Origin of the sequence: Aquimarina sp. AD10 (assembly GCF_003443715.1) — a bacterium.
Lineage (GTDB): Bacteria > Bacteroidota > Bacteroidia > Flavobacteriales > Flavobacteriaceae > Aquimarina > Aquimarina aggregata.
Map to the genome: position 1 here is coordinate 2882199 of NZ_CP031965.1, position 922746 is coordinate 3804944.

Sequence of the window (922746 nt, forward strand, 5' to 3'; positions counted from 1 at the left end):
ATGATATGGGTTTAGGAAAAACATTACAAACTATAGCGATGCTTGTTTTTGCAAAAGAACAACTAAAACTTGTAGAAGGCACAACAAAAAATGTTAGACTAGATCTATTTGATGATCCATTAGAGGTAAAAAAATACCTTAAGGCTCTAATTATATTACCATCATCATTAATATTTAATTGGGCACAAGAAATTTTAAAATTTGCACCACATTTTAGCATTGCAAAATACACTGGAGCGACAAGAAAAGAAATAGTACCATATCTTCAAGATTATGATGTTATTTTAACTACCTATGCCACTGCTGCAAAAGACATTAAGGTTCTTGAAAAAATCAACTTCAATTACTTGATATTAGACGAGAGTCAACAAATTAAAAATAAAGAATCTAAAGTATTTACTGCAATAAATACTATTAATGTTACTCATAAAATATCATTAAGTGGTACCCCCATAGAAAATTCGTTATCTGATCTTTGGTCGCAAATGCAGTTTATTAATCCTGGAATCTTAGGAAGCTTTCCTTTTTTTAAGGAACATTTTAAAATTCCGATAGAAAAGCATAGAAATCAAGATCGTATCGAAGTACTAAAAGGTCTTATCGATCCTTTTATTTTAAGGCGTACCAAAGAACAAGTAGCCAAAGATTTACCCGCTCTTACAGAACAGATCGTTTACACCGAAATGTTACCTGCACAAGAAAAACAATATGAATCTGAAAAATCGGCAGCCCGCAATGCTTTACTTGGTATAGATACCCAAACTAATAACAAAATTCACATTCTTAACTCATTAAATAAGTTAAGACAATTAGCCAATCACCCAAAATTAGTCCTTTCTAAAACAGAGACTACATCGGGTAAATTTATAGATGTAACCAATTATATTTCCACTCTTGCAAAATCAAATAAAAAAGTACTTGTATTTAGCTCCTTTGTATCTCACCTAGAATTATACACTAACTGGTGTGATCAAGAAAATTTAAGTTACACTGTTTTAACTGGGCAAACTAAAAGTGAAGATCGGGAACAAAATGTAAAAGATTTTCAAGAGAATCAGGATATCTCTGTATTTTTCATCTCACTAAAAGCTGGTGGTGTAGGTCTTAATCTTACCAAAGCTTCATATGTTATCCTATTAGACCCATGGTGGAATCCTTTTATTGAAAAACAAGCAATAGCAAGAGCACACAGGATAGGTCAAACACAACCTGTAACGGTAACACGATTTATTACTAAAAATACTATTGAAGAGAAAATTATACAATTACAACAAAAAAAGAAAGTATTATCAAATGATATTATTGCTACCGATTCGATCCCTGATTATATCGATGAAGATTTAGAAGAATTGTTAAAATAGACCGTAATATCCTTGTGTTTTTGTTAACTCATTCAATTAGGCTATATTTAGCCTAATATAGAATTATACACTTCACACAATGCAAAAATTACACACTCTTATTTTAATATTCGCTTGTACTTTTTTCTCGCAAGCGCAGGATACGTATTTACAATGCGGAAAAATCATAGATACCAAAGCTGGAAAAATCTTAATTGAAAAAACCATAGTGGTATCGGGAAATAAAATAACAAAAATTCAGGATGGATATACTACCGGTAAAAAAGGAGATACTACTATTGATCTAAAAGGTAAAACGGTAATGCCTGGATTGATTGATATGCATGTTCATTTAGAAGAGGAAACAAACCCTAAAAAATATATACAACGATATACTGATAACGAAGCTGATATTGCTTATAACTCTGTAGAATTTGCCAAAACTACTCTAATGGCAGGATTCACAACCGTAAGAGACCTTGGCGGTAGTGGTGTTAATATCTCACTTAAAAAAGCTATCAGTAAAGGCAGAATAGATGGTCCAAGAGTTTTTACAGCTGGTAAAGCTTTAGCAACCACAGGAGGTCATGCTGATCCCACTAATGGAAGTAAGAGAATTTTAATTGGTGACCCAGGTCCTAAAGAAGGAGTAGTTAACAGTATTGGTGATGCAAAAAAAGCAGTAAGACAACGTTATAAAAATGGCGCAGATCTTATTAAGATAACCGCTACTGGTGGCGTACTTAGTGTAGCTAAAAGTAGTTCAAATCCGCAATTCACTATAGAAGAAATAAAAGCTATTTGCGAAACCGCAAAAGACTACGGTTTTCATGTTGCTGCACATGCTCATGGTGACGAAGGGATGCAACGTGCTATACTAGGAGGTGTAAAAACTATTGAACATGGTACTCTGATGAGTGAAAAAACCATGGACTTAATGAAACAACACGATGCGTATTTAGTACCAACTATTACAGCCGGAAAAGAGGTTACCGAAAAAGCCGCTATTAAGAATTACTATCCTGCCATTATTGTTCCTAAAGCTCTCGAAATTGGGCCAAAAATTCAAAACACTTTTAGTAAAGCCTATAAAAGAGGGGTCGGAATTGCTTTTGGTACTGATGCTGGAGTATATAAACATGGCCAAAACGCAAAAGAATTTGAATTTATGGTAGAAGCAGGAATGCCAGCTATAGAAGCAATACAAAGCGCTACAACAACCAATGCGAAACTTCTGAATATGCAGGATCAATTAGGACAAATTGCCATTGGTTTTCTAGCCGATATTGTTGCTGTAAATGATGATCCTATCAAAAAAATAAGCACTATGGAAAATATTGTGTTTGTAATGAAAGATGGCAAAGTTTATAAAAAATAATCTATACCAAAACTTATCCTACAAAGAAACTATCTTAAAGTATAATAATGTATACATAAGGATATGAGCAAAAAAAAATATATCACAACGGGAGAAGGACTACCTAATTGGCCCAATCCTATAAGCCATGCTGTTGTGGTTAACAATATGTGTTTTGTAAGCGGTCAATTGGCTGTTGATCCTAATGGCGATTATGTCTCTGGAACCGTTTTAGAAGAAGGCAAATTGGCATTCTCTAACTTTTTTGCAGCTTTAAAAAATGCTGGGTTTACAAAAAACGATGTCGTATTTATTGATATTGCATTTGATGATTTAAAATATTTACCAGAAATAAATAAATTATATATTGCTCTATTCCCTGAAGGTAAAAGACCAGCAAGAACTATCTATCAAGCAGAAGCTTTACCTTTTGGTGGAAAAATTAAGATTACAGGAACTGCAGTTAAAGATTTAAGTTAATGGGTTATATCGTATAAATTATATTAAAACTGATTTTAAAATTTCAAACTCCAGAAAACATAGATTAATCATGGAAAAAACCTTTAAAATATTTCATTATATAAGTTTTTTACAATATCCTTTTTTAATAATTGCTCTATATTATTGCTATAAACCACTAATCTTTGATAATCAAAACTTTGTTGAAAGTTATAATTTAGGATTGTTATTTATAGGAATTGGACTTAGTTTTACTTCGCTTGCCGACATAAAAAAAAGAACTAAACTTGGTGACAAAATATTTGGGAATCCAAAAAATGCAAAACTTTGGATTATTTATTTAGGTATACTCGTATTATCAATCTTTTCATTAGCCATTATCACAATGTTTTTTACTAAAAAGTCTGAATTAAATCAAATATCTATTGGATTGTTTGTATTGGGCATTGGAACTATTGGATTACTGCGAATGAATCTTGAAATTATCAAAACATATCAGCCAGATTGGGCTAAGCTAAAAAAACATAAAGTATTAGATAAATCATAAATTTTAAAACCTAAAAACATGAGACTAAATGCTGGAATTCTAACCACAAAACTCCAGGAAACAAAATCATTTTATATCGAACACCTAGGGTTTACTATAAAATTTGAGAACGAATTTTATCTCTTATTACATACACCAAACAAAAAAGATACAATTAGTTTTCTTTTACCCAACCATCCCACTCAACACCCTTTTTTTCACCCAGAATTTCAAGGACAAGGAATGTATTTAACGATTGAGGTCGAAAATGTTGATGAGTTTTATCATAATTTGCAGAATCAAAATATCGAAATCAAAGTTGACCTAAAAGACGAACCATGGGGTGAAAGACACTTTGCTATTGAAGATCCCAACGGTATCGGAATTGATATCGTAAAATACACAGAACCTCTAGAAAGCTAAATCCATTACTTTCAAAAAATACTTAGTAACATTTTAAAAATAGTTAGACATATAGTTACGCAACAATCATTTAATCAAAAAACCACACGATCATGAAATCTAACTTAAGTCAAACTTCAAAAAGGATATTGTGTATTGGTATCTTCTTTCAATTAATTACAATCTCTATTTCTACAGCACAAACCAAAGTAGATAAGATTGATAAGGTTATGCAACTGTACTCATCATATAACCAATTTAATGGTTCTGTTTTAGTTGCAGAAAAGGGAAAAGTAGTATATAAGAAAGGATTTGGATTAGCTAATATGGAATGGGATATTAAGAACAAACCCGATACTAAACATCGATTGGGTTCAATCACGAAACAATTCACTGCAATGTTAATTCTTCAATTAGTTGAGCAAGGAAAATTAAAATTAGATGTTCCGATCACTACTTATTTACCTAATTACACCAAAGCCACAGGGGATAAAATAACAATTCATCACTTACTTACACATACTTCTGGCATTCCAAATTATACCTCCTTTGCTGGTTTTTTTCAAAATACATCTCGCAATCCATACACCCCAGAAGAATTTGTTAACGTATTTAAAGACTCTACATTACAATTCGTACCTGGTCAAAAATTTGCCTACAGTAATTCAGGATACTTCTTACTAGGATATATCATAGAAAAAGTATCAGGTAAGACTTATGAACAAATGCTGCAAGAAAATATCTTTACTCTATTAAAAATGAACAATACAGGTTATGATCATCACCATACAATTCTAAAAAATAGAGCCGGAGCTTATCAAAAGAATGGAAATTCATATCTAAATGCTGGATTTCTAGATATGTCTATCCCTTATGCTGCCGGATCAATGTACTCTACCGTAGAAGACCTGTATTTATGGGATCAAGCATTATATACGGATAAATTAATTTCCAAAAAGAGTAAAGAGTTAATGTATACACCTTTTAAAGCAAACTATGGATATGGATGGAGTATTCGGTATCAAAAAATAGGTAAAAGCAATGATAGTATAAAAGTGATAGGTCATGGGGGAGGTATTAATGGCTTTAATACACTTATCTCTAGATATCCATCTGATCAAAATTTTGTTATACTACTCAATAATACGGGAAGAACTAATTTAGGAGAAATGACTACTGCTATCACAAATATTCTTAATAACCTTCCTTATGAAGAGCCTAAAAAATCGCTGGCATTTTCATTACTAGATATCATCAAAAAAAATGGTATCACTTCTGGTCTCGCAGAATTCAAAAAATTAAAAAAATCTGCAATTCATAAAATTGACCAAAGAGAAATGAATAGCGCAGGTTACCAATTATTACGATCAGGGAAAGTTAAAGAAGCAATCGAAATTTTTAAACTTAATGTTGATGCTTTTCCTAAATCTGGAAATGTATATGATAGCTTAGGCGAAGCATACATGACCGATGGAAATAACGAACTTGCAATTGAAAACTACAAAAAATCCGTTGAAATAGATCCAAAAAATAGTAGCGGAGCGGCTATATTAAAAAAACTTCAATCCAAATAGAAAAAAGCTCTATCAGATCTTACACATTTATCCCAAACACCTTTTCTTTTTTGTTTATTTTGTAGTCTAAATGCGATAACACATCAATTCATGTCGAATCAAAACATAAAAATTACCAAAAAAGAAATTTTATCTGATAATTGGTATACACTTCATAAAGTAACTTACGAATATCTAAACAAACAAGGACAATGGGAAACACATCAAAGAGAAGCCTATGATCGAGGAAATGGTGCAGTAATTTTATTATACAATACCAGTATCAAGAAAATAATCCTAACCAGTCAGTTTAGATTACCCACATATATTAATGGTAATACTAATGGTATGATGATCGAAGCATGTGCTGGATTATTGGATCAAGACAATCCGGAAGATTGTATTAGAAAAGAAACTGAAGAAGAAACTGGATATAAAATAGATAAAGTGCAAAAAGTATTTGAATCTTATATGTCTCCAGGTTCTGTAACAGAAGTATTGTATTTTTTTATAGCTGAATATACTAGTGACATGAAAGTTAGTGACGGTGGCGGCATTCAAGAAGAGCAAGAAAATATAGAAGTGCTTGAACTAGATTTCGAAAAAGCAATGTCAATGATGTATTCTGGTGAGATAAAAGATGCCAAAACAATTATGTTATTACAATATGCCAAAATCCACAACTTGATATCATAAATTGTTATTAATCATGATTCTAGCCCTAGACACATATTATTATAAAAATAAAGCAAAAACCGTTTGTGTGTGCTTTACTGATATTTCTAATAATCAACCCATACATATTTATTCTGAAATTATAGAAGGTGTTTCGGCATATGAACCCGGAGCTTTTTACAAGAGAGAATTACCCTGTATTCTTAGTATTTTAAAACAAGTTGATCTAAACGAAGTAACCTATATCATTGTAGATAGTTTTGTGATACTTGATGATTCAGGAAAATTTGGACTTGGCGGTCATTTATTTGAGGCTCTTGACAAAAAAATCCCCATTATAGGTGTTGCTAAATCTGGTTTTCATGCCAATAAAAATAATGTTTTAGAACTCTTGCGAGGCGAAAGTAAAAAACCATTATATATTTCTGCTATTGGAATCGAACTACAAACAGCATATATGATGATAAAATCAATGCATGGTGCATACCGAATGCCGACACTATTGCAACTCTTAGACACCAAAACAAAAGAAAATACAAAAGATTTTCTCGAAGGATAATTTTCAGGAAATTACAACTAATACGACCAAATATACAGTCCAATTATTAATCCTTTACAATTATGCAAATCTTAAAGCCAGATTTTACTCGTTTCAAATCAATTACAGATTTTCCTTATGCAGAGAATTTTGTTGATTTCGATACTCTCAAAATGCATTATATAGATGAAGGAAAAGGTGAAACAATTTTAGCATTACATGGAGAACCCACATGGTCATATTTATACAGAAAGTTCATCCCTATTTTAAAAGATTATCGATTTATTGCTCCAGATCTTATTGGTTTTGGTAAGTCTGATAAAATTGTTGGGCGCAAAAATTACAGTTTTGACTTACATTTTAGGTCTTTAGAAAATTTAATTCACAAATTAGATATAAACGATATTACTTTGGTAGTTCAAGATTGGGGAGGTATTCTTGGACTCTGTTTATTAGCAAAGTACCCTGAACGATTTAAAAGAGTAGTAGTACTAAATACTTTTCTACCTGTCGGAAAAAAAATGTCTTTCTTTTTTAAACTTTGGAGAATGTATGCTAAATACCACCCTTCCCTATCGATTGGTACTATCATACGCCAAGCCTCTTATCAAAAGATCCCTGCTGAAGTTATTAAAGCATATGAAGCACCATTCCCCAATCGTAAACATAAGGGTGGTGCAGTAGCTTTTCCTTTGTTGGTTCCCGCTACACCTAATGATCCTGCTGTAAAACCAATACAAAAAGCAAGAGATGTTCTTTCAAAATGGGATAAACCTGCTCTAGTTATGTTTTCAGATAATGACAAAGTATTGGGTGGTCTTCAAAAATTCTTTTATAAGTTGATTCCCACCGCCAATGAGCAACAAAAGATCATAATTAAAGATGCTGGACATTTTTTACAAGAAGAAAAAGGTGAAGAAATAGCTACCTATATTGATCAGTTTATAAAAGATAATTTAAAAATAACGTAGGTTTGTTTTTAAACAAATTAATAAAAACATGACATTTTTTTTGTAAGTATTAAAAGTATTTTACGACTCCTTTTCGAGTAAGAGAATTATCTAATTATCCGAATTAGGGCTCAAAAAAAATTGGAATTACGGTAATTGATTAAACATTTTGATACAAAACTAGAATTTATGAAACCTACATATATATATATTCTTCAAATTATTCTTGTATCTTTTATTTCATGCGTTGGAGAAGACATTGTAGAAGATCGTGTCGACGTAGTACTAAGGATTGATAATCCTTTAACTTCTTTAGCCATGGGAGAAACACATAAATTCGAAGCTACATATCTTAACAATATTGGACAAGAAGAAAATGTAGATTTTATTTGGTCTAGTTCTGATACCAATATTGTGGATATAAATACTTCTACAGGCTTAGCCACAGCTTTAAAGGAAGGAACTGCTATTATAAGTGTAACTACTATAGGTAATGTCGAAAATGAAATTATTCAAAGTACACTTCAAATTACAAATGAAACTATTATAGACAACCCTTCACGTTCTGGTAAAATAGTTACTACAAGTAGTTATGTTTTAACAGGTGATTTTGTGCTTGAGGCCATTTCCGATCAAAACTTAATACGACTATCTATTTCTGATAATTATAACGCTTCAACTTCACTACCTGGGTTATACATATATCTAACCAACAACCCGAATACTACTAATGGTGCTTTTGAAATCGGGCCTGTCCAAGTTTTTAATGGTTCACATTCTTATGATATTAGTGCAGATGAAGTACAACTTAATCAATATAGCCATGTATTATATTTTTGCAAGCCTTTTAATGTAAAAGTAGGAGAAGGAGAAATTAATTAAAAACCAACTACAATAAAAAAATATGAAACTAAAATATTTAGTTTTTGTTTGCCTATTATTTTCTGTTTTTCATACTGTAAATGCACAATGGGTTAAAGGGAAAAAGAAGGGGTATTACAAATTATCAGCTTGGTCATTAGTTGCTGATCAACACTATACTGATACTGGAAATATTGATCCAAATGCTACCCGAGGCCTTTTCAATTTGAGTTTTTATGGTGAATATGGCATCACAAATAAACTGGATATTATTGCATATGTTCCTTTTTTTTCTAGAACATACCAAAATGACCAAGTATCAGGTACTACTGGAGAAGTCATACTTGAAGGCGAAGATCTAAACAGTATAGGTGATAGTGATATTGGGCTTCGATATAGCATAGTACAACATAATAAACTTGCCTTATCTGCTTCATTAAAACTAGGTCTCCCTATCGGCGAAGATACAGGAGGATCTGATGGCAGCTTTCAAACTGGAGATGGTGAATTTAATCAATTATTACAATTAGATTTGGGAATACCAATTATTTTAAAAGAAATTCCTCTTTATATAAAAACTTTTTTAGGGTTTAATAATCGAACACAAAACTTTTCTGATGAATTGCATTTTGGAGGAGAAGTAGGTATTTCTTTTTGGAAAAATAAAATATGGCTAATAGGAAGACTAAGCACTGTACAATCTTTACAAAATGGTGACCGTTCTGCCCAAAGTTCGCAAGGTAGTATTTTTGCAAATAATATAGAATATACAAGTCTTGGTGGAGAAATTGCCTATTACATCACTAAAAAAATAGGTCTATCTTTTTCATACACTTCTACGATAGATGGTCGTATTGTTTATGCTAATCCAGCATTATCAGGTGGTATATTTATTGACATAAAATAAATACTAGTTTTTATTATCCTCTTTTTATATTTAACAATATTGTTTCTTTATTACAGAGAATACAGAATAATAATATAAACATCTTCTATTGCTTTAATATTTTAATGCGTTTTTCATTAAAATGCTACTTCTTTTAAGTATCTGCGAATAAATTGATTTAATATGTAATAGTACCTTATACTTCTAAAAGTATAAAAACCAAATATTAAGACATAAAATAAGAAGAAGTTTTTCATCAATACAATAGGATGAAATATTTTTTCAGAAGAATCTCTTGTAGTTTTGTTTCATCGATTATTAATACATTATTAAATAGCTGGTATCAAACTTAAAACTAATAACTATAAAAAAACTACTATGAACTTATTTAAAACAAAATTCAGATTTAACTTCAAAAACATTATTAGCATATTATCAGAGCTTCCTAAGGCTTGTAGTTATGCAATACACAGATAAAAAGGAGCATAATAGGGAAAACAATTACACATCACTTTTAAAACTTTTATTATGAACACAAAAATTAAATTAAACTATATAGTACTGGCTAATATTTGCTTGTTAGGCAGTATAGTTTCAATGATCACATTAGTTTTATTACTATTTTAAATTATTATCAAATCAATTTATTTATGAAATACAGCATAAAAAAGCCCCTAAAGGTGATGCACCGTTAGGGGTTAATTTTTACAATCTTGTTCTATTATATTGCTGCTGAAATTGTTTCCATAGATCGATCTACTTTTTTAACAAGTCCAGATAACACTTTACCAGGACCAACCTCTGTAAATGACGTCGCTCCATCATTAATCATATTCTTTATACTTTGAGTCCACTTAACAGGAGCTGTAAGCTGAGCTATCAAATTCTTTTTAATTTCTGAAGGATTCGTAACAGCTGTAGTAGTTACATTTTGGTATACAGGGCAGTTTGGTGTGTTAAAGGTAGTTGCTTCTATTGCAGCTGCCAGTTCTTCTCTTGCCGGTTCCATTAATGGGGAATGAAAAGCACCTCCTACTGGTAAAACCAAAGCTCTTCTTGCTCCTTTTTCTTTCATAACTTCGCATGCTTTTTCAATAGCATCGACCTCTCCTGATATTACCAATTGACCTGGACAATTATAATTAGCCGCTACTACTACTCCATCAATTCCTGCACATACGTTCTCTACAACTTCATCTTCTAACCCCAAGACTGCTGCCATTGTAGATGGTTTTAATTCGCAAGCTTTTTGCATAGCTAATGCTCTTTTGTACACCAATCGCAATGCGTCTTCAAAATCTAAAGTACCATTTGCTACTAATGCCGAAAATTCACCAAGAGAATGTCCTGCAACCATATTTGGTTTAAAATCTTCTCCAAGTACTTTACTAAGTATTACTGAGTGTAAAAAAATAGCAGGTTGTGTTACTTTAGTTTGTTTTAGCTCTTCTGCAGTGCCTTCAAACATAATTTTGGTGATCTCAAAACCTAATATTTCATTGGCTTTTTCAAAAAGTTCTTTGGCTATAGCTGAGTTTTCATATAAATCTAAACCCATTCCTGAAAATTGAGCTCCTTGACCAGGAAAAACATATGCATTCATGTGCTGTTTGTTTAAAATTTTCACAAAAGTAAGGATTCTAAGTTATAAAGTTTCAAAGTACATTGTTAAGGATACTATGAATACATTTTTACAATTGTTTTTACCTGTTGATAATACGAAACACCAAATAAATTGAGATGTACCAATAGGTAATACAATTGCCAAATGGGTTGTCGTATTTTCCAATTTTCTATCAAAGGATAAGTATCATGATATACTTCAAATATACGGTTATCAAATCCACCAAAAAGATGCATCATTGCAATATCCATTTCTCTTGATGCATAAGCAACAGCTGGATCAATAAGACATGGTAGTCCTTCTTCATTTATTATATAATTTCCATTCCACAAATCCCCGTGTACCAAACTCGATTTTTCAGAAGGAATTTCATTTTCTATATTCTTATAAAACATATCCAAACCTAAAAAGGCAAATCCTTTTTGTATCGCAATATTAAACTGTGGTTCTAATCTACTTACAATATAAAAATCAAAGGCTGATTTACACTTAGTATTTTTTTGAGAAAGACTTCCTATATAATTATCCTCTTCAAATCCAAAATACGGTTTAGATTCTCTATGTAGTTGGGCTAATCGTTTTCCAAACTCTTCTGAAAAGTTAGTTGTTTTTTCTCCTTTAGCGATATATGGCATCATTAAAAATGCATCATCACCCAAAGTTCCTACTTGTAACACATCAGGTATTACAAAGCAATTACAATCCCGTAGTTTTTGCAGTCCAGCAGCCTCTGCCTCAAACAATCCTGGAAATTTAGAATTACTATTCAGCTTAATAACAACTTTTTGATTTTTTGTTATTAACGCATACACAGAATTAATATCTCCTCCAGACAAGAGGTACGATTCTTTAATTTTTTCAGAAAGTAATGTTTCAAAATGGTTTATGTGTTTTGGAGATAACACTATTTTCTTTTGTAAGTCAAATATGTAAATGGGAATTGATGTCTTTCATCTTTATCATGAAATTCTTCTTTAACCAACTCCCAATGTGCAGTATCTATTTCCGGAAAAAATGCATCGGCTTCAAATTCGCCATGAACTCGTGTAAGTTCTATACAATCAGAAACTTCCATCCCTAAACGATAAATTTCTCCTCCGCCTATAATAAAAGGTTGTGGATCATTTTTTGCCGCTTCAAGAGCATCTGTTAGACTATTTACAACTACTGCTCCTTCTGCTTGAAAGTCTTTATTACGAGTAATTATAATATGTAATCTATTGGGTAAAAGTTTAGGAAAAGATTCAAATGTTTTACGCCCCATAATTATAGGATGGCCAGTTGTAATCTGTTTAAATCGCTTAAAGTCGTCAGGTAAATGCCATACAAGATCATTATCCTTTCCTAGAGCATTATTTTCTCCTGCAGCTGCAATCATTGTAATCATAGGTTTGGGTCCTTTTAATTCTTCAACAATATCGGATGTTTTTCCTTTAATGAATTCTTCTTTCTTTTTGATCAGTTCTTCTTTGGGATACATCAACTCTATATCTTTTTGAATCAATGCAATTTCTTCTTTTTGTTTAGCGACTAGGCGCTCCATTTGACGATCTGTCCATTCTTGTCCCATAAACTTGCTAAACAACCATACATTGCAAAAGTGTAAAATAAATAGAAACGCCCAACATATAATACCTATTACAAACCAATCAGTACCAAAAAAAGTAACAGTCTTACCAAAACCAAAAACTAAATTTAATACAGCCATAAAAACCGCTCCTATTACAAAAACAACAAAATGCTGAAACAATCTTTTCTTTTGTAATATTCTTTTTCGTGCGTGCTCATAGAGCTCACGTTGTTGCGGATCAATTTGTGGAATTTCTTTTCTTCTTGAAAACATATTAATGCTAACTTAGTATCGGCTAGTAAAGATATAGTTTTTAACAAAAAGCCCTAAAATTACTTATGAAGAATTTAAGAAAAGAATTTCCTGTATTATCACAATATACATATCTCAACACTGCTTCTTCTGGATTACTTTATGATTCATTATTAGATAAAAGACAAGAACATGATTTAGACTTTCTTATTGGTGGGAGTATTTTTAGGAATTCGCAACAAGAATTTTTAAATAGTGTTCGCACAACTATTGCTAATTTTTTTGATGCCTCTGCTAACAATACCATATTAACTCCCAACTTTTCGCTTGCCTTTAATACGCTCTTAAATGGACTTGAAAAAGATAAAAAAGTACTTTTATTAGATGAAGATTACCCTTCAATCAACTTTTCGGTACAAAGCAAAGGTTTTGAAGTTTGTTTTGCAAAAGTAGATGCTAGTCTAGAACAAAATATTGAAAAAGCAATACAGAAAAACAAACCCGATATTTTTGCATTTAGCCTTGTACAATATATAAATGGTATCGCTATAGATCTCGAATTCGTAACAGCACTCAAAACCAAATACCCTGATATTCTATTTGTTGCAGATGCAACACAATTTTGTGGAACTAAGAATTTCAATTTTAAAGACTCACAAATAGACATTCTTGGATGTAGTGGCTATAAATGGCTATTGGGAGGTTACGGTAATGGTTTTATGTTATTTAAAGATTCTGTATTAGATCACTTAACACCAGTATCCTACAAAAAAACTGCTCTAGAAGTTGACTACGACCCATCATACACTAATCTACAGGCTAGATTTGAATGTGGTCATTTGGATACTTATAACTTTGGAAGCTTAAAAAATTCGTTAGATTTTTTATCTAAAGTTGGGATAAAGACGATTGAACATACAATCCAGGAATTAACCAGTTTTGCCAAAGAAGAATTTGCTAAGTTAAATCTTTTAGAGCGTTCTGTTTTGCAAAGAGAAAAGCACAGTTCTATTTTTAACCTAAATACAAACGAAAAAGTGTTTAACCATCTAAATGAGCGCAACATTGTTACTTCTTTGAGAGGAACAGGGGTTCGAATAAGTTTGCATTTTTACAATACTATTGAAGATCTTGAAGTGCTATTAAAAAATCTCTAAAATCAAATCAATTAAACACCTTTATTTTATATTCTAATTCTAACCAAAGGGCGTCTATCTTAAAAAACTTCATCACAAAACTTAATCTTTACAACTACTTTTAAAAGGACTAAGTTACTATCTACTAAACTAATATGGCTCTGATTATCTCAAAATAGAGGTTTTTGACTTTCTTTAAAAAGTACTCTAAGGTCATACAATGAATGCTATAAGGTTTTTTATCCCTTAACTACATCGTTATCGTCAATATCTTTATGTTAAATGTTAATTAAATTACTGAAAATCTGAAAGTTCAAACTTTTCAGGTTTGAAGTTTTATAGTAACTTAACATCTAATTATTAACCAATATTTAATCTTAAAATAGAATTATGATTACCAAACAATACTTAAAGTCTAAACCAATTTGTAAAGTCACTTTTATTGTTCCTGCCAAAGAAGCTGATAATGTAAGTGTCGCTGGAGAGTTTAATGAATGGGACACTAAAGCTACAGTTCTCAAAAAACTCAAAAACGGAAATTTTAAGGGAACCATTAACCTTCCTAAAGATAATCAGTTTGAATTCAAATATGTTGTAGATGGTGAATGGACAAACGAAGCTGAAGCTGACGGTTATCAATGGAACGATTTTGCATCTGCCGACAATAGTGTACTTGTATTATAAAACATAAATCGTTGGGGTTGTATTGCGCTCTACAACCTCAACATCTTTATTTACAAACTCTTTTTGATTTATACCACCCCTTTGTTTAAATCTACTTGAAAAGACGACACTGATTGTTCTTTTTTAAAATCTTTTCTATAGGTTAGAATTGAATTTATTTTCAAACCCAGTTATGACTATACCATATGTCTAAACATTAAGCTACAAATTGAAATCATTTTAGGTTCATCTAAAATATCTAAACCTAGTTAATTGTAGATTATCTCTTAAACTAATTTTCATTTTTTCTCTATTATAATTTAAAAGCTTTACCATGATTTATTTGAGTCTAATCATAAAAAAATAAAGGTAAAGTCCTAAAAATCAAATTTTAACACATCATTTCATTTAAAATAATTAGCCTTAAGCTGGTTATTTGATGTTCTTTTTAAAGTCAATTCGATGAAATACACTCTTTTTCGATTAAAAACACGGTTAAAATGTTAATTTTTCACATTTTAAGCCATAAATTTTAAATATTAAATTTCAAATATTTCCTAAAAAATAAAAGTCAATATTCTTAAAATCAATGCCTTACAACAATAAGTGTTTTAAACACACATTCCTGAGAGTCAATTTTTTATGGTAAAACAGTACTTTTTTTGTATTTAAAAAGTTTTTGATGCTCGTTGTGTGCAATTACATTTGACTATAACAAATTACTAACCACTATTAATGGTTACAAAATGTATAAATAGTGTTTTTTACAACAAACACTTATTAATTAAATTATTGAATAAATGGTAAACACATAATTATAATATTATGATATTCTATGCTATTTAATAATGTAAGATATACATAAAATCTCTAGTTCTTTAAAACAGCTAGAATAAAAAAAACTAAAAACAATTAAGAAAATATTTAAGCTATCAAACATGAAAAAAACCACACTATTCATCTTGTTTTTCTTGTGTATCTCTGGGACATACTGCCAATCAAAACTATATACTTTAAACTTAACATATCCCGATGAAGTTTTAAGTGAGTTCGAATATACCCCCGTACTATATGAGGTACATAAAAAAGATTTGACAAATGTTTTTATTGAAAAATCTATGAATAAGAATAATGTATATAACTCATTGCAAAAAAAGATTTTAAATCTAAAAGAAGAAAGTATAACCATACGTAATGCATATGAAAAAGCACTCATCAAGCACAAAAAAACAAATCTAATTAGTGCTTATATTAAAATTTTCGAGAATTCAAATGCTCCTATAGATATTAGAAAAGAGGAGCTGATTAAAGCTCAAAAAATTGCAGATAATTACAATATAGATATTTTCGTATATGCCGACGATAATACTGCACCGGACAAAAAAAATGGTTTAGATATAATAAAGAATAACCCACTTCATTTTAATAATTATTTAAAAAATGAGGTGCTATCAATTACCAAAAATAATCCTAAACCAAAGCCTTACCACAAAACAATTGATCAAAGAATCAATATGTTAAGAAATAAAGCAAAAATGATAAAAAAGAACAAAACAATTGCTTTATTAAAAGATAGAATCGAAAATGAAAAAAGTTTTCTTTTAGGCGATAGAGCAAACAATAACAACTTATCAGGTGTTTTTGAAAAAATAGGAAACTATCAAGTTATTAGTAATGATTATGGTCCGTTTTTTAAAAATGAACTAATTCAAGATAGCATTATTAAAAAATTTAATATACCGAAAAATCATATAGTATTTCAGGAAACTACGACTCTTATTATCCATAGTAAAAGCAAAAAATATTACTTAGTAGCACATGATTTTTTAAAAAAAGTTAATCATACACCCTATCTAGAACAAGTCGTATATACCAATAAAATCAAAAATAACAATACGGTAAATCAAACAAACACTATAGAATATTCTTTAAAAGAATATGAGTCCATGATCACAGAATGTAAAAAATTGACAATGAAACTCATAGCTCATAAAGAAATTGCTCAAAAAGGCAATATGACTAAAACTCAATTTAAGAACTGGAAAAAAGATCTGGTAGAAGCTAAACTTCTGAATTATCGTATTTACGAATTTACATCGGCATATAAACATTTTAATTACCCTTTAAGTAAATATGTGAATAAAGAAGTCTTAAACAACTACAATTATTTTTCTGAGATACTAACTAACAGCAGTAAACATGTAGCTTTATGATGATTATCTAAAATTCTACATACTAACAATTCAATAAAAAATTTATTTAACCTTTTAAACAAAAAAATATGAAACTATTTTACGGAATTATGATCGTTGATCTAAAAAAAATTAAAGAATTTATCAAAACATTACCAGCGGCTAGTAGTAATGCGATACATCGATAACATTTTTAGTTATTGCATTTATAACAATTACATCTATTTAACAAATAAGTTAACCCCTAGAAAAAATGAAGAACCCCTTAAAACATATTTTATTGGTCGATGATAGTCCAGCAACTAATTTCTTTAATGAAACAGTAATCAAAAAATGTGATCTAACACAAAATATTAGTGTTGCTCTAAATGGTGCTGAAGCTCTTACTTTTTTTGATGAAACAAAAAGTACATTAAGTACTCCTGAAATCATCTTTTTAGATATTAATATGCCCATTATGAATGGATGGGAATTCTTAGATAATTATAAAAAATTGAACATTAAAAACTCGATTGTGATCCTAATGATTGGATCCAATTTACAACCTAATGACAAAGAAAAACTTAAGAATTACCATTTTATAAAGGGGGATAGTCAAAAAATGTTGAACAAAGAATTTTTGTACAACATCGTTAACGAACACTTTGATTTATAAGAACTACGACTTAATCAGTTACTGAGAAAAAAATACAACTCTATTACAGTAATATTTCTCATTATTAGTCTATAAATTCAATTAAGATAATTACGCAATGTTTAACCTAAAAAAACGCATAGATATAAAAAAAATTACACTGTTTTGATCAAGAAGTATAAGCCTATGAATTTTGCCAGACCATCATTTACTGACTAGTAATAACACTATACATTGGCAAATCCTGACGCTACTACAGAAGATATGCATGCAATTTTATCATTACATGCTAACACAAAAGATATCCTAAAAAACAATTTTATTAATGTTTTTTTAGGGTATCTTTTTTATAATCACAAACCCTTATATGGCAAACACTTAAACATAATCATTAGCATATTAGCTATTATTTTGTGATATCTGTTTATAAATTTTATTAAGGAGATCTTCTTGTGAAAAAGGTTTATTGATAAAGTCATTCATTCCTGATTTAAGGCATTTTTCTTTTTCCCCATCAGCATTTTGAGCCGTAAAACCAATTATGGGAGTGTTAGAGATAGTTTTGTCATCATAACTTTCTCGAATTAGACGGGTCGTTTCATAACCGTTCATTGGAAACATCATAAGATCCATTAGCACAACATCATACTTTCTTTTTTCAATGTACTTAATGGCTTCTTTCCCATTCATTGCGGCATCCACAAAAAACATCCCTTTAGAAATTAATAATTTCATAATTAAAAACTGATTAACCTCTTTATCTTCTACTAATAAAACTCTAAATTTTCTCCCCAAGTCGGGAAGCGTATATTTTTTTCCCTTTCCTTCGTCCTTTTTTTTCTTTAAAATTTTAAATACAAAAGGAAGATTAAGGCTAAAGGTACTACCTTCATCAATCTTACTACTAACTTTTATATCTCCACCCATAAGTTCGACTAGGTTCTTAACGATAGTTAAACCTAATCCCGTACCTGTAACTTGTTTATCTTCATGAAAGCGCGTAAATCTATCAAAAACAGACTTAAGATTTTCTGCAGTAATACCTTGTCCCGAATCTGACACAGAAAAATTAACACTCAGGTTACCAGCTCTTTGATAGTTCTGGGTGACTTTTAAACTTACTTTACCCTGTTTTGTATATCGAAATGCATTATTAAGAAGATTAATTAGTATTTGTTGAACTCTAACACGATCACCAATAAGTTCTGATGTAATATTTTCATCTAGGTAAACATCTAATTCAATATTTTTTTCTTCTGCCAGATATCGATACTTTTTTTCAAGATCCCGAATAAGCTTTACAAAATCAAAATTTTCTTTTTTAATTTCGAGTAGACCAGCTTCAATTTTAGAAACATTAAGCATATCGGTAACAATCGCATCAAGTTGTTTACTTTCTCGTTTTATAATGTTAATCAATTCTTCTTGATCAAAATTAAGTGAAGTTTTTTCTAAGATTTCTGTAAAACCAAGGATTCCCGTTAGAGGAGTTTTAATTTGGTGATTGATATTAGCAATAAGACTATTTTTGAATTCTTCTTTTTTTAATAAAAACTCATGTTTCAATTCAAGTTCTTTATTCTTAAAAAGTATATCATTTTTTTGCTGTGCTATTTTCGTAAGTTCTTTATATTTTGAAGTATACTCAAAAATTACAATGATTATTTCTGTAGGATCAAAACAGATGGTTACATCACATATTTTAGTTTCAGATGGTTCTTCAAAATGCACACAAGAAAAAGTGTATTCTTGATTATTTTGATTGGAGTTTTCTAATAAATCATGAATGATTTCAAAAAAAGGATGTGCCTCAAAAATAGAGCTTCCCTCTTTCCAATTAAACAAAATATGATCTGTTTTTTTTATGATTCCGTCAAAAGCAACTACCAAAAATTGCATATTGTTTTGAAATCTTAAACGATATTTTTGACTTAGTGTATCTACCATTTCACTTCAGGTTAGCATTTACGCTATATAAAGTAATATATTATAATATTGAAAAATGTTATTGAATAATTAATGGGATGTCTTAATCCTTTGTTTCTGAATCCTGTCTCTTTTTATATCCTCCTGCACTCTCTAATGCAAATAAATTAAATCTTCGACATTTTTATTATTATAATTCGTTGTGAGTAAACATGTTCTTTGTATGAAGATAATATTTTTCTAATTATTATCCAATTGATTATACTATTCTAAAAACTGTGAATGCCAGCAAGACAAGCTTGATTATAAATTACTGAATATCCATATACAAACTTATAGTTTCAACATAAAATATTAATGAAATGCATATTTTAACCCTATTTCTAACTGATTAAAAATTTCAGTTTTGTTTTATTATACCATAAGTAAGATATTGACTATAAATTATTTAGAAGCAAAATTGACAATTCGTAAATCAACAATTAGATATCCACAAAATGGGTTTCTAAAACTTTATCTAGTATTGCTATTGAAAGAGGTTTGCTAATAAAATCATTTACATTATCTATTTCTCTTGATCTTGAAATATCAATAGGATCATTAGATGTTGACAAAATAATAAGTTTATTACCTCGTGTTATACTATTACACAAGCCATTATATTGTTCAATAAATTCCCATCCATTCATACCTGGCATATTAAGATCTAAAAAAATAAGCTGTGGTTTTTTAGTGAAATTTACATTTATTGATTTGAGATAGTCTAATGCAATACTTCCGCTGAGAAAAGTCAAAATATTTTTAAACTTATTGTGTTTAGTGATAATTCTTTTATGTACATATTGTGTAGCCTTATCATCATCTATTAACAATACTGTTTCAACCATATTTTTTTGCCTTTTGAAGTTTATTCTTTGCAAAGTTGAGTAACAATTTTGATTTTTTTATATAGTAGCTGATATTACACATCTATATTTCAGGACGAAAGTTGAAAATATCAGATAAATGGTAAATCTATCTATTTTTACCCTAATACAATAGTACCAAAAGGATAAACAAAATTGGTTTGACTATTTATAGTCTATATATCCAAAATCAATTGGGAATATTATAAACATTCAAGAATATCATAAGTTACTAAAATGATACAATGTCAAATTCGAGTTAAATGAAGGTACCATTGTATTATCGCAGCTCTAATTTTACTAAGGTAATAGCCATAGAAATTAATTCTGAAGGGACCATATGCAGTTTCAAATTCTAATGAAACTGTACATATTATTTCATTTTAAGCAGAGTTTCGCCCTGCTACGAACTTTTTAGGACAAATTTATAAAGTATGCATGAACAGAATCCCAGTAGAAGTAATTTATGGAAAGGTAGTTCAACAAATACAGATCGAGATGTTAGCCTACCTAAACTAAAAACTTTCAAGAATCTAATATTTAACTCTTATGAAAAAACAATTATGCAATTAATCACCTGAATGACAAATAATTATCTAAAATAGCTATTGTTGTTCTAGAAAGAGATCAAGATGAAAATATTTAATCAAATCTACAATCAAAAAATGTCAAAATCTTATGGTTGTGGTGAACTATTCTACTACTTCAACACCTTTCCAAAAAGCAACATAATTCTTGATTTGTTTTGCCAAATCGCTTGTTTCAGGGTAATACCAAGCTGCATCGGGATTCTTTTCTCCGTTTACCTCTAATGTATAGTAAGACGCTACTCCTTTCCAAGGACAATTGGTATGCGTATCACTTGATTTAAAAAATTCTTTATTTATTGCTTCTGGTGGAAAGTAGTGATTATTTTCTATAACCTTAGTATCATTACTCTCTGCTAGTATTTGACCGTTCCAAATTGCCTTCATCTTTATTATATTTTTATATTTTTAAAATGCTTTTTACTTTGATTTTGTAATTAAATAGTTTTTATAATCATTGTTTTCGTCTGAAAAAGAGTTCACAACTTTTAAGCCTGATTCTTCTGTTAACCATTTTACAATATCATCATCATATTTTTGAGAAATCTCGGTATGAATACTCTCCCAAGCTTCAAAATGCACTTGCAATGACAAACTATCTATATCAACCGTTTGCTTTTCTTTACTTACTAAATAACTCTTAGCAGTACCGCTTTCGGGGTCATAGGTTTCCCAATGCATAAATGCATCAACATCAAAGTTTCCTCTAAGCTCTTTATTAATTCTTGATAAAACATTTTTATTAAATTTTGCTGTTACACCAGTTTTGTCGTTGTAAGCGTCAAGAACTTTCTGAGGATGTTTCTTTTGATCAAATCCCATAAAAACTAAATCATCAGAATGCATTGCATTACAAAGTTTTTTCAAAAACTGGATTGCCCTTGGATGTAATAAATTACCAATATTAGACCCCAGCACCATAATTACTTTTTTTCGATCACTTATATGGTTTAAACGATCCAAAACCTCAAAGTACTCTCCTATTTGCCCTTGAACAAGTACATCTGGCATTTCGAGATCTAAATTTTTCACTAATCCGTCAACAGCATTTTGACTTATATCTATAGGCATATATGTAAAATCATACCCTTTCTTTTGTAATTCTTTGAGTAATATTTTAGTCTTTTTACCGTCACCCGCCCCTAGCTCTATTAAATCAAACCCTTTTTTATACTTATCAAAACTTTCGATTATAGCCGAGGTGTTTTCTTTAAAAATATTATATTCTGCTCTGGTAAGGTAATACTCTGGCAACTCCATTATTTGCTGAAATAATTCATCACCTACTTCATCGTAAAAATATTTTGATGACAAATATTTAGGAAAAGCTGTCAACCCTTCATACACTTCTTTTTCGAATGTCGAAACTAGTACCTTTTGATCTTTAGAATTCATTAAATTTTAGATTATATATTTTTCACCAATCGTAATCCCGTAAATTGCCATCTCAGGTTTGGGTGAAAAAAATTACGATATGTTGATCTGGTATGATCTTGTGATGTGGCAACAGAACCGCCTCGTAAGACTTTTTGATTAACCATAAATTTTCCATTATACTCTCCTAATGCACCTGGAGCTTTTTTATAATTTGGATAGGGCAGATATGCACTTTCAGTCCATTCCCAACGCGACCCCCATTTAAATTGATGCTGAGCCACTTCCCACTCGAATTCTGTAGGTAAACGTTGCCCTTTCCATTGTGCGAAGGCAAAAGCTTCATAATAAGATATATGAGTTACCGAAGTATTTAGTTTTAAAGCTTTAAGTCCTTGTAATGTATATTGATAATATTGACCATCTATAAGGTGCCAATACAAAGGGGCTTGTATATTATCATTTTTAATCCAATCCCAAGCTTCGGCATGCCAAAGTAGACTATCATTATATCCACCGTCATTAATAAAGTCTAGATATTCGTTATTTGATACAAGTTCATTACAAATTGCATATTCTTCAAGAAGCACCCTATGAACTCCTAGTTCATTATCATAACAGAAATCATTTCCCTGATATCCTATTTCATATATTCCTTCTTGAATAGTTACATATTCGTTAGACTGATTGCTTTCAGGGTTTTCGGTAAAAGTCTCATTATATTTAGGAAACAATGGATTATTGCCCAATATGAATTTTATGTCTGTTAGTAATAATTCTTGGTGTTGTTTTTCATGATGAATACCAATTTCAACCAATTCATTAATTTTTTCATCAAAATTTTCTTCTAAAAAAGCCTGTAAATGTGAGGTAACATAATCACGATATTGATATACCTGACTCACCGTTGGTCTTGAAAGATTGCCTCTATTGGTTCGTATTACTCGTTTTCCAACACTTTCATAATAGCTATTAAACACGTAAGCATATTCGGGATGAAATCGCTTATAATTAGTATCGTATTTGGACAATATAAATTCTTCAAAAAACCACGTCGTATGGCCTAAGTGCCATTTAGGTGGTGAAACATCTACTATAGGCTGTATTACATAATCTTCTGTCTCAAGTGGAGCACAAATTTCTTCTGTATCAGAGCGGGTTTTTAAAAATGAGGTAAGTAAACTATCTGTAACAATCATAAAAAAAAGCGTATTCGATTTACGAATACACTCAAATTTACTGATTTTTATTCTTATAAGACTTTTAGGGAGGTTAATGCAATGTTAAAATAACTACAACATTATTTTGGTTTCCTAAAAGTAATTGGCACTTCATAGGCTACTGCAATAGGTTTTGATCCCCATTTAGCGGGCTCCATTTTGGGAAGCAATCTTATAATTCTAATTGCTTCTCTTTGTAAATATCTATGCGCACCTGTAACTTCTGTAACTTCTACTTTACCTTTTTTATTGATAATAAATTCTACCGTTACCGTACCTTCTAAGCCTTGTGAAATTGCTACTTCAGGGTATTCAAATTTTTCAAGAATATGTCTTCGCATTTTTTGATCAAAACAATTTACTGGTGTTTGTCTTGATTTATCACATTTTGGCCATATCGGGGTAATTCCTTTTTCACTTGCATTTTCTTGAGATAGTACTATACCATCTTGAGAGAAAGAAGATCCCGAAATTAATATGGATAATATAAGTAATAGTTTTTTCATAGTTGTTCCGTTTAAATTTGGGGTTTAAACCGCTACCGCTCCTTTAATATGAGGATGCGGATCGTAGTCTATTAACTTAAAGTCATCAAAAACAAAGCCAAAAATATTTTTTACCTCCGGATTAATAATCATCTTAGGCAATTGACGAGGTGTTCTAGACAGCTGTAATTCAAGTTGTTCTTTATGGTTATTATAAATATGTGCATCTCCAAAAGTATGTATAAAATCACCCGCTTCATACCCACATACCTGAGCCATCATCATTGTAAATAAAGCATAAGAAGCAATATTAAAAGGCACTCCTAAAAATACATCTGCGCTACGTTGGTACAATTGGCAAGACAATTTTCCATCTGCCACATAAAACTGAAAAAAAGCATGACATGGCGGCAATGCTGCTTTACCGTTTGCTACATTTTCAGAAAAAGATTTTGACGTATCTGGAAGTACACTTGGGTTCCATGCAGAAACCAACATACGTCTACTATCTGGGTTATTTTTTAATGCTTCTACTACTTCAGCAATTTGATCAATTTCATTGTTATCCCAATTACGCCATTGATGACCATATACAGGTCCTAGATCTCCATTTTCATCAGCCCACTCATTCCATATACGAACACCATTTTCTTTAAGATATTCAATATTAGTATCTCCTTTCAGAAACCACAACAGCTCATAAATTATAGATTTAAGGTGTAGTTTCTTGGTCGTAACCATAGGAAAACCTTCACTAAGATCAAAACGCATCTGATACCCAAAAACGCTCTTGGTTCCTGTACCAGTTCGATCTTCTTTTTCATTTCCTTTGTCAAGCACATGCCGCACAAGATCCAGATATTGCTTCATATTCCCTTCTCGCTTTACTTTGAGTTTGTTAATTAAATATTAATTTGAAATCAAATATACAAAAAATAGGTGTCGAGACACCTATTAACCTTTAGATTATGACATAGTTATAATTACCCTATAATTTTTATGTTTATCTTAAAAAAAACAATCTAAAATTATCCGATAATCATTCCTGCTATAGTTGCTGATAATAAAGAGGCAATAGTACCTCCGATTAGTGCTTTCATACCAAATTCTGAAAGTGTTTTTCGTTGACCGGGAGCTAGAGAACCTATACCGCCAATTTGTATCCCTATAGATGCAAAATTGGCAAATCCACAAAGCATATATGTAGCCATAATTACCGATTTGTTATAGGTTAAATGTGTTGCATTTGCTACATTTTTTAAATCTGCTAATTGTATGTAACCTACGAACTCACTAGCTGCTAGTTTTATCCCTAGAAGTTGCCCCATTAAAGCTATATCTTCCTTGGCAACCCCTATAAGCCACATTAATGGTGCAAAAATATAGCCTAAAATAAGTTCAAGAGATAAACTTTGGTAAGCTGTTTTAGATGCTATCCAAGCATTTATAGAAGTGATATCTCCAACCCAACCTAAGATACCGTTTAGCATTGCAATAAAAGCAACAAAAACTAATAACATAGCACCAACGTTCACTGCTAATTTTAAACCTTCAGTTGTTCCGTTTGCTATGGCGTCTAAAATATTAGATCCTATTTTTTCTGAGGATACATATACATCCGTATTGATCTCTTCAGTTTGCGGAAATAGTATTTTGGAAACAACAATTGCTCCTGGAGCTGCCATTACCGATGCAGCTAGCAAGTGTTTTGCAAATTGCAATCTTAAGACAGGGTCGTTTCCTCCTAAAAACCCTATATATGCTGCCAGTACAGCCCCTGCAACTGTTGCCATACCTCCTATCATAACCAATAGCATTTCAGACTTATTCATCTTTTCTAAATATGCTTTAATTAATAGAGGTGCTTCTGTTTGCCCTAAAAAGATGTTACCAGCGACACTTAAACTTTCTGCCCCAGATATCTTTAGTGCCTTAGTTAACAACCAAGCTAAGCCTTTTACCACTTTTTGAATAATCCCCAAATAAAATAATAAGGAGGTTAATGCCGAAAAGAATATAATAGTAGGTAATACTTGAAAGGCAAATATAAAACCGAAGGTGTCCATATCTACAACCAAGCCTTCAAAAAGAAATTTACTTCCTGCTCTAGTAAAGTCTAAAACATTAACAAATAGGCTTCCGACCCATTCAAATATCGTTTGAACAAACGGCACTCTTAAAACCCCAATGGCAATTACTAATTGAAATCCAGTACCTAACCCAACAGTTTTCCAATTAATTGCTTTTCTATTGCTACTAAAAAGATATGCTATTATTAAAAGTACAATCATTCCTAACAAACCTCTCCATAAGCTATTAAAAGAGAAACCTTGATTAGGGATTAATTCATCAGTAGCAGTTTCAGTTACAGCTACTGGTTTAGAGCCTTTTTTAGAGGCAAAGGAAAGGACTACATTATGTTTAGATAATACTAGTGTAGAATCTGTAATCTTGTTGATCTTATATTTTATAATAGAATCTTGTGCTTTTCCCGAAAAAAATAATAGCACATTATTTTGGGTAAGATAATCTCCATTAAGTTGCTCGGATTGATTATAAAAAGAATATGAAAACAATCCTTTTTCTAATTCAAGATAGTCTTTTTCTCCAACCGTTAGAACTTGTCCTGATTCTTCTTTTGCATTTTCCAGAATCCATTTTTTATCAATAGATTGTGCAGATAATATTGTAAAAAAAGGCAATAGTAATAGAAGAGTAAGTAATCCTTTCTTCATAAAATTGAAATCATTTAATAAATATAGTTTAGGATTTTAGATCGTGGTTGTGATTGATTAACCTCGTTTAGAAATTTCATCCCTTATTCTTGCTGCTAATTCGTAATCTTCACTAGCAACTGCTTGATCTAACATGCGATTGAGTTCATCAAGTGACAAATCTTTGTAACTAGTTTCCTTACCTATCATTTCAAGATCTTCTGAAACTAACTCATCTACAAGTAGGCTTTCAGAATCTTCTTCTTCATCTTTCTTTGGATTTACTTTTAGATAGATCCCTGCTTGATCTAAAATATTCTTATACGTAAATATAGGTGCTTGAAATCGTAATGCTAGCGCTATAGCATCACTGGTTCGTGCATCTATAATTTCTTCTATTTTATCTCGCTCACAGATGATACTAGAATAAAAAACTCCATCTACCAGTTTATGAATGATAACTTGTTTTACAACAATATCAAAACGATCTGCAAAGTTCTTAAATAAGTCGTGGGTTAGTGGCCGCGGGGGTTTAATCTCTTTTTCTAAAGCAATGGCTATAGATTGCGCCTCAAAGGCACCTATAACAATTGGCAACTTTCTCTCACCATCTAATTCACTTAAAATTAGTGCGTATGCCCCATTCTGGGTTTGACTGTATGATATTCCTTTTATGTTCAGTCGAACTAAACTCATATTGCTCTCAATAAAAAAAGGCTGTTTGAACACATGGACCTTTTCCTAAGTTCAAACAGCCCCTAATTGGGCACAATTTATGAAAATTATGCGTTATTAGACTTAAATTCTTTTAATTTTTCAATAAGTTTTGGAACAACTTCAAAAGCATCTCCTACTATTCCGTAGTCTGCAGCTTTAAAGAACGGTGCTTCAGCGTCATTATTAATAACCACCTTTACTTTACTTGCATTAATTCCGGCAAGATGTTGTATTGCGCCAGAAACTCCTATAGCAATATATAAGTTAGAAGCAACCGGTTTACCTGTTTGTCCTACGTGTTCACCATGTGGTCTCCATCCCATATCACTTACTGGCTTAGAGCATGCTGTTGCAGCTCCTAATACATCGGCAAGATCTTCAATCATATGCCAATTCTCAGGTCCTTTTAAACCGCGACCTCCAGAAACTACAATTTCTGCATCTGCAATAGACACTTTATCTGTAGCCTTATCTACCGCTGTAACTTGCACAGCAAAATCTGCATCAGACAAAGATGGCTCGAAGGCTTCTGCTGTTGCAGCTCCTGAATTTTCTTTTAATCCAAAAGCGTTATTAGACAATCCTACAATCTTAACATCTGTAGACATTTCAGTAATATTGAACGCTTTATTAGTGAATGCTGTACGCTTTACTTTAAAAGGAGAAGCACTTTCTGGTAATGCAACTACATTTGATGCATAACCTGCATTAAGGTTTACCGCTAATAAAGGTGCGATAAATTTACTATCTGCAGTAGAACTTACAACGACTACTTTCGCTCCTTCATTTTCTGCTGCTTGTTTAATTGCATCGGCATATGCCTTCGCACTAAATGAAGATAGTTTATCTCCTTTTACTTCTAATACCTTATCAACTCCATACGTTCCTAACTCGCTACTATCACCTCCATTAATACTAACTGCAGTAACAGTTGTTCCCATCATAGCGGCAACTTCTTTTGCATAAGAAGCTACTTCAAAAGCTGATTTCTTAAATTTTCCTCCTTCACTTTCTGTGTATACTAAAACTGACATATTTCTTTCTTTTAAATAGCTTTTGCTTCGTTATGTAATAAATCTATAAGTTCTTGGATATTATCTGGTGAAACTAATTTCACATCTCCTTTAGGAGCTGGTTTTTCAAACTGTACTGCTTTTGTTTCTTGACCAGCTTCAACAGGGTCTATAACAGTAAGTGGTTTTTTACGCGCCATCATAATACCTCTCATATTCGGGATACGCAAGTCACTTTCTTCAACCAAACCTTTTTGCCCACCAACAACTAGTGGTAACTTAGTTGTAGAGGTTTCTTTACCTCCGTCGATCTCACGAATCGCAGTAGCAGTATCACCTTCTATTTCTAAACCAATACAAGTGTTTACAAAATTAGCACCTGTTAAAGCAGCGATCATACCAGGAACCATACCTCCATTATAATCGATAGACTCTCTACCTGCAATAACAAGATCATATCCTCCATCCTGTACAACTTTAGTCAACTGTTTTGCTACATACAGACCGTCTGTAGCCTCAGTATTCACTCTAATTGCATTATCTGCACCTATGGCAAGCGCTTTACGTAAAGTAGGTTCTGTTTCAGGTCCTCCAACGTTTACAACATCTACAGAAGCACCTTGTTTTTCTTTGAACCACATTGCACGTGTTAAACCAAATTCATCATTTGGGTTAATCACGAACTGCACTCCATTAGTGTCAAACTTAGTGTCACTATCCGTAAAATTAATTTTGGAAGTTGTGTCAGGCACATGGCTAATACAAACTAATATCTTCATTTTATATAGGTATTTTTTGAGAATTTAATAATATTTGCGAAGTTACAAATAAAATGTCGAATTTACTATGCGTGCATAATAAATTTTTCAATATTACCCTACTACTAAAGGGTTTTAATTGCTACTTTTGCCTTTCGTTATAGCATTAAACAATTACCAAATACATGAAAACTATACAATTCAGAGAAGCAATTTGTGAAGCAATGAGTGAAGAAATGCGCCGAGATGAATCCATTTACTTAATGGGTGAAGAGGTTGCAGAATACAACGGAGCGTACAAAGCCAGTAAAGGTATGCTAGATGAGTTCGGTCCAGACAGAGTTCTTGACACGCCCATCTCTGAATTAGGTTTTTCTGGAATTGGTGTAGGTAGTGCAATGAATGGAAATAGACCAATTATTGAGTTTATGACCTTCAATTTCTCTTTAGTGGGTATTGATCAAATCATTAACAACGCAGCTAAAATGCGTCAAATGACTGGTGGTCAGTTTAATATTCCAATAGTATTTAGAGGCCCTACAGCATCAGCTGGTCAGTTAGGTGCTACGCATTCTCAAGCTTTTGAAAATTGGTTTGCTAATACTCCAGGATTAAAGGTTGTAGTACCTTCTAATCCTAAAGACGCTAAAGGTTTATTAAAATCGGCTATACGTGACAATGATCCAGTTATTTTTATGGAGAGTGAACAAATGTATGGAGATAAAGGTGAAGTACCAGAAGGAGAATACACTATCCCTCTAGGTGTAGCAGAAATCAAAAGAGAAGGTAGTGATGTTACTATCGTTTCTTTTGGAAAAATCATTAAAGAAGCCTATAAAGCGGCAGATGAACTTGCTAAAGAAAACATATCCTGTGAGGTTATTGATCTAAGGACTGTTCGCCCACTTGATTTAGAAGCTATATTTACCTCAGTAAAAAAAACCAATAGACTGGTTGTCTTAGAAGAAGCATGGCCTTTAGCCAACATTTCTTCAGAAATAACATATCAAGTGCAATCTAATATCTTTGATTATCTAGATGCACCTATAATAAAAATTAATACAGCAGATACACCTACCCCCTATTCTCCTGTACTTTTAGAAGAATGGTTACCTAACAGCAAAGATGTTGTTAAAGCTGTCAAAAAAGTGATGTATAAGTAAAATGAACTTCTTTATTTTGCGTTTCATTAATTTTAGAAAATTATCTCAGGCCACAAAAGTGGCCTAATAATTGATAAAATCATATGAGTTTAGCATCATTAGCATATAAATAGTAGAACGCTATAAATCATAATACGCTATTATGTTACTTGAGTACCCATTAAGTAGTAATGGTTTTAACTAATAGTTTTAAATTTTGACTTTGCAAAAAGAAATCAGAACATTAAAAACTAGAAGCTTTAGTAATTTAATATGATTTGAGGTAGGGTTTTTATATAGTTATGTGTTATAGATAGGATAATAAAAACATTTAATTGATTTAACAAAATTGATGATGTATTGATTATGACAAATTATATAGTAATCGTATTTGATATTTAGTATCGTACATAAACTATACAAGATGTATTATTAATTAACATATGTTAGGTTAAACAATTATTATTTAAAAATATTAGATGAAATATTGGGTTTTAGGAGTTTTATATATTGCTTTTAGCAGCTCCTTACTTTTAGCACAAACTAAAGTTGGCGGCCAAGTATATGACAATTTCAACCAACCTATTCCATTTGCAAACATCGTTTTTGTAAACTCAACAGTAGGAACTATAACCGATGAGAATGGTAATTTCTACATGGAATCTGACGATACCTATACCAATCTAAAAGTTTCGTTTATCGGTTTTCAGACAAAAAATATAAAACTTACAAAACAAGTTACCTACAATATGAAAATCGTACTAGAAGAAGAAGCAGCTTCTCTAGACGAAGTTGTTATATATAAAGGTAAAACTTCAAAAAAAAATAACCCAGCTATCGATATCCTAAGAAAAATATGGGATAACAGAAGAGTAAATGGAGTTAAAAAATTTAAACAGTACAACTACGATAAATACGAAAAACTAGAATTCGACTTAAACACTATAGACAGTGCTCTTGTTAATAGTAGGATTTTTAATGGTATGGAATTTATCTTTGATGACGTTGATACTTCTAGGATAACTGGTAAAACCTATCTTCCTATTTTTCTTAATGAAGCCATATCAAAAGTGTATGGGGATAATGAAATCAACGAGACAAAAGAAATACTTAAAGGAAATAAAAATGCTGGTTTTAGTGATAACCAAACTTTAATCGCCTTTGTAAAGGATTTGTATTCTGACTATGATGTTTATGACAATTACCTTAAATTTTTTGACAAAAGTTTCACTAGCCCTTTGTCACGAACAGGTGTAAGTGTTTATAATTATGTCTTGACCGATAGTGCATACATAGGTAATAAATGGTGCTACAATATTTTATACTATCCCAGACGAAAAAACGAGCTCACATTCAAAGGTGATTTTTGGGTGAATGATACCACCTGGGCAATCAAAGAAATTAATCTCGAAGTAACAAAAAGTGCAAACATCAATTGGGTAAAGGATTTATATATAGAACAAGAGTTTGATGTATTAAACGATTCTGTATTTCTTATCACAAAAGATTATTTTCAATCTGATTTTTCTTTTAGCAAAAAAGAAAAATCAAGAGGAGTCTATGGTAAAAGAACAACACTATATGACAATTATAAATTTGACATAAAAAAAGACAGAAAGTTTTACCAAAGTCAAGTAGATCCTTATAATCAAGATATCTATAATAGAGAAGATTCTTTCTGGAAAAGTGCCAGAATGGAAAACCTAAACAAAGATGAACAAAAGGTATATAAATTATTAGACACGCTTCGCACCGTAAAAGCGTTTAAAAGACTCTACAATATAGGTACTATTTTAGCGACAGGATATGTAGAGTTTGATGGTTTTGACTTCGGTCCTTTGTTTTCTACAGTCGGATATAATGACATTGAAGGAGTTAGACTTAGAGCTGGTGGTAGAACATACTTTACATCTAATGATAGGTGGCGAATAGAAGGTTATGGGGCCTACGGATTTAAAGATCAAAAATTCAAATATGGTCTCTCAGGAAAGTACCTTGTTGACAGAAAATCAAGACTTATTGTTTCTGCAGGAAACAGAAGAGATGTCGAACAACTAGGTGCCAGTTTAACAAATACAAATAACGTAGAGGGTAGAAGTTTAGCCTCATCATCAATAATAGCAACAGGTGATAACGACAGGTTAACCTCTATAAATTTATCTGCATTTTCGATGCAAATTGAACCTCGAAAAAACTTAAACGTAGGATTAACTGGGTCTTATAGAGTACTTAAACCCGCCGATCGCTCTTTATTTAGTTTGGATTTTTTAAATCCAGAAACTAACGAACTAGAAAACCAAATCAAGCAAACAGAAATCGCCACCCAACTTGTATATACTCCAGGTAGAAAAACTACTGGGTATGGTGTAGATAGGGTTATTGTAAATGAAGGAGATTATGCTACATTATTTTTAAATTATAGTGTAGGAATCAAAGGTCTTATAGAAAGTGATTTTGATTATCAAAAAGTACAGTTTCTTTACCAACAACCATGGAATATTGGAGGCTTTGGAGTATTAAATAGCACCCTAGAAGTAGGTAAAACTTTTGGAGATGTTCCTCTTGGACTATTAAGCGTTATCCCAGCCAATCAAACGTATCTATCTATCTATAACACATTCCCTTTACTTAATTTTTATGAGTTTGTAACGGATACCTATGCAACATTACATCTTGAACATAATTTTAATGGCCGAATATTTTCTCGTATCCCCTTATTAAGAAAGTTAAACTTGAGAGAACTAGTAGGTGTGCGCGGAGCGTGGGGTGAATTATCAGAAGAAAATATATTACTAAGCGCCCCATCAAACGAACTCTTAGTAGCTCCTACCGACGAGATCTATTGGGAATACAGCGTGGGTGTTGGGAATATTTTTAAAATCTTTAGAATCGATTTCCATTTTAGAGGAAACTATTTTGATAATCCAGATGCTAGAAAATTTGGAGTTACAGGGTCTTTTGGTTTCTTTTTCTAAGTAGATAGCTTATCGTATATTTTTTATTTAGCCATTATTCTTATATCTCCGAAAACCTTATAGGTTAACTTACCATTAAAAAAAGGCAGAAATTCGAATTTTTATAAGGATAAATTTTAAGTAAACCCTTGTAATACCTATATTTGCCGCCCAATACAAAGAGAATTTAAATTATGAGCGCAGCGACTAGCGAAAGCTTTGATGTACTAATTGAAATCCCTAAAGGGAGTAGAAACAAGTACGAGTATGATTTTGACATAAAAAAAATACGATATGATCGTATGATATTTTCATCAATGATGTATCCAGCAGATTACGGTTTCATACCTGAAACACTTGCTTTAGACGGAGACCCTCTTGATGTTTTAGTATTAGTAACAGAACCAACATTTCCTGGTTGTGTAATAGAAGTAAAACCAATCGGAGTTTTTCATATGACCGATGAAAAAGGACCAGATGAAAAAATCATCTGTGTACCGGTTGCAGATCCAATTGCCAGTAAGCTTGCCGATCTAAAAGAAATGAACCCGCACCTAATAAAAGAAATCGAACACTTTTTCCAAGTATACAAAGATTTAGAAGAGAAAAAAGTTGATGTAGGTGGCTGGGGAAATATAGATGAAGCTAAAGAGATTATCAAAGCTTGTGTTAAACGTTTTGATGATCTTGCAGACAAACCAGAAGGATTGTTCAGTATTCATTAATACTATATACAAAAAATAAATAAAAGCGCAATATTTTCTTATTAATATTGCGCTTTTTCTTTTTGCTTTATTTTACTACATTTAGCGACTAATTAACTAAAAATATTTTTAATGGAAGCAAATATGATATATATGCCAATTGTTTTGGCAATACTCGGGCTAATTTATATGGTCATTAAAAAATCTTGGGTAATGAAACAAGATGCCGGTGATGGTAAAATGAAAGAAATTTCGGATCATATATATGAAGGTGCCTTGGCTTTCTTAAATGCCGAATATAAGTTGCTTGCAATATTTGTTGTCATCGTAAGTGTTTTATTGTTTATAGTTTCAATAGTTGTAGACACTACCCACTGGTTAATTGTTATTGCTTTTATTTTTGGTGCTGTATTTTCTGCTTATGCAGGAAACATTGGAATGAAAATTGCCACTAAAACCAATGTAAGAACTACACAAGCTGCACGTACTAGTTTACCGAATGCTCTTAAAATATCTTTTGGAGGAGGAACTGTAATGGGTCTTGGAGTTGCAGGATTGGCTGTACTTGGACTAACAGCTTTCTTTATAATCTTCTATCATGTATTTATGGGTGGAACCTGGGTATCTACCGATAAAATGACAATAGTATTAGAAACCCTAGCCGGTTTCTCTCTAGGAGCAGAATCTATTGCGTTATTTGCGCGTGTGGGTGGTGGTATTTATACCAAAGCTGCAGATGTAGGAGCCGACCTTGTAGGTAAGGTAGAAGCTGGTATCCCAGAAGATGATCCTCGTAACCCAGCAACAATAGCCGATAACGTAGGAGATAATGTAGGAGACGTTGCAGGTATGGGAGCAGATTTGTTTGGATCTTATGTAGCAACTGTTCTTGCCGCTATGGTACTAGGTAACTACGTCATAAAAGATATGGGTGGATCAATTACTGATGCCTTTGGAGGCATAGGTCCAATATTATTACCTATGGCAATAGCAGGTGTTGGTATTATTATCTCAGTAATAGGAACCATGTTGGTAAAGATTAAAAGTAATGATGCCAAAGAAACTCAAGTAATGGGAGCTCTTAATATAGGTAACTGGACATCAATAATACTTGTAGCCATAGCATGTTTTGCTTTGTGTACTTGGATGCTTCCTGAGACAATGAAAATGGAGTTTTTTGGTGAAGGTTTAGTCGAAATTTCTGCAATGCGCGTTTTCTACGCTACATTAGTTGGTTTAATAGTAGGTGCTGTAATATCTTCTGTAACCGAGTATTATACCGGTTTAGGTAAATCACCAATTCTCAAAATTGTTCAACAATCTAGCACTGGTGCAGGAACGAATATTATTGCTGGACTAGCTACTGGTATGATTTCAACATTTCCTTCTGTATTATTATTTGCAGGTGCTATTTGGGCATCTTATGCATTTGCAGGGTTTTATGGAGTAGCATTATCTGCCTCGGCAATGATGGCTACAACAGCAATGCAATTAGCAATTGACGCATTTGGTCCTATTTCTGATAATGCAGGTGGTATTGCAGAAATGAGTGAACAAGAACCTATTGTTAGAGAACGTACAGATATTTTAGATTCTGTAGGTAACACAACTGCAGCAACTGGAAAAGGATTTGCTATTGCTTCTGCAGCATTAACTTCGCTAGCATTATTTGCAGCATATGTAACTTTTACAGGAATTAACGGAATTAATATTTTTAAAGCACCAGTATTAGCAATGCTTTTTGTTGGAGGTATGGTGCCTGTAGTATTCTCTGCATTAGCAATGAATGCCGTTGGTAAAGCAGCTATGGAAATGGTTCAGGAAGTGCGCCGCCAGTTTAGAGATATTGCCGGAATAATGGAAGGTACCGGAAAACCTGAATATGACAAATGTGTAGCTATTTCTACTAAAGCTTCTTTAAAAGAAATGATGTTACCAGGACTATTAACTATTGGTTTTCCATTAGTTATAGCATTTGTACCATTATTATTTGGAATGAATAAACTAGCTATTGCTGAAATGTTAGGAGGTTATATGGCCGGAGTTACCGTAAGTGGTGTATTATGGGCTATTTTTCAAAATAATGCAGGTGGTGCATGGGATAATGCTAAAAAGTCCTTTGAAGCAGGTGTAGAAATTAACGGAGAAATGACATATAAAGGTTCTGACGCTCATAAAGCAGCAGTAACAGGAGATACTGTTGGTGATCCTTTTAAAGATACTTCTGGTCCATCAATGAATATTTTAATTAAACTAACATGTCTTATTGGTCTTGTTATTGCACCTATTCTAGGAGGTCATACTTCTGAAACTGCTGTAGCAAATGAACCTTCAGAAAAAAACATAGAGGTTAAAATGGAAATGAATAATGATATTGCCATTGCGACTGTCACTATTGAGACTTTAAACGATGGTAAAATACAACATGAAATTAAAGAATTTAAAGGTTCTGAAGCCAAAGTTAAAGCTGAAATTGAAGCTATTAAAGCTTCTTTAAAATAAAAAAACATAAAATTAAATCTAAGACCACCTCGCTCTTTGGGCGAGGTTGTTTATTTTTATAGTATAAAATTTATTTATTTTAATGTTCAAAAAAAAAGCTTTACGAATTAATACATATCGTGGTTATGGCACAAATACACGTTTTCGAGCTAGTGGAAGAGCACTCGAAGATGAAAATATAAATTTTAGCACAAATCAAAATGTTTTCAAAACATTAAAAAATATTTATAAACAATTAGAAAGCGACGAAATTCCAGAAATTACAATTGAACTAAAGCTATCTAATGGTAAATTATTTGAAGTACATACCGATAAAGAAGGGTATTACAATTTTGACATTTCTATTTCAGATCTTCATAAGTTAACAGATCAAGAAGGGTGGTTACCCTATATCGCGTCTTATAAAAAGAAATCCAGCTCTCGTAAGATAAGTAATCAAAATATTTTCCCTTGTTCAATGTTAATCCCATCTAAAGAAGCTGAATTCGGTATTATAAGTGATATCGATGACACTATCCTACATACAGGAGTAGCTTCAATATTTAAATGGAGAGTTCTTGCAAATACACTATTAAAAAACTTTGATAAACGAACTCCCATTGAAGGGACTGTTCATTTTTATAAAAAATTACATCTAGGAAAAAACAATAACCCAGTTAATCCGTTTTTTTATGTAAGTAATAGCCCTTGGAATCTATATGATTATCTAAATGCATTTTTTAGTAAAAATCACTTTCCTCAAGGTCCCATTTTACTTAGAGATTTTAGGACTCCTTTTGACAAAACACCAAAACCTAAAATGCCACATAAACAATCTGAAATATTAAATCTCTTAGAGATGTATTCAGACATGAAATTCATTCTAATTGGTGATAGCGGAGAAAAAGATGCTGATATTTATACCAAAATCGCCATAGAATATCCTAATCGAATTTTGGCTATTTACTTAAGAAGTGTTAATCATAAACGCAAAGAAAAAAGGATTCAAAAAATCATTAAATCTTTTAATACTACTCCTATTTTGCTAGTTCATAATTCTGAACAAGCGATTACGCACGCAAAAGAATCAGGTTTTATAGACTAATACTAACTAACTTCTTAAGCCTCGCACCTCTGATGTTAATGCCAGCATAGCTTCTTGTAATTGTTTCATACTAGCCGTATCAGGGTTTGCATCAATATTAAAACTTAATTTGCTATTAACTTCCCATAATTCAACTATTTGGTGCGCTTGAATTGTATAAGGCAAATACTCTGAATTTAGCGAAATAAGCGTTATCACAGAAGCATCTTCATTTTTCCTTATTTTTTTAACGACAACGCTGTCTTCTAAAACAACAACACAAATAGCATTACTACCTATTTCAGAAAGGTTATTAACTGCTTTTCCTATCACCCACTCTTTGGGTTCTAAAATAGGAATCATACTATCACCTTCAACCTGAAATCCTCTATAGGTAGCATTACGATATTCTGGTAAAGGAATGTCAAATGCTGGTAATTGCTGATACCAATCCAAGTCCTGAACATTATGAGGATATCCCGCTGCAGCTTTAACATTTACTAAAACAATATTTTCGTTATTCTCAGAATTTACTGTTACTACTTTGGGAGAAACATCTCCTAAATGCAATTGAATTTTCTTTTGATTACTATCGCCAAATAGCCATAAAGGGTTTACACTAAATTCTTCTAATAATCTGGCAACAACTTTTCCAGAAATTTTAGTCTTGCCTCTCTCAATATCTGCAGTTGAGTTTTTAATATTTAATATTTCAGCAAAATCAGATTGGGTAAAATGATTCTCTTCACGAATTTGTTTAAATCGCTTAATGGTTTGGTTAGTCAAATGATCCATAAACAAGGATTTTTAATTATTATCTCATACACGTAGAGCTTAAGAGTTTGGGATACTTATCAACAAAGATACAAGATTTTGGAATATTTCCAATTTTAACATAATTTTATTTTAATACTTATGGAATTTTTCCATAAATTTGGAAAAATTACAACTAAAACTACCATCTATGTCTTCTTCACTAATCCCTTTGCATCAAAAAGTATCAGAAAAAATTATCAAACACTCTTTAAATAATACTATTAAAACCGTTGATACTCTTGGTGCAAAATTAAGAGAGAAAGGATTTTGTTTTTTAAGAAATCAGACAGTAGGTCGTTATCATTTCAATTTTTATTGTCCCGAACTAAAGATAGCAATAGAAATTGATGGTTACGCTCACGAGTTTCACAATATACATAATCAGGATGCTCCTAAGAAACTTTATATCTCTTCGTTAGGAATTACCGTACTAAGATTTACAGACTATCAAGTATTAGTAGATATGGATGAAATTTTTAGAACACTTAAAAACCAAATACAGTGCTCAAAAAAAACATCCTATGTCGTTTGATAGAATTGAAGAGAAACTATCTATACTAGCCGATGCCGCTAAGTATGATGTTTCTTGTGCAAGTAGTGGTGGCAAACGCAAAAACCATAGTAAAGGCTTAGGTAATAATACGGGCATGGGGATTTGTCACAGTTATACCGAAGATGGCCGTTGTGTTTCTTTATTAAAAATCCTACTCACCAACCATTGTATTTTTGATTGTGCTTATTGTGTTACTAGGAAAAGTAATGATATTAAAAGAGCAGCTTTTAAAATTCAAGAGGTTGTAGATCTTACCATTAATTTTTATAGACGAAATTACATAGAAGGGTTATTCTTAAGTTCGGGAATATTTAAAAGCGCAGATTACACTATGGAACGTTTAGTTGCTGTTGCAAAAAAACTGCGTCTTGAAGAAAATTTTAATGGCTATATTCATCTTAAATCCATTCCGGGTGCGAGTGACGAACTTATGAGAGAAGCCGGCCTATATGCTGATCGGTTAAGTGTAAACATCGAAATTCCAACAATATCTGGATTACAATTGCTTGCTCCTGATAAAAAACATGAAGATTTCATAAAACCTATGGAAAAGGTGAAAAATGAAATAATCCAGTACAAAGCAGAAAAAAAAATCATCAAAAGTACTCCTAGATATGCACCCGCTGGTCAAAGTACTCAAATGATTATTGGTGCTACCGGAGAAAGTGATCGGGACATCATGTATTCTGCAACGTATTATTATAAAAAGTATCATATGCGCAGAGTATATTACTCTGGTTACATCCCGGTTCTTGAAGATAATCGTCTTCCTGCAATTGGCACCGAGGTTCCTATGTTAAGAGAAAACAGACTTTATCAAACAGATTGGCTACTGCGATTTTATGGGTTTTCGGTTTCAGAATTACTAAATGAATCTCACAAAAACCTAGAACTCGATATCGATCCCAAATTAAGCTGGGCACTACGCAACTTAAATTTATTTCCGATAGACATTAATACTGCCGATAAAAGGACACTTGCCAGAGTACCCGGAATAGGAATGACATCTGTTAATAAAATACTTCAAGCAAGAAAATTTAGAAATTTAGATTGGACACATTTAAAGGCAATAGGTATAGCTCTTAATAGAGCACAATATTTTATAACATGTAACTCTAAAGATTTTTATAAAAAGGAGCTCTCTGCGGTAATGTTAAAAAGTAAAATTTTAAAAAATGCCAATAGCAAATACAACAAATTTTTTAATCAACAGCTCAGTCTTTTTACATAATATCAATTATGCATCCACAAACAGTATTATTATATGATGGAAGTTTTGATGGATTTTTATCCTGTGTTTTTCTTGCCTATGAACAAAAATTAAAGCATCCAATTATTCGAAAACAATCTCAAACTCATCATGAACTTTTCACAATTACTGAATGTGTAATTACAGAAGAACAAAAAGCACGAAGAGTATGGAAAGGGTTTAGAAAAAAAGCAAATGCAACAGAAAGAAGAGATTTTTTCAAAGCATTTTTAAGCGAGATTAAAGGTGTAGAAAACACTTTGTTTCGTTATATGCAAAATACCTTTTCAAAAATTAATAATCCAAATATTGATTTCAGCAATAGTGATATTTTAAAAATTAGTCAAGTTGCACGAATGGTCCAACGAGAAAAACATCGTATGGAAGCTTTTGTTCGGTTTGAATTACTTAAAAATAATGTTTACGTAGCTACAATTTCACCTGATTTTAATGTTTTACCATTACTTACAGATCATTTTAAAGATCGATATGCAGATCAAAAATGGTTGATTTTTGATACTTCTAGAAAATATGGGATATTCTATGATTTGATCTCTGTCGAAATCATCACTTTTGAAAATTTTTCAAACATTGACTCTAAAATAATCAAGAAAAATCATGAAAATGAAGAAATCAATTTTCAAAAATTATGGCATACTTACTACAAAAACGTCAATATTGTATCTAGAAAAAACACAAAACTACATTTACAACATCTTCCTAAAAGATACTGGAAATATCTAACAGAGAAGACTATACACTAACGAATAACACTATACCAATGCATCAACCCAAAAGCTTTATTACGCTGTAAATATGACATATACAACTAAAAAGTGTGTATTTTTTCCCCATTTTAAATTTCAAATAGACGAAATAATGTGTTAACTTTAACGTTAAATAACCAATTAACTATATCTATTTATTATGAAAAAAGTATTTTTAGGAGCTTTGGCTCTAACGTTTATGCTATCTGTAACATCATGTAGAGAAACTGCTAAAAAAGCAGAAGACGCTGCTGCAGAGGCTGCTACAGAAGCTGTAGATGCCGCTGGTGAGGTTGCAAAAGAAGCAGCAACAGAAGCGGGTGAAGCAGTTGATGCTGCTACAGACGCTGCTGGTGAAGCAGTTGATGCTGCAAAAGATGCTGCTGGTGAAGCTGTAGACGCTGCAAAAGATGCTGCTGGTGAAGCTGTAGACGCTGCAAAAGATGCTGCTGGTAATGCAGTTGATGCTGCTACAGACGCTGCAAAAGATGGAGCAGAAAAAGCGGCAAATGCTGCAACTGATGCTCTTAAAAAGAAGCAGTAACAGTATTGTAATTAAAAATCAAAAGCCATCTCTTAATTGAGATGGCTTTTATATTTTAACAAGATGCGTACTATTGATTATTCATCTAACCAAATAGTTTTGTTTGCAATAGGTGTACGTTTTGAATTTGCATTTTCTTCTTTCTCATCATAATTCCCTAAGTAAAAAAAACCTAGACATCGCTCTCCCTCTTCAAAATCAAAAAAATCATCCAGATAATTTATTAACTTGGGACTACTCCAATAACACCCTATTTTATGAGCAGTACAAGTTAACCACATATTTTGCACCGCCATGGCTGTTGAAGCGATTTCTTCCCATTCTGGAATACGAGCTTTTGGATCACGTTGCATACATATAGCAACTATTGCACTGGCCGCTTTACAATTATTAAGTATTTTTTTATACTTAAATGGAGAAAAATCTTCATCAGGGGTAATATCCGTGTATGTATTTGACAAAAACACTCCTAGTCTATTCTTTGCATCTCCCTGAAGTACCTTAAACCTCCAAGGTTCTGTTAATCTATGAGTAGGCGCCCAATTTGCATTTTCTAATAACATTTCAATAAAAGCCTTAGAAACAGGCTTATCATTATATTGAGCAGGAAAAATTGACCTTCTTACTTTAATAATTTCATTAATATCTAGATTAGTCATATATTCTCTTTTTTTTGTAAAGTTATTACTATTATTAAGACTACATTATTTGTATTATTAATTTAACTTCACCTTGAATCTCGAAACTAGACTCCTTACCTCTGAACAGCTTGACAACTTATCATTGTCGGGAGTACCTCTGGAGAAAACTTTAGATAGTTTAAAACTGATAAATACTTTCCTTGGTAATCATATACAACTAAGTAGGGCGGTTATAAGACATTGTAAATCAAATAAAAACAAAAAGAGTTTTACTATTGTTGATTTAGGATGTGGTGGTGGAGACAGTGTAATTCATCTATCCAAAAAATTAAAAAAACACAACATCAACGCCTCTTTCATAGGGATTGACGGTAATCCTAAGAGTATTACTCATGCTAAAACGAAAAGCTTGAAATTAACCAATTTAGATTTTATTGTTGGAGACATTTTAGCTTCTAATTTTAAAATTCCCGATTGTGATATTTTGATAAGTAGTCATTTTATATATCATTTTAATGATCATGGACTCACATATTTTTTGAAAAAAATAAAAGATACAGATGTGGAACATATTATTTTTAGTGATTTATATCGAAGTCGTATCGCCTATTATCTCTTTAAAATAATAAGTCCTCTACTTCCTATTTCTGATATTGCCAAAAAAGATGGGTTAATTGCTATACAAAGAGCCTTTTCTTTACAAGAATTAAAAAATATTATTGAAGAAAGTGGTATTATAGACTTCAAAATTTCTAAAAAACCATTTTTCCGTACCATTACAAAAATAGATTTATAACTTATGAATACCTTTTTAACTCAAAAATTAAATATTTTAAAAAAGACTCCTAAAAGTTTAGTTTTAACCTATGTTATCATTTATTTTTTATGGGGGTTAGGGATGAATCGTTTTGGTGCTGAAATGGAAATAGCAAGGTTTACATTTTGGTGGCAAGTAATTACATGTTACATCCTTTATATGGTTCCTATCTCTATACTTCTTAAAGATTATAAATTCTTTGATCAATATGCATATGGTTTGGTCGCAATGGGTATCTTAGAATTTCTTGGATATTGGCTTAAAACATCATATGTATACCCAGACAACCTTCTTGATCAATTGTTTAACCCTCAAAATTTTAGTCTGGGTATGGCTTTATTTTTTGCTTTGTATTTTCCTACAGGAAATTGGTTAGTATCAAAAATTCATAGACTCGTTTTTTTAAAACGAGAAGACAATTAAGATTTCTTTTTAGGAATTAACATAAACTGTTTCTTTCCTTGTTTTTTAATTTTATATCGATCCTCTATATCATCTGCCCCTTCAAGTTTTAAAGAATCGGTAATATAATCGATCCAATCTTGTTTGTCGACAATTGCATTATCTAATATAACATCAGAAAGATTGGTGTCTATTAATTTTGCTCCCCATAATATTGCACCAGAAAGGTCTGCTCCCGATAAATCTGCACCAGAAAGGTTTGCATTTGTTAAATTTGCCCCTGACAGTTCTGCTTCTTTCAAATTACAAGCCATCAATCGCGCTCTTTTAAGATCTGCATCTGATAGGTTAACCTTTTTCATGTTAGCATTTTTAAGTTCACTATTTCCTAAATTTGCAGCGGGCATGTTAGCATTTGTTAGGTTTGAATAATTTAATTTTCCATATTTTAAATAAACTCCTCTTCCAAATGATACTCCTTTTAAGTCACTATATTCAAAATCTCCTGCATAAAAGATATCGCTTAAAGATTGCTCTCCCAAATCACTTTTTATTAAACTATATAATAATTGTCCTCGTTCAGAACTTGTTTTTTCGTTAGTTAATTTTCCATCTTCAATATACTGATAGGGCTTCATTGCTCTTGATAGACTTACAATTCTTGCCTGTAATGTATTACTAATATTATTTTTAGAATTAACACTTTTGTACTTTAATTCTTCATTTAAATCTCCTAAAACGTTATCCATAACAAAAACCAGAGAAGATCTTCTATCGGCTTCAACTAAACTATTCTGATTTTCGATAAATTTATTTTGATTCATCAATAATTTTGTTTGGAAAACTAAAACAGCCGCTGGGATTACTCCTACCATAAATGCAAATAATCCAATTCTGGTAATACGCCAAATAACACTTGATGATACATCAGATACGGTATCTACAGAAACCGTCTTATATTCTTTATATTCGTTTATAGCGTTCCCAATGCTCTTTTTAAGTCGTGAACCAAAAATAGGAACACTCGATTTTTTTAAAAGCCACCATCTAAACCTTCTTTTTTTCTGTTTCCCAGAATTGATTTTAGCCAGTTTATCTTGAAGTAACTTATTTTCCTTCTTTAATCGGTCGATATATTCTTGTTCGTTCACTTTACTAGGGGTTTATTATCATTTCTAAATGATACATTTAGTTTATTAAAACGTAAGATATAAAAGTATTATTACCTAAAAAAAAGAAAGTCTCTTTTACAGTTTGTAAAAAAGACTTTCATCAATCAATATAAAAACAACCAATTAATGGTACTCATTTTAAATATCTAGCAATATCATCTGCAATATCTTCAACCAAGGTAAAATCTTTTCCTTCATCAATTAGATTAATGGTTTTTATCAAAACCTGAATGTAACCAGAGACATATTCTTTCTTTTTCTGATCATCAACACATCCTTTACCTTCAACAACTATAAATGTCATTAAATTGCGAATAATCAGTCTTGCATCAGAAATATCTAAATTATCTTTCATGATTTACCTTTTTGACAATCTCCTTTCTGGAAATCAATAATGAAGTTAAAACTCTAACATTCAAAAAATTAAAAACCAAAGAAATTAACCTCACAAAAATCGATTAAAAGCAATTTTTATCGATTTTAGAAATTAGATCAAATTTCTAAAACAATACGCATAAAAAAACTCTGCTATAAAACATTATAGCAGAGTTACATTAAAACCCAATTAACAAATTCGTAACGCATAGCTATCATCTAAATGCATTACTTAATTAAAACAAACACTAATATTATTGTATCGTAATTATTAATTTTAACTGTAAAAATTAATCTTTTACAATGTTTAACGATATATTTTTATGTACGTTAAGCCGTAATTGCTGGGCAAAAAAGGGCTCTAGTATTTTTCTTGGCGGAGTGATTGTTTTGTGATTATTAATATCACACCAATTTAATTTTGTGATGACTATAGCACATAATTCATTATACTCATTAAAAAATGAGTTTTTAACTCTTATTTTTTGTCTATTATCTGTGATTTCTATGCATTCAAAATTTACAAAGAAGCGTTGCGTAAACATAAGGTGCTTTTGAAACAGCAACTCTTCAGTACACTTTTGAAATCCTATAGCCAATGAAATCAACTTCTGTTTAGAATACCCTTTTTCAAATAGGAAATTATCCAATAATCGCGATGCATAGGAAAAGTACGCATGATTCTCCATTATCATATAATCATTTACATCATTGCCTAGCACTTTATATGTTTTCCTATACATCTTGACTATTATTTTTTGTATTACTTCTTTATTTTTCTTTTTCCTAATTGAAATGTTCGCGAGATATTAAATCCAAAATGTATATCCCCTCCAAAAAAGTCACCGGTTGTTTCTGTAATAAAACTTTTTTCAATCATTGTAATCGAGTTAGATAAAATGATCTGAAATACATGCCCTCCTGTTTCTATATCTACTCCAAAAGCAAGTGAGTTTTTAGCCTCTATTGATTCAAGAGGATTAGCGGTATAATAGTACTCTGCATTTACAGATATCCTATTACTTAATTTGGCCCTTCCTCCAAATCCAAGTGCAAAAATGTCGTGTGGATCGCTTTCAATTTCAGTGAAATTTCTATGTACAAAAGTTGGAGTTATCTGAAAAGAAAAAGCTGAATTAAACTTTCTGGCAATAAGTAATTGTGAGACATAAGAAAGTTTTTCATTAAAACTTGGCTCGTTTGCGGGATCAAAATCTTCTAATGTTCTATAAGCAATGCTACTAAAAAGGGACATTGTTACTGGAAACGATTTTTTACCTGAACTCTGTTTTAATAGTTTGTATTTAACAAAACCATCATATGTTTTATCAAAGCTACTTCGCCCCAATCCCAACATTAAGTCTTCAGTCACCCCATACTCGAATGCAAATCGAATATTTGATTGATCTAGACCAAAAAGCTCATCAACTCCTTGATTAATCCTACCGAAACGGTGAGATATCAAAAATATCAAACCACCTTTCTTACTATTTTCTACAGAATGTCCATTAAGTATTCTTGTTCCTTTAAAGGTTGCTGTTGTAAAAGTTTTGGTATCTGGTGCTTCACTTTCTAAAATATCCAAAAGATCTTGTCCAGATACTTGTAAAGTAATTGCTAATATTGCTATTGTTGTTATGAATCTTTTCATTTGAATTATTTGTATGGTTCATGGTCTAATGCGAATGTCACTTTTACGATCTTGGCAATATTATTTCTTACAATTCCAGGAATTTTAATGTCAAAATCTGCTACTGCTACAGGAAAATCCCCATCGAGAGTAATATTATTTTCTTGTTTATGTAGTTGAGCTTTAGTTTCTATATTTTTAGAAACTCCATGAATAGTAAGTATTCCCTTTACAGTTACTTCTTGTTTACTATTATCTAAGTCACTAAAGTTTTCGATCTTACCTTTAAAAATTGCTTTAGGAAACTTATCTGATTCGACATAATTCTCGTTAAAATGTTCTTGCATTAACAATTTTTCAAATGCGAATGATTTCATAAGCATTGAAATAGCAATATCTCCTGTTGAAGAATCTACAATACTAAGTACTTGATCGTTATCTGCTGTAATATCTTCGAGAGGAGAATGAGAGAAAAATGAGGCACTTCCTTTTTTCGTAATAAACTTCTCTTGTGCATTTGAAACTGTTATAAAAAGCGAGAAGAATAATAATATATAATATGATTTCATGTTTGTTTGTTTTTAATTAGTAATTATTTAGTTAGCATACATTTCACAAGGATAACATCCATCAGATATCCTGTACAAATTCCTTTTATAGTAATATTTTGATCTTTTTTCAAGACAGACCACTTAGAAGTTTCACTAGCTTCAAGATGGCATATTACTGTCCCAATGGCGCTGTCGGTACGTAAAACAACTATTCCTTTATTTTTTATAGAATCTAACTGAGCAATTTTACCCGTCACCTCAACTACTTTTTCTAAATACTTGGTGTTAGCTTCATCTTCGTTATTTAAAAAGTCGTTCAACAACATACTAGACTCCAGAGATACATCTGGTGATATATCAAGAACACCCTCTGATGTTTTATTGAACATCGTTGTTGCAACATATATACCTATCAATCCAATACATAATAGGGGTACAAGAATTGTAATTCTTTTTTTATTCATTGCAATATCTTTTTTAATTGTTTAATCCTCCGTTTTCTACCCAACAACGAATAGTTTCTATTTCTTCATTAGACAAGGATCCTCCTAATGGCATTCTTCGTGTGGTAACCTGATCTTTTACACGTTCTGCGTTTGCACTAATTCCTGCAAAGGTTCTTAAGTCAGGAGCTTGGTTACCCCCATGACAAGTGATACAATTATTATCAATAATTGGTTTAACTTGAGTGGCAAATGATATTGCAGGATCGCAAAGGTCAATTTCAATTGGTCCATCTTCATTTTCTACATTGTATTCACATGATGAAAATGCGATACAAATGCCAAAAACCATGAGAGCTTTTTTAATTTTCTGATTCGTATTCATGTTTAATTTTATTTGTTACTTGTTGAGACAAAGTAAGGCAGAATGGGAGGTTAGAATCAAAACAAAGTACATGAGAGGGAAAAAAACAGGCTTAAAAAGGAAATAATACGATTGAAATAAACTCGTTTTATGGATATTTAAGTTTTGTAGAATTTACAACCTTTATAAAATCAGAATATTTTAATAGAAAAAAACAAGATGTGAATACAGATTACATAATCAGATTCAAAATGAGGTTCATATACGATTTTAAAAAAGCATATCGAGTTACTCAAAAAAAATAGAGAATCTAATTTAAAGTATTTATTAAAAATGAAAAAACGGCTTTAAAGATTAAGCCATTGTTTAAATTCTGCAGCTTTATTTTTACTTATTATAATCTCTACTGCCGAATCAGGTTGTACCAGAATTTTAAGTTGGCTATTTCCATACTTAATAATTTTTTCTATTGCAGCAATACTAATTATAAACTGTCTGTTAGCTCTAAAAAACAATGAAGCATCTAAACTCGTATAGATATCATCAAGACTACTATTACTAGTTGATTTTTTACCATTTGCACACATCACGTGTGTAATGGTATTTTCTGTATAGATATATGCGATTTCATCAATAGAGACTGGTATCAATTCATGTCTTATATACGTTAGAATTCGTTTTTTACTTGCATCTGATAAAGGATCCGATTGTTCTTCAATTGGATCGGGATCTTTTACTACTTTTTGCTGATATGCAACAAGATCAGTATTTAACTTTGAAAGACTGATCACTTCGGTCTCTAAACTTGTATTTTTTAATTCTAGTTGTTTTTCATAGTTACTACCAATCAAACGAACTGCTAAAAAGGAAGAGATAATAATGATCGCTCCCATAATAATAAAGATGATATAAAAATTTCTTCTTAGATTTTTTAATTGCCCATTCATTTTACTAACATTAACATGAGCGGCTACAATCCAATCAGAATTTTTAACAGGAGACAAATGTATTACCTCAGACTCCATTTCATAATCACTAAGTCCTTTTTTAGTATCTTTTTTGTTAATCAATAAATCATACAGATCATTAGAATTAATTTCTTCATCTAATGATGATAATAATGTTTGATTAGAGCTTATCTTCTGTCCAACTTTAGTGATATCCGGATGACAAATTTCTTTGCCTGACCAATCAAAAAGGCATACAAATCCTGTTTCTGTATTTGTGTTTTCAATAGTTTTTTGCACATTTTCTTTAACTTCCTTCTTATCCACTCCCCCCATAAGTTGAAAGCTTATCAGACTGGCAACTTCATTAGCCTCACGCTTACTGGATTCTATCTGAACTTCGATTTGCTGATTTGCACTTACTCTAATAAAATACTGTGTCCCCAAGGAGGCCATTATCAGAAAAATAATAGTGATAGAAATAAAGGTTAAGAAATATAATTTATCTTTTCTCATCGATATAATATGCTAATCAAAAAATTATTACCGTACTTTAAGAATTAGTGCACTCTAGCTTACCTATTCAAAAAACGAAAATACTGTAAATTTCTTGCTATTCTATATGGCACTAAAATAATGATAAATAATTCAATTAAAATATTTCCTTTTCAACCTCAATTTTTTCACTCTAACATATATTTTTTATGTCTTGCTAAACTAAGGTTGTTCTTTTGTGTAATAAAATTTTAAATTGCAGATATATCTATTAGGTATATCTGCGGGTATTGAAAATAATATAATTTTCTAATCTATAAATGAATAAAAAAGGTAAAATAGTTTTTTTTGCTATAGTAACGGTAGTTTGGATATTCGCAATTTTTTATGCTAAGTATCGAGATCCTGCTTATACTAATATTGATCTAGCGACTACAGAATTAAAGGTGAGCTCTGAAGATTTAGTAAGCTTATTCTTGAATAATGAAAAATTAGCTACAGACACCTATGCGGGAAAAATTATTGAGATTGATGGAATTGTAAAGGACATTACTTTTTTAAATAACCGAAATACAGTATTATTGTCCAGCAAAGTTTGGTCTTCAAATGTAATTTGTGATATGAGAATTGATCAAGTTAAAATTGTAGAACAACTTAAAGTAGGTCAAAAAATAAAAATAAAAGGAGTCTGCAAGGGCTTTCTTAAAGATGCTGTAATATTAAATTGCAAACTAATCAATGAATAAAATTATTCTTTTACTGTTTTTTTTGACAAATTTTGCTGGTATTGATGTAAAGCAAGATCAAATCATAGCGCGACAAGGTCAAATTTCTTTCTTTTCATATACTTCTGTCGAAAATATTGAAGCCAGAAACAATCAAGTTCTTAGCATTATTGACCTATCAAAAAATGAAATCGCTATAAGTATGCTCATGCAAGCATTTGTATTTAAAAAATCATTAATGCATGAACACTTTAATGAAAGTTATATTGAATCAGATATTCATCCAAAAGCAACTTTTAAAGGTTCGATTATAGATTTTGACCCACTTCTTGAGGGAGAACAAACTAAAATGATTAAAGGTTTCTTAGAAATACATGGGATCTCTAAAGAAGTTGAAATAAAAACGACCATCCAAAATACAAATGGGACTTATGCATTAGCTGGTGAATTTGAAGTTGCAGTAAAAGATTTTGATATCAAGATTCCTCCTGTTTTAACCAGTAATATTGCCAAGACTATTTCAATAACATTTAGATTTGAATATCAACCTTATGAAAAATAATGCTCATTTTCTTTTCTGTTTTTTTATATTGATTGGATTCAACACTTCAATATATGCGCAAGATCTACTGGAAACCTTAGACAAAGAGTTTCCTGACACACCTAAATATGAAATGTCTACCTTTAAAACTACACGTATTGCTATTGGGCATTCTATAGAAAATCGTAAAAAAGGAGTCTTAGAAATACGCACCATGAGCAGATTTTGGGATATCCCGAATAATGACGCTGGTCAAAGTTTCTTTGTGGATAAAATAAGTACTCGAGTTTCTTTAGAATATGGAATTACAGACAATTTAACTTTTGGAGCAGGTGGTACTACATTTGATGGTATTTTTGATGGATTCTTAAAATATAAACTCGTTCGCCAACAAAAGGACACTAGAAAATCTCCTTTTAGCGTTACCCTTTTTCAAAATGCATCGTATCGTAGTAAGCGTTTTAGAAGCATATTTACAAACATTAATAAAACAGAAGAGTTTTCTGATAAACTAGCATTTACAAGTCAACTATTAATTGCTCATAAGTTTAATCCAAAATTCTCTGCGCAAATAGCACCAACTTTTGTTCATAGAAGTTCTTCTGCTTTTGGTGAAGACCCAAATAATCAATTTGCTGTTGGTATAGGTGCTCGTCATAAATTAGGAGGTCACGTGTCTATAGTTTCTGAATATTACTATCTTATTAATCCATTAAAATCTATAGATACCTACGATGCCTTTGCTCTAGGAATAAACTGGGAATTGAGCGATGTTATGTTACAATTTCATATGACAAATGCAAGAAGTATTGTTGAAGATGCTTTTATTACGCAAACTCGTAACAACTTTAATTTTAATGATGGAAATTTTCATTTTGGATTTAATGCCACCTTTATCTTACATTTCAAGAATAAATTAAAAGAGAATCACTAAAATCACATCCTAACGTAATCTTTAGTACATAGATAATTATTCAGTAACTAATGCTATAATTCTTAAGGGTCCACCACTACCCCCTTTAATTTTCATGGGTAGGGCAATAATCTCAAAACCTGTTGCAGGTAATATATCAAGGTTTGTTACATTTTCAAAAGCAGGAATATTTTGGGAGAGTAATACTACATGACTTTTAAAAAATTGCGATTGACCGTAGTCAATACTAGGAGTATCAATTCCTATAGCATTGATAGTACGGTTTTTGATTAACCATTCTGCTGCCTCTGGAGCAAGTCCTGGAAAATGTAAATCTTTAAGAGCTTCTTCCCCACGTTCATTTGTTCCTAGATATTTTAATTTATCTGGATAATACTTAGAAAAACCAGTAGCTAATAAGACAATGCTTCCTTCAGGAATTTTTATTTGTTCTCTTTTCTCCCATTCTTTAAAATCCTCTATACTTATTTGGTAATCCGGATCCAGTAACGCCTTTGCAGAAACATCTATTTTAATTGCTTTTCCTATTAATTTTTCAAGAGGTATTTGGTCAACTGTTTGTCCTGTTTTTGAGAAATGAATCGGGGCATCAATATGGGTCCCACCATGTTCTGCTGTAGTAAAATTATTTGCCGAATAATAATACCCTTTTTCTGTTTCTCCTTTATATACCGTATCCAATTCAAATTCTTTTGCTGTGACCCAATATATGGTTTCATCAGAAAAAGTATGTGATAAGTCTACTATCTTTTGTTGTTTTGTAGATGTAGCTGAGGCTTTTTTCGGTTTTTCGGTTTTATGCGCACATCCTAAGCAAAATAAGATAAATATTACACGAATAAATAAACTAAGTTTTATATTCATAACGAGTAGGTTTTTATGGTATAGCATCACCTTATTAGACATGTTGATCTATTAATATAGGGTTTCCATCTGGATCTAAAATCATCATACTACCGGGTCCATTTGTACTTTCATCAACTTCTGTTTCCAGCTTAACTCCATTATTCTTAAGTTGCTTTTGAATATCTCTAATATCATCAAATGATTGTATCTTATTTGCGTTCTCATCCCAACCTGGATTAAAAGTCAAGATATTATCTTCAAACATCCCTTGAAACAATCCTATAAGTGAATTTTCATTTTTCATAATAAGATATTTTCGCTCAATATCCCCTGCAAATACAGTAAAGCCCAGATTTTCATAAAACTCTTTTGAAATCTTAATATCCTTTACATTTAGACTAATCGAAAATGCTCCTAATTTCATATCGTTCATTATTAATGATTTGTAAACATATTATATAATGTGGATAAATACGTATCCTTTCTACTCTAAACAGCTTAAAACTAAAGCTATCTAATGCATAAGATATAAAAATGAAGAATAATAATATATCAAAACACAAATAAAAATAGGGTGTTATAGCATTTAGTTGTTGTATACATATAGCGATTAAAAAACTGAAGTAATTTAAAAAAGGGAAACAATACTATATTAACATTGAAAAGCTAACAGAAATCTACATCGTTTATAAAGGGTTATTAAACAAATATGTAATTTTCACAAACAAATCATAAGCTTTTCTAATAGGTGAATAGTTATTTACATTATGACTTAAGTAGGTTTATTCTTAAAATACAATATTTTCATTAATGAAAAAGTTATGATATACTTATAATTTGTATTTTTAATACTAAAACCTCTTAAATACTAATGGCCACCCCTAAAAGCAATGTGTGCGATGAAAAAATATTTAGAATAGTTTTTGACGAATACTCACAATTGATACGCAATTTTATTTACTATAAATGTGGCGATATAGATCAAGCCGAGGACCTAACTCAAGATGCTTTTGTAAAACTTTGGAAAAATTGCAAAAATGTACCCTTTGAAAAAGCTAAGTCTTTTGTAATGAAAGTTGCACAAAACTCCTTTTTTAATACGCTTAAACATAAAAAAGTTGTTCTAAATTATAATGAACAAAAATTAGAAAACACTATTGAGCATGAGAATCCAGAATTTATATTAGAAAAAAAAGAGTTTCTTATTAGACTGCAAAATAGTATAAGCAATCTACCTGAAAAAGAAAGGGAAGTTTTTTTATTAAGTAGAAAAGATAAAAAAACGTATAAGGAAATTGCAGAAATTATTGGTTTAACACAAAAAGCTGTAGAGCGTAGAATGCATTTGGCATTAAAAAAATTAAAAGAAGAACTTGGGGCAAGCATATAAACGAATTAGTAATGGATGATTTTTTAGCAAAATGGGCAAGCGGAGATATATCTGAAGAGGAAAAAGAAAAGTTTCGTCAAAGTAAAGATTATGATCTTTACAAATCTATATTAGAGGGTACAGAGTTCTTGGACTTACCAGACTACAATAAAGACCAATCATTTACTAAAGTTCAAGAAAAAATAGCTAAAGTCCCAAAAGTAATTTCTTTGATTCCTAAATGGCTATATTTGGCAGCAGCATCTATCGCTCTTTTAATCGGATTTAATGTCTTTTTTAAGGCTTCAACAACTCATACATCTGGCTATGGTGAACAAGTAAGTTTTAGTTTACCTGATGATTCTGAAGTAATTTTAAACGCAAATTCAAGCATAACATATAGCACAAATAGTTGGCAAGATGAACGGTCCCTTGCTTTAAACGGAGAAGCCTATTTTAAGGTAAACAAAGGCTCTACATTTACTGTAAAGACGGCTAATGGTGAGGTAAGTGTTTTGGGAACTCAATTTTCGGTAAACGCAAACAAAACTACTTTTGAAGTCCAATGCTTTGAAGGAAAAGTTCGTGCTAAAAAAGGAGAACTCTCAAAAGTAATTTCTAAAGGACAGGCTGTTAGAGCACATAATAATAATTTTGAGCATTGGAAACTTAACCAAAATAGTCCTTCATGGTTAGGAGACGAAAGTACATTTGATAATGTTCCTTTACAACAAGTGATTTTAGCGTTAGAAAATCAATACCACATTGATATTATAAGTGATCATATAAATAGCGACATCAGATTTACTGGTTTTTTTACTCACAGCAATCTTGAAATTGCACTAAAAACAGTATTCGAAACACTAGAAATAGAATACACATTTAAAAATGAAGAAACCCTAGTATTGCTTACGAATAACAAATAATTTAGTCTATAAAAATAGTATTCGTTTGAATTTTTAAACTCGTTTTCACATTTCGACTAAATTTAAACCCTGACCAAATAACATTTTTAAAAATCAAATAAAATCTTTCAATTAAAGAAGGACAATAAATTATAGTAACAAAAGTTAATTTATTATCTTTATTTGACATTGAGAACTTCTTCAAAAGGTATCTATTTTCAATATAAAACACTAAGGTCTTAAATTACTCTAAAAATGCTAACCCCCATACAATTGTGAGAATTGTACTATTTTGTCTATTAATTTTACCCGCTCTACTTTTTGCTCAAGAAGACATATTTTCATTTAAATATAATAACGAAAACTTAAGTGATGTTTTAGATGATATACAATCAAACTATAACATTAAGTTTTCATATAATCCTTCGTGGATCAAGGATCAAGCAGTGACCCTTTTAATCAAAGATGCATCATTAACCCAAATACTTGATTTTTTAGAGCATCAAATCTATTTTACCTTTACCAAAATTGATAATGAACATTATATTTTAAAAAGATTAAAATCTATCCGTATTTGTGGTCGTATACAAAATATTGAAAACCATAAGAATATCTCGAATGCCAGTGTAAAAAACATAAAAAGTGGATTGATAACCAGTATGATTATCACAGACGAAAAAGGTTACTTTGAGGTAGAAAACATTAGTATTACAGATACACTAACTATATCACATTTAGGATTTAAGGATCTTAAAATCCCTATTTCCGAAGTACAAAATAAAACCTGCAAAAATTATTTTCTTCAGATTAGAGATTATCTTTTAAATGAGGTAATCATAAAAGATTATCTTTCTTCTGGAGTAGCTATAAAAAATGACGGAACTATTCATTTTGACCTTAAAAATGCAGATGTACTAACCGGTCAAGCAGAACCCGATGCTTTACAAAGCGTACAATTATTACCTGGGATAGAAAGCCCTAATGAAACAGCATCAGGAATTTTTATTCGTGGTAGTACCCCAGATCAAAATCTTGTGCTTTGGGATGGCTTAAAAGTGTATAATACTGATCATTTTTTTGGAACACTAACAAATCTTAATCCTGCAATTATAGATGATATTACCGTATATAGAAGCGGCGCAAAAGCCGAGTACGGAGATCACGTTGCTGGTGTTATTGACATAAAAACAGATCAAAACATTCCTGAACATACGCAAACCAGTATTGGTCTAAATATGCTTCATGCAGACGCAGCACTAAAAATACCAATAGCAAACAAATTAGGACTTATTACATCGGCTCGTAGGTCGATTACCGATGTAATAGAAACTCCGGCTTTTTTAAGAAATGCAATGAAAGTATTTCAAAATTCAAGAATTTCTACAAATCAGGAAGAATTTGAAGAAGATCCTACTTTTTCTGAAGAACAGACTTTCTTTTATGAAGATTACACTGCAAAAATAATTTATAACATCAGCCCTAAAGATAAGATCTTATCCAGTGTACTATACACTAAAAACAAATTAGATAATTTATTCACAATAGACGAAGATGAAGACTTGCCTGTAATCGTTGATGAAGCCAGAGGACCAAGAGTTGATCAATTACAAATTCAAAATTTTGGAATCAGTACAACATGGCACCGAAAGTGGAATGATTATTTTGATTTTAGCATAAATACCTATCATTCAAAATACAAATTAGACTATTTCGGTAGAAATTTTTCAAGTTTTATTTTAGGCACGAATGTGCTAACTAGAAAAAATATTGTTAATGAATCTGGAGGGTTACTAAAAACAAACTTTCATTTAGGTAACTCACTAGTGTTAACCAGCGGTTATCAATTCAAAAATAAAGAGATTAGATATATCCTTGACACTCCTATTTTTATCACTCTAGATCATGAATATAGTATCAAAACTGAGCATTCTTTTTTTAATCAAATAAGTTATAATAAATATAAAAATTGGCATTTTGATTTAGGTCTAAGAACAAATCGATATGTTTTTTCTAAAAAAATATTTTTAGAGCCAAGGTTTTCTATCGAAAAATCTATTAATACCAATTTTAGAATTAAAGGAGCTGTCGAGATTAAAAATCAATCCATAAATCAAATAGAACAAACATCTGATAATGATCTTGGTTTAGCTACCGGAATTTGGTTACCTTCTAACGATACAATACCGCTTGTAAGCAGTAAACAAATATCTGCAGGAGTACTTTTTAAGAAAAGAGATTGGATCTTAGATATTGATGCTTATTATAAGGAAAGTAGCGGTTTAAGTGCTTTTACAGTACCTCAATTAACCGCTTTTTTTGATTTTATTACTGAAGGAAGTAGTATCTCAAGAGGAATTGACGTACTTGCAAAGAAAAAAATAGGTAGTTACGCTAGTTGGATCGGATATAGTTATGCCGATAATAAAGCTACTTTTGAAGGCTTGAATAATAATCAACCGTTTAATACCGATAGTGACATCACTCATTCATTAACCTGGTCACATTTATATAGTTGGAGGGATTTTCAATTTTCTTTAGGTTGGCGATATCGCACCGGTGTTCCCTATACAGAAAGAGATGAAACTTTACAGTTAATTATGGGTCGTATTAATCAAAAAAGACTACCCGAGTTTCATAGATTAGATTTTTCTATGAATTACACATTTGCATTGTCAAAAGATAAATCCTATAAAAATTGTAAAATAGGTGGCGCGTTACTTAATGTATATGACAGAGAAAATATTTTAGGAAAACAGATAGTCGATATAACAACAGAGACTAATATCCCATCAGGAGGTGATAGACGATCAATACTACAAACAACTAGATCACTTGGACTTACTGCAAGTTTTTTTATTCGATTTAACTTCTAGCACTAGTTACGCAATCTAAAAATATCATTTTCACTTTTAAAGGTTCTAAATCAAAATATCGGTACCTTTAATTAAAAATAGCATCATCTGATACTAAATTCATTAACCAATTATTAAATGGAAAAGCTATATACCGATTTAGCAGAAGTTTATGAAGCGATGTATAAAACTTTTATAAACTACCACGATGAATATAATTTTTACAATAAAATAATAAAGAGGTTTAATGCTACTCATCTTTTAGAAATTGGTAGTGGCACAGGTAATTTGGCCTCTTACTTTATTAAAAATGGTGTTACATATTCTGGGTTAGATTATAGTAAAGAGATGATTTCGATTGCTCAAAAAAAAGTGCCAAATGGTAAATTTATCAAAGGAGATATGCGTAGTTTTCATCTTAAACAACCTGTACAAGCTATTATAATGACGGGCAGAACCATTAGTTATCTATTACCCAACATAGATGTAAAATCTACTTTTAAGACCATTTATGAAAACCTTAAAGAACGAGGCGTTTTTTGTTTTGATTTTATTGATGCCAGAGCATTCATTCCCGAAATTTCAAAAGAAAAAAAAGTCATACATACGGCAATGTATAATGGTACAAAATATTGTCGAGAAAGTATCTGGAATTTAAATTTAAAATATGGCATGGATTTTCTTTGGTATTCAAAATATTTTAAAGAAGTTGAAAACGAATGGATTGAAATTGGGAAGGATACGTCTATAATCCGGGCTTTTTCTAAAGAAGAAATTGAAATATTTCTTACCATTACTGGTTTTGAAATTAAGGATATCATCAAAAAAGAATCCTATGCCTTCCCTACTTATGTCGTAATAGCTCAAAAACCATAAGTAAAAAGTAATTGTATTTTTTATTGGAATATTTCCTTAAATAAGGAATTTTTCCGATTTTTCATTTTTTTATAGTAATTTTGCAGCATTAAAAAAGTACAATGCGAGATCAATTATATTCGGTTATCGATGTTGAAACTACTGGAAAAGGTATTTTAGGAAATCGCATTACAGAGATTTGTATTGTGGTCTTAAAAGATAGTACGATCATTGATAAGTTTACTACTCTTGTAAATCCTGAACAACACATCCCTCCTTTTATTACTGGTCTTACCGGCATAGATGACGATATGGTGAGAAATGCACCAAAGTTTCATGAAGTAGCTAATCGCATTCTTGAAATGACAACAGGAGCTATTTTTGTTGCTCATAATGTTAATTTTGATTACAATGTTGTTCGAGAAGAATTCAAGAATTTAGGACATACATTTACCCGAAAAAAATTGTGCACCGTACGCCTGTCTCGAAAATTAATCCCAGGCTTATTCTCTTATAGTTTAGGAAGACTTTGTACATCTCTTAATATACCTTTAGAAGGGCGTCATCGGGCAGAAGGAGACACTGATGCCACTGTTATATTATTTCAACAAATCTTGACCTTAGATCCAGAACACCTTACTATAAATACTTTTCTAAATGCTCGTTCTAAAGAAGCAACGTTGCCACCACATCTTAACGTAGAAACTATCGATTCTTTACCTGAAGAAACAGGCATTTATTTATTCAAAGATCAAAAAGGTAATGTAATTTATGCAGGAAAAGCTAAAAATATAAAACAACGAGTAATTAGCCACTTTTATGACAAAAAGAACAAAGAATACGCTCTTGGTCAAAGTACATATACTATTGATTATGAAATAACAGGTAATGAACTTATTGCTTTATTATTAGAAGCAGAAAAAATACAGAAATATTACCCCAAATTTAATAGTGCACAAAAAAAACCTGTAGTTCCTTTTCGCATACTTAAATATACCAACAGAAAAGGAATTATACAACTGGCTATAGATCGTTCTAAGAGTATAGATCACTCACTAGAAATATTTTATAGACGATCTGACGCAATAGAACAATTAGAAAAATTATGCTTTGACTATCAATTATGTCCTAAATACTGTAATTTACTAAATACTACTGAGCGCTGTTCTCATTATAGAATAAAAAATTGCAAAGGTATATGTTGCGAGGAAGAATCTGTGGCATTGTATAATATGCGCGTACAAAAGGCTTTAACTTCTTTAACAAAAGAAAAAGAAACATACTTTATCAAGGAAAAAGGGAGAACTATGAATGAACATAGTTTTATAATGATACAAGATGGTATTTATAAAGGTTTTGGATATATAGATCATTCTGAACAGCTATCAACCTTAGAGGATTTCGATTCTTTTTTAACTTCACAAAAGCATACATACCACACTACAAAAATTATTAAGAGTTATTTACGTAAACATGGAGAAAACAATATAGTTTACTTCTGATTACTTTATAGTATGAAAAAAGCGATCCGTACGAAGATCGCCTTTAGCTCTAACAAATAATTAGGGGAAATCAAATCATCAATCAAACAATATTTTTATGATTACTAAGAAATTATTAGTCCTCTATAAAAATTTCTATAGTACTCTTCATTTTTAATTTCTTTCCTTCAAGTCTTGCCTGTCCAAAAAATTCTTTAGCAATTTCTTGTTCAGAAATTAATTCGTCAATTCTACCATTATCATATTCGCAACTATCGGTAAAATCACCTTCTGTACGCGATAAACGTTGTAGTTTATGAAAATTGATTTTCACTTTGAGTACAGAATTGATAATATCTGCAGCTTCTGTCGCCGTAAAAACGCCATCTATTAAATTAATGTCTTGGCTTGTTTTTAGCATTACTGGTGCTGTTTCTAATGTTTCCATAACTATGAATTACTATTTTTTTATTTTATCTACTACAAAGATGCATTATAAATTCTATATATTTTTATTTATATATTTTATAACAATCATAAAATATTATTATGATAGATGAATAATACATAAATATAAAGGCATTCCAAGAGTAATATTAAAAGGAAATGTAATCGCCAATGCCATTGGTATATAAAGACTAGGGTTTGCTTTTGGTGCTGCTAACCTCATCGCTGCAGGAACTGCTATATAAGAAGCACTTGCTGCTAATATTGCAAACAACAATCTATTTCCATTTTCTGAAATAAAAGCTCCGCTTATCACCGCAACTATACATCCATTAACAATAGGTATTAGTATCGCAAATAAAAATGCGAACCATCCTTTTTTTATAAAATCAGAGAGTTTGCGTCCGCTAGTAATCCCCATGTCGAGTAAAAACACAGCCAAAAAACCTTTAAATATATCCGTGGTAAAAGGTTTAATTCCTTCTGCTTGAGATTCACTTGCTAATAACCCAACGATAAGACTTCCTATTATTAACAACACACTGCCATTGGTAAGTGCATGATGCAACACTTTTTTCATCGGTATTTTATCTTCATTCTTGTTTTTCTTAAAGACTGTAATCAATAACAATCCTACCATTATAGAAGGCGCTTCCATAAGTGCCATAATTGCAACCATATGACCATTAAAAGCAATTTGTTCCATCTCTAAAAAAGTGATCGTTGTAACAAAAGTAACGGCACTCACAGAACCATAAGAGGCGGCTATTGCTCCAGAGTTTTCTAAACTAAACTTTTTTCTTAATATAAAAAAAGTATACACAGGTACTATAATTGCTAGCATTATACCAAAGAAAAAAGACCACACAATTTCTGCATTAAATTCACTATGAGATAATTCCTGACCTCCTTTAAAACCTATCGACAATAAAAGATACAAAGAGATAAATTTTGAAGAATTCTCAGGTATATTAAGATCACTTTTAAGCTGCACAGCAAGAATTCCTAAAAAGAAAAAAAGTAACGCCGGATTTGTTAAATTATCCACCAATAAATGTATATCCATAACAACTGTAATTAATTATTTTAAAAGGTTGATTTTTTTAATTGATAAGATTCAGTCATTATGGGTTATAAGATGAAATATATAGATTGATCCCACTATAAATCCACATTTCAAAATTTCAGGCAAGAAAAGTGAGCCGCTTTTTAGAGATAAGGATATAAAAAAGGCAAAAAAAAGAAGTCCAACGATTGCGCTTAACTTCTTTAATTTTGAATTGATTCTTTTACTATAAAGTGGTATTACTTCGATATCACTTTGAGTACTAGTTTTTGAATTGTCTTCTTTCATTTATTTTGTTTTGCGCAAAGCTCTAAACTTTATATCATATATTTTTATTTATATTTATTATAAAAAACATAAACTTTGTTTATGCAAAACATATCACTCTAGTTAGAAATACTTTACAAAACCCCAGCATTAAAAAGTGATATAAAAATTTTAGAAGAATTATTTCTTGTATAACAGACTATAATAGATATGAAGACTAAAGTAGAAAGAGTTCGATTATTTAAAATTAATGATGTCTAACATCTTATAAAGTAACTAACGAATGTGTATAAAATTATGATTACTAGTAGTAGAAAAACACTAGACGACTAAAGGTTTACGAAGTACTCTTTGTATATATAAACTATCTCTATTACTCATTTTCGTTCCAGTAATAACTATCGGGATAAGTTCTATCTCCAAAAATAGCTGTTCCAACTCTAATTATTGTTGCCCCTTCTTCTATGGCTATTTCAAGGTCACTGCTCATTCCCATAGACAATTCTTTTATGTCTACATTAGGGATTTTTAGCGCCATAATTTTTTTCTGAAGCTCTTTTAAAAGACGAAAACATTTTCTCACTTCTTTTGAATCCGAGCTAAGTAACCCTATAGTCATTAACCCTTTAATATGTATCGTATCAAACGCTGCAACTTCTCGTATAAAATCTATGGTCTCATTTGGAGCAATTCCAAATTTACTTTCTTCAAAAGAAGTATTTACTTGGATATAAACATCAATTTCTTTTTTTTCTAAGCGTAACCTTTGATGTAGTTTTTTTGCTAGGGATATTCTATCAATAGATTCGATACAAGATGCCCATTTCAACACTTCTTTTATTTTATTAGTTTGTAAATGTCCTATAAAATGTACTTCTGGGTTTAAATGGCAGACTGCACTACATTTTTCTTTAAGTTCTTGAACCTTATTCTCTCCTATTAATGATACTCCTTGTGCTAATGCAAAATTAATTCTGTTAGTATCAACTGTTTTTGTTGCCAATAACATACGAACATCGCTTAAATTTCTATTTGAGCGATTACAAGCAGTTTGTATTCTTTGATTGATTATATTAATATTTTTGGCAATTATATCCATTGTTATTCTACCATTTTATGTTCTGGACAATCAACGCGCAATTCAGAATTTTCTAGAGGTTTCTTAAGGAAATTGCAATAATGTTTGTTTCCACTCTTGCTATAATGGTAACAGGTAAGACACATACGCTGTACAGATATAACCGACTTTTTATTTAGTCGTTCAATAATATTTAATAAATTATTTAAAAATTGCCCTTTTTCTGTATCATTCAAGGATGCTATAGAAGTATCAAGAGCCTCTGTATAATTAACTGTTTGCTTTGCAATATTTCTACCGTTAGTAGTTAACTGAAGACTATAACTTCTAGAATCGTAGGTATCAGGGACTTTAATCAAAAGTTCTTTCTGCAATAACACTCGAACAGAGTCACTTATTGTAGCTTTGGTTAGATCAAATTCTTTAGCTAAAAAACTTACCTTAGACATCTCCTGCTTATGTGTTAGGCAAAAAATCAATATCTGTATTTGTATTGGACTGATTTTATGTTTTTTACTTTCTTCCCAAAGTAGTACCCTAAAAGTTTTAGAGATACGCTCCAGCGCTTGGGTTATTTTGTGATGTATTTCTGTATCATTCATCATCCTTTATTTTATTACTTCTTTTGATTCTTCAACCTCAATAATTCTCTTCTTCACTTCTCTGTATACATTATCTTTTGCTTCGGCATAAGAAATACCGTAGCATCTATTTAATACTCTATACGTTTCTGGATATTGTTCTAATAGTGAATCGTAAAATTGATCCAATTCGGTATTGGTTGGTAGCGTGAATTTCAATTTTAATTGAAAACGTCTTAGTAAAGCAGTGTCAATAATACTTGAATGATTTGTTGCGGCAATTAATAAAGTTGAATCTGGCAGGTAATCGATTAATTGTATAATCGTATTCACTAGTCTTTTCATTTCACCAGAGTCTTTTTTATCATAATCTCTAATTCGTCCAATGTAATCAAACTCATCAATAAAAAGCACAGCATTTTCTCTTGTGGCTATTTTAAAAACATTGGTAATATTTTTGGCGGTCTCACCTAATCTTGAGGATACTATTGTTCCTAAATTTAAAACAAAAATCTTCTTATTCAAAAAATCAGCAATCGCCTTGGCGGTAGTGGTTTTTCCGCAACCTGTATGACCAAATAACAGAAGTTTATTATCTACAGGTAACTCATACTGCTTTAAAGTTTCAATATATTTAAATTCCTTTAGCAACTGATTCAGTTTGTCTTTATTTTCTTGACTAAACTTAATCCTATCAAGAGGAACTACTTTTTCTTTTGAGCTAATTATTAAATCATTGTTATTCATTTACTATTGCCTATCTTTTTTTAACTTGCTAAAGTTAGCAATCCTTATCATTATAGCATATTTTTTAGCATATTCTATTTCATCACCTATACAGACAATACTATTGTTTTATTAACCAATTGCTACCATTAATACGCTTTAGGCTCAAGAAATTGGTTGATTTTATCAGCAATTACCGCATGTTGAACATGGCCAAACCATTCTCCTAATATTTCATAATTAGAATTAAACAAAACAAAACTCGGAGTTCCTCTTAATTGATTTAAGGTAAAGGTCAATGCTACATTATCTAAAGAATTTAAATAGTTCTTAACACGATTTTGTAACATTTTCTTTTCAAAATCGGGCCATAATGCATAATTCGGATTGATATTACATATCTTATCTACAACATCTGTCGGGTCACTTATTGTTTTTTCTATTTTATCCATAGCCATAGGAAAATCCAAAGGGTAAGGCAATTTTTCAAAACCTTCTTGCGTCATCATTTTTTTTGTCTCACCAACTAAAGTTCCATCCTTAATCAGGTTTTGAGTATGTAATAACGTGTTTTTATCAAAGTCTTCAAAAGCTGTAGAAAGTGCTAGAAAAGAGATGTCTTTGGTTTTATATTCATTATAAAGTTTATTAAAATATGGCAATGCATAAGAAAAACACCTTGGGCAATTTACTTGAAAAACAAGAAGAAGATTAAGGTCTTTTAAAACGAATTTTCCTTGAATCTCATTTCCAATCTCTAACTCAATCTTCTTCATGTTACTTAAAATTTATTTGTTAGCTTAAATCTAAATCTGTTAGGTTTATTTGCAATGCTTTAGCAACTCCTTTAGCATATTCTACATCTGCCTTATAACAATTCATAATATGTCTTTCTTGAATGAATTTTTCTGCTCCACCTATTGCTCTTGCCGTATTTTCAAACAATAACTGCTGTTGTTCCTTTGTCATTATTCTAAATAGATTGCCAGGTTGCGAATAATAGTCATCATCATCCTCTCTAAAATCCCAATGATCACCTGCACCTTCTAAATCTAAACTAGGTTCTTTATATTGTTTTTGTTCTTGCCATTTACCATAACTATTAGGCTCATAATGTACAGTTCCTCCTCCATTACCATCAACTCTCATAGCACCATCTTTATGATGATTATGAAAAGGGCATTTTGGAGCATTTACAGGAATTTGATAATGATTTACACCTAAACGATATCTTTGTGCATCTCCATAAGAGAATAACCTTCCTTGCAACATTCTATCTGGAGAAAATCCAATTCCAGGAACTATATTTGCTGGATTAAATGCAGATTGTTCCACCTCGGCAAAATAATTTTCTGGGTTTTTATTAAGTTCTAAAGTCCCAACATCTATTAATGGATACTCACTATGCGGCCATATTTTGGTTAGATCAAAAGGATTTGTTTTATGATTCTTAGCTTGAGATTCTGTCATTATTTGAATCTTTAAGTTCCACTTAGGGAAATTCTTTTGTTCTATAGCATCAAATAAATCTCTTTGATGACTTTCTCTATCTTTTCCTACTAAGCTTTGAGCTTCTTGGTCGGTAAGGTTTTGAATTCCTTGCGCGGTTTTAAAATGGAACTTAACCCAAGAACGTTCATTATTTTCATTTATCAAACTAAAAGTATGACTGCCATACCCATTCATATAACGATATGATTTTGGTATCCCACGCTCGCCCATTGTCATGGTAATTTGATGCAATGTTTCTGGCAAAAGCGTCCAATAATCCCAATTATTATTGGCACTTCTTAAATTTGTTCTGGGATCTCTTTTTACTGCTTTATTAAGATCCGGAAATTTATAGGGATCACGAATAAAAAATACAGGAGTATTGTTACCTACCACGTCCCAATTACCTTCTTCTGTATAGAATTTAACCGCAAAACCTCTAATATCCCTTTCTGCATCTGCTGCACCACGCTCTCCTGCTACAGTAGAAAAACGTAAAAATATCTCTGTTTTCTTACCAATTTCTGAAAATATCTTGGCTTTAGTATACTTAGTAATGTCGTGAGTTACTGTAAACGTGCCATATGCTGCAGAGCCTTTAGCGTGCATCCTTCTTTCGGGTATAACTTCTCTGTCAAAATGTGCCATTTTTTCAAGATACCATACATCTTGCATTAGCATTGGACCACGTTTTCCTGCAGTTTGCACATTTTGATTTTCGGCAATTGGTCTTCCTGAAACCGAGGTCAATTTGTTTTTTGAATCTTCCATAATTCTATTTATTGAGTTATTTTTAAACAAAAGTAATTAGGATTCCTATCTAAAAAAGATGTTTTCAATATCAATAGTAAATAAAAGAATAACGTTTTCTTATCGTTACTATCTTTTTGATAATGAAAAATAATAGCCTTAACAATTCTCCATTTCAATAATGTAATATCCTTTTTCTCTAATTTCTTTTTCGACTACATCGGGCGCCATTTCCATATGGCAAAAATTACATTCTTTTGTTGATAGCTGGAAGTCCGAAATACCTTTTGAATTCAAATATTCTTTTCCGTATTTATAAACATTTTCAATAACATTGTTATCCTGAACAAGTATGTCAAAATGCATTATTACTTTTTCATCTTTAGGAACGTATGTATCGTATACTGAAACTTTCATATTTTACTTTTTTAATTAACTACTCCTATTCTATCGATTATTATTTTTTAACTGTATACGGAAGCGACAAATCTCCGCTTGCTACACTAAATACATCATAGACGCCTAACATAGGTTTATCTTCTTTACTGGTGTTTACGATCATATATGCCGCTACGCCGTCATATTTAAATGAAGTTTGATTGTTCATTCTGTAATCAGGAACCACTACTTTTATGGTATTACCTTGTGTTGTTACAGGAAAACCAGGAGAATCCATATACATTGGCATTCCAGGATTTGTAGGTGGCAAAGTTACATTATCAGCTTTTGTGAATTGTTTTACGGCTAATCCTCCAGCCACACGTTTGTCTTCATGAAGAACAACCCAATGTGGATGCCATATAATACCATCATTTGCAAAATCTGCATCATTGTTCTCGTCCCATATAGGTGTATCGTCAAAATCTGGGTGAGATGTTAATGCCATTGCTACAATACCTTCGGTTGCACTAAAACCTACATCTGTTGGTTTTAATGATGTCGGAAAAACGTAACCTAATACCGGAGCTCCATCTAAGGCTCCATTAGGAGTTGGAGTTGTTTTACCGGCAGTTCCTTTAACATCAATTTCCCATACACTTATGCTTAGGTCTGAGTGATGTGTAACCTGTGCCTTAGTAACTTGAAAATCATCATTATTATAAGGTCTTTCCTGTGCACATGAGCTTAGGGTGATTCCGAAACTCATTAACACAACTAGCATTAATATATTTAATTTCATATGTATTGTTTTAAATGTTATTTAATTAAAAAAACAAGTTAGGAATCACAAAGTGATTTGGACTCCTAACTTTATTGATGAAAAAATTACCCTTTAACATCGGCCATAGATGCACCGAAATTTAAGTGTAATACGTTTCCATTCGGAGTTAGTAAAGCAGGTACAGATTGTACACCAGCCGTTTCGGCTTCTTGAATTCTGTCTGTAACTTCTCCGATGTTTACGATCTCAACATTATCATTTCCTATTAGGTTTACGATATCATGTTCTGCACTAACACAAACTGGACATCCTGCGTGATAAAAAATTGATTTACTCATAACTATAGTATTGTTTTAAAGATTTCTGACACAAATATAGTTAGGATTACTAATTAAATGGATTTTATGTAATTGCTTTTTCTTATTTTACTATAAGAGTTTCTAATATATAATGAATTTTACAAAACTACCGTTCAAAAAAAGTACTTAGTCCACATCACTATTCTAACGTATATATTACTTTATTTGTTGAAAACTCTGCAAAAAGACCCTTAGCTATTCCATTTACACAGTTAACCAAATTATCAGAAGATAATAACTTTACATTTTCAGGTTGAACTACTGTAAAACGCACACTTTTTTCATGAAGTACCAATACTGCAGAACGATCCGAAATACTACTTTTTACTTTATTTTTTCCATCGCTAACCAGCATTGGCCATGAAATACGTTTTTTTCCTTCAAAACCTATGAATTCGGTTTCAACGATTATTTTATGATCTTTTATCGAAATGAGTTCGGTAATAGATTGTGATTTTTCAGGAACTATATCATAGGTAATTTTAAACGATACATTATTGGCATTCTCTTCTAAAACCTCAACACTAGACGGATCTACTTTTAGTTCGGCCAAAGAACTCCATGTATTATCGGGATTTTGCCATAGAGGTCCTGTAGCCATATATGCATCTGCTCCGCTAAATAGTGGTGCAATTCCATTTGATGGGCCTAATTGAGGATGTCCGTCTTTGATATGAGATCTAATAATTCCCGTAGGATTATATTTTTGATCGCCTTTCGTTTCGTATTCAACATAGGTCCCGTTAGCATTTGCGAATATTTTATGAAATGGTTTTAATACTGGAACTACAAATCCTCCTGTATCGGCTGGCGCTGGTAATTCTTTAATAGAATCATAAGAAAACTGCCATGCTTGAGCCAACATAGATGTGGCTAACATATTATAACAAGTATGTACGGAATAGCGCTCGTATCCGTGTTTGTTTTCTATTGGAAAGCGGTTTTTAACAATATACCCTGAACCATCTTCTCTAATCCATTGATTTATGGAGTTTAACGATAACATAGCCGCTCTTTTAAAAGTTCCTGCTTCTTTATTTTTACCTAATCTAGCATATGCTGATGCATATATTTCAAAAACAACACATTGCTCTGCTTCGTTCCAAATATGGTGACTACTTCTATATCCTGTTGGAAGTTCTCCAAAAGGAGATTGCATAAATAATGATGTCCACGCTCCTTTCCATAAGTTATCCCTCATCTTCAAAGCTTGTTTCCCTTTATACCCTAATTGTAACATTCCTGATAGGTAATGCCTTGGAAAAAGATCATAGGCCAAAGGATTTCCTCCTTCATTATACATTCCTAAATCTGTAAAATTGGCTAGCTGAAATTTCAACATCTGTTCTGCATAATCAAAAGTAGTAAAACCGCTTTGAGCTCTTAGAAATTCTCCTGCAGTATGAACTAACACCCAGTTATTTCCTTCTTTCTTATTGTAAGTGGCGTATAGTTTTTCAATTTTAATAGCTTGTATTTTACTATACCATGATTGCAATATCTCCTTACTCACAGATGGCTTGAATAATTCATAAGCAAGCATCGCTGGCCAAGTATAAAAATCTCCATGGTTTCCATTCACAGTGGCATTTACCATTTCTGTTAGCGCAATGTCTAGTGCTTTTACTCCACTTAAAGCTAAAGAGTCATTCTTATCAATATACCCAGAAGCCACTAAAACGGCAACACTATGTGCATAACACGGAGTGCTATAATATTTCTCAGTCTTTTCTACTGGATCAATTATACGCCCTGTATCGTCCTGATATTTTAACATCGCACGAACCTGCTTATCGATTACTTTTAGGTATTCTTCTTTTTTAAAATTAAGAGGTTTGAAATCTTTCTCTTTATTTTGACGAGTTAAAAAACTATTTATTTTATCTGAAAGAGGGTGAATTTCTTTACTAAGAACATTATTTTGCAATACTAGCTCTGGAATTAATCGTTTTGCATGTTTTATATCCTCTTTTTGAGGTTGATTTTGACCATTTAAAAAGCTACTACAAGAAACCATCCCCAAAAGGATAAATAGTAATGTTATTTTTGTCAATCTTTTCATATCGGTTTGTCTTAAAACTACTATTCTATTGTATTTCTGTGAGTTTAATCTCTGTAATTCCAACTTTCAAAATAGTCTAATAGATTAATTAGTTAGATCTTTTATCAAACCTTGAATACCTAGACCGCTAACATATAATGTAAATACCATAATCAATATTAGTATAATGATATCATGTGTTTTATTTACATTCGATTTCATTAGTGACTTTTTACAAGTCAAGTAAAACACTGATCCAATAGTAATGGGCAGTACTATAGCTATACTAGCTTGTGATAACATTAAAATAAATACGGGTCTAAAACCAAGACCTATACCTAAAACACTAGATAATGTTAAAAGTAATACGATTACTCTAGAACTTACTGTTTTTGTATTTCTTTCCTGTTCTTTATAATCTATGATGAGCCAAGGAATCACAAGCGTATTAGGAAGGTGAGAAGATAAACCGGCAGCAAGAATACCAATAACAAAAACAGCTAGGGCTCCTTTGCCAGCAATAGGCTCCATTAAGGGAATCATTTCTGCAACATTGTTTAAGCTTAAACCTTTAACATTTAAAGTCGAAGCAGCAGTAATAAGTATAGCAGAACTAATAATAAACATTAAAGAAGCGCTTACAAATGCATCACGTTTTTGAACCTTATTGTCGGACATATTCCAACCTGTATCCTTCACAATTTGTGATCGAATTACAAAGGCAAATACCGATACTGTAGTGCCTACCATACCAGCTATAATAATAAATGGGCTATTATCGCTACCTTCTGCAGTTTGCGGAAATCTTGGAATAAACCCTTTTGCCAACTCGGATACAGATGGAAAATTAATAAACATAGTAGTCACAAAAGCTAAGGCCATTATTGCTACCAAAATAGCTAAGATTTTTTCAAATAATTTATAGTTCCCAATCCAAATAAGAACATAAATTAAAACTCCAATTAAGATTGCCCAGGATAAAGATGAAATATGCCATGGTAAAACGGCTTCCGACCATTCTGCCATCACATCCGCCATAATACCTAATAAGCCAGTAAGTGCACTAACTATTATAGTAGATAAAGCAACAATTAACACAATTGCTAAAACAGGATGGATGTGTTTTTTAATACCTTGAATAACGGTTTCTTTAGTCACCATAGTATAGCGACTAAATAGCACAATTAAATAATATGTCATAACACAACTTACTAGAACAGTCCACAGAAGATCTAGACCAAAATTAGCCCCAGCTTTAGACATAGAAGTTACACTTCCTGTTCCAACGTTGTATCCTATTAAGAATATTCCTGGTAAAACACTGACTAGTATTTTTTTGAATTTTGACATATTCGCTTTTTTATGAAAGAAAATACCGTTTCAAATCTAAAACGGTTTTCTTTTTTGTATTTAAAATAACAGGCTAATCTGTTATGGAATACTTTTTTTGTAATAGTTCATTTTGTTGTTAGTTAATTATTCTCGTTTTCCATGTACCCCATATTAGCCGTAATACCACCATCTACATAAATGATTTGCCCATTAATAAAATCTCCCGCCTTAGAAGAAAGTAAAATAGCAGTACCAGATAGGTCTTCTACAACACCCCAACGAGCTGCTGGAGTACGAGTCATAATTAGATCATTAAATGGATGTCCTTTACTAGCATATTCTTCGGTCTTTGCAGTTTTGATATATCCCGGTGCAATCCCATTGACTTGAATATTGTGTTTACCCCATTCTACACACATATTTTTGGTAAGCATGGCTAAACCGCCTTTTGCAGAAGCATAGGCTGAAACCGAGTTGCGACCATACGTACTCATTAAAGAACAAATGTTGACAATTTTTCCTTCCTTTTTGGTAATCATATCAGGAACTACAGCTTTTGAGACTAAAAATGCAGAAACAAGATTGATGTCTAAGACTTCTTTGAAATCTCTTTCTTCCATCTCTAAAATTGGTGTACGCTTAATAATTCCTGCATTATTGATAAGAATATCAATAGCACCTATTTCTTTTTTTATAGTCTTAATACTTGCATTTACTGCTTCTTCATGACTAACATCAAAAGCAATAGCAAATACATCAAATCCTTTTTCTTTAAAATCTTTTTTCGCTTGGTCCAGTTTTTCTTCAGAACGGCCATTAATACAAACTTTAGCTCCAGCTTGTGCTAAACTAAGTGCCAAATCTTTGCCAATTCCATCAGAACCTCCAGTTACTAAGACTACTTTACCATCGAGTTTAAAACTATCTAAAACCCCCATCTTATCTTAATTCTATTGCTTTGATAGCATCCATATCGGTAAAATCTAAATTTTCGCCAGCCATTCCCCAAACAAAGCTATAGCTCGAAGTCCCAGAAGCACAGTGTATAGACCAAGGCGGAGAAATAATCGCTTGTTCGTTTGTCATCCATATGTGACGAGTTTCTGTAGCTTCACCCATAAAATGACTAATTGCATGTTCTTCGGGAAGATCTATATATAAGTACACTTCCATACGGCGGTTGTGTGTATGTGGAGGCATCGTATTCCATATGCTACCGGGTTTTAGTTTCGTTATTCCCATTTGTAATTGACAAGTTTGTACACTTGCTGCTACAATATATTGAAAGATCTGCCGCTCATTAGCATCATTAGCATTTCCTAAATCTAAAGTAATCCTATCTTCAAGCTCAATTTTTTTTGTGGGAAACGATTGATGAGCAGGAGCAGAATTGATATAAAACTTAGCAGGGTTACTGGTTGATTTACTTTTTAAAATAATAGTTTTAGTTCCATTACCAATATAAATTCCCTCCATTGAGAGTAATTCAATATCTTTTCCATCTACCTCAACAATTCCTTCACCTCCAATATTGATAATTCCCACTTCTCTGCGATCACAAAAATATTCTGCTTTAAGTGGATCTATAGCATCTAAGGATAATGATTTTGAAACGGGAACGGCACCACCCGCAATAAAGCGGTCGTTCATAGTGTAGGTCAATAAAACTTTATCAGCTTCAAAGTTTTTTTCAATTAAAAACTGTTCTCTAAGTCTATCAGTGTCGTAATTTTTTACATCAGCTGGATGTGCAGCGTAACGTTCTTCGTAAGTGATATGGTCCATTTTCTTATTTTCCTTTAAGGTTCATTTTGTACATTTCACTAGCTGCTAATAAAAAAGTTCCTGTAACATATTCGTGAGAATCGTCTTTAGAAAGATTTACGGGTTGGTCTCCTACCAATTGTCCCCATTGTACTTTCCCTTCCTTGCTAATCTCATCAGTAACCGATTTCCATGCTTTTTTAACTACCGGTAAGTATTCATCTTTATTTAAAATGTCATTATTAATTCCGTAAGCAATACCATAGATAAAAAAGCTGGTTCCACTAGTTTCTTTAAACGGAGCATGATCTGGATTTGCCAAGTTTGGATACCAAAACCCTTCTTTGGCTTGACATTCTTTTAAAGCTGCTGCCATGCTTTTAAGAACAGACTCATAACGTTTATAATTACCATGATCCATAGGCAAATACTCTAAAATTCTTGCTATACCAGCCATAGCCCAACCATTTCCTCTGGACCATACTATTCTTTTACCCTTTTTGTTTGAAGGAAAAAAGCGTTTATCTCTATAAAACAGATTAGTATCTGTATTGTATAATTTACCATAAACATCCCAAAACATGGCATCCATCCAGTCAGAATATTTTTGATCTCCAGTAACATTATACAACATCGCTAAAGTTGGTGGCCCTGTAAATAAAGCATCTACATATCGTGTGCCATTTTCATAATACCATTGGTGCGGGTTCCCTTTTGGATTTCTAAAATTTGGATTGTCCAAATGGTCAATAATCCCTCTAATCTTACTCTTTTCTGGTTTTGCCATGTAAGACTGGATCATAGATTGCCCTACAGTTAATAAATTAGCTCCACTTGCAGGATGTACGGGAGGTAATGTAGGTACTTTCCATTTTAAACTAGTACACAGCTTATCAGTTTGTTCTAGATAAGCAGTATCTCCTGTCGCAAAATAACATGCCATTACCCCTGCATAATACGTTCCTCTTATCCAGTTATCATCATACTCTTTCCAAGGGTGATTTAATTGATACGTATTCACTCTATCTATAAACTCCTTAATCTGAGGTCGTTCATAAATAGATTGTGCCATAAGATTAGATACTACGAAAAGAAATACGAAAAATATCGCAAATGTTTTAGTAGTAAAATTTAGCATTCCTTTTTTCATTATGGTTTATTTATTATTTGACAATTATGATACTATGATATTCTTAATTTTAATAATATGAATTATTTTTTTCTAGAATTGCGTCAAGAAAGAATTGTACAAACTTAGGGTTAGCGTATTTTTAGTAGTATATAGATTTTGATGTGTTATATATTAATATTATCATTTTGCAACTACTCATGAATAATTTTGATAATATCTATGTATTAATAAAGAAAAGTGTTCTAAAATGTATGCTAGACAGAAAATAAAACATCTAAGGATTAATGTGTGTTTTATATATGTTACTTTTATAAGCTGCTGCTAGTCTAATCCTTATATTTTTGCACTATAAGCTAATTAATAATTTACAATCATATTGGATTTACGATATTGATTTGGAGTTACTCCTTTGGCCTTTTTAAAAATTTGAGAAAAAGCTGAAGGATTATTAAACCCTGATTCATAACATATCTGCATAATAGTAACATTACTTTCTAAAAGCATTTTACATGCAAATTCAATTCGTACTTCATATAAAAAATCATTATAACTTTTTTTAACCGCATTCTTGAAATAACGACAAAAAGCACTTTTTGATAGATTCGCAACATTAGAAATTTCATCCAGAGATATATTCTTAGTAAAATTTAGCATAGTGTGCTGAATAATCTTATTCATTCGGTCTTTTTCTTTGGGATTGGAAGATTTATGCAAATCAAAATTCGATAATACTTCAACCTCCTCGGATTTAGAAATTAAACTCAAAATTTGAATCAAAGAAGCCATTTGTTCTAAAGAAGACTGATCTAGCATTTTATATAAAATACTACCAATAGTTTTATTCGTTTTTCCTTGAATATGAAGTCCTCCTGAAGCTTTCTCAAAAACTCTATTAATTGGATACACATCGGGTATGCTTAAAAAGTCTTTTCCTGCAAAATCTGGATAAAATTTTAATACAATAGCCTTAGTTAATAAATCAGTGTCTTTTTCATAAAATTGTTGATCACTTTTCCAGACATGAGTAAGCTCTTCTCCTACCAAAACCATGTCTCCTTTTTGATATGATTTAATACTACTACCTACATATCTTGTACCGTAACCTTCAATAATATAAGCCAACTCTAATTCTTTATGATAGTGTAAAGGATTCAAAAAAAATGGCAATTCAAAATAGGACACAGAAATTCCAAAATTCGAAGTACGGTCAGAGGAAAGGAATTTAGGCTTAGGCATTATACAAATTTTACCAAAAAAGATAAAAATAAGTTATTAAATGCAAATATTTATAAAATACTGGTTAATATCTATCTATTATAGTCAATGTCATTTTCTTTTCTTTGATCTTTAAAATCAATGAATTTTCATGAAACATCATTTTTTCATACTTTTTATAGCTTGCTTTTCACTCATTTCTTGTCAAGAAACTGATACGTTCTACACTATTACTACAGTTAACGATACTAAGTTAAAAAGAGAGAAAGAAACTATAGAAATTCAATTAAAAAATCTACCAGAATTTTCTAAAGAAGAATACAATAATTTATCCATTTTCGATACTAAAAACAACCTAGTTCTATCACAACTTATCGATATCGATCAAGATTCAATACAAGATTATATTATTTTTCAAACTGATTTCAATGCTAATGAAACTAAAAAATTCACACTCACATATCAAAAAGAAGTACAAATAAATAACAAAATTGATTTACGTACTTTTTGTAGAATAGTTCCTGAAAGAATAGATGATTTTGCCTGGGAAAACGATAAAGTAGCCTTTAGAACTTATGGTCCAAAATGTCAACAATTATTTGAAGAAGGAAAACCAGGAGGTTTGATTTCTAGTGGAATTGATTGTTGGACAAAAAAAGTAAATTATCCAATTATAAATAAGTGGTATGCTAATCATCAAAAAGGAGTTTCTTATCATGAAGATCATGGTGAAGGTTTAGATGCGTACCATGTGGGCACTACCAGGGGTTGTGGAGGTATTGCATTAGTCAACAACAACTCTTATTTTTTAAGTGAAAATTTTGTGTCTTGGAAAGTATTAGCTAATGGACCTATACGTAGTATTTTTGAACTTAAATATCCACCTGTGGTAATAGATAATATGCATGCTACAGAAACCAAACGTATTACTTTAGATTTGGGTAGTAACTTGTATCATTGTAGCGTATCGTACAAATCTGAAAATACTTTGGATACTATAGCAATAGGTGTGACTTTACATAAAGGAAAAGGAAAAGCAAATTCAAACAAAGCCGAAGGTTGGCTTTCTTATTGGGAACCTTATGCAAATTCAAACCTAGGTACAGGTGTAATTGTAACACCAAAATCAGTAAGTAATATAGTTTTGGATACTATTATTAAAGAAGACGAAAGTCTTAATAATATTTGGATACATTCTAAGCTAATACATCAAAGCGCGAGCTATTGGTCGGGCTACGGATGGCAAAGTGCCGGAGATTTTAACTCAGCGCAAGAATGGGAAAACTACCTTTCTAAACAATCAAGATTAAAAAACAATTCAATCAAAATACAAATAAGTAAAAATTAAACCATTATGTGGAAGTCTGATGCCGAACTTTTTAAAATTGCGAAAAGCGAACTTTTTACAGCACTTGTAGGGGATATACTTGACAAGTTAGGTTATCAACATCAATTTTTAGAGCAAAAAATAAAACCTTTAACAAAGGATATGATTGTTATTGGAAGAGCAATGCCCGTTTTAGAAGCTGATGTTTTTGAAGAAGTTGTTGAAAATACAAATAACCCCATCATGAAAAAACCATTTGGACTTATGTTTGAAGCATTGGATAGTTTAAAAGAAAATGACGTATACATTTGCACAGGCTCTTCATTTTCTTATGCTTTGTGGGGTGGATTAATGAGTACAAGAGCTATAAAACTAAAAGCCGCAGGGGCGGTACTTCATGGGTTTTCAAGAGATACCAATGAAATCGAAAAACTAAACTTCCCTACATTTTCAGCAGGTACATATGCGCAAGACCAAGGACCAAGAGGAAAAGTAATTGATTATAATATACCTATTGAAATTAATGGTATAAAAATTAATCCAGGTGATATTATCTATGGAGATAGAGATGGTGTACTCATTGTACCCAAAGAAATAGAAAAAGAAGCTTTTGAAGGTGCTATAGAAAAAGCAAGAGGAGAACAACTTGTGAAAAAAGCATTAGAAAATGGAATGAGCACTGTTGATGCTTTTGATAAATTTGGAATTATGTAATCTATGTTCTGAATTACAGAAGTTCTAAAAACAAAGAAACCTCTTGATAAATCAAGAGGTTTCGTATGTACTGAAGGCGGGACTTGAACCCGCACGGCCTTACAGGCCATTGGATTTATTTCTCATTAAGAATTCGGAGGCAAGAGAGCTTTTATTTAAAATTTAACAAATAACGGGGTAACATATATACTGGCCCTGACACTAAGGTAACACTCTTTATTAGTGGGTTAATCAAAACATTAATTATAAACTTTAAAATCTAAAAAAATGAAAAAAATTGGAAAACTAATTTTGACAGTAGTACTGGTAATTATTTATTCTTGTAGTAAAGAAGAAATTCAGACAGAAGAGGAATTATTTCTTGAAAGTAAAACTGAACTCAATAGTAAAGTACCATGTAGCAACTTAGATGGACCTGAGTGCGGATTACCAGGAGAAAATATAGTGTATACTTTAAGTCAGAGTAACTTTACCAATAATATTTTTTGGTCTGTAGAACGAGGAAATATGACATTGATCTCCGGTCAGGGTACTAGAACTGCAACATATAGATTATCAAATAATTTTAGTGGCGGAGAGGTTAAAGTAACATATGGAGGACAATGCACTAATTTGAAGGAATTATTTATTTGTGGAAATGATTGCAATAGACCACCAAAGCCTGAATTTATAAGATCTATTTTTGGTAGTCCGGTACCCTCCGAGTATAGACCCAATAATTTAGGAAGCAACTACATCTGTACAACCACCATTAATAATACATTATTTGTTCCTTTAGATGAATGTGTAGATTCTTACACTTGGTCTATCACTCCCAGTGGTCATCAAATTGCATACATAGAACCAACTTCATCATCAAGGGCAAATGTTATAATAGCTAAACCAGGTAGATATACTGTCTTATTAGTAACTAGAAATAGTAACGGACAAAGAAATGAAATTTTCGACTTGATTGCAGAAAATTGTAATGTCATAGGTGGTGGATTATTCTAATAGTTTATTGATTGATATAATCTAAACTTTTTTAAAGGCTGTCTGAAAAAGACAGTCTTTTTTTTTAAAAAAGTATACACGAAAAGAAAACTGAACTTTAGGTTGAGAGACTATATTACTAGTTTTAGGTTGCAAATATCTTAATCACGAAAAACGCATCTAAACTCAAGTTATCGTTTATTTGAACTTTTAATTTACTATGCTTCTCGGGAAATAATTTCACCTCTCAAAGTCAGGATACTTTGTGAACTGGTATTATCTTTACCAATGCTGTGTTCCGGGTTCTCCTTTAAAAGGTCCGACCAGGTCTGAAGTGATCCATCCTGCATAAAATTGACTGGATTGCGCAGTTACTCGCTCACCAGCAATATAACATTCAAGATGTTGCGGATAGAAAGCGATATGATCTTTTAATCTATCAAATTCTGGAAAAGGATTCGGATACGACCATGCCACGGGCCGATCCATCATGACTTTCAATGTCCAATACACCGCATTTCCCTTCCATTCGCACATAGAGGTCTTGTCCTGTATAATAGCAAGGGTATTTATATCAATATCAACTTTAGGTATATAATATGTTGGTGGACTGGCCGTCTCAAGTACTGCCAACGCATCGCTAGAATAAGAAATCTCTATATCCTTATGATTGACTATTACTGGTTTTCTTACTTTTTCTATAACCGGAGGACGCGGAAAATCCCAAACGGATCTTTGACCTTTTTTTGGTTCTATAGCAAAAGGAGGTCTTTTAGTACCCGTATGAACCCAGTGTTCTCGGGCATTTTGTAACCAACTTATAGTCGTTTTTCTTTTATCATTTGATCCCATGGTTTGCTTAAACTTTAGTTTGATTATGCTTTTTGCCTTGATACTTTAAGACGTTGTTCAGCAGGTAGATCAGTACCTAAACCACCACCACAGACTGTTTTAAGTGATTTATTGGATAATTCTTTCTTTCTTAAATCTTCGAAAATTACTTTTTTCATCTTTTAAATTTTATCGTTTATTTGAACTTTCTTTGTTAAATAATTTTCCTAAACTATTAAAAATGTTATTAAAACAAATTACTCAATAGTCATATTATTTAAATAGATTTGTACATACATTCTACAGACCATTGATACGTAAATCCATCAGATCGGTTGTCAGTATCATACCTAAAAGGTATTGTCCAATTTTCTTTTTTGTCAATTTCCGTCCATTCCGAACATGTATTTCTACTGCCACTTAGAACAAGGAAGCCCTCATGTCTTGTTGCTTAAATTTATAAATTTCAAGAATTACTTTGATTAAAAAAAGTATTTATTGAGTAGTTTTAATAAATCATATTTTAAATACATTAAAATGAAAAATTTAGAAAAATTTGGTACGCCAATTTCAAAAAAGGATCAATCCTCAATTAATGGTGGTAGCATAGGTCCATGTTATTCCGATTGTCGTATGGTATGTACAGATGGTGTTTTTAGCTCTCATTGTGTACTTACTTGCACTATAGTTTGTAACGAGCCATAATCTTATATATTCTGTAATGTACCTCCGTTTTATTGAACTTTAATTTTATTCATAGGGCGATATCTAAATCTAGGTATCACCCTATAATTCAGGTAATTTCCTTTATTGATTCGAGCAATAAGCTACGCAAACATGCACAGGTTGACCTTGAAATTGGAGACATTGCCCCATGCAATCTGAAAAATCAGAACCAGCAATAATTGATTTCTGATCTTCTTTACTAATTTTTTTCGCATTTTTTAAATTAAAACTTTTCATAATTCAATAGGTTTAAAGAGTATTTATTTATCTCAAATAATTTATAGACAGTTGAGTTCCTGTCTAAATTTTGAATTTATCGTTTTTTTGAACTTATTTTTAATTATCTGTTACCAATAGTCTTGAACGGATTATCATTAAACACACTCCACTAATAATAAGAGCATAAAAGACTCTCGCTATAAGACCAACGTCAATTTGCCAATGTAATTGAATGTTAAAAATACCTAAGACCAAATTAAATGCTATAAAAACCCAGTTTAAAAGTTTACTTGAAGGAATCAGTTTATCTAATAACATACTATATGCAGTAGTAATTAAACCTACAATTCCACCTCCTATAACCGATAATATTACTATCCATAAATCAGATAATGACTCGAATAATATAAACACAAAAGCTAACAGATAATAAAAGAATATCAATGAGATTAAACTTATAAGAAAGAAAAAGGTGTTTTTGATAAATTTCATCGTTTATTTAGACTTTAATAATATTCACCATTTTTAAAAATGCTAAAATCAGATTTAACCCTCCTATGATTACAATTGCCCACGTTAATTCCCTTTGTCTTTTAGAAGATTTTTCTAGATTTGAAATTAATCTTTGGTTCAGTCTGAGGTTTAGCTCTGCACTACCATGTTCAATTAATATAGGATAGTCAATATGACTTAAAACCTTATTTTTCTTAGAGTTATTTATTACGATCTCTTTTTGAAACTTTACGATGAGATCTTTTATCAAATCATCAGAACAACCTTCTGGGTAATTATTAGGAATACTAATTTGACTCATAGTTTATTGAAGTTTTAATTGGTTACCTATACTTTATTATTCATCATTTGAAACAAAACCACAATTAATACAATAAATATAGTAAACAATATACCTATTTCAGAATTCGTTTGATCATTTGAAAAAGAATCATCACTTTTAAAATTGAAAGTTTTCCAAATATCAGTAAAAAGCACTTTCTCCTTTTTAATTATTCGATAATAACTAAATCTCAATATCGCACCTATAAACTCAAGTATTATCATCGTTTATTTCAACTTTAACATTGTATTATTTAACTTTCTCGTAAAACTTAATATATGCCATTTCTAAATTTTTAACTACCCGAGTAATCTCTTTTAGCGATTCGTCAACAAAGCCATCAGTTACTTTATTTCTGCTGTATTCTCCATCAACATTATTCATATCATTAATAGTTTTTCTTATATTTTCTGGTATATCTCGACTTATGTTATGAATGAATCGATTTCTAACTTCTCTTATAGCATCAAGCTTTTTATTAGTTACCTTAGAAATAGTAATTTCCAATTCGCAATTCCTTTTCAGCCATAAAATATATTTATTTATGATTGGTAATGGACGAGTATCTAAAATAATTTTGGAATTCAAGTCGGATGCTACTTCATTAGAAAGTTCCACTAAAAGGTTTTCAAAACAACTAATAGCTAAAGATAAAGTTGAAGCACGTAAATGGTCAGGAAAATATTCTATATCTACTCTCACATTGTCATAGAAATTATAGTGTTCCAATTCATTAACTTTATTTTCTAACTCTATGTTTAAATTATTTAAATGAAACTGATTAAACATTTTATTTATCTCCCAGTTTCTATGAAGACTTTGAAAACGACTCATGAATTCCCAAAAAGGTTCATAAAAAACACCCTCAGTTTCATAAATTGGTTCGATATTTAAAATATCTAAGAAGTGTTCTTTTGAAATCATCGTTTTATTGAACTTTTAATTAGTTATTCTGCAAGGAAAACATTTCCGCGCTATTCGGGTTCTCAATTTAAATTGAAATTAACCTCTTTTGGTTTACTACCTTCTATCATCACTACTTTTTCAATTATTTTTTTACTTTGACCATTTATATTTTCAATATGCAAACGATAAGCTCCAAGTATCAAATTTAAATAAGCAACCGAATATTTATTTGCATCTAGCTTTTGGAAATCCTTTTTTTCTGGACCTATAATTTCAATATTAACATTAGAATTTTCATCTTTAATAAAATTTACTGTGAGCGAACCTCTAATCTTTTTTAAATCCTTTCTTTCTTCTTCTTTCTTTAATTCTTGTTCTCTTTTTTTATCTAATTCCTTTTTATAGACCTTATAATCCTTTGTGGTTTCTTGTAATTTGGAATTTACTTTTTTATGAAAATCACTTATTTTTTGAGAAAATAAACCTTGCCAAGTTTCTGTTTCCGTTATTACAATTTCCCTTAAAGTAACATCAAACTCATGAAGCAAATCAATTAAATCATTTTTGTTCTCTAAGGTTAAATTATCAAGGTTTAAACTTTGTAACAATTTAATCCATCGACCATGATATTCACTTACGGTTTTAGTTATTTGCATTCTTGTTAAGGTATATCGCATCCAAGAGTCAGAATGTCCAAAAAATCTATCTATAAACATCAACACACTGGAAATAGCGATAAACAAATAACCAATGGCGTAAGAACCTATTTCGCTTTTGCCTATTTTAATAGTGTCTTCGGGCCCTTCAAGTATAGGAAACATTAGACTAGCCATAAAAAACAATATTGCGCAAGGTAATAATACATTGGTTATTCCTTTCTTCTCTTTACCTCGATCGTTGTAAAAATTAAACATATTATCTTCATAACTTAAAATACTCCTTAGATACCCAAGAATTTTACCATCTTTAATTGACTGTTCTTCCCAATTTCTATTTATCTTATTTATTTTCATCTTATTACCCTTAATTATTAGTTGTAGAATAAATTCCCAATTGAATTATTAATCTTTTAAAATAAAATACCCTATACACCAAAATTATATCGGCAATAGGGTAATTAATTTGTTTACGGATATCTAATATAACTAATAATACTAAGAAATCAATATAAATGTCTATATATCAAATTGTTAAACTGATTAAAATCCTAATTTATCATTTTATTGAACTATTATTTTATCTCTATCCTTAAATCAGAAGGAGCATTTTCACAACTTATTTTTACATCGTGGTTTTTATAAGTATTCACTCCGCAATTAATATACTCTTCCATTATATCTCCTAAAATCTCTATAACTTCAACTTTAGGATTCTTTTTCTTATGTTCTTTATATGGAATCATAATTACAGGGTATTTATTAATTTCCCATATGTCCTGACTAATCATTTTAACATAAGGTTTTCTAGTATAATATGCCAAAACAGCACCTAATCCTAGAAGCAATATTCCTGTATAAATAAGAACATTGGTAAGCATATTGTTTTCAATTACATTCCTTAACACCTAACCTCCAAGAGATAATACAAAACCTAGTAATTGTAAGAACAAGTTTCGTCTTTCTTTATTCATCATTCATTTGAACTTTAACGGTTCGACTATTATGATTATTAGAATTTTCATATTTCATCGTTTTATTAAACTTACTTGAGAAACACTAACCAAATGAATTTAAGATCGAAATTTGATCTTCATTCATTTTATCAATTACTGATTTTGTTATCTCAGCAATTATTAGATTTGCTTCATATTTAAACTCTATTTAATTATAATCTGTAAGTCATTATTTATAATTGTGGGTAACGTTTTGTGTAAAATGCGTTTTAATGAATTTTTACACTTTGTTGGCAATAGTTATTTATTTCCGCACTTGCTCAATGCAGTTATTATTTCATTGTTATCATATGTTTTAATAAGTTTTGCACTATAAATTATTCCATCATTTTTGTCAATATCTCCTTTTAATAGACAATAGTTTTTATTTTCTTTATTATATCCTAATAAATAAAAATCTTCAGTTATAACTGAAATGGGTAGTTGTGTCTGTTGCGTAGTTGGATCCCTCTTGGTTATTTCCTCAATTTCTTTTCTACTGTATCGATATAACTTATACAATTTACCATTTACAGAAAGATAGCTTCTTCCAACTTGAATTGTTGTACTATGACTACCTTGTTGTGCAATTTGTTGTTGACCATAAACTATATTAACTGCTTCAGTAGAAAAAAGTCCAGTAATTTCAGTTTGGGAAAAACAAATACTAGAAAATAAAAGTAAGCTAAAACTTAATAGTGATTTTTTCATTAGATAAAAATTATTGGATTAATTGACTTAAGGATGCTATTTTAGAATTTAAATCTTGAATAGTTATTTTCTCTAATTCAACATCTACGTTCTTTTCTAAAATGTATGTATTATAACTAGAGAATTCTGTTTTTCTACTTACAGAATTATTAGCTTGAACTTGTCCAGAAGCTTGTACCGTGAAATTAATTTGTACATTGGAATTAAGTTCTCCTTTTCCATTGTAACCTGATGAGCCTTTATTTGAGGTAATAATAGCTTCATAATTGGCATTTAAATAAACTTCTTTAGTATCTAGTCTATCTGATGTTGGTATTGCATTTAAAACAGCTTTTAGTGTAGAAACTCTATTTTGATAAATCTTATTTTTTGTGTTTTGATCCATGTCTTCATTAATTCGAAATATAGAATTTCCAATATAGGCTGAGTATAAAGGGCTGTGAATTAATACACGCATAACAATAATTGATTGGCTTTGGTTGATTGTGTTTTCTCCCTCAGCAGCAACATCTACTTTACCTATACCAAGAAAACCTCCTTTTGCTGATGCTTTTACAGAAGCAGAAAAGAAGCCAGCACAGTCCATTGTGAAATAAAAGCTATTATAATTCTCATTTTTATCATCAATAAAGTCTACAGCATTAAAATTTATTTGAGATGGTGAATCTTGAGAAATAATAGGTTTAGATTCTACACCATTCTCTTTTTCATAAGTAAAATAATGGACTAAAACATTAGCTCCCCTTCCATTTAATTTTATACCATTTATATATTTGATAGAATTATTAGCAACATAATCAGGTATGAATCCATCAATATCTTTGCCTTCTCGTTTAGATTTCTTTAATCTATTTTTTATTTTATCACTTAGACCGCATTCAAAATTGTCTGGACTAAATAGAGCAACCAATTCATTATAAATAACTACAGAATCTCCATAATTCTTATTTTCAAAATTTTCAATATTACTTTTTTCTAAATCCAAAACATTTTTAGTTTTAGTGATAAAATTTTGATTTGAATTTTCTAACGCGGTTTCTTTTGCTATATATATGTCATCACATGAAATTGTAATAATAAGTAGTAAAATCAATATTAAATATTTTTTCATTTCAAAATTATTTAGTTTTTATATTGTTTTTAGTAAGGTTTTTAATTCAAAACACTCATTTTCATTTCTTCTTTAATATTTCCTGGCTCTATATTGAACACACTTTTATAATATGATTGAAATAGCCTTTTTGTTTTAAGAGATTCAATATTCTTATCGAAAGTTTTTGTATAATAAAAATCTTTTATTTGGTTTTTTAGTCCGCCCTGTTTATAAAAGTAAGAAAGCGATGTGTTTACAACTATATTCTCCTCAAATGGCATAAATGAACCTTGATGCTTGTTGCGCATATTGTTTATAGCGTTGTATTCTCTAGAAGCTGTGTAAGCATAAGAAATATAGTTGTGAAGCATCTCGTGTACAATAGTCTCTATTAATCCTTCTTTTAAATAACTGTACCGGTTGAGACTTGAATTTTCTTCATTATATATAGGCTTGCTTCCAAACTTTGATTTACCTAAGATATTGTTGGAATGAATATTCACAAAAGCAACATTTCTATACAAACTTATTTTTTTATCATCATCTACATAACCATCTAGTATGTAATATGCTCTATTTGCAGCAATATCGACTGGATTATAATTGAAGGCAATCCAAAACGCTTTATTTGTATTTAATAAGTCAAATCCTTGACTTGGATTGGGTTTTAAGATTGTTCTAGTTTTTTCAAATAAATTTATATACGCTTTTTTATATCGATATTTTAATATTAAGTAAGCTCTCAAGGAATAGTATATATTTTCTTGACTTATTCGATCATCTTCTTCTGTAGAAATATAAAAATCATCATACTTATAAATATGATTTTTTTGATTCATCTCACAAGCACTTTTTGAGGTAATTCTATAATTGTCAAACATACCTATTTCATTGGGATGAATAAAGCCAATATACTTTAATTTTTTTTCATTGAAAGGAACAATCATATCAGCTACGAATACTTCTGAATTGGCCTGTTTTTCAACTAAAAGTTTAATCTCGTTCTCAATTTCGGACATTGAAAGACTATCTTGATTAATTGAGTTTGGATTTATCCAAGATAAGTCGTGTTTATTCAATTCAATTTTATTAATGTCTTGTTCTTGTCCTAATAAATAATTTATGAATAGTAGAGATATGTATAAAAAAGTTCTTTTCATATTGCTTATTTTTAATTCTGACTAACGTAAAAATAATTTGCTGTTTATCAGTATTTTATAACTAAGGACCAAATTCATATTCAATAAAATTCAACAAAAAAACCATACGGTTTTTACGGTTTTCCTCAGAAACAAATACTTTTCGATTAAATACAAAAAAAACTGGTGATTAACCTTATTTTCACATAACAACACAAATACTAAATAGAACTGAAAATTTAATCTAATGAGAGAATCAATGGAATCTTTTAGAATGTTGTATTTTTTTAGCTCCATTTTCATAACCTATAATACACCTCAATTATTTTATGTGTTTTTTGCAATATGCATTTTCTAGATCCTGATCTTTATCCCAAAAACATTACTTTGCAAACAACACAATTCCTACGACCACGATGAGCTAAATATTTGTATAAAGTGGCTTTTGAATTAATATCAACTAGCTTCATAATTTCAGTAATGGAAAGCTGATTTTTTTCATCTCGATAGTAGTTTTCTGCTAGGATGGCTTTTGCTTCAGCTTTCTGGCTAAGACCTTTTCGTCTGCCAATCATAGCACCTCTTCTACGTGCGCTTTCTTGTCCAGCCAATGTCCTTTCGACAATAATATTGCGCTCCATTTCGGCTACTGCACTAAAGATAGTTAGTACGAATTTTCCATGAGCAGATGTAGTATCAATAAAAGGCTCTTGAAGACTTTTAAAACCTACTTCCAATTGTTCAAATTCATCAACGAGCTTTAGCATATGCGAAACACTCCTTGCGATTCGATCCATCTTCCAAACAATGACGATATCTTCTTCTCGTAATTAACCTAAAAGTAAATCAAGATTTTTCCGATTCGCTTTTGATCCAGAAGAAACATCTTTATAGATATTCTTTTCTTTTACTCCTGCTTTTAACAAGGCATCGATTTGTAAATCAAATCTCTGAGATGAGGTACTTATACGTGCATATCCAAATAACACACTGGTTCATTTAAGTGTTAATTGATAAACTTAGGAATTGAACCGCTTTATTGAACTTGATAGTTTGTATTCCTCGGTTTCTATACAAAAGTTCAATGAGCTTCGTTTTCTAATCTATTTTTGTAATTAATATTTAAAATACTGTATGATGATGAGTACAAACAGTTATTTAGCTATAATTATAAATTTTCTACAACTCAAGTGTAGAATCCAGGTGAAAAAACTTTAAGTGTCGAATACTATTTTAGGCAAAAAAATAAATATACAATATGAGAGTTTGTTGAAACCATGTTGAAACCGCGAGAAAGGAAGGAGTTAAAATATCAAGGCAAAAAAGTTCAAAAACAAAGAAACCTCTTGATAAATCAAGAGGTTTCGTATGTACTGAAGGCGGGACTTGAACCCGCACGGCCTTACAGGCCATTGGATTTTAAGTCCAACGTGTCTACCAATTCCACCACTTCAGCTTGGTATATATTATCTCAGAGCGAAAGACGGGATTTGAACCCGCGACCCTCACCTTGGCAAGGTGATGCTCTACCCCTGAGCTACTTTCGCAGTTTGTTTATGAACTTTGCAATCGTTATTGCGGATGCAAATTTAAAACAATTCTAGTAATACCAAAGTCTTTTTTAAAAAAAGAATAAAAAAATTTACACTTGCGATGCTTTCTTCCTGGTTAACATGCGTTTAATCTCATTAAGTTTCATTAAAGCTTCGACCGGAGTTAACGTATCAATATCAATATCTAAGATTTCGTCCTTGATTTCTTCTAATAATGGATCATCCAAATTAAAGAAACTTAATTGTAACTCATCATCTTCTTGAATTCCTTTTATTTTATCGGTAAGCTCTTCACTACTATGAGACTTTTCAAGCTTTTTAAGCATCTTATTAGCCCTATGCAATACTTGTTGAGGCATTCCTGCCATTTTAGCTACATGAATCCCAAAACTATGTTCACTACCTCCAGGAACAAGCTTACGCAAAAATAGTACTGTATCTTTAAGTTCTTTTACCGAAACATTATAATTTTTGATTCTACCAAAAGTTTCGCACATCTCATTCAATTCATGATAATGTGTTGCAAACAATGTTTTTGGTCTTGCCGGGTGTTCATGCAAAAATTCACTAATCGCCCAAGCGATAGAAATACCATCATAGGTGCTGGTACCTCGTCCAATTTCATCTAATAGCACTAAGCTTCGATCTGATATATTATTAAGAATACTGGCGGTCTCATTCATTTCTACCATAAATGTAGATTCTCCCATAGAGATATTATCACTTGCACCTACTCTTGTAAATATCTTATCAACTATGCCTATTCTTGCTTCTTCTGCTGGTACAAAGCACCCCATCTGAGCAAGTAAAACAATCAAAGCGGTTTGACGTAAAATGGCAGATTTACCACTCATATTAGGTCCCGTGATCATAATAATTTGTTGTTGATCTCTGTCTAAAACCACATCATTAGCAATATAGGGTTCTCCTGGGGGCAATTGTTTTTCGATGACAGGGTGTCGACCATTTTTAATTTCTAAATCATACGATTCTTCCATCAAAGGGCGAACGTATTGATTTTCCTGAGCCAATTGAGCAAAAGAACACAAACAATCTAACTGACCTATTAATGTAGCATTTAACTGCACAGGTTTGATATATTCGTTCATCCAAATAACCAAATCATTAAATAGCTGCTGCTCTAGTCCTAGAATTTTTTCTTCGGCACCAAGAATTTTGGCTTCATACTCTTTTAACTCCTCTGTAATATATCGTTCTGCATTTACCAGAGTTTGTTTTCTAATCCAAGTATCCGGAACTTTATCCTTGTGTGTATTTCGAACTTCGATATAATATCCAAATACATTATTTGAAGCGATTTTAAGAGATGTAATACCCGTAGCCTCAGTTTCTCTCTCTAACATTTTATCCAGATAATCTTTTCCTGAGAATGCTATAGATCGCAATTCATCTAGTTCGTCCAAATATCCATTGGCAATGGTGTTTCCTTTTAAAATATTAACAGGAGCCTCTTCATTTAATGTTTCTTTTATTTTTTCTCGCAACAACTCACAATCATGAAGTGTATCTCCTATAACTTTTAGCGCTTCATTATCACTATTTGTAGCTTGTGCCTTTATAGGAACAATAGCTTCTAGGGAGTTCTTAAGGTGAATCACTTCTCTAGGAGTTACTTTTCCTGTAGCGACTTTAGATATTAATCGTTCAATATCTCCTATTTGCTTGATTTGATGCTGGTTTTTCTGAAGCAAAGTAGTATTATCCAAAAAGTATTGAACAACTTCATGACGTTTTTGTATTGCTGAACTATTATTGAGCGGAAGTGCCAACCATCTTTTTAAGGTACGACCTCCCATTGGAGAAATAGTTTTATCAATTACATCTAAAAGTGTAACTGCATTGGCAGCATTTGGGTTGTATAATTCTAAATTACGAATGGTAAAGCGATCCATCCAAATGTACTGATCCTCGGCAATACGATGAATAGCTGTGATATGTTTTAACTTATGGTGCTGCGTCTCTCTTAGATAATGCAAAATAGCAGCAGCTGCAATGATTCCTTCTTGCAAATGATCTACACCAAACCCTTTTAAAGAAGCGGTACCAAAATGATCATTTAATGTCTCATTAGCATAATCAGTTTTAAAAACCCAATCTTCTAAAAAGAAAGCATGAAAATCTTGACCAAAATCTTTATAAAAGGTTTGTTTTTTTGGCTTTGTCACTAATACTTCACTTGGGCTAAAATTTTGCATTAGCTTATCCATATGTGCAGTATCTCCTTGCGCCGTTAAAAACTCACCAGTAGAAACATCTAAAAAAGCAATACCTACAGCCTTTTTACCATAATGTAATGCGCATAAAAAATTATTTGTCTTACTCTGTAAAACTTCATCGTTTAATGCAACTCCAGGAGTTACTAGTTCAGTCACTCCTCTTTTGACAATGGTTTTGGTCTGCTTAGGGTCTTCTAGCTGATCGCAAATAGCAACACGTTCACCAGCTTTTACCAATTTTGGTAAATATGTGTTTAGTGAATGGTGTGGAAATCCTGCCAAGGCAGTTTCTTGCTCACTTCCATTTCCTCTCTTTGTGAGCACTATATTTAAAATAGCTGCCGCTTTAATAGCATCTTCTCCAAAAGTTTCATAAAAATCCCCTACTCTAAACAATAACATAGCATCAGGGTATTTCACCTTAATTGCATTATATTGTTTCATCAAAGGAGTTACCTTTTTAACATTTTTTCCTGCCATTCAACACATAATTTTATGAAAGAAGCTAAAATAACTATTATGCCCTTTTTTCTATAACCTCAACCTTATGAGTTATTCAATTTTATTCACAATCTTATTTCAACTCAAAAGGAATAAATGATATTTTTGTAGCGATGAAAAACAACAGGAAATTAAAAAACAGCGAGCTTGACCGTAAAACGGTAGAAGAATTCAAAGCTTCCAAAAAAACACCTTTACTAATCATTCTAGATAATATTAGAAGTTTAAATAATATTGGTTCAGTGTTTAGAACAGCAGATGCCTTTTTAATTGAAAAAATTTACCTCTGTGGTATTACAGCCGTTCCTCCTCATAAAGATATCCAGAAGACTGCATTAGGAGCTACAGCAACAGTAAATTGGGAGCATCATGAAGATACTCTAACCTTAATTCAAAAGCTAAAAACCGAAAACATAAAAATCCTGTCTATTGAGCAAGCCGAAAACGCTATTATGCTCGACAAATTTCTACCACAACCTAATCAAACTTATGCCGTTATTTTTGGCAATGAAGTAAAAGGAGTCCAGCAAGATGTAGTTTCAGCAAGTGATGAAGTATTAGAAATCCCACAGTTTGGAAGTAAGCATTCACTAAATATTTCTGTAAGCGCGGGTATCGTTATATGGGATCTTTTCTCTAAAATTTAAATGCAGTTAATTAACAAAATCAATATAGTTGTCTTTTTTCAGACTTAATCATACTTACCACATTTCTGCAAATCCCCTATAGCGTCTTCTCATATATTAGTCAAAACTTACTGCATAAAACACCGTTCAAATAATATCAATCTAACAGTGAATTTTGTAAGAAAGTTCTTAATTGAATAGCAACAATAAAAAAATTGATTTTTATCAATAAATTGGTTGATCAATATCATATACCTCTTTGATAAAAGTCGTAAAACAAATGACATTAAGTAACTAATTTTGAACCAAATATTAACGCAAACCACAAATCGACTCATGAAACCACAAACTTTATCAAACCGACTAGAACATTAAAGGCATTATTAGATATATTGATATATTAAATCAGCAACCTTTATTGTTTTTCTAATTAGCTCCAACATATAAAAATTGATAGTTACGCCTACATCTTATACAGAAACAAAAGTGTTTAACTATCATACTATGCATGTAAAGCTCCAAAATCTTGTTGTAACAATTTAGTATTGCTTTTTTAGACACTCTTTATCTATAAAAACTACAAAAGTCTACAATCCGTAGGATCGTTAACATGCCCTAAATCAAACAAATCGTTGCTGATCTCAACATTGTAAAATCGAAATATTTCTTCACAAATAACATGTAGAACTCGCAAAAAACATGCACCCCAATAATCACTCTTAAAGTATCGCTTGTGAAATCAAAAACTACCGAATACCCTTTCTATTAATAAATCATGTAAAACATATTAATTAAAATAATACATCAATTACATAATCAATTTTAATTTAAACACACTGGTCATGAAACTAAAAAAGAGTACAACTTTACTCCTTGTCTTTTTCTTGTTTTCAATATTCACTAATGCACAAAGTAGTAGTGATAGAAATTACATCAAAAGACAAACCAATACCCAAGCATTACAAAAGATTATTACAGATGCTTCTTATTTAAACAAAACTATTAATGCAAAATCTTCAAGACAAAAAACACCATTAACAAAAATCAAAAAAGATGGTCGAATCGGCGTATTATATTCGTTTGATCAAAAAGGACAACCAGTCTATGCATATGATGATAACATAGAAGCTGCTATTAGTGGCCGTACAGATAAAATCTGGACAGGCGGTTCATCTGGTCTGAATCTTAATGGAGCAGGCATTGAAATAGGTGTTTGGGAACGAGGCAAGGCAAGAGCCAGTCATCAAGAATTTGAAGGACGCGCCTCTGCTGGAGACGACGCAAGTGTAACTAGTCACGGCACCCATACTGGCGGTACTTTAATTGCTGCCGGCATTGATCCCAAAGCGAGAGGGATGGCATCTGCGGCTCGCATAAAAAATTACAGCGCATCCGGGATGGTCGGTGAAGCTGCCGCTTTTGCCGCTGCCGGTGGTATCCTTGCTAACAATTCAAATACACCTAATGGGTCTGATGGTGTATATGATGCTAATGCACGTGATATGGATAATGTAACCTACAATGCCCCTTTCTATCTACATTGTAAATCTGCCGGAAATGAAGGGAACGGAAGTAAGTATGGAGTTATATTCACCAATCAACTAGCAAAAAATCTATTAGTTGTTGCTAACTCAGAGGATGTATCAAATTATACTGGTCCATCTTCAGTTACACTATCAAAGTCAAGTTCTTTTGGCCCTTCGAATGACTGGAGAATTAAACCTGACATAACAAATAATGGGCGCAAAGTATACTCTTCTGACTCGGGCAGTAATTCTGATTATGGAGTCAAAAGTGGTACTTCTATGTCTACACCTGCAACTGCTGGAACCATCGCATTGTTACAACAACATTATAAAAACCTTAACGGAGTGTACATGAGAGCGGCTACAGCAAAAGGTCTAATCATAGATGCTGCAGACGAAATAGGTGCAAATGATGGTCCTGACTTTTCTGGAGGATGGGGATTGGTGAATGCTGAAAGAGCTGCACAGATAATTTCAAACAATGGTAATACATCTATAATGGACGAATTAACCTTAAATAATGGAGATGCATACACCAGAACTATTAATTCTGATGGCTCAACCCCGTTAGCATTAACCATTGTGTGGAATGACCCCGCGGGGCAAATTAGTTCTGGAACTAATCCCGTGTTAGTTAATGACCTTGATGTTCGCATAACAGGCAATAACAAGACCTACTTACCATGGGTAATGGTCCCTAATTCGGCGTTTAACAATTATACAGCTCCAGCACAAAAAGGAGATAACTTTAGAGACAATGTAGAAAAAATAGATGCTGTACTACCTGCGGGCAGTTATACAGTTACAGTAAGTCATAAAGGAACATTAACTAATGGTTCACAAGAATTCTCATTAATCGTTAATGGTGTCATTGTAAGTTCTGATACAGAAACACCTAGTGTTCCTACTTCTATTACAGCTACTAACACAACTACCAACAGCACTGACTTATCATGGACAGCCTCTACCGATAATGTAGGAGTAACCGCTTATGAAATATTTCAAAATGGCTCTAGTATAGCAACAGTCGCTACTACAAATTTAAGTATAACAGGTCTTACTCCATCTACTAGTTATAGCTTTACTATCAAAGCCAAAGATGCAGCAGGTAATGCATCTGCAAGCAGCAGCCCTATATCTGTTACTACTTCTGCTCCTATTCCTGATAATGAAGCACCTTCTGCTCCCAATGGACTTTCTGCTTCAAATAGTACTCAAACCAGTACTGGTCTTTCATGGACAGCTTCAACCGATAACATAGGTGTGACCGAATATGAAGTATTTCAAAATGGTATAAGCGTAGGAACAACATCAACTACCAGTTTTAACATTACTGGCTTAGTTGCCAATACTACGTACAATTTTACCGTTAAAGCTAAAGATGCTGCAGGTAACGTATCTAATAGTAGTAATGCTGTCAATGTTACAACATCACCTATACCATCCTGTACTGGAATAACTAATTTTCCTTATAATGAAAGTTTTGAAAGCAATCTCGGTTTATGGACCCAAGGATCTAATGACGATATCAATTGGACAATAGACAGCAATGGCACTCCTTCTTCAAGAACAGGACCTTCTAACGCTTCAGATGGTAATAATTATATTTATACTGAAGCTAGTGGAAATGGAAATGGATTCCCTAATAAAATTGCCATCTTAACTAGTCCATGCATTGACCTTTCTGGTCAATCAAACTCAGAACTTAGCTTTGATTATCACATGTATGGTTCGAATATGGGAACCTTAGAAATACTTGTATCAACAGACAATGGTGCTACATGGACAAACATCTGGACAAAGAGCGGTAATCAAGGAAATAACTGGAACTCACAATCAATTTCGCTATCAACTTATAGCAATTCTGTAATCCAATTACAATTAAAAGGAACTACTGGATCAGGTTTTAGAAGTGATATAGCTATTGATAATTTAAAAATAGCATCATTCATAATTGATACAGAGGCTCCTTCTGTTCCTTTGAGTTTGACTGCCTCAAATATAGGTTCAACTACACTTGACATATCTTGGACAGCAGCAAGTGACAATGTTGGTGTTCTAGAATACGAAGTATTTCGTAATGATGTTAGCATAGGTACAACCAACTCTACGAATTTTAATGTTACTGGTCTTACCGCAGAAACGACTTATAGTTTTACAATAAAAGCTAAGGACGCAGCGGGTAATACCTCTGAAAATAGTACTACAATAAATGTTACTACAAACCAAATAGTGGTCGTTACCGAACAGACTCTTGTAGAAAATACTTCTGGTGGAGATAAAATAGAAGTAAACGATGGTCAAAGTGGTGCACAATCTTTTAAATATACTACTTCTGATTATTTCATTAATAAAGTAGTTGTATACTTATCCAAAGATAAGGATGCTCCTAATGCCGATCTAGAATTTAACGTTGGTACTGCAGTTAATAATGGATCCATATCAGGAAGTATTAAAAATATTAAAGCTTCAGAAATCAATAATACCTCAGAAGGAAGTAGTTTTACAAAATATGAAATCGCTTTTGCTTCACCGGTGGGGCCCTTAACAGCAGGAACTACTTATTACCTGAATTTTGAAAATAATGGATCTAATGGTAACAAATATTATTTAGAGTATTCTGGAGGTAATACCTATCCTGATGGCACATATTACAAATCAGGTGACAATGATGGTAAAGACATAAAATTTCAAATTATAGGATCAGAAATTGTTGTTCCAGATACAGAGGCACCTAGTGTTCCTGCGAATTTAATCGCTTCTAACACTACAGTAACAACAACAGATCTTTTCTGGACTGCAGCAACAGACAATGTTGGAGTAACTGGATATGAGGTTTTCCAAAATGGAACAAGTATCGGTACAAACACTACTCCAAACTTTAGTGTTACTGGACTTGTTGCTAATACCGTATACAATTTTACGATTACAGCAAAAGATGAGGCTGGAAATGTTTCTGCAGCTAGTAGTGCTTTATCGGTAACTACATTGCCACCCCCAGACACACAAGTACCAACTGCGCCAACAACATTAGTTGCTTCTAATGTAACCGATGTAAATCTGGACTTATCGTGGACAGCAGCTACAGACAATGTAGCAGTAACTGGATATGATATTTTTAGAGGCTCTACTAAAATTGGAACCAGTGCTACAACAAATTATACTGTTAATGGACTTACTGCTGAGACTGCATACAGCTTCACAGTAAAAGCCAAAGACGCTGCTGGAAATATTTCTGTAGATAGTAATATTGTTACGGTAACTACGGCAGCTCCTGCACCTGACACGCAAGCACCTACTGCGCCAACCGGGCTTACTTCTTCTAACATCACACAAACCAGTCTCAAGTTGAGCTGGACTGCCGCCACAGATAATGCTGGTGTCACAGGGTATGATATTTTTCAAGAAGGCATACTTATTGATTCGGCAGTGAATACTAACTATACAGTAACTGGACTTACTGCAGAAACTAGATATAGTTTCACAGTTAAAGCTAAAGATGCAGCTGGAAATGTTTCTGGCAACAGTAATACTCTTAGCGTTACAACAAGTGCATTACGTTATACATTAACGACAAATACGATAGGTCAAGGATCTATAAGTGGTTCAGGAACATACGATTCAGGAGAAGTAGTTAATGTTCAGGCGACCGCTGCAGCTGGTTGGGAATTTACAGGATGGACCGGAGATCTTTCTGGAAGTATTAACCCACAGTCTTTAACCATAAATACTAATAAAACCGTAACAGCAACTTTTACTGAAGTAATCCAGATAAGTACTTCGACAGAGAAATACCGATTAACCTGGAGAGAAGATCCATCAACTACTATGGTTATAGGTTGGAATCAAGTTAGAGGAACTAATCCTGTAGTACACTATGGACCAACTGATTTTGGAACGAGCTATAGCTCTTATCCTTCTATTAAGGTCGTAGACAGAAGTGTCTCAAGCAAAGGAATGAATAATCGATACGCAAGAATAACTGGATTACTTCCTGACACTGCATACTATTTTGTGATTAAAGATAGTGAAGGGGTATCTAAACGATACTGGTTCAAAACAGCTCCTAATAATCCTAATACCAGATTATCCATTGTAGCTGGAGGAGATTCAAGAAATAATCGTACTCCAAGGCAAAATGCAAATAAGCTAGTTGCCAAGATCAGACCTCATGCCGTGTTTTTTGGAGGAGATATGACGAGTTCTTCTTCTAGTTCTCAGTGGAAAAACTGGATGAATGACTGGCAATTAACTATTGGCACCGACGGAAGAATGATACCTGTAGTTGCTGCCCGAGGTAATCATGAAAGTTCAAATGACATTAGAGACTTATTTGATATCCCTACTGCAGCTGGAGGAGAATTCTATGCCTTAAGTTTTGGAGGTAATTTAATGCGAACATACACACTAAATACAGAGGTAACTCCAGGAGGAACACAAGGTACTTGGCTTGCTAATGATCTAGCGGCACAATCTGCCAATCACACTTGGGCTGTAGCACAGTACCATAGAGCAACAAGACCTCATCAATCTGGCAAATCAGAACAAAATGATCAATACGAAGCATGGTCTAAACCTTTTTATGCCAATGCCGTTCAATTAGTTATGGAAAGCGATTCACATGTTGTTAAACGTACATGGCCAATCAAACCATCTACCGGAAGCGGTAGTGATGAAGGGTTCACAAGAGCTGATACAGATCCTAAACGAGCAATATATGTTGGTGAAGGTTGTTGGGGTGCACCATTAAGGAATGCTAATGATAGTAAAAGTTGGACTAAAGCAGCGGGATCATTTAACCAATTTAAATGGTTATGGATTGATCAAAATAAGATCGAACTTAGAACTGTTAAAGTCGATAACGCAAATTCAGTAGGTCAATTAAGTGATGCAAATCAATTTACATTACCAACAAACATTGATATCTGGAACCCTACTGGGGGGAGTGTTGTTACCATTAATAATCCACATACGGTAAGAGCATCATTAACTCAAGCAAACAACATTGCATCAGCCAAAAATCAAACTATCACTGAAAAATCTCTGATAATCCATCCAAATCCAATAAAATATGGAGTATTGCATCTAACGTATCCAAATTACAACAAAGCACAAAAAGCAGAAGCTGTGATTAAAGATATGTCTGGACATATAGTGGATCGTATTATTTTCACAGCTGAAACCGCAGCATACAATGTTGATGAGCTAAGCTCGGGAATATATTTTATTGTAATCAAAACCGGTAAAGGAGAAATTACCGAAAAAATACTTAAAAAGTAAAACAAGTAATTTTTAGTCTTTTTTTTAAAACTGTCTGGAGAATATTTTCCAGGCAGTTTTCTAAATAAATAATCTTAAACAATTTTGACTATTGCAAACCTAAGTGTTAAGCAATTGTTTTTTATTCAATAGCGCAATAGTCAACGCCAATTTTTTATTTATTTTTAGTATCTCTTAATCAACTTTAGTATAACACGTCATGAATAATTCAAATACTATTGATCCCAGACTCATTTCTATTTTAAGAATTTCGACTTTTCTAATTTTTTTAGGAAGAGCATATCAACATTTGGTATGGGATCCACCATACAGAACATTGTTATGGGATGAAGCTATCTTAAAAGGTATTGTAGAAAATGTTTTCAATACTTCTTGGCACGAATATGTCACTAGCCTAGCTGCAGATACCGGAATAGGTCTTTTTACAAAAACTGTAGGCGTATTGTATTTGTTATGTGCTATAGTAGCATTATTTATAAAACCAAATATGAAAAGACTAGGAAAAGCATTTCTATTAGGTGGTAGTTTCGGACTCCTTATACTGGCTATTTTATATTGCAAGGAAAAATTTCTTCATGTAGGTCAATTTTTTGAATATATGATTCAATTTATGTCCCCTGTACTTTTTTATATGGTTTTATTTACAACCATAGAGTTTAAAAAAATACGCTTAATAGCTCTCATCGCTATTGCTCTAACCTTTAGTTGTCATGGGTTATACGCTGTAGGATATTACCCAAGACCTGGAACGTTTATTGACATGACTTTAAACACATTACCAATTAGCGAACCAAGTGCACATGCTATGCTAAAAATAGCAGGAATTCTTGATTTTGTAATTGCAATAGCTATTTTTATTCCGCGAATTTCATATCCCGCATTAATCTACGCCTTTATTTGGGGTGGTTTAACAGCCATCGCGCGTTTAGTAGGACATTTTCATATTGAATTTTTATGGAATTCTTTTAATCAATGGACTTGGGAAGTACTTATTAGACTGCCACATGCATTGATACCTTTATTTGTAATGATTGTAGATAAACCTGAAGTTTCTTTTTTCAAACGAAAAATATCTAAAAATAATCCTCAAATAGAAACCTTGTCTTGAAAATTTAAGAGTCGCTCAGCATTTTGATTTAAGATTTGTTTTGTATGTTTAATGTGTACAACATTCACACAAGCTCAATTACTATGAAGAATATTTTCCTGTTTTTTACCTATTCTGTTATTTTTTTATTTTCATGTAAACAAGAAAGCAAAACTAAAATTCAACAAACAGTTTCTAAGGATCAGATCCTTATTGATAAAGCAAAAGCTATACACAACAAAGTGATTACACTAGACACGCATTGCGATATCAATATTAAAAACTTTACAGATTCGATTAATTATACTCAGGACCTAGGCACACAGATCACATTACCAAAAATGAAAAAAGGAGGTTTAGATGTTGCCTGGTTTATCGTTTATACCGGTCAAGATTCATTAACCACAAAAGGATTTGCTAAAGCACATGAAGTTGCTTTATCAAAATTTAATGCAATCCATAAGCTTGTAGAAGATATAGCTCCTAATGAAATAGAATTAGCCTTAACATCTGATGATGTAAAAAGAATTCATAGTAAAAACAAAAAAGTTGCTATGATTGGTATTGAAAATGGGTATCCTGTAGGTACCGATATTTCTAATGTGAAAAAATTTCATGAATTAGGTGCGAGATACATGTCCTTATCACATAATGGACATAGTCAACTTTGTGATTCAAATACAGGAGAAGCTGACGGGGTCTGGCTACATAACGGATTAAGCGAATTAGGTAAAGAGGTTATTGTTGAAATGAATAAATGGGGGATTATGATCGACGTATCCCACCCTTCAAAAGAATCTATGCGCCAGATGATTCAACTATCAAAAGCACCTATCATAGCTTCACATTCTTCTGCTCGAGCTTTATGTAATCATAGTAGAAATTTAGACGATGAACAATTACAATGGCTTAAAGAAAATGAAGGTGTGGTACAAACAGTTGCTTTTACCTCATATCTAAATACCGAGAAATTCGAAAAAAGAGTTGTAGAAGAAGTAGCTATTGCAAAACAAATAGCCGACTCTATGGGAGTCACTTGGTTGGAACGCGAAGAAATCATCAAACTTAATACAGAGCAAAAAGAAACGTATTATGATTTCTTAGGCAAAATGGCTGCTATTAGAAGAGAAAAGATAAAAAAAATGACCAATCTACCCCCAGCTGTAGATGTAGTAGACTTTGTTAATCATATTGATTATATGGTCACTAAAATTGGCATTGATCATGTAGGAATCAGTTCTGATTTTGATGGAGGTGGTGGTATTGAAGGTTGGAGTGATGCTTCCGAAACTTTTAATGTTACATTAGAGTTAGTAAAGCGTGGCTATACCGAAGAGCAAATTGAAAAACTATGGAGCGGTAATCTACTACGTGTGCTTGACAAAGTACAAGAAGTAGCCCAAGAACTCCAAAAAGCATAAAACAATAAGATGATACACGTTGATCTTTAATAGTATACTCATAAACTTATTGAAAATATTACATTAGGCATCTCATCTATACAATTTAATTAATATTAACCTGTTTATAGTTACACCATTAATTATTACAAATTAGATATCATGCTTAAGAAGATCACCTTACTTTTACTTTGTTTAATTACGCTTTCATTTTGCTCTAATGATGAGTCTAATACACCTATTGATGGAGGTGACACTGGAAACACAGGTACAACTGGCACCACTGGTACAACCGGAAATACAGGAAACACAGGTACAACCGGCACCACTGGAACAACCGGAAATACAGGAAGCACAGGAACTACTGGTACGACTGGGAATACAGGTAATACTGGAACAACCGGTACTACTGGTGATACAAATACTGATCCGGATCGTTACAATAAAGAGGTATTTACTGATTTTGAAGTTGCTACTGTAATTTATGGTAACAACACTACCCAAGGAGGAGTAACAAAAGATCTTGATATGGATATTTATACACCTAAAGGTGATACCGAAACAAAACGCCCTTTAGTTATTCTTGCGCATGGTGGTAGTTTTATAAACGGCTCTAAAGATCAATTTAAAAACCTGGGGTTAGCACAAATGTTGAGCAAATCGGGTTATGTCGTTGGACTAATTTCATATAGACTTATAGACATTAATGTAAACGCAAATACCAGTACAGTAGGTACCATCCAAGCTATAAGTGATATGAGAGCAGCGGTTAGGTACTTCAGAAAAGACAATGCAGAAAACAATACCTATAAAATAGATGTAGACAATGTTTTTGTAGGAGGGTACTCTGCTGGGGCTATTACAGCATTACATGTTGGATACATAAACTCAAAAGAAGAAATACAAACTGTTAATCCTTTCCTTTCCCCATTATTTGATGCTAATGGTGGATTTGAAGGAGATAGTGGAAACCCTGGATTTTCATCAGAGGTTAAAGGTGTCATCAATATTTCTGGCGCTATTATAAGTACTGATTTTATACAAAAAGAAGACCCTATTGTCTATAGCATACATGGCACCAATGATGCCACAGTAGCTTTTGAAGGTACTGGTACTGGGTTAAAAGGTTCTGGACCAATTCATAGAAAAGCAGATGCGGAGAGTATTACAAATAAACTAAACGCTGTTCAAGGTGCAGGACATGATATCATATTTAGATGCCCTACTTGTAATACAGAAATTCGCGATTTTTTATTTAATAATCTAAATTAAGAAACCTTAGAAATTTCACTTAAAATTGAGATATAATCGGTACGATTAGCAATAAAGTCTAACGTTGATACATCTATAATCTTAACTTTAAGTTCTGATTGGGATTTTATAAACTGCAAGTATCCTTTGTTTATTTTGTCTAAGTATTCAGAGGGTATTTTTTGCTCATAGGCTCTTCCTCTTTTCTTAATGTTTTCGAGAAGACGTTCTGTATTTTGATATAAATACACGTATAGTCCTGGTTTTGGAAGATTAACATACATGAGATCAAAAACTTTTTTATACAATTTAAACTCTTCTTCTTGCAGTGTAACTTTAGCAAAAATTAATGATTTAAAAACATCGTAATCACTTACCACAAAATCTGTAAACAAGTCAAATTGTGCAATATCATCTTGCATTCTCTGATAACGATCTGCAAGAAAAGACATCTCTAAAGGAAATGCGTATCGCTCCATATCCTCATAAAATTTAGGTAAAAACGGATTATCTGCAAAGCGTTCCAAGACAAGTTTTGCATTAAATTCGCTTGCAATTAGTTTAGCCAAACTTGTTTTACCAGCACCTATATTACCTTCAACAGTAAGGTATTGAAATTGAGATAACCGATACGCCTCTTTAGGATTCTTAATTTTTTCATTCAATCTTAAAATTTCAGAGGTATCAGATGTATCAAAAAGTAACTGTTCTATAGATTTTTTAAATACAGGATGTTCTTTGTCTTTTGCGATATCAACAAGAGGTTGTAAAACAAATTTTCGATCTTGCATTGAAGAATGAGGAACTATTAGATTTGGTGTATCAATACACCCTTCAGAAGAGAGAATAATATCAAGATCAATTGTTCTTGGTTCATATCCATCTATATTATTTCTATTTCTACCTAAAAAAGTTTCGATAGCCATAAGTTTATCTAAAACCTTTGTGGTTGTATAAAATGTCTCTACGCAAATACATGCATTATAAAAATCATCACTACTAAAACCCCATGCGGGTGTTTGATAAACATTAGAGATAGAAACTATATCCCCAATCGTATTATAAATTTCATTGGCTGCTTTCTGGATGAAATCTAAGCGATTTCCCATATTACTTCCTAATGAAATATGTATTTGATGTGCTATTTTCAAGGTTGGATATTTATATTCTGGCAAGAACTCCTTATTTTAGAAGCAAATTAAGCAAAACAAAATCACTTCACCTTATTTTTTTGTGAAGTATTATCAACTATTCTATTTTGAAAGAAACTTCACTTAATCTTAAGGACAAACAAGCAGCATATCGAATTTATCTTATTCTCGCTTCGCTTTTTATTTCATCATTAGTAGTTTCCAATTTAATTTTTCAAAAGTTTTTTCATTGGGATTTTTTTGGCATATATACTTTTGAAATTTCGGTAGGTATTCTTCCTTATCCTATAACTTTTTTAATTACTGATATTATTAGTGAAATTTTTGGAAAACGCAAAGCCAATCAAGTTGTCACCGCAGGGATATTTGCTTCTTTTTTTTCATTACTAATTGTATCAGTATCATCGGCTGTTCCTGCTACATCATGGTCACCTATAAATGACGAAATATTTGACAGTGTTTTTGGAGCCACTGTAATTGCTGTTTTTGCATCTATGATGGCGTATCTTTTTGCTCAATATATTGATATCCAAATCTTTCATTTTTGGAAACGAACTACTAAAGGCAAACATTTATGGATTCGTAATAATTTTTCTACATTTTCCTCTCAATTTATCGACACATTTACGGTATTACTATTACTATGTTTTGCAGGTATAATCGAATGGGATCGTTTTGGTTTTTTATTACTCAATGGTTTTCTATTTAAGGTTCTCGTAGCGGCTCTTGACACACCTATTTTATACCTATTTGTTCATTTGTTCAGAAAGCGCTTTAAGCTGAAAGAAGGAGGCGAGTTATCTTTAGAAATTTAAAATCTAACAAATAGTTAACGTATCTAAAGCAACATAGTATCTTTGTATGCAGTTTCTTTACATAAGAAGTCTTATTCTCATAAAATAAAGTCATGAAAAAAGCCCTCAAAATTCTTGGTATTGTTATACTGTTGTTAATCATCACAATTATTTCTATCCCTTTTCTATTTAAAGGGACCATTCAGGATAAAGTTCGGTATTTAGTAAATGAACATGTAAACGCAAAAGTTGATTTTGCAAATGTTGATATTAGTCTATTAAGAAGTTTCCCTAATGCATCTGTAGTAATTGACGAACTTTCTGTAATCAACTACGCTCCTTTCGAAGGAGACACGTTAGCATACTCAAAAAAAATAGCGTTAGACATGTCTATAAACGAGCTTTTCAAAGATGCTTCTGAAGCTATTAGTGTACAAAAAATTATTATAGATGAAGCTCTGATAGCTGTTAAGACAGATTCAATCGGAAATTCAAACATAGATATTACAAAATCAGATAACGTAACTCCAGAAGACCCAATAGAAACAGAAAATGAAGATGGTTTTACTTTTGCCTTAGAGCATTATGAAATAAACAATAGTAGAATTTTATATCAAGATGATGTAAGTAAAATGCTACTAGAAATGACTGGACTTAATCATACCGGTGATGGATCGGTATCTGGCGACAACGTTATTTTAAATACAAATACAATCACAGAAGCATCTTTTGGTCTTGATGACACTAAATACCTCAACAAAAACAAACTACAACTTGATGCCAAAATAGAATTAGATCTAAAAAATCAACGATATACGTTTAGGGAAAACAAAGGACTGATTAATCGATTACCATTAGAGTTTACTGGTTTTGTTCAATTATTTGAAAAATATACTGAAGTCGATCTTAGTTTTAAGACTCCTACTTCAGATTTTAAAAATTTTCTAGCTGTAATCCCTGAAACTTATGCTAAAAATCTTGATGGAGTTCAGACAAGCGGGGATTTCTCAATTGCTGGCGTAGTAAAAGGGAAGTCTGATGACACGCATATTCCTACGATGGATATTAGTATCGTCTCGCATAACGCATCTTTTAAATACCCTGACTTACCTAAAGCTGTTAAAAATATTAATATTGATACAAAAATTAAAAATGAAACAGGGTTAGTAGATGATACGTATGTAAATATTGGTAACCTAACCTTTAAAATAGATCAAGATTCATTTGCAGCAAAGGGGTATCTAAAAAACCTTACTAAAAATATGATTATTGATATGGCACTCAAAGGAACCTTAAACCTCGCTAATCTTAATCAAGCATATCCCTTACAACTTGAAGAACAATTAAATGGTATTCTAAATGCCGACATCAAAACTCATTTTGATATGCTATCTCTAGAAAAAGAACAATACCAAAATGTTAAAAGCTCGGGAACAGCAAGTATTTCAAATTTTACATATGCCTCTGAGGAATTGCCCAATGAGATTAGCATTAATAAAGCTAACGTCAGTTTTAATCCAGGAACTATTTCATTAGATGAACTGCAGGTTACAACGGGTAAATCGGATTTAGCTGCAAAAGGAACTATTACTAATCTCATGGGGTTTTTGTTTGCAAAACAGGATCTAAAGGGAAATTTTGATGTTAACTCTAATGTCTTTGCTGTAAGTGACTTTATGGTTAGTGAGGAGGAATCAGAAGGGCAAACAACAGATACAGAAGCTACAAATGAAGAAGAAACTATGAAAATACCTTCTTTTCTGGATGCTACTTTAAACTTTGATAGTAAAAAAGTGCTATATGATAATTTGGTTTTGGAAAATGCTAAAGGAACAGTAAAAATAAAAGACGAGACTGCGTATCTTCAAAATGTGACGTCTAATATTTTTGACGGAGGCATCGCATTTAATGGGAATGTATCTACTAAATCTGAAACTCCAACTTTTGACATGGCCTTAGATTTAAGTAAAATAGACATTGTGAAGTCATTCGAGAATTTAGAACTTGTAAAAGGTCTAGCGCCTATTGCCAAGGCATTAACAGGTAATCTTACAACACAAATAAATCTTAATGGCAAACTAAATGATAACCTCACGCCTGTCCTTACTTCTTTAAAAGGGAAAGCGCTTGCAGAAATCCTAAATGCACAGGTAAGAACTGGAAAAACACCGCTACTTTCTAAATTAGACAATCAACTTAATTTTGTTGAACTCGACAAGTTGAATCTTAAAGATATTAAAACCAATTTAAGTTTTGACGATGGTAAAATCAATGTAAAACCTTTTAATTTTGATGTACAAGGTATTAAGATTACTGCCGGAGGTAGCCATAGTTTTGATCAAAGTATGGATTACAATCTTACTTTAGACGTTCCTGCCAAATATTTAGGGAGCGAAGTAGGTAGTTTAATGTCTCAACTTAATGAAAAAGAAGCTAACTCAGTTACTGTTGGCTTGCCTGTAGGTATTTCAGGAAATTTCACAAATCCTAAAATCAATTTAAATACTGGTCAAGCAGTAAAACAACTTACTCAACAAATAGTAAATAAGCAAAAAGCCAAAGTAAAAGACGAGTTAGTAGGCAAAGGTCAAAAAGCTATTACCGATTTATTAGGCGGAACTAAAAAGAAAAAAGATTCTACAAAAACAGATTCACCTAACAACACCGAAGACGCCTTAAAGAATACGGCAAAAAGTATTTTAGGAGGTATTCTAGGTAGTAAGAAAAAGAAAAAAGATTCTACCAAATCTAAAAATTAACTAACACTTGCAATGTTTTATGGTTTTTCAGCAGCTTAATTACACCAATAAAGTAGTTTCCTACAATTAAGTTAATTTTGTTAAAAACTATTATTTTTTAGTCGCAATATATTTACTAAAACTAGGTTAGGGATTTTACAAAGTCAAAATTAAATCCCCTGGCTATGAAATTAAATATTGTAAATTTTACAATCTTTTTGTTTACTATTTTGTCGTTCTCACAAACAAAATCTTATGACGATCAGATGAAATGGATGAAAGGTTGGACCAATTTTGATCCTAATCACGAAGACTATCCTGAAGCAGAAGAAAAACTCCCAAACATTATTAATACTGATTCTTATTTAAGCAATGATGTAGTTTACTTAATGTCTGGAAATGTATATATCACCGACAATGCTACCTTAACTATTCAAGAAGGAACTATTATTAGATGTGATACCGAAGATGCTTCTAGTCTTGTTGTAACCAAAGGCTCTAGATTAATTGCAAAAGGATCCAAAACCTTACCTATAGTTTTTACCTCTAACAACACTAAAAGATCTCGAAATCCTGGAGATTGGGGCGGTATAATAGTTATTGGATCTGGTAAAGTAAATGCCGCAACATCAAAAACAGTAGAAGGCAATTTTTTAGCTCAATATGCTGAATATGGCGGTTCAAGAGAAGATGAAAACACCACAGAAATGTCCTATGTTAGGATTGAATATGCAGGAAAAAAAATCAATCAATCTAAAGAACTAAATGGTTTATCACTTTATGCTTTAGGAAAAAACTCAATACTTCATCATATAATGATAAGTTACTCTGCAGATGATTCTTTTGAGGTTTTTGGGGGTTCTGCAAATATGAATAACTTGATTTCATTTAAGGCCAAAGATGATGATTATGATTTCACACTAGGATATACTGGTATGTTAGACAACATTTTAGCTATTCGACACCCATATATAAGTGATAGTAGTGGGTCCTATGCTATAGAAGCCGATGGATATGACCCAAAAAGTGGATTGGATGCAACAAGAATATTATCCGAAATTCACATTAAAAATGCAACATTAATAAACTTATCAGATATAAGTAATTATAAATTCACTACTGCCGCCATTTCTTCTAAAAACATGGCAAAACTAAATGTAACACAATCAAGAATATCTGGTTTTGCTAATGTGGTTCTATTTGACACCTCATATACATCCTATACAGATTTAGAAAATAAATTCTTACTCGAAAACAGTATCTTTAATGTACATGGCCCTACAGTCATTGCTAAGTCTCAATTTGCTACTATAGGAAATATCGATCAGTTATTAAAATACAATATGTATACTAAGCATTTTCAAGCTGTGGATAATGTATTTGTAGATCCATTTCATCGAAAGCATCCTAAATTTACTATAAAGGATTCTGACACCTATACTGTCATGCAATAAATCAAGCAACACTATTTATTAATAAACAATTACAATAATGAAATTATTTGGCATCACGATTATTACTATACTATCATTAAATTTAAGCCATGGCCAATCAGTAAAAAATGTTTTTTTTGATCAAGAAAATTTAATTGGAAAATTTCACACCATAGATGAACTTGAAAATTTAAAGAAAGGAGAACTTATTTCACTATATACCAAACGAGTAAATGAAATAACAACCGTAATACCATATCTTGCTTTAACAAATGAATCTGGTGTTAAACTGGCAGATATCGGAATTAAAGAAGACTCTAATCACCTAAAAATTCTTGACAAACATCATGAGGTTTCTATAAAAGCTTCAGAAAGCAACACCGAACTGGTTTCTGAACTCATACCCTATGCCGATACCGAAAAAATTATTTGGGCGATTTTATATTTTGAAGATGTCATAAAAAAAATACGAATTGGTCCTAATGGAAACTTTTAAACAGAAACACAAAAGATCAGTAAAATTACTGATCTTTTGTGTTTTAAGTACCCATAGGACTCCTTTTACTTTTATTAATTAACCAAAAAATATGTTAATAATTATCTGATTTTGTAATCTTAATCCTTAACGCTCGACTTAACAATAGACTTTAGCAATCAAACAAAAAGTTGAAATTGATTCTAACAATACTCTATTGACAAGTCAACTTTCTTAAAACCATCATTAAAAGGATTATATTATGAAAACAAGATACATAACTACCGTAATACTATTTTTGGCAATTGTATTCTCTGGATTAGCACAAAGCGATAGCTTTGATCCAAACATGAAATGGGTTAGAGGATGGACAAACTTTCAACCTAACAAAACTACATATCTAGATCACGATAAAACATTACCTAATATAATATCAGAAGACACGTATTTAAGAAATGACTTCGTTTATTTAATGTCTGGTGATATATACGTAACCAACAATGCTACTTTAACAATACAGGAAGGTACTGTTTTAAGAGGAGATGCTGAAAACCCAGCAAATCTTGTAGTTACGAGAGGTGCAAAACTAATTGCAAATGGCAGTAAAGCATATCCAATTGTTTTTACATCAAGTAAATCTGCATATTCAAGAAATAATGGAGATTGGGGTGGAATAACAATAATAGGTTCAGGAAATTCTAATTTAATAGAAGGAGAAGGAACTATAAAAGGAGATTTCGATCCAAAGTACACAGCATTTGGTGGAGAAAAAGAAGATGAAGAGACTACAATTTTAAGATACATACGAATAGAGTACGCAGGAAAGTCTACCAATGGCCTTTCATTATACGCTTTAGGAAGTCAATCTATTATAGAAAATATAATGGTGAGCTATTCTGCCGATGATTCTTTTGAATGGCATTCAGGTAAATCACCAGCAAAAAACTTAATATCTCTTAAATCTAACGATGATGATTTTGATTTCACTAAAGGGTATAAAGGAGAACTCGTCAACATTTTAGCCATTAAACATCCATATATTACAAGCAAAAATGGATCTTTTGCCATCGAGATCGATGGTTATGATAGCAAAGTTGGTTTTAAAAATTCTCAAGAACTTACAAGTGTAGATATTACAGGAGCTACTTTAATAACGTTAACAGATCAAACAAACTATACACATTCTAGATCGGCAATATCGATTAGAAATCTTGCAGAACTTTACATAAACAACTCTAATATCTCAGGTTTTTCAGATGTGGTTCGATTGGATAAATCTTTTTCAACCTTAAAAATGATTGACAAAGGGTTTAAGATGGACAATAGCTTTTTTAACATCCATAGAGACGGCGTTATTACTGAAAACGACATCACTAATAGCACTTTTAATCTACTCAAGTACAATCGTTTTACTAAAACTTTTAAAAATCCAGAAGAATTATTTAGTGATCCTTTAGATAAAAGTAATCCACAATTTTCGTTGAAAAATTCTATAAATAATTATATGGTTATTCAGTAATTTTGCAATTACACAACAACTTAATAAACCAATCTAATGAAAAAACTAATACTATTATTATTACTAATTTCGAGCCTTAGTACATTAACTGCTCAATCCAGAAAAAATCCAGCTATTCTTTATAAAGCTGACAAGCTCGTAAGTAGGTTTCATACAATCGATGAGCTACAAGATTTAAACAAAGGAGATCTTATAAAGTTATATCTAGAGAGAACTCGCGAAATATTTATTGTAATTCCTTATTTATCTTTGACAAATAAACCAGGAACAAGCTTACAAGATTTAGGAATTCAAGCAGATTCTGATCATGTTAAAGTGGTAGAAAAAAATATTGAAATTGCGGACAGAGCATTTGAATATACTGAAAACACTATTAAAAAGCTAGTACCATATTCTGATACAGACGATATTATCTGGTCCATCTTATACTTTGAAGAAGTGATCAAAAAAATGCGCTTAGGTCGATAGTTAAACATCAATTCAACTTTAAATAAAAAACCTGAATAACCCACACTTATCCCTATGGATATAGGTATGTTTTTTATCGACTTTTTTAAATATATTTAACTCACCTCTTAGTTATATTTTAATCACCAGATTTCATCAACAAATCATCTTTTATCCTTTTTTTTCTACTTACATAGAACATCCCATACTTCAAAAACGAGTAAAAAGACATAAAAATTAGGGGGAAATCCCCCTAATTTTACTCATTTCACGATTCAAAACATATTTTGTTTAACTAGTTTGCAAAATAAATAAACAAAATATAAATTTTTGGCAATCAACTAGATAGAAACTAAATACGTAGGAATTTTACTCATAATGATTTACTAATTTCTGTTAATTAAACGACAAACGTACAAAGTTTACGGTAAACACGTAACCACATTTCCTAAAACTCATATATCTTAGTAGTCCCAAAATTGGTAGAAAGAAATTTCCTCCAAAAAAAATTAACCCCAAAATAAATTATCATGAAAAAAAGATGTTTTCTACTTACAGCTTTTACATTACTACTAACTTCGTACACAAGTACAGCTCAAGACTTTAATGAAGACAGTGATAAATGGACTAAAGGTTGGACTAATTTTTCACCCAACAAAACCGATTATCCAGAAGCTGAAGAGAAATTACCAAACATCATTGCCAATCACACTTATCTTAGAAATGATATAGTTTACCTTATGTCTGGTGATGTTTATGTTACCAATGGTGTTACACTCACAATACAAGAAGGTACTATAATAAGATGTGATCATGAAAACCCTGCTAATCTAATAGTTACCAAAGGCTCTAAATTGATTGCGTTAGGATCTAAAGCTTATCCGATCGTATTTACATCTAATAAGAGTCCAAAATCAAGAAATAGTGGTGATTGGGGAGGAATTCTTATTGCTGGATCAGGAAAACTTAACACCACTTCCGGAAACGGAGTAATCGAAGGTAATTTTAATCCGCAGTTTTCTGTATACGGCGGAAATCAACAAGACGAAGAAACAACTATATTTAGTCACGTAAGAATCGAGTTTGCAGGAAATACGTCTAAAAGAAGAAAAGGTTCTAACGGATTATCATTATACGGTATTGGATCTTCATCTATTATTGACAATGTTATGGTAAGCTACTCTGGTCAAGATTCATTTAATTTCCGTGGAGGAAAAAATAATGTTCAAAACCTTATTTCATTAAAAGCTCAGGAAGATGATTATCAGTTATCTGAAGGGTTTAAAGGAAACTTAGATAATATAATGGCTATACGTCACCCATACATCACAAGTCCCGAAGGCTCATATGCAATAGAGGTTGATGGATACAATAAAAATTTAGGTTATAACAGACCTAATCAAGTAACAGATATCACTATTACTAACGCTACACTAGTAAACCTATCAGACAAAACAAACTATCAACATACTAGTGCTGCTATATCTGCCTCTAATGCTGCGTTGACTTATATTCATAACTCTAAAATATCCGGATTTTCTGACGTGGTGCAATTTGACAAATCATACACATCTTTACCTTTAATCCAGAAATCATTCATGATGGATAATAGCTTCTTTAATATTCATGCCGAAGGTGTTAGTGTTACAAACCAATTACTAAAAAAAGAATCACTTGATATACTTAAATACAATAGATTCACAAAAGACTTTGTTAACGTAAAAGACTTGTTTGCGGATCCTCAAAATAATGTAGTACCAAAATTTAACCTAAAACAATCTATGAATACCTACATGGTAATGCAATAATAAAACATTCATCATTTTATATTTACTACTTAATACTAACTATGCATAAAATAACTATAAGCATCATTTTTATCTTAATTATAAATTCTGTTTTTGCACAAAGCATAAATGATGCAGTATTTTTCACTCCTAGCAAGCAAATAAATAAATTTCATACCATTGGAGATTTAGAAGCCTTAAAAAAAGGTGAACTCATAGCCTTATACCAAGATCGAGTTGAAGAAATCATGACCATACTTCCTTTATTATCTCTTACTAACGAAGCTGGAGTACGATTAAAGGACATAGGTATTAAAGAGGATTCTCGTCATGTTAAGATACTTAAAAGCAACAAAGAAAGTACAACCAAAAACCTAGTAACTACAAAAAAAGCTATAGAAGAGTTGGTACCGTATGCCGATACAGGCAAAATCATTTGGACAATTCTTTATTATGAAGAAGTCATCAAAAAAATGAGAATTGGTAGCAACGGAAGTTTCTAGAAAATAAATTTAATAACGTGTTTAATTTTACTTAGGGATAACAGGAGTGGCAATTGCCACTCCTTTATTATTTATAAACACATAAATAATTTGTAAGATAATTACTCTTAACACTACTAAGAGAGTATGATACTGTTATATCTTTTATTAGGAACTCTAGTGGCTGTAATCGGGGCGATACCCCTTGGAGCAGTTAACATCGCTGTGATAAACACCTCTATCAAAGAGGATATTAAACATGCATCTTATATTGCACTTGCAGCTGGCATCGGCGAAGTAGTATTGGCGCTATTTGCATTACATTGTAGCGTACAAGTTTCAAACTTCTTTCAAGAAAATAAATGGATTCAGGTTACCTTTATTGCACTTTTCTTTTTAATAGGTATCTATTTTATGATTCGAGCAAACAAAACAGACAGCACAAAGAAACGTCCTAAAATCAAATTGACAAAATCAAAATTTCTTACAGGATTTTCTTTAGCAATATTGAATCCTCCTGTAATCATATATTGGATGTTAGCTATTTCGTTCACCAACAAATATCTTTTTGAACTTACAGCTCATAATCCAATACCATCTCTTTTTTTATTTTTTTCTGGTATTTATTTAGGAAAAATAGGCACGCTTTACTTTTATGGTAAATGGGGAAATAAAATGGCTAAGAAACAGGAAGGTTCAAAAACTAAACTACATAAAATCATTGGCATAGCATTAATTACCTTATCTGTTTTTCAAAGTATAAAATTTGCTATAGCCTAATACAATTAAACAATTGTTAGCTGCACAACGAGACCTTCATTATTTCTTACATTAAATACTGTATTATCTTCAAAAATAAGATACTGACCTTTTATTCCTTTTAAAACTCCAGAAAACTCAGGTGTTTTTTCCAAGTTAAGACTTTTTAGTTTTTCTGGATATTGCAATACAGGGAACTTAATTTCTGTCTCTTTTTGATTTTCAACAAAATATTCCTTGACTTCATCAGGAATAAAATCTCTAAGCTTATTTTTAAACTCAATCAGATCTTCATCAACAATTTCGTTTTTAAGCATCGTTCTCCAATTAGTTTTATCAGCAACATGTTCTTTTAAGGCAACTTCTGTAATACCTGCTAGATATCGATTAGGAACTTCTACAATTTCGATAGCCTCATGCGCTCCTTGATCTATCCATCGCGTAGGAACTTGCGACTTTCTGGTTACCCCAACTTTTACATTGCTAGAGTTTGCCAAATAAACAATATGAGGTTGTAATTGTGCTTTTTTCTCAAATTCTAAATCTCTATCTTCTACACCCAGATGTGCAGTACTTAATTCTGGACGCATCACCCAGTCCCCTACTTGCGGCTGATTATAAAAATCATCATAGCAATATCCTTGTCTAAATATCTTTTTATTTTCACCACAAGCAAGACATTGATATTTCTCAAATGCAATAGTAACTTTTTTGTCCAATAGTTGGTTTACATGAATAAAATCATCCTCGAAAACTAGATAATATTGGATAGGGTTTTCATGTTCTGTTTGCATTTTAGTAAGGACTCCTTGATATTGCATAAATTTTTGATATATATTAATCGTATATAGAGAATGTAATTATTTTTATTATTTTAGTTGACAACAATCACAACAAATTAACCTTAATTACTGCCTAAAGATACATCAAAAAATGCCAATTCCATTAGTTAATTCTATTGCCACCTGGTTCTTAAAAAAGAGATTTCATCAAATGGAACTTTTTCTTAAATACCCGAATGAAGTTCAGCTCGAACTACTGCATACATTGCTAGAAAAGGCTAAAAACACAGAATTTGGCAAGACGTATGATTTTGCTTCAATTAATAATTATAAAACATTTTCTGAAAGAATTCCTGTTCGGTCTTATGAAGATTATGAATCAATGATAGAAAGAAGTCGATTAGGCGAAAATAATGTTTTTTGGCCCACACCTATCAAGTGGTTTGCTAAATCAAGTGGTACAACCAGTGCTAAAAGTAAATTTATTCCGGTTAGTGATGAATCCCTTGAAGACTGTCATTTTGCAGCAGGTAAAGATTTATTATGCATGTACTTAAATAATAATGAAGATTCACTACTATTTACAGGTAAAAGTCTTCGTTTAGGAGGTAGTAAAGAGTTGTACAAAGAAAACGGAACATCTTTTGGTGATCTATCTGCGATAATAATAGACAATATGCCTTTTTGGGCCGATTTTAGTTCTACGCCAAGTAGCGAAGTCTCATTAATGAGCGATTGGGAGTTTAAAATGAAAGCTATTGTGCAAGAAACGATTCAAGAAAATGTTACCAGTCTGGCAGGAGTTCCATCTTGGATGTTAGTTTTATTAAACCAAGTTCTGGAAACCACAGGAAACGAAAGTCTATTTGAAATATGGAACAACTTAGAAGTATATTTTCATGGAGGTGTAAATTTTGATCCTTACAGAGATCAATACAGCAAAATCCTTCCTGGAGATTCTTTTAAATATTATGAAATTTATAATGCTTCTGAAGGTTTTTTTGCTATTCAGGATCGTAATGACTCATCAGAACTATTATTAATGCTTGATTATGGGATTTTTTATGAATTTATCCCAATGGACACCTACGGAAATGAAAATGAAAAAGTAATTCCTCTGAGTGAAGTAGAAATTGGCCAAAATTATGCCGTAATAATAACTACGAATGCAGGGTTATGGAGATATAAAATAGGAGATACTGTTCGTTTTACCTCGGTAAACCCTTATAGAATAAAGGTATCAGGAAGAACCAAACATCATATCAATGTATTTGGTGAAGAACTTATCATAGAAAATACAGAAGAAGCTTTGCGAAAAACAGCAAAAACAACGAATTGTGAAATTGTAGAGTATACCGTTGCACCAATCTTCATGAAAGACAAAGAAAAAGGTGCTCATGAATGGATCATTGAATTTAAAAAGCAACCTGATAGTCTTAAAGAATTTACACATATTCTCGATCAAAATCTGCAACATGTTAATAGCGACTATGAAGCTAAACGTTACAATGACACTACATTAAATATTCTTCAAATTAGACTAGCAAGAAAAGGATTATTCTATGATTGGTTAAAAAAGAATAACAAACTTGGGGGGCAACATAAAATACCTAGATTATCAAACAAACGAACATATGTTGATGAACTACTCCAGTTAAATACAATAAAATCTTTTTCTTCATAAAAGAGATAACCCTAAGTCTCTAGTTTTCAAAATCTGACGTTTTTCGCTAAAAAAGCTATTCAAAAACAAAAATAATTACGGTTTTTCCGTAAAAATTGTATGTACGAATTGTAATTTTTAACAAAAAATCTGGTATTTCATCGTCCAAAAAAAGCGTTTAATCTAAAAAATTAAAAATCATTTTAAACCTTCTATTTTTCATATTAAATTTGTTCACAGATAGTTACAAACTCATTAAGCCCTAAGATATGAAAACTACTATACTATTATTTGCTTTATTATTTACGATTACAGCCGTTAGTGCTCAAGAAACCAACACTACTGTTAATACAGATGATAAAAGTAAACAAATTAGTACTTCACAAGTCGACAATAGTACAGAAACTCTAGAGGCCTCAGAATTAATATACAGCTCACAAAACATGACGTGTTACAGTGAAATTTCTAAAGTGACATTTTACGAAGCTTTAATACGACAAAACAATTTTGATATCGAGCTTAAGGATAGCGAAAAATTAGTTTTAAAAAATACAGAAGATATTATAAATAATAGAAAAGATAGAATTTCATATTCTGACTAAAAATATTTATCCTTCAACAAATGCCAACCAAAGACAACACCTTTATGAAATTACCATAAAGGTGTTGTCTTTTGTTAGAGCATAAGGTAAATATTCAAAAAAGCTCTGAATCATATGATTCAGAGCTTTTCTAATTAATTTTTATATCTCAATTTAAGAAACCGCTTTAAGCTTCTTAATGGTCGACTTATTCAATTTCTTTTCTGCGTAGTCTTTAGTTACTCTGAAATCGGTTTCTTCGCTTTCTGGTAGCTCGTACATAGCGTCAGTTAAGATAGCCTCACACAATGATCTAAGACCACGAGCACCTAACTTATACTCCATTGCTTTTTCAACGATATATTCTAACGCACCTTCTGTAATTGAGAATGCAATATTATCCATCTCAAACAACTTCTTGTATTGTTTTATTATTGCATTTTTAGGCGCTGTTAGTATAGATCTTAAGGTTTCTGCATCTAAAGGGTTCATATAAGAAAGTACAGGCAATCTACCAATGATTTCAGGTATCAACCCAAAATCTTTTAAATCACTAGGAATAATATATTGTAACAAGTTATCCTTCTCTATATTATCTTCACTTTTAGAAGCACTATACCCTACGGCTTGCATGTTTAATCGTTTCTGAATCATTTTTTCGATCCCATCAAACGCCCCACCTGCTATAAAAAGAATATTTTCTGTATTTACTTCTATAAATTTTTGATCTGGATGTTTACGACCACCTTTTGGCGGAACGTTAACTACAGTACCTTCGAGTAATTTTAAAAGCGCCTGCTGCACGCCTTCTCCAGAAACATCTCTTGTAATACTAGGATTATCACTTTTACGAGCAATCTTATCTATCTCATCAATAAATACAATTCCTCTTTGTGCTTTTTCAAGATTATAATCTGCTGCTTGCAATAATCTAGTCAATATACTTTCTACATCTTCTCCAACATATCCTGCTTCGGTAAGCACAGTAGCATCTACAATAGCTAAAGGAACATTAAGCATTTTAGCAATTGTCTTTGCCATTAAGGTTTTACCTGTTCCCGTTTGCCCTACCATGATGATATTACTTTTTTGAATCTCAATATCATCTTCGGATTGGGGTTGCAGTAATCTCTTATAGTGATTATAAACTGCCACCGACATTATCTTCTTGGTAAATTCTTGTCCGATCACATATTCATCAAGAAACTTCTTAATAGCTTTAGGCTTTCGCAACATAAGTTCACTACTCAGCTCTCCAGTCTCTTCATCTTTTGCTTCTTCTACAACAATCCCATGAGCCTGAACAATACATCTATCGCAGATATGGGCATCTAATCCCGCTATTAACAGATTTGTTTCAGGTTTTTTTCTCCCACAAAAAGAGCATTCTAAATCTTCTTTGGCCATAGTTATTTAGTTTCTATTCCAATAAAATTTCATGTTTTATACTTATATAACAATTAGAGGCTCAAAACACCTCTACTTGCAACAAGAAATTTATCATTCTCTAGTTAAAATTTCGTCAATCATTCCATACTCAAGAGCTTTATCAGCTTTCATCCAATAATCTCTATCACTATCTTCGTATACTTTATCATAGGTTTGCCCAGAGTGCTTAGCGATGATATTGTATAATTCTTCTTTAAGGATTAAAATTTCACGCGCTGTGATTTCGATATCACTTGCTTGTCCCTGTGCTCCTCCTAACGGTTGGTGAATCATCACACGACTATGTGGCAATCCCGAACGCTTTCCTTTTTGACCTGCACATAATAAAACTGCTCCCATTGATGCAGCCATTCCAGTACATATTGTCGCAACATCAGGTTTTATAAATTGCATTGTATCATAAATTCCAAGACCTGCGTATACACTTCCTCCAGGAGAGTTAATATAAATCTGAATATCTTTTGTAGCATCTACACTTTCTAAGAACAAAAGTTGCGCCTGAACGATGTTAGCAACCTGATCATTAATTCCTGTTCCTAAAAATATAATACGATCCATCATTAGTCTTGAGAAGACATCAAAAATAGCAATATTCATTTGACGTTCTTCTATAATATTAGGAGTCATACCTGTTGGATACATACTGCTAATTATCTGACCATAGTAATTACTGTTAATACCATGCTCTTTTGTAGCGTATTTTTCGAATTCTTTTCCGTAATCCATATTTCTATTTCTGAAATTTTTATTGATAAAAAAGGGCGATAAACCAAGATCGGTTTAGCGCCCTAAATATAAGTATAAATTCCTTACTAAATAGCAAGATTTATTATTTGTAAACTTCTTTTATAAATTCATCAAAGGTCACCTCTTTGGTTTTCAATTTAGCGTTCTCTTTATAAAAATTAAGTAGTTTTTGACTCATCAATTGCTCAGACATTCTCTTTACCTCATCTTGATTCGATAAAATTCTTGCAGCAATATCTTCTAACTCTTTTTCTTCTGGAGAATTTTGTCCAAATTGAGCCATTTGACCTTTTATTAAGTCTTTAGCAAAATCTTTCAATTCTTCAAAAGTAACTTGTAGGTTGTTATCATTGATAATCTTACCTTCTATAAGTTGATAACGTAACCCTTTTTCACTTTTTTCATACTCATCTTTAGCTTCATCTTCAGTTAAAGGTTGTTCACCTGTAGCACGAATCCATTTTTGCAAAAACTCTACTGGTAATTCAAAATTTGTATTCTCTAAAGTGTGTTCAGTAATAGCATTAAGCAATTGTTGATCAGATTGTTGCACAAATTGCTTTTCTGCATCCTCTTTAATCTTAGCTTTTAAATCCGTAACAGATGTAATAACTCCTGGTCCGTATAATTTATCAAACAACTCCTGATCTAAATCTGCAAGTTCTTGTGTATTAATTTCTGAAACAGTAAAAGAAACTTCAATATCTAAATCGTGAGCTTCATCCTGATTAATTTTTAAAGCATTAATCAAATTATGATCATCTGTAAAAAGACCTTTAGTCTTTAGCGTAATAGTATCACCAACTTTCGCTTTTAAGAATTTATCAAGATTCTTTTTACCTTTAATTTTCTCTAATTCGACAGTAGCTGTATTATTAATTTCTTTTTCTTCATTCACAAAAGTTCCTGCAACTAAATCTTCTTTTTCGGCAACATCTTTAGGAACTAGTTTCCCATACTGTTTTTGAATAGTTTTTAGCTGATTTTCGATCATCTCATCATTTGCAACAATCTTATAATGTGTTATTGCTTTCTTACCGCCAAGTTTTACTTCAAACTTAGGAGCTAACCCTAATTCGAATTCAAAAGAATAATTCTCTGTTTCCCAATCGAAATTTTCTTGCTCTTTTGGTAATGGATTTCCTAAAACATCTAACTTTTCTTCTGTAAGATATTTGTTTAGTGCATCTTGTAAAAGCTTATTAACCTCATCTACCAAAACGGCTTTTCCATACTGTTTTTTAACAAGCCCCATAGGAACGTGTCCTTTTCTAAAACCAGGAATGTTTGCGTTTTTACGGTAATCCATTAGGATTTTATCTACTTTCTCGCTATAATCTTCTTTAGCGATATCTACCGTTACCACAGCATTTAAATCGTCTACTTGCTCTTTTGAAATATTCATGATTTACTATCTTTACTACTAAAAATTGGGTTGCAAAAGTAATACTTTTTTACATCACAACAAATTTTTAACTCTCTGAAAAACAGTAAATATTAGATTAACTTTTATCTTTCTTTAAAATAGAATGCAGAATAGATTGAAATATAGACAATAGCACGCTAAAGATTAGTGCCCAAAGCCATCCATTAACTCTAAATCCATCTATAAAATAATCGGCCAATAAAATTATTGCTGCATTAATAACTAAAAGAAACAACCCTAATGTGATTATTGTAGCGGGCAAGGTTAAAAAAACCAATAATGGTTTTACTATAGCATTTAGAATCGCTAACACTACAGCTACAATCAAAGCACTTACATAACTATCAACTCCCACTCCTGGAAGTATTTTTGCCAATACAATTACGGCAACTGCACTTAAAATCAATTTTAAGATAAAATTCATGTCTATATATTTTGATATATTGAAGATAAAAAAAACCTGCCATAAAAAGCAGGTTTTAGTTTATATTTAATATGAAGTAATTTCTAGTTTACCTCATTACTTAGCGTAATAGTTCCAAAGTCTGAAGGATCAACAGCAGGCAGATTAACACCATACGTTTCCTTAATTGCTTCTAAAATACCATTTGTTACAATAGCGTGACCTCTTGGTGACGGATGCACTCCATCTAACGAGAATCCTCCTCCTGTAACGAACTGAGAAGTAACCACACCTCCATTAATTGCAATACCACCATCAGCAACTTGAGCTAAATCACTAGCTGCATCATAAAGTGCAAGATTATTTGCTGCTGCCAATCCAGCTATTGTAGCATTAAACGAAGTACGTGCTGTTGAAATAGCATCAAGTTCTCCAGAATCCAAAGCATCTTTATCATCAATAGCACTAATTGCAGCAATTACCATTGCACCTTGTGCTGCGGTTGGCGTTCCTCCTGCTTGTAATATCCCTAAAACTTGCAAAACCTCTGGAGTCAACATAACTGATCCATAACCTTGTGCTAGTGCTCCTCTATCTATAGTAAGCAATAATAATTCTTGCTCGGTCATTTGTCTAAAACCTAATGGATTTGTTGGAGTAACTTCTGTTTTAATTAAAAAACGATTTGCACCAGCGCTAAATGTAATAGCATATTGAGATGCAAGCGCTTGGGCTTGTGCAAGAGGCGCTCCAGTACCTGCAACTTGTGCAGTAACTATACCTGTAACTGCTTGAAAAAAGCCAGTCAAACTAGCAGCTGTAGCCGCATCAAGAACTAAAGCATTATTAGGTACAGTAGTAAAAAACGGTATTGAAGTAACATCAGGCAAATTTAACAGTACCCCTTTTGTTCCACCAGCAGCAAGTTTAGTTACTAGTTCATTATAAGCACCTGCAAACACCATATTATTTGTAATATCGTTTCCTGAATATGTACTTGGGTCTAGATTACCAGTTACATTATGATCTTCACCAACTCCACCAGAAGTAGCATATCCTAAAATGTCATTATTACCAATCCATAAACTAAAAAAAGTAGGGTTTTGTGCTACGGCGTCATCTATAATAGCCGCAGTTGGTGAAGAAGCAAATCGAACAAAATACGGATTTGCCTGACCAGTTGCCAAACCGGCAATATTTCCATATCCTGCAGCTGCAGAGACCAAATGATACACTCGCGCACCAGGAACCCCCATATTATTAAAAGGACCAGTTAAAACATTTGCCACACTCGTTGTTGGCGTTGCACCTGTAAATCGAGAAGGCCCAGGATTACCCATTGCATCAAATGCTAATACTAGTCTATTTGCTAAAGGATCAGTACCAGGAATCAAAAGACCACCAGTATTATCATCCATTAATGGCTGTGTAAAATCACCCCCACCAGCAAAAGCAAATTGTTTTGATAAGATATTTGGGTATGAATTCTCTTGCCCCGTTATATATAATGCCCCATCTGCAAAACCAGCAGTAAGTGAATTACCAAGTGCTACATAAGTACTAAAATCAGCCTCGCCGCTTGAATACGTTCCTGCATCTTCGATTGGATTATCAAACTCTGGCTCACAAGCAACTAGACCTAATGCTAAAATTGCTAAATATTTTATATTGTTTTTCATCATCTTCAATGTTTTGTTGTATTATAATTTATACGTTAGACCAAGTCCTGGAGCAAATGCGCCAGATTTGTATGTTCCTCCAAAAGATTCTGTACCACCTGTAGAGTTCGTTCCAAAATCATATGAAGCATCAATTTCTTCAAATCTTAAATAAAAGAAAGAAGCATCGATTGCTAACTTGGATGTTACAGCAAAGCTTAAACCACCAGAGAATCCATCAGAACTATTTCGAGGAGTTTCTGGAGCAAAGAATCCTGGTTGCACAGGTGTCTCATCTCTATAATATCCTGCTCTAAGTGCGATTTTTTCTGTTGCTTGATACTGTAATCCAAAACGGTATACTGAAGAATTTTTATAGTTACGTGGGTTTATTGACGGAGGTGCTCCGTTTTCAAAAGTAAGATCTAAAGATTCATAAACACCCCAGAATTGTCTGTTATAATCAAATGCGAATAACCATTTCTCATATTCATAAGATAATCCAACGGTTAATTCTGCAGGTAATGGTAATTCTGCTTTAAATCCTGTAGCTCCATTTGGTGGAACACCAGGTGAATTTGGGAAGTTTGCAAAAATAGCTTCACCATCTTCAGATTCTATAGTAATCTCACTTCGATAGTTGAACCCAAGTCTTAAATTGTCATTAAAATTAAACATTGCTCCTACTGTCCATCCCCAATTAGATACTCCAGAATCATCAACAGTAATGTTTGAACGATTACCATCTAAGTCTGTTGTAGTCCTATTGGCATTTCTATTAAAGTTAACAGAACCAGAAGCATAAATTGGACCACCACCAATACTTAAGAATTCTGAAAGCTTAAATGAAACTGTAGGCTGAATAAAAATTGCAGATAAATCTATATTATTTACCAAGTGAGACCCTGCCCAATCAGTTGGCCAAGTTACTTCACTACCATAAGGCGTATACACCCCTAAACCAACAGACATCCAGTCATTAAGTTTATAAGAGACATATAAATTAATAGGTGTTCCTACAGAATTATCAGTTTCGGCAGAAGCTCCAAGTTCTTCATTTTGAAAGATAACATCAGAAAAAATTGCACTCGCTCCAACACTAACATTCAATTTGTTTTCTAAATATACTAGACCTGCAGGGTTAAAGAATACAAGTTCTGCACTATTTACTACAGCTACTCCTGTGTGCCCCATGGCCATAGCCCTCTGTCCTTGCACACTAACTCTATATCCACCGGCATAGGTAACCGCAGTCACCGAAACGAATAGAACTAACAATAAAAGTTTTCTCATAATTTAGTAGAATTGTTTTTGTTTTTTAGGATTTTGAAAAATTGATTTTCCAAATTTAGCAGAAAATACCAATTATCCAACGAAATCATCAAAATATTATGCATACATAGTATTTTTTATCTATTTTTTGATAAATTCTAATACTTGTACTAAAAAATCTGTTGGATTTTCTGCATGCAACCAATGACCCGCAGCAGAAATTTCCTTAAATATGGCATTCGGAAATTGTTGTTTGATTCTTTCTTTATCGTTTTCAAGGATATAATTAGATTTTTCTCCTTTTAAAAAAAGAACTTCTCTAAGATACGAGAATTTTTCTGGAAGTTCAACACCTATTTGGGATGCATTTTCAATTAATGACTTTAAATTTATACGTAATCCCAATTGCCCCTTATCTTTCCAATATAAATTCTTCAATAAAAACATTCTAACTCCAATATCTTTTACATAAAGACTTAACTCTTGATCTACTTTTTGTCTGGTATTCAAGATTTCGAAATCTAAAGAGCTTAGTCCATCTAAAATATCTTGATGATGTAGCGGATAATATTTAGGTCCGATATCAGCTACAATAAGTTTAGCTACAAGGTGGGCATTTTGCGCAGCAAACAACATGGCAGTCTTCCCTCCCATAGAGTGCCCCAGAAGTACAATATTTTCTAAATTATTATCATTGCAATATGCCAATACATCTTCTGCCATATATGCATAACTAAAATCACTACTGTGTGGACTTCTGCCATGGTTACGCTGATCTACTAAATGCACCTGAAACCCTTGCTCTGAAATTTTTTTTCCTAGTGTTTTCCAGTTATCACCCATCCCTAAAAAACCATGAAGAATAACAAAAGGTTGTCCTTCACCAAAAACATTAGCATATAACTTCATGTATACTTTATTTAAGTCTATGTAAATACATATTTACCACATTCTCTAACCCCAAATAAATAGATTCACTAATTAAAGCGTGCCCTATTGAAACTTCAAGAAGTCCTGGGATATTATCTCTAAAAAATTTAATATTATCCAATGATAAGTCATGTCCCGCATTAACACCTAACCCAAGATCTATTGCTAATTGAGCACTATCTGAATAAGAGATAATTGCCTTTTCATTACCTTTTGTATATTCTGAAGCAAATTCTTCAGTATACAACTCAATCCTATCCGCATTTGTTTCTGCAGCTCCTTCAATCATATCTTTTACCGGATCAATAAAAATAGAAGTTCGAATTCCATTTTGCTTAAATTCGGAAATTACTTCTTGTAAAAAACTTTTATGTTTTTTTGTATCCCAACCTGCATTACTAGTGATCGCATCCTCAGCATCGGGCACCAAAGTTACTTGAGTTGGTTTTACTGCCAACACTAAGTCTACAAATTTAGGCACTGGATTTCCCTCAATATTATATTCTGTATACACTACTGGTTTTAAATCATACGCATCTTGATACCTTATATGTCTTTCATCAGGTCTAGGATGTATCGTAATTCCCTCTCCTCCAAAACTCTGAATATCCTCGGCCACTTGCAGCAAATTAGGAGTATTTCCTCCTCTTGAATTTCGCAGCGTTGCAATTTTATTTACGTTAACACTTAACTTTGTCATGGTTTTTGATGTCTTTAATAATGACCTTGTTTTTTTAATAAAAAGCAAAAATACGAACTTGAGAATGCCTTGTTTGTATAATTTTTGATTATTTTGCATAATATAGCCCCTATAAAAATATGAAGACGAATTTGTACATTGTTAACGAAATAAAACCATTAGACATCACCGTCAAAGTTACTGATGCCCAACTCATGTTTAATGAACTTACTTATACGCATTTTCCAGTTATAAAAGATAAAATATATCTTGGTTGTATATCTGAAACAGACATAAGATGTTTTGAGACCAACAAGTCATTACAATCGTATCAATATGCTCTTGAAGGTTTTTTTGTAAGAAAAAACAGCAATTGGCTTGATATACTTGAAGCTTTTGCTCAAAATAATTCTAACATTATGCCTGTCTTAGACGATAATAATCAGTATTTAGGTTTTTGTGAGCTTGGAGACATTATGAACCTATTTAATGAAACTCCTTTTCTAAGTGAGCCTGGAAATATTTTGATTGTTGAAAAAGGTATTTTAGACTATTCTTTTAGTGAAATTGCTCAAATTGTCGAATCTAATAATGCAAAAGTATTAGGGCTATTTATTTCAAACATGGAAAACGATGTAGCACAAATTACAATGAAAATTAGTGATAGTGACATCAATAATATAGTACAGACTTTTAGAAGATATAGTTATAATATTGTTTCAAAACATCATGAAGATAGCTTTTTAACGAATCTTAAAGAAAGATCTCAGTATCTTGAAAAATACTTAAATATTTAAGTTATTTACAAAACTAACTAACACAAATCAAACACATATGAAGATCGGTATATACGGCCAGTTCTATCATAAAAATTCTGGAGTATACATCCAGCAACTTCTAGAAACTTTAGACGAAAACAATGTTGAAGTAGTTATTGAAAAGAATTTTTTGGAACTTATCAATCTTCACGATGATATTGACAAAAGTTATTCTCACTTTAGCACTTTTGAAGAATTAGATACATCTTATGATTTATTTTTTAGTATTGGCGGAGACGGAACAATATTAAAAACAATTACTTATGTAAGAGACTTAGGCATACCCATTGCCGGAATAAATACAGGAAGACTTGGTTTTTTAGCAACAATCCAAAAAGAGGAAATAAATGACAGTATAGAATTAATACTGAATAAAAAGTTTTACACCTCTCCTCGTAGTTTGGTTACTATTGAAACCTTACCAATCAATAAAGAATTTGGAGTATTGAATTTTGCCATGAATGAAATCGCAGTAAGCAGAAGAAATACTACATCCATGATAACAGTACACACTAGTCTTAACAATGAATTTTTAAATTCATATTGGGCAGATGGATTGATTGTTTCTACACCCACTGGCTCTACAGGTTACTCTTTAAGTTGTGGTGGCCCAGTAATGATGCCCGATGCAGAATGTATGGTTCTTACCCCAATAGCGCCACATAATCTTAATGCACGCCCTTTAGTTATACCAGATAACCAAGAGATAAAATTACAAATTTCGGGAAGAGAAGACACATATTTGGTATCGCTAGATTCAAGAATTCATACACTTCCAAATGAAACTACAGTAATTATAAAAAAAGCTCCATTCAAAATTAATATGGTGGTTTTAGAAGACAATAGTTTCCTAAAAACTTTACGTAAAAAGATGCTTTGGGGAGAAGATAAACGCAATTAAACAATAAAATCATATAAAAAGTGTTTTTTAGTTCATACTATTTTACTCAAATTCTTGTGTACTAAAGTTAATTGTTATATTTGCAAACTTTTGAAAATCTATGAGATACTTAACATCATTTATATTTGTTCTGTTTTTTATACAAACTATGACATCGCAAACCTACGAAGTAGGCTTGATGGTTGGAGGAGCTAATTACATAGGCGATGTTGGATCTACCTACTATATCGCACCTAGCGATATCGCTTTTGGCGCCATTGGAAAATGGAATAGAAGTAAGCGTCATGCATTTAGAGCTTCTTTTTTATATGCCAAAATTAGTGGTGATGACAGTAAGGGAGATGACAGAAGGAAACAAAGAGGACTCAGTTTTGATAATTCTGTAAAAGAATTATCAGTGGGTATGGAATTTAATTTCTGGGATTGGTTTCTTTATGATGGCCAACCCCAAATTACTCCGTATCTTTATACTGGTATTACTGCTTTTAACTATAACTCTTTAGCTTTAGACACTAATAATCAAATTAATGCTGTAAGTGACAAATGGAGTTTTGCAATTCCGATGGTTTTAGGAATCAAAAAAACTTTAGGAAGAGACTTAGTCATTGGAGCAGAAATAGGAGCAAGATATACGTTTACAGATAATCTTGACGGTAGTGATCCTAGTGACAGTAGATTTGGAGATGGATTTGGTAACTTAAATAACAATGACTGGTATATGTTTACCGGGTTTACACTATCGTATACCTGGGGGAGAATACCCTGTTATTGTTCTTTCTAAAAAATGGTAGATAAAAAACAATTAAACTCTAATATCCCAGAGCACGTTGCCATAATTATGGATGGTAACGGACGATGGGCCAAAAAGAAAGGCTTTTTTAGAGCTGTTGGCCATGAAAATGGAACCAAAGCTGTAAGAGAAGCAGTAGAAAGTAGTGCAGAAATAGGTGTAAAATACCTTACATTGTATGCATTTTCTACCGAGAATTGGAATAGACCAAAACTCGAAGTAGAAACGCTCATGAAACTTCTAGTGAGCTCGCTTAAAAAAGAAATTAAAACTCTTCAGAAAAATAATATTAGGCTAAACGCAATAGGAAACTTACAATCTTTGCCCGAAAAAGCCCGAATTGAACTCCTTGAAGTCATAGAAAAAACCAAATCTAACGACCAAATGACGCTTACTCTTGCATTAAGTTATGGAAGTCGAGAGGAGCTAATAAAAACTATTGAAGAAATAAGTATTAAAGTTAAAAATGGTGTAATTTCGCCACATCTCATAAATGAATCAGTCATTAATGAGCATTTGTACACTAAAAACCTTCCAGATGTGGATTTATTAATACGTACAAGTGGAGAACAACGTATTAGTAATTTCCTATTATGGCAGATTGCTTATGCAGAATTATATTTTACAGAAATTTTATGGCCGGATTTTAAAAGAGCAGATTTATTCGAAGCCGTATTAAATTATCAAAAAAGAGAAAGAAGATTTGGAAAAACTAGTGAGCAGCTCAGTTAAAGAAATGATAAAAAAATTACCTATTACGTATATTACGTTACTCGCCTTATTAATAATTTCACCCTCAGTTTTAGCACAAAATGTACCAAGTGCCAATGGGAAAGAATATATTATCGGAGAAATAAAAGTTACAGGAATAACCAGTTATAATGAAAAAACTGTTATCACCTTTACCGGCTTAAGAAAAGGCGAACGTATTTTTTTACCAGGAGATAAAATAAGTAAAGTCATCAAGAAACTTTGGGATCTTGAGTTATTTAGTGACATCAATTTTTATATTTCAAATATTGAAGGAGAAGTAGCCGACTTAGAAATCAATATCAAAGAAGTTCCTGAATTAAAAGAAGCCCGAGTTGAAGGAATAAAAAAATCTAAGGCAGCAGAGTTAATTAAGGACAATGGACTTACTAAAGGTGCCAAAGTCACCGAAAACTTACTTACTACTACACGTAATTTTATTACCAACAAGTACAGAAAAGAAGGTTTTCTTAACACAAAAGTAGTCATCAATACTACCGCTGTAAAAGATACCGTTGCTAGCAACAAAGTGAACATGCTTGTTAGAATAGACCGCGGAGATCGAGTAAAAGTCGATCATATTAATATTGAAGGAAACGAAAAGCTATCCGACAATGCAGTACGAGGTGCTATGAAAAATACGAAACAAAAAAAATGGTACCGTTTCTGGAAAAGATCTAAATACATAAAAACTGATTATCAAGAAGATAAAGATAATATCGTTTCAAAATATAAAGAAAAAGGGTATCGAGATGCCCGTGTTACTTCAGACTCTTTAATAGTCGAGGACGATAGCAGCATTACTCTTAACATTAACGTAGAAGAAGGTAATCGTTACTATTTCGGAGATATAAATTTCTTAGGAAACAGCGTTTATACAGACAGACAATTAGCTAGACAATTAGTAATTAAAAAAGGAGATGTATACAATGGTGTCTTACTTGAAAAACAGATAGCAGATAACACAAAACCTGATGCAAATGATCTAACTAACTTATATCAAAATAATGGTTATTTATTTTCTAGTATCGATGCTGTAGAAACAAGAGTTTATAACGACACTATTGATTTTGAAGTAAGAATACGTGAAGGAAAACTAACTCACTTTGATCATATTACCATTACTGGAAATGATAAAACAAATGATCATGTAGTTTATAGAATTTTAAGAACAAAACCTGGTCAGGTATACAGTAAAGATCTTGTTGTAAGAACAGTTCGTGAAATCGGACAATTAGGATTTTTTGATCCTGAACAATTAGAACCACAATTTAAAAATGCGAATCCGCAAGCGGGAACTATTGACATAGAATTTCCTGTTGTAGAAAAAGGATCAAGTCAAATAGAACTTCAAGGTGGTTTTGGAGGCGGTGGCTTTATAGGTACGTTAGGTCTGGCTTTTAACAATTTCTCTATAAAAAACCTATTAAATAGAAAAGCATACACTCCCCTACCTATGGGAGATGGTCAAACCATGAGATTAAGAGCTCAGGCAAGTCGATTTTTTCAGACTTATAGTCTTTCTTTTATAGAGCCTTGGTTAGGAGGAAAAAGACCATATCAACTTTCTACTTCATTCTCACATACCATCCAGTTTCTATTTGATCAAAGAAATAGAGATGTTAATAGAGATAGTAAATTTTTAATTACAGGAGGATCTATTGGTATTGCAAAAAGATTAAACTGGCCTGATAACTATTTCACATTATCACAATCCTTAAGTATTAGACATTATAATCTAAAAAATTATAATACTCGTTTATTTACTTTTGGTAACGGATCTTCAAATGATATTGCTTATACAATAGGGCTAAGTAGAAATAACACTACCGTTAACCCTATTTTCCCTGTAGGTGGATCTCAATTTAATATTGTGGCTAAACTATCATTACCTTATTCTCTTTTTGACGGAAAGGATTATGGAGAATTAGCCGACCGTAGAGCAACTCTAGAAGACGAAATAAACGATCCTAGCACAAATCCTATTATACGTCAGGAAAAAAGTGCAGAAATAGGTGAAATTGATCAGGAACGTTTCAAATGGTTAGAGTACTACAAACTTAAATTTGACGCCGCGTGGTACACTAGTTTGGTTAATATTGGAAACAAACCATTGGTATTAAAAAGTAGTGCTGAATATGGTTTCTTAGGAGCATATAACAACGAGAGAGGTAATATTCCATTCGAAAGATTTTTCCTAGGAGGAGACGGATTAGGGGCGACTAGTCTAGATGGAAGAGAAGTAATCGCACTTAGAGGGTATGAAAATCAATCTCTTATACCATTAAGCAGACCAAATAATCAAGAATTTGATGGAGATGGTGCAACAATTTATAATAAATATTCGTTAGAACTTCGTTATCCTATTACACTAAAACCTGCTGCATCAATTTATATGCTAGGGTTTTTAGAAGGTGGTGCTTCTTATGATAGTTTTAAAGGCTTTAATCCTTTTCAATTAAATCGTTCTGCTGGAGCAGGAATACGTATCTTTATGCCTGCTTTTGGACTATTAGGTATAGATTTCGGTTATGGGTTTGATCCAATTCCTGGAAGGGGCAATAGCCCTAATGGTTGGGAGACTCACTTTATTATAGGACAACAGTTTTAAGTTTTGGCACGATTATTTCTATAAACACACAAAGTTATGAAAACAAAGGTTCTTTTACTATTAGCAACTTTCGGTTGGTTATCGCTTACGCAATCATTAAATGCTCAGAAAGGAATTAGAATTGGCTACATCGATATGGATTATATTCTTGAAAATGTAGCAGATTACAATGAAGCTTCATCTGATCTCGAAACAAAAGTCCAAAAATGGAAGGTAGAGATTGAAGCAGAATTAAAAAATGTAGAAGAAATGCGAAAGGACCTAAATAATGAAAGGGTCTTATTAACAAAAGAATTAATTGAAGAAAGAGAAGAAGATATTTTTTTTAAAGAAAAAGAGATTTTAGAATATCAACAAAAAAGATTCGGACCTAATGGAGATCTGTTTATTCAGAAAAAAAGATTAGTTCAACCTGTACAAGATCAAGTTTTTGTTGCTATACAAGAAATTGCAAAGAACAAAAAATACGATTTTGTTTTTGATAAATCATCAGATCTTGTAATGCTATACTCTGCTGATCGATATGATATCAGTGATCAGGTTTTATTAAGATTAAATAGAGCTTCTAAAAGAAAGCAACTTAATACCAAAAAAGAAAAGAAAAATCTTGAGAGAGCAGAAGAAAGAAATGTCGAACAAGAAAAAGAAGTAAGCGATAGAGAACGAGCAATAAAACAAAAGCAATCGCAAAGAGAAGAACTTTTAGCAAAACGTAAAGCCGAAAGAGATTCTTTAAGAGCGGCTAAGAAAAAAGAATTTGAGGCTAGAAGAGCACAGTTATTAGAATTGCAGAAAAGAAAAAAAGATTCTATTAATGCGCTAAAAAATGAAAAGAATAAATTAAAAGAAGATGAGGCTCCATCAGGTTCTGAGGATGGAGGAAACGAATAACAAGTCAGAACATTAATTTTTAAATTTAAACACCTTTAATATTTACTTACAAATGAAACAATTTAAGACATTATTAATAGCTTTTACATTAATCATAGGGACATCAGGTTTTGTAAACGCTCAATCTAAAGTAGCTCACATTGCATCACAAGCACTTGTAGAATCTATGCCTGCTTTTAAAGCTGCTAAGAGTGAAATTGAAAAACTAAACAAAACTTATGATGCTGAAATCAGAAATATGGTTTTAGAGTTGCAAAACACTATTAAAAAATACTCTGCAGAAGCTGAAACTAAAACTGACGAAGAAAATCTAAAAAGACAGCAAGAAATTCAGGCTACAGAAAAAAGCATCAACGATTACAGACAAAATGCACTTAAAGATCTTCAGAAAAAAGAGATTGAGTTAATGAAACCAATCTATGAAAAAGCACGTACTTCTATTCAAAAAGTAGCACGAGCACAAGGATTTCAATATGTATTAGATTCTACTACAGGAACTGGAGTAATCATGGCCGATGGTAAAGACCTAACGGCTGATGTAAAAAAGGATTTAGGTATCTAAAACCTTTACTTTCAACAAAAAATAAAAAAACAGTAAGACGCTTCTTACTGTTTTTTTATTTTTGGCACAAACTATATTTCAATCATGCAAAATCACCCTATCGGCATATTCGATTCTGGAGTTGGAGGCACCTCTATTTGGACAGAAATTACAAGAGTGTTGCCTAATGAAAATACCATATATCTGGCTGATAGTAAATACGCTCCTTATGGTAGACGAAGTAAAGATGAAATTATTAAATTAAGTATTAAAAACACAGAAAAGTTACTATCACTTAATTGTAAAATTATTGTTGTTGCCTGCAATACGGCTACTACAAATGCTATAAAAGAACTTCGATCCACATATCAGATTCCTTTTATTGGTATAGAACCGGCCATAAAACCTGCCGCGTTAAATTCTAAAACAAAAAAAATAGGAGTACTCGCCACAAAAGGAACATTATCAAGTGAATTATTTGCTAAAACATCTGATTTGTATACTCAAAATATAGAAGTAATCGATGTCATTGGAACAGGATTGGTAGAGTTAATAGAAGAAGGAAAAATTAAAACCAAAGAAATGTATACGTTACTATATTCGTATATCAAACCAATGATCGATAAAAATATTGATTATTTGGTTCTAGGTTGTAGTCATTACCCTTATCTTATTCCTATTCTAAAACAAATGCTACCTCAACAAGTTAAGATTATTGATTCTGGAGAAGCTGTTGCCAAGCAGACTAAAAGTATTCTACAATCAAATAATTTATTAACGTTAAATACAAATCCAGGAGCTCATATCCTGCATACAAATGGCAGTATTGAGACGCTAAAAAGTATAGTGCAAACTAATCCTGAAATAAACTATGACATTAGCACTTTAGTATTCTAAATTACTATTTAAAGTAATCTAAGAGCACCCCTTTTTTAGAAGAAGACACTGCTAATTCTTTTCCTGAAGAAAGGACAATACTCCCCCCCTTTCCTTTTCTATACCTTGTAATTTTACTAACATTAACCAGAAAGCTTTTGTGCGTTCGAACAAAACCTTCAGTCCTTAAAGAATCTTCAAAATACTTTAATGTTTTACTTACTAATTTTTGCCCTTGATCAAGATAGATTTTAGTATAATTATCATCTGCCTGACAATATAAAATATCAGAGATTTTTAACACCTCAAATCCGTCTTGTTGTGGTATCGTAATCTTGCCCTCTGTCGTAGTTACTTTTGGTATCAAAACTGCATCTTGAAGTTCTTTTTCTCTTTGTCTTATATGACTTACATGGTCCACAGCCTTAATTAGATTATCTATTGCAATGGGTTTCAACAAATAATAAGTGGCTTGTGCATTTAATGCATCTACTGCATAATGATCATAGGCCGTTACAAAAACGATTTCAAAAGAACGATCTGGTACTTGCTCTAACAAATCAAATGCATTTCCGTATGGCATCTCAACATCAAGAAATAACACATCTGGTGTATGTTGCGCGAGTAATGTAATCGTCTCCTGTACACTCGCTGCCTCGCCAAGAACAGTTACTGATGGACAATATTTTCCTAAATAGTTTCGAATAATAGCTCTGCTATTTGCTTCATCATCTACTACGATTGCTGTTAAGTTCATGAATATATATTTTCAATATTTTTAAATTTCTTTTTTGAGAATTAACTTCACTTGCGTTCCTTCTGCATTGTTTTCTGGGTCTGACACAAGAACGTCAACCTTGTCTTTATACATTTTATTAAGGATAGCGATTCGCTTTTTGATATTTCCCATTCCTTTAGATTTTTGTCTTTTTTGATTTGATGTTTTCAATTCTTTAGATTTTTTACGTCCAATTCCATCATCGACAATAGTAATTTCGATACTGTCCGAGTTTATTTCTTGAAATTTTATAGATAACATGCCCTTCTCTGTTTTATAACGTAACCCATGCCATACAGCATTTTCTACATAGGGTTGTAGTAACATCGGCGGAATCATATACTGATCTATATTAATCTCAGGATCTACATCAATTGTATAATCGAACTTATCTTGAAATCTAAAGTGTTCTAACTGCACGTATACTTGCAGCAGTTCTATTTCTTTTTCTAAGGGTATAAAATCTTCTTCACTATTTTCTAATACTGATCGCATCAAAATTGAGAAATCGGTTAAATATCGATTAGCTGTTCTTTCATCACTTGTTGCTATAAATGTATTTACAGAATTTAACGCATTAAAAATGAAATGTGGATTCATTTGAGAACGCAATGACTTAAGTGCTAAAAGATTATTTGCATATCGTTGCTGTTTCATATTGCGATACATCAAATATGCCGCAAGTAATAGTAAAACAGTCAAACCAATCAAAAAATAAATTATGATTTGCTGTCTTAGACTTTGTTGATTTACCAACTCCTGAGAAGCAAATGCCAATTTATATCTTGTTTCATTTAATTCTCTATCCTTCTCTAACGTTGTGATTCTATTTGCGCGTTGGGCTAATTCCCTACTAAAACGAGCTGCTTGTGAGATTTGTTGGTCTTTTTGAACATACAGCTTATCGATAATCACTTCGTATTCTTTAAAAGCATCAGAAGCCTTTTCTAATTCTCCTTTTTCTCTATATACCTCTCCTAACTTTCGAGTTGCATCTTTTTGAACAATTAGATCATTTTTAGAAGCTGCTTCTTTTATACTCTCATCAAGATACGTGATTGCTTCATCATACTTCTCTTGAGCGGCAAAAGCATTTGCTATTTTATAATTTTGTACCTGTGGGGTTAATGCATTATCGTCATCTAATGGTTGCACAGAATCTTTTACAACTTTAATATCTTTTATATCTTCTAGTGCTTCTTTTCGTAATTGTATTTCTTTATCATAGCTACTACTTTTATTATAAAAATCTGCTGCGACACTACGTTGTCGTGCTGATGTTTTTTTGTCTTTTTGTTGTGCTAGCTGTACAGAATTATCTAAATATTCTTCGGCATCTATAATATTTCCTTGTTGTTGTAATAAGCCCGCAAGCTTAGAGTTTAATCCTATGACTTTAGTATCATTTTTTTTACGCTGACTTAATGATAGTGCTTTATTATAACTTGTGATAGCTTCTATAGTATTTTGTAAACCAACATAGCTATCTCCTATCCCTTCATACACTAAAATTTTCTGGTTACTCGAAAGTCGTGATTTTAATAATTCTTTAAAAGTATTTAGAGCCGCCTGATAATTTTTACTTTCAAGTTGCGCGCTTGCTAATTTAATTTTTACATCAGTATTATATTTATTTTTTAAACTAATTAGATAATTACTCTCAGCAAGATCTGGTTGTTTCCAAAAATTATAGATATCTGCAAGAGTTTCAAAAAGTTCTGCTTTTTTACTTGCTCCAGCGGGATCATCATCTCTTATAGTTTCTAATGCATTTGTAATATACCCAATACTGGTTGATGCATCTTTTTTTAGCTCTTTTTTTGCAGCATTTAAATTGTCTCTATAGGTTACTTCTCTTTTTTGCTTAGAGATTGATTTTGATTTTGATTGTATAGGATTATCTTTTACCTCGATATCTATTCGTTGCCCATCTTTAATAGTATATCGTACAGTGGCAAAATCATCATGACTTATTACTAGTTCATCTCCAACTTTTGCTTCTATTCTAAAATCACCAAAAACATCTGTTTTAACAGTTCCTTTTCCTAGTATTGTGACCTCAACATCTTTAATTCCTTTTCGAGTACTTTGTTCTTTTACAGAACCCTTAATACTCATTGACTTTGATGTTGCCCTACTTCGTGTATCTTCTTGCCCTAAAACCAATGCAGGTAGTAGCCAAAGACAAATCATCATCAAGCTTATCTTCTTCATCCTATTCTTATTTGAATAGGATAAACTTAATCCATTTAAATGGGATAATAAAATCCTTATCCTACGGTTTAACTGATTTTCAGGACATTTTGTTCTTAAAAAAGGTTTTTTACTAATTAGAAATACGTGTTCACTCATTTATCATCGTCAATCCCTCATTATAGGTTTTATATCAAAAAAGATGCATCTAGTTTTACTTCAAATTAAAAAAAGGGAAACAATGAAGACATTTTATATTTGGAGTATTGCTAGTATACTATTTAGCATTTCTTGTACAGCGAATAATAAAAGTAATGCTAAGCTTTTATTTAACAACAATGACAATCATCTTATACAAACGATAAAAACAGACCCTAATACGCGTAATATACAGGTAGCATTATTATTAGATACCAGTAACAGTATGGATGGTCTTATCGATCAAGCTAAAGCACAATTATGGGAGATTGTGAATGAGCTTTCTTATGCCAAATGTGGGCACCATAGTATACAATTAGAAATTGCGTTATACGAGTACGGAAATGATGGTTTACCATCTCAAGAAGGTTTTATACGACAGGTACTTCCATTTTCTAATGATTTAGATGAAATTTCAAAAGAACTTTTTGCCTTAACCACAAATGGCGGAAATGAATATTGTGGTAAGGTAATCAACACATCGATTAATCAATTAAATTGGAAAAAAAGTAATGACCATCTTAAGTTAATATTTATAGCCGGAAATGAACCTTTTACACAAGGCCCAGTAAATTATAAGGATGCAGCTACTGATGCTGTAGAAAAAGATATTTCTATCAACACTATTTTTTGTGGCAACTTTAGACAAGGTGTCGATACCCGTTGGAAAGATGGAGCTGATATGACTAGAGGTGAATATACAGCCATTGATCACAATAGAGCTACAGTACATATTGCTACACCATATGATGATATTATCTTAGATCTTAATCATAAATTAAACGACACTTATATCTACTATGGTAGCAATGGCGCTCAAAAAAGAAGCACACAAGTCGCACAAGACAGCAATGCTCGCGCCTATAGTGAAGCCAATGCCGTAAGCAGAGCAGTAAGTAAAAGCTCTGGATTTTATAAAAATAAAAGTTGGGACCTTATTGATGCCGCAGAAGACGAATCTTTTGAAGTAGAAGAAGTCGCTAAAGACAATCTACCTAAAGAACTTAAAGAAAAATCTAAAACAGAATTAAAACAATATATCGCAAAGAAAAGCAAAGACAGAAAAGAGATTCAGCAGAAAATACAAGAACTCAATAAAAAGCGTATTACCTATCTTAAAAATAATCGCAAGAAAAATGACTCGAACTTAGAAACCGCATTATTAAATGCAATAAAAAAACAAGGCAAAGAAAAGTCTTTTAGTTGGGAGGAATAATTCATATTCATTAATTGGAAAAAACACCACTAGAAATGTTACTATTTTTAGTGGTGTTTCTTTTTAGGTATATCTAAATACCAATCTCGATAATAGTTATACTTTAATAGGGACCAATGCATACAAACGAAAATATATGTACTTTTATATATATATACAATTGTAACCCACAATTAAAAAAACATAGCGTAACCTTACATATGATGACCGAACTAAACACTGAAAATCAAATCTCGAAAAACAGAAACTTCTTAATAGACTTATCAGATCAAAATGATGATTCTCTAGATTTGAAATATTTAATACACAATTTTTGTGGTACAGTAGTAAAAGGCATTTCGGAAATTCAAAAGACATCTAATAAAATTAGAGTGTATGCCATTGGGCATATTGAACAGTTACAACACGAAACTGACACTGTTCTTATAATCAAAGAACTATCCTTTAATTATGAGAACATAGTTAAAAAGAATTTTAAAATTACAAGTCTTGGTAAAGTCCCAACTAATATACATAATGCAGGTGTTTTTTATAGAGATTTTTTTGATAACATTGATTACTTCAATAAAATTAAATCTGAACATGAATTTCAAAATTTGACAGAATCAAATAAGGAATCAATGGCGTTAAGAAAAGGAATTTATTTAACTAAAGTCATCAAAGACAAAAAGGAAGCATTACATTTTAGGCTTTTAAGGTGCTCTAGTAACTTAACTGGACCAACTGATAATTTCCGAGAAACTGACGATCAAATTGTAAATTCACTAAATGATATAATACAATTTGATTTTGAAAAAAACACCAAATTAAATCATGTTTTAGCGCAAATTTATCTGAACAAGAAAAAAGATGAAAATACCTCCAAAGAAATAAAAGCAAAAATAAAAGCACATTCAGATAAAACCAAAGATATGCCCAAAGAAGGATTGATTGCTTTTTGTACTTTTTATGACAGCACTAATTTCGAAAAACTAACCCCCTCTAAAACAGATAAGTTTGATTGGTGTTACAAAAAATCTAGTGGATTAACGAAACTTCTATTTAAACTGAAAAACACAGTAAATGATGATTCTTTAGAAAGAGAGTTTAGTATAACCTTATATCCTAATTCTGTATTTTTAATTCCACTATCTACAAATAGATTATATACACATGAAATTAAACCTTCTGTTTTAAATATTGACAAAATTCCTGTCAGAATGGGCTACATCATACGTTGTTCTAACTTAGAAGCTACCTTTACAAATAATCAAACATACATAAAAGAAAATGGCGATTTGATAAAGCTCGAGCAGATGAATAGTAAAACAATGAATAATTTGCGAGACTCTTATTACAAAGAAAATAAATCTGAAAAAGTTGTTGACTACGGAAAAATTCATTTTAGTATGAATTCAGGAGACTACCAAAAACCGATATATTAATAATTTTAGATATAATGACTAAAATTGGATTTCATAAAATAGTACTTCCATTAGAGCAAAATTTATTTAATAAGTTTTCAAATTCAATTCAGTTTGAAGTAACCGGAAAAGGAAGGGTTGGTAATCATTTAGTAGGCCAAGATGATAAAGGAATTCCATTAGTTAGAACCACTACAAATTACAATATCCCAGCCTATATATTTTCTTCAAAACATAGAATAATCATTGATAGTATTAAATCAGGTGTTGATGATATTGAACTATCTTCATTAGATTTTAACAATGCCTTAATCGAAATATATGAGCAGAATTACACAAAAATGAAATATCATTCTGATCAATGTCTTGATGTAGACAAGGACTCTTATATTGCGCTTTTCTCTTGTTATGAAAGACCTGATGAGCTTTCAGAACAATCTATTAGAAAACTCAAAATCAAAGACAAAGAAACAAATGAAGAGTCAGAAATTTTATTAACTCATAATTCTGTGATATTGTTTTCTGTATCAACAAACTCAAAATATCTTCACAAGATTGTCTTAGAACAAGTAAAAGGCATGAAGCCGTTAGCTTATGATAATAGATGGTTAGGAATAACTTTTCGTAAGTCAAATACATTTATTCAATTCAAAGATGACATTCCATATTTTCCTAACAGGGAGGTTCTAAAATTGGCTAACGAAAATCAAAGAAAAGAATTTTTTAAATTAAGAGGAGAAGAAAACAAAAACATGAATTTTATCTATCCACAACTTAATTACACTCTGAGTTTGGCAGATACCTTACCTCCAAAAAAAACATGAACCTTACAATTAAAGTAATATGCTTCGTTTTTCTTTTATCCACTTTTGGTCTAACAAAGAATAAAGATGCGCAACCTTTTTCTAACAAATCACTACTTAAATCTGATTTTTTAGCTTCTGGGTTTTATGTATTAAATGATTCTTTAGGTACTAAGCGAATTCTTCAAGGAACTAATGAATATTACTTTATAGAATCAAAATCTAAAATTCCTATTCATGCTCTGGAGAAAGTAAAAATTTCATTTGTAAAAAATAAAATTTTTGGTAAGGTCGAAAAACGTTTCGGTTTACTATTCAAATTAGATCCAAAAGGAGAAAATGAAATAAAAAACATGTCAAAAATTGCTCTGAAAAAAAGAGCTAAAATAGGTCTGATAATTAAAAATAAATTAATAATCGCATCTTATATGGGCTCTGAAATAACCAACACTCCCTTTTTTATAGAAACAAATACTTCTAAAGAAGATTTAAAAAACTTAGAAAAAATCATTAAAAAAGAACTAAAAAACTAAACAATAAAGTCTTTCATATAGTAGTATCCTATCAAATTTCAAAACCACAGTACATTCAAGAATGAACTATTGCATAAAATCATCATTTATTTTTATACCCGAATAAATAACGATATTTTTAAAAGTAGCATATGAACTCAATTGAAATTATACTATTAAATTTTTCAGAAACAAGACGAAGAAGTATAAAGTTATGGAAGGGTATCCCTGATGAATTTTTAAACTGGAAACCCGATCAAAAAGCCTTTTCAATTCTTGAAATGATTAGACACACACTTGAAACCGAACATTTGTTTCATACTATTATAAAAAATCGAGGGGATTTAGGAGATTATAAATCTCCTTGGATGGATTTAGAATATTCTAATTTAGAAAATGAGCTTGCCATTGCTAAAAAGTATCGTGAAGATTTCATTTCTATGATTCAGAACTTAACGGCATCTGATTTAAAGACTATCAGGATCGAACGAAGAGAAGTAGGTCAAAGTAAAAACCTAGGAGATTATTTAAATAGAATCGTTTATCATGAATCTGTACATACAGGTCAAATGTTAGGATATTTAAGAACATTAGGCGTTAACCGGCCATTAATATGGGATTAAACAAATACAAAACTACACTATCATCGAAGAATTAGAAAATCAGTTTAGTAAAATAGCTTCTATTTTAGGAGACAAATCTCGTGCTATCATTTTATGGAGCTTACTTGATGGTAGGGCATATACAGCAACCGAATTGGCAATAAGTGCAAATATTTCTAGGCAATCGGCTAGTAATCATTTAACTAAACTTACAGAAGTCCAATTATTAACCGTAGAAAAACAAGGTCGTCATAGATATTATAAACTTGCTAACGCCAAAGTTGCGCATGTTATAGAATCTATGGCCAGTTTAATTTCTTTAACAAAAGAGTATAAAAAAACTAAAGCCCCCAAATTAACCGACTTCACCTATTTTAGAACTTGTTATGATCATATCGCAGGGAGTGTTGGTGTTAAAATAACAAATGCCCTACTAAATCATAAAATCATAGAAGTTTCTGGCAAAGATTACAAGGTCACAAATTCAGGAAAAAAATGGTTTAACAGTCTGGGTATAGATATTGATGCTATTAAACAAAAAAAACGTTCTTTCGCTTTTCAATGTTTAGATTGGAGCGAAAGAAAACATCATATTGCAGGAGCATTAGGAGCTTCGATCCTTGAAACAATGATAGAAAAAGATTGGATACGTAAAAAGGCAAACTCAAGAGAGTTAACAATGACTTCAACTGGAAAAAAAGAATTAAAGAATAGATTAAATATAGACGTATAATGTTTTTTATGATAAAATGTTAAAAAAATAACCAAACCTGATTTCCCAAATCAATACTCAAAATACAATAGATCATTCCATGGTTTATCCTTCCGGTTCAATCAAAAAAATAAAAAATAACACTTTGATTCCATAGAAATTCAAAACTTTAGTATTTTTAATTGGATGGAAGAACAAAACAAATCAACACATTGCAAAAACTGCGCAAAAAATTCATTGTAAAATATTATTATGACGCAAGAACTATATCAAAAGGCTATTAAATTTGCTGGAGAAAAACATAGTGAACAAAAAGTTCCCGGAACAAATGCCAATTACCTTGTACATATCTCTAATGTCACCATGGAAGTACTACTTGCCTATAATTTTGACAATTCTTTTGATCTTAATTTTGCCATACAAACCGCTATTTTACATGATACAATAGAAGATACTGATACAAACTACGAAGAAATCAAATCTACGTTTGATGAATCTATAGCAAAAGCTGTACTAGCACTAACAAAAAATGAAAAAATACATTCTAAAAAAGAAAGAATGATTGACAGTTTAGCTCGTATAAACAAATTGCAAAAAGAAGTCGGGATCGTCAAAATAGCAGATCGAATTACCAACTTACAGTCTCCTCCAGGGCATTGGTCAAAAGATAAAGTAGTTAAATACTATGAAGAAGCTAAGTTAATATCCTTTGAGTTAAAAAATAAAAACAAGTATTTAAACAAACGACTAGAAACAAAAATTAAGGAGTACAATGCAAAAATTAGTGAATTAGACTAATCATAAAATGGAAATTATAATAACAAAAGGTAAAAACCGAAATACATTAACCTGCAAAAGAGTAGATGGAACCATAACTTCTGAAAATTTAGGACCTGACATTCCTAATCATGATATTGCTCATTATGTTATTGAAAAAAGGTTTAAGATGAAAAATGGGTTTTATGGAAAAATAAAATCAGGTATGACAATTACTGAATTATCTGATAAGGACATTATTAAAAACTTGGAATCAGAAACTTGGTTATCCGAAATAATGTCACGAAATCTTCAATCTATTGGTTCTGGTGCCGCAAATATTGATCAATACATCCAATTAATACATTGGGAGGCAAAAAGTATTGGTAACATTACAGTACCTAATATGGATACAACAGACATAATAGAAATGAAATCAGAATTTGATCTGCTTTGTGAAAAGTGGAACGTAATACCCGAAAATGGCGAACTAAGCTTAAAATTTGAATAGATTATAATTTTATTTAAGTACTAGATATAAATTAAAGGTAGCGCATAACCCTATTCTTGTACTTTATCTACTTGATATAATTAAATGATTAGCTCCTAAAAATTGATCAGTATTGTATATTTATAAAGTAAATCTATCCTTTTAAAATGTCAAATGCATTAGTTATAATTTTTGGAATCGGTGCAATCCAATGCATTTTGTTCGCCCTGCTCATTCTTTTAAAAAAGCAAAGAAAGTCACCTGATTGGGTTTTGTTTTCTTGGTTTATCATATTTTTTGTTCATTTAGTGTTAGGAATAGGTAAAAAAACAAACCCAACCCAAAGTATCGAAATCTGTATAATGACCATTGGTTTTTTACATGGTCCGCTTTTTCTATTTTATGCAAAAACAATCTTTACAATACCTATTAAGAAAGTAGAAGTACTACACTTGTTTCCTTTTGCATTTTTTACCATTCTTAGTTTTTTTATTAAAGAAGAAAAAGAGCAGTTATGGGAAATTGTAATTCTTATCGTAAAATTAATTTCTTTGATATTTTATCCCATATACATTCTATATGTGCATCACAAAAAAATTACTTTATTAAAAACCAATATAGCCGACAATAGTATCTGGGAGTTTTCTTGGATAAGGATAATCGCATTTATATTTTTAGTTAGTACTGGAGTTAGTATGATACGACTTGCAACAGAACTTATTGTAGGAGTTGCATATTTTGAATTTCTAGATGGATTACGTTATGTAATCTTGATTATTGTTATCGGGTTTTACGGATTAAAATATGGTATGGTTTACAAACCAGAAGGACACTTAAATATGATCGCACAAGATAAAAAATACAAACACAGTCCTTTAAAAAATGGCGAGATTAATACATTTACCAATACAATTAATCGTTTCTTTCAGGACAATGATGCCTACCTCCTTCCTGATTTTTCATTAACAACTTTATCAGAATCTGTACAAATTCCTAAACATCACCTTTCACAAATTATAAACTCAGAAATGAATACTACTTTTTATGACTTAGTAAATTCAAAAAGAGTGGCCTATGCAGTGCAAAGAATACAAGAAGGAACAAATCTCACTCTAGAAGGTTTAGGGTATGAGTGTGGTTTTAATTCTAAATCTGCTTTCTTTTCTAACTTTAAAAAAAATATAGGCAAAACTCCAGGTCAATTCAAAAAAGAAATAAGTACTGATTAATTAAGAGGTTCCAATACCTCCAATTAACTTCTTTTTTTTGTATTCAGATATAAAATGAATCATATGGATAAAAGAGAGTTTATTAAAACAGTCGGAGCGGCCTCATTATGCACATTTATAAACCCACTAGATGCCTTAGGGTTTAACTTACTGAATACACAAAATAAAAAAGTACTCATCCTTGGTGGAAGAGGTTTTCTGGGCCCTTCTATTGTTGAAGCATTTTTGACATCCGGGTATCAAGTTACTTTATTAAACAGAGGAAAAACTAATCCTCACCTTTTTAAAAACCTACCAATTATAATTTGCGACCGAGAAAAAGAAAATAAAAAAGGGCTGAAAGAAATACCTCAAAAATATAAAGACACGTATTGGGATGTTGTTATTGACACATGGCAAAAGTCTCCAAAATCAGTTGCAGATTTCCTTGACGAGTTTAAAGGTCGTTTTGGACATTATCACTATATATCTTCGATCTCTGTTTATGATAAATGGGATAAAAAATTTATTGTAGAAACCGAACCGTTAAACCCACTTCCTAAATCTCCAAGAACTATAAGCGAAGATTTTAGATATGCCATAAGAAAAACATTTGCTGAAGAAGCTATTAGAGAGCGAATTAATAATTTTACCATATACCGATCCCACGGCATGAGAGATTTTAGAGTTGGAGGACTAGGAAATCCAGATGCTGAACCCTTTTGGCCTGTTAGATTTTATAGAGGAGGAACTATTGCATTGCCTTATGAAGAAAACCATCACATGCAAGTTACTGACATAAAAAGTTTAGTTAATTTTATTTTGCAATGCTCGATAGCCAAGACCTATGGATCATACAACGTTGCATATCATCCAACACCTTTTAAAGATTATGTATCTAGTCTTATTCATGCTACCAAAGTTCCCGAAAAAATGCATTGGATTGATGGTGATTTTTTTATAAAAAATGAATTAATTCCGTATAAAATAGTTCCCTTCTGGAGACAAAAACCTAAAGGATTCTATCATTTCAATGTTCAAAAGGCTATCAATGCAGGATTAGTAAATCGACCTATGGTCAATATGATTACTGATCAAATAAATGGATACAAAAGTAGATATCCAAATGATGATGTTCAATTTGGAGAAATCATAAACGGGAAACAAGTAAAATATTACTCTGCCAAAAAAGAAAAAGAAGTTATACAAAAATGGCTAAACAGATAGAAGCATTATAAGTAAAAGGGTGAAATCAAGTTTAACCGATTCACCCTTTTATTGCATCTCAATGTTAAATCAACAAGGAGTAACAAACTTTTAAGTTTACATTTTAATTATTTATTATAATACACAGCAGTCTGACCATACTGAAAATGAATTGGATTATGTCCGGGGTCTTTTTTGAACATATATAGATCACTAGGATCTTTTTCGAACAACATGATAATATCAGATCCTCCAAACCTAAATTTACCAAACTCTTGTCCTTTGACCACTGTTTTATGTTCTAGTTCTGTATACATCTCAACACCCGATACCTGACACATCCCTATAGGTAGGATAGCTACTTTACCTACTACATCACCCCCATCTACAATAACCAATCCTCTAGCTTGCGTAAACTCATATCCATCAGTAGCGCCATCGGGAGCATCCCATTGCCCATCTTCGGTCATATTTACGTTCAAGTATACTTTACCTAATATCGCTTTGATCTCTAAAATCTTACCGCTAACAGGTGTATGAAAACGATGATAATCAAACGGACTCAAAAAGTAATGCACAAAAGTCCCACCATAAAAATCCTTAGCATATGGGCTATCACTTAATAATTCATCGATGGTTCCAATACTATGTGTTTTTTTAAATGTTACTCTTGTTTTTTCACCACTTTCATCCAGTACATTTCCGTTACTATCAATAGGGTAATCTTCTTTAAAAGTACAATCTGCCGGCGCAACAATCGTTGTATTCGTTTTCGGTTCTGCAATAGGACGTAACGGTGTTATTCCTGTCTCTGGATGAGCATTATTAAATTCTCTAAAGAAAAATGTATTAAAAGTATTCCAACTTTTCTCATTATCCGAATATAAAGGATAATTATACATCGTGTCGTATTTAAAAGAATGCAAACTTTCTTTTGTTAATGATGGTGGAGTATCAAGAAAACTACCCCATGCCTTTGCAAACTCAACCAACCAGGCAGCAAACTTTTCAAAATCCTGCATGGTATGCTTACTCCCTTCTACTTTTTGATCTACAAGCCAGTAAAACTGGCATAACAGATCATATACCTTTTGGTTGTATCCATTTTGTTTCCCATCACTTTTCCATGCATTTGGATAATTGGGATTGTCACTCTCATTTGGGACAAGTCGTACGTATAAATCTAGATAGTCTAAGTATGTAGGAATGGTAATAGGCCATCCATTTCCTTTAAACTCCTCATTTATGGCCTTATAAAGATCAGGGTTAAGATTTTTTTGAGCCAAAAAGTTTGCTTTTTCTAAAGAAGCCAATAACGCCAAACGCATTTCTTTATTGCTATCAAGAAGTGCTTTTAATTTTTCTACAACCGAAGTGTGAACATTTCTTCTTAAACTAAGAGTTTCTACTTCTTCGAATGTTAATGTGTCTGCCATTTTTCAAATTTGTTATACTTACCTACTCTATTTAAAAATAGCTTTTCGGATTCCGCTATTCATAATCAAAAAAGGAATGTATTTCTTAATCTAAATTGTTATTTTTTTGATTACGCCTAAATTTAAAAAGAAGTGTTCAGAAATTTTATTTCATTGTATTTCACTACACATCAATTACTACACAAACCACTATTAAATAAACACTTACATCTAATGACCACTGTAAAAACGTAGTGTAATTCTACTTATTATTTGGGATATTCTTACAATGCATTAAACCTAAAATGAGCAATTAATTCTATTGCTCTAAAACGAGTTAAAAATATAAAACCAATATGTTTCATAACTGTCTAGAGATAAAAGGAATTAAGATAGAAATGGTTTTGAATTTGCTAAGATGATATATCACCAGACAAAGGATCTTACCATATTTACAAATAGAACATCGACATAAAAGCGATCTATATAAAGGCCAATTTATGCAGCACAAAAACTACAATCCCAGAACTACTTTGTCTACGTGACAATACGACCTTTAAACACTCTATATCTAATACTGCAGTAACAATTTCATTTACTATAAAGAACTAATAGAGAGCACTTTTCAAAGGCAAATTCTTAGAAAAAGTATTGTTGTTTTTGTTTCATAACCAGAATTTTCCTTTTTTCGTTATAACCTATACTTTGAGTTTGCGTGTAAATCAAAAAAAATGAAAATTAATTTAAACAACAAAAGATTTACATCTATTTCAAACACTAATAATGCGGAGGTATCTTCTGCAACTATTTTTCGATACTATCAAAAACAAAATGTAGTTTGGGCATCCTATAATGGAGGTCAAATAGTACAAGGTCATTTAATTGGTAAGATCGTTAATGATCATTTAGAGTTTGTATATCATCACATTAATCTCAATAACGAAATTATGACAGGGGAGTGTAAATCATATCCCGAAATTACTATTGGTGGTAAAATTTTGCTTAAAGAATTTTGGAAATGGACCTGTAAAGATCATAGCTCTGGTGAGTCTACGTTACTTGAAATGTAATCTTTGCATTTTAATCAAATAAAATGTCCTAATACTTATTTAGTTTTTCGAATTTACCGCAGGGCAATCACAATTCCATCTTTCTTTACGCTTTCCGAAATCATACCCTAGTGTAAGCTGGTGAAAACCTCCATTACTTAGTACCACAGAATTAGATTGGTAACTATAGGTATAGCCCACCATCCATTGTTTGTAGTTAACTCCAAGAAATGGGGTAATATATTGCAATTGTTGGTTTTCTACTAAAAAACCATCTTGAGAAAATTCTGCACCATCTAAACTACGTCTGTATGACAGTCCCCCCCAAAGCGTTGCAACTTCAAATTCTCTGTACAACTTGGCATTTACGTCAATTGTACTTTCTTTAGTTTGATCAGTAGCTTGATACATTACAGAAGGCTCAACACTCCAAGGACCACCTCTTAAATTAAAAAATCTTCCTAATGAGAAAATATACCTTCGTTGATTATTAGACTCTGTAATGGGTGTATCATTATTGAAAATATCTCTTGTTGTAGGTAAGATATTCTTAACTGTAAAATGTGCATACCACTCTAAATAGTTATATGACATCCCTACATCCATATTATAATATGAATCTTTTTGTACTCTATCTAAAATAACAGGATCAGGATCAGAGGGATCATCGAGTCCTCTTAGATCAACATTTGATTGAATAAATCCCCCGCTTACTCCAAAGGAAAGCATATTTAAGTCCGACCGATCTCTAGAAAATAATAAATGATAAGCAAAAGTTACGTACACTCCTGTTTGGGAGAATCGCCCATTTTCATCTTTAAATACAATTCCACCAAGACCCGTTTTCTCACCGATTCTTGTACTCATATTTAACGTTTGTAAATTTGGAGCATCGTCTACATTGAACCATTGCTTCCTGGCGGTTAGTCTAATTTTGTTTGCATTTGCAGCACCGGCCATGGCAGGATGCACCAAATATAAATTATCAGATAAATAGTCAGCGAATACAGGAATTCCCTCTTGCGCAAAAACAATTCGGGAAAACAAAAGTAATACTACTACATAAGTTGTCTTTAAGTTCATTTGGGCACTATCTTTTACGGGGCTAAAATAGAGTTAGTGAATTAAATGTAAACTACTAAAAACAGTTTATATTGTGGGGCTTCACTACAAATTTTTAATTACACCATTACTTTTTGATCTCTCCAAAGATATAAATTTTTGTCAGAAACCAATATTTTAAGTTTTTTAAGTACAATAAGTTAAAAAATGTTAGTAGTTGGGATAGGATAATGTTATCGTATTGCTTTTTAGTAAATTTGCCAAAAATTAGCACATGGAAAAGAATTTTGAAATAAAGATTGAAGCTACTTCGAACCCTAGTATAGTTAAATTCGAAGCTAACTACTTCTTAACGCAACATACTAGTTATGAATTCGAAAATATAGATCAGGCAAAGAGTTCTCCATTAGCCCAACAATTATTTTATTTACCTTTTGTAAGAAGAGTCTTTATCGCACAAAACTTTGTTGCTATAGATAAATATGATATTGTAGAATGGTCTGATGTTCAAGATGAAGTAGCGGCCCAAATTAAAACATATCTTGATAGTGGTCAAGAGGTGATTACCGAGACAGAGACTGTTAAAAAAACGGCAATAACGATCTACGCAGAAAGCACTCCAAACCCAGCTGTACTTAAATTTGTAGCAAATAAAAAACTTGTTACGGCAGGGCATGAATTTAAAAGCATTGATGATGCTAAAGAAGCACCTATAGTTCAAGAGTTATTTCATTTCCCTTTTATTAAAGAGGTTTATATTGATGAAAATTACATTTCTATCAATAAATACGATATGGCCGATTGGAATGACATTACAATTGAGATACGAGAATTTTTACGCAACTATTTAGAACAGGGCAAAGAAGTATTATCAGCTAATGCAACCACATCTAAAACAGAAACGGAACAACAAGCAGATGTAGACTTCGAAAAACTTGACGATGTCTCTAAAGATATTGTAAATATTATTGAAGAATATATTAAACCAGCTGTTGCAAGTGATGGAGGTAATATTTTATTTGATTCTTATGATCCAGAAAGCAAAGGTGTGAAAGTAGTTTTACAAGGCGCATGTAGTGGTTGCCCTTCTTCAACATTTACCTTAAAAAATGGTATAGAAAATATGCTAAAAGAAATGTTGAAAGGCAAAGTTGAATATGTAGAAGCAATAAATGGGTAGTTTACCGACTAACCTTTAATTACATCGAAAAAATTGCCAAAAGAACATCGGTTTTTATTTAAAAAAACTAAAGTATCTCGTATCTTAGAGATTCTTTTAAAATATTAACTAAAAAATTATTAAAATGGCAATAGTAAAAACAATTGAAATTATAGCTAGTTCAGAAAAAGGATGGGAAGATGCTACTAAGAGTGGAATTAAACAAGCTTCAAAAACAGTAAAAAACATCAAATCTGCTTGGGTTTCTGATCAAAAAGTAATGGTAAAAGATGGTGAAGTTTCTGAATACCGAGTTAATCTTAAAGTATCATTTGAGATAAAATAATTTCAAATTAAGAATTGCATAAATTATTCTTGATTTGGTTTTCTAACCTACTTAATAGTAAGAAAATCGTATTTTATTGTATAATAAAGCAAAGCATCCTAATATTCTTGGGATGCTTTTTATATTTTTAGACATTATAAAAAAGTTACTCCAGTGAAATATTCGTTTTTTATCATCATCGCATTCCTCTTTACACAATGCACAAGTCAAAACAAACCTTCTATGGAACATGCATATACCAATGACTTAGCTCATGAAACAAGTCCATATTTACTGCAACATGCTCATAATCCCGTAAATTGGAAGCCTTGGGGGCCTAAAGCACTTAAGCAAGCCAAAGATGAAAATAAACTTATCATTGTAAGTATTGGCTATGCTGCTTGCCATTGGTGTCATGTAATGGAACATGAAAGTTTTGAAGATCCTGAAGTAGCCGAAATTATGAATACTAATTTCGTAAGTATAAAAGTCGATCGCGAAGAACGTCCAGATATTGATCAAGTGTATATGAATGCTGTACAGTTAATGACTGGTAGTGGTGGATGGCCGCTTAACGCAATCACATTACCTGACGGAAGACCTGTTTGGGGAGGCACTTATTTTCCTAAAGGAAATTGGGTAGATGCTCTTAAACAAATATCTGGTCTATATGAAAAGCAGCCTGAAAAATTATTAGAATATGCTGAAAAACTGGAACAAGGAATAAAAGAAGTAGATATTATTGAAGTAAATACCGATGAAATTAGTTTTGAAAAAGATTTTGTGGCTACGGCTGTAAAGACTTGGAGTAAAAACTTTGATCATCAAAAAGGAGGCACAAAACGAGTCCCTAAATTCATGATGCCCAACAACTATCATTTCTTACTTAGGTATGCTCATCAAAGTGGAGATGATGAGTTATTAGAGTATGTAAAAAACACATTAACAAAGATTTCTTTTGGTGGTGTTTATGATCATGTTGGTGGTGGTTTTGCAAGATATTCTACCGATGATAAATGGCATGTACCCCACTTTGAAAAAATGCTATACGATAATGCACAATTAGTTAGCCTTTATGCTGATGCATATTTAGTTACCAAAGACCCTTGGTATAAAAAAGTAGTTTATGAAACTTTGGATTTTGTTGCTAATGAATTGACTAATAAACAAGGGGCCTTTTATTCATCGTTAGACGCAGATAGTAAAACACCAAATGATGAATTAGAAGAAGGTGCTTTTTATGTTTGGACAAAAAAAGAACTTAAAACACTTTTAAAAGATGACTATGAACTTTTTTCTAAATATTATAATGTAGACACATATGGATTCTGGGAAAAAGAAAACTATGTCTTGATAAGAAAAGATAGTGATATTGAATTCTGCAATAAAAACAGTATTGATAATAAAACACTAGTAGAAAAATTAGAGCAATGGAAAAAGACTCTTGCAGAAGAACGTGAAAAAAGATCCAAACCAAGACTAGATGATAAAACATTAACCTCATGGAATGCTCTTATGATAAAGGCCTATGTAGATGCATATAGAGTATTCGGAGAAAAAGATTTCTTGACTACTGCCTTAAAGAACGCACACTTTATAAAAGAAAACCAACTTAAAAAAGATGCTTCTCTATTTCATAATTACAAAGAAGGTAAAAGTACGGTTAATGGTTATTTAGAAGATTACGCCTCGGTTATAGATGCATTTATAGCATTGTATCAAAACACTTCGGATCAACAGTGGTTGGACATCTCCAAAAATCTTACAGAATATGCGATAACACATTTTTTTGATAAAGAAAAAAATATATTTTATTTTACATCAGATGAAGATCCTGAACTAATCGCCAGAACAATAGAATCAAGTGACAATGTGATTCCTGCATCAAACTCTATTATGGCCAAAAACTTATTTTTATTATCTCATTATTTCGATGAATCCAATTATAAAAATATAAGTCAGCAAATGCTACATAATATCAAGCCACAAATAGAAGCCTATGCTTCTGGATATTCGAATTGGTTGGATTTAATGTTAAATTATTCGTACGACTTTTATGAGCTTGTAATCGTTGGCACCGATGCTAAGGAAAAAATACAAGAAATAAACAAGACCTATATACCCAATAAACTTCTAGCAGGTAGTACTCTTGATTCTGAAAGTCCTCTTCTAAAAAATAGATTTGTAGAAGATGAAACCTTATTTTATGTATGTGTAAATAATGCATGTAAATTTCCTGTTAATGAAACTTCAAAAGCAATAGAATTACTTCGTTAATTTTTTAAGAAAAAACGAAAAAAGAATCCAAGTTTCGTCAAGAAAAAACTACCATAAAACGATGAAAACAAACATTTTATAGTTAAAAATCATCAAAAAATACGGTTTTACCATAAAAATTCTATGTGAATTTTGTGTTAAAATGACGTTTTTGTTCTGAATAATTCAATTGTTCTCGGCAATGTATTATCAATTTCGTAAAAATTAACACAAAAAAACATATTAATTTCATACAAAACGTGATTTTATTAAATTTGTCATATCCAAATCAATGAAATTATGAGAAAAACATTACTTATCCTATTCTTAATAACAACCACTATTTCATTTGCTCAATTACCCAAAAATCTTTTAATTCCATCAAAGGAAAATTATACTTATGATGAATACGACGGAAGTATTTATATGAAATCTCGTTTTAAAGAGTCGAGCGTAATAGATGAAAAGTCAAGTTCTTATGATGCAAAATTGAAATACAATATTTTAGATGATGCTATAATGCATTCTTCTAATTCAGGTATTTATGAATTAGCAAAGACCCCAACAATTCATGCCAGAATCGACGGAGACTATTTTTACTATTGTAATTTCAAAAATCAAAGAGGTCTTAACAGAGATGGATATTATATATTGATAGAATTAACCGATCAATATCGAATTTATAAAAGGTTAACTCTTGACATAACAGATCCTGAAGAAAAAGGTCCCGTAAGCAGTGGTATAACTGCACCTGGAAATGTAAAAACGATTACCACCTATTATATCGAAGAATCCGGAATCATCATGGAATTACCTATGAATAAGAAAGGACTTCTTGCGACATTTAGTGATAAACAAAATGAACTAAAGGAATACATCAAAAAAGGAAAAATACGTGTTCGTAAAGAAGATGATTTAATCCGATTAGTAGCAAGGTACAATGCCTTAAAAAGTGATGAAACTTCTCAAAACAGAAGTCTTCTAAGTACTGCAGATGGCAATAGGTAATTTATACTAATCAATCTTCTTAAAATTTAAATTACCCCTATTTCATTAGACACAAACCTTTAAAACGATGTTAATCACATGTTTTAGAGGTTTTTATGCTTTACACACTAGCTTGAATAGGGTTTTACCCTTTAATTATTATGTGAATATCTCATAAAAAAAGCGTATTTACCTCGGATAATCAAAAAAGAATAGCATTATAATAAAAATTTAATAAAAATATTATCAAATAAACATTCTCATTGTATTTAAGCTTCTGATATTCTAATTTTAGCAAATCCAAATCTTAATATATGAGAAAAACATTACTATTATTATCCCTGATGATATCATCAGGATTATTTGCTCAATTACCCATAGATCTGCTTAAACCAATTCCTAGAATTACATCTTTTGATGAGTATGAAGGTTCTATGTATTTAAAATCAAGGTATAAAGAATCAAGTGTTGTAGACGAAAAATCTGGAACTTTTGATGCCAAACTAAGATATAACATTTATACTGATGGCTTAGAATTTAGCAGAAATTCTAAATTATATGAAATTAAGAAAAGTACAACAATACATGCCAGAATAGATGGTGACTATTTTTACTATTGCAATTTTAAAAACCAAAGAGGTCTTGACCGTGATGGTTACTACATATTAGTGGAGTTAAATGATAAATATCGTATTTACAAACGTTTAACTATTGATATTGTTGAACCTTCTCACAATTTAATTAAGAAAATTGATGAAGTTGGAAAACTTAAAATGCATTCTACATATTATATAGAAGAAGCAGGCGTAGTAATGCAATTACCATTAGACAAAAAAGATATACTTGTAACTTTTAGTGACAAAGAAAGTGAGTTAAAAAAATACTTAAAAAAGGAAAAAATACGTTTAAAAAAGGAGGAAGACCTAATTCGATTTGTTGCACGATATAATGCTCTTAAAAGTACTGAAAATAATGCTTCGCAAAGTTTACTAAGCAATACCCTCAGAAGAGATTAATAAAAAATGTTATCTCATACTTTTTTTAGCCCTTAATACTTATTACCACTTACAATTTTTCGGTGGTGATTTTGTTGTGGATATTATTTTGATGTAACATTAATTAATTGAGTTGGGTATTCAATTGGATGCTATAAATCAAAATAACATATAATACGCTATAAAGTTACAGGTTCTTTTACCTATGCTTTAGAATGGCGTATCTATTCATTACAATAAAAATAAGTAGTCATGAAAACAGTTGTCAAAATATTATTTTTCATAGTATCTCCTGTAGTATTTTCTCAATTTTCTAGAGAAATGGCAGAACCAACTGGTAAAGTAGCAGAATTATTAAAATATAACGGCTCTATTTATAGCAATGAAAAATATTCAGAAGCTAGAATTATTGATGAAAAATCGGGTACATATTACGTAAACCTAAGACATAATGTCTACAGTGATGTTCTTGAATACAAAGAAGGCCCAAAGTCGTATGAAGTCATTAAAAACTCTTCTATTTATGCCTACATTGATAGTGAAGAATATCGTTATTGTAATTTCAAAACTCATAAAGGTCAATTACGACACGGATATTACACTCCCATAGACAAAACAGATACGTATAGTGTCTACAAAAAACATGATCTAAAGATAACTGAGCCTAAAGAAAAGGATCCAATGACAGGAAGTTCTATGACATCAGGAAAAATTAAACTTGAAACGATATTTTTCTTAGAACAAGATGGTATCATAGTATCATTACCAACAAATAAAAAAGAAATACTTATAACTTTTCAAGATAAATCTGATGAGTTAAAAGAATTTATAAAGAAAGAAAAACTTCGTCTTAAAAAAGAAGAAGATTTAATCAAACTAGTAAAACATTATAGTATTTTAAAGAATAATACGGCTAACCAGCCACAAAATCTTTTAAATAATAGGGTTCAAAATAACTAACATCTTCACTATCTTTCTTTAAGAATTTTTCATATGCTATCTGTGCCATCTCTTGAGCAGAAGGTAATTTGTTCTGAATAAATATTGCATTCTCATGCTTACAAATTTCAGAAAATTTTTCTACTCCATTTCCAATAAAATAAACACTGTTTTTGTCTAAATATTCTTTAAAAGAATCTTCCGTTAGGATTTCGGCTCTTGTTTCTCTTAATTGTTCATAGGTATTTGAAAAAACAGCAGCATATACTTCCATTCTTCTTGCATCGATCATAGAAACAATGTAGCTCTCTTCTTCATCACTTTTAACCTGCATAGCAAGAGATTGTAATGTTGGTATAGAAATTAACGGAATATCCAGTGCATAACATAATCCTTTTGCTGCAGAAACACCAATTCTTAAACCAGTATATGATCCTGGACCTTTGCTAATCGCTATAGCCGAGATATCTTTAAAAGATAGTGCTTTATCCTTAATGATTTCGGCCATAAAGTTATGTAATCGTTCTGCATGTGAATATTTTGCATCGTAATCTTCTGCTAAGGCAATTACCTCGTCATTATAAGTTAGTGCAACAGAACAGTTTGTAGTTGAGGTTTCTACACAAAGGATATAGGCCATTCATAAAAAATTTATGCAAATTTAGGGGTTTCTTCTATAATCCAGAAACTATTTATCAGACTTCTCTTTACTCTCTAGAGTAACCTTATCTCCATTTTTAAGTGTTTTTGTAACTACATTATAAGGCCCAGTAATAACCTCATCTCCTACATCTAATCCATTAGTAATTTCAATATTACCGTCGTCTTGTATTCCTGTCTCAATTACCTTTAGTTTCGCATCTTCACCATCTTTGATAAACACACACTCAAATTTCTTGTCAGAATTATTTGTCGTTTTTTCCTTATTGACAGTTTTGCGAACACTAGAAGTATCATTTTTTATAACAATAGCACTTATAGGCACACCTATTACCTTTTCTCTTTTATTGGTAATTACATCAACTGTTGCTGTCATTCCTGGACGAAATGGTGAATAACTTTCTGGTTTATCTTTAGTCAAATCGCTATAAGATTCTTCAAGAATACGCACTTTGACTTTAAAATTGGTGACTTGATCAGCACTGATTGTATTTTCTGCAGAATTTGCAATTTCTGTCACCAAGCCTTTAAACTCTTTTTTTAAATAGGCATCTACTTCTACTAAAGTAGAATCTCCTATAGAAATCTTAACTATATCATTTTCATTTACATCAACTTCTACCTCCATATTACTAAGATTAGCAACTCTTACAATCTCTGTACCCGCCATTTGCTGCGTACCTACAACGCGCTCACCTAGCTCAACAGATAGTTTAGAAATTGTACCATTCATTGGAGCATAAATAGTTGTTCTATCTAGGTTATCTTTAGCTTCATTTACTGTCGCTCGTGCACTTTTAACACTATAAAAAGCGGATTGCTTAGCAGCTTCGGCAACTTCATATGCTGATACAGCTCTATCCCAATCTGCCTTTGAAATCACACCTCTCTCAAATAATCCTTTATTACGATCATAACTTAGTTTAGCTTCTTTAAGGCTTGCTTCTGCTTGTTGCAAACCAGCTTTTACATTTTCTAAAGCGGCTTGTGATCTATTTAAACCGGATTGAATGATATCAGGATTAATTCGTACTAAAAGATCACCTTTTTGTACCTGTTGACCTTCTTTTATTGGTAATTCAATAATTTCCCCAGATACTTCTGATGAAAGTTTAACCTCTACTTCTGGTTGAATTTTACCAGTAGCAGAAACAGTTTCGACGATATCTATTTTTTCTATAACTGTAGTTGATACCTCCTTAAAATTACCACTCTTACCAAACCAACCGGCTTTTTTTCCATAAATAAGTAGTACTATAGAGAGTATAACTACACTTAATACAATGAGTAATGTTTTTCTATTCATAACGTACTTTAAGTTCTGCTGTATGTGAAAATACAATCTTTTTACTAGAGAAAGCCATAACAGTCAGAAAATGGAAGTTTAGGCCTTACTATAGTTTAATATCCGCAATTTTAACTCCGAAGTAAAGTTCTAATACTTTTAATTTAAAAATATAATCAAATTTATTTCTTACTTCCTGACTCTGTGCGTTCTCTAATCTAAATTTTGACTGACTGAAATCAAATGCATTAGTTAATCCTACATCATAACGATCCTTTGCATACTCATACGCTCTTTCTTGAGCTTTAACAGATACAAGAGATGCTTCATAAGCTTCGGCAGCACCTTTAGCATCAAGATAGGCTTGATATATGTTACTATCAAGATCTAACTCTGCTTGTTCAAGTTGAAATTCTGTCCTCTTTACATTGATCTTACTTCTCTTGACACTATTTCTAACTGAAAACCCATTGAATACGGGAATACTAAGAGATAGGCCATAAGAGATCCCGTCGTTATCATACAACTGTTTAAAAAACGGACGTCTTGACGACTCTACCGAAATAATATTAGGATCCTGACCTAATACTGTTTCTCCTGTACTCTGAACAGTACCAATAGGAACAATATCAAAAGGATTATCTGGATCAAGAATTCTATCAATTGGTCTTGCGCCAGATTCTCTAGTATTGTAATTAAACCCCGCATTTAAAGTAGGATAATATGCCCCACGTGCAATTTGTAAATCTTTTTCGGCAATTAATTTATTTTGTTCTGCTATCTGAACCTCATATCTAGATTCTCTTGCCTTTGCAATTACCTCATTAATTGGTTTGCCTAACATCTCTGCTCCAGGTACTAAATATTCTTGTTCTGCAATATCAAAGTTTTCATAATCTTTAATTAACAATGCTTGCGCTAAACTTATTAATGAGATTTGCACAGAATTTTCTGCTTGAACGATTCTTGTTAATTCATCGGCAGAAGTCGCTTCTATCTCTAATAAATCCCCTTGTGGTAAAACACCTGCATCGACAAGCTCCTTAGTTCTTTTTAACTGCTCTAGAGTAATATCATGTTGCTTTTCTACTACTTTTAAAGATTCTCTATTAAGTAGTATTTGTAAGTACCCATTTGCAATAAACAAGGCTATGTCATCCTTTGATTTTCCTAAATTATATTGTGCTAATAAACTATTAAGTTTTGCTCTTTGGAAACGTCTTACATTTCTAAGCCCATCAAATAAATTTAAACCAACATCTACTCTATATGAAGAACTTCTAAATGTTAATGTTCTATTTTGGTTTGTAATTGGGTCAAGAGCTAAACCAGAGCTCCAAAAATTTGAACCTGAAGCATTAACAGTAGGTAAGAAATTACCAAATGCATCACTTTTATCTAACTCTGCAGCTTGTAAATTAAGTGCAGATTGTTTAATGGTAATATTATTTTCTATAGCGTACTCTAGACATTCACGTAATGTCCATTGCTTTTCTTGTGCCTGAGTCCCCAAAACTCCAATAAGCCCAATTAATAAAGTTAAAATTTTTATTCTCATAATGTCTATAAGTATATTATTACTTGATGATGTTACAGATATTTTTAAAAAAAAGTTTTTTTATTTTAAAAGATGCTACAAAACGACATATATAACACACTATCATTTAGCATAAAACAGTCTAAATGATTATGTGTTACTAGTCTTGTGCTGTTTCAGGTTCTTTTTTAATTGGCTCTGTCTTATTCCAAACTTTAATTTCATCTTCTTCTGTTAATCCAGACAGTATTTCAACATTAATCCCATCAGATAAGCCAATTTCTATATCTTTTCTCTTAAACTCTTGATCACCAATTTTAACTTCTACATATGGATCTTCTGTATCTTTATCGAACTGCAATAGCGCTTCTTTTATCGCAAGGATATCATTTTTAGTGTCCAATACGATTGAAGCATTAGCACTATACCCTGCTCTTACAAAATAAGAATCGTCCAGAAACACTTCTCCTTCTATTTTAAACTGAACAGCTCCTTGCTCTTCATTACCCTTTGGCGCTATAAACTTTAATTTTGCATCAAATTCTTTATCTCTAATTGCTCCTAAACTAACTTTTAACGGCATATTAATTTTAAGCTTACTAACCTCTGCTTCATCCACTTTTCCTTCAAAAATCATTTTAGTAAGATCGGCTATGGTTGCAACAGTAGTACCATCATTAAAATTATTACTTTGGATAACCTGATCACCTTTTTCTACCGGAATTTCTAATATTGTACCAGCAACAGAAGCTCTAACATTTGTAATTGCTTGTGCACCACCTGTTGATCCTTGTCTAATGATTTGCAAATCATTTCTTGCATTCTTAACTTCTTGTTCTGCCTGATCATAACGCAATTTTACATTCTGAAAATCCTGCGTAGATATTACTCCTTTATCAAACAGCGCTTTATTTCTATTAAAATCCTGCTGGGCATTAGCTAAACTAATTTGTGCATTTTGAACACGTCCTCGCGCACTATTTAAAGCTTGCTCGTTTGGAACTACTTTTACCTTTGCTATTAAATCTCCTGTTTTTATTGCATCTCCTTCTTTAACATAAATCTTCTCGATTATTCCCGAAACCTGTGGTTTTATCTCTACTTCATCTTCTGGTATAACTTTTCCAGTAGCAACAGTTTTCTCTTCAATAGATGTCTTAAATGCCTTTTCTGTGGTAAAAATTATGGGTGATTTACTGTTAGAGTCTATAAGGTACTTGCCCGAAAAACCGAGTAAGGCTATAAAAACTACAACTAATAAAATTTTAAAAATCTTTTTCATTTTGATTGATGATTATTCTGGTTATTACTTTATTCTTCTCTTAACGCTTCGATTGGTTTTATACTTACTGCTTTTTGAGCCGGAATAAGCCCTATTAATGTTCCTAATAAAACTATAGATAACAATGCCCCTACTACAGCAAAGAAATCTACCGTAGGATTTAATATTGGGATATCTTCATTGGTTCCTACCGCAGTATTAATTGCCCATAGTACTAGTGTGCCAAATACGAAACCGATAAGCCCTGCGATAAACGTTAATAAGATTGATTCTAGCATTATTTGCCCTCTAACTTCTGCTGGCGTAGCTCCCAATGCTCTTCGAACGCCTATTTCTCGAGTACGTTCTTTAACGGTTATTAATAATACATTACCGATAGCTATAACACCTGCAATAAGGGTAGCAATACCAACGATATATGTGATTAATCTCATTCCTGATAAAAAACCACTTACTTTAGCCACTTCTTCTCCTAAATTAAAACTACCAAAGGCCTGATTATCGTCTGGGTGCACATTATGTATGCGTTTAAGAGCACTTTTTATAGTGACCTCTGTATTTACAATATTCTTATCAGATTTTGCAGTAATTACCATCCAAGAGATATTTTTTCCTTGATTAAAGATGGTTTGAAATGTCGTGAATGGAAGAAAAATAGAATCATCTCCTTCAAAACCTTGTTGTGTTGGTTTATACACTCCTATAACTTTGAAATAGATTCCGTTAATTTTCACAAAATCTCCGATAGCGCTTTCATCTTTGTCATAAAATTGCTTGTATATATCTTCTCCGATAACACATACTTTACGCTCGTATTTAATATCTTCTTCATTAATAAACCTACCTCCATCAAACATTTTTTTCTTCGACACTTTATCTATAGTCGGGTAATCGCCAAAAACTTGGAATGCTCCTGATTTAGAACCTCGTACAAATTGCCCTGGAGGAGTTCCCCATCTTCCTGTTACATTACGAGGTGCTATATATTCTATATCTGTAACTTGAGATTTTAAAGCATCAACATCATCCAAAGTAAGCTGCATTCTTCTTCCTCTTTTAAAACCTTCGTTAGGAATACTTGTTTGCTGTCCCCAAAGAAACATTGTATTGGTTGCAAAATCATTAAATTGACTTCTAAAACTATTATCCAGTCCTTTTGCCAACCCAAGAAGAATCACAAATAAAAAAACTCCCCATGTCACACCAATAACCGTAATGATAGTTCTTACTTTATTCTTGCGAATAGCTCCGTATATTTCTTGCCATGTATCTCTTTCGAATATAAATTTCATCTGATCATGTTTTTAGTTATTCGTCTCTAAGTGCAATTATGGGTTTTATTTTTGCCGCTCTTCTTGCCGGAATATATCCTGCTATTAATCCTGAAAATATTAATGTAATTGTAGCCACAACAATAACTCCTGTTTCTACTTTGGGGTTGAGTATAAAAAATTCTTCTAGATTATTACCGATTAAACGCAATGATAGCATTCCTAATATTAAACCTATATAGCCAGCAACCGAAGTAATTAAAACAGATTCTTGAAGCACCATTGCTATGATAGATCTAGGTGAAGCACCCAAAGCTTTTCGAATCCCTAGTTCTTTAGTTCTTTCTTTAATACTAAATGTCATAATATTACCTATACCAATAATACCTGAAATAAGTGTACCAATACCTACAACAAAAATAACGAGATAAATTCCTCCTAAAATCACCATGGTCTCCTTAATACCTTCGGCAAAACTTCTTACTCTGATTGCACTTTGATCATCTGGAGCTACATCGAATTTTTTCTTAAAATCCTCTTCAATTTGCTTAGAAAACGCTATGGCCTGTTCTGTATTCATAGCCATATTATATGTTAAGTTAATTTGGTCCAATTTTTCATTGTTTCCAAAAAGCAATTGTACTGTTTTATAGGGCATACAAATAATTCTCTCTTCATTATCTCCTCCACTATCTTGAAAAACACCGACAATTTTATAAGCTATTCCATCTATATCTAAAGATTTACCTAGAGCATCTTCATTTTTAAAAAGATCTTTCTCTACTAGCCTACCTATTGCAATATTTTTGGTCTTATCAATAATATCATTTTCATTGATATATCTACCCTTCATCATGATAGTTTTTTCTAGATACTGATGTTCGGGATTTACAGCTATTATTGTATAACTACCAGATTCTTTCTTGTATTTTGCTTGTCCATTACGATAAATTCTTGGGGTAGAATATTCTACTTTTCCTTTATAGTTCGTATTAATAAATTCAAAATCTTCATTTTCGAATTGAATTTTTCTATTTTCCTGAAAGCCTTTATATGCTTTTGAAGTTCTACCAGCTCTAATAAAAATTATATTTTGGGCATCATCAACGAAGCTACTTAAGAAGCTATTAAGCAATCCGTTTCCCAATCCAAGAAGAACCGTAAAAATTAAAATTCCCAATGCTACAGTAAATCCTGAAAGAAAAGTTCGCAACTTATTTTTACCAATAGCTTCAAATATTTCTTGCCACCTATCTCTATCAAACATATTGCGAAGCTCTAACTTGTTCTACTTTTTTATCTTCTACAATAACACCATCTTTTAGGTGTACAATACGTTTACACATATCTGCAATATCAGGCTCATGAGTTACCACTAATATTGTTTTTCCTTCGTCATTGATACCTTGAATAATATCCATAACTTCATAAGAGGTTTTACTATCCAATGCTCCTGTAGGTTCATCTGCTAATAAAACTTTAGGATCTGCAGCTAATGCTCTTGCTATAGCAACTCGTTGTTTTTGACCACCTGAAAGCTCACTTGGCAAATGTGTCGCCCATTCTGCCAAACCAACTTTACCTAAATATTCTATTGCTTTTTCTGTTCTTTCTTTACGTTTTTTTCTCTGGTAGTAAAGAGGTAGTGCTACATTTTCTAAAGCGGTTTTATAGTTGATCAAATTAAAAGATTGAAAAACAAACCCTAAGAACTTATTACGATATTGAGCCGCTTTGGTTTCATTTAATCCTTTAATAGGAACATTATCTAAGAAATAGCTTCCTGTATCTGCTTCATCTAGCATTCCTAAAATATTTAGTAATGTAGATTTTCCAGAACCTGATGACCCCATAATAGCCACTAATTCTCCTTCTTTAACACTAAAATCTATTCCTTTGAGAACGTGAAGCGAATTGCTTCCCATTTGATACGATTTGTGCAAGTCTTTAATTTCAATCATAACATTTGATTAAGATGTTCGAGGCATAAAAGCTATACCTCAATAAAATTGAGACCCACTAACTATTCAATTATACTATTTTTGATTGATTTTCTAGTTTTCCCTACTAGGATATTGTGATTGGTTAGCATCGTCTTGTTACATAAGACTAACAGTATCACATTTTTGTTACAATCTTTATTGTTATGAAAATGTTAAAAATTTAATTATTCTAGGAACATTAATCGTTAAGAGGTGTTGATTTCTTCTTATTTTTATAAATAAGATACCCAACTACCCCTATTAAAATATAAGGAACTATCATTAGATATACTATTCCATTATTAATTCCTTTTGCGGTTTCCTGACCTTCTTCACTCTCTAAGACTGCTCTACACATAGCACATTGTGCTTCTGCTGGAATAGCAAGAAGTAACAAAAAGATGAATACATATATCGCTTTGGTTTTCATACTAGTCTTAATTAAATTAACCTTATGCTTCGTTAAACATAATACGGAGAAATCATCAAGTATACAACAACACCAGTGATTGCTACATATAACCAGATTGGAAAAGTTATCCTTGCTATTTTCTTATGCCTATCAAACCGCTTTGCTAATGCTCTAACATATGTAATTAACACAAAGGGAATAACTACTATAGATAATATAATATGTGTAATAAGAATAAAGTAATAGATATATCGAATAGCTCCTTCTCCTCCGAAGACTGTAGAATCACTAGTCATATGATATGCAACATACATAACTAAGAAAAGTACCGAACATGAGATCGCTATTTTCATTAATCTTTCATGCAATGCTATCTTTTTGTTTTTTACCGCCCATAGTGCGGCAATAAGAATAACAGCTGTTAAACCATTTATAGAAGCATAAATTGGCGGTAAAAATCTTAATGGTTCTACATCAAAACCTAATTTTCTTAAATTAACACCAAATAATATAGCTACAGCTAAAGGAATAGCAATAGACAGCACTATTATCCACTTATTATATTTTTGCTCAACTTCTGATGTGTTACTCATTCTTTTTTAATAATTTTTTAATATCCTCTAATAAAATAGTTATTTGTTCTTCTTCTCCATCATCATCTATTTTCTCATCAACAGCAATAGTTCCTCTATAATAAATTATAGGATTCCCAGAAGCATCATACCTAGATCTAACATACCCTTGTTGATCAATTAAAGCAAAATAACCATTATGCTCAAATCCTCCAGGCACATCTGCATTCTCTGCTGCATAAATATTAAACCCAGCATTAGCAAGGTCATAAATCTGCTCTCTATCCCCTGTCAAAAAATGCCAATCTGGATTGGTTACTTTATAATTCTCGGCGTATTTTTTTAATCTTCCGGGAGTATCAAATTTTGGATTGATTGTAAATGAAGCAACTCCAAAGTCTTTACTATCTAATAATTGGTTTTGTAAGTACACTAGGTTTCTACTCATTTTGGGACATATTGTAGGGCAACTCGTGAAGAAAAACTCAGCAACATACACTTTACCTAAATAATCATGATTAGTAATAAGAAGGCTATCTTGATTTAAAAAAGCAAACTCGGGTACTTTTTTAGGCGTATCATTTAATTTTATATAAGCTAGCTTTTCATTGGCAACAGGGTTACTAGCGCTCATTCTATCATTTTTCACAATCGATGACCCTTTAACTCGATTTACAATTTTAGGAATAAATATAATTCCAAAAATTAATACGATAAATGATATACCAACATAAGAATATTTTTTCATAACACTAAACAATTCAAGACAGGGTTTACACAACTTAATCCTTTTTAAAAAAGGAAATTCATTGTTTTATTTTTCTTTGCGATCCGCTTTATACTTTTTAAGAGCCAAACGATATTCTGCAAGAACTACTTTAATATCATCTGTCATTACATTTGCCAAATCGGCAACAGAACTTGCATCGTATCCGAATACTTTTTTGGGCTCATCCTCTTCTAATGTTCCGTCTCTACCTCTTAAACTGGCATTTTTATCAATTATGTACACATATTGTGTTGCTAGATTAGCATCTAATTTATGAGGGGTCTTAAGGCTATCAAACAATTTCTTTATGCTCTCTGGGGTGCCATAAACAAAATTCCACCCAGATACATCGGCGATATCATCCAACTCGTTTAATAGCTTCGTTGCCGCAGCTTCGCTTCCGAAAGGAAGTACCATAACAAACTGAAAGTCCTGAAATCCGTGATTCTTTTTGTAAATCTTTTGATTAAGATTAAAAGCATTACCCTGTTTATTATAAATATCCTTGCCTAAAAAACCCAGGACTGTGATCTTATCTTTAAAGGTAATTTCTTTTTTATTTGGTGATTCGAAATCTTTGAGATTTCCTATTGAACTATTTATGACGGGAAGTTTGGCAAAGTTGTGTACTCCCGAAGCAAAGAATAAGTATGCTACTAAAGGCAGAACAAACAATATACCGAGTACAAGAAATTTTTTCATTTACAAGTAGCTTTATTTCTATTTAGTATTTAGAAAATTCACTTTTATATGGCTATAAAAAATGCGTAAAAACCAATTGTGCAAAAATAAAAAAAGACGGTTTAAAAACCGTCTTTTTACAATGCTTTTAACGTATAAAAATGAGAATTAAAAATCCCAGCTTTTATGACCTGCTTTAAATACCTCAAATACATAATCTCCTTCTGTAAGAAGAATGAAAATAAGGTAACAGATTAAGAAAATTGCAGTCCATACTACAGCTCTTCTTAGCCCCTTAGTCTCTCCTTCCATATGCATGAAAGACCATGTAATATAATACGCTTTATATATTGTTAAGATGATAAAAATCCAGTTTAATAATTTCATACTTATAAAAGTAGTCTCAATTAAAAAAGTTGGTTTTATTATCCCTAATATTACTTCTACTATCGTCACTACAGAAAGAAGAATAAACACTTTCCATATTTTTCCTGTGTTGGATTCGTGATGTGCTATATCGTGTGCCATGTTATGCTTATCTTTTATTTATTAAACCAGGTAGAAAAATGTAAATACAAATACCCATACTAAATCTACAAAGTGCCAGTATAAACCAACCTTCTCAACCATCTCGTAGTTCTTTCTTTTCTCATATGTTCCCAGAATTACGTTAATAAAGATGATAATATTAATAATCACACCAGATAATACGTGAAAACCATGAAAACCTGTTATAAAGAAGAAGAAGTTAGCAAACAATGGTGTACCATATTCGTTATGTACTAGATTTGCACCTTCTACAATACCAATAGCATCGTTTTGCAGTCTTTTTAATGACTCTTCTCTACTCAGTATCGTTTTTTCTCCTTTTTCGGTAAGTACTTGAGTTCTTATAACTACATCATTTCGCTTAGCAAAACCTTTTCTTATTTCATCAATTGTATATGTTGGTAATGTAGCTTCGTTTTCGTACCAGATACCATTTTTGTTTTCGTGTTGCACTCTATTTTTATGTGCATCAAAAATCGCAATATCAGCAAGAGCCACTCTATGTCCGTCTGTATCTACAAACTGTAAAATCTGACCTCCTTTAGTTTCTATAGCCCCATACTCACCTTTAATAAAGTTTTTCCACTCCCAAGCTTGTGATCCTACAAAAATAGCTCCACCAATAATAGTTAAGAACATGTAAAAAATAACTTTCTTCTGTTTCATATGATGACCAGCATCAACAGCCAGTACCATTGTTACCGAAGAAAATATTAATATAAATGTCATTAAAGCTACATAATACATAGGAGCATCTACCCCATGTAAAAATGGAAAGTGATTAAATACTTGATCGGCAATCGGCCATGAATCAATAAATTTAAATCTTGAAAAACCATATGCGGCAAGAAACCCTGAAAATGTAAGCGCATCAGAAACGATAAAAAACCACATCATCATCTTACCGTAACTTGCTTTTAGCGGCTCATTACCACCACCCCAAGTTTTATCTTCTGTACCCGTTTTAGCAACAGCTGTGTCCATATAAAGAATTTGGTATTGTTAAATTTTCCACAAAAATAATCAATTTTATTATTTCACCTGCTCAATTTTATTTTTTAATTAAGTCAAATGTGATTCAAATAAGTAATCCTTTTTTTAGTATACCTACTATTATAATTTCTTATCTGATGAAATACAAAAACAAAAAGAGATAAACCCACAGAAAATCAACAAAATGCCAATACATAGCACCTAGTTCTAATCCTAGTGTTTGTCCTGTTTTATATTTTTGTTTAAAATGATTATAAATTACAACTAAAAGCACAATGAGTCCTCCAAAGATATGTGCAAGGTGTGTTACCACTATGATAAACATAAAAGTAGAAACAATATTTGATGTTGGCCCTGTGAAATGATAGCCTTGATTAATAATATCACTAAAGCCTTCGAATTGTAAAATCACAAAGAGAATACCAAGTCCCAATGTTGACAACAACAATACGGTTGCTAAACCTCGCTTATTTTGCTCAATAGCCTTCTTCACCATATAAAATGTTACACTACTAGCGATAATTACGAGGATACTATATATAAATGCTTCAGGAAAAACTAAATCTGTTTGCCAATCCTTTCTAGATTTACTTACAACATATGCACTAGTAAGTCCCGCAAAAACCATTGCCATACTTATCATAGCAAACCACATCATGGTTTTTTTAGCTCTATCAACTTTTTCTTGTGTTGTCCCTTGTGTTAAATCCATACTCTAATAAATTTATCTGCAACATAAATAACCTGTAACAATGTAATATACAGGACACTCATCAACATTAATTGTTTAGCGGTTTTAGCATCTCTTATTTTATACAATCGAATTGCCGATCGCAACAGAACTGCCCCCAGAATCAATAATATCACCCCTGAAACCGGAGTAAGATAAAGATCTCCTGTAACTCCAAAAACAGGAATTAAAGACGTTACAACCGTCCAAATAGTGTAAATTAATACTTGTACTGCTGTTCCTTTATCTTTTTTACCTGTTGGAAGCATAAAAAAGCCTCCTTTTTTATAGTCATCATACAAAAACCATCCTATTGCCCAAAAATGGGGGAATTGCCAAAAAAATTGCACCATAAAAAGAGTTCCTGGTTCTATCCCAAAATCATTGGTTGCTGCTACCCAACCCAGCATAAATGGAATTGCTCCGGGAATTGCCCCTACAAAAACAGACAAAGGAGTTTTTGTTTTTAAAGGTGTATACAAACTAACATAAATAAATATCGAAATTGCCCCAAACATAGCCGTTTTAGGGTTTATGGTATACAGTACCGTAATACCAATAATTGTAAAAATAGCAGCTATTATAAAAGCTGTATTAACCGACATTCTTCCTGATGGGATCGGCCTATCTTTAGTTCGATCCATCAACTTATCTAAATCCCTTTCGATTATTTGGTTAAAAGCATTTGACGCTCCAACCATACAATATCCACCTACAGTAAGTAACAAAAGTGTACTCCAAGAGATTACTTCAACACCTAATAAATATCCGGCGACAGAAGAAAAAACTACACTAAGGGCCAAACGCATCTTAGTGATTTCTTTAAAATCCTGAATAACAGAAACTTTTGCAGTATTAATTTGGGTTACGCTCAAATCTTGCACGTTTTCATCAATTTTTTGGTATTCCTCTTTTGAAAACACATAAAGCATTTATTCTCTATTGTTATAGTACAGTACTAATAACTCTGTAATTTTTTCAAAAACTGCCTTTTTCAAAAGTCGTGCAAAGATATACCTTAAAAGCATTTTAGACAACTAATAATCAGGTATTATTCACCTTTTAACAGACTTATCCTTAAATCGCAAGTGATTTTGATAATTCCGTTTAAAAAAGATTCTCATTAACAATATGTTATTTCTGCGTTTTATTATCGACTAAAACGATCTAAAACACAAACAACAAACTAATACGCAATGAAAAACCTTGTACTTTTTGTGCTATTACTGTGCTATTTTATCTCAAATGCACAAAAAAAAGAAGTTACAATCACCTTAGACTTAATCTCTAAAGATATCTATATGCTTACTGGACAAGGGGGTAATATAGGAGTCTTAAAAAACGAAAAGGGTTTATTTATTATCGATGATCAATTTGCAAGACTATCAGACAAGATACTTACAAAACTTAAAACGATTAGTGACCAACCAATAACGATGGTTGCCAACACACATTTTCATGGAGATCATACTGGAGGTAACGAAAACATGGCAAATCAAGGAGCTACAATTTTTGCGCAAAAAAATGTAAGATCAAGAATAGAAAAAAATCAAAAAGAGAAAGGAAAATTTAACCCTAAATCTTTGCCTGTAATAACATTTGATGAAGGGCTTCAGTTATATTTTGAAAACGAAAATATTAATGCATTTCATGTTCACAATGCACATACCGATGGAGATGCTATTATTTATTTTGCTAATGGAAATGTATTACATATGGGGGACACATTTTTTAATGGTCGTTATCCATATATAGATTTAAATTCTGGAGGAAGTATCCAAGGATATATTAAAGCTTCTGAAAAAGCGCTTATGATTGCAAATTCTGACACTAAAATCATTCCTGGACACGGAGCTTTAGCAACCAAAAAAGATCTAGAAAGCTTTTTGACAATGCTTAAAACGATCACAAACACTATTAAAAAAGAAGTCGATGCCGGTAAATCTGAAGAGGAAGTAAAAAACAATACAGCGCTAACTTCGGCTTATGATGCAAAAGGTTTCGGAGATGGTTTTATTAATTCAGAACGAATACGACAAACCATATACTTAAGTCTTACGAAATAAAGAATTTAAAAATGAGTGTTAATTTAAAAAGCCTACTAGTTTAATCGCTAGCAGGCTTTTTTTCTTTACCCTTGTATTTTAAACACTATCGGCAATTGATACTTTACAGTTACGTTTCTATCTCTCTGTTTTCCTGGCGTCATTTGCGGAAACAAATTAATAACTCGTCTTGCTTCTTCTTCTAATTTTGGATGCGATGCACGCACTCTAATATTAGTTACCTCTCCTTCTTGATTCACATCAAACTGTGTATAGATTTTTTGCAAACCACTTAAACCATATCGTTCGCCCAAACCTGTGTTAAATTTTCTTGCTACGATTTTACCCACTTTTTTAGAAAAACAAGTAGCTCTTTCTTTGTTAGTTGCCAGCTTTTCACATCCAGGAAAAATAGGAACAAATTCTACTTTTTTAAAGTCATGCGGTCCAATTTTTTCCTCTGGCACCAAATCTTCAATATCATCTGGCGATGCAGGTGCAGAAGTCTCTGTAGGCTGAACATTCTTGAACTCCTCAGTAACTTTATTAATAACAGCAGTGTTATCAATAACTTTAAACTCTTGAGGCTCAACAGGAGGTTTTGTTTGTTTTACAGCTACTACTTTTGGTTTGGGCTCTTGATACACTTCAAAGGCTCCATCCCACACATAAGAATCATCTACTTCCACTATTGGCTCTTGTTTATCGAGGACAGGAACCGCAGTATACACTTCAAACATAAAATAGGTAAATAGTAGACTTGCAATAAGTCCAATCTGGAAATTCACCAATGTACTTTTTCGTACATTAGCATCGTGCTTGTTACTCATGATATTTAGTTTTAACGTTACAATTGAAACTGAATCAACAAGCATACCAAAAAAAAATCCCGCTCACAGAAATGTGGCGGGATTTTGATATATAACGTACTTTGTTTTAGTCTTGTACTTGAAAAACTATTGGTAAAGAATATAATACACCTACTGCTTTACCTCTTTGTTTTCCTGGAGTCATTTTAGGCAATAACTTTACAACTCTTTGAGCTTCTTTTTCTAGTCTTGGATGCGGACCTCTTGCCTGCACTCCAACAATATTACCCGATCTATCAATTTTAAATCTTACATAGATTCTATTTACACCCGACAGACCTAACTCGTTACCTAATTCTGTATTAAACTTACGGTTAACAAACTTTTTAACCTTATCACTCATACATTTCTTTTTCGCATTATTGTTACCTGCTTTTTCACATCCTGGAAAAATTGGCACATTTTCTATAACTGCAAATGGTACATCAGAGATAACTTCTTCTTCTTCTACATCTTCTACCTCTTCAACTTCTACAATTTCTTCTTCCTGATTAGTTTCAGTAGACTCAATAATAGTTTCCTCTACTTCTTCTTCATCTTCTACTACATCAATAATTTCTGGCGCAGGTGGTGGAGGTGGAGGTGGAGGAGGTGTGTTCAAATTCTGAGTAATCGGAACATCTTCTTCTTCTAACTCATCAAGATTCACCTGACCTATGTCGATATTACTTCTATCATAGGTTTTCCATTCTATACCTCTCCATGTTAAAAATAGAACTAAAATAAGCCCTAGTTGAAGAAACAAGGTACTTCTTCTAGTTAAATCTGCTTTTGGATTTTTCTTCGATTCCATATTATTGTTATGTTATAGGATTGCTAAAATAGCTAAATTCTTTTGTAATTTCCAACTAAACATCAAAATGTAAAACGAAAAATTTGATTTTTAACGTTTATAACATCTGTTATGCATACTTGAAAATTGATTTATGAGATTCACTTAAGAAATTAAAATCTACTTTTCTTTGATCCTAATCAATTTATTTTCAAATATTTTCAATAAAACAACAGCAAAAACTATACCGCTTGTATTAGCTAAAACATCATACCATTCTGAACTACGATAATTCGTTAGTAATGTTTGTAACAATTCCATTAGTACCCCGTATAAAAAGCAAATAATTGCACTTTTAACAATACTTTGCTTAAAGGTTTCTTTTCTTTTTTTTGAAAAAAACAAAAAAGCAAACCAAACAATTGTAAAAATGAGGTAAGCAACAAAATGTCCTATCTTATCACTTCCTTGTACTCCGACTTTGAATGGAATAATTAATCGTGCTAATGATGCCCAAGTAATTAAAGTACTATATACAAGTAGTACTGCCAGTAGGAACTTATGCCCCAATAACCTCTTTATAACCATCTGCCGATAATAAACCGTCTATTTGAGAAGTATCAGCTATTTTTATTTTAACCATCCAACCCTCTCCATAAGGATCGCTGTTTACAAGTTCAGGATCACCCTCTAACGTTTCATTAAATTCAACTATCTCTCCTGTTAATGGCAAAAATAAATCAGAAACCGTTTTAACAGCTTCTACGGTACCAAAAACTTCTTCTTGATCTAGTTCTTCACCAACAGTTTCTACCTCAACATAAACTATATCTCCTAATTCACCTTGTGCGAAATCGGTTATACCCACAGTTGCGATATCACCATCTATTTTGATCCACTCGTGGTCTTTTGTATATTTTAATTCTGAAGGAATATTCATCTAAAAAAGTATTTATGAGTTCTTATTTTCTTTATGCTGACGAAAATAATTCTATTTTATTGAATTTTAAGAAAACCCATTAAAAAATTATCAAAAAACAATTGTCAATAACCTTTTCTACCTGTTCACCACAGAAATCTTAGTTTCCGAAGTTATATCGCAATGTAAATCCTCCTCTGATTGTAGTCTGAGGAAAGGCAGTAGAAATAGAGAACTCAGAAAATGTATGATCATAAAAGAATAATGCTGTCAAATTCTTACTTAAAGAATAATCTGCAGTAAATTTTAATCCATAAATATCTTGCCCAGCTGTTACTTGGGTATTTTCTAAGTCAAGATATCTTATCAATGTTTCATTCTGACGAAGTGATATATCTGCTCTTAAATTAAGGTCACTTTTTAGTACTTTTTTTCTACCTCCAATTCGCGTAGCAAAAGTTAATCCTTTAAGTCGATACCCCAATCCAATAATATACTCATTACCTTGAATTTCGGTAAGTAAATTATTATCAAAACTTAATGATAAAGCCCTATCCTTTTTCCATTCGGCAAGAATCTTGATTGAGTTTTTCATTTCCATATCAAATCTAACCAATGGACTAAATTGCTCGGTAAGATTTACATTTGAATACAATAGTGGATTTCTAAAATTATTAGATTGATCTCTATCATTTGGATTTCTAAATTCTAGGTTAGTCCTAAATTGATTAATCGTATAATTTGCACGATACCCATGAGCTACAGAAAAACGTTTAAATCGTTTTTTAAACCACTTAAGATTCATTAATCCTGTGTATTTAACATCCCAATTTGGTAGCGGGACATCTCTTAAAGCTCCTTTTTGAACATTATCTGCACTAGCCCCTGTATATGCTGCTAAAAATGCTGGCAATAACACTGCTTGATTAGTCCCTCCAAAACCATCAGGAAAACCATCTCTATCCGCATCTGAATCAACAAAACCATCACCATCAGTATCTGTGAATGGGTCAATTCCGCGTTCTTGTGCTAAGCGTTGTGATATGATTAATCTATTTTCTCTAAATTGATCAAATGCTTCAGAACTGAATTGGTCACTTTTTTTAAACGCAGTCTTTATTAGCAATGTAGAAACCGTGAAATTACCAAAAGTGTTTGGCGTTAACGATGTATATGGTTGATTAGGATCACCTGGGTTCACTCTAAAGTTCTCTGTATAGGTTTCAGAATAATTTCTGGTCGCACTTATATCTATCTTAAGATCTTTTAATAGTCCTAAAGAAGCTTGAATATTAAGTTGTCTACCTTCCACTTCTTGATACTGCTCATTAAAATCCTGATATAAAGTCAACCAACCATTACGAGCTGCTATATCTCTAATTTCTGCCTGACTACCAAAAACAAATCCTGCAGATGGTTTTAATGTACCAATAAAACCTGGTTCTCTTACAAACCCTGGTAACAAAATACCATTATCTTGTTGATAATTTATATTTACTTTCTTTACAGCAGTAACTAAACCTATAGCTGTATTTAATGCTTTATCACCTATTGTCAATTTACTTTTTACCTTTTTAGTTTTCTTTTTTGCGGCAACTTTTGTTTCTCCTGGTTTTTCTTTTTTAGAGTCTTTGTCTTTTTCCTTAGCTTCTTTTTCTTTCTTTTGTTTTTTCCTTCCAGGTTTTATTTTGGTTAATCCTACATATTTGTAAAGCGTATTCATATCCAAAGAACCATTTACCGTATGAACATTAGAATTTTGTATTGTATTACCTAAATCTGGTATATTCTCCAAAGATCTTAAAATCTCACTACCTTTTGTCCATTGGAAATTTGCACTATAAGAATAAGTAGATCTTATAAATTTAAGTACTGGGATTTTACTAAACGGCAGTTCATAGTTTACCTGAAGCTGCTGATTAAGGGTATTTGGATCTCCAACATCAAGGAAACCGCTCCAGATATCTACTGTATTATCTACAACATTATTCTCATCGATAAAATTCTTAACAATACGATTGTTTGCTGATGTAAAACTAAAATTTAATGATTTGGTCAGATTATAATTAATACCATATTGCCAATCAAAAAGAAAATTACGCTGAAATAATGGGTCCAATTCAAGACTTCCTTCTGTACGTGTAATATCTCTAAATCTTTGTCTATTGTATTGTCTATTAATATTAGAACTTACCGAAACACTACTTGGAAGCAGGTTAAAGTTAAAATCTTTCAACAGATCAAAATATTTACTTTTTCCTAAAAGCTTTATCTTCTTAAAAGGTTCTATTTCTTTTGGCTGAAAACTAAAATCATACGTACCTCCAACTCTAACACTTTGATCCAAAGATTCTTCTATCTCAAAATCACGATGATTTGTCTGATTATACGTCCCCGAAAAGGTAAGATTCTCTACATCATATGGCATAGGTTTTGCCTCTCCTGTTCGCTCTTTACGTAATCCTATTACGTTAAAACTTTGTCTTTTGGTATACTCGGTAGATTGTCGCTCTCTTCTTTCTCTACTCTCGGGTGTAGGTTCTGCATCTAATAAATCTTCAAGTTCTAAATCCTGGAATTCAGGATCAAATTGAGGGGTAATTAGTTCTTCACCTCTACTGTAATTAAAAGGAATTTGTACTCCCCATTTTTTAGGTAGAAGTTGTCCTAAATTCACATTGGTTGTTAAATCGTACTGCTTAAGATCTTCTCGGCTTCTTTCATTAGGTCCTTGCTCAATTCCTCCAAAACCAATTGTTGTAATTCTTCCTGAGGCGCTAACATTTGCAAAATCTGCAATATTAGCATCAAGACTACCTACGGCAGCCCAACCACCTCTGTTTTTAAGATCACTAAGACGCATTTCATTAAACCAAACAGATCCAGACTGCGTATTACCACTTTCATTTTTAACCCCAACCATCATCACTCTTACATCTCCAAGACTAGGATTTCCTTTTATACCTACTCTTAAATTATTTGGGCCATCAAAAAAGTTAAGATCAGCGGCATTACCACTGGCTATTACTCTTGATTTTATCTCTTGAAGAAAAGCAAGAGGTACGTCTAATCTATTTTGTTCTGGCCAAATATCATTTTCGTTTCTGTCTGAAAGTTCTGAAACTGCTAGTGGTATTTCAATTTGGTAAAAATTATTGGTAAAATCATTACCCATTCTTACGAAAGCTCTTAAATCTCCGTCTTGAAGTGTCTGCCCTACCAAAGGTTCTGCATGCAGAAACATCTCTAAGTTTTCGTATTGACGCATATCAACATTGAAGTTTTTATACACTCCTCTTGCATCATCTGTTTGAAGATTATTTACTGTAAGCGCTAGTGACCTTTCATCTTCTCTAATAACATTATTGTTATTATTTAATTGTTCACGCACAACTCCTGGTGGCGTTACATATCTTTCTATTTCTTCTCGACTAACAGAGGTTACTACAACATCGCTATCCCCAAACACATTAAGACCGCTTGTTGGATCATTTGTAGTATTACCTACTTGTATATACCTTCTATAATCTCCTCGTACCAAATCTAAACTACCGAACCTAAGCAACACAGGGCTTTCAAAATCGGTAAGATACGTTCTCATAAATCTAATCGATCTAAAATCTGTAACGTTCTCTGCCCTTGTTGGTTCATAAATTGGGATTTTAAATAAGAACCATCGATATTCTATATTTCTTCCAGACACCTCAACATTATCTTGTCTAACATCGGCTATAAAACCTGTATTACCATCATTACCTACTCCCATACCATTAAAAATAGGGACTTCGTACTCAAAGTAACTATCAATAGTATTCATGGTATTATCTCTATTAACATCTTCTGCAGTAGGAAATGTTGTATTTCCACGGTCATCATTGGTTACATTTACTGGTGAGTTCCCTTGAGTACCGTTATAATTTCTATACCTATTTACTACGTTATTAATCCCGTCAGGATTATCTTGAGGTTGTAAGAAATATGAATAATTATCTCCTGCTGGATCATTTCCTGTAAACCCTAAAGAACCATAAGCTTGAGCTTCTTGAGTATCATTTAATCCATCAAATCCTGCATCTTGATTTGTTCTTGCTTGCCCGTCAGAATCAAAAGCATAAATCAAAGATTGATTATTTGGTACTTGAGCTTTAAAGTTGGTAGGTGTAAATGTTTCTGGAACTTCTGGCAAACCATTCTCATACTGTTTTCTACCATCTTTTAATACATCTTCACTAATGTTTCCTAAATTAAAAACAATAGTACCATTATTTGACTGAGTTAACGGTTCTTGCGCCCCACTAGGCCCTGTATAAAAAGGATCCAACAACCAAAATTCTATAAATTCTACATTTGATTGCTCAAAATTAGTAGATGTTAACTGTCTAGTAATCCCCCCAAAATTTTCTCTTGGATCTGGAGTAGTTGCACTTCCTTCTGCATAACCTGGGTTGAAATTGTATTGCCCTCTAGTAGTTGGATCATAATTAAGGTCCAATGTAAATAACGCTAAACTTTGTCCTTGCGCAATATCTGTTCTTGAAAAAATCTCATCTATAAACACCCTTCTTGAAGCATTACTTGCCAAGTCTTGATCTGTTATACCACTAGGTCTACTGGTACTATAAAATGTTGGATCAATAGAATACCATGATAGCTTTGCTCTTTTAAAACCAGTTGAAATCGTTGATAAAGGATCTGTATCGTTAGGGTGTCTTGGATTATCATCAAACCCTACTGGCACACTAGAAAGCTCCCAAGATAAAGGAGTACTTACATCTATTCTAGTCTGCGCTCCTTCAAAATCGTCTATATAGGTAGTTACTTTACCACCAAAATCAGCACCTTTAGGAGCACCGGCAATAAGATAGGCTCCTTCTGCTCTTACCGAAACATTAGAAGGTACATCTGTATCTATATTTGGTAATTTATTAACCATTCTTGTTAAGAAAGGAACCTCTGTAGAATAATTCACATTAAGTCCTAGAATGGTATTATTTATAGGTTCAAAATCATAACTGGATTTTTGGGTAATTGGTCTTTCATTTAAATTTAAAAAAGTACCTCCTACAATAAAATCATCACTAAACTTATGCTCGATATTTAATCCTGTAAATCGTTTTGTTTGCTGCCCAAAAACAGCATTATTTTCGGTAGAAACTTGTATTGGGGTATTCGATGACAGCAACGCCTGGTCTAAGATATTTACTCTACCAAGCTGATAATTTACACTATAATCTACACCTTCTTGCAATACTCGTCCTCCTGCTGTAACCGTAACAGAACCTTGTGGCACATTAAATGCTCCTAACGGAATCCCGTCCTGCCCAGATGATTTATATCGCCCTTTAAGTTGAAAATAGTTCTTATCGGCAGATCTTTGTTCTGCAACAACCTTAGTTTGTGTATACAAATCTCTAAATACATATTCATCCTGATTAGGGTTATATGTACTTTCATCAGTATAGACAGATCCTACTGGACCATTATTTAATTTATTAAAAAGATGTTCTCCAAAAGGCTCTATACTTGGAAAAATAATTCTTCCATTTTCGGTATCAACAGTAATACCCGGTACATAATCAAAAAATCCATCACCTCCATCTACTGGATCTCGGTTTGGGTTAAGTTGATCAAGATTAAACACTTTAAGCAATGTCGTTTCATTAACATCGTCGGGTAATTCAAGAGTTGATCCTTCTGGCTGACTTATAAAGTTTACGGGAGAAGGGTTTGAGTATAAAATATTTAATCTAAAGTCACTTTGTTCTAGTCTAAATGCCCCAGTACTATAAATATTTTTCATCATTAAATCCCATATCGGCAGATTTACATTAACGATGGGGCTTTTTAGCATTTTAACGACCAAACTTTGACTTGAACCAACTTGATCTGTAGTACCTGTATTATTACCAATTGTAGCATCTACGCCATCATTGGCAAATTCTCCTACCTGAAATACATTACCTCCTGCCGTATATTGAAAGGCAACGGCAAGAACCTCATCATTATTCAATCTTTGATTTAACGAGATGTACCCCAATTGTGTATTTAAGGTATATTCACTCTCATTTAATTTTCTTGCGTTTTCTAGAATAGCATAATCAAAACCTTCATTAAAACCTGATATAGGCCCTATAAATCCTTGTTGCACTGTAGAAACTTGTCTAACTGCTTCTGTAACAGGACCTGCTGCACTTATAGCTGTTGGATCTAGATCATTATTACTGTTGTCCGGAAAAGCTCCTGCTCCTGGATTAAATAAACCAGAAGGGATCGTGAAGTTACCTTGCACTGGAGATTCTCCAACATCCTGAAGTGCTACAATATTACGTGCATTTGTAAGGGTCTGGGCGCTAGTAGCCCTATTTGTCACCCATACTTCTATTCTAGTAATCTGTATATTATTATTAATAAAAGGATAACTTGCAAGCGACTTATCATAATTATCTCTAAAGTAATGCGATAAGAAAAAGTGTCGATTCTCATCATAGTCTAAGGCAAAAAGTTCAAAATCTTGAACGGTACCTCCTCCTTCTACATTAACTGATCTTGTTTCTGATCGTTGTTCAGAAAATACTCCTGTGATCGTAGTTCTACCAAATTGTAGTCCTAACTTAACTCCAAAAAGACTTTGTGCTCCTTGTATCAGAGAACTATTTAAAGGCATACTTACGTTACCAACCTCGATACTTCTTATGATATCATCTTCTGTTGGGGTATATTCTAATTTTAATTGATTTTGAAAGTCAAAAGTGGATTCTGTATCGTAATTAGCTGTTACTTGTAATCTTGTTCCGATTTTACCTAGTAAACTCAAACTAATTCTTTGATCAAAATCAAAAGTAAAGTTACTACGATTACGAGGAGAAAATGCAGGATTATCTTGTTTGGTAAACAACAGACCTAAATCCATTTCAACAGATCCTTGTGGAATAATTTCTATTTCTGTACCTCCAAAGATGGATTCAAAAAACCTTGAGTTTACATAGAAAATTGGCAATAAATTTTTTCTTTTTTCTTCACTACCATCTTTCTTACCACTAAATGCTTCTATTTTTTCTTTAAAGTAAGCTCTTTGTTGCTCATCTTCAACTAATGCTATGTATTCGTCTGGTGTTAAAAAAAGAGGGTAACGCACATTAAAGTCACCTAACATTTCTCGATAAATATATCTATTGGTAATTGGATCGTACTCATATTTGGTTACGATACTATTAGGGTCGGGTAATGATAATTGACCAATAGAAAATGTAGTACTTGTAGAGTCACGAACGGTTTCGTTTTCCTGACTGTGTAACACCCCACTGTAAAGTGTTATCAAACATACTATTATTTTAAAAAAATTAAAGTGTAAGTGATTCGACGAACTCAATGTTTTTATAAATTTTTTAGTGCCTGTTTAATAATATTTTCAACTGTCTCTTTGGGGCTATTTTTCAAAACTCTATCAACAACTTTTTCGGCAAGCTTTCGATTAAATCCAAGAGTTTCTAAAGCTGATAACGCTTCATCTTTATTAGTATTGCTTTGCGATACTGAAACTTCATCTATATTATACACTTTAAGTATTTTATCCTTTAAATCTATAATAACACGTTGTGCTGTCTTGGCTCCAATACCTTTAATGGATTGAATGGTTGCTACATCATTTGATGCTATAGCATCTTTAATTTGATCTGGGTGCAAGGATGATAACATTGTACGCGCTGTACTGGTGCCTATTCCCGAAACTGAAATAAGAAGTCTAAAAATCTCTCTTTCTGATTTTTCTACAAAACCATAAAGTGTATGAGAATCTTCTTTAACTTGAAGATGTGTATATAACTGTAACGACTCTCCTTCTGGGAGTAAGGAAAAGGTATGTAATGAGATATGAATCATATAACCTACTCCTGTACAATCTATAACTACGTTTGTAGGATTTTTTTCTATAAGCCTCCCCCTAATATGTGTGATCATTAGTTAAGTTGATGTTAAGCAACCAAATGTAGTAAAATTATACTACAAAAAAGGATAAAAAAACACCCTTTAAACAAGGTTTTAAGCGTACATTATACTTTTAAACAAAAAATAACCAAATCTTCATCCCAAATATTTGAAATTTGGTTTCAAAGACTTCAATTCTTTTTTCTACATTTCTTACTTCTTATACATTCTTTTACGCTCTCTTTTACTCATCTCTTTTTCAATAATTTCCGGCAGGAAAGAAGATGTATATGTTGTATTTGGCAATAGGCTATGTGTTTCCCCTTTATCATAAAACAACGGATTGATATATGTATAACGCGAGGCTTCCTGTTTACCAGTTTTTTTATTATTTGACCTTTTAAATTCTGCATTACTTAAGTAATACAACAACAATCTCATTTCATGAGTATTGGCTTGATAACTACCTGAAACTCCTATTGGTGTTTGAGGATAAACCATATCCCCCTTCTTAACCATCATTCTACCTTTTCTTAGTACACTGTATTTTGCCAAACTACCATCTTTATGTTCTACTAATACAAAATTTGTATCTGTAGAATAACTTAGGCCTTCTTTGTAATTATCAAATTTATCTATTACATCTACTACTTTACCCTTGCGAATTGCACAAATCGTATCTTCTTTCTGAAAAATAAACTGATAGGCTGCCCAATTGTTATCGCGTTCTTTGTTAAAAAACTTCTCACTAATATTATTAAGAGGCTTTACTAATGCGGATGCTTCATTTTTATATGGCAATAAATACACAAAACTCTTATCAACCTTGGCTTTTCTAACCCCTCTTAAATAACGATATCCATAGCCATAACCAATTCCTTTTTTAGAATCAATAGGCCTAAGCGTGAATAAAGTCCCTTTCGTTCCTTTAACAGTTTGCGTAATATCTGAAGATGATGCATTTACCAAAGTATTAAAATAGAGGTAGATCACGTAACTTCCCGGATCATTTTTCTCATAAAAAAACGTAACTGTATTATCATCATTACGCTCTGCTGTAATTTTAACGTTGTCCTGTTGTGCAAAAGATAAACAACAAACTAAGGTAAAGCATATTATAAGTAACCATTTCATCAACTAATAAATTTAAGTGTCAAGAATAAATGTCACAAACAATAGAAATGTTACCCAAGCATCAAAAAACTATTGACTATACAAAATTAGATTGCGTTATTCCTCAAGTATTTCTGGAATTAATTTTTCTTCAATAATTTCTCCATTTTCTTGATGTACGTAATATGAAAAGGATTCAGAATCCAAAGAAACACTTTTGCTTAACTTGCCATTTAAAAACACAATTCCAGATTTATCATCACACGCATATCCGTTGGCTAGTTTTTTTTCTAAAATATTTTTATGATACAATGGCCTTCTTGTTTTTTCTGAATGATAATGAGGACAATGACTATAGTCTAAAAACCCAAGACCTTTTACAATTGTTAATTCTTTTGGTCTTGAATCTGTAGTTCCTGCTTTAAACCAACATAAAGAACCAGCACTACCTCCTGCTATTATTATTCCTTTATCATACGCTTTTTTTAGTGCTAAATCGATTTCTTGAGCTTTCCAAATAGCGAGCATATTTAATGTATTACCACCTCCAACAATGATGGCGTCCATATTCATCAAAACTTCTTCAAACGATTCTTTTTGAGTCGTTGAGTTAATCCAAACTTTCATCACCCTGGGTTCCACTTCTAACCCCGAACACAGTTCGTACCAATAATTAATATAATATTCACTATCGCCAGTTGCAGTCGGTAAAAAACAAATTTTTGGCTTTTTTTTATTGGTTAACTCAGCCGTATACTTTATAAAACCTTTAGTTACCTGCCCTCCATAGGCAAATAATGTCTGGTCTTTTTGACTAAACACAAAATGACTATAACAAACGATCATTAGTAGCAAAACCCTCTTCATAGAACTAAATTTTAACAGCTTATAACCGCAAAACACAGATATTACTATTCTCTTTTTGAAAAAATTAAACTTGCTATTAGATGTCTTTAGAAATTAAAGACAAATGTAGCTCTCTTTTTTCCTTTTCTTGAGCATCGATAACCGCAACAGCAGCCATATTGATCATTTCTTCTACACTAGCTCCTAATTGAAGAATATGCACAGGTTTATCCATTCCCATCATGATTGGCCCTATTGATTCTACATTATTTAATTCGCTTAATAGCTTATAATTACTATTAGCAGAATCCAAATTAGGAAACACTAAAGTGTTTACTTTTTGTCCATTAAGTTTAGAAAACGGGAATTTATCTTTTCTCATTTTCCTATTTAGTGCAAAATTCATTTGTAAACCTCCATCCACAATCAAATTAGGGTAATACCGATGTAAATACGCAACTGCATCCTGCACCTTCTCTGCTGTTTCATGTTTAGAAGAACCAAAATTTGCATATGAGATCATTGCAACCACGGGTTTAATACCGAACATTTCTACCGTTTTGGCGGTCATCTGAGCAATTTTTGCTAATTCTTTAGGAGAAGGATCAATATTTATAGAAGTATCACTAATAAAAAGAGGTCCTTTATCGGTCATCATAACGTTCATCGTTGCAATACGAGTAGCTCCTTTTGCCAAGCCTATCAAATCCAACATAGGCTTAACCACAGATGGGTAACTTCTAGAATATCCAGATAACAACGCATCTGCATCACCTTCGTTTACCATCATTGCAGCAAAATAATTACGTTCTCGCATTAACTTCTCTGCATCATAGAGCGTTATCCCTTTTCTTTTGTTTGTTTCCCAATATTTCTTTGCGTATCCATTTTTACGCTCATATTCTTCGTCTGCTTTAGGATCGATAATAAGCACATCACTTGGATCAAAATCAATCTCTTGCATCAATTCTAAAATAATATCTCTGCGACCTAGTAAAATAGGAAATGCTATCCCTTCTTCTTTTACTGTTTGCGCTGCTTTTAATACATCTAGATGATCTCCTTCTGTAAATACAACTCTTTTAGGATTAGTTCGAGCTCTATCTAATAGTAATCTTACAAGCTTGTTATCATTACCCATTCGTTCTAGTAGCTCATCCTCGTATTTCTGCCAATTGGTAATAGGCTCTGTTGCAACACCACTTTCAATTGCAGCTTTCGCTACAGCCGGAGGAACTTTTGCAATCAATCTTGGATCAAATGGTTTAGGAATTATATATTCTTTCCCAAAATTAAGACGTGTTTCTCCGTATGCAATATTTACTTGTTCTGGCACTGGTTCTTTAGCTAGTTCTGCAAGTGCTTTTACAGCAGCCATTTTCATCTCCTCATTAATACCTGTTGCTCTTACATCCAAAGCTCCTCTAAAAATAAATGGGAACCCTAATACATTGTTCACTTGATTAGGATGATCACTTCTTCCTGTTGCCATAATCACATCTTTACGAGTTTTTATAGCAACATCATATTTTATTTCTGGATCAGGATTTGCCATTGCAAATACAATAGGGTTATCCGCCATAGATAGTAACATCTCTGGAGTAACTAGGTTCGCCATTGATAAACCAATAAAAACGTCTGCATCTTTCATCGCGTCTGTTAATTCATGTAAATCTCTATCGGTGGCAAACTCTGCTTTTTCTTTGGTAAGGTTGTCACGATCTTTTCGTATCACACCTTTACTATCGGTCATCGCAATATTCTCTGCTTTTGCGCCGAACGCTTTATATAATCGCGTACAAGAAACTGCTGCAGCTCCTGCCCCACTCACCACTATTTTTACTTCGTCAATTTTTTTACCTGCAATTTCTAAAGCATTAAGTAATGCTGCCGCCGAAATGATAGCCGTACCATGCTGATCATCATGCATTACAGGAATATCGAGTTCTTCTTTTAATCTTCTTTCGATTTCAAAAGCTTCAGGAGCTTTAATATCCTCTAAATTAATACCTCCAAAAGTAGGCGCTATATTTTTTACCGTTTCGATAAAAGCATCTACGTCTTTGGTATCAACTTCGATATCAAAAACATCTATATCTGCAAAGATCTTAAAGAGTAGCCCTTTACCTTCCATTACGGGTTTAGAAGCTTCTGGACCAATATCTCCCAGTCCTAAAACTGCTGTACCATTAGATATAACCGCTACCAGATTTCCTTTTGCAGTGTACCTATACACATTTGATTTTTCTTTCTCAATTTCTAAACAAGGTTCTGCGACTCCAGGAGAATATGCTAAAGATAAATCTCTTTGTGTAGCATATTTTTTAGTTGGCACTACTTTGATCTTTCCTGGGGTAGGCTTTTCATGATAAATTAAAGCCTCGCTTCTTTTACTTTTTGTATTCATATTAAATCAAGATAAATGTGTGATTATATATCGTAATTCTCCAAATGATCTATCCCTTAGACTCGTTTGGTTTTTCAGTATTTAAAAACTTAAAACCATCATAATAGTATAATGGTTTTGCTTTCTTTCTAATACAAAGTTACATCTATGTGTGAGATGCCGAAATTAATAACAGGTTATCTTTAAAAAAATTAAGAATAGAAAAAAGAAATGGTTTTTTTAATACCTCTATTATTAATTATACAGCTATTATTCACTTTCCTTGAAAATATCGTTAGGATCTACTAACTGATCTAATTGATCTCTAAGGTTTTTATTTAAAAAAGTTAATCCTAACTGATATGACGCATTCATCCAGCCAAAACCACTAGGCGTTATATAATCGAATTCTGTTCCTACATTGCCATACTCTGCATATACTTTATGAGTACACTTTACTACATCATATTTTTCGGGAATTGTACCATTATAATTCACTGCATTTTTGGTGATCATCCATAGCCATCGATATGCTAACTCTTGTGCTTCTTTTTGATATCCTTGCGCCACTAATCCTCTCCAGATTAACATTTGATGTGGCGCCCACCCGTTTGGATAATCCCATTGGCGTTGCGGCGCATTAGGATTATTTGGATCTACAATATTAGCTGTACCTGCTACGCCTCCTTTTTCTACCAAACTAGAAAACAAGTTCTGAACCATTCTTGATGCTTGATCATCTGAGCATAACCCAACCCATAACGGATAATAATTTGTAGCAGATGCTATCTTTTGTTGCTTTTTTGTTTCAAAATTATAATCATAATACGTACCCGCAGTATCATCCCACATCAATTCATTGATTACATCTTTCCTTTTTCGGGCTCTCTCTAACCAATAGTTGCTACTTAACAACGCTCCATTATAGTCTAAGCTATCATCAAAGACTTCTTTAATTAAGAAAGCAATATCAAGTTCATATTTATACAACAAACTATTTAATCCTACTGTATTTAAATCTATACATAGGTCATCTAACCGATTAGAAGTATCATGACCACTTTCTCTCATTGCTCGATCATGAGTAAAATAAAGATCTAATGCTTTATCTTTTAATTCACGACTTATGTATTTTTCTGTAAACTCTGAAAGGGATAAATTATGCTCTTTTGCATGTTTATTTAAAACAAAATCAAAATGACCCTCTTCGGTTTCTGGAGGCACCCCTATACCTTCTCCATAAAAACGATTTAGTCCCGTATCTGTTAATCTAATTCCTTTTTTCATCCAAACAGTCTGATATTCTTGTATCACCATTTTTAGATTCTTAGAAAGCCAAGATTTAGAAATTTCTGGATCATCAAGATAAATTTCTTTGAGTAACGAACTAAAAAAAGGGGGTTGTGTTCTCGTAAGGTAATAGCTTCTATTGGCATTTAATATCTTACCATAATATTTAATTTGGTACCCGAAATTATCTGCCATTGCTTTTGCTAAATCTGCTCTACCATCTAGTAATAAGCCTACTGATTCAAAATAACTATCCCAACCATACATTTCATTAAATCGACCTCCTGGAACTACAAAAGGCGTTCCTTTATATACCCCATTAGTAGTGGTATGAGCAAGATTAAGAATCCCGGATTTGTTATTTAATGTTCTTACATATTCTGGTGTGATTTCTTTTGGTAGCATCTCTACTTTTAGCTTCTCAATTTCGGTTTCTAGAGATCGAAAATAGGCAGCTGCTTCGGCATCATCATGAGGAATATACAATCGCAAAGTATCGTTATTAGATTTGGTATCGCTCAAAACTCTAGTTAATCCTTCTTTATCAATAGATCTGGTTAGATTATCCCAAAATCTATTTTTAATTAATCTTGAGATACGATCAGAAGGTTTCTCTTTTATTTTATCAATTGCAATTTCTTGACCTTTCTTTGCTATTGCTAATTCCTGAAGTAAATTAGATAAATGATACGTTCCTTCTATTTTATGTGATTTTCCATTGGCATCAACAAACTCAAATTGTTTAGGACCTTTATCTTCGATTGTAATTTTTTTATCTCCATCGGTATCTTCTTGGGCAATTAAGGCTTGCAATACCGAGGCATGATCTTGAACCTGTTGCTTAACCTCATTTTTACAACTTATAAAAATGCTACTCATAACAAGTACACCTATACATCTAACATGTAGTTTCATAATATCAATCTTTTATAACTAAAAAAACTTACCAGAACTGCTGTTAAAACTAATAGTAAAAATGATAAAATCCTATAATTTTATTTTGAGGACTCGTTATTCTTGTTTAAGATCAGTATATCATAAAAAAAGATAGCCATCTTTAGTGTGACTATCTTTAATCTACTGGCTATATTTAAAGTGTTTATTTATAATATCATTACATCAAAAACACTGGAGATCGAGTAAAAAACATTCAAATTTGAGTATCAAAGACTCAAATTTGAGCCAAAAACCCTCGAACTTGAAACAAAAACACTGGAGACCGAGTATAATACACTTGAATTTGAATATCAAAGACTCAAAATTCAACCAAAAACACTCGACCTCGAGTGTTTTTTACTCAAAAGATTACCTATTTTTTATTTTCTAGAAAAGCGTTGTTTTAAAAGTGAAGGGAACAGGCAGTTACTTCTGGTTAAATTGGGTTAACGTCTATCGTATGGTTTGTTTGCTTCTCGAAGGGTGCTATGCATTATACAAAATATTATAAGTTTTTTATTTTTTCGATTCTAGTAATTTTTGCACAAGCATTTTTAATTCTAAAATTTCCTTTGATTGCTTATCTAGTTGTTTTTCTTGTTGAATCGTATAAAGTGTAAGTTCCTCTATCTTTTGAAGCAGTTTAGAATCCATTTCACCCAATAAAATTCCATTTTTTTCAACTTCTTTGGCACTTGGAATATCTTTTAAATGTCCTTTTTCTTTGATATGATTTTCCACTTCATGCAGAGTTGGCAGTTGGTAATCATCAAAGAAAACAAAGTCAGACCAACCAGTCTCTACTTTAATTTCTTTTGCTCTTATTTTTCCATTAACAGCTAATTTCCAAGACCCTGTATTTGTAGTTCCGATTCCGACATTACCTTTAGGCACGGATATATCTCCGCCAGCTTCATTCATAATGTATAAATGATTAGTACTTGTTGAACCGAATCCTACAAATCCCATTCTAGAATTTACATCATTAAATTCTAACCATCCATATGAACTTATTCCATCAGTTGAATTTTTTAGACTAATAATAGGTCTACTGCCATAAATTTCTAAATCTTGACTTGGATTTATGGTTCCAATACCAACGTTACCATTAGCTCTAATTGCCATTTGATCAGAACCATTAGTTCCAAACAATAATCGAGTAGCATCGACTGCTGGATCAACAGCAATGTAAGGATTCTTGTTTTGACTAAAATGCTGCCATCTAAGTTCTGTTCTTGTCCCATTACTTTGTATTAAAATACCATTTCTTTGGAACGCTCCTCCCAATCCTTCTGATCCTAATCTAACATTCCCAAATACAGTAAATTTTTTGTCTGGCCAATTTGTTCCAATTCCAATATTTAAGTTTGGAGAATTTGTTATTCCATTTGTTCCATTTGGGACATAAAGAGTTTGAGAAAATGAAGAATATGATAGTAGAAAGGATAAAAATAATAGTAATCTTTTTTTTACTTTCATAATAATTTTTGTTTTCTATAGTAATTTATATTCATTTTTTGTGCTTGTGCCTAACATTATAAGTATGTGTCGTAGAATGCGGAAATGTTACCTTGCCAGCAACATATTTGCGCAGATTTTATAACTTTTGATCATAAAATATTTGAGCCATAGCAAATATATAAGAACCTTTGTTGTCACTTAACTGCTATGATATCATATATTGTGTTGTATGCTGGCTTTTTATTGAGTTTTATGCTTGTCCTTAAGAATAAATTGAACTATTTCCTTTGCTCTTTTCGATGTAATTCCGTTTTCTTGATCAAAAGTCAATTGATGATTTTCTTCTCCAATCTCAATCTCTACTATGGAACCAATATTTTGTTCGATTGCTCTTGATTTGATGTTAAGAGTGTTTTCATATGTTGGAATTTGATTTTGCAACCATCCAAAATATGGTTCATTCTTTATTCTTTCAGGGTTATTCCAGTCATCCATTCTTTTTTCAAAGTTTTCGGGACTTATAGAAGTCCAAATATCAAAATAAAGATCTTTAGAATAATCTATTATAGGAATGGTTAATCTTCCGCGATGAAAAAAATACTTTTCATCTACAACGCAAAGACTTTTTTCGAGTTCAATTCTGGATTTTCGCTCTGCAGGAGGAATTGAGTAATAATAGTCAGGAAATTCTGATCCAAAACACAAAGGCATATCATCATATTCCGCTCCACAACATTCACACTTAAAGATCTCTTTATCCTTTCTATTAAAAATTTTACTCAGCTTCATATTCGTGTTTCACTCCTTGCATACAACCTCTAGTGTATGGTGTCATGGCTATCCTGCAGGGTAGCCATGCATTATACCCATTGTTAGCTCTAGTTATTTATTAATTCTGTTTCTGTTTGTACAATTTTAGGTGTTGGTCTTGCCCAAGTACTTACATATTGAACAATTCCTTCATAATATTCCAAAACCATATTATCAATCAAAACTATAAATTTTTTCACGCTCGCAAAACCCGCTCCAAACCCTCTATTCAAAGTGATTTTGAACGCCTGAATTTCTTTGTCTTTAGTTGAGTCAATTAGCTGGTCTAATTCTGATAACTTTACTTTAATGTTAGCTTTAGCATATTTAATATCAGCTTCAATCATTAATTCCTTCTCTAATTTTGAAAACAAAATATCATTTTTCTTTTTGCAATTTTCTAGTTGTTTTCCAATCCAAGTGATTTTAGCCTTGTTTCCTTTATCAAGAGGTGGTGTTAATTTAACTGACATTGATACTATTCTCCTTTCAAATTCAGCCATAAGTTTTATGTCAGAAACTGCATTTTTAATAATCAATTCCCCCGTAATACAATTGTCGTTTATGACTTTCTTGATATCCTTTTTTACGCTCTCTTTGTTTTTAGATGAAGACTTCACTAAAACACCAAGTTTTCTGCTTAAAAGTAAAGCCATATCTTTTTCCTCTTCGTACCAGCTTAAAACAGCTTCCTCGATAAATTCATCGGATTGTTTCAAAGCCTTTTGAGCTCTAATGCTTTCTGATAGTTCTTTCCAACCTGCTTTCATTTGTATGAAACCAGAAATTCCAGATACTGAACTTTCGAAATAATGTAAAGCTTCTGACATTATTTCCACTTGGTCATCATCTTGTATTCTAATATCATTTTTAAAAAGTAGTATTCTGCCTTTAGTTATTAAGTATGTCCAAGAAAAATGATACAATGAAATGTTTTTAGGAACTTTAACTTTTACAGGTGAATGTGTTGAGTCTGCAACAAATTCGTTTGATACTGTTACTAATTTATTGACCTTTAAACTTTTTGAAATTGAAAGATAATCTTCAACTTGTTTTTGGTCAATCCCGTTGTTTTTGTTTTTCATTTCAAAGAAAACTGCATCAGTAATTATTCCTTTGGTAACAACTATTATTAATCCATCTATTCGGGATGAACTGACGTCAGGAAATGAAGTTTCTGTATAATAATATGCTTTTCCTGCTCTACTTAATTTGATGCTTTTAAAGATTCCATCTCTATATTCTTTTACTAACCGTACTGTTGATAAAAATATTGACGTTAAAGCCATTTCATCTCCAGTTTTTAAAGTAGGAATTAATTTTGCTTGTTGTAATTTGATTTGACCACTTTGAACAAATGAGTCAAAGTCAGTTTTTTTCAGCCCGACAAGTTTGGTTAGTTTTTTTTGAATCATATTGATTTTTGTTGGTTGTATTTTATTAGAGCTAAAACTCTTGTATAGCTACTATGCATATATTCCTTATATGCTCTTAAACCCATAAAACTAAACTTATCTTTTAAGAATTCATTACGGAAATCCACATAGGCACTTAAAAAGTTATATGTATAAGATGAATACCTTTTCCCAAAAAAAACCTTTTAAAACATTGGCTAGAAATTGTAATTCGTTAAGCGCTACTACAAAATCATAAATAAAGTGCAAGGACCACCAATTCATAGGCTAACAAATGCATCATTATCATTGCGTTCCTGCTTTAAGATATCCCTGTTGAAATATTGATCGATACTTTTATATTGACAACTTACGTTTAAAAAAACTATACAACGCATAAGACATAAAACAATTTTATTCATTTGATTTTAAAATATTTTTTATCTCCTCGATCTTTGCTTTAGCATTTCCGTTAGTTCCTCCTAACTCAACCGCTTTATTGTAATTTTTAAGTGCTAAATCATATTGTTTATTTGTATAGTAAGCTTCTCCTAAACTATCATACAAGTTTGCATTATCAGGAAATTCAGAAACAGCTAATTTGAATATTTCAATACTTGCATTCATCTTTTTTGATGTCAATAAATCATACCCAAGTCCATTTAATTCATTAGGATTTTCAAAGTCGTAGATCTCTAAACTGCTTTTTTTCAAGTCATAATAATACTGAATGCCCAACTCAATGTTTTCATGGCATTTTTTACGAATTTGTCTATAAATAGATTTCTTGGGTAAACTAAAAGATTTCCCTTTCATTATATTATGTAAAGATTCAATTATTTCAAAGCTTTTGCTTTTATTGTTGGACATTAAAAGAACATTGAGGTCATTCTTAAATTCACTAATAAAAGCTGCTTCAAATTGATAGAATTGACCACCATGACTATGAGTTTCGAATAAATCATCAGATGAGCCAAGAATAGACCTTTGATTTTCAAAATATTGGTTCTTTAGAAGCGATTTTAAGGATTCTCTAGAAATAAGTTTGTAATTGTGCAAAGCCGTAATCCATGTATTCAAATCATCGATTGAGACCCATAACCAACCTTTACTTGGGGGCATCTCTGCAGTATTTTGCTTATGTACATCAAAACATCTAACCCTATTTGGATAATCATAATCAAGATCAAACCCTACATTTGTCATTTTTAAAGGAATAATAATATTCTCCTTCGCAAACTCTTGAAATGTCTTTTTTGAAGCATTTTCGATAATCTTTTTTTGAAGAAAAATACTATTGTTATTATAATTAAAACCTGTACCCGGCTCAAATAGCAAACTAGGTAGCAATTGTAAACCTTCTAAGATACCTTTATCATTTTTTACATTAGCATAATCTATTTGAGGAATCCCACTAGTAAAGTTTAAAAGATGCTTTATGGTGACTTTTTCAGACCACGCTGGTAGCTCTAAATCAAATTGAGAAAGTTTGTCATCTAAATGTAAATCGCCTTTTTCAATTAACATCATAATAGAAACGGCAACAAATTCTTTTGCAATAGAACCTGGACTAAAAATAGATTTTTTTGTCAGCTCAGTTTGTCCTGAGCCGTCTGTGTATCCAAATGATTTTTGATACACAATAGAATCATTCCTCGTAACTAACACATTGCCATTATAAATACCTCTTTCAAAACTAATCTGCATAAGCGAATCAATAGTTTCATTGTATTTTGAAAAGGGTTGAGTTTCTTGTTTTTGTGCGTTACTACATCCTAAAAAAGATAAAGAAAGGATAAGAATAATGTATTTTTTCATATTTATATGGTTTTAGATACAAAGGATAAGATAGTTTTGAAATTGTTACAATTTTTTATAATCTCGCCTCAAATTTTCAATTTAAAAGGTTCGCTATAAAGCTTGGTTGTTCGGGTTAATAGAAGGAATGTTATTTTTCGCATACGATATTAATTTATTGTAATATGCAATCATTCATATTTAAAAAGGTTTTCTATTATAAATCCGTACTACTACTATGTAAATAAAGACTTTTAATTGGTTTCCTTTTGACTCTTTTCTTTTTTTTGTATTTAGCTGATGTAGTTCCTGTTATCTTTTTGAAAGTTGTAAAAAAAGTAGCCTTAGAGTTAAAGTCACAATCGTAACCGATAGTTTCAATTGTATATGCTTCACTTGAAATTAATAACTGTTTTGCTTCTTTAATTCGTAATTCGCTTATAAATAACGAAAATGACTTCCTAAATTATCATTCAAAAGTTGTGATAATGGATGAGATGAAATATTGAGTGGATTATACATTATTTTTCAGTGTGAAACAAAAACAATCTAAAAGAACTAAAACTTAGATTTAGCTCTTTTTGAAAAACTCTTAAACTTCTCTAATATAAAAAAACGCTTCATTAGAATTGTCTGTAAACAACAAACGATTGTGTTCCTCGTGGATAATACTTCCATTACTTTATGATGCTAAAATCTAGTGATCCTTGTATTTGATTTTTACAAAGCACAATGAATATCTATTCTTTAAAAAAGGGGTACCGTAATAACAACTTGTGTTGTAAGATTCATTTACATCTTGTTATCACTAATTTAATTTATTGAAAACATGATAGGGAGGCTATATTTAACATTTACAAATTCGCCATTGATTTGTCCCCCTTTATAAAAACTGGGAAATGTATTTATTGCCCTGATACCTTCTTCTATTAATTCTGGAGTACCTCCTTCTGCACTGATATTTACAATTTCGCCTTCTTTAGATATATAAAAATTAACGATCACCTTATGTACCCCATAAGGTAAGTTAGCAGCTAACTCAGTATTAAATTTTCTATTTACGTGCATTTTAAGCTCTTTTGAAACACATTGTTTTATTTCAACTTTATCAGTTAAATTTTTACAATTTTCTGTTACTGGAACATGTTCTACTATAGAAAAATCACTTTCATCAACTTCAGATATTTCAATGGTTTTGAGAGGAAAGTATTCTTTAATCGTAAACCACTTATAATTTATATCTATTTTTTCATTTTTAGCAATGATTTTTTTATACTCGCTTTTAGTCGTAGTTCTTAATCCCATTTTCAAACTATATTTCATAACATTTCCTTTCCTGTTATATTCTTTAGGATTTAACTTAGGGATTTGCTTTATAAAAAATTTAATTTCCTCTTCAAAAATCTTTGACTCATCAGAAACTTTAATGTCATAAATTTTACCAATAGAGTCACACTTAAAATTTACATGAAGAAAAATCTTTTCTTTTCTTTTATAACCATTTTCTGAAGCTATTTTGTCAAGATTATTCACAGATTGTGCGTAAAATGTTTCCTTTATTAGGTCTTTATTTTGGGAATATAAAATTGTATTTAAAAATAGTAGTAGTAAGAGAATGTATTTCATATTTTTTTATAAATTAACCAAGATTTTAATATGTATGTCCCAGCTAAGCAAAAGGTTACCCCGCTTTTGAATTTTTCATGGGTATTTATTTTCTTTATTTCAAACATTGATCCTTACCAAAAACACAATGCTTTTTTGATTAGAGACTTTTCTGCAATGATCATATACATCCTATTATCTACAAAATTTCTTTATCAATTTTTTAGTTAATCTTTGTTTTGTTTTACTAGGAAAACTTCTTAGTTTAGTTTTTTTGTCTACATAAAAGATATAATCATAATCGCACATTTTGGTATCCATTAAAAAAATATTGGAATGTGAATGACTTTTTTTAAAAACCGATTTAGAAAAAATTGACTTACCGTCAAAAAAGACTGCTTTTTTATTTTTTAAATCAATCTTTTCTCCATTGAATACCATCACTACATTTTCCTTTTCGTATTTCGCGAGTTCTCTCTTATACTCCATTTTCTCAATTTCGTTATGATGCTTTGTGGTTTTTAATGGTGTGGGATACATCCTTCTCAAGGTGTTTATAAGATAAGGAGATGAATAGCTATAATTTTTAGTAGAACTACATTGACTTATTCTATTTTCTGATTCGAAGAATATGTAATATTCTCCTACAGTAAAAGAAGGACTATGACAAGATGTATTTTGCTCAATTTTATATATCATGTCAATTTTAATATTTCCTTTCCAAATTTTAAGAGGTAATAATTCATAACTATTACCAAGTTGTTTAGTTACTTTTGCTAAGAAAATATTTTCTGTATATTTTGATTTTATTTCATCAGTTAAATTTACAGGTCTACAAATACATGAAAATGTTTTAACTGAAAATAATATTAGAATTATGAATATTAGTTTTAATTTCATAGCTTATCTTTTAAGAATTCATTACTAAAACCCACATAGGTCCTTAAAAAGTTATATGTATATGATGAATACTTTTTACCAAAAAAAACTTATTAAAACAGTAGTTAACACTAACAGTACAACAGATAATATTCTATAGTTTTTATACCAAGGCAAGCTGGCAAGTTCTTTGGTTTCTTCTGTAAAAATCTCCTTTTTATAGGTATACTCTACAATTTGTTCTTCAGATTGTGGCTTGGTGGATAAACTGGTAATAACATGTACTAGTAAACTAATCACAAAAAGCAGATTTGCTTTGGCTAGAAAATGTAACTCGTTAAGCTCTATTACAAGATCATATTTAAGAGATAAAATCATAAATAAGGCACAGGCGCCACCAATTAACAGACTAACAAATGCACCATTACCATTGGCTCTTTTCCAGAACATCCCTAATAAAAAGGCTGCCACTACAGGTGGACATGTAAATGCAATCACCAACTGTAAATACCCCCAAAGAGAATCACTTACTTTCTCTATCACGGGCACCCATAATGATGCAAGAATCACCAAAATCAAAGTCGCTATTTGCCCTGCACGCACCAATTGTTTACTAGTCATTTCTGGTCGTAACTGCTTTATAAAATCCATGGTTATCAATGTCGAAGCAGAGTTAAAAGTAGCAGAAACTGATGACATCATAGCGGCCATTAATCCTGCAACCACTAGACCTAATACCCCAACAGGTAATAATTGAAATAATAGCACAGGATAGGTTAGGTTAGGACAATCTGAAAGACTCTGGCACATGGTACCATCTGCTAGTGGATAATTTAACTCAGAAATATCTAATGTATTAAATAATAACAATGCTAATACACCAGGTACAATCATTATAAAAATAACAGGTAGCTTAAGCAAACCTGCAAAAAGTGCTCCCCATCGACCATGATTTAAATTTTTGGCCCCAAGAACACGTTGCACCATAAATTGATTATTAGCCCAAAAATAAAACCCTAATAAAGGCACGCCAGTAAGTAATCCCCACCAAGGCATAAATTCGTCATTACTTGGTCTGACCAAACTAAAAACTTCATTAGCATTTTGTGGTATAAATTTTCCTTCCTCGGCTCTATTTCCAAAATTCACTTCACCGGCAGCAAGCATTCCGTCAAGTTTACCCATCATCGCATTCCAACCACCACCCAACTCATCAAATGCAAAATAGGTAAGCAAACAAGATCCTATAATTAGCAATACCGCTTGAATTACTTCGGTTTGGATTACAGAATTTAATCCCCCAGGTATCGTATATGCTGCTGCTGCAATAGCTAAACCTATTATGATAACCGTAGATGAGGTCTCTGGAAACAATAACTTAAGAACAATACTACCCACATACAATCCTGCCGCAGTATCTACCATTACATTACCGATAATGGTAATAAAAGAGAAATAATACCGTGACCTTTTATCGTATCTTTTTTGTAGAAATTCTGGCATTGTATACACTCCAGATTTTAAATAGAATGGTAAAAAGAATATGGCAAAAAATATCAAAACAACAACAGCATACCACTCGTAGTTATATACATTAATATTTGTTTGATAGGCATCTGAGGCTAATCCAACAAGAGTCGAACTTGAAATATTTGCAGAAAATAAAGCAATCCCAACAATTGGCCAGGTCATTGTACGACCTCCTAAAAAATAATCCTCTGAGCTTTCTCGTTTAGATTTTGATATTCCGTAGATAATAATCCCGATTAAATACACAACAATTACTGTAATGTCTACGTATGATAATTCATTCATATGTGAAATATTTATATTCTATTTTTAACATGAAGATTAGGGGATTAAAAATTAAATAGTTTTTAATTTTTAGCACAACGCCAATGAAATATACAAGATAATTACAAAATGATCGTTTTTTTGGAAGACAAAAAGCTTAAAACCAGCAATACAAACGTTTGTATTATTAAATTTTCAAAATCTATTTATTTTTCAGGAATTGTATGTTTCTATTTAATCCTGAAAACTTAGTTCTTTTTACTGCAGATTTCTGAAAGACTTTAGAAAATACGTCTTGGGTGATTTCTTCCCAATCTTTTTTTGTCATCTCTAACAATTCTGGTTTTGGATTAAAAAGAGGTTCATTATGCGATTTTGAGAACCTATTCCATGGGCAAACATCCTGACAAACATCACATCCAAACATCCAGTCATCAAACTTACCTCTATAATCTTGCGGAATTTCTTCTTTTAATTCGATTGTAAAATAAGAGATGCATTTGCTGCCATCTACAACATAAGGTTCTACAATCGCTTGTGTTGGACAAGCATCTATACAGGCAGTGCAAGTACCACAATGATCTGTAACTGGCGTATCATACTCTAATTCTAAATCTATAATTAATTCTGCAATAAAATAAAATGAGCCAACACGTTGTGTAATAAGGTTACTATTTTTTCCTATCCATCCTAATCCACTTTTTGCAGCCCAAGCTTTGTCCAGTACAGGAGCAGAATCTACAAAAGCTCGTCCGTGAACTCCTCCTACCTCCTCCTGGATAGTATGTAACAGTTCTTTTAATTTATCCTTAATTACAAAGTGATAATCTGTTCCATAGGCATATTTTGATATTTTTGGAGCTTCCGGATCTTTCTGTGTTTCTGAAGGATAATAATTCAGTAATAAGGAAACTACACTTTTTGATTCTTCTACTAATTTTGTAGGATCTAAACGTTTATCAAAATGGTTTTCCATATACTGCATTTGGCCATGCATATTTTTATGTAACCATTTTTCTAGACGCGGGGCTTCTTCTTCTAAAAAACCAGCTTTACTAATCCCGCAAGAAAGAAATCCTAATCTTTTGGCTTCTGCCTTAATAAATTGAGTATGTTTTCTACGAGAATCCATATCAACTTTATCTTTGTGTAAATTTTAAAGTAGAGCCTTGTGGTTTTAGGGTGATTAAAGGATTTACCTGAATTTCTTCTGACGTTGTTGTAATTGTATATTGCTGAATCAATTCACTAACCACAACAATCATTTCATACATTGCAAAATTACTTCCAACACACATTCTTGGTCCTGCTCCAAAAGGAAAATACCAATCAGCATATTCTTTTTTATTTTCGGGGTTAAATCGATCTGGATTAAATACTAATGGTTCTTTCCAAAAGTCTAGATGTCTATGAATTTCGAAAAATGAAATTAAAACTGTAGTTCCTTTGGGTAATTGAAGATCTTTATAGGTATCGGATTCAATAGCAACTCTGTCTGAAAAATATACTGGCGGATATAATCGCATTGCTTCTTCTATACACTGTTTTGTATATTGACTTTTTGCAAATTGATCCATAATTGACAAATCTTCATCTTTAGATTTCATCACTTCATCATATGCCTTTTCTTGTATTTCTGGATGCATCCCTAGTAGTAATAATGAAAAGGTTAATGCATTTGATGTGGTTTCATGACCAGCTACAAAAAGAATCAAGATTTCATCTATTAGTTGCTCATTATTCATAGATGTACCGTCATCATACTTTGATGCCAATAACATATCTAAAAGATCATCATACGTAGCAGTATCGTTTCTTCGTTGCTCAATAATAGTATTTAATATATCCCGTGCTTCATTTGTGAGCATTTTTGAACTCTTCATCTGCCCACTAAGATAGAACCACCATCGTTTATAAGGTTGTCGTATCTCTTTGATTAAAGCATTTTGAGCAGTTTCGGTGATGTATTGCAATCTAGCAATTGTATTCCCTGTATCGGTATAACTAAATAATGATTTTGCGACTACTTTAAACGCTAAATCACTCATAAACGGATGTATATCTACAGTTTGATTAGGCGTTATCTTAGACAACTCTTCTTTGATTGTTTCTTTAATGGTTCCTGCAATAAGATCTAGTTTCTTTTTATAAAAAGCAGGTTGTATTAGTCGTCTTTGTTTTAACCAATACTCGCCATTAGATGTCAACAAACCATTTCCGATATACCTACCTAAGTCTTTTGTTTGTAATGAGGACTTATGATACGAACGATGTTGATGTTGTAACATATGTTTTGCAAAACCAGCATCTCGAGTAAAAATTGCAGATTTTCCGAATCCTAAATTCACTTCAAACACATCTCCGTGCTTCTCAAAATTTTCATTGTGAAAAGGAAGCGGGTTTTTTAAAATACGTTTTGCATTTCTAAGTACTCTAAGAAATGAAACCTCAGGAATTGTCTTACTCATATATTGATCAAATAAATAATCTTAAAATAATCCACCCTGGATTCCGCCTTTGATGCGTCCCAGATGCTTATATGCTGCTTCAGTAACTTCTCTACCGCGTGGAGTGCGCATAATAAATCCTTGTTGTATTAAAAATGGCTCGTATACTTCTTCTATAGTTTCTGCACTTTCACTTACTGCAGTTGCCAAAGTTGTAATCCCAACAGGGCCACCTTTAAACTTATCTATTAATGTGGTTAAAATCTTATTATCCATCTCATCCAAACCGTGAGCATCCACATTTAAAGCTTTTAAAGCGAATTTTGAAATTTCAATATCGATTTTACCGTTACCTTTAATTTGTGCAAAATCTCGTACTCTTCGTAAAAGAGCATTAGCAATTCTTGGTGTTCCTCTACTTCTTCCTGCAATTTCGATTGCTGCTTCCATAGAAATAGGAACATTAAGAATATGTGCACTTCGTTCTACTATCGTAGCAAGGAGTTCGGTTGTATAATATTGTAATCGTGATTGAATACCAAAACGTGCACGCATTGGGGCAGTTAGTAATCCGGACCTAGTTGTAGCACCGATAAGAGTAAAAGGATTAAGAGTAATTTGCACTGTACGCGCATTTGGACCACTCTCAATCATAATGTCGATCTTATAATCTTCCATTGCAGAATATAAGTACTCTTCTACAATAGGACTTAGACGGTGAATCTCATCGATAAATAAAACATCTCTCTCATCTAAATTAGTAAGTAATCCTGCCAGATCTCCCGGTTTATCCAAAACCGGTCCAGAGGTTACTTTTATACCAACACCAAGTTCGTTTGATAAAATATGTGCTAAAGTTGTTTTTCCTAGACCAGGAGGACCGTGAAACAGGGTATGATCCAGTGCCTCTCCTCTTAGATTAGCCGCCTGAACAAAAATCCTAAGATTTTCTAATACTTGATCTTGCCCAGCAAAGTCTTCAAATGTAAGAGGCCTTAATGCTCTTTCAATATCAAGATCTTCATTAGATAAATTATCGTTTGTTGGATTAAGATTTTCGTTCATTTTTTAATGCATTATCAATTCCCGTGTAGATTGCAAAACAAATATACTAGAAAAAGTCCAGCAGTATTGACATATCCCCTATCGAAAATAAAATACACTTAATTGTCAAAGCACCTAAGCATTGCCAACACAACTAGACCTATTAGATGATTTTTATTTTTAATTAAAACGTAACTACCTATTATACAGATTAAAAAAAATTGTATATTGCATTTTGTATACAAAATACAATATTATTCATGATACAATATACAGATCTAAGTCAACCAATTTATGAACGATTAAAAGAAATGATCGTTAACGACGAATTGAAACCTGGAGAAAAAATAGTGCAAGAGAAAATTGCTGAATTATTGGGAGTAAGCAGAACCCCCTTAATGAAAGCACTTCTTACTTTAGAAAATGAGTTCTTAGTCGAAAGTATTCCTCGTCGCGGAATATTTGTAAGAACTCCTGATTTAAAAGAAATCATTGATGTATACTTTTGTCGAGAAGCTTTAGAAGGTATGGCTGCAAGATTATTAGCAGAACAACATGACACCTCAATTATCAAACAACTCAAAGATTGTTTTACACCTTTTATAGCGAAGAAAAAAATCAACACTAAAGCCTATGCCAAGGCAGACGAAAATTTTCACAAACTACTCATTAAACTTACCGGCAACACCCCTCTCGACAAAATTTACTTCTTTAGCAATATCCATGACAAGGTAATAGGCTACGGATTAGTTAGACCCCCAGAAGAGACTATGGAAGAGCATTTTAAAATCATTAATGCCATAGCAACTGGGGATTCTGATAATGCAGAACAATACGCAAGAGCTCATATCAGAAAATCAAGAGAAATATTAATTGATCAATATAAAAAAAGAACCAGTGAAGAATTATAATATTGCCGTTGTACCAGGAGACGGCATAGGAAACGAAATTGTACCCGAAGGAATAAAAGTTTTAGAAGCGGTTTCAAAAAAGCACAATTTTAGCATTACTACAGAAAGCTTTGATTGGGGTGCAGGATACTACTTAAAAAACAAAAAGTTTCTACCAGAAGATGGCTTAGAGGTTTTAAAAAAATTTGATGCTATTTATTTTGGATCCGTTGGACTACCTGAAGTAGATGACACACTACCCGCAAAAGATTACACTTTCAAGGTAAGAACAAACTTTGAACAATACGTAAACTTTAGACCGGTTCGCACATACCCAGGAGTGCAAAGACCATTAAGAACAGAAAAACATATTGATTTTGTTATTATTAGAGAAAATACTGAAGGTGAATTTGTGCAGGTGGGTAGTCAATATTTACCAGATTCAGAAAATGGAATGGGAGTCGACACTAGTATTTTTACTCGAAAAGGTATAGAACGAATCGCGCACTATGCCTTTAAACTCGCTCTTAAAAGAAGAAAAAAAGTCACACATATTACAAAGTCTAACACTTTAATTAATAGTCTTACCTATTGGGATAGAATCATAAAGGAAGTAGCACAACAATATCCAGAGGTAGCGCATGACCAAATGTATATTGACAATTCTACAGCAAACTTTGTCCTAAAGCCAGAAATCTTTGATGTTGTTTTGACCACTAATCTTTTTGGAGACATTCTTAGTGACTTAGGTGGTGCTGTTATGGGTAGTCTTGGTCTAGGTGGTAGTGGCAATATTAATCCTGAAAAAGATTTCCCTTCAATGTTTGAGCCTATTCATGGATCTGCTCCAGATATTGCAGGTCAAAATATAGCAAATCCCTATGGTCAGATTTGGTCGGGAGCATTAATGTTAGAGCATTTAGGAGAAGTAAAAGCAGCAGATGCGATTATGCAAGCCATTGATAGATCAACAAAACGCGGAGTTTTAACTGTTGATCTTGGTGGTAAATCCAGCACTGTAGATGTTGCGAATGCGGTAATACAAAATCTTTAAAAAAAGTCATGTATAACGTCGTTGATCTTACGGTTGCCTATTCTAATGAAATAAATGGTTTTACTATACAACCCAGTAAAACCATTGAAACCGATGGATGGAACGCCAGTATGTTGAGTTTTTACTCTCATTGCGGCACTCATATGGATGCTCCTATTCATTTCGATGTTACGAATCAGACTATTGATCAAATTTCAATTTCTAATTGTATAGGCAAGGCATGGATAATAGACGTTCGAAAAGTTAGTGCTAAAGGTTTACTGTACTCAGACCATATTCAACAAAATATAAAAGAGCGATTTATAGCTGGAGATAGTTTAATCTTTTGGACCAACTGGTCGCAACACATACATTCTCCTAAATACAGAGATGAATTACCAAGAATAAGTGAAGAACTGGCATTATGGTGCCTTGAAAACAAAGTGAAAATGATTGGTGTCGAACCACCATCTGTAGCAGATGTAAACAATATAGAAGAGGTCACTAAAATCCATCAAATTTTACTAAAAGGTGTGATAATTATTGAAGGGCTCACCAATATTGATAAACTTAAATCTGATTGTGTAGAACTAATCGCATTACCATTAAAAATAACTGGTGGAGACGGTGCTCCTGCAAGAGTAATTGCCATTGAAAAATATTGATGAATATAATCCTATCTGAAATAGAAAAAGAATTACCTGTAGTCGATAAAACCGATTACAGGAGTCAGAACAATTCTCTTTTTTCTCAACTTCATAGGACTTGTATTGTTATTGATGACGACCCCACAGGTAATCAAACCGTTCATGATATTACATTACTAACTAAATGGGATGTAGAGACTATTGCTAATCAATTTAGAAAACAAAATCCAATATTCTTCATCCTTACCAACTCCAGAAGTTTAACTTCTTCTAAAACATCAATTATTTATAATGAAATTATTAGCAATATTGCTATTGCTTCAACCATTACACAACGCAGGTTTTCTATTATTAGTCGCAGTGACTCTACTTTAAGAGGCCATTTTGTCGAAGAAACGAATGCTTTACAAAAAGCAAAAAAATATAAAGATGCAATTACAGTTTTTATACCTGCAATGTTTGAAGGAGGTAGAGTAACAGTAAATGACATTCACTATATATCAGACAGCAAACAATTAACCCCTGTTAATGAAACTCCTTTTTCAAAAGATCATTCTTTTGGATATACTGAAGCCAATCTGGTATCATGGATTATAGAAAAAACTAAAAATAAGATTAATTCATCAGAAATATCAACATTCTCAATTTCAGAAATTAGAACACAATCTATTCAACAATTATCCAGAAAAATAATTGACTTAACTCCCAATACATATTGTATTGTAAATACACTCAATTATTCTGACCTCGATAAGATAAGCCACGCTTTATTAAAAGCGCAAAAAGCAGGAAAAACTATCCTGTTTAGAACCTCTAGCTCATTTGTACCTAGTTACATTGGTCTTATAACAAAAGGACTGTTAAAAGCAAGAGATTTTATTGCCGACCTCCCTCAGAACGGTGGCTTACTTATCGTTGGTTCATATGTACAAAAATCTTCAGATCAATTAAAATACCTTTTAAAACATTGCAATCCTGAAAACGTAATAGAAATAGATGTACATCAAGCCTTAAATGAAGATACAAGTACCTATATCAAATCTATAATAACTGTTATAAACAATCAACTTCTACGTCATAATGATATCGTTATATACACCAGTCGAAAACTAATTACAGGAAAAGATACCGAAAGCACTATTGATATTGCCTCAAAAGTATCGTACCTACTCACCACTTTAATACGCAAGATTTCTACGAGGCCTAAATATATATTAGCCAAGGGTGGCATCACCTCTCATGACATTGCAGTCCATGGACTCGGAATGAAACAATCAAATGTTCTTGGACAGATATTGCCTGGTGTTCCTGTTTGGGAAATGGGTAATGAAACTAAATTCCCAAAGCTACCCTATATTGTTTTTCCTGGAAATGTAGGAGATGAAAAATCATTACACACAATAACACAAAAATTATCTTAACATGACTATAGCATCTAGAAGGTATGGCTTTTTTGCAGGTTCTTTTTTCATCACATTACTACTTTATATTGATAGAGTATGTATATCATCTGCCAAAGAGGCTATTAGTACTGATCTCACTCTTACTGATATTGAAATGGGTTGGGTATTAAGTGCATTTGCCTTAGGGTATGCATTATTTCAAGTCCCAGGAGGAGCTTTAGGAGATAAATTTGGTGTACGAAAAGTAATGACGATCATCATGATCACATGGTCCTTATTTACGTCATTAACAGGTGCTGCATGGAATTATGTTTCGATGTTATGTTTCCGGTTTATTTTTGGAGCAGGAGAAGCGGGAGCTTTTCCAAACATATCAAGAGCTGCATTTTCTTGGGTTCCTTTAAAAGAACGTGGAATTTTTCAAGGTATAAATTTCTCTGGTTCACGTCTGGGAGCCGCATTTGCATTACCATTAGTAGCTTATCTTATTGATGCGTGGGGCTGGAGAACTATTTTTTACTTTTTTGGAGCTATTGGTATTGTTATAGCCTTACTATTTTATTGGATGTTTAGAAACACTCCTGAAGAACATAAAGCAATTTCAGAAAAAGAAAAACAATACATTATTGAAAACCGTCAAAAAGAAAAAATATCAGACAATAAAGGAGTCTCAATTAAACAAATTTTAAGCTCTAAAAATGTTCTTTTTGCCATGGGTCAATACATTGGCAGCAATTTTATTTTCTTTTTTACACTTACTTGGTTATTTCCTTATATCAAGCAAAAATATGGACTTAATCTTGTAGACGCAGGGTTTTACGCCATGGTTCCATTATTAGCAGGTGCACTAGGAAATTGGGTTTCCGGATTTATGGTTGATGTTATCTATAAAAAAGGTAAATGGAAACTCTCGAGAAGAGTTCCTGCAATAACAGGATTCATATTTGTTATTATTGGGATTATCTCAAGTTTATACATGAATACGCCTCTTGGTGCTGTTTTATGCATCTCTATTGCTATATTTGGTGCAGATATGACTCTAAGTCCCTCATGGTCTTTTTGTATGGATATAGGGCAAGAAAATTCTGGTAAAGTATCAGGAATGATGAATATGGCAGGAAATCTGGGAGCATTTGCGACAGCTCTTGCTTTTCCTTATTTACAAGAATGGACAGGATCCAATGATCCTTTCTTTTATACTGCTGCTGTATTAGCAGGAGTCGCAATTATATTTTGGTTAAATATGAATCCCGATAAAACCGTTGTGAATGACTAAGAAATTGAAAGGTGTAGCTATAGGAGCAGGATACTTTAGTAGATTTCAATATGAAGCTTGGACCAGAATACCCGAAGTAGCAATCACTGCGCTCTGTGATTTAAATACTACTCGTGCAAAAGAGGTCAAGAATACCTACTTGATTAAAAAACAATATCAGGATTACAAAGAAATGCTAATTCAAGAAAAACCTGATTTTGTTGATATTATTACACCTCCAGAAACACATTTTGAAATGTGTTGTTTTGCAGCTGATCAAGGAATAGATATTATTTGTCAAAAACCATTGGCTCCAACTTATGAAGAAGCCATTCGACTTGTCGCTTATGTTAAAAGTAAAGGAGTACGATTTGTTGTTCATGAAAATTTTCGCTTTCAGCCTTGGCATAGAGAAATAAAAAAAATTATTGATCATAATGAAATTGGTGATCTTTTTAATCTGAATTTTAGGTCACGATTAGGCGATGGCTGGGGTAATGATGCCTATCTTGAAAGGCAACCCTATTTTCGGGACTACGAAAAATTATTAATTTATGAAACAGGTGTACATTACATAGACACTTTTAGATATCATGCAGGTGAAATCAAAAATGTATACGCAATACTAAAAAAATTAAACCCAATTATTAAAGGCGAAGATTGTGGTATGATGATCCTTAACTTTAAAAATAACGCACACGCCACCTGGGATGCCAATCGCTATAATGAGAGTAATTATCTATCCCCTAGATATACTTTTGGAGAATATCTTATCGACGGTTCAAAAGGCTCTATTAGATTATATCCAGACGGAAAAATAACTATACAACTACTGGGTCAAAACGAAAAAGAACATGCGTATACACATAATGATATTGGTTTTGCTGGAGACTGTTGTTATCTCTTTCAAAGAGATTACGTAGACAACATGATTTTTGATGGGGTTTTTGAAACTAATGTAGATAATTATTTAAAAAACCTTAGTGCCCAAGAGGCAGTATATCAATCTGCAAAAATTAACATGCCTGTTGAGGTTTAACTCCAAAAAACTTAGTTTAAACTAAATAAATTTCATTAAACAACTAAGACATATCTATAAACTCTTTTCTCTAATATAGGTGTATTACTACAACACTCTATACAGACAAGATTTGTTCTCTCTTCTTAGAAAAAGTGTAAAACAAAAGGTGCAAATTCCCTAAAAAAGGGGATGTTCTACCTATAACTTTTGTTGTTTATTTGCCGCATAAATATTAACTACAAACTAACAAATTATGAAAAAATCAAACGTACTTGGCTTTACTAGAATGTCTTGTATGCTAGCACTAGCTGCGGCACTATTAAGTTGTGAAAAAGAAAATGACACCACAGCTGTATCGGTAATCAACTCTACTGAAACTAATTTTTCACAAGAATTAGCATTTCCAAATAAAACTGGAGATTTAAAAGAAGTTCTTCTGAACAATCAAACAGTTATTGTTGAAGAAATTAACAACAATTATGTTTATCAGGGTGATATTTTGATTAATCCAAATATTGAAAACACCCTTGAAGAAAAAAGTGTTGGTCGATCATTAGATAAATGGAAATGGCCAAATAGAACTGTATTTTTTACCATAGACAGTAATTTACCTAATCAAGCCAGAGTTACAGATGCCATTGCTCATTGGGAGCAAGAAACTGATCTAAGATTTGTAAGACGAACAAATCAGCGTGACTATATTCGTTTTAGAAACGGTAATGGATGTTCATCATTCGTAGGTAGACAAGGAGGTGCTCAAAACATAACACTTGCAAATGGTTGTTCTACTGGAAATACTATTCATGAAATTGGTCATGCAATTGGATTATGGCATGAACAAAGTAGGGCTGACAGAGACAGATACATAAACATTAACTTTAATAATATCGAAAATGGAAGAGCATTCAATTTTCAGACTTATGGACAGCAAAACCAAGACGGAAATGAATATACTTCTGCTTTAGATTTTGGAAGTATAATGATGTACGGACCATTTGCATTTTCTAAGAATGGACAACCAACTATTACTAGAAAAAATGGAACTACATATAGTGTACAAAGAAATGCTTTATCTCAACAAGATATTGATGGTATCGAAAGAAGGTATGCTAATGTGTCTTTTTGGTTAACAAATAATCGAAGAGGAGCTTCTAGAGGTCAAAAGATTATTGACGGTAGCGTTAGAGGAATAAAAGTAAGAGAACAATCTGGATATGGCGTTATCAATGCTGCTATTACCAGAGGCAGTGTCTCATCTGCTTGGACAACAACCAACACTAGAGGACGTATCAAATCTGTTTCTTTTAGCAACCCAAATGATTATGCTACTGGTATTGAAGTAAGAGAACAATATGGTTATGGAATCATTGATGTAAGGCTTATTAGCCAAAATGGAAACAAAACTCCTTGGGCGACTAATAATCCAAGAGCGAATAGAGTTTTAAGGTACAATGCTCCTTCTGGAAGATTTATTACTGGAATTGAAGCTCAAGAACAAAGTGGATATGGAATAATTGACTTAAGAGTTTTTGTAAACAACTAGATATAACACAAATTTTAATCACATAATAGATTTGTAATCATAATCTAATAAAGGCTGCTACTAACATATAACATGTATAGAGCAGCCTTTTAACTTTATCAAACTTCTATAGGTTATATTACTTAATAACAAACTTAACCCATACTCCATTCTTATATTTCAAACATTCTAAAACTTCTCTTTTAGAAATTTCCATATTATAGATATGATAAAAGTAAATAGTGATTAATTTCTGCCTTAAATATTAGTTCTACGAGTAGATCTTTTAAGAATCTATTATATCTAAACAAGGTTTTTAAACAGTTTTATATTTACATAAGTGATACAACTCTTTACTGTTCGATTGTACGTATAAAAAAAGCTCTTTCCTAGATGAAAGAGCTTTTATATTTTAAACATCAATATAAATCATTAATGATGCATTTCTTCTTCGTTATCCTGCAATGGTACGATTTGAGGAACAAAGTCCTGTCCAGCAATTACATACTCACCATTTTCATTAGTTTTACTGTAATCGTAAGGCCATCTGTATACGCTAGGGATTGCTCCTGGCCAGTTACCATGCATATGCTCTACTGGTGTAGTCCACTCTAAAGTATTTGAACTCCATGGATTTTGCGTTGCTTTCTTACCATAGAACATAGAATGAATAAAGTTATATAAGAATACTAACTGTGCCGCAGCGGTAATTAATGCAAATACTGTTATTAACACATTAGTATCTTGTAAATCATCAAAATATGGGAAATTAGAATTCGTATAGTAACGACGTGGTAATCCTGCCATACCAATGAAATGCATTGGGAAGAACACTCCGTACGCACCGATTGCTGTTACCCAGAAATGTACATATCCCAAGTTTTTATTCATCATTTTACCATACATCTTAGGGAACCAATGATATACACCTGCAAATAATCCATAAAGAGCAGATATTCCCATTACTAAATGGAAATGCGCTACTACAAAATACGTGTCGTGCACATTAATATCAAGAGTACTATCACCAAGAATGATTCCTGTAAGACCACCTGTTATAAAAGTAGATACCAATCCAATAGAGAATAACATTGCTGGGTTAAGTTGCAAATTACCTTTCCATAGTGTAGTGATATAGTTAAATGCTTTTACTGCTGATGGTATAGCGATCAATAATGTTGTAAATGTAAATACTGATCCTAAAAATGGATTCATTCCTGATATAAACATATGGTGACCCCATACTATTGTAGATAAGAATGCAATTGCTAATATAGAAGCAACCATCGCTCGGTATCCAAAAATTGGTTTACGTGAATTTGTAGCTATTATCTCTGAAGTAATACCCAATGCCGGTAATAAAACGATATACACTTCTGGGTGACCTAAGAACCAAAATAAATGTTCAAATAGTACAGGTGACCCACCTTGATTATGTAATACTTCTCCTTGAATATAGATATCACTTAAATAGAACGAAGTACCAAAACTTCTATCCATTATTAATAGTAAAGCTGCAGATAATAAAACTGGAAATGATACAACACCGATGATAGCAGTTACAAAGAACGCCCAAATTGTAAGTGGCATTCTTGTCATAGACATTCCTTTAGTTCTAAGGTTTATAACCGTTACCACATAATTTAATGACCCTAATAAAGATGATGCTATAAATATAGCCATCGATACTAACCATAAAGTCATCCCTGTTCCGGAACCACCAATTGCCTGTGGCAATGCACTTAAAGGTGGGTAAATTGTCCAACCTGCAGATGCTGGTCCAGCTTCGGCAAATAATGATAGCACCATGATTACACTACTTAAGAAGAATAACCAGTATGATATCATATTTAAGAATCCTGAAGCCATATCACGTGCTCCAATTTGTAATGGAATTAGTAAGTTACTAAATGTACCACTCAAACCTGCAGTAAGTACAAAGAATACCATGATAGTACCATGAATAGTTACTAAAGCCAAGTACATACTTGGATCCATAACCCCATCTTTACCAAATTTACCAAGTAAAACTTCATAAACTGTAAACTGGTGATCTGGCCATGCCAATTGCATTCTAAACAATAAAGACATTGCAATACCAATAATTCCCATAATCAAACCAGTAATCAAATACTGCTTAGAGATCATTTTATGATCTTGACTAAAAATATATTTAGTAATAAATGTCTCCTTATGGTGCCCGTGATCGTCGTGACCGTGATCGTGGTTATCTCCTTGATGTGCTGACATAACGCTCATTTCTTTTTTAATATACTATATTAATTTTTCTTTCTCTTCTTAGTTGCTTGCTTGTGCAGATAATTGTTCTCCAAAAGTTGGTTGTGTTTTTAACCAAGCTTCATAATCCTTTTCAGATTCTACAACAATCTTCATTTGCATATTATAGTGAGATGCTCCACAAATTTTATTACATAACAAATAATACTCGAATTCGTATGTTTCTAAAGCCTCGTCACCTTTTGCAACTAATTTTTTACTCTTTTCTTTTCTAATTTTATTGATCGTAGCAACTTTCTCAACCATAAAATCACTATTCTTCATCTCTTCAGAAGTCATTGTAGGTGTATATGAAAATTCTGTGATCATACCAGGAACAACATTCATCTGTGCTCTAAAGAAAGGCATATATGCAGAGTGCAATACATCCTGTGATCTCATCTTAAAGATAACCTTTCTATTAACAGGTAAATGTAATTCGGTAGTTATTTTATCATCTTTACCATAATTGTCTGCAACATCAATACCTAATGTATTAATTCCTTCAATAAAACGAACATTCGCTTTACCTAGTTCATTATCTGATCCAGCATATCTTGCTCTCCAATCAAACTGATAAGCATATAATTCGACAATTAATGGATCGCCTTCTTCTTCGTCGATATTCATAATATCGGTCCAAGTAAATAAACCATAAATAATTAATCCAGCTAATACGATTACCGGAATTATCGTCCAAATAAATTCTAATTTATCATTATCAGCAAAGAATAAAGCTTGATTTCCTTTCTTACCTCTGTATTTGTATGCGAAATAGTGTAACAATCCTTGTGTAAGGAATTGAACAATAAATATAAGCACCATAGAGATGAACATCAATTGATCATAATCTACCCCATGCTCAGAAGCCGATTCTGGAAGGAAGAACGTATGATACTGCACAAAGCAATATAAGGTTAATAAGTACATGAATATTACAAATGCAAGCATAAGCTTACCTTGTAAATTGTTATCCTTATCATTTGCGACTTGAGAATTATCAGCATTCTTTAATTGAGACAATTTCAAAATTCTTGACATTTGCCACAATGTAATTCCGAAAAGCGCTATAACTACTATGGTTAAAAATACACTCATTTTTATCTATCTTCTTATTTTACAATTCAAATTTTAATAATGGAAATGTTTACTTTCCTCTAAATACGGATTACCCTTAGCAAGCAACGGAGCTTTTGTTAGTGCTCTGAACACTACAAATAAGAACAGTCCTAAGAACAATAACACAGCGCTTATTTCGCTAATACCAATAAACCAAGATTCACCAACAGTTGCAGGCATAACCATATTATATACATCTATGTAGTGACCACAAAGGATTACAATTCCTGCCATTACCACGAACCAATTCACACGTTTAAAGTCGCTATTCATTAACACTAATAAAGGGAAAATGAAATTCATTACTAACATTCCGAAGAATGGAAGTTTATAATCTTCGATACGTGTAATGAAATAGGTCACCTCTTCTGGTATATTCGAATACCAAATCAGCATAAATTGAGAGAACCAAAGGTATGTCCAGAAAATACTAATACCGAACATAAATTTAGCCAAATCATGTATATGACTATTATTTACAAATTCTAAATATCCTTTAGATTTAAGGTAAATTGTTATCAGTGCAATTGTAGTAATTCCTGATACAAATAAACTTGCAAACACATACCAACCAAATAATGTACTAAACCAGTGCGGATCAAAACTCATTATCCAATCCCATGACATCATTGATTCTGTATAAATAAAGAATACTAAGAATCCAGCTGCAATTTTAAAACTTTTCTTATACCAAACGTTACCTTCAGGGCTTTCGTCTTGTTTTCTAGAAAATTTAACGGCAAAATGGCGATATAATAACCAACCACCCATAAAAATAGCCGCTCTAATTATGAAACCAGTTCCGTTTAACCAACCTGATTTACCTTGGATTAATTTATCATGTGCAACAACTTCTGGATCTGCCCACACGAATAAATGGTTTACATGAAATCCTGATAAAGCCAAGATTACAAATAAGATCAAACCACCGGGAACTAGATATGCAGTAATTGCCTCCATTACCCTAAACAATACAGGAGACCATCCTGCTTGCGCCGCAAATTGTATCGCATAAAATGCAAGTACACCTAAAGCGATCATAAAAAAGAAGAACGCTGCAATGTATAATGAAGCCCAAGGCTTATTTTGTAGTTGATGTAAAATGTGTTCATAATGTGCGTCACCTCCATGAGCATCTTCAGCATGTGATTCTCCATGAGACGCGGCTTGTACTGCTTCACCATGACCACCTCCATGAGCGTCGTGCGCTGCCATCATTTCTTTTACCTCTTCTATAGAACCAGGTCTATCAGCAAATCCTATAACAAGACCTACAAGACCTACAACCATAAGGATGATAGAAAATAATCTTAATCTATTTGATAGCGTATACATATCTTTATAATATCGTTATTCTTAACTTTTTACTACTGCACTAGTGTGCGTTACTATGTTCTTCTGTTGATTCGTGATGATCTTCTTCTGTTGCTGTATGATGATCTTCTTTGATCTTTTCTGTTTCAACAATAGCAACATCAGCATCAATTCTCGGTGTTTTACCTTCGAGATCTGCTTTTAGTTTTTCAACATATTGAACAATCTGCCAACGTTCATGTTCATTAGTCTGAGAAGCATAAGACCCCATAGAATTAATCCCGTAGTACATTACATGATAGATACTTCCTTCTGTAATAGCTCTACCTGCATCATCGTAACTTGGTACTCCTAGAATCTTTTCTCTTTTTACTAAAGTTCCTTTTCCGTTTCCTTTATCTCCATGGCAAATCGCACAATAAATATTGTAAAGCTCTTTACCTTTTTCTTCATTTTCTTTTGTGTATCGAATAGGATTCTTTAATGTATCCTTAGCCAGTTGATATCCTTCGTTAGAGTTTTCAAAGTCATACGGCATCCAACCTCTTGGGATAGATCCTTCTGCTGGTAATTTAGCTTCTTGTCCATTTTCTCCAAATACACCATACTCACCATAAGTCTCGTAACCTACAGACTCATACATATTTGGCATATACTGATAATTTGGCTTTGTATCTTTTTGACAAGAAACAACACTAATCATCACTACTGCGGCTGCTAATATTTTAATAGTATTCTTCATTAGTACTAATGGTTATCTTCTTCCTTATCTATTACTTTAATTTCTACTGCTCCTGTGTCTCCTAATAAACTAGTTAGTTTATTAACATCATGATTTCCAGCATCAACTTCCATTAAGAAATGATCATCTGTAGTTCTTACATCAGGATTTTCTGCTTTTTTAAATGGCCATAATCTACTTCTCATATAAAAAGTAATTACCATTAAATGCGCTGCAAAAAATACAGTAAGTTCAAACATAATAGGCACAAATGCGGGCATGTTTTCAAGGTAACTAAAACTTGGTTTACCACCGATATCTTGCGGCCAGTCCTCGATCATAATAAAATTCATCATTAAGATCGCAACTGTTAACCCAACACAACCATACATAAAAGCTGTAATAGCTAATCTGGTATGTGGTAATCCCATTGCTTTATCAAGTCCGTGAACTGGAAAAGGTGTAAATATCTCTTCGATATGATAATGTTCTGCTCGAACTTTCTTAACAGCGTCCATCAGAACGTCGTCATCTATATATAATGCATGTATAACTTTTGATGCCATACTATTAGTTATTTTTAAGTTGTTCTGCCTGACCAGCCCAATCATCACGTTGTGCTCTACCAGGGAAAGATCCTGTTATACTATCTAATAAATCGTACTCTGCTTTAGTCATTTTACTTACTTGATCGAAAGTAAATATTCCAATCTCGTTAAGTTTATTTTCCATAACAGGTCCAATTCCGTTTACTTTCTTAAGATCATCAGCAGTTTGTGTAGAAGCATCAAAAGTACCTAAATTATCAAGTAAACTATTGATGTCATCTTGACTAGCTTCCTTAGCTTCTGTCTTTTCTACTACTTGCTCTGCCACTACCTCTTCTGTAGTAATCTTCACGTTACTTTTTGGTAATTGATCTCTATGATCAATCCCAGCTTCTCTTAATTTTTTATACTTCTCTCCCGAAGATTTCAAAATAGTTTTTACTTCAGCTTGTGCAATCACTGGGAATGTACGCGCATATAATAAGAACAATACGAAGAAGAATCCTATCGTTCCGATAAAAATTCCTATATCAACAAAAGTAGGAGAGAACATTGTCCATGAAGATGGTAAATAATCTCTATGTAATGATGTTACAATAATTACAAAACGCTCAAACCACATCCCTATATTTACAACAATAGAAATAAAGAAAGAGAACATGATACTTCTTCTCAGTTTTGGGAACCACATAAACTGTGGAGAGAATACGTTACACGTCATCATTGCCCAATATGCCCACCAGTAAGGTCCAGTTGCTCTATTTAAGAAAGCATACTGTTCGTACTCTACTCCAGAGTACCATGCAACAAACAGTTCTGTTATATATGCTACACCCACTATAGAACCAGTAATCATGATTACAATATTCATTAATTCTATATGCTGGATAGTAATATAGTCTTCTAGATTAGAAACCTTTCTCATGATAATAAGTAAGGTATTTACCATTGCAAATCCTGAGAAGATTGCCCCTGCCACAAAATAAGGAGGGAAAATCGTAGTATGCCACCCTGGTATTACAGACGTAGCAAAATCAAAAGATACAATTGTATGTACAGAAAGTACAAGTGGTGTTGCCAAACCTGCAAGTACTAAAGATACTTCTTCAAAACGTTGCCAGTCTTTTGCTCTTCCACTCCATCCAAAAGAAAGGATACCGTATATCTTTTTATTAAATGGTGTAATTGCTCTATCTCGGATCATCGCAAAATCTGGTAATAAACCTGTCCACCAGAAAACTAATGATACTGATAAATACGTAGAAATTGCAAATACATCCCAAAGTAAGGGTGAATTAAAGTTTACCCACAGAGATCCAAATTGATTTGGAATAGGCAGTACCCAATATGCTAACCATGGTCTACCCATGTGAATAATTGGGAACAAACCTGCTTGAATAACCGAGAAAATGGTCATCGCTTCTGCAGATCTGTTAATTGCCATTCTCCATTTTTGACGGAAAAGCAATAGTACTGCAGAAATCAGTGTTCCGGCGTGACCTATACCTACCCACCATACAAAATTGGTGATATCCCAGGCCCAACCTACTGTTTTATTTAATCCCCAGGTTCCTATACCTGTAGAAACTGTATATATTATACAACCTATCCCCCAAAGGAAAGCAATAAGCGCGATAGAAAATACAATCCACCATGATTTGTTTGCTTTACCTTCAACTGGTGCTGCAACATCGACAGTTACGTCGTGGTACGTTTTATCGCCAGTTACTAAAGGCTTTCTTATAGGTGCTTCGTAATGAGACATAATCCTTTATAATTGAATTGATTCTTTATTTAGTTAATTAGGCTTCTGTAGTATTTCTTACTTTAGTTTGGTACATAACATTAGGTTTTGTTCCAACATGCTCAAGTAAGTGATACATACGGTTATCTTCTTTAAGTTTAGCAACCTCGCTATCCTTATCATTAATATCACCAAATACCATAGCACCTGATGAACAAGCAGCAGAACAAGCAGTTTGGAATTCTCCATCCTTGATTACTCTACCATCTCTTTTTGCATCCAAAATAGTTTTTTGAGTCATTTGGATACACATAGAACATTTTTCCATAACCCCTCTAGAACGTACTGTTACATCAGGGTTAATAACCATTCTACCTAAATCATTATTCATATGATAATCAAACTCGTCATTGTTATTATACAAGAACCAGTTAAATCTACGTACTTTATAAGGGCAGTTATTTGCACAGTATCTTGTTCCAACACAACGGTTATATGCCATGTGATTTTGACCTTGTCTACCATGAGAAGTTGCCGCTACAGGACATACTGTTTCACATGGAGCATGATTACAATGTTGACACATTACAGGTTGAAATACTACTTGTGGATTCTCTGCAGGGCTTTCCATCTCTCCAAATTCTGACAAAGAACTTCCTAATCCAGCAATATTATCTTTTTTAACATTATCTGTATCAAAAGTATCTTGAGAAGAATAATAACGGTCAATACGTAACCAGTGCATATCACGAGATCTACGTATTTCTGATTTACCAACTACAGGGACATTATTTTCTGCATGACATGCAATCACGCAGGCACCACATCCAGTACAAGCATTTAAATCTATAGAAAGATTAAAATGATGACCTACAGAACGATCGAATTCATCCCAAAGATCAACCTCTGGAGAAGTTACCTCATACTCAATATGATTTTTACTAACTTCAGGAATTGCATTCCATTCGTGCTTATCTTTTGTATTGAATATTTCAAGCGTGGTCTCTTTTACAATATCACCACGTCCCATTAACGTATTATGCAACTGCACACAAGCAAACTCATGCGTACCTTCTGCTGCTGAAACAGATACATTCTGTACTGCATTAAGGTTTTGATATAATGTATAGGCATTAACACCTACTACCATTTCTTCTTTAAGGCCGTGAGATTTTCCGTAACCCAACGCTAATCCAACAGAACCTTTTGCTTGTCCTGGCTGAATAATTACTGGTACAACGACATCTTTTCCGTTAGCAGTAACTTTAGCATAACTACCATTTAATGCACCGTTAGCTACATTTTCATTTGTCAACCCTAACTCTTGAGCATCTGCTTTAGAAACTGTTAAATAATTATCCCAAGAAGCTCTAGTAATTGGATCAGGCATTTCTTGTAACCAAGGATTATTTGCCTGTTGTCCATCTCCTAATGATGTCTTAGTATATAAAGTAAGTTCTAAACCACTTGCTTTAGCTATTGAAAGTCTTCTTGCAGCAGCACCAACATTAGGCCCACTTACAACAGGAGCTTCTCCTTCTACAACAGCATCTCCTTCTGGAGCTGCAATAGCATCAACCAATTCTTGTTTTGGTAATGAAGGTTGCACTAACACTCCATCATGCAAAGCTTGGTTCCAAGAAGATCCTCCTAGAATACCAGTCCATGCACTTTTAATATAATCGTGATAAGTAGATGAGTTACCTGTCCACTTCAATAATGTTTCTTGAAACTGTCTTGTATCAAATAAAGGCTTGATAGTTGGTTGCACAAGGCTATAACTTCCTTTCTTCAACTCAACATCTCCCCAGGCTTCTAAATAATGCGGAGTTGTAGCAATATAATTACACTCAGACGATGTTTCATCATCATGCATACTGAAAGCTACAGAAATATCAACTTTACCAAGACCTGTTTTAAATTCCTCGGCATTTGGCAATGAAAATACAGGATTTACTCCTGCTATCAATATACCTCCAACACGACCAGCATTCATATCTTTTACAAGCTGAGCTACAGCTTTAGCATCACCTTGTCTTATTTTACGAGGTGTACTTTCGTTAAATGCTTTACTTTTTATTGTCTTATTTATCTCTAGCACTACTAATTGTGCATCAACGTCTTGTATACCTGATACTACTAATGCGTTACTACCAGCTTTCTGGATTTCTTTAGCCGCTTTCACTACAGCTGCATCGAGATTAGCTCCTAAAGAGCTTTTTGATCCAGACCCTGTTACATAAGCGTATAATGCCGCCAACACTTGTTTTTGTTGCGAAGGCTTTATTGCTACTCTTGTATCTGCATTAGCTCCTGACAAAGACATGTTCGATTCAAACTGAATATGCTTTGACATTTTACCATTTTTAGGCACGCGCCCTTGAGCATATCCACCATCATATCCACCACCTTGCCAATCTCCTAAGAAATCTGCTCCAATACTTACCACGGTATTAGCTTTTGCAAAATCATAATCTGCTAAAGCTCTTTCTCCGTACATAATTTGATACGCATCCAAAGCTTCACTTTGAGAAATCGCATCATATACAACATGCTTTACATTTCGATATTTAGCTTTAAATTCTGCAATCAACTTTGATGTAGAAGGACTAGCAAACGTTTGAGTAAGTATTACTAACTCTTTTCCACCAAGTGCATTTAGCTTAGCCCCTACTTCTTTATCTAAATCTGCCCAACTAATATCTTCTTTCCCTTTTTTAGGTCCTTGAAGACGTGTATTATCATACAATGACAATACAGAAGCATGCACTCTTGCATTAGCTTCTCCATTAGATTTTGCCAGATTATTATTTTCTACTTTGATAGGTCGACCTTCTCTTGTTTTTATTAAAACACTAGCGAAATCAAAACCATCAGCTATAGTAGTAGCATAATAGTTTGCCACACCAGGAACAATTCTGTCTGGCTGAACAACGTAAGGTATTGATTTTTTAACAGGACCTTCGCATGCTGCAAGTGAAGCAGCTGCTGTACTAAAACCTACATATTTAAGAAAATCACGACGTGTAGTTGACGAATTCTCTAAGGATGACTTATCTCCCAAAAACTCATCTGTCGGAATTTCCTGTACAAATTCGTTTTGTTGTAGCGTCTCAACAATAGAGCTATTTTCGTTTAGCTCTTCAACACTTTTCCAGTATTTCTTGTTTGATGACATATATAATTGATATTAGCTTCTTAATATTTATCCGAAATCGGATACAATTTTATTAGTAATGACATTTACCACATTCCAGACCACCCATTTGAGCAGCTGTTAGTTTATCCACGCCATATTTTTTAGAGAGTTCTGAATGAATCTTCTCATAATATTTATTATCTGCCACTTTTACATTAGTTTCTCTGTGACAATTTATACACCACCCCATAGTAAGTGGAGCATGTTGATACATGATTTCCATCTCTTCTACCGGTCCATGACATTTTTGACATTCAACACCTGCAACGCTTACGTGTTGTGAGTGATTAAAATATGCAAAGTCAGGTAAATTATGAATACGAACCCATTTTACTGGCTCTGTTTCTCCTGTATATTTTTGAGCATCTGCATCCCATCCCACAGCCTTATATAGCTTTTGGATTTCACCGTCATAAAACTCCTTAGAATAATCTTCTGTAGCTGTAGTTTCTGCAACTTCACCTATAGATTTATGACAATTCATACACACATTAAGAGAAGGAATCCCAGAATGTTTTGAAACACGTGCAGAAGAGTGACAATACTTACACTCTATCTGATTATCACCTGCGTGAATTTTATGCGAGTAATGAATTGGCTGAATTGGCTGATACCCTTGATCAACACCAACCTGCATAAAGTACCCATAAACAAAGTAACCACTTGCTAACAATAAGAATATAGCTGTAACTAAAACTAAGAATTGATTTTGAACAAAAGCTTTCCAGATAGGAGTTCTAGCTTCTGGTTCTGGTAATTCTATATTACTAGCTTCTGCAAAACGTTTAAGTGTATTATTTACTAAAAACAATATCACAACTAACATTAAGAAAACTAATGCCAAACCAGCAAGGATAATATCGGTAGATACTCCTGAATCACTAGATGTCGGAGCAACCGTAGATCCTGAACCTGCAGCAACGGCTGGCGCAGCTTTTGGCTCCATTACATACGCCAAAATATTATCTATATCACCATTAGTTAACTGCGGAAATGCGTTCATCGCAGTTTTGTTATACTCTTCATAAATAGCTACCGCTTGTGCATCACCAGATGCAATCATTGCTGCACTATTTTTTACCCAAGAGTATATCCACTCTCTTTCGTACTTATCAGCAACTCCAAAAAGAGCTGGACCTGTCATCTTTTTATATCTTTTATGACATGCTGCACAAAGAGAATTAAATAATGCTTTTCCTTTTGCTGCATCACCTCCAGCAGAGGCTTCTGTTGCAACAGCACTATCAGCAACTGCTTCTTCCTGTCCAAAAACAGGATTAAAAAAAGTAAATAAAAAAACAGTTCCTATGATTAGGATTTTGGAGGCTGAATTTCGGTGTTTCACCTGTTTCATATTATTACGTAGAATTATCGTCTTAATTTTGGCATGGTTTTTTCGTTTACTATCTCGAAAAGATAAAAAACCATCACTTTTAATTCGACGACAAAAGTACTATAATAAGTCGATTTTAGAAATGTTAGAGAACCGTTAAGTATTAATTTATAATAATTCTAAATAATATTTTTTAACCATTGTGAGTTATTAAACTTTACCTTTGCTTCAAATCAATTTGTAATGAGAATGTTAAACATGAAAGGCTACATTTTACTATTAGGTTTTTGTTACTTTAATAGTTCATCTTTAATTGCTCAGGATACTATAAATACTCAAATTCCTGACAGTAATGGCTTTGTAAAAGCTATTATCCCCCCTAGACAAGAGGCTTCTGTGACCATAAATCAAGATCCTAGAATCAAAATGCTTCTTGATTTAAAATCAAAAATGGAAAAAGATGGAGAGTTTAGTGATCGCTATAAAATTCAGCTATATTATGGAAATTTAAATAAAGCTAACGAAATTATGAGGTCCGCTAAAGAGAATTTTCCAGATTGGAGCGCAACAATGCAATGGGAAACACCAAATTATAAAGTATGGATAGGGAACTACAGAACGCGTCTTGATGCAGATAAAGCTCTTAAAGAAATCCACGCTGAGTTTCCAAATGCCTTTATTTTTAAACCCGAATAACAAAGTATTAAACCGAAGTCCTATCTTTTAATAAAGATAGGTCACTTATACATAAAAAAAAGCCGTTACAATTGTAACGGCTTTTTTTTATGTATAAACTTTAATAGCTACAGTTTCTTTTTAACTGCTACTTCTTGATAAGCTTCAATAACATCATCGACTCTTATGTCATTATAATTCTTGATTTGCATACCACAGTCATAACCTTTACTTACCTCTTTAACATCGTCTTTAAAACGTTTTAATGAAGAAAGCTCTCCTGTATACACCACAACACCTTCTCTTATCAATCGGATTCCTGAATTTCTAAAAATCTTACCATTCTGAACCATACATCCTGCAATTGTACCAATTTTAGAGATTTTGAATGTCTCTCTAATCTCTGCAGTACCTGTAATCTCTTCCTTCATTACTGGAGAAAGCATACCTTCCATTGCATCTTTCAGATCATTTATAGCATCATAGATAATAGAATATGTCCTGATATCTATTTCTTCTTTATCAGCAACCTGTCTGGCATTACCTGCAGGTCTAACATTAAACCCAATAATAATTGCATCAGAAGCAGAAGCCAATAACACATCACTTTCGGTAATAGCACCTACAGCTTTATGAATAATATTCACATGAATCTCTTCTGTAGACAATTTCTGGAAAGAATCTGTTAATGCTTCAACAGAACCATCAACATCACCTTTAAGAATTATATTTAACTCTTTGAAATCTCCAAGTGCAATACGTCTACCAATTTCATCAAGAGTAATATGTCTTTGCGTACGCACCGATTGTTCTCTATGCAACTGAGCTCTTTTAGAAGCAATATCTTTTGCCTCACGCTCATCTTCTAGCACATTAAACTTATCACCAGCTTGTGGCGCACCATCTAATCCTAAAATTGACACTGGCGTTGAAGGACCAGCTTCTTTTACATTATTACCTCTCTCATCCTGCATTGCCTTAACCTTACCACTATTTTTTCCTGCAAGAACATAATCTCCTACTCGAAGCGTTCCTGTTTGAACCAAAATAGTAGAAACGTATCCTCTTCCTTTATCCAAGAATGCCTCAACAACAGTTCCCGATGCTAATCTATCTGGATTTGCTTTAAGCTCTAGTATCTCAGCTTCTAAAAGTACCTTTTCTAATAATTCTTTTACACCTAATCCAGTTTTTGCAGAAATATCATGAGACTGTATTTTACCTCCCCAATCTTCTACTAACAAATTCATAGAAGCAAGCTTCTCTTTTATTTTCTCTGGATTAGCTTCTTGTCTATCTACTTTGTTTATAGCAAATACAATAGGAACGCCAGCAGCTTGTGCATGACTAATAGCCTCTTTTGTCTGGGGCATCACATCATCATCTGCAGCAATCACAATAATTGCTAAATCTGTTACTTGTGCACCACGAGCACGCATTGCTGTAAATGCTTCGTGACCTGGAGTATCTAGGAATGCGATTTTTTGCCCTCCTGCTAACTGAACTCCATATGCACCAATATGCTGTGTAATACCACCACTTTCACCGGCGATTACATTTTCTTCTCGTATATAATCTAGAAGCGAAGTTTTACCATGATCTACGTGACCCATTACAGTGACTATAGGAGCTCGTGTAACTAAATCTTCTGGAGCATCAACAACTTCTTCAATAGACTCTTCAATATCTGCGGTTACAAAATTAACCTCATAACCAAATTCATCTGCAACAATAGAAAGTGTCTCTGCATCTAAACGTTGATTCATGGTTACCATAATCCCTAAAGACATACAAGCTGAAATTATATCAGTTGTTGGCACACTCATCATCGTAGCGACTTCTGCAGCTGTAACAAATTCTGTTACCTTTAGAACTTTACTTTCTTGCTCTTGTTGCGCAACATCATCTTCTGCTTTTTGACGGTGTTGATCCCTTTTATCTCTACGGTATTTAGCTGCTTTTGACTTGTTAGATTTACCTTGTAATTTTTCTAAGGTTTCTCTAACCTGTTTTTGCACTTCTTCTTCGCTTGGCTCTTCCTTTACAACAGGCGGTCTTTTGCCTTTTGCGGCACCACCACGACCCCTATTACCAGGACCTCTATTACCAGGGCCTCTATTACCTCCCTGGCCACCCGGTCTATTACCACCTTGTCCACCAGCGTTATCTTTACTTATTCTTCTTCGACGTTTTTTAGCGTCTGCAGAACCACCACCAGTCTTCTTATCAGACTTATCATCTTTTTTCTTTACCGGCTTCTTAAACTGAGTTAAGTCAATTTTTTGTCCTGTAAAGTTTGGACCATCTAACTTTTTATACTGAGTTTTAACACGCCCCGACTCTTCTGGTTTCTCTTCTGTAGCGGGTTTTTCTTCGCTAACAGGCTCAATAACCTTTGGCTTTTCCTCGGCTACTACAGGTACCTTTGGCTTTTCTTCTTTTTTCACTTCCTTCGGAGGAGCTTGTTTCGTAATCTTTATTCCTTTTTTAACAGGTCTATTTGAAACTATTTCAGGCTCTTTTGCCTTCACCTCTTCTTTTTCTTTTTTAGGAGGAACATCTGCTACTTTTTCTTCGGGCTGCGATGTTTGCTCCTCTTTCTTATTTAAGTCAATTTTGCCTACTTGTTTAGGCCCACTTAGTTGAGCTTTGGCTTTTACGACTTCACGAGCTTCTGCTTGCTTACGCTTTTCTTCTTGCTCATTCTCGATCTGCACGCGTAACGCTTCTTTCTCTTTCTTCTTTTCTTCACCAACCTCTTTTGAAGCGACTTTCTTACTCTTATCAGTCTGAAATTCATCACACAAGAGCTGATAAATCTCTGAAGAAATTTTTGTGGTAGGACGCGCATCAATATCATGACCTTTTGAACTCAAAAAGTCAACAGCCCGATCTAGCGAGATATTGAATTCACGTAATACCTTATTTAATCTCATTGTTTTTGCTTCAGCCATAAATGCCTATTATTTTATGCTCAAATATAAATTAATTGTGTTTATTAATCCTCAAATTCTGATTTTAATATTTTAAGGACTTCACTAACAGTTTCTTCTTCAAGATCTGTTCGTTTTACTAAATCAGCTAAATCTTGCTCCAAAATACTCTTCGCAGTATCTAACCCTATCTTAGAGAACTCTTCTATTATCCAAGAATCTATCTCATCAGTAAATTCTGTAAGCTCTACATCTTCTTCAACACCTTCTCTAAATACATCTATCTCATAACCTGTAAGTTGACCAGCAAGTCTGATATTGTGTCCTCCACGACCTATTGCCTTAGAAACTTCTTCCGGTCTTAACATTACCTCTGCTCTACTTGTTTCTTCATTAATCTTAATCGAAGTTACTTTTGCAGGACTTAATGATCTTGTTATATATAATTGTAAGTTATTTGTATAATTTATAACATCAATATTTTCATTTCCTAATTCTCTCACTATACCATGAATACGAGAACCTTTCATTCCTACACATGCTCCAACAGGATCAATTCTATCATCATAAGAATCAACAGCAACTTTTGCCTTTTCTCCTGGAATTCTAACTACCTTTTTAACCGTTATTAATCCATCAAAAACTTCAGGAATTTCTGATTCAAAAAGTTTTTCCAAGAACAAAGGAGATGTTCTAGACATAATAATTGCCGGCTTATTACCTTTAAGCTCAACAGACTCTATAACTCCTCTTACGTTTTCACCTTTACGGAAAAAATCAGAAGGTATTTGCCTATCTTTTGGCAAAATAATCTCATTACCCTCATCATCTAACATTATGATTGCTCTATGTCTTATATGATGAACCTCTGCCGTATATATCTCTCCTTCTAACTCTTTAAATTGCTTATATATATTCGTATTATCGTGTTCATGAATTTTAGAAATCAAATTTTGTCGTAATGCCAAAATTGAACGTCTTCCTAAATCAATAAGCTTAACCTCTTCAGACACATCTTCACCAACTTCAAAATCTGGTTCTATTTTTTGAGCCGCTGTTAATGATATTTCTTGATTATCATCCTCTACTTCCCCATCTCCTACAACAATTCTATTTCTCCAAATCTCTAAATCCCCCTTATCTGGATTTATAATGATATCAAAATTATCATCGCTACCAAATTTCTTCTTAAGAGCATTCCTAAACACATCTTCTAAAATTGACATTAGCGTCACACGATCTATAAACTTATCATCTTTAAATTCTGAAAATGATTCTATTAATGCGATATTTTCCATATCAATGAATAATTAAAATGTTATCATAACTTTTGCTTCCACAATATCTTCATAAGCAACAGTTGCTTCTTTTACTACTGTTACTTTACCTTTTCCAATTGGTTTTGGCTCTCTAGTTTTCCAAGTAAGCAAAACCTTGTTATCATTGGTTACTGAAATCAATTCCCCTTCTACTGTTTCGTCTTTGGTTTTCACTTTTAGTTTTCTACCTATATTCTTTCTGTACTGACGAATATGCTTTAAACCTTCAGAAACCCCTGCAGACATCACTTGCAAAGAAAAATCTTCCTCATCTCTATCCAAATTATGCTCAATTGCTCTGCTTATAGCAATACAATCTTCAACTTTAACCCCTTGATCTCCATCAATAATAACCTCGATACTATTATCGGGATTAATCTTATAATCAATTAGAAATAAAGACGGGTTTTCCGCTAGTGCTTCTTCTAATAATTTTTGAGACTTATCTTTTAATGACATAAGTAGATAAAAAGAGGGGACTTTTCGTCCCCTCCATCTGGTTTTTTAATTTCAACGGTGCAAAGATAGTAATAATATCTTAGATTCAAAATATGATAAAGAATGAATTTATTCGTAAATTTAAGATACCAAAGTCATAGATAGCCTACTTAAAATTAGAAAGTTACAATACTATTCTTAATCCCAACACTCATCTTGTGATTATTCTAAAATCTAAATACATGCAATAATTAACTAATTTATTTCAAAAAAGCAAGATTATGATTAAAAGTATACTGGTGCCAACAGATTTTTCGGAACAAGCAGAAAGCGCATTAAAAGTAGCTGCTCAAATTGCAAAAAAAAATGATGCTCAAATTTATTTACTTCACATCTTAGAGCTACCCATGCACCTCTCTGATCTAATGTCTTCTGGCGCTCCGGCCCCAGCTCCAGAAGCTATATTTTTCATGAAGCAAACTCACAAAAAGTTCGAAGAAGTTTTAGAACAAGATTACCTTAAGGATATTGAAGTTATCGAAACAGTAAGTTTTGAAGATGTTCTAAACGGTGTTATCGACTCGAGTAAAAAGAACAATGTTGATATTATAATTATGGGATCTCACGGATCTTCAGGTTTTGAAGAATTATTTATTGGTTCTAATGCAGAAAAAATAGTTCGAACATCAAAAAAACCCACATTGGTAATAAAAGAAGATTGTGAAATATTTGAAGTCAATGACTTTGTGTACGCCACAAATTTTGATAACGAAGACAAACCATCATTAATTGCAGCAGATGAATTTGCAAAATCAATTGGCGCAAAACTTCATTTGGTATGGATTAATACCGCAAATGGTTTCAAGACCACGTACGAAACTGAAAGCAAAATGAATGATCTTATTTCCGGCCTACCTATAGACAACTATACACTTAACATCTACAATGACATCACCGTAGAAAAAGGAATTTTAAATTTTGCAGAGTCAATTAACGCAGGTATGATTGGTATAAGTACCCATGGTCGAAAAGGAATATCCCATTTTATCAACGGAAGTCTTGGAGAAGATGTTGTTAATCATGCTAAACGCCCTGTCTTAACTTTCAAAATATAACTCAACAAGATAGACACTCTATAGTCACAAAATAAAAAGGAGTAACAAAATTTGTTACTCCTTTTGCGTTGGTCTACTAGGGCTCGAACCTAGACTCTTCTGGACCAAAACCAGACGTGTTGCCAGTTACACCATAGACCAATGTATCTTTGCGGGTGCAAATTTAAAACTTTCTTTTTTCTCTGCAAACATTTTTTTAAAAATTATTACATTAAAATTACTAATTCGCTCTTTTCTAAGATGAAATATATATTTAAAATATAAACTTGTGTTAAGCGTTTGCTAAAAAAAACAAGGTAGAAGTATTTTTATTATTAAATTCGCCTCAAGTTATATAACCGAATACATTTTTATGAGCACATTCAACTTTAGTAAGTGGAATAAAATTATTGGCTGGGCAGTATTTGCCATCGCACTATGTGTATACTCTTTGACCGTAGAACCCACTGCAAGTTTTTGGGATGCAGGTGAATACATTGCTACTTCATCAAAGCTTCAAGTAGGACATCCACCTGGCGCGCCATTATTTCAAATGATAGGCGCTTTTGCATCGTTATTTGCAACCGATCCTACTCAAATCGCCTTAATGGTAAACATGACTTCTGCCTTTGCTAGCGCATTTTCTATATTATTTATGTTTTGGTCGATTACAATTTTGGCAAAAAAAGTAATTGTAAAAGATGAAGAATTTACAGAAAGTAAGGCCATTGCGGTTTTAGGTAGTGGACTAGTAGGAGCTCTATCATTTACATTTACAGACAGTTTTTGGTTTAATGCTGTAGAAGCCGAGGTATATGCTATGGCCATCTGCATACTATCGGTTCTCTTTTATCTAGGATTACTTTGGGAAAGAGATATGCATAAGCCTAGAGGTAACAAATGGCTTATTTTGATTTCTTTTATAGTAGGTCTATCCTTTGGAGTTCATTTTATGGGACTATTATCTATACCTGCTATAGGACTGTTATATTACTTTAAAAATTACAAAGAAATAACTATAAAGAATTTTATTATTGCTAATGTATCTGTGGTTGCAATACTCTTATTCATTTTTAAATTACTACTACCATCTACCCTTAAGTTCTTTGGAGCTGCAGAGGTGTTTTTTGTAAATTCGATTGGACTACCTTTTAATTCAGGTACAATCATAGCTGGACTTATTATCATAGCAGCCTTTTACTTTGGTATAAAATACACTCGTAAGAAAGATTATGTTCAACTAAACACATTGTTACTATGTGTTGTATTTATTCTATTAGGATTTTCAAGTTGGGTAATGCTACCTATTCGTGCAAATGCTGGTACCGTAATTAACGAGAACAACCCAAATAATGCGCGTGAGCTATTAGCATATTATAACCTAGAGCAATACCCTGAAACCCATCTATTTTATGGTCCTCAGTTTACTGAAATCTATTCTCAATTAGACGAAAATAATCCGTACGAAGACGATAAACCTAAATACGAAAAAGACCTTAAAACAGGTAAGTACATCATCGTAAACGATTGGAAAAATGCTAGACAAAATCTTGATAATGCTCATAAAGCATTTCTACCAAGAATGTGGAGCACCGAGCATATTGCCAATTATATGGAGTTTACTGGACCCATAAAATTTACTATAAAACCAGAATACCAAAGTGAAGAAGAATTGCTGAAAGCAGTTACCGAATTTAGAAGAGAATATGCCGTAGGAAAACTTGATAATAGTGATTATCATAAATTTCTACAGTCTTTTGGAAACTATATAGATGTAGAAAAACCTTCACTATGGGATAATGTAGTATATCTCTTTGACTACCAAATGGGATATATGTATTGGCGTTATTTTATGTGGAATTTTGTTGGACGACAAGATGATAATCAAGGTAAATTAACTAGCCTAGAAGGGAATTGGTTAAGCGGTATTACATTTATTGATGAAATGCGCTTAGGGTCTCAAGATAATTTACCTTCTGACACCCTTAAAAACAAAGCAAGAAATACATATTATTTCTTACCGCTTTTATTAGGATTAATAGGCTTTGTGTTTATGTTGCAAAGAGATAAGAAAAATTTCTGGGTATTATTTATCTTTTTCATGTTTACCGGTTTAGCATTAAAAATATACCTAAACGAAAGACCTTTTGAACCAAGAGAACGAGATTACGCATTAGTAGGGTCTTTTTATGTGTTCTCGATATGGATTGGCTTTGGAGTATACGCTTTATTTGATTTATTAAAAGGATATCTAAAACCAAAGCTTTTAGCCCCCATAATAACCGCAGTTTGTCTACTCGCAGTTCCTGTACTTTTAGCATCAGAAAACTGGGATGATCATGATCGATCTAATAGATATACTGCTCAGGCTATGGCAAAAATGTATTTGCAGTCTTGTCAAAAAGATGCCATTCTTTTTACCATAGGAGATAATGACACTTTTGCCTTATGGTACGCTCAGGAAATAGAAGAATACAGAACCGATGTTAGAACAGTAAACACAAGTCTTTTTGCTACTGATTGGTACATTGATCAGATGAAAAGAGCCGCGTATGAAGGCAAGCCAATTCCATCACAACTCACGCATGATTTTTACAGGTTTGGAAATAATGATGCCATTTACTTTAAACCTGTTACTAGCGATACAATGCTTATTAAGAATTGGATGAGATGGATCGAAACAGATGACCCAAGAACCAAAGGCGATCTACAAAGTGGCAAAAAAGTAAATACATTTCCTACTAAACATATAAGAATACCTGTAGATAAAGAAGCTGTGCTTAAAAATGGTATTGTATCTCAAGAAGATGCTGATCTTATAGTGCCTTATATCGACATTCACCTAAAAGGAGATTTATTATTCAAAAATAGGCTTTTAATGCTAGACATTATTGCCAATAACAACTGGGAAAGACCAATCTATTTTACAGGTGGAAGCTATGGAGATGATGATTTCTTATGGATGAAAGATTACCTACAACTTGATGGTGTTACCTTCAAACTAGTACCTATTCGTACAAAAGTAGATAAGCGAAATCCATATGAAATGGGTAGAATCAATACAGAGCTTATGTATAATAATGTTATGAGTTGGGACTGGGGTAATAGTAATAGTCCAGATATATATCATGACCCAGAAACTAGAAAAAATGCAATAACCTACAGAAGTAATCTTGCCAGATTAGTTGAAACTCTTATTAAGGAAGGCAAAAAAGACAAAGCTAAAGATATTATTGACTTAGCTATGAACAAGATGCCTATAGAGTATTATGAATACTACACCTTACTAGAACCTTATGTAACAGGATACTACCAAATAGGAGAAAAACAAAAAGCTCGTGATCTTTGGAATAAAATTGCTAAAAAATATCAGGAAAAACTCACCTATTTTGGAAGTTTGGATCTTAAAGAACAATACAATTATGCCGAGGATATCGTTACAAACGTAGAGCGTTATCGAAGTGTTGTAGACCTGCTTCTAATGAATCAAGATCGTGAAATGATAGAGGAAAAAGCTGACGAATTTAACAGATATCTTGGATTATTTACAAGGCTTTACTCTGCAGATGAAGGGTATGATGATGAAGAAGCCATAAGAAAACAAGAAGAAGACTTAATTAAAGAGTTTCAAAACCAACAGGAACAATCATTAGACTCCTTAGATACAATTACAAAATAAAACTCAAAAAGAGAGCTTTTTACAAAGCTCTCTTTTTTATTAATTGAAACAAATTGATCCCTGCAAAGACCCCAAAAATTCTAAAACAATTTTTCTCTACATATACTTGGGATCTACATGTCCAAAACGAAAAAAAAATATATTTAACTTTTGATGATGGTCCAATACCAGAAATAACAGAGTTTGTTTTAGCACAGTTAAAATTATACAATGCCAAAGCTACCTTTTTTTGTATTGGAGAAAATATCAAAAAACACCCTCATATTTTTAAAAAAATAATAGACCACGGGCATGCTATTGGTAACCATACGATGAATCATTTAAAGGTCTGGAAAAGCAACTCTAAAACATACCTAGACAACATTAGTGATTGCGAAGAATTAATACTGCAGCATTATCAAACCACAGATATATACACAAAGCTATTTAGACCCCCTTATGGTCAAATAAGTTATTCTAAATTTAAAACAATAGAGAAACTAGGTTACAAAATAATTTTGTGGGATGTTTTATCAAAAGATTGGGATAAAACTATCCTTCCGCAGGAATGCTCACAAAATGTAATAAAAAATACAGAATCGGGAAGTATTGTGGTATTTCATGATAGCAAAAAAGCATCCATCAACCTTAAATATGCGCTACCTAAAGTTTTAGATTATTTTTCTAACAGAGGCTACACTTTTGAAGCGATTTCTATTAAACGTACTCCTTCATAAGACCTATCAAAGTATTAGCATCTTGCTCACCACTTTGTCGCCATACCATTTCACCTTCTTTATAAATCATTAATGTAGGAAGTCCCTTAATTCGCAATGCAGTAGCAAGCTCTTCATTTTTATCTACATCAATTTTTATAACCTTGCCCTTATCACCAAGAGCAGCAGCCACATCTTTCAATACGGGATGCATAGAAACAGATGGCTCATTCCATTCGGTATAAAAGTCCAGCAACACCGGAACACCAATACCTATTATATCTCCAAACTTTGACATGTTCAAAAATTTTTATGTTTTAAGGTTTTCTAATATATTACCCATAAACAATTGTAAATATAACACTTTCTATGAATTAAGACGGCTTTGAACCCTTTCTCAATTCTATAACTGTAATCTCTGGCCAAATCCCCACTCTTCCGGGAAAAGCATGAAAACCAAATCCACGATTCACATTTAAATATCGTCCCATTTCATCATACATACCTGCCCATTGCTTGTATACATATTGTACCGGGCTCCATCTTACAAATCCTGGAATCTCGATTCCAAACTGAAAACCATGTGTGTGACCACTTAATGTAAGATGAAAATGATCATCATGTTTTTTAACTTCATATTCCCAATGAGAAGGATCGTGGCTCAACAAAATCTTAAAATCTTCTTTGCTTACTTTTTGTGATGCCTTTGTAAGATCTCCTGCTTTTTTAAAATTATGTCCCCAGTTTTCTACTCCAATTACAGCAATACGTTCTCCTTCTTTTTCAACAAAGGTGCTATCATTAAGTAACAGATTAAAGTCAATTTTATTATGAATATCTTTTATAGCCTGGAAATTAGCTTCTTTTTCTTCTTCACTATCCCAAGTAACGTACTCTCCATAATCATGATTACCTAATACAGAATACTTACCATATGTTGGTGTTTTGATACGCTTAAAAGTAGTTATCCAATCATCCATTTCTTTTGCCATGGTGTTCACTATATCACCCGTAAAAAGAAGCATATCGGTATCTTGCTCGTTAATAAGATCTACAGCATATTCTATTTTTTCTACATCATCAAAACTGCCAGAATGAATATCAGAAATTTGCGTAATTCTAAAACCATCAAAAGCATCAGGAAGATCTTCAAAATGCAACACATGACTAATTACCTTAAAATTGTATTTACCTCTAAAAATACCGTGTAACAAGCCTGCAAAAGGTATAGCGGCTATACCAATTGCTATCTTACTTATAAATTTCCTTCGATCAGGAAGATATTCTGTTGCTGTACCATCAAAAAAGGTATTGGTTAAATATGTATATCCAGCTACACATACTCTAATGATATCTTCTCCGAACATAAACAACACTATAATCAACTTAGGAACTATTGTTAACAACAACATTGCACTAGCCCTTAAACTATATTTTGTAGGACCAACGCTTCGATCATAATTAGCAAAAACATAAATTGCATAACCTAGAATTGCCAAAGATAAAACCAGATAGCCTATTTGCACTATTTGATTTCTTGTAAGAGTTTTGATAGCCTGATACGCATAGAACTCGAGTAACAGGTATATAAAAATAGGAATTAACCAACGCATAATATTCTAATTCAATAACAAAGCAAAGCTATCTCTCCTTTTTAATATGCTACTATTTTTAAGTAAAAATTAACGATATAATAAAGAAAACACTAAAAACAGTTAAATTTAACCCCATAGAACATGATAAATCTTAATAAAATCTTTTACATGTAAGATTTTTATTTGTAACTTCGAAGAATTATTTATTTTAAGAAACAATTTTTTTTCTATATAAAATTACAAACGCATTTAAAGTAGTTGATACATTGTTATCAATTTTATTTTGGGGCGAAATGCCGTCAGGTCTTGACGGCATTTCTTTTTTCTGTTTTTTTGAAGCTTAATTAATTTAATCTTCTCGATTATATCAATATATTGCATTCCTAAAAATTTACGCACATCATGTCACAAAAACGTCTTTTTCTTCTAGATGCATTTGCCCTTATTTTTCGTGGATATTATGCTTTAATCAAAAATCCAAGAATTAACTCCAAAGGTCAAGACACCTCTGCAGTAATGGGTTTTGTAAACTCTTTATTTGATGTTATCAAAAGAGAAAATCCAGATCACCTAGCTGTAGCCTTTGACAAACAAGGAAGTAAAGATCGTTTAGAAATCTTTCCTGAATACAAAGCTAATCGTGATGAAACTCCAGAAGCCATTAAAATAGCAGTACCTATAATTCAGGAAATACTAAAAGCAATGCACATTCCTATTATCGAACGTGCAGGTGTAGAAGCCGATGATTTGATTGGAACAATTGCCAAACAAGCAGAAAAAGAAGGGTATCAAACTTACATGGTGACTCCAGATAAAGATTATGCCCAGCTAGTTTCTGAAAACATATTTATGTATCGCCCAGCCAGAATGGGTAATGGTATTGAAATTTGGGGGATTCCTGAAGTTCAAAAAAGATTTGAGGTAGAGCGCCCTGAGCAAGTAATTGATTACTTAGGCATGATGGGAGATGCCGTAGATAATATTCCAGGTCTTCCTGGAGTTGGAGATAAGACCGCCAAAAAATTTATCGCAGCATATGGGTCTATGGAAGGGCTTTTGGCAAATACAGATCAATTAAAAGGAAAAATGAAGGAAAAAGTAGAAGCTAATGCCGAGTTAGGTCTACTTTCTAAAAAATTAGCTACTATAATTCTTGACTGCGATGTTACTTTTAATGCAGAAGACTACGAGGTCTCAAAACCTGATATAAAAAAGGTGAGTTCTATTTTTGAAGAGCTTGAATTTAGACGATTAACAGACCAATTAGTTAAAATATTCTCAGAAGAAACCTCATCTACTGGAACAACGGGTAATAAAGAAGTTTCAAAAAAACAAACTTCCCAAGCCGGTGCTGGACAATTTTCTTTATTTGGAGATGCAGAACAACCTGGAGAAACAGCATCACATTCTAGTAGAAAAACAATTGCTAATACAGAGCATTTTTACCAAAGTATTGCCCCCGGGATGGCAATGAAGTTATTCTTGCAAAATTTACTTAAGCAAGAGAACGTCTGCTTTGATACCGAAACTACAGGACTCGATCCATTAACGGCAGAGCTAGTAGGAATTGCATTTTCATGGGAATCTGGCAAGGGATTCTATATTCCGTGTCCCGAGAATCGTGAAGAAACACAAGAACTCATCGAACAACTTAGACCATTCTTTGAAGCAGAAAACATTACAAAAATTGGACAAAATTTAAAATACGACATCAAGGTATTAGCAAAATACGATATCGAAGTAAAAGGCGTATTGTTTGATACCATGTTAGCCCATTACCTTATCAATCCAGATATGAGACATAATATGGATGTACTGGCTGAAACATACCTAAACTATAGTCCAGTTTCAATTACAGAACTTATAGGTAAAAAAGGTAAAAATCAACTTTCGTTCAGGCAAGTTCCTGTAGACAAACAAACAGAATATGCTGTAGAAGATGCAGATATTACTTTTCAATTAAAAGAACATTTTGCACCTGAATTAAAAGAAGCAAGTACCATTTCTTTATTCGAAGACATAGAAATCCCACTTTTACGTGTTTTAGCAGCTATGGAAGTCGAGGGTATTAATCTTGACAAAGAATTTTTACAATCGCTCTCAAACGATTTGGATAATGACATTAAAGACCTTGAACAAAAAATATATACTGAAGCAGGAGAAGAATTCAATATCGCTTCCCCTAAACAATTAGGTATTATTTTATTTGAAAAAATGAAATTGGTTGATAAACCTAAAAAAACTAAAACAGGTCAATACTCTACTGCAGAAGATGTATTATCATATTTAGCCAAAGATCATGAAATCATTCAGAATATATTAGATTTTAGAGGACTATCTAAATTAAAAAGTACTTATGTTGATGCACTGCCTAATCAAATTAATGAAAATACAGGACGTGTACATACAGATTATATGCAAACGGTTGCTGCCACAGGGCGACTAAGTTCTAACAATCCTAATTTACAAAATATCCCAATACGAACCGAACGAGGTAGACAAGTAAGAAAAGCATTTGTTCCTAGAAACGAGGAGTACACTTTATTAGCAGCAGATTATTCTCAGATAGAATTACGTATCATAGCGGCCTTAAGTGAAGAAGAAACTATGATCGAGGCCTTTAAAAACGGAGAAGATATTCATGCATCTACCGCTGCCAAAGTATTTAATGTTTCTCTTGATGAAGTTAGTAGAGAACAACGTAGCAATGCAAAGACGGTTAATTTTGGTATTATTTATGGAGTTTCTGCTTTTGGATTAAGTAATCAGACAAGTTTATCGCGTAGCGAAGCTAAAGAATTGATAGACACTTATTATAAAACCTATCCGAAGTTACGTAATTATATGAGCGAGCAAGTTGATTTTGCTCGAGAAAATGGCTATGTACAAACTGTTTTAGGCAGACGTAGATACCTTAAAGACATTAACTCTGCAAATGCAATAGTTCGTGGAGCAGCAGAGCGAAATGCTGTAAATGCTCCTATCCAAGGAAGTGCGGCGGATATTATAAAAATTGCCATGATTAACATTCACAACAAATTGAAAGAAGGCAATTATAAAACAAAAATGTTATTGCAAGTACATGATGAATTGGTTTTTGATGTCTACAAGCAAGAACTTGAAGTTATCAAAACTCTTATAAAAACAGAAATGGAAAACGCATACAAACTTGCTGTGCCACTAGATGTGGACTTAGGCCTAGGTAATAATTGGCTAGAAGCACATTAAAACAAAAATGTATTAAAATATGGTTTCAAAACTTCTAATGATTTATAGAAGTTTTGAAACCATATTTTTAATTTCTAATAGAGATAAATCACTTAATCTCTCACATTGACTCACAATTATTTGATTGCTCAAAATATATTTAAAAAATAAATAATCTATGGATTTACGCATTGGGATCAAATCTTCCATCCAATCCAAATGCACAAGGGAACTTCCTTTAATTTTTATGACATCTACAGGTCCCAAACAAACATAAAAAGCCCCTAGTTTTCTTCTGTTTTTACCCGCAATATTCCCATTCAGATTCGTACCCGCTACTAAATCATCTTTACAGTAATTGATTGACAATTTATTTAAAGGAGTTTTAAGAGTATTTGAGTTAAAAAAGTCACCTATATATTCTAATCCTGACTTAACAACCCAATCTTCTTCATGAGAAAAAACATGCTTCAACCCTTCTTCATATCTACTTTTTTTCTTTTTTAAATCAAAAATACTGTTTGACAATTCTGAATAAAACTCCTCAATAATTATAAAATATAGCACTAGTACTGTTTCAAAAAAGCTACTTTTATCACCTTCTCCAATAAAAATATTAGGTATAGATTTACTATAAGTTTGCTCTTTTACAATTTTTTTTACTCGGGTTAGCAAAACATATTTATTCAGCACCTTTTTTATTCTTCTTGGATTCTCAAATTTAAGCTCTTTAAAAAAATTGGTGATAGCTTCATCCCATTTTTGCTTTATTTCTTTATGCTCTATAGTTAGACTTGGAAAATAACACCTTACCAATTTCAAAATTTCATGATCCCTAGGCATAGAAAAAGAAATATCAAAAATCTTTTCTAAATACTCATCAGCTTTTAAAACCTCTCCGTATTTGGTTTTTACAGCTGCTCTTACTGCTTCCTTATCAATTCCAAAGAAAAAAATTGTTTTCTTGCCATAACTAAACAATAGCTTTATTGCTGACAAAAGATTCAAAACATTTTCGGGTTCACAACGATCAAGATCATCTATAAAAACAATATTATATTTAGGAGCATCTCTTTTTGTAACAAAATCTTCCCATCTAACAAACTCAGTTTTAAACTCTTCTTTAAGTTCTAAAAAAGACTTTTCTTTTTCACCCTCTAAAGCTTCGACTATTTGCTTACCATCTATACTTAAACCAGGAATCGACAATCTTATTGATTTGGTAAAACCTCTTAGAAGCTTCTCGGCTATATCTAAAATTTCTTCAGACACCTGTTCTTCAACTAATTTTGTCTTTTTAATTAAGTATTCTAGAAGTGATAAAGATAAATTCGAGTCACTTTCAAACTCCCAAGCTTCAAAAAAATAAGTATTAAAAGAAGTTTTTAGTTCTTTTTCAAGATACTTCATCAAGGTACTTTTACCACTTCCCCACTCGCCATATAATGCAAACATCTTGATTTCAGAAAAACCTTCTGTATTGGCTTCTAAAAAGATTTTAATCAAATTTGCCTTATCAATAATCCCTAGGTAATCTGTCTCGGCGGTAAGGTTTTTAATTGGTAGGTTTGATAAGAGTTTTGGCATAAAAAAAGAGTTTATCTAAAAATAAGAAAAACTCTTTTGTCTAATTATAGTAATCAAAATTATATTACAATTTCCTACATCTTACACAAGATTGATATCTTGCACCTTATTTATTGTTTTTGATACACAAGTTCTGCTTTCTTCTCTAAATCTCCGTCAAAAAATGTCCACTGATACGACACTTTAAGTTTATCCTCTGTTATTTCAAAAGTTTCGACTCCTTTCTCATCGCTTTTCAGCATTAACTTGTTATCTACAAACTCATAAGACCCATTATACCCATCACTTTGACAACTCACAGATAACTGCAAACCTGTATCTAAGTATCCAAATTTTCCATCTACATTATAAAATTCTGTTGGGCTCTCTAAAACAAGTTGAGTATTCTCATAACAGTCTGTTTCTAACATTTCATTTCTATTTGCTATCCCATCTCCATTTCCATCTGTTGGGTTTTCTACATTTACTTCAATCAATGTATAGGTAACTCTCTTGAAACTATCCCCTGCATCGTCATCGTTTGAACAAGACACTATTAATAATCCTAATGCTAAAATGCTTACTATTGTTTTTTTCATGGTTTAAATAATTTATTGTTATGATGGGTGTTTAACCAATCATTGTACCAATAAAATTAGATGAAGACATGTTAACTTTTAATTAACTTTTCTATATCATATTACCCTGATGCATTCATCATAAAATCTTACCACCACTTTCATCTTAAAGGATATTTTTTCCTACTTAAAGCCATTTTTTCCCTTTGACTTAATATTATTCTGATATAAGATGATATCTATATTTCTTTGTTATAGACAACACATCGAATAAGAATATCAAAACAAGAAAAAACTGTAGTCTTTAGAAACTACTAGTAGGTGATAGAGGCTTTCGTTTAGAATAATTAATTTTTATTTTTTTGACCCCAATACCTAAAACCCTGTTGATTAAAATAATAATCAGCGGGGTTTTTAATTTTTCTTACCAGAGCCCAAGCAAAACAATTACTCTACTTTGAGTACATAATTTAGATTATTATATCCAGTAGATGCATCCCATACATCTTTATTAGCCAATCTAATACTATACTCTGACCTTTTTGAGATTGTCTCATATTTATCTGCTAGATGAATAAAAACATCATAATCTCCAGGCACAGCTGCATCTGGTAAAGTAAAAGTTTCTTTTAAATTAACAGAAGAAAACCATTTACGAACATCTGTATTAAAGACAAACCTTAAAACATCATCAGAAGACTTATGCTTTAAAATCAAAATCACATTTCTGCCTCTTACTGGCGATGCATATCCAATATTTTCTAAATCTATTGAAATTTCAAAGCTATTTCCTAAAATAGCTTTGGTCGGAAACAGGGCTTCTTTTAAAACAAACCTATACCCTAGATTCTTTTTAATTTCTTCTATACATCCTCCATCAGTCCAATCATTATTGACTTCATTGTTATAATCTGCATTTAAAAATGTATAATGCAGTTCTCTTAAATCTGTATGTGCTATGCCAATTGGAGTACAATCATTCTGAGGACTATACCCATCATTACATGTTTCGCCACCAACAATAACATATTTACTATCTTCTTTAAAATACTTTTTTAAGTTATCTATATCAGTAACACTAGATGAGGATGAGTTTCCATAATCTGTATATGTACCAAAATCATCTGCACTAGCAAACAAACAATCATTATGAAAACCAATTCTTGCTTTATCATTATCAGTAAAAGCTTCTTCAATAACTAAAGCCTCTGCACTTGTTGGCGAACTTATACCATAGACATATCTTTGTTTCATCTGAAGGTAGCGAACCTGTATCATTAAATCATTTGGAGTCGCATCCAATAATGCTTTTAAAATAACGATTCTATCTTCCCAGTTCTTATCTATCAATTTTCCTTGCGTATCATTATTCGAAGCATCTCCAAAAAAATCGGTATAGTAATTTTCTCCCCAAGTTCCGATCAACCCCATTTGTAAACAATTAATAACATCTATATTATTGGTTATTACAGGTCCTATTTGAGCAATATGATTAAGAATAATATCTTTAGATGCATCTCCGTAAGGTGGGCAGATAAATCCAGCTGGGCATGGCCCCGAATTAGCCGTAATGGTATATGTAAACCTTGGTATTAATTTTACCCCTGCATTTCTTGCCGCAATAAAATCTTCTTCCATTTTCAACAAAAAATCACTAGAAATAGGCTTATCTACAAACTCGTCTAATACATAATACCTAAAAATTAATGTACTTATAGAATTATAATTTGCTCCTGAGGACATCGAAGGAGCTCTATATTCTTTTAGTTTATTTTCATTCAGCACTACATAGCTACTAGCTTTTGTTTCAGAATACCTGTAAAACCCTCTATCCGGATTCGGAAAATCAGAGTCATCCTCGAAATATGTGACTCGTACTTGATCTATAGTATCACTGTCCGGATCTTCTGCTATAGTCGAGTCACTGTTAGAACATCCTTTTAAGAAGATTATGGTAATCAAAAAAAGTAGTACACTTGCTTTTTTCATGATTTTAATTAAATGGTTATCATTTAGTAGTTAAAACTAAAACAGAAACCGTTTTATTGTCAACTGGTCTAAATTTAAATATCATGAAAACATATAACCATATGGTTAAGTTGATACCCATAAAGAAGTAAGACCATACAAGACCTTCCTAATAGATTATAAACAAATAATATTGTACTTAGTTTTCTAACACATCCTTGTAAAAGTCGTAATAATTAAGAAATGTTGGGATCACAGGTCCATTAAAAGGATTGGGGGCATTAAACAATACACAAATGGCAATTTTGTGATCAGGGTCTACCATTAATTGGGTTTTATATTGATTTACATTACCTCCATGATAGACAATTCGTCTTCCTCTATAATCTAATATTCTCCAGCCTTTTGCGTAGAATGAATCCGTAACACCATCCCATAAATTAACATAGGTGTCCTTATCGCTAGTACAGATTACCGGATTAAAAATTTCTTGAAGTCTTTCTTTAGAAATAATATCTGGTCGATATCCTAATAACACTTTAAGGTACTCTCCCATATCCGAAATTGATGCGTTAATACCACCAGCCGCAGCTACATTATAGTAATTTTTATGTAAGCGATCTAAGCTATATTTTTTTGAGTAATGATTATATGAATGTGGTAACGCAACATTAGTGTTACTTTTTATAGCAGCAAACGTGCTCGAAGCAGTATGCATTGATGCTGGCTCAAAAATTCGCTCTTTTAATAATAATTCAAAGGAAGTTCCTGTTTGTTTTTCCATTATTTTTTCAATGACAGAAAATATAGCATTTTGATACTCATAATTTACTCCTTCTCTAGCGACTACCCCTTTTCTTTTAAAGCGTCTTATTATCTGATCCAATGACAATCCTTGTTGTATAAGTCGAGTATATGTGTATGGATACAATCCTGTTGTGTGTGACAATACATGATTCACTTTAAGTCTACTAGCTTGCTCCTTGTTTCTTAGGTCAAATGTATTTAAAGACTCTTTAATGTACTGATTCCATTTTAACTCCTGCTGATCTACTAAATTACCTGCAAGCACAGCGGTTACACCTTTTGACAAGCTCGCAATTCGAAAAACAGAATTAACATCTACAGAATCTTGAGTGTGAATTTCTTTTACTCCAAATCCTTTTTTATAAACCACTGTAGAATCTTTAACAATTACAACAGCAGCACCAGGACATTCTGATACATTAAAATTAGTAGCAAAAAACTTCTCGTAATGTTCTAAAAACAGAGATAAAGAATCTTTTTTTGATACTACTGGAGTCTCTACTACAGTTACCGTTTTCTCTTTGGGAGCTGGAGCACTACATGATATTGCAAAAAAAACAAAGGATACTACATAAAAATACTTCATACACTAACACTATCTTAATTGTTGCAAAATACACTTAAAATAGTATGCATAAAAAGTTTTTCACTCACAAATACCTATAAACTAAGAAAAATAAATCCTCTCTATAAAACAAAACGATATGTAGCCTTTATTAGAAACGTGTTTTCGGGTTGCTGATCTAAAATTTGATTATTCAAACTCCTAAACAAATGATCATTGGAGTCTCCACTTCCTGTAACACCCTGCGACCAAACCAAAAATATTTCAGACCCAGGAATATACTCCCATCGCAATACCAAATTAGAACGAAACTGCACAAATGCAAAATCTGGATTATCAACAGTATAATCTACAGTACCATTTCTATCTTCATCTATACTATAGGTATCATCGGCAAAAGAGATTTGATTATTATCAAACAAGGTTACCCTTTCGGATAAATCTTTAGCTATTGGGTTATTTACAAAATTAAAATCCTTGTACCTACCTCTTGAAATAAAAGGTTGTCCATAATATTGTATGGTTAGATTAGGGTTAATATTATAATTTAACCGAATACTGGCACTTAACGTTTGTTGTTCTATATCTGCAGTTATATATCTTGGCGTACCATTAAAATCGGTTTCGGTTACATATTGTGTTTTATTAGGATTGATACTAAATTCTGGATTTAAAGACAGACTAAAAGCATCAAATGGCTGATAATTCAACCGTAATACATATCGTTTAAAAGAAAAGTTATTATCCCATGTCCAAGAATTCACATGCCCCATTACAAAGCTGAATTTTTTTCTTCGATCCGAACCAAAAAACAATACGGCTATATTTTCTTCTGAAAAACGAAAACGTGGTCCACCTCTTAAAATGGTATTGGTAAAAATTCTAGGTTTATGAATATACTCTCCTTCTGTCCACCAATTATTTATATAATTAATTTCACCCCTTACACTGTATTGAATACGATTATAATTGCCTTCAAAATCGTAAGTACTAAACTGATCAAAGCCAAGGTTAGCCCTTCTATACAATTTAGTTGGTTTCAAAAATAAATAACGCACATTAGCAAACTGCCTTATTTCATCTGCTTGACGTAAGAAACCAATATCATTTAACTCTAATTCTGGAGAACGCCAAAACATCCCTACATTGTAACGCCAATTACCACCTCCTGATTTTCCTCCTACGAGCTTCCCTCCTGTTCCGGTAAGTGAAGTTCTATTAGGGTCTACTTCGACATGATCAGCATCTACGCGATTAAATAGGTGTGTAAGTTCTTCTTGTGTATTTTCTATTGCTTCTTTTGACCCTTCTACACGACTTGTTACTATATTTCCTTCAACATAATACTTTCTATCTTTCCAATTATGTCTAAAATCTATACCCCCACTATAAGCCGATTTTCTAAGAAGATTTAAATTATTTTCTCTTGTTCCTGCAACTTCAATGGTTTCATCTGTATCTGGATTATCCTCGTCTATATCAAACGCATCTCCTAAGTTGCGATTAGTAGCGGTAAAAATACCTCCGATAAAAGAATTTCTATCATTGAAATCCTTTTGCACTCTACCAACAAAATAATTAGTTTGCGGCTCTACAATAGCCTCCCTTTCATTTCCATTTTCATCTTCAATCTTAGCTATTTCTCTAGAAGTTACACTCTCTAATATACCAATAGACCATCCATCCTTTGTTTTACCACTAAACTTAGCAGCACCTAAAATTGTTGTGTTTACAGGTCGATCTACAGATTCATTGTTTAATTCTGAAATACTACCTTGTGGGCTTCTACCAATTCTACGCGAGTAAAAAACATTATCCTGACCATTAGCAAAACGATAATCAAAAATGTTCTTATTCTCAACAAAAAATGGTCGTTGTTCTCTAAAAAATATCTGAAAACCATCAAGTGCAATCGCTGCAGGATCTGCTTCGACTTGACCAAAATCAGGATTTACTGTCAAATCCATTGTTAGGTCATTTGTAATTCCAATTTTTGCATCTAGGCCTCCATTAAGTTTAAAATCATCCCCATCTCTAAAAGGATTACCTTCTTCTTTAGGAAAAGTATCATATTGCACAACTCCAAAAGGCTGAATTTCTAGTTGTTTTTGTGGTTCTATATCTATTAACCCATGAAGTTCTCCAAATTCGCTAACCCAACCCGGTGCATCTTGAGGTACACGTTGCCATACGGATCGTTCTTCTTTTCTAAAAAGTCTCCTATTTACTTGCAAGCCCCATATTTGTTCTTTACTCTTTCCAAATTTTAATTGACTTAAAGGAATTTTAACTTCTGCGGTCCAACCTTTATCGTCTATATTTGTAGCAGCATACCAGATTGGATTCCAACTACTATCCCAATTATTTCCATTTCTAGAAATAAACTCATCACCTTTAACACCTGCGGCCGTAATGGTGAATGAAAACCCGGTTCGTTTGTCATGATAACTATCTAAATTCATCTCTACCCAATCCCCAGCAAAACCGTCGCGTCTAGACAATCTCTTTTCAATTTTATCTGGTTCTGTGTCAAAACAACGATAGGCTACATACAGGTATTTTTGATCATACAATATCTTAAACCTTGTTTCTTGACTTGGTGGTGTGTTTTCATCAGGTTCGTTTTCTACAAACCCTTCTCCCCAAGACACTAAATCCCAATTAGTTTCATTAATAATTCCATCTATAGTCGGTGGGGGAGTTCCATTTAGTGGTTTTGTTCTATAAATCTTTTTTTCGACAGCTTTAGTTGCTGTTGAATCTTGTGCAAAAACAAGAGGTGGAAATAAAAAAAGTACCCAAAAAAGGTGTAAAATTTTCATACTGATTATTCGTTTGATGATTGATATCCCTAATATGATATGAATTATCAACTTTTGTCACACTACATATTATTTTTTAATAAAAAATTAACAAGAAATGATGATTCTAAAGCAGAAAATAAACAATTACCTAACTACTTAAGCAATCTATCTGAAAACCAATAGATCCAACATTAAAAATAATATCAACTAGCGGTTTGCTATATAAATATATAATTGTACATTTGCACCCCTATTTTATATAGGAAAAGGAATGTTTAATAAGTAAAAATTAATTAGTGTGGACACATTAAGTTACAAAACAGTATCTGCAAACAAAGCTACCGTTACAAAAGAATGGTTGCATGTAGATGCTGAGGGACAGACTTTAGGACGTCTTTCTTCTGTAGTAGCGATACTATTAAGAGGTAAGCACAAACCTAGCTTTACCCCACACGTTGATTGCGGTGATAATGTTATCATTACCAATGCCGATAAAATCAACTTAACAGGAAAAAAGTGGACGGAAAAATCTTATATCCGTCACACAGGATATCCTGGAGGGCAAAGAAGTCTTACTGCTCAGGAATTGTATGACAAGAATCCAGAGCGTTTAATCGAAAAAGCGGTAAAAGGAATGCTACCTAAAAACAAATTAGGAGCGGCTTTATTTCGTAATCTAAAGGTTTATGCTGGCGCAGAACACAATCAAGATGCACAGCAGCCAAAAACTGTTAACTTAAAAGAATTTAAGTAATGGAAGTTATTCACAAAATTGGTCGTAGAAAAACGGCTGTAGCTAGAATTTATCTTAAAGATGGTTCTGGAAAAATTACGGTTAACAAAAAAGACCTTAATGAGTATTTCACTACTGCAACTTTACAATACAAAGTAAACCAACCATTAACTTTAACAAGTAATGAGGACAAATACGATGTAAATGTAAATGTATATGGTGGAGGAATTACTGGTCAAGCAGAAGCTGTTCGTTTAGCTATATCAAGAGCGGTATGCGAATTAGACGAAGAAAACAGATCTATCTTGAAACCAGAAGGTTTGTTAACCAGAGATCCAAGAATGGTAGAGCGTAAGAAATTCGGTCAGAAGAAAGCTCGTAAGAAATTCCAGTTCTCTAAACGTTAATTTATTAAAACAGTATTTGTTGTTATCCCCTGTAAGGGAGTTAGTTTAGCATCTAAATGCACAAGGCCATACGTTAAAGTAGCCACTTGTACATTGCTAATTCAACAGAACGTAAACTATTACAAAAAATGGCAAACAATATCGAAGTAAAAGAATTACTTGATGCAGGTGTACACTTTGGACACCTTACAAGAAGATGGGATCCCAATATGGCACCATATATTTATATGGAGCGTAATGGTATTCACATCATTAACTTATATAAGACTGCTGCAAAAATTGATGAAGCTAGTGAAGCTTTGAAAAAGATCGCAGCATCAGGCAGAAAAATCCTTTTTGTCGCAACCAAAAAACAAGCTAAAGAAATCGTAGCCGAAAAGGCAAGCAAAGCAAATCAGCCATATATTACTGAAAGATGGCCTGGTGGAATGCTTACTAACTTTGTTACTATCCGTAAAGCCGTTAAGAAAATGGCCGCTATTGATAGAATGAAGAAAGACGGTACTTTTAACACACTATCTAAGAAAGAACGCCTTCAAGTAGATCGTTTAAGAGCTAAATTAGAAAAGAACCTTGGTTCTATTTCTGACATGACTCGTCTACCTGGAGCTTTATTTGTTGTAGATATTACTCGCGAGCACATCGCAGTAAAAGAAGCTCAGAAATTAAACATTCCTATTTTTGCAATGGTAGATACTAACTCTGACCCACGTCAAGTAGACTATCTAATCCCTGCAAATGATGATGCTTCTAAATCAATCGATAAAGTAATGACTTATGTTAGTGATGCTATTATTGAAGGGTTAAGCGAAAGAAAAGCTTCTAAAGAAGCTCCTAAAAAGGATGCTCCTGCAAAAGCTAAAGCTGAAAAACCAGCACCAGCACCAGCAGCTGTGGCTACTGAAGCAGCACCTGCTCCTGCAGTGACTGAAGAAGTTGCAAAGCAAGAAGAAGAATAAACAGATTGACAAGCTAACAATCTTTTTAAAATTCGAAGTTGAGTTTTAATTTTAATTAAGCTTAACTTTAATATAAAATCGATGAGTCGTTTGGTTATTTACTTTTGCAGTACTTACTAAACGACTTATTTTTTTAAACACAAAATAATTAAATATTTAAAGATATGGCAAAGATTACAGCCGCAGAAGTAAATAAATTAAGAAAAGCTACAGGTGCCGGAATGATGGATTGTAAAAAAGCACTTGTAGAAGCTGACGGAGATTTTGATAAAGCTATCAAAATTCTTAGAGAAAAAGGACAAAAAATTGCAGACAAAAGAGCCGACAGAGATTCTTCTGAAGGTGCAGTTATCGCAAAAGTTAACGAATCTAAAAACAAAGGAGTTATTGTATCTCTTAACTGTGAAACAGATTTCGTTGGAAAAAATGACTCATTTGTTTCTCTAGCAAAAGAATTAGCTGAACTTGCTCTTAACACGAATACAAAAGATGAATTTTTGGCTGCAGACTTTAATGGCATGACTGTTCAGGAAAAACTTACTGAACAAACAGGTGTTATCGGAGAAAAAATTGAAATTGGAGATTTCAAAGTACTAGAAGCTCCTTTCGTTGGCGCCTATGTTCACGGTAATAAAATTGGTGCCCTAACTGGTTTATCTACAGCTATAGATAGTGCAGAAACTCTTGCCAAAGATATTTCTATGCAAGTTGCCTCTATGGGTGCTACTACATTATCATACAAAGATTTTGATCCAGAATATGTTGCTTCTGAAACACAAGCAAGAATTGCTGCCATTGAAAAAGAAAATATCGAATTAGGAAGGTTAGGAAAAACTTTAAAAAATGTTCCTCAATTTATTTCTAGAGCACAATTAACAGATGATGTTATTGCTAAAGCTGAAGAAAGATTAAAAGAAGAACTTAAAGCTGAAGGAAAACCTGAACAAATTTGGGATAGAATTCTTCCTGGTAAGTTAGAAAGATTTATTTCTGACAACACAACTTTAGATCAAGAACAATGTCTTCTTGACCAAAATTTCATTAAAGATGAAAAGAAAAGCGTTGCTGATTATGTTCAGTCATTAGGTGATGTTGCTGTTGTTAGTTTCGAAAGAGTATCTTTAGGATAAACAACACTATAAATATTTTGCCTTGTGCAAGAAACAAAAACCGCTTCTATAAAAATAGAAGCGGTTTTTTCTTCTTCATTTTTCAAAATATTTCTTCAATAATATTTACAACAACACTTCGCCTTAAATTGCTTCAAGGTTTTGCCCCCAAATAAAGACTAACTCCCCAATCAGTCAATTCTGATGTTAAAACACTATATTAAAAACACTTATCATCCCCCTCATTTTTTTTGTTTTCCTCAGGACAAACCTATGACATAAATCAAAGCCAATCAACAAAAACACTAGGGGAAAAAAACCCATTTTAAAAGGGGGATTTTAATATCACAAAAAGTCCCTAGAATCCGAAAAAAAATCCATTTCCCTTCAAATTCATTTAAAGTATTTTCTAAATTAAGAATATCATTATATTTGCACCATAGTTAAACCTCACGATGAAATACAAAAGAATATTACTTAAATTATCTGGTGAAGCCTTAATGGGTGATCGCCAATATGGTATAGACCCAAAAAGATTGGCCGAGTATGCCCATGAAATCAAACAAATCACTAACGAAAACGTGCAAGTCGCTATTGTTATAGGAGGAGGTAATATTTTTAGAGGTGTTGCTGGGGCTAGTAAAGGAATGGATCGAGTGCAAGCAGATCACATGGGAATGTTAGCAACAGTAATCAATGGATTAGCATTACAAAGCGCACTTGAAGATGCAGAAATACCAACTCGTTTACAATCGGCAGTAAAGATTAATGAAGTTGCTGAGCCTTTTATAAGAAGAAGAGCAATGCGCCATTTAGAAAAAGGTCGTGTTGTTATTTTTGGAGGAGGAACAGGAAATCCATATTTTACAACTGACTCTGCTGCAGTATTAAGAGCTATAGAAATTAATGCTGATGTAATACTTAAAGGAACTAGAGTAGATGGAATTTATACTTCTGATCCCGAAAAAAATGCAGATGCCACAAAATTTGATTTTATTTCATTTGATGATGTTTTGCGTAAAGGTTTAAAAGTCATGGATACTACAGCCTTTACATTAAGTCAAGAAAATGAATTACCAATAGTAGTTTTTGATATGAACAAGGCTGGCAACTTACTTAAAGTAGTTTCTGGTGAAGCTATTGGAACTCAAGTAAATTTATAGATCAGTCCAAAGAAAAGTAATACAAAATGAACGAAGAAATAGATTTTATTGTAGATTCTACCAAAGAAGCTATGCAAGCTGCAATTGCTCATTTAGAAAAAAAATTACTTAACATTAGAGCTGGTAAAGCTTCTCCTGCAATGTTAGGTGGTGTAATGGTTCAATATTACGGAGCCCCTACTCCGTTAAATCAAGTAGGTAACGTAAGTACACCCGATGCAAGAACCATAACTATTCAACCTTTCGAAAAATCTCTTATTCAAGAAATAGAAAAAGGAATTCTAGTGGCTAATCTAGGTTTTAACCCTATGAATAATGGAGAAAGTGTTATCATTAGCGTACCTCCTCTTACCGAGGAAAGACGTAGAGATTTAGCAAAACAAGCTAAAGCCGAAGCTGAAGATTCTAAAGTCGGTGTGCGTAACGATCGCAAAAACGCTAATAATGATATTAAAAAACTAGAAAAAGATGGTCTATCCGAGGATATGGCAAAAAATGCTGAGCTCGATATTCAACAATTAACAGATAATTACATCAAAAAAATTGATGAAATGTTAGCTCTGAAAGAAAAAGAAATAATGACAGTTTAGTATTTTTATACACCAAAATTATATATCCAAGCGTTTTCAATATGAAAACGCTTTTTTTGTATCTTCGTTTCTTGAATCTGATCACTATAATGCGAAACAAATTATTTTGTTTATTACTTTTTTCTCAATTTGTTTTACTATCTCAAGTTAACATAACGGGCATTGTAATTGACGCAAGCTCATCCCAGCCCCTACCTTTTGCTTCTATAACAACTGAAGTTTCCTCATACGCACTAACCTCGGTTAATGGTGAGTTCACTATACGATGCGAAAATCATCCCGTACATCTAACGATAAGTTACCTAGGTTATGAAACGAAAAAACTAACAATACAATCTAAAAGTGCCGATAAAATAGAGATTAGGCTTCATCCTAAAGAAGAAAATCTATCTACGGTAAAAATTGCAGTTGCAGAAAATATAGCTTCTAAAGTGATCAAAAAAGCTATCCGAAGAAAAAATCAAAACAACCCCAAAAAGGCCTTAAAAAGTTTTAGCTATAGTAGTTATAATAAGTTCAAGATTACAGAAGATAATCAGGCTACAATAGAAACCCAAGACACAACAAATGTTGAGATAGAACAATTGCTAAATAAATCTCACTCTTTCTTATCAGAAAAAGTAAGCCAACATCAATACACCAGAAAATCAAAAGGAAAAGAAACTGTTCTAGCAACTAGAATGACGGGGTTTGAAGAGCCTATATATAATGTACTTGGGATAAAAATACAATCAAATTCACTATACGAAGAAGATTACACCATTTTTAACGAGAAATACATCGGTCCACTATCTAACCGAGCTCTTAAAAATTATTATTATAAAATTCTCGACACCGTTCAAAGCAAAAGACCTTCTTTAGTCGTCCTTTTTCAACCTAGAAAGTCTAAAAAAATTGCAAGCCTAGAAGGTGTATTATATCTAGATATAGAGACATTAGCAATACAGAAGGCTATCTTAGAATTAAGAGGTGAGCTAGATGTAATGGCAACTCACAATTTTAAGTATTTCGATTCTCAAAATAGTTGGTTTCCTATTGATCAGGAAATATCTATTCGACCAGGAAAAGGCAGACAAAAAGTAAGCCTTTTTGGAGGTCGCATTTCTGTAGGTCGTTTAGGTAATGACAAAAGAAGTTTTACCGGAAACAATGACTTTTTGCTTTCTAAAACAGATTTATTCGACATTCGTTTAAATGATCGACAAAACGTAAAACTACAAGATGCCTCTATTAAAGTTGACCCCGAAGCCAATAATAGATCAGAAGAATACTGGAATAAATACAGAACGAGTGGTATTACAGAAAAAGACATCAATTCTTTCCCCATTGTTGATAGTATTGTTAAAGCTCAAAATATAGAAAGAAGAATTGATGTTATACAAAGTTTTAATATCGGATATTATCCTGTTGGTTTCTTTGATTTTGATCTTACCTACCCTATTAAATATAATAATTTTGAAGGTTTACGATTAGGTCTTGGTGGATTAACTAACAAGAAATTCTCAAAGCGTTTCCGATTAGAAGGTTACGCAGTTTATGGTTTTAGAGATAAAAAATCAAAATTCGGTATTGGTGGTGGTGTCTTATTAAACAAAAACTCAAGCTCCTGGTTAAATCTAAATTATACAGACGACCTTAAAGAAGTAGGTAGTTTTTTATACCTCACCGATAGACGAGTCTATTCATTATTCGAACCCCGATTAGTAAATATTGATTTTTACTATAAGCATAGAACTTGGAGAACAAGTTTACAACATCAAATTTTTCCTAGACTCTTATCCGAAACTGAATTTTCTGTTAGCAATATTGATCAAACAGGAGGATACCAATTTCTTAATAATGGAAATTTATTTTCTTCATATAAAACTGCAGAAGCTACAATTGCTTTACGATGGAGTCCTTTTAGCAAGTTTTTAAAAACACCCAACGGTATTAAAGAAATTCACGACGGATACCCAAAAGTAACTGCTCAGTACACTCAAGGTATTAAAGGTATTTTTGACAGTGATTTTACTTACGGAAAAATAGGAGTTAAAGCTCAATATGTGATTACAAGAATCAATCAATCTAGAACCAGTGTCTTATTTGAAGCTGATCTAGCAACTGGAGACGTTCCACTAACCCATTTGTATCATGCATTCCCTAATGCTCCAACAAAAGAAACTGTTTTACAACGATTCTCTGTAGCCGGCAGAAGAACCTTTGAAACTATGTTTTTTGGAGAATTCTTTAGTGATCGCCTTGCTACCTTGCAAATAAATCACAGAATTAGACCTTTGAAAATTGCAAATTGGTTAAAACCCGAATTAGTTTTCATTACGCGATACGCAATTGGAGATGTTAGTAATCCAGAAAATCATCAAGGAGTGGGCTTTGACTCACTACAACAAATTTATCAAGAATCAGGTTTTGAAATCAATAAATTATTTGCTGGATTTGGATTAAGCTTTGCATACAGATATGGTGCATATCACCTACCTAGATTTGAAGATAACATTTCTTTTAAGTTTACTTTTTATCTAAAACTTTAAAGCATTATATAATTATTAATTTTCTTGCTATAATTCGCAAATAATAAACCTTCAAATTCTTACATTTGCATCAGGCAAATAAAGAATGGCAAAATTATTCAGTTTCGGGTTTTGGAATGCACTGGCTGGAGTTATACTTCGAAATAGAGCTATAATATTCCTAACAATAGTAGGGATTACAATTTTTATGGGTTTTCAATGGAAAAATATGAAATTTTCCCATTCGGAGGCCAATTTACTTCCTGATGATCATGAGATCAATATCAAGTATCAAAACTTCCTGCAAAAGTTTGGAGAAGAAGGCAACCTTATTGTAATGGCAGTAAAAGACAGTAGTCTTTTTACTCCGACAAAACTAAAAGCTTGGAACGATTTTAATAATTCTTTTAAAAAATACGAAGAAATTGATCTTGTCGTGTCTATCGCTGATCTTAAAAAGTTAATCAAAAAAGACAACCCCCAAAGGTTTGAATTAGTTGATTTTATTAAAGATTCTACATATACTGATGAGAAAGTTGCCGCCTACGAATCTGAGTTGTTTACTAAACTTCCTTTTTATGAAGGGCTCGTTTACAGCAAAAACTCTAAGACTATACAAAGCGCAATTTATCTTAAAAAAGATATTGTAAATACTAAAGCCAGAAAATTATTTATTGAAAATGTTTTAAATCCTGCTGTACAGGAATTCGAAGCAAAATATGAAATGGATGTTAAGGTATCTGGTATGCCATATATTAGAACCATGAATTCTCAGAACATCATGGATGAAATTTCTGTTTTTATACTTGCCGCTTTACTTGTAACCTCGTTAATCTTCTTTTTCTTTTTTAGGTCATTTAGAGCGACTTTTATATCTATGACTGCGGTTATTATTGGAGTAATGTGGGCTTTTGGAATCTTAGGTATTTTAGAATATGAAATAACCGTTCTTACTGCTATAATACCTCCTTTGGTAATCGTTATTGGAATTCCGAATTGTATCTTTTTAATTAATAAGTATCAACAAGAGATTAAAAAGCATGGTAATAAGGCTAAATCATTACAACGTGTAATAACAAAAGTTGGTAATGCTACTCTTATGACTAATGTTACTACTGCGTCGGGATTTGCAACTTTCGCTTTGACAGAAAGTAAGCTACTCAAAGAGTTTGGTATTGTGGCTTCGCTAAATATAATAGCGTTATTTATACTGTGTTTACTAGTCATTACTATTATATATAGTTACATGCCACAACCTAAAGAAAGACATCTTAAACACTTAGGAAAAGGCTGGATAGAGAAGTTAATCGACTGGATGGAAAATATGGTAAGAAATAGACGAATTACCATCTATTTTTCATCTGTAATAATTTTAATAGTAAGCATCATTGGTATTTACACTATTAAAGTTTCTGGTAGTTTATTAGAAGATATGCCCAAAGCTGCTGGGTTTTATAAAGACATAACGTTTTTTGAAAAAGAATTCGATGGTATTATGCCATTAGAAATATTAATAGATACTAAACGTAAACAAGGCGTTTTAAAGCTTTCTACTTTAAAACGAATGGAAAAATTGCAGGAATTATTAGAAGAAAATCCGCAACTATCAAAACCTATATCCATTGTAAGTTTAGTTAAATACTCCAAACAAGCATTCTATAATGGTAATCCCAAATATTATCAGATACCAACAAGTCAGGAACGAAACTTTATATTACCCTATGCTAAAAGTTTTGAATCAGACTCAGGAATTATGAAAAGTTATGTAGATTCTACAGGCCAATATGCCAGAATCACAACTTTCATGAAAGATGTTGGAACAGAAGAAATGGATAGAATTGAAGCAAGTCTAGCTCCAAAACTAGAAAAAATATTTCCCAAAGAGCGTTACGATGTATCATTTACAGGAAAAGCTCTTATTTTCCAAAAAGGAACAAAGTACCTGGTGTGGAATCTTACTTTTTCTTTAGGCCTTGCAGTTATACTTATTGCAATATTTATGGCTTGGATGTTTAGGTCCTGGAAAATGATAGTAATCTCCTTAATACCAAATTTACTACCTCTACTAATGACCGCAGGACTTATGGGATATCTTGGAGTACCTATAAAACCTTCGACTATTTTAGTGTTTAGTATTGCCTTTGGTATTTCTGTAGATGATACGATACATTTTTTAGCTAAATATCGACAAGAATTAAAATCAAATCACTGGAGAATTAGAAAATCAGTTTTTGCATCACTTAGAGAAACAGGCGTAAGTATGTTTTACACATCTACGGTATTATTCTTTGGTTTTTCTGTATTTATGATTTCTAGTTTTGGTGGAACGAAAGCCTTAGGAGGTTTAGTTTCTACTACTCTTTTATTTGCAATGTTGGCTAACCTATTATTATTACCTTCTTTATTACTGTCTTTAGAACGCAGTATTGCCAACAAAAAAACACTAAAAGAACCTACTTTAAAAATTATTCCGAACGAAGAAGAACTAGAAGAATCTGAACAAGAGGAAGAATAGCGGATAATACACTACAGAACAAATTCAACACTTCCCTTTAATTTATTTAAAGTTATCTTTTCAAAATAAAAAAAGCCCCGTTAAAATTAACGGGACTTCTGTAAGATAGATTACCCCAAAACCTATCGAACTAAACTTAACGTAAACACAATCGTCATAATTGCATATGCAAGATACTGCCCCTTTTTGTATTTTAAAATAGCCCTAGGGGGGGAAAAATCCCCTTTTTCAGAATTTAACTGAAATTTTAACATTTCTTACATTTAAAAAAAACGCTTAAAATCAGTTTAATTACTTGATTTGCAGTATTTTAATTGTTTCAAAGAAAATAAAAACATGTAAGATTTTATCGAAAAAAACTTTCTAAAATATGGTTTACCACCCACCAAAAGACGGTATTTACGGTTTTCCTCATTGAACCCTATTCCAAAAAAACGTCAGATTCTAAAATTTCACTTGTTTATATATTACGTCAAACAAAAAGGATACCAAACTATCCCTATATAAAAAATTCGCTATAAATTTTTGAATTCATAAGATTATGATTCTATCAGATTAAAAAATTATCTTTGCTACCTCAAATTTTATACATCGCTTAGAATTATAATTAAATTTAAGCGTCTCGTATAGAATTAAAATTTATTAATATTAGTAAACCAGCACAAATAATGAAGCATACTAAAGTAATAGAAGTATTAAAAAGTGATAAGCTATTACAGCCTGTAACCATAAAAGGATGGGTTCGTTCTTTTCGTAATGATCGTTTTATTGCCGTAAATGACGGATCGACTATTAATAACATTCAATGTGTTGTCGAAGATGACACTATCGATTCTAAAACTCAGGAAAGAATAAATATTGGTGCAGCTCTTACTATAACAGGAACTTTAGTAGAAAGTCAAGGAAAAGGACAACGTGTAGAAATACAAGTAACAGCTATAGAAATAGAAGGTGATGCAGATCCAGAAGAATTAAAACTAACTATTCTTTCACCTAAACGTCATAGTTTAGAAAAATTGAGAGAACAAGCACATTTAAGAGTGCGTACAAACACTTTTGGTGCGATTATGCGTTTGCGTTCTAAATTATCGTTTGCTATTCATGAATACTTTCAAAAAAACGATTTTTACTATGTACATACTCCAGTAGTGACAAAAAGTGATGCAGAAGGTGCCGGTGAGGCTTTTAAAGTTACTAATTTGGATCTAAATGATATTCCGAAAGATGAACAAGGAGAAGTAGATTACAGTAAAGATTTCTTTGGAGGAGAGACTAATCTTACCGTTTCTGGGCAATTAGAAGCTGAGACTTATGCTATGGGCTTAGGTCAAGTATATACGTTTGGTCCTACTTTTAGAGCAGAAAACTCTAATACTTCACGCCATTTAGCAGAATTTTGGATGGTTGAACCCGAGGTAGCTTTTTGTGATCTTGATGGCAATATGGATCTTGCAGAAGACTTTATAAAATATGTTATCCAATATGCTTTGGACAATTGTCAGGATGATTTAGAATTTCTTGAAAATCGTCTTGTTCAAGAAGATAAACAAAAGCCTCAAGCAGAACGTGCAGAAATGTTATTACGCGATAAATTAAAGTTTGTATTAGAAAATAACTTTAAACGCGTTAGCTATACTGAAGCAATCGAAATTCTTCAGAACTCTAAACCGAATAAAAAGAAAAAATTTAAATTTCCTATAGAAGGATGGGGAGCAGATTTACAAAGTGAACATGAAAGGTTTTTGGTCGAAAAACATTTTAAATGTCCGGTAATTTTGTTTGATTATCCCGCAGATATCAAATCTTTTTACATGCGCTTAAATGAAGATGGAAAAACTGTACGAGCGATGGATATTCTTTTCCCTGGCATAGGTGAAATCGTAGGTGGTTCTCAAAGAGAAGAGCGCTTAGATGTCCTGAAAGAGAAGATGGCTGCACTGCATATCCCTGAAGAGGATCTTTGGTGGTATCTTGATACACGTCGTTTTGGAACATGTGTACATAGTGGTTTTGGCTTAGGGTTTGAACGTTTAGTCTTATTTGTGACTGGCATGAGTAATATTCGAGATGTAATTCCTTATCCTAGAACACCGCTTAACGCTGAGTTTTAATTTATTCAATAAAAAAAAGAGCTAAATCATATGATTTAGCTCTTTTTGTATAGCTCCAATCTACTAAAAAAGGGTATACTAATGTATTTTATAAAAAAGAATTTATCGCCAATTCTATAATTAATAATTACATTCCTAAATTAATTTGATCTATTCTTTTTTCTATTCTTTTTTCTTGTTCTTCATTAAAAGATTGTCTTAAATCTTTATTTAAAGTAGTACTCATAATATTTGTAATTTCATCATCGTGAAAAAGACCTAGAGCATGACCTATTTCATGTGGGCTTGTTGAATTAAATATGTTTGTATCCGTTAGCAAAACTCTTTGGTTTCTACCCATCCCTGCAACACCAATAATGTTAGATCTTTTAATAATGTAAATATTCAATTTTCCCTTTTCATATGAATCCTGAGATTGCATAAAAAATGTACTCGCCTCAGAACCTACATTATCTCTTAAATCATAAAGTTCTTCATTTGCCAAAACCTTTGATTCATTTAATTCTAAACCTATACCAAGTCTATGAAAGTAATATCCATTTAAATAGTTCATAAATTCTTGCTCATTAAAATTATATGACCTTTTAGCATCTCCTTCATTTTCAACATATATAATATTTACTTTTACAGTTCTCTCTGGGTTTTCTACAAATATTTTGTCCATATAAACTGGTTCAAAATCGTCTCCGTTACTACAAGATAGAGAAAGAAAAATTGTGGCGATAAATAGTAATTTTTTCATGACAAACTTTATTTATTTATTAAAAACATTTTACTAAAAAATGTCTATTTCACTTTGTTAACATTTTTATTTTCAAGTATTTAACAAGTTTTTCGTTGAGAAAATTGAGCAAAAGTTATCCTATGTCAAAAAGAAATTCTTTTTGATAAATTTTAAAATACTCTAGCTTGTTAAATGAATTATTTGATTTGTTTTTGAAATTTTGCTGACCTATTAAGTAACAAGCAACATCTCATTGTGTAGTGAATTTTAATAAAAGCCCTTATTAAGTATCATTCATAAAATAGAAATGAAGAACTGGTCTTTTTTTCGGAAGTAAAAAATTGAATCGATTTCGTCATTTTTATTTTTAGATTTTATAACGCTTCTCTTTTAGAAGGTTATAGATTAAAAAAGAGTTTATTTCTTTTTTAAAATTTGTTAAACATTCTTCTGGGGATTTTTGAAGACTATTTGACATTTTGACGAATCTAATTTGGTAATGAACTTGTGATAAACATTGGTTATCAACTCATTGTAAAATTAATAACTGTTTCACTATATCCGTATACGGTTAAACCGTAATATAGTTATGCGAAACCCAAATGACCTTGTTTTTCACCGATAAACAGTGGCTTTAAACGGAAATGTTAAAGTTTTAAAGTATCAAAAAAGAAAGAATAAACTTACAAAATAAGAAGAATTGATACTGATTACCAATACTTTTACATTACAATAAGGGGGGTATTTCCCCCTAACCAACCAAAATAATTTTCAGAATTTGATCACAATTACTCGTTTTTTTCATCAAAAAAACAACAAAATAATACTTTGCTCAAAAAAATGATCACATAATCATCTGCAATACAAAACTTTACTATAGACAAATTAATTGTACTGAAAAAAAAGTAGCAGTAAATAAGTTTTAATTATGATGCTTTTTAAGAAGAATTTCTGAAATCAGTTTTTTAACAATCATTTTATGTGTATCCGATTGATGATACTTATTTTTTGCCTTTTTTATTTTATCATGATGGGGCATCTTTCCAGTTTCTGTAAGTACTTTTAAGGTTTCTTCAAAAAAATTGTTTAAAATCGGAATCACAAAACGACTAGACTCATTTTTATTTTTAAGATGAATAAATTTCTTTGTGTACGCGAGAAAAAGTTGTGGATATCTTGAAAAAGTCTGTAATGCTTCACAAAAACTCTGATAAACTTCTTCCCTATCTAAATTGTTTCTGAACTTTAATTTAGACTGGTCGAGTTGTTTTATGGTGTATAATAAGAGACTTTCTTTAATAAAAGTACTATAGTTGTTCTTAGCGTAGTAATACACTTCCATCCCTATATTGGTGTTAACCACTACAACCTCATTACCTATATTTTCTTTCAAAAAAGATTCAAAAATAGCAACCATAGATGAAGACATCAAAAGACGATTATTGCCTTTTAATGATCTGACATTTACAGATCTTATATCTTCTATACTATAATCGTATTTCATTAACTAAGACTAAACTAAGATTAAATAAATTCAGAAAAATCAATACCTTGATTCTTTGCATGCATCGCTGCCGTATATCCCTTATTATCCTGAGCATCTATATCAGCTCCATTTTCTATTAATAATTTAATGATTTCCTTTTGACCAAAAGTAGCTGCATAAATTAATGCTGTAGCATCATTAAAGTTTTTCTGATTTACATCAGCTCCTTTATCTATTAATAATTTAGCGATATCATAATATCCTTTAAAACACACTCCCATTAAAGCCGTATTTCCAGAACTATCCTTAGCATTTATATTCGTAGTATGTTCTAATATCACTTGAGTAATCTCTTGAAAACCGTAATACGAAGCTAATAGTAAAGGTGTAGAACCACGAGAATCTTTTACATTTACGATTTCAGCGTTTGCAGTTAAAATTTCTCTTACACTATCTAATTTCTCGGATCGAATAGCATTAAATATATCTTCCATGTATTGTATTAAGGTAAATTAGTATAACAAATCATTGTTCTTTATTTCAAAATATCAAAAAGAATAACGATCAGGCTCTAAATTAACAGAAAATTATCGCATTTCTTAATATTCTCTTACTCATCATCAATTACAGAACAAAGGCGTTAGTTATGCTCAGTCTTTTTTTTTAGAATATAATCATAAAGATAATTTTTTCTTACTATGAAATCAATAAGTTAAATTGATTGTTCAAATTTCACAATAAGAAAAAATTATTTACTCCATTAACTTTCGTATTCATTCTTAAATATAGAAATAAGATCACTTTTATCTAAAACCATATTTTAAAATCAAAATAACTATCTTAATGTATCGTTTTTAAAATAATACCATTTTACAAACTTACTCTTTAACACCTAAAATTAATTATGAAAACACAAGAACACTTTTTACTCAAAAAAAACAAAAAAACTATTCTAAAGTCTTTTGTTTTAGCCTTGCTTTTTATTTCTACTCAGTCCATTTTTTCTCAATCCATTGTTCAAAAAAATGGTCGACTTAGAGTTTCTGGAAATAAAGTAGTTAACAAGAATAACGATCCAATAAGTTTAGCTGGCAACAGTTTATTTTGGAGTAATTTTGGTGAAGGAGCCAAATTTTATAACGCTGCTACAGTTAATCATCTAGCTAAAGATTGGAATGCTAGTATCGTTAGAGCTTCTATGGGAATTGAAGAACCTGGAGGTTACATCTCTAATCCAAATCGAGAAAAAAACAAAGTAAAAGCCGTTGTAGATGCTGCTATCGCAAATGGAGTTTATGTTATCATCGACTGGCATTCTCATAATGCAGAACAATATCAACAACAAGCAATTTCATTTTTTACAGAAATGGCAGAATTATATGGTACTAATGATCATGTTATATACGAAGTATACAATGAGCCTATAGCACAATCCTGGCAAACTGTAAAATCTTATTCTGAAGCTGTTATTGATGCCATAAGAGCCAAAGATCCTGATAATTTAATTATAGTAGGCTCTCCGCAATGGTCACAAAAAGTGGTTGAAGCCTCAAACAATCCTATTCAAAAAAGTAATATAGCTTATACATTACATTTTTATTCGGGGACTCATAAACAATTTTTAAGAGATGAGGCTACTCGTGCTATGAATAATGGTATTGCCATATTTGTTACAGAATGGGGCGCGGTAAATGCTAACGGAGATGGAGCGGCAGATAGACAAGAAACTCAAAAATGGTTAGACTTTATGAAAACAAATGGTATTAGTCACGCCAACTGGTCTGTAAGTGACAAAGCAGAGGGAGCCTCTGTAGTTGCCAGCGGCGCTGGAGTTTCTGGACTTACCAGTAACAATCTTACAACAACAGGTATCTACATTAAGGATATTATCAAAAATTGGAATGGACCTATTGTAAATCCACCTGTCGAAGAATGTAAAGGAAATGGCGTTTCTATTAATAATATTATAGAAGCCGAGAGTTTTTGCGAACAAAAAGGAACACAAATTGAAGCGACAACAGATACAGGCGGAGGTAGTAACATTGGCTATATTGATAATGGAGATTATTTAAGGTACAGAGTGAATATTCCTTCAAGTGGGGATTATGATATAAAATATAGAGTTGCAAGTATTAAAAACACAGGTAAATTACAATTCAAACTTGGTAACTCTGCATTAAAAACATCTAATATTCCTTTAACCAGTGGATGGCAAATTTGGGAAACAATATCAACAACAGTATCTCTTACATCAGGTTCTAAAACAATAGAACTATATGCTTTATCCGGAGCGTTTAATATTAATTGGTTTCAAATAACTCCATCAAATTCAAATCCTCCAGATCCAGATGGTAATGATTGTAAATACCAAACTCCGATTTCAACACCACTAGCCTCTACAGGCAATAGTTCGTATTCTAATATACATGTATTAGGAACTGGTGGCCCTAACCTGAGTAATGTTACTAATTTTACTATCAACTGGGATTTATCTAATAATGGATTATACCAACTTTCTATGAATACTAATAATGGGACTCCTAATTGGTGGAACGACCTTTTGGCTAATGCTACCCAAAGTTTTAATACAGCTATGCCTGCTATTAGTTTAAACGGAACAGGTTTTACAAATCTTGACGGTGATTATTGGGTTACAAAAGATGGCGATAACTTTGTTATGGTTTCAAAAACCAAAGGATTCACTCTTTACTATAGCAATTCAAGTACTCCCCCAAATTGTGGAACCGCAAAAAGCGGCCTAGAGAACTCTGAAAATGTAACGTTAAGAGCATATCCAATTCCTACAACAAGAAATTTAAATATCTCAGGGTTGCAAGAAAAAGCGCATATTAACATAGTTGATATTTCAGGTAAGACAATATTACAAACAATACTAGATTCTGAAAACAATGCTATAGACGTATCAAAACTTCCTAATGGAACTTATTTTGTAGAAGTCAAAGGAAGAAAAACTCGAAAATCTATGCAATTTATAAAAACAAATAAATAAGCTTTAACAGTACAGAGTAAGAAATGGTAATTCTAAAAAAGGGTTGATTAACATCAACCCTTTTTCTCTATCCTAACTGTTCTTTCATTTTTTGAAGTTGTTGCTCGATAAGCAGTAATTTGTCTTCTACTTGGTCTCCAAATTCTGGTATTCTTTTACAAAAGACATATCGAACCCTCCATAATTCTTTAATATCTGAAAGTGCAAAACGCTCATCATCAATATTTTTATGATCCGCTCTCAATACAACCTCATCTTTTGTTATATATAATCTTCTAAAAATCAATTTATTTTCTACTACAACAAATACCAAAGTACCATTATTAAGTTTTTTAATAATTGAAGAAGGAACTTTTTCTCCTACTACAATATCTTTAGGATAAAACCCTTTATCATGTGAAGTCATTTCTAAATTACTAACTGTATATGCGCGAAATTTCTTGGTTGCATTTAGTGGTAATTGTAATGTTGGAAGTTCATTAACAAACCCTTCTTTATCATAAAAAGCAATATAATCATTCGCTGTTGCGTCTGTTATACAAGGAATTACAGCAAATTGCTCTCGTTTAAGATCTTCTGCATAGGTTGTCAGGTCTCCTTTAAACTTTAAAAGCTGATTTACAGTTAACTCACTAGTTAGTAATTCATCTATTTTTATGCTAAAATGATTAGCAATTTTAATAATTGTTTCGATTTTAGGTTCACTTCTACCCTCTTCATAGGCACCTAACGTACCTCTCTTAAGCTCAAACAACTCTGCAAATGCTTGTTGACTTAAACCTTTTACTCCTCTAATTTTTTTGATATTTTTTCCAAAAAAAGACATTTTTGCTAATTTTATTTGCAATTATAAAAAATAATTGTACATTTACACTAACAATATTAGCTATTATTTGATTAAAAAGCTAATTTTAGTAGAATTACTTCTAAATTTAATACCCAAAATAAAGAAGTGAGGGACGTTTTACTAAAAATTTTAGCACACAACCAATTACTAATTTTAATTTTTATACCCATGATCACTTTTATATATTATTTGGCACATTTAGCCATAAATATTGCAGAAAAGTTATTCGACTTTTTGTAATATTGATTTACAGTCAGATACTTGAAATTTTTTTACTAATAATCCAACAAAAACAACCATCTTATGCAAGATCATTTTCAACTCGTGAAAGATTATTTACTTGAACTTAAGTACACTATCACTCATGAGAATAAAGGGGAAGGAATCATCATGATTAGCAAAGAAAATGAAGGGATTAAAAATATGATTATAGGAGTAGCTCCTCCAATTTTAATTATGGAACAACATATTTTTAATATCAAAAACAAAAACGAAGTTGTCTATCGAAATTTACTTCAAAAAAACAGAGATATCGTTCATGGAGCATTTGTACTTGACGAAACTGGTGAAAAAGTAATTTTTAGAGACACATTACAAGTCGAACATCTGGACCTTAATGAAGTCGAAGGATCATTAAATTCTTTAGGATTGCTATTAAGTGAATATTCAGATCAAATTATAAATTATTCAAAATATTAAACTATGAACTTTTTTAAAAGACTATTTAAAATAGGTGAAGCTGAAGCACATTCTGCAATTGATAAAATGGAAGATCCCATTAAAATGACAGAACAAGGCATTAGAGATATGAAAACTGATCTTGAAAAAAGCTTAGAAGCACTAGCTCAAGTTAAAGCTTTAGCAATTAGAGCCAAAAATGATACCGAAGAATATGCTAACAAAGCAGAAGACTATCAGCAAAAGGCTATGTTAATTCTTAAAAAAGCTCAAAACGGAGACCTAGACAGTACTGAAGCAGATCGATTAGCAAAAGAAGCTTTAATTAAGAAAGAAGAGTCTAGTCAACATGAAACTCGAAGCAAAACAGAAGCTGAGAAATTTAATACTTCTGTTGAACAACTAGAAAAAAATGTTCAAGAAATAAAGCAAAATATTAGCAAATGGGAAAATGAACTTAAAACACTAAAGGCACGTGTAAAAGTTTCTGCTGCTACCAAAAATGTAAATAAGCAAATGGCAGAAATAGATAGCTCAAGCACAGTATCTATGTTAGAACGAATGAAAGACAAAGTAAGTCAAGAGGAAGCTCTTGCTGAAGCTTATGGCGATATTGCTAACACTTCGAAATCAATAGATGAAGAATTAGATAAGGCTATTGATGTTACTAAAGCCAATGCCGATGATAATTTAGCTAAGCTCAAAGAGCAATTAGGCATGAACGACAAAAAGTCGTAATACATATTTTAATTCTAAAAAATTAAAGTCATGATCATTTCAACAACAGATATAATTCCAGGTCAAGAAACTGTAGCCATTTTAGGAATCGCAAGAGGTAGCACCGTACGAGCCAGAAATATAGGAAGAGATGTTTTTGCCGGTCTTAAAAATATTGTAGGTGGTGAAATCGAAGAATATACCAAGCTGCAAGCACAATCCAGAGAGCAAGCAATGCAAAGAATGACAAACGATGCAAAAAAATTAGGTGCAGATGCGGTAATAAATGTTAGACTCACGACATCAATGGTTATGCAAGGTGCTTCAGAGATTTTAGCATATGGTACTGCTGTCAAATTAAAATGATATAAATCATGCCAACTATAGCAATACTGATACAAGGTTTAATTTGGCTAGGAATATTTATAACACTAGTCTATTTGATCGTAAGAAGAATCAAAATTAAAGGAACTGAAGACTTTGAAGACAGAGATAACTAGATAATTACTAACTAAACAACTTATTACATTGAAAGAACTCTATGACATCGCGATATCAATGGTCAATCTTCCTTTGACACTCCTGTTCGGATTATTGATCTTATATTGGTTATTAACTACCTTAACTGGTATTGATCTTGATTTTTTTGATGCCGATATCGATGTAGATGTAGACGTGGATGCCGATGTAGATATGGATACCGATTTTGATGCCAGAGGAAATCTGGATATTCATGATGTTTCAAATACAGAGGTTAAAAAAGAGGATATTATACGCCGTAGAGGTAAATTAAACTTCTTTCAGATATTCTTGATTTATTTCAATTTTGTTGGACTCCCCTTCATGTTCACTTTTACTTTTTTTGTACTATTCTGGTGGGCTATTACAATGGCAGGGACATCTATAACACATAGTTATGCCAATGACTTTGGGTTTACTTTTTTCTTTGGAGGCATTATCCCGGCGCTATTCTTAACCAAGATATTTACAACTCCGTTTAAAAGGTTTTTTACCAATTTTAATAATAAAGGAGAAAGTGCTTTAGAATTATTAGGAAGACAAGGTGTATTACAAAGCCCACTTTCTGGTGAAAAAATTTCAACATTAGAAATAAAAATACAATCCGATCCAATAAAAGTGATGGTGCAATCAAAAAACGGAATGGAAATTCCGGCAAATACCCAGGTTGAAATTGTGAACCAAGTAAAAAACAAACAACTATATATCGTTCAACCGTCAAATTATTAAAATTGCAACCAATACACTTTTAAAAATTAACTAGTATAATGAAACTATTCTTAAACTCAAGACACTTATAGATGTTATCCCATTTTACAAAAAAATAACACAAGAAAAAGTATCTTATAGAAACATCATTGATCATTACACAATTCATGATATACTAGTAATACTAATAAAAATATAATCATCGAACTTTATCAATTAAAACATTGAATACAATTAAATAACACTAATAATATCATTTAACAACTAAAATAATTTTTATGAGCAACATAGGTAATTTAGCTATCATCGTGGTAGTAGCATTAGTACTGCTAATTGTACTATATTTTATAATCATCGCCATATTCTACAGAAAGATTCCGCAAGGAGAATCACTTGTACGTACTGGGTTTGGGGGAACTGCGGTAGCTTTTGATAAAGGGCTATATGTTATTCCGGTACTACACAAAGTAGAAATCATGGATATTTCTATAAAAAAGATCGAGATCGAACGTACAGGAGTAAATGGGTTAATCTGTAAAGATAATATCCGAGCAGATATCAAAGTAGCTTTCTTTGTTAGAGTAAATAAATCTGTAGAAGATATTATAAATGTAGCACAAACCATTGGTTGTAATCGTGCGTCAGAAATCGATACACTACGTAGTTTATTTGATGCTAAATTCTCTGAAGCATTAAAAACAGTTGGTAAAAAATTCGAATTTGTAGAATTGTATGAAGCACGACGTGAGTTTAGAGACGAAATTATAAATATTATTGGTACAGATCTTAATGGATACATCCTTGATGACTGTGCTATCGATGATTTAGAACAAACATCATTAAGTGTTCTTAAACCAGATAATATTTTAGATTCTGAAGGGATCAAAAAAATTACCGAATTAACTGCTGCTCAAAATATAAAATCTAATCTTATTAAACGAGATGAAGAAAAGGTTATTCGTAAACAAGATGTTGAAGCTCGTGAAGCCATACTGGAGTTAGATAAACAACTAGCAGAAAAAGAAGAGCAACAAAAACGTGAAATTTCTAATATTAAATCTCGTGAAGAAGCCGAAATTCTAAAAGTTTCAGAAGAAGAACGTTTAAAATCTGAAACAGCACGTATTGCAACACAAGAAAAAGTGAAAGTTGCAGAAGAAAACATGGAACGCCAAATCATTGTTGCTGCCAAAAACAAACAACGTACTGATGCTGTAGAAACAGAAAGAGTAGAAAAAGACAGAATGCTTGAAGCTACAGAACGCGAACGTATCGTTACACTTGCTCAGATCGAAAAAGAAAAAGTAGTAGAGGTAGAAAAGAAAAATATACAAGATGTAATCCGCGATCGTGTAATGCTAGAAAAAGGTGTGGTAGAAGAGCAAGAAAACATGAAAGACATCCAGGCATTTAAAACTGCAGATCGTGATAAACAAGTAAAAATAACAGTTGCAGAAGCTAATGCTCAAGAAGCATTAATTGCAACTATTAAGGCTGCCGAAGCTCAAAAAGAAGCTGCTAAGCAAAAAGCAGAAGAAATTAATATTGAAGCACAGGCACAAAAAGAAGCTAGTGAAAAAGAAGCCGAAGCACGTAAAACACTTGCTGAAGCACAAGCTAAAGAAGAAGCAACTATAGGAATGTCTGAAGCACAAGTGATGCATGCCAAAGCTGATGCCCATGAACGTGAAGGTCTTGTAGAGGCTACCATCATTGAAAAGAAAGCAAAAGCCGAGGCAGCAGGTATACTTGCCAAAGCTGAAGCTGTAAAAGAAGAAGGTTTAGCAGAAGCAGAAGTAATCAAAGAAAAAGCACTTGCCGATGCTGCCGGAATCGAAGAAAAAGCTGAAGCTATGAAGAAACTTGACGGTGTTGGTAAAGAACATGAAGAGTTCAAACTTCGTCTAGACAAAGAATTACAAGTTGATCTAGCACATATTAATATCCAGAAAGAAATAGCTGATGCGCAAGCAGAAGTAATTGGAGAAGCACTTAAAGCCGCAAATATTGATATCGTAGGTGGTGAAACTATGTTCTTTGATCAAATAGTAGGTCAAATTACCAAGGCTAAAGGTATCGATAGATTAGTTAATCATTCTGATAACATCCAAGATGTTAAAGATGCTATTTTAGGAAGCGATGATGTGAAAGGAAATCTTTTAGAAAAAATCAAAGAATTCGCTACCAAATACGGAATCTCATCAGAAGATATTAAGAATCTAACGGTTGCTAACCTGTTGATAGAATTAAAACAGAAAACTACAGATCCTTCAGAAAACAATCTATTTAGTAACCTGTTAAATCTAGCCAAAGGTTTAGGTCTTTCAGACAGAAAACTTTAGTACAAGAATCTCCTCTCCTGTAAAAAGGAGAGGACTACTATACTATCGGACACTAACTATATCTGAAATTAAAACATTGCATGTATACCATCACAATAATATTTTTAAACCCATAAAAGTCAATCCCTGAAGGTCAAGAACTCTCTGTGGGGTAGCGAGGAATTGACTAGATGGGATTTGTTTAACTTTTAATACGTTTAATTATGGGAATTGCAGCTATGATAACTTCGATTAAATTTAATGATCGAAGAAACAAAAGAGAAGTTTTTAGTCGTGTAAACGGAAATACAAACACTGAAAACCTCGGAATCAAATTAGTGCCTGTTTCTGAAGAGACATTGCAAGAAATCAGAAACAAACTAAAGAAGCAAAGATTAGCAGTTTTTAAAAAGCAATTACTAGTCTCTGGGATTTTGATTATTGTAATTACGACTATCATAATATATATAGCATAGTTATGGGAGGGTATGGTCATAATTTAAGCAATCTTCTTAAAAACAGTAGAAGAAAAGAACGAAAAGCCTATGATGGATGGACAGAAAGTGATGAAGAAAGCCATGGCATAAAAGTAGAGTCAGTTTCTGAAGAGAAGTTACAAGAAATCAGAGATAAACTTAAGAAACAACGCCAATCACTTTTTAGAAAGCGGTTAATTGGTTTTTGTATCGTTATAATTTCGATTATTGGAGCTATAATTTATGCATCCATTTAAAAAATATAAAATATGAATAAAAAACTTATAGGGGTAATCGGCTTATTATTAGTATGTATTTGCGTGCTAACATACAATACATATACGAAAAAAGAGAACCTGATAAAAAACGGCGTAAGTACATCGGCTATCATTGAAAAAATTTCAACGAATAGAATTGACAATGATTTCTCCCCTACCGTAGAAAATATTCATATTAAATACAAATACGAAGTAGACACTAAAGAGTTTATAAAAATGCAAGAGATTTCAAGACATGAACACGATTTGTATTTTTCTAAAACTGGAAAAATAGGGGACTCTATTAAAATCATGTATGATGCAGAAAAACCTTCAAATTCGAGGATTGAAAAGATCAAATAGTAACTTTTAATTGTCAAACTAAACTTGTTAACACTCTTGAGTAAACGAATGAAAATTCGATTTAAAAAACTATGGAAGAAACCAACAAAGAAAAAGATATACAACTAGACGGAGGTACTTATGAGATTATCCAGAATCGTCTACAAAAACAAAAAGGTAAACTTCAAAACCGTCTTACACAACTTAATGATGCTCGAAAAGAAGTTTTTGGTAGTGTAGAAACCAAACTCATTGCTAATAACCGAATCAATACAGAAAACAATTGTATTGCACGAGATATTGTTACCATAGACGAATACTGTCTTTTTGGATATAATGTACATTTTGGACTTCGAACCGAAATAACACTAGCAGATGTATTTAGTATTTACACCTATAGTAATGATCATTTTGTAGCCAAATCATTAGATTTAATTCATGATCCTATATTTATAGATGACTTCACAAATCTATATAAATACTACCGAAATACGATATTTTCAAAATTTGCTATAGTGGGGAATTACCTGCATATGGTATTTCAACTAAGTGAAAGTGTCTCTGATATCAAAACCTTTAAGTGGTTAATTAATGATGGTAAATTAACCTATGTTGACAACCGTAGTGAGCATGAATTCAAATTTCCAAAACAACACGAGTTTAATTGGACAGAAGTTACACGAGATATGCATCGGTATGGTGCGCATCCACATATTTCAATTCTTGACAAGGTATTTGTAGAAACTATAGGTGGCGATCTAACTATCAAAATAGAAGACAATACCGATGAAGGAAAAGGAATTCTTGACGAACCTGTAGAACATATAGATCAAACTCTTGACGATGGACAATATCGCTTTGCAAACTTAGGCAATCTAATCATATTAGAGATCAAGCCTTTTCAAGAAGCACCACGTTACTTTGTCTACAATCATAAAATACAAGAAGTTAAAAAAATTGATTGTATAAAAGACGCTTGTGTATTACTTCCAGATGATCAAGGTATTATTTATCCAAATGGATATTACCTGCAATCAGGAGGTTTTAAGCTTTTTACAAATGAAGTATCGGATGTAAAGTTCCAAGAAAAAATTATCTCTCCAAACGGAGAAGATTTCCTCTATGTCTTTTATGAAAGTGAAAAAGGGTTATACACTCTTATGTCATATAATGTTATCGAACAAGAAGTAAAAACACCTATTATCTGTAATGGTTTTACAATTTTACAACATGGAGAATTATGCTATTTTAAAACTGAAGATGATCAAACACGCCATCATGTAATACAAATTTGGCAAACGCCATTTATGAAGGGAGATGTATTGCCATCAGAACATACAGATACATTACTATACAAAATTGGTAATAAAGACATTGTAAAAGCAATGGCAGAATGCCATGCACTTATCACTTTACTCAACAAAGAAGATAGTTATGATGGGTTATATGATGATATTGCAAAATTTTCGAGTGATATTACCGATAGTTATTATTGGATTCGTGAAGAAGATACGCATAGATTAGATATTCCTTTAGAAGAAATTAACGGAGCTGCAAATGCCGCTATAGATGAATTCGAAAAAGTAGTTCAACTTCGTAAAACTGCTTCTAATATAACAAAAGAAACCAAAGACAAAGCTGATACCATTTTTAACAAAATCAAAAGTAGTTCTTTTAAATCTATAGATGATTTTGTGCACGTATTATCGCAATTACGAACCTTACGTGGTGAGGTGATTGGTCTTAATGACATACGCTATGTTGATCAAACATTTATCAACGATATAGAAACAGAAATTGCCTCGCAAACTGAAAAAATATCACAACGTTGTGTTCAATTTTTACTAGATGACAAAGCACTTCTGCCCTACCACTCCCGTATCGATGAAAAGCAATCACAATTAGACGGTATTAAAAAGGTTATAAACGCCAAAAAATTAGAAGAAGAAGTAAATCAAATCGCTACAGATTTAGAAATGTTAATCGATATTGTTTCTAATTTACAAATCGAAGACACTTCACATTCTACTAAAATAATCGATAATATTTCTCTGATTTTTGCTACGATAAATCAGTTAAAAGCAGGAATCAAAAATAAAATTAAATCTTTAGGAAGTAAAGAAGCCACCGCAGAATTCGCCGCCCAATTAAAATTGGTGGATCAAAGTATTATTAATTATTTAGATATTGCTAGTACTCCAGAAAAAACAGATGAATTATTAAACAAAGTTTCTGTACAGTTAGAAGATTTAGAAGGGCGATTTGCAGATTTTGAGGAATTCATTACCCAAATTATTGAAAAACGCGAAGAGGTTTATAATGCTTTTGAAGCGCGAAAAAACAGCTTAATCGAAGCGCGAAATAAAAAGGCTGTTGCGTTAGAAACTGCTGCAAATCGAATTTTAAAAGGAGTAACTAAGAAAGCTTTAGGTTTTTCTTCGGTCGTTGATATTAACGGCTATTTTGCTTCTGACCTTATGATCAATAAGCTCAGAGATATTATAGTACAATTACAAGAGTTAGATGATGCTGGTAAAGCAGAAACTATAGAAACCGCCATAAAAGTTGCAAAAGAAGACGCTACGCGTAAGCTTAAAGACAAACAAGACCTATATGAAGATGGTGAAAATATTATTAAACTGGGTAAACATAAATTTGGCGTAAACAAACAGCCATTAGATTTAACCATTGTTTATAAAGATAACGCACTAGCTTATCATCTAACAGGAACGGATTTTTATCAAGAAATTAAAAACGAGACCTTACTAAAATCCAAAAAATACTGGGATCAAGAGTTAATTTCTGAAAATCAAGATGTATATCGATCCGCATATCTTGCTTATAAAATATTTAGCGCTTCTCAAGCCGAGCTTGTTGAAGCACAGGCCATCGCATTAGACAAAAAAGATTTCGACAAGCTAAGTCTGAAAACAATGAGCGAGGAGCAACTTTTAGAACTTATAAAAACTGAAAGCAGCAAAAACTATACAGAGGGCTATGTAAAGGGAGTACATGATGTAGATGCTGCTAAGATTTTAAAAGTACTAATTACTAAAAGTAATGACTTAGGCGTATTACATTTTACCCCAAAAACCAGAGCATTTGCACAATACTTTTGGCATGGACTTACACCAGAAACACAAGCGTATTGGAACCAAAACATTAAGGCTTCGGGTCAAGTATTAGAAGTATTTCCTGATAGTCAAGAACATCAAAATGTTATTTCAAAATTAACTCAAGAAGTTATTTCTTTTTCTGAAAGTAAAAAGCTGTTCGATACTACCTCAAGCAACGCAATCGCTGCATATTTGTTTACCGAACTGCAAAGCGACCAAAGTTTTTGTATTAGTCAAATTGCGAATGAACTACATGATGCTTTTGTAAGTGAATTAAAAAAGAAAAAAGTTTTTACAAAATTAAAAACAGCTTTACAATTAGATGCTAAACCCAATTTTAATGGAGATTCCAGACAGAACGACCAGATAAATTTAGCATTACAATGGGTAAGTTCTTTCTTAAAAACCATGCACCCTAAACAAATTGCATATGCACATGAGATAGTTTGTGTTTTACTATTCAAAAATGAATCAACTTCAGAGATTATTCATGTTAACCCATTACAAAACATAGATGGATTAAAAGGTAGTCATGAGACCATTAATGAAGGCGTTTTTGAATTTGATTATCATAATTTCATTACTACATTAGAATCTTTTGCACAAATCGAAGTTCCTGCATTTGAAGCCTATCGAGAAGCAAAACATACGGTAACAGAAGAGCTTAAAGAAGACCTAAAACTCAATGAATTTGAACCCAAAGTACTCTCCTCTTTCGTGAGAAATAAATTAATCGATCAAGTATATCTTCCTTTATTTGGAGATAACTTATCCAAACAGTTAGGAAGTTTAGGGGATAATAAACGTACCGATCGTATGGGTATGTTATTACTAATATCACCTCCAGGCTATGGTAAAACAACTTTGATGGAGTATATGGCAAATCGTCTAGGGTTAGTCTTTATGAAAATAAATGGCCCAGCGATAGGACATGAAGTTACCTCTGTAGATCCAATGGCGGCAAATAATGCTGCTGCAAGAGAAGAATTAAAAAAGCTTAACCTTGCTTTTGAAATGGGTAATAATGTAATGTTATACCTTGATGATATACAACACTGTAATCCAGAGTTTTTACAAAAATTCATTTCTCTTGCTGATGGTACTCGAAAAATTGAAGGAATATACAATGGCAATCCAAAGACATATGACCTAAGAAGTAAACGTTTTTGTGTAATTATGGCCGGGAACCCATATACAGAAAGTGGTGAGAAATTCCAGATTCCTGATATGTTAGCCAATCGTGCCGACATCTATAACTTGGGAGATATTATTGGTGATACCGCAGATTTATTTAAGTTAAGTTTAATTGAAAATGCTATGACTTCAAATCCAGTATTACATCAATTAAGCAATACTTATTTTGAAGACATCTACTCTTTGATTGAAATTGTTGAAACAGGAACACAAGAAGGTATCGAGCTTAAAGGAAATCATACCAAACAAGAAATACAGGATTACTTGGCAGTACTTAAAAAGGTCATTATTATACGTAACACTGTTTTAAAAGTAAACGAGACCTATATAAAATCCGCCGCCATGGAAGATGCATATCGTATAGAACCTTCTTTCAAATTACAAGGGTCTTATAGAGATATGAGTAAGCTGGTAGCAAAAGTGGTTCCGATTATGAATGAAAAAGAATTACAAACCTTGCTCCTATCCCATTATGAAAATGAATCTCAAACGTTAACCAGTGCAGCAGAAGCTAATCTACTTAAATATAAAGAAATGACTAAAACCATTTCTGAAGATGAAGTTAACCGCTGGGAAGTTATCAAAGAGACTTTTGTAAAAAATAACAAGTTAAAAGGCTTTGGAAACAAAAATGAAATGGCACAAGTACTTGCACAAATGATGCAGTTTAGCGATCATCTACAAGGCATTCAAGAGGTGTTGAAAAAAGGGTTAAACAATTAATTTAGTACGATGTATTAACATATAATTTTAGAACAATTTGAAATAAAAATAATGAATAATAAAACAAGGTTTTTAGTTTCATTTCTAATAATTATTGTAAATCGTTCATTAGGTAGTTTTTTTACGTCTATTGATGTCTTATTATCTCCAGTAGCACTAATAAGTATAGCAATATTATTTAGAGATAACGAACAGAACTCTATTCTGAAAAGTGGAATTTTAACATTCTTGCTGTCTGTTCACAATTACAATATAGCACCCCAATTTCTAGTCATTGATTACGAGGATGTATCTCAATGGATATATGTATTACCGTATTTGAGCATAATTCTTGCTTATTTTATTTTTATCAAAGGAACTCTAAAAAATAACCATGAGACTAAAAATGGTAAAATAGTGTCAATCATACTTTTTCCTATTCTCTTAATTTGGTTTCATTTACTACCATATATGGACTTTGAAGACAACAGAATAGAAGACCCATACGAGAAGGTAAGAACAGGAAAAACTAGATAATAAAAAACATTATAATTTATATACTTTACATTATCCTTAGAAATTAAATTAATTTTTGTATTTTTACATAAGCACTTATATAAACACTTATGAAAGATCAATTACAACATTACGGAACATTAGGATTGGGATCTCGATTTAAGCGATTAAGTGAATTTATGATGAAAGAAATTCAGATAGTATACCAATCTTGTAATATTGATTTTGACCCATATCTTTTTCCTATTTTCAAAGTAATTATTGATCAGAAACTTGTTACAACTACCGATATCCAAGAACAACTACAATACACTCAACCTGCCATAACGCAGGCACTTAAAAAATTAATGGATAAAAAACTGGTAGGATACAAAACAGACACTACAGACAAACGAAAAAAACATTTTAAACTTACGAATAAAGGAAAAAAAATACATCAGGAAATGATCCCACTTTGGAAAGTAATTGATGAACAAATAAAATGGCTTACAGAGGGGAGCGCAATAAGTCTTTTACATCATTTAACACATCTTGAAAGTCAATTACGTAAAAAATCTTTAAGTGAAAGAATTCTTGAGAATTATAACAAACTATCCATATGAATACAATTAAAAACGCATCGATCATACCATTTGATTCAAAATATGCCAAAGATTTTGCAGCTCTTAATGTAGCATGGCTAGAAAAATATTTTGTGGTTGAACCTTTAGATGTTGAATTATTAGAAAATTGTCAGGAAACTATTATTAATACAGGTGGATATATCTTCTTTGCCAAGGTAGACAACGAAATTGCAGGAACATTTTCGTTGATTAAAGTTGAAGAAGATATGTATGAACTTGGAAAAATGGCTGTATCTCCTAAGTTTCAAGGACATAAAATTGGCCAACAATTATTACAATTTTGCATCGATTTTTCAAAGGATCAACAATGGAAAAAACTCATACTATATTCAAATAGAATTCTGGAAAACGCAATTCACATTTATAAGAAGTATGGATTTAAGGAGATTGAGATTGAAAAAAACCCTATGTATAAGCGAAGTAATATTAAAATGATGTTGATCTTATAGTAATCTGCTCTATCTAACTAAAGACAGAGCAGATCAAGCAATTGTTAATTTCCCCTTTTTAACTACTTAAAAGTTATTTAGAAATGCTATAGTTTTGCCCGTAGTTATTATCCCAATATTGCTGCCCATTTACCTTATAAACTACTGCATACTCAATATCATCTACTTCTTCGTTAATTGTTACCGATCCAGTCCATCTTTCAACATTAAACGGATTAGGGCTTGTAAGCACATAGTCATAACTATTATACCAATACTTTGTATACGCAAGAGAAAAATACCGTTCTGTCTCCCATCCATCAGTAGTATAAACCACTTGGACTTCTTTTGTTGGAGATATATTTCTAACATCTGCAACAATATTAAGTGTTGTAGTAACACCATCAAAGGATGTATATAGTCTATCAAAATCACTATCAACGCTTACATTTAAATCTGGCTCTGCAAAAAAACTTCCTATTTGCTTCTCTTCTATCTTATAGTTATTATTATTGTTATTATCCCAATACGTAGTGTTATTTACATCATATTTTACTACAAATTCATCCTCATAAATTTTACCTGGTGTATATGCATAATATCGATATTGACCCTCCCATATTTCATCTCCGTTATCTAAACTCATGCTATATGACAATGGAATTTCTTCCCAATTACCACCTACTTTTTCATGATAAATACTTACCGATTTATCATAATTAAGATTTGCAACTTTTACAGTAAATTTTCTAGTCCATGTATTAAATCCTCGATAGAAACTATACGAATTCCAAGCCTTTACCAATTGCACAGGGCTACTATTTTTGAGGTTTGCACTTTTTTCAAGGGACAAACCATTTTGATTTGGTATAGCATCATCCTCTGTAGAACATGATAAAGCGAATAGGGTTATTATTAAATAAAAATACTTTTTCATTGTTTTTAGGTTTTGTTTGATTTTGTTGTTATTTGTTTACTACTAATTTTTTCGAAAAATTTAGTGATCAATAAAAGCTTTGTTATGAAAATACAGGCACAGGTAATAATCATGCAATTTTGGGTATTGCATTTAACAATTATTTCACAAAAAACGTTTTCGAAGAACATGAAGTTTAATCAAAATATAAAGTGTAAAAATTGGAATTAATAACACCTAAAAATTACTCTTCAATTTTTGTCAAAATGACTTTAGACAACGAAAATTTTAGCTCATTTTAAACGAAAATTAGCGTTAATATTTTCACAACGAATTCACTCTTATACGCTTTTAGTAAACATTCATGAAAACAGTTTCATGTTTTTTCGTAGATCATTTTAACATTTATAGTCCATATTTCATTAATCAAAAAAAACACATTACATTACCACGTACTTTTAAAATATTTACTGCAGAATTCATAGTCAAAAAGCAATAAACACCTGTATAAAGACAACTTATCAAGGAATAATCTCACAATTAACAAATAAGAATAAATTGTACTTTTGGGCCTACGTATAACACTTACTATTTAAGTGGGATACCTATTAATCCACTTTTTTGAGTATTCTTAAAACCTAATTCGAAGACTCTTACATTGGACATATTAACACATAAATCTTAAGTAATCGTCATGAAAACACCAACTCACCTAAGCAAATATATTGCGCTATTAACAGTTTTAATCATTAGTATTTTCTTTTTTCATTCATGCCAACAAGACTCTACTATAGATGTTTTTCAGGAAGAAGAATACATAAAAAAAATAGAAGCATACGAGGCTAAAATTGCAGCTTTAGAAGAAAAATTAGGGCAGGAAAAATCAAATAGAAGAAGGCCCAGTAATATTATTGATTTTAGAAAGGCTCAGCAAATTTATAAAGCTTATGATAATAGAGCCGACCTAATAAGTGAAGCCGTTGGACCAGTAAACGACATAAATAATTCTGCTCGTGGTGCTGCTCGATTTGAACCAACCAGATCTTTGTTTTATGAAATTTCTGAATTACGTAAGTATTTAGCATATATAGATGATTTATCAAAAAAAGCAGATATAAAACCAACAGGACTTCGTTTCTATTTTGCTTTATACCCCAGAGATCACGTATCTTCTAGCGGAAGTAACGAAAACGCGAGACGTCAAACCATTTTTATAGCACCAACCACAGAAAGAAAATATGAAGATCGGATTGTACAAATGGGATACACTCTTGACAATAATTTCAAAGTCGTATTTTTAAATAAAGATAGTGGATTTAGTCATCTAAGAAGAAATAGAAATAAAAGTACAACTAGTTATTTTGGAAAAACAAGCGGACATGACAAATACAGTCTTATTGCAAATGAAATGCAAGGCACTCCTCCTTTTCACTAATTAACAAATATTTGACTATGCCGGTAGAATATTTGAAGTTTTTAATAAAAACTTCATTAATCATTCAGTTTATAACATTAGTGTTTAGTACTATATATTTTAATAAAATAAAAAGAATTCCTGTTCTTAAATATTTTACACCTTTAGTATGGTATATTTTTTTTAATGAACTTCTCGGGCTTTTTATACGATTATACATATCCGATTATAACGCTATCATTTATAATATATACTACTGTCTCAGTTTTAGTTATTTCTTCATTCTATATAGAAAAAACATCACTAAAAAATGGTCGAAATCGTTAGTTTTTATATTCTTATGTATGTATTTATTAATATTCATTATTAATGGTTTTTTTGAGAACTATTTGATCCAATCACAAATAATTCCTTACATTTTAGCTGCGTTATTTTTAGTAACAACGATAGCCTTATATTTTATCGATATCATAAATTCGAATACGGTACTACATGTAAAAAGTAGTCTATTATTCTGGATTAGCGTAGGGTTATTACTATACTATATTAGCAATTTGCCCTTTAGGATTATACGAAATTACTATACAGAACTAGCCGATTCATCGACTATGATTTTAGTTGGTTTTATATCTACGGTAGTAATGAACACGTGTTTTTGTATAGGATACGTACTTCAAGATAATGTTTCTTCGTCTAAGTAATCGTAAAACCAAAACCTACTTTCTCAAAAAGCAAGCTTACTTAAAAGCATAACAGCAACAGTCAATTCCCTTTTTTAAACAGGGGGATTTACCCCCTTTTTTGGAATTTTACCACCTTATCAACTCTTCAAAAACTCCTTATAAACAAGGGTTTACCAGTAAAAACCTCGCATAAGACTTGTGATTATTTTTTCTAATTATAGAATATTGGTATTTTTAATTCAAATAAACCTAATGATTCGAGTAAGAAAAAATAATCACCATCACCTTTTTCGAAGCTTGAATTTGATTAAAAAATATAATTTACTAATAAACAAATCACATCTAATATCTTAAACATCTTTAGAAATGGAACGAAAAACTAACTTTATAGGATACCCCATTGTTATCATCCTTACTGCATTGATAACATATTTTTGCTTAAAAAAGACCGGCTCTGATCCCACAAATCCTCCGGTAGTGCCAACTCCTGATGAAATAATCACATTGCAAGATGCCTTTCAACTCTATGAAACCTACTCAAAAAATCGTGCTTGCATCATCGATGCCTATGAAGGCAGAGTAGATAGCACATTAAATACACTTTGTACGTCTGACAGACCCCGTGATCTAGGTTTTGTTCCTTCTCGATCTTTTGAATTAGAGAAAGATTTTCTTGAACAATATCTGGCCTATATCGATTATGTAACTGGAGATTCTATACCAATTACGGGGTATCGCATATTCCTTGGCAATTATCCTAACAAGGATAAACTAATTAGTGGAAGACCTATCCCAGACCCTAGAAGAAATACAATATTTATTGCCCCTACAACTTTTCAAAATGGATCGAGTCGAGCATTCACTTTCACTAAAGATCAAAACAATGATGGAAAACCTGACTTATTATTTTTACAAGACACCTTTGAAAAAGGAATTGGCAACCAAAACCATGCGAAAGCAAAAGCAAATACAGCTAGTTTTTTCTCATTCAGCACCATGTATGATGATGAGTTTAGTACAATAGCGAATGAAGTAGGAGGGCATCCACCAAAAAATTAATTAACAAAATGAACTATCTACTTGAACTACAAGAGTTTGTGATAATATTTCAAATTATTACTGCAATTATTGGTTCTATATTTTTTTTCAAATACAAAAACGCAACATTAAAATATTTTTTAATAGTATTGTGGTATATCGCAATTAATGATTTTACTGGTTTTATTTTAAAAAGTCAATTCAACATTGACAGCGTTACTATCCTTTATAACATTTATTATCTTATAGTATTTAATTATTATATGTCTTTGTTCCGGCATTATGTATCAAAAGTTAATCATAAAAAGTGCATTTTAGTTCTTAGTATTCTTTATACATTTTCATTTTTTATAAATGCTTTCAATGAAAACTATTTTATAGAAGTTTCAACTGCACCTTATATAATTGGAGCAAGTTTTGTAATTATAAGTATTGTATTTTATTATATTGATATCTTAAATTCCGAAAAAGTACTTTATGTAAACAAGAACTTACTTTTTTGGATAAGCATAGGCGTATTAATTTATTTTGGGGGTAATATTCCTTTTAGGATTGTGAGAAATTATAACGGCGGACTTGTAGATGCGTCTATTCAGTTTTTAGTTCTTTGTATTCTATCAATTGTAATGAATCTTTGTTTTATCTTTGGATTTATATGGAGCAGCAAGAGACAGCAATATTAGTAGCAAGCATTGTTCTTGTCTTGATTATTATTTTGTTAATTACGCTTTTTGCAATTTTTCAAAAACGAAAGAACAGCCTACTCCTAGAACAAAAAGAAGCAAAGAAAAAGTTTGAAACCGCAATTATAGAAACCCAAGTAGAAATACGCGAAGAAACCTTGCGTAACATTAGCTGGGAACTACATGATAATATTGGCCAACTACTTACGTTGGCCAAAATACAAGTAAACATTGCCCAAGACGATCCTAGTAAATTAGAAGAGGTTACAGAAACTATTACAAAAAGTCTTACAGAGTTAAGATCTTTATCTAAATTGATCAACCCAGATGCCATTAAGAGTCTTAACCTAACAGAAGCTGTTACTCTCGAGATTGAACGCTTTAATCGGATGCAATTTATTAAAGCTACTATACAAAGCAATGAAGAAATAAAAGAATTAGACGATAAAGTAGAAATTATCATTTTTAGAATATTACAAGAATTTTTTGCTAATACCATAAAACATTCTAAGGCCTCGAATCTTAATGTAGACTTAAACTATCAAAATGATAAACTTATAATCCATGCAAAAGATGACGGTATTGGTTTTAACGATAAAAACTCTAGTCTTAAAAAAGGCATTGGTCTCTCAAATATCCAAAGTAGAGGAAAACTAATAGGCGCAGATATTCAATTAGATTCGGAAAAAGGAAAAGGAACCGAAATGACCCTTGTATACTATTATAAGAAAAACTTAAGCTTATTAGAGGATGATGTCGATTATGATTAATTTTGTAATCGGATACAAGAATAAATAAAAACGTATAGAGATAGTAAGATTCGTAAAAGCAACATTGATGAATTATGAATAACGATTTTGCATTTCCTCTTGACTATTAACAATAATAAATTCAAACAGATGAAATATTCAGTAGTAATCGTAGAAGATCATATTTTACTGTCTCAGGCATTGTCAGGGTTAGTTAATGGATTTGATAAGTTCAAAATATTATATATCTGTAAAAACGGAAAAGAACTTATTACTCGCTTTAAAGATCCCAAAAACATTCCAGATATTGTTCTTATGGACATTAACATGCCTATTATGAATGGTATAGAAACCACTGCTGCTCTTAAGGAAGAATATCCGCAGGTAAAGGTATTAGCATTATCAGTAGAAGAAGATGAAAACACTATTCTAAAAATGCTAAGAGCTGGTGCAAAAGGATACTTACTAAAAGACACTGAAAAAAGTATTTTAGAAAGTGCTTTATTGCAAGTTCAAGAAACTGGCTTTTATCACACCAAAGATGTTACTAATTTATTATTAGGTTCGTTAAACCCTAAAGAAGAAAATAAGGCAGTTTTAAAAGAACGAGAAGTTGAATTTATTAAACATGCTTGTACAGAAAAAACATATAAAGAAATTGCAAGTGACATGTGTTTGAGCCCTAAAACGATTGAGGGATACCGAGATTCTATTTTTGAAAAATTAAATTTAAAAAATAGAACTGGCTTAGTGATTTATGCTATTAAAAGTAAAATTTTCACACCATAGGAACCTCTGTCAAAAACTTAAATATCAGTAGTTTACCCAAAAGCATATTTGGTTATTTTTTAAAATCATCCTTCTACAAACCAAAATCTTATACTGCCTTCGCTTTATTTTAAGATTTTTTTAAATCTAAAAAAGTTATCTTTATTACATATTGTAATTACTTTTGGCTCGTTTATTGATAAATGCAAAGACAAAATCATTATTGTTACTAAAAAAACAAGACAGATTTAACTGCTTTTTTATAATAAACTAACCATCTTATACTTTCATAAAAACACTGTTTTTTTGTTTATTTTTGTGAGTAGAAGAACATTGATATTTTTATGCTAAAACAACAACTAAATTTTAAGCTTTCTCAAAAACTATCTCCTCAGCAAATTCAACTTATGAAGCTGATTCAATTGCCTACACAAGCTTTTGAACAAAAATTAAAACAAGAGATGGAAGAAAATCCCGCATTAGATAGCGGTAAAGATAAAGCAGACGAATATGATGATGCTTTTAGTAATGAAAATGCAGCAGATGATGATTATGGTAATGAGAAAATTGAAACCGAAATCAATGTAGACGAATATTTAAGTGATGATGAAATTCCGAGCTATAGATTAAGTTCAAATAATTATAGCAATGATGATGAAGAAAAAAGTGTACCCTATGCTTCTGGCACATCATTTCGACAACACTTAATAAATCAACTAAACACCTATAGATTTGATGAAGAAGAGCGAGAAATAGCAGAATTTCTTGTTGGCAGTGTAGATGAAAGCGGATACATAAGAAGATCCCTGTCTGACATTCTTGATGACTTGGCGTTTACACAAAACGTTTACACTACTGAAGAAAAAATCGAAAGCATCTTAAAAGTTGTACACCAATTAGATCCTGCTGGTGTTGGAGCACGTAACCTACAAGAGTGCCTATGGATCCAATTGGACAGAAAAGAAACTACAATACCTATAAAATTAGCTTCAGAAATACTGAAAAAGGCTTTTGACCATTTTAGCAAAAAGCATTATGATAAACTTTTGGCCAAATTTGACATCACAGAAGATCAGTTAAAAGAAGCAATAGATGAAATTGAGCACCTTAATCCTAAACCAGGAGGAGCTTATGCAGGTAACAATAGGATGATAGAACATGTAGTGCCTGACTTTACTATAAGAATTGTTGAAGGCGACCTAGAACTTACTCTAAATGGGCGTAATGCTCCGGAACTTCACGTTTCTAGAGAATACAATAACATGCTACAAGGCTACAAAGCCAGTAAAGAAAAATCTAAATCTCAAAAAGATGCAGTAATCTTTATCAAACAAAAGTTAGATGCTGCTAAATGGTTTATAGAAGCTGTCAAACAAAGACAACAAACACTTTTTATCACTATGAGTGCAATAATGCACTATCAAAAGAGTTATTTTCTTAGTGGCGATGAACGTACTTTAAGACCAATGATCCTAAAGGATATTGCTGACGAAATTGACATGGACGTTAGTACAGTTTCTCGTGTAGCTAATAGTAAATATGTAGATACTCCTTATGGCACTAAGCTCATTAAAGAGTTCTTTTCAGAATCCATGACAAATGATCAAGGTGAAGAGGTTTCTACAAGAGAAATAAAAAAAATACTAGAAATAACAATAGGCGAAGAAGACAAGAAAAAGCCATTAACAGATGAAAAACTTGCCAAAATCCTAAAAGAAAAAGGATATCCTATTGCTAGAAGAACTGTAGCTAAATATCGGGAACAATTAGAAATTCCAGTTGCGCGGTTACGAAAGAAAATTTAATGAATTTTTTTCTAAAAAGTATTTCTTACATTTTACATCCTTTATTGATGCCTCTAGTGGGCGCAATAATTTATTTCTCTGCTGCGCCAAGATTTATCCCGGAAAACATTGTACAAGCAAAAATTTTTGGAGTAGTAGTAATGACCATTTTAATTCCGATTGTCTTATTTTTTTTCCTTAAAAGTATTGGAGCAATTACTTCGGTTCGTTTAGCAACAGTCAAACAACGTAAAATTCCATTATTACTCCAAGCCTTGTTGTTAATTGTTGTTATAAAATTGATCGTAGACATTTATCACCATCCAGAACTCTATTTTTTCTTTTTAGGAGTTTTATTTTCTATTCTTACTTCTATTTTTATGGTTTTATTTAATGTAAAAGCTAGCATACATATGATTGGCATAAGTGCTGTAACTATGTTTACAATAGCATTAAGTATTCATTTTGGAATGAATTTAATACTACTTATTACATCTCTTATGATTGCCAATGGACTAGTAGCGACCTCTCGATTACACTATAAAGCTCATACAAATTTGGAGTTGATATTAGGTTTTTTAATTGGGATAATTCCGCAACTAACTCTTGTAAATTTTTGGTTATAAAATATAAAAGATCAATCCGACCTTAACAGGATTCAAATTAACTTTATCACTATCATCGATCAATGCATTTTTATCAAATAGCGTATTTAAGCTATAGTAAAAGTGAAAATTAAAGGTATTCCACCCAAAAGTAAATGTAGCCCCAAACCGCCATCGTTCTAATTCGTCAATTTTTGTTTGCCTAACTTGTAAATCACCTTGATCAAAGTTAGAGCTAAAATGATACAGATACCCTACTCTTAAACCTGTATAAATTCGATAAAACTTATGCGTCTCTGGCACCGATGTTCTCCATCTAAATTCAAGAGGAGCTTCGACTAAATGTGTGTTAAATCTATTTCTTTTAAAATCAACTCCATTTAAACGATTAAAAATACTTTGTTCTGTATTCTCTTCTTCTCCTATAAACAGATTATGGTTAAATAGATTTACAGAATATCCCAATCCCAATCCTATGGCAATGTTTCGTCTCTTATTTATTGGCATATCTCTAGTATATCCCATATGTATTCCTCCAGAAAAATCAGATTGACTAAAACCACTAGGCGTGTTTAAAAGAAAGTTATACGTAACGGCTACGTAAAATTGATCCTCTCGATACAATGAATCTAAAACCTTTTTTTCTTCCTGGTTTACATCAATTTCTTGTCCGAAGCAACTCAAGGCAGAAATAAAACATAGAACAAATAAAAATACATTCTTCATACAGATCACTAAAGTAAATTTATTTCCTCAAAAAATAGGTAAACTTTAAAAAAAACAACTATCACATTGTGAGTAAGGCCCAAAACACACTTTTTGTTTTAGACCTTACTCAATTGTACTACCCTACTAATATTATGGCCTTAAATTATCTGTAGCCATTCCTTTTCTAGTAGTGTAATTAATTTTAAGAGCCTGTATCTCTCTTAATTCTTTTTTAATATCTCCTACCAATCCCATATTAGTATCTTTATCTACCTTTAAGGATGTTATTAAAAATGGAACCAACTCATCAGGCTTAGATGCTCTTTCTGCTAAAATAAATGCTTTAATATCCTTAATCTCGGCAAATTTATCATTTAGTTGAATTCTTGCTTCTGTTCCGACATTCTTATACCTTGAACTAGGTTTACCAGCATATATATTCATAATCAAACTTTTATTATCAAGTTTTTCTACTTGGTCCGCATAAGGCAGCTCATTTTTAATCATTAGAGTATCTTTTCGCATTTTTGTAGCTACCATAAAGAAAAACAATAACATAAACACGATATCGGGTAATGAAGCAGTTGAAATTTCTGGTAACTGTGTACCTTTCTTATTTTTAAATTTAGACATAAGACTAGAGAATTAAATTATTATTGAAATACTGGTTCTGCTTCAGAAATTTTTTCTGGAAACATAGATTGTATTTTTTTAATCTTTTCTCTTAAATCTTTCCTGTCAACACTATTTGTTGTATTCTTTAAATTCCTTTCGAGTTCTTGAAATGAAGTACCAAATAATCTAATTGCCTCTCTGTTACGCAAAATTGTATAAGCCCCTACCAATTCATTTTGAACGGTAATGTATGTTTCATAATTGGTCTTACGATTATTAACAACTGATATTACAGCCTTATCTGGGTTATCAGAAGAGTGTATATCATGCTCTCCTTTACAATAAGAGCAACTTAACTCTCCTGTACCACCTCCATTATCTAAAAATGCGATAGCCGCATTCTTAAGCGCTGTGACATCCATTTTCTCGCCTTCTACTAAAAGCTCATTCAATTGATTTAATTCTACAGTAAAGATGTTTCTTTTTCGGATAACATTATCTACAGGATCGTCTATTGGTGGTGGAAGTTTTCTGGATATCCCATAATCCGTCTCAATAGTTGTTGTAACCAAAAAAAAGATGAGTAATAAAAACGCAATGTCCGCCATAGAACCTGCATTTACACTTGGTGCTGATCTTCTTGCCATAATAAATATATATTTAATTAATAATTACTTACAGAATCAACTAATTGTGACTATAAGTGACAAGAATGATTTAGAAGAGACTATTGAAAACGACAGGTTGGTAGGTTAGTAAGGTGTCTATTTCAAATAAAAACTGGGATTATCTACATATAATTCAATATCACTTTGGATGGCTAGATATTGATACTAAAATGTTAGATCACAATTATTAAAACAACAACAATTGTTATACCACTTTTTAAAAATCAAAGGAATAAAAATGAAAATCATAAAAAATCCCACCTTTTGGTGGGATTTTAATCTAATATTATAATAAGATGAAGTACCGTAGATTCTATTCAATATTGTTAACAGCCTCTCCGGTTCTGGTTGTATAGTTAATCTTCAGCGCTTGTACTTCTCTTAATTCTTTTTTGATATCACCTACAAGTCCCATATTAGTATTACCATCAACTTTTAAAGCAGTAGTTAAGAAAGGTACTAATTCTTCTCTTTTAGCAGCTCTTTCGGCTAATATGAACGCTTTGATATCTGCAACTTCGGCAAACTTATCATTAAGTTGAATTCTAGCTTGGTTACCAGCACTTGCACTGTATCTTGAACTAGGTTTACCTGCATATATATACATTACCAAATCTTTTTTATCAAGCTTCTCTATTTGATCGGCTTGTGGTAACTTATTCTCAATCATCAATGTATTTTGACGCATTACTGTCGCAACCATAAAAAAGAATAATAACATAAATACAATATCCGGTAATGAAGCTGTAGAAATCGCTGGTAATTCACCACTTTTTTTCTTGTTAAACTTAGACATAAGAATTTTGTTTTTGTTATTACTTATTTCTTTGGTTCTGCCTCAGAGAGTTTCTCTGGGAACATAAACTGTATCGTTTTTATATCTTCCTTAAGTGATACTTTACTACCTGTATAGTTCACATCTTTTAGGTTTTTTTCCATCTCTACGAAAGTTTTACCAAAAAGACGTTGTGCTTCTCTATTACGTAATGTTGTATATGCTGCAACCAATTCATTTTGAACAGCTATATACGTTTGATAATTAGTTTCTCTATTATTACGCAGAGAGATTACGGCTTTAGTAGGATTATCTGATGAAGATGGATCTCTATCACCTTGACAGAATTTACAAGCTTCATCTCCTGTACCACCACCATTATCTAAGAATTTGATTGCTGCTTCACGAAGATCCTTTAATTCCATCGGAGCTTCTTCCACTAACAAATCATTATTCTTGTTCAGCTCTACCACAAAAATATTTTTTTGTTTAAGAACTGGTGGTTCAACATTATCCTCCTGTGGTGGAGGAAGCTTACGGCTAATACCGCTATCCGTTTCAATAGTAGTAGTAACCAGGAAGAATATAAGAAGTAAGAATGCTATATCTGCCATAGATCCTGCATTAACTTCTGGTGCTGATCTTCTTGCCATAATTATTTACCTATTAGTTTTTTAATACCAGAGAAAAACATTAGTCCAACTGCAACTGCAGCCAAAACATAAAATGCATATAATCCAGTTCCTACCCATTTAGATCCACTAGCAGAAAGTACTTCACCATCTTTCATTGGGGTTTCTACACCTGTTGCAAGCGCAAAACCGATACCAACGATAATTAAGAAAGCAACTATACCTATAGCAGCATTTTTAAGACCTGCAGGGTTTTTTGCCAATGTTGAAAATACAGCAATTAAGGTAGCAATAATAGTAACTACAAAGATAATCAATGTAAGACTATATAAAGGATCTACTGATGGGCTAGCCAATTCTAAAGGAAGTTCTCTAGCTTCAGAAACACCATTTTGATCCATTAAATCACTAATTGAACTACTCATTACATACCAAAGGATTGCTCCGATGATACCAATTGCCATTACAACATATGATAATATTTTAGAAATTTTCATGTGTCTTATTTTTTAATTTGGAATGCTTACCGCACTCATAATAAACAATAACGATTTACTTTTCTGTAGGTAAACTGTTATTATTTTTTGTTTTTGTAAGCTACCAACATATCGATTAACGTAATCGAAGCGTCTTCCATATCATTTACAATTCTATCAATTTTTGCAACGATATAGTTGTAAAATATTTGAAGAATAATTGCAACAATAAGTCCAAATACTGTAGTAAGAAGTGCTACTTTAATACCTCCTGCTACAAGTGAAGGTTGCATATCTCCTGCAGCTTCAATCTTATCAAATGCTTGAATCATACCTATTACCGTTCCCATGAAACCAAGCATTGGTGCAAGAGCGATAAATAAAGAAACCCATGATACATTTTTCTCTAACTGTCCCATTTGAACACCTCCGTAAGCAACAACTGCCTTCTCTGCAGCATCTATGCTCTCGTCTGCTCTATCAAGACCTTGATAGTAAATTGATGCAACTGGTCCTTTTGTATTTCTACAAACTTCCTTAGCTGCTTCAACACCACCACTGTTAAGTGCATCTTCAACATTTTGTTGTAATTTCTTAGTGTTTGTTGTAGAAAGATTTAAAAAGATAATTCTTTCAATTGCAATCGCCAGACCTAGAATCAAACATAAAAGTACGATTCCCATAAATTCAGGTCCTCCTTCTATAAAACGCTTTTTAAGGTTTTGATGGAAGGATAACTCTTCTGTAGCATCGGCTGCCACATCTTGTATTGTTGTCGTAGTTATAGGAGCAATTAATAATTGCACATTTGCCGTTAATAACTGGGCTGGTGCAGTAGATGCTTGTAAGTTTCCAAAAGCTGTTACCGCTACGATTGCCAGAATAGAAAATAATCTTTTCATTGCGCTGAATCTTAATTTTAATTAGTTAAAGGGTTAAAGATATAAAAATAATATATATTCTTTCAAAAATTTAAATATATTGCAGAGAGGAAGGGATTCGAACCCTCGATACGCTTTTGACGTATACACACTTTCCAGGCGTGCGCCTTCGACCACTCGGCCACCTCTCTTCACTATTCCCTATAAATTTAGGGATGGGCAAATAACAAAAAAAATGTTAAGTACTAAAATTTGAGGCGTTAATTTTCTGACATTTCCCCTCGCAGAGAAGTTTCATAAATGGTTTTGAGCACTTTAAGAGGTAAATTTTCTCCTAACAAATACATTAATTTAGCGAGTGCAGCCTCGGTTGTTATGTCTTTCCCAGAAATTACACCAACTTTTTTTAACGCTACACTAGTATCATATTTCCCCATTTCTACACTTCCTCCCGAACATTGTGTTACATTTACTACAGGAATCCCCTTCTTTATGGCATCAGAAATAATTGAAATAAACCATTTTTTTGTGGTTGTATTTCCTGATCCATAAGTCTCAAGAATTATGCCTTTTACATCATCTGAAGAAAAAATATGTCGAACTATATTTTCATTAATCCCTGGAAAAAGTTTTAAAACGACAATATTATTATCAAAATGGGTATGATAAACCATTTTTTTGCGCCTATTTACCGATCTTAAAAAAGATGTATTCACTTTTAAATGAACTCCAGACTCTACCAGTGCAGGGTAATTCATTGACTGAAAAGCTTCAAAATGTTCTGCATTAATTTTTGTAGTTCTATTAGCTCTTAGCAATTTATATTCAAAATAAAGTCCAACTTCTGTAACCACAGGCTTACCCTTCTTTTGTAAAGCAGAAATTTGTATAGCAGTAATTAAATTTTCTTTAGCATCAGTTCTCAAATCACCAATTGGTAATTGAGAACCTGTAAAAATGATAGGTTTGGTCAAGTTTTCAAACATAAAACTTATAGCCGAAGCTGTATATGACATTGTATCGCTACCATGCAACACAACAAAACCATCATAATTGGCGTAATTGTCATTAATAATATTGCCTAATTCTTTCCATCGTTCGACATTCATGTCTGAGGAATCTATAGGAGTTTGAAAACTAATTGTGCTAATTGTGCAATCCAGTTGTCGCAACTCGGGTATTTTCAACAACAACTCATCAAAATCAAAAGCTATTAATGCTCCTGTTTCAAAATCTTTGATCATACCAATGGTACCACCAGTGTAAATCAGCAATATGTTTGGTGTAGTATTCATATCGCAAATGAACGAAATTTAATACACTTTATATACCAAAAACGTCTTTAGAGTTTTTAGTTGTGATTTCGGCTATTTCTTCTGCTGATATCTGATATACTTCTGCAAGTTTATTTAGTACATTGATCAAATAAGAGCTTTCGTTACGTTTACCGCGATATGGTGTTGGAGCTAAATAAGGTGAATCTGTTTCTAACACAATATGATCTAAAGATATTTGATCCAAAAACCTATCTATTTTACCATTTTTGAAAGTCACCACTCCACCAATACCTAATTTCATATTGTAATCTATTGCACGCTTTGCATCCTCTATTGTGCCTGTAAAACAATGAAAAATACCAAATAAATCATCTGCCTTTTCTGATTCTAAAACCTCAAAAACTTCTTCAAAAGCCTCTCTACAATGAATTACAATAGGTAAACTATATTTCTTTGCCAATTTAATTTGAAATTTAAAGGCTTCTTTTTGAAATTCTAAAAGTGTTTTATCCCAATATAAATCTATACCTATTTCGCCTACAGCAAAAAACTTTTTCTCTTCTTGATTTTGAAACCGTTTTTCTAACTCTTCTTCTACATGATGTAATTCTTCTCTATAATTTTCTTTCACATGAGTTGGATGCAACCCCATCATCAAAAATACATTTTCAGGATATTTTGATTCTATATTATACATTGATTGGGTATATGCAGAGTCAATTGCAGGAACAAAAAAACGAGTAACCCCATTTGCTATAGCTCGTTGCATCATTTCATCTTGATCATCATCAAAGGATTCGCTATAAATATGGGTGTGGGTATCGGTAAGTATCATCTCGCAAAAATAAATAAATTTTATAATCGACAAGGATACATGTAAGAGATATTATGCTCTAGAAAAAAGATTAATTTACACTAATAATTCTTTGAAGAGGTATAATAGTAGATTGTTTAAGAATTACAGATTTTTCGGTAATCCCCCAAACAGTAGTTTCTACTTTTTTTGCACCATTATCATCAACAAAAGTAATCTTAACTTTTTCGTGCTCTAAATTACCTAAACTCATTGCTCTTTTTAAATTCAGGCATCTATTATGCATATCCATTTTATTGTCTAAAACCTCTTGTTTTGGGAAATTTAAAAATTGTATTTGTTCTTTATCAATTGCTTGTATATGCTTATGTGCTCTCATAACTTGTAATTTTAATTATTCTTAAAACTTAGTAGCATTCACCTACAATACATTACAAATTTCGATCTTTACAATGTTAAAAACATCGTTAATTAACAAATTGATTAACAATTCAACAAATAATGTTTTTTAAGTATTTAGCACTAAAGCAAGATTATAATTCATTGATCATGAACACCATATAGCAAGTGTCGAAAAGAATTCTGTAGTAAACCTGTAGAATATTTTACGTAGAATTTTTTTTCCTTAATTCTGAATAAAAAACAATTTTACAATTTGTTCAATAGTTTTTGAGCATTTTGATAATCTTCTGCGGTTTTAGGAAGTTTTTTAAGCAATGTTCTACATCGGCTGTACTTTTTCTGCTTTAACTCAGCTAAGGCCTCAAACCAAAGTGCTTTGTACTTAAACAAAGAATCCCCTTGATACAGTTTTTGAAAAACATTTTTTGCTTCAGGATACCTATTCAATTCTAATAATGAAATTCCATAATAGAACTGATATTCTGAGTTATTTATATCTTTCTGCAACAAAGCAAAAAGATTATCTGCAGCAACATCATATTTTCTTTCATTAAAAGCTTCTTCTGCTTTCTTAATGTAAACCTCCCCCCCACTTCTTTCTGTTAGTGATAATTCAGGAATATCAACAAAATCCTTATATACAGGGTCAGACGGGGTTAAAAAGTAAACTCCTATTATAATAGCTACACTTGCCGCTATTGCATATGTCCAACGGGGTATTCGAATTACTTTGGGTTGCTTAGTAATATCTTTATGACTTTGTTTTACTTCTTCTTTGCGCTTTGAAAAGAAATTATCACCAATATGTTTTAAGTTATTTTCTAACGCTTTTTGTTCTTTTTCTGAAGTACTACTTACCTCTATATGCAAATGCAAATCTTGATACAATCTAAATTCTTTTGCAAAAGCAGTATCTTCTTTGACTAATTTATCTAGCCTTTTTTGATCATTTATTGTTAACTGTTGAGTACAATATCGATCAAACAAATCATATTTTTCTTCTGGGGTCATAGCAAATCTTGTATTTGATTATACTTAGGAGCGTTTTGAACCAACTTAGTTAATTGCCCAATGCATAATGATTTCTTTTTACGAACGTACCCATATGATTTTCCTAGCTTTAGCGCTACTTCTTCCATAGATTTGATTGTAAATGTCATTTTTAGTAATTCCTTACATGCATTACCAAGTAGATTAAACATCTCTGTAAAAAGTTCATGTTTTGCATTAAAAATTTCGGTTTCATCTGCAAAACGAACACTCTCATCATCTATAGATACAACCTCTTCATTAATTGTTACCTCTTTACCAGAAAGTTTTTTTAACTCGTTTAACCACTTTCGTTTACATAATAAAAAGAAATAAGCATCAAAAGGACAGGTTAGCTGTAATCGGTTTTCTTTTGCTTGCTTATATATAGTCATTAAAGTTTCCTGTACAATATCTTGAGCTTTTGATTCATCTCCATTATTTTTTTTTATGTACCCCACAACCTTAGGAACAAATTTCTCATAAATCTCTACCAAAAGTCGGGTATCATTTTTTAAAAGAGCCTCGATATATTTTTGATCAGAATGTAGTTTAGAATTGGACATAAATGATTAGTTGCAGGAACTAATTTAAAAAAAGTTTAAACAAATAATGGTAACAAAAAATCAAAGTAGTTGATATAGGGGTGTAAATAATAAAATTAAAGCATCATGAAAATTATTAAAAACCACAAGCTCCATACATCAACACACTACCTAACAAAACTACTCTTATTTTTTACAGTGTCTTTTATTGTACTTTCATGTGAGGGAGAAGATGGAGCAATCGGACCACAAGGAGAACAAGGTTTACAAGGAAATACAGGAGAATCAGGAACAGCAAACATCATCTATTCTGAATGGATCAACACTGGTTTAAGTGATAATATAACAAGCGTAAATACATCTTTTACGTTTGATGCACCTGAGATCAATGCTGAAATCCTTAATTCTGGAATCATTTTGGTGTACGGAAGATTTTTTGACACCAATAATGGGATCAGAGTCTATCAATTACCAATAACTGTCGGTGTAGGTTCTACACGACTATCATATTTATTTAATGCTTCTTCTGGAAAAATAGAAGTTCGTATAAATTCTGCAGAAATTATAGGAACAAACGATTTTCTGCAACAATACAGGTATGTAATAATACCACAAGATCAGGCCTCAAAATCCTCTCTGGATTATACAAAAATGTCTTATCAAGAAATTAAAAACATACTTGAAATCCCCTTTGAATAATTGGCAATCTCATTAAGCATAAAAAATAGTTCTAATAAAGGGTAACAAAAAACAATAACCTCTGATATAAAGGTATAACTATTAAAATTCAATATTATGAAAACAAAAAATACAACAATCACAGTATCCAATAATACTAGGAATACAAAATACAAAATAGTCAATTTTATGTTTTTAACGCTATCTATTCTTTTTCTAGGAAGCTGTAATACAAACGATGACAATGATAATCCACCTGTAGAAACTCGCGATGGATTAGAATTTAAAGCAGAAATTATTGAAAATCGAAATGAAGCCAAACAAATTGTCGATATAAACGGGAGTGCTAATTCAGAAGTTTATGGAACCGAAGGAACTATATTATACTTTCCTGCCAATAGCTTTGTTGATCAAAATGGAATTCCTGTTACTGGAAATGTTGCTATTGAGCTTGTAGAAATTTATGATAAAGCAAAGATGTTATTAACCAAAATGCCAACAAACGGCAAACGTCCTAATGGAGATGTAGAAACATTAATATCTGGAGGAGAATTTTATATAAATGCTACTCAAGCAGGAGAACAATTAGAACTTGCCAATGCGTTTCAATTAATTGCTCCTGCTGAAACATTTGATAATGAGATGACTCTTTTTAATGGTCAGAACAATAATTGTGATGATGAATTCGAATGCGATATCGTGTGGGAGGAAGATGAAGAAGCTGACTTAGAGCCAATACAAAGAGAAGGACCCGATGGAGGTGTAGTAAATGGTTACGGAGGTTTTATTAGCAATTTTGGGTGGACTAATATTGATCGATGGTATAATGACCCTAGACCAAAAACGCTACTACAAGTTGATGTTCCTGAAGGGTACGACAACACAAATTGCAATGTATACATTTCTTATGACGGTGAACCTACTGCCCTTGCATTACTAGATATCTACGATCCAGAAACCGAATTATTCTCTGAACATTATGGATTAATCCCAATTGGCTTAGAAGCACATATAATCTTTGTTTCTGTTCAAAACTCAGAATATGTATATGCAATCCAAGAAGTGGTTATAGAAGAGGATCATATAGAAGTAATAGAAACAACCAGTACTGCAACAGAATCACAATTAATTGATTTAATTAATGAGTTACCATAAATCTAAAAATATGATGTCTAAGATGCTAGAATATGTTTATTAGTTTAACGGGGGTTACAACAGGTTCTAGTCTAAATTCCGAGAGGATTTATCTCTCGGAATTTTTTATATCTAAAAAAGGGTAACAAAACAATTATGTTTTTGATATAAGGATATAAACACAAAATCCAAGTATTATGAAAACTTTAAAAACCTTATTCACTCTATCAAATCATAATAGGTTTGCAAAACAATTATTATCAAAGCCGTTAATACTTTTTTTAAGCATTTTCATTTTGGCAAGTTGTGAAACAGATGACTCTATAAATGACTTACAAACCAATGGACCGGTTTTCGATATTAATCTTTTTGAACAAAACATTATAAATTATGTAAATTCAGGCGGTAATACTCCTGTAGGTTGGTCCTATACAATAAGCGAAAACGGAAATCTAGCTAGGTCAAATAGCTACGGTCAAGCTAGAACAGCTGCAGACGGAGCATTAGATTTTACTTTGGATAAAGAAATAAACGTAGCAAGCGTCACAAAATTCTATACCGCCATTGCGGTTATGCAATTGCTCGAAACTAATAATCTAACTATAGATGATAAGATATCAGAATGGCTTCCGTCGTCTTGGCCTCAAGGACCAGGAGTAAGCGACCTTACTTTCAAAGATTTATTGACACATCGATCAGGACTAGAAAGCTCTAATAACAATTTTAATGCAACTCTAGGGTACCAAGGTCTTGCTGTTTGCATACGAACAGGAGTAATAAATTCTAAAAACTACAGCTACCTTAATGTAAATTTTGCTTTATACCGAGTACTTATACCATCACTTTGGAGCGCACTACCAAATGCCCCAACAATCGATATTAATAGTGATACAGATACTCGATCTAAATACATTCAATACATGCAGCAAAACATTTTCGACAGAATATCACTTCCAGATGTTGGTTGTTCTCCAGAACCTGAAGATATAGTAACCTTATATTACAATGTAAATGATATAAATACTAATGCCAATGGACTTGTATATAGTGATTGGAACAATAAAGCCGGAGGTGGTGGATATTATATGACAACAATTGAAATGGCTAAAGTAATTGCATTCTTTGAACACTCTGAAATATTGGTTAATCAAAACCAAAGAGCAATAATGAAATTACATCGAATTGGAATGGATCGAGCTGATCTAGCAGATGAAATCCATGGTAATTATTATGGAAAAGGTGGATCTATTGGTACAAACAGTAATCAAACCCTATCCAAAGGAGTGCTTACACAAATGGTTATGTTTCCAATTAATGGCATTGATTGTGTTGTTGTAATGAATTGTAGGGGAGTTACTCTAAACAATAATACAAATCTAAGACAAATGATTTATGACGCTTACAACAATGCTTGGCAATAATTCGGATTAAATATTCGAATACAAAAACACATATCAAAAATTTAATATCTCAACTCATATTCTGGGGGATGTATTCTCCCAGAATTTTACAGTTTAACTTTTTACTTATCTTTAGTAACAACTAACAAATATGAAGGGGTTCATTAGTATATATTGGATTATAGCATTTCCTTTTGCGTGTTTTGGGCAAATCTTAGTTAATGACACCATAACAAGATTTGCACCTATATCTTATGAAATCCAAGGAAATCAAGTCATGTATAATGCTCAAATGCCGCCTCTAAATCAAATTGCTGGCGCTCCTAAGGCATTTTATACATACTATTGGGAAATGGGTGATGGCAACTATAGTTTTAAAGAAAAACCAGAACACAAGTACAATAAATCTGGAACCTATACAACTAGACTTTGGGCTACTAACAATTATGATAACGGAAAACCACCATCTAGCAGACCTCAATCTGTTTCAATCGGTAAGATCAACGACGAAGCTACTCTACAAAACGTTATCTCTCCTTTTACAGAAGATCAAGATCTAATTTTAAAACGAAATCGTGAACCCATTCCAGATCAGGAAATGATTTTAATAACGAGTTATAAAAACACTTCTAATTATGTTTCTAGTGGGAAATTATACCTATTCTACAATGACAATCAATTTAAAAATGACAATTTTATCTTAGAAGACACAAGAATGTATCATGGTGAGCGCATAACAACATTAGATGCTCTATCGGCAGCACAAAATTACTCAAACGATCAACATACGCTTTTAGCATCTCTTGATGATTTTGTAACATCGCATAAAAGAACGTTTATTCAAGACAGCACCAAAAGAAAAAATCTCCCTCTTACTTTAGAAGAGTCTAAAGCGCTATATCGAAACCACCAGATGATTGAGTTTAATAATATGAAACCTGGTGAAGAACGGAACATTTTTAGAACGCTAAGAACCACTCCCGAAATGATTAAAGACACTAGTGCTATTGTAACTTTACGTAGTATCTATGTTCCTGATGAAAATTTTGACAACCACACCGTAAAAGACACCGAAATGGAAATCGTAACTTCTCATGATCCCAATAAAATGTCTTCTAATGGTTGGCTTATGAATTATAGATTAGTGAGATTTAAAAGGTTAAAATTTAAAGTGCGTTTTCAAAACAATGGAGAAGGCCCTGCCAATACAATAAGATTAGAAGTTGACACTCCAGAAATGTTTGACAAATCTACTTTACGAATTGACGGCATGTATCCTGATTGCCCAATTTGTCCAAAAGAAAAAGAGGTGAATTATAGTTGTTTAGACACTACTTTACAAAAAGACAAAATCATCTTTCAATTTAACAAAATTTATCTCCCAGGAAGCCAACAAAAAAACGTCTCCGAAATTGATTCTACAAAAGGATTCGTAAAATATTCTATGAAATTTGGCAATGATTTTCACAAGAAAAAAACAAAAAGTAGAACAGCAATTTTTTTTGATAAAAATGAACCCATTATAACCAATTATGCTACTACTCGTTTTATGCCCGGGATCTCTATCGGAGCAAAAGCTGGGTATATTACATCTCCTAATCTAAATAACTATAAAGAGTATTTTTTAGGTGCCACAATATCACCTTTCAAATCATACAAAGCATATTATCAGGCAGAATTATTTTTTTCTTCTGGATCTTACAATGAAACTCGAGATTTTGAGACAAGAAACGTTCAAGCCGACGGAACAGTAAATCTTATTAGATTCAGAGAATCCAATAATTTTAATACAACTTCTATTTATGCTGTACCTGGATCGATTCGGTATAATCTCAATAATTTTATGGCTATTGGAACTGGTATTCAGCTAAAAATTGATGCTACTTTAAACAATGATCGTGAAACCAACGGAACAGGTTTTCAAATCATCCAGAATGGAAATGAAAGACCAAATCCAGACCTTAACTCTTTTAACGCTGAAGAAATCGATGATAGTTTTACTAACCTACAAACAGGAGTGTTTATCGGTATAAATTTAGGAACTGTTAGAATTGGACCTAGTTTAGGCATTAGATATGTGTACAATTTTGATAGTCCAAACTCTCAAATTCAATTTTATGGAATTTGGAAATTTTAAAATATTTTTTTTATCTATTGGTTTTGCATGGTTCATAGGGAATCCAACTCAAGCTCAAACGCAGCATAAAACGTCTGATTTTTTATACAATCAGTTGGATTATTTTTTACAAAACCCCACTTCATCCAGCGCTTTACGTTTAGATAAACTTATTAATTCTAAAAAACAAAAACTACATACCAAAACAGATCAACTTGCATGGGTGATCACGCATGCTAATTTGGGATTTTATCTAAACAAATTTGGCAATCTACCTGCTGCTATTCATCATTATGAAATATCATGGAAAACATACTCCGACAATACCCTATCGAATTATGATATTATAGAGAACTGTCTAAAACCTCTTGGAAACTTATACATCAAAATAGGAGATTTAGAAAAAGCAGACAGTACTATAAAAAGCTATTTATATTTAGCAGAACAAAATCAAAACAAGTCTAAGGTAGTTTCAGGAATTACAAATCTTTCGATCGTATACAATAACAAAAAGCAGTATCAAAAAGCTATACAACTATTATATAAAGGTCTAGAAATTGATTCTAACAATCCTAACCTTCTTACTAACCTTGCCACAAACCAGTTAGCACTCAAAAATTATAACCAAGCGCAAGAGTTAGCACAACAAATAATCACCATTGCACCTAATCAAATTAATGCATACCAAATTCTTGCGGCCATAGCACTAGAAAAAAAAGATATAGAACGCGCAAAAAATTATATCAATAAAGCAAAGAATCGATTATTAGAAAATAAAAACACATCTACAAGGGATCTTGCCAAATGGCAATTAGCTTACATTGATATTTTATTATCTAAATCAGAATTTACAGAGATTCAAAAAGTATTAACCGAAATTTATACCACGCTCTTACCAGAATACACTGAAACAAGTAAACTACCTCTTGAAAAAAACCTAATAGCCGATAGAGTACTTCTTAAAGCTCTTGATATTCAATCCTATATTTACGAGCGGACCGGGCAATCAATTAAAGCTATTCAATCTTATGATTTAGCATTTGTCGTAAACACAAAATTAGACCTGCTTTACCCACTACAAGAAACTAGAATTTTACAACATAGTCAAAACAGAAATAGAACTGAATCTTATATTGATCTGCTATTTTTACTACACCACAAGACAAATAATGAAAAGTATATTGAAAAAGCATTTCTAGCCGCCGAACAATCCAAAGCCCCTTTTGTAAACGAAGCTTTAGTATCAAAAAAAATATTATCTCGGTATAAAAATGATTCTTTGGTGCTCAAAAAAAAGCAATTGACTCAAGAAATTGCCACTCAAGAAACATTAATTTTAAGAGAAAAACTACAAGGTCAAAATGCTAATATTGTTAAAATTCACGAACTCACTACTGCTTACAACACAAAATCAATAGCATTAAAAGAGCTTTCAAAAAAACTTGAATACAAATACCCCATATTACTGGATCATCAAAAAACTATCTCTATTTCTGACCTTCAAAAAAAAATTAAAGAAGATAACATTGTACTGATTGAATATTTCTATGGAAACCAAAACATTTATCAATTCAAAATACACCATAATCATTTTGAAGTCAGTAAAATTGAAAACTCTGAAGATTTCAAAAAAACTATTAGATCTTATATCGATTTTTTTGATAATGCCTCAAAAATCAAAGACGACATTAAACGCTTCACAAAGAATAGTTATGAAGTTCTAAGGGCTCTAAAGATTCCTACAAATACTGATAAACTAATAATCATCCCTGATAGTTTCTTAAATTTCATCCCCTTTGAAACGCTACTTACAAGACCTGTAGATACTTATATTTTTCAGGACATGCCTTTTTTACTCACTTCTACCGAAGTCAGTTATGAAATTTCTGCAAAAAAATATATAAGATCAACTACCAAACACAATACAAACAACAGCATTTTAGGTGTTTTTCCTGTATTCGAAAAAACAGAAATTGCATTACCTAATTCCGTTTATGAAAGTGAATCAATTCAGCAATATTTTAAAGGTGATTTTTTGCAAAACGAACAAGCAACTTATAAAAACTTTCTTAAAAAAGCAGAACAGCACAATATCATACATTTATCCACCCATGCAACTCCAGGTAGTTTTTTAGTTCCTGCAGCCATTAAATTTAGAAATCAAGATATTTTTGTAAACCAATTATACTCTTCATCACTTTCAGCCGAATTAGTAGTATTAAGCGCATGCGAAACTGGCATCGGGAGACTTTCAAAAGGAGAAGGCCCAATCAGTATTAGTAGAGGTTTTCAATATGCAGGAATAGAAAATGTTCTTTTTTCACTTTGGAAAGTAAATGATAAAACAACAGCACAGCTTATGAACAGCTTTTATAAAAACCTGAACAATTCTAACTTAAAAGCTAAATCACTACACCAAGCAAAATTAGAATACCTTAACCAAAAAAACCTATCCAATATTCAAAAATCCCCATATTATTGGGCTGCTTTCGTATATTATGGTTCAATCGAGGATCAAAGACATTCATCACTTTACATCTGGTATTGTATTGGCATTATTGTATTCTTATTAATTGTTCTATTTTTACACAAGTTTCTTCAAAATAAAAAATGAACACACTTCGAAAATTTTTAACTCAAAAAGAATACAAACCAATAAAGTTAGTTTTTACCAAAACAAATCATTTTGAAATCAAGGCTACGTTAAATGGTATTGAGGGCAACTTTATTTTAGATACAGGAGCATCCAACTCTTGCGTTGGTTTTGAGGCAGTAGAAAAATTCAACTTATTTGCACAAGACAGCGACGTATTAGCTGCTGGCGCTGGTGCTACAGATATGCTCACACAAGTTTCCAAAAAAAATACTATCCAAATTGGAAAATGGTCTAGAAAAAGAATATCGCTAGTTTTATTTGATTTAAATCATGTCAATACAGCTTTAATTGCACATCAAGCAGAACCTGTAGATGGTATTATTGGAGCTGATATTCTTAAACGAGGAAAAGCTATAATTGATTATGAGCGAACGTGTTTATATTTAAAATAATAGTTACCAAACTACGGTTGCTATTATTAGAAAAATCACATACCTGTTCTTATTGCTTCAACTGGATCTAGTTTAGATGCAGATATTGCGGGTAAAATCCCAGCGATTAATCCAATTATGGTAGAAGAAAACATACCCCAAAACATATTAGAACTAGACAGTATAAATTCAAAATCACCTGTGAAATTAGACGCTAAAATTGATATCAACCAGACCAAAAAGAGTCCGATTAATCCCCCAAAAATAGCAAGAATTATAGCTTCAAATAAAAACTGAAATAATATAAATCTTCGCTTGGCTCCTAGTGCTTTTTGTATTCCGATTAGGTTAGTTCTTTCTTTCACGCTGACAAACATAATATTAGCGATTCCAAAACCACCAACCAATAAAGAGAACATCCCTATAAACCCACCTATTTTTGACATTGTACCCGTAATATTATCTATAAAATCAGTAAACCCCTGTAGTTGGTTTACAAAAAAATTATCTATCTGATCTGGTTTCAAACCTCTATATGTACGCACCTTTTGTTTCAAAACAGCTATAAATTCTTGAACATCTGTATCTGATTCTGGTTTTATAATAATAGCCGGAAAAGAAGACTTATTATTATCTCCATAAATCTTTCTAACCATATTCACAGGCAATATAATCATGGTATCCTTACTATTTCCAAAAAGTCCACTCCCCTCTTTTTGAAGTACTCCAATAACTGTAAACTTTCGTCCATACAATCGAACTTTTTTCCCGACCGGGTCGGCCGAACCAAATAAGCTATTAGCAATCTCATCACCTATAACAATTACAGGAGCACCACCAACAGATTCTTGTTCATTAAAAAACCTACCCTTTACAACCTGTAACTCTTCAATATCATAATAATCATTTGTTACTGGCGCAATATCTACATTACTAATACTTTCATCTTGATATTTTATAGTTTCTGGCGTAACATTAAGCGTAAAACTCGTAGCTCTTAATTCGGGCATTGTTCTTTTAATATACTGATATTCTTCAAAAGTAACATCAGGAAACTGCTCTCGTTTCCATTGCGGTATTGATGTAGGACCAAACGAAAAACGCATTAGATAAATTGTACTATTATCTAGCGAGCTAATACTACCTTTGATCTCTTGTTTTAAAGAATCGACCGCGGCTAGTACGCCTATAATTGAGAAAATCCCAATAGTCACTCCTAGTAAAGAAAGAAATGTACGCAACTTATTATTTTTAAGCGCGTTGATGGCAAAATTCAAACTCTCTTTAAATACTCTAAGATAAATTAGCATATCTTACTTAACTGAAATTAAAATTAATATCTCTTATTAGGCATAAATTTTCTGATAAGAAAACAGACGATTTCGCTGGTATTTTAAAGATAGGACGTTTTCCTTTAATTTTTGTTACAAATTACAACAAACAATTACACATAATTGATTGTCTAATTGCATAGTAAATTACTACTTTTGCGTTTTTACTAACTAAATTTTCTCATGAGCAACACAAAGACAGCGAAATCCGCATTAATTTCTGTATTTAGTAAAGACGGATTAGCACCTATCGTAAAAAAATTAGACGAACTTGATATTACCATTTATTCTACTGGAGGTACTGAAAAATTCATTAGAGATTTGGGAATTGATGTGATTCCTGTAGAAGATGTTACTTCATACCCTTCTATCTTAGGAGGCAGAGTAAAAACATTACACCCAAAAGTATTTGGTGGAATTCTTAATCGTCAAAATAACGATAATGATGTTGCAGAACTTGAGCAATACGAAATCCCGCAGATAGATATCGTAATTGTGGACCTTTATCCTTTTGAAAAAACAGTTGCTTCTGGAGCTTCAGAACAAGATATAATTGAAAAAATAGATATTGGCGGAATTTCTTTAATCAGAGCTGCTGCTAAAAACTTTGCAGATGTGACTTGTGTGGCTTCTGTTGATGATTATGCCGAATTTTTAGATGTTATTTCTGAAGGAGACGGAGAAATATCAATAACCGATCGCAAGCGTTTCGCAGCAAAAGCTTTTAATATTTCTTCGCATTACGATACTGCAATCTTCAATTATTTTAATAATGACCATGAAATACCTTCATTAAAAATTAGTGAAACCAAAGGTAAAGTTTTGCGTTATGGAGAAAACCCTCATCAAAAAGGTTTTTTCTTTGGAAATTTTGATGCCATGTTTGATAAATTACACGGTAAAGAATTATCGTATAATAATCTCCTTGATGTGGATGCTGCAGTAAACTTAATGAGCGAGTTTAAAGGAGAGGCACCTACATTTGCAATTTTAAAACACAATAATGCTTGTGGATTAGCACAACGAGAAACTGTTTTACAATCTTATGTTGATGCTTTGGCAGGAGATCCGGTTTCAGCTTTTGGCGGAATCCTGATTAGTAATACCGAAATAGATGAAGCTACCGCAGACGAAATACACAAGTTATTTTGTGAAGTAGTGATCGCACCATCTTTTAGTAATGAAGCTATCGAAGTTTTAAAAGGGAAGAAAAATAGAATTCTTTTAGTTCAAAAAAATATTGATTTACCACAAACTCAGGTCCGTTCTTGTCTTAACGGTGCCCTAGTTCAGGATAAAGATCTTAAAACAGATGCTAAAACGGATCTAGAAACTGTTACCACATTAGCTCCTACTGAGGCACAAGTTGAAGATCTTTTGTTTGCCTCTAAAATATGTAAACACACAAAGTCTAATACAATAGTTTTTACCAAAGGAAAACAACTATTAGCTAGCGGAACTGGACAAACATCAAGAGTAGATGCTTTAAAGCAATCTATAGAAAAAGCTAATACTTTTAATTTTGATCTTAATGGCGCAGTAATGGCAAGTGATGCTTTTTTTCCATTTCCGGATTGCGTAGAAATAGCAGACAAAGCAGGTATCAAAGCAGTGATACAACCAGGAGGTTCTATAAAGGATAAATTAAGCATAGAGTACTGTGATCAAAACGGAATTGCAATGGTTATGACCGGAACTCGCCATTTTAAACATTAATTTTATTACATTTACTGAATTTTAACCCCTTTTTTGACATTTTATGGGATTTTTTGACTTCTTTACCGAAGAAATAGCAATAGATTTAGGTACCGCTAATACGTTAGTAATTCACAATGACAAAGTAGTGGTGGATAGCCCGTCTATTGTTGCCAGAGATATTATGAATGGCAAAATAATAGCTGTAGGGAAAGAAGCAGCTATGATGCAAGGAAAAACTCATGAGAACATAAAAACCATTCGCCCTCTCAAAGATGGAGTGATTGCAGATTTTGATGCTAGTGAAAAAATGATAAGTATGTTTATCAAAGATATACCAGCATTAAAGAAAAAACTATTTGCACCTGCTTTGCGTATGGTAATTTGTATCCCATCTGGAATTACAGAAGTAGAGATGCGAGCGGTAAAAGAAAGTGCAGAACGTGTAAACGGAAAAGAAGTATATCTAATTCATGAACCTATGGCTGCAGCCATAGGTATTGGTGTTGACATTATGCAACCTAAAGGAAACATGATCGTAGATATAGGTGGAGGTACAACTGAAATTGCAGTCATTGCATTAGGAGGTATTGTTTGTGACAAGTCGGTAAAAATTGCAGGTGACGTATTTACTAATGATATCATTTATTATATGCGTACTCAACATAATTTATATGTTGGTGAACGCACTGCCGAAAAAATAAAAATACAAATAGGGGCAGCTACAGAAGATCTCGAAATACCACCAGAAGAGATGAATGTGCAAGGACGTGACCTTTTAACCGGAAAACCAAAACAGGTTCAAATTTCTTATAGAGAAATGGCAAAAGCCTTAGATAAATCTATTTTACGTATCGAAGACGCAGTAATGGAAACTTTATCTCAAACTCCACCAGAACTTGCTGCAGACATCTATAACACTGGGATTTATCTTGCAGGAGGAGGTTCTATGTTACGAGGATTAGATAAAAGATTATCGCAAAAAACAGATTTACCTGTATATATTGCAGAAGATCCATTAAGAGCAGTTGTAAGAGGAACGGGAATCACACTTAAAAATTTGAGTAGATACAAAAGCGTACTCATTAAATAGTAGTGTTAAAAAACAGCATTTAAAATATACATAATTTTCTGATTTTACGTTATCCTGCTTTAATGCGTTATTGCCAGAACTTAAAACCTATAAATATAACGTGTAACTAAAGAAACAACCACAGCCTAAATCATGCAGCAGATTATTAATTTTTTAATCCGAAATAAACATTCATTGTTGTTTCTTCTGCTTTTATTTTTGTCTTTAGTCTTCACAATACAATCACACTCCTATCATAAAAGTAAATTTGTAAGCTCTACAAACTTCATTAGTGGGGGAATGTATGGGTGGCAGCATTCTATAAGTGATTATTTTGGGCTAAAAGACGAAAATATGCGTTTATTACAAGAGAATGAACACCTTCGTAACCAATTAAGTCTTCTAGGTGTTGACTCTGTAACTACAAAACATCTGGATACAATTTCATTTAAAACCCCATATACCTTTACACAAGGAAGAGTAATCAAAAATGATTATAGTAAAATTGATAATTATATTCTTATTAATAAAGGTAAAAAAGACAGTATTGTTACCGATATGGGAGTAATAACCGATAAAGGTATTATTGGTATCGTAGAACAAACTTCTACTAATTATAGCAGGGTAATATCTATTCTTAATAGTAATTCTCGTATTAATGCAGGTTTAAAAAAATCTAATCAATATGGTTCTTTGGTTTGGAATGGAAAAGATCCTAATATAGTTCAATTAGAAACCGTGCCAAGACAAGCAATACTTAAAAAAGGTGATACAATTATAACCCATGGTCGTTCTACCATTTTTCCAAGAGGCATTGGCATAGGTACCATTGTTAGTTATAAATTAGATGAAAACAAAAGTTACTACCTTATTGATGTTGAGCTATTTAATGATATGACAGATATTGGTTTCATTTATTTTATTAAAAACAGTGATGTTAAAGAAATCAAACAATTAGAAGCTGTGAGCAATGAATAGAGATACATTGTTACATATCATCAGGTTTATTAGTTTGATCTTAATTCAGGTACTTATACTTAACCATGTCGATTTTCTAGGATACTTAAATCCGTACATCTACATTATATTTATCCTTTTAGCACCTATTAATATCAATAAAAGTCTTTTTCTTTTATTAAGTTTTATTCTTGGTCTTACTATAGATATTTTTGGAGATTCTGGCGGTGTGCATGCGGCAGCTTGTCTGGTTATTGCATTTTTTCGTCCGATCGCATTGCGAACCGTTTTTGGTCTTAGTTACGAGTTTCAAACTGTAAAACTAAGCAACACAAGATTTGGCGAAAAATTAGCGTATGTAATTCTATTGGTTTTAACACATCATATTGTACTTTTTTCATTAGAAATTTTTAACTTCTCTCACATACTATTAATAGCTAAAAAAACGTTATTTACCAGTTTATTCACTATTGTGATTACAATGCTGATATTAGTATTATTTAGAAGAAATGATTCATGAGAAAATTATTACTATATCTAATAATTGTTATAACAGGGTTTGTTTTTGTTTCTAGGCTTTTTTACCTACAGATTTATAATACATCCTTTGCTTCTCTATCTGAAGACAATGCCATAAAAGTACTTTATGACTATCCGCAAAGAGGAGCGATTTATGATAGAAATGCACGATTATTAGTAACCAATCAACCTTCATATGATGTCATGGTTATTCCCCGTGAATTAAAACCTTTTGACACTTTAGAATTTTGTTCAATTCTCAACATTACAAAAGACAAACTTATTAATAGATTAAAAAAAGCCAGAATATATTCTCCTAGAGTTCCTTCTATTGTTATACCGCAATTAACTAAAGATGAGTATGCGTATCTACAAGAAAAAATGAGAAAGTTTGATGGCTTTTACATTCAAAAACGATCTTTAAGAGATTATCAAATTGATAATGCTGCTAATGTTCTAGGATATATTGGAGAGGTAAATGATGCCTTAATCAAAAAAGACCCTTATTATCTTTCTGGCGATCTTATTGGTATTGATGGCGTAGAAAAACAGTACGAAAAAGAATTAAGAGGTGTCAAAGGTGTAAAACGTATTCAAAAAGATAGATTTAATAGAGACATCGGCCCCTATAAAAATAAAAAATTTGACACATTACCCGTAAACGGAAAAGACCTTACCATAACAATAGATTCAAAACTTCAGTCTTATGGCGATATGCTTATGAAAAATAAGCGTGGCGGGATAGTTGCTCTAGAACCTTCTACGGGAGAGATTCTTGCTTTGATAACAGCTCCCACGTATAAACCAGAATTGTTAGTTGGTAGAAAAAGATCTCCAAATTTTACCAAATTGGTTTATGACTCAATAGCAATCCCTTTATTTGACAGAGGCTTACAAGCAGAATACCCTCCAGGCTCTCCCTTTAAGACTATAAATGCTTTAATAGCCTTACAAGAAGGAGTAATAGATACTAAAGAGAGTGTTTCTTGCAGAATGGGATATTATTATGGCAAAAGAGGTCAGAAATTAGGGTGTCATTCGCATAGAAGCCCATTGAGTATGATCCCCGGAATCGCAAATTCGTGTAATGCATATTTTGCAACGGTATACCGTAGAATTATCGAGAAATATGAAACGCCCCAGAAAGGAATTGATACTTGGAGAAAACATGTACAAAGTTTTGGCCTTGGAAATTATTTAGGGAATGACTTACCTGTAGGAAAACGAGGTAAAGTACCAACTTCAGAATATTATAATAAAATATATAGTTACCCAACCTACAAGTGGTACTCCACTGCAACCATATCTAATGCTATTGGTCAGGGCGAAGTATTATCTACTCCAATACAATTGGCAAACATGACTGCCGCTATTGCTAATAGAGGCTATTATTACACTCCACATATCATCAAAGCTATTGATGGTAAACCTATCTCAAACGAAGAGTATACCAAAGCAAAAATAACTACAATCGATAAAACTCATTTCGAACCTGTAATAGAAGGAATGCATGAAGTCTATACAAAAGGAACCGCAAGTTTCTTACAGGTAAAAGGAATTGATATTTGTGGAAAAACAGGTACTGCAGAAAATTTCACAAAAATAGATGGCGTAAAAACTCAACTTACAGATCACTCTGTATTTGTAGCCTTTGCCCCAAAAGACAATCCTAAAATAGCTATTGCGGTATTTGTAGAAAATGGATATTGGGGAGCCCGATATGCCGGAAGAATTGCCTCGTTAATGATAGAAAAACATATAAATGGAGAGATCTCCAGAACAGATCTAGAACAATGGATACTCACACATAGTTTACAAGAAGAGTACGCAAAACCCCTTAGTGGCGAACCTTTTAAAATTAATCAATAATGGCAAAATCAAGTGTTGCCGCTATTGATTGGATAACGGTTTTAATATTTCTATTGCTTGTTGCTTTTGGATGGGCAAATATATATTCAGCTTCTTATGAAGGTGAAGCTTTCTCTATCACAGACCTTTCTCAGGTGTATGTTAAACAAGGGTATTGGATTTTATTAAGTATTGTACTAATAGTTATTACACAAGCTATTGAAGTCAAATTTTATGAACGTTTTGCCGGATTAATTTATGTGATATCACTAGTATCCCTGCTAGGGTTATTCATTTTTGGAAAAAACATAAACGGAGCAACCTCATGGTATGCTTTTGGCCCTATTGGTTTACAACCATCAGAGTTTGCTAAAGCCTGTACTGCGCTAGCTTTAGCCAAATTCTTAAGTGACATGCAAACCAATATCAAATTTCTTGGTCATCAGGTAAGAGCATTTTTAATTATTGCAATACCAGCAATAATTATTGTACCGCAACCTGATCCTGGCAGCGCATTGGTATATGCTGCTTTTTTCTTTCCTTTATACAGAGAAGGGTTAGCTGCTATATATCTTATAGTAGGTGCCTCTGCAGCTGCGTTATTTATACTTACACTACTTTTTAAACCACTATGGGTAGTCCTGGCTATAGCCGCCATAATGTTATTTATTTTAATTAAAAACAGAAAGAAGAAACCTAAATATTCAAGGTTTTTACTTGTTCTTGTTGTGATTACAGGGTTTTGTTTTTCTGTAAACTATATTTTTAATAACGTATTTGAACAACGTCATAGAGATCGATTTAATATTGTACTTGGCAAAGAAGTTGATTCTAAGGGAATTGGCTATAATACCAATCAAAGTCAGATCGCAATAGGCAGCGGAAGTTGGACAGGAAAAGGATGGAAAGAAGGCACGCAAACCAAAGGAGGTTTTGTCCCTGAACAACACACAGATTATATTTTTAGTACTGTTGGAGAAGAGTGGGGCTTTTTAGGAGCTACTACAGTTGTTATTTTATTTGTGTTATTGCTTTTACGTCTTCTTCACCTTGCAGAGCGGCAAAAATCACAATTTAGCAGAGTATATGGATATAGTGTTATTGGAATCCTATTCATCCATTTTGCCATCAATATAGGTATGGTAACGGGGTTAATTCCAACCATTGGTATCCCTCTTCCTTTTTTTAGTTATGGTGGATCAGGCTTATGGGGGTTCACACTCCTACTCTTTATTTTTATCAAACTAGACTCTAATCGCGTAAATGAGTGGTAATATCTCTTTAAAATTTCCAATTTTTCAAAGAAGAAGAAGCCTCTAGTTTTTTCTCAAGGGTATCATCTAATTCTGGAAAAAAATCAATACCGGTTAATTTTTCAATCTTATCTGTTGGCACTACAAATTTTGTTAATCGCTCATTTGTTTTTTGATGTGGCACTAAAAAAGCAATCATTTTTGGGGTCGCTGCACTTTTATCCAAAATAATCTTATAAAAATACTCCGGAACAGAAACAGCTTCATAACCAATTGACTTAAGATCTTTTGACAAAACCCCGCCTGTTACAACATAAACACCATCATATTTTTTTGCCCAGTACCGTACTTTTTGCTCTAGTTTATTCCAAACACCACTATTAAATTCATGATTTTGCGGAGTAACATTTGAAGTCAAAAAAGTTTCCTCGAACGCGTCATAACTAAATCTTCTATCTCCAGCTGGACATAAATGCCCCCTATCATAACCCGATTTTTTATAATTACGCCAATCGGCAGACGATGATCGCACCTTTTTGTCTTGTTCAAAATATGGTCTTTTAAAATCATTATTTATTAAATGTTCTTTTTTTAATTCATAGGCAACCCACTCTGCTTGCTCATGGGTTTCAGAATATGATAACGAATAATGATCATGAACTATAACGGTTCCTGTAGTAGATGTTGGTAAATAGAAAAAACCCAAATTTTCATCCTTGGCTTGATCCTCATTTGACCTTATAACATCTTTAGGTTGGTAATCTTCCAGGTAATAAAACCCAACGGTCACAATGATGATTAATATGGGATATAGATATTTTCTTTTCAATGTTTTAAAGTGTTTAGGGTTTTTAAAATAACAATGGCAAAAATATCAAATAGCAACTTAGAATACTAGTAAAATTTTTATGTATAATGATCTTATTTTAAATTGAAAAACAAGTGTTTATCAAACCTTGTAGCGGCTTTAGGAATTTAAATTTTAACATAAAATATCTTATTTATGAATTTTCAATTTCTATTTTTAATGAAGTTATTCACAAAACCATCTTAAGAAATCGCATGAAAAATAACATCGAAAAGATTGTTGAAAATGTTTTAATTCAAAATCGTATAGGTGACTATGACAAAAAGGACTTAGAACTACAACTTCAAATACACCCTAATTACCCCAGTTTTCAATCCATTACAGATACTCTAGATTATTTTGATATCGACAATATTGCCGTCGAAGTACCAACAGAAGCATTAGATCAGCTTCCAGAAAGTTTTATATCTCTAGTAAAAACAGAACGTTCTGAAGAAATTGTATCTGTAATTAACAAAAACAATAGTATAGAAATAACGCATACAAGTTTATCTAAAAAGAAATATAATTATGATCAGTTCAAAGAAATTTGGGCCCCAAAGGTAATTGCAGTAGAATATAGTGAAAAACAAAAATTTTCGTTTGGTAAATCATTTTTACAGACTCTTTTAATAAGTGTATTAGCATTAAGCATTGTTGCTTCACTTTTTCTTAGACCATGGAATATTGGTCAAGCCTTATTCTTACTTGTTTCTCTAGCCGGTTTAATTTTTAGTTATTTTGCTCTTCAAGAAAGTCTTGGTATACAGTCTCAAACTATTCACCAATTCTGTACTACGGTTGGAAACACAAATTGTGGAGATGTCATTAACAATAATAGTGGTAAATTGTTTAAAAATTTCACCCTTTCAGATGCGGGTATCGCATTCTTTGGTTCTCTAATCCTATATCAGGTTTTCTTTGGATTCACCAACATACTGATTGTCCCAGCAGTTATCGGAATTCCTTTTGTCGCTTATTCACTGTATTCACAAGCTTTTATTATTAAAAAATGGTGTGCTATATGTTTAACGATTGCCGCTGTCTCTATAGCATTAGCAGTATTGGCATTAAGAAACCTTGAATTTAGTATCGATAGCGCACTTATTCCTAGTTTTCTTATGCTTGCTACATTATTTACTTTGGGATATCTTTTTATAAAAGAAAAGTTAGTCGAAAACAAGGGTTTCAAAGCCGATAACCTCAAATTAAATCAATTTAAGAGAGATAGTGATATCTATAAACATTTATATACTACATCAGACAAAATCACAGATAACAGTCCTATCGAAAATGAAATTGTACTAGGTAATCCTAATGCTACATTTAAAATCATTAGCTATACAAATCCTATGTGTGGATATTGTAAAGATGCATTTGGAGCATATTCTCGTGTTTTAAAAACTATGGGAGAAAATCTTCAAATCACAGTTAGACTTGGTGCAAATCTAGAAGATTTTGATAGTGAAGTATCCAAAATTACCTTAAGACTTCTAGAAATATATGATGCTCAAGGTGCCGATCATTTTATAACCGCATACAATGAATGGTTTGCTGATAGAACTTTTAGCAAATGGAGTAAAAAATATGGTACTCCAGTTGGCAAATCAAAACATATTGAAGTTATAAAAAAGCAATCTGAATGGTCTATAAATAATGACCTAAGATACACTCCTGCCTCAGTTATTAATGGAACTGTTTATCCGAAAAAATATAGTTATACAGAGTTTTTTCATTTTATAGGTATAATGCTAGAAGAGCATATGGAATCAGTATCTGAAACTGAACAAGCTATTGAAATGTAATCTAAAAAGAGACAACGAATACACTTCTAACTAAAAACTGGCCTAAAAAGGTCAGTTTTTGTATTCAGGGTACAACCGTCTAATTAATTCTTCACATCCAACGCATCTCTAAGTGCATTTCCTATTAGCATAAAAGACATTACTAAACTCATAATTCCTAATCCCGGAATGACAGCTAAATAGGCTTTTCCTAAAATAATATAAGAATAATGATCCTTGATCATTGCTCCCCAACTTGCCATGGGTGGTTGTGCTCCTATTCCTAAAAAACTAAGACCGCTCTCTATCAATATCGCAGAAGCAAAATTTGCTGCAGAAATTACGATTACAGGAGCTAAACTATTAGGTAAAATATGTTTTGTAATAATTCTGAAATTTGTAAAACCAAGGGCTTTTGCCGCAGTTACAAATTGCATTTGTTTTACACTCAACACCTGCCCTCTTACAATACGCGCAACTTCTACCCACATAGTCAAACCTACAGCAATGAATACCTGCCAAAAACCTTTTCCTAAAGCCAATGTAATAGCTATAACCAACAATAAAGTTGGTATTGACCATGTCACATTAATTAACCACATTATAGCAGCATCTATTTTTCCTCCATAGTATCCAGCTATTGCTCCTAACGAGACGCCCAGTAATAATGAGATTAGCACAGCTACAAATCCGATAGAAAAAGAAATACGTATCCCTATCAACATCCTGCTCAATAAATCTCTACCATACTTATCGGTACCTAAAATGAATTTTTGGTTTTTAACAAATGCATTTGTAATCTCTTTTGCGCTAAGATCTTGAGGAAAAAGATCTAATGATATTTCTTTTGAAATACCTACAATCTCTCCTTCACTATACGGAATTATTTTTATAGCATTATTAGTTATCGAATATGATTCTATCGGTAGTTCTGTATCTGTATTTTTTTTGCCAAAAAACACTTGGCTAAAAAAAGACTGATCATAAGAGTTTTGAGAAGGAACCGTTAGCATCAACACTTCAAAACCAGGAGATTTAGAGTGTATAGATAAGTGCATTTGATTAGCGTTTTGCGAATCATCTGGCGCTAAAACGTATGCAAAAATAGCTACGATTCCGCAAAAAAGAATAAAGTAAAAACTCAAAACGCCCCAAAAATTCTTCTTGAATTTTTGGAGCGCCAATATACTTAAAGAGTTAGATTTTGTTTTAGGCATTAATGATTAATTCTTCAGTGAAAGCGGATTTTTAGATTTTCTAATGTTATTTATCTTCATATCCTCTAATACACTAATAGCTTCTTCTACATAAACATCTTTACTAAGACTTTTATGCCATCTCTTTCTTTTTTCTGCCAAAACAGAATCCTTTTTCATTAATGCTTGCTCATATGGCAAGGACTCAAAAGTAAAGTTTGTTTTGTAGTCATTTATAGCATCAAAACGTTTAGCTTGTTGTTCGTTAAGTTTAATATTTGCTTTATACTTATCGTATTTTAGCGAGTAAACATTAACATCTCTTTTTTGCCTAACCCATTTTGCATTCTCTTCGATCAATTTTAATTGCTCGTTTTTAGCCATTCTGGCATTACTATTATTAATCGTTTGATCAAAATCTATATAACCATCCCAAGGTTTATAATCTGCGGCTGGAATTTTATCCCATGGCAACGGATTTTCTTGGTCTTTCTCTCCTATATCAATATAACTATAACGATCTGGTACTACAACATCACTTTTAACACCTTCTAATTGGGTAGAACCACCATTTACTCTATAAAATTTTTGAGTGGTAAGTTTTAATGCTCCTAAGTCACCAAAATCGTTACTACGCATCCATCTATTAAGATCCATAACATTTTGAACAGTACCCTTACCATAAGTTTGTTTACTACCTATAATAATTGCTCTCTTATAGTCTTGCATAGCTGCTGCCAAAATTTCAGAAGCAGATGCCGATAATTCATTCACTAATATAACTAGTGGCCCATCCCATAAAAGATTACTGTCTTTATCACTTAATACTTCAGGAGATTCTCCTTTGGTTCTCACCTGTACTATTGGTCCTTTTTCGATAAAAAGTCCAGCTATATCCACAACAGTTTGCAATGACCCTCCTCCATTATCTCTTAAATCTATAATCAAGCCATCCATGTCTTGTTCTTTCAGGCGTACAATTTCTTGCTTAACATCTTTTGCGGCATTTCTTTGATTGTAATCCTGCATATTAAAATAAAACTTCGGAAGATTAACAATTCCAAACGTTTTATCTTCTTTTTTCACCGTAGAAGATTTTGCATAGGTTTCTTCAAGCTCAACGACATCTCTTACAATATCTATAACCTCTATAGTACCATCTACTTTTTTAACAGTAAGACTTACTTTAGTTCCTTTTGGGCCTTTTATCAAGCTTACTGCATCATCAATTCGCATTCCTACAATACTTACTGGCTCTTCCTCATCTTCTTGTTTTACTTTCATGATGAAGTCCCCTACTTCAACATCGTTACCTCTCCATGCAGGGCCTCCAGAAATAATCTCAATAATTTTAATGTTATCATTTTTCTTCTGTAATCTAGCACCAATTCCCTCTAACTTTCCTGACATAGCAATATCAAAACGATCTTTATCCTGTGGCGCAAAATAATATGTATGTGGATCAAATTCTTCAACTATAGAATTAATATAGATTGAAAACCAATCTTTTCGCTCTAAATCATCTGCAAATTCAAAATATTCTTTTAGAGAAGATTTTGTAATATCACGTGCTTCATTTTCTAAAGTGACTGATGTTTTTCTTTTGTAGTCTTTATTTGCTGCCAAAGAATCCATTTGTTCTTCAGCTTTGTCAAAATAGCTAGATAATGCATTAAACTTAAGCTGCAATCTCCAACGATTTTCCATTTCCTTTCGAGTATTAACGTAAGGAAGTTTTTCGTACTCTGTGCTTATACTTTCATCTTTTTCAAAATTAAAAGGTCGTTCCAAGATTTCTTTATAAAGTGATCTAGCATCACTCATTCTATCTTGCAAACGATCATATGTTAAATTAAAAAAGTTGATTTCTTTGTTTCTAATTTCGTCATCGATAAGTTCTTCATACTTCTTAAACTCTTCGATATCACTTGCATAAAAATATCGCTTTAAAGGATCTAAAGCATCTATATAATCAGCAAAAACTTCTTTAGAGAAATCATCATTAATATCTTTTGCATCATAATGACCTTTTCCTAAGACATAACTTATTAAATCAATTAATAATTTATCCTTATCAGGTCCACTCTCTACTTTGTTGGTAAAACTACACGAAACAGCCGAAACAATTACGGTAAGCATCAAAATCAAAAAACTCTTTTTCATACGCTCAAAAAAATTTAGGGGTTTACGGCAAAATACATTAAAAATCGTGCCAATAACACGTAATAATACTAAAATTTTCTTAAATGAACTAATAATATTTAGTAGTCTTTTTCAACCCTACATTACGCACAAAAAAAGTGTACTTTTACCATCGTAAAAAAACTAAGGCCATGGCACAAGAAAAACCTTTGATTCTAGTTACTAACGATGATGGTATTACGGCACCAGGAATACGTGCATTAATCAGCGTTATGAGCGAAATTGGCGATGTTTTTGTAGTTGCGCCAGATAGTCCCCAGAGTGGCATGGGTCATGCTATCACTGTGAATAATACGATTTATTGTGATCCTATAACCATAGACAAAAATGCCCCACAAAAAGAATTTAGTTGTTCTGGAACTCCTGCTGATTGTGTAAAAATGGCATCTCGCGAAGTCATGCCACGAAAACCTGATCTTTGCGTAAGTGGTATAAACCATGGATCAAATTCTGCAATTAATGTAATTTATTCTGGAACTATGAGTGCCGCAGTTGAAGCAGGAATAGAAGGAATACCCGCAATAGGATTTTCTTTACTTGATTACGGAATGAATGCTGATTTTGAGCCTTCCAAAAAATTTGTGAGAACAATTGTAGAAAATGTCCTCAAAAATGGACTGCCAAAAGGTCTTGTTCTTAATGTAAACATCCCTAGGTTACCAGAAAAAGAAATTAAAGGTGTAAAAATTTGTAGACAAGCGAATGCACATTGGGTCGAAAAGTTTGATAAAAGAATAAATCCAATGGGAAGAGAATATTATTGGCTTTCTGGTACATTTGTAAACGAAGATAAAGGAGAAGACACAGATGAATGGGCATTAAGTCAAGGGTATGTATCTATAGTACCCACTCAATTTGATCTTACAGCTCATCATTTTATACAACAATTAAATAATTGGCCGTTACATGATTAAAAAAGAAATAGGTATTGGTTTACTAAGTGGAATACTTGTAAATAGTTTAGGGTTTATTTTATGCGTATTTATCTTTTCAATATTACGCAATCTAACATTTATGAGTACTATTAATGCAGCAGTAAGCAACGATTCTCTTGGAAGCATTATTGTTTTGGGAGCAATTCCTAATTTGGCTGTTTTCTTTTACTTTTTGAAAAAAGAGAAGATATATAGAGCTCGAGGTGTACTTCTTGCTACACTTATTGCAGCTATTTGTATTGCAATTAGTAAATTTGGATAAACAAAAGAACAAAAAGTACAACTCTAAGATGAAATACTATCTGATCGCAGGAGAAGCGTCTGGTGATTTACATGGCTCTAATCTCATGAAATCTATTCTTAAAGAAGATCCCGAAGCCGAATTTAGGTTTTGGGGTGGAGATTTGATGCAAGCCGTTGGAGGCAGTATGGTTAAGCATTACCGGGATCTTGCATTTATGGGGTTTGTAGAAGTTCTTTTTAATTTATTTACCATTTTAAAAAATATAAAGCTTTGTAAGAGTGATATTTTAGAATACAAACCAGATGTAATTGTTTTTATAGATTATCCTGGTTTTAATTTGCGTATTGCCGAATGGGCCAAAGAAAAAGGATTTCGTACACATTATTATATCTCTCCGCAGATATGGGCATGGAAAGAAGGTAGAATCAAAACCATTATGAAGTGTATTGACATGATGTATGTAATTCTTCCTTTTGAAAAACCATTTTATGAAGATAAACATGAATTTCCTGTTCAATTTGTAGGCCATCCCTTGATTGATGCAATCGCCGATCATAAACAAATTATGCCCGAAGATTTTAAGGCAAAACACAAACTTGATGATCGCCCAATTATTGCCATATTACCTGGTAGCCGAAAACAGGAGATTCGTAAGATGCTCGAAGTAATGTTAACCGTTGTTGATGATTTCCCGGACTATCAATTCATTATTGCAGGTGCTCCTAGTCAAGACGCTTCTTTTTATACACCTTTTATCAAAAAACAAGGTGTTCACTTAGTGATGAATCAAACCTACGACCTTTTAAGCTTAAGTAATGCTGCTTTAGTAACCTCTGGTACTGCTACTTTAGAAACTGCTTTATTTAAAGTACCCGAAGTGGTTTGTTATAAAGGAAATTATATTTCTTATCAAATTGCAAAACGTATAATACACCTTAAATATATTTCTTTGGTTAATCTCATTATGGACAAACAAGTTGTTACAGAACTAATACAAGGTGAATTTAATACCAAAAGACTAAAAGAAGAGCTTGCTATTATACTTGATGATTATAAAAGGGCAACATTGTTCTTAGAGTATTATGATCTTGAAAAAACGCTAGGAGGTCGAGGCGCTAATGATAAAACAGCGAGGTTTATTGTAGAGTCTATAACATAAAGGATCAAGAAACTCATTATAAAACCACAAATATACCTTAGGCATTATTCTTGCTAGTTCTTAAATATAAAAAAGTGAACAGTTTTAGCTATTTTTGATATAAAAGAAAACGCCCTACAATGAAAAAAATAATTACCTACTTCCTAATTGCTTTATTTACTACTGTTACTGTTTCTTGCGGAAGCTCTTCAAAAAGTAAGGCAGTAATTTCAAAAAGCACAAGTACTAAAGCTAAGCAAAAACAAAATCCTGAGAACAAAAAAATAAAAAGTATCGTAAGCTATGCCAAATCATTTGGGGGTACAAGATATAAATATGGCGGAACCACTAAAAAGGGAATGGACTGTTCTGGTCTGGTGTATACTTCTTTTAAAAAAGAGAATATAATTCTCCCCAGAACCTCAAGAACAATGGCTACACAAGGTAAACCTATATCCTTAAAAAAAGTCAAAGTTGGAGATCTACTATTTTTCAAAACCAATAAAAGAAAAAATGTAATTTCTCATGTTGGATTAGTTGTTGAAACTAAAGGCGTTATTAAATTTATTCATGCCTCTACTTCTAAAGGAGTTATCATATCGAGTCTTGATGAAAAATACTGGAACAAAGCTTTTACAAGTGTTAGACGAATGCTCTAACACAAATCAATACTTCTACATTAATATTTATCTAACCTTACTATTTATCAGTATTAAAAAATGATACTGAAGATATATACTATTGCATAGCATTCATCGATTTTGAATATTTGCTATGAGGCTAATTAATGTACCTTTTGTTATCATAACATGTGCTACTTTGTTAGGAATTGTAGTAGGACATTATTGTTCTATTACTCTTTCTTCTTCTATTCTTTTGTTCTCTATTTCAATTCTTGTATTAACTGTAGTTTGGTGGCGATCCAAAAAAATCTTTTCTAAAGGGTATTACTTTGGTTTTTTAACTACTTTAATTTTTATTTTTTTTGGTATCGCGCTGATCAAAATACATGATCCTAAAAACAACAGTAATCACTATACAAATCAAATCGACTCTGGTGTTTTTTTATTGAATAAAGTTGGCGTTAAATTTCATATTGCAGAACGCTTAAAATCTACTACCTATTATGACAAGTATATTGTTTCTTTACATATTTTAAATCAAAAACTTGTTGAAGGAAACTTATTACTTAGACTCCCCAAAGACAACACTAATCGAATTCTAGAAATTGGAGAAACCTATAGTTTTCTCGGAAAAATCACCCCAATAGACAAACCTCTTAATCCTCATCAATTTGATTACAAGCAACATCTTAGTCATCAAAAAATATTTCATCAAGCCACCGCAAGTACAAATCTACTTATTCGTCATAAGGATATACAATGGTCAATATTTCGTATCGCAGATCAAATTAGAAAAGATATAAATCAAAAGCTTAAGAAGTATTCTTTTAATACGCGCCAATTATCGATTATTAACGCGTTGCTACTAGGACAACGACAAGAAATAACTCAAGAAACATTTAATGCTTATCGAGATGCTGGTGCTATTCATATTTTAGCAGTTTCTGGACTACATGTTGGTATACTTTTACTAATTATTAATTGGATAACAAGTCCTCTTAAATTCTCTAAAAATGGAAAACACATAAGCGTTTTATTGTCAATAATTTTACTTTGGTGCTTTGCTATTATTGCAGGATTATCTCCTTCGGTACTTAGAGCTGTTACCATGTTTTCTTTTCTTACTATAGGAATACAAATTCAATCCAAAACAAGCATTTATAACTCATTATGTGTATCTATGTTTGTATTGCTTTGTTTTAATCCTTCATTATTATTCTCGGTTGGATTTCAATTAAGTTATTTGGCTGTTTTCTCTATTGTTTGGATACAACCAATAATGGCTAAAACGTTTCATCCGCGATTTTATATTACCAAAAAACTTTGGGAAACTTTTACAGTTACTTTTGCAGCACAGCTTGGCTTACTACCCATAACATTATTTTATTTTCATCAATTTCCTGGATTATTTTTTATTTCTAATCTCATTATAATTCCTACATTAGGACTAATTCTCGGCTTAGGTATCTTAGTAATTGCATTAGCTTATACCACAATTCCGTCACAAGCCATAATTCTAATATTCAAAACCTTAATAGATACAATGAACAATATTGTTATTTGGGTATCACAACAAAAAAGCTTTTTAATAACCGATATTTCTTTTTCATGGAAAACCTTAATTACATTATCTCTTGTTATTTGCACCTCGATCACACTATTCAAGAAATATCAAAGAAGAAAAATATATTGGTTGGTAGTAAGTCTAAACCTGTTTTTTACAGGATTGATTATCGATAAATACATCGTCGATACCAAAGAAGAATTCATTATTTTTCATACGAATCGAAACACTGTTTTTGGGGTTTTAAAAAATCAAAAATTAAACCTGTATCATAAAGATTCTTTATCCTATCAAAACCATAACTTCTTACTTAAAAATTATCTCATTCAAAACAAAGCTAAAATTGATTCTACATATACATTAAAAAACATATATCGTTACAAAAAACATACAATTCAAATTATAGATCATAGTAACATTTATTCATTAAAGGGACTTCAACCTGACATATTATTACTATCAGGATCTCCTAAGATTCACTTAGAAAGAATCATTAGAGATGTACAACCAAAACAGATTATTGCAGACGGAAGTAATTACAAGAATTATATAGATCAGTGGGAGAAAAGCTGTACTATACTAAATATTAGTTTTTATAGAACGGATAAAAACGGTGCCTTTTTACTAAAACAATAGTATTACAATGCTACCAAAGAAGTTTTAAAGACTTCTTTAGTGGGTATATTTAATACTTCTTCTATAATTTTATGAAGCTCAGGTATACAATTTTTTGCTAATTTATTTGGGCTGTTAAAAAGCACGCAAATTCCTAAATCTTCATTTGGAAAAAGAGCTATTTCACTTCTATAATTATTCACACCACCACCATGATGTATTACTTTATTGATTCCTTTTGTATTATCATCTTTAAATTCATGTATTCTCCAACCCATACCGTAAAAAGAAGCTTTATATCCAGGCCATCTCTGATAATAATTTCTTCGACCTCCAACTTGTACCACAGGCGTAAAAACGTCTTCTATAACTTTTGGCATAAGTACTTCTGGATTATTACCTAACAAGAACTTCATCCATTTACCCATATCTCTAGCACTAGCATTAACACCTCCAGCGGCTACTGCATTATAATACTTTTTATTTATAGGCTTAGATCTCCATCCGTAACGTACTTTCTGGTGAGGTAGAGCAACATTATCAGACTCTTGTAGTGCTTCATAACTAGCTGAAGCGGTTTCCATTTGCAAAGGATTAAAAATTCTTTCCTGGATAATATCTTTTAATAGTTTTCCCGTTTTCCTTTCAATAATTTCGCCACTAAGTGCAAAAACGGCATTTTGATAATTATATATGCTTCCTGGTTTATCTAATGGTAACACCTCATTAAAACGACCTGCAATAGTGCTTAACGACAACCCATCTTCTACTAAATTTGTAAAACTATGATACGGCAATCCCGAAGTATGAGATAATACATTAGAAATGGTAACCTGATCAGTATTTGTTTTATTTGCTAACTTAAAACTAGGAATATGGTCTACAATTCTATCTTCCCAATTAATCAAACCATCTTCTACATGAATTCCTGCCAAAATACCCGCAAATCCTTTAGAAACTGACCCTATTCTAAATACTGTTTCAGAATTTACTTTATTTTTAAGAGCTATATTGCGATGACCAAAACCACCAGAATATATAATAGAATCACATTTTACAATAGCTACTGAAGCTCCTACGATCTGTTTATTCTTAACCGCTTTATCAAAATATTTTTTAATAGCATCCGTTAATCTTCTTTTATGAATATCAGGAAAATAAGCTTCCGCAGATTCAGGTTGAGGAAATTGAACTTTTTTTGCATGTTCAATTTTTACGTGCTCTGGTTGTTTTGCTGATATAAAAGAAAAAAGCAATACAACTAGCAACATAGAGGGGGTGACTATGGCTAAGTATTTTTTCATAAGTAAGCTATCAATTAATAATAAAAACTACAATAGTTGTTATTATTATACTAAATCTGACTTGGGCAATTTTAGTTACATACGTCTAACGCGTACATATATAATTAATTGTTCACAAATATAATATTTTATCTTAATCAACAATAAAAAAAATGCATTTTATCGAAATAAAATGCATTTTATCGTTATTTTAATACTATTAAGGTTTTTTTTTGCAGTGTTGCAAATTAGTTTGTAAATGTACCTACAAACGATTTCTCATATTTTTGCCAAGCCCCAGCACTTGTTAACTTTTTATAATCATCATTTTGAATCATCTTTAAGTATATCTCTAATTGTTCTGCTGTCTTGTAACCAACAACAGGTGCAATTAAATTGGCATTCTCATCAAAGAAAACCATACTTGGATATCCTGTGATCTTTAATGCGTTTGCTAAAAAATGTTGACTATTCCTACCTTTTCTATTAGGATTGTAATTAGGATTAGTATACGTAAAATCATTATAACGAACCTCTTCTGTACCCTCTGCATTAAATTTTACAGCATAGTAATGCTCATTTACAAATTGTACTACATCTTTGTTATGAAATGTTTTTTTATCTAATAATTTACATGGGCCACACCAATTGGTATATACATCCATAAAAATCTTCTTTGGTTCTTTTTTCTGAGCTTCTAATGCCTCATTCATAGACATCCAGTTGATTTCTTGTGCTTGGGTAGATAAACACATTAGAAATACAAACGCAATAAGTAGGTTCTTCATTATTATAGTTTTTTCATTAGTCGAAAACAAAAACTGTTCCTTATCTTAAAAACTTCTCTCATCTTGGGAAACGAGAGAAGTCAAATATTATTTTATTAATGTACACCGTGCATCATTTTCTTCATCTTAGGGGTTATTACTATTAATATTAATCCTACCAAGATAGGAATAATAGTAAAAATTAAAAAGAAAGCAGACATAGAGTACTTATTTACAATTACATCTATATAACTCCCCACAAAACCTGCTAATTTATTACCAATAGCAATCGCTAAATACCATAAGCCAAACATTATACCTATTTTTTTTGCGGGTACTAATTTTGAAACATAGGATAATCCTACTGGAGATAAACATAACTCTCCCATAGTATGTAGTAAATATGCCAAGACCAACCAAACTAAACTAACGGAAGCCGTTTTAGCGCCTTGTGGGATAGATGCTGATCCCCATGCTAGCATTCCAAATCCAATACCTAGCAATATCATCCCTAATGCAAATTTAACTGTTGCGGATGGATTATATTTACTTTCCCACCATTTAGAAAATAATGGTGCTAACGTAATAATAAATAAAGAGTTTAAAATCAAAAACCATGAAGCTGGTATTTCGGCCGTTTCCTGCGGAAGAATTTCAGATAATTTCCAAATGGCAATTCCCCAAACACTAAGAAAACTTATTGCTAATACTATATTGGATAACGTAATCTTTTTAAATGTTTGCGAAAATAATTTTAACAACACCCAGGTTATAATCCCTAAAGGTACAATCGTAATTAAGACATCTACTATTTTAAATATTGAAGCCGCATCACCGTTTAATAATCGTTGCGTATAGTTATTCGCAAAAATAGTCATCGAACCACTAGCTTGTTCAAAAGCAGCCCAAAAAAACACTACAAAAAAGGCCAGCACCCCTACTACTATATAGCGATCTCTTTGCACATTACTTGATACTTTTTCTACAACGTTCTCTTCTTTATTTTCAATAGCATCGGATAAGTTTACTTTTTTAGATGGTTCTACACCTACTTCTCCAAAAATACTTCTACCAAACCAAAATTGAAACATCCCTAGCATCATAAAAATACCTGCTAGTCCAAATCCCCATGCCCAACTTAAATATTCACCTAAGAAACCACATAATAAAACACCTATAAATCCACCAGAGTTCACTCCCATATAGAAAATAGTAAATGCTCCATCTTTTCTATCCGGATATTGATCGTAAAGTCCACTGACCATAGATGTAACGTTGGGTTTAAACAAACCATTACCTATAATCAATAAACCTACTCCTATATATAATGTAATTTCTGTATCTAATGCCATAGCAGTATGCCCTAGAGTCATTACCAAAGCTCCTAATGCTACTGCTTTTTGATATCCTGTAAATTTATCTGCAATCCAGCCTCCTAATACTGGTGTTACATACACTAAGGAGGTATATGTTCCTAACAGGGCTAATGCTCTTTCGTTAGACCATTCCCAACCACCGTCTGCAAATGTAGCAGTTAAAAATAGCACGAAAATAGCACGCATTCCGTAGTATGAAAAGCGCTCCCACATTTCTGTAAAAAACAATACAAATAGTGCGGGTTTATGTCCTAAAAGACTAAATTCATTTGAAGTTTTTATTTCTGTACTCATCAGAATATCTTAATTATCTGCTAATTCAAAACCTTCAGCTTCTTCATGAATAGTTCCTTCTTTATCCTCTACTCCGTGAGTCAATATTTCTAATTTCTTTCTAAAAATCATTACAAGTAAACCAAACACAACACTAAATACTGCTATACCGGTAAAGATTGTAAACTCTCCTAAATTTTCTGCAGATTCCCCTAATAAACCAGCTAACTTATTTCCAAAACCTGTCATGGCAAAATACACCCCCATCATTAATGCCCCATACTTTACAGGAGCTAATTTGGTAATAAATGACAAAGCAACAGGCGAAATACAAAGTTCTCCAATGGTATGAAATAAGTATGCTAATACCAACCAATACATAGCAGAAGAGCCATTTGAATTAAACTCCATAGATGCTGCTGTCATAAAAAAGAAACCAATACCCATAACAATAAGACCTATTATCATTTTAAATAATGAACTAGAGACCTTACCCTTTAATTTTCTACCAGCCCAATACAATGCAACTGTTGTTCCTAGGAAAATAATAAACATTGAGTTTAAAGACTGAAACCATGAAGCAGGTACTTCCCACCCCATTAGCATTCTATTCGTTTTTTCTCTTGCATAAAGGTTCATTAATCCACCCGCTTGCTCAAAAGCTCCCCAAAAAACGATAACTAATAAGAACGAAATAAGAAGCACTATAACTCTATCCTTCTCTATCTTAGTTAAAGGTTTTTTCATAGCCTCTTTGTCTTCAGTTTTTTCAGAGGTCCCTAAGAAGTTACCTACATTAACAAGATATTTTTGTCCCCAAAGAAATTGAATTAACCCTAGAGCCATTCCAATTCCGGCAAGACCGAAACCATAATGCCAACCATGAACCTCACCTACATATCCTACTATAATACCAGCAAGAAAAGCACCAACATTTATTCCTATATAAAAAATAGTAAATCCTTTATCTCTACGAATATCTCCTTGTTTATATAAACCACCAACCATTGTAGAAATATTTGGCTTTAGCATACCAACTCCTGCAATGATCAAACCAAGACCAGAATACCATGCCCACATTTCTTCGATTGCCAAAATACTATGCCCCGCAACTAGTAGAATACCACCTACCAAAACGGATTTTTTTTGACCTAAAAACTTATCGGCAATCCATCCTCCAGGAATAGATGCTACATACACTAACATTGTATACCAACCGTAGAGTGCTAAAGCTTCACCAGATGACCATCCTAAACCAGGGTTTTCATCCACAGTTTTGGTTGTAAGATATAATACAAAAAGTGCTCTCATTCCATAGTACGAAAAACGCTCCCACATTTCTGTAAAAAATAGTATGTATAATCCTACCGGATGTCCAAAAAGCTCTTTTTGATGAGCTGGTTTAACTGTATTTGCCATTATGTATGTTTAATTAATTATAAGTTCTCTTTAATGAAATTTGTCATCTTATTATACAAGTGCAATCTTGTATTTCCACCATAAATACCATGATTCTTATCTGGATAAATTGCCCAATCAAAATCTTTATTTGCTTGAACTAAGGCTTCAACCAATTGCATAGTATTTTGCACATGAACATTGTCATCTGCACTACCATGAACCAATAAAAACTTACCTTTTAATCCTTTTACGAAATTAATCGGTGAATTATCATCATAACCTTTAGCATTTTCTTGTGGAGTCATCAAATATCGTTCCGTATAAATGGTATCGTAAAACCTCCAACTAGTTACAGGTGCTACTGCGATTGCCATTTTAAACGTATCTGAGCCCTTAAACAAGCAATTACTAGACATAAATCCACCATAACTCCATCCCCAAATACCTATTCTCCTAGCATCAATATAAGGCAAAGCTCCTAGTTGTTTTGCCGCAGCTATTTGATCTTGCACTTCTAAATTTCCTAAATCATTTTGAGTAGCTTTCTTAAATTTTGCTCCCTTTAAACCCGTTCCTCTACCATCTACACACACTACAATATAACCTTGTTGCGCTAACATCATATACCAATAATCATTAGCTCTATGCCATGTATTTGCAACAGACTGAGATCCTGGTCCAGAATATTGATACATAAACAAGGGATATTTTTTCTTTGGATCAAAATCTTTAGGTTTTATGGTCCACATATTTAATGTTTCCCCATTTACTTGTATTGTAGAGAATTCTTTGGGTCTCACATCATAACCTTTCAGGTTATCCAGTAATGCCTTATTATTTTTAATCTCACGCACCACTTCACCATTTGCGCCGTTATTTAATGTAAACTCATAAGGGGTAGTTGCGCTAGAGAAATAACTTATATAAGAACTAAAATCAGCACTAAATTCAGCATCATTGGTTCCTTCTTTTTTACTTAATCGTTTCTTACCTTTTCCATCTAAACCGATTGCATACACATCACGGTTAACACTACCATTTTCTACACTTTGATAAAATATCTTCTTATTTTTAGTATCATAACCATAATATTGGGTTACTTCCCAATTTCCTGTGGTCACCTGATTAATTAATTTACCAGTTGCTGCATAGTGATAGATATGGTTGTACCCATCTTTTTCGCTAGTCCAAATAAAACTATTATCTTCTAAAAAAGTAAGATTATCTGTAATATCTACATATGCTTCATCCTTTTCATTAAGTACTATTTTTGGAGCCTTTGTTTTAGCATCTACAAAAACTAAATCCAAGTTATTCTGGTGTCTATTCATTACTTGTACACTCAAAACATCTGGATTTGCTGTCCATTTAATTCTTGGGATGTAGAAATCCTTATAATCACCTAATTTAATCTCATCAGAAGTCATGGCAGAGAGATCTGCTACAAACAAAGAAACTTTTGCATTCTTTTCTCCTGCTTTAGGATACTTAAACACATCTTGTTTTTGATATAGTTCTTTTCCATAAACATCCATAGAAAATTCTGGGACATCTCTTTCATCAAATCTTAAAAATGCAATCTTATTGCTATCTGCACTCCAGTCAAAAGCTCTTACAAAAGAGAATTCTTCTTCATAAACCCAGTCTGTAATTCCATTAATAATTTCATTTTTCTTACCATCGTCTGTTAATTGCACTTCTTGTCCAGTAACAAAATTTAACATGAAAAGATTATTATCTAATACATATGCAATCTTATTGCCATCTGGTGATAATAACGGAGATTGAATTTTTTTATCACTAACTTTAAAAATACCTTGAGTAGGTACATCATAGATATGAAAAATCCCCCTAGAAGAGCGACGATATATTTGTTCTAATTCACTTGAAAGCAGTATCCTATTTTCATCTTTACTAAAGGTGTATCCTTGAAAAGAAGCCAATCCGTCTATAGATGAAGAACTAACTAGTGTTTTCGTCTTCTCACCAGTTTTATAATCGTAAATATTAATATTACTGGCCCCAGAAGCTTTATCCCGTTCTAAAACAGAGTATCGCGTTCCGTTTTTTAAGGAGTGTAATGACTGGAAACCTTCGGTAGAAAAGGCTCCGCCCCATATTTCATTAAGTGTAAAGCTTTTGTTTTGAGCGATGGTTATACTACTTACAAAAAGAGTAATTCCAAAAAACAATTTTGTTATTTTCATACTATACATGTATAAATTGTTACTATCAAGAATACTAAAAAATCCGTGAAAAATACAACAATTGCTGTTAAATACAATAAAATTATTGGGCTAGAAACGATATTTTTTAACATATCGTCAAATAAATCTAAAATGTGCTGTATAATTAAATGATACTGCGATAGTTTAAAAATAACTCTATGATACTTTGATTATGTATATGATAAAACAGAATAGTATATTTGAACGCACTTAATAATTTAAAGTAAAATGACTCCCGTAGTTTCTGGATTTTCTAAACTCTCTAAAGCAGATAAAATAAAATGGATTGCAGAATATCATTTTAATAATGATGTAAACGCAATCGATACACTAACCAAGTATTGGAATTCTAATGAGAAGTTACAGAAATTACACGATGAGTTCACAGAAAATACAATCTCTAATTATTACCTTCCTTTTTCTGTAGCCCCCAATTTTTTGATTAATGGGGAACGATACACCTTACCAATGACCATCGAAGAAAGTTCGGTTGTTGCAGCTGCTAGTAAAGCTGCAAAATTTTGGCAAACTCGTGGAGGTTTTCGTGCAGAAGTTATATCTACGACTAAAGTTGGACAGGTACATTTTACATACGCCGGGAACGTAGAAAAACTAGAACATTTCTTCTCTACTATCAATAAGAAATTAATAAATAGCGTTGCGCATATCACTAAAAATATGGAGAAACGTGGCGGCGGCGTTAAAAAAATTGAACTTAGAAATAAATCTACTGATATTGATAATTACTATCAATTGCATTGCACTTTTGAAACAGCAGATGCTATGGGTGCAAATTTCATTAATTCATGTTTAGAACAATTTGCTAAAACTTTACTATCAGAAGCTCAAAGTTATAGTGAATTTAATGATGATGAAAAAGAGATTGAAATTATCATGAGTATTCTCTCTAATTATGTACCACAGTGTATAGTAAGAGCCTCTGTTTCTTGTCCCGTTTCTGAATTACCTAATACAAGTAAGCTTTCTTCTCTACACTATGCAAAAAAGTTTATTCGTGCTGTTCGTATTGCCGAGGTTGAACCTTATCGTGCCGTCACACATAATAAAGGAATAATGAATGGAATTGATGCCGTAGTCTTAGCTACCGGAAATGATTTTAGAGCTATCGAAGCTGGAGCACATGCCTATGCTTCTAGAAAAGGTTCATACGCAAGTCTTACCGCCGCTACGATTAAGGATGATGTTTTTACATTTTCTATTGAAATTCCTTTGGCTTTAGGTACTGTTGGAGGTTTGACAAACTTACACCCTTTGGTTAAACTTGCATTGCAACTCCTGGGTAGTCCAAATGCAAAGAAACTAATGGAAATTACTGCGGTTGCAGGTCTTGCTCAAAACTTTGCTGCAATAAATTCCTTAATTACTACAGGAATTCAACAAGGCCATATGAAAATGCACCTAATGAATATCTTAAACCAGTTCGAAGCTACTAAAAGTGAAAAAGAACAGCTTATCGAATATTTTAAGACCAATACAGTTACTCATAGCGATGTTGTTACTCAAATTGAAAGACTAAGAAACTAATGCAACATTTCTCTTTTAGGTATCATCTTAATTTTATTTTCTGACAACACTATTTATAACTGATCTTATACACTTCAAAACAAAACACTTATCCATATATCAATTTATTTTGACACCAAATTTGTGCTCTTATAAAGGATATCTCGAATTATAGTTGTTATTCTAATAGACTATAAACTCAAGGAATCATCTCGTTAAGTTAACCCTTAACAGAAAAAGCTAATACCTATAGTATAGGTATGTGCAACAGACACAAATCAATAATAATGAAGCAACCTCACTTCACATTACTTTTACTAGTATTATTCCCTTTCTTTTTACATTCACAAGTACCTACAGATATCAATTCAGGTAATCCTAATTTTCCATTTCCTCAATTTCTGGCGTATGAATATAACACTAGTCATCGTCTAGAAAATTTAGCCAATCAAAATGCAGATGGTCTCGTACATGCCGAGATGGAAAAAAGAATTCGAGAAGCATGGCGTATAATGGCCAATCGATTTAAGTATACAGGAGAATCTCATGCTGGTGTACCCTATCTTTACAGTAATATTGGTTGTCCATACGATTGTAGTGAAGGCGTAGGGTATGGTATGATAGCCGCTGCATATATGGGAGACAAAACTATTTTTGATGGTATCTGGTTTCGTGAACATGATGTACGAATGGTAAAACATCCTAGATATATCGATGGTAATATCCCTAGACCAACCTATGCATATGGCGACAATTCACTTGCCGAACCAAACAATGGAGTATTACCCGGCACTGGTGATGTGTCAATTGGAGAAGTTGGAAATGATTCGGCTACCGATGGAGATGTAGATATAGCTTTAGGATTATTAATGGCCTGGAAACAATGGGGAGATGACTCTGGCTATTTAGATTCTAGAGGAAATAAAATAAGCTATAAACAAGAAGCTTTAAATGTCATACGAGGCTTAGTCGAAATACAAGATTTTCCACTTTCTACAGGATGCGACGCTGTTGTTGGTGTAATTGGTTTTGACGGGTATTTTAAAGATGGAAACTCACAAGGAGAGTTAACAAATTGGGCATTAGGTCAAAACCCTTGCCCCGAAGGAGGTAAAGTAAAAGGACAACTTCATATTGATTACGTAGCTCCCGCATATTGCAAAGCCTTCGGTGATTTTCTTGAAGCCGAAGGAGATCCTAGTGATGTCGCCTGGAATATTCCCCAATTTAGAAGAGCAGAAGCCTCTTCGGACTGGTTAATGGGTGAATTATACAAACAAGGCCCCAACACAATTCCAACTGCAGGTGATGTTTTTATGGATGCCGCGAACAATGCCACATTTGCTAATTTTAATCCGGGAGAAGATTTTAGGCATGCCTGGAGAACAATCCTAAATCACACCTGGCATGGTAATCCAGAAAATTCATGGAACCCCACGACCCATCAAGTAATTCCGGGAGCAAATTCAATCAATAAAGATATGGGGCAACGATTTAGTAAATTTCTCGCAGATCCTACCATAAGTGGCAACCCCTGTGTAATTCCTGGTGGTGCATTAGGTATGACATTTCAAGGGCCATCCCAATTACTTTGGCAATATGATCCCAATACAGGAATTGGATCAGGGTTTACTTTAAATTGGACCCCTGCAGCTGGCACTCCATCTGCTGTGTCTTCTCAGGATTTTGATCTTATGGGAAAGTTATATCGTCAATGCGCCATAGAATGGGAACAACAAGATCTTAGTATTGTAAACTTAGATTCTAATCCAACATATTTTCATGGCTTTTTTAGGTTATTAGGCATGTTAATTACCACTGGAAACTTCCAATCACCTATGAATATAAAGCCAGAAGCTAACATAAAAGTATATACCAAAGTAGATAAAACTGCTGCTTTTACTGGTGACGAAGTAACATTTACTATTTCATATCGAAATTACGGATCTGTAGCTGCGCAAAACGTAATCGTACAAGATGTAATCCCTGTTGGATTAGAATTTGTATCTGCTACTAATGGTGGGGTACATACTGGAGGTACAGTTTCCTGGAATATCGGAACGGTATCGGGTTTCAAATCTACAGGAGGTATTACTCCAACTACAGGAGAGGTTAAAGTTACCTGTAAAGTACAACCGTCATTTTCTGGTCGAATTTGTAACCCAGTTACTATTACAACCACTAACGGAAAAGGGTGGACCTCTAATGATTTTCCTAATAATCTTACTCCGGTGATGGAACGTAATTGTGTTGATATTATCGAAAAAGCATTAGAAATTGAAAAAACTGTAGATTTTGATACTGTAAATCCCGGTGACGTTGTAACCTATAGTATTGATTTCAAAAATTCGTCAAAAGGAGGCTATATTAATGGAGGTCGATCAGGTGTGAATTTTGCATATGCTCGATCTGGTGCTCCTAATGGAAACACTCAAGGAATCAAGGTAAGGCTATATCACGGAGCCGCAGAACCCTATATTAATTACGAGAACTATCGAATTTCTTTATTTTTAAATGACAATACCTTTGACTGTTTATCTGGAGAACCTGGTTGCACTAATGGTTGGGGATTACGTACCAATGTTTACGAAGGAGGTAGCGCAGGAGGTATTCGGGTTTCTCATGAAAATATAGTTCCTGGATCCGATGCAAAAGGTGCCTGGAACCAAAGAGTGATCGTACAATTTTCAGATCAACTATGTGCCCCAACTCCCCATTTATTAAGATATTCTGGCACATCCCGAATTCATGAAGGAGGAAGCATGCCTTTAAGAGCCATATGGGATTTATTTACAAGTAATTTTGGTAGTATTGACTGGTCAGACGATTGGTCTTGGGATGCAACTGCAACTGATTTAGATACAGGTTTCTTTTATCCTATCACAGATGATTGGACCGATCCTGAAAATCCAATTCCGGTTGACAAATATCATAATGAAGCATGTGAAAAACCTACAAAGACCGTAAATAATATTTTAGTCGAAGAATGGGATGGTTATGTTTGGCGTAGGGTATTTGGAACAGGACCTGTACCAGGTCGAGATGTAGAAAACGTGGTCATTACGGATATATTACCGCAAGGATTTACATTTGTTGAATTTGTTGGCGATTCTCCGTTAGGCATTGCCCCTATAGCATCAACACTTCCTGATGGAAGAACAGAAATTAGATGGGAAATTCCTAGATTACAAATTAGCCAAGGCGGAACAATAAGTTATAAAGCCAGAGCAGATTTTAGTAGTGGCACATGTGATCAAGTTGATGAAGTTCAAACAAACTCGGCATCAATTACTGCATTGAACGAATCTGCTATTGTAAGTACTGCAGACGTAACCGTAACCTGTAACCCTGTTATTCTACCTCCAAAACCATCTTCAATGACCAAAATTGCAACTCCTAAAGTAGCTGATGTTGGAGATCAAGTAGTCTATACTTTAGCATACACCAATACAGATGGTTCTCCTATCGAAGTTGATTTTAACGATACAAATAACTGGACAGCTCAAACCGGAACTAAAATGGGTGTAACTGGAGGCTCATTAACATCTGTACCAAATAACTTAGGAGTAAGCACGTATAATTATTCTCATGGTACCAATGGTACTTTAGAAGCTACTATAGATTTCGACCCAAATCAAGCTTTTGGATTTACCATGCGCCATACTGGCGGAGCGATCAATAATGGATTATACATTGTTTTTAAACCAAATCCCGGTGGCGGATCGGTAGATACTCAAGTATATAACGGGACATCAATCATTGATCAAACTATTCTGGGTTTTCCTGGAAATCCTATGGATATTAAATTGTTATTAAACGGAAATCAATTAAATGTATGGTTAGGAAATACTACCAACCCTACACCAACATGGTCTGTAACGGGCTTACCTGTAAAAGCCGGTAGCGCTGGATTTATTAACGCTTTTCCTGATGGAAATGACGCTTCTGGATCCCATACTGTATCTCGTTTCAAAACAAGTATGGACTCTGCTTTTAATGTACAGATTACAGATCCTATCCCTTCCGAAGTATCTTTTGTTTCAGCTTCTGACTCTGGCACAAGCAATGCCAATATCGTTACCTACCCTATTATACCAGGACCGGTACTTGCAGGAGAAATAATAAATTATACATGGACAGCATTAATAAACAGCTGTCCAACGAGCACCTCAAAAATTGTAAATATTGGATATACTAATATTCTAGGGGCTCCCAACAATAGTATTGCTGCTCAAGCCTTAGTTGACTGCTCTGGAATAGACCTATGTGCAACACCTATCCCCGAACCTATTGTTAATAATGCTAATTTTTGTTTAAACGATAGTCCGGCGGATCTCAATACATTTATTAGTGCAACAGAAACAATCATTTGGTATGCCAATGATTTAAATACTAGCCCACCTATAGCAAAACCAACGGTAGATACTTCTATCTCTTCAAATACCACCTATTATGTAAGTCAACAAGATAGTAATAGTTGCGAAAGTACCAGAATCCCTATTATTGTTAAAGTCATAGATCCTGGAGCACCTATTAATGATACTAAAACTATTGTTAGTGCTACATCCGTACGATATGACATTACCGTAGGTTTTGGGCTTACTCTTGGAGATTTTACTTGGACAGCTATGAACAATCCAGAAGTAAATGGAGCAACTGTCACAAATGCTACTGACGCGATTATCGATGATATTCTGGTAAATACTACGAGCATACCTCAAGTAGTTACGTATTTAATCGAATCAAATACGGCGGGAGCATGCGGAAGTACAAGTTTTGAACTAGAAGTAATTGTAAATCCTTTACCTTCGGTAACACTTAATGCTACATCTGTTATTGAGGGTGAGTCTATTGAAGTTTCTATAGAGTTAAATCAACCCAGCACTACCGATATCACACTAATTATTGGATTCACTGGAGTTACAGCCGATCTAAATGACGTAGACTTATCGACAGAAAGAATCATCATATTAGCCGGCCAAACTACTGCTACTTTTATACGTTCTACAATTGATGACATTTTAGTTGAATCCAACGAAACAATCTCTATAGGAATTGATACTATAGAAACAGGTTCTTTAAGTGATAGCAATGCAACCGCAATTGCTACAATATTTGACAATGATGGTGTAACTAACACTCCACAAATTACCTTAGTAGACAATACCGTTGAAGAGGGTAGTACTTTAAACTTCTCTGTTACTTTAGATCAAGTGTCAACCGAAGATATTATGCTAACATTTGGCATTGAAGATATAACTACTACAGCACAAGATTATGAACCGATAAACTTGCAAATCACTATTCTGACAGGAGAAACAAACTCTTTAATCTCTATACCTACGGTTGATGACACCATAGAAGAAAATAACGAAACCATGCTTATTAAAATAAATACTGTTGACGCAGGTTCAATTAGTAATCCCAATCAAACCGCAACTGGAACTATTATAGACAATGATGATAATACCATAGAAGAAATCATTTCTTTTCCAAAGTATTTCACTCCTAATGGAGATGGTTTTCATGATAATTGGAATGCAAATACTAGTGTTAGAGACAGTGTAAAATTTATCTGGATATTTGATCGATATGGTAAATTACTAAAACAGCTATCACCACTAGGTAATGGTTGGAATGGCGAATTTAATGGTCGATTGCTTCCCGCAGCAGAATATTGGTTTAAAGCAGAGTTTAAAGATGGCACATACCATCAAGGACACTTTAGTTTAATCCGATAACCCTAAGACCCACTATACTTCATTTAAGGCTACATTATGTAGGATAAATAAAGTTGAGATGAAGATAAATTTATTATTAATTTATTTCAAAATTCAACAAGTATATTATATTTACATTATATATACCTACACATGAAAAAGTCTTTTTATAGCCATGGCAAATTATTACTTACCGCAGAGTATTTAGTATTAGATGGTGTTAATGCTCTGGCAGTTCCTACTCAAAAAGGACAATGGTTATTTGTTGAGGAAAATGAGACAGATCAAATCATTTGGCGTAGTTATGACCAAGAAAACACTTGTTGGTTTGAAACACGATTAACCATAAATGAAACAAGTTTATCTCCTACTCAAGAGAATCCAGAAGAAAACTCAATAACAAATACATTAATCACGATCCTTACTTCGGCAAAGGAGCTAAACCCTAACTTTCTTTCTTCAGGAAAAGGATATCTTGTCGAGGCGCGACTAGAGTTTAATCGTCAATGGGGACTTGGCTCTTCTTCGACATTAATCAACAATATTGCCCAATGGGCAAAAGTAGACGCTTTTAAACTCTTGGATCAAAGTTTTGGAGGAAGTGGTTATGATATTGCATGTGCTCAAAACGATACTCCAATACTATATAAACGTAATGAGGGCAAACCTATAATTAAAGAGATCAATTTTAATCCTAAATTCAAAGAAAACTTATTTTTTATATACCTCAACCGAAAACAAGATAGTAAAGAATCCATAAAGAGGTATCAATCTTTACCTCTAAAAGACTTTGATAAAGCCGAAGAAATGGTAAATCAAATTACAACAAAGCTATTAGATTCTGCTACTCTAGAAGAGTTTAAATCGTTAATAGATCAGCATGAAGAAATTATTTCTAAAATTATAAAAACTCCTACGGTTAAATCTACACTATTCCCCGAATATGGTGGTAGCATAAAGAGTTTAGGTGGTTGGGGAGGAGACTTTATTCTAGTTACTGGTACTTTATCTGATATTGAATATTTCAAAACTAAAGGATATTCGACGATTATTCCTTACGAGAAAATGGTTTTGTAAAACAATAAATTTCGAAGATTTTAAGACTGCTTCTTTAGTAAACTCATAGAGTCAAAATTCAACTCACTACCCTTCTAATTATAGATTCGCTTAAAAAACAAAATAACCTTGTACTTAGAAGAAATTCTAAAGCAAGCGAAGCTTCTATTCTCTAAAAAGAATTAAACTCCATCTTATTTCATACCAAAAAAAACATTAGTAGTACACAATTACCAATATGGTATATAATTAATTATCAATGAACTGCAAATATTAGCTATTTTTAATGTTGGTGAAAGTACCTTAAAACCTATCTCAAAACCTATCACCATATATACGTTCATACCAGAACACATCAACTAACTTAACATATTACACATGAAACTAAAATCAAGATTATTTGTATTATTTCTTTGTTTTGCTTTTTTATCAATCGCACAAAAAACAAAAGACTCAAAAGCGGCAGTAAAACCTAATATTGTAGTAATACTTACAGACGATGTCGGTATTGGTGATATCTCTGGTTACAGGAAAAAAAACTCTAACAATATTATTGTACAAACACCCGAAATTGACAAACTAATGCGTGATGGGATGCATTTTACAGATGCTCATTCACCTACAGCACTATGTGCTCCCTCCAGATATAGTATTATGACAGGAAATAATACATATCGAAGTTTTGCACCTTGGGGAGTATGGGGATCTTATCAAAAAAGCCCTGTTGAAAATAATGACCTAACCCTAGGTAAAATCATGAAACAATCCGGTTACAATACTGCTTTCTTTGGGAAATGGCATTTAGGAGGCGATTATTATCGTAAAGGTCAAAGGCCCAAAATATATAGAGGCCCTCGTAATGCACCCGAATTAAATGTGGATATTACCGAGATTGTAAAAGGCCCTAAAGAGTTAGGCTTTGATTATAGCTTTATGTACCCTGCAGGAATTCAAGATGCTCCTTATGTTGTTTTTGAAAACAGCAAATGGTATCCTCTTAAAAACAATTCAAAAATTGATTTGATTACTCAAAAAAAGATGGATCAAATCAATGTTACATTAGATAAAGATGAAGGACTTGGTGATTCTGAATGGAATCCGTTTAATATGGGCCCCTTATTAGCTACTAAAGCAGTTGATTATATCAAAACCAATGCAGGTAAAGCAAATCCTTTTTTTATGTATTACTGTACCCAGGCGGTACACAAACCCCATACTCCTATTGATTTTCTTGACGGCAAAAAAATTAAAGGAAGCACCCCCGTACTGCATCTGGATATGATTGCAGAACTAGATGCACAGATGGGCATGTTAGTTAAAGCTCTTAAAGAAAAAGGGGTGTATGAAAATACTATTTTCATTTTCACATCTGATAATGGTGGATTAACATTTGGGCAAACTACTCAGACTGGTCATAGACCAAGTGATATTTACAGAGGTGGTAAAAACCAAATTTATGAAGGAGGACATCGGGTTCCTTTTATTGCTGTATGGCCTAATAAAATTCCAAAAAACAGTGTTTCTAATGACATAGTTTCTGCTCAAGATATTTTATCTACTATTGGAGCTGTTAACAATCAAGCAATTCCTGATAATGAAGCCAAGGATTCGTTTAACTTATTGCCGATCATGTTAGGAAAAGTAGATGCCAAAAAGCGTAAGTTTTTAATGATTCAAGGTGGTACAGCTAGAGAAGTAGCTTATCGAGAAGGAGATTGGAAATTGATTATGAAAATGAATAATCAAAATCAACCTTCGGCTAGAGAACTATATAACTTAAAATCTTCACCATCTGAAAACAACAACTTAATTAATGCTCAGGCTCAAAAAAACAGAGTTACTCAAATGTTGGCTAGTTATAACCAAATCAGAAACTCTAAAACCCCTACAAAAACCTTGCATGGTGATAGTTCTGGACCAGATCCTGATCCAGGATCAGGAGATACAGCGCCTATAGGAAAAATAATTACTTTGCAAAAAAGTGGAGGAGATAAAAAATTTGTTACTACCGAGAGCGGGAATAACAATCAACTAAGCGCACAAGTAAGTAGCGCAGGCACTAGTGAAGAATTTTTAGTAGAATCACATCCAAAAGGAGGAATAGCTTTAAAATCTATGGCAAATGACAAATATATTAGAGTACTTAATAATGACACTAATATACCCATTCGAGCAGCAGCCTTAGCTAAAGGAGATTGGACTCAATTTACATGGAAAAACCAAGGTACAGGAAAAGTAGCACTTAAAAGTGTACATGCAAATAAATGGATTCAGGCTAGTTGGAATCAAAACAACGCTGTTCTTCATCCCAAAGGTGAAAACCCACAAAACTGGGAAACCTTTGATTGGAAATCAACAACCGATGGTGGGAATGGAAATAATACAGTTCCTATTGGAAAAGTGATTTCATTACGCAAAGATGGCGGAGATAAAAAATTCGTCACTACCGAGAGTGGAAATAACAATCAACTTACAGCAAATAGCGCTTCCGTTTCTGGTGATACACAAAAGTTTTTAGTTGAAACACACCCTAAAGGAGGTGTTGCCTTAAAAGCATTATTAAATAATAAATACATTAGAGTATTTGGTCAAAATACAGATATCGCAATTAGAGCTGCAGCTGGTGTAAAAGGAGATTGGACCCAATTTACATGGCAAAGTAAAGGATCAGGAAAAGTAGCACTTAAAAGTGTGCATGCAAACAAATGGATTCAAGCTAATTGGACTCAAAACAACGCTGTTCTTTACCCTAAAGGGAATAGTGCAGAAAACTGGGAAACTTTTACATTTCAAATAGAATCATCCAACAAACAAAAAGAAATCAGTTCTTTGGATATAGACTCAAACTCAAATATTAAAGTACATCAAAACTTTATTAAAAATAATAGCCTACACCTAAAAGCTGATTTTCCTGCAGTTGGTAATGCAACTATAACAGTATACAACCTTACTGGCAAACAAATATATTCGGCGCTACATAAGGTATCGAAAACAGGAATACATACGATTTCAATGGACATTAACAAACTAAACATTTCAAAAAGAGGTGTTTATATTTTAAAAATGACCATGAATAACCTTGAGACTCTAGTGAAAATTATTAAGTAAACAATTTCTACATATGAAACAAAAAAGGTTCCTAATACAATAATTAGGGGCCTTTTTTGTGTAATATATGATCCCTCCTAGTAATTTCTTTTTTATGTAAAACAACTTCAAGATTCATTAGAGCCTTAATATTCTATTTATAATATAAAAATATAATACCTAGAATTATGATGTATTGTATTTTTATGTATATTTACACTATGTATTCAAAAGAACTACTTAAAGGAACACTTTCTGTTATTATTCTGAATTTATTAGCAGAGAATGACAGAATGTACGGTTATGAGATTTTTAAGAAAGTTAAAGAACTATCCGACGAAAAAATTTTATTGAAGGATGGTTCTTTATATCCTGCTCTACAAAAAATGGCAAAAGACGGACTGCTTTCTTTTGAAGAAGTCCATATTGGCAAAAGAGTAAGAAAATACTATTTCTTAACGCCAACAGGCAAAAAGGAAAAATCAAGGCATTTAGACGAACTTAGAGACTTTATCGACACATTAAATAAAGTTGTATTTAACCAGTTAAAACCTATATGAAATTAACGGTCGAACAAGAAGAAAAAATTAGCCAATACGTATTTGATCAAGGGTTAAAAATACCATCTCTTAGTGATGACGTAATCGATCATTTATGTTGTGTTATCGAAAGTGAATTGGGAAAAGAAAAATCATTCGACGAACTTTTATCCAACGCTATAACTGATATAGCCCCTAATGGTCTCGCGGACTTAGAAAACAAAACAATCTTTTTATTAAACTCTAAACGAATATTACTTATGAAAAAATTCATGTATTTAATCGGTTTTATTGGCTCAGTAACATTAACGGCAGGGATTACGTTTAAATTATTATCGTATCCTGGAGCCAACGTACTTTTTATAATTGGTTTCCTAACATTTCTATTGGTTTTTATGCCTTTATATGCTATTGACCGTTATAAGGTTGCCATTTCTAAAACAATTTCTGAAAGATTAAAAGTCATTTTAGGGCTTACTGCTGCTATAATCACTGGATTATCTGGCTTATTCAAATTAATGCATTTACAAGGAACTCAAATATTATTACTTGCCGGTGCTTTTATTTTTGCAGTTGGTTACTTACCTTTTTTCTTTTTTACAATGTATAAGAAATCCATTGCTTAACGATAATGAAAATCGTTACGTTCTGATCAATTCTTAGTATTTTATGTAATGCTCTTGATCTGTTTCTTTATCAAGAGTATTGCCTTATAAAGTTAACTTTAAAAATACTGTTTTTATTAAATCAAATCAAAAACAGAATCTACGGCTATATGACGTTCTGCCGTGAACGCCTCAGCATACTGTACACCTGCAATTCTACCAAAGTCATATGCTTTATATCGTATACTTTCTTTATAAATTTCACTTGAGATAGGTATAGATGGTTCTTTGCTCGATGGATCATAAAATTGTGATCGATATGCCAAAATGCTTTTCATTTTAACATCCATATAACCACTTATATCGACTATAAAATCGGGTTTCATATCATACCATTGTATATAATGATACACCTGTTTTGGTCTCCACGCTTTTTGATTTTGTCCCTCTACTATAGTTTCTATTTTTCTTAATCCAGATAAAAAACAAGAATCACTTACCAACTTACTCCCTTTACCATGATCTACATGACGATCATGTATTGCATTGCATAGGACAATTTCTGGCTGATACTTTCTAATCATTTTAATAACTTCTATCTGGTGTTCTTCATTATTCTTAAAAAAACCATCTCTAAAAGCAAGATTTTCGCGAACAGCTACATTTAGGATTTCACCCGCTGCCTTAGCCTCTGCATCACGTATCTCTGGAGTTCCTCTTGTGCCTAACTCACCTCTTGTAAGATCAAGAATTCCTACTTTCTTACCATTAGCAATTTCTTTTGCAATGGTTCCTGAGCACCCTAATTCAATATCGTCTGGATGTGCTCCAACAGCTAGTATATCTAATTTCATAGATTCTATTTATACCTTATTTTTTTGAATCATTAATTCACCGTTTCGTTTCTATACTTTCTCGGAGAACTTCCTACGTGTCTTTTAAAAAATTTCACAAAATATGATGCGTCTTCAAAACCTACTTTAAATGCTATTTCTCCAATCTGTAAACTAGTAAAACGTAATAATCTTTTTGCTTCAAGAATAATTCTTTCTGATATCAATTGAGATGCCGATTTACCAATCACGTTTTTAGTAATTGTGGTTAATGTTTTTGATGATATATTAAGTAATTCTGCATAATCACCAACAGACAAGCCTTTTTCATAATTCTCTTCTATAAGCTCTTTGTATTTTGCAAATTGTAACTCATAGTGATTGTTAAACTTAAGATGTATTGCGCCATCATTTCGGTGTATACGTTCTAAGTTGATAAGTAGTGACTTTAATGAAAACCTTACAATATCTTCATAACCAAACATACCCCTTTGAGCAAGTTCTTTTCGAATTAAATCCATGTAAGAAGTAGCAGTTGTTGCCGTTTCATTATCTATTACATAACATGGGTTTTCTTGAGAATTAAAAATATTATACTTTAAAAAAATATCCACATCGTTATGCATAAAGAAGCTCTCATTAAAATGTATAAGCCATCCTTGTACTTCTAGATTATCATCAAAAGCATGAATATGATCTTTAGAAATAAAAAGTATTGTATTTTTTTTTATAGTATACGTTTTAAAATCAACTACGTGCTCTCCTCCTTCTTCAAAAAACCAAATTATCTGATAGTAGCTATGCGAATGAGCAATCGCAGCTTTTTTTCCACTTTTCTTTCTATACTCATTAAGATTATACACCTCGAACTGAAGTTTTTCTGGATGCGCCTTATGCAGGTGGTACTTTTCTATCTTATTATTTGAATCTTTCACGTGATTACTCTTACTATGATTTATCTCAAAAATACAACTACTGTCCCTTTAATATCCCATTCATCTTTTCGAACTTTATCCTAATTATGATTTTTCTATTTCTCTAGTATGTTTTTAGCTGCTACAACACCACTATAAATGGCACCATCCATATATCCACCATATACGGGTGAGGTTTCTGCTCCAGAAAAAAGCACTTTTCCGTTTACATAAAACTCTTTGAATTTTGAATCCCCATACCTTGGACTCATATAAATAGATTTAATAGTATCACAAGACGTATTTTTATCTTGTGACCAATCTTTTTCTTGATATGTAATGTAATCTAAAACTTCTGCTCCTAAAAACTTTTGTAAATGCTCCAAAATTCTAGTTTTACGTTCTTTTTCAGATACGTCACGTAACCCTTCATTAACAAACCCCATTAATGCAAATCGGTCTTCATTTATATTACTATGATCATATAGTTCTGTAACTGCTCCTACTTGACCAATAAGAGTTCCTGATAACTTCTTATCCTTCCAAAATGGATTTTTAAATGTTATCCCTACTTTTATAGCATTACTCATCCAAGTATGCGTATTTTCCATTGTTTTTGTTAGCATTTCTGGCAAGCCAGGAGAAAAAGATATACGTGTTGCAATTCTAGGTGGTATGGTAATAATTACTTTTTCGGCTTTAAATTCACCTTTGTCCGTAATGACAGACACACCATTATCATTCTCATTAACCTCTAAAACCGTAGTCTTCGTTTTTATTTTATCTGCATTGGTTTTGGCAAGCTCCTGTATCATTGCAGTTGTTCCTCCTGCAATTCTAAAAGCAGATGGAGTACTTGGATCATTCTCAAAATAATGTGCTGGTGCCATCGTACTATATACTAAAACACTTTTTCCTTTGTTAAATTGATGAAATTTATCCACATCTATTTCATCAAGTAAATCAATTACATTTTGATGATGATTTTGAAACCATGTTGCTCCGAAGTCAATATTATTATCTGTCAAAATACGTCCACCTATTCGGTTTCTGGATTCTAAAACGAGAAAATCGGTCTCCCCCTGCTTATTTAAGACATAAGCAGAAGTAAGACCTGAAAGACCTGCACCAACTATAATATATTTAGCGGTGTTATTTGTCATTATTTTTCCATTAAATGAGTACCATGTACGACTGCAGCACCTGCACGTAGCGCAGCAGCAACAAATGTAACTTCTGCTAACTCTTCTTGAGTTGCACCAGCTTTAATCGCATGATCCTTGTGTATTTCTAAACAGTATGGACACTGGGTTGTTAATGCTACCGCTACTGCCATAAGTTCCTTGTATTTTTTTGGTATTGCACCATCTGCCAAAGCAGCTTGATCTAATGCCTGAAATGCTTTCATAGCAGGTTCGGCATTTTTTCCTAAAGCACCTAATTGTTTTAGGTTATTCATATCATACATAATATATATATTTAAAGTTAAAAAAAGAGAAGCTATCCAGGAAATAATGTCCTACAACAAGTCTCCCCTACATTGAAATTGAACAATCTTAATTTTTCAAAGATAGCCTCTTGCATAAAAAGCTTAGTTTCTTCCAGACATAACACCACCATCTGTATCCCAGATAGCTCCAGTTACCCATCCTGCTTTATCAGAAAGTAAATATGAAATTGTATCTGCAACATCTTGTGCTTTTCCATTTCTTCCTATTGGATGAAAAGCATGAAAATTTTGAAGTGCATCATGCGCTTCTTGCTTTCCTCCAAATACACCTTCATAAACCGGAGTTTCTACTACTGCTGGTGAAACCGCATTTACTCTAATCTTATGATCTGCAAGTTCCATTGCTAAATGTTGCGTTAAAGAATGTAAACCTGCCTTTTGCATAGAATATGCAGAAGAAGGTGTAGCTTTTACCGCTTGTTTAGCCCACATTGATCCAACGTTTACAATAGCTCCTCCTGCGGTTGCGCTCATTTTTTTTGCAGCCGCCTGAGTAATAAAAAAGAATCCTCTATTAAGATCTTGATATGAATCGTAATCTGCTACTGTATGATCTAAAAATGGTTTTGGACCAAAAATACCAGATGCATTTACTAAGTAATCTAAATTATCAAAGCCATCAATCGCTTGATTTAAAGCATCTACCTCGTTACTATTCGTGATATCAACTTTGTGGGTGTGTAAATTTCCAGAAGCTTCATTTCTAAATGCTTCTAGTTTGTTGTCATTAGTACCTACTACATGTACCTCAACTCCTTCGTTTAATAAGTTTTGTGCAGTTGCTCTTCCTATTCCACTGCTTCCTCCTATAATTAATGCTCTTTTACTCATAATCTATTATTTTATTTAAATGATTAATAACACTGCAAAGATATTTTGCAAGATTCAGTAGCAATAGTGTAAAAAAGAGAATGAATGGTAATTTTAGGAAACTATCGCAATTCTTGTATTTTTTATGGCGGTTATTTTAACAAACAATTCACAAACCATAGTGTAAGGTCTTGTTTTTTTTACCGTCTCGTCTTAAACTACTGTTTATTTTCTTAAATATACCATTTAAGAGTAATTGATATAAATATCTTTGAACTGTTTTAAAAAAAGAGAACACTATCAAAAGAGTAATTGACCATATTGTATATGCCGTTCATAATCTAGAAGAAACCGTACTAGAATTTGAAAAAAAACTAGGTGTACGACCAATTTTTGGAGGATATCATAGAAGTCAGGGAACCAAAAACGCCCTTATCAATTTAAATAATGAATCGTATTTAGAGTTGCTTTCCGTGGATCATACAAATACAATTATTTCTTCACCTAGATGGATGGGTGTAGATGTATTAAGTAAAAATCAAATCACACGTATCGCTCTAAAATCTAATACTCTAGAAAACGATCAAGCGGTATTAAAAAAACATGATGCTACTATGGGCAAAATATCCGGAGGATCAAGAAACACTACTAATGGATCCCTATTACAATGGCGACTCATAATGCCCTTGTCTACTCCAGAAGTAGAACTTGCTCCTTTTATGATAGATTGGTCAAAAAGCCAAGCGCATCCATCAACATCATTGCCAGATATGGGATGTACACTTATTGAGCTTTATGCTACACATCCCAGACCCGAGCAAATAAGGCATTTATATGAAACATTAGATTTTAAAATAGAAATAAAAGAAAGTCAGAAAATTAGTTTAAACATGGTGCTAAACACACCCAATGGTAATATTACATTATAAATCAAAATATGATTAGACAAACAATAATCCTAGTAAGTATTGTATTTGGTATAATAGCCTGTGGTAATAATAATTCAAAAACAGAAACTAAACTTATCGCTAATAATTATACTGAAAACAATGAAACATTAAAATCACAAAAATTAACAAAGGCAGATAGTATAATTAACGAAGCCATACAAGCGCATGGCGGAACGTTATACAATACAGCCAACTACTCTTTTATCTTCAGAAAAAAAGAATATCGCTTTACCAATAACGATAATCAATATACATATTCTGTAAAAAGAGATCAAAATACTAATGATTTTATAATCAACGGTACTTTTAAACGGCATGTTAATGAAAAACCTATTGAAATCTCTAAGAAAAATGCAGAAAAATACACCGAAGCACTTAACTCTGTAATCTATTTTGCTACATTACCTTATAAATTAAATGATGCTGCGGTAAATAAAAAATTCATTGAAACCACTAGTATTAAAGGTATAAATTACGATGTAATAGAAGTCACTTTTAATCAAGAAGGGGGTGGCAAGGATCATGAAGACGAATTTCATTATTGGGTAAATCAAGAAACTAAAAAAATTGATTATCTAGCTTATAAGTATAATGTTAATAAAGGTGGTGTTCGTTTTAGAAGTGCATATAACCAGAGAGTCGTAGATGGTATCACATTCCAAGACTATATTAATTGGAAGGCACCAGTTGGCACTCCTTTAAAAGAATTACCTGTTTTATTTGAGCAAGGTAAATTAAAAGAATTATCACGTATCGATACAGAAAATGTTATTAACTTAAAAAAGTAGTTAAATCATAAAACGTATAAGCCTTATCATAAAGTAGAAATAATACATTATTTATGGTTAGAGAACAGAAATACACTTACTTTATCTGTAGATGAAAACCTTTTACTTGATCTATTACAACACAAATAGTTTAAAAATGAGACGAGACAAACACACAAAATAGGTATCCAAATTTTCATCAAACATGGCCATATTAGAAGTAATAAAAATGGGGCATCCCACCTTAAGAAAACAATCTGAATTGATCGACGAAAATACATCTTCTTCAGAATTTCAGAATTTTGTCGATGACCTTATTCAGACTATGCGTCACCAAAACGGAGCAGGTATTGCTGCTCCTCAAGTAAATGTTTTAAAAAGAATTTTTACTATGGAAATGACTGATAATCCAAGGTATCCGGACAGACACCCTTTTCCGTTGTATGTTGTCATAAATCCAGAAATCGAATGCTTAGGCCATGAGCTTGTAGATAGTTGGGAAGGTTGTTTATCTATTCCTAATATTAGAGGAAAATTAAAACGTTATAAAAGGATAAAGCTTAAAGGGTACGATCGCAACGGAAAATCTTTTGAAGAAGAATTAGAAGGTTTTGCTGCCATAGTTGCCCAACATGAATTAGACCACCTTAATGGCGTCTTACTTATCGACAGAATGGACTCTATGAAAACGCTTACTTTTCAAGAAGAGTATGAAAAATACTGGCTATAATTCGTACTACTCAAAATCATTATAATGAAAATAAACTATAACAATAAAACTTTTAGAGTTTCTGGAGAAAACGAGGAAGCTACACATTTTAAATATTTCCAGAAAGGAAATATTGTTTGGGGAGAATATGAGGGTGGAGGAGTAACCAAAGGCACTCTTATTGCTAAAGTAGATGACGAAGGTATATTACATATGCATTATAATCATCTTAATGCCAATTTAGAGTTTAAATTAGGCAAATGTATTTCGACTCCCAAAATACTAGAAGATGGCAAAATAGAGCTTTTTGAAAAATATGAATCTATAAATACAGCTGTTGTTTCTAAAGGCGAAATTACACTTGTAGAGGTGTAGTAAATTTATGAAACTATACAATTATATACACAGTATTTTAGACACTCCTATAATTGAACCAAAAGGACAGAAAATAGGGACTTCTTTTGAAGGTAGAGATTTATTTGGGTTTACATTTGGTACGGGTCATAAAAAAATCAGTCTTATTGCAGGAAATCATGCAGACGAGCCAATAGGGCCATTACTTCTCAAGAAGCTAACAAACTACTTATCACGATTAGAAACACACCATACCCTATTAAAAACATATACCTGGCATATTATCCCTCATACAAACCCTGATGGAGAACAAAGAAATTTAAAATGGTATTCTTATGAAGATAATACTACCGATCTTGCTAGATATCTGAAGCATGTTACACGTGAATTACCTGGTAAGGATATCGAATTCGGTTTCCCTATTGAGGGACAGATAGGTTCACTTAGATCCGAAAATGAAGCTATTTATAACTTCTGGAAAACTGCAAATACTCCTTTTAATCTTCATGTATCACTACATGGCATGAGATCTACTTATGGACCTTGGTTTTTGATTGACGAAAATTGGATTGATCGCACAAAAAATCTTAGACAAACTTGTACTATGCGGACAAAAAAGATGGGGTATCATTTATTTGATCTTAATCGGTATGGAGAAAAAGGCTTTAAACGAATTGATGAAGGGTTTAGCACTAGACCCGATAGCAATGAAATGAGAAAACATTTTCTTACACTAGGTGACTCAAATACTGCCAAAAAATTTCATGCCAGCTCTATGGAGTCCATACGCAGTTTAGGTGGAGATTGTTTAACATTAGTTACCGAAATGCCTCTATTTATATTTCCCAAAGAAGAAAGAACGCTCAATTGGCCTGATTTGTACTTACAAAAATGGTCAGATCACTTTTCAAAATTAAAACTAAAACTATCTTCTAATGAATTGACTGCTAATGAATGTAATGAGCTAGCTAAAGATATAGGGATAATTGCTATGCCATGGCGAGACCAAATGTGCTTGCAATGGCAGCTTATTGTTGCCGGTTTAGAAAGTATTTAGAATTCAAAACCTTTTTAAAAAATTAGAAAGTACATCTACTAACTTTTATTCATTAAAGAAGCTGCTATTTTTTGTAATCGCAATACTGGTTGTTGATTTCTAAAAAGCTGGCTCTCAACAATAGCATTTTCAAATAACGAGTATACTGTATAAGCTAATTCCTCATCTATAAGCTCGGTTGAAAAAAAACTCAACAATTCTTCTTTATGCCTTTGTAATTGCCAAAAAATATCACTTTTTGTAGGAGTTGTTTCAGAAAGCATATTTAAAAAACTACAGCCTCTATAATCATTTTCTTCATTATCAATCATTAGAAAATCAAATGAAGAGACTACTTTATCCTTTTTATTTTTTAAAAACTCTGTAAAACTCTCTTTCCACAATTCATGGCGCTGTTGCAAATAAGCTATACACAACTCATCTTTTGTTGCAAAATGATAGTATAAACTTGCTTTAGCTACTTTTGCTTGTTTAATAATCTGATTAATCCCAGTCTCATTATATCCTTGTTTATGAAACAAGGCACCGGCGACTTGTAAAATTCGCTCTTTTACATCTAATTTATGATCACTCTGCATCGCTAATGGTTAATATTTAACTAAGGTATCGTGCTTTTTTGAGACACAATACCTTAGTCTTGTTTCATTATTTTAAATTACCCATAAAGGTGCGAATTTTTTTAATAATAATATCCCCATCTTCTTCTAGTGCAAAGTGTCCTGTATTATAAATGTTAAAATCAATATTTTTAACGTCCTTTTTAAATGCCTGTGCTCCCGATTCTGGAAAAAACGCATCATTTTTACCCCAAACAATAAGCAAAGGTGGTTGGTTGTCTCTTAGGTATTTTTGCCAAATTGGATAAAGTTTTAAGTTGTTTTGATAATCATAAAATAAATCCAAATTAACCCTATGTGCATTGGGTCTAGACAATCTTAAATAATCTAGATTCCAACAATCCGGATTTATGTTCTCTGGATTTCTGGTTCCGTGTGTGTATTGCCACTTTAATCCATCAAGAGAGAATACTGGCAACAATGCTTTTTCGTTTTCAGAGGTTTTGTTTTTCCATAATGCACGCACACCAGCCCAAGCTTCACCCAGCCCCTCTTCATAAGCATTTCCGTTTTGATTTATAATTGCCGTAATTTTCTCTGGATGTGCTGTTGCAATTCTTAGACCTATAGGAGCCCCATAATCCTGAATCATTATACTATATGTATTTAAAGAAAAACTTTCTAAGAACGCATCCATAACCTTAGCAAGGTTATCAAAAGTATACTCAAAACTCTCTTGAGCAGGGAAATCACTTTCTCCAAATCCTGGATAATCTGGTGCAATTAAATGGTATTGATCGCTTAATTCTCTTAGTACTTTTCTATATTGGTGAGAAGAGCTAGGAAAACCGTGAAATAGAACTATTGTTGGGTTTTTAGGATCTCCCGCCTCGCGATATGCAATTTTTAATCCGTTGATTTGTTTTGTCTTAAAGGTGGTAGGAGTGCGCATATTGATTTCTTGTTTCTCTTTTACATTTTCTTTCTGAGATGTTACGGGTTGGTTACAACTTATCAGTAAAGATGTGGTTAGTAATACAATTAATTGTTTCATAAGTTTCTATTTATAGTTATTTAAAATTACATGCACATTAAATAAAATGATATACATATTCAGACTAGTCTGTCTATATAAAAATTAAAAACTTACAATTACATTAAAAAATCTTTCAAAATTAATTAGTGAGTAGTTATCTAACTTACCATAAATCCTAAAGAAACAAACTTTTAAAACAAAAAAACTCAGAGGTTACATCACCTCTGAGTTTTTCAATATATTTTTAGATGTTTAAATTACATTTCTAATGCCCTCATCACATCATTATTCATTAATAATTCTTGTGGGTTTTCTAATGCTTCTTTTACAGCAACTAAGAATCCAACAGATTCTTTTCCGTCAATAATTCTATGGTCATAAGATAAGGCAACATACATAATAGGTGCTACCACGATTTGCCCATCTCTTACAATAGGACGCTCTACAATATTGTGCATTCCTAAAATTGCACTCTGCGGAGGGTTAATGATTGGTGTAGATAACATACTTCCAAAGACACCTCCATTAGTAATCGTAAACGTTCCACCCGTCATTTCATCTACAGTGATTTGCCCTTCTCTAGCTCGAATAGCCAAGCGTTTCACTTCAGACTCTACTCCTCTAAAACTTAAATTTTCAGCATTTCTAATTACAGGCACCATTAATCCTTTAGGACCAGATACCGCTATACTTATATCTTGAAAATCATATGATACCATAAAATCTCCATCAATCATAGAGTTTACTGCTGGATACATCTTTAATGCACGTACACATGCCAATGTAAAAAAGGACATAAATCCAAGTCCAACACCATGTTTGCTTTTAAAACTTTCTTTATGTTGACTACGCAGATCAAATATAGGTTGCATATCAACCTCATTAAATGTCGTAAGCATAGCTGTTTCGTTCTTTACTGAAACAAGGCGTTCAGCAACTTTACGACGCAACATTGATAGTTTTTTACGGCTTTGTCCTCTTCCGCCTAAACCTGGAGTACCCATAGATGGTGTGGCATCTACAGCATCTGCCTTAGTAATTCGACCATCACGTCCAGTACCTTTTACTTGTGCGGCATCTATACCTTTTTCTGCAAGTACTTTTTTGGCTGCTGGTGAAGCAGTACCCGTTGCATAAGTTTCTGTTTTTGCTGGAGCAGCTACTGGAGCGGCCTCTTTTTTCTCTGGTGTTTTTGCAGTTTCTGCAGCTGGTGCTGGTGTTGATCCTCCTCCTGCAGGTTTTGCAGCATCAGTATCTATAAGACAAACAACTTGCCCAACAGCAACAGCATCACCTTCTTCTGCCATTAGTGTTATCACTCCACTTGCTTCGGCTGGTAATTCTAAGGTTGCTTTGTCACTATCAACCTCTGCAATTGCTTGGTCTTTTTCTACATAATCACCATTCTCTACAAGCCATTGTGCTATTTCTACTTCTGTAATGGACTCTCCCGGTGATGGGACTTTCATTTCTAAAGCCATAATTCTGAATTTATACTTTATGCAATTTCCTAACGAAATTATTTATTCTATACTTATTTTACTAAAACCTTATCTTCTTTGATTATCTTTCTTTTTATCGAATACATAATCTATTACTTCTTGATGTCTTCTTCTTGATCTTGTTGCAGATCCTGCCGCCGGAGCGCCATAAGGTCTTCTACTGGCGAATCTAAAACTTCTTGCGTTATCATAATTCAACAACATATGGCTTAAAGCCCCCATGTTTCTAGGCTCTTCTTGCGCCCATACAACATCATCAACTTTATATTTTTTGATAAGCTTATCCATCTCTGCAATAGGCAATGGAAACAATTGCTCTACTCTGACCAAAGCAACATCTTTTCTTCCTAATTTTTCTTTCTCTTCTAAAAGATCGTAATAGAATTTTCCTGTACAAAATACCAGTGATTTTACTGAAGCTGGCTTGGCATCGGTATCATCTATAATGGTTTGAAAACTACCATTAGTAAACTGATCAACCGAAGAAACCGCCTTAGGGTGTCTTAGTAAGCTTTTAGGTGTAAATACAATTAGTGGTTTACGATATTTCGCTTTCATTTGTCTACGTAACAAATGAAACATATTAGCAGGTGTAGTTACGTCTGCCACAAACATATTATCTTTTGCACAAAGCTGAAGATATCTCTCCATACGTCCTGATGAATGTTCTGCCCCTTGTCCTTCATAACCATGAGGTAACAACATCACTAAACCATTTTGTAATTTCCATTTATCTTCTGCAGAAGATATATATTGATCAATCATAATTTGAGCACCATTACTAAAGTCTCCAAATTGTGCTTCCCAAATCATTAATGTATCTGGACTTGCCATTGCATAACCATAATCAAAACCAACTACACCATATTCTGAAAGTAACGAATTATATATATAAAAATCGCCTTGATCTCCTTTAAGATTATTTAATAGCAATACTTCTTCCTCACTATCTTCTACCTTTACAACTGCATGCCTATGTGAGAAAGTACCTCTTTCAACATCCTGCCCACTCATTCTTACATCGTATCCTTCTTTAAGTAGTGAACCGTACGCCAGCAATTCACCCATTGCCCAATCTAGTTCACCTTTTTCAAAAAACATCTTGTGCCTTTGCTCAATCAATCGTTCAATTTTACGAAGGAATTTTTTATCAGATGGAAGTTTGGTAATAATTTCTGCAATTTCTGTAAGCTTATCTTTAGCGTATGCAGTATCAACAACGGCCATCATTTCATCTTCTTGCACTCGTTCAAAACCAGCCCATTCATCTTGCATAAATGGGGTTATCACAGTTTTTTCTTGCTTACGAGAATCTTCTAATTCTTCTTCTAGAGAAGCTTTATATTCTTTTTCTAAATCTTTTACATATCCCGAATCAATAATTCCATCTGCAATCAATTTTTCTGCATAAATATCTCTTGGATTTTTATGTTTTGCAATGGCTTTGTATAATTTAGGTTGTGTAAAACGCGGTTCATCTCCTTCGTTATGACCATATTTACGATACCCTAACAGATCAATAAATACATCACGTTTAAAATTCATTCTAAAATCCAACGCAAAGTTAGCTGCATGAACTACTGCTTCTGCATCATCTGCATTTACGTGTAATACAGGAGACAATGTAACTTTACCTACATCTGTACAATATGTTGATGATCGTGCATCCAAATAGTTTGTTGTAAATCCTATTTGGTTATTTACAACGATATGAATAGTCCCTCCTGTTTTATAACCATCTAGGTTAGCCATTTGCACTATCTCATACACCAAACCTTGACCTGCAACAGCAGCATCCCCATGTACTACAATTGGTAATACTGCAGATGTATTTTCTTGGTAATGTCTATCTTGTTTTGCACGAGCAATACCTTCTACAACAGCTCCAACAGTCTCTAAGTGAGAGGGGTTTGGAGCTATATTCATATTAATATCCTTACCAGAATCTGTTTTACGTTTTGAGGTCCATCCTAAATGATATTTTACATCACCATCAAAAACGGCTTCTTCATAATCCTTACCATCAAATTCGCTAAAAATATCTTTAGGGCTTTTACCAAAAATATTGGTTAGTGTACTTAAACGGCCACGATGTGCCATACCCATAACAAATTCTTTTACTCCTAAATCAGCTGCTTTTTCTACTAACGCATCAAGAGCAGGAATAAGAGATTCTCCTCCTTCTAGCGAAAATCTTTTTTGTCCTACATATTTGGTGTGTAGAAAACTTTCAAAAGAAACTGCCTGATTTAATTTTTTTAGAATATGTTTTTTCTGCTCTACAGAGAACTTTGTTCTATTTGTATTGAAGTTAACGCGCGACTGTATCCACTCTCGTTCTTTCGGGTTACGAATATACATATACTCAATCCCAATAGAATCACAATATATTTGCTCCAAATGAACAATTATATTACTTAACGTATTTGGACCAATGTCAATTATTTCTCCAGCATTAAAAACAGTATTAAGATCACCTTGACTTAAACCAAAATTTTCTAAAGCTAATGTTGGTGTATACTTTCTTCGGTCTCTTACCGGGTTTGTTTTAGTAAACAAATGCCCCCTAGTTCTATACGCGTCAATTAACCTAACGACTTGAAACTCTTTTTGAACATTTTCGGGAACAGTAATTGTTTCTCCTGATTCTTTTTCTACATAAATGGTTTCTCCGTCGCTATCAGCGTTCTCTAAACCAAAATCAAATCCTTGAAAAAAAGCTCTCCAACTAGGTTCTACACTATCAGGGCTTTGTAAGTATTGATCGTATAAATCTGCAAAAAATGCGGTATGAGCCGCATTCAAAAATGAATATTTATCCATAAGTAAGTACTCAGTTGTCTTTTTTATGACAAAACGTTACAAAAATACAATAATTACAATTCATTGAGCATTGAAATATCTATATTTATATAACATTTTTTTTGAATTTTTGATAATGAAAGATTATACCAACGAAAACAGCAAAATCCTGATATTAGTATTCATTATTATTTTTTCCTTACAAAAAGTTTATTCTCAGGATCAAAATTTCTGGTCTAACGTAAGGTTTGGAGGAAATATCGGGATCGGTTTTTCTGGAGATACATTTAATGGTGTTATTGCTCCATCTGCAGTTTATGATTTTAATCAATGGTTTAGTGCTGGGCTAGGTTTACACTTTGGATATACCGATGGGTTAAACTTTATAGCTACAAATTACGGAGCAAGTATTATTACACTTTACAGTCCATTTCAAGAATTACAACTCTCTGCAGAGTTTGAACAAATGGGAGTAAATAGATCGTTTGATACAGATGTACGCAACAACGTTAATACCATAAGTCAAAATTACTGGTATCCCGCTTTATTTTTAGGAGCAGGTTACAGAACTGGCTTTGTTAGTATTGGTATTAGATACGATGTTTTATATGATGACGACAAAAGTATTTATGCCAGCCCATATTCTCCTTTTGTAAGAGTATTTTTCTAAAAAAATAACATCAAACCATAAAATAACTACTGTTAAACCATAATTTTACTGTTTTTTTATATCTTTATCCTATTGTCACCCAAATCACTATCTAATGAAATTTTTAATTCCTATATTTTTTTGTGCTTTTATCTTGGCTTGTTCTAGCTCTAAAACTAAAAATCCGTCTGTTCAAAAAAACAGTGTTTCTTCGTCATCGGTTATTAACTTAAAAGATGCTCCTCCTGGTAAAATAGATACTTCTGAAGTTGTCTCGAAAAAAGCAATCGAAGTTATTAAGAAGCATACAAAATATGCTACCAAAGATATAGCCCGTTCACAGATTATAAAAACAAAAAATGGGTACTGGTGGAAGTTCGTAAATGTTAGGTACGGTCAAAAGTTTATCGTTACTACCGATGCCAGTTTTACTAATGTGCAACTGATAAAACAATCTAAAAAATAAATCTTAAATTATTTTATTTAGCATTACTGTCATGATAACGATACCAAACTTTTTTCCATTCTCTTTTTAGGATTAAGTATGTTGCGTGCACAGCTATATCATCAATGTTTTCTAGATTAGACTTCATTATCTCTTTCTCAGAAACATCTACTGCATATAACAGATTTAAATATTCATTAAAAGCACTCTGCAATTTATTTTTAAGCAACTCTGTTAACTCATGAACGAGTTCGTTAGATTTAAGTTTTGATCTTATACTAAAACCAATACCAGCTCTATCCATATCTTTTTGGAGCTGAGTAAGCAATTTTGCGTATAAATCAAAACTATCAACTTCAACCAAAAGATTTTGAACTAATATAAGATCTCTATTTTTAGACACTTCTATTCATTAATGTTTCTCCAAAGAGTCTTAAAAGTTGCTTTTTATCTTCAGAAATAGTTAAATTATCTAATGCCGCAAAAGCCATTTGAGTATACTTTTCTATTTCAGCCCTAGTAACATCTTTTGCTCCTGTAGATTCAAAAAGCGATTTAACTGTACTAATTTTTTCTGAAGGATCATCCGGATTCAAAGAAAACAAGCCTGTAAGCTGTTTTTGTTCATCTTTTGAAGCAAACTCTAATGCCTTTAAATATAAAAAAGTCTTCTTATTTTCGATTATATCCCCTCCAACTTGCTTACCAAATGTTTCTGGATTCCCAAAAGCATCTAGATAATCATCCTGTAATTGAAACGCTAATCCTAATAATCTTCCAAAATCATAAATAGAAGTCCTACATTGTTCTGTTGCACCGGCAACTATAGCTCCCATCTTTAAAGCTGCACCAACCAAAACCGCTGTTTTATATTCTATCATTTTGATATACTCTGCAATAGTAACATCATCACGAGTTTCAAAATCAATATCATACTGCTGTCCTTCACAAACTTCTATTGCAGTCTTTGTAAAAAGCTGAGCCAATTCCTTAAAAGTATCTCCATTATAATTTTCGAATAATTGATACGCATTAATTAACATTGCATCTCCAGAAAGAATACCTGTATTAATATCCCATTTTTCATGAACAGTCTCTTTACCTCTTCTTAATGGGGCATCATCCATAATATCATCATGAATAAGAGAAAAGTTATGAAAGACTTCTACTGCTAATGCCGCATCTAAAGCTTCTTTGTAAGATCCATCAAAAATATCAGCTGCCATTAACACTAGTGTAGGACGTAATCGTTTGCCTCCCAAGTTTAGAATATAAGAAATAGGAGCGTAAAGGTTCTTAGGTTCTTTAGTAATTGTTTTTTTGGATAGATATTCTAAAAAATAGCCTTGATAATCAGAAATTTTGTGCACAGTACTTTTTTGTGCTAAAGTAAAATAAAAAAATTTGCTACTAAATATTATCGAATACAAACATTATGTTAATAAATATTATCCAAAGCTATGGGCAATGTTAAATAATTGTGAAACTTAGGAAACTTTTATTGTTTTTTTAGTTTCCATGTGTACTTTTGACCTCGAAATTTGAATTCCACCCCTTAATGAAAGAGAAAATAATAAATAAAGCAAATGATATGTTCTTGAACTTAGGTTTCAAGAGTGTAACTATGGACGATCTAGCTTCGGAAATGGGAATTTCAAAAAAAACCATTTATACTCATTTTCAGAACAAAACCAAATTGGTAGAAGCAACTACTCATCAGTTGTTTTGTGAAATAAGCGACGGTATTGATGCTATTTTAGAAGAAACTTTTGATCCTATAGAAGAGCTCTATGCTATCAAAGCTTTTGTAATGCATCACTTAAAAAATGAAAAAGCCGCACCATTACATCAACTCCAGAAATATTACCCAAAAATACATGAGGGCTTAAAAGCGAAACAATTTGAAGTATTTAAAGTATGTGTAATTGACAATTTAAAAAGAGGAATTGAGAAAGGTGTTTTTAGAAAAAACATAGACATCGAATTTATTTCGAGAATATATTTCATAGGAACAAACGGCATAAAAGATAAAGGGATGTTTCCCGATCAAGTATTTCCTGTTGCCAAACTTATGGATGACTATTTAGAATATCACATTTTAGGAATAACCACAGAAAAAGGACGTAAAATTTTGAACAACCTTATTAAAGATCAATAAATATGAAAAACAACCTTTGGCTACTTTGTTTGGGTTGGCTATTTACTGCCACATTGCAAGCCCAACAATCCCCAATAGATACTATCTACTCATTTACTTTAGATGAAGCCGTTGAGTTTGCTTTAGAAAATAGCTACCAATCAATTAATGCTAGACGCGATGTTGCAAAAGCTCTAAAAAGAAAATGGGAAACTACCGCAGATGGATTACCACAAATTGAGGGTGTAATCGACTATCAAAATCAGCTCAAACAACCCGTCACAGTTCTTCCAGGAGAAGTTGTAGGTGGTACACCTGGGACTTTTGTACCTGTAGTTTTTGGAGTAAAACAACAAGCATCTGCTACTGCTACTTTAAGACAACTTATTTTTGACGGATCTTACCTTGTAGGCCTCGAAGCTGCTAAAAGCTTTTTACAGTTTAGTAATGATTCACAAGAAAAAGTACAACTAGAAGTTAGAAAAGCTGTCATTAATGCCTACGGTAGTGTACTTGTTGCACAAGAAAGTGTTCTGATTCTTAAAAAGAATGTAGAAACTTTAGAAAAGAACTATCAGGAAACTAAGAAAATTTTTGAGAATGGCTTAGCGGAAGAGGAAGATGTAGAGCAATTACAAATTACATTATTGCAAATCAAGAATCAACTTAGTAACACTGAACGATTAGAGAAAATTGCTATGCAAATGTTCAACCTTACTATAGGTGTAGATGTCAATGCTAGTACAGAGCTCTCTGACAAGCTTGAAGATCTATCTATGAAGAACATGGATAAATCAGTGATTACGACACCTTTTGTCATAGAAAACAACATAGATTACCGATTGGCAGAATTGCTTACAGAACAACGTCGATTAGAGCTGAAATTAGAAAAGAGTAAAGCACTACCTAGATTATCAGCCTTCGTTAATTACGGAACTGCTGCATTTGATAATGATTTTGTATTTCTTGACAGCGATACACCTTGGTTTCAGTCTTCAATATTAGGTGCAAGTCTTAATATTCCAATCTTTAGTTCTTTTAAAAGAAGCGCCAAAACTAAACAAGCAAAAATTGCAGAGGATCAGGCCAAAACTGATTTCTTAAGAACGCAAAACGAACTGCGTCTTAAATATGATTCTTCGATAAGTGATTTTAAATTTTCGATAGAAAGTTATGATACCGCAAAACAAAACCTTGCTCTCGCAGAACGTATAGAGAAAAAGAATCAAATTAAATACTCAGAAGGACTCGCAACTAGTTTTGATCTTAGACAGGCCCAATTACAATTATACAGCTCCCAACAAGAACTATTACAAGCCATGCTAGATATCATTAACAAAAAAGCTAAGTTGGAAACCATATTAAACACCCCACAATCAACTAATAATTAATTTCATCTGATCCTTGAAAACGATAAAATATAAAAAAATGAAAAAATTACTGACCATATTATCTATACTCCTATTGATGATATCATGTGGACAAAACGATACAAAATCAATCGATAAAATAATCGAAGGAGGAGATCTTCAAGCACTGCGTGCCAAAAGAACAGAAGTTGTTGCAGAGCAACAATCAGTTGCCGATAAACTAAAACAATTAGATGCTGCTATTGCTTCTTTAGACTCTGTAAAAAAATTGCCATTGGTAACTACAATTATGGCAAAAGATACCTTGTTTAATCATTATTTAGAATTGCAAGGAAATGTTGAAACCAAAAAAAACATAGTATTATATCCTGAAATGAATGGTATTCTTACAAGGGTTTATGTTCAAAAAGGTCAAAAGGTTACTAAAGGACAATTATTAGCCAGAATCGATGACGGAGGATTAAGTCAGCAATTATCACAAGTAGAAGTGCAGACACAATTGGCAAAAACTACTTTTGATCGTCAAAAAAGACTTTGGGATCAAAAAATTGGTTCAGAGATACAGTTTTTGCAAGCCAAAACAAATTTCGAAGCACAACAAAATGCAGTAAATCAAATTAAACGTCAACTAGCAAAAACAACAATAAACGCTCCTTTTTCTGGTGTAATAGATGATATCATAACAGAACAAGGTAATGTAGTCAGTGTTGGACAAAATGCTATAATTCGTATTGTAAATCTTGATGATATGTATATCGAAACTGAAGTGCCTGAACGTTATATCTCAAGCATTATCAAAGGTAAAAATGTAGAGGTATATTTCCCTATTTTAGGTAAAACAATACAAACAAAAATACGTCAGGTAGGAAATTATATCAATCCTAACAACCGTTCTTTTGCTGTAGAAGTAGGTATTCCTTCTAACGGAGGTACCATCAAACCAAATCTTACCGCTAAAGTTAAAATCAACGATTATACGAATGACAAGGCTATATTGATTCCGCAAAGTATTCTTTCTGAAAATGCTCAAGGAGATCAATATACCTATGTAACCTCAACAAAGGACAATAAAAACATTGCACAAGCTAAAAGAGTAATTGTAAAAACAGGAAAGACTCAAGGTGATCTTATCGAAATACTAGAAGGTCTCACTAGCGGTGATGCAATTATAAGTGAAGGTGCAAGAAGCGTAAAAGATGGTCAACAAGTGAAAATACTAAACTAAAACTGTATGCAAGTCAACAAGAAAAAAGTAGATAAAGAATTTAAGATATCGTCTTGGGCGATTAACAATCCGACGACAATTTATGTCATGATTGGTATCTTCTTGGTTTTAGGATTGTCGGCATATTTTTCTATGCCTAGAGAAAATTTTCCAGAAATCAATGAAACCAAAATTTATATCAGTGTGCCTTATCCAGGAAACACTGCCGAAGATATTGAACGATTAATTGTAGATCCTTTAGAAGACAAACTAAAAAACGTAAGTAACGTTGTAGAAACGCTTTCTACTTCACAAGAGGATTATGCAATTATCACTGTTGAGTTTGAAGAAGAACTTACGGTTGCAGAAGCGAAGCAAAAGGTAAAAGACGAAGTAGATTCTGAAAAGGCAAATGAAGATTGGCCGACCTTTAATGGCGCCAAAGTAGAACCAAATGTTTTTGACTTAAGTATTTCTGAAGAGACTCCTATTATGAACATTAACATCACAGGAGATTACCCTGTAGAGAAGTTAAAAGAATATGCAGAGTATCTAGAAGATGAAATAGGCGACCTTGAAGAGATTAAAAAAGCAGACATTCGTGGAGCTCAGGAAAAAGAAGTAGAAGTAGCTGTCGACATCTATAAAATGATGGCTGCCAAGGTAAGTTTTGATGATGTTATTAATACCATAAGAAACGGTAATATGACAATGTCTGCAGGAAACATGATTTCAAGCGGACAAAGAAGAACTATTAGAATTTTAGGTGAAATCGAAAGACCATCTCAATTAGACGGATTCGTTGTTAAATCTCAAGATGGTGCCGTATACTTAAGAGATATCGCAAAAGTAACGTTTAAAGAAGAGGACAAAACGACCTATGCAAGAGAATACGGCCAAAGCGTGGTTATGCTGGATGTTAAAAAACGTTCAGGAAAAAACATGATCGAAGCGGTAGAAAAAATTAATGTTATTATTGAAGATGCCAAAGAAAATGTATTCCCAAAAGATCTAAAAATCACTGTTGCTAATGACCAATCAGAAAAAACTGAAAATCAAGTAAGCGACCTTGTAAACAACATTATTTTCGGAATCATATTAGTGGTTGGTGTATTAATGTTTTTCTTAGGGTTTAGAAATGCACTTTTTGTTGGATTTGCCATCCCAATGTCTATGTTCATGTCATTTATGATCTTATCTCTTTTGGGATATACAATGAATACAATGATTTTGTTCGCCTTAATTATGGGACTAGGAATGCTTGTTGATAATGGTATCGTTGTTGTTGAGAACGTATATCGATTAATGGAAGAAGAAGGCATGTCTCGTATTGAAGCTGCCAAAAAAGGAATTGGTGAGATCGCCTTTCCTATTATTATATCAACTTTAACCACTGTAGCTGCTTTTATACCTCTAGGAATGTGGCCAGGAGTAATGGGACAATTTATGATTTACTTCCCAATTACTTTATCAGTTGTATTAGGGTCATCTCTTTTTGTAGCAATTTTTATTAACTCTATGTTGGTATCCCAATTTATGGAAGTTGGTGAAAAAGTATTAACCGTAAAACAATTAATTCGTCTAAGTATTATTCTAGGCGGTTTAGGAATCTTTATTTTACTAGTAGGAGGACAAGTAAGAGCTTTAGGAACACTTATGATCTTTACGGCTATTATGTTCTGGATCTATAAATATGTCCTTAAAGGCGCTGCAAATTTCTTCCAAAAAAGAATTCTGGCTTGGTTAGAAAATAGATACCAACGTTTCTTGGCTTTTGCATTAAAGGGATGGCGAGCGTACATGTTTACTTTCGGAACCTTTGTTTTACTTTTTATTGTATTTGCCATGTTTGGAGCTTCTGTTGGAAGTCAACGAACTAAAATAGAATTCTTCCCGGATAACAAACCTAATCAGATTGTTGTTTATGTAGAATACCCGCAAGGAACCGATATCGAAAAAACCAATGCGATCACTAAAGAAATTGAACAACGCGTATACACTGTTGTAAATGACTCAGAATATGTTGAAGGACAAAATCGAAATTTCTTAGTAGAATCTGCGGTATCACAAGTAGGAGAAGGTGCTGGAAACCCACAAACTGATGGTGGTAGTAATGCAGAAATGCCACATCGTTCTAAAATTACCGCTACTATGCGTGAGTTTAAGTATCGCAAAGGAAAAGATTCTGAAGTATTGCGTCAAAAAGTACAGGAAAATCTTAAAGGAATTTATCCTGGTGTAGCAATTTCTGTAGAAAAAGACCCTGTTGGACCTCCGGCTGGATATCCTATTAACATAGAAATTGAGGGACCTGATTATAATGATTTGATTAACATCGCAGAACAAATGCGAAACTTTATCAACGAAAAAAATATCCCTGGTATCGAAGAACTAAAAATCGATGTGAATAAAGGAAAACCGGCAATGCAAGTTATGGTTGATCGAGAAAAAGCTGGAGAACTTGGTGTTGCCGCTGGACAGGTTGGTAATCAATTACGTCGTTCTATTTTTGGTGAGAAAGCCGGTGTGTATAAAAAAGATGGTGAGGATTATGATATATATGTGCGCTTTAATGAAGATAACAGATACAATACCAGTGCACTATTTAATCAAAATATAACGTTCAGAGATCAAGCCACAGGTAGGTTAAAAGAAATCCCTGTATCGGCTGTAGCATCACAAAAAAACACTTCCTCTTTTAGTGCCATTAAGCACAGGGATGCTAAGAGAGTGGTAACTGTATATTCAGGTTTGCAGCCAGGGTTTACAGATGCAGGTGCCATTGTATCACAAATTCAAACAGAAATGGCAAGCTTTTCTGAATTACCAAGAGGTGTGAAAATTGATTATACTGGACAAATTGAGGAGCAAGGTAAACAAATGGCCTTCTTAATGGGTGCATTTTTCTCTGGGCTAGGACTTATTATGCTGATCCTTATCTTCCAATTTAGTTCTATTTCTAAACCTACCATTATTATGATCGCTATCTTCTTAAGTTTCATAGGCGTTTTTGGCGGTATTTTAATCACTGGAGCTTCTTTTGTTATTATGATGACCATGATGGGGATTATATCTCTTGCTGGTATTGTCGTAAATAATGGGGTAGTTTTATTAGACTATACTCAGTTATTAATTGACCGTAAAAAAGTAGAGCTTAATGTTCCTGAAAAAGAATTATTACCTAATGAAGAGGTAATGAATATCATTATTAAAGGAGGTAAAGCTCGTTTAAGACCTGTATTACTAACTGCGATCACAACAGTGCTAGGACTCATACCATTAGCAATTGGATTTAATTTAGATTTCTTTTCCTTATTTAGTACAGGTGATCCTAAAATATACTTAGGAGGAGATAATGTTATTTTCTGGGGGCCATTGGCATGGACCGTAATTTACGGACTAATCATAGCTACGTTCCTTACATTAATTATAGTACCATGCTTATTCTTTATCGTAAATCGGGTAAAAGTAAGATTTAGTAAAAAGAAAGTTGTAGAAGTTCCTGTAACCCCTGCAACCGTTTAGTATTTTGTAAAATTGATTAGAAAAACGTCTTGTATACTGCAAGGCGTTTTTTGTTTTATTTCAGTTTTCTTATCTCATGATTTAATGAACTAATCTTAAGCAGTTTTATCTAAGCATAAAAAAAACCCTCGAGTAATCGAGGGTTTCCTTAAATATATCAAATCATTATTTATTGATTCTCATTTGCAGGTATAGGAAATTGTACAAAAGTACCATCTCCAGTTCTGTCTAACGGTTCTAGATCACTTATTCTATCAAACCTTCTTAAGTCAATCCATCTATGTCCACCTTCGGCATATAAAGAATACCTTCTCTGATTTAAAATTTCTGTAACTAGATCTGCTGGTGTTGTTCCTCCAGAATATGCTGGTAATCCAGCAGCTGTTCTGATCACATCAATAGCTGCAACAGCTGCAACAGGGTCAGAAATATGATTTGCTTCTGCAGAAAGTAAGATTAACTCTTCATTTCGCATAATAGCCACAGAAGCTACATTACTATCATAAATAAATACATCATGCGTACCTGTTAACCCATCTGAAGTTAATGGATTAGCTTCCATCATTCCAGTATCTGCATTTTCAGTTTCCCTTAGTACTACTTTTCCTAACCTTGTATCACCTGCTTCAGCATCAGCAATAAAAGAAGGATGTGCTATTCTTGCATTTGCTACTGTAGAGTTTTTAGCAAAGAATAAAGGGTTTGCGATATCTGCTCCCGTTAAGGAAAAAGTAAAATATGCACCTGTAGTAAGATTTCCTGCCATATCCATAAACGAATTACCTAATAAAGTGTTTACAGAAGCATAGTTACCTCTATACGCCTCTACTCTAGCCGCTAAACCATTAGTAAATGTTGCAAAGTCAGCTGGTGTTATTGCTCCAGCAGCATCTGCCTTCAACCCATCAAATCCTGAGGGTACTGTAAAAGGAAAAGCCGCACCACCATTTGACAAATCTGTAGCCGCAGAAGTTAGCATATCAAAAATAGCTGTCAAAGCAGCATCATAACTTACAAAAGGGCCTAAATTATTAGGATCATTAACATCTAAACGTATTCCATTTTGGAATTGTTGATTTAAAACCATCAATAATTCATGAGCCTTGATCGTATTAGCAAAACCTCTTGTCGCAGCTTTTTCAGCATCCGAAAAATCAGCAGATGAATTTTCAAGTCCTCCTAAGATTATATTTATGTCTTTTACTGTTGAGTATCTCGCAGCAAAAGGCCCTGTTGTATAAAAGGTATTGTTATCTAAAGTACCTGTTAACAAATCCGCTGTCCACCTTGGGTCAGAACTCTGGAATCTCCAGTATTCTCTACCAGCAACAGCATTGGCATCTATTTGAGTTCCTAATCTTCCTCTCATATCGGCAAGAGCACCTGCCATCGTTTGTATTAATTCTGCTCTAGACAAATCCCCTGAAGCAGTATCAGTAGTTGGTCCGTTTAAGTTTTGTCCATCTTCGACTTCGCAAGAAATCACTGCTAACGAAAACAAACCTAATAGTACTATATTTTTTAGTTTCTTCATTTTCTTATAATTTTTTTATTTAAAAGTCAACAGCTAGGTGAAATAAATATCTCTTTGAAGAAGGGAATGGTGTTACCTCAACTCCTGTAGATAGCCCATTAGAACCAAAGTTAGAAACTTCAGGATCATAACTATTATAATCAAATACGTTAATTAAGTTATTTCCTGAAAACCCAATTTTAAGATTCGATACATATTTTCCGAAAACTTGCTCACGCAACTTACTAGGTAGATTATAATATAAACCTATTTCTCTTAATCTTAAATATGATGCATCTTCAACAAACGGTGTTGCGTTTCCTGCTCTAAATGCACCGATTCTAAAGGGTCCATTTGAAGTTGCTCCTGCAGGGTCAACATCAAAATCATCATAATCGGGACTTGTTCCTCCAAAATCAGTTAATAAGTTCGTCAAATTAATATTATCACCGCCTTGTTTCCAATGCCATAAGAATGATAATGTAAAGTCTTTAAAACTTATATTATTACTCCAAGTCATTTGAAAATCCGGTGCAGAGTCACCAAGTTCAACCAAATTACCATTTGCATCATTACCTACGATTTGCGTAGCACTTTTTCCTTCTTCTATTCTAAAAGTACCTAGACCAGCTCCAAATCCACCAAGGTTAAATGGTGCAACATCAAGTTTTGTGATTTCAGATTCATTCGTAAAGAAAATCAAATTAGAACTCCAGTTAAAATCTTCTTTTTCTACAATAGTTGCATTTAACGCGATTTCAACACCTCGGTTCTCAAGGTTACCTGCATTTGCAAATCTAGTACCAAAACCAGAAGACGGTTCTGTATTAGCTTGTAAAATAAGATCATCAACTGTTTTATTATAGTAAGAAAATTCTAAACTTATTCTACTTTCTAAGAAACTTGCATCAAAACCTACTTCAAATTCTTTCTGTCTTTCTGGAGTAATATCAGGATCTCCAAGTGTTGCTGGTACTACAATACCAACATTACCGTCAATTAATGAATTTGTATATGCCGTAAACAAAGCTCCGTTTGGTGCAAAGTTACCCGCTTCACCATATGCAGCTCTTATTTTAAACTGATTTACAGCATCGATATTCCAAAAATCAAAACTGTGTAAATTTACAGCTGCAGAAGCTTTAGGATAGTAAAATAACTCATTTGCATCACCGTTGTTATTTGATTTATCTCCTCTTATACCAAGCGTACCAATAATTTTATCTTGATAATTCAATTCTTCTTGCACAAAAAATCCTTGATCTTCTTGTTCTTGTCTAAATTGAGTAACACTAACATTCGCTCCTTGATCCAAGTTTGTTTGAGATGCAATTAAATCTGAGGTTGTATTACGTATTGTATTTCTAGAAAATGTTTGCTTTGTAAGCCCTGCTTGCGTAGTAAAACTAAGATCATTACTAGTGGTATAGTTATGTACTAAAAAAGCTGAATAGTTGGCATCTTTATTTTCTGTCGTTCCTGTTGCTACAAGACCGTTTAAACCACCGTTAGATGGTTTTTGAAATTGTAATATTTCAGGGAAAATAGCTGTGGTTAATAATTCATAGTAATCAACTCCTCCACGTAAAACCAACTTTAAATTAGAGTTGTCGTTCTCGTAAAGTTTAACATCAAGTGAACTACCTACTATAAATCTATTTACGTTTTCTCTGTTTGTAATTAAATCTCTAGTTTGTAACGGATTCGAAGAACCAAAAGGGTTATCTGGATAATTACCATTAGCATCTGGAGATAACTGAGCCCATGGCGGTGTAGAAGAAAGTGCTACCCCAATAGTTGTACCCGTATTATCATTATTAAAAAATCCACGATCACCTTCTGAGTTTATGTAATTCGTTGTTAACGATAATTTTGCTTTTTTATCAAAAAAGTCGTGATCAAGATTAAAACGTATAGATTTTCTATCATATCCTGTGTTTTTTACGATACCATCTTCTTCATTATTAGAAAATGCAGCATAAAACAATGTATTTTCTGATCCCCCAGAAATGTTTACACTTGTGTTAGAAATGAATCCTTTTTCCCCATATATTTCATCTTCAAAATCAACCAAAGTTCCGTTATTCTGTGCCGCAGTAAATAAGGCACCATTACCAGCTCCCAGTGCTTCTGCAGTTGCGGCTGTAAAATTTCTTTGTCCTCTTGCTCTTAATATGGTATTAAATCCAACATCTTGAGAGAACGATATTTTAGTTTTACCTCTTTTACCTTTTTTTGTGGTAATAATAATTACCCCAGCAGCTGCTCTTGCTCCATAAATTGCAGCAGCAGAAGCTCCTTTAAGGATTTCTAAACTCTCGATATCATCTGGATTTATATCTGCAATCCTGTTTGATGGATTATCTTGGTTAGACGCATTACCGCCTCCAGCAGCTCCAGAGACCGCATTTAAACCAGCCGCAGCAATACTACTGTTATTTACGTATACACCATCAACGATATAAAGTGGTTGTGAATTACCATTGATCGAAGTTACACCTCTTAATTTAACAGCGATACCACCTCCTGGTGCTCCTGAACTCTTTGTAATTAAAGCACCAGCAAATTTACCTGCTAAGGCTCCATCTAAAGTTTGTGGTGGTGTTAGACCAGCCAACTCTTCTGCAGATACAGAGGCTACTGCATTTGCTGCATTACTTCTTTTAACAGAAGTTGCCAGACCTGTTACGACTACCTCGTCTAAGGCTTCAGAAGATTCTGCGATTGTTATTGTAATAGCATCTGTACTAGAAACAGACACTACTTTTTCTGCAAATCCCAAGGCAAAAACTTTAATATTTACTGGTAAACTGCTTACAGAAAGTGTAAAATTACCATCAATATCGGTTGCAGTACCGTTGCTAGTACCATCTTCGACAACGTTAATAAAAGAAGCTCCAACTCCCGACCCCTCGATGACTACTTTCCCAGTAATAGTCTCTTGAGCTAATAGTATAGCCGGAACAAAAATTAATAATAGCAGAATCTTCATTCTGCTAAAATGAGTTTGTTTTTTCATAATGATTTGTTTAAATTATGCCTAAATCTATTAAAAGATAATCATAAATAAATGTTAAAACTAACAATTGTTCGTGCCCAAACCCGCCTTTAACGACAAAATAAATATGATAATTCTTAAAAACTTGTATTATTAACAATTTTCATTCTGTTGTTTAATATTTAACAAATTATTGTTCGTTGTATTTTCTTATGATCCTTACTTATTAACCTTAAAACTTTCTTATTTTTGCAGCCTTAATAACACTATTATGTACAGAAGTCATTCCTGTGGAGACCTACGTCTCGCTGATGTAAATAAAGAAATCACCTTATCTGGCTGGGTTCAAAAGACAAGAGACAAAGGTTTTATGATATGGGTCGACCTAAGAGATCGTTATGGGATTACCCAACTTATATTTGATGAAGACCGTACTCCAAAAGAAGTAGTTGAAACAGCCAAAACACTTGGAAGAGAGTTTGTTATACAAATAAAAGGAACTGTTATTGAGCGTGAATCTAAAAACCCTAACATTCCAACAGGAGATATTGAAATTTTGGTTTCTGAATTAACTATTCTTAATGAAGCCATTGTACCTCCTTTTACCATTGAAGACAATACAGATGGTGGTGAAGATATCAGAATGAAATACCGCTATCTTGATATTCGTCGTAACCCTGTAAAAAACAGCTTACTGTTTCGTCATCAAGTAGCAATGTTAGTGCGTAACTACCTATCTACAGAAGGTTTTGTAGAAGTAGAAACTCCTTATTTGATTAAATCTACTCCTGAAGGGGCAAGAGACTTTGTTGTCCCATCAAGGATGAACGAAGGACAATTTTACGCATTACCGCAATCACCACAAACGTTTAAACAGCTTTTGATGGTTGGTGGTATGGATAAATATTTTCAAATTGTAAAGTGTTTTAGAGATGAAGATCTTAGAGCCGATAGACAGCCAGAATTTACACAAATAGATTGTGAAATGGCCTTTGTAGAACAAGAAGATATCTTAGGTATATTTGAAAATCTCACACGTCATTTATTAAAAGAAATTAAAGGTGTATCTATTGCTGATTTCCCAAGAATGACATATGATGAAGCCATGCGCACATATGGTAATGATAAACCCGATATTAGGTTCGGAATGAAATTTGGCGAGCTTAATACACTTGCGCAACATAAAGATTTTAAAGTTTTTAATGATGCCGAGCTTGTCGTAGGGATCGCTGTACCTGGTGGTGCCTCATATACTAGAAAAGAAATTGATAAACTTATTGATTGGGTAAAACGACCTCAAGTTGGTGCATTAGGCATGGTTTATGTAAAATGTAATGAAGATGGTACATATAAGTCTTCTGTTGACAAATTTTATGACCAAGATGATCTAGCCAAATGGGCTTCTACAACAGGTGCTAAACCTGGAGACCTTATATGCGTGCTTTCTGGCCAAACAAATAAAGTACGAGCGCAACTAAGTGCACTGCGTATGGAATTGGCAGAACGACTTGGACTAAGAAACCCTGAAGAATTTGCTCCTTTGTGGGTTGTAGATTTTCCTTTGTTAGAATGGGATGAAGATACAGAAAGATACCACGCTATGCATCATCCATTTACATCTCCAAAACCAGAAGACATTCCTTTATTAGATTCTAAACCTGGTGATGTAAGAGCCAATGCATACGATTTAGTACTAAACGGAAATGAAATTGGTGGAGGATCTATTCGTATTCATGATTCAGAAACACAAGCCTTAATGTTTGATCACTTAGGCTTTACTCCTGAAGAAGCTAAGGAACAATTTGGATTTTTAATGGATGCCTTTCAATATGGAGCTCCTCCACATGGGGGAATTGCTTTTGGATTTGATAGATTAGTTGCTATTCTAGGAGGTCAAGAAACTATACGTGATTTTATTGCATTCCCTAAAAACAATAGCGGCCGCGATGTTATGATAGACTCACCTGCGAATATAGATACCGAACAACTCAAAGAGTTACATATAAAACTTGATTTATAATCATCTAATATTTAAAATCTAAATCCCGCTAATAGCGGGATTTTTTATTACCTTTAATAGTAATGAAAATTTTAAAAATATTTCTTTTAATAGTTATTTCATTATTTTTGGTTATTCTAATTACCATTGGTGGAGTATATTACTATTATATAGGTAGACACCCTGCTGATAATAAAAAATACCCGCACTATATTGGATATTTAGATCCTGAGACAACAGTATCTAAAGATGGTTTCACATTATGCGAAGAAAAAAAACCTAAATACACACATCATGGCGCTCCAAAACGCGCTTATCGCATTAACAAAAAAGAGTTTGATAAAAATATAAAATCTAAGTACCAAAATAACGGATACACTGATTATGGGTATCTTAATTTTAGGTTTATTATTAATTGTACAGGAGAAACGGGTATGTTTGAAACCATCCAAATGAATATGGATATGCAAGAAAAACAACTTCAACCTGAAATGGTAAAGCATCTGTTTGAATTAACATCAGCATTTGAAAACTGGAACATTATCAAATACAAGGAAGAACCTGTAGATTATTATATGTATGTATCTTATAAAATTGAAAATGGAGAGATCACAGAAATACTTCCTTAAGCTTGTTTTACTGGTATTCATGATTGCTTGTAATTCCACAAAAACCAAGGAAGAAAAAGAAGCTATATCAAAAAAAATTATGCGAAGCTCTGTGGTTCATAATTTTCAAGGGCTTCCAAAATCTATGACAGCCATTGAAAAAGCGATTAAATTAGATCCTAAAAATGCTGATGCATGGAGGGAGTTATCGGTTCCCTATCTTAAAAGAGGAATGCCCACCCAATGGAAACCTCTATTTGATAAAGCAGTAGCGCTTAACCCAAAAGAATGGCAAGGATGGAGAGGGTATCTTTATCTATACTTTTATAGAAATTATAAAAACGCCATTATAGACTTTGATGCTACTGATGCTCTAACTCCTAATTTTGATGATCATCCTCAAGGGCAAAGTGTAAATTACATGAGAGGTGTTGCATATCTTGGACTCAAAGATTACACCAAATCAAAAATGTATTTTGATACTTATATTCGTGATCAAACCAAAACTTATGGCGAAGATTATGCCGATGTAACTGCTTTTTTATATCGTGGTATCATTGCATATACAAAACAAGATATAACAACTGCTAAACAGGATTTCTTTAAGGTATTAAAATACTCTGCAAATCATTATGCTGATGCACATTACTATTTAGCAAAATGTTTTCTTGAAGAAGGAAATAAGGATAAATCAAACTTTCATATTCAAGAAGCTGTTAAAGATTTTAACGCTGGGTATTTTCACACACGAGACTATATAGAAGTATTACATCAAATTTATATACAAGATTTGAATGAAGTAATAAATCAATTAGAAAATAGTTAACTTTATTCAACAAAGTATTTTATGTCGGCTTCAAAAAAAACATTTTTGTACAAGCTTTTAAAATGGCGCTATCGAAATATTTCTGACAAGAATTTTATTCTTGTTTTAAGTATCATAGTTGGTTTTGCCGCTGGTTTGGTTTCTTTACTTTTAAAAAACATAACACACTTAATCCAAGTTGTTTTAGAAAGTGATATTATCTCATGGCAAACTTCCTTTTATTTTATTATACCTGTTATCGGGCTTTTGCTTGTTTATGTTTTCACCAAATTTATTGTAAAAAAAGAAGTTCAATCGGCTATCCCCTTAATTTTATACTCTCTTTCAAAAAAAAATGGGGTTATCAAACGAGTTAGTGGTTATTTACCGCTTATTTTGGCTCCCATAACCGTTGGTTTTGGAGGTTCGGTAGGGCTACTTGGTCCGGCAATAGGATCAGGGTCTACATTAAGCTCTGATATCGGAAACCTTTTTAAACTAAACACTAAAACTAGATTTTTATTAATTGGGTGCGCTGCAGCTGGTGCTATATCCGCCGTATTTAAATCCCCTTTGGCAGGACTAGTATTTGCTGTAGAAGTATTTAGTTTAGATCTTACCCTTACTTCATTATTACCTCTGCTTTTTGCTTCAGTATCTGCAATCATAACTTCTTATTTCTTTCTTGGAGATGAAGTACTCTTTAGATTTGATGTAGCCGAAAAATTCGATATTTACGATACTCCTTTTTATATAATCCTTGGGGTAGGTACAGCTATAGCTTCTATATATTTTACTAAAATGTATTTTGGAATTCTTCACTTTTTTGATCGTTTTTCAAAAAAAATACATAAGCTATTAATTGGAGGACTGGCAATTGGTGTAATGCTTTATTTCATACCCCCTTTATATGGAGAAGGTCTTGGTTTCATAAACAATCTACTTCGTGGAGATCATTTATCAGCCCTTGGGCAAACACCTTTTGATGATATGACAGGAAACATATGGATTATTATCGGTTTACTTACAGGCCTAACCATATTTAAAGCTATTGCCATGACAGCCACTTTTGCCGCTGGTGGTTCTGGTGGAATATTTATCCCTACTATGGTAATGGGCAGCGCACTAGGAAATGTCGTTTCTAAAGTAATAAACAATCTTGGTATTGGATTTCAAGTTTCTGAAGCAAATTTCACCTTACTAGGCATGGCTGGTCTTATTGCCGGTGTACTACATGCGCCTCTAACCTCTATATTTTTAATTGCCGAAATCACCACTAGTTATGAATTATTTGTACCTCTGATGATAACAACCTCAATATCATTTATTATTTCTAAAAATAGTATTGAGCATAATATTTATACCAGAGAACTAGCAGAACAAGGGCATTTACTTACACATGACAAGGACCAAACTGTGCTTACACTAATGAATCTTGAAGACTGTATAGAAACAAACTTTGTTCCTACAAAATCAAATCACACATTAAAACAATTATTAAGTGATGCCGTTGCAAAATCTAACAGAAATTTATTTCCGGTAACAGATGAATTAGATCATCTTATAGGAATTGTTTCTCTAGACGATATTAGAGATATAATGTTTGACATCACTTTGTATCATAAAGTAACTGTAGAAAACTTGATGACAGAAACATCAACCGTAATTATATATGAAAAAGACAATGTAAAAATGGTGATGCAAAAGTTTCAAGATTCTGGAGTCTGGAACCTACCTGTTATTAAAGATGGTAAATATTTTGGTTTTATTTCTAAATCTAAACTTCTTACCTCCTATCGCAGAAAGTTAATTACTTTTACACAATGATTTTAGTGCAAAATAGAATAGATTCATGAAATACATTATTAAGATATTGTTTGCAGCAGTTGTGATCATGGTAGCTGTAGGATATTACTTTAAAAACACAGGAGATCACCCTACTGGTGATAAGTGGGTAGGCTTAGGAATTTTGGGAGCGTCATTTATTCTTATGCCAATTTTTATCTATCATAGATGGAAAAACAAAAAAGTAAAAGATTATATGCTAACTGAAGAAAACCTCAAAAAAATGCGGGATTACGGCAAAAAAAAGGGGGATTTGAAGCACTAAAAAATCAAAATATTCACATTTCCCTAACTATTCATAAAAAATTTAAAACTACCTTTAGTATTCAACTACAATATTATTTTAATTACAATGGAAGGAACAGTAAAATTTTTTAATGAATCAAAAGGCTACGGATTTATCACTAACGACCAAACAGGAAAAGACATCTTTGTACATGCATCTGGATTAAACGGAGAAGCGTTAAATGAAGGTGACAAAGTTGAGTACGAAGAAGAAGAAGGCAGAAAAGGTATTATTGCAGCGCAAGTGCGCGTAATTCATGATTAAGATAAAAAAATCTAACCTGCAAAAGCACTACATCTGTAGTGCTTTTTTATTTTTCAATATTATATTTTTCCTTAAAAGTTATACTCTTAGCAATTAAATACTCTAGCACTTTCAACTTATCATTTGATTGTAATACAACAACTGTATAAGGTTGTTCATTCACAAAATCTACAAAATCATAATATGATGTTTCTGGAATTTCTAATGCTTCTATTACGAATTCCTCTTTGTAAAAATCAGCAATTTCAAAATTTGTCTCAATATATTTTCTTTTGCCTTTAAAAGCTTTGCCTACTAGATCAACGATTCCTAATAAATTCATAGGTGTTAGATCCATCTCATCAGGAAGTACGGTATTTTTAACAGAAGATTGAGCATCATTAAATGTACCTACCCCCATTTGTTTTAACTCTGCTGCATTCCAAAAAGGTAGATTTTCTGTATACGTAGGTATCTTCTGTAGATCTTTTTCTATTTTACCAGTTAATGAATGTTGTGACACAAAAACTTCATCTAATTGATTAACAGACAACCTTAAACTTATTCTAAAATCATCAGAATCGAGATCTTTCTGGGTAACAATATGTTCTTTAACTTCATATTGCACCGAAGAAAAACTGATTATATCCCCTGGGTTTGCTTTAATCTGAAAAAAACCGGATGTATCATTAATCACACCTATTTCCTGAGTTTTATTAACAATATGTATCGCTTCTAATTTCAAAGTATCGATTACTATTCGACCTTTGAGTAAATTAGACTCTTGACCATATCCAATGCATGAGATAAACCCTATTAAAATAAAAGTAATGCTACGCATGTTACACAATTGCTTTCTACTAAAAGACATTGTGTTCTGCCTATCGTTGCAACATAATGATTATCGCAATAAACTTTTAAGTTCTATTTTTTTGTTTCGAAATAATTTAGAGACTATTTTCAAGAAGGCAATTGCAGTGATATAAGCATCACCAGAAGCCGTATGCCTATCACTTTTAGATATTTTAAGATCATTGCACAATTCGTCAAGACTATAATGCACTGGACTATTTGTATGATACACTAAATGTTTTGTTTTTTTAAACAATACAGCTGTATCTAAAATTTTATTTTTCAAAACCCCCAGTCCATTCCTTTGCAATGCTTTATTCACCATTTTTTTATCAAAATTTGCATGATGAGCTATCAAGATAGCATCCTCGATATAAGCAATAAATAATCGCAGTGCTTCTTTTTCTGAAAGTTTTAGCAAACTCCCATGTTTACGTATCCCATGAATTTCTACAGTACTCTCTTTAAAAATTTCCTGTTCTAGATATACCTCAATTTGATCAGATACCTGAATACTTTTATTTTTAATTCCTACTGCTCCAATAGATAATATTCTATCATTATCATAATCAAAACCTGTCGTTTCGGTATCAAAAGCCACAAAACGAACATCCTTAAACGTAGATTTTTTACTTTTTCTATCAAATAACTTTTCATATTCTTTCCAGAAATCAGGATACTCTTCTTTATTTTTTTTAAACCAAAATCCCATAGTAAGAAAACATCACATTAATGATTTAAGTTGAAATCGAACTCTTAAGATTTCTTGTATATCTCGTATAGGCCTGAAACATCGTTTTAGTCTCAATTTATCTTCTTTAGTCAGTGTATTTAAATCAATAAACCTTCCTGAGTCGTTATGAAGCAAACCTTGTCTGGTCCTGAACTTAATTAATACCCTAAAGGCCTTTGCACAGCTTTCAAAAATAGCGGCATTATTGGGTTCTAATTCGGCTAATTTTTCATAACGCTTTAACGTATTATTTATACTTTTCACATTATGATGTAATGTCAAAATTCGAGCAGCATCGATCAATACCATCATTGCTCTTGATTTTATATCAAAAGAATCTTTATGCTCCCCGTTCTGTTCTACTAAAAATCGATTAAAGAACCCTAATGGAGATGGTTTTTGCAAGGCACTTACTCCTAACATTCCTAAAAATCTATTACTTTTATTTACGCCATCAAAAACAACTTTAGATAATTTATCAACCATAACGGTATCACCAAAAACACACTGAAAATCAAAAAATATCGAAGACAATAATGTTCCTTCTTCTGTGGGTTTAGTCATCCAATCTTTAAATTGACTCTCCCAATTTGATACCGACATACACCACCTCGGATTACTCGCCATCATTTCTGCAGGGCAATATTCAAATCCAATAGTATGCAGCCCTTTGGTTATTTTATACGCTAATTCTAAAAAATAGTTTTGGGTTGTTTTATAGTCTTTATCATCAACATCTTCAAAAACAATTGCATTATCCTGATCTGTTAAAAGTAACTGTTCTCCTCTTCCTTGACTTCCCAGAACCAGAAAACTAAATTTTACCGGGGGAGCAGTTTTCATTTCATCCAACGCCAACTCAATAACACGAATGATTAATGCCTCATTAATCTCTGAAATAATATGCAATAAGTGGGGAGTTGGGATATCTTGATCTAAATACGTTTTCAGAAGTTTTTTTACTTGCGTACGAATGTATCTTAGCTTCTGAGTCTTCTTAACACGTTTGGCCTCTTTAATTAAAACCGAAGGATTATTTCCAAAAGAGACTAATAAATCATGTTCTGACAGGATTCCGATTAGTTTTGAATTGCGTGTTCCATCCTTTGTTATGCAAAGATGATTAACATCATGTTTAATTAATGCTATTTGTGCCTCGGCAACTGTTAGTTTTTTGGCATATGTAATTACAGGTGATGTCATTATTTCTGAAGCTAATGATCCTATAGCGTATGTTCCTGTAAGTACTTTTGCCCTCAAATCTATATCTGTAATAATTCCAACAGGATATTTATCTTCATTAACAACAACTGCATAACTTGTATTTCGAGCCGTCATTTTCTTAGCTATCACCTCGACACTATCGTCTGAAAGACAAGTAAGAGGTTTTTTTCTATACGTGATACTTCGCAACTCTGAAAGATCTTTAGCAACCTCTATTGAGATTGTATTATCTATTCGATTTCCTTTTTCCGTTTCTGTATAATAGTGACGTGCATGTGATGCAAAAGTGCTTAATACAAATTTGTTTACTTTTATATTTTGCTCGATTAACGGTTCAAAAACTTGTCCCGGAATTGCGTATACAATAGATTCTTCATCTGCTTTGGCAGACATGCGATACTTCTTTTTTATAATCATAATACGAAGACCAAATAAATCCCCTGCATCACAGATATCAACCAAATCTTCTTCGTTAGAGGTGTTTCTATAGAGTCCAACAGCTCCTTCTCTTACAATATAAAATTCATCGTGACAAAGTGTATCTTGCTTAAAAACGTGTTCTCCTTTTTCAACATACAATACTCTAATTTGACCAGATATTGCTAATAGCTCTTCTTTTTTAAGAATGTCGAATGGTGGAAATTCCTTTAAAAAATCTTGTATTCTTTCTGCGATCGTATTTTTCATAACTCCGATTATCTGTCAATTGAGATTTCTCTTTTCTATAAAAAATCGCTTTATAAGTTCGCTACATTCTTCTTTAAGTATTCCCCCAATAATTTCTGTTTTAGGATGAAGTTTGGTTCCCATAATACCACAACCTCTTTGTTCATCTATAGCTCCAAACACCACTCTTTTAATTTGACTCCAATACAGCGCTCCAGCACACATCTGGCAAGGCTCTAATGTTACATACATCGTACACTCGTTTAAATACTTACCGCCAAGAAAATTTGAAGCTGCCGTTATTGCTTGCATTTCGGCATGTGCAGTAACATCGTTTAAAAGTTCTGTCAAATTATGAGCTCTTGCAATAATTCTATCCCCCACAACAATAACAGCTCCAACAGGTACTTCATTTTTTTCATAGGCAACATTAGCTTCCTGAAGGGCTCTTTTCATATAGTATGCGTCATCAAATGGTTCTAGCATGATATCATGTTTTAAGTAAGGCAAGTAAATTAATCATTTTTATTTTCAATGAAATAAAAGTTCACAAAGAATAGTACAAAATAGTATTTTTGCTTTATGCCTGCATCATTGCTTTCAAAAATAAAACACCCATCAGATCTTAGAAAACTTTCTGATGATCAATTACCCCTATTAGCAAAAGAACTAAGAGATTTTGTGATTAATATTGTTGCCACAAAAGAAGGGCATCTAGGGGCAAGTTTAGGAGTTATTGAACTCACCATTGCATTACACTATATTTTTGACACACCGAATGATCTTTTAGTATGGGATGTGGGACATCAAGCCTATCCCCATAAAATTCTTACCGGAAGAAGAGAAACATTTCACACCAATCGCCAATTAAATGGTTTAAGTGGTTTCCCTAAACGTAGCGAAAGTGAATATGATACTTTTGGAGTAGGTCATTCTTCCACATCCATTTCGGCCATTCTTGGTATGGCAATAGCTTCTAAACTTAAAGGAGATACCAACAAGCAACATATAGCTGTTATAGGAGATGCATCTATTGCTAGTGGAATGGCTTTTGAAGGACTTAATCACGCAGGAGTAACAGACACCAATATGCTGGTCATACTTAATGATAATGCAATCGGAATTGATCCTAGCGTAGGCGCTTTAAAAGAATACCTTACTAAAGCAAAAGTTGGAGTAAAACCCAGAACCAACAACATAATAGAAGCCTTAAATTTTAATTATTTTGGACCTATTGATGGGCACGATCTTTCTTCTTTACTAAACACCCTAGAAAGATTAAAAACTATAGAAGGCCCTAAACTTTTACATATTATTACCACCAAAGGAAAAGGTTTAAAACAAGCAGAAGAAAATCAAGTAAAGTATCACGCTCCTGGTAAATTTAACGCTTCTACAGGAGATTTGATTCCAAAAGACAGTACAGATCTACCTCCTAAATTTCAGGATGTATTTGGTCATACACTCGTAGAACTTGCTCAAAAAAATGATAAAATTGTTGGAATCACTCCTGCAATGCCTACAGGAAGCTCTTTAAAATATATGATGCAAGAAATGCCTGATCGTGCTTTTGATGTAGGTATTGCCGAGCAACACGCAGTTACTCTAGCCGCAGGGATGGCGACACAAGGATTAGTTCCTTTTTGTACTATCTATTCAACATTTTTACAAAGAGCATACGATCAAGTTATTCATGATGTCGCACTACAAAACTTACCTGTTATTTTTTGTGTAGATCGAGCAGGTCTGGTTGGAGCAGATGGAGCCACCCATCACGGTGTTTTTGATATTGCATATTTAAGTTGTATCCCGAATATGATTGTAGCTGCACCTGCTAATGAAATTGAATTAAGGCACATGCTTTACACAGCATCTTTAGGACTAGAACATCCTATCGCTATTCGATATCCACGTGGGAGAGGACATATTATTGATTGGAAAGTTTCACCACAAAAATTAGAAATTGGTAAAGCAAACTGCCTAAATAAAGGAACAAAAATTGCCATTATCTCTACCGGAACCATAGCTCATAATGTTACTCAAGCTATTGAAACTATCGAAGAAAACATTGCACACTATCACTTTGGGTTTATAAAACCCTTAGATACAACGCTTTTGCAAAAAATATTACAACAATACCAAACAATTATAACGGTAGAAGACGGTGTGATAAAAGGTGGTTTTGGAAGCAGCATTATTGAATTTGCTAATCAATATAAATTTAAAAATAACATCACTTCTTTAGGGGTTCCTGATCAATTCATCCACCATGGTACAACAGATGAGCTATATGAAATTTGCGGAATTTCTATCAAAGGAATTCAAAAAGTAGTTCTCGAAAACCTTTAATTTTTCATCAGGTTTTATCGCATATTCTTCTCTATTCAGAACTGTAACAATTTCAAATAGTTAAAATAAATTTTATAGGGTAACACTTTCATGTGTTATGACACATACATGCGTACAAACAAAAATTAATAATCGTTAAATTACAATTTTATGAAAAAACTTAGCTTATTTATTCTATTGATTGCTGCTACATTTACTTCTTGTAGTGACGATGATGAATCCCCAGCAACTGGAATCGAAATTACCGAAGCAAATCTTATTGGGAACTGGAAAATTACCGCAGAAACCGAAAACGGTAATGCAGTAACACTTGATAACTGTGACTTATTTCTTACCACTCAATTATTTGTTAATGATCAAGGAGAAAATCGCGCTACATTTATTGAAGGTGTCGAAATGGAAGGCATTTGTACGCCTACCACAAGTGACGGCTATACATGGTCTTTAGTTTCAGGAAATATCCTTAAGACAGAAACTATCGATAATATTATTGCTCCAGATTTAGAAAAAATTATTGAACTAACCGCTTCCACTTTAAAATTAGAATATACCGAAACCGAAGGATCTGAAGAGATTGTTATTATCGAAACGTATACAAAATTATAAGATAGTCATCTTTTATTTACCAAAAAACCACTTGAAAACGCAGGTGGTTTTTTTATAATTGTAACCCTCGTATTTTCTGAAATTTCAATAAGGCATTTCCATCAGTAAGGCTAGCTACATAATTACTTATACTTATTAAGCGACTATATAAATTTTCATTTTTATAATCAAAATTTTGACCTTCTGCCCTTAAAATAAGTTTATCATAATTTGAGCTCTTGTTTTGATTAAAATTATCGGTAGCCACGCAATATCGATCCAGTAATGTTGCCAGAATCTCATATCCCGCAATTTCCTTTTCTGTTACTTCTTGACTTTGGTAAATTTTATCTACGCTAATTTTAATAATATCATCAATTTGGGCCTCGTATTTACTCTTATCAATCAGCGCCATATCAAATTCTCCCGATAATATCTGTTCTTCATGATCAACAAACACACTAGCTGCCTCCTGTATCAAGGTATTAATTGCCAATGCTCGCAAATAACTTAATCGATCTGCGGTAGTAGCTAATTTATTATATTTTGATGTGTTGATCGTATCTTTAACTAATTTGATTAAATACTCTAAGGCGTACTCTTCATCAATTAATCCAAGATTTATACCATCTTCAAAATCGATAATGGTATAACATATATCATCTGCTGCTTCAACCAAAAACGTTAACGGATGACGACTGTAAGTAACCTCATCTCCTATCTTATATTTTACTAAACCTACATCTTCTGCTACTTCATCAAAAAAAGATTTTTCATTCTGAAAATATCCAAATTTTTTGTGAGCGATATGTGATGTTGGCTTTTTAGGCAGTGATTCTTTTGGGTATTTCATAAAAGCACCCAAAGTGGCATAAGATAGTCTGAGTCCGCCTTCTATACCTTCTCTAGACTCTGTTAAAATTTTAAACCCATTAGCATTTCCTTCAAAATCAATTAGATCTTGATATTGTTTTTCTGTAAGTTGTTCTTTGTATCGGGTTCCGCTACCGGTTTTAAAATACTCTCCTATGGCTTTCTCTCCAGAATGTCCAAACGGTGGGTTACCTATATCATGCGCCAATGCAGCTGCAGCGACAATGGCTCCAAAATCATTAAAACGGTACCCATGAATAGTATCTAAATGAGGATGCTTTTCTAAAATCTTTTTACCCACTACTCTACCCAAAGAACGACCAACAACCGATACCTCTAAACTATGCGTTAGTCTGGTATGCACAAAACTAGTTTTGGATAACGGTATTACCTGAGTTTTATCCTGTAAACTTCTAAAAGCAGAAGAAAAAATAATCCTATCATAATCTACCTCAAAGCCCAGTCGAGTTTCATCCTGTTCTTTACGTAATCTTTTATTTGTATCTCCTTGTCGTTTTAAAGACAGAAGTTGCTCCCAATTCATCATAAATTAAAATTCTAACTATATGTCATAAAAGTAATAATGGTATCAAAGATACTATTATCACGTAATGTATGATATCATTTTATTCTTTGAATTGGTAATAAAACAAAAATCAAGGAGTAAATAAATTATCACACCAATTATTTCACTCTTAAACAGGAAATACGATGAAATATTTTTATTCAAATTTTTATGTCAAATTTGAGTATACCACATAAAATCAAACTATATGAAAACAGACTATGACATCATTATTATTGGTGGAGGAGCTATGGGTCTTTCGACTGCTGCCGAGTTAAGTACTTCAGGAAAAAAAACTCTTGTTCTCGAACAATTTGGTTTTTTTAACGATAAAGGAAGTTCTGCGGGTCTATCAAGACAGTTTAGAGTTCAATATGCACAAAAGTACATGGCACAACTTGCATTAGACTCTATCCCATATTGGGATAAATTACAAAAATCAACTAAAGATATCCTCATCGATAAAGTTGGTTCCTTATGGTTTGGTGACCCTTCAATTAGTTCTCAAGAAGGTGGTATACAAGCAGCAATAGATGTCATGAAGGAATTAAAAATTCCATTTACAGAGTTAACTGCTAAAGAGATAGAAAAAGACTTTCCTTTTAAAGATTTACCCAAAGATTATTTTGGTTTCTTTCAAGAAGATGGAGGAATTATTGATCTAGGTGCAACCTTAAGAACTTTATTTAATATCGCTAATAGTTCTAAAAATATCGAATTAAAAGAATATGAAAAAGTAACTGATATACAATCTAAAAACGATGGAATAATTACTGTTTCAACAGCCAATGAATCATTTAGTACCGAAAAACTAATTATTACTCCTGGAGCGTATATCAATGACATATTAAAACATTTTGGATTATCTGTAAATGTTGATATATGGGAAATGTCTTCTGCTTACTATAAAAAAACTGAAGATATTAAACTCCCGACGTGGTTCGTTTTTCAAGAACCGCAAAACACTAGTTTATTTTATGGGTTTCCAGAGGTAAACTGGGCCAACCCAGGTTATATTAGAGTGGCTCCAGATATTCCGGACGCCATTTTAAAAGATCCTTCACAAAGATCAGGAAAACCTAGTGAAAAAAGCTTACAGCTTAACTCAAATTGGGTAAAAGAGCATATGATTGGATTAAACGATCAGGCAGAATTTACATCTACTTGCTTAATTACACTAAACAATAACAATAAAGAACTCATGATTGACACCCTTCCTGAGTGGGTTCATAATAATAAGAATATTATAGTATATACTGGTGGTTGGGCCGCTAAATTCATACCCTTACTTGGAAAAATATTGGCCGATTTAGCTGTTACAGGCACTACCAAATTTGACATCTCTCCTTTCAAAATTCAGTGGCCAGTTGTAAGAGGTGAAATAAGCAATAGATTATTGACTACACAAAGAGAAAATCTAAAATTAGATGTAGCCATTGTAGGTGCGGGAGCTTCTGGTTTATATTCGGGGTATCGTTTGTTAAACGGTACAGATAAAAATGGCAACAAATTAAACTTGGATGTAGGAATTTTTGATCTAAGTGATCGAATTGGTGGAAGACTAGAATCTATCAAACTTCCTGGGATGAATGTTGTAGGAGAATTGGGTGGTATGCGTTATATGACAGAGCAAAAAATAGTTACTGCCTTAATCGAAGATGTATTTTCTACTCAATATGCTCTAAAGCCTATTGATTTTCCTATGGGTGATGCCAATCATCATTTATTTTATTTAAGGAAACAACGTTTTTTTGCGAATCGATTTTCTCAAGCAAAAATTACAGGAGAGCATTTTGAAACCCGATATTTTGTTGAGGATAAATTTAAAGGAAAAAGCTCTGATGATATATTTACTGAAATTATAAGTGAAGTACTTGAAGCAGACGGATATTCTTTAAAACAAATTCAAGAAAGCCCTTATGCAAGAGAAGTATGGAACGAGGTTAAACAAAAGCTAGTGTATCGATTTCCTGGTCCCTATGAAAATATGCTTGTCTATAAAATTGGCTTCTGGAATTTATTAAAAGATCGTTCTTCGCAAGAATGTTATGAATTTTTAGCTCAGGCAGGAGGATATTATTCTAATACCATAAACTGGAATGCTGCGGAGGCTTTTCCTTATATGGTTGGTGACTTTGCCAGTGATGCTGTAAAATACAAAACCATCGAAGGAGGTTACGATCAGGTTTTAACTTGCCTAGCCGATGATTTTATTCAAAAAGGAGGAAAAATACGTATTAAAAACAGGCTGAAAACTTTTAGAAAAAACCCAGACAATTCGAGTGAATACAAATACATATTAACTTTTTATAATCTCGAAAAAAAGGATACTTGGGAAGTAGAAGCAAAAGACATTATACTTGGGATGCCCAAACGTTCCTTAGAGTTATTAGACCAAGATAATTTCTTCTTTAATATAGACACACAACAGAAATTACACAACAACATGAATTCTGTAACTCCTGAACCTTCTTTTAAAATATTACTAGGGTTTGAGGATCCTTGGTGGGAAAAAGGTTTAGGCGCAAAAGCAGGTGAATCCATTACCGATTTACCTATGAGGCAATGCTATTATTTTGGTGTTGATCCTAAAAACTCACATTCTCTATTTCTAGCCAGTTATAATGATATGAGAACTGTAAGTTTCTGGCAAGCATTAGAAAAAGGAGAGAAATTCCAGACTACAGAAACAAGACTTGTACGTGCTAAAAATACAATATATCCAAATTATGAACACGCCAGTAAGGTAATGGTAGACGAAGTTATGAGTCAAGTAAAAGAATTACACGGTCCAGCTATCGAAATACCGAATCCGTATACTTCTGCTTTTAAAGATTGGACAAAAGACCCTTATGGCGGTGGTTATCACGCATGGAAAAACAATTATAAAGTATGGGAAGTAATGCCATATATGAGACATCCTTATAAAGAAGAAAGAATCTTTATTGCGGGAGAAGCCTACTCTGATCAACAAGGATGGGTTGAAGGTGCGTTTTGTGTTGCAGAACATATTATGAGAGAGAAATATGAACTAGAATGTCCTTCTTGGTTAGATCAGGATTATTATATCGGATGGTAAAAATAAGCTATTTACAGTAAACACAAAAGGGGAAGTCTCCTATGAAAACTTCCCCTTTTTCCCTATTATAAATTGGATCTTAAGATCCACACATTAAACAGTCGTCTCCTTCGCCTTCTTTTGATTGTGCTATAATTGCACGAAGTTCTTCTGGAGAAAGCGCTGTTCCTTCTACAGGAACTGGCTCTGATTTTGGTTCTGCTTTAGCAGTTGCTTGCGCTTCCATCACCTGTGCAGCAGCCACAGCTACTTTTTCAGGTTGTACATCTTCTTTCTTTTCACTTTTAAGTGTAAACTTAATAGCATCAACGGCAGATTTTGTTCTTAGGTAGTACATTCCTGTTTTCAATCCACTTTTCCAAGCATAGAAATGCATAGATGTTAATTTTGCCATCGTTGCACCTTCCATAAACAAGTTCAATGATTGAGACTGGTCAATAAAATACCCTCTATGACGTGACATATCAATAATATCTTTCATACTTAGCTCCCAAACAGTTTTATATAACTCTTTAAGATCTTGCGGAATAATGTCTATATTTTGGATAGATCCATTTGCACGCATAATAGCATCTTTAAGATCATCTGTCCATAATCCTAACTTTACTAAATCCTCTAATAAATGCTTATTAACTACTATAAATTCTCCTGATAATACACGTCTTGTATAAATATTGCTTGTGTATGGCTCAAAAGCTTCGTTATTTCCTAATATCTGAGAAGTAGATGCTGTTGGCATAGGAGCAACTAATAATGAGTTACGCACACCATTTTTAAGCACTTGCTTACGCAATTTTGCCCAATCCCAACGACCACTTAACTCCTCATCTTTTATACCCCATAAATTGTATTGAAACTCTCCTTTTGATATCGGAGATCCTTCATAACTCTGGTAAGCTCCATCTACTTTTGCTTCTTCCATAGATGCCGTTACTGCAGCAAAATAAAGTGTTTCAAAAATCTCTTGATTTAATTTTTTAGCCTCATCACTTGTAAATGGTAAACGTAATTGTATAAAAGTATCTGCTAAACCTTGTACACCTAAACCAATCGGGCGATGACGTACATTAGAGTTTTCGGCTTCTTTTACCGGGTAATAATTACGATCAATTACTTTGTTTAAGTTTTTAGTTACTCGTTTTGTAATTCTAAACAGCTCTTTATGATCAAATTCTCCATTTTTCACAAACATTGGTAATGCTATAGAGGCAAGATTACAAACTGCTACTTCATCAGGGCTTGTATATTCTAAGATCTCTGTACATAAATTAGAAGAACGAATAGTTCCTAAATTTTGTTGATTAGATTTGCGGTTTGCAGCATCTTTATACAACATATACGGTGTACCTGTCTCAATTTGTGACTCTAAGATTTTCTCCCAAAGTTCACGTGCTTTTATAGTTCTACGTCCTTTACCTTCTGATTCAAAACGTAAATACGCTTCTTCGAATTCATCACTATGGATATCAAATAAACCAGGACATTCGTTAGGACACATTAATGTCCATTCTGCATCATCTTGTACACGTTTCATGAATAAATCAGGAATCCACATTGCATAAAATAAATCACGCGCACGCATTTCTTCTTTACCATGGTTTTTCTTAAGATCTAAGAAGTCAAAAATATCTGCATGCCATGGTTCTACATATATTGCAAAGGATCCTTTTCTTTTTCCTCCTCCTTGATCAACATAACGAGCTGTATCATTATACACTCTAAGCATAGGTACAATACCGTTAGATGTACCATTAGTTCCTGCTATGTATGATCCTGTAGCACGAACATTATGAATAGATAACCCTATACCTCCTGCAGATTGAGAAATCTTAGCCGTTTGCTTTAACGTATCGTATATACCATCTATACTATCATCTTTCATTGTTAAAAGAAAACAAGATGACATTTGTGGTTTTGGTGTTCCAGCGTTAAATAGTGTAGGGGTGGCGTGTGTAAAATATTTTTTAGACATTAACTCATAGGTCTCTATAGCTGCATCCAAATCATTTGGATGAATCCCTATAGAAACTCGCATAAGCATATGTTGCGGACGTTCTGCAATCTTACCGTTTATCTTAAGTAAGTATGAACGTTCTAATGTTTTAAAACCAAAATAATCATAACCAAAATCACGATTATATATAATGGTAGAATCTAATTTCTCTTTATTCTTGATAATCACATCATATACATCATCTGCGATTAACGGTGCTTTTTTACCTGTTCGCGGATTAACATACTCATATAGATCAGTTACTACTTCTGAGAAAGTTTTCTTTGTATTCTTGTGTAAATTTGAGACTGAAATTCGAGCCGCAAGTTTGGCATAATCTGGGTGTGTTATCGTCATCGTTGCTGCTATTTCTGCTGCAAGATTATCTAACTCACTAGTTGTCACCCCATCATACAATCCTTCTATCACTCTCATCGCAACCTTTACTGGGTCAACTAATGGATTAAGCCCATAACATAATTTTCTTACCCTTGCGGTAATTTTGTCGAACATAATTGGTTCTTTACGTCCATCTCTTTTTACTACATACATACGTTTTTTGGTTTTTAAAACTTTCTTCCCTAGAAGAAAATGCAATTACTTTGTGTTGCTAATTATACAATTTGAATCCCAAAAAATCATATTTCATCTACTAGAAATAAGCTAATAAACAGAATCTTTACAATTCTAAATTAGAATAGCCCTACTACATCAAATATAATTCTCTGACTTTCGTCCCTTTTTGTTGTTGTAACTCGCTTTTAAAAAGCTGTATCAAACTGAGCTAATCTTCATAAAACAGAAGAAATGTTTGTGACTAGCTCAGAATGATTATATTATTAATGTTTGGAGGTAATTTCTAAGAACTAGAAATCGGCATCAAAACTTATTTTGTTCTCTTCGGTATCTTTGTTGAGTACTCCAGCTTTTTGATATTCTGAAACTCTTTTTTCAAAGAAATTAGTTTTTCCTTGCAAGGAAATCATATCCATAAAATCGAATGGATTTGCGGTTCCGTATTCTTTCTCACATTCTAATTCTACTAATAATCTATCTGTAACAAATTCTAGATACTGCGTCATTAATTTTGAATTCATACCTATTAAACTTGCAGGAAGTGATTCGGTAATAAACTCTCTTTCTATATTTAATGCATCTACAATAATCTCACGAATTCTTTCTTTTGGCACTTTGTTTACTAAGTGCTTATTATGCAGGTGTACTGCAAAGTCACAATGAACACCTTCGTCTCTAGATATTAACTCGTTAGAAAATGTTAAACCTGGCATTAGTCCACGTTTTTTAAGCCAAAAAATAGAACAAAATGCTCCTGAAAAGAAAATCCCTTCTACGGCAGCAAATGCTATAAGACGTTCTGCAAAAGAATCAGAATCGATCCATTTTAAAGCCCAATCTGCTTTTTTCTTAATCGCAGGGAAATTTTCAATTGCATTAAACAGTAAATCTTTTTCTTTTTCGTCTTTTACATAAGTATCTATAAGTAGTGAATACGTTTCAGAATGAATGTTTTCCATCATGATCTGAAAACCATAGAAAAATTTTGCTTCACTATACTGAACTTCATTTACAAAATTTTCTGCAAGATTTTCATTTACAATTCCATCTGATGCTGCAAAAAATGCTAAAATATGTTTGATAAAATACTTTTCATCTGCTGTAAGTTTTGTAGACCAATCTGTAAGATCCTGATGTAAATCAATTTCTTCTGCAGTCCAAAAACTAGCTTCGGATTTTTTATACCATTCCCAAATATCATGATGTTGAATCGGGAAAATCACGAATCGATCTTTGTTTTCTTGCAAAATAGGTTCTACGATGCTCATCTTAATTTTTTTTAGCTGTTTTTCTTACAATTTCTCTCTTTCCGCTATGGACTAACAAAGATCAAAAAATACCGTAAAAGTTCTACCAAAAGTTAACAAACGTTTTCAACAAAGTTTTCAACACGAAGTGAATACCATAAAAAAACATAGGCTTAACAATACATTTATAAAATACTGTCAGTCAGGTATTTACATCTATTTTAAAAAATACAATTATGCTGTGTTTTGTTTCAAAAAACTCTTATTTCTCGGCTGCTAACCGTGTTTTTTTAACAAAAAAAACAAAACCTCAAAACAAGTCAATTTACGGCAAAACCGTAACGTTAAAACTGTTGTTTTTCACTAAAAAAACATTAAAAATAAATTTTAATTAAGCTAGGAAATCTAAAAAGTGAAGTTATTTTTTTAGATTTTCGGCAACTTTTTCAAGTTCTAAATACCAATTCTCTCCGAATTTTCGGATCAAAGCGTCTTTAACAAATTTATACACGGGCACCTGTAATTCTTTCCCTAAAGTACACGCATCATCACATATTTCCCATTTGTGATAATTTACTGCTGAAAACTCGGTATATTCTTGCACGCGTATTGGATATAAATGACAGGAAACGGGTTTTTTCCAATCTACATCTCCTTGGTTATATGCTTCTTCAATTGCACATGAAGCTATACCTTTTTCATCAAAAATAACATATGCACAATCAGCCCCATTAATTAAAGGAGTTTCAAGCTCTCCATTTTCTGTCTTCACAAAGGTTCCTTGTTCTTCTATAGCAGCAATACCTTCTTCTCGCAAATACGATTTAATTACAGGATATATCTCTTCTAGCTTTTGGGTTTCAGATACTTCTAGCGGAGCTCCAGCTTCACCATCAATACAACATGCGCCCTTGCACGCAGAGAGATTACAGACAAAATCTTTCTCGATAATATCTTCAGAAATAATAGTTTTCCCTAATTGAAACATGGCGCTAAGATAATTCTTATACCAGAGAATTTTTACAATTTATTCACCTTTTTATAATACCTTTATTAAATAAAGGTTATTTACATTTACAAAAAAACTGAAACCATCGTTACATGAACTTCGACCTTAAAGAAATATTAACAGCAAGTATGATCTTATTTGCCGTTATAGATATTGTAGGAAGTATTCCTATTATTATTGATCTACGTAAAAAAGCAGGACATATTCAAAGTGAAAAAGCATCTATCGTTGCTGCCATTATTATGATTCTTTTCTTATTTGTAGGTAAAGAAATCTTAAGCCTAATAGGAATAGACGTTAATTCTTTTGCTGTTGCTGGTTCTTTTATCATTTTTTTCCTTGCCATAGAAATGATCTTAGGTATCCAATTATACAAAGACGATGCTCCAGAAACTGCAGCTGTAGTGCCATTAGCTTTTCCTTTAATTGCCGGTGCAGGTACTATGACTTCAATCTTATCCCTGAGAGCAGAATATCAACCCATTAATATTGTAATCGCAATTATCATCAATATTATCTTTGTATATGTAGTATTAAAAGCTTCTGGAAGAATAGAAAAAGTCTTAGGAAAACAAGGAATTAATGTGGTAAGAAAGATATTTGGAGTAATTTTGTTGGCGATAGCCGTTAAATTATTTGCGACTAATATTAAAGGATTATTTTAAATCTTTAAATTAAACATTTTGAAATATTTTATTTACGCTTTAATTACAATTGCGACAGTTTTATTAATTTACAATGCTACACATTTAGAAATTGACAATTTACTTATCGGTGATAGTAAAACAGCTCTTATTGGTATTTTGGCTTCTGCATGTGTTATTATATTATTGCTTATTTTATTAATGTCTCGGCGCATTCAACAAAAAAACACGAAGCGCTAATAGCTATTTAAAAGTTCTATGTTTATTTGAAAACAAAGAAACATGCGATAATTACTGGTGGAATCGATATCACCATAAGAATCATAAATAAATTATGAAGTTTTCTGAAAATTAAAGCTCTTTTTAATGATTTTCTAAGCTTTACATCTCCCGAGTTTATATGTTCTCTTATAATATCAGCAGACACATATGAGGTATCTACCAAAATATCATGTTTCAGAAAAATAGCTGCACTATTATCTAGTAGTCTAAAGGCAACTGCTATAATGAAGAAAAAAAGTGGCGAGCAAATTGCTATGGCAGTCAAATACTCAATAAATTCTTTCATACTATGGGGCTTACACCTATTTAGCCTTATAATTGGCCGGTTATTACTCTTCTTTATATATTGATAATACTTTATTAATCATTGCATCGTCTTCATTTAAAATTTTCTCAAACACATCTGTACCAAATAGCTGCTGTGCCATTGTGGCTTTTAAGTATTTCTTAAGTTGTTCTTGATAATTACTTAATCTAATATCAATCCCTATTCTTTTTGCATACGCTAAAAAGCCTTCTGCAAATTCATCATCTATAGTGATTTTTTCATCAAATTCTTCTTGAGATACGCTGTTATAAAATACTCTTTTTTTATCTAATTCTTCAAACACATAACGTCCCATTCGCCCAGTACGAAGCAGATAATTAAGTGTCTCACCAACTCTTGTTGTATCTTTACTTACAAAAAGATCAGGAATTATACCTCCACCTCCGTAAACTGTTTTTCCACCAGGTGTTTTAAATTTTAAAGAATCTGCTACTTGAATACTATCCGCACTTTGCAACTCTCCGTTCTTATATCGCTCTAAATATTCATTAAAATACTCTTTATTACCATTTTCATATGGTTTTTGTATAGATCGCCCTGTTGGCGTATAATATCTAGAAATTGTTAATCTCACGGCACTACCATCTCCTAATGCCATTTCTCTTTGCACTAATCCTTTACCATAGGATCGTCTACCTACTATAAGACCTCTGTCATTATCTTGAATTGCTCCTGCAAAAATTTCACTAGCAGAAGCTGAGTTTTCATTAAGAAGCACATAGACTTTACCTTCCTCAAAATCTCCATCACTGGTAGCAAAATTATTGTCTATTGCCCCTTTCTTATTTTTGGTAAACATAATGAGCACATCATCCTCTAAGAATTCATCTGCCATTCTTAATGCTGGTGCGATAAAGCCACCGCCATTATCTCTTAAATCTACAATCATGCTATTAGCTCCCTTATCTTTTAGAGAATCTAACGCTATTTTAAATTCTTTATATGTTGTCTCTGCAAATCTATTAATCTTTATATATCCTAGCTTATCTTCTAATAAATACGCTGCATCTACACTTTGCAAAGGCACTCTGCCTCGTTTTACTACAACATCAAAAACACCTTCTCCTTTACGATAGACTTTAAGCTGAACTTGACTATTAAGTTCTCCTTTTAATTTATTAGCCAACCCTTCTCTTTCTAGACTTTCGCCATACAAAGTATCATTATCTGCCATTAATATTCTGTCCCCAGCCTTTATACCAGATCGTTCGCTTGGACCACCTTTGATCGTATTAATAACAGAAATAGAGTCTCTAAAGGAATAGTATGTAACGCCAATCCCAATAAAATCACCTTGCATACTTTCTGTAATGCCTTCTAGTTCTTCTGGTGGAATGTATACCGAATGAGGATCTAAGTTTTCTAAAATCCTATTTACTGTTACTTCTACAATACTATCGGTATTAATATCATCTACATATTCATAATCTATATAATCGATAAGACGGTTAAGTTTTTCCTTTTTGGCATTTGAAGAAAATAGTTTTGCTGAAGGGTTATTAAAATCTAATTTACTACCCAAAAACACTCCTGCTCCAACCGCCAATCCTAAAAATAAAGGCAAGTATTTTTTCGAATATCCCATTTACTGTTCTAAATCCGTAATCTGTTCTATTTCTACTCCAGCTTTAGCAAGAAATGCTAATCCAGAGTCATCTTTATATCCTGTTTGATACACTATCCGTTTTATTCCGGCTTGATGAATCAATTTACTACACTCCTTACATGGTGATAACGTGATGTATAATGTTGCTCCTTTGCATGACTGCGTAGATGAAGCTACTTTAGAGATAGCATTAGCTTCTGCATGTAACACGTACCACTTTGTATATCCTTCTTCGTCTTCGCATGGGTTTTCAAAACCCGTTGGGGTCCCGTTAAAGCCATCCGAAATAATCATTCTATCTTTAACAATAACCGCTCCAACTTTTTTTCGTTCACAATGTGATAATTTCCCCCATTCGGCTGCTATCCTTAGATAGGCCTTATCGTACTTAAGTTGTTTCTTTTTAGGCATAAAATAGAATGACTTGTATTCTCATAACAATCAAAATACGAATATATTATTACCATGTGGCAAATACAACTCTAAAGCTCACTTAATTACCAAATTTTATTTGCAATAAGCATTGGGATCACCATTCCTATTACAACAGATGAGATAACTAAAATCCAATCTCGTTTAGAAAATCTAAAAAATGTTTGCATGATAAAACTTATAAAAATCACTATAAAAACCACAACTATTTGAGACAATTCAACCCCTAATGCAAACTCGATTAAAGGTAAAATCTTTGAGCTCACATTACTGCTTATTGCCTTAAAATAACTTGAAAAACCTAAACCGTGTATAAGACCAAAAAACAATGTTGTTGCATATAGAATTCCCATTTTTCCATTTCTGGAACCTCCCTTAGAAGACAGCACATTAAATATCGCGGTTACTAGTATTGTAACAGGAATCAAAAACTCTACTAATCGTGAATTTACAGATACAACATTGTATGTTCCAAGTATTAAAGAGATGGTGTGCCCTAAGGTAAAGATCGTAACGAGTATCAAAACCTTTTTCCACTGATCGAAGGTATAACCTACAGTAAGCACAATTAAAAATAAAATGTGGTCGTATGCATTCCAATCTAATACATGACTAAAACCTAATTTGACATAAAGCCAAAACTCTGACATATTCTAAAATTTTGAGGTTAGGCTAATGTACAAATAAAAACACGTATCAAAAGTTTAAAGAAACTATAAAACTCGTATGATCTGTCTATTTTTATAAATTATCCATAAAGAAAACCATTAATACCTTTATTTTTTGGTCTACTTGATGATTATCGTTTCTGAAGTTATCTTTTTATAAACCTTGTAAAACACTATAAATACTAATACTCTTAAAAAATCAACCATATTTAGGGTAACATTTGTCTGCCAATTGTAACTAATAGTAAATCAAAAAAGTATACTTTTGTCAACCGCTTCCTCCAAAAAATTTATTAAAACACTAGTTATGAATGCTAAGATATATAGGCTCAAAGCTTTTAATCTTCAGGAAATGTTATTGGTACTAGCAATTATAGGAATATTACTATTGATTGCGCTACCAAATTTTTTACCCTTAATTGCACAGACCAAAGCACAGGAGGCCAAAATACAGTTGAAAACCATAAGTAATATGGAGACTCAGTACAGGTATTTGAATTCTAAGTATTCTATTGATTTTACAGAAATTAATTATGAAGCCCCTGCTACAGTTAAAAATGGTGGCACTGCAAATTATAGTTATGAAATTATCGAGGCATCTGTTTCTAATTTTAAAGCTAGAGCAACCGCAGTTGTAGATTTTGATGGTGATGGGGTCTTTAATGTATGGGAAATTGACGAAAAAGGTAGCCCAAAACAAATTGTAAAAGACTAATATGCTAGTTTTAAAAGGACTTATTATATTTAATCTGGGATATATTACTTATCAGGATATCAAGAGTAGAACTGTTTATTGGTTTCTATTTCCTACTCTTATGCTTTTACTTGGATACTTACATTACTCAAACACGCAACAAATACAATTCTTAACAGCTATTGCAATTAATATTACTTTGGTTTTAGCAATACTAGCTATACTATATTTATATACTGTTTTAAAGATAAAACGTCCATTTTTTAAAGAAGTTTTCGGATTAGGTGATGGGTTGTTTTTTCTAGCTATTGCATTAGCTTTTCCTACGATTTCTTTTATTATCCTATTTGTATCTGCTCTTATTTTTTCATTAGTAACTTGGTTAGTTTTAAAAAATAAGGCATTACATAAAACAATACCACTCGCTGGATATATGTCGGCTTTTTTATTGTTTATTTTCATAGGAAATTGGACAACTAATTCTATTAATTTATACCTGATTTGATGAGTAACGATACCTTTAAAATACCTGTTACTCTAAAACAACTGATCACCTCAAATCAGGCTTTTCATTATAGAGCCGTTCCTATTAGTCATGATGGTGAGACTATTCATTTTAAAACAGATTCAGAACATATAGAGAGCTTACAACAAGAACTTTCAATCATTCTAAATCAGAAAATTGTTTTAATTCCTGAAACTCAAGATAATCTACAGTCTTATTTAACCTTAAATTACCGCAAGGCTAATGCTACTCAAGAAAAATTACACTACGAAGATAATTTTCTTCAAAAATTAATTGCCACGGCAAAAGATTTTGGCAGTAGTGATATTCATATGGAGCCCTATGAAAAATTCTGCAGGGTTCGATTTCGCTTAGATGGAAAACTAAAAGAGCAATATACCATTGCTAAAAAAGAATTCCCACAACTAGTCAATCAAATTAAAATACAATCGGGTTTAGATATCTCTCAAAAAAGATTAGCTCAAGATGGCCGTATTACCTTTAAAGCAGGGTCTCAGGAATTTGACATTCGAGTATCTACAATGCCAACTCTTTATGGAGAAAAGATAGTATTAAGATTACTTAATAGAGATACGCAACAAGTACAGTTAGACGATCTCGGTTTTACTAAAGCCGAATTAGCATTGTACAGAGAGGCTGTAAAAAACCCTCAAGGAATTATCTTAATATCTGGTCCTACAGGTTCTGGTAAGACCACTACTTTATACGCCACTCTTAAAGAGTTAAACAAAGAAGTTTCTAACATACTTACGATTGAGGACCCTATAGAATATACTTTAGAAGGTGTTAATCAAGTACAATTGCGTGAGGATATCGACTTTGATTTTCCTGCAGCACTTAGAGCATTTTTACGCCAGGATCCAGATGTTATCATGGTTGGTGAAATCAGAGATGACAAAACCGCTAATATGGCTATAAAAGCAGCTTTGACTGGACATTTAGTACTATCAACGATACATACTAACTCTGCTTGGGCAACAATTTCAAGATTGATTGACATGAATGTTCCTTCATTTCTTTTGGCCAGCACTCTAACCATGAGTATAGCACAACGTTTGGTAAGAAAATTATGCCCGCATTGCAAAAAAGAAAAAAATGTGGAAACAAAAGATTTTCCTATAGGATTTGAGATTCCTGAAACTTTACAAAAACACTTTGTAGCAGTGGGCTGCAATCAATGCTATCAAACTGGGTATTTAGGCAGAAAAGCCATTTATGAAATACTACCCATTACTAAAGAACTAGAAAAAACAATACGACATAACGAATTACAAATTGATGATTACCTAATAGAAAACAATATTAACACCTTAAAAACTAATGCAATCCGTCTTGTTATGGAAGGGCACACCTCTGCCGAAGAGGTGTATGCATTATTAGGAAGTAATTGATCCATTTGATTTTAGAAAATTAGCATATCACATGAAAAAACATATAATTCTCATATATTTCATTTTAGGTTTTGGAGTCTTCTCTTTTGCGCAGGAAGATTTTCAAAGTCAGACCCAAAATAACACCAGAATAACTACCATTCAAAACAAATTACAGTTATTAAGTGTTGACATCCCTGGTTTATCTGAAAAAGTAAATATTAATATCTCGAATACAAGTCTGCTTAATTTTTTAAGAGCTATTTCTCAAGTTCATAAAATCAACATAAATATTGCAGAAGAATTAAACAGCATTACTGTTATTAATGGATTTAACGAGGTAAATGTCCAGGATTTATTGGTATTTCTAGCAAAAGAGTATCAATTAGATATCGATTTTACAGGCAATATATTGTCAATAAAAAAGTACACCCCTCCTACTGTAACTCCGGCTGAAAAAGAGATTATAGCGACATACGATGTCTCTTTAGAGACCTTATCAACTGATTTTAATAACGATCCGTTACCCAAAGTTTTCAGAAAAATAACTGAAATTTCAGGTAAAAACTTACTGTACGCACCAGAATTAAACACAAAGACAATTACGCTCTATTTAAGTGATGTCCCCGTAGATGTGGCTCTGCAAAAATTAGCAGAATCCAACAATTTAGATTTTAATAAAACACGAGATGGGTTTTATGAATTCGAGTCCATACCAAATAATGGTCAAAATGGAACTGGTAGGCCTAGAAGAACTAGAAATAACTTTCACTACCAAGTTGTTGACACCATCAATAGAGTATTATCTGTTGATCTTAAAAACACACCAATTGCCGATGTAGTATACAATATTACCGAAGATTTAAATCTAAATGTTTTCACTGCTTCTCCTTTAGAAAATGCAGGCACAGTTACTGTAAAAGCAGATGCAATCAGTTTTGACGACCTTTTAGTTAAGATTTTTGAAAGTGGTTCGGGCAGCAATACAACTAGTACTAGTTCGCAATCAAACAATACTAATACGAACAACAATAATCAACAACGAGGTTTTCAAAACAACGTTTCTTCTAACAATAACACTAGTAATGCAACAAATTTCACCTTCAAAAAAGAAGGTAATGTATACTATTTCGGAACTGAGAATCAATTATCTGTTAAAAAAATTGATTTAGTCCAGATGATGCATCGTTCTATTGCAATGCTTGGTGATGCCAATCCATCTACATCCTACGGAAATAGTTTTGGCAACAATAGCAATAACTTTGTTACTGGTGGAACTAGTTTCTTTGGAAACCAAGGAAACAACGGGTTAAACCAAAACAATAACTCCTCTAGAAATAGAGTAAATACAGGTTTTTCAAGAAATACTTCCTCTTCTTCACAAAACACAGAAGCAGGCTCTATTTCTGACATATTCCCTGCTTCTATTACAGAAGGTTTAGATATTAAAATTGATACAGAACTAAACAGTTTTGTAGTAAGTGGATCTGGAGCAAGAGTCGAAAAGTTTAAAAAATTCGTAAAGTACATTGACAAACCTGTTCCGTTAATCTTAATAGAAGTAATGATTCTGGAGGTTAATCGTACTGCTACTGTTGAAACAGGAATAGAATTTGGTTTAGGCGAAGAACCCAGAACAGATCAAGGAGTTGCTTTTCCTAACGGAAATATAACTTTAGGTGCACAGACCATAAATCGTATTATCGGTGGATTTGACGGTTTTGGATCACTAAATTTAGGCAATGTAGTTCCTAATTTCTATCTCGATATTAAAGCAATGGAAACCAATGGTAATGTCAAAATATTATCTACCCCAAAACTAAGTACACTTAATGGTCATAAAGCCTATTTATCTAGTGGCCAAACTACATATTATGCGGTAACTAGTCAAAATATTTTTGGGTCGCAAAATCCACAAACTTCAGAAATTGTAAACTACCAACCTATAGATGCAGAATTAGCGTTAGAATTCAAACCTTTTGTATCTGGAGATGGACAAATTACATTAGACATACAAGTGATACAATCTAATTTTAGTGGTGAACGAATCGCAGAAAATGCACCGCCAGACATTAACAGCAGACGCTTTTCGTCTATCATGCGCATGCAAGCCAATGACGTGGCAATTCTAGGAGGTATCGAACAAAAAGTTAAAAATGATTCTGGATCTGGAGTACCTTTACTTGCTCGTATCCCAATTATTAAGTGGTTATTTAGTAAAAGAACCCGAGAAGATTCTAAAAGAAGATTAAACGTAATCATAAAACCCACTGTGTTTTACTAATGTTACAAAAAATTGCATCATATAATCCTGTTAGAAAAAACCTTCTTGCCATAGAACATTCTCAGAGAGATGGCAATTACCATATTCTCGGTCTAGAATTAGCACTTAAAAAAGGCGAACTCGATATCGTTAACCGTTTTATTGTAACTAGTATAGGTCAATTATCTAGTACTATAAAAAATTTAGGCAAAGCGAGTTTGGCAATAACAGATACTCAAATTCTAACCAAAGAATTATCGAGTGTTGGAACAGATAATGAGATTTTATCAGAAGCTTTTCCTAACTTAAACCTTGATGATTTTTATTATCAAATCCTAAAGACCAGTACAAAATCATTTGTAGCTGTTTGCAGAAAACAACATATCGATAGTATTATACAACAATACCAAAAAGCCAAAATAGAAATCACCGAAATATCCTTGGGTAATTTAAAAATGGCAGCATTATCCTCGCATATCGATAGTGATGAAATTTCAAGCAATTCGGCAATAATTAAAGTCGACAATGGCGAAATTTCAGCCATGCTCCCTAAGGGAAATACTACTGAAAATATATACACTATAGAGGGACTTACATTAGATTACACCTATACCCTTCCGTTAGCGATAGCTTTAAATTATTTTTTGCATCAGATCAATACTACTGGTTCTATTGAAATAAAAAATCAAAGCATAGCAAATGAATATAAAGAATCACAATTTTTTAAAAAAACCTTGCAATTTGGAATTGGATTTTTATTGATCAGTTTGTTAATCAACTTTTTTGTTTTTAATACTAAATACAAAAAGTGGCAAGAGTTACAAGGTGAAATTCAGGTTTATACTACACAAAACGAAAGTATCAAAAATCAACAAGAATCGGTTGATACCAAAGAAGCTATTGTAAAAAGCATATTAAATACAGGGTTCTCTAAAAGTTCGTTATATATCGATCAAATTATTAAATCACAACCCACAACGGTTATACTAAACTCGTTTGTTTATCAACCTATATCCAAAACTATACGCAGTGACAAACCTATTGCCATTACTAAAAATATGATTTCGGTTGCCGGTAATTCGATCGACAAAGCGGACTTTACCACATGGATAAACACCATAGAAAGTTTAGATTTTGTAGATACAGTAACCATCATTAAATATGGTATTGATAAAAAAAATATATCAAGTTTTGAAATAATGATTAATCTGATTCATGACACAGCGAAATAAAAATATTCTTCTAATTGCCGGATTATTACTGGTATTATTTTTTGCGTACCACTTTGGTTTTGCCAAAACATTTTCTGTGAGCGAAGAAGTAAGTAAACTTGAAAGTCAAAAACAAGCGTATCAATCTGCTCCCGCTCAATTAGCAGCACTTGCCAATAAAGAAAAACAGTTAAATGAGATTTTACAAAAAAACAATGTAGAAGGCAGTTCTTTACAGAATAACATTCTTAAAACGCTTAATTCACTATCTACCGATTCTGGATTTTCGATTATTGCTTTTGAAGAACCTCATATTTTTAGGGATGAGACATCTCAAAAAATGACCACAACCTATAATTTTACATTGCAAGGAGATTACAAATCATTGATTAATGTTGTTTATGCTCTTGAGCAAAAATATAGCTTCGGAAATGTGGTACAAGTGAATTTTGAAAAGAAGAAAAACTTTAGAACAAGAAAGACATATTTACAGTGTACTATCCTATTGCAACGACTCAATTAATAAATTAGCAACAATCCTAAGTTTAAACTGTAAAAAAATCTCAATTTTTATACATTTGCACCCTTATATTCCTACCTCCCCCGGAATGAATACAACAATAATTTAATTACTAAAAAAGTGATGCTTCACAATAGCTTCGTTAAAACACTTACAATTCAAGGTAACATTTTACACACTTCTAACATAAAGTATATACAAATACTAAACACAAATTCTTCTTTTATGAAAAATTTATTTCTTTTATTAGCTCTAGTGGGCTGCCTACCCCTTGTTAATGCTCAAGACGAACAAATAAATGGCAATCTCCAAGTAAAATCCAACGGAATTATATCCGCTAATAGAGGAAGGTTAGGTTTTTCTCATTCGTGGACAGACTGGAATCACACGATCTACAACAATTATTTAAATATAGATAGTGAAGGTATTTGGGATGGTATGAAATTTAATGTTTATAAAGGCGCTAATTTTAGAGTTGGTCCGAATAAGGTTAGTGCTTTTTTCATTAATGAAAATGGTAATATCGGTGTTGGCACTACTAACCCCAAACAAAAATTAGAAATCTTTAATTCAACTGCCTTCAATACAAATATGAATGCGGAAGACCAGGATCATATTTCATTGATTTCGAATGACCCCGGAAATGGTGGTTTCTTCGGAGGAATTACATGGAAGACCGGAGAAAGGCGAAGAGCTGCTATAGCAGCTACCAGAGAACATACTGACTTAGATTATGTAGGGTTAGCATTTTTTACTAGAGGAACAGATGGGCCAGGTCCTATATACGAAAGTATGAGAATTACCCGATATGGTAATGTTGGTATAGGAACTACCACCCCTGACGCCAAACTCACAGTAAACGGTAATATCCATACCAAAGAAGTAAAAGTTGATCTAAGTATTCCTGCTCCTGATTATGTATTCAAAAAAGAGTACCATCTTCTAACTATTGAAGAAGTACAACAACACATCAAAGACAATGGGCATTTACCTAATATTCCTTCTGCAAAAGAAATGGGAAAAAATGGAGTAGAATTAGGAATCATGAATATGAAACTCTTAGAAAAAATAGAAGAGCTTACCCTCTACACCATTAATCAAGAAAAACAATTACATAGTCAAGAAGAACGCATCAAAGATTTAGAGGAAAAATTAACCCTTTTATTAAAGAGTAAATAAGAAAACTGTCATGAAAAAATCACTTTTTATATTATTTGTATCAATTTCAATTCATGTAAGTGCCCAAAACACTTTTCCTTCTTCGGGTAATGTTGGTGTTGGAACAATGACTCCATCTTCTACTCTTGAATTAAAAAAAGGAGGTCAAGGAATTAAATTTTTAACGGGCACTAATACTAGTGGATACTCTTTAAATATCGGAATAAATGATGATGGAATAAACTTTAAAAACAACTCTACCGTTCGAGGGTTTAATTTTATAAATGAACAAGGAAACCTCATAAGTATTTTACCAAATGGAAACTTTGGTATTGGAACTAATAATCCTAAAGCAAAACTCCAAATTTCTGGAAGGTCTAGTAATTGGGACGAAATAACTCAAGGATTATCAACAGGTACAATACATTTAGACCCTAACAATACCAGCAATCATTTTGGAAATGCTATAACATTTGGCGCTTCTGATACATCTAATAAAAATGCTCAAGCAGGTATCTATGTTAGAAGTGATGGTAACTACGGTACAAAGATGTATTTTTCTACAACAGATTCCTATGCTACTGGCTCTAAAACAGCTATGTCGATAGATCATAAAGGTAATATTGGTATTGGAACTGCTAATCCTTTGGCAAAATTTCATACAGAAGGTCAAGCCAGATTTGGTACTTCTGGTGTATTAACTGCCGATTGGACATACCAAACTAATTGGGGAGGTAGTTCAAACAAATGGGCTGGATACATAGGTTTTAATGCCTCTAGAAATAATGAAGATACCAAAGATCATTACAAAGGTACTAACAAATATACTTCTAAAGGTGTCTTTGAAGGATCAAACTACGGATTTAGATGGTTATACAGAAATCATAATAATCACGATTCTGATGAGCAACATCAACTTACCGAATTTATGCGTTTGGCTAATAACGGTAATTTAGGAATCGGAACTACCGCCCCAGACTCAAAACTTACTGTAAAAGGAAAAATACATGCCGAAGAGGTAAAAATAGATCTAAGCGTTCCTGCTCCTGATTATGTGTTCAAAAAAGAGTACCATCTTCTAACTATTGCAGAAGTACAACAACATATTGCTATCAAAGGGCATTTACCTAACATTCCTTCTGCAACAGAAATGGAAAAAAATGGTGTTGAATTAGGAATCATGAATATGAAACTCCTAGAAAAAATAGAAGAACTTACGCTCTATACTATTGATCAAGAACAACGCATCAAAGATTTAGAGGAGAAACTAACACTTTTACTACAAACTAAAGATTAAATAATGAAAAAAATAACCATATTAATTATTGTCTGTTTAAATTTTATTACAGTACAAGCTCAAATCACAGAACTGCCAGATGGTAATGTAGGTATAGGCACAACCGCTCCATCAGCAAAGTTTCATGTTAATGGAACTACAGCAATAGATAATTTATATAGCAATCATTCTAGCATACGTTTTGGGCATGATTTAAATGACCGAATTATTGCAGATAATTCTCCAAGTAAAATTTATGGAGGAGGGTATTTCTTACGTGTACATAATGAGGAAATTGGTCATAAATATGTTGATGTAATGATGCTTTCAGATGAAGGAAATGTAGGAATTGGAACAAAAAGTCCCTTAGGAAAACTACATATAAATGGAGAAACCTATATCGATAATGGGTGGATGCGAATAAAAGGTCAGAAAGGGTTATTTTTTCAAGATTATGGAGGTGGTTTTTACATGAAAGATGATTCATGGATACGTACTTATGGTAATAAGAATTTTTATCACAATACAGGTGTCATGAGGACCGATGGAATATTTCAAGTTGGTGGAAGCGGAGATAGGTTTATAGTTGATGCTATAGGAAAAGTTGGTATTGGTAATACCAGTCCTAAAGCTTCTCTTCATATTTCTTCCTCTGTTACATCATTATCTTCTACACAAAATATAGATGCAAACCTTATTATTGAAGGTAAAAGTAATGACAGAACGACTTCAAAAGGAGCCTCTTTAGGTTTTGTCATACCTGCAAATACAAATGGAAGTAACCTATGGCAACAAGGTAGAATACTGGTTACACCAGATAACACAAGAAATGCAAATGCAAGTGGAAGAATGCATCTACAAACCAGAGCTTTAAATAGTCAAGGAAATGCCTGGGAGTGGAAAAACAATCTAGTATTAAGATCGTCTGGAAACGTAGGCATTGGCACTACCGCCCCAGATTCAAAACTCACGGTAAAAGGAAAAATACATGCCGAAGAAGTAAAAATAGATTTAAGCGTTCCTGCACCGGATTATGTATTCAAAAAAGAGTATAACCTTCTATCTATAGCAGAAGTACAACAACACATCAAAGACAATGGGCATTTACCTAACATTCCTTCTGCAAAAGAAATGGAAAAGAACGGAGTAGAATTGGGTATAATGAATATGAAACTCTTAGAAAAAATTGAAGAGCTTACCCTCTACACTATTGATCAAGAAAAACGATTAAAAGATCAAGAAGCTGAAATACAAAATCTCAAGAGCGAAAAAATAGAGATGCAAAAATTATCAGAAAAAATAATATCGTTAGAAAAATTGATAAAATCATGAAGACAAAAGACATACAATCATTAAAAATGAAGCAAATGAAAAAAATAAAGTTTTTAATTGTATTTATTTATGTTTCACAATTGATCGCACAAGATACTCAATTTGATCTAACAAATTTTCAAGACCAAACCGTTCACGCATCTCCAACAGCATCCTCTTTAGGAAGTTACGGAGCCTCTCCTGTTAGTTTAGCAAATGGCACACCAAATATTACTGTACCAATTTGGAATTTAAGTGGCAGTTCTATCTCTACGTCAATTAATTTATCATACCGCCCAGGAGTTAAAATAGAACAACTTTCTGAGTATACAGGTATGGGTTGGAGTTTACAAGGAGGTGGTGTAATCACTAGAAAAATTGTAGGATCTCCAGATGGCGCTAATCAAATCAACAGGATTCAATATCATCCAGAGCGGGAAAATCCTTTGCCATATAATCATGCAGAAGATTCTGGCTTTTTAGACTGGGGAAGTGATATTTATAATTATAATTTTCCAGGGTATTCAGGTCAATTTGCGTTAAATGATGATCTTAGTATTTACTATTTGAAGGAATATCAAAACTGGAAATTTTCTTTCACAGAAAATGAAATAAAAATCATAGATCAAAACGGAACAATATATTTGTTTTCTGACAAAGAATACTCTTTAAATCCATATGATGATTCCGAAGGAAATTCAATGGGGCCTCAACCTGTTGTCGCATGGTATTTAACAAGTATTACATCTGCAACGGTAAATGAACGTATTGAATTTACTTATTATAATGAAAGTATTAATGATGCTGTCCCAAGACAGCGGCAATTGTTGCTGAAAATGCAAAATACTCTGGCGCCTACACAAAATACATCACAAATTAGGGATATCACTTTTCATGATGGTGTTTCATACCAAAGTAAGAAATTAGAAAGCATTATTTTATATAAAAATAATATTGCAACTAGCAAAGTTACTTTTGAAGCTACAACTTATAGGGACGATTTACAAAAATATGTGAACACTAATGTGAACGAAAATAATTTTGCTCTAAGCAAAATTTCAATTTTTAAAAATGCGCAAGATACCCAACCTATTAAGTATTTCGATTTTAACATTGCTTCAGGCTCACGTAAAAATCGTATTTATTTGTTTGGTATTCAAGAATTCTCAGGAGATGGCACTGCATCTAAAGCACCATATTCCTTTGATTATTATAATATTAATGATCTGCCAGATCGATTTTCTTTTCAGTCTGATTATTGGGGGTATTATAGCAAATATGGAGCTGAATATCCAGCACATCCTTCGTTCAAATGGTATGGAGATCCTAAGAAAACCAAAGTCCCCTCTTTTCCAGAAGCGCAATATGGGTCGTTGAAAAGAATTACTTTTCCAACAGGAGGCCTAAACGAATTTTCATACGAACTTAATGGTTATCATAAAACGATAACTAATACTGATTTATTAAGCTTAAAATTAGATTGGGCGGCTACTCATTGGAGAAACTCAAATAACCAAGCATCTAATCAAGAAACATTACAATTTACATTAGATCAATCTAAAACAATAAGTATCGATGCAACATTGCAGTATAGAGTCAATTTAACGACTACTGGATGGGGTACCGTGGCTTCTGAAGCTCAAGAACATCAAATTTCTATAGTTAACGTTAACAATCCAAATGTGCCCATATTTTTATTTAGCTTTGATGGTGAGGGGGATCCTGATGAAATAGATCAGGTTTTACACGGAGGAGATCCTAATATTGTTTATTTACCTCCAACATACACCGCTAATGGAACACAATCCATTACTATCGGAGGTTCTTTATACCAAGATTTAAAGATTAATCTACCTGCTGGCACATATCGAGCAATAATAAAAACACCATCCCCTACAAATAGTGATAATTTATTTGGAAAAATGTCAATAGATATCAAAGTTCCAAATGGATTTATTGATGCTGAGATACCTGTAAAAGGTATCCGAATAGCCAATCAAAAATTAATAGATACAGACGATGAAGTTTTAAAAGATATAGATTATAGCTACAAGGTACATGATGAAAATGGCAATGCTACAAATAAAAGTAGCGGACAAATGCCTGATCAACTCATCATACGGGCAGAGGCTATAAATTCTCAAGTAACGTATTATACTCTTCATGAAACTCTTAATTCTTGGCATGAACCAGGCGTACCAAGTAATAAAACATATAGAGACCCTATTAACTCGGCTAATATAGGTTTGTGTTATACAGAAAAATTTGGTAATGCAGGCAGTGAATATTTAGCAGACGTCTGTTTACAAACATATACTTTTTTGCGTGAAGCTGTATTCTATCGTAACTCAAAATTCGCAAACCATACAGATTTAGGATATAAAGAAGTACGAGTAGAAGAAGATGGTAACGGATTTACGCTACATAAATTTAATGCTTTAGATCATACAAAGGGGTATGACCTAAGAGGTTACTACGTTGCTAAAGCTACATATAAATATGTAAATGGTAATATAGTACTTGATGCTAACCCAGCAGGAAATTATAGTGGAGCTGGTACCGATGGACTTACAAACAGGAATTCTTATGCATGGCCATATATGGGTAATTCAATTACATCAACTTTATGGAAAATGCCAAAAGAGACACTAACATTTAAAAAGAATCCTGATACTTCGATTCCAGTACTTATTAAACAACAAAATTATGAGTATCAAAAAGTTGATCAGCCCAAGCTATATCAGATAGATATGCATACATACGCTGGGAATCTTTTTTATATTCATTTTGTTTCAGATATTTCAAACGATATATATAGATTAGCCAGCAGATCTAATAAAGATTATGATCAGGCAGGGGAAAACCCCATATCTACAACAACTGCTTATAAATACATACCTGGTTACTCTATACCCAATAAAATTTCTACGGTAGATAGTCAAGGTGGTACCCAAATAAAAAAGATTAAATATTCATTTGAATATGAAAATGCAGGTTTTGGCCCGAATTCTTCAATTAGCACAGATGACCTGTTTGATGCTAACATAATAGTACCTATTGAAGAACAGTTCTGGGAGCTAGAAGCTACCGTACCAAAATTATTGGGCGGCAGGCTAAATATATACGATAAGATATCTGCCTCTTCAAATCCAAGTAACCTATACAAGCCTATAGAAATATTGAATCTAGAAATTAGCACTATACCTAACAATACAGGAACAGCATTAATTGATGAGTACAATGAAAGTTATCATGGAGATAACTTAGACTGGTACAATGCAATATCTGGATATAAATATGATAATACTGGAGTTGACTTAACCTATGATCAAAATGGCAATCTTATACAGGTAACTCCAAAAGATGGGACACCAGTATCTTACATTTGGGGGTACAATCAACAATATCCAGTTGCCAAAATAGAAAATGCGTCCCGCGCACAGGTAGAAGCTTTATCTGGGTTTGGGGCTAATTTTCATACTGGAGTAAATGGTTTGTCAACTACTCAAGAAAATACCTTACGAACTAATTTACCCAATGCTATGATTACTACCTATACTTATAAACCATTGATTGGTATAACAAGTATGACCGACCCACGTGGCTATAACATGACTTATCATTATGACAAATTAAATCGCCTAGAGTTTGTAAAAGATCAAAATGGGCATTTAGTATCAGAAAACAAGTATAACTACAAAAACTAATCAAGACCATGAGAAAAATAGCAAAATATATCACGGTTGCCTTACTTTTTGTAGGTATTGCTGTGCAAGCTCAAACTCAAGCCAACATTGTAAAACAGGGAGATTATACCGTCACAGGAAATGAGCCTCCACTTATAGCAACACAAAGTATCACTTTAAAACCCAATTCCTGGATCAAATCAGGGAGTAACTTTTCTGCAGTTATTGCTCCGAATGCCTATTTACCAATAAACTTAAGTAATTCGGAAAATTATGTCTTTACTAGAGTGTATCAAGAAGCAATGACATCTGCTTCCTCAATATCAAACAATAGTGATGTGATCGATAATATTACTTATTTTGATGGATTGGGTAGGCCAAAACAACAAATAGGTATGCGTGCCTCTCCCGATTTACAGGATATCGTAACACACATCAAGTATGATAAATATGGAAGACTAGACAAAGAATATTTACCTTATGTATCTTCTGAAACTGTAGGAAGCTATAAAGAAGTTAATGTCGGATATGATATTAATCGTTATTATCAAAATAAATATCCAGATGATTTTACAGGTATGGCACTTTATGAGGTCAATGCCAATTCTCAAAGTATTTATGAGCCTTCACCTTTAAATCGAGTATTAGAGCGAGGCGCACCAGGTAAAGACTGGAAAGCTGACTCTGGTAGTGATGCAGATCATACTATTAAATTTGATAGGAATAGTAATGTTGTTAATGAAGTGATTTATTTTAAAGTGAGTTTTCCTACAGAAAACCGAGAGGCCCCTACACTAACAAAGTATGGGTATTATAGTATTAATCAACTCTATATCACCACTACCAAAGATGAGAATTGGACATCGGGTAACAATCACACTACCAAAGAATATAAAGATAAACAAGGGCGTGTAGTCTTAAAAAGAACGTATAATAATAATATCGCTCATGACACCTACTATGTCTATGATGATTTTGGCAATTTGACCTATGTGATCCCTCCAAAAGTAACTTTAAGTGCTACTGATGGAGTATCAGATACCGAACTTTCCGAACTATGCTATCAATACAAATATGACTATAGAAATCGTTTAATCGAAAAGAAAATACCAGGCAAAGGTTGGGAGTATATCATATACAATCGGCTGAATCAAGTCGTAATGACCCAAGACGCTAATATGAAATCAAATAATTATTGGTTATTTACAAAGTATGACGCAATAGGTAGGGTTGCCTATACTGGTAAGCTTACAGATAGCAGAGATCGCAAAACTATACAGAATGAAGTCAATGCCTATACTGGTGCACTTTGGGTAGAACGTAGTAGTGCTCTCATGATTGGTGGCGTTAAGATGTATTATAATGATGGTAGTTACCCGAACGCACAAAATGCCGAAGTGCTTACTGTGAATTACTTTGATGATTTTGGGTTTTTAGCCAGTGAAGATTCATTCTTTAACAATCCCAATGTAGTATTTGGACAGACTATTGATAATCGCACCAAATCCTTAGCGACAGGGAACAAGGTCAAAGTTTTAGGTACAGTCCATTGGGTTACTAGTGCAACGTATTACGATAGCAAGGGGCGACCGATCTATATTGCTACACAAAATAGCTACCTTAACACTAGTGATATTGTAGAAACCAAATTGGACTTTGTAGGGAAACCTATAAAAACAAGGACAACCCATATAAAAGGTAATAATACTCCTATTGTTGCGGAAGATACCTTCACCTACGATCATATGAGCAGGGCTTTAAAGCAAGTTCAGAATATAGGTGGGCAAGAAGAGACCATTGTGGAGAGTAGTTACGATGAACTTGGGCAACTAGAATCCAAAACCGTGGGTGGTGGCCTGCAAACAGTAGATTACAAACGTAATATACGAGGTTGGACAACACAGATCAACGACCCTAACAATTTAGGTAATGATTTATTTGTTTTTAAATTATCATACGGACGACCCGCATATGGAGCAACTGCATTGTACAATGGGGATATATCAGAAACAGAATGGAGAACAGCAAGTGATAATATACTACGATGGAATACATACCAGTTTGATGCATTGGGTAGACTATTAGATGCCAATAGCAGTAATAATCGATATGATGTATCAAATATTACCTATAACAAAAACGGTGGTATCTTATCCATTACTCGAAATGGTTGGCAGAATAGTAGCAACTATACAAATCTGGATGTGCTATCCTTTACCTATGACAATGGTAATAAACAAATCGCTGTTAATGACATAGGAAATAAAACCCATGGTTTTAGGGACGGTAATAACTCGGAAGTTGATTATGAGTATGACTTGAATGGAAACAGGATTGTTGATCGTAATAAAGGGGTATCAAGTATCACATACAATCACCTGAATCTCCCACAAACTATTGCGGCCAGTACTGTTGTAGAGCAAAGATCTGTCAATGGGAATATACAGTATGTATATGATGCCAACGCCAATAAGTTACAAAAAACCGTTACCAATAATGGTAATACTGTTACTACAGATTATAGTGGTAACTATATCTATGAAAATAGTGTGTTAAAATCTATTACACATCCAGAAGGATATATAGAGCCAGAAAATGACGGTACATTCAACTTTGTGTACCAATTTAAAGATAATGTAGAAAACGTGAGGTTATCATATTCAGACCGTGATGGGGATGGAAAAATAGATGTAGTCCGAAATAATTTAGATGTTGACGGGGATGGTGACAATAACCAGGAAATACTAGAAGAAAACAATTACTATCCATTCGGCGGAAAGCACCAAGGATATAATACATTGATTGGTAGTACCAACCCTGCGTTACGTTTTAAGTTTAGTAACAAAGAACTAGTAGAAGAACTGGCACTGGGTATCTATGATTACGGTGCTAGGCAATATGATCCATTTGGAGTTACCTGGTGGGGCATTGATCCATTAGCCGACCAGTTTACAGAATGGAGTCCATATGTATATAGTTACAATAGTCCTATATTGTTCTATGATCCTGATGGTATGGCTCCTAACTGTTGTGAACCAGAACTACCAAAGTTCTTAGATAATTTTTTCGGATATTTGGAGCGAACTGTAGGTCCTGCAATTAATGAAGGTGGTGAGAAACTAGGTAATTTTATTGCAGATTTTCATCCCGGTGTAAGTGCTTTAAGAACAGTCCAAGGTGTAGAATCTGGAGAAATAGGTGCAGGAGGTGTTGCATTAGAAATAGCATCCTCGCTTCCTGTTACAAAATGGCTTAAATTTGGTGATGAAGCCTTAGATGTTGCATCGATCATTGCTAAAAATGGTGATGAAGCAGCGGAGGCTACACAAACTGTTGCTAAAAATGTTGATGAAGCAAAAAGTTTAACTGATTCGGGTGGAGCTTATGGACGATTTGATAATATTAAAGATACAAAAACCGGTAAAAATATAACAGAGAAAAATCACATTCCTACAACAAAGTCATATGATTTAGCTGGATTTAACGTTTCTAAATATATTGGTAGTGCTCATATTATGAAAAAAGCAGATCATAGAGCATTTATAACAACAGGAAGTAGTAAAGCAGCTAAAGCGTTTAGAAATCTCGAAGGTAAATTATTAGGTGATGGGAAATTCCTAGAAGCTTTTGATTTAAATGCTGCCGCAATACGCAAACAATTTGGAAACAAATATGATGAAGGTTTAAAACAGGCTAGAGAGCATTATGTTAATGAAGTAATTCCTAAATTAAGTCAACAGGCGCAATAATTCTATATAAATAAAATAAATATGTTAATAGTTCCATTCATAAAAGTAGGTGAATTTAATTTTGAAGATGATTATAATACTATAAAGAACAGTATAAAATTAAACTTTAAAGAAGATATTTTAGAGGTAATAAATAAAAAATATCCAAGAATTTATATTGAAGATTTAGACTTGATGATTAACTTTAATGAAGATTTTAAATCTGTTAGATTTTTTGAATTCTTTAAAGACGCACAAGAATTAATCTATAAAGATATTAATATTATATCCGAATCATACAAAGCGATAAAAAAAATTATCCAAGAAAGTGATCCTAATGTAATCGTAAATGAATCTGGCTTAGAAACAGAAACTTTAGGAATTAAAATAGCAAGAGCCTCAAAAGAAAGAGGTTATTCCGATGAGATTGAATCTGTTCTAATAGGTAGTAAAGATTACATTTCTGAAGAAGAAATAGATTTAAATGATCTATATAAGTCAATTACTGGAGAAGATTACCCTACTTGATGAATAATACACGCCTGAATCCCCCGCTCGCGCTCGAGTCCTTTCGAGTGCCGTTAGAGCCCCTGCTGCCGCTAGAGTGATCGCTACCGCTAGAATCCTTTCTAGTGGCGTAATGAGTGAGAGGTACGAGTAAGAACATAATAACTGGATAGCTCGGATATGATAGTGCAGAAATGTTTTTCGTGTCAGTATGAGTAACCTCGACAGCACGGATTTGCAATCCGTGCCAGTATGAGTAAGTAAAGCCGTAACAATAAAAAGTTGCGGCTTTTATATTGTTATTTTAGAAATAGTATTAAAAATCATAGTTTTAAATATATTTTAGAATAGAAAACACGGATTGCAAATCCACGTTATCGCATTATTGGTATCAAATACGGAATGTTTAACTCAAAAGACCATCTGATGGGCCAAAAAGGCCTTCGGTTTAAGGCAAGCGATACAATTTTTGACTCGATCGGCTCAACATTCAAGAGTCAACGTCTAATTTTTAAGAAGATGTGTTGAAATTTTGGTTTTCTTATCTCAATTTTAGACTCATCATACTCAAATTTTCGTCAAAATGGCCTAACAGAAGGTCAAAAAGGTCCATCACTCACATAGGTAAATTCAAAGTTAAGCTTATGAAGCCTAAAATTGAGCAGTTATGACCCAAAAACAACCAGATAGCGTAGATTAGATAGCATGGACTTATTTTCCACACCAAGTATGAGTGAATATAAACATAAACGCTCCAAAAGATAAAACTAGAGAACACTTTTACACGTTTCAAGTCACTTTAACCATTATTCGTTTTCTATTTTAGTTAACCATACATACATTATTAATATACATAATTATAAAACTCCTTAAAGAGATCATAAAAGTATTCAACCACTATTAACAACCATACAACATCTTGAATTACAGTTTTTTAAAATAAAATGCTAATTAAGTTCTTAAACCCGTATTCGGGGAAAACAGGTTAATATCATTTGTGTTTGAGCTATATATTGGACTAAATTGCAACCAAAATCGAAATAAATGTCAGGGAAAAGAAAGAGCTACTTTAAGAAACTATAGCAGCCTAAAAATAAATTTTCTAGGATTATAAATGATCTGTTTTTTACACCACTGCTTTTATTAATGTTTGAACTCATTAAAACAACAAAATTGTTAACGGTTATAAATACTTCTATATGAAAAATGACAAAAATGCTATGATAATAGAAGGTATCTCAAAGGGAGATGAATTAATTCTAACAGATTTCTATCAACAAAACATTCCTTATGTCAGAAGTTATGTTATTCAAAATTCAGGATGTGAAGAAGATGTTGAAGATGTATTTCAGGATGCACTATTACTTATTTATCAAAAATTACAAAAAGGATCCTTAGAGATTAGATGTACTGTATTAACTTATTTTTTAGGAGTTTGTAAAAATCTATGGAGGAATCGACTACGTAAAAAAAAGAAACTTGTTTTAAACACTGAACTTATAGAAATTCAAGATCACTCTATTAATGATTCTCTTTTAAACAATATAATTAATAAAGAACAACAGAATCTATATCAAAAACATTTTCTAAAACTAGATGAATCTAACAAAAGGGTGCTAACTCTTTTTTTTGAAGGGAAAAGCATGAGAGAAATCGCAGCTTTAATGGGATATTCAGAAGGGTATACTCGAAAAAAGAAATTTGAAGCAAAAAAACTATTATTGGAAATGATAGAACAGGACCCTATCTATTTTGAGTTTAAAAATCAAGCTTCTACAGAGAACATCCTATCTTTTCGATCTAATAATACTCCCGAAATGAATTTTGCGCTAAGTATGAGTAAGTAGTTATTAACATAATTAATTATCTTTTTAAAAAAAACTAGAGAACACTTTCGCACATTTCAGGTTACTTTACTCATTATTGGTTTTCCATTTTAGATAACCACGCACCATCAATAAACAATTAATTGCATGCATAAATGCAAGAAACCATAACGAGGTCATAACACATATGATTGCCGCCAATAATTGACCTATAGCCATAAACGAATATCCTTTTAGGTGTTTTCGGTTTAGTAATTCAAAGGCAATCAGGATTAGGATTGCTGATATAACTTCGATGATAGTTTTTGTAAATTCTATAGACATTGATCGTTTGGTATAGATTAAGAACTGCTAAAGTAAAGCAATCCTTATAAATGCATTTGCTTTAGTGGTTACACTATAAAAAACAAACCGCATGATATCTGTATAATTTTGTACCTTGCTCATGTCTTCCCAACATATTTTCAACTTTTTAAAATCTTTTTTAGGGTAACATTTTATACCCAAAAGACACTAATAATAAACAACGCCCTACTGGGATAATTAGCATGCTTCTATTATCTTTGGCCGTTAATTGTATTGAAACCAATGAGCTACAAAAAATACATGGTACTGCTAGCAGTATTAATTACTATTACATCATGTCATAGTATTAAAGTAAATAAATCGGCAATGCGCACTGCCACCTCGACTCTTGTTGCATTAGGAGTGATTGGGATGCAGCAAGGTACAATACTACATTCTGATTTTAAAGAAACTGCTTTACCAACCTATGCTAAGCCTATTCGAGTCGGGGTGACTGCAACCACTTTTGATAAAACTACGTTTAAGACATATACTCAAATTGCAAAAGATAATAAACAGGGCATTACCTATATTGATTCTGTTAAAACAAAACCCATATTTATTACCCTAGAGCTATTAGATAGAGTAAGCTTACTTTCAGCATTACAAAAAGAAGAAAATGAGCAAACCATTCAATACGTAAAAAATCAAAAAGATGCAGGTATTGTATCTGCCGTTTCGCTAGCATTACCTAATCAGCAAGTTAAAGAAATTACAGCTGCAGAAGCTGTCTTTTTAGTCAATACCAAATACAAACAATACCAACTTTCTTTGGTTCGCGATGGCAAGTCTTATAAAACTATAGATTTTGGATCAGCAACAGTTTTTGCATACCAACTATCGTATTTTTGTTGGGGTGCCAATGGCAAACGAAAAATAGTGTTATCGGATATTGTAGATGAAACTTCATCATGTCCAAAAAGCACCTATCGTGATGTTGGTAAAGCAAAAGAAAAAATGGATTATTTTAAGCTATAATTTCATAAATGAGATTTTAAATAGTACTATGAAAAAGCACATTATATATACGCTATTAAGTATCACAATACTATCATCAGGTTGTGAAGAAGCTTTTATAGAAAAAGATCTTGCCGAAGAAACCATTACGATCATTGCGCCAAAAGATGGCGCGCAAATAGAAGCTACAGCGATAAACTTTAATTGGGATGCTGTAGATCAAGCAACTGGATATCGTTTGCAAATTGCTCGTCCTAATTTTGAAAACGCAGCCCAGATTGTAGAAGATACAGTTGTAACGGGAACACAATTTAGTGTAAACTTAGTCAAAAACACCTATGAGTGGCGAGTGCGTGCACAAAACTCTGGAACAGCTACCCCATATGTAGCAGCAGGATTTACAGTAGCAGAACCTACCGATTTCTCTTCTAGACAAGTGTTATTAGTATCCCCAGCAAATCAAATTTTTACTAATGAGCCAGAAATTACGATGCAGTGGCAAGTAGTAGAAGGAGCAGATTCGTATAGAGTACAATTGCTTAATGCCAGTGATGAAGTACTACAAGAAGAAACACCAAGTACAACATCGGTGACCTTAACATTTCCCGAGGGTGCTACAAGATGGCAAGTACGTGCAGAGAATGCGACTCAAAACACATTGTATACTACAAGATCGCTTACCATAGATACTATGAATCCAAATGTTCCTACAGCTACTGCCCCAGCAAATAATGCTACAATAACAGGTACTGCAGTGAGTTTTACATGGACAAGAGCCGCAGTAGCTGGTTCTGAAGAGATAGATACTATTTTTATCTATGAAGATGAGGCCTTAACACAACTTGTAATAGAGAAAGAGGCAACCTCTCCAGAAGAAATCACTCTAGAAGCTAACAAGACCTATTATTGGTTCTTAAAAGCTTCTGATCAAGCAAATAATGAAAGTGCTGTAAGTACTACTTTTACATTTTCTATAAACTAAAGTATATATGCTAAAAGGCAAAAAAGGTTTATATATATTATTACCATTAGTGGTCTTTATTTGGGGAGCAATTATCTTTCAGATTACAGATGCGTTTACCGATGATGATCCCGAAATTGCCAACATTGGTCCTATTGCTTTTTCTAAAATTGAAAGTAAAGAGAGGGATCGTTTCTCGATAAGTGATGTAACTCGAGACCCTTTTTTAGGGACTGCATATAAACCTAAAAAAGAACCTGTTAAAAAAGTGGTTAAGGTTAAAAAAACAGTAATCAACTGGCCATCTATTCGGTATAAAGGAGTAGTCACAGGAGGCAATGGTGCCACCGCTATTTATCTAGTAGAAATTAATGGTACCGATCAATTAATGAAACGCAAAGATGTTATTTCTGAAGTTAAACTAACCAAAGGAAATTCATCTTGGGTACAATTACAGTACAAAGGAAAAATAAAGCGTTTTGAGATCTTAAAATAAAGCGCATGTCTATAAATCCAAACTTATAAAAGCACTCTTTAAAATAAAAGCGCAAGCAATGCAATTTGCTTTATTAATCTCGGTACTTGTTGCCCTGTTGCTAAGTGCTTTTTTATTGCTTACCCATGTGCAATCATTCTTTACTATAAAAACTCAGGAAATATTACAGACTTCAGCATTAACAAATCAGCAGATTTTTAAATCCCTTCCTGAAAGAATTACAACAAAAGATACGATTGTAACCACTGAAGGTGATAAACAACAAAAGCTATTTACTAATTATCATGGCGCTTGGACCAAAGTATTTTCACAAATTGAAACGCATCATCAAAAAATCAAGAAAACGGCATTGATCGGATCTACTTTTGATCAAAAATCACCTAATCTATATCTTGCAAACACAAACTCTCCATTAGTGATAGTTGGTGATACTAGATTAGAGGGCAACAGCTATTTACCCAAACAAGGTGTAAAAGCTGGTAATATTTCTGGAAACTACTATCAAGGATCTAGTTTATACTACGGTCGCGTTATCGAAAGCGAAGCAACACTACCCAAAGTAGATCAGCAATGGATATCGTATCTAGAAAGACTTTCTAACGGGTCATTATTAAATGAAGAACACAGTATTTCATTAAAAAAAGAGCTTAAACATACTTTTTACAAACAGGGTCAAAATATCTCTAGCCCATCCACTATTATTTTGGGAGATGAAGATATTGCAGGAAACATAACCATACAATCGGCTATACAAATCATTGTGCATTCGACCGCTAAATTAGAAGGTGTGATTCTTATTGCACCCAGTATTATAATTAAGGACAATGTAAAAGGAAATTTACAGGCCATTGCAACCAAAAAAATAACCGTTGGCAAAGGCTGTTACCTCTCTTACCCTTCTGCCCTAATACTTTTTGATCAAAATAAGATAAAAAATACTACAGAAGGAACTACATCACAAAACAAAGAGCCAGACTTTACTATTAGCAAAAATACGCTGATTGAAGGTTCGGTAGTCTATCTAAAAAAACAAAAAGATACACAAAACCGAATCAAAACCCACCTTAAAACAGAGCTTGGTACCGAAATTATCGGCGAAGTATATTGTGAGGGCAATATAGATTTTCAAGGTATTGTGCGAGGCTCTGTATACACCAGACAATTTATTGCCAATCAATCCGGATCGATTTACTTAAACCATATATACAACGGTAAAATATTAAATAACCCAATACCAAATTATGCAGGATTGCCATTTATAAACTCGAAAAATAGTGTTGCAAAATGGTTGTATTAAAAAAAATAAAAGCCGCTACCCTTATCGAAACATTAACAGCTTCGGTATTGATTATTATTGTATTTATGATAGCCAGCCTAAGTTTCAATAATATTTTTAACAATCATGTAAAAAGAGATACTAGCAGTATAGATAATCGTATTAAAGAATTAGAATACTTAGTACTTCATGAGCAACTTAAAATACCTTATTCTGAAGATTTTGCAGGATGGGATATTTATATCAACTCGAAAAATAACATTATCAATCTAACCTATACCAAAGAAGGAAAAGAGAATAATAAAGTATTATATCCTAAATGAGAATTGTAAATCAAAAAATAAAAGCATTTACACTAACCGAAGTAATGGTAGTTCTTGTGATCTCTGCTATTGTTGCTGGGCTAGCTTTTTCTGTTTTAGGTATTGTACAGCGCAATATGAGAAGTATCGAAAATAACTATGCTTATCAATCAGAATTACAATCTCTAGAAGTGGCCCTTACCATAGACTTTAATAAATTTACGGATATACAATGGAATGCCAGAGAAGATCAACTAGAACTATCCTCTCCTATCGACCAAAGGGTATATAAATTCACAAATGATAGTATTGTCACTTTGGTAGATAATTATCCAGTACAATTAAAAAAGAAAGTTTTTTTCTTTGAAGGACAGCAGGTAAACTCTGGAAGAATTGATGCTATAAAGCTTACTTTTGATAAGACAACAGATTTACATCGTATTTTTGTGTATAAACACAACGATCCTACAATACATTTTTAATTATGGGGATTAAAATTGCAAATACTAAAAAGCAAAAACAGAATCAAAGTTCTTTTGATATCTCTTCGGTATTAACCAAAGAGATCACTTTATTTGGTAATGCTTTTAATAGCAAAAAGAAAGAGCAATGGTATGCAGAGCTAAGTGTGCTGCAAAAATCTGGGATAGATCTTAAAAGTGGGTTAGAATTATTATCAGAAACCCAGAAAAAAGAAAAAGACCGAGTATTAATGTCTACAATGACACAACAACTAATAGATGGTAGTTCTTTTTCTGACATCTTAAAAAATAACTCGAGTTTTTCAGATTATGAATATTATGCCATCAAGATCGGAGAACAAACTGGACAATTAGCTCAGATTTCTTTAGAGCTTAGTGAATTTTATAAGCGCAAGAATGATTTAAGAAGAGAAATTGTTGCCGCACTTACCTACCCAATTATCGTATTATGCACAGCACTTTTGGTAATCTTTTTTATGTTGCGATACGTCGTACCTATGTTTGTAGATATATTTAAGCAGAATAATGTTGACCTTCCTAATATTACGAAAGCAATTATTAATTTCTCAAACTTTATGGGTGAATATGGAATACTACTATTAGGTATTTTTACTATAGGTATTGTACTATTAGCTTTTATATCAAAAAAAACATGGTACCGTAAATTTATTGGAAAAATGCAGCTTAAGATTCCAATTTTAGGAAACTATTTCAGGAAAATATATATGGCTCAATTCACGCAAGCTTTATCATTATTAACGTCGGCTAAAGTCCCTATGGTAGATAGTATCGATCTGGTAAAAAATATGATTAATTTTTACCCTCTACAGGAAGGATTGCAAAATACAAATGATGCCGTTATTGCGGGCGGTAAATTAAGTACTTCATTTGCACAAAATCCAGTGTTCGACAAAAAAATGATTGCTATGATTCGTGTAGCAGAAGAAACAAATCAAACAGAATTTATTTTTCAAAAATTAAATGAGCAGTATAACCAACAGGTAAAACATCAGTCTCAAGTTATATCTAATGTACTTAACCCCTTGTTAACTATTATTGTTGGTATTATTGTTGGAGTGATTCTGATTGCCATGTATTTACCTATGTTTAGATTAAGTAGCGTTATTGGGTAATTCATGGTTTGTAAATACTTTTTGTACCTACTTTGTTGTAATTGGGGTGTTATCCCCTGTGGTGAAAAAGAATAAAATACTTACATTTACTCGTCAAGTATAATAGCCCAACTTAGGAAATTCGTCAAAATATATATAAACACAAAAACAATGAAAAACATCAATCCAAATACTATTCTTCAAATTGTTGCTCTTTTGTTTTTAGTCATTATTGGTTATATGACATTTAATTCTGGTTCTAATTGGAAAATTATAAAATCTGAATTAGATAGGGCTAGAGAAGAACTAAAGACCTCAAAAGAAACTTTGGTTAGTACAAAGTCTGATTTAGAAAAGTTCAAGAAAGAATTTGAAAAAATGAGACTTCAAAAAGATCTACTTATTCATAAACGTGATTCTTTAATATTTGATTTCCAAAAGAAAAATGCAAAAGACTGGGAAGAATTACAACGTATAAAAGACTCTATAAAAATCAATAACGATCAACTAGCCGAAGACAAAGCATTAATTAAAAATGCACTAGGTATAAACTAAGTCAATCAATTATTTTCTATTCACACAAAATCATGAAAAATTTATTATTATTCCTTTTGACGCTAACCGTTTCTTTTTCTTATAGTCAGGATACTACTTCTTCTAAAATCATTGAAATCCCAGAATCATATGCCGACAGACAAGGGGAACCATTTTTAGTAAAAAGAGATAGCTTGTATGTATTTCGTACTCCAGATATTTATCTTGTAAACAAGAAAACTTTTCTGGCGTTTAAAAATGTATTTACTAGCACATTGGATCAAGATAAAATGACGCAGTCGCTAATCGAAAAATACTCTCAAACGCTAAGTAGAAATATAGACCTCGAACGTAAACTAAAAATAAACTTTAAAGCGTCTGATAGTCTTGATCTACAGGTTTACAAAAGAACCCAAGAAACACTGGCGAATACGCAAAGAGCATTAGATTATACTATTAATAGTCTTGAAAAAGCAAGCAATAGTCTTGAAATAGTTGAAAAAAACACCAAGCGACAACGCAGAAAAAGCGCTTTTGAAAAGATCTTATTTGCAATTGGTGGTATTGGTATTGGTGTAATCGTTGGAGTTACTTTATAACTATGAATCAAAAAATACTGTAACTAGATACCTGTTTCAAAATTATCTATGCTACGGCTATTTCTTTCTTGGTGATATTCTTTTATACGATCCTTGCCTTGTTTTTCTGCCCAAGTTCTAAGGACAGTACGTTCTTCTTTATAATCCATAAAGGGCACTGCAAACCCACAAGAAGTTTGCACAGTATCAACATGCATTTCTATAATTTGCCGTGAACCTGGAGTTTCAGGAAACAACGAAATATACTTGTGATATTCTTGATCTCTATCATGATAGATTTTAGAAGAACCATATAGTCTTAAAATCAAAGGCTTTCCTTCAAAAGCACAAAACATAATGGTCATTCTATCATTTTTTAATAGATGAGCAGCTGTTTCATTACCACTTCCGGTAAGATTGAGCCAAACAACTTTATTACCATTTAAAACACGTAAAGTATCCATTCCTTTAGGAGAAATATTTACTCTCCCTTCTTGTGCAGCTGTACCCACAAAGAAGATTTTTTGATTTTGAATAAACTCTTTTAACGCTACAGATATTTCGGTTAATATTTTTGCCATTTTTCTTGATTTAATGGTAAAACTTGTAATTACAAAGAAGTCTTTCAAAAATAAGATATCAATTTAACCTAACCACAGTAAAACCAGATTTTATCAAACCTTATTATAGCATTTCTGCATTAAGTTTTCCTCTTATGTGCTATGTAATTAAAACCTTTTTAGAGGTACCATACGTATTATTTAAAGAAAAAACCTTTACAAATAATTATTTGCAAAGGTTTATACACTCAATAATTCCCCTTTTGATTATTAACTATTTAAATTTATTGAGCTATCGATTTATTATAATCTTTTTCCTGGTTATCTCTTTCTTTGAGGAGTTTCTGATCTCAAGTATATATGCCCCCGGGGATAATTCAGTTAGATCTAATCGAAATCCGTTTTGTATATCTTTTGCATATACGCTTGAAACTGTTTTTCCTGAAAAATCTACGATATTAATTTCTAGATTATCACCTTTATTATTGTCAAAAACGTCTACAAAACTAGTTGCGGGATTCGGTACCAATACAATATTTGTCTGATTTTTGACATTCTTACTATTGTCACACTCGGGAGCTGTTGAAGAAGCGCTAAAATATAATACAAACCCCTCTGTTTTTGATACCATCACAAAATCTCCCTGATTTACTGTTACCCAATAACTTCCATCCAATTCAGGAATTCCGGTTCCGGACAATGTAATTTCTGGTTGTGCTGAATTAAAGTTTTGTACGATCTTTGGCAAGAAATTGTTCCACCAACTAGGAATACCATTGTTGGTATTCATAGAAAATTGATATATCCCGTTATTTGCGAGATCCCAATTAACAGTAAAGTTTGTTACATTATCTAGATTAGGACCTCCATTACCCAATACATAAATATTTTTAAAATCTGAATGTAATGATGATAAAGGTGTACTAATAGGTGTTCCAAAATTACAAGTTGGATTATCACCCGTAATTGTAATTGTTTTTTCTGCTATTGCAGTCTTTCCCGCTTGGTTAGTTACTGTTAATCTGGCTACCACCTGCCCCACTTCTGTATAGGTAGTAGTTGACCTTACAGTAGTTGCTGTTTGTCCGTTTCCAAAATCCCAACTATAACTCAAAGTTCCTCCATCTGGATTTGAAGAAGTCGAAGCATCAAAATCAACTTCTAACGGTGCTATACCAGAATCAACGCTTACAGTAAAATTAGCTACAGGAATAGCATTGTCGGTTACCGATATCGTCATACTCTTAGTTGCTTCTTTACTGCCATCACTTACTACCAATGTAGCTTCATAATTTCCAGCAGTAGCATACTCATGTGTAATTATCATTCCTGTTCCAATTTGTCCATCACCAAAATTCCAAGTATATGATAATTGGTCCCCATCAGGATCAGAAGAGGTAGATGCATCAAAGTTTATTGTAATTGGTGCTATACCACCTGAAATATTAGTAGAGAAGTTTGCAATTGGGCTTTGATTTCCGGTTTCATCGGGTTTAAAGATTTTATAAGCACCAGCTACATGCATAAAGCTCATCATATACAATAAACCATCATAGTATCTATATGTTCCCGACGGAATAGACATTTCAAAAAGCTCATCTACAAAAGGCCAAACTTTTGCATCACCTAATGCCAATGATCCTACTGCATTGCAAGCTACAAGTCCGGCATTGTGATCAGAATTTCGAGGTGTTATCCCGTCCAAAGTCCATAAACCAGGATAATTTGGTTTGTCTTTAAAAAAATCTATTTGCTTATCTATTAATGGTTGTATATCGTTTTTGTTTTTTTGAAACCATGCAAAATCAAACCCCATATTCATAATATTTCTCCAAGCATCAAATTCGAAATTAGCATGGGTACCTACAGCTTTCGGAGTACCATCAAATTCTGAATAATCGGGCATCAATCCGGTGACAGGGTGCGCTGCTCTTGGTAAAAGATACGTTCTACTAATTTCTGCCATTTCTGACCATAATTGATTATTATTATCAGCATAAAGTGCCCAAATATCATAAAATGCAGGTAAATGATAAGATGGATCAGTATATGTAGCAGAATCTCCGCATATTCCAAAAACAACCTGTTTTTGATTAGTATCGATTAAGTTGGTTGGACATTGACCACTATCGGCACTAGGTTTATTAAGCATACTTTTCAAAATATAATTTGCTTGTCCTTCATAATCAAAAACATCTCTCTCTGGATCAAAACCATCTGCTGATTGTATACTCCCCCATCTGGCATGAGCAAAAAATAGTGCCGTCACAAAATACTCTTCTCCATCTGGTGCAGAGTTTTGATCAATCATTGAAAAGGTATCGCTAGTTAACTGCCAAGAAAATAATCCATCTCTTGAGGTTCCAGGTTTATGTTGACTATACTGTTTTGCAAATTTCCATAATTTGTCGAAATACTCTTTTTTATCAAGTTGAACGCAAATCATCATTCCATAGGACATCCCCTCTGATCGAATATCGTTATTTCCTGTATCTAAAATGTAAGCCATATCGGTATCGACTTCATAATACAGTTTTTCGGTATTTACATTTCCGTTAACAAAATATTGTTCCCAGATTTGATTTAATTTAAGGTCTACAGCTTCATTGCTTTTTCCGGATTCTACAAACATATTTCGATAAACATCGGTCTCAAAAGAAGGTTGATCCGGAATAACAGGCGCAGGCCTATTCATTTTTAATTTATCATTCTTTTCTTTTTCATACTTTTTACTAGGTTCTTGAATTTGAATTAGTGGTTTTTCTTGTGCTGAGTAATCACTAGAATACGCACTTAATGTACTATTAAATAAGAAGCACAATAGTACTAATAGATAGGTTTTTAGGTGTTTTTTCATGATTTGTGTTAATTTATAATTATTATTTAAGTGTTATTTCTTTTGTCAAAACTTGTGTTGCTTTAGAATCTTCAATTTCATTTTTCGAGTTAGGTTGTTTTCCTCCTACATATATTTTAATTGGTTCTTTATTGATATGTTCTTTGCCTTCTGATGTGATTGATGCATACTGTTTTGAAGTGATTGTGAAACGCACTTCTTTTGTTTGATTTGGATCTAAGTTGATCCTTTCGAAACCAACAAGAGAATGTTTAGGCCCATCATTTACAGCTTTACTATGAGACAGATAAAGTTGAACGACCTCATCACCATTTACATCTCCAGAATTGGTAACTTGAACTGTTACAGGTATATTTTCTGAAATAGTAACAGCCTCTGGTACTTTTAAATTTGAATACGTAAAGTTGGTATACGACAATCCATGTCCAAAAGCATATAAAGGTTCGCCTTTAAAATATTTATAGGTTCTATTAGTCATATCATATGATTTAAAATCAGGAAGGTCTTCTACTGATTTATAAAAAGTAACTGGCAATCGTCCCGCTGGATTATAATCTCCGAACAACACATCTGCAATTGCTCTTCCTCCAAATTCTCCTGGATACCAACTCTCTAAAATAGCAGGGACATGATCATTTGCCCAATTAACTGCCAATGCGCTTCCGTTCATCAAAACAACAATGACAGGTTTGCCCAGCGCAGTAATTTCTTTCATTAATGCAATTTGCGTCTTAGGTAATGAAATCTCTGATCTATCACCTTTGTCAAATCCTTCTAAGACTACTGGCATTTCTTCTCCTTCGATATCTGGTGATAACCCTAAACAAAGTACAACCACTTCTGATTTTTTTGCAGCTTCAATTGCTGGCGATAACAGATCATCATCTAACTTTGCCCATAATAATTGGGCTTGAGGGTCTGCATGGTAGTTGTAGTACTCTATCTTTATTCTACTCGCTATTCCTTTTTTTAAATTTGTATCAAAATATCTAGTTTTAGGTTCGTGATCATCACTAAACTCAAACTTTAATGAATCGTTTACATACAATTTCCCTGCACTACTTGCACGCAAACCTATTCGGTAATTACCACTTTCTTTTGGAATAAGTTGCCCTGTCCACCTTACAGAAAATGCATCAGAGGTTAAACTATCAATTGGTTTTTTGGGCATCCAAACAAAATTGATGACACTATCATTTCTAGTAATTTTAGGATTGCCTTTCCACTCTTTATTATCAAAATATTCTCCTTTTAATCCTGAACTTTTTCCGTTATGAAGTACAGATGAAGGAATTGTTTGTAGTAATGGCCATCCTTTTGCTATATCACTACCTTTTGCATAATGCACTTTCGCATTTGGAAGTTTTTCTTTTATTGCTTTTAAGGGAGTAATACTGTTATGCGGAGTACCATGATAATTGCCTAACAATACTTGTTTTGCATTTGCATTGGGACCGATTACTGCAATTGAAGAAATATCTTTTTTTAACGGAAGCGTTTTATTTTCATTTTTTAATAAAACTATTGACTCTCTAGCTGTTTTTTCGGATAATTTGTAATGCTCTTCACTACATACGACATCGTATGGTATTTTGGACCACGATACCATTTTATCAGGATCAAACATTCCGAGTTTAAATCGAGCTGTCATTAATCTGGATAAAGCAATATCTATTTTTTCTTCATCTATGATCTCCTTTAGAACGGCTTCTTCAAGATTAGGGTCAAAAGCATTCCCACAATTTAAATCAGTACCTCTATCTACAGCAAGTGCAGAGGCTTCAACGGCAGTTTCTGATAATCCATGCCTGTTCGGTTTCCAGAAATCATTAATTGCCCAACAATCAGAAACCACATAACCATCAAACCCCCATTCTTTTCTAAGAATATCATTTAACAACAAATTACTACCGCAACAAGCTTCGTCTCTATACCTGTTATAGGCACACATTACCGATTGCACATTAGCTTCTCTTATGGCAGCTTCAAAAGCAGGCAAATACGTTTCTTTAAGATCTCTGTTAGATGTTTGATAATTATCTTCATGTCTAGATTTCTCCGGACCGCTATGAACTGCAAAATGCTTTGCTGTGGCTACTACCTTTAAATATTTTGGATCATCACCTTGTAAGCCCTTTATAAAATTTACACCCATGCGCCCTGTTAGATAAGGGTCTTCTCCATATGTTTCTTGACCTCTACCCCATCTCGGGTCACGAAAAATATTTATGTTGGGGGTCCAAAAAGTTAATCCTTGATAAATACCTCTTTTACCTTGATCACTAAAACGATGATGTTTTGCTCTTGCCTCATCTGATATTGCAGTTCCTACTTTGAATATAAGTGATTTGTCAAAAGTTGCTCCCATACCAATTGCTTGTGGAAAAACCGTTGCTTCACCTGCTCTGGCAACACCGTGCAAACATTCATTCCACCAATTGTACTCAGGTATTCCCAGTCGTGCTATAGCCGGAGCATCGTATCGCATTTGTGATACTTTTTCTGAAAGTGTCATCTGACTTATCATATCATTCACTCTTTCATCTATTTCTAGTGATGAGTCTTGAAAGTTATAGTCATATTCTTTTTCCTTTTCTTTTTTTGAGGTACACCCAACATTTAATTGTATAGCAATTAAAATCATTATAAAACCACTAAGGCTTATTCGTTTTTTCATTGGTTTTTATATTTAGTATTACAACGATAAGGAGATGCTTTATTTATGACATACTACTTAAAAATCAAACTAGAAAGAACTGGTGTTCTCTTCCTGTTAAAATGATCTCCATTATAATTTTTTGCCAATTTAGAAACAGAAAAAAAAAGGGGATGAAACAAAAAAAGCATAGACTATAATATTTGTTGCATTTAGGGCAAGAGCCCTAAATATAACGTGTACCCGTTCTTTAATATAGAATTATCACAGTACGAATTAGAAGAAATTTAATTTTTAATGGCGTATTAAAAAGAGTACGATAAAAAACCACATTCTAGTTTGATCGAGTATTTTAAGCTAAAAAATATCGGTCTTGCTTTTTAAAATACTCTTAGTATTGAAACGCAAAAATTAGGTTTTTTTTGTATCAACTTCTGTAGGTAAAATACCGAAATGACCCCTAAAACATTTTGTAAAATAAGAAGGTGAAGAAAACCCAACCTGATAGCAAACATTACTAATATTGGTTTGTCCTTCTTCTAGGATTTGTTTTGCTCGTTGCAATCTAATATTTCTTAAAAATTGACTTGCAGTTTGTCCTGTGAGTGTTTTTATCTTTCGATAAAATTGACTGCGGCTTAAATGTAGTTGTAATGCTAAAGACTCAACACTAAGATCAGGGTTGCTTATATCCTTATTAATGTGTTTTAATACTTTTTGGATAAATTCTTTATCTAATGAAGTCGTATTTTTATTATTATCATTATCACTAATGGCGCTAAAATATTTATTAAATAATATCTGTCTACTAGATAATAATTGTTTAAGTCGAGATTTTAAAACTCTGAGATCAAACGGTTTGTTGAGATAAGCATCTGCACCAGATTCTATACCTTTTAGTCTATCATCCTGCATTGTTTTGGCTGTTAGCATTAAAAGAGGGATATGACTGGTTTTTATATCTTCTTTTATCTTAGTACAAAAATCAAAACCGTTCATTTTTGGCATAATAACATCAGTAATAATAATATCAGGTATTTCTTTTTTAGCCTGTCTTAATCCTTCATCACCATTTGATGCTGTAAATACTTTATACACATCGTTTAGTTCATTTTTTAGATAGTTTCGTAGTTCGATATTATCTTCAACGATTAGAAGTCTAGATTTTTTTAAGTCATTATCCTTAATACTTTCTTTTTGAGAATCCATTGTACTAGGCAAAATCATTTGTTCTACCTCAGGTTTGGCATTATTGGTAATGCATATAACTTCGTCTTCTTGAAAATGAGATTTTCCTAATGGCAAAATCACGGTAAAGGTCGTGCCACTATTTAAAACGCTATCTACTTCAACCTTTCCTTTATGCAATTGCACAAAACTTCTTACAACCTCTAAGCCAATTCCTGTTCCACCATAATATCCTTTATTAAGAGTATCAACTTGATAGAACCGTTCAAATATCTTGGTTAGTTGTTCTTTTTCAAGACCTGGTCCAGTATCAGAGATACTTATTTCAAACATATCTCTATGTGCATTAGTATCTGCAATGGCCTCTTGAAGATCTCTTTTAATATGTATTGTTACTACAATTCTTCCTTTTTCAGTAACAACTTTAAAAGCATTGGACAAAAGATTAAAAATAACTTTTTCTATCATATTTTTATCCACCCATACTTCTAGTTCTGAACCATCATGATCGACTTGCAAATCAATATTTTTATCACGTGCTTCTTCAATAAAATGATCAACGACATAGTTAACCAATTGGATAATATCTAACTGTTGAGCTTTAACTTTTAGTTTGTTTAACTCTAGTTTTCGAAAATCCATAACTTCATTTATCAATCTAGAAAGTCTATCTGTATTTTTATGAATAACATGATGCTTTTCTTTAATCTCATCTGGTAAATCATATTTTTTGTTATTAATAATATCAATAAGCGGATTGATAATTAAGGTAAGGGGAGTCCTAAATTCATGAGATATATTGGTAAAAAATTGAAGCTTTTTCTTATGTAACTCTTCTTCTTTTACTCTTTTTTCTCTTTCGTACTTAATCAGTTGTTTTTCTTTAATTCTTCTTTGATTTAATTGATTTACCATATAAATCACGAAAAGAAGCAGAAAAGCATATGATACGATAGCCCATTTTGTTTTCCACCATGGGGGTAGTATCGTTATTTTTAGTTTTAATGGAGTTTCATTCCATATGCCATCATTGTTAGCTGCTTTTAATTTAAATATATAATTACCATAGTCTAGGTTTGTATAGGTTGCACTTCTTGTGTTTCCTACATAATTCCATGATTTTTCTAAGCCTTCTAAATAATATGCATATTTGTTTTTTTCTGGTCTTGTATAATTAACCCCTGTATATTCTATAGTAAATACGGATTGTTTATAGGTTAAAGAGATACTATCTGTTTCTGAAATTGCCTTTTGAAAAGGAGAGTTTTTAGCATTGGGTACTACTTTTTGATTAAACAGCCTAAAATCCGTTAAGCATAAATAAGGTATTGCTGTATTGATCTTAATACTTTTGGGGTCGAAGTAATCGATTCCTTCATAACCGCCAAAGTATAAATCTCCTGTTTTGTCTTTATACACCGAATTAAAGTTAAAATCATTTGATAACAATCCATCATTTGTAGTATAGTTCGTGATATTGTTAGTTATCATATCTATTTTATGAAGCCCTTCGTTACCGCTTATCCAAATATTTCGATTTTCACTTTCTATAATAGCAGATACATTTTCTTCAGTCAAATCATAGAGATCATTATAAGAAATAAAAGTTTCTTTATCGCTATTGTATTTCCATAAACCAGCACCTTTTGTTCCTATCCATAGTGATCCATTTGCACTCTCGTACATTGATAAAATATGTTTTACACTTGCTGTATTCTTAAAATTCCCAAACATTTTTGGGCTTATTGCCATAACAGAATATTGATCCTTATTAATTGCAGAAACTTTATATAAGCCATTGGTAGATCCAATCCATATATTATTATTTGTATCTACTAGAACTTTCCTAATGTCATTTTTATGTAAACCATTTTCCACAAATTCTTTTGTTTTGTGGTGCCTAATAGTACCTTCTTTGGGGTGATATGAAACAATGCCTCCATGAAAAGTACCTATCCATATTCTACCATTAGTATCTTCAGCAAAACTTAATATTCGGTTTGAGGTTAATTCTCCGTTTGTATTTTCTGAATTAAAATTAACAAAACGATTTTCTCCTTTTTTAAGGAAATAAATTCCATTATTCCAACTTCCCGCCCATATATTGTCTTGGCTATCCATAAAAATAGTTTGAATATCATGTGCATCCAGCCCCAAGTATTCTTGACTTTGATTATTTATATGAGTGATTTTTTTATTTTTAGGATTATAAATATCAATTCCCCCTCCATCCATACTTATCCATAATCGCCCCAATCGATCTTCTATAATGCCCGTAACTGAACCTACTTCTAAGGAGTTTTTTTTATGAGGTAAACTTTCTATATTCTTAAACTTATCATATAACCTATCATAAACTCCTATTCCTCTATTGTAATACCCCATCCAAATTCGATCATTTTTATCTCTAAACAACGACCATATTGAATTTGATTGAATACTGTTTTTATCTGCTTTATCAAATACATAATTTTTAAATACTTGTCCGTTTTTACTTAAATGTATTAATCCGTCATTTTCTGTACCACACAATATGGTGCCATCTCCTACTGTAATTAATGATAAAATCCGTTTTGAAGTGACTTCAAAGTTTGAAATTATATGATTTGCATTTTGATCTCTTTTTATTTGATAGAGGCCTTTATCTACTGTGCCTATCCAAATATTATCTTCATTATCAATTAATAAAGATTGAATAGGTTCGCCGATAGTTTTATCTTTATTTTCGATCTCAAATATCGAATTACGAAGCGTATTTATCGTTGGATCATATTGCTTAAGTCCTTTATTAGTTCCTGCATAGATAGTTCCTTTACTATCGGCAACAAGACTATTAATATTTAGAATACTTCCTGAAGAAATGGTATCAAGGTTAGCTATATGGTGCGTTTTAAAATCATCAAGTGTTAATTTGAATAAGCCTCGTTCAAAAACACCAAAAAGCAAATCCCCGTTATCATCACCAATAATACTGCTTATGGCCATACTAGAATCACAATTACTCTTACCTTGCTCTGTTATGCAAATCCTTCTAAATTGGTTGAGATCTCTATCATATACATTTAAACCATTTTCAGTACCTATCCATAACCTATTTGTTTTATCTAAATAAGCCGAATAAATCATACTACTACTAAGCGATACAGAATCTCTTGGTTCGTGTTTGTAGGATATATACTCAATCCCATCGTATCGGTGCAGACCTCCTCCATTAGTACCAATCCACATAAAACCATAATGGTCTTGAATAATGGTTGATACGGCAGTTTTTGAAATACCTTCTTTTATATTTACAAAATTGAAATCCTTTGGTCTCTCCTGCGACCAAAGGCAACCTTGGGTATAATAAAAAACCATTACGCATAGATATGCTATACTTTTTCTAACATCCATTGATCTTTAGCTTCCTTAATCTAGCAATAAAGTTAATACCTTTTATGATGATCTGTTTTCAAAATCAATTTTTCGTTTTGAAAATGTAATACTACAACTTAACTAATTGTAAGGTAAAAACGTTTATAATAATGGTTTTCATATAAATTCATCAGAAAAAGAAAACTATAGTAACAAGAGCTAAAGTAATTAAACAATATATTGAATATGTTTAATGATTAAATTTTTTGTTAATAGAATTCTATACAACCAGATACGAAATATTAAAAAGGTATTAGATCTATTAACTTATCAAATCAGATGGACTTATTGCAAATTCTTTTTTAAAGCATTTAGAAAAGTAAGAAGGGTTAGAAAAACCTGCCAAGAAAGCAATTTCGGCAATAGTTTTTTGTTGACTAAGGATTAGCTCTTTAGCACGATGCAAACGCACAGAACAGATGAGTTTATTTGGAGATTTATTGGTTATTGCTTTCAGTTTACGTTGTAGTTGCCGTTGACTCACACCTACTTCTCTACAAAGCATTTCTACTCCAAAATGTTCATTACTAAGATGGTTATCAATATTTTGAAGTACTTTTTCAAGAAAAGAATCATTTTGAAGAAGTCTTTTAGATTCTATTCTTAGTGGTGGTATAGTATGTTTGGGTTTGTCACTAACAGTATATAATGATAATGATTCTCCTGCTTCGGTTTCAAAAATCGCTTTGTATTGTGTAAAATGCACACCAGCTCCTGCAGCCAAATTCTTGACCGTTTGGGTTAATAAAATTTGATTAGGCATCGACTTTTGAAGAAGTAATGTCTTGAAACCTTCTATCTCTTGGCATATAGGGTTACCTACCATGCATTCTTTGATATGTACACCTGTAGTTAACTGTGCATTCATATTTTGGATAGCGTCAATCATATTCATACTACAATGAACAGCTTTACTAGGTCCATCAAAAGTGGCAATAAATGTTTCTTTATGATATTGAATTATACGTCCTCTATAATTCTCTACAGATTGCTTTATAAACGCTTTATGTTTATCTATATTTATTTCTGAAGATAATATTTGTCCCACTAGTATGGTAAATAATTGTTTTTCATATACCGGTTTTGGCTTTACATTTAATATAAAAGCCTTTATTTCTTCTAGAATCTCATTTGTGTTACCTGTCCAAAATAAATGATCACTACCTTCAAACTCAACTAATTTTGCTCCTTGAATACGTTCGGCAATATATCTTCCTTCTTCTATTTTTACATCAATATCATGGGTACGTTGTAATAGTAAAGTGGGTACTTTTATAGAACCTAAAATATTTATTATATCTACTTGCGTATTCATTTTGGTAAGCATCATAGCCGCAGTGGGACTAGCGCCAGATCTAAAATAATTCGCTAACCAATCCATAAATACAGGATCATTTGCTTTAGAGGGAGCCAATGATTCTAAGTCCATTTCTCCGCTACCCCAATTATTTTCAATCATATCATAAACAACCTGTCGTTCTTCTTGAGTAGGTGCCCAAGGATACTCAGGGGCATATATTCGTTTAGCAAATATTCCAAAAGCTATCAAAGAAATCGTGCGATTTGGGTATGTAGCTGCAAATAAAGCTGAGACGGATCCTCCTTCTGAATGGCCAAATAAAGCTGCTTTTTGAGAACCAACAGCATCCATCACGGCTCTAATATCGTCCATTCTTTCTTCTAAGGTCGGAAGTTCTACGACACGATCCGAAAGTCCCGTTCCACGTTTATCAAAAAGAATAACTCTTGCTATTTTTCCTAATTCTTCTAAAAAGCTAACAAGTTCTGGACAAGCCCACATCCAATCTATATTCGATACCCATCCCGGAATATAAACTAAATCAATAGGACCAGAACCAAAAACTTGATATGCAATATTGATCGTACCGTTTTTAATATATTTAGTATCTGGTTTCATAAAATATATCTTATTCTTTTTTTTGATAAAAGAGTATCAAGGTTTTTTCGAGTAAAAATTGTAAATAGCAAACTATCATATCCAGAGTAAGATATTACATTTACGTATTTGACAAAAAGTGATATTTAAGTTAAACATCACATTCTTAAACAAAGAAATGTATAAGGGACTTACATTGCAAAAAAAAGGGGGTAGCAAAAGAGTATCAAATAATTTAAACTATTCATTTACAGATATTTAATAGTTAATCAAAGTATTGATTCTTATTTGTTATTTTAAGGTAACCATACAGCTTTTCTCAAAAAAGAAGGGGTTTTATAGAATAAAAAAGGTGTAAGTTTAATTAAAAAACTATGTGCAAGAAATACTTTTAATATCTTATAACGTGATATTTTTATTTTCAATAAAAGCAATAATATCTTGTTTAGAATCTAAACCTAGTTTTTTACGAATACGATATCTTGAAGATTTTATAGCCGCCACTGTATTGTTTTGAAGTTTACTAATTTCTGTAGTACTAAGCTCCATTTTCATAAGACAAAGGAGTTCCTTTTCTTTTGGTTTTAACTCAGAAAAATGTTGATCAAGTAGTATTTTAAAATCAATATTTACCTCATCAAGGTACGTCTGTAAACTTAATGATGATTTTTTAGCATCTTTCTCTGATAATAACGAAGCCGATATCGAGCGTAATGCAGACTTACGTTCTTTCTCATCCTCTAAAGCTGTAACTTGTTTAATATCATCTATTGTGGTATTAAAGACTTCTTCTCTAACAGAGCTTTCTACTACCACTTTTTTAAGTTCTTGTTCCCGATTCGCAAGGGCTAAATCTGTTTTTAATTTTTCAACCTCTGCAAGTTTGGCTTTATTTGCAATAAGCTCTAGTTTTTGTTTATTATTCTTTCTAATAAAGTAAATTAAAAATAAAGCTGCTATAAGCGTAATAATCAGTAATGATAAATACAATTTCTTTTTAGTAGCTTCATTCTTCAGGTTTACTGCCGTTAGTTCTTTTTCTCTCTTATACTGATATGCAAATTCTAAATCTGCAAAACGTTTTGTTGTACTTTTTTTTACTAAAGAATCTTTGTATTTATCTTGAATTAAAAAAGCTTCATACGACTCTGAAAATTTTTTATGATTGTGCGCTATTCCAACTTTGGTATGGTATGCCCATTGTATTAAATATAAAGCGTTCACTTTTTTTGAAAAGAAAATAGCACTGTCTATATGTGCATTTGCTTTGCTAAACTCTTTTTGATTATCATATACTTTTGCTAGATTAGAATGGTTATGTGCTCTGATTTTATACTCAGTTGGAGGTAACAATTTTAAGTTTTCTCTATAAATATCGCCCGCTAATTCATAGTTCCCTGAATTTGCATAGATACTGGCTAAATTTCCTTTTACTTGTAGCTTAAGTGCCTTAGCGGTGTCAGCTTGTATCGCCTTTTTGAAATAATATGTGGCAGAATCTATCTTTTTCTGTCTACTAAAGACTCTGCCTATGCGGTTTAACGTAAGTACTTGCCCTCGAGCCGACTTTGCCTTTTCATGGAATACTAATGCTCGTTTATGAAATCGTTTTGCTTTCTCAAAATCCATTTGCCTCGAGTAAATATTCCCTAGATTACTTATAGTTCTTCCTATAATCATATCATACTCGATCTCTTTGGCAATAGCTAAGGCATCATTTGCATACTTCAAAGCTGCCTCAGTATCTTGAAGATCTAAGGATACGCTTGACATACTATATAATAATTCTGCTTCTAATTTTTTATAATAATAACTTTTATATCCCTTATCCTTAATGATATTATGAACATCTAGAAAGATTTCTTTGGCTATATTACCATCAAAATAAGCTAATTCACCTGCTAGGTCCAATCTAAGATTTAAACGTATAGAGTCTGAGGTTGCTTTTTCTATTTCTAGTTTAATTGCTTCTATCTTTTGAGAACGTGCATCTGTAACCTTATCTTTTGTTTGTGAATAGGAAAAAAGAGAGATCAGACATAGCAGCACACATAAAATTCTAGTTTTCAAAACAGAGGGATTTTAAATAAGACAATTGTCGACGATTTAATCTTAGCTAAAATACAACATCATGCTATAATTGATATAACACATTTTTATTTTCTAAAGTAAACATCATTAAATAATTAAGCTTTATGTGATTTTAGGGTATTCAACTTCACCAAAGTCTATAAAAAATACTTTAATTCCAGTTCTTTTATTCTTGTTCTAACTGTATCAAATAGGTAAGAATTTCTTGACCAGGATCTAATCCTAGTTTTTTACGAAGACGGTATCGCGCAGTTTTCACACTTTCTGGTGATATTCCAAGAATACTGGCCGTTTCTTTAATATTAAGGTTTAATTGAATCAGAGAGCATATTTTTAAGTCATTTGTGCTCAAATCCTTGTGTTTCAATTTTAACTTTGTATAAAAACCCTGATGTACATCTTCAAAAAATCTACTAAAATCTTCCCAATCTCTATCGATGCTTAAATTTTTTCGTATAATCTTATTTAGATCCGCTATCAATTTATCTTTTTCTACAGCAGGTGATTTTTTAAGACTTTTTATAGTCGTCTGCAATTGTTGTACTACTTCATTCTTTTTTATAAAATTTAATGCATATGATGTGAGTTCTTTATTTTTAAAATCTAACTGACGCTTCAATTCCTTTTGCTTTAATTCTGAGTTTTCTAAATCTTTTTGACTTAGCGCATACACCGATTCTAACAATTCTTGACTTTTAGTCGATAATTGTTTACTTTTTTTAGCACGTTGTCTTGATATCATAAAAATTACATAACCACATATAGATATACTTGTAACTCCAAGAATTAAAATAAGTTTAATAAAGTTATCTGTTTTTTCTTTTGCTTTAAGTGCCAATACCTCTTTATTTTTTATATCTAATTCATTTTCAAACTCTAAATAGGCGATTTGTTTTGATTTATCAGAATTAAAAAGAGAGTCTTTAAGCGTGGTATATTTATCATAAAATGTAAGGGCTTCTTCTGCTTTAGATTGTTGTTTTTTTAATTCCTTTAACTCTTCGTATGCAAACAATTCATATTTCTTTAAATTGTTCTCTTTAGCAAGTTCTAACCCCTTATTTAATTCGATTGCGGCTTCATCAAGTCTATTAGACAATCTTAATATTTTTCCGTGAATAACAAAGTTATTCGTCAGCCCATCAATATCACTTACCTCTCTACCTAATTTTATTGATTTTTGTATATGATAACTAGCCTGTTCAATTTCATTTTTAGAAAGGTATAAAATCCCTAGTCTATTATGTACTTCTGCAATCCCATAAGTGAATTCGTTGGCAATATGCATTTGTAATGCATCTGTAAGATATTGTAAAGCCTTGGTATCTTTATTTTGTTTTATAAGAATAGTACCTATTTTGGTAAACGTTGTTGCAATCCTACTTTTTAATCCTAATGCAGTAAATTCGTTAATCGCTTGGTCATAATTTTGCAAAGCTCTCTCATACTCCCTAAGATCAGCATATACCATTCCTATATTAAGTCTTGTATTCGCTATTCCTCTCTTATCATTTACTTTTTCGTAAATCTTATAAGAAGTATTTAGATATTTCAAAGCCTTATTTTGGTCACCTTGAGCCCAATATGCAACACCGACTATACGATTTGCCTTAGCTAAACCAGCAGGATATCTTAATAATCTTGATAATTGCAATGCTTCCTTTCCGTAAATAATAGATTCATTGGCATCTACTATCCAATACTCAAAACCAATGGCATTAAGCAAATTTACTTTTATGGTATCTTCTTCTTTATGTGCACTTAATTGATCCTGTAAACTGTTTATTTTCTGAGTACTCGCTAATAATTGTGTAAAAGAGATAAAGAAAAAAATCATAACCAAAACACAAGTGATTGATTTCTTTTCACACATACATCTTCTTAATTGATATAAAGAAACCTTAAAAAACGCATTAAAATTTGTGGTTACAGGTATAATAGGTTTTAAACTTTTTAGTACTAAATAGGATGTTAAATAGAATTTAATTTATAGTATTCTTATTCTATAACAGTTTTAGAAACTGCAGTATTCTTTTTTTGATACTTTTCTTTATACAAGATAATTAGATTACAAAAAGAGATCATAAATCCTGCCGAGAACAAGTAGCAAAAAAATAACAGTGCCATTAATTGTATTCTATTAGACATAATACTCTCTTTAACCCAAGCTTTTTCGGGGTCACCCAATATGATCATCATTTGTTCATTTCTGGCTGGTAAAAACCCGTGAGCTGTTTTAAAAGTTTCAAAAGGATTATTATCTAGTAGTTCGTTACCAATAACAATATCTTTATCGAGATAAGGTAACGTTTTGGCCTCTCTAGCAAAATGATAAATAGCATACACACCTATAAAAAGAGCGATAAACTCTATTGATAAACGCATCCAGGTTCTTGCTGACTTATTTTTAAAAGAATACAAAATCAAAAAACCAGCAAGTACAGTGGCTATAAATACCCCAAACTTCATAAAAAAAGCTGTGTTCTCGTCTGTTGCATGCCAAGAGGGCAACGGAATAATAAAAGCACCGGTGACTGAAGCGATCCAAGTACTAAGTAGTGTAACCTCTTTCCAGACTTCTTTTAGTTTAGCAACAAGCATCTTGGTTTTATTTAGGAGTTTTTAATACTAGTTTTTTCTCTTCTTCTTCACCGTTGTTCATAATAAGGTGCAATTCTGGTTCTCCTATGAGATCTTCTTTTTCTAACCAAAACAAATAATAGCCTGGCACAAAATCCTGTGTCGCACTATTTGTGGGTCTGTTAAATCGAAAACGCTTTATATCCAATGCTTTTTCGTAAGATAATTTTCCAAAAACAAAATACCCTTCATCCTCATTAGAATCTACGGTAACTTTAATTTTGGTATTTGCATCATTTTTTTCACTACTTGTAATAGATGTTAATTTGGCGTCAAAATCCAAAAAAATGGCCTCTAGCAGAAATGTTTTATCAGATATGGTATCAAAATCTTTATCTACGCGTTGCAATACTTTTTGTGATTCTTTTAAGGTTGCCATGTATTCTGGAGTAAGTGCATATTTCTGATTACACACTTTTAGAGCAGGTATTAACGCTACACTTTTTTTTTGTAATTTATTGAAGGTTTGTATAAGATTATCTTCTCCTGTAGCAGGTATTTTTTCTGCCAGATTTGTTATCGCTTGTTGAGTATTTGTTAAAACCACAGAAAGTTGATTATCTTTTGGAGCATAACTTGCACAGCTACATAGAACAGTAATAACAAAAAGGGTCGCTGTATATTTGTAAAACTTCTTCATGTGTAGTAATTTTTAGTTTTGCTGGTCAATTTTAACATGTACTATGAGAGCAACAAAGTTACAGCTACAACTACTTACCTTACTATTACAAATACGACAAAAGCTTTAATTTTTACGACGGCATAAGCTTTAGTGTGTCGTGTTTTTACAAGCCCTTATGAAGTTATATCCTCTAAAATACTTTTATTACTCTCCTGCGCAACTATTTTATCAATCAGCGCACCATAGTCACCCGCCTGCGCAGCGCAGAAAGGTGTAAATAATGTGCAGCTTTGGTTTTTATATAAAGATTAGCAACACTCATACATGCAATCTGAGCTGTTGACTAGACCTGTCAGGTTTTAAAAACCTGACAGGTCTGGGCTTGCTACAATTGTTCTAACATATTTGCGATTCATGATGACTTTAAAATCTATTACAAACAAAGCCGCCTTTACTTTTTCCTTACTCTTGGCGCTTACTCATACGTAACACGGAAAACATTTCCGCACTATCATATCAACGTGATTTGGTATTTTTAACATAGAATAGAGAGTTAATCCCTATTTTCATTAACATAGTCATATATTTTTTCAGCAAAATCATCTGCATCAGTAAAATGATTCATTCCCTTAAGTGCCAAATCAAGTAAAGATTTGGTGCTCTCCGATGTAAAGCTTGTCCCTTTAATTTCCTTACCATAGCCAATACCTTTATCCATCTTATTGTAAAACGCACTTATGTCTTCGTTAAAGACATCTTTTTTTAACAACTCATAATTGAAAAATCGTTTTATACCAGCTCTAATCGCTTCACGGTCACTGGGGGTACCTTCAAAATATATTACTACTTTATCATACTTCACTTTATTCTTTTGTTCTTGGGAAGCATAGAATTTTAAACTTTTTATTTTTTTTGTCCAAACCATATCATGTTTTACTGCAAAAGTTTTTAAGGTTACTTTTTCTGGGTTTTCTACACCTTCTTTGATATGGTCCACGAGCTTTTTGGCGTCATTTTGATTTTTGATATTTAATATAATCCTTTCATTAGCATTCTTACCTCTGTTTCCTCGTACATGAAAATAGGTCCCTGTTTCATATGCTTTTTTTGAAGGCTTTTTGTTCTGGGCATGATAATTAATATTATCCATACTCTCTTTATTTATAGGAGTACTTGTATAGGTATCGTTGTCTTCCTTTCCTAAACTCCCATAAATGAACCAAAATATACTATCTAAAGCTTCGCTTGCTTTATTTTGTTTAGATTTAAGATTCCTTTTTGCAAAGAAAAGATCGATTTCAGACCCCATTTTGAAAAATCTTTTCCTACTTTTTTTAATCCTTAACATTCTGATTTTATGTTGCTGTGCTTCAGTAGATGCATTTAGCTCATCATATTCTGCCAATAATAGAACCAATTCAGGATACATATCTCTTAAGATTTTCTTAGTATGCGTTTCATTATCCATTTCCTTCAACTGGTATGTCTTGGCACCCTTATTTGATTTCATATTCCTTGAGACACTTCCTACACCTTCCAAAGACTCAGCCTTCGCTCCCATAACATCAGCCTCCTTCTCTAACCTAGCATCATCATTGATATTTACTTTACTTTTTAGCTGCTTGGTGGGTTTTACTCGACCTTGTTTTTGTTGTACTACATGCCAAGCTTCGTGCGGTAAGTGCTTCTGCTGTCCTGGACCCAAATGAATATCTGTTCCTTGTGCATAGGCATGTGCTTGTAGTTGTGCAGGTTTGCTGGAGTTATAGTGTACCTTTACATCATCCATACTATACCCAGAAAGGTTTTCGATACCTGATTTTAAATTATTAGGTAAGCCCGTTTTGTTTACTTTTTGTTGTATTGGGGTTGCTCTATTCTCTGTGGCAGTGTTCATCGTAGCCTTCAGCTTTTGCTGATCGATAGTAGCCGTACGGTTATCCACTAATTGTGCCGTACCTCCATTACTAGGTTCATTAGTAACCTTTGGGGTAATCAGAGTTTGGGGTTCTTGGGTATTATCTGCTTGTGTTTTCATAACTTTATAGCATTTTTTTTATAAATCACCATGAATATTTTTTACAAATGAGCTAGTTGCAAATTAAGTCTACTGATCGAAAATCCGTTATATCAAATGATAATGTGAATTTGCAATCCATGATGGCTTTAAAATTTATTATGACTAAGGTAGCTTTTACTATTTCCTTACTCTTGTCTCTTACTCATACGTAGCAAGGAAAACATTTCCGTGCTATCATATCCCCTCGATCGGGCTAAAAATGATCATCATACTTTTTTTACTTCCCAAACTTTTAAAGGTCACGCCTTCTATCACCCTCATCAGTGTTTCTGTTCATCATAATTTTTCTGAACGTCTTCCTTGGTTTACCATCAAGTATCCATCTATAAATATTGGCTCTGACCCCTCTTTTCCACCACTTGTTTGAAGGTGATCTCATCTCTTCTAAGCTTCGGTAGCCTACTTGAGGATTAACGAGACATTGAATACCATTCACTATTTGCCCTGCACCTGCAGGATTACCTACCATAAAATCAACACCACCAGCATAACCATTACATATTAATTGATGATTTGGATCCTGCAAGGGGAATATAGCCCAAAGCCCTCCTATATCTGCCCCACTTACAATAATATCCAAATCATGACCTCTCTCAACTAATTGTCTTTCGCCTACCGTTAAAGGAGCTCCTGACTCTGTTGGAGCTATTCTACTGTCTAAAGCCAAATAATTCCAATCACCTTGTGTTAAACTGTTAGCAAATATGTGTTCATAAGCATTACCACCGCCCAAGGCCCAAGGTATGGCTCCTCCCAAATTATACCACATATTCGCGCCTCCTAACCATTGTTGAATTTCTTGAAAAGTCGCAGTAACTACATAATTTTGTCCTAATACTATTAGTCCTGGCGGTTGCCATCGCTGAGCTACCGTAGTAGATATATCACTCTCTACCAATCCCGTTGTGGCTCCTTTATAGCTATTTGTTGTGATATTTTTCAGTGCCCTATTTCCCATTACATCTGCTTCTTTCTCCAAACCTGCATCATCATTAATATTCACCTTACTTTTTAACTGTTTGGTGGGTTTTACTCGACCTTGCTTTTGTTGTACCACGTGCCATGCTTCATGAGGCAGGTGTTTTTGTTGGCCTGGTCCAATATGTATATCTGTTCCTTGCGCATAAGCATGTGCTTGTAGCTGTGCTGGTTTGCTGGAGTTGTAGTGTACCTTTACATCGTCCATACTATATCCAGAAAGGTTTTCGATGCCAGATTTTAAGTTATCAGGTAAGCCCGTTTTGTTTACTTTTCGTTGGATAGGATTTATATTACCCTGTGCAGAACCATTCATGGTTTTTTGTAGCTTACGATCATTGATAGTGGAGGTACGGTTATCCATAAGTTGGGCCGTACCTCCGGTACTAGGTTCACTAGTAACCTTTGGGGTAATCGGGGTTTGGGGTTCTTGAATTTTATCTGTTCGTCTTTTCATCTGCCATGGTTTTAAGTTGTACATTCTTGTTATCCATATCCAAAAGACCATCTAAAAAGGCATCTAGCCCATTAGCTCTGGCATGTTCTAGTGTTTTTTCTCCAGCCTCTAATAGTCTTTCTATATTATCCTTTGAGGCATTCGTCATATCTAAGTCATAATTTTTAGCCTCATTAGGAGTATCTATTCTTAGCAACGATCCAAGATCATCTGGCTGTAGGGTATCGAATATTTCTTTCATTTGATAGGAAACGGTATCTATACTAGCATCCATCATAATTTCTGGGATAGATTTTGCCCATCGTAACAACCCCCATTTGTGGCTTTTTTGTGTTTTTTTAAATATAGCGTCTCCTGCTCCTGTACCTATTGACAATACATACATATCGCTAGCCGATGGTTCCTTATTATTACGTTCTCTAAAATGCGTATTTCTAACTTCTGCATAGGCACATAACAAAGGATTATTGGCAAAAACACCCCCATCTATATTACGCATTTGGGTCTCCTCTAGTTTGGGCTTTGGCGCTTTATTTTTTATTACCGCTGGTGGAAAATAAGTAGGCGCTGCAGATGTAGACCGTAATACATCCCGCACCAAAAACTCTCTTTTTGATGTATTTTCTATACTTGTAAAAAAGAAAGAAGATTTTGTATTCATATTATAGGTTGTGACCATACAAGGTTTTATCAATTCGCTCATGACCAGCTCGCCAAACATTTCTTTAAGTACTTGTTCCAGATTACGAGGATTATATTCTGTAGCATTAGTAAGTCCCCACAGGCGTTTCCAGTTACTCACTCTTGAGTCGTTAAAAATCTTAGGTCCTTCATCCACATAAAAATCCAATGCTTCTGAAGCGCTGTATTTTGCCTTATTTTTATTTTCTGACTGTGGTGTTAAATACATACCAGACAAAATCCCTCCTGTACTAGTACCTGCAATAAAATCAAAGTGATCTGCGATGGTGGATCCCGGTACTTTTTTCTGCAGGTATTCCTCTGCATACTTTATAATCAGTGCCGGGATAATCCCCCTTATTCCCCCACCATCTAATGAGAGTATTCTTACTTTCTTTTTATCTTTTATCATATTTTTTAGCTTAAAATGATACCTCCTTTTTGTAACTCAAGGCGTATTGCCATTTCTAATTCTTGCTGTGGGATGCTTTCTTTTTTATCGGTTATAGCCTTTAGGGTACATTTGCGTACTACATTCATCATGACTCCGCCAGATAACTCGTACTTTTCTGCTATACCCCATACATCTACATTTGTATCTAAGGGTAATTTTGGTGAAAAAGATTGTTGCCATAGCTTGTAGCGTTCTTCTACCCCCGGCATACTAAATGCTACCATAGATTGGAAACGACGTGTAAAGGCTTCATCGATATTGTCTTTAAGGTTTGATGCCAAAATCACTACGCCAGAAAAGTCTTCAATACGTTGTAATAAATACCCAATTTCTTGATTTCCGTATCGGTCGTTAGCACTATTCATTTGCGTACGCTTGCCAAAAAGAGAGTCTGCTTCGTCAAAAAACAAAATCCAGTTCTGCCGCTCAGCCTGATCAAATACTTTTGCCAGGTTTTTCTCGGTCTCTCCAATATATTTAGAGACTACCATACTTAAATCTATCTTATACACGGGCATATTCGTGCTTTTACCCAATAGTGCCGCAGTCATAGTTTTACCTGTGCCTGGAGGTCCATAAAAAAGGCTTTTATAACCCGGTTTTAACTGTTTACTCAATCCTAACTCATCCATTACTATTCCCCCATGGGTAATCCAGTCACGTATTTCTTGTAAACTTTGCGTTGTACTCCTAGTGAGTACAATATCATCCCATGCTAGTTGCGTACTAATAGGTTCTGCAGGAAAATCAGCACTGTACACGGCCTCGTATGGCTGCCCACTAATTAGATAGTCTATATACTCATATCCCACCATCCATATACCACTTAATCTGGGGACTCTTTTTTTAACAGTATCGTTAGGGATTACTCGCATACGTATGAACATGTGATCAGTTTTAAAAAGATACTGATACGATATACGTTTTACCAAATCATCACCAGCAAGAATGAATAGCGCAGTTTCTGCTGTAGGAATCAATCCAGAGTGTCCATCGATAAACAATCCACCAAATTCACTAAATCGTCGATCGTAATCCTGATTTTTACTGATTAAAATATCCAACACTTCTGGTTTTATATGTGGCACAAGTGCAAGGATGAGTACTAATCGCTCGGCTACATTTAACCTATGATCGTGTACAAAAGCCCCATAAGCACTTTTATTTGTAGGTAAATCAGGTGCGCTTAGCTCATCTATCGATTGATATGAAGTGTCATGACCAAAATGCAATGCTATACGCACATTAATAACTTCTCTAAGCCATGCCAGTTCCCTCTCTAATACCTTTGCGTTTTGTACTAGATTAGTATCTAGTATTGGCAGTTTTAGTGCTCTTTTATTTGCTATAGTGGTTTCCATAGTTTGTTTTTTTATTGCTATTATTTTGCGATATTACATCCATTCTACCATGAGTACTGTCTGCATCCAGGGTAATTTTACAACGGTAAACCCCCAGGGTAATTTCTCAAGAGTTACATCATAGGTTTCTTTTTTCACTTGCAGCAGCCAGTGATCATCACGCTTACGCAATGACCCTTGTCTTGATAGATAAGAAGTACGAAATCCATCTAGCGACAAATTTCTCCAGTGCGGACCACGAGCTATTACAGCACTTAATAGCTCATCTGCCATTTGCTTTTCAGTTTCGGAAAGCGGTATAGGAGGTATCATATCATCTAAGGGCACCCCACATAGGACTTTCGTCAACGGAAGCATTGCTTCAAAAAATTCGGTATCTACTGTTTCACATACGTACTGTAAAGCACAAACAGCTTTGTTTCTAGCAGTTTCATTGTGAAACGCTTTATCCTTCATCACCTCCAGGTTTTCAAAAAATCGTTGCAAAAATGGCCACAAGAGCACTAATCCCGAATTTTGAATGGTTATAAAATCCGCATCCTCAAAAGAGGATTGTAATGTTTCTATTTCAGCAGACGTGCTGAGACCCTGTTGTAAAGGTTTCAACGTAGCTCTTACGATTTGAAGATGTCTGGCGATCGGTTGCAGTTTGGTTTCAGTATTGATTGGTTCTTGACTATTATTTTGTGATACATTAAGACGCAACAACAATTGCTTTAATTCTCTTTGCAAATTAGCATCTAACTTATAAAAATAAGGGGCGTTTACTAGTTTGGATGTTTGCTGAAAAAACTGCTGCCAAACTGTATCACTAGAGTATTGCGTTTTATATTTTTCTACAAGTGATCGTATTGCGTATACATTTTTATTTCGATTTTCTTTGCATTCGTTTTTTAAATCGACTCCTAGTTCTAAAAGCGTTTCCTGGCTACATCTTTCTTTTAAAACCTCATAGTCTTTGGCCGTAGTTATCTGAGTAAAAGCTGTTTTCCAGAAGGTATTTTCAATAGTAAGATGTGTAACTCTAGTATTCTTTGAAATTCTATCTTGTAATTCTTTTTTAACCGTAGATAAGCCTTGTACCGAAATATCAGTTAATAGTTGAAGGCAAGAAAGGACTTGATCTTCTGTAAACGTATATAAAAAACGGTCCAGATATGTATGATTCAAAGGCAATTGAACCAAAAGTTTTGTAAAAGTAGTATCTGGCGTTTTAATGAGTCGATCCAATTGTTCTAGTACATAAGCTTTAGTAGTATTACTGGACCACCAAGGTAGTCTACCATTTTTGAGGTAATACGACACTACTTGTACAGGTGTATTTTGCGGTTTCTCCTCTTTTTCTTCTGCAGCACTTTCTTCATTGGCAGCATCTTCAATTGCAATTAGTGCATCACTAAATTTTTCTGTAAAGACTTCTGCTAGGTTTTCTATTTGTACATCCCCCAAGTCTACAGTTAATTGATCTATCTGATATCGTTTCTCTACATCACTACCATAGCGATCACACAATAGTTTATCTATAATAGGTGTAAACTGTTCGCTATAGAGCTTGCCTAACTTTTGCTGTATGCCAAATGCATCTGCTTTTTTTGGTAGCTGTATCTCGATGATTTGCCTATTTATGATGTGTTTATGCTGTGTCATGTATCAGTATTACTATTGTTTAAGCTCCGTTTAAAAAATAATTGATTGTTAGTGATTTTACTATTTTTGATCTTTATACTGTCACCTCGAGCGGAGTCGAGAGGTCATTTTATCCAATTAGTTAGGTCTCGACTCCGCTCGACCTGACAGCGAGGTTATAACGATTTGATTTGTTCTAATACTCTAATTCAAGTTTACGACCTGTTGATTTCTTTTAAAAACCTCTGGAACGCCTTGTCAAAAATTTGCATTTCTGGTTTGTCTAGCCACTGGATATACGCTATGATATGCGCAGGTGTTTCTTCTTGTATGGTGTTCTCTACAAACTTTTTTAGGGCTTCATTTTGATACCGTTCCATCCAATTAGGAAGCACAAATGTTAACTGTAGTGAATAGGGATCTGCAGGTATCTCTATAGGCATCCATCTCCCAGAGGTTTCTTTCTCAATAAAAGGTATTGGGATTTCAAAACCTTTTTCTGTAATATTTACTACCTCATAATCCCCATCATAATGTTGTGTACCAGTGAGTTCTATACGATCACCTTTTTGCAAATTATGCTCTGTCACAGTACAGAATGTATGACCGACCTCTGATGAAGAATCTGAAAAGGAAACTACCGGTGCTGTCCTAATAAAATATCTAATATCTAGCGTACGCTGCCAAAAACCACTAGTAGTTGATTCCTGAAAAGGAACTTCTATTTCAAAATGATCAACTTCTATGGCAATTACCGTATATGTACCATTGTATTGTTCGTTTTCCAGAATCCTTATTTCTTCACCTTCTTTAAGGGTATGCCCCTTAGAAATACATCGCGTATGATTGGTATTTTCTACAGCTTCAAATTTGGTAATCTCAACAGCACTATATTGCGCATCAAATGGATATGGATATTTAGAATGAGGGCGTAAAAGAATATGCTCGACCATATGAAAGCCTTCGGTATCCCCATCCCCAAGGTTTCTGCGAGTATACTCTTCTATCCCTAATTTTCTTGCAATTCGCTTTTCGAGCCCAGATATATTGTTACTTTGCCAATGTTGTTGGGTATAATCGTATGCGCGCCCTCGTCCTGCACTGATCGCTGGATAGTCTTTAAGAAAATTTGACTTGTCTGTGATTAGTTTTTTATCTACTTCATACGGAATATTAGAAGCCTTTTGTAATAACATCCCATAACCTGTAAACCTCTCACTAAACCGTGCTAATAGGTGATTAAGAAACTTGTTTTTACGTTTTAAGCCACCTACAGAGTCTGCCGTCCTTTCTTGCAGGTATTTTTCATAGTTTTCTTTACTGTCCAGTACTTCTTCTAAGCCTGCAACAGTACCCAACAAAGACTGATTGAAATAGGTTCGTTTATCATCGCCATCAAAACTCATCAAGTTTTTGAAATTGGCTAATTGAGAAAAGTGATTTGCCAGTAGCTGTTCAAAAAACATCAAATAAGAGGTTAATTGTTTGGATTGTGCCTTTCTTCTTTCGGGAGCAGATTCTGATACCCCTGAAGTACCAATACCATAATTTGCAGGAAATTGATTCTGGAGCGCATAATAGTTTTCTATATGCCTGTCTTTGGTTTCAGACATTATTATATCTCGCTCTTGTACAGGTAGCACTCTTGATAATCCTTGTAAGCTCTTTTGGTTATACAGCTTCTTTACTTGCTCCGGATTTATGGTGGCTTTAAGACCTCTTGATGTAAAAGAAAGTTTCTTCAATGTTTCATCAAAATTTAATACTGGAGTTTTGGTAGGGTCAAGAGATAACACCCAGCTTTTAATCGTATTAGCTCCCGTTCCTATCAAAAAATCATCAATGGTCAATACCTCAGTTTCATCCATAATCTCACGAATAATATCAGACGCTTGGATTTCCTGTTTTCGATTATGGCGAAGCAGTTCGTCATCGTCCATAAAACCATGAATAAGGGTAGGTCCCTCAAAGATTTCATCTGTTCTTTTTCCTTTTTTTAAGAGCTGTTGTAGTGTATAAAAAGGGATACGTGGCGAAAAATAAGCAGCTACTCTATACAGTATATTTGCAACTAGTTGATTGATATCATCTACGGTATCGGCAACTTCGATAATTCCTTGTAAGTTTATAGGCTGCGTAGTTAGCAATCTAACTTCCTCAAAATCTTCACACACTCCACGAGATGCCTGTAATCTTGCTCTTACATCGGCTATCAATTTAAAACCAGCAACCTCAACAGATTCATCTTTTTCTATCAATACATTGTAAAGGCCTTTGGGTACGATCTCTCTTTCTTTATCATTCCCCAAATGGTCTTGCGATATTTTCTCGACCCATGCATTTTTTACTCCGGCAACGTCCATCACGATTTTACGTAGATCAAGCAAAGTGACAGGATTTACCGTCAATATCCTAGCAGGACTATATAAATCATTGTATGAACTCGTGTCATTATTACCCAATAAATCTTTGATATCATAATCGATACGATAGGCTAAATCTGTAATAGCATAACATACTTGCTCTAAGATGGTAATTCCTGGATCATGTGCGTTATGATCTGTCCAGGTATCTGCACCTAGTTGTTGTATGAGTTTGATTCCTTCTTCACGAAGAAAATCATAGCTTAATACAGAGTTTTTTGGTAACGCTTTGGGTATCGTAATTGGATTTGTCATGTCTGTTTTTTCTTTTCTATTGAAACTATGATGTAATTACGTTAGAGCTTGTAGTAATATCCCTTCAAAGCCAGATGAATAGTTGTCATTTCCTCCGGATCCAAATTGATCTACGTGCACTTTATCTCCTGCCTTAAGAAAAGTGATTACTGTTCTGGAATTCATATGAAGTTTCGTTTTAGCAATCAACCAAGAACGTTCGGAGTTTTCTCCTCCGGTAGATCCTCCTCCATTGACAAAGCCAGTATTATTTAACCGTAGTCTCCATCCCACATCGCCATCATCTGTATTATGTCGCATACACATGGTAAAAAGGTACATTCCTTTTACCGGGGCTATGAAATGGTTATTATCTTTAAAGTGATCTCCCATGTTATAATTAACTTGTCCAAAATTCAGTGGATTTTTGGCTCCCTTCGTGTGAACACTTAGCGAAACTGAAAAAGCGATCACTTGGTTGATTGAAGTTTTGATACGCCCTTTGATGGTCAGGTCTTTTTCAAAAACAACAAGGTTATTGGCTGTTAACCTGTCACCTACATATAATTTCTTTTTTAACTCTACATTTCCTTCAACTTTTAATAAACTATTGATAAATAAAGATTCATTTGTCATCATCACAATTCTATTATTTTTTTTACCATCAGGATAAAAACTCAAATGTCCAGAGGTATTATCGGCTTCAATTTCCCAGGATTTTTCATTGTTGTACAAACCTAATTTTACAGCACCTGCTGCATTGGTATTGGTAACCTTAAGTATTGCTTTTTCTCCGAATACATGTAGATTCGCATCAGGGCTGCTCGTACCTATACCTACTTTTCCTAAAAAGAAGCTGGGTTTTTCTTTGGATCCGCTCAGATGTATCCCCTCTTCTGTATTTCCTCCTCTAAGGGATAACACACCATCACCATCTTTCTGAGTTATTTCAAAAATTTTGGCGTTCTGTTTGGTCGTATCTATAACTGCTAGCGAGGATCTATTATTTTTACCTTGTATGGTAAGTTTAGATACGGGATCTATAGTCCCCACCCCTATACTGCCGTCTCCTGATTTAATAAACAACCGACTTTGTCCTGTGGTATCCTTAATATTTAATCCCGATTGGTTGCTATTTGGATCCTCTGATTTCACTCTTGGATTAAGGTTAATTGACCAATTTGGGCTATTCTTTGCGAAACTTGTGTATAGGTCCAAAACCTCTTGTGTTCCTACCTCATCTCCTTCTGCTTGTATCGCCAAGGGGCTGCCTTGTTCTTTTACAATACTATCTTCTGCTTGATTAATCCCAGCATCTATAAAATCTGCAAATTGTTTTTCGGTAGGTTTATCATTTGCCTTGAAAAATTCTTTGAGTTCTGTTCTGGTTTTTTTTTTGATATCCATGCTTTTTCTTTCTGTTTTCTAGATTAAAGCTTCATTATATACGCCAATACATAATAAGGAGGTCGATTTTCGTGGGGCTTGTCACTTCCAGTTTCATTAGTCTTAAAAGAATGCGTATGAACGCCTGCGAATGCCGTATTTCTGGTAAGTGAGCCGTAATAATCATTTGAACTTCCTGTTCCTGTCCCATCTCCCTTCTTTTTCGCACCTGTAAAACTGTGCCTATGATTACCAGAGTCATTAGTTGTTCCTGAGTGATTGTGTGATGGTAATTCTTCAGTAGTTAGTTTTACAGTTTCTGCCCCACCTGTATTCCCTATTTTATTATAGTCCTTTTTATTTTTATCAAGTCCTACAATAAATTTTCCAGACAGATTTGGAGTGTTATTGGTTCCATCACATAACCCCCATCCTCTGGGTATATCGATTCCCGACCACATAGAGATCAATCCTTTAGGAAGACGGGTATCCACATAGGCTTTTACTGCTTTTTGCGAAGGTACTTTTTCATCGCTTGCTGCGTCATTACCCAAATCTTGATTGGCAGCAACAGCTTTTATATTTTTGGAGGTAAAATCTCCATCTACATTCAATGATCCTGTTATAGAAACGCCATCTTTTTGGGTTATTTCAAGGATTTTGGTATGTTGACCCGTGGTATCTATCACAGACAATAAGGAGGAATCATTATTTCCTCGTATGGTTAGTTTAGATTCGGGATCTATGGTTCCCACCCCTATACTGCCGTCTCCTGATTTAATAAATAACCGACTCTCTCCTGTAGCATCCTTAATATTAAATCCAGATTGACTGCTATTTGGATCCTCTGATTTTACCCTTGGATTAAGGTTAAATGACCAATTGGGGTTATTATTTCCAAAACTTGTGTATAGGTCTAAAATCTCCTGTGTACCTACATCCCCCCCTTCGGCTTGTATTGCCAAAGGACTGCCTTGTTCTTTGACAATACTATCTTCGGCCTGGTTAATACCGGCATCTATAAAATCTGCAAACTCTTTTTCGGTAGGTATATCATTTACATTGAAATATGCTTTGAGTTCTGTTCGGTTTTTTTTATTAATATCCATAATATTAGTTTCTTTTTTACATTTTTATGATTTGCTCAAGGATTGCGTTACGTCTTTGGCTACCTCAAAATCTAACTCTATTTGCATATAATTGATGCCTTGAAAACTATCCTCATCATAGCCGTTTTCATCAACAATATCAATAAAATGCGTTGCTCCAGAAACCATCACTGTATCTGGTCGAGATGGTACTACAATAGCTTTACCATTATTAATACTTCTAACATCTGTAAAGGTTTTTCCATCCTCACTTTGAAATAACTTTAAATTGGCTACATAATCGATATATGGTCTTTCTGCAATAAAATTGATGAGTACACTTGCATGAAGACTACCGCCTATTCTGATCTCGCTATCTTGGTTATACGCCCATGGAGATAAAAAACGTTTGAGTTCATCAATCAATTTTTCTTTGTAAAAGGCTGGGTCATAGCCTGGATAAAACTGTACCGTACATCTAGTCAATATTTGTATATATGAAGGGTTATGTACAGCTATTTCTGCATAGGCAGGTGAATGATTATCAAGAAATTCTCTGATTTGTAAAAGTGTATCTGCAGCTACTTTTGGTGCAAACGGATTAAACGGCAGGTTTTTTCTAATATCTGGTATGACAACAATAGCTACTTTTCCTAATTGTTCTGTAGAAGAAAGGCATTTTACTTTATATACTTCTGGAAAATTATCTAACACCATATGCTCATAATCCCAAGTAGTAATTGCCCTATTTTTATGCCGAAGGCGTTCACTAAGGCGCTTATAAAATATAGTTCCCTCTTCTGCTGGCTTTCCTTTACTAGAGGTATAGGGCTGAGTAATGCTTTTTATTTCTGGAATAGACGCTAAGGTTTCTGTAATGGTCTCTGAAGCTAAAGGATTTTTAAAATGAGAAGGTGCAACCACGTCATTGGCAAGTGTTACACTAATGGCTTGAGCCTGTATCGCAATGGTATCAGAGATCCCTGTTATATTAGTAGAAGCACTTACTTTAAGCCAATGTAACGCATCTGATAGTAGTGTGCCGCCAGTAGTCGCATCTTCAGGAATTTTAATCTGTATAATACCTGTATTTACCAAACCATTGGTGGTATCAGATAAAATAGCTGCCGTTGCTAGGGGTACCCATTCATTATTTTGCAGGTAACTCCATTGCACGGCTGGTTTTTCTACGTCAGGATTTGCACTTCCCTCAGCCATCTGAAACAAAACAGAAAATACATTAGGTGTTGTAAGCTTAGTTATTCCCAAGTATAGCGTTCCTTCATCATTGTATGTCGGTAATACACTAGAGGTCTCACCTGGTATTAACGCTTCAAATCCAAATGGGTGAAGATGATACAAGGTATCGTAACTGTTTGGAGCATTTATCTCTGGTACAATTGACGTCTGCGCTGTATAACTTATAGATATACTCTTTGCCTTGGGTTGATAAGGTTTATTTATTTTGAGTTTTTTTATTTCATCATGATCAGAAATTGCTTGATTTACAAAAAGAGTATTGTAAAGTGAATGTTGAAAATCTAGCGGATCAAGCTCTAACTTAAAATAACGATCCCAATCTGTCACATTATCTTTTCCTTTGGTACTGATCTTAGGCATTTCGTGATATTGATAACCACTTGTTTCTAACAACTCAGAAACATTCGTATCTGATACTTCTCCATCGGGTGGGAACAGTTTTAAGGACGAAATACGTTTTTCAGCATTATTTTCACAGATATATAATTGGGCTACAAAATCATCATTCGCTTTAATTGTATAGTCACTTTCGTCAAGACTCGCATTATCGGCATCTACCAACCAATAATTCTTATAATGTTCCTTGAAATTTTCTGGATGCTTTATCCATTTTAGATCAAGATTCAAATTAGATAACTTCTTTTGAGAAATTTCTTCATTGCCGATATAAAAATTGTTTCCTATTTCGGGTTCAAATCCGAATGGTTCAAACGGTTTCTTAGCATCAATCGTGTTCTGATCATTTTGAAGAACAATATCTTTTATCCCCTCAACCTCTACGTATAGATTCACTTTATGGAGTACTAACTCCATTAGTTTTTGATAACTACTGCGGTAATTTTGTTTACCTATTAATCCCTCTAAATGGTGACTTAGCGAAAATACCAATGATGGTTGTTTGCTATTTATAAATTCATTAAAACTTGTATTCATAGATGGTGTTACCACTGGCAGATCCTTCTCAAGAAGATTAATAACTACCTTAAGTGTATTTGGCAATACCTGACTAGATGGAAATTTTTGAATTGTGTTTCCCGTTTTACTTATACTGCCTATACTATATATGTCTACTTCGTTTGCTGATCTAATCTTTGCAATTTGGTACAGGTGACCATCATCCTTATTCCCTCCACGATCAGGAAAGAATAAGTATTTACCAAGATCTAACTCATTAAAATCTTTTTCCTTTTCTGTAATGACTACCTGCGAATTATCATTTTTAAAAGAAACATTTTTTGCATCATATTCACTTTCAGGTTGCTCTGAAACAAAATTTCCAAACGTAAGAGATGTTCGCTCTGGCTGAAACCATTGTTCTTCACTACTCAGATATACATCAAATACATCTTTTTTATTTTTAAAAATGGTCTCTACTGCATTTGCCTCACTATTCTTTACTCCAAAATCTAAAAAAGTAGTAATGGTTCTTTTACCTTCTTTAAGCAATAAAGTTGGAGAACTGATAGCAAAGCCTATGTTTGCTGGTAGTAACTGCTGATCTATATTTGGTTGTCTGTTCCCAAAAGTTCTGAAACGGTTGCTCTCATCTTTATCTCCATATTGACTAAAAGCAGTAGATCTTGCATCAGAATTGGCATAAACATTAAAGGTTTTTTCTGTAGTAGGAGAAGGAAGCGATATACCACGTATCTGACGATTTATTAGTTCTAGTAATCGGTATATTCTATTCCAGTCTTCTTCTTTGTCACTTAGATTACTACTTGTCTGTACAATATGAATAAAATCAGGTTCTTTAAGTTTAAGCTCTTCATTGATATATTCTGAAGCTTCGTGACTGATATTTACATCGGTACTCTTAAGGTCCTCAAAAACATTGGCAAGTGAAGCTTGATTGCCTCTATACAAAGGAAGGTCATCTCCAGCATTTGGATTTCCATACACATGTTTTAGTAGTGTATCAAAACCTTCTTTATCATGTAGTTCTTTTAGCTCCTGCTGTCTTTTATGCTTGATTTTGTTTTTGTACCCTGAATCCAAAATAGTGTATACCTCTTGCCAATCTGTAAGTATGCCATTTTTTTCTTCTTGGTTTTTCTGAAGGATACGTTCGAAATCTTGTACTTTAAGAAATAATTGTGCTGTCACGTATGATAACCCCTTCGGGTCATCATCTTGAATCAGTGGTTCTAGTTCAAAAATAGTAGCTACTCCTTCTGGTAAATCAGGAAGTGGGTCTCCCGGATTCGGATGCCCAAGTGCCATTTCCATCATTTGGATGATTCCACGGTGGGGAGTATTTCTATTAGTAAGATGGGCGTCTTTAATAGTAAGTCGTTGTTTGTCTACAAAAACATTTTTTAATTGCGCTATTTTAGCCTGACTAACAATGGTATCTTTATTTGTTTTATAATGCAGTTCATTACCTTCTTCATCTACTCCTGCAACTAAAACGGTATCCTTTTTTATTTCAAGCTGATCTATATTCTCTATAAGTTCAAATAAAACATTTACCACATCTGGAACTGCTTCTTTGGGTGTAAGCCCTAAGCGCTCTGTAAAATAAAAATCAAGGTGTTTTTGCGTTAATCCATTGATTTGATTTTTAATATGATTAAGCAATTTCAGAAAAGTTAAAAAAAGGACTACATGTGGTTGCGATAATCTATGTAGTTTTTCCTCATCATTTAAAAAGCTCTCTGGATCTTCTACGTAAGCCGCCAACTGATTTGCCCATTCCTCACGCATAGTTTTCTGTTCGAAGGGTTGTTTGGAAATATAATCTACACCGTTTTCAACTAGAAATGAATCCCAATATATTCCGGGTTTGAACTCGTTATTTTCATCAAAAAATCGAAGTTCTTTTGCCAGACATTGCGCCTCTGCAATTAGTTCTTTCATGCTACGCCCTTCTATCTTAACGTAGTCTGGATGTATGGCTTCTAGATCACGGTCTTGTTGACTAGTTCCATCCTTAAAAAGGAGGTTTTGAGTTTTTATAGTATTCATCATCTATTCTACTACTATGTGTTAATTAAGTGGCTTTTATCTTAATGTTATTTGGTATTAATTTTCCTGTACCTATGTGCATAGGTAATGGGTCTGGTGCATTTATTGGGGGTGGCTGTTTGGCTGGGGATTTGACTTCAAAAATCGCTATGAACAATTTTCCTTTTAGAATGAGACTTTTGTTATCGCTTTTGCTTTTTTGTGTTAGCTGATTTGGTGCCAAATTATTTATTTTCAATGTGCCAGAACCGGGTATTGTGAATGGCGGAATTATATACGAACAATTGGCGATCTCTACTTTTTTTTCATCCCCTTCTACGCAAACTTTTTTACCATTGATAGTTGTTTCTCCAGAAGCCTTTATCACCGTTGTAGGCATAGGAGGTAACAAAGTAATGGCTCCTATTGTAGAAAATTGAACTGTATCGCCATCCATAATTATCAAATCCATTGTCTTATTTATTTTGATTCGTTATTCAACCCGTTTTATGCATTAGAAAACCCGAGTTAAATCGAGGCCTCATTTATATAAAATGGATACACCAGATTAGAACGGGTATTGGTCATATGCACTGTATAGTCAATAGAAATAGTAATCAAACCATTTTCTAAATCCGAATTTTCAAGTTTAATATCATCTACCAATATTCTTGACTCATGATTTAATATGGCATTTGATACTGTACTACGTATATCATTGATAACTCCTTGACTTGTTTCTTCAAATAAAAATCTGTTAAGGTCACAACCAAATCCTGATTGCATAATGCGTTCTTGTAGTGCTGTTGATAAAAGAATTTGAAGACTTTGTTTAATATCATCTTCTCCTTCTTTCATTTCTACAGCTGCTCCATGCGCATAAAACTCTGGGGGGAAAGACCATCCTTTACCTAAAAATTTATTTTCCATCTCTTTCTGATATTATATTTTCTAATTCTTTTTCTTTTTCAGTATGGTTTTCTGGTGTATCGGTTGCGAGTTGAGAAGCTCCTTGCTCTTGAATTTTATGAACTAGATCAGCTACTTTAATATAAGGTTGTTGTCCTAAGCCATTCAGTATTGTATTGGTTTCGTCTATTGTTAATTCTAATGTTATAGTTTCCATGTTCATTTTCTATATTAAATCCACTTTACTTCCTTTAATGCTCACATTTCCTTCGGCTTCAATATTAAAATTGCCTTCAGCTTTAATTTGACAATCTTTTGCACTTATAATCATTACTCCATTTGTATTGAGCTCGACATGATTACCATTGGCATCTGACATCTTTATAATTTTCTGCTTTTCATCTATACTAATCTGATTTTTTTCTGATGTGGATAGCGTAATTACTTCTTTACCTTCATCAAAAAGCAATTGGTATTTTGATTTGGTAAAAATTCCTTTTTGACTATTTTTTTCATCAAAAGGTAGCGGTGCTTTATTTTTAGCACTATGCATTGATCCAAGAATAATTGCTTGTCTAGGATCGTCATTTAAGAACCCTACAATGACCTCATCTTCTGGTTCTGGTCTAAAAAGCATGCCTCTCTCAACCCCTCCGTCTATAGTAGCTAAGCGCGCCCATACTGTATCTTTATCTGGTCCTAAAGCCGGAATCATAACACGAACCTGAAACGGGTGCTTTGGGTCTTCTTTATGTGCTTTTACAATACCTATTTGTAATCCATTTACACCAGGAAGTAAACCTGCCGCTTTTGTATCTGTTACATTAGACTGTGCAGCAAACCAACAAGGATCCATCCCAATTTGTAGATGAGTAATCCAACCTTCTGGTGTCACTTCATGTCTAACTCCTGTTATAATATTCTCTCCTGTAAAGGATTTACTTACCCCTTTGATGGCAATAGTTTGTCCTACTTGAATTTTTGGTGTTCCAACGATTTTAAACCAGCCTCTGAAAAACGACAATCTTGATTTAAGCATTTGACTATCTGACCAAGCCTTAAGCTCTTCTGTATCCATTGTCGCAGCATGGATTAATGTTGTTTCTTCTGCTCCTACTGTAGGGGCAATTTTAGAAATATCGTAATCTCCCTGAGGGACTTTATATTCATCACCTTTATCGGGTGTAGTAAGTGTTTGCTTAGAGCTATCCCAAGCCACAGCGTTAACTTCATGATACTGATTGCCTGCATTCACCTTTAGGTCAAAATCATAAATTTCTTTTTGTCCTAATTCCAGCTCAAATGAAGGTACTTGAATTGTAGGTTTAAAAACAGCTATCTCCCCGTTATTAACACTCACCAATTGTGCGTTGACCTCTGCTCGCGAAACCATAAAATCCCAATCTGTGGCATAGTATTGAATCATCTGCGGATGTGTTACTACAGTTTCAGTCATCGTCCCTTTTAAACCATTTTGTTTTATTTGCTTTTCAATGATCACGCTATCCTTTTCGCCAATGTATACTGCATTTTTACGAGCATTGGTCATTTTGATGGCTTCGTCACTTAATTCAATAGTAAGTGTAGTACCAAATTTATTTAACTCTAACGACTGGTTTACGACTATTCCAATAAAGACGGTATCTTCATTTTGAGGTTCATTTTCATATCTAAGAGCAATCTCTATCCGTTTACCAGGATCAAAAAAACGTTCGTCTAGAATATCAAATTTTTGTTGCGAAACAATACCGTCAATCAACCTCAATTCGGCTGTTGGAACTTTATTAAATTCTTTGCTCACATCAATAGACAGAAGTTCGTATCGACCTTCCATTTCTATTCCTTCACTCGTAATAGTTGCTGTAACTACTGCCATTATTTACTTTTCTATTGGAGGAAAATAAATTTCCTGTCCTGGTTTCAAGTTTCTAAAATCATCTAGATTATTGGCCTTTGCCACTAGTACATAATATTGTGGCGATCCATAAATTTTTTCGCACATTAAAGGCAATCTGTCATGAGCTCCAACTATTCTATAATGCGTAAGATCCGGAGAGCTTTTTCTCTCTTTTTTAAGGCGTTCTGATTTTTCTATATCACCAAAAAATGAAGTATCTAATTCTGCTCGTAACGGAATACCACTACTATTAAATAAGGTGTAATTTATAGTTACAGAACCCAAACGACACTTAAATAGCAGATCTCCCCATTTTAAGGTTAGAAACCTAGGTTCATGAAGCTTACCATCCATATAACTGGTCATTTCTAAAAAGCGTTGTACCTGTTTATACACATCGTCATGACCTCTACCAATGATATTTGTTAATCCAAAAGTACTTACACCGCTACCATCTAAAATGATCTTAAGGTTGAGTTTTTCAGGTTTACTCATTGCATAGTTAGCCACTCGCCCACTAGTATTTATTCCTTGTGCTATACTATATACATTTTCATAAGATAGCGAGTACGACTCTGGATTAAACATCACCACAAACTCATCTACCTTATCCTCTCTTTCTACTTTATCGTAACTTACAATGGTAAGTTTTTCAAACTTTAAAAAGTTAAACGCCATTTTACCTACGGTTTTTCTTACTTAATATTTTCAATACTTGATCGACACATTCTTGTACTAGATTCTCTTTCTCAAGTCCTGCTTCTTGAGATGATTTGCCAGACTTTTCCTCGTCTGTCAATACTGCCCGAATCACTATTTCTTTGATTTCTACTGCCATTTTATATCCTCATTATTTGAAATCTGGTATATGCGAGCTCCATTGTATCTATTGCTACAGAATTTGACTGTGCATCGAGATCAGACACCGACCATTTAACCGGATATGCTTTTAGAAAAAGCCATGCTCCTATTGGATTACCCGCCTCATTAAACTTGGTCACTAATACATTAGAAGGGTAAAATTTAAACCTAGAAAATGCTAGATTAAACTCAAGGTTTAAAGGAGAGGGTATACGACTAGTGACATACCCTCGCTCTAAAACTAAATTAGTATAACTAACCTTGCTTGGTAAACGATGTGTATGCAGGTTTTGTCCTCCTTCATTGATAGTTTCCAATTGTACCTCGGTACTCATCCCACTAACTTTCTGAAATCTTATATCTATAGGATTGGGTATCAAACCTCCTGCGAAGAAAAAGACTCCAAACCTATGGGATAATTCGGGAGTTCTGTCTGCAAAATTTATTTTTTCTAAAAACTGTGACATATAATAATCATTGGTTGTGTGTAATCCTTAAATCATGAGCAATCAAATCCAAACTTTCTATGGCAACATCGTTAGTGCTAACGCTAAATGATGGTGCATCCATTTTAAAGGGCAGGGCTCGGGATATATCCCAGCTTACCGCCGCCGTGCCAGTCTCATCACATAGCTCTATCCTAATGTCCTTTTTTTCACCTGCTTTTATCCAATCATATAAATCCTTTCTTTTACTTACAAGCCCACGTTTAAGTGTAACATTAATAGGTTTTCTTTGACCTCGAATCAAGTGGATTCCTGTTACCCAACTAAACCCATGTTTGTACATTACGTGTTCATGATCAATTTCAAGACCTGAAACTTCAGAAAAGGACATTGTCTCACTTCCGTTAATAATTACCCTGTAGTTATATACTGGTAAAGGATAATCTTCAATAATTTTTTGTTTATCTGTTGCCATAAGAGGTTATTTATATAGTATCAATTACTGGAGACAAGCCCGCAAGACAATTAACCTGGATTATCAATGTTGTTAAGTTAAATTTTTGTGTTGTCAGTCTGAGCTTGTCGAAGACCATTAACACTTTGTTTTTGAATTCACTTCGACAAGCTCAGTGTGACATCTGAATATTACTTTTTCTTAACTCAACGACATTATCTCGATTGCATATAGTATTGTTTATGCTAATTCTTCCATAGTTACTCTGAAAGCCATAAGCTCCATAGACTCTATAGCCACTTCATTCGAATTGGCATCAAAGGATGGTGCTGACAGTTTTGTTGGAAATGCATCAATTACTTTCCAGTTTACAACAGTGTTTCCTGTTTCGTCTAAAAGATGAACTACAATATCCTTCTTATCCACACGATTTAATTGGATACCATTGATCCATTCATAAAAAACCGGGATACTTTTACCCTTTACAAATCCTTTTTTAAGGCTAATATTTACAGGTTGAATCTGCCCAGGCATATACATAATATTAGGCCCCACTTTACCACCAGATGCAAAGCTTTCTTTATAAGTAATAGATTCGAATGAAAGCTCAAGACCTGATATTTCTGAAAAGCTGAAGGATACTCCATCAATATCCACTCTATAATTATAAATAGGTAATGGATAATCTGTTTTGATTTGTTCTTTTGTTAACGCCATTTTTTCATTTATTAATATTTTACAATTGAATGATTTTGATTAGGTTACTGTATTAAACCTCTTGTAGTTTATGAGAGAATTTCAGAATGATAAACTCTGCTGGACGCGTAGCTGCAATACCAATCTCTATGATCATTCGCCCTTCTAGGACATCTTGTTGTGTCATGGTTTTTCCTAGCCCTACATTTACAAAATAAGCTTGCTCATCTGTAGAACCTGCCAAACCTCCTTGTTGCCAGATTCCGTAAAGGAAACTTTCGATCATGGCTTTTACTTTTAACCAAGTTGATGGGTCATTAGGTTCGAAAACGGCAAAATAAGATGCTTTTTTAGTGGATTCTTCGATCATATTGAATAATCGACGAACAGATACATAGCGCCATTCGTTATCATTTCCTGCCAATGTTCTTGCTCCCCAAACCAAAGTGCCTTTTCCAACAAAACTGCGGATAGCATTTATGGATTTTCCTGCCGTAGTATCTACATTTAGTTTCTCTTGATCTGAAGAAGTAATCTTCACTATAGGACCATTAACCGCATTAAGACTAACATTTGCAGGTGCTTTCCACACTCCTCTTTCTCTATCTATTGTAGCATAAACTCCAGCTATAGCTGAACTTGGAGGCAAAATCATTTTTTCTTTTGCCAGTTGATTTACAATTTTATTGTACAACGCAGATTGGTCTTCTTTATAAGACTTTAAATTTTCTGATTGTCCGTTTTTAATTAAATCCTGGCTAGAAGGAGAGGAAGTTTGGCTAACAATACCACTTTCATCAAATGCTACAATATCAAAACCTTTTTTATCACTAATTAATGCCCAAGCTTCAAGTATCCTATTTACATCTATACCCGTATCTGGTACATTTTTTATGCTTAATAAATTGTTAGTCGATATTGTAATCTCTACTGTTGTTCCTGTTCCTCCGTTTACTCTAAACTTTGGACTTGTAGCATTATCACCCGAATATGTGATTCTAATCCCTTGATATTCTACTTCGAATGCACTGTCTTCAGAAGAAGTTAATTGCTTAACTATTACATCTGAATCATCATACTTATACGAAAGTGAAGTTTGTATGTATGGTGTATAAGCAGCTCCGTATTTCAAGTTATTGATCCCAATTCCATTTCTAAAACTACTTCCGTCGATATCATCTTTCTTAGTATCAAAAACGCAAAACCTATCCTTAAGTTCGTTGCATTGTTTCAAAGCTTCCGTACAAATTTCATGGTAATCATCTGCTGGCAATTTTGCAGCTTCTCCTAACATCACAAGTGTTGGTTCATCCTCTTTGGCTAAAGCTTTAAGGCCATCTAAAAATGAATCTTTAGCTGTAGCATCTGAATAATCATCATATGTTCCAACAGAAATAATGTAACATTCGCCTCCTCCATTTTTGAAATAAAGGTCCAATGCATGGTATAAAGTGCTTTGTGGTGGCGTTACTTTTACGCCTTTGATAACATTTTTGTTTTCTACATCTACAACAAAGGACGCTGATTGTGCTTTTCCGAAGATTTCCTTATACTCTAATAAGGTAGAAATTCGTATTGGACGTATAGACTCATCATCTGAGCTTTTTAGTGTTTTTTCGGTATAACCAATAAAAGCTGGAACCGCAGTAGATACCCCGGCTACGGACGGCGGTAGTAGAGGAATTTCCTCTGTATACACATCTGGTGTTAAATAATTAGACATATTAGATAATTTTTAATGTTTAAACTTTACTTAATTGATTTTAATAATTTGAATGCCATTATCACTTATATCGGGATTAGACAAGTGTTTAATAATCATATTTTCATTTTGGAATAATTGAATATTCTTTCGGGCCGTATCACTATAATGAATAGCCTTACTTGATTCAAAAACAAACAACTGTTTATTGGGGAAATTTAAGCTTAGGGCAGTTGCTATTTTATCGGGAATGTCATTTAGGTTTTCTAACTTACCAAATGTTAATTGAGCGTCGCGATCCTTGATTTCTAGTTTTGTAGTTGCGATACCAGATAGAATATAATACTTCCACTTTACGGTTTTTGGCTTGAAGACTACTTGGTATAGGGTTGGTTCTTTATCAAGATCAAAATTCACCCTACTTAACTCTATTTTTATCTTTGCAATCACAGGAAAGCCATTCTTACGCATATTTGCTGTAGTTCCGGACACCACTAATTCTTTGCTATCGTTTTTTAATCCTTTATTGGTAAAGAATAAAATGCTATCATTGTCAATCATAGATGTATCTGTAATCTCGTCAAAACCGCTAGTTGTGGGAAACACATTAAAACTCAGTGTGTCATCTTCTTTTATAACTGGTAATCTATTCTCTTTTTCATCTAATGGTATTAATACTTTCAATCCTTTTGAAGTATGTTTTACAACAAAATGTTGTTTTCTCAAAAACTGTAATGTTTGTTCCTCTGGTATAAGTACCAGATCCATTTGAGCATCAGAAAAATATTGATGATCTATTGTTATCTGAAAGAATTCGTTGTACTTCATTTGTTTATCTTTTCTATAGTATTAAGACTAATTTCTGAAGCATTTTTACCTACAAATTCAACACTTAGCTCGTCTATAAATGATAACAAACGTATCTTGTATAAAACAGAAGGCAAATACGATGTGTTTAAAGAATGCCATATTTGATTTTGCTCTTCAAGAGGAAGTGATATTAGTTCGATTGTAAGTTTTTCTATATTTTCTTCAGAAAGCTGAGGTGCACTTAAAGGTGTTAAAACACGATGAACTTGAAAAAACTTAATTACATGAGAAAGAAATTTAAGCGCTTGATTGTAATCACTAAATTTTGATACAAAAAGTATTTGCAATTCAATTCTGATCTCTGGGCTAATTTGAGTTCTAATTCCATTCTGAATTATTCCTGAATATTGATCAGCGTTTCTAAACTTTCTATCCTCGGCAACATTAATCAGAAAAGGTGTAACCTTATCATCTGTAAATGATACTGGATCATTATTATTTGTATTGATAAACTCTACAACATCTAATTCTGTCGTTCCTAAATTTTTAAGGTATTCATTGAGTTTATCCTTTAAAACACTTAATACTGTATTGATCATGATATACTACCTTATGATATATTAATTCTTGATGAGTCAAAGTTAGAGAGCAATGCTATTTCATAGCTAGCACAAATGCGGTAAACCTGTAAACATTTTCGACAGGATAATAAAAGAAATCCGACATGCTATAGCATTTCCGACAATAAGAAAGTAATCACAGAAGTTATTGCTTATCAATAAGATGAATTAGGAAAACATTCAAACATGAATGTAAAAGAGGTTTAAGGTGTAGGTATCTTAACATCATATTACATTCCAAATATTTAGAAGTAGTTTTATAATTAAACTTTCTTGTACAAAAAACGCGTAATAGTAATTAGATTGTTTTTGCATTTGCAATACTTTTTATGTTCACTCATGCACAACAACCTCATTAATAGCATATTAAAATACTCGAACTATTCATAAGCATGATCATATGTGCTATCTTTTCTAAATCACATAAAACTATTCATCACTTTTATCTAATCCTTAAATAAAAAGAGATATTAAAAAAGACATATGGAGTATCTACCTTAATTATTTGATTATAAATTGAGCATAAATACTCAAAACCAATTAAAATGAAATCAAATTTTATACTACCAAAGAGATGTATTCGTTTATTCATGGGAATAGCTTTCTTTGTACTTTCGATATCACTACAGGCACAAACACTTAGTGTAAATAATTTAATTAATAATAATGCAGTACTTCAAAGAAATACAGAAGCAAACATCTGGGGTAAAGGGCAACCAGGAAATGTAGTCTCTATAGAACCGCAATGGGGAGCTAGAGTTACTACAACAATAAGTGGTAATGGAACATGGTCTATAAAAATACCTACACCAGATACTGGAGGTAATGGTCCATTTACTCTAAAAATATCTGATAACACCAAGAATATATCATTAAGTAACATCATGCTAGGAGAAGTTTGGTTGTGCTCGGGACAATCAAATATGGGAATTCCTTTGAATGTTTCTGGATATGCTAATGTGATTAATTCAGAACAAGAAATAAGAAATTCTAATTTCCCAAATTTAAGAGTTTTATCTGTAGGTACAGTAGCTTCTTATGAAGCTCAAGATGAAATAAAGGTTCGAAGAAATTGGACTGTATCTAGCCCATCAACCTCAGGAGGTTTTTCGGCAGTAGCTTACTTTTTTGGAAGAGATTTATTAAATGGTTTAGGCGGTAATATCCCAGTAGGTCTAATCGTTGCGGCAAGAGGAAGCACATCGGCTCAACCGTTTACTACAGTAGCATCTTTACGTTCTGTTCCTGGGTTTGAGAATATAACTAGCGATCTTGCAACGGCAAAGAGACAACACGAAGCCGGTGTAGCTTCAGGAACGCCATTTACTGGTAAATTTAATATACACAATGCTACAGTAAACCCACCTCCAGGATTCGAAACTCCAGGAGCTTTATTTAATGGTATGATAGCTCCAATCACACCATTTACATTAAAAGGCGCTGTATTCTATCAAGGAGAAAGTAATGTGCCTAATGGAGGAGCTTTTTATGGTAATGTTTTCAATGCTTTGATAAATTCATGGAGAACAGAGTTTAAATTACCAGAAATGCCATTTTACCATGTTCAGATAGCTCCATTAAACGGGTATAATTTTAGACCAGGAGGGTTAGTTGAAAAAAGTTGGGAGATTCGTGAAGCTCATTTTCTAGCAGGTAAAAAACCTAATACAGGTGTTGCTATCATCTTAGATTCTGGAGAGATAGACGATATTCACCCAGAAACAAAACAAGTACCCGGAAATCGACTCGCTTTATTAGCATTGGATAATACATATGGTCAAAATATTGTATCCTCTGGCCCTATATTTAGTTCAGCATCATTTAGAAACGGAAAAGGTATTTTAAGCTTTGATAGTATTGGAAGCGGTTTAGAATTAAGAGCAGGAGACGCGAGAGACGATGATAGATTTGGAAGTCTATTTGAAATAGCAGGGGCAAATGGAGAGTTTCAAAAAGCTACATCTGTTAATATAGTGGGTAATCAACTTGAAGTTTCATCACCAAATGTACCTAACCCTACCCAAGCAAGATATGCTTGGAAAAACTGGATATTTAAACCAATACTATACAATAAAAATGGTTTACCTGCTTCTTCTTTTAGAACGAATCCTACTTCTACTCCTTCTACAGGTCTAGCATCTGTAACAGGATTAAGTGGAACATATCTAATTGAATCTAATGCATTAAACACTCAAAAATTAATTTTAGAAAGTAATGGAAATGTAAAAATGGCAGAAAGTATAGGTTTAAATGCGCAATGGGAGTTTGTTTATAATGCATCAGACAAGACATATACGATTCAAAGTAAATTAAATAATCGATTTTTAGAGGTACCTTATAGTGTATGTAGAGATAGAAGTAATCCAACAGTACCATCAGGTAACGCAAATAATTCAAATTATAATGTAGGGTCTTGGATTTCTGCAAATGATAAACATCAAAGATGGTTTGTTTTAAAAGAAGGATCAGATTATGTATTTATACCAAGTCATTGTACAGAAAATGCAATGGATAGAGATAATGGAACCTTAAATACAAATGTTCATTTATGGATCAATAATGGCAATGGTACTGGAGGTGTTAATCAAAAATGGAGATTGGTAAGATCAGGTGGAACTACTCCAGTAAATGATATACCTTTTGGTAAAAATATTGGTATCCAACCAATCATTTCAAGTAATATATCTACCACAGAAAAGTTTGATTATGTTTCTGCTAGATTTAATGAGGCATCTGTCTTAAAGTCAAATAAAATAGCAGCTAGTACTGCTTTAATGGACATAAGAGAATGGGAGACATTTGTTGTTGAAGATGCAGGAAACGGTAATGTACGACTTAAGGTAAGGAACTTTGGTCTTGGTTTTCGTTATTTAGTTGTATCAGGAACAACTATTACAGCTACAGGTATTTCTGCAACCGCACCTGAGGCACAATTTAAATGGATTACAGTAGGAGATACTTCTGCAAAAAGATTTGGTTTACAAAGTGTTGCTACAAATAAATTTGTTCAGGTTCCTCAAAATTTAAATGGCAACTTAACTCTTAATGTGAATGGCGCAGCAAGAGGTCCTTGGGAATTATTTACCTATACAGATACAGGTGTTTCTTCAAAAAACTTAAATAATAAATTAAACTTAAATAAAATATATCCTAATCCTATTCATCAAGGAAACAATATTTTTATAGATTATAAATCTGAAAATTATGATTCTGGTACTGTGATAATTTATGCTCTCAATGGTACAGAAGTATTTAAACAAGGGTTTGATAGAATGCTATCAAGAAACGTATTAGGTATTAATACAAATAAGTTTGAATCTGGAGTTTACATTCTGAAGATTATCTCAAAAGGAACTATATTAAAAACCGAAAAAATAATTATTAAGTAATTTCTTTAGTAATACACCTGCCAAATGGCGGGTGTATTACTTGAAGATTAATCCTAAAATGGTTTTGTCCTTTTTTTTTATTTTACAAAGCTCTAAGCAATATATTATGCTTTATTTTAATTTAATTCATTATGATTAATTTTTATCCCGTACTTTTTTAATAAGACAAACCCAATCTTGCTGATTTTTACTCTTAGGAATTCCTATTGTTCTTATACCTCCTCCATGTATTTTTTCTACAGAACCGTTTTGCAATTCTCCTCCTTCTAGCGGATCAAACCATTGTATGGAAAATGTTCCCTCGACATCTTTTAAATCTATGGTATATGTTCCAGAGCTTGCTAGATATACTGCATATATTTCTCCTTCTTTTCTAAGGCAATAAGCTTCCTTGGAATTAACTAGTGTATGTTCTGGTTCCATTTCCCAATAAGGCAAATACCTCTGAAAGAAAGTAGTAGCATAATTTGTTAACTCCCAAAGTCTATCTCTTTGACGCCAATCTTCTGATGTTAAATCATTATGAGGATGTTTTGCTCCAAAATACCATTCTACACCACTACCTCCAGATAATAATGTTCCCCAAAGGGCATATGTTCTTAATGTATTATGATTGATATCTTGATTATCTGGTAATGCTGCTGTATGCCAAAGTCCTATTTCGTCCATAGTAATCAACCAATCTTGTTTGGCCGCTTTAGCTTTATTTCTCCAAGTTTCTAAAACTTCGGGAGCATGCTCGCGCTCGGATTGCTGTAGAGATAAACCATCTAAATATTTAAAACCTAAAATAGAATCTAAAATTACTGATCTATGAGGGTCTTCAGAATGTGTATGCAGTAATACGGGATGTCTGTATGGATCTGTCTCTTTAAGAAACTTTGCCATATCCTTTCTTTGTTTATCATTTTGTGCTATTGGTGTCCAAGGAGCTAAGCCATTTTCTTCTCCTAAATTCCAGATTAATCCTAAATGGTGACCATATCTAGCTATTAATTCATGGTAATACAATTGTCTTAATGGTCCTGTATCTCCTCCATCTAACATTGTTTCATTTTCAGTTTCTTGTAATACTACATGCAACATAATCCCTTTAGATTGCATATGTTCAAATACTATTTCCCACTGTGCTAATTTACTAACATCAAAACGGTCAAATGTTTCTGAATCTGTGTATGGCCATACATCTTTACCATCTCCTAATATATTCAAGGTTAGAAAATAAACAGCATTCATCCCTTTAGAAGCCAAATAATTTAATGCCCCAATTAATGATTTTCCTTTTTTATCTTTCCATGTTGGATCTCCCGGTTTCCAATCTTTTAGGTGGTTTGGATATGTATGAATTTCGCTAGTGGTACTTGCCTCTCCATCTTTTTCTGAAGCTTTAAGGCGATACGTATCGTCAAAATCTACATAAGCTAATAGGTTTTCTGGGCTATTTGCTCCACCCTTGATCCAATATTTTTTTGAATCTCTAAATTTAAAATATCCTTTAGACACCTCAAGCATACCATTTGCTCTAAAATCAACACCACTTTTATCTGAGTTAGAAACAATAAAACTACCATTTGCATTAGATATATCAACTTTGGTCCCATTAGTGAGATTAGTATCCAACCCAATACTGTCGCCATAGTGTAGTATTGCTGAATATGTCCATTCTCCTATTACATCTGGAGTAAACCTAACTTTCCAGATATTACCACTATCTGCACTAGTGTTTGCTGCGTTCCCATCTGCTGCATAAAACCCTCTTATAGTACGCTTTGTTTCTGCATGCTTAAATTCTACCGTTAAACGATAATTTAAAAATGGATTATCTGTTGCTTTTTCTGATGTTTCTGGTCCTTTAAATGGTAAGGTTACCGTATGCCATTGTTTATAAACAGTTTTTTGATTTGTGTTAACTACATCGCTATCATTGTGTCCTTTTCTGGGTAATTTTAATCGCTCTATCGAAGTAAGTTCTGGGCCTCCTCCTCGATTACCACTACCTGATGCTGTATATACATAGTCTCCAACGATTACAAAACCCGAGCCATGGCGACCATTTAGTAAAGATGGCCATTTATTCCATGATTTGGTTATTGTATTATACGCCTCTACCTCGGCGTGTGCTTTCTCATGGGCAACACTTTCTCCTCCTCCAATTACAATTTCATTATTCCATGCAAAAATACCATTGCCTGCTCTTTCGGTAGGTATTGCTAAATCACTGGTTACAGGTTCCCACTTTTGTGCATCAAAATCATATACATTTCCATAACTACTGGTTAGAGCCATATCCTGATCTGTTGCCTTAGATGTTCTGCGACCCGCAAAAGCATATAGTTTATTATTAGCTACTGCGACCTGAAAATGATCTCGTGCATCAGGTGCATTAGGTAACACATGCCACTCTCCTGTTTTAGGGTCATATGTATCAAACCAAGATTTATATCCGTCTACATGACCGTTTGTAATACCGCCAACCAGATAAATTTTATTATTATGATACACGGCTCCGGCCCCTCCTCTACGTCTATTTTTTGGTATTGGGTGGCCATATTCATATCTATCTTCTTCTGGATAATAAATAATAACTTTATCAAGAGGTTTTTCATTTGGCCATTCTCCTGTCATTGCTCCGACTAGGTAAATAGCATTACCCACCACCACAGGTTGAAAATGATGTAGTTCTATTGGTGTTGGTGATTTTGCTATCCAAGTATTCGTTTTTGTGTCAAATACGTCGGTAGGATTAATTCTTCTCCCCCCTATTAGTAAAATTTTATCCTTATAAGCAACTAAACCTGCTTCATGCCTCGCAGTAGGAATCCCTTTTGCCGGAACAATTTCCCATTGTTGATTGTCATCACAACTTTGTAGCAAAAACAATCCTACAATAACCAATGCAATATATTGTAAATAAAAACTTCGTTTCATGATTTTTAATTCTTTGTATCCTAAATGAATCTCTTTGATGTATTTAATACTCTATTTTTATTCTCCGAATACAATTTACCAAGTCTTATTCTTCAATGCCTCTAAAACCACTACTTCATCCATTTCTGCATCCATAGTACCTGCTACAGCTATGGCACCTACTAATTTTCCTTCATACCAAATAGGATATCCACCTTTTAAAGGAACGTATGATTCTACTGTGACACTATCTAGTACTAACATAGGTGTTCTTCCTTCTAGTACAACTTTTTCAATATCCATTGTAGGTCTTTTAAATGCCGCCGCCGTTGCTGCTTTTCCTATCGCAATTTTAGAAGCGCTACTCATCGTATTATCAAGGCTTTCTAATAAGAGAAGATGACCTCCTTCATCTACAATAGCTATAGCTCCGGGGACATTATGATGATTCGCAGATTTAACAGCTTCATTCATCAACATCTTAGCCTCATCATACGTTATTTTAAATGTTGTTTTTGGCATTTTTATAGTCTATAAATTTCTTTTCTAACTAATTGCATTAGATCCATATGTTTTTCCTCATGCATTAAGCGTCTGTACTTATCTCTATCTAATTTTTCTACAATATTCCAAATAGCTTTGTTCATTTCTGCATGCTCTCTAAAAAAACCAAGCATATCAAAAATTCTTGGTGAAGCATCTGCAGTAAAGTATTTGTCATAACCAAATTCTTTAGCATAAAAGAAAAACTCAACGGTATGTAAAAAGTTTCTTGACCCGCCTATCAAATCCCAATCAAACTGCCAGTCATTATCATTTGTGTGTAGGTAGTAATCGATATTTGATTGCTCACACAATGCCAGTATCTCTGCTGGATTTTCTTTGGCAAGTAGCGCGTGACCAAAATCTATTGTTATTCCTGTAGCCGTATTTTGAACTTCTTTTAAGAATACAATCGTTTTGGCACAACTATCTAAAAAGCAATTTACTCGAGTCTCATTAATTTTATATTCGACAAACAAAGGCATTTCTGGTTTGTAATCTGCAGCTTCTGCGAAAGCATCTATCATATATTTCCACCCTTTTTGATAATCCACTTGAAATAGATTGTCATATCCATCTGATAAAGGACAGCATGTAACTAAAGGTGCTCCTACTGCTATAGCATAATCTTTTGCATCTTTAATCATTTGAACTGCATCGGTTCTCAAATTCTCCTTTGGTCTTGATAATGCCCCAGGAACCCATTTTGTTTCTTTCTTGATATTGGCATTAACAGCTGCAAACTCCAACCCCATATCTTGCATTAACTTTTTTGTTGAATCTGCCTCTTCTGTTTCATAAGGAAATACAATTTCGACACCTGTTACACCATCTATTTTTTGAACAATTTCTAACCTTTCTTTTAAACCAGTAGGCTTCTGGTATTCTGAAAACCTATCTTGTGTTTTACTTAAAAACGCTGTTATTATACTCTGTTTCATTTATTTTTATCTTTAATTTAATACGCACCACTTGGTGCTTCTTCAATTATAGTGTCTCTAACTATATTCGGATCTGTAAATTGATCGTTTAAATCTGTGACTGTAGTTGAAAATGAATACATAACTGCTCCTTTTTCACCTGCCTGAAACCAATGTTTAGTTCCTGCCGGAAGTTCTAATTGATCTCCAGGATTCATTACGATTTCATTACGCATGGTATAACAATCGTCTTTGTCATCTACTATGAAACCGTGTTTCATAGTATTTTCTCCTGGAATGTAGAAATATAACTCACCACTAATTGCTCTAATCACTTCTTCTTTTCCTGGATCATCACCCACCGTTGGATGCCAATGTTCTGGCTCTGTTTGATTTGGTAATAACACCAATATTTTACCTGCAATTCTTCCTGTCTGAAACATGGTTAATATTTGAACTCCCTCTTTTTTAATATGATTTAATCCAAAATCCGCAGCTGTCATTTTCTTTTTATCATCCTGTGTAAGTAGTATGCCGGCTTCTTCAATCATTTTGATTGATTTCTGACAGACTTCTTTAAATTCTTCAAACTTTATCATTCTGTTATACTCTTTTTTATGTTGTTAGGTTCAATGCTTTTTCTGGTTTAATAGATAACCAAATCGGAATTGCAATTAAATTTAAACCCGCTGCTAAAAAGAAAAATGGCGTATGCGAACCCGCAAAAGCCATCATATATGGAAACGCTAAAGCGGTAAAAAAAGATCCGAGATTGCCGGCCATATTCATAGTTCCGCTCACAGTACCTGAGCGTTCTTTTCCTACATCCAAACATGTAGACCATGAAGGGCTTAATGTCATATCGGCCCCAAAAACCGCCAATGATATAAAAATAACCGCACCAGTCACCTCATTCATATAAACACTAGCAATAATACCAATAGTAGCAAGTGTAAACCCAATAATTGCAGGTAGTTTTCTAGATAATCCCCATTTATTCTTTTTATACACAAAATCAACCATCCAGCCTGAAAACCAATTTCCTAATGCTCCAAAAATAAATGGAGCTGAAGAATAAAAACCAGCTTCAACGACATCCAGATTATATTTTGCTTTCAAATAAGGAAATAACCATGTAAGACAAAAGAAAAAGGTGAAATTGCTACAGAAATATTGTATCATGAGTAACCACATGGTACGTGACCCAAACATTCTTTTAAAAAGTATTGGTGATTTGTTTTTGCCTTTTTCTTGTATCCCTTCATCTATAATTACAAGTTCTTCTATGGTCATGGATTTATGATTTTTAGGATTATCCCGGTACCACCAAAACCAAATTAACGCCCATAAAACACCTATTCCTCCAAGTATTACAAAACTCATTCTCCAACCCACAAGGTTAATTAACCAAGCAACTATAGGCAAGGCTATAGCCGCCCCTATTCGTCCTCCTGAAAAATTAATACCATGAACTAAACCTCTTTCTTTTACAGGTATCCATTTAAAAATGGCACGTGCCATACCAGGAAAGGCCCCTGCTTCTCCCACTCCAAAAAGAAAACGCACTATTAATAGTGCGAAAAAATTATATACTACTCCTGTAATCGCGGTAAATATGGACCAAATACTTACTACAACTGTTAATACTTTTCTAGCCCCATACTTATCTGCCAAATATCCTGAAGGTGTTTGAAAAAGAGCATAACCAAGTGCAAAAATAGACAGCACCCATCCCATTTCTTTATCAGATAGAGATAGATCACTTGCTACTGGATCCTTTGCCACAGAAATTAGTATTCTATCAAAAAGCACTATCATAGATAGGATAAAAGTCCCTAAGACCATTCGATACCTGACAGGAAAAAAAGAGGCTCTTTTATTCATTTATTTTTTTTAAAATTAGCTGCTTCGTCTTATTTAAATGTTCTTTGGCCAGTGATTCTGCCAAATCAGCGTCTCTTTTTTCTATAGCTTCAATAATAGCGATATGTTCAGATAGTGTCTCTTTTGGTAATCTTAGCAAGCCTATCAAATCCATGCACACCAACAAATTACCTTGTTGAAAAAGCCTGTTTAAAAACCCATTTCCACTTCCTTTCATTATGGTATTATGAAATTTTGCATCTGCTTTCTGATATAAGGAATTATCGATATCTCCTTTCAAAAAAGGTGTAAATATTTTTTTAAGCTCGCTTATTTCTTCTGGCCCTGCATTATTTGTAAACAGTCTAACAGCTGTTCCTTCTAAAGCCATTCTACAATCGAAAATTTCTACGATCTCTATATCAGAAAACTCCTTTACAATGACTCCTTTTCTGGGTATAGAAACTATTAAACCCTCACCTTCTAGCATTTGTAATGCAGATCTTAAAGGCGTTCTACTAATCCCTAAAGTTTCGGCCAACTTATCCTGAACTATTTTTTGTCCAGGAGCTAGTTCTTTAGATATAATCATCGCTCTTACTCTTTTATAAGCCTGAGCACTTAACTCATTGTTGAAAATTTTATCCATGCAAATAATACTTTGTATACCGTATACAATTTTCGTATACGGTATACAATAATATAAAAAATATATGAATATCCTTTAGAGATTGCTTAAAAACCTTTGAACTAAACATCGACACAGATTTACCTTACAACAAGAAACACCATAGTTTTTGTGTATCACTATACCAGTTTTTATAATACTTCTTTTAAATCTTCAAGACCAGCTTCTTGCACATATGATCAAAGTAAAATGTTTTATCTGACATAAAATTCTCACAACAAATAAAGTGAAACACTAAGATTTACATATGTTGCAAATCATTGTGTTTCACAGATCCATTTCCAAACGACAAAAACTAGCTACTGCAACCTTTGTTTTTTTACAGTAACTATCTGCTCCTATTAATCCCATTTTTCCTGTCTTAAATTGTTTCTAGATTCTTGTCGTTTAGACTTGTAACTTTTATTTATTTTCTGTTTTTTAAAATCGCTTCCTGTAAAAACACGAGTAGGATTTCCTCTTTCTAAATTGAGATGATTTCCCCATTGATGCTGAACCAATATTTTTAACTGTTCATTATTATATGTATCCACCTTTTCTTGCAATCGTTTTAAAGCTATCTTTTTATTTTGATGTTGCGATCTACTGTCCATCACCAAAACTTGTATGCCAGTTTTTGTATGAATTGCCCTTATAGCCGAACTCACTTTATTAACATGCTGACCTCCTGCTCCCGAACTCCTTATAGCCTGAAATTTTATTTCATTTTCTTTTAAGAGCATTTTTTCTGTTTCTTCAATTTCATAAATTCCTATAAACCAGTTTTTACGTTTATTAAATTTTCGAAATGATGATTTTCCTATCCATTGTATCGTACCTAACCAATCTTTTAAAAAAGGTTCTAATCCATTTCCTTCTAATTGAATAGTTGCAGATTGTAGCGTTCCGTTTTCGGCACCAACTTCCCTGTGTAAAAGTGTATATTTTATCCTTGCTACTTTTATATCTTCGATAAAATATTTTAAAACTTGAGCTACAACCCAACAACATTCAACAGGTCCTCTACCTGATGTTATTTGTATTGTTTTTGTTTTCATTTTAAAGGTTTTTTTGACAGCAATGTATTCCCTACAGGATCTTTACCCTGATTTAACAATTTTGATGCTGCCTTCACTGCCCAGCATTTGTCGCTAGAATGAATACTTGAATAATAGCCTAATAAAGTTTTAGGTGCTACTATTTTCCATCCATTAACAGTAATTGTTTCTACAGACGCAGATTCGAAAAAATCAATAGTGATTCGAATCTGTTTACCACTTTCTAACCAGTCTATTTTTTCATATCGTCTAAAATTCTCTTGACTTGGCAAATAATCATATCGTGTCCATACTTTTTGAAATCCCTGTTCTAAAAGAACGCTCATAACTTGTGGCACGTGTTTCGGATTAACAAAAATGTCAATATCCTTATGATCATGTGCATGCTTATATTCTGTATGATTATGCTCAGACATAAAATGCCAAGCCCAACCTCCAGAAATTACAATCCATTGTTTTAATTGTTCTAATATTTTTAAACCATGTTCTATTCTATAATCTGGCCATAGTTCTCCGTATCTTTTTATATTGTGATTTGCTCCCATAATTTTTTATTTATCCATTCTTACAATCTTTGGTGTAAAAGTTCCTAGTACCTCTACCAATTCTTGTTGATTATTCATTACTTTTTTAATGTCTTTATAAGCCATTGGTGCCTCATCGATACCTCCACCGATAAGGGTAACGTCATGTGTTTTTAATTGCTGTTTTATATCACTTTTAGTGAATTTCTCTTTACACTTTCTACGAGAATGTAAACGTCCCGCACCATGAGAAGCAGAATTTAAACTCTTGTCATTTCCTAAGCCTCTAACAATAAAACCTGGTGCTGTCATAGAACCGGGAATGATCCCTAACTCACCTCTTGAAGCAGGTGTTGCTCCCTTGCGATGCACAATACATTCTTTTTCTTTTATTGTTTCTTTCCAAGCAAAATTGTGATGATTTTCAATCTTTGCCACTGCTTTAGACCCTAACAATTTACCTATACGATAATGAATATCATCATGACATGCTTTTGCGTAATCGCCTGCTAAATTCATTGCCAACCAATACTCTTGCCCATCGTGTGTGTTTAAATCTAGCCATGCTAAATGCTGTACATTTTTAGGTAGCGGACACTGTTTGGTAGCTAAGTAGGTGTAATGCTTTGCAATATTTGCTCCTAATCCTCTTGAACCACTATGCGATAAAACACCAATATATTCGCCTATATCTAGATTCCATTCGTTATGAACATCTGTAATAGTTACCTTTCCAAATTCTACAAAATGATTACCTCCTCCTGACGTTCCCAATTGTTTAAAGGCTTTTACTTTGAGTCTTTTTAACAATGGGATATCATTAAATTCTTGTCTCTCAAAAATCTCATGATCATGTTTTTTGTCATGTGTTTCATACATTCCAAATTTGGTATGGTTAGACAAGATATTCTCTAGCTGATGTTGCTTTCCTTTAAGGTAAGATGTCTTTATTGGGTAAATAGTTAAGCACATCCTACAGCCAATATCTACGCCAACACCATAAGGAATTACTGCATTTTCTGTCGCCAAAACACCCCCAATTGGTAAGCCATAACCCACATGCGCATCTGGCATTAAAGCTCCCGCAACCGCTATTGGCAATTTTAAGGCGTCATATAACTGATATTTTGCTTGTTCATCAATTTCGTTCTCGCCATAAATAGTAAAAGGAGCTCTTGTATTTTTTAGTTGATGCAACTTAACTTCTACAGGTTTTATTAAACCTTCAACCACTTTTCCCCAAATAGGATTATCCTGAAATTTTCCTGGATTAAGCAATACTTCTTTTGCTTCTTCTAATATTCGTTCTTTCTTTTCTCTTTTTCTGTATCGATTAATTTGTCCTAATGCAATATTAATACTGTTATTCTTTGGGAAACCTAATTTTATTAAGTCTTTCCCTTTTAGTTTATTTCCCATGTTATCTTTTCTTTTAAAATATCCTGAATCGAATATTTTTTTATGCCTTTAAGCGCTCTTTTTGTCTTTAATTTTTCTTTTTCTAGATGAGATTGATACCAATAATCTTTCCATCTATTTAATTTTTGGTCTGCCTCAAAATAACCCCTTTTTAAAAGCTGTTGTTCGAGTAAAACAGACTCACTCTCCAATAGTGGATCAATGCGTTTTGAATGCGTTACATAGGCTCTTGTATATTTGACTCTGTAAGCTTCTTTTGGTATTCTTATATAGAATCTAAGTTTTAATTTTTTGCGCTCATTCTTATAGTAGAATGGTGTACACATACATTGTGCCTTAAAGCTTAATTTATTAAATTGCTTTTTGTTTATAGTCGGAAAATCTTTATAAATAAGGTGTTTTGAGGTTTGATACAGCCACTTTTTTTGTGCCTCTATTTTTGTTCTACCCCAAAAAGCTTTTTCGATCTTATCATATACTTCTAAAATAGCTGCTTTATTCTTGTATCGTTCTACTTTATGAGTAATTATAATTTCTTTAAACCAACCATGACGAATAGGCTTTTTTAACTCTATATAACCTAGTTCTCGCATTTCTTTCCTGATTTCAGAACGTCTTTTCCAAATGCGACGCACTTCCTTCTCTCTTTTTTCTTTGAGATGCTTTCGTGTCAATTATCATGTATTAATCTTACTATTGGTTTCGTGAAGATTCTTGTATGACCAACAATGGCATACAAAAAAGTCCGAAACTTTTTATGGCTTCGGACTCTTTTAATATGATAGATGTAATCTATTTAATAAGGAAAGTAGTCTCGAAGCAGATGCACAAAAGAACCTAGTTCTCTCTGCATGGTATTATGTAACTTGGTAAATAACATCATTACTTCGTATTTATAATTATTTGTGCTTTATTGCGATGCAAACCTATAACGTTTTTTTAAACTAAACAAGAAAAAATAAATTTTAATCCATTGATAATCAGAGTTTTAAATTATTTTTAGACAATAAAACCCCTGTCCGTATCATACGGATAACAGCTACTTTTCATAACTATCTGTTAGGCAGATATTTAACTTTAAACTCACATTTTCTCAAATCAGAAAAAAAATTATAAAAAAAGCGTCCAATTTCTTGGACGCTTTTTAGATTTTATATCTTTTTAAAGTTTTTACCTATTTCATACCCTACAGAAATAGCTTTTCGGCATCCCTTTTATATTTAATTAGTATACTAATCATAGGTCTAAACTTGTTTTTGTTTATAATTATTAAGCGCAAAGATGCCATTATTTTTTAATTTCTAAAAGGAATTAAAAAAAATTCATTTCGACCTTATCCCACACTTTTCTTATGTAAGGTGTAATTGAAAAGATATTTTTCGCATCTTTTTCTTCTAAGAGACTCCAATACTTAATAATAGAAAAGTGTAAAAAGCATTCTTTTTCTAGAATGATTCTACAAACTTCCCACAGTTCTTTGATTTCAATATCTTCTTCAGAAAAACCATCATCAAAAGAAGAAACTATTAAGCTCATCAGAGTAAATTTATCATTATCATTATCTAATTCAGTTTGATATATTTTGAGAAAATCTGATAATCTTTCTGAATCAGCTACTATAAATTCCCAATCTTGTATCGATTCTTCCCAGTATAACCCCAAACGATTAGATAATTTTTTTTCAGATATTCCATTTGGATATCTTGTATATTGGTCTTCAATATTCATTCTTTAAGTGCTATAATAGTTCTAAAATCTAGAGAAGCAAAGCCTCAAGCCCTACTCCTCCATTCAACTGCAAACAAGATTTCTATACTCTTATTTTGCTCTATTTCTTTTACGCTTTTTCCAAGGTGCATTTTTCTTCCAGTCCCCCGCCATAATACAGCCGTAAGGTAGGACCTCATCGATAACTTTTCCTAAACCAAATTCTTCCATTTGATTTCTTACGGTTTCAGCATCTTTATACGCACTTGGTAATTCTGTAATATCAATCTCTTCAGAGAAAAACCTTATATCTAAACCTTCAGTTTCTTCATTAAAAATCTCTTGTAGCGTTCCTGTTTTACTTTTTCTATGCTGTGTTCTACTTACATTTCTTCCGGCTCCATGCGGTGCAAAACCTAAATTAGAGTTTGTTGTTTCACCTTCTACTATTAAAACAGGTTCAGACATATTTAAAGGAATTAATCTTGGTCCTGTAATATCTGGCATAAACTTTTTGTCCAGAGGGGTTGCACCTTTAGCATGATAAAACAAATCACCATCTTTAAACACAAAATTATGTTCATTCCAAAACCTATTTTCCTTATCAATACTCAGTTTCTCTAAAGTAGCATCGTGGATGACTTCGTGGTTTTTCTTTGTCCATTTTCTAATTATCTGTAAAGCATCCCAATATTGGTGCCCTTCATCTGTATCAAAAGGAATCCATGCATTTTGTTTTAATGTATCTGGCGATAATTCTTTTCTAAAACGCTCGGCTATTTTCATTCCTTTTGAGTATAAATTAGCGCCAAATCCTCTACTACCATGATGTGTAACCATCATAGTATTTCCTGTTTTTTTAGATGTACCAACAAACAAAAAGTGATTACCGTCTCCTTGCGTTCCTAAATGGGACCTAGCGGCAGAAATACACTTTTGATCATTTAGAAAATAGTTAGACTCAATTTCTTCTAACAAATCCATAGGAAATCTAAACTGGTTTTCTCTAGATCGACCACCTGGTCCAAAGTGTGTAATACTATGAGCTGCATCTAAAACAGTTTTAGGATCGACTTTTCCAAAATCTGTAAGCATCACCGAACAGCAAATATCTGCACTATGCATCCCCGGATGAATTGCATTTTTAGCGACTGCAACACCCCCCACAGGAATGGTTCCATTACCTCCCGTAGGACATGCATCTGGCATAATTGACCCATTAATTAATGTTGGTGTCTTCATTAAAGTTTTCATCGTTTCAACAACCGAATTTACATTTGTTTCTTCTAGTTCATTTTCTGCTTTAATGTTAATTGAGAATGGAATATCATTTTTATGCAAACCAATTGGATCAGGGGATTTAAATTGTTCTAAATAGTTATCTAACGCTTCACCTTTCAATTGCTTTTCATTGATATATTCTAATGCTTCTTTAAACCATTTAGCTGATCTAAAACCCATTTCGATTAATGTCTGCCCTGTAATCTTTGTTTTGTTTTCCATTTTAATTAAATTTAAACTCCGTCAGCTTCCTCGTCTGACGGAGCACTACTTACAAAGTCTATATAAAGACTTTTTCATTATTCTTAGGCAAATATTTTATCTATATACGCAATCTTTTTGCGTAGACATATTTATTTTTTATTTTTCAAAAAAATACACTTATGGCGCTAAACAAAAATGCTCTAATTCGTTACAAAACTATTGATAAATGTCTTCAGAATAATTATCGACAATGGACATTAGATGATTTGATAGAAGCATGTTCAGACACACTATATGAATATGAAGGAAGGTCGGTTAATGTGAGCAAACGAACTGTTCAGTTAGATATACAGATGATGCGTAGTGATAAATTAGGCTACAATGCTCCAATTGTTGTTTACAATAAGAAGTATTACAAATATGAAGAAGAGGGTTATTCTATTACAGATATTCCTTTAAATGAAAATGATATGAATGTATTATCTGAAACAGTTGAAATGTTAAAACAGTTTAAAGACTTTTCTTTGTTTTCTGAATTAGGCGGAATCATTCAGCGTTTAGAAGATAAAGTATATACTGAAAAGACTGATCAATCAGCCATAATTCATCTAGATAAAAATGAGAAATTAAAAGGTCTAGAACATTTAGATGTTTTGTATCAAGCCATCATTAAGAAAATGGTTTTAAAAATAAAATACCAATCTTTTAAGGCAAGAGAAGCTTCTGAGATTGTTTTTCATCCATATATATTAAAAGAATATAATAATCGTTGGTTTTTAATAGGAAGACCAGGAATAGAGGCAAAAAAGCCAATAGTTACTTTTGCCTTAGATAGAATTGTCGACATTGATTATGATACGTCAATTACGTATAAGAACAATAACTTTAATGGTGATGAATATTATAAAGATGTTATTGGCGTAACTGTTTCTAACACAAGAGCAGAACGTATTCAATTTTGGGTAGACAAGAAAAATGCGCCCTATGTAATCACTAAACCATTTCATAGTTCTCAAAGAATAATCAAGAAAACTGATGATGGTATTATTTTTAATATTTTCGTTCAGATTAATTTTGAATTAGAGCGCTTGATTTTAGGATTTGGAGATGCAATAGAAGTTATTAAACCCAAAAGACTGAGAGATCGAATGAAACGGAAGCTTGAAAAAGCTGCAGGGTTTTATGAAAATTTAGCTTAAAAGTTGTTCAATCGTATGTTCTTTAAAAGAAAAAATCCGCATTCATTGTTTCTACAACGAATAACGGATTTTCATCTGTACTCAAGGTGGGAATCGAACCCACACTTCCGAAGAAACTGGATTTTGAATCCAGCGCGTCTACCAATTCCGCCACTTGAGCCTATTTGGATGGCAAAATTAGCAAAATATTCGTTTCTCACCATCAAATAAGTGATAAAATAAGGGTAAGAGTTGAAATAAATTTTTAAATTTGCACCTTGTTTTCAAAAAATAAATTTTAACACATTACTATACAACACTTTACCCTATGTCAACTGCAGTCCCTGAAGCCAAATTTTTCGCATGTAATCAAAGTACCGAACTTGCAGAAAAAATAGTGAGTGCTTATGGCGCTAAACTTGGTAATGTGATAACATCAACGTATAGTGATGGTGAATTTCAACCTTCTTTTGAAGAATCAGTACGCGGATCACGAGTTTTTATTATAGGATCAACACACCCTAGTTCTGATCACTTAATGGAAATGTTATTAATGCTAGATGCTGCAAAAAGAGCATCAGCAAGACATATAACTGCCGTTCTTCCGTATTACGGATGGGCAAGACAAGATAGAAAAGACAAACCAAGAGTTCCTATAGCAGCAAAGTTAATTGCTAAAATGCTAGAAACTGCTGGTGCAACTCGAATTATCACTATGGATTTGCATGCAGATCAAATTCAAGGTTTTTTCGAAAAACCAGTAGATCACTTATTTGCATCAACTATATTTTTACCATACTTACAATCACTAAATTTAAGTGACCTTACTATTGCATCACCAGATATGGGTGGCTCTAAAAGAGCATACGCATATTCTAAAGCTTTAAAAAGTGACGTCGTAATATGTTACAAACAAAGAGCTAAAGCAAATGTAATTTCTCATATGGAATTAATCGGGGATGTTACAGGAAAAAATGTGGTATTAGTAGATGATATGGTAGATACTGCAGGAACCTTAACTAAGGCAGCAGATTTAATGATAGAACGTGGTGCAAAAAGCGTAAGAGCTATTTGTACACACCCTATCCTTTCTGGTAGCGCATATGAGCGATTAGAAAATTCAAAATTAGAAGAATTGATTGTAACCGATTCAATTCCTCTAAAACAAACAAGTAATAAGATTAGAGTAGTTAGTTGTGCAGATTTATTTGCCGATGTGATGCACAGAGTACATCACAATGAATCTATCAGCTCTAAATTTATAATGTAGTAAATTAATAATTAATAAATTTTAAAATGAAATCATTAACAATCAATGCATCTCAAAGAGAAAGCGTAGGCAAGAAAGCAACAAAAGCCTTACGTAATGCTGGACAGGTACCTTGTGTTATTTACGGTGGAGACACTATTGTACACTTTGCAGCGCCAGAAATTGCTTTTAAAAACTTAGTGTACACTCCAGACGTTCATACCGTGGTAATAGCGTTGGATAATGGTACTAAGATAAATGCTATCTTACAGGATATTCAATTTCATCCTGTAACCGATAAAATTTTACACATCGATTTTGTTGAAATCTTTGACGACAAGCCAATCACTATGGAAGTTCCTTTCCAAACTACTGGAAATGCAAGAGGAGTTCTTGCTGGTGGGGTTTTACGTTTTAACCTAAGACGTATTAAAGTTAAAGGTCTTGCTTCAAAATTACCAGATGTAATCGAAGGAGATATCTCAAACCTTAGAATCGGAAACAAATTACTAGTAACAAGTCTTGCTAGTGAGGATTATACTATCCTACACCCAGATAACACTGTGGTTTGTATGGTGAAAACTTCTCGTACTGCTGTTGCAGATGATGAAGAAGAAGAAACTGAAGGTGGAGAAGCTCCAGCTGCGGAAGCTCCAGCTGCTGAAGCATAAATCATAAAGTGTATACGCATATAAAAGCATTCTGATATGATATCAGAATGCTTTTTTTATTTTTGTACAGATTTTGAGAGCAAAGTTTAATGAACATACAATTATAACATTCTCTCAATTAAAAAATAGCGTATGATTTCTGGTATCAGAAAATTATTCTCAATAAAAGAAAAAGAAACTCGAGAAGACCTTATGAAAAAATTTCTTGTAGTTGGTCTTGGTAATATAGGACCAAAATATCATAACACTCGCCACAATATCGGTTTTAAAGTGCTAGACGCCTTAGCTAAAGCAGAAGAACTTACTTTTGAAACTCAAAAGCTAGGAGATTTAACCACATATAAATTTAAAGGAAGGACAATTATTCTTTTAAAACCCAGCACCTATATGAATTTAAGTGGTAAAGCCGTTAGATATTGGCTAGAGAAAGAAAAAATACCCTTAGAAAATTTACTAGTCGTTACAGATGATATCAATCTTTCTTTTGGCACCATACGATTAAAAGGTAAAGGAAGTGCTGGTGGTCATAATGGCCTTAAGGATATAGAAGCACAATTAAACACTTCAAAATATTGCAGATTTAGATTTGGTGTAGGAGCAGAATTTAGTAAAGGGCGTCAAGTAGATTATGTTCTTGGAGAATGGAATAAGGAAGAAGAATCAGCTATGCCAGAACGACTAGATATAGGAATCGCAATAATTAAATCATTTGCTAAAGCAGGACTTGCAAATACTATGAACACCTTTAACGGAAAATAAATACAAAAATTCATCGTATTTCCTTAATTTTATACCACAAGAAAAAGCTATCATGTTTTGATGTTCAAACTATTGTATTTAACAAAAAACTGAACATCATAAAACTATAGTAATTTTATCAAAAATCAGACTTTTTGAAACGTTATACAGACGCTAAAACATACGAAAGACTAAGACCTTCGGTCGTTACTATAGGCACCTTTGATGGTGTACATATTGGTCATAAAAAAATAATCGAACGCTTACTAGAAAGTGCAAACAGAGACGGTTTAGAATCTATAATTCTAACTTTCTTTCCGCATCCCAGAATGGTCTTGCAACAAGACTCTGGTATTAAACTCATTAACACGATTGAGGAGCGCATACAAATCTTAGAAAAAACCGGTTTAGATAGCCTTGTAATTCACCCGTTTACACAAGAGTTTTCTCGTTTGACCGCTGGAGAATACGTGCAACAAATGCTAATTGACTGTCTAGACATACGCCACGTAATTATTGGATATGATCATAGATTTGGACGTAATCGTAATTCTAATATTACTGATTTAGCATCCTATGGCATTCAAAATGATTTTACGGTAGAAGAAATCTCTAAACAAGATATCGATGATGTAGCTATAAGTTCTACAAAAATTCGAGAAGCACTTTTACAAGGAGACGTCGCTAAAGCTAATACGTACTTGGGCTATCAATTTATGTTAACTGGTAAAGTGATTAAAGGCAAAGAACTAGGACGTAAACTTAATTACCCCACAGCCAACCTACACATTGCAGAAGATTATAAATTAGTACCCAAAAATGGAGTTTATATTGTAAAGTCCCATATAGATGGAAAGACATATTTTGGTATGATGAACATAGGTACAAACCCTACTGTAAATGGCACTACACAAAGTATAGAGACTCACTTTTTTGATGCAGATTTCAATCTTTATGACAAAAAGATCCAAATACAAATGCTTAAGCGAATACGAGACGAGAAAAAATTTGAATCAATTGCAGAGCTTCAAGATGCCATGCAACAAGATGAAGATTTCTCTCGCGAATATATAGATTCTTTGGTATGATTAATCGTTGGTTGTTTACACATATCGATAATAGTTCTCTAATAATTTTTCGAGTTTTCTTTGGGTTTCTTATTGCTGCCGAAGCTATTGGAGCAATATTTACAGGTTGGGTCACACGTACGTTAGTTGAACCCAATTTCACCTTTAATTTCATCGGCCTTGACTTCTTACAACCACTTCCTGGTAACGGCATGTACTTTTATTTTGCCGTAATGGGGATTTTTGGCCTTCTTGTAATGGTGGGCTTTAGATATCGAATGAGCATGATTGCCTATACCGTTATGTGGGCAGGAGTATATTTTATGCAAAAAGCATCTTATAACAATCACTATTACCTTTTATTACTGCTATGTATTATTATGAGCCTATTGCCTGCAGGTAATTATTTTTCTGTAGACGTAAAATTAAAACCACATATCAAGAAAATATCCATGCCTAGATGGGTTGTCTTATTTATTATTGCTCAACTATGGATTGTATATACCTATGCTTCAGTTGCAAAATTTTATCCAGATTGGTTAGATTTTACAGTAGCCAAAAATCTAATGGCGGCAAGAGCAAACTACCCTATTGTAGGTGGTTTATTGCAGGGACATTGGGCACATGTAAGTGTAGCGTATTTTGGTATTTTGTTTGATTTACTTATTGTGCCTCTTTTATTATGGAAACGAACCAGACTCACTGCTTTTTTCATCAGTATCTTTTTTCATTTGTTTAATTCTATTGTATTTCAAATCGGGATATTTCCGTATATGTCTTTGGCTTTTACTGTTTTTTTCTTTTCAAAAGAAACGATACATCGAATTTTTATGAAAAAGAAAGAATTTTACTCTGATGGCGAGGTAATTGTACCCAATTATAAAAAAGTGCTAATCCCAATCACTATAGTTTGGTTTGTACTACAAATTTCATTACCCCTAAGACACTGGTTTATTCCTGGAGATGTACTATGGACCGAGGAAGGACATAGACTAAGTTGGCGTATGATGTTAAGAGGACGATCAGGTATAACCAATTTTTATATTGTAGATAAAAATGATACTAAAGCTAATCGCACCTATATTGATAAAAGAGAATACTTATCTAAAAAACAATTAAGACTTGTATCTTCTAAACCAGATGCTATGTGGCAATTTGCGCAACATCTTAAGAAAGATTTTGCCTCAAAAGGAAAAGATGTATCTGTTTATGTTAAAAGTGACATGTCTATTAATGGTAAGAAACGTAAATCTTTTATAGATCCCGAAGTAGATCTTGCCAGTGTACCCTGGAATTATTTTACTACAAATCCTTGGATTATTAAGTATTCAAACAAGGAATAACTATATTTTAGATCTTACAGTGATTCAAAACCTGCAAGATCTCATTAAAAGTTTATTCAAAATAATCCCTTAATCAAGTATCAGGATCTCAATAAAGTGTTTTTTTCAATTATCATAATAGTGCTATTATTCTTTGCAAAGTTTCCTAACAAAAGAGCGATCTAACGTGACTAATTTTACTAGGTACAGACCTGTACTTAACAGAGTGACATCAATCGATGTCGTTCCATCGGTTGCATCTACTTTTTCTCTTATAATTTCGTTTCCAATCAAGTCATAGATGGTATAGCCAATTACCTGTTTTTCGAGTGATTGAGATAGGTAAACAACATTTTTAGCAGGATTAGGATAAAGAAGCATTAACTCTTCTGTATCTATTGGAGTTAAAGGAGGATCAACTAGGCCATCAATAGTCACAGATACTACATTAGTAAAATCAGTTGCACCAGCTGCATTAAATGCAGCAACTCTGTAAAAATAAGTTCTTCCTGCTTCTAGTTTGTCATCATTAAAATTATTCACATTAAAAACTGTCTGCCCGATTTTCAAGAAATCTGTATCACCATCAGACCGTCGCTCAATAATAAAACCATCCTCTACGTCACTATTATCAGCCCAAGATAGCTTTATTTCATTCACGTCTACCTTACTTACAATTAAATCAGTAGCAGCTCTTGGAGCCACTACATTTACCGCTTCTATCTTGAAATTTCGATCATTTACATTAAAAAAAATATTATCAGAAGCTTTGACCATCACCCTAGCCTGGTTGGTTTCGATATTAGGCAACTCAATGACCTCAGAACCATCATTTAATATACCTTCCTTTAGAACAATATCAAAGGTCTCACCTCCATTAATAGAATATAAGATATCTACATTTTGACAATTAATTGGTGGTGCCGTCGTATTAGCTACATCCCATAAGAGGGTAATACTACTAAACCCATTATATGAAGGATTTGAAAATTCTGTTGTAACAACAAAAGGGCCTGCCTTTGTTGTAGCAGAAAAGGAAAGAATATCATTACTCAAGCCTCCTTTACCATCTCTGGCACTGAAAACAAAATTTAAGTCTCTAGAGGTAAAAGGTAGTACTTCCATAGGCGAAGCATTCCCAGAAAGTATAAGATCAAGACTTGGAAAGTATCTTTTGGAGCTCGAAGTAGGGACAAAATTTCTGAAAAGCGGTCCATCTCCTCTAAAACTAAAAACTGGTCCAAATAAATTGTTGTACTGCTCCAAATATAACTGGTATGCCGTGTTTATCTCGTCTTCACTTGCATCAGGACCTGCTCCATATAGTGCTGCAATACCCTGCTCGACGAATTCTTCTTTTGAAAGAAGATCAGGAGCATTTTCGTCCACTGGTTTGTCCAGATCTTCTGATTCTGTAGCAAGATCAAACTGTTCCCAATTATAAATTAAAGTATCGTTATCTTGATCACTCGCTTGACCTTGCAATAAAAAGGGGGTGTTGATTGGAATATTAAATCCACTCTCTGGAATAGTTACAGAAGGAGGTGCATTAGTAATCGCTATTGAAGTAAAACATTTTTTTCCACTATTCTCTGATATAAAGGCAATCATCTGTTCTACAGAAATGGCATGGAAATAAGGTTGAGTACCGCCTGGTATATTATTGTGATTTCCGCATATATCAGCATATGACATTATGGTGTGTCCACTACCTATTTCAAATGCAGAACCTGTAGGATGGTCACCACAACTTGCCGAATATGTATGGCCTGCTCCAAATTGATGCCCAAGTTCATGGGTAAAAGTTCGTATAGCGAAATAGTCTACCGAGCGCCCTCTGGGAAAAGAAGACATTCCTCCACCCTTAAGATTATTACACACCTGACCTGTAGAAGCAATGCCTCCATCAAAACCAGAAGCGATAACATGCCCAATATCATAATTATCGAAACCAAGATTTGTTTCATCATCTAGATAAGTAATACCTCGTATCCGGTCGTTATCCTCTCCTCGTAGTATATTAATATTTATTGGCCTATCGCCATATGGTCCAGGGTTGCTTTCTGTGAAGATAGTTTCTTCACCAGTAACTATCTCAAAAGTAATACCCACTTGACTTTCAAAAATACCAGTAGCAATATCCACAATCGATATGATCTCCTTAAAGGCGGCGTTAACGTCACCATTTGCTCTATCATCGGTATAATTTGCTTTAACTATAAGTGCCAAACGATACTTCTTATATTGATCACCAATCGTTCGTTTATTAAACATTGCACTGGAGACTAACTCTTTAGAAGATTTATGTATTTTTTCGGCTGGATTTTCTGCAGTTTGACATTGAAAACGATAGTCATCTGAACTACAATGATCATCCATTTCGAAATAGCTTATATACAGCTTACTTTCTTTTGTTGATGGGGCTATAAATATTGTTCCTTCTTCTGAAAAGATGATTGCACGTAAACCCGAAGCATTTACGTTCATCCGAATCCTTTCGCCGTTCGCGCTCTTTCCTCTAAGGGTTTGAATCTCTGGGTACTTTTTTTGGATTTCTTTTGATAAAAGATTTGATGATTCGACGTTAAAAATCAGTTCTCCTCCAATCGGATGAGGCATAGTTAATATAGCGTTTCCATTAATTTTTACCTGATTAAGGACTTCATTTAACACCTCTATATTCAGTTCTTTTTGATTTGTTTGAACATCACTCCATTGATTAGAAATTCGAGTTTTGATATCTACCGAATTCCAAATGCTTTTATGTTGAGCAAAAATAAGTTGAGGGATAATTAATAACGAGATCAAAATTACTTTCATACTTTGAATGTTTTAATAATTTATTCCTGACAAAGAACGGAGACTCATCAAAAACGTACTAGAACAAATCAGACATCGCAAAAGAAATACTTCAACAAACCCGACATCATAAAAAAGAAATCCAACCAATTACTTACTTTTCTTAGATCAATATTGTCTCTATAAAGAGAGTTCAATACGATAAAAACCTCTTGTTATATTAGTTTCGAAGTCGAACATTAGTTAACTATGCCAATAGTGGAATTATTTTACTACAAATCCATGGATAGTCAAATACAATACTAACAGAAATCCAGAATAACATAGAACTCATTGATGAGCAGTCTTGTTTGATCTCAAAAAAACATAGAAGGAATACATTATTTTAACATTTGTTTATGTAATATGTATTGTTGTTAAACATAACTTACAGAATATAAAACCAACTTTTAATTATTACACCTATGAAAAACATTATTTCTGTCCTAACTATTGGATTATCTATCCTATTACTAACAAGTTGTGAAAAACAATCTCTGGATAAAAATTATCCCAAAAGCATAGAGACCATTGCCGACAACGACATTCAATCTATTGTAAATGAGGCCATTTCTCAAACTTCCCTTAAAAAACAACAAAAAGGGCCAGTACAAACAGTAAATTTTGTAGATCTATCCAGATATACTGGCAGATGGTACGAACTTGCTAATTTCCCTTCGTTTTTTAGTGAAAATTGCTCTTGCACAACTGCAGATTATGCACTCAATGCAGAAGGAATTAGCGTTTTTAACAATTGTACTCTTACTACGACGGGTATGTTTAATTCTATCAATGGTACTGCAGTAGCAGTAGATCAACAAACTAATGCAAAATTAAATGTATTCTTTGGCCCAGTTCCTGGGGACTATTGGATTATTGATCTTATAGGTTTTGATGAAGACGAACCTTACAATTTTTCTGTTGTAAGTGGCCCCAATAGGGACAGTTTATTTTTATTGAGTAGAACACCTCAGATTACAACATTCAAACAAAAAATAGCATTATTTAAAATTTTTGTTAATCTTATTTTACAAGGGTATGATTTAACTAAATTAGAATTTACACTTCAAAGCCAAGATTGCCTATACCCATAGATTTTTTTAATCATACTAAACATTACAAGTCCCGTTATGATTATTTAAACGGGACTTTTTTTATAAAATTACTCCCGCAACCACGTATCGGGATCTAAATGAAACATTTTCCGGTTACCTTGTATAGCATCAGGATCTCGTAACCACCAATACGGAAAAGGAGTTGTAATCGCATAATGCAAATGAGGAGGTTTACCAACGGCATTCCCAGTAGTTCCAACTGTTCCAAGTTTAGTGCCGCATGCGACAAGTTGAAATGGAAAAGCATCAACATCATCCATATGAGCGTAGTAATGAAAGCGCCATTTGGGTCCTAACACCATAACCGTCTTCCCTCCTTTGCCTCCTTCGTAGGTATACAATACAATCCCATAAGTAGATGAAATGACATCTGTGCCCTTGGGTTTAAAAATATCAATCCCTTTATGTGTAATCGAGCTTCCCCATGGATATGCCCAAAATGAATGATCATCCCAATCGGCTATACTAGCTTCTTTAACAGGAATAATCATTTTTTGAGGAATAAGAAATCCTAACCCGATAACCAACATAGGAATCAATGTAAATTTTCTAGTTCTTTTATTTCTGTACAACGATCCCATTAGAATTAAAAGCGATGCTAAAAACCGTTTTGTTGTACTAGTAATCATAGTCTTAAATTTACAAACTACCCTATTATTATAACCATAAGAACCGCTATGCAGCTAACAACGAGTTCTAATTATTCATTTTCTTGTGTAGAGATCAGATTTCCATCAACATCAAAATATTCCCAGACACCCACTTTATTATCTGATTCATATCGTCCTTTTTCCATAATCTTCCCATTTGGGTGATATTTTTCATATTTTCCGTGCCACAACCCAGATTGATAGTTATACACTTCTTTAATGAGTCCTTCTTCACTATACTCTTTCCATTCGCCATCTCTTTCTCCATTATTATAATAGCCTGTGATTGATAATTCTCCGTTTTCGTAGTACTCTTTATAGACACCATGTACATTCCCATTTTGTATTGGTGTACTCATCTTAGGCTTTCCGTTTGCAAAAAAATAGTTTAGCTCTTTTATAGGAGTTCCATTTTCGAATGTTGCTCTTGAGTGCACAGCGCCATCAAAATGATAGGTTTCCCATACTCCATGTTGTTTATCATTCTTATAGTTTCCTCTTTTGGATAGTGTATTGGTTCTTAAATCATATGCTCTAGTTTCTCCTTCCTTAACTCCATTTTTATAGGGTATAGAATCTGCTTCTGCAGCGTCTTCATCATAATATACCCAAACTCCTATTTTCTTAGATTGTTTAACCTGTCCAATCCCTTTAACATTACCATTTTCATGATATTCTATCTCTTGTTTCCCTGTTGAACTATTACAACTACTATATAAACTCAAAATCAACAAAAGAGATAATTTTATTATATTTTTCATATAACAATACTACACTTTTGTTCTCAAAGTAAAAAACAAGACATAATCTATAAGTACGAATATTCAAAAAAAATCAAAATCAAAACCGCTATTTTTATAGCGGTTTATGACGAAAGTAAGAATGTGTGACTGTTGTTTTAGTATTTAATTCCAGACTAATTCATTAAAATTGATTCTTGTTCCTCCAGAATTTTGATTGTACACCCCAGCTTTCCAGTAGCTAGGATAATTCCAATAAGAAACATCTTTATTCACTTTAGTGTTACCATTAATTTTTATGGTCATGTTGCCATTACTAATACTAATATCACAATCAAAATACCCAGAAGGTGTTGGGCCACAATCTATATGTTGGGTAGCACTACCCCCGTTATCTTTTTTGACTGCCGCCCACAAATGGTTTCCGTTACCTCTTGATTTACTTCTATACATTCGTAACAAGGGTTTATTGGGACCATTACCAGCATTGGCATCATCATGGATTTGCAAAAATGTAGTTTGATCTCCAGATTGCGAAATAAACTTTAGATTTGCGTGGGCATTTCTACTCCCATTATTCACGTTCCAGTTATTCAAAAAACGTAATTCTGTTCTTTTACTAGATCCTGTTTGGTAAAAGCCAATTTTATCAGAGTCTACTACATAAAACCAATCAGAGCTATATCCGGCTTGCAGCTGACTGCTAGTTGCGGCAGTGCTACTAGTAGGAGCTTGTAATTTACTCTTGCGAATAGCATCTTTAAATCTTGGGATATCATATGGGTTATTATAATTGTTACCTCCGCCACCACACTGCTCCTCTACATCAAATATTTCCCAGGAACCTATTGCGGATCGATTGCAGTTTAATGGTTTATTTCCATTTTCTGAACTCACATATCTTCCATTATTTCCTCGTAATGCAATTTTACTAGCACCCCGATCTATAACCTCAAACAGTTCCCAAGCACCTATAGCTGTTCGATTACAAGTCATAGCTTTTTGTCCATTTTCTGAACTTACATATCTTCCGTTATTTCCACGCAATGCGATTTGACCATTGCTTCGGTTGATAACTTCAAATTTTTCTGAATCGCCAACAGTCAACTGATTTGCAGTTATTGGAACATTCGTATTTTGAGAAGTAACATATTTACCATTATTTCCTTTGATTGCGATAATATCACAAGCTATTGGCAACCCTTTTTGTAGTGCTAGGACATTGTTATTGCTTTCTAACCCCTCATGAGAGCAAGAAGTAAAAGACACAATTCCAATAAAAATTAAAAAAATGAGCCTATAATTAAATGCAGTATCACGATACCGTTTTTGTAGTATTGAGCTTTTCATAGTTGTTGATTTATGTGTTAAAAAATAGTTACTGTTTTGATGTGCACCATATATTTCTATAGATCATATTTTTACATAGTAGTCATACTAAATTAATTTTAACGTAATATAAAGTATCATTCATTTTGGTTGACCAATTATAAATATAGTTACAAATCGTCAAACAAGCCATTCACTATTAAGTATTTAACAGTTATTTCATTTAATTCTTGATGATCTCGTTTAATTTATTCTAATTTTTTACCAATATCCCGACAACCTTAATTAGAGGTAGACGCATAGCGCATACATTAATGTAAAGTCTAAACATTATATTTTTAATTATGTTTTTTTACATTTTAATCCAACAAAACCGAAGCTTTATTTACATTTGCATTTTCCAACGCGATAGGGATAGTAGTAATATCCTTTTTTTTAGTGCCCAGAGCTTGTTAAAGGGTGTAAAAAAGATGTAACCAATAACCTAACAATCGCCCAAAAAAGACATCATGTTAGTAGTATCACAAATCATAGCAAATAAAGAAGAGTATATCAAGGCCCTAGCCAAGCGTAATTTTGATGCTGTTTCGGTTTTAGACAAGGTCATTGCTTTAGACGAAGATCGTCGCGGGACACAAGCAAAGTTAGATAACATCCTCGCCGACTCTAATAAATTTTCTAAAGAGATAGGGATGCTTTTTAAAAACGGAGAGCAGCAAAAAGCTAATCTTTTAAAAGAAAAGACCGCTCAACTTAAAGAAAGTTCTAAAGAACTCTCTGTAACTCTAACTAATTTACAGAATGAACTTACAGATTTGTTATACACGATCCCAAATATTCCTCACGCATCAGTACCCAACGGATTAACTGATGAAGATAATGAAGAAGTGTATAAGGAAGGGGATATTCCTAAGCTTGATGATGGAGCTCTACCACACTGGGAGCTTGCCAAAAAATATGATATTATTGATTTTGAACTAGGTGTAAAAATTACAGGTGCAGGTTTTCCTGTTTTTAAAGGTAAAGGGGCAAGACTACAACGTGCCTTAATAAGTTATTTTCTTGACAAAAATACCGCAGCTGGATACAAAGAGTTTCAAGTACCGCATTTAGTCAATGAAGCTTCTGGCTATGGCACAGGTCAGTTACCTGATAAAGAAGGGCAAATGTATCATGTTACAGGTGATGACTTATACTTGATTCCTACTGCAGAAGTTCCTGTAACAAATATGTTTAGAGATGAACTTGTTACCGAAAATGAATTACCAATTTGTTGTACTGGATATACCCCATGTTTTAGAAGAGAAGCAGGATCTTATGGGGCTCATGTACGCGGATTAAATCGTTTGCATCAATTTGATAAGGTAGAGATTGTGCGTATCGAAAAACCAGAAAATTCATACAAAGCCTTAGATGGTATGGTTGATCATGTAAAGGAAATCCTTAGAGAATTAAAATTACCATATCGTATCTTACGTTTATGTGGTGGTGATACAGGGTTTACCTCTGCATTGACATATGATTTTGAAGTATTTTCTACCGCCCAAGATCGTTGGTTAGAGATCAGTTCTGTTTCTAATTTTGAATCCTATCAAGCAAATCGTCTAAAACTACGTTTTAAAGATACAAATGGTAAAAACCAATTAGTACATACTCTTAACGGAAGCTCTTTAGCACTCCCAAGAGTTTTAGCCGGTATATTAGAAAACTATCAAACTCCTAAAGGAATTAAAATCCCCGACGTACTCGTTCCGTATTGCGGATTTGAATGGATTGATTAGCATTTTTTTAAGATATAGTAACTAGTGCTTTATGGTTCACACACTACTAAAGACTACTAACTATTTCTTATATTTACAAAAAAACCTGCTAGATGCGTACTGTATTTTTGTATATCGCCCTATTTTTTACTTTTTCAATAGTTGCCCAATCAGAGCAATTGGCGAAAAACTATATGCAACAGGGACAATATGAAAAGGCCTTATCTATTTATCAAAAGCTTTATGATAAAAATCCTAATCGAATTAATTATTTATTAGGTTTAGTACAATCTCATCAACAACTAGAACAATTCGAAAAGGCAGAGAATATTCTTAAAAAGAGAATCGAACAAATCCCTAATAATGCTCAAATATTAGTAGAATTAGGGCACCATTATGATTTACAAGACAATTCTGAGCAAGCTACTATTTACTATAATAAAGCGATAACAACCTTCGAAAATCATACTATAAACAATGCGTATTCTCTAGCACAAACATTTGAAAAATATAGTCTTTTAGACCAAGCAGCACTTGTTTATGAAAAAGGAATGGAAGATAATCCTAGAGCCAATTTTAATGTACAATTGGCAAAAATCTATGGTGAACAAGGAAAACTAGAAAAAATGTTTGATAGTTATCTTTCATTATTACAATCACAACCAAATTATGTGAATGTAGTTCAACGAAATTTTAGTGATTATATCCTTGATGATCCTACTAACGAAGCCAATGTTATTTTTAAAAAACTACTTATCAAAAGGCTGCAACAGAATCCTGACATACTCTATAATGAAATGCTTAGTTGGTTATTTATACAACAAAAAGAATTTAAAAAAGCATTTGTTCATGAAAAGGCTATTTATAAACGAAATGATGAAGGGCCACAGGGTATTATTGATTTAGCTAGAATAGCTATTTCCGAAAAAGATATTAAGTCAGCTACCGAAATCTTGGATTATGTGCTTGAAACTCCTGCATCAAAAGACATGAAACTAACAGCACATAAAATTATTCTAAAGGCCAAAGTCGATAATGCAAGTAAAAAAGAATACAAAACTATTGTCGAACAATACAATACAGTTTTTAATGAATACGGAAAATCAAGTGCAACAATTGGTTTACAAATAGACTATGCACATTTTCTAGCATTCAATCAAGATAAAAAACAAGAAGCAATTCGGTTTTTAAAAGATTTAGTGAAACGTGAACGTTTATCAAGATTTCAATCTTCTAGAATTAAAATGGAAATTGCCGACATACTCGTACTAGATCAAAAATTTAATCAGGCATTAATCTACTATACTCAGGTACAAAATGCATTAAAAAACAATTTTCTGGCGCAAGATGCGCGATTTAAAGTTGCAAAAACCAGTTATTACAAAGGTGATTTTTCTTGGGCGCAGACCCAATTAGATGTTTTAAAATCATCTACTTCACAACTCATTGCTAATGATGCGATGGAACTAAGCTTAATTATTAGTGATAATTCGCAGGAAGATTCTACACACACCGCTCTTAAGATTTTTGCTAAAGCCGATTTACTCGCCTTTCAAAATAAAAATGAAGAGGCTATAGCGATGTATGAAAAAATCTTAACAGAGCATAGAGGTGAAAAAATAGAAGATGAAGCATTTTTAAGACAAGCAAAATTGTTAGAAACAGAAAAGCAGTATGAACGAGCAAAAGTGAACTATCTCAAAATTATAGAATTTTATGCTGATGATATTCTAGCAGATGATGCCTATTATTGGCTTGCAGAATTGTACTCTAATCAATTAAACACTCCAGAAAAGGCTAAAGAACTGTATGAAAAAATCATCTTTAATCATGCAGATAGTATTTATTTTGTAGCTGCCAGAAAAAAATACAGAACATTAAGAGGAGACGCTATTAATTAGTATTTAGTTGGTGAATGGTAAAGGTTAGTTTATTTTTGCCAGATTATAAATCGTACATCAACTACTATGTATATCTACAATGTTACCATAAATATAGAAGAAACTATTCATGACGAGTGGCTTGCTTGGATGAAAGGTAATCATATTCCTAACATGCTCGCTACTGGTAAGTTTAGCAAAGCTTTAATGAGTAAAGTTTTGGTAGAAGAAGAAATGGGTGGAATTACATATTCTGTGCAATACACTACTCAAAATAAAGAAACGCTACAAAAATACTATACAGAAGATGCAGATCGACTCAGAGCCGAAAGTAATCGTTTTGCTGGCAAATTTGTAGCTTTTAGAACAGAATTAGAAATTGTGAGTGAACAAAATGGCTAAGCATAAGAAACATAAAAAATATAATCCTAATTATACCAAAAACTCAGAAAAAACTGCTGTTACGGCCAAAAAACATCTTGGTCAGCATTTTTTGAATGACGAAGCTATCGCCAAAAAAATTGGAGATACCCTTACCCTTAATGGCTATCAAAATGTAATTGAGATAGGACCTGGTATGGGAGTCCTTACAAAATACATAGTGCAAAAAGATCTAAATCTTATTGCCATGGATTTAGATAGTGAATCCATAGCGTATTTAAACACTAGTTTTCAATTAGAACATAATGAGGTTTTAAGAAACACTTCTTTTAAAGTTTTAGAAGCTGATTTCTTAAAATTTGATCTAGACTCGTTGTTTCCCAATGAGCAATTTGCTATTACTGGAAACTTCCCTTATAATATTTCTACTCAAATTGTTTTTAAAACCATAGAACATAGAGATCGTATTCCTGAATTTACAGGGATGTTTCAAAAAGAAGTAGCACAACGCATTTGCGAAAAAGAAGGAAGTAAAGCTTATGGCATTCTCTCAGTGCTTGCACAAGCGTTTTATGATGCAGAATACTTATTTAGCGTACCTCCCGATGTTTTTAACCCTCCGCCAAAAGTAGATAGTGGTGTTTTAAGGTTAATTCGAAAAAAAGATTATTCGTTACCTTGTAATGAAAAACTATTTTTCAGGGTAGTCAAAACCGCTTTTGGACAACGCCGAAAAACATTAAGAAATAGTTTAAAAGTTTTTCAACTCTCTGATGAGATTAAAGCTTCAGAAATTATGGCCAAAAGACCTGAGCAACTTTCTGTTCAACAGTTTTTAGAATTGACTTCGATTTTAGAAAAATCTCAAGAGTAATATCTTTAACATCGGCATAAAGTTCAATTAAATTCTTTGGTTATCTTTGTCAGCGTTTGCAAAAGGGATCACTAAATAGTAGTATATGCAATTTCAAGTAACAGATGAGCTTATCAAAGAGGTCAAAGATCTAATAGAAATAGAGGATGAGACTCAATTAAACACTGTGCTACATGAAATACATTTTGCCGATGTTGCCGAAATTATTAGTGAACTTAATCTATCCCAAGCGACATATCTGATTAAATTATTAGACAGCGAAAAAACTTCTGAAGCTCTTATGGAACTTGAAGAGGATTTTCGTGAACGAATTCTTGAAAATCTTTCTGTAAAAGAAATTGCAGAAGAACTCGAGGAAATGGATACTGATGATGCTGCCGATGTCGTTGCCGAACTTCCTGAGGAACGTGCAGAAAAGGTTATTGCCGAAATTGAAGATGAGAGGCGTGCAGAAGATATTAAAGAGTTACTTTCTTATGCCGAAGATACCGCTGGGGGACTTATGGCCAAGGAACTAGTAAAAGTAAAAGAAACCTGGACCGTAGCTGGTTGCGTTCGTGAAATGCGAAGACAAGCAGAAAAGGTAACTCGAGTTCACTCTATATATGTAGTTGATAAAGAAGGTAAATTAAAAGGAAGACTATCTCTAAAAGATTTACTAACAGCATCTGCAAAGACCCATATCAGTGAAGTTTATATTCCTAAGGTTGATTCTGTAACTGTAGATACTGAAGGAGAAGAAGTAGCTAGAGTAATGCAAAAATATGATCTTGAGGCTATTCCTGTAGTAGACCATGATGAAGTATTAGTTGGACGTGTTACTATAGACGATATGGTAGATTTTATTAAAGATGAAGCCGAAAAAGATTATCAATTAGCAGCGGGTATTTCTCAAGATGTAGAAGCCGATGATAGTGTTTGGGAACTCACCAGAGCAAGATTACCGTGGCTCATATTGGGCCTTTTTGGAGGGTTAGGTAGTGTATTTATTATGGAAAATTTTGAAGTTGCACTTACCAAATACAGAGAACTCTTCTTTTTTACTCCCCTAATCGCCGCAATGGCAGGTAATGTTGGCGTACAATCTTCTGCTATTATCGTTCAAGGATTAGCTAATGATAATGTAAAAGGTAGCTTATTTAGCAGATTAGTTAAAGAAATTGGACTTAGTTTAATTAGTGGTGTTACTTTAGGTATTCTTGTTATTCTCTTTGGTTTTTTTGATGGTATGGATCTTTTATTCAGTTTTACCATAGCTATTTCAATGCTATGCGTTATTATAGTAGCTGCATTGGTTGGGACTTTTGTTCCTATTATTCTTGATAAAAGAGGTATTGACCCTGCAATCGCTACAGGCCCTTTTATAACCACAAGTAATGATATCTTTGGTATCTTTTTATTCTTTTATATCGCTAAACTCATTCTTGGGTTTTAAAGCGAGCTAAACCGTACTTTATAATATAGTTTTACAAACCTTTTTTCAAAGTTTGTAAAAGCTGCCATTGCCATCTCTGCTCTAAAAAAAGAATGAACATCGTAATTGATTGGGATTAACAATATTCATAAAACAATCGATGTAGATAGCATAATTTTGAGAAAAACAGGAAACTATCCTTTCTCAAATGGTTCATTTTAAACAGCAATTTGTATTAGTACAACTGCAAATATTCCTTTTAAATGCTTTTTTTTCGTCCTCAACTTATTTCTTTTTTTAAATAAATGGTGTGATCGTAAGATTGTACAATCAAATCATTTATTTAAAAAAATTAAAAATTATTATGAAAAAGCTATCAAAACTATTTAGCTCCTTAAGTATACTAGTATTTTTATTGTCCACTTTCGGTTGCAGTAGTGATGAATCATCAGATCCATCAAACCCCGATCCCAATGAAAACTCTTTAACCTACGACGAAGTATTTTCAATCGGAAATGAAATTCCCTCTTTTAATGAAGAAAGAATAGAGAGTATTCTATCGCAAGAAAAAACCACTATAGACGAAGATAATGGGGATGGAACCACCTCAAGGTTCGTTTGTAATACCGAAACTGTGGATCTAAAAGATGGTACCGGAAGGTTTAACTTATTTGAAACAAATGCAGAAGTAGTGTTCCCTGGAAATCTATTACAAGGAAAAACACTAGCAGAACCTACACCTTCTCCAATTGTTGTCGAACGTGCAGGAGGAACTATTTCTATGAATATCAATAACGGAAATCTTCAGTCTGCCGTAACGGTGGATCAAGTAAAACGAAGTACCATACAAGAAGCTATTAATCAAATAATAAATACCTCTGGAGAAGAGGCTCCAGCAAATTTCACTGTGGATATTGAACAGGTCGAGTCTGAGGAACATTTGGCAGTAGAGCTAGGAATCAATATAAGAGCTTTCCGAGCAAATGTTTCAAGCAGTTTTGAATTTAGTTCAGAAAAAGAGTTCAATCGCACTTTGGTAAAACTAGATCAAAGTATGTACACCATTAGTTTTGATTTACCTACTGATATTGGACAAATTTTTGACGAAAGTGTTACTCCTGAAGATTTAGAAGTATTTGTACAGCCCGATAATCCAGCAACATTTGTTTCTTCTGTAACTTTTGGACGTATTTTTTATATGTTAATAGAATCAACTTCTTCTCGTCAAGAAATGAACTCAAGTATTAATGCAAGTTTTTCAGGTCTGGCTGTTCAAGGGTCTGCAGGTTTAGATATTAACTCTGTTTCATCTTTACAAGACCTAAAAATAAAAGTTATTGCATACGGAGGACCTGCTAGCACATCTTTTGAACTAATTGGAGAAACAAATATTCAAGACATCGCTGATGCATTAGGACAAAGTTCGGACTTACGTTTTGCATTACCTATTTCTTATGTAGTACGTAGCGTAGAGCGCCCTGATCAGATTGTAGGTGCCGATTTAACGACTCAATTTGATAGAACAACTTGCGAAGAAAAAGGTCAGTTACCATTAATAGCCTACCGAAATTTAGTTGATATTTTTGGAGCCGATGATAGTATAGGAGCTGCTTTTAATATACAAGGAACAACAATAGGGGTTTATAATAGTGTAGGTAATAAATATGCCATCTACGATGCGGGAATTGGCCAGGTATTAGGCACATTTGATCATAATGATCCTAATGGACCATTAGGAGTGAGTGACTTAGATAATGTTGGAGCTGGTTTAAAATTTACAGAAAAATCTAAAGGTTTTAACGACACTTCTATTATTCTTATTGATAACGGCGGAAGGGTATCGCAGACTTTTGATTTAAATGATAACTTTAATATTTCAGATCCAAATCCAATTGGCACTTACGACCCAATCAGTTCAATTGCAAATATTCTGGGGATCGACTTGCGCAGTGGGCAACCAACGCGCTATGATCTTAGTTCTGAAAGTATTTCTGCTGCAGCTGGCCTACCTTTCTCAATGGCCAGTAATAACAGAATGACTTCTATCGTTTTTTCTGGAGAGTCGCCAAGGTTTGTGCAAAATTTATTTTCATCAAGTACTAGACGTAGCAATGTTGCAGCGCAGAATTTAACAGAACTAAATACCTCAAGTGATCCAGACGGTACGGTATTCAACAAAATAAATGCTGCGGCTATTTTACGTTTTCCAGGAGGAATAGAACAACTTCTTTTAATTAATGAACAAGGTGACCTTATGATGTATTTAGATAATATGGATGGACGACCTAACGGTGTATATAGAGAAATAAGAGATGGTCGTTTTACGGCAAACTATTCTGGAATTAGAGTGCTACAATAGTGATCACAAAATATAATTTTATATAAAACTAAGGCTTCATAGAAACTTTTCTGTTGAAGCCTTTTTTAATTTCAAAACAAATTGAACAGATAGATTGTACTTGGTTTTAAACCTTAGATCTAAAAAGCATGAACATCGTAATTGATACATACAACTGATTTTCTAAAAAAACGATATACATAGTTTTGTGTTTCAACCCAACACAAAAACTCTATGAACGACTCAAATATTACAGATTTTCCAAAGGTATATTCAGCATTAGAAAAACTAGCTAAAGAAATACATTTTTCAATGCCATCGGATCCCTATATCGGAACACTTTTAAAAACATTAATAACTTCTAAGCCCAATGCTAATATATTAGAATTAGGAACTGGTATAGGTCTATCATTATCGTGGATGATTACCGGAATGGATGATTCATCAAAACTGACCACATTAGATAATGATCCAAAACTCATCAAAAGCATTCAAGAATACTTTAAAAACGAAGAACGAGTAACAATAATTAACACAGATGGAGCGACATGGATCAAAAACTATACTGGTCAAAAATTCGACCTCATCTTTGCAGATACATGGCCTGGAAAGTTTTATGAATTAGAAGAAACATTGGCATTAGTAAAACCGAATGGGTTTTATGTGATTGATGATATGATAACACAATCTAATTGGCCTGTAGGACACCAACAAAAAGTAGATCAATTAATTAAAACTTTAGAAAACAGGAAAGATTTTAATCTAACCAAAATGAATTGGGCTTCTGGGATTATTATTGCTACAAAAAAAACATAACCCCCTACTTTTAAAGTAACATAAACATATCTGCATCTTAATCACAGATTATCCTTTTCTATAGTTATTTTTGACATACACATAAAACCACACTCAAATGCAACCCGAAATTTTTGAATATCAATTTACAGTACCAAAATCTGCTATAGATGAAATGCATCATGTTAATAATGTCGTCTATCTTCAATGGGTACAGGATATCGCTAAAAAACATTGGGAATCTAAAACCAGTGAAGAAATTAGAGAAACCTATGTGTGGGTGGTTCTTAATCACCTTATAAAATATCATCATGCAGCTTTTGAGGATGACGTACTAACTATACAAACCTGGATAGACCATCACAGGGGAGTAAAAAGTGAACGTCATACCAAAATTATAAACAGTACCACAAATAAACTTATCGTTTCGGCAAAAACGAGCTGGTGCCTGCTGCTTAAAGAAACGTTAAGACCAGCACGTATCACAGACGAAATAAGTACCTTGTTTGGGTAAAAAAGTATTGTTTTATGGAAGCGATTAGTATTAAAGAAAAATTATCTCAATTTGATAAGCAATGGCATCCCCATCGCATTGCTACTGTTGATGACAACCAAATTTATCTGGCAAAATTATCTGGTGACTTTATCTGGCATAAACATGACGATGAAGACGAACTATTTCAAGTAATAAAAGGCACACTTCATATGAAATTTAGAGATAAAACAGTTCTTGTTAATCCTGGCGAATTAATTGTAGTTCCTAAAGGGGTAGAGCATTGTCCTTCTACTGTTGATAATGAAGAAGTACATGTGCTTCTTTTTGAGAAGCAAACCACAAAACATACTGGCGAGGTCGAAAGTGAAAGAACAGTCGCTCGGTATATAGATATTTAAAAATCCTTTTTCAAAATATCAATATCAAATTCTTCCTGATACAGATTTCTGTAATTTAAAATAGGGATACTCTCTTATATTCGTATATTTTATATTTCGTATATTTTTATTATGTATTCTTAATCAATTAGTTTCATGGAAGAATTCTATCCAATAAGTCCAGAGCTTGACCGCAAGGATTTCACCAAAATTAATGCCAGTTACAAAAACAATGTACTTATCGTATTACTTGGTATTGTTCTATTTTTTTTAATTTATTCTGCAGCCGTTGCTGGTTCTATGTATTTGCTTTATCTCGCCATAACCTATGATATTGGCGATATTAACAAGCTTACTATTTTTCTTAAAATAGGAACTATTGGTATGAGTGCAATGTTTGTATTATTTATGGTTAAATTCTTATTTAAGAAACAACGTTTGGATGACAACCCTCTAAACATTGAAATCAAAGAAGATGAACATCCTAAATTATTTCAATTTATCCAAAAGTTAAGCAGTGAAACAAATGCTCCTTTCCCCAAAAAAATATATGTCAATCACGAAATCAATGCAGCGGTTTTTTATAATAGTACTATTCTAAGTTTATTTGTTCCGACCAAAAAAAACCTATTAATCGGACTTGGGTTAGTTAATGGACTTAATCTTACCGAGTTTAAAGCCGTTCTGGCACACGAATTTGGTCATTTCTCACAAAGCAGTATGCGCCTGGGCAGTTATGTATATATGACCAATCGTATTATTTATGATATGGTTAACGAGCGAGATAGTTGGGATCACACCTTAGAATCCATGAAAAATTCTGATATTAGGATTGCAATTTTTGCTTGGTTATTAATGCCAGCAGTTTGGACCACTCGTCAATTAATGATCCTAATCTATAAAGGCATAAATATTTTACAATCCTCATTGTCCAGACAAATGGAATATCATGCCGATCTGGTAGCTGTAAGCGTTACCGGAAGTGATGCTATCGTAAATGGACTATACAAGTTAGACGCCACCTCACAAGCCTTTAATTTTGCATCAGAACATATTTATTCTGCCATTCAAGATAAAAAATACACTACGGATTTATTATATCATCATACCAGAGCATACGAATACCTTAAAGAAACTCAAAAAGAGTTTAAAGAGAAGCTATTAGAAAACTGTAATCATCAAAGGGTATTTTTAGAAGATGATGATGCAAATATTCCTAATATGTATGCCTCTCATCCTTCTGGATATAAAAGAGAAGATAATGCCAAGAAAAAATATATTAAAGGAGTCGAAGATGCTAGATCACCATGGATATTATTTGGTGATAAAGATGCACTTTGTGAGAAGGTAACAAAGAATTTAATTACTTTAAATTTTAACTTACCTAAAGACGCAAAGTTTACCAGGGCTTCTGAAGTAGAAGAATTTATAAAATCCGAAATTGAAGAAACACAATTTGATTCAAAGTATTTAGGCAATTATGATAACCGTTTCATGACAGAATTCTCTCTAGACAGCATAGAGTCAATGCTTTCTACTTATGCTATTGATTCATCAAATAGTATCGACAAATTGAAGGATTTATATAGCCATCAACTAACAGAAAAAATGGCAAAAGAAAAAGTTGTAGACGAAGAACTTCAACTCCTTGCCAAAGTGCTTAACAAACAATCTAAAGAGAAGCAATTTAACTTTAGAGGAAATAAATATTCAAATAAAGAGGCCGAAAAAGTATATAAAGATCTTATCGAAGAATTAAACCAAGACAAATGGTTTGAAGATTTTGATAAAAAAGTTTTTGCTTCGACCTATGCAATAGCAACTCCAGAAAAGAAAGAAGAATTACTACTTCGTTATCGCTTTCAATTTGAATTTCAAAAATACCACAAAGCCTTTATTGATATTCAAAATGAATTTCATCTAAAAATCAACGAAATCAATACTATTGGTAATTTAAGTGAAAGTGAAGTTTCTAATTTTGCAAGAAAGTTTAATATGTTATATAATCAAACTACTGAAGCTTTAAAAGAAGTTGATGTGCTTAGGTTACCCCCTATGAATAATACTAAACATATTTCCTCGTTAAGGGATCATCTCTTAGATGAAGATGTAGAATTTATTTCAAGTGCTACGTTAGATGGCCCCAAATTAAATTCTTTTCTCATGCAATTAGAAAATATAATTGCTAAATCTAAACGATTGTATTTTAAAAGTCTTGGTAATATTTTAAAATTACAAGAAACTATAAGACAAAATGCGGTATAATTTAATACCAATAATTTTTAAAAACCTTACTATTTGATTTAACAAATCTACAACAACAAGAATAAAAATTTAGCCTTACCTTATGTTGCTGAGTAGATTAAAATCTTCAGGACATGAAGCAAAATAGAAGAGAATTTGTTAAAAATACCGGACTTTTATTAGGTAGCAGCTTGTTTCCTTATGGGTTGTTTGCAGCTCCTAATGCTAAAAAATTAAATGTATGCCTAGTAGGTTTAGGTAATTATAGCTCTGTTATTTTAGCCCCTGCCTTACAAATGACGAAACATTGTCAACTTACGGGAATCGTTACAGGTACTCCTTCGAAAATTCCTAAATGGCAAAAAAAATATAATATTCCAGATAAAAATGTTTACAATTATGATACAATGCATCAAATTGCAAACAATCCAGATATTGATGTTATTTATATTGTAGTACCAACAGGTTTACATGCTAAATATGCTATTGAAGCAGCCAATACCGGAAAGCATGTTTGGTGTGAAAAACCAATGGCAAAAACAGAAGCTGAATGTAAATCTATCATAGATGCTTGCACCAAAAACAAAGTGAAACTTTCTATAGGGTATCGTATGCAACACGAACCTAATACACAAACAGTAATAAAATGGGCAAACTCAAAACCTTACGGAAAAATCAAAAGCCTTAGAGCTGAATTGGGTTATAATGTTGGTAAACCAGCTAAAACATGGCGATTAGATAGTGATCTTGGTGGTGGTGCTATGTATGACTTGGGTGTGTATCCATTAAACGCTGCCAGATATACCACCGGAGAAGAGCCAATATCAGTCATAGCACAGCAAATGACAACGCGTCCCGAGATATTTACAGAAACTGATGAAACAACTCACTTTACTCTAGAATTTCCTTCGGGGGTTATCGCACATTGCAAAACAAGTTTAGGTAAATCTATGCATGAATTATATGTAAACTGTGAAAATGGATGGTATACTTTAGCTCCGTTTTCTATGTATACAGGAGTAAAAGGAAAAGCCAGTGACGGTAAACTTCTTAATCAATATATCGAAAGTCAACAGGCTAAACAAATGGATGATGATGCTTTGGCAATTATCAATAATACACCGGTTATCGTACCAGGAGAAGATGGTATTAAGGATATTAGAATTGTAGAAGCCATTTATAAATCTGCCAAAAGTGGCACTAAGGTTAATCTATTATAATATCGCCTAACCAATCTAAATATCTTGTTTATTCTAATTCAATTTTAAATACCGTACTTAATTCATCCATTGGTGCTTTAGGGATTGTAATTTCAAATTGTCTATAATCATCAGAATGGAATTCTACAGGAATATTGGTCCCTAGTAACGTTATCTTTTTTACATCAGAATTGGGGTAATACCTATGTGGAGAAAGCATATGATAGTTTATTTTTTTGCCGGCTTGTGGCTTACCCAATAACATCATATACACTGTTTTTCCATCTTTAGACTGGGTTAGCCTTACATCATCTGATGTATAGGCTACTGTAGCAGATTGTCCGCCAAACTCACCGGCTTCGGCAGTAGCAGTTCCAAATCCGAAGATACTGTAGGGTCTGGTATTATAAATAGCTTCTCCGTATTTTGAGAACCAATCTCCTAATTCTTCTAATACTTTTCGCTGTTCTAGCGGAATGGTACCATCTGCTTTTGGAGAAATATTTAAAAGCACAACTCCGTTCTTACTAACAACATCTATCATATTTCGAAGTACTAAATCAGCAGTCTTATAGGTTTGTCCAGACACATAACACCATGAATTATTACTTAGCGTAATATCAGTCATCCATGGCAACTCTCCTAATTCGCGCCTTCCTCCCTGTTCTATATCCTTTACTCCTATTTCTTTTGGCAAATCAGATTGTTTATAGGCAATAACGACTTCTTGATCATTAGTTTTGGCATTATTAAAATAATAGCTGCACATCTCTTTTACCTTTTGTTGATCTATACTATTAAACCAGGTATCAAACCAAATGATATCTGGCTGATATTGATCTACTACTTCTACTATTTGATCATACCAGTATTGCTCAAATTCTTTAGGTGATATTAGACCATACAACTTTCCTAGTTCAGGGTCTTTTGTACCCGTATGATATTTTGGATTATAAAAATAATGGCTATCAAAAGCATCTAACCGGTTAGGGTTAGTAATATTACGTTGCAAGTTACGCGCATGATGAAAGGTAGTAATGAGTTTCATTTCTTTTTTCCTCAAGGCTTTTGCAAGCTCACCAGTGATATCCTTTTTAGGACCTTTATTTTTGGCATTCCAAGGATTAACTTTACTGTCCCACATCGCAAAACCATCGTGATGTTGTGCTACTGGGCCTGCAAATTTGGCTCCTGATTTTTTAAATAAGTCTGCCCATTGGTCAGCATCAAAATTCTCTGCCGTAAACTTGGGAATAAAATGGTGATATCCAAATACTGATTGGTCTCCATAAGTTTTTTTATGATGTTCAAATTCTTTTGTTCCCGGCTTATACATTTTATTAGGATACCATTCATTACCAAATGCAGGAACAGAATACACTCCCCAATGAAAATAAATACCAAATTTAGCATCTTGAAACCACTCGGGGGCTGCATTATGCTTTTTTAAAGATTGCCAATCTGCAGTATAGCGTTCTGCAATTTTTGGTTTAGAGTCTTCATTAGTAATTATTTCTTTAGGATTTGATTGTTTGCAACTTAGCAATAGTATGGATAGAAATAGCGAGGTTAAAAGAAGTCGAATTTTCATAAGAGATTGATTACATAATTTTTAATAAAAAATTACTGATTGCTTCCTCTAAAATAAAAAGACCTCTATCAAAATAGTACTACTTATGGTTTTCAAATTATTACAAAATTTAAAAAAAGAACTTACAATTTCAACATTTACCTATGACAATTTAATTTGTTCTAAAATTTCCAAGTTGACCTATCGAAGCATTTTTATGAGTATAGTTTGCATTACTAAAATCCTGATCGTATTGAAATTCTGCTAAATTTAATAACAAAGCAATACTATCTGTTTTTGTATAAGCTGATTGAAATTCTTGTTGTGATCTTGCCAAAGTATTCTCTTCTCTCTGTGTTATTAAGTGTAAAGAAAATAAAAAAATGAGAAGGTATATTCATTTTCATAACTTCAAAATCACCTAATTCAATAATAAGTTAAACCACCCAACAAAATGAGTGGTTTTGATGTATAAATAAATCTACTATGCCTCTTCAACCATAAAATAGGTTGTAAATGATGATTATAGCATTATTTAATCACCATTTTCTTAGTATCAATTTTTGTTCTTCCAACATATAGTGTATAGAAATATGTCCCTGTAGCCAATCCGTCACTATTTATATTTAGTTCACCATTGCCACTTTGTTTGATCGAAATTGTAGATATGAGCTGTCCATTTGAATTACTAAATACTACAGAAGCATTATTGATTCCATCTGGCAAATAATATTTTATAGAAGATGTGCTATTAAACGGATTGGGAATATTTTGATATAAAATCGCAGTATTCCCTTTTGCTGTTGGGTTATCTATATTTGCAACACTTTCTTCTAATGTATTCAAACGGTTGATTAATTCATCAATAAGAGTTTGCTGTTCGTTATTTTCTGCTTCCAGATTGGAAATTTCGTTTTGAGCATCAGTAAAATTTGATGCTAAATCTGATATAACCGGAGCCAAATCAACTGATACTGAACTTCCATTTTCTATGGCAATCGTAAGATTAGTCCCACTTAAACTAGCTGATGTTAAATCCTGAGTATCGGTATTTACATAAGCCGAAAGATCCACACTGTTTCCATTCGAGACGCTTAGCATATTAGATGACAGGACCAAGGTTTGATTATCTGTTCCTGTACCATCTTGTAGCACAGAGATATCAATACTATTTCCTCCGGTAATACTTAAGTTTCCGTTAGTAAGACTTAACGTTTGTCCATCGGTATTATCAAGGTATCCAGATAAATCTACTGTTGTACCATCATTGGTTAAACTTAAGGTATTACTAGACAATTCTAAGTCTTGTGCATCAGTGTTATCAAGGTATCCTGCAAGATCCACTGTAGCTGATCCACCAGAAATACTCAATGTATTCGTAGCTAAAGAAAGTTCCTGGCTATCGGTATTATCTAAATACCTAGATAAATCAACCGTTGTGCCATCATTAGTCAAACTTAAGGTGTTACTAGAAAGTTCTAAATCTTGAGCATCTGTATTATCAAGATATCCCGAAAGATTTACCGTTTTGGTAGCTTCAGCATCATCTAGCAAGGATAGTTCTAAATCATCACCATTTAATTGAAATACATCTACGGTTTGATCATCAGTATCTGTATCTATGGTAGAATTTACCCATTGCGTTCCGTCCCATAAAAATAATGCCGATAGATCGGTATCATAAACCATCATCCCAGCTTCAGTAGTTGCCAAAGGATTACCGTTTGCTGCGGAAGTTTCCATTGCTATACGTTGTACTGTGGTGATTCTATTAACCAAGAATCCCTTATCAGTATCGGCCAGTTCTAAAGATGCATTTTGATTTGGTGTTGCTGTCGCAATACCGACACTTAATCTGTCTGTAGTAGTAACCCCTCCCAAAACCATACTGTTATTGGTAGTGGTGGTAGCTCCTGCTCCTATAGCCACAGCATAATCTGCTTCTACGCTGGCATTAGCACCTAGTATTACATTATTGGTTCGATCTGTACTTCCGGTAATTTTTGCTTCATATCCGATAACGATGCTATTATTACTACCATCGTTTCCCTCTACAAAACCAGCATTATATCCCATGACTATATTATTAGCTCCCTCTTCATTATATGCTCCGGCTCTCCATCCCACAAAAGTATTGTTACTTGCATTGGTAGTACTATTACTCACATTATTACGAACTCCTGCCTGAAAACCTATAAATGTATTATAATCTCCAAACTCATTTCTTGCGCCTGCATTACCTCCTATAAATGTATTTTCTGAACCTGTACCATTATCTGTACCTGCTCCTGCTCCAAAAAAAGAATTATTAACCCCTGTGGTGTTACCATCTCCTGCTGATCCTCGAAAATCAAGAACTCCATTGTTATCCACAGATTCACTCAGCAAGCCTCCTACAAAGGTATTACTGCGACCTTCCGTATTAAATACTCCGGTAGCATCACCTACAAAAACATTATAATTACCTGTAGTGTTTCTATATCCTGAATGATACCCTAGAAACACATTTCGAGCACCTGTAGTTGTACTATATCCCGCTCCATCTCCTAAAAAGACCACTCTTTCAGCATTTTGTATCTTATTCCCGGCTTCTGTTCCTATGATTACCGAATTTTTAAAATTAGGATCTCCTAATGAGATTCCGTCATTATATCCTCCTGCTTCTTTACCAATTACTATGTTATCGTATCCCGTACTGGTATAATATCCGGATCTATAACCTAAATATAAATTATCACTACCACTTATATTATTATATCCAGATTCTGAGCCTAGATATAAATTATTCCTACCTCTAGTATTACTATATCCAGATTCTGAGCCTAGATATAAATTTCTACTACCACTAGTATTGCTATATCCAGATTTGGAGCCTATAAACACATTATCATCCCCAGTTAAATTACTAAGCCCAGAATCATACCCAACAAAAACATTATCCGTTGCAAATGCAGTTATGGATCTACCAGACTGATATCCCAATAATGTGTTTTGAGAAGAAGTTGTTAAAGCCTTACCAGCTTCATCGCCAACAATAGTATTATAATTTCCCGTGGTTATTCCGGGAGCAGCATTATCACCAAGAACTTCATTACCTGTTTGCGCATTTAGTTTGATTGTTGTTATGAATACTAATACAATAGTGCTCAAAACGAAGAGTAACTGTTTTCTCATATTTCGGGGTTTATTAGGTATGATTGCAATAATACTATAAACTACTGGTTTTAAAGAGATTTTGGAGGTGTCAAAAGGTGTCATTTGATCGTTAACGCACAAAACACAGGTACGTATATCCTCAAGAGTATGCATTGACACTATACTAATTGCTGAATAAAGCTTTCAAGTTCTATATCTTGTGAAATATTCATTTTTTTACGGATACGACGGCGCATGGATTTAACCGAATCTGAAGAGACATTACGGATGATCATGATCTCTTTGATAGAAAGATTAAGCCGCAGTAAAGCACAAACTTCACGCTCACCTTTGGTCAAATCCGGAAACAATTCCTGAAGCTTTTGGTCAAAACTTATATTGTTATAATCTATCTTCTCTTGTAATCCTGCTAATTTATTTTCAGTATCGATCTGCAAGCGTAATTGAGCAATCAAAGAGTTAAGAGATTGCTTTAATTCTGTTTCATCTGTAGCTACTAGAACTTCATTTTTTAGCTTTGCTAACCATTCTTCTTTAAACGTCAAACGCATACTGTTATCTGCCATAAGATTCCTGACTTCATCTTCTTTTACTTTGAGTTGTGTAGCAAATAGTTTATTCTCATTTTCTAACTCTTGTATTTTTGAACGATTCTGTAAGAAATTCCAAATAAAATAACCATTAATGATTAATAAAATACATACAAGAACATATGACAGTGTTATTTTCAAAAACAATATGATAAAAGAGATAATGAACAACGGTAAAACTACATTTTTAGGTTTACGCAATATTACCTACAACTTATACAAACACCAAGGAAATGGTGGTGTCAAAAGGTGTCACTATACTTTTTTAAGTTAAATCTTGAATAAATTTCTCCAATTCAACCTCTGAAGAAACATTCATTTTTTTTCGGATACGTCGACGCATCGATTTTACAGAATCAGAGGACACATTACGGATCGTCATAATTTCTTTTATTGATAAACTAAGACGTAGCAATGCACATACTTCTCGTTCTCCTTTGGTGAGTTCTGGATACAATTTCTGAAGTTTGGTATCAAAATTTTGGTTTACATGATCAATCTTATCCTGCAACCCAGATAATTTACTTTCTGTTTCGATTTGCAACTTTAATTTTGTAGTTAAAGAGTTTAGAGATTTTTTTACCTTTTCGGACTCTGCTCCTATTACTTCAGTTTTTATTTTTTCAAGTAGTTCTTCTTTAAATGCTAAACGCATACTATTATCTGCAATCAAACGCTTAATATCCTCTTCTTTACCTTTAATTTCCTGATCCAATATCTTTTTTTCATTCTCATAGGTAGCTTTGGTAAGTTTTGAACGTTGTTGATAATTACGGCGTATTAAATACCCAATAATAGCTGCCCCTACAATTGTAATTAGTAATAAGGCAAGGTATAATTTCTTTTTTGAAGCTTCTGTTTGTGCTATAAGTTTTACTTCTCGTTTCTCTTGTGCAAATTGAAGACTATCAGCTTGTTTTTCTTTTTGAAATTCATAATTTAACTCTAGGGCCTGAATCTTTTTCTCGTTTTCCAAATTAAAAATAGAATCTGAATATCTATTAAATTTTCGATAATCTTCATAAGCGTTTTTAAAATCTCCCATTTTGTTATGGATAAAGCTTTTTCTGCGATACGCTACAGATATGCGTTCTCTAAAATTTTCTGCTAACCCAATTTGCAGAGAAGAATCTGCATGTTGTAACGATTTGTACCATTCTTTTTTTCTCTTAAAAACTGAAGAAATATTATAATGTGTTACACACATCGACAGTTGTTTTCCTAAACGTTTACAACGTTTTAAGTTTTCATACTGTATCGCTAACGCTTTATCATATTGATCAAGTTTTTGGTATAATACTCCCATATTATTATTGACTCTGTATACATTGTTCACATCCTTACTATTCTCAAATATCCTTTTGGCCATTTGATAACAAATTAATGCAGAATCTATTTGTTGATTTTGCCTATATGAGACCCCTAACATATTATATGCAGCACCCAAACCAGCAGAATCCTTTACTATTTCTTTTAAGGGAATAGCTCGCTTAAAATGCTCAATGGCTTTTCTGTGTACTCTCTGATAACGATATACCATGGCCATATTATGAAACACATCTCCAATACCAGACGTATCCTTTAATTGCTCATAATATTTCATAGCTTTTAGGTGATAGGCAATAGCATCCGGATAATTTGCTTTGCGCCTATTTACAACACCCATCTGTACATAAATCGCCGCTTTTTGATGAAGTAGTTTTTTTGACTCTTTGTTTGCAATCAACAATAAAGCTTCTTTAAAGTTTTGTTCTGCCCTATCAAAATTATGATCCAATTGATAAACCCCCAAAGAAAACAATGCGTTAATCTTGGTTGTATCTTCTACAGCATTTCCTATCGTGGTTTTGAGACGAACAAAAGTAGTGTCTGTCTCTTGACTCAGAGTACTTATTGAAAGAAAAAATATAAGAAAGGGAACATAATACTTCATCACTAACAAACTTACTAATAAAGTTAGAGATAAATATCATCATGATGATGAAGCTACTTTGTTATATAAGTATGCTATTTGTTTATTATTTCACTAAGTTTAGGATAACTTTAAAGCACATATGATATGAAGACAATACAGGGATTTGATTTTTTTAAAACCAACATCAATACCATATTTGGAGGAAATAAAAACACAATCACTCCTATCCCAAAATTAAATCTTTTAACAGAACAAAATACAGATGATGCCGGAGGTGATGATGATGATGAATATTAGTTTCAAAATTGAATACTATTTTTTTAAACCACAGCTGTAAACGTTGTGGTTTTTTATTTTTAATACTTAATTTTGAAGTACTAATTCTCATACCATATGAAAATACTTCATCTAGACACCAATCATACCATATTACTTGATCAACTTAATGCTTTAGGCTTTCAAAATGACGAAGATTATACTTCTACAAAAGAAGAGGTCGAATCCAAAATTGGAATCTATGATGGGATTATTATCAGAAGTCGTTTTGCAATTGATAAAACTTTTCTAGATAAAGCTAAAAAACTAAAGTTTATTGGTCGTGTTGGTGCTGGACTAGAGAATATCGACACTCAATATGCTTCAAAACAAGGCATACAACTATTTAATGCCCCAGAAGGAAATCGCAATGCAGTTGGCGAACATACCCTAGGGATGATTTTATCATTGTTTAATAAGTTAAATCAAGGAAATCAAAGTGTTCGAGATGGACAATGGTTACGTGAAGCACATAGAGGTATCGAATTAGATCAAAAAACAGTAGGTATTATTGGATATGGAAATATGGGAAGAGCCTTTGCAAAAAAATTGCGGGGATTTAATGTAGAAGTTATTTGTTATGATATTCTCGAAGATATTGAGGATAGTAATGCAACACAAGTAGAGCTACAGGAGCTTTTTGAAAAGACTGATGTTTTAAGTTTGCACACTCCCGAAACTCCGAAAACAATTGGCATGATTAACAAAGCATTCATTACCAAGTTTAAAAAGCCATTTTGGCTTATTAATACCGCTCGAGGTAAAAGTGTTGTCACCAAGGATTTAGTTGAAGCCTTGACTCAAAAAAAAATACTGGGAGCTGGATTAGATGTTCTAGAATATGAAAAATCCTCTTTTGAAAATCTTTTTACTTCAAAAAAGGAAATGCCAGATGCCTTTGCAAAATTGCTTAAAATGGATAATGTTATATTAAGTCCTCATGTAGCTGGATGGACTGTTGAATCCAAAGAAAAGCTCGCACAAACTATTGTAGATAAAATCAAAACTAAGTTTTGTTAAAAGACATTTTCATATCATTACTTTCTAAATATAGCACAGATCCAATATACATTGAATCTTTATGGAAAGAGATTGAAAAAAAACATACTTCAAAAAGGAGATATTACCATAATCTTACTCATTTGGAACATATCTATTATTACTTAATTGAAATCAAAGATGAGATTCAAGATTGGGATATGGTATTATTTGCTTTGTTTTATCATGATTACATATATGACGTTCTCAAAAAAAATAACGAAGAACAAAGTGCAATTAAAGCAGTGTCTGTATTAAACTCTTTAACAACAATTAAAAAAGAACGAATCAAAATATGTGAAGAGATCATATTGGCTACCAAAGGGCACAATATTTCTAATAATCAAGACATAAACTATTTTACCGATGCAGATCTTTCTATTTTAGGTGCTGATCAAGAAAACTATAAAATCTATACTCAAAATGTACGCAAAGAGTATAAATATTATCCTGATTTTATGTATCAAAGAGGAAGAATCAAAGTACTACATCATTTTAAAGAAATGTCCAGAATCTATAAAACTGAACATTTCTTTAAAAAATTCGAAACTCAAGCAAAAAGTAACCTTACACAAGAAATTAATTTACTGTCCAAGTAAATTTCAGTTTTACTATTTTTATGGTGTGAAGAAGACTATTTTAATTTTTGGAAGCTTAGTGCTAGCCTTACTAGCATTATTTCAAATTAGTAAATATACTATCGCTACAGGAAATTCGTCTGTAGAAACTGTTATTGCCATTATTGCCTTAGTATTTTTTGGTATTGGAATTATGATCAATAAAAGAATACTTCATAAAGACCAAAAACCTATTCAAGAAATTGACTATAACAAAATCAAAGAAATTGGCTTAAGTAAACGAGAATATGAAGTTCTATGTGAGATCGCTATCGGCTTATCAAACAAAGAGATCGCAGAAAAACTTTTTGTTTCTGAGAACACTATTAAAACACATGTCTCTAATGTACTATTAAAACTAGATGCTAAACGGCGTACACAAGCTATTCAAATTGCCAAAAAACTTCAAATTCTAGAGCAATAACCACCAAATCATACTAAAGTAGAATACAATTTATCTATTTATATTTCTTGTTTTTGACTTGTACGATAGAATCTTCAATTATTATTATTTTTAACATGAACTCGATTATTATGGCTTATTTCATACTTTAGTATGAGTTCTTTATACCTATCAAAATCTACTTTTGACAACAAATAATAAATATATAGTAAAATGAAAAAAGTCGTTATTAAGTATGGTTTATTAAGTGCTGCAAGCATATGCGTTTTAGCTTTAGCAGGATGGTTTTTAGGTAAAAGTCTAGACTATTCTATACAAGAAGTCATAGGGTATGCTGGCATGATCATCTCCTTGTTATTTGTATTTTTTGGGATAAAATTTTATCGAGATAACGAGAATGGGGGTATTGTTTCTTTTGGCAAAGCATTACTAATCGGCATACTAATTACCTTAATCGCAGCATTAGCATTTGGGATATTAGACGTGATCTATATTAAATATATTAATCCGGATTTTATGGCTGAGTACTATGCACATTACATTCAGGAAATAAAAAACACTCTTCCTGAAGCAGAATTTAAAATAGAATTAGCAAAATTAGAGTCGCAAAAAGAATTGTTTTCAAACATCTTTATGAATTTCTTTCTCATGTTTGCTACTGTTCTTATTATTGGATTTATCATCTCATTGATCTCGGCAGTACTTCTACAACGTAAACCAGCTGCGGATAATTAACATAAAACGGTAAAACAAAAAACCCGTATTGATATGATATCAATACGGGTTTAAAATAATGCAAATAGATTACCCCCAATCTAACTATTAAAACATTATTTTCTAACTAATTTGACTGACTTATGACTTCCATCTGAATATAGTAACTGTACCATATATAACCCTTTAGGGAAATTTGACACATCAACATCTATTTGATTTGTTCCTGATTTTATAAAAATTTGTTTTTGAATTAACGTCTTACCATGTGCTCCATAAATGATCATGCCTAATTGAGCATTCATTTTTGAATTGATCATTAATGAAGTTGTTGTAGATGCAGGATTAGGACTCAATATTACTTTTTCAATTTCATCAATGGTTTTAACTTTTACAAAAGTTTCTTCCTCTTCTGTTAAGTCCTCATTAGTAGATCGAAGCGCTGGAGCTGAGCAATAAGCTTTTAACACCTGGGAATTTTTATCATATAAAGCAACATCAGCAATCATTGATCTTGAGCGATCTACAGGAAGGCTATAAAGAACACTTCCATTTTTCATGAAATTGACGACACTCCCTTTACGCTCTACCCTTACGATATCTCCTTGAGCGTATTTACCTAATTCTGAATTACTAGTAATTTGATTGGCTCTTTGAAAGATTACAATATTCCCACCTCTAAACCTGGACATGTATAAATTAAAATCTATCGTATTCCAAGTAGCATTTGTATTGCTATAAGAAAGGCCAAACATAACATCCGTACTTGCGTTTCCAATAGTCATCTCAATATATCCATCTTGATTTGCCGGTATTCGATTTATAGAAGCAGCACCTCCGTTCCACCCAGTACCTGATGTTTTAGTTAAGTTATTTTGGTTTACCGATACGTTTACAGCATCAGTCCAACTAATTGGATAACGATTCGGAGCCGGAGCTGAGCAATATGCCTTAAGCACTTGTGAGTTTTTATCATACAAAGCCACATCTGCAATAAGTGATCTTGATCGATCTACAGGAAGACTATATAAGATGTTTCCATTTCTTTTGAAATTCACAACACTTCCTTTACGCTCTACTCTTACCACATCTCCTCGATTATATTTTCCTAATTCTGAGTTACTAGTAATTTGAGTCCCTCTTTGAAATATTACAATATTTCCTCCTCTGAATCTGGACATGTATAAATTAAAATCTAGCGTATTCCAGCTGGCGTTTGTATTACTATAAGAAAGGCCAAACATTACATCGGTACTTGGGTTTCCAACTGTCATTTCTATAAACCCATCTCGATTTGCAGGAATAACATTGGTCGAAGCAGCTCCTGCATTCCAACCTGTATTAGATGTTTTAGTTAAGTTATTTTGGTTTACCGATACATTTACGGCATCTGTCCAACTAATTGGATAACGGGTACCACTGTTAGATAATCCTAATGCATTCCAGAATCCTGTTACTGTAGCTCTGATCCCCATATTAGATCCGCCAGACGAACTACACCCCCCATAACCATGTACACCGACAGCACTACCAGTGGCTTCGTCTACAATAGGGCTTCCAGAATTTCCACCTGTTGTATCTGTAGAATATCTCACAAAACTATTATCCACAGAGGATAGTGGACCTGTATGGGTTTGTTGACTTTGATTATCTCTACCTGAGTCTGTACCAAAACCCGATATTCTTATCGTATTGCCTGGGTTATTTCTAACTACATTAAAAGCTTTTCCTTGTGCTTGTATAGGAGTCAATCCAGTTACTGAATTTGATGAAGCGGTAAATACTGCCCAATCATTTACTTGAGAGGGACTTCCTGGATATGGAGATACAAAATTTCCTATTGGATATTGATCTTGTGGTGATGGATGAACAATACTTCCATTCGTATTTGATTTTGGAACATTAAATTCGATAATTTGAGCACGACTACCAACACAGTGCCCCGAAGTAACTAATTTCCCATTAGAAACAATCCATCCGGTACATCCTATCGGTACAATTCTACCAATTGCTCGATCTGATGACGATACCCGGTCGTCGTTAGGTCCACAAATTGATTCTGGATTTTTGGTAGTCGACTCCCCAATACTTAACTCATATATTTTAAAGCTATCTAATGTTTTGCTAGAATCACTATTGAGCGTTACAATTACCGAATCACCATTAAAATATGCGCTACTGTTATTCCATTCATTTAATGTTTCTGCTTTTAAAACTTGACTAGCCCCATCTAAAACTGAAGTGATAGTTATCGAACTATTGTTGTCAAGTTGCACGTCGGTAAAAAAAAGTCGAAGCCAAGTTGCGCCTTTTTCAGTAATGGTTTTTGAAATAACATTTGATCCGTTTTTACTCAAGTCGGTGTTTTTATCAAATGTCATATCAACATTTTTAGAGTGTCTCGGCAATTCATCCTGTCCATATTGAAGAACTGGCAATAAAAACAAAAAGCAAATCAAAATGAGTTTAACACCTTTGAATATCAAGGCATGTTGGTTGTAATTGTGTAACATTTTAAAAGGTTTTAAGGTTAAAGAATATAATCGAAAAATTAGCATAGAAGCGATCAGTGTGTAGATGATCACTTCTATACTTAATTCTAGAGATTTAAAAAACGATATCGCATCGTTCATAATTACCATCATCACACGTACATTCATGTATTGATGACAACGAATTTATTTGAAAACTACAGTTTGCATTAACACAGAAATCGAATGTATATGCTTCTCTTCCGTCATCGGTTCTCCATCCACTATCTTCATTTACATTTATTGGAGGAGATGGGATACCATTAAAATATTGAGTATACGTTCCATTAAGTCTTAATCTTAAGCGCTGGGTTTTATTTCTCCACCAGATTCTTGCAGATCTCTTTTGGTGTTTGGTTCTTGCTCCAGCTCCAGAATAAAAGGGTCCTATATTAGTAGTCCATTGCTCACCTTTAAGACGTTTTCTTTTCTTTTTCCAATATCGTTTTGTACAATCTCTATCTGCCTTAGTTTGTAATTCTCCTGCATCAAATTGGAAATAATTGTGTGTCACAGAAAAACTCTCGATATTATTTGATTTTAATGAATTCTTCATTTCAAGATCATCTATCGACTTTAAAATATCTAAGTTACTTTTATCAACTTTATAAAGCTTATTGTATCTAATTTTATACGCAGAAGCACCTACTTGTACAAGACCTTCTTCATTCACTATGGTAGCCAAAACCAAATCGTCTATGTTCATTCTAGCTTCAATTTCCCCATCGGCTTCAGTAAAAGTTACAAGGTTTTCAAATCCTGAATTAGAATTATTCTTAGACATAGTTTCTATATCATTTTCAGAAATATTTTCAAATGCAGTTCGCATTGAAACGAAGGTTGAGAATTGAGATTCCCATTGATCTAGGTTACTTTGATTTTTCATTAAGTATTCAATCGTATTTTCAAAAGAAGCTTGAGTTTCAAAAGTTAGAGTTCCTTCATTTACTTCAATTTTTTGGATAGTTCCCGAATCCTGTTCTAATTCTTCTCGGTTACAGGAATAAAATATTCCCACAACGGCAAGCGAGATGAATAATAAGAGCTGTTTTTGTGCAATCATTTGTTTAAATTTTAAAAGTTTATATTGATTTTAAGATGTAATGAATTTGAATTAGCTTTGTATTTCAAATCACAATCTAAAGATATAGCTACCCTTTACAAGCAATGCTTCAAACACTATAACTTGTGATAAGACACAAATAAAAAGTGACAATCTAATTTTGAACTGGGACGAATTGGGTGCGAAAAGTGACGAGTTTTTTGCCAAAGAAAAACACAAAATATTTCTTTTATTTTTTTATTAAATCACTCATAAACAAAGAGATAAATTACCCCAATTACTTTACGGGATAACATTTAAAAAGAGAATTATTTACGAGCGTATCGAAATCAAATTTATAATATAATTTTGTCTAAATTTTCTTTATACTTATTACTCACAGGAATCTTTTGATCATCTATCATTACATATTTATGATTTTTTTGATCTATTTTATCAATGCGCACGACATATGATCTATGGACTCTAATATATTCTAACGGATCAGGCATTTTTTTTTCAAAACTGCCAATTTTTTCTCTTATCAAATACATTTTTTCTTGAGTATATATTTCCAAGTAATTACCAGCAGATTTCATAAATAAAATAGTAGAGGTGTCTAATCGGACTTCGACACCTGATTCTTTAATATTAATTATGTGTTTTTCTCCTTTTATTTTTTTTAAAGTAAGGCGTAAAAACTCACGAATAATATCTTTATTGTATTGTAGTACATTAAACCTAAAAAAGCTGTAGATAATTAATATGGTACCTAATGAAACCAAACTATAAAACCACCATACTTTCCAAAATGGTTTTTGAATACTAATTTGCAAATAACGACTTTCTGAGTTCCAAGTTTTATTACCACCCTTTGTTTGTATTTCAAAAGTGTATGTTCCAGGGTTTAAATCAATATACCTAACTTCTTTATTTTTTGTGCTGTTCCATTGTTTCTCTTTATCAAGAAGACGATAGCGATACATGATATTATTTGCATTCTTAAATGATATTGCACTGTACCCAATCGCAATTGTATTTTGATTATATGATAAGCGATGTAGTGTATCAAAATCATGCATTTCTACATTATTTACCATTACACTATTTATTCGAAGCCAATCCCTATTAGTAATTTGATTGGTGCGCTCTATTGTTTTTTTAGGAACAGAGTACAAGCCGTCTTTTGTAGCTACCCAAATGGTGTCCTTTAGTAGTTCTATATCATTTACCTCATTAGTGGGTAAGCCATCTTTATACGAAAATCCTGATATTGAATAGTTTTTTAAATCATTATTAAATAGTATTCTGTTAAAACCATTATTAGTCGCTACATAAACTTCACGTTCTCTAGGCACATATACCTGTGTAGTGGAGTTACTGGTTAATCCATTTTCGGTACTTATAGTAAAAACGGTATCCTTATCTTTTATAATTAACCCCGCTCCCATAGTTGCTAAATAATATCTATCACCCTTTTTATCAATATCATCAATTCTATAAGACAGTAATGGGTTTTTCTTTCCTAAATCGTACAGTGAATCTTTTTTATGATGAAATAAACCTGATAAAGTTGCCAGATAATAACCATCGTCTGCATGTGAGATGTCAAAAATTTTCTTTTTAAAACCTTCTTTCGTTCTACAAAAAACCGAATCTTTCTCGTATTCAAATATTTGTTTTCCTATCATTAAAGGAGGATAATTAACATTATCTGATAAAGCGTTTGTTCGCATATTGTTAGTAATAACATCAATTTTTTCGGCGCTAGACTTTAACAAAAATGGAGTTGATTGAAATAACAACGTGCTATCTCGTTTATAATATTGTACTCTTACTTTATTATGCAAAAGATCATAAGGAGGTTTCCAAAAAAGACTAAGGTTATTATTTCTTTTTTTGTATAACTCCCCATGATTATATCCAACATATAGCTCTCCTTTATTATTAGCTGTTAAAGAATGGATATTCTGATTTTTGTTAGTAATTGGATAGTTTTTTACTGTTGGGTTTTTTATATAAAAAACACCTGAATCTATAGTAGTTAACCATAATCCTCCCTCGTGATCTTTTAATATTTTTGTAACAGACTCTTTAGGTAACAAATGACTGGACAATTTCCCATTATAATCATAAATCTTAAGTCCTCCTTGCTCTAACCCTACCCAAAAATGATTCTCGTCATATTCACCAGCAATTAAAATATTTTGTTCGCTTACAAGAACTTGTTTAAGTTCATGCAAAGTATTAAAGAGGTAAATCTTGTTATTTACTATAGTTACAATTTGATCTTTATTAGAATTATAAATAGTATCGTAATACCACCCATAATTAGAAATCTCTATAGTATGTGCATTAAGTTCGTTATCACCTACACTTTTATTTGTAATATATGTATAATTAGGATATTCGATCTCTGTTTTTAGAAACATAGGGCCTTGAGTATCTGTAATTTTATTCTCGAAATACCCATTCTCATGCAGTATTACATATCCAGCAAGTCCTTTAAAATTTATGAAAACATCACACTGATCATTAACTTTAATAGAATTAAATGTATAATTTCCGGGTATGTTATTTAATAAACTATTGTAAGTGTAGGGGGAGAATTCTCTTTTGTCAGGGTCATAAAAAAATAACTTTTTATTATAAGTAGAACATAAGATGGTACCGTCATTTTGTTCGTAAAAATTAAATACAACGGGGTCTGTAATTCCATCTTTGGTGGTATACTTTTTAAACGTATACCCATCATAACTAGTTAAACCACGATCAGTAGCAAACCATAAAAAACCATTGTTGTCTTGGGTTACATCGTATACTTCAGAACTACTTAAGCCATCAGAGGTATTAAAATTTTTATAAATATAATCTTGCGCTTGCGAAACAATACAAATGAATAAGAATCCGATTACTAAATTCTTTCTCAACATATGGATATGATTTAAACTTCACTGACCACATATCCACTAACAAAAATACAAGCACATAACATTAACAACATCCATTTTAACATAAACTTTTGTTTTAATTTAAATTACTTATTTTAAACATACCTAAGTAATCATATAAGTATCTCATTAGTAGATTTTCTACTTAAGATTAACATCAAATAAGCTATATTTAAATCATAATCAAAAGATCAATATTATGCAATATGAAGCTAAAACTCCAGACGAATATATTGCCGCTATTCCAGAAGAAAGAAGATCGGTAATGAACTCATTAAGAAAAGTAATTAAGGATAATTTACCCAAAGGATTTTCTGAAGAAATAAACTACAAAATGATTGGATATGTAGTACCACATAGTTTATATCCTAGCGGCTATCACTGCGATCCCCAATTGCCATTACCCTTTATGAATATTGCATCACAAAAAAACTTTATAGCAGTATATCATAGTGGTATTTATGCTAGTCCAGAATTAATGGATTGGTTTGTAAGTGAATATCCCAAACACGTCAAAACAAAATTAGATATGGGTAAAAGTTGTATTAGATTTAAAAAGATAGATCAAATACCTATGAAACTTATCGGTGAACTTGCTACTAAAATGACTCCCGAAGAGTGGATTAATACCTACGAATCAAATATAAAGAAGAAATAAACACAATCAGATTATGAAAAAAAGAGTAACAGGTATTGGTGGAATATTTTTTAAATCAACCGATCCTAAAAAGACCAAAGATTGGTATAAAAATCATTTAGGATTTAATACTGATGACTATGGCTGTACATTTTGGTGGAAAGATAAAGCAGGTAATGATTGCTCTACCCAATGGAGTCCTTTTAAAGAAGACACCACATATTTTGCTCCTAGCAAAAAAGAGTTCATGATGAATTTTAGAGTAGAAAACTTAACCGAACTACTTAAAACACTTAAAGAAGAAGGAGTTACTGTAATCGATAAAGTCGAAGAATATGAATACGGTAAATTTGGTTGGATTATAGACCCAGAAGGAAACAAAATAGAACTTTGGGAACCTATAGATAAAGCTTTTTTATAATGAATCTAATTTAGAAAGTTTTTTTTCGTATTTTTCTAGACGTTAATCATTATTTAAACAACATGAGTGAAGAAAACAACAATTTGGGAGATGACATCAAAAAAGGAGCTGAAGAAGCTGCCGAAACCGTTAAAGATAGCGCCAACGATTTTGCCGAAGGAGCTAAAGAGATACTAAACTCTCAAGATAACAAGAAAATTTTAGCTGGTATTCTAGCAATATTTTTAGGTAGTCTAGGGGTCCATAAATTTATTTTAGGATACCAAAAAGAAGGGTTTATCCTATTAGGGATATCCGTTGCTGCCTATATATTATCTTGTTTAGCTGTAGGATTACTTTTCATTTGGATTCCAAGTGTTATTGGTTTAATTGAAGGTATTATATACCTAACAAAATCTGACGAAGAATTTTATCAAACGTACCAAGTAGGTAAAAAACCTTGGTTCTAAACTATAAAAACAATCTAAAAGCCAGAAAAATTATATTCTGGCTTTTTTATTCTATTTTATTATCGTAATATTGCGATATATAAATATTAAAATGGGAATTACTAAAACTCAAATATTTGATAAAAAGCAAAATGAGCTTGCCCAATTTTTTAAAATATTAGGCCACCCTGCTCGAATTGCAATACTTCAACACATTAGCACTCAAAATTCGTGCATATGCAATGATCTTGTTGAAGAAATTGGATTAGCTCAAGCCACAATCTCTCAACACCTTAAAGAACTAAAAAGCATTGGATTATTAAAAGGCGAAATTGAAGGCAAAAGCATGTGCTATTGCATTGATATTGATCGTTGGAAAGAATTGCAAAAATTATTAAATGGATTTTTTAATACTACAAAAGAAAATTGTTGCTAATAAGACAAATTAATACATATTTAAAAAATAGTACTATGAATACATCAGATTTTATAACATTACTAGCAGAACATCAAGGTAAATCTTTATTATTTGAGTATGCTCCTGGTATGCTAGTAGGAACGAATTATCACATAACCGAAGTTAAACATACTACAGTCGACGCTGTAGATTGTGGTGGTAATATTGATACCTGGAAAGAAACTGTAATTCAACTTTGGGAAAGTCCAAGTGAATTAGGAAAACCAAATTACATGAGCGCCTATAAGGCATTAGGTATCCTTAAAAAAGTAGGTACAATGAAAGCTTATGATATGGAAGCGCCTGTAAAAATAGAGTACGGTAATTCTATGTTTCATACAGCGCAATTGCACGTTGCGGATTTTGCTATTAAAGAAGGGCAACTTATTCTTAAACTTACAGTGCATCCAACAGATTGCAAAGCAAAAGAGACATGTGGAGTCCCAGAAACAAATGAAGCAGAGGTTACTGGATCTTGTGCTCCAGGTAGCGGTTGTTGTTAATGGTTTCGAATATCAAAATAGCGTATTTTAATCAAAATGATTGGTCGCAAATTGCTACCATCTATAAAGAGGGAATCGATACAGGTATCGCTACTTTTGAAACCCAGATACCCACTTGGGAACAATGGGATATTGCTCACATAACATCTTGTAGAATCAAAGCTGTTTTGCATGATAAAGTAGTAGGCTGGGCAGCATTGACTCCTACTTCAAAAAGAGAGGTGTACAAAGGTGTTGCAGAAGTTAGCATTTATATAACATCAAAATGCAGAAATTTAGGAGTAGGAAAACTACTTTTATCCCAGTTGATTAATGAAAGTGAAAAACATGGTTTCTGGACGTTACAAGCAAGTGTTTTTAGTTTGAACATCCCAAGTATTAATTTACATAAATCTCTTGGGTTTAGAGAAATTGGATATCGAGAAAAAGTAGGTAAGCTGGATAATATTTGGTATGACAATACCATTCTGGAACGACGTAGTACATTAATTATATAACCACATAAACACCACAAATTCTCATTTTATTTGAGAATAATTAAAAGTAAAATTCATGAATATTTTAGTATTATGCACCGGAAATTCGTGCAGAAGTCAAATGGCCGAAGGGTATTTAAAGCATTTTGCAAAAGACAATGCCAAAATCTATAGTGCCGGAGTAGAGACCCATGGCGTAAACCCAAGGGCAATAGCCATTATGAAAGAAGATAACATTGATATAACTAATCATACATCAAATAATCTGGAAGAGTATTTAGATGTTAATTTTGACTATATATTAACTGTTTGTGATAATGCCAAAGAGAGATGCCCGTTTTTTCCTGGTAAGGCAGAACGTTTACACTATAATTTCTTTGATCCATCAAAAATAGAAGGTACAGAAGAAGAAATCCATGCTGCTTTTGAAAAAACCAGAAACGAAATCAAAACGTATTGTCAAGATTTTGTAACCAAAAATGTTCTAACAGCATCACATTAGTAAAATTACTGTACATAAAAAAAGTTCTTAGAAATCTAAGAACTTTTTTTATACATGGTTAATATATCACTACCCTTGTTTATGTATTTCTACAGAATGTGGATAAGGAATTTCTATACCCGCTTTATCTAGAGCAGTCTTACAATTTTCTAAAGATGCAAAATACACATCCCAATAATCTTCAGGTCTACAAAAAGGACGTACTGCCAGATCAACAGAACTATCTCCTAAATTACTAACATTAACAGATGGGGCTGGTTCCTTAAGTACTTTTGGATCATTCATTAAAATTTCTAGCAATGTATCTTTTGCTTTCTTAATATCTTCACCATACCCAATCCCAACGGTAAGATCTACACGCATCAAGCCTTCTGCTGTATAATTTACTATATTACCATTAGCCATTGCCCCATTAGGCACAATAGCAAGTTTATTTTGTGGAGTCACCAGTTTAGTTGTGAAAATTTCAATTTCTTTAACTGCACCTAAAACACCTTGTGCTTCAATCAGGTCTCCAATTTTATAAGGTTTAAAAATCATGATGAGTACTCCTCCTGCAAAATTTGAAAGGGATCCTTGTAATGCTAACCCAATTGCCAATCCAGCAGCAGCTATTACAGCAGCAAAGGTAGTTACATCAACACCTAAACGTGATATAACTATGATTATTAAAAATATTTTGAGTGCCCAAGAAGTTAAATTTAGTAGAAATTTTTGAAGTGATTCGTCATATTTGGTTTTATTAAAAACCTTAGTAAGGGCTTTTAACACCTTCTTGATAATCCAAGAACCTACGATATAAATTAAAATTGCTGTAAGTAATTTTGGACCAAATTCTTTGGCTAATTCGATTCCATAATTAATCCATTCTTGTGCTTTTTCCATGAGTTTAATCTTTATTATAATTTATTAAATTTAAAATATGAATTCCCAAAATAAGGTTAGGTGATGAAGTCTTCTAATTAACTTTAAAACCTGGTTTTATGTAATTTTGAGGAATATTTTCTGGTGGAACCGTTAATACATTACCATCTCGAATTGCCTGATAGTGCGGAGATAGGATTTCTATACCTGCATGATGTAATTCACCCTTAAGATTTTCATGCAACATAGAATATATTAAAGCCGATTTTTCCGGGTTTTTGGTATATACATTTATTTCGTAATTAACGTAAAAATCATCTAGGCTTTTTATTAGAACAAAAGGAACAGGATCAGACAAAATAAGATCTGTTTTCTTTGCTCCCTCGATTAATGCCTTTACCACATCATTACCCGTAACATCATACCCTATCGTAACCGATGTATGCAAAATGATTCCGACATCTTCTGCATTTTTCGTAAAATTGGTAATATGATTTCCTAGAATAGATGAGTTAGGAATTGTGATATCCAAATTTTTAATAGTTTTTACTCTGGTAACCAATAGGCTTCGTTCTGTAATATCACCTATCGTATCTCCTATTTTAACCCTATCCCCTACTTTAAAAGGACGCATGTATGTAATTACAATTCCTGCAACAATATTTGATATAGCAGAGGTGGATCCAAGTGAAAAAAGTATTCCAAAAAAGATTGAAACTCCTTTAAAAGCAGGTGAATCTGAACCTGGTATATAAGGAAAAACTATAATTAACGCAAAAGCAATGATAACCACTCTTAATAAGTTAAATGTAGGACGTGCCCAATCTGCATGAAAACCATCTAGTCTAACGGCTTCTCTCTCCAGTTCTGTAGTTACATACTTTAAAAACTTAAGTAAGTATTTAGTAACAAAAAAGATAACAACAATGAAAAACAAGTTAGGTATAAACCCTATCAAACCTTCATAAAGGAACAATAATGGTTTTTTTATGTACCCAATAACAATATCTGCATATTTCTTTGTTTGAGGGACCAAACTAAATAGAAAAGGAAGATAAAGAATTAGAAAAGTAATACTAATAGTGATACGCAATAGTCTGAGAAAAAAACTAAGAATATGTCTTTCTCTTCTTGGTGTGATAAACCTAAAAAACTGGGCAAACTTAGTATTACTAAAAAAAATATTATTTTCTAACTTACTAATCTTACTTTGTAACCACTTAAATAATTTCTTAATTAGAAAAAGGAAAAAAATAATACCCAGTAAAGCAATAGCAAAATAGATATATTGCGTAATCATTTTTAAATCTTTTGATTACTAAGTACTATTATTTATACTAAAAAATTAGAATTTCATTTTTAAAAACCAGGGGATATTTCGACCAACTGCTCAAAAATACTATAAACAACATTTTTATAACCCAAATTTAAGATCTGAGTTGTTTTTTTCATTACTCTATTGAGCTTCAAAAACATAGTCAAGGGGTAGTAAAGTCCCTATTTTAAGGCTACCCATATATCCATCAAAAATAACACCGGTGGGAGGTGAATAATTCCCCATTTTATCTATTAAAAAATTACCTTCGGGCACTTCAATTTTAGTTCTTAGTTTTTGATCATATAAAATACTAACAACATTTAATGCCATTTCAACTTTTGTTAGCATTCTTTTTTTTCTAGTTATGGTAAAAAAAGCATAAGGATCTCCAGCAAATCCATTATGAAAAGCTCTAAATTTATTTTCAGCTAGTGTTTTTGTAGCAAGTGCTCGCATAAAATGCAAGCTAGATCCTTTATAATAGGTTTCTCTATTTTTAATATGTTTAACTAATGTTTTTTTTCTTAATTCTTTAAAAAAAGGAGTTCCTGAAAAATAACTCAGATTCTTTTTTATAGTATCATTTCCAAATTGTAATTCGAAATCAAATAGAGTATATAAAATTTCATATCCCAGTAGTTTGTTACGAATTTTTAATGGCACACTAGCACTTCCATACAGTACTTTCTTTTCAACATTATAGTGCAGTTCAATATCCTTTTCATTAATAATCTTACATTTTTCTTGAATCCTATAATCCCCTAAAAAATACTTTCTAAAATATCGTAGTTTACGGCTTCTACTTAATGGGTCTTTTTGTAATACAACGGCCTCTAATTCCTCTACTTGTGGTTGTAAAAGAATATGTTCGTACTCTTTATTCAATATCATCTGAGAATCCAATAGTTTAGTTTGGTAACCAAAATATGATATGATTAAGGTGTTATTTGCTATTTGATCTAATTTTATATAAAATTTTCCTTTTTCATTTGTTATTGTGCCATTAGTAGTACCATCTAAGTATACGACTACATCTACTAAAGGTTCTTTGGTTACCTGATCATAAATAACTCCTTGAATGTCTTTTTGAGAATATAAAAAAAGTGTAGAAAAAAATAAAATGAGTATAGCTATCGAGTTCTTAGGTAAGTAATTATTTATCTCCATTTTTAAAATACTTCTGCTCAAGTTCGGCCTGCAACTCCTCCATAACAGGTTTTACAGTGCTATCGGGCAGATCTGCTATACGTATATACATTAATCCATCTACAGCATTATTAAATAGTGGATCGACATTAAATGCTACAACTTTGGCATTTTGTTTAATATATTTTTTCATTAAAACAGGAATACGCAGACTTCCTGGTTCTACTTCATCAATGATTTTATCAAACTTATTTAGATCACTCTTACTTTCATCAAAAACAAAGTCTTTGTCTGCATCTTTCAGTTTTACTTTAAATTCTTTTTTAGGTCTCACATATTGTGCCACATATGGATCATAGTAGTGAGATTTCATAAATTCTATCATCAACGATTTAGTGAAATTACTAAACTTGTTGCTTATACTCACTCCACCTATTAAATATTTATGCTCCGGAAAACGTAGTGTACAGTGCACAATTCCTTTCCATAATAAAAATAATGGCATCGGACGTTGTTGGTATTCTTTAATGATAAATGCGCGTCCCATTTCTATAGATTCATTCATCATTTTATGCAACTCTGGTTCGAATCTAAATAGATCTTGAAGATAAAAACCATCTATCCCCCAGTTAGCATATATCTCTGAGCCCATACCCATACGATATGCTCCTACTAAGGTTTTAGCCTTATTATCCCATAAAAACATATGATGATAATATGCGTCAAACTCATCAAGATCAATAGGATTATTAGTTCCTTCTCCTATTTCTCTAAAGGTAATTTCTCTTAACCGACCTATTTCATGTAAAATAGTCGGAACATCTGTCTTTTTAGCCAAGAAAACCTCATAGTTCTTACTTATGAGAAGCCTTTTATCATTGTCTCTACAATATTGTAACTCTGACTCTATAGTTTGTGTATTACCTTCTCCAGCTATTTGCTTTGGTGATTTGGGTAATTTTAAATTTTGCGGAATAGATTCTCTCAACGTTTTTTTCTCAAAAGGATTCGCCAACATATACGTTTTCTTTCTCAAGAAATTTGTGAAACCTTCTAGATTAGTATGTTCTTCCTGGTCCTTTATTGAAATTGGATTTCCTATTCGCACTTTGATTACCTTATTCTCCTGCGAATAGAGTTCGCTAGGTAATTTTGCAGTTCTTAAATTACTACTAATTGATGCCAATTGGTAAAATAACCTACTGTTACGAGCATGAAAATATATTGGTATTACCGGAACCTTTGCTTTTTGAATCAATCGCATTGCACTAGGCTCCCAGGCTTTATCAACATAGTTTTTTCCTTCTTTAACTGTAGATACTTCTCCTGCGGGAAAAATACCCAATGGCTTTCCTTCTTTGAGATGTAAGATTGAATCTTTGATCCCTTTAAGACTAGATTTAGCATCTTTTCTGTCTTCAAAAGGATTAACAGGCATTATATAAGGTTGTAAAGGTTCAAAATTATTAAGTAGAAAATTGGCTATAATTTTGTAATCCTCACGATGTTCTAACATCAATTTAAGCAACAAACCACCGTCAAGACCACCCAAAGGGTGATTTGATATCGTAATAAATGCACCTTCCTTTGGTAATCGCTTTAAATCTTCCTCTGGTATTTCAAAGGTAACACCATAGTGATCTAGAGTCTTATCAATATACTCTATACCTTCTAAATGACTTAATTTATCGTAATCGCGATTAATCCTCGATATTCTAGTAATTTTTAAGAATATCCAACCAATACAGGTGCCTATAAAACCAAGTTTCTCTAGTTTGAGCCCCATGGCTACTTCTCTTGCTGTGACTATAGGCATTAAATTCAATTTGCGCTAACTGCAAATATAGCAAAATCCTTGAATTGAAATACTAATCCAAGGCAACCATTTGATAAGTCTCTCTTGTGATTTGCTTTAGTAAAATACTCTTATTTTTCTCTAAAGAATCTATGGCATCTTTGGTAAAGTGACGCACTGTATAAAGTGAAACCCCTATATTGTATGTAACTTTAAACCTTGCTTTCAGGATTGGTAAAAGTTCATTAAAGTGATTAAATCGATCGTCTAAGCATACCGAAAAGCTAATAGCCGAATTTTGAATTAAATCTACTTTTAGCTGATATTCATGAAGTAAGTTAAAAACTTCACTAATCATATTTTCGACAATAAAAGAAAAATCAAGAGACGAAAGAGATACCAAAATCTGATTTTTCTTAACAATATAACAAGGCATATAAGGATCTAAAGGCTGTCCTTTCTTTACTGAAGTACCTGCACTTAAAGGATCCAAAAATGATTTTACATACAATGGTATTTCTTTACGTTGCAGTGGTTGTATCGTTTTAGGATGAATTACAGATGCTCCGTAAAATGCCAATTCTATGGCCTCACTATAGGAGATATGAGATAGCAGGTTTGTATTTTCAAAAACACGGGGGTCTGCATTTAAAACTCCGGGTACATCTTTCCAGATACTAACACTATTTGCACCCAAACAGTATGCAAAAATACCCGCAGTATAATCACTTCCTTCTCGACCCAATGTAGTTGTAAAATTATGAGTATCAGACCCTATAAACCCTTGAGTAATACTAAGCCCTTTTTTATTTATTTTCGTAACAATACAATCTTGCGTCTTTTGCCAATCCACCTCTGCATCTCTATAAACTTGATTTGTCTTAATCAAATCTCTTGCATCTATCCATTCGTTGGTATACCCCTTATGGTTTAGATATTCGCTAATAATTGTAGTTGCAATTAACTCCCCATAACTTACCGTTTGATCGTAGATAAAATCATATTGATTTGATTTATTTCTGATCAGCATAGTTTGTAAGTCTTTGAATAGCGCTTCAACTTTTGTAAAAACAGGATAGTGTTGGCTGTCAAAAAGAGCATCTAAGATATCAACATGAAAATCATGCAAGTCTAAAATATTCTTTTTGTATGCTACGTCGGTATCTACATACAAAGCTACTATTTCTTCTAGAGCATTTGTAGTTTTACCCATTGCAGATACAACGATAACAAGTTCAGAAAATCCAGTCGTATCAAGAACATTAACGACATTTTTTACAGCATTGGCATCTTTTACAGATGCTCCACCAAATTTAAAGACTCTCATTTATATTGGACTAAAATTATAAATCAGAGATAAATGCATTAACACCACCTTGATCCATTTGTACCAAATACCAGTCCTTTAAAAGTGTAGCGCCACTTTTTTCATAAAAATCTATAGCATTTTGGTTCCAATCAAGAACTACCCATTCTACTCTACGCACTCCCTTTTCTTTTGCATATTTCATGACTTGAGCATATAAAGCACTACCTAACCCAGTGCCTCGCATAGATTCCTTAACGATTAAATCTTCTAAATGTATCGAACGTCCTTTCCAAGTAGAAAAGCGAAAATACACCAAAGCTATCCCCACTATTTTTTTATCCACTTCGGCTACAAAACAATGAAAAAGAGGTTGTTCACCAAAACCCTCTGTAATTAATTCATCAACCGTTACCTCTACAGCATCTGGTTCTTTTTCAAAAGTTGCTAATTCCTGGATTAACTCAAGAACCTGACCCATATCTTCTGGATTAGCATCCCGTATTATATAACTCATAAGACAAAATTTTATCAAAACTATAAAATATGTATTAGAAACTAGACAATTTTCTAATGTTATACAATTACTTTTTATCTTTTTGCAATTCTTAATAGGGTTTAAGAATTTAAACTTCCGAAAACGTTATAGTTATTTAAAAAATAATACTTTTGTACCAACTAAATTTTACCATAAATGGCCAGAAAAAATCAAACTTTAGGAGAATTTATAATTGAAAACCAAAAAGACTTTCCGTACGCAAGTGGCGAGCTTTCACGATTAATCAACTCCATAAGATTGGCCGCAAAAATGGTAAATCACGAAGTAAACAAAGCTGGTTTAGTTGATATTACTGGTGCTGCTGGAGAAACTAACATACAAGGTGAAGATCAACAAAAGCTTGATGTATTGGCAAACGAAACGTTTATTAATACCTTAACAAATAGAGAAATTGTTTGTGGAATCGCTTCTGAAGAAAATGATGAATTTATTACCATAAAAGGTCAAAAAAACGATCACCGCAACAATTATGTGGTCTTAATGGATCCATTAGACGGTAGTTCTAATATAGATGTTAATGTATCTGTAGGAACTATATTTTCTATCTATCGTAGAGTAACGCCAACAGGAACTCCTGTTACTATAGAAGATTTTTTACAACCTGGTAATCTTCAGGTTGCTGCGGGATATATTATTTATGGAACTTCTACTATGCTGGTATACACCACTGGTCACGGAGTTAATGGCTTTACTTTAAACCCAGCCTTAGGGACATATTATTTATCGCACCCAAATATGAAGTTTCCTGATGATGGTTCTATTTATTCGGTAAATGAAGGAAACTATATTCATTTCCCTCAAGGAATTAAAGATTATATCAAATATTGCCAGGAAGAAAAAGAGGATAGACCCTATACTTCTAGATATATTGGTTCTTTAGTTAGTGATATTCATCGCAATATGATTAAAGGAGGGATATACCTCTACCCTAGTACTTCTAAATCTCCTAACGGAAAACTTCGTTTGTTGTACGAGTGTAATCCAATGGCTTTTATTGCAGAACAAGCTGGTGGAAAAGCTAGTGACGGATATAGACGTATCATGGATATAAAACCAACAGAGCTTCACGAACGTACCCCTTTTGTTTGCGGAAGTAAAAATATGGTTGAAAAAGTAGAGTCATTTATGGATTAACTCTGAACATCATTATACATAATGATTGATAATACACAATAATAATTGTAAATTTACAGCCTAAAACAAATTCTCCCCCTTAAGCCTAAACGAAAAACGTATACTTTAGTTAGGACTAAATGTAATTTTAAGTTGATATTAGCAACTTTATTTAGCAATGAAGCCCTCTTTTAACATTTTTATGTTAATTTTATGTAGTGCTCAAATTAGAATCAATTAAATACACTAAAATGGCCAAGGAAAATAAAGCTGTCCAAGAAGAAAAACTAAACGATCCTTCATCAAAAATTGAAGCGATCAAAAACCTTATTTTTGGAGAAAATATTGCCGCATATAATTCTGAGTTTGATAATGTAAAAAAAGATATTTCTTCAAAAAAGAAAGAACTTGAAGATTTTATAGATGAAACCAGAAAAGAATTAAATCAGGCGATTGATAATTTAAGTACTGATATTAATATTAGAATTACAGAATTAGAAGATAATCTGGCAGATAAAGTAGAGATGCTTGACACTAAAAAAGTAGATAAAAATACATTAGGGAATCTACTGATCACTTTGGGCGAAAAAATTAGCCAAAAGTAATGCTGCTATCCTAACATTATGGAAGATCAGGACAAACTCGAAATACTTAAAAAGCTTCTTCTTACCGAAGAAAAAGAGTTTGCCGATTCTATTGCCGAAAAAGTCGAAGAACTTAGTAAAATAGTACATCAAAAACAGGAACTTTCGCACAAGGTTGATCCTATTATTGATGATAAATTAGAGCAATTTGTCGAAGAAATTCCAAAAACACTAGGACCAACGATTACCGAGGCCTTAAAAGAAGAGATTAAAAATTCTCAAGACGCAGTTGTAGAAGCATTATTCCCAATCATTGGTAAGATGATTAAAAAATATATTGCTCACGAAATGCGATTGCTAAGTGAAAATATCAACAGAAAAACCAAAGCCGCATTCTCATTTAAAAACTGGTTTCGCAAAACAAGAGCTAAAGCACAAGGTATTACCGAAGGAGATCTTATTCTTTCTGATTATGCAAAACCAAGATTAATGCAAATGTTTGTTATTGAAAAAAACTCTGGTATATTGCTCGCAGATTACAGCCCTTTGTCGGATGGTACAATTGACAAAGAAATGGTTGCTGGTATGCTTACAGCTATTAAAAGCTTTGTAGAAGATGCTTTTGAAGGAGGAGATCAGGACTTAGAACTTATAGAATATGAATTATATACGATACATATACAAAACTTTTACTCATATTATGTGGCAGCAGTAATTTCTGGCGCATATAGTATGATGTTTAAAGAAGTATTAGAAGATCAAATTTTAGATTTTGCGCAACATAATATCTCTAATAAAGAATTAAAAAACAGCGCGCTTTTTACCCAAAAATTAAAAAAACATTTTGCAGATGACATTGTCTAAAAAAGTAGTAATCTTAGGACATTTTGGCGTTGGAAAAACGTCTCTTTTTAGGCGTATAATAGATAACGAATTTTCAGAAGAATATAAAGTTACACTTGGCGTTCAAATTAAAAAGAAAATGATTACACTACCTGATGGTAGAGAATTATCAATGATTCTATGGGATACAGAAGGACACTCTAATACAGTAGAAGACACCCGAAAATCATATCTATTAGGATCGCATGCTTTTATTTATGTATTTGATTTAACACGCGAGGATACGTATAAAAATCTAAATCAAGATTTAGAATATCTTACAAAAAATTATAAAAACGTTACTGCTAAAGCCATCGGTAATAAACTGGATTTGGTTAATGAAAAAGAAGTTAAAGCTCAGTTAAAAGAACAAAACATTCCGTTTGACTGCCTAACCAGTGCAAAAATGAATAAAAATGTACAAGATTTCTTTTCTGATTTAGCATCAGAATTAGCAAAATAAGGCAGGATAGTATGAACAATCAGATAGAAACGTATCAATTTAATCCGCAGGTACAAGTTACTAAGGTTGCATATGATGGCAGTATTCAAGAAACTGATACTACGCTCTTCAACTGGTCAAAAGGAGCATCAATTTACGATGCCCATCCTTTTTTTGAAATCTTAAAAACGTTTGACGAGGCTAATGGTTTCGATCGCAAACAAGAATTAAACTTTCCATGTATTCATATAGAAGATGTAAATGCTGCTCGCATTTGTGATCTTACCATACAGCCAGATGCTAAACACATTACGATCTTTCTTTATGACTATACCAATAAATACCGTGATTTAAACCGAATAGCACAGCAAAGAAATGAGTCTATTTTAATAGGTAGAGAGTTAGAACTAAAGAATAAATATTTAATAGAGAAAGAAGAATTTAAAAATAGTTTTATTGCCAATATTAATCACGAAATCAGGACACCATTAACCAGTATTCTTGGGTTTGTAGAGGTTTTAGAAAAAACGCAATTAAATTTTGAACAAGAAGAACTCTCACGCATCATAAAACGAGAAAGCCTACATCTAAATGCACTTATAGATGATATGGTTGATATCTCTAAAATAGAATCCGGTAAACTAAAAATTGTAGAGGAGCGTTTTGCATTTCAGGATTTAATCGATGGATTTAACGAAACCTATGCTAAAGTTGCACAAGAGAAAGGGATACTTTTTGAAACTGAAATAGAATCTAGTATTCAAGAATATGTAATTGGTGACAGAACACGAGTATATCAAATCTTAAATAACCTTATTAATAATGCTTTTAAGTTTACTGAAGAAGGTAAAATTAAGTTTACCGTTAGTAAAAACTATCAGCGCACCAATAAGCTAAGTCTTAGCTTTAGAATTGAAGATACTGGTATTGGCATTCATGAAGAAAATGTACCTCATCTTTTTGAACGATTTACACGTTTTAATCATGATAAGCAAATCACAGGAACAGGTCTCGGTTTAGCCATCGTTAAAAATTTGGTGGACCTACTAAACGGAGAAATAAAAGTAGAAAGCGTACCTGATAAAGGAACCATTTTTAATCTTAAGCTTCCTTTTAAATTCGAGGTTACCAAAAACACAACAATAGAAAGAAAGAAGAAAAAATATAGCTTACCTAAAAGCAAAAATAAATTTAGAATACTACTCGTAGAAGACGAAGAGATCACACAGTATCTAGTCATGAAAATACTTATTGCCCAAAGCACCTACTTTGTAGATATTGCAATTAATGGGGAGCACGCGATTAAGTATATCGAACGTCGTAAATATGATTTAATCTTAATGGATCTTACCATCTCTAAACTTGATGGTTTCCAAACCACACAGATGATCAGGAATAATTATGGTGACAAATTTATTTCAGAAGTACCTATCATTGGATTCTCGGGTAAGGCAGATAACAATGCAAGGGATAAATGCATACGATCTGGTATGGATGATTTTATTGCCAAACCTTTTGAGCAAGAAGAATTACTCTATAAAATCACAAAACAAATAGCAAAAAAAGCTGCCGAGTAGGCAGCTTTTGTTTTTATGATCTAGAACAAAAATTATCTGTTCATATTCTTGATTTCGTCTATAAATGTATCTGTATCGACACCGCCATCAACAAGTTTTAAGGCTTTATCCACAACATATTTAGCATTATCAGCATTAAATCCTAATCCGATACTTAATTTTTCTAATAATATGACTTGTTCATCACCTTTTATATTATCTGCATATACCATTCTGGCAAGATCAAATAAACGCTCTAATCTTACGTCATAGCTTGTAGGTGGGTTTATAGGATGAGTATTATAATCCTTAAGAATTTCTTTATAATCATTTTCAGATATATCTAGTCTACGCGCTAGTCTATCTAAAAAGGCCCTCTCTTCATCTGTAATTACACCATCACTCATTGCTACTCTAACAATTGCAGCAAAATGATCCTGATTTCGCTTCTGAAATCCACTATCAAATAAATCAGATATTGACATCATGTATTTTTGTTTAATTTGCCGCAAATATAACTAAACTCTACTCCTTTTAAAATTTAAAATCATTGTTTTTTAGTATCCTTAGGTTCGTGATATTTTGACAGACAATTTTTTACAGGTTTTTAGGCAAGTTCGATCAATAAACCTAGCACATACAATTTAAAAAAAGAGAGTGCTCGGATTTATAATCTGAGCAAGTGAAACAGTTATTATATCGCAACAGATTACAAATCTGAGCTATTTCGAAGTACCATCATAAAAAAACAGCCATACGTAAAAAACCTATAGCTGTTGTATTTTTTCCTAACCTATACCTATCACTAGTCTACGACTAGTGATCGAGGTTTGGATTATATTTTAATTGGATTTTTTCTTAGATGTAGAGACTTCAATTTTACTATAACTAAGACTTACACTTTCTACTGGATCACCATCACCATTTGTACCACCGTAAATAGATCTTGTATTTTTAATTTTGAATGCTGTAAATTTTTCTAACATTGTTTTATCTTTTAAGGATTATCAAATAAATATAATAAAATCAGAATGACTTAAATAAACTATTCTCAAGTAATTATTCTCTAGTCGGAGCAAGTCTCTGGCTAGTGGCATAAGAGACTATAACAACATATAAAAATTGGATTACTGGGATTTGTAATCCGAGCAAGTGAAACAACCTTTGTATCACATAAGACTACCTCATTATAAAACAAAACAGCCACCTATTTCTAGATGACCGCCTATTAATTAGTATTTTCTTACTCATACCACTCACTCATTACCGCCACTAGTCACAGACATAGTGGTAACGATCACTCTAGTGATAGTGAAGCGTATAAAAAACCAGCTACATCACTGTAACTGGTTTCTTTCTTTTATTTCTCACTCATACTCAAGCACGGAAAACATTTCCGCGCTAGCATATCCGAGCTATCTGGTTCTTTTTTAATTACAATCTAGTTTAGGTGGTGTATAATATTCAATAGACTTGCTTGTAATTACCCTCTTATATTCAGATAGATCATTTCTGCAAAAAAAATAATCCACTCCTTTTTTTGAATCATTCGTTGACATTTCAGGAAGTTTAGACCATCCATCATCATTTTGTAATAATCCATACTTTTCAAGAACCTTTATAGTTTCATTGGTAACTGAATCGTTTTTGTCCCACCAATAAAATAGTTTTCCATCCTTTTCTAAATATTTACTTGGCAAATTATATTTAATATCATTATCTGATCGTGAATTGAAAAACATTTTATGATCATTTGCTGTAATGCTTACCAAGCAATAATCTAAATACGTCTTTTCCCCTTTAGCTGATTTATAATGTCCCTCTTTGACTTTTTCAATATCCATATTATAAAAAGTATCTGTATATGTTACTTTGAATATCGAATCCTTTTTATAAACTCTATTTAAAGAAGAAAAATCTAGAATAACGTTTTCAATTGCTTCGTCCATTCCGACTTCCTTTATTGTATTATTCTTTAAAGAATTACAATTCTGTAGCAGCAATATAGTAACAATATATAAATAATTAATCTTGTTCATTTTTATCTTTTTTTTACCTATCTCCTACATCGAATCCAACTGTGAAATCAAGTCTTCTAGGGAATGCTCCACCAATATTCTCAGGATGTGTAATCAAAATAAAAAATAAGTTTGGATTACTTTCTAATGCATTGTTACGAAATTCCCTATCAGCTCTAGATGGCACTAAGCGATCAGAATTTGCAATATTTCCTCCACTTGTTCCAGGATGTGTATGGAATACACCACGGATACTATAACGAGCTGCTTCTTCTCTGTTAGCAACAAGACCTCTTAAATTTATCCCATGGTTACCAGTTTCATCAAACTTGTTATTTTGGTATGCTCCTAGACTAACATGTGATATTGAATTGTCATTATCCGTTGAAAAATATGATCCTCCTATTTCCTTTCCAACATAACCAGATAATTTTAAAGCAAAAGACTCGACATCTCCTTGTGTTGGTTGCCCTTCCCCTTCTACGGCAATTAAATTACTCTCGTCCCTGAGATTCATCCCGTCATTTAATATACCCTGTGCTATATCATCAACGGCCACTTTAGCTTCACCATTTCTTCTATGTCTTACTTCACCTCTTCTATTAGTCTTTAATATTCTATCAGGCTGATCATTTGCTTCACCAACTTGGGCAACTTCTCCTGTTCTTTTATTTAATGTAAAATCTGTCAATCCATCAGGGTCAATCCTGAACATTGGGCTGTTCTGTACAAAATTATATGGTGTTAGTCCATATCTTTTTTCTCCCAATGGGTCAACAGTAGTCCATCTTGCTATTGCAGGATCGAAGTTCCTCCAACCAAAAGCATAAGTATCTTTTCCAAGTTCTCCTTCGTGCTCTTTACCTTGATATGTTTGGTGGTTGTTTTCAGTACCGTTCACAACATTATTATACCCTTTATGTTCTAGCCCAAAAGGATAATAATTTTTCTCCTCTACAATCTCATCTGTTGTAATAGCATCATCATTATTCTTATCACTATAGCTAAGCCTGATATTACCCAAATGATCTTTATACTGATAGATATAGTCATATTCGCCTACTGTATTTGGTTCTACATACCCTTCTGGATGGTTCATAAATTCTAATGTTCCATTCTTATAGATATAGTTACCAGCATACTCTGTTGTTGTTAAAGAACCTCCACTAGGAGCAGTTTTTTTAAGTTTTGCTCCTGTTGCGTCGTAAATATAAGAAATAGTTCCTGCACCTTCACTATTAGAGATGGCCACAGTTTTAGGTAAATTTAAATGGTTATAAGTGATACTCGTAATCCCTTTATTTTGATCCAGGATCATATTACCATTTGCATCATACTCAAAATCATCATTGGTATTGGTGCCGTCCTTAAAACCAAAGTTCTGATTTGCTGCGTCGGTTACTTTTAGCAACTTGTTCCCACTATCATAGTCATAGGTCAATTGATCCATCTCTCCAAAAGAAGTTGCATTTATATCCAGGTGCCCATTTCTGTTTAATGATTCAATGTTACCCACTTTATCGTAGGATACATTACTCAAATTATAGTTGCCACTAGTACTACGACCTGCAATAATCCTATTTAATGCATCATATTGGTACCCATAGGCTCGTTTGGTATTGTCATTGGCAGTTTTCCAAAGGGTTTCACTTATATTACCATTATATAGCATAGTTGCTCCTAGGCTTTCTGTGGCAGTATTATAATTAATTCCAAAAGCAAACAAGTCATTACCTAAAGTTGCAACATCATTAATTTCTTTTAACCAACCTCGTATATTATAAGCATAGTCTACCGTTTGCAACCCCTCGACTCCGCTCGGGGTGACAGTTCCACCTACATTCCTTTTGTTCAATTGTCCAATTTCATCATATACGTTACTCACAATACGTTCTTCTTCTTGATTATTGATCTTTTGGGTTTGATCTATTAACCTACCCATATGATCATAAGTAAAGGTATCTACTGTTGTGATGGTAGTGGCTCCTTTTATATGTACGGCATGAGATTTTAAAACCTTTCCTACAAAATCTAATTTGGTAAGGACATAATCTTCGGTTCCTAAATATTCATTCTTAACTATGGTTTCCCAAGGTCTACCTTTATCATCATAATAGGTCGCGGTTGTAATCCATTTATTTGTATCTAATATCCGCACTTGAGACACTGTAGGCAATCCTTTTACTTCGGCTGTAGCAGTCATTCCTTCCCAAGTGATGGTAGTTGTATTAGGGTTCAGCGATACTAGATCCCCTATATTGTAATCATCATAATAATTAGTAGTGTAAATTTTATATATACTTGTTGGATATGCATCCTTGGTATAATATACATCGGTTCCTGCGATAGTCAGAGGCGCTGTAACTCTGGTTTCATACGGTTGATAGGTAGATGAATTTGCCCGACTCTGCATTACTTTTCTGGTACTATTGTTGATCGAAGATCCTGTATATACTGTCCTTCCAAAAGCATCATATTTGGTAAATAACCATTGATCCCAAGGCTTACCAGAATTTTCCCTTCTCAAATTTGCATCCTGAGTCAATACTGGTTGATCGAGTGTATTATATACAATATACTCCCAGCCTTTTCCTGGGATTTTCTTTTCGATTAATCGATTTTTGAAGTCGTATTTGTACTGGTAACATAGCTCTGCAAGCTCAATTTCTGATACCCCATCTGAAGTTATTACTTTAGGAGTAATAACAAAAGTAAGATTACCAAAGCGATCATAAACATAATGTGTATTATGGGGAATACCCTCATTATAATTTCTTTTTAAAATAATACGCCCTTGTTTATCGGTATACTCCTGAGTCGTATGATTATTTCCATCTACAGGTTGCCAGTTCTCATCTTTAGTAACCGTAATAAGGAGTTCGTTAGTGGTGTAATGATTACTTTGTAGTAATTGTGGTTTTTCTGTATCATTATTTTCAAAAGTGACATCAAAATAAATCACCTCATCAGTAGAATTAGCTCCCCAATTTAATTTAATGGTATGATCTGTGTTGCTATTAGGGTTTACAAGCCAGTCCTTACCGGGAGCTCCTTGCTCAAGCACCCTATTAAGTGGTGATCTTTCAAAGACCTTCTCTGCATATGGATTGGTATTAGCTACATCAATATCTTCGGGATATTTTGTTGCGTAATAATTGTTTAAATTAGTAATCAATTGATTATGATCTCGCAGCACCAGAGATGGTGTACCTGACACAGGATTTGCATATGGCAGATACTCCTTAGCAGGTTTTCCATACGTATCATATACTACTGGAGTAATAATATCCTGTTTGTTACCTCCTCCTTGTTTAGTGATTGATTGCTTGGCCCTTCCCAGTCCATCAAAATAAGTAATATTTTTAATAAAGTAATCATCAGTTGTGTCTAATAGATTATTCTGCGAGGATTGTGGTACCATAGTGAGGATATAGTTTTCATCCGTGATTACAGGTTGCTCAGGACACCCATAATCATTTCCTGCACTACCCGCACACCAATCATTGGGGTTATTAATATACCCAACAGGCTGGTTACATTGTACAATGGGAGTACTGTCTGGATCTCCAAACCCATCATTATCCGTATCTAAATACCACTTAGTATCTGGATTAATAAGATAATCTTCATCATTACAATCTTGATTATTACTTACATATACTTCACATTCTAGAGGCTCTTCACAAACTTGAAGTAATCCATTTATATCACCATATCCATCCTTATCCTTGTCTATATATAAAATCTCTGTAGAACAGGGAGTAGCTTGAGATATTGTAAATCCTTTAAAAACATTATCTTTTGTTGATCTTGCAGAAACTATTATACTTCTAGGTACTCCTGTATTTGGTTTACACCAGATTCTAATTTTATTAGCCTCAGGCTGTGAAATTGTTACAAAATCAGATGGGATGACTTCACCTCCATTATGAGTGAATGTATAATAATATGCCGCATAATTACAGTCTGTAGTAGTAAGGGTGTACTCGTATATATCTCCATCATGCGGAAATGTTACATTAGTAGGAAACCCTGTTACTGTGCAATTTGCATTTGGGTCCGGATTAGGGTCTACATCGATATAGGGACCGTCTGTACCATCTTGACTAATTAAAAACCCTCCAACAATAGAGTTGTGATTGCGTATAGGAACACCTGCTCCGCGACTTAAGTTATCAGTATTAGGTTCACAAGTAATCTTAAAATAGGTGCCATTACCCAACTTTTGTATAGTAATCCAACTAGGTATGTTGTCTATGCTGAGATTTATAGAACTACAAGGGCTTGAAAAACTGATGGTAGTATACATAACTCCCCCTTGTATAGGAAAATCAATGGGCGAAGGGTCTAACGTAGCACCATTACATGTATTGACAATACATCCTGATGAACTGCCTGTTATACCTACACAAAGATCATCATCGTTATCTACATAGTTTGTTGGCTGTTCACATTGGGTAATTTGTGTATTAGGGTCTCCAAATCCATCATTATCTGCATCTTCATACCATACTGTGTTTGGATTTATTAAAGGATTATCATCATTACAATCAGAATTATCCTCTACATACGTGTTTCCATCATTAGGAATTTCACATAATATATTGGTTTGGTTCTTATCTCCAAATCCATCTTTATCCTTATCGATATACCAGTTTTTTAGACAAGGGCTCTGACTAATATTGGTACCAATAGTTGTTCCATTGGCAGCAGAAGTTCCTAAGATGATAACAGATCGTAGTGCCCCTGTATTTGGGCTGATTTTAATACGTATTATATTGGTTTGAGGTTTTGTAATTGTAACCCAAGAAGGTATACTTCCTCCAGAAGAAGTCCTAAAAGTTAGATCAGATATGCTCTGGCAATTAGTAGTAGTTAATGGATAATCATTAGTACTACCAGCCACTGGAAATGATATACTCCCTGGGAACCCATTAATAACACATGGATCAGGGTCAGGACCACCTCCACCTCCACCAGTACCTTCTTGATTAATAGAAAACCCTCCTGTTGTCGAACCATTATTACGGATAGAAATACCTGCTTGTCTTGCCGCACCAGAATTGGCCTCACAAGTAATAGTCAAATAAGTACCCCCTGAGCCGCTTTGATTTATGGTTACCCAACTAGGAACATTGTGAATAGTGACATTTGGAGCGTTACAGGGACTTGAAAAAGTGATACTAGTAGCAGTATTTCCTCCCTGCTTAGGAAAATTAATCGGACCATTTGAAATATTTGCACCATTACATTGAGCACTGCTACTATAACTTAATAACATGCAAACCATCAAAATCAAAAAACTATATATTATCTTTCTACCCATGGCTTTAGTTTTTATAGTTATACTGATTATACGACAAGATTTTACCTCCATCATCCTTTACATATTTTAGTTTACCTACATCATCATAGTGATAATACATACTATAATTTCTAGGATCGGTAATGCTAGTTACCCCAAAAATAGGATTATGCGTATATGTGGTAATCATAGCCTTAGGAAGAAGGCTTCGCAAACTTTCTATCGTTTCGACATCTTGTTCGTTAATAGCTGCTAACTCAGTTTCTGTCATGCCCAGTGCTGTTGCTATTTCAGCATAAGAAGCATTTTCAATTTTTGCAATAGGGTATTGCTTATTATACCCCCATAACAATACATTCTCAGGACCATTCAGTGCTTTATATTCAACTATTTTATCTTTTTGATACTTTTGAAAATTCATAGCATTCACTAGGGTAGAATTACTGTTTTTTTGAGTTTGTACACTTGATGGCAGATATAATCCATTATTTTCGTTATAATTTGTGATGGTCTTGCTAATTTGTATTTCATTCTCTTTAACAGTTTGTTCTATAACAGGTGAAATATAATTTTTAGCAGTCATTTCTGCATATGGACTAGCAGTATAGTTTGTTGGATACTTAATCAGTGTTTTTAATTCTTTTTGATCACTTGTGGTTTCTTTTTGTTCTATAACCTGATTAAACGAATTGTAGACGTATTGATTTGTTACAGTTACAGGACTGCCACCATCCAAGTCATATGAAGTAGTTTCCTTGCTAATAGGATAATACGAATAGGTATATTCTTTTAATGCAGTTGCAAGTAAGAGAAATCCTGAAGTATTTCCTTCTACAACAAAAGATGGTATTTTTCTTATATAAGAATTAAAACGAGCAGTGTCATTTCTATAGGTAGTTATCGTTTTTTGCACCAGAGTGTTATCACTATTATACATAAAGACTCCTGTTTCCTTTCCTCTTTCCATTTCTAATAAAGAATGTGGCATATAAGGGTCTTCTTCAGGAATATACCCAGTATAATAAGCTGGTAGATGGTCAAAATGAGATACTCCGTTTAGGTCAGTACCATAGTTTGTAAAAAAGTACTTGGTATAAGAACCATCCATGTATTCTTCTACTACTTCATCATACCCTACGTGAGACCCTTTTCCTGTATACCCATAATTGGTCAGAGAATGGAAAGAGGTGTGGCTGATTGATGCGGCAGAAGGATCCCCGAAATTTGTAGTTCTTGTATAATTATAACCATAATGAGGAATGGCATTAAGTACCCCACTTGATTCTAATCCAGACATTATAGCACCTTGATAAAAACCTTTTTTATAATGGTATTTTTTGTTCGTAATTAAAGTCCCCGTATGATCATAACTTTTTGTTTGCGCTATCCTATTTCCTCCTGTAAAACCATTAAGGAAATTAGAATTTACCAGTTGATCTCTTTTAGGGTTAACAACTTTTGAGTAGTCATTTGATTCCCAAATAAAATTAGTATATCCCCTTGTTGGGTACGTTATTTGGGTCAATAAGCCTCTAGATGAAAAATCATTATTACTACTTGTTTTTTTTATATTATATATCTCTAAAAGAGATCTTCCTGCTGCATTTTCATTATTATAGTACCCCCAATGATCAGAATAATTACCGTCGCACGAAGGGGTATATTTGTCCATATCATTATACACAAAATCATATCTCTTTTTCTCATCCACTCTGCCTTCCTCAGTATAGTATGAGTTTAGGGTCAATCTCTGTGTAGGACTTGGATCATAAACAAACTTATGTACCTCTTCAGACCGCCCCCCTAGATTGTATCTGTTTTTAATTTTTATTTCGTTTAGTTTTTCTCCTTTTAGATTATTTATATCATTATCAATTAGCCATAATGCTGTTGGACTATTCGCTTGATCATTAGAGTTTTTTAATTGTTGTTCGGTATAAGTAAAGCTGTTAGCTCGATCTGAGGAGAATTCGATATCAATTATTGAACTGCTTATTTTTGTTAAGTAAAGTCCCCAATTATAATAGCCATCTAGACTAGTCTCAAGATTACCAATGGTTTGACCATAAAAATTAGCGGTATCCAAATCCATAAAACCACTAGATGTACCATCAAAACTAGCACCTCCTGAGGTAGCCCCAAAAGCAAGTTGACAGGTAGGGTTACTTCTTTTATATTCAAACTTTACGACATTATTATTTATATCTGTAATCTTGGTTAGTACCCAACTATTAATCACAAAGAATTTATCTCTTTGGGCGTATTGTGACGTCAATTCAACCCCATCATGCCCACCAAATTCGTACTGGGTACCATCTGGTGTTGTGATCTTAAATTTACCAAAAAAACGAGGTTGAAAATATATAAAACCATCTACATCATTACTAGGTTCGTATTCTTCAATAATATCAATGATTTCATTTCTATAAATAAACTCATCCATAAACTCAACTTTAATATTTTGATCGGATACTACCTCCCAACCTTTATCTTTGCCTGAGTAGTAGAATTTACCTGAATATCCAAGGAAATTAAAATTAAATTCGTCAGCCAAAACATCAAATTTATTACTAGGCAAGGAACCTAAAAAATCTTTACTATTCCAGTTTAAAGCTCGATTTAAAAGATCTCCTCCAGGAGGATTATCAATATCATTTAACCCTGATTCTTCTGGAAATGGATAGTAGGTATTTGTATTCCCTACGGTTAACCCTTTTTCATACTGTTCATCTGGAAAACCTCGAAAAGTCCTTGTAATTGCTCCTCCGGGATTTAAGGACCAACCAAAACCTACCCAACCCGGGAGCATAGCTGGTTTAACATTAGAAGGATGATAACTTAGTGATATTGGTACGTTTATATTACCCGATATTAAGTTATAGATCGGAATAGAAATATTAGGTGTGCCAGTAAAAAGGTTTACTGGGGTTTCCCCATAGGTTCCCAAAGTAGCTGTATTTGGGCTTTTTATAGTAGGAACAAGATGTCCGTTTTGTGCATTTTGTGCATTCGAATTGATTAACCAAAAAAATGCTAAAACAAAAATAATCTTTGTTCGATCATAGCATAACATTGTGGTACTATTCAAGTTTTTCATAATTATAATTTGTGTGGTTTATTGGTTTTCTTAAGCTGTATTCTCTTTTTCTTATGTTTCTACAATTATCATCATATATTTATGTGTTAGAAAATGAATATGTTACCCAATTATTTTTTATTTATATTATTTAGATATTACATCTAGATGTAATAAACTTTCTGACGTTGGATTATCTTTAAATACAAAAAAATTAAATCAAGAACTTGTAATTTTATGTGGAATTAGTAAAAGCAAACTCATTTTTAAAAACACAAAAGCTAAACTATTTATAGTCTAGCCTTTGCTTGTAATTGTAGCAACTACTTAATCGCTTACCTTATCGTTAAAAATTAGTACTTATAGGTTTCAATGTTGGGTTTCTTTGATTTACCTATCATTAAATCTTAACATTCATGACATTGTCCTCCTTCACCATTACCACTTTCGTTTCCTCCAGTACCGCTACCTCCGCAAGCACAACCATTACCTCCATTAACTTGTATTAAAATCTTTTTACTTAAAGTTTCTACTCCTTTTAAATTTAAAATTTCTGTTAACATACCTTGAATTATTTAATGATTTGTATCCCTCCTGATCATTTATAGACATCCAAGAGTTCTGTCTTTATTTCTTAATACGATTTATAACAAATATAAAAGCCGTTCCAGAAAAAAAACAAATGAAGCAAATCGCTTTTCAGTGAAAACACGGTATGTTTTCAAAAAATTAACTATTAACAAATTAATATAAAACAATGACTATCAAAAATTTAAATCTTTATCAAGAATTCAATATCTTTTAAAATAGAGAAGACTTACTTTATCCTAATTTGCAACAATACATACAAGGAAACGATATTTAGAAATCAAGAAAATCAAAATTGGTTTTTCCTCTTTAAATCTGTAAATTTGAAGAGTAAAAATTTCTTATAAATGTCGTGTGTTATTGCATTTTTTCAAAAAAATATAAAACTCTTTTTCACTTCGTTTCTCACTATACTTCTCTTATTTAATAACGCCGATCTTTTTGCTTATCAGGCTCCTTCTGATAGTTTATCGACTAAAGAGTACTCGTACTTAAAAAAAATGGTATATAAAAGTACCCAAGACTCTTCAAAAGCAATATTATATGCCAAATCATATCTCAATAAGGCAAAAATTGATATAGACACCGTTAAAATAGTTAATGGATTCTTCTTTTTTTCAATTATTACCAAAGATGAAAAAACTATAGAAAAATATTTAGATAGTATGATTCTATACTCAAAAAACCTAAATACAAAACTATATCCTGCTCTACCTTATTTTAACAAAGGTAAAATGGAATACAATAAAGGGAATTTCAAAAAAGCCCTTGACTTGTACCTTAAAACCAACGAAAAAGCAAAAAAGTCCGGAAATACTCATTTATTTTATGCTAGCAAAAAAAGTATAGGCATCTTAAAAAGTAGGATAGGTGAATATCCAACTGCATTAAAAGAACTTAGACAATGTTATCAATATTTTTCAAAACGTAAAAAGGAAAAACCAGGAAACTATTTAAGAACATTATTTGCATTATCAGATGCTTATAACTTAAATAAGAAGCTAGATTCGGCTACGTATATTAATGTTCTTGGATATACAGAATCTATAACTTTTAAAGATGAAGATTTTAGGCATTACTTTACATTAAACGAAGGTATTAATCTATTTGATAAAAAAGATTTTGCAATAGCTCGAGATAGCCTAGCAAACGCTATTAAAGAGTTTAAAATTAATGGGGACAAAGCCAATCTTTCGATGGCCTACTTTTTTTATGGAAAAACATTAAGTGCGTTAGGTCAAGAAAAAGATGCTATTAGTTCACATATTAAAGTTGATGAGATATTTCAAGAAATCGATGAGATTATGCCCAATAATCGCGAAAATTATGAGATCTTAATCAATTATTACAAAAAATTAGGTGATAAGGATAATCAGTTAAAATATATCCAGCAGTTAATTACGGTTGATAGTATATTACATACCAATTATAGATATTTAATAAAAGAGGTTGTACAAAATTATGACACCCCAAGGTTGCTGTCAGAAAAACAAAAAATTATAGATAGTTTAGAAACCGGGAAAAAAACATCGTATACTATTATTAGCATCTTAGGAATCGTTTGTTTATCGTTATTTATCTTATGGTTAATTAATAGGAAGCGGCAAAAAAAATATAAACGACGATTTGAAGAACTTTATCACAAAAAGGATGCTCCTGAAGAGCACGATACAAAAACTATAATACAGAAGAAAAAAACAAAGCTCACTATTCCCGAAGAAAGTATAAAAGAAATTCTTAACAAATTAACAATTTTTGAAAATGAGCTGGGTTTTATGCGATCCGATTTGTCCATAACCCTTCTAGCAAAAAAATTTGGAACGAATTCCAAATATTTGTCGAAAATTATCAATACCTATAAAGAGAAATCATTTAATCATTACATCAATGATTTAAGAATACATCAATCTATAATAAAGTTAAAAACAGATTCTAAATTTAGAAACTACACGATAAAAGCCATTGCAGAAGAAATAGGATTTAACACTACTGATGCATTTTCCAAAGCTTTTTACAAACAAAATGGCATTCATCCTTCTTATTTTATAAAGGAATTAGAAAAACAACTCAAAACAACTCAAAAACACTGAAGACAAGCAAATTATCTTATTATTCTGCAGTCCGTTTTCACTGAAAAACAGGTGTAAAACCATAAAAAAAGTAAAATTTAACAGTATTCTTGCTTACCTTTGAGTTCATATAAATATAATGTCTTCAGGAATAGTAAGTGGTTTTGTTATTCAGGCATTTTGTATTAAAAATAAAGAAAATGAAAAACAAAAAATTAAGTTTACACAAAATAACCATTACCAAACTAAATAATTTGAATCGTATTAAAGGAGGGTTTACTTTAGTAGACGATACTGAATCCCAAGGTCAAACATGCACCGGTATTTCGACTAAAACTAATGAGGATAATCCTTTTACTGAAGATGGTCGTCCTTAATCATAACTAAAACGAAAAATTTTAAAAAAGGTAAAAAGATATAATTTTTTTACCTTTTTTTCCTACACCAAGAATTAATCAAAATAACTAAACATTCCTAATATTTTCATAAACACTTTTGCATACGCTATAGAAATTCTAATTTTAAACTTCAAATTAAGAAGTATACATGCAAAATCAAAAACACCTCTTTGACCTTTCTGAAAATATTACCTATTTAAACGGAGCATATATGGCTCCACAATTAAAATCTGTAACCAAAGCTGGGTTAGAATCTGTAGCTCGAAAAGGGCAACCTAATACAATTTTACCTGATGATTTTTTTACTGATAAAGAGATTTTAAAACAACGTTTTGCCACTTTAATTCATGCTCCAGATTACAGGAATGTAGTGAGTATACCTTCGGTATCCTATGGTATTGCAAATGCTGCCAATAATGTTCCTATCCAAAAAGGAGATGAAATACTCCTAGTCGATGAACAATTTCCTAGCAATGTATATGTATGGCAAGAACTTGCTAAGAAAAAAGAAGCTACAATAAAAATCATTAAACCTCCTCAAACTTTTGAAAACCGAGGGGCAAAATGGAATCAAAATATACTCGATGCCATAACACAAAAAACAGCTGTTATTGCTTTGGCACAAGTGCATTGGGCAGATGGTACTTTGTTTGATTTAAAAACTATACGAGAAAAAGCTACACAGTATAACGCAATGCTTGTCATAGATGGAACACAAAGTGTAGGTGCATTTCCTTTTTCTATACAAGAAATTCAACCAGATGCATTAATTTGTGGAGGTTACAAATGGTTACTTGGTCCATATTCTATTGGGATGGCCTACTATAGTGATGCTTTTAATAACGGAACACCTATCGAGCATAATTGGATGAATCGTTACAACAGTCAAGATTTTACAGGACTCACTAAATATGAGGATCGCTATCATGAAAAAGCAGCGCGATATGCTGTAGGTGAAGCAAGTAATTTTGTACTTACCCCCATGATGATAAAGGCCATTGACCAATTAATCCAATGGCAGCCTAAAAACATACAAGACTATTGTACAAAAATCTCTGCCCACGCAGTTAATGAGCTTAGAGATCTTGGATGCTTTATAGAAAATGATCTCCATAGGGCACATCATCTTCTTGGGGTTTATTTTCCTGAACATCTAGATGTAGATAAATTAAAAACAAAGTTAAAACAAGAAAACATTATTGTGTCTTTTAGAGGAAATGCCATGCGTATCTCTCCGAATGTGTATAACTCTGAAGCCGATTTTGATCAATTATTAAAATGCTTTAAAAGCATATTATAAAATAGAAATTCTCTTTATCATTCTTGCGTATTTAACTTTACCATAACCAAAGCCTAATCCTTTGGTTATCTTGTATAGCTATTTATACTATATTTTAGTTGAAACAAAGTTCAACTCCGGCCAGAGTTTATTTTAATCTTAAAATCAAACTCATGAAATTTCCAAAAATCAATTACTTCTTAAAACTATTTGTTTTAGGATTAGTGATCATATCTTCTTTTTCTTCTTGCGAAAAAAACGATGACAGTACGGTCGTATCTATAGAACAGCTAGATAAAGAAGAAAACCTATTCCCTTCAAAAAATTCAACCTTTTTAAGACAACAAGAAAGTTTAGGTGGTCATACTATCGAGCGACATGTAGGAAAGTCCACAGCATACCTTCGCAATAGATTAAATACAAGTTCAATTAGTGCCGCCAGTACATACTATGAGTTAAACCAAGCTGGACAAGTAATCGTAAATGCTATTAACACAAATAGGGTTCGAATTAATAATTGGTTAAGTGGCGGTGGTTCCAGACTTACATTAAGCTATACACATAGAAGAAATATAGGTGTTGTATTAAGGAGAGGGCAAAATAATCCAAATCCTTCAAGAAAATTTAGAGTGATCTTACAAAAAAGATCAAGTGCTCCAAATGGATATTATGTATTGACATCATACCCAAATTAATATTTTAATGCATCAAAAACCAAAAACCCTCGTATCTAAAAATTGAATTTAATATATTTGGATTTGAGGGTTTTTAAACTGAATAATAAAGTATGTTAGAAGTAAAGTACCCCTTTTTGTTTCAATTTCTTACCGGATATTTCTCAAGTGCAGATCTCGATAATCTGAATGATCAAGAAGTGGTAAAACGTTTTTTTTCTGAAAACCCATTTGATATCATCAACCAAACTCAAAAAGAATTAAATATTATTATTGAGGACACTAGTATTTTAGCTGAAATAGGTATCGAAGCCAATAAATATTTTAAAAACGATGATGAAACTATCTCATGGGTTAAAAGCATAGCTCAAAGTTTTACTAACGAATTATCTTGAAAAACTCTTTAGAATTTTACGCTTATATAACATTCTATAAAATACTTAAAATATTATATTTGTGCTAAAATACCCGCTTAGTGAGCACTACTTTAATCTCGCAAACCATTTCACAGTCTCTGCAAGTACAGAAACTGGGAAAAGCTATTGCCCAATCTGAAGCAAAAGTACATTTACAAGGCCTACTAGGATCTTCTCTTTCTTTTGCAATTACTGCCATTTTTGAAACTAGTGAACAACCCTTTTTATGCATTTTTAACGATAAAGAAGAGGCAGCATATTATCTAAATGATCTTGAACAATTACTGGGTGACAAAAATGTTTTGTTCTATCCAGGTAGTTATCGTAGACCATATCAAATAGAAGAAACCGATAATGCTAATGTACTACTTAGAGCAGAAGTTCTTAACCGAATTAATTCTCGCAAAAAACCAGCTTTAATCGTTACCTATCCCGATGCTCTATTCGAAAAAGTAGTTACCCGAAAGGAACTGGAAAAAAATACACTAAAAATAAGCGTAAATGACACCTTATCTCTTGATTTTATAAATGAAGTTTTATTTGAATATCAATTTCAAAGAGTAGATTTTGTAACAGAACCAGGAGAATTTTCGGTACGTGGTGGGATTGTAGACGTTTTTTCTTTTAGTAATGACAAACCTTATCGAATCGAGTTTTTTGGAGACGAAGTCGATAGTATAAGAACATTTGATGTAGAAACTCAATTATCTACAGATCAAATTAAAAAAATTACGGTAATTCCAAATGTCGAAAATAAAGCCATGCAAGAAACTCGAGAGAGCTTTTTAAAATATATTGCTTCAAAAACGGTAGTTCTTGCCAAGGATATTGATTTACTTTCTGCTAGAATTGATAAAAATTTTGAAAAAGCCGAAGTGGCTTTTAAAACATTATCAGAAGATATAAAACATGGTAAACCAAACGAACTTTTTGCCACTTCAGAACTTATTAAAAAACAATTATTAGAGTTTACATTAGTAGAAATTGGAGACCGACCTTTTACCAAAGCAGATTATGCCATAAAATTTGATACTAAGCCTCAACCATCGTTTAATAAACAGTTTGATTTACTGATTCAAAATCTAAATGAAAATCATGAAAATGGATATAAGAATTATATCTTCTGTGTGAGTGAGCAGCAAGCAAAACGTTTTCATGATATTTTTGATGATGCCGATCTTGATGTAAAACAATATGAAACCATTGTTTTTTCTGCTTTTCAAGGTTTTATAGATCACAATCAAAAGATTGCTTGTTATACCGACCATCAGATATTTGAGCGTTATCACAAGTTCAATCTAAAAAATGGATACGCCAAAAAACAAGCTATTACCCTTAAAGAGCTTACAAATCTTGAGGTTGGTGATTATGTCACCCATATCGATCATGGAATAGGAAAATTTGGAGGTCTGCAAAAAATAGATGTTGAAGGTAAAAAGCAAGAGGCTATAAAATTAATTTACGGAGAAAGGGATGTACTATACTTGAGCATTCATTCTCTGCATAAAATTTCTAAGTATAACGGTAAGGATGGTAAACCTCCTCAAATTTATAAGTTAGGTTCAAAAGCTTGGAAAACTCTTAAACAAAAAACCAAAGCTCGTGTAAAACATATAGCGTTTAACCTCATTCAGCTATATGCAAAGCGAAAGTTACAAAAAGGGTTTCAGTATAACCCTGATAGCTATTTACAACATGAACTTGAGGCTTCTTTTATCTATGAAGACACTCCCGATCAAAGTACCGCCACAGAAGCTGTAAAATCGGATATGGAAAGTGAACGCCCGATGGATCGCTTGATATGTGGAGATGTTGGATTTGGTAAGACAGAAGTTGCTATACGAGCTGCATTTAAGGCCGTTGATAATGGTAAACAAGTCGCTATTCTTGTTCCTACTACAATTCTTGCTTTTCAACATGCAAAAACATTTAGAGAACGTCTTAAAGATTTCCCGGTAACAGTAGATTATGTAAACCGTTTCCGTACAGCTAAACAAAAAAGAGAAACATTAGAAGAATTAGCATCAGGAAAAGTTGATATTATTATTGGTACGCATCAACTGGTCAATAAAAGTGTAAAATTTAAAGATCTTGGATTATTGGTGATCGATGAAGAACAAAAATTTGGTGTATCTGTAAAAGACAAGCTTAAAACGATTAAAGAAAATGTAGATACACTAACATTAACCGCCACCCCTATCCCGCGTACATTACAATTTAGTTTAATGGCAGCCCGCGATTTATCAACAATTACTACTCCCCCTCCTAATCGATATCCAATAGAAACCAATGTGATACGATTTAACGAAGAAACTATTAGAGATGCCATTAGCTATGAAATACAACGTGGTGGACAAGTATATTTTATTCATAATAGAATTGAAAATATAAAAGAAGTAGCAGGTATGGTACAACGTCTTGTTCCTGATGCTAAAGTAGGTATTGGACATGGACAAATGGAAGGAAAAAAATTAGAAAGTTTAATGCTTTCTTTTATGAATGGTGAATTTGATGTTTTAATTTCTACTACTATTGTGGAGAGTGGCTTAGACGTGCCAAATGCTAATACTATTTTTATTAATAATGCCAATAATTTTGGACTTTCTGATTTGCATCAAATGCGAGGTCGTGTGGGTAGGAGCAATAAAAAAGCATTCTGTTATTTTATCACACCTCCTTATTCTGCCATGACAGAAGATGCACGCAAGCGTATTACTGCTCTAGAACAATTTTCTGAACTTGGAAGTGGATTTAACATCGCTATGAAAGATCTTGAGATACGAGGTGCAGGAGATTTGTTGGGTGGTGAACAAAGTGGTTTTATTAATGAAATTGGATTTGATACTTATCAGAAAATTCTAAATGAAGCTATCGAAGAACTTAAAGAAAATGAGTTTGCCGAACTTTATGAAGATGAAGCCAAAGAAAAAGTATATCTAAAAGATACCCAAATTGATACCGATTTTGAACTGTTGTTTCCCGATGATTACATTAACAATATTACAGAACGATTAAATCTTTATACCGAACTTAACGGAATAAAAGATGAAGAAGCCTTGCAAAACTATGAATTGAGATTAATTGATCGTTTTGGCGAACTACCAGACCAAGCGTTAGATTTATTAAATTCTGTTAGAATAAAATGGATTGCAACCGGCATAGGCTTGGAAAAAGTAATTCTGAAACAAAACAAATTAATTGGATATTTTATTAGTGATCAACAATCTGGTTTTTACCAGACTCCTGCGTTCTCTTTAGTACTTCAATTTGTACAAAAGAATCCTGGTGTTTGTAAAATGAAAGAAAAACAAACCAGAAATGGGTTACGCTTATTACTAACTTTTGAACACATAAAATCTGTGGACAAAGCATTAAAGGTTTTACAACCACTAAAGCTTGAGAATTAGTAAATTGAATATATCTTATACAAGACCACAGTCTAATTAGTGGCACCTGTTAATTTTGTAAGAACAATCTTTCTTTTTCTTGTTTTAAAGGTATTGAAATTAGATTCTAAACTTTTAAAAACCATTCATCGATAAAAAATTGTATTTTAACGATAGTTTTTAGGTGTTTTACCGTCAAACACTTTATAATGGAGTATATATTTTTAATTTTAATCATAATTCTAACAATATGACCAACAAAATTATGAATAGAAGAGAAGAATTTAGTTTTTTAAAAGGAACCTGGAAGCAGATTAAAAAAATAAACAATACAGTGAATCAATTTATCGATGATCTAAATAACGATAAACTTTATGCAATAAATTATGCCAACTTAAGAAGAAGGTTTATTGAAGAAATAGAGAACTACAAGAACAACCCTGAATTGATCGATATAGAAGAATTTTCTATGAATTATTCTTTTGGATATCATTATTGTAATAATATTGATGACATGAATAGTAAAGAAGCTATGTTCATTGAGGTTAAAGGATATCTAAAGACATTAACAATAAGAGCCTAAAGGAAAAAGATTTTTTAATACCTTAAAGTTTGCTCATACCATTCAAAATAAAGTGATCAATCTGTAATTACTTAACAATTTAAACTAAGGCGCATTAATCAAAACTAATGTAGACTATCTAGCTTACAAAAAACAATATTTTTTCCCGAAACATATATGTATTAATCAGAATACTATCTTCAAGATCTAATCTTAAAAGTGCTTAAAAAACACATAACAAAGTATTGATAAAAATTAATTTCTTAAATAATCAATACCTCATCCCAATAGAATAATTCCTATATTTCGAATTCAAAATAAAAACCCAAAAGCTTTGAAACTTCTATCTATATCCCAATTGGCGGGTAAATGGCGGGTCAAAGACAAGCTAAAATATTTGACAAACTAATGTTATAATTTAATATTGCTGAAGAAAATGAAACCAAGTTCTAGTGATCACCAGAATACAACTAAAAACTTAAGAATCATGAAACAGCCAGCATTAGGTTTAAAAATATCTGAACTCAGAAAGTCAAAAGGACTTACACAAGAAGAACTTGTAGAACAATGTAACATTAGTGTTCGTACTATACAACGTATTGAAGCTGGAGAGGTAATGCCCAGAAGCTATACTGTAAAGACAATTTTATCGGCCTTAGATTATGATTTAGAAAAAATTCAAACAGAAAGTTCTACTGCTACAAAAGAGTTTAAAAAACTATTTTTACTTGAAATTGATGACCAAAAGAACGCTAATTTTCTTACTCGACAACTTTCTATTGCATGGATTAGTGGTATCATCTACTTCTTACTTGGATTTGGAGAGTTTGCCATAGATTATCTTAGGTATGCTCAAGATGAAATGATCATTAACAACATTGTTTACATCCTTCTAAAATTAGTCATCCTTACATCTGTTCTATTGTTTACTCGTGGATTTATTCTTACAGGAAAAATCTTTAAAAATTATTTGCTTCGTATCACCGCTTTTATTGTTGTTTTTATCAATTGTATATTTTATGCCTATGATATTTTATCTCTTTATTTTGGAACATTTGACACTGAAGTTTTAATGGGTGCAGAAGCTGTTACTTTTGGTATCATCGGGATATTATTTGGAATATCTGTACTACGCTTAAAAAATGGATTAGGAACAATTGCAACTGTTACCGGCATTTTTGAAATCGTTACCTATAGTTTACTAGTCACTATTGTATTATCATTTCTAGGAATGTTTGTACTTACACCAACAATAATTTTAGAAATCATCCTGCTTTACAAAGTTTCTGAAATGCTTAAAGAAAAGCAAACAGAAATGAATCAGAATTCATAAGCAACTCAACACGAAATACTTCAGGACATTTATTGAGTAATTCTTCAATAAAGAGGGAACACTTATGCCTAATTTTAAACATAGAAAATGAAAAAGACAATCATAATTCTAATAATAATCATAGTATTACCAACTTGCTTTTATCTTTTTGAACCTATCCTAGTTTACAATACTGGGTGGTCTCCATATCCTCAAACCAATCAATTACGGCCAGTTAAACAACATAAAGATTCAATTTTAAAAGAAGCAGATCATCTACTTACAAGCATTTTTAACCAACTTAAGACACCAGCTTTCTCTGTTGCTATTGGTCAAAATGACAAAATTATATGGTCTAACGCTATTGGTTATCAAGACATTGAAAAATCAATAAAAGCTAACATACACACAAAATTCAGAATAGGTAGTACTTCTAAGGCTGTAACTTCGATCGGATTAGGTGTTCTAATTCAGAATAACAAACTAGATTTCACCACTAAAGTCAAAGAAATTATTCCTTATAGTAGTGCTAATCTTTCAGAAATTACGGTAAAACAATTGGCTTCGCATACTTCAGGAATTCGTAATTACGGGACTTGTTTATGTTTTCCGATCTGGGAATATTACAACACCAAGGAATATCAAACCGCAAAAAACAGTATCGAAGTATTTAATGGAGATAAATTACTATTTACTCCGGGTTCTGATTTTAGCTATAGTTCTTATAATTACACCTTGTTAAGTGCAATGATTGAATGTGTTACAAAAAAGGAATTCCCAGATTTTATGAAAACTGATGTATTTGATCCCTTAAAGATTCATATTGAAACAGAAAAACCATCTACTAATCCAAAAAATTTATCTAAGTTCTACGAAGTCGAGAACAATCAATACAAAGAAGTTTTCAAGGTCAACAACAGTAATAAATGGGCTGGTGGAGGATTTATTGCAACACCAAGTGATCTGGTAACTTTAGGTAACGCTTTTTTAAACAAGAAAATACTAAATGATACTATTGTAACCTCATTAATACAACCTATTATCTTAAACAACGGAAAGGTGAATAAGCAAAATTATGCTATTGGATGGCGTAATGACACTATTCAATCTATTTTTAATGATAAACGTGATGTCCAAATACTACATCATGCCGGTGTTGCATACGGAGCAACCTCTGTGTTTATATTATTTCCAGAATACGATTTATCTATTTCTTTACTTATGAACAAAAGTGGTTCTGCATCTGATTTGTTTAATCACGCTTATACTTTTGTAAAGCTATTTTTATCTAAATCCTAACCACATGAAAACCTTAATTGTATTTATAATCATTATCATAACGAATTTAATCAAAACAATTCTTCAATAGCAGGATTTAATATTTTGATACTTAATATTCTACATAAAATCCAATAGGGATTCAATATAAAATCAAACAGGATCAGAATGCAAACATTCTGATCCTGTTTTCGTAAGAATTTGCCTTATTGTTCTTTTTTAAACCTATACTGGACCTCCAACAGGTCTGCATATACATCCCGCACAGATATAGGGATAATCGCAATCACCACCAGAGTGACAAAATGAATTTAGTCCCCCACCACCATTGATAATTTGTTGTTGATTTTTGTCTAGTTGCTTAACTCCTTGATGATTTAAAATTGTTTGTAACATACTAATCGGTTTTAATAAATTTGAAATAAATTGTAGACTTCTTACTATAGTTTTATAATTCGTAATCCTCCAACTCCCGTATATTCTGATATATAGAAAGTTCTTGTATACTTATTAAATGCAATTCCGTTGGGGTTCGTAAATGAAGCTTCTAGCAAAGGCCCATCTACTTGTTTAGGCTCTCCATTACCTGCAATAATCTCTACAACCCCATCTAATGAAACTTTGAAAATGTAATTAACGGCTATTCCCGTAGCATAAATTACATCATTTACTATGGTGATATATCCAATACCAAAATTTTGTATTACTATATTTGGAATATTAGCAACTAGTGAAATTTGTCCATTTTGATCAATGCTATAAATATCAGCAGTATAAAAGTTGGCTACGATTACATTCCCTTTACTATCCAGATCAATACCAACACCTCCTAAAAGTCTAGGATCATTAGCATAAACAGTTATTTCTCCATCAGAAGAGATCTTATGTACCGTTGGAGCTGTATAATTAGATATAAATAAATTATCCTTATGATCAATAGTCATACTACTAGGCCAACCATCAATAGTAGCAATAACCTTACGATCTCCATTGGGTTGTATTTTTAATACCTGACCATTAATAGTATTGTTAGCGTTATTTACATATAAGTTTCCTTTAGAATCTTGCGCAGTACCTAAAGGACCAGATAAACCTTGGATTGTATCTAAAATTTTTCCTTTTGGTGATAGTCTAAAGACACGAGTACCACTTCCTCCAGTATCTACAAACCTACCGTATTCTGAAACATATACATTGCCATTTTTACCTATCGATACTGCTCCATTTGCAGCAAAATTGTTAATTAATGTTTCAACTTGTGGGTCCGGACGAATACCATCACCATAGCATGACGAAAGTAGTAATACGATCAATAAGGATGATGTAAACCAAATAATTTTTGTTAAACTTTCTTTACGAAATACCTTCATTTTTTTGAGTTTTTAAAGTTTTGATAAATGTATTTTCAAAAACCTTAAAAATCGACCGTAGGTATACAATAAAACACATCTATACTAAGTCCAATTTCTTTATATAATTACTCGGTGTATCATTTACAAACATTTTAAATGCTTTATTAAAAGTAGATTTAGAACTAAATCCTGAATCCAGAGATAATGCAAAAAGAGTATGGTCGTGATGCTCTCCGTTTTGGATTTTTTGTATAAATTCTTTTACTCTATATTGATTGATGTAGTCATAAAAGGTACTTTTATGAATATTATTAAGTAACCATGACACATTATTCGTAGAGGTATTAAGTCGGTTTGCAAGTTCTACAAGCGTTAATTTATGATCTAAATATATTTTTTCATTCATCATTATATTTTCCAGATCAGTTGAAAGTACTTTTAATGCTGTACCTTCTAATCTATTTTTGCTTTTTCTTTCTTTTTTGTTTTCAATAGGCATTCTAAAAAAATCTGGTTGTTTTAGACTATAAAACCCTATCACATAAATAAAAATAGAAACAGCTATCCAAATAGAATTATAACTAACAAAGGGGGAATAAATCTCTAGAAAGTAATACGATAAGTAACTTATGATCCAAAATATTAAAAACACCACTACAGTAACCAAAATGGCTATTAAAAAAGGAAGAAGATTTTGAGCAAAGGATAAATTTTTCTTTTTCTCTTTTTGATATTTTCTTATAAGTTGAAAACAACAATAACAGTAATACAGGTTAAAGAGTATTCCAGTAGTTTCAATAATTAAAAAAGGAATAGTAAGCTCTCCAATTGTAGCCTTTATAACTATTTCACCATAAGAATATTGATACGTCCAAAAATGATATATCAACATACAAACTGCGGGTACAAAAGTAAAATACGATAATCTATGTTTCGTTATTTCATTAAAGATCAATCTTCTAAAGTAGAGATAAAGTAAGGGACCAAACACAAAGACTAATACGTCAACAAATAAACCTATCCTAAAAAACAATTTGTGACTTGTTCCTATAGTAAAGAAGAACCGTCCAATCAACATTACACATGCAATTATCAAAATCAGGGATAATATCCTATTTGCTAATTTATTTTTATGTTGTATAATTTGAATTACGATCGCCAAAAAAAAACCTTGACTAATTCCTATAAAAAGAATAAAATGAATAACATTAAAAGACTGCATTATACGCTACTAGACATTTATGCAAAATTACTTAAATATACTTTATATATACGACCGATTGTATACACTCGAACACATCTTTTGTAAAGATGTCTTGAGTATAAAGTGAAAAATTTAACTAAAAACCTATTTAAAAAATAGGTTTCAATAATAAAAGTCTAGAATGAGACCTCATTCTAGACTTTTATAAAGTTATTAAATTTTATACTGGACCTCCGACAGGTCTGCATATACATCCCGCACAGATATAGGGATAATCGCAATCATCACCAGAGTGACAAAATGAATTTAGTCCCCCACCACCATTGATAATTTGTTGTTGATTTTTGTCTAGTTGCTTAACTCCTTGACGATTTAAAATTGTTTGTAACATAATAACTGGTTTTAAGATTAAAATTTACCTATTTAAAGATATCAAATTGATTTTACTACAAAACGCTAAATATCAGTTTATTAAATAATAAATACCTACTATCTTAGCTTTATTTTTCTTAGAGCACCTGTTCCTCCAAATTCTGAAATATAAAGTGCCTTACCATATTTATCTGCAGTTATCCCATTAGGTCCATTAAAAGAAGCTTCGTTAATAAGACCATCTACCACCGCGGCATTGCCATTACCAGCAAATTCTTCTACCTGACCATCTAGAGTAACCCTAAATATTTTATTTACGCCAATACCAGTCGCAAAAACAGAATTACCGACAACGGTTATATAGCCAATTCCAAAACCATTAACTACGGCATTAGGAATAGTAGCAATTAGTGTAACAATTCCTTCTGGGTTGATGGATAAGATATCTGCAGTTGCAAAATTACCGACAATAAGATTTCCTTTACGATCAAAATCAACTCCTACTCCACCTGCTAATCTAGGATCTGACGCATATACAGTCACTTCTCCTTGAGGTGTAATTCTATGAACTGTTGGTGTGCCAAAATTTGATACATAAATATTTTTATGATGATCTAATGTTAAACCAGAAGGAAATCCATTAATAGTTGCTAAAACAGTTTGAGATCCGTCTGGTGTGATTTTCAGAATGTCTCCTGCTCCGTCTCCGCTTCCATTAACAACGTAAAGATTACCTTGTGCATCAATTGCATTTCCTAAAGGACCTGTTAGACCTGTTGCAAACTCTGTGACATCACCACTTTTAGACACTTTAAACACTCTTGTTCCGTTTCCATTCGCTCCGACAAACTGACCAAATTCAGAAACATAAACATTCCCAAATTTATCGACACTAACAGCGTCATTTCCGGCAAAATCTGTGACAAATGTTTCTACTTCGAGTTCCGGATCAAAACCATCTCCATAACAAGAAGAAACTATAATAGACAACCCCATTACAGCGAAAAAAAGAATTGTTTTCGCACTACTGTTTTTAATACATGTTTTCATGATAAGTGATTTTTAAGTTAAGCTCGAAACTAACTTAGACTATCACAAAAATCGACAGCTTGGATATACTCGTACCTTTTTTTAGGCTGCTTTTAATCCTTTTATATAATTACTAGGCGTTGTATTCATTTCTAATTTGAACGCTTTATTAAAGGTAGATTTTGAATTAAAACCCACTTCCATAGCAATAGCAAGAATCGTATGATTAAGATGCTCTTCTTTTTCAATACGTTTTAAAAACTCAAGAACTCTATTGCGATTGATGTAATCATAAAAATTAATTCTTAAGATAGTATTAAGATACCATGATACATTATGTGAAGATGTATTTAACCTTATTGCAAGATCTCTAAGCGTTAAATCAGGTTTCAAAAATATTTTTTCTTTTTTGATTAAGTCATCTAATTTTTTTCCCAAAGAAATTATTTCATCTTGCGGTAAACGTTTTGATAGTTTTACTTTCTCTTTTTGAAAAGGCATTCTAAAAAGTTCTGGTTCTTTAAGACTGTAATAACCTACTACAAAAATAAAGATGGATATGGCTCCCCACATAGAATTATACCCTATAAATTGTATTGAGTGGTTAAAGAAATAAATTGCGATATAGTTTATGGCCCACATCATTAAAAAAACACCTACAGCTATCTGAAAAAACTTTAAAAATGACAATAAATTTTGATGATAAGAAACTGCATTTTTTTCTTCTTTAATATACTTTTTTAGTAGCTTAAAATTAAGTATCCAATAATAGAAATTAGCTATAACCCCAACTCCTTCGATAACAAAAAAAGGAATCCTGAAAAATCCTGAATTCATTTTTTTTGAAAATGTTTCTTCTGATAATGATATGGTATAACAAAAAAATAAAAAATGTAATAGTGCTAATAAATAATGTATTTTAGGTAGCTTAAACGTATCATTATTAGCAAATGCTATTCGCCTAAAATACTCGTAACATAGTGGGCCAAAAATAAAAATAACTGTATCTACTAATACTGTCCATTGTAAAAATCTTGGTGTTAAAAATTTAAAATAAACCAATCTTCCTAACAACATAAGAACTGCTAATAACAGCACTAAGGACAGGATTTTATTTGCACCTTTATTCCTGTTACGAATCATCTGAATTGTCACTGCCAAAAAGATACCTTGACTAATTCCTAAAAACAGAATTAGATCTATAAATTCAAATGATTTCATATATCTATATTTTTTTGATAAAACTAGAGTAACATCATAGCTATTTCGACCGAATGGATGCAATCGTACTCTAAAAACAGACTGTTACAGCATATTTTTTAAAAAGCAGATCCTTATCTATGTGCTGTATATCTATTTTGTGTTACACCATTTTTTAACACCAACATATCTTCTACAGATAGGTTTTGATCATTATCGTACTGTAAACATTCTTTTAACTGATCTTTTGAACGAGCTCCCAAAACTGCAGAAGTAATAGCCGGATGTGCTAACACATAGTTAATTGCACTTTGACACATTGTTTTACCTCCTTTAGAAATTTGATTTAAAATCGCTACTGCAGATGCAACTTGAGCCTCATCATGTTCCAAATACGCTTTTACAGGCTTACCCGCAAGTAATCCTTTGGCTACTGTTCCTCTGGTTAAGACCCCAATATTCTTTTTCAATAATAAATCCAGGCATTCTTCTTCTGGTCGTCTATCTAATAAACTGTATTGCATCATAACACTTATGATATTTGACCTTTTAACATATTCTTTTATAACATTAGGTCGTATTGAAGAAATACCATAATATCGAATTTTACCTGATTTTTTAAGAGTCTCGAATGCATCAATTGTTTCATCAATAGGATCATCTATGGTTCCGCCATGTAATTGATAAAGATCAATATAATCTGTTTGTAACCTTAGTAAACTCTTCTCTACGGCTTCAATTATATATTTCTTGCTGGGGTTCCAATCCCAACCACTATGATCGTTACGCAACTGATTACCCACTTTAGTTGCGATAATAAGATCGTTTCGAATGCCTTTTATAGATTTACCTAGCATTACCTCGTTCTCTCCACTTTGATATAAATCTGCTGTATCAAAATAATTAACCCCTTTATCTATAGCGTAATGAATAAGTTCTTTGGCAATAGCTTCACTTTCTAAGGACATACATCCAAAAGAAACCTCACTTATTGTTAATTCAGAATTTCCTAGTTTACGATATCTCATATAGAAGTGGTTTAAAATTTTTTGATCAATTGAAGTGTGTTTTTGCGCTTCATAGTAACGCTACGCAGTAAGAAAAAGATAAATATGAGTGAAAAAGGACATTTTTATAGCGAATTGAAAAAAGTTTAAACCACTTCATATTAAAAATGATAAAAAGCATCTTCAAGATGCTCTATTTTGGTTCCTGATGCATTCTTTATAATTGCTATAATATCAAAACGTACTTCTACATCCAGATCATTTTCTATAACGTAATAATCGATTGTTTTTACCAATGATTGCATTTGTTTAGGTTTTACAAAATCTTGCGGATTACCAAATTCTGGGGTGCTTCTAGTTTTAACCTCTACAGCAACAACAATAGTTCCTTTTTGAGCAATAATATCAATTTCGGACTTAAGGTATCTATAATTCTTTTCTAAAATAGTATACCCGTGATTTACTAAAAAATCGGCAGCCATTTGTTCTCCTTTTTTCCCAAGAGCATTATGTTCGGCCATATCCTATATATATTCAAGTTTAACTTCGTCTTCTTTTATTTCAAGAAATGCTTCTGCACCTAACATCAGTGCTCTATTATCCTCTATATGTCCCATAGGAAAATTAAAAACTACAGGAAAATTATAATCCGAAACTACATCCAAAATAATACCTTTTGCTTTTTTTCCAAAAGGTATATTATTGTCATGCATCTTACTCATACCACCTACTATCAAACCTGATAATTGGTCAAAACAGCCATTCCTTTTTAAGTTATAGAGCATACGATCAATATGGTAAAGATATTCATCCAAATCTTCTATACACAAAATTTTACCTGTTGTATCTAAAGAGGATTTAGAACCACATAATGAATATAAAATAGATAAATTACCTCCTATTAATTGTCCTTTACAACTTCCAGAAACATTCTTTTTTGATGGATTTATAGTATAGCTTACTTTTTCTCCAAAAATGATATCATGAAGTGAATTTCTAGACGCATCGCTACCTTTATGTACATCTATTGGCATGGCTGCATGCAAGGAACAAATACCTAAATTATGAATATGAGAATGAAGTACGGTAATATCTGAATACCCGATTATCCATTTTGGCTTTTTACAAAAACCTTCAAAATTAATGTGATCTACAATTCTTATAGTACCATATCCTCCTCTAGCGCACCATATTGCTTTGATCTCATCATCGTCCAGCATTTTCTGAAAATCATTTACTCTTTCTTGATCAGAACCAGCGAATTGATGATTTTGTTTACCTATTGTTTCACCTATAATGGGATCCAAACCCCACTTTTCTAATATATTAATTGCCTCTCTTATCTCTCTAAAATCAATCTTTCTAGCGGTAGATACTATTGCAATTTTATCTCCAGGACTAACAAAATCAGGGGTTAACATTTCTTAAAATTTCAAATTTGAATACTAATTAACAAATACTTTCGTTATAATCTATTATATTGTGTTGAATTTGTCCCTCAACTTTACTACTAAAACGTGAATGCCTATGATATCTGATACTTCTTGTAATCTAGATTCTTTGGATCCCTATGTGCCCTCGGCAACTGATCCTTGGAACGTAACAAAAATAAATCATTTATATCGAAGACTTGGGTTTGGTGCCTCTAAAACAGATGTTTTATCCGCACTATCCAACAGTCCATCGGCTCTAGTCGATGCTATGATTGATAATGCTATAGCATTAAATACAACTCCATTACCAGCTTGGGGCATGTGGAACAGAGATCAGTTTGAAGCCGCTGAAATGGCTAATCAAGATAATGATGTTGGTTTCTACAGACGCGAAGGAAAAAACCAAATGGTAGGTGATCTGATTCAAAATGGAGTGAGAGACCGATTAACTCTATTTTGGAGTAATCATTTTGTTACCGAAGATGATACGTATCGAAGCCCAGCGTATCAAGCGCAGTATTATTCTATGCTGCAAATGCATGCCTTAGGTAATTTTAGAGATTTTGTATATGATATAGGTATATCAAATGCAATGTTAGTATATCTTAATGGTGATGAAAATATTAGAGACAGACCAAATGAGAATTATGCAAGAGAGCTATATGAGCTTTTTACTCTTGGAGTAGATAATGATTATACCGAAGATGATATTCAAGAAACCTCAAAAGCTCTTACGGGTTATGTAGATACAAATGATATTCCTTGGGGAGACATTTTATTTAATCCAGCACAATTTAGTAATGACAATAAAACCATTTTTGGTCAATCCGGAAATTGGACCTATGACGATGTCATTAATATTTTATTCCAACAAAGAACTACACAAGTAGCAACATTTATTTGCACTAAATTGTACGCTTATTTTGTAAGTCCTACATGTAGTGAAGCTATTGTTGCACAGATGGCGCAAACCTTTATTGATAATAATTTTGATATTGCACCGGTACTTCGCCAACTTTTTAAAAGCCAGCACTTTTTTAATATTGAAGCTATAGGAGCTATTATTAAAAGTCCTTGTGATTTAATGATTTGTTTTTATAACGAACTGGGATTTACTTTATCTTCCACAGATGTGAATGATTTTATAAGAGGTACAGTTCGTGTTTTAGGACAAGATGTATTAAATCCTATAGATGTTGAAGGTTGGCAAGGTGATGAGGATTGGATCAGTCCTGACTATTTAATAGGTCGATGGGAAAGCGCACGATTTCTTATCAACAGAGCCTGGATGGAGAACCAACAACAATTTAGGGATTTTGTCGTGGGATTACCAATTGGTACTGCAGGAGATGGTAATCTTGCCACTACTTTAAGTGCCGATGAAGTTGATATTGTAGTAAGAGCATTAGTGAATTACTTTTTCCCAAGAGGCATAGCCGATCCTGTAATTTATAATGAAATTTTGGGTGTATTTAAAGATGTACCTGCCTTTCCTCCTAGTTATTATGAGCCAGATGCCATGGATCCTGCTATATGGAGACTAGATCGCGCAGAGGTAGCAGAGCAATTCTTTGCCTTCTTAAACTACATTGTAGACATCCCCGAATTTCAACTTAAATAAAATTGCTATGTGTCAAACGAATCACAATCAAAATATAAAATTAGATAAAGACGGTAATTGTAATACCGATGATCATAAAAAATGGAACCGAAGATCGTTTCTTCAAGCCCTTGGGCTTGTTGGTGGAGGCTCAATGATGCTTGCCAACACTCCTTTATCGGTGTCAAGACCATCCCCATTATCTATTGCATTAAGTCAAGCCACAAATAATGAGAATATTTGTGTTTTTGTCCGTCTAAGTGGTGGTAATGATGGTTTTAATACTATCATCCCTGTATATGACTATGACGTATATGCCAATGCCAGACCATTAATACGAATACCGCCTAGTGAGTTTATCAATCTTAATGAAGACTTTGCCATGCCTAAACCAATGAATAAATTAGAAGGTGTTTGGGGTGATGGCCAAATGAAAGTTGTTCATGGTGTTGGATATGAAGATTCATCATTATCTCACTTTAAAGGTTCTGATATTTATGCCAATACGAATCTACAAGATGATGATCGAACAGGTTTCATGGGTAGGTATTTTGGCGAAATTTATCCTGATTACTTTTTTAATCCGCCACCAAGCCCACCGTCTATTCAGATAGGAAGTATTGGTAATTTAATTTTTAAAGGTCCGCAAAGTGATTATTCTTTTGCAGTTTCAGACCCTAGAAGATTACTTCAAATCATAGAAAACGAAACTTTTTATAATCTTGATGGTTTAGATGAATGTACTTATGATGATAAAGTAAGATATTTAAGAGAAGCCACCAATACTACATTTAATTATGCAGATGTAATTAGTGCAGCCTACGAGAGATCTACCGATTTTGGTGGTTATCTAGATGACAGTTTAGGAAGACAGTTTAGCATCATTTCTAGGTTGATTAAAGGAAATCTTGGTACTAAAGTATTTTTAGTAACCTTAGGAGGTTTTGATACACATAATAATCAGACACAAAGGCACCAACAATTACTTACATCCTTCTCTGAGGCTATAAGTAATTTCTATGCCGATTTAACAGCCGCTGGCTGGGATGATAAGGTACTTACGATGACTATGTCAGAGTTTGGTAGACGATTTAGAGAAAATGGTTCTTTGGGTACCGATCATGGTACCGCTGCGCCAACAATGTTTTTTGGAACTGCGCTAAACGGAAATGGTTTTGTAGGGGAACACCCTGACTTAAACAGTTTAACTCGTGGAGGAAACGTATCAAACACTATGGATTTTAGACGTGTATATGCCACTGTAATGAAAGATTGGCTATGCATTGACGAAGGTCTGGTCGGACGATCCTTATTAGATACTGATGGTGGTCCCTTTGAATCGCTTGATTTAGGATTCAACTGCTCAGGTACCAATCCTAATATCCCTACAGATGGAGAAACGTTAACGCACATTCCTACATATAGTGATAGTCAAACATTTATTAATATCGTATCTCCGCAAACAACGCATATAGATGTTTCTTTATATAATGTTGTAGGACAAAAGGTCGCAACATTAAGTAATGAGATGCTTATGGAAGGTGTAAATCTTGTCATTAATGTAAAAGAATCTGCAAATACAAGACTAAGTACCGGCCCGTATGTATATCGTATTGAGACCAATAACGGTGAGTTTAGCAAATCTATTATTATTTCATAAATTCAATAAATACTACCATTAGCCGATCCAAATATTTTGAATCGGCTAATGGTTATATCTTGTAGTGGTTTTTATTACCTTTGTGCCTTATTTTTTAGCATTATGAGCACACAAGGGAGATACACCATTACAGCAGCATTACCGTATACTAACGGTCCAATTCATATAGGTCATTTGGCAGGAGTTTATGTGCCTGCAGACATTTACTCTCGTTATCTAAGAATTACCGGCAATGATGTTGCTTTTATCTGTGGTAGTGACGAACATGGAGCTGCAATACCTATGCGTGCCAAAAAAGAAGGTGTTTCGCCACAAGTAATTATTGATAAATATCATGCAATAATTAAAAAATCTTTCGAAGATTTCGGAATTTCTTTTAATAACTATTCCAGAACCTCTGCCCCTATTCATCATGATACCGCATCAGAATTTTTTAAAAAAATGTATGAGGATGGTAAATTTGTAGAAGAGACTTCTGAACAATTATATGATCCAGAAGCTGATCAATTTCTTGCAGACAGATTTGTAACAGGAACCTGTCCAAAATGTGGAAACGAAGAAGCCTACGGAGATCAATGCGAAAACTGTGGTAGTTCTCTTAATGCTACCGATCTTATCAATCCAAAATCTACTATTTCTGGTGCTGAGCCTATTTTAAAACAAACAAAACACTGGTTTTTACCACTAGATCAATATGAAGATTTTCTAAAAGAATGGGTATTGGTAGGCCACAAAAAAGATTGGAAAACCAATGTATATGGACAAATCAAATCCTGGGTAGATGATGGTCTTAGACCTAGAGCCGTGACTCGAGATTTGGATTGGGGGATTCCTGTTCCGGTTGAAGGAGCCGAAGGAAAAGTACTATACGTTTGGTTTGACGCGCCTATTGGTTATATATCATCTACCAAAGAGTGGGCTGCACGAGAAGGAAAAGATTGGGAACCGTACTGGAAAGATAAAAACACTAAGCTTGTACATTTTATAGGCAAGGACAATATTGTTTTTCATTGTATTATTTTTCCTAGTATGCTAAAAGCAGAAGGAAGTTATATTTTACCTGAAAATGTGCCTGCCAATGAGTTTTTAAACCTTGAAGGCAATAAATTATCTACTTCCAAAAATTGGGCAGTATGGCTTCATGAATACCTAGAAGAATTCCCTAACCAACAAGATGTATTGCGCTATGCACTTACTGCTAATGCTCCTGAGACTAAGGATAATGATTTTACATGGAAAGATTTTCAGGCTAGAAATAACAACGAACTAGTTGCTATTTTTGGAAACTTCATTAATCGTGTAGTCGTATTAACAAATAAGTACTATGATGGGGTTGTTCCCACCCCAAGCACATTTTCCGAAATTGACGAACAGACATTAACTGAATTAAAAGCATATCCGGCTGTTATATCAAGCTCTATAGAGCGATATAGATTTAGAGAAGCTAGTCAGGAATTGATGAACGTAGCACGACTAGGAAACAAATATCTCGCAGACGAAGAACCCTGGAAAACAATTAAAACAGATGAAGAGCGTACTAAAACAGTAATGTATGTTGCTTTACAAATTGCATCAGCACTAACCACGTTATCTGAGCCTTTTTTACCTTTTACTTCTAAAAAATTAGATACTATTCTTGCAATTTCTTCAAATAACATTGAAACACAATGGAATGAAATTGCTTCAAAAGATGTTTTGCTTCCTGCGGGACACAAAATTGAAAAAGGAACACTTCTGTTCTCAAAAATTGAAGATATAGATATCCAAAAACAACTAGATAAACTAGAAGCTACCAAAAAAGCTAACGAAGCCGAAAACAAGGTGGTAGAACCACAAAAGGAAACAGCCACTTTTGATGATTTTACCAAATTAGACATGAGAATCGGTACCATTATAGAAGCCGAAAAAATGGCTAAAGCTAAAAAATTACTCGTGCTTAAAGTCGATACAGGAATCAATGTAAGAACCATTGTTTCTGGTATTGCAGAACACTTTACTCCAGAAGAAATAATTGGTAAAAAAGTAACTGTACTGGTAAACCTTGCCCCAAGAAAGTTGCGTGGGGTAGAAAGTGAAGGTATGATTTTAATGACCGAAAACCCAGAAGGTAAAATTGTATTCTTAAATCCTGATGAAGATAATGTAAACCCTGGTGCCGTAGTTAATTAATTTTTTCTAACATATACGGCACTTATAGGTAACAAATGTGACTCTTATGACATTCATAAGAGTATATAACCATTTTTATGAAAAAGCATATCACAGTTTTATTTTTACTATTCTCTTTCGTTTCTCTTTTTTCTCAGGAAGTAATTTCTGAAAACCCATTACGTTTAAAAGGTGGTCTAAGTGATCGAAGAGAGTCTATTCCAATTATAAATTCAGTTTCAAAAGAATTATCATTGTTTATTGTAGACCGCAAAACAATGTACCTAAATAAATATGACAAAACGTTTAATTTACTTGATCAACTAAAATTTGAAAGACCAAAAACCCAAGCAAAAAACATCATTGATGCTGTAGAATCAAATAATGGACAGTATTTATTTTTAGTATCAAATAACTCTAAAAAGAAATTAGAACTTATTACAATTGATTCGCAAACAAAGACAACTGATTTAATAACTACTCCTATTTTATCAAAAAATGAACGTTATTTAGAAGCTTTTGCCTATAAGAATCAAATTTTTATACTCACCCTTATCCCTAAAACTTCAAAAATAAACGTTCACAAGATAAAAAAGGCTGCCAATATAGAAACTTTGGAGTATGATCTTACAAATGAGATTTTCTTTGATAAATATGATAAACCAATGCTACTGTACAGGGCTTTCGCTTCATTAAATAGCTCTAAACTTAATATTGAGCGCATAGAATCTGACATCCCGAATGCTTTAGAAGCTAGCTCAAAAAAAACAAAACTTTACATACAGGATGATCGTATTATATTATCACTGGATATTAGCAATCGATATAGTCAACTTATTACCCTTGATCTTAAAACAAATAGCTTTGATCTTACCTCTATTGAAAAACCTCAATTGGATGGTGTTAATAGAAACAATAAACAATTTGTTAAATCAAACTCTTTTTTATCAAAGAAACTACTCTATCAAATTAGTGGCCTAAGAGGTGAAATGAAATTCAATGTAACTGATTTAGACTCTAAAAAAATAATAAAAGAAATTACTTTACAAAAAGAAGACTCAATTTCTTTCAAGAACACTCCTATTATTCAGGAAGGAGGGTATTACAATTCACACCGTGAAATGGAAAAAACTCAAAAATTCTTACGAAAAATTGCACTATCCAACATTGCAGTTTCTGTACTACATAAACAAGATACCATACGCGTTACTTTGGGAGGTGTAAAGGAAATTGCTGCAGGTGGTGGTGGATTTGGTATGCCAATGGTTGGGTTTGGAGCAATAGGCGGAGCAGTTGCTGGCTTAGGAAATACATTCGTAACACCGACATTTTATGCATATTCGGGTTACACACATACAAAATCTACTCGTATTGATTGTTTATTTGATGAAAACATGACACATGTTCAAGGAGAAGTAGCTGTAAATGCCTTTGATCATATTAAAGAATTTTCTGATGGTATACTTTTTAATAAAAAAGCCGAGACTGTTTTTAAATTTAATGACTATTTTATACATGGATATTATAATTCTCTTCACAAAAAGTATTTTCTAAGAAAATTTGAGGATTGAATATTTAATAATTTTTTACATGCTTAAAATAGCTTATCATACCATCTACACACATCCTTTACCAGAAAAGCATAGGTTTCCGATGATTAAATATGAGTTGTTACCCAAACAATTGCTGCATGAAGGAACTTGTACGGTAGATAATTTTTTTGAACCTGAAATTCCAGATTCAAAACCTATTTTAGCCATTCATACGGAAGAATACTATAAAAGTCTGATCGAATTATCTTTAGCCCCAAAAGTAGCTAGAAAAATAGGGTTCCCATTATCCAAAGAGTTGGTTGATCGAGAGGTCATTATAGCAGACGGTACGATAAAGGCCTCTGAATATGCGCTGCAGTATGGTATCGCAATGAATATAGCAGGAGGCACTCATCATGCCTATACAGATCACGGAGAAGCTTTTTGCTTATTTAATGATCAAGCCATTGGCGCTCGATATCTTTTAGAAAAAGAACTCGTAAAAAAAGTACTAATTGTGGATCTTGATGTACATCAAGGAAACGGAACTGCAGAAATTTTTAAAAATGATCCTAGTGTATTTACTTTCTCGATGCATGGAGCAAATAATTACCCTTTTAAAAAAGAAAAATCTGATCTGGATATAGCGCTTTCAAATTACACTAATGACGACTATTATCTAAAGGTTCTAAAAGAAACATTACCTAGGCTTATCCGAGACCAACAGCCAGATTTTATCTATTATCTTTCAGGAGTTGATATTTTAAATACAGATAAATTAGGAAAATTAGGGTGTACCCTAAAGGGTTGCGAAGAACGGGATCGATTTGTGTTACAAACTTGTTTTGATCACAATATTCCTGTAATGTGCGCTATGGGCGGAGGCTATTCTCCTGATATAAAAATTATTATAGAAGCTCACGCAAATACCTTTAGATTGGCACAAAGTATCTTCTTTTAAATACTACCGAAATCAGCTTAGTCATTTGTACACGGATATTTATTAGTATATTGACCTTTAAATCAAGAATTAAGATGCAAAAAGAGTGTCCCGTATGCGGAGATAGAATTATTGGTCGTGCAGATAAAAAATTCTGTAGTGACTACTGCCGAAATGCTTTCAATAATCAATTAAATAAAGACAGTAAAAATTTAGTTCGTAATATTAATAATTTACTGCGCAAAAATTACCGTATTCTTGAAGCTCTTAATCCAAATGAAAAAACTAAGACAACCAAGGCGAGACTTATTGCCAAAGGTTTCGATTTTCAACATTTTACAAGCATTTATGTAACCAAAACTGGTAATACCTATTATTTTGTGTATGATCAAGGGTATTTACCTTTAGAAAATGAATTTTATGCCTTGGTAAAAAGAAATTAAAAAAAAGGTACAAATCCTTGACGGCTTTGTACCTTTTAATAGCATTGACGTTTGTGTCACTTATGCCAATTTTGGCTATTCATCCTTAATGCTGCTTTCATAACATCTTTTTGACTTATTTGACCGACTAATTTTCCATCTTCAAGGATAGGAAAACGTCTTCTCTTTGTCTGGATAAATTTATTGGCCGCATCGAAAATATTAAGATTTCCATCTATTGTTTCGACATCCTTAACCATAAATTTATCGACTGTAGCATCGTCAATAGGCATGTTATAATAACGACTTTCGTTTAATTGTTTAATACAATCTCCTTCAGAGATTATACCCAGTAATTGATTTTGATCATTTACAACCGGCCCCCCAGAGATCTTATGCTTGACTAGGGTTTCAATTACTTCCATAACTGGTTGATTTGGGCTAAATGTAATCAGATCTCTTGTCATATAATCCGAAACTTTTATTTGTGTCTCGTCTTGCTTCTTAGTCTTAGATCGAGCCCCTTGAAAACTGATTATTCCCATATTAATTAGTGATTTAGTGAATCTTAAATATAGTGATTCCCAATTACTTATTCAAATTACATTAGAACTTTCGCACATTTCAAACCTGATTTTTGACACATTCTTAACGTTTCTTTTTTAATTACAAGATATCAATAAACGTGTAGTAACAATATTCATTTTAAATTGGCATTAGTTTAATAATTGTAGCGTTTTTCTTACCTTTAACAAAACCAATACACAATGCGCAAGTTTCCCTCATTAATTACCCTTTTTCTCATCATAATTTCTATCTACTATACTTTTCATAGTAGTAAATCACATACCATAACAGATCTTAACACACCTAAACAAGAATTTTCTACCCTACGCGCGCTGGAGCATGTCAAAAGCATTGCAGAAAAACCTCATTACCTAGGAAGTCCTGCCCACGAGGAAGCTAAATCATATATTGTAAATGAATTATCTAAAATGGGGCTACAGTCTCAAATTCAAGAAGGGTTTTCTATTGGTAAATCAGGCAACTGCAGCAGGCCACAAAATATCCTTGCCAAAATAAAAGGAAGTAGTAATGGTAAAGCATTAATGATAATGTCTCATTATGATAGCTCTCAACACTCCTCTTTTGGTGCAAGTGATGCCGCTAGTGGGGTCGCAACAATTTTGGAAGGTATTAGAGCATATCTTGCAACTAATAAAACACCAAAAAATGATATCATTATTTGTATTACGGATGGAGAAGAATTAGGACTTAATGGAGCAGATCTTTTTGTCAAAAAACACGAATGGAGTAAAAATATAGGGCTTACTCTTAATTTTGAATCTAGAGGGAGCGGTGGAGATTCATATATGCTTATAGAGACCAATGGGAAAAATGGGAAAATGATTGAAGAGTTTTCTAAAGCAGGAGTACGATACCCTGTAACCAATTCGTTAGCATATAGTATTTACAAAATGTTACCTAACGATACAGACCTTACTGTACTAAGAGAACAAGGGGATATAGAAGGTTTTAACTTTGCCTTTATAGATGACCATTTTGATTATCATACTGCAAATGATACATGGCAAAATTTAGATCTTACGACCTTACAGCATCAAGGAAACTATCTAATGCCTCTAATATCTTATTTTTCTGAAGCAGATATCACTAATCTAAAGTCTGATAAAGACTATATTTATTTTAACATCCCAATTTTCAAACTTGTAAAATATCCTTTTAGCTGGATTTATATATTATTAATCATATCAATTGTTTTATTTATCGCATTGATTATTTATGCCAAATTTGCCTATAGAATTCAATTTTCTTCTGTTTTAAAAGGTTTTGGTCTGTTTCTACTAGCATTAAATCTTGCTGGGTTTCTCACCTTTGGACTTTGGGAATTGTTTAAAATAATCTACCCCCAATATCAGGAAATACAGCATGGATTTACGTATAATGGCTACATATACATTGCCCTATTCATTGTATTTTCAGTTTCAATTTGCTTTAAAGTATATGCCAGATTTGGAAAACCTGAAAAACTAACTAGTTTAATGATTGCTCCCTTATTTATGTGGTTAGTAATTTCGATCATGTCGGCCGTATATCTAAAGGGTGCAAGTTATTTTATAATCATTATGCTTTTTGGATTACTTTCTTTCTTTGTCTTGATACGACAAAAGAAACCTAACCCTTACTTAATGGTAATTCTAGCATTTCCATCAATTTTTCTTCTTTCACCATTTATTGCGTCATTTCCGGTTGCTTTAGGATTAAATATTCTTTACGTATCGGCTATATTGTCTGTACTATTATTTGGAGTATTGTTACCTGTTTTTGGGTTCTATAAACGAAAAAATCTTGTTGGTAATATTGGACTTGTTCTTACTTTAGTTTTATTGATTACAACTCACATAAAATCGGATACGACAGAAAATAGACAAAAACCCAATAGTCTTATTTATATACTTGATGCAGATCAAAATAAAGCGGTTTGGGCATCTTATGACAAACACCTGGACCCTTGGACCGAAAATTATATTAAGGCTGATGAAAATATTGCAGAAACTTACAATGCAAATACACTAATTAGTAAATACGGACGCTCATTTACCTATGCTAATCAAGCCCCTACAAAAAACATACGTCAATCAAAGTTAGACATCAGTAAAGATACTATTATTGGAAATCATAGATATGTAGATCTATGTATCGCGCCACAACGGGATATAAATAGAATAGACATCTTTAATGAAACCGTTTTTAATTTTAAAAACTTAAAAGTTAATGGAGAAACAGCTACTGATTTTGAATATTCTGATAGTATAACTTATAATGCATTTACCAAAAGATGGAAAGAACATTTGTTGTCCTATTTTGTACATAAAAATGAGCCTTTAGAATTACAAATGGAATTTCATAAAGATTCATTGCCGAAATTCGTATTCTACGAATCGTCTTATGATCTCCTTACCAATGCGCTTTTTTCTGTACCTAAAAGAGAAACTACAATGATGCCCAAACCTTTTATTGTAAATGATGCTGTAGTGATCAAAAAAAGTTTTGCTTTGCAGGAATATGTAGAAAAAAAGGAGGATACTTTAGCTGTGAGCAAAACCTTGCCCCAATAAAATTTAGCTAGTGCAAAATAACATTTTAAGACAGATAACAGACATTCAAGTACAAGCGAATCGATTAATAAAAGAAAAAGTAGATCTTGAACAGATATCACAATTTGCTCTATATACAGATGAAATGAAATCTTTTCTTTTACAAACAATTAAAGATGATTTTATACAAAATCATATTGCAGAAATACCAAATCTCAATTTAGACGAAAACACTAGACCAACTGGGATTTTAATACTTTTATCATTTATTATGGGAAGTGCCGGAAATTCTTATTACCATGATAAACAAAAAATCGATCATGCTAAAAAGATTATTAGAGAAATTAGAAATAAGTATGCATCTATAGAATTCATGCTTAAAAATTATTTTAACTCGTAATGACAAAAATTAGTATCCTAGGAACAGGATGGTTAGGATTACCATTAGCAAAGGCATTGATTGCTTCAGGCAATATCATAAAAGGCTCTACCACTTCAGAAAATCGATTGGATATATTAGAAAAATACAATATCGATCCATATCACATTACACTTACTGAAAATGGACCGAATGGCGATATCCATTCTTTTTTAAACCATAGTGAACTACTAATTATCAATGTACCTCCTGGATTAAGGCGAGATCCAACTATTAATTTTGTTGCCAAAATACAACAACTTATTCCCCTCATAGAAAAATCAACTATCAAAAACGTGATTTTTGTGAGCTCTACGTCGGTTTTTGCTGAGCAGGAAGGTTTTCCATTAATTTCTAACAAAACGTTTCCTAACGCGACTTCAAATGCCGGAAAACAACTTATTGAAGCTGAACAATTACTCCAACAAAATAAAAACTTTAGAACTACGCTACTTCGATTTGCCGGACTTTTTGGCCCTAATAGACATCCAGCCCAGATGCTATCCAGAAGAACCAATATCAAAAACCCAAATGCTCCAGTCAACCTAATTCATCTCGAAGATTGTATCGGGATCATTAAAAAAATTATAGAAACGAGTACTTGGGGACAAACATTGAATGCTTCTCATCCCGATCATCCAATAAAAGTTGATTACTATAGTGAGGTTTGTAAACAAATGGGGTTACCCTTTCCTGATTATAATTTTGAGATTCCTTCTAAAGGAAAAACAGTTGATTCAAAAAATATTATGAAAGTATTAGATTATAAATTTAGATTTAAACTATAAAAAAAGCCACTCAAATAAAATTAAGAGCAGCTAATTCAAATTATTTTTTTAACTAATTAAGATTATTTCTCAGCAGGTAGTTCTTCTTCTTCTTTTGTAATTACGATTTCTGAAAGCGACGGTCTTGTGCCTGTTCCTCCAATTACGAAACGCAAAGATTTTTTAGTTATACCTTTTATTTCTCCTTTTCCAATAAAATCAATTGATAATTTGCTCATATTAATTTAAATTTATTTTTAGTTATCTACTCTATTAAAGGCTTTTCGATTTCCACCTATCTATTTCTTAACAAAATTATCTTCTAAGTTATTATGACTGCGACTTACCCAATCAAAACAGGTTAAGATGAACGTCGAAAATCTATAGTGTAATTTTTAAAATTAGACTGTTTCATTCTCATACATATTAAAAAAAAAATTATTTATTTTACTAATTACTACAACCATAAGATTTTTAAATTCTTGATTTTCATTAATTAGTGTAATTGGTAAAATAAATGTTACCCCTAAAAAGCATTTTTTTCAAAAAAAAAACTCTAAATCAATATTTGATTTAGAGTTTTTAAAATTATTAGATTTTAAAGGATTATCCTTTAATACTTGCTTTTAAATATTCGCGATTCATACGAGCAATATTCTCTAAAGAGATTCCTTTAGGACATTCGATCTCACATGCTCCAGTATTGGTACAGTTACCAAAACCTTCTTCATCCATTTGATTTACCATGGCTAACACACGATCAGTGGCTTCTACTTGTCCTTGTGGCAACAACGCAAACTGTGACACTTTAGCCGAAGTAAATAACATCGCTGAAGCATTTTTACAAGCTGCTACACAAGCACCACAACCAATACAGGTTGCTGCGGCAAATGCATCATCTGCATTATCCTTATTTACTGGTATCGCATTTGCGTCTATTGTATTACCCGATGTATTGACAGAAATATATCCTCCTGCATGTTGGATTCTATCAAACGCACTACGATCAACCATTAAGTCTTTCACGACAGGAAAAGCCTTGGCTCTGAACGGTTCAATATAAATTGTATCACCATCGTTAAATTTACGCATATGTAACTGGCAAGTTGTTACCAAACGATCTGGTCCATGCGGCTCTCCATTAATTTGTAAAGAACAGGATCCGCAGATTCCTTCTCTACAATCATGATCAAATACTACAGGCTCCTCTCCTTTAGTAATTAATTGTTCGTTTAACACGTCTAACATTTCTAAAAAAGACATGTCTCCTTCAATTCCTTTCACCTGATAGTCTACTATCGCTCCTTTTGAAGAGGCATCTTTTTGACGCCATATTTTTAGTGTAAGATTCATAGCTTTTATTTATAAGAACGTGTTTTTAATTCGATATTTTCAAAGACCAAGTCTTCTTTATGCAGTTGAGCATCTTTAGGCTCTCCTTTATACTCCCAAGCAGAAACATATTTGAAATTTTTATCATCTCTTAATGCTTCACCTTTTTGTTCTCCTGATTGCTCAACAGATTCTTCTCTAAAATGCCCTCCACATGATTCATTACGGTCCAATGCATCTTTTGCAAATAACTCTCCTAATTCTAAGAAATCTGCTACTCTACCTGCCTTTTCTAATTCGGGATTCATGCTATTTGCATCTCCCGGAACCTTTACATTTTTCCAGAAATCCTCTCGTAAAGCTGAAATTTCTTCGATAGCTTCTTTTAGGCCTTGTTCATTACGAGACATTCCACATTTGTTCCACATGATTTTACCTAATTTTTTATGGTAATAATCTACAGAATGTTCTCCTGATCCCCCCATTAACTTCTCGATTCGATCTTTAACATCTTTTTCTGCTTGATCAAATTCTGGCGTATCTATAGGGATCTTTCCTGTTCTAATATCTTGAGATAAATAATCTCCTATGGTATATGGCAATACAAAATATCCATCTGCAAGCCCTTGCATTAATGCAGAAGCTCCCAACCTATTTGCACCATGATCAGAGAAGTTTGCTTCTCCAGCTGCATAACATCCAGGAACCGTAGTTTGTAAATTATAATCTACCCAAAGACCACCCATTGTATAATGCACCGCTGGGTAAATCATCATTGGTGTCTTATATGGATTTTCATCAACGATTTTTTCATACATCTGAAATAAGTTACCGTACTTATCTTCGATAACCTTTTCTCCTAACTCGCGAACTTGATCAGCACTAGGGTTATGCAATCCAGAAGTTAATGCTTTTTCTTTTCCGTAACGTTGAATTGCTGATGCAAAATCAAGATATACAGCTTCTCCGGTTTTATTAACTCCAAATCCAGCATCACAACGTTCTTTTGCTGCTCTAGATGCTACATCACGTGGTACCAAGTTTCCAAAAGCAGGATAACGACGCTCTAAGTAATAATCTCTTTCTTCTTCTGCTAATTGTGTAGGTTTTAATTTTCCTTCACGTATAGCTTGCGCATCTTCAATCCTTTTAGGTACCCAAATACGTCCGTCATTACGAAGAGATTCTGACATCAATGTTAACTTAGATTGATGATCTCCTGAAACAGGAATACATGTTGGGTGAATTTGAGTATAGCATGGATTTGCAAAGAAAGCTCCTCTACGGTGTGCTCTCCACGCCGCCATAACATTACTTCCCATAGCATTTGTACTTAAAAAGAAAACGTTTCCGTATCCTCCAGAAGCTAAAACAACCGCATGGGCAGAGTGACGTTCTATCTCACCTGTAACCAAATTACGTGCTATAATTCCTCTGGCTTTTCCGTCTACTTTTACTAGATCTAGCATTTCGTGACGATTAAAAGCCTGTATTTTTCCTCTATTGATCTGGCGATTCATTGCAGAGTATGCGCCTAACAATAATTGTTGACCCGTTTGTCCTTTGGCATAAAATGTTCTTGAAACCAATACCCCTCCAAACGAACGGTTATCTAATAAACCACCATATTCACGTGCAAAAGGTACTCCTTGTGCAACACATTGGTCTATAATATTACCCGAAACCTCAGCTAACCTATGTACATTAGCTTCTCTAGAACGGTAATCTCCTCCTTTAATAGTATCATAAAAAAGACGATAGTTAGAATCACCATCACCTTGATAATTTTTTGCAGCATTAATTCCTCCTTGTGCGGCAATTGAGTGCGCACGACGTGGAGAATCCTGATAACAAAATGTTTTAACGTTATATCCTAACTCTGCCAGTGTAGCGGCAGCACTTCCTCCTGCTAATCCAGTTCCAACAACGATAACATCAATGTTTCGCTTATTAGCAGGGTTAACCAGGTTAATTGTATTTTTATGTTTTGTCCACTTATCCGCCAGTGGACCTTCAGGTATTTTAGAATCTAAAATTGACATACTAGTGGTGTTTTTAATGTTGATTAAAATGAAGTGCTATTGCAACAACAATAAATCCTAATGGAATAACAATCGAAAATGCTTTAGCAAACTTAGATGCTGCAGCAGAATATTTATTATTAAATCCTACAGATTGGAACGAAGATGCAAATCCGTGCCATAAATGCAATGTTAAAAACACAAATGAAAGTACATACAATCCTGTTCGAACCGGGCTTTCAAATTTATGTAACAATTCTGGATAGTATCGCGTTGGATCTTCTGGAGCAAACTCTATGTATTTATGAACCATTTCTGGAACCCAAAAATCATAAAAATGCAACCCTAAAAAGGCTAATACTACCAATCCAGAATAAATCATATTCCTAGACATCCATGAAGCATTTGCTCCACCATTATACTTTGCATACTTAACTGCTCTAGCTTTGTTGTTTTTTAATTCTAATACAAATCCCATTACAAAATGAAAAATTACTCCAAAAATAAGCACAGGCTGTAATACAAATTGTACTACCGGATTGGTTCCCATAAAATGAGACAATTCGTTAAAGATATCTGCGCTAAAAATTGAAGTGAAATTTATTGTAAAGTGTTGTAATAAGAAAAAAACTAAGAAAAGTCCCGAAAGTGCCATGGCCACTTTTCTAGCTATTGAAGATTTTATCAATCCACTCATTATTTAAAATGTTTAATTATTCTTTACAACAAAAATAGGGCTCACTACTATTTTAGCCAAGCTTTAAGATGTCTTTATTTCACTATTTATAATGAATATAAAGAAGAAAAACTTTGTTTATCATTAGCTCCTAAAACGTTTGAAATATAGAATTAACTTTAAACAAAAAACAGTATTGTTTTTTACATTTATACTAATTTTACCATATGCAAAATATGAATTCCAAACTTCCGCAAGTTTCTACAACTATTTTTACGGTAATGAGTAAACTTGCATCACAGCACGATGCTATCAATTTATCACAAGGTTTCCCTAATTTTGGAGCAAGCCCTAAACTAATAGACTTGGTGACCCAAGCCATGCAAAAAGGATATAACCAATACGCCCCCATGCCTGGTTTACCTTCTTTAAGAGAAATCATCGCGCATAAGACAAATTCATTGTATACATCTAATTACAATCCTGAGACAGAAGTAACTGTCACATCAGGTGCTACGCAAGCAATTTTTACCATTATTGCTGCATTTGTACATCCTGGGGACGAAGTAATTGTTTTTAAACCTGCATATGATTCTTATGAACCTTCAATAGAATTATATGGCGGAACGATCGTTCCAGTTCAGCTCTCTGCACCTGATTTTAATGTAGATTGGCAAGATGTAGCGTCAAAAATCACTTCTAAAACCAAAATGATCATTATAAACACCCCTCATAACCCAACAGGCAGCGTTTTATCTAAAGATGACATGTTGCAATTAGAAAAGCTTTTAAAAAATACCGACATCATTTTATTAAGTGATGAAGTATATGAACATATTATTTTTGATGAGCAACAACATCAAAGTGCTGCGCGATTTCCTGGATTAGTAGAACGATCATTTATCACGGGTTCTTTTGGAAAAACTTTTCACACAACAGGTTGGAAAATGGGGTATTGTCTTGCGCCAGAAGCTCTTATGGTTGAATTTAGAAAAGTGCATCAATATAATGTATTTTGTACTAGCCACCCCATGCAATATGCACTTGCCGAATATTTAAAAACTCCAGATCATTATCTCTCACTTCCAGATTTTTACCAAAAAAAGCGGGATTTATTTTTATCACTACTCAAAGATTCTCGTTTTACGTTTTCCCCTGCTTCAGGAACATATTTTCAAATACTGGGATATTCAAAAATTACGGATGAAGGTGATATGGCTTTTGCCGAGCGATTAACAAAAGAACATAAAATTGCATCGATCCCCATATCTGTCTTTAATTTAAACCAACAAGATGATAAGGTATTGCGCTTTTGTTTTGCCAAAACGGAGGACACTATAAAACGTGCTGCAGATATTTTGTGCGGGATATAGCTACAATTGGAAAAACCCTGGAATTCTAATTAAAAATCAAAGCGCAATTGTATAATCTCGACTTCTTCTTTTTCTTTTTTTTGATCTTGACCTGTATTGAGGTTGGATAACGAAATTCCTAAAAGTCGGACAGAGTTTTTCATTTTATCTTGATACAATAACTCTTTTGCTGTTTCTAATAAAATAGTAGCATCGTTTACAAAATAAGGCAACGTCTTACTTCGGGTTTGCAAGGTAAAATCACTGTATTTTATCTTTAAAGTAACTGTTCGCCCGGCTACTTTGCTTCTTTTTAATCTTTTTTGAAGTTCTTCGGCAATATTTTCTAGCCGTTCTAACATATAAATTTCAGAAGATATGTTTTCGCTAAACGTTCGTTCTGCTGCAAGAGATTTTCGTTCTCGATTAGGTTTCACTTCACTTTTGTGTATACCTCTTACAATTCTATAATAATGCCCTCCAGATTTACCAAAGTGTTGTGTAAGGAATTCTTCGGATTTTGATTTTAAATCTTTGCCAGTATAAATCCCCATTTGATACATCTTTGCTCTGGTTACTTTTCCTACACCATAGAATTTTTTGACATCCAGATCTTCAAGAAAATCGATAACTTCTTCTGGGTTTACAGTTTTTTGTCCGTTTGGTTTATTATAATCACTGGCAACTTTAGCAATAAATTTGTTAATTGATATCCCGGCAGAAGCTGTTAAACCTACCTCATCCAAAATCTGCTGTCTTATTTCTTGAGCAATTAAGGTGGCGCTTGGATTACCCTTTTTATTTTCGGTAACATCAAGGTATGCTTCATCGAGAGATAGTGGTTCTACCAAATCTGTATATTGAAAGAATATTTTTCTAACTTGAGATGAAATCTCCTGATAACGATCAAATCGAGGTATAACAAAAATTAAATCCGGACAAAGTTTTCTTGCTGTAAATCCTGGCATTGCTGATCGTACTCCAAACTTTCGGGCTTCATAACTAGCTGCACTAACTACCCCACGTTTACCACCACCACCAACAGCTAATGGTTTTCCTTGCAGTTCTGGATTATCCATCTGTTCTACAGAAGCATAAAATGCATCCATATCTACATGAATAATTTTTCTATTAGCAAGTACTTCCTCCACAGTACAAAAATAAGGGATATTGATCATTCAAATTGTAATATCTTTATACAGAATAAAAAAAGGAGATTAAACATACTTCTTCTGTCATCTCGAGCGGAGTCGAGAGATATTTCTGATCGTATTGCACCTCGACTCCGCACGGTGTGACAGTTAATTATTTAATCAAAATGTCAAAAACTGCAATTATATTAGGCGCCACAGGATTAACGGGTAGTATTTTGCTAAAAATGCTAATTGAAGACACTAGATATCATAAAATCAAGTTATTTTCTAGAAAAGGTTGCGGCATTACTCATCCTAAAATAGAAGAACATTTAATTGACATGCTGCAATTAAGAGATCAAGCTGAGAAATTTACCGCCGATGAAGTTTTTTGCTGTATTGGTACCACTAATGCAAAAACTCCTAATAAAGAATTGTATCACCAAATTGATTACGGAATCCCTGTAAGCGCTGCAAGATTGTGTAAAACCAATACAATTAATACACTTATCATTGTTTCTGCTCTTGGAGCTGATTCTGAAAGTCGGATTTTTTATAATAGAACCAAAGGTGAAATGGAAAAAGCTGTTTTAGAATTCGATATTTCAAAGACACATATACTCCAACCATCTCTAATTGCAGGAAAAAGGAATGAAAAAAGATTTGGAGAATATTTCTTTAAAATCGTTATGAAAATAATGAACTCTTTATTTTTAGGTCCATTAAAGAAATATCGCTCTATACATCCCGAAACGATAGTCTCGGCAATGATTTGGCTTGCAAATCATGAATTTAATGAACAAAAGATTGTTTCTGATAAAATAAAAGCTCTCGCGATTTCTTGATTGATAAAAAGCCCGAATATCTCTATTCGAGCTTTTCCATATACGTTTATACAAGATTACTCAGTACAAGAACAAGTTATATAATCAAATTCACACGGCTCAAGAGGTTCACAACCTCTATAACGTTGTCCAAGAATTGTGCTTTGTTCTTTTTTACTAAGGATTTTAATTGTTTTTAAATCTAATAAATTTTTCATTTTAAAAAGGTTTTAAAAGTTATACATATATCCTTGATTCTTTTAAGACGTAAAGGATTTCGTCTTTCTTTGGCCAAAGAATTGTTTTAAAACAGAATTAAGTCTTTTTATTGGTAATTTAGACTTACACTAATATTACAAAACTTAAGAGAGAAGTCTAAAAATCAATTGTTATGAAATTCACAATTAACTTGAAATTTAAAATTTAAGTTAAATATCTATAAATGATACGTACACATACGGTATTTGTACGTCTTAAGCCCCATTTTTATTCACTTTTTCAAAAACCACATATACATTTGTTTCAAATAAATTTTAATTCTTAAAAATTCAATGAAACTTATGAAATTAATAAAAATTGCAGCTTTAGGACTCTTAGTATGTCTGTCTAATTTTAGTCTAAATGCACAATCTAAGAAACAGTCTTATAGTTTTAAAAAAGGTGAAATACTAGACATCTTACTCCTAACAACAAAACCAGAAGGAGGTGCATTATTTGATCGCTATAAAAAAACAGCTTTTCCTGTTGCATCAAAAAGAAGCTATAAACCACAACCAGGGTTTATTATCAAAGAAAGTACACAAAGTAGTTTTCATCCTCAGAATTTCCTATTCGGAAAATGGGATAATTTAGAAAGCAGAGAAAAGTTCTTAGCCGAAATCGAAACTGAAGTTCCAGATTTTCACAAACAACGTAGAGATATTTGGTCTATCTTTAATATGACCTATTATGAAATGACTAAAGACATCTCCTTCGAAATCGATAGGAATAAATATAATGTTGTAACCTCGTATTGGAAAAAAGATGCTAATGCATTTAATACTTTCAAAAAAGAATGGATACAAAAATCTAAAAATAAGGGTGGAAAAAACATTCTTGCTCTTACCAAAGGCATATCTCCTTTAGGTTATTACTACAACCCTGATTATATGGTGATTACACAATGGAAAAACAAAGCTGCTTTTGATGCTTTTTACAAAGAAAATCTTAAAATGAATCACAAAGGAGTAAAAGATGTTAATCAGTTTGTGATTAACTAACTATTTTGTACTCTAAATTCAGAAAAAGTATTCGAATTATAAAACACTCAAAACTGCGCTATGCAATCTATTTTAAATCAACTTGTTTATTTTGGATATTTACAAAGTATATTTCTATTGCTTATCTATGTATTTTCTCCAAAAAACAGAAAGAACATCAATGAATATATTGCCATTTTTGTGCTGGTTTTAATGATTGGGCTCACGGGTCGAGTATTGTTTTTATCCGGAATTTTTGGCGCTAATCATCGCTTAATTGTTTTTTCTGAATTTGCTACTTTATTATTTGGAGCAACAATCTATTTGTTTACTAGATCTTCTTTACTTGGAAAACGATTTTCAAGTAAAGATCTATTACATTATGCCCCTGCTTTTTTCTACAATACTATTGCAACAATAATCTTTATACTACCTTCTGACGAGATTATCAAAGAACGAATTGATAGTGGAGAACAATTTAGAAACATACTTTTATGTGTGGGTATTGGACTAATTTTTAATATCACGTATTGGATAATGAGTCTAAGGTTATTTTTAAAATTTAGAGCAAAAATTCAAAATGAAATTAGTTATACTGTACAAAGTCGATTTTTTTTAAATTTTTTAATTGCTATTGGTCTGTGTTTATTGTGTTGGACAACTATGTATTTTTCATGGATAGCAGGTTCCACTCTTTTCAATAAATCCGCATGGCAAATTATTTGGTTAAGCATTGCCTCTATCATTCTTTTTATCGCATTTTACGGAATGAAAGAGCCTGATTTATATAAAATCACCTCATTGGTAAAAACAAAAAAGTACTTACAATCAAAATTATCTAATGAGGATCTTACCCAATTAAAATCAAATCTAGATCGATTAATGGAAGAAAAAAAACCGTTCCTCAATCAAAAATTATTAAAATCCGAATTAGCCGAAATGATTGGGGTAAGTAATCCTGAAATAGCTAGACTGCTAAATGAAAGGATTGGGATGAATTTCTTTGAGTATATTAATTACTATCGTATTAAAGAATTTGTAGAGCTTGCCAAATCTGATAAAGCCAAGAACATGACTTTTTTTGGGCTTGCGCAAGAAGCAGGGTTTAATTCAAAAACTACTTTTAATAAATCCTTTAAAAACCTAATGGGAACTACTCCAAAAGATTATTTCTCGAATAATACACACTAATCTATAAAACTAAAACCATGATAAAAATTCTCTACCTAATCATACTTTGCGCACTAAGTATGACTACCACAATTACCGCACAAATTAAGACTCCAGCACCTAGTACATCTGCAAAAGTTATACAAACTGTCGGACTTACAGATATTGAAATTGCATATTCCAGACCCAGTGCCAACAATCGTTTGATTTTTGGAGATCAAGGCCTCATACCATATGGTAAGTTATGGAGAACCGGAGCAAATGCAGCAACCAAAATTACTTTCGGTGACGAAGTAACCATTTCTGGGAAAAAATTGAAAGAAGGCGCATATGCTATACTTACAAAGCCTGGTGCTTCAGCATGGGAGGTCTACTTTTACACCTATGAAACTGGTAACTGGAGTAGTTATAAAGATAAAAAACCAGCATTAGTAGCAACTGTCAACTCAATTCTGACAAATGATAAAACAGAAACGTTAACTATCGGTTTTGATGATATCAAAATGAATAGTGCTTCACTTTTATTTTTATGGGAAAATACAAAAATAGCATTACCTTTTGTTGTAGACGTTGACGATAAAGCAATGGCTAGCATAAAAAGTACTCTCGCCGGCCCAACCGCAATTGATTATTTTAGAGCAGCTTCTTATATGCATGATGCAGGTAAAGACTTAAACACGGCATTATCGTATATTCAAAAAGCAAATAACAGCAATCCACGATTCTTTCAGTTAAGGAGAGAAGCACTTATTCTTGCCGATCTTGGCAGAAAAAAAGAAGCTATTGTAGCTGCAAAAAAATCTACTGAATTAGCTATTAAAGCTAAAAATGATGATTTTGTTCGACTTAATGAAAAATCTATCAAAGAATGGTCTAAATAATAATTATTGTGTAGTATATACCGATGGGTTTACTGTATCTTCGTTATACTATGATTGAAATAGAACGTAAATTCCTGGTTTCTTCAGAAGCTTTTAAGAAAGTATCCAAAACAAGTACTCGCATAGTACAAGGATATCTAAATTCTAATCCAGAACGCGCAGTACGTGTTCGAATTAAAGGTGAGAAAGGCTTTCTCACTGTAAAAGGAAAAAGTAATAACACTGGTACCTCTAGATATGAATGGGAAAAAGAGATTAACGTGGTCGAGGCAGAGCAACTCTTAGCACTTTGTGAAAAAGGAAAAATTGAAAAAATACGATATGAAATACCTTCTGGAAATCATATTTTCGAAGTAGATGTCTTTTCTGGTGAAAATCAAGGATTAATTTTGGCAGAAATAGAATTAAATCAAGAAGATGAACCTTTTCTAAAACCAGATTGGTTAGGTAAAGAAGTTACCGGAGATATACGATATTTTAATTCTAATTTAGTTAAAAATCCTTTTCGATTTTGGTAAAAAAAAGGCCTTAAGTTTTAGTTTTTTTTAATTAACAAAACAGTAACATATTTTAACCGTAAGGCATGTGCAATTAAAACGTCTAAGCGGACTTATTATTAACCAAAAACATGAATATGTTACACAAATCTAAGCGATCCTTAATAGGGATCATGTTACTTATGTGCCCTTTTTTATCGGCTTTGGCACAAATCCCAGTAAACGGATTCTACCCTGAAAAACACTCACTTACAATTGCACCTAGTTACTCGTTTAAAAGTTCTGATCAATTTTATAGAGGATCTACCCTGTCTGAAGGAAATCCAGCTGGTTTAGGAGAAATTTCTTCTTCTATTATTTCCTTTTATGGACAATACGCTATCTTGGATTGGCTATCTACAACAGTTACTTTACCTTTTATTAGCATCGAAAGTGAAGATGGTGCATTAGATCCCGTTCAAAATGTAGCACAAGTTGAAGGAGTCCAGGATTTAGGACTGTTTGTAAAGGCAAGAGTGTTAGAAAAAAACTTCGACAATTCTTCTAAGATCACTTTAGGAGGAGCTTCTGGAGTTACTTTCCCTGTTGGAGATTATGAAGGAGCTGGCGTACTTTCTTTAGGTAATCAAGCAACAACCGTTAATGGTTCGGCTATTTTTCAATACACCACACCTTTTAAAATATTTAGTGAAATTCAACTGGGATATAGTTTGCGTAATAGTAGTGATTTTGATATCCCAAATGCAATGATGTATGCAGCAAAGCTTGGGTATCACAATAACTTATTTTATGTTCATACCAAACTAGAGATACAAGATTCTATGTCTGGTTTTGACATTGGTACTCCAGAATTTGGTGCTGCTGGTGGTCCTGCTATTTTGCCAGAAACCGAAGTAGATTATACTAATCTATCTTTTGATTTTTATGTTCCTGTTTATAAAAATACAATAGGTGTTTCTGCAGGTTATGCAGCAACATTAACAGGAAGAAACTACAACAAAGAATCTGGTGTATCTTTTGGGTTAGTCTACAATGCAAGATAAATAGCTAAACCAAAATACTATTTCTTATTTATATATTCTATTGTATATGTTGATAGCCTATATACAATAGAATATATAAAACTTTTATAAAGCAAGGCAAAGCATAAATTCCTACATACAAATGAAGAATTTACCTACTTGTATACCTTAACAAAACAACAGAAACCCCATAAATAATTGATATTTAAATACTTATTTAGATATTTTAACACCATATTAACGTTAATTTTTGTTAAAACCATGATAAATCCCTAATTTCATGTAACTAACTTAAATTAATGTGTATGCAAACTACTTCTAGAAATTTGATATTGTTACTGTTTTTATTATCAATATCGTCAATTACTGCACAGACCATAATAAATGGTTTTTTTCCAAACAAAAAAGAACTCACTGTTGCATCATCCTACTCTTTAAAAAGTTATGATAACTTCTATAGAGGAGAAACACTTACTGCCGGCAATCCTGCTAATATGGGAGAAATATCATCATCGATTTATAGTTTATATGGAGAATACGGTATTTTAAACTGGTTATCAACCTCTGCTACTATTCCATACATCTCGGTTGAAAACGAAACTGGGGCACTTGATCCTGTGCAAGGTGTTAGTCAAGTTGAAGGCGTTCAGGATTTAAACGTATTTCTTAAAGCCAAAGTCCTAGATAAAACATTTAGAAACAGCTCTAGAATATCTCTAGGTGGTGCTACTGGTGTTACCGTACCTGTTGGAGGTTATGAAGCAGCTGGTGTATTATCATTAGGTAGCGGAGCTACTGTATTTGACGGTTGTGGATTTGTACAGTTTACTACCCCATCTAACTTATTTCTTGAAGTACAAGCAGTTTATAGTTTAAAAAATAGTTCTGACTTTGAAATACCAGATGCAGTTATGTATAGTGCTAAACTCGGTTATTATAACGATTGGTTTTATGCACATGCTAAAATTGGTGTTCAAAACTCGCTAAGCGGATTTGATATTGGCTCACAAGAATTTATAGATGCTGGTGGTCCAAATGCTTTACCCGAAGCCGAAGTTGATTATGCCAATTTCTACTTAGATCTTTATGTGCCACTCTATAAGAAGACTCTAGGTGTTTCTTCAGGGTATGCCGTAAATATGGATGGTCAAAATTACAATAAAGAATCAGGCTTTTCATTTGGACTAGTGTATACTGTTAGATAAATTAATCATATTCATGTTGTTATCCCCCAATGACAACATTTTATAATCACCATCAGACTAAATTTAGTTTTGATGGTGATTGTATTTTAGGTAATATCAACTTTTTTCTTTTTGTTTATCACGTATCTCTTCCTAAACCTCATTAAGCTTTTAGACATAAAATAGTGTAAAAATATCAAAAATTGAGTATTTTATCGATAATATTTGCATTATATGGATTTTTTAAATACTTTACGCTAAATTATTTACATAATTTTAACACTTAACTCCATTTTTTAACCAACCAAAAATATTCAACGCCTATGATACTATGATTACAATTTCTACCCCCAAAAAGATGATCTTACTACTATTATTAGTAAGCGTCTCATCACTATCTGCCCAAACTATTCTTAATGGCTTTTTTCCGAAACAGAATGACTTAACCATTGCTTCATCCTATTCATTTAAAAGTTATGATAATTTTTATATGGGTGAATCATTATCCCAAGCTAACCCTGCCAATATGGGAACAATATCATCATCGATTTTGAGTCTTTACGGAGAATATGGTTTTCTAGATTGGTTATCAACAACTGTGACAGTTCCTTATGTATCCGTAAGAAATGAAAATGAAATTGCAGACCCTATTTTGGGAAGCAGTGAAATAGAAGGTGTACAGGATTTAAGCCTATTCTTTAAAGCCAAAGTTTTAGAAAAAGAATTCGATAATGCTGCTAAATTATCTCTTGGCGGTGCTACTGGAATTACATTACCTATTGGTGGATATGAAGAAGCCGGAATTTTATCTATTGGTAGTGGAGCAACAGCTTATGATGGTTGTGGATTTGTTCAATTTTCGACTCCTTCGAATCTATTTATAGAACTACAAGCCGCTTATAGTTTAAGAAGTAGTTCTGACTTTGATATTCCAAATGCCATGTTGTATAGTGCAAAACTTGGATATTACAATAAGTGGTTTTATGCACATGCAAAAGTTGGTGTTCAAAATTCATTAAGTGGACTTGATATTGGTACACAAGAGTTTATAGATGCTGGTGGTGCTAATGTTCTATCTGAAACTGAAGTAGATTACACCAATCTTAACTTAGACCTTTATGTACCTGTTTATAAAAATAACTTTGGAATATCTACAGGATATGCCGTAAACATGGATGGAAGAAATTATGATAGAGCTTCTTCTTTTTCTTTAGGCTTAGTTTATAAAACCAATTAATCTAAAAAAAACACCATCAAAACCAGTTTTGATGGTGTTATATACTTGAATCAATTGCACTATTTTAACGTGGTTTTTATAATTTTTGAATTATTCAGAAATTACGAACTTCTTCACTACAGAGTTATTGTTTTCTGTAATTTTTAGAAAGTAAGAACCTCGGGGCAATCTATTTACATCTAACTGTAATTTTCCTGATTTAATATCATGATTAAAACTCTTTGTCTTAATAACTCTTCCTGCAATATCTAATATTGATATACTAATACTAGATCCTTCTTTAATTTTGTAACCAATATTAAGAATATTGGTAGTTGGATTAGGATACAGGTTTAAGTTATTTAATGCAATAGCATTAACGGTTCCTTTTGTAGTTGTTGCTACAACTCTGGTTGTACCTACACAAAAGTTTTTAGTTTCTGATGACGCAAAAGAAGCTCCTGATGCAAGTGTACCTGATGCATCTGTTAATGCATAAGATCCAGAACCATAACTACAACACATCCCGTCACCATACGTATCATTAATCGTTAAGTCATAACAACCAGACTCTAAACAAAGATCTATTGCTAATGTACTTCCATCTGCTTGATTTGGATATGTTCCTCCAGATTTAACTACGACACCTTTGCTATCTTTGACAGTCCAGCTTGTTTCTTCTGGATAATCATCAAATTTAAGTGTAAGCGTAACATCTGTACATGTCGGAGGGTTACCTCCACCACCATCAGGGTCATATCCATCAATTTTCTTAAGACCACTTCCAGGTGCCAACCATTGCTGGAGATTAGGAAATGAAAGATCAAAACGTCCGTAAAGGTCAGACAAATTATTACCGCAGGCAGCTCCACCTCCGTGTAATTGACCAACAATTCTTTTATTTTGATCAAATAATGGTGATCCCGACGAACCTGGTTCTGTAGTACCGTCATCCCAATCATTTACTTCCCAATGTGTATCTACAGTGTTTCCGTTAAAAGTTCCTATAGACGGTGCATCGTTATCAAAGGAGATTTTTTTAACATCTCCACTAGGATGATGAATTCCTGTAGTTTTAGTTGGGTTAGCGCCTGTAGCGTCCCATCCAGAATAATACACTTTATAACTGCTAGGAGGGGCTGTTGATAATCTTAACAATGAATAATCTGTAGCAGCTCCTTTTTTAAGCAATTGTGATCCTGAAACCGATTGATTTAGGGATCCATCTGTATTATTGCAACCGGCAGATTGGTAGTTAAAAACAAATACCCAATTGGATGTATCACTACCGGTACAATGATTAGCTGTTAAAAAATATGGAGTTCCATCGTTTGCTGTATTATTAATCAATGCTCCAGTACAAAATCTACTTCCATTTGCTAATGTAATTAATGCAACAGATCTAATTTGATCTTTCCAAGGGTTCCCTTCTGCGCAGTTAACATTGTTATTACAAGAACCAGAATCCCCAAAAGCTTTAGCTAAGCCATAAATACCTCTGTAATCATGAGCTACTTTAGCGATTTGTAAAGATGGGTTTTCATTAACTAAGCTAGGCTGATAATACTCAATAATTATCTTATCACCCATTATAGGAGCTGTACCCAATTTTCTTGATTCTTTATTATTTAATGCTGTAAAAGCTCCTTTAACATCTGTTTTATCTTCGTTGTAGATAAATAATTTAGATCCTTCAGGTAAATAAAAATTAGAAAAGGTAAGATTAAGGGATTTTGCTCCTTTAGACTCTAACTCTAGTAGCCAAAATTTATCCCCATTCTCATTCGTAAACCACTTCCCAGAATTTTTTGGGTTTAGGTTTACATCATGAGCATATGCAAAACGTAAGGGAACATCTTTTGATGCTTCTTCACCATCTTCTTTTAGCAATTTTACAACATCAACTTTGGGTAATTCTACTGTTGAAATTTCGGTAGATTTCGAAAAATTTTCTTTCGAAAATAAGGGCTCTCCACCCTGACTAATTTGCGCATAAGCGCTCGTAATTAAGCATAAAAATATGCTTAAACTAATGGTTAGGTTTCTCATTTTAAGAGTATTTGTGTTAAATATAGTACAATTGGTCAATATTAGTTAAATATACAACTCTTAAAAAAATAATCCATCCCCTAAACGCTTCTTTTTATGACTGTTAAGAAAAGATTAACTAGATAACTTATGGTTCTAACAATGATTTAACACAAAAACAAAAAAAAGTTAAACCATTAAATTACAGTTAGTTACGGGTTTCAAATATAAAAGTCACTTTAAAACCTTATGTTTAAAATTAAACTAATCAATTATTATAGTTTGGACTATTCTTTAACCGTTAGTTTTCTTTTTAGCTCATTACCTTTTTCATCTACGATTGTAATTAAATGATCTCCTACTTTGGGTAATACAGGCATTTCATGAAATTGCTTTGTGGTTCCTACAAATTGGTTATCTATATACCAAAAGACTCTAGTTTCTGGATCTGTATGTGCAATTTTAAGAACGACTTCATTGATTTTACCATCAAATCCTTTAGGTAAATAGACGCTGCTATTTTTTTTAGGAAAAATAAAATCCATTCTTGCCTGAGATTCTTTTATACAATCTGATCGATAAGGCGGTAGTGACCTATAATCGGCATTATTTGTTTTGAAGAAATACTCTTGTAAGGGGGGCAATACAAACCATGGTTCATGGATAATCTCGGTAATTGGCTCACATGATGAGTTAACACGATATTGCATACTTAAATCTAAGTGTACTAATTTATGTAAAGAACAAGGTCTGGTTTCTCTACCAGAAATAGGAATATACATTTGTTTTGTAGGGCAATGATTACTGGCCAAAAAGCCACTTTTAGAGCAAACATTAGTCATTACTAAGTCATCATAGGGGATTGGAAACCATTTTGAATCAGGTAATAGATTAAAAACATCAAATAATACGGGAGCTGCAGCATTTAATCCTGTTAATCCAGGACGTCCCTCTCCATCTGCATTGCCAATCCAAACACCAATGACATGATTTTGGCTTGTTCCAATAGCCCAAGCATCTCGGTTTCCAAAACTTGTTCCTGTTTTCCAGGCAATTTCTTTAGAAGAATCATAAAACTCCCATGCTTCGTCTCCCTCTGGACGATTAACTTTTTTCATAGCCTCGTATGTTAGCCATATACTTCCTGCTCCGTATATTGGTTTTTGGCTAGTTTTCTTTCCGAAATCGACACTATCATCTGCTAGAATAATAGGTTCTGCAAACTCATTTATAAAATATTCACTTGATGTATCTTCAAAATGTTTTAAAGTACCCGTAAACCCGGCATAAGTTTTACACAAGTCCCATAAATTACCCTCTGCTCCACCAACAATTAGTGATAATCCATAATGATCTGCACTGTATGTTAAGCCTTTTATTTTAAACATGTTTAACTCCTCTCTAAATCTCTGTAAACCGTACTGTTGTAGCAATCTAACTGCAGGAATATTTAAAGAACGAGCAAGAGCTCTGCTCGCGGGAACAGCTCCGCTATAACTCTCATCATAATTTTTAGGAGTATATCCTGCAATGACAGTAGGAACATCAGAAACTAGTTGTTGCGGCAGTAACTCTCCTTTATCCATCATAGCAGCATATAATAGCGGTTTTAATGTACTACCTGTACTTCTGTTCGCTTTAATGATATCAACATCTTTTTGATGATTTTTATCTGTACGGGTATTACCCACATAACTTAATACTTTTCTTGTATCTACATCCATTATCAAAACTGCCATATTATGAACTTCATTTTGTTTTAATGATTCATAATGTTTTGATACTATTTTATTTACTTGTTTTTGTACTATTAGATCGATGGTAGTTTGTATTCTTTTACCAGTATGTTTTTTTGCTATTCTATCTAACAAATGAGGCGCAGTTTGTGGCAATACATAAGGTTTGCTAGGTAGCGTTTCACTAATAGCCAACTCATACGTTAAGGAATCTATTGTACTTTGCTGCAAAAGTGTTTCTAATAATCGATTCCTTTTTTGCTTTAAACGTTCTTGATTTTTACCTGGATATATTAATGAAGGGGCATTTGGCAATACCGCTAGAGTTGCACTTTCTGCCCAAGATAATTGATACGCGGGCAATCCAAAATATCGCCATGCAGCCATATCGATACCAACAACATTACCTCCGTATGGAGCATGAGATGCGTATAGCTCTAAAATGTTTTCTTTTGAAGTACTAAGTTCTAACCGTGTGGCCAGAATGAGTTCTTTTAGTTTTTCAAAATAGGTTCTACGTTGGCCTTTTCTAGATAGACGAATAACTTGTTGTGTTATGGTACTACCACCACGAACGACTTTTCCTGCTTTACTATTTTCTTGGATTGCTTTAAGAATGGCTACTGGATTAAATCCAAGGTGTCGATAAAATTGCTGGTCCTCAAAGGCAATAATACATGCTTTAAATTTATTTGGAACACTATCTGTTTCAGGGAAACGCCACTGGCCATCACTTGCAATTTTTGCTCCTAATAATGTTCCATTTTTAGTCTCTATTACTGTTGCTGTTGGATTTTCAAACAAAGGAGTTGGTAAACAGAAATAATACCATATCACTACTAATCCAAAAACAATAAAACGCTTTGGATGTTTTTTGATATAATTCTTAATTTTTATTCTATTCATTTATCCTACTAAATAAACATTAGTTTTCTAAAACAGAAACATAATGCTGAACAACTGGAAATGGATCATAAAAATGATGCAAAAGGGTTTTCCATTCTTGATACCCTTCCGATTTACGAAAACCCTCTTCATGATCAGCAATAGTTTTCCATTCTACTAGTAAAAGATATTTATCTTCTTCCTCTACACATTTAAGTAAATCATGGCGTATGTATCCTTTCATGGTTATAATTATGCTTTGCGCTATTTTAAAAGCTTTTTCAAACATTTCTGATTGATTAGGCCTTATATATAAAATTACTTGTTCTAAAATCATAATAATTTAAAGTAATACGTATTATTAATTTTCATAGGTAAGACCATTATTATTCATGTATTTGATTTACATGTTTTTAGCATTATTACTCTTAAAAAAAGTCTAATTGGCATTAAAAAATCGAAATATATCAATACCCTACAAATTCTAATTCACATTAAACGAATACTAAAAACATATATCGTTTCAGAGATACTGCCTCTACATTTACTGCAACAATCAAAAAATTACCTTCTTGTTTAGAGTATCAAAACTAACATTTCTAATCATTTAAGCACTACTTTTTTGAAACAATGGAATAATCACACGATTTAAAAGGAGGACGTTGAAAGCGTCTTATTGTGATTCATTTACACTAAATAACGATCTGTATTTTGGTCAACCAAAACACAAAACCTCTAAAACCTAACTATTATGAAAAAAAATTTCTTTTTAGTATTCACTCTTTTTACAGCAATTTCCTTTGCTCAAACCAAACCTAAAACTCCTAATCAAAGAGTAATACAAGAAAAAAATGCCGGAGCTTTATTTGAAACCGTTAACCTTTTTAATAGTGTTGTCAAAAGTAAAGTGGGTGAATTAGTACCATCTGAATTTAAAGAATATACTATTTTTTCTTTCGACAAAAGCCAGTTAGCTTCTTTTAAATCTAACGCGCCAACAACTATAAACTTATCTATTCCAGATCAAAAATCTGAAATGTCTCTGGAATTGGTTAAAGCAAGAATTACTACAAATGATTATCAAATTATTGAAATGCCATCTGGTAAAACCATTAAACCTGATGACCAATTGGTACACTATACAGGTATTGTAAAAGGGGAACCAAACTCCGTAGTAGCTATAAGCTTTCTTAATGATGAAATTTCGGGAATTATTAGTTTTGGTAAAGAGTCCAGTAATCTTGTTATAGGCAAACTTAAGAATAGTAGTAATCAAATCATATACAGGGATAATGACATCTCTCACCTTAATAATTTTGCTTGTCAAGCCCTTGACAATCCAGAAAAAGAATCAACACAAAAGCAATTTTCAGGCAATAGTCTAGAAAAAGCTGCGATAAAGTCCCCTAAAATCTTTTTTGATATTGCAAATGATATAGTAAAAGATAAAGGTGGTGCACAAGGTGCTTCAAACTATATAGAGGCCCTATTTAATCAGGTTGCAGTATTATATGCGAATGATAATATTAGTATTCGCTTATCGGGAATAAAAGTATGGACCTCTACTGCTCCTTTTAGTAATGATTTAAATAAGTATCGTGAGTACAGAAATAAAAATAGTTTTAATGGAGATTTAGGACATCTTGTAACCTATAATTATTCTGGTGGTCTTGCTTGGGTAAATGGCCTATGCGGATCTTACAAATATGGAGTTTCAGGTATTCACAAATCATTCAAAAATGTTCCTACTTATTCTTGGTCCGTATTAGTAGTTGCACACGAATTAGGTCATAATTTAGGTTCGCCTCATACACAAGATTGTAAATGGAATAATAATAACACAGCGATTGATGGATGTGTCGATACCGTTGGCGGATGCGCAAAACCAGGTATACCTTCTGGTGGAGGTACTATAATGAGTTATTGTCATGTTACCAGTGCAGGCACAAATTTTAATAAAGGTTTTGGACCTCAACCTAAGGCTCTTATTATAAGTACTATCAACTCTAAGGGTTGTATCGGAAATATCCAAAATCCAAACTGTAATTGGTCCAAAAAACCTGGAAACGGTACTGATATTGGCGCTGGATCAAATAAAGTATACGTTGTGGGCACGAATAAATCCATATATCGCTGGAATAATAGCAACTGGATTAGAATGTCTGGAGTAACAGCAAAACGTATTGACGTTGCCTACGGGTCGCCCTATATTGTAACAGATAAGAATGAAATTTATCGAAATCTAAGTAATACTAGATGGACAAAGGTCCCAGGAAAAGCATTCGATATTGGAGGTAACCATAATACACTTGTTCATATAGGTAATGGAAATAATATTTATAGCTATGCCGGAGGCGGAAAATGGAATCTTCTACCTGGTAATGGAAAAGGTATACGTATCGATGTTGCAAATGATGGAAATCCTTGGATCGTTGGCACTAATAACCATATCTATCAATATATTGGTTCTACCAATAAATGGAGTAAAAAAGGAGATTTTAAAGCATCAGATATATCAATTTCTCGAGAAGGTGATGTATGGGCACTTCAGTTAAATAGTGGTATTCCTCATAAATATAAAGGCTCTGGAGTATGGGAGAAATTTAATGGAATCTTGACTAACATTTCTGTACAAGATAATGGTCATCTTTGGGGAGTGAACAAAAACACAAATATTTATGAAAACACTTGCGTTTCAACGGCTAATATTATTGAAGCTCCAATAGTAAGTGCACTAGAAACAGACGAAGTAAAAATTTATCCAAATCCTGCAAAGGATATTTTGAATATCGAATTAAATAGTCAAAACGATATATTTAACCTCGATATTAGTGATATTAATGGAAAAATTTTGCAAACCCATTTAATTGATACAAACCCAAATACTAATACTACTAAAAGTTTAGATGTTAGTGAGCTTACTACTGGTATTTATTTTGTTAAAATGAAAGGTGAAAAAAAGATAATTACACATAAGATATTTATTGAATAGATATCTTATGTCACTTATTTAAAAAGAGGAAGCCATGGCTTCCTCTTTTTAGTTAGTTTCAATTCACTCTTTTACTGCTTACATCTTTATCCAAGTTATTTTTCTCCAAATTTTCTCAAGAGGTCCTTGTTCATATTTTTCCAACCACCATGACGAGAATTTCATTTGAAATATTAACGCTAAAATGCCTATCAAAAAAGTAGTAAATGATCCACAATATTTATAAAGTCCAGCTCCCCAACCATAATATAGTATGGCACCTATAATCGACATTAAAATATAATTTGTTAACCCCATTCGTCCAAAATCCGAAAATTTTGCTGCCCATACTTTGCCATTGTTATGACGCCAAATAATAACAATAAGTGATAGCATAAAGAACATCATAACAAGTTTAAAGTAACCATCTATAATAGGTTTAAATATTCCTAAATGCAATTTATTTTCAATATGTTGAACCCATACATCTCCTATTACATCAAATATCAAACACAACATAAATGTCAATACCAGAAAATGATACCAAAATCGAAGAGGTTTGTCTGTTAACATTTTAGTTTTACTAAAATAAACTCCTAAAAAAAATAGTCCAGGTATAGCAAATATTCGCCCTACGTTCCAGCTCCAAACTATTGACCCTTCATATCCAGAGGTTAAATTAATCTTTAATACTTCTAAAAATGATCCATCCACAAGGAACTCATTAATATTAACCTTTGGGTATGGAAGTCTGAAATCAATAACACTATTATTAATTAAATAACTTCCAAAAGTGTATATATTAACGGGGTTAATTAGGAGTACAATAGAAAGAATTAGAATACTTCGATTACTCATATATGGAGCAATTACCAACGGTAGTCCAAGAATGGCATACATAATCAAAATATCTCCCCTAAAAAAACCAAGTGAAATATCCCTAGAACGATTAATATAAACATTCTCCAAAAATGTCTTAAGAAATACGTCTCTCCTTTAGCTACTCTATTTTCATGAATAATCCAATAACTTAATCCAAACAATAATGAAAAAAGAGCAAAAGCTTTTCCTGAAACTAACAAGAATAGATTATCCCAAACCCATCTATCTATTCTTATTAACCAAGGAATATTATAAATTGGTTTTTGATAAAAATCAAAATGTTCAATATGATGAAGTAATAAAATGCCTGCTAAAGCTAGCCCTCTTAGTGCATCAATTAATACAATTCTATTGTTATTTGCCATTATTAATTACAAAGTAATCATTTCTATTTCACAACCTCTACCCATTTTCCTTGGCTACGCACTATATAGTCATTATCATACATAGCTTCACATTGGATACCCGGTAAGTAATATTTACCTAAATAAGATGCATTTAATAAAATAGTCATCGTTTTACTTTCTTTAGGTTTTAAATTAAAATAGAAATTAACTCGATCATCTCGTATATCAGTATGGGTAACTTTATTCGCTTTAAATGATCCAAAATCTGTAAAACGGGTGTTTACTACTTCCCATCCGGAGGGGAAAATTTCGGTTAAAGCAATATCCTTTACTTTACTATTAGACGTATTGGTAATGGTTACTTCTGCTACAAAATCTGTTCCTTGACTTAGTTGTTTAACATCAATAATTTTACCTTCTCTTGTTTTATAATCGACAATAGCCTTAAAATTATTCTGAATAATTTTTTCTTTTCCAACAGGTAATATCCCATTAGTAGCAAGTTGAACAAAAACAGTATTGTCTTTATTATTTTTTAATACTAAAGTGTTATTCTTTTGCAATATTACGTCACCAGAGGTTGCTATTGTTTTATTAGTCTCGGCATTAGTTGATTTACCATTTAAACTGTATGTTACATTTATTCCTTTTCCTCCAACATATGATGCATATTTAGCCATTGCTAATAATGCATATGAAGTAGTTTGGGTACTCATCCAACTCTTGGATGATAATTCTTTAGCTAGATCTACTGCTATTTTTTGTGCGTTAGCCTTTTGATCTAATGCGACTAAGGTTTCTAATGCCATTGCACGGTTGCGATTCGTAGATCCATATGTATAGTAGTAATATCTCCTAGGTTCAAAATGTATCGTAGCGCCATTAAGCAGCTCTTTTGCGGCTGTTTCTTGTCCTACTAATCCATAAGCTATAGCTAACCTTAATTTAGCTTCATTTGAAAGCCCTGAAGTTTCTCGTAAACGATTCATTGATGCAAGGTCAGGACTATCTGCCAAAGCCAATGTATACAATCTATAAGCTTGTGCGAGATCATTACCCCCATTACGCCATCGTTTAGCTTGTTGTTGTTGATAATTAATCCAATTGCTTTTAAAGCCAATTGGTAACACATATCCTTGTTTATTTGCTTCTAATAAAAAATGACCTGCATAAGTGGTACCCCAATCATTAGGGTTACTATATCCGGGCCAATAAGACATCCCACCATTAGGTTGAATGTATCGCTTAAGTTTATTAATTGCAGCTTCTACATTTTTCTGAATTTTTTGTTGTTGATCAGATGGAAGGTCAAATATGTTTCCAAGATATAACTGAGGAAAGGCTGCAGAGGTTGTTTGTTCTACACACCCATGAGGATATCGAATTAGATATTTTAATCTACTTTCAAAATTCATTGGTGGTAATGAAGATATCTCGATTGTGGCACTATTAGTTCCAGAAATCCCAAAAGCAGCAAAGTCAACTTCTTGTTCACTATTAGGTTCTAATACAACTGAGGTTACTTCTGTTGTCATTGGGTTTGGATTGACAATATCAATTGAAACCTTGTAAGATGCTTTTTCTCCGGCTCCATTTGCTATAACTTCGATATCTGTAATTGATGCTCCTTCTAAAACTTCTATATCAAAATAAGCCATTTTTTCATCGGGCTGAGCGAATGATAACTTCTTTTGTGGTTCTCCGATAACTGTAAATCCTTTATTCGGTTTTAGGGTTACGGTTACATCTTTTACTTTATTTTCCATTGCAAAAACAGTAACTGGAATAGTAACTTTTTCACCCGGTGTAATTTTTCGTGGTATCGATGTTAATACCATTAGGGGTTTACGAACAGGAGTTGTTTTATCAACACTACCATATGCGGCATTATCTGCATCTGAAGCCACAATCATAGTTCGTACAGATCCCACGTACTTAGGTATTTTAATTTGATGCGCTCTGGTTTCTCCTTTTTTGAGTTCAAAAGGTCCTTTGTACACTACCATTGGTTTAAAACGGTTTGCTTTTTTAGCCTTACCTCCACCGGCTTCTGCATCACCTCCTATACTAAATACTTGATTTATACTTCCGCCATAGGCTCCGATTACATCATCATATATATCCCACGTTTTTACACCAAGAGCTTCTCTAGCATAAAAAGTATTCCAAGGGTCAGGAGTTTTAAATCGAGTAAGATCTAACAAACCTTCATCAACTATAGCAATAGAATACGTCATTGATTTCCCTTTTGTTTCTCCTACTTTGATTGTGATTGTCTCTTCAGGACGTAGTACATCAGGCATCGTAATTTTAGGCTGCACTTTAGTATTTGGGTCTTCTACAGAAATCGGAACTACACCATATAATCGTATAGGCAGGTCGTTTGCCGTTGAAGCATGCGGTTGCAATAACGTGATATGGATATACACATTAGGAGTATATACCTGATCAATTGGCAATTCAAATTTAGTTTCTCCTTTTTGAGGTGTAACCCATTGCGATGTTAACACTTCCGTTCCATTTTCGACAGTGACCAAAGCTCTACCTCCTTCACTAGAAGGAAAAGTAACTATGGCTTTCTCACCTACATTATAGGTGTTTTTATCTGTTGAAAACAAGAGCATTGTTGCTGCCGAAGGATCGTTTTTACGAGATTTTCCAGCCCACCCCGGCCAATCAATATACATTGTTTTTCCTGTTGCATGTCCCCCATTTGGATCTACGACTCTCACTAAATACCTCCCCCATTCTGGGTACTTTAATTCAAAATTGAAACTTGTCTTACCTTGACTATTTGTAGTTACTTTAGTCTTAAATACTTCGTTACGATATGAACTTCTGTTGTATTGTGATAAATTATCAGAACTGCTATCCCACCACCATCTCCAATGTACTTTGTACACATAAACTTCTAGGTTTTTTACTGCTTTTGGATTTCCTTTTTCATCAACAGCAACCACATCAAAATTATGCTTGGTATCGGTAAGAAGCATTCCTCGTGCTTTATCTCCTTTAGGAACATTGATTCCTACATAAGTTGAATAAGGCGAAAAATCTTTACTAATCACATCGGTACTAAAATCACCTCCATTTTCATATACCTTGGTGATAAAAGATGCTCTCAACATTCCCGCAGCTTTATTCGTAAGTTTTGATTTTAAGTTAAAACTAGCTTTTCCATCTGCAGATAACTTTCCTTTGAACACCTCTTGTTCTTCGGTATTAAATCGACGTGTTGGATCATCAAAAACATAGCCCGGAAACGTTTTAAAACTAGTCTTTTTAGAAGTAAATCTGGCATTAATATCAGATTTAAGATTTCTAGCAATAGCACCGTGTAACCAAAGTGCTTCAACATTTCCTTTTATGGTTGCGTTACTACTTAGTACTTCATCGTCAAAAGTAGTTTTTATCTTAAGTCGATTAGGTTTTATGGTTTCAATTTTTAAAGCCTTGGTAAAACTTGCTCCACCCACTTGTACTTTAGCCTGCCAATTTCCTGTAGGTGCCTCTTGAGCAGTATTCACTGCAAAATTATACACGTTATTCGTTCCTTCAGTTTTAGTATCTTGATACGTTACTTTACCATAAGGATCTCTTAATTCAAATTTTACAGGATGTCCTTGTGGTAGTTTATTTGCATTATCATTAAGCATAAATGATAAAAACAAGGTGTCTCCTGGTCTCCATACCCCGCGTTCACCATAAATAAAACCTTTAATCCCTTTTTGAAGTCTTACTCCAGAAACATCAAACTTACTCACTGACAAAGCGTTACCATCATCTAATTTTACATAGGTTTGTTGCTTACCAGACGTAGCAATTGCAAAATAAGCCGGTCGATCTGCATCAAAACCTGTCATTCCTTGGGCATCGGTAGTGGTAATACCCATTTCTTGTTGCTGATAGTTATAAAATCTGACTTTTACATTAGGAATAGGGTTGGTTGTAATAATATCATTTACCGTGACCATATACGAATGGTTAAGGCCTTTTTTGATTACAACCCCAAGATTAGACGCTAATATGTTTGCTCCTATTTTTTTATTTCTGAAATAAGAATTACTACATGGGTTATCACGTTCTTGCCAGTTATACCCATTATAACTTTCATAGTAATATTGTGAACTATCCCAAAAACTGGATGCTGACTCTTCATCGTATGTTTCTGCTAATTCTTGAATAGTTGTATCGTCTGCTTTTACACCATCACATTTGTATAAAGAATGCACCTTACGATATCTAAGTTCTACACGATAAATCGCACCTGGATCTGGTGTAATCAATGTTTTTAAATCTATGGCAAAAGCGTTCCATTTGCTCAAATTTAATGAAGCATTTTCTTGAAGATTAATGAGTTTTTTAGCGACTGGTCTTGCAACGCTTCTAAGATTATTAACTCCGTTAAGATTATTACTTTGCAAAAACTGAAGTACATTATCTTCAAAAACTTTAATCACCTGTACTTCTACTGCACGTAGATTAACAGCTTCAAAATTAAATTTTAAATTATCTGATGTTGGTAAAATCACTCCATTTTGTAAAAGCCGAACCTCTGGTTTTGGCTGTTGAAAAGATACTTTCTCTGTATAGGTATTCTTAAGTTTATAATTATCTGTACTTTGAATACCTTCAAAAACGGTTACATCTAATGTTCCCTTAAGTTCCTTTTTAGGATATACTTTTAGTACATTTCCATTCACAGTATATTTAAGTCCGTTGGCTCCTGAAATGGTGACTAAACCATTAAAATTTTGACTTTTCTTTAAGGGGTCTGAGAAATTAACTTCAACATATTGGTTATCTACATTGGCTACAGAAACGCTGATCACCGAAAAATTATTTTTACCAGGAATTGACAAAACGTTTTCTCCTTGAGTATCAATCTTGAATTTTTTACCAGACCATTTAATTTCAACTTCAGAATCGTCTTCAAATCGTTGAATACTATCTATTCTAAAGCCAAATTGTCGGCTCTTATCAATGGTCTCACTAAAAGTAATATTTACATTTTTTCCTTTTTGTGAAGCTGTAATTAGTTGTTTTGCAATGTCAAACTTTAATTGATCACTAGTCGTCAATGTGCCATCTATGTACTGCCAATCTTTACTATAGGACTGTAAATTATCGGTAATAACCGAAAATTGTTGCTTTAATGTTTTTACTGTAAATACGAATTCTTCATCTAAACCTTCCTTAATATCTTCTACTAGATCTTCAAGGTCAAGAGTAAAAGTATATTGTGTATCTTCTTTAAACCCTTCATCTGGTTGAAAAGAGATCGTGCGATTATTTACAGCAATTACTTTTCCTTTGACATTTGGAGAAACCTTAAATAGGCTTTTGGGTAATTCTTGATTATCATCCCAACCTTTTACGGGTGTTTGCAATACAACATATACATTATCCAACACAGAAATTACTCCCGAAGAAACATCAGAGATATAATCTCGATATTTAGTAACTTCTGAAGCATTAGCTCTGGCAATAGATTGCTCATCTTTTTTCTTACATGAAAATAGCAACGTTACACAAAGTAACGCATAGAAGATTTTTGTTAGTCGCATAAAAAGATTGGATTTTGTTGACTTTATAAATGTAAGATAATTTTTAAAGTCTTGAAGCGCACTACAAAAAATTATTCTACGATAAAATCTAACAAAGATTTTGACAATATATCTAAGCAATTTTTCAGCTCATACTTCTCTCTGATATAATATTTCTGATCCAACTTTTTTTTATAAAATTTCGGGCGTAGTAATTTTGGCAAAAACCAGGCTACCAGATTTTTGAATCGAAATAGACTTGGTCGTCGTATTGTTATATCGATCTTCTAGTACCACATCTAATTTGTTTTTTCCTTGTTTAACAGGTACTCTTGAATAATGAATATGCTCTGGTAAACTTTGCCAATTGCGCGTATCTGCTCCTTCTGTAATAGCATTAAATATTCCTAATAAATTTCCTGAAAGCTCATCCTTACTTTTAAGTAAATATTCTGATGTCTTTTTTGTAACCAATCTCAAAGCAACATTACCTATTTCTCTATACGTTCTATCTTTTAATGTTTTATACGCTATATTGTTGTAATTTTCTGTTAATTGAAAAGGATATTCTACCGAATCTATCTGAATACTAGCTTTACGAAATAGTGCTTGGCGACTCACATACTTTGGAAAAGCTACGCGAAAGATATCCAGACCCACATCATCAGAATAATCTATCGGAAGAGGAATTGTGAGATCTAATTCTTCATTAAAGACAGAGAAAAAACCAATATCGCTACCTGGAACAACTGAAAATGTAAATGCGGTCTCATCCTTATAAGGTACCAAGCCATTTTCCCAAAAAACAACAGCTTCCCTTGTTTCTTCTTCTTTTCTTTGGTAAGAAATGCCTAATAGATCTTCATATCGTTCAATTTCGCTATAAAAGCCCATAAAATCGGCAGTTCGAAAGAAATCTTCTTTTAACTGGTTTGGAATTGCAACGCCAAAATAATTACCCCCGTTTTGGAGATATAAATCAATAGCATTGCGATATGCTATAAATGCATTATTTTGATCTCCAGAAGATTCATATAACAATCCTTGAAGTGTCAATGCAAAAGTATCATTTACATATCTGTTTTTCTTTCCCTCTGGATATTTTTCATTTAGATATTGTAGTTGTAAAGTAATTCTTTTGGCTTCTACAAGGGCTTCGTCAATGTCCTTAAGAAAGAGATAATTTAATGCTTTATAGTAGTGTATCGCTACTTTTTCAAAATCTTCGCCTTTATAAAATTGACGTTCAGGATTTGTAAGCACTCCTAGTATTTTACCCCCAACATCTCTTTTATTTTCCTCGATTAGTGCATCGGCTTTATTAAAAAACTCATTACTAAGGAGATAATTATCATCTAAATATGCTATTTTTCCTTTTTCCATATAAAACAACAATTCATTTCTTTTTTTCTTTAAAAATGAATTTTGATCAACAGTTTTCAATGCTCCGCTATAATCATTTTGTTGAATTTTTTGTTGAAATGCATCGCTTTTACCCCTATATGTGCTGCAACTCATCAAAACAAAAATCAAGCTAAAAGCGATATACTTAAAATCTATTTGGATATTCATAATTGTCTTTGGTTTAAATAACTCTCCTTGGACCTTCATGATTTTTTAAGATCATGCTCCCACCAAATAAAAGTCAAGAAGAGTTAATAGCTTACAGCAATAGTACTTTTTAGTTTTTTACAAATTTCTTAATCTTCTTATCTCCAATCCATACTTTTTCGTTAGACTGAATATCGATTAACTCTAAATCAACCTGGTAATACACTACTTTGTCACGCTTATGCGCATCTACAATAGAATTAATATTACCTTGGATGATATAATCTGCGCCTGTTTCAAGTCCAAATTTTTTCATGGTTGTCACCGATGCATTATTTTGTTGATCTGCCCGTTCACCGCGCAATTCTTCTCTCATTTTTCCTCCTTGTACTACTTTTGCTCTTTGCGTATTTAACAATGATTTCTCGATATCTTTTACAAATGTTTCACTTTCGATATGTTCATGACTTTTATTTCTGATTAAGCCTACTATAACCACTGGTTTTTTTCCTTTTTTTATTGTATGATCTGATGCCCAATTAGCGTTTACAATCTGATTACTTAAGTCTTCTGCTGTAAATCTAGAGTCACTATCGTTCCATCTTCCACTTACCTCTATTGTGCTATCTGTAGCAACTCTGGTAATCTGTCTTGAACATGACATGGAGATCATTATGATAATTAAGAAAAGTGCTTTGTATTTTACTCGTATTGTTTTCATCTGATATTATTGTTTTTTTATGATTTATTTCTTGGGTATTTTTTAATTAATGTTGACAGTTTTTTTACCAAAAACAAGTACTCCATAGTGCTACTTCTAAAACTCCTAGGCCTATGGCAACAGGTACTGACAGATCGTTAGAATAATTGTAACCATATCCATTAACCCCATAAGCGTTGAAATAATATGGATCGTAACCATATGCATATGTTGGGTTTTGGGCTCTTGCAAGAGCTCTTTCATGACGTCTTAATCGCCTTTGGGCTCTTCGTTCTCGTTTTTCTTCGATAGGATCTCTTGCAGTATAGGTTTCTTGTAGTGTGGTTCCTTGTTGTAACGTATATGAACTGCGAATTGAATCGTATTTTTTCAAGGACACTTCATAATTTGGATTTTGAAGCCCTAAAAGATCTTTAGATTCTTGTGCCTTTAGCATCCCCTGATAACCAAAAAATACTACTAGTATAATTATAATGTTTTTCATTGAATTAAATTTTTATTGATCTACTATTTCCCATTTGTGATAACATTAGTATCACTTGTTATCCTAAAACAAACAAGGTGCATATTACCCTACTTTATTTTAAATAACTAACAAAAAATTTCTAGAGATTGCATAAAAAAAGAAGCTCTTAATTATCATTAAGAGCTTCTCGAAAGACTATATTAATGGCTCTATTTACAATTGTAAATAAGCACATTGTAGTATCATATTAAATTAAAACCACATTGGTCTTATAAAAGGATAGAAACGTTGTATATATTACTAAATGTTATGGCTACTCTTCTTCGTTGTATATTCCAACAATCAGTTCTCCTTCTGCATTCATAGTTGCGCGATACATTCCGGCAGTATTAAACTCCATAGATACATTGCCTTTATTATCGATAGCTATGATACCCCCTGTACCGCCTAACTTCGTTAATTTTTTCTGAATCACTTCGTGCGTTGCTTCTTGTAACGACAATCCTTTATATTCTATCATCGCAGAAACATCGTAAGCAACCATACCCCGAATGAAGTATTCTCCCCAACCTGTACTAGATACTGCGCAAGTAGCATTATTTGCATAGGTTCCTGCTCCGATAATTGGTGAGTCTCCTATACGATTCCATTTTTTATTGGTCATTCCTCCTGTAGAAGTACCCGCAGCCAAATTACCATTCTTATCTAAAGCTACGCAACCTACTGTTCCAAATTTTGAATCTTTAATTAATGGATCATAAAATGCCGTAGTTTTATTTGCTTCTTTATTTTTTAATTTCTCTTTTACCTGTTTTAAGGCTTTCATTCTATGTTCTGTATAAAAATATGATGGATCCACAAGTTCTATATTTTGTTCTTTGGCAAACGCTTCTGCCCCTTTACCAGATAATAAGACATGAGGAGAGTTAAGCATAACTTCTTTTGCAAGGTTAATTGGATTTTTTACTGTTTTTACTCCTGCTATTGCACCAGCGTTTAGCGTATTTCCATCCATAATAGAGGCATCTAATTCATTTACACCTTCGTTTGTAAAAACGGCACCCTTTCCTGAGTTAAACAATGGTGAATCTTCGAGGATATTAATTGTTTTTTCTACAGCTTCTAAACTCGTTCCTCCATTTTTTAAAATTGTATGACCAACACGAATTGCTTCTGTGAGTTTAGCTCTAAATTCGGCCTCTTTTTCTGGAGTCATATTTTTTTTCAAAATGGTACCTGCACCGCCATGAATAACAATTCCAAACGCATCTTGAGCGTCAGTAACAATTGTTTTGGGGGTATCTACTTTTGCTATTTTTGTAGTTTCTTTATGTTGTTGTTTACATGCTATAAAAAAAACAAAGCTTAAGGCTATTAGGACTCTATTCATTTCAAAAATAATTTAAAGAGGTTTGTGTTTACTATAATCTACTAAAGCTATTCTTCCTTGGAAGAATCTAAAAGTTAAATGTATTACATTTCCACCGTTATCTTCTAAGCTTATAGATTTATTTAACTCAAACTCATAAGGTTGCTGCTTTCCTCCTTCGATAGCAATATTATCGGCATATAGCTCAAATCCTTTAGTTTGTTTTAATAAAGGTTCTAATTTACCGGAAATAGCAGGTATTTGTCCTGATTTATTGATAATAGCAGATCCCGAACTATTATTTTTTTCTACAGTCACTGCAATATCCTCTTTAGGATTAACTTCTTTAAAAAGCACTGCTGGATATTCTGGATGCGAAATTAAAACAGTATATACTTTTCGAGTTCTAATAATAAAATGTGCCAATCCTTTTTCATCTGTTATCCCTTCTAAATATGTAGAGTTATCCGCAACTAATACCACATTGGCATTTTTGATATTAACTCCTTTTTCGTCAGAAACTTTTAATGAAAATATAAATGGTTTTGCACTAACCATGGTAGAGAGTTTCGACCATTTTTTTCTGAAAAAAGTTTGATCTTTAGTTACTTTCTTTTGGATCAAGGTGGCTAATTCCTCTGGTGTTTTATCTTTCAGATCAATATAACCTACTGTTTTAAGAATTCCGGGAATCTCTGTATCATCGAACCTTGCAGGTAAAATATATTCGCGACTTTCTTGAAACGCTCTGGCTTGCATCGAAACTCTCTCATGATTTGTCCATAATTTCTGATTATAAAAACCTGAGATAAACATAACTGTATACCTTGCTTTACTTTGGTAAATCTCTGATAAATGTTCATACAAGTTCTTTCCCCATAGATTTGCCTCTTCAAACAAATCATAGAACACTTTAATGCCTTTTATTCTCAGGCTATTTGCAACTTCTTCAACATACGCCCGATTCTCTCCTGCAAAGGAAAGCGCAACATCATACTCATAGCTATTATTTTTCATCATTGCTTATTTTTCTTTTTCAACCAAAAAACTTAATTGACTTTATTTATAGCGCCAATTTTCATACCAATTTTAGACATATCACAATCGTCATAAATCGTTTATGATATCTGTATTTCTTCTCTGTAAAAAATTAACAAGAGCTATCGACTATTCTGATAAAAATGCATACTTATACTAGTAAAAACTAGATCAGAGTATAGTCTTGATTCATCATCTGGTTGGTATAGTACAAAATTAACTTCTTTATTTGGAAATATTCCATTTTTTATAGGAAATATTCCAACAAAAGTTTTACTTTTAAACCGTAAAAAAACCGTACTCATGAAACCAGAAAACCGCATCAAAGGCAGGGGAGCACAGGAAAAAGTGCAAAATAAGTTCTTTATTCACAATCATGAGTTGCGCGATGATTTCTTAAATTATTGCCAAAACGAAGGAGAGCAAATCGACAAGTATAAGACAACTTTTATTGAAACGTTTCCAAAAACAATTATCAATAAAGTAACAAGTCCAGATGTGGGTATGGCATACTCTCTTAATCCATATCAAGGTTGTGAACACGGATGTGTATATTGTTATGCTCGTAATTCTCACGAATATTGGGGTTATGGTGCAGGCCTAGATTTTGAAACTAAAATTTTGGTTAAAAAAAATGCTCCCGAACTATTAGAAAAGAAAATACGAAACAAAAACTGGAAAGCCTACCCCATTTCTTTATCCGGAAATACTGACTGTTACCAACCCATAGAAAACAAACTAGCTATAACGCGAGAACTGCTTAAAGTATTTCTGAAATATCGACACCCCGTCGGAATTATAACCAAAAATGCACTCATCCAACGAGATATGGATATTCTTTCAGAACTAGCTAGTTATGATTTAGTTTCAGTATATCTTTCTATTACTTCACTACAAGAAGAGACTAGACGAATTCTAGAACCCAGAACGGCAAGTATTAAAAAACGCTTGGAAACCTTAGAGAAATTAAATGGATTGGGGATCCCTACAAATGTTATGATGGCTCCTATTATTCCTTCTATTAACAGTCATGAAATCCTACCTCTGGCTAAAGCTATTTCAGAACGAGGAGCAAAAAGCATTGGATATACTATTGTTAGGCTTAATGGAGCAATCGGAGGGATTTTTACTAAATGGCTAGAAACTGCTTTTCCTGATCGCAAGGATAAGATTTTACATCAGATCATGCAATGTCATAATGGTAACTTAAATGATAGCGTATTTGGCAGAAGAATGAAAGGAAGTGGTCAAATGGCTAATCAGATTCATCAACTTTTTGCTTTAGCCAAAAAAAAGTATTTCCCAAAACCAGAAAAACAGTATTTAAATTGTGATTTACATGAGGACTATAAAAACAATCAGCTTAAACTATTTTAACTGTACTTAATTCTACTTTATACAAGTAAAAAATATTTAAGTTTATAAAAAAGTTGAATATTACAAGTACTATTATTAAAAAAATTAATATCCCAATACTCATGTTTAGCAAAAAATTGTAATTTTGGGTCACCAATTTAAACCGTCAAAACACAATCCCATACTAACTAATCATCAAAGCTCTTAAAATGAAAAAATCCCCAAATCATTTCCGAAGTTCGTCTTCCCTTTTTTTAAAGAAAACACTATTTCTAGTATCAAAGCATAGCTATACTACTTTGAAATAATCCTATTTTAGAAATAAGAACAAAAAAAGACAGCAAAACAACTGTAAATCAATCATTTAAAAAACATTTATAACTTCTTAATATAAGGATTATACAATCCTTGTATCGACTATATGTTATTCTAGATTACCCTAAAATCTTCTATGAACTAGGGTATTATCCGGATGATACATTGGGTTGTTTTATAATATGTCCAACATAGTAAACCAATAACTTAATATATTCATTTAAACCCCTTAAAACCCAAACTTTATGAAACGTATTTTTACATTTCTCGTCATGTTGTTTATGACAACGCCTTTTTTTGCCCAATCCCATAACCTTAAACCTAAACAACAAATTGCTACAGCCAAGCGCTTAGGAAAATCTTTTAAAGAAGTTTCTTTATTTAGCTTGAAAAAAGGAAAATCTAATGTCCCCCTTCCTAAAGAACTTAAGGAATACTCTATTTTATCCTTGCAATCATCTGTCATGAAAAATTTTAAGTCATCTGCTCCAGAGGCTATGAATCTTTTATTACCAGGACAAAAATCATCAATGCTTTTAGAATTAGTAAAAGTAGAAATTGCAACAGATGATTTTTCGATTGTAGAAATGCCATCAGGAAGAATTATTCAACCCAGTAAAAATATCGCGCACTATCGCGGAATTGTTAAAAACAGTCCTAATTCTATTGCTGCTCTTACCATTGTAGATGGTGAAGTATCTGGAATTATAAGTTTAGATGATCAGATAGGTAATTTGGTACTTGGTAAATTAAGTAAAAGCCAAGATCATATTCTTTATGAGGATAAGGATATTAGTCACCTTAATGATTTTGTCTGTCAAACCGAAGATATTCACGCTAAAGGAATCGAAAAAAACGATTTTTCAAAAGAAGCTCCTGCTGCTAATCAAGTTAAGTGTCCTGAAATATTTTTTGATATCGGTAATGATGTCGTTAGAGATAAAGGAGGTAGTCAAGCAGCTAGTAATTTTGTTCAGGCTATGTTTAATCAAGTTGCGATATTATATGCTAATGATGGCGTAAAAATAAAACTTTCTGGTATTAAAGCTTGGACATCGACTACTCCATTTAATGGTTTAGATAGTTTTCGTAGTTATAGAAATCGAAATGGATTTAATGGTGACCTCGCACATTTTGTAACCTACAATTACTCGGGTGGTGTTGCTTGGGTGAACGCTCTTTGTGGTTCCTACAGATACGGTTTATCAGGTATAAATCGTAATTATCAGAATGTTCCTAGATACTCTTGGAATATATCCACAATTGCTCATGAATTAGGTCATAATTTTGGATCAAGTCACACGCATTCTTGTTCTTGGAATGGTAATAATACCGCAATCGATGGCTGCTATAATACCGAAGGAGGCTGTGGTCGTCCAGGAATACCTTCTGGAGGAGGAACTATTATGAGTTACTGTCATTTAACCAGTGCTGGAACAAACTTAAGAAAAGGGTTTGGATCGCAACCCCGAAACGTAATTCAGAGATCAATCAGGAGAGCAAGTTGTGTAGGTACTTGTTCCGACGGTGGTGATGGCGGTGGTGACGGTGACGAAGTAAACTGTGTCGGGATTGATGAGTGGTCTGGTAATGTAAACTATACCGCAGGAGATAAAGTAACTTACAGAGGTAGACTATTTGAAAGAACAGCAAATAATGGCTGGAATGATCTAGGAGAGTGTAGTTCTGATCCATGTTCTAGAGCCGTGCAATGGACAGCAAACACAACATATTCTCCTGGTGACGTTGTTATTTATCAAGGCAATGTATGGTTAAGAACAGCAGATAATGATTGGGAAGCCGTACAATGTAATAATAATAATAACATCGATCCATGTGCCACTGTAGCCCCATGGGCAGAAGGTATTAATTATGGTGCTGGTGATCAAGTTGTATTTGAAGGCAAAGTATTTGAATGGTCAGGAACCGAATGGATTGAAATAGCCACTTGTGCTGGTACTCCTGCATCTTCACCTAGGAATGCAGATGCATTAAAAGCAAAAAGTTCTAACATTATACTATACCCTAATCCAGCTAAGGATTTTATCACATTAGAAATAGAAAATGTTAATGGTAAGCATACAAGTATTATTATTAAAAATATGCAGGGTACCAATATTTTCACAAAAACCATCAATAAGACCTCTCCTCGTAGAAGTGTAAAAGAAACTCTAGATATTCAATCGTTGAATAGCGGAATTTACTTTATACAAATAATCAACGGTGATACAATTAGCACTAAAAAGATAAATATCAAATAAACTCTTATTGTAAATTTTTAGAAAGGGTATGTAGTACAACGCATACCCTTTTAACCATCTTATAAAATAAAACCAATGACACAACTCAAAAAAATATCTCCTTTTTACTGGAGATTAGTTCTAGTGCTTTTCTTTTTAATCAATCCGATGAATTATCAAGGTTCTGCACAAGAATTATTTCAGATGATGCAAAATCAAAATGACTACAGTGTAAAAAAACTAGAACGTTTAGGAACTAAGTATTATAAAAACCGTGAAAAAGGTAAAGGAAGTGGATATAAGTTATACATGAGAAATTTGTACTGGGCTAAACGAAATGCCGACGCAAATGGTCGTGTTATAAGTGCAAGTCAAGTTGTAAGTGAATCCGAAAAATTTCAGAAATCCTGGAACAAAAACAGTAGTCCTACTTCAAAAATTGTACAAAGAAGTAGTAATTGGAAAGAATTAGGTCCTTTCAACTGGTCACGAACTTCAAGTTGGACTCCGGGACTAGGAAGAGTTACAGCTATTGCTGTAGAGCCTTCACAACAAAAGATTATCTATGCCGGTTCTCCAGGAGGAGGTATTTGGAAATCTATTGATGCTGGTAAAAGTTGGAAACCGCTAGGAGATCAGATGGCTAATATGTCTATTTGGTCAATAGCAATAGATCCCAATAGTACCAACACCGTATACCTAGGAAATTCTGCGGGTCAAATTATGAGATCTACAAATGGAGGTACTTCATGGACGCAAATATACAGGGTTAGTGGTACCCCCAGAAGAATTCTTATTCACCCAAGCGATAACAGAATTTTTATCGGGACATCAAGAGCACTTTATCGATCAACCAATGGCGGGAGTTCTTTTAGTTCAGTACTAAATTCTCCTGCAGAAGATGTTGAATTTAAACCTGGAAACACAAGTGTAGTTTATGCCTGCGGAAACAGTTTTTACAGATCAACAAATGGCGGGCGTTCTTTTAGCCGAATAACTAGTGGAATTTCTGCAACTGAACGTATGAAAATGGCAGTAACTCCGGCCAACCCAAATGCCATTTATCTAGTCCAAAAAAGAGGAAGTAGTTTTGGGTATTTATATCGATCTCTAGATGGTGGTAGCAATTTTACGCAACGTGCGAACTATAATAGCATATCTACTAATCAGGTATATTTTACACAAGCCTCTAGAGATATGGCCATAACAGTATCCGACTCCAATGCAAACGAAGTTTATTTGGGAGGAATGGATTTCTCAAGATCTACAAATGGTGGTACTAGCTTCTCCAAACTAGCTACATGGAGTTCTCCAGAAGATAGATCCTATGTTCATGCCGATATCGAAGTAATGCAATACATCAACGGTACTTTGTATGTTGGTAGTGATGGTGGGATATTTAGAAGTGTTAACCGCGGAAATAATGTGACCGATTTATCACAAGGAGGATTAGGTATCAAACAATACTATCGTATTGGTAATTCGGCAACAGATGCAAATATGATTGTAGGAGGTTCACAAGATAACGGAACCAATATAATGTATGGATCATCTCGGCAATTTAAAGAATGGTTAGGTGCAGATGGTATGGAATGTTTTATCGACCATAAAAATAAAAATGTAATATACGGTACAGTACAGTTTGGTTCGTTGTACAAAAGTACAAACGGAGGTAATAGTATTGGAAGTATTAGCAAACCTGGTAATTTTAGTGGAGAATGGGTAACTCCTTTTATGATGGACCCTATTAACAATAAAAAGATTTATGTAGGATACAGAGATCTATATCGAAGTAATAATGGTGGTAGCAGAGGCAGCTGGAGTAATTTAACAAGTAACATCAATCTTGGTGGTAATCTTGATGAAATGGCAATCGCAAAATCAAACAACAACTACATATATATTGCTCAAGAGGGTCGAGTATGGAGAACCAAAAATGGACAAAATAATAATCCAATATGGACCGAAGTAAGTAATTTTAGAGGCAATGTAAATTTTATCGCCGTAGACCCAAATAATCCTGAGCGAGTAGCAATTGCTGCCACTGGATCCAGAGTGTACCTATCTACAAATGCCGGAAATACCTGGGTGAATATTAAAAGAAATCTACCTAACATATCTGCACAATGTTTGGTTTTTGATGACACCTCTGCCAATGGTTTATATGTGGGAATGCAATCTGGTGTATACTACATAAATGATGCACTTAACAATTGGACTCCTTTTTCAACAAATTTACCCAACGTTCAAACAAGTGATCTAGAAATTCATTATGCTACTCGAAAAATTCGCGTCGGTACTTACGGGCGTGGTATTTGGGAGTCTGATCTTTTTGATGGGAATATTGATACCGAAGAAATAAATCCACCTAGTGATTTAGTTTCAGAAGTAAATCAAAAAGACGTAACCCTAACTTGGAAAGACAATTCTACTAACGAAAATGGCTTTACTATCGAGAGAACAACAGGTAGTACTTATGAAAGAATAGGTTTTGTAGAAACAGGTGTAGTTACTTATACTGATAAAAACTTATCCAACAATACTTATACGTATCGTGTTAGAGCTTATGACAATGATAGTTACTCAAATTATTCTAATACCACTAAAGCAGTCGTGGGAGACACTGATACTTATGATGTTAATGCACCAAGTGATTTAGTTTCAGAAGTAAATCAAAAAGATGTTATTCTAACCTGGAAAGACAATTCTAATAATGAGAATGGCTTTACAATCGAAAGAACAACAGGTAGTACTTATGAACGAATAAGCTTTGTCGGCACCGGTATAGTAACCTATACAGACAAAAATGTAGCTAATGGTTCTTATACCTATCGCGTTAGAGCATATGATAGTGACAGTTACTCTGACTACTCTAATACCGTTACTGCGGTTATAGAAAATATTAATATTATTGACAATTGTGAAGGTTGCGTTGTTTACGAAACTAATAGTGAAGAAACCACAAACGAAGACCATTCAAAAGAAAAAGCCGCAGATGGCGACCCCAATACATACTGGCACTCTAACTGGTATGACGATGGCGCATCACATCCTCATTATATCTCTATAGATCTTGGAGAACAAAGAGATTTGGTTGGCTTTTCTTACCAAGGTAGACAAACAGGTACAACAGGTATGGTAAAGGATTATATTTTATTTGGATGGGACGGTAATAATTGGCAACAATTAGCCACGGGTGCATTTCAAAAATCCACGCTCAAACAGACTGTAGAGTTCGATAAATTTAAATGCCGATACATATACTTTAGAGCGCTATCTGAAGTAGATGATAAACGATGGGCGTCTGTTGCCGAATTTACAGTAAGATATACCCCTAGCCAAACTAATCCTGAAGCTCTTAACGCACCAATTCAAAATTCTGTTCCTCCGACTGTTGATCTTACAGATTTTGACGGTATCAAAGTATTTCCTATTCCTTTTGGAAATGAATTGATGATCAAAGGTGTTTCCTCAAAAAAAGCAGCACGTTCCATTCAGTTAATTGGCACAAATGGTAAGCTTCAAAGAACAAAGACTTCTTTAAATGGGGATTTGATAACTCTGGACACGCATCAATTGCTCAAAGGGTTTTATATTTTGCGTATAGAGCAAAATGGAACTGAAAAAAACATAAAGATTTTCAAAAAATAAAGAATACAACAAAGAAAAGATATGTTTTTTAAGTGCAATTTATGAATCTATGAGTTGAGTTTAAAGGTACTTGTTAGGTTTATGGCCTAAAACACTTAAAATACTAATTTTGATATTGCAATCAGTACTATCTGAAAGTAGCTAAAAGTTATTGCCCAATATGCACATATTGGGCAATTGCTTTTTTTATTAAATAAGGTTTATTTATTAAATTTTAGTCACTTACAAATTTATGTAAGAAATATTGCAGATTTATTCCTAATGAAAATGCACTTATTTATTAAATTAACGTTAATTCAGTCTTAATATACAGTTAAGTTTTACTGTACTGTTTTTAGTTTTGTATCTTAATTTTCTTTCGAATTTTTGTTCTGTTTCAAAATTCTCTTTTTTGTTTAGCCCCTTTGTTTCCAATAACGCAACAGTGTTGCATTACTGAATGTTAAGGGATATTTCCTCTTATTTAGTGGCACACGAACTACACACAACCCTTTTCTTGTTACGCTTTTGCCGTATTTCATTATTAAAATTAATCTCTACTTTTGAATAATTGACTTGAAATAACTCAACGCTTTAATTTAATTTTAAACTCAAATATTTAACACAAAAATCAAGTAACAATGAAAACTAAATTGAAAATTTTAAGTATCGTAACCGTTTCATCTTTCTTCTTTTATAGTTGTGAAAAAGATTCAAATGAGCTTACTGATATAGAAACAGGGGTAGAAATTACTGATACTACTATAGGGGCAGATCAAGCAATACCTGGAGAGTATATTGTAATTTACAAAGAGGATAAGTCTCTATCTGGTAAAAGTGCTGGAATGAAAGCTAAATCCTTACAAACGTTATCAAAATATGCTATGGGAGAGGATAACATAAAACAAACCTACAGTGATGCTATTCAAGGATTTGCAGTTAAGAATTTAACTCTAAAACAAGCAGAAATGCTTAAAAATGATTCTGAAGTAGCTTTTATAGAACCAAATTATATTCATAAATTGGATGTAGATATGGGTAAACCTGTAAGTACGCTTCCTGCAACAGTACAAGGAAAAGATGCTACTAAAGATACTCCACTTCCTAACGGAGATTTTTTACCTTGGGGTATAGAAAGAGTAGGAAGAGCTAATGGTAGTGGTAGAACTTGCTGGATTATCGATAGTGGTATCGCTCCGCATAGTGATCTAAATATTAATACTGGTAGAAGTAGAAGTTTTGTAGGCGGATCATGGCAAGATCAAAACGGACATGGAACTCATGTAGCAGGAACCGTTGCTGCAAAAAATAATGGATCTGGAGTTGTAGGTGTAGCTTTTGGAGCTACTGTAGTTTCTGTTAGAGTATTAAATGCTGCAGGAAGTGGTGCTACATCTGGTATTCTTTCTGGAGTAGATTATGTAGCTCGTAATGCAGGAAATGGAGATACTTGGAACTATAGCGTAGGATTTCGTAATAGATCTACTTCACAAGCCATTGATAATGCCTTTAGAAATCTTGAAAGAAGAGCGATCGGAGCTATGGCAGCAGGAAATAGCAATGATGATACGCAATTTTATTCTCCACAAAGATTACAAACAAGTAGAATTTGGAATGTTGGTAACATGACTCGTTCTGGGGCTGCTGCAGGATCTTCAAACTTTGGAAGAAGTGTAGATCGTTGGGCTCCTGGTACTGCTGTATGGTCTACTTGGTTAAACGGTCAGTTTAATAGAATCTCTGGTACATCTATGGCATCTCCACACGTAGCTGGTATTTTATTACTAAGAGGTAATAGTACTGGAACAAATGGATCTGTTAGAAAAGGAGGATACACTGCTCCTATTGCTACTGTAAATTAAATAAACAATCCAATATATGTTTTGAATTTGTTAGAGGCTGGGGTTAGAAACCCAGTCTCTTTTTTTTGTGGTAGAACGATAAGATCATCCGATTTTTATTTCTCTAATTCTTTGATAAAGTACGATGGATAAATCCCTGTGTTTTTATAAAATGCTTTTGAGAACGCTTCTGCATTATTAAAACCAATTTCTTGTGCTATTGCTTTTATAGTATATTTTCTAAACATTCTATCTTTTTGCAATCTATCGATCACAAAGTCAATACGCAAATCATTAATATACGTACTAAATGTCTTTTCTTTAAACGTATTAATCACTTTAGAGAGGTAGCTAGAATTAGATCCAAAACTTTTGGCTAAGTCCTTAGCATTAAGAGTTGCTTTTAAAAACCCCTTACTCTCTTCAAACTTTTGTAATTGATCTAGTAAATTATTTACAGTTTCTTTATTAAGTGTAGAACCACTTGACTGTTTACTAGCATCATCTTTTTTAGCCGTCTTATCTCTTAATTGTATGAATCGTTTTTTAAATAGTCGTTGTCGATAGTTGTAATAGATCACTCCAAACAAACTTAACCCCAAAAGCAACGATATAATAATGTTTTTTGAATATATAATTTTATTTTCAGCCTCTAAAGCGGTTATAACTTTTTGTTTTTCTTCAAGTAATTTTGGAGTATCAAATTCTAGCAATAACTGATCACTTACTAACCTATAATTATTATTTAACGCACTATCAACTTTTAACAATTTATCAATATATTCTAATTGATTGGGATAGTCATTTTTTTCTTTATAATAGTCGGCTAATTCAAAATAGGTTTGTCTCTGCTCGGACATAAAATAGTTAGAACCCTTAAGTAAGGAATCTACCTTTTTAAAATAGGAAAATGCTTCTTCTATTTCATTTAAAGCCTTATTAGCTTTTCCAAGATAAAAATATGCGTAAATTATGTCATTCTCATAAACATCTTTTGATATAGAGTCTATAAATATGGGCAGGAATCCTTCTAATTTACTTTTTGCATCTACATATCTCTCATCAAAGTAATCTAATATTGCATCGTCTAGGTCAAATATAGACACTCTATCGTCCCTTCTTAAAGATTTGAATTTAAGACCTTTTTGATTTAAAACTCTTGCTGAATCTAATTGATTATTTAACCTATAGGCTGAAGATAAACTGGATAAGGTTCGAAGATAGTAAATAGTATCCCATTTACCTTTATTTGCTTCCATGTTACTTTCATGATAGGCTATACATTCCTTTAATATCGCTCTAGCTTCATTATATTTCCCCAAACCCATTTTTAGATAAGAAATATTTTTTTTAACTAAATAAACATAGGCTTCATTATCATCTCTTTTTGCATATTTTAAGGCCATTAGGTAATCCTTTAATTGATTTTTGGGATCTCCTTGGGCTCTAAAACTAAGTGCTCTTTTATTATAAAGCAATTCAGGATAATGTTTTATATCGGCATTTTTACCATATAAGATTGCAGAATCAAGCATTTGAATTCTTTTAATATCCAAAGGACTATACAACAAACTTCTTAAACCATAAGATCTTGCTATGTTACTACTATCTCCCGTATTTTTAGCTCTACCAGAGTAGATATCTATGTAAATCTTGGCTTTAAATTTATCAGTTTCAAAAGTTTTAAGAAACGCTGCTTTAAGCTCTTCATATGTCTTACTTTTCAAAGAGTCTGGTACTACAAAAGACTGCCCATATCCAGTAAGGGAAATAAAAAAAAGAAAAAAGATGAATTTATGATACTGTTTTAACTGCATAGCAAATACTTTTTAACGCAGATCAAAAATATTTAATTAGAGAGCTTTTGGGCATACGATAACCTAAAAATACTAGAAACAGCGCACTGATTTTATAAAAAACAGGTCATTTTACAATTCATAACTCACCTTGCCACTCTTTATAGAATTGGTCTAAGAAAGTTTCCATATAGGTATGGCGTTGTTGAGCGATTTTTTTACCAGTTTCAGTATTCATTCTATCTTTTAGTAAAAAGAGTTTCTCGTAGAAATGATTTATGGTTGGGGCTGTAGATTTTTTATACTCCTCTTTACTCATATGTAGATTAGGAGCAATGTCAGGATCATAAAGAGCCCTGTTTTTAAAGCCTCCATAGTTAAAACATCTAGCTATCCCTATAGCACCAATGGCATCTAACCGATCGGCATCTTGTATAATATCTAATTCTGGAGAGGTGAATTTTTGTATAACGTTTCCACCTTTAAAAGAGATATTCTCGATGATGTTTACCACATGATCAATCACCTCTTTTTTAACATGCAGTCCTTCTAGAAATTCTGATGCTACTCTGGATCCTACAGTTTCATCACCATCATGAAATTTAGAATCTGCGATATCATGTAGCAGTGCTCCCAATGCAATAATAAGGTGATCTACGTTATCTTCGCCTTTAGCAATTAGTCTAGCGTTATTATATACCCTTTGTATATGAAACCAGTCATGCCCTCCTTCGGCATCTGCTAGTTTTTCTTTTACAAAATCTATGGTCTTGGATATAACTTTATCCATAGTGTTATCTACTACTTGATTAAAGCAGGTTGTACCCATTTAAATTCAAAAACATCTTCTGGGATTACTAGTCGCTCACTAATACGTTGCATTCTGGCAGGTAGTTTCATTACAAAATCACGTGCTTTCTCTGCCTCATCAGTTAAATCTACTAGTTTATCGATTTCCCACTTGTCGATTAATCGTTGCATGATGTCTATATAATCTTGAGAGGTATACACTCCTAGACGTTGTGCAGCATTTGAAAATTCTTCAAAAGCAGTTCCTATAGCATCTCCCGATTCTCTAAGAAAATGAGCTGGCATAACGATTTTATGTTTCATCATATGGCTAAAGGCAACCATCATTTGGCTAGGATCGACTGCAAAAATATCTTTTACAAACTCGCTATATGCATTATAGTGGCGCATTTCGTCTCCTGCAATAATTTTACACATTTTTGCTAGAGATTTATTAGAATATTCTCTTGCTAATTTAGCAACACGACTATGAGAGATATTTGTAGCTAATTCTTGAAAACTTGTATAAACAAAGTTTTTGTATGGATCTCTATCTGTACCGATATCAAAACCATCATTGATTAGGTGTTGTGTAGTACGCTCTACTTCGATCATATTTACTCGACCAGAGAGGTATAAGTATTTATTTAAGGTATCACCGTGTCTGTTTTCTTCGCTAGTCCAATATCGTACCCAACGAGACCATCCATTACCTTTTCCATCTTCATGTTGGTTTACCCCTTCTACATCCATCAACCAAGATTCGTAAGTAGGTAATGCTTCTTCTGTAATAGTATCCCCAACCAAAACTACCCAAAAATCATAAGGAAGTTCTTTTGCCAATTCTCTAAGTTCTTTAACTTCTTCAAAAAAAGTATCCTCATTTTGAGAATCTGGTAAAAAATCTGTTGGCTGCCATACCTTGTCTATTGGGATCAAAAACTTATCGATATATGATTCGATTTTTTTCTCCAATAACTGCATTACTTCTAATCTAATATTATCTATAGCCATGATGATGGTGTGTTAATTTCGTATTGCTAAAGTAACCCTTTCTTCTATCTTTTTTATCAATAATTCGGGTTCTTTATCTATCGAGATGGGTTCTTGTACTTCTAGCGTTAAATGTATCCCGATTCCCATGGGGAAATTTCCGTACTTTACTAGTTTCCAACTGTTGTTTATCGTTACCGGTACCACAAGAGCTTCAGGCGCATTTTTAAACAAAATTTTTAAGCCGGTAGCTGCAAACTCTTTAGGGTTTCCGTCTTTACTTCGGGTTCCTTCAGGAAAAATTACCGCTGCAAAATTATGTTCTGCGATATATTTTCCGAATTTTGACAGTGCTGGTATGGATTGCTTTGGGTTTTTTCTATCAATTAAAACATGACCGCCATGCCTTAAATTAAAGGAGATACTTGGAATTCCTTTTCCCAATTCGATTTTAGAAATAAATTTTGGCTTATGTCTTCTCAAATACCAAGAAATTAATGGGATATCGAACATGCTCTGATGGTTCGAAACAATAATCAGAGGTTTATTTTTTGGTAAATCATGTTGATTTTTAAAACTAAAGGTTACTCCCAGTGCATGCAAACATCTTAACAAACATAAATTCATGATGTTAATGACACCTCTATGAGCTTTAGCGCCTCCTAATGTTACACCTAGCCACTGTAACAAATGAAAAATGACTAGTGTTAATCCAAAAAGTAAGTAGAAAATTACAGAAAGCGGATAACTTAATATCCTTTTTATTGCCTCCATGATCTCTTTTAAAAATTATTAAATATGTCTTGTGTTATCGACGTGCAAGGTCTTACATTATTTCAAGTAAACCAATAGTTTTATAAAATAAAAACCGTTTGCATAGACAAACGGCTTTGTATTTTTATAGCATATATAATGCTTACTTTTTAACAATGCTCGTTGTACGCATCTTTAAGGTTTTCTGCAATCATATCTGCTGGTCTTCCTTCGATATGATGACGTTCTAACATGTGCACTAATTCTCCGTTCTTAAACAAAGCCATTGATGGCGATGATGGAGGAAATGGAATCATAAATCCACGAGCCTTATCTGTAGCTTCTCTATCAACACCTGCAAAAACAGTTACTATATGATCTGGTTTTTTATCATTTATTAAAGAAGCCTTTGCTCCTGGACGCGCATTTGCTGCAGCACAACCACATACTGAATTTACAACCACTAATGTTGTTCCTTCTTTTGCGATAGCAGTTTCTACAGCTTCGGCAGTTTGCAATTCATCAAAACCTACATTGGTAAGATCTTCTCGCATTGGTTTCACTAAATCTGCTGGATACATATTTCTTTTATTTTTTTGTATTACAATTTTATGCAAAGGTACAAATTATGTACTAAATACTGATTACTTACGTATAGTCGTATGCCCCTAATTTAACTAACATTATGATTTTTTTATTATCAATTAAGCATTGTCTATTAATTTTCTTGTAAAAACATCGTTTTTTTGTTCTAATAGAAAAAGTAATCACCTATTTAGTAACAAATATGGGTATTTAATGTCTAATAGTATGTAGACAAAATATCAATAGATAATTTCAGTTATCTTTACAACCCAAAAAAATATCATACATGATTAAATGGTTTGCAGCCATATTAGGAGCAGGATTTTTTAATGTCCCAGGAGCAATTCTTGGTTTTATAATAGGTAGTTTAATCGATGCCTCTACAAATAAAGGCGGCAGTGTATTTAAAGAAGTTTTTAAACAAGAATCTAATATTACACCAGCAGATTTTGAGCTTAATTTATTGTCTCTATCTTCTATGGTTATCAAAGCTGACGGCAAGGTAAATCAAACAGAATTAGACTATGTAAGACAATATTTTGTAAGTGCCTATGGTAAAGATAGGGCTAATGCCACCTTTAGAACCTTTAATGAAATAATCAAAAACAGAGAAGTTTCTGCACAGCGTATTTGCATGCATATTAACCAACACACCAGATACCCTTCTAGATTACAGATTCTTCATTTTTTGTTCGGAATTGCAAAAGCCGATGGTCATGTAAGTGAGTCTGAAGCCGAAGAAATACAAAAAATCGCAGGGTTTATGCGTATCAACTTTAGAGATTTTGAAAGTATAAAAGCCATGTTTTTTAAGACTGGTGACCATGCTTATAAAATCCTTGAAATTGATAAAACTGCTACAGATGCAGATGTAAAAAAAGCCTTTAGAACTATGGCAAAAAAATACCACCCTGATAAAATTCAGCATATGGATGAAATCCATATTAAAGGTGCCGAAGCCAAATTTAGAGAAGTGCAAATGGCTTATGATCAAATTAAAAAAGAACGAGGTATGAGTTAGTTATTTATTCATCAAAAGTGCTTATCTAAAAATACGTTGCCATAATACTTTTAAAAATAACCCAGCAGGAAGACTTGTTGTTATCTTTATTTCCTCTACAATTGAAGTTTCTTCGTCTAGAAATTTCAGAATTTTAACTCCTTTGTTCTTTTGAAATAACTTTGAAAACAATGTCGCACCAATATAATTTTTCTTATACAAAAGGTCTATAAATAGTAGATCGTAATACCAAAACCTGTTTCTTTTTCCAAATTTAGACATATTGTTATTACCAGCTTTTAAGTAAAAGGTAAGTTCCTTAATCTTTTTTAAGGTTAAGCTAAAAGTAAATCCAGTACTGGGTTTGGTCCAACCACCTGCGGTACCAATATGTATGATATTTTTTGAATTATGTTTTCTAAAATCATAGCACGTCATAGGAATACAACCTTGCTCCTTTTCGACAATTTCGTAATCTGTAATTCCTTTGTTTTCTAAATACTTTATGATTTCTGTTTCATAATCCTGATATTCCAAAAGATCTTCAGAAAATAAAGTATACTCAAATAATGCTTCATTTTTAGAAAGTGGAAGCATATACATAAATCGTGTATTTCCTTGCTGGGGTAGTTCAAAATCCATAAAAGTGGCTGTATCAGCATCAAAAATTGAAGTAGTAGTTTTTACAAACCAACCAACAAAATGTTGATTTAAAACAGGATATTGCTTTTGATTTTTAAAATCGGTGGATAGCATCACACTATTAAAGATTTTTTGACCAATATAAATTTGAGTATCCGTTTTAACAATAGCTTTATCTCCTTCATCGCTAATAGAGATAATACTTTCATGGTGAAAGGCTATATTAGATTTTGTCTTTATTGTATCAAAAATATATGTATAAAAATCTTTGCTTCTGATCAATTTATATTGATATGGGAGGATTTTTATAGTATCTGAAAATTTTTGACTCCCAAAATAAATGGTATTCCACTTTTTACTTACAATTTCATCCCAAATCCCCAAGTCTTTTTCCCAAAAACACCAAGTGCGATCATTTTGATTTTTGACTTCTTTATCTAAGATTAAAATTTGCTTTTCATCAAAAAAAGGATCAATTGCCATGTGGTAGGCCAACATTAATCCTGACGCTCCAGAACCCGAAATGATATAATCAAAATTTTGCATCTACAGAAAAGAAAAAGTCGTAAAAAACACCAATATAGCAATAAAAATATGTAGCGATATCTTGAAATGAAATACTTTTACGCTTTTTTGAAAAAGTATGTGCGCCAAAAATGCAGTAAAAAACCACCCTACGTAGTTTTGGATAGGAACTACATTATTTTCAAATTGCCAAAAATCAAATTTAGGAGCGACTCTTTCGATAACCACATCTAAAAGAACCATTAGCATAGCGGCCAAAGCAGATGTTAAAAATATGTTTTTATGAATTTTTATCACCAATCCCGCAGAACAATATACTAAAATCGCCCAATTCACGCCAATAATCCAAGGTACACCATAAATCTTAGCACCTAAATTATTTCCGTATTCATAATTCCCAAAAATCAAACCGTAGTTAACTCCCAAAAATTCTGTTATCATTCCTATGCTAAACGGAATTAACAAAAAGAGTAATAAATTCTTGTTGAATCCAGCGTTCCAAATAATAAGTATCAGATAAATAACCAGGTTAAGGCAGGTAAGTGGTAAAAACCAATCTTCATACCCGATAAGAATACCTATAATTCCCGAGATAGTAAACAGCCAAATGATAACAGCAGATATTATATTTTTTGTACTTGAGTGCATATAAATTATTTCTTAAAATCTTTTTGAACTAGTTCTGAAACTATCTTTCCTGACAATAAACACAGTGGTATGCCACCGCCTGGATGCACGCTGCCACCACAGAAATACAAATTTTTAATTTTGCCAGAAAAATTAGCATGCCTTAAGAAAGCAGCATACTTATTATTACTTGATGAACCATACAATGAGCCTTTATATGATTGGGTTTTAGATTCTATAGACTTTGGATTCAAAATTTCTTCGGTTTCTATTAAAGGCCGAATGTCTACTTTCAAAATCCTAGATATTTTTTTCAAAATATGCTGTCTTGACATTTCTATGATCGTATCCCAATCTTGATTTTCATTGCACGGCACATTTATCATTACAAACCAATTTTCGCAACCGTCTGGCGCATCATTAGGCTCGTTTTTTGAACTTATATTGATATAAACTGTAGGATCTTTTGAAACTTCTTTTTTATTAAAAATAGCATCAAATTCATCCTTATACTCTTTTGCAAAAAATACGTTATGCAACTCTAATTCTGAAAACACTCGTTTGATTCCCCAGTAAAATATAAGAGCAGAACTTGATCTAGATTGTTTGAGTATTTCATTAGGATGCTTTTGATCCGGAAGCATTTTTTGATACGTAGGCACAATATCCATATTTGAAACTACTATATCTGCTTGAAGATATTCATCTTTGATTAAAACCCCTTTAGCCTTTTTGTTTTCAACAACAATTTGATCAACTGTAGTATTAAATCTAAATTTTGCTCCTAAATCTAGTGCTAATTGATATAAGCTTTTTGTTATGCTATACATTCCTCCTTGCGGAAAAAACGTTCCGTAGTGTTGTTCTAAATGTGGAATCATAGACATGATCCCAGGAGTTTTATAAGGAGATGAACCATTATATGTTGCAAATCGATCAAAAAACTGTACCAATCTAGGGTCTTTATATGCTGATGTATTAACCTTATGTAATGTTGAATCAATATCCAACACACCAATCTTTGCAATTGCCTTTAAAGTATCTTTAGAGAAGTATGTAGAAAACTTATGTAGAGAACTTGATAAAAATATTGAGCTAGTAAGGTCATATTTTTGCTTGCTCTTTTCGAAATATTTTAAAATTTGAGATGCTTTTACATCAAAAACGGATGAAGCCTCTTGGGCAAACTTGTTTTTGTCTGCAAATGCAGTAAACCGAGTTCTATCTTCATAAAAGTAATTGCAAACTTTCTCTTTTTTTACATAGTTAAGGTACTTGCTAATATCTTTTCTGCTGCTCTCGAATAGTTCCTCAATAAACTGTGGCATTGTAAATAAAGAAGGGCCACAATCAAATCGGTACCCATTCTTTTTAAACTCTGTTACTTTTCCGCCAGGTGTGGTATTAGATTCTAAAACCAAAACATTGAAATTTTGGTTTTGCAGACGTATCGCAGCTGCAAGACCTGCCATACCTGAACCAATAACAATTGCTGTTTTTTTATTCATATCATACTTTAGAAGTATGTTCAAAATTCCGAAATAAGATCAGACTTTAAAGCTATACACGTTGTTTTTTGTATATCTTTAACTTCTGTTAAACGCGCTATGAGACGATTACTTATTCTACTGCTATATATAGTATCGACTGCTTCAACAATTGCTCAGGATACTACCAAAATTGAAATCCCAAAAATAATTTCAAAACTTAAAATCGAACATAGCTTAGATTTTGACTCAAAAAGCATCAAATTTGTTCGTGTACTTGAAGATTCTAGATGCCCAACAGGTGTATCTTGCATGTGGCAAGGCGAGGTAAAAATTCTTATTGAAATCTCTGAGAACAAAAAAGTAATTGAAGAAAAAGAACTTGTTTTTGATTCAAAGTCTCCTTCACCTGATAAAGCAATACAATTACTTGTTACTGACCAAAAAACAATTTATGTATTTAATGTTAGCCCTTATCCAACTTCTGAAGGACCTATTATGAAGACAGCATATTTTCTTGAATTAATTGTTAAATAACGAAGACAGTACCTCATGAATCCAGTTGGTTTTGCTTTCTTTGCCAAATGATTTCAAATAAAGCTAAAGCTCATCTCGCCTTATTAACAGTTAATATTACTTATGGTGCTAATTACCTTATTGCTAAAGGGCTAATGCCGCATAAAATTGAAGCTTCTGCTTTGGTGTTTCTTCGTATTAGTGGCGCAGGACTTTTATTTCTATTTCTGAAATTTTTTATTAAAGAAAAAGTAGAGAAAAGAGATATCCCTAGACTTGCATTATGCGGAGTTTTAGGTGTTGCTACAAATCAGTATTTCTCTATGAATGGTCTTAGTCTAACCTCGCCCGTTGATGCTGCAATTATAATTACGGCAATGCCTATTTTCACTGTAATCATAAGTTATTTTTTACTAAAAGAACCTTTAACAACTCAACGAATTCTTGGTATATCAATTGGTGGACTTGGAGCTGTTTTATTGATCTATTTAGGAAACTCTGGACTAGGAACCGGATCTCTTATTGGCAACGTTTTTATTGCTATTAATGCATTAGCTTTTGCTTTTTATTTAGTAATTATTAAGCCACTCATGGCCAAATACAAACCCATGACAGTTATCGTATGGACTTTTTCTTTCGGGTTTATAGCGATGTTTCCATTTTGTATCAGCCCCTTAATTAATACGGATTTTCACGCATTCGAGTTTTCAAATTGGATATCCCTATTTTATGTAGTGGTAGGTCCAACTTTTTTAGCTTATTTACTTAATATGTTTGCACTACAATATGTAAAGCCAACCGTTTCTAGTAGCTATATTTATGTACAACCGGCAGTTGCAATGATATTAGTTGGTATAGTGTCTTATCTTGTAGTAAATAGTCAATACCAAGGTGATATAACAGTCACGAAACTTTTATGTTGTATTCTAATTTTTGTTGGCGTATACTTAATTAGTAGCACACCTTTAAAGCGATTAAAGAAGTGATGATTTCTTTTTAAAGTATTGTCTTAATATTAATGTCATGGGTAGTACAATTGCTATTCCAAAAATAGCATACAAGACTCCTGAACCTAAGATATACAATACAAAAAGGAAAAAGAATATAAGTATTTATAGAAAAGATAATCCCCCTTTAAGATCAGATATAAATTGCTTGGGATTGTGTTTATAATCTAAGTAATATCCTATGGTTATAAGGATCAATGACATCCACAACCAGAGTTACCGCAGGATTTTGAGCTTTTTTTCTTAGCAGAAGCCATTGATGGTTTCCAAAAAAACTTTCTAACAATAAAACCAATCGCTCCCGCAAACACTAGTAATACCAATATATTTTGTACAAGAATATTCATGATTTTTAAATTGTCGTTTAAAGATATTAAAAATTACATTATTTATTTCAAAACCTGGTAAGCAATTAAAGAAATACTATACGCTAAGACACTCATAAATACAAGTTGTGCCATTGGCCATTTCCATCCATTAGTTTCTCGTTTTACAATAGCTAGAGTACTCATGCACTGCATTGCAAAAGCATAAAATAGTAATAAAGAAATTCCGCTAGCTAGATTAAATAATGGTTCTCCTGTTTTTGCACTTACTTCTGCAGCCATTCTGTTTTTTATAGTTTCTTCTTCGTCACTACCAACGCTGTAAATTGTTGCCAATGTTCCTACAAAAACTTCTCTAGCAGCAAAAGAACTTATGATTCCGATACCAATTTTCCAATCATATCCTAAAGGAGCAACTATAGGTTCTATTGCTTTACCTGCATATCCTATAAAGGAATGTTCTAGCTTATACGAAGCAATTTCATTTTCTAAATCTTGTTCTGATAAATTCGTGTATTTCTCGGTTACTATTTCTTTAGCATTACTAAAATTATCATTAGGTCCAAAGCTTGCCAATACCCATAATATAATTGATATTGCTAAAATTATTTTTCCGGCACCAAAAATAAAAGCCTTAGTTTTTTCGATAACATTTATAGCCACATTCTTAAACAAGGGCACCTTATATCCTGGCATTTCGATCACAAAGTAAGATTTACTTTTAATCTTTAATATTTTATTTAATATCCATGCAGATCCAACCGCTGTTGCAAATCCAAGAAAATACAACAACATTAAAGTCAGACTTTGATAACTAAATATCCAACCAATTTTTTTATCTGGAATCACTAATGCAATTATAATAAGATACACTGGCAATCTAGCCGAACAAGTAGTAAACGGTACCACTAGAATAGTAATTAATCTTTCTTTCCAATTCTCTATATTTCGAGTAGCCATAACTGCCGGAATTGCACATGCGGTTCCTGAAACTAATGGAACAACACTTTTACCACTTAATCCGAATTTTCGCATTACTCTATCCATCAGAAAAACCACTCTACTCATATAACCACTTTCTTCTAAAATGGATATAAAAAGAAATAAAAATGCAATCTGTGGAATAAAAATAACAATACCTCCAAGTCCAGGGATAATACCTTCTGTAATTAAATCTACAAATGGCCCTTCGGGCAAAATAGATTTTGTAGTTTCACTTAACCAGGCAAAACCCTCATCGATAAGATCCATCGGGTATGATGACCAATCATAGATAGTTTGAAATATTAATAACAAAATGCAAAAAAATATAAAATACCCCCAAAATTTATGAGTAAGCACTCTATCTAATTTTGCACGCATACCGGTTGCCGCCTTTTCGTCTACAGTAAGCCCCTTTTTGAGCACATTATTAATAAATTGATAACGCTTAATAGTCTCCTTTTGCTGTAATCTTTTAAGTTCACTTTCAGATTTAATCTTAAAATCAGGAGCTATTTCAATATCCTGCTTGTCAATTTTTCTGAAATTTACATCTTGAGTAATTACCAGCCAAAGTTTGTACAATGACTCATTTGGAAATGTTTTTTGCAATCTATCAAAATACTCGGGCGCAAATGATAACGCATTTACGCAAGGTGTTTTTGATAATGATCCGTATGATTCTATTAATTTTTTAAGCGCCTCAATTCCTTGATTTTTACGAGCACTTATTAATGCTATTTTAGTATTAAGTTCTTTTTCTAACAAAGGAATATCTAGCGTAATGCCCTTCCTACTCATACGGTCGGCCATATTGATCACTAAAATTGTTGGAATTTCTAAATCTTTAATTTGTGTAAAAAGAAGTAAGTTTCTTTTCAGATTTTCTACATCACTTACCACTACAGCTACATCCGGAAAATCTTTATCCTTCTTATTAAGAAGTAATTCAATCACTACATTTTCATCAAGAGATGAAGCATTGAGACTGTAAGTTCCAGGTAAATCAAGAATATGAGCTTTTACACCACGAGACAACTTGCAAATCCCTTCCTTTTTTTCGACTGTGATTCCTGGATAATTACCTACTTGCTGATTCAGACCAGTAAGCAAATTAAAAACAGATGTTTTTCCAGTATTGGGGTTTCCTATAAGTGAAACTTTAATTTGCTTTGCCATAAATACTCCTTGCAATTATATAATCTGAACTTCTATCTGAGCTGCAATTTCTTTTCGGATTGCAAGATGACTACCATTTATAGTAAGATACATAGGGCATTGAAACGGAGCCGTTTGAAGCAATTCTACTTCATTACCAGGCAAACATCCCATTTCTAGTAGCTTAAGAGGAATAATATCTGAAGTAATCTCCTTAATTAATGCACGTTGGCCTCTTTTAAGATTAGCTATTGTAGTCTTCAAGTATTTATTTAGATTAATTTTAAACAACGCAAAAATAGGGGAAAAAATCGTATTCGAAAAGCTAAATTTTTCAAAATACAAATGACATATCATGAATTTTGTTTTTTAAATCAAAAAAAACACATCTCAAAAAATAGGTTTTTAACGCTGTATGTATAGGCATACACCCCATTTTGAGTCCAAGATCTTTGAAAATCAAAATTTTCGGACACTTAAATTTCATCCACAAAGTAGATTCGCTAACATCTAAATTTAGAAACAGGCGGAAACCGAAAAGCCTTAAAGAGAGTAGGTATTTATTAAAAATACCGCACAATGATTTCAAATTTTAAAACTTATGTATGCATCATCTTCTGTAGTCTCTTCATTATTTCATGTGAAAAAACAGAATATCCTACAGATAGCACAATTCTTGATCAGGAAATTTCTGAAAACAAAGCTGAAGTTATCCTAGAAAATGGAAACAAAATCAGTTTTCATAATATCGAGGACGGAGAACTTAAAGGTACTTTTTTACTAGAAGAGAGTGATTGTAATGAATGTTCTGTTCTTGCTAATATTAATGAAATGAACGATAATATTAGTGAAGAAGAGATTTTCTGGGCACTTTCTGAGCCGGGAACACCAGTGCCTTCTTTTTTAACCATTAAAAACAAAAATACTTTAAACAAAGCATCAGAATCTCAGGGATGGGCGCGTAATGCCGCTATAAATTTACCTATTGGTATCGCTGGAAACCCAAGAAGAACTATTGCTTGTAAAAACAGCTCGTTCACAAACTCTATCGCTGGCGGTTTTTTGGGTACTCCAGAGTTCGTTGCTTTAGACAAAACGCCAAATAATTATCAAGGTTTTGTAAATGATTGTGCAAGTTTATCTCCGTCTGCATGTAATAAAGGTACACGTTACAAACTACATGCTGTAATGAATGACATCAAAAAGTGGCGAGGAAAAATTTGCAGTAAAGCTGTTCAAAACAGCAGCAATGATCATTATACGTCGAACAGTCCTACAGGTGGTTTATGTCAAAGTCCTCCTTGTAGTGCATATGTGGGTCCTGAATTATATTTTGAATATTATGCCAATAGAAGGTGGAAATCTATGAAGAATCCTTCAGAGTTAATCCCAAAAGGTTTCGAAGTTCCTGCAAATAGTACCAAAGTGTATACTTATGCATGGAATACCTCTAAAAAAACCTCATTTCGTTTACGAGTAAAAAATGCCATGGGTAAAGATCAATTTGATTTTATGATGGATAAAAAAGATGTAGAAATCGACCCTGGAAATGGCGGAGACAATGGAAATGTAACCCCAGGTGATTTTCCACAACTTCCTGCTCATATCGACCTGTCTTATGGTACGCTTGGATCCCAAAATTATCGAATTGTTGTAGATTTCACCACAATCATTGATGAAAAACCAAGAATCACGATTCCTGTACAATTTTTACCTACTCTTCCTTTTTACGAAGACGAAGTAATATTACCCAATAATTTTTGTGGAATGAGAATTAAAAAACCTTCAAGATTTATTTGGGAAACTGGAGATGGGCAATTAGTGAATAGTGATCCGTATAATTATGTTCCAGAAAATGGCCCTAATAGTTCAGTACAAAATATGTTTGGAAACAGTTATTACTTTGACGGCATACACTTTTCTGGTCCTATCGGAGCCTGCTCTACAAGTAATGAAAATTGGCATTTCCCATTTCCTTTTACAGATACGGGAAATCTGACCAATCAACCTCTTAGACTTACCATAGAACTAGAAGGAGACTCTGAAATAGAATTTCTAAATCACACATTATTAAATCCTGAAGAACCACTAGGAGCTGATGAATTATTTGAAGATGTTGATTTTAATGAGTTAATCGAATTCTTTAACGAAACTTTTTATGAAGGATTCCAACCTTGGATCGATGCAGTATGTGACGAAAATCCAGCAGAATGTCCTTTACAAGGGTAATAACTAAATAACTGAATTTATATTCAAAAACATTTATTTAGACGAGTTCGAAGTAAAAAACCTAATAGGTCTTACGATCTTAGACCTTTACAGTTTCTAATTTCGGACTCGTTTATTTATAAATTTGAAGATCATTTCTTGACCTTTTCCTTTTTTAAAATAGCAATATCCTCTAGGAGCTTATCAATATCTTCTGGATTGGTACCATCGTAAAACCCTCGAATCCTTTTTTTTGTATCAACTAACACAAAATTTTCTGTATGCACCATATCATAAGGCCCACCGTCTCCATCAGATTTTGCTGCTAAATATGATTTACGCGCTAGATCATAGATTTGCTTCTTATCCCCAGTAACTAGATTCCATTTTGTATCATCAACCCCTTTTTCTAAAGCATATTTCTTTAATCTAGCAACACTATCAATTTTTGGCGTAACGCTATGTGATAGTAATAACACTTCATTATCATTTTTTAGTCGATCTTGGATTTCTTTCATATGTCCAGTCATTATTGGACAAATTGTTTGGCAAGTTGTAAAGAAAAAATCAGCAACATAAATCTTATCTTTATACGTGTCTTGTGTAACTTTCTCCCCATTTTGATTAGTTAAATTAAAATCTGCGATTTTATGGTACTTCCTGACATATTGTACTGTAGTATCCACTAACTCTGCATTTACCATTTCAGGTTTATAAACCAATAATTTTTTATCGGGTTTAAGAATAGAATAAATAATTGAAATAATAATCGAGGATAATACAAAGAGCACTACCGCAAAAAATTTATATCGAGAAAAAAACTGAAGCATAACCACCTTTTATATCTGCAAAATTACAAGGATTATTAGTTATAAAATCCTTTGCATACATTAAAAATATACTAAATCTTATGATATGAGTTATCGATATTTTTATATGCTCGTCTAAAAGGTTACTTTTGCGTGATTTAATTTTCAATTCGACCCATGAGTCCATTTTTTATAAAAGCAATACAGCTACTATTAAGTTTATCAATTCTTATCGTTCTTCACGAGTTAGGACATTTTATTCCTGCCAAGTTATTTAAAACTCGAGTTGAAAAGTTTTATCTCTTTTTTGATGTAAAATATTCACTTTTCAAGAAAAAAATAGGTGAGACTGTTTATGGTATTGGCTGGTTACCTTTAGGTGGTTATGTTAAAATTGCCGGAATGATTGATGAAAGCATGGATAAAGAACAAATGGCCGGGCCACCACAACCATGGGAGTTTAGATCTAAACCAGCATGGCAACGATTAATTATTATGCTTGGTGGAGTCACAGTAAACTTTATTCTGGCAATTATCATTTATATCGGAATAGCATATAGTTATGGTGATATTTATATTCAGGCAGATAGTTTAAAAGACGGATTTCATGTTACTAATCAAGAAATAGGAGACAAACTAGGTATACAAACCGGCGATAATATTTTAGCTATCGATGGTACTAAAATTGAAGAATTTGGAAAATTACCTTTAGAAATCATTAATGGCAATATCATGACCATCCAAAGAGATGGAAGAACTTTTGATCAAGAAATACCTGTTGATTTTATCGCCAAACTACTAGAGAGTGATGAGAAGACCTCTTTTTTATCGGTACGTGTTCCTTTTATAATTAACGAAATTTCTGCAGGTTCTCACAATACTGGAGCAGATTTGAGCGAAGGAGATCGTATTGTTGCAATTAATGGAAACAAAGTTGCTTATTATGATGAGATTGTTTCATTTTTAGAAAATAATAAAAATTCTGAAGCCAGTTTCACGGTAAGTAATGAGAATGGGTCAGAAAAAATAGTTTCACTTAAGATAAATGAAGAGGCAAAACTTGGGTTAAGTTATCTTGCGGCTTATAGTCAATTAGAAAAATATGGCGCGTTTAGTCTTAAAACAATAAAGTATTCTTTCTTAGAATCTATTCCTGCAGGTATTCATAAAGGTACATCAACGCTTAGTAGTTATGTAAAGCAGATGAAAAAAATCTTTAATCCTAGTACAGGTGCTTATAAAGGCGTAGGTGGTTTTGGAGCGATTGGAGGCCTTTTTCCAGATACTTGGAACTGGGGGGCATTCTGGAGTACTACTGCTTTTATATCGATCATATTAGCATTTATGAATATACTTCCTATTCCAGCTTTAGATGGAGGGCATGTAATGTTTTTGTTATATGAGATTATAACAGGTAGAAAACCTAATGATAAATTCATGGAGTATGCCCAACTAGCTGGATTTATTATTCTTATCACATTATTACTGTTTGCCAATGGTAATGACATATACAAAGCAGTCTTTGGATAAGTAGTCATTCTTAAAATATTTTAAAAGCCCACTCCTAATTTCTTAAGAGTGGGCTTTTTTTATAGTATTCCTATTGATAAATAACAATTTTCATCTTTTTCCATGATTATCAAACCATATCTCAAAATTTGAGACATAGTACGATTAGTTTTACATCAGTTACCAAAATATAAGGTACAGGAATATTAAAATTATAAAATCAATTAAAAGATGAAAAACGTAATCGAATTAACAAATTTAGAAGCAAAAAACATCAATGGTGGAACTGGTCCAACAAATGGGGTTATTGATGACGGATCAGGAAACGGTTGTACAAGACCAAATCATCCTTCTATGCCATCTTTTCCTTATCCAAAAGAAATAATTTCATTCTAAAAAATTGCTATCTCTAACTATTAAGAATAATGGGTAGGCTTTTTATGACGAGGTAGCTTAATAAATCCCTAAGTATCAAAAAATAACTTAGGGGTTTATGACATTAATTATCCCAAAATAAAATTGGATTTAGAGTGTGTTATTTTTTCTTGATTTATACTTTATGAAATAAAAAGTATAAAAAATTGAAAAAATCTTTTTGAGAACTAAAAAATAGTATATATTTGCACTCGCAAAAAGAGAAAAACGCTCTATATTTGCAAGACCAAAATTCCTCCTTAGCTCAGTTGGTTAGAGCATTTGACTGTTAATCAAAGGGTCCTTGGTTCGAGCCCAAGAGGGGGAGCAAAATTAAGCCTTAACTTATTAAAGTTGAGGCTTTTTTGTTTTATAATATTAAAGTTACATCAATAATTTTTAGTATTATTTAATCATCATTGTTTATGAGAACAATGATGTTTTAGGCATTATCCCCTATTTTCTGGTTTTACATGAACTACTTAAGATTAATAACTAAAAAACTTAAGAAAAAACTAGCTACACATCTTTAGATAGTGTAGTTAAGCTACAAACTCTCACCATTAAGCTAAAAAAAGGCTTAGTATCAATACTTCATTTTACTTTTAATATACTTTACACGAGTAAACAACTATAAAATAACTAAGGCTAACCTGAACATGACAATCTTTATATCTACATTTTGTTGTTTTTAGTTTAATCTCTGTGTTGAAGACCTACTAAATACTAAAAAATATAAATTAAAAAACTTAACTCTTAAAAACCATATTCTCATGAGAAAATTGCACTACTATCTCCAGTTATTTTTGCTAACAACCCTACTATTTACAACGCTACAAACACATGCTCAAAAAAGAGTGGGATATATGCAAAGTTGGAAAAATCAAATCACTTCAGATCAAGCCTCTAAGTTGACACATGTCATTTACTCATTTGCAACCATTCACCCTGATTTAGATGGTAAGTTAAATGCTATAGACGGTACTTATCTTAGTACTATGACATCTATAGCACACGCTCAAGGAGCTAAAGCTATTCTTGCAGTAGGAGGTTGGTTTCCGTGCAGCTATGCAAATCAATCTGGACCTTGTGCTGCTGATGCAAACCCAGAAGCGTTCGATGCGGTATCTAAAGGGATTGCAAAAACAAATTTTGTAAACAACCTCTACAATATGGTGGTACAATATAACTTAGACGGTATTGATATAGATTGGGAATATCCTAGTGCAAGTAGTCAAGGATTATATGTTGATTTATTAGCAGCACTTAGAACAAAGATGAATACACATCCAACAAAAAATTTAGAACTTTCTACAGCTGTACCTGCATCTGCATTTAGAGGTCAATATTTCTCTTCAGCTGCCCTGCAATATCTAGATGATATTCATATCATGGCTTATGATGCTAGCCCAAGGATAAATCATTCAACATACACTTTTGCTGCTAATGCCATAAATTATTGGCAGAGTCGCGGGGTAGCTAGTTCGAAACTACAATTAGGCCTTCCCTTCTACGGTTGGAATTCTAGCGGCGCTTCTATGGCTTATAAAGACATTGTAGCAGCAGATCCTAGTGCTCCAAACAAAGTCTATCCCAACAATAACACTTGCGATCAATCAAACGGCTATGGTTACAATGCAAAAAAATTGATTGAGAATAAAGTGCAACTAGCTTTAAATGAGAATATTGGCGGCATCATGATTTGGGCTATTGACCAAGATCACTCAAACCCTTCCTATTCGTTGCTTAACACTATTGATGCTAAACTGAATAACGGAGGAGGTGGAGACGGTTCTGGTTCATGTACCGCTTGGTCAGCAGGCACACAATACAGTGTAGGCGATATTGTAAAGTATAAAGGCAGTAATTATATCTGCGTAAATGATAATCCTGGTTATGATCCCGTAATTAGCACATGGTTTTGGGACCCAACCTCTCAAAATTGTGATGGTGGTTCTGGTGGAGGAACCTGTGCGCCATGGTCAGCAGGAACCCAATATTATACTGGAGACATCGTATCATATAGTGGATCCAACTATATCTGCGAGCATGATAATCCTGGCTACGACCCTACGATTAGTACTTGGTTCTGGGAACCTACATCTGCTGGTTGTAAAGCGAGTAGATCAAAAACCAATCTCGTTGAAAAAAATAAGAATGTACGCATCTACCCAAACCCATTAAGCGATACCATTCTCAACTTAAGTATTAAATTAACTGAAGATTCAGAAATTGACATAAAAATTCTTGATATTCAAGGTAGAGTAATTAAGAAGGTTCACTTAGGTAAGGCATATACGGGTCAAAATAGTTTCCAGTTAGACGCGTCTGAATTGAAAACAGGTTCTTATTTACTCTATATCATTTCTGACCAGGGTGTAAAAACCGATCGGTTCAATGTGCTATAATTTGCAAAGCATAAAAATAGGTTGATCTACTATTTAAGAAGATTTATCAAAAAACTACCTTCTCTTTTTAAAATTTTTAAAAAAAGAAGCTTTTCGTTCTAAAATCTAATCATAAAAATAAGCCAATGATAAATAATTTATCATTGGCTTATTATATATATTTAAGTTACTTATCTATTTAACCAAACCACTACCCTCTCATCGTCTTTACGAATTCCAACAATATCACTTTCGCCATCATTATTCACATCTCCAATATGGAAACCATACGATGAATAATCAAAGGGTCCGTTAAGCCATTCTGCACCGCTTCTAAAACCATTACCATTACTTAACCATACCACTGCCCTCTCATCATCTTTGCGAATCCCAATAACATCTTCTCTACCGTCATTATTTACATCTCCAACCTCAAAGTGATAAGCACTGTAGTTAAATGGACCATTTAGCCACTCTGCACCGCTTCTAAAACCATTACCATTACTCAACCAAACTACAACCCTCTCATCATCTTTACGAATCCCGATAACATCTTCTCTACCGTCATTATTTACATCCCCAACTTCAAATTGATAAGCACTATAGTTAAATGGGCCATTTAGCCATTCTGCACCGCTTCTAAAACCATTACCATTACTCAGCCAGACTACAACTCTCTCATCATCTTTACGAATCCCGATAACATCTTCTCTACCGTCATTATTTACATCTCCAACTTCAAATTGATAAGCACTATAGTTAAATGGGCCATTTAGCCATTCTGCACCGCTTCTAAAACCGTTACCATTACTCAACCAAACTACAACTCTCTCGTCATCTTTACGTATACCGATAATATCTTCTCTACCGTCATTATTTACGTCTCCAACTTCAAATTGATAAGCACTATAGTTAAATGGACCATTTAACCATTCTGCACCACTTCTAAAACCATTACCATTACTTAACCAAACTACCACTCTCTCGTCATCTTTACGAATTCCAACAACATCATCTCTACCGTCATTATTTACATCTCCGACTTCAAATTGATAAGCACTATAATTAAATGGTCCGTTTAACCATTCTGCACCATTACGAAAAGGAAGTGGTACTGGAAATAAAAATTGTATTGCTGTAATATCACCTGCGCTAAAATTATCTATTGTACATGCCTGTCCACCATTCATTACTGATTGACTATCTGTATTTGGCGTTCCAGGTATTAAACTCCCAAAAGATTGATTTGTATGAGTAATACCAACATTATGTCCTATTTCGTGTTGAACATTTGTAATCCTCATATTCTGGGTGATCGCTCTACCGCAAAATCTAGGAGAATCAAAATCTGGATTTACCCAGATTGTCCGGCCAGGCAACCCATTTGCAGTAGGAAATGTTCCTCTCCCAAAGGTAGAACTTCCTAAGTTAACAGCAGGATCCTGAGAATCATACATTATCTGGATATGAGCGTTAGCCGGTACTGTTGTTACTATTAAATTAAGTGTTGAATTTACTGCATTCCATCGATTAATAGCCTGTGTAGATGCATTTCTCCAATTTATATTCATCCCAGGATTGATAAAAACATTTATATTCGAAATTGTAACAGAATTTGGATGCTGTCTTTGTTTAGTGCTTGGGCTATCTGGAGAAAGATATTTTTCATCTTTATAGAAAACAATATCGCCATCCACCAAATAGTAATCCCCAAGATCTTTAATATCATCTTTTGAAAAACCCCATTTTTCTATCGTCTGTAATACTGGATCATTTTGTAATAAATTCTCATTCTCTAGAACCTTATCATCATTTGAACATCCAATAAGAAGCAAGAAAAGTGAATTTAAAATTAGAACGTTTTTTACTGTTTTTTTCATGGTTTTATGAGTTTAAATTAGCCCTACTTTGTTTAGGAGTGTTCAGGTCAAGTCTTCTCCTATTTTTTAATTCACATGACAATACAATTTTTGAGCTATTAGGGATATGTGATATTATCCATATTGAGGTTTCCAGTGTTTAGACGTTTATAAACGTCTAAACACTATTATAGAAACTTTTTCTAGCTATTCATAATTTGTGATTAGCTATCAATATTTTACGTTAAGACGGTATGGAAAATAATTAGGAATTGAGGTATATTCCTAAATCAAAAATATTAAAAATTATCGAGAATCATGCTTCAATTTAATAGTAAACACTTTTTTTTGTATTACATATTTGTCTACTATTTTTTCTCTAAATATCACATTATTTTATAATTACTTAACATTCAATTCATAAACCTTGTAAGGAAAAAGAATATTTTTCGACTTTGTTGTTAAGGGATTTTTTGTTAGTTGGAATTAGCCCATTTTTCCATAATAAAAAAATCACGATTAGGCCTTAGGAATTAATTTACCTAAGGCTTTTTTGTATCTTATTGTTTACTAGTATTATCGCATAATTCTTCCTCCTTTTTGAAATTCTTTTCGAATACCATTGACAATATATTCATGATAAATTGTTTTTTGTTTTGCCTCTAGCGCACATAAACAAGCATACTGAACAATATTCATAATCTCTGCCCCAGATAGCTCATATTTTTGAGCAATGCTCATTAAATTTACATCGGTGTGTAGTCTTATTTTTTTCGGAAATGCTTTTTGCCATAAAACCAATCGTTCAGATGCCTTTGGTAAAGGAAAATGGATAATAGCCTGAAATCTTCTGATGAAAGCCTCATCAATATTACTTTTTAGATTGGATCCAAGAATTACAAGTCCTTTATAACCTTCTATTCTCTGCAGCAGATAAGAAACCTCTTGATTTGCATATTTATCATGTGCATCTCTAACATTTGTACGTTTACCAAATAACGCATCAGCCTCATCAAAGAAAAGAATGTTTTCTGTTTTTTCTGCCTTTGCCAAAAGATTTGCTAGATTTTTTTCGGTTTCGCCTATAAATTTTGAAACTACCATTGACAAATCAATTTTATACACATCTTTACCGGTATGCTTTCCGAGCAAACTAGCCGTAAGCGTTTTTCCCGTTCCTGGGGGACCATGAAATAATACTCTATATCCCGGTTTTAGTTTTTTATACATTCCCCAATCATTAAGCAATGTATCTCCATGTGTAATCCAAGTCTGAAGTTCTTGAATTTGTTTATTGGTATCTTTATTCAACACTAGATCTTCCCATTCCATTTCAGTCTCAATGACTTGAGCTGGAAATTTCATACTAAAACCTGGCTTATTTGCTTTTCCTAATAGGAAAATTTCTGCATAATCATTAGATAAGACTAGTTTTCCGCTCATTTTAGGTTCCCCCTCAGGAGCATCTTCTAACCAAAGAATTCTTTGCTTATTAAAAAAGTGGTCTGGCCCAAAAAACTGATGTATTTTCTTTTTCTTTTTAAGGTCATCATCTGCCGCTAATAAAAACAAAATTGTTTCTCCGGTGGGAATAAAACCTCTAAAATTTTTACCTCTTATTCCTCCTAACTGAGGGAAATCCCCGGTAGAAGTCAACTTATTTTGGATAATACTATCTAATAGATTACCATAAATATGTGGACATAGGGTAACCAGCAATACTAACTTTTCTTCTGTAGTTAATTTTGCTTTTACCAATAGATCCGGAACGTGAATAGACCATTTTTTTAACTCTGGCATTACTGGTTCTGGAATTGTAGACTCTAATTTAAAATAAGTATCTAAGCGAAATTCTATTAATTCTTTAAGGTAATTGAACTCTAGTAAATCTGTCATTTTAATTCTTCGTAATTACGTGTTTTTTTAAAATAAATTAATTAAAAAAATGGCCTGCTCCTCCATCTACGCGAGTAGTAGATGTTGAATTATATAGATTCCTTCCTCGACTATCTCTCATATTAATAATTGCGTTTCTTAAGTTTGTATCAATAACCGATATTGAATTACCAATATCTGTTGCTATTTGACTTAAAGATTTTGAAGTTGGTGCTGCACTTAATATCTCATTAAGTACTGTATTATATGTACTCGGCGCACGTTTTGCAGCTGAAACAAAGCCCCAATAATGTGTTAAATTAGCATTGGCTAGTCTAGAAGCAGAAGTTACCCAGCCTGGTGCAGATCCAGAAGGCACATTTCTAATCTCATCCATAACATATTTACTTTGAGACCTATATGCATTCATTTCTAAATCAATTGTGCTTATATCGGTTGCCGTTGTGGTATTAAAATCATCCTGAGCATGAGTTAGTTCATGAATAATTAATGCTCTATCGGTAATTTGAGCTAACTCTAAATTAGTTGGTAAATATAAAGTATCAGCTTTTCCGATATCCTGATCTGTAGAATATTGATATGATGCGTCTCCTTCCCCTTGTAATCTTCTATAAACCCTAGGGATCAAAGCGTCTACTTTAAGCGAACCATTTAACAATCTATTTGCTAAGGGGTGGTTATATTCTTTGGCTATAATGTATGTAATCCCAGCCATTACTTTATCCCCTGAAGTACTATCAGAAGATGCATTGTTCATTGCATTAAGAACATTTAATGGCTCGACAGAAGACCCCGACATTAAATGTATTACTATACTTTCTGCTTGCCTATGAAATGATCTACCTCCCGCTGTTTCTATTTCTTCAAAAATTCTTGTTTCGATTTCATCATTTAAATCAGTAATGTTTTCTGAACTTATCCCTAATCTCACCATAAGTCTTCTAAATCGTAAAGCATGAATATCATTTGGTATTGATTCTCTATTAAAATTAACAATATAATCCCTGTTAACTTGTGATATTGATGCCATAGGCAGTATAAAACTACCTCTTCTATGTGCTGTCAACAAAGTAGCATTGGCGGTAGATCGCATAGCTGCCATTAATAATAACTCTGAATGTTTAACTGTTCCATTTCTAGCTATAGCATATTGTCTGAGTTCTTGGATTTCATTATCAACTAAAGGACCATCCGACACTGCAGCTTTGACCCTTCTAAAAAAAGAGTTCTGTCTAAAAATATAGTTATTCGTGTAATTTCCCGAAGCATCTACTTCTGCTTCTTTTTGGATTTTTTTTTTCCTCCTTGTTGTACGACATGAGTTAACTCATGTGCAAGCAGATGTTTTCCTTTATTCGATTCTGGATTATACTTCCCTGAATTAAAATACACGTCATTACCATGTGTAAATGCCTGAGCACCCAACTCTTTGTTCATTCTAGCCGCTTCTTGATCTGTATGAATATTAACATCGGTGAAATCCGTACCAAAAGAAGTTTCCATTTCTTCTTTTACATTTTTAGGTAATTGTTTTCCTTTTCCAGATTTTTCTTTAATAGCATTAGATAATCCTGTATTGGCAGTTTGCCTGGCGGTATTCGAGTTATGTTTTGCTTGCACTTCTTCCTCTTCTTCACCCTCCATCATTTGTACAGGTTCCTCCTCTTCCTCGCTCATCATCTGCACAGGCTCTTCCTCTTCTTCTCCCATCATCTGCACAGGTTCCTCTTCTTCCTTACTCATCATCTGCACGGGTTCCTCTTCTTCTTTTCCTTCCATTTTTTGAACCTCAGGTTTTTCTTGCACCAATTTATCTTCTTCTACTCGCTGCTCTGCCGTACCTAACTTTTCATCTTCTTGTGGTGTTGCTAACGATTCTCTTTGGATGTCACTAATCTCTTTATTCTGAATATCCGGTTTCGCCGAATTGTTCACTACCGCATCCGCCATACTATCCGCTTCTTTTTCATACTTATCACCTGGCTGACCAACAGCTAATTTGGGCTGTATCGCTCCTTTTGAAGTATTAAAAAATGGTTTTTTATTTTCTTTTGCAAAAAAAGGAGTAGCTTCTTTTTCTGCTTCTTCATTTGTATGTGGACTTTTGTTTCTACGACCAGAGAATATATTTTTCATCGCTTCTATTTTTTTAACTACTTTCTTATGTCGAACTTACTTGAACTTAGACAAGAATTCTGTAGTGAGCTCACTGTAATCTTTAGCTCCATTAGCATTCTTATCATAAGAATAAATGTCTTTTCCCTTTTCTTGAGCATTTGCTAAAGAAATATTACTTCGTATGTGTGTTTTAAAAACTAATTTATCAGAAAACTCCTTTAAAAGTTGTTCTTTGACCTGTTGATTCATTTTTTTTCTGTAGTCAAATTTTGTCAGGACAAACCCCAACAAAGAAATCTTTTTATTGAGTTTCTTTACCAATTCAAAATGTTTTAAAAAGCTGCGCACTCCTTTTAAAGGTAAAAATTCTGCTTGGAGCGGAATCAAAACATGATCACTACTCACCAATGCATTAATCGTTAACATACTCATTGATGGGGGACAATCTATAAATACATAATCATAACCTTTCAAAGGCTTAATTAACTGAGAAAGAATCTGCTCTCGACCATAAACACTTGCCAATTCTAATTCTGCTCCTGCCAAATCCAAAGATGATGGTACGATGTCTAATCCCGAGGCATTAATTACTACATCTGTAATCTTAGTTTTTTCCCCAAAGGCTTCTTTATGCAACACAGTATATACAGAGTTTTCTATATCTTCTGTAATTCCTAATGATTGTGTTAAATTGGCTTGCGGATCTACATCGATCAGTAATACTTTTTTTCCTTTCTTTTTTAGACCTGCAGCCAAATTTATTGCTGTAGTTGTTTTACCAACACCCCCTTTAAAATTTGCAATTGAGATTACTTTCATCTATTTGTTTTGATCTTATATTGCTTATCTATTTATCTTTCATATAAATATACAAAGACTTCATCTAAGAAATTATCACATACCAATTCCTTATCCCAGTTCTGCTTCGAAATATTGACATACTTTATCCCAAACTTCGCACCCAACTTTGGTGCCTAATTTGCGCCCTTCAAGATCTCCGTCTTTAAAATGAATACCTCCATACAATCTCGATATCCCCGCTTCTGAAGCTGCATCTCCTAACATTTTCCAATCCAAAGTAACATCTTCACAAGGTGTACATCCAGGTTCTATTTTTGAACCTCCTTTAGGAATAGTAACCGATTCTCCATATTTGCCACTATCACAAAAGCAGGATAACACTTCTGCCGCCGCTGCACTAAATGTGCTATGCCCTGATACATACTCTGCAAAAGGCGGTGTCGGGATATATGGAATCCAGTTTTCACCTTCTATTTGTTTGGTTCCTTCGCATGGGCCACCCCAAGCTTCTATACTCTTACCTCTATACAAATCTTGAATTGCCGATATTGGTCGCACATAATCATAATACACTTTACAATCCCAAGCCGCTATTCCTGCATCAAGCAACGCATTAGATAATGCAAAAAACATTTTGATATCAAATGCATTTTTATAACCGTATTCTTTGGATAAATAGCGCGCTTGTCTACAACATTGTTCTGGCGGAGTGGCATTACGTGCTTTTCCATCTTTTGGGCTATCTACAAATTTATCTTCATGCATCCCTCCCCAAAACTCAGCCATTAGTTTTTGTTCATCTGTTAGGCATGCGCTATAATCCAATACCATATCAGCTTGTCGTTTATAATTTTTACTATCACAAGGCGCTGGTGAAGGTGGTCTAAATTGCCCTCCCCATGTTAATGCAAAAGGTTTTACTAACCCCCAATGTGCAGTTAAAAACTCTTGTGGTTTATGATTTACCAATTGCGCTTGCCAACGATCTTCATATTTTAAGGGTTGTGGCACTGGTGGATTTACAGGACAATAGTTCGTATAATCTACATAACTACCTTCTTCTAAGGTTGCATATTGATTTGCACCGTCTCCTGCTCTACATTCTATAATGAGTTTTGCAGATAAATTACCAATCCCAACGGCATTATTAGGCTCCATATCTTTGTTATCGGGATCAAAATTACATTCGCACATAAAATCCCGAAACATATTCTTTTTTTCTGGTGGTAACTGCAACCAAAATACATCTTGTAGTACCGTATACGCTGCATGGCTATATGCTGTTTCTCGGTTTAGAGATGTACATTCTTGATCTGGCTGTTTCAAACGACTACCTGTAGTAGTACTTACCTCACAACCGCCATCATTATAATTGGTCCAGGCATCATACATTGCGGTATGCACCATGGCCAATGCTCTAGCTGCAACTGTTGGAGACATATTTACATAATGGATAGCATCACAGGTTAATCGATTCCATACATGAGCCTTACTTGGTGTGTAATTATTGTTTGTTGCCATGAGTACTGATTTTTGTGTAATTATTGTATTGTATCGTTCTTCTCTTTCTTTTTTATAATCAATCATTCTTACTATTATTATCATCAAAAACACCTACTTGTGTTTTTGTACTGCTTCTTAAGAAGTTACATACTTCATCAAGTGCTATTTTCTTCTTATTCTTGCCCCATTAGTTACAAATTAGCTGTAGCGAGGGAGTCAATAATTATTCTATCCCAAAAGCTTTTAAATCTAATGTTATATGCGGAAGCATTTTTGGCAAATAACGTTTCATTAATTCATAATATTCTGTCTTCTCTTTAAAGACATAAATCAATTGCCAGTAATGAAACCCTTTTGCTTGATACGCCAAGTTTAAATACTCTTCTACAGTAACTCCCATATCATATATTGCTTCTGCATCGGTATAAACAAGCCAAATATTATCTACTATTTTATCTCCTTCTTTTTTTAGACAAGCTGTTAGACTCCAACAAATATCAAAAGGAAAGAAATCATCTTGATTTTCTTCTTTATTCGATAAAGTATGGTAATACGCTTGATCTTTGCAAAATGCGGGGTTAAACAAATTCTCGGCCTTTGTAATATTTATAAAACCGCTTAAATATTCATGCACAACTCCCCAATCGTAATCGTATTTAAAATATTTTTCATTAAGAAACTTATCTTCTCTGAATTGCTTGGTATTTTCTTCCGTCTGCTGCAGTTCCCAAATAATCTCAACTTTTGACGTCTGATTATAGAAATCAAGAATACTTTTAGGTACATTAATACTATCATTAGCAATCTCTTCTGGTGGTAATGCATATGTAGCAGGTGTTTTTATATTTACACCATGCTCAAAAGCGTATCCTATTTCCTCTAGCATCTTGAATAAAAAAAGTTCGTTTATATTAATCATATTCTAAAATATTTGTATTCACTAAATTATTGAATTTTACATAAGCAGACATAAAAGCATTTTGATCAACATATAATCCAGAAACTATAGTTCTTATCTGAATAATATTTTGATATCCGCTAGATGGCCTTCCTTGTACCAATCTATCAAAAAACCCTGATAATCCGGCACCATTAGTCCCTCCTTCTGCTACTGCCTTAGAATTAAGAGCGCCAGCCGTTGCATTATTAATTGTTACACGCGTAGCAGTACTTGGTGGTTCTTGTGTAAATCTTTTTGTTACAGTTGGGCTTTCAGGTGAGTTCGTTTCGGTATTATATGGTCCAAAACTCATTGCAACTACCGTTGGTATATCTTCGAATTGACCGGCATTACCGTAGGATACATCAACATTATAGAAAATGACTTGATTATTATCCCAAACAGCTTCTTTAGCTAAGCGTTCTACTTGGTTTTCCATATCTCTCAAGTTCATATCTCGCGTACCCGGAAACAGGTTACTTCTAGTTCCCGGACCATGCAATCTATGATTTAGCATATGAGCTCTTACCCAAGCCCCACCTCTTCTTAATGTAACAGGAATATTACTCCACCCTTGAGGGTCCTGTGTTGGGGTGGAACCTCTAGTATTTCCTGGTATTTTTGATAAAGGAGCTGCTCTTAGTATATAAGCTCTACCTTTACTATCTGTCTCAAAAGAAACCCTTGAAATAGGAAGTTCGATAGTATGTTCTAATACGCCAACTATGACTAAATCTGCAGAAATGTTAGTTAGGTTTGTTGCTATTAAATTATATGCATTTCTTACTGGTTCATTACCATGTCCTGCCGTATATGCATTATCAACAGCCCTTTTATAAGCGCCAATATTTGTTCCTAAAACCCTTTTTTCACTAAATAGACTTTCAATTGCACGAGATTTAGCTTCATAATTTTCATCACTTGTCCCATTATCATGAATTTCCTGTCTTTTTTCATTTAATAAGTTATTCAACGTTTTTTTGTCACTATAAACGTTAAACTCGACTCTTTCTAGACTACCTTCTATCTTTAAGGTATGTCCACCATCAATATTAATAGGTGAAGACATTCCAATTATTGTACCTACGTCTTCTTGGTTTGTGGTTTCTTCTCCTTCTGTAACTTCTCCTGCATTTTCAGTTGAGCCTCCTTTTAATCTTCCTGTCTCTGTATTATTTCTATCTCCTACATCGATCAGATAATCCCAGGTTTCGCCACCGTCTACGACTCTTGCGCTTTCTATAGCTGGATGTGCTCTTAACCATGATTGTAACATAGATTGTGCAGCAGCTTCTTCGATAGTGCCGTCTTCACCAGCTGCATTTGTTTCTCTGGTTCTTAGATCGGTCATGGCATCACTTAACAATCTTCTTCTTTCGGCTTCGCTCATTAAAGGTACTACCAATAGATGATTACCATTATCTTCTCTGGCATGTCTTACAAATACAGATACGTTATCATCTTGTTTATTTCGTAATTGTATTTGATTTAGCCCATATTTAGCCTTTACTCGTCTTGCTTTGGCTTCTACAACACCTTCTGTTGGTTTAGGATCTGCATTTTCGAGCTGTGACATTTCATCTAATGCTCGCATATATTTCTGCTCATCTGGCAGGTTTTGTAAATTTTCTTCTCGTCTACTACTTGGTGGTAATCCTTCACCATCACCAGTCACTTCTGGATTAGCATTTTGTTCTCCTCCAGGCTCACCAGTCCATTGTCCTTCAGGATTAGCGTCGGCATCACCCATACGTCTAGGAGGGGGATCTGCCATAACATCGGCAGTAAATTTATCTGGATCAAACTCTACCGGAGAAAACTTAAGCTCTGGTGCATCTGATGACCCTACTAACCAATCAATATCTGCTCCAATTCCCATACTATCACCAATTGGATATTGCACTTCGCCAAGTGGTGTTTCTTCTCTACCATCTGGTGCAGGTGACCACCATGGACTATCTAATTCATAGAAGAGCGCTCCTGATAATTGTAAAAATAATTGCGCAGCGGCTTCAAAATGTCCTTTTAATCTTGATTCTCCTACTTTTCCACCCTCTGGTGCGGCACTCTCTGTATATTGAAATGTTGGCGTGGCTTCTGCATAGGCTCGTAGTCCAGCGGCAGCAGTTACATTTACCCCCGCTTTAACATCATGGCCTAATAATGTTACTCCTACCCCAGCTTCTGCCTCTAACCCTAAAACGGCAAAGGCATTAATACCTAAGGTTCCTGTTATACTAAATTGTTGTAGCACTGATGGGTCTGTAGAATAGGTTCCTGTAAATCCAACATCTTTAAGTACTAATGGTCCAAACCCTGCATTAACGAACATCCCGATACCTGCAAATAAGAATACTTGCCCGACTAATGGGATACCATAACCTGCACGTATCTCTACATCAAAAATCTGAACTTTTTTGCCACGTTGTTCCATGAGTTCTATCTCATCTGGCACTACTATTTCTCCTACAATGGTGACATGACCTTCATGATCAATACCAATTTTGGCTGTTCCTTCTAACCAAGGTGTTATTTTGGCTTGTACTTCTCCCCAACCAGCAAGAACTTGATTGTTTTTAGTTTTGGGTGCTGCTGTTTCTGGAGTTGCAGCAGTTTCTGCCTGTGCATCCATTGTTTCTACACCTAAGGCGGCATTCATCATTTGTCTCGACTTTGCCGCATCTGTTACTAGCAAAGTTATCGATCCAGTAAATTTCTCTGAAGTCATTGTACCGGTACCTTGTATCGTTACTGCACCATCAATATATTCTGCAATTATTGTTGCTTGTATGTTTGCAATATCTCCTTGTATCTCTCCTCTACCGCTTAACTTTCCATCTTCTCCTCTAGCTACCGTAAATTGACCTTGAGCTAATCCTTGTATATCTACATTAGCATTTAAGTTAAACGTAAATGCATCACCTGTAATTCCTAATCCACCACCTGCTTCAAGAAAGCCATCTACAACCGTAGTCAAGGCACTCACTTGAAAAACTAATCGTCCATTTTCAAAAGTATTTTCTAAAGCATCAACATTCAAGGGCTCGATACCTAAAAAATCCATTGCTTCTAACTTATCATTAAGTCCTTTAATAAATCCCTGAACATCGGCTACCAAAGCTCTATCTCCCATTTTTACGCTAAGGAAACCTTTGGTTTGCTGTTCGTCGCCAAAATTACGGAGTACCAAGATTGGCTCTACTCCTGCTTCTCGCATTGGGTTTAGAAAATTCCAACCTGTAATATTCAGGTATTTATGATTACCCTCTGACAGTTCATATTTTGCAGCATCTCCCTGAATATTTCGTGTCGTCTTATTAACCTTTATGGTTCCGCTATACCGTTCACCTATTTTTACATCTACGTCAAAAATTCGTTCCCCATCATTATATTGAGCATCAAGATAATTTGCCCATGCGGTTGTAAGATCAAATCGATGACTAATATCTAAGGCATCATTTGGTCGAATTGCGGCTTCTGCTGCAGTGGGAGTTTCTGTAACTTCTGATGTTGGTTCATCTACTTTTTGTACAGTAGGTTTTGATGCTCCTTGCTGCATTGTATGCGTTAATTCATGAGCCAATAAATGTTGGCCAGAGGTAGAATTTGTATTGTATTTCCCTTCATTAAAATAAATATCATTACCATGCGTAAACGCCTGTGAACCTAAATCCTTATTCATTTGTATTGCATCACCTCCTGTATGAGTACGTACACCACTAAAATCTGCCCCAAAAGCATTACCCATCGATTCTTGGGTATTGGATGGCAATGCGCTACCTGAACCTTTAGAACTATTAAGACTGCTTTCTAGATCAGTAGTATTAGTACTTGATCCTTCTTCTTTTCTTTGTATGGTAGATTCTTCATTTGGTGTTGAAGGATTTTCTGCACTACTTAATTTTGTATGTATTTCTTCTTCACTTTCAGAAAACTCTTCTTCTTTTTTCTGAAGTTCTTCATCTTGATCTCCCGTAAGTGAAGGTTGTATAGGGGCTATCGGTTTAGTCTGAACATTAGGTTCTTGTTGTTCTGCATTACTTTCAAAAATAGGTTTTCGCTGTATTTCTAATTTATTTTGTAGTACCTCATCGTCCTCTTTCTTCTGTAGATTTTCTGTTTGCGTTTTTGTTGAAGTAGGATTAGCCGGTTCTGCTAATTTTTGAACCACTTGATCTGCTTTTTTATCTGCTTCGACCTCATATTTATCATTAGGTTGGCCAATGGTAAGTTTAGGCTGGATGCTTGCAGGACTAAAAAAGGGTTCTGATGTTTCTCCAGATTTTGAAAAAAAGCCTTCTTCCCCTTCTTTCTTAAAGAACGGTTCCCGCTTTGCTTGAACTGGATTTTTAGCGGCTGAACTTGTTTTTATCTCAGCTGTCTTCATACTAACGTATCACCCATATTTTTTGTAACTATTTTTTCTAATTTACTCATTTCAAAAATGTCCTGAAAATCCAACTCCTCCGCTCACTCCCCTTATATCCATCAAATTATCTGGATTTGCATTTAAATCAAACTGCAAATCAAGATTAACACCTCGTCCAAGAGGTATTGGCATATCCAGTTGTAATTGACCGCTTTGAAAAAATTCATATGATTTTAAGCCGATACCTGTTCCATAAGAAAGCACCGTTCCTAAGGTTTCATTGGCACCAAGAAAGCCAAAACTTGTTTGTAATAGATTTGTTCCTAATCCATACCTTAAAAAGGTATTCCACATGAGCTTATTGTTATTTGGGTATAATGATGCTATTCTATAAAAATGATGAGCATTATTGTATAAATTTTCATCGATATTCAGTTTTAAAGCATAAGCAAGGCATCTAAAATCAGGAAATTGGGGATTGATGTAACATCTATCTGCTGGTGACGTCCCTCTTTGGTGTCGTCGTCTTTGATTTGATGCACTATTTGTCTCGCGTTCTCTTTCTCTGGCAGCATCCCGAGCTGGATCATCATCCTTTTGGATCGCGGGTTTTCTCTGGACAATAGTATTGGTATTTGAAGTAAAAAAAGATGATTCTTTTTGATTAGAATTCGAAAAAAAACCTCCTTTACCCTCTTTTTTAAAAAAGGGGTCTCGTTTAGCTTGGACTATTTCCTGAGCTGGTTTTCTTTTTGGTCTCTTTGTTACTTTCACTTACTTACTTTTTATAGTATCTACTGTTTTATGTTGTTTTAATATCTTTTTACTTAAATAAGACTTTGTTTTGGGGTTTTGCCAAGGTATTTTGCTAATCTGTTCTTTTAGTTTAGCTGTATCTGTTATTGTTCCTTTATTACTTTGAAGGTTCTTTTGTGTTTCTGCTAATTCTTTAATGTTTTTCAACACTTTTACATCGGTTAATTGCCCTTCTTCAATCTTAGAGTTGTCAGAATCTACAGAACTATTATCAACTGTAGGAGTTTCTTGTTTTTTATTTTCTTCTTGTTTTTCGATTGCCTTATTCGCTAGATCAATAACTTTTTCAGAATTTCCTAATAGTAGATTCGCAAAACTAACTGCCTGAATATCTTTTGCCGATGTAGCTCTTTTTTCTAGCTTATTAGAAATTTCTGCTAACTCTTTTTGAGCTTCTGTATCATTAGGGTTTTCTATTATTTTATCTGAAAACTTTTTTAAAGCAAATTTGTCTTTCTCAATCTGTATTTCCTGTATACTCGGATATGCAATCATTATAATAGGAATAGGGAAAAACAGTAGTAATTTTTTAAGGTCATCTTTTTTTATGATAAAATATACCAATCCTGCACAAAGCAACATGAATAAAAATACTCCTAAAAATAGCAGTACAATTTCATAAAGATAAAGGTTGTCAAATATTTTATTCATAACTCTAATTCAAGTAGCATTATCGCCATTCTACCGTAAGTATTTCTTTCATCCACGGTAGTTTTACGATACTGATATTCCATGGTAATCGATCCAATAGTATATCCATTGCTTTTTGTTCTATATACAGTTTCCAACCTGTATTTTCATTTTCTAACTTGCCCTGACGCATTAAAAATCCTTCTCGCAAACCATCTGCGGAGATGTTTCCTAGCGCTCCCCAATGCTCTATAACTATTTTTAATAAACCTATAGCTTCTTCTTTTTCTTCTTCAGTTATTTTTATGGTGTGATCAAGAGGCATATTTGAAGGCATCTCACATAAAAACTTTGGCAACACCATCTCATATTCGACTGGATTTTCCTTACCTGTCGCTAGAAAATGAAGTAACACAACTGCTTTACTTCTAGATTCAAAATCTTTAAAGTCTTTACCATCTATAAGTCCTAACCTTGTAAAGAAATTGTTTATAAAAGGATTCAGTAATACTACTCCTGCTGTGTTGAAATACTGGGGTGATGGTAGCGCTTCTTCTTTAAACACCTCTTCATCATCAGTAAATCCTGTACCTTCTTTAGTGCTTTTATTTTCATTTTTTCTTGTTGTTTCTACATCTATTTTATCGCCATGGTTTTCTGTTGTCTCGTTTGATTGAATTTTATCTTTAGAAACATTATTCGTATTATTTTCTGAAGGTAAAAACTCTTTTTTGTCTTCAGATTCTGACTCTTCTTTTTCTGTTGATGAAGTAGTCCTTATATTTTTTTCTTTTCTCGTGGTATTATTTTTATCTAGTATTTCTAAGAGTATCTGATATTTCTCTTTTTCTTTTTGATCAATAGTTCCATGATCCACTACTTCCTGAAGTTTTGTCTCGCGAAAGATATTTGAATCAAATAAATGTTGGAGTACCTGTCTTCCTATCGAAATACTATCTAATTTTTCTCTTTTTAGGATAACATACTCAAAAATCTTTTTCCATATCTTAATTTCTAATGAGCGAAATATAATTTTAGAGGTTAAAACATTTCCTTCTTGGCAAACAATCTCTATCTCTTTTATCATTTGCAGAACTTTATCTTGAGAAAAACCAGTATATAATTCTACAATTGATTTTAAATCTTTGGGAGTATGCTGTAACACTAATCGGTGTAATGCTATAGGATATTTTTTTAATTTATGTTCTAAAATGGTAACCCCATCTAATGCCATTCCTAGGTGTTCTAAAACTTTGGTGATCCATGTTTCTTGAGGAGCAATGGTATATGATGGTAAAATTCCTTTCTCTAACCAATATAACCAGATATCAAAATAATGTTTTCTTTGGGATTGACTACTTTCTTTTTGATCAATCGACATGCTCGATTGATGAACATTATATTCTTTAGAGCTATCGTTATTTTTTAAATGACCATGAAGGTCCTTAGTATTATTTTCTTTTGGGTCTATATTTTTACCGTTTACTGGGGGTGTACTTTGAAACGATTTTCCATTTTTATTAAAAAATTCCTGATCAAACTTCCTCAACCCTTGTTCTTCATTAACACCTTGAATACCAATATTATGCAATCTATCCTCTATGTTTTCTCGTAACTGCCGTATGATTTTTTCTATAACTCCATTCATAGTACTACCATCCAAATTAATATTACCAATATCAATTTCGATGCTATCAAATCTTGCAATTATATGTTCATCAACTAAACGATCAAAAAGGTTTTCTATGGCTGGATTTAATTCTTTTTGAACCCAATCACTTATTTTTTGCTGCACCGCATAGGCATCCTCTGTAGCATCTATATCTACTTTCAAAACCTGTTTTCCTATAAGATGCTTTTGCCCCATATATTTATTTCAAAAGTTTTTTTATTGTTGCTAAAGATTTAGCATTTGCTAGAGATCCTAGTGCTGTAGCATTCCATTCTTTGTTTAATTCTTTAAGAGATAATCCTTTGTTTGACAATATCTCAATCCTTGCCGATAGTTGATTTATTTCCTCTTTTTTAATTTCAGATTTTGAATCTAATACCAGATTATCAAACAAATGATATGTTGCATTTTTTAATAATGTTAAGTACTCAGAAATAGCGTTGTCTTTTTGTAAACTATATCTATTAAAGAAGTCCACTAATGTTGAATACCCTTTTATTGTTGGAGTATTCTGAAGAAAGAATACTGTTCGTTCGTAACTTTTTGTTTTCTTAATGTTTTCATTAGCTCCAGTCTCTATGGCTTTTAAGTACATAGGTTTCCTTTGTCTTACAACTGCCAGTTCATCTTTTTTCTTTTGTGCAGTTGTTGTTTTTGTAGATGTTCCCTTAGCAGTAGTTTTTTGTTTATCTGCTTGTGTTTTTGTGACTTTCTTTTTAGTTACTGTCTTTTTTGCTTTTGCGACAGGTTCTGCTTTTTTAACAGCTGCTTTAGCACTGCTTTTTGCTGTAGGTTTCTTTTTAGGAAGTTCTTTTGGTTCTTTCTTGACTTCTTTTACAGTTTTACTTTCTGTTTGTACTGTTGTTTTAGAAGTTGGTCTTGTTTCGATAGTAGCAGGAACTTCTCCAACAGGGAAATCTATTATATCTCCGTCAATAATCTGCACGCATTCACCCCAAAAAATACTACCCATACTATCCTCTGGTAACGTTCTGCTATCTACAGTATCACAATTACAATCACCTTGTGACAAAGGTGCGGATGCACAAGGTTGTTCGGATTCTAACCTTCTAATATAATTTGATAAAAGGCAATCTGGACGAGGATCATTAGGGTTGCATTTATACGCTTCTGGATCTTCTTTCCAAACTAACCATTTTCGATATGCATCCTCAAAATTACAGAGATCTCTTGGACCTAACCATAAAATATTAAGTCCTACTAATGCTGGTACTTCTTTATATAAAAAATTCTCAAAAGTTTCGCGTTGTTCTAAAGTTCTAAATCGTTTAGACCATGCTGGCAATACCAATGTTGCCCAAAAAGAATAAGGGTCGCTACCTGGTATATAATTGATTAATGTTGCTTGGGCATTATCTGCACACGGATCATCTTTATCTAAATCTGGTTGCCACTCAATATCGCAATCATAATCTGGGCAAATGGGCAATAGACAAGAAATCGCTCTTTGCAGACCACCCTCACCCTCGCCTTCTCCTGTGTTAAATTCATGAAAACAATCGCCTGATGATGTTGGTCTTAATAAAATATGTTCAAGCAAATGCAATCCCACATCGCTTACTTGTGCTTTTGTTCTTTCTATTGCATCTTTAACTTCTTGAAGACTATCATATTGTTGGGGGTGATATGCTAATTCTTTTCTCTTATCAATAATCTGAAAAGAATAAAGTCCATATTCTGTCTTTGAGATTTCTTCAAAAGCGTATGATGTATTTTGATTTGTAATTAGCAGACAAAATGCTGTAAATGCATTAACTGCTTCTGCGCAACATGAATAATAATTTCTACTTACAAAAGGATAAGGTTCATTACATAATGTATCTGTTGTAGTATCCATATCCTCACAACCACATGGTTGTAAACCACTGGGGGTAATTTGCACATCACTTTTGGCATCATAGATTCTAAAAAAATATCCCTGATCAGTTTTATAAATAGGAAAATAGTCTGTTAATTCTTTTACTAACTCACATGTAAAATTTTGCCGATTTATAATGTCAAGAATTCTGGCATCATTCTTATATTTTTCTTCTAAAAATGATGTAATTAAATTATTCTCAATTGCTTCTTCTTCTTGATTTTCTGCAAATTTATAAGGACATGTTATTAAACTATCTCTAAGATTAAACATGAATTCGCAGAACTCATCATCAGAATATCCATATCCAATAGTATACAAAAACCCAGCTCCAGGGCGTGTTCCTCCTCCATCAGAAGGTTTCCCCGTGATATATTGATCCCAGTTTAAAGATTTTAACTTTGAAATCCAATGATCCATCTGTTGATCTCTAACCTCTCTAGAATTATAATCGCAATTATGATCAACCACAAAATAATCTGGTGAGACTACTTTAAATTTCCAGTATTCTCTATCACATACAATATCATAATTTTGATCATCTTCTGCCGCATAGATAAACTCTCGTACTCCACCAGGAATACAATCTTGACATTCATCTTTTTGATTAGGGTATGCATCATCCCAGGCATCTGCTTCACTATCAAACTCACGAGAGCTTTCTGCTAACACCTCAACTAATCCTGTGTAAAAGTTCCCATTCTTGCAAAAAAGTCTACAGTTATTTGAGGTACCTACCAGATTATAAAAATGATTATATGCTTCGATAACAGATTTTTCATCTGCATATGTAGATTCACTAATCCATAATAAACTACCTATATGCGGTATAACTTCACTAATACTATCGCTTGCAGGAATAAGATCTTTTTGAGGCACTACTACTTTAAACTTATAAGACACTGTATCATCTGCATTATCATCGCTTTCATATACTTTTTTATATATGGGATATACATCTGCTAATTCAGAATAATAAGTAATTATATCTGTACCATTTGCTTCTACTTCTTCTCTTATTACTTTTGGAATCACAACCAAAAATGATTCATTACTACATGATTTAGATTGTGAGTTTTGGTATGTTTCTTCAAGATTTATTTTCCCCGAAGCTCCATATTGATCTGGATTAGCAGCTATGGCGATAACATCTAACCACTCCATTTGCCAAGCTTCTTCTGCCTCAATAGCACTAGTATATCCATTATAACTAATAAGAACGAAGCTATTTTTATTATGATCTGTAAATTCTACCTGATAATGGTACTTATTAGGACTTCCTTCTGGACAAACAACTATTTCTCTTTTAGTGCAGTGTTTTAAATTAATTGGTGGAATAAGGTCACAGATATTTCTTTTTACAAACTCTGCTGTTGATTCGTTACTATACTGATACGGATTTACAGCTAAAGGAGTATTTTTCTTGAAAAATCGCCACTCGAATCTACCATTTTGGTTCTCTACCATTCTTCTGGCAATAAAGCTTTCTTTGGGAGCCAGGTCATTACTATAAATAGTAGAGAGGTATCCTGCTAATTTTTTAGCCATCTCCAACGATGGTTTATCTTTTGAGAATCCCTCAACCATTGGAGTTTCTGATTTAGGAGAATACAATCCAAATTCGGTTGTACTTTTGGGAGATACTTTAAAAGATAGTTTTGGAAGTTCTTTTACAAAATTGGTATATCCTTCTGAAGCCTCACTATGCGTTTTAAAAGTATTAGTACTTAAAAACAAAGGCTTTAATTCATTATTTACATCACTAATACCATACCTATACTTATACAATGCAGGTGTAGCAACCACCTCAAAATTATAACAATGAGGAACATATAACTCATTATTAGGTCGTATCGCCTCTGTAACTATTACTTTATCAAAATCGCTTTGCGCTCTTGCTTTTGAGGTAAATTCGCTAGTTGATTCGAGTATTTTTTTATCATCTTTTGTTAGAGACCAAACATAACGACGCGGTTCTTCTTTTACAAAAACAGGAAGTGTGTTATTCTTAAAATAACGCATCATCGAGTTTAACGCTTTCGTGCGATCTGGTGCGGTCTCAAAATGATCAGGAGGTAATGCTAAAAACGAGTTATATTTATCTAATAAAATATAGTTATACTCTGGATTTCCTTGATCTCCGGATAATAAATAATTCTTTTTAACTTCACCCAGCTTAAATACAGTATCTAGTTGTTCTAGCGCTTCTTTTTCAGAATCATATGCGCAATAACTAATTAGAACAGGGGCACCATCTTTTCCTAAGAGTTGAAATCCAAATTTGTTTTTTTCTTGGTCATAATCAGGTTTTGTATTTCTATTCCCAAATATGGTAGTACATTCTGTTAATATCGTTTCAGGAGTTCCTTGACCAATATCCACGGCATCTGAAATCGCAATTGGATTTCCTTTTTCATTTTTTAATTGTATTCTGATTGATGTTCCTTCATTTTTGATTTCATAATTAGTTTTGCTGCTACCTAAAGCTTTTCCTTGTCTCCAAGCTGCAACAGCCCTATAAGCATCTGGATAACATCCTATACTATTCAGAGTGATCCCATCTTTAACGGGTAATTTCCATCGAATAGCTACATCATGTTTTGTAAGAAAATCCTCGAGCTGTGCTTCTTTGATCATATGATCCCATGCATCCTCATAAACATCAAAAACCTGTTCACTAACTGCTTTTTCTTTAGTATTTACATGCCATCGCCATGTTACTAATGTTTCAATTTCACAAGGTAACGCATTAGCATCAAGGTACGTATTTTCATTCTCTAATGGTAATAACCTATATTCACTTTTTAGAGGTGTTCTAGAGAGAATGTTTTGAGTGTTAATCGTTTTTATAAAATCTTCTTTTTTATCTAGAGCAACTTTTTCAGATTTCATTTTTGTGCTCTTACTCAATACAACTACTTCTTTTTCTGTATTGATTAGCTGCTGGTGATAATCATGCTTAGTGATAATAATATTTTCTTCTTCTCCTTGTTCAGAAAATATGCGACGCATTGTTTTTGCATCAAAACCATTAAGACTTTTTTCTAGTTGCTTGTACGATTCCTGATCTCGTATTTGAGATAAAACTTTTTTTGCAGCCCCATATAATTCCTCTCTACTCTCATATCCTCTATTACTTCTGAAAAGCACATTTTCTGACCAATCTTTTAACTCTAGTCTAAAGTTTTGTACTACTTCAAAATTACAAAGGTTACGTCTATCATAATTTTCGATTCCGGATAATAAAGAAACTCGTTTTTCAAAACCAGAAACGTTATCTGTATTCCATGATGATATTGAATAATCATAGGCTTTACCTCTATTTCTGCTTATCTCTGCAAATCGATTTACATACTTTGATTGATCATTTATTTCTTCGTGTATATGCGCTTCTGTATCAATTCCATTTTGATATTGAAGAATCGTATAATCTGTAAACTCCTCTCCAAACCTCGCTAATAAATGATCTAAAAATTGTTTTCTTCGTAGTGCATACTCGCTTTTATCCTCTGTAAGTTCTTGAATCAAATCAATATAAGAAATAGGCGTATAGGTGATATCAAAAAAGTGTTGATCCCCTTCTAAAGTATCAGAAGCATTTGTTGTTAACTTATAACTTTGACTTATAGTCCCTAAAAACGTAAGGTTTTTTGCCTCTCTCCTTGCTTCATCGACTGTATCATATCTTTTTGTGCCTACCATTACGATATCATCTGGAAGATTTGTTTGTAGCACAAAGAAATGTCCTCTTCGATCTTGTAATAGTTGTATTGTATATTTTTCGTTAAAAAATGCATCTATCAATTGATTGATATAGATGGATCGAACTCCTGTCGAAGAAAAACTAAACAAATCTATCAATGCATTTGTATCACTACATATATTACCAATAGTTAGCTCTACACTAGGATTCTTTTTTAATTGTTCAACAATGTTTGTCCATTGACTATCATTTTTAACGGGAACAGCTAGCAAAGAATTTATAGTCTCTGTGTCGTTCGTATAAAATCTAAGTAAATCTTCTACTCCAGGAATAGAATCAGGGATTTGAGTAAAATACGTATGCTTTTGTTCTTTTGTTCTTTGTTCTTCTGGCGTTAATGAAAATAATGATTTAATATTAGCAAGTTGAGATGTATAATTTGCTAATATTTGATCATAAAACATAAGATACCCTTTTAACTGTAATGCTTGTGTTTCACGCAATAATGATGCTCTATCTGGCAACCCATCTTCTCCTATACCATATACTACAGGAAAATCATTTTGTATAGAATAAAATTCTTCTAAATTTTCTCTATTTATTCCTATTGGTATTTTAGTATTGAGGTTATCTAAAGGCATTTCGAATTGTTTTGCCATAGAAAAAGTGCGCTCTATTCTTTGTTTATCTATCCTTAACGCGCCTTTTGTATTGTATAGATCGATACATGTCTTATCTTTAGAAAAAGCAGGAACTTTACCTTCTTCAATTTGATATTGCCATGTTTGAGGCATGTTTTGAAACTCCTCTCCCTTAATTGATACATTTTTTATTTTTCTAACTCCATCGATACTTAAAATAATATCGTATAAATCTGAGAGATTAATAAACTCACGTCTTGTAAAACTCTCGAGTTCTTCTGTATCAATAAAACCAAAACTTTTCTCTCGATAAGGTCTTCCTGCAAATATATCGTCTATCGTTCTTCCTTTATCTAATAACTCCTCTAAGGTATAATATGTAATCTCTGGCTGGATATACTTTTTAATATTGTTAAAAATTTCTACGTACACCTTTTCTGCATCAAAATCTGCATGAATTTCTGCCTCAACACAGACACCTATTTCTAAAGCGTCTAATGTTTTAACTTCGACAAAATCTTCACATAAATTTCTATGTTGTACAAGAATTTGCTTGACTTCTTGCTCGAGAGTATCATTAATAATCTCATTATCTTTTTCTATATAAACCTTGTATAACCCATTTAACTCGATCTCCTGAAAGAGATTATTTGGATTCTCACAATACAATACAGTACTCCTTCTTTCTATATCCAGATATAATCCTTGTTCCTGTTTTACCGGTTCTAACCATGCATTTCGAACACCTTCAACTTCTAATAGAAGTTTTCTAAAATCTAATATAGTTACTGGGTTTACAGTTAGTATTTCTAATGGTGTTAAAAAGTTCTCTTCAGTATCTGTACTAGTATTTAGAGTAGCTATAAGGTCTTGAAAAGGCAAGTTTGTCTTATATCCCAGATCCATTAGTGCATATACCAGCACTTCTAAAATGGTAATACCCGGATCATGCACATTATGATCTGTCCATATCTTACCTGATAGGTTTCCTATATGTTCTAGTCCTTCTCTTCTTAGTTTTTCAAAGTCTAAGTAGTCGGGAAGGTCCGGATCATTTTGCCTAATAACAGTTATATTTTCATTCACAGCTTCTGTCATATCAACTTAATTCAGATGATTTATCTGTTCTTATTTATTTTTTTCAATCCTCAAGATAGAATTCACCACTATACATTACGATTATCATCGCTAATGTCATCATAACTCATTCATTAGTAATTATTATACCTACATCAGGATTACCTCCTTGATCAGGATCTGGACATTTTTCTTCATCAATTGTAATACAAATTTTACCGGCAGTCAAAATAGATCTTGCAGTAAGGGGTTTGATTTCGGATCCGATTTGTTCTTTTTCTCCTTTTAATCTTAGACTTGTTATAAAATCTACATAATCCAATTGTTCTACAAAGCCAACAACATCAGAAAACAAAACAGGCATACCAAACGCAATTTTTTCTGAATCCCCTAAAAACCAAGGTGCCAACAAATTGGTAATATCTTCTTTAAGTTTACCAGAATAAAAATTCGCAGGTTTTCCTCTAAAGAGTCTTACCGTTATATCAACATCTACATATTCATATCTAGGATTCATTACCTTAATTCTAGCAAATGGAGATATTTTTTTTCTAAGATGATTTCCTATTTTTTCTAAGAGACTTAAAGGGGCTTTAGGTTCTAATTGATTTCCCGAAGCTAGCTTAGTTAAATCGGGTATTACAGTAATTACAATATATCCAGGCGCAATTTCTAGATCCCGTTGATATTTAATTGCAGAAAGTCCCATTGTATGACTTATGCATTTAGCTTTATATATTTTGGGAAATCCTTCTAAAACAATTTTTTCATAATCCGAAAGCATTTGTGCTCTACCTTTATGTTTAAGATGTTCACTCACTCTTACATAAAAATGACCTTCTCCTTCGGGTTGTCTTCCTTCAAAAGAAGGATATAATTGTTCTACTTTTTTGACACTAAAATCTCCTTCTGATAGTTTACTTATACTACCCTCTGCCAGACCATTATTAAGCCTTAATTTATCATTTAATTCACTTAGTTTTGCAGAAGCTTTGGCTGCTTGCGTATGAATCCCGATAGTTTCTGCTACTGCCTTGGCATTAATCGGAGCCGTAATTCTTATCCAATATAGGTCATCCGGCATTTGTCTGTTTCCTATTTTACTAATCGTATCTGGTATTGCAATTGTAACAATTCCTGAAACTGTTAAACCATCGGTTTCGTCTGATATAATATTAAAATCAGGCAGTAATTCTATCCATACGTTTTCACTTAAATAATGCCATTTAATAGTTGCACGATCCATTTCTGAATCGGCAGTAGCTTCTGCCAATTGAAACAATATTGATAAATTACCTCCTGGAGTTAAGTTTTCTATACCAACAAACAAAGTACCTTCATCATTTAAAAACGGAAACAATCCTGGGTTTTCCTCTATGTTTTCAAATTTCGAAGTGTTTACATAAGGATAAAGGTGTATAATATCTACATCTTCTTTTACTGCCTTTGCCGAATAATCTACATATAGATTTTTAATAGCTGGAGTCCAAGGTTCATTTGGAATTAAAGCCTGATCAGCACTACTAAATAGAAAACTTAAAACATTACTCTGGTTAAAAGTAGTTTCTAGTTCCTCTAAAGCAGTAGTTGCCACCTCGGTTAAACCTTCTAATTTATCAGTACCCGTTATTCTACTTAGTATATCACTGACAAAAGTATTAAAGGTATTTTGCAAATTTTGAGCTTCAGAACTGGCATTACCGATATTATTGTCAAGAAATTGCTGTATTGACTTATATCCATTGATTAAGAGACCCATTTCTGCAATTAAATCTGTGTCTAGAGCAGTTAAATCTTGTATAAATCCATCAAGATTATTTGTAATATAATCTCTTATTCCTGCTGTTAAATCTAATAATCCCTCGATATGAAAACGCAAGCCATCAGTATCATTACTATTATTATTATCTTGAACAAGAGTTGCTAGATTATTAATCCCAACTTGTATATCCTGACTTGGTACTGTAATAGCATTTAATAATTGAGATAAAGTTAGGTTTGTATCAACCACAGCAGTTAAAATAGTCGTAGCCAAATTTTGTAAACCGGTATTGCTATCTGTAAGTATAGTTATTGCATCACTAAAAAAAGCATTCATAATCACAATAATAGCATCGACTTCATCCTCTAGACTTTCATTTCTATTATTTAACTCGGTTCTAATGGTTCCTATTGTTGTCACTAATCCACTTAAGCTTGATAAACTAGGATTTCCACCGCTTCTAAAATCTTCTAAAGAGGTTAAATACGATGGTAAATTATTGTTCATGTAACTTACAGTATTACTTAGTATTGAATTTACAGTTGTAATAATTGTATCTACACTACCTCTATTATTATCTATATAATCTTTTAGTTCATCTATACCATCTTTTACCATTCTGGTAGCATCCAGAGCGGTTTGAATATTAGTTGCAATATCCGCACTACTTCCAAAATCTTCTAATGCTTGAATAATTGTTTTATTAGATTGTACATATATAGCATCAGTTAATTTATCATTTTGTGCTAAAAGCGCATATGCCAACATTTGTCTTGCTAACACAAAAGGATATTCTGTGTGTAAAAAATCTTGATTAGCAAGTGTGAATTTTAAGAAACCATTACGTGAGGTTTTAAATAATTCTAACGGTTCATTGTAGTCTATAAATTCTGGATTAGCATCATTTTGAACCTCCCAACCATATATTGTATTGTTACAATACAGTTCTCCAAAATCATCTACGGTTTTACTAAATAACTCTGTCTCTTCTTCTATATTAGTCCAGATACCTTCTTTTAATGTATCTATTTTTAATTTAAAATCTTTTTCGGCTAGACCAAGATCTTCTAGTGCAGTAGTATTATCACCACCAGAGTTAGGATCGCCTGTATTTTTTCTTTTTAAGTATGCTTTATAATGGTCATTAAAACTATCTGGTTTGTCTTTCCATTCTATGTTTACTCTAACCGAATTCCATTTTTTAAACAGCACTTCTTTACTACCAATATAAAAACTAGGGCCAAGTAATGAATTAGCAGTCGGGATCCCCTCAAATTCTACTACTTGATTCATTGGATCAAAACCGGGAACTTCTGGGCGTAATCCAAAAGGAAAAATTTGACTGTTTATATCTAAAGTACTTTCATCATTTTGAACAATCAGGTTTTTTACTCCACATACATTTACATCGATACATGCATTGGTTAATTTAAGTTGTTCTAAAAAATGATATGGCGAAATCGAAATTTGTCCCTGTTCTTTAGGTTCTCCTTTTAAAACGCAAATACCTGGGCCATCTTTTGGTGTTTCTAAATCAATCTTAACATCTTTATTAAGTTCTATTTTAACTACAGGAAGAGCTTGTTTTATATCAAGTTTTTCTTTTAATTTTTCCTCATCAAAAAATGTAATAGCAGGAAAGCCTAGTGCCAGCTTAATATTAATATCAAAAACAATTGTTTTAGCACCTCCTAAAACGCTAGAAGTTTCTAAAACTCTAATTTTTGTAGTCTCTTGATTAAATTCTGGATTTAGCCATTCTTTTTCTCCACTAAAATTAAATACAAAGATTGGTACTGTTATATGTTTTACCGGAGTTTCAAAACTTTCAATACAGTTTCTTAAACTTGTCTTTTCAGAACTTGTAAATACATCTACTTGCTGGCCTTCTTCAGGTTGTTCGCTTCCTTCGTAAGAATCACCTTCTACATACCTGCGTTTTGCATTTAAGAGTAAAAGTAATTCATTGGGATAAACAATTTTAAAAGGAACTTCTTTAAGATAATTTTCTACATATTCTTGAGCATGCAAACTTAAGGCCGAGCTACCTGGAGCAGCTACAATACATTCATTCAACTTATCTAGTGTAACTAAATAGGCTATTTCAGGAGTTGAAATACCATTTAATGTTTCGAAAAAATCTTCAATTATAAAATTTGCATCATCTTTTAATTGACATTCTAATTGAAAATTAACTACCCTGTTTCCTTCTTGTAACAATAAAACAGGTGATGCTAAAACAAACCCTAATCTTGCATTAGGATGTTCTTGTCTTAATTCTATTTCCTGATCACAGTCTTTTTCTGACTCGCTATTACTTTCTTCGTTAAGTAGTTTACTATACTTTGACCCTAATGTAGCCCAATTGGTAGTTTGATCTTTCTTAAATTTTTTCCCAAGACCATCGACTGAATTTGCTACCGGAGCAATGTATACTCCTTCTATATATGAACCCGAATTATCTGTTATTGTATTTACAGATAAAGTTCGTAGATCTGTTACCTGCGCTTTATCTATAATAACTTCATGATTCAATTCGAATTGAATATCTTCATTATTATCATCCTTCCCATCTTTTAATAATAGTCCTTTTTTCAATGGATATTCTTCAAGATGTTTAGCAATTTCAAAAATAATATGCGCCTTGTCGGGCACAGCATCCTTCGGAGCGATTTTTAATACTTGCTGATAGAAAAAATCCAAATGCTTTTTACCTAAATCATTTACATTTACTTGAAGATTCTTAAACAATTCTAAAAAAGTAAATACTAATGCTATATGAGGTTGATGTCTTTTTTGTAATGATTCTTGAAGCGGATTTAGAGCTTCTTCTATAAAACTAGGGGCCGTTTCGATAATATCCTGAAAACCACTTATTAACTGAAAAAATATTGCATTTACAGCCTCTCCTGCTTTTAGTATTGCTTCTTTTTTGCCTTTTTTTGAAGCTTGAATGGTACTATCCAATGCAAAAACATCTCCAACTTTAAGTTGCCATGGTGCATTTATAAAGCCAGAAAAATTCTTTTTGGTAACACATAAAAAAGTAGCACTTGCATTATGAATCGCAATAAATTTCTTTAAAGGCTCAATAAACGAAGATTTGATTATTGCTAAAAGAGAAATTGCTAATCCGTTGTTTTCTTTATCTGTTTTCGTAAATAATGTTTGAGTGGGTGTTATAAATTTATCATTAATAAAACCCAAAAGAGATTCTAACCCCTGTTTTGATGGATTATTTTTTAATTCTTGGTATATCAATGTAAATTCCTTTTCAAGGCTATCAATCGAAGTTTTACTAAGTATTGATAATTGAAAAGGTAAACTACTCTGAAAAAAAGAAGTCCAATTATTTATATCCTGATATTCTTCTTCTCCGTTTTTGATATACTCATAATAATTAATTTGTTGAGCATATCTACTTATGATATATAGTCTGTCTGCGAGTGTTTTGCCATCTATTGGGGCATAGTCAGATTGTAATGCCTCTATAACCCTATTTCTTTGGCTAGTCCCTGTTCTATGTATTAAGGGATGTGATATGTTTGAAGGTTTCTTCATCTATGTCTTATTTATATCCCTTGATCTGCTTCTCTTAAATAAAAATCATACACAAAATTGTATCGAGTATTTGTACCTTCGATCTCATAGTGTACAGTAATCTTTAATAGTCCTTCGATTAATTCCTCAGCATCTGCCTCTGTTATGTCTATTCTGTCTAATTTTATTCTAGGTTCATAATACAGTATAGCTCTCTCGACCAAGTCTTTTAGAAAACCAATAAGAGAATTATCCATACTCTCAAATTGATAATCTTTAAGGTTACAGCCATAATCAGCTTGCATTACTCGTTCTCCAAGGCTTGTAGAAAGCAGTATTTCTAAACTTTGATTAATATCTTCTTCTGCACTAACCATAGTAATCGTTTCGCTTTCCTTATCAAAATTTGGAGGAAATGACCACCCAGTACCTAAATATGCTTTATTTGTATTCATTTTTTTCTTTTTATCCTCCAATCATTACCGTTGGAAAGCCTTGAACAATTACTCCTGTATGTGCTGTGGTATCACCCATTCTTGCTGCAGGCTTACCTCCAATAAAAACGGTTCCTGATCCTTTAACTATAGTATCTGGTGGTCCTACGCAAACGCACATATCACCTACTACTGCAGCAGGTTGCCCCCCAATTAATACGGTAGGCACTGATGGTCCGGTGATAGGTCCGCCAACATGAGGTACTGGACCTGTAGATAATGGACATGTATGCATATCTGCGATTCTTGCTGCTGGTGGCATTGTGTATGTTTTATTAGTTTATGTTTACTAAAGACCCTTTTATCTCGGTTATCCCATCAGCTGAAACTGATGTAGTTGCTCCTTTTACTTCCATACTGGCACTTGCTTTTGCCGATATTTGAGTTGCTTCTAAAGTCATATTCATTCCCGCTTTGATATCAATATTTCCAGAAGCTTCAATTTTTATATCTCCCGGACTATTAATTTCAATACCATCAGGATTCAATTTCGCAAAATTGTCATTCTGATCGGTAATCGTAATTGAAGTAGTATCTTCATCTAATATGATACTATTTCCTGCAGGAGTATCTATGGTAATTGTTTTGGTATCATCATGAAAATGCAATCGCATTCCTGACCGTGTTACTATTCCTTTTTCGTGATTTACATCTTGTGCTTCTATCGGTGCAGGCTTTGCACTACTATTTAGCATTCCTAAGACAATAGCTTCGCGTGGATCGTCATTTAAAAACCCAACGATAACCTCATCTTCTATTTCTGGTAAAAAAAATGAACCTCTATTTTCACCAGCATCTAGGGTTGCTATTCTTGCCCATACTCCTCTGGCAGAGTTATCAATAATTGGTAATCTTACTAAGATTCTATTTTCACCTTCTGGATCATTTTCTAATTGAACCACTTTACCTATTTGGAGACCATTAATTGCTGGCACTAAACCTGCTGCTGGTATATCAGCTATCGCTTTATGAATATGTGCATAACAATCGGGGTCTAATCCAAATTGTGCATGTGTATACCACGAACCTTTATACACTTCATGTCGTATTGCAGAAACATATGCATTACCGGTAAATCTTGTACCTAGTCCTTGCAGTTCGATCATTTGCCCTGGTTTAATTTCTCCAAAGCCTACAAATTTTGCTCTTCCCCGAATTTTTGACAATCTACTTCTTTGTAATGTAGCTTTAGTCCACTCTGTTAACTCTTCTTCTAATACTTGCCCAGTATGTCTAAGTTCGTATTGATCAGGGCTAATATCTGCAGCCAATTGATCCCCATTAACATTTCCTAGTTCGTTTATAGGTACACTATCTGTAACAGTTTCAAACATGGCTTGCCCACCATAATCCCAAGATTTTGCTTCTACAGATTTCCATTGATTTCTGGCATCCATTTCGGCTTCAAAATCTATTAATGTAGATCCAAATAGTACTGCTAATGCTGCATCTTCATTAGTTTCTGGTTTTTTAATTGTGATTTTACCATCATCGACCATTACTAATTTTGCATTAGCTTCTGCTCTCATCAACATAAAATCCCAATCGGTTACATGATGTTGCACCATTTCCAGATGTTTAATTCCAGTAGCTTCAATATCTTTACTTAAGCCCGAATATCTTCCTATGATTTCTTCGATAATTTCACTATCCTTTCGTTCTTCATAATAGAAGTTATGACGACCGAGAGTCATTTTTACAGATTCATCTCTGCAATCTAGGACCAATCTGGTATCACCACTTTCAAGTGCTTTTATAGCATGCTTAATAATGATTCCTTTAAACAATTGAACATTTTCTCCATCTCTACCAACTTTTACCACTATTGATTTACCAGGAATAAAATCTTCTTCTTCACTTATTTTAAAAGTTTCTGAAGAAGCGTCTCCATCCTTAATAACAATTTTAGCCGTAGGTATTCTATTAATCTCTTTTGAAATAGAAATAGACAATATTTGATATCCAGGATCTACAACGTTTCCATCTACGAGTATATCAAAGGTGGATACGTTATATGATACATCAATTGGTATTTCTCTATCTTTCATGAGCTTGTTTTATCTAATGGTGGAAAAACTAATTCTGTACCAGGAGCAATCTTTCTAAAAGAAGTTAAACCATTTGCCTTCGCGATCTGAGTGACATATTTAACATTATTATAAATATCAAATGTCATATTATCTAGTCTATCACCTCCTTTAACTTGTCGCACATGAGTAAGATCAGGAGATTTTTTTCCTTCTCTGGCAACTCGTTCTCTTTGGGCGACATAGTTTAAAAAACTAGCACTTACTTTAACACGTAAAGGATCTCCATTAGGTTGAAATAACGTATAATTTAAATCCAGATTTGTAAGGATACAAGGAAACATAAATTCACCCCATTGCACTTGTAAAAAATGCGGACGATGTATTTCTCCGTTCATATTGTAAACGGCATCCATAAAAAGCTTAAGCTGATCTTTTACAGATTTCTTGTTATTATTATACTTATACCCTTGGATAGTGTCTGTACCATCAAAAATAAAGTCCAACTTTAATTCTTCTGGTGCTGTTGCTTTAAAATCAGAATCTGTACCTTGATTACCTTGACCTTGTTGTTGATTTAATTCTACTTTAAAATTACGAGTAAAACTCTCTGGGTTCACAGGCAAAGAGATCGGATTAGGAGATATCTTTGAAGGTATTTGAAAATCTTGATCATCAAAGACATGAATCAATACTTTTATTAAATGACCGTTACCTTCCATTATCGTTCTGATTTTTCTTTGATGATCTCAAAAATCTTATCTGCGATCTCATTAATTTGTGATTCTTCTATACCTCCTCCAGCTGCGTTATTTGCAGATCCGGTCGTACTGGTAGTATTATTTACCGTAGTCTTAATGATCAACTCTCTAATTTCTATGGGCATAGTTTCATGATTTTTTAGCTTACAGATACTAGGTTATAGTAGTTGTAATTAAGTTCTAAGGTTTCGATTAACACTTCTCCTTTTTCTGCATTAAGCTCTCCTACTTTCCAGCTTACGGGCCAGACATGAGCAAGTTGCCATTGCATTAGTACTGTTTGATTTTCATTCAGTAATTCTACATTGACTGTGCTAATAGGGGCGATGTTCATATTTTGAAAAGCATCCTGACACCAAGATGTTAACCCCGACTCTTTAGGGCTTATAATTCCTCTTTTTAAGGTCAAGGTTGTATACTTTCTTCTACCCGGAAGACTGTGTTCAAATCTATTTTCTCCTCCTTCTTTCAAAGATTCTTTTTCGATTTGAACATCCAGACCTGCTACAGATTGAAACTGTACATCTACATCTTTACCTTTAGGTAAGTTTAGAAAAGACACTCTAAAATAAAAACCAACTATTTGGTGCATCGCTACTTATTCTGCTGTTATTATTCTTATTACTTAGCTTCCAGAATTGTTAATCCTTCATGCACTAATTCCATTGTTTCAATAGCAACTTCATTAGCATCTGCTTTTAAATCTGTAGATTGTACTTTGCTTGGCCAAGCATTCTCTAAGATCCAAGTGATAATCGGTTCATGATTTTCGTTTAACAGTTTAATAGTAACTGGTCGTCTAAATAAAGAACCTGTATCATTTCCTTCTTGAAACAAGTATGTCTTTTGCCACTCTGTAAAAAAGTCAAAATCGCCTTGAAATGTTCCTCTTTTTAGAGTTACATTACTATATTTAGTAAGACCAGGTTGTTTTGATTTATTATACTTTTTACTGCTTCCTTCTCTGTATTCTATAACTTCAGTTTCGAAATCCAATCCACTTACTTCAGTAAATCCGATTCTAAAACCATCACCCCATTCTACTTGGAAATGAAACTTTGGAATTGGGTAATCGCCTATTGCTGCCATATTATTATTATTTAGTAATTATACTTTTTAGTTTAAAATTATTTTCCGCTTTCAGCAGCTTCGGCAGCTGTGATTGCTTCGATAAGACTTGTTTTGTGCGATAAATATTTATCACTCTTTTTCTTGCTTTTAATCCACTCTTCTTCTAAATGATCTGTCTTATCCATTGCTACTCCTAAATTTTGCTCTAGTTGCTTATAATAATCACTTTCACTAATTGGGAATCTTGGCATTGGCTTAACAAGCCAGTCGTTACATGGATATGCATAATGATGATGGTGATCATGGTCGTGATCATGATGTGGTTTCTTTTTACGACCTTTTTTCTTTTTATCATCATCGTCATCGTCATCTCCTTCTTCCTGGATTTTTCTTGAGCTATTCCCCTCGAATCCTCCTTGCCCCCATGATGTACCACAGAAAACATCTAGCATATCCTCTAATTTATCCTCTAATCCGCCATGCGCGCATATTGAAGATGATAAAAGATTAGCACACTTAAAGGTCTCTAAAAGCTTTTTTAACACCGCATCTTGCATATCACATACAAGAGTGATTTTTTGCTCATATACCAAGATACAAGCAAGAACTTCTGCTTTATCTTCGTCACTTGCATTCTTAAGACATTCTACTGCCTTTTTAAAATTGATGATTTGTTCTTTTAAGCCTTCATTAGAATCTTTGTAGGTAAAAAAGCAATCAAAAATTGATTTCACCAATCCTAATAATTTCTCTATCGCTTCAGTTGTTACTTCTGAATTATCACATACGATTTTGGCTTGTTCTAAAAAGAAGTTTAATTCTTTTACAATAATATCGGCCTTATCATCGGTATCTTTTATAAGTTCGTTCCAGTTGATAAGTCTTTTCTCCCAGCCTAATGAATTTAAGTACTCTTCTTCATCTTTTGATGTTTCGGCACTTAATTCATTATACTTATTACTTACTTCTTCTAATTTTTCTTTCCACTTATCCAGGCATTCTCTAGCTTCTGGATCATCGCTGCCTCCGTCTACACAGCAGGCTTTGTCTTTCAAAAAATCTATCATGAGTATATTATTTTTTCTAATTATTGCTATTTACTAATCCCTGTCTATGGTTTGTCTTTTTTGAAGTCTACCTTTTTTTCTTGCATCATAATTATCATGATCTGCATCATAACAATCTCGAGTTTCTCGACATAAGTCTAAAAGGTCATCATTATATTTTCCTTTACATACATAATCGATAACATCCTCAAGACCTTGATACTTGACAGCTTCTGTCTTTTTATCACAAACAACTTGTGCTAATTCTTCTTCGATTACATTAAGTTCTTCTCTGCATACGGTTACATCTCCAGAAGTTGAAGTGATGTTTTGTTCTACCGTACTTTTAAAGGTACCCATGGCCGCTGATAATTTTGCCATAAAGTCATTAAGACTATGTGTATTGGTAAACGTTTGGATTCCTGCAATGGTAACTGAAGAATCAAAAGCATTTTGGCCTTTTTCATTAAGTTCTTTAGTCTTTTGCAAAATCTTTTGTAAATCCTCATGAACATCTGCTTTCTCACCATCTTTTGTAGATTTTCCTGTTTTTGGTAAAATCTTATTTTCAAAACAGTTAGACATTGCACATGCTGCATTATGAGCATCTTCGATTTTGAGTCTCATTTCATTTAATAATTTCGAAGACTCTTTAATCAGTTTTTCTATCTCATCATCCTTTTTAGTATACTCGTTTACATTTTTTTGGATGATTTCGGTTTTTTTGCTGCTCCCTATAGTAACACAACTCATGATATCTTCATATACCCCTTGAGATTCTTGTGCTTTATCTAAACCACACACTTTATACCTGCGCGCTGCTTTTTTAGACCTTCTAAGTATCTCATTAGCAACATACAAGCTTGCTGCAGTCTTTTTATCATTTTTAATGACTTTCAGACTTTCACAAATTACCGTATCGGCATTTCGCGAAGTGTTACTGTCATTATTATTCTTGCTAGCCATATTTAATATTTTTACAGTTTATTAATTTTACTCGGATAACATTTTATGGCTAAACCTTAAAATGATAAACTCAGCTGGTCTTACTACTGCCATTCCTATTTCTACGATCATTCTACCTTCTAAAATATCTACTTCGTCCATCGTTTCGTTAAGTCCAACTTTTACAAAAAATGCTTGCTCTGGAGTTGTTCCCATTAAGGCTCCCGCTCGCCATTGTTGTACCAAGAAATTATCAATCATTGATTTAACTCTAGACCAGGTATTAAGATCATTAGGTTCAAAAACAAATTGTACACTTGCTTTTTTAACTGACTCTTCAACCATATTAAAGAATCTTCTAACCGATACATAACGCCATTCGTTACTATTACCTGCCAAAGTTCTTCCTCCCCAAATTATTGCTGGGCCACGACCTACAAATGAGCGTATTACATTAACAGATTTACCACCTGTAGTATCTACGTTTAGGTTTTCTTGTTGCTTATCTGTAACCTTTAAAACCGGTTTGATTACAAAATCCATATTTACATTAGCTGGAGCTTTCCATACTCCTCTTGAAGAATCGACAGCTGCGTATTGTCCTACAACTGCGCCAGATGGAGACATTTCTAATGGTAAATTTCTAAGTGCATTTTGTGCTTGAAAATACAGTGCATTATCTTTAGATCTAAGTTCTGCTAAAGTTCCCGCTAATGGACCACTACTATCAATTGTAACATTTGCATCACCAGAGCCTTCTCCTCCGTAGTAGTAATCTAAGATAGTCTCTACATTAGGAAAATATGTCGCTCCGTACTTTAATATATTCTCTTCAGAACCTACTGCAGATGAACGCATAGTATCGATATGCTTTAATAAATCAGGCTCACTAGGATCTGGCCAAATATCCATTACCGTAAAACGGTCTTGTAACTCTACACACATATCTAATGACGCTTTATATAAATTATAAAAATCATCAGAACTTGTTAATCCTTGTGCATCCGGATATACGTAAAGTGTAATTTCATCAACTTTTTCTGTTGCATTTAGTCCTTCTTGAAGATCAACAAAACTTACACCTCCTGTAGAATAATCTCCAACAGAAACTATCCAACATGGTCCACCACCATTAGCAAAAAACATTTGCAATGCATAGTACATTTTATATTTTGATGCATCTCCTATAGAAGCTTGTACTATTGGTGGAGTGGTATTTTCGTTTATTATCACAGATAATCCAGTTTCTGCAAATGGGTTACCAAAAAGACGTTCATACTCTAGTAAAGAACTAATTCTTTCGGGTTCATTTATTAGTACTTGGCCTGTTCTTTCATCTGCTGCTTTTTCTGTGTATCCTATAAAGGCAGGAATAGCCGTATCGACCTGTGCAATCGATGGCGGAAGTTTTGGAATTTCTTCTATATAAACTCCTGGTGTTTTGTAATTCATAATATCATTTTTATAAAAAGTTCCATTTAATTATTCAACAATCTGTTTGATTTATTAATAAAGATCTCAGAGAAAATTCTTTCTTTCTCTATTTTAATAGCGGGCATTCTGGGATGAGGTAATACTAGTGTTCCTCCATTTATAAAAGGCACTAAAGTCTCTGTTAACCCTTTTGGGTTTTCGGAAACTAGTTTCTTAGGGTCAATAATGGGATCTGGTTTTAGAAATGCAGAAGTTGCATCTACATCATCTTCACTAAAACCTCCTTCATTATTGTATCTCCAATATGTTTTTCGATTTTTAAACCTTACCTCATATACAGGATGGGATATTTTTTGGTCAGCAGCATCAATTCTGGTTTTAAGAAAATTTTCTGCATCCAAAAGGCTATAAGGTTCTTCTTTTTCATCAAATCGTATGTCGATTATGGCTAAGTGATTTCTATTATAAAGCACATCATTTAGATAAAGTTGATATGTGATCTCAGGAAATACATTGGTCTTTACCTTTAGCATATACATTCCTGCAGGAATAGCATCAGAATCTGGATCATTATCATCTACCTTTGTAAAATCTAAACGAATTGTTTCTAATACTTCAGTTCCAACTTTTGATATTGTTTTAATCACGGTATTACTCTCATTTTCAAGTACAAAATCTACTTCGGTAACATTTTGAGAGCTTTTAAATTTATAAGCAAAAACATGAGGGAGTAATACTCTGTCTGCATCATTAACAAATCGCTTCTCGGCAACGTCATCCCAATGATTTGGATCTGTACCGTCTGTATATTGTCTTGCCTCTCTAATCGTTCCTGCAAAATCCAAAACGGCTCCCATTTCATAGGTTTTTCCTTCTTGCGGACTACTAGTTTTGTTAGAAATTGGTAATGCTATATGAGTAGGGTCTATAGGATCTTCGAATTTATCTTTTCCTTTATTAGTTAAATAATATATTGATGGTAATGGCGGGCGAAGACTTATGTTTGTAATACTAGTAAACAAAGGGACTGTAGGCTTAATCGAAAACGTTAAGTTTACGTCTGTCCCGATCTCAAAGCGCGGCTTATATAATGTCTCACCAGCTCTATTCTCTACCTTAACTTCTGTTCCTATAAAAAAACCTAATGCAGTTTTAGCTATTTTTAACTTATACTCACTCATTCTCTTGATTGTATCACCAACAGGTTCTATCGAAAATAAATCTTGTACATCATATATCTTATTAGTGAGTTTTTTTGATATTTCATCATCCTTCTCTATTTCTGTCTTGTCAAAAAAAGAAGAACCATCGACAGAAGTGAGAAAATAATCATGTAGTACTCTGACCTCAAACAATCGTTTAAAAATTATAGTGCTCATCTTAGTTTATTTGAGATTCTCGATTTTCTATTTCTTCTATCACTGGCGCCACTATACTAGTTTTCTCATCTATTTTAACTAGTCTTATTTTATACATGGCAAAAGGTACTTGCTTGCCTCCTAGTGAGCCCCATAAGTGATTTATTTGCTCAAATGTTAAGGTGTATAGTTCTACATTAAGGCGCACCTCATCCTTATCTTCTTGTGAAATATTAGTATCGCTAGCTATTGATGAAAACGGTGAGTTCTTAATGGTAAAGCTTTTCTTTGCTTGAAAAAATTGAATTACCAATGACAGCCGTTGTAATGCTAATTCGTAGGCATCTGTTTCTTGACCTAAGGTAGCTGAAATAAGAATGTAAAGATTTAAAAAAACCGGAGGTTCGACATATTTTACTCCATTGAGTGTTCTCAAGATGTGACTTCCATTTTTTAAGGTACTTTCTTCTTCTGTATTAACCAGAGTTATAACAATCTTATTGCTAAGTTCACCCTGAGACTCTCCTTCCATCAATGATATATTGTGTAGGATAATGTCTTTATTTTCAATAGTAGTATCGTCAGGTCTTTTATTGGAAATGACGTACGTGCTTAATTCATCCCTTAATAGTTTTAAGGCAGATCCTATCATAATTACTACGATTTCAATTTGTAATGAGGGGTAAAAATCTACTACTAGAACACCTAGATAAACTATCAGGTATTTTTTCGGTGTATTGCTAATATTTTAGCAATGGGGTAATACAGTTACAATATTTAAAATATTCTTGTGAAAATCAATCCCCAAAAATGGGGATTTTAACAACTTCTGATCTTATACTATTCCAATGTGCATAAGGAAGTTATCTTATAACTCTATAATTTTGGAAGCTTTTTTAATGAGATGAGCTGTATTTTTTACTTCAAATTTCTCAATCAAATGCTTACGATGAGACACCGCAGTGTGATTACTAATAAAAAGTTTATCTGCTATTTGTTTTGAAGAAAAACCATCGGCAATAAGTTTTAAAACTTGCTCTTCTCTAGACGATATATATGTTTCTGTCCTCTTTGATAAAACACATTTTTTATCTACTTTTTTAAAATTAAGACAGCGTTCTATTTTTTCTTTTTCTGATACGTCAAAATAATAATTTAAAGCTAATGTTTCTCCTTCTATAGTAAACAATAGAATTTCGTGTTTCATACATATTCTTTCTTTAAAAAAGTTTGTAATATGATACTTGAGAGATAGCAATTGTTGATCTTTTGCACTTGAAAAAAAATCAACTATTTTGTTTTTAATTCGCGATGATTCATTTGAATCAATTATTGAAAACCAAAAATCCCATCCTTTTTGTAATAGTGCTGTAGAATGTTTTCCTATTTTTTGTTGTAACATCTTATTACAATAAACAAAATTGTTTTTTTCGACATTACAAATACTTATCATTAAATTTCTTGACTGGTCACATGTTTTAAAGATTTCAGAAAATTTTGAAATAAAACTGGGGTCATTTAGAGAAATTGGGTGAGTGCTTTTGATTTTTGTGTTCATTAGGTAGTGGTTGTTTTTAAGAGTAAAAGATGATTGAATAAGCATGATAAAATTCAAGAAATATTTTTTGAATTACAAGTACTTAACAGGGGGGAATACACCCTTTTTTTAGGGTCTTCTTCCTTACCTAACTATTTATTTTCAAAGATCAATACTATTAACCTATTGTAAACAAACACTTTATCACTTATTCTTTTTAAAAGACTTAAACGTATGGTAATAATTACTTAAAAAAATCCTAAAAAATTTAAAGGGTACATTACAAAAAATTAAAACATCAAATTATTGAAAAGATGAATTATAAATAGTACAAAATCCATTTACACATTTTTATAATACTATGATAAAAATGGCATAAAAGGATCCCCATTACTTAAAATGGGGATCCTTTGCAACAACATTGGTGCAGCGTTTTGGGATAAAAAAAATTCATTACTTTGATTATACCACTAAAGAATTTACACCAATTATTCCTTTAGGGTTGGTTATCTTATTATACTTATAAAATTCACTTGTTTACTACGTAAACGACATCATAGTTTACTAAAAGTGCTATTATCTAAAAAAGCAAGTACACTATCGTTTTGTTCTTTTAAACAAATAAATTTATAAAAACTGTTGTAAAAAACGTTGAGGTATAGTTTTTAACGTTAAGGGGTAAACGTCATTTATTTTTAATCGTATTATAAATGATGCTACGTAAATATACGATTTATTTTTATTTTTTAAAATTTGTTTTTTTTCATATTGATCCCTGTTATAATTAAGAAAACAAGTACATACAGCATCAACAAAAATTCTTTTATCTTAGAGAAGAATTATTTAAACTTATATGAGATGAAGAATCTAAAAAACCATCAATTATATAGAACTACATTATCCAGCATAAAAGGAGGAAGTTTCACGGCAACTGATGATCTTGCAAAATGGAGAAAAAATATTGAAGACGGAATTATTGATCGTAGATCTAGTTCTGCGAGCACTAGAAAATCTTAACTAATACACCAGAAATAATGTTATTTCTGGTGTATTAAAATTATGATTTGGCGGTGTTCTTAAATTTTCGAATACCCCAAGCAACTTTATACGTTCTATATAAAAGATCATAAATAACCATTTCATGTAAACGATTTTTTGACCTGAACAATCTATTCATTAACATATGAATATAACTACCCATTATATCATCTAATCTTTCTTTACTTACTATTGGCAAAATAGTCTTTACTATTGGTTTAGTAGCTAAACTTTTTTCTTGTAGCACATCAATAATAGGTACGTAATCAGGATTCATTTCTTTCTCAAAGACCAAAAAATCATTTATTTTATCTTTTTCTTCTCTAAATTTTTTGTCTAGTTGTTTTTTAAGTGCTTTGTTCATGCCAAATTCTGCTCCAAAACCCAATTTAAGTCTCTCTAAAAGTGCTAATTTTCTATCGTCATCATACTCAAAATCATCAAGAAGCATGTCAATTGCACGAACTCCAAAAAGCCAACGCAATTCTTCTCCCTCATCCCCATCAATCATATCCAAGAAATCTACGATCATTTTACTCTCATAAAAAAACAATTTTTCTGATTGCACCATCGTCTTATGACCATAACGTTCGAGTTCTCTTTGATAGGTGTCTATCTGGATTTTCCAGATCATTTCTTCATTAATAAATTCATTAAGTTTTGTATACAAACGATTGATTACTTTACCTACGTTTTCTAGATCTTTAAAATGAAATCGTACTCGTATATGATGTTTTGGATCTGAATACCTTATAAAAAACCATTGATCAATAATGTTATTACTTAGTAACCATTCTGCCTCTGGCTTTATAATTTCGGTCAATACCAAATCTGAGGTTTTGGGGCCTGTATATATTTTATAGTAGAGCCATTCACTACCTAAAATAAAAGATCCTTGTACTTTATCCATGGTTTTGTGGTGCTGTATTTTTAATTTTTTGTTCATTATAAAATGACAAAACGATTTGGTTTGTATACCCTTTATTACCCTCTTTTACGATACTATTTTCAGAATGTAAAAACTCTTTAAGTATAAAACCTCTTCTCTTTTTAACCGTTGCCAGTAACATTTTAATCGAAGTTGTATTTTCTGTGTTGATCAATAACTCGTTATCTCCATCTACCAAAAGAACAAATTGCGGGATCTTTTGTTCTGTCTTAAATTGATTAAAATGCGTTACTAATTGTGTTTCATCACTCATACTTTTTAGCATTTTATCGATCGTTTTAATTGTGATGTTCCAAGTTGCACTAGATATAATTACACCTGAATATTCTACTCTAGGTAAAAATTCATATTCATCAGCCAAAGGCCCCCAATTAAAACCTACTCCGCCTCTTAAATTTTGAGTTTGCATATTTGCCAAGAACTGATAAATTGGTAATGCGTTATTAGAATAGTTATGTGCGTTTGCCAGATACGGAATCACTTCCTTATTATATTTTTTTGATCTTAATCGTATAGGACCATTTGGTCGTGTGGAGAGCATTAGATCGTCCAGAGTAATTTGTTTTTCGGATGTCAGAATAGATTTAGCCAAATACGGAATCTCATATTCTCTAAAAGATGGGCGCATTAAAATATTACCTACTCTAGATTCTGGTAAGTGTACAATTTCTGCCAAGATTTTATCTGGATTCATTGTTGTTTCTGTGGCAATAATCTCTCTCGTATATGCATCAAGTTTTGGATCTCCATGACAAAAGCGCCCTAATAAATTTGCTGCACTTGAGCCCCCTACATTTGACATTACTATTTTTTGTTCTTCATCAGTTTCAATAATTTCAACCATTGCAGAAATAGTATCTGGTAAATCATCCCATTTATTTTCGAAATCTTTAAAATCATCATCTTGTATATACAAGATTGTCTCCTGGTTTTGCAAACATTTGATTAGTTTTTTCTGAAGAATGGCATGTATAGGTGACCATTTTATGTCTCTTGATGTTACTCCTGTATTTCTATTCGGCAATATTAAATCATCTACCAATTTACTAATATCACCAGAATCATTACCCTGTAAAAACCCTATTCCTAATTCAACATCCATTGCTTTTGACAAAGGCACTTCGCGATCTTCATAACGCTCATAAAAAGCTGATTTAAATTGTGTAATTAATGTTTCTTTTGACTGCGGTGTAATTTTATTAAACAAAGACATTGCTTTTCTTACTTTTCGTAAAACATCTTTATCTAATGTGTTAGTTTTTGGGGTCAGCACCATATCGGTCTGAAACATATATTTTAACTCATACCCAGTTCCTAATGTTTTTAAGGATTCGCCTATTTTCATATAAGCCTCGGCAACATTTCCTATTCCTTGATCTATAGCATGAATAGCTTTTTGTGTCTCTTCTAATGCTGTAACAAAATGATCTGCATTCTTTAATTTTTTTAAAACTGGCAATAACTGATCCAGGAACTCTGGTCCAGAAACCGAGGGCTCTAATTCACTTATTAATAATTGACTTTCTACTAATTGGTCAATAAAACCATTAGCTTCTTCTAATGTAATTTCGTCATCAACTAATAGTTCTCCTAAGTCACAAAGTAATGCTCCTTGGCTTGCTTTTGTAAGTACTTTTGACAAATACTCAGAATCTTCGACAGCAACAATATGATGAGTTCTTCGGCTATTAACATAAGTATATTCTACATAACGTAATTGGTGTCCCGCTTTGTAAATACTAGTATTGGGGTAGAACAACAATTGATCCTTGATTGTTTTATCCTTAACAATATCCTGAGATAACGCCACCAGATAATTCATATCTAATCGCGTATGGCGTTCGTTTTTTGTTTTTTCCTGAAGCTCTATAGCAGTCCTTTCAGAAAACTCTCCTACTGCTGTTCCTGCAAATAAACCAAACGGCGTACATCTGGCAGACATTCTGCTTACATATTTTAATACAGAATACATCATACGTTCTGATGCTGCTTTATCTTTAAGGTCTCCTTTAAGCCATTTTTCGAACTCTGTATATAAAGAAGGTGATGCTAGAAAAATTGCCTCTTTAATCACGGCATCATTACAAACTTTTTGTAATGCTTCTTCAGACAATGTTTTGTCCTGCGTTAGACTTTTATAAAAAGAAAAAGAGAATAAAGGTGCTCTTAAAACGTATTTAGAGAAGTTTTTATATGACATGTATGATGAAACCGCTTAGATGATTCTATTACTAAATATTCTTGATATCTAATATCGCAAGATAGGAAATTATACAAAGTGAGATTAAGGTTATCAAAGCTAATATTTACAAATAAAAAAAGCCCTGTAAAAACAGGGCTTGTACAACATTTAATGTTATCATATTATAAAGGAACACAAGTTCCAGAATGCGTATGAGGATTTCTAGAGCATGCCCAATCATACTCTCCTGTAACAATAAAACAGTCTCTTCGTGTTCTACAACCAATCGGAAATTGTATACCACCGTTAATTGTTTCTTGTTGTTTCTTGTTCAATTGTTGAACATCTTTTAGGTTTAAAATTTTTGAAAACATATGGATTTGATTTTAAATTAGAAAAGTATTAAAACATATGGCACCCAATACCACCTAAGTGTCTTGGTACACTATTACACATTATAGCAGTAGGCCCTGTGCCACCACCTTTTACAGCATTAGCTTCTAATTGCGAAATTGTAACCTTTTTAAGTTCTAGTTTTTTTATTGTTTTTTTCATGATAAAAATTTAGATACAATACCTACTCTATTTATGGTTTTCGGTTTCCCCAAAATCAAAAGACAACCAGCAATCTGAATTCGATTATTATTTCCATCAGTCCAGCCAAGCGGAGTCGAGACCTAATGGTTTGATTAAAAATCACCTCTCGACTCCGCTTGAGGCGACAGAAACAAACAAATCAATACCAATAATCAATAGATTAATAATCGAACACATTTAGCCATCTTCTGACTCTAATGTATTGCAATATTGTATCGCACAAAAACAACATATCCGCATATTATTGAATATGCGGATATGAAAAAATCCTTAATAAGCTTTATTAAAAAAACAGGTTGCTTTTCTAAAAAATATTCTGAGTTGGAACGCAAACGCAAATACTGTTATGGGTATCTGTATCATCGGTTGTTACATTACAATCTCCTCCTTGTATTTGTAGTAGCATTGTATTATTAATCCTTGCTATAGTTAGTTTTCTTAAGTCTATTCCCTTTTTTTGTTTCTTTTTCATAATGAAGATAATTTGCAGAGTCTTTGTTATTAAAAACAATTGACCTCGAAGTTAATTTTATTGAAAAAAGATACTTGTAACATTAGTAACATCATAATTAGCGCACCTCATATTCATAAAATTGAGGTGCTTTTATACTTGATTATTAGGATACCATCGTTTTTTCTAACTTTTCAATTTCTTTGATATAAAATGATGGATTAAGTCCTGTTTTGGCTTTAAAATGTTTTGTAAAAGAATTATCACTTTTATACCCTATTTCTGATGCTATAGAGGTGATCGAGAATGATCTAAATTTTTTATCGGTTTGTAATCGCTGTAGTACATATTCGATTCTTAAATCATTAATATATTCATTAAAACTCTTTTCCTTATGAATATTGATAATTTTAGATAGATAGGTCGTATTAATTTTTACCCTTTTTGCCATAGCTCCCAAGGTACAATCTGTATGTAAAAAGTATTCTTTCTCTTCTAATCGATCTAATCCTTTTAAAATAAGGGCTACTTTTTCATCATCAATAACAACTTCTTTGGCTTTTTTATCTGTTATAACTTCAGCTGTTGTTGTATTTACTTTCTGGATTAGATCATCAAAACGTAATTTGTTTTTTTTATATTTTAAGTAATAATACCCAACAATACTAAGTAGCACTATAAAGATTACAGCAAACATTAAGATCATATAATTTCTGGATTGCTTTTCTTTATGTTGCGCATCGGTAAGAACAGCTATCTCCTCTCCTAACTTATCCGTATTCTTTTTATATATTTTAGTAACCGTTTGGTCTTTGGCCTCAACAAATTTATCTCTTAATCGTGTATGTTTATCAATCCAAAACGCAAACTTTTGGTCGTTACCACTTGCCTTATAGCTATCTGCTAATAAACGATACGTATCTAATGTTCTTACATTTCTAGGATCTTTATCATCTAACTTGCTTAGGTTATCTTCTAGTAGTGTGATGGCTTTTGTATATTCCTTTTGTTTGGCATAACAATTTGCTAAAAAATAATTAAGATTAACCACAGATTTTTTATCTGTAATGGTATTGGTTTTTAAAAGTGACGCTGCCTGCTCCAGGTACTTAAAAGCAGTTGCAATATCATTTTGATAAAAGGATGCCGCTCCTTTTTTAGTATACAAATCAATAACCCCAATAAGGTGTTTAATACTGTTACCTATAGCAATACCTTTATCTGCATATAGTATTACAGAATCATACTTCTTTTGATCCAGATATACCTCGCTAATAATGGTATATAGATTAACATGATTTTTTTTGTTTTTGTACCCAGAATTTTCAACCAGTTTTAGGTTATGTTTAGCTATTACAAGTGCTTTATCTAGTTGTTTTGTTCTTTTTAAAATAATCGTAATCCCAGAATTTGCAATAATCTCATGCTTACGGCTTTTCTTTTGTTTTGCTATCGCTAAAATGGTATCATACACGTCTAGTGCTTTTTGATTTTTCCAATCTTTTAGGTATGCCTCGGCCTTTTTTGTATAAATAGCATACAAAAACTGATCATAGGTGGCAGCTTTTGCTGCTTTGGCTGCATGACCATAATAATAGGCACCACGTTCATAATTTTCTAGGGTAGTAAAATGGCGTCCCAGATAATAATATGTATTGGTTTTAGCACTATCCTGATCCTTAAGATTAGATAACACCCGCTCGTAGATTTTAGCTTCTTGAGGGTTATTTTTTTTAATATAACTACCTAGCACGTTTGATGGCATAACAGCGATACTATCAGGAATGATAAGTCGTTTTTCTTGAGTATACCCTACTACCGTATAAATACTACAGCAGATAAAAAAAAGCCTTTTAAAAAAAATCATAGATCTTGTGATAAACAACAAATCAAAAATAGGAGTTTTCTTTTTAAGAGCATTTTGATAAAATAAACACATAAAAAAACCTGCATGATGATGCAGGTTTAGTACTATACTATTTTACCTTAATATATATGAACACAAGCCCCATTAACACGGCGTGCTGTTCCTCTTTCATTATTTAGACTAGGAGGAACACTACTCCCTCCTTTAAGCAATAGCAATGTCTCTGGATTAATTCTTGCAACCGTTAGTTTTTTTAACTGTAAAGTATTTGATTTATGTGTTTTCATAGCGTTTGTAATTATGATGTTACTCTGTTTATGTACTTTTAAAGTTAACGCGCCTGTAGATGACACATGCCTCCTCGCCTTCTTATAGTTCCCAAATCATCAGGGCTAGTAGTAGGAGGATAACTACTCCCCCCTTTAAGCAATTGTAATGCATCTGAGTTGATTCTTGCAACGGTTAATTTTTTTAAATACAAAGTATTTGACTTATAAGTTTTCATAGGATTTATAATTATGATGTTACTCTGTAGAGTTTTTTTTTAACTTAACGAACTATCTGGTGGCAAGCAAAACCATTTACACCAGGACGATGAGATCCACCACAATTTCCATTTACTGAAGGAGCAACACTGGTTCCACCCTTAAGCCTTTGTAAGGCTTCTGGATTAATTCTTGCAACTGTTAGTTTTTGTAAACGTAAAGCATTTGATTTGTGTGTTTTCATAACATTAGTATTTAGAATTTATTTCTTATGGCTTTTAAAATTGCCTTTATTAAGACAGTAATGTATTGATTTTTTATAACTTCAAAAAAAAACACCATAAATCATATCAAGACAAGCTTTCTCGTACTATCAAAATTGATACTATTTTAAACTAACTGATCCCTAGTATGTTCTTGTTTTGCTATTTTTTTGATATAATAGGATGGGTTAAGTCCTGTTCTTGTTTTAAAGTGTTTGGCAAAAGAGTAATCACTTTTATACCCAATCTCGGTCGCAATCGATTTGATAGAAAATGCTCTAAATTTTTTATCGTTCTTTAATCGTTTTAAGGCATAATCAATACGTAACTCGTTAAGATAGTCGTTAAAATTTTTCTTTTTATGTAGATTAATAATTTTAGATAAATAGGTCGCATTGGTTTTTACTTTTTTGGCTATGGTACGCAAATTACAATCAGACCGTAAAAAAAACTCTTGTCGCTCTAATCGATCTAAACCCTTAAGAATTTCATTAACCGTATCTTCATCAATTACAACCTCTTTAGCAATCTCTTTGGTCGTTTCTTTAACTGTAACAACTTCTTTTTCTTTTGTTTCTAAAGCAGTGATCTGTTGCAATAACTCATTAAAAATACGTTGATTTGATCTTTGCTTTCGCTTATACAACACTACCAAAATAACGAGACACCCTAACAGCAAACCTGCAATACCATAGGCATATGTTGTTCTTGTTTTGTCCTTATTTCTTTGAGATTGTAATACTTTAATGCCATCTTCTAACTGTTGTGCTTCTTTTTCATAAATTTTATTAACAGTTTGATCCTTCCGCTTTTGATAAGCTTCATTTAGACTTGAATACTTAGCATGCCAATAGGTAGATTGTTCAAAATCTTTTTTAGCTGCATAACAGTTGGCTAGTAACAGATGGGATTGTCGTACGGGTAGTTTTAGCAAATCATTTTTATCTGAGGCTTTTATGGTTAGTAACAATCTATTAATCGCTTTATCATATAGCTGTTGTTGATAATAACAACTAGCTACAAAATAGTTACTATTTACTGTGGGATAAAATCTATTGTTGATATTATTATTTTGTAAAATCTTTTCTGCTTTATATAAATAGTCTAAGGACTGCTCATAATCTTCTTGATAATAGAACACAACTCCCTTTTTAATATAGAGATCTATCAGACCTTCTTTATGGTTTAAGATTTTACTCATAGCTATCCCTTGATCGGCATAATATACAACAGAATCATATCGCTCTGTATCCAAATAAACTTCAACATTAGTTGTTATTATATCTACATGAATCTTAGTATCTTTAAAAGAAGTTTGATCAATTGATTGTAATGTTTTTCTAGAAACCTTAAGTGCTTTATCAAATTGATTTGTTTTTTTATATACCAATACCAAACCAGAATTTGCAATCGCTTCTTGATCCAAATCTCCTATTTTTTGAGCAATAGCTAAACTCGTATAATAAGCATCTAGAGCTTTCTGATTTTGATCATTCATCATATAGGCATGACCTTTTAAGGTAGACGTCAGGCATAAAGATTTTTCTTCTCCTAGTTTTTTGAAAATTTCTTCTGCATTTTTATAATACGCTACACTTTCTTTGTAGTTTTCTTTACGGTAATAAGACCTTCCCTTTTCAAAAAATTCTTGAGCGGTATCTATTTCACTTTTTTGAGCAGTTATACTGTGAACTCCTACTCCTAATAGTATACAGTAGCTTATACTAAAAAAAAACAAAAATCGTGTTCTAGAAAAAATCATATATACCAGTATGTAGTCACTCAAAAATAAGGATTCCTTTTAAAATGAGGGTATCCCTAAAAATGTTGATTAAAAAATACTCTTATTTGACACCAACTTTGTTCAATAAAACTTTAATTAAGTTATTATTAAAAAACTTTCAGTTTCAAAAAATGAAACTGGAAATATTTAGTATTGCAAAACAAAAGCAACCAACAAATCATAAACACAAAAAACTAAATCATGATTAAAAAAGCAGTATTTGTATGTTCTTTACTAGCAATCCTATTTTCTTGTAATTCTGATGATACTCCAGAACCAGAACCCGTAAACTATGAGTATACACAAGAGGAAAAAGATGCAGAAATTGCGTGGATCGAATCCTATATTCGAGAAAATGAAATAGAAGGTATGATAAAAACCGAATCTGGGTTATTTTATCGTATTGATCAAAAAGGTGATGGATTGACTCCCAGAATAGATGATTCGGTAATATTTCATTTTGAAACAACTAATCCCCAAACTGAAGAGGTTTTGAGTATCTCTAATAGAGAAGACAACCCTTATGGGCAACCTGGAGATATGCGAAGTTTTTTAAAAGGAGTACAAGAAGGTTTTTTGTTAATTAATGAAGGCTCTATAATTACTATGATTGTACCTTCATATTTGGCTTATGGAAAATTTGGTTATTTTTATGATATACCACCAGAAACTATTCTGATGTTTAAGATGGAGCTTAATATTGTATTGCGACTTTAAATTTTAGATTATATCAAAGAAAATTTTATCTTAAGCATACTATATGGCACATCCAAAAATTACACAAACCACAACATTTACAGATCAGTTTACAGAAATCTTAAAACTATCTCCCAGTCAAATTCTCGAAATTGATGAGCTAGATTATTATACGCTTAGGGACAATATGTTTTCTATCAACCCTGATTATGATGAAAACATAGTGAAAAGAAAATACTTTAAAGCACTGTTAACACTTTTAAACGATACGCAAATCGCTACATTGCGTGAAGAAAGAAAAGCCTGGAAAGCAAAATCTAAACGTAGTGAACAGGATTTTGGTTTGGATTTGGATTATATGTATAACAAGTTTGAATCGTTAAAATTATCACCAAAAAAATATAAAGAATTTGTAGATACATATGGTCAGACACACAAAACGCTTATCCAACAGCGACAGAGCGAAACATATGACAGAAAGGAACCTATACCCAACTATCAAGACGAATTCTTAACCCTTGCTAATCAGATGCTTAACACTTTGCTAAATCAAGAACAATTGGCACAATTTAATGCTATCGAAGCAAAAGAAAAGCAAGAGCTTTTGGATATGACGATACAACAGGTTCAAAGCAGATATAATAATCTAAAACTAAATAAAAAGCAGGCTCATGCTATATTTAACTATGAAGAAGAGGAATTTACGCGTGCTCCTGTTGATGGAGGCTACTATAGCGAGTTTGAAAAACTAGCGCTCGAAGAGCAATTTATGGCGTCGATTCTGGATAAAGCCCAGTTAGATAATTATCAACAGTATATGCAGCAAAAAAATGAAGATATTATAGCATCGATTATCGATAGTAATCAACGTGAAACTCCCAAAATAGAGAGGTTAAAAAACCATAAACAATATGTTATAAATCATTTTTTACCGGCACTATGCAGGTGGCGTAGTGACATAGAAATTCTATTACCAGAAAACGTAAAAGAAGATATTGTTATATTAAGGCAAGAATATTTTGAAGAAAATATTAAAACATACATCGAACATAAAGCAGAAGGAATTCGAAATTATAAAGACTTGTATCCAAACTACTTTTTAAAACTAGAGCTAGAACTGCAACTTAGAATTCTAATCCCGAATGGTTTTTACATTCAAAAAGACATAAGTAATTTCATTTCAAAATTAACACCACAGGTAATAGAAAAAACATCAAATATCTCAGAAGAACTTAAAGCCGCACGGGAGCAATTTAATCAATTTCAGGTCGAAAATTATGAAAATACCGGCGGCACCTATGGTGGTTGGGTGTATAATATACGATCTAATGATCAAAAACATTTGGATGCTGCTACAGTCTCTAGCTTACTTCTTATACCTAATCCAAACGAAAATATCGCACTTATGGATTTTGGAACTCGTAAAATAAAGACAAAAGATCACTAATCCATAACACCTGATATGATCCAACATTCGCTAAACTACTTTTCAATTATTATAATTTATAGTATGATATAAGGCTTAAAGTTTCTGGATAAAGTCTTTTTAACCTATTTCATAAAGTTATAAGACATATATGATATACAATAAGTTATATGTTCTATTTATGATCTTGTTACAGGATCATTAAGGTTATATATTACAAGCACACAAAATAATATTCTTATGACCTATAACCTAACGTACAAAGTAGTTCTCTTTTTTTTATTGACTACTACATTAACCCTTACGGCACAAGCGCCTATAAAACTTAGTTCTGATCAATTTAAATTTACAGAGGGTCCCGTTTGGGACGGAACAAACACAATTTATTTTACCGATATACCTAATAGTAAAGTAATTTCTTATGCATTAAACTCAGGAACTTTTTCTGCAGCCTTTGGCAACACTAATAGAGGTAATGGTCTTATGTTCTCTAAAGATTATGATTTATTAATTTGCGAAGGAGCAGCAGGCAAAATCAATAAAAGATCAGTCGATGGAACTATACTTGAAACTTTAGCGGCGACATATCAAAACAAACGATTTAATAATCCTAATGATTTATGCGTAGATAAACATGGAGGTATTTATTTTACCGATCCTACTTGGGGCACACAATATCAATCATCTAACAATTTATACTATCGCAATAAAAATGGGGTGATTACACAGTTAGATTCGTTCGGAAACGATAAACCTAATGGAGTCATAATTTCACCTAACGGAAAATATCTATATCTTAATAATTCCTGGAGTACCACGATCTATCGATACGATATCAATCAAGAAACAGGGATAGTAAGTAATCGAATGGATTTTGCTACTATCATAGATCCTGATGGATTAGATATCACGGGAGCCGACGGTATGGCTGTAGATACAAAAGGTAATTTATATGTTACTGCAAAATTTACAGTACAGGTATTTGATACTAATGGAAAACCAAGTACTACAATAAATTTTCCTGAAAAAACCACGAACTGTACCTTTGGAGGAAAAAACAAGGACATTCTTTTTGTAACCGCGGGTAAAAATCTATATAAAGTAGAGATGCCTGGCGTAACAGGGTTTCAGCACCCATTTGATCTGTTAGCAATGGATACCACTGTTCCACCAATAGGTAAAGTAATAACATTTCGCAAAGGAGGAGGAGATAAAAAATTTATAACTACGCAAAACAGCAATAACAATCAGTTGGTCGCTGAAACTTCTACGAGCAATACCCGCGCAGAAAGATTTTTGGTAGAAGTACATCCAAAAGGAGGAGTCGCATTAAAATCAATGCTCAATAATAAATATATTCGGGTCTTCAACAAAAATACAGATATCCCAATAAGAGCTGCAGCTACGGATAAAGGAGGTTGGACTCAATTTACCTGGCAAAGTAAGGGTAATGGTAAAGTTGCTTTAAAAAGCGTACACGCCAATAAATGGATACAAGCAATCTGGACTACTGATAATGCAGTATTATTTCCTAAAGGAGAACGTGCTTCTGACTGGGAAACATTTTCCTGGGAAATAGTAGCTAATATAGATCCTGCACCAGATACAACAGATGCACCGATAGGAAAAACAATATCGCTTCGTAAAACAAACGGAGATAAAAAATACGTAACTGCAGAACAAACGGCCAATAGCAAACAATTAATCGCAAGAGCAATTGCAGTTCAGGGTTGGGAGAAATTTAGTATCGAAACACATCCTGATGGAGGAATTGCTTTAAAAGCATTATCCAATACTAACTATGTGCAAGTTCAAGGCATAAATGTTAACGCAGCAGCGGCAAAAAAAGATAAGCTTACGCAATTTATATGGAAAAATAAAGGAAATGGTAAAGTTGCTTTAAAAAGTGTATCTGCAAACAAATGGATACAAGCATCTTGGTCATCAGACAATGCAGTTCTTTTTGCAAAAGGAATAGAGGATAAAGGTTGGGAAACTTTTGATTGGAAAATAGAAAACACTCAAAAAACAAAAGCAATCGGCACAACAGATCAAAGTTTAAACGCACACCCTAACCCATTAACAGAAAATACATTAAACATAGATCTTCCTATTAAAGAAACAACAAAACTCATCCTATACGATACTACTGGTAAAGTAATTTTTAACGAAAAGGTTATGGGTGGTACTACTATTGCACGTAATTGTGATGAACTAGGTATTAAAAGCAGTGGGCTATATACTTTAAAAATAACATCAAAATCAACAACAAAAACTATTAAGATACTTCGATAAAAAATAGTGCACTAATGAGTCGTAGTAAAAGACAAACAGTTACTTTTAAAAGCCATATTACAAATTTTGTAGTGTGGCTTTTTTAGAGAACATATATGATCTAAAAGAATGAAATTGTTTAAATTACTACCTAAAATTTATGGTACAGCTTTTAGACTCACCAAACCATTTTAAACGATTACGAGAGGCTAGATTGTAAACTGCATCTCTAAGCATTCTTGGGATAAATGCTAATAACGCTGCTGCAACTCTCCATCTTGGAATTTTGGCTACTATCTTTAAAAAACCATCAGAATGCGTATGTGCACCTTGTTCATCGATTAAAATAACAGTTTCCAATTGTTGCAATGGATATCCAAAATGTTGTAATAATTCTTGCCCTTTAGGAGATTGAAAAGGTATAAATTCAAAAATCGAAGCGGGAGCAAATTTCATCAACCACCCTACTACACCATTACATAAACTACACTCTCCGTCAAATATAATAATACTTTTTGCTTTATGAGACTCCATTTGATTGGTTTTTAAATTGTTACAACTATAGTCGTATCGAACCATCAATCATTTCAATTGTTCTGGTAGAATTTTTATAAATCTTAGGATTATGTGTTGCAATAAGAACTGTTTTGCCCCTATTTTCTGTAATATTTTGCAGTAGTTTAAATACTATATCTGTATTTTTTTGATCTAGATTGCCTGTGGGCTCATCCGCAATAATAAGTGTTGGGTCGTTAATCAGTGCTCTGGCTATAGCAACACGCTGTTGCTGTCCTCCTGATAATTTATAAGATGGGCGATGCGCATACTCTGCAATACCAACCTCGTCTAGTAATGCTAAAGCATCTTGTTGTATAGCTACGCGACTCTTTTCTCTAAGTTTTAAGGCCGGAAGCATTACATTTTGCAACACATTAAACTCTGGCAATAAATAATGAAATTGATACACAAAACCAATGTGCTTGTTTCTAAAATCTGTAAGTGCCGTTGAGTCCAATTTTTTTATATCCTGACCTTGTATAAACAGTTGTCCCTCAAAATCGGTATCTAGTGTCGATAAGATATAGAGTAATGTTGATTTTCCGCTCCCCGACTCTCCGTATATCGAAACCAATTCTCCTTCAGAAATCTGTAGCGAATTATCCTTAAGTACTTGATGTTTATCTGGATCATAAAAGTATTTATTAATATGTGTTCCCTCTAAAATCATATTCCCCTAATTATAGTTACAGGATCTACTCTACTTGCTTTTTTTGAAGGAAAATATCCCGCTAAAACTGTAGTTATTACTCCAAATAAAAACCCTAAAATATAGTATGATAATTTAAAATTGATTGGATACGTTTCTACAATAATAAAATCAGAAGTATCCAATGGTGTGGTAGAAATAATATAGCTTATCAAATATCCCAGGCTAGTGCCAAATACTGCACCCAATAATCCGATGATAATAGATTGAATCAAGAAAATAAAAACAATATCTCGAGCGGCATATCCTATGGTTTTTAATACTGCTATATCCTTCCTTTTTTGAATAACAGTGATATTCAAAATATTATAAATTCCGAACCCTGCCACTAGAAGCAATGCAAAAGAAACCGACCACGTTAGAATATCACGTACTTTATTACCAATTACAATGGTTTTATTACTGTCTTTCCAATCTTGGGTAGTAATTGCTTTGAAATTCTCTGATAGAACTGTTTTTAATGCAACATCATCACGCTTTTTTAATTTTACATGAATATTTGTAATCTTATTTTCTTGATGCATTAGTTTCTGAAGTGTTTTTGCAGAAACATAAGTACGTACATTATCTATTGTCGTAATCCCGAAACTAAAAATACCCGAAACCTCGAGCTTCATATTTTTCCCGTTTGAGAGTAGCATATTTACCTCATCCCCAACTACGACTTCTAATCGTTTAGCCAAACTTACACCTAGCAAAATTGTATGCCCTTGCGATAAACTTTTAAACCCTTTACCCGACAGTAATCTGCGACCAAGATCAACCATTTTAAGTTCTTCTAAAGGAAATACACCATTTATACTACCTGGTAATTGAGCGGTAGTACTTATTAAGATAGCAGGTGAAATAATTTGGTGTGCAAAAGAGCGAACGTTTTGATCATTCTCTAAGAAATGGTCTATTTCTTCAACTTTAGCTAAGGCGTGTATAGCCGTACCAAAATTTTGCTTCTTTTTTTTACCATCTGGTTTAGCACTAACAATGATATCTGGGCTTCCGTTAAAGACTGCATCATCCAAAAAATCATTAACTCCGGTCATAAAATTAACCATCACAATAAATGTTGTAACACCCAACATCACTCCTAAAGTTGCCAAAATACTTTGCTTTTTTCTCGTTAAGAGATATTGAAAAGCAATAAATAAATTAGTTGTATTTAAAACAGGTTTTGGCATAAGAGATCGGTCGAATAAACCTTGCAAGCATTACAAGTTAGCGTTTTTTGCTTCGTTTTGCTAATGGATTGAAATTTAAACATAGTTGAACCCAATATGCTAAGTCTTCATCCAGATCAAAACCATCGGCTGTTATAAAAACATAACCCTTCATGGGTCTTCCAGTAAAATCCATAGGTAAGCATCCTTCTTTTTGCATTGCTTCTTCTACCGCATCAGGACCTATTCTTGCCATTAAAAGATCCATCTCTTTTTTCTTATCAAAATGAATCCCACAACACATCTTATCTTCTACCATAAAACATAGTCCTCCCATCATTTTTTTTTCATAAAAATTAGCTTTCTTCTCTCTAAATAGTTGACGTATTCTATCTGCCATAAATTCATTATATGCCATAATTTATCGTATTACTTTACTTAAATACTCATTTACAGGTTGCATTGTTTTCCAATAGTTCATCATTTCTTCAATTAATAATGGATTGGTAAGAAGTGTTGGTGCTTCTTCCCCAACAAAATAAAACTGTTTATTTTTAATGAGAGGCTCTTGATTACAGGCATCAATCCATTCTTTAGGAATGCGTTTCATGGTTTCACCACGTATTTCTCCAAACTTTTGAACAAATTCTGCGTTATCTATAAGCTTTTTAAAAGTACTAGGGTTTTTATGAATTGAAGTTCTTATTTTATGCAATTGTTCTTTAGAAGGGCCAAAACATCCCCCCATAATACCAATTGTTTCTGGAGAAAATCTAAGAAACATTCCAGGTATACTTTTATCCTTGCGTCCGCCTTTAGAAATAAACGCGGTATAATGTAAATTGTATGGTGACTTATCTTTTGAAAATCGGATATCTCTATTAATTCTGAGTATACAATCTTTAGGTTCAATTTGTAATTCTGTATCATACTTTTGAATGTGTGAGATCATATCTCCTACAAATTGTTCAAAAGGTTTTTTGATACTGGTTTCATATCTTTTTTTTTGAGCATGAAACCAATCTTTATGATTATTCTTTGCCAGTTCTTTAAAAAAACATGTGAAATCTTCTGTAAAATAGGTCATAGGTATAGGTTTGCACTAGTTTTAACAATAGAACTCATTTAGTAAAACAAAAAGTCAAAATGAGTTCTATCATTAAAACGTTACATATTATTTCATAGAATGAAAAGCCACCCTATTGCCTTCAGTATCTAAAAAAATAGCCATAAATCCATTTTCTCCCAGAGAAGTTTTAGGCATAACAACTTTACCCCCTGCTTTTTCTACTCTGGCTAAAGGTATAGCAAGATCATCACCTCCATTAAGATAGGCAAACGTACCTTCTTGCGAAGGTTTATTTCCGTTACCATGGGTGACACAACCTCCTACTCCTCCATCTTTGTATGGAAAGAATGCCATTTTAAAATCGAGTTCCATAGGTTGTAATTCAACTTCAAGCAATTCGTTATAAAACTGAACTGCTCTTTCAAAATTAGTACTTGGTATTTCAAACCAGCTAATTGCATTAGACATAATAGTTATATTTTATTGATGAATACTATTTCAAAGATACCTGATCATATAAACGAAAAAAATTATATTTTTGAAAAAACATAGGTTTCTAAAATGAAGAAAAAAGAAGAGTTGTTTTATTTGATCCAATCTTTGAGTAAAACTGAAAAGCGTTATTTTAAGGTAAGTGCTCAAGGAAGTGATGCCGCCGAGTATCTGATTTTGTTTGATGCAATCGAAGCACAAAAAACCTATGATGAATCCAAAATAAAACTACTTTTTAAAGACAAAGCATTTGTAACACAACTTACTACCATAAAGAACTACTTAAAGCATCGTATTTTGCAGGCTTTAAGAAATTACCATGCTCATATCTCTAAAAACGCCGAGCTTCTGGATATCATTCGTAATGTTGAAATTTTATTTCATAAGGGACAATACTCTATTTGTGAAAGTGAACTTAAAAGAGCCGAAAAAAAAGCGAAACACTTTGAACAGGAAGTTCTTTTATTTCATATTCAAGAATGGAAGAGAAAAGTACATCAAGCTATGTTTCCACAAGACTTTTCGACTTTAAAAGCAATCACCCTAGAACAAAAGAATATTCTTAAATCTACTCAAGAATACATTGATCTTTTACTGGCTAATATAGATCCCTCACAGTTTTCTTTATCTCATAAAAAAAGTGCTTCTCTTCAAAACAGAACCTTAAAAGCACTACACAAATACCGTAAATCACTACTTTCTAAAGATCATAACAAAGCGAAGCGAAGTATTGAGGACCTAATAAAAGAATGGGAACAGCACCCCGAGTTACTTAAAGAATACTTTACCATGTATTTTTCGATTAGCAATAATCTTCTAGGTTTTTTGGTCTACAAGAAACAATACAAAGAAGCTTTTGTTAGAATTTTAGTTTTAAAACAAAAGGCCTACGCAGTACAAACTATTTCTGCATCTTTTATTAAAGAAAAGCTACGCCTTTACAATATCGAACTTGAAATCCATAGAAACCTTAAAGAATTACACACTACTCATGAAATCATAGAAGAAATTCAGGATTTTATGCAGCAACATAACACGCTAATGCCTTCGACTTACAGATTGTCTTTTTCCTTTCAGTTTGCTACTATTTATTTTCTAAAAAAAGATAATAAAAAGGCACTACGATGGATTAACGAAATCTTAAATCATCAAACTAAAAAAGACCGTAAAGACTTAATAACGTATACCTACTGGTTAAATTTATTAGTACATTATGAACTTGGCAATGGATTTACGTTACGTTATCTTGTGGATTCTATGAAAAAACATCTAAAAAAAGAAAAAAACATAGATTTCTATGAGAAAATACTATTGAAATTTATTTCTAAAACAGTAGAACATAGTAACTCTGAAAAAAGAAAAGAGTTTCTTACTCTTCAAGAGAATTTGACAGCACACCCTATTCCAAACACAGTATTGGGTTATGTTGATTTTAACGAATGGATTTCTAGAAAACATTAACCTAAGAAATATATAGTTAATCACTTTCAAAAAAAACTAGTAAATCGGTTTATTCTTGTCTTAATACCAAAGGTTATATTTTGTAATAATTGCCCATAAAATTCTACCGGTTTTATATCATGAAGAACATATCATTTTTACATTAGATGTTTTTTTTCGGAAGGAAATTAACAAAAAGTTCTTTTACTATTCAAGAGAATAAAAAAGTATCGGTGACTTTGATTACATCTTTTTATCATAACCTGAGTTCGATTGTTAATTGTTTGATTTTAAATGATTATTCTTTTTCTCTGTCACCTAGAGCGTAGTCGAGAGGTTATTTTTAGTAAAATCTAAAGGTCTCGACTACGCTCGACCAGACAGATGTAGATAACAAATAGGTGACCAGTAGAATATAAATCGAACTCAGGTTCATATGTTTTATTTTTAAGTAAGCTTGTATCTAGTCTAAAAATTTATGTGCTCTATCAAGAACATGTTACTAATTTTTTAAATAGTCTCTCTTTTCTTTACCCCTTTCATAGTCTTTAGAAAGCTTAAAAAAAACGTCCTGATTTATGTATCTGCCCTTTATTAGGACTTCTACAGGCCTAAAATTGCATTTTTATTTTTTCGATCATTATACTTTTAACCGGATAAATCAAAAAACATAAAATATGGTTAAAGTAGTTTTTGCTTCTCTTTTAATAATGAATTCTTATTTCGGGTTTTCTCAAAACGAAAAAGATATATCGGTAGAAAAATCAGTTTTTGGTATTCAAACTGGATTATTGGGTATATGGGCACACAATGAATTAAAATTATCTAATCAAGTTGCCTTACGAAGTGAAATTGGCTTAGGAGGTCTTAATACATCAAATATTAAACCTGTTTTAGCATTAGAACCCCGTTGGTACTACAATCTAAAAAAACGCGCTGACAAGAATAAAAGAATAGACGGTAATAGTGGTAATTACATGTCGCTTAGAGCTCGTTATCATTTTCATAGCACTGAAGAAGCCGAAAGATCTGATCTATACCATCTATTGACCGTTGCTACTTGGGGAATTAGGAGAAATATTGGCAAGCATTTTAATTACGAAGCTGGAATTGGTACAGGGCTTGGTTTTGAAAAAGGCAATAATAGAAATATTGATGTACTGGTACTTTATGCTACTTTCAGTATTGGATACCGATTTTAGCAACCCTCCTAATCTTCAAATAACACAGAATACCTTTTTCTTTAGATCAAGTGTGTTTTTTTAAAAGACAATCAAACTTTACAATTTTTCAATAATAACAATTTCAAAAATAAACAACGATGAATTTATATATCAACACAAAAACAGAAACAATAAAACTTGTTAAAACGTATTTGCTAGTATTTATTCTATCAATTTTTACAGCCTGTCAATCTGATGATGATACCCCTACTATACCAGAAGATTCAAAAAATGGTTTCTGGTTGGTAGCTGATAAAGGATGGGTTTTTGAATTTACTGACGAAAAAGATGTGTTTTTTAATGTAAACACTGCTGGATGTGTGATTCAGGATGACAATTTTATTCCCGAAGATTTTTTTGGGTTTACATTAAATCAAGTAAACGAAAATGAAATTATAGGAACTTCGGATTTATCAGATTCAGAAATAAAATTTACTCGATTATTAGATCCAAATCCAAGCTGTCTTCCTGATCAAATTTCTGCTACAAAAGATCCTAAAGTAAATTTTGACCATTTCTGGAATATTTTTAATGATTATTATGCTTTTTTTGAAACAAGAAATGTAGACTGGTCTCAATACGAAAACTTAAGAGATCAAGTTACAGAAGATAACTTATACGATATTCTAGAAGAACTCGTTTACTTGTTAGAAGACAGTCATGTAAGCATCTATGATGAAGAAAGTGGTGTCGAAATCCAATCTGGAGATCCAAAATTATTAGAAAGACTTAATGCTAATCTAAGTGGAGATCTTATTATAGAAAATGAAGATGATTATGCTACTCTTGAAAATCAAAAAGGAACAATAATACTAACAGAATATTTAGGGGGAAATTTTGAAATAGATGAAAACGGAAATATCTTATGGGGATTGATCAATGATACTATTGGGTACATTGTTATTTCAACGATGGAAGGTTACGGAACAAATTTCGGCAATGAGTTGTCTGCACTAAACACTGTATTAGATACTATTATGAATGATCTTGAAGCATCTGGAGTTACTAAACTGATTCTTGACATTCGTTTTAATGATGGAGGATATGATACAGTAGCTTTAAATATGGCATCCCGTTTTATGGATCAGGAACGAACTTTATATTTCAAAAAAGCAAGACTAGGTGATGGCTTTACTGAAAATAAATCCTTTTCTGTAGCACCTAAAGGAAATTTTCAATTTACTAATGATATCGTGTTACTTACAAGTCCTGCTACCGTAAGTGCAGCAGAACTTTTTACACTATGTTTGAAAGATTTGCCATATGTTACTATTGTAGGAGAAAACACGAATGGTGCCTTTTCTACTATCCTTGAGCATGTATTACCTAATGGAGCAGAAATAGGATTATCAAATGAAATATATAGTGATGCACAGGGAGTAGTCTATGAAGTTGTTGGAATTGGACCTGAAAATCAAGAAAATCGAGTGCCATTTTTGTCCTCCTTAGATTTTCAAGAAGAAAAAGATAGTGGTATAGATCGTGCCTTAGAATTACTAAATCAGTAGATCTTATTCAATTTTAGTTAAATTAAACAAGGCCATATTAGTAGTACCGGCCTTGTTTATTTATTAGTGAGATTACACCGTTTATAATCTAAATTTATGAAAGAAAGTGTATTTATTTTCGCCTTAATCAGTTTTTACCATCTGTCGGCTCAACGCACTACTGTATCCCCGTTAAGAGATAGTTTTATAAGTATTGCTACAGATGCTAGATCTTCTGGTCAAGGGGATATTGGAGTAGCAACATCTGCCGATGCTTTTTCTCAATTATGGAACCCTTCTAAATATATGTTTTCTAATAAAAAATTCGAATTAGGGATCACTCAAATTCTCGGCGGTGGTGAAGTTTTTAACGAGTTTAATCAATTAAATTTAAGTTTTTACAATAAACTCAATTTCCGAAGTACATACAGCTTAAGTATTAGAGGTTATGCCTATACTATCAGACAATTTCAACTTGTTGAAGTCACTTACGGAGTAGTAGAAGTATCAATCGATGGTTCTTACACACTAAGATTAAGCGATACATTTGCGATGTCTGTCGGAGGGCGTTACTTTTTATTAGGCGGCAAAGAACCGCTTGCCAATGATTTCGATAATTCGTCAAATTTATATGGTATAGATGTTTCGGGATTCTATTACGGAAAAGAAATAGCGTACACTAAATTTAATGGTAGATGGAGAGCTGGTTTTAATTTTTCTAATTTAAGAGGAGAATCTTTCGGTGACAATAAGGCTATTGAAATTTATGCACCTTCTACTGTAAGAGTAGGAACAGGCTTTGATTTTATTATTAACCAAGATGAAATGTTTAGTATCACTACAGAGTATAAAACATTACTTGATTCTTATGTTGAGGATGCCAATGGCGAAAACCTTGAATTTGGCTTAACAGGCTCAGTCATAGCATTAGGATTAGAGTTTGTATATAAAGAAAAAATAATGACAAGAACCGGTTATTCACATGGTATAAATCGATTAACAGATTCTTTTGCCACAATAGGCCTCGGTTTTCAAGGAAAATATGTTGTAGTAGATGTTGCATATCTATTGGGGTTATCAGAAGAAGAAAACCCCGTACGAAAAAAATTGCGCGTCTCATTAAGTCTTAATTTAGAAGAAGTACTTTAATCAAGTAAATCGGATAATCAAGGCCAAAAAATAATAGCTTATTTGCAGGAATAGCTAAATCTAAAAGAATACGCACGTATTTAAGAGAAATAGATATAAATTCCGATTACAATTGCACAAATTAAACCTCCAACAATTTTTACATTCTTCCATGGAGTAATATCCACCTCTCTGGTATACTCTTGCTGGTATGGTACTTCTCTAGGGTGCAGTTTTCCAATAACCAACATAAGAACAACATTAAGAACAAAAAGAATCGCCATTACATGTAAAAAATGAGGAAACTGCCCTTTCATTATCGTACTATCAAGAATCATATAAAGCAAATACAATACTGCCCCTGACCCAATTGCAATCTTAGCCGCAATAGCCGGAACATTTTTAGTTAGATATCCCACTACAATAATAGTTAAGATAGGAATACTATAGCAACCATTTACTTGTTGTAAATACCCGAACAATCCGTCTGGCGCATTGGCTATAAAAGGCGCTATAAACATTGACAATAGGGCCAAGACGACACCAAATAATTTTCCTGCTTTTACTACTTGTTGTTCTGAAGCTTCTTTGTTAATATATTCTTTGTATATATCGATCCCAAATAAAGTAACTGAGCTATTTAATGCACTATTAAACGAACTTAATATAGCCCCAAAAAGAACTGCTGCAAAAAAGCCTACTAACGATAACGGCAATACTTTACTAACTAAAGTCGGATATGCCTCATCAGCATTAGATAGCGTATCTCCAAACATATGAAATGCGATTACTCCTGGCAATACAACAATAAGAGGTCCTAGAATTTTTATAAAAGAAGCTAAAATCAATCCTTTTTGTCCTTCTTTTAGATTCTTTGCTCCTAATGCCCGTTGAATAATAGCTTGATTAGTTCCCCAATAAAACAACTGCACTAACATCATTCCCGTAAAAATCGTTGCAAATGGCACAGAAGCTTCACTCGAACCTATAGAATTAAATTTTTCTGGATTAGTATCCATCAAGGTAGTAATTCCTTGTCCTAAATTGCCATCTCCTATTTCTAACAATCCAAATATCGGAATCATAACTCCACCAATCAATAACCCAACAGCGTTAATCGTATCAGAAACAGCTACAGCTTTTAATCCTCCAAAAATTGCATATATAGATCCTGTTATACCAATTCCAAAAACACAAATCCAAATAGACATATTTTTAGATACACCTAGTACTTCTGGCACATCAAACATCGTACTAATTGCCAGTGACCCTGAGTAAAGAACTATTGGCAAAAACACAACAACATATCCCGACAAAAACAATCCAGATGCAATTGCCTTGGTCGTGGTATCATATCTTCTTTCTAAAAATTGTGGCACCGTTGTAATACCTCCTTTTAAATATCTAGGTAATAAAAAAATAGCTGTCACTACCATTGCTATGGCAGCAAGTGTCTCCCAAGCCATAACCAAAATACCCTCTGTAAAAGCCTGACCATTTAATCCTACTATTTGTTCTGTAGAAAGGTTAGTCAATAATAAAGAACCAGCAATAACCACTCCTGTAAGACTACGTCCTCCCAAAAAATATCCGTCTGAAGAACTCTCATCAGTTTTTCGAGTAGCCAAATATGAAATAATACCTACTAGTAAAGTAAATCCTAAAAAGGAAAGTATGCCCATGATCTATGTGTTTAGTATAATAACCTCTAAATATATATGATTTATTTTAAGTTAAACTCTAGCACACGCCCCAAACAACATAATATAAATCTCATTTTCAGATTATTACACCCTTCTTCTTTATAGTATCTTAACTTTTGTTTCTGGTTTTTAGAAACCTTAATTTCATCTTAAAAAAATGTTAAGTTTTTAATTTTTATGAAATAAATATACAAGTACAAAGTTACAATGCACATATAGTTTATTGTTCTAATCTTATCACTCTACGTGTATTGATGAACATAGGTATATCATGTTTTATGAAATTTCATTTTCGGTAAAACTAATTTATAGTGCATAGAAAACTACCCAGAATTTTGACCTACACTTATGCATTTGTTAGACCTCAGGTAAATTTTATCTGAGGTCTTTTATTTTCTGTTTGTCATATAATACCCTATTTTTGAGTCTTTATTCATAAACAATACTAATGAATTTGTCTCGACTTCTTTTTTTTGGAATTATAGCACTCCTGTTTTCGTGTAACAGTAAAAACGATTCTAACGCGCAACAAATAGAGACTGTTGCCAAATTAGATAGTCTATCAAAGGATAAAATCACACTTGATTTATTAAAACTTTCTACAGAAACCGAAAAAGATCTTGAAAGTTTCGAGGATTTTCAAAACCTTAAAACACTATTGTATTCTCTTCGTGATGCCAACCCGTATTACATAAACAAATACACCGATAGTTTAGAATTACTGATTCAAACTTTTGAAGAAAATCTTTCTGAAGATTTAAATGTAAACACGATCAATTCTCGAATTACTGTATTGCAAACAGAATCTGGTTTATTAAGTTTACTATCTTCTCACAAAAACCCAAAAGCAGAAAAACTTTTGGAAGCAAATACTCGTTTAGCCAAAGCTTATAATAGTTTAGTTATCCAACTAAATGAATTATCGCTTGCAATACCCGAGAGTATCGAAAAAGAGCTTTTAAGAGAATTAGAAGACGAGGATAACAAATAAACAAACTCGAATGAATATGCAAAAACTAGTCTTATTATTGTTATTATCAATCTGTGGTTTTGGTTTTTCGCAAGAAAAAGATCAAATCAACACGGCTTTAGAAAACTGGCATAAAGCTGCTGCAGACGCCAATTTTGACAATTATTTTAACTTAATGACATCTGATGCCATTTTTATAGGTACTGACCCTACTGAAAACTGGAATCTTAAAGACTTTAAAGCATTTTCTAAACCCTATTTTGATAAAGGAAAAGCTTGGAGTTTTTCTACATTAGAAAGAAACATTTTTATCCAAGATGATGCAAAAATTGCCTGGTTTGATGAGCTTTTAGATACACAAATGGGTATTTGCCGTGGTAGCGGCATTATGCAAAAAACAAACAATGGTTGGAAAGTAAAGCATTATGTTTTATCAATAGCTATCCCTAATGACAATGTTAAGGATATTACGGCTATGAAAAAGAAGTTTGATACTGATTTAATGAAAAAATTAAGAGCGGAAAGAAACTAAACCAATGTTTTTTTAAATTCGTTTAAATCAGTAAAACATTTTTTTGCACCTTCTGCGATAAGCTTTTGTTTATTTTTATCTCCCACTCCCACAAAATCTAAAGATAAGTTTTGGGCAGTTTTAAGATCCCAAAGCCCGTCCCCAATAGATACAATTTGATCAAAATTCTTTTTACCATAATACGATTTAGCTTTTCGGATTGCATCGTTTACAAAGCCTTCTCGCGATTCATGAGTTTTTGAAGTGGATAAAAGACTTTGATCATACCAAATATCACATTGATCAAGCTTTATCATTGCTGGTTTTGGCAATGCACCTGTTGCAAAGCAAAACGGCACTTCTTGCTCTCTAAAAAACTGAATTAATGATTTTGCTCCTTCTATTTCTCGTACTGGATCAAATCTGCTCATTTGATAAACTAAATCATTTTCAAAATCATCAAGCAGTCCAGCATGAAAACCCTGATTAAAATTACGTTCGTAATTATACCTGAGCGCATAACTATCTGTGTGATGTTTATAATTATTATAGTCTGTATCTATATTAGCAATCCCTAGTGCAGCTAATGACCTAGTTACCGATTCTAGATACATCGGTACACTATCTGTTAGTGTTCCATCAATATCAAAAATGAATAAAGTATTTCTCAAAGCTTAGTTGTATGTAAATTTTAAAGGGAATATTTTAAAGACATTATGAAATTTCTTCCTGCCGCTGCTACTCCAGATGAATATGGCCTATATCTCTGATCGGTAATATTTTCAACAGAAAGAATACCCTTAAGTTTATCTGTAATTTGATATTGTGTTCTTAGGTTTAATGTATACCAAGAAGGAGAGTATGGGTTTCCGTTTTCATCGGTAGCATATAAAAATGCATTATTTTGTTGGGAAGGAGCTAGATCTTCAAAATCAAATTGACCATTATATTCTGCAAATGTAGCTACGGTCCATTTTTGTGAGGTAAATGTAAAACGTGTAGTTCCAAACTGAGGTGACACATGTCTGGAAGGGCTTGTTATACCATCTTCAAGTTCTTCTTCTCCTCCTACAAAAGTATATTGCGATTCTAATTTAAAGTTTTTAGTAAAATCATAACGCATTCCTGCTTCAAAACCATAAACTCTTGCCCTGGCAGCATTTTGAATAGCTTGCACATTACTTAACTCATCTCCAAAGATAATTTGGGTTTCCCCATTAAGATTAAAATCTCTTCTTACCAATGCATTATCTAAATATGTATAATAGGTTGCTAAATCTAACGAGAATTTTTTTCCAAAATTTGCAGTTAATCCTAATTCACCATTATATGCGTATTCTGGCTTTAAGTCAGGATTAGGAACCACTACAGAACCTGGTTCTGAATCAAAAATCTTACCAACATCATCAATATTTGGCGCTCTAAAAGCTGTAGAAAAGTTTAGTTTCCACTGTAGTATATCATTTGGTAACCAACTCAAACCTGCGGTACCTGTAAGTGCATCGGTATCTATATTAGCTTCGTCAAAGGGAAAATTAAAAAAGTCATTATTAAACTGAGAGTATAAAATGATCCTATTGTATCTAAGTCCACCTTGAAACCTTAATTTTTCACTGAATTTATTCTTTATACTTGCGTATGCTGCGATAGACTGCCAAGTTGATCCATCTGGATATCTAGACGGCGCTGCATTAACGAGGCCTGATACTATATCACGTTCAGAACCTTCAGAAAACACATTATTTAATATGTATTCTAACCCGTAATAAAATGATGTCTTATCATTGAATTTCTTTTCAAAATCCAGATTAAGAGAGTACACATCTACTTGTTCCTGAGTTCTAGACAAAACATCACTACCAAAATCGCGATCATTTCTGCTTTCTTCAAAATACTGATACGCTGCTGTAATTTTCATTTCATTATAAAGATCACTTTCTGACTTATGGTATACTTGAAAATTTCCCATCCCCCATCTTTGAGGCCCATAATACCACTCAGCAGATCTTAACTCTCCATCTGTACGTCTTATTAAACGGTCATATCTAGGATAATCTGATGTGGTAGTATATATAAGGCCTACATTAAAATCCCATTTATTATTAGGCTTGAAATGTATTTTTTGTAGTAGATTTATCTGATTATAGCCTGTGAAGACCTGTTTTTCAGGATCTTTATTCTGCACCACAACATCTTCTCCATTAATTCTATCTACAAACTCTGTTCGTAAATAATCATCTGGACCGTGACTTCCCATTTTTAAGTCATCAAAATCAGTATAACTTACACTTGTTAAAAAAGCCCACTTTTCTAAACCAATATTAAAATCGATGTGCCCTGTCTTTTCTTGACTTGCGCTAGCATATCTTGCTAAGGCATTACCACTAAATTTATGCTCTCCTTCACTGGCAAAAGTTGGTTGTGCTGTGTAAAAATTCAACACTCCCCCTACTGCATCACTCCCATACACCACAGAACCTGGTCCCAAGATCACTTCTGTTCTATCTATTGTAAAAGGATCAACTGATATCACATTTTGTACGTTTCCACCTCTAAAGATTGCGGTATTCATTCGCACACCGTCAACGGTAAGCAATAATCTATTTGTAGAAAATCCTCTAATAATAGGACTACCACCGCCCAACTGGCTTTTCTGAATAAATACCTGCCCACTGCTCTGTAATAAATCTGCAGAAGTTTGAGGAGTCGACATCTCAATATCTTCAGATGATATACTTACTATTTTTTGTGCTATATCTTTTTTGTCCTGTTCCCATTTAGAAATCGAAATAACAATTTCGGATAATTGATTTTCATTTGCCTCTAAGAACACCTTATTATTTCCTTTCTTCAATTTAGATTTTAGAATGGTATATGAAATATGTGAAACATGGGCAAAATGCAGTATTTCTTGATCAGAAAACATAGAAATATCAACTAGTCCGTCGAAATCAGTAATAGCGCTTTTTGTTTTTTCTTTATTGTAAACAGTAACATCAGGAATCGGTGAGTTTGACGATTTGCTTAACACAGTAATCGTTTGTGAATTTGCAAATTGTACAGAAAAGAATAACAGTAAAACCGAGGTAAATAAGCGCATTACTCTAATTAAAAATTTCGTTTAAAACCGAAAGTGATTTTGGCTTCTTAAAACCGTGCAAATGTAGTTCAAAATATACTAATAGCATAGTAAGAATCTCACTTCGTGTATTTTTAGACAATCTAATATTTATACTCTCTTCAAATGTTGTGCCTAAAAATTCTTTAAACTCAAATATATGTTCATCGTTAGTACAATATATATTAGTATTCGTACTTTGAAAGACGCCATCCTGCATATTAAAATATTCCAAAGATATCTGTGAAGTATCTGGATAAAATCCTAAAAATTGAGTTAATTTAATCAAGAAGGTAATGTGAAAATTACCTATTGTGTTATGCGAATCCAACCACAGTAAAGCGGTTTCGATATACTCAAACAAATCAGTATTAGCTTCTTCTTCTTGAATAGCATTTTTTAAGATATCTGCAATAAAAAAGACTAATGCACTCTTAACAATATCAGTATGTAGCGTGGCATATTGCTTTATAACCTTAGCATCTTTTAATCGTTCTAAGGTACCCTTGTTTTTATGTAACGCTTCAATTTCTAGAAGCATTAAGGGTTGAAAAAATGATGCACGAATTTTACCTCTTTTCGATTTTAAAACTCCTTTTTGCAAATACGTTCGTAATCCATCAGTCTTGGTAAATAAAGTCACTATCAAGTCTGCTTCACCATATCGCAAAGAATGAATTACTATTGCTTCAGAATTTATAATCATAATAGGTGAAAATAACCAAAAAAAGCCGGTTGATTTATAATCAACCGGCTTTAGATCTTAAAATTAGTTTTTATTTAACGCTTATTGCTTTCCTTCTAATCTAAAACTAAAATGCCACTCGTGTTCAAACCAAGTATTCCAATCTTCTAAATTAGCATTATCTCTTTCTCTGGCTTGACCAGCAAAACCACCGCCATTATGAGATTCATCTTCTGTTTCATCAAGATTTGCTGTCGAACTTGCAGTAATTTCAAGAGCCTCTCCATCAACCAAATACCATGTAAAATAATAATCTGTGTTTCTTTCTAATAATAAGTTTATTGAAGATAAATCAAAATCAATCCATCCTCCCATAAATGGACCACTCACCAGTGTGTTTTTAGAAGCAAATATAGTACCATCAGACCGTCTGATATTCAATTTTAATTCAAAATCCCCTTCATATGGGGTTCTAGTTGTTGCATATTCAAATGCTCCTTGAAAATGTGCTCCAAAAGATGTAGGATTTAAATCTTTTAATAGCCTTATAGTCTGTCCTGTTCCGACATTTCTATCTCCAAACGCCTCTGGAAAATCTGGATCTGTAGGCCTATCATCTCCTCCAAACCATTTAAACGCATTCGTAATATCACATTGTATCATATACTCTTCATCCATCAATGCCAGTGTTACTAAATATTCTTTTGTCTCTCCATTTTCTGCAGTAACGGTAAAAGCGACAGGACTACTATAATCAAAAATTGTTTTTGGGTCAGGAGTTATAGTTGCTCCATTAGATACCTCAATAGTTGTTTCTATATCAGTCAAAACTGTACCTGGCAATACTCTTTGATTAATTGTTCCAGTTTCATTATCAATATCTGCGTTAGTGTCGAAAAGAGATGTTTTAACTTCAAAAGATACGATTGTATTTTCTGGGCTTAACTCTCTTTCTATATCGACCACATATTCTCTTTTTGTTCCATCTTCTGCAATAACTACAAAATTGGCAATCCCATCTATGGTTGTTATTGCACTAGGATCTGGAGCAATAGTCGCTTTTTCAGAAATAGTTATTCTTAAACTAATATTTGAACCATCTATAGTATAAGGAACTACACCTTCTATAACATCATTGTTTGTTTCGAAATCTTTGGTAAAATCTCCTGCAGTAAGCGAAAACGAAATTATTTCATTTTCATTACTTAAAGTACCCTCTCCCTCACAAGAGATGTTAATAATCAACAGCATGAGTACTGCTATTTTAAATACGTTTTTAATTTTTGTTTTCATCCAGTTTTAAGTTTTAAATGTTTATGATTTAATAATTGAGATTACTACCCAAGTATTAATGTCACTAAACAACCTATCGTTACCATATATTTTTGTTTTTTTTATCTTTTTTTAAAACAAAAAAACACAAAGAAAAGCCAAGTAATTAAGTGGTGTTCCTTATTACTATATTTTTATTAAAAGAGAATAAAACTAGGTGAAAACAAGTCGTAAGATGTACTTGTATTTATATAATAATATAGTGGTTACCGTTTTCTTAACCTTATACAGGTTTTGACTAAAAAGAAAAGTTTTTTAGCATGGTCATATATTAATCTTACTATCGCGCTATTTCTTTTTTGGAGGGTATTTCACAAAAGATTTTTCTATTACCTTTTGGAAAAAATGGGTATGCGCATTAGGTGAATCTTTAGGATTAAATTGCTTTCTGGCTACTGCTTGCCATACAAGCGCATCTTTTTTTACATCCACAAAATCTGTAGTAAGTTCTAGGAATATTCTTGGTCCACCTATAGGAATTGCACCCCCGATACCGATACCAACACCACCACCATTACTACCTACGCCCACACCTATGCTATTATTTGAAGCTTCTTTTGTGATTATGCTACTAAAATTTACATATATATCGGGTGTTTCGGATTTTGTAAATCCTTTGGCTTGCATTGCCGCTTCTGTTATTGATAAAAGTCGCTTTTGATCCAGTTCATTAAGACCAGAATCCATTTTAGGAAAAAAATTGTACGTTTTATATACTGAAAAATTTTGTTGTTCATCATAATCATGAACTGTACTAGTTATACCACAAGAGGATATTAACAACATCAGAAACAAATAAAAAGCATATTTCATAGCAAGAAATTTCTTATAAAAATAAGCAACAAAAATTAAAGTCGTTTAGAGCATGCTCTAAACGACTTTAGTCTTATTTAAAAAACAAAATTAAATTACCCCTTGGGCTAGCATTGCATCAGCAACTTTTACAAAGCCTGCGATATTTGCTCCCTTAACATAATCTACATATCCATCTTTATCTGCTCCATATTCTAAGCATGCAGAATGAATATCTTCCATAATTTGTTTTAATTTTTCGTCTACCTCTTCACGAGTCCATTTGTAACGTAATGAATTTTGCGTCATTTCTAAACCAGATGTAGCCACACCCCCTGCATTTGAAGCTTTACCAGGGGCAAAGAAAATCTTTGCTTCATGAAAAGCTGTAATTGCTTCTGGTGTACTAGGCATATTAGCTCCTTCGCTTACACAAAGACATCCATTACCTATTAGTGTTTTAGCATCTTCTCCGTTCAATTCATTCTGTGTTGCACATGGTAATGCAATATCACATTTTACATTCCAAGGTGTTTGTCCTTTATGAAACTCTGCAGATGGATATTTATCTGCATACTCACTAATCCGGCCTCTTTTTACATTTTTAAGCTCCATTACAAAAGCTAATTTTTCTGCATCAATACCGTCTTTATCATAAATATATCCTGAAGAATCTGAAAGTGTTACTACTTTGGCTCCCAGTTGTGTTGCTTTTTCTGTAGCATATTGTGCAACGTTTCCTGATCCAGAAACCGTTACCGTTTTTCCTTTAAAAGAGTCTCCTTTAGTTTCTAACATATTCTGTGCAAAATACACAGTACCATACCCTGTCGCCTCAGGACGGATAAGAGAACCTCCCCAAGTAAGTCCTTTTCCTGTAAGAACTCCTGTAAACTCATTACGCATCTTACGATACATACCAAATAAGAAACCTATCTCTCTACCTCCTACACCAATATCACCAGCAGGAACATCTGTATCAGGGCCTATATGTCTAAAAAGTTCACTCATAAAACTATGGCAAAAACGCATAATTTCATCATCCGATTTCCCTTTAGGGTCAAAATCAGAACCTCCTTTACCACCTCCCATAGGAAGTGTAGTCAAACTGTTTTTAAATACTTGTTCAAAAGCAAGAAACTTTAAAATACTAATATTTACAGAGGGGTGAAAACGCAATCCTCCTTTATATGGACCAATAGCAGAATTCATCTGGATACGATATCCTCTATTAACATGAATTTCTCCTTTATCGTCTACCCAAGGAACCCTAAACATAATTGCTCTTTCAGGCTCTACCATTCGTAAAAGAATGTTTTTACCATTATAAATTTCTTGTGAAGAAATGTAAGGAATTACTGTTTCGGCAACTTCTTGTACTGCCTGTAAGAACTCTGGCTCATGTGCGTTACGAGCTCTTACTTCTTCCATAAATGCATCTATTTTTGCTTGCATATGTTAATGATATTAATAGATTCTTATCTAAAAGTTGATTTATTAGGTCAAATATATGATATTCTTAAAAAAAGAGGTTTGTTTTTTTCAATTTAATAACAGTTTATTGAATCGCTTGTTCTAAATCCGCAATTAAATCATCAACATCTTCAATTCCAACACTCAACCGTATTAATGAATCAACTACTCCTGTTTTTTCTCTTTCTTCTTTTGGAATAGAAGCATGTGTCATACTTGCTGGATGTCCTGCTAAACTTTCTACTCCTCCTAAAGATTCTGCAAGTGTAAAAATTTTCAAATTCTCAACAATCCCAATCGCCTGGTCATAATCACTTCCTTTTGGCACGAAAGAGATCATACCTCCAAATCCGTCCATCTGGGCAACGGCAATCTTATGATTTGGATGATCTTCGAAACCGGGCCAGTATACTTTTTCTATCTTAGGATGATTTTTTAAATATTTTGCAATTGCTTCTCCGTTTTCGCAATGCCTTTGCATGCGTATGTGAAGTGTTTTTATTCCTCTTAATACTAAAAAACTATCTTGTGGTCCACAAACAGCACCACTAGCATTTTGGATAAAATATAATCGTTCTGCTAACCTCTGGTCTTTTACGACCAATGCTCCCATAACCACATCACTGTGTCCTCCCAAATACTTTGTTGCACTATGCATAACGATATCAGCACCAAGATCGAGTGGTCTTTGCAAATACGGTGTAGCAAAGGTATTATCTACAGCTAACAACACATTACGTTTTTTAGCGATCACTGCAATACCCTTGATATCTATTATATTCATCATTGGGTTTGTTGGTGTTTCTACCCAAATTAATTTTGTGTTATCGGTAATATAATCTTCTACATTATCTGCATTTTCCATACCGATAAACCGAAATTTGATACCAAAGCCTTCAAAAATTGAAGTAAACAAACGATATGTACCCCCATAAAGGTCATTCGTAGAAACCACCTCATCACCTGGTTTTAATAACTTAATCACAGCATCTATTGCCGCTAATCCTGATCCAAAAGCTAATCCAAATTTTCCATTTTCTATACTAGCAAAAGAATCCTCTAATGCTTTTCTTGTGGGGTTATGTGTTCTACTATATTCAAATCCCTTATGTCCGCCTGGAGTAGTTTGAGCATACGTTGATGTTTGATAAATTGGTGGCATAACTGCTCCGTAAGCCGGGTCATCCTGCTGTCCTCCATGAATTGTTTTAGTGTTAAATTTCATGTAGCTCTATATTTTTAACAAGAATAAACTACCTTGTCTTTTTTTATGTTAAAAAGTTAAACAAATGTATGATTTAATTCATTCTAATCATATTTGAATGATTACCTTTTAGTAGATGATTAACACAAAACCTAACACCCTTTTAAAGTTTGTTTTTTCTTTGGGAATTTTCCTCTTGATCTATAGTTGTACAACCAACGAAACTTTCACTTTTGAGAAACAAAATTTTACCGTTGACAACCTACCTAGTTGTAAAGATTCTGACTGTGCTTCCTTAGAAATTAATTTACTTCAGGTCATAGATGACAGACCAATTTGTAAAGACATTAACAAAGAAATAGAAAAAGCTGCCTGTTCTATACTTAATACAGAAGAAAAAGCTTCTGAAGAAAACATGAACGATGCAATACATCAATTTAACCGTTCATATCAAGAAATTAGTAATGAGTTTCCTGACGAAACGGTGCCGTATGAAGCCTCTATTGATTGCAAACTTAGTTTTACATGCCAAGGGCTAATTTCTGTGAGTATAGATTCTTATATTTTTACTGGAGGTGCACATGGATACAGTAGTCTTTCTTTTATTAATATAGATTCAAAGACGGGCAAACGAATACCAAATCGAAAGCTTTTAAAAGATCCAAGTGAATTTGAAAACTATGTCGAAAAAGTCTTTAGACAGAATTTTGAGATTCCTGAAACAGCTTCTATCAATAGTACAGGATTTTTCTTCGAGAATGAAACTTTCAAATTACCAGAAAATATTGGTTTTACGGCCACAGATATCATCTTGCATTATAACCAATACGAAATCAGTTCTTATGCAGAAGGACCGGTAGTGCTAAAGCTGGATAAAAAAGAGATCTCATCTTTTTTTGCCATCAATATTGAATAAAACTATCTAATCTTTCTGGTTTTTAAGCCAGTTCTCGGCTTCGATAGTATACCAGTTTTTTGAAAAGTTCTCTGCATTGATTAAAACCTGAAAATGATTACGTGCCTTATCAATATTTCCTTTTCTATCATAATATACTCCCATATAAACATTTGTATATGGGTTTTCAGGATCTTCTTTTAATACTTTCTCTCCTACCTCTTCTATTTTTTTATCAAATTGATTGAATTCTCCTAAGTCTTTATAAAAGGCCACATCTTTTAAAAAAGTAAGGTTATGCAATAGGTTCAGGTTTGCATAGTTTAGGTAATCTGGAGACTCTGAGAACACTTTTTCTAACAAAGCTGCACTGGTTTGCATTTTTGAAGTATCGAATCTTGCCATAAATGATTCTGCTAGTGCTTGTGCCAACAGTTTTTTGGTATAGAAGTCCTGGTTTTTATAGGCTTTCTTACTCTTTACACCTTCTATTGATTCCAACAAAACCATATCCTCTATTTGATAGATATAGTTCTTTAAAAAACTAAGCGCAAAAAGTGATGTAGTAACATCCCCATAAATTAATCGCGCAGGATCACTTAATAAATTATTATTTGCTAACAACAATAATGTTATATTCTTTGAAGGCACTTTTAACCATAAACTTGAATAACAATCATACTGACCATATCCCCAAATTAGTTCTAAATCATTAAACTGTTGACTAAAAACTCCATACCCATACGGTAAGTTTTCATTTAAGCCCGAAAACATTAATTTTTTTGATTTTTCAGAAATGATTGTATTATCATCAAGAGCTTTATTAAAGACTTTTAAATCGTTTAAGTCTGTAACTATACCTGCCGAAGATGAATATCCATAATCAACAAACCCCTTTTCGGTTCCATTATTTAATATATATGGGGTAGGTATTTTTAAATTATCCTGATTTACCTGCACAGAATCTCTAAGCAAATGTGTATTCTGTAATGCCAAAGGTTCTAGTATCTCTGACCTCATATATTCATCAAATGATTTTCCTGAAGCTTTTTCTAGTATGGCAGTTAAAATTCCAAATCTTGAACTATAATAAAATCTTTTTCCCACTTCTCCTTGAGAAGTATGTGACAAAACATGTTTTACTAAAATTGAATCTGGAGCATTTATTTGCGGAACATATTTTTGTATTGGTTCATCCAGTGAAATTTTTTGTTCTTCAACTAATTTCTGCATCAAAACTCCAGAAAACACCTTTGTAATAGACGCTATCGGAAAAACAAATGTGCTATCCAGTTTTGTTTGTGATGCTACATCTGCATATCCCAAATAGTTTTGATAAATAGTTTTATCACCTTCTATAACAGAAACAGCAATACCCGGGATATGAAAAAATTCTTGTAGACTTTGAAGTTCATTCTCGAATTTATTAGCGCTATCAAAAAGCGGTTTTTCTTTCTTAGCACAGCTAAAAATTAATAAAGCAATGCAAACAAATTTTGGTAGTGATTTCATATTTATTTTTTATTGTCTATACTCAAACACTACCATTGTAATCACTTACTAAATGATTTATAGAAAAAACTGATCTTTATAAACCTAACTTACACAGCTTTCTTTAGTGCCAAAATATATCCTAAATGAATTCCTTCGTGGAAATTATTAAAATTAAGAGCATCTTGAACAGATTTTAACACAAATCCTGTACTCGTCTCGTATTCATTATAGTTCTTAAAAATACCTGCGGCTAAATCTTCTTCGGTTTTATCTAAAGTACTAAATAATAACGATTTTACTTTTGACACCTCTTCTGCAGTTACTTCTCTGTAAAATTCTGTACCTTTTTTATACAAATTCACCATCTCCTCTTCTATCATCATAGGTAAACCGCTCAATTTGTATACCAATAATTGTTGTGTTACAACTACATGAGCAATATTCCAGATCAAGTTGTTTCTAAAACCATCAGGAACTTTGTTAAGTTGTTCAAGTGTATGGTTATCTAGTATTTTTTCGATTAGCTTTCGATTAACTCTAGTAATTACGATTGGATCTTGCATGATATGTATTTGTTTATGTATTGTTTTTCAAAAATCAGAAATTATTTATCGATCCTTAACGTTCATAACGACAAAAAAGGATCAAACCCATTTCATAATTTTTCGCCAAAAATAGGAGTTTTAACTCTGAAATGATTTTCCTTTGTGATGATTTTTACATTTGGAATATATCTCTATATAAATTGAATAGGTTACTTATATGAATTGGCATATAAAACCATAAAGTTTTAAACTAATGAAAAAAATATATCATCTATCTACCTGTGATACATGTAAGCGTATACTTAACGAATTAGCTCCTTCTTCTGACATTATTTTACAGGATATTAAAACTGAAGAAATAACCAATGATCAGTTAAACGAAATGCAACAACTTGCTGGTAGTTATGAAGCATTGTTTAGTAAACGTGCTAGATTGTATAAAGAGCGAGACCTTAAAAATCAAGCATTGTCAGAAGATGATTACAAAAACTTAATTCTCGAACATTACACGTTTCTAAAGCGTCCTGTTATTATTTTAAATGATCAAATTTTTATTGGTAATAGCAAAAAAGTAGTAGCAGCCGCTAAGGAAGCTATTTAGATTTATGAGTAAAAGAACTCTAGCCCTTATTGCTGCAAGTTTTGTAGCTGTTTTTTATGGAGCTAATTATACTATAGCCAAAGATGTAATGCCACATTACATGAAACCCTTTGGTTTTATCTTGTTTAGAGTTATTGGCGCGTTTATATTATTTTGGGCAATTAGTTTTCTGGGGCCTAAAGAAAAAATAGAGCGAAGTGATTTTCGTATAATTGCTGCAGCTGCAATATTTGGAGTAGGTATTAATATGCTTGCTTTTTTTGAAGGACTGAATCTCACCACCCCTATTAGTGCTTCTGTTTTAATGGTTACCGCACCAATTATTGTATTAATTCTTGCTGTAATTTTTTTAAAAGAAAAGATAAGAGCACCTAAAATCATAGGAGTTTTAATTGGTCTCTCAGGCACATTACTCATCATATTATATGGATCAGGAAATACGACAACGGCAACTAATCCTACATTAGGAAACTTTTTGGTTTTTGTTAATGCTGCTTCATATGCATGCTATATTATTATCGTTAAAAAAATTACGCAAAAATACCATCCATTTACTATAATGAAATGGATGTATGGTTTTGGTTTGTTATTTGTTTTTCCTTTTGGAATTTCTCAATTACTTGAAGTGCAACCAAATGCCATTCCTCTAGAAGGATATTTAAAAATAGGATATGTTACTCTTTTTGCAACCTTTGGCACATATATACTTAATGTATTTGCGATAAAAGAGCTAAAACCTACAACTGTAGCTTTTTTTATTTATTTGCAGCCAATGCTAGCTTCGGTATTTGCTATTGGTTTGGGCAAAGATTCTCTTGATATTATCAAAATTGTCGCAACACTACTTATCTTTGTCGGGCTGTATTTGGTAACTAAAAAACCAAAAGAGTTAGCTTAAATCTACCGGAGTTTTGGCAAATTTTCGAGTATCTTCTTTGGTAAGTATTCTAAAATTTTCTGGGCGTTCAATTTTATCCATAAATGGCAATATTTGTTCTGGTAGCGGAATTAATTTGCGCTCACCCAAATCCATCCAAGCCCCCATCATTTCGCATTGTGCAAAATTTCTTCCCTTATGATCATAAAAATTATGTCTAAACTCAAAAAACTTACCATCTTCACTTAATCCAGAGACCTCAAGAGAAACCTGTATTGGTTTACCATAAAAAACTTCTTTAAAATAATAGATATGTTCATAAAATACCACTGGTCCTATATTTAATTTCCCCAGCAAGCCTCTATCAAACCCTTGTTCTGTTAAAAAAGACATTCTTGTATGTGCTGCCAATTCGATATATGCTTTGTTTGCCAAATGTCGATTCGCATCGATATCATTCCATCTAATCTCAAAATCTTTTAAATACATCCCTTCTATTTTATGAGCGACAAAAATACAAAACATTGTTTATGTCAATATAACCACTATTGCATTTATGATATGTTTATAAAAAATTAAGTTGGCTCATCATTATCTTCTATTCTTTTAATAAAATATGAAGGATAAACACCTGTTTTTTTATAGAATGATTTAGAAAACGCATCTCTAGTATTAAATCCACATGATTCGCTTATTGCCTTAATAGTATATTGTCGTAACGTTTTATCTTCATTTAATTTAGAGATGATATAGTCTATTCGCAAGTCATTTATATACGTATTAAAATTTTTTTGCCTGTAGTGATGTATAATTTTAGATAAATATTTTGGATTTGTTTCAAAATCTTTTGCCAGAAAAACACAAGTAATATCAGGTTTTAGAAAACATTCTTTCTCTTCAAAATTAATCAAATCATGTAACACTCTATTTACTATTTCTTTTGGTATTTTAAAAACATAATCTTCTTTTGATACTTTTGCGTTTTCAGATTTTTGTGCATTATCTAAAGAATTAGCGTTTAAAAATTCTTCAAAATTTTCTTGATTAATTTTATGCCTATCGTAATTAAAAAGAAATAAACCAATTGCTAATAACACTGTCAAAAAGATAACTATTATTAGCATTGTGAAATTTTTATTTTCTAACCCACCAATAATTTTATCTTTTTCGAAGAGTAACTCTAGAGTAGAATACTCTTTATCCATTTTTTCTTCTATATACGTATTATTAATTTTTGTTAAACTATCAAATTTTAATAGCTTTTCTATATAGACTAATTCTTTATTAAACTCACCTTTAGATTTGGTATATTTTATTAAATGCTCATACGTTTTTCTGATTTTTTCTGACGGATTTTTGGTTATTTCATGAATGGAGTCAACTTTCTTGAAATGTATCATAGCCTCTTCTTCATTTCCCTTATCTAACTCTATTTCTCCTAAATAGAAATGACCCGTAATTAAAAACGATTTATCGTCTATCCCTTTTAAAAATGTAATAGACTTATGAATACTATCATAAGCCTTATCATAATTATTACTATAAAATAGATTTACACCTGCATTAAGTATTAGTCTATTATAAATCTCTTTACTATTTTCTTTTGCAAGTTTAATTCCTTTATTAATAAAAATTGATGAGGAGTCGATCTTGTTTGCCTTCGTATATGTTTCACTTAATATCACTATAGACGATAGGTAGGAATATATATCTTTTGATTTCTTATCTTTTTCATATTCATAACATTCTTTTAAAACAAGTAGTGCCTCATCATAAAAACCGATTTTGGCTTTTATTTCTCCTATATTATGTTTTGTAATATATATATACTCGGTATTACCCGTTTTGTGAGCAAATTTTAAGGCTAGAAGATAGTTATCTAACGATTTCTTATAATCACCTTTTTTATAAAAATGTCCTCCTTTAAATGAATATGGAACTGTAGGGAAAAAATTATGTCCACTGTACTTACTTAGATGTATTGCTTTATCTAGCATTTCAAGCTTTGTGGTTTCATTTTTTTGATAAAAGTGCAAAAAACTATACGCCTGAGCGATCTTAATTTTATTCTTATCTCGAATACCTTTTTCTAAAAAAGCATTTAAATACACTAAAGACTTCACAGTGTCTTTAGAGGATAGTTTATACGCATCGTATAAATCTTGATAAGTAAATTTTTTTAATGAATCTTGTACTACCTGATTATTTTCTTGAGAATTTATGATTAAACAACAAAAGAAAAACACTATCAAACAAAAGTTTAATTCTTTAATTTTCATAGGCTTTAAGGTATAATTTCAATTAAGTTGGTTTTAAAAGAAAAAGAATCTCATGTCCCTTAACGCAATACTTCGAAAACCTAGCTTAAATAGTCTTTTTTTTCAAAAATTTACTTGGGATTACAGTTTATTTGAGGAATCATCTATCTATGGGAAGAATCATAAATTTAGTGGTTTTAAGTTGGTTTTAAGTTCCTTTTAAATATCTAACAAACTATGCTTTAATAGTTATTCAAAATGTTAGGCACCATATCAAATACTTATATGATTATTAACATTATTTATACTAAATATGCATTTTAAAAATTCATTGATTTGCATATATTCAATACTATCGTTAATAATACAAGGAATTATCTAATAATCGTTTGAAAATCATTTTTATTACTTCTTGACCTCGATTAAAAAATTATACCAATATAGGAAAGATACTTTTTGATTAAGAAAACAGAGCATAATTCTAATTTAAATAAATTAGGATGCTGTACGTCGTTTAAGATTTTCTTTCCTTACATCATCTTTTCTTAAAAATTAGTTAAATGTTAAGCTTGCTTTCTAGAAAACAAGTCAAAAACTGCGTCTGTTTTCTAGAATACGTGCTATGATCTCTAAATTTTATACTTCACTCAACAAGTTCAATATACCTTTGAAATCCGATATTAACCAATACTAAACTTTAAATTTATTACATGAGAAACACAAACAGTAAATTAAAAATCAATAAGATAAAGGTATACGCATTTAAAAACTTAACGACTATTCGAGGAGGAATTAATAATAAAAATAATATCAAAAGTGATGTCCCACAATGCCCTGTTTGTAAGTAATAACTAGTTTGCTTAAAAAAAATAACAATTAAGAATCTTAACAATGCTATTCTATACTATAACATATTAAAAAATAAGAAATATAAAGGTGAACTACTACAAGGAAAAAACAGTAATTCTCTTCTTTTCAAAAAAACTTTAAGCACTTAAACCTTTGAGTCATCTAATTGTGGTAATAAATCTATCTGGATTTCACATCATCTCTATCAATTATACAAAAAGCATTATTGATCAACTATAGAAATTCAACAATCATAGTATTGAATTGCACATATGGTTAATCTAAAACTAGATGCTTTGATTATTTAACATAGATACTTCTACACAAAAGCATCTACATATAACCCTATTAATTATGCCTTGTAAAATTTTACATTTTGATAATTGCCAAATGACTAAACTAGGTTTTCGGCAAATTGCCAGTGAATACTCTCATGTAGATTTCACAATCAACTATGAGAATAGTAATAACGAATCAATATCAAAAGTTCTAACCCAGCATAATCCAGATATTTTAGTCATCAATTTAGATACCATACCTTATAAAATTGTTAGTTTAATCATAAATTACAATACTAAAAATTTAAAAAAAATAAAAACTATCCTTGTTTCTAATTTTATTTCTAAACAAGTATTCGAATCTTTTTATACTAAGGGTATTCTTGGTTTTCTGTATCTAAACTCCAAAAAAATAGAAATCATAAGTTGTATAAAAAAAGTATGTGAGAAAAAGATTTATATAAGTAATGAATTTAGAGAGAAAATAAATCAATACAAAGATGATCATTATTTTATTAAGAGTAGTTTTAAAACACTTACTCCAAAAGAAATTCAAGTTATCAAATTTATTATTTTAGGAAAAACCAGTAGTGAAATAGGTGAGATTTTACATAATAGTAAACGTACAATCGAAACACACCGACAACATATTGCAGAAAAATTTGATATTATGGGGCAAGGAAGATTATCACTATTTTTAATTGAATACAAGTCTCTTATTACTGCCTTACTTAATGAGGAAATAGAGATTTCTGGTTACTCATAATTATATTCTAGTTGCATAAGCAAGAAAGTATTTAAACCAGATTATTTTATGTTTCCTGATTTTATAATTTTAGATTTGATTAATACTCTTTAAAAACTCCTTTATCTTCTTGGTTGAATCGATATTGGCTTTATGGTTTGCCTCTTTAGTTCCACCTAAATCAAACCTTTCGTCTAACAAATGCCCTGCATTTTTATAATTAAAATGAGTACATAATGGTCGATTGATATGATTAAGCTTATTTAATTTTGTACAAATATATCCAGCCATCATTTCTGATGGCCAAATAATATCTAGACTTCCACTTAAAAGTAAAACTGGATTTTGAATCTTATCAAAATCTATCGTTTCCTTATTAGAATCTTCTAAAACTTGTAGTGATCTCATATACAAATCAACCAATTTTTTTGGAGCTTCGTTCTGTATGACAAAAGAGACAAATGGTAAAGGTTTTTTATTAATGCTCCAGCTAGAATTAGGCTTTCGATGCCAGTTTTTAATAATTCCAGGCCATACTGCAGAGCTTGGACCTATCGCAACTACACCTTTATAAATTTGATCGCGCGACGATAAAATTAAAGCCAATTCTGCTCCTTTTGACCAACCCGCCAAAATTAGACCATCTTTTCGAATTTCATTTTTTGATAATATCCATTTTTTTGTATTTTCAAAATATTCTAAAGGTATCATTTCTAATTCACTAGGAAGAAATTTATTGAAATTAAAATATGCCAAGGACAGTACGGCATATCCTAATGAAACAATTTTTTCTGCAAGATATGTCGGTTTGCCACCCTCGGATCCACCAAGAACTACAACAGCATAATTCCCATCTGTATTTGGTGGATAATAATCTGCTATAAAACCAAACTTTTCGAAATCGTCAATCCTATCAATTGTGAATTCATTATCTCTTTTATGTAAAGTTGTTACCATTATATTTTGAGAATACGTTTTTTATTTCTTTACCCGTTCCTGATCATTTCTTTGTTTCCATTGCTGCCACCAAGCGGTAAAAGCCTGCGTGCGGTATTCATCTGCTTGAAACGGGCCTGGTGTATAATATAATGAGTTTACGCCTTGCTGGGTTTCTTCAACTAATGTAATATCTTGTTGTATGGTTGTGTTCCATAACCACGTGAGTTCCTCGACAGGAGCTTGAAAATCCTTAGAGGTTAACCAGATCAATTCTACCTCGGTTTGCATCGTAGACTGAGGTCGAATACAAAACAGCACTACATAATCAACATAAGCCATGTAAAATAAAAATGGTCCTATTCCTCCAAAAATTGCTCCACCTTCTAGTCCATCGGCACCTCCCAGGGTAGCCCCCATTCTTTCACCTATCTTACTAGCTGTCTTTCTACCTCCACCAAGAGGCATACTTACATTAAAATTGAATAAATCTTCATCCATTTCAAAATCACGATCTTGAGGAGGTACCCACCCTTTAGTATATGCTTGAGAACGCCAATTAAAATCATCTTCTAGATATAAATCATCTCTACCATTTTCAAATTGATTAATAAATCCTTTTACCTCGGATAATTCTGGATGATTAGGTGCGCAATGCCAACACTCTAAAAAGTTCTCTACCCATAGTTTCCAGTTTGCTTTTACAGTATAGGTTTTTCTTTCTCGAATTTTTGCTTCTTCTAGTTTTAAAACACCCAAAACAGCATCTAGCTTTTGAAGCTGCAGATACTCCTTATTACGTCCATGATAAAAAACCAATCCCGCTGATTCTTGAACCTGCAATTTGCGTAAGCATAAATGTCTAAAAGAATGGTTAGATTGATCTCCTCTGGCAACAATCAATTTACCATCTAAGTCATAACGCCAAGCATGATATGGACAAACAACAGAATTGAGTCCTCGTTGTTGTGGTTCTAAATCACACGTCTTTTCTAACAATCGTTTACCACGGTGGCGACAAGTATTTGCCATTGCATTAATAACTCCTTCCTTATCTCTAACTACGATAATACTCTCTGATGCAATATCGGTTACAGAATAATTACCTTTTTCTTGTAATAAGCAACTTGGCGAAGCCATTACGGGTAAGTATCTAAATAAGGTATGTCGTTCTTTTTTAAAAATATTGTCATCGGTGTATGCATGTCGCGGCAGTGACTTTACAAATTCGGTTTCTGTATATACGTCAGTATTAAAATTCTCCATGAATTCTTTTTTTTAAAGAGATGATATTATAAAAATCGTGAGTGGGCTAATAATTCTTCAACTGCCCTAGAAAATAATGGATCAGAATGTAAATTTTTTAATTTTTCGCGCCAGTCACTAATTGGCATAAAATCATGTATTGATCGTATTTGCGTTCTGGCACTAGCTATGATAACACTGGGATTCTCTGGATAATTTGACAAAAGTTCACGAAATGCCTTATGTGCTTCAATGCCATTAGTTCGCATAGCAATAGCATGACCTGCACTACGCAATTTTAACACATAGATATATGCATTAAAAATTGCAATAGACATTTGATCTATATTTCGAGATTTTGACCAATCGATGGCCACCAAAGCTTCACTTCTATAAACAGAACCTGCATTAGGATCTTCTCGGTTATTGCCCAAAACAATGAGTAATTTTATTAAGGCCACCAGTCCCTGGTCATTCCTGTACGCTTGTACTCTTGCAAATGGTAACCAAATTGCAGCTGTTTCTTTATCTTCTTCTGCTAGAACCTGAACAGAAACATCTGTTAAAGATCTATCTGAGGGTGGATTAATTATTGCAGCTTTGGTTACAAAAAACTCAGTATCAATTTTCCAGAGATCTACAGAGAAAATTTCTTTCATAACGACAGCACTCCTACCCTCTCGCAATTGTGATTTAAGAGAAGACCAGTTATTTACTAAAAAAGACAATGATTTCTCTTTAATAATTTTGGCAATAAGATGGGCCGCTAATTCATGAACTCTCAAATCCTGATCAGACAAGTCTGAAGAGTCACTCTTAGTTGGAATAATTTTCGAAAAATAAGGATCATTACTCCAATCAGTCTCTACAAGTGCAGCAAGACTAGGGCGATCCCAATATTTTTGTTTTTGTAGAAATTCTTCATTCTCATTAAAACGATGTTGTAATAAAGTTGCCAATCCTTCATCTAAAAATAAAGACCTTGACATTAAAGAGCAATGTGTAATTTCATGCACCAAAAGTGATTTATCTTGTAAGGCATTTTCACTGGCCGCAATAAATCCAAAACCATTAATCCCAGTAATGGCATGAAGTGGCGTACCTTCAGTACAAATTTCAATGATCAATGTTGGCGCAGATATATTTAATTGCGTACCCACCCATTTTCTGGCATATTCTATTGTTTTTATTTCAGTATCTGATAAAGACCGTTCTCCTAATGAAAACAAATCGTCTGTTACTTGATATAGGCTTTTTAATCCATCTGCCAAGTCAAATGCCAAATCTAACCAAGCTCCTTGTGCTCCTCGATTTGCCAATTGTTCTGCAGCATCTCTAGCCTCTCCCCAAGATTTTTGAGCGGCAAGAACGCATAGAGATTTAAATAATTCGTCTGGTTTTTTTTCTATTATAGTATTCATTTGTACTAGAATTTTGTGTGTTTTGATTAGTTGATAAAAGAAAAATAGGTTTCTACTATTTTTATTTATGTCCTACAATAAAACTGGTTAAAAAGGTTTCATCAACCCCATCGATTTTTAGAAACTCACAAATCTCATTATCATATGCCCCTCCCCAGGCTAATGTTCCTAAGCCCATTCCGGCACTTGCTAATCCGAGTTGTTGTAGTATACCTCCTGCTTCAATTAAACTAAAGCGATATCCTAAAGCTCCATATTTATCTAAGCTTCTTTTTAGAACTCCTGTTAAAAAAATGATCGCTCCGCAATCTTTACTATATTCTTTATGATCTTGTAATGATTCTATAACTTTGACTTGTTTTATACAAGAGTTAACCATTGTAAGGTTGTGAGTTTTTGGTGCGTAGTGGTATGCTTTCCATTCTGTATGTGTATGATCTGGTCTTAGTACATATATTTCTACTGGATAAAGCCCTCCTGCAGATGCATACGTTCTAAAAGTAAGTTGTGCTTTTTTATTTAAATCTGGTATATGATATCTGGTCACTCTCAAACTTGATAATAGATCAGAAAGTTCTTGATCTGATAAAGGTGCAGAATTAAAAGCTCGACAAGATTCTCGTTTCAGAGAAACATTTTCAAATGACATGTCAACAGGCCTTGCTTCAGGTAATGTCATTTCCGGTTTTAAAAAGTAGTTTTTGTTATTTCGAGAATCTGAAAATATTTGTGCTGGATTATAAAGGTGGTTAAATATTGATCTATCTAACATAGGTCTCATAGTATGAGATTGTTTTGTATTCTCATGAAAAACCTCTACTATATTTTGTTGTTCTTCTTTATAAATCATCCCAGTAGATGTTTCCTCTTTTTTTAAATAGTAACTGATAGTCTTTGAATTCATAGCATGAAATTTATAGTAATAGTGATAAAGTAGTTGGCCTTATCTATTTTGGTTAGTAATAGGAGTTGAGTTTATTAAGGAAAAGGGTGAATTTCCTGATTTATGGGCGTATTCAAATCTTTTTCTTTATATGCTAAAAATTGATTAAAACGTCTCCTATCAAGAGGTACTCTGCCAAAACCGCACCACATAGGCTGTAAACTTGGAATGACAGCTCTTGTAACTCGTAATCCTAAACTCGCTACATCTTCTGGAGAAATATCGATTACATAGGAAGGATGTCCTAGATCGTCTAAAAGATTAACGATTGTTTTTTGATCATGAACATGATCAGGAGTGGTACTAGGTGTAAATTCTAGTCCATCTAATAAAGTGGATCGCTCAGTAGAGCTCCAGAAAAATTCTGCTTGATGTTCTCTACCTTCTTGTAAATAGTATAATACGTGATCAGAAAAAGCTTTAACATCTTGCTCCTCTACTCTCTTATTCCATCTATGCATTTCTATACACCAGTTAAATGTATGAAAACACTCTACGACTGCTTTACGTAAAGCAGTTTTAGCACATAAATTAGTTGAAGCTCCCAATGCAATCCCTGGTTTATCGGGGTGTTTTGCAATGACCAAAATAGTAGGTACACCTAATTCTGTCGTGATATCACCAAGGAATAAATCTACTCCTTCATGTTGTAGTAGTTTTTGCAAATCAGGTGACGCGCAAGCTATGGCTTGATCAAGATTTATCTTTTTTGCAGGTTGGCGCGCTGCCCAGTGCAATGCATAAGCATCTCGTTCTATCACTTCATATAGACCTGAACAAACAGCCCATTCTTCTGTAGGACCACAAGCTAAACCCGTACTATAGGAATCGGTCAAAAATTCGCTTTTATGTTTATTATCATATGCAAAATATGCTAAGGATGCAGGGAAGTATATATTTTTCTGATCCCCTAATCGTTTTCCTATGGTCCAACCAATAGGTATTTTAGGATCATGTTTTTCATATTTAAAATTAGGATCATTGTATTGATCTCTACTAAAAAGAATAAAATCGTTGGGGTCAACAAAACTATCATTGTCTAATTCATTAGACGCTGCCCAAGTAATAAGTTGAGGATCATAAATTGCTCCGGCATATCGTTCTATCCCTTCTCCTATTGCAGACCAAATAGCCGATACTCTATCCAGAGCCGCACCAGCGGATTGTTTTCCCATCTGAAAACGTTTTCTACTTTCTCCTTCTTGTGAAACTATAAAGGGGTCTTGAAATTCTGTGATAGCAATAAATATATCAGGCTCATCTGGCATTAACGGAATTTCTTTTATATAGCGAATAATACCATATTCTAAATCTAGTACACGATCTAGCAATTTAAATAATTTAGGATCCATCATTTTTCTTTTTGTAATTAATCTAATTGTCTATAATAAATTATCCTATCTATTATAATTGATCGCGAATAGCTCTCAATGGTTCGTTTTCATAGTTACTGCATACTCGACAACGAGGAATTCGTAAAATTGGAGAATGTTTGATGTTTAGTAAAACAGGATCAACAGTAATCATTGTTGACGGTTCAGATAAATCATAGTTTCCACTAAGTATGGTAAGAACCTGTCTTGTAAGTAAAGCTCCCGCCATTTGATCTAGAACTGGACCACCGTTATAAACGGGTAAGTCATCACGTCCTGATGATCTATACGCAAGTAACTCATTAGGAAATAGGCTAGAAGCCAATTCTCTTTGATGCGCACAGTTCAAACAAGCTGTTTCTCCAGGAACTACAAATGGTCCTAATTTAAAACTACGATGAAACCATCTAAAAAATAATATAGGTTGCTTATTTTGAATCGCTTTTGCATTCATCTTTTGTAAAAAATCGTGATCTTCTTGATCGCAGATCACAATCATTAAAGGGAGCTTATCTTCCGAAATTGAAAATTTATCTTGATCATCTATTATCTTAATTCCTGCTTGTAATAATGAAGTTTTTGAGACACTTGCAAGCTTACCTTCTCCCATAATAGTTACTGAAGTAGGATTCTTACCAGTAGCCACTTTACCTCCAGACACACCATGTTGATCAATTAACCTCTGAATTTGAAAATTAGAAGCATTATCTTTATGTATCAACAAACCTCTTGTATGTAAAATCTCTTTGATTTGTTCAGAAATACTCTCATCAACCTTAATATCATTTATTGATGGTGTTCTTAAAACCTTAAGCGCATTTAATATATCATTGGCATGTTCATCAAATGTGATATGCTCTCCATCAGGTTGACGAAGTTGGATTCGTTTTTCATCAACTTTTACCCAGTGAACATCTGGATGTAAAATTAGATTTTGTTCTTCCATATATCTTGTGAGACTAAACAAATGGTCTCGTTTTTTGGATTACAAACCTTATATGCTTTATTTATTAAATATAGTTTTCTAGTATTCAGTAAAAATCAAAGGAGTAATCAGTTAAAGCTATTTTAAAATGATCGTCTTATGGTTAGCAAACCATACCAATAGTTAAAACTATCGGTATGATTATGTGCTAATTAAGATTACTCAACGATACCACAACTAGAAGAACAACATGTACATGCTCCTGCAGTTAATGATTCGTCAAACTCAGAAACTGTTGCTACAGCTTGTGGAGAAGAGTAATGACTAATAGTTTTAGCCTCAGCTACACCACTAGAACAAGAACTACAAGCTCCTGCTGTCATTGTTGCGTCAAAGTTTGCAATAGTAGCAACTGCTTCTGGAGAAGAATAATGACTAACTGTTTTAGCTACGATAGCTCCTGTTTGAAAATTTACATTTTTCATGATAAAAAAATTTGTTGTTAATAATTAGTCATAAAGAAAATGATACTTTGTAATCATACTCTAAGTGTATACACGTATATCTTAGTTGTTTTCAAAAAAAGCTACACATTTCTTGATTTTTTAACATACTCGCAACACTATCAATTTTATTAAATACTTCGTAAGTAATTAGAGAAGACAAGTGACCTATACTACCTATTTTTCTATGGTTTTTTAAATCTATCAAGTCTTTGTACTTTAGAAGAAAAATTAACTCATGTATATCAAACGAAATATTGGATGGGGACTTATTCTTCGTTTTGCCTGGAAAAATATTATCTTCTTTACTATATATACAGCTGGTATCTTTTCTATGTATCATTTTCTTGACTGGAAATTCATTGATATCCCATTTCAGCCTCTTACAGTTATAGGTATTGCTGTGGCTTTTTATATTGGTTTTAAAAACAGTCAGAGTTATGATCGATTTTGGGAAGGCCGCAAAATTTGGGGAGGAATCGTAAATTACTCCAGAACTTGGACCAATCAGGTATTAAGTCTTGTTAATGATGATCATGAAACAAAAAAAATTCTCGTTTACCGACACATCGCATGGATCAACGCCCTTAGGATCCAGTTAAGACAACCCACTTCGTTTAGTATTAAAGAAAATATAGCAGTAGAAAAACTTTTCAAAAAACATGCAGAGCAAAAACCAGCTTGCGATGCCACAAAACACTTTGTTTCTCCAGAAGAATACAATGACCTTCTTCAAAGAAAAAATCCAGCTACACATCTTGTGAAAAATCAAGGATTGCATATTAAAAAATTATTAGAAGAAACTAAAATCACAGAGTTTGACAAACAACTTTTTCATAATACCTTAGAAGAATTTTATAATCTGCAAGGTAAATGTGAACGTATAAAAAACACCCCTTTTCCGAGACAATATGCATATTTTAGTACGCTTTTTACTTGGATTTTTGTTCTCTTACTGCCTTTTGGATTACTCAATGTTTTTGAGATTGAGTTAAATGAAATGTCTCATCATATAAAACCATGGTTTATTTTCTTAATGATTCCTCTATCTGTATTAGTTGCATGGATTTTTCTTACTATGGAAAAAATCGGAAGTAATAGCGAAGATCCTTTTGAAGGTAGAATTAATGACGTACCTATGACTGCTCTATGCCGAACTATAGAAATTGATCTTAGAGATATGTTAGATGAGAGCAATCTTCCAGAAAAGGAAAAACCAAAAGATAACATACTATATTAGTCATAAATGCCATTACTACAATCAAATTACACTCCAACATTTTTATTCAAGAATGGACATGTATCAACAATTTTTCCTAATGTTTTTAGAAAAATAAAGGATGTTACACAAAAAAGAGAGCGCATTGAACTACATGATGGAGATTTCATAGATATTGATTGGAGTTATACTATATTCAAAAATGTTAAAAAAGTCGCGATTATTGTTCATGGTCTAGAAGGTAATGCCCAAAGACAGTATATTCTTGGTACCGCCAGACATTTAAATCACAACAATTGGGATGTGATTGCTGTTAATTTAAGAAACTGTAGTGGTGAAGTAAACCGACTATACAGATCATACAATGCAGGTGTAAGTGAAGATATAGATCAAATCATAAATCATGTCATATCGAAATATTCATATACAAACATATCTTTATGTGGATTTAGTTTAGGAGGTAATATTATATTAAAATACCTTGGTGAAGATCGACAATTAGCTCCACAAATTAAGGCGGCAACAGCAATATCGGCTCCTTGTGATCTTCACGATTCGTTACTAGCAATAAACAAGACTAAAAATATTATTTATGAAAAACGTTTCATTCGACACCTAAAAGAAAAATTACTTGAGCGACAAAATGTATTTCCAGATAAAATTACTGTTGAGGAGATCACGACATGCAAATCTTTAATGGATATTGATAATCTATATACCAGTAAAGCACATGGATACAAAGATGCTATTGATTATTATACCAAATGTAGTAGTCTTCAATTTTTAAAGAATATTAAAGTACCCACTCTGGTTCTTAACGCTAAAAATGATTCTTTTTTAGGTGATCAATGCTATCCAATTGATGAGGCTAAAAAAAATGATCACCTATTTCTTGAAATTCCTGATTATGGTGGACACGTCGGATTTTATCTTCCTGGAAAGGCATATTACAATGAACAAAGAACTCTTGATTTTTTTGAAAAACAAGGGGGTTAACCTTCTAGAAATGAAAGATTTCTCCTACCTAATTTCAGTATTAAACAATAGTTAAGTCTTTGTTAAGGCTATATAAAGTGATTATATCCCACTTAATCGAAAAATTTTTTTTTATTAGGAATATTTTAAGAGTTTTGGCTGTTTTCTATTAATTATTCAATAGAATCAAACTAACACGAACTCAAACTGAACTAAAATGAAAAAAATTTACAGAAGTCTCAATTCTATATTGAGCTTCAAAGAGGGCGACCTCAACAAATGGGGTATACTTGTTTTGATAACAATGGTGCTCTTTACGAACGAAATCTCTGCACAAACCGCAGATCAAAAATCAAAAATTGCCCAACAAAGTAACCTAGCCAAATTAGGACAATTAGAACAATCTTATGCTCGAAAAGCTGCATTAGAAAAGAAAGAAGCGATACAAATTGCCAACAAAAATGGATGGCAAATAAAAATGACTAATGAAGATGGTAGTTTCTCTGAGTTGCAGAAAATAGACCAAGGGTTACCTATTTACTTCACTACATTTAATGCTGCTGCTGCTAGATCAACTAGAGCAAACCATCTTAATTCTGGAGGGTCTTTAGGGCTTAGTCTTGATGGGCAAGGAATGACTGCTCACGTATGGGATGGTGGTCATGCCAGAGTATCGCATCAAGAATACGATGGACCAGGTGGTAACAATCGTGTTACTATAAAAGATATCGCTTCTGAAGGAGGAACAAGATTAAATTTTCATGCTGCACACGTAACAGGAACTATTTCTGCATCTGGAGTTAGAGCTGAAGCAAAAGGCATGGCACCTCAAACCAAAATAGATGGATACATGTGGAATAATGATATTGCAGAAGCTACTACTGCCGCTGCAGATGGAATGTTATTATCTAACCATTCCTATGGTTTTAGAGGAGATTTAGTTCCTGACCAATACTTTGGAGCATATATTGATGAATCAAGAGCATGGGATGAAGTAATGTTTAATGCACCATTTTATCTAATGGTAGTTGCCGCTGGTAATGATGGTAATAAAGACACTTATAATGCGGCCCCTCTCGACGGTAATTCTTCTTACGATAAATTAACCGGGCATTCTACATCAAAAAACAACTTAGTTGTTGCCAATGCGCAGGATGCAAACGTGAACACTAATGGTACTTTAGTAAGTGTTTCTATAAATAGTTCGAGTAGTGAAGGGCCTACTGATGATTATAGAATTAAACCTGATATTACAGGAAACGGTACTAATGTGTTTTCTACTTATGAAAGTAGTAATACTGCATATAATAGTATTACTGGTACATCAATGGCCTCTCCAAATGTTACAGGATCACTTTTATTAGTACAACAACATTATAATAACCTGAATGGTAATTTTATGAAAGCTGCTACCCTTAAAGGTTTAGCTTTACATACTGCCGATGATGCAGGTCCTTCTGGTCCTGATGCTGTGTATGGTTGGGGATTATTAAATGCTAAAGCCGCAGCCGAAACTGTAACTACTAATGGAAATGAATCTAAAGTAGAAGAATTAACACTAACGAATGGTCAAACGTATACAATTACAGTAGATTCTGATGGAAGTAGTCCTTTACTAGCATCTATCTCTTGGACAGATAGACCGGGTACTGCAGTTACTGCTACAAATTCTAATAATGCTGTTTTGGTTAATGATTTAGACATTAGAGTTTCAAAAGGTGCTACAACATACAGTCCTTATAGATTGACTGGTATTACAACAAACGGAATAGGTGATAATAAAGTTGATCCTTTTGAAAGAGTAGATATTGCTAATGCATCAGGAACATATACGATTACTGTTACTAATAAGGGAACTTTAACTGGCGGGAGTCAAAATTTCTCTCTTATCGTTACAGGATTAACAGGAACTCCTGTTGTTTGTAATGCAACAGTTCCAACAGGTGTTAATTCATCTTCTGTAGCAGGAACTACAGCTACAGTTAACTGGACCGAGATAGCAGGAGCATCATATGATGTTAGATATCGTCAAACCGGTGCTTCTTCATGGACAACTTTAGCAGCTACAGGTACTTCTCAAGTACTTTCTAGTTTAACTCCTTCGACATCATATGAAGCCCAAGTAAGAAGCAAATGTTCTGACGGAACTAATTCTTCCTACAGTGCTTCTGTTGGTTTCACAACTACAGCAGTTCAATTAAACTATTGCGCATCTAATGGTCAAAATGTTTCAGACGAGCATATATCTAATGTACAAATAGGAACTATTAACAATACCACCGGTGCCGGAACTGGAGGGTATAATGATTTTACAGCAACTTCTACAAGTCTTGCAAAAGGAAGCACGAATACCATTTCAATCACTCCAACATGGTCAGGAACAAAATACAATGAAGGATATAGTGTTTGGATAGATTATAATCAAGATGGTGATTTTACTGATGCTGGTGAACAAGTATGGTCCAATTCACCTTCACAAACTACACCTGTAAGTGGTGACTTTACAATTCCTACATCTGCTAAAGACGGGAATACTAGAATGCGTGTATCTATGAAATACAATGCTATCCCTACATCATGTGAGTCTTTTCAATATGGTGAAGTAGAAGATTATACTATAAATATTACAGGAGCAACAGCAGACACACAAGCACCAACTGTTCCAACAGGTTTAGTTGCATCTGCAGTCACAGAAACAACATTAACATTATCCTGGACGGATGCCACTGATAATGTAGCTGTTACAGCTTATGATGTTTATCAAGGTACTTCTAATCTTGGATCTGTAACAACAAATACTGCAAATATTACAGGGTTAACAGCTAATACAGCATATCAATTTAGTGTAAGAGCCAAAGATGCTGCAGGAAATGAATCCGCAGCAAGCACGACACTAAATGTAACGACTGCAGGAAGTACTGGTACAGCTTGTACATCTGGAGTATCTACTTTTCCGTATAACGAAGGCTTTGAAAACACTCTTGGTGCATGGTCACAATCTACAGCAGATGATATCGATTGGTCAGTAGATGCTAACGGGACACCATCTAATGGAACCGGCCCGGCAAGCGCAACACAAGGGTCTTATTATATTTATGTTGAAGCTTCTGGTAATGGAACGGGATATCCGAACAAAAGAGCAATTTTGACTTCTCCTTGTTTCGATTTAACAGCAACAACTCAAGCTAGTTTTTCCTTTAGCTATCATATGAATGGAGCCGCTGATATGGGAAGCATTGCCGTTGAAGCGAGTACAGATCAAGGATCTAATTGGACAAGCATTTGGAGTCAAACAGGTAGCCAAGGTAATTCCTGGATAAATGCCACTATAGATCTTAGTTCATATACAGGTGGTGGAGTTCAGTTGCGATTTAACAGAGTAACGGGAGCCACATGGCAAGCAGATATTGCTATCGATAATATATCACTTACAGATACTAGTAGCACTCCTGTCAATCAATGTGACGGTGTTGAAGCGTATAGCAATACTAAAGCATATCAGGTTGGCAATAGAGTAACCTTTCAAGGAAGTCTTTATGAAAGAACAGCAACAGGTTGGACAAATCTAGGGTCTTGTAGTACTACAAATTCTTTTGTCACTACAACAGATTTAAATGGCCCTCCTGTTACCAATCTCTCAACTAAGATTTCTGTATACCCTAACCCAGTAATGGGCCCAACTATTAATGTTCTTACACAAGATACTAGCACAAAATCTTATGTTATATATAATATATTAGGACAAACAGTAGATCAAGGAAGATTTAATACATCTATTGATGTTCAGGCTTTAGAAGCCGGATCGTATTTTATCCAAGTAGGCAATAAGAATGCACGTTTTATTAAACAATAAAACGAACACATAAACAATTTAAAAACCTCCAATCTAATAGATTGGAGGTTTTTGTTTATTAGTTTTCTACCTAAACTATAACAGATGTTATAGTTTTATAAATCATTTAAATAAGTAAGCTTTATAGTAAATTCTAACCATATAAATAAGTATTTTTGAGCAACTAACATCACACATAAACTCTTAATACCTATGAAATTAATTCCTCCTTACCACAAAAAAGAATTTCAGTATTTAATTTACAAGACAAAATTATTAGCCCGTCATTCAAAGGCCTAATAAATGCTTTTACAGGTTACTTTAAAATAAGTTTCAAACTGTCTTGTTTATAGATCTATTTACTACATAAATATAGTACTACTTGTAAGTCGAATTCTAGTTTTTGATTAGCGAATTATGCACATTAAATAACGAATACTAGCTTTCGAGGATTTATGCGCAAAGTAGGCGCTACTTTCGGTCTTGAACTCAACTTAATTTTTTATAACGGCTATGAAAAAGAATAGTGACTCTTTAAAAAAATCTATTCAAATTCATGATGTTTCATACAAATTAGATACTATTTAAAGTAAAATGTTTGCTCGGCAATCGATTATTTTACTTTTTAAACCAAACTCAACTATTAATCTTTTAACCTAATACAATGAAAAAAACTCTAATTACTTTAATGCTGTTTACCTGCTATTGCGCAATAGCACAATATAATGCTTCAGCTCCATGGATGGCAGAGCTCGAAAATGAGAAAAAAACATCTGGAACAGATGAAAAAATTACCTTTGACGAAATTACTACTGCATTTGACAACTACTGGAAAAATCGTGATCACACTAAAAAAGGAAGTGGATACAAACCATTTATGAGGTGGAGAGAATACTGGAAAAATGCTGTATTACCTGACGGAACATTACCTTCTCCAGCATATTTCTTTACTACTTCAGATACAAAAAACAAAATGGCACTTGCTAAAAATGGTAAGGCCGCATCGAGTTGGACGCCAATGGGTCCTTTTGACCATAATCAAGCCTCTTCATGGTCTCCTGGTCAAGGAAGAATTAATGTTGGAATTATTGATCCAAACAATGCAAATATTATGTATGCTGGAGCACCAGCCGGAGGAATTTGGAAATCTACTAACAAAGGAGTTAACTGGTCACCGTTATCAGATAATTTATCTCAAATAGGAGTTTCCGGTATTGCAATAGATCCTAAAAATTCTAATATAATTTACATCGCAACAGGAGATGATGACGCCAGTGATAGTTATAGTATTGGAGTTCTTAAATCGACTAATGGAGGTGCTTCTTGGTCACAAACCGGTTTAAAGTTTACAAATACACAAACTACAGCAAACGATATTTATATCGATCCTAATAATTCAAATGTACTTTGGGTAGCCACCAGTGTAGGTGTATATAAAACTACAAATGCAGGTACTAACTGGACAAGAACATTACAAGGAAATATTAAAGACATAAAACTTAAACCTGGTAACACAAATGTAATATACGCGGCAACAGCATCATCCTTTTATAAATCTACAAACGCAGGTGATAGCTTTTCAAAAATCCAAAGTGGACTACCTTCAAGTTCAGGAAGACTAGTAATCGATGTAACTCCTGCAAACCCAAATTACGTATATGTACTAAGTGCACGCCCAAGAACTTCTAGTTATTCTTTTCAAGGATTATATCGCTCAACAAATAGTGGTACTAGTTTTACAAAAACAGCAGAAACTACAAACATTTTTGAAAGCTCTCAGGCATGGTACGATCTAGCACTTGCAGTTTCTGATAAGAACGCCAATACTGTCTTTGTAGGCTGTTTGAATGTTTGGAAATCTACAGATGGCGGAGGTAACTTTTCTAAAATTAATAATTGGTCTTCTCCAAGACAAGCAACATATACACATGCTGACATACATTTCTTAAGATATTATGATGGAAAACTTATTTGTGGAAGCGATGGAGGAATTTATATTTCAGAAAATAACGGTCAAAGTTTTAAAGACCTTACCAAAGGATTGCAAATAGGACAGTTTTATAGAATTTCTGTAGCAGAAAATAGTAGTTCTGATCACGTAGTTGGAGGTTTACAGGATAATGGTGGTTATGCTCTTAATGGGAATGAGTGGAATAACTATTACGGTGCCGACGGTATGGACTGCGCAGTAAGTGGAAACAATGATAATACATATTACGGTTTTATTCAAAATGGACAAGCTCTTTATGTAACTACGAATAGAGGAGCTAGTCAAAGGCAAGTTGCAAATGGTCCAGAAACTGGAAATTGGATTACACCATTAGTATCTGATAAAAATGGTGTTTTATATGCTGGGTATTCTAGTTTTTATAAACTAAACGGAAGATCTTTCCAAAAGTTAACTAACTTCAATTTTGGAGGAAAGATTGATCATATAGAACTAGACCCTATTAATGCAAACATTATGTATGCCGCACTTAAGAAGAATCTATTTAAAAGTACTAACAAGGGTGCAAACTGGACAAGAATCGAAACTTTTCAGACTAATATCTCTTCGATAGAGGTTCATAATGATAATAACCAAATCGTATACGTTTCTACAAGTGGTTCTAGTAATGGAGGTGTTTTTAGATCCACAAATCAAGGAAGTAGTTTTACAAATATTAGTGGTAATCTTCCTAACGAAGGTAAATTTATCGTAAGACATCAAAAAGGTACAGAATCTATTTATTTAGGTACATACCTTGGGGTATATCATAAAAATGGAAATAATGATTGGCAAGATTATTCTCAAGATTTACCAAATGTAGCCGTTCGTGACTTAGAAGTTAATCTTAAAGATCAAGTACTTCTTGCAGCAACTTATGGTCGTGGTGTTTGGAAAGTTCCTCTTGCAAACTCAACAAACCCAGGAGACACACAAGCTCCTTCTGCTCCAACAAATGTAACTGCCTCTTCGATTACAGACACAAAACTAGTTTTATCATGGACCGCTTCTACAGATAATGTAGCAGTTACCGGATATGATATTTATAGAGGAAATACAAACCTTGGATCGGTTTCGGGAACAGCAACTACAATTAATAACCTAACAGCAAATACAACCTATCAATTTAGAATAAAAGCTAAAGATGCAGCGGGTAATGAATCTGCATTTAGTACTACTATAAGTGCAACTACTACTGGTGGTGGTACAGGTAATGGATGTACATCAGGCATATCTTCATTTCCGTATAATGAAGGGTTTGAAAACACTCTTGGTGCATGGTCACAATCTACAGCAGATGACATCAATTGGTCTGTAGATGCTAGTGGCACACCATCTAACGGAACTGGACCTGCAAGCGCAACGCAAGGATCTTATTATATTTATGTTGAAGCCTCTGGTAACGGAACTGGATACCCTAACAAAAGAGCAATTTTAACCTCTCCTTGTTTCGATCTATCATCAACAACCCAAGCCAGTTTTACATTTAGTTATCATATGAACGGTGCTGCAGATATGGGAAGTATTGCTGTAGAAGTCAGCACAGATCAAGGTGCAACTTGGACAAGTATCTGGAGTCAAACTGGTAATCAAGGAAATTCCTGGAAAAATACCATTATCGACCTTAGTTCATACACCGGTGGTGGAGTTCAGTTACGATTTAACAGAGTAACAGGAGCTACATGGCAAGCAGATATCGCTATTGATAAAGTATCGGTGACAAATACAATTGCTTCAGCAGATCGATGTGATGGTATCCCACAACATAGTACATCAATTTCATATCAAACAGGTGATAAAGTAGTGTATCAAGGTAATCTATGGGAAAAAACAGCAACAAGTTGGACAAATCTTGGTGCTTGTGGAACTCCTGCAGCATCAATTGCCTCTGGTATAACACCAAAAGCGCCTCCTACTTTAGTAGATAATGGATTAAGAGCATATCCTAATCCTGTAAAAGATGCTATCCTTACTATTATCACAAAAGACCTTGGACCTAAACCATATACAATCTATACGATATTAGGTCAAATAGTAGATCAAGGAAATGTTACAAATACTATTAATGTTGAAGCCTTAGAGGCTGGATCTTACTTTGTTAAAGTAGGTAACCAAAACGCTAGATTTGTAAAAGAATAATAAGAACATACAACACATGTCAAACCCCTCTTGAAAATTAATTTTCAAGAGGGGTTACTTTTTTCTTTAAAACATACAACCCTCTATTGTAACAATTTAACATCATAATCGTCAAATACATATACCTTCTAACCAACAAAAATGAAAGCAATTGTATGGACCAAATATGGTCCTCCTGATCTTCTCGAGTATGCAGACGTCCCAAAACCTGTTCCAAAAGACAATGAAATACTTATTAAAATAAAAGCAGCAACAGTAACTGCTGGTGATTGTGAGCTACGCAGATTCGATATTGCACCATGGATTTGGTTACCTGTTCGATTATATATGGGTATACTAAAACCAAGGATTCGTGTACTAGGTCAAGAATTCTCTGGTGAAATTGAATATGTGGGTAAAAATGTTACTCAATTTAATAAAGGAGATAAAATTTTTGCAAGTGCAGGTATGGGTATGGGGGCATATGCGCAATATAAATGCTTACCAGAGACTAATGCAATTGGGTTTATACCAAATAATATGAATTTTGAAGAAGCTGCAACTATAGCGACAGGGGGAATTAACGGACTTCATTTCCTTAGAAAAGCTAATGTTGAAAAAGGACATAACATCTTAATTAATGGCGCCGGAGGAAGTATTGGTACTTATGCACTACAAATTGCTAAATCACTAGGTGCACAGGTAACCTGTGTTGATCGTGCAAACAAATTAGAAATGTTATCTGCCATAGGTGCAGATTATGTTATAGATTATAAAAATGAAGACTTCACCAAAAATGATAAAAAATATGATGCTATAATTGATGTTGTAGGAACAAGCTCATTTAAAAGAAGTCTAAAATCTTTAAATAAAAATGGCAGGTATATATTAGGTAATCCAAGGTTTTGGGGAATGATGAAAGGTATATTTAACAATCTAAAAAGTAATAAAAAGGTCATCTTTCAACTTGCAAATGAATCCAAAAAGGATTTAGCATATCTTACAAACCTTATTGAAGCGGGAAAAATAAAATCTATAATTGATAAACGATTTTCGTTAGAACAAGTTCCTGATGCACATAAATATGTAGAGGCAGGATACAAAAAAGGTAATGTTGTAATTTCTATTCCTCAAGATCACTAAAAATAAAACACCTATGAGAGGTCTACAAAAAAATATTCGGATTATTTTTGGTGTTGTACTTTTTTACTTACTTAATAAATTTATAGTAAGGCCTTATATTTTAAAAGGTGATTTTATTGAAGAATTAAATATTCTTGTTCTTTCTTTTCCAAACTTATGCGAAGCTATTGTAGGTTCTCTTTTCCTAACTAACGTTGGATTAATTGCTAACGCGAAAATTTTGAAAACAAACGAGATCTATATTTATAGTATTGCTATTATTTTTGCATCTATTTACGTAATATTACAAGAATTAAAAATTCATAATTTGGGTGGAGAAAATGTATATGATCACTACGATGTATTGTTTTCTGTTGTTGGATTACTAATAACTTTTATATTCTTAGTTATTGATAAACCTAAATGGATGAGTAATGAATAAACCACAAAAAATTCATAGTGATTTTCAGCATTTCTTAAGTCTTAAGAATGAAAAACTAATTGATTTATTTTCTGATTTAAGAACTTACATTTTAGAAATATACCCCAATAGTAACGAATTGTTATATCATACACACGCGCTAACCTCTGTGTATTCTATTTCAGAGAAACTATCAGATGCATTTTGTATGATTCCCATTTATAAAAACCATCTCAATTTAGGATTTAATAAAGGTACCCTACTAGAAGATTCTCACTATCTTTTAAAAGGCACAGGAAAATGGATCCGACATATTCCTATAACTACTTCAACCGATTATAGAAACGAAAAGACACATCAACTTATTAAATCGGCAATTGCATTAGCCATTGAAGATATGGATACACCATCCAAATCAATAGGAAAAACCTATTCAAAAATAAAGTTAAGCTAGTATTCTACTCATTTTCTAAATCCCGCTACAGCTAAAAATTGCATTTCTTAAAACGGCACAAAAATCGGTCATTGACAATTATTTTATGCAACCTTTAAGTTGGTTCTGCATCTAACTAATGAAAAACATAATTTAAATCACAATGAAATATTTATTTTTTCTAACCTCTTTGTTGCTTTTCTCCAGTTGTAGCAATACTGATGACAATACATCATCATGTAATGGAGCAGTATGCACTTTTGATTTTAGAACTATCACTGTTGAGATAAAAGATAGTTCTGATAATCCTGTTGCATTGGACGTTTTTAAAGTGACAAATGTTAAAACTGGAGATGATCTTACATTAGAAATTTTTGAAAATCAATGGGAGATAATGAGAAAAAATGGAAGTTATCCAATATTTAGTGATCGGTACTCAAACGAGTTTCGAAACAAAACATTGAAAATAAATTTTAAAGGATTTATTAATGACAAAGAAGTTATTAGTTCAGATTTTATAGTAGGTGCCGATTGTTGTCATGTATCTCTTATCGAGGGGGAAAACTCGATAACCATTAATTAGAACATTGTTTTACTCAAAAAGTCTTTGATAGTGTTTGCTATATTTCAACAGAAATATTTAAAAAAGTTACAGGTTGAAGAATATCAAAAATCAATAATTATTTACTAAATTTCATAGCTTACAAAATGATTTTTTGATATTCTTTTTAATTAACCAACATGAAAATTGTAGACCTATCCAAACCTATACAATATAACAAATCTGATCCTTGGTTTATGCGTGTAAAAATTAAGCACAAACCGCATAAAAAGGCAAAATGGTTGATTCGTATTCTTGGTTTACCTTTTAAGCTTTTCCCTAAAGATTTTATAGGATGGGCAGACGATAGTATACAAAAAATGGGAGTTCATGCCACCACTCATATCGATGCCCCTTGGCACTACTCCCCTACTACAAATGGAAAAAAATCTAAAACTATAGATGAAATTCCTCTAGATTGGTGCTACGGCGAAGGTTTAGTAATAGATATGAAACATAAAGCAGATTTTGACCCTATCACTGTTGCTGATATCCAAGGGTTTTTAATTGAAAACAAACTTAATATTGTTCCAGAGATGATTGTACTTATTAAAACTGGACGTGATATCTATAATGGCACTAAAGATTTTCATAAAATTGGAACTGGGATGAGTGCCGAAGCTACAGAATGGCTTATTGATCAAGGCATAAAAGTCATGGGTATAGATTCTTGGGGGTGGGATTTACCTTTGCCATATATGATGAAAAAAGCCAAAGAAACTGGAAACCCAGAATTATTTTGGGAAGCACACCTTGTTGGAAAAAACAAAGAGTATTGTCATATGGAGCAGCTGGTTAATCTAGATGCCTTACCCTATAGTGGCTTCAAAATAGCTGTTTTTCCTTTAAAAATAGTTGGTGCATCCGCTGCACCTGCGCGAGTAGTAGCCCTGTTAGGTTAGCCATTAATTTTATTTTTCTTAATTTTATAAACTATAAAGTACTACAAATGAAAAATAGTATAACTTCTCTTTATAGCATTTATCTAAATATTAAAAGTAGAGACTCTTACTTTTATCTATAACACTCTGTACCCTTTATTTAAATAAGGTACTTTTTCATTTTATTTATTTCAATTATTAATATTATATCTGGGCAGTGCATCTCTATACAATTTAGGATTAGGTTCTAAAATGTTATAAAGTAGATCGCGTGTATAAATAGTTTTTGATATACGATCAAAATACAAATCGCTTTGTATCACATGCCCTATTTAAAAAATCAGTTTAGACATGAAATTACCATATATAGAACCATATAAAATAAAAATGGTAGAAGCTATCAATCAATCTACCATTGCGCAACGTAAAGTTTGGATAAAAAAAGCCAAATACAATTTATTTAAACTATCAAGTGATCAGGTGATTATTGATTTGTTAACCGATTCTGGTACAGGCGCTATGTCTGATAAACAATGGGCAGAAATTATGTTGGGAGATGAAAGTTACGCAGGATCTAAGTCTTTTGAAAAATTAGAAACCACCGTTAAGAAAATTACTGGTTTTGAATATTTCATACCCACACATCAAGGAAGAGCAGCAGAAAACGTTTTATTTTCTGCTCTAGTTAAAGAAGGAAATCTTATCCCCGGAAACTCCCATTTTGATACCACAAAAGGCCATATCGAATTTAGAAAAGCGCATGCTGTTGATTGCACAATTGATGCAGCGTTTGATACTACTATAGAGCATCCTTTTAAGGGAAATATCGATCTTCAAAAGTTAGAGCATGTGTTTCAATCTAACGAAATAAATACTATTCCATTTGTGCTTATAACCATCACCTGCAATTCTGCAGGAGGGCAACCTGTTTCAATGCAGAATATTCATGATGTTTCTGTTTTATGTAAGCAATACAATATTCCTCTATACTTTGACTCTGCTAGATTTGCAGAAAATGCCTACTTTATAAAAACACGTGAAAAAGGTTATGAAAATATATCTATTAAAGACATTGTAAAAGAACTATTCTCTTTTGGAGATGGGATGACAATGAGTGCTAAAAAAGATGGTATCGTGAACATGGGTGGTTTTATAGCACTAAAAAGTCAAAAAGTATATAAAGCCTGTGTTACATATAACATCATGTATGAAGGATTTGTAACCTATGGTGGAATGTCTGGACGAGATATGGGTGCATTGGCAGAAGGGCTAAAAGAATCTACAGAATTTACCTATCTAGAAAGCAGGATAAACCAAGTACATTATTTAGGCAAGCGTCTTGTAGAATTTGGAGTCCCAGTTCAACAACCTTTTGGTGGGCATGCGATTTATCTAGATGCTAATAAATTTGTAGCAAATATCGCTCAAGAAGAATATCGCGCACAATCATTGGCCATCGAGTTATATATCACCGCAGGAATTAGAAGTGTAGAAATAGGAACTATTCTAGCCGATAGAGACCCTATAACTCGAGATAACCGGTATCCCAAACTAGAATTAGTTCGTTTAGCTATTCCTAGAAGAACATATACCTTATCCCATATAGAATACATTGCTATAGCTATTAAAAATGTATTTGAAACTAGAAATGAGGCAAAAAGAGGGTATGACATCACCTGGGAAGCACCAATTATGAGGCATTTTACTGTAGAACTTGAAAAATTGTCCTAAAAATCAAGTTTGGCAAATTACTAAATGCCCTACCCGAATGAGTAGGGCATTTAATTTCTTAATCTAATAAAAAATAGCACGTCTAAAAAGTTTAGTTTTGTATTATATAACTAGTTTTTATGATCTTCGAAACACAAAAGCTTATTGTTAGATATCTTACTATACAAGACAAAGATGCATATTTTGATATGATGGGCAATCCGAATGTTATGAACCTTGTTCCAAGGCCAGCAATGTCACGAGAAGATAGTGATAAACATCTACATTGTGTTATGAACATTGATCATATGACTTCGGATACAAAAGTATGGGCAATCGAGAGTAAACTTGAAAACGATTTTATCGGTCTATGTGCTTTTTTAAAAAATGATGCAAATCAAGACGAAATTGGATATCGTTTAAGAGAAAAGTATTGGGGAAAAGGATACGGAACCGAGATTGCCAAAGGACTAATTGATTATGGATTTTATACTATGAACTGCGATATAATTACCGCAGATGTCACCATAGATAATAGTAGATCGGCAAAGATTTTAGATAAGTTCTTATATCGTGATAAAGAATTCTTTAATGCCAATGATAACTGTAATAATCGAAGATATAAGATCGATAAGATATCTTGGATGAAAAAAAATAAGTAATTATAAATTCGAAAATGGATTATACACTAAATAAAAAAGCTTTAGAAGAAAATGGGTATTCAATCATTAAGAGTTTATATACAGAATCCGAAATTGATCAAATAGCAACATGTATAAAACACTCTCAAAAAAAAGAAGAGTCATTTTTAAGAACTAAAGACTTATTTGCTATAAGACAACTAAACAATGTAGTTCCTAGACTACGGGAATTGTTATTTAATGTAAAACTAACAAACCTTTTGTCAGAATTATTTGACACCAAGTACTTTTTAACCAAAGCTATTTATTTTGACAAACCAAGTACATCTAATTGGTTTGTTGGGTATCATCAAGATTTAAGTATTTCGGTAAACAAAAAAATCGATATTCCAGGATATACTAATTGGACATTCAAAAGAGGCCAGTACGGCGTTCAACCACCTATTGAAATTTTACAAAACACCATCACATTAAGAGTTCATCTAGATGAAACAGACAAAAACAATGGTGCACTAAAGGTAATTCCTAAATCACATTTAAAGAATATATATCGTCCCGAATCCATTGACTGGAATATAGAAACAGAACACGTTTGCGTTATTGAGGAAGGTGGTGTAATGCTAATGAAACCTTTGACTTTACATGCATCCAATAAGACTACAAATGGTAAGCGAAGACGTGTGATCCATTTAGAATTCTGTAACCATGAACTGGAAAACTCCTTAAATTGGCAAGAACGTTTTGAATTATAATAGATACTAAAATTCAAATGAAAAACTTCACACAGATCATCTTATTTTTTTCATTCATCTTATCTGTTGGGTGCTCAAAAAAAGATCATGCAAAAATTACTGTGGCCACAGCTGCAAATATGCAATTTGCAATACAAGAAATTGTTAAATCTTTTACCGAACAAACCGGGATTTCTTGTGATATAGTGATTGGCTCATCAGGAAAACTTACCGCACAAATTAAAGAAGGCGCCCCATATGATATTTTTATCTCTGCAGACACAAAATATCCCAAAGCATTATACACTCAAGGATTTGCAACGAGCCCCCCTGAAATTTATGCTCATGGTAGTCTGATACTTTGGTCTATTTCTGACACGCTACGACCAAATCTTAAATTTTTAGATAAAGACTATATTCAACATATTGCACTAGCAAATCCAAAAACAGCCCCTTATGGTGAGGCAGCAATTTCTGTATTAAAACATTATGATATTTATCCTCAAATTCAGAACAAATTAGTGTATGGCGAAAGTATTTCGCAAACCAATCAATTCATAGTTTCTGGAGCAGCTCAAGTTGGTTTTACTACCAAATCAGTAGTATTATCACCTCAAATGAAAGGAAAAGGCAATTGGATCTCAATCCCTAAAAACAGCTACACTCCTATTGCACAAGCGGTAATTTTAATACAAAAGGAAAAAGTATCAAAAAATGCAACCAAATTTTATGAGTATCTATTCTCGTTAAAATCCAAAGAAATTCTTGAAAATTTTGGATACCTTGTGACTGAAAAATGAATACACTTACTGGACAAATATCAACCATTGAAGTAAACGGAAGCTTAGCACTTATTACTACTAGAGTAAACGATGTATTTTTTACTGCGATTATCGTAGAAACTCCCGAAACCGCCTCTTATCTTAAATTAGGAGCCACTATTAAGGTATTATTTAAAGAAACTGAAGTTATCATTGCTACCCAAACCCCAGAATATCTAAGTTTACAGAATAAAGTTATAGGACAAGTCACCCAAGTAGATAAAGGTGTTTTATTAAGCAAACTAGTAATTAACACAAGTGTTGGAGACATCGTTTCTGTAATTACAACAAAAGCCGTTAACCAATTAGGTCTTACAAAAGGTAATCACGTTACTGCTATGATTAAGACCAACGAAATTTTATTAAGTGAATGATAGATTGGGAACCTTTAATATTAACTTTTAAGTTAGCATTAATAACTACAGTATTGTTGTTGTTTTTAGGCATTCCTTTGGCGTATTGGTTAGCGTATTCAAAATCAAAAATTAAACCTGTTATTGAAACCCTGGTGAGCATGCCGTTGGTGCTTCCGCCCACAGTAATAGGGTTTTATTTATTACTAGCCTTTAGCCCGTCAAATACATTCGGAAACTGGGTGAGTGAATGGTTAGGGTTACATCTTATATTTTCTTTCGAAGGGCTTGTTATTGCATCAATTTTTTATAGCTTGCCTTTTATGGTACAACCTATACAAGCTGGATTATCAAGTCTACCAAAACAATACAAAGAAGCGTCGTATGTACTTGGTAAATCTAAATTTAAAACATTATTAAAGATTATCTTACCCAATATTAAACCCGCTTTATTAACAGGTACTGTACTTTCTTTTGCACATACAATAGGAGAATTTGGCGTTGTACTGATGATTGGGGGAAATATTCCGGGTAAAACGAAAGTAGCCTCTATTGCTATCTATGATGAAGTTGAAGCATTAAATTATAGCACTGCCAATACCTATTCATTAATACTACTGATCATTACTTTTAGCATTTTATTAATCGTATATCTTATTAATGGTGGGTATCTTAAAAAAATGAATAGATGATTCAATTGCTGTTGCATAAAAAATTACATACAGCAAAAGGCATGATGCCTCTTGATATCGATTTAGCTATTACTCCTGGAGAATTTGTGACACTTTATGGTGCCTCAGGGGCAGGAAAAACATCTACCTTAAGAATGATATCCGGTTTACTAACTCCTGATAACGGTAAACTTGTTGTTAATGATGTTGTTTGGTTAGACACGAGTAAAAAAACCAATCTCAAACCCCAACAACGAAAATTAGGTTTTGTGTTTCAGGATTATGCGCTGTTTCCTAACATGTCTGTTCTTAAAAATTTAGAATATGCTCTAGAAAAGCATCAGGATAACAGCATTATTACAGAACTTATTGATATGATGGAGTTAGGAGAATTACAGCATCAAAAACCTAGCACTTTATCTGGTGGACAACAACAACGTGTAGCATTGGCAAGAGCATTGGTACAACAACCCGAAATACTATTGCTGGATGAACCCTTATCTGCATTAGATACTAAAATGCGAATTAAACTTCAGGACTATATTTTAAAGGTTCATCAAAAATATAAACTCACTACAATATTGGTGAGTCATAACATTGGTGAAATTATAAAATTATCGGATCGTGTTTGTCTTCTAGAACAAGGAAAAATAATTAAATCAGGAATACCTTCTACCATATTTGCTACGCATCAAATGAGCGCTAAATTTCAATTTACAGGAGAAGTCATAAGTATACAAAAAGAAGAAGTTGTCTTTATTGTTACCGTTTTAATAGGCACTAATGTTGTAAAAGTAATAGCTCAAGAATCTGAAATCGCTAACTTAACTACAGGAGATACCGTGATTGTTGCTTCAAAAGCTTTTAATCCAGTAATTCAGAAAGTTCTTTAATAAAGAACGCAACGTATTTTCAAAAACAACATCTATAAAACTTCTCTAAAGTATGAACTTTATAATCCAAAATATATGAAATTTAAGTTTACTATAACTCTGTCATTACTTTTGTTCATAGGTTGTACTAAAAGTGATGATAGCGGAATAATTATTGAACCTGCAGGGGCAGCAGAATATAGTATTACCAATCAAAGTGATCTTGATTTGGAGGTTGTTTTTACTCTTAACGGTCAACTTAATAATCAACCCGATCAATCCAAAATTATCAAGAGCAAAACATCTACCATAGTATTTAATGACGGTGCTTTTGGGTTTAATCCATTTCCATCATATACTTTTAACCAGATTAAATTCTATAAAACTCCAAAAGAAGAAAATAATCTCTTACTAACAATCTCTACCGTATCCGATGATGATTGGACTATTATTGGAAGAGAAGATTTCGAAACTGGCTATGGGTTAACTAAATTTGAATTTACTATCACACAAGAGAGTTTTGAATAACCCTATTGCTTAATGTGCGTAAAAATCTTGTTTTTAGGTATTTCATAAAGAGAATTCTATATTTACTACATTATAATAATTAGTTCGTACTTTAAACTAAGTAAAAACTAATCTTATAACAATCATTCTATTGCAAACATAAACACTATAGGAGGCATTGATTTTTGAAACACATACACTACAAAATTCATTACAAAATTATATAGAGTCTATTTTCTATTTTAAAGACTTTATACCAGATCATTCTATAGAAAGAGTGGTTCCTACTGGGCATGTTTTTATCATATTTGAATTGGATGGGATATCTAGAAATACTTTTGATAATGTCTCCTTAAAACCCAATGGTACTTTTACTAAAGTTTGGATTTCAGGTATGCATAAAAATTACCTATCTATCTCTGCTCATCAAAATTCAGAGATGTTTGTAATCCAATTTAAACCTTATGGCGCGTATCCATTTTTAAATATTCCTATTTATAAACTTAATAATCAAGTACGTGGGGCGCAAGAAATTTTAGGTAGAGAAATTTTAGAACTACGAAAATCACTTGTAGAAAATTCTACTCCAAAAGAAAAATTTGACCTTGCCGAAAATTGGCTGTTAAAAAGATTTGATACCGATAAGTTACCCAATAAAGAACTATTATCTACAATACAGAAACTCATAGACCAACCACTATCCCAGCATAAACAAATTGTGGATAGCTATCCCAAAACACAAAAACATTTTATTGATCAAATGAAGGTGTTTTGCGGACTTACTCCAAAAGTTTTTCATAGAATAGTTCGATTTAACGAAATTCTACAACAAATTCGACAAGAAAAAAAAATAAATTGGTCGCAAATTGCGTATCAATTTGGCTACTCTGATCAATCACATTTTATCAAAGAATTTAAAGAGTTCTCTGGTTTTAATCCACAAGAATTTATTGATCAAGATTATGATAAAGGAGAACCCAATTTTTTTCCTTTAGATAGAGAAGGTTAATTTTTTACTATACATCATAATTTTGATTTGCTTTCTTTAAGATCGTAAATACATACTAGATGAAAAATATAATATGTGCCGTAAATTTCCTTTTATTATGGGGTATTTCTTATTCTCAAAACAGAACTATAAATTCAGAAAAAAGAGTTATTTCTAGAGTTGATTCTACGTACATCAACGAATTAGCATTGATCCAAGAATTTAAAGTAAATGTTTCTCTTGATTCTGTTTGGAACGCTTTTACTACGCAAAAAGGATGGGAAAGTGCATTTGTACCCATCGCCGAAGTTAATTTCAAAATCAATGGTACCATAAAAACTAACTATAACAAGAAAGCTACTATTAATGACCCAACCACAATAGTGTTACATGTTCTTAACTATGTACCAAAAAGACTTATCACACTACAAGCAGAGATTTCAAGTCATTTTCCAAAAATTATGAAAAAAGATGAAAAAGATCTTTATAATATTATCTATTTTGAAGAAATTGAGCGTACTGTAACAAAGGTAGTTTCATATGGTATTGGATACAAAAACAATCCTGAATATAATAAACTTATGGCTTTTTTTATTCAAGGCAACGAAATGTCATATCAAAATTTAATTTCCTATTTAGAAACTGGTAAACCTGTAAAACACTAAGTCATGGATAAAGCACTACAAACAATGATCAATAATATGCCTCAAAAGACCGGGAAGACATTAGAAGAGTGGAAAAAAATCTTAAAAAGTAAGGCCTTTGAAAAACATGGACAAGCAATGACGTTTTTAAAAAAAGAACATGGTGTAACACATGGTTTTGCGAATACTATCATACAATTATCAAAAGAAAATACAGATACGCCATCAGACCTTGTGCATAAACAATACTTAGGTAAAGAAAACCTAAAACCTATTTATGAACAATTACTTGTTATCGTCGAAAAATTCGGAAAAGACATCAAAATAACACCTAAAAAAAATAGTGTAAGTATTATTAGGAAAAAGCAATTTGCCTTAATAAAACCTGCAACTAAAACAAGAATCGATTTAGGACTAAAATTAAAAGATAAACCAACTACCGATCGACTTGAAAATTCTGGACCTTTTGGCGCCATGTGTACACATCGAGTTCGAATAACGAATATAGCCGAAATTGACGATGAATTAATCCACTGGCTTAAAGAGGCATACCAAAAAGCAGAATAAAAAAAACAAAAGGATTAAGCATTTTTATCTATTGATTTAAATCTTAATGTATAATTTATCAATCTACATTATTTAGAGAGTTTATATATTTACAATACTAAACGTATATTTTTAAAACTTTTTCTTTTATACATAAGCCTACAATGGTATAATCTTTGTTTTGCAAAACACGATTATTAATATTAAAATCACACAAAAAGTAATTATGTTCAAAGTAGTTTGTATTTTTTCGATATTTCTTATTTCTTGCTCAAACAATACAACCCGTAAGGATAATACCTCATCTCCTAGAGCAGAAAGCACAAAAAATAACTTAAAAAACAATGTCAATAGTGCTAGCGATCCAATTAAAACTAATGAACAGATAATTGCAGAAATTCGTCAGTTATATAAAGAGACTCTTTACAACAAACATTCATATCATCGTCAAGACCTTGATGATTTTGAAAACTCTTCAGAAGGAGGGCAATTAACCATCTTCAAATCAGATAAGAAAATAAGGCTAATTGAAACTGTTTACTTCGGGCATTTAGGAAAGGTGAAACATGAATTTTATTTCCTTGATGATAAATTGTATTTTATGTATTCACAAGAACATGCATATAATGCTCCTCCAACACAACCTGAGTTTGATGATACAAAAACCTCGGTTGAAGAATCTCGATTTTATTTTTGGGATAACAAGATGATACGATGGATCAAGCCTGATGGCCAACATGTCGATTCAAAGTCTGCCGAATTTGACAAGGAATTAAAACGAACCATGGAGATTGCAACCAAAACTCTTGAAACTTCCTATAAAAATTCTTTATCGAATCCCACAATTAAAGAAGAAATCGATCATTTTATTTGCTTTAAAAACAATGATGGTAACACTCCTAACATTACCATTGGGTATTCAAAGAAAGAAATAGCTCTTAATGTACGTTATGAGGGGCAGAAAGATGCCATGAGATTACAATTTGTGAAAAAAGAATTTAAGGAAGGGCATCCTAGTTATACAACAACATATAACGAATTGGTATATAGTGAATCTCGCGGGCCTGAGATAAATGGGAGATATGAAATAATTCATTCTGGAGTATGGGACTATGTAAAATATACCAGAGGTCGAGATAGTAAAGTTTTCAATTTTACTATCATTCATGATAAAAGTTATCAAAAAACACCATGTTTTTAGATTATGTTATAAGAACTATTACAAAAAAACGCAATGAGAATCATCATATACCATATGTTTTTTGTGGAGCTCATAACCATTTAAACATAGAAATAAAAAGACTTACCCTTGTAAACAAATCAAAAAAATTAGTCTAAAAACGGCTATTTTAAACTCTTAAAAAAATGTTAACTAAATAATTCGTCTTGTTAAAATAATTTTTCTATATTTGTCTCATCAAAATATTCTCACACACACTCATCTTTTCACTTAAGGTTTTATTCAAAAGCAGCTAAATTTCTAGCTACATTATCACTCAGTATTGATCATGTAATGATCTATTATTTACTATTAAATTACAATAGCTATTAAATTAGCTTAATGATATTAATATATGGTAAGGGTATTTATTTTCCACCCTGCTACATAGTAATTATATCGAAGGGAAAAGGCTCAAATGTATATACTTGCAAGGTTGTTAATTTGGGTTTGTTGGGGGACACGACGGGTATATAATTACAAAAAATCCCTCTCCTTTATGGAGGGGGAATTTTTTTTACATCTGATTTTTATAAAAATACAGAAGTTTATGAAAATGTCAGACAGAAATCACTTCATCTTCACTTAATAACTCTTCTTGCCGCAAACGTAGTATTATTTGTGCAACAGCTACAGTATCTTTTTCACAATAAATAATAATTCGATCGATATCTCCTTCTTCATAATACACTTGTCTTACTTGACTTCCATCGATATCATCCTTTGGCGAAGGTATACCTAAAATTCCTGTCAATAACTTTAATGATGTATAATGCTTATAATCTCCAAATTTCCAAAGATCCAAAGTATCCAAATGTGCCACTTCCCATGGTTTTTTACCAAATAGATTAAGTTTATATGGTAGCGCAATACTATGAATAATCATTCTTCTGGCTATATATGGAAAATCAAACTCTTTACCATTATGAGCACAAAGTAAATGATGGGGCCTATTAAAATGTGTTTCTAAAAGGTTTTTAAAATCTAGTAACAATTGTTTTTCTTCTCCATAAAAAGAAGTTGTCCTAAACGATCTAGTTTCACCTTTAAATGTAAAATATCCTACAGAAATACAGACAATCTTACCAAACTCTGCCCATATTCCTGCTCGATCATAAAACTCTTCTGCAGAAAAATCTTCTTTTCTTTGATATTTTGTTTTGTCAGCCCAGAGATACTTCATTTCATCACTAAGATCATCAAAATCTTTATGTTCTGGTACTGTTTCTATATCCAAAAACAAAATATGTTCTAGGTCTAATTTATGAAGCATGCGCTAACATTTTATAAGCTTCTTCAATAAAAATATAGAAGTCTTCACTAAACGATTTTTGAGGTCCTCCTCTTTGATGCCCTAATCGGACAATGATCACATTATCTTCTGGGATGCAGATTACATATTGTCCTAAAATTCCTCTCATGGCAAAGATTTTTTTATCTAAATGATCCGATATCCATAAACCGTAACCATACATATCATCTTTTTCAAATCTAGGTTTGGTTATTTTTTCTGTAAACTCTGCTGGTAAAATTTGTTGTCCGGCAAAAACACCTTTATTTTTAAACAAGATACCAAAACGTGCAAAATCTCTTGCATTACTAGCTACGCAACAATACGCTTTTTCCATACCGCTATTTTCACTGTCTAATTGCCATATTGCTTCTTGCTCCATTCCCATAGGTTTCCAAAAATTTTCGCTTAAATAAGCAGATAAGGTTTTACCGGTAGCTTTTTCTATCACCATACCCAATAGTTGAGTATTACCACTTAAGTATTTAAAACGTTGACCCGGCTCTTCTGTAACTTCTAATCCCAATAATACTTCTCTAATATTTGTATCATAATATGCTTTGGCTGTTATCGAGAATGGGCTTTTGTAACTTTCTTCCCAGTTTAATCCCGAAGACATTGAAGATAAATCTCCTACTGTAGTTTTTGCCGCTAGACCTTCAGAAAACTCCGGAAAAAAATCTCCTAATGGTTGGTCTAAACTCTTAATATAATCATCCATAATAGCTTTTCCAAGCATAGCAGTAACCATACTTTTTGCCATAGAGAAGGAGTTTGTTTTAGATGTCTCATTAAACCCTTCTGCATATTTCTCATACCATATGCTATCGTTTTTAATAATCATATAGGCAATAGTTCCAAACTTTTGATTGGTTTTATGTAATCTATCAGTTGCTTTTACGGCATTATATTGTTTATGTATAGCCCAGGGAATAGTTGCATTTCCTTTTTCTATAGTGCGATTATCAAAATAACGATAATCGTCTAAATACGCAGTTGTGTGGCCCGTCATATACACAACACGAACTCCTTTAAGAATATATTCTGAATCAAAAATGTACAATAACACTACACATAAGAGTATAATAGCAAGAAGTCCCTTTAAAAAGAATTTGAGTATACGTTTAATCATTTTTATATAAAGTTGATTTTAAGCCAATTTAATTAAAAAAAACGAACGACTTAGAACGCAATGATAAAATATAACAGTTTCAAAAAATGAAACTGCATGAATTATTTAATATGCTAAACAAATTGTATTTTCTTTGCTTTTATAATGTAGAAAGAGCGCTCTTAGAGCGCTCTTTCTATGTGTTTACAGTTGAATTGAGTTGAGAGTTGAGTTAATAATACTTAGGGTATAAAAATCTTAGTCCAGATCTGTCATTAAAGTTAAGTTCTCCATCGGTTGTTCTAAAGTTGAAACAAGCATTCATTATAGAATTTTCTTGTTCTAGAATACCTGGTATACTAGGAAGCGTTCCAAATATTATAGATGGTACAGGAAGATCGTTTTCTACCGTTGGTTCTGTCTCTAATCCTTGGTCTACGCAACTTTGTCTAGAATTCCAGTCTGTATGCCTAAAACCAATTGCGTGCCCTATTTCATGAGTAAGAAGGTGCTCGAAACCATCAGGAAAATTAGCATTAACCCTGCTATTAATTAAAACAAAAGGACCTGGTTTTCCTTCTGCATTAGGAAAATCTGCTAATCCATCAGAGTTTATGTCAGAAGCAGTGTTTACTCTAATTTCAAAAACATCTGAATCGAATGTTGGTTCTGTGGTAAAAGTAAGTGTTAGCTCTAATTTAGAAGAGACTTCATTCCAGTTTTGAACTGCAGCTACTAATCCATCTTGGGCTAATTGACTTAAACCAAAAGGACCTTCACCAATAAATGCAATGATATCCACGGTAGGATATTTATCTGTATCAATTAAAAATTGAGATCTATACTGTTTAGCATTTAAACCTCCTTGATTACTTGGAATTGCTAAAAATCTATCAACATCAATTGCCATATCTCCTGATGTAATCACTATTTTTTTTGTTGACCCATCAAATAATTGTATTTCTTGATAATTAAAGAGAGAAGGATCCATTTGCAAATCCAATACTTTATTTAATACATTATCAGGAAGGTTAGTTACGTTTACTTGTTCTGGAGTTCCAAACTCTTCATTAGAACAAGAAGTAGTTAATAGCGTAACAGTCGACAGGAGTATTATACCTGTTTTAAAAAAGTTGAGTTTCATATAAATGTAATTTGTGTTACCGATATAAAGACAAATCTAAGTTGTCTTTAATAACATAATCACATCTATTGTTTGAACTGCTTATTTAGATGTATAAAATGCAGTTTTATTTACATTAATGTAGTTTGTAAATGTATTATTAACATAGTTTTACCTTACCAAACTTATAATATATTCATTTTTTTATAAAGTTCTTTTTTACAATTTCTCGATACTGGTAAGGATTTTCCGTTTTTCATAACCACAGATCCTCCTTGTTCTTTTGCCAAAAAATCTATGTGATTTAAATTTACTAAATACGATTTATGAATTCTTAAAAAGCTATAATCTTTAAGTTTGGTTTCAAAATGTTTTAAGTTCTTAGAAATGACTATTTCTGTCTCATCAATCATAATAAAGGTAGTGTAGTTTCCGTCACTAACACAATACAGCACATCGATGGTTTTAATCATATGAACTCCTTTTGCATCTGTGATAGATATTTTTGCTGGCTCCATGACCTTAGCATATAAATCTTTAAACTCGTCTATCTTATTTTCTTCAGAACGCAAACGATCTCTAAGTCTAAATGTTTTATCTATAACCTTAACTAGTCGTTTTGCCTCAACAGGTTTTAACAAATAATCGATAGCATCATATTGGTATCCTTGAATTGCATACTTATCAAAAGCTGTTACAAAAACTATTTTAAAAGTAATACTATCTAATTCATTTAAAATGTCAAAAATTGAAATCGCTCCCAATTGAATGTCTACAAATACTAAATCCGGTTTTAATTGTGATAATATGGTCAAAATTGATTGCCTATCTCTAGCTTCTCCAATAATCTCAACTTGGGGACAATATGATTCCAGAAGCATTCGGATATTTTCTCTGTCTTTCTGTTCATCATCTATAATTATGCATTTTAGCGTTTCTATCATTCTTCTACTTTACTATTCAATATTGGTAATACTATCACTACTTCTGTTCCTTTCGATTCTCCATGCTCATAAAACAAATCATTTATGGTTACACTGGCAGGTTGATACCCAATTTTATCTAAGAGTCGTAATCGCTCATCTGTATTTCTTGTTGCTATAGATAGATGAATGGTATTATTTCCTTGTTTTTTTATCTCTTGGGCCTTAGCTCTACCTATGCCATTATCAAGAATTTTACAGATAATTATGTCATTTTCTTTGATAAAAGATACCTTTAAAATTCCTTTTTCTTCGGCATGTGAAAATCCATGAATTATTGCGTTTTCTATATATGGCTGTACAACCATAGATGGTATTGTTGGGTTATCCTTGATCAATTTATCATCAATATAATAAGAAACTTCGAAACTTTCATTGAATCGTTCCTGCTCTATTTTGATATATGATTTTAAAATATCTAGTTCCTTTTGAAAACTAATATATATGCTATCAGAACTTGAAAGAATATTTCGAATCAAGTTCGAAAATTCTGTCATGTAATCATTGGCTTTAAGACTATCTTTTTTCAGGATATAGTTCTGTAACGTACTAAATGAATTAAACAAAAAATGAGGATTCATCATTGATCTTAAAGATTTAAGTCTATTTAGACTTAACTCTTTATTAAGTTGATGAAATCGAACTTCACTTTTATGTCCTCGGTATAAAAAAACAGATAATGTTAACATCAAAAAACTTCCTAAAACATAACTAAAAACTCTGGTTTTATCTATTCTTTTTACAATTTCAACATTTTGTTGTTCTAAGTTAGATATTTCTGCCTCTTTGACATTTACAATACTCTTACTTTCTATTTTTGCAATTTCTTTTATGATTTTAAGACTATCCAAGGCATTGGTCAATGGTCTAATTTCTCTCAAAATCTCGATACTCGACTTTAATTTTCCAATCTTTTCGTAGGCTTTAGATAAATCTTCCTTGGTCAATACAATATTTATAATATCCCCTTTGCCAATGTAATCTTTGTGTGCGATTTCAAAATAGTTTATTGCTTTCGTATACTCTTCAAGGTCAAAATAAATAGACCCTAGAGTATGCATTAGTGCGGGACGTAAATTATCATTCTCATTTTGTACAATAGAACTCAAATCAATATTAGTCTCTATCATATCGAGAGCTATTTTAGGTTTACCCTTTAAATAATATCCCCACGCCATATTATTATATGCTATTTTACACGATCTAGAAGTTCTATCATCTTTACAAAATTGTGTTGCTAATCTAGAATAGTAAATTACCGAATCTGGTTGCGAATTCCCAAAAGACGACCCTATATTGCTATATCCAATACTTTGATCGTATATCGAGGATTCTTCTTTATCGATATACTGCAATGCGTCTTTAAAATCTTTTCTGCACTGCGCCAGGTCTCCAATATTTATTAATAGCAAACCTCTGGCTGTGAGCGCATCCCAGTATAGTTTATTGTTGTTTATTTTTTTAGCTCTGTACATCGCTAAATTATAATACTTCAATGCACTAATAAATTGTAATTTTTTTTGATCTAATTTTCCGTATCTAATGATACTTCGTACCACACAGTTTTCATCATTGTGTTTAATACCATATATTAACAAAAAATCTAAAATTTCCTGAGCTTTATTATATTGTTTTAACGAAGTACGAGTATAACGCTCTAAACGAAATCCAGCGGTAATCATTTCGTCTTTGCGTTTTCTTTTTTTTGCTAGATCAAAAGCTCTTCTGTAATACACCTCTGCCTTACCAAAACTTTTAGAATTATTAAGACTATCTGCTATATTGATCAATTGATCTACAGAATTGATTTCTAACGAGATCTCTTTTGAATCTAAATCCACTATTTTTTGACTATAACTCTTTATAAGAATTAAGACACACGTTACAATCAAACACAATGAGTTTTTCATATCTACTACTAATCATTAGAGATATAACGCATCTTTAAAATAAGGATTGTTGTTTGACTGGATTTTCGTGATCAAGTAACCATTTTTTTCGCCATAGTCCCCCTGCATATCCTGTAAGTGAACCATCGCTACCAATAACACGATGACAAGGTATCACGATCCACAATGGATTTTTACCATTAGCTGTAGCTGCTGCGCGAATACATTTTGGATCTCCTAATCTTTTGGCGATATCAAGATAAGATACTGTTTTACCAAATGGAATTTTTAATAGTTCATCCCAGACTTTTTTTTGAAATTCGGTTCCTGATGGGTTTAATTTGAGATCAAAGACATCTCGTTCGCCATTGAAGTATTCTTGTAATTGAAGTACTGCTTCTTTTAAATAAACCGGGATATTATCTTGTGATGGTTTTGTTTTAGGTTCTTTTGTTACTGAAACACTTGTAATACCATTTTCATCACCAGATATAATGGCGGTTCCTAATGGAGTTTCTATACATGTTTCTACTTCCATTATTCTTCAGTGTCATCTAAAATCCCAAGGCGTTTGGCTCTTTTTTCCCAGTTTTTACGTGCCAATTCCTGCATATTTTTATCTGTATCACTCTCATCCATAATCTCTAAACCTAGAAGGGTTTCGATTACATCTTCCATACTTACTAAACCGCTCACCGAACCATATTCATCTACTACAAGAGCTACATGCTCTCGTTGTTCGACCAGCTTTTCAAATAAGCTAGGTACTGCCATATTTCTATCAACAATAAACAATTGTCTTTTTAGTTCTCCAAGTTTTTTATTGTGGTTATCTTCAGCCATTTCCTTGTACACCTCATCTTTAAGCACATAACCCGTTATATCATCAAGTTTATCCTTATATACTGGGATTCTAGAAAATCGCAACTCTTTATTAGCCTCAAAAAATTCTTGAACATTTTGACCTTCAGAAGCTATTTTTAATACCGTTCTTGGTGTCATGATATGTTTTACTAAAATAGCTTCAAAATTGAGTAGATTTCTAATCACTTTTGATTCTGACTTTGCAAAAACACCTTCTTCTTCTGCGATATCGGCCATTGCTGTAAAATCTTCTCTACTTAGTACGGATCCATGATGCCCTTTACCACCTATTAGTTTTGTTGTAAGTTGAAGCAACCACAAAATTCCGGTGTATTTTAAAGGTGCTATAAGCACGATTAATGCTTTTGATGTAAAGTTTCCTAATTGTTTCCAAAATGTTGCACCTATCGTTTTAGGAATGATTTCTGAAACCACTAGAATTAACATGGTCATAATCGCAGAAACAATACCTACCATATTTATCCCTAATACTTCAAATTTATAGGGTAGTTGTTCTGCTTGTACTCCTACTAAAATAGCACCCACAGTATGTGCTATTGTATTAAGTGTAAGAATAGCGATTAGTGGTTTATCAACATCTTTCTTTAGGTTTTCTAAAGTAGTCGCATATGGTTTACCTTCTTTCTTTTTAACATTAATAAAAGTCGGAGTTACACTAAGTAACACTGCTTCTAATATTGAACATAAAAACGAAAAGAAAATAGAAAGTACTGCGTAAATAATTAATAAGGTCATCTTGTTTTAAATATTGTACTAAAGTACGGATTTTGCAATGTATTTTTCAAACATTTAATTACCAACCCACATATTGAGGAGGTTCTACTTGGTTAAGGTTTAAATATACGATAAGTTGTCCTCGGTGATGCGTAACATGATCTTGCAACAGATTAAGTATTTGCAATTTTGATTTCCTACCAGCAAAAAAATCTATCTCAGTTTGTAAATCTTCTGATTTAGAGTTTTGTACTTGGGTATATACACTATCAAATGCCTTCGTAAGTTCTGTAATAACTTCTAACTTAGTTTCAGGAATATTTTCTTTTAATTTCTCTCTATCAAATTTAACAGAAGAAAAATATGTAGTTCCTAACCAGAGCATATTCCCTCGTATATGTAATAATTGACTCTTAAAGTCCATTTCTCTATCCGTAGGTTTATAATCAAAATGCTCTTCTGGCATTTTCTCTGCGATTTGTAAAAGATATTCTTTAGAGTTTTTCCACTTTTCAAGAAATGCATCTTTTGGAGTAAATTGTTGTGCCATCAATGGTGTTGTGATCAAAAAAATGATACTTAAAAATCTATTCATTATTTCGTTTTACTAGTACTTACCTCATTCATATATATTTCTAAAGCTTTTAATTCTTCTTCAGAAAAGTTTTTGATAATTGCAAAGTTTGTTTTCATAACTACATAGGTTTCAGGATCTACAATAGGATCTGCTTTTTGTTTTAGAAAAGCTATTAGATCTGCATCTTTTTCTTTGTAAATCTTTACAATTTCGGTTACTCCGGGACCAATAGATTTTTTGTCAATTTTATGACAAGTATAGCATTTACCTTTACCGTCAAAAATCTTTTTTCCTATTTCAAAAGGGGTCGATTCACCTTTTTTTGTTCCTATCTGTATTGTTTCTTTTTCTTTTTTTTCAGATTGGCAGCCAATAGATAACAAAATTAAAACGGCCAATACTACACTAATCTTTTGCATATAAAACGTTAATCGAATATTATTTACTATTAAATTTGTTTTTAATTTTCTCGATGTCTTCTCTAAACCTTTTTAATAAATCCTTTGAAAAGTTGGTGATAATCTTTTCTTCATCTGGTGCAATACCTTTACTAGCTTCAGCAATTTTGGTAAGTGCATAAATCATAAAGTCATACTCTTCATCAGGACCATTGTCAGAAAAAACTTCTATTACTTTTTTATATAAACCTTCAATATCATTTTGGTTTTCATTTTCATAATCAAAAGACCACTTTATTTCAGCTCCCATAGGGTGACTCTTCAAAATATCCTCAAGGGTTTCAACTTCTTCTTTCTGGATAACACCGTCACTCATTGCTATAACATATAGCAGCTCTCCGAAAGTTTGATATAACCGATCTTTACTTACCATACACCTCTCTTATAAAATTTAACTTAATAGCTTTACTACATCTTTGGCAAAATAGCTGGCAATAATATGTGCTCCTGCTCTCTTAAACGCCATAATCTGTTCTAACATTACGGCATCATGGTCTAACCATCCTTTTTGCGCTGCCGCCTTTAGCATCGAATATTCTCCACTAACTTGATATACCGCTACAGGCACATCTACAGCATCTCTAACGTCTCTAACAAGATCAAGGTAACATAATCCTGGTTTTACCATGACGATATCTGCACCTTCATCAATATCCATTATCGTTTCTTTAATAGCTTCGTCACGATTTGAGAAATCCATCTGATATGTTTTTTTATCTCCAAATCCGGGTGCCGAATCAAGTGCATCTCTAAAAGGACCATAAAATGCAGAAGCGTATTTAGCACTATAACTCATAATGCCTGTATTCTTAAAATTTTCTTTTTCTAATAATTCTCTAATAGCAAGAATTCGCCCGTCCATCATATCACTTGGTGCAACAAAATCTGCCCCTGCCTGAGCATGAGATAATGACATTGCGGCTAATACTTTGCATGTATCATCGTTTACTACATATCCCTCTTCTACAATACCATCATGACCATAAGAAGAATATGGATCAAGAGCAACATCGGTCATCACCAACATCTCGGGAGCAGTATTTTTTACTGTTTTAATTGCACGTTGCATTAATCCATCTGGATTTAAAGCTTCTGTACCTTTATTATCTTTTAAATCGTCTGGCACTTTTACAAATAGCAGCACTGATTTTAATCCTAAAGACCAAAGATCTTTAACCTCAGACTCTAATAAATCAAGACTATACCTATAATATCCTGGCATAGAAGCTATTTCTTCTTTTATGCCTTTTCCTTCTACTACAAAAAGGGGAACTAAAAAATCGTTAGGAGTAATGACATGTTCTCTAACCAAAGATCGTATTGCATCATTGGTTCTTAGTCTTCTGTTTCTACGAAGTTGTTGCATTATAAAATGTAAAATTTAATAGCTGTAAAGATACTCATATATATTGTATCCCCATGATTTACAAATATCGTTTAAAGGTAATTTTATATAAAAAATAGAGATGATCTTGTAACAAAATCTTAACAAGACATACTAATATTTAAAAAATAAATACCGCTATACACATATGCTCAACATAAAAAACCTTAACAAAACGTATCCTAATGGAACGCAGGCATTAAATAATGTCAATCTAACTTTAGAAAAAGGAATGTTTGGTTTATTAGGACCAAATGGTGCTGGAAAATCTTCATTAATGCGAACTATTGCTACATTACAACTTGCAGATACAGGTACCATTGAGTTTGATGGCATCGATGTATTTAATCAACCAGAAGAATTACGAAAAGTCTTGGGGTATCTACCACAGGATTTTGGTGTATATCCAAAAGTATCTGCAGAGATGATGTTAAACCACATCGCCAAGGTAAAAGGTATTACAAATGCCACAGAACGCAAGGGTTATGTTGCCGATTTGTTACAAAAAGTGAATTTATATAAATTTAGAAATAGAAATCTTGGAGATTACTCTGGAGGTATGCGACAACGTTTTGGAATTGCACAAGCATTATTAGGTAATCCAAAATTAATTATTGTTGATGAGCCTACTGCTGGACTTGACCCTCTTGAACGAAACCGTTTTCACAATTTATTAAGCGAATTAGGAGAAAATGCAGTAGTAATACTAAGTACACACATTGTAGATGATGTTACTAATCTTTGTAAAAACATGGCTGTTTTTAATGAAGGGAAAATTTTAGTGCAAGGAAATCCGCAAGAGTTATCAGACACCTTAGACGGAAAAGTCTTTAAAAAACAAATTGAAAAATCTGAGCTAGCAGAAATTGAAACTGAATATACAGTCCTATCAAGTTATCTACGAGGAGGTCAGTTCTATGTAAATATTTATAATGATACTAATCCTGGAAACGGATTTGAAACATTCAATAACAACTTAGAAGATTTCTACTTCTACAGCATTAATAAAAAAGAAGAACCGCAAACAGCAACTACATAAAATGTAGGCTAAGAAATGTATTAATGTTAACTGAAATCATCTTTGGACAATTGCATCTGGCAATTAGAAAAATAATAAAAAAGAACAGATGAAAGAAATATTCATATTTGAACTACAATATCGCTTAAAAAGACCGGCGACTTGGATTTACTTTTTCTTGGGTTTAGCTATTGCAGCCTTAGTAGCGGGTCTACAAAGATCTTCTACTGCAGAGTTTATTAATAGCCCAGAAAACATTGCTGGTGTTATTTCTCGCGTTTCTGTACTCTCGATTTTCTTTTATGCTGCCATAATGGGGGTGCCAATATTTAGAGATCAAGATCATAAAACAGCGCAAACTTATTTTACCTTTCCTATTAAACAAAAATCGTATGTTCTAGGCAGATTTTTAGGTAGTTTTACTATTGTGACATTAATTAATATTGGTGCAGTACTCGGTGTTATCATTGGGTACGCTTTTGGCATGTATTTAGATAGGCCAGATTATGGTGAATATGGACCATTTAGTTTTACACCTTATTTATTAACGTTATTATTTTTTTTACAAATCAACTCTTTCTTAATAGGCTCTTTGTTTTTCTGTGTTATGGCCTTTTTTAAGAAAATGCCAATTATATATCTTGGCGGAATCTGTTTGTTCTTACTAAATACCATTTCTGGCAATCTTTTGGCAGATCTAGACAATCAATCCTTAAGTATCTATTTGGATCCTTTTGGGGGTCAAGTATTTGATTATGTTACAAAATACTGGTCTATAAACGAATTAAATACGAATCAATTACCTATTTACGGAAGCTTCTTAATAAATAGAATTCTTTGGTTTACTGTCGGTTTACTGTTTTTTGTCATAACACTTTTTAAATTTGACTATAAAAAGTTTTTACTTTCTAGTAAAAAAGAAAAGAAAACCAATACTGATGCCTATACGCCATCATTAATTACATCGATAACACAGGTTTTTTCTAAAAAGAGTGAACGAGAAAATTTGATTTCATTAAGTAAAATTGAATTTTTATCAATCATTAAAGACCCTGTTTTTAGCATTCTTTTAATTATTGGAGTTATCATTTCTATTGTTACGGTTTTTCTTGCCAATGAAACTTTGGGTACTCCCAATTTACCTTTAACTAGGTACGTTGCAGTATTTATTTCTGGCGGAATTACATTTTTATCTGTAATTATATTGATTATTTATTCTGGTGAAGCTGTGCATCGTACCCGTACTAATAAGACTTTTGTTTTTTACGATGCATTGCCGATTAGCAATACCAGTTTATACACTTCGAAAATTGTATCCCTATTAGGGGTCTCTGTTATTCTTACACTAGCAAATATAATAGCTGGTGTGCTTTTCCAAACGTTTAATGGGCATTTTGACTATGAACTTGGATTCTATTTTACCTATAATTTTGCTATAGTATTACCCGGGCTTATTTCGACTGTTTTACTGGCATTCTTTGTGCACGTATTAGTTAACAATAAGTTCTTAGGACACTTCATCGTTATTGTTGTATATATAGGTTTACCTTTATTAGTAACTCTTGCATTCAAAACTACCAATCCAATGTTGATTTATGGCGGTATTCCACAAATGTTCATGAGTGATCTTAACGGTTTTGGACATTATCTTCCAGGAGTCATTTGGTTACAATTGTACTGGATTTTACTAACGGCAATTTTAGTAGTCATTGGAAAAGTATTCTGGACTCGTGGTTTTTTTGCTACCGCCAAAGAACGATTAACGATTGCTAAGCAAAGATTTAGTACTCAAACTATAGTGCTATTAACAACGGTAATTTTAGCCTTTGTTTCTGTTGCAGGATACAGTTATTATAATCTAAATGTATTAAACTCTATTACTAACGGTAATACCTCTGAAAAAATAGGTGCCGAAGCCGAAAAGAAATATGAAAAATACATAGGCCAACCGCACCCGCAGGTAACTGACCTAAAAACGTACATCGACCTTTTTCCTAAAAAAAGAAGCATTAATGCCAAAGGAGAATTTAAACTAGTAAATAATTACAATACAGTAATTGATACCTTACTCTTAAATGTTCAATATCCAGGTGAACATATACAATTAAAGAAAATAATTTACAATGGTAAAGAGTTAACCCCTGTGGTTTCAGATTCTGCTTATAGAATATATTTCTATAAATTACCAGAACCTATGTTACCCAATGCAACTGCCAAATTAACAATTGATGTTGCTGCCGAGACTAAAGGTTTTGCTAATAATATGGAAACAGAAATACTATATAACGGTTCCTTTATTAGAAACGATATTTTTCCAAGATTTCATTATGATCGAGATATAATCGATAATGGGGTACGTAGAAAACACGGTCTTAAAAAGTTAGACTATTTATTACCCTCTAGAACAGATTCGACCGCTGTCAAGAAAAATTTGTTTAATGAAGATGCTAACTATATCAATTTTGAAGCAATCGTAAGCACATCAGAAGATCAAATCGCATTGGCTCCAGGTAAACTTATCAAAGAATGGAAACAGGATAACAGAGCATATTTTCATTACAAATTAGAATCACAAACTGATCTGTTTTTTAATGTTGTCTCGGCAAAATACGATGTCGAAAAGTCAAGTTGGATTGCTCCTAGTGGTAAAAAAGTAGCTATCGAAATCTATCATTCTCCTAAACATAAGCGTAACCTTAGCCATTTTATTGATGGCACTAAAGTAGCTTTAGACTATTGTTCTAAAAAGTTTTATGAGTATCCAAATTCTGTAATTAGGATAGTAGAATTTCCTGCACATGCAACTTTTGCGCAATCTTTTGTAACGACAATACCTTATTCTGAAGATTTTGGTTTCTCTGCTAATTTTGACAAAGCCGAAGATTTTAATTATGCATTTAGAGTCACTGCACATGAAGTAGCCCATCAATGGTGGGGTCATTTGGTTACACCAAGTAAAACTTCCGGAGCCAATATTATTTCTGAAACTTTAGCAGAATACACTTCACTCATGACCATGAAACATGAATATGGTGAAAACGGAATCAAAAATTTTCTGAAATATTCTCTAGATCAATATTTACAACAGAGATCCTTTAGTTTTAAACCCGAACGTTCATTACTAAATGTAGAGTTCGGACAACACATTTGGTACCGTAAAGGATCAATGATCATGTATGAGTTACAAGATATCATTGGTGAAGATAAAATTAATACCGCATTAAGAGACTTTGCTCTCGAATACAAGAACTTTGAAAAAGGAGTGTATCCCACTTCTCAAAATTTATATGATGCCATTTACAATGTTGCACCAGATTCTTTACAGTACGCTGTAGAAGATGGGTTCAAGAAGATTGTATTATATGAAAATCGAGCTGTATCAGCCAAATCTAAGAAACTCCCTACCGGTAAATTTGAAACTACATTTACAGTGGATAGTAAAAAAATCTATTATACTGATACGGGTAAAGAAGATCGTACCGATGATAAAACTAATTATATAGAAATTGGTTTGTTTGGAGAAGATCTAATAGATGATCAAGAAGTTCCTCTTAAAAATCCATATTACTTAGCCAGAAAATGGTTAAAACCGGGCGAAAATACGTTTACTGTAATAACAGAAAAACAACCATTAAAAGCCGGTATAGATCCGTATAATAAACTTATTGATAGAAATTCTAATGATAACCTTAAAAGTGTAGAGCAAGAATAATTATTCTTATTTTATACATGCAACCCCGATCAAAATGCGCTGTTTTGATCGGGGTTCTTTTTTTGGATCGAATCTAAGGTTTTTAAGATTGATTTTTAAACGCAATAACTTTATGGAAATCACCTAAAAAATATATTCATACTTGTACATAATCATTTAATTTCTTCTAACTAAAAGACTTAACAAAAAAAACATCTTGAAATTTTATTTCCTTAAAACTTTATCGCTACTTTTATTAAAAATACCCCATAGCTGTATCCAATTGGATACAGCTATGGGGTATTTTTATATCAAACGGACCTTATGTACAAAGATGAGCAAAACATCTATTAGTACTCCTTTGATATAAATCATTACAACCAACGCAATCAACTTAAAACCATACATAATGAAAAAGTCAATTTTGTTTCTAGCTCTACTTGTCTCAGTAGGCGTCTTAGCTCAAAAAAAGGTAAAATTAGAAGATAATAGTAATGCCACTAATTTCTATTTCTTAAGTGGAAAAGTAGGGCTCGGGAGTAGTAATCCCAAATCTATGTTACAAGTTTCTGGAGGATCAAATAATTGGAATGAATCGATACAAGGACTAGCTACTGGATCAATTCATTTAGATCCTGAAAATGCCACTAACAGTTTTGGAAATGCAATAACATTTGGAGCTTCTGATAGCGGCAATGGTGAAAATGCACAAGCAGGAATTTATGTAAGAAGTGATGGAACCTATGGAACAAAAATGTACTTCTCTACAACAGATGCATATATAGCAGGGTCAAAAACAGCAATGACCATAGATCATAAAGGAAAAATTGGGATTGGCACCAACACCCCTAAATCTAAACTACAAGTTTCTGGAGGATCAAATAATTGGAGTGAATCAATACAAGGGTTAGCTACTGGATCAATACATTTAGATCCCGAAAATGCTACTAACAATTTTGGAAATGCAATAACCTTTGGAGCATCGGATACTGGTAACGGTGAAAATGCACAAGCAGGAATTTATGTAAGAAGTGATGGTTCCTACGGGACAAAAATGTACTTCTCAACAACAGATGCATATATAGCAGGATCAAAAACAGCAATGACCATAGATCATAAAGGAAAAATTGGAATAGGCACCAATACGCCCAAATCTAAACTGCAAATTTCTGGAGGATCTAATAACTGGAATGAGTCAATACAAGGATTGGCTACTGGATCAATACATTTAGATCCCGAAAATGCTACTAACAATTTTGGAAATGCAATAACATTTGGAGCTTCTGATAGCGGCAATGGTGAAAATGCACAAGCAGGAATTTATGTAAGAAGTGATGGGGCCTATGGAACAAAAATGTATTTCTCAACAACAGATGCTTATGTTACAGGTTCCAAAACAGCAATGAGTATAGATCATAAAGGAAAAATTGGAATCGGAACAGAAACTACCGGAAGTCACAGACTTGCTGTACAAGGTTCAATTGGTGCAAGAGAAATCCTAGTTGAAGCAAGTGGATGGTCAGACTTTGTTTTTGAAAAAAAATACCAACTTCCTAGTCTTGAAGAAGTAGAAGATCATATCAACACAAAAGGGCATTTAAAAGATATCCCGAGTGCAAAAGAAGTTGAAAAAAATGGTATTCTTCTGGGTCAAATGGATGCTAAACTTTTACAAAAAATAGAAGAATTAACTCTTTACACTATTCAACAAGAAAAAAGAATAAAAATTCTCGAATCTAATAATCAAAATCTAGAAAAAGAAAACAAGCAATTACACTCACTATCTCAAAGACTTAATGAAATAGAAAAACTTCTAAAAACCAACAAATAGAAATCCAAAACACTAGCAACTTAAAACCATATATAATGAAAAATGTAATCTTAATCATCTTTTTGATTGGCACAGCTATTATAGCAAAGGCCCAAGTACTTGTGGTTAATCCACAAAATAATACTGGCGAAGGTGGAGAAATTCTGCTCTTAAAAAGTAATTCAACATTTAATGATTGGAGAATTGATAATTACAGAGGGTTCTTTCGACTGCATCATTCAGGTAAATCTTACTTTAATTTGAGTAAAAGTGGAGATTTGTCCATTTCAGGAAAAATTAAACTTAATGCTACTACGAATATAGAAGGTGGAGAAATTGAACTAGCAGGAGCCGCATCGTTTAATGACTGGAGAATTGACAATTACAGAGGATATTTTCGATTACACCATTCTGGTAAATCCTATTTAAACCTTAATAAAAATGGTAACCTTTCTTTAAATGGAAAAATAGAAACTAAAGAAATCAAAGTTACCAATACCCCAACCGCAGATTTCGTATTTGAGGAGTCGTATAAACTACCATCATTAGATTTTATTGAAAATTACATCAAATCCAAAAAACATCTTCCAGAAATTGCTTCTGCAGAAAAAATGAAACAAGACGGAGTAAACATTGGGGATTTTCAAATACAATTACTTCAAAAAATAGAAGAGCTTACTCTGTACACAATTCAACAACAAAAAGAAATTGGCAACCAACAAAACAAAATCCAAAATCAAAACGAAGAACTAAAATCGTTATCTCAAAGGCTAAATGAGATAGAAAAACTTCTAAAAACCAATAATTAGAAGGTATAGCACACAAACAACTTAAAACCTTACATAATGAAAAACAAGATTCTAATAATCTTAGTATTAGCAGGTATGACTGGGCTAAAAGCTCAAGATCAAACGGTAAATGGAGATTTAACGGTAAATGGGAATATCTTAGCAAATAAAGCACTCCTTAACGATCCTAATACAACGAGTAACTGGAATTCGATATGGCAAAGCGGATTTTACGAAAGTTTAAATGCACCCAACTCACCTGAAGCTAGCGGATGGTTCTGGGGGATTAATTTTAATCATAGATCCAATAATCCTGAGTATCGATATAATGGACAAATTGCAATAAAAAATAGCGCTACAAATCCAACTATGTATTTTAGAAGCACAGGGGTAGATGGTAATGGTGTTTGGAGCAAAATACTTCATAACACAGGTAATCAAAAAATAAATGGAGATTTATCTCTTAATAGATTACAGCTAAACGACCCTAATACAACAACTAACTGGAACTCGATATGGCAAAGTGGATTTTATGAAAGCTTAAATGCACCTAACTCACCTGAAGCTAGCGGATGGTTCTGGGGGATTAATTTTAATCATAGATCCAATAATCCTGAGTATCGATATAATGGACAAATTGCAATAAAAAATAGCGCTACAAATCCAACCATGTATTTTAGAAGCACAGGAGTAGATGGTAATGGTGTTTGGAGCAAAATACTTCATAACACAGGTAATCAAAAAATAAATGGAGATTTATCTCTTAATAGACTACAGCTAAACGACCCTAATACAACAACTAACTGGAACTCGATATGGCAAAGCGGGTTTTACGAAAGTTTAAATGCACCCAACTCACCTGAAGCTAGTGGATGGTTCTGGGGGATTAATTTTAATCATAGATCCAATAATCCTGAGTATCGATATAATGGACAAATTGCAATAAAAAATAGCGCTACAAATCCAACTATGTATTTTAGAAGTACAGGAGTAGATGGTAATGGTGTTTGGAGCAAAATCCTTCATAACACAGGTAATCAAAAAATAAATGGTAATCTTGCGGTACTTGGGAAAATTGAATCTAAAGAAATTAAAGTTACCAATACACCAACTGCAGATTTCGTATTCGAAGAGTCATACAAATTACCATCATTAGATTTTATTGAAAATTATATCAAAGTCGAAAAGCATCTTCCAGAAATTGCTTCTGCAGAAAAAATGAAACAAGATGGAGTAAACATTGGGGATTTTCAAATACAATTACTTCAAAAAATAGAAGAACTCACTCTTTACACTATTCAACAAGAAAAGAGAATCAAAACTCTCGAATCCAACAATCAATCTCTTCATAAGGAAAATAAGCAATTGCACTCACTATCTAAAAGACTTAATGATATAGAAAAGCTTCTAAAAACCAACGAATAGAAGCCATAGTACACAAACAACTTAAAACCATAAAAAATGAAAAAAACAATTTTCACGATAAGCTTCCTTGCTTTTATTTTTGCAAGTAACGCTCAGATTACAGAGCTACCAAATGGCAATGTAGGTATTGCAACTCCAACTCCTTCTGCATTATTAGAGATTAGACAAAAAGAAGATCCAAATACCGATAGAGCACTATTAATTACAGAACCTAATAATAGTCAAAAGATTTACTTACATCTTGCTGATAACGCCTCTGGAGAATATGGGTATTTTCATCTGGGAGGAAATACAAATCTTAGAGGTAATGGGGTACATTCTTCTTTTGATGGTGCATTAGGAATAGGAACTCCAAATCCCGGTGCCTTATTAGAAATTAAACAAAAAGAAGATCCAAATACAGACAGAGCTCTTCTAATTTCTGAACCTAATAATAGTCAAAAAATATATTTACATCTCGCCGATAATGCCTCTGGAGAATATGGGTATTTTCATTTAGGAGGAAATACAAATCTTAGAGGTAATGGAGTACATTCTTCTTTTGATGGTGCAGTGGGAATTGGTGTTACAAATCCAGGTGCTTGGAAATTAGCGGTAAATGGAAAAATAAGAGCTAAAGAAATTAGTATTGAAACGGGATGGGCGGATTTCGTGTTTGACAAAGACTATGATTTACCAACATTAAAGGAAGTAGAAAATCATATCAAAAAAAATGGGCATCTAAAAGATATCCCAAGTGCAAAAGAAGTTGCAAAAAACGGTGTTTTTCTTGGTGAAATGAATACTAAATTACTTCAAAAAATAGAAGAGCTTACCCTATACACAATCCAACAGCAAAAAGAAATTAACAACCAACAAAGAGAGATTCAAGATCAAGAACAAGAAATTATCCAGCTTAAAAATCAAAACGAAGAACTAAAATCATTATCTCAACGGCTAAATAAGGTAGAAAAACTTCTAAAAATCAACAATTAGAAGGTATTGCACACAAACAACTTAAAAACCTTACATAATGAAAAACACACTATTCGCATTTCTAGCATTTGCAATCTCAGTTGGAGCTCATGCACAGAAAAAAATCAAATTAGAAGACAACACAAATGCCTCTAATTTCTATTTTAATAATGGTAAAGTAGGAATAGGTATTTCAACTCCTACAGCCAGACTAGATGTTAAAGGCTATACTAAACTTGTAAACCCTAGTGGTAGAACCTTAATTGTTGAAAAAGATGATGATGATTCATGGTTAACATTTCACGATCCAGGACAATATTGGTATTCTACAGGTATCGATAGATCAAATGCTGGTGCCTTTAATATAAACTTTGGAGGTGAATTAAACAGTTCCCAATTTGTAATGGACCAAAACGGAAATGTAGGAATAGGCGCCTCAACGCCAGCTGCCAAATTAGATGTTAAAGGCGCTACGAAGCTTGTAAACCCTAGTGGTAGAACCCTAATTGTTGAAAAAGATGATGATGATTCATGGCTAACATTTCATGATCCAGGACAATATTGGTTTTCTGCAGGTATCGATAGATCAAATGCTGGTGCCTTTAATATAAACTTTGGAGGTGAATTAAACAGTTCCCAATTTGTAATGGACCAAAACGGAAATGTGGGAATTGGTACACCAAATCCAGGGACTTGGAAACTTGCAGTAAACGGAAAAATAAGAGCTAAGGAAATTAGTGTTGAAACCGGATGGGCAGACTTTGTTTTTGATGCAAATTATGATTTGCCAACCTTATTAGAAGTAGAAAATCATATCAAGAAAAATGGGCATCTAAAGGATATTCCAAGCGCAAAAGAAGTCGCAGAAAACGGTATTTTTCTTGGTAAAATGAACACTAAATTACTTCAGAAAATAGAAGAACTTACCCTCTACACAATCCAACAACAAAAAGAAATACAAAATCTTAAAAGAAAAAACGAAGAGCTAAAATCATTATCTCAAAGACTTAGTGAGATAGAAAGACTTCTAAAACCAGAAAATAGAAGTAAATAGTACACAAACAACTTAAAACCATAAAAATGAAAAACAAACTATTAGCATTTTTAGCATTTGCAATCTCAATTGGGATATATGCTCAGAAAAAAGTCAAGTTAGAAGACAACACCAATGCTTCTAATTTCTATTTTAATAATGGTAAGGTAGGGATTGGTAAGTTACCTTCTGGAGCTGAATTATCATTAGGAAAAAAAACTGGGAGCGATGGTAGTTTAACTAGGCTATCACTTGAACCACCAAAGCATACAGGTGGACCATGGAACTACATTACAAGAGATGTTGGTGCTTATGCATATCTTGATCAATACTATGGAGCAAAGCAACTACTAACTTTTAGACATGATGGAAAAATTGGAATCGGTAAACAACCAACAGACGCCGAACTTTCCGTGGGTAGAAAAACAGGAAATGATGGTAGTTTAACTAGACTATCTCTTGAACCACCAAAACACACAGGCGGACCATGGAAATACATTACTAGAGATGCTGGTGCTTATGCGTATCTAGATCAGTACTATGGTGCAAAGCACCTATTAACTTTCAGACATGATGGAAAAGTAGGTATAGGAACTAAAAATACGGGTAGTCATAGATTAGCTATAGAAGGTTCTGTAGGCGCAAGAGAAATTCAAGTAGAGGCCAGTGGATGGTCCGATTTTGTTTTTGAAAAAGAATATAACTTACCAACACTATTAGAAGTAGAAAATTACATTAAAGAGAATGGTCATTTAAAAGATATTCCAAGTGAACCAGAGGTTATAAAAAACGGAATTTTTCTGGGAGAAATGGATGCAAAACTACTTCAAAAAATAGAAGAACTTACCTTGTATATCATTGAACAAAATAAGCGAATCACCGCTTTAGAAGCTGAACGTAAAAATTAAAAAAACGAATCATGACTTCTAAACAAAAACCTCAAGTAAAAACTATAAAAACAAAAACAATGAAAAATATATCATCCAAAATATTTTCACTAATACTATTGTTCTGTACTATTGGCATTTATGGCCAACAGCAATTAGATAATTACTACTATTACAAGGGAGAAAAAGTATTTTTAAATATAAATACTAAAACTATTTCTGTTTCATTTGAGGGAGAAAGTTCAATAAACGCATTCTCTTCATTGCAAAGTAGCACAACTCAAATATCAGAAATTGTAGAGGATCATACCCGAACCTCTATGAATTCTATTGATAAAAGTGCTACCCAAAGAAGAAATATAAAAACGTATTATATGGAAATCTCAACAGACAAAGATCTGTCGCGTAAAGCATATCTCGATCGAATAGAATCCTATAAAAAGCAACGTAATATTTTGATCATTTCTCCAACTTATACAACCAAAGAAGGAGGAGATCTAGGGCTTTCAAATAATTTTTATGTAAAACTTAAGGATCAAAAAGATGTAGATATTTTATATAAAAAAGCAAAAGAAATGAATGTTGAGGTATTAGGACATGATAAATACATGCCACTTTGGTTCACATTATCAATAGTTTCTCCACAGAAATACAATGCACTAAACTTGGCAAACATTTTTCATGAAACAGGCTTGTTCGAGATTGCTGAACCAGCATTTATGTATCATGATTTACAAACGTCGAATGATACTTTTTTTAATAATCAATGGTCATTAAAAAATACTGGTCAAAACGGTGGGACTGTTGGTATGGATATTAATGCTGAGCAAGCATGGGCAATTACTACTGGGTCTCCAAGTATCAAAACAGCAGTTTATGATCACGGTTTAGAAATGAATCATCCAGATTTACAAGCAAATATTTACGGTACTGGTTTTGACAGTACAAACGGATCTTCTCCTTCTATAGTGCGTGGTAATCACGGGACAGCTTGTGGTGGAATTGTAGGTGCTGTACAAGGTAATAATTTAGGGATTTCTGGTGTTGCGCCAAGTTCAAAATTAATGTCTATTAGTATTCGACTTCTATTTTCTGACACTCCTGCACAATTGGCGAGTGGTTTCAACTGGGCGGCAACTAATGGCGCTGATGTAATTAGTAATTCATGGGGAGGTTATGCTCCTTCTGGTATTATAGATAATGCAATTAACAATGCTCTTGCTAATGGTAGAGGAGGAAAAGGTTGTGTAATTGTATTTGCCGCAGGAAATGAAAACAACACTAATATTCGTTACCCAGGAAATAGTAATCCTGACATATTAGTTGTTGGTGCTATGAGTCCTTGTGGAGAACGTAAAAGCCCTAGTTCTTGTGATGGCGAAACTTTTTGGGGTAGTTGCTTTGGAACAGAACTTGATATTGTAGCACCAGGTGTTAAAATGCCAACTACCGATAGACAAGGATCAAATGGATATACTGGTACAGATTATACCCAAACCTTTAATGGTACATCATCTGCTTGTCCTGTCGTTGCAGGTGTAGCTTCGTTAGTTTTAAGTGTAAATCCAGACTTAACATTTCAAGAAGTAAATGACATTATAGAGCAATCTGCACAAAAAGTAAGAACAGATTTATATACCTATTCAAATACAAGTGGGCGTTCTAATGGGACATGGAATAATCAATTAGGGTATGGTCTTGTTGATGCACACCAGGCCGTATTATTAGCACAAGCTGGTAATTGCCAAGACAATGTAATTGTTAACCAGAACGTAACTTCTGGTCAAACAGATATTCAAAAAGCAACAACAAGTGTTACTGCTACGAATACAATTTTTTCAGGAGGAACAGCTACATACACTGCAGGAACTCGTGTTCGATTAAATCCTGGATTTAGTGCAAAATCAGGATCGTCATTTAGGGCTTTCATAGAAAATTGCTCACAAAATAGTAGAGAAGAGTTATCAAAACCAAAAGTGGTCATTACTTATGAAGAAGTTGAAATAGAAACAGAAAGCATTTCTTTACAAAAAGAAGAAGTTCTTAAAGCTTTTCCTAACCCAACTAAAGACAGACTTACAATAACGAGCGATGAACAAATGACCAATTGGGAATTAAGAAATCATATGGGGAATTTAGTTAAACAATCAAAAACTAAACGTTTCCAGAAAGATGAGCTTAATATAAACCAATTACCAACGGGCCTTTATATCCTAAGAGTAACTCTAAACAATGGCGAAACTATTTTTAAGAATATTCTTAAAAACTAGATCCACTATCTAATTTTAATAAATCCCGATTAAAACAATGTTTTAATCGGGATTTTACTTTTTTAGTAACCTGTGTAACAAATACTTCTCTTTACAGTCTTATTTTTATCCGTATCTTTTGTAAACTATGAGGCAACGTTGTCGACTTAAATAACGTCTATGGATATATAAACTTATTTCAGACAATAAATTAAAATCTATGAATATTAAACTGGCTTGCATTATCACGATCATATTTTCGTTTTTTACAGTGCTTGTAACTGCACAGACCATTACTTCAAAAATAGTAGACAAAAAAACTAACAAGCCTATCCCCTATGCTACTATTCAAATAGCCGAAAATCAAGGAATCATTACAAATGAAGAAGGTCGATTTAGTGTTACGCTAAAAAATACAACGCCGCCAATAGATTCTATTTATATATCGTCGATGGGATATGAAAAATTAAGTCTTGCTACTCAGAGTCCTATTGATACCATTATCTATATCCAACCAAAAGCTATAGAATTAAAAAGTGTTTTTGTATCTAATAAAAAATTAACTATTGATGAGATCATCGATAATGTTGAAGATAGACTAGAGCAAAATTATCATTTTGACATCACCCAAAAACGATTGTTTTTTAGAGAGTCAGAATTTAATACCATGAACAAATTAGATATTGAATTTAAAAAATCAACTATCGAAGAGCTTAACAAAGAATTTATCGATAGCATTGCTAAAATCATACCTCGAAAATCTGAATATTATACAGAAACCTTATGTGATTATTACGGAGGTCCTGAGAAACGAAAAATTAATATCATCAAAGCTGCTGAGTTGTATGATAAAAACAACTCAGGTTCTATGGAGGCCCTATCAGAAAAACTAGAAAGAATATTTAAAGAAAATGTAAAACCAGATTCTTATCTCAAAATTAAATCTGGGATTTTTGGAACCAAAGTACAAGTGGATTCTATATTAGAAAACAGTGAGGAAGCTAGTGCTGCTAAAGACGAAATTAATGACAAAAAAGAAGATAAAAGCAAGTTCCTAAAATATCGAAGATCAGCCATAAAAGGACTTTTTAAAAATATGTTTTTTCAAGACGACCCTACCTTAAATTTTATTCGAAAATCAGGGCGTTACGAATTCAAACTAGTAGACTACACCTATATGGATGATAGCAGTGTATATATTATAAGTTTTGAACCTAAACGAAAAGAGGATTTCAAAGGGACTCTTTATGTAAACACTGAGAATTTTGCAGTCATGAGAGTTGATTATGAAAATGTAAAACTATTGCGAAACTTTAAACTATTAGGGCTTAGTTACAAAGAGAATATCTATAAAGGAACTACTATCTTTACCAAAGGCCCTGATAATAAGTATACTGTAAAATATTTAGAAAAGATAAAAGGTAATATTTTTGGAGTCGATAGACCTTTAAAGGTTATTGAAAAAAACAAACATGTAAAAGGAAAGCGTAAACAAAATGAACTCGCATTAGAAATTGACGCGGGGGTTGGTAATGTAAGTAAATATGAAATAGTTGTTTTTGATGCTAAAGCATTAACAGAAGACGATTATAATAACAGTAAAGAAAATACATCTATAAAACCTGAATATCTATCCAAATACGATCCGCAATTTTGGAAAGGATACAATATTATAGAACCAAATGCGGCAATTCGACAATTTACAGTTGCACCTGAAACCGAATAGTATAAAAAAATCTCATCCCAGATAGATTGGGATGAGATTATAATTTTTTTATATTCTTATTTTATTGAACACTTCCATCTAAAAGGTTAATAACTCTTGAACCATATGCCGCATTCTTTTCTGAATGTGTTACTTGTATAATGGTCACTCCTTCATTGTTTAATTCCTTAAAAATCTCCATGATTTCCTCTCCTTGTTTAGAATTTAAATTTCCTGTAGGTTCATCTGCAAGAATTAATTTAGGATTTGCTATCAATGCTCGTGCAATACCAACCAATTGTTGTTGTCCCCCACTTAACTGACTTGGAAACAAATCTTTTTTACCAACAATATTAAAACGATCCAGCATATCAGCAACCAGAGCTCTTCGTTCTGAACTACTTTGTTTTTTATATAATAATGGCATTTCTAAATTCTCTCTTACCGTAAGTTCATCTATAAGATGATAGGATTGAAAAACAAATCCGATATATTGTTTGTACAAATTTGCTCTGTGTTTTTCTTTTAATTTATGTACAGATTCATCAAGAAAAGTATATTCTCCTTCATTAAAATCATCTAACATTCCTATGACATTAAGCAAGGTCGATTTACCCGATCCAGATGGTCCCATAATAGAGATAAAATCGCCATCGTGTACCCAGAAATTAATATCTTTTAATAAATATATTTTCTGTCCTCCTGATTGAACCCATTTCGATATGTTATTAAGTTGTAAAAGCATACTTTATTTTTTTAGTGCCTAAATAAATAGACAAGTTGATATATTATGATTTAGTTTTTTCAATTTTATATATTTATTCTTCTCTTAATGCATTGATTGGATTTGAAAATGCAGCTTTTATAGATTGAAAACTACAGGTTACAAGTGCAATAAAAAGTGTCAAAACTCCACCCCCTAAAAACATCCAAATCGATATCGTTATGCGATATGTAAATCCTTCTAACCACAAATTCATCATGTAATATACAAATGGTACTGCCAGGACAAAGGCTAAGACTACGATTTGTATAAATTCTTTCGAGAAAAACGAAATAATCTGCGCAACATTGGCCCCCAAAACCTTTCTTAGACCTATCTCTTTCTTTTTACGAGATATTATAAAAGACATTAACCCAAAAAGTCCGAGACAACCAATACTAATTGCCAGTATAGAGAATAGTGTAAATCCTTTATAGATCATACCCTCTACAACGTACTCTTTTTCTATAGCATCATCCAGAAAATGATAATCATATACAGCATTAGGAAAGGTGTTTTTCCATGTTTTTTCTAAAGAAGCCAACGCTTCAGAATTTGGATCATTAATTTTAATAAAAGCTTGATTATGATAAAAGCTCCAATTTAGAAGAATACAAGGTGTGATTTCATATTGAAAAGAATTATTATGGTAATCTTTAACAACACCAACAATAGTGGCTTGCCCTTCATTAATTTCGATTTTTTTACCGATTGCTTCTGCTGGAGTCCAATTATATGATTTTACTAAAGTTTCATTAACAATAAACTCATCAAATGCTTCCTTATTAGTTGTAAAATTTCTACCGGCTATAAGTTTTAAATCATAAAATTTCAAATAGTTCGTACCTGCTACTTTCATTTCGGCATCTTTAGCTTCTTGAATATTTTGTTCAGGAAGACGAAAACTTGTTCCTAATTGAAAACCATTAACAGCCATTGGAGGACCGGAGCCATATGCCACATCTGTTATGCTAGTATTTTCTAAAAGTATATTCTTAAAAACATCTAGTTTACTATGATTCGGTACAGAAGTGGTGATCACTGCGCTTGAAGAAAATCCCTTGGGTTCATTTTTAAAATAATCCATTTGAAAAGCAACAATAATCGCCGCAATAACAAAAATTTGTACGATAATGAACTGAAATACAATCAAGGATCTACGAAAATTAAACGCTCCTGTTTTACGTATTCGAATTTTATTTTTTAACGCTTGTACAGGTTTAAAAGCAGAAAGAACAATAGCAGGGTAAATAGCTGCTAAAAGAATTGTAAAAGTACCTATTGCTATAATTATACCTATATCTTTTATGCCAAATTCTAGTTTTAAATTGATAATTGATAAATGCGAATTAAGTTGATGAATTAAAACATGTACAATAAGTATTGATGAAATGAGTGTTATTATAATCATCATTCCGTTTTCAACCAAAAATTGTATCACAATATCTAATCGTTTACTTCCTAAAGCTTTTCGGATCCCGACTTCTTTTGATCTTGATACAGATTGAGCGGTTATTAAATTTACAAAGTTTACAATAGCAATTATCAAAATAAATAATGCCACTAACAAAGCTGTATATAAAATATGAGTGGGAATTATGTATCCTCCTGGACTACTGCCATAAAGGGTTTCATTATGAATCTCTTGTAAGGGTTGTAATGCATACGAAATACGAGCATCATCTTCTGGTTTTAGGTATTTCTTTTTCCAAGTTGTTATTTTAGACTCAAGAAGTTTACGCTGATCTTTATTTTGTAGCACAACAAAAGTAGTCCCTTGGTAGTTTCCAGACCAATTATTAGCAAAGAAGGTGTTATTTACCTTAAAAAACTCGTAGGGAATTAGTAGTGAATATCGCTGATTAGAGTTTGGGGGGGGATCTTTAACCACTCCGGTAATTTTAAGAGGATCTTTACCTTGTAAAAGAATTGTTTTACCCATAATGGATTGCAAATTGTCCTGATCGTTAGGAAAATATTTCTCTACTAAAGTTTGAGTAAGAACTATAGAATTTAAATCGTTAAGAGCTGTATCTGGATTACCAACTAACCATTTAGTATCGAATGTTCGGAAATAATATGCATCAGCAAATAACACCTCTGATTCTTCAAAACGACTTACATCTCTTTCTTGATCTTGAATACTAAATTCACGACTCATAGGTCCCGCAGTCTGAGTAACCATATCGATATCGGGAAAATCATTCCTTAATGCTTCAGCCAAAGGATATGCTGTAGTATTCCAGTACAAAGTTTGATCTGGCAATTTATTATGTTGCACTACCCTATAGGTTCGAGAGGCATTCGTATGATAATCGTCAAAACTAGACTCATAGGTTACAAAAATCAAAATCAAAATGCAGGCACTAATTCCGATAGAAAGTCCGATACTATTAATTATAGTACTCACTTTGTTCTTAAGAAGATTTCTCCAGGCAATTTTAATATAATTTTTAAACATAACTTTTCTTTTTATTCTGTTCTCAAATTGATTATAGGGTTTGACGAAGCCGCTTTAATTGTCTGAAATCCTACCGTTAAAAAGGTAATAACTACTGCGCTAATTGCCGCTAAAACAAATACCCAAATATCTATTGGGGTTCTATAGGCAAATCCCTTAAGCCACTCGTCTACTAAAACATATGCTAATGGCGCAGCCAAAAGAATAGAAACACATATCAATTTGGCAAATTCTGACGAAAATAATACTGCCAATTCTGATACTTTAGCACCTAATACTTTTCGTATACTTAATTCTTTTACGCGTTGCTCAGCAGTAAAAGCAGCAAGACCAAAAAGTCCAAGACAAGCAATAATGAGTGCCATAAGCGTAAATATATTGAGCACAATACTCATACGTTTTTCTGATTGAAAAGTGTTCTCAAATTCTTGATCCATAAAACTATACTCAAAAGGGATCGATGAATCGATTTGTGCAATATCATCCTGGACATTTGCAACCAAGGCTTCTAGATCACCTGTATTTTGTATCACTTCTGGATTAAGCCTCATAGAATAGAAGGATAATCCAGCACCGTAGTCCCATACTTTATCATTTTGATGATGAATAATAACTAGTGGTCCTATCTCCTGACGTACACTATTAAAGTTAAAATCTTTGACCACACCCATAACTTCAAATTCATCCTCACCTCCTGATGCAAGTGCTACTATTTTTCCAACGGGTGAATCTGTAGTATATGTGTTTTGAGAGCCCCAGCCTAAGGTCTTAACTGCTTCTTCATTTAAAATCACTTTATATTTATCATTAGGTCGAGACGAATCAAAATTTCTACCTGCTAAAAATTCTACTCCTAATACCTCTAGATAATCCTCTTCTGTTCTTACATTTCTAAGTTGAACCACATCATTTTGAGAACCTTTTGCTTTATATCGGTCTCCTGACCAAATATTAGGAGGTAGCCCAAAAGATTTACCTACATTTAAAAATGCCGGATTTTCTTCTAACTTTTTCTTAAGAACCTCTGTATCAAAACCTATTTGTTCAATATTATGAATTTGAAGTATATTATCTTTCTTAAAACCTATATCAAGTGAAGAAGTGTATGATAACTGTTTTTGAACAAAAAAAGTACATATGACTAACGCAATAGATATCGTAAATTGAAAAATCACTAGTCCATTTCTAATTCCTTTTCCTCTAAACTTTGTACTTATCTTTCCCTTTAAGGTTTCTACAGGCTCAAACATCGATAGATAAAAGGCAGGATAACTTCCTGATAATAAACCTAGTCCCAATACAAATACTAATACTATCCCTAAAAACACTGGATTTATCAAATAAGGAATCAATTCTAATTCTACTTCGGCAATTGAGTTAAATATCTTTAAAGTAGATTGAACCAATAACAAGGCTATAATAGTACCTGTCAAAACAAAAAGTGTTGATTCTAAGACAAACTGTTTTATAAGCGCCTTTCGTTTCGATCCTAAGACCTTTCTTACCCCTATTTCTTTTGCTCTTTTAGACGATCTAGCTGTAGAAAGATTCATAAAATTAATACTGGATAATAAGAGTACTAAAATTCCGATAGCGCCAAATATGTTTACAAACATAGGATTACCACTAGGCCCAAATGCATTAAAAGCAGGAGAGTCAGAAAGGTATATTTCTTTAAGTGGTTGAAGATCTAATGTCCAGGCATGTCCCGCGGTGAACTCTTCAAAGGTCTGGTTAAAGATTTTTTCTGTTGTTGGAGGTGCCCATTTTGGTGGTATTTTCTGAAGCTTATCTGTAAACGCCTGCATATCTGTTCCTCCTTTTACTAAACCATAGGTAGCAAAAGCTGTCCAAATCCATTTCCACCCATGAGCGTCCATCATTTCAGAATAGCTTTTTAAAGATACAATCATATCAAACTGAAGGTGTGATTTATAAGGCACCTCTGCTATTATTCCACTTACCGTATACGTATCCCAAGTACCGTCATGACTCTTAACTTCGACTGTTTTACCAATGGGGTCTTCATTTCCAAAATATCGTTTTGCAGTCTTAGTTGTCATCACCATGGTCATAGGTTCACTAAGTGCTGTTTTCGGATTTCCTTGTGAAAAATTAAAAGAAAACACATCAAAGATATTCTCTTCTGCTGCAAAATAGCGTTCCTCATTATATAAGGCAACATCTCCATTATGGTTTGCGCGAATTGTCTGTGTACCTGTGCTAAAAAGCCTAGTGATTTCTTCAAACTCTGGTGCGTCTGATCGCAATGCGGTTGCTACGTTAGGTCCTGTACTAGAAACCATCTCATCCCAATCCCCCCAAATATTTGGTTGATTTACTCTATAAATGCGATCTGCATTTTCATGAAACGTGTCATATGTAATTTCGTTATGTACATACAAACCAATAATAAAACACGTACAAATACCTATACTAAGTCCAAGAATATTTAGGATGGTAAATTGTTTTTGTCGGATTGCATTTCTCCAGGCGATTTTGATATAATTCTTAAACATGATTATCGTTTTTTGATATTAAAAACCCTTTTATTCTTCTTTTAACCCGTCTACAGGGTTTTTATTTGCCGCACTTATGGCCTGTGAACCCACGGTAAGCAATGCAACTAAGAGAGATATACAACCAGCACCAATAAAATACCATAATTTTAGGGGTACTTTATAAGCGAATTCAGAAAGCCAATTACTTGCCAATAGATATGCTATGGGAATAGCTATACCAGTAGCGATCAAAACTAATTTTGTAAACTCTCCTGATAACATTACAGTAACTTGAGATGCACTCTGCCCCAATACTTTTCTAATACTTATTTCTTTACGTCTTCGTTCTGCGGTATACATTGCCAAACCAAATAGACCTAAGCAAGAGATCAAAATTGCTAAACCAGCAAAATATTTAGAAAGAGAGGCTACTTGCTGTTCTGCTGCATATTGTTTCTGGAAATCAGCATCTAAAAAACTATATTCAAATACATAACCAGGGTTAAATTTTGCGTATAGATTTGTTAGTTTACTAAGCGTTTCTTTTTCTGTTCCGTTAGCGATTCGAACCACGAATTCTAGACTACGCCTATTATCATGTAACCTAAAAAACATAGGTCGAACAAGTTCTCGAAATGATTGAAAATGAAAATCTTTTAGGACGCCTATAATCGTATAATACGTCGATCCGTAACGTACTGTTTTGCCAATCGGATCATCTATACTCATCATTTTTATAGCAGTTTCATTAAAAACTATTGCAGCACTGTCGGCTGGAAAATTTCTAGAAAAAGATCTTCCCTCTTTTAGTTTCATATCCATAGTCTCAATAAAATCATGCCCTATTCGAAGTTCTTTAAAACGGGATTGACGTTCTTCTTCATTACCTGTCCAAACCAGTCCTCCTGTTGTATTAATATTAGTGCCAATAATATTTTGACTTGTCATGGCGGCATTTACCACATTTGGGATTGCATTCAATTCTTTTAAAAAGGTTTCTGCATTTTGCCTTAATTTTCCTTCTTGTTTAAAGTAAACGACATTGTCCTTATCCATTCCTAAATTTTTGGATTGGACATAGTTAACCTGTTGAGAAACTAACAAAACAGCAATAATTAGAATAATTGATAATGAGAACTGAAATACAACTAAGCCTTTTCTAACCCAAATTTCTTCCCATGAATTTTTTAGTCGCCCTCTTAAAATCGATACAGGCTTAAAACCAGAAAGATGTAATGCGGGATAGCTTCCTGCCAAAATTCCTGTAAAAAAGGCAATAAGGAATATTAAACCAATAGTTAATGGATCAAAATTTAGGGATAGTGATTTGCCTGTTATGATATTAAACTGCGGAATAAAAAGGACAACCACTAAAAATGCCAATACTAAAGAAACGAATGCCGTCATTATCGATTCTGCAAAATATTGAGTAATCAGTGTGATTCTTTTAGATCCAAGAGCTTTTTTTACTCCTATTTCTTTTAAACGCCTTGATGCATTTGCAGTAGAAAGATTCATAAAGTTGATACAAGCAATGATTAAAATAAACAATGCAATACAAGAAAATAGATAAACGTAATTCATGCGTCCTGAGGTCTGTTTTCCGTTCTCAAAATTACCATACAAATAGTTAGATGAATATTTTGTCATTATAAGATCTGCTGTAACATCCTTGTCTTGTAACTTAGAAAAAGCTTCTATTTTAGTCGCAAATTCTTGTATATTGGTTCCTTCATTTAAGACAATATAGGTTATCGGATTATTGTTGACCCAATCATTTTTACCTCCATTAAACAATACGCCTTTTTTATACGTTTCTAAGGGTAATATAAAATCGAATTGAGTTGTAGAATTAGACGGGAAATCTTGAAAAACACCGCTTACTTGATGTTTTTCTAACATACCCATTGCTTCCCATTCTATTACTTTTCCTACCACATTATTTACAGAACCAAAAAGTCTATTTGCTAATGATTGAGATATCACAATCGAATTAGTACCTGTTAGTACTTGATCTTTATTTCCTTTTATCAATGGATACGAAAACACATTAAAATAATTTGTGCTAGCAAATACACCATCTGTCTTTATAATTTTGCTATCTACATGAAGTGGTACATTTGCAAATTGCTCTGGTACGGTTTGAGCTACGGCATATTTTATCTCAGGCAATTTATCTGCCATTGTTTCTGCCAGAATAGTTGGTGTCCAATTAAGCACTCTAGGTCCTTCTTTGCTTTCAAACTTATTCCATACCTGATATAAGTATTCATCATTTTCATGAAACTTGTCAACTTTAACTTCATCTAATACCCAAAGAGCTATTAATAACACACAAGCAAGTCCTGAAGACAAGCCTATAACATTAATCATAAAAGTAGTCTTATACCGCTTTATCGTTCTAAGAAATAGTTTTACATTGTGCTTAAACATAACTGTTTGGTTTTGATTTGATTGATATTAAAATTTATTCGTTTCTTAACGCCTCAACTGGATTTCTATTGGCTGCTATAAAACTCTGCCAGCTTACTGTTAATAATGCAATGCCTAAAGCTCCAAACCCTGCAATAAGGTATATCCAGATTCCTAAGTTTGTTTGATATGCAAAATTTTCTAGCCATTTATTCAATGCATACCATGAAATAGGACAAGCAATCACATATGCAACCACTACCCATTTGATAAAATCTATATTAAGCATCACTAAAATCTGATTGATTTTAGCTCCGTTTACTTTTCGAATTCCAATTTCTTTAATTCTCTTTTTTGTATTAAACAAGGCTACCCCTAATAGGCCTATACATGAAATAAGAAGGGCTAAAACAGTAGCGTAACTTAAAATCTGATTAAACTTTTGATCTTGGAGATATTGAGCTTCAAATGCAGCATTAGAAAAATTAAAAATAAATTCTTCGTTAGGGTATAGGTTATTCCAAATCCGGGACACTTGATCCATTGTTTCTCCTATTGCATTCGAATTCAATTGAAAAGAATAATACCCTACAGAATGATCCCAGTTTATATTTTGGGCATAAATTGTTGGAGTTACAGGATTATGTAAAGAGACATGATGGTAATCCTCGACTATGCCACGTATCTGATAATTTTTCTTTCCTATACTAATATACTTTCCTATAGCATCACTAGCTTTAGTGATATTCATTTTAGAAAATGCCGTCTCATTAATTAATACCTCATCAGAATTCCAGTCATTTTGCGATGCAAAGTTCATACCTGCTATTAATGAAATATCATATGTTTTTAGAAACTGGTTATCAATACTAATCTGGTTAAACGTTACAGGATAAGGCCTGGGTTCTCCTAGTTCTGTTACTTGATTAGTTAAACGATTAATCGACTTACCTGGAATAGATGAGCTTACCGAAAATGAAGTGATACCACTCAAGGCCGAAACTTCATTTTTAAATGTTGTTAATTTACTAGACAGCTCTGGATGTTGATTCATGGTCATAGGCGTAAAACTGTACAGCGTTTGTTTGCCGTTAAAACCTAATTCTTTATCCATCATATATTGCATTTGCGTATAAATTCCTGTAGTACAAATTATCAATACTATCGTCACAGAGAATTGCAATGTGACCATTACCTTTTGGCTTGTCCATTTTTGTTGAAGCTTTTGCTTTCCTCCTTTTATTACAGAAAAAGCTTTGTTTTTTACAACAGATAAAAATGGAACGATCGAAGCAAGTGCCGTTATTGATACCACAATTACACTAAGTATCAAATAAGTAAAAGAAGATATGCCGTTAATCGAAAGTTGCGAATCAACTAGATAATATGCTATGGTTATCGCTACTGCAAGAGCAACAATATTAAATACTACACTCTCAATACATAATAAACGAAGTACCTGTATATATCGAGAACCATTAAGTATTCTTATCGAATAATTCTTTGCATTCTCTATTGTTGAAATCGTATTTAGATTAACAAAATTAATCAAGCAAACTAGTAGTACAACAATAATGATCATCGAGAGAAAAAGTACTTGTCTTTGATCCCCATTTACTGATAATTCATGATCAAGTTTAGATTTTAGGTGAATATTTGCTAAAGGCTGAAAGATAAAATTCATCTCGGCCGTTTTCAAATTTTCAGGAAGCGCTACCTTTTTAAGTGCATTTTTTAAGTTAGCTTCTATAGTGGTTATCGACGTATTATCTTCTAACTTTATATAACAATAAGAACGATACTCTACAGGGGTTTGCCATCGTTGTGTCTCGTAAGGTGTCGCCTTTAGGTATTGATATGCCGGATTTTCTACTAAAACCTGATTTTTATTATCAAAATTTCGCATGTAATAGAACAATGTTTTAAATGTTCCTATAACATCGATCTTCATATGACTATTACCCGGAATATCTTCAAAAACAGTATCGACTACAAATTTCCATCCTTCATTAACGGTAAGTTCTTTACCCAAAGGGTTTTTATTTCCGAATAACTTTTTTGCAAAAGATTGTGAAATCGCAACACCATGAATGTTTTCGAGTAATGAACCTGATTCTGAAGAAATGATGTTACGATCAAAAACAGAGAAAAAAGTAGGATCACTCCAAACAAAATCAACATTTTGTATTTTTTGTTTAGGGCCATTAAAAATAGTTACTACATCTCGACCAATATTACATTGCGTAAGAACGCCTTCAAATTCTTTAGCCAACAGTTCTGATGATCCGCCAAAATTCTTTGCAGATTTGACTTCTTTACCATTTTCATATTGTACATCAAGGCCAACTCTATAAATAGATTCAGAGTCTTTCCAAAACGTATCATAACTGGTTTCATGTTGTATTTTTTCGGCTAGAAAAATAAATATTGTGTATCCAACGATCAGTCCTATAATTTTGGTAGAAGTCATGAATTTCTTTTTCCATAAACTTCTAACAATAACTTTTAATTCATGTATATTCATAACCGTTGTTTTATTAGATTATTCATCTCTTAACGCATCTACAGGATTGCTGTTGGCTGCAGTAAAACTTTGCCAGCTTACTGTTAATAGTGTTATCCCTAATGCCATAATCCCTGCTAATGCAAATATCCACCAGCTTAGATCAGTTTTAATTGCAAAATTGGATAACCATGAGTTCATTGTATACCAAGCAACCGGAACAGCAATAAAAAAGGCAATTCCGACCCATTTAATAAAATCTATATTTAATAGTTTTAGTATTTTAAAAATACTGGCTCCATTGACCTTTCTGATCCCTATTTCTTTTTTACGTTGTATACATGTGTATGAGGTTAATCCAAAAAGACCTAGAGCCGCAATAAAAATTGCCAGTGCTGTAAAAATTCTAAAAGCACTACTAAATTTGGCATCTTCATCATATTGTGCTTGAAATTTTTTATCGATAAAGGTGTAACTAAAAGTACTTTCGGGAAATACTTCTGACCAAACTTTTTCTAATTGTGTGATTGCGCTTTGATACCCTGATGTAGCTATAATATTTGGATCTAACTTTACTAATACATTGTCTCTAGTGGGTTGTTGCCTCATCATCATTGGTTGCACAGGGGTTTTTAGTCCAAAATGATGGTAATCTTTTACAACTCCTATAATAGTCCAATCTATACCCCAAAACTTTACTGTTTTATTTATCGCTTCTAATGGATTAGAAATACCTATTTCCTTTGTGAATTTTTCATTGATCACCATGTCTCTTTTAGTACCTTTTCCTATACTATTGGATTGAAAAGTTGTTCCAGCTAAAAATTCAATATCCATAATATCGAAGTAATCCGCTTCTACCTTATAGTTATAGTATACTTTGTTTCCTTCTTCGGTACCGTCTGGATAGGTAATACCCATAAAAGAAGATAAGTTTTCATATCCATCTCCTGGATAAGTTTGTGCAGTTGTTGCATACTTTACAACAGGTAGTTTTTTCATTTCTTCGCTTAGTGCAGAAAACTCATTTAAAAGTATAGAATCGGATGTTTTACTTAAAATTTCTCCATGAATCGCTATTATATGATTTAGATCTGAGCCAATGGGTTGATCTTTCATAAAATTAATTTGCTTTGTCACCACAATAGTTCCGATTAACAATACAATGGTTGCTAAGAATTGTGTGATGATTAGTCCTTTTCTTATATGTAACCCACTAGCAGAAGTACGAACTTTACCTTTTAGTGCTCTTGATGGAGAATAACTACTTAAAAGAATTGCAGGATATACTCCTGCCAATATCATCCCAAAAAGAATTATCCCTATTATTAATAGTATACCAGTTAAACTACTTACCTCAAAGGTTAATGCTTTTCCTGTAAAAGAATTGTACAATGGAAGCACTATAATAGCAATTACTATTGCTACTAGTATAGCCAGTCCATTTAGAATTACAGATTCTAATAGCGACTGCCCTATGAGCTGTCGTTTATGTGCTCCTGCTACTTTTCTAATACCAACTTCTTTGGCTCTTTCTAGAGATTTAGTAGTTGAAAGATTAATATAATTTAACCAAGAAAGAATTAAGATAATAAATGCAATTGCCATTAAAAACTTTACTCGTGTTACGCTTCCATTAGCTTCTGCCTCATAGGGTTTATTAGAGTATAGATGTATATCCTGTATGGGCTCTATATTATGCCGCTCATCTAGATCATCTTCAAAATCACTTTCTATTATTTTTTTTTGAAGTAATCCTATATCTGCATTTTTATCTAGTTTTAGATAGGTAAAATAATTATTTCGACTCCACTCGAGTTCTTTTTGACCATCAAATTCATCCCATGTTTTTATGGTTTTAAAAGACAATAAATAATTGATTTTAAAATGGGTGTTTTCGGGAACATCTGCCATTACACCTGTTACTGTAGCCAAGGTTGGAGATCCCCAAAAAATAGATATGGTTTTACCGATAGGGTTTTCTTTACCAAAGAGTTTTTGAGCTACTGTTTGGGTAAGTACAATAGAGTTTGGCTCTTTTAATGCAGTTGCGGTATCTCCTTTAATTAGACTTTGATTAAAAATATCGAAATAAGACGGATCTGCTAAGCTACCGCGGGTTTCTTCTAACGTTTGCTCCCCTATTTTAAAAGTAACTTTATCCAATTGATAAAATCGTACAAAATCCAATACTTCTGGAAACTCTTGTTTAAATGTTGGTCCAGAAAGATTATAGGATTGTGCATCACCCGCTACAAAAGTATCTCCTTCTAAATAATCCATATACACCCTGTATACGTGTTCAGATCCTTTAAATTGATCATAACTACGTTCATAATTAACATATACCATAATCAAAATAAAGGAAGCCACTCCTATTGCTAATCCAGATATATTAATAAAAGAATAGAGCTTATGCTTTAAAAGATATCGAACGGCTATTTTAAAATATAAAGTATACATTGTGGTTTATTCTAATTATGATTCTACTCATCTCTTAATGCGTCGACCGGATTTCTATTCGCGGCGATAATCGTTTGAGTACTCACTGTACATATGGTTACTATAAGTACTAACATACCTGCTGTAAGAAAATACCATAGATTTGCTCCTGTTTTATAAGCAAAACCAGAGAGCCAATTATCAATTAACATATAACTTATAGGCAACCCAATAGCTATTGCCACCAAGACCAGTTTTACGAATTCTTTAGATAATAAAAAAGAGATGTGAGCACTACTATCCCCCAAAACTTTTCGAATTCCAATTTCCTTTTTTCTTCTTTCTGCGGTAAAAGATACAAGTCCAAAAAGACCTAGACATGAGATAATAATAGCTAAAATGGCAAAATATCGAGACAGCTTAGACACTCTCTGTTCTGCTATGTAAAGCTGTTGATAATTTTCGTCTAGAAACATATAATCAAACAAAAACCCAGGGTTGTTTTTTTCATAAAAATCTTTGAGTAATGTTAAGGTTTCCTGTTCCTCACCTATTTTAATTTTTACCATAAACTTAGTTAGTCTTTCGGGCCATAAATTGATAATCATAGGTTTGATATCTTCATGAAGAGATTCAAAATGAAAGTCTTTAATCACCCCAATAATTTCTCTTTTTTTATTTCTAAATCCGATAAATTTACCAACAGGGTTTTTCAATTGCATACGTTTAATAGCAGATTCATTAAGGATAACTTTAGTGTTTTCTTCACTAAAATCTTTTGAGAAAGACCTGCCCTGTACTACTTTGATATCTAACATTTCAATCAAACCATAATATGCTATCATATTTTGAAATTGAGTATAATCATTAGGATCTTTTCCTTCCCAATCAAAACCTCCTACGCCCCAACCATCACCGGTCATAGCGTTTCGGGTACTCGATGCGTCTAGTACTCCTGGAATGTTTTTAAGTTCTGCCAAAAAAGTATCCATATGATTGTCATCCAACGTTTTTCCTTCTCTATTAAAATGAATTATTTGTTCTTTGGTATATCCTAAATTTTTGTTTTGTATAAATTCAATTTGCTGATGAACTATTAAGACCGATACGATAAGTATAATTGAAACCGTATATTGAATAATAACTAACCCCTTACGTGTCCATACTTCTCCTACAGAAGAATTTAGTTTCCCTTTTAATATTAAAGCAGGTTTAAAGCCAGATAGATATAAGGCGGGGTAACTACCTGATAATAAGCCGGTGAATATTGTAATCCCTAATAACGAAAAAACAAAACCAGAACTAATTGTTATAGAAAGTTGTTTCCCTGTAATTTGGTTAAATTCTGGAAGTAATAGAATAACAAAAACAATGGCTAATAATAAAGCCATAAAGGCAATCCCAATAGCTTCTATCATATATTGAAAAATGAGTGTTTTTCTATTTGCTCCTATAACTTTCTTAATACCTATTTCTTTAAGTCGTCTAGAGGCTTTTGCTGTAGACATATTCATAAAATTGATACAGGCTATAATTAGAATAAACAGCGCTATGATAGAAAAAAGTCTCACATATGTAATTCTGCCTCCTGCTTGTATACCATTTTCATAACTCCCGTATAAATATTCGTCTGTATATTTTTTCAAAAACGGAGTACGATAAGACTGTCCTTTATTAGTTTTATTTCGAATAAAATCATGAATCTTTTCATTAAAAGCAACAATATCAGTATCTGGCTTCATACTAAGATATACATATGTTGATTGACTACCCCAATCCAAAAGATTAGTTTGAGAAAGCGTTTTTTCTTCATAAGAGAGTACAAAATCAAATCGTTCTGATGATTGTTTGGGTACATCTTCAAAAACACCAGAAACCGTATACTGTTTTTCCTTCTGAAAATCAATACTCTGTCCTATTGCATTTTCTACAGAACCAAAGAGAGTTGTAGCAATAGTTTCTGATACTAATATGGTATTTGTATCGGCCCAGATATCATTTTTATCGCCCTTGATAATAGGGAAAGAAAATATTTTAAAAAAATCTTTGCTTACATAATGACCATCTCCTTTTATGGTTTGATTCTCGATAGAAAGTGTTGCATCTTGTGGATATTTTACCACCTGAGTTGCCATATGTATTTCTGGCATTTCTGCTAACATAAGTGGTGCTATATTTCCAGATGTGGTCCTACCTACTTTTGTAGCTTGTGGAAATTCGGCAAGCTCCATTAGATGAAAAATATGATCACTGTTTTTGTGAAATTTATCGGTGTATAATTCATCGCTTACCCATAGATATATCAAAATAGAACACGTTAATGCAGTAGATAATCCAATAATATTAATAAAAAAAGAAACCTTATATCTTTTAATACTTCTTAAATACAAAACGAAATGATGTCTTAACATAACTCTTTAGTTTATTGATTTTAATAACTAAACACATTCAACCTAAGTTGATAATTCACTCTGTCCTCAAACTTTTGATAGGATTTGCGGTTGCTGCTTTTAATGCTTGATAGCTTATTGTCACAAAAGTGATTAGCACTATACTTCCTATTGCCAAGGCAAATATCCACCAGTCTATTGCGATTCTATATTGATAATTTTGAAGCCAGTTATCCATAAAATACCATGCTAATGGTGATGCGATAATACCTGCAACAAAAATGAGTTTAAAGAAATCTTGTGTAAACAAGATCAAAATATCACTTACCTTACTTCCTAGTACTTTTCTAATACCTATTTCTTTTTTACGTTGAGCTACAAAAAATGAAATCAATCCATAAAGCCCTAAACAACTAATAAAAATTGCCAGTGCAGAAAACAGTTTTGACATTGATAAAAAGCGTTGTTCGTCGGCATATTGCTCTGCGACACGCTCATCCATGAATGTGAATTCATAAATGTATTTTGGAAATACTTCTTGCCACAATTTTTCGACTTCTGCCAAGGTAGATTTTGCGTTTTTACCTTGAATTTTAATTGCAAAATTAGAGTACCCACTAACGTAAGGTGCTATAAAAATTGGACTAATACTTCTTTGAAAATTGCGATCATGAAAATCTGCAACAACACCTACAATGGTACCTTTGGTATCTCCTCCATTTACTTCTATTCTCTTTCCGATTAACTCATCTGGCGACTCAAGTCCTAATTTTTGAGCTAGCCTTTCATTTACTACTAATTCTGTTACCGAATCTGTTGGGAAAAAGTTACGTCCTGCAATTATTTCTAATCCAAAAGTTTTGATGTAATCAGCATCGGCTAGTTTAGCCGAAATTGAGAATTCCTCTGCCTCTGCTCGGTTATTGTATTTTATTCCTGTACCCCAATTATTGTAAGAAGCTCCTGGGCTAGATAAGCATGCTGTCATTTTTTCTACTCCAGAAAGTTTCGTAATACGTTCCTTTAATCCTTTTAACTTAACATATTTTATATCTTCTGGAATCTCGATCATTATAATGGCATCTTTTTCAAAACCTAAATCAGCATTAACAGCATATTTTATCTGCTTTCCGATAATAACTGTAGCTACTATAAGAACAATTGAAATTGTAAACTGTGCGGTTACCAAGATTTTTCTAGTTAGTTTTCCACCAGTATCTTTTTCAGTTAGTTTTCCTTTAAGTGCTAAGGTGGGAAGGATTCTTGCTAATAATATTCCAGGATAGCTACCTGCAAAAAGAGCAACTATTACGAGCAATATTATTATAAAACCTATTATTTTGAATTCTAGTAGTGATTGTATAGAAAGATCAAGTCCAAAAAGTGTATTAAATGATGGTAAAGTTGCAGCTGCAATTACTAAACCAACTACCATAGCAAAAAGGCTAATAATAAACGTCTCTGAAATAAACTGCCAAAAAAGATGTTGTCTAAAACCTCCTAGTACTTTTCGAATTCCAATTTCTTTAGAACGTGTAAATGCTTGTGCAGTAGAAATATTTATAAAGTTAATACAGCCAACTACAATTAAGAAAAAACCTATTAAAGAGAAGATCCAAAGCAGATTAACATTTATTCCTCCATATTTATTATTAAAATGTATATCATTAAGCGCTTGCAATTTATAACGATGTACATTTTTACTTTTAGAACGATGCTTCGTCACCAATTCTACTAGTCTATTTTCTATTTGAGCAATATTTTGATTAGGTCTTAATAATGTAAAACACATTAAGCTACTATTAATACCACCCCAAGAGCCGCTAGACACAAAATCATCATAACTTTTTAATGTTATAAATGATGGAAAAATACTAGCTTCTATAAGTGTTCTCTCTGGTAAATTTTTAAGAACACCGATTACAGAAATGGTCTGATTATTATCAAGAACAAAAGTTTGCCCTAATGCATTTTGATCTCCAAACATTTTTTTAGCAAATCTCTCTGTTATATATGCCGTATTTGGTTCTGCAAGTGTTTGATCTCCTAATTTTTCTAATAAAGGAAAATTCAAAATATCAAAAAACTCAGGTTCTGCAAATGCAATATCTTCTTTAAAACGTTTTTCCTCATTACCATCAGAGCCATTAACTTGCCAATTTTTTCTGATATAAAAACTAGCTACTTTTTCTGCATAATCATAATCCAACTCAAACGCTTTTGCAAACCCTGGAGGAACAGCTGCATCATATTCTATATCATCACGATGTTCTTCGGTTACGACACGGTAAATACGATCCGCATTATTATGAAATGTATCAAATTGCAGATGATGACTAACATATAAGAATATTAAAATAGTACAGCCAAATCCCAATGCCAATCCAAGAATATTAATAAAGGCAAATACTTTTCTCTTACGAAGGTTTCTCCAGGCGATTTTTAAGTGATTTTTAAACATAGTTTTGTTTTTTTAATAACCCTGAAGGTTTAAAAAAAACCTTCAGGGTTATCATGACTTTATTCTGTTCTTAAACTCTTTATAGGGTTTACAATAGCAGCTTTAATACTTTGATAACTTACAGTAAGTATAGAAATGATTATGGCCAAAAAAGCAGCAGTAGCAAATACTCCCCATCCAATTTCTATTCGGTACGAAAAGTCTTCTAACCATTTATTCATAGCATACCAACCAAGCGGTAATGAAACCAGAATAGCGATTCCTACTAGTTTCAGAAAATCTATAGTTAGTCTATATGAGATTTGACTAACACTTGCTCCCAATACCTTTCTCACTCCTATTTCTTTGGTCCGTTTTTCTGCATTAAAGGCGGCTAATCCAAATAATCCTAAACATGCAATTAAAATAGAGAGTATCGTAAATGTTATAAAAACACGTCCTAACCGTTTTTCCGCTTGATAAGTATCATTAAAAGAATCTTCTAAAAATCGATAACTAAAGGGTTGACCTGGAGCTACTCGATTCCATATATTCTCGATATTTGCAATTGTATTTGAAAAATTACCTGGCGCTAATTTAACAGACATTGATCCCGAAGAGCTGCTTAAATTAAGACTTAATGCGCCTATATCTTCTCGTAATGATTCAAAGTGAAAATTCTTAACTACACCAATAACCTTAGAAAATTCAGGGTTTTCTGATCCTAATTCTCGAGACAACCTAATTCCTAATGCCTCTTCGGGCTGCAAGCCCATAATTGCAACTGCAGATTCATTTAAAATAATTGCCGAAGAGTCAGCGCTAAACGCCTTATTAAAATCTCGTCCTGCAATAATTTCTATCTTAAGTGTATTTAAATAATCATGATCTACATCCCACGTCTGCATGTTTATTGCATTTTCTTGTTCTGTAGATCCATCTTTGAAGAATGAAGAATTATTCCTATAAGAAGGTGTGGGTAAGTAACCACTTAGAGATACACTTTCTACTTGTCCAAGCTTCTGAACCTCTTCTTTAAAAGAAGTAACTTGATTTCCTGCTGCATATGCATCATTAACAATTAAAACTTGATCTTTGGTATAACCAATATCCTTATTTTGAATAAATTCTAATTGTTGAAACACAACTAAAGTGCTTACAATCAGAAAAACCGATATTGCAAACTGAAAAATTACTAATGAATTTCTTATCCGACCTCCGCCATTACTGACTCCTGCAGATCCTTTTAATACTTTTACAGGTATAAATTTAGACATAAAGAACGCCGGATAGCTTCCAGAAAAAATACCGAGTACAACTGTAGCTAAAAATACTATAAACCAAAATATAGGGTTTGTAAAAGGTATTGCAATTGTTTTTCCTGATAGTGTATTAAAAAAAGGGAGTGCTATTACAGCCAAGAGTATTGATAAGACTAGTGAGATAAAAGAAATAATCGCTGATTCTGTTAAAAATTGCTTTATTAAACCAAATCTGCTAGAACCCAAGGTTTTACGAACACCAACCTCTTTTGCTCTTTTAAGAGAATGTGCCGTAGATAAATTCATAAAGTTTACACTGGCTAAAAGAATTAAGAAAACACCAATAAAAGAAAGAATATATACATTTTGCATACTACTATTTGGACTCAATTCTGTAATTCTGTTGGAATGTAAATGGATATCTGTCAATGGCATTATACTATAATTAATATAGTTGCCAGAAGCGATAAATTGTTCTTTGGTTATTCCAGGATAAAAAGCTTGAGCATAAGGAATAATATATTTATCTATCATTGACTCTAATAAAACATTAAAATCATCAATATTCGTGTCTTTAATAAGTTTAACAAAAGTGAAATAATTATGGCTAGTCCATTCCATCGCTTGTGCATCTTCATATCCCGACATAGCCATAAAAACACTGCGATCTTTTAGAAAAGAATTTTGTGGAAGATCATCCATAATACCCGTTATGGTATATGTTTCAGAATTTTCTAGTACAACCAGCTGTCCTAACGCTTCATCTAATTTGAAATGCTTTTCTGCGGCACTTTTGGTTAACACCAAAGTATTTGGTTTAGTTAAGGCTGTTTTGACATCTCCATACAATAATTCAATACCAAACATTTCAAAAAAAGTAGCATCTGCATAGGTGCCTTGTAATTCTTTTGCATTTAACTCAGCATTGCTTTTTTTGATCAATACACTCCCTATATTTCTAAATCTCGTTGTGACTTTTACTTGAGAAAAATCATTTTTCATTGCTGCTGCCATTGGCGCAGATACTTCTGCCGATTCGTGCGCGTCACCACCAAATTTAATATCAGCATTTACTCTATAGATTTGATCAGAATCGGCAAACATTGTGTCATAACTTAGTTCATCATAGATATATAATGAAATAAGTAAGCCTCCTGCCATTCCGATAGCTAATCCAAAAGTGTTCAGAAAAGTAAAAAAGGGTTGTTTTTTAAGACTTCGCCAGGCGATTTTAAGATGATTTTTAAACATAATTATTCTTTTTTGATGATGATATTACTCAGTACGTAAACTTTTTATAGGGTTTACTATCGCTGCTTTTATTGCTTGATAACTTACCGTTATAAGAGCAATAGCAAGTGCAACAACTCCTGCTAAAACAAAAATCCACCATGAGATCTTTATTCTGTAGGCAAAATCCTCTAACCAATTATTCATAAAGTACCAGGAAATTGGCACTGCTAAAACGATAGCAATTAAAACCAGCTTTAGGAAATCCTTAGAAAGTAATGTTGTAATACTAGTTACAGATGCTCCTAAAACTTTACGAATTCCAATTTCCTTGATTCTATTTTCTGCCATGTAACTAGCAAGACCAAATAAACCTAGACAGGAAATAAAAATGGTAAGTAATGTAAATAAGCTTACGAGCTGACCTGTTCTTTTTTCATCGTTAAATTTTTGAGCATATTCCTGATCTACAAATTCGTATTCAAATGGATATTCGGGGTTGTATTTTCGAAATACACTTTCTACTTTGGCAAGACTTTCTGAAGTGCTATTTGCTGTATTGAGTTTTATATGGATTATATTAAACCAAGCTTTGGCACCTTCTATCACCATTGGGTCTATCTTTTGAAACGGAGATTCTAACACAAAATCTTTTGCAACTCCTACAATATGCCAGTCTATACCGTTATCTTTTACAATCTGACCAATAGGCTCATCAAAATTCATTAGTGCCGCGGCGGATTCATTAATAAGTACTGCCGTAGAATCTGTTGGATACATATCTAAATCCAGATCACGACCTTCAACAATTTCTACACCTAAAGTTTCTGACACATCTTCATCGGCTACGAACCTTTGGATTATGATCTTATTTTCTTCGTTTTTTCCTTGCCATTCAAACCCCCAAGTATTGCTCCAACCTTCAGTAATTGGAGAACTAGTTCTTGTTATTGAAGTGGCAGCTCCAGAAGCCAATAATTCTTCTTTAATGAGGGCATAATTTTTTTCTACATCACCTTCTATTGACGTATAAACTAAATTGTTTTTAGAATAACCCGTTTGTCTGTCTTGTACTTTTTTTAACTGTTGTGCTACAATCATACTAGAAGTAATCAATATAATCGCAGCAGAAAATTGAAGAACCACCAAAACTTTTCTTGGTGTAACCGCAGCATTTGACTTAATAAATGTTCCTTTTAATACAGAAGAAGGTTTAAACCCTGAAAGAAACAACGCAGGATAGCTACCCGCCAAAAGACCAGTAAAACATATTACCCCAAAAGCCGATATCCAAAATCCAACATTAGTCAAATCTAATGATAATGGTTTTTCTACTAATGCACCAAAATGAGGTAATCCAATTATAACGAATATAAGGGCAAATACCGCTGCAATGAATGATATGAATATTGATTCTCCTAAAAACTGACTTACAAGTGCCAATCTTCTTGCTCCTACAACTTTTCGTACGCCTACTTCTTTTGCTCTTTTCTCACTTCGAGCTGTACTCAAGTTCATAAAATTTATACAGGCAATTATCAAAATTATGCTTGCTATGATACCAAACATTCTAATCACATCTATTCTACCTCCTATTTCCTTACCATTTTCAAAGTTCGAATACAACCAGGAACGTGTAAATGGGTACAAATACGTTACCATTTCTGGAGAGTCTTTGTCATACACTTTTCTTAAGCCTTCTATTCGTTTTATGAACGCAGCATGATTGGTTTCTTTTTTAAGCATTACAAAAGTGGCAATAGAATTATTGCTCCAATTTTTATCATCCCATCCACGTTGTTTTAAAAATGCCCAAGGCATCAAAAAATCAAATTCAAAAGCTGTACTTGATGGTAAATCTTTTAAAACTCCACTAATCGTAAAACTATCGGTGTTATCTACTTTTACTATTTTACCTACTGCGGGTACGTTACCAAACATTTTTTTTGCAAAAGATTCTGTAATAACAACCGAATTAACATCCTCTAGAACAGTTTCTATGCTTCCTTCTAACAAAGGGAAACTAAACATTTTCAGAAAATCTGGGTCTGTTATAATTCCGTTACCGTTTATTCGTACATCACCTTGTGCAAACAAAAACTCAGAATCTTCTTGTAATCTTACTGCACTTTCAACTTCTGGATAATCCTCTTGGATGATGGGTCCCATGATTTTAGGAGTAGAATTCCATGTCCATATCTCTCCATTTACCGGATGTTGATTATACACTTGATAAATTCTATTTTTATTTTCATGAAATTGGTCCATCCCAATTTCAAAATTCACCCAAATCACTATGAGTGTCGTTACCGCAAGACCAATAGAAAGTCCAACAATATTTAATACAGAGAAACTCTTGTTTCTGAGTAAATTTCGCCAAGCGATTTTTAGATAGTTTTTAAACATGATATTGTGATTTGATAATATGGTTCAGACCACAAAGGTTTTAAAAACCTTTGTGGTCTATTACGCTATTCTGTTCTTAAACTTTTTACGGGATTTGCCATTGATGCTTTTATTGCATGAAAGCTTATCGTTAAAATTGCTATTGCAAGTGCTATCATACCTGCCATACCAAATACCCACCAATTTACTTCTACCCGATATGCATACCCTCCTAACCACTTATGCATAGCGTACCAAGAAAAAGGTGTCGCTATAACGACCGCGATAAGTACCAATTTGATAAAGTCTTTTGACAATAATTTTACAATACTCGAAGCTTCTGCACCCAATACTTTACGTATACCAATTTCTTTGGTTCTTTGCATGGCACTATAAATTGCTAAGCCTAATAAACCTAAACAAGCAATTAAAATGGCTAGAAATGAAAAGATGGTAAATAACTTTTTAAACTTAAAATCAGCTTCATATTGTGTATTAAAAGAATCATCCAAAAAGCTATATAAAAATGGACGATGCGGAGCTAAAGCAGCCCATTTATCTTTTATATCCTTAATAGTTTTCTGAAGATTTTGGGATTTTATTTGTAATGAAAAGTATCTACTACTGCTAGGTTCTAATCGTAGTGTTAAGGGAGCTACTTTTTGGTGTAAGGATAAATAATTAAAATCTTTAACTACCCCAATAATTGTACCTTCTTTACCCCATTGCTCAAATTGTTTTCCTATAATTTCAGATGGATCTGTATACCCAAAACTTTTTACAGCAGCTTCATTAATTATCATCGAAGAAATGGTATCTGTTGCAAAATTTCTAGAATAAGCTCTACCTGCGACTATTTCAATATTATAATGAGGTATAAAATCAACATCTATTTCGTATAAGAAAGGATCAAAATTTTTCATCGGCCCTTCTTTTGTCTCTATATTAGTTCCTGCCGCAGGAAAATGACCTCCTGGAACAGTTCGTGAGGCTGAAACTGAGCTAATATCTGGATGATTTAAAAACTCTCTTTTAATGGTTTCTATATTATCACGTACTTGACCATCCCAGTTGAAATCTATAACTAACTGTTGTTCTCTATCAAAACCTAAGTTCTTATTTAGCATATAGTCTAACTGAGAATATACTATTACAGTACTTGCAATTAAAGCGATAGAAAGACTAAATTGAAATATAACAAGCCCCTTTCTAAGATTAACTCCTTTTTTTGAAGTGCTAAAAGTTCCTTTAAGTACACTTGATGGTTTAAAGTTAGATAATATAAAAGCAGGATAACTCCCCGCTAATATTCCTGTAATAAATGCTGTTGCAAAATATAATGACAGCGTAAAACCATTAAAAATTTCTCTGATTAGAAATTGCTTTCCTGTTATTGTATTCATCCAAGGAAGACATATCATCACCAATACCAAACCTAGTACTGCGGATAACATACCCATAAGTAATGACTCTCCTAAAAACTGATAAATCAATCCTTTTTTATCTGCTCCAATTACTTTGCGTACTCCAACTTCTTTTGCTCTGTCTAACGAACGGGCAGTAGCAAGATTCATAAAATTAATAGAAGCAATTACGAGTATAAAAAAGCCAATAATAATAAAAATGTAAATGTTAGATAAGTTACCTGTAATTCCTGGTTGTCGAGCAGCTTTAGAATTTAAATACATATTTTTTAGTGGCTCAAATGAAAGATCATAATAGTATTGAGCATCTCCAGCAGGTCTGTTTTTTTTCAGAAAATCTGGCATCTTATCTTGAAATGCCGTTTGATCAAAATTATCGTTTACCAAAAAATAGGTATAAAAATCAACATATCCCCAAGCATCAAAAATACCTGGTCTAGTTTGGTAAAAGGAGCTCATAGACATAAGGATATCAAAAGAAAAATGTGAATTAGATGGTACATCTTTCATTACACCTGTAACCGTGTATACGCCATCATTGGCTCTACCACCAACCCCATCAATACTTTTTCCCATTGGATCCTCATTACCAAAATACTTTTTTGCTATGCTCTCGGTTAACACTATAGAATATGGAGCTTTTAAAGCGGTCTCTGGGTTTCCTGAAATTAAAGGCCAACTAAATACATCGAATACCGTTGGGTCTACATAAAAACAATTGGCTTCTTGGAAAGAACGTTCATTATAATCTAACAGCACATCAGATCTTCCTGAAAATTGAACTGTTTCAATAACTTCAGAAAAATCACTTTTTAAAGCTTTTCCAACTGGCGCATTACCCCATATCCATCTATCATCTAAATTATCTTTGCTACTATGGTGAACAACTCTATATATATTATCACCATTTTCATGATAACTATCATAAGAAAGTTCATTCCTCACAAACAACGTTATCAATAAAAAACAAGTCATGCCTATAGCCAGACCTCCAATATTTATAGCAGAATATCCTTTGTTTTTTAAAAGATTTCTCCAAGCTATTTTGATATAATTCTTAAACATGATTTTATTTCTTTGCTAAACCCCTAAGGTTTTAAAAACCTTAGGGGTTCTGTTTGATTTTATTCTGTTCTTAAACTTTTTACAGGATTAACTACTGATGCTTTTATGGCATGAAAACTCACTGTTAATAATGCTATAACAATTGCTAAAACCCCTGCTAATCCAAACATCCACCATTGTATGGTTATTCGATATGCAAAATCGCTTAACCAATAATCCATGATAAACCATGCGATCGGTGATGCTATTAAAAAAGCGATCACTACCAGTTTTAGAAAATCTTTAGATAGTAATCGTACTACTTCGGTAACTGAAGCTCCTAATACTTTTCTAACGCCTATTTCTCTTTTTCTTTGAAGCGTACTGTACGCGGCAAGTCCCAATAAACCTAGACAGGAAATAAGAATTGCTAATATTGCAAAATTTAAAAACAAGTCTCCAAATCGTTCTTCGGTACGGTATTGTTCATCAAAAAATTCATCTAAAAAATAATAATCAAATGGCTCTGTAGGTAATATAGAGCTCCATTGACTCTCAATAGAGGCAATTGTTTGTTTTATATTTTGCCCAGCAATTTTAACCGCTATAAGATCATTTCTATCCGATTCTATTCTCATGGTCATAGGACTGATATTTTGTTGTAAAGATCTAAAGTGAAAATCCTTTATTACTCCTATAACTTGTCCTTCTCTTCCCCATTGTTTGAATTTGGCTCCAATTGCTTCTTCGGGGTTACTGTACCCCATTATTTTTGCTGTTTCTTCATTAATTACCATTGCTTCTGTTGAATCGGTGGCAAATTCTTTTGAGAAACCTCGTCCTGCAGCAAGTTCTAATTCAAATTGAGAGATATAATCATAATCCACAAAATAGAGCGCAAGATTGGCTGCTTGAAGTTCTCCCGCTTTATTTTCAATTTCTGAATATGCATTAGAATTTCCTCCTCCAGGTACACTAGAACCAAGACTTGTAGATTTTACTCCTGGTAGTTTTTCAATAGCATTTTGAAATGCCAATTGTTTAGGAGAAGCGTTTGTTTCTAAAATTAACAATTGTTCTTTACTAAATCCCAATTCTTGATTACGCATAAAATTGGTTTGATTGTAAATAATTATGGTTCCGATAATTAATGCAATGGATATTGTAAATTGTGTAGTCACCAATCCTTTTCTTAAGATTGTACCTTGGGTTCCTGTAGAGAAATTTCCTTTAAGAACACTTACTGGTCTGAAAGAAGATAATACAAATGCTGGGTACAACCCTGCAAGGATTCCAATACTCAAAGAAATTGAAAAAAGTATTAATATATTAATACCGCTTGAAAAAACACCCGAGCTTATTATCTTACCAGCAGCGGCATTAAATAAAGGAAGAAATACTACGGATAAAACAATACTAATTATAAACGCAATAATACTTATAATAATGGATTCTCCTACAAATTGCAATGCTAGTTGTCCTTTTTCTGCACCGATTACTTTACGAACCCCAACTTCTTTTGCTCTTTCTACAGAACGTGCTGTGGTTAAATTGATAAAGTTGATACTAGCAATCAAAAGAATAAAAAGTGCTACAATAGAGAAAATGTAAATATTATTAATGTTTCCATCACCTTTTCCCCCACGCGTCGAATGTAAATAGACATCTTCGAAAGGTTCCAAAAAAAGCGTAGCAAACATTTGAAATTCTCTCATTTCTTCTCCACAATTTCTCTCTAAAAAATCTTCAAACTTTGGTTCTAACTGCTCTTTTTTGACGTTTGAATTCACCAAAATGTATGCTGCAGGATCATAATTACCCCAAGCTGTGTTTAGTTCCTTATCCAGATCTTCTGTGAATGTAGTTAAGGATAGTACCATATCTGCGCGGATATGCGAATTTTCAGGAATATCCTCCATCACGCCAGTGATTTTTGTGATATATCCGTCTTCGGTAATTTTTAATGACTGCCCTATTGGATTTTCGTCACCAAAATATTTGTGAGCAGTTGTTTTAGATAAAACAATACTATAAGGCTCTTTAATAACTGTGTTAAGGTCTCCTTGTAATAATTTAAAATCAAACATTTCAAAAAATGCTGGATCTGCTGCGATAGCATTAGATTCTTTGAACTTGATTTCATCATTTCGAACCAACATATTCATATTTAGAATTCGAACAGCAGATTCTATTTCGGAGAATTGTTCTTCTAAATGTGGTGCTACTGCCCAAGCTGGTTGTGATAATTGTAAATGATCCGAGGGTGTTTTCAAATCTGCTACAACTCGATAGATATTGTCTGACTTTGTATGAAAACGATCATAACTTAATTCAAAATTAACATATAATAAAATTAGAAACCCAGCGGTAAGGCCAATTGCTAATCCACTTATATTAATCAGAGAAAAGCCACGTCTTCTCCAAAGGTTTCTTAATGCTATTTTGATATAATTCTTAAACATGATAATTGTTATTTTATAATTTGATTAAGACCTCGAAGGTTTTTAAAATCTTCGAGGTCTGTCAGGTACTTATTCTGTTCTTAAACTTTTGGTAGGATTAGCTGTAGCTGCTTTAAATGCCTGTATCGATACAGTTAATACAGTTATCACCATTGTGATTCCCCCGGCAAGTATGAAAAGCCACCAATCAATCGAAATGCGGTAAGCAAAACCTTCTAACCAATTTTCTAAATAATAATAAGCAAGTGGTGCAGCAATAAGTAGGGCAATTGCTACCAATTTCACAAAATCCTTTGTAAGCATATTAACCACATTTCCTACACTTGCACCCAATACTTTGCGGATCCCAATTTCTTTCTTTTTCTGCTCTGCCATGAATGAAATAAGTCCAAAAAGTCCTAGACAACTAATTAAAATTGCCAAACATGTGAATACAATTGATATTTGACCTAATCGTTTTTCTTCTGCAAATAACTTTTCAACTTCACTATCAATAAAGTGAAACACAAACGGTGTATTTGGATTAGTAGATTCCCAACTTTGTTCTAGATTAGCTAATAGTGTTTTATAATCTTTAGTTTCTGTTTTAACGATTACCCATCCAGGAGCATTTTCATTAAAAAGCATAATTGGAGCTATAGATTCTTTTAGCGATGAGAAATGATAATTATCCACCACACCTACAATCTCGTACTCACTAACCCGACCCTCATACGTTTGAATAAGTTTAGAAGCCAAGGCATTTTCTAAATCAATATTAAATGCATCTATAGTTGCTTTATTAACTACAATTTGGGTACTATCATTTGCTCTTAAATCTCTACCTGCAAGAAATGAAGTTCCTACTGTTTTAAAATAATTATCGCTAACGCCATTGTATTTTACCAAGGTTTGGTTTGCTGGATTACCTCCTGGAAGATGAAGTCCCAAATCTCCCATAATAAATTCTGATGGGTAATGATTACTTCCTGCTGCATCTAATACCCCCGAAACATTTAATATCTGTGATCGTAATGCACTAAATCTGCTCACGGTTTCATCGGTACCTAATCGAATTGCTATGAGATTTTCTTTATCAAATCCCATATCCAAATTTTGTGAATATTTTACTTGCTTATTCACTACTATTACTGCAATAATTAGGGTGATAGAAACTATAAATTGGAAAACGACCAATGCCTTACGGAAATTTCCATTTCCTGATGATACATTAATGGTTCCTTTTAGTACTTTAATCGGTTTTATCGATGACAAAACCAGTGCTGGATATGCACCTGCAAATAAACCGCTAACAATACTTAAAACTACTAATGGTAATAAAGCCTCAATTTGGAACAAAGCAGTATATTCTATATTTCCTTTAGTCAATATATTTACAAAGGGTAATACTACCGCCGTTAAAGGAATACTAATAAGTAATGCCAAAAACGAAAGTAAAACAGATTCTCCTAAAAATTGACGAACTAAAGACCCTTTATTAGCTCCTACTGCTTTTCTAACTCCTATCTCTTTAGCTCGTTTATTAGCTCTTGCTGTACTAAGATTGATGAAATTTACACAGGCAACTAATTGAATAAACAAGGCTAAGATCAACAATAAATATAAATACTGAATATTAGAAACTTTATCAATTTGATTAGATATTCCTTTAGAATACAAATGAATATCTTTTACTTTTTGCAGAAACAAAGATTTATCAAATCCAACATCTGCTAGATTTTGACCACCACGAGTTTGTATAAAATTAGGCAATTTACGCTCTAACTGTTTTTGCTCAGAACCTGGAAGTAACTTTACATAACTATGTACAAAGTTTTGAGTAGCAAAATTCTGTTCATTTCTTACAAACTCTCCCAATCCAGGAGAATTCATACTTAAAATATAATTTGGATTAAGGTGAGATTTTTTAGTGCTATCGTCAAAAACACCCGTTACTATTACCTTTATTTCATTTTCTCCACTTCCTAACACAAGTGTTTGGTTTTCTGAATTTTGGTTTCCAAATAATTTTTCTTTTAGTGTTGATGATAGTACTATTGTATTTGGTCGCGTTAAGGCTCCCGATGGTCGTCCTTCTACAAATGAATAGTTAAATAGTTTGAAAAAAGTAGAATCGGCAAGATACCCTCTTGATTCATAATAACTATTGTTGCTATTTTGAACTTTGATAAGTGCATCATTACCTTCTCCAAAGTAAACAATTCTACAGGCTTCTACCACTTCTGGAAAATCTTCCTTCATGGCAAAAGCAATAGGTGGAGAGCTTGTTGCTGAATTAAAATCTGCACCACCATTACCATTTCCTGTAATTACTGTGCGTATGCGATACAACGATTCTGTATCTTCATGATGAGTATCATAACCCAACTGTGCTAATACAAAGACAATTATGCTTAAGCAACATATAGTTCCTACTGTAAGTCCTAATAAATTTATGGTGGTCTGAAGTTTATTTTTCAGAAGACTTCTCCAGGCTATTTTGATATAATTCTTAAACATAACTGTCGTTTTTTGATGATGAATTGATTTGATTAATGAATACTTAGTTCATTTTTTGAATGACGGCTCTTCCTATTACTATTCCTTTGTTTATAGATGGGTTTCCATTATAAGCTACTGTTGCTTCTCCAAATGCAGTCACTTTTAAGTGGTCTGAAACATTTACTCTAAAATTACCTTCTCCATAAGCTGTTATTTTTGTGTTTTCATTAGCGATACCTAGTGTATTTATTTTGCCTTCGCCATATACTGTATATTTTTGATTATTTACAGTACCTTCTTTAAGTTCTAAATAACTTTCGCCATACATAGTAACATTTAGATTGTTAACTTTAAGTGCGTTCATAGTAATTTTAGATTCTCCGTATGCTTTTAATCTAAAACCATCTTGCTCTATTAAACTTTCACACTTTATAATCTCTTCTCCACGAATCGATAGATCTTTAAGCTCTTTGTAGATTACTGTTGCTACCACTTGTGTATCTTTATAAAGTGGTTTTTTGCGATTGTTCCACTCGTCTCTCTTTGTTTTTACATTCTTAGTGACCATTTTTGCTCCATCAAGATAAATTCTAAGTGTTTTACCTTCATTTTCGATATTGATTTTTTCTTGAGAAACTTTTGAACTTTCAATAATTACGCGTTCTGCATCTCCTTGTTTAAATGTTACTTGAATGTGTGGGCTTATTATTGCACTATCAAAATGGTTTACCTGTACAGTTTTTGTTTGCCCATAACCTATGATGTGCATTAAAAACATTGAAATTGCGAGTATTAAATGTGCTATATACTTTATCATGAGTTTATTTTTTTGATGTTAATGAATGAGATTTATGCGTTAACCCCGAAAGGTTTGTTTTGACTTTCTGTTACGATTTGACCATCAAACAGATTTATCACTCTATGTGCATAATGTGAGTCTCTGTCTGAGTGGGTAACCATTACTATGGTTGTTCCTTCTTGATTAAGTTCTGTTAGCAAATTCATAACCTCAATACCATTTTTAGAATCTAGGTTTCCTGTTGGTTCATCTGCCAATATTAATTTTGCATTAGTAACAACTGCTCTTGCTATTGCTACACGTTGTTGTTGTCCTCCTGATAATTGCTGAGGAAAATGTTTTTCTCTATGTGCAATTTTCATACGTTCTAATACTTGTCTTACTTTTTGTTCTCGCTCACTTTTTTTCATATTTAAGTAAATAAGCGGTAATTCTACATTTTCAAAAACTGTAAGTTCATCGATCAGGTTAAAGCTTTGGAAAACGAACCCTAGGTTTCCTTTTCTAATTTTGGTACGTTGATTTTCTTTTAATCCTCCTACTTCATGACCATTAAAGTGATAACTGCCTTCATTTGGATTATCTAACATTCCAATAATGTTTAACAACGTAGATTTCCCACAACCAGACGGTCCCATAATGGCAACGAACTCTCCTTCTTCTACTTTCAGATTTACACTATTTAAGGCCAAGGTTTCAACCTCTTCGGTTCTAAAACTCTTTTTTAAGTTTTCTATCTGTATCATTTTTTGATTGTTTTATTTTTTAGTGTATTGCTTATTTTAATATTATTTTTTCGGCATCTCCGAAACTATCATAATTTGAAGTAATTACTTTTTCTCCCGCTTCTAAACCTTCTAATACTTCATAATATCTAGAGTTCTGCTTACCAATTCTTATGGGTCTTTTCCAGGCTACTTCTCCAGAGGCATCTACTACAAAAATCCACTGCCCTCCTGTACTTTGAAAAAAGCTTCCTCTTGGTAGTAGCATAGCATCATTAGATGCTCCTAATTGTAGCTTAATGTTATAGCTTTGTCCTGATCGTATCGTTTCTGGTTTTTGATCTACGAAGACTAAATCAACTTTAAATTTTCCATTTCTTACTTCGGGGTATACCTTGCGTAAACGTAGTTGATATTCTTTGCCATTACGTTCAAGTATTGCTGTTAATTCTCTTTTCACTCTATCAATATAATGCTCATCAATAGTAGCTTCAATTTTATAATCCGTTAATACATTTACTTGACCTATACGTTGGCCTTGTGCTATACTTTGCCCTATTTCTGCATCTAAAAATCCTAATTGACCATCTGCAGGAGCTCTAACATTTAAATGATCTATACGTTCATATACCATCGATAATGTCTTTTTCATTCTTGCCAGATCCGCATCCAGTTCATTTAAAGAAGTGCTGCGTAATACGTTATCTTGATCGGTTTGCACTTTGATAATATCAAATTGTTTTTGCGAAAGTTCAAAATTTTCTTTGGCAGTTAGGTATTCTTCTTTTGAGATTAACTCATCTTCATACAATGCTTTACTTTGCTCGTAATTTCTTTTTAGTTTTTGTAATTCATATTTAGAGTTAACCAAATCTTTTCGACCTTCTACTTGTCTAGAATCAAAAGTAAGTTTTGTAGATCGCAGATCATTTTGTTTTAATGCAAGATTATTTTCACTTGCTAATATCTGCTCATAAAGACCTCTGTTTTCTAAAGTCAGGATGATATCTCCTTTTTTGACCATCGCTCCTTCTTCGATAAGCTTTTCTGTTACTCGTCCACCTTCATAGGCATCCATATATATAGTGCTTATAGGTGCTACAGCGCCATTAATGGTGATATAATCATCAAACTTTCCGAAGGAAACATTGGCTATCGATAGTTTTTCCTTTTCTGTTCTAAAGGTGGCTGCCGAGTTTCCGAAAACCATTTTCCACCCTACAAAGAACAGTATCACACCTATAACAATATATCCGTAGTGTTTAGGTCTTAGTCCTTTTTTCTTTTCAATTTTTATATCCATTTTATTGTGCTCTGTTTATATTAAATACGGGTAATCCTTTGTAAAAGTCTAGTGTGCTTTCATTTACTTTTAATCGAAGTTGTACCTGTAAATTTTCGTTTTGTGAATTAGCTAGTAAATTTTTTGATTGGTTTAATTCTATGGCGCTTATTAATCCTTTTTCATATCGTTTTTGTGCAATTTCAAAAGTTAATACTTGAGCATCCATTCTTTGTTCGCTTTGCTTATATTCTCTTGATAATGCATTTCCTTCTTGCACTAATTGCTGAATTAATTGATACAATTCTTGTTTTTGAATGTCATAATTATTTTCTGCTCGCATTAATGCTACTTTTTGTTGTTTAACTCTTGAACGATTAGACCATGCATTACTAATTGGTATGTTTATAGAAACACCTACAAATTGTGCTGCGTTGTCCTTTATTTGTGTATTAAAAGGAATAAGTTCTCCTGCGTCATCTAAACCATTATCTACATATCTTGAACCGTAACCTGCAAATAATGATAATGACGGGTATAAGTTTCCTCTAGCGGCAGACAACTGTTTCTTAGCTGCCTTTGTTCTAAGCTCTCGAGCCTTAATAATAGGTACAAAATCTTTTGCCGTATTAAAAATAGAATCTTTATTCTTATCTACGAGAACTTCATTCTGATCAATTGCTACGGGAGTTGATTTAATCGTTATCGTTGTAGCATCTTCTAAGTTCATTTCTTGAATCAAAGTAAGTTTTGCTGCAATTATATTATTTTCATTTTGAGTTACTAATAATTGATCCGCCAATAATGCTGATTCTGCTTCGTACAAGTCGGCTTTTGCTTTTTGCCCCAATTCTACTTGTCTCTTAACCAAATTATGGTTGTTTTGTGAAACCTGCACTTGTTCTCGAGAGATGTCTAGCAGTCCTTGCATAAATTGAATATCATAAAATGCAGACATTACTCTAAAAGCTAATAAATATTCTTGTTGTAGCCTTTCTTCATTTGCCGCTTTATATAAAAACTTAGTGGCTTTAATAGTATTTACTTTTTGAAAACCTCTAAACAATTCTAATTCTGCATTTAAATTGTAATTATTTGAAACAAATTCTGTGTTCTCGAAAATGTTTGTATTTGGGTTAGCTGATCTACCAAAGTTTTTAATATAATTTGATGATGCACTTATATTAGGTAATAGACTTCTTATAGATTGTTTATATGTCTCTTTATTTGAATCTTGATTATATTTAAAATCTTTAAGTTGTAAATTATGACTTACAGCATATGTCACACATTCATCTAGTGACCATGATTTCTGTGAGCACATCGTATGAACCACGAAGATCAAGAGAAAAAATACTATTTGGTTTTTATTATTCATTAGTTTCAATACTTAAAATACTTTTTAGATACCAAACCATAGTCTAATCTCGTGCCATAAAATCAACTACCTGATTAACAAGTTTTTATGATTAAAATTCAAAATTATGGATTAGACGAATGTAAAATATTTATACAAATAGTGTCTAATTATTTTACACTTGTATTGGTGTATGCATTAAGATTTGTAGTTTTAATGTATTAATTGAAACCGTATATCATGCAAGATGGAAAAATCTTAGTCATAGATGACAATAAGAGCCTTTTAAGTGCGCTAGAAATTTTATTACAATTCGAATTTAAGAACGTAGAAACAATTTCTAACCCTAATCAAATCTCTTCTTTTAAGGATTTAAATACTTTTGATATTGTATTGCTGGATATGAATTTTTCTGCTGGTGTTAATACTGGTAACGAAGGATTATTTTGGCTTAGAGAAATCAAAAAGAAAGCGCCACTAATTTCTGTAATTATGATGACTGCTTATGGCGCTGTTGACCTTGCTGTAAAGGCTTTAAAAGAAGGTGCTACTGATTTTGTGTTAAAACCCTGGAACAACGAAAAACTATTAGCCACTATAAAATCGGCATATTTATTACGAAAGTCTCAAAACGAAGTTCAAGAACTAAAGCAGAAAGAATCCCATCTTAAACAGGTAATTAATCAGGATAGTAATTTTATCATTGGTAACTCGAAAGCACTTACTGCTGTACTAAATCTAGTGACTAAAGTTGCCAAAACAGATGTTAACGTATTAATTACTGGAGAAAACGGAACAGGAAAAGAGCTTATTGCTCGTGAGTTACATCGACTTTCTGTTAGACAAAAAGAAGTTTTTATTGGAGTGGATATGGGTTCGATATCAGAAACCTTATTCGAAAGTGAACTTTTTGGTCATACCAAAGGTGCTTTTACAGATGCCAAAGAAGATCGAGCAGGAAAATTTGAAGCTGCCAATAAGGGAAGCCTGTTTCTGGACGAAATAGGAAACCTATCACTTCAAACTCAGGCCAAATTATTATCAGCGATTCAAAATAGAACTATTGTACGAGTAGGATCTAACAAAACAATACCTGTAGATATTCGGTTAATATGCGCAACCAATTGCAACCTTAACCAAATGGTCGCGGATGGCGTTTTTAGAGAAGATTTGCTATACAGAATTAATACAATTCATATAGAAGTACCACCACTACGAGAGCGAGGGAATGATATTTTAATTTTAGCAGATTTCTATTTAAAAAAATTCGGGTCAAAATATAATAAACCAGCACTTAGAATAAACAACTTTGCCGAAGAAAAATTATTAGCTTATCGATGGCCTGGTAATGTAAGAGAGTTACAACATACCATAGAGAGAGCTGTGATTTTATGCGAAGGAAATGTATTAAAACCAACAGATTTTCTATTAAGTACTACAAAAGAAATGTCTTTTGAAAAAGGGCCAGAAACTCTAGATGAGATGGAGCACTTGATGATTACAAAAGCTCTTGATCAGCATAACGGAAATTATAGTGCCGCCGCTAGTCAATTAGGAGTTTCTAGACAGACACTTTATAATAAAATGAAGAAATTAGATCGCTAATGGTAAGTAGAAATTTTTATAGACAACTAATATTTAGGGTTACGATGCTTGTACTAGTATCAATAGCCATGGCCTTCTTATTTTTTAAAGAACAGTATATTTTCTCTCTTTTTCTTTTAATCATAATTACATTTCAAACGATATTTTTAATCCGATATTTAAATTATAACAATAGAAAAATAGCATTCTTCTTTCATTCTATTAAAAATGAAGATTTCACACTTCGTTTTCCTGAAAATGGAGACATAGCATCATTTAATGAATTGAATCAAAGTCTTAATTCATTGAATGGAATTATGCAAAAAGTGTATTTAGACAATCAAGCTCAGGAACAATATTATAGAGAGATTTTAAAACAGGCCGAAATTGGTATTCTAACATTTAACAAAAAAGGACATATTCTTTTTGCAAATCCCGAAGTCGAGAAATTGCTAAACTATACGCCATTAAATCATATCAAACAATTGGATCAAATTGATAAAAAATTATATGCGATGTTTGAGAACATTGAGCCTTTTGAGCGACAGCTTTTTCAATTAACAAATGAACGAGAGACGATCCAACTCGCAATTAAATCTAATGAGATTGTTTTAAATAAAGAAAAATTAAACTTGATAACCATACAAGATATTAATAATGAATTAGACAAAAATGAAACAGATTCCTGGATAAAACTAATACGAGTATTGACACATGAAATTATGAATTCTGTAACACCTATCACCTCTATATCCGAATCTATTTTAAGGTATTATAAGGGCTCTAATGGTGTATTATTGGCTGAAGATCTTGATGATGATAAAGTAAAAAACACCGCAAAAGGATTAGAAGTTATTAAAAATCAGGGGAAAGATTTAATGAGTTTCGTACAATCTTATAGAAGTTTTCTAAATGTCCCTACTCCTGATAAGTCACTAATCAAAGTAGAAACACTTTTAGATAAAGTAAAAGTGCTGTCTAGCCATGAAATGGGATTTAATACTATTAGTTTTGACGTGATCAATACTACCGAAGATTTAGAAATATATGCAGATGAAAAATTAATAACACAAGTATTATTAAATCTTGCAAAAAATGCCATACAAGCCTTAAAGGAAACTGATAATCCTCATTTACAAATCATATCAGGTACTGCAGAACATAACAAAAAATATATTATTGTTAAAGACAATGGTCCCGGAATACCAACAGAACTAATTAATGAGATTTTTGTTCCGTTTTTTACCACTAAAAATGACGGAACCGGAATTGGTTTAAGTCTCTCTAAACAAATCATGCATCTTCATGGAGGGAGCTTGAAACTCTATTCCCTACCAAATAAGGAAACAACTTTTACATTGCTTTTTGAATAATTTGTATTCACTCAGTGTATTTGATCCAATTTTAAGGTTTTGAGTAATGCCTCAAAATAATAGTCTTCTTGATCAGGAACTATAGTAGTGGTATATGCTGTATTTTTTATCACGTAATATGATGAAGTTTTTGGATCTAAGGAGGTAGAATGTAGATTTACAATTTTCTGAATAAATTGATTAATCAAAAGTACCTCATCATAAGTGACTTCTCTTCTAAATGTGGGCTTGTCACTTTTGTAAACCAAATAATCATTCCTAAAACTTAACGATTTACAGTTACCAGTTGCCGTATTAAATTCAAATGTAAAATCCTTTGAAGCAAATATTTTATTTACGTTTTCTGCCGTAGGTTCTAATGTTCTTGCACAGCTTATGATAAAAACTATAGGTAGTAGTACTATTATTCTTTTCATATATAAGATCTTTTGAATTAGAACTATTTATTGTAGTAAATTGAATAAAAAGAAAAGATACAAAAAATGGTATCTAGACAACACAAATGTGGTTATCTAGATACCATTTTAATTTTTTAATATAAAGAGAAGCCTCTTTATATTATTTTGATGCCAAATGCTTTACCGAGTTTTCAAAATCAATATCCTTAAGATTACTAATCAGTAATCCAATACCTCCAGATTTTGACGCTACGATATACTCTGTTTGAAACTTTCTGTCTTTTTTGTATGCTTTTAAATACTTAAGCTTAACAACTTTTGACGTAGGTGTAAAGAAGAAACGTCCGTGAATTCTTCTATACTTCACTTCTTGTACATTGGCCTCATCTTTTCTTTGATCGCTAAGAGCTTGTACAACTCTTGCTGCTCTATGCTCATCTAACTTGTAAAAATCACACGTATAAATGAAAACATAGTTTTCGACATTTTTAACATCTATAAATATCTCATAGTCGACTTTTTTATCTTCTATTTTCTTTAATTCGGCAAGTGCAACTTTTTTGAATTTAAGTTTACTCTCGTCTAATAAATCTAATTTTTGCTTAAATTCATCTGTAGAAGTCTTAGCATAATCACTAGTAAGAACAATGGTATTATTCTTAAACTCGATTGTGTTTTTAGAAAACTTGACGAATCCAGGTTTTTTAGATGTAAAGTCGCAGCCTACAATAAGGACGGCTGTTGTGATCAATAGTAGAAATTTTTTCATAGGGCGTTTGTGTTAATAAATTACGGTTTTAACATAGGTTACCGTCATTAATTCGTACGCAATATAAGAAAAAATATTGAATTATAGCCATTCAACGGGATTTTTAAGCACTTTAACTAGTTTTGATTCAGCGCTTTCCGGTTCTGGATTATGGTCATAACGCCATTGTACATGGGGTGGCAAGCTCATTAAAATACTCTCAATCCTGCCATTTGTTTTTAATCCAAATAATGTTCCTTTATCATGAACCAAATTGAATTCGACATAACGTCCGCGTCGAATTTCTTGCCAATTTCTTTGTGCATCTGTATATGCTATCTTTTTTCGTTTTTCTACAATTGGCACATACGCATCTAAAAAACTATCCCCTATTTCTGTTACAAAATCATACCAATTAGACATTGACATCTCGTCATTTGCTTTACAGTAATCAAAAAACAAACCTCCTATACCTCTACCTTCTCCTCGATGTGCATTATAAAAGTATTCATCACATTTTTTCTTATACGTGGGATAAAATTCAGGGTGATGTTTATCACATGATGTTTTACAAATTTGATGAAAGTGTTTTGCGTCTTCTTCAAACAAATAATACGGTGTTAAATCCTGACCTCCTCCAAACCAACTATCTACTATTGTACCAGTTTTATCATACATTTCAAAGTATCTCCAATTTGCATGTACTGTTGGCACCATAGGGTTTTTAGGATGTAATACAAGGGATAAACCACAAGCAAAAAAATCAACATCGCCTACATTAAAATAGCTCTGCATTGCTTTTGGTAAAACTCCCTCTACACCCGAGATGTTTACCCCTCCTTTTTCAAATACATTACCATTTTCTATAACGCGAGTTCGACCACCACCTCCTTCAGGACGTTTCCAAATATCCTCTTTAAATTTCGCTTTACCATCAATCTCCTCTAGTTTTAAAGTTATACGATCTTGGAGGTTTTGTATATAGGTATAAAATTTATCTCTCATGGTTAGATTTTCTTTAAGCTCTTTTCACAATAGTGAAAATTTATTCTTTAATTTTTTGAAGGGACTCTGATGTGTCTTTTATTGAAATTAGTTTCTTTTCTTCTAAAATCTTTATAGTTTCACTAGACGCAGCCACTACAGATATCGGTAATGTTATAATAAAACCAATAATAGGAATAAACAACATTATAACAAATACAGCACCATTACCAATAGCAATACCTCTGTGCTTTCTTACAAACTGAACGCTTTCTTTATAATTAAAATGACGTTCCATAGTATAGTCCATATTACCAAAACCTACATAGTATGCTTGTATCAAAAAGATAAGTATCGTTGCTATTATACCAACTACTGGGATAAAACTTAAAATTACTAACGGAATCATAAACAATAATTCTTTGAATAAGTTTCTCATATTAATACGTATACCTCTTGATAACTGCTCACTAAATGAAGTTTTACGGTGTTCATGTTGGGTGTTTCCTAAAAGATGGTGCTCTATTTTTTCTGAAACCGGACTCATAAACGGAGCAGATAATGCCATTACAATATGTTTATATAGCACTAACCCCAATACTAAAATTAACAATCCACCAATATATGTACTAATGGTAGCAAATGTTTCTGATCCCCATTTCCAAATCCAAATTTTAGCAATAAAAGCACCTAAATTATCCGAAAAGAAATACGCCAATACCATGATTAATATTCCGGTGACTACACTAATTAATATAGGTATGGCAAAATATTTCCATAAGCCTAATTTTGAAATCAATTTAAATGTTCCGAAATACGCCTTGATTCCGTTAATGATGTTTTTGAACATAAGTGACTATTTTAATACCGAAGTACCTTCAGTAATGATTGATTATTTACTTTATATATGTAGTCATTTCCTAAATTTTGTTTCAATACAATATGAGTTTTCAATACTTCTAATCATTCATTTTCTAAAATATAGACCAAATCATTAGGGTAATCGGCTATTTCAATACTAGAGGTAACCTTTATTGCACAATTGGTCTTGTTCTTTAAAAAAAGAATAACTTCTTCTTCTGTAGCATTGACTAAAGTGCTAAAAAATTGTATTCCCATTGCATTATTATGCAAATCCATTGCTGTTTCTAAAGGTGCATTAGGGGCCAGTTTTTCGTGTAAATCTGTAATTTTCTGAGCCCAAATCATAGATTTTGCTTCAGTTTTGGTAATTTTTAAAGTTTCTTTACAAACAAGCAAACTCCATATCGCATGTCGAAAAGCGTTAGCCCTTCCATTTTTATGATGCGTTTTTTTGTAATGAATATCACAAATATACAATGCTCTTTTGGTAGCCTTAAGCGTTGGATATGCAAGTAGTGGATTAGCAAGTAACATTTTGGCTAACGTAGTGAACTGCCAAAAGTTTAATTGTCTTACAACACCCCAAACATTCATACTTTACATTCGATATTCTTTTACAGCATCAACAAAGGCCTGTGCATTCTCTACAGGTATGTTAGGTAAAATACCATGTCCGAGATTTGCTATATAGTTATCTTTACCAAACTCATCAATCATCTGTTTTACCATCTTTTTAATTTCTGCAGGTGGAGACAACAGTCTTGAAGGGTCAAAGTTGCCCTGCAGTGTTATATTTCCTCCGGTAAGATAACGTGCATTACGGGCAGAACAAGTCCAATCCACACCTAGGGCAGCAGCACCAGATTTAGCCATATCTTGTAAAGCAAACCAGCATCCTTTTCCAAAAACGATAACCTCGGTCTCGTCTTTTAGTGCATCTATAATTTGCTGAATATATTTCCATGAAAATTCTTGATAATCTACCGGGGATAACATCCCTCCCCAACTATCAAAGACCTGTACAGCATTAACGCCAGCTGCTACTTTAGCCTTAAGATATGCAATGGTAGTATCTGTAATTTTTTGTAATAGTTGATGTGCCGCTTCGGGTGCAGAAAAACAAAGTTCTTTTGCTTTATCAAAATTCTTAGATCCTTGTCCTTGCACAGCATAACACAAGATCGTCCAGGGTGATCCTGCAAAACCTATTAAAGGCACTCTATTATCCAAGCGCTCTTTGGTTAGTTTTATAGCATCCATTACATAACCCAATTCTTCATGTACATCAGGCACAACAACTTGTTCTACATCTTTTAATGATCTAATAGGGTTAGGTAACCACGGGCCAATACCGTCTTTCATCTCAACCTCAATATTCATTGCTTGTGGTATTACCAAAATATCACTAAACAATATAGCCGCATCAGGACCAATGATATCGATAGGCTGTACTGTAATCTCAGAAGCTAATTCTGGAGTTCTACAACGCGTAAAGAAATCATACTTTTTCTTTAACGCCATGAATTCTGGTAAATATCTTCCTGCTTGGCGCATCATCCATACTGGTGGTCGTTCTACTGTTTCTCCTTTTAAAGCCCTAAGGAATAGATCGTTTTTTATCATGAGTATACAATAATTATAATTTGTAAAATAAAAGCTATAGTGAACAAAAACGCTGCAATCTTTAAAAGAGAAAAACGCAAATTATCACTGATTATTAATTTATTTAAAATAGGTAATACAATTTTACTATCTAAAAATAGTGTTATTTTCTTCCGAAGAAGAGACATTATAATGATAACAATAACTAAAATTATCGTTATCAATTTGTTTTGTTTTATTACTCCAAAAGAAAAACCAAGCCCAATCCCAATACCCAACACAAATAAAATAATAAACGGAATTGTCTTGATAGAGTTTCGTATTAGTACTTCTGTTTTTTTGAGCCATTCTTTTCCTAAAATTTCTGGGGCAGCCAATGGAAAAGTTATAAACTGAAAAGAAATCGAAATAATACTTAAAATCTTAATCCACATTTTTAAAATATTTTACGGCTTGAACGATAACATTTGCAACAGTGGGTTTATTGGCAATGATTATAGTATCACTATGTTTTCTAACCTCGGACGCCGTTGTATTTCCGATACAAAAGGCAACACCTTCATCTAAACTATTTTCTGAAATATAACTTTGAACAGTTGAAGGACTAAAAAACAAAACACCATCAAAATTATGATTAAATTTCTTAGTATTAAGATTAGTTGTATATACAACTTGTTCCTCTAAACTAATATTATGTTGTTGTAAAATATGCGGTAATTCATCTCTTCTTAGATTTCCGCAAAAAAACAAAAAACTATCAGATTTATACCTTTTTACTATAATTTCTGCTAGTTCTGAAGCATTTTGAGCAGTTTCTACCACATTTTGCCCATTTTCTACCAATACATTCTTGGTGGTTGTTCCCACGCAAAAACACTTTTTAATATCATATCCTGAATCTTGTACAGCCCTAACAGCATTCTTGCTTGTAAAAATTGCATTTTCAATTTCGCGATCCCCAAAGACTTCTTCAAGATTAATTTTTATAGCATCATATTCTACAAAACTTAGGCCCGCATTAAGCACAAGTTCTTTTTGAGCTATTGTTAATTTTTTTGTAGAGAGTATTTTGGCTGTAGCATTCAAATTATTGTATTTCAGCTTTTATCTTCTTCATTAATTCACGACCTCCGTTCTCTAATATCTCTTTTGCGCAGGCTTTTCCAAAACCTTCTTGTTCGCTTACATTAATTTCTTTTCTAATATCTATTTTTTGCTTTCCGTCTAGACTAAACAACGCGCCATTAAAATGAATAGTATCATTTTCTATTTTTGCCAACGCTCCAATAGGTGCGGTACATCCTCCTTCTAACTCTCTCAAAAATTCTCGTTCGATATGCACACAAATCTCTGATGATTTATGATTTAAATTAGCTAAGGCTTCAAGACAAAATTTATCTTCTTTCTTTGCTACTACTAACATTGCTCCCTGTGCTGGTGCAGGGATCATCCAGTCTAAATCAATAAAATTATCAGGCTTTAAATTTATCCGTTCTAATCCTGCTGCTGCAAATATGGCTCCGTTCCAATCATTATCATTTAATTTTTGCATACGCGTATTTACGTTTCCTCGTAAATCTACTACAGTATGTGCGGGGTACCTATGTAGCCATTGTGCTTGTCGTCGCAAACTACCTGTAGCTATTGTTCCCGTAGCGTCTAAAAAATCAAGTCCTTTATGTACCAATATATCTTGAACATTGGCTCGTTCTAAAATAGCAGCTTCTACAATTCCTTTAGGCAATGCCGTAGGTACATCTTTCATAGAGTGCACAGCAATATCAATATCTCCATTTAACATGGCAACATCTAGCGTTTTTGTAAAAATGCCTGTGATTCCTAACTCGTATAATGGTTTATCCAAAACTATATCTCCTGTAGATTTTACAGGAACTAAGGTAGTTTTATACCCTAAACTCTCGAGGTGGTTTTGCACCGTATGAGCTTGCCAAAGTGCTAATTCACTATCTCTGGTACCTATACGAATTGTTGTTGTCAAGTTTATTTATTTTGTAGTTGGAAGACTTTTTGAATCAGTTCTATACTTACATCTGCCGAGGTGCTTTCTTCTCTTAAGTGGCTGGCAAAATGATTGGTGATTTTTTGGATGATTCTGCTACTTATAATATCGGCATGTTCCTCATCAAAATCAGAATATTTTTTTCGCTGTAAATTAATTTCAGCATCTTTTAAAGTAGTGAGTTTATGTTTAAGTGCTTTTATAGTAGGAGCAAATTTTCGAGTTTCTAACCAGGCATCAAATTCTGCTTTAATCTCATCTATAATTGCTTCTGCCTGCGGAATATGTTCTCTCCTACGTTTTAAAGTTCTATCTGTCATTTTTGAAAGATCGTCTAAATGAACTAAGGTCACGTTTGGCAATTCTTTTACATCTAAAGCAACATTACGTGGTATCGATAGATCTAAAATTAACAGAGGTTTATCTGAATGAATTAACTGTTTAGAGATCGTCGGTTTTTGAGCTCCTGTAGCCACTATTAACACATCAGATTCTTTGATTTCTGATTGTATATTAGCATAATCTTTTACGACCAGATTAAATTTACCTGCAATCTTCTCGGCTTTATTTTTAGTTCGATTAATAAGCACAATATGGTCGTTTTTAGTGTGCTTTATTAAATTCTCACATGTATTTCTTCCTATTTTACCCGTACCAAAAAGGAGCAAGTTTTTATCCGAAACATAAGGTACTCTAGCAAGTATATATTGTACCGCAGCAAAACTTACCGACGTAGCACCGCTAGAGATTTCTGTTTCGTTTTTAATACGTTTACTCGCCTGAATTACAGCATTAACTAAACGCTCCATAAAAGGATTCATCATATCCTTTTTCTTAGACTGCTTAAAACCTGTTTTGATCTGACTAATAATTTCAAAATCACCAAGTATTTGACTGTCTAATCCGGTTCCTACTTTAAAGAGATGAGAAATAGCGGCATTGTTTTTATGAACATAAGCCACTTTTTCGAATTCTTCAACAGTACCATGTGTATGTTCACAAAGTAATTTTATTAACTGAAAAGGATGTTCTGCAAAACCATATAACTCTGTCCTATTACAAGTAGAGATCACCACTAAAGAAGAAACACCTTCGTGTTTAGCTTGAGAAAGAATATTTAATTTAGCTTCTTCGTTGATACTAAAATGCCCTCTTACCTCGGCGTCAGCTTTTTTGTAGCTAAGACCAATTGCATAAAAATGTTTTCCATTCGCTCGTAAGTGGGGCTCCATGTATACTCTTTTCCTTTTTATAGTTCAACAAATGTATTTTACAAAAGCAATATAAAGTAACGCTAGAAGAACTATAAGTAACGAAAAGCGTTAATTTCGACAGTTTTTAGAACTAAAATCGTTCAAAACCCCTATTTTTGTTATAAATACATAAAACCGCTAACGATAGTTTAGATTAATTCTAAATTAAATCATTTTTTTAATTATGGAAATCGAATTAAAAAATAACGCTCCAGGAATCTTAGAAGAAACCAAAATAGAAGATGGCTTTACGATTTTGAAATTCAAAAACGAAACTAATGAAAGTCAATGTATTATAAGAGAAATCAATAGTAGTTTTATTCAATTTCATTTTTGTATTAAAGGCGGCATTAAATTTAACTTTAACAACGGAAGTTATGCGATTAATCTCGCAGAAGAGAACTCCTTATTACTTTATAATCCGCAACGTGATTTACCAATGAATATTGAAATGGAAAAAGATTCATGGTTAATTACTGTTTTAATTTCAATTAAAAAATTTCATTCTTTATTCTCTAAAGAAGCCAGTTATATTCCTTTTCTCGGTGATGGAAATCGAGACAAAAAGTATTATACCGATGCGATTATTTCTCCTTCTATGGCAGTTGTTCTTAATCAAATTATGAATTACAGCTTACACCAATCTATTAAGATACTGTATTTTAAGGGTAAAGCATATGAATTATTAAGTCTGTATTTTAATAGACCAGAAGATGCGGATATAGAACAATGTCCTTTCCTTGTCGATGAAGAAAATGTAACCAAAATCAAAAAAGCTAAAGAAATTATTATTTCTAGAATGGCAGAACCTCCTACGCTTCAAGAGTTATCTAACGAAATAGGTTTATCGTTAAAAAAACTTAAAGAAGGTTTTAAACAAATTTATGGTGAACCTGTTTATGCCTTTTTGTTCGACTACAAAATGGAAGTAGCTCGCCAATTATTAGCTTCCGGAAGTCATAACGTGAACGAGGTAGGTTTAAAAGTAGGCTACAGTACGGCAAGTCATTTTATTGCCGCATTTAAAAAGAAATTTGGCACTACTCCAAAAAAATATGTTATGAGTCTAAATTAAAGACTCTTTAGTCAAGTAACTCTTCTTTAGCACTACCTTTACCTTTTTGTAAAGAGACTATTGAGTTGTACATTCCTTGATCTTCTTCTGATGCAGCTACAACAGATACAAATTCTAATTGTTCTAATAATTCTAAAACAAAAGGTAGTTTGTCTTTTTCGACATCTACAATAATACGTTTCATGTGTTTTTAATTTTGTTTGTTAACGGTCACATGGAACCCTTTTATACTACAATAAAGTATTTTGATTAGCAGTAATAGACTAATCAAATAGGGCTCATCTTTGCTTTTTTTCATTCTAAAAGTACTAAAATAAAACTACTCTATTTTTCAGTTTATCATAATTTAACGTATTTCTAAGGTATGTTAGATTCTTAACCCGTAAATATGATAATTAAACAGTAATATTTGTAAATTATACTATCAAAAACTCTTATGGTTTTTGGCATCTTTCCTCTTTATAGTTCGTATTTTTGTTTGTGCTAAAAGAAAAATTATGAATAAAGGAGTTCTTCTTGTTAATCTTGGATCCCCTGACAGTACAGATCCAAAAGATGTAAAAAAATATCTAGGTGAGTTTCTAATGGATCCAAGGGTTATCGATGTTCCTCTTTGGGCCAGAACATTACTGGTGAAAGGAATAATTTTAAATACAAGACCAAAAAAATCGGCTGCAGCTTATAAAAAGATATGGTGGGATGAAGGTTCTCCCCTTATTGTTTTATCTGAAAGACTACAAAAAAAGGTTGCCGATCGCACATCTATTCCTGTTGGACTTGCTATGCGTTATGGGAGTCTGAATATCAAGGATGGCTTACAAGAATTACACGACAAAGGTGTGACAGAAGTAATGATTATTCCTTTGTATCCTCAATTTGCTATGGCTACTACAGAAACTATTTTAGTATTAGCAGAAGAGTTACGTGCAGCGCATTTTCCTGATATGAAAATTACTGATATTCCGGCATTTTATAACAAACCCGAATATATTGATGTTTTATCTAATAGTATTGCTGAAAATCTGGAAAACTTGGATTACGAGCATCTATTATTCTCATATCACGGGGTACCAGAACGACATATTAGAAAGAGTGATATTAGTAATGGAAACTGTAAAATGGACGGAAAGTGTTGCTTTAAAAAAGGATCAGAGCAACATGAATTTTGTTATCGCCATCAATGTGAGATGACCACAGTACAAGTAGCAAAAAAATTAGGCCTTAAAAACGGAACATACTCTACATCCTTTCAATCTCGTTTAGGATTTGACCCATGGTTACAACCCTATACAGATCGTACTATCGAAAGAATGGGAAAAGAAGGCATAAAAAAAATGGCCATAGTTACTCCAGCTTTTGTTTCTGATTGTCTTGAAACCTTAGAAGAAATCGCTATGGAAGGAGAAGAAATATTTCATGAAGTAGGCGGTAAAGAATATACCACTATCCCTTGTCTAAATGATCGTGACGATTGGGCAGATGTAGTTGCCAATTGGATAAACGAATGGGTAGCTGTTAAAACCGAAATGGTGTAATGGCAAAAGTATCTTCTGAAGCTTTAGGGGTTGAACCCATAGGTAAATTACTAATCAAACAGGCCGTTCCTGCATCAATAGGGATATTAGTGATGTCACTAAACATTCTTATTGACTCAATTTTTGTGGGTAATTGGATTGGCTCTATAGCTTTTGCATCGATTAATGTAGTGTTACCGGTTTCCTTTTTCATAGGAGCTATCGGTATGTCTATTGGTGTTGGAGGTTCTAGTATTATTTCACGAGCATTAGGAGCGAGTAACAAAGAAAAGGCATTAAAAACGTTTGGTAACCAAATATCTTTAGGGTTTCTAGTGATGGTTCCTCTTGTAATTCTAGGCTTACTATTTGTTGATGATATCATTCCCAGATTTGGTGGAAAAGGAGCTATTTTTGATCCTGCAAAAATCTACTACACCATTCTTTTATACGGTGTTCCTATTCTCGGTTTTGCCATGATGGGCAATACTGTAATAAGAGCAGAAGGCAAGCCTAAGTTCGCTATGACAGCCATGATTATCCCAACCATTAGTAATCTTTTAATGGATTATGTTTTTATTTATCTTTTGGATATGGGAATGGCCGGAGCGGCATGGGCTACTACAGGTTCCTATTTAGCATGCTTTTTATATATTTTTTGGTTCTTCTCTTCAAAAAACTCTGAATTAAAAGTAGGTTTTCGTCATCTCGGATTACAAAAAGAAATCGTTTCAGAAATTGCAACACTTGGTGGCGTTACTATGTCAAGACAAGCAGTAGTAAGTATCACTTATTTATTAATGAATAACATTTTGTTCAATATTGGTCAAGAAGGTCTTGTTGCGGTATATGCTATCATTGGGCGAATGTTAATGTTTGCATTATTTCCGGTTTTTGGGGTAACACAAGGATTTCTGCCTATTGCTGGATATAATTATGGTGCACAACAGTATACACGCGTTCGCGAAACTATAAATACAGCTATTACTTATGCAGCAATAATAGCCACAATAGTATTTATCGGGTTAATGATTTTTCCTTCAGAAATTACCTCATTATTTTTAAGTGACAACCCAAGTTTAAGTCCAAAAGAATTAGCACTAAATAAATTTGTTCTAACACATACCGCAGCGCCTATGAGATGGGTATTTGCTGCTACGCCAATTATAGCGCTTCAGCTAATCGGAGCTGCCTATTTTCAAGCGGTGGGTAAAGCTATTCCTGCTTTGCTTTTAACATTATCTCGACAGGGTTTTATTTTTATTCCGCTAGTCTTGATCTTACCTAAGTTTTATGGTGAATTAGGTGTTTGGATTTCTTTTCCGATAGCAGATGTTTTGGCAACGATAGTGACCGGATATTTTCTTAACCGCGAAATTAGAACAAAGTTATTGACACCAAAAACCAATTAAACAACATCTTATCTTCATCTAACCTCTAAAGTCTTATTTCTTCAAAAAACGTAAGTTAGATAAGGTAGCCCCATCAAGAGGGTTTAATGACATGATTAAAATCGCATATCTATCTCTATAATAGTTTCTTATGTTTATTTTTTTATTATAACTTTAGTTCTACATAAAATAGGGTGTTTGTACTTATAAGTGTTATACGATTATACTAATGCCACTATTATGTGCCATATATTAATTCATTTATACCAAAAATTACTTTGAATTAATAGTTGTATTACTAAAAAATCAATTCTCTTAAAACCAAAACTATGCACACAAACTCAACAGTCTCAAGAAGGCAATTAATCTTTGTTTTGATCCTTTTTCTCTTTTGTAATCTTTTTGTAAACGCTCAAGAAAAACATTATAGGGTCACTATAAATGCCAACAACAATCAATTACAAACCTTGATAAAAAAAGGATTTGAAGCTGATCATTTTCATTATCAAAATGGTAAGGTCATTGCAGAAATTTCAAAAAGCGATATTAATTTATTGAAAGAAAACAACATCAAGTTTAAAATCAACATTAGGAACCTCGAGAAGAGAATTCATAAAATCAATAAAAAAATTGACAAACAAAATGCAAAATCAAATGTACTACTAGCTGTTCCTACTCCGGCTAATTTTGAGCTAGGAACCATGGGGGGATTTCACAAATTTGATGAGGCAATTGCTGCTTTAGACAAAATGAGACAACTCTATCCAGAACTAATCACTGTAAAATCATCTATAGGAACTACAGAACAGGGTCGATCTATTTATATGGTCAAAATCAGTGATAATGCAGACACCGATGAAAATGAAGATGAAATGCTTTTTACTTCGATACATCATGCCAGAGAACCTATGGGTCTTTCGCAAAATCTATTTTATATGTGGTATTTATTAGAAAACTACAATTCTAACGATGAAATAAAAACATTGGTAGATAATACAGAGTTATATTTTATTCCGGTTATCAACCCTGATGGGTACACATATAATCAACAAACAAATCCAAATGGCGGAGGTTTCTGGAGAAAAAACCGAAGTAATAACGGTAACGGAACTTTTGGTGTAGATTTAAATCGAAACTATAGTTATCGTTGGGGAGGAGCGTCAAACAATACTAATAGTCAAACCTATCAAGGTCCTTCGGGGTTTTCAGAATTAGAAACACAGGCAATTCGGGATTTCACCAACCAACATGAATTTATTGCTGCACTTAATTATCATTCTTTTAGTAATCTACTAATTCACCCTTGGGGATACAGTTCTAATACATTTACTCCTGACCAAAGTACTTTTGTCGCTATGGGGAATTATATGACCGAAGAAAATTCGTATGCCGTGGGTACACCAAATCAAACAGTTGGTTACAATGCTACAGGAAGCTCTGACGATTGGATGTACGGCGAACAAACTTCTAAACCTAAAATGTTATCTATGACTCCAGAAGTAGGTGCTTCTAGCGATGGTTTTTGGCCCGCTTCAAGTAGAATTATTCCTTTGTGTAACGACGCATTTCCACTTAACATTAAGATTACTCGAATGATCGCTCGATACGCAAAAGTCACTCCAACTACAGACAGTCAAACAATAAACTCCACAGCAGGGTCTGTAGATTTTTCTATACGACGATTTAGTCTTAAGCAATCTAACTGGACTGTTAGCTTATCTTCTACCTCATCCTATGTATCCTCTGCAGGAACAGCCAAACAATTTAATAGCATTCCTTTTCTTGATACAGATACGGGAAATATAAGTTTTCAATTAGATCCCAATACGCCTTCTGGCACAGTAATCCCAATAACATTAACTGTTGATAATGGTTCTTGGCAATATACCAAAAGCATCGATATCACATATACTGGCACTGGCGGTGATACTGAACCCCCATCTATTCCTTCAGGTCTATCGGTTTCTAACATCACTTCCTCTTCATTAACGTTATCATGGAATGCTGCTACCGATAATATTGGAGTAACTGGATACGATATCTATCAAGCAAATACTTTAGTTTCATCAAGTACCGGAACTACAACAAACTTAACCGGATTGGCTAGCAATACTGCTTTTCAATTTAGCATAAAAGCTAAGGATGCAGCTGGTAATGTTTCTGATTTTAGTAACGCAGTAACGGCAACTACATTACCTGCTAATATATCGTATTGCAGTGCAAGTGCAAATAACACCTCTGATGAATATATAAGTAATGTTCAAATAGGAACTATTAACAATACTTCGGCTGCAGAAAATGGAGGTTATAGTGATTTTACATCCATCGCTACAACTTTATCCAAAGGAGTTTCAAATACCATAACCATAACTCCAACCTGGACTGGCACAGTCTATAGAGAAGCCTACAGTGTGTGGATTGATTATAATCGAGATGGGGATTTTAATGATTCAGGCGAACAGGTTTGGAGTAAATCTGCCTCTAGAACAACCCCTGTAAGTGGTAATTTTACAGTACCTGCAAATGCGCTCGAGGGAAACACTAGAATGCGTGTGATTATGCGATATAATAGAATCCCATCTGCTTGTGGTACTTTTACTTATGGTGAAGTTGAAGATTACACAATTACTATAGCAACAGGAGCTACCGCAGCGCAATTGGTTAAAAGGTCGGTTAACGAAAATTCAATTAAAATCTATCCAGTACCGACTAAAAATGTGTTAAATATTACACTACCTAATAAAGGAGTTTATGAATATGCTATAGTAGATTTACTTGGTAAAACGGCTACTTCGGGTACATTCTCGAATAGTATAAACATACAAAAATTAGCTGCTGGCACTTATATTTTAAAGGTGATCGCTCAAGAAGGTACGTATACCAAACAATTTATAAAAGAAGATTAATTATTCAGATATTCATAGGCGTCTGAAAAAGTAATATAAAATTGTCAATCTGAGCATGTTGAAGCTTTTAAGTGCTTTACTCGTAAATGGTCTTCGACAGGCTCAGACTGACAAATCAGAATTTTTCAATTTTTTAGACAACTTCTATTCCAATAATCCTGCTTTATTTAATTTTTATATGAGTTTTATCAAGCCCCTTACTCTTCAAGTACCCATAAAATGAATCTTGCCCACCAACCTTAGCATGATGTAATAATGTAAATCCATGGGGGCCTTTAGCAAAAATTAGTTTAGGATACATTTCTAAAACAGGCTGTACGAGTTCTATTTTTCCTAGCATTGTGAGCACAAAAAGATTAACACGAGCTCCTTGAGAAATAAGATACTCTGCAATTTCTTTATGACCTACATGTCCCGCCCCTTCGATTGCCTCTTCAAAATCACCATTACCCCAATCATAACTACTATAGATCAAATTAGGGTATTCACTTAACATTTCTTTTACCATATTAAGATCTTTATGGCCTGCCGACACAAATTCTTTGACTAATTTATGATCTAAAGGTTCTTCTTGAATTGACTTAGAGTACATAAACCCTGGGGCTATACTTGCCAAAGTAATTCCGGCTAATGAATTTGTAATAAATACTTTGCGATTCATGATACTTATTTTTTTCTGGTTGCTGCTTTACTTATAATCTTCCAATTTCCTTCAATCTTTTTAAGGAGGAAAATATCCATAAAGCGTAAATCCAGTTTTGAAATCAAAATCTCTGCCTTTGCTGTAGCAATATCATTCTCTATATCAACAGCTATTATCTTACCTGTTCGCCCATTAAATTTTCCTTTTTCTTTCTTTTCATAGCCCGCAGCATAATCTTTGACAGGCACGATCCACAAGCTATTATCTTTTCGACTTAAAAACAAATTAGCCTCTTCATAAAATGCTTCTTTAATCGTTTCTGGTTTGTTGTACGAAGTCCCTTCAATATACTTATTAATAGTTGTATTTATTTGATCTTTATCAGATTGCGCTATCAAAAAACTTGAATTTAATACTAATGCACTAATCCAAAAATAGGTGTTGATTTTTCTCATGATTTGTTTTATTTTAAATTTTTAATTCTTACAATTTTACCGTTATCTTCATCTGTTAGCATATATAATTTTCCGTTGGGGCTTTGCGTAATTTTTCTAGACCTTACGCGATCATCTACAAACAGTTCCTGAGCACTTTTAATCGTTTGATTTTCTATTGTAAATCGCCAAAAACTCCCTACAGATAGACCAGGTACGAGTAAGTCATTTTTCCATTCTGGAAATTCGTCTCCTGTGTAAAACATCAACCCTGTAGGTGCTACGGTATGTTTCCAATACCAATCCGGATCTGTAAAAGAAGCTCCTTCAATATGAGGAGGAACATAATCCCTACTTCTATACCCCCCTGTTGTTATAATAGGCCAACCATAATTAGCACCTGCAGACAACCTATTGATTTCGTCTCCTTGTTTTGTACCATGCTCACTAAACCAAATATCCCCAGTTATAGGCTGCACCGTTATTCCTTGAGCCGCTCTAATACCTATAGCATACAAACCTGGCACTGCATCTGGTCCAAAATCCGGATTATCTTTGGGAATACTTCCATCTGCATTAAAACGATAAATCTTACCTCTCTTATCGGTGAGGTCTTGGGCAATTGGTAGCGCAGGTTCATCAATTTCTCTAAATAATCGTTCTCCTATGGTGATGTATAGTTTTTGATCTGTTCCAAATGTCATTCCGCCTCCGTAGTGGTAATATTCACGTGTAAAAGGACCCGCTTCTAGAATCGTCTTACGATCGTATAAAGAATCATTTTTTAATGTCGCCCGCACAACTTTAGTGGTACTGCCCTTTCCTTTCTTTTTTGCAGCATAGGATAGGTATACAAAGTTATTATTATCAAAATCTGGATCTAAGACTACCTCAAAAATTCCTGAATTATCACCTCTAGAAACCACACGTATACTATCTGTAAGATCTGTTGGAAAACCTTTTATGATAGTTTTTCTTTTTGAGGAAAGATCTACTCGAAGAAGGTCGCCATCCTTTTCGGATACCAAGACCTCATCTTCAGACAAAAATGCCATACTCCAAGGATGATTTAAACTGTCTACAACAATTTGTTTACTTGGATTTGTTTTTGAAATTTGAAATCTTGGTTTTTCGGTTTTACTACAACTAAGTAGTACACCCAAAAATAAAAAGAGGATTACTCTGCTCATGTTTATTGATTTTGTTTTTAAAATTTGATTGCAAAATCAGAAACGAGGTATTAAAATCCTTTAATAAACATGATTTTTAAAACGAAAAAGACAAAAAGCTAAACTAAAAAAGTTGGATCAAGACACATATATAATTACTTTCGAAAAGAATCTAAAAAATAATAATCATGAAAGAATTACAAAATTTTGAATACGCAGAAATAGATATGACAACAATATATGGTGGATCTATTTATTTGGAGTATGAAGAGCATACAGGAAATCCAACTGCTTAAACAGTAGTAATTCATACATAAGTATCTAATCGGTTCTGGTTTGAATATAATGTAATCAACATGCTTTTTTACCAGAACTGATTTATGTATATATCATAATTCTTATTCTCTCCTTATACAGAAGTCTAATAAAAAATTCGCTACTTTAGGCTAAATAACTCTAAATTGAGTTCTATATTTAGAAGGTGTTGTCTCGGTTTCTGCTTTAAATGCAAGATTAAATGAAGTCACATTACCAAAACCACAATCATACGCAACAGTAGCAATTTTTTCATTGCTATATTCTGGATCAATTAGTAGTACTTTTGCTTTTTTGATGCGATAATGATTCACAAATTCAGAAAAATTCTTTTGCTCATTTTCATTAATAACCTGTGAGAGTTCTCTTGGGGTTATCTCTAATTTTTCTGCCATCTTTTGCAAAGAAATATCTGTATTTAAGAATATTTCTTCATCTACAAACGCCTCTTTAATTTGTTCTAATATTTTTTTTGAAGTACTTCGGTTTATAGAAGAGTTGCTATATTTTTCTAAGGCAAAAACATGTCTTTTTAAAAGAAGGTAAGAAAACCCATAGACCAATATTGAATACAAAATTGCCCCACCTATATAAAAAGGAATAAATCCTATAAAATTACTAAGATAAAAACACCAAATTAAGCAAGCTCCTATTACAATTGCACGATACCATCTTAATAACCGTGGGTTAGCTTCTTTTACCATTTTAAAAATAGTAACCCATGACAAAATTAAATAAATAGCCAAATGAAAAACGACCAGACCGTAACTTAAATATGATTCAAAATTTTTGACGTTAGGAATAAGTTTACTAAACAAAACAAATAAGACAAATGGCGTTAGATGTACATAGTTCCATTTTGAGAAATGATCATTTTTTTGCAAAAGAACTCTTCCATAAAACCATAAAAATGGTCCCGACATTAAAATACCTGAAATACCCAAATTGCGATGCCAAGGATCCAAAACCATATAATTATTAAACACTGATTTGCCAATTCGTATGGTCAACCCAAGCAATACAAAAGCCAAAAATTTATTGGCTTGTCTGTTTCCTTTTTTAAGGGTAAACAAATAAAAAGATAAAAAAAGGGCTTGGGCCAATCCCAAACAACTAAGTACTAAAATAAAACCTTGCTGAAGCATTTTTCAAAAATAACAATGATAACCTATACACCAAGGTTAAAATTACGTGAAAATCTTTTGCATTCCTTTTTAATTTCTGACTTTAGTATCCCATCAAATCTATTTTAACCTAGATTATGTATTAGAACTTCGTGATGAAGCTTGTAAGTGCAATAAAAATTGATATTTTCTTGATTTTAGTATAGCATCGCTATAGTTAAATCAAAAAATATGATCAAACCTCAGTTTTTAAAGTAATTTCAAGATAAAATAGATTTTCTAATGTATACTCTAAGTTTAACCTAAGTGCTATAGTTTTTAAACTAAAAACACAACTCACATGCGATCAAAATTTACAAGAGTAATTTGCTTACTCTTTTTGTCATTCATTAGTATTTTTTCTGTTAACTCTCAAACCTATGATCAAAGTTTATATGATGCTTTAGAGTATCGTTTGGTTGGCCCATTTCGTGGAGGTCGAAGTGCTGCCGTAACCGGTGTACCTGGAAAACCCAATTTATTTTATTTTGGATCCACAGGTGGCGGTATCTGGAAAACAGTTGACGGGGGACGAACATGGAGCAATATTTCTGATGGTTTCTTTGGTGGTTCTATAGGTTCGATTTCAGTTTCAAAAAGTGATCCTAATGTAATCTATGTAGGTGGTGGTGAAAAAACACTACGTGGAAATGTATCATCAGGCTACGGGGTTTGGAAAAGTGTAGACGCCGGTAAAACATGGACACAATCAGGACTTCCAAAAAGCAGGCACATTCCTAGAATAAGTATTCACCCAACAAACCCTGATATTGTGTATGCAGCTGTATTGGGTAATATATATAAACCTACACAAAACCGTGGAGTTTATAAGAGTATTGATGGAGGTAAAACATGGAACAAAGTCCTTTTTGCAAATGCAGATGCTGGTGCTGTTGACCTGACTTTAGATCCAAATAACCCTAGAATCTTATATGCCTCGACCTGGAATGCCAGACGAACACCTTACAGTCTTAGTTCTGGTGGTAAAGGATCTGCCTTATGGAAAAGTACTGATAGCGGAAAAACGTGGAAAGAGATTTCAAAAAATAAAGGTTTTGCAAAAGATACCCTAGGGATTATGGGGGTAACCGTATCACCTGTAAATAGCGAAAGAGTCTGGGCTATCGTCGAAAATAAAGAAAAAGGCGGTGTTTATCGTAGTGATGATGGTGGCGATACCTGGAATCAGTTAAATAGCTCAAGAAGTCTTAGACAACGCGCATGGTATTATAGTAGAATATATGCAGATCCTAAAGATAAAGATGTCGTCTATGTGGTAAACGTATCGTATCACAAAAGTAAAGATGGCGGTAAGAATTTTAGTAGTTTTAATGCCCCACATGGTGATCATCATGATCTTTGGATTTCTCCAGAAAACCCAAATCGTATGATTATTGGGGATGATGGTGGCGCACAAATCACGTATGACGGTGGTGAAACCTGGAGCACCTATCACAACCAACCTACATCACAATTTTATAGAGTAACTACCGATAATAGTTTTCCGTATAGAATCTATGCGGCGCAACAAGATAATTCTACCATTAGAATAAATCACCGAAGCACTGGTAGATCTATCTCTGAGGATGATTGGGAACGTACTGCTGGTGGAGAGTCTGCTCATATTGCAGTAGATCCAAAAAATAATGATGTAGTATATGGCGGTAGTTATGATGGTTTTTTAACCCGAATAAATCATAAAACCGAAACCATAAGATCGATTAGTGTATGGCCAGATAACCCTATGGGACATGGTGCAGAAGATATGAAATACCGTTTTCAATGGAATTTCCCTATCCTATTCTCTAAACACAACCCCAATCGCTTATATACCTTTTCAAATCATGTACATGTCACTGAAAATGAAGGTCAAAGTTGGAAAGTAATTAGTGAAGACCTTACACGAAATGATCCTAATAAATTAAAATCTTCTGGGGGACCGATTACTCAAGACAATACCTCTGTAGAATATTACTGTACCATTTTTGCTGCGGCAGAAAGTCCTCTAAAAGAAGGCTTACTTTGGGTAGGTAGTGACGATGGATTAGTTCATGTAAGTAAAAATGGCGGGACATCTTGGGAGAACGTTACTCCCAAAGGCATGCCAGAATGGATGATGATCAATAGTATAGCGCCTAGCGCCTTTGACGAAGGCACCTGCTATATTGCTGGAACCAAATATAAAACGGGAGATTTTGCTCCGTACTTATATAAAACAACAGATTACGGTAAATCCTGGAAAAAAATTACCACAGGTATAGCTCCAGAACATTTTACTAGAGTACTGCGTGAAGATCCTAAACGAAAAGGACTTTTATATGCTGGTACCGAGACAGGAATGTATGTTTCATTCAATGATGGATTAACTTGGCAATCGTTTCAATTAAATCTTCCAATAGTTCCTATTACCGATCTTACTATTAAAGAAAATAACTTGGTGGTAGCAACACAAGGACGAAGTCTATGGATTATCGATGACCTAACCGTATTACATCAGCTAAATGATGGATTAAAGACCAAGAGTCACATTTTATACAAACCTAAAAACACTTACCGAATGGGAGGCGGAAGCATTAAAGGTTCTAAAACCGAAGGTACCAATCATCCCGCTGGTGTAATGACTTATTTTTATCTTAAGAATTTTGACAAGAAAAAAGATACCGTTGCTTTAACCTATTTTAATACCAACAATGATACTATCAAATCATTTAGCACAAAAGCAAAAGAGAAAAAAGATCAGTTAAAAATAGACAAAAAAGGAGCCAACCAATTTAATTGGAATATGAGAGGAGATGGCGCCGAAAAACTAAAAGGAATGATCTTATGGTGGGCAAATCTAGACGGACCAAAAGCTGTACCCGGAAACTATAAAGTAAGCTTAAGTATCAATGGAAAAGAAGTTTCTAACCAACCTTTTTCTATTCTAGCTGATCCTAGAGCAGAGTCAACAACAAAAGAAATGCAAGAACAGTATGATTTTATCACTAGCGTTAATCAAACAGTAGACAAGGCTCATAAATCCATTAAGAAGATCAGGAAAATTAATACCCAACTCAAAGGATTTTCTGCGCAATATAAAAATGATGATACAACCAAAGATTTGGTAGAAAAAGCAAAAGCATTACAGAAGAAGTTTGGTGAAATTGAGAAAGCATTATATCAAACTAAAAATAAAAGTAATCAAGATCCTTTAAATTTTCCTATTAAGCTTACCAATAAACTGGGGCACTTAAATTCATTGGTGGGTATGGGAGATTTCGGACCAACAACACAAGATATAACTGTAAAAAATGAGCTAATTAAAAAAATAGAAGTGCAATTGCAGGCTTTTGATACATTAGTTTCTGAAGAAATTAAAAAGTTTAATACCGAATTCAATACCTTGCAACTTAATTATCTTTTTGTAGAATAGCTTATAATAATACCGTCATATCACCCCAACTGGAGTTGAATAAGTTTGAACATATGCCTCTTGGCCATATTCCAGGTGACAGTACGTGATTATTTTTATATTATGAAACTAAATTAAATCTACTGTCATCCCGAGCGTAGTCGAGGGGCAGCTAATTATGAAGTATTATTTTGTTTATATTGTTGAATGTTCAGATATGTCCCTTTATATTGGATTAACTAACAATCTTGAGAGAAGAATAAATGAACATAATAATGGCTTAAATGACAATTCTTATACTTCTATCCGAAGGCCTGTTAAATTAATATTCCATCAAGAATTTATGCAATTTGAACAAGCTGAACGATTTGAAAAGAAACTTAAAAAATGGAGTAGAAAGAAAAAGTTGGCATTGGCAAATGGTCAGTTTGATTTATTAAAGTTATTATCAGAATGTAAAAATGATAGTCATTCTAAGAATTTCTTACCTCTCGACTCCGCTCGAGATGACCGTGCGTGATTATTTTTATATTTTTGAAATTCATTTACTAAAGTCACCCCGCCATCCCAAGCAGAGTCGAGGGGGCATTTTAATCAAAACATATGCTCGAATACTATAACTACATAAAATCCCTGCATCTCATCTTTGTAATAACATGGTTTGCGGGGTTGTTTTATATACCACGATTATTTATTTATCAAATTGAAGCATTTCAAAAACCTTCTCCTGATAAAGAAATACTAGGGGATCAACTTAAACTAATGGCTAAACGTTTGTGGTTTATCATCACTTGGCCTTCTGCCATATTAGCAACATTGTTTGCGATATGGTTACTTATTTTAATGCCAGCCTGGTTGCAGCAACCTTGGATGCATGTTAAACTGGGCTTTGTAATACTTCTTTTTGCTTACCATTTAAAATGCAACCATATCTATACACAATTACAAAACGATGTTATAAAGTGGTCTTCGAATCAAATGCGTATGTGGAACGAAGGTTCTACCATCATTTTATTTTCTGTGATTTTCTTAGTTATTGTTAGAGATGCCGTAAACTGGATTTATGGTGTAATAGGTATTATCTCTTTAGCTGTACTGCTAATGGTAGGCATCAAATTTTATAAAAGAGTTCGAGATAAAAATCCCAATGCGTAGTCACCTTGAATTTTCTTCAAAAAACATATCAAACAAAATCCAATCACGCTATAACTATAAGAGAAGCAGTGCCAGAAGACGCAGCACAATTGCTAAAACTTAAACTTGAGTATTTAAAAAACACAGATACAATTCCGTTATTTGATTATGAATATTCAAATAATGTTACCGAAGAGCATCAGTTGATTAAACGCTATCAAAAACAACCAAACAGTATTTTGCTAGTTGCAGAAAATGAAGGAAATATTGTAGGTAATATTGATCTTACCGGCAGTTGGAGAAAAAAAATGTCTCATACAGCGGTAATAGGAATGGGCATACATACATTATGGCAAAATCAGGGTGTCGGTACATTTTTGATTCAAAATGCTATAGATTGGTCTAAGCAAAACACCTTGATCAAAATCATCTGGTTAGAGGTATACGCAACGAATGTAGCAGGTATTGCATTATATAAAAAAATGAGATTTAAAGAGTGCGGACGGATTGATTGTTTTTTTAACGAGAACGAAAAGTATATCGATAAAATTACAATGGTTATTAATATTTGAGATTATTTTTTCTTAAGATTTGATTCATAACACAACATAAAAAGACTGCCTAAATAGTATTTTTAGACAGTCTTTTATCGTAATATATTTACTTAGTTATTGGCATAATCTGTTACTATTATTGCTATACATACGCCCAACAGCTCTACCATCATTTACAGAAACATTGTTTGCGTTAAAAACCACACTAGGGTTAGATCCAGAAACCATAATTGAATTAGGATCACCAAGGGGTGTTCCAGGTACACGTGTCCCTAAATTATCCTGCTCAGAGTGTACAAATCCAATATTATGTCCAATCTCATGAGCTAATATATTACCCCATTCTCTCGCTGTTACTGGATCTCCATCAATACTAGGTTCGTTAAGGTTCAAAATGATCAAGTCTCCTTCTACTCCATTTGTAGGAAACTCTCCGAGACCCCATCCACCTATTTCGCCAGGGGTAGATAAACGCACTAAAATATCGGGATTAGAATTCACCTCTACTAATTGAAGAGTTGTATTATTTACCCTATTCCATAAGTTAAGGCCTCTTCTAAAGCCTCTTCCTGCAGCATTATTACCCAAAGCATTCTGAATTCTAATATTACCTGCTCTGTTACAATCAACAATACCAAAAAATGCTTGCTTTTGGAGATTTTCTTCTTTCACAGATTTATCTGTAAAAAAAATATCTCCGTCCACGATAAATCCTCCTTTAGAAGATTTAATCGATGTTTTCTCCATATCAAAACCTAAACTTTCTAGTTTTGCTAAAACCTCAGAAGGTATTTTTTCTTGATCAAGAGAATTTTCTGGTTGAACATCATTGTTTGCATCGTTTGTGCATTGTACTACGCTTAAAGCCAAAATGACTAGCATAGAAAATTTGAAAATTTTCATAATTAATATATTTAAGTTGTCTCACAAATTTGGATGATATAGGTTTTCTTAAATGTTAGCCCTCTAACATTTAAGAAAACTTTCACCAATATTTATACTTCAATTATGATATATCTTGCTCCTTGTTTTAACACCAATTTGATCAACTCTACATTGTTTTTACACGATTAAAATCATGTCAATACTAAATTTTCATTGCTTACTTAGGAGTTCGAGCTTTGATCTTATGACTTTTCCTTATCTTCGTGCAACTTTTTTAGCATAATTCTATGATTAAATCTATGACAGGCTTCGGGAAGTCTATTCTACAGCTCCCTACAAAAAAAATTACTATCGAGGTTAAATCTCTTAATAGCAAAAACTTAGATCTCAATGCCAGAATTCCTTCTCAGTATCGCGAAAAAGAACTGAAAATGAGAAACACGATTGCCAAATCATTGGTAAGAGGAAAAGTAGATTTTGGTTTATACGTAGAAATTACCGCAGAAGAAACCTCGACAAAAATTAATGAAGCTGTTGTTAAAGATTATATCAAGCAATTAGAAGCAATACATACAAATGGCGATGCACTAGAGTTTGTAAAAATGGCTGTGCGCATGCCAGATGCACTTAAAACTGTTAGAGAAGAAATTAACGAGAAAGAATTTCAAGCCATTGAGAGTTCTCTTCAAGATGCTTTAAATGCTATAGAAAAGTATCGAATAGATGAAGGCGAAGCATTAGAGAAGGATTTTGTTCTTCGTGTTAAAAATATAGGAGAGCTACTTGAAAAAGTTATTGAAATGGATCCCGAACGTATTGAAGGCGTTAGAGAACGTCTTCATAAAGCAGTTTCAGATCTTAAAGAAGATGTAGATCAAAATCGTTTTGAACAAGAATTGATTTATTATCTCGAAAAATTTGATATTACTGAAGAAAAAGTTCGATTAGCAAATCACTTAGAGTATTTTACATCAACACTTAATTCATCTGATTCGAACGGAAAAAAACTAGGCTTTATCTCACAAGAAATCGGTCGAGAGATTAACACTATTGGTAGTAAATCTAACTATGCGCCTATGCAACAATTAGTTGTACAAATGAAAGATGAACTTGAAAAAATTAAAGAACAATTACTAAACGTTTTATAAATGAGTCAAGGTAAGCTTATTGTACTTTCGGCACCTTCTGGTAGTGGAAAAACTACTTTAGTAAAACATTTGTTACATAAAGAAGAATTAAATCTGGGATTTTCTATTTCTGCAGCTTCAAGAGAACCCCGTGGAGGAGAAATACATGGCAAAGATTATTATTTCTTATCGCTAAGAGAGTTTAAAGATAAAATTAAAGCCGAAGAGTTTCTAGAATGGGAAGAAGTTTATCGTGATAATTTTTACGGTACTTTAAAAACTGAAGTACAACGCCTATGGGATATTGGGAAACATGTAATATTTGATATTGATGTAGTAGGAGGCTTAGATATTAAAAGAATCTACCCAGATAGAACACTGGCAATATTTATCAAACCACCAAGTATAGAAGAACTCAAAATACGTTTAAAAAAACGTAAAACCGAGTCTGAAGATAAAATCAATATGCGAGTGGCAAAGGCCTCTACAGAAATGGCTACTGCGCCCCAATTTGATGCGATCGTTACAAATGATGATTTAGAGAAAGCCCAAGCAGAAGTTTATCAATTGGTAAAGAAATTTCTTTTAAGTTAGTTATACTAGGTTATTTATATTTTCCTTAGAAAAACAAAAACTACCTTTTCTATGAAAAAAATCGGATTATATTTTGGAACATTTAATCCTATTCATATCGGGCATCTTGCCATTGCAAATCACATGGCAGAGTTTTCGGATCTTGATGAGATATGGATGGTAGTTACCCCGCATAACCCTTTCAAAAAGAAAAGTACTTTACTAGATAACCACCATCGTTACGAGATGGTATATCGCGCTACAGAAACGTATTCTAAATTAAAACCTAGTGATATAGAATTTGGTCTGGCACAACCAAATTATACGATTAATACATTAATTTATCTTCAAGAAAAATATCCAAATGATAGCTTTAATCTTATCATGGGAGAGGATAACTTAAAAGGATTTCATAAATGGAAAAACTATGATGTTATTCTAGAAAATCATCACATTTATGTTTATCCTCGTATTGCATCAGGACAAGTAGAAACACAGTTCACCGATCATCCTAAAATACATCGTGTTACTGCGCCCATCATGGAGATATCTTCTACATTTATTCGAAAGTCGATTTCTGAAGGTAAAAATATCAAACCTTTGTTACCTCATGACGTTTGGCAATATATTGACGAAATGAATTTTTACCAATAAAAATATATTTAATACCTATCTTCTGATCCTATAGTTGTCTTTATTCTTTTAATAAGACGATGCATTCTACCACTTCCGCCCGCAATAATCCCTGCTGTAAGTACAATATCTATGGATTGAATAATGGTAACCTGTATCTTAAACAATTGTTCTTCTGTTTCTGGATTATTAAATATAATACCAGACATAAGTCGTAATCCAGAAAAAGAAAGCACCAATCCAATTGCAAAAGCAACAATAGTTGTTCTACGTTCTCTTTTTAATCCATGACTCATAAGTTGTTGTTCTAATCTGTCCTTTTCTTTGATCATAGCGATCATTTTATCATCTACTGCTAAGGTTTCTTCTTCGGCCATTGGTTCTTCAGGATCAATCATCATTGGGTCAACCGGAGTATTCACCTCATCCATATACGCTTCGATATCTGCAATACGATCTTTGCATTTCTTTTTTGCTTTCTCACTTGGATCATCAACAAAAATCTCAATAAACTGCTCAACGATTAACATTATAACCGATATATACCCTAACATGGCGATCACATTACCTGGATCCAAATCAGAAAGATCAATCGGTGGGAATTCCTGTTCGAAGTAAACAAAAGCCGCAATGGCGATAACAATTAAGATAATTGCAATTGGATTTTTATAAAGGGCTTTCATTTAATAATTGTGTTATTAAGTTTCTATATAAAGATATAAAAACTTAAAAATGAAATTGTCATGATTATAGAAAATTAATAGTATGCTTTACTCCTACTTATTTTAAAAAACACATTTTTTTTCTTCAGTTTCGAAAAATGAAACTGGCGAGTCGTACTATTGAATCAAAATTAATTAAAAAGAGAAGGTAACAATTATGCTATTGCTAACATATAGTATATAGGGAAACATTTTAAAAACAAAATCTGATTATAAAACAAATTAAAGATGAGGAAAACCGTAAGAAATAAATGCATTAAAACACACTTTTTTTGTGTTGTTCAACAAAAGTTTAGTGCTTCTTAACGAAAAGTTAAGACATAGGGAAAAACACCCCCATAATCCGATTGCGAGCAAGTGATTTAGGTCGTAGGTTTGCCGCCGGGAAAACAAATTAAAAAGTCATTCAATTTAATATTTTTATGAAAAAACAACTGCTGTTTATGGTGTTGGGTATCTGCTATACACTCACCTTTGGACAAGAATTACCACAATTATCACCTCCTACACCCGAGGTTGCTGCCCTAGGGAAGTATGATGATATACCAATGAGTCTTTCTACAGGAACTCCTACTATTTCGATACCGCTCACCAGTATTGCAGATGGTGCATTAAGCGCTTCGGTATCGGTAAGTTATCATGCTTCAGGGATTAAAGTTAGTGAGATGGCCTCTCGGGTAGGTTTAGGATGGGCCTTGCAGGCTGGAGGTATAATTTCTCGTCAGGTACGTGGTATTGCTGATGATCATCAAGAAGGTTTTATCAATACCAGTAACACTATGGATTATTTTCGTTCCCTTCCCTTTGATAGCGAGGAACGTAGACAACTATTCCAAAATGCCTTAGACGACATTCAAGATTTTGAATCTGACATGTATCATATAAATGTAGCTGGGTTATCGGGTAAATTCTTTTTTGATCAAAATGGGGATATTGTCGTACATCAAAAAAGTGATTTAAAAATTGTAGCCCTTCGTGATGGTCATTTAATCTCTGGTTGGGAGATTACTACCCCAATGGGTATACGATATACTTTTGGAGTCGTTCCTGGAACTACACAAAAAGTACATGAGGATAAGGAGACTCGATTCGAATCGTCTGCTGCAAATTTCCCAACGGGTTATAAATCTCATACTTCAGGTTGGTATCTGACTCAGATATCCGATTATAAAGGCAATCAGATTAATTTTGGATATACCGCTGGAACAGCACAAATCAAGTATTTGAACGTTACAGGACAAAGTAAAAACTTATTTGGTTTTGGTAATTGTGGTCTCGGTGGCGGAGCTACTGATCCAATTTCTATGAGTGAAGATATTTATAAACCTACTTATTTATCCTCGATCACCACTAGACAAGGACAAATTTTGTTTGAGTATAACCATAACCGTACAGATGTAAAGAATGATAAAGCCCTTACAGGAGTTCAATTAATAGATAGTAATGATACTATTATCGATAGTTATGTATTAGATCAGGGGTATTTTATCGCAACAGGATTTACAAGGTTTTCAGATAAGGGCGATGTAGACCAGCGTACACATAGATTATATTTAAAAAGTATTACGCAACAAAAAGGTACTGCGAGCAATAAAGTACATCGTTTTAGCTATAATCAAACCCACGAGTTACCGGAGCGTTTTTCATTTTCACAAGATTTTTGGGGATATTATAATGGTGCGGATAATGATGTCTTATATCCTTCTATAGTGTATCGTCCTGTTGCTAGTCCTATAGAAGTTGACGGGGCCGATCGAACAATAAGTGAAGCGCATGCCAAGGCATTACTATTAGAAAAAATCACCTACCCTACAGGAGGTAGTACCCACTTTATTTTTGAACCCAATACAGTATATGGGAATAGGGACTTTTTTGTGGGAATGAAAACCGTTAGTACTCCTATTACAGAAGCATCTTTGGAGATGAGAGATAATTTAGGAAGCCCTAATAAAGTGACCTCCAGTTTTACACTTTCAGAATCTAAAACAGTCGCTGTTAAGGTATATGCACAAAGGTCTTGTAATATGAATGCTGCAGATTGCCCTAAGATCAAAATGTATAAAAGTAATGGAGAATTAGTAAATGCCATTTTTAAAACAGAAACAAATACTGATATCTTATTAGATCTTGCTGCGGATACCTATACAATCGAGATGAGTTATGAGATTCCATCAGATAATTATATTACGATTTCATTGAATACAAGAGAATTAGGTACTATCAGTGAAGGTGAATTAAAAGCTGCTTACACAGGTGGATTACGTGTTAAAGAACTCCAGTTTCGGGATCAGGACAATAGTTTACTCACGACCAAACGATATGAATATCATGAATTTGGAAACACCACACAATCAAGTGGAAGGTCGTTAAATCCACCTATGTTTATCTCGCGTAATGTACCCGTAAGTGTAGGTTGCAGTCAAACTATACTAAGTTCTAATGCGATGTTTCCTTTAAATGGGCAAAGTGGTTCTCATGTGAATTATACCAATGTTACAGAATATACCGAAGGGATAGAAAACGGTAAGACCGAATACACTTATAGTTACGCATCAGACGGAGCGATTAGCGCTAGTAATGTTTTTGATGGACAAGGAAATTTAATTGTTCCTGCCGCTGATTATTCTCATCGAAGAGGACAATTATTACAACAAAAAGTATATCGTTATGAAAAAGCATCAGGAAATTTTTCAGTAGTAGAAGACACTAAGAATAGCTATACTACATACGGTGACCGAAGAACTAAAAATATCATGATGGGAAAAATAGGAGCACTTAATGAAGGAGATAGTTATGATAATATTAGTGAACGTTACCTGATGACAGGAACCTCAAAAACAAATTACTATCCATCGGGTACGGTAAAAACTACAACGAGCTACGATTATGATCCTGGAGAATATGTAGGCAGAACGCTTCCGTTAACTACCACAACTACCGATAGTAATGGAGAAGTCATCGAGACTAAGACCTATTATCCAGATGATGTGATTTCTATTAGGGTATTAGGAGAATTACTTACGACAGAAGAGTTCGCTGCGATTTCACCGCTAAAAAGTAATGGATCTCAACCACGTATAGGGACTGCTATTCAACAAGAGACGCGTATCAACAATGTGCTTGTTACTAAACAGCGTACTAATTATAAAGATTGGTCTGGTTTGATCTTACCCCAGATTGTACAAGCCGCTAAGTGGAATGATGTTTTAGAAGATCGTATCGAGTATCTAAACTATGATAGTAAAGGTAATCCTTTAGAGGTAAAACAAACCAACGGCAGTCATAGCATCTATATCTGGGGGTATAATGAGTTATATCCTATCGCTAAAATCGATCATGCAACCTATATCGGGATGCCTGCAGCGGTGACTACACTAATTAATCAACTAAAAACAGCATCTAATAGTGATACCACTGCTGCTACTGAGGCCACACTACGTGATCTCATGAATCAATTACGGGATCATGCCTATTTTAAGGATAGTCAACTTACCTCATTTACCTATGATCCTTTAGTGGGGGTAACTAGTGTAACAGATCCCAGAGGATATACGATGTATTATGCGTATGACACCTTTAATCGATTGGAATATGTAAAAGATGATGAGGGGAAACTGATTTCAGAAAACAAATATGGGTACAAGAACTAATGAAGGCAAGAACAATGAAAAATAAGATACAAAACTATATAGTGCTGATCATTATCATGATGAGTACAGCAAGCGCTTTTTCACAATTTGGCGGCGGCGAAGATGGCGGCGGCGGTGACAATTGTAATATTTATTCCTATCGCGATGCCGATAGAGATGGCTATGGAGTCTTTAGTCAAAAAATTTGCGATACCCATGTCCCTGATGGATATTCAACTAGATACGGGGATCGGGATGATAACAATGCTTTAATTACAGATCTTCCTCCAAAATATTTCTATTTTGATAAGGATAAAGATAGCTACGGGAATCCTAATAATAAGGTATATGCCAGTAGACGCCCTAATGGGTATGTGACCAATAATAGTGACTATGATGATAATAACAAACTCATCACCAATATCGCTCCTCGAAACTTTTATCGTGATTACGATAAAGATGGTTTTGGGAATCCTAGCAATAAAGTATATCGCAGTGCTAAACCTAGTGGCTATGTTACTGATGCTCGTGATTGTAACGATAGCGATAAAACGGTCAACCCTAATACAGTTTGGTATTTAGATAATGATAACGATAACTATGCACGTAGTACGAAAAAACAATGTACCAGTCCTGGTTCAAAATACAAGCGTAGTGTTGCAGGCTCAGGAGATTGTAATGATAGTGATGCAACCTTAAATCCACTTACCGTATGGTATTATGATAATGACGGAGATGGCTTTGGAAATGAAGGTGACTTAAGTACCGTACGACAACAATGTGGGCAACCTTCTTCAAAATATGTGCGAAAAAAAGGAGATATTAATGATAATAACGAATATATCACGAACATAACCCCAAAGAACTTTTATAGAGATGCAGACAAAGATACCTATGGTAACCCTAATATTAAATATTATCGCAGTTTTGCCCCTAGCGACGGGCATACCTATGTGACCAATGGTAGTGATTACGATGATAGCACTGGACATATCACTAATATTGCTCCCAAGAATTTTTATAGAGATGCAGACAAAGATACCTATGGTAACCCTAGTATTAAGTATTATCGTAGTAAAGCTCCTAGTGATGGTTATATATACGTAACAAATGGTAGTGACCGCGATGATGGCAATAAATGGATCACTAATATTGCTCCCAAGAATTTTTATAGAGATGCAGATAAAGATACCTATGGTAACCCTAGTATTAAATATTATCGTAGTGCAGCCCCTAGCGATGGCTATGTCTATGTCACTAATGGTAGCGATTGTAATGATGGCGATAAAACGCTTAACCCGAATACAGTTTGGTATTTAGATAATGATAACGATAACTATGCACGTAGTACGAAAAAACAATGTACCAGTCCTGGTTTAAAATACAAGCGTAGTGTTGCTGGCTCAGGAGATTGTAATGATAGTGATGCAACTTTAAATCCGCTTACCGTATGGTATTATGATAATGACGGAGATGGTTTTGGAAATGAAGGCGACTTAAGTACCGTGCGACAACAATGCGGGCAACCTTCTTCAAAATATGTGCGAAAAAAAGGAGATATCAATGATAATAATGAATATATCACTAACGTACCACCAAAGAACTTTTATAGAGATGCAGATAAAGATACCTATGGTAATCCAAGTATTAAGTTTTATAGAAGTTTTCCTCCTGCAGATACGCATAGCTATGTAACTAATGGTAGTGATCATGATGACAGTAATGAGTTTATCACCAACATTGCTCCTAAGAACTTCTACAGAGATGGAGATGGTGACACTTTTGGAAACCCAGATATTAAATTTTATCGTAGTGCTGCACCAAGCGATACCTATAGTTATGTGACCAACGGTAGTGATTATGATGATAGTAATGAGTTTATCACCAACATTGCTCCCAAGAATTTCTATAGAGATGGGGATAAAGATACTTTTGGAAATCCAAATATCAAGTTTTATCGCAGTGCCACACCAAGCGATGCCTATAGTTATGTAACTAATGGTAATGATTGTAATGACGCAGATGCAAGTTTAACACCTAATACAGTTTGGTATAAAGATGGTGATGGCGATACTTTTGGGGATAAGAATAGTACTAAAAAACAATGTACTAAACCCACAGGTTATGTACGTAATGATGATGATTATAATGATAGTACAGAAAATATTAGCAACATAGCGCCACAGACTTTTTACTTAGATACTGATGGAGATGGTTTTGGAGATCCTAATCAAAGTGTATTGTATAGTATACAACCTACCGGTTATGTGACTAATGCAAATGATAATTGCCCAGATGTTTTTGGTGAAAATAATGGTTGTGCAGATACGCCTTATGCTGGGATAACGATCAGTAATGAGAATTATGTCTTTACAAGAGCCTATCAAGAAGAGATGGATGCCGCAACAGCCATCAATTTTAATAAAGATGTGATCGAGAGCATCACCTATTTTGACGGACTGGGACGACCAAAACAACAAGTAGGGATCAAAGCTTCTCCACAAGCTAAAGATATCGTTACCCATATTACCTATGATCAGTATGGCAGACAGGCACAACAATACTTGCCTTTTGAAAGACCAACTGGCACCTCTACTCCTTTAGGAAGTTATGCAAGCGTAAATGTGGTTACTGATATTAACAGCTATTACAACAATGTCTACGGAGCAGATTTTACAGTAGCGCCCGATCATCAGAATTTTAATGCCTATTCTGAGAGTATTTTTGAACCCTCACCATTAAATAGAGTACAAGAACAAGGGGCACCAGGATCTGCCTGGAAAGCTAATAAAGATGTAGATACCGATCATACCATAAAATTTGATTGGGACATTAATACATTAGAAGAAGTCATCAAGTTTAGAGTACAGTTTACAGGATCAGATACCGAGTCTCCGACCTTAGTCAAACAGGAGTTTTATCCAGTAGGAGAATTGCAAGTAACTAGTACCAAAGATGAAAACTGGACCGCAGTAGATGGTAATAATCATACGACCAGAGAATATACCGATAAACGTGGTAGAGTGGTCTTAAAGCGTACCTATAATACCGTGCCTAATACTGGTGGTGGTAGTTCTGCCGCAGGTGGCGGGGAGGCGCATGATACTTATTATGTGTATGATGATTTCGGAAACCTTACCTATGTGATCCCACCAAAAGTAACTACAGCAGATGGGGTAAGTACTACAGAAATGAGTGAACTATGTTACCAATACAAATACGATTACAGAAACCGCCTTATCGAAAAGAAAATACCAGGTAAAGGATGGGAGTATATTGTATATAATACACTAGATCAACCCATCTTAACACAGGATGCTCTTTTGAAACAAGAGAGCCAATGGCTCTTTACTAAGTATGATGCACTAGGTAGAGTAGCCTATACAGGTAAGATGACCGATACTAGAACTAGAAGTGTTATACAAGATGCAGCTACAGCATATAGTGATGATGTATGGGTAGATAAAACCACTACAGGTATTCGTTATAATGATGGTGGCTATCCTAAAGTAACTACAGGAGAAACTTTAACCATCAATTATTATGATGACTATGAGTTTTTAGGAACAACACCAATACAAGAATTGGCAAATCCAGGTACGGTGTCTGGGGAGGCGATAACAAACCGTACCAGGTCCCTGCCTACAGGCTCTAAAGTAAAAGTACTGGGTGAAGATAAATGGATTACCACAGTAACCTATTACGACAATAAAGCAAGACCTATTTATGTAGCCAGTAACAATGAATACCTAAATACAACGGATATTATAGAAAGTGAATTGGATTTTGTGGGTAAAGTCTTAAAAACGACTGCCACTCATACCAAAGGCAGTAATGCTGCAATTATAACTGTAGATAATTTTGAATATGATCATATGGGGAGAGCAAAAAAGCAAACCCAACAAATTAATAATCAAGATACAGAAATCATTGCAGAGAACTCTTATGATGCTTTAGGACAATTAATCTCTAAAAAAGTTGGGGGTTCTGTCACCTCGAGCGGAGTCGAGGGGTCAAGTCTACAAACCATAGATTACACCTATAATGTACGGGGTTGGATGACTGGGATTAATGATGTTGAGAATTTAGGTAATGATTTGTTTAGCTTTGGTATTCATTACAATACGACTACCGAAGGTTTATACGCAAAAGCATTGTATAATGGTAATATCAGTGAGACCTTATGGAAAACCGCTAATGATAATGTTAAAAGAGCATATGGATATAGATATGATGATTTAAATCGATTTGTTGCTGCTACTGATAATGATAATAAATATGTAGTGTCTAGTATTACTTACGATAAAATGGGTAATATTTTATCCTTAGCAAGAAATGGTTTCCAGAACAGTTCTAATTTTGGAAATATGGATGTACTCGCCTATAAATACGATACAGGTAATAAACTCTTAAGCGTTACAGATACTGGTAACAAAACCTATGGTTTTAAAGATGGTACGAATGCAGAAAATGATTATTCGTATGATATCAATGGTAATCTTTTAGAAGACAATAATAAAGGAATTACTTCGATAAAATACAATCATCTCAATTTACCTACAGAAATTATTTTTGACAACTCAGCTACGAAAAAATTCGAATTTGTATATAATGCTTCTGGTACTAAACAAAAAAAGATTGTAACCAACGGAAGTGAAGTAACAGTAACAGAATATGCAGGCAAAGCACAATACAAAAATGGTACTTTAAAGTTCATTAATCATACAGGAGGGTATGTTGAACCTAATGGCAATGATTGGATATATGTATATCAATATAAAGATCATCTTAATTCAATTAGACTTAGTTATGCAGATGATAATGATGATGGTCTAGTAGCTGTTAATGAAATTAGGAAAGAAAATAACACATATCCATTTGGCTTAAAACATCAAGGGTATAATACTACATTACGCGGTAGAAACCATAATTATGATTATTTAGGTCAAGAACGTCAGGAAGAATTGGGGTTAAACTGGGTAACGTTTAGACATAGAAATGGCGATCCAGCCATTGGTAGATTTTTTGGAATAGATCCTGTATCGGCAGATTATGTTTCTATCTCAACTTATCAATTTGCACATAATAATCCTGTATGGAAAATTGAATTAGAAGGTTTAGAAGGCGCAACAACCTCTGGAGATGATATTCCAAATCACGAACCAGGGACTAATCCAGCATCTCATATACCTTTACCTATTGGTGATGGCACTGGAAATCATGGTAGTGCTCCTGTTTATGCCACTTATCAAGCACCTATGCAATCTGGAGGACAACAACATGGCATTATAAATCCAGCTCCACCTGGAGCATATAAACAAGATCCAGTTAGAGCATTAGTTGTTGATATTACTTATATTGCACTTGCATTAGTTGGTGCAGATGCTATTGATGATGCAGTAGCGACAAATCTAGATCCTAATGCCTCTACAAGTGAAAAGGTACAAGCAGCAGTAAATGTGATACCAGCATTAGTTAGAGGTGGTAAAGGACCTAAAGCTGCTCCTAAAGTTTCACGAAAATCAGCTGTCCAAAATGCAAAAAACCATGCCAAAGTACCTAGAGTTTCAAAAGGAGGCGAAAAAATTGCTATCGATGATTTAAATAACTCAAGTAGAGGGAAAAACTGGGAAAAAATGAAATCTAATGGAGCAAAGAACTTAGGTCAACGTAACCCAAATGGGAAAAATCAATGGATGGAACATCCTGATGGGCACCCAGATGCAGGTCAACCAGGCGTTCCTGAGCACCATGCACAAGGTCATATTCATGCCACTGATACAAAAGGTAATAAAAAAGTTTATCCATACGATCATTAAAAAAGAATAAAATGATTTACAAATTTGAAGAATCAAATAATGTATTTATTGAAGAAAAATTTCAAACACCAATAAATTCAACCTTGAGTGTTTATATATGGAAAAGTCTTGACAATAGTCTTGGTTTTAACATGGATGACCAAGGCTCAAAATTCATAAAAAATCTTATTGAAGATTCTATAACAATCTTATTTTCAGATTTTACTAGAATTGAAAGTGATAAAGATATTGATATAAATATCAATAATTTTAGAGGCGTTTCTTTTTGGAATAAAAAAGAACTTCTACTAGAAGAATATGATAATTATCAAACTTACAAAAATGATAAAAAGAAAAATGAGTTATTGTTAAGGTTCAACAAGCCGACTAAAGAATTAAATACACCTGCTTTAATAGATTGGTTTGATGAAAACAATAAAATTACTTATGAATTTTTAGCTTTTTGTACTAAAAATGAAATTGATTTTATAGTGTGGGATTGGTCAGATTTTGGTATTTATTTTTATCATTTAGCAACAAATGAAAGCACTAGTAATATTGAAAATAAAATAAAAAAAATAAATATTGGACTAAAAAAGATAGTAAAATCGGAGATACCCTTTTATTAGATTTTCTACCAGATAGCTCGGATATGATGGCGCGGAAATGTTTTCCGTGCTGCATATGAGTAAGAAATAAAAGAAAGAAATCATAATATGTAAAAATGTTATGATTTTTTTTATCACCAATCGTGCGGATTTGTAATCCGTACCACACGAGTACAAATAAAAACGATCACATTAATAGTGATCGTTTTTTATTTAAGAAAGTTCAGTATCAAAAAACGAAACTATAATGATCTATTATTGTTATATAGATTAAGATAGATTACAGATGTCTACAAAATATAAAGCTACAATGCCCGGTTTTGGCTATTTTATTACAATAACTACTGTTGGCTGGATTGATATATTTACAAGAGCAAGGCAAAAATATATCCTTACAGATTGTTTACGTTATTGTCAACAACAAAAAGGCTTAGAATTTTATGCCTACAGTATTATGCCAAGTCATATCCATCTGGTTTGTAAAGCAAAGGAAGGAGGTATATTATCTGATACTATACGAGATTTTAAAAAGTTTACTTCTAAAAAGATCATTCAGACTATTATAGATTATCCAGAAAGCAGAAGGGAGTGGATGCTAGATTACTTTAAAAATACATGCAAGCATTTAAAACGAAACCAACAGTATAAGGTCTGGCAAGATGGATATCATGCAGAGGTCGTATATTCTAATTGGTTTTTAAAACAAAAAATAAATTATGTTCATAATAATCCTGTAGCAGATAAAATTGTAAAACATCCCGAAGACTACCTATTTAGTTCTGCAAGAAATTATGCAGATTTAGAGAACGAATTAGAAGTCATAGTCTTAAATATGTTCTAGTTTTGTATAAAACACGGATTAAAAATCCGCTTGATCGGGTGTGTACCTCCTGGTAAACGTGATCCAAAAAGGGTTATGACAAAAAAGGAAAAATCTGAAATGCTGAATGAAAACGGGGGGAAATGCGAAGGTTGTGAAAAGGATATAACAATTGACGAAGCTAAAGGACATCATATAAAAAGACACGCTGATGGAGGACCAACGACAAAGGAAAACACAGCTATTTTATGTGATGGATGTCATAAAGAAATACATAGTAAAAAGAAATCATAGAAATAATGAGAAAAGAAAGTTTTTTAAAAGAAATAGAATCTAACATAAATAAATATGGTTACCATATAACTATGGTTTCAAAGGGTTTAAATCCAAGATTTGCTTACACTATTGGTTTAGTTGATAAATTTGGCTTTGAAATTACTTTTGCAGGAGGTTTGTTTTATACAAACGAAGAAGTTAGTATAATAATAAATAATGTAATTGATAAGCTTCAAGAAAAGGTAAATTGGCAAGAATTAAAATTAGAAATAGAATCTTTAGGGGTGTTTTCACTTTCAAATGTTGATAATTCTTGGTCTAAATTGTTGATGTTGGGTGCATATGATTTTTATGATAAGGATAAAATACAAGCTATACAAATATTACCTGATAACAACCACCATACTCTGGATGTACCAAAATTATCCAATAAATTTAATACTTCTACAGAACCAATTTGGCAATGGTTAGTAAATGAATGGAATTATAAAGTCCCAAAAGATATTACTGTTATTACTAATTTAAAAGCTCTTAAAGGAGAATTAATAACAGAAATTATGAGATGGGAAGAAGATGAATGGGAAATGTTTTCTGGTGCTGGTCCTGATGTTGAAAAAGAAGATATCAGAATAGTTCCTATTGGTGTACTATTAGGTATTGATAATTCTATTGATAAGTCTCTTGGCCTAGGCATAAACAAAGGGCTATGGAGAGATGAAATAGATAAAAAATGGAACAAATGGGACAATAGTACTGCTTGAGATTAACCAGATAGCTCGGATATGATAGCGCAGATTTGCAATCTGTGCAGCGTATGAGTAAGAAATAAAGAAGTCATAGCATGTAAAAATGTTATGGCTTTTTTTATACCACATAGCTCGGATATGATAGCGTAGATTTGCAATCTGTGCAGCGTATGAGTAAGAAATAAAAGAAAGAAGTCATAATATGTAAAAATGTTATGGCTTTTTTATATGCAAAATCCTGTAGTACGAATTCCAGATTAGTGTTATCTAGTCTAGTTAAGTTGATTTTTTGTAATATTGAGCTTTTAACTAGTAATGTTTTATATAAACACGAGCAAATATCCTATTTTAGAAAATTTATTTTGTAAAATAACCTTAATTAATAACAGATAACGCTAACCCAAATTTTTAATACAATAATGAAGAAACTAATTTTTGTAGTAACAATATTAACCGGTATACTTTTTTACTCATGTAGTAGTGATGAAGAAAGTATATCGCCTACTTTTCGTTTTTTAGAGTTTGAAAAAGATGTCTTACTACCTGCATTAAATGAAAGAGATATCACTTTTTTTGCCATAGATTTTGATCCTAATATCGGTAATTGGGAAATTACACTTAGTGATGGTCAAAAAAACATTCCTGTAACACTTAGCCAAGTAGAAACTACTCGTTTTGGATGGGTAAATACAGAAAGTAACTTGCAAAGAATATATATAAAAGCACCAGCCTTTGGAAATGGTGACTATACCTTAACTATCAAAAACAATACTACCAATCAAATATACAGTGATACTTTTTTAGTACGTGGTGATATTTTTACGAATATAGAACCTACTACCATTACTTCATATACAATTGGTGACGGAACCAATAAAACTCCGGATTACTTATATTTTCAAAATACCTCTAATACCATAACACAAGGTGTTACTACAAACGGAATCGAAAGAGTACGACTTGAAAACGCAACGACTTTTGAATCATTTACTCTAGGGCACGAAGTAAATACTAATGGATTTTTACGGTTTGATATTCCTCTTACAATACCTGTAGGCACGTATTTTTTATCTATAGTGTACAACAACGGGCTTAGTACGTATTATGAAAAAGATATTGTTGTTATGGAGCAAAAACTTCCAAAAATTAATGCAATCAACAAAGAGATGTTTGTAGAAGGCGAAACCTTGACTATAACAGGAGAGGCATTAAGATATTTTGTAAATGAAGAATTATTACCCACTAATGGCTTAAGTACGATAAGAACAAGAACTGATTTGATTTTTAAAGATCAAAATCGTGATTTTCAATTCTCGTTTGGTGCTTATGAAGACGATGAAAATTTTGAGAACATAAACCCCGACGCAACAGAACTTAGCTTTAAAATCCCTTTAAAATCAGAATCATTTCTGTTTTCAGATAGAGATCAAACATTTTTTGAAGGTGAAGTTTTTATTCGCAGTGGCGCGTATGAAAGCAATTCTTTTCCTGTTAGAATAAACTATTAAATTCAATACAAAACAATAATATTCTAAAATGTGAATATTACTATCTACAATCAAATAGATAATAAAAACGGGAAGTAGTTTAAACTACTTCCCGTTTTTATTGATTGTTAATCTCGCAAGATCTCTCTAGCAACACATAACTATTTATTTTCCAGGAAAATCTGCTTTACGTTTTTCTAAAAAAGCAGTAGTTCCTTCTTTAAAATCTTCGGTACCAAAGCAATTTCCAAATTGTTCGATCTCTACATCAAATCCATTAACGCCATCCTCGTAAGACGCATTAACGGCTGCAATTGCTGCCCCTATCGCTACAGAAGAGTTTCTCATAATTCTACTCGCTATTTTTTCTGCCAGCGGTATTAATTCTTCTAATGTGGTAACATGGTTAACAAGCCCATACTGCATTGCTTGATTTGCATCAATCATACCTGCAGTCATAATCATTTCCATCGCTCTTCCTTTACCTACTAACTGTGGCAATCGTTGTGTACCGCCATATCCAGGAATCACACCAAGAGATACCTCTGGCAATCCCATTTTTGCAGTATCACTTGCCACTCTAAAATGAGCAGCCATAGCTAACTCTAGTCCGCCACCTAAAGCAAAACCATTTACAGCCGCGATAACTGGTGTAGATAAGTTTGCCACAAAGTCAAACAATAATTCTTGTCCTTTTGCTGCTAGTTTACCTCCTTCGGCAATAGAAAAATTTGCAAATTCACTTATATCTGCACCTGCAACAAATGCTTTTTCTCCGCTACCTGTTATAATAATAACTTTGGTATCTGCATCAAGATCAGCTACTCTAAAAGCAGCATGTAACTCTTGTATCGTTTCTTTATTAAGTGCGTTTAATTTAGACGGGCGATTTATAGTTATTGTCGTCACCCCATTACGTTGAGATGTTAGGATATTTGTGTACATGAAAAAAGTATATTTTGTTTGTTTTATTCTTTCGGAAATCTAACTTTAAAAACAGTTCCTTTTCCTTCTTGAGATGTAAAGGTAATATTTCCGTTATAGGTTTCAACAATATTTTTCACCATTCCTAAACCAAGTCCCATTCCGCTTGTTTTCGTCGTAAATTTAGGTTCAAATATTTTCTTTTTATTTTCTTCGGTAATTCCTAGTCCGTTATCAGCTACTGTGATGATCACTTCTCCGTTTTCTGAAAATACATCTACAATTATTTTAGGAACGCGATCTTTGGGTATTGCCTGGGTTCCGTTCTTAACCAAATTAGTAACAACACGTATCAATTGCGTTCTATCAAACTTAGCAATAATCTCTTCTTTCTCGGTAGGGAAAATAATATAATCTTCATTAAAGATATCTAATGCTAAACCAACAATCTTAACCACATCTAACATTTCACTCTTTTGTGCAGGCATTTGCGCAAAATTCGAGAATGCAGAGGCAATAGAACTCATCGTATCTATTTGCTGAATTAACGTATCGCTATATTCTTGAATTTTCTGATGTATATTAGGATCATTAGGGTCAAATTTTCTTTGAAAACTTTGAACAGTTAATCGCATTGGGGTTAATGGGTTTTTAATCTCATGCGCTACTTGTTTGGCCATCTCTCTCCATGCCGCTTCTCTTTCACTTTTAGCAAGCATCGCAGCACTTTGCTCTAACTCATCGATCATACTATTATACGCATTTACCAGCCTATAAATTTCATCACTGGCATCCCCTATTTTTATTCTTTTGTTGCGTTTATCAAGTCGCGTTTGATCTATAGTATCCGAAATTGTTTTTAATGATTTTGTTATATATCTAGATAAAAAATAAGCCAACGCAACAGCAATAAGTAACATTAATATATACACTTGTCCCAATCGCTGTAAAAATTCTATAAGCTCACGTGTAATTAAATCATCATCTTCTAAATACGGAAGGTTAAGAATTGCCAAAGGCTTTGCTTTACTATCTGAGATATAGGTATAAGATGACAAGAACTTTTTATCATCTTTTTCAGATTTAACCAAATAACGTTTGTCAAATAAAGCTGATAAAGTATCGATAATCACATGACTAAGTACTTTATCTGTAGTATCAGCTACAAAGTCTCCTTCTGATTTAATTAATAACTGGCCTGATAAATCATAGATTTTAATAGGCAACGAATGTTCTTGCGAGATTTGGTATATGCGGTTTTTATCTCTAAAAATAAGCTTTACATGATCTTCATCTACCAAATAGGTAGTGCTCTCGAGCACATTATCAATAGCAATTTGTATACGTTCTTCTTTTCTTTCTAATCGTTCCTGGTGATACTCCTCTGCTTCTTCTTTATATTGATATATTGTTACTGCAGCAATTAAGATTGAAGCCAAAAATATTAATAAAGTCATTGAGATAAAAATCCGTGTACGGAGAGATAGTTGGAGTAGCTTCATAATATTTTTTGAATCATAAATATAGCAAATATCACACCAAAATCATTTAATTCCCTTTTACACACCACCCATATTCACAAAAAGAAATCACTTGATCTTAATTACGAATTGAATTTAGTAAATTTACAGTACTTTATTATATGGATAAAACAACTTTGCTTTCTGTTCAAGACCTTTGTGTTTCTTTTTTTTCGGATAAAAAAGAAAACAAAGTATTGCATCATATTTCATTCGACATTCATGAAAACGAAATATTAGGGGTTGTAGGAGAATCAGGAAGTGGTAAATCTGTTGCTTCGTTAGCTATTCTTGGATTATTACCTCAGAAAATTTCGAAAATTACTCAAGGAGATATCATATACTCTAATAGCTCTATTTTAGGCCTTACCGAAAAACAATATCGTTCTGTTAGAGGAAATGAAATTGCCATGATTTTTCAAGAACCCATGAGCTCCTTAAATCCTTCTATGCGATGTGGCAAACAAGTTGCAGAGATCCTTCTGGAGCATACGTCTTTATCAAAGACCGCTATTAAAAAAGAAGTTCTTTTATTATTTCACAAAGTAAAGCTTCCTGATCCCGAAAGAGCATATCGCTCTTATCCTCATCAACTAAGTGGTGGGCAAAAACAACGTATCATGATCGCTATGGCGATTGCTTGTAAACCAAAATTGCTTATTGCAGATGAGCCTACTACCGCTTTGGATGTTACGGTTCAAAAAGAGATCATTAGTCTGTTAAAAAACCTGCAGAAAGAATATAAAATGAGTATTTTATTTATTTCTCATGACCTGTCTTTGGTTTCAGAAATTGCCGATAATGTGTTGGTAATGTATCAAGGAAAAATGGTTGAATACGGTGCTGCAAATACAATATTTCATTCTCCAGAAAAAGACTATACAAAAGCTTTATTAAACGCCAGGCCAACTCTTGATGTTCGCTATAAAAAACTACCCACTATAACTGATTTTTTAGAGGATCAGCAAAAATCTCAAGAAGTTATTACTCAAGAGACAAGACAAGATCATCATAAAAAATTATATAGTACTCCCCCATTACTAGAAGTCGTAAATATTGAAAAAACCTATTTTTCTAAAGTTGGTTTATTTGGTAAACAAGAGTTTAAGGCCGTAAATGATGTGAGTTTTAAATTATACGAAGGCGAAACACTTGGACTTGTTGGGGAGTCAGGATGTGGTAAATCTACATTAGGAAATACTATTTTACAATTGGATAAAGCAACTGCTGGTCAGGTTCTTTATCGAGGCAATGACATAACACAACTAGCTACATCTGTCTTAAGAAGTCTAAGAAAAGAGATTCAATTAATCTTTCAAGATCCGTTTGCCTCTTTAAATCCAAGGTTAACTGTAGGAAAAGCAATAATGGAGCCTATGCAAGCTCATGGATTGCATACCAATGACATTTTAAGAAAAGAAAAAACTATTGAATTATTAAATCGTGTAGGTTTAACAGCAGAACATTTTGAACGATATCCTCATGAATTTAGCGGGGGACAAAGACAACGTGTTGGCATTGCTAGAACAATAGCTTTAGAACCCAAATTAATAATTTGTGATGAATCTGTAAGCGCACTGGATATATCTGTACAAGCACAGGTATTAAACTTATTAAATGAGTTAAAAGAAAAACTTGGTTTTACTTACATTTTTATTTCACATGATCTTTCGGTTGTAAAATACATGTCTGATCAACTGTTGGTCATGAATAACGGTAAAATAGAAGAGCGTGGAGAAGCTGATAACATTTATAATCATCCACAAAAAGAATATACTAAAAAGCTAATCGAGGCTATACCTAAAGGGAAATAAAAAAACCTGTTACACTTAGCAAGTTTTAACAGGTTCAACTCATCACGATTTGGGGAAATTGTGATTGATTAAAAACAAAAAATCACATTAACAAAAATACTTTTTTTGCAACATAAACACAATTTGAAATCAACTCCATTGTTGGTTTAACTGATCTCTGAATACGATTTATACGCTTTTTCATAATAGGGGAAACTTGTGTGGTTAATAATTAATTTTACTTTTTAGGAAATCATGTTTTTAAATGAACGTAATTTTCTAAGGGGATTGCAATATGCAAATTATTTTCAGTTCTAACGTTTAAATGCTCAAAAAATCGACAAAATACTCAAAATTTTAACATTTATTATGGTTTTGATTGCTTTTTCAACTTAAAGTAAAGGTTTAAGGTCAAAAAAAGACGTAAGAAACGTAGTATTTTTCTTTCAAAAACACTGTTTTCTTACTTCCTATACAATAACGGAAATTTTATTGATTTATTATTCGTTATGATCTAATTATTATTCGTCGGGGTATTGAAAGAATTAGAAATAAAATCAATTTAGAATCATTTCGGGGATTTCTCCCTCAATTATAAGATTTCCCTCTGTTGCATTACGAATATCTTCAACAGTTACTCCAGGCGCTCTTTCTAAAAGTTTAAAGCCATTTTCTGTTATTTCTAACAATGCTAAATTTGTAACTATTCTTTTCACACATTTCACTCCTGTAAGCGGTAAGGAACATTTTTTTAGCAATTTTGATTCTCCCCTCTTATTGGTATGCATCATAGCCACAATAATATTCTCTGCACTTGCTACAAGATCCATAGCTCCTCCCATTCCTTTAACCATTTTTCCTGGGATTTTCCAATTTGCTATATCTCCATCTTCAGAAACCTCCATTGCCCCAAGTATGGTTAAATCTACATGCTGACCTCTAATCATATTAAAACTGGTTGCCGAATCAAAAAAGGAGGCTCCGGGCATAGTTGTAATGGTTTGTTTACCTGCATTAATGATATCTGCATCCTCCTCCCCTTCAAAAGGAAAAGGACCCATCCCCAAAACACCATTTTCACTTTGAAACTCTACTTCTATTCCCTCTGGGATATAATTCGCAACCAAAGTAGGAATACCTATACCCAAGTTTACAAAGTATTTATCTTTTAATTCTTTTGCAATACGTTTTGCAATTCCATTTTTATCTAACATAATTACCTCCTTCTGATCTTGTATGAGTTAAAATTACTGATCGATTTACTTTCCTGTACCCACATTAAAAAAGGGATAGAAAATGTTATCGTTCCCACTAATCCAAAAAAACCAAATAATACCAATGTGACTATGGCGCTTATAACAAATGCTATTAGCATTTTTTTGGTATCGACCACAGCATCAATTCTATTGATATGTTTTTTATCATTTTTACCACAATTATCACAATTTACAGTTACCTCATCACCCACCTTCATTTGTAAATCACCACGAGTGGCAGCTATTGGCACATATTTATTTTGTTTTTTACAACTTGAACACGTGTATTCTAATCTCATCGACAGATTGTTATTTATAAATTTACTGTGCTTTAATTTGGTTGTGGGGTCATTCTTAAATATGGCTTAATTTCTTTATGTCCCTTTGGAAATAACTCTGGAATTTGCTCATTACTAACCGAAGGTACAATAACACAATCATCTCCAGAGTTCCAATTAGCTGGTGTTGCTACTTTATGATACGCCGTTAATTGTAAAGAGTCTATCACTCGTAATAACTCATCAAAGTTTCTTCCCGTAGATGCAGGATACGTTATTGTAAGCTTAATTTTTTTATCTGGACCTATAACAAAAACAGATCTTACTGTTAATTGACTATCCGCATTAGGATGAATCATATCGTATAATTCTGATACTTTTCTATCCTCATCCCCTATTATAGGAAAATTTACAGTAGTGTTTTGTGTTTCGTTAATATCCTTAATCCATCCGTGATGTGATGCCACTCCATCAACACTTAATGCTGCTACTTTAACATTACGTTTGTTAAACTCATCTGTATATTTTGCAACTGTTCCTAGTTCTGTGGTACAAACAGGGGTATAATCTGCTGGATGAGAAAATAGTATTCCCCATTGATCTCCTAACCAATTATGAAAATCTATTTCTCCTTCTGTTGTTTGCGCTGTAAAGTTTGGAGCTTTGTCTCCTAATCGTAATGCTGCCATGACGTATATATATTTATTGTTGTTTAGTACGAACTGTACGTTGTTCTATTCTTTTTTCGTAGTGATCACCTTGAAATATTCGTTGAACGAATATCCCAGGAACATGTATATGATCAGGGTCTAAAGTACCTGCAGGAACTAATTCTTCGACCTCTGCAACCGTAATTTTAGCGGCACCACACATACAAGGGTTAAAATTTCTTGCTGTACCTTTAAAGATAAGGTTGCCGGCTTCATCTCCTTTCCAAGCTTTTACAAATGCAAAGTCTGCTTTAAATGCCTTTTCAAGGACATACATTTTACCATTAAACTCTCTAGTTTCTTTTCCTTCTGCAACCTCTGTCCCATATCCGGCGGGAGTATAAAATGCAGGAAAGCCACCTTGGGCAGCTTTACATCTTTCTGCAAGTGTACCTTGTGGTATTAGTTCTACATCTAATTCTCCACTTAACATTTGGCGTTCAAATTCATCATTCTCTCCTACATAAGAGGAAATCATCTTTTTGATCTGTCTTTTTTGAAGTAATAGTCCTAAACCAAAGTCATCGACTCCTGCATTATTAGAGATACAGGTAAGACCTGTATTATTTAATTTTACAAGTTCTGCAATTGCATTTTCGGGAATTCCACAAAGACCAAACCCTCCTAGCATAAGGGTCATATTATCTTTTATGCCTAATAAAGCTTCGGTAGCATTGGTTACCGTTTTACGAATCATAATATTCTTAATTTTAGCAAACTAAAAGTACTAAAAAAATAATACTAGACCCCTTAAACCGTATAGTTTTATGAATAATTTAAAACGATAAGAAAACAAGTCTTAAAGACTAAATTCATCTTCTATATTTTCGTTTATAGTATTTCTCTTCTTAAACTCCTTACAATCAATCTCTATCGTTAAGTTTTCCGGTTCTTCAAAAGCTGCTTTAGATACTTTTAATGTTTTATCGGCATAACACTTTTTCATATATAATGCCCAAACCGGTAACGCCATTGTAGCACCTTGACCAAAATCTGTATCTTTAAAGTGCGTTGCTCTATCATCGCCTCCTACCCAAACACCAGTACATAAGTTTGGAACGATCCCCATAAACCATCCGTCACTTTGATTTTGCGTTGTACCTGTTTTACCTGCAATTGGGTTATCAAAATAATATGGGTGACCCGTTACTACATTCTTAATTGAGTAGCGTGAAGATGGTCCGGTTCTTAATCTTGTTCCCGATCCTGATCTCGTTACTCCCTCCATTAAATTGATAGTTACAAAGGCAGCTTCTTTACTAATTACATCTCTAGTTTCAGGAACAAATTGATATAAAATGACTCCGTTTTTATCTTCAATACTGGTAATCATTACAGGTTTGGTATATATCCCTTGATTAGCAAAAGTACTATATGCACCTACCATCTCAGATAGTTTTAAATCCACAGACCCAAGTGCTATAGAAGCTACAGGAAGAATATCAGAGGTTACTCCCATTTTTCTGGCCAATTGCGCAATTGGTTCTGGTCCAATTTTATCTAATAAACGAGCTGAAATGGTATTTACAGATTTTGCCAAAGCATCCTTAAGATTCATATATCCCATATAATCTGCATCACTGTTTTTAGGTATCCAATCTACTTCAACAACACCATGTGATCCCACAGGAATTGTAATTTGTGATTTTGGTAACGTATCACATGGAGAAAGTTTTAATTGGTCTATAGCTGTTGCATATACAAAAGGTTTAAAAGTAGACCCCACTTGGCGTGCTCCTTGATATACATGATCGTATTGAAAGTGATTAGAATCAATACCCCCAACCCAGGCTCTAACGTGACCTGTTTGTGGTTCCATGGACATTAATCCTGATCGTAAAAACTGTTTGTAATACAATATTGAATCTTTCGGAGTCATGATGGTATCTATCTCACCTTTCCAACTAAAAACTTTCATTTTAGTTTTCTCATCAAAAGACGCTACTATTTCATCTTCACTTTTACCTTGATCAAGTAAAATTTTTCTTCTAGCAGAACTTCTAATTGATCTTTTAATAATACGATCCACTTCTTCTTTTGACAAATCTCTAAATGGTGAAGTTTTATTATTTTTTTCCTGTTTATCAAACTCTTTTTGTAGGTTAGCCATATGCTCTGACACAGCTTCTTCAGCATATTTTTGCATTCTAGAGTCTAAAGTAACGTTAATACGTAATCCATCTCTATAGATATCGTAATATACTTCATCTCCATCTTCATCCAGCCCTTTTGGATTTTCTTTTACCCATTTACTCATCCAGCTCCTTACGAACTCTCTAAAATAGGTTGCAGTACCATCATTATGACCTTCTGGAGAGTAATCTAATCCCAGAGGTAATTTTTGCAAACTATCTTTTTGCTTCTCGGTGATGTAATCATATTTAGCCATTTGGCTTAATACTGTATTTCTTCTATTTTTAACCATTTCTGGTCTACGTAAAGGATTGAATAATGATGAATTTTTTAACATCCCAACCAAAACCGCAGCTTCTTCAATTTTTAGATCTTTTGGATTATCCCTATTAAAGTATATTCTTGAAGCAGAACTTACCCCAATAGCTTGATTTAGAAAATCATACTTATTGAGATACATGGTCATAATTTCGTTTTTGGTGTATTGTCTTTCTAATCTAGTTGCAATTACCCACTCTTTAATTTTTTGCTTGATACGCTCCCATATATTTCTTGAACCACCTGTAAACAATTGTTTTGCTAACTGTTGGGATAATGTACTAGCTCCACCTCTACTTCCTAGAAAAACGAAAGCTCTTAACGTACCACGTGCATCAATTCCTGAATGATCATAATATCTAGCGTCTTCTGTAGCCACAAGTGCATTTACTAAATGTTGCGGTAGCTCTTCATAATTAACCGGAGTTCTATTCTCATCATAGAAATTTCCTATCTGCACACCATCAGAAGAAATAATTTGTGTTGCAAGGTCGTTTTGCGGATTTTCTAATTCTTTAAATTTTGGCATTTCACCAAATGCTCCCCAACTTGCTAATAAAAACATTAGCACGATTAAAAGGATTCCTGAAGCAAAAGTGATCCAAAATGCTTTTATAAACTTAATTGTATTAATTCCCGAACTCTTCGTTGTTTTCTTTTTCGATTTGGGTGTTGCCTTTGCCATATCTTAAATTAAGGGTTTTGAGCATGTTCTATTCTAAATCCAACATCTGTAACTCCTTCTAAAGAGGTTACCCCATTGGTATCGCCGTTCTTTCTCATTGCATGTTGAAGTGTTATTGTATACACTCCTTCTTCTACAAAACGGATATTTTCTTTATACCAAAGTTTATTTTCCTTAAGATCAGAAAAACCTGAACCTAACCATTCTCCACTTGGTTTTGCCATTTCATATTCTAATGTATCCGTAAGTACTTTTCCATTAGGAAATTTCATTTCACTAATTAAAAACAAATTGCTAAATCTATATTCATTATTATTACGAATATTAACAAATAAATTATAGGTCTGCAATGAGTCTAACTCTGGTAAAGCAAAACTTACTTTCTCATCTATTTCCCATGCTTCTGAAACCGCTTGATATTGATCAAAAACTTGTTTATCATCACATGAAATTATGCTTAGAGAAAGCAGAACTACTATGACAAGCTTACTTTTTATCATTTTTCTTATTACGAGATCTATTTCTTTTATTGCGTTGGTTGTTTGTTTTACTTTTGGTTTTGTTTTCAGAATTTCCTGTTTTAGGTTTATTTGATGCAACAGTTTGTTTTTCAGAATTTCCTTTACTTGTATTCTTTTTCTTATTACGATTTCTCCTTCTTCTTTTACTGTGTTTAGGTTGATCAAATCTAGTTAAACTATCTTGTCCTACAACGTTTTCAAAGTCCATTTTAGTGTCTTCAATTAATTCTGAAGCAAATTCTTCGAGACCCACTACTTTTTCTTTATTTGCATTTGCAGTGATAATTTCATTTGCATGTTCTGTAGAAATCTTATGCCAATTCATCCATTCGCCTTCATAAGCATACCAAAGAAATCCTTTAAAAATATCTATTTTCTGGCAAACAGCAACGCCTTTTTCTGTATACAACTTGGTATCAGACTTCGGAAAACTATTTAATGCATCAACATAGGCGTCTAATTCATAATTAAGGCAGCATTTTAATTTTCCGCATTGCCCTGCTAACTTTTGTGGATTAAGAGATAATTGCTGATATCTAGCTGCACTTGTATTTACAGACCTAAAATCTGTAAGCCATGTAGAGCAACATAGTTCGCGACCACAAGACCCTATACCACCTAAACGAGCAGCCTCTTGTCTAAATCCTACTTGTCGCATCTCGATACGAGTACTAAACTCGTGAGCAAATTCTTTGATTAACTGTCTAAAATCAACTCGTTCTTCTGCAGTATAATAAAATGTAGCTTTAGAGCCATCTCCTTGAAATTCTATATCAGAGATTTTCATTTGCAACTCCAGTCTTATTGCAATTTCTCTTGCACGGACTTTCATTGTTTCTTCTCTATCTCTTGACTTTTGCCAAATATCTATATCTTTTTGTGAGGCTTTTCGGTAGACTTTCTTAACATCTTCACTATCTATTTCTACTTTCTTCTTCTTCATTTGGATGCGCACTAATTCTCCGGTAAGAGAAACCATGCCGACATCATGACCAGGAGATGCTTCTGTAGCAACAATATCCCCAATACTTAATGATAAGTTTTCGGCGCTTTTGAAAAATCCTTTTCTTCCGTTTTTGAATCGTATTTCGACACAGGAGAAAGGTACTGCGCCACCAGGAAGTGACATATTTGATAACCAATCAAAAACCGTTAGTTTATTACAACCATCTGTCCCGCAGGTGCCATTATTTTTGCACCCTTTAGGCTGTCCGTCTTTTCCGGAGGAACAACTGTTACACCCCATATTTTATATCTATATTGAAATTTGTCTATGATTAAAAAATCATAACAAAAATGGTTCTTATTATAATTAGAAACGCATTTCGCTTCTAATATCTCAATCGTTAAAGATACTATGAAAAAAATTATTTACCATGGCATCTTTACATTTTAGCATTACTAAGTATATTTAAATAGTAATATTTTACTTTCAAAAACAACACTATCTATCTGCAAATTTGTTTCTAAAACAAACTAGTACACTTAGTTTATTTCTTAAACTTTAATGCTTCAGAACGGCCTTTTTTGAAAATCTTATTACTGTTTCCTTTTCCTCTTCTTAATTCCTTTTGTTCTTCATAAGGCAATCGATTTATTTCCATACAATCTGTAGAACAACAATTTTCTAACGCTTTAGCACAATTCTCACATTGAATAAAAAGTAAATGGCAGGCTTCATTTTCACAATTAACATGCGTGTCACAACTTTCGCCACATTGATGGCATTGTGCAATGACATCGTCTGTTATACGTTCTGCTCTTCTGTGATCAAATACAAAATTTTTACCAAGAAACTTATTTTCGAGACCTTGATCTTCTACTTGTCTAGCGTATTCTATAATTCCGCCTTCTAATTGAAACACATTTTTAAACCCCTTATGCTTGTAGTATGCACTTGCTTTTTCACATCGTATACCACCAGTGCAATACATTACTAGTTTTTTATCTTCTTTATGGTCTTTAAGATCTTCTTCAATGATATCAAGTGAATCTCTAAAGGTATCTACATCTGGTGTTACGGCACCTTTAAAATGCCCTATCTCACTTTCGTAATGATTACGCATATCCACCAAAACAGTATTTGGATCCTCTATAAGATCATTAAACTTTTTTGCATCGACATGTACACCTTTATTTGTAACATCAAAAGTTGTATCGTTTAACCCATCGGCAACAATCTTGTTACGTACTTTTACTTTTAATTTTAAAAATGATTTTAAATCTTGTTCTCTTGCTATATTTAATCTAACATTTTCTAAAAAGGAGATACTATCTAGATGTGTTTTAAATTGTTGGAACTTTGGTGCCGGAACGGATAATTGTGCATTAATACCTTCTTTAGAAACATAAATACGTCCTAAAACATCAAGTTCGTCCCAATGGATAAAAAGGTGGTTTCTAAAAATCTCCGGATTACCTATATGTGCATATTGATAGAAAGAAAGCGTAAGGCGATCAGTACCGGCCTCATCGATTAAAATTGCTCTCTCTTTTGCACTTAATTTATTGTACAGTTGCATGCTATACTACTATTTTAAGTTAAAAAGAATAATTTATTTCGGGCAAAAATACAAATACTGCTTTTATAAACAAACGACGGTACTTTTTTATCAGAACATAATGCATTTATTTAATCTAATTATCCAAATAATTGACAAAAGCCTAAAAAAATCACTCTTGAATATTCAAGAATTCATGAGGAAAACAACCATAAATAAAAATATATCTAGAAAAACAGGTAACATTTTTATCTCTTCAAGACACTAAGTCTTAAAATCAACATTTCAATTACCCAAAAACAACTTTTGGAACTATGGTTAACACAAATTTTTTGCATCTCATAAGACCCTAATTTTAAGGGCATAAATATAAATCTAAGAATTTCATTAATTATAAATAGTAAATCATGAAAAACAAAAAGAAAATTTCAAAACTAGGATTAAACAAAATTGTTATTTCCAATATTCAAAGCCAAGCTGTTAAAGGAGGAGGAAGAAGTACTAATTGTTATCCGACTTTGCAAACTGGCTGTAATCCTACAAAACTTCCTTCTGGAAATACTTGTAACCAAAGCGATTGTTATTGTCTTTAGTTTTAATTCGAAAAAACTGTATTAAATTATTATTTAGACAGTTCTATGTAAAAAAAATGCCTTGATGTTAACATCAAGGCATTTTTTTTGGCTAATTCGTTAATGTATTGATTTAACGACAATAATATCAATAATAAAGCTAACCACCCTCAAAAATACAACTGCTAATATTAGCAGTTGTATGTTCGTTTAGGTTATTTCTAATGACTTTTTTAAGAAATTTCATCTGCTCTCTACTGCTTCAAGATTTTGTTCTTATTTGCTTTTAGAGTAGATGAAAAATAATTAAAAAGGTTGCGCTAGTATTTTTATAAAAGTAACTTATGAGTTGTTGATAACCAATTTAGAAACCATATCACATCTACAAAAAGAAATAGTACTTTAGCACAAAGTTAATATGAATGTCAAATCCCGATATATTTGAACAACAAATGAGTACAGAGAAAGACGCAAAATTAAAAGCACTAAAACTTACCCTAGATAAATTAGATAAAGCTTACGGAAAAGGAACTGTAATGAAGATGAGCGATAGCTCTGTTCAAGAAGTAGATGTTATCCCTACGGGATCTCTTGGTTTAGACCTTGCCTTAGGAGTAGGTGGGTATCCTAGAGGAAGAGTGATCGAAATTTATGGGCCGGAATCATCTGGTAAAACAACATTAACACTTCATGCTATAGCACAAGCACAAAAAGCAGGAGGGATTGCTGCCTTTATTGATGCCGAACATGCTTTTGATCGTTTTTATGCAGAAAAACTTGGAGTAGAGATCGATAATTTGATCATCTCGCAACCTGATCATGGTGAACAAGCTTTAGAGATTGCAGATAATCTAATTAGATCTGGAGCTATTGATATTATCGTAATTGATTCTGTTGCAGCTTTAACTCCTAAAAGTGAAATTGAAGGAGAAATGGGAGATTCTAAAATGGGTCTTCATGCTAGGTTAATGTCGCAGGCACTTAGAAAACTTACCAGTTCTATTAGTAAAACAAACTGTACTGTTATTTTTATTAATCAACTGCGTGAAAAAATTGGGGTTATGTTCGGAAATCCTGAAACTACTACTGGTGGTAATGCCTTAAAGTTTTATGCTTCTGTTCGTTTAGATATTCGTAGATCTACACAGATAAAAGATAGTAATAGTGAAGTACAAGGGAATAAAACTCGTGTTAAAGTAGTAAAAAACAAAGTTGCTCCTCCTTTTAGAATGGCAGAATTTGATATTATGTATGGTGAAGGTATCTCTAAAACTGGTGAGATTATAGATGTTGGTGTTGACTATGAAATTATCAAGAAAAGTGGATCTTGGTTTAGCTATCAAGATACTAAACTTGGGCAAGGTCGTGATGCCGTTAAAAATTTACTTAATGATAATCCAGAACTAATGGAAGAACTGGAAGGTAAAATCAAAGAAGCAATAAAGATTATAAAAGATAACTAGTCATCCTAAATATCTTAAACAATAAGAGAAGCCTCAGGGAAAATTTTACCTTGAGGCTTTTTACTTATCTTATTTTGTGATTTTATCGAATATTTGTTGAATATAAGGGGTTTCAAACATTATACTATGCCCCCCTTTATCTATTTCTAATAGATCTACATTTTTAGATTTTAAAAAATTCTTTTCTGATGCTGTCATTCTTCCCGACTGCTCATCATCATTAGCAAAAACACAAATGACATTTGATAAATCCGTTGCCTTTATACGTTCTGTATATCGATCTTTTATCATAATTCCTGCATAAAAATATATTAGTTCTGTTTCTTTATCGGTAGCTCTTTCTTCAGGATCATTATAAAGTGTTACTCCGTCTCGAAAAAAATAACGGTTCCCTTTAAAAAGATTATCGACTACTTTTTGTTCTATATCAAGTCGTCCTGCCATCATTACAAACTTATCTGCACTAGTATTTCCTTTATCTGCAATATATCTAGCAATTGCCCAAGCCCCATACGAATGCCCAATAACAAACACTACTTTGTCTTGAGATTTATAATGTTTTATTACCTTATCAAGAATTTCGGTATTTAAATCGGTTTCTCTTGTAGCTTCTGTAACTGTTGCATCAAATTTGAATATATTGCTGTTATAGGTTCCTATTTGATGAATGTATACCATTAAAAAATCATTAAACCCAGTAAAACCATCAAGGTTAATGGATTCGAGATCATCTGCAGATAACTCATCAGAAGGACCACCTTCTGCAAAAATTACTACAGTTTTAGAGCTAGTATTTCCTTTGGTAACAAAAAGTTTGGAAACATCATCTGGCAAATTAGTTGCTTCAAACTGCGATGCTATGGCATTGTCATCATCATTATTACACCCTACTAATAAAATGCCCACAAAAAGGTATAGAAAAAATCTGCTTGCTTTTAATATTGGTCTTTGCATAACTTAAAGTATATTTTAGTTTTTAGATTTGTTAAAACACTAAAACAAAAAATCGTATGAATACCCTACCAAAACTGAGAATTAATCCTTGGCCTTTTCAGAAATAACATTCATAAAAAAGACAAAAACTATAAATAGCCGTAAATTTAGATTCCTTAAAGCAACCTTATTACTGTATTTACATCTACATAGTAGACTAATTGTATTATTTTTCTAAACCCCAACAAATGAGAAGGATAAAAATTATTTCAGCATTTTTTCTTATCGCCATCACAGCAGGATGTTCTATTGATGATGATAACAATACTCGTTTCTTTTTTGAAGCAGTCCCAATTGAGGAGGTAGATATTCCCGATCGATTAACAAGAGGAGAAACAGTAACAATTACTACCTCTTATTTTAGACCATCAACATGTCATGGCTTTTCTGGATATGATTTTAATCGGTCTGGCAATCAACGAACCTTTGCAATTATTAATGTAGTGTTAGAAGATGGTCCCGATTGTGAAGATATAGAACCAGAAACTCTTGTCGAAGAATCATTTGATTTTTTAGTTGGCCTTGAGAGCTCCTACATTTTTAGATTTTGGCAAGGGAAAGATGATGAAGGAAATAATCAGTTTTTAGTTATAGAAGTCCCCGTAGATTTATAATCACACATTTCAAAAAAAGTATTAGTGGGTTTAGACCAGCTTATAAAAAAATGCAAACAAAAAAATGCAAAAGCGCAAGAGCAACTGTATAGACTATACAGCAGTAAGTTGTTTTCTATCTGCTTAAAATATTCTAACGATCATGCCAGTGCAGAAGATAATTTGCAAGATGCTTTCATTACAATTTTTGATAAGATAATACAGTATAAAAACAAGGGGTCTTTTGAAGGTTGGATAAAACGAGTAACTATAAACACGGCACTTCAGAAATATCGAAAACAAAAAGTTTTTGACATTATTAATGAAGAGCAATTAGAAGAAGTAGATGTAGAAATAAATGACGAAGAAGTATCATTAGATTATCTTTTAGAGATTATTCAACAATTACCACATAGGTATAGGTTAGTTTTTAATCTATATGTATTAGACGGTTATTCTCATAAAGAAATTGCCGAAATGTTGGATATTTCTGTTGGAACTTCTAAATCAAATCTCGCAAGAGCCAGAAATATCTTAAAAGTAAAAATAGAAGAAACTAAAGAACCTTATGCTCGAGCAATCGACTAACAAATATGAATACTAAGAAAAATATAGATCGATTATTTCAGGAAAAATTCAAAGATTTTGAAGTTTCTCCCAGCGACGAGGTTTGGAAAAAAATCCAGGTTCGTCAAAATAAGCGTAAACGCAAAATCATTCCTGTTTTTTGGTATAAAACAGCTGGTGTTGCCGCGGTATTTGCAATTATTTTTACCGTAGGTTATGTAGCTCTATCTCCAACACCTAATGAGGTAATCGTATTACAAAACAACACTGTCCCAAAAGACATGTCTAGTCCTAACGATGTAACACCAACTACTAAAAACAATAACATTACAAGTACCACTATTGATACTGATAAAAATATTACTTCTGATCATGTAACTGAAAATAACAAGGAAACAATTTCTAATGAAAAAAAAGAAGACATATTTAATAAAAATCAGAAAACCATAGTAAAATACCCTAATAAAGCTCCCGTAGCACAGCAAAAAACAAATGACAAGGGTAACTCAAACAAACCTAATATCATGCTCGTTCAAGGAGCTTCGAAAACTGCTAAAGAATCGAATAATTCAAAAGTTGACAACACTTTACGCAAAGAAATAACCGATAATGTTGTATCTACAGAACCCAATCTTTCAAAAACCAAAAATGATAGTGAAGTTTTTCTAGCACCAAATAAAAAGGATGATCTAAATACTAAAGCTCCAATTGCTAAACTTGAAAACACTACTAACTCAAATAATAGTATAACAAAAAAGCATGATTCGATTAATGAAGAAGAAACGAAAATAGAATCTGCTAAGAAGTCTATATTTGATGTCATTTCTGATCAAAAAGAAGCTATTGCAGAAAAAGAGGAGAAAGAAGAGAAAACAAATATCAAAAAATGGAATATTTCTCCAAATGTTGCTCCAGTTTATTATAACGCCATTGGTAATGGATCTTCTATAGCCGCTGAATTTTCTGATAATGATCGTGGTGGAGAAGTAAACTTAAGCTATGGAATACAAGTATCATATGCCATAAATAATAAATTAAGTATTCGTTCGGGAGTTCATAAACTAGATCTTAGTTATAACACAAAAGATATTGGGTTTTCGGCTTCTAGTTCGCGTGGTCAAAATCTTGAAAGTATAAATTATAACAATAACGCATCCTCTATTTTAGTATCTGATATTGGGAGAGGCACAGGCACTAATGATTTTTCAGAAACTATAGGAAGTATTAACCAACAACAAAATGTTGGCTTACTTAATCAACGCATTGGTTATATCGAGGTTCCTGTTGAAATGAAATACGCTCTGGTCGACACTAAATTTGGTGTACACATGATTGGTGGGTTAAGCACATTGTTTGTAAGAGATAATGAGATCTCTATAGAAGCTGGTAGTTTTGAATCCCCAATAGGAGAAGCTAATAATCTTAATGATATAAGTTTTAGTGGTAATATTGGTCTAGGACTAGACTATAAAATATCCAATCAACTTAAAATCAATCTTGAACCCATTTTTAAATATCAATTCAATGCTTTTAATGATAATGCCGATGGTTTTAAACCTTATTATTTTGGTATTTATACCGGTCTTGGTATAAAATTTTAGTTGATTACGTAGTTATTGTATTATACAATACTAAATGAAGTCGCTCTACCCCCAAGAGCGACTTTAATTTTAATGGACTTAAGATTAATTCCTAAATTTTCTATATTATAGTTGTAATGAAATCAATCAAATCTTGTTTGACCTTTTCTGGTATTTCTGTATCTTCTATCCAGCAATGAACATCTCCCAGATAATTCATACCAAGATAATTTGCACTTTCTACAAACGGCATATTGAATCCTTTTTTTAGTTCTTGATCAGAACCACAACTTATCATTGCCATTGTTTTTCCTCTTAAATCTCTTCCTATTTTTTTCTCCAATTGTAAACAATCTGTGATACGATCAAAGAAAACTTTCATAATCCCACTCATAGCATACCAATATACAGGGGTTACAAAAATTATAATATCATAATTAGCTACTATTTCTCTTATTAAGGGTATAAAGTCATCATTTTGATTTTTAAATTCATAATCAAATTGACCTATTTGTTTTGATTTAAGATCTACAATATCAAAGCCCGAATTGTCCTGAACAAAAGAACTTATTTGATAGGTATCTCCTTTACTTCTTGAACTGCCTTGTAGTATAACTCCTCTAGTACTCATTCTCTTTTTTATTACAAAGCTACTGAGTCTTTGGGAGCTATCAAATAAGGGATGAATTATGCCCTATTACAATTTATCTCCAAATCTTGAAAGTGCATAAAAAACCGAAGAGAGTTGAATACCTAAAATAGTAATTGAATATTCTGTCTTTTTGGGAAATTGATTAAAGTCTATTTTCTGAACAAGTACATCAATAATTAACTCTCCTAATTGCTGAGTTAAGGCTCTTTTAGAAGCCTCTGGCAAACCTTTTTGAATGTCCTTTAACCTTAAGTTCTGTTTAAGAAGACCACTTAATATCGCTGGTTTCCATATTCCTGAAATGCTATTTAGTGCTTTTTCAATAGCACAATCATTTTTTAAAGGTGTTTTTCGTTCATACATACTCAGGTTATCTGGCTATAAAAGCTATATAAAATTTCTATTTGTTAAGATCTGTCTCTAATGCTTCTAAAATAATTGCTTTGGTCTTATCTTTTAGTTCCTTTTTATTTGCATGAGTCATTCCAATAGTAGGAATTTCGGCATGAACATATCCCCTCATAATCCCAGGGCTACCACTAAAAAAAGTATATGAAAAACGTTTTTTATTATCAAAAAAAGTTAAAGGTAAAATAGGTATTTGATGATCTATAGCTAATCTAAACGCTCCATCTTTAAAATCATCCAAAAGAAGCGATTCATCCTCAGGAACACCTCCTTCTGGAAAAATACAAATACTTGTTCCATTTTTAAGTCTAGCTTGTGCTCTATCAAAAACTTCTTTTCGGCTTCGTTGACTATTTCTATCGACTAAGATACAGGTACGTTTGTAAAAAAAACCAAAAATAGGAATCTTTGCTAATTCCTTTTTCCCTACAAATACAAAAGGATTCTTAACGCAATACAACATAAACATAATGTCTGTCATAGAAGTATGATTGGCAACAAACATATAGCTCTTTGTGCGATCTATTTTGGCTTCTTTAGTTACTTTTGGGTAAAATCCACTACCATACAAAACTATTTTCGCCCAAAAACGAGCGACTACAAAAAATTGTGGATACCACTGTTCCCTTGACGTAAAAACAAGTAGTATAGGAAACATAATAATAATCGGAATCCCCATGAGTATATAAAACCAAATACGCCAAAAAAGGATTAATATGTTCTTAAGTATAGACATCATCCAAAAATACACAATTGCTTTGAGCTATGTAAACAAAAAAATTACCTTTGCCAGAGAAATTATAAAAAACCATGTCTAGAATTTTAACCGGTGTACAGAGTACGGGAACCCCACATTTAGGAAACCTACTGGGAGCTATTATCCCAGCTATTGAAATGGCAAATCAACCAAACAATGAATCCTTTTTGTTTATTGCCGATATGCATTCATTAACCTTAATAAAAGATGCGAAAACATTACGACAAAATACCTACTCTACTGCTGCTACATGGTTAGCTTGTGGATTGGATATCGAAAAAACAGTTTTTTATAGACAAAGTGATATCCCGCAAGTAACAGAACTATCATGGTATCTTAATTGTTTTTTTCCGTATCAACGATTAACATTAGCGCATTCTTTTAAAGATAAATCAGATAGACTCGAGGATGTAAATGCAGGTCTATTTACATACCCTATGCTAATGGCAGCGGATATATTATTATATGATGCAGAAATAGTTCCGGTAGGTAAAGATCAATTACAACATCTTGAAATGACAAGAGATGTAGCATCCCGAATGCACAATCAAGTAGGAGAATTATTTGTATTACCTGAAGCGCAAGTACAAAAAGAAACCATGTACGTACCTGGTACAGATGGCAGTAAAATGAGTAAATCAAAAGGAAATATTATTAATCTGTTCTTACCCGATAAAAAATTACGAAAACAAATAATGGGGATACAGACAGATAGTACACCTCTAGAGGAACCCAAAAACCCTGATACATGTAATGCTTTTGCTTTATACAAATTAATTGCTACATCTGAACAAGAAGCTGCAATGCGACAGAATTATCTGGGAGGTAACTATGGTTACGGGCACGCAAAACAAGCAATTTTTGAATTGCTGATCGAAAAATTTGCAACGGTACGCGAACGATATACCTACTATATGGAGAATCTAAATGAAGTAGATGAGGCTCTTGCTATTGGAGCAAAAAAAGCAACTGCCGTTGCTAATACTGTTCTTGAAAGAGTACGTGAGAAAGTAGGATATTAATCATAATATATTCATTGTTTGTAAATAAAAAGGATATCATTTTTAGACTACATAAATTCCTTATTTTTTGATCTGGTTTACCACCTTAAATACGACACTTTTTTTAAGGAAAATGGTCCTATTTGACGTTTTTCTCTAAAAAAACAAGGCAAAACACTCTATAAAACTCCCTTTTTTGGGCAAAAATGAGGCCTTTTGGGGTTTTAAATAAAATTTGGCTAAACCCTTATGTTCACTAGCCTTATTTAACATTTATAGCTAAGTTTTTAGAAAAAATTAAAAAAAATTAACATTCTGTTTTCGGAAAAAAAACTCAGCATTAATAGGGGCTTCAAAGGATCATAGGGGGAAAAACCCCCTGATTTAGTTAAGGTTTACCGTAATGAAGTTTAACATTTTATTTTTAGATTAACAACCATTGTTAATCTGTAATTTTTTAGACTATATGTTTACAACACCCACATTTAATAAGTTCCGTAATTGTGAGTTTATCCAATATCTAAATGACATTAAACAAATTGTTAATCGAAGAGATCCAAGAGTTCTTAAAGTAGTACCTCAAGCATATGTATTAAATGAGCAATTAACTGCTCTAGAAAATGTATATAAAAACCAATTAGGAAGTACCATAACTCAAGAACTTGAAGCATTAGATAAACGCAGAGATCTTGCAATTATCGGCATACGTGCAGTAGCAGAAGGAAACACAAATCACTTTGATCCTGCAAAACGTGCTGCAGGTGAAGAATTATTAAAAAGTATCGATAAATACGGAAGTCCAATTTGTAGACAAAACTATCTAGCCGAGACAGTAACCATACAAAATCTTACAAATGACTGGCACTCGGTACTTATACTACAGGGAGCTCTAGCTATTTTAGGTCTTACAGACTGGGCAGGAGAACTTAAAGAAAGTAATGATGCTTTTAACAGAAAGTACTTAGAACGTAATGAAGAATACGTTGTTGATAGCAAAGTAAATGTTACTGAATTAAGAGACAAAGCTAAAGAAAGTTTTATACTCCTAATTGATCACATTACTGCTCACGGAACATTAACCCTTTTAGAAAAGTATGCGGTTGTTGTAAAAGAAATTAATACGATCACCGAACAGTATAATACTATGGTAGCTAAAAGAGGATCTACCAAGATTAACTTAGTAGATATTAACGTAAAAGAAGAAGTTATACAAGAATAATACACTACCACAAAAGGATATTATATACACTAAAACGTAGTCTTTATCTATTTTGTTCTACCCTCTCATTTTTTTATAAGAACAGCTATTTAAAGACATTAAAGCCTCTGCGAAAAAGCATTGGCTTTTATAGTTTTGGAGTTATTATGACTAAAGAAATTACTTAAAGTCATTAGTGAAAAAATCTTCTAAAGATATTTCGAAATATATGCAGATTTTGTGTAAGGTCGTAAAAGAAATATCTCTCTTTCCCTGCTCTATCCTCCCAAAATGAATACCTGTATCATTTAGGGCATCCTCTTGAGTAATGCCTTTTTGTTGCCTTAGCATTTTAACCCTATTTGCTAATTTACGTAGCAGTTCATTTTTATCATTTTCTTTCACATTCGAAAATTCAGGTTAAAAAAGGGAAATTTTAATTACCGTTCGGTCATTTATATTATATTTGTATGATATTGGCACATATGACAAAAAAAGAATTATATCAATATATGCTCGCCTACCAACAAGAGCATCAGTTTACCCTTAAAGGACAAAGTAATTTTATTGAGATCATAGAGAGTCTTAAAGTTGATTGTGCCAATAAAACTGATAAAAAGAAATAAGTTAAAACAATGACCGAGGAGCAGCTTTACGAACAACTAATGATTTACAAAAATAAACACGGTATTACCGAAGAAGTACTGCAGCAATATCGATGGGCCCTTGATCATATTAAAAAACATAACACAATTAATAAACCCCAAAACAAATGAGTTCTGGGGTCTATATAACATTATTATTACATCACTGACTTTTAACTTATTCTAACGTATATAAACTTCAAGGTAATTTTATGCCCCGAATCACTATCATTATATGCCAAGGTAACCTTTAGTTTTCCTTTTTCAATCGATACCTTAGACTCTATAGGAGTCACCACACTATTTTTATCATATAAAAAAGTAAAACCATTTCCTGATGTTTTCTTCCAATCGCCTGTGGTTTCTTCGGTATCTTTTGCACATTCTCCTGCTAAACTTGAACTTTCATAGTAACTTTTTTCTATAAACCTACCATTATTCAAAATTTCTAGAGTCGTTTGCTTATCACATTTCGACAATGGAAATTCTTTAAGAGGAGTACCTTCTCCTTCGTTATTATATTCATGTCTTAACTGCCACTTACCCGTAATACGCTCCTGACAAGCGCTAGCATAATTACTTCCGCATGAATACACCATTAAAATTAACACAACTAATCGTGCCGAATTAGTACGTAAAAATTTATCCATATGTTGTATTTCCAATTACAAGTTCAAAATTACAGAAAAAACTTATAATTAACAAATAATTAACATCATATTTATGTATTTTATCGTGTATTATGGTTTTTTGTCGGTGTTTTGGGCACTTATATCTATTAAAAATAGATCAGCACTCATCTTAAAACACTATAAAACATCTACTCTTTTAACAAAATAACCTCACTTACCTTTACATTTTTACATTTTACCTGATTTTGTAATTTGGTATTATTTTTTGACTATTACTACAGCACCTATTTAAATAAACCTAGTAGTTTATTGAATTCTAGATAAATACGCCCCTCCTTTTTGTCTGTATATTCATGCTAAAAAACACAAAAAACCTATTTTTAAACTAAATCACTAGTTCAAACTAAAAATTTAGTTTATATTCGTTTCACGAAACATCACATTGTATATATGAAACAACTCACAAAAGCTGAAGAAGATATCATGAAAATCCTGTGGGATATTAATGAAGGTAGCGTTGTCGCTATATTAGAAAAGCTACCAGAGCCTAAACCGGCTTATAATACAGTTTCTACCATTGTTAGAATTCTAGAAGACAAAAAATTCGTAAAGTATAGAAAAGAAGGTCGTATTCATATTTATATACCAGAAGTTAAAAAGAACGATTACAGTAACCAGAGTATCACTAAACTAGTTGATGGGTATTTTCAAGGATCTTTTAAGAGCATGGTTTCATTTTTTATGAAGAAAAATGACATTAGTATTGAAGAGATGGAAACAGCTATGAGAGAAATTAATAAAGAAAAAAAGAAATTATGATGCATTACATTTTACAGGTATTGGCTTTTCAATTACTCTTTTTAATTATTTACGATGTATTTCTAAAAAAGGAGACTTTTTTTAATTATAACCGTGCCTATATCCTCATCACGGTACTATTAAGTTTTATACTACCTACCCTTAAAATTACTGCTATACAGCAAAACATTCCAGAAGAATATATTGTACAGTTACCAGCATTACTTATAGGAAATCCTGATACAACAACACAATCATTAGTGCCTGAAACTACATCTTTTTTTACTATTTTAATTGAAGTAATTACCTATCTATGGTATTTCGGAATGTTTATTTCTTTACTTCTTTTCTCCTACAAATTTCAGAAGATATTAAAATTAAAAAAATCGGGAATCAAAGGCAAAGTAGATAATTTAAACGTTGTTTTTCTACCTAATACGCATGCAGCATTCTCCTTTTTTACTACCATTTTTCTTGGAGAGCGTATATCTGAAATCAAAAAGACTAATATTTTATTGCATGAAAAAGTTCATGTTAGTGAGTATCATTCACTTGACCTGATTTTCTTTGAAATACTACGTATAATCTTCTGGTTTAACCCATTAGTATATATCTATCAAAATAGAATGGCCGTGCTACAAGAGTATATTGCAGACTCAAAGGCCGTTTCAAAAACGGATAAAGCAGCATACTATCAGGATCTATTATCTCAAATCTTTCAAACAGACAAAATATCATTTATCAATACATTTTTTAATCATTCATTAATAAAAAACAGAATACTAATGTTACAAAAATCAAAATCGAAAAAAGTTTTTCAGTTAAAATACTTATTACTTATTCCTGTAATTGGTGTCATGCTTACGTATACATCTTGTAATCAAGAGAATAATTCACCTGAAGATATTTCTGTTAAAAGTGCCTTAGATGCTAAAGGAGAACTAACTCAACGAGCATATGATTTAATAAAAGTGGTAGAAAATGAAGGAAAATACTCTGAAGAAAGCAGGACGCTATTTCGCCAATTAATGTCAGACGTAGGTAATACTGATGAAAAAGCCTTATCAAATGAAGACAGAAATGTTTTTCAGACTTTAATTCAAAAAATATCAGAAGTAAAAAAGACAAATCAGAAGGGTTCTGATGGAGTTCCATTTATTAAATTGGACAAAGCTCCTGTACATCCAAGTTGTACCAACGTAAATGAAGATGAAGCCAAAGCATGTTTTACACAAAACATAAGACAATTTGTAAATCAAGAATTTAATACGAGTTTAGGAAAAGAGCTTGGACTTTCTGGACAGCAACGAATATATGTACGATTTAAAATAGACACTACCGGAAAAATTGTTGATGTGCAAGCAAGAGGTCCAGAAACAGCCTTAGAGACAGAAGCAATTCGCGTTATTGAGAAATTACCAAACATGACACCAGGAATCAAAGATGGTGTTGATGTAGCTGTACTTTATTCTTTACCAATAGTATTTGATATCAAATAAACCGCTTTTAAGATATTATAAAAGATAGTTACCAACAAAAAAGGCGATGTTCTAAGAACATCGCCTTTTTTGTTGGTTTTATAGCGTTGTAGATTATTTTATCAAAACACCTCGCTGATCCATAACAGGTATATCCTGAAAGGCATTTTCGTTAATCGTATTTTTTTTGAAAATATACTTTTTCTCATACAATTTACTATCCGCAAAGAAGGTAACAGCAAATTCGTTATTCATTTTTAGTAATTCTTCTTGTAGCATTTCAATTTTTGCAGAAGATTTTGGAGCTATGGTACCAATACCATGTCTTAACAAGGATGTTTTTCGCTCCTCATCATATCCTTTTGTAACTACCAATACCATCTCTATAGTGACATCCCGATCATTAATAATATATGAATTCCAGGTTTGAGCCAAAAACTCATCATCCCACTCTTTAAGGACGGCTATATAGACACCTTCTACAATTGGTATTTCAATATCTTTTTTCATGAATCTTTATAATGCAGACTTAAACTGCTCTAAGAAACGAACATCATTTTCGCTAAGCATACGAATATCTGATACCCCATATAGTAATAATGCGATACGATCTATTCCCATTCCGAAAGCAAAGCCGCTATACTCTTCAGGATCAATATTACAATTCTTTAGCACATTTGGATCCACCATACCACAGCCCATAATTTCTAACCAACCTGTTCCTTTAGTCATTTTATAATCCGTCTCTGTCTCTAATCCCCAGTACACATCTACCTCTGCACTTGGCTCTGTAAACGGAAAATATGAAGGTCTTAGTCTGATTTTGGATTTACCAAACATCTCTGTAGTAAAATATTGTAATGTTTGCTTTAGATCAGCAAACGAAACATCTTTATCAATATACAATCCTTCTACTTGATGGAAAAAACAGTGCGATCTGGCTGATATAGCTTCGTTACGATATACTCTTCCCGGAGAAATAGTACGTATAGGAGGTGTATTATTTTCCATGTAACGTACTTGCACAGATGACGTATGCGTACGCAGTAATATATCTGGATCTGTTTGAATAAAAAAAGTGTCTTGCATATCACGAGCAGGATGATACTCTGGAAGATTAAGTGCAGTAAAATTATGCCAGTCATCTTCAATCTCTGGACCTTCACTAACATTAAATCCAATACGCGAAAAGATGTCAATAATTTGGTTTTTGACTAAAGAAATAGGGTGTCTAGATCCTATAGCAATAGGTTCTGATGGTCTTGTAAGGTCACCATATTTACCGTTTTCTTCTTCTTTTGACTCAAAATCTTCTTTAAGTGACTTGACTTTATCTTCAGCAGCTATTTTAAGTGCATTAATCGCTTGCCCGAATTCTTTTTTCTGGTCATTAGCCACATTTCTAAACTCGGTAAAGAACTCATTAATTAATCCTTTTTTTCCAGAAAATTTAATTCTGAATGCTTCTACATCTTCCTTCGTTTTGGCTTTAAAAGTATCAACCTCTGCAATATATTCTTTAATCTTGTCAATCATCACTATAGTGTTAATGGAAACGCAAATTTACATAATTTCGACAAATCCAATACGAATTGTTTTACTTGTTTTTAGGCGATATACTGACTTGCTAAAAAGTAATTGACAATTGCTTCTTTCATTAAAACAGATTGTTCTCCTGCTTTTAAATTAGGCAGCTGTTCTTTGACTTTATAGTGCGGCCACCCTTCGTCATCAAAAAAATCAAATTCATAATAACCATAAGGTTCTAGAAGTCTACATATTGCAATATGCATAAGGTCAAGTTTTTCATCTTTTTTAAATTTTCGATGTAATTGACCTAATTCTTGTACTCCTATTAAATAGATAATACCATCAAGATCTAGATTTTCTCCTTCAGCAAATTGTTCAGAAAGCTTATCGACCAATATATCCCAGCGTTCTTTTAATTTTTCATCTCTAGCCATTGTTCTGTTTACTTTTTATACGGTATCCTTTTCGAGTATCTTTGAAAAAGACATTTTTGTTAAACTTTGTAGCAAAATTTTCCTAAAAAATTAAGCGCTACAAAAGTAGCGCTTAACAATAAAAAAATAACCAATTAAAAAGGAGAATTCTTACAACTCCCACAATATGCCGATTCCAGCATACTGATTCCTATAATTTCTAAAAGACCTTGCATCTATATCTGTATAATTTGTACTTCTTATTCTAGAAAACAAACTTCCTGTTATCGAAAACCCTTTGCTAATTTTATGCGAGATGCGCAATTGGGCATTGGCATATTCGTAGGTTAATTTTTCACCGATTAATCCCTCTGTATTTCTAGCTTCTATTTGTTTATAATTTCTGGTAATAAATGAAAATGACGAGTATACTTTGGTTCTTTTATTTTTGTATGACAAAATAATTCCGGGACCAAATTGATTAAATCCTGATCTGTTAGTAGAATTATCGATTCGGGTATAGTACATTAAATTGGGCCTAACCTTCAGCTCCTTACTAATAGGCAATTCGTAAAACACACTTGCTCTTGCATAATCCCAATCGCGTTCTCCATCTGTATCGATTTCACTAGCATTAAATGTATCGTATAATCGCTTTTTTACATAGGTGGTCAGTCCTAATTTATGTTCTAACTGTCTTACTTTAAAAGAGTGTGTCGTAGTGAATAACATGCCAAACTCATCAAACTGTAAATCACGAACTCCAAAAGCATCAAAATTTTTGAGATTATAAAATCCTTCTACAGTCATCTTATTGTTTTTAAATGGTATAAATCCTAGACCTAAAGTAGCCCCATAGTTGGTAAATCCCAGTGGATTGATAAGTACATCTTGATCACCACCTAACCCCTCTCTGTTCATTCTGGTAAATCTAGCCTCTCCAAGAAAAGTTATCTTTTTATTGAACTTATGATCGTATTTTACCCAGGTTTTTAGTCTCCAATAACTATCATCTAGATTTTCATAGAATATTCTAGAAAAAGGGGTTGCCGAGAACCGTATTCTATTTTTATTCCATTTGTAACGAAATTTATAATCAACAGATACGTCTTGATATAGACTGCTTGCGATTAAGTCTTCTTTAGGCAGGATCACATCGTTTACTCGTATTTCTGTTGGGCTTCTAAAGTAATTGTATTCATAACCTCCCAGTGTTTTGATATCCAGTGTTGTTTTACTTTGGGTAAAAGCAAAACTTGTAATCATAACTGCAAATCCAAAAGCAATTTTTCTTATATATGTCATTATTTTTATCTTCTTGTTTATTTTTTTTGAGTTACTTCTTTTAAACCTTTTTTATTTACTAATTGAATCCCTAATCCCGGTCGAACATTGATTTCCATAATTTGGGGGCCTTTTATTTTATCGATTACTATATCTATTCCTAGATAGTTTAGCGGAAACGCTTTTGCTGTATCGACTGATATTTCAAGTATTTCTTTCCAGTAGGGTATAGAAATCCCATTAACCTTAAAATTGGTGTCCGGATGATGATCAAAATACTGTTTACCATCATACACCTTTGTTAAGGTTCCATTATCCATATCTACTCCAATTCCTACTCCTTTTTGGTGAAGATTTGCCTTACCATCAGATTTATCTGTTGGCATTCTAAGCATTGCCATTAAGGGTTTATGTTCTAGTGTTATGATTCTAAAATCTGGTACGCCCTGCGGATATATTTTATGAAAAAAGGGGTGTGGTTCTATACATTCCTCAATCAAAACCCGATCGTGTGAACCTAAGGAAAAGAAACCCATAATAATAGCCGCCATGTGCTGAAAAATTTGGCGCTCTGATATAATTTTCCCGCTAGAAATCCAGTTATGATCAAGGTCTTTTTTTATAATTTTAATCCCTCCTCCCCCACAACCGTTTGCAGGTTTTATGGCCATAGTCGTGTATTTTTTGCAATACTCCCAAGCTTTTTTGATGTCGCTATTATATTCAATCACTGCATAAGTTGCCGCACACGGAATAGCGTATTGATGCAAGATTTCTTTGGTAAGTACTTTATCATCTGCAAGGGGATAATGTTTTTTAGGGTTATTAGGGTAGATCAGATTTATATTTCTTTCATTTAAACCTACTACTTGAGATTTTCTGCGTGATTTCATATTTGAAAAAGTTGAAAGCATAACTGGATTTATTTACTAATAGATTCGTTAAAAAGCGGTCTGAAACGATAAAATTCTACCCATCGTATGCCGATATATCTTCCTAGGAATACTGCTAATATTATAATTAAGAGAAGTAGTTCTGGAAAAATGATTAATACAGATGGTAACCATGACCAGGATAAAACGAGGTAGCATATTGTTGTTGCCAATAATGTTTGTAATAGTTTATCAATGGCCTCTTTATAACCATCTTCTGTAGTTGCCCGTGCAAAACGTTCTGCCGCTATGGTAAGAATAATTGTGGGAAAAAAAGAAAGTGTTGTTAACCAAAGAATATCATAACGTATACCAATCATGGTAGTGATTATCATTAAACTAACCATAAAGGTTAAAGAGATAACTAACTTTGGTGTATACAATAATCCTAATCTCTCAAATGGATAGGATACTAAGCCTACCATTAGTATTAAAACTACAAATAAAACAATCCCAAAAACAAATCCTGTATGCAACAATGAAAATGCAATTAAAACAGGTAGAAAAACACCGAAAGTCTTGAGCCCTATTATATTTCTTAAAAAAGCAACTAAAAGACCACCTATTGGCAATAAAAGAAGTAAGTTAAGAGCATTTTTAGGCATTACACCTCCTTTTACAAGGCTCCATAAAGATATACTTGACAACTCACTAATTTCTTCAGAATTCATATTTAGAAAAGAAATATGATGAGTCTCATCGATATGATACGTATAATCAAATTGAATACCAGCAGTATGTGTAATTAAGAATTCATCTCCCGTATGAATTTCTAAATAGTTGGCAGGGATATAGGCAAAATGGTTATTTAAAGCATCAAAAGGAACCCATACTTCATTGATCAGAACCTCAGCCCAAACATGAGATGTTCTCTTATTTGTATTTTCTAAAATGATTCCTCCTTTAATTCTGGCAGGGTATCCTAAGTTTCGACAAATTGCTACAAATAATCTACTCTTACCATTACAAGAAGCTCTATTCTGCTCTATTGCGGTCAACGCATCTGTTAACGTAATAATAGGTGCAGAAGGGATAGCTGCAACATAATCAAAAACGTTTTGGATGATCTCTTTATCATTTTGAGTCTCCTCTTGCAGTTGAGCTGCAATATTCTTAATATTACTATGATCTGATTGGATGTTCTCTGTTGGTAATAGGTAATCTTGTAGATGTTCTTTATGTTTTTCAGAAATAAAATCAAATCGTAAGGGAAGTGTATGTCTTGTTTCCTTTCCTTCAAAAACAAATTGATACTTTACAGCATGATATTGATTAGCTATCTCGGTATTCCAAACGCCCTTAATATTACCATTTCTTAGAGTATCTTTTATGAAGGTAAGAGTAGTATCATTTACAATCTTTTCTTCAGAAATACGTTGCCGTAAATTTTGATAAGGAACAAATGTTTTTACAGCAGTATGCTTATCTCCAGATTTAAAGAAGTAATCATAATTTACCTTGTAAACAACTTCTGGATTAAAGCTATCATAATTCATTAGAATAGGTTTTAGTTTAAAACCAATCGAGACTATCGCCACTACACTAACTAAAATCAATACCGTTCTAAGATTTGTTTTTAAATTCATTATCAGTTATTTTGTGTTCATAACAGGTATGATTAATTTTACCCTACCCATGAGTTGAAAAAAAAATTATGCAGGAATCTTCGAAATCTGTTTGTGACCGACCTATTTTCACTGAAGTGTTTGAAAAACATGCCATTGCTATTAGAAATTTTATTTATTACAAATGCGGAGATAAAGAACAGGCAGAGGATGTAATGCAAGAAGCATTTATTAAACTATGGGATAATTGCAAAAAAGTACTATTTGAAAAAACTAAACCCTTTTTATGTACAGTAGCTAATAATATCTTTTTAAATCAAGTCGCGCGCAAAAAGGTTAGATTAGAGTACACAAGAATTGCACCTAGAAATAAAAACACAGAATCCCCGGATTTTGTACTAGAGGAAAAAGAATTCATGGATACATTACAAAATGCCATCGCTGACCTCTCTGAGGCTCAACGAGAAGTATTTTTATTGAATAGAATAGATCAAAAGACCTATGTTGAAATTGCAGAAATGTTAGGCATTTCTGTAAAAGCAGTAGAAAAAAGAATGCATAATGCCCTAAAACAACTAAGAAAACTAGTAAAAGGTATTTAATCTTATTTTTTTATTTTAAACAGGGTAGGGTATTTTGTTTTACACCTGTTATGAGTTAAATATTTGGTAATTCGGCCAAATTTTATGTTAACTTTTATGTTGAACGAAAATGAAAATACATATCTAGCCAAATGGTTATCTAATGATTTAAGTCCTGAAGAACTTGAAGAATTTAGGAACATGCCCGAATATGATGATTATAAAAAAATCATTACTGGGCTTGAATACTTCAAGGCACCTTCATTTGATCTTAAAGAGTCCTTAGAAACTACCGTTGATAAACTGGACCAGCCAAGAAAACCGAAGGTCATCAAGTTAAAACCTTTTATATATGCCATTTCTGCTGCTGTATCAATTGTCTTAATTATTGGTTTGTTTTTTAATACAGTAACCTATACCGCAGCTAGTGGGCAACAATTAGCCATAGTGTTACCTGATGGTAGTAATATTGAACTTAATGCTGCTACCACCTTAAGTCACAAACGTTTTTTTTGGATGCAAAATCGAGAGGTGCAATTAGACGGAGAGGCATTCTTTAGAGTTACATCAGGCTCAACCTTTACTGTTACTACCAATTTAGGTACTATAGAAGTATTAGGTACTCAATTTAATGTCAAGAAAAGAGAAAAAGAATTTAGAGTAGGGTGTTATGAAGGAAAAGTTAGAGTGTCTACTATCCAGAACAAACAAAAAATACTTCAAAAAGGACAAGGAGTCGTGTTACAAGACAAACAACTTCTTGATGAGCGTATTATCGACTCTCAACCACTCTGGAAAATAGGTGAAAGCATTTTTAACAGCGCTCCTTTAAAAGAAGTACTCGATGAACTTGAACGACAATATAGTATCACCTTCATACGTGAAAACATAGATCAAACTAAATTTTTTACAGGAGGCTTTAACAATAAGGATGTAAACATTGCACTAGAATCTGTGCTCATTCCTATGGGAATAGACTACACTATTAATGGTTCCAAAATTTTACTTTCTACCCAATAAAGTTTAATAAATGTAGTTTGTCTGCATACATCAATCTTGTCAAAATCTTTAAATTTCAATATGAAAAAAGTATTGTTTTTGTTTTTCTTATGCAGCTATTCTTTACTGGCTCAAATTAATAAAGATTACAAAAAAACACCCTTACAACAGGTACTTACCGAGGTATCAGAATCCTACGATTTGATTTTTTCTTTTAGTGATGAAATAATCAAAAACAAAACGATTACCTTGGTAATTAATGATACACCTCTGGATCAAATTTTGGTTGCATTAAGAACATTAACTAAACTCAATTTTAAAAAAATATCTAATCGCCAAGTAATCATAAGTACACCTAATAGAAAAGTTGAAGTTTGTGGTTATCTATTTGATGAAACAACTAATGCCCCGCTTTCTTTTGCTACTATATCTATCAAGAGCCAAAATATGGGTACTGTAGCTAATGATAAAGGTTTTTTTCAATTAGGTGACATAAAAGAAGATTCTCAAATTACTATACAACATGTTGGATATATGGATAAGAAAATCTCTGCTAGTGATTTTAAAAAATCGGGATGTCCTAAAATACCTCTTTTTCAAGAAGACACTGCACTAGAAGAGGTTTTAATCATAGAATATATAACCAAAGGAATAGATAAAAAAATAGATGGATCATTTTCTATTTTAAATGAAGACTTAGGTATTCTTCCGGGTCAAAGCGAACCTGATATTTTACAAAGCATACAACTAATCCCAGGCATAAATAGTCCTGATGAGACCGTTACCGGAATACAAATACGAGGTGGATCATCAGACCAAAACCTTGTGCTCTGGGACAATATTAAGATGTATAATACGGGGCATTTTTTTGGAATGCTTTCTGCGTTTAATCCCAATATTATAAAAGATGCTAAAATTTTCAAAGGGGGCGCACATCCCAAATACGGCGATCGAGCATCTGGGGTCATAGATATCTCAAGCGATAAAGAAGTACCAGAGAAATTTGGTGGTGGTTCAGGAATTAATGGTACTCATGCTGATTTATATTTCAAAACTCCTGTTACCAAAAAGATCGGAGCTATAATCTCTGGAAGACGATCTTATACTGATCTTTTAGAAACACCAACATATAAGGCACTTTCAGAAAAAGTTTTTCAAAACACAAAAATAACAGCATCTCCTGGAACACTAATTGATGAAGAAGAAGATGAAGATGAGGTAGAAGCAGCTATTGGAGAAAACAACTTTTTTTTCTATGATCTAAGCGCAAAATTAATCATTGACACTTCTGAAAATGATAAAATAATGATCAGTAGCATATATACCAGTAATGATTTAACCTTTGAAATTGACAATGAAGAAGATCAAATTACAGATGATCTTAAAATTCAAAACGAAGGGGTTAGTTTCTCCTGGGAAGGTACCAAAAGGAAAAAAATTCGTCACAGTTTAAAAGGATATTACTCTAAATATGATTCTGGTTACTTGTATACAGAACGAGAAGAAAACACCATAGAAGAACAAGCCGTTAGAACTAATATTGTAAAAGACATTGGGTTAGATGCCAATATTACATTTGATATCAGTAAAAAAAACTCTTTTACGCTAGGGTACCAATTTTCTGACAATGATGTCTCCTACACAATTACAGAAGAAAGTGAATTCGAAACCCCTTTGAATGAATCAGACCTTGTTAAGAATATAGCGAATACCTTTTACGGTAACTATCAATTTTTGTCAAAGAACAAAGGTTTTATTGCTTTGGGTTTACGAGCATCTCATTATGACGTGATTGATAATGTTTATGTAGAACCCAGAATCAATATTGAGTATCCTATCACGAGTACACTAAGAATAAAAGCTACAGGTGAGCTGCGTTACCAGCCAATAAGTCAACTTATAGAATTTGAAGACACACAACTACGACTACAAAATAATATTTGGATCCATGCAAATGACGAAATCCCCGTATTAGAAAGCACACAGTTTTCTACGGGTTTATTGTTTTCTAAAAATGATTGGAATATCGAAATCGATGGATATTATAAAAATATTGACGGGTTAACATCGATTACCAACGGATTTAATACTGGCAATTTAGAATTATCTACAGGAGAAAGTAGGATTACAGGAGTTGATATACTTTTAAAGAAAAAGTTTAATGATTTTAGAACATGGATTGGGTATACATTTAATGATATTGAATATACTTTTCCTGAAATACAAGATGCGCCTTTTCCTGGTAATAATGATATAACACACAATTTTCGGGTTTCGAACACTTATGAGGTTAATCAATGGGAATTTTCTTTAGGCTGGTTATGGCGATCTGGAGCTCCTTTTACAGAGGCAGATTTAATCAATGATGAAATCGAATATGGCACTCCAAATGCAAAACGATTAAAAAATTATCATAGATTAGATATATCGGCAATTCATCGATTCAATCTTAACACATCTGGTAGTTGGCAAGGGCATTTAGGCGCTTCTATTCAAAATGTTTATAATCGAAAAATACCTATATCAATACGCTATCAGGCAGATGAAAATCCTAATACAGATGAAATTGAATTAGAGGTACTACGACAAGAATCTCTTGGCATTACACCAAACCTAATTTTCAGGATGTATTTTTAAAACTTCTTTTATTTAAATTTATCGATAACGTTAGTTACTTGATTTCTATGCAAAAATCGAGAAAGTATAATTTCATCTTCAGAAGTAATAACGCCAATCAATATATAAAAACCAATACTCATTTTATATACACCAGTCGCTCCATCTATTTTTCTAAACTGAGGTATAGCATCAACCCTATTTGCGTTTTTAAGGGATTGTAAAACCTCTTTTACCTTAAGATCAAGAGAATTATCATTCACGTTTTTAAAGTCTGTAGCAAACTGCATAGATATCTTTGTTTGCATACTTATGAATTAAATAATTCATCTTCGTTAACCGTCTTTATATTTTGTGCTTGCTGTAAAAGAAGTAATAAACCAAAATCTTCCTTTTGTTCTAAAGACATGCTATTCATTTGCTCTTTCTGCTTATGTTCTACATACCACGATATTGCATCTTCCATGATTTTTTTTACACTAGAGCTCTCTATTGCCGCTAATACCTTTAGTTTCGGGATTAAACTTTCATCAATATCTATAATTTTTCTCATTGTATATACTATATATATTATATGTTAAATATATAAAATTTTGTGAATTTAATTTCTGTTTGAAGAACCGTTTCCTAAACACAACAATACTATTCTGTCAAATGCAAATCGTCTAAAGCTCAAAAATTGCGAATTAAAAAACCATCTTGAGGTATGGATAGAATGAATTATATTTGAATTACTAATCATTCATTCATGAATTACATTGACATCATATTAGGGATCTTATTATTATGGGGATTAATAAATGGGTTTAGCAAAGGTCTATTTTCTTCACTAGCCTCTTTAGTTGCTCTTGTGGTAGGGATTTATATTGCAGTCCACTTTTCACATATCATAGGTGAATACTTACAACAATATGTAGATTGGCCAGATGGTGCCATGAAATTAACGGCTTTTGCCTTAACTTTTATATTAGTTGTAGTTCTTGTTTCTTTGGCAGGTAAATTACTTACTAAAATTGCAGATTATGCTGCGTTAGGAGTTTTAAACAAGATATTAGGAGCCGCTTTTGGAGTGCTAAAATTTGCATTTATTGCTAGTGTTGTGATTATCTTCTTTGAGGCTATAAACCGCAATATAACATTAATTAAAGCAGACACGCTAAATACATCTATATTATATACTCCCGTTCGAAAACTGGCACCTATGGTATTGCCAACAGTGCTAAAAGAAACTCCTAAAGATGCTTCTGGAAATGCCTTATATTAGGCAAAACCTATCTTATACTAGTTCTTTTAAATATGTAATGCACGTGTAAAAATCATTAAACACATTAGATTCAGGTATTAGATCCGGTACAATATTTATACTTTTTGCCAGATATAATGGTTGCCTTTGAATTCCTACAATATATGTTTGTATACCCTTTTGTTCTAGACCTAAAATAATTTCTTCGAGTGCATATACTCCAGATTGATCCATATAAGGTACCTTATCCATCCTCAAGATAACATGTTTAGCTGTTTCAGGTATTTGATTTGCCAATCGTTGTAGCTCACTAGTCGCCCCAAAAAATACTGGACCTTCTAGATGCTTAATAAATATCTCTTCTTTAAGTTCGTTCTGAAAGTTAATTTCATCTTTCCATAGTTTTTCTCTAGCACTATTCTCTAAACCATCTAGCGATTGTATTTTAGATCCACTAGCGGTAACATCACCCATTTTCTTCATAAACATTAATGACGCTAAAATCATTCCAATACCTACTGCATATACTAAGTCCCAGAAAACAGAAAGTATTAAAACTACCACCATAATAATCACCTCGACCTTTGGCATATTGGGTATTGCTTTCAACCCTTTATAATCCATCACACCGATACCTACTGTTATCAAAATACCCGCTAATACAGAAGCTGGTATTTGAGAAGCAACTGGTCCTAGTGCTAATAATACGATTAACAACAAAACTCCTGCAATCATACCTGATAATTTGGTTTTACCCCCAGCATTAATATTTACAACTGTTCTTATGGTAGCACCTGCACCAGGAATTCCTCCAAAAAACGCTGCTATACTGTTTCCGATACCCTGCCCTATTAATTCTTTATTTGGTTTATGTTTTGTCCTTGTCATATTATCAGCTACTACAGAGGTTAGTAATGAATCTATAGCGCCTAAAAAGGATAATGACAAAGCCGTAAAAAAGTATGGGACAACTGATGCCAAATTAAACTCTGTTATAATCGATAGTTTTGGTAGCGGAAAACCACTTGGGATGGTCTCTATAGGTCTATAATCTAAATTAAAACCAAATGCTACTCCAGAAACCACAACCAAAGCTACTAATGTACTCGGGACAGCAGTTGTTATCTTCTTAAAACCATAAATAATAAATATGGTTACTAAACAGAGTATTAGTTCTAGATAATTGATACTTTTTATTGCTCTGGGTAAACTTTTTATTGCTCCCATTACTCCTGCTGATTCGCTTCCTGCAAGGGCAACTGCTTCTAATTGTATTTCTGAATCAGCTATATTTTCTGCTTTCTTTATAGTTTCTTTAAAATCTTCGAGTACGAGAATTCCTTGGCCTGCTTCATCTTTTAAAATTTTATCTAGAATTACCTCTTCTGCTTGTGGTCTGAATCGTTCAACATAAGCTTGGTCTTCTTTAGGATAATATCCAAAAGCCGGTAAAAACTGCGTAAATAAGATCATCACTCCAATAGCAGTCATAAATCCCGAGACTACAGGATAAGGGATATATCTAATATATTTTCCAATACCAATAATACCTAGTCCTATTTGCATAAGCCCGGCTAAAAGAAATATCGTTAAAATGGCAGGTAATGCTTTTTCTACATCTCCGTTATTGGCTCCTATTAATCCAGCAATAACAAGCATACTTACTGCTGTCATTGGCGCTGTTGGTCCAGAAATCTGGGTATTTGTACCCCCAAACAGGGCAGCAAAAAAACTGATAAAAATTGCCCCGTATAAACCCGCACTAGGCCCTAAGCCAGAGGATACGCCAAATGCTAAGGCCAACGGTAATGCAACAATCCCTGCAGTTAATCCTCCGAATGCGTCTCCTTTAAGATGATTAAAAAAACCTTTCATAATAACTATTTTTCTTTCTGTATTCGACAATAGTAAAACTATTAAAACTAAAAACAAAAAAACAACCATTGAAATTAAAACAATGGTTGTTTTGGGAAAACTTTATGACTTGTAGACTTTACAAAAAAGTTACAGCTCCATTACTTATATCATACATACCGCCAATGATCTGAATTTCACCGTTATCTTCCATTTCTTTAAGGACTTCACTATCCTTTCTTATGGCGTCAATAGTCATTTGTACATTTTTTACAGCTACTTCATTTACAAAATCAATATTTTTTGAATTTCTCTGTGAAGCATCTGCAGGCTCACTTACTGCTTCAACTGCAGGTTTTATCTTACTAATTAATGCAGTTAAATTACCAAGTTTTGCATCATCGCAAGCGCCTTTTACTGCGCCACAACTTGTATGGCCTAATACCAATACTAATTTTGTTCCTGCTAATTTGCAAGCAAACTCCATACTACCTAAAATATCTTCATTTACAAAGTTACCTGCTACTCTAGCGCTAAAAATATCTCCGATCCCTTGATCAAATATCAATTCTGAAGAAACCCTAGAATCGATACAACTTAATATCGTTGCAAAAGGATATTGACCACTAGTTGTATCTGCAACTTGCTCAAGTAAATCTCTATTAGCCTGCTTCTTTTTCTGAAACCTTAAATTACCTTCTTTAAGTAAATCTAACGCTCCTTTTGGAGTAATTAATGCCTGTGTTTCTTTAGTATATGCCTTCATAGTATTATTATATTTTGTATTCTTTTTTCTGTTTAGATAGTTATGTGTTTTTTGGTCTAAGACTAAAAAACTTGATATAACTATCTGGGTTTTCAATTTCACCTCTCTCTGATATTAACTTAATATCTATATTTCTTTGTTTTGCTTTACTAGAGAAATCTTCTAAAATTTCTATAATATCGTTATCCAGATATCTCGTTTTTCTAACGTCTAAAGTAAGATACGTATCTTCTGGTAATCGATCAAATTCTTTTAAAATTGCTCCTTTGTTAAAAAAGGTAACCTCTTCTGCAAGGGTCATGGTAATTTTATGTTTCCCATTACTTTTATCTTCAATATGTAAGAAGTGTGAATTCTGATAACTTTTAATCAAAATTACAACAATACCTACCAACAGGCCAAGCCCAATACCCCATAAAAGATCAATAAAGATAATCCCTAATACAGTAACTGTAAAAGGTATAAATTGTTTCCATCCCATTAAATACATTTTCTTAAACAAAGATGGTTTTGCCAATTTATAACCAACAATTAACAGAATTGATGCCAATACTGAAAGCGGAATCATATTAAGCAATCGAGGTATTAAAACTACTGAAATAAGCAACAAAAATCCATGTATAATAGCCGATAGTTTTGTTTTACCTCCAGATTGTATATTAGCAGAACTTCTAACAATTACTTGAGTAATTGGCAACCCTCCTATCATACCCGAAATAATATTTCCGGTTCCTTGCGCCAATAATTCTCTATTAGTAGGAGTAACATTTTTATCAGGATCTAATTTGTCTGTAGCTTCAACACAAAGCAATGTTTCTAAACTCGCCACCAAAGCAATAGTAAAGGCCGTGATCCAAATATCGCCACTTAAAATCACTCCAAAATTAGGAAAGCTAAACTGCCCCAAAAATGATGATAAATCTCCTGGTATAGGAACACTTACTAAATGTTCTTTGGCAATACCAATACTTTCATTTCCTTGTGTAAAAATAAAATAAAGAATTCCCAAAGCCACGGCAACTAACGGTCCTTGTATAACTTGAAAAAATTTAGCCTTTTTAGCCAATACCTTATCCCAGAATAATAATATCGCCAATCCAATAACCGCTATGATCGTAGCTCCTGGACTTATATAATTTAAAGAATTAAATATTTCAGAGAAGGTATTTTCTCCATCTACTTGAAAAAATGCAAAATCTCCTTCTGGATCTGAGTCATATCCAAAAAAGTGCGGAATTTGTTTTAAAATGATAATTATACCGATACCGGTTAGCATACCTTTTATGACTGAGGAAGGAAAATAATATCCTATAATACCGGCTCTTAGAAATCCAAAAACTAATTGAATCGCACCACCAAGTACTACTGCCACTAAAAAATTCTCGTATCCGCCTAATGTGCCAATAGACGTAAGTACAATTGCAGCTAAACCTGCTGCAGGGCCACTAACTCCTATCTTAGAACCACTCAAGCCTCCAACAACAATTCCGCCAATAATTCCTGCGATTAGACCAGAAAAAAGAGGAGCCCCGCTGGCAAGGGCGATACCTAAACATAGTGGTAATGCTACAAAAAACACTACTACACTAGCCGGTAGATCATTTTTTAAATTCTTGAAAATGCTCATAGTTATAAAAATTGTAAGTCGATCTTAATCATAGATTAAGAACAATTAGATAAAATAAAATTGAAATAATTTACAAAAGAAATTGTCTTAGTATTTACTTAACACAAAGACAGCTTTTGCGATAAAAACAGCCAATACAAATTAAGAAAATTTTGGAGGTGGTGTTTTAAATTCTAGATATACAGAAGAATTAGTTAAATAAAAATCAGGATAAAATGAGTCGATCGTATGAACGACTGACGCAGTATTTTCGTACAAAAACTGCGAAATTTTATCTTTTTCTTTATGATCTTCATTCTCGGTATTTTCTTTTTCTTTTTTTTCAGAATTTTCAGTTTCTTCAAGAACAACAGCAGTTTTATCCTCGCAGGAATAGAAATCAATCAATCCCACCGCGTAATTCATCATATTCAGGAGAAAACCGAACACGATTAAAAACTTTGCTATTTTACGTTTATGAAACACTTAAAAAAGATTTTAGAGACGAAAATAATAGTATTACTTTCAAATACTGTTAATTAAATTTTAAATTTAACTAAACAAGACCTTTATTTCAAAAAAATAAACTAAATGTAAAATGATCATAAATGATAATTTAAGTATCTTTTTTCCACACAATTCAGAATACAATTATACACGGTGCTGCTATGAAAAATAATGTAGATTATTTTAAACTCTTACTTTTTATTATTGTGATTTTTTTATCAGGATGCGGAATTGACTCCTCTGTATCAGAAATTAACTTACAACAAAATTGGGACTTCAAAACATCAAAAGATACTCAATGGCATGCGGCAACCGTGCCAGGCACAGTGCATACAGACCTTATTGATCTCGGGATTATAAAAGACCCTTATTATCGTCTAAATGAACATGATTTACAATGGATCGATAAAGAAGATTGGGAGTACAAAACTAATTTTGAACTCTCTAAGACAGATCTGCGTAAGCAACATATATCATTAGACTTTTTAGGTTTAGATACGTATAGCAAAATATACCTTAATGATTCATTAGTAATGCAAACAGATAATATGTTTAGAACCTATTCTGCAAGCATTAAACCCTTATTAAAAGTTGGTAGTAACAAATTGCATATCATTTTTGATTCCCCAATACAAAGAGGTATTCAAAAATATGATAGTCTAGGATATAAAATTCCTGTTTCTGATAATGATCTATCTAAAATAGGTAAAGTAACAGATGAAAAACAAGTTAGTATATACACACGCAAAGCCGGATATCATTTTGGGTGGGATTGGGGTCCGAGATTAGTGACATCCGGTATTTGGAGACCAATAATTCTGAAAAGTTGGAATCATCACAAGATCAACGATCTATTCATACAACAAAATAACATTGGTCAAAAAGCGCAGTTAACCGCGCAAATTGAAGTAGAAGCTGACAAGGATAATGATAATGCAATTGTTGCCTTGCACCTTAATCAAGGTCAACAACCTATAAAAACTGTTGAATTAAAACTAAACAAAGGAATAAATCACTTAAAAATCCCTTTCGAAATTGACAACCCAAAGCTATGGTGGCCCAATGGCATGGGAGATCAGATTTTGTACAGTATAGAAGCAAAGGTAACGGCAAATTCATATATGGATTCAAAATCGCATAGAATTGGTTTAAGAACTATAGAATTGATCCGCGAAAAAGACAGTATTGGCGCCTCATTTTATTTTAAAGTAAATGGTCATCCCGTATTTATGAAAGGAGCAAATTATATCCCTCAAGACGTTTTTTTAACCAGAGCTAAAAGCGAAAATTATAAGCATATTTTATCCTCTGCAAAAGAGGCTAATATGAATATGTTGCGTGTTTGGGGAGGGGGTATCTATGAAAATGATGAGTTCTATGAACTCTGTGATGAAATGGGATTATTAGTTTGGCAAGATTTTATGTTTGCCTGTGCCATGTTTCCTGGTGATGCTTCGTTTTTAGAAAACGTAAAACAAGAAGCTATTGATAATGTTAAACGATTAAGAAATCATACCTCTATTGCTCTTTGGTGTGGTAATAATGAAATACTATCTGCATGGGAGAACTGGGGCTGGAAAAACAAGGTAATCGAGGAACAATCTCAAGAGGTTGCCAATACCATTTGGAACGCATATGATGATATATTTCATAAAGTTCTTCCAGAAGTTGTAGATGCGTACGATCCCTCTCGCACGTATTGGCCCTCATCTCCTGGAAGTGATTTTGGAGAAAAAGAATCTTTTGAAAAAGGTGATGCTCATTATTGGTTAGTTTGGTGGGGTAAACAACCTTTTGACAATTATAATACCGCAATCCCTCGTTTTATGTCAGAATATGGTTTTCAGTCTTTTCCCGAATTATCAACTGTAGAAAAATATACCTTGCCCGAAGATCACGATGTATATTCAGAAGTAATGAAATCACATCAAAGATCTAGTATTGGTAATGAAACCATTGAAGAATATATGCTAAGACATTACCAGAAACCCAAAGATTTTGCAAGTTTTTTATACGTAAGTCAGTTACTACAAGCCCATGGTATAAAAGTGGGTATCGAAGCTCATAGAAGAAATAGAGATCGATGTATGGGAAGTCTTTATTGGCAAATTAACGACTGCTGGCCTGTGGCTTCCTGGTCAAGTATCGATTATTACGGAAAATGGAAAGCGCTACATTATACTGCTAAAAAATCCTTTGAAAATATCTTGATTAGTTTCGAGAACAAAAAAGATAACTTAGATGTATTTGTAGTTTCTGATTCTTTAAAAAATATAAATGCACAATTAGAAATACGATTATTGGATTTTGATGGTAATGAATTAAAACAATGGCAAAAACAAGTTGTGATTGATCAAAACCAATCCAAAAAATATTTTGAGTTATTAAAAAGCGAATTTATTAAAGAAGCTTCTCAAGATAATGTGTTCTTTCATGCGCAATTAATAGCTAATGAAAAAACTATTGCTGAAAACACCTTTTATTTAAAACCCTATAAATCTCTTAATTTCCCGAAACCAGATTTAACATATTCAATTAGTGAAGATGATAGCCATTTTATAGTATCCTTAGTAACCAAAAAAATAGCAAAAGACGTTTTTATTTCTTCAGGCTCTGACCAAAATTTTACAGATAATTATTTTGATATGCTTCCGAATATGCAAAAAACGATAAGAATCAAAAAAACCAATGCAGAGACATTAAATACATTTAAGAAGAAATTAAAAGTAATAACGTTGTTTGACAGTTATACAAACTAATCATTATTTCATGCAAACTTATCTAAAACTTTATTCGTACTTCAATAAAGCATCAGAAGACAACTTTTTTTGTGTATTCACGTTTTCATACATTTACATTCTTTTAAAACCCTATTAAAAAACTACCGTGTATAGAGTATTATTGTTATTGGTTGTCGTTCTAATATTTTCATGTAGTAAGGACGATCCAGAAGAAATAGAAATCATTGAAGAAAATCCAAATGAAGAAATTATAAACTGTGAAAAAGAAGATTTCCTATCTGGCAGTTTTAATAAGGTATTTACCAATACACTAATCTCTGATCATTGTGATAATATCAAAAGAGAAAATCCTATACAAATTTTACAATATGATCAAGGTAATAATCGTATCAAAACAAATTATAAAGGCCTAGACCAATTGCGTAAAAAAGGTAGTGAAAATCAAAGTTGGTTTATGGTTCAGGGTAGTGAAGCGTCGACCATTGTTGAAATTCTTGATATAGACATTACTAATGGTTGGATTTCTTTGGGCACGACTTACTTAGGCAAACCAAACTATACGATCGGCGCTTCTATAGAGTTATTTAACCCTTTCGTTAATTATAGTATTATTAATAATCGTCCATTATTTGATCCCTACCCTACTTCGGTAAGTGAGGGTAATTTTAATTATATCCAACCCGGAGGGATTATAGAAAAATCAGACGGCTCTTACGTGTTACTAACTCCTGTCGTTTTTGGAGCTCATGATAAAAGAAGTATTTACTATGCTACCAGCACAAATTTAGAAGACTGGACATTCGAGAACAAAAAACTTCTGGGTACCGAAACTATTCCTTTTGCAAAAACAAGTGGTAATGTATTTTCTACAGACAATCCTTTAAAATTAGATGATGGAACATTTCTTGTACTATTAGGCGTTCAACAACCCAATGGAAATTATACATCTGCCTATATGATCATCGATGAAGATTTAACTATTATAAAACAACCAACTAAAATAATGATCTCAGGGTGGAATGGTCCTGAACAGAATAGTTTTCCATTAGCAATTACAAAACATAATGACTCTTATAGAATCCTGTTACACAGAAGGTTTCCTAATTTAATAGATAGAGAAGTTCATGAACTTATTGTCACAGACTTATTTGATGCGTTAAATAATGGAGGATCCATAGTTTCTTCAACAATGATTCAAAAAGGAAGTATTAGTAGTGGTTATTTAAGAGGGAAAGCAGATGATGCTACCTATATAAAGTTTAATAATGAATTATATATATTATTAGCTGGTGAAGAAAGATCTTCATCATACTTAACTTCAAATAACAGACAATATGGATTAATGAGTCTTGAGAAAGGTATATGGAAAAATGATCGACGTAGTCCTATATTGGTTAACCCAGTAAATTTGTATACAAAATACGCAACATATAATTGGGCATGGGATCATTTAGGAGCATTTATATCTCCAATACGGAAAAATGATGATTTATATATTTTTATGGCTTTTGGAACTGATAATCCTGATTATTTCATCTCCGGAATTAAAATTCCTTTATAAGAATAGCTATAATTAATAAGTACTATTAATTAAAAGCTAGAAACTAATTTATCGTACGAATAATGTCGTATTACAAATAATACCATACTAAAGATTGTATTTTAGTATTTCAATAGCAACAATAAGCACTATGACTTTTAAAGACGCTCTACATCATAAATTCTTAAGTACGTCTATCTATTTAATTATAGGCGTCGTTTCTTTAGGTTCTTGTCAAAGCACTAAGGTCAACAATATTGTCATTGATGAGCAAGCATTACTACAACACATAAAAGTCATTTCTCATGACTCACTTGAAGGTCGATTTTTTTCGACACCGGGAAATTACAAAGCCCAAAAATATATTAAGGAGCAATTTGCCTCTTTAAATATACCACCTGCATTTAACGACGGATATATTCAACAATTCCCACATACCTTAAGTGGCAAATCAAGGCAAAGAATATATCCCATTGCTAATGTAAAAGAAGATTATAGTAATGTCACAGATACTATTGTAAAAGGTGGTAATGTCGTGGCGATGCTTAAAGGCAGAACTAATAAAACCATCGTTATTACTGGGCATTTAGATCACTTAGGGATAAAAAATGGACAACTCTATAATGGTGCCGATGATGATGCCTCAGGAACCGCAGCGCTTTTTGCCATTGCTTCTTATTTTAAGACCAAACCCATCCAACATAATTTAGTTTTCGCCGCTGTAGATGCCGAAGAAATAGGCTCTCCTGGTTGCGCTTATTTATTAGATAATTTCCCCTTAGACATAAAAAATGTTGTACTAAATATCAATATGGATATGATCTCGCACAATGATTCCTCGCAATTATATGCATCTGGATTGTATCACTACCCACAATTACAAAAACCTCTAGATGAGATCGTTTCATCTATAGATCTATTATATGGTCACGACGATCCCAATAATAAAGATGTACAAGATTGGACTTATTCTTCTGATCATAGAGAGTTTCATGAAAGAAAAATCCCGTTTATTTATTTTGGCGTAGAAGATCACAAAGATTATCACCAACCCACAGACACCTTTGAGAACATTAACCCTAAGTTTTATATCGAAGCTGTAAAACTAATTATACAAGCAATAGAAGGGTATGATACGTTCTTAATTGATTAAAACATAGTATTTGAAATCACTATTTTTTAAAAAAATTAAGAAATCTATTTATCCATTATTTTCTTTCTATGGTTAACTCCCCACTCTCGCATCGCTGACAAAACTTCGTCTAATGATTTACCATAACAAGTTAAACTGTACTCAACCGTAACAGGAGAAGTATATAAAGTCTTCCTGTTTACAAGACCATTAGACTCTAAATCTTTTAGTTCTTTTGATAACATTCTGGGTGTAATCCCGGCCACTTGTCTTTCTAACTCTTTAAATCTATGAGTTTTAAAAGACAATGCCGTAAGAATTGGCAATTTCCATTTACCCCCAACAATATCAATTACATCTCTAACAGGGCGAATAAAAATTTTACATTCTTCTGGAGTAGAATGTTCTGTTTTGGTTTTTAAAATACTCATTCTAATTATAGGTTTAAGAATGAGGTCAAGGTATACAAAAGTATACTAGTATACCAAAGTATAGTTGTAAAAATTGCGCTACTTATTACCCTAGTTTCGCAATATTATTAATCTTCAAAACCTTACTACATGACAGCTGTCTATATTTATCTTACAAATGCACGTGTATCTAAGCAGTATTGATCAAAATTCTGAAAACAATGAAAAAAATTATCTTTTTAGGGATATTTTTATTCCTAAGCACAATTACCTATGCTCAAATTATCAACTTTACTGATGCTAATTTTAAGACTGCATTATTAAATCACAACCCAGTGATTGATACTAACGGGGACGGTGAAATTACGGTACAAGAAGCAGAGCTGGTGGCTTCTCTGCGCGTAACTGGATTAAATATTAGCAACTTAGATGGAATCGAATACTTTACAAGTATAACACGACTTTGGGCTTTTCGAAACAATTTAACAAGTCTGGATCTCGCTAATAATATTAAATTAAGAGATTTAAATGTTTCTTCTAACAAACTAAAAAACATAAACATATCTACAAATGTCGAATTGCGAGAATTAAACGTTGCTGTTAATGCATTAACAAACCTAAATGTAAGCAACAACATAAACTTATTAAACATTAATTGTAATTTTAATGAACTAATAAGTTTAGATGTCACTAAGAATAAAAGTATAGGAGCACTAAAATGCTCTATCAATAAAATAAAAATTCTTAACCTTTTAAATAATGGTCAACTCAGAGATTTATCTTGTTCAAATAATGAATTAACAAATTTAGATATTACTAAAAATCCGAATTTGACTCAGTTAATATGTTCAAGTAATCGATTAACTACTTTAGATCTTACAAATAATATTAATTTAAGTAATATTATTTGCTCAAACAATCAATTAACTACTTTAGCACTTACCAATACTGTTAACCCTTCGGGTCTTAACTGTTCTAATAATCAATTAAAAACCCTAGACATTAGCGCTAATCCCAATTTAGCGACTCTAAACTGTGATCGCAATCAGCTCACAAATCTAGATTTTTCGGCAAACACGATCTTAGCTAATCTTAATTGTAGTTTCAATACCTTAGAACGCTTGGACACAAGAAATTGTTCATTGATAACAATAAATTTTGGTAATAACCCAAATCTTACTACTGCCTTTTTAACGCAACAAAAATTCTTATCAAATCCAGAATTAAGATTATCTTTTCAAAACTGTCCTAGTCTAAATTTTATTTGTATCGATCAGGAATACATAACACCAGTAAATAATCTTTTAACCACTCCAGGGTATTTTTCTTCTGTAAATGTAAGTACTCAATGTGCGGAGGTTTTATATAATATTTCAGGAAGTATTAAATATGATTCAGATAATAATGGTTGTGATGCCAGTGATATAGGTTTTTCTAACTTAAAATTTGTATTGCAAAGTCCAACAGGATTTATAGAAACTTTCCCTAACAATTCAGGAGCATACAATACGCCTATTCATGATAATGGAGATTATTTTATGTTTCCTCTTTTTGAGAATCCAACCTATTTTAACATTGATCCAGCTCCATCGTTTCCACCTCTTCCTATAAGTTTTCCTAAAGATGGACCTAACCTTATTAAAGATTTTTGTATAACTCCTAATGGTATTCATAATGATATAGAGGTTAGCATTATCCCAGTTAGCGCAGGAACACCACCAGGATTTGATTCCGAATATTCAATTACCTATAAAAATAATGGAACCTCTATTCAATCAGGAAATATTACATTAGATTATATGCAAGATGTTTTGACACTAGTATCTTCTAATCCTACAGTAGTGAGTTCGACATCTAATAAGTTATCTTGGAGTTTTAGTAACCTAAGACCTTTAGAGTCTAGAGATATCAATATAGTATTCAATCTTAACAAACCCACGGATAACCCGGCCTTAAATAGTGGAGACGTACTTAGTTTTGAAGCTACAGCGACGGCTGGTATTGACGAAACACCTAATAATAATATTGCAGTGTTTAATCAAACCGTAGTAAACTCATATGACCCTAATGACAAAATTTGCCTAGAAGGTGATACAATAGAACCCAAAGATGTAGGGAGCTATTTGCATTACATGATTAGATTTGAAAATAAAGGGACCGCAAATGCTATTAATATTCGGATAGAAGATGTTATAGATGTCACCAAGTTAGATATCGAATCATTTATACCTTTACAAGCTAGTCATCCATATACTACACTAGTTAAAGATAAGAAGGAAATAGAATTTATTTTTAGTAATATCAACTTACCCTTTGATGATGCTAATAATGATGGATATGTATTGTTCAAGATAAGGACAAAAGACAACTTAGTAGAAGGAGATACCATTGATAATACAGCAGCTATTTTCTTTGATTTCAATTTTCCTATCATTACCGATGTAGAAACCGTTACTGTTAAAAAGAAGGTGGTAGCAGAACCATCGTTTACAGATTACTTTACATTATCGCCAAATCCTACTAAGGGGAATCTAACATTAACTCCTAAAGGAAATACAGACATTAACATTCAATTTATACTTATTATGGACATAGGTGGAAATCCAGTAGGTTACTTCCCTGGAACACTAAGAAACTTTAATGTTAGCTATTTATTTGCAAACAACTATTTTATGCAATTACATACTGATAAGGGGTTGTTGTCAACTCAATTTATTAAAATAAATTAAGGCTTATATTATGCAAACAATAAAAACCGCCTAACAATTGTTAGGCGGTTTTTATTGTTTTTTAAGAATGCCTTACCTGAGAACACCATCAAAAAAAACAGCTCAGTTTCAAAAAATGAAACTAATATGGTTTATACTTGTACCGTTAACAAACTTATATTGATTCGTATTAGTTACTTTTAGTGTCCTGATAAGTAATTAAAATTTTAATTACATCATAAATAAAACATCTCATGAGAAATATATTATTATTTTTTGCGCTAAGCTTGTTAGTGTTTAATTCTATTTTTTCTCAAACTCGACCTAATGTAACGCTTAAAAAATTCGAGAAAGACACCTCAGAAACGATAAAAAGTATTCACTTTGTAGACAATGAAAAAATTATTGTTTCAAGAACCTTTACAAACAACGGGTTTAAATCAAAGCTAGATTTAAATATCGAAGATTTTGGCATAACAAAACTAGCTGCAAAATATCTATCTAAAGAGCAGAAAGAAGCTGGTCGCTTTAATAAACATAGGTTTCTTTCAAAAGTAATCCTTACTAAAGAAAAGCTACCTTATGATACTAAGTTAGCTCATTTTTTTGCTAGTTGGAACAAAAGCTATTTAGAAAGGTTATCCAGAAAAAACAAAAATTCAAGAACCTTTTTACTAGAAGCTCTAAGAGTTTTAGAATCGAATGATTTAAACATTAAAAAGTCAATATTAGCAAACTTTTATTATGATTTAGCAAGAATTTCTTATGTTTTTAAAGATGATAATGGCATAATTAACTACTACCTAAAAGCAATTGAGCATATGCCAAATAGGGGATATTATTATGTTAATCTTGGAGGCAAATTAGTAAAACTTAAAGAATATGACTTAGCACTACCTTATCTTAATGCGGCCAAAACAATATATCCAGGAAATCACCCTTTTACTCATGTATCTTTGGCTATAATGGCTTATGGCAAAGGAGAATACAAAAAGGCCTTAGCATACGTAAATATTGCATTTACCAGAGAAAAGCATTTATATACTCATGGATCCAGAAAAGGAACACGCGACCTTAGTATTTATGCTTTAAGAGGAGGTATAAAATTAAAACTAGGATATATCGAAGAAGCCAAAAAGGACTTATTTGAAGCGCTAAGAATAAACTCCAAAAGCTCCTCTGCTCATAGATTTTTGGGTGAGGTTTATGGTATAAGCAATGATAAAAGTAAAGCTTGTGAATTCTTACAAAAAGCAGAACAACTTGGGTATCTTAAAATGAGCTTTTCTCAGGATGATTTATTTCCTTTGATAGATCAGTATTGTCACAATAAAATAGTTAAAGAAACAACAGAGATTGAACCTAAAATATATCCAATTCCTGCAAAGACAGAAGTGTTTATCAAGAATTTAGTTGATGACAACTATACATACGAAGTGTATAGCTATAACAACAAACTAATAACAGCCTCAAAATTAGAAAATAATAAAATTGATATTTCTTCACTAAAATCAGGACTCTATATTTTGAAAATCTTAAACGAAAATCGAGCTTTTGTATATCGTTTTGTTAAAGAACAATAGCTCTTTTTTATAAGAAGTGCTAAAAATCCGGCATCCTATAACTCTTTTACATCTGCAGCAGGAATCCAACCAATTTTACCATCGGCAAGTTTTATTTTTTTCCAATTATTTACAGTTTCAAGTACTTGTATTTTTGTCCCTTCATGCAATTCAAAAACTTCTTCACTTCTAAGGTTTGGTTCACTTTTTATCGTTGTCTGTTGTGCAAATACAACTCCAAATTGATTGTTTTTAATCGCATTGTATTGCCTAAATGCAAACAAAACACCTATCAAACCAATACACAAAACTAACCAAGAACCTATAAAAAACATTCGTTTTTTTGTAGATGTACGTGCCGTGTAATACAAGATAAAAAGAAGTACAAATGCTATAACAGAAAACACCGAGAACCAAGCCCAGCTATCAAAATCTAATGTATTGGTAAACGTATTAATAGTTCTAGAAATAACTCCTTCAGGAATTACATCTATAGCATCAATAGTTGCGTTTTGTGCAAACTTAAGATTGTTTTTAATATCTGTATCATTTGGTGCCAGTTCTAACGCCTTTTCATAGTAATATACGCTTGGCCCTATATTACTTAATTTATAATGTGCATTACCTAAATTATAATATAGTGATGCAGATTCTTTTCCTGCATCTATAATCGATTTGTAGGCATCAATTGCTTCTTGATATTTTTCTTGATTATATAATGAGTTTCCTCTTTGGAATGCTTCTTCATCCTGAGAAAAAACTGATGTAATCATCAAAAAAATAAGTAGTTCAACTATTCTTTTCACCGTTATACAATTTTATAATTGTTTATCTAGCGCTGCAATAACTCTAGATGCTTTATCGTAATCCTGTTGCATAGCAGAAGTTGACGAAGGCGTATATCTTGCAAATTCACAACTCTCTAACAAAGCAACAAATTCTATCATTACTGTATCTTCAACCTCTTGTTCTTTTAATAATCGTTGTATACGATCCTTACTCATATCGCTAGTCTGGATATTAAGTTTTGCTTTTAGGTAGTTATGCAAAGCTCGTTCCATGGCGATATAAAATTCCTTTTGATCTCCTAAATTCTTTTTTGCTTCAGAAAGGTACTTACGAGCAAGTTTGTCTGCTTTACGCACTCTATTCCCGCTTACATCATTTAATCGCTCTTCTCTTTTCTTCCCGAAGAATAAAAATAGTGGAATAGCTAGCAAAGGAGCGGTTAAAGACATCCAAAACCCAGTAGATTTAAAAAAGTGAGAGCGTTGTATTAACTGGAGGTTTGCATTAGATTTTAAAAATCTAAATTGGCTACCCGTTTGCGTTACTGCTTTTTTACCAGCACTTGATGGTGTTGATGATGCTACCGCATCTCCTCCATCCGGTCCTGTTTTAACATTAATTACAATTTCATCAGAAGTGATTCTTTTATAACTCTCTGTCTTAAGGTCAAAATATGAAAATGAAATTGAAGGTATTGGATATTTTCCTTTATACTGAGGAACCAGCGTATAATTATCTGATATATTTCCCCCCATACCACTAAGATTTGTTCGTACCCTCTCATTATGTTCTGGTTCATATTGTTCTAAACCAGTAGGTACACTAAGTTTTGGTAAATCAAATAATTTTAAGTTACCATTACCAGAAACTAAAACTTTGGCATCCAGAGATTCTGTTGCGTCGAGCTCTGTTTTGGTAGTTGTTACTTTAAAATCAAACGATCCTACAGCTCCAGAAAAATCGTCTGGTTTGCCTTGCTCTGGTAGTGATTTTACATTTATGGTTCTGTTACCTGCAGCTACAGTTTTATTAACCGTACTATAAAGTCTTCCTCCAAAAATATCCCTTCTCTTTGTTGGTACATCTACAGAAACCGTTAATGTGAGGGGTTCTATATTTAGTTTCCCTGTCTTTTGTGGATATAATACTGTTTTACGTAAGACTACAAATCGATATGGCTCACCATTATATTCGCCATTATCGATCTTTAACTGTTTCATATCAATTGCCTGACTCCAAAAATCACTATACGTTGGGCTATCTAATTCTCTCCAGTTGCTTACACTTATTCGCGGACTTACATACAGCTTATAGACTACCGTTATAGCTTCATTTAAATATGGGTTTGCTTTTGAAACCTCTGCAACAAGATGTAAGTTTTCGCTAGCTACAAAATCAGTGTTATTACCGTCTTTTGGCTTATCAACTGCTCCAGTTACATTAACAGTTACTGGTAACGTTTTATAGACTTGCCCTTTAATTTCTATTGTGGCCTGCTTGATTGTAAACCTTCCTCTTTTGGTAGGCTCTAAGAAATAACTAAATGTTTTGGCATAAGAACGTTTTCCATTAATCCATGAATTACTAATAGATTGATTAGGACCTCCTACAACAGTAAAACCCGAAAAAGAAGGTGGAGTAAAATTATCTCCATCCTGATTCATTTCAAAATCTACACGTAATCTTTCATTTACACCCAGTTTCTTTTTACTCACTTTTGCCTCAAATTTAACCTGTGCAAAAGTTAGCTGTACTGAAGCTAGAAAAATGGTTAGAAAAATTAATTTTAGTTTCATTTTTATTTCATTTAGACCTTTGGGGTTTTTAAAACCCCAAAGGTCTCTACGGTTAATTACCAGTCTTTTTCGGTCCTTGTTTTTGCACCTTTTACTTTTTTAGCATTCATCTTATCCTGCACCTTCTTTTCTTCATTATTCATAGCTTCTAATAAGCTTTTAACTTGCTGAGGAGATAACTGCCCTTGCACCTGTTGTGGTTTTTGATTTTCAGGCTTTCCTTTATCCTTTTCTTCTTCTCCTTTATCCTTTTGATCATCTTTAGGCTTACCATCTTCGTCTTTTTCTTTATCGCCTTCGTTCTTTTGATCCTCGTCTTTATCGCCTTTATCTTTTTGATCTTCTTTATTCTCTCCGTCTTCACCCTTCTTATCTTCTTTATCGTCGCCTTCTTTCTTATCCTTATTGTCTTCGTTCTGATCCTTATTATCTTTATTTTGATCTTTGTTATCCTGGTCCTGGTCGTTTTGCTGTTCTTGTTGCTCTAGCATTTTCTTAGCCAATGCCAAATTATAACGCGTTTCGTCATCTTTTGGATTGTTTCTAAGTGCATTTTTATACGCCTCTACGGCCTCTTTGTATTTTTTTTGTTCCATATAGGTATTCCCTTGATTATGAAATGCCTTATGCTTTTCAGCCTTGCTAGCCGTGGTTACTTTTGAAGCTTCTGTATATCGTATTGTAGCTTCATCATATTTTTCTGAATTATAATACGCATTGGCTAAGTTATATTTTGCAGTAGGGTCTACAGGATTTTTTGCAATTGCTTTTCTATATTCACCTTCTGCCTTAGGAAAATTACCTTCTTTTACCAACACATCGTTTCCTGTAGCTACAAACCGCTTTGCATCATTAGCTGCTTCTTCAAGAGTTTCTTCTTGAGAAAAGAGTATTCCAAATTGGAAACATAATATGAGTATTAAATAATGTCTCATTTATTAATAGTTATTGCTCATTAAACAGGTTTAGTTTCTTTAGCCAAGATGTTTTTCTTTCTAATAAGAAAATATCTAAAAACAATAGTATTAATCCAATTCCAAGAAACCACTGAAACTGGTCTTTGAAATCTGCAAATTGCTTGGCTTCGAATTCTTTCTTATCCATGTTTTGCAAGATTTCTGTCACTTCTTCTACTACTTTATTTGTACTTCTACCATCAATGTATGTGCCATTTGCTTCGTTGGCGATTTCCTGTAAAGTTGTCGTATTTAATTTTGTAATTACCGTCTCACCCTGACTATTTTTCTTGTAACTCTGTACAATTCCGTTACGTTTAATAGGTATCGGTCCACCTTTTTCTGATCCAACTCCTATGGTAAATATTTTAATTCCTTCTTTAGACGCTTCTTCTGCTATTGCTTTTACATTACCTTCATGATCTTCTCCATCACTTACTATAAACAATACCCTATTGGTTTGTTCTTCGTCGTTATAATATGTTTTGGCTAACTCGATTGCTTCATTTATTGCTGTTCCTTGAGAAGAAAGCATATCTGTATTCATGGATTGCAGAAACATTTTTCCAGAAGCATAATCGGTTGTAATGGGTAACTGCGGAAAAGCACTTGCGGCATAAGCAATAATCCCTATCCTATCACTAGCAAGGTTATTAATGATTTGCGTAATTAATTGCTTAGATTTCTCTAGCCTATTAGGAGCAATATCTTCTGCAAGCATACTTTTAGAAACATCGATAGCAAAAACCACATCGACCCCTTCACGTTTAACAGTTTCTAGTTTTGTTCCCACCTTAGGATTAACCAAAGCCAATACAAAGCATGCCAATGCTGCACCAATCACAATAATTTTTAAAATAGATTTAAAAACAGATTGATTTGGACTTAGTTTTTTAAGTAATGCTGCATCCGCAAATTTTTTCTGAGTTGTCTTTTTCCAAACCAAAACACCTAAAAACAATAGGATTAGTATTGGAATAGACAGTAACAACCAGAAATATATTTTTTCTTCTAATAAGTACATATTCTTTCTGAAAACATATTTTTTCAGACCTGAAAGGTTTTGAAAACCTTTTGGGTCTTATTATTCTATTATATAAAACTTCTAAATACTGTATATCGTAACAAAAACTCTATGAAGATTAACAATCCAGCCAATAGCACTAATGATCTGAATTTTTCTTCATAGTTATAAAACTTGAATTCTTCGATATCTGTCTTTTCTAATTTATCAATTTCTTGATAAATATCTTCTAATTTTTTGTTATTTGTAGCTCTAAAATATTTACCTCCTGTAGCCTTTGCGATTTCTTTAAGCAAATCTTCATCGATTTCTACTTTACCCATACCGTACTGAAAAGAGCCGTTGGGCAAAATAGCAACAGGAGTCAATGCCATACCATTGGTACCTAAACCAATAGTATATGTTTTGATACCATATTCTACTGCTAATTCTGAAGCAATTTTAGGATCAATAAAACCTGCATTATTTGATCCATCGGTAAGTAAAATAATTACTTTGCTTTTTGCCTTACTATCTTTAAGTCTATTTACCGAAGTAGCTAATCCCATTCCGATTGCAGTTCCATTTTCTAACACATTATCATACCGTACATCTTTCATGCTACTAAGTACTATAGACTTATCGCTAGTAATAGGTGTTTTTGTAAAACTTTCTCCTGCATAAACTACTAAACCAATACGATCATTTGGTCTATCTTTTATAAACTCTGCCGCAACATCTTTTAAAGCCTCTAGTCGATTTGGTTTAAGATCTTTTGCCAACATACTTGCAGAAATATCTATCGCCATTACGATATCAATCCCCTTTGTTGTTTTGGTCTTGGTGGAAACATCAACAGTTCTTGGTCTTGCCAAAGCCGTAATAATTAATGCCATTGCCAAAAGTCTTAATATAAACAACAGTGGTCTTAATTTAGTTAAGAGACTCCCTGAGACTTTAAATCCTTTTATGCTTGATATTTTAAGCTCGGCTTGTTGCTTGTTACGTTTCCATATAAACCAACCTATCGCCAATGGTAGTAGCAAAAACAACCAAAAAAACTGAGGATTTTCAAATGTAAAATTTTCAAACATGCTATTTGGCTTCTCTAAGTTCAACAGAATTGATAATGCGTTCGGCAACGTCTTTGGCATATCGATCTTCTATATCATATACCAGCGTTACTTGTTGAAATCCTCCATTTTCTGCAAAATTCAACATGAGATAATTACTTTTTTGTTTCTTTTTGGTTACTGGATTAACAACTTCTAAGCTTCCGTATACTTTTACTCCTTTTGCACCACCTAAGGTTTCGTACTCTTCATCTTTTACTGAAATATTTTTTGCGCCTTGAGACTCGAAAGTTGTTACAACACCGTCTACCACCTTATCCAACTCTACTTTTGTTTGTTGCTTATATTGCACGGTAGAGACTACGACATAAAAGTTTCCTAGCAAACTACCATACACAAACGTTTCGTTACCTTTTAAGATCTGCTTTTGCTCCTCACTCATCTGGTACACATTTCGAATCAAAACTTTAGGCGTCGAAATTGTAACTGGTGGCGCGCCATAAGCACTAGAAATCCATTCTGTCTCTGCTAACTCTTTTGTAGGGTGCCCTAACAAGGTATCTTTTACTAAGTCGTATCCTTTTATTGCAATAAAAATAAGTAGTGTAACTACGATAATTGAAAAACCTCCCAGACTTCCTAAAATGATATTTTTAGTACGTTTTCTTTGTGCTACCGTTTTTCTGTATTCTTCATCCGCAAGTAATTCTTCTTCTGTAGGCTCTGGAATAGCGCTTTTAGTTTCATTAATTACTTTTTCAATCACATTACGATCTGCCCTAGCCGTTAAAATATCTGGTTTAGATTTGGCAAATTTGGCCATATCAGCAGTCTTCAATACATTTTTAAGTTCTTCTATAGTTGCCTTATCTAATTGTAACGCTCCTGATTTTATCTCCTCATCCAGTCTAGCAATAAGCTCATCGGTAGTGCTTTCCATAGCATGGTCATACACTTCTTCATCTATATATTTACGAGCTGTATCACTTAGTTGA

767 protein-coding genes, 6 tRNA genes and 1 pseudogene (2 of these 774 running past the window's edge) are annotated in these 922746 nt (G+C 32.8%); 350 read left to right on the forward strand and 424 right to left on the reverse strand.

The features are described from left to right. The 11 genes from D1816_RS11975 to D1816_RS12025 form a co-directional block, all read left to right on the forward strand. Window positions 1–1361, forward strand: the 3' end of a protein-coding gene (locus tag D1816_RS11975) for a DEAD/DEAH box helicase (protein ID WP_118503122.1). Its footprint begins 1537 nt before the window's first position; 1361 of the gene's 2898 nt are visible here — the last part of the coding sequence; the start codon falls outside the window, past its left edge; it ends in the stop codon at window positions 1359–1361. Between the two features lie 79 nt (window positions 1362–1440). Then, window positions 1441–2718 (forward strand): amidohydrolase family protein, encoded by a 1278-nt coding sequence (locus D1816_RS11980; RefSeq protein WP_118503124.1) that lies wholly within the window; start codon window positions 1441–1443, stop codon window positions 2716–2718. 63 nt (window positions 2719–2781) lie between these two features. Then, window positions 2782–3177: a RidA family protein gene (locus D1816_RS11985; RefSeq protein WP_118503126.1), complete on the forward strand. Its 396-nt coding sequence runs from the start codon at window positions 2782–2784 to the stop codon at window positions 3175–3177. Window positions 3178–3247: 70 nt separating this feature from the next. Then, window positions 3248–3703 carry a hypothetical protein gene (locus D1816_RS11990; protein ID WP_118503128.1) on the forward strand — a complete coding sequence of 152 codons (456 nt, stop codon included), beginning with the start codon at window positions 3248–3250 and terminating at the stop codon, window positions 3701–3703. An 18-nt stretch (window positions 3704–3721) separates the two neighbouring features. Beyond that, window positions 3722–4105 (forward strand): VOC family protein, encoded by a 384-nt coding sequence (locus D1816_RS11995; RefSeq protein WP_118503130.1) that lies wholly within the window; start codon window positions 3722–3724, stop codon window positions 4103–4105. A 92-nt stretch (window positions 4106–4197) separates the two neighbouring features. Then, on the forward strand, window positions 4198–5658 hold the full coding sequence (locus D1816_RS12000; RefSeq protein ID WP_118503132.1) for a serine hydrolase: 1461 nt from the start codon (window positions 4198–4200) through the stop codon (window positions 5656–5658). A gap of 90 nt (window positions 5659–5748) precedes the next feature. Next, a complete protein-coding gene (nudK, locus tag D1816_RS12005; RefSeq protein WP_118503134.1) occupies window positions 5749–6333 on the forward strand; it encodes a GDP-mannose pyrophosphatase NudK in 585 nt (194 codons plus the stop codon). A 13-nt stretch (window positions 6334–6346) separates the two neighbouring features. After that, on the forward strand, window positions 6347–6871 hold the full coding sequence (locus tag D1816_RS12010; RefSeq protein ID WP_066316939.1) for an endonuclease V: 525 nt from the start codon (window positions 6347–6349) through the stop codon (window positions 6869–6871). A 62-nt stretch (window positions 6872–6933) separates the two neighbouring features. Then, a complete protein-coding gene (locus D1816_RS12015; protein WP_118503136.1) occupies window positions 6934–7821 on the forward strand; it encodes a haloalkane dehalogenase in 888 nt (295 codons plus the stop codon). Window positions 7822–7989: 168 nt separating this feature from the next. Then, complete coding sequence (locus D1816_RS12020; RefSeq protein ID WP_118503138.1) at window positions 7990–8682, forward strand: Ig-like domain-containing protein; 693 nt, start codon at window positions 7990–7992, stop codon at window positions 8680–8682. A 22-nt stretch (window positions 8683–8704) separates the two neighbouring features. Continuing rightward, on the forward strand, window positions 8705–9568 hold the full coding sequence (locus tag D1816_RS12025; RefSeq protein ID WP_118503140.1) for a hypothetical protein: 864 nt from the start codon (window positions 8705–8707) through the stop codon (window positions 9566–9568). Between the two features lie 700 nt (window positions 9569–10268). Here D1816_RS12025 and fabD read toward each other — a convergent pair. The 3 genes from fabD to D1816_RS12040 all read right to left on the reverse strand — a co-directional run bounded on the left by fabD (window position 10269) and on the right by D1816_RS12040 (window position 13014). Next, complete coding sequence (gene fabD / locus D1816_RS12030) at window positions 10269–11150, reverse strand: ACP S-malonyltransferase (protein WP_066316945.1); 882 nt, start codon at window positions 11148–11150, stop codon at window positions 10269–10271. A gap of 74 nt (window positions 11151–11224) precedes the next feature. Continuing rightward, window positions 11225–12076, reverse strand: coding sequence for a fructosamine kinase family protein (locus D1816_RS12035; protein WP_158597797.1), 852 nt, complete (start codon window positions 12074–12076; stop codon window positions 11225–11227). Continuing rightward, on the reverse strand, window positions 12076–13014 hold the full coding sequence (locus D1816_RS12040) for a dihydrofolate reductase (protein ID WP_082832518.1): 939 nt from the start codon (window positions 13012–13014) through the stop codon (window positions 12076–12078). The genes D1816_RS12035 and D1816_RS12040 overlap by 1 nt, the downstream gene beginning before the upstream one ends. A gap of 65 nt (window positions 13015–13079) precedes the next feature. On the opposite strand from D1816_RS12040, the gene D1816_RS12045 reads away from it, so the two are divergent. The 4 genes from D1816_RS12045 to D1816_RS12060 all read left to right on the forward strand — a co-directional run bounded on the left by D1816_RS12045 (window position 13080) and on the right by D1816_RS12060 (window position 17639). Then, entirely contained in the window at window positions 13080–14150 is a 1071-nt protein-coding gene (locus D1816_RS12045) for an aminotransferase class V-fold PLP-dependent enzyme (protein ID WP_118503145.1), read from the forward strand. Window positions 14151–14516: 366 nt separating this feature from the next. Further along, window positions 14517–14813: an isoamylase early set domain-containing protein gene (locus tag D1816_RS12050; protein WP_066316950.1), complete on the forward strand. Its 297-nt coding sequence runs from the start codon at window positions 14517–14519 to the stop codon at window positions 14811–14813. A 917-nt stretch (window positions 14814–15730) separates the two neighbouring features. Continuing rightward, window positions 15731–17005: a hypothetical protein gene (locus D1816_RS12055; RefSeq protein WP_118503147.1), complete on the forward strand. Its 1275-nt coding sequence runs from the start codon at window positions 15731–15733 to the stop codon at window positions 17003–17005. Between the two features lie 232 nt (window positions 17006–17237). Further along, window positions 17238–17639: a response regulator gene (locus tag D1816_RS12060; RefSeq protein ID WP_066316955.1), complete on the forward strand. Its 402-nt coding sequence runs from the start codon at window positions 17238–17240 to the stop codon at window positions 17637–17639. Between the two features lie 378 nt (window positions 17640–18017). Here the strand turns inward: D1816_RS12060 and D1816_RS12070 are convergent, their stop codons facing one another. The 11 genes from D1816_RS12070 to D1816_RS12120 all read right to left on the reverse strand — a co-directional run bounded on the left by D1816_RS12070 (window position 18018) and on the right by D1816_RS12120 (window position 29338). Continuing rightward, the gene (locus D1816_RS12070) at window positions 18018–19565 is read right to left on the reverse strand and encodes a hybrid sensor histidine kinase/response regulator (protein ID WP_118503151.1); all 1548 of its coding nucleotides are present in this window, start codon (window positions 19563–19565) and stop codon (window positions 18018–18020) included. A gap of 461 nt (window positions 19566–20026) precedes the next feature. Continuing rightward, window positions 20027–20431 (reverse strand): response regulator, encoded by a 405-nt coding sequence (locus D1816_RS12075; protein ID WP_118503153.1) that lies wholly within the window; start codon window positions 20429–20431, stop codon window positions 20027–20029. A 710-nt stretch (window positions 20432–21141) separates the two neighbouring features. Next, window positions 21142–21423 carry a DUF427 domain-containing protein gene (locus tag D1816_RS12080; protein WP_066316961.1) on the reverse strand — a complete coding sequence of 94 codons (282 nt, stop codon included), beginning with the start codon at window positions 21421–21423 and terminating at the stop codon, window positions 21142–21144. Window positions 21424–21456: 33 nt separating this feature from the next. Next, a complete protein-coding gene (locus D1816_RS12085) occupies window positions 21457–22431 on the reverse strand; it encodes an L-histidine N(alpha)-methyltransferase (protein WP_118503155.1) in 975 nt (324 codons plus the stop codon). Window positions 22432–22442: 11 nt separating this feature from the next. Next, on the reverse strand, window positions 22443–23609 hold the full coding sequence (gene egtB / locus D1816_RS12090; protein ID WP_118503157.1) for an ergothioneine biosynthesis protein EgtB: 1167 nt from the start codon (window positions 23607–23609) through the stop codon (window positions 22443–22445). A gap of 101 nt (window positions 23610–23710) precedes the next feature. Next, complete coding sequence (locus D1816_RS12095; RefSeq protein WP_066316970.1) at window positions 23711–24136, reverse strand: energy transducer TonB; 426 nt, start codon at window positions 24134–24136, stop codon at window positions 23711–23713. Window positions 24137–24160: 24 nt separating this feature from the next. After that, entirely contained in the window at window positions 24161–24985 is an 825-nt protein-coding gene (locus D1816_RS12100) for a thymidylate synthase (protein WP_066316972.1), read from the reverse strand. 158 nt (window positions 24986–25143) lie between these two features. Next, the gene (locus D1816_RS12105; RefSeq protein WP_118503159.1) at window positions 25144–26850 is read right to left on the reverse strand and encodes a NupC/NupG family nucleoside CNT transporter; all 1707 of its coding nucleotides are present in this window, start codon (window positions 26848–26850) and stop codon (window positions 25144–25146) included. A gap of 57 nt (window positions 26851–26907) precedes the next feature. Further along, window positions 26908–27525, reverse strand: a complete 618-nt coding sequence (locus tag D1816_RS12110; RefSeq protein WP_066316978.1) for a bifunctional nuclease family protein — start codon at window positions 27523–27525, stop codon at window positions 26908–26910. Window positions 27526–27611: 86 nt separating this feature from the next. Continuing rightward, on the reverse strand, window positions 27612–28580 hold the full coding sequence (locus D1816_RS12115) for an electron transfer flavoprotein subunit alpha/FixB family protein (RefSeq protein ID WP_066316980.1): 969 nt from the start codon (window positions 28578–28580) through the stop codon (window positions 27612–27614). 11 nt (window positions 28581–28591) lie between these two features. Further along, window positions 28592–29338, reverse strand: coding sequence for an electron transfer flavoprotein subunit beta/FixA family protein (locus tag D1816_RS12120; protein ID WP_066316982.1), 747 nt, complete (start codon window positions 29336–29338; stop codon window positions 28592–28594). Window positions 29339–29502: 164 nt separating this feature from the next. Between D1816_RS12120 and D1816_RS12125 the strand changes: the two genes are divergently transcribed. The 5 genes from D1816_RS12125 (at window position 29503) to D1816_RS12145 (ending at window position 37703) form a co-directional block, all read left to right on the forward strand. Next, the gene (locus tag D1816_RS12125; protein WP_066316985.1) at window positions 29503–30480 is read left to right on the forward strand and encodes a pyruvate dehydrogenase complex E1 component subunit beta; all 978 of its coding nucleotides are present in this window, start codon (window positions 29503–29505) and stop codon (window positions 30478–30480) included. 458 nt (window positions 30481–30938) lie between these two features. Further along, window positions 30939–33434: a DUF5686 and carboxypeptidase-like regulatory domain-containing protein gene (locus tag D1816_RS12130; protein WP_118503161.1), complete on the forward strand. Its 2496-nt coding sequence runs from the start codon at window positions 30939–30941 to the stop codon at window positions 33432–33434. A 173-nt stretch (window positions 33435–33607) separates the two neighbouring features. Continuing rightward, on the forward strand, window positions 33608–34138 hold the full coding sequence (locus tag D1816_RS12135) for an inorganic diphosphatase (RefSeq protein WP_066316988.1): 531 nt from the start codon (window positions 33608–33610) through the stop codon (window positions 34136–34138). Window positions 34139–34249: 111 nt separating this feature from the next. Next, complete coding sequence (locus D1816_RS12140) at window positions 34250–36619, forward strand: sodium-translocating pyrophosphatase (RefSeq protein WP_118503163.1); 2370 nt, start codon at window positions 34250–34252, stop codon at window positions 36617–36619. A gap of 82 nt (window positions 36620–36701) precedes the next feature. Next, a complete protein-coding gene (locus D1816_RS12145; protein WP_233565314.1) occupies window positions 36702–37703 on the forward strand; it encodes an App1 family protein in 1002 nt (333 codons plus the stop codon). Between the two features lie 6 nt (window positions 37704–37709). On the opposite strand, the gene D1816_RS12150 is transcribed toward D1816_RS12145, so the two are convergent. Beyond that, window positions 37710–38477, reverse strand: coding sequence for a LexA family transcriptional regulator (locus D1816_RS12150; RefSeq protein ID WP_066316995.1), 768 nt, complete (start codon window positions 38475–38477; stop codon window positions 37710–37712). 169 nt (window positions 38478–38646) lie between these two features. Here D1816_RS12150 and D1816_RS12155 point away from each other — a divergent pair, with 169 nt between their 5' ends. From D1816_RS12155 to D1816_RS12170, 4 genes are all read left to right on the forward strand, one after another. Beyond that, window positions 38647–39030 carry an endonuclease domain-containing protein gene (locus tag D1816_RS12155; RefSeq protein WP_066316998.1) on the forward strand — a complete coding sequence of 128 codons (384 nt, stop codon included), beginning with the start codon at window positions 38647–38649 and terminating at the stop codon, window positions 39028–39030. Beyond that, window positions 39020–40282, forward strand: coding sequence for a putative DNA modification/repair radical SAM protein (locus D1816_RS12160; protein WP_118506252.1), 1263 nt, complete (start codon window positions 39020–39022; stop codon window positions 40280–40282). The genes D1816_RS12155 and D1816_RS12160 overlap by 11 nt, the downstream gene beginning before the upstream one ends. Before the next feature lie 8 nt (window positions 40283–40290). Continuing rightward, window positions 40291–41064 carry a TIGR03915 family putative DNA repair protein gene (locus D1816_RS12165; RefSeq protein WP_118503168.1) on the forward strand — a complete coding sequence of 258 codons (774 nt, stop codon included), beginning with the start codon at window positions 40291–40293 and terminating at the stop codon, window positions 41062–41064. A gap of 163 nt (window positions 41065–41227) precedes the next feature. Further along, complete coding sequence (locus D1816_RS12170; RefSeq protein WP_118503170.1) at window positions 41228–41611, forward strand: hypothetical protein; 384 nt, start codon at window positions 41228–41230, stop codon at window positions 41609–41611. Between the two features lie 77 nt (window positions 41612–41688). Here the strand turns inward: D1816_RS12170 and D1816_RS12175 are convergent, their stop codons facing one another. Beyond that, on the reverse strand, window positions 41689–42270 hold the full coding sequence (locus D1816_RS12175) for a nitroreductase (RefSeq protein ID WP_118503172.1): 582 nt from the start codon (window positions 42268–42270) through the stop codon (window positions 41689–41691). A gap of 73 nt (window positions 42271–42343) precedes the next feature. On the opposite strand from D1816_RS12175, the gene D1816_RS12180 reads away from it, so the two are divergent. After that, the gene (locus D1816_RS12180; protein WP_118503174.1) at window positions 42344–43048 is read left to right on the forward strand and encodes a methyltransferase domain-containing protein; all 705 of its coding nucleotides are present in this window, start codon (window positions 42344–42346) and stop codon (window positions 43046–43048) included. 3 nt (window positions 43049–43051) lie between these two features. Further along, the gene (locus D1816_RS12185) at window positions 43052–43492 is read left to right on the forward strand and encodes a hypothetical protein (protein ID WP_118503176.1); all 441 of its coding nucleotides are present in this window, start codon (window positions 43052–43054) and stop codon (window positions 43490–43492) included. Here D1816_RS12185 and D1816_RS12190 read toward each other — a convergent pair. From D1816_RS12190 to D1816_RS12225, 8 genes are all read right to left on the reverse strand, one after another. Continuing rightward, window positions 43489–44622 carry a pentapeptide repeat-containing protein gene (locus D1816_RS12190; RefSeq protein ID WP_118503178.1) on the reverse strand — a complete coding sequence of 378 codons (1134 nt, stop codon included), beginning with the start codon at window positions 44620–44622 and terminating at the stop codon, window positions 43489–43491. The genes D1816_RS12185 and D1816_RS12190 overlap by 4 nt on opposite strands. A 154-nt stretch (window positions 44623–44776) precedes the next feature. Continuing rightward, a complete protein-coding gene (locus tag D1816_RS12195; RefSeq protein ID WP_066317012.1) occupies window positions 44777–44998 on the reverse strand; it encodes a hypothetical protein in 222 nt (73 codons plus the stop codon). A gap of 310 nt (window positions 44999–45308) precedes the next feature. Continuing rightward, the gene (locus tag D1816_RS12200; RefSeq protein ID WP_066317014.1) at window positions 45309–45761 is read right to left on the reverse strand and encodes a thioesterase family protein; all 453 of its coding nucleotides are present in this window, start codon (window positions 45759–45761) and stop codon (window positions 45309–45311) included. A gap of 20 nt (window positions 45762–45781) precedes the next feature. Further along, on the reverse strand, window positions 45782–46669 hold the full coding sequence (locus tag D1816_RS12205; RefSeq protein WP_066317016.1) for a DUF5777 family beta-barrel protein: 888 nt from the start codon (window positions 46667–46669) through the stop codon (window positions 45782–45784). 5 nt (window positions 46670–46674) lie between these two features. Continuing rightward, the gene (locus D1816_RS12210; RefSeq protein WP_066317018.1) at window positions 46675–47217 is read right to left on the reverse strand and encodes a YceI family protein; all 543 of its coding nucleotides are present in this window, start codon (window positions 47215–47217) and stop codon (window positions 46675–46677) included. A gap of 23 nt (window positions 47218–47240) precedes the next feature. Continuing rightward, window positions 47241–47663, reverse strand: a complete 423-nt coding sequence (locus tag D1816_RS12215; protein ID WP_118503180.1) for a hypothetical protein — start codon at window positions 47661–47663, stop codon at window positions 47241–47243. Window positions 47664–47676: 13 nt separating this feature from the next. Then, window positions 47677–48027 (reverse strand): cytochrome c, encoded by a 351-nt coding sequence (locus tag D1816_RS12220; protein WP_118503182.1) that lies wholly within the window; start codon window positions 48025–48027, stop codon window positions 47677–47679. A gap of 326 nt (window positions 48028–48353) precedes the next feature. Next, window positions 48354–49469, reverse strand: coding sequence for a LytTR family transcriptional regulator (locus D1816_RS12225; RefSeq protein WP_066317029.1), 1116 nt, complete (start codon window positions 49467–49469; stop codon window positions 48354–48356). 299 nt (window positions 49470–49768) lie between these two features. Between D1816_RS12225 and D1816_RS12230 the strand changes: the two genes are divergently transcribed. From D1816_RS12230 to D1816_RS12240, 3 genes are read left to right on the forward strand one after another with little or no spacing between them, the layout of a single operon-like run. After that, window positions 49769–50194, forward strand: a complete 426-nt coding sequence (locus D1816_RS12230; protein WP_066317031.1) for a hypothetical protein — start codon at window positions 49769–49771, stop codon at window positions 50192–50194. Then, window positions 50187–50735 (forward strand): YceI family protein, encoded by a 549-nt coding sequence (locus tag D1816_RS12235; RefSeq protein WP_066317034.1) that lies wholly within the window; start codon window positions 50187–50189, stop codon window positions 50733–50735. Before D1816_RS12230 ends, D1816_RS12235 begins: the two co-directional genes overlap by 8 nt. Beyond that, window positions 50725–51648, forward strand: coding sequence for a DUF5777 family beta-barrel protein (locus D1816_RS12240; RefSeq protein ID WP_066317036.1), 924 nt, complete (start codon window positions 50725–50727; stop codon window positions 51646–51648). Before D1816_RS12235 ends, D1816_RS12240 begins: the two co-directional genes overlap by 11 nt. Before the next feature lie 36 nt (window positions 51649–51684). Here D1816_RS12240 and D1816_RS12245 read toward each other — a convergent pair whose 3' ends face one another. Together D1816_RS12245 and D1816_RS12250 are read right to left on the reverse strand one after the other, a co-directional pair. Further along, entirely contained in the window at window positions 51685–52512 is an 828-nt protein-coding gene (locus tag D1816_RS12245) for a cyclase family protein (protein ID WP_118506253.1), read from the reverse strand. Between the two features lie 34 nt (window positions 52513–52546). Further along, window positions 52547–52918 (reverse strand): VOC family protein, encoded by a 372-nt coding sequence (locus D1816_RS12250; RefSeq protein ID WP_066317803.1) that lies wholly within the window; start codon window positions 52916–52918, stop codon window positions 52547–52549. Between the two features lie 447 nt (window positions 52919–53365). Between D1816_RS12250 and D1816_RS12255 the strand changes: the two genes are divergently transcribed. From D1816_RS12255 to D1816_RS12275, 5 genes are all read left to right on the forward strand, one after another. Beyond that, on the forward strand, window positions 53366–53884 hold the full coding sequence (locus D1816_RS12255) for an RNA polymerase sigma factor (protein WP_066317048.1): 519 nt from the start codon (window positions 53366–53368) through the stop codon (window positions 53882–53884). Between the two features lie 11 nt (window positions 53885–53895). Further along, window positions 53896–54789 carry a FecR family protein gene (locus tag D1816_RS12260; protein WP_118503184.1) on the forward strand — a complete coding sequence of 298 codons (894 nt, stop codon included), beginning with the start codon at window positions 53896–53898 and terminating at the stop codon, window positions 54787–54789. A 254-nt stretch (window positions 54790–55043) separates the two neighbouring features. Further along, a complete protein-coding gene (locus tag D1816_RS12265; protein ID WP_118503186.1) occupies window positions 55044–57641 on the forward strand; it encodes a TonB-dependent receptor domain-containing protein in 2598 nt (865 codons plus the stop codon). Between the two features lie 117 nt (window positions 57642–57758). After that, entirely contained in the window at window positions 57759–58496 is a 738-nt protein-coding gene (locus tag D1816_RS12270) for a class I SAM-dependent methyltransferase (RefSeq protein WP_118503188.1), read from the forward strand. A gap of 101 nt (window positions 58497–58597) precedes the next feature. Then, entirely contained in the window at window positions 58598–59977 is a 1380-nt protein-coding gene (locus D1816_RS12275) for an exonuclease domain-containing protein (RefSeq protein WP_118503189.1), read from the forward strand. A gap of 115 nt (window positions 59978–60092) precedes the next feature. Here the strand turns inward: D1816_RS12275 and D1816_RS12280 are convergent, their stop codons facing one another. The 16 genes from D1816_RS12280 to D1816_RS12360 all read right to left on the reverse strand — a co-directional run bounded on the left by D1816_RS12280 (window position 60093) and on the right by D1816_RS12360 (window position 75388). Beyond that, window positions 60093–60404 (reverse strand): hypothetical protein, encoded by a 312-nt coding sequence (locus tag D1816_RS12280; protein WP_066317057.1) that lies wholly within the window; start codon window positions 60402–60404, stop codon window positions 60093–60095. Between the two features lie 99 nt (window positions 60405–60503). Continuing rightward, on the reverse strand, window positions 60504–61469 hold the full coding sequence (locus tag D1816_RS12285; RefSeq protein WP_066317060.1) for a sodium-dependent bicarbonate transport family permease: 966 nt from the start codon (window positions 61467–61469) through the stop codon (window positions 60504–60506). Window positions 61470–62109: 640 nt separating this feature from the next. Next, window positions 62110–62835, reverse strand: coding sequence for a YggS family pyridoxal phosphate-dependent enzyme (locus tag D1816_RS12295; RefSeq protein WP_118503191.1), 726 nt, complete (start codon window positions 62833–62835; stop codon window positions 62110–62112). 2 nt (window positions 62836–62837) lie between these two features. Beyond that, on the reverse strand, window positions 62838–63416 hold the full coding sequence (locus D1816_RS12300) for a MarR family winged helix-turn-helix transcriptional regulator (protein WP_233565323.1): 579 nt from the start codon (window positions 63414–63416) through the stop codon (window positions 62838–62840). A gap of 6 nt (window positions 63417–63422) precedes the next feature. Then, window positions 63423–64142, reverse strand: coding sequence for an AAA family ATPase (locus D1816_RS12305; protein ID WP_118503195.1), 720 nt, complete (start codon window positions 64140–64142; stop codon window positions 63423–63425). Between the two features lie 128 nt (window positions 64143–64270). Next, window positions 64271–64897 (reverse strand): hypothetical protein, encoded by a 627-nt coding sequence (locus D1816_RS12310; protein WP_118503197.1) that lies wholly within the window; start codon window positions 64895–64897, stop codon window positions 64271–64273. Window positions 64898–64916: 19 nt separating this feature from the next. After that, window positions 64917–66383, reverse strand: a complete 1467-nt coding sequence (locus D1816_RS12315) for a catalase (RefSeq protein WP_118503199.1) — start codon at window positions 66381–66383, stop codon at window positions 64917–64919. Window positions 66384–66521: 138 nt separating this feature from the next. Further along, window positions 66522–66779 carry a DUF2024 family protein gene (locus D1816_RS12320; protein WP_118503201.1) on the reverse strand — a complete coding sequence of 86 codons (258 nt, stop codon included), beginning with the start codon at window positions 66777–66779 and terminating at the stop codon, window positions 66522–66524. A gap of 40 nt (window positions 66780–66819) precedes the next feature. Next, the gene (locus tag D1816_RS12325) at window positions 66820–67542 is read right to left on the reverse strand and encodes a hypothetical protein (RefSeq protein ID WP_066317072.1); all 723 of its coding nucleotides are present in this window, start codon (window positions 67540–67542) and stop codon (window positions 66820–66822) included. Between the two features lie 86 nt (window positions 67543–67628). Next, window positions 67629–67862 carry a thioredoxin family protein gene (locus D1816_RS12330; RefSeq protein WP_118503204.1) on the reverse strand — a complete coding sequence of 78 codons (234 nt, stop codon included), beginning with the start codon at window positions 67860–67862 and terminating at the stop codon, window positions 67629–67631. A gap of 160 nt (window positions 67863–68022) precedes the next feature. Then, window positions 68023–69945: a hypothetical protein gene (locus D1816_RS12335; protein WP_120702474.1), complete on the reverse strand. Its 1923-nt coding sequence runs from the start codon at window positions 69943–69945 to the stop codon at window positions 68023–68025. Window positions 69946–70029: 84 nt separating this feature from the next. Next, a complete protein-coding gene (locus tag D1816_RS12340) occupies window positions 70030–71274 on the reverse strand; it encodes an Nramp family divalent metal transporter (protein ID WP_118503208.1) in 1245 nt (414 codons plus the stop codon). 122 nt (window positions 71275–71396) lie between these two features. Continuing rightward, window positions 71397–72194 (reverse strand): gluconate 5-dehydrogenase, encoded by a 798-nt coding sequence (locus D1816_RS12345; protein ID WP_066317080.1) that lies wholly within the window; start codon window positions 72192–72194, stop codon window positions 71397–71399. A gap of 1 nt (window position 72195) precedes the next feature. Then, the gene (gene kduI / locus D1816_RS12350) at window positions 72196–73041 is read right to left on the reverse strand and encodes a 5-dehydro-4-deoxy-D-glucuronate isomerase (RefSeq protein WP_066317082.1); all 846 of its coding nucleotides are present in this window, start codon (window positions 73039–73041) and stop codon (window positions 72196–72198) included. 4 nt (window positions 73042–73045) lie between these two features. After that, window positions 73046–74170 (reverse strand): glycoside hydrolase family 88 protein, encoded by a 1125-nt coding sequence (locus tag D1816_RS12355; RefSeq protein WP_118503210.1) that lies wholly within the window; start codon window positions 74168–74170, stop codon window positions 73046–73048. 339 nt (window positions 74171–74509) lie between these two features. Next, entirely contained in the window at window positions 74510–75388 is an 879-nt protein-coding gene (locus tag D1816_RS12360) for an AraC family transcriptional regulator (RefSeq protein ID WP_118503212.1), read from the reverse strand. A gap of 130 nt (window positions 75389–75518) precedes the next feature. Between D1816_RS12360 and D1816_RS12365 the strand changes: the two genes are divergently transcribed. From D1816_RS12365 to D1816_RS12375, 3 genes are all read left to right on the forward strand, one after another. After that, complete coding sequence (locus D1816_RS12365; protein ID WP_118503214.1) at window positions 75519–76715, forward strand: DUF4861 family protein; 1197 nt, start codon at window positions 75519–75521, stop codon at window positions 76713–76715. Window positions 76716–76721: 6 nt separating this feature from the next. Further along, complete coding sequence (locus D1816_RS12370) at window positions 76722–77408, forward strand: RraA family protein (protein ID WP_118503216.1); 687 nt, start codon at window positions 76722–76724, stop codon at window positions 77406–77408. A gap of 267 nt (window positions 77409–77675) precedes the next feature. Then, a complete protein-coding gene (locus D1816_RS12375; protein ID WP_066317098.1) occupies window positions 77676–78401 on the forward strand; it encodes a hypothetical protein in 726 nt (241 codons plus the stop codon). A gap of 261 nt (window positions 78402–78662) precedes the next feature. Here D1816_RS12375 and D1816_RS12380 read toward each other — a convergent pair whose 3' ends face one another. From D1816_RS12380 to mutS, 14 genes and pseudogenes are all read right to left on the reverse strand, one after another. After that, entirely contained in the window at window positions 78663–79232 is a 570-nt protein-coding gene (locus tag D1816_RS12380) for a DUF427 domain-containing protein (RefSeq protein WP_118503218.1), read from the reverse strand. A gap of 23 nt (window positions 79233–79255) precedes the next feature. Beyond that, entirely contained in the window at window positions 79256–79390 is a 135-nt protein-coding gene (locus D1816_RS26205; protein ID WP_255420561.1) for a hypothetical protein, read from the reverse strand. Window positions 79391–80273: 883 nt separating this feature from the next. Then, on the reverse strand, window positions 80274–80648 hold the full coding sequence (locus tag D1816_RS25645; protein WP_120702475.1) for a hypothetical protein: 375 nt from the start codon (window positions 80646–80648) through the stop codon (window positions 80274–80276). A 7-nt stretch (window positions 80649–80655) separates the two neighbouring features. Then, window positions 80656–80970: a hypothetical protein gene (locus tag D1816_RS12390; protein WP_118503221.1), complete on the reverse strand. Its 315-nt coding sequence runs from the start codon at window positions 80968–80970 to the stop codon at window positions 80656–80658. 270 nt (window positions 80971–81240) lie between these two features. Continuing rightward, entirely contained in the window at window positions 81241–81915 is a 675-nt protein-coding gene (locus D1816_RS12400; RefSeq protein ID WP_118503225.1) for a hypothetical protein, read from the reverse strand. A 62-nt stretch (window positions 81916–81977) separates the two neighbouring features. Further along, window positions 81978–82910, reverse strand: coding sequence for an SLATT domain-containing protein (locus D1816_RS12405; RefSeq protein WP_118503227.1), 933 nt, complete (start codon window positions 82908–82910; stop codon window positions 81978–81980). A gap of 218 nt (window positions 82911–83128) precedes the next feature. After that, complete coding sequence (locus D1816_RS12410; RefSeq protein ID WP_162900341.1) at window positions 83129–83434, reverse strand: hypothetical protein; 306 nt, start codon at window positions 83432–83434, stop codon at window positions 83129–83131. A gap of 375 nt (window positions 83435–83809) precedes the next feature. Further along, a complete protein-coding gene (locus D1816_RS12415; protein ID WP_118503231.1) occupies window positions 83810–84259 on the reverse strand; it encodes a hypothetical protein in 450 nt (149 codons plus the stop codon). Window positions 84260–84269: 10 nt separating this feature from the next. Next, window positions 84270–85370 carry a hypothetical protein gene (locus tag D1816_RS12420; protein ID WP_118503233.1) on the reverse strand — a complete coding sequence of 367 codons (1101 nt, stop codon included), beginning with the start codon at window positions 85368–85370 and terminating at the stop codon, window positions 84270–84272. Window positions 85371–85411: 41 nt separating this feature from the next. After that, window positions 85412–86512 carry a hypothetical protein gene (locus D1816_RS12425; protein ID WP_118503235.1) on the reverse strand — a complete coding sequence of 367 codons (1101 nt, stop codon included), beginning with the start codon at window positions 86510–86512 and terminating at the stop codon, window positions 85412–85414. A gap of 347 nt (window positions 86513–86859) precedes the next feature. Next, a pseudogene (locus tag D1816_RS12430) lies at window positions 86860–87480 on the reverse strand (recombinase family protein). 382 nt (window positions 87481–87862) lie between these two features. Then, window positions 87863–87947 (reverse strand) — tRNA-Leu (locus D1816_RS12435). Window positions 87948–87966: 19 nt separating this feature from the next. Continuing rightward, window positions 87967–88038: transfer RNA gene (locus D1816_RS12440), tRNA-Gly, on the reverse strand. A gap of 95 nt (window positions 88039–88133) precedes the next feature. Continuing rightward, entirely contained in the window at window positions 88134–90761 is a 2628-nt protein-coding gene (mutS, locus tag D1816_RS12445) for a DNA mismatch repair protein MutS (protein ID WP_066317112.1), read from the reverse strand. 134 nt (window positions 90762–90895) lie between these two features. Between mutS and D1816_RS12450 the strand changes: the two genes are divergently transcribed. From D1816_RS12450 to D1816_RS12470, 5 genes are all read left to right on the forward strand, one after another. Then, entirely contained in the window at window positions 90896–91429 is a 534-nt protein-coding gene (locus D1816_RS12450; RefSeq protein ID WP_118503237.1) for an RNA methyltransferase, read from the forward strand. Between the two features lie 821 nt (window positions 91430–92250). Further along, window positions 92251–98214, forward strand: coding sequence for a fibronectin type III domain-containing protein (locus D1816_RS12455; protein ID WP_118503239.1), 5964 nt, complete (start codon window positions 92251–92253; stop codon window positions 98212–98214). Between the two features lie 199 nt (window positions 98215–98413). Then, window positions 98414–99322 carry a hypothetical protein gene (locus D1816_RS12460; protein WP_066317120.1) on the forward strand — a complete coding sequence of 303 codons (909 nt, stop codon included), beginning with the start codon at window positions 98414–98416 and terminating at the stop codon, window positions 99320–99322. Window positions 99323–99405: 83 nt separating this feature from the next. Then, window positions 99406–100722 carry a dipeptidase gene (locus tag D1816_RS12465; protein ID WP_118503241.1) on the forward strand — a complete coding sequence of 439 codons (1317 nt, stop codon included), beginning with the start codon at window positions 99406–99408 and terminating at the stop codon, window positions 100720–100722. A 141-nt stretch (window positions 100723–100863) separates the two neighbouring features. After that, the gene (locus D1816_RS12470; protein ID WP_118503243.1) at window positions 100864–101973 is read left to right on the forward strand and encodes an alpha/beta hydrolase; all 1110 of its coding nucleotides are present in this window, start codon (window positions 100864–100866) and stop codon (window positions 101971–101973) included. Here the strand turns inward: D1816_RS12470 and folK are convergent. Next, complete coding sequence (gene folK / locus D1816_RS12475) at window positions 101970–103127, reverse strand: 2-amino-4-hydroxy-6-hydroxymethyldihydropteridine diphosphokinase (protein ID WP_255421919.1); 1158 nt, start codon at window positions 103125–103127, stop codon at window positions 101970–101972. The two genes, D1816_RS12470 and folK, sit on opposite strands and share 4 nt — an antisense overlap. Window positions 103128–103210: 83 nt before the next feature. On the opposite strand from folK, the gene D1816_RS12480 reads away from it, so the two are divergent. From D1816_RS12480 to D1816_RS12520, 9 genes are all read left to right on the forward strand, one after another. Continuing rightward, a complete protein-coding gene (locus tag D1816_RS12480; RefSeq protein WP_066317128.1) occupies window positions 103211–103918 on the forward strand; it encodes a queuosine precursor transporter in 708 nt (235 codons plus the stop codon). 92 nt (window positions 103919–104010) lie between these two features. Next, complete coding sequence (locus D1816_RS12485) at window positions 104011–106656, forward strand: AsmA-like C-terminal region-containing protein (protein ID WP_118503246.1); 2646 nt, start codon at window positions 104011–104013, stop codon at window positions 106654–106656. Between the two features lie 164 nt (window positions 106657–106820). Then, the gene (locus tag D1816_RS12490; protein WP_118503248.1) at window positions 106821–108089 is read left to right on the forward strand and encodes a hypothetical protein; all 1269 of its coding nucleotides are present in this window, start codon (window positions 106821–106823) and stop codon (window positions 108087–108089) included. Window positions 108090–108126: 37 nt separating this feature from the next. Next, window positions 108127–108564, forward strand: coding sequence for a hypothetical protein (locus D1816_RS12495; RefSeq protein ID WP_066317138.1), 438 nt, complete (start codon window positions 108127–108129; stop codon window positions 108562–108564). Window positions 108565–108805: 241 nt separating this feature from the next. Further along, window positions 108806–110062, forward strand: a complete 1257-nt coding sequence (locus tag D1816_RS12500) for a hypothetical protein (RefSeq protein ID WP_118503250.1) — start codon at window positions 108806–108808, stop codon at window positions 110060–110062. 36 nt (window positions 110063–110098) lie between these two features. Beyond that, on the forward strand, window positions 110099–110530 hold the full coding sequence (locus D1816_RS12505) for a hypothetical protein (RefSeq protein WP_066317142.1): 432 nt from the start codon (window positions 110099–110101) through the stop codon (window positions 110528–110530). 509 nt (window positions 110531–111039) lie between these two features. Continuing rightward, the gene (locus D1816_RS12510) at window positions 111040–112317 is read left to right on the forward strand and encodes a hypothetical protein (protein WP_066317144.1); all 1278 of its coding nucleotides are present in this window, start codon (window positions 111040–111042) and stop codon (window positions 112315–112317) included. Between the two features lie 41 nt (window positions 112318–112358). Beyond that, on the forward strand, window positions 112359–112799 hold the full coding sequence (locus D1816_RS12515; RefSeq protein WP_118503252.1) for a hypothetical protein: 441 nt from the start codon (window positions 112359–112361) through the stop codon (window positions 112797–112799). Between the two features lie 126 nt (window positions 112800–112925). Beyond that, window positions 112926–113558, forward strand: a complete 633-nt coding sequence (locus D1816_RS12520; protein WP_118503254.1) for a LysE family transporter — start codon at window positions 112926–112928, stop codon at window positions 113556–113558. A 5-nt stretch (window positions 113559–113563) separates the two neighbouring features. On the opposite strand, the gene D1816_RS12525 is transcribed toward D1816_RS12520, so the two are convergent. After that, window positions 113564–114358 carry a DUF2797 domain-containing protein gene (locus D1816_RS12525; protein WP_118503256.1) on the reverse strand — a complete coding sequence of 265 codons (795 nt, stop codon included), beginning with the start codon at window positions 114356–114358 and terminating at the stop codon, window positions 113564–113566. A gap of 112 nt (window positions 114359–114470) precedes the next feature. Between D1816_RS12525 and D1816_RS12530 the strand changes: the two genes are divergently transcribed. Continuing rightward, window positions 114471–116003 (forward strand): GH3 auxin-responsive promoter family protein, encoded by a 1533-nt coding sequence (locus tag D1816_RS12530; RefSeq protein ID WP_118503258.1) that lies wholly within the window; start codon window positions 114471–114473, stop codon window positions 116001–116003. 248 nt (window positions 116004–116251) lie between these two features. After that, complete coding sequence (locus tag D1816_RS12535) at window positions 116252–116584, forward strand: hypothetical protein (RefSeq protein ID WP_118503260.1); 333 nt, start codon at window positions 116252–116254, stop codon at window positions 116582–116584. Between the two features lie 153 nt (window positions 116585–116737). Here D1816_RS12535 and clpX read toward each other — a convergent pair whose 3' ends face one another. From clpX to D1816_RS12575, 8 genes are all read right to left on the reverse strand, one after another. Next, window positions 116738–117970: an ATP-dependent Clp protease ATP-binding subunit ClpX gene (gene clpX / locus D1816_RS12540; protein ID WP_066317158.1), complete on the reverse strand. Its 1233-nt coding sequence runs from the start codon at window positions 117968–117970 to the stop codon at window positions 116738–116740. A 93-nt stretch (window positions 117971–118063) separates the two neighbouring features. Next, window positions 118064–118738, reverse strand: coding sequence for an ATP-dependent Clp endopeptidase proteolytic subunit ClpP (gene clpP, locus D1816_RS12545; protein WP_066317160.1), 675 nt, complete (start codon window positions 118736–118738; stop codon window positions 118064–118066). A 103-nt stretch (window positions 118739–118841) separates the two neighbouring features. After that, entirely contained in the window at window positions 118842–120164 is a 1323-nt protein-coding gene (tig, locus tag D1816_RS12550) for a trigger factor (RefSeq protein ID WP_066317162.1), read from the reverse strand. A gap of 97 nt (window positions 120165–120261) precedes the next feature. Next, the gene (locus tag D1816_RS12555) at window positions 120262–120609 is read right to left on the reverse strand and encodes a phage holin family protein (RefSeq protein ID WP_066317171.1); all 348 of its coding nucleotides are present in this window, start codon (window positions 120607–120609) and stop codon (window positions 120262–120264) included. An 83-nt stretch (window positions 120610–120692) separates the two neighbouring features. Then, window positions 120693–122267, reverse strand: coding sequence for an SGNH/GDSL hydrolase family protein (locus D1816_RS12560; protein ID WP_118503262.1), 1575 nt, complete (start codon window positions 122265–122267; stop codon window positions 120693–120695). 21 nt (window positions 122268–122288) lie between these two features. After that, entirely contained in the window at window positions 122289–123539 is a 1251-nt protein-coding gene (locus D1816_RS12565) for an OmpP1/FadL family transporter (RefSeq protein ID WP_066317189.1), read from the reverse strand. A 120-nt stretch (window positions 123540–123659) separates the two neighbouring features. Continuing rightward, a complete protein-coding gene (locus D1816_RS12570; protein ID WP_066317190.1) occupies window positions 123660–124427 on the reverse strand; it encodes an alpha/beta fold hydrolase in 768 nt (255 codons plus the stop codon). A 7-nt stretch (window positions 124428–124434) separates the two neighbouring features. After that, window positions 124435–125148 carry a pyridoxine 5'-phosphate synthase gene (locus D1816_RS12575; RefSeq protein ID WP_118506255.1) on the reverse strand — a complete coding sequence of 238 codons (714 nt, stop codon included), beginning with the start codon at window positions 125146–125148 and terminating at the stop codon, window positions 124435–124437. A 119-nt stretch (window positions 125149–125267) separates the two neighbouring features. On the opposite strand from D1816_RS12575, the gene D1816_RS12580 reads away from it, so the two are divergent. The 8 genes from D1816_RS12580 to murI all read left to right on the forward strand — a co-directional run bounded on the left by D1816_RS12580 (window position 125268) and on the right by murI (window position 133326). After that, complete coding sequence (locus D1816_RS12580) at window positions 125268–125924, forward strand: CBS domain-containing protein (protein ID WP_066317200.1); 657 nt, start codon at window positions 125268–125270, stop codon at window positions 125922–125924. A 37-nt stretch (window positions 125925–125961) separates the two neighbouring features. Next, window positions 125962–126846: an NAD kinase gene (locus tag D1816_RS12585; protein ID WP_118503264.1), complete on the forward strand. Its 885-nt coding sequence runs from the start codon at window positions 125962–125964 to the stop codon at window positions 126844–126846. Between the two features lie 100 nt (window positions 126847–126946). Further along, window positions 126947–127627 carry a DUF6089 family protein gene (locus D1816_RS12590; protein ID WP_066317206.1) on the forward strand — a complete coding sequence of 227 codons (681 nt, stop codon included), beginning with the start codon at window positions 126947–126949 and terminating at the stop codon, window positions 127625–127627. A 3-nt stretch (window positions 127628–127630) separates the two neighbouring features. Further along, complete coding sequence (locus D1816_RS12595; protein ID WP_066317207.1) at window positions 127631–128368, forward strand: isoprenyl transferase; 738 nt, start codon at window positions 127631–127633, stop codon at window positions 128366–128368. Window positions 128369–128372: 4 nt separating this feature from the next. After that, window positions 128373–130997: an outer membrane protein assembly factor gene (locus D1816_RS12600; protein WP_082832521.1), complete on the forward strand. Its 2625-nt coding sequence runs from the start codon at window positions 128373–128375 to the stop codon at window positions 130995–130997. A 36-nt stretch (window positions 130998–131033) separates the two neighbouring features. Next, on the forward strand, window positions 131034–131888 hold the full coding sequence (locus tag D1816_RS12605; RefSeq protein WP_066317211.1) for an OmpH family outer membrane protein: 855 nt from the start codon (window positions 131034–131036) through the stop codon (window positions 131886–131888). 52 nt (window positions 131889–131940) lie between these two features. Then, window positions 131941–132450 carry an OmpH family outer membrane protein gene (locus D1816_RS12610; protein ID WP_066317214.1) on the forward strand — a complete coding sequence of 170 codons (510 nt, stop codon included), beginning with the start codon at window positions 131941–131943 and terminating at the stop codon, window positions 132448–132450. 84 nt (window positions 132451–132534) lie between these two features. Beyond that, a complete protein-coding gene (murI, locus tag D1816_RS12615; protein WP_118503266.1) occupies window positions 132535–133326 on the forward strand; it encodes a glutamate racemase in 792 nt (263 codons plus the stop codon). A 4-nt stretch (window positions 133327–133330) separates the two neighbouring features. Here murI and D1816_RS12620 read toward each other — a convergent pair whose 3' ends face one another. After that, entirely contained in the window at window positions 133331–134062 is a 732-nt protein-coding gene (locus D1816_RS12620) for a LytTR family DNA-binding domain-containing protein (protein WP_118503268.1), read from the reverse strand. A gap of 21 nt (window positions 134063–134083) precedes the next feature. Continuing rightward, complete coding sequence (locus tag D1816_RS12625) at window positions 134084–136297, reverse strand: histidine kinase (RefSeq protein WP_233565213.1); 2214 nt, start codon at window positions 136295–136297, stop codon at window positions 134084–134086. A 220-nt stretch (window positions 136298–136517) separates the two neighbouring features. Here D1816_RS12625 and D1816_RS12630 point away from each other — a divergent pair, with 220 nt between their 5' ends. From D1816_RS12630 to D1816_RS12675, 10 genes are all read left to right on the forward strand, one after another. Continuing rightward, the gene (locus tag D1816_RS12630) at window positions 136518–137690 is read left to right on the forward strand and encodes a VWA domain-containing protein (RefSeq protein ID WP_066317811.1); all 1173 of its coding nucleotides are present in this window, start codon (window positions 136518–136520) and stop codon (window positions 137688–137690) included. A gap of 200 nt (window positions 137691–137890) precedes the next feature. After that, window positions 137891–139114, forward strand: a complete 1224-nt coding sequence (locus D1816_RS12635) for a hypothetical protein (protein ID WP_240338692.1) — start codon at window positions 137891–137893, stop codon at window positions 139112–139114. Between the two features lie 14 nt (window positions 139115–139128). Beyond that, window positions 139129–139917 carry an alpha-ketoglutarate-dependent dioxygenase AlkB gene (locus D1816_RS12640; RefSeq protein ID WP_118503274.1) on the forward strand — a complete coding sequence of 263 codons (789 nt, stop codon included), beginning with the start codon at window positions 139129–139131 and terminating at the stop codon, window positions 139915–139917. Beyond that, a complete protein-coding gene (locus D1816_RS12645) occupies window positions 139914–140429 on the forward strand; it encodes a hypothetical protein (RefSeq protein ID WP_118503276.1) in 516 nt (171 codons plus the stop codon). The genes D1816_RS12640 and D1816_RS12645 overlap by 4 nt, the downstream gene beginning before the upstream one ends. 131 nt (window positions 140430–140560) lie before the next feature. Continuing rightward, complete coding sequence (locus D1816_RS12650) at window positions 140561–141031, forward strand: DinB family protein (RefSeq protein ID WP_118503278.1); 471 nt, start codon at window positions 140561–140563, stop codon at window positions 141029–141031. An 88-nt stretch (window positions 141032–141119) separates the two neighbouring features. Continuing rightward, entirely contained in the window at window positions 141120–141743 is a 624-nt protein-coding gene (locus D1816_RS12655; protein ID WP_240338696.1) for a helix-turn-helix transcriptional regulator, read from the forward strand. Between the two features lie 231 nt (window positions 141744–141974). After that, the gene (locus D1816_RS12660; protein WP_118503282.1) at window positions 141975–142520 is read left to right on the forward strand and encodes an HD domain-containing protein; all 546 of its coding nucleotides are present in this window, start codon (window positions 141975–141977) and stop codon (window positions 142518–142520) included. Between the two features lie 7 nt (window positions 142521–142527). After that, the gene (locus D1816_RS12665) at window positions 142528–142989 is read left to right on the forward strand and encodes a hypothetical protein (RefSeq protein WP_118503284.1); all 462 of its coding nucleotides are present in this window, start codon (window positions 142528–142530) and stop codon (window positions 142987–142989) included. Window positions 142990–143135: 146 nt separating this feature from the next. Further along, entirely contained in the window at window positions 143136–144197 is a 1062-nt protein-coding gene (locus tag D1816_RS12670; protein WP_118503286.1) for an AraC family transcriptional regulator, read from the forward strand. A gap of 63 nt (window positions 144198–144260) precedes the next feature. Then, complete coding sequence (locus tag D1816_RS12675; protein WP_120702389.1) at window positions 144261–145403, forward strand: NAD-dependent epimerase/dehydratase family protein; 1143 nt, start codon at window positions 144261–144263, stop codon at window positions 145401–145403. 107 nt (window positions 145404–145510) lie between these two features. Here D1816_RS12675 and D1816_RS12680 read toward each other — a convergent pair whose 3' ends face one another. After that, complete coding sequence (locus D1816_RS12680) at window positions 145511–146818, reverse strand: phosphatidylserine decarboxylase (protein WP_118503290.1); 1308 nt, start codon at window positions 146816–146818, stop codon at window positions 145511–145513. Window positions 146819–147528: 710 nt separating this feature from the next. On the opposite strand from D1816_RS12680, the gene D1816_RS12685 reads away from it, so the two are divergent. Continuing rightward, entirely contained in the window at window positions 147529–147867 is a 339-nt protein-coding gene (locus D1816_RS12685; protein WP_066317245.1) for a hypothetical protein, read from the forward strand. Window positions 147868–147906: 39 nt separating this feature from the next. On the opposite strand, the gene D1816_RS12690 is transcribed toward D1816_RS12685, so the two are convergent. After that, window positions 147907–148929 carry a type IX secretion system membrane protein PorP/SprF gene (locus D1816_RS12690; protein WP_118503292.1) on the reverse strand — a complete coding sequence of 341 codons (1023 nt, stop codon included), beginning with the start codon at window positions 148927–148929 and terminating at the stop codon, window positions 147907–147909. Window positions 148930–149182: 253 nt separating this feature from the next. Between D1816_RS12690 and D1816_RS12695 the strand changes: the two genes are divergently transcribed. From D1816_RS12695 to D1816_RS12720, 6 genes are all read left to right on the forward strand, one after another. Further along, a complete protein-coding gene (locus tag D1816_RS12695) occupies window positions 149183–150088 on the forward strand; it encodes a NifU family protein (protein ID WP_066317249.1) in 906 nt (301 codons plus the stop codon). Between the two features lie 124 nt (window positions 150089–150212). Continuing rightward, a complete protein-coding gene (locus D1816_RS12700; protein WP_066317252.1) occupies window positions 150213–150413 on the forward strand; it encodes a dodecin family protein in 201 nt (66 codons plus the stop codon). A 222-nt stretch (window positions 150414–150635) separates the two neighbouring features. Next, window positions 150636–152669: a thioredoxin domain-containing protein gene (locus D1816_RS12705; protein WP_118503295.1), complete on the forward strand. Its 2034-nt coding sequence runs from the start codon at window positions 150636–150638 to the stop codon at window positions 152667–152669. Between the two features lie 279 nt (window positions 152670–152948). Then, entirely contained in the window at window positions 152949–153656 is a 708-nt protein-coding gene (locus D1816_RS12710) for a hypothetical protein (RefSeq protein WP_066317258.1), read from the forward strand. Between the two features lie 293 nt (window positions 153657–153949). Next, window positions 153950–154651: a hypothetical protein gene (locus D1816_RS12715; RefSeq protein ID WP_147405017.1), complete on the forward strand. Its 702-nt coding sequence runs from the start codon at window positions 153950–153952 to the stop codon at window positions 154649–154651. Between the two features lie 231 nt (window positions 154652–154882). Next, window positions 154883–155590 carry a hypothetical protein gene (locus tag D1816_RS12720; RefSeq protein ID WP_066317263.1) on the forward strand — a complete coding sequence of 236 codons (708 nt, stop codon included), beginning with the start codon at window positions 154883–154885 and terminating at the stop codon, window positions 155588–155590. On the opposite strand, the gene tsaB is transcribed toward D1816_RS12720, so the two are convergent. The 15 genes from tsaB to cyoE form a co-directional block, all read right to left on the reverse strand. After that, the gene (gene tsaB / locus D1816_RS12725) at window positions 155544–156209 is read right to left on the reverse strand and encodes a tRNA (adenosine(37)-N6)-threonylcarbamoyltransferase complex dimerization subunit type 1 TsaB (RefSeq protein ID WP_066317265.1); all 666 of its coding nucleotides are present in this window, start codon (window positions 156207–156209) and stop codon (window positions 155544–155546) included. The two genes, D1816_RS12720 and tsaB, sit on opposite strands and share 47 nt — an antisense overlap. A gap of 48 nt (window positions 156210–156257) precedes the next feature. Then, a complete protein-coding gene (locus tag D1816_RS12730; RefSeq protein WP_118503297.1) occupies window positions 156258–157535 on the reverse strand; it encodes an efflux RND transporter periplasmic adaptor subunit in 1278 nt (425 codons plus the stop codon). Between the two features lie 88 nt (window positions 157536–157623). Further along, window positions 157624–159072, reverse strand: coding sequence for a TolC family protein (locus D1816_RS12735; protein ID WP_066317274.1), 1449 nt, complete (start codon window positions 159070–159072; stop codon window positions 157624–157626). A gap of 139 nt (window positions 159073–159211) precedes the next feature. After that, window positions 159212–160333, reverse strand: a complete 1122-nt coding sequence (locus D1816_RS12740; RefSeq protein WP_066317276.1) for an efflux RND transporter periplasmic adaptor subunit — start codon at window positions 160331–160333, stop codon at window positions 159212–159214. A 29-nt stretch (window positions 160334–160362) separates the two neighbouring features. Further along, window positions 160363–161625 (reverse strand): ABC transporter permease, encoded by a 1263-nt coding sequence (locus tag D1816_RS12745; protein ID WP_066317278.1) that lies wholly within the window; start codon window positions 161623–161625, stop codon window positions 160363–160365. Between the two features lie 16 nt (window positions 161626–161641). Further along, window positions 161642–162871, reverse strand: a complete 1230-nt coding sequence (locus D1816_RS12750; protein ID WP_066317280.1) for an ABC transporter permease — start codon at window positions 162869–162871, stop codon at window positions 161642–161644. Next, complete coding sequence (locus tag D1816_RS12755) at window positions 162864–163565, reverse strand: ABC transporter ATP-binding protein (RefSeq protein WP_066317282.1); 702 nt, start codon at window positions 163563–163565, stop codon at window positions 162864–162866. Before D1816_RS12755 ends, D1816_RS12750 begins: the two co-directional genes overlap by 8 nt. Window positions 163566–163785: 220 nt before the next feature. Further along, window positions 163786–164016 (reverse strand): hypothetical protein, encoded by a 231-nt coding sequence (locus D1816_RS12760; protein ID WP_118503299.1) that lies wholly within the window; start codon window positions 164014–164016, stop codon window positions 163786–163788. Between the two features lie 32 nt (window positions 164017–164048). Continuing rightward, window positions 164049–164591: a DUF420 domain-containing protein gene (locus tag D1816_RS12765; RefSeq protein WP_066317286.1), complete on the reverse strand. Its 543-nt coding sequence runs from the start codon at window positions 164589–164591 to the stop codon at window positions 164049–164051. Continuing rightward, window positions 164584–165318, reverse strand: coding sequence for an SCO family protein (locus tag D1816_RS12770; protein ID WP_066317290.1), 735 nt, complete (start codon window positions 165316–165318; stop codon window positions 164584–164586). The genes D1816_RS12765 and D1816_RS12770 overlap by 8 nt, the downstream gene beginning before the upstream one ends. Before the next feature lie 66 nt (window positions 165319–165384). Continuing rightward, the gene (locus D1816_RS12775; RefSeq protein WP_066317292.1) at window positions 165385–166041 is read right to left on the reverse strand and encodes a hypothetical protein; all 657 of its coding nucleotides are present in this window, start codon (window positions 166039–166041) and stop codon (window positions 165385–165387) included. A gap of 147 nt (window positions 166042–166188) precedes the next feature. Next, window positions 166189–166548: a cytochrome C oxidase subunit IV family protein gene (locus D1816_RS12780; RefSeq protein WP_066317294.1), complete on the reverse strand. Its 360-nt coding sequence runs from the start codon at window positions 166546–166548 to the stop codon at window positions 166189–166191. Window positions 166549–166569: 21 nt separating this feature from the next. After that, complete coding sequence (locus D1816_RS12785) at window positions 166570–167553, reverse strand: cytochrome c oxidase subunit 3 (RefSeq protein ID WP_066317296.1); 984 nt, start codon at window positions 167551–167553, stop codon at window positions 166570–166572. Window positions 167554–167692: 139 nt separating this feature from the next. Further along, a complete protein-coding gene (locus tag D1816_RS12790) occupies window positions 167693–168274 on the reverse strand; it encodes a cytochrome c oxidase subunit 3 (protein ID WP_118503301.1) in 582 nt (193 codons plus the stop codon). Further along, on the reverse strand, window positions 168265–169167 hold the full coding sequence (gene cyoE / locus D1816_RS12795; RefSeq protein ID WP_118506256.1) for a heme o synthase: 903 nt from the start codon (window positions 169165–169167) through the stop codon (window positions 168265–168267). The genes D1816_RS12790 and cyoE overlap by 10 nt, the downstream gene beginning before the upstream one ends. A 321-nt stretch (window positions 169168–169488) precedes the next feature. On the opposite strand from cyoE, the gene D1816_RS12800 reads away from it, so the two are divergent. Beyond that, on the forward strand, window positions 169489–170358 hold the full coding sequence (locus D1816_RS12800) for an MBL fold metallo-hydrolase (RefSeq protein WP_118503303.1): 870 nt from the start codon (window positions 169489–169491) through the stop codon (window positions 170356–170358). 65 nt (window positions 170359–170423) lie between these two features. Here the strand turns inward: D1816_RS12800 and D1816_RS12805 are convergent, their stop codons facing one another. From D1816_RS12805 to ruvB, 21 genes are all read right to left on the reverse strand, one after another. Then, window positions 170424–171167, reverse strand: a complete 744-nt coding sequence (locus D1816_RS12805) for an energy transducer TonB (protein WP_158597698.1) — start codon at window positions 171165–171167, stop codon at window positions 170424–170426. Between the two features lie 106 nt (window positions 171168–171273). Further along, entirely contained in the window at window positions 171274–171999 is a 726-nt protein-coding gene (locus tag D1816_RS12810) for an energy transducer TonB (protein WP_066317305.1), read from the reverse strand. Between the two features lie 159 nt (window positions 172000–172158). Continuing rightward, window positions 172159–172548 (reverse strand): VanZ family protein, encoded by a 390-nt coding sequence (locus D1816_RS12815; RefSeq protein ID WP_158597697.1) that lies wholly within the window; start codon window positions 172546–172548, stop codon window positions 172159–172161. Next, on the reverse strand, window positions 172538–172918 hold the full coding sequence (gene gcvH / locus D1816_RS12820) for a glycine cleavage system protein GcvH (protein ID WP_118503310.1): 381 nt from the start codon (window positions 172916–172918) through the stop codon (window positions 172538–172540). Before gcvH ends, D1816_RS12815 begins: the two co-directional genes overlap by 11 nt. A gap of 139 nt (window positions 172919–173057) precedes the next feature. Then, a complete protein-coding gene (sprA, locus tag D1816_RS12825) occupies window positions 173058–180215 on the reverse strand; it encodes a cell surface protein SprA (protein WP_233565212.1) in 7158 nt (2385 codons plus the stop codon). 56 nt (window positions 180216–180271) lie between these two features. Next, complete coding sequence (gene ruvA, locus D1816_RS12830; RefSeq protein WP_118503314.1) at window positions 180272–180853, reverse strand: Holliday junction branch migration protein RuvA; 582 nt, start codon at window positions 180851–180853, stop codon at window positions 180272–180274. Window positions 180854–181033: 180 nt separating this feature from the next. Then, entirely contained in the window at window positions 181034–181954 is a 921-nt protein-coding gene (locus D1816_RS12835; RefSeq protein ID WP_118503316.1) for a peptidoglycan DD-metalloendopeptidase family protein, read from the reverse strand. A gap of 96 nt (window positions 181955–182050) precedes the next feature. Continuing rightward, window positions 182051–182800 (reverse strand): peptidase E, encoded by a 750-nt coding sequence (locus tag D1816_RS12840; protein WP_118503318.1) that lies wholly within the window; start codon window positions 182798–182800, stop codon window positions 182051–182053. A gap of 76 nt (window positions 182801–182876) precedes the next feature. Continuing rightward, a complete protein-coding gene (locus tag D1816_RS12845) occupies window positions 182877–185186 on the reverse strand; it encodes an NADP-dependent malic enzyme (RefSeq protein WP_118503320.1) in 2310 nt (769 codons plus the stop codon). Between the two features lie 249 nt (window positions 185187–185435). After that, window positions 185436–187370: an alpha,alpha-trehalase gene (locus D1816_RS12850; RefSeq protein ID WP_233565211.1), complete on the reverse strand. Its 1935-nt coding sequence runs from the start codon at window positions 187368–187370 to the stop codon at window positions 185436–185438. Window positions 187371–187907: 537 nt separating this feature from the next. Further along, window positions 187908–188870 carry a hypothetical protein gene (locus D1816_RS12855; protein WP_118503322.1) on the reverse strand — a complete coding sequence of 321 codons (963 nt, stop codon included), beginning with the start codon at window positions 188868–188870 and terminating at the stop codon, window positions 187908–187910. Between the two features lie 222 nt (window positions 188871–189092). Then, entirely contained in the window at window positions 189093–189641 is a 549-nt protein-coding gene (locus D1816_RS12860) for a DUF2199 domain-containing protein (protein WP_118503324.1), read from the reverse strand. Window positions 189642–189730: 89 nt separating this feature from the next. Further along, the gene (locus D1816_RS12865) at window positions 189731–191077 is read right to left on the reverse strand and encodes a hypothetical protein (protein ID WP_118503325.1); all 1347 of its coding nucleotides are present in this window, start codon (window positions 191075–191077) and stop codon (window positions 189731–189733) included. Between the two features lie 393 nt (window positions 191078–191470). Then, window positions 191471–192874 (reverse strand): serine hydrolase, encoded by a 1404-nt coding sequence (locus tag D1816_RS12870; RefSeq protein WP_118503327.1) that lies wholly within the window; start codon window positions 192872–192874, stop codon window positions 191471–191473. Window positions 192875–193070: 196 nt separating this feature from the next. Further along, a complete protein-coding gene (locus D1816_RS26280) occupies window positions 193071–193295 on the reverse strand; it encodes an AraC family transcriptional regulator (RefSeq protein WP_118506258.1) in 225 nt (74 codons plus the stop codon). A gap of 371 nt (window positions 193296–193666) precedes the next feature. Next, a complete protein-coding gene (locus D1816_RS12880) occupies window positions 193667–194479 on the reverse strand; it encodes a hypothetical protein (RefSeq protein WP_118503329.1) in 813 nt (270 codons plus the stop codon). Window positions 194480–194653: 174 nt separating this feature from the next. Beyond that, entirely contained in the window at window positions 194654–195358 is a 705-nt protein-coding gene (locus D1816_RS12885) for a hypothetical protein (RefSeq protein ID WP_118503331.1), read from the reverse strand. Window positions 195359–195433: 75 nt separating this feature from the next. Next, complete coding sequence (locus D1816_RS12890; protein ID WP_066317348.1) at window positions 195434–197152, reverse strand: sodium:solute symporter; 1719 nt, start codon at window positions 197150–197152, stop codon at window positions 195434–195436. Between the two features lie 181 nt (window positions 197153–197333). After that, the gene (queG, locus tag D1816_RS12895; RefSeq protein WP_118503333.1) at window positions 197334–198263 is read right to left on the reverse strand and encodes a tRNA epoxyqueuosine(34) reductase QueG; all 930 of its coding nucleotides are present in this window, start codon (window positions 198261–198263) and stop codon (window positions 197334–197336) included. Window positions 198264–198270: 7 nt separating this feature from the next. Then, window positions 198271–199599: a cytochrome P450 gene (locus D1816_RS12900; protein ID WP_118503335.1), complete on the reverse strand. Its 1329-nt coding sequence runs from the start codon at window positions 199597–199599 to the stop codon at window positions 198271–198273. A gap of 21 nt (window positions 199600–199620) precedes the next feature. Then, on the reverse strand, window positions 199621–200643 hold the full coding sequence (gene ruvB / locus D1816_RS12905) for a Holliday junction branch migration DNA helicase RuvB (RefSeq protein WP_066317351.1): 1023 nt from the start codon (window positions 200641–200643) through the stop codon (window positions 199621–199623). 239 nt (window positions 200644–200882) lie between these two features. Between ruvB and D1816_RS12910 the strand changes: the two genes are divergently transcribed. From D1816_RS12910 to D1816_RS12940, 7 genes are all read left to right on the forward strand, one after another. Continuing rightward, a complete protein-coding gene (locus D1816_RS12910) occupies window positions 200883–201533 on the forward strand; it encodes a GntR family transcriptional regulator (protein ID WP_118503337.1) in 651 nt (216 codons plus the stop codon). Then, window positions 201520–202566, forward strand: coding sequence for an isocitrate/isopropylmalate dehydrogenase family protein (locus D1816_RS12915; protein WP_118506259.1), 1047 nt, complete (start codon window positions 201520–201522; stop codon window positions 202564–202566). The genes D1816_RS12910 and D1816_RS12915 overlap by 14 nt, the downstream gene beginning before the upstream one ends. A gap of 8 nt (window positions 202567–202574) precedes the next feature. After that, window positions 202575–203210 (forward strand): cyclase family protein, encoded by a 636-nt coding sequence (locus D1816_RS12920; RefSeq protein ID WP_118503339.1) that lies wholly within the window; start codon window positions 202575–202577, stop codon window positions 203208–203210. Then, on the forward strand, window positions 203210–204613 hold the full coding sequence (locus D1816_RS12925; RefSeq protein WP_118503340.1) for a four-carbon acid sugar kinase family protein: 1404 nt from the start codon (window positions 203210–203212) through the stop codon (window positions 204611–204613). Before D1816_RS12920 ends, D1816_RS12925 begins: the two co-directional genes overlap by 1 nt. A 1-nt stretch (window position 204614) precedes the next feature. Beyond that, window positions 204615–205871 carry an MFS transporter gene (locus tag D1816_RS12930; RefSeq protein WP_118503343.1) on the forward strand — a complete coding sequence of 419 codons (1257 nt, stop codon included), beginning with the start codon at window positions 204615–204617 and terminating at the stop codon, window positions 205869–205871. After that, a complete protein-coding gene (locus tag D1816_RS12935) occupies window positions 205864–206889 on the forward strand; it encodes a Gfo/Idh/MocA family protein (RefSeq protein ID WP_118503345.1) in 1026 nt (341 codons plus the stop codon). Before D1816_RS12930 ends, D1816_RS12935 begins: the two co-directional genes overlap by 8 nt. A 235-nt stretch (window positions 206890–207124) precedes the next feature. Then, window positions 207125–208414, forward strand: a complete 1290-nt coding sequence (locus D1816_RS12940) for a M12 family metallopeptidase (protein WP_066317368.1) — start codon at window positions 207125–207127, stop codon at window positions 208412–208414. Window positions 208415–208825: 411 nt separating this feature from the next. On the opposite strand, the gene D1816_RS12945 is transcribed toward D1816_RS12940, so the two are convergent. Genes D1816_RS12945 through D1816_RS12980 form a run of 8 tightly spaced genes read right to left on the reverse strand, consistent with a single transcriptional unit; the run spans window position 208826 to window position 220669 of the window. Beyond that, window positions 208826–210643: a cbb3-type cytochrome c oxidase subunit I gene (locus tag D1816_RS12945; RefSeq protein ID WP_066317369.1), complete on the reverse strand. Its 1818-nt coding sequence runs from the start codon at window positions 210641–210643 to the stop codon at window positions 208826–208828. Window positions 210644–210691: 48 nt separating this feature from the next. Beyond that, entirely contained in the window at window positions 210692–211768 is a 1077-nt protein-coding gene (locus D1816_RS12950) for a cytochrome c oxidase subunit II (RefSeq protein WP_118503348.1), read from the reverse strand. A 33-nt stretch (window positions 211769–211801) separates the two neighbouring features. Further along, the gene (locus tag D1816_RS12955; protein WP_066317371.1) at window positions 211802–213124 is read right to left on the reverse strand and encodes a quinol:cytochrome C oxidoreductase; all 1323 of its coding nucleotides are present in this window, start codon (window positions 213122–213124) and stop codon (window positions 211802–211804) included. Window positions 213125–213164: 40 nt separating this feature from the next. After that, on the reverse strand, window positions 213165–213845 hold the full coding sequence (locus D1816_RS12960) for a cytochrome c (RefSeq protein ID WP_066317373.1): 681 nt from the start codon (window positions 213843–213845) through the stop codon (window positions 213165–213167). A gap of 5 nt (window positions 213846–213850) precedes the next feature. After that, window positions 213851–214390: a DUF3341 domain-containing protein gene (locus D1816_RS12965; protein ID WP_066317375.1), complete on the reverse strand. Its 540-nt coding sequence runs from the start codon at window positions 214388–214390 to the stop codon at window positions 213851–213853. Between the two features lie 4 nt (window positions 214391–214394). Next, a complete protein-coding gene (nrfD, locus tag D1816_RS12970) occupies window positions 214395–216140 on the reverse strand; it encodes an NrfD/PsrC family molybdoenzyme membrane anchor subunit (RefSeq protein WP_082832527.1) in 1746 nt (581 codons plus the stop codon). 34 nt (window positions 216141–216174) lie between these two features. Then, window positions 216175–219294 carry a TAT-variant-translocated molybdopterin oxidoreductase gene (locus D1816_RS12975; protein WP_118503350.1) on the reverse strand — a complete coding sequence of 1040 codons (3120 nt, stop codon included), beginning with the start codon at window positions 219292–219294 and terminating at the stop codon, window positions 216175–216177. A gap of 52 nt (window positions 219295–219346) precedes the next feature. After that, a complete protein-coding gene (locus tag D1816_RS12980; protein WP_118503352.1) occupies window positions 219347–220669 on the reverse strand; it encodes a c-type cytochrome in 1323 nt (440 codons plus the stop codon). A gap of 222 nt (window positions 220670–220891) precedes the next feature. Between D1816_RS12980 and D1816_RS12985 the strand changes: the two genes are divergently transcribed. After that, entirely contained in the window at window positions 220892–221344 is a 453-nt protein-coding gene (locus D1816_RS12985) for an SPOR domain-containing protein (protein ID WP_233565210.1), read from the forward strand. Between the two features lie 107 nt (window positions 221345–221451). Here D1816_RS12985 and infB read toward each other — a convergent pair whose 3' ends face one another. The 3 genes from infB to rimP are packed head-to-tail and all read right to left on the reverse strand — an operon-like array spanning window position 221452 to window position 226034. After that, window positions 221452–224277 (reverse strand): translation initiation factor IF-2, encoded by a 2826-nt coding sequence (infB, locus tag D1816_RS12990; protein WP_118503354.1) that lies wholly within the window; start codon window positions 224275–224277, stop codon window positions 221452–221454. A 44-nt stretch (window positions 224278–224321) separates the two neighbouring features. Then, window positions 224322–225554: a transcription termination factor NusA gene (gene nusA, locus D1816_RS12995; RefSeq protein WP_066317388.1), complete on the reverse strand. Its 1233-nt coding sequence runs from the start codon at window positions 225552–225554 to the stop codon at window positions 224322–224324. A gap of 12 nt (window positions 225555–225566) precedes the next feature. Further along, window positions 225567–226034, reverse strand: coding sequence for a ribosome assembly cofactor RimP (gene rimP, locus D1816_RS13000; RefSeq protein ID WP_066317390.1), 468 nt, complete (start codon window positions 226032–226034; stop codon window positions 225567–225569). A 260-nt stretch (window positions 226035–226294) separates the two neighbouring features. On the opposite strand from rimP, the gene D1816_RS13005 reads away from it, so the two are divergent. Next, a complete protein-coding gene (locus D1816_RS13005) occupies window positions 226295–227128 on the forward strand; it encodes a universal stress protein (protein WP_369886280.1) in 834 nt (277 codons plus the stop codon). 68 nt (window positions 227129–227196) lie between these two features. On the opposite strand, the gene D1816_RS13010 is transcribed toward D1816_RS13005, so the two are convergent. Next, window positions 227197–227269 (reverse strand) — tRNA-Gln (locus D1816_RS13010). 211 nt (window positions 227270–227480) lie between these two features. On the opposite strand from D1816_RS13010, the gene D1816_RS13015 reads away from it, so the two are divergent. Both D1816_RS13015 and D1816_RS13020 read left to right on the forward strand, forming a co-directional pair. After that, window positions 227481–230786 carry a DUF2723 domain-containing protein gene (locus tag D1816_RS13015; RefSeq protein ID WP_118503356.1) on the forward strand — a complete coding sequence of 1102 codons (3306 nt, stop codon included), beginning with the start codon at window positions 227481–227483 and terminating at the stop codon, window positions 230784–230786. Window positions 230787–230839: 53 nt separating this feature from the next. Continuing rightward, the gene (locus tag D1816_RS13020) at window positions 230840–231502 is read left to right on the forward strand and encodes a polysaccharide deacetylase family protein (protein ID WP_118503358.1); all 663 of its coding nucleotides are present in this window, start codon (window positions 230840–230842) and stop codon (window positions 231500–231502) included. Here D1816_RS13020 and D1816_RS13025 read toward each other — a convergent pair. Together D1816_RS13025 and D1816_RS13030 are read right to left on the reverse strand one after the other, a co-directional pair. Next, complete coding sequence (locus D1816_RS13025) at window positions 231483–231779, reverse strand: co-chaperone YbbN (protein ID WP_066317397.1); 297 nt, start codon at window positions 231777–231779, stop codon at window positions 231483–231485. The genes D1816_RS13020 and D1816_RS13025 overlap by 20 nt on opposite strands. Window positions 231780–231855: 76 nt before the next feature. Next, window positions 231856–233094, reverse strand: coding sequence for a metallophosphoesterase (locus tag D1816_RS13030; protein WP_066317399.1), 1239 nt, complete (start codon window positions 233092–233094; stop codon window positions 231856–231858). Between the two features lie 381 nt (window positions 233095–233475). Between D1816_RS13030 and polA the strand changes: the two genes are divergently transcribed. After that, window positions 233476–236304, forward strand: a complete 2829-nt coding sequence (polA, locus tag D1816_RS13035) for a DNA polymerase I (RefSeq protein ID WP_118503360.1) — start codon at window positions 233476–233478, stop codon at window positions 236302–236304. Between the two features lie 42 nt (window positions 236305–236346). Here polA and D1816_RS13040 read toward each other — a convergent pair whose 3' ends face one another. The 5 genes from D1816_RS13040 to D1816_RS13060 form a co-directional block, all read right to left on the reverse strand. Then, window positions 236347–237870 (reverse strand): P-loop NTPase fold protein, encoded by a 1524-nt coding sequence (locus D1816_RS13040; protein ID WP_118503362.1) that lies wholly within the window; start codon window positions 237868–237870, stop codon window positions 236347–236349. A 110-nt stretch (window positions 237871–237980) separates the two neighbouring features. Continuing rightward, complete coding sequence (locus D1816_RS13045; protein WP_118503364.1) at window positions 237981–238448, reverse strand: hypothetical protein; 468 nt, start codon at window positions 238446–238448, stop codon at window positions 237981–237983. Between the two features lie 426 nt (window positions 238449–238874). Further along, entirely contained in the window at window positions 238875–240416 is a 1542-nt protein-coding gene (locus tag D1816_RS13050) for a DUF4832 domain-containing protein (RefSeq protein WP_118503366.1), read from the reverse strand. 178 nt (window positions 240417–240594) lie between these two features. Further along, window positions 240595–241788 carry a serine hydrolase gene (locus D1816_RS13055; protein WP_118503368.1) on the reverse strand — a complete coding sequence of 398 codons (1194 nt, stop codon included), beginning with the start codon at window positions 241786–241788 and terminating at the stop codon, window positions 240595–240597. Window positions 241789–241889: 101 nt separating this feature from the next. Continuing rightward, window positions 241890–244589 (reverse strand): DUF5916 domain-containing protein, encoded by a 2700-nt coding sequence (locus tag D1816_RS13060; RefSeq protein ID WP_066317421.1) that lies wholly within the window; start codon window positions 244587–244589, stop codon window positions 241890–241892. Window positions 244590–244869: 280 nt separating this feature from the next. Here D1816_RS13060 and rplM point away from each other — a divergent pair, with 280 nt between their 5' ends. The 9 genes from rplM (at window position 244870) to asnS (ending at window position 256668) form a co-directional block, all read left to right on the forward strand. Continuing rightward, the gene (rplM, locus tag D1816_RS13065; RefSeq protein WP_066317423.1) at window positions 244870–245325 is read left to right on the forward strand and encodes a 50S ribosomal protein L13; all 456 of its coding nucleotides are present in this window, start codon (window positions 244870–244872) and stop codon (window positions 245323–245325) included. Beyond that, the gene (gene rpsI / locus D1816_RS13070; RefSeq protein ID WP_066317425.1) at window positions 245325–245711 is read left to right on the forward strand and encodes a 30S ribosomal protein S9; all 387 of its coding nucleotides are present in this window, start codon (window positions 245325–245327) and stop codon (window positions 245709–245711) included. The genes rplM and rpsI overlap by 1 nt, the downstream gene beginning before the upstream one ends. A 128-nt stretch (window positions 245712–245839) precedes the next feature. Continuing rightward, window positions 245840–246670, forward strand: a complete 831-nt coding sequence (gene rpsB, locus D1816_RS13075) for a 30S ribosomal protein S2 (RefSeq protein ID WP_118503370.1) — start codon at window positions 245840–245842, stop codon at window positions 246668–246670. A gap of 164 nt (window positions 246671–246834) precedes the next feature. After that, window positions 246835–247800 (forward strand): translation elongation factor Ts, encoded by a 966-nt coding sequence (gene tsf, locus D1816_RS13080; protein WP_066317429.1) that lies wholly within the window; start codon window positions 246835–246837, stop codon window positions 247798–247800. 434 nt (window positions 247801–248234) lie between these two features. Beyond that, a complete protein-coding gene (pyrH, locus tag D1816_RS13085) occupies window positions 248235–248942 on the forward strand; it encodes a UMP kinase (protein ID WP_066317431.1) in 708 nt (235 codons plus the stop codon). 26 nt (window positions 248943–248968) lie between these two features. Further along, window positions 248969–249532, forward strand: coding sequence for a ribosome recycling factor (frr, locus tag D1816_RS13090; RefSeq protein WP_066317434.1), 564 nt, complete (start codon window positions 248969–248971; stop codon window positions 249530–249532). A 41-nt stretch (window positions 249533–249573) separates the two neighbouring features. Then, the gene (locus D1816_RS13095; protein ID WP_118503372.1) at window positions 249574–252063 is read left to right on the forward strand and encodes a DUF5686 family protein; all 2490 of its coding nucleotides are present in this window, start codon (window positions 249574–249576) and stop codon (window positions 252061–252063) included. 85 nt (window positions 252064–252148) lie between these two features. After that, window positions 252149–254557: an RND family transporter gene (locus tag D1816_RS13100; protein ID WP_066317438.1), complete on the forward strand. Its 2409-nt coding sequence runs from the start codon at window positions 252149–252151 to the stop codon at window positions 254555–254557. A 668-nt stretch (window positions 254558–255225) separates the two neighbouring features. Further along, window positions 255226–256668: an asparagine--tRNA ligase gene (gene asnS / locus D1816_RS13105; RefSeq protein ID WP_118503374.1), complete on the forward strand. Its 1443-nt coding sequence runs from the start codon at window positions 255226–255228 to the stop codon at window positions 256666–256668. A gap of 127 nt (window positions 256669–256795) precedes the next feature. On the opposite strand, the gene D1816_RS13110 is transcribed toward asnS, so the two are convergent. The 3 genes from D1816_RS13110 to D1816_RS13120 form a co-directional block, all read right to left on the reverse strand. After that, window positions 256796–257410 (reverse strand): hypothetical protein, encoded by a 615-nt coding sequence (locus tag D1816_RS13110; RefSeq protein WP_066317445.1) that lies wholly within the window; start codon window positions 257408–257410, stop codon window positions 256796–256798. A 904-nt stretch (window positions 257411–258314) separates the two neighbouring features. Beyond that, window positions 258315–258896, reverse strand: a complete 582-nt coding sequence (locus D1816_RS13115) for a hypothetical protein (protein WP_066317451.1) — start codon at window positions 258894–258896, stop codon at window positions 258315–258317. A gap of 20 nt (window positions 258897–258916) precedes the next feature. Beyond that, on the reverse strand, window positions 258917–259372 hold the full coding sequence (locus D1816_RS13120; protein WP_066317453.1) for an ankyrin repeat domain-containing protein: 456 nt from the start codon (window positions 259370–259372) through the stop codon (window positions 258917–258919). Window positions 259373–259782: 410 nt separating this feature from the next. Between D1816_RS13120 and D1816_RS13125 the strand changes: the two genes are divergently transcribed. Beyond that, on the forward strand, window positions 259783–261888 hold the full coding sequence (locus D1816_RS13125) for a cellulase family glycosylhydrolase (RefSeq protein ID WP_118503376.1): 2106 nt from the start codon (window positions 259783–259785) through the stop codon (window positions 261886–261888). Window positions 261889–261955: 67 nt separating this feature from the next. Here the strand turns inward: D1816_RS13125 and D1816_RS13130 are convergent, their stop codons facing one another. Next, window positions 261956–262714: a helix-turn-helix domain-containing protein gene (locus D1816_RS13130; protein ID WP_066317457.1), complete on the reverse strand. Its 759-nt coding sequence runs from the start codon at window positions 262712–262714 to the stop codon at window positions 261956–261958. Between the two features lie 324 nt (window positions 262715–263038). Here D1816_RS13130 and D1816_RS13135 point away from each other — a divergent pair, with 324 nt between their 5' ends. The 13 genes from D1816_RS13135 to D1816_RS13190 all read left to right on the forward strand — a co-directional run bounded on the left by D1816_RS13135 (window position 263039) and on the right by D1816_RS13190 (window position 275353). Further along, complete coding sequence (locus tag D1816_RS13135) at window positions 263039–263434, forward strand: molecular chaperone Tir (protein WP_066317459.1); 396 nt, start codon at window positions 263039–263041, stop codon at window positions 263432–263434. Between the two features lie 3 nt (window positions 263435–263437). Continuing rightward, the gene (locus D1816_RS13140; RefSeq protein ID WP_066317463.1) at window positions 263438–264151 is read left to right on the forward strand and encodes a PspA/IM30 family protein; all 714 of its coding nucleotides are present in this window, start codon (window positions 263438–263440) and stop codon (window positions 264149–264151) included. Window positions 264152–264181: 30 nt separating this feature from the next. Next, complete coding sequence (locus D1816_RS13145; RefSeq protein WP_066317466.1) at window positions 264182–264496, forward strand: YbjQ family protein; 315 nt, start codon at window positions 264182–264184, stop codon at window positions 264494–264496. Window positions 264497–264504: 8 nt separating this feature from the next. After that, window positions 264505–264630 (forward strand): hypothetical protein, encoded by a 126-nt coding sequence (locus D1816_RS26210; protein ID WP_255420472.1) that lies wholly within the window; start codon window positions 264505–264507, stop codon window positions 264628–264630. A 28-nt stretch (window positions 264631–264658) separates the two neighbouring features. Further along, complete coding sequence (locus D1816_RS13150) at window positions 264659–265378, forward strand: hypothetical protein (RefSeq protein WP_066317468.1); 720 nt, start codon at window positions 264659–264661, stop codon at window positions 265376–265378. A gap of 257 nt (window positions 265379–265635) precedes the next feature. After that, entirely contained in the window at window positions 265636–267699 is a 2064-nt protein-coding gene (locus D1816_RS13155; RefSeq protein ID WP_066317473.1) for a flotillin family protein, read from the forward strand. A gap of 203 nt (window positions 267700–267902) precedes the next feature. After that, on the forward strand, window positions 267903–268154 hold the full coding sequence (locus D1816_RS13160) for a hypothetical protein (protein ID WP_118503380.1): 252 nt from the start codon (window positions 267903–267905) through the stop codon (window positions 268152–268154). Between the two features lie 2 nt (window positions 268155–268156). Next, complete coding sequence (locus D1816_RS13165; RefSeq protein ID WP_118503382.1) at window positions 268157–268411, forward strand: hypothetical protein; 255 nt, start codon at window positions 268157–268159, stop codon at window positions 268409–268411. 12 nt (window positions 268412–268423) lie between these two features. Next, on the forward strand, window positions 268424–268774 hold the full coding sequence (locus D1816_RS13170) for a DUF3592 domain-containing protein (protein WP_066317480.1): 351 nt from the start codon (window positions 268424–268426) through the stop codon (window positions 268772–268774). Between the two features lie 71 nt (window positions 268775–268845). Continuing rightward, window positions 268846–273786: a DNA repair ATPase gene (locus D1816_RS13175; protein ID WP_118503384.1), complete on the forward strand. Its 4941-nt coding sequence runs from the start codon at window positions 268846–268848 to the stop codon at window positions 273784–273786. Window positions 273787–273837: 51 nt separating this feature from the next. Beyond that, on the forward strand, window positions 273838–274302 hold the full coding sequence (locus D1816_RS13180) for a hypothetical protein (protein WP_118503386.1): 465 nt from the start codon (window positions 273838–273840) through the stop codon (window positions 274300–274302). An 89-nt stretch (window positions 274303–274391) separates the two neighbouring features. Then, window positions 274392–274883: a MarR family winged helix-turn-helix transcriptional regulator gene (locus tag D1816_RS13185; protein WP_066317487.1), complete on the forward strand. Its 492-nt coding sequence runs from the start codon at window positions 274392–274394 to the stop codon at window positions 274881–274883. Then, complete coding sequence (locus D1816_RS13190; protein WP_066317490.1) at window positions 274880–275353, forward strand: GNAT family N-acetyltransferase; 474 nt, start codon at window positions 274880–274882, stop codon at window positions 275351–275353. The genes D1816_RS13185 and D1816_RS13190 overlap by 4 nt, the downstream gene beginning before the upstream one ends. 73 nt (window positions 275354–275426) lie before the next feature. Here the strand turns inward: D1816_RS13190 and D1816_RS13195 are convergent, their stop codons facing one another. Continuing rightward, complete coding sequence (locus D1816_RS13195; RefSeq protein WP_118503388.1) at window positions 275427–276269, reverse strand: carbohydrate-binding protein; 843 nt, start codon at window positions 276267–276269, stop codon at window positions 275427–275429. 673 nt (window positions 276270–276942) lie between these two features. Between D1816_RS13195 and D1816_RS13200 the strand changes: the two genes are divergently transcribed. The 7 genes from D1816_RS13200 to D1816_RS13230 all read left to right on the forward strand — a co-directional run bounded on the left by D1816_RS13200 (window position 276943) and on the right by D1816_RS13230 (window position 283993). Next, a complete protein-coding gene (locus D1816_RS13200; protein WP_118503389.1) occupies window positions 276943–277683 on the forward strand; it encodes a hypothetical protein in 741 nt (246 codons plus the stop codon). Window positions 277684–278006: 323 nt separating this feature from the next. Beyond that, on the forward strand, window positions 278007–278363 hold the full coding sequence (locus D1816_RS25650; RefSeq protein ID WP_147405016.1) for a hypothetical protein: 357 nt from the start codon (window positions 278007–278009) through the stop codon (window positions 278361–278363). A 348-nt stretch (window positions 278364–278711) separates the two neighbouring features. Then, window positions 278712–279404 (forward strand): hypothetical protein, encoded by a 693-nt coding sequence (locus D1816_RS13205; protein WP_118503391.1) that lies wholly within the window; start codon window positions 278712–278714, stop codon window positions 279402–279404. A 634-nt stretch (window positions 279405–280038) separates the two neighbouring features. Then, window positions 280039–280836 (forward strand): sensor histidine kinase, encoded by a 798-nt coding sequence (locus D1816_RS13215; protein ID WP_118503395.1) that lies wholly within the window; start codon window positions 280039–280041, stop codon window positions 280834–280836. Between the two features lie 129 nt (window positions 280837–280965). After that, window positions 280966–281604, forward strand: a complete 639-nt coding sequence (locus D1816_RS13220) for a response regulator transcription factor (RefSeq protein ID WP_066317507.1) — start codon at window positions 280966–280968, stop codon at window positions 281602–281604. A gap of 323 nt (window positions 281605–281927) precedes the next feature. After that, window positions 281928–283388, forward strand: a complete 1461-nt coding sequence (gene rpoN / locus D1816_RS13225) for an RNA polymerase factor sigma-54 (protein ID WP_066317509.1) — start codon at window positions 281928–281930, stop codon at window positions 283386–283388. Further along, window positions 283388–283993, forward strand: a complete 606-nt coding sequence (locus D1816_RS13230; RefSeq protein ID WP_118503397.1) for a hypothetical protein — start codon at window positions 283388–283390, stop codon at window positions 283991–283993. The genes rpoN and D1816_RS13230 overlap by 1 nt, the downstream gene beginning before the upstream one ends. Here D1816_RS13230 and D1816_RS13235 read toward each other — a convergent pair. The 13 genes from D1816_RS13235 to D1816_RS13295 form a co-directional block, all read right to left on the reverse strand. After that, window positions 283988–284698 (reverse strand): porin family protein, encoded by a 711-nt coding sequence (locus D1816_RS13235; RefSeq protein ID WP_066317518.1) that lies wholly within the window; start codon window positions 284696–284698, stop codon window positions 283988–283990. The two genes, D1816_RS13230 and D1816_RS13235, sit on opposite strands and share 6 nt — an antisense overlap. A gap of 132 nt (window positions 284699–284830) precedes the next feature. Next, window positions 284831–285313 carry a biopolymer transporter ExbD gene (locus D1816_RS13240; RefSeq protein ID WP_118503399.1) on the reverse strand — a complete coding sequence of 161 codons (483 nt, stop codon included), beginning with the start codon at window positions 285311–285313 and terminating at the stop codon, window positions 284831–284833. A gap of 20 nt (window positions 285314–285333) precedes the next feature. After that, entirely contained in the window at window positions 285334–285942 is a 609-nt protein-coding gene (locus D1816_RS13245; protein WP_118503402.1) for a biopolymer transporter ExbD, read from the reverse strand. A 334-nt stretch (window positions 285943–286276) separates the two neighbouring features. Continuing rightward, on the reverse strand, window positions 286277–286759 hold the full coding sequence (locus tag D1816_RS13250) for a biopolymer transporter ExbD (RefSeq protein ID WP_066317524.1): 483 nt from the start codon (window positions 286757–286759) through the stop codon (window positions 286277–286279). 23 nt (window positions 286760–286782) lie between these two features. Then, window positions 286783–287391, reverse strand: a complete 609-nt coding sequence (locus D1816_RS13255) for a biopolymer transporter ExbD (RefSeq protein ID WP_066317526.1) — start codon at window positions 287389–287391, stop codon at window positions 286783–286785. 2 nt (window positions 287392–287393) lie between these two features. After that, window positions 287394–287867 (reverse strand): hypothetical protein, encoded by a 474-nt coding sequence (locus D1816_RS13260; protein ID WP_066317528.1) that lies wholly within the window; start codon window positions 287865–287867, stop codon window positions 287394–287396. Window positions 287868–287947: 80 nt separating this feature from the next. Then, on the reverse strand, window positions 287948–288748 hold the full coding sequence (locus tag D1816_RS13265) for a MotA/TolQ/ExbB proton channel family protein (RefSeq protein ID WP_066317531.1): 801 nt from the start codon (window positions 288746–288748) through the stop codon (window positions 287948–287950). 82 nt (window positions 288749–288830) lie between these two features. Next, window positions 288831–288918, reverse strand: a tRNA-Ser gene (locus D1816_RS13270). 69 nt (window positions 288919–288987) lie between these two features. Next, window positions 288988–290022, reverse strand: a complete 1035-nt coding sequence (locus D1816_RS13275; protein ID WP_066317539.1) for an asparaginase — start codon at window positions 290020–290022, stop codon at window positions 288988–288990. A 28-nt stretch (window positions 290023–290050) separates the two neighbouring features. Then, a complete protein-coding gene (locus D1816_RS13280; protein ID WP_118503406.1) occupies window positions 290051–290839 on the reverse strand; it encodes a TatD family hydrolase in 789 nt (262 codons plus the stop codon). A gap of 70 nt (window positions 290840–290909) precedes the next feature. Beyond that, a complete protein-coding gene (locus D1816_RS13285) occupies window positions 290910–291197 on the reverse strand; it encodes a hypothetical protein (protein WP_066317543.1) in 288 nt (95 codons plus the stop codon). Between the two features lie 269 nt (window positions 291198–291466). Then, a complete protein-coding gene (locus D1816_RS13290; protein WP_118503408.1) occupies window positions 291467–292231 on the reverse strand; it encodes a tol-pal system YbgF family protein in 765 nt (254 codons plus the stop codon). Then, window positions 292228–292815: an RNA polymerase sigma factor gene (locus D1816_RS13295; RefSeq protein WP_118503410.1), complete on the reverse strand. Its 588-nt coding sequence runs from the start codon at window positions 292813–292815 to the stop codon at window positions 292228–292230. Before D1816_RS13295 ends, D1816_RS13290 begins: the two co-directional genes overlap by 4 nt. A 105-nt stretch (window positions 292816–292920) precedes the next feature. On the opposite strand from D1816_RS13295, the gene D1816_RS13300 reads away from it, so the two are divergent. The 6 genes from D1816_RS13300 (at window position 292921) to D1816_RS13325 (ending at window position 301170) form a co-directional block, all read left to right on the forward strand. After that, entirely contained in the window at window positions 292921–293493 is a 573-nt protein-coding gene (locus D1816_RS13300; protein WP_118503412.1) for a hypothetical protein, read from the forward strand. Between the two features lie 96 nt (window positions 293494–293589). Next, on the forward strand, window positions 293590–294627 hold the full coding sequence (locus D1816_RS13305; protein ID WP_118503414.1) for a hypothetical protein: 1038 nt from the start codon (window positions 293590–293592) through the stop codon (window positions 294625–294627). A gap of 176 nt (window positions 294628–294803) precedes the next feature. After that, complete coding sequence (locus D1816_RS13310; RefSeq protein ID WP_118503416.1) at window positions 294804–296027, forward strand: serine hydrolase; 1224 nt, start codon at window positions 294804–294806, stop codon at window positions 296025–296027. Between the two features lie 130 nt (window positions 296028–296157). Next, entirely contained in the window at window positions 296158–298143 is a 1986-nt protein-coding gene (locus D1816_RS13315; protein WP_118503418.1) for a PKD domain-containing protein, read from the forward strand. After that, entirely contained in the window at window positions 298124–300736 is a 2613-nt protein-coding gene (locus tag D1816_RS13320; RefSeq protein ID WP_158597710.1) for a CHAT domain-containing protein, read from the forward strand. The genes D1816_RS13315 and D1816_RS13320 overlap by 20 nt, the downstream gene beginning before the upstream one ends. Beyond that, complete coding sequence (locus tag D1816_RS13325) at window positions 300733–301170, forward strand: retropepsin-like aspartic protease (protein ID WP_066317567.1); 438 nt, start codon at window positions 300733–300735, stop codon at window positions 301168–301170. The genes D1816_RS13320 and D1816_RS13325 overlap by 4 nt, the downstream gene beginning before the upstream one ends. Before the next feature lie 35 nt (window positions 301171–301205). Here D1816_RS13325 and D1816_RS13330 read toward each other — a convergent pair whose 3' ends face one another. Continuing rightward, window positions 301206–302459 (reverse strand): ABC transporter permease, encoded by a 1254-nt coding sequence (locus tag D1816_RS13330; protein ID WP_118503422.1) that lies wholly within the window; start codon window positions 302457–302459, stop codon window positions 301206–301208. Window positions 302460–302663: 204 nt separating this feature from the next. Here D1816_RS13330 and purH point away from each other — a divergent pair, with 204 nt between their 5' ends. From purH to rodA, 6 genes are all read left to right on the forward strand, one after another. Further along, complete coding sequence (purH, locus tag D1816_RS13335) at window positions 302664–304196, forward strand: bifunctional phosphoribosylaminoimidazolecarboxamide formyltransferase/IMP cyclohydrolase (RefSeq protein WP_118503424.1); 1533 nt, start codon at window positions 302664–302666, stop codon at window positions 304194–304196. Between the two features lie 43 nt (window positions 304197–304239). After that, window positions 304240–305268 carry a rod shape-determining protein gene (locus D1816_RS13340; RefSeq protein WP_118503426.1) on the forward strand — a complete coding sequence of 343 codons (1029 nt, stop codon included), beginning with the start codon at window positions 304240–304242 and terminating at the stop codon, window positions 305266–305268. 132 nt (window positions 305269–305400) lie between these two features. Next, a complete protein-coding gene (mreC, locus tag D1816_RS13345; RefSeq protein WP_118503428.1) occupies window positions 305401–306225 on the forward strand; it encodes a rod shape-determining protein MreC in 825 nt (274 codons plus the stop codon). After that, window positions 306218–306724, forward strand: a complete 507-nt coding sequence (locus D1816_RS13350; RefSeq protein WP_066317577.1) for a rod shape-determining protein MreD — start codon at window positions 306218–306220, stop codon at window positions 306722–306724. Before mreC ends, D1816_RS13350 begins: the two co-directional genes overlap by 8 nt. Then, entirely contained in the window at window positions 306721–308592 is a 1872-nt protein-coding gene (mrdA, locus tag D1816_RS13355; protein WP_118503430.1) for a penicillin-binding protein 2, read from the forward strand. The genes D1816_RS13350 and mrdA overlap by 4 nt, the downstream gene beginning before the upstream one ends. Then, window positions 308592–309845: a rod shape-determining protein RodA gene (gene rodA / locus D1816_RS13360; RefSeq protein ID WP_066317584.1), complete on the forward strand. Its 1254-nt coding sequence runs from the start codon at window positions 308592–308594 to the stop codon at window positions 309843–309845. Before mrdA ends, rodA begins: the two co-directional genes overlap by 1 nt. A 7-nt stretch (window positions 309846–309852) precedes the next feature. Here the strand turns inward: rodA and D1816_RS13365 are convergent, their stop codons facing one another. Next, complete coding sequence (locus D1816_RS13365; RefSeq protein ID WP_066317587.1) at window positions 309853–310653, reverse strand: DNA/RNA non-specific endonuclease; 801 nt, start codon at window positions 310651–310653, stop codon at window positions 309853–309855. Window positions 310654–310886: 233 nt separating this feature from the next. Here D1816_RS13365 and D1816_RS13370 point away from each other — a divergent pair, with 233 nt between their 5' ends. Beyond that, window positions 310887–312476 (forward strand): vitamin K epoxide reductase family protein, encoded by a 1590-nt coding sequence (locus D1816_RS13370; protein WP_118503432.1) that lies wholly within the window; start codon window positions 310887–310889, stop codon window positions 312474–312476. 83 nt (window positions 312477–312559) lie between these two features. Here the strand turns inward: D1816_RS13370 and D1816_RS13375 are convergent, their stop codons facing one another. Both D1816_RS13375 and D1816_RS13380 read right to left on the reverse strand, forming a co-directional pair. Continuing rightward, window positions 312560–313672, reverse strand: coding sequence for an ABC transporter permease (locus tag D1816_RS13375; protein ID WP_118503434.1), 1113 nt, complete (start codon window positions 313670–313672; stop codon window positions 312560–312562). Between the two features lie 6 nt (window positions 313673–313678). Then, window positions 313679–315814, reverse strand: a complete 2136-nt coding sequence (locus tag D1816_RS13380) for a carboxy terminal-processing peptidase (RefSeq protein WP_066317595.1) — start codon at window positions 315812–315814, stop codon at window positions 313679–313681. A gap of 170 nt (window positions 315815–315984) precedes the next feature. On the opposite strand from D1816_RS13380, the gene surE reads away from it, so the two are divergent. The 5 genes from surE to D1816_RS13405 all read left to right on the forward strand — a co-directional run bounded on the left by surE (window position 315985) and on the right by D1816_RS13405 (window position 320993). Continuing rightward, window positions 315985–316767 carry a 5'/3'-nucleotidase SurE gene (gene surE / locus D1816_RS13385; RefSeq protein ID WP_118503436.1) on the forward strand — a complete coding sequence of 261 codons (783 nt, stop codon included), beginning with the start codon at window positions 315985–315987 and terminating at the stop codon, window positions 316765–316767. After that, entirely contained in the window at window positions 316760–317050 is a 291-nt protein-coding gene (locus tag D1816_RS13390; RefSeq protein ID WP_066317599.1) for a hypothetical protein, read from the forward strand. The genes surE and D1816_RS13390 overlap by 8 nt, the downstream gene beginning before the upstream one ends. A 28-nt stretch (window positions 317051–317078) precedes the next feature. Further along, window positions 317079–318191 (forward strand): lipid-A-disaccharide synthase, encoded by a 1113-nt coding sequence (gene lpxB / locus D1816_RS13395; RefSeq protein ID WP_118506261.1) that lies wholly within the window; start codon window positions 317079–317081, stop codon window positions 318189–318191. 119 nt (window positions 318192–318310) lie between these two features. After that, window positions 318311–318829: a C40 family peptidase gene (locus D1816_RS13400; protein WP_118503438.1), complete on the forward strand. Its 519-nt coding sequence runs from the start codon at window positions 318311–318313 to the stop codon at window positions 318827–318829. Window positions 318830–318944: 115 nt separating this feature from the next. Continuing rightward, window positions 318945–320993, forward strand: a complete 2049-nt coding sequence (locus D1816_RS13405) for a ComEC/Rec2 family competence protein (protein ID WP_118503440.1) — start codon at window positions 318945–318947, stop codon at window positions 320991–320993. A gap of 2 nt (window positions 320994–320995) precedes the next feature. Here the strand turns inward: D1816_RS13405 and D1816_RS13410 are convergent, their stop codons facing one another. From D1816_RS13410 to D1816_RS13430, 5 genes are all read right to left on the reverse strand, one after another. Further along, the gene (locus D1816_RS13410) at window positions 320996–322276 is read right to left on the reverse strand and encodes a serine hydrolase (RefSeq protein ID WP_118503442.1); all 1281 of its coding nucleotides are present in this window, start codon (window positions 322274–322276) and stop codon (window positions 320996–320998) included. A gap of 227 nt (window positions 322277–322503) precedes the next feature. Next, window positions 322504–323043, reverse strand: coding sequence for a thioredoxin fold domain-containing protein (locus D1816_RS13415; protein WP_066317616.1), 540 nt, complete (start codon window positions 323041–323043; stop codon window positions 322504–322506). A gap of 95 nt (window positions 323044–323138) precedes the next feature. Next, window positions 323139–324692, reverse strand: coding sequence for a peptide MFS transporter (locus tag D1816_RS13420; RefSeq protein WP_066317617.1), 1554 nt, complete (start codon window positions 324690–324692; stop codon window positions 323139–323141). Between the two features lie 9 nt (window positions 324693–324701). After that, the gene (locus tag D1816_RS13425; RefSeq protein ID WP_118503444.1) at window positions 324702–326090 is read right to left on the reverse strand and encodes a peptide MFS transporter; all 1389 of its coding nucleotides are present in this window, start codon (window positions 326088–326090) and stop codon (window positions 324702–324704) included. A gap of 17 nt (window positions 326091–326107) precedes the next feature. Next, a complete protein-coding gene (locus D1816_RS13430) occupies window positions 326108–328279 on the reverse strand; it encodes a S9 family peptidase (protein ID WP_118503447.1) in 2172 nt (723 codons plus the stop codon). Window positions 328280–328528: 249 nt separating this feature from the next. Between D1816_RS13430 and D1816_RS13435 the strand changes: the two genes are divergently transcribed. From D1816_RS13435 to D1816_RS13460, 6 genes are all read left to right on the forward strand, one after another. Continuing rightward, entirely contained in the window at window positions 328529–329845 is a 1317-nt protein-coding gene (locus tag D1816_RS13435; protein ID WP_066317621.1) for a hydroxymethylglutaryl-CoA reductase, degradative, read from the forward strand. Between the two features lie 266 nt (window positions 329846–330111). Next, on the forward strand, window positions 330112–335565 hold the full coding sequence (locus D1816_RS13440; RefSeq protein ID WP_158597709.1) for a T9SS type B sorting domain-containing protein: 5454 nt from the start codon (window positions 330112–330114) through the stop codon (window positions 335563–335565). Window positions 335566–335697: 132 nt separating this feature from the next. Further along, window positions 335698–336621 carry a GYDIA family GHMP kinase gene (locus D1816_RS13445; RefSeq protein ID WP_066317627.1) on the forward strand — a complete coding sequence of 308 codons (924 nt, stop codon included), beginning with the start codon at window positions 335698–335700 and terminating at the stop codon, window positions 336619–336621. A 357-nt stretch (window positions 336622–336978) separates the two neighbouring features. Continuing rightward, window positions 336979–339708, forward strand: coding sequence for a sulfatase-like hydrolase/transferase (locus tag D1816_RS25655; RefSeq protein ID WP_120702398.1), 2730 nt, complete (start codon window positions 336979–336981; stop codon window positions 339706–339708). A 200-nt stretch (window positions 339709–339908) separates the two neighbouring features. Continuing rightward, entirely contained in the window at window positions 339909–340247 is a 339-nt protein-coding gene (locus D1816_RS13455; protein ID WP_066317827.1) for a PadR family transcriptional regulator, read from the forward strand. Then, window positions 340244–340852 carry a hypothetical protein gene (locus D1816_RS13460; protein WP_118503452.1) on the forward strand — a complete coding sequence of 203 codons (609 nt, stop codon included), beginning with the start codon at window positions 340244–340246 and terminating at the stop codon, window positions 340850–340852. The genes D1816_RS13455 and D1816_RS13460 overlap by 4 nt, the downstream gene beginning before the upstream one ends. 116 nt (window positions 340853–340968) lie before the next feature. Here the strand turns inward: D1816_RS13460 and bshB1 are convergent, their stop codons facing one another. The 5 genes from bshB1 to D1816_RS13485 all read right to left on the reverse strand — a co-directional run bounded on the left by bshB1 (window position 340969) and on the right by D1816_RS13485 (window position 344919). After that, window positions 340969–341685 (reverse strand): bacillithiol biosynthesis deacetylase BshB1, encoded by a 717-nt coding sequence (gene bshB1, locus D1816_RS13465; RefSeq protein ID WP_118503454.1) that lies wholly within the window; start codon window positions 341683–341685, stop codon window positions 340969–340971. Window positions 341686–341717: 32 nt separating this feature from the next. Beyond that, window positions 341718–342599 carry an AraC family transcriptional regulator gene (locus D1816_RS13470; RefSeq protein WP_118503456.1) on the reverse strand — a complete coding sequence of 294 codons (882 nt, stop codon included), beginning with the start codon at window positions 342597–342599 and terminating at the stop codon, window positions 341718–341720. Window positions 342600–342694: 95 nt separating this feature from the next. Next, window positions 342695–343741, reverse strand: a complete 1047-nt coding sequence (locus tag D1816_RS13475) for an FAD-dependent oxidoreductase (protein WP_118503458.1) — start codon at window positions 343739–343741, stop codon at window positions 342695–342697. Further along, on the reverse strand, window positions 343741–344037 hold the full coding sequence (locus D1816_RS13480; protein WP_232517421.1) for a carboxymuconolactone decarboxylase family protein: 297 nt from the start codon (window positions 344035–344037) through the stop codon (window positions 343741–343743). The genes D1816_RS13475 and D1816_RS13480 overlap by 1 nt, the downstream gene beginning before the upstream one ends. 132 nt (window positions 344038–344169) lie before the next feature. Further along, complete coding sequence (locus D1816_RS13485) at window positions 344170–344919, reverse strand: SDR family NAD(P)-dependent oxidoreductase (RefSeq protein WP_066317646.1); 750 nt, start codon at window positions 344917–344919, stop codon at window positions 344170–344172. A 299-nt stretch (window positions 344920–345218) separates the two neighbouring features. Between D1816_RS13485 and D1816_RS13490 the strand changes: the two genes are divergently transcribed. The 5 genes from D1816_RS13490 (at window position 345219) to D1816_RS13510 (ending at window position 348735) form a co-directional block, all read left to right on the forward strand. Beyond that, the gene (locus tag D1816_RS13490; protein ID WP_233565231.1) at window positions 345219–345827 is read left to right on the forward strand and encodes a VOC family protein; all 609 of its coding nucleotides are present in this window, start codon (window positions 345219–345221) and stop codon (window positions 345825–345827) included. An 8-nt stretch (window positions 345828–345835) separates the two neighbouring features. Further along, a complete protein-coding gene (locus D1816_RS13495) occupies window positions 345836–346636 on the forward strand; it encodes a DUF6503 family protein (RefSeq protein WP_118503462.1) in 801 nt (266 codons plus the stop codon). A 184-nt stretch (window positions 346637–346820) separates the two neighbouring features. Continuing rightward, window positions 346821–347345 carry a peptide deformylase gene (gene def, locus D1816_RS13500; RefSeq protein ID WP_118503464.1) on the forward strand — a complete coding sequence of 175 codons (525 nt, stop codon included), beginning with the start codon at window positions 346821–346823 and terminating at the stop codon, window positions 347343–347345. A 24-nt stretch (window positions 347346–347369) separates the two neighbouring features. Further along, window positions 347370–347699 (forward strand): hypothetical protein, encoded by a 330-nt coding sequence (locus tag D1816_RS13505; RefSeq protein ID WP_118503466.1) that lies wholly within the window; start codon window positions 347370–347372, stop codon window positions 347697–347699. A gap of 7 nt (window positions 347700–347706) precedes the next feature. Continuing rightward, complete coding sequence (locus D1816_RS13510; RefSeq protein ID WP_118503468.1) at window positions 347707–348735, forward strand: M14 family zinc carboxypeptidase; 1029 nt, start codon at window positions 347707–347709, stop codon at window positions 348733–348735. Between the two features lie 38 nt (window positions 348736–348773). Here D1816_RS13510 and D1816_RS13515 read toward each other — a convergent pair whose 3' ends face one another. The 4 genes from D1816_RS13515 to D1816_RS13530 form a co-directional block, all read right to left on the reverse strand. Next, a complete protein-coding gene (locus D1816_RS13515; RefSeq protein WP_118503470.1) occupies window positions 348774–349313 on the reverse strand; it encodes a TetR/AcrR family transcriptional regulator in 540 nt (179 codons plus the stop codon). Window positions 349314–349380: 67 nt separating this feature from the next. Next, entirely contained in the window at window positions 349381–350346 is a 966-nt protein-coding gene (locus tag D1816_RS13520; RefSeq protein ID WP_118503472.1) for an alpha/beta fold hydrolase, read from the reverse strand. A 239-nt stretch (window positions 350347–350585) separates the two neighbouring features. Continuing rightward, the gene (odhB, locus tag D1816_RS13525) at window positions 350586–351809 is read right to left on the reverse strand and encodes a 2-oxoglutarate dehydrogenase complex dihydrolipoyllysine-residue succinyltransferase (protein WP_118503474.1); all 1224 of its coding nucleotides are present in this window, start codon (window positions 351807–351809) and stop codon (window positions 350586–350588) included. Between the two features lie 69 nt (window positions 351810–351878). Continuing rightward, entirely contained in the window at window positions 351879–354653 is a 2775-nt protein-coding gene (locus D1816_RS13530; protein ID WP_118503476.1) for a 2-oxoglutarate dehydrogenase E1 component, read from the reverse strand. A 115-nt stretch (window positions 354654–354768) separates the two neighbouring features. Here D1816_RS13530 and D1816_RS13535 point away from each other — a divergent pair, with 115 nt between their 5' ends. Together D1816_RS13535 and D1816_RS13540 are read left to right on the forward strand one after the other, a co-directional pair. Then, entirely contained in the window at window positions 354769–355302 is a 534-nt protein-coding gene (locus D1816_RS13535; RefSeq protein WP_118503478.1) for an alpha-ketoglutarate decarboxylase, read from the forward strand. Window positions 355303–355396: 94 nt separating this feature from the next. Continuing rightward, complete coding sequence (locus tag D1816_RS13540) at window positions 355397–355747, forward strand: hypothetical protein (protein ID WP_118503480.1); 351 nt, start codon at window positions 355397–355399, stop codon at window positions 355745–355747. A gap of 13 nt (window positions 355748–355760) precedes the next feature. Here the strand turns inward: D1816_RS13540 and D1816_RS13545 are convergent, their stop codons facing one another. Next, window positions 355761–356129 (reverse strand): hypothetical protein, encoded by a 369-nt coding sequence (locus D1816_RS13545; protein WP_066317674.1) that lies wholly within the window; start codon window positions 356127–356129, stop codon window positions 355761–355763. Next, complete coding sequence (locus tag D1816_RS13550; protein WP_118506262.1) at window positions 356122–357096, reverse strand: polyprenyl synthetase family protein; 975 nt, start codon at window positions 357094–357096, stop codon at window positions 356122–356124. The genes D1816_RS13545 and D1816_RS13550 overlap by 8 nt, the downstream gene beginning before the upstream one ends. Before the next feature lie 188 nt (window positions 357097–357284). Between D1816_RS13550 and D1816_RS13555 the strand changes: the two genes are divergently transcribed. The 4 genes from D1816_RS13555 to D1816_RS13570 are packed head-to-tail and all read left to right on the forward strand — an operon-like array spanning window position 357285 to window position 363962. After that, window positions 357285–357884, forward strand: a complete 600-nt coding sequence (locus tag D1816_RS13555; protein WP_066317676.1) for a TetR/AcrR family transcriptional regulator — start codon at window positions 357285–357287, stop codon at window positions 357882–357884. Window positions 357885–357886: 2 nt separating this feature from the next. Then, window positions 357887–359254 (forward strand): TolC family protein, encoded by a 1368-nt coding sequence (locus D1816_RS13560; protein WP_118503482.1) that lies wholly within the window; start codon window positions 357887–357889, stop codon window positions 359252–359254. A 37-nt stretch (window positions 359255–359291) separates the two neighbouring features. Further along, complete coding sequence (locus D1816_RS13565; protein WP_066317679.1) at window positions 359292–360458, forward strand: efflux RND transporter periplasmic adaptor subunit; 1167 nt, start codon at window positions 359292–359294, stop codon at window positions 360456–360458. Between the two features lie 6 nt (window positions 360459–360464). Continuing rightward, window positions 360465–363962 carry an efflux RND transporter permease subunit gene (locus D1816_RS13570; protein ID WP_066317680.1) on the forward strand — a complete coding sequence of 1166 codons (3498 nt, stop codon included), beginning with the start codon at window positions 360465–360467 and terminating at the stop codon, window positions 363960–363962. 169 nt (window positions 363963–364131) lie between these two features. Here the strand turns inward: D1816_RS13570 and D1816_RS13575 are convergent, their stop codons facing one another. Both D1816_RS13575 and D1816_RS13580 read right to left on the reverse strand, forming a co-directional pair. Then, complete coding sequence (locus D1816_RS13575; RefSeq protein WP_118503484.1) at window positions 364132–365496, reverse strand: RagB/SusD family nutrient uptake outer membrane protein; 1365 nt, start codon at window positions 365494–365496, stop codon at window positions 364132–364134. Between the two features lie 19 nt (window positions 365497–365515). Then, a complete protein-coding gene (locus tag D1816_RS13580; RefSeq protein WP_066317689.1) occupies window positions 365516–368494 on the reverse strand; it encodes a SusC/RagA family TonB-linked outer membrane protein in 2979 nt (992 codons plus the stop codon). A gap of 250 nt (window positions 368495–368744) precedes the next feature. Between D1816_RS13580 and aspS the strand changes: the two genes are divergently transcribed. From aspS to D1816_RS13610, 6 genes are all read left to right on the forward strand, one after another. Then, complete coding sequence (gene aspS, locus D1816_RS13585; protein WP_118503486.1) at window positions 368745–370493, forward strand: aspartate--tRNA ligase; 1749 nt, start codon at window positions 368745–368747, stop codon at window positions 370491–370493. Between the two features lie 62 nt (window positions 370494–370555). Further along, window positions 370556–371101: a hypothetical protein gene (locus D1816_RS13590; protein WP_118503488.1), complete on the forward strand. Its 546-nt coding sequence runs from the start codon at window positions 370556–370558 to the stop codon at window positions 371099–371101. Further along, the gene (locus D1816_RS13595; RefSeq protein ID WP_066317694.1) at window positions 371073–371906 is read left to right on the forward strand and encodes a tetratricopeptide repeat protein; all 834 of its coding nucleotides are present in this window, start codon (window positions 371073–371075) and stop codon (window positions 371904–371906) included. The genes D1816_RS13590 and D1816_RS13595 overlap by 29 nt, the downstream gene beginning before the upstream one ends. 21 nt (window positions 371907–371927) lie before the next feature. Continuing rightward, window positions 371928–373712 carry a chloride channel protein gene (locus D1816_RS13600; RefSeq protein ID WP_066317696.1) on the forward strand — a complete coding sequence of 595 codons (1785 nt, stop codon included), beginning with the start codon at window positions 371928–371930 and terminating at the stop codon, window positions 373710–373712. 25 nt (window positions 373713–373737) lie between these two features. After that, entirely contained in the window at window positions 373738–373995 is a 258-nt protein-coding gene (locus D1816_RS13605) for a hypothetical protein (RefSeq protein WP_066317701.1), read from the forward strand. Window positions 373996–374082: 87 nt separating this feature from the next. Next, window positions 374083–374280, forward strand: a complete 198-nt coding sequence (locus D1816_RS13610; RefSeq protein WP_066317711.1) for a cold-shock protein — start codon at window positions 374083–374085, stop codon at window positions 374278–374280. A 46-nt stretch (window positions 374281–374326) separates the two neighbouring features. On the opposite strand, the gene D1816_RS13615 is transcribed toward D1816_RS13610, so the two are convergent. Genes D1816_RS13615 through D1816_RS13630 form a run of 4 tightly spaced genes read right to left on the reverse strand, consistent with a single transcriptional unit; the run spans window position 374327 to window position 378220 of the window. Beyond that, entirely contained in the window at window positions 374327–375100 is a 774-nt protein-coding gene (locus tag D1816_RS13615; protein ID WP_118503492.1) for a hypothetical protein, read from the reverse strand. 60 nt (window positions 375101–375160) lie between these two features. After that, window positions 375161–375823: a PolC-type DNA polymerase III gene (locus D1816_RS13620; protein ID WP_066317716.1), complete on the reverse strand. Its 663-nt coding sequence runs from the start codon at window positions 375821–375823 to the stop codon at window positions 375161–375163. A 12-nt stretch (window positions 375824–375835) separates the two neighbouring features. Then, window positions 375836–377755: a DUF294 nucleotidyltransferase-like domain-containing protein gene (locus tag D1816_RS13625; RefSeq protein WP_118503494.1), complete on the reverse strand. Its 1920-nt coding sequence runs from the start codon at window positions 377753–377755 to the stop codon at window positions 375836–375838. A gap of 15 nt (window positions 377756–377770) precedes the next feature. Next, complete coding sequence (locus D1816_RS13630) at window positions 377771–378220, reverse strand: nucleoside deaminase (RefSeq protein ID WP_118503496.1); 450 nt, start codon at window positions 378218–378220, stop codon at window positions 377771–377773. 96 nt (window positions 378221–378316) lie between these two features. Here D1816_RS13630 and dxs point away from each other — a divergent pair, with 96 nt between their 5' ends. After that, on the forward strand, window positions 378317–380083 hold the full coding sequence (dxs, locus tag D1816_RS13635) for a 1-deoxy-D-xylulose-5-phosphate synthase (RefSeq protein ID WP_118503498.1): 1767 nt from the start codon (window positions 378317–378319) through the stop codon (window positions 380081–380083). 150 nt (window positions 380084–380233) lie between these two features. Continuing rightward, window positions 380234–380689, forward strand: a complete 456-nt coding sequence (locus D1816_RS13640; RefSeq protein WP_118503500.1) for a lipocalin family protein — start codon at window positions 380234–380236, stop codon at window positions 380687–380689. Between the two features lie 52 nt (window positions 380690–380741). On the opposite strand, the gene D1816_RS13645 is transcribed toward D1816_RS13640, so the two are convergent. Continuing rightward, window positions 380742–382085, reverse strand: a complete 1344-nt coding sequence (locus D1816_RS13645; RefSeq protein WP_118503502.1) for a deoxyguanosinetriphosphate triphosphohydrolase — start codon at window positions 382083–382085, stop codon at window positions 380742–380744. A gap of 229 nt (window positions 382086–382314) precedes the next feature. On the opposite strand from D1816_RS13645, the gene D1816_RS26115 reads away from it, so the two are divergent. Further along, on the forward strand, window positions 382315–385185 hold the full coding sequence (locus D1816_RS26115; protein ID WP_233565230.1) for an FAD-dependent oxidoreductase: 2871 nt from the start codon (window positions 382315–382317) through the stop codon (window positions 385183–385185). 79 nt (window positions 385186–385264) lie between these two features. On the opposite strand, the gene D1816_RS13660 is transcribed toward D1816_RS26115, so the two are convergent. The 3 genes from D1816_RS13660 to D1816_RS13670 form a co-directional block, all read right to left on the reverse strand. After that, window positions 385265–387730, reverse strand: coding sequence for a ribonucleoside-diphosphate reductase subunit alpha (locus tag D1816_RS13660; RefSeq protein WP_066317726.1), 2466 nt, complete (start codon window positions 387728–387730; stop codon window positions 385265–385267). Between the two features lie 314 nt (window positions 387731–388044). Then, entirely contained in the window at window positions 388045–389022 is a 978-nt protein-coding gene (locus tag D1816_RS13665; protein ID WP_066317728.1) for a ribonucleotide-diphosphate reductase subunit beta, read from the reverse strand. Window positions 389023–389419: 397 nt separating this feature from the next. Continuing rightward, a complete protein-coding gene (locus D1816_RS13670; RefSeq protein ID WP_066317730.1) occupies window positions 389420–389989 on the reverse strand; it encodes a DUF3109 family protein in 570 nt (189 codons plus the stop codon). Between the two features lie 113 nt (window positions 389990–390102). Here D1816_RS13670 and D1816_RS13675 point away from each other — a divergent pair, with 113 nt between their 5' ends. Further along, entirely contained in the window at window positions 390103–390675 is a 573-nt protein-coding gene (locus tag D1816_RS13675) for a MarC family protein (protein WP_066317732.1), read from the forward strand. Window positions 390676–390916: 241 nt separating this feature from the next. Here D1816_RS13675 and D1816_RS13685 read toward each other — a convergent pair whose 3' ends face one another. From D1816_RS13685 to D1816_RS13700, 4 genes are all read right to left on the reverse strand, one after another. Continuing rightward, a complete protein-coding gene (locus D1816_RS13685; protein ID WP_066317735.1) occupies window positions 390917–391222 on the reverse strand; it encodes a hypothetical protein in 306 nt (101 codons plus the stop codon). A gap of 43 nt (window positions 391223–391265) precedes the next feature. Next, on the reverse strand, window positions 391266–392849 hold the full coding sequence (locus D1816_RS13690; protein ID WP_066317742.1) for a S41 family peptidase: 1584 nt from the start codon (window positions 392847–392849) through the stop codon (window positions 391266–391268). Continuing rightward, window positions 392850–393281 carry a dCMP deaminase family protein gene (locus D1816_RS13695; protein ID WP_066317744.1) on the reverse strand — a complete coding sequence of 144 codons (432 nt, stop codon included), beginning with the start codon at window positions 393279–393281 and terminating at the stop codon, window positions 392850–392852. A gap of 86 nt (window positions 393282–393367) precedes the next feature. Continuing rightward, entirely contained in the window at window positions 393368–393952 is a 585-nt protein-coding gene (locus D1816_RS13700; protein WP_066317745.1) for a HupE/UreJ family protein, read from the reverse strand. Window positions 393953–394277: 325 nt separating this feature from the next. On the opposite strand from D1816_RS13700, the gene D1816_RS13705 reads away from it, so the two are divergent. From D1816_RS13705 to D1816_RS13765, 13 genes are all read left to right on the forward strand, one after another. Further along, window positions 394278–394685, forward strand: a complete 408-nt coding sequence (locus D1816_RS13705; protein WP_066317747.1) for a prepilin-type N-terminal cleavage/methylation domain-containing protein — start codon at window positions 394278–394280, stop codon at window positions 394683–394685. 1 nt (window position 394686) lies between these two features. After that, complete coding sequence (locus tag D1816_RS13710; RefSeq protein WP_066317749.1) at window positions 394687–395169, forward strand: hypothetical protein; 483 nt, start codon at window positions 394687–394689, stop codon at window positions 395167–395169. Then, window positions 395169–396581, forward strand: coding sequence for a GspE/PulE family protein (locus D1816_RS13715; RefSeq protein ID WP_118503505.1), 1413 nt, complete (start codon window positions 395169–395171; stop codon window positions 396579–396581). The genes D1816_RS13710 and D1816_RS13715 overlap by 1 nt, the downstream gene beginning before the upstream one ends. Window positions 396582–396612: 31 nt before the next feature. Next, the gene (locus tag D1816_RS13720) at window positions 396613–398844 is read left to right on the forward strand and encodes a type II and III secretion system protein (protein ID WP_118503507.1); all 2232 of its coding nucleotides are present in this window, start codon (window positions 396613–396615) and stop codon (window positions 398842–398844) included. After that, entirely contained in the window at window positions 398844–400055 is a 1212-nt protein-coding gene (locus D1816_RS13725; protein WP_118503509.1) for a hypothetical protein, read from the forward strand. Before D1816_RS13720 ends, D1816_RS13725 begins: the two co-directional genes overlap by 1 nt. Continuing rightward, window positions 400039–400557, forward strand: coding sequence for a hypothetical protein (locus D1816_RS13730; protein ID WP_118503511.1), 519 nt, complete (start codon window positions 400039–400041; stop codon window positions 400555–400557). Before D1816_RS13725 ends, D1816_RS13730 begins: the two co-directional genes overlap by 17 nt. Before the next feature lie 222 nt (window positions 400558–400779). Continuing rightward, entirely contained in the window at window positions 400780–401733 is a 954-nt protein-coding gene (locus tag D1816_RS13735; protein WP_147405030.1) for a tail fiber protein, read from the forward strand. A gap of 10 nt (window positions 401734–401743) precedes the next feature. Further along, complete coding sequence (locus D1816_RS13740; protein WP_118503514.1) at window positions 401744–403009, forward strand: tail fiber protein; 1266 nt, start codon at window positions 401744–401746, stop codon at window positions 403007–403009. A gap of 3 nt (window positions 403010–403012) precedes the next feature. Continuing rightward, complete coding sequence (gene pilV, locus D1816_RS13745) at window positions 403013–404320, forward strand: shufflon system plasmid conjugative transfer pilus tip adhesin PilV (protein WP_118503516.1); 1308 nt, start codon at window positions 403013–403015, stop codon at window positions 404318–404320. 35 nt (window positions 404321–404355) lie between these two features. Next, window positions 404356–408006 carry a hypothetical protein gene (locus tag D1816_RS13750; protein WP_147405029.1) on the forward strand — a complete coding sequence of 1217 codons (3651 nt, stop codon included), beginning with the start codon at window positions 404356–404358 and terminating at the stop codon, window positions 408004–408006. A gap of 8 nt (window positions 408007–408014) precedes the next feature. Beyond that, the gene (locus D1816_RS13755) at window positions 408015–411734 is read left to right on the forward strand and encodes a DUF6443 domain-containing protein (protein WP_118503520.1); all 3720 of its coding nucleotides are present in this window, start codon (window positions 408015–408017) and stop codon (window positions 411732–411734) included. Window positions 411735–411755: 21 nt separating this feature from the next. Beyond that, a complete protein-coding gene (locus tag D1816_RS13760; protein WP_118503522.1) occupies window positions 411756–412241 on the forward strand; it encodes a hypothetical protein in 486 nt (161 codons plus the stop codon). Between the two features lie 1178 nt (window positions 412242–413419). Next, the gene (locus tag D1816_RS13765; protein WP_118503524.1) at window positions 413420–414067 is read left to right on the forward strand and encodes an RNA polymerase sigma factor; all 648 of its coding nucleotides are present in this window, start codon (window positions 413420–413422) and stop codon (window positions 414065–414067) included. A 66-nt stretch (window positions 414068–414133) separates the two neighbouring features. Here the strand turns inward: D1816_RS13765 and D1816_RS13770 are convergent, their stop codons facing one another. Next, window positions 414134–414370 carry a hypothetical protein gene (locus D1816_RS13770; protein WP_066313305.1) on the reverse strand — a complete coding sequence of 79 codons (237 nt, stop codon included), beginning with the start codon at window positions 414368–414370 and terminating at the stop codon, window positions 414134–414136. 264 nt (window positions 414371–414634) lie between these two features. Between D1816_RS13770 and D1816_RS13775 the strand changes: the two genes are divergently transcribed. The 9 genes from D1816_RS13775 to D1816_RS13815 all read left to right on the forward strand — a co-directional run bounded on the left by D1816_RS13775 (window position 414635) and on the right by D1816_RS13815 (window position 421110). Then, window positions 414635–415369 carry a hypothetical protein gene (locus tag D1816_RS13775; protein WP_147405028.1) on the forward strand — a complete coding sequence of 245 codons (735 nt, stop codon included), beginning with the start codon at window positions 414635–414637 and terminating at the stop codon, window positions 415367–415369. Window positions 415370–415397: 28 nt separating this feature from the next. Further along, window positions 415398–416330 carry a hypothetical protein gene (locus tag D1816_RS13780; RefSeq protein ID WP_147405027.1) on the forward strand — a complete coding sequence of 311 codons (933 nt, stop codon included), beginning with the start codon at window positions 415398–415400 and terminating at the stop codon, window positions 416328–416330. 7 nt (window positions 416331–416337) lie between these two features. Beyond that, the gene (locus tag D1816_RS13785) at window positions 416338–416805 is read left to right on the forward strand and encodes a hypothetical protein (protein ID WP_118503530.1); all 468 of its coding nucleotides are present in this window, start codon (window positions 416338–416340) and stop codon (window positions 416803–416805) included. 58 nt (window positions 416806–416863) lie between these two features. Continuing rightward, the gene (locus D1816_RS13790; RefSeq protein ID WP_118503532.1) at window positions 416864–418102 is read left to right on the forward strand and encodes a hypothetical protein; all 1239 of its coding nucleotides are present in this window, start codon (window positions 416864–416866) and stop codon (window positions 418100–418102) included. Further along, on the forward strand, window positions 418090–418404 hold the full coding sequence (locus tag D1816_RS13795; protein WP_118503534.1) for a hypothetical protein: 315 nt from the start codon (window positions 418090–418092) through the stop codon (window positions 418402–418404). The genes D1816_RS13790 and D1816_RS13795 overlap by 13 nt, the downstream gene beginning before the upstream one ends. Beyond that, entirely contained in the window at window positions 418401–418865 is a 465-nt protein-coding gene (locus D1816_RS13800) for a type II secretion system protein J (RefSeq protein ID WP_118503536.1), read from the forward strand. Before D1816_RS13795 ends, D1816_RS13800 begins: the two co-directional genes overlap by 4 nt. 2 nt (window positions 418866–418867) lie before the next feature. Then, window positions 418868–419998, forward strand: a complete 1131-nt coding sequence (locus D1816_RS13805) for a type II secretion system F family protein (RefSeq protein WP_118503538.1) — start codon at window positions 418868–418870, stop codon at window positions 419996–419998. 150 nt (window positions 419999–420148) lie between these two features. Next, entirely contained in the window at window positions 420149–420532 is a 384-nt protein-coding gene (locus D1816_RS13810; RefSeq protein WP_118503540.1) for a hypothetical protein, read from the forward strand. A 32-nt stretch (window positions 420533–420564) separates the two neighbouring features. Further along, entirely contained in the window at window positions 420565–421110 is a 546-nt protein-coding gene (locus D1816_RS13815) for a hypothetical protein (RefSeq protein ID WP_066313318.1), read from the forward strand. Between the two features lie 23 nt (window positions 421111–421133). Here D1816_RS13815 and D1816_RS13820 read toward each other — a convergent pair whose 3' ends face one another. The 30 genes from D1816_RS13820 to D1816_RS13960 all read right to left on the reverse strand — a co-directional run bounded on the left by D1816_RS13820 (window position 421134) and on the right by D1816_RS13960 (window position 464362). Beyond that, window positions 421134–421670, reverse strand: a complete 537-nt coding sequence (locus tag D1816_RS13820) for a pyridoxamine 5'-phosphate oxidase family protein (protein ID WP_066313326.1) — start codon at window positions 421668–421670, stop codon at window positions 421134–421136. Between the two features lie 271 nt (window positions 421671–421941). Beyond that, the gene (locus tag D1816_RS13825) at window positions 421942–424506 is read right to left on the reverse strand and encodes a glycosyl hydrolase family 8 (RefSeq protein WP_118503542.1); all 2565 of its coding nucleotides are present in this window, start codon (window positions 424504–424506) and stop codon (window positions 421942–421944) included. 22 nt (window positions 424507–424528) lie between these two features. Next, on the reverse strand, window positions 424529–427183 hold the full coding sequence (locus D1816_RS13830; RefSeq protein WP_118503544.1) for a glycoside hydrolase family 3 protein: 2655 nt from the start codon (window positions 427181–427183) through the stop codon (window positions 424529–424531). A 390-nt stretch (window positions 427184–427573) separates the two neighbouring features. Further along, window positions 427574–431743, reverse strand: coding sequence for a two-component regulator propeller domain-containing protein (locus D1816_RS13835; protein ID WP_118503546.1), 4170 nt, complete (start codon window positions 431741–431743; stop codon window positions 427574–427576). 283 nt (window positions 431744–432026) lie between these two features. Further along, a complete protein-coding gene (locus D1816_RS13840) occupies window positions 432027–433682 on the reverse strand; it encodes an alpha/beta fold hydrolase (RefSeq protein ID WP_118503548.1) in 1656 nt (551 codons plus the stop codon). 378 nt (window positions 433683–434060) lie between these two features. Further along, window positions 434061–435731, reverse strand: a complete 1671-nt coding sequence (locus tag D1816_RS13845) for a tetratricopeptide repeat protein (RefSeq protein ID WP_147405026.1) — start codon at window positions 435729–435731, stop codon at window positions 434061–434063. 187 nt (window positions 435732–435918) lie between these two features. Then, window positions 435919–437625 (reverse strand): tetratricopeptide repeat protein, encoded by a 1707-nt coding sequence (locus tag D1816_RS13850; protein WP_118503552.1) that lies wholly within the window; start codon window positions 437623–437625, stop codon window positions 435919–435921. A gap of 125 nt (window positions 437626–437750) precedes the next feature. After that, entirely contained in the window at window positions 437751–438353 is a 603-nt protein-coding gene (locus D1816_RS13855; RefSeq protein WP_118503554.1) for a hypothetical protein, read from the reverse strand. A 7-nt stretch (window positions 438354–438360) separates the two neighbouring features. Next, entirely contained in the window at window positions 438361–439032 is a 672-nt protein-coding gene (locus D1816_RS13860; protein WP_118503556.1) for a hypothetical protein, read from the reverse strand. 535 nt (window positions 439033–439567) lie between these two features. Continuing rightward, window positions 439568–441052 carry a DUF4157 domain-containing protein gene (locus tag D1816_RS13865; RefSeq protein ID WP_118503558.1) on the reverse strand — a complete coding sequence of 495 codons (1485 nt, stop codon included), beginning with the start codon at window positions 441050–441052 and terminating at the stop codon, window positions 439568–439570. A 274-nt stretch (window positions 441053–441326) separates the two neighbouring features. Next, window positions 441327–442529 (reverse strand): DUF4157 domain-containing protein, encoded by a 1203-nt coding sequence (locus tag D1816_RS25985; protein WP_199729933.1) that lies wholly within the window; start codon window positions 442527–442529, stop codon window positions 441327–441329. Further along, window positions 442510–443622 carry a patatin-like phospholipase family protein gene (locus tag D1816_RS13875; protein WP_118503560.1) on the reverse strand — a complete coding sequence of 371 codons (1113 nt, stop codon included), beginning with the start codon at window positions 443620–443622 and terminating at the stop codon, window positions 442510–442512. Before D1816_RS13875 ends, D1816_RS25985 begins: the two co-directional genes overlap by 20 nt. Window positions 443623–443627: 5 nt before the next feature. Continuing rightward, on the reverse strand, window positions 443628–445025 hold the full coding sequence (locus tag D1816_RS13880) for an ATP-binding protein (RefSeq protein WP_118503562.1): 1398 nt from the start codon (window positions 445023–445025) through the stop codon (window positions 443628–443630). 33 nt (window positions 445026–445058) lie between these two features. Next, window positions 445059–446672, reverse strand: coding sequence for a contractile injection system tape measure protein (locus D1816_RS13885; protein ID WP_118503564.1), 1614 nt, complete (start codon window positions 446670–446672; stop codon window positions 445059–445061). A gap of 194 nt (window positions 446673–446866) precedes the next feature. Then, complete coding sequence (locus D1816_RS13890) at window positions 446867–449329, reverse strand: hypothetical protein (protein ID WP_118503566.1); 2463 nt, start codon at window positions 449327–449329, stop codon at window positions 446867–446869. A gap of 36 nt (window positions 449330–449365) precedes the next feature. Then, window positions 449366–450715 carry a hypothetical protein gene (locus tag D1816_RS13895; protein WP_118503568.1) on the reverse strand — a complete coding sequence of 450 codons (1350 nt, stop codon included), beginning with the start codon at window positions 450713–450715 and terminating at the stop codon, window positions 449366–449368. A 23-nt stretch (window positions 450716–450738) separates the two neighbouring features. Beyond that, on the reverse strand, window positions 450739–451803 hold the full coding sequence (locus D1816_RS13900; RefSeq protein WP_118503570.1) for a hypothetical protein: 1065 nt from the start codon (window positions 451801–451803) through the stop codon (window positions 450739–450741). A gap of 24 nt (window positions 451804–451827) precedes the next feature. Further along, the gene (locus tag D1816_RS13905; protein ID WP_118503572.1) at window positions 451828–456012 is read right to left on the reverse strand and encodes a baseplate J/gp47 family protein; all 4185 of its coding nucleotides are present in this window, start codon (window positions 456010–456012) and stop codon (window positions 451828–451830) included. Between the two features lie 22 nt (window positions 456013–456034). After that, a complete protein-coding gene (locus tag D1816_RS13910) occupies window positions 456035–456460 on the reverse strand; it encodes a hypothetical protein (RefSeq protein WP_120702397.1) in 426 nt (141 codons plus the stop codon). A 56-nt stretch (window positions 456461–456516) separates the two neighbouring features. Continuing rightward, window positions 456517–456918 (reverse strand): GPW/gp25 family protein, encoded by a 402-nt coding sequence (locus tag D1816_RS13915; RefSeq protein ID WP_066313373.1) that lies wholly within the window; start codon window positions 456916–456918, stop codon window positions 456517–456519. Next, entirely contained in the window at window positions 456908–457114 is a 207-nt protein-coding gene (locus D1816_RS13920) for a hypothetical protein (protein ID WP_162900328.1), read from the reverse strand. Before D1816_RS13920 ends, D1816_RS13915 begins: the two co-directional genes overlap by 11 nt. A 9-nt stretch (window positions 457115–457123) precedes the next feature. Beyond that, window positions 457124–458773 (reverse strand): type VI secretion system tip protein VgrG, encoded by a 1650-nt coding sequence (vgrG, locus tag D1816_RS13925; protein ID WP_118503578.1) that lies wholly within the window; start codon window positions 458771–458773, stop codon window positions 457124–457126. Window positions 458774–458776: 3 nt separating this feature from the next. After that, the gene (locus D1816_RS13930; RefSeq protein ID WP_118503580.1) at window positions 458777–459472 is read right to left on the reverse strand and encodes a LysM peptidoglycan-binding domain-containing protein; all 696 of its coding nucleotides are present in this window, start codon (window positions 459470–459472) and stop codon (window positions 458777–458779) included. 1 nt (window position 459473) lies between these two features. Then, the gene (locus D1816_RS25660) at window positions 459474–459632 is read right to left on the reverse strand and encodes a DUF5908 family protein (RefSeq protein WP_162900342.1); all 159 of its coding nucleotides are present in this window, start codon (window positions 459630–459632) and stop codon (window positions 459474–459476) included. 1 nt (window position 459633) lies between these two features. Continuing rightward, window positions 459634–460122 carry a phage tail protein gene (locus D1816_RS13935; RefSeq protein ID WP_066313382.1) on the reverse strand — a complete coding sequence of 163 codons (489 nt, stop codon included), beginning with the start codon at window positions 460120–460122 and terminating at the stop codon, window positions 459634–459636. A gap of 7 nt (window positions 460123–460129) precedes the next feature. Continuing rightward, the gene (locus D1816_RS13940) at window positions 460130–460492 is read right to left on the reverse strand and encodes a phage tail protein (protein WP_233565229.1); all 363 of its coding nucleotides are present in this window, start codon (window positions 460490–460492) and stop codon (window positions 460130–460132) included. Window positions 460493–460795: 303 nt separating this feature from the next. Next, window positions 460796–461272, reverse strand: a complete 477-nt coding sequence (locus D1816_RS13945; RefSeq protein WP_066313387.1) for a phage tail protein — start codon at window positions 461270–461272, stop codon at window positions 460796–460798. A gap of 52 nt (window positions 461273–461324) precedes the next feature. Further along, a complete protein-coding gene (locus tag D1816_RS13950; protein WP_118503584.1) occupies window positions 461325–462974 on the reverse strand; it encodes a phage tail sheath C-terminal domain-containing protein in 1650 nt (549 codons plus the stop codon). 30 nt (window positions 462975–463004) lie between these two features. Then, on the reverse strand, window positions 463005–463781 hold the full coding sequence (locus tag D1816_RS13955; RefSeq protein ID WP_118503587.1) for a hypothetical protein: 777 nt from the start codon (window positions 463779–463781) through the stop codon (window positions 463005–463007). Continuing rightward, a complete protein-coding gene (locus D1816_RS13960) occupies window positions 463778–464362 on the reverse strand; it encodes a DUF4255 domain-containing protein (RefSeq protein WP_118503589.1) in 585 nt (194 codons plus the stop codon). The genes D1816_RS13955 and D1816_RS13960 overlap by 4 nt, the downstream gene beginning before the upstream one ends. A 566-nt stretch (window positions 464363–464928) precedes the next feature. On the opposite strand from D1816_RS13960, the gene D1816_RS13965 reads away from it, so the two are divergent. Beyond that, entirely contained in the window at window positions 464929–467772 is a 2844-nt protein-coding gene (locus D1816_RS13965) for a sialate O-acetylesterase (RefSeq protein WP_118503591.1), read from the forward strand. A gap of 135 nt (window positions 467773–467907) precedes the next feature. Here the strand turns inward: D1816_RS13965 and D1816_RS13970 are convergent, their stop codons facing one another. The 12 genes from D1816_RS13970 to D1816_RS14025 all read right to left on the reverse strand — a co-directional run bounded on the left by D1816_RS13970 (window position 467908) and on the right by D1816_RS14025 (window position 480883). Further along, a complete protein-coding gene (locus D1816_RS13970) occupies window positions 467908–470700 on the reverse strand; it encodes a DUF5060 domain-containing protein (protein WP_118503593.1) in 2793 nt (930 codons plus the stop codon). Between the two features lie 75 nt (window positions 470701–470775). Then, on the reverse strand, window positions 470776–471201 hold the full coding sequence (locus D1816_RS13975; RefSeq protein WP_118503595.1) for a heme-binding protein: 426 nt from the start codon (window positions 471199–471201) through the stop codon (window positions 470776–470778). A 2-nt stretch (window positions 471202–471203) separates the two neighbouring features. After that, window positions 471204–472163 (reverse strand): sugar phosphate isomerase/epimerase, encoded by a 960-nt coding sequence (locus D1816_RS13980; RefSeq protein WP_118503597.1) that lies wholly within the window; start codon window positions 472161–472163, stop codon window positions 471204–471206. 17 nt (window positions 472164–472180) lie between these two features. Beyond that, window positions 472181–472741, reverse strand: coding sequence for a D-lyxose/D-mannose family sugar isomerase (locus D1816_RS13985; RefSeq protein WP_118503599.1), 561 nt, complete (start codon window positions 472739–472741; stop codon window positions 472181–472183). A gap of 16 nt (window positions 472742–472757) precedes the next feature. Beyond that, window positions 472758–474026 carry an MFS transporter gene (locus tag D1816_RS13990; protein ID WP_118503601.1) on the reverse strand — a complete coding sequence of 423 codons (1269 nt, stop codon included), beginning with the start codon at window positions 474024–474026 and terminating at the stop codon, window positions 472758–472760. After that, complete coding sequence (locus tag D1816_RS13995) at window positions 474019–474654, reverse strand: GntR family transcriptional regulator (protein ID WP_118503603.1); 636 nt, start codon at window positions 474652–474654, stop codon at window positions 474019–474021. The genes D1816_RS13990 and D1816_RS13995 overlap by 8 nt, the downstream gene beginning before the upstream one ends. A gap of 380 nt (window positions 474655–475034) precedes the next feature. Further along, a complete protein-coding gene (gene prfH / locus D1816_RS14000) occupies window positions 475035–475730 on the reverse strand; it encodes a peptide chain release factor H (protein WP_118503605.1) in 696 nt (231 codons plus the stop codon). Then, window positions 475727–476275 (reverse strand): hypothetical protein, encoded by a 549-nt coding sequence (locus D1816_RS14005; RefSeq protein WP_118503607.1) that lies wholly within the window; start codon window positions 476273–476275, stop codon window positions 475727–475729. Before D1816_RS14005 ends, prfH begins: the two co-directional genes overlap by 4 nt. A gap of 6 nt (window positions 476276–476281) precedes the next feature. Further along, window positions 476282–477673, reverse strand: a complete 1392-nt coding sequence (locus tag D1816_RS14010; protein WP_118503609.1) for an RtcB family protein — start codon at window positions 477671–477673, stop codon at window positions 476282–476284. Then, entirely contained in the window at window positions 477658–478347 is a 690-nt protein-coding gene (locus D1816_RS14015) for a hypothetical protein (RefSeq protein WP_147405025.1), read from the reverse strand. The genes D1816_RS14010 and D1816_RS14015 overlap by 16 nt, the downstream gene beginning before the upstream one ends. Before the next feature lie 637 nt (window positions 478348–478984). Next, complete coding sequence (locus D1816_RS14020; protein ID WP_118503613.1) at window positions 478985–479401, reverse strand: hypothetical protein; 417 nt, start codon at window positions 479399–479401, stop codon at window positions 478985–478987. Between the two features lie 90 nt (window positions 479402–479491). Then, window positions 479492–480883, reverse strand: coding sequence for an RtcB family protein (locus D1816_RS14025; RefSeq protein ID WP_118503615.1), 1392 nt, complete (start codon window positions 480881–480883; stop codon window positions 479492–479494). 161 nt (window positions 480884–481044) lie between these two features. Between D1816_RS14025 and D1816_RS14030 the strand changes: the two genes are divergently transcribed. Further along, entirely contained in the window at window positions 481045–482064 is a 1020-nt protein-coding gene (locus tag D1816_RS14030) for a YafY family protein (protein WP_066313431.1), read from the forward strand. 78 nt (window positions 482065–482142) lie between these two features. Here the strand turns inward: D1816_RS14030 and D1816_RS14035 are convergent. Continuing rightward, window positions 482143–482224: transfer RNA gene (locus D1816_RS14035), tRNA-Leu, on the reverse strand. A 147-nt stretch (window positions 482225–482371) separates the two neighbouring features. Here D1816_RS14035 and D1816_RS14040 point away from each other — a divergent pair. From D1816_RS14040 to D1816_RS14060, 5 genes are all read left to right on the forward strand, one after another. Further along, window positions 482372–483313, forward strand: coding sequence for a ribose-phosphate pyrophosphokinase (locus tag D1816_RS14040; protein ID WP_118503617.1), 942 nt, complete (start codon window positions 482372–482374; stop codon window positions 483311–483313). Between the two features lie 26 nt (window positions 483314–483339). Next, on the forward strand, window positions 483340–483963 hold the full coding sequence (locus tag D1816_RS14045; protein WP_118503619.1) for a 50S ribosomal protein L25/general stress protein Ctc: 624 nt from the start codon (window positions 483340–483342) through the stop codon (window positions 483961–483963). Window positions 483964–484095: 132 nt separating this feature from the next. Beyond that, a complete protein-coding gene (gene pth, locus D1816_RS14050) occupies window positions 484096–484722 on the forward strand; it encodes an aminoacyl-tRNA hydrolase (RefSeq protein WP_118503621.1) in 627 nt (208 codons plus the stop codon). A 134-nt stretch (window positions 484723–484856) separates the two neighbouring features. After that, window positions 484857–485789, forward strand: coding sequence for a bifunctional riboflavin kinase/FAD synthetase (locus D1816_RS14055; RefSeq protein WP_118503623.1), 933 nt, complete (start codon window positions 484857–484859; stop codon window positions 485787–485789). Beyond that, on the forward strand, window positions 485786–487111 hold the full coding sequence (locus D1816_RS14060; RefSeq protein ID WP_118503625.1) for an HTTM domain-containing protein: 1326 nt from the start codon (window positions 485786–485788) through the stop codon (window positions 487109–487111). Before D1816_RS14055 ends, D1816_RS14060 begins: the two co-directional genes overlap by 4 nt. Before the next feature lie 126 nt (window positions 487112–487237). Here the strand turns inward: D1816_RS14060 and D1816_RS14065 are convergent, their stop codons facing one another. After that, a complete protein-coding gene (locus D1816_RS14065) occupies window positions 487238–489910 on the reverse strand; it encodes a reprolysin-like metallopeptidase (RefSeq protein ID WP_118503627.1) in 2673 nt (890 codons plus the stop codon). 443 nt (window positions 489911–490353) lie between these two features. Here D1816_RS14065 and D1816_RS14070 point away from each other — a divergent pair, with 443 nt between their 5' ends. Continuing rightward, entirely contained in the window at window positions 490354–491022 is a 669-nt protein-coding gene (locus D1816_RS14070) for a lipocalin family protein (protein ID WP_118503629.1), read from the forward strand. 68 nt (window positions 491023–491090) lie between these two features. On the opposite strand, the gene D1816_RS14075 is transcribed toward D1816_RS14070, so the two are convergent. The 3 genes from D1816_RS14075 to D1816_RS14085 form a co-directional block, all read right to left on the reverse strand. Beyond that, window positions 491091–491672, reverse strand: a complete 582-nt coding sequence (locus tag D1816_RS14075; protein ID WP_118503631.1) for a M23 family metallopeptidase — start codon at window positions 491670–491672, stop codon at window positions 491091–491093. A gap of 71 nt (window positions 491673–491743) precedes the next feature. After that, a complete protein-coding gene (locus tag D1816_RS14080) occupies window positions 491744–492454 on the reverse strand; it encodes a toxin-antitoxin system YwqK family antitoxin (RefSeq protein ID WP_118503633.1) in 711 nt (236 codons plus the stop codon). A gap of 144 nt (window positions 492455–492598) precedes the next feature. Further along, window positions 492599–493783 carry a polysaccharide lyase family 7 protein gene (locus D1816_RS14085; RefSeq protein WP_118503635.1) on the reverse strand — a complete coding sequence of 395 codons (1185 nt, stop codon included), beginning with the start codon at window positions 493781–493783 and terminating at the stop codon, window positions 492599–492601. Window positions 493784–494271: 488 nt separating this feature from the next. Here D1816_RS14085 and serS point away from each other — a divergent pair, with 488 nt between their 5' ends. The 11 genes from serS to D1816_RS14140 all read left to right on the forward strand — a co-directional run bounded on the left by serS (window position 494272) and on the right by D1816_RS14140 (window position 507541). Beyond that, window positions 494272–495543 carry a serine--tRNA ligase gene (gene serS / locus D1816_RS14090; protein ID WP_066313449.1) on the forward strand — a complete coding sequence of 424 codons (1272 nt, stop codon included), beginning with the start codon at window positions 494272–494274 and terminating at the stop codon, window positions 495541–495543. A 92-nt stretch (window positions 495544–495635) separates the two neighbouring features. Further along, window positions 495636–497423 (forward strand): tetratricopeptide repeat protein, encoded by a 1788-nt coding sequence (locus tag D1816_RS14095; RefSeq protein ID WP_118503637.1) that lies wholly within the window; start codon window positions 495636–495638, stop codon window positions 497421–497423. A 66-nt stretch (window positions 497424–497489) separates the two neighbouring features. Next, entirely contained in the window at window positions 497490–497804 is a 315-nt protein-coding gene (locus D1816_RS14100; RefSeq protein WP_118503639.1) for a DUF4286 family protein, read from the forward strand. After that, window positions 497797–498657, forward strand: a complete 861-nt coding sequence (gene rsmA / locus D1816_RS14105; RefSeq protein ID WP_118503641.1) for a 16S rRNA (adenine(1518)-N(6)/adenine(1519)-N(6))-dimethyltransferase RsmA — start codon at window positions 497797–497799, stop codon at window positions 498655–498657. The genes D1816_RS14100 and rsmA overlap by 8 nt, the downstream gene beginning before the upstream one ends. An 85-nt stretch (window positions 498658–498742) precedes the next feature. Next, the gene (gene mgtE / locus D1816_RS14110) at window positions 498743–500092 is read left to right on the forward strand and encodes a magnesium transporter (protein WP_118503643.1); all 1350 of its coding nucleotides are present in this window, start codon (window positions 498743–498745) and stop codon (window positions 500090–500092) included. A 343-nt stretch (window positions 500093–500435) separates the two neighbouring features. Next, window positions 500436–502430, forward strand: a complete 1995-nt coding sequence (locus D1816_RS14115) for a thiol-activated cytolysin family protein (protein WP_118503645.1) — start codon at window positions 500436–500438, stop codon at window positions 502428–502430. Window positions 502431–502643: 213 nt separating this feature from the next. Next, on the forward strand, window positions 502644–503225 hold the full coding sequence (locus D1816_RS14120) for an O-methyltransferase (RefSeq protein WP_118503647.1): 582 nt from the start codon (window positions 502644–502646) through the stop codon (window positions 503223–503225). A gap of 97 nt (window positions 503226–503322) precedes the next feature. Beyond that, the gene (locus D1816_RS14125) at window positions 503323–503718 is read left to right on the forward strand and encodes a thioesterase family protein (protein WP_118503649.1); all 396 of its coding nucleotides are present in this window, start codon (window positions 503323–503325) and stop codon (window positions 503716–503718) included. Window positions 503719–503732: 14 nt separating this feature from the next. Beyond that, entirely contained in the window at window positions 503733–504098 is a 366-nt protein-coding gene (locus D1816_RS14130; RefSeq protein WP_066313474.1) for a cupin domain-containing protein, read from the forward strand. 135 nt (window positions 504099–504233) lie between these two features. Continuing rightward, window positions 504234–506342, forward strand: coding sequence for a M48 family metallopeptidase (locus D1816_RS14135; RefSeq protein ID WP_118503651.1), 2109 nt, complete (start codon window positions 504234–504236; stop codon window positions 506340–506342). A gap of 113 nt (window positions 506343–506455) precedes the next feature. Next, the gene (locus D1816_RS14140; protein ID WP_118503653.1) at window positions 506456–507541 is read left to right on the forward strand and encodes a Gfo/Idh/MocA family protein; all 1086 of its coding nucleotides are present in this window, start codon (window positions 506456–506458) and stop codon (window positions 507539–507541) included. A gap of 28 nt (window positions 507542–507569) precedes the next feature. On the opposite strand, the gene D1816_RS14145 is transcribed toward D1816_RS14140, so the two are convergent. The 5 genes from D1816_RS14145 to D1816_RS14160 all read right to left on the reverse strand — a co-directional run bounded on the left by D1816_RS14145 (window position 507570) and on the right by D1816_RS14160 (window position 514769). Beyond that, complete coding sequence (locus D1816_RS14145) at window positions 507570–509111, reverse strand: alpha-L-fucosidase (protein ID WP_118503655.1); 1542 nt, start codon at window positions 509109–509111, stop codon at window positions 507570–507572. 151 nt (window positions 509112–509262) lie between these two features. Beyond that, window positions 509263–509427: a hypothetical protein gene (locus D1816_RS25665; RefSeq protein WP_158597813.1), complete on the reverse strand. Its 165-nt coding sequence runs from the start codon at window positions 509425–509427 to the stop codon at window positions 509263–509265. A 194-nt stretch (window positions 509428–509621) separates the two neighbouring features. Then, the gene (locus D1816_RS14150) at window positions 509622–512264 is read right to left on the reverse strand and encodes a T9SS type A sorting domain-containing protein (protein ID WP_158597814.1); all 2643 of its coding nucleotides are present in this window, start codon (window positions 512262–512264) and stop codon (window positions 509622–509624) included. A 140-nt stretch (window positions 512265–512404) separates the two neighbouring features. Continuing rightward, complete coding sequence (locus tag D1816_RS14155) at window positions 512405–512977, reverse strand: hypothetical protein (RefSeq protein WP_118503659.1); 573 nt, start codon at window positions 512975–512977, stop codon at window positions 512405–512407. A 124-nt stretch (window positions 512978–513101) separates the two neighbouring features. Continuing rightward, window positions 513102–514769, reverse strand: coding sequence for a tetratricopeptide repeat protein (locus D1816_RS14160; protein ID WP_118503661.1), 1668 nt, complete (start codon window positions 514767–514769; stop codon window positions 513102–513104). 126 nt (window positions 514770–514895) lie between these two features. On the opposite strand from D1816_RS14160, the gene D1816_RS25670 reads away from it, so the two are divergent. The 5 genes from D1816_RS25670 to D1816_RS14180 all read left to right on the forward strand — a co-directional run bounded on the left by D1816_RS25670 (window position 514896) and on the right by D1816_RS14180 (window position 517859). Further along, the gene (locus tag D1816_RS25670; protein WP_158597815.1) at window positions 514896–515048 is read left to right on the forward strand and encodes a hypothetical protein; all 153 of its coding nucleotides are present in this window, start codon (window positions 514896–514898) and stop codon (window positions 515046–515048) included. A 96-nt stretch (window positions 515049–515144) separates the two neighbouring features. Next, entirely contained in the window at window positions 515145–516086 is a 942-nt protein-coding gene (locus tag D1816_RS14165) for a 2-hydroxyacid dehydrogenase (protein WP_118503663.1), read from the forward strand. After that, window positions 516080–516703, forward strand: coding sequence for a hypothetical protein (locus tag D1816_RS14170; protein ID WP_118503665.1), 624 nt, complete (start codon window positions 516080–516082; stop codon window positions 516701–516703). The genes D1816_RS14165 and D1816_RS14170 overlap by 7 nt, the downstream gene beginning before the upstream one ends. 25 nt (window positions 516704–516728) lie before the next feature. Beyond that, window positions 516729–517145: a response regulator transcription factor gene (locus D1816_RS26245; protein ID WP_066314875.1), complete on the forward strand. Its 417-nt coding sequence runs from the start codon at window positions 516729–516731 to the stop codon at window positions 517143–517145. Window positions 517146–517337: 192 nt separating this feature from the next. Further along, entirely contained in the window at window positions 517338–517859 is a 522-nt protein-coding gene (locus D1816_RS14180) for a DUF4199 domain-containing protein (protein WP_066314877.1), read from the forward strand. Between the two features lie 95 nt (window positions 517860–517954). On the opposite strand, the gene D1816_RS14185 is transcribed toward D1816_RS14180, so the two are convergent. The 3 genes from D1816_RS14185 to D1816_RS14195 form a co-directional block, all read right to left on the reverse strand. Beyond that, window positions 517955–520351, reverse strand: coding sequence for a trypsin-like peptidase domain-containing protein (locus D1816_RS14185; protein WP_158597816.1), 2397 nt, complete (start codon window positions 520349–520351; stop codon window positions 517955–517957). Between the two features lie 94 nt (window positions 520352–520445). Beyond that, window positions 520446–521432: a hypothetical protein gene (locus D1816_RS14190; RefSeq protein ID WP_066314883.1), complete on the reverse strand. Its 987-nt coding sequence runs from the start codon at window positions 521430–521432 to the stop codon at window positions 520446–520448. A 335-nt stretch (window positions 521433–521767) separates the two neighbouring features. Further along, the gene (locus D1816_RS14195; protein WP_118503670.1) at window positions 521768–524344 is read right to left on the reverse strand and encodes a LytTR family transcriptional regulator DNA-binding domain-containing protein; all 2577 of its coding nucleotides are present in this window, start codon (window positions 524342–524344) and stop codon (window positions 521768–521770) included. A gap of 217 nt (window positions 524345–524561) precedes the next feature. Here D1816_RS14195 and D1816_RS14200 point away from each other — a divergent pair, with 217 nt between their 5' ends. The 7 genes from D1816_RS14200 (at window position 524562) to D1816_RS14230 (ending at window position 527786) form a co-directional block, all read left to right on the forward strand. Then, window positions 524562–525020 (forward strand): DUF1801 domain-containing protein, encoded by a 459-nt coding sequence (locus tag D1816_RS14200; protein WP_066314889.1) that lies wholly within the window; start codon window positions 524562–524564, stop codon window positions 525018–525020. A 13-nt stretch (window positions 525021–525033) separates the two neighbouring features. Continuing rightward, complete coding sequence (locus D1816_RS14205; protein ID WP_066314890.1) at window positions 525034–525420, forward strand: VOC family protein; 387 nt, start codon at window positions 525034–525036, stop codon at window positions 525418–525420. 62 nt (window positions 525421–525482) lie between these two features. Further along, the gene (locus tag D1816_RS14210; protein ID WP_066314892.1) at window positions 525483–525869 is read left to right on the forward strand and encodes a TM2 domain-containing protein; all 387 of its coding nucleotides are present in this window, start codon (window positions 525483–525485) and stop codon (window positions 525867–525869) included. A 91-nt stretch (window positions 525870–525960) separates the two neighbouring features. Next, window positions 525961–526284 (forward strand): helix-turn-helix transcriptional regulator, encoded by a 324-nt coding sequence (locus D1816_RS14215; RefSeq protein ID WP_066314895.1) that lies wholly within the window; start codon window positions 525961–525963, stop codon window positions 526282–526284. A gap of 35 nt (window positions 526285–526319) precedes the next feature. Then, the gene (locus D1816_RS14220; RefSeq protein WP_118503672.1) at window positions 526320–526808 is read left to right on the forward strand and encodes a DUF6428 family protein; all 489 of its coding nucleotides are present in this window, start codon (window positions 526320–526322) and stop codon (window positions 526806–526808) included. Further along, window positions 526808–527305, forward strand: a complete 498-nt coding sequence (locus D1816_RS14225) for a GNAT family N-acetyltransferase (protein ID WP_118503674.1) — start codon at window positions 526808–526810, stop codon at window positions 527303–527305. The genes D1816_RS14220 and D1816_RS14225 overlap by 1 nt, the downstream gene beginning before the upstream one ends. A 55-nt stretch (window positions 527306–527360) precedes the next feature. Beyond that, window positions 527361–527786 carry an arsenate reductase ArsC gene (locus D1816_RS14230; protein WP_118503676.1) on the forward strand — a complete coding sequence of 142 codons (426 nt, stop codon included), beginning with the start codon at window positions 527361–527363 and terminating at the stop codon, window positions 527784–527786. 69 nt (window positions 527787–527855) lie between these two features. On the opposite strand, the gene D1816_RS14235 is transcribed toward D1816_RS14230, so the two are convergent. The 6 genes from D1816_RS14235 to D1816_RS14260 form a co-directional block, all read right to left on the reverse strand. Then, window positions 527856–528671 (reverse strand): mechanosensitive ion channel family protein, encoded by an 816-nt coding sequence (locus D1816_RS14235; protein ID WP_066314902.1) that lies wholly within the window; start codon window positions 528669–528671, stop codon window positions 527856–527858. Between the two features lie 73 nt (window positions 528672–528744). Continuing rightward, window positions 528745–529950 carry a mechanosensitive ion channel family protein gene (locus D1816_RS14240; RefSeq protein ID WP_118503678.1) on the reverse strand — a complete coding sequence of 402 codons (1206 nt, stop codon included), beginning with the start codon at window positions 529948–529950 and terminating at the stop codon, window positions 528745–528747. Window positions 529951–530106: 156 nt separating this feature from the next. After that, window positions 530107–531135 (reverse strand): carboxypeptidase-like regulatory domain-containing protein, encoded by a 1029-nt coding sequence (locus D1816_RS14245; protein ID WP_118503680.1) that lies wholly within the window; start codon window positions 531133–531135, stop codon window positions 530107–530109. After that, entirely contained in the window at window positions 531122–532930 is a 1809-nt protein-coding gene (locus tag D1816_RS14250; protein WP_118503681.1) for a lysophospholipid acyltransferase family protein, read from the reverse strand. Before D1816_RS14250 ends, D1816_RS14245 begins: the two co-directional genes overlap by 14 nt. Window positions 532931–532982: 52 nt before the next feature. Beyond that, complete coding sequence (locus D1816_RS14255) at window positions 532983–534236, reverse strand: aspartate kinase (RefSeq protein WP_066314910.1); 1254 nt, start codon at window positions 534234–534236, stop codon at window positions 532983–532985. A 16-nt stretch (window positions 534237–534252) separates the two neighbouring features. Further along, on the reverse strand, window positions 534253–534732 hold the full coding sequence (locus D1816_RS14260) for a GNAT family N-acetyltransferase (protein ID WP_066314912.1): 480 nt from the start codon (window positions 534730–534732) through the stop codon (window positions 534253–534255). A 177-nt stretch (window positions 534733–534909) separates the two neighbouring features. Here D1816_RS14260 and fbp point away from each other — a divergent pair, with 177 nt between their 5' ends. From fbp to D1816_RS14285, 5 genes are all read left to right on the forward strand, one after another. Next, a complete protein-coding gene (fbp, locus tag D1816_RS14265) occupies window positions 534910–535908 on the forward strand; it encodes a class 1 fructose-bisphosphatase (protein WP_066314914.1) in 999 nt (332 codons plus the stop codon). Between the two features lie 230 nt (window positions 535909–536138). Beyond that, window positions 536139–536492, forward strand: a complete 354-nt coding sequence (locus D1816_RS14270; RefSeq protein ID WP_066314918.1) for a fructose 1,6-bisphosphatase — start codon at window positions 536139–536141, stop codon at window positions 536490–536492. Window positions 536493–536510: 18 nt separating this feature from the next. Continuing rightward, window positions 536511–537335: a cell envelope biogenesis protein OmpA gene (locus D1816_RS14275; protein ID WP_066314919.1), complete on the forward strand. Its 825-nt coding sequence runs from the start codon at window positions 536511–536513 to the stop codon at window positions 537333–537335. Beyond that, a complete protein-coding gene (locus tag D1816_RS14280) occupies window positions 537322–537816 on the forward strand; it encodes a Rab family GTPase (protein ID WP_118503682.1) in 495 nt (164 codons plus the stop codon). Before D1816_RS14275 ends, D1816_RS14280 begins: the two co-directional genes overlap by 14 nt. An 11-nt stretch (window positions 537817–537827) precedes the next feature. Beyond that, window positions 537828–539372, forward strand: a complete 1545-nt coding sequence (locus tag D1816_RS14285) for an ATP-binding protein (protein ID WP_118503683.1) — start codon at window positions 537828–537830, stop codon at window positions 539370–539372. Window positions 539373–539404: 32 nt separating this feature from the next. Here the strand turns inward: D1816_RS14285 and D1816_RS14290 are convergent, their stop codons facing one another. From D1816_RS14290 to D1816_RS25685, 6 genes are all read right to left on the reverse strand, one after another. Beyond that, complete coding sequence (locus D1816_RS14290; protein ID WP_118503684.1) at window positions 539405–539836, reverse strand: TerB family tellurite resistance protein; 432 nt, start codon at window positions 539834–539836, stop codon at window positions 539405–539407. 357 nt (window positions 539837–540193) lie between these two features. After that, window positions 540194–540337 (reverse strand): hypothetical protein, encoded by a 144-nt coding sequence (locus D1816_RS25680; protein ID WP_158597817.1) that lies wholly within the window; start codon window positions 540335–540337, stop codon window positions 540194–540196. Window positions 540338–540781: 444 nt separating this feature from the next. After that, the gene (locus D1816_RS14295) at window positions 540782–541390 is read right to left on the reverse strand and encodes a hypothetical protein (protein WP_147405144.1); all 609 of its coding nucleotides are present in this window, start codon (window positions 541388–541390) and stop codon (window positions 540782–540784) included. Between the two features lie 13 nt (window positions 541391–541403). After that, on the reverse strand, window positions 541404–546695 hold the full coding sequence (locus D1816_RS14300; protein WP_158597818.1) for a DUF6443 domain-containing protein: 5292 nt from the start codon (window positions 546693–546695) through the stop codon (window positions 541404–541406). A 4-nt stretch (window positions 546696–546699) separates the two neighbouring features. After that, complete coding sequence (locus tag D1816_RS14305) at window positions 546700–549771, reverse strand: hypothetical protein (protein ID WP_118503687.1); 3072 nt, start codon at window positions 549769–549771, stop codon at window positions 546700–546702. A gap of 386 nt (window positions 549772–550157) precedes the next feature. Beyond that, window positions 550158–550313 (reverse strand): hypothetical protein, encoded by a 156-nt coding sequence (locus D1816_RS25685; RefSeq protein WP_158597819.1) that lies wholly within the window; start codon window positions 550311–550313, stop codon window positions 550158–550160. Window positions 550314–550838: 525 nt separating this feature from the next. Between D1816_RS25685 and D1816_RS14310 the strand changes: the two genes are divergently transcribed. From D1816_RS14310 to D1816_RS14345, 9 genes are all read left to right on the forward strand, one after another. Then, window positions 550839–552428 (forward strand): helix-turn-helix domain-containing protein, encoded by a 1590-nt coding sequence (locus tag D1816_RS14310; protein ID WP_162900343.1) that lies wholly within the window; start codon window positions 550839–550841, stop codon window positions 552426–552428. A 179-nt stretch (window positions 552429–552607) separates the two neighbouring features. After that, a complete protein-coding gene (locus tag D1816_RS25690; protein ID WP_158597820.1) occupies window positions 552608–552784 on the forward strand; it encodes a hypothetical protein in 177 nt (58 codons plus the stop codon). 169 nt (window positions 552785–552953) lie between these two features. After that, window positions 552954–554105, forward strand: a complete 1152-nt coding sequence (locus D1816_RS14315; RefSeq protein ID WP_118503691.1) for an aminotransferase class V-fold PLP-dependent enzyme — start codon at window positions 552954–552956, stop codon at window positions 554103–554105. Between the two features lie 152 nt (window positions 554106–554257). Then, complete coding sequence (locus D1816_RS14320) at window positions 554258–554779, forward strand: RNase A-like domain-containing protein (protein WP_147405145.1); 522 nt, start codon at window positions 554258–554260, stop codon at window positions 554777–554779. Between the two features lie 92 nt (window positions 554780–554871). Next, the gene (locus D1816_RS14325; protein ID WP_118503695.1) at window positions 554872–555153 is read left to right on the forward strand and encodes a hypothetical protein; all 282 of its coding nucleotides are present in this window, start codon (window positions 554872–554874) and stop codon (window positions 555151–555153) included. 80 nt (window positions 555154–555233) lie between these two features. After that, the gene (gene mfd, locus D1816_RS14330; RefSeq protein WP_118503697.1) at window positions 555234–558581 is read left to right on the forward strand and encodes a transcription-repair coupling factor; all 3348 of its coding nucleotides are present in this window, start codon (window positions 555234–555236) and stop codon (window positions 558579–558581) included. 229 nt (window positions 558582–558810) lie between these two features. Continuing rightward, complete coding sequence (locus D1816_RS14335) at window positions 558811–559143, forward strand: hypothetical protein (RefSeq protein WP_066320311.1); 333 nt, start codon at window positions 558811–558813, stop codon at window positions 559141–559143. Between the two features lie 466 nt (window positions 559144–559609). After that, window positions 559610–560455 (forward strand): helix-turn-helix domain-containing protein, encoded by an 846-nt coding sequence (locus D1816_RS14340; protein WP_118506263.1) that lies wholly within the window; start codon window positions 559610–559612, stop codon window positions 560453–560455. Window positions 560456–560542: 87 nt separating this feature from the next. After that, a complete protein-coding gene (locus tag D1816_RS14345; RefSeq protein ID WP_118503699.1) occupies window positions 560543–561733 on the forward strand; it encodes a serine hydrolase in 1191 nt (396 codons plus the stop codon). Window positions 561734–561937: 204 nt separating this feature from the next. Here the strand turns inward: D1816_RS14345 and D1816_RS25695 are convergent, their stop codons facing one another. The 9 genes from D1816_RS25695 to D1816_RS14380 all read right to left on the reverse strand — a co-directional run bounded on the left by D1816_RS25695 (window position 561938) and on the right by D1816_RS14380 (window position 569297). Beyond that, the gene (locus D1816_RS25695) at window positions 561938–562108 is read right to left on the reverse strand and encodes a hypothetical protein (RefSeq protein ID WP_158597821.1); all 171 of its coding nucleotides are present in this window, start codon (window positions 562106–562108) and stop codon (window positions 561938–561940) included. 44 nt (window positions 562109–562152) lie between these two features. After that, window positions 562153–563082: a hypothetical protein gene (locus tag D1816_RS14350; protein WP_118503701.1), complete on the reverse strand. Its 930-nt coding sequence runs from the start codon at window positions 563080–563082 to the stop codon at window positions 562153–562155. A 79-nt stretch (window positions 563083–563161) separates the two neighbouring features. Continuing rightward, entirely contained in the window at window positions 563162–564286 is a 1125-nt protein-coding gene (locus D1816_RS14355) for an AraC family transcriptional regulator (protein ID WP_118503703.1), read from the reverse strand. 202 nt (window positions 564287–564488) lie between these two features. After that, entirely contained in the window at window positions 564489–564659 is a 171-nt protein-coding gene (locus D1816_RS25700; protein WP_158597822.1) for a hypothetical protein, read from the reverse strand. A gap of 98 nt (window positions 564660–564757) precedes the next feature. Then, entirely contained in the window at window positions 564758–565690 is a 933-nt protein-coding gene (locus tag D1816_RS14360) for an SMP-30/gluconolactonase/LRE family protein (RefSeq protein WP_118503705.1), read from the reverse strand. A gap of 81 nt (window positions 565691–565771) precedes the next feature. After that, the gene (locus D1816_RS14365) at window positions 565772–566890 is read right to left on the reverse strand and encodes an AraC family transcriptional regulator (RefSeq protein ID WP_118503707.1); all 1119 of its coding nucleotides are present in this window, start codon (window positions 566888–566890) and stop codon (window positions 565772–565774) included. Between the two features lie 113 nt (window positions 566891–567003). After that, a complete protein-coding gene (locus D1816_RS14370; RefSeq protein WP_118503709.1) occupies window positions 567004–567897 on the reverse strand; it encodes an aldo/keto reductase in 894 nt (297 codons plus the stop codon). A gap of 140 nt (window positions 567898–568037) precedes the next feature. Further along, the gene (locus D1816_RS14375; protein WP_066320288.1) at window positions 568038–568397 is read right to left on the reverse strand and encodes a YraN family protein; all 360 of its coding nucleotides are present in this window, start codon (window positions 568395–568397) and stop codon (window positions 568038–568040) included. Between the two features lie 3 nt (window positions 568398–568400). After that, the gene (locus D1816_RS14380) at window positions 568401–569297 is read right to left on the reverse strand and encodes an LD-carboxypeptidase (RefSeq protein ID WP_066320286.1); all 897 of its coding nucleotides are present in this window, start codon (window positions 569295–569297) and stop codon (window positions 568401–568403) included. A 106-nt stretch (window positions 569298–569403) separates the two neighbouring features. Here D1816_RS14380 and D1816_RS14385 point away from each other — a divergent pair, with 106 nt between their 5' ends. The 6 genes from D1816_RS14385 to D1816_RS14410 all read left to right on the forward strand — a co-directional run bounded on the left by D1816_RS14385 (window position 569404) and on the right by D1816_RS14410 (window position 577632). Beyond that, complete coding sequence (locus D1816_RS14385) at window positions 569404–570930, forward strand: DUF1800 family protein (protein ID WP_158597823.1); 1527 nt, start codon at window positions 569404–569406, stop codon at window positions 570928–570930. A 7-nt stretch (window positions 570931–570937) separates the two neighbouring features. Continuing rightward, window positions 570938–572569 carry a DUF1501 domain-containing protein gene (locus D1816_RS14390; RefSeq protein ID WP_066320282.1) on the forward strand — a complete coding sequence of 544 codons (1632 nt, stop codon included), beginning with the start codon at window positions 570938–570940 and terminating at the stop codon, window positions 572567–572569. A 102-nt stretch (window positions 572570–572671) separates the two neighbouring features. Then, entirely contained in the window at window positions 572672–574738 is a 2067-nt protein-coding gene (metG, locus tag D1816_RS14395; protein ID WP_118503713.1) for a methionine--tRNA ligase, read from the forward strand. Between the two features lie 77 nt (window positions 574739–574815). Then, window positions 574816–576288, forward strand: a complete 1473-nt coding sequence (locus D1816_RS14400; protein ID WP_118503715.1) for a hypothetical protein — start codon at window positions 574816–574818, stop codon at window positions 576286–576288. Window positions 576289–576307: 19 nt separating this feature from the next. Continuing rightward, a complete protein-coding gene (locus D1816_RS14405; RefSeq protein WP_118503717.1) occupies window positions 576308–577210 on the forward strand; it encodes a histone deacetylase in 903 nt (300 codons plus the stop codon). A gap of 74 nt (window positions 577211–577284) precedes the next feature. Further along, window positions 577285–577632, forward strand: coding sequence for a DUF2116 family Zn-ribbon domain-containing protein (locus D1816_RS14410; protein WP_066320273.1), 348 nt, complete (start codon window positions 577285–577287; stop codon window positions 577630–577632). Window positions 577633–577688: 56 nt separating this feature from the next. Here the strand turns inward: D1816_RS14410 and D1816_RS14415 are convergent, their stop codons facing one another. Continuing rightward, complete coding sequence (locus tag D1816_RS14415; protein WP_066320271.1) at window positions 577689–578156, reverse strand: CBS domain-containing protein; 468 nt, start codon at window positions 578154–578156, stop codon at window positions 577689–577691. A gap of 222 nt (window positions 578157–578378) precedes the next feature. On the opposite strand from D1816_RS14415, the gene D1816_RS14420 reads away from it, so the two are divergent. From D1816_RS14420 to D1816_RS14430, 3 genes are read left to right on the forward strand one after another with little or no spacing between them, the layout of a single operon-like run. Further along, window positions 578379–580751, forward strand: a complete 2373-nt coding sequence (locus D1816_RS14420) for a M28 family peptidase (protein WP_118503719.1) — start codon at window positions 578379–578381, stop codon at window positions 580749–580751. Between the two features lie 10 nt (window positions 580752–580761). Continuing rightward, window positions 580762–581130, forward strand: a complete 369-nt coding sequence (locus tag D1816_RS14425) for a hypothetical protein (protein ID WP_118503721.1) — start codon at window positions 580762–580764, stop codon at window positions 581128–581130. After that, the gene (locus D1816_RS14430) at window positions 581130–581936 is read left to right on the forward strand and encodes a hypothetical protein (RefSeq protein WP_118503723.1); all 807 of its coding nucleotides are present in this window, start codon (window positions 581130–581132) and stop codon (window positions 581934–581936) included. Before D1816_RS14425 ends, D1816_RS14430 begins: the two co-directional genes overlap by 1 nt. 62 nt (window positions 581937–581998) lie before the next feature. On the opposite strand, the gene D1816_RS25705 is transcribed toward D1816_RS14430, so the two are convergent. The 4 genes from D1816_RS25705 to D1816_RS14445 form a co-directional block, all read right to left on the reverse strand. Further along, entirely contained in the window at window positions 581999–582154 is a 156-nt protein-coding gene (locus tag D1816_RS25705) for a hypothetical protein (RefSeq protein ID WP_158597824.1), read from the reverse strand. A gap of 367 nt (window positions 582155–582521) precedes the next feature. Beyond that, window positions 582522–583268, reverse strand: a complete 747-nt coding sequence (locus D1816_RS14435; RefSeq protein ID WP_066320259.1) for a succinate dehydrogenase/fumarate reductase iron-sulfur subunit — start codon at window positions 583266–583268, stop codon at window positions 582522–582524. A gap of 5 nt (window positions 583269–583273) precedes the next feature. Beyond that, a complete protein-coding gene (locus D1816_RS14440; RefSeq protein ID WP_118503725.1) occupies window positions 583274–585289 on the reverse strand; it encodes a fumarate reductase/succinate dehydrogenase flavoprotein subunit in 2016 nt (671 codons plus the stop codon). A 13-nt stretch (window positions 585290–585302) separates the two neighbouring features. Next, complete coding sequence (locus tag D1816_RS14445) at window positions 585303–585965, reverse strand: succinate dehydrogenase cytochrome b subunit (protein WP_066320250.1); 663 nt, start codon at window positions 585963–585965, stop codon at window positions 585303–585305. Window positions 585966–586180: 215 nt separating this feature from the next. Here D1816_RS14445 and D1816_RS14450 point away from each other — a divergent pair, with 215 nt between their 5' ends. Further along, complete coding sequence (locus tag D1816_RS14450; RefSeq protein WP_369886370.1) at window positions 586181–587317, forward strand: methionine aminotransferase; 1137 nt, start codon at window positions 586181–586183, stop codon at window positions 587315–587317. 29 nt (window positions 587318–587346) lie between these two features. Here D1816_RS14450 and dinB read toward each other — a convergent pair whose 3' ends face one another. Then, window positions 587347–588405: a DNA polymerase IV gene (gene dinB, locus D1816_RS14455; RefSeq protein ID WP_233565349.1), complete on the reverse strand. Its 1059-nt coding sequence runs from the start codon at window positions 588403–588405 to the stop codon at window positions 587347–587349. Between the two features lie 209 nt (window positions 588406–588614). Between dinB and D1816_RS14460 the strand changes: the two genes are divergently transcribed. The 8 genes from D1816_RS14460 (at window position 588615) to D1816_RS14495 (ending at window position 596482) form a co-directional block, all read left to right on the forward strand. Further along, complete coding sequence (locus D1816_RS14460; protein ID WP_118503732.1) at window positions 588615–589274, forward strand: NAD-dependent epimerase/dehydratase family protein; 660 nt, start codon at window positions 588615–588617, stop codon at window positions 589272–589274. 539 nt (window positions 589275–589813) lie between these two features. Further along, window positions 589814–590512 carry a hypothetical protein gene (locus tag D1816_RS14465; protein WP_147405146.1) on the forward strand — a complete coding sequence of 233 codons (699 nt, stop codon included), beginning with the start codon at window positions 589814–589816 and terminating at the stop codon, window positions 590510–590512. A 60-nt stretch (window positions 590513–590572) separates the two neighbouring features. Beyond that, window positions 590573–591682, forward strand: a complete 1110-nt coding sequence (locus D1816_RS14470) for a helix-turn-helix domain-containing protein (RefSeq protein ID WP_118503736.1) — start codon at window positions 590573–590575, stop codon at window positions 591680–591682. Between the two features lie 59 nt (window positions 591683–591741). Beyond that, entirely contained in the window at window positions 591742–592542 is an 801-nt protein-coding gene (locus D1816_RS14475; RefSeq protein WP_240338671.1) for a DUF2911 domain-containing protein, read from the forward strand. 50 nt (window positions 592543–592592) lie between these two features. Beyond that, entirely contained in the window at window positions 592593–593060 is a 468-nt protein-coding gene (locus D1816_RS14480) for a CYTH domain-containing protein (protein ID WP_066320385.1), read from the forward strand. A gap of 116 nt (window positions 593061–593176) precedes the next feature. Continuing rightward, entirely contained in the window at window positions 593177–594082 is a 906-nt protein-coding gene (locus D1816_RS14485) for a hypothetical protein (protein WP_233565347.1), read from the forward strand. Between the two features lie 284 nt (window positions 594083–594366). Next, on the forward strand, window positions 594367–595266 hold the full coding sequence (locus tag D1816_RS14490) for a hypothetical protein (RefSeq protein ID WP_066320223.1): 900 nt from the start codon (window positions 594367–594369) through the stop codon (window positions 595264–595266). Window positions 595267–595603: 337 nt separating this feature from the next. After that, complete coding sequence (locus D1816_RS14495; RefSeq protein ID WP_147405147.1) at window positions 595604–596482, forward strand: transporter; 879 nt, start codon at window positions 595604–595606, stop codon at window positions 596480–596482. Between the two features lie 90 nt (window positions 596483–596572). On the opposite strand, the gene D1816_RS14500 is transcribed toward D1816_RS14495, so the two are convergent. From D1816_RS14500 to D1816_RS14510, 3 genes are all read right to left on the reverse strand, one after another. After that, complete coding sequence (locus tag D1816_RS14500) at window positions 596573–598510, reverse strand: T9SS type A sorting domain-containing protein (RefSeq protein WP_118503744.1); 1938 nt, start codon at window positions 598508–598510, stop codon at window positions 596573–596575. A gap of 266 nt (window positions 598511–598776) precedes the next feature. Further along, entirely contained in the window at window positions 598777–601131 is a 2355-nt protein-coding gene (gene pbpC / locus D1816_RS14505) for a penicillin-binding protein 1C (RefSeq protein ID WP_118503746.1), read from the reverse strand. Window positions 601132–601150: 19 nt separating this feature from the next. After that, window positions 601151–601447: an antibiotic biosynthesis monooxygenase gene (locus tag D1816_RS14510; RefSeq protein ID WP_118503748.1), complete on the reverse strand. Its 297-nt coding sequence runs from the start codon at window positions 601445–601447 to the stop codon at window positions 601151–601153. Window positions 601448–601861: 414 nt separating this feature from the next. Here D1816_RS14510 and D1816_RS14515 point away from each other — a divergent pair, with 414 nt between their 5' ends. Further along, the gene (locus tag D1816_RS14515) at window positions 601862–604102 is read left to right on the forward strand and encodes a M12 family metallo-peptidase (RefSeq protein ID WP_118503751.1); all 2241 of its coding nucleotides are present in this window, start codon (window positions 601862–601864) and stop codon (window positions 604100–604102) included. Window positions 604103–604180: 78 nt separating this feature from the next. On the opposite strand, the gene D1816_RS14520 is transcribed toward D1816_RS14515, so the two are convergent. The 8 genes from D1816_RS14520 to D1816_RS14555 all read right to left on the reverse strand — a co-directional run bounded on the left by D1816_RS14520 (window position 604181) and on the right by D1816_RS14555 (window position 615980). Then, window positions 604181–604981 carry a DUF418 domain-containing protein gene (locus tag D1816_RS14520; protein WP_118503753.1) on the reverse strand — a complete coding sequence of 267 codons (801 nt, stop codon included), beginning with the start codon at window positions 604979–604981 and terminating at the stop codon, window positions 604181–604183. Window positions 604982–604983: 2 nt separating this feature from the next. Beyond that, the gene (locus tag D1816_RS14525; RefSeq protein ID WP_118503755.1) at window positions 604984–605328 is read right to left on the reverse strand and encodes a hypothetical protein; all 345 of its coding nucleotides are present in this window, start codon (window positions 605326–605328) and stop codon (window positions 604984–604986) included. A gap of 23 nt (window positions 605329–605351) precedes the next feature. Continuing rightward, window positions 605352–610877 (reverse strand): alpha-2-macroglobulin, encoded by a 5526-nt coding sequence (locus D1816_RS14530; protein WP_118503758.1) that lies wholly within the window; start codon window positions 610875–610877, stop codon window positions 605352–605354. Window positions 610878–611048: 171 nt separating this feature from the next. Then, entirely contained in the window at window positions 611049–612428 is a 1380-nt protein-coding gene (locus D1816_RS14535) for a COG3014 family protein (protein WP_118506264.1), read from the reverse strand. A 109-nt stretch (window positions 612429–612537) separates the two neighbouring features. Further along, window positions 612538–613128, reverse strand: a complete 591-nt coding sequence (locus D1816_RS14540; RefSeq protein WP_066320200.1) for a penicillin-binding protein activator LpoB — start codon at window positions 613126–613128, stop codon at window positions 612538–612540. 64 nt (window positions 613129–613192) lie between these two features. Beyond that, window positions 613193–613612 (reverse strand): hypothetical protein, encoded by a 420-nt coding sequence (locus D1816_RS14545; protein ID WP_066320194.1) that lies wholly within the window; start codon window positions 613610–613612, stop codon window positions 613193–613195. A 295-nt stretch (window positions 613613–613907) separates the two neighbouring features. Then, a complete protein-coding gene (locus tag D1816_RS14550; RefSeq protein ID WP_118503760.1) occupies window positions 613908–614984 on the reverse strand; it encodes an isoaspartyl peptidase/L-asparaginase family protein in 1077 nt (358 codons plus the stop codon). Between the two features lie 12 nt (window positions 614985–614996). Then, window positions 614997–615980, reverse strand: coding sequence for a toll/interleukin-1 receptor domain-containing protein (locus D1816_RS14555; RefSeq protein WP_066320190.1), 984 nt, complete (start codon window positions 615978–615980; stop codon window positions 614997–614999). Window positions 615981–616304: 324 nt separating this feature from the next. On the opposite strand from D1816_RS14555, the gene D1816_RS14565 reads away from it, so the two are divergent. From D1816_RS14565 to D1816_RS14580, 4 genes are all read left to right on the forward strand, one after another. Beyond that, a complete protein-coding gene (locus D1816_RS14565) occupies window positions 616305–617378 on the forward strand; it encodes a PA0069 family radical SAM protein (RefSeq protein WP_118503764.1) in 1074 nt (357 codons plus the stop codon). A 539-nt stretch (window positions 617379–617917) separates the two neighbouring features. Next, complete coding sequence (locus D1816_RS14570) at window positions 617918–619933, forward strand: M12 family metallo-peptidase (protein ID WP_118503766.1); 2016 nt, start codon at window positions 617918–617920, stop codon at window positions 619931–619933. A 75-nt stretch (window positions 619934–620008) separates the two neighbouring features. Then, window positions 620009–623563, forward strand: a complete 3555-nt coding sequence (locus tag D1816_RS14575; protein WP_118503768.1) for a discoidin domain-containing protein — start codon at window positions 620009–620011, stop codon at window positions 623561–623563. A 620-nt stretch (window positions 623564–624183) separates the two neighbouring features. Then, a complete protein-coding gene (locus D1816_RS14580; RefSeq protein ID WP_118503770.1) occupies window positions 624184–625404 on the forward strand; it encodes a S8 family serine peptidase in 1221 nt (406 codons plus the stop codon). Window positions 625405–625499: 95 nt separating this feature from the next. Here D1816_RS14580 and D1816_RS14585 read toward each other — a convergent pair whose 3' ends face one another. The 5 genes from D1816_RS14585 to D1816_RS14605 all read right to left on the reverse strand — a co-directional run bounded on the left by D1816_RS14585 (window position 625500) and on the right by D1816_RS14605 (window position 630295). After that, entirely contained in the window at window positions 625500–627200 is a 1701-nt protein-coding gene (locus D1816_RS14585; RefSeq protein WP_118503772.1) for a helix-turn-helix domain-containing protein, read from the reverse strand. 118 nt (window positions 627201–627318) lie between these two features. Further along, a complete protein-coding gene (locus tag D1816_RS14590) occupies window positions 627319–627969 on the reverse strand; it encodes an HD domain-containing protein (protein WP_118506265.1) in 651 nt (216 codons plus the stop codon). An 11-nt stretch (window positions 627970–627980) separates the two neighbouring features. After that, on the reverse strand, window positions 627981–628982 hold the full coding sequence (locus D1816_RS14595; protein ID WP_066320171.1) for an acyl-ACP desaturase: 1002 nt from the start codon (window positions 628980–628982) through the stop codon (window positions 627981–627983). Window positions 628983–628994: 12 nt separating this feature from the next. After that, a complete protein-coding gene (locus D1816_RS14600; protein ID WP_317041856.1) occupies window positions 628995–629735 on the reverse strand; it encodes a lysophospholipid acyltransferase family protein in 741 nt (246 codons plus the stop codon). A gap of 149 nt (window positions 629736–629884) precedes the next feature. Beyond that, the gene (locus D1816_RS14605) at window positions 629885–630295 is read right to left on the reverse strand and encodes a BrxA/BrxB family bacilliredoxin (RefSeq protein ID WP_066320169.1); all 411 of its coding nucleotides are present in this window, start codon (window positions 630293–630295) and stop codon (window positions 629885–629887) included. 290 nt (window positions 630296–630585) lie between these two features. On the opposite strand from D1816_RS14605, the gene D1816_RS14610 reads away from it, so the two are divergent. Next, window positions 630586–631320 carry a TerB family tellurite resistance protein gene (locus tag D1816_RS14610; RefSeq protein WP_066320167.1) on the forward strand — a complete coding sequence of 245 codons (735 nt, stop codon included), beginning with the start codon at window positions 630586–630588 and terminating at the stop codon, window positions 631318–631320. Window positions 631321–631341: 21 nt separating this feature from the next. Here the strand turns inward: D1816_RS14610 and D1816_RS14615 are convergent, their stop codons facing one another. From D1816_RS14615 to crtD, 3 genes are read right to left on the reverse strand one after another with little or no spacing between them, the layout of a single operon-like run. After that, window positions 631342–632487: a lycopene cyclase family protein gene (locus D1816_RS14615; RefSeq protein ID WP_118503775.1), complete on the reverse strand. Its 1146-nt coding sequence runs from the start codon at window positions 632485–632487 to the stop codon at window positions 631342–631344. Then, window positions 632488–633114, reverse strand: a complete 627-nt coding sequence (locus tag D1816_RS14620; RefSeq protein WP_066320163.1) for a carotenoid biosynthesis protein — start codon at window positions 633112–633114, stop codon at window positions 632488–632490. A 5-nt stretch (window positions 633115–633119) separates the two neighbouring features. Further along, the gene (crtD, locus tag D1816_RS14625; protein ID WP_118503777.1) at window positions 633120–634601 is read right to left on the reverse strand and encodes a 1-hydroxycarotenoid 3,4-desaturase CrtD; all 1482 of its coding nucleotides are present in this window, start codon (window positions 634599–634601) and stop codon (window positions 633120–633122) included. Between the two features lie 99 nt (window positions 634602–634700). On the opposite strand from crtD, the gene D1816_RS14630 reads away from it, so the two are divergent. After that, complete coding sequence (locus D1816_RS14630; RefSeq protein WP_118503779.1) at window positions 634701–635117, forward strand: hypothetical protein; 417 nt, start codon at window positions 634701–634703, stop codon at window positions 635115–635117. Window positions 635118–635164: 47 nt separating this feature from the next. Next, complete coding sequence (locus tag D1816_RS14635; protein ID WP_066320158.1) at window positions 635165–636082, forward strand: DMT family transporter; 918 nt, start codon at window positions 635165–635167, stop codon at window positions 636080–636082. A 215-nt stretch (window positions 636083–636297) separates the two neighbouring features. On the opposite strand, the gene D1816_RS25710 is transcribed toward D1816_RS14635, so the two are convergent. The 3 genes from D1816_RS25710 to D1816_RS14645 are packed head-to-tail and all read right to left on the reverse strand — an operon-like array spanning window position 636298 to window position 638832. Further along, entirely contained in the window at window positions 636298–636450 is a 153-nt protein-coding gene (locus tag D1816_RS25710; protein WP_162900344.1) for a hypothetical protein, read from the reverse strand. 42 nt (window positions 636451–636492) lie between these two features. Then, complete coding sequence (feoB, locus tag D1816_RS14640) at window positions 636493–638589, reverse strand: ferrous iron transport protein B (RefSeq protein WP_118506266.1); 2097 nt, start codon at window positions 638587–638589, stop codon at window positions 636493–636495. Window positions 638590–638604: 15 nt separating this feature from the next. Continuing rightward, complete coding sequence (locus D1816_RS14645) at window positions 638605–638832, reverse strand: FeoA family protein (RefSeq protein ID WP_066320370.1); 228 nt, start codon at window positions 638830–638832, stop codon at window positions 638605–638607. A gap of 315 nt (window positions 638833–639147) precedes the next feature. Between D1816_RS14645 and D1816_RS14650 the strand changes: the two genes are divergently transcribed. Then, window positions 639148–640797 carry a hypothetical protein gene (locus D1816_RS14650; protein ID WP_118503781.1) on the forward strand — a complete coding sequence of 550 codons (1650 nt, stop codon included), beginning with the start codon at window positions 639148–639150 and terminating at the stop codon, window positions 640795–640797. A gap of 131 nt (window positions 640798–640928) precedes the next feature. On the opposite strand, the gene D1816_RS14655 is transcribed toward D1816_RS14650, so the two are convergent. Next, a complete protein-coding gene (locus D1816_RS14655) occupies window positions 640929–641606 on the reverse strand; it encodes an SCO family protein (protein WP_118503783.1) in 678 nt (225 codons plus the stop codon). A 156-nt stretch (window positions 641607–641762) separates the two neighbouring features. Here D1816_RS14655 and rseP point away from each other — a divergent pair, with 156 nt between their 5' ends. The 4 genes from rseP to D1816_RS14670 all read left to right on the forward strand — a co-directional run bounded on the left by rseP (window position 641763) and on the right by D1816_RS14670 (window position 645916). Next, on the forward strand, window positions 641763–643115 hold the full coding sequence (gene rseP / locus D1816_RS14660) for an RIP metalloprotease RseP (protein WP_066320147.1): 1353 nt from the start codon (window positions 641763–641765) through the stop codon (window positions 643113–643115). A 210-nt stretch (window positions 643116–643325) separates the two neighbouring features. Continuing rightward, on the forward strand, window positions 643326–643490 hold the full coding sequence (locus tag D1816_RS25715) for a hypothetical protein (RefSeq protein ID WP_157766231.1): 165 nt from the start codon (window positions 643326–643328) through the stop codon (window positions 643488–643490). 272 nt (window positions 643491–643762) lie between these two features. Next, window positions 643763–643836: transfer RNA gene (locus tag D1816_RS14665), tRNA-Asn, on the forward strand. A gap of 445 nt (window positions 643837–644281) precedes the next feature. After that, window positions 644282–645916 (forward strand): glycosyl hydrolase family 18 protein, encoded by a 1635-nt coding sequence (locus D1816_RS14670; protein WP_118503786.1) that lies wholly within the window; start codon window positions 644282–644284, stop codon window positions 645914–645916. 170 nt (window positions 645917–646086) lie between these two features. On the opposite strand, the gene D1816_RS14675 is transcribed toward D1816_RS14670, so the two are convergent. The 26 genes from D1816_RS14675 to D1816_RS14795 all read right to left on the reverse strand — a co-directional run bounded on the left by D1816_RS14675 (window position 646087) and on the right by D1816_RS14795 (window position 685795). Then, entirely contained in the window at window positions 646087–647775 is a 1689-nt protein-coding gene (locus D1816_RS14675) for a M57 family metalloprotease (protein WP_118503788.1), read from the reverse strand. 555 nt (window positions 647776–648330) lie between these two features. Continuing rightward, window positions 648331–649650 (reverse strand): ATP-binding protein, encoded by a 1320-nt coding sequence (locus D1816_RS14680; protein ID WP_066320138.1) that lies wholly within the window; start codon window positions 649648–649650, stop codon window positions 648331–648333. Between the two features lie 37 nt (window positions 649651–649687). After that, complete coding sequence (locus D1816_RS14685) at window positions 649688–650848, reverse strand: hypothetical protein (RefSeq protein ID WP_118503790.1); 1161 nt, start codon at window positions 650846–650848, stop codon at window positions 649688–649690. A 71-nt stretch (window positions 650849–650919) separates the two neighbouring features. Then, window positions 650920–651786 (reverse strand): DUF4157 domain-containing protein, encoded by an 867-nt coding sequence (locus D1816_RS14690; protein ID WP_118503792.1) that lies wholly within the window; start codon window positions 651784–651786, stop codon window positions 650920–650922. Window positions 651787–651822: 36 nt separating this feature from the next. Further along, entirely contained in the window at window positions 651823–652587 is a 765-nt protein-coding gene (locus D1816_RS14695) for a ParA family protein (RefSeq protein WP_066320132.1), read from the reverse strand. A 90-nt stretch (window positions 652588–652677) separates the two neighbouring features. After that, on the reverse strand, window positions 652678–654156 hold the full coding sequence (locus tag D1816_RS14700) for a vanadium-dependent haloperoxidase (protein WP_233565348.1): 1479 nt from the start codon (window positions 654154–654156) through the stop codon (window positions 652678–652680). A 139-nt stretch (window positions 654157–654295) separates the two neighbouring features. Then, window positions 654296–654991: a hypothetical protein gene (locus D1816_RS14705; RefSeq protein ID WP_118503794.1), complete on the reverse strand. Its 696-nt coding sequence runs from the start codon at window positions 654989–654991 to the stop codon at window positions 654296–654298. Next, window positions 654984–659399, reverse strand: coding sequence for a DUF4157 domain-containing protein (locus D1816_RS14710; protein ID WP_118503796.1), 4416 nt, complete (start codon window positions 659397–659399; stop codon window positions 654984–654986). Before D1816_RS14710 ends, D1816_RS14705 begins: the two co-directional genes overlap by 8 nt. Before the next feature lie 51 nt (window positions 659400–659450). Beyond that, complete coding sequence (locus D1816_RS14715; RefSeq protein ID WP_118503798.1) at window positions 659451–660155, reverse strand: hypothetical protein; 705 nt, start codon at window positions 660153–660155, stop codon at window positions 659451–659453. After that, window positions 660156–660848 (reverse strand): hypothetical protein, encoded by a 693-nt coding sequence (locus D1816_RS14720; protein ID WP_118503800.1) that lies wholly within the window; start codon window positions 660846–660848, stop codon window positions 660156–660158. A gap of 19 nt (window positions 660849–660867) precedes the next feature. Beyond that, complete coding sequence (locus tag D1816_RS14725; protein WP_118503802.1) at window positions 660868–662694, reverse strand: contractile injection system tape measure protein; 1827 nt, start codon at window positions 662692–662694, stop codon at window positions 660868–660870. Between the two features lie 4 nt (window positions 662695–662698). After that, a complete protein-coding gene (locus D1816_RS14730; protein ID WP_118503804.1) occupies window positions 662699–669820 on the reverse strand; it encodes a hypothetical protein in 7122 nt (2373 codons plus the stop codon). Between the two features lie 106 nt (window positions 669821–669926). Continuing rightward, complete coding sequence (locus D1816_RS14735) at window positions 669927–675122, reverse strand: hypothetical protein (protein ID WP_118503806.1); 5196 nt, start codon at window positions 675120–675122, stop codon at window positions 669927–669929. A gap of 11 nt (window positions 675123–675133) precedes the next feature. Further along, window positions 675134–675556: a GPW/gp25 family protein gene (locus D1816_RS14740; RefSeq protein WP_118506268.1), complete on the reverse strand. Its 423-nt coding sequence runs from the start codon at window positions 675554–675556 to the stop codon at window positions 675134–675136. A gap of 10 nt (window positions 675557–675566) precedes the next feature. Beyond that, window positions 675567–675857, reverse strand: coding sequence for a PAAR domain-containing protein (locus D1816_RS14745; RefSeq protein WP_066320107.1), 291 nt, complete (start codon window positions 675855–675857; stop codon window positions 675567–675569). A gap of 13 nt (window positions 675858–675870) precedes the next feature. Then, a complete protein-coding gene (vgrG, locus tag D1816_RS14750) occupies window positions 675871–677643 on the reverse strand; it encodes a type VI secretion system tip protein VgrG (protein ID WP_066320106.1) in 1773 nt (590 codons plus the stop codon). Continuing rightward, window positions 677640–678344 carry a hypothetical protein gene (locus tag D1816_RS14755; protein WP_066320104.1) on the reverse strand — a complete coding sequence of 235 codons (705 nt, stop codon included), beginning with the start codon at window positions 678342–678344 and terminating at the stop codon, window positions 677640–677642. Before D1816_RS14755 ends, vgrG (D1816_RS14750) begins: the two co-directional genes overlap by 4 nt. Continuing rightward, window positions 678344–678508 carry a DUF5908 family protein gene (locus D1816_RS25720; protein ID WP_157766230.1) on the reverse strand — a complete coding sequence of 55 codons (165 nt, stop codon included), beginning with the start codon at window positions 678506–678508 and terminating at the stop codon, window positions 678344–678346. Before D1816_RS25720 ends, D1816_RS14755 begins: the two co-directional genes overlap by 1 nt. A gap of 14 nt (window positions 678509–678522) precedes the next feature. Further along, complete coding sequence (locus D1816_RS14760; protein WP_066320103.1) at window positions 678523–678975, reverse strand: phage tail protein; 453 nt, start codon at window positions 678973–678975, stop codon at window positions 678523–678525. A gap of 29 nt (window positions 678976–679004) precedes the next feature. After that, window positions 679005–679472, reverse strand: a complete 468-nt coding sequence (locus D1816_RS14765) for a phage tail protein (protein ID WP_066320102.1) — start codon at window positions 679470–679472, stop codon at window positions 679005–679007. Between the two features lie 38 nt (window positions 679473–679510). Continuing rightward, on the reverse strand, window positions 679511–680521 hold the full coding sequence (locus tag D1816_RS14770; protein ID WP_066320099.1) for a hypothetical protein: 1011 nt from the start codon (window positions 680519–680521) through the stop codon (window positions 679511–679513). Window positions 680522–680554: 33 nt separating this feature from the next. Further along, a complete protein-coding gene (locus D1816_RS14775; RefSeq protein WP_118503808.1) occupies window positions 680555–681466 on the reverse strand; it encodes a hypothetical protein in 912 nt (303 codons plus the stop codon). Window positions 681467–681493: 27 nt separating this feature from the next. Then, a complete protein-coding gene (locus tag D1816_RS14780) occupies window positions 681494–682897 on the reverse strand; it encodes a phage tail sheath C-terminal domain-containing protein (protein WP_066320095.1) in 1404 nt (467 codons plus the stop codon). A 26-nt stretch (window positions 682898–682923) separates the two neighbouring features. Continuing rightward, window positions 682924–684258, reverse strand: coding sequence for a hypothetical protein (locus D1816_RS14785; protein WP_118503810.1), 1335 nt, complete (start codon window positions 684256–684258; stop codon window positions 682924–682926). 1 nt (window position 684259) lies between these two features. Then, on the reverse strand, window positions 684260–684889 hold the full coding sequence (locus tag D1816_RS14790; RefSeq protein ID WP_066320090.1) for a DUF4255 domain-containing protein: 630 nt from the start codon (window positions 684887–684889) through the stop codon (window positions 684260–684262). Between the two features lie 216 nt (window positions 684890–685105). Further along, a complete protein-coding gene (locus D1816_RS14795) occupies window positions 685106–685795 on the reverse strand; it encodes a response regulator transcription factor (RefSeq protein WP_118503812.1) in 690 nt (229 codons plus the stop codon). Between the two features lie 837 nt (window positions 685796–686632). Between D1816_RS14795 and D1816_RS25725 the strand changes: the two genes are divergently transcribed. Beyond that, on the forward strand, window positions 686633–686791 hold the full coding sequence (locus D1816_RS25725; RefSeq protein ID WP_157766229.1) for a hypothetical protein: 159 nt from the start codon (window positions 686633–686635) through the stop codon (window positions 686789–686791). 40 nt (window positions 686792–686831) lie between these two features. On the opposite strand, the gene D1816_RS14800 is transcribed toward D1816_RS25725, so the two are convergent. The 10 genes from D1816_RS14800 to D1816_RS14830 form a co-directional block, all read right to left on the reverse strand. Further along, window positions 686832–687722, reverse strand: a complete 891-nt coding sequence (locus tag D1816_RS14800) for a thiopeptide-type bacteriocin biosynthesis protein (RefSeq protein WP_158597826.1) — start codon at window positions 687720–687722, stop codon at window positions 686832–686834. Then, complete coding sequence (locus D1816_RS14805) at window positions 687715–689961, reverse strand: lantibiotic dehydratase family protein (protein WP_118503816.1); 2247 nt, start codon at window positions 689959–689961, stop codon at window positions 687715–687717. Before D1816_RS14805 ends, D1816_RS14800 begins: the two co-directional genes overlap by 8 nt. 164 nt (window positions 689962–690125) lie before the next feature. Beyond that, entirely contained in the window at window positions 690126–690317 is a 192-nt protein-coding gene (locus D1816_RS14810; protein ID WP_066320078.1) for a hypothetical protein, read from the reverse strand. 28 nt (window positions 690318–690345) lie between these two features. Then, the gene (locus tag D1816_RS25730; RefSeq protein WP_158597827.1) at window positions 690346–690498 is read right to left on the reverse strand and encodes a hypothetical protein; all 153 of its coding nucleotides are present in this window, start codon (window positions 690496–690498) and stop codon (window positions 690346–690348) included. Between the two features lie 346 nt (window positions 690499–690844). Continuing rightward, on the reverse strand, window positions 690845–691012 hold the full coding sequence (locus tag D1816_RS25735; protein ID WP_157766227.1) for a hypothetical protein: 168 nt from the start codon (window positions 691010–691012) through the stop codon (window positions 690845–690847). Between the two features lie 145 nt (window positions 691013–691157). Further along, window positions 691158–692858: a helix-turn-helix domain-containing protein gene (locus D1816_RS14815; RefSeq protein ID WP_158597828.1), complete on the reverse strand. Its 1701-nt coding sequence runs from the start codon at window positions 692856–692858 to the stop codon at window positions 691158–691160. Between the two features lie 119 nt (window positions 692859–692977). Further along, window positions 692978–693145 carry a hypothetical protein gene (locus D1816_RS14820; RefSeq protein ID WP_157766225.1) on the reverse strand — a complete coding sequence of 56 codons (168 nt, stop codon included), beginning with the start codon at window positions 693143–693145 and terminating at the stop codon, window positions 692978–692980. Between the two features lie 44 nt (window positions 693146–693189). Further along, the gene (locus tag D1816_RS25740; protein WP_158597829.1) at window positions 693190–693363 is read right to left on the reverse strand and encodes a hypothetical protein; all 174 of its coding nucleotides are present in this window, start codon (window positions 693361–693363) and stop codon (window positions 693190–693192) included. A gap of 44 nt (window positions 693364–693407) precedes the next feature. Further along, entirely contained in the window at window positions 693408–693587 is a 180-nt protein-coding gene (locus tag D1816_RS14825) for a class I lanthipeptide (protein ID WP_066320072.1), read from the reverse strand. 146 nt (window positions 693588–693733) lie between these two features. Beyond that, a complete protein-coding gene (locus D1816_RS14830) occupies window positions 693734–695368 on the reverse strand; it encodes a helix-turn-helix domain-containing protein (RefSeq protein WP_118503822.1) in 1635 nt (544 codons plus the stop codon). A gap of 222 nt (window positions 695369–695590) precedes the next feature. On the opposite strand from D1816_RS14830, the gene D1816_RS14835 reads away from it, so the two are divergent. The 3 genes from D1816_RS14835 (at window position 695591) to D1816_RS25745 (ending at window position 699806) form a co-directional block, all read left to right on the forward strand. Beyond that, on the forward strand, window positions 695591–696106 hold the full coding sequence (locus D1816_RS14835; RefSeq protein WP_118503824.1) for an FKBP-type peptidyl-prolyl cis-trans isomerase: 516 nt from the start codon (window positions 695591–695593) through the stop codon (window positions 696104–696106). 43 nt (window positions 696107–696149) lie between these two features. Then, entirely contained in the window at window positions 696150–697532 is a 1383-nt protein-coding gene (locus D1816_RS14840; protein ID WP_118503826.1) for a hypothetical protein, read from the forward strand. A gap of 219 nt (window positions 697533–697751) precedes the next feature. Next, complete coding sequence (locus D1816_RS25745; RefSeq protein ID WP_158597830.1) at window positions 697752–699806, forward strand: SMP-30/gluconolactonase/LRE family protein; 2055 nt, start codon at window positions 697752–697754, stop codon at window positions 699804–699806. Between the two features lie 126 nt (window positions 699807–699932). Here D1816_RS25745 and D1816_RS14850 read toward each other — a convergent pair whose 3' ends face one another. From D1816_RS14850 to D1816_RS14875, 6 genes are all read right to left on the reverse strand, one after another. Beyond that, complete coding sequence (locus D1816_RS14850; protein WP_066320062.1) at window positions 699933–700319, reverse strand: thiol-disulfide oxidoreductase DCC family protein; 387 nt, start codon at window positions 700317–700319, stop codon at window positions 699933–699935. 25 nt (window positions 700320–700344) lie between these two features. Then, window positions 700345–701013, reverse strand: coding sequence for an ABC transporter ATP-binding protein (locus D1816_RS14855; RefSeq protein WP_066320059.1), 669 nt, complete (start codon window positions 701011–701013; stop codon window positions 700345–700347). Further along, complete coding sequence (locus tag D1816_RS14860) at window positions 701010–702227, reverse strand: FtsX-like permease family protein (protein ID WP_118503828.1); 1218 nt, start codon at window positions 702225–702227, stop codon at window positions 701010–701012. The genes D1816_RS14855 and D1816_RS14860 overlap by 4 nt, the downstream gene beginning before the upstream one ends. A gap of 37 nt (window positions 702228–702264) precedes the next feature. Further along, window positions 702265–702624: a TfoX/Sxy family protein gene (locus D1816_RS14865; protein ID WP_118503830.1), complete on the reverse strand. Its 360-nt coding sequence runs from the start codon at window positions 702622–702624 to the stop codon at window positions 702265–702267. 3 nt (window positions 702625–702627) lie between these two features. Then, on the reverse strand, window positions 702628–703293 hold the full coding sequence (locus D1816_RS14870) for a DUF2461 domain-containing protein (protein WP_118503832.1): 666 nt from the start codon (window positions 703291–703293) through the stop codon (window positions 702628–702630). Window positions 703294–703380: 87 nt separating this feature from the next. Next, on the reverse strand, window positions 703381–703743 hold the full coding sequence (locus D1816_RS14875; protein ID WP_118503835.1) for a VOC family protein: 363 nt from the start codon (window positions 703741–703743) through the stop codon (window positions 703381–703383). 93 nt (window positions 703744–703836) lie between these two features. Between D1816_RS14875 and D1816_RS14880 the strand changes: the two genes are divergently transcribed. The 4 genes from D1816_RS14880 (at window position 703837) to D1816_RS14895 (ending at window position 709066) form a co-directional block, all read left to right on the forward strand. After that, on the forward strand, window positions 703837–705228 hold the full coding sequence (locus tag D1816_RS14880) for a hypothetical protein (RefSeq protein ID WP_118503837.1): 1392 nt from the start codon (window positions 703837–703839) through the stop codon (window positions 705226–705228). A gap of 656 nt (window positions 705229–705884) precedes the next feature. Continuing rightward, a complete protein-coding gene (locus tag D1816_RS14885) occupies window positions 705885–706409 on the forward strand; it encodes a hypothetical protein (RefSeq protein ID WP_066320045.1) in 525 nt (174 codons plus the stop codon). A gap of 119 nt (window positions 706410–706528) precedes the next feature. Beyond that, a complete protein-coding gene (locus D1816_RS14890; RefSeq protein ID WP_118503839.1) occupies window positions 706529–707938 on the forward strand; it encodes a S41 family peptidase in 1410 nt (469 codons plus the stop codon). A 96-nt stretch (window positions 707939–708034) separates the two neighbouring features. Then, window positions 708035–709066, forward strand: a complete 1032-nt coding sequence (locus D1816_RS14895; protein ID WP_066320040.1) for a PorV/PorQ family protein — start codon at window positions 708035–708037, stop codon at window positions 709064–709066. 80 nt (window positions 709067–709146) lie between these two features. On the opposite strand, the gene D1816_RS14900 is transcribed toward D1816_RS14895, so the two are convergent. Beyond that, the gene (locus D1816_RS14900; RefSeq protein WP_118503841.1) at window positions 709147–710727 is read right to left on the reverse strand and encodes a solute:sodium symporter family transporter; all 1581 of its coding nucleotides are present in this window, start codon (window positions 710725–710727) and stop codon (window positions 709147–709149) included. 469 nt (window positions 710728–711196) lie between these two features. Here D1816_RS14900 and D1816_RS14905 point away from each other — a divergent pair, with 469 nt between their 5' ends. Next, window positions 711197–711739, forward strand: coding sequence for a hypothetical protein (locus D1816_RS14905; protein WP_118503842.1), 543 nt, complete (start codon window positions 711197–711199; stop codon window positions 711737–711739). 16 nt (window positions 711740–711755) lie between these two features. Continuing rightward, on the forward strand, window positions 711756–712250 hold the full coding sequence (locus tag D1816_RS14910) for a nuclear transport factor 2 family protein (RefSeq protein WP_118506269.1): 495 nt from the start codon (window positions 711756–711758) through the stop codon (window positions 712248–712250). On the opposite strand, the gene D1816_RS14915 is transcribed toward D1816_RS14910, so the two are convergent. The 7 genes from D1816_RS14915 to D1816_RS14945 form a co-directional block, all read right to left on the reverse strand. Next, a complete protein-coding gene (locus tag D1816_RS14915; RefSeq protein ID WP_118503844.1) occupies window positions 712247–712900 on the reverse strand; it encodes an HAD family hydrolase in 654 nt (217 codons plus the stop codon). The two genes, D1816_RS14910 and D1816_RS14915, sit on opposite strands and share 4 nt — an antisense overlap. Before the next feature lie 20 nt (window positions 712901–712920). Further along, window positions 712921–715329: a TonB-dependent receptor gene (locus D1816_RS14920; protein ID WP_118503846.1), complete on the reverse strand. Its 2409-nt coding sequence runs from the start codon at window positions 715327–715329 to the stop codon at window positions 712921–712923. A 4-nt stretch (window positions 715330–715333) separates the two neighbouring features. Next, window positions 715334–716053, reverse strand: coding sequence for a DNA repair protein RecO (gene recO, locus D1816_RS14925; protein ID WP_066320032.1), 720 nt, complete (start codon window positions 716051–716053; stop codon window positions 715334–715336). Between the two features lie 81 nt (window positions 716054–716134). Further along, window positions 716135–717325 (reverse strand): DUF5018 domain-containing protein, encoded by a 1191-nt coding sequence (locus D1816_RS14930; RefSeq protein ID WP_118503848.1) that lies wholly within the window; start codon window positions 717323–717325, stop codon window positions 716135–716137. A 327-nt stretch (window positions 717326–717652) separates the two neighbouring features. Continuing rightward, window positions 717653–718177: a DUF4136 domain-containing protein gene (locus tag D1816_RS14935; RefSeq protein ID WP_118503850.1), complete on the reverse strand. Its 525-nt coding sequence runs from the start codon at window positions 718175–718177 to the stop codon at window positions 717653–717655. A 90-nt stretch (window positions 718178–718267) separates the two neighbouring features. Further along, window positions 718268–719611 (reverse strand): NADP-specific glutamate dehydrogenase, encoded by a 1344-nt coding sequence (gdhA, locus tag D1816_RS14940; RefSeq protein ID WP_118503852.1) that lies wholly within the window; start codon window positions 719609–719611, stop codon window positions 718268–718270. 103 nt (window positions 719612–719714) lie between these two features. After that, complete coding sequence (locus D1816_RS14945; RefSeq protein WP_118503854.1) at window positions 719715–720854, reverse strand: cystathionine gamma-synthase; 1140 nt, start codon at window positions 720852–720854, stop codon at window positions 719715–719717. Window positions 720855–720969: 115 nt separating this feature from the next. Between D1816_RS14945 and D1816_RS14950 the strand changes: the two genes are divergently transcribed. Beyond that, complete coding sequence (locus D1816_RS14950) at window positions 720970–721749, forward strand: DUF3298 and DUF4163 domain-containing protein (protein ID WP_118503856.1); 780 nt, start codon at window positions 720970–720972, stop codon at window positions 721747–721749. 6 nt (window positions 721750–721755) lie between these two features. Here D1816_RS14950 and D1816_RS14955 read toward each other — a convergent pair whose 3' ends face one another. Both D1816_RS14955 and D1816_RS14960 read right to left on the reverse strand, forming a co-directional pair. Further along, window positions 721756–723240, reverse strand: coding sequence for a serine hydrolase domain-containing protein (locus tag D1816_RS14955; RefSeq protein ID WP_118503858.1), 1485 nt, complete (start codon window positions 723238–723240; stop codon window positions 721756–721758). A gap of 89 nt (window positions 723241–723329) precedes the next feature. Further along, entirely contained in the window at window positions 723330–723785 is a 456-nt protein-coding gene (locus D1816_RS14960; RefSeq protein ID WP_066320007.1) for a DinB family protein, read from the reverse strand. Between the two features lie 235 nt (window positions 723786–724020). On the opposite strand from D1816_RS14960, the gene D1816_RS14965 reads away from it, so the two are divergent. Beyond that, window positions 724021–724368 (forward strand): arsenate reductase family protein, encoded by a 348-nt coding sequence (locus D1816_RS14965; protein WP_066320005.1) that lies wholly within the window; start codon window positions 724021–724023, stop codon window positions 724366–724368. A gap of 4 nt (window positions 724369–724372) precedes the next feature. Continuing rightward, complete coding sequence (locus D1816_RS14970; protein ID WP_066320003.1) at window positions 724373–725266, forward strand: DMT family transporter; 894 nt, start codon at window positions 724373–724375, stop codon at window positions 725264–725266. Here the strand turns inward: D1816_RS14970 and D1816_RS14975 are convergent. Together D1816_RS14975 and D1816_RS14980 are read right to left on the reverse strand one after the other, a co-directional pair. Then, complete coding sequence (locus D1816_RS14975; RefSeq protein WP_066320364.1) at window positions 725258–725734, reverse strand: thioesterase family protein; 477 nt, start codon at window positions 725732–725734, stop codon at window positions 725258–725260. The two genes, D1816_RS14970 and D1816_RS14975, sit on opposite strands and share 9 nt — an antisense overlap. Before the next feature lie 86 nt (window positions 725735–725820). Beyond that, window positions 725821–727524 (reverse strand): AraC family transcriptional regulator, encoded by a 1704-nt coding sequence (locus D1816_RS14980; RefSeq protein ID WP_118503860.1) that lies wholly within the window; start codon window positions 727522–727524, stop codon window positions 725821–725823. Window positions 727525–728213: 689 nt separating this feature from the next. Between D1816_RS14980 and D1816_RS25750 the strand changes: the two genes are divergently transcribed. Next, on the forward strand, window positions 728214–728351 hold the full coding sequence (locus D1816_RS25750; RefSeq protein ID WP_158597725.1) for a hypothetical protein: 138 nt from the start codon (window positions 728214–728216) through the stop codon (window positions 728349–728351). 355 nt (window positions 728352–728706) lie between these two features. After that, the gene (locus tag D1816_RS14985; RefSeq protein WP_118503862.1) at window positions 728707–729396 is read left to right on the forward strand and encodes a LuxR C-terminal-related transcriptional regulator; all 690 of its coding nucleotides are present in this window, start codon (window positions 728707–728709) and stop codon (window positions 729394–729396) included. A gap of 69 nt (window positions 729397–729465) precedes the next feature. Here D1816_RS14985 and D1816_RS14990 read toward each other — a convergent pair whose 3' ends face one another. From D1816_RS14990 to D1816_RS15020, 7 genes are all read right to left on the reverse strand, one after another. After that, on the reverse strand, window positions 729466–730332 hold the full coding sequence (locus D1816_RS14990) for an acyl-CoA thioester hydrolase/BAAT C-terminal domain-containing protein (protein WP_118503864.1): 867 nt from the start codon (window positions 730330–730332) through the stop codon (window positions 729466–729468). A 21-nt stretch (window positions 730333–730353) separates the two neighbouring features. Continuing rightward, window positions 730354–731577 carry an aromatic ring-hydroxylating dioxygenase subunit alpha gene (locus tag D1816_RS14995; protein WP_118503866.1) on the reverse strand — a complete coding sequence of 408 codons (1224 nt, stop codon included), beginning with the start codon at window positions 731575–731577 and terminating at the stop codon, window positions 730354–730356. A gap of 26 nt (window positions 731578–731603) precedes the next feature. Next, window positions 731604–732977: a hypothetical protein gene (locus D1816_RS15000; RefSeq protein WP_066319986.1), complete on the reverse strand. Its 1374-nt coding sequence runs from the start codon at window positions 732975–732977 to the stop codon at window positions 731604–731606. 61 nt (window positions 732978–733038) lie between these two features. Further along, window positions 733039–733881, reverse strand: coding sequence for a SagB/ThcOx family dehydrogenase (locus D1816_RS15005; protein ID WP_118503868.1), 843 nt, complete (start codon window positions 733879–733881; stop codon window positions 733039–733041). A 74-nt stretch (window positions 733882–733955) separates the two neighbouring features. Beyond that, a complete protein-coding gene (locus D1816_RS15010; RefSeq protein WP_158597724.1) occupies window positions 733956–735272 on the reverse strand; it encodes a YcaO-like family protein in 1317 nt (438 codons plus the stop codon). Between the two features lie 52 nt (window positions 735273–735324). Next, window positions 735325–736239, reverse strand: a complete 915-nt coding sequence (locus D1816_RS15015) for a TOMM precursor leader peptide-binding protein (protein ID WP_118503873.1) — start codon at window positions 736237–736239, stop codon at window positions 735325–735327. A gap of 197 nt (window positions 736240–736436) precedes the next feature. Next, complete coding sequence (locus tag D1816_RS15020; protein WP_066319973.1) at window positions 736437–736703, reverse strand: hypothetical protein; 267 nt, start codon at window positions 736701–736703, stop codon at window positions 736437–736439. A gap of 256 nt (window positions 736704–736959) precedes the next feature. Between D1816_RS15020 and D1816_RS15025 the strand changes: the two genes are divergently transcribed. From D1816_RS15025 to D1816_RS15125, 21 genes are all read left to right on the forward strand, one after another. Continuing rightward, the gene (locus D1816_RS15025) at window positions 736960–737961 is read left to right on the forward strand and encodes a bestrophin family protein (protein ID WP_118503875.1); all 1002 of its coding nucleotides are present in this window, start codon (window positions 736960–736962) and stop codon (window positions 737959–737961) included. A 6-nt stretch (window positions 737962–737967) separates the two neighbouring features. Then, a complete protein-coding gene (locus D1816_RS15030; RefSeq protein ID WP_118503877.1) occupies window positions 737968–738936 on the forward strand; it encodes a YheT family hydrolase in 969 nt (322 codons plus the stop codon). Between the two features lie 196 nt (window positions 738937–739132). Beyond that, on the forward strand, window positions 739133–742768 hold the full coding sequence (locus D1816_RS15035) for a S8 family serine peptidase (protein WP_118503879.1): 3636 nt from the start codon (window positions 739133–739135) through the stop codon (window positions 742766–742768). A gap of 643 nt (window positions 742769–743411) precedes the next feature. Beyond that, window positions 743412–746873: a fibronectin type III domain-containing protein gene (locus tag D1816_RS25755; protein WP_120702408.1), complete on the forward strand. Its 3462-nt coding sequence runs from the start codon at window positions 743412–743414 to the stop codon at window positions 746871–746873. Between the two features lie 141 nt (window positions 746874–747014). Continuing rightward, window positions 747015–747995: an NAD(P)-dependent alcohol dehydrogenase gene (locus D1816_RS15045; protein ID WP_118503881.1), complete on the forward strand. Its 981-nt coding sequence runs from the start codon at window positions 747015–747017 to the stop codon at window positions 747993–747995. A gap of 13 nt (window positions 747996–748008) precedes the next feature. Further along, window positions 748009–748416, forward strand: a complete 408-nt coding sequence (locus D1816_RS15050) for a hypothetical protein (protein WP_066319953.1) — start codon at window positions 748009–748011, stop codon at window positions 748414–748416. Beyond that, window positions 748409–748849 (forward strand): DUF5655 domain-containing protein, encoded by a 441-nt coding sequence (locus D1816_RS15055; protein ID WP_066319950.1) that lies wholly within the window; start codon window positions 748409–748411, stop codon window positions 748847–748849. Before D1816_RS15050 ends, D1816_RS15055 begins: the two co-directional genes overlap by 8 nt. A gap of 142 nt (window positions 748850–748991) precedes the next feature. After that, window positions 748992–749411 (forward strand): hypothetical protein, encoded by a 420-nt coding sequence (locus tag D1816_RS15060; protein WP_066319948.1) that lies wholly within the window; start codon window positions 748992–748994, stop codon window positions 749409–749411. A gap of 158 nt (window positions 749412–749569) precedes the next feature. Then, window positions 749570–750331 (forward strand): cyclase family protein, encoded by a 762-nt coding sequence (locus D1816_RS15065; protein ID WP_118503883.1) that lies wholly within the window; start codon window positions 749570–749572, stop codon window positions 750329–750331. A gap of 330 nt (window positions 750332–750661) precedes the next feature. Continuing rightward, on the forward strand, window positions 750662–752041 hold the full coding sequence (locus D1816_RS15070; protein ID WP_118503885.1) for a tryptophanase: 1380 nt from the start codon (window positions 750662–750664) through the stop codon (window positions 752039–752041). A 119-nt stretch (window positions 752042–752160) separates the two neighbouring features. Next, window positions 752161–752682, forward strand: coding sequence for a GNAT family N-acetyltransferase (locus D1816_RS15075; protein WP_118503887.1), 522 nt, complete (start codon window positions 752161–752163; stop codon window positions 752680–752682). Between the two features lie 14 nt (window positions 752683–752696). Continuing rightward, window positions 752697–753413 carry a phytanoyl-CoA dioxygenase family protein gene (locus D1816_RS15080; RefSeq protein ID WP_118503889.1) on the forward strand — a complete coding sequence of 239 codons (717 nt, stop codon included), beginning with the start codon at window positions 752697–752699 and terminating at the stop codon, window positions 753411–753413. 17 nt (window positions 753414–753430) lie between these two features. Next, window positions 753431–754192, forward strand: coding sequence for a molybdate ABC transporter substrate-binding protein (gene modA / locus D1816_RS15085; protein WP_118503891.1), 762 nt, complete (start codon window positions 753431–753433; stop codon window positions 754190–754192). Continuing rightward, on the forward strand, window positions 754189–754587 hold the full coding sequence (locus D1816_RS15090; RefSeq protein ID WP_066319932.1) for a molybdopterin-binding protein: 399 nt from the start codon (window positions 754189–754191) through the stop codon (window positions 754585–754587). Before modA ends, D1816_RS15090 begins: the two co-directional genes overlap by 4 nt. Further along, window positions 754584–755258, forward strand: coding sequence for a molybdate ABC transporter permease subunit (gene modB / locus D1816_RS15095; RefSeq protein ID WP_118503893.1), 675 nt, complete (start codon window positions 754584–754586; stop codon window positions 755256–755258). Before D1816_RS15090 ends, modB begins: the two co-directional genes overlap by 4 nt. After that, window positions 755255–756130 (forward strand): sulfate/molybdate ABC transporter ATP-binding protein, encoded by an 876-nt coding sequence (locus tag D1816_RS15100; protein WP_118503896.1) that lies wholly within the window; start codon window positions 755255–755257, stop codon window positions 756128–756130. The genes modB and D1816_RS15100 overlap by 4 nt, the downstream gene beginning before the upstream one ends. A gap of 75 nt (window positions 756131–756205) precedes the next feature. Next, window positions 756206–756637 (forward strand): hypothetical protein, encoded by a 432-nt coding sequence (locus D1816_RS15105; RefSeq protein WP_118503898.1) that lies wholly within the window; start codon window positions 756206–756208, stop codon window positions 756635–756637. Window positions 756638–756794: 157 nt separating this feature from the next. Next, window positions 756795–757625 (forward strand): AraC family transcriptional regulator, encoded by an 831-nt coding sequence (locus D1816_RS15110; RefSeq protein WP_118503900.1) that lies wholly within the window; start codon window positions 756795–756797, stop codon window positions 757623–757625. A gap of 59 nt (window positions 757626–757684) precedes the next feature. Beyond that, entirely contained in the window at window positions 757685–758269 is a 585-nt protein-coding gene (locus tag D1816_RS15115) for an SRPBCC domain-containing protein (protein WP_118503902.1), read from the forward strand. 3 nt (window positions 758270–758272) lie between these two features. Then, a complete protein-coding gene (locus tag D1816_RS15120) occupies window positions 758273–758815 on the forward strand; it encodes a DUF4287 domain-containing protein (RefSeq protein WP_118503904.1) in 543 nt (180 codons plus the stop codon). A 205-nt stretch (window positions 758816–759020) separates the two neighbouring features. Next, window positions 759021–759995 (forward strand): hypothetical protein, encoded by a 975-nt coding sequence (locus tag D1816_RS15125; RefSeq protein ID WP_147405039.1) that lies wholly within the window; start codon window positions 759021–759023, stop codon window positions 759993–759995. A 577-nt stretch (window positions 759996–760572) separates the two neighbouring features. Here the strand turns inward: D1816_RS15125 and D1816_RS15130 are convergent. From D1816_RS15130 to hemB, 11 genes are all read right to left on the reverse strand, one after another. Next, entirely contained in the window at window positions 760573–761286 is a 714-nt protein-coding gene (locus D1816_RS15130) for a 3'-5' exonuclease (protein ID WP_118503908.1), read from the reverse strand. Further along, window positions 761276–762436: a serine hydrolase gene (locus D1816_RS15135; RefSeq protein WP_118503910.1), complete on the reverse strand. Its 1161-nt coding sequence runs from the start codon at window positions 762434–762436 to the stop codon at window positions 761276–761278. The genes D1816_RS15130 and D1816_RS15135 overlap by 11 nt, the downstream gene beginning before the upstream one ends. A 211-nt stretch (window positions 762437–762647) precedes the next feature. Beyond that, a complete protein-coding gene (locus tag D1816_RS15140; protein WP_118503912.1) occupies window positions 762648–763559 on the reverse strand; it encodes a M57 family metalloprotease in 912 nt (303 codons plus the stop codon). A gap of 164 nt (window positions 763560–763723) precedes the next feature. After that, the gene (locus tag D1816_RS15145; RefSeq protein ID WP_066319910.1) at window positions 763724–764482 is read right to left on the reverse strand and encodes a LytTR family DNA-binding domain-containing protein; all 759 of its coding nucleotides are present in this window, start codon (window positions 764480–764482) and stop codon (window positions 763724–763726) included. Beyond that, the gene (locus D1816_RS15150; RefSeq protein WP_066319908.1) at window positions 764479–766362 is read right to left on the reverse strand and encodes a histidine kinase; all 1884 of its coding nucleotides are present in this window, start codon (window positions 766360–766362) and stop codon (window positions 764479–764481) included. Before D1816_RS15150 ends, D1816_RS15145 begins: the two co-directional genes overlap by 4 nt. 103 nt (window positions 766363–766465) lie before the next feature. Beyond that, entirely contained in the window at window positions 766466–766948 is a 483-nt protein-coding gene (locus D1816_RS15155; RefSeq protein ID WP_118503914.1) for a methylated-DNA--[protein]-cysteine S-methyltransferase, read from the reverse strand. Beyond that, window positions 766948–768030, reverse strand: coding sequence for a CNNM domain-containing protein (locus tag D1816_RS15160; RefSeq protein WP_066319906.1), 1083 nt, complete (start codon window positions 768028–768030; stop codon window positions 766948–766950). The genes D1816_RS15155 and D1816_RS15160 overlap by 1 nt, the downstream gene beginning before the upstream one ends. 58 nt (window positions 768031–768088) lie before the next feature. Continuing rightward, on the reverse strand, window positions 768089–768604 hold the full coding sequence (locus tag D1816_RS15165) for a DinB family protein (protein WP_066319903.1): 516 nt from the start codon (window positions 768602–768604) through the stop codon (window positions 768089–768091). Continuing rightward, window positions 768604–769005, reverse strand: coding sequence for a c-type cytochrome (locus D1816_RS15170; RefSeq protein WP_066319900.1), 402 nt, complete (start codon window positions 769003–769005; stop codon window positions 768604–768606). The genes D1816_RS15165 and D1816_RS15170 overlap by 1 nt, the downstream gene beginning before the upstream one ends. 19 nt (window positions 769006–769024) lie before the next feature. Then, a complete protein-coding gene (locus D1816_RS15175) occupies window positions 769025–769417 on the reverse strand; it encodes a TerB family tellurite resistance protein (RefSeq protein WP_066319898.1) in 393 nt (130 codons plus the stop codon). A gap of 18 nt (window positions 769418–769435) precedes the next feature. Next, on the reverse strand, window positions 769436–770410 hold the full coding sequence (gene hemB / locus D1816_RS15180; RefSeq protein WP_118503916.1) for a porphobilinogen synthase: 975 nt from the start codon (window positions 770408–770410) through the stop codon (window positions 769436–769438). A 166-nt stretch (window positions 770411–770576) separates the two neighbouring features. Between hemB and D1816_RS15185 the strand changes: the two genes are divergently transcribed. The 10 genes from D1816_RS15185 to D1816_RS15230 all read left to right on the forward strand — a co-directional run bounded on the left by D1816_RS15185 (window position 770577) and on the right by D1816_RS15230 (window position 786009). Continuing rightward, window positions 770577–771467, forward strand: a complete 891-nt coding sequence (locus tag D1816_RS15185) for an ABC transporter ATP-binding protein (protein ID WP_066319895.1) — start codon at window positions 770577–770579, stop codon at window positions 771465–771467. Window positions 771468–771555: 88 nt separating this feature from the next. Then, window positions 771556–775158 (forward strand): M1 family aminopeptidase, encoded by a 3603-nt coding sequence (locus D1816_RS15190; RefSeq protein WP_118503918.1) that lies wholly within the window; start codon window positions 771556–771558, stop codon window positions 775156–775158. A 388-nt stretch (window positions 775159–775546) separates the two neighbouring features. Next, window positions 775547–776968, forward strand: coding sequence for a hypothetical protein (locus tag D1816_RS15195; protein ID WP_118503920.1), 1422 nt, complete (start codon window positions 775547–775549; stop codon window positions 776966–776968). 35 nt (window positions 776969–777003) lie between these two features. Further along, window positions 777004–777756, forward strand: a complete 753-nt coding sequence (locus D1816_RS15200; protein WP_118503922.1) for a hypothetical protein — start codon at window positions 777004–777006, stop codon at window positions 777754–777756. Between the two features lie 36 nt (window positions 777757–777792). Next, on the forward strand, window positions 777793–779160 hold the full coding sequence (locus D1816_RS15205; protein WP_118503924.1) for a hypothetical protein: 1368 nt from the start codon (window positions 777793–777795) through the stop codon (window positions 779158–779160). Between the two features lie 36 nt (window positions 779161–779196). Further along, the gene (locus D1816_RS15210) at window positions 779197–780135 is read left to right on the forward strand and encodes a hypothetical protein (protein WP_118503926.1); all 939 of its coding nucleotides are present in this window, start codon (window positions 779197–779199) and stop codon (window positions 780133–780135) included. A 37-nt stretch (window positions 780136–780172) separates the two neighbouring features. After that, window positions 780173–781168, forward strand: a complete 996-nt coding sequence (locus tag D1816_RS15215) for a hypothetical protein (RefSeq protein ID WP_118503928.1) — start codon at window positions 780173–780175, stop codon at window positions 781166–781168. A gap of 26 nt (window positions 781169–781194) precedes the next feature. Further along, window positions 781195–782055, forward strand: a complete 861-nt coding sequence (locus tag D1816_RS15220; protein ID WP_118503930.1) for a hypothetical protein — start codon at window positions 781195–781197, stop codon at window positions 782053–782055. A 59-nt stretch (window positions 782056–782114) separates the two neighbouring features. Then, entirely contained in the window at window positions 782115–784304 is a 2190-nt protein-coding gene (locus tag D1816_RS15225) for a S8 family serine peptidase (protein ID WP_158597723.1), read from the forward strand. Window positions 784305–784503: 199 nt separating this feature from the next. Continuing rightward, window positions 784504–786009, forward strand: coding sequence for a carboxypeptidase-like regulatory domain-containing protein (locus D1816_RS15230; protein ID WP_118503934.1), 1506 nt, complete (start codon window positions 784504–784506; stop codon window positions 786007–786009). A 61-nt stretch (window positions 786010–786070) separates the two neighbouring features. On the opposite strand, the gene D1816_RS15235 is transcribed toward D1816_RS15230, so the two are convergent. From D1816_RS15235 to D1816_RS15315, 17 genes are all read right to left on the reverse strand, one after another. Continuing rightward, entirely contained in the window at window positions 786071–786733 is a 663-nt protein-coding gene (locus D1816_RS15235) for an ABC transporter ATP-binding protein (RefSeq protein WP_118503936.1), read from the reverse strand. Between the two features lie 73 nt (window positions 786734–786806). Continuing rightward, complete coding sequence (locus tag D1816_RS15240; RefSeq protein ID WP_118503938.1) at window positions 786807–789212, reverse strand: ABC transporter permease; 2406 nt, start codon at window positions 789210–789212, stop codon at window positions 786807–786809. Between the two features lie 11 nt (window positions 789213–789223). Next, the gene (locus D1816_RS15245; protein WP_118503940.1) at window positions 789224–791731 is read right to left on the reverse strand and encodes an ABC transporter permease; all 2508 of its coding nucleotides are present in this window, start codon (window positions 791729–791731) and stop codon (window positions 789224–789226) included. Between the two features lie 30 nt (window positions 791732–791761). Continuing rightward, window positions 791762–794146, reverse strand: coding sequence for an ABC transporter permease (locus D1816_RS15250; RefSeq protein ID WP_118503942.1), 2385 nt, complete (start codon window positions 794144–794146; stop codon window positions 791762–791764). A gap of 34 nt (window positions 794147–794180) precedes the next feature. After that, window positions 794181–796649: an ABC transporter permease gene (locus tag D1816_RS15255; protein ID WP_118503944.1), complete on the reverse strand. Its 2469-nt coding sequence runs from the start codon at window positions 796647–796649 to the stop codon at window positions 794181–794183. A gap of 18 nt (window positions 796650–796667) precedes the next feature. Next, the gene (locus D1816_RS15260; RefSeq protein WP_118503946.1) at window positions 796668–799091 is read right to left on the reverse strand and encodes an ABC transporter permease; all 2424 of its coding nucleotides are present in this window, start codon (window positions 799089–799091) and stop codon (window positions 796668–796670) included. Window positions 799092–799114: 23 nt separating this feature from the next. Further along, on the reverse strand, window positions 799115–801481 hold the full coding sequence (locus D1816_RS15265) for an ABC transporter permease (protein WP_118503948.1): 2367 nt from the start codon (window positions 801479–801481) through the stop codon (window positions 799115–799117). 55 nt (window positions 801482–801536) lie between these two features. Further along, entirely contained in the window at window positions 801537–803921 is a 2385-nt protein-coding gene (locus tag D1816_RS15270) for an ABC transporter permease (protein ID WP_118503950.1), read from the reverse strand. Between the two features lie 59 nt (window positions 803922–803980). Then, complete coding sequence (locus D1816_RS15275; RefSeq protein WP_118503952.1) at window positions 803981–806413, reverse strand: FtsX-like permease family protein; 2433 nt, start codon at window positions 806411–806413, stop codon at window positions 803981–803983. A gap of 24 nt (window positions 806414–806437) precedes the next feature. Further along, on the reverse strand, window positions 806438–808798 hold the full coding sequence (locus tag D1816_RS15280) for an ABC transporter permease (RefSeq protein WP_118503954.1): 2361 nt from the start codon (window positions 808796–808798) through the stop codon (window positions 806438–806440). Window positions 808799–808863: 65 nt separating this feature from the next. Beyond that, on the reverse strand, window positions 808864–811266 hold the full coding sequence (locus D1816_RS15285) for an ABC transporter permease (RefSeq protein WP_118503956.1): 2403 nt from the start codon (window positions 811264–811266) through the stop codon (window positions 808864–808866). A 59-nt stretch (window positions 811267–811325) separates the two neighbouring features. Continuing rightward, the gene (locus D1816_RS15290; RefSeq protein WP_118503958.1) at window positions 811326–813707 is read right to left on the reverse strand and encodes an ABC transporter permease; all 2382 of its coding nucleotides are present in this window, start codon (window positions 813705–813707) and stop codon (window positions 811326–811328) included. A gap of 69 nt (window positions 813708–813776) precedes the next feature. Next, complete coding sequence (locus tag D1816_RS15295; RefSeq protein ID WP_118503960.1) at window positions 813777–816206, reverse strand: ABC transporter permease; 2430 nt, start codon at window positions 816204–816206, stop codon at window positions 813777–813779. A gap of 43 nt (window positions 816207–816249) precedes the next feature. Continuing rightward, entirely contained in the window at window positions 816250–817005 is a 756-nt protein-coding gene (locus D1816_RS15300; RefSeq protein WP_118503962.1) for a head GIN domain-containing protein, read from the reverse strand. Window positions 817006–817037: 32 nt separating this feature from the next. Then, the gene (locus D1816_RS15305) at window positions 817038–817733 is read right to left on the reverse strand and encodes an ABC transporter ATP-binding protein (RefSeq protein ID WP_066319834.1); all 696 of its coding nucleotides are present in this window, start codon (window positions 817731–817733) and stop codon (window positions 817038–817040) included. 31 nt (window positions 817734–817764) lie between these two features. After that, window positions 817765–819015, reverse strand: a complete 1251-nt coding sequence (locus D1816_RS15310; RefSeq protein ID WP_118503964.1) for an efflux RND transporter periplasmic adaptor subunit — start codon at window positions 819013–819015, stop codon at window positions 817765–817767. Between the two features lies 1 nt (window position 819016). After that, the gene (locus tag D1816_RS15315; RefSeq protein ID WP_118503966.1) at window positions 819017–820372 is read right to left on the reverse strand and encodes a TolC family protein; all 1356 of its coding nucleotides are present in this window, start codon (window positions 820370–820372) and stop codon (window positions 819017–819019) included. A 219-nt stretch (window positions 820373–820591) separates the two neighbouring features. Between D1816_RS15315 and D1816_RS15320 the strand changes: the two genes are divergently transcribed. Further along, window positions 820592–821956: a sigma-54 dependent transcriptional regulator gene (locus D1816_RS15320; protein WP_066319827.1), complete on the forward strand. Its 1365-nt coding sequence runs from the start codon at window positions 820592–820594 to the stop codon at window positions 821954–821956. Between the two features lie 44 nt (window positions 821957–822000). Further along, on the forward strand, window positions 822001–823308 hold the full coding sequence (locus tag D1816_RS15325; RefSeq protein ID WP_232517455.1) for a PAS domain-containing sensor histidine kinase: 1308 nt from the start codon (window positions 822001–822003) through the stop codon (window positions 823306–823308). 11 nt (window positions 823309–823319) lie between these two features. On the opposite strand, the gene D1816_RS15330 is transcribed toward D1816_RS15325, so the two are convergent. From D1816_RS15330 to hemA, 10 genes are all read right to left on the reverse strand, one after another. Beyond that, window positions 823320–823724 carry a hypothetical protein gene (locus D1816_RS15330; protein WP_066319819.1) on the reverse strand — a complete coding sequence of 135 codons (405 nt, stop codon included), beginning with the start codon at window positions 823722–823724 and terminating at the stop codon, window positions 823320–823322. A 142-nt stretch (window positions 823725–823866) separates the two neighbouring features. Next, complete coding sequence (locus D1816_RS15335) at window positions 823867–824475, reverse strand: hypothetical protein (protein ID WP_066319817.1); 609 nt, start codon at window positions 824473–824475, stop codon at window positions 823867–823869. 81 nt (window positions 824476–824556) lie between these two features. Beyond that, the gene (gene hemF, locus D1816_RS15340; RefSeq protein WP_118503969.1) at window positions 824557–825459 is read right to left on the reverse strand and encodes an oxygen-dependent coproporphyrinogen oxidase; all 903 of its coding nucleotides are present in this window, start codon (window positions 825457–825459) and stop codon (window positions 824557–824559) included. A gap of 40 nt (window positions 825460–825499) precedes the next feature. Next, complete coding sequence (locus D1816_RS15345; RefSeq protein WP_118503971.1) at window positions 825500–826288, reverse strand: EI24 domain-containing protein; 789 nt, start codon at window positions 826286–826288, stop codon at window positions 825500–825502. Between the two features lie 113 nt (window positions 826289–826401). After that, the gene (locus D1816_RS15350; RefSeq protein ID WP_118503973.1) at window positions 826402–826896 is read right to left on the reverse strand and encodes a hypothetical protein; all 495 of its coding nucleotides are present in this window, start codon (window positions 826894–826896) and stop codon (window positions 826402–826404) included. A gap of 3 nt (window positions 826897–826899) precedes the next feature. After that, window positions 826900–827925, reverse strand: a complete 1026-nt coding sequence (hemE, locus tag D1816_RS15355) for a uroporphyrinogen decarboxylase (protein WP_118503975.1) — start codon at window positions 827923–827925, stop codon at window positions 826900–826902. Then, the gene (locus D1816_RS15360; RefSeq protein WP_066319796.1) at window positions 827922–828338 is read right to left on the reverse strand and encodes a hypothetical protein; all 417 of its coding nucleotides are present in this window, start codon (window positions 828336–828338) and stop codon (window positions 827922–827924) included. Before D1816_RS15360 ends, hemE begins: the two co-directional genes overlap by 4 nt. Then, entirely contained in the window at window positions 828328–828990 is a 663-nt protein-coding gene (locus D1816_RS15365) for a uroporphyrinogen-III synthase (RefSeq protein ID WP_118503977.1), read from the reverse strand. Before D1816_RS15365 ends, D1816_RS15360 begins: the two co-directional genes overlap by 11 nt. Window position 828991: 1 nt before the next feature. Next, window positions 828992–829903, reverse strand: coding sequence for a hydroxymethylbilane synthase (gene hemC, locus D1816_RS15370; protein ID WP_118503980.1), 912 nt, complete (start codon window positions 829901–829903; stop codon window positions 828992–828994). A gap of 2 nt (window positions 829904–829905) precedes the next feature. After that, window positions 829906–831156, reverse strand: coding sequence for a glutamyl-tRNA reductase (hemA, locus tag D1816_RS15375; protein ID WP_066319792.1), 1251 nt, complete (start codon window positions 831154–831156; stop codon window positions 829906–829908). 205 nt (window positions 831157–831361) lie between these two features. On the opposite strand from hemA, the gene D1816_RS15380 reads away from it, so the two are divergent. Further along, on the forward strand, window positions 831362–832252 hold the full coding sequence (locus D1816_RS15380; RefSeq protein WP_118503982.1) for a helix-turn-helix transcriptional regulator: 891 nt from the start codon (window positions 831362–831364) through the stop codon (window positions 832250–832252). Window positions 832253–832259: 7 nt separating this feature from the next. Here the strand turns inward: D1816_RS15380 and D1816_RS25760 are convergent, their stop codons facing one another. Then, entirely contained in the window at window positions 832260–832436 is a 177-nt protein-coding gene (locus tag D1816_RS25760; protein ID WP_157766222.1) for a hypothetical protein, read from the reverse strand. Between the two features lie 313 nt (window positions 832437–832749). On the opposite strand from D1816_RS25760, the gene hemH reads away from it, so the two are divergent. The 3 genes from hemH (at window position 832750) to D1816_RS15395 (ending at window position 838063) form a co-directional block, all read left to right on the forward strand. Continuing rightward, entirely contained in the window at window positions 832750–833787 is a 1038-nt protein-coding gene (gene hemH, locus D1816_RS15385; protein WP_066319788.1) for a ferrochelatase, read from the forward strand. Beyond that, window positions 833787–835178: an MATE family efflux transporter gene (locus tag D1816_RS15390; RefSeq protein ID WP_118503984.1), complete on the forward strand. Its 1392-nt coding sequence runs from the start codon at window positions 833787–833789 to the stop codon at window positions 835176–835178. The genes hemH and D1816_RS15390 overlap by 1 nt, the downstream gene beginning before the upstream one ends. Before the next feature lie 308 nt (window positions 835179–835486). Continuing rightward, window positions 835487–838063, forward strand: coding sequence for a M14 family zinc carboxypeptidase (locus tag D1816_RS15395; RefSeq protein ID WP_118503986.1), 2577 nt, complete (start codon window positions 835487–835489; stop codon window positions 838061–838063). Window positions 838064–838226: 163 nt separating this feature from the next. Here the strand turns inward: D1816_RS15395 and D1816_RS15400 are convergent, their stop codons facing one another. The 4 genes from D1816_RS15400 to D1816_RS15415 all read right to left on the reverse strand — a co-directional run bounded on the left by D1816_RS15400 (window position 838227) and on the right by D1816_RS15415 (window position 841769). Then, complete coding sequence (locus D1816_RS15400; protein WP_118503988.1) at window positions 838227–838724, reverse strand: ankyrin repeat domain-containing protein; 498 nt, start codon at window positions 838722–838724, stop codon at window positions 838227–838229. A 5-nt stretch (window positions 838725–838729) separates the two neighbouring features. Beyond that, window positions 838730–839161, reverse strand: coding sequence for a nuclear transport factor 2 family protein (locus D1816_RS15405; protein WP_118503990.1), 432 nt, complete (start codon window positions 839159–839161; stop codon window positions 838730–838732). A gap of 8 nt (window positions 839162–839169) precedes the next feature. After that, window positions 839170–840330: a PQQ-dependent sugar dehydrogenase gene (locus D1816_RS15410; RefSeq protein WP_118503993.1), complete on the reverse strand. Its 1161-nt coding sequence runs from the start codon at window positions 840328–840330 to the stop codon at window positions 839170–839172. Window positions 840331–840755: 425 nt separating this feature from the next. Beyond that, window positions 840756–841769, reverse strand: coding sequence for an AraC family transcriptional regulator (locus D1816_RS15415; RefSeq protein WP_066319770.1), 1014 nt, complete (start codon window positions 841767–841769; stop codon window positions 840756–840758). Between the two features lie 319 nt (window positions 841770–842088). Here D1816_RS15415 and D1816_RS15420 point away from each other — a divergent pair, with 319 nt between their 5' ends. The 4 genes from D1816_RS15420 to D1816_RS15435 all read left to right on the forward strand — a co-directional run bounded on the left by D1816_RS15420 (window position 842089) and on the right by D1816_RS15435 (window position 846884). Then, complete coding sequence (locus D1816_RS15420; RefSeq protein ID WP_118503995.1) at window positions 842089–845199, forward strand: glycosyl hydrolase; 3111 nt, start codon at window positions 842089–842091, stop codon at window positions 845197–845199. A 157-nt stretch (window positions 845200–845356) separates the two neighbouring features. Then, window positions 845357–845698, forward strand: coding sequence for a GIY-YIG nuclease family protein (locus D1816_RS15425; RefSeq protein WP_118503997.1), 342 nt, complete (start codon window positions 845357–845359; stop codon window positions 845696–845698). A gap of 83 nt (window positions 845699–845781) precedes the next feature. Further along, window positions 845782–846333: a CopD family protein gene (locus D1816_RS15430; protein ID WP_066319761.1), complete on the forward strand. Its 552-nt coding sequence runs from the start codon at window positions 845782–845784 to the stop codon at window positions 846331–846333. 5 nt (window positions 846334–846338) lie between these two features. After that, window positions 846339–846884, forward strand: a complete 546-nt coding sequence (locus D1816_RS15435; protein WP_066319759.1) for a GNAT family N-acetyltransferase — start codon at window positions 846339–846341, stop codon at window positions 846882–846884. 96 nt (window positions 846885–846980) lie between these two features. On the opposite strand, the gene D1816_RS15440 is transcribed toward D1816_RS15435, so the two are convergent. Next, the gene (locus tag D1816_RS15440; protein ID WP_118503999.1) at window positions 846981–847769 is read right to left on the reverse strand and encodes a reprolysin-like metallopeptidase; all 789 of its coding nucleotides are present in this window, start codon (window positions 847767–847769) and stop codon (window positions 846981–846983) included. 269 nt (window positions 847770–848038) lie between these two features. On the opposite strand from D1816_RS15440, the gene D1816_RS15445 reads away from it, so the two are divergent. Genes D1816_RS15445 through nadD form a run of 3 tightly spaced genes read left to right on the forward strand, consistent with a single transcriptional unit; the run spans window position 848039 to window position 850105 of the window. Next, window positions 848039–848899, forward strand: a complete 861-nt coding sequence (locus tag D1816_RS15445; protein WP_066319754.1) for a YicC/YloC family endoribonuclease — start codon at window positions 848039–848041, stop codon at window positions 848897–848899. After that, window positions 848900–849472 carry a guanylate kinase gene (gmk, locus tag D1816_RS15450; protein WP_066319753.1) on the forward strand — a complete coding sequence of 191 codons (573 nt, stop codon included), beginning with the start codon at window positions 848900–848902 and terminating at the stop codon, window positions 849470–849472. A 51-nt stretch (window positions 849473–849523) separates the two neighbouring features. Then, a complete protein-coding gene (gene nadD / locus D1816_RS15455) occupies window positions 849524–850105 on the forward strand; it encodes a nicotinate (nicotinamide) nucleotide adenylyltransferase (protein WP_118504001.1) in 582 nt (193 codons plus the stop codon). Window positions 850106–850113: 8 nt separating this feature from the next. Here nadD and D1816_RS15460 read toward each other — a convergent pair whose 3' ends face one another. Further along, entirely contained in the window at window positions 850114–850767 is a 654-nt protein-coding gene (locus tag D1816_RS15460) for a hypothetical protein (protein WP_118504003.1), read from the reverse strand. Between the two features lie 461 nt (window positions 850768–851228). On the opposite strand from D1816_RS15460, the gene D1816_RS15465 reads away from it, so the two are divergent. From D1816_RS15465 to D1816_RS15495, 7 genes are all read left to right on the forward strand, one after another. Beyond that, the gene (locus D1816_RS15465) at window positions 851229–854456 is read left to right on the forward strand and encodes a hypothetical protein (protein WP_147405038.1); all 3228 of its coding nucleotides are present in this window, start codon (window positions 851229–851231) and stop codon (window positions 854454–854456) included. A 14-nt stretch (window positions 854457–854470) separates the two neighbouring features. Continuing rightward, window positions 854471–860254, forward strand: a complete 5784-nt coding sequence (locus D1816_RS15470) for a DUF6443 domain-containing protein (RefSeq protein ID WP_147405037.1) — start codon at window positions 854471–854473, stop codon at window positions 860252–860254. Between the two features lie 11 nt (window positions 860255–860265). Further along, window positions 860266–860862 (forward strand): hypothetical protein, encoded by a 597-nt coding sequence (locus D1816_RS15475; RefSeq protein WP_118504009.1) that lies wholly within the window; start codon window positions 860266–860268, stop codon window positions 860860–860862. Between the two features lie 265 nt (window positions 860863–861127). Continuing rightward, window positions 861128–861682: a transposase gene (locus D1816_RS15480; protein WP_118504011.1), complete on the forward strand. Its 555-nt coding sequence runs from the start codon at window positions 861128–861130 to the stop codon at window positions 861680–861682. A gap of 30 nt (window positions 861683–861712) precedes the next feature. Further along, a complete protein-coding gene (locus D1816_RS15485; protein WP_118504013.1) occupies window positions 861713–861955 on the forward strand; it encodes an HNH endonuclease signature motif containing protein in 243 nt (80 codons plus the stop codon). 5 nt (window positions 861956–861960) lie between these two features. After that, the gene (locus D1816_RS15490) at window positions 861961–862698 is read left to right on the forward strand and encodes a DUF4262 domain-containing protein (protein WP_118504015.1); all 738 of its coding nucleotides are present in this window, start codon (window positions 861961–861963) and stop codon (window positions 862696–862698) included. Window positions 862699–863102: 404 nt separating this feature from the next. Further along, window positions 863103–864191 carry a hypothetical protein gene (locus D1816_RS15495; protein WP_118504017.1) on the forward strand — a complete coding sequence of 363 codons (1089 nt, stop codon included), beginning with the start codon at window positions 863103–863105 and terminating at the stop codon, window positions 864189–864191. Between the two features lie 144 nt (window positions 864192–864335). Here the strand turns inward: D1816_RS15495 and D1816_RS15500 are convergent, their stop codons facing one another. Both D1816_RS15500 and D1816_RS15505 read right to left on the reverse strand, forming a co-directional pair. Continuing rightward, the gene (locus D1816_RS15500; RefSeq protein ID WP_066312013.1) at window positions 864336–865115 is read right to left on the reverse strand and encodes an enoyl-CoA hydratase/isomerase family protein; all 780 of its coding nucleotides are present in this window, start codon (window positions 865113–865115) and stop codon (window positions 864336–864338) included. Between the two features lie 23 nt (window positions 865116–865138). Then, the gene (locus tag D1816_RS15505; RefSeq protein ID WP_232517363.1) at window positions 865139–866551 is read right to left on the reverse strand and encodes an ATP-binding protein; all 1413 of its coding nucleotides are present in this window, start codon (window positions 866549–866551) and stop codon (window positions 865139–865141) included. Window positions 866552–866736: 185 nt separating this feature from the next. Between D1816_RS15505 and D1816_RS15510 the strand changes: the two genes are divergently transcribed. Then, window positions 866737–868428: an ABC transporter ATP-binding protein gene (locus D1816_RS15510; RefSeq protein WP_118504019.1), complete on the forward strand. Its 1692-nt coding sequence runs from the start codon at window positions 866737–866739 to the stop codon at window positions 868426–868428. 536 nt (window positions 868429–868964) lie between these two features. Here D1816_RS15510 and D1816_RS15515 read toward each other — a convergent pair. From D1816_RS15515 to D1816_RS15550, 8 genes are all read right to left on the reverse strand, one after another. Next, complete coding sequence (locus D1816_RS15515) at window positions 868965–869621, reverse strand: CoA transferase subunit B (RefSeq protein WP_118504021.1); 657 nt, start codon at window positions 869619–869621, stop codon at window positions 868965–868967. Between the two features lie 2 nt (window positions 869622–869623). Beyond that, on the reverse strand, window positions 869624–869962 hold the full coding sequence (locus D1816_RS15520; RefSeq protein WP_118504023.1) for a hypothetical protein: 339 nt from the start codon (window positions 869960–869962) through the stop codon (window positions 869624–869626). Between the two features lie 32 nt (window positions 869963–869994). Next, window positions 869995–870630 (reverse strand): peroxiredoxin, encoded by a 636-nt coding sequence (locus tag D1816_RS15525; protein ID WP_118504024.1) that lies wholly within the window; start codon window positions 870628–870630, stop codon window positions 869995–869997. A gap of 13 nt (window positions 870631–870643) precedes the next feature. After that, a complete protein-coding gene (locus tag D1816_RS15530; protein WP_066312030.1) occupies window positions 870644–871348 on the reverse strand; it encodes a CoA transferase subunit A in 705 nt (234 codons plus the stop codon). A 102-nt stretch (window positions 871349–871450) separates the two neighbouring features. Then, window positions 871451–873787, reverse strand: a complete 2337-nt coding sequence (locus D1816_RS15535) for a penicillin-binding protein 1A (protein ID WP_118504025.1) — start codon at window positions 873785–873787, stop codon at window positions 871451–871453. An 8-nt stretch (window positions 873788–873795) separates the two neighbouring features. Beyond that, a complete protein-coding gene (locus D1816_RS15540) occupies window positions 873796–874287 on the reverse strand; it encodes a gliding motility lipoprotein GldH (protein WP_118504026.1) in 492 nt (163 codons plus the stop codon). Further along, window positions 874274–875554, reverse strand: a complete 1281-nt coding sequence (locus tag D1816_RS15545; RefSeq protein WP_118504027.1) for a regulatory iron-sulfur-containing complex subunit RicT — start codon at window positions 875552–875554, stop codon at window positions 874274–874276. The genes D1816_RS15540 and D1816_RS15545 overlap by 14 nt, the downstream gene beginning before the upstream one ends. 244 nt (window positions 875555–875798) lie before the next feature. Beyond that, the gene (locus D1816_RS15550; RefSeq protein WP_066312037.1) at window positions 875799–876830 is read right to left on the reverse strand and encodes a rhodanese-related sulfurtransferase; all 1032 of its coding nucleotides are present in this window, start codon (window positions 876828–876830) and stop codon (window positions 875799–875801) included. 386 nt (window positions 876831–877216) lie between these two features. Between D1816_RS15550 and D1816_RS15555 the strand changes: the two genes are divergently transcribed. Both D1816_RS15555 and recA read left to right on the forward strand, forming a co-directional pair. Next, window positions 877217–877402, forward strand: a complete 186-nt coding sequence (locus D1816_RS15555) for a hypothetical protein (protein WP_066312039.1) — start codon at window positions 877217–877219, stop codon at window positions 877400–877402. Between the two features lie 431 nt (window positions 877403–877833). Beyond that, the gene (recA, locus tag D1816_RS15560) at window positions 877834–878844 is read left to right on the forward strand and encodes a recombinase RecA (protein ID WP_066312396.1); all 1011 of its coding nucleotides are present in this window, start codon (window positions 877834–877836) and stop codon (window positions 878842–878844) included. A gap of 69 nt (window positions 878845–878913) precedes the next feature. Here recA and D1816_RS15565 read toward each other — a convergent pair whose 3' ends face one another. Continuing rightward, complete coding sequence (locus D1816_RS15565; RefSeq protein ID WP_118504028.1) at window positions 878914–879798, reverse strand: alpha/beta hydrolase; 885 nt, start codon at window positions 879796–879798, stop codon at window positions 878914–878916. A 227-nt stretch (window positions 879799–880025) separates the two neighbouring features. Here D1816_RS15565 and D1816_RS15570 point away from each other — a divergent pair, with 227 nt between their 5' ends. The 3 genes from D1816_RS15570 to D1816_RS15580 are packed head-to-tail and all read left to right on the forward strand — an operon-like array spanning window position 880026 to window position 882598. Then, window positions 880026–880451: a hypothetical protein gene (locus tag D1816_RS15570; protein WP_066312047.1), complete on the forward strand. Its 426-nt coding sequence runs from the start codon at window positions 880026–880028 to the stop codon at window positions 880449–880451. A 24-nt stretch (window positions 880452–880475) separates the two neighbouring features. Further along, entirely contained in the window at window positions 880476–881018 is a 543-nt protein-coding gene (locus D1816_RS15575; RefSeq protein ID WP_066312048.1) for an RNA polymerase sigma factor, read from the forward strand. Between the two features lie 5 nt (window positions 881019–881023). Beyond that, window positions 881024–882598 (forward strand): hypothetical protein, encoded by a 1575-nt coding sequence (locus tag D1816_RS15580; protein WP_118504029.1) that lies wholly within the window; start codon window positions 881024–881026, stop codon window positions 882596–882598. A gap of 100 nt (window positions 882599–882698) precedes the next feature. Here the strand turns inward: D1816_RS15580 and D1816_RS15585 are convergent, their stop codons facing one another. From D1816_RS15585 to D1816_RS15595, 3 genes are all read right to left on the reverse strand, one after another. Continuing rightward, window positions 882699–883208: a flavodoxin family protein gene (locus D1816_RS15585; protein WP_118504030.1), complete on the reverse strand. Its 510-nt coding sequence runs from the start codon at window positions 883206–883208 to the stop codon at window positions 882699–882701. 66 nt (window positions 883209–883274) lie between these two features. Then, window positions 883275–883592 carry a helix-turn-helix domain-containing protein gene (locus tag D1816_RS15590; RefSeq protein WP_118504031.1) on the reverse strand — a complete coding sequence of 106 codons (318 nt, stop codon included), beginning with the start codon at window positions 883590–883592 and terminating at the stop codon, window positions 883275–883277. Window positions 883593–883629: 37 nt separating this feature from the next. Next, a complete protein-coding gene (locus tag D1816_RS15595; protein ID WP_066312053.1) occupies window positions 883630–884373 on the reverse strand; it encodes a 1-acyl-sn-glycerol-3-phosphate acyltransferase in 744 nt (247 codons plus the stop codon). Between the two features lie 74 nt (window positions 884374–884447). Here D1816_RS15595 and trpS point away from each other — a divergent pair, with 74 nt between their 5' ends. Both trpS and D1816_RS15605 read left to right on the forward strand, forming a co-directional pair. Then, complete coding sequence (gene trpS / locus D1816_RS15600) at window positions 884448–885416, forward strand: tryptophan--tRNA ligase (protein WP_066312054.1); 969 nt, start codon at window positions 884448–884450, stop codon at window positions 885414–885416. Between the two features lie 445 nt (window positions 885417–885861). Continuing rightward, the gene (locus D1816_RS15605) at window positions 885862–886614 is read left to right on the forward strand and encodes a DUF6261 family protein (protein ID WP_066312056.1); all 753 of its coding nucleotides are present in this window, start codon (window positions 885862–885864) and stop codon (window positions 886612–886614) included. Window positions 886615–886773: 159 nt separating this feature from the next. Here the strand turns inward: D1816_RS15605 and D1816_RS15610 are convergent, their stop codons facing one another. Continuing rightward, window positions 886774–886944, reverse strand: a complete 171-nt coding sequence (locus D1816_RS15610; protein ID WP_118506270.1) for a helix-turn-helix domain-containing protein — start codon at window positions 886942–886944, stop codon at window positions 886774–886776. A 134-nt stretch (window positions 886945–887078) separates the two neighbouring features. On the opposite strand from D1816_RS15610, the gene D1816_RS25765 reads away from it, so the two are divergent. Continuing rightward, a complete protein-coding gene (locus tag D1816_RS25765) occupies window positions 887079–887219 on the forward strand; it encodes a hypothetical protein (RefSeq protein ID WP_157766041.1) in 141 nt (46 codons plus the stop codon). 191 nt (window positions 887220–887410) lie between these two features. Here the strand turns inward: D1816_RS25765 and D1816_RS15615 are convergent, their stop codons facing one another. Further along, window positions 887411–887887: a hypothetical protein gene (locus D1816_RS15615; protein WP_118504032.1), complete on the reverse strand. Its 477-nt coding sequence runs from the start codon at window positions 887885–887887 to the stop codon at window positions 887411–887413. A 432-nt stretch (window positions 887888–888319) separates the two neighbouring features. Here D1816_RS15615 and D1816_RS15620 point away from each other — a divergent pair, with 432 nt between their 5' ends. Then, window positions 888320–888688 carry a BlaI/MecI/CopY family transcriptional regulator gene (locus tag D1816_RS15620; protein ID WP_066312061.1) on the forward strand — a complete coding sequence of 123 codons (369 nt, stop codon included), beginning with the start codon at window positions 888320–888322 and terminating at the stop codon, window positions 888686–888688. Further along, window positions 888685–890166, forward strand: a complete 1482-nt coding sequence (locus D1816_RS15625; protein WP_118504033.1) for a M56 family metallopeptidase — start codon at window positions 888685–888687, stop codon at window positions 890164–890166. The genes D1816_RS15620 and D1816_RS15625 overlap by 4 nt, the downstream gene beginning before the upstream one ends. 93 nt (window positions 890167–890259) lie before the next feature. On the opposite strand, the gene D1816_RS15630 is transcribed toward D1816_RS15625, so the two are convergent. The 6 genes from D1816_RS15630 to D1816_RS15655 form a co-directional block, all read right to left on the reverse strand. Continuing rightward, window positions 890260–890655: a hypothetical protein gene (locus D1816_RS15630; RefSeq protein ID WP_066312066.1), complete on the reverse strand. Its 396-nt coding sequence runs from the start codon at window positions 890653–890655 to the stop codon at window positions 890260–890262. 6 nt (window positions 890656–890661) lie between these two features. Then, complete coding sequence (gene pheS / locus D1816_RS15635; protein WP_066312069.1) at window positions 890662–891681, reverse strand: phenylalanine--tRNA ligase subunit alpha; 1020 nt, start codon at window positions 891679–891681, stop codon at window positions 890662–890664. A gap of 71 nt (window positions 891682–891752) precedes the next feature. Beyond that, complete coding sequence (locus tag D1816_RS15640) at window positions 891753–892109, reverse strand: hypothetical protein (RefSeq protein WP_066312071.1); 357 nt, start codon at window positions 892107–892109, stop codon at window positions 891753–891755. Between the two features lie 150 nt (window positions 892110–892259). Beyond that, window positions 892260–893393 (reverse strand): hypothetical protein, encoded by a 1134-nt coding sequence (locus D1816_RS15645; protein ID WP_118504034.1) that lies wholly within the window; start codon window positions 893391–893393, stop codon window positions 892260–892262. Between the two features lie 17 nt (window positions 893394–893410). Continuing rightward, window positions 893411–894265: a sugar-transfer associated ATP-grasp domain-containing protein gene (locus D1816_RS15650; RefSeq protein ID WP_158597721.1), complete on the reverse strand. Its 855-nt coding sequence runs from the start codon at window positions 894263–894265 to the stop codon at window positions 893411–893413. 29 nt (window positions 894266–894294) lie between these two features. Continuing rightward, window positions 894295–895890: a 7TM domain-containing protein gene (locus tag D1816_RS15655; RefSeq protein ID WP_118504036.1), complete on the reverse strand. Its 1596-nt coding sequence runs from the start codon at window positions 895888–895890 to the stop codon at window positions 894295–894297. A gap of 68 nt (window positions 895891–895958) precedes the next feature. On the opposite strand from D1816_RS15655, the gene D1816_RS15660 reads away from it, so the two are divergent. The 3 genes from D1816_RS15660 to D1816_RS15670 all read left to right on the forward strand — a co-directional run bounded on the left by D1816_RS15660 (window position 895959) and on the right by D1816_RS15670 (window position 900086). Further along, window positions 895959–896471, forward strand: a complete 513-nt coding sequence (locus D1816_RS15660; RefSeq protein ID WP_066312081.1) for an RNA polymerase sigma factor — start codon at window positions 895959–895961, stop codon at window positions 896469–896471. Window positions 896472–896567: 96 nt separating this feature from the next. Then, window positions 896568–897470 (forward strand): FecR family protein, encoded by a 903-nt coding sequence (locus tag D1816_RS15665; protein WP_158597720.1) that lies wholly within the window; start codon window positions 896568–896570, stop codon window positions 897468–897470. A gap of 60 nt (window positions 897471–897530) precedes the next feature. Beyond that, window positions 897531–900086 carry a carboxypeptidase-like regulatory domain-containing protein gene (locus D1816_RS15670; protein WP_118504038.1) on the forward strand — a complete coding sequence of 852 codons (2556 nt, stop codon included), beginning with the start codon at window positions 897531–897533 and terminating at the stop codon, window positions 900084–900086. 8 nt (window positions 900087–900094) lie between these two features. Here the strand turns inward: D1816_RS15670 and D1816_RS15675 are convergent, their stop codons facing one another. After that, window positions 900095–900373 (reverse strand): hypothetical protein, encoded by a 279-nt coding sequence (locus D1816_RS15675; protein WP_118504039.1) that lies wholly within the window; start codon window positions 900371–900373, stop codon window positions 900095–900097. 2 nt (window positions 900374–900375) lie between these two features. Next, window positions 900376–900618: a hypothetical protein gene (locus D1816_RS15680; protein ID WP_118504040.1), complete on the reverse strand. Its 243-nt coding sequence runs from the start codon at window positions 900616–900618 to the stop codon at window positions 900376–900378. A 195-nt stretch (window positions 900619–900813) separates the two neighbouring features. Between D1816_RS15680 and D1816_RS15685 the strand changes: the two genes are divergently transcribed. Next, window positions 900814–901329 carry a CvpA family protein gene (locus D1816_RS15685; RefSeq protein WP_066312085.1) on the forward strand — a complete coding sequence of 172 codons (516 nt, stop codon included), beginning with the start codon at window positions 900814–900816 and terminating at the stop codon, window positions 901327–901329. A 12-nt stretch (window positions 901330–901341) separates the two neighbouring features. Here D1816_RS15685 and D1816_RS15690 read toward each other — a convergent pair whose 3' ends face one another. The 4 genes from D1816_RS15690 to D1816_RS15705 form a co-directional block, all read right to left on the reverse strand. After that, a complete protein-coding gene (locus tag D1816_RS15690; protein ID WP_118506271.1) occupies window positions 901342–903183 on the reverse strand; it encodes a SulP family inorganic anion transporter in 1842 nt (613 codons plus the stop codon). A 118-nt stretch (window positions 903184–903301) separates the two neighbouring features. Beyond that, complete coding sequence (locus tag D1816_RS15695; protein WP_066312087.1) at window positions 903302–903928, reverse strand: carbonic anhydrase family protein; 627 nt, start codon at window positions 903926–903928, stop codon at window positions 903302–903304. 40 nt (window positions 903929–903968) lie between these two features. Continuing rightward, window positions 903969–905549, reverse strand: a complete 1581-nt coding sequence (locus tag D1816_RS15700) for a SulP family inorganic anion transporter (protein ID WP_118506272.1) — start codon at window positions 905547–905549, stop codon at window positions 903969–903971. A gap of 147 nt (window positions 905550–905696) precedes the next feature. Beyond that, complete coding sequence (locus tag D1816_RS15705) at window positions 905697–905963, reverse strand: hypothetical protein (protein WP_147405036.1); 267 nt, start codon at window positions 905961–905963, stop codon at window positions 905697–905699. A 239-nt stretch (window positions 905964–906202) separates the two neighbouring features. Here D1816_RS15705 and D1816_RS15710 point away from each other — a divergent pair, with 239 nt between their 5' ends. From D1816_RS15710 to D1816_RS15720, 3 genes are all read left to right on the forward strand, one after another. Continuing rightward, entirely contained in the window at window positions 906203–908800 is a 2598-nt protein-coding gene (locus D1816_RS15710; protein ID WP_118504042.1) for a glycoside hydrolase family 2 protein, read from the forward strand. Between the two features lie 127 nt (window positions 908801–908927). Continuing rightward, window positions 908928–910343: a hypothetical protein gene (locus tag D1816_RS15715; RefSeq protein ID WP_118504043.1), complete on the forward strand. Its 1416-nt coding sequence runs from the start codon at window positions 908928–908930 to the stop codon at window positions 910341–910343. Between the two features lie 130 nt (window positions 910344–910473). Then, on the forward strand, window positions 910474–911475 hold the full coding sequence (locus D1816_RS15720) for a M28 family peptidase (RefSeq protein ID WP_118504044.1): 1002 nt from the start codon (window positions 910474–910476) through the stop codon (window positions 911473–911475). Window positions 911476–911519: 44 nt separating this feature from the next. On the opposite strand, the gene D1816_RS15725 is transcribed toward D1816_RS15720, so the two are convergent. Further along, the gene (locus D1816_RS15725; protein ID WP_118504045.1) at window positions 911520–911885 is read right to left on the reverse strand and encodes a helix-turn-helix domain-containing protein; all 366 of its coding nucleotides are present in this window, start codon (window positions 911883–911885) and stop codon (window positions 911520–911522) included. 200 nt (window positions 911886–912085) lie between these two features. Here D1816_RS15725 and D1816_RS15730 point away from each other — a divergent pair, with 200 nt between their 5' ends. Both D1816_RS15730 and D1816_RS15735 read left to right on the forward strand, forming a co-directional pair. Beyond that, window positions 912086–914593, forward strand: coding sequence for a leucine-rich repeat domain-containing protein (locus D1816_RS15730; protein ID WP_118504046.1), 2508 nt, complete (start codon window positions 912086–912088; stop codon window positions 914591–914593). A gap of 233 nt (window positions 914594–914826) precedes the next feature. Beyond that, window positions 914827–916155, forward strand: coding sequence for a T9SS type A sorting domain-containing protein (locus tag D1816_RS15735; RefSeq protein ID WP_118504047.1), 1329 nt, complete (start codon window positions 914827–914829; stop codon window positions 916153–916155). A gap of 35 nt (window positions 916156–916190) precedes the next feature. Here the strand turns inward: D1816_RS15735 and D1816_RS15740 are convergent, their stop codons facing one another. The 6 genes from D1816_RS15740 to D1816_RS15765 all read right to left on the reverse strand — a co-directional run. Next, on the reverse strand, window positions 916191–916940 hold the full coding sequence (locus D1816_RS15740) for a tetratricopeptide repeat protein (protein ID WP_233565239.1): 750 nt from the start codon (window positions 916938–916940) through the stop codon (window positions 916191–916193). Between the two features lie 12 nt (window positions 916941–916952). Next, on the reverse strand, window positions 916953–918719 hold the full coding sequence (locus D1816_RS15745) for a BatD family protein (protein ID WP_118504049.1): 1767 nt from the start codon (window positions 918717–918719) through the stop codon (window positions 916953–916955). A 56-nt stretch (window positions 918720–918775) separates the two neighbouring features. After that, complete coding sequence (locus D1816_RS15750; RefSeq protein ID WP_066312104.1) at window positions 918776–919654, reverse strand: tetratricopeptide repeat protein; 879 nt, start codon at window positions 919652–919654, stop codon at window positions 918776–918778. A gap of 10 nt (window positions 919655–919664) precedes the next feature. Further along, complete coding sequence (locus tag D1816_RS15755) at window positions 919665–920699, reverse strand: VWA domain-containing protein (protein ID WP_118504050.1); 1035 nt, start codon at window positions 920697–920699, stop codon at window positions 919665–919667. Window positions 920700–920767: 68 nt separating this feature from the next. After that, window positions 920768–921772, reverse strand: coding sequence for a VWA domain-containing protein (locus D1816_RS15760; protein WP_066312114.1), 1005 nt, complete (start codon window positions 921770–921772; stop codon window positions 920768–920770). A gap of 1 nt (window position 921773) precedes the next feature. Next, a protein-coding gene (locus tag D1816_RS15765; protein WP_066312117.1) for a hypothetical protein crosses the window boundary here: on the reverse strand, window positions 921774–922746 show its 3' portion. The gene runs 683 nt beyond the window's last position; only the last 973 of its 1656 coding nucleotides appear in the window; its start codon lies beyond the right edge, outside the window — the gene reads right to left on this strand; the stop codon is at window positions 921774–921776.

Bases quoted from the DNA above. Each gene is read 5' to 3' on its own strand.
- D1816_RS12715 (WP_147405017.1), top strand. From the start codon at position 153,950: ATGAGAAAAACATTACTATTATTATCCCTGATGATATCATCAGGATTA.
- D1816_RS14130 (WP_066313474.1), top strand. From the start codon at position 503,733: ATGGAAGCGATTAGTATTAAAGAAAAATTATCTCAATTTGATAAGCAA.
- D1816_RS12660 (WP_118503282.1), top strand. From the start codon at position 141,975: ATGACGCAAGAACTATATCAAAAGGCTATTAAATTTGCTGGAGAAAAA.
- egtB (WP_118503157.1), bottom strand. From the start codon at position 23,609: ATGATTGTTACAGATAGTTTACTTACCTCATTTTTAAAAACCCGCTCT.
- D1816_RS25760 (WP_157766222.1), bottom strand. From the start codon at position 832,436: ATGAAACGTATTATTGTAGATGTCGAAAAAGACAAACTACCTTTTGTT.
- D1816_RS14805 (WP_118503816.1), bottom strand. From the start codon at position 689,961: ATGTCATATAAAAACTTCTCTAAATACGTTTTAAGAGCACCTTTATTC.
- D1816_RS14430 (WP_118503723.1), top strand. From the start codon at position 581,130: ATGACAAAAATTAGTATCCTAGGAACAGGATGGTTAGGATTACCATTA.
- D1816_RS15035 (WP_118503879.1), top strand. From the start codon at position 739,133: ATGAAAAAAATTTACAGAAGTCTCAATTCTATATTGAGCTTCAAAGAG.
- D1816_RS12695 (WP_066317249.1), top strand. From the start codon at position 149,183: ATGGAAAAGAATTTTGAAATAAAGATTGAAGCTACTTCGAACCCTAGT.
- D1816_RS14860 (WP_118503828.1), bottom strand. From the start codon at position 702,227: ATGCCAAAACCTGTTTTAAATACAACTAATTTATTTATTGCTTTTCAA.
- D1816_RS14565 (WP_118503764.1), top strand. From the start codon at position 616,305: ATGAAACCAGAAAACCGCATCAAAGGCAGGGGAGCACAGGAAAAAGTG.
- D1816_RS15425 (WP_118503997.1), top strand. From the start codon at position 845,357: ATGAAGTATTATTTTGTTTATATTGTTGAATGTTCAGATATGTCCCTT.
- D1816_RS14510 (WP_118503748.1), bottom strand. From the start codon at position 601,447: ATGATTTTAGAACAAGTAATTTTATATATAAGGCCTAATCAATCAGAA.
- D1816_RS14615 (WP_118503775.1), bottom strand. From the start codon at position 632,487: ATGCAAAATTTTGATTATATCATTTCGGGTTCTGGAGCGTCAGGATTA.
- D1816_RS13440 (WP_158597709.1), top strand. From the start codon at position 330,112: ATGAAGCAACCTCACTTCACATTACTTTTACTAGTATTATTCCCTTTC.
- D1816_RS14790 (WP_066320090.1), bottom strand. From the start codon at position 684,889: ATGATAGGATCTGCCTTAAAACTATTAAGGGATGAATTAAGCACGTAC.
- D1816_RS12495 (WP_066317138.1), top strand. From the start codon at position 108,127: ATGAAATTATTTGGCATCACGATTATTACTATACTATCATTAAATTTA.
- D1816_RS13280 (WP_118503406.1), bottom strand. From the start codon at position 290,839: ATGATACTTACCGATACCCACACCCATATTTATAGCGAATCCTTTGAT.
- D1816_RS12200 (WP_066317014.1), bottom strand. From the start codon at position 45,761: ATGTATAGGAAAACATATAAAGTGCTAGGCAATGATGTAAATGATTAT.
- metG (WP_118503713.1), top strand. From the start codon at position 572,672: ATGAGCACACAAGGGAGATACACCATTACAGCAGCATTACCGTATACT.
- D1816_RS25730 (WP_158597827.1), bottom strand. From the start codon at position 690,498: ATGAAAAAAACAATAAAAAAACTAGAACTTAAAAAGGTTACAATTTCG.
- D1816_RS14230 (WP_118503676.1), top strand. From the start codon at position 527,361: ATGAATATTTTAGTATTATGCACCGGAAATTCGTGCAGAAGTCAAATG.
- D1816_RS13375 (WP_118503434.1), bottom strand. From the start codon at position 313,672: ATGCCTAAAACAAAATCTAACTCTTTAAGTATATTGGCGCTCCAAAAA.
- D1816_RS14010 (WP_118503609.1), bottom strand. From the start codon at position 477,673: ATGGGAAATAAACTAAAAGGGAAAGACTTAATAAAATTAGGTTTCCCA.
- D1816_RS13535 (WP_118503478.1), top strand. From the start codon at position 354,769: ATGAAAGATTATACCAACGAAAACAGCAAAATCCTGATATTAGTATTC.
- D1816_RS12650 (WP_118503278.1), top strand. From the start codon at position 140,561: ATGAACTCAATTGAAATTATACTATTAAATTTTTCAGAAACAAGACGA.
- D1816_RS14885 (WP_066320045.1), top strand. From the start codon at position 705,885: ATGGTTAAAGTAGTTTTTGCTTCTCTTTTAATAATGAATTCTTATTTC.
- D1816_RS15550 (WP_066312037.1), bottom strand. From the start codon at position 876,830: ATGCAACTGTACAATAAATTAAGTGCAAAAGAGAGAGCAATTTTAATC.
- D1816_RS15625 (WP_118504033.1), top strand. From the start codon at position 888,685: ATGATGCATTACATTTTACAGGTATTGGCTTTTCAATTACTCTTTTTA.
- D1816_RS13910 (WP_120702397.1), bottom strand. From the start codon at position 456,460: ATGGATTTGATAATTATGGATGGCGATACAGTTCAATTTTCTACAATA.
- mreC (WP_118503428.1), top strand. From the start codon at position 305,401: ATGCAGCAGATTATTAATTTTTTAATCCGAAATAAACATTCATTGTTG.
- D1816_RS12150 (WP_066316995.1), bottom strand. From the start codon at position 38,477: ATGGATCATTTGACTAACCAAACCATTAAGCGATTTAAACAAATTCGT.
- D1816_RS14460 (WP_118503732.1), top strand. From the start codon at position 588,615: ATGTCAAAAACTGCAATTATATTAGGCGCCACAGGATTAACGGGTAGT.
- D1816_RS15595 (WP_066312053.1), bottom strand. From the start codon at position 884,373: ATGTCTATACTTAAGAACATATTAATCCTTTTTTGGCGTATTTGGTTT.
- D1816_RS15285 (WP_118503956.1), bottom strand. From the start codon at position 811,266: ATGTTTAAGAATTATATCAAAATAGCTTGGAGAAATCTTTTAAAAAAC.
- D1816_RS14810 (WP_066320078.1), bottom strand. From the start codon at position 690,317: ATGTTTTCAAAAATTTTAAACCTAAAAGATGTTCAACAATTGAACAAG.
- D1816_RS15710 (WP_118504042.1), top strand. From the start codon at position 906,203: ATGAAAAATAATGTAGATTATTTTAAACTCTTACTTTTTATTATTGTG.
- D1816_RS25690 (WP_158597820.1), top strand. From the start codon at position 552,608: ATGAAAAACAAAAAATTAAGTTTACACAAAATAACCATTACCAAACTA.
- D1816_RS12925 (WP_118503340.1), top strand. From the start codon at position 203,210: ATGAATATAATCCTATCTGAAATAGAAAAAGAATTACCTGTAGTCGAT.
- D1816_RS13880 (WP_118503562.1), bottom strand. From the start codon at position 445,025: ATGGAAACCACTATAGCAAATAAAAGAGCACTAAAACTGCCAATACTA.
- D1816_RS14085 (WP_118503635.1), bottom strand. From the start codon at position 493,783: ATGAAAAGCTCAATACTACAAAAACGGTATCGTGATACTGCATTTAAT.
- D1816_RS13960 (WP_118503589.1), bottom strand. From the start codon at position 464,362: ATGATCAATACAGTATTAAGTGTTTTAAAGGATAAACTCAATGAATAC.
- D1816_RS14115 (WP_118503645.1), top strand. From the start codon at position 500,436: ATGAAAAAGCTATCAAAACTATTTAGCTCCTTAAGTATACTAGTATTT.
- gdhA (WP_118503852.1), bottom strand. From the start codon at position 719,611: ATGCAAGCAAAAATAGATGCATTTATGGAAGAAGTAAGAGCTCGTAAC.
- D1816_RS14325 (WP_118503695.1), top strand. From the start codon at position 554,872: ATGTTAGAAGTAAAGTACCCCTTTTTGTTTCAATTTCTTACCGGATAT.
- D1816_RS14135 (WP_118503651.1), top strand. From the start codon at position 504,234: ATGGAAGAATTCTATCCAATAAGTCCAGAGCTTGACCGCAAGGATTTC.
- D1816_RS12195 (WP_066317012.1), bottom strand. From the start codon at position 44,998: ATGAAAGATAATTTAGATATTTCTGATGCAAGACTGATTATTCGCAAT.
- infB (WP_118503354.1), bottom strand. From the start codon at position 224,277: ATGGCTGAAGCAAAAACAATGAGATTAAATAAGGTATTACGTGAATTC.
- D1816_RS13050 (WP_118503366.1), bottom strand. From the start codon at position 240,416: ATGAAAAAAGCAAGTGTACTACTTTTTTTGATTACCATAATCTTCTTA.
- D1816_RS14340 (WP_118506263.1), top strand. From the start codon at position 559,610: ATGAAACAGCCAGCATTAGGTTTAAAAATATCTGAACTCAGAAAGTCA.
- D1816_RS14020 (WP_118503613.1), bottom strand. From the start codon at position 479,401: ATGAATATTGAAGACCAATATACAAGATATCCAAATGGAATATCTGAA.
- D1816_RS14800 (WP_158597826.1), bottom strand. From the start codon at position 687,722: ATGGATAAAGTACAAGGATCTTTTATTTTAGGTAGTGAATGGCTCTAC.
- D1816_RS15360 (WP_066319796.1), bottom strand. From the start codon at position 828,338: ATGTGGATTAAGATTTTAAGTATTATTTCGATTTCTTTTCAGTTTATA.
- mrdA (WP_118503430.1), top strand. From the start codon at position 306,721: ATGAGAAAATTATTACTATATCTAATAATTGTTATAACAGGGTTTGTT.
- D1816_RS14965 (WP_066320005.1), top strand. From the start codon at position 724,021: ATGAAAAAAATATATCATCTATCTACCTGTGATACATGTAAGCGTATA.
- D1816_RS14080 (WP_118503633.1), bottom strand. From the start codon at position 492,454: ATGAAAAATATAATAAAATTATCTCTTTTGTTGATTTTGAGTTTATAT.
- D1816_RS14435 (WP_066320259.1), bottom strand. From the start codon at position 583,268: ATGAATCTTACACTAAAAATATGGCGTCAAAAAGATGCCTCTTCAAAA.
- D1816_RS15260 (WP_118503946.1), bottom strand. From the start codon at position 799,091: ATGTATACTTTATATTTTAAAATAGCCGTTCGATATCTTTTAAAGCAT.
- murI (WP_118503266.1), top strand. From the start codon at position 132,535: ATGCAAAATCACCCTATCGGCATATTCGATTCTGGAGTTGGAGGCACC.
- rpsI (WP_066317425.1), top strand. From the start codon at position 245,325: ATGGAAGTTATTCACAAAATTGGTCGTAGAAAAACGGCTGTAGCTAGA.
- D1816_RS14255 (WP_066314910.1), bottom strand. From the start codon at position 534,236: ATGAGAGTCTTTAAATTTGGTGGAGCATCTGTAAAAGATGCCAATGCT.
- D1816_RS12120 (WP_066316982.1), bottom strand. From the start codon at position 29,338: ATGAAGATATTAGTTTGTATTAGCCATGTGCCTGACACAACTTCCAAA.
- D1816_RS15125 (WP_147405039.1), top strand. From the start codon at position 759,021: ATGTTCAAAGTAGTTTGTATTTTTTCGATATTTCTTATTTCTTGCTCA.
- D1816_RS14605 (WP_066320169.1), bottom strand. From the start codon at position 630,295: ATGTATCCAGCAGATTTAGTGAAACCAATGCGAGAAGATCTTACCAAT.
- D1816_RS13800 (WP_118503536.1), top strand. From the start codon at position 418,401: ATGAGAATTGTAAATCAAAAAATAAAAGCATTTACACTAACCGAAGTA.
- D1816_RS15165 (WP_066319903.1), bottom strand. From the start codon at position 768,604: ATGAATAGATTTTTAAGTATCATTTTTTTGATCACAACACCATTGATG.
- D1816_RS13155 (WP_066317473.1), top strand. From the start codon at position 265,636: ATGAGCAACATAGGTAATTTAGCTATCATCGTGGTAGTAGCATTAGTA.
- D1816_RS15405 (WP_118503990.1), bottom strand. From the start codon at position 839,161: ATGAGAAAAATCAACACCTATTTTTGGATTAGTGCATTAGTATTAAAT.
- D1816_RS26115 (WP_233565230.1), top strand. From the start codon at position 382,315: ATGAAAACAGACTATGACATCATTATTATTGGTGGAGGAGCTATGGGT.
- D1816_RS14525 (WP_118503755.1), bottom strand. From the start codon at position 605,328: ATGGCAAATAACAATAGAATTGTATTAATTGATGCACTAAGAGGGCTA.
- D1816_RS13930 (WP_118503580.1), bottom strand. From the start codon at position 459,472: ATGGCGTTTAACTTTTTAAAGTTTGAAAAACTTACCATTGTAAGTTAC.
- D1816_RS13290 (WP_118503408.1), bottom strand. From the start codon at position 292,231: ATGACCCCAGAAGAAAAATATGATTTGTTTGATCGATATTGTACTCAA.
- D1816_RS12145 (WP_233565314.1), top strand. From the start codon at position 36,702: ATGTTCAAAAAAAAAGCTTTACGAATTAATACATATCGTGGTTATGGC.
- D1816_RS14895 (WP_066320040.1), top strand. From the start codon at position 708,035: ATGAAAGAAAGTGTATTTATTTTCGCCTTAATCAGTTTTTACCATCTG.
- D1816_RS14385 (WP_158597823.1), top strand. From the start codon at position 569,404: ATGATATCTGATACTTCTTGTAATCTAGATTCTTTGGATCCCTATGTG.
- pyrH (WP_066317431.1), top strand. From the start codon at position 248,235: ATGAAATACAAAAGAATATTACTTAAATTATCTGGTGAAGCCTTAATG.
- D1816_RS12470 (WP_118503243.1), top strand. From the start codon at position 100,864: ATGCTTAAGAAGATCACCTTACTTTTACTTTGTTTAATTACGCTTTCA.
- D1816_RS14180 (WP_066314877.1), top strand. From the start codon at position 517,338: ATGAAAAAAGTCGTTATTAAGTATGGTTTATTAAGTGCTGCAAGCATA.
- D1816_RS14830 (WP_118503822.1), bottom strand. From the start codon at position 695,368: ATGATTTTTTCTAGAACACGATTTTTGTTTTTTTTTAGTATAAGCTAC.
- D1816_RS14390 (WP_066320282.1), top strand. From the start codon at position 570,938: ATGTGTCAAACGAATCACAATCAAAATATAAAATTAGATAAAGACGGT.
- D1816_RS15270 (WP_118503950.1), bottom strand. From the start codon at position 803,921: ATGTTTAAAAATCACTTAAAAATCGCCTGGAGAAACCTTCGTAAGAGA.
- D1816_RS13660 (WP_066317726.1), bottom strand. From the start codon at position 387,730: ATGTATGTAGTAAAAAGAGATGGACGTAAAGAACCAATTATGTTCGAC.
- D1816_RS12185 (WP_118503176.1), top strand. From the start codon at position 43,052: ATGAATACCTTTTTAACTCAAAAATTAAATATTTTAAAAAAGACTCCT.
- D1816_RS12705 (WP_118503295.1), top strand. From the start codon at position 150,636: ATGGAACATGCATATACCAATGACTTAGCTCATGAAACAAGTCCATAT.
- D1816_RS15265 (WP_118503948.1), bottom strand. From the start codon at position 801,481: ATGTTAAGACATCATTTCGTTTTGTATTTAAGAAGTATTAAAAGATAT.
- D1816_RS12850 (WP_233565211.1), bottom strand. From the start codon at position 187,370: ATGAAACTACATGTTAGATGTATAGGTGTACTTGTTATGAGTAGCATT.
- D1816_RS12950 (WP_118503348.1), bottom strand. From the start codon at position 211,768: ATGAGTGTATTTTTAACCATAGTAGTTATAGCGCTTTTCGGAATTACA.
- D1816_RS15520 (WP_118504023.1), bottom strand. From the start codon at position 869,962: ATGAGATTAGAATACACGTGTTCAAGTTGTAAAAAACAAAATAAATAT.
- D1816_RS12750 (WP_066317280.1), bottom strand. From the start codon at position 162,871: ATGTTTGATAGAGATAGGTGGCAAGAAATATTTGAAGCTATTGGTAAA.
- D1816_RS15430 (WP_066319761.1), top strand. From the start codon at position 845,782: ATGCTCGAATACTATAACTACATAAAATCCCTGCATCTCATCTTTGTA.
- D1816_RS14600 (WP_317041856.1), bottom strand. From the start codon at position 629,735: ATGGAGGCAATAAAAAGGATATTAAGTTATCCGCTTTCTGTAATTTTC.
- D1816_RS14145 (WP_118503655.1), bottom strand. From the start codon at position 509,111: ATGAAAATTCGACTTCTTTTAACCTCGCTATTTCTATCCATACTATTG.
- D1816_RS15380 (WP_118503982.1), top strand. From the start codon at position 831,362: ATGGAAATCGAATTAAAAAATAACGCTCCAGGAATCTTAGAAGAAACC.
- D1816_RS12170 (WP_118503170.1), top strand. From the start codon at position 41,228: ATGAAAAAAGTATTTTTAGGAGCTTTGGCTCTAACGTTTATGCTATCT.
- D1816_RS14410 (WP_066320273.1), top strand. From the start codon at position 577,285: ATGCAAAAAGAGTGTCCCGTATGCGGAGATAGAATTATTGGTCGTGCA.
- D1816_RS12735 (WP_066317274.1), bottom strand. From the start codon at position 159,072: ATGAGAATAAAAATTTTAACTTTATTAATTGGGCTTATTGGAGTTTTG.
- D1816_RS15350 (WP_118503973.1), bottom strand. From the start codon at position 826,896: ATGAATGTTTGGGGTGTTGTAAGACAATTAAACTTTTGGCAGTTCACT.
- D1816_RS14125 (WP_118503649.1), top strand. From the start codon at position 503,323: ATGCAACCCGAAATTTTTGAATATCAATTTACAGTACCAAAATCTGCT.
- D1816_RS13715 (WP_118503505.1), top strand. From the start codon at position 395,169: ATGAGTAACGATACCTTTAAAATACCTGTTACTCTAAAACAACTGATC.
- D1816_RS13460 (WP_118503452.1), top strand. From the start codon at position 340,244: ATGAAATTAACGGTCGAACAAGAAGAAAAAATTAGCCAATACGTATTT.
- D1816_RS15280 (WP_118503954.1), bottom strand. From the start codon at position 808,798: ATGTTTAAAAACTATCTAAAAATCGCTTGGCGAAATTTACTCAGAAAC.
- D1816_RS14945 (WP_118503854.1), bottom strand. From the start codon at position 720,854: ATGAAATTTAACACTAAAACAATTCATGGAGGACAGCAGGATGACCCG.
- D1816_RS13935 (WP_066313382.1), bottom strand. From the start codon at position 460,122: ATGTCACAGTTTTTAGAAAAAATAAATTTTGCAGACAGAACTCCCGAA.
- D1816_RS14320 (WP_147405145.1), top strand. From the start codon at position 554,258: ATGAAATTTCCAAAAATCAATTACTTCTTAAAACTATTTGTTTTAGGA.
- D1816_RS14515 (WP_118503751.1), top strand. From the start codon at position 601,862: ATGAAAAAAAATTTCTTTTTAGTATTCACTCTTTTTACAGCAATTTCC.
- D1816_RS14335 (WP_066320311.1), top strand. From the start codon at position 558,811: ATGACCAACAAAATTATGAATAGAAGAGAAGAATTTAGTTTTTTAAAA.
- hemA (WP_066319792.1), bottom strand. From the start codon at position 831,156: ATGGAGCCCCACTTACGAGCGAATGGAAAACATTTTTATGCAATTGGT.
- D1816_RS12670 (WP_118503286.1), top strand. From the start codon at position 143,136: ATGTCAAATGCATTAGTTATAATTTTTGGAATCGGTGCAATCCAATGC.
- D1816_RS14005 (WP_118503607.1), bottom strand. From the start codon at position 476,275: ATGGGAGCAAATCACAATATAAAAAGATACGGAGAACTATGGCCAGAT.
- D1816_RS14710 (WP_118503796.1), bottom strand. From the start codon at position 659,399: ATGAAGACAGCTGAGATAAAAACAAGTTCAGCCGCTAAAAATCCAGTT.
- serS (WP_066313449.1), top strand. From the start codon at position 494,272: ATGTTAGTAGTATCACAAATCATAGCAAATAAAGAAGAGTATATCAAG.
- D1816_RS13760 (WP_118503522.1), top strand. From the start codon at position 411,756: ATGTTAATAGTTCCATTCATAAAAGTAGGTGAATTTAATTTTGAAGAT.
- D1816_RS15170 (WP_066319900.1), bottom strand. From the start codon at position 769,005: ATGCAAAAGATTAGTGTAGTATTGGCCGTTTTAATTTTGTTATCTATT.
- D1816_RS15335 (WP_066319817.1), bottom strand. From the start codon at position 824,475: ATGAAAAAATTTCTACTATTGATCACAACAGCCGTCCTTATTGTAGGC.
- D1816_RS14670 (WP_118503786.1), top strand. From the start codon at position 644,282: ATGAGAAAATTGCACTACTATCTCCAGTTATTTTTGCTAACAACCCTA.
- gmk (WP_066319753.1), top strand. From the start codon at position 848,900: ATGAGTCAAGGTAAGCTTATTGTACTTTCGGCACCTTCTGGTAGTGGA.
- D1816_RS14350 (WP_118503701.1), bottom strand. From the start codon at position 563,082: ATGAAGGTATTTCGTAAAGAAAGTTTAACAAAAATTATTTGGTTTACA.
- D1816_RS25765 (WP_157766041.1), top strand. From the start codon at position 887,079: ATGACAAAAAAAGAATTATATCAATATATGCTCGCCTACCAACAAGAG.
- D1816_RS12240 (WP_066317036.1), top strand. From the start codon at position 50,725: ATGAAAAATAATGCTCATTTTCTTTTCTGTTTTTTTATATTGATTGGA.
- pheS (WP_066312069.1), bottom strand. From the start codon at position 891,681: ATGATTGACAAGATTAAAGAATATATTGCAGAGGTTGATACTTTTAAA.
- D1816_RS14440 (WP_118503725.1), bottom strand. From the start codon at position 585,289: ATGTCAATTTTAGATTCTAAAATACCTGAAGGTCCACTGGCGGATAAG.
- D1816_RS12115 (WP_066316980.1), bottom strand. From the start codon at position 28,580: ATGTCAGTTTTAGTATACACAGAAAGTGAAGGAGGAAAATTTAAGAAA.
- D1816_RS12260 (WP_118503184.1), top strand. From the start codon at position 53,896: ATGGATGATTTTTTAGCAAAATGGGCAAGCGGAGATATATCTGAAGAG.
- D1816_RS15410 (WP_118503993.1), bottom strand. From the start codon at position 840,330: ATGAGCAGAGTAATCCTCTTTTTATTTTTGGGTGTACTACTTAGTTGT.
- tsaB (WP_066317265.1), bottom strand. From the start codon at position 156,209: ATGGCCTATATCCTTTGTGTAGAAACCTCAACTACAAACTGTTCTGTT.
- D1816_RS14650 (WP_118503781.1), top strand. From the start codon at position 639,148: ATGATTTCAAATTTTAAAACTTATGTATGCATCATCTTCTGTAGTCTC.
- D1816_RS14490 (WP_066320223.1), top strand. From the start codon at position 594,367: ATGCAAACTACTTCTAGAAATTTGATATTGTTACTGTTTTTATTATCA.
- D1816_RS13670 (WP_066317730.1), bottom strand. From the start codon at position 389,989: ATGTTTCAATTAGGGAAAACTATTATTTCTGAAGATATTATCGAGAAA.
- D1816_RS13805 (WP_118503538.1), top strand. From the start codon at position 418,868: ATGGGGATTAAAATTGCAAATACTAAAAAGCAAAAACAGAATCAAAGT.
- D1816_RS15210 (WP_118503926.1), top strand. From the start codon at position 779,197: ATGAAAAAAACAATTTTCACGATAAGCTTCCTTGCTTTTATTTTTGCA.
- D1816_RS14570 (WP_118503766.1), top strand. From the start codon at position 617,918: ATGAAACGTATTTTTACATTTCTCGTCATGTTGTTTATGACAACGCCT.
- D1816_RS13255 (WP_066317526.1), bottom strand. From the start codon at position 287,391: ATGGCAAGAAGATCAGCACCAGAAGTTAATGCAGGATCTATGGCAGAT.
- D1816_RS13905 (WP_118503572.1), bottom strand. From the start codon at position 456,012: ATGATGAATACTATAAAAACTCAAAACCTCCTTTTTAAGGATGGAACT.
- D1816_RS15120 (WP_118503904.1), top strand. From the start codon at position 758,273: ATGGATAAAGCACTACAAACAATGATCAATAATATGCCTCAAAAGACC.
- D1816_RS12015 (WP_118503136.1), top strand. From the start codon at position 6,934: ATGCAAATCTTAAAGCCAGATTTTACTCGTTTCAAATCAATTACAGAT.
- D1816_RS13915 (WP_066313373.1), bottom strand. From the start codon at position 456,918: ATGGAAAATAAATTTTTAGGTAAAGGATGGTCTTTCCCCCCAGAGTTT.
- D1816_RS13590 (WP_118503488.1), top strand. From the start codon at position 370,556: ATGAAAATTTTAAAAATATTTCTTTTAATAGTTATTTCATTATTTTTG.
- D1816_RS15745 (WP_118504049.1), bottom strand. From the start codon at position 918,719: ATGAAACTAAAATTAATTTTTCTAACCATTTTTCTAGCTTCAGTACAG.
- D1816_RS25650 (WP_147405016.1), top strand. From the start codon at position 278,007: ATGTATTTATTAATATTCATTATTAATGGTTTTTTTGAGAACTATTTG.
- D1816_RS12525 (WP_118503256.1), bottom strand. From the start codon at position 114,358: ATGCAATATCAAGGAGTCCTTACTAAAATGCAAACAGAACATGAAAAC.
- D1816_RS13100 (WP_066317438.1), top strand. From the start codon at position 252,149: ATGGCAAAATTATTCAGTTTCGGGTTTTGGAATGCACTGGCTGGAGTT.
- nudK (WP_118503134.1), top strand. From the start codon at position 5,749: ATGTCGAATCAAAACATAAAAATTACCAAAAAAGAAATTTTATCTGAT.
- ruvB (WP_066317351.1), bottom strand. From the start codon at position 200,643: ATGAACGAAAATCTTAATCCAACAAACGATAATTTATCTAATGAAGAT.
- D1816_RS14950 (WP_118503856.1), top strand. From the start codon at position 720,970: ATGATTAACACAAAACCTAACACCCTTTTAAAGTTTGTTTTTTCTTTG.
- D1816_RS12345 (WP_066317080.1), bottom strand. From the start codon at position 72,194: ATGGGGGTTTTAGATAGTTTTAAACTCGATGGTAAAGTAGTCTTAGTA.
- D1816_RS14065 (WP_118503627.1), bottom strand. From the start codon at position 489,910: ATGAAAGTAATTTTGATCTCGTTATTAATTATCCCTCAACTTATTTTT.
- D1816_RS12135 (WP_066316988.1), top strand. From the start codon at position 33,608: ATGAGCGCAGCGACTAGCGAAAGCTTTGATGTACTAATTGAAATCCCT.
- D1816_RS14690 (WP_118503792.1), bottom strand. From the start codon at position 651,786: ATGAAAAATATATTCTCTGGTCGTAGAAACAAAAGTCCACATACAAAT.
- D1816_RS13765 (WP_118503524.1), top strand. From the start codon at position 413,420: ATGAAAAATGACAAAAATGCTATGATAATAGAAGGTATCTCAAAGGGA.
- D1816_RS13610 (WP_066317711.1), top strand. From the start codon at position 374,083: ATGGAAGGAACAGTAAAATTTTTTAATGAATCAAAAGGCTACGGATTT.
- D1816_RS14735 (WP_118503806.1), bottom strand. From the start codon at position 675,122: ATGAAGAAACCTTCAAACATATCACATCCCTTAATACATAGAACAGGG.
- D1816_RS14575 (WP_118503768.1), top strand. From the start codon at position 620,009: ATGACACAACTCAAAAAAATATCTCCTTTTTACTGGAGATTAGTTCTA.
- D1816_RS15275 (WP_118503952.1), bottom strand. From the start codon at position 806,413: ATGTTTAAAAATCATCTTAAAATCGCCTGGCGAAGTCTTAAAAAACAA.
- D1816_RS14120 (WP_118503647.1), top strand. From the start codon at position 502,644: ATGAACGACTCAAATATTACAGATTTTCCAAAGGTATATTCAGCATTA.
- odhB (WP_118503474.1), bottom strand. From the start codon at position 351,809: ATGGCTTTAGAAATGAAAGTCCCATCACCGGGAGAGTCCATTACAGAA.
- rpsB (WP_118503370.1), top strand. From the start codon at position 245,840: ATGGCAAACAATATCGAAGTAAAAGAATTACTTGATGCAGGTGTACAC.
- D1816_RS12165 (WP_118503168.1), top strand. From the start codon at position 40,291: ATGCATCCACAAACAGTATTATTATATGATGGAAGTTTTGATGGATTT.
- D1816_RS13030 (WP_066317399.1), bottom strand. From the start codon at position 233,094: ATGCGTTGGTTAATTCCTATTTTTATATACCTGTTACTCGAGTTCTAT.
- D1816_RS13415 (WP_066317616.1), bottom strand. From the start codon at position 323,043: ATGAAGAACCTACTTATTGCGTTTGTATTTCTAATGTGTTTATCTACC.
- D1816_RS12535 (WP_118503260.1), top strand. From the start codon at position 116,252: ATGAAAACTACTATACTATTATTTGCTTTATTATTTACGATTACAGCC.
- D1816_RS15160 (WP_066319906.1), bottom strand. From the start codon at position 768,030: ATGACCTTATTAATTATTTACGCAGTACTTTCTATTTTCTTTTCGTTT.
- D1816_RS13495 (WP_118503462.1), top strand. From the start codon at position 345,836: ATGATTAGACAAACAATAATCCTAGTAAGTATTGTATTTGGTATAATA.
- mutS (WP_066317112.1), bottom strand. From the start codon at position 90,761: ATGGCAGGAAAAAATGTTAAAAAGGTAACTCCTTTGATGAAACAATAT.
- D1816_RS13060 (WP_066317421.1), bottom strand. From the start codon at position 244,589: ATGAAAATTTTACACCTTTTTTGGGTACTTTTTTTATTTCCACCTCTT.
- D1816_RS13665 (WP_066317728.1), bottom strand. From the start codon at position 389,022: ATGAGCATCGTAGAACCTATTTTGCAAGAAAACAAAGATCGATTCGTG.
- D1816_RS15620 (WP_066312061.1), top strand. From the start codon at position 888,320: ATGAAACAACTCACAAAAGCTGAAGAAGATATCATGAAAATCCTGTGG.
- D1816_RS13455 (WP_066317827.1), top strand. From the start codon at position 339,909: ATGTATTCAAAAGAACTACTTAAAGGAACACTTTCTGTTATTATTCTG.
- D1816_RS13330 (WP_118503422.1), bottom strand. From the start codon at position 302,459: ATGCTAATTTATCTTAGAGTATTTAAAGAGAGTTTGAATTTTGCCATC.
- D1816_RS15695 (WP_066312087.1), bottom strand. From the start codon at position 903,928: ATGAAGGCATATACTAAAGAAACACAGGCATTAATTACTCCAAAAGGA.
- D1816_RS12635 (WP_240338692.1), top strand. From the start codon at position 137,891: ATGATGACCGAACTAAACACTGAAAATCAAATCTCGAAAAACAGAAAC.
- D1816_RS14415 (WP_066320271.1), bottom strand. From the start codon at position 578,156: ATGGGAATAATCAGTTTTCAAGGGGCTCGATCTAAGACTAAGAAGCAA.
- D1816_RS25745 (WP_158597830.1), top strand. From the start codon at position 697,752: ATGACCTATAACCTAACGTACAAAGTAGTTCTCTTTTTTTTATTGACT.
- D1816_RS13835 (WP_118503546.1), bottom strand. From the start codon at position 431,743: ATGGATGTTAGAAAAAGTATAGCATATCTATGCGTAATGGTTTTTTAT.
- D1816_RS14990 (WP_118503864.1), bottom strand. From the start codon at position 730,332: ATGGTAACAACTTTACATAAAAGAGATAATGAATTCACAATTGATAGG.
- D1816_RS14535 (WP_118506264.1), bottom strand. From the start codon at position 612,428: ATGAATATCCAAATAGATTTTAAGTATATCGCTTTTAGCTTGATTTTT.
- D1816_RS15680 (WP_118504040.1), bottom strand. From the start codon at position 900,618: ATGAGAAAAATTATAGATATTGATGAAAGTTTAATCCCGAAACTAAAG.
- D1816_RS15315 (WP_118503966.1), bottom strand. From the start codon at position 820,372: ATGAATAATAAAAACCAAATAGTATTTTTTCTCTTGATCTTCGTGGTT.
- D1816_RS14040 (WP_118503617.1), top strand. From the start codon at position 482,372: ATGTCAACTGCAGTCCCTGAAGCCAAATTTTTCGCATGTAATCAAAGT.
- vgrG (WP_118503578.1), bottom strand. From the start codon at position 458,773: ATGGCAGTAGTTACAGCAACTATTACGAGTGAAGGAATAGAAATGGAA.
- D1816_RS12985 (WP_233565210.1), top strand. From the start codon at position 220,892: ATGAGAATGTTAAACATGAAAGGCTACATTTTACTATTAGGTTTTTGT.
- D1816_RS15545 (WP_118504027.1), bottom strand. From the start codon at position 875,554: ATGGGGTGTAACAGTTGTTCCTCCGGAAAAGACGGACAGCCTAAAGGG.
- D1816_RS12700 (WP_066317252.1), top strand. From the start codon at position 150,213: ATGGCAATAGTAAAAACAATTGAAATTATAGCTAGTTCAGAAAAAGGA.
- D1816_RS12910 (WP_118503337.1), top strand. From the start codon at position 200,883: ATGATACAATATACAGATCTAAGTCAACCAATTTATGAACGATTAAAA.
- D1816_RS12720 (WP_066317263.1), top strand. From the start codon at position 154,883: ATGAAAACAGTTGTCAAAATATTATTTTTCATAGTATCTCCTGTAGTA.
- D1816_RS13810 (WP_118503540.1), top strand. From the start codon at position 420,149: ATGAAAAACATCAATCCAAATACTATTCTTCAAATTGTTGCTCTTTTG.
- D1816_RS13200 (WP_118503389.1), top strand. From the start codon at position 276,943: ATGAAAACACCAACTCACCTAAGCAAATATATTGCGCTATTAACAGTT.
- D1816_RS11995 (WP_118503130.1), top strand. From the start codon at position 3,722: ATGAGACTAAATGCTGGAATTCTAACCACAAAACTCCAGGAAACAAAA.
- D1816_RS12235 (WP_066317034.1), top strand. From the start codon at position 50,187: ATGAATAAAATTATTCTTTTACTGTTTTTTTTGACAAATTTTGCTGGT.
- D1816_RS13985 (WP_118503599.1), bottom strand. From the start codon at position 472,741: ATGATAAAGTTTGAAGAATTTAAAGAAGTCTGTCAGAAATCAATCAAA.
- D1816_RS11980 (WP_118503124.1), top strand. From the start codon at position 1,441: ATGCAAAAATTACACACTCTTATTTTAATATTCGCTTGTACTTTTTTC.
- rsmA (WP_118503641.1), top strand. From the start codon at position 497,797: ATGGCTAAGCATAAGAAACATAAAAAATATAATCCTAATTATACCAAA.
- D1816_RS13850 (WP_118503552.1), bottom strand. From the start codon at position 437,625: ATGTGTGAAAAGAAATCAATCACTTGTGTTTTGGTTATGATTTTTTTC.
- D1816_RS12390 (WP_118503221.1), bottom strand. From the start codon at position 80,970: ATGAGTCAAATTAGTATTCCTAATAATTACCCAGAAGGTTGTTCTGAT.
- D1816_RS14820 (WP_157766225.1), bottom strand. From the start codon at position 693,145: ATGAAAACACATAAATCAAATACTTTACAGTTAAAAAAACTAACGGTT.
- D1816_RS13565 (WP_066317679.1), top strand. From the start codon at position 359,292: ATGAAAAAATTACTGACCATATTATCTATACTCCTATTGATGATATCA.
- D1816_RS15020 (WP_066319973.1), bottom strand. From the start codon at position 736,703: ATGAAAAATGTAAATTTTCAAACAGGAGCTATCGTAGCTAAAACAGTT.
- D1816_RS13720 (WP_118503507.1), top strand. From the start codon at position 396,613: ATGAAAAAACATATAATTCTCATATATTTCATTTTAGGTTTTGGAGTC.
- D1816_RS12230 (WP_066317031.1), top strand. From the start codon at position 49,769: ATGAATAAAAAAGGTAAAATAGTTTTTTTTGCTATAGTAACGGTAGTT.
- D1816_RS14970 (WP_066320003.1), top strand. From the start codon at position 724,373: ATGAGTAAAAGAACTCTAGCCCTTATTGCTGCAAGTTTTGTAGCTGTT.
- D1816_RS12665 (WP_118503284.1), top strand. From the start codon at position 142,528: ATGGAAATTATAATAACAAAAGGTAAAAACCGAAATACATTAACCTGC.
- D1816_RS13605 (WP_066317701.1), top strand. From the start codon at position 373,738: ATGAAATACATTATTAAGATATTGTTTGCAGCAGTTGTGATCATGGTA.
- D1816_RS15535 (WP_118504025.1), bottom strand. From the start codon at position 873,787: ATGGCAAAGGCAACACCCAAATCGAAAAAGAAAACAACGAAGAGTTCG.
- D1816_RS15565 (WP_118504028.1), bottom strand. From the start codon at position 879,798: ATGCAAAGACCAATATTAAAAGCAAGCAGATTTTTTCTATACCTTTTT.
- D1816_RS15760 (WP_066312114.1), bottom strand. From the start codon at position 921,772: ATGTTTGAAAATTTTACATTTGAAAATCCTCAGTTTTTTTGGTTGTTT.
- D1816_RS12710 (WP_066317258.1), top strand. From the start codon at position 152,949: ATGAGAAAAACATTACTTATCCTATTCTTAATAACAACCACTATTTCA.
- D1816_RS12285 (WP_066317060.1), bottom strand. From the start codon at position 61,469: ATGGATATACATTTATTGGTGGATAATTTAACAAATCCGGCGTTACTT.
- D1816_RS13170 (WP_066317480.1), top strand. From the start codon at position 268,424: ATGAATAAAAAACTTATAGGGGTAATCGGCTTATTATTAGTATGTATT.
- D1816_RS14290 (WP_118503684.1), bottom strand. From the start codon at position 539,836: ATGTCAATATCTGATTTATTTGATAGTGGATTTCAGAAGCGAAATCAG.
- D1816_RS25685 (WP_158597819.1), bottom strand. From the start codon at position 550,313: ATGTTAACAGAAATTTTAAATTTAAAAGGAGTAGAAACTTTAAGTAAA.
- D1816_RS15555 (WP_066312039.1), top strand. From the start codon at position 877,217: ATGAAAAACAAAAAGAAAATTTCAAAACTAGGATTAAACAAAATTGTT.
- D1816_RS14495 (WP_147405147.1), top strand. From the start codon at position 595,604: ATGATCTTACTACTATTATTAGTAAGCGTCTCATCACTATCTGCCCAA.
- D1816_RS14770 (WP_066320099.1), bottom strand. From the start codon at position 680,521: ATGATAGATTTTTTGAAAGACAAAGCCTGCTGTGTAGACGGAGGCAGC.
- mgtE (WP_118503643.1), top strand. From the start codon at position 498,743: ATGCAATTTCAAGTAACAGATGAGCTTATCAAAGAGGTCAAAGATCTA.
- D1816_RS14150 (WP_158597814.1), bottom strand. From the start codon at position 512,264: ATGAGAAAACAGTTACTCTTCGTTTTGAGCACTATTGTATTAGTATTC.
- D1816_RS12450 (WP_118503237.1), top strand. From the start codon at position 90,896: ATGAAAAACAACAGGAAATTAAAAAACAGCGAGCTTGACCGTAAAACG.
- D1816_RS15005 (WP_118503868.1), bottom strand. From the start codon at position 733,881: ATGAATTCAAAGACTATCAGTTACTATTTAAAAAAAGAGGAAACATCT.
- D1816_RS12465 (WP_118503241.1), top strand. From the start codon at position 99,406: ATGAAGAATATTTTCCTGTTTTTTACCTATTCTGTTATTTTTTTATTT.
- D1816_RS13790 (WP_118503532.1), top strand. From the start codon at position 416,864: ATGCAATTTGCTTTATTAATCTCGGTACTTGTTGCCCTGTTGCTAAGT.
- rpoN (WP_066317509.1), top strand. From the start codon at position 281,928: ATGCTAAAACAACAACTAAATTTTAAGCTTTCTCAAAAACTATCTCCT.
- D1816_RS12935 (WP_118503345.1), top strand. From the start codon at position 205,864: ATGACTAAGAAATTGAAAGGTGTAGCTATAGGAGCAGGATACTTTAGT.
- D1816_RS12500 (WP_118503250.1), top strand. From the start codon at position 108,806: ATGAAAACAAGATACATAACTACCGTAATACTATTTTTGGCAATTGTA.
- D1816_RS15130 (WP_118503908.1), bottom strand. From the start codon at position 761,286: ATGCTTCATAAATTAGACCTAGAACATATTTTGTTTTTGGATATAGAA.
- D1816_RS12870 (WP_118503327.1), bottom strand. From the start codon at position 192,874: ATGAAAAAATACATTATTCTTATCCTTTCTTTATCTTTTTTAGGATGT.
- tig (WP_066317162.1), bottom strand. From the start codon at position 120,164: ATGAATATTTCAAAAGAGCAAGTAGACGATTTAAATGCTGTGGTAACG.
- D1816_RS15090 (WP_066319932.1), top strand. From the start codon at position 754,189: ATGAATACACTTACTGGACAAATATCAACCATTGAAGTAAACGGAAGC.
- D1816_RS12110 (WP_066316978.1), bottom strand. From the start codon at position 27,525: ATGAGTTTAGTTCGACTGAACATAAAAGGAATATCATACAGTCAAACC.
- D1816_RS14960 (WP_066320007.1), bottom strand. From the start codon at position 723,785: ATGCAAGATCCAATCGTAATTACTAGAGTTAATCGAAAGCTAATCGAA.
- D1816_RS12060 (WP_066316955.1), top strand. From the start codon at position 17,238: ATGAAGAACCCCTTAAAACATATTTTATTGGTCGATGATAGTCCAGCA.
- D1816_RS14815 (WP_158597828.1), bottom strand. From the start codon at position 692,858: ATGATTTTTTTTAAAAGGCTTTTTTTTATCTGCTGTAGTATTTATACG.
- D1816_RS14345 (WP_118503699.1), top strand. From the start codon at position 560,543: ATGAAAAAGACAATCATAATTCTAATAATAATCATAGTATTACCAACT.
- D1816_RS14400 (WP_118503715.1), top strand. From the start codon at position 574,816: ATGAAAAAGCATATCACAGTTTTATTTTTACTATTCTCTTTCGTTTCT.
- D1816_RS14680 (WP_066320138.1), bottom strand. From the start codon at position 649,650: ATGACAGATTTACTAGAGTTCAATTACCTTAAAGAATTAATAGAATTT.
- D1816_RS13645 (WP_118503502.1), bottom strand. From the start codon at position 382,085: ATGAATTGGGAGCAACTTCTGTCTTTAAAACGACAAGGAGATACAAAT.
- D1816_RS14675 (WP_118503788.1), bottom strand. From the start codon at position 647,775: ATGAAAAAAACAGTAAAAAACGTTCTAATTTTAAATTCACTTTTCTTG.
- D1816_RS25645 (WP_120702475.1), bottom strand. From the start codon at position 80,648: ATGAAATTTATCAAAAACACCTTTTTCTTTCTTATAAGTTTAATCTCA.
- D1816_RS14275 (WP_066314919.1), top strand. From the start codon at position 536,511: ATGGAAGATCAGGACAAACTCGAAATACTTAAAAAGCTTCTTCTTACC.
- D1816_RS12770 (WP_066317290.1), bottom strand. From the start codon at position 165,318: ATGAAAAAATATTCTTATGTTGGTATATCATTTATCGTATTAATTTTT.
- D1816_RS13125 (WP_118503376.1), top strand. From the start codon at position 259,783: ATGAAAACACAAGAACACTTTTTACTCAAAAAAAACAAAAAAACTATT.
- D1816_RS13560 (WP_118503482.1), top strand. From the start codon at position 357,887: ATGAAAAACAACCTTTGGCTACTTTGTTTGGGTTGGCTATTTACTGCC.
- D1816_RS12785 (WP_066317296.1), bottom strand. From the start codon at position 167,553: ATGGACACAGCTGTTGCTAAAACGGGTACAGAAGATAAAACTTGGGGT.
- D1816_RS15190 (WP_118503918.1), top strand. From the start codon at position 771,556: ATGAAAGAAATATTCATATTTGAACTACAATATCGCTTAAAAAGACCG.
- D1816_RS14165 (WP_118503663.1), top strand. From the start codon at position 515,145: ATGAAAATACTTCATCTAGACACCAATCATACCATATTACTTGATCAA.
- D1816_RS14555 (WP_066320190.1), bottom strand. From the start codon at position 615,980: ATGAAAAATAATAGCTATGAGTATGATGTTGCGCTTTCCTTTGCAGGA.
- D1816_RS14100 (WP_118503639.1), top strand. From the start codon at position 497,490: ATGTATATCTACAATGTTACCATAAATATAGAAGAAACTATTCATGAC.
- D1816_RS14195 (WP_118503670.1), bottom strand. From the start codon at position 524,344: ATGTTGAGAAAGAATTTAGTAATCGGATTCTTATTCATTTGTATTGTT.
- D1816_RS14210 (WP_066314892.1), top strand. From the start codon at position 525,483: ATGAGTGAAGAAAACAACAATTTGGGAGATGACATCAAAAAAGGAGCT.
- D1816_RS12955 (WP_066317371.1), bottom strand. From the start codon at position 213,124: ATGTATACGCTATCAAATAGATTAAGATTATTTTCTATCATCCTTATG.
- D1816_RS12520 (WP_118503254.1), top strand. From the start codon at position 112,926: ATGATACTGTTATATCTTTTATTAGGAACTCTAGTGGCTGTAATCGGG.
- D1816_RS13875 (WP_118503560.1), bottom strand. From the start codon at position 443,622: ATGATAAAAGATAAAAAGAAAGTAAGAATACTCTCATTAGATGGTGGG.
- D1816_RS15730 (WP_118504046.1), top strand. From the start codon at position 912,086: ATGAAAAAAATTATCTTTTTAGGGATATTTTTATTCCTAAGCACAATT.
- D1816_RS14445 (WP_066320250.1), bottom strand. From the start codon at position 585,965: ATGAGTGGATTGATAAAATCTTCAATAGCTAGAAAAGTGGCCATGGCA.
- D1816_RS14450 (WP_369886370.1), top strand. From the start codon at position 586,181: ATGAATTCCAAACTTCCGCAAGTTTCTACAACTATTTTTACGGTAATG.
- D1816_RS12610 (WP_066317214.1), top strand. From the start codon at position 131,941: ATGAAACAATTTAAGACATTATTAATAGCTTTTACATTAATCATAGGG.
- D1816_RS12275 (WP_118503189.1), top strand. From the start codon at position 58,598: ATGCGAGATCAATTATATTCGGTTATCGATGTTGAAACTACTGGAAAA.
- D1816_RS12365 (WP_118503214.1), top strand. From the start codon at position 75,519: ATGAAACATCATTTTTTCATACTTTTTATAGCTTGCTTTTCACTCATT.
- D1816_RS14985 (WP_118503862.1), top strand. From the start codon at position 728,707: ATGCCTTGTAAAATTTTACATTTTGATAATTGCCAAATGACTAAACTA.
- D1816_RS12625 (WP_233565213.1), bottom strand. From the start codon at position 136,297: ATGAAGAAGATAAGCTTGATGATGATTTGTCTTTGGCTACTACCTGCA.
- D1816_RS15395 (WP_118503986.1), top strand. From the start codon at position 835,487: ATGCACACAAACTCAACAGTCTCAAGAAGGCAATTAATCTTTGTTTTG.
- D1816_RS12790 (WP_118503301.1), bottom strand. From the start codon at position 168,274: ATGGATTTAACACAAGGGACAACACAAGAAAAAGTTGATAGAGCTAAA.
- D1816_RS15605 (WP_066312056.1), top strand. From the start codon at position 885,862: ATGTTTACAACACCCACATTTAATAAGTTCCGTAATTGTGAGTTTATC.
- D1816_RS12900 (WP_118503335.1), bottom strand. From the start codon at position 199,599: ATGAGTAAGACAATTCCTGAGGTTTCATTTCTTAGAGTACTTAGAAAT.
- D1816_RS12835 (WP_118503316.1), bottom strand. From the start codon at position 181,954: ATGAAATGGTTACTTATAATATGCTTTACCTTAGTTTGTTGTTTATCT.
- D1816_RS14775 (WP_118503808.1), bottom strand. From the start codon at position 681,466: ATGGCTAGCAAGAATAATAATGACAGTAACACTTCGCGAAATGCCGAT.
- dxs (WP_118503498.1), top strand. From the start codon at position 378,317: ATGCCTGCATCATTGCTTTCAAAAATAAAACACCCATCAGATCTTAGA.
- D1816_RS15310 (WP_118503964.1), bottom strand. From the start codon at position 819,015: ATGGATATAAAAATTGAAAAGAAAAAAGGACTAAGACCTAAACACTAC.
- D1816_RS15540 (WP_118504026.1), bottom strand. From the start codon at position 874,287: ATGATAAAAAGTAAGCTTGTCATAGTAGTTCTGCTTTCTCTAAGCATA.
- D1816_RS15205 (WP_118503924.1), top strand. From the start codon at position 777,793: ATGAAAAACAAGATTCTAATAATCTTAGTATTAGCAGGTATGACTGGG.
- D1816_RS12780 (WP_066317294.1), bottom strand. From the start codon at position 166,548: ATGGCACACGATATAGCACATCACGAATCCAACACAGGAAAAATATGG.
- D1816_RS12855 (WP_118503322.1), bottom strand. From the start codon at position 188,870: ATGAAAGTAAAAAAAAGATTACTATTATTTTTATCCTTTCTACTATCA.
- D1816_RS25710 (WP_162900344.1), bottom strand. From the start codon at position 636,450: ATGAATATTCTTGTACAAAATATATTGGTATTACTAGTGTTTGCGGGA.
- D1816_RS13040 (WP_118503362.1), bottom strand. From the start codon at position 237,870: ATGCCAAAACTCTTATCAAACCTACCAATTAAAAACCTTACCGCCGAG.
- D1816_RS13580 (WP_066317689.1), bottom strand. From the start codon at position 368,494: ATGAAAAAACAAACTCATTTTAGCAGAATGAAGATTCTGCTATTATTA.
- D1816_RS13445 (WP_066317627.1), top strand. From the start codon at position 335,698: ATGAAAAAGTCTTTTTATAGCCATGGCAAATTATTACTTACCGCAGAG.
- D1816_RS13615 (WP_118503492.1), bottom strand. From the start codon at position 375,100: ATGCGTAGCATTACTTTTATTTTAATAGGGTTTATCTCATGCATTGGA.
- D1816_RS15290 (WP_118503958.1), bottom strand. From the start codon at position 813,707: ATGTTTAAGAATTATATCAAAATAGCATTAAGAAACCTTTGGAGAAGA.
- D1816_RS12070 (WP_118503151.1), bottom strand. From the start codon at position 19,565: ATGGTAGATACACTAAGTCAAAAATATCGTTTAAGATTTCAAAACAAT.
- D1816_RS15155 (WP_118503914.1), bottom strand. From the start codon at position 766,948: ATGGAAGTAGAAACATGTATAGAAACTCCATTAGGAACCGCCATTATA.
- D1816_RS14980 (WP_118503860.1), bottom strand. From the start codon at position 727,524: ATGAAAATTAAAGAATTAAACTTTTGTTTGATAGTGTTTTTCTTTTGT.
- D1816_RS12645 (WP_118503276.1), top strand. From the start codon at position 139,914: ATGAACCTTACAATTAAAGTAATATGCTTCGTTTTTCTTTTATCCACT.
- D1816_RS15530 (WP_066312030.1), bottom strand. From the start codon at position 871,348: ATGATTCGTAAAACGGTAACCAATGCTACCGAAGCTTTATTAGGCATA.
- D1816_RS15225 (WP_158597723.1), top strand. From the start codon at position 782,115: ATGAAAAATATATCATCCAAAATATTTTCACTAATACTATTGTTCTGT.
- D1816_RS14220 (WP_118503672.1), top strand. From the start codon at position 526,320: ATGAATACATCAGATTTTATAACATTACTAGCAGAACATCAAGGTAAA.
- D1816_RS13485 (WP_066317646.1), bottom strand. From the start codon at position 344,919: ATGAGTAAAAGAGCATTAATTATAGGAGGAAGCAGTGGAATAGGAAGA.
- D1816_RS14260 (WP_066314912.1), bottom strand. From the start codon at position 534,732: ATGAGTTATATAATACGGGATGCTAATCCAGAAGATATGGGTCAGGTT.
- fbp (WP_066314914.1), top strand. From the start codon at position 534,910: ATGGCCAGAAAAAATCAAACTTTAGGAGAATTTATAATTGAAAACCAA.
- D1816_RS12355 (WP_118503210.1), bottom strand. From the start codon at position 74,170: ATGAAAAAAGGAATGCTAAATTTTACTACTAAAACATTTGCGATATTT.
- D1816_RS13820 (WP_066313326.1), bottom strand. From the start codon at position 421,670: ATGGCAAAAATATTAACCGAAATATCTGTAGCGTTAAAAGAGTTTATT.
- D1816_RS12965 (WP_066317375.1), bottom strand. From the start codon at position 214,390: ATGGCATCAAAAGTTATACATGCATTATATATAGATGACGACGTTCTG.
- D1816_RS12255 (WP_066317048.1), top strand. From the start codon at position 53,366: ATGGCCACCCCTAAAAGCAATGTGTGCGATGAAAAAATATTTAGAATA.
- D1816_RS12340 (WP_118503208.1), bottom strand. From the start codon at position 71,274: ATGTCAAAATTCAAAAAAATACTAGTCAGTGTTTTACCAGGAATATTC.
- D1816_RS13410 (WP_118503442.1), bottom strand. From the start codon at position 322,276: ATGAAAAAATACTTAGCCATAGTCACCCCCTCTATGTTGCTAGTTGTA.
- D1816_RS15015 (WP_118503873.1), bottom strand. From the start codon at position 736,239: ATGGAAGAACAAAATCTAATTTTACATCCAGATGTTCACTGGGTAAAA.
- D1816_RS13570 (WP_066317680.1), top strand. From the start codon at position 360,465: ATGCAAGTCAACAAGAAAAAAGTAGATAAAGAATTTAAGATATCGTCT.
- D1816_RS15525 (WP_118504024.1), bottom strand. From the start codon at position 870,630: ATGGCAGCATTACGATTAGGAGACAAAGCTCCAAACTTTACAGCGCAA.
- D1816_RS15415 (WP_066319770.1), bottom strand. From the start codon at position 841,769: ATGCTTCAGCAAGGTTTTATTTTAGTACTTAGTTGTTTGGGATTGGCC.
- D1816_RS13755 (WP_118503520.1), top strand. From the start codon at position 408,015: ATGAGAAAAATAGCAAAATATATCACGGTTGCCTTACTTTTTGTAGGT.
- D1816_RS12940 (WP_066317368.1), top strand. From the start codon at position 207,125: ATGAAAAAATCAAACGTACTTGGCTTTACTAGAATGTCTTGTATGCTA.
- D1816_RS12740 (WP_066317276.1), bottom strand. From the start codon at position 160,333: ATGAAAAAGATTTTTAAAATTTTATTAGTTGTAGTTTTTATAGCCTTA.
- D1816_RS13420 (WP_066317617.1), bottom strand. From the start codon at position 324,692: ATGAGTACAGAAATAAAAACTTCAAATGAATTTAGTCTTTTAGGACAT.
- D1816_RS13425 (WP_118503444.1), bottom strand. From the start codon at position 326,090: ATGGCAAATACAGTTAAACCAGCTCATCAAAAAGAGCTTTTTGGACAT.
- D1816_RS12515 (WP_118503252.1), top strand. From the start codon at position 112,359: ATGCATAAAATAACTATAAGCATCATTTTTATCTTAATTATAAATTCT.
- D1816_RS13510 (WP_118503468.1), top strand. From the start codon at position 347,707: ATGAAACTATACAATTATATACACAGTATTTTAGACACTCCTATAATT.
- D1816_RS12845 (WP_118503320.1), bottom strand. From the start codon at position 185,186: ATGAATACAAAAAGTAAAAGAAGCGAGGCTTTAATTTATCATGAAAAG.
- D1816_RS13520 (WP_118503472.1), bottom strand. From the start codon at position 350,346: ATGAAACAATTAATTGTATTACTAACCACATCTTTACTGATAAGTTGT.
- D1816_RS15440 (WP_118503999.1), bottom strand. From the start codon at position 847,769: ATGAAAATTTTCAAATTTTCTATGCTAGTCATTTTGGCTTTAAGCGTA.
- D1816_RS12920 (WP_118503339.1), top strand. From the start codon at position 202,575: ATGTATAACGTCGTTGATCTTACGGTTGCCTATTCTAATGAAATAAAT.
- D1816_RS15195 (WP_118503920.1), top strand. From the start codon at position 775,547: ATGAAAAAGTCAATTTTGTTTCTAGCTCTACTTGTCTCAGTAGGCGTC.
- D1816_RS12415 (WP_118503231.1), bottom strand. From the start codon at position 84,259: ATGAAAAAATCACTATTAAGTTTTAGCTTACTTTTATTTTCTAGTATT.
- D1816_RS15070 (WP_118503885.1), top strand. From the start codon at position 750,662: ATGAAATTACCATATATAGAACCATATAAAATAAAAATGGTAGAAGCT.
- D1816_RS12485 (WP_118503246.1), top strand. From the start codon at position 104,011: ATGAAAAAAGCCCTCAAAATTCTTGGTATTGTTATACTGTTGTTAATC.
- D1816_RS14840 (WP_118503826.1), top strand. From the start codon at position 696,150: ATGGCACATCCAAAAATTACACAAACCACAACATTTACAGATCAGTTT.
- D1816_RS14730 (WP_118503804.1), bottom strand. From the start codon at position 669,820: ATGACAGAAGCTGTGAATGAAAATATAACTGTTATTAGGCAAAATGAT.
- D1816_RS14795 (WP_118503812.1), bottom strand. From the start codon at position 685,795: ATGAACACAAAAATCAAAAGCACTCACCCAATTTCTCTAAATGACCCC.
- D1816_RS15515 (WP_118504021.1), bottom strand. From the start codon at position 869,621: ATGTTAGATAAAAATGGAATTGCAAAACGTATTGCAAAAGAATTAAAA.
- D1816_RS12580 (WP_066317200.1), top strand. From the start codon at position 125,268: ATGAAGACGAATTTGTACATTGTTAACGAAATAAAACCATTAGACATC.
- D1816_RS12590 (WP_066317206.1), top strand. From the start codon at position 126,947: ATGAGATACTTAACATCATTTATATTTGTTCTGTTTTTTATACAAACT.
- D1816_RS13275 (WP_066317539.1), bottom strand. From the start codon at position 290,022: ATGAATACTACACCAAACATATTGCTGATTTACACTGGTGGTACCATT.
- D1816_RS14305 (WP_118503687.1), bottom strand. From the start codon at position 549,771: ATGAAAAACTTGAATAGTACCACAATGTTATGCTATGATCGAACAAAG.
- D1816_RS13995 (WP_118503603.1), bottom strand. From the start codon at position 474,654: ATGGATAAAATTTTCAACAATGAGTTAAGTGCTCAGGCTTATAAAAGA.
- D1816_RS13205 (WP_118503391.1), top strand. From the start codon at position 278,712: ATGGAACGAAAAACTAACTTTATAGGATACCCCATTGTTATCATCCTT.
- D1816_RS12675 (WP_120702389.1), top strand. From the start codon at position 144,261: ATGGATAAAAGAGAGTTTATTAAAACAGTCGGAGCGGCCTCATTATGC.
- D1816_RS14630 (WP_118503779.1), top strand. From the start codon at position 634,701: ATGAGACGATTACTTATTCTACTGCTATATATAGTATCGACTGCTTCA.
- D1816_RS15030 (WP_118503877.1), top strand. From the start codon at position 737,968: ATGCCATTACTACAATCAAATTACACTCCAACATTTTTATTCAAGAAT.
- vgrG (WP_066320106.1), bottom strand. From the start codon at position 677,643: ATGAAAGATAGAGAAATACCAATTGATGTATCATATAACGTATCCACC.
- D1816_RS15755 (WP_118504050.1), bottom strand. From the start codon at position 920,699: ATGTACTTATTAGAAGAAAAAATATATTTCTGGTTGTTACTGTCTATT.
- D1816_RS15750 (WP_066312104.1), bottom strand. From the start codon at position 919,654: ATGAGACATTATTTAATACTCATATTATGTTTCCAATTTGGAATACTC.
- D1816_RS13265 (WP_066317531.1), bottom strand. From the start codon at position 288,748: ATGAAAAGATTATTTTCTATTCTGGCAATCGTAGCGGTAACAGCTTTT.
- D1816_RS12640 (WP_118503274.1), top strand. From the start codon at position 139,129: ATGACTAAAATTGGATTTCATAAAATAGTACTTCCATTAGAGCAAAAT.
- D1816_RS13815 (WP_066313318.1), top strand. From the start codon at position 420,565: ATGAAAAATTTATTATTATTCCTTTTGACGCTAACCGTTTCTTTTTCT.
- D1816_RS13175 (WP_118503384.1), top strand. From the start codon at position 268,846: ATGGAAGAAACCAACAAAGAAAAAGATATACAACTAGACGGAGGTACT.
- D1816_RS14935 (WP_118503850.1), bottom strand. From the start codon at position 718,177: ATGAAATATGCTTTTTATTTGTTTCTGATGTTGTTAATATCCTCTTGT.
- D1816_RS14185 (WP_158597816.1), bottom strand. From the start codon at position 520,351: ATGTTACACAATTACAACCAACATGCCTTGATATTCAAAGGTGTTAAA.
- D1816_RS12310 (WP_118503197.1), bottom strand. From the start codon at position 64,897: ATGAAGAAGATTGAGTTAGAGATTGGAAATGAGATTCAAGGAAAATTC.
- D1816_RS14705 (WP_118503794.1), bottom strand. From the start codon at position 654,991: ATGATTAATATAAACGAACTTTTTTTATTCAAGATGCTAGAGGAAATA.
- D1816_RS14755 (WP_066320104.1), bottom strand. From the start codon at position 678,344: ATGGAAGGTAACGGTCATTTAATAAAAGTATTGATTCATGTCTTTGAT.
- D1816_RS12690 (WP_118503292.1), bottom strand. From the start codon at position 148,929: ATGAACTTAAAGACAACTTATGTAGTAGTATTACTTTTGTTTTCCCGA.
- D1816_RS14590 (WP_118506265.1), bottom strand. From the start codon at position 627,969: ATGGATAAAGTTATATCCAAGACCATAGATTTTGTAAAAGAAAAACTA.
- D1816_RS15690 (WP_118506271.1), bottom strand. From the start codon at position 903,183: ATGAAAGGTTTTTTTAATCATCTTAAAGGAGACGCATTCGGAGGATTA.
- D1816_RS15080 (WP_118503889.1), top strand. From the start codon at position 752,697: ATGGATTATACACTAAATAAAAAAGCTTTAGAAGAAAATGGGTATTCA.
- D1816_RS13940 (WP_233565229.1), bottom strand. From the start codon at position 460,492: ATGTCCTTTTCTGAAGTTTCAGGTCTTGAAATTGATCATGAACACGTA.
- D1816_RS13160 (WP_118503380.1), top strand. From the start codon at position 267,903: ATGGGAATTGCAGCTATGATAACTTCGATTAAATTTAATGATCGAAGA.
- D1816_RS13350 (WP_066317577.1), top strand. From the start codon at position 306,218: ATGAATAGAGATACATTGTTACATATCATCAGGTTTATTAGTTTGATC.
- D1816_RS14545 (WP_066320194.1), bottom strand. From the start codon at position 613,612: ATGAAAAACATTATAATTATACTAGTAGTATTTTTTGGTTATCAGGGG.
- D1816_RS14355 (WP_118503703.1), bottom strand. From the start codon at position 564,286: ATGCAGTCTTTTAATGTTATTCATTTTATTCTTTTTATAGGAATTAGT.
- D1816_RS12760 (WP_118503299.1), bottom strand. From the start codon at position 164,016: ATGAAAACCAAAGCGATATATGTATTCATCTTTTTGTTACTTCTTGCT.
- D1816_RS14890 (WP_118503839.1), top strand. From the start codon at position 706,529: ATGAATTTATATATCAACACAAAAACAGAAACAATAAAACTTGTTAAA.
- D1816_RS14595 (WP_066320171.1), bottom strand. From the start codon at position 628,982: ATGGCTATAGATAATATTAGATTAGAAGTAATGCAGTTATTGGAGAAA.
- lpxB (WP_118506261.1), top strand. From the start codon at position 317,079: ATGAAATACTATCTGATCGCAGGAGAAGCGTCTGGTGATTTACATGGC.
- D1816_RS15590 (WP_118504031.1), bottom strand. From the start codon at position 883,592: ATGTATGAACGAAAAACACCTTTAAAAAATGATTGTGCTATTGAAAAA.
- D1816_RS14310 (WP_162900343.1), top strand. From the start codon at position 550,839: ATGGTATATAAAAGTACCCAAGACTCTTCAAAAGCAATATTATATGCC.
- D1816_RS13705 (WP_066317747.1), top strand. From the start codon at position 394,278: ATGAATGCTAAGATATATAGGCTCAAAGCTTTTAATCTTCAGGAAATG.
- D1816_RS15300 (WP_118503962.1), bottom strand. From the start codon at position 817,005: ATGATAAAGTATATAGCACATTTAATACTCGCAATTTCAATGTTTTTA.
- D1816_RS13840 (WP_118503548.1), bottom strand. From the start codon at position 433,682: ATGAAACCAGATACTAAATATATTAAAAACGGTACGATCAATATTGCA.
- D1816_RS13955 (WP_118503587.1), bottom strand. From the start codon at position 463,781: ATGAAGTACAACGAATTCTTTCAGATAACAATAGATCATCAATATTTT.
- D1816_RS15055 (WP_066319950.1), top strand. From the start codon at position 748,409: ATGAATAAACCACAAAAAATTCATAGTGATTTTCAGCATTTCTTAAGT.
- D1816_RS14300 (WP_158597818.1), bottom strand. From the start codon at position 546,695: ATGGGTAGAAAGATAATATATAGTTTTTTGATTTTGATGGTTTGCATG.
- D1816_RS14700 (WP_233565348.1), bottom strand. From the start codon at position 654,156: ATGATTGATTATAAAAAAGAAAGAGAAGAACGATACAATACAATAATT.
- D1816_RS14930 (WP_118503848.1), bottom strand. From the start codon at position 717,325: ATGAAAACAAAAATTAAAAACGTATTTAAAATAGCAGTACTCATGCTG.
- D1816_RS15075 (WP_118503887.1), top strand. From the start codon at position 752,161: ATGATCTTCGAAACACAAAAGCTTATTGTTAGATATCTTACTATACAA.
- D1816_RS12280 (WP_066317057.1), bottom strand. From the start codon at position 60,404: ATGGAAACATTAGAAACAGCACCAGTAATGCTAAAAACAAGCCAAGAC.
- D1816_RS13340 (WP_118503426.1), top strand. From the start codon at position 304,240: ATGGGATTTTTTGACTTCTTTACCGAAGAAATAGCAATAGATTTAGGT.
- D1816_RS13120 (WP_066317453.1), bottom strand. From the start codon at position 259,372: ATGGAAGATATATTTAATGCTATTCGATCCGAGAAATTAGATAGTGTA.
- D1816_RS13860 (WP_118503556.1), bottom strand. From the start codon at position 439,032: ATGAAGAAGTTTTACAAATATACAGCGACCCTTTTTGTTATTACTGTT.
- rodA (WP_066317584.1), top strand. From the start codon at position 308,592: ATGGCAAAATCAAGTGTTGCCGCTATTGATTGGATAACGGTTTTAATA.
- nadD (WP_118504001.1), top strand. From the start codon at position 849,524: ATGAAAAAAATCGGATTATATTTTGGAACATTTAATCCTATTCATATC.
- D1816_RS14540 (WP_066320200.1), bottom strand. From the start codon at position 613,128: ATGAAAACAATACGAGTAAAATACAAAGCACTTTTCTTAATTATCATA.
- D1816_RS13045 (WP_118503364.1), bottom strand. From the start codon at position 238,448: ATGAAAAAAACAATAGTAAGCATTTTAGCATTAGGATTATTAATAGTG.
- D1816_RS15100 (WP_118503896.1), top strand. From the start codon at position 755,255: ATGATTCAATTGCTGTTGCATAAAAAATTACATACAGCAAAAGGCATG.
- D1816_RS15470 (WP_147405037.1), top strand. From the start codon at position 854,471: ATGAAAAATAAGATACAAAACTATATAGTGCTGATCATTATCATGATG.
- D1816_RS13400 (WP_118503438.1), top strand. From the start codon at position 318,311: ATGAAAAAAATAATTACCTACTTCCTAATTGCTTTATTTACTACTGTT.
- D1816_RS13135 (WP_066317459.1), top strand. From the start codon at position 263,039: ATGCAAGATCATTTTCAACTCGTGAAAGATTATTTACTTGAACTTAAG.
- D1816_RS14045 (WP_118503619.1), top strand. From the start codon at position 483,340: ATGAAATCATTAACAATCAATGCATCTCAAAGAGAAAGCGTAGGCAAG.
- D1816_RS25700 (WP_158597822.1), bottom strand. From the start codon at position 564,659: ATGTTACAAACAATTTTAAATCGTCAAGGAGTTAAGCAACTAGACAAA.
- D1816_RS15185 (WP_066319895.1), top strand. From the start codon at position 770,577: ATGCTCAACATAAAAAACCTTAACAAAACGTATCCTAATGGAACGCAG.
- D1816_RS12775 (WP_066317292.1), bottom strand. From the start codon at position 166,041: ATGAAAAAATTTCTTGTACTCGGTATATTGTTTGTTCTGCCTTTAGTA.
- D1816_RS12225 (WP_066317029.1), bottom strand. From the start codon at position 49,469: ATGAGAAAAGATAAATTATATTTCTTAACCTTTATTTCTATCACTATT.
- D1816_RS13735 (WP_147405030.1), top strand. From the start codon at position 400,780: ATGAAAAATTTATTTCTTTTATTAGCTCTAGTGGGCTGCCTACCCCTT.
- D1816_RS13855 (WP_118503554.1), bottom strand. From the start codon at position 438,353: ATGCTTGTTGCTAAACTAAAAGAAGTCTGGAAAGAGGTTACACTACTT.
- D1816_RS11990 (WP_118503128.1), top strand. From the start codon at position 3,248: ATGGAAAAAACCTTTAAAATATTTCATTATATAAGTTTTTTACAATAT.
- D1816_RS15650 (WP_158597721.1), bottom strand. From the start codon at position 894,265: ATGAAATCACGCAGAAAATCTCAAGTAGTAGGTTTAAATGAAAGAAAT.
- D1816_RS12360 (WP_118503212.1), bottom strand. From the start codon at position 75,388: ATGCCTAAGCCTAAATTCCTTTCCTCTGACCGTACTTCGAATTTTGGA.
- D1816_RS15235 (WP_118503936.1), bottom strand. From the start codon at position 786,733: ATGCTTTTACAACTTAATAACATATCGAAATGGGTTCAATCAGGAGGA.
- D1816_RS12945 (WP_066317369.1), bottom strand. From the start codon at position 210,643: ATGTCAGCACATCAAGGAGATAACCACGATCACGGTCACGACGATCAC.
- D1816_RS13025 (WP_066317397.1), bottom strand. From the start codon at position 231,779: ATGTCAAAGTTTGGAGATATAATAGGTATTGGTGTTCCGGTGTTGCTG.
- hemF (WP_118503969.1), bottom strand. From the start codon at position 825,459: ATGAGAGATAAATTTTATACCTATATACAAAACCTCCAAGATCGTATA.
- D1816_RS13965 (WP_118503591.1), top strand. From the start codon at position 464,929: ATGAAATCAAATTTTATACTACCAAAGAGATGTATTCGTTTATTCATG.
- D1816_RS15145 (WP_066319910.1), bottom strand. From the start codon at position 764,482: ATGATAGAAACGCTAAAATGCATAATTATAGATGATGAACAGAAAGAC.
- D1816_RS14785 (WP_118503810.1), bottom strand. From the start codon at position 684,258: ATGAGCACTATAATTTTTAAACGATTGTTTGAGGTCAGAGTACTACAT.
- D1816_RS14235 (WP_066314902.1), bottom strand. From the start codon at position 528,671: ATGGAAAAAGCACAAGAATGGATTAATTATGGAATCGAATTAGCCAAA.
- D1816_RS12575 (WP_118506255.1), bottom strand. From the start codon at position 125,148: ATGACAAAGTTAAGTGTTAACGTAAATAAAATTGCAACGCTGCGAAAT.
- D1816_RS15025 (WP_118503875.1), top strand. From the start codon at position 736,960: ATGTATATCAAACGAAATATTGGATGGGGACTTATTCTTCGTTTTGCC.
- D1816_RS12490 (WP_118503248.1), top strand. From the start codon at position 106,821: ATGAAATTAAATATTGTAAATTTTACAATCTTTTTGTTTACTATTTTG.
- D1816_RS13435 (WP_066317621.1), top strand. From the start codon at position 328,529: ATGACTCCCGTAGTTTCTGGATTTTCTAAACTCTCTAAAGCAGATAAA.
- D1816_RS15000 (WP_066319986.1), bottom strand. From the start codon at position 732,977: ATGAATACTATAATAGAAAAAAAACCAGACGAATTATTTAAATCTCTA.
- D1816_RS12085 (WP_118503155.1), bottom strand. From the start codon at position 22,431: ATGAATTCTAAAGATCAAAAGGTACTAGTTTCGACATTCGAAAAAGAA.
- tsf (WP_066317429.1), top strand. From the start codon at position 246,835: ATGGCAAAGATTACAGCCGCAGAAGTAAATAAATTAAGAAAAGCTACA.
- D1816_RS13165 (WP_118503382.1), top strand. From the start codon at position 268,157: ATGGGAGGGTATGGTCATAATTTAAGCAATCTTCTTAAAAACAGTAGA.
- D1816_RS14740 (WP_118506268.1), bottom strand. From the start codon at position 675,556: ATGAATACAAATAAAGCATATTTAGGTACTGGGTGGTCATTTCCTCCA.
- D1816_RS14850 (WP_066320062.1), bottom strand. From the start codon at position 700,319: ATGGAGTCTCATAAAGCAAAAAGTATTATTATATTTGACGGAGAGTGT.
- recO (WP_066320032.1), bottom strand. From the start codon at position 716,053: ATGATTATAAATTCTGAAGCAATAGTAATTCATTCTTTGCGATATGGT.
- D1816_RS13785 (WP_118503530.1), top strand. From the start codon at position 416,338: ATGCTAAAAGGCAAAAAAGGTTTATATATATTATTACCATTAGTGGTC.
- clpX (WP_066317158.1), bottom strand. From the start codon at position 117,970: ATGGCCAAAGAAGATTTAGAATGCTCTTTTTGTGGGAGAAAAAAACCT.
- D1816_RS13390 (WP_066317599.1), top strand. From the start codon at position 316,760: ATGATTAAAAAAGAAATAGGTATTGGTTTACTAAGTGGAATACTTGTA.
- D1816_RS14285 (WP_118503683.1), top strand. From the start codon at position 537,828: ATGAACAATCAGATAGAAACGTATCAATTTAATCCGCAGGTACAAGTT.
- D1816_RS12045 (WP_118503145.1), top strand. From the start codon at position 13,080: ATGAAGAATTTAAGAAAAGAATTTCCTGTATTATCACAATATACATAT.
- D1816_RS13380 (WP_066317595.1), bottom strand. From the start codon at position 315,814: ATGAAAAAGAGTTTTTTGATTTTGATGCTTACCGTAATTGTTTCGGCT.
- D1816_RS12375 (WP_066317098.1), top strand. From the start codon at position 77,676: ATGAAAAAAATTGGAAAACTAATTTTGACAGTAGTACTGGTAATTATT.
- D1816_RS15105 (WP_118503898.1), top strand. From the start codon at position 756,206: ATGAAATTTAAGTTTACTATAACTCTGTCATTACTTTTGTTCATAGGT.
- D1816_RS14485 (WP_233565347.1), top strand. From the start codon at position 593,177: ATGTTACACAAATCTAAGCGATCCTTAATAGGGATCATGTTACTTATG.
- def (WP_118503464.1), top strand. From the start codon at position 346,821: ATGGCCATATTAGAAGTAATAAAAATGGGGCATCCCACCTTAAGAAAA.
- hemH (WP_066319788.1), top strand. From the start codon at position 832,750: ATGAATAAAGGAGTTCTTCTTGTTAATCTTGGATCCCCTGACAGTACA.
- D1816_RS13240 (WP_118503399.1), bottom strand. From the start codon at position 285,313: ATGTCTAAATTTAAAAATAAGAAAGGTACACAGTTACCAGAAATTTCA.
- trpS (WP_066312054.1), top strand. From the start codon at position 884,448: ATGTCTAGAATTTTAACCGGTGTACAGAGTACGGGAACCCCACATTTA.
- purH (WP_118503424.1), top strand. From the start codon at position 302,664: ATGAGCAACACAAAGACAGCGAAATCCGCATTAATTTCTGTATTTAGT.
- D1816_RS15250 (WP_118503942.1), bottom strand. From the start codon at position 794,146: ATGTTTAAGCACAATGTAAAACTATTTCTTAGAACGATAAAGCGGTAT.
- D1816_RS12095 (WP_066316970.1), bottom strand. From the start codon at position 24,136: ATGAAAAAACTATTACTTATATTATCCATATTAATTTCGGGATCTTCT.
- D1816_RS15675 (WP_118504039.1), bottom strand. From the start codon at position 900,373: ATGCAAACAAAGATATCTATGCAGTTTGCTACAGACTTTAAAAACGTG.
- D1816_RS13740 (WP_118503514.1), top strand. From the start codon at position 401,744: ATGAAAAAATCACTTTTTATATTATTTGTATCAATTTCAATTCATGTA.
- D1816_RS12245 (WP_118506253.1), bottom strand. From the start codon at position 52,512: ATGAATATAAAACTTAGTTTATTTATTCGTGTAATATTTATCTTATTT.
- D1816_RS14025 (WP_118503615.1), bottom strand. From the start codon at position 480,883: ATGGAAAACAAAACAAAGATTACAGGGCAGACATTAATCGAAATGGGT.
- D1816_RS14765 (WP_066320102.1), bottom strand. From the start codon at position 679,472: ATGGCAGCAATAGGCGATTACCCAATTCCAAAGTTTCATTTCCAAGTA.
- D1816_RS13950 (WP_118503584.1), bottom strand. From the start codon at position 462,974: ATGTCTAATTATTTAACACCAGATGTGTATACAGAGGAAATTCCTCTA.
- D1816_RS13055 (WP_118503368.1), bottom strand. From the start codon at position 241,788: ATGAAGTATTTTTATGTAGTATCCTTTGTTTTTTTTGCAATATCATGT.
- D1816_RS14725 (WP_118503802.1), bottom strand. From the start codon at position 662,694: ATGGGGCAAAAGCATCTTATAGGAAAACAGGTTTTGAAAGTAGATATA.
- D1816_RS12155 (WP_066316998.1), top strand. From the start codon at position 38,647: ATGTCTTCTTCACTAATCCCTTTGCATCAAAAAGTATCAGAAAAAATT.
- D1816_RS12885 (WP_118503331.1), bottom strand. From the start codon at position 195,358: ATGAAATTAAAACTAATATTCATAATTCTAATATTATTTTCAGTTAAA.
- D1816_RS15735 (WP_118504047.1), top strand. From the start codon at position 914,827: ATGAGAAATATATTATTATTTTTTGCGCTAAGCTTGTTAGTGTTTAAT.
- D1816_RS14695 (WP_066320132.1), bottom strand. From the start codon at position 652,587: ATGAAAGTAATCTCAATTGCAAATTTTAAAGGGGGTGTTGGTAAAACA.
- D1816_RS14720 (WP_118503800.1), bottom strand. From the start codon at position 660,848: ATGAATAAAATATTTGACAACCTTTATCTTTATGAAATTGTACTGCTA.
- D1816_RS15215 (WP_118503928.1), top strand. From the start codon at position 780,173: ATGAAAAACACACTATTCGCATTTCTAGCATTTGCAATCTCAGTTGGA.
- D1816_RS14060 (WP_118503625.1), top strand. From the start codon at position 485,786: ATGATTAATCGTTGGTTGTTTACACATATCGATAATAGTTCTCTAATA.
- D1816_RS14480 (WP_066320385.1), top strand. From the start codon at position 592,593: ATGATTGAAATAGAACGTAAATTCCTGGTTTCTTCAGAAGCTTTTAAG.
- D1816_RS13730 (WP_118503511.1), top strand. From the start codon at position 400,039: ATGACACAGCGAAATAAAAATATTCTTCTAATTGCCGGATTATTACTG.
- D1816_RS14160 (WP_118503661.1), bottom strand. From the start codon at position 514,769: ATGAAGTATTATGTTCCCTTTCTTATATTTTTTCTTTCAATAAGTACT.
- D1816_RS15065 (WP_118503883.1), top strand. From the start codon at position 749,570: ATGAAAATTGTAGACCTATCCAAACCTATACAATATAACAAATCTGAT.
- D1816_RS13305 (WP_118503414.1), top strand. From the start codon at position 293,590: ATGAAAACAAAAAATACAACAATCACAGTATCCAATAATACTAGGAAT.
- D1816_RS14910 (WP_118506269.1), top strand. From the start codon at position 711,756: ATGCAAAAACTAGTCTTATTATTGTTATTATCAATCTGTGGTTTTGGT.
- D1816_RS25725 (WP_157766229.1), top strand. From the start codon at position 686,633: ATGAAGAATCTAAAAAACCATCAATTATATAGAACTACATTATCCAGC.
- bshB1 (WP_118503454.1), bottom strand. From the start codon at position 341,685: ATGAAATTAGATATACTAGCTGTTGGAGCACATCCAGACGATATTGAA.
- D1816_RS13970 (WP_118503593.1), bottom strand. From the start codon at position 470,700: ATGAAACGAAGTTTTTATTTACAATATATTGCATTGGTTATTGTAGGA.
- D1816_RS14095 (WP_118503637.1), top strand. From the start codon at position 495,636: ATGCGTACTGTATTTTTGTATATCGCCCTATTTTTTACTTTTTCAATA.
- D1816_RS14200 (WP_066314889.1), top strand. From the start codon at position 524,562: ATGCAATATGAAGCTAAAACTCCAGACGAATATATTGCCGCTATTCCA.
- D1816_RS13595 (WP_066317694.1), top strand. From the start codon at position 371,073: ATGGAGAGATCACAGAAATACTTCCTTAAGCTTGTTTTACTGGTATTC.
- D1816_RS13920 (WP_162900328.1), bottom strand. From the start codon at position 457,114: ATGGAAACTATAACATTAGAATTAACAATAGACGAAACCAATACAATA.
- D1816_RS12420 (WP_118503233.1), bottom strand. From the start codon at position 85,370: ATGAAAAAATATTTAATATTGATTTTACTACTTATTATTACAATTTCA.
- pth (WP_118503621.1), top strand. From the start codon at position 484,096: ATGATTTCTGGTATCAGAAAATTATTCTCAATAAAAGAAAAAGAAACT.
- D1816_RS15490 (WP_118504015.1), top strand. From the start codon at position 861,961: ATGAGAAAAGAAAGTTTTTTAAAAGAAATAGAATCTAACATAAATAAA.
- hemB (WP_118503916.1), bottom strand. From the start codon at position 770,410: ATGCAACAACTTCGTAGAAACAGAAGACTAAGAACCAATGATGCAATA.
- D1816_RS14550 (WP_118503760.1), bottom strand. From the start codon at position 614,984: ATGAATAGAGTCCTAATAGCCTTAAGCTTTGTTTTTTTTATAGCATGT.
- D1816_RS12565 (WP_066317189.1), bottom strand. From the start codon at position 123,539: ATGAGAAAACTTTTATTGTTAGTTCTATTCGTTTCGGTGACTGCGGTT.
- D1816_RS12570 (WP_066317190.1), bottom strand. From the start codon at position 124,427: ATGAAGTTATATGCTAATGTTTTTGGTGAAGGACAACCTTTTGTTATT.
- D1816_RS14315 (WP_118503691.1), top strand. From the start codon at position 552,954: ATGCAAAATCAAAAACACCTCTTTGACCTTTCTGAAAATATTACCTAT.
- D1816_RS13295 (WP_118503410.1), bottom strand. From the start codon at position 292,815: ATGTCCAATTCTAAACTACATTCTGATCAAAAATATATCGAGGCTCTT.
- D1816_RS14875 (WP_118503835.1), bottom strand. From the start codon at position 703,743: ATGTCTAATGCAATTAGCTGGTTTGAAATACCAAGTACTAATTTTGAA.
- D1816_RS14030 (WP_066313431.1), top strand. From the start codon at position 481,045: ATGGCGCTAAACAAAAATGCTCTAATTCGTTACAAAACTATTGATAAA.
- D1816_RS12130 (WP_118503161.1), top strand. From the start codon at position 30,939: ATGAAATATTGGGTTTTAGGAGTTTTATATATTGCTTTTAGCAGCTCC.
- D1816_RS13115 (WP_066317451.1), bottom strand. From the start codon at position 258,896: ATGAAATACGATTATAGTATAGAAGATATAAGATCTGTAAATGTCAGA.
- D1816_RS15645 (WP_118504034.1), bottom strand. From the start codon at position 893,393: ATGACATATATAAGAAAAATTGCTTTTGGATTTGCAGTTATGATTACA.
- D1816_RS12595 (WP_066317207.1), top strand. From the start codon at position 127,631: ATGGTAGATAAAAAACAATTAAACTCTAATATCCCAGAGCACGTTGCC.
- D1816_RS25755 (WP_120702408.1), top strand. From the start codon at position 743,412: ATGAAAAAAACTCTAATTACTTTAATGCTGTTTACCTGCTATTGCGCA.
- D1816_RS12680 (WP_118503290.1), bottom strand. From the start codon at position 146,818: ATGGCAGACACATTAACATTCGAAGAAGTAGAAACTCTTAGTTTAAGA.
- D1816_RS15140 (WP_118503912.1), bottom strand. From the start codon at position 763,559: ATGAAACTCAACTTTTTTAAAACAGGTATAATACTCCTGTCGACTGTT.
- D1816_RS13890 (WP_118503566.1), bottom strand. From the start codon at position 449,329: ATGACAAATCCAATTACGATACCCAAAGCGTTACCAAAAAACTCTGTA.
- D1816_RS13095 (WP_118503372.1), top strand. From the start codon at position 249,574: ATGAAAACGCTTTTTTTGTATCTTCGTTTCTTGAATCTGATCACTATA.
- D1816_RS13625 (WP_118503494.1), bottom strand. From the start codon at position 377,755: ATGAAAAATACGATCGCAGAAAGAATACAAGATTTTTTAAAGGAATTT.
- D1816_RS13130 (WP_066317457.1), bottom strand. From the start codon at position 262,714: ATGTCTTTTTTTGGAAAAAATATCAAAAAAATTAGAGGAGTAAAAGGT.
- D1816_RS14780 (WP_066320095.1), bottom strand. From the start codon at position 682,897: ATGAATTACAAAACACCAGGAGTTTATATAGAAGAAATTCCAAAACTT.
- D1816_RS12880 (WP_118503329.1), bottom strand. From the start codon at position 194,479: ATGAAATACATTCTCTTACTACTACTATTTTTAAATACAATTTTATAT.
- D1816_RS15500 (WP_066312013.1), bottom strand. From the start codon at position 865,115: ATGTACACAAATATCCTAACATCTCAACGTAATGGGGTGACGACAATA.
- D1816_RS14070 (WP_118503629.1), top strand. From the start codon at position 490,354: ATGAAAAACATTATTTCTGTCCTAACTATTGGATTATCTATCCTATTA.
- D1816_RS12075 (WP_118503153.1), bottom strand. From the start codon at position 20,431: ATGGTTGAAACAGTATTGTTAATAGATGATGATAAGGCTACACAATAT.
- D1816_RS25720 (WP_157766230.1), bottom strand. From the start codon at position 678,508: ATGCCCATAGAAATTAGAGAGTTGATCATTAAGACTACGGTAAATAAT.
- D1816_RS12460 (WP_066317120.1), top strand. From the start codon at position 98,414: ATGAATAATTCAAATACTATTGATCCCAGACTCATTTCTATTTTAAGA.
- D1816_RS14370 (WP_118503709.1), bottom strand. From the start codon at position 567,897: ATGAGATATCGTAAACTAGGAAATTCTGAATTAACAATAAGTGAGGTT.
- D1816_RS13480 (WP_232517421.1), bottom strand. From the start codon at position 344,037: ATGAATAACCTAAAACAATTAGGTGCTTTAGGAAAAAATGCCGAACCT.
- D1816_RS14465 (WP_147405146.1), top strand. From the start codon at position 589,814: ATGAAATTAATAAAAATTGCAGCTTTAGGACTCTTAGTATGTCTGTCT.
- D1816_RS14880 (WP_118503837.1), top strand. From the start codon at position 703,837: ATGAAGAAAAAAGAAGAGTTGTTTTATTTGATCCAATCTTTGAGTAAA.
- D1816_RS13555 (WP_066317676.1), top strand. From the start codon at position 357,285: ATGAAAGAGAAAATAATAAATAAAGCAAATGATATGTTCTTGAACTTA.
- D1816_RS14580 (WP_118503770.1), top strand. From the start codon at position 624,184: ATGAAAACTAAATTGAAAATTTTAAGTATCGTAACCGTTTCATCTTTC.
- D1816_RS15325 (WP_232517455.1), top strand. From the start codon at position 822,001: ATGCTTGTACTAGTATCAATAGCCATGGCCTTCTTATTTTTTAAAGAA.
- D1816_RS13990 (WP_118503601.1), bottom strand. From the start codon at position 474,026: ATGAATAAAAGAGCCTCTTTTTTTCCTGTCAGGTATCGAATGGTCTTA.
- D1816_RS13980 (WP_118503597.1), bottom strand. From the start codon at position 472,163: ATGAAACAGAGTATAATAACAGCGTTTTTAAGTAAAACACAAGATAGG.
- D1816_RS12840 (WP_118503318.1), bottom strand. From the start codon at position 182,800: ATGAAGAGGGTTTTGCTACTAATGATCGTTTGTTATAGTCATTTTGTG.
- D1816_RS13685 (WP_066317735.1), bottom strand. From the start codon at position 391,222: ATGAAAGAATTTATTGAGTATTTGACTGCCATAGCAATTTGCTCGCCA.
- D1816_RS12220 (WP_118503182.1), bottom strand. From the start codon at position 48,027: ATGAATACGAATCAGAAAATTAAAAAAGCTCTCATGGTTTTTGGCATT.
- D1816_RS13235 (WP_066317518.1), bottom strand. From the start codon at position 284,698: ATGAAGAATGTATTTTTATTTGTTCTATGTTTTATTTCTGCCTTGAGT.
- D1816_RS11985 (WP_118503126.1), top strand. From the start codon at position 2,782: ATGAGCAAAAAAAAATATATCACAACGGGAGAAGGACTACCTAATTGG.
- D1816_RS14380 (WP_066320286.1), bottom strand. From the start codon at position 569,297: ATGTTAACCCCTGATTTTGTTAGTCCTGGAGATAAAATTGCAATAGTA.
- kduI (WP_066317082.1), bottom strand. From the start codon at position 73,041: ATGGACCATATCACTTACGAAGAACGTTACGCTGCACATCCAGCTGAT.
- D1816_RS13725 (WP_118503509.1), top strand. From the start codon at position 398,844: ATGTTACAAAAAATTGCATCATATAATCCTGTTAGAAAAAACCTTCTT.
- D1816_RS14920 (WP_118503846.1), bottom strand. From the start codon at position 715,329: ATGCGCTTATTTACCTCGGTTTTACTGTTATTCTTTTCTGTACAATTT.
- dinB (WP_233565349.1), bottom strand. From the start codon at position 588,405: ATGGATGCATTTTATGCTTCTGTAGAACAGATGGATAATCCAGAACTG.
- D1816_RS26205 (WP_255420561.1), bottom strand. From the start codon at position 79,390: ATGAAAAAAGTAATTTTCGAAGATTTAAGAAAGAAAGAATTATCCAAT.
- D1816_RS15505 (WP_232517363.1), bottom strand. From the start codon at position 866,551: ATGACTTTATTAATATTTTTGGCTTCAATCTTAATTGCTGCAGTAACA.
- D1816_RS13885 (WP_118503564.1), bottom strand. From the start codon at position 446,672: ATGACACAGCATAAACACATCATAAATAGGCAAATCATCGAGATACAG.
- D1816_RS12600 (WP_082832521.1), top strand. From the start codon at position 128,373: ATGATAAAAAAATTACCTATTACGTATATTACGTTACTCGCCTTATTA.
- D1816_RS12300 (WP_233565323.1), bottom strand. From the start codon at position 63,416: ATGAATGATACAGAAATACATCACAAAATAACCCAAGCGCTGGAGCGT.
- D1816_RS13195 (WP_118503388.1), bottom strand. From the start codon at position 276,269: ATGAAAAAGTATTTTTATTTAATAATAACCCTATTCGCTTTATCATGT.
- D1816_RS14075 (WP_118503631.1), bottom strand. From the start codon at position 491,672: ATGATTACTAGTACAACAAAACGGTTTTTAGCATCGCTTTTAATTCTA.
- D1816_RS12605 (WP_066317211.1), top strand. From the start codon at position 131,034: ATGAAAACAAAGGTTCTTTTACTATTAGCAACTTTCGGTTGGTTATCG.
- D1816_RS13795 (WP_118503534.1), top strand. From the start codon at position 418,090: ATGGTTGTATTAAAAAAAATAAAAGCCGCTACCCTTATCGAAACATTA.
- D1816_RS14420 (WP_118503719.1), top strand. From the start codon at position 578,379: ATGCGCAAGTTTCCCTCATTAATTACCCTTTTTCTCATCATAATTTCT.
- D1816_RS12730 (WP_118503297.1), bottom strand. From the start codon at position 157,535: ATGAATAGAAAAACATTACTCATTGTATTAAGTGTAGTTATACTCTCT.
- D1816_RS13945 (WP_066313387.1), bottom strand. From the start codon at position 461,272: ATGGCGTTAACAAAAGAACAAATCAAAACAGATTATCCATTACCTATT.
- D1816_RS13830 (WP_118503544.1), bottom strand. From the start codon at position 427,183: ATGAAAAAACGAATAAGCCTTAGTGGTTTTATAATGATTTTAATTGCT.
- D1816_RS12305 (WP_118503195.1), bottom strand. From the start codon at position 64,142: ATGAATAACAATGATTTAATAATTAGCTCAAAAGAAAAAGTAGTTCCT.
- frr (WP_066317434.1), top strand. From the start codon at position 248,969: ATGAACGAAGAAATAGATTTTATTGTAGATTCTACCAAAGAAGCTATG.
- D1816_RS15570 (WP_066312047.1), top strand. From the start codon at position 880,026: ATGAGAAGGATAAAAATTATTTCAGCATTTTTTCTTATCGCCATCACA.
- D1816_RS15045 (WP_118503881.1), top strand. From the start codon at position 747,015: ATGAAAGCAATTGTATGGACCAAATATGGTCCTCCTGATCTTCTCGAG.
- D1816_RS12020 (WP_118503138.1), top strand. From the start codon at position 7,990: ATGAAACCTACATATATATATATTCTTCAAATTATTCTTGTATCTTTT.
- D1816_RS12270 (WP_118503188.1), top strand. From the start codon at position 57,759: ATGGAAAAGCTATATACCGATTTAGCAGAAGTTTATGAAGCGATGTAT.
- D1816_RS14225 (WP_118503674.1), top strand. From the start codon at position 526,808: ATGGTTTCGAATATCAAAATAGCGTATTTTAATCAAAATGATTGGTCG.
- D1816_RS12330 (WP_118503204.1), bottom strand. From the start codon at position 67,862: ATGAGTAAATCAATTTTTTATCACGCAGGATGTCCAGTTTGTGTTAGT.
- D1816_RS12315 (WP_118503199.1), bottom strand. From the start codon at position 66,383: ATGGAAGATTCAAAAAACAAATTGACCTCGGTTTCAGGAAGACCAATT.
- D1816_RS15115 (WP_118503902.1), top strand. From the start codon at position 757,685: ATGAAAAATATAATATGTGCCGTAAATTTCCTTTTATTATGGGGTATT.
- D1816_RS14215 (WP_066314895.1), top strand. From the start codon at position 525,961: ATGGGAATTACTAAAACTCAAATATTTGATAAAAAGCAAAATGAGCTT.
- D1816_RS15630 (WP_066312066.1), bottom strand. From the start codon at position 890,655: ATGAAAAAAGATATTGAAATACCAATTGTAGAAGGTGTCTATATAGCC.
- D1816_RS15305 (WP_066319834.1), bottom strand. From the start codon at position 817,733: ATGATACAGATAGAAAACTTAAAAAAGAGTTTTAGAACCGAAGAGGTT.
- D1816_RS15390 (WP_118503984.1), top strand. From the start codon at position 833,787: ATGGCAAAAGTATCTTCTGAAGCTTTAGGGGTTGAACCCATAGGTAAA.
- D1816_RS13690 (WP_066317742.1), bottom strand. From the start codon at position 392,849: ATGGGATATTCGAAAAAATACTTGCCTTTATTTTTAGGATTGGCGGTT.
- D1816_RS25740 (WP_158597829.1), bottom strand. From the start codon at position 693,363: ATGAAAACTTATAAGTCAAATACTTTGTATTTAAAAAAATTAACCGTT.
- D1816_RS14870 (WP_118503832.1), bottom strand. From the start codon at position 703,293: ATGACCTATTTTACAGAAGATTTCACATGTTTTTTTAAAGAACTGGCA.
- D1816_RS12860 (WP_118503324.1), bottom strand. From the start codon at position 189,641: ATGAAGCTGAGTAAAATTTTTAATAGAAAGGATAAAGAGATCTTTAAG.
- D1816_RS15480 (WP_118504011.1), top strand. From the start codon at position 861,128: ATGTCTACAAAATATAAAGCTACAATGCCCGGTTTTGGCTATTTTATT.
- D1816_RS15655 (WP_118504036.1), bottom strand. From the start codon at position 895,890: ATGAATTTAAAAACAAATCTTAGAACGGTATTGATTTTAGTTAGTGTA.
- D1816_RS15720 (WP_118504044.1), top strand. From the start codon at position 910,474: ATGACTTTTAAAGACGCTCTACATCATAAATTCTTAAGTACGTCTATC.
- D1816_RS13620 (WP_066317716.1), bottom strand. From the start codon at position 375,823: ATGGGATTTTGGTTTAAAAAAAATAAAGAAGAGTATCCTGATTTCTGG.
- D1816_RS15705 (WP_147405036.1), bottom strand. From the start codon at position 905,963: ATGATGAATTACGCGGTGGGATTGATTGATTTCTATTCCTGCGAGGAT.
- D1816_RS13220 (WP_066317507.1), top strand. From the start codon at position 280,966: ATGAAATATTCAGTAGTAATCGTAGAAGATCATATTTTACTGTCTCAG.
- D1816_RS12405 (WP_118503227.1), bottom strand. From the start codon at position 82,910: ATGAAAATAAATAAGATAAATAGAAATTGGGAAGAACAGTCAATTAAA.
- modA (WP_118503891.1), top strand. From the start codon at position 753,431: ATGAAAAACTTCACACAGATCATCTTATTTTTTTCATTCATCTTATCT.
- D1816_RS13145 (WP_066317466.1), top strand. From the start codon at position 264,182: ATGATCATTTCAACAACAGATATAATTCCAGGTCAAGAAACTGTAGCC.
- D1816_RS15465 (WP_147405038.1), top strand. From the start codon at position 851,229: ATGAAAAAACAACTGCTGTTTATGGTGTTGGGTATCTGCTATACACTC.
- D1816_RS13975 (WP_118503595.1), bottom strand. From the start codon at position 471,201: ATGCCAAAAACAACATTTAAAATAACGTATGATGAGGCTAAGATGTTG.
- D1816_RS14620 (WP_066320163.1), bottom strand. From the start codon at position 633,114: ATGCACTCAAGTACAAAAAATATAATATCTGCTGTTATCATTTGGCTG.
- D1816_RS14190 (WP_066314883.1), bottom strand. From the start codon at position 521,432: ATGATTGCACAAAAACAGCTCTTATTATTCATCTCGCTTGCCGTTGTG.
- D1816_RS12295 (WP_118503191.1), bottom strand. From the start codon at position 62,835: ATGGATATAATTGCCAAAAATATTAATATAATCAATCAAAGAATACAA.
- D1816_RS15245 (WP_118503940.1), bottom strand. From the start codon at position 791,731: ATGTTTAAGAATTATATCAAAATCGCCTGGAGAAATGCAATCCGACAA.
- D1816_RS13515 (WP_118503470.1), bottom strand. From the start codon at position 349,313: ATGCAGAGTGATCATAAATTAGATGTAAAAGAGCGAATTTTACAAGTC.
- aspS (WP_118503486.1), top strand. From the start codon at position 368,745: ATGTACAGAAGTCATTCCTGTGGAGACCTACGTCTCGCTGATGTAAAT.
- D1816_RS14295 (WP_147405144.1), bottom strand. From the start codon at position 541,390: ATGAACAAGATTAATTATTTATATATTGTTACTATATTGCTGCTACAG.
- D1816_RS15330 (WP_066319819.1), bottom strand. From the start codon at position 823,724: ATGAAAAGAATAATAGTACTACTACCTATAGTTTTTATCATAAGCTGT.
- prfH (WP_118503605.1), bottom strand. From the start codon at position 475,730: ATGAAAACAAAAACAATACAAATAACATCAGGTAGAGGACCTGTTGAA.
- D1816_RS12205 (WP_066317016.1), bottom strand. From the start codon at position 46,669: ATGAAAAGATTCATAACAACAATAGCAATATTAGCAATTACTTTACAA.
- D1816_RS15460 (WP_118504003.1), bottom strand. From the start codon at position 850,767: ATGAAAGCCCTTTATAAAAATCCAATTGCAATTATCTTAATTGTTATC.
- D1816_RS14745 (WP_066320107.1), bottom strand. From the start codon at position 675,857: ATGCCACCAGCAGCAAGAATCGCAGATATGCATACATGTCCATTATCT.
- D1816_RS14250 (WP_118503681.1), bottom strand. From the start codon at position 532,930: ATGCCTATAGTCACAGCAAGAGAAGTAGCCATGGGGCTCAAACTAGAG.
- D1816_RS12140 (WP_118503163.1), top strand. From the start codon at position 34,250: ATGGAAGCAAATATGATATATATGCCAATTGTTTTGGCAATACTCGGG.
- D1816_RS12530 (WP_118503258.1), top strand. From the start codon at position 114,471: ATGCCAATTCCATTAGTTAATTCTATTGCCACCTGGTTCTTAAAAAAG.
- D1816_RS12810 (WP_066317305.1), bottom strand. From the start codon at position 171,999: ATGGAATCGAAGAAAAATCCAAAAGCAGATTTAACTAGAAGAAGTACC.
- D1816_RS13775 (WP_147405028.1), top strand. From the start codon at position 414,635: ATGAGCTACAAAAAATACATGGTACTGCTAGCAGTATTAATTACTATT.
- D1816_RS12620 (WP_118503268.1), bottom strand. From the start codon at position 134,062: ATGAACTTAACAGCAATCGTAGTAGATGATGAAGCAAATAGCAGAGCT.
- D1816_RS15135 (WP_118503910.1), bottom strand. From the start codon at position 762,436: ATGATTAAACGTATACTCAAATTCTTTTTAAAGGGACTTCTTGCTATT.
- D1816_RS12215 (WP_118503180.1), bottom strand. From the start codon at position 47,663: ATGAATAAAAAAAGAATTACAATTCTTGTACCCCTATTATGTATTGGA.
- D1816_RS12865 (WP_118503325.1), bottom strand. From the start codon at position 191,077: ATGATTCAAAAAAAACTAACCAAACTTGTCGGGCTGAAAAAAACTGAC.
- D1816_RS14240 (WP_118503678.1), bottom strand. From the start codon at position 529,950: ATGATTACGCAATATATCTATTTTGCTATTGCTTTACTGGGTATTATT.
- D1816_RS15610 (WP_118506270.1), bottom strand. From the start codon at position 886,944: ATGCTAAGGCAACAAAAAGGCATTACTCAAGAGGATGCCCTAAATGAT.
- ruvA (WP_118503314.1), bottom strand. From the start codon at position 180,853: ATGATCACACATATTAGGGGGAGGCTTATAGAAAAAAATCCTACAAAC.
- fabD (WP_066316945.1), bottom strand. From the start codon at position 11,150: ATGAATGCATATGTTTTTCCTGGTCAAGGAGCTCAATTTTCAGGAATG.
- D1816_RS15640 (WP_066312071.1), bottom strand. From the start codon at position 892,109: ATGGCTAGAGATGAAAAATTAAAAGAACGCTGGGATATATTGGTCGAT.
- D1816_RS14475 (WP_240338671.1), top strand. From the start codon at position 591,742: ATGACTACCACAATTACCGCACAAATTAAGACTCCAGCACCTAGTACA.
- D1816_RS25655 (WP_120702398.1), top strand. From the start codon at position 336,979: ATGAAACTAAAATCAAGATTATTTGTATTATTTCTTTGTTTTGCTTTT.
- D1816_RS14520 (WP_118503753.1), bottom strand. From the start codon at position 604,981: ATGTATGCCATTCTTGGACTACCGTTGGTAATTGCTCCATATATGAGT.
- D1816_RS14835 (WP_118503824.1), top strand. From the start codon at position 695,591: ATGATTAAAAAAGCAGTATTTGTATGTTCTTTACTAGCAATCCTATTT.
- hemE (WP_118503975.1), bottom strand. From the start codon at position 827,925: ATGATAAAAAACGATCTATTCCTTAGGGCTTTAAAAGGAGAAACAGTA.
- D1816_RS15400 (WP_118503988.1), bottom strand. From the start codon at position 838,724: ATGAATCGCAAAGTATTTATTACAAATTCATTAGCCGGAATTACTTTG.
- D1816_RS25715 (WP_157766231.1), top strand. From the start codon at position 643,326: ATGAAAAACGTAATCGAATTAACAAATTTAGAAGCAAAAAACATCAAT.
- D1816_RS12370 (WP_118503216.1), top strand. From the start codon at position 76,722: ATGTGGAAGTCTGATGCCGAACTTTTTAAAATTGCGAAAAGCGAACTT.
- D1816_RS13320 (WP_158597710.1), top strand. From the start codon at position 298,124: ATGGAATTTGGAAATTTTAAAATATTTTTTTTATCTATTGGTTTTGCA.
- D1816_RS13180 (WP_118503386.1), top strand. From the start codon at position 273,838: ATGAATAATAAAACAAGGTTTTTAGTTTCATTTCTAATAATTATTGTA.
- D1816_RS15295 (WP_118503960.1), bottom strand. From the start codon at position 816,206: ATGTTTAAGAATTATATCAAAATAGCCTGGAGAAGTCTTCTGAAAAAT.
- D1816_RS13675 (WP_066317732.1), top strand. From the start codon at position 390,103: ATGAACTTCGACCTTAAAGAAATATTAACAGCAAGTATGATCTTATTT.
- D1816_RS13630 (WP_118503496.1), bottom strand. From the start codon at position 378,220: ATGCTAGAACCATTTGATGACGCATACTATATGAAAAGAGCCCTTCAG.
- D1816_RS14530 (WP_118503758.1), bottom strand. From the start codon at position 610,877: ATGCGACTAACAAAAATCTTCTATGCGTTACTTTGTGTAACGTTGCTA.
- D1816_RS12805 (WP_158597698.1), bottom strand. From the start codon at position 171,167: ATGAGTAACAAGCACGATGCTAATGTACGAAAAAGTACATTGGTGAAT.
- D1816_RS14205 (WP_066314890.1), top strand. From the start codon at position 525,034: ATGAAAAAAAGAGTAACAGGTATTGGTGGAATATTTTTTAAATCAACC.
- D1816_RS12335 (WP_120702474.1), bottom strand. From the start codon at position 69,945: ATGAAAAGATTGACAAAAATAACATTACTATTTATCCTTTTGGGGATG.
- D1816_RS15060 (WP_066319948.1), top strand. From the start codon at position 748,992: ATGAAATATTTATTTTTTCTAACCTCTTTGTTGCTTTTCTCCAGTTGT.
- D1816_RS12765 (WP_066317286.1), bottom strand. From the start codon at position 164,591: ATGAGTAACACATCAGAAGTTGAGCAAAAATATAATAAGTGGATAATA.
- D1816_RS14280 (WP_118503682.1), top strand. From the start codon at position 537,322: ATGACATTGTCTAAAAAAGTAGTAATCTTAGGACATTTTGGCGTTGGA.
- D1816_RS14375 (WP_066320288.1), bottom strand. From the start codon at position 568,397: ATGGCCGAACATAATGCTCTTGGGAAAAAAGGAGAACAAATGGCTGCC.
- D1816_RS14865 (WP_118503830.1), bottom strand. From the start codon at position 702,624: ATGGCATATAATGAATTTATGGCAGATAGAATACGTCAACTATTTAGA.
- D1816_RS13540 (WP_118503480.1), top strand. From the start codon at position 355,397: ATGAAATTTTTAATTCCTATATTTTTTTGTGCTTTTATCTTGGCTTGT.
- D1816_RS13300 (WP_118503412.1), top strand. From the start codon at position 292,921: ATGAAAATTATTAAAAACCACAAGCTCCATACATCAACACACTACCTA.
- D1816_RS13285 (WP_066317543.1), bottom strand. From the start codon at position 291,197: ATGAGAGCACATAAGCATATACAAGCAATTGATAAAGAACAAATACAA.
- D1816_RS14405 (WP_118503717.1), top strand. From the start codon at position 576,308: ATGCTTAAAATAGCTTATCATACCATCTACACACATCCTTTACCAGAA.
- D1816_RS13695 (WP_066317744.1), bottom strand. From the start codon at position 393,281: ATGCCTAAAAAGAAACAACTTAAGTACGATAAGGCCTATCTAAGGATA.
- D1816_RS13110 (WP_066317445.1), bottom strand. From the start codon at position 257,410: ATGAAAAAATTACTATTTATCGCCACAATTTTTCTTTCTCTATCTTGT.
- D1816_RS14635 (WP_066320158.1), top strand. From the start codon at position 635,165: ATGATTTCAAATAAAGCTAAAGCTCATCTCGCCTTATTAACAGTTAAT.
- D1816_RS12250 (WP_066317803.1), bottom strand. From the start codon at position 52,918: ATGAAATTAGGAGCATTTTCGATTAGTCTAAATGTAAAGGATATTAAG.
- D1816_RS14245 (WP_118503680.1), bottom strand. From the start codon at position 531,135: ATGGAGATAAATAATTACTTACCTAAGAACTCGATAGCTATACTCATT.
- D1816_RS15670 (WP_118504038.1), top strand. From the start codon at position 897,531: ATGAAAAAAGTATTGTTTTTGTTTTTCTTATGCAGCTATTCTTTACTG.
- asnS (WP_118503374.1), top strand. From the start codon at position 255,226: ATGAAGCATACTAAAGTAATAGAAGTATTAAAAAGTGATAAGCTATTA.
- D1816_RS12745 (WP_066317278.1), bottom strand. From the start codon at position 161,625: ATGAAATTTATATTCGAAAGAGATACATGGCAAGAAATATACGGAGCT.
- D1816_RS14905 (WP_118503842.1), top strand. From the start codon at position 711,197: ATGAATTTGTCTCGACTTCTTTTTTTTGGAATTATAGCACTCCTGTTT.
- D1816_RS13750 (WP_147405029.1), top strand. From the start codon at position 404,356: ATGAAAAAAATAAAGTTTTTAATTGTATTTATTTATGTTTCACAATTG.
- D1816_RS14610 (WP_066320167.1), top strand. From the start codon at position 630,586: ATGATTAAATGGTTTGCAGCCATATTAGGAGCAGGATTTTTTAATGTC.
- D1816_RS14995 (WP_118503866.1), bottom strand. From the start codon at position 731,577: ATGGAGAATTTTAATACTGACGTATATACAGAAACCGAATTTGTAAAG.
- recA (WP_066312396.1), top strand. From the start codon at position 877,834: ATGAGTACAGAGAAAGACGCAAAATTAAAAGCACTAAAACTTACCCTA.
- D1816_RS13475 (WP_118503458.1), bottom strand. From the start codon at position 343,741: ATGACAAATAACACCGCTAAATATATTATAGTTGGTGCAGGTCTTTCA.
- D1816_RS12100 (WP_066316972.1), bottom strand. From the start codon at position 24,985: ATGAAGCAATATCTGGATCTTGTGCGGCATGTGCTTGACAAAGGAAAT.
- D1816_RS13710 (WP_066317749.1), top strand. From the start codon at position 394,687: ATGCTAGTTTTAAAAGGACTTATTATATTTAATCTGGGATATATTACT.
- D1816_RS14360 (WP_118503705.1), bottom strand. From the start codon at position 565,690: ATGAAAACATGTATTAAAAACAGTAGTGCGAAAACAATTCTTTTTTTC.
- D1816_RS15320 (WP_066319827.1), top strand. From the start codon at position 820,592: ATGCAAGATGGAAAAATCTTAGTCATAGATGACAATAAGAGCCTTTTA.
- D1816_RS15420 (WP_118503995.1), top strand. From the start codon at position 842,089: ATGCGATCAAAATTTACAAGAGTAATTTGCTTACTCTTTTTGTCATTC.
- D1816_RS14855 (WP_066320059.1), bottom strand. From the start codon at position 701,013: ATGATTTTAGAGGGAACACATATTAATAAATACTTTTATGATCCAGAT.
- D1816_RS15010 (WP_158597724.1), bottom strand. From the start codon at position 735,272: ATGGATCCTAAATTATTTAAATTGCTAGATCGTGTACTAGATTTAGAA.
- D1816_RS14365 (WP_118503707.1), bottom strand. From the start codon at position 566,890: ATGAAATCATTTGAATTTATAGATCTAATTCTGTTTTTAGGAATTAGT.
- D1816_RS15660 (WP_066312081.1), top strand. From the start codon at position 895,959: ATGCAGGAATCTTCGAAATCTGTTTGTGACCGACCTATTTTCACTGAA.
- D1816_RS13250 (WP_066317524.1), bottom strand. From the start codon at position 286,759: ATGTCTAAGTTTAACAAGAAAAAAAGTGGTGAATTACCAGCGATTTCT.
- D1816_RS14585 (WP_118503772.1), bottom strand. From the start codon at position 627,200: ATGCAGTTAAAACAGTATCATAAATTCATCTTTTTTCTTTTTTTTATT.
- D1816_RS13895 (WP_118503568.1), bottom strand. From the start codon at position 450,715: ATGGATATCAAAAAAAAAACCAGAACAGAACTCAAAGAATTTTTCAAG.
- D1816_RS25705 (WP_158597824.1), bottom strand. From the start codon at position 582,154: ATGAGCAAATTATCAATTGATTTTATTGGAAAAGGAGAAATAAAAGGT.
- D1816_RS14900 (WP_118503841.1), bottom strand. From the start codon at position 710,727: ATGGGCATACTTTCCTTTTTAGGATTTACTTTACTAGTAGGTATTATT.
- D1816_RS12400 (WP_118503225.1), bottom strand. From the start codon at position 81,915: ATGATTTCAAAAGAACACTTCTTAGATATTTTAAATATCGAACCAATT.
- D1816_RS13575 (WP_118503484.1), bottom strand. From the start codon at position 365,496: ATGAAGAAACTAAAAAATATAGTACTATTAGGTTTGTTTTCGTTAGCA.
- D1816_RS13430 (WP_118503447.1), bottom strand. From the start codon at position 328,279: ATGAAAATAACAAAATTGTTTTTTGGAATTACTCTTTTTGTAAGTAGT.
- D1816_RS15665 (WP_158597720.1), top strand. From the start codon at position 896,568: ATGTTGAACGAAAATGAAAATACATATCTAGCCAAATGGTTATCTAAT.
- D1816_RS13310 (WP_118503416.1), top strand. From the start codon at position 294,804: ATGAAAACTTTAAAAACCTTATTCACTCTATCAAATCATAATAGGTTT.
- D1816_RS12505 (WP_066317142.1), top strand. From the start codon at position 110,099: ATGAAAAAACTAATACTATTATTATTACTAATTTCGAGCCTTAGTACA.
- queG (WP_118503333.1), bottom strand. From the start codon at position 198,263: ATGGATTCTCGTAGAAAACATACTCAATTTATTAAGGCAGAAGCCAAA.
- D1816_RS26210 (WP_255420472.1), top strand. From the start codon at position 264,505: ATGCCAACTATAGCAATACTGATACAAGGTTTAATTTGGCTAGGAATA.
- D1816_RS15255 (WP_118503944.1), bottom strand. From the start codon at position 796,649: ATGAATATACATGAATTAAAAGTTATTGTTAGAAGTTTATGGAAAAAG.
- D1816_RS13005 (WP_369886280.1), top strand. From the start codon at position 226,295: ATGATTAAAAGTATACTGGTGCCAACAGATTTTTCGGAACAAGCAGAA.
- D1816_RS13315 (WP_118503418.1), top strand. From the start codon at position 296,158: ATGAAGGGGTTCATTAGTATATATTGGATTATAGCATTTCCTTTTGCG.
- crtD (WP_118503777.1), bottom strand. From the start codon at position 634,601: ATGAATAAAAAAACAGCAATTGTTATTGGTTCAGGTATGGCAGGTCTT.
- D1816_RS12890 (WP_066317348.1), bottom strand. From the start codon at position 197,152: ATGAATGAATTATCATACGTAGACATTACAGTAATTGTTGTGTATTTA.
- D1816_RS12980 (WP_118503352.1), bottom strand. From the start codon at position 220,669: ATGAAACAGGTGAAACACCGAAATTCAGCCTCCAAAATCCTAATCATA.
- clpP (WP_066317160.1), bottom strand. From the start codon at position 118,738: ATGGATTACGGAAAAGAATTCGAAAAATACGCTACAAAAGAGCATGGT.
- D1816_RS14270 (WP_066314918.1), top strand. From the start codon at position 536,139: ATGGCCAAGGAAAATAAAGCTGTCCAAGAAGAAAAACTAAACGATCCT.
- D1816_RS15615 (WP_118504032.1), bottom strand. From the start codon at position 887,887: ATGGATAAATTTTTACGTACTAATTCGGCACGATTAGTTGTGTTAATT.
- D1816_RS12930 (WP_118503343.1), top strand. From the start codon at position 204,615: ATGACTATAGCATCTAGAAGGTATGGCTTTTTTGCAGGTTCTTTTTTC.
- D1816_RS13260 (WP_066317528.1), bottom strand. From the start codon at position 287,867: ATGAAAATTTCTAAAATATTATCATATGTTGTAATGGCAATTGGTATC.
- D1816_RS12585 (WP_118503264.1), top strand. From the start codon at position 125,962: ATGAAGATCGGTATATACGGCCAGTTCTATCATAAAAATTCTGGAGTA.
- D1816_RS14140 (WP_118503653.1), top strand. From the start codon at position 506,456: ATGAAGCAAAATAGAAGAGAATTTGTTAAAAATACCGGACTTTTATTA.
- D1816_RS13325 (WP_066317567.1), top strand. From the start codon at position 300,733: ATGAACACACTTCGAAAATTTTTAACTCAAAAAGAATACAAACCAATA.
- D1816_RS13185 (WP_066317487.1), top strand. From the start codon at position 274,392: ATGAAAGATCAATTACAACATTACGGAACATTAGGATTGGGATCTCGA.
- D1816_RS13140 (WP_066317463.1), top strand. From the start codon at position 263,438: ATGAACTTTTTTAAAAGACTATTTAAAATAGGTGAAGCTGAAGCACAT.
- D1816_RS15445 (WP_066319754.1), top strand. From the start codon at position 848,039: ATGATTAAATCTATGACAGGCTTCGGGAAGTCTATTCTACAGCTCCCT.
- D1816_RS15495 (WP_118504017.1), top strand. From the start codon at position 863,103: ATGAAGAAACTAATTTTTGTAGTAACAATATTAACCGGTATACTTTTT.
- D1816_RS12960 (WP_066317373.1), bottom strand. From the start codon at position 213,845: ATGAAGAATACTATTAAAATATTAGCAGCCGCAGTAGTGATGATTAGT.
- D1816_RS13230 (WP_118503397.1), top strand. From the start codon at position 283,388: ATGAATTTTTTTCTAAAAAGTATTTCTTACATTTTACATCCTTTATTG.
- surE (WP_118503436.1), top strand. From the start codon at position 315,985: ATGGCACAAGAAAAACCTTTGATTCTAGTTACTAACGATGATGGTATT.
- D1816_RS25750 (WP_158597725.1), top strand. From the start codon at position 728,214: ATGAGAAACACAAACAGTAAATTAAAAATCAATAAGATAAAGGTATAC.
- D1816_RS13825 (WP_118503542.1), bottom strand. From the start codon at position 424,506: ATGAAAAAACACCTAAAAACCTATCTATTAGTACTATTGTGCTTCTTA.
- D1816_RS15685 (WP_066312085.1), top strand. From the start codon at position 900,814: ATGAATTACATTGACATCATATTAGGGATCTTATTATTATGGGGATTA.
- D1816_RS12560 (WP_118503262.1), bottom strand. From the start codon at position 122,267: ATGAAAAACAATATAAAATATTTAGCAATTTTAGCATTAGGTCTAGTT.
- D1816_RS13405 (WP_118503440.1), top strand. From the start codon at position 318,945: ATGAGGCTAATTAATGTACCTTTTGTTATCATAACATGTGCTACTTTG.
- D1816_RS12055 (WP_118503147.1), top strand. From the start codon at position 15,731: ATGAAAAAAACCACACTATTCATCTTGTTTTTCTTGTGTATCTCTGGG.
- D1816_RS12105 (WP_118503159.1), bottom strand. From the start codon at position 26,850: ATGAAGAAAGGATTACTTACTCTTCTATTACTATTGCCTTTTTTTACA.
- D1816_RS25735 (WP_157766227.1), bottom strand. From the start codon at position 691,012: ATGAAAAAGAAACAAAAAAAGGGAATAGACTTAAGAAAACTAACTATA.
- D1816_RS14500 (WP_118503744.1), bottom strand. From the start codon at position 598,510: ATGAGAAACCTAACCATTAGTTTAAGCATATTTTTATGCTTAATTACG.
- D1816_RS25670 (WP_158597815.1), top strand. From the start codon at position 514,896: ATGAAGACAATACAGGGATTTGATTTTTTTAAAACCAACATCAATACC.
- D1816_RS13780 (WP_147405027.1), top strand. From the start codon at position 415,398: ATGAAAAAGCACATTATATATACGCTATTAAGTATCACAATACTATCA.
- D1816_RS15200 (WP_118503922.1), top strand. From the start codon at position 777,004: ATGAAAAATGTAATCTTAATCATCTTTTTGATTGGCACAGCTATTATA.
- nusA (WP_066317388.1), bottom strand. From the start codon at position 225,554: ATGGAAAATATCGCATTAATAGAATCATTTTCAGAATTTAAAGATGAT.
- gcvH (WP_118503310.1), bottom strand. From the start codon at position 172,918: ATGAATATTCCTTCAGAATTAAAATATACAAAAGACCACGAGTGGATC.
- D1816_RS15475 (WP_118504009.1), top strand. From the start codon at position 860,266: ATGATTTACAAATTTGAAGAATCAAATAATGTATTTATTGAAGAAAAA.
- D1816_RS13015 (WP_118503356.1), top strand. From the start codon at position 227,481: ATGAGCACATTCAACTTTAGTAAGTGGAATAAAATTATTGGCTGGGCA.
- D1816_RS12510 (WP_066317144.1), top strand. From the start codon at position 111,040: ATGAAAAAAAGATGTTTTCTACTTACAGCTTTTACATTACTACTAACT.
- D1816_RS13640 (WP_118503500.1), top strand. From the start codon at position 380,234: ATGAAAAAACTTAGCTTATTTATTCTATTGATTGCTGCTACATTTACT.
- D1816_RS13190 (WP_066317490.1), top strand. From the start codon at position 274,880: ATGAATACAATTAAAAACGCATCGATCATACCATTTGATTCAAAATAT.
- D1816_RS15050 (WP_066319953.1), top strand. From the start codon at position 748,009: ATGAGAGGTCTACAAAAAAATATTCGGATTATTTTTGGTGTTGTACTT.
- D1816_RS12320 (WP_118503201.1), bottom strand. From the start codon at position 66,779: ATGAAAGTTTCAGTATACGATACATACGTTCCTAAAGATGAAAAAGTA.
- D1816_RS12010 (WP_066316939.1), top strand. From the start codon at position 6,347: ATGATTCTAGCCCTAGACACATATTATTATAAAAATAAAGCAAAAACC.
- D1816_RS15230 (WP_118503934.1), top strand. From the start codon at position 784,504: ATGAATATTAAACTGGCTTGCATTATCACGATCATATTTTCGTTTTTT.
- D1816_RS12555 (WP_066317171.1), bottom strand. From the start codon at position 120,609: ATGAATTTTATCTTAAAATTGATTTTAAGTGCAGTTGCCGTAATTGTA.
- D1816_RS15240 (WP_118503938.1), bottom strand. From the start codon at position 789,212: ATGTTTAAAAATTATATTAAAATTGCCTGGAGAAATCTTCTTAAGAAC.
- D1816_RS14975 (WP_066320364.1), bottom strand. From the start codon at position 725,734: ATGTATTTAAAAGATTTTGAGATTAGATGGAATGATATCGATGCGAAT.
- D1816_RS15510 (WP_118504019.1), top strand. From the start codon at position 866,737: ATGGATAAAACAACTTTGCTTTCTGTTCAAGACCTTTGTGTTTCTTTT.
- D1816_RS13505 (WP_118503466.1), top strand. From the start codon at position 347,370: ATGAAAATAAACTATAACAATAAAACTTTTAGAGTTTCTGGAGAAAAC.
- D1816_RS15725 (WP_118504045.1), bottom strand. From the start codon at position 911,885: ATGAGTATTTTAAAAACCAAAACAGAACATTCTACTCCAGAAGAATGT.
- D1816_RS15345 (WP_118503971.1), bottom strand. From the start codon at position 826,288: ATGTTCAAAAACATCATTAACGGAATCAAGGCGTATTTCGGAACATTT.
- D1816_RS14825 (WP_066320072.1), bottom strand. From the start codon at position 693,587: ATGAAAACACACAAATCAAATGCTTTACGTTTACAAAAACTAACAGTT.
- D1816_RS15585 (WP_118504030.1), bottom strand. From the start codon at position 883,208: ATGAGTACTAGAGGAGTTATACTACAAGGCAGTTCAAGAAGTAAAGGA.
- D1816_RS14470 (WP_118503736.1), top strand. From the start codon at position 590,573: ATGCAATCTATTTTAAATCAACTTGTTTATTTTGGATATTTACAAAGT.
- pbpC (WP_118503746.1), bottom strand. From the start codon at position 601,131: ATGAATAGAATAAAAATTAAGAATTATATCAAAAAACATCCAAAGCGT.
- D1816_RS15175 (WP_066319898.1), bottom strand. From the start codon at position 769,417: ATGGTAAGTAAAGATCGGTTATATCAAACTTTCGGAGAGCTGCTATAT.
- D1816_RS12800 (WP_118503303.1), top strand. From the start codon at position 169,489: ATGAAAAACCTTGTACTTTTTGTGCTATTACTGTGCTATTTTATCTCA.
- D1816_RS13370 (WP_118503432.1), top strand. From the start codon at position 310,887: ATGAAAAATAACATCGAAAAGATTGTTGAAAATGTTTTAATTCAAAAT.
- D1816_RS12210 (WP_066317018.1), bottom strand. From the start codon at position 47,217: ATGAAATCATATTATATATTATTATTCTTCTCGCTTTTTATAACAGTT.
- D1816_RS13215 (WP_118503395.1), top strand. From the start codon at position 280,039: ATGGAGCAGCAAGAGACAGCAATATTAGTAGCAAGCATTGTTCTTGTC.
- D1816_RS13770 (WP_066313305.1), bottom strand. From the start codon at position 414,370: ATGTCTATAGAATTTACAAAAACTATCATCGAAGTTATATCAGCAATC.
- D1816_RS12080 (WP_066316961.1), bottom strand. From the start codon at position 21,423: ATGAAGGCAATTTGGAACGGTCAAATACTAGCAGAGAGTAATGATACT.
- D1816_RS12040 (WP_082832518.1), bottom strand. From the start codon at position 13,014: ATGTTTTCAAGAAGAAAAGAAATTCCACAAATTGATCCGCAACAACGT.
- modB (WP_118503893.1), top strand. From the start codon at position 754,584: ATGATAGATTGGGAACCTTTAATATTAACTTTTAAGTTAGCATTAATA.
- D1816_RS12685 (WP_066317245.1), top strand. From the start codon at position 147,529: ATGAAAATTAATTTAAACAACAAAAGATTTACATCTATTTCAAACACT.
- rimP (WP_066317390.1), bottom strand. From the start codon at position 226,034: ATGTCATTAAAAGATAAGTCTCAAAAATTATTAGAAGAAGCACTAGCG.
- D1816_RS12000 (WP_118503132.1), top strand. From the start codon at position 4,198: ATGAAATCTAACTTAAGTCAAACTTCAAAAAGGATATTGTGTATTGGT.
- pilV (WP_118503516.1), top strand. From the start codon at position 403,013: ATGAAAAAAATAACCATATTAATTATTGTCTGTTTAAATTTTATTACA.
- D1816_RS14760 (WP_066320103.1), bottom strand. From the start codon at position 678,975: ATGCACCAAATAGTTGGTTTTTATTTTAGAGTGTCTTTTCTAAACTTA.
- D1816_RS25695 (WP_158597821.1), bottom strand. From the start codon at position 562,108: ATGTTACAAACAATTTTAAATCATCAAGGAGTTAAGCAACTAGACAAA.
- D1816_RS14655 (WP_118503783.1), bottom strand. From the start codon at position 641,606: ATGCTTCAGTTTTTTTCTCGATATAAATTTTTTGCGGTAGTGCTCTTT.
- D1816_RS12755 (WP_066317282.1), bottom strand. From the start codon at position 163,565: ATGATTGAAATTAAAGACTTGCACAAATCGTATCAAATGGGAAGCAAT.
- D1816_RS12455 (WP_118503239.1), top strand. From the start codon at position 92,251: ATGAAACTAAAAAAGAGTACAACTTTACTCCTTGTCTTTTTCTTGTTT.
- D1816_RS12160 (WP_118506252.1), top strand. From the start codon at position 39,020: ATGTCGTTTGATAGAATTGAAGAGAAACTATCTATACTAGCCGATGCC.
- D1816_RS12175 (WP_118503172.1), bottom strand. From the start codon at position 42,270: ATGACTAATCTAGATATTAATGAAATTATTAAAGTAAGAAGGTCAATT.
- D1816_RS25680 (WP_158597817.1), bottom strand. From the start codon at position 540,337: ATGTTAGAAAAATTTACAGCATTCAAAATTAAAAATACAAGATCTATT.
- D1816_RS13245 (WP_118503402.1), bottom strand. From the start codon at position 285,942: ATGGCAAGAAGATCAGCACCAAGTGTAAATGCAGGTTCTATGGCGGAC.
- feoB (WP_118506266.1), bottom strand. From the start codon at position 638,589: ATGGCAAAGCAAATTAAAGTTTCACTTATAGGAAACCCCAATACTGGA.
- D1816_RS25660 (WP_162900342.1), bottom strand. From the start codon at position 459,632: ATGGCAGTAGAAATCAAAGAAATAGTGATTCGGGCAGTATTGACAGAC.
- D1816_RS12025 (WP_118503140.1), top strand. From the start codon at position 8,705: ATGAAACTAAAATATTTAGTTTTTGTTTGCCTATTATTTTCTGTTTTT.
- D1816_RS12325 (WP_066317072.1), bottom strand. From the start codon at position 67,542: ATGAAATTAAATATATTAATGCTAGTTGTGTTAATGAGTTTCGGAATC.
- D1816_RS12380 (WP_118503218.1), bottom strand. From the start codon at position 79,232: ATGGGATCAAATGATAAAAGAAAAACGACTATAAGTTGGTTACAAAAT.
- D1816_RS13700 (WP_066317745.1), bottom strand. From the start codon at position 393,952: ATGTCAGAGTTTTGGCTTTATGTCAAATTAGGTTTTAGTCATGTATTA.
- D1816_RS13865 (WP_118503558.1), bottom strand. From the start codon at position 441,052: ATGAAAACACAAGCAGATAATACCCAAGAACCCCAAACTCTGATTACC.
- D1816_RS12975 (WP_118503350.1), bottom strand. From the start codon at position 219,294: ATGTCATCAAACAAGAAATACTGGAAAAGTGTTGAAGAGCTAAACGAA.
- D1816_RS25985 (WP_199729933.1), bottom strand. From the start codon at position 442,529: ATGAAAAGACGAACAGATAAAATTCAAGAACCCCAAACCCCGATTACC.
- D1816_RS13900 (WP_118503570.1), bottom strand. From the start codon at position 451,803: ATGGATATTAATAAAAAAAACCGAACAGAACTCAAAGCATATTTCAAT.
- D1816_RS12425 (WP_118503235.1), bottom strand. From the start codon at position 86,512: ATGAAAAGAACTTTTTTATACATATCTCTACTATTCATAAATTATTTA.
- D1816_RS14955 (WP_118503858.1), bottom strand. From the start codon at position 723,240: ATGAAATCACTACCAAAATTTGTTTGCATTGCTTTATTAATTTTTAGC.
- D1816_RS13600 (WP_066317696.1), top strand. From the start codon at position 371,928: ATGTCGGCTTCAAAAAAAACATTTTTGTACAAGCTTTTAAAATGGCGC.
- rseP (WP_066320147.1), top strand. From the start codon at position 641,763: ATGAGTCCATTTTTTATAAAAGCAATACAGCTACTATTAAGTTTATCA.
- D1816_RS15220 (WP_118503930.1), top strand. From the start codon at position 781,195: ATGAAAAACAAACTATTAGCATTTTTAGCATTTGCAATCTCAATTGGG.
- D1816_RS13530 (WP_118503476.1), bottom strand. From the start codon at position 354,653: ATGGATAAATATTCATTTTTGAATGCGGCTCATACCGCATTTTTTGCA.
- D1816_RS15580 (WP_118504029.1), top strand. From the start codon at position 881,024: ATGAATACTAAGAAAAATATAGATCGATTATTTCAGGAAAAATTCAAA.
- D1816_RS12630 (WP_066317811.1), top strand. From the start codon at position 136,518: ATGAAGACATTTTATATTTGGAGTATTGCTAGTATACTATTTAGCATT.
- D1816_RS12410 (WP_162900341.1), bottom strand. From the start codon at position 83,434: ATGCTTACCAATGTTCTTATTTATACAGGAATATTGCTTCTAGGATTA.
- D1816_RS12125 (WP_066316985.1), top strand. From the start codon at position 29,503: ATGAAAACTATACAATTCAGAGAAGCAATTTGTGAAGCAATGAGTGAA.